The 915139-nt window shown below is 66.4% G+C and carries 796 protein-coding genes, 5 tRNA genes and 13 pseudogenes (1 of these 814 only partly in view); 482 read left to right on the forward strand and 332 right to left on the reverse strand.

The window, feature by feature from the left end; all coding sequences use genetic code 11:
- Positions 1 to 32 precede the first annotated feature (32 nt).
- Positions 33 to 665 (forward strand): NAD(P)H-dependent oxidoreductase, encoded by a 633-nt coding sequence (locus tag CAL12_RS07290; RefSeq protein WP_157792913.1) that lies wholly within the window; start codon positions 33 to 35, stop codon positions 663 to 665.
- 21 nt (positions 666 to 686) lie between these two features.
- Complete coding sequence (locus tag CAL12_RS07295) at positions 687 to 902, forward strand: TOBE domain-containing protein (protein WP_086063885.1); 216 nt, start codon at positions 687 to 689, stop codon at positions 900 to 902.
- A 48-nt stretch (positions 903 to 950) separates the two neighbouring features.
- Here CAL12_RS07295 and CAL12_RS07300 read toward each other — a convergent pair whose 3' ends face one another.
- Genes CAL12_RS07300 through CAL12_RS07320 form a run of 5 tightly spaced genes read right to left on the reverse strand, consistent with a single transcriptional unit; the run spans position 951 to position 6068 of the window.
- Positions 951 to 1814: an ABC transporter ATP-binding protein gene (locus CAL12_RS07300; protein ID WP_086063886.1), complete on the reverse strand. Its 864-nt coding sequence runs from the start codon at positions 1812 to 1814 to the stop codon at positions 951 to 953.
- Between the two features lie 39 nt (positions 1815 to 1853).
- Positions 1854 to 2618 carry an ABC transporter permease gene (locus CAL12_RS07305; RefSeq protein ID WP_086063887.1) on the reverse strand — a complete coding sequence of 255 codons (765 nt, stop codon included), beginning with the start codon at positions 2616 to 2618 and terminating at the stop codon, positions 1854 to 1856.
- Positions 2615 to 3460, reverse strand: coding sequence for an ABC transporter permease (locus CAL12_RS07310; RefSeq protein WP_086063888.1), 846 nt, complete (start codon positions 3458 to 3460; stop codon positions 2615 to 2617). The genes CAL12_RS07305 and CAL12_RS07310 overlap by 4 nt, the downstream gene beginning before the upstream one ends.
- Positions 3457 to 4548 carry an ABC transporter substrate-binding protein gene (locus CAL12_RS07315; RefSeq protein WP_086063889.1) on the reverse strand — a complete coding sequence of 364 codons (1092 nt, stop codon included), beginning with the start codon at positions 4546 to 4548 and terminating at the stop codon, positions 3457 to 3459. Before CAL12_RS07315 ends, CAL12_RS07310 begins: the two co-directional genes overlap by 4 nt.
- Positions 4545 to 6068, reverse strand: coding sequence for an amidohydrolase family protein (locus tag CAL12_RS07320; RefSeq protein ID WP_086063890.1), 1524 nt, complete (start codon positions 6066 to 6068; stop codon positions 4545 to 4547). Before CAL12_RS07320 ends, CAL12_RS07315 begins: the two co-directional genes overlap by 4 nt.
- 229 nt (positions 6069 to 6297) lie before the next feature.
- Between CAL12_RS07320 and soxC the strand changes: the two genes are divergently transcribed.
- The 4 genes from soxC (at position 6298) to CAL12_RS07340 (ending at position 10247) form a co-directional block, all read left to right on the forward strand.
- Positions 6298 to 7551, forward strand: coding sequence for a sulfite dehydrogenase (gene soxC, locus CAL12_RS07325; RefSeq protein ID WP_232464732.1), 1254 nt, complete (start codon positions 6298 to 6300; stop codon positions 7549 to 7551).
- Positions 7538 to 8116, forward strand: coding sequence for a c-type cytochrome (locus CAL12_RS07330; RefSeq protein ID WP_086063892.1), 579 nt, complete (start codon positions 7538 to 7540; stop codon positions 8114 to 8116). The genes soxC and CAL12_RS07330 overlap by 14 nt, the downstream gene beginning before the upstream one ends.
- Positions 8117 to 8282: 166 nt before the next feature.
- Positions 8283 to 9263, forward strand: a complete 981-nt coding sequence (locus CAL12_RS07335) for a hypothetical protein (RefSeq protein ID WP_157792914.1) — start codon at positions 8283 to 8285, stop codon at positions 9261 to 9263.
- A gap of 9 nt (positions 9264 to 9272) precedes the next feature.
- A complete protein-coding gene (locus tag CAL12_RS07340) occupies positions 9273 to 10247 on the forward strand; it encodes a hypothetical protein (RefSeq protein ID WP_157792915.1) in 975 nt (324 codons plus the stop codon).
- Here the strand turns inward: CAL12_RS07340 and CAL12_RS07345 are convergent.
- Positions 10185 to 11072, reverse strand: a complete 888-nt coding sequence (locus CAL12_RS07345) for an EamA family transporter (protein ID WP_086063895.1) — start codon at positions 11070 to 11072, stop codon at positions 10185 to 10187. The two genes, CAL12_RS07340 and CAL12_RS07345, sit on opposite strands and share 63 nt — an antisense overlap.
- Positions 11073 to 11167: 95 nt before the next feature.
- Between CAL12_RS07345 and CAL12_RS07350 the strand changes: the two genes are divergently transcribed.
- Positions 11168 to 11458 carry a hypothetical protein gene (locus tag CAL12_RS07350; RefSeq protein WP_086063896.1) on the forward strand — a complete coding sequence of 97 codons (291 nt, stop codon included), beginning with the start codon at positions 11168 to 11170 and terminating at the stop codon, positions 11456 to 11458.
- 12 nt (positions 11459 to 11470) lie between these two features.
- Here CAL12_RS07350 and CAL12_RS07355 read toward each other — a convergent pair whose 3' ends face one another.
- Positions 11471 to 12568 carry a DUF748 domain-containing protein gene (locus CAL12_RS07355; RefSeq protein WP_157792916.1) on the reverse strand — a complete coding sequence of 366 codons (1098 nt, stop codon included), beginning with the start codon at positions 12566 to 12568 and terminating at the stop codon, positions 11471 to 11473.
- A 228-nt stretch (positions 12569 to 12796) separates the two neighbouring features.
- Here CAL12_RS07355 and CAL12_RS07360 point away from each other — a divergent pair, with 228 nt between their 5' ends.
- A complete protein-coding gene (locus CAL12_RS07360; protein WP_086067724.1) occupies positions 12797 to 13045 on the forward strand; it encodes a hypothetical protein in 249 nt (82 codons plus the stop codon).
- On the opposite strand, the gene CAL12_RS07365 is transcribed toward CAL12_RS07360, so the two are convergent.
- A complete protein-coding gene (locus tag CAL12_RS07365; protein WP_086063898.1) occupies positions 13046 to 13282 on the reverse strand; it encodes a hypothetical protein in 237 nt (78 codons plus the stop codon).
- A gap of 232 nt (positions 13283 to 13514) precedes the next feature.
- On the opposite strand from CAL12_RS07365, the gene CAL12_RS07370 reads away from it, so the two are divergent.
- Positions 13515 to 13790: a hypothetical protein gene (locus CAL12_RS07370; RefSeq protein ID WP_086063899.1), complete on the forward strand. Its 276-nt coding sequence runs from the start codon at positions 13515 to 13517 to the stop codon at positions 13788 to 13790.
- Positions 13787 to 14281, forward strand: a complete 495-nt coding sequence (locus CAL12_RS07375) for an NUDIX domain-containing protein (RefSeq protein WP_086063900.1) — start codon at positions 13787 to 13789, stop codon at positions 14279 to 14281. The genes CAL12_RS07370 and CAL12_RS07375 overlap by 4 nt, the downstream gene beginning before the upstream one ends.
- 16 nt (positions 14282 to 14297) lie before the next feature.
- Here the strand turns inward: CAL12_RS07375 and ypfJ are convergent, their stop codons facing one another.
- A complete protein-coding gene (ypfJ, locus tag CAL12_RS07380) occupies positions 14298 to 15149 on the reverse strand; it encodes a KPN_02809 family neutral zinc metallopeptidase (protein WP_086063901.1) in 852 nt (283 codons plus the stop codon).
- A 74-nt stretch (positions 15150 to 15223) separates the two neighbouring features.
- On the opposite strand from ypfJ, the gene CAL12_RS07385 reads away from it, so the two are divergent.
- From CAL12_RS07385 to bamC, 4 genes are all read left to right on the forward strand, one after another.
- A complete protein-coding gene (locus CAL12_RS07385) occupies positions 15224 to 15850 on the forward strand; it encodes an L-threonylcarbamoyladenylate synthase (protein ID WP_086063902.1) in 627 nt (208 codons plus the stop codon).
- Between the two features lie 3 nt (positions 15851 to 15853).
- A complete protein-coding gene (locus tag CAL12_RS07390; protein WP_086063903.1) occupies positions 15854 to 16501 on the forward strand; it encodes a site-2 protease family protein in 648 nt (215 codons plus the stop codon).
- 88 nt (positions 16502 to 16589) lie between these two features.
- Positions 16590 to 17495, forward strand: a complete 906-nt coding sequence (dapA, locus tag CAL12_RS07395; protein ID WP_086063904.1) for a 4-hydroxy-tetrahydrodipicolinate synthase — start codon at positions 16590 to 16592, stop codon at positions 17493 to 17495.
- 21 nt (positions 17496 to 17516) lie between these two features.
- A complete protein-coding gene (bamC, locus tag CAL12_RS07400; RefSeq protein WP_086063905.1) occupies positions 17517 to 18668 on the forward strand; it encodes an outer membrane protein assembly factor BamC in 1152 nt (383 codons plus the stop codon).
- 152 nt (positions 18669 to 18820) lie between these two features.
- Here the strand turns inward: bamC and CAL12_RS07405 are convergent, their stop codons facing one another.
- From CAL12_RS07405 to CAL12_RS07420, 4 genes are all read right to left on the reverse strand, one after another.
- Positions 18821 to 19048, reverse strand: coding sequence for an endopeptidase (locus tag CAL12_RS07405; protein WP_086063906.1), 228 nt, complete (start codon positions 19046 to 19048; stop codon positions 18821 to 18823).
- Positions 19049 to 19281: 233 nt separating this feature from the next.
- Positions 19282 to 20502, reverse strand: a complete 1221-nt coding sequence (locus CAL12_RS07410) for a ribosomal protein uL16 3-hydroxylase (protein WP_086063907.1) — start codon at positions 20500 to 20502, stop codon at positions 19282 to 19284.
- 28 nt (positions 20503 to 20530) lie between these two features.
- A complete protein-coding gene (mutS, locus tag CAL12_RS07415) occupies positions 20531 to 23179 on the reverse strand; it encodes a DNA mismatch repair protein MutS (protein ID WP_420042759.1) in 2649 nt (882 codons plus the stop codon).
- 114 nt (positions 23180 to 23293) lie between these two features.
- Entirely contained in the window at positions 23294 to 24211 is a 918-nt protein-coding gene (locus CAL12_RS07420; RefSeq protein WP_198298398.1) for a LysR substrate-binding domain-containing protein, read from the reverse strand.
- A gap of 151 nt (positions 24212 to 24362) precedes the next feature.
- Between CAL12_RS07420 and CAL12_RS07425 the strand changes: the two genes are divergently transcribed.
- From CAL12_RS07425 to CAL12_RS07460, 8 genes are all read left to right on the forward strand, one after another.
- Entirely contained in the window at positions 24363 to 25343 is a 981-nt protein-coding gene (locus CAL12_RS07425) for a Bug family tripartite tricarboxylate transporter substrate binding protein (protein ID WP_086063909.1), read from the forward strand.
- A gap of 51 nt (positions 25344 to 25394) precedes the next feature.
- The gene (locus CAL12_RS07430; protein ID WP_086063910.1) at positions 25395 to 26195 is read left to right on the forward strand and encodes an SDR family NAD(P)-dependent oxidoreductase; all 801 of its coding nucleotides are present in this window, start codon (positions 25395 to 25397) and stop codon (positions 26193 to 26195) included.
- Between the two features lie 42 nt (positions 26196 to 26237).
- Positions 26238 to 27131, forward strand: coding sequence for an NAD(P)-dependent oxidoreductase (locus CAL12_RS07435; RefSeq protein ID WP_232464733.1), 894 nt, complete (start codon positions 26238 to 26240; stop codon positions 27129 to 27131).
- Between the two features lie 44 nt (positions 27132 to 27175).
- Positions 27176 to 28606, forward strand: coding sequence for an NAD-dependent succinate-semialdehyde dehydrogenase (locus CAL12_RS07440; protein WP_086063911.1), 1431 nt, complete (start codon positions 27176 to 27178; stop codon positions 28604 to 28606).
- A 49-nt stretch (positions 28607 to 28655) separates the two neighbouring features.
- Complete coding sequence (locus tag CAL12_RS07445) at positions 28656 to 29966, forward strand: MFS transporter (protein ID WP_086063912.1); 1311 nt, start codon at positions 28656 to 28658, stop codon at positions 29964 to 29966.
- The gene (locus tag CAL12_RS07450) at positions 29967 to 31040 is read left to right on the forward strand and encodes an amidohydrolase family protein (RefSeq protein WP_232464734.1); all 1074 of its coding nucleotides are present in this window, start codon (positions 29967 to 29969) and stop codon (positions 31038 to 31040) included.
- A gap of 174 nt (positions 31041 to 31214) precedes the next feature.
- A complete protein-coding gene (locus CAL12_RS07455; RefSeq protein ID WP_086063913.1) occupies positions 31215 to 32147 on the forward strand; it encodes an SDR family oxidoreductase in 933 nt (310 codons plus the stop codon).
- A complete protein-coding gene (locus CAL12_RS07460) occupies positions 32134 to 32631 on the forward strand; it encodes a DUF1097 domain-containing protein (protein ID WP_086063914.1) in 498 nt (165 codons plus the stop codon). Before CAL12_RS07455 ends, CAL12_RS07460 begins: the two co-directional genes overlap by 14 nt.
- Before the next feature lie 32 nt (positions 32632 to 32663).
- Here CAL12_RS07460 and CAL12_RS07465 read toward each other — a convergent pair whose 3' ends face one another.
- On the reverse strand, positions 32664 to 33560 hold the full coding sequence (locus CAL12_RS07465; RefSeq protein ID WP_086063915.1) for a LysR substrate-binding domain-containing protein: 897 nt from the start codon (positions 33558 to 33560) through the stop codon (positions 32664 to 32666).
- A gap of 114 nt (positions 33561 to 33674) precedes the next feature.
- Here CAL12_RS07465 and CAL12_RS07470 point away from each other — a divergent pair, with 114 nt between their 5' ends.
- The 10 genes from CAL12_RS07470 (at position 33675) to CAL12_RS07515 (ending at position 44658) form a co-directional block, all read left to right on the forward strand.
- The gene (locus tag CAL12_RS07470) at positions 33675 to 34262 is read left to right on the forward strand and encodes a hypothetical protein (RefSeq protein ID WP_086063916.1); all 588 of its coding nucleotides are present in this window, start codon (positions 33675 to 33677) and stop codon (positions 34260 to 34262) included.
- Positions 34263 to 34275: 13 nt separating this feature from the next.
- Positions 34276 to 35445, forward strand: coding sequence for a cystathionine beta-lyase (gene metC / locus CAL12_RS07475; RefSeq protein WP_086063917.1), 1170 nt, complete (start codon positions 34276 to 34278; stop codon positions 35443 to 35445).
- A gap of 131 nt (positions 35446 to 35576) precedes the next feature.
- Positions 35577 to 37190 (forward strand): rhodanese-like domain-containing protein, encoded by a 1614-nt coding sequence (locus CAL12_RS07480; protein WP_086063918.1) that lies wholly within the window; start codon positions 35577 to 35579, stop codon positions 37188 to 37190.
- A 66-nt stretch (positions 37191 to 37256) separates the two neighbouring features.
- The gene (locus CAL12_RS07485) at positions 37257 to 38084 is read left to right on the forward strand and encodes an ABC transporter substrate-binding protein (protein ID WP_086063919.1); all 828 of its coding nucleotides are present in this window, start codon (positions 37257 to 37259) and stop codon (positions 38082 to 38084) included.
- A 17-nt stretch (positions 38085 to 38101) separates the two neighbouring features.
- Complete coding sequence (locus CAL12_RS07490; RefSeq protein WP_086063920.1) at positions 38102 to 38797, forward strand: amino acid ABC transporter permease; 696 nt, start codon at positions 38102 to 38104, stop codon at positions 38795 to 38797.
- Positions 38798 to 38800: 3 nt separating this feature from the next.
- The gene (locus CAL12_RS07495) at positions 38801 to 39493 is read left to right on the forward strand and encodes an amino acid ABC transporter permease (protein WP_086063921.1); all 693 of its coding nucleotides are present in this window, start codon (positions 38801 to 38803) and stop codon (positions 39491 to 39493) included.
- A gap of 20 nt (positions 39494 to 39513) precedes the next feature.
- Complete coding sequence (locus CAL12_RS07500) at positions 39514 to 40239, forward strand: amino acid ABC transporter ATP-binding protein (protein ID WP_086063922.1); 726 nt, start codon at positions 39514 to 39516, stop codon at positions 40237 to 40239.
- 75 nt (positions 40240 to 40314) lie between these two features.
- The gene (locus tag CAL12_RS07505) at positions 40315 to 41280 is read left to right on the forward strand and encodes a tripartite tricarboxylate transporter substrate binding protein (RefSeq protein ID WP_086063923.1); all 966 of its coding nucleotides are present in this window, start codon (positions 40315 to 40317) and stop codon (positions 41278 to 41280) included.
- Positions 41281 to 41344: 64 nt separating this feature from the next.
- Positions 41345 to 43645 (forward strand): molybdopterin guanine dinucleotide-containing S/N-oxide reductase, encoded by a 2301-nt coding sequence (locus tag CAL12_RS07510; RefSeq protein ID WP_086063924.1) that lies wholly within the window; start codon positions 41345 to 41347, stop codon positions 43643 to 43645.
- The gene (locus CAL12_RS07515) at positions 43642 to 44658 is read left to right on the forward strand and encodes a M14 family metallopeptidase (protein ID WP_232464735.1); all 1017 of its coding nucleotides are present in this window, start codon (positions 43642 to 43644) and stop codon (positions 44656 to 44658) included. The genes CAL12_RS07510 and CAL12_RS07515 overlap by 4 nt, the downstream gene beginning before the upstream one ends.
- 20 nt (positions 44659 to 44678) lie before the next feature.
- Here CAL12_RS07515 and CAL12_RS07520 read toward each other — a convergent pair whose 3' ends face one another.
- Positions 44679 to 45899 (reverse strand): ATP-grasp domain-containing protein, encoded by a 1221-nt coding sequence (locus CAL12_RS07520; protein WP_086063925.1) that lies wholly within the window; start codon positions 45897 to 45899, stop codon positions 44679 to 44681.
- Positions 45896 to 47395, reverse strand: coding sequence for a pyridoxal phosphate-dependent decarboxylase family protein (locus CAL12_RS07525; protein ID WP_086067729.1), 1500 nt, complete (start codon positions 47393 to 47395; stop codon positions 45896 to 45898). The genes CAL12_RS07520 and CAL12_RS07525 overlap by 4 nt, the downstream gene beginning before the upstream one ends.
- 330 nt (positions 47396 to 47725) lie before the next feature.
- Between CAL12_RS07525 and CAL12_RS07530 the strand changes: the two genes are divergently transcribed.
- Positions 47726 to 49231 (forward strand): MFS transporter, encoded by a 1506-nt coding sequence (locus CAL12_RS07530; protein WP_269768429.1) that lies wholly within the window; start codon positions 47726 to 47728, stop codon positions 49229 to 49231.
- A 3-nt stretch (positions 49232 to 49234) separates the two neighbouring features.
- Here the strand turns inward: CAL12_RS07530 and CAL12_RS07535 are convergent, their stop codons facing one another.
- Entirely contained in the window at positions 49235 to 49987 is a 753-nt protein-coding gene (locus tag CAL12_RS07535; RefSeq protein WP_198298399.1) for an SRPBCC family protein, read from the reverse strand.
- A 17-nt stretch (positions 49988 to 50004) separates the two neighbouring features.
- Positions 50005 to 50508, reverse strand: coding sequence for a DUF6496 domain-containing protein (locus tag CAL12_RS07540; protein WP_086063927.1), 504 nt, complete (start codon positions 50506 to 50508; stop codon positions 50005 to 50007).
- Between the two features lie 219 nt (positions 50509 to 50727).
- On the opposite strand from CAL12_RS07540, the gene CAL12_RS07545 reads away from it, so the two are divergent.
- Positions 50728 to 50943 carry a dodecin gene (locus CAL12_RS07545; protein WP_086063928.1) on the forward strand — a complete coding sequence of 72 codons (216 nt, stop codon included), beginning with the start codon at positions 50728 to 50730 and terminating at the stop codon, positions 50941 to 50943.
- Between the two features lie 153 nt (positions 50944 to 51096).
- Here CAL12_RS07545 and CAL12_RS07550 read toward each other — a convergent pair whose 3' ends face one another.
- Positions 51097 to 51645: an NADPH-dependent FMN reductase gene (locus CAL12_RS07550; RefSeq protein ID WP_086063929.1), complete on the reverse strand. Its 549-nt coding sequence runs from the start codon at positions 51643 to 51645 to the stop codon at positions 51097 to 51099.
- Positions 51646 to 51902: 257 nt separating this feature from the next.
- Between CAL12_RS07550 and CAL12_RS07555 the strand changes: the two genes are divergently transcribed.
- Together CAL12_RS07555 and CAL12_RS07560 are read left to right on the forward strand one after the other, a co-directional pair.
- The gene (locus CAL12_RS07555; RefSeq protein ID WP_086063930.1) at positions 51903 to 52472 is read left to right on the forward strand and encodes an antibiotic biosynthesis monooxygenase; all 570 of its coding nucleotides are present in this window, start codon (positions 51903 to 51905) and stop codon (positions 52470 to 52472) included.
- Positions 52473 to 52624: 152 nt separating this feature from the next.
- A complete protein-coding gene (locus CAL12_RS07560) occupies positions 52625 to 53476 on the forward strand; it encodes a mechanosensitive ion channel family protein (RefSeq protein ID WP_086063931.1) in 852 nt (283 codons plus the stop codon).
- An 18-nt stretch (positions 53477 to 53494) separates the two neighbouring features.
- On the opposite strand, the gene CAL12_RS07565 is transcribed toward CAL12_RS07560, so the two are convergent.
- A complete protein-coding gene (locus tag CAL12_RS07565; RefSeq protein ID WP_086063932.1) occupies positions 53495 to 54256 on the reverse strand; it encodes an IclR family transcriptional regulator in 762 nt (253 codons plus the stop codon).
- 240 nt (positions 54257 to 54496) lie between these two features.
- Between CAL12_RS07565 and CAL12_RS07570 the strand changes: the two genes are divergently transcribed.
- Positions 54497 to 55483, forward strand: coding sequence for a Bug family tripartite tricarboxylate transporter substrate binding protein (locus tag CAL12_RS07570; RefSeq protein ID WP_086063933.1), 987 nt, complete (start codon positions 54497 to 54499; stop codon positions 55481 to 55483).
- Positions 55484 to 55507: 24 nt separating this feature from the next.
- On the opposite strand, the gene CAL12_RS07575 is transcribed toward CAL12_RS07570, so the two are convergent.
- Positions 55508 to 56254, reverse strand: a complete 747-nt coding sequence (locus tag CAL12_RS07575) for an RNA methyltransferase (RefSeq protein WP_198298470.1) — start codon at positions 56252 to 56254, stop codon at positions 55508 to 55510.
- Positions 56255 to 56386: 132 nt separating this feature from the next.
- Here CAL12_RS07575 and CAL12_RS07580 point away from each other — a divergent pair, with 132 nt between their 5' ends.
- From CAL12_RS07580 to CAL12_RS07590, 3 genes are all read left to right on the forward strand, one after another.
- Positions 56387 to 57163, forward strand: a complete 777-nt coding sequence (locus tag CAL12_RS07580) for an inositol monophosphatase family protein (protein WP_086063935.1) — start codon at positions 56387 to 56389, stop codon at positions 57161 to 57163.
- Between the two features lie 374 nt (positions 57164 to 57537).
- Positions 57538 to 59127: a TerC family protein gene (locus tag CAL12_RS07585; protein WP_086063936.1), complete on the forward strand. Its 1590-nt coding sequence runs from the start codon at positions 57538 to 57540 to the stop codon at positions 59125 to 59127.
- A 41-nt stretch (positions 59128 to 59168) separates the two neighbouring features.
- Complete coding sequence (locus CAL12_RS07590; protein ID WP_086063937.1) at positions 59169 to 60026, forward strand: undecaprenyl-diphosphate phosphatase; 858 nt, start codon at positions 59169 to 59171, stop codon at positions 60024 to 60026.
- A gap of 75 nt (positions 60027 to 60101) precedes the next feature.
- Here CAL12_RS07590 and CAL12_RS07595 read toward each other — a convergent pair whose 3' ends face one another.
- The 3 genes from CAL12_RS07595 to CAL12_RS07605 all read right to left on the reverse strand — a co-directional run bounded on the left by CAL12_RS07595 (position 60102) and on the right by CAL12_RS07605 (position 62213).
- On the reverse strand, positions 60102 to 60881 hold the full coding sequence (locus CAL12_RS07595; RefSeq protein ID WP_086063938.1) for a UDP-2,3-diacylglucosamine diphosphatase: 780 nt from the start codon (positions 60879 to 60881) through the stop codon (positions 60102 to 60104).
- Positions 60874 to 61383: a peptidylprolyl isomerase gene (locus tag CAL12_RS07600; RefSeq protein ID WP_086067731.1), complete on the reverse strand. Its 510-nt coding sequence runs from the start codon at positions 61381 to 61383 to the stop codon at positions 60874 to 60876. The genes CAL12_RS07595 and CAL12_RS07600 overlap by 8 nt, the downstream gene beginning before the upstream one ends.
- A gap of 134 nt (positions 61384 to 61517) precedes the next feature.
- Complete coding sequence (locus CAL12_RS07605) at positions 61518 to 62213, reverse strand: tetratricopeptide repeat protein (protein WP_086063939.1); 696 nt, start codon at positions 62211 to 62213, stop codon at positions 61518 to 61520.
- A 242-nt stretch (positions 62214 to 62455) separates the two neighbouring features.
- Here CAL12_RS07605 and cysS point away from each other — a divergent pair, with 242 nt between their 5' ends.
- The 6 genes from cysS to CAL12_RS07635 all read left to right on the forward strand — a co-directional run bounded on the left by cysS (position 62456) and on the right by CAL12_RS07635 (position 68305).
- The gene (cysS, locus tag CAL12_RS07610) at positions 62456 to 63904 is read left to right on the forward strand and encodes a cysteine--tRNA ligase (protein ID WP_086063940.1); all 1449 of its coding nucleotides are present in this window, start codon (positions 62456 to 62458) and stop codon (positions 63902 to 63904) included.
- Between the two features lie 23 nt (positions 63905 to 63927).
- Positions 63928 to 64566: a DNA-3-methyladenine glycosylase family protein gene (locus CAL12_RS07615; protein ID WP_086067732.1), complete on the forward strand. Its 639-nt coding sequence runs from the start codon at positions 63928 to 63930 to the stop codon at positions 64564 to 64566.
- Positions 64567 to 64610: 44 nt separating this feature from the next.
- Positions 64611 to 65576 (forward strand): acetyl-CoA carboxylase carboxyltransferase subunit alpha, encoded by a 966-nt coding sequence (locus tag CAL12_RS07620; protein WP_086063941.1) that lies wholly within the window; start codon positions 64611 to 64613, stop codon positions 65574 to 65576.
- A 132-nt stretch (positions 65577 to 65708) separates the two neighbouring features.
- Positions 65709 to 66680 carry a tRNA lysidine(34) synthetase TilS gene (gene tilS / locus CAL12_RS07625; protein WP_086067733.1) on the forward strand — a complete coding sequence of 324 codons (972 nt, stop codon included), beginning with the start codon at positions 65709 to 65711 and terminating at the stop codon, positions 66678 to 66680.
- A gap of 171 nt (positions 66681 to 66851) precedes the next feature.
- A complete protein-coding gene (locus CAL12_RS07630; RefSeq protein WP_086063942.1) occupies positions 66852 to 68117 on the forward strand; it encodes an aspartate kinase in 1266 nt (421 codons plus the stop codon).
- Between the two features lie 95 nt (positions 68118 to 68212).
- Positions 68213 to 68305: transfer RNA gene (locus CAL12_RS07635), tRNA-Ser, on the forward strand.
- A gap of 152 nt (positions 68306 to 68457) precedes the next feature.
- Here CAL12_RS07635 and CAL12_RS07640 read toward each other — a convergent pair.
- Positions 68458 to 68748: a type II toxin-antitoxin system Phd/YefM family antitoxin gene (locus CAL12_RS07640; protein ID WP_086063943.1), complete on the reverse strand. Its 291-nt coding sequence runs from the start codon at positions 68746 to 68748 to the stop codon at positions 68458 to 68460.
- A gap of 114 nt (positions 68749 to 68862) precedes the next feature.
- Positions 68863 to 69600, reverse strand: coding sequence for a GntR family transcriptional regulator (locus CAL12_RS07645; RefSeq protein WP_086063944.1), 738 nt, complete (start codon positions 69598 to 69600; stop codon positions 68863 to 68865).
- A 275-nt stretch (positions 69601 to 69875) separates the two neighbouring features.
- Here CAL12_RS07645 and CAL12_RS07650 point away from each other — a divergent pair, with 275 nt between their 5' ends.
- The 3 genes from CAL12_RS07650 to CAL12_RS28585 are packed head-to-tail and all read left to right on the forward strand — an operon-like array spanning position 69876 to position 72136.
- Positions 69876 to 70874, forward strand: coding sequence for a Bug family tripartite tricarboxylate transporter substrate binding protein (locus CAL12_RS07650; RefSeq protein WP_157792917.1), 999 nt, complete (start codon positions 69876 to 69878; stop codon positions 70872 to 70874).
- A 37-nt stretch (positions 70875 to 70911) separates the two neighbouring features.
- On the forward strand, positions 70912 to 71892 hold the full coding sequence (locus CAL12_RS07655) for a polysaccharide deacetylase family protein (protein ID WP_086063946.1): 981 nt from the start codon (positions 70912 to 70914) through the stop codon (positions 71890 to 71892).
- Complete coding sequence (locus CAL12_RS28585) at positions 71819 to 72136, forward strand: 2-hydroxymuconate tautomerase (protein WP_269768430.1); 318 nt, start codon at positions 71819 to 71821, stop codon at positions 72134 to 72136. Before CAL12_RS07655 ends, CAL12_RS28585 begins: the two co-directional genes overlap by 74 nt.
- 8 nt (positions 72137 to 72144) lie before the next feature.
- Here CAL12_RS28585 and CAL12_RS07665 read toward each other — a convergent pair whose 3' ends face one another.
- Positions 72145 to 73134 carry a LysR family transcriptional regulator gene (locus CAL12_RS07665; protein ID WP_086063948.1) on the reverse strand — a complete coding sequence of 330 codons (990 nt, stop codon included), beginning with the start codon at positions 73132 to 73134 and terminating at the stop codon, positions 72145 to 72147.
- A gap of 124 nt (positions 73135 to 73258) precedes the next feature.
- Between CAL12_RS07665 and CAL12_RS07670 the strand changes: the two genes are divergently transcribed.
- Genes CAL12_RS07670 through CAL12_RS07680 form a run of 3 tightly spaced genes read left to right on the forward strand, consistent with a single transcriptional unit; the run spans position 73259 to position 76422 of the window.
- Positions 73259 to 74242: a Bug family tripartite tricarboxylate transporter substrate binding protein gene (locus CAL12_RS07670; protein ID WP_232464737.1), complete on the forward strand. Its 984-nt coding sequence runs from the start codon at positions 73259 to 73261 to the stop codon at positions 74240 to 74242.
- Complete coding sequence (locus tag CAL12_RS07675; protein WP_157792918.1) at positions 74235 to 75227, forward strand: glutamate cyclase domain-containing protein; 993 nt, start codon at positions 74235 to 74237, stop codon at positions 75225 to 75227. Before CAL12_RS07670 ends, CAL12_RS07675 begins: the two co-directional genes overlap by 8 nt.
- Positions 75228 to 75276: 49 nt before the next feature.
- A complete protein-coding gene (locus CAL12_RS07680) occupies positions 75277 to 76422 on the forward strand; it encodes a M24 family metallopeptidase (protein WP_198298400.1) in 1146 nt (381 codons plus the stop codon).
- A gap of 99 nt (positions 76423 to 76521) precedes the next feature.
- Here the strand turns inward: CAL12_RS07680 and CAL12_RS07685 are convergent, their stop codons facing one another.
- Both CAL12_RS07685 and CAL12_RS07690 read right to left on the reverse strand, forming a co-directional pair.
- The gene (locus CAL12_RS07685; protein WP_086067735.1) at positions 76522 to 76701 is read right to left on the reverse strand and encodes a DUF3606 domain-containing protein; all 180 of its coding nucleotides are present in this window, start codon (positions 76699 to 76701) and stop codon (positions 76522 to 76524) included.
- 112 nt (positions 76702 to 76813) lie between these two features.
- Positions 76814 to 77530: a M15 family metallopeptidase gene (locus CAL12_RS07690; protein ID WP_198298401.1), complete on the reverse strand. Its 717-nt coding sequence runs from the start codon at positions 77528 to 77530 to the stop codon at positions 76814 to 76816.
- Positions 77531 to 77851: 321 nt separating this feature from the next.
- Here CAL12_RS07690 and CAL12_RS07695 point away from each other — a divergent pair, with 321 nt between their 5' ends.
- Positions 77852 to 78760 (forward strand): tripartite tricarboxylate transporter substrate-binding protein, encoded by a 909-nt coding sequence (locus CAL12_RS07695; RefSeq protein ID WP_157792919.1) that lies wholly within the window; start codon positions 77852 to 77854, stop codon positions 78758 to 78760.
- 54 nt (positions 78761 to 78814) lie between these two features.
- Here CAL12_RS07695 and CAL12_RS07700 read toward each other — a convergent pair whose 3' ends face one another.
- Complete coding sequence (locus CAL12_RS07700) at positions 78815 to 79369, reverse strand: GNAT family N-acetyltransferase (protein ID WP_086063953.1); 555 nt, start codon at positions 79367 to 79369, stop codon at positions 78815 to 78817.
- 88 nt (positions 79370 to 79457) lie between these two features.
- Here CAL12_RS07700 and kdsA point away from each other — a divergent pair, with 88 nt between their 5' ends.
- Complete coding sequence (kdsA, locus tag CAL12_RS07705; RefSeq protein WP_086063954.1) at positions 79458 to 80312, forward strand: 3-deoxy-8-phosphooctulonate synthase; 855 nt, start codon at positions 79458 to 79460, stop codon at positions 80310 to 80312.
- Between the two features lies 1 nt (position 80313).
- Here kdsA and CAL12_RS07710 read toward each other — a convergent pair whose 3' ends face one another.
- Positions 80314 to 81270 carry a LysR substrate-binding domain-containing protein gene (locus CAL12_RS07710; protein ID WP_086063955.1) on the reverse strand — a complete coding sequence of 319 codons (957 nt, stop codon included), beginning with the start codon at positions 81268 to 81270 and terminating at the stop codon, positions 80314 to 80316.
- A 130-nt stretch (positions 81271 to 81400) separates the two neighbouring features.
- On the opposite strand from CAL12_RS07710, the gene CAL12_RS07715 reads away from it, so the two are divergent.
- Together CAL12_RS07715 and CAL12_RS07720 are read left to right on the forward strand one after the other, a co-directional pair.
- Positions 81401 to 82627 (forward strand): MFS transporter, encoded by a 1227-nt coding sequence (locus tag CAL12_RS07715; RefSeq protein WP_420042760.1) that lies wholly within the window; start codon positions 81401 to 81403, stop codon positions 82625 to 82627.
- Between the two features lie 71 nt (positions 82628 to 82698).
- Positions 82699 to 83445, forward strand: a complete 747-nt coding sequence (locus CAL12_RS07720) for an SDR family oxidoreductase (RefSeq protein ID WP_086063957.1) — start codon at positions 82699 to 82701, stop codon at positions 83443 to 83445.
- A 3-nt stretch (positions 83446 to 83448) separates the two neighbouring features.
- On the opposite strand, the gene gcvA (CAL12_RS07725) is transcribed toward CAL12_RS07720, so the two are convergent.
- Positions 83449 to 84354 carry a transcriptional regulator GcvA gene (gcvA, locus tag CAL12_RS07725; protein WP_086063958.1) on the reverse strand — a complete coding sequence of 302 codons (906 nt, stop codon included), beginning with the start codon at positions 84352 to 84354 and terminating at the stop codon, positions 83449 to 83451.
- A 173-nt stretch (positions 84355 to 84527) separates the two neighbouring features.
- Here gcvA (CAL12_RS07725) and leuC (CAL12_RS07730) point away from each other — a divergent pair, with 173 nt between their 5' ends.
- The 24 genes from leuC (CAL12_RS07730) to CAL12_RS07845 all read left to right on the forward strand — a co-directional run bounded on the left by leuC (CAL12_RS07730) (position 84528) and on the right by CAL12_RS07845 (position 109920).
- Positions 84528 to 86009, forward strand: coding sequence for a 3-isopropylmalate dehydratase large subunit (gene leuC, locus CAL12_RS07730; RefSeq protein ID WP_232464738.1), 1482 nt, complete (start codon positions 84528 to 84530; stop codon positions 86007 to 86009).
- Complete coding sequence (gene leuD, locus CAL12_RS07735) at positions 86006 to 86653, forward strand: 3-isopropylmalate dehydratase small subunit (RefSeq protein WP_086063959.1); 648 nt, start codon at positions 86006 to 86008, stop codon at positions 86651 to 86653. Before leuC (CAL12_RS07730) ends, leuD (CAL12_RS07735) begins: the two co-directional genes overlap by 4 nt.
- Complete coding sequence (locus CAL12_RS07740) at positions 86650 to 87534, forward strand: isocitrate lyase/PEP mutase family protein (protein WP_086063960.1); 885 nt, start codon at positions 86650 to 86652, stop codon at positions 87532 to 87534. Before leuD (CAL12_RS07735) ends, CAL12_RS07740 begins: the two co-directional genes overlap by 4 nt.
- Before the next feature lie 28 nt (positions 87535 to 87562).
- Complete coding sequence (locus tag CAL12_RS07745) at positions 87563 to 88567, forward strand: ABC transporter substrate-binding protein (RefSeq protein WP_157792920.1); 1005 nt, start codon at positions 87563 to 87565, stop codon at positions 88565 to 88567.
- A complete protein-coding gene (locus CAL12_RS07750; RefSeq protein WP_232464739.1) occupies positions 88568 to 89455 on the forward strand; it encodes an ABC transporter ATP-binding protein in 888 nt (295 codons plus the stop codon).
- The gene (locus tag CAL12_RS07755) at positions 89452 to 90204 is read left to right on the forward strand and encodes an ABC transporter permease (RefSeq protein ID WP_086063963.1); all 753 of its coding nucleotides are present in this window, start codon (positions 89452 to 89454) and stop codon (positions 90202 to 90204) included. Before CAL12_RS07750 ends, CAL12_RS07755 begins: the two co-directional genes overlap by 4 nt.
- Entirely contained in the window at positions 90201 to 90953 is a 753-nt protein-coding gene (locus tag CAL12_RS07760; protein WP_086063964.1) for an ABC transporter permease, read from the forward strand. The genes CAL12_RS07755 and CAL12_RS07760 overlap by 4 nt, the downstream gene beginning before the upstream one ends.
- A gap of 78 nt (positions 90954 to 91031) precedes the next feature.
- Positions 91032 to 91532, forward strand: coding sequence for a DUF2946 domain-containing protein (locus CAL12_RS07765; protein WP_086063965.1), 501 nt, complete (start codon positions 91032 to 91034; stop codon positions 91530 to 91532).
- Between the two features lie 129 nt (positions 91533 to 91661).
- Positions 91662 to 93935: a TonB-dependent receptor gene (locus CAL12_RS07770; RefSeq protein WP_420042785.1), complete on the forward strand. Its 2274-nt coding sequence runs from the start codon at positions 91662 to 91664 to the stop codon at positions 93933 to 93935.
- A 194-nt stretch (positions 93936 to 94129) separates the two neighbouring features.
- The gene (locus CAL12_RS07775) at positions 94130 to 95032 is read left to right on the forward strand and encodes a nitrilase family protein (RefSeq protein WP_269768431.1); all 903 of its coding nucleotides are present in this window, start codon (positions 94130 to 94132) and stop codon (positions 95030 to 95032) included.
- Positions 95033 to 95121: 89 nt separating this feature from the next.
- Positions 95122 to 96285 carry a substrate-binding protein gene (locus CAL12_RS07780; RefSeq protein WP_086063967.1) on the forward strand — a complete coding sequence of 388 codons (1164 nt, stop codon included), beginning with the start codon at positions 95122 to 95124 and terminating at the stop codon, positions 96283 to 96285.
- Between the two features lie 54 nt (positions 96286 to 96339).
- On the forward strand, positions 96340 to 97173 hold the full coding sequence (locus tag CAL12_RS07785) for a branched-chain amino acid ABC transporter permease (protein ID WP_086063968.1): 834 nt from the start codon (positions 96340 to 96342) through the stop codon (positions 97171 to 97173).
- Positions 97166 to 98974 (forward strand): ABC transporter permease subunit, encoded by a 1809-nt coding sequence (locus CAL12_RS07790; RefSeq protein ID WP_086063969.1) that lies wholly within the window; start codon positions 97166 to 97168, stop codon positions 98972 to 98974. Before CAL12_RS07785 ends, CAL12_RS07790 begins: the two co-directional genes overlap by 8 nt.
- Positions 98975 to 98979: 5 nt before the next feature.
- Positions 98980 to 99690, forward strand: a complete 711-nt coding sequence (locus CAL12_RS07795) for a branched-chain amino acid ABC transporter ATP-binding protein (RefSeq protein WP_420042761.1) — start codon at positions 98980 to 98982, stop codon at positions 99688 to 99690.
- 27 nt (positions 99691 to 99717) lie between these two features.
- The gene (locus tag CAL12_RS07800; RefSeq protein WP_086063971.1) at positions 99718 to 100860 is read left to right on the forward strand and encodes a transporter substrate-binding domain-containing protein; all 1143 of its coding nucleotides are present in this window, start codon (positions 99718 to 99720) and stop codon (positions 100858 to 100860) included.
- A gap of 4 nt (positions 100861 to 100864) precedes the next feature.
- Positions 100865 to 101476, forward strand: coding sequence for an ANTAR domain-containing response regulator (locus tag CAL12_RS07805; protein ID WP_198298402.1), 612 nt, complete (start codon positions 100865 to 100867; stop codon positions 101474 to 101476).
- Positions 101477 to 101655: 179 nt separating this feature from the next.
- Positions 101656 to 104013, forward strand: a complete 2358-nt coding sequence (locus tag CAL12_RS07810; RefSeq protein WP_086063972.1) for a hybrid sensor histidine kinase/response regulator — start codon at positions 101656 to 101658, stop codon at positions 104011 to 104013.
- 112 nt (positions 104014 to 104125) lie between these two features.
- Positions 104126 to 104839: a succinate dehydrogenase/fumarate reductase iron-sulfur subunit gene (locus CAL12_RS07815; RefSeq protein ID WP_086063973.1), complete on the forward strand. Its 714-nt coding sequence runs from the start codon at positions 104126 to 104128 to the stop codon at positions 104837 to 104839.
- A gap of 8 nt (positions 104840 to 104847) precedes the next feature.
- Complete coding sequence (locus CAL12_RS07820; protein WP_332459155.1) at positions 104848 to 105186, forward strand: succinate dehydrogenase; 339 nt, start codon at positions 104848 to 104850, stop codon at positions 105184 to 105186.
- On the forward strand, positions 105186 to 105539 hold the full coding sequence (gene sdhC / locus CAL12_RS07825) for a succinate dehydrogenase, cytochrome b556 subunit (RefSeq protein ID WP_086063975.1): 354 nt from the start codon (positions 105186 to 105188) through the stop codon (positions 105537 to 105539). The genes CAL12_RS07820 and sdhC overlap by 1 nt, the downstream gene beginning before the upstream one ends.
- A gap of 67 nt (positions 105540 to 105606) precedes the next feature.
- Positions 105607 to 106632 (forward strand): Bug family tripartite tricarboxylate transporter substrate binding protein, encoded by a 1026-nt coding sequence (locus CAL12_RS07830; protein WP_086063976.1) that lies wholly within the window; start codon positions 105607 to 105609, stop codon positions 106630 to 106632.
- A 62-nt stretch (positions 106633 to 106694) separates the two neighbouring features.
- The gene (locus CAL12_RS07835) at positions 106695 to 107570 is read left to right on the forward strand and encodes a fumarate hydratase (protein ID WP_086067739.1); all 876 of its coding nucleotides are present in this window, start codon (positions 106695 to 106697) and stop codon (positions 107568 to 107570) included.
- 2 nt (positions 107571 to 107572) lie between these two features.
- On the forward strand, positions 107573 to 108187 hold the full coding sequence (locus tag CAL12_RS07840) for a fumarate hydratase C-terminal domain-containing protein (protein ID WP_086063977.1): 615 nt from the start codon (positions 107573 to 107575) through the stop codon (positions 108185 to 108187).
- Complete coding sequence (locus CAL12_RS07845; protein ID WP_086063978.1) at positions 108184 to 109920, forward strand: L-aspartate oxidase; 1737 nt, start codon at positions 108184 to 108186, stop codon at positions 109918 to 109920. The genes CAL12_RS07840 and CAL12_RS07845 overlap by 4 nt, the downstream gene beginning before the upstream one ends.
- Positions 109921 to 109960: 40 nt before the next feature.
- Here the strand turns inward: CAL12_RS07845 and CAL12_RS07850 are convergent, their stop codons facing one another.
- Genes CAL12_RS07850 through CAL12_RS07860 form a run of 3 tightly spaced genes read right to left on the reverse strand, consistent with a single transcriptional unit; the run spans position 109961 to position 113507 of the window.
- Positions 109961 to 110743, reverse strand: a complete 783-nt coding sequence (locus tag CAL12_RS07850) for a sulfite exporter TauE/SafE family protein (protein WP_086063979.1) — start codon at positions 110741 to 110743, stop codon at positions 109961 to 109963.
- Positions 110744 to 110763: 20 nt separating this feature from the next.
- Entirely contained in the window at positions 110764 to 112410 is a 1647-nt protein-coding gene (locus CAL12_RS07855) for a thiamine pyrophosphate-binding protein (RefSeq protein WP_086063980.1), read from the reverse strand.
- Between the two features lie 26 nt (positions 112411 to 112436).
- The gene (locus CAL12_RS07860; protein ID WP_086063981.1) at positions 112437 to 113507 is read right to left on the reverse strand and encodes a tripartite tricarboxylate transporter substrate binding protein; all 1071 of its coding nucleotides are present in this window, start codon (positions 113505 to 113507) and stop codon (positions 112437 to 112439) included.
- A gap of 256 nt (positions 113508 to 113763) precedes the next feature.
- Between CAL12_RS07860 and CAL12_RS07865 the strand changes: the two genes are divergently transcribed.
- Together CAL12_RS07865 and CAL12_RS07870 are read left to right on the forward strand one after the other, a co-directional pair.
- Positions 113764 to 114720 carry a LysR family transcriptional regulator gene (locus tag CAL12_RS07865; RefSeq protein WP_086063982.1) on the forward strand — a complete coding sequence of 319 codons (957 nt, stop codon included), beginning with the start codon at positions 113764 to 113766 and terminating at the stop codon, positions 114718 to 114720.
- Positions 114721 to 114876: 156 nt separating this feature from the next.
- A tRNA-Arg gene (locus CAL12_RS07870) sits at positions 114877 to 114953 on the forward strand.
- 125 nt (positions 114954 to 115078) lie between these two features.
- Here CAL12_RS07870 and CAL12_RS07875 read toward each other — a convergent pair.
- Together CAL12_RS07875 and CAL12_RS07880 are read right to left on the reverse strand one after the other, a co-directional pair.
- Positions 115079 to 116047 carry a Bug family tripartite tricarboxylate transporter substrate binding protein gene (locus tag CAL12_RS07875; RefSeq protein ID WP_086063983.1) on the reverse strand — a complete coding sequence of 323 codons (969 nt, stop codon included), beginning with the start codon at positions 116045 to 116047 and terminating at the stop codon, positions 115079 to 115081.
- A 148-nt stretch (positions 116048 to 116195) separates the two neighbouring features.
- Positions 116196 to 117119: a LysR family transcriptional regulator gene (locus CAL12_RS07880; RefSeq protein WP_086063984.1), complete on the reverse strand. Its 924-nt coding sequence runs from the start codon at positions 117117 to 117119 to the stop codon at positions 116196 to 116198.
- 94 nt (positions 117120 to 117213) lie between these two features.
- Here CAL12_RS07880 and CAL12_RS07885 point away from each other — a divergent pair, with 94 nt between their 5' ends.
- From CAL12_RS07885 to CAL12_RS07905, 5 genes are all read left to right on the forward strand, one after another.
- Positions 117214 to 119460 carry a DUF3604 domain-containing protein gene (locus CAL12_RS07885; protein WP_086063985.1) on the forward strand — a complete coding sequence of 749 codons (2247 nt, stop codon included), beginning with the start codon at positions 117214 to 117216 and terminating at the stop codon, positions 119458 to 119460.
- Between the two features lie 175 nt (positions 119461 to 119635).
- Positions 119636 to 120541 (forward strand): NAD(P)-dependent oxidoreductase, encoded by a 906-nt coding sequence (locus tag CAL12_RS07890; RefSeq protein ID WP_086063986.1) that lies wholly within the window; start codon positions 119636 to 119638, stop codon positions 120539 to 120541.
- A 97-nt stretch (positions 120542 to 120638) separates the two neighbouring features.
- Positions 120639 to 122021, forward strand: coding sequence for an MFS transporter (locus CAL12_RS07895; protein ID WP_086063987.1), 1383 nt, complete (start codon positions 120639 to 120641; stop codon positions 122019 to 122021).
- Positions 122022 to 122034: 13 nt separating this feature from the next.
- Positions 122035 to 122925 carry an NAD(P)-dependent oxidoreductase gene (locus CAL12_RS07900; RefSeq protein WP_086063988.1) on the forward strand — a complete coding sequence of 297 codons (891 nt, stop codon included), beginning with the start codon at positions 122035 to 122037 and terminating at the stop codon, positions 122923 to 122925.
- A 19-nt stretch (positions 122926 to 122944) separates the two neighbouring features.
- Positions 122945 to 123709: a carboxymuconolactone decarboxylase family protein gene (locus tag CAL12_RS07905; RefSeq protein ID WP_086063989.1), complete on the forward strand. Its 765-nt coding sequence runs from the start codon at positions 122945 to 122947 to the stop codon at positions 123707 to 123709.
- 17 nt (positions 123710 to 123726) lie between these two features.
- On the opposite strand, the gene CAL12_RS07910 is transcribed toward CAL12_RS07905, so the two are convergent.
- Positions 123727 to 124521, reverse strand: a complete 795-nt coding sequence (locus CAL12_RS07910; RefSeq protein WP_086063990.1) for an N-acyl homoserine lactonase family protein — start codon at positions 124519 to 124521, stop codon at positions 123727 to 123729.
- 148 nt (positions 124522 to 124669) lie between these two features.
- Here CAL12_RS07910 and CAL12_RS07915 point away from each other — a divergent pair, with 148 nt between their 5' ends.
- On the forward strand, positions 124670 to 124996 hold the full coding sequence (locus CAL12_RS07915) for an NIPSNAP family protein (RefSeq protein WP_086063991.1): 327 nt from the start codon (positions 124670 to 124672) through the stop codon (positions 124994 to 124996).
- 93 nt (positions 124997 to 125089) lie between these two features.
- Positions 125090 to 125308 (forward strand): hypothetical protein, encoded by a 219-nt coding sequence (locus CAL12_RS07920; protein WP_086063992.1) that lies wholly within the window; start codon positions 125090 to 125092, stop codon positions 125306 to 125308.
- Here the strand turns inward: CAL12_RS07920 and msrA are convergent.
- Positions 125301 to 126023: a peptide-methionine (S)-S-oxide reductase MsrA gene (gene msrA / locus CAL12_RS07925; protein ID WP_086063993.1), complete on the reverse strand. Its 723-nt coding sequence runs from the start codon at positions 126021 to 126023 to the stop codon at positions 125301 to 125303. The two genes, CAL12_RS07920 and msrA, sit on opposite strands and share 8 nt — an antisense overlap.
- A gap of 207 nt (positions 126024 to 126230) precedes the next feature.
- Here msrA and CAL12_RS07930 point away from each other — a divergent pair, with 207 nt between their 5' ends.
- From CAL12_RS07930 to CAL12_RS07950, 5 genes are all read left to right on the forward strand, one after another.
- On the forward strand, positions 126231 to 126950 hold the full coding sequence (locus tag CAL12_RS07930; RefSeq protein WP_086063994.1) for a response regulator transcription factor: 720 nt from the start codon (positions 126231 to 126233) through the stop codon (positions 126948 to 126950).
- A complete protein-coding gene (locus CAL12_RS07935; RefSeq protein WP_086063995.1) occupies positions 126947 to 128449 on the forward strand; it encodes a sensor histidine kinase in 1503 nt (500 codons plus the stop codon). The genes CAL12_RS07930 and CAL12_RS07935 overlap by 4 nt, the downstream gene beginning before the upstream one ends.
- Before the next feature lie 210 nt (positions 128450 to 128659).
- Positions 128660 to 130288, forward strand: a complete 1629-nt coding sequence (locus CAL12_RS07940) for a glucosamine inositolphosphorylceramide transferase family protein (RefSeq protein WP_086063996.1) — start codon at positions 128660 to 128662, stop codon at positions 130286 to 130288.
- 541 nt (positions 130289 to 130829) lie between these two features.
- Positions 130830 to 131606, forward strand: a complete 777-nt coding sequence (locus CAL12_RS07945; RefSeq protein WP_086063997.1) for a helix-turn-helix transcriptional regulator — start codon at positions 130830 to 130832, stop codon at positions 131604 to 131606.
- A gap of 252 nt (positions 131607 to 131858) precedes the next feature.
- A complete protein-coding gene (locus CAL12_RS07950) occupies positions 131859 to 132548 on the forward strand; it encodes a helix-turn-helix transcriptional regulator (RefSeq protein ID WP_086063998.1) in 690 nt (229 codons plus the stop codon).
- A 117-nt stretch (positions 132549 to 132665) separates the two neighbouring features.
- Here the strand turns inward: CAL12_RS07950 and CAL12_RS07955 are convergent, their stop codons facing one another.
- The 12 genes from CAL12_RS07955 to CAL12_RS08010 form a co-directional block, all read right to left on the reverse strand.
- The gene (locus CAL12_RS07955; RefSeq protein ID WP_086063999.1) at positions 132666 to 133913 is read right to left on the reverse strand and encodes a glycosyltransferase WbuB; all 1248 of its coding nucleotides are present in this window, start codon (positions 133911 to 133913) and stop codon (positions 132666 to 132668) included.
- Entirely contained in the window at positions 133910 to 134470 is a 561-nt protein-coding gene (locus CAL12_RS07960) for a putative colanic acid biosynthesis acetyltransferase (RefSeq protein WP_086064000.1), read from the reverse strand. Before CAL12_RS07960 ends, CAL12_RS07955 begins: the two co-directional genes overlap by 4 nt.
- A gap of 15 nt (positions 134471 to 134485) precedes the next feature.
- Positions 134486 to 135379 (reverse strand): glycosyltransferase family 2 protein, encoded by an 894-nt coding sequence (locus CAL12_RS07965; protein WP_086064001.1) that lies wholly within the window; start codon positions 135377 to 135379, stop codon positions 134486 to 134488.
- The gene (locus CAL12_RS07970) at positions 135376 to 136530 is read right to left on the reverse strand and encodes a glycosyltransferase (RefSeq protein ID WP_086064002.1); all 1155 of its coding nucleotides are present in this window, start codon (positions 136528 to 136530) and stop codon (positions 135376 to 135378) included. Before CAL12_RS07970 ends, CAL12_RS07965 begins: the two co-directional genes overlap by 4 nt.
- Positions 136523 to 137881: an O-antigen ligase family protein gene (locus CAL12_RS07975; RefSeq protein WP_086064003.1), complete on the reverse strand. Its 1359-nt coding sequence runs from the start codon at positions 137879 to 137881 to the stop codon at positions 136523 to 136525. Before CAL12_RS07975 ends, CAL12_RS07970 begins: the two co-directional genes overlap by 8 nt.
- Before the next feature lie 12 nt (positions 137882 to 137893).
- Positions 137894 to 138799 (reverse strand): glycosyltransferase family 2 protein, encoded by a 906-nt coding sequence (locus CAL12_RS07980; RefSeq protein WP_086064004.1) that lies wholly within the window; start codon positions 138797 to 138799, stop codon positions 137894 to 137896.
- Between the two features lie 26 nt (positions 138800 to 138825).
- Positions 138826 to 140157, reverse strand: coding sequence for a lipopolysaccharide biosynthesis protein (locus CAL12_RS07985; RefSeq protein ID WP_086064005.1), 1332 nt, complete (start codon positions 140155 to 140157; stop codon positions 138826 to 138828).
- Between the two features lie 57 nt (positions 140158 to 140214).
- Positions 140215 to 141168, reverse strand: coding sequence for a GDP-L-fucose synthase (gene fcl / locus CAL12_RS07990; RefSeq protein WP_086064006.1), 954 nt, complete (start codon positions 141166 to 141168; stop codon positions 140215 to 140217).
- A 4-nt stretch (positions 141169 to 141172) separates the two neighbouring features.
- Positions 141173 to 142285 carry a GDP-mannose 4,6-dehydratase gene (gene gmd / locus CAL12_RS07995; RefSeq protein ID WP_086064007.1) on the reverse strand — a complete coding sequence of 371 codons (1113 nt, stop codon included), beginning with the start codon at positions 142283 to 142285 and terminating at the stop codon, positions 141173 to 141175.
- A 147-nt stretch (positions 142286 to 142432) separates the two neighbouring features.
- On the reverse strand, positions 142433 to 143857 hold the full coding sequence (locus CAL12_RS08000; RefSeq protein WP_086064008.1) for a mannose-1-phosphate guanylyltransferase/mannose-6-phosphate isomerase: 1425 nt from the start codon (positions 143855 to 143857) through the stop codon (positions 142433 to 142435).
- A complete protein-coding gene (locus tag CAL12_RS08005; RefSeq protein WP_198298403.1) occupies positions 143854 to 144357 on the reverse strand; it encodes a GDP-mannose mannosyl hydrolase in 504 nt (167 codons plus the stop codon). The genes CAL12_RS08000 and CAL12_RS08005 overlap by 4 nt, the downstream gene beginning before the upstream one ends.
- On the reverse strand, positions 144347 to 145753 hold the full coding sequence (locus tag CAL12_RS08010; protein WP_086067741.1) for an undecaprenyl-phosphate glucose phosphotransferase: 1407 nt from the start codon (positions 145751 to 145753) through the stop codon (positions 144347 to 144349). The genes CAL12_RS08005 and CAL12_RS08010 overlap by 11 nt, the downstream gene beginning before the upstream one ends.
- A 241-nt stretch (positions 145754 to 145994) precedes the next feature.
- Here CAL12_RS08010 and CAL12_RS08015 point away from each other — a divergent pair, with 241 nt between their 5' ends.
- From CAL12_RS08015 to CAL12_RS08035, 5 genes are all read left to right on the forward strand, one after another.
- The gene (locus CAL12_RS08015; RefSeq protein WP_198298404.1) at positions 145995 to 147134 is read left to right on the forward strand and encodes a polysaccharide biosynthesis/export family protein; all 1140 of its coding nucleotides are present in this window, start codon (positions 145995 to 145997) and stop codon (positions 147132 to 147134) included.
- Positions 147135 to 147228: 94 nt separating this feature from the next.
- Positions 147229 to 149487 carry a polysaccharide biosynthesis tyrosine autokinase gene (locus CAL12_RS08020; protein ID WP_086064009.1) on the forward strand — a complete coding sequence of 753 codons (2259 nt, stop codon included), beginning with the start codon at positions 147229 to 147231 and terminating at the stop codon, positions 149485 to 149487.
- 15 nt (positions 149488 to 149502) lie between these two features.
- A complete protein-coding gene (locus CAL12_RS08025; RefSeq protein WP_086064010.1) occupies positions 149503 to 150903 on the forward strand; it encodes a phosphomannomutase/phosphoglucomutase in 1401 nt (466 codons plus the stop codon).
- Between the two features lie 22 nt (positions 150904 to 150925).
- Complete coding sequence (gene galE, locus CAL12_RS08030) at positions 150926 to 151963, forward strand: UDP-glucose 4-epimerase GalE (protein ID WP_086064011.1); 1038 nt, start codon at positions 150926 to 150928, stop codon at positions 151961 to 151963.
- A gap of 241 nt (positions 151964 to 152204) precedes the next feature.
- A complete protein-coding gene (locus CAL12_RS08035; RefSeq protein WP_232464740.1) occupies positions 152205 to 153353 on the forward strand; it encodes an AI-2E family transporter in 1149 nt (382 codons plus the stop codon).
- A 95-nt stretch (positions 153354 to 153448) separates the two neighbouring features.
- On the opposite strand, the gene CAL12_RS08040 is transcribed toward CAL12_RS08035, so the two are convergent.
- The 3 genes from CAL12_RS08040 to CAL12_RS08050 form a co-directional block, all read right to left on the reverse strand.
- Positions 153449 to 154339: an NAD-dependent protein deacetylase gene (locus CAL12_RS08040; RefSeq protein ID WP_086064013.1), complete on the reverse strand. Its 891-nt coding sequence runs from the start codon at positions 154337 to 154339 to the stop codon at positions 153449 to 153451.
- On the reverse strand, positions 154320 to 155264 hold the full coding sequence (gene epsC / locus CAL12_RS08045) for a serine O-acetyltransferase EpsC (RefSeq protein WP_086064014.1): 945 nt from the start codon (positions 155262 to 155264) through the stop codon (positions 154320 to 154322). Before epsC ends, CAL12_RS08040 begins: the two co-directional genes overlap by 20 nt.
- A 202-nt stretch (positions 155265 to 155466) precedes the next feature.
- Complete coding sequence (locus CAL12_RS08050) at positions 155467 to 156303, reverse strand: inositol monophosphatase family protein (RefSeq protein WP_086064015.1); 837 nt, start codon at positions 156301 to 156303, stop codon at positions 155467 to 155469.
- Between the two features lie 569 nt (positions 156304 to 156872).
- Here CAL12_RS08050 and CAL12_RS08055 point away from each other — a divergent pair.
- Together CAL12_RS08055 and CAL12_RS08060 are read left to right on the forward strand one after the other, a co-directional pair.
- Positions 156873 to 157889, forward strand: a complete 1017-nt coding sequence (locus CAL12_RS08055) for a TRAP transporter substrate-binding protein (protein WP_086064016.1) — start codon at positions 156873 to 156875, stop codon at positions 157887 to 157889.
- The gene (locus tag CAL12_RS08060) at positions 157889 to 159844 is read left to right on the forward strand and encodes a TRAP transporter large permease (protein ID WP_420042786.1); all 1956 of its coding nucleotides are present in this window, start codon (positions 157889 to 157891) and stop codon (positions 159842 to 159844) included. The genes CAL12_RS08055 and CAL12_RS08060 overlap by 1 nt, the downstream gene beginning before the upstream one ends.
- Positions 159845 to 159886: 42 nt before the next feature.
- Here the strand turns inward: CAL12_RS08060 and CAL12_RS08065 are convergent, their stop codons facing one another.
- A complete protein-coding gene (locus tag CAL12_RS08065; protein ID WP_086064017.1) occupies positions 159887 to 160858 on the reverse strand; it encodes a DUF72 domain-containing protein in 972 nt (323 codons plus the stop codon).
- A gap of 120 nt (positions 160859 to 160978) precedes the next feature.
- On the reverse strand, positions 160979 to 161428 hold the full coding sequence (locus CAL12_RS08070) for a PA2169 family four-helix-bundle protein (RefSeq protein WP_086064018.1): 450 nt from the start codon (positions 161426 to 161428) through the stop codon (positions 160979 to 160981).
- A gap of 194 nt (positions 161429 to 161622) precedes the next feature.
- On the opposite strand from CAL12_RS08070, the gene CAL12_RS08075 reads away from it, so the two are divergent.
- Positions 161623 to 163743: an ATP-dependent helicase gene (locus CAL12_RS08075; protein WP_086064019.1), complete on the forward strand. Its 2121-nt coding sequence runs from the start codon at positions 161623 to 161625 to the stop codon at positions 163741 to 163743.
- 65 nt (positions 163744 to 163808) lie between these two features.
- Here CAL12_RS08075 and CAL12_RS08080 read toward each other — a convergent pair whose 3' ends face one another.
- Positions 163809 to 164045, reverse strand: coding sequence for a hypothetical protein (locus CAL12_RS08080; RefSeq protein WP_086064020.1), 237 nt, complete (start codon positions 164043 to 164045; stop codon positions 163809 to 163811).
- Positions 164046 to 164226: 181 nt separating this feature from the next.
- Positions 164227 to 165159, reverse strand: coding sequence for a DUF72 domain-containing protein (locus CAL12_RS08085; protein ID WP_086064021.1), 933 nt, complete (start codon positions 165157 to 165159; stop codon positions 164227 to 164229).
- Between the two features lie 155 nt (positions 165160 to 165314).
- Between CAL12_RS08085 and CAL12_RS08090 the strand changes: the two genes are divergently transcribed.
- The 6 genes from CAL12_RS08090 to CAL12_RS08115 all read left to right on the forward strand — a co-directional run bounded on the left by CAL12_RS08090 (position 165315) and on the right by CAL12_RS08115 (position 173668).
- Positions 165315 to 166382, forward strand: coding sequence for a magnesium and cobalt transport protein CorA (locus CAL12_RS08090; RefSeq protein WP_086064022.1), 1068 nt, complete (start codon positions 165315 to 165317; stop codon positions 166380 to 166382).
- Positions 166373 to 167017, forward strand: a complete 645-nt coding sequence (locus CAL12_RS08095) for a thermonuclease family protein (RefSeq protein WP_232464742.1) — start codon at positions 166373 to 166375, stop codon at positions 167015 to 167017. Before CAL12_RS08090 ends, CAL12_RS08095 begins: the two co-directional genes overlap by 10 nt.
- A 174-nt stretch (positions 167018 to 167191) precedes the next feature.
- Positions 167192 to 169429, forward strand: a complete 2238-nt coding sequence (locus CAL12_RS08100; protein WP_086064024.1) for an ABC transporter substrate-binding protein — start codon at positions 167192 to 167194, stop codon at positions 169427 to 169429.
- Positions 169426 to 170403: an ABC transporter permease gene (locus CAL12_RS08105; protein WP_086064025.1), complete on the forward strand. Its 978-nt coding sequence runs from the start codon at positions 169426 to 169428 to the stop codon at positions 170401 to 170403. Before CAL12_RS08100 ends, CAL12_RS08105 begins: the two co-directional genes overlap by 4 nt.
- 5 nt (positions 170404 to 170408) lie before the next feature.
- Positions 170409 to 171935 (forward strand): ABC transporter permease, encoded by a 1527-nt coding sequence (locus CAL12_RS08110; protein WP_086064026.1) that lies wholly within the window; start codon positions 170409 to 170411, stop codon positions 171933 to 171935.
- Positions 171932 to 173668: an ABC transporter ATP-binding protein gene (locus CAL12_RS08115; protein WP_086064027.1), complete on the forward strand. Its 1737-nt coding sequence runs from the start codon at positions 171932 to 171934 to the stop codon at positions 173666 to 173668. The genes CAL12_RS08110 and CAL12_RS08115 overlap by 4 nt, the downstream gene beginning before the upstream one ends.
- 9 nt (positions 173669 to 173677) lie before the next feature.
- Here CAL12_RS08115 and CAL12_RS08120 read toward each other — a convergent pair whose 3' ends face one another.
- Both CAL12_RS08120 and CAL12_RS08125 read right to left on the reverse strand, forming a co-directional pair.
- The gene (locus CAL12_RS08120) at positions 173678 to 175405 is read right to left on the reverse strand and encodes a collagen-like triple helix repeat-containing protein (protein ID WP_157792921.1); all 1728 of its coding nucleotides are present in this window, start codon (positions 175403 to 175405) and stop codon (positions 173678 to 173680) included.
- 201 nt (positions 175406 to 175606) lie between these two features.
- The gene (locus CAL12_RS08125; RefSeq protein ID WP_086064029.1) at positions 175607 to 177295 is read right to left on the reverse strand and encodes a ShlB/FhaC/HecB family hemolysin secretion/activation protein; all 1689 of its coding nucleotides are present in this window, start codon (positions 177293 to 177295) and stop codon (positions 175607 to 175609) included.
- A gap of 517 nt (positions 177296 to 177812) precedes the next feature.
- On the opposite strand from CAL12_RS08125, the pseudogene CAL12_RS08130 reads away from it, so the two are divergent.
- Positions 177813 to 178778: pseudogene (locus tag CAL12_RS08130) on the forward strand (sigma 54-interacting transcriptional regulator); the annotation flags it as partial.
- Between the two features lie 143 nt (positions 178779 to 178921).
- Entirely contained in the window at positions 178922 to 179395 is a 474-nt protein-coding gene (locus CAL12_RS08135) for a DUF1178 family protein (RefSeq protein WP_086064031.1), read from the forward strand.
- A 2-nt stretch (positions 179396 to 179397) separates the two neighbouring features.
- Here CAL12_RS08135 and CAL12_RS08140 read toward each other — a convergent pair whose 3' ends face one another.
- From CAL12_RS08140 to CAL12_RS08155, 4 genes are all read right to left on the reverse strand, one after another.
- Positions 179398 to 180006: a hypothetical protein gene (locus CAL12_RS08140; protein WP_086064032.1), complete on the reverse strand. Its 609-nt coding sequence runs from the start codon at positions 180004 to 180006 to the stop codon at positions 179398 to 179400.
- 569 nt (positions 180007 to 180575) lie between these two features.
- Positions 180576 to 181136: an elongation factor P gene (efp, locus tag CAL12_RS08145; protein ID WP_086064033.1), complete on the reverse strand. Its 561-nt coding sequence runs from the start codon at positions 181134 to 181136 to the stop codon at positions 180576 to 180578.
- Between the two features lie 202 nt (positions 181137 to 181338).
- Positions 181339 to 182511, reverse strand: coding sequence for an elongation factor P maturation arginine rhamnosyltransferase EarP (earP, locus tag CAL12_RS08150; RefSeq protein ID WP_086067744.1), 1173 nt, complete (start codon positions 182509 to 182511; stop codon positions 181339 to 181341).
- Between the two features lie 51 nt (positions 182512 to 182562).
- A complete protein-coding gene (locus CAL12_RS08155; RefSeq protein WP_086064034.1) occupies positions 182563 to 183765 on the reverse strand; it encodes a DUF2863 family protein in 1203 nt (400 codons plus the stop codon).
- 238 nt (positions 183766 to 184003) lie between these two features.
- Between CAL12_RS08155 and CAL12_RS08160 the strand changes: the two genes are divergently transcribed.
- The gene (locus CAL12_RS08160) at positions 184004 to 184981 is read left to right on the forward strand and encodes a Bug family tripartite tricarboxylate transporter substrate binding protein (protein WP_086064035.1); all 978 of its coding nucleotides are present in this window, start codon (positions 184004 to 184006) and stop codon (positions 184979 to 184981) included.
- Between the two features lie 18 nt (positions 184982 to 184999).
- Here the strand turns inward: CAL12_RS08160 and acnA are convergent, their stop codons facing one another.
- A complete protein-coding gene (acnA, locus tag CAL12_RS08165; RefSeq protein WP_086064036.1) occupies positions 185000 to 187705 on the reverse strand; it encodes an aconitate hydratase AcnA in 2706 nt (901 codons plus the stop codon).
- 247 nt (positions 187706 to 187952) lie between these two features.
- Positions 187953 to 189398: a MocR-like pyridoxine biosynthesis transcription factor PdxR gene (gene pdxR / locus CAL12_RS08170; protein WP_086064037.1), complete on the reverse strand. Its 1446-nt coding sequence runs from the start codon at positions 189396 to 189398 to the stop codon at positions 187953 to 187955.
- Positions 189399 to 189489: 91 nt separating this feature from the next.
- Here pdxR and CAL12_RS08175 point away from each other — a divergent pair, with 91 nt between their 5' ends.
- Positions 189490 to 190434, forward strand: coding sequence for a DMT family transporter (locus CAL12_RS08175; protein WP_086064038.1), 945 nt, complete (start codon positions 189490 to 189492; stop codon positions 190432 to 190434).
- Between the two features lie 52 nt (positions 190435 to 190486).
- Here CAL12_RS08175 and CAL12_RS08180 read toward each other — a convergent pair whose 3' ends face one another.
- From CAL12_RS08180 to fdxA, 11 genes are all read right to left on the reverse strand, one after another.
- On the reverse strand, positions 190487 to 190789 hold the full coding sequence (locus tag CAL12_RS08180; RefSeq protein ID WP_086064039.1) for a putative quinol monooxygenase: 303 nt from the start codon (positions 190787 to 190789) through the stop codon (positions 190487 to 190489).
- Between the two features lie 145 nt (positions 190790 to 190934).
- Positions 190935 to 191912 carry a branched-chain amino acid ABC transporter permease gene (locus CAL12_RS08185; RefSeq protein ID WP_086064040.1) on the reverse strand — a complete coding sequence of 326 codons (978 nt, stop codon included), beginning with the start codon at positions 191910 to 191912 and terminating at the stop codon, positions 190935 to 190937.
- Entirely contained in the window at positions 191909 to 192793 is an 885-nt protein-coding gene (locus CAL12_RS08190) for a branched-chain amino acid ABC transporter permease (protein ID WP_086064041.1), read from the reverse strand. The genes CAL12_RS08185 and CAL12_RS08190 overlap by 4 nt, the downstream gene beginning before the upstream one ends.
- A 106-nt stretch (positions 192794 to 192899) precedes the next feature.
- Positions 192900 to 194117, reverse strand: coding sequence for an ABC transporter substrate-binding protein (locus CAL12_RS08195; RefSeq protein ID WP_086064042.1), 1218 nt, complete (start codon positions 194115 to 194117; stop codon positions 192900 to 192902).
- Positions 194118 to 194171: 54 nt separating this feature from the next.
- Positions 194172 to 194885, reverse strand: a complete 714-nt coding sequence (locus CAL12_RS08200; protein ID WP_086064043.1) for an ABC transporter ATP-binding protein — start codon at positions 194883 to 194885, stop codon at positions 194172 to 194174.
- Positions 194882 to 195655 carry an ABC transporter ATP-binding protein gene (locus CAL12_RS08205; protein ID WP_086064044.1) on the reverse strand — a complete coding sequence of 258 codons (774 nt, stop codon included), beginning with the start codon at positions 195653 to 195655 and terminating at the stop codon, positions 194882 to 194884. The genes CAL12_RS08200 and CAL12_RS08205 overlap by 4 nt, the downstream gene beginning before the upstream one ends.
- Positions 195656 to 195788: 133 nt before the next feature.
- Positions 195789 to 196433, reverse strand: a complete 645-nt coding sequence (gene nth, locus CAL12_RS08210; protein WP_086064045.1) for an endonuclease III — start codon at positions 196431 to 196433, stop codon at positions 195789 to 195791.
- 16 nt (positions 196434 to 196449) lie between these two features.
- The gene (locus CAL12_RS08215) at positions 196450 to 197058 is read right to left on the reverse strand and encodes an RnfABCDGE type electron transport complex subunit B (RefSeq protein WP_086064046.1); all 609 of its coding nucleotides are present in this window, start codon (positions 197056 to 197058) and stop codon (positions 196450 to 196452) included.
- A 55-nt stretch (positions 197059 to 197113) separates the two neighbouring features.
- On the reverse strand, positions 197114 to 198337 hold the full coding sequence (locus tag CAL12_RS08220) for a polyhydroxyalkanoate depolymerase (protein WP_086064047.1): 1224 nt from the start codon (positions 198335 to 198337) through the stop codon (positions 197114 to 197116).
- Between the two features lie 212 nt (positions 198338 to 198549).
- Positions 198550 to 199404 (reverse strand): ferredoxin--NADP reductase, encoded by an 855-nt coding sequence (locus tag CAL12_RS08225; RefSeq protein ID WP_086064048.1) that lies wholly within the window; start codon positions 199402 to 199404, stop codon positions 198550 to 198552.
- A gap of 17 nt (positions 199405 to 199421) precedes the next feature.
- Positions 199422 to 199745: a ferredoxin FdxA gene (gene fdxA, locus CAL12_RS08230; RefSeq protein WP_086064049.1), complete on the reverse strand. Its 324-nt coding sequence runs from the start codon at positions 199743 to 199745 to the stop codon at positions 199422 to 199424.
- A gap of 232 nt (positions 199746 to 199977) precedes the next feature.
- Between fdxA and pncB the strand changes: the two genes are divergently transcribed.
- Together pncB and CAL12_RS08240 are read left to right on the forward strand one after the other, a co-directional pair.
- Positions 199978 to 201174 (forward strand): nicotinate phosphoribosyltransferase, encoded by a 1197-nt coding sequence (gene pncB / locus CAL12_RS08235; RefSeq protein ID WP_086067745.1) that lies wholly within the window; start codon positions 199978 to 199980, stop codon positions 201172 to 201174.
- A gap of 94 nt (positions 201175 to 201268) precedes the next feature.
- On the forward strand, positions 201269 to 201622 hold the full coding sequence (locus CAL12_RS08240) for a RidA family protein (RefSeq protein WP_086064050.1): 354 nt from the start codon (positions 201269 to 201271) through the stop codon (positions 201620 to 201622).
- A 109-nt stretch (positions 201623 to 201731) separates the two neighbouring features.
- Here CAL12_RS08240 and CAL12_RS08245 read toward each other — a convergent pair whose 3' ends face one another.
- Entirely contained in the window at positions 201732 to 202595 is an 864-nt protein-coding gene (locus tag CAL12_RS08245) for a zinc-dependent peptidase (protein ID WP_086064051.1), read from the reverse strand.
- A 123-nt stretch (positions 202596 to 202718) separates the two neighbouring features.
- On the opposite strand from CAL12_RS08245, the gene CAL12_RS08250 reads away from it, so the two are divergent.
- The 6 genes from CAL12_RS08250 to CAL12_RS08275 all read left to right on the forward strand — a co-directional run bounded on the left by CAL12_RS08250 (position 202719) and on the right by CAL12_RS08275 (position 210129).
- Positions 202719 to 204947, forward strand: a complete 2229-nt coding sequence (locus CAL12_RS08250; RefSeq protein WP_086064052.1) for a RelA/SpoT family protein — start codon at positions 202719 to 202721, stop codon at positions 204945 to 204947.
- A 150-nt stretch (positions 204948 to 205097) separates the two neighbouring features.
- Positions 205098 to 206249 carry an acetylornithine deacetylase gene (gene argE / locus CAL12_RS08255; RefSeq protein WP_086064053.1) on the forward strand — a complete coding sequence of 384 codons (1152 nt, stop codon included), beginning with the start codon at positions 205098 to 205100 and terminating at the stop codon, positions 206247 to 206249.
- Positions 206250 to 206308: 59 nt separating this feature from the next.
- Positions 206309 to 207511 (forward strand): tryptophan synthase subunit beta, encoded by a 1203-nt coding sequence (gene trpB, locus CAL12_RS08260; RefSeq protein ID WP_086067746.1) that lies wholly within the window; start codon positions 206309 to 206311, stop codon positions 207509 to 207511.
- A gap of 20 nt (positions 207512 to 207531) precedes the next feature.
- A complete protein-coding gene (trpA, locus tag CAL12_RS08265) occupies positions 207532 to 208389 on the forward strand; it encodes a tryptophan synthase subunit alpha (RefSeq protein ID WP_086064054.1) in 858 nt (285 codons plus the stop codon).
- A 46-nt stretch (positions 208390 to 208435) separates the two neighbouring features.
- Positions 208436 to 209311, forward strand: coding sequence for an acetyl-CoA carboxylase, carboxyltransferase subunit beta (accD, locus tag CAL12_RS08270; protein ID WP_086064055.1), 876 nt, complete (start codon positions 208436 to 208438; stop codon positions 209309 to 209311).
- 266 nt (positions 209312 to 209577) lie between these two features.
- Positions 209578 to 210129: an acyloxyacyl hydrolase gene (locus CAL12_RS08275; protein ID WP_086064056.1), complete on the forward strand. Its 552-nt coding sequence runs from the start codon at positions 209578 to 209580 to the stop codon at positions 210127 to 210129.
- Between the two features lie 151 nt (positions 210130 to 210280).
- Here the strand turns inward: CAL12_RS08275 and CAL12_RS08280 are convergent, their stop codons facing one another.
- The 3 genes from CAL12_RS08280 to CAL12_RS08290 form a co-directional block, all read right to left on the reverse strand.
- Complete coding sequence (locus CAL12_RS08280) at positions 210281 to 210778, reverse strand: DoxX family protein (RefSeq protein ID WP_198298405.1); 498 nt, start codon at positions 210776 to 210778, stop codon at positions 210281 to 210283.
- Between the two features lie 29 nt (positions 210779 to 210807).
- Positions 210808 to 211041, reverse strand: coding sequence for a tautomerase family protein (locus CAL12_RS08285; protein WP_086064057.1), 234 nt, complete (start codon positions 211039 to 211041; stop codon positions 210808 to 210810).
- A 90-nt stretch (positions 211042 to 211131) separates the two neighbouring features.
- Positions 211132 to 211872 (reverse strand): SDR family oxidoreductase, encoded by a 741-nt coding sequence (locus CAL12_RS08290; RefSeq protein WP_086064058.1) that lies wholly within the window; start codon positions 211870 to 211872, stop codon positions 211132 to 211134.
- Between the two features lie 118 nt (positions 211873 to 211990).
- On the opposite strand from CAL12_RS08290, the gene CAL12_RS08295 reads away from it, so the two are divergent.
- On the forward strand, positions 211991 to 212899 hold the full coding sequence (locus CAL12_RS08295) for a LysR family transcriptional regulator (RefSeq protein ID WP_086064059.1): 909 nt from the start codon (positions 211991 to 211993) through the stop codon (positions 212897 to 212899).
- A 142-nt stretch (positions 212900 to 213041) separates the two neighbouring features.
- Here the strand turns inward: CAL12_RS08295 and CAL12_RS08300 are convergent, their stop codons facing one another.
- Positions 213042 to 216341 carry an Rne/Rng family ribonuclease gene (locus CAL12_RS08300; RefSeq protein ID WP_086064060.1) on the reverse strand — a complete coding sequence of 1100 codons (3300 nt, stop codon included), beginning with the start codon at positions 216339 to 216341 and terminating at the stop codon, positions 213042 to 213044.
- Positions 216342 to 217018: 677 nt separating this feature from the next.
- Here CAL12_RS08300 and CAL12_RS08305 point away from each other — a divergent pair.
- The 4 genes from CAL12_RS08305 to msrQ all read left to right on the forward strand — a co-directional run bounded on the left by CAL12_RS08305 (position 217019) and on the right by msrQ (position 220327).
- A complete protein-coding gene (locus CAL12_RS08305) occupies positions 217019 to 217924 on the forward strand; it encodes an RluA family pseudouridine synthase (protein ID WP_086067748.1) in 906 nt (301 codons plus the stop codon).
- A 1-nt stretch (position 217925) separates the two neighbouring features.
- Positions 217926 to 218582 carry an HAD-IA family hydrolase gene (locus tag CAL12_RS08310; RefSeq protein ID WP_086064061.1) on the forward strand — a complete coding sequence of 219 codons (657 nt, stop codon included), beginning with the start codon at positions 217926 to 217928 and terminating at the stop codon, positions 218580 to 218582.
- Positions 218583 to 218681: 99 nt separating this feature from the next.
- Positions 218682 to 219656 carry a protein-methionine-sulfoxide reductase catalytic subunit MsrP gene (gene msrP / locus CAL12_RS08315; protein ID WP_086064062.1) on the forward strand — a complete coding sequence of 325 codons (975 nt, stop codon included), beginning with the start codon at positions 218682 to 218684 and terminating at the stop codon, positions 219654 to 219656.
- A complete protein-coding gene (msrQ, locus tag CAL12_RS08320; RefSeq protein WP_086064063.1) occupies positions 219656 to 220327 on the forward strand; it encodes a protein-methionine-sulfoxide reductase heme-binding subunit MsrQ in 672 nt (223 codons plus the stop codon). Before msrP ends, msrQ begins: the two co-directional genes overlap by 1 nt.
- Before the next feature lie 74 nt (positions 220328 to 220401).
- Here msrQ and CAL12_RS08325 read toward each other — a convergent pair whose 3' ends face one another.
- From CAL12_RS08325 to CAL12_RS08335, 3 genes are read right to left on the reverse strand one after another with little or no spacing between them, the layout of a single operon-like run.
- Entirely contained in the window at positions 220402 to 221250 is an 849-nt protein-coding gene (locus CAL12_RS08325; RefSeq protein WP_232464743.1) for an N-acetylmuramoyl-L-alanine amidase, read from the reverse strand.
- The gene (locus CAL12_RS08330; protein WP_086064065.1) at positions 221247 to 221996 is read right to left on the reverse strand and encodes an SAM-dependent methyltransferase; all 750 of its coding nucleotides are present in this window, start codon (positions 221994 to 221996) and stop codon (positions 221247 to 221249) included. Before CAL12_RS08330 ends, CAL12_RS08325 begins: the two co-directional genes overlap by 4 nt.
- Complete coding sequence (locus CAL12_RS08335; protein ID WP_420042762.1) at positions 221993 to 222604, reverse strand: Maf family nucleotide pyrophosphatase; 612 nt, start codon at positions 222602 to 222604, stop codon at positions 221993 to 221995. Before CAL12_RS08335 ends, CAL12_RS08330 begins: the two co-directional genes overlap by 4 nt.
- 182 nt (positions 222605 to 222786) lie before the next feature.
- On the opposite strand from CAL12_RS08335, the gene CAL12_RS08340 reads away from it, so the two are divergent.
- The 18 genes from CAL12_RS08340 (at position 222787) to recO (ending at position 238594) form a co-directional block, all read left to right on the forward strand.
- Positions 222787 to 223356 carry a YceD family protein gene (locus tag CAL12_RS08340; protein WP_086064066.1) on the forward strand — a complete coding sequence of 190 codons (570 nt, stop codon included), beginning with the start codon at positions 222787 to 222789 and terminating at the stop codon, positions 223354 to 223356.
- A 52-nt stretch (positions 223357 to 223408) separates the two neighbouring features.
- The gene (gene rpmF, locus CAL12_RS08345) at positions 223409 to 223591 is read left to right on the forward strand and encodes a 50S ribosomal protein L32 (protein WP_066346671.1); all 183 of its coding nucleotides are present in this window, start codon (positions 223409 to 223411) and stop codon (positions 223589 to 223591) included.
- 63 nt (positions 223592 to 223654) lie between these two features.
- Positions 223655 to 224734, forward strand: coding sequence for a phosphate acyltransferase PlsX (gene plsX / locus CAL12_RS08350; RefSeq protein WP_086067750.1), 1080 nt, complete (start codon positions 223655 to 223657; stop codon positions 224732 to 224734).
- Positions 224734 to 225726 carry a beta-ketoacyl-ACP synthase III gene (locus tag CAL12_RS08355; RefSeq protein ID WP_086064067.1) on the forward strand — a complete coding sequence of 331 codons (993 nt, stop codon included), beginning with the start codon at positions 224734 to 224736 and terminating at the stop codon, positions 225724 to 225726. The genes plsX and CAL12_RS08355 overlap by 1 nt, the downstream gene beginning before the upstream one ends.
- Before the next feature lie 38 nt (positions 225727 to 225764).
- A complete protein-coding gene (gene fabD, locus CAL12_RS08360) occupies positions 225765 to 226700 on the forward strand; it encodes an ACP S-malonyltransferase (RefSeq protein WP_086064068.1) in 936 nt (311 codons plus the stop codon).
- Positions 226701 to 226710: 10 nt separating this feature from the next.
- A complete protein-coding gene (gene fabG / locus CAL12_RS08365; RefSeq protein WP_086064069.1) occupies positions 226711 to 227442 on the forward strand; it encodes a 3-oxoacyl-ACP reductase FabG in 732 nt (243 codons plus the stop codon).
- 126 nt (positions 227443 to 227568) lie between these two features.
- Positions 227569 to 227808, forward strand: coding sequence for an acyl carrier protein (gene acpP / locus CAL12_RS08370; protein WP_003813816.1), 240 nt, complete (start codon positions 227569 to 227571; stop codon positions 227806 to 227808).
- 176 nt (positions 227809 to 227984) lie between these two features.
- On the forward strand, positions 227985 to 229214 hold the full coding sequence (fabF, locus tag CAL12_RS08375; protein ID WP_086064070.1) for a beta-ketoacyl-ACP synthase II: 1230 nt from the start codon (positions 227985 to 227987) through the stop codon (positions 229212 to 229214).
- 10 nt (positions 229215 to 229224) lie between these two features.
- Entirely contained in the window at positions 229225 to 229695 is a 471-nt protein-coding gene (locus CAL12_RS08380; RefSeq protein ID WP_157792922.1) for a hypothetical protein, read from the forward strand.
- Positions 229692 to 230291, forward strand: a complete 600-nt coding sequence (gene rpoE / locus CAL12_RS08385) for an RNA polymerase sigma factor RpoE (protein ID WP_086064072.1) — start codon at positions 229692 to 229694, stop codon at positions 230289 to 230291. The genes CAL12_RS08380 and rpoE overlap by 4 nt, the downstream gene beginning before the upstream one ends.
- A 12-nt stretch (positions 230292 to 230303) precedes the next feature.
- Entirely contained in the window at positions 230304 to 230822 is a 519-nt protein-coding gene (locus CAL12_RS08390) for a sigma-E factor negative regulatory protein (protein ID WP_086064073.1), read from the forward strand.
- Positions 230822 to 231937, forward strand: coding sequence for a MucB/RseB C-terminal domain-containing protein (locus CAL12_RS08395; protein ID WP_086064074.1), 1116 nt, complete (start codon positions 230822 to 230824; stop codon positions 231935 to 231937). Before CAL12_RS08390 ends, CAL12_RS08395 begins: the two co-directional genes overlap by 1 nt.
- A 39-nt stretch (positions 231938 to 231976) precedes the next feature.
- The gene (locus CAL12_RS08400) at positions 231977 to 233533 is read left to right on the forward strand and encodes a DegQ family serine endoprotease (protein ID WP_086064075.1); all 1557 of its coding nucleotides are present in this window, start codon (positions 231977 to 231979) and stop codon (positions 233531 to 233533) included.
- Between the two features lie 95 nt (positions 233534 to 233628).
- Positions 233629 to 235422: a translation elongation factor 4 gene (lepA, locus tag CAL12_RS08405; protein WP_086064076.1), complete on the forward strand. Its 1794-nt coding sequence runs from the start codon at positions 233629 to 233631 to the stop codon at positions 235420 to 235422.
- Positions 235423 to 235449: 27 nt separating this feature from the next.
- Entirely contained in the window at positions 235450 to 236334 is an 885-nt protein-coding gene (lepB, locus tag CAL12_RS08410) for a signal peptidase I (RefSeq protein ID WP_086064077.1), read from the forward strand.
- Position 236335: 1 nt separating this feature from the next.
- Positions 236336 to 237094: a ribonuclease III gene (gene rnc / locus CAL12_RS08415; RefSeq protein WP_086064078.1), complete on the forward strand. Its 759-nt coding sequence runs from the start codon at positions 236336 to 236338 to the stop codon at positions 237092 to 237094.
- The gene (gene era / locus CAL12_RS08420) at positions 237091 to 237987 is read left to right on the forward strand and encodes a GTPase Era (RefSeq protein WP_086064079.1); all 897 of its coding nucleotides are present in this window, start codon (positions 237091 to 237093) and stop codon (positions 237985 to 237987) included. Before rnc ends, era begins: the two co-directional genes overlap by 4 nt.
- Complete coding sequence (recO, locus tag CAL12_RS08425) at positions 237980 to 238594, forward strand: DNA repair protein RecO (protein WP_086064080.1); 615 nt, start codon at positions 237980 to 237982, stop codon at positions 238592 to 238594. Before era ends, recO begins: the two co-directional genes overlap by 8 nt.
- On the opposite strand, the gene CAL12_RS08430 is transcribed toward recO, so the two are convergent.
- The 6 genes from CAL12_RS08430 to CAL12_RS08455 all read right to left on the reverse strand — a co-directional run bounded on the left by CAL12_RS08430 (position 238555) and on the right by CAL12_RS08455 (position 244268).
- The gene (locus CAL12_RS08430; RefSeq protein ID WP_086067751.1) at positions 238555 to 239868 is read right to left on the reverse strand and encodes an NTP/NDP exchange transporter; all 1314 of its coding nucleotides are present in this window, start codon (positions 239866 to 239868) and stop codon (positions 238555 to 238557) included. The two genes, recO and CAL12_RS08430, sit on opposite strands and share 40 nt — an antisense overlap.
- 93 nt (positions 239869 to 239961) lie before the next feature.
- Positions 239962 to 240927, reverse strand: coding sequence for an aldo/keto reductase (locus CAL12_RS08435; RefSeq protein ID WP_086064081.1), 966 nt, complete (start codon positions 240925 to 240927; stop codon positions 239962 to 239964).
- A gap of 109 nt (positions 240928 to 241036) precedes the next feature.
- A complete protein-coding gene (locus tag CAL12_RS08440) occupies positions 241037 to 241750 on the reverse strand; it encodes a Bax inhibitor-1/YccA family protein (RefSeq protein WP_086064082.1) in 714 nt (237 codons plus the stop codon).
- 214 nt (positions 241751 to 241964) lie between these two features.
- Positions 241965 to 242231, reverse strand: coding sequence for a hypothetical protein (locus CAL12_RS08445; RefSeq protein WP_086064083.1), 267 nt, complete (start codon positions 242229 to 242231; stop codon positions 241965 to 241967).
- A gap of 50 nt (positions 242232 to 242281) precedes the next feature.
- Positions 242282 to 242734, reverse strand: a complete 453-nt coding sequence (locus tag CAL12_RS08450; protein ID WP_086064084.1) for a DNA polymerase III subunit chi — start codon at positions 242732 to 242734, stop codon at positions 242282 to 242284.
- Between the two features lie 22 nt (positions 242735 to 242756).
- Positions 242757 to 244268, reverse strand: a complete 1512-nt coding sequence (locus CAL12_RS08455; protein ID WP_086067752.1) for a leucyl aminopeptidase — start codon at positions 244266 to 244268, stop codon at positions 242757 to 242759.
- A 62-nt stretch (positions 244269 to 244330) separates the two neighbouring features.
- Between CAL12_RS08455 and lptF the strand changes: the two genes are divergently transcribed.
- The gene (lptF, locus tag CAL12_RS08460) at positions 244331 to 245470 is read left to right on the forward strand and encodes an LPS export ABC transporter permease LptF (protein ID WP_086064085.1); all 1140 of its coding nucleotides are present in this window, start codon (positions 244331 to 244333) and stop codon (positions 245468 to 245470) included.
- Positions 245471 to 245597: 127 nt separating this feature from the next.
- Positions 245598 to 247091: a CoA-acylating methylmalonate-semialdehyde dehydrogenase gene (locus CAL12_RS08465; RefSeq protein WP_086064086.1), complete on the forward strand. Its 1494-nt coding sequence runs from the start codon at positions 245598 to 245600 to the stop codon at positions 247089 to 247091.
- A 26-nt stretch (positions 247092 to 247117) separates the two neighbouring features.
- Here the strand turns inward: CAL12_RS08465 and CAL12_RS08470 are convergent, their stop codons facing one another.
- Both CAL12_RS08470 and CAL12_RS08475 read right to left on the reverse strand, forming a co-directional pair.
- Positions 247118 to 247489: a type II toxin-antitoxin system VapC family toxin gene (locus CAL12_RS08470; protein ID WP_086064087.1), complete on the reverse strand. Its 372-nt coding sequence runs from the start codon at positions 247487 to 247489 to the stop codon at positions 247118 to 247120.
- On the reverse strand, positions 247486 to 247683 hold the full coding sequence (locus tag CAL12_RS08475) for a type II toxin-antitoxin system VapB family antitoxin (protein ID WP_086064088.1): 198 nt from the start codon (positions 247681 to 247683) through the stop codon (positions 247486 to 247488). The genes CAL12_RS08470 and CAL12_RS08475 overlap by 4 nt, the downstream gene beginning before the upstream one ends.
- A 179-nt stretch (positions 247684 to 247862) precedes the next feature.
- On the opposite strand from CAL12_RS08475, the gene CAL12_RS08480 reads away from it, so the two are divergent.
- From CAL12_RS08480 to CAL12_RS08490, 3 genes are all read left to right on the forward strand, one after another.
- Positions 247863 to 248804 (forward strand): CysB family HTH-type transcriptional regulator, encoded by a 942-nt coding sequence (locus CAL12_RS08480; protein WP_086064089.1) that lies wholly within the window; start codon positions 247863 to 247865, stop codon positions 248802 to 248804.
- Positions 248805 to 248984: 180 nt separating this feature from the next.
- The gene (locus tag CAL12_RS08485; RefSeq protein WP_086064090.1) at positions 248985 to 249311 is read left to right on the forward strand and encodes a DUF2325 domain-containing protein; all 327 of its coding nucleotides are present in this window, start codon (positions 248985 to 248987) and stop codon (positions 249309 to 249311) included.
- A complete protein-coding gene (locus CAL12_RS08490; protein ID WP_157792923.1) occupies positions 249272 to 250516 on the forward strand; it encodes a glycosyltransferase in 1245 nt (414 codons plus the stop codon). The genes CAL12_RS08485 and CAL12_RS08490 overlap by 40 nt, the downstream gene beginning before the upstream one ends.
- A gap of 56 nt (positions 250517 to 250572) precedes the next feature.
- On the opposite strand, the gene CAL12_RS08495 is transcribed toward CAL12_RS08490, so the two are convergent.
- Positions 250573 to 251259: a C40 family peptidase gene (locus CAL12_RS08495; protein WP_086064092.1), complete on the reverse strand. Its 687-nt coding sequence runs from the start codon at positions 251257 to 251259 to the stop codon at positions 250573 to 250575.
- A gap of 321 nt (positions 251260 to 251580) precedes the next feature.
- Between CAL12_RS08495 and CAL12_RS08500 the strand changes: the two genes are divergently transcribed.
- The 7 genes from CAL12_RS08500 (at position 251581) to CAL12_RS08530 (ending at position 258527) form a co-directional block, all read left to right on the forward strand.
- Positions 251581 to 253491: a propionate--CoA ligase gene (locus tag CAL12_RS08500; RefSeq protein ID WP_086064093.1), complete on the forward strand. Its 1911-nt coding sequence runs from the start codon at positions 251581 to 251583 to the stop codon at positions 253489 to 253491.
- Entirely contained in the window at positions 253488 to 253895 is a 408-nt protein-coding gene (locus tag CAL12_RS08505) for a GlcG/HbpS family heme-binding protein (protein WP_086064094.1), read from the forward strand. The genes CAL12_RS08500 and CAL12_RS08505 overlap by 4 nt, the downstream gene beginning before the upstream one ends.
- A 38-nt stretch (positions 253896 to 253933) precedes the next feature.
- Positions 253934 to 255271, forward strand: a complete 1338-nt coding sequence (locus CAL12_RS08510) for an MFS transporter (protein ID WP_420042787.1) — start codon at positions 253934 to 253936, stop codon at positions 255269 to 255271.
- A gap of 40 nt (positions 255272 to 255311) precedes the next feature.
- Entirely contained in the window at positions 255312 to 256322 is a 1011-nt protein-coding gene (locus tag CAL12_RS08515) for a 4-hydroxyproline epimerase (protein WP_086064096.1), read from the forward strand.
- Positions 256323 to 256324: 2 nt separating this feature from the next.
- Entirely contained in the window at positions 256325 to 256933 is a 609-nt protein-coding gene (locus CAL12_RS08520; protein WP_086064097.1) for a LemA family protein, read from the forward strand.
- Positions 256933 to 257832: a TPM domain-containing protein gene (locus CAL12_RS08525; protein WP_198298406.1), complete on the forward strand. Its 900-nt coding sequence runs from the start codon at positions 256933 to 256935 to the stop codon at positions 257830 to 257832. The genes CAL12_RS08520 and CAL12_RS08525 overlap by 1 nt, the downstream gene beginning before the upstream one ends.
- A 77-nt stretch (positions 257833 to 257909) precedes the next feature.
- Positions 257910 to 258527: a TPM domain-containing protein gene (locus tag CAL12_RS08530; RefSeq protein ID WP_086064098.1), complete on the forward strand. Its 618-nt coding sequence runs from the start codon at positions 257910 to 257912 to the stop codon at positions 258525 to 258527.
- Here the strand turns inward: CAL12_RS08530 and CAL12_RS08535 are convergent.
- Positions 258524 to 259765, reverse strand: coding sequence for a hypothetical protein (locus CAL12_RS08535; protein ID WP_086064099.1), 1242 nt, complete (start codon positions 259763 to 259765; stop codon positions 258524 to 258526). The genes CAL12_RS08530 and CAL12_RS08535 overlap by 4 nt on opposite strands.
- A gap of 216 nt (positions 259766 to 259981) precedes the next feature.
- Between CAL12_RS08535 and acs the strand changes: the two genes are divergently transcribed.
- From acs to ltaE, 3 genes are read left to right on the forward strand one after another with little or no spacing between them, the layout of a single operon-like run.
- Positions 259982 to 261961: an acetate--CoA ligase gene (gene acs, locus CAL12_RS08540; RefSeq protein ID WP_086064100.1), complete on the forward strand. Its 1980-nt coding sequence runs from the start codon at positions 259982 to 259984 to the stop codon at positions 261959 to 261961.
- A gap of 49 nt (positions 261962 to 262010) precedes the next feature.
- Positions 262011 to 262916 carry a DMT family transporter gene (locus CAL12_RS08545; protein ID WP_232464744.1) on the forward strand — a complete coding sequence of 302 codons (906 nt, stop codon included), beginning with the start codon at positions 262011 to 262013 and terminating at the stop codon, positions 262914 to 262916.
- Between the two features lie 12 nt (positions 262917 to 262928).
- On the forward strand, positions 262929 to 263945 hold the full coding sequence (ltaE, locus tag CAL12_RS08550) for a low-specificity L-threonine aldolase (RefSeq protein WP_086064101.1): 1017 nt from the start codon (positions 262929 to 262931) through the stop codon (positions 263943 to 263945).
- Between the two features lie 14 nt (positions 263946 to 263959).
- On the opposite strand, the gene CAL12_RS08555 is transcribed toward ltaE, so the two are convergent.
- The 3 genes from CAL12_RS08555 to CAL12_RS08565 all read right to left on the reverse strand — a co-directional run bounded on the left by CAL12_RS08555 (position 263960) and on the right by CAL12_RS08565 (position 267636).
- Entirely contained in the window at positions 263960 to 264853 is an 894-nt protein-coding gene (locus CAL12_RS08555; protein ID WP_086064102.1) for a GntR family transcriptional regulator, read from the reverse strand.
- A 264-nt stretch (positions 264854 to 265117) separates the two neighbouring features.
- A complete protein-coding gene (locus CAL12_RS08560; RefSeq protein ID WP_086064103.1) occupies positions 265118 to 265990 on the reverse strand; it encodes an NAD-dependent epimerase/dehydratase family protein in 873 nt (290 codons plus the stop codon).
- Complete coding sequence (locus CAL12_RS08565) at positions 265990 to 267636, reverse strand: electron transfer flavoprotein-ubiquinone oxidoreductase (RefSeq protein ID WP_198298407.1); 1647 nt, start codon at positions 267634 to 267636, stop codon at positions 265990 to 265992. Before CAL12_RS08565 ends, CAL12_RS08560 begins: the two co-directional genes overlap by 1 nt.
- Before the next feature lie 73 nt (positions 267637 to 267709).
- On the opposite strand from CAL12_RS08565, the gene CAL12_RS08570 reads away from it, so the two are divergent.
- From CAL12_RS08570 to ftsB, 18 genes are all read left to right on the forward strand, one after another.
- The gene (locus CAL12_RS08570; protein ID WP_086067755.1) at positions 267710 to 268159 is read left to right on the forward strand and encodes an acyl-CoA thioesterase; all 450 of its coding nucleotides are present in this window, start codon (positions 267710 to 267712) and stop codon (positions 268157 to 268159) included.
- 107 nt (positions 268160 to 268266) lie between these two features.
- Positions 268267 to 268965, forward strand: coding sequence for a CoA transferase subunit A (locus CAL12_RS08575; RefSeq protein WP_086064105.1), 699 nt, complete (start codon positions 268267 to 268269; stop codon positions 268963 to 268965).
- A 12-nt stretch (positions 268966 to 268977) separates the two neighbouring features.
- Positions 268978 to 269640 carry a CoA transferase subunit B gene (locus CAL12_RS08580; protein WP_086064106.1) on the forward strand — a complete coding sequence of 221 codons (663 nt, stop codon included), beginning with the start codon at positions 268978 to 268980 and terminating at the stop codon, positions 269638 to 269640.
- A gap of 172 nt (positions 269641 to 269812) precedes the next feature.
- Entirely contained in the window at positions 269813 to 270577 is a 765-nt protein-coding gene (locus CAL12_RS08585; RefSeq protein ID WP_086064107.1) for an endonuclease/exonuclease/phosphatase family protein, read from the forward strand.
- 13 nt (positions 270578 to 270590) lie between these two features.
- On the forward strand, positions 270591 to 271820 hold the full coding sequence (clsB, locus tag CAL12_RS08590; protein ID WP_086064108.1) for a cardiolipin synthase ClsB: 1230 nt from the start codon (positions 270591 to 270593) through the stop codon (positions 271818 to 271820).
- Entirely contained in the window at positions 271801 to 272811 is a 1011-nt protein-coding gene (locus CAL12_RS08595; protein WP_086064109.1) for a lysylphosphatidylglycerol synthase domain-containing protein, read from the forward strand. Before clsB ends, CAL12_RS08595 begins: the two co-directional genes overlap by 20 nt.
- 358 nt (positions 272812 to 273169) lie before the next feature.
- A complete protein-coding gene (locus CAL12_RS08600) occupies positions 273170 to 274051 on the forward strand; it encodes a MurR/RpiR family transcriptional regulator (protein ID WP_086064110.1) in 882 nt (293 codons plus the stop codon).
- Entirely contained in the window at positions 274048 to 275025 is a 978-nt protein-coding gene (locus CAL12_RS08605) for an isoaspartyl peptidase/L-asparaginase family protein (protein ID WP_086064111.1), read from the forward strand. The genes CAL12_RS08600 and CAL12_RS08605 overlap by 4 nt, the downstream gene beginning before the upstream one ends.
- 45 nt (positions 275026 to 275070) lie before the next feature.
- Positions 275071 to 277017, forward strand: coding sequence for a dipeptide ABC transporter ATP-binding protein (locus CAL12_RS08610; RefSeq protein ID WP_420042763.1), 1947 nt, complete (start codon positions 275071 to 275073; stop codon positions 277015 to 277017).
- Between the two features lie 93 nt (positions 277018 to 277110).
- Entirely contained in the window at positions 277111 to 278670 is a 1560-nt protein-coding gene (gsiB, locus tag CAL12_RS08615; protein ID WP_086064112.1) for a glutathione ABC transporter substrate-binding protein GsiB, read from the forward strand.
- Between the two features lie 126 nt (positions 278671 to 278796).
- On the forward strand, positions 278797 to 279717 hold the full coding sequence (gene gsiC, locus CAL12_RS08620) for a glutathione ABC transporter permease GsiC (RefSeq protein ID WP_086064113.1): 921 nt from the start codon (positions 278797 to 278799) through the stop codon (positions 279715 to 279717).
- Positions 279718 to 279736: 19 nt separating this feature from the next.
- Positions 279737 to 280654, forward strand: coding sequence for a glutathione ABC transporter permease GsiD (gsiD, locus tag CAL12_RS08625; protein ID WP_086067757.1), 918 nt, complete (start codon positions 279737 to 279739; stop codon positions 280652 to 280654).
- A gap of 15 nt (positions 280655 to 280669) precedes the next feature.
- On the forward strand, positions 280670 to 281815 hold the full coding sequence (locus CAL12_RS08630) for a DmpA family aminopeptidase (protein ID WP_232464745.1): 1146 nt from the start codon (positions 280670 to 280672) through the stop codon (positions 281813 to 281815).
- A gap of 40 nt (positions 281816 to 281855) precedes the next feature.
- Positions 281856 to 282674 (forward strand): M55 family metallopeptidase, encoded by an 819-nt coding sequence (locus tag CAL12_RS08635; RefSeq protein ID WP_086064115.1) that lies wholly within the window; start codon positions 281856 to 281858, stop codon positions 282672 to 282674.
- Between the two features lie 19 nt (positions 282675 to 282693).
- On the forward strand, positions 282694 to 284511 hold the full coding sequence (locus CAL12_RS08640; RefSeq protein ID WP_086064116.1) for an aminopeptidase P family protein: 1818 nt from the start codon (positions 282694 to 282696) through the stop codon (positions 284509 to 284511).
- A 132-nt stretch (positions 284512 to 284643) separates the two neighbouring features.
- The gene (locus tag CAL12_RS08645) at positions 284644 to 286299 is read left to right on the forward strand and encodes a CTP synthase (protein ID WP_086064117.1); all 1656 of its coding nucleotides are present in this window, start codon (positions 284644 to 284646) and stop codon (positions 286297 to 286299) included.
- A 144-nt stretch (positions 286300 to 286443) separates the two neighbouring features.
- Positions 286444 to 287730 carry a phosphopyruvate hydratase gene (gene eno / locus CAL12_RS08650; protein WP_086064118.1) on the forward strand — a complete coding sequence of 429 codons (1287 nt, stop codon included), beginning with the start codon at positions 286444 to 286446 and terminating at the stop codon, positions 287728 to 287730.
- A 66-nt stretch (positions 287731 to 287796) separates the two neighbouring features.
- Entirely contained in the window at positions 287797 to 288279 is a 483-nt protein-coding gene (ftsB, locus tag CAL12_RS08655; RefSeq protein WP_086064119.1) for a cell division protein FtsB, read from the forward strand.
- A gap of 16 nt (positions 288280 to 288295) precedes the next feature.
- Here the strand turns inward: ftsB and CAL12_RS08660 are convergent, their stop codons facing one another.
- The 7 genes from CAL12_RS08660 to CAL12_RS08690 all read right to left on the reverse strand — a co-directional run bounded on the left by CAL12_RS08660 (position 288296) and on the right by CAL12_RS08690 (position 294579).
- Positions 288296 to 289288: a TadE/TadG family type IV pilus assembly protein gene (locus CAL12_RS08660; RefSeq protein ID WP_086064120.1), complete on the reverse strand. Its 993-nt coding sequence runs from the start codon at positions 289286 to 289288 to the stop codon at positions 288296 to 288298.
- Positions 289289 to 289364: 76 nt separating this feature from the next.
- A complete protein-coding gene (hslO, locus tag CAL12_RS08665) occupies positions 289365 to 290285 on the reverse strand; it encodes an Hsp33 family molecular chaperone HslO (protein WP_086064121.1) in 921 nt (306 codons plus the stop codon).
- A 59-nt stretch (positions 290286 to 290344) separates the two neighbouring features.
- Positions 290345 to 290866: a gamma carbonic anhydrase family protein gene (locus CAL12_RS08670; protein WP_086064122.1), complete on the reverse strand. Its 522-nt coding sequence runs from the start codon at positions 290864 to 290866 to the stop codon at positions 290345 to 290347.
- 14 nt (positions 290867 to 290880) lie between these two features.
- Positions 290881 to 292557 (reverse strand): acyl-CoA synthetase, encoded by a 1677-nt coding sequence (locus CAL12_RS08675; RefSeq protein ID WP_086064123.1) that lies wholly within the window; start codon positions 292555 to 292557, stop codon positions 290881 to 290883.
- A 206-nt stretch (positions 292558 to 292763) separates the two neighbouring features.
- On the reverse strand, positions 292764 to 293612 hold the full coding sequence (locus tag CAL12_RS08680; protein WP_086064124.1) for a UDP-2,3-diacylglucosamine diphosphatase: 849 nt from the start codon (positions 293610 to 293612) through the stop codon (positions 292764 to 292766).
- A 142-nt stretch (positions 293613 to 293754) separates the two neighbouring features.
- Positions 293755 to 294291: an RDD family protein gene (locus CAL12_RS08685; protein ID WP_086064125.1), complete on the reverse strand. Its 537-nt coding sequence runs from the start codon at positions 294289 to 294291 to the stop codon at positions 293755 to 293757.
- A gap of 108 nt (positions 294292 to 294399) precedes the next feature.
- Complete coding sequence (locus CAL12_RS08690) at positions 294400 to 294579, reverse strand: hypothetical protein (protein ID WP_086064126.1); 180 nt, start codon at positions 294577 to 294579, stop codon at positions 294400 to 294402.
- A 143-nt stretch (positions 294580 to 294722) separates the two neighbouring features.
- On the opposite strand from CAL12_RS08690, the gene pxpB reads away from it, so the two are divergent.
- Together pxpB and CAL12_RS08700 are read left to right on the forward strand one after the other, a co-directional pair.
- The gene (gene pxpB, locus CAL12_RS08695) at positions 294723 to 295454 is read left to right on the forward strand and encodes a 5-oxoprolinase subunit PxpB (protein ID WP_086064127.1); all 732 of its coding nucleotides are present in this window, start codon (positions 294723 to 294725) and stop codon (positions 295452 to 295454) included.
- Positions 295451 to 296470 carry a biotin-dependent carboxyltransferase family protein gene (locus CAL12_RS08700; protein WP_086064128.1) on the forward strand — a complete coding sequence of 340 codons (1020 nt, stop codon included), beginning with the start codon at positions 295451 to 295453 and terminating at the stop codon, positions 296468 to 296470. The genes pxpB and CAL12_RS08700 overlap by 4 nt, the downstream gene beginning before the upstream one ends.
- A 143-nt stretch (positions 296471 to 296613) precedes the next feature.
- On the opposite strand, the pseudogene CAL12_RS08705 reads toward CAL12_RS08700, so the two are convergent.
- The 6 genes and pseudogenes from CAL12_RS08705 to leuS all read right to left on the reverse strand — a co-directional run.
- A pseudogene (locus CAL12_RS08705) lies at positions 296614 to 298059 on the reverse strand (THUMP domain-containing class I SAM-dependent RNA methyltransferase); the annotation flags it as partial.
- Between the two features lie 28 nt (positions 298060 to 298087).
- Positions 298088 to 298510 carry a CopD family protein gene (locus CAL12_RS08710; protein WP_086064130.1) on the reverse strand — a complete coding sequence of 141 codons (423 nt, stop codon included), beginning with the start codon at positions 298508 to 298510 and terminating at the stop codon, positions 298088 to 298090.
- A gap of 91 nt (positions 298511 to 298601) precedes the next feature.
- Positions 298602 to 299867 carry a glutamate-5-semialdehyde dehydrogenase gene (locus CAL12_RS08715; protein WP_086067758.1) on the reverse strand — a complete coding sequence of 422 codons (1266 nt, stop codon included), beginning with the start codon at positions 299865 to 299867 and terminating at the stop codon, positions 298602 to 298604.
- Positions 299868 to 299936: 69 nt separating this feature from the next.
- Complete coding sequence (gene holA, locus CAL12_RS08720) at positions 299937 to 300995, reverse strand: DNA polymerase III subunit delta (protein WP_086064131.1); 1059 nt, start codon at positions 300993 to 300995, stop codon at positions 299937 to 299939.
- A 5-nt stretch (positions 300996 to 301000) separates the two neighbouring features.
- The gene (locus CAL12_RS08725; RefSeq protein WP_086067759.1) at positions 301001 to 301702 is read right to left on the reverse strand and encodes an LPS-assembly lipoprotein LptE; all 702 of its coding nucleotides are present in this window, start codon (positions 301700 to 301702) and stop codon (positions 301001 to 301003) included.
- 11 nt (positions 301703 to 301713) lie between these two features.
- Positions 301714 to 304374 (reverse strand): leucine--tRNA ligase, encoded by a 2661-nt coding sequence (gene leuS / locus CAL12_RS08730; RefSeq protein ID WP_086064132.1) that lies wholly within the window; start codon positions 304372 to 304374, stop codon positions 301714 to 301716.
- 346 nt (positions 304375 to 304720) lie between these two features.
- Here leuS and CAL12_RS28670 point away from each other — a divergent pair, with 346 nt between their 5' ends.
- Positions 304721 to 304912, forward strand: a complete 192-nt coding sequence (locus CAL12_RS28670; RefSeq protein ID WP_420042788.1) for a KGG domain-containing protein — start codon at positions 304721 to 304723, stop codon at positions 304910 to 304912.
- Positions 304913 to 305038: 126 nt separating this feature from the next.
- On the opposite strand, the gene CAL12_RS08740 is transcribed toward CAL12_RS28670, so the two are convergent.
- The gene (locus CAL12_RS08740) at positions 305039 to 305353 is read right to left on the reverse strand and encodes a hypothetical protein (protein ID WP_086064134.1); all 315 of its coding nucleotides are present in this window, start codon (positions 305351 to 305353) and stop codon (positions 305039 to 305041) included.
- Between the two features lie 327 nt (positions 305354 to 305680).
- Between CAL12_RS08740 and CAL12_RS08745 the strand changes: the two genes are divergently transcribed.
- From CAL12_RS08745 to CAL12_RS08755, 3 genes are all read left to right on the forward strand, one after another.
- Positions 305681 to 306106 (forward strand): organic hydroperoxide resistance protein, encoded by a 426-nt coding sequence (locus tag CAL12_RS08745; protein ID WP_086064135.1) that lies wholly within the window; start codon positions 305681 to 305683, stop codon positions 306104 to 306106.
- Between the two features lie 75 nt (positions 306107 to 306181).
- Positions 306182 to 306646 (forward strand): MarR family winged helix-turn-helix transcriptional regulator, encoded by a 465-nt coding sequence (locus CAL12_RS08750; RefSeq protein ID WP_198298408.1) that lies wholly within the window; start codon positions 306182 to 306184, stop codon positions 306644 to 306646.
- Positions 306637 to 307287 carry a GntR family transcriptional regulator gene (locus tag CAL12_RS08755; protein WP_086064137.1) on the forward strand — a complete coding sequence of 217 codons (651 nt, stop codon included), beginning with the start codon at positions 306637 to 306639 and terminating at the stop codon, positions 307285 to 307287. The genes CAL12_RS08750 and CAL12_RS08755 overlap by 10 nt, the downstream gene beginning before the upstream one ends.
- 27 nt (positions 307288 to 307314) lie before the next feature.
- Here the strand turns inward: CAL12_RS08755 and CAL12_RS08760 are convergent, their stop codons facing one another.
- Positions 307315 to 308139, reverse strand: a complete 825-nt coding sequence (locus CAL12_RS08760; RefSeq protein ID WP_086064138.1) for an amidohydrolase family protein — start codon at positions 308137 to 308139, stop codon at positions 307315 to 307317.
- A gap of 126 nt (positions 308140 to 308265) precedes the next feature.
- On the reverse strand, positions 308266 to 309252 hold the full coding sequence (locus CAL12_RS08765; protein ID WP_086064139.1) for a Bug family tripartite tricarboxylate transporter substrate binding protein: 987 nt from the start codon (positions 309250 to 309252) through the stop codon (positions 308266 to 308268).
- 323 nt (positions 309253 to 309575) lie between these two features.
- Here CAL12_RS08765 and CAL12_RS08770 point away from each other — a divergent pair, with 323 nt between their 5' ends.
- On the forward strand, positions 309576 to 311168 hold the full coding sequence (locus CAL12_RS08770) for an aldehyde dehydrogenase (NADP(+)) (RefSeq protein ID WP_232464746.1): 1593 nt from the start codon (positions 309576 to 309578) through the stop codon (positions 311166 to 311168).
- Between the two features lie 78 nt (positions 311169 to 311246).
- Here CAL12_RS08770 and CAL12_RS08775 read toward each other — a convergent pair whose 3' ends face one another.
- The 4 genes from CAL12_RS08775 to CAL12_RS08790 form a co-directional block, all read right to left on the reverse strand.
- The gene (locus CAL12_RS08775; protein ID WP_232464747.1) at positions 311247 to 312761 is read right to left on the reverse strand and encodes an ABC transporter substrate-binding protein; all 1515 of its coding nucleotides are present in this window, start codon (positions 312759 to 312761) and stop codon (positions 311247 to 311249) included.
- A gap of 232 nt (positions 312762 to 312993) precedes the next feature.
- Complete coding sequence (rpmG, locus tag CAL12_RS08780) at positions 312994 to 313164, reverse strand: 50S ribosomal protein L33 (RefSeq protein ID WP_066346920.1); 171 nt, start codon at positions 313162 to 313164, stop codon at positions 312994 to 312996.
- 35 nt (positions 313165 to 313199) lie between these two features.
- A complete protein-coding gene (rpmB, locus tag CAL12_RS08785) occupies positions 313200 to 313436 on the reverse strand; it encodes a 50S ribosomal protein L28 (RefSeq protein WP_086064140.1) in 237 nt (78 codons plus the stop codon).
- A gap of 344 nt (positions 313437 to 313780) precedes the next feature.
- Entirely contained in the window at positions 313781 to 314956 is a 1176-nt protein-coding gene (locus CAL12_RS08790; protein ID WP_086067762.1) for a multidrug effflux MFS transporter, read from the reverse strand.
- A 182-nt stretch (positions 314957 to 315138) separates the two neighbouring features.
- On the opposite strand from CAL12_RS08790, the gene CAL12_RS08795 reads away from it, so the two are divergent.
- Positions 315139 to 316404, forward strand: coding sequence for a class I SAM-dependent methyltransferase (locus CAL12_RS08795; RefSeq protein ID WP_086064141.1), 1266 nt, complete (start codon positions 315139 to 315141; stop codon positions 316402 to 316404).
- Positions 316405 to 316472: 68 nt separating this feature from the next.
- Here CAL12_RS08795 and CAL12_RS28030 read toward each other — a convergent pair whose 3' ends face one another.
- Positions 316473 to 316613 (reverse strand): hypothetical protein, encoded by a 141-nt coding sequence (locus CAL12_RS28030; RefSeq protein WP_157792924.1) that lies wholly within the window; start codon positions 316611 to 316613, stop codon positions 316473 to 316475.
- Between CAL12_RS28030 and CAL12_RS08800 the strand changes: the two genes are divergently transcribed.
- From CAL12_RS08800 to CAL12_RS08835, 8 genes are all read left to right on the forward strand, one after another.
- Positions 316612 to 316986 (forward strand): tautomerase family protein, encoded by a 375-nt coding sequence (locus CAL12_RS08800; RefSeq protein WP_086064142.1) that lies wholly within the window; start codon positions 316612 to 316614, stop codon positions 316984 to 316986. The genes CAL12_RS28030 and CAL12_RS08800 overlap by 2 nt on opposite strands.
- A gap of 71 nt (positions 316987 to 317057) precedes the next feature.
- Complete coding sequence (locus CAL12_RS08805) at positions 317058 to 318239, forward strand: acetyl-CoA C-acyltransferase family protein (protein ID WP_086064143.1); 1182 nt, start codon at positions 317058 to 317060, stop codon at positions 318237 to 318239.
- A gap of 8 nt (positions 318240 to 318247) precedes the next feature.
- Entirely contained in the window at positions 318248 to 319018 is a 771-nt protein-coding gene (locus CAL12_RS08810) for a spermidine synthase (RefSeq protein ID WP_086064144.1), read from the forward strand.
- A gap of 141 nt (positions 319019 to 319159) precedes the next feature.
- On the forward strand, positions 319160 to 319969 hold the full coding sequence (locus CAL12_RS08815) for a GntR family transcriptional regulator (RefSeq protein ID WP_232464748.1): 810 nt from the start codon (positions 319160 to 319162) through the stop codon (positions 319967 to 319969).
- A complete protein-coding gene (locus CAL12_RS08820) occupies positions 319917 to 321260 on the forward strand; it encodes a malonyl-CoA decarboxylase domain-containing protein (protein ID WP_198298409.1) in 1344 nt (447 codons plus the stop codon). The genes CAL12_RS08815 and CAL12_RS08820 overlap by 53 nt, the downstream gene beginning before the upstream one ends.
- A 41-nt stretch (positions 321261 to 321301) precedes the next feature.
- Positions 321302 to 322129, forward strand: coding sequence for an enoyl-CoA hydratase/isomerase family protein (locus tag CAL12_RS08825; RefSeq protein WP_086064145.1), 828 nt, complete (start codon positions 321302 to 321304; stop codon positions 322127 to 322129).
- Positions 322130 to 322134: 5 nt separating this feature from the next.
- Positions 322135 to 323676 (forward strand): malonate--CoA ligase, encoded by a 1542-nt coding sequence (locus CAL12_RS08830; protein WP_086064146.1) that lies wholly within the window; start codon positions 322135 to 322137, stop codon positions 323674 to 323676.
- Positions 323677 to 323900: 224 nt separating this feature from the next.
- Positions 323901 to 324875, forward strand: a complete 975-nt coding sequence (locus tag CAL12_RS08835) for a Bug family tripartite tricarboxylate transporter substrate binding protein (RefSeq protein ID WP_086064147.1) — start codon at positions 323901 to 323903, stop codon at positions 324873 to 324875.
- 113 nt (positions 324876 to 324988) lie between these two features.
- Here CAL12_RS08835 and CAL12_RS08840 read toward each other — a convergent pair whose 3' ends face one another.
- A complete protein-coding gene (locus CAL12_RS08840; RefSeq protein ID WP_086064148.1) occupies positions 324989 to 325945 on the reverse strand; it encodes an aldo/keto reductase in 957 nt (318 codons plus the stop codon).
- Positions 325946 to 326214: 269 nt separating this feature from the next.
- Between CAL12_RS08840 and CAL12_RS08845 the strand changes: the two genes are divergently transcribed.
- From CAL12_RS08845 to CAL12_RS08900, 12 genes are all read left to right on the forward strand, one after another.
- The gene (locus CAL12_RS08845) at positions 326215 to 327204 is read left to right on the forward strand and encodes an ABC transporter substrate-binding protein (protein ID WP_086064149.1); all 990 of its coding nucleotides are present in this window, start codon (positions 326215 to 326217) and stop codon (positions 327202 to 327204) included.
- Between the two features lie 15 nt (positions 327205 to 327219).
- Positions 327220 to 328110: an ABC transporter permease gene (locus CAL12_RS08850; protein ID WP_086064150.1), complete on the forward strand. Its 891-nt coding sequence runs from the start codon at positions 327220 to 327222 to the stop codon at positions 328108 to 328110.
- 1 nt (position 328111) lies between these two features.
- On the forward strand, positions 328112 to 328906 hold the full coding sequence (locus CAL12_RS08855) for an ABC transporter ATP-binding protein (RefSeq protein WP_086064151.1): 795 nt from the start codon (positions 328112 to 328114) through the stop codon (positions 328904 to 328906).
- Between the two features lie 4 nt (positions 328907 to 328910).
- Positions 328911 to 330026, forward strand: coding sequence for a patatin-like phospholipase family protein (locus CAL12_RS08860; RefSeq protein ID WP_086064152.1), 1116 nt, complete (start codon positions 328911 to 328913; stop codon positions 330024 to 330026).
- Between the two features lie 762 nt (positions 330027 to 330788).
- Entirely contained in the window at positions 330789 to 331091 is a 303-nt protein-coding gene (locus CAL12_RS08865) for a helix-turn-helix domain-containing protein (protein WP_232464846.1), read from the forward strand.
- A gap of 152 nt (positions 331092 to 331243) precedes the next feature.
- A complete protein-coding gene (locus CAL12_RS08870; protein WP_086064153.1) occupies positions 331244 to 331981 on the forward strand; it encodes a pyridoxine 5'-phosphate synthase in 738 nt (245 codons plus the stop codon).
- Positions 331981 to 332424: a holo-ACP synthase gene (gene acpS / locus CAL12_RS08875; protein ID WP_086064154.1), complete on the forward strand. Its 444-nt coding sequence runs from the start codon at positions 331981 to 331983 to the stop codon at positions 332422 to 332424. Before CAL12_RS08870 ends, acpS begins: the two co-directional genes overlap by 1 nt.
- 157 nt (positions 332425 to 332581) lie before the next feature.
- Positions 332582 to 333649, forward strand: coding sequence for a beta-N-acetylhexosaminidase (gene nagZ, locus CAL12_RS08880; protein WP_086064155.1), 1068 nt, complete (start codon positions 332582 to 332584; stop codon positions 333647 to 333649).
- Positions 333612 to 335435 carry an excinuclease ABC subunit UvrC gene (gene uvrC, locus CAL12_RS08885; RefSeq protein WP_086064156.1) on the forward strand — a complete coding sequence of 608 codons (1824 nt, stop codon included), beginning with the start codon at positions 333612 to 333614 and terminating at the stop codon, positions 335433 to 335435. The genes nagZ and uvrC overlap by 38 nt, the downstream gene beginning before the upstream one ends.
- Before the next feature lie 127 nt (positions 335436 to 335562).
- The gene (pgsA, locus tag CAL12_RS08890) at positions 335563 to 336135 is read left to right on the forward strand and encodes a CDP-diacylglycerol--glycerol-3-phosphate 3-phosphatidyltransferase (RefSeq protein WP_086064157.1); all 573 of its coding nucleotides are present in this window, start codon (positions 335563 to 335565) and stop codon (positions 336133 to 336135) included.
- A complete protein-coding gene (locus tag CAL12_RS08895) occupies positions 336132 to 337235 on the forward strand; it encodes a mandelate racemase/muconate lactonizing enzyme family protein (RefSeq protein ID WP_086064158.1) in 1104 nt (367 codons plus the stop codon). Before pgsA ends, CAL12_RS08895 begins: the two co-directional genes overlap by 4 nt.
- Positions 337236 to 337356: 121 nt before the next feature.
- Positions 337357 to 338337 carry a Bug family tripartite tricarboxylate transporter substrate binding protein gene (locus CAL12_RS08900; RefSeq protein ID WP_086064159.1) on the forward strand — a complete coding sequence of 327 codons (981 nt, stop codon included), beginning with the start codon at positions 337357 to 337359 and terminating at the stop codon, positions 338335 to 338337.
- A 74-nt stretch (positions 338338 to 338411) separates the two neighbouring features.
- On the opposite strand, the gene queF is transcribed toward CAL12_RS08900, so the two are convergent.
- Positions 338412 to 339239 (reverse strand): NADPH-dependent 7-cyano-7-deazaguanine reductase QueF, encoded by an 828-nt coding sequence (gene queF / locus CAL12_RS08905; RefSeq protein ID WP_086064160.1) that lies wholly within the window; start codon positions 339237 to 339239, stop codon positions 338412 to 338414.
- Between the two features lie 195 nt (positions 339240 to 339434).
- On the opposite strand from queF, the gene CAL12_RS08910 reads away from it, so the two are divergent.
- A complete protein-coding gene (locus CAL12_RS08910; RefSeq protein WP_086064161.1) occupies positions 339435 to 340361 on the forward strand; it encodes an ABC transporter ATP-binding protein in 927 nt (308 codons plus the stop codon).
- A gap of 16 nt (positions 340362 to 340377) precedes the next feature.
- Positions 340378 to 341139, forward strand: a complete 762-nt coding sequence (locus CAL12_RS08915; RefSeq protein ID WP_086067766.1) for an ABC transporter permease — start codon at positions 340378 to 340380, stop codon at positions 341137 to 341139.
- A gap of 84 nt (positions 341140 to 341223) precedes the next feature.
- On the opposite strand, the gene lon is transcribed toward CAL12_RS08915, so the two are convergent.
- From lon to CAL12_RS08955, 8 genes are all read right to left on the reverse strand, one after another.
- Positions 341224 to 343518 (reverse strand): endopeptidase La, encoded by a 2295-nt coding sequence (gene lon / locus CAL12_RS08920; protein ID WP_232464849.1) that lies wholly within the window; start codon positions 343516 to 343518, stop codon positions 341224 to 341226.
- A gap of 116 nt (positions 343519 to 343634) precedes the next feature.
- A complete protein-coding gene (locus CAL12_RS08925) occupies positions 343635 to 344042 on the reverse strand; it encodes an Hsp20/alpha crystallin family protein (protein ID WP_086064163.1) in 408 nt (135 codons plus the stop codon).
- Between the two features lie 192 nt (positions 344043 to 344234).
- Positions 344235 to 344429, reverse strand: coding sequence for a hypothetical protein (locus CAL12_RS08930; protein ID WP_086064164.1), 195 nt, complete (start codon positions 344427 to 344429; stop codon positions 344235 to 344237).
- 170 nt (positions 344430 to 344599) lie between these two features.
- Positions 344600 to 345403 (reverse strand): hypothetical protein, encoded by an 804-nt coding sequence (locus CAL12_RS08935; protein WP_086064165.1) that lies wholly within the window; start codon positions 345401 to 345403, stop codon positions 344600 to 344602.
- A gap of 16 nt (positions 345404 to 345419) precedes the next feature.
- Positions 345420 to 346115 carry a M23 family metallopeptidase gene (locus CAL12_RS08940; RefSeq protein ID WP_232464850.1) on the reverse strand — a complete coding sequence of 232 codons (696 nt, stop codon included), beginning with the start codon at positions 346113 to 346115 and terminating at the stop codon, positions 345420 to 345422.
- Between the two features lie 274 nt (positions 346116 to 346389).
- On the reverse strand, positions 346390 to 347850 hold the full coding sequence (locus CAL12_RS08945) for a DegQ family serine endoprotease (protein ID WP_086064167.1): 1461 nt from the start codon (positions 347848 to 347850) through the stop codon (positions 346390 to 346392).
- A gap of 104 nt (positions 347851 to 347954) precedes the next feature.
- Complete coding sequence (locus CAL12_RS08950) at positions 347955 to 349289, reverse strand: ATP-binding protein (RefSeq protein ID WP_086064168.1); 1335 nt, start codon at positions 349287 to 349289, stop codon at positions 347955 to 347957.
- Positions 349286 to 349945, reverse strand: coding sequence for a response regulator (locus CAL12_RS08955; protein ID WP_086064169.1), 660 nt, complete (start codon positions 349943 to 349945; stop codon positions 349286 to 349288). Before CAL12_RS08955 ends, CAL12_RS08950 begins: the two co-directional genes overlap by 4 nt.
- Before the next feature lie 223 nt (positions 349946 to 350168).
- Here CAL12_RS08955 and otsB point away from each other — a divergent pair, with 223 nt between their 5' ends.
- On the forward strand, positions 350169 to 350906 hold the full coding sequence (otsB, locus tag CAL12_RS08960) for a trehalose-phosphatase (RefSeq protein ID WP_086064170.1): 738 nt from the start codon (positions 350169 to 350171) through the stop codon (positions 350904 to 350906).
- Between the two features lie 34 nt (positions 350907 to 350940).
- The gene (otsA, locus tag CAL12_RS08965) at positions 350941 to 352344 is read left to right on the forward strand and encodes an alpha,alpha-trehalose-phosphate synthase (UDP-forming) (protein ID WP_086064171.1); all 1404 of its coding nucleotides are present in this window, start codon (positions 350941 to 350943) and stop codon (positions 352342 to 352344) included.
- A gap of 2 nt (positions 352345 to 352346) precedes the next feature.
- On the opposite strand, the gene CAL12_RS08970 is transcribed toward otsA, so the two are convergent.
- Positions 352347 to 352595 carry a hypothetical protein gene (locus tag CAL12_RS08970; protein ID WP_086064172.1) on the reverse strand — a complete coding sequence of 83 codons (249 nt, stop codon included), beginning with the start codon at positions 352593 to 352595 and terminating at the stop codon, positions 352347 to 352349.
- A 250-nt stretch (positions 352596 to 352845) separates the two neighbouring features.
- Between CAL12_RS08970 and CAL12_RS08975 the strand changes: the two genes are divergently transcribed.
- Positions 352846 to 354879, forward strand: a complete 2034-nt coding sequence (locus CAL12_RS08975; RefSeq protein WP_232464749.1) for an amylo-alpha-1,6-glucosidase — start codon at positions 352846 to 352848, stop codon at positions 354877 to 354879.
- Positions 354880 to 354911: 32 nt separating this feature from the next.
- Complete coding sequence (locus CAL12_RS08980) at positions 354912 to 357674, forward strand: MGH1-like glycoside hydrolase domain-containing protein (protein WP_086064173.1); 2763 nt, start codon at positions 354912 to 354914, stop codon at positions 357672 to 357674.
- A gap of 10 nt (positions 357675 to 357684) precedes the next feature.
- Here CAL12_RS08980 and CAL12_RS08985 read toward each other — a convergent pair whose 3' ends face one another.
- On the reverse strand, positions 357685 to 358311 hold the full coding sequence (locus CAL12_RS08985) for an LON peptidase substrate-binding domain-containing protein (RefSeq protein ID WP_086064174.1): 627 nt from the start codon (positions 358309 to 358311) through the stop codon (positions 357685 to 357687).
- Positions 358312 to 358441: 130 nt separating this feature from the next.
- Between CAL12_RS08985 and CAL12_RS08990 the strand changes: the two genes are divergently transcribed.
- Positions 358442 to 360067, forward strand: a complete 1626-nt coding sequence (locus CAL12_RS08990; RefSeq protein WP_232464750.1) for a glycine betaine ABC transporter substrate-binding protein — start codon at positions 358442 to 358444, stop codon at positions 360065 to 360067.
- Positions 360068 to 360146: 79 nt separating this feature from the next.
- On the opposite strand, the gene CAL12_RS08995 is transcribed toward CAL12_RS08990, so the two are convergent.
- Positions 360147 to 361118, reverse strand: coding sequence for a Bug family tripartite tricarboxylate transporter substrate binding protein (locus tag CAL12_RS08995; RefSeq protein WP_086064175.1), 972 nt, complete (start codon positions 361116 to 361118; stop codon positions 360147 to 360149).
- A 246-nt stretch (positions 361119 to 361364) separates the two neighbouring features.
- Here CAL12_RS08995 and CAL12_RS09000 point away from each other — a divergent pair, with 246 nt between their 5' ends.
- The 3 genes from CAL12_RS09000 (at position 361365) to bglX (ending at position 364921) form a co-directional block, all read left to right on the forward strand.
- Positions 361365 to 361958: an NUDIX domain-containing protein gene (locus CAL12_RS09000; RefSeq protein ID WP_086064176.1), complete on the forward strand. Its 594-nt coding sequence runs from the start codon at positions 361365 to 361367 to the stop codon at positions 361956 to 361958.
- Positions 361940 to 362374, forward strand: a complete 435-nt coding sequence (locus tag CAL12_RS09005) for a DUF1810 domain-containing protein (protein ID WP_232464751.1) — start codon at positions 361940 to 361942, stop codon at positions 362372 to 362374. Before CAL12_RS09000 ends, CAL12_RS09005 begins: the two co-directional genes overlap by 19 nt.
- Positions 362375 to 362563: 189 nt before the next feature.
- Positions 362564 to 364921 carry a beta-glucosidase BglX gene (bglX, locus tag CAL12_RS09010; protein ID WP_086067770.1) on the forward strand — a complete coding sequence of 786 codons (2358 nt, stop codon included), beginning with the start codon at positions 362564 to 362566 and terminating at the stop codon, positions 364919 to 364921.
- A 36-nt stretch (positions 364922 to 364957) separates the two neighbouring features.
- On the opposite strand, the gene folE is transcribed toward bglX, so the two are convergent.
- The 3 genes from folE to CAL12_RS09025 form a co-directional block, all read right to left on the reverse strand.
- The gene (folE, locus tag CAL12_RS09015) at positions 364958 to 365503 is read right to left on the reverse strand and encodes a GTP cyclohydrolase I FolE (RefSeq protein WP_086064177.1); all 546 of its coding nucleotides are present in this window, start codon (positions 365501 to 365503) and stop codon (positions 364958 to 364960) included.
- A gap of 141 nt (positions 365504 to 365644) precedes the next feature.
- On the reverse strand, positions 365645 to 366763 hold the full coding sequence (locus CAL12_RS09020; RefSeq protein WP_086064178.1) for a hypothetical protein: 1119 nt from the start codon (positions 366761 to 366763) through the stop codon (positions 365645 to 365647).
- Positions 366764 to 366860: 97 nt separating this feature from the next.
- The gene (locus CAL12_RS09025) at positions 366861 to 367778 is read right to left on the reverse strand and encodes a LysR family transcriptional regulator (RefSeq protein ID WP_086064179.1); all 918 of its coding nucleotides are present in this window, start codon (positions 367776 to 367778) and stop codon (positions 366861 to 366863) included.
- Positions 367779 to 367885: 107 nt separating this feature from the next.
- Between CAL12_RS09025 and aceB the strand changes: the two genes are divergently transcribed.
- On the forward strand, positions 367886 to 369469 hold the full coding sequence (gene aceB / locus CAL12_RS09030; protein WP_086064180.1) for a malate synthase A: 1584 nt from the start codon (positions 367886 to 367888) through the stop codon (positions 369467 to 369469).
- 11 nt (positions 369470 to 369480) lie between these two features.
- On the opposite strand, the gene CAL12_RS09035 is transcribed toward aceB, so the two are convergent.
- Positions 369481 to 369894 (reverse strand): gamma-glutamylcyclotransferase family protein, encoded by a 414-nt coding sequence (locus CAL12_RS09035; RefSeq protein WP_086064181.1) that lies wholly within the window; start codon positions 369892 to 369894, stop codon positions 369481 to 369483.
- Positions 369895 to 370025: 131 nt separating this feature from the next.
- Between CAL12_RS09035 and clpB the strand changes: the two genes are divergently transcribed.
- Entirely contained in the window at positions 370026 to 372617 is a 2592-nt protein-coding gene (clpB, locus tag CAL12_RS09040; protein WP_086064182.1) for an ATP-dependent chaperone ClpB, read from the forward strand.
- A 47-nt stretch (positions 372618 to 372664) separates the two neighbouring features.
- Here clpB and CAL12_RS09045 read toward each other — a convergent pair whose 3' ends face one another.
- From CAL12_RS09045 to glnE, 3 genes are read right to left on the reverse strand one after another with little or no spacing between them, the layout of a single operon-like run.
- Positions 372665 to 374203 carry an acetolactate synthase large subunit gene (locus CAL12_RS09045; protein WP_086064183.1) on the reverse strand — a complete coding sequence of 513 codons (1539 nt, stop codon included), beginning with the start codon at positions 374201 to 374203 and terminating at the stop codon, positions 372665 to 372667.
- 9 nt (positions 374204 to 374212) lie between these two features.
- Positions 374213 to 374917, reverse strand: a complete 705-nt coding sequence (locus CAL12_RS09050) for an epoxyqueuosine reductase QueH (RefSeq protein ID WP_086064184.1) — start codon at positions 374915 to 374917, stop codon at positions 374213 to 374215.
- A 24-nt stretch (positions 374918 to 374941) separates the two neighbouring features.
- On the reverse strand, positions 374942 to 377872 hold the full coding sequence (glnE, locus tag CAL12_RS09055) for a bifunctional [glutamate--ammonia ligase]-adenylyl-L-tyrosine phosphorylase/[glutamate--ammonia-ligase] adenylyltransferase (RefSeq protein WP_086064185.1): 2931 nt from the start codon (positions 377870 to 377872) through the stop codon (positions 374942 to 374944).
- An 86-nt stretch (positions 377873 to 377958) separates the two neighbouring features.
- On the opposite strand from glnE, the gene CAL12_RS09060 reads away from it, so the two are divergent.
- Positions 377959 to 381624 (forward strand): YhdP family protein, encoded by a 3666-nt coding sequence (locus CAL12_RS09060; protein WP_232464752.1) that lies wholly within the window; start codon positions 377959 to 377961, stop codon positions 381622 to 381624.
- Positions 381625 to 381784: 160 nt separating this feature from the next.
- Here the strand turns inward: CAL12_RS09060 and rho are convergent, their stop codons facing one another.
- Together rho and trxA (CAL12_RS09070) are read right to left on the reverse strand one after the other, a co-directional pair.
- Positions 381785 to 383041, reverse strand: a complete 1257-nt coding sequence (gene rho / locus CAL12_RS09065; protein WP_086064187.1) for a transcription termination factor Rho — start codon at positions 383039 to 383041, stop codon at positions 381785 to 381787.
- A gap of 79 nt (positions 383042 to 383120) precedes the next feature.
- Positions 383121 to 383447, reverse strand: a complete 327-nt coding sequence (trxA, locus tag CAL12_RS09070; RefSeq protein ID WP_086064188.1) for a thioredoxin TrxA — start codon at positions 383445 to 383447, stop codon at positions 383121 to 383123.
- A gap of 320 nt (positions 383448 to 383767) precedes the next feature.
- Here trxA (CAL12_RS09070) and CAL12_RS09075 point away from each other — a divergent pair, with 320 nt between their 5' ends.
- The 8 genes from CAL12_RS09075 to CAL12_RS09110 all read left to right on the forward strand — a co-directional run bounded on the left by CAL12_RS09075 (position 383768) and on the right by CAL12_RS09110 (position 393133).
- Positions 383768 to 385729 (forward strand): DNA topoisomerase IV subunit B, encoded by a 1962-nt coding sequence (locus CAL12_RS09075; RefSeq protein WP_232464753.1) that lies wholly within the window; start codon positions 383768 to 383770, stop codon positions 385727 to 385729.
- Positions 385730 to 385781: 52 nt separating this feature from the next.
- Complete coding sequence (gene parC / locus CAL12_RS09080) at positions 385782 to 388091, forward strand: DNA topoisomerase IV subunit A (protein ID WP_086064189.1); 2310 nt, start codon at positions 385782 to 385784, stop codon at positions 388089 to 388091.
- 230 nt (positions 388092 to 388321) lie between these two features.
- Positions 388322 to 388885, forward strand: coding sequence for a MarR family winged helix-turn-helix transcriptional regulator (locus CAL12_RS09085; RefSeq protein WP_086064190.1), 564 nt, complete (start codon positions 388322 to 388324; stop codon positions 388883 to 388885).
- Positions 388882 to 389430, forward strand: coding sequence for a diaminobutyrate acetyltransferase (gene ectA / locus CAL12_RS09090; RefSeq protein ID WP_086064191.1), 549 nt, complete (start codon positions 388882 to 388884; stop codon positions 389428 to 389430). The genes CAL12_RS09085 and ectA overlap by 4 nt, the downstream gene beginning before the upstream one ends.
- Before the next feature lie 101 nt (positions 389431 to 389531).
- Positions 389532 to 390839 carry a diaminobutyrate--2-oxoglutarate transaminase gene (gene ectB, locus CAL12_RS09095; RefSeq protein ID WP_086064192.1) on the forward strand — a complete coding sequence of 436 codons (1308 nt, stop codon included), beginning with the start codon at positions 389532 to 389534 and terminating at the stop codon, positions 390837 to 390839.
- A complete protein-coding gene (locus tag CAL12_RS09100; RefSeq protein ID WP_086064193.1) occupies positions 390836 to 391234 on the forward strand; it encodes an ectoine synthase in 399 nt (132 codons plus the stop codon). Before ectB ends, CAL12_RS09100 begins: the two co-directional genes overlap by 4 nt.
- 40 nt (positions 391235 to 391274) lie before the next feature.
- The gene (thpD, locus tag CAL12_RS09105) at positions 391275 to 392198 is read left to right on the forward strand and encodes an ectoine hydroxylase (RefSeq protein ID WP_086064194.1); all 924 of its coding nucleotides are present in this window, start codon (positions 391275 to 391277) and stop codon (positions 392196 to 392198) included.
- 56 nt (positions 392199 to 392254) lie between these two features.
- Positions 392255 to 393133, forward strand: a complete 879-nt coding sequence (locus CAL12_RS09110) for an MOSC domain-containing protein (protein WP_086064195.1) — start codon at positions 392255 to 392257, stop codon at positions 393131 to 393133.
- Between the two features lie 19 nt (positions 393134 to 393152).
- Here the strand turns inward: CAL12_RS09110 and sugE are convergent, their stop codons facing one another.
- A complete protein-coding gene (gene sugE, locus CAL12_RS09115) occupies positions 393153 to 393470 on the reverse strand; it encodes a quaternary ammonium compound efflux SMR transporter SugE (RefSeq protein ID WP_086064196.1) in 318 nt (105 codons plus the stop codon).
- A 117-nt stretch (positions 393471 to 393587) separates the two neighbouring features.
- On the opposite strand from sugE, the gene CAL12_RS09120 reads away from it, so the two are divergent.
- From CAL12_RS09120 to trmD, 16 genes are all read left to right on the forward strand, one after another.
- Entirely contained in the window at positions 393588 to 394634 is a 1047-nt protein-coding gene (locus tag CAL12_RS09120) for a CDP-6-deoxy-delta-3,4-glucoseen reductase (RefSeq protein ID WP_086064197.1), read from the forward strand.
- 171 nt (positions 394635 to 394805) lie between these two features.
- Positions 394806 to 396062 (forward strand): D-amino acid dehydrogenase, encoded by a 1257-nt coding sequence (locus CAL12_RS09125; protein ID WP_086064198.1) that lies wholly within the window; start codon positions 394806 to 394808, stop codon positions 396060 to 396062.
- 4 nt (positions 396063 to 396066) lie between these two features.
- Positions 396067 to 397407, forward strand: a complete 1341-nt coding sequence (locus CAL12_RS09130; protein WP_086064199.1) for an extracellular solute-binding protein — start codon at positions 396067 to 396069, stop codon at positions 397405 to 397407.
- Between the two features lie 173 nt (positions 397408 to 397580).
- A complete protein-coding gene (locus CAL12_RS09135) occupies positions 397581 to 398426 on the forward strand; it encodes a TcpQ domain-containing protein (protein WP_198298411.1) in 846 nt (281 codons plus the stop codon).
- On the forward strand, positions 398423 to 400051 hold the full coding sequence (locus CAL12_RS09140) for a hypothetical protein (protein ID WP_232464754.1): 1629 nt from the start codon (positions 398423 to 398425) through the stop codon (positions 400049 to 400051). Before CAL12_RS09135 ends, CAL12_RS09140 begins: the two co-directional genes overlap by 4 nt.
- Before the next feature lie 7 nt (positions 400052 to 400058).
- Entirely contained in the window at positions 400059 to 401360 is a 1302-nt protein-coding gene (locus tag CAL12_RS09145) for a type 4b pilus protein PilO2 (protein WP_157792925.1), read from the forward strand.
- Positions 401353 to 401862 carry a hypothetical protein gene (locus CAL12_RS09150; RefSeq protein WP_157792926.1) on the forward strand — a complete coding sequence of 170 codons (510 nt, stop codon included), beginning with the start codon at positions 401353 to 401355 and terminating at the stop codon, positions 401860 to 401862. The genes CAL12_RS09145 and CAL12_RS09150 overlap by 8 nt, the downstream gene beginning before the upstream one ends.
- 9 nt (positions 401863 to 401871) lie before the next feature.
- Positions 401872 to 403683 (forward strand): GspE/PulE family protein, encoded by a 1812-nt coding sequence (locus CAL12_RS09155; RefSeq protein ID WP_086064203.1) that lies wholly within the window; start codon positions 401872 to 401874, stop codon positions 403681 to 403683.
- Positions 403676 to 404821 carry a general secretion pathway protein gene (locus tag CAL12_RS09160; protein WP_232464755.1) on the forward strand — a complete coding sequence of 382 codons (1146 nt, stop codon included), beginning with the start codon at positions 403676 to 403678 and terminating at the stop codon, positions 404819 to 404821. The genes CAL12_RS09155 and CAL12_RS09160 overlap by 8 nt, the downstream gene beginning before the upstream one ends.
- Positions 404822 to 404861: 40 nt before the next feature.
- A complete protein-coding gene (locus CAL12_RS09165) occupies positions 404862 to 405464 on the forward strand; it encodes a type 4 pilus major pilin (protein ID WP_086064204.1) in 603 nt (200 codons plus the stop codon).
- 21 nt (positions 405465 to 405485) lie between these two features.
- A complete protein-coding gene (pilV, locus tag CAL12_RS09170) occupies positions 405486 to 406571 on the forward strand; it encodes a type II secretion system protein (protein WP_269768438.1) in 1086 nt (361 codons plus the stop codon).
- A gap of 56 nt (positions 406572 to 406627) precedes the next feature.
- Entirely contained in the window at positions 406628 to 409249 is a 2622-nt protein-coding gene (alaS, locus tag CAL12_RS09175; RefSeq protein ID WP_086067774.1) for an alanine--tRNA ligase, read from the forward strand.
- Between the two features lie 26 nt (positions 409250 to 409275).
- Positions 409276 to 409542 carry a sulfurtransferase TusA family protein gene (locus tag CAL12_RS09180; protein ID WP_086064206.1) on the forward strand — a complete coding sequence of 89 codons (267 nt, stop codon included), beginning with the start codon at positions 409276 to 409278 and terminating at the stop codon, positions 409540 to 409542.
- Between the two features lie 73 nt (positions 409543 to 409615).
- Positions 409616 to 409876: a 30S ribosomal protein S16 gene (gene rpsP / locus CAL12_RS09185; protein ID WP_086064207.1), complete on the forward strand. Its 261-nt coding sequence runs from the start codon at positions 409616 to 409618 to the stop codon at positions 409874 to 409876.
- Positions 409877 to 409964: 88 nt separating this feature from the next.
- Positions 409965 to 410684: a ribosome maturation factor RimM gene (gene rimM / locus CAL12_RS09190; RefSeq protein WP_086064208.1), complete on the forward strand. Its 720-nt coding sequence runs from the start codon at positions 409965 to 409967 to the stop codon at positions 410682 to 410684.
- The gene (trmD, locus tag CAL12_RS09195) at positions 410684 to 411451 is read left to right on the forward strand and encodes a tRNA (guanosine(37)-N1)-methyltransferase TrmD (RefSeq protein ID WP_086064209.1); all 768 of its coding nucleotides are present in this window, start codon (positions 410684 to 410686) and stop codon (positions 411449 to 411451) included. Before rimM ends, trmD begins: the two co-directional genes overlap by 1 nt.
- 102 nt (positions 411452 to 411553) lie before the next feature.
- Here the strand turns inward: trmD and CAL12_RS09200 are convergent, their stop codons facing one another.
- Positions 411554 to 414430: a valine--tRNA ligase gene (locus tag CAL12_RS09200; protein WP_086064210.1), complete on the reverse strand. Its 2877-nt coding sequence runs from the start codon at positions 414428 to 414430 to the stop codon at positions 411554 to 411556.
- 145 nt (positions 414431 to 414575) lie between these two features.
- Between CAL12_RS09200 and ndk the strand changes: the two genes are divergently transcribed.
- The 20 genes and pseudogenes from ndk (at position 414576) to CAL12_RS09300 (ending at position 436587) form a co-directional block, all read left to right on the forward strand.
- Positions 414576 to 415013, forward strand: coding sequence for a nucleoside-diphosphate kinase (gene ndk, locus CAL12_RS09205; RefSeq protein WP_086064211.1), 438 nt, complete (start codon positions 414576 to 414578; stop codon positions 415011 to 415013).
- A gap of 19 nt (positions 415014 to 415032) precedes the next feature.
- Positions 415033 to 416193: pseudogene (gene rlmN, locus CAL12_RS09210) on the forward strand (23S rRNA (adenine(2503)-C(2))-methyltransferase RlmN); the annotation flags it as partial.
- A 76-nt stretch (positions 416194 to 416269) separates the two neighbouring features.
- Positions 416270 to 416764, forward strand: a complete 495-nt coding sequence (locus CAL12_RS09215; RefSeq protein ID WP_420042764.1) for a helix-turn-helix domain-containing protein — start codon at positions 416270 to 416272, stop codon at positions 416762 to 416764.
- Positions 416765 to 416887: 123 nt separating this feature from the next.
- Complete coding sequence (gene ispG, locus CAL12_RS09220; RefSeq protein ID WP_086064213.1) at positions 416888 to 418174, forward strand: flavodoxin-dependent (E)-4-hydroxy-3-methylbut-2-enyl-diphosphate synthase; 1287 nt, start codon at positions 416888 to 416890, stop codon at positions 418172 to 418174.
- Positions 418175 to 418227: 53 nt separating this feature from the next.
- On the forward strand, positions 418228 to 419496 hold the full coding sequence (gene hisS / locus CAL12_RS09225) for a histidine--tRNA ligase (protein ID WP_086064214.1): 1269 nt from the start codon (positions 418228 to 418230) through the stop codon (positions 419494 to 419496).
- Between the two features lie 78 nt (positions 419497 to 419574).
- Positions 419575 to 420213, forward strand: a complete 639-nt coding sequence (locus CAL12_RS09230; protein WP_086064215.1) for a YfgM family protein — start codon at positions 419575 to 419577, stop codon at positions 420211 to 420213.
- A 5-nt stretch (positions 420214 to 420218) separates the two neighbouring features.
- Entirely contained in the window at positions 420219 to 421376 is a 1158-nt protein-coding gene (bamB, locus tag CAL12_RS09235) for an outer membrane protein assembly factor BamB (RefSeq protein WP_086064216.1), read from the forward strand.
- Positions 421377 to 421396: 20 nt separating this feature from the next.
- Positions 421397 to 422818 carry a ribosome biogenesis GTPase Der gene (gene der, locus CAL12_RS09240; protein ID WP_086064217.1) on the forward strand — a complete coding sequence of 474 codons (1422 nt, stop codon included), beginning with the start codon at positions 421397 to 421399 and terminating at the stop codon, positions 422816 to 422818.
- A 14-nt stretch (positions 422819 to 422832) separates the two neighbouring features.
- Positions 422833 to 423903, forward strand: a complete 1071-nt coding sequence (gene hisC, locus CAL12_RS09245) for a histidinol-phosphate transaminase (RefSeq protein ID WP_086064218.1) — start codon at positions 422833 to 422835, stop codon at positions 423901 to 423903.
- Positions 423904 to 424030: 127 nt separating this feature from the next.
- Complete coding sequence (gene hfq / locus CAL12_RS09250) at positions 424031 to 424267, forward strand: RNA chaperone Hfq (RefSeq protein WP_066347256.1); 237 nt, start codon at positions 424031 to 424033, stop codon at positions 424265 to 424267.
- 249 nt (positions 424268 to 424516) lie between these two features.
- Positions 424517 to 425623, forward strand: a complete 1107-nt coding sequence (hflX, locus tag CAL12_RS09255; RefSeq protein WP_086064219.1) for a GTPase HflX — start codon at positions 424517 to 424519, stop codon at positions 425621 to 425623.
- On the forward strand, positions 425589 to 426878 hold the full coding sequence (gene hflK / locus CAL12_RS09260; RefSeq protein WP_086064220.1) for an FtsH protease activity modulator HflK: 1290 nt from the start codon (positions 425589 to 425591) through the stop codon (positions 426876 to 426878). Before hflX ends, hflK begins: the two co-directional genes overlap by 35 nt.
- 17 nt (positions 426879 to 426895) lie before the next feature.
- Positions 426896 to 427843, forward strand: coding sequence for a protease modulator HflC (gene hflC, locus CAL12_RS09265; protein WP_086064221.1), 948 nt, complete (start codon positions 426896 to 426898; stop codon positions 427841 to 427843).
- A 239-nt stretch (positions 427844 to 428082) separates the two neighbouring features.
- A complete protein-coding gene (locus CAL12_RS09270; RefSeq protein ID WP_086064222.1) occupies positions 428083 to 429240 on the forward strand; it encodes an ATP phosphoribosyltransferase regulatory subunit in 1158 nt (385 codons plus the stop codon).
- A gap of 69 nt (positions 429241 to 429309) precedes the next feature.
- Entirely contained in the window at positions 429310 to 430605 is a 1296-nt protein-coding gene (locus tag CAL12_RS09275; protein WP_086064223.1) for an adenylosuccinate synthase, read from the forward strand.
- A 12-nt stretch (positions 430606 to 430617) separates the two neighbouring features.
- Positions 430618 to 431157 (forward strand): phosphoribosyltransferase, encoded by a 540-nt coding sequence (locus tag CAL12_RS09280; protein ID WP_086064224.1) that lies wholly within the window; start codon positions 430618 to 430620, stop codon positions 431155 to 431157.
- Between the two features lie 110 nt (positions 431158 to 431267).
- The gene (gene rpsU, locus CAL12_RS09285; RefSeq protein WP_006218592.1) at positions 431268 to 431480 is read left to right on the forward strand and encodes a 30S ribosomal protein S21; all 213 of its coding nucleotides are present in this window, start codon (positions 431268 to 431270) and stop codon (positions 431478 to 431480) included.
- Positions 431481 to 431513: 33 nt separating this feature from the next.
- Positions 431514 to 433544 (forward strand): DNA primase, encoded by a 2031-nt coding sequence (gene dnaG / locus CAL12_RS09290; protein ID WP_086064225.1) that lies wholly within the window; start codon positions 431514 to 431516, stop codon positions 433542 to 433544.
- 668 nt (positions 433545 to 434212) lie between these two features.
- Positions 434213 to 436468 (forward strand): RNA polymerase sigma factor RpoD, encoded by a 2256-nt coding sequence (gene rpoD / locus CAL12_RS09295; RefSeq protein WP_086064226.1) that lies wholly within the window; start codon positions 434213 to 434215, stop codon positions 436466 to 436468.
- A gap of 40 nt (positions 436469 to 436508) precedes the next feature.
- Positions 436509 to 436587, forward strand: a tRNA-Ile gene (locus CAL12_RS09300).
- A gap of 188 nt (positions 436588 to 436775) precedes the next feature.
- On the opposite strand, the gene CAL12_RS09305 is transcribed toward CAL12_RS09300, so the two are convergent.
- Entirely contained in the window at positions 436776 to 437975 is a 1200-nt protein-coding gene (locus CAL12_RS09305) for an acyltransferase family protein (protein WP_157792928.1), read from the reverse strand.
- Between the two features lie 434 nt (positions 437976 to 438409).
- Between CAL12_RS09305 and CAL12_RS09310 the strand changes: the two genes are divergently transcribed.
- The 6 genes from CAL12_RS09310 to CAL12_RS09335 all read left to right on the forward strand — a co-directional run bounded on the left by CAL12_RS09310 (position 438410) and on the right by CAL12_RS09335 (position 445204).
- Positions 438410 to 439162: a helix-turn-helix domain-containing protein gene (locus CAL12_RS09310; protein WP_157792929.1), complete on the forward strand. Its 753-nt coding sequence runs from the start codon at positions 438410 to 438412 to the stop codon at positions 439160 to 439162.
- 262 nt (positions 439163 to 439424) lie between these two features.
- Positions 439425 to 441293, forward strand: a complete 1869-nt coding sequence (locus CAL12_RS09315; protein WP_232464756.1) for an amidohydrolase — start codon at positions 439425 to 439427, stop codon at positions 441291 to 441293.
- Between the two features lie 19 nt (positions 441294 to 441312).
- Complete coding sequence (locus tag CAL12_RS09320) at positions 441313 to 441753, forward strand: DoxX family protein (protein WP_086064230.1); 441 nt, start codon at positions 441313 to 441315, stop codon at positions 441751 to 441753.
- Positions 441750 to 442031 carry a XapX domain-containing protein gene (locus tag CAL12_RS09325; protein ID WP_086064231.1) on the forward strand — a complete coding sequence of 94 codons (282 nt, stop codon included), beginning with the start codon at positions 441750 to 441752 and terminating at the stop codon, positions 442029 to 442031. Before CAL12_RS09320 ends, CAL12_RS09325 begins: the two co-directional genes overlap by 4 nt.
- A 29-nt stretch (positions 442032 to 442060) precedes the next feature.
- Positions 442061 to 442762, forward strand: a complete 702-nt coding sequence (locus tag CAL12_RS09330) for a YoaK family protein (RefSeq protein ID WP_086067776.1) — start codon at positions 442061 to 442063, stop codon at positions 442760 to 442762.
- A gap of 396 nt (positions 442763 to 443158) precedes the next feature.
- The gene (locus CAL12_RS09335) at positions 443159 to 445204 is read left to right on the forward strand and encodes an OPT family oligopeptide transporter (RefSeq protein ID WP_086064232.1); all 2046 of its coding nucleotides are present in this window, start codon (positions 443159 to 443161) and stop codon (positions 445202 to 445204) included.
- Between the two features lie 15 nt (positions 445205 to 445219).
- Here CAL12_RS09335 and CAL12_RS09340 read toward each other — a convergent pair whose 3' ends face one another.
- Entirely contained in the window at positions 445220 to 445456 is a 237-nt protein-coding gene (locus CAL12_RS09340; protein ID WP_086064233.1) for a hypothetical protein, read from the reverse strand.
- A 269-nt stretch (positions 445457 to 445725) separates the two neighbouring features.
- Here CAL12_RS09340 and CAL12_RS09345 point away from each other — a divergent pair, with 269 nt between their 5' ends.
- Both CAL12_RS09345 and CAL12_RS09350 read left to right on the forward strand, forming a co-directional pair.
- Positions 445726 to 446979 carry a D-alanyl-D-alanine carboxypeptidase family protein gene (locus CAL12_RS09345; RefSeq protein ID WP_086064234.1) on the forward strand — a complete coding sequence of 418 codons (1254 nt, stop codon included), beginning with the start codon at positions 445726 to 445728 and terminating at the stop codon, positions 446977 to 446979.
- Between the two features lie 142 nt (positions 446980 to 447121).
- On the forward strand, positions 447122 to 448171 hold the full coding sequence (locus CAL12_RS09350; RefSeq protein WP_086064235.1) for an ornithine cyclodeaminase: 1050 nt from the start codon (positions 447122 to 447124) through the stop codon (positions 448169 to 448171).
- Between the two features lie 33 nt (positions 448172 to 448204).
- On the opposite strand, the gene CAL12_RS09355 is transcribed toward CAL12_RS09350, so the two are convergent.
- Complete coding sequence (locus tag CAL12_RS09355; protein WP_086064236.1) at positions 448205 to 448636, reverse strand: Lrp/AsnC family transcriptional regulator; 432 nt, start codon at positions 448634 to 448636, stop codon at positions 448205 to 448207.
- Positions 448637 to 448833: 197 nt separating this feature from the next.
- Between CAL12_RS09355 and CAL12_RS09360 the strand changes: the two genes are divergently transcribed.
- On the forward strand, positions 448834 to 450435 hold the full coding sequence (locus CAL12_RS09360) for an MDR family MFS transporter (RefSeq protein ID WP_086064237.1): 1602 nt from the start codon (positions 448834 to 448836) through the stop codon (positions 450433 to 450435).
- 2 nt (positions 450436 to 450437) lie between these two features.
- Positions 450438 to 450881: a MarR family winged helix-turn-helix transcriptional regulator gene (locus tag CAL12_RS09365; RefSeq protein ID WP_086064238.1), complete on the forward strand. Its 444-nt coding sequence runs from the start codon at positions 450438 to 450440 to the stop codon at positions 450879 to 450881.
- Positions 450882 to 450973: 92 nt separating this feature from the next.
- Here CAL12_RS09365 and CAL12_RS09370 read toward each other — a convergent pair whose 3' ends face one another.
- A complete protein-coding gene (locus CAL12_RS09370) occupies positions 450974 to 451132 on the reverse strand; it encodes a DUF3309 family protein (protein WP_086064239.1) in 159 nt (52 codons plus the stop codon).
- Between the two features lie 236 nt (positions 451133 to 451368).
- Here CAL12_RS09370 and CAL12_RS09375 point away from each other — a divergent pair, with 236 nt between their 5' ends.
- Complete coding sequence (locus tag CAL12_RS09375; RefSeq protein WP_086064240.1) at positions 451369 to 451644, forward strand: DUF1488 family protein; 276 nt, start codon at positions 451369 to 451371, stop codon at positions 451642 to 451644.
- A 21-nt stretch (positions 451645 to 451665) separates the two neighbouring features.
- On the opposite strand, the gene CAL12_RS09380 is transcribed toward CAL12_RS09375, so the two are convergent.
- The gene (locus CAL12_RS09380; protein WP_086064241.1) at positions 451666 to 453099 is read right to left on the reverse strand and encodes an aminotransferase-like domain-containing protein; all 1434 of its coding nucleotides are present in this window, start codon (positions 453097 to 453099) and stop codon (positions 451666 to 451668) included.
- Between the two features lie 177 nt (positions 453100 to 453276).
- On the opposite strand from CAL12_RS09380, the gene CAL12_RS09385 reads away from it, so the two are divergent.
- On the forward strand, positions 453277 to 453627 hold the full coding sequence (locus CAL12_RS09385; RefSeq protein ID WP_157792931.1) for a hypothetical protein: 351 nt from the start codon (positions 453277 to 453279) through the stop codon (positions 453625 to 453627).
- 8 nt (positions 453628 to 453635) lie between these two features.
- Here the strand turns inward: CAL12_RS09385 and CAL12_RS09390 are convergent, their stop codons facing one another.
- Both CAL12_RS09390 and CAL12_RS09395 read right to left on the reverse strand, forming a co-directional pair.
- The gene (locus tag CAL12_RS09390) at positions 453636 to 455261 is read right to left on the reverse strand and encodes an NAD(P)/FAD-dependent oxidoreductase (RefSeq protein WP_086064243.1); all 1626 of its coding nucleotides are present in this window, start codon (positions 455259 to 455261) and stop codon (positions 453636 to 453638) included.
- A 105-nt stretch (positions 455262 to 455366) separates the two neighbouring features.
- Entirely contained in the window at positions 455367 to 455558 is a 192-nt protein-coding gene (locus CAL12_RS09395; RefSeq protein ID WP_086064244.1) for a hypothetical protein, read from the reverse strand.
- Between the two features lie 189 nt (positions 455559 to 455747).
- Between CAL12_RS09395 and CAL12_RS09400 the strand changes: the two genes are divergently transcribed.
- The 3 genes from CAL12_RS09400 to CAL12_RS09410 all read left to right on the forward strand — a co-directional run bounded on the left by CAL12_RS09400 (position 455748) and on the right by CAL12_RS09410 (position 456697).
- Positions 455748 to 455885, forward strand: coding sequence for an entericidin A/B family lipoprotein (locus CAL12_RS09400; protein ID WP_086064245.1), 138 nt, complete (start codon positions 455748 to 455750; stop codon positions 455883 to 455885).
- Between the two features lie 97 nt (positions 455886 to 455982).
- Positions 455983 to 456195, forward strand: coding sequence for a hypothetical protein (locus CAL12_RS09405; RefSeq protein WP_086064246.1), 213 nt, complete (start codon positions 455983 to 455985; stop codon positions 456193 to 456195).
- A gap of 79 nt (positions 456196 to 456274) precedes the next feature.
- Entirely contained in the window at positions 456275 to 456697 is a 423-nt protein-coding gene (locus CAL12_RS09410) for a BPTD_2524 family lipoprotein (RefSeq protein ID WP_086064247.1), read from the forward strand.
- A 1-nt stretch (position 456698) separates the two neighbouring features.
- Here CAL12_RS09410 and CAL12_RS09415 read toward each other — a convergent pair whose 3' ends face one another.
- The gene (locus tag CAL12_RS09415) at positions 456699 to 456944 is read right to left on the reverse strand and encodes a hypothetical protein (protein WP_086064248.1); all 246 of its coding nucleotides are present in this window, start codon (positions 456942 to 456944) and stop codon (positions 456699 to 456701) included.
- Positions 456945 to 456959: 15 nt separating this feature from the next.
- A complete protein-coding gene (locus tag CAL12_RS09420; protein WP_086064249.1) occupies positions 456960 to 457217 on the reverse strand; it encodes a hypothetical protein in 258 nt (85 codons plus the stop codon).
- Positions 457218 to 457316: 99 nt separating this feature from the next.
- Here CAL12_RS09420 and CAL12_RS09425 point away from each other — a divergent pair, with 99 nt between their 5' ends.
- Positions 457317 to 457787, forward strand: a complete 471-nt coding sequence (locus CAL12_RS09425) for a hypothetical protein (protein ID WP_198298412.1) — start codon at positions 457317 to 457319, stop codon at positions 457785 to 457787.
- Here CAL12_RS09425 and CAL12_RS09430 read toward each other — a convergent pair.
- Positions 457772 to 458407: a TetR/AcrR family transcriptional regulator gene (locus tag CAL12_RS09430; protein WP_086064250.1), complete on the reverse strand. Its 636-nt coding sequence runs from the start codon at positions 458405 to 458407 to the stop codon at positions 457772 to 457774. The genes CAL12_RS09425 and CAL12_RS09430 overlap by 16 nt on opposite strands.
- Positions 458408 to 458476: 69 nt before the next feature.
- Between CAL12_RS09430 and CAL12_RS09435 the strand changes: the two genes are divergently transcribed.
- Together CAL12_RS09435 and CAL12_RS09440 are read left to right on the forward strand one after the other, a co-directional pair.
- The gene (locus CAL12_RS09435) at positions 458477 to 459760 is read left to right on the forward strand and encodes an MFS transporter (RefSeq protein WP_086064251.1); all 1284 of its coding nucleotides are present in this window, start codon (positions 458477 to 458479) and stop codon (positions 459758 to 459760) included.
- Between the two features lie 76 nt (positions 459761 to 459836).
- Complete coding sequence (locus CAL12_RS09440) at positions 459837 to 461126, forward strand: aspartate carbamoyltransferase (RefSeq protein WP_086064252.1); 1290 nt, start codon at positions 459837 to 459839, stop codon at positions 461124 to 461126.
- 67 nt (positions 461127 to 461193) lie between these two features.
- On the opposite strand, the gene CAL12_RS09445 is transcribed toward CAL12_RS09440, so the two are convergent.
- Positions 461194 to 462093, reverse strand: coding sequence for a recombination-associated protein RdgC (locus CAL12_RS09445; RefSeq protein ID WP_086064253.1), 900 nt, complete (start codon positions 462091 to 462093; stop codon positions 461194 to 461196).
- A gap of 196 nt (positions 462094 to 462289) precedes the next feature.
- On the opposite strand from CAL12_RS09445, the gene CAL12_RS09450 reads away from it, so the two are divergent.
- Together CAL12_RS09450 and ligD are read left to right on the forward strand one after the other, a co-directional pair.
- The gene (locus CAL12_RS09450; protein ID WP_086064254.1) at positions 462290 to 462508 is read left to right on the forward strand and encodes a DUF3185 family protein; all 219 of its coding nucleotides are present in this window, start codon (positions 462290 to 462292) and stop codon (positions 462506 to 462508) included.
- Positions 462509 to 462649: 141 nt separating this feature from the next.
- Positions 462650 to 463555 (forward strand): non-homologous end-joining DNA ligase, encoded by a 906-nt coding sequence (gene ligD, locus CAL12_RS09455; RefSeq protein ID WP_086064255.1) that lies wholly within the window; start codon positions 462650 to 462652, stop codon positions 463553 to 463555.
- A 382-nt stretch (positions 463556 to 463937) separates the two neighbouring features.
- Here the strand turns inward: ligD and CAL12_RS09460 are convergent, their stop codons facing one another.
- From CAL12_RS09460 to CAL12_RS09470, 3 genes are all read right to left on the reverse strand, one after another.
- The gene (locus CAL12_RS09460) at positions 463938 to 465626 is read right to left on the reverse strand and encodes an MFS transporter (protein ID WP_086064256.1); all 1689 of its coding nucleotides are present in this window, start codon (positions 465624 to 465626) and stop codon (positions 463938 to 463940) included.
- A gap of 138 nt (positions 465627 to 465764) precedes the next feature.
- Positions 465765 to 467129 (reverse strand): sensor histidine kinase, encoded by a 1365-nt coding sequence (locus tag CAL12_RS09465; protein WP_232464852.1) that lies wholly within the window; start codon positions 467127 to 467129, stop codon positions 465765 to 465767.
- A gap of 115 nt (positions 467130 to 467244) precedes the next feature.
- Entirely contained in the window at positions 467245 to 467934 is a 690-nt protein-coding gene (locus CAL12_RS09470; RefSeq protein WP_086064258.1) for a response regulator transcription factor, read from the reverse strand.
- Between the two features lie 204 nt (positions 467935 to 468138).
- On the opposite strand from CAL12_RS09470, the gene recA reads away from it, so the two are divergent.
- Entirely contained in the window at positions 468139 to 469197 is a 1059-nt protein-coding gene (gene recA, locus CAL12_RS09475; RefSeq protein WP_086064259.1) for a recombinase RecA, read from the forward strand.
- A gap of 6 nt (positions 469198 to 469203) precedes the next feature.
- Positions 469204 to 469671, forward strand: a complete 468-nt coding sequence (recX, locus tag CAL12_RS09480; RefSeq protein ID WP_086064260.1) for a recombination regulator RecX — start codon at positions 469204 to 469206, stop codon at positions 469669 to 469671.
- On the opposite strand, the gene CAL12_RS09485 is transcribed toward recX, so the two are convergent.
- Positions 469635 to 470597, reverse strand: a complete 963-nt coding sequence (locus CAL12_RS09485; protein WP_086064261.1) for a LysR family transcriptional regulator — start codon at positions 470595 to 470597, stop codon at positions 469635 to 469637. The two genes, recX and CAL12_RS09485, sit on opposite strands and share 37 nt — an antisense overlap.
- Positions 470598 to 470750: 153 nt before the next feature.
- Here CAL12_RS09485 and metE point away from each other — a divergent pair, with 153 nt between their 5' ends.
- The 24 genes and pseudogenes from metE to CAL12_RS28395 all read left to right on the forward strand — a co-directional run.
- Positions 470751 to 473042 (forward strand): 5-methyltetrahydropteroyltriglutamate--homocysteine S-methyltransferase, encoded by a 2292-nt coding sequence (gene metE / locus CAL12_RS09490; protein WP_086064262.1) that lies wholly within the window; start codon positions 470751 to 470753, stop codon positions 473040 to 473042.
- 127 nt (positions 473043 to 473169) lie between these two features.
- Positions 473170 to 473766 (forward strand): DUF2889 domain-containing protein, encoded by a 597-nt coding sequence (locus CAL12_RS09495; protein ID WP_086064263.1) that lies wholly within the window; start codon positions 473170 to 473172, stop codon positions 473764 to 473766.
- Between the two features lie 10 nt (positions 473767 to 473776).
- Entirely contained in the window at positions 473777 to 474937 is a 1161-nt protein-coding gene (gene sucC / locus CAL12_RS09500; RefSeq protein ID WP_086064264.1) for an ADP-forming succinate--CoA ligase subunit beta, read from the forward strand.
- Between the two features lie 23 nt (positions 474938 to 474960).
- A complete protein-coding gene (sucD, locus tag CAL12_RS09505; protein WP_086064265.1) occupies positions 474961 to 475842 on the forward strand; it encodes a succinate--CoA ligase subunit alpha in 882 nt (293 codons plus the stop codon).
- A 418-nt stretch (positions 475843 to 476260) separates the two neighbouring features.
- Positions 476261 to 476986, forward strand: coding sequence for a TerC family protein (locus tag CAL12_RS09510; RefSeq protein ID WP_086064266.1), 726 nt, complete (start codon positions 476261 to 476263; stop codon positions 476984 to 476986).
- Between the two features lie 122 nt (positions 476987 to 477108).
- Positions 477109 to 477828, forward strand: a complete 720-nt coding sequence (locus CAL12_RS09515; RefSeq protein WP_086064267.1) for a TerC family protein — start codon at positions 477109 to 477111, stop codon at positions 477826 to 477828.
- Entirely contained in the window at positions 477815 to 477937 is a 123-nt protein-coding gene (locus CAL12_RS28590) for a hypothetical protein (protein WP_269768433.1), read from the forward strand. Before CAL12_RS09515 ends, CAL12_RS28590 begins: the two co-directional genes overlap by 14 nt.
- Before the next feature lie 10 nt (positions 477938 to 477947).
- Positions 477948 to 478883, forward strand: a complete 936-nt coding sequence (gene hemC / locus CAL12_RS09520) for a hydroxymethylbilane synthase (protein WP_086064268.1) — start codon at positions 477948 to 477950, stop codon at positions 478881 to 478883.
- A gap of 15 nt (positions 478884 to 478898) precedes the next feature.
- The gene (locus CAL12_RS09525; RefSeq protein WP_086064269.1) at positions 478899 to 479693 is read left to right on the forward strand and encodes a uroporphyrinogen-III synthase; all 795 of its coding nucleotides are present in this window, start codon (positions 478899 to 478901) and stop codon (positions 479691 to 479693) included.
- Positions 479694 to 479730: 37 nt separating this feature from the next.
- The gene (locus CAL12_RS09530) at positions 479731 to 480963 is read left to right on the forward strand and encodes a uroporphyrinogen-III C-methyltransferase (protein ID WP_086064270.1); all 1233 of its coding nucleotides are present in this window, start codon (positions 479731 to 479733) and stop codon (positions 480961 to 480963) included.
- A gap of 3 nt (positions 480964 to 480966) precedes the next feature.
- On the forward strand, positions 480967 to 482589 hold the full coding sequence (locus CAL12_RS09535) for a heme biosynthesis HemY N-terminal domain-containing protein (protein ID WP_086064271.1): 1623 nt from the start codon (positions 480967 to 480969) through the stop codon (positions 482587 to 482589).
- 26 nt (positions 482590 to 482615) lie between these two features.
- Positions 482616 to 483152 (forward strand): inorganic diphosphatase, encoded by a 537-nt coding sequence (ppa, locus tag CAL12_RS09540; RefSeq protein WP_086064272.1) that lies wholly within the window; start codon positions 482616 to 482618, stop codon positions 483150 to 483152.
- A gap of 134 nt (positions 483153 to 483286) precedes the next feature.
- Entirely contained in the window at positions 483287 to 483982 is a 696-nt protein-coding gene (locus CAL12_RS09545) for a fumarylacetoacetate hydrolase family protein (protein ID WP_086067777.1), read from the forward strand.
- A gap of 46 nt (positions 483983 to 484028) precedes the next feature.
- On the forward strand, positions 484029 to 484160 hold the full coding sequence (locus tag CAL12_RS09550) for an entericidin A/B family lipoprotein (RefSeq protein ID WP_066347456.1): 132 nt from the start codon (positions 484029 to 484031) through the stop codon (positions 484158 to 484160).
- A 191-nt stretch (positions 484161 to 484351) separates the two neighbouring features.
- Positions 484352 to 484618 (forward strand): hypothetical protein, encoded by a 267-nt coding sequence (locus CAL12_RS09555; protein ID WP_086064273.1) that lies wholly within the window; start codon positions 484352 to 484354, stop codon positions 484616 to 484618.
- The gene (locus tag CAL12_RS09560; RefSeq protein WP_232464757.1) at positions 484615 to 486105 is read left to right on the forward strand and encodes a hypothetical protein; all 1491 of its coding nucleotides are present in this window, start codon (positions 484615 to 484617) and stop codon (positions 486103 to 486105) included. Before CAL12_RS09555 ends, CAL12_RS09560 begins: the two co-directional genes overlap by 4 nt.
- On the forward strand, positions 486095 to 486724 hold the full coding sequence (locus CAL12_RS09565; protein WP_086064274.1) for a hypothetical protein: 630 nt from the start codon (positions 486095 to 486097) through the stop codon (positions 486722 to 486724). The genes CAL12_RS09560 and CAL12_RS09565 overlap by 11 nt, the downstream gene beginning before the upstream one ends.
- Entirely contained in the window at positions 486721 to 487545 is an 825-nt protein-coding gene (locus CAL12_RS09570; RefSeq protein WP_157792932.1) for a hypothetical protein, read from the forward strand. The genes CAL12_RS09565 and CAL12_RS09570 overlap by 4 nt, the downstream gene beginning before the upstream one ends.
- A gap of 6 nt (positions 487546 to 487551) precedes the next feature.
- Positions 487552 to 488490 carry a Flp pilus assembly protein CpaB gene (gene cpaB / locus CAL12_RS09575; protein WP_086064276.1) on the forward strand — a complete coding sequence of 313 codons (939 nt, stop codon included), beginning with the start codon at positions 487552 to 487554 and terminating at the stop codon, positions 488488 to 488490.
- Between the two features lie 5 nt (positions 488491 to 488495).
- The gene (locus CAL12_RS09580) at positions 488496 to 489935 is read left to right on the forward strand and encodes a type II and III secretion system protein family protein (protein ID WP_420042765.1); all 1440 of its coding nucleotides are present in this window, start codon (positions 488496 to 488498) and stop codon (positions 489933 to 489935) included.
- A gap of 3 nt (positions 489936 to 489938) precedes the next feature.
- Positions 489939 to 491753 (forward strand): ATPase, T2SS/T4P/T4SS family, encoded by a 1815-nt coding sequence (locus tag CAL12_RS09585; protein ID WP_086064278.1) that lies wholly within the window; start codon positions 489939 to 489941, stop codon positions 491751 to 491753.
- On the forward strand, positions 491750 to 492595 hold the full coding sequence (locus CAL12_RS09590) for a type II secretion system F family protein (RefSeq protein ID WP_086064279.1): 846 nt from the start codon (positions 491750 to 491752) through the stop codon (positions 492593 to 492595). The genes CAL12_RS09585 and CAL12_RS09590 overlap by 4 nt, the downstream gene beginning before the upstream one ends.
- 14 nt (positions 492596 to 492609) lie before the next feature.
- Complete coding sequence (locus CAL12_RS09595) at positions 492610 to 493488, forward strand: type II secretion system F family protein (protein WP_086064280.1); 879 nt, start codon at positions 492610 to 492612, stop codon at positions 493486 to 493488.
- Positions 493485 to 493727: pseudogene (locus CAL12_RS28395) on the forward strand (DUF192 domain-containing protein); the annotation flags it as partial. The gene CAL12_RS09595 and the pseudogene CAL12_RS28395, both read left to right, overlap by 4 nt.
- A gap of 9 nt (positions 493728 to 493736) precedes the next feature.
- On the opposite strand, the gene CAL12_RS28400 reads toward CAL12_RS28395, so the two are convergent.
- Both CAL12_RS28400 and CAL12_RS09605 read right to left on the reverse strand, forming a co-directional pair.
- On the reverse strand, positions 493737 to 494540 hold the full coding sequence (locus CAL12_RS28400) for a BPSS1780 family membrane protein (RefSeq protein WP_232464758.1): 804 nt from the start codon (positions 494538 to 494540) through the stop codon (positions 493737 to 493739).
- 61 nt (positions 494541 to 494601) lie between these two features.
- Entirely contained in the window at positions 494602 to 495570 is a 969-nt protein-coding gene (locus CAL12_RS09605) for a homoserine kinase (protein ID WP_086064281.1), read from the reverse strand.
- Positions 495571 to 495699: 129 nt separating this feature from the next.
- Here CAL12_RS09605 and dusA point away from each other — a divergent pair, with 129 nt between their 5' ends.
- Positions 495700 to 496704: a tRNA dihydrouridine(20/20a) synthase DusA gene (gene dusA, locus CAL12_RS09610; RefSeq protein WP_086067780.1), complete on the forward strand. Its 1005-nt coding sequence runs from the start codon at positions 495700 to 495702 to the stop codon at positions 496702 to 496704.
- 3 nt (positions 496705 to 496707) lie between these two features.
- On the opposite strand, the gene CAL12_RS09615 is transcribed toward dusA, so the two are convergent.
- Positions 496708 to 497175, reverse strand: a complete 468-nt coding sequence (locus CAL12_RS09615) for a CBS domain-containing protein (RefSeq protein WP_086067781.1) — start codon at positions 497173 to 497175, stop codon at positions 496708 to 496710.
- A 28-nt stretch (positions 497176 to 497203) separates the two neighbouring features.
- A complete protein-coding gene (locus CAL12_RS09620; protein ID WP_086064282.1) occupies positions 497204 to 498514 on the reverse strand; it encodes a YihY family inner membrane protein in 1311 nt (436 codons plus the stop codon).
- A gap of 17 nt (positions 498515 to 498531) precedes the next feature.
- Between CAL12_RS09620 and CAL12_RS09625 the strand changes: the two genes are divergently transcribed.
- The 3 genes from CAL12_RS09625 (at position 498532) to CAL12_RS09635 (ending at position 501528) form a co-directional block, all read left to right on the forward strand.
- Positions 498532 to 498912 carry a DUF2069 domain-containing protein gene (locus tag CAL12_RS09625; protein WP_086064283.1) on the forward strand — a complete coding sequence of 127 codons (381 nt, stop codon included), beginning with the start codon at positions 498532 to 498534 and terminating at the stop codon, positions 498910 to 498912.
- A gap of 142 nt (positions 498913 to 499054) precedes the next feature.
- Entirely contained in the window at positions 499055 to 500533 is a 1479-nt protein-coding gene (locus tag CAL12_RS09630; protein ID WP_086067782.1) for a protein adenylyltransferase SelO, read from the forward strand.
- Between the two features lie 272 nt (positions 500534 to 500805).
- Positions 500806 to 501528 carry a response regulator transcription factor gene (locus CAL12_RS09635; RefSeq protein ID WP_086064284.1) on the forward strand — a complete coding sequence of 241 codons (723 nt, stop codon included), beginning with the start codon at positions 500806 to 500808 and terminating at the stop codon, positions 501526 to 501528.
- 8 nt (positions 501529 to 501536) lie between these two features.
- Here CAL12_RS09635 and CAL12_RS09640 read toward each other — a convergent pair whose 3' ends face one another.
- From CAL12_RS09640 to CAL12_RS09650, 3 genes are all read right to left on the reverse strand, one after another.
- Entirely contained in the window at positions 501537 to 502871 is a 1335-nt protein-coding gene (locus CAL12_RS09640; protein WP_157792934.1) for a sensor histidine kinase, read from the reverse strand.
- A gap of 132 nt (positions 502872 to 503003) precedes the next feature.
- Positions 503004 to 504941, reverse strand: a complete 1938-nt coding sequence (locus CAL12_RS09645; RefSeq protein WP_198298414.1) for a bifunctional diguanylate cyclase/phosphodiesterase — start codon at positions 504939 to 504941, stop codon at positions 503004 to 503006.
- A 138-nt stretch (positions 504942 to 505079) separates the two neighbouring features.
- On the reverse strand, positions 505080 to 506363 hold the full coding sequence (locus CAL12_RS09650) for a GGDEF domain-containing protein (RefSeq protein ID WP_086064287.1): 1284 nt from the start codon (positions 506361 to 506363) through the stop codon (positions 505080 to 505082).
- Positions 506364 to 506863: 500 nt separating this feature from the next.
- Between CAL12_RS09650 and aroC the strand changes: the two genes are divergently transcribed.
- The 13 genes from aroC to CAL12_RS09710 all read left to right on the forward strand — a co-directional run bounded on the left by aroC (position 506864) and on the right by CAL12_RS09710 (position 518606).
- On the forward strand, positions 506864 to 507922 hold the full coding sequence (gene aroC / locus CAL12_RS09655) for a chorismate synthase (RefSeq protein WP_086064288.1): 1059 nt from the start codon (positions 506864 to 506866) through the stop codon (positions 507920 to 507922).
- A gap of 119 nt (positions 507923 to 508041) precedes the next feature.
- Entirely contained in the window at positions 508042 to 508890 is an 849-nt protein-coding gene (locus CAL12_RS09660; RefSeq protein WP_086064289.1) for a M48 family metallopeptidase, read from the forward strand.
- 143 nt (positions 508891 to 509033) lie between these two features.
- Positions 509034 to 510437 carry a 3-isopropylmalate dehydratase large subunit gene (leuC, locus tag CAL12_RS09665; RefSeq protein ID WP_086064290.1) on the forward strand — a complete coding sequence of 468 codons (1404 nt, stop codon included), beginning with the start codon at positions 509034 to 509036 and terminating at the stop codon, positions 510435 to 510437.
- Positions 510438 to 510442: 5 nt separating this feature from the next.
- A complete protein-coding gene (leuD, locus tag CAL12_RS09670; protein WP_086064291.1) occupies positions 510443 to 511093 on the forward strand; it encodes a 3-isopropylmalate dehydratase small subunit in 651 nt (216 codons plus the stop codon).
- A 30-nt stretch (positions 511094 to 511123) separates the two neighbouring features.
- Entirely contained in the window at positions 511124 to 512203 is a 1080-nt protein-coding gene (gene leuB, locus CAL12_RS09675) for a 3-isopropylmalate dehydrogenase (protein ID WP_086064292.1), read from the forward strand.
- 167 nt (positions 512204 to 512370) lie between these two features.
- Complete coding sequence (asd, locus tag CAL12_RS09680; protein ID WP_086064293.1) at positions 512371 to 513501, forward strand: aspartate-semialdehyde dehydrogenase; 1131 nt, start codon at positions 512371 to 512373, stop codon at positions 513499 to 513501.
- Between the two features lie 112 nt (positions 513502 to 513613).
- Positions 513614 to 515752, forward strand: a complete 2139-nt coding sequence (locus CAL12_RS09685) for a FimV/HubP family polar landmark protein (RefSeq protein ID WP_086064294.1) — start codon at positions 513614 to 513616, stop codon at positions 515750 to 515752.
- 3 nt (positions 515753 to 515755) lie between these two features.
- On the forward strand, positions 515756 to 516550 hold the full coding sequence (gene truA, locus CAL12_RS09690; protein ID WP_086064295.1) for a tRNA pseudouridine(38-40) synthase TruA: 795 nt from the start codon (positions 515756 to 515758) through the stop codon (positions 516548 to 516550).
- 121 nt (positions 516551 to 516671) lie between these two features.
- Positions 516672 to 517349 (forward strand): phosphoribosylanthranilate isomerase, encoded by a 678-nt coding sequence (locus CAL12_RS09695; RefSeq protein WP_086064296.1) that lies wholly within the window; start codon positions 516672 to 516674, stop codon positions 517347 to 517349.
- A gap of 19 nt (positions 517350 to 517368) precedes the next feature.
- Entirely contained in the window at positions 517369 to 517677 is a 309-nt protein-coding gene (locus tag CAL12_RS28225; RefSeq protein ID WP_198298415.1) for a glutathione S-transferase N-terminal domain-containing protein, read from the forward strand.
- Between the two features lie 26 nt (positions 517678 to 517703).
- Entirely contained in the window at positions 517704 to 518024 is a 321-nt protein-coding gene (locus CAL12_RS28230; protein ID WP_198298416.1) for a glutathione S-transferase C-terminal domain-containing protein, read from the forward strand.
- Positions 518025 to 518070: 46 nt separating this feature from the next.
- A tRNA-Val gene (locus CAL12_RS09705) sits at positions 518071 to 518147 on the forward strand.
- Between the two features lie 216 nt (positions 518148 to 518363).
- On the forward strand, positions 518364 to 518606 hold the full coding sequence (locus CAL12_RS09710) for a hypothetical protein (RefSeq protein WP_086064297.1): 243 nt from the start codon (positions 518364 to 518366) through the stop codon (positions 518604 to 518606).
- Positions 518607 to 518689: 83 nt separating this feature from the next.
- Here the strand turns inward: CAL12_RS09710 and CAL12_RS09715 are convergent, their stop codons facing one another.
- Positions 518690 to 519064: a hypothetical protein gene (locus CAL12_RS09715; RefSeq protein WP_086064298.1), complete on the reverse strand. Its 375-nt coding sequence runs from the start codon at positions 519062 to 519064 to the stop codon at positions 518690 to 518692.
- A gap of 55 nt (positions 519065 to 519119) precedes the next feature.
- Here CAL12_RS09715 and CAL12_RS28035 point away from each other — a divergent pair, with 55 nt between their 5' ends.
- From CAL12_RS28035 to CAL12_RS09730, 3 genes are all read left to right on the forward strand, one after another.
- On the forward strand, positions 519120 to 519428 hold the full coding sequence (locus CAL12_RS28035) for a hypothetical protein (protein ID WP_157792935.1): 309 nt from the start codon (positions 519120 to 519122) through the stop codon (positions 519426 to 519428).
- Between the two features lie 157 nt (positions 519429 to 519585).
- On the forward strand, positions 519586 to 519735 hold the full coding sequence (locus CAL12_RS28235; protein ID WP_086064299.1) for a hypothetical protein: 150 nt from the start codon (positions 519586 to 519588) through the stop codon (positions 519733 to 519735).
- Between the two features lie 207 nt (positions 519736 to 519942).
- A complete protein-coding gene (locus CAL12_RS09730; protein ID WP_232464760.1) occupies positions 519943 to 521457 on the forward strand; it encodes an EAL domain-containing protein in 1515 nt (504 codons plus the stop codon).
- Between the two features lie 32 nt (positions 521458 to 521489).
- On the opposite strand, the gene CAL12_RS09735 is transcribed toward CAL12_RS09730, so the two are convergent.
- Genes CAL12_RS09735 through CAL12_RS09745 form a run of 3 tightly spaced genes read right to left on the reverse strand, consistent with a single transcriptional unit; the run spans position 521490 to position 524289 of the window.
- Positions 521490 to 521837: a hypothetical protein gene (locus CAL12_RS09735; RefSeq protein ID WP_086064301.1), complete on the reverse strand. Its 348-nt coding sequence runs from the start codon at positions 521835 to 521837 to the stop codon at positions 521490 to 521492.
- A 10-nt stretch (positions 521838 to 521847) separates the two neighbouring features.
- The gene (locus CAL12_RS09740; RefSeq protein WP_157792937.1) at positions 521848 to 523524 is read right to left on the reverse strand and encodes an ATP-binding protein; all 1677 of its coding nucleotides are present in this window, start codon (positions 523522 to 523524) and stop codon (positions 521848 to 521850) included.
- Between the two features lie 21 nt (positions 523525 to 523545).
- Positions 523546 to 524289 carry a response regulator transcription factor gene (locus CAL12_RS09745; RefSeq protein WP_232464761.1) on the reverse strand — a complete coding sequence of 248 codons (744 nt, stop codon included), beginning with the start codon at positions 524287 to 524289 and terminating at the stop codon, positions 523546 to 523548.
- A gap of 544 nt (positions 524290 to 524833) precedes the next feature.
- On the opposite strand from CAL12_RS09745, the gene thrS reads away from it, so the two are divergent.
- The 6 genes from thrS (at position 524834) to ptsP (ending at position 530951) form a co-directional block, all read left to right on the forward strand.
- A complete protein-coding gene (thrS, locus tag CAL12_RS09750) occupies positions 524834 to 526783 on the forward strand; it encodes a threonine--tRNA ligase (RefSeq protein ID WP_086064303.1) in 1950 nt (649 codons plus the stop codon).
- A gap of 20 nt (positions 526784 to 526803) precedes the next feature.
- Entirely contained in the window at positions 526804 to 527352 is a 549-nt protein-coding gene (infC, locus tag CAL12_RS09755) for a translation initiation factor IF-3 (protein WP_086064304.1), read from the forward strand.
- Between the two features lie 68 nt (positions 527353 to 527420).
- Positions 527421 to 528380 carry a glutathione synthase gene (gene gshB, locus CAL12_RS09760; protein WP_086064305.1) on the forward strand — a complete coding sequence of 320 codons (960 nt, stop codon included), beginning with the start codon at positions 527421 to 527423 and terminating at the stop codon, positions 528378 to 528380.
- 9 nt (positions 528381 to 528389) lie between these two features.
- Positions 528390 to 528788 carry a PTS sugar transporter subunit IIA gene (locus CAL12_RS09765; protein ID WP_086064306.1) on the forward strand — a complete coding sequence of 133 codons (399 nt, stop codon included), beginning with the start codon at positions 528390 to 528392 and terminating at the stop codon, positions 528786 to 528788.
- 74 nt (positions 528789 to 528862) lie between these two features.
- On the forward strand, positions 528863 to 529132 hold the full coding sequence (locus CAL12_RS09770) for an HPr family phosphocarrier protein (RefSeq protein WP_086064307.1): 270 nt from the start codon (positions 528863 to 528865) through the stop codon (positions 529130 to 529132).
- Between the two features lie 109 nt (positions 529133 to 529241).
- A complete protein-coding gene (gene ptsP, locus CAL12_RS09775; protein ID WP_269768439.1) occupies positions 529242 to 530951 on the forward strand; it encodes a phosphoenolpyruvate--protein phosphotransferase in 1710 nt (569 codons plus the stop codon).
- 16 nt (positions 530952 to 530967) lie between these two features.
- On the opposite strand, the gene CAL12_RS09780 is transcribed toward ptsP, so the two are convergent.
- From CAL12_RS09780 to CAL12_RS09790, 3 genes are all read right to left on the reverse strand, one after another.
- Positions 530968 to 532710: a gamma-glutamyltransferase family protein gene (locus CAL12_RS09780; protein ID WP_086064308.1), complete on the reverse strand. Its 1743-nt coding sequence runs from the start codon at positions 532708 to 532710 to the stop codon at positions 530968 to 530970.
- 2 nt (positions 532711 to 532712) lie between these two features.
- The gene (locus CAL12_RS09785) at positions 532713 to 533915 is read right to left on the reverse strand and encodes an NAD(P)/FAD-dependent oxidoreductase (protein ID WP_086064309.1); all 1203 of its coding nucleotides are present in this window, start codon (positions 533913 to 533915) and stop codon (positions 532713 to 532715) included.
- Positions 533916 to 533978: 63 nt separating this feature from the next.
- A complete protein-coding gene (locus CAL12_RS09790; protein ID WP_157792938.1) occupies positions 533979 to 534959 on the reverse strand; it encodes a Bug family tripartite tricarboxylate transporter substrate binding protein in 981 nt (326 codons plus the stop codon).
- Between the two features lie 155 nt (positions 534960 to 535114).
- On the opposite strand from CAL12_RS09790, the gene CAL12_RS09795 reads away from it, so the two are divergent.
- A complete protein-coding gene (locus CAL12_RS09795) occupies positions 535115 to 536005 on the forward strand; it encodes a LysR family transcriptional regulator (RefSeq protein WP_157792940.1) in 891 nt (296 codons plus the stop codon).
- Positions 536006 to 536033: 28 nt separating this feature from the next.
- Here CAL12_RS09795 and CAL12_RS09800 read toward each other — a convergent pair whose 3' ends face one another.
- The 5 genes from CAL12_RS09800 to CAL12_RS09820 are packed head-to-tail and all read right to left on the reverse strand — an operon-like array spanning position 536034 to position 541368.
- Entirely contained in the window at positions 536034 to 537011 is a 978-nt protein-coding gene (locus CAL12_RS09800; RefSeq protein WP_086064312.1) for an ABC transporter ATP-binding protein, read from the reverse strand.
- On the reverse strand, positions 537008 to 538003 hold the full coding sequence (locus CAL12_RS09805) for an ABC transporter ATP-binding protein (protein WP_086064313.1): 996 nt from the start codon (positions 538001 to 538003) through the stop codon (positions 537008 to 537010). The genes CAL12_RS09800 and CAL12_RS09805 overlap by 4 nt, the downstream gene beginning before the upstream one ends.
- Before the next feature lies 1 nt (position 538004).
- Positions 538005 to 538913 (reverse strand): ABC transporter permease, encoded by a 909-nt coding sequence (locus tag CAL12_RS09810; RefSeq protein ID WP_086064314.1) that lies wholly within the window; start codon positions 538911 to 538913, stop codon positions 538005 to 538007.
- Between the two features lie 2 nt (positions 538914 to 538915).
- Complete coding sequence (locus CAL12_RS09815) at positions 538916 to 539833, reverse strand: ABC transporter permease (protein WP_086064315.1); 918 nt, start codon at positions 539831 to 539833, stop codon at positions 538916 to 538918.
- Positions 539834 to 539865: 32 nt separating this feature from the next.
- The gene (locus CAL12_RS09820; RefSeq protein WP_232464762.1) at positions 539866 to 541368 is read right to left on the reverse strand and encodes an ABC transporter substrate-binding protein; all 1503 of its coding nucleotides are present in this window, start codon (positions 541366 to 541368) and stop codon (positions 539866 to 539868) included.
- A 344-nt stretch (positions 541369 to 541712) separates the two neighbouring features.
- On the opposite strand from CAL12_RS09820, the gene CAL12_RS09825 reads away from it, so the two are divergent.
- A complete protein-coding gene (locus CAL12_RS09825; RefSeq protein ID WP_086064317.1) occupies positions 541713 to 542765 on the forward strand; it encodes a serine hydrolase domain-containing protein in 1053 nt (350 codons plus the stop codon).
- 15 nt (positions 542766 to 542780) lie between these two features.
- On the opposite strand, the gene CAL12_RS09830 is transcribed toward CAL12_RS09825, so the two are convergent.
- From CAL12_RS09830 to CAL12_RS09840, 3 genes are all read right to left on the reverse strand, one after another.
- A complete protein-coding gene (locus CAL12_RS09830; protein WP_086064318.1) occupies positions 542781 to 544910 on the reverse strand; it encodes an FUSC family protein in 2130 nt (709 codons plus the stop codon).
- Positions 544911 to 544989: 79 nt separating this feature from the next.
- Positions 544990 to 546681, reverse strand: coding sequence for an ATP-binding cassette domain-containing protein (locus CAL12_RS09835; RefSeq protein ID WP_086064319.1), 1692 nt, complete (start codon positions 546679 to 546681; stop codon positions 544990 to 544992).
- Positions 546678 to 548366, reverse strand: a complete 1689-nt coding sequence (locus tag CAL12_RS09840; RefSeq protein ID WP_086064320.1) for an ATP-binding cassette domain-containing protein — start codon at positions 548364 to 548366, stop codon at positions 546678 to 546680. The genes CAL12_RS09835 and CAL12_RS09840 overlap by 4 nt, the downstream gene beginning before the upstream one ends.
- 129 nt (positions 548367 to 548495) lie before the next feature.
- Between CAL12_RS09840 and CAL12_RS09845 the strand changes: the two genes are divergently transcribed.
- Genes CAL12_RS09845 through cydX form a run of 3 tightly spaced genes read left to right on the forward strand, consistent with a single transcriptional unit; the run spans position 548496 to position 551343 of the window.
- Entirely contained in the window at positions 548496 to 550058 is a 1563-nt protein-coding gene (locus CAL12_RS09845; protein WP_086064321.1) for a cytochrome ubiquinol oxidase subunit I, read from the forward strand.
- Between the two features lie 11 nt (positions 550059 to 550069).
- Entirely contained in the window at positions 550070 to 551218 is a 1149-nt protein-coding gene (gene cydB / locus CAL12_RS09850) for a cytochrome d ubiquinol oxidase subunit II (RefSeq protein WP_086064322.1), read from the forward strand.
- Positions 551167 to 551343, forward strand: coding sequence for a cytochrome bd-I oxidase subunit CydX (gene cydX, locus CAL12_RS28720; protein WP_420042766.1), 177 nt, complete (start codon positions 551167 to 551169; stop codon positions 551341 to 551343). The genes cydB and cydX overlap by 52 nt, the downstream gene beginning before the upstream one ends.
- Here the strand turns inward: cydX and CAL12_RS28725 are convergent.
- A complete protein-coding gene (locus CAL12_RS28725; RefSeq protein WP_420042767.1) occupies positions 551288 to 552022 on the reverse strand; it encodes a TetR/AcrR family transcriptional regulator in 735 nt (244 codons plus the stop codon). The two genes, cydX and CAL12_RS28725, sit on opposite strands and share 56 nt — an antisense overlap.
- A gap of 69 nt (positions 552023 to 552091) precedes the next feature.
- On the opposite strand from CAL12_RS28725, the gene CAL12_RS09865 reads away from it, so the two are divergent.
- On the forward strand, positions 552092 to 552832 hold the full coding sequence (locus tag CAL12_RS09865) for an SDR family NAD(P)-dependent oxidoreductase (protein WP_086064324.1): 741 nt from the start codon (positions 552092 to 552094) through the stop codon (positions 552830 to 552832).
- A 102-nt stretch (positions 552833 to 552934) separates the two neighbouring features.
- Here the strand turns inward: CAL12_RS09865 and amt are convergent, their stop codons facing one another.
- Positions 552935 to 554173: an ammonium transporter gene (gene amt / locus CAL12_RS09870; protein ID WP_086064325.1), complete on the reverse strand. Its 1239-nt coding sequence runs from the start codon at positions 554171 to 554173 to the stop codon at positions 552935 to 552937.
- 32 nt (positions 554174 to 554205) lie between these two features.
- Complete coding sequence (locus CAL12_RS09875) at positions 554206 to 554544, reverse strand: P-II family nitrogen regulator (RefSeq protein ID WP_066347801.1); 339 nt, start codon at positions 554542 to 554544, stop codon at positions 554206 to 554208.
- A gap of 243 nt (positions 554545 to 554787) precedes the next feature.
- Between CAL12_RS09875 and CAL12_RS09880 the strand changes: the two genes are divergently transcribed.
- The gene (locus CAL12_RS09880) at positions 554788 to 555135 is read left to right on the forward strand and encodes an accessory factor UbiK family protein (protein ID WP_086064326.1); all 348 of its coding nucleotides are present in this window, start codon (positions 554788 to 554790) and stop codon (positions 555133 to 555135) included.
- A 63-nt stretch (positions 555136 to 555198) separates the two neighbouring features.
- On the opposite strand, the gene CAL12_RS09885 is transcribed toward CAL12_RS09880, so the two are convergent.
- Entirely contained in the window at positions 555199 to 556167 is a 969-nt protein-coding gene (locus CAL12_RS09885; protein ID WP_086064327.1) for a LysR family transcriptional regulator, read from the reverse strand.
- Positions 556168 to 556439: 272 nt separating this feature from the next.
- On the opposite strand from CAL12_RS09885, the gene CAL12_RS09890 reads away from it, so the two are divergent.
- The 7 genes from CAL12_RS09890 (at position 556440) to CAL12_RS28040 (ending at position 563032) form a co-directional block, all read left to right on the forward strand.
- Entirely contained in the window at positions 556440 to 557801 is a 1362-nt protein-coding gene (locus CAL12_RS09890; protein ID WP_232464763.1) for an acyclic terpene utilization AtuA family protein, read from the forward strand.
- A gap of 23 nt (positions 557802 to 557824) precedes the next feature.
- The gene (locus tag CAL12_RS09895; RefSeq protein WP_086064328.1) at positions 557825 to 558136 is read left to right on the forward strand and encodes a DUF4387 domain-containing protein; all 312 of its coding nucleotides are present in this window, start codon (positions 557825 to 557827) and stop codon (positions 558134 to 558136) included.
- A 47-nt stretch (positions 558137 to 558183) separates the two neighbouring features.
- Positions 558184 to 559104 (forward strand): SMP-30/gluconolactonase/LRE family protein, encoded by a 921-nt coding sequence (locus tag CAL12_RS09900; RefSeq protein ID WP_086064329.1) that lies wholly within the window; start codon positions 558184 to 558186, stop codon positions 559102 to 559104.
- Between the two features lie 20 nt (positions 559105 to 559124).
- Positions 559125 to 560195: an Ldh family oxidoreductase gene (locus CAL12_RS09905; protein ID WP_086064330.1), complete on the forward strand. Its 1071-nt coding sequence runs from the start codon at positions 559125 to 559127 to the stop codon at positions 560193 to 560195.
- 73 nt (positions 560196 to 560268) lie between these two features.
- Complete coding sequence (locus tag CAL12_RS09910; protein WP_157792941.1) at positions 560269 to 561246, forward strand: tripartite tricarboxylate transporter substrate binding protein; 978 nt, start codon at positions 560269 to 560271, stop codon at positions 561244 to 561246.
- A gap of 89 nt (positions 561247 to 561335) precedes the next feature.
- Positions 561336 to 562850: a YifB family Mg chelatase-like AAA ATPase gene (locus tag CAL12_RS09915; protein WP_086064332.1), complete on the forward strand. Its 1515-nt coding sequence runs from the start codon at positions 561336 to 561338 to the stop codon at positions 562848 to 562850.
- 23 nt (positions 562851 to 562873) lie between these two features.
- A complete protein-coding gene (locus CAL12_RS28040; protein ID WP_157792943.1) occupies positions 562874 to 563032 on the forward strand; it encodes a hypothetical protein in 159 nt (52 codons plus the stop codon).
- A gap of 7 nt (positions 563033 to 563039) precedes the next feature.
- Here CAL12_RS28040 and CAL12_RS09920 read toward each other — a convergent pair whose 3' ends face one another.
- Positions 563040 to 565337 carry a phosphocholine-specific phospholipase C gene (locus CAL12_RS09920; protein WP_086064333.1) on the reverse strand — a complete coding sequence of 766 codons (2298 nt, stop codon included), beginning with the start codon at positions 565335 to 565337 and terminating at the stop codon, positions 563040 to 563042.
- Positions 565338 to 566004: 667 nt separating this feature from the next.
- On the opposite strand from CAL12_RS09920, the gene rpmI reads away from it, so the two are divergent.
- The 8 genes from rpmI to CAL12_RS09960 all read left to right on the forward strand — a co-directional run bounded on the left by rpmI (position 566005) and on the right by CAL12_RS09960 (position 571570).
- Positions 566005 to 566202, forward strand: a complete 198-nt coding sequence (gene rpmI, locus CAL12_RS09925) for a 50S ribosomal protein L35 (protein WP_006387997.1) — start codon at positions 566005 to 566007, stop codon at positions 566200 to 566202.
- Positions 566203 to 566221: 19 nt separating this feature from the next.
- The gene (rplT, locus tag CAL12_RS09930) at positions 566222 to 566581 is read left to right on the forward strand and encodes a 50S ribosomal protein L20 (RefSeq protein WP_086064334.1); all 360 of its coding nucleotides are present in this window, start codon (positions 566222 to 566224) and stop codon (positions 566579 to 566581) included.
- Between the two features lie 99 nt (positions 566582 to 566680).
- Complete coding sequence (pheS, locus tag CAL12_RS09935) at positions 566681 to 567703, forward strand: phenylalanine--tRNA ligase subunit alpha (RefSeq protein WP_086064335.1); 1023 nt, start codon at positions 566681 to 566683, stop codon at positions 567701 to 567703.
- A gap of 13 nt (positions 567704 to 567716) precedes the next feature.
- Complete coding sequence (gene pheT / locus CAL12_RS09940) at positions 567717 to 570134, forward strand: phenylalanine--tRNA ligase subunit beta (RefSeq protein ID WP_086064336.1); 2418 nt, start codon at positions 567717 to 567719, stop codon at positions 570132 to 570134.
- A 32-nt stretch (positions 570135 to 570166) separates the two neighbouring features.
- Complete coding sequence (locus tag CAL12_RS09945) at positions 570167 to 570496, forward strand: integration host factor subunit alpha (RefSeq protein WP_086064337.1); 330 nt, start codon at positions 570167 to 570169, stop codon at positions 570494 to 570496.
- 59 nt (positions 570497 to 570555) lie between these two features.
- Positions 570556 to 571005, forward strand: coding sequence for a MerR family transcriptional regulator (locus tag CAL12_RS09950; protein ID WP_086064338.1), 450 nt, complete (start codon positions 570556 to 570558; stop codon positions 571003 to 571005).
- A 66-nt stretch (positions 571006 to 571071) separates the two neighbouring features.
- A tRNA-Pro gene (locus CAL12_RS09955) sits at positions 571072 to 571148 on the forward strand.
- A gap of 221 nt (positions 571149 to 571369) precedes the next feature.
- Entirely contained in the window at positions 571370 to 571570 is a 201-nt protein-coding gene (locus tag CAL12_RS09960) for a hypothetical protein (RefSeq protein WP_086064339.1), read from the forward strand.
- Between the two features lie 89 nt (positions 571571 to 571659).
- Here the strand turns inward: CAL12_RS09960 and CAL12_RS09965 are convergent, their stop codons facing one another.
- From CAL12_RS09965 to CAL12_RS09975, 3 genes are all read right to left on the reverse strand, one after another.
- A complete protein-coding gene (locus CAL12_RS09965; RefSeq protein ID WP_232464764.1) occupies positions 571660 to 572757 on the reverse strand; it encodes a porin in 1098 nt (365 codons plus the stop codon).
- A gap of 288 nt (positions 572758 to 573045) precedes the next feature.
- Entirely contained in the window at positions 573046 to 573408 is a 363-nt protein-coding gene (locus CAL12_RS09970) for a response regulator (RefSeq protein ID WP_086064340.1), read from the reverse strand.
- A gap of 34 nt (positions 573409 to 573442) precedes the next feature.
- Positions 573443 to 574876 (reverse strand): ATPase domain-containing protein, encoded by a 1434-nt coding sequence (locus CAL12_RS09975; RefSeq protein WP_086064341.1) that lies wholly within the window; start codon positions 574874 to 574876, stop codon positions 573443 to 573445.
- 355 nt (positions 574877 to 575231) lie between these two features.
- On the opposite strand from CAL12_RS09975, the gene CAL12_RS09980 reads away from it, so the two are divergent.
- Together CAL12_RS09980 and CAL12_RS09985 are read left to right on the forward strand one after the other, a co-directional pair.
- Entirely contained in the window at positions 575232 to 575363 is a 132-nt protein-coding gene (locus tag CAL12_RS09980; protein WP_232464855.1) for a glycine zipper 2TM domain-containing protein, read from the forward strand.
- Positions 575364 to 575916: 553 nt separating this feature from the next.
- Positions 575917 to 576132 carry a hypothetical protein gene (locus CAL12_RS09985; RefSeq protein WP_086064343.1) on the forward strand — a complete coding sequence of 72 codons (216 nt, stop codon included), beginning with the start codon at positions 575917 to 575919 and terminating at the stop codon, positions 576130 to 576132.
- Positions 576133 to 576155: 23 nt separating this feature from the next.
- Here the strand turns inward: CAL12_RS09985 and CAL12_RS09990 are convergent, their stop codons facing one another.
- Together CAL12_RS09990 and hpaI are read right to left on the reverse strand one after the other, a co-directional pair.
- Positions 576156 to 576542 carry a hypothetical protein gene (locus CAL12_RS09990; RefSeq protein ID WP_086064344.1) on the reverse strand — a complete coding sequence of 129 codons (387 nt, stop codon included), beginning with the start codon at positions 576540 to 576542 and terminating at the stop codon, positions 576156 to 576158.
- A 39-nt stretch (positions 576543 to 576581) separates the two neighbouring features.
- Positions 576582 to 577388: a 4-hydroxy-2-oxoheptanedioate aldolase gene (gene hpaI / locus CAL12_RS09995; protein ID WP_086064345.1), complete on the reverse strand. Its 807-nt coding sequence runs from the start codon at positions 577386 to 577388 to the stop codon at positions 576582 to 576584.
- Positions 577389 to 577465: 77 nt separating this feature from the next.
- Here hpaI and CAL12_RS10000 point away from each other — a divergent pair, with 77 nt between their 5' ends.
- From CAL12_RS10000 to CAL12_RS10035, 8 genes are all read left to right on the forward strand, one after another.
- On the forward strand, positions 577466 to 577684 hold the full coding sequence (locus CAL12_RS10000) for a hypothetical protein (protein ID WP_086064346.1): 219 nt from the start codon (positions 577466 to 577468) through the stop codon (positions 577682 to 577684).
- The gene (locus CAL12_RS10005; protein WP_086064347.1) at positions 577681 to 578826 is read left to right on the forward strand and encodes an AGE family epimerase/isomerase; all 1146 of its coding nucleotides are present in this window, start codon (positions 577681 to 577683) and stop codon (positions 578824 to 578826) included. Before CAL12_RS10000 ends, CAL12_RS10005 begins: the two co-directional genes overlap by 4 nt.
- Positions 578827 to 578993: 167 nt before the next feature.
- Complete coding sequence (locus CAL12_RS10010; protein WP_086067788.1) at positions 578994 to 579239, forward strand: hypothetical protein; 246 nt, start codon at positions 578994 to 578996, stop codon at positions 579237 to 579239.
- 214 nt (positions 579240 to 579453) lie between these two features.
- Entirely contained in the window at positions 579454 to 579759 is a 306-nt protein-coding gene (locus tag CAL12_RS10015; protein ID WP_086064348.1) for a DUF3303 domain-containing protein, read from the forward strand.
- Entirely contained in the window at positions 579756 to 580754 is a 999-nt protein-coding gene (locus tag CAL12_RS10020) for a Bug family tripartite tricarboxylate transporter substrate binding protein (RefSeq protein ID WP_086064349.1), read from the forward strand. The genes CAL12_RS10015 and CAL12_RS10020 overlap by 4 nt, the downstream gene beginning before the upstream one ends.
- Positions 580755 to 580861: 107 nt before the next feature.
- Positions 580862 to 581650, forward strand: coding sequence for a class II aldolase/adducin family protein (locus CAL12_RS10025; RefSeq protein ID WP_086067789.1), 789 nt, complete (start codon positions 580862 to 580864; stop codon positions 581648 to 581650).
- A gap of 27 nt (positions 581651 to 581677) precedes the next feature.
- Positions 581678 to 582547 carry an amidohydrolase family protein gene (locus tag CAL12_RS10030; RefSeq protein WP_086064350.1) on the forward strand — a complete coding sequence of 290 codons (870 nt, stop codon included), beginning with the start codon at positions 581678 to 581680 and terminating at the stop codon, positions 582545 to 582547.
- 14 nt (positions 582548 to 582561) lie between these two features.
- Positions 582562 to 583566 carry a 2-hydroxyacid dehydrogenase gene (locus CAL12_RS10035; RefSeq protein ID WP_086064351.1) on the forward strand — a complete coding sequence of 335 codons (1005 nt, stop codon included), beginning with the start codon at positions 582562 to 582564 and terminating at the stop codon, positions 583564 to 583566.
- 50 nt (positions 583567 to 583616) lie between these two features.
- Here CAL12_RS10035 and gcvA (CAL12_RS10040) read toward each other — a convergent pair whose 3' ends face one another.
- The gene (gene gcvA, locus CAL12_RS10040; protein ID WP_157792945.1) at positions 583617 to 584516 is read right to left on the reverse strand and encodes a transcriptional regulator GcvA; all 900 of its coding nucleotides are present in this window, start codon (positions 584514 to 584516) and stop codon (positions 583617 to 583619) included.
- 181 nt (positions 584517 to 584697) lie between these two features.
- Between gcvA (CAL12_RS10040) and CAL12_RS10045 the strand changes: the two genes are divergently transcribed.
- The gene (locus CAL12_RS10045) at positions 584698 to 585732 is read left to right on the forward strand and encodes a Bug family tripartite tricarboxylate transporter substrate binding protein (RefSeq protein WP_157792946.1); all 1035 of its coding nucleotides are present in this window, start codon (positions 584698 to 584700) and stop codon (positions 585730 to 585732) included.
- A gap of 83 nt (positions 585733 to 585815) precedes the next feature.
- Positions 585816 to 586478 carry a nucleotidyltransferase family protein gene (locus CAL12_RS10050; RefSeq protein ID WP_086064353.1) on the forward strand — a complete coding sequence of 221 codons (663 nt, stop codon included), beginning with the start codon at positions 585816 to 585818 and terminating at the stop codon, positions 586476 to 586478.
- An 88-nt stretch (positions 586479 to 586566) separates the two neighbouring features.
- On the opposite strand, the gene CAL12_RS10055 is transcribed toward CAL12_RS10050, so the two are convergent.
- A complete protein-coding gene (locus tag CAL12_RS10055) occupies positions 586567 to 588429 on the reverse strand; it encodes an ABCB family ABC transporter ATP-binding protein/permease (RefSeq protein ID WP_198298417.1) in 1863 nt (620 codons plus the stop codon).
- A gap of 42 nt (positions 588430 to 588471) precedes the next feature.
- Complete coding sequence (locus CAL12_RS10060) at positions 588472 to 589404, reverse strand: LysR family transcriptional regulator (RefSeq protein ID WP_086064354.1); 933 nt, start codon at positions 589402 to 589404, stop codon at positions 588472 to 588474.
- Between the two features lie 129 nt (positions 589405 to 589533).
- Here CAL12_RS10060 and CAL12_RS10065 point away from each other — a divergent pair, with 129 nt between their 5' ends.
- Positions 589534 to 590547 carry a Bug family tripartite tricarboxylate transporter substrate binding protein gene (locus CAL12_RS10065; RefSeq protein WP_232464765.1) on the forward strand — a complete coding sequence of 338 codons (1014 nt, stop codon included), beginning with the start codon at positions 589534 to 589536 and terminating at the stop codon, positions 590545 to 590547.
- 85 nt (positions 590548 to 590632) lie between these two features.
- Complete coding sequence (locus tag CAL12_RS10070; RefSeq protein ID WP_086067793.1) at positions 590633 to 591880, forward strand: amidase; 1248 nt, start codon at positions 590633 to 590635, stop codon at positions 591878 to 591880.
- A gap of 22 nt (positions 591881 to 591902) precedes the next feature.
- On the opposite strand, the gene CAL12_RS10075 is transcribed toward CAL12_RS10070, so the two are convergent.
- The gene (locus CAL12_RS10075) at positions 591903 to 592766 is read right to left on the reverse strand and encodes an NAD(P)-dependent oxidoreductase (protein WP_086064355.1); all 864 of its coding nucleotides are present in this window, start codon (positions 592764 to 592766) and stop codon (positions 591903 to 591905) included.
- 133 nt (positions 592767 to 592899) lie between these two features.
- Here CAL12_RS10075 and CAL12_RS10080 point away from each other — a divergent pair, with 133 nt between their 5' ends.
- Entirely contained in the window at positions 592900 to 593613 is a 714-nt protein-coding gene (locus CAL12_RS10080; protein WP_086064356.1) for a metallophosphoesterase, read from the forward strand.
- A 13-nt stretch (positions 593614 to 593626) separates the two neighbouring features.
- On the opposite strand, the gene CAL12_RS10085 is transcribed toward CAL12_RS10080, so the two are convergent.
- The gene (locus CAL12_RS10085; RefSeq protein WP_086064357.1) at positions 593627 to 596257 is read right to left on the reverse strand and encodes a penicillin-binding protein 1A; all 2631 of its coding nucleotides are present in this window, start codon (positions 596255 to 596257) and stop codon (positions 593627 to 593629) included.
- A 159-nt stretch (positions 596258 to 596416) separates the two neighbouring features.
- Positions 596417 to 597226 carry an AraC family transcriptional regulator gene (locus CAL12_RS10090; RefSeq protein ID WP_086064358.1) on the reverse strand — a complete coding sequence of 270 codons (810 nt, stop codon included), beginning with the start codon at positions 597224 to 597226 and terminating at the stop codon, positions 596417 to 596419.
- 181 nt (positions 597227 to 597407) lie between these two features.
- Here CAL12_RS10090 and CAL12_RS10095 point away from each other — a divergent pair, with 181 nt between their 5' ends.
- Complete coding sequence (locus CAL12_RS10095; protein ID WP_198298418.1) at positions 597408 to 598604, forward strand: MFS transporter; 1197 nt, start codon at positions 597408 to 597410, stop codon at positions 598602 to 598604.
- Between the two features lie 29 nt (positions 598605 to 598633).
- On the opposite strand, the gene CAL12_RS10100 is transcribed toward CAL12_RS10095, so the two are convergent.
- The gene (locus CAL12_RS10100; protein ID WP_420042789.1) at positions 598634 to 600535 is read right to left on the reverse strand and encodes an alpha/beta hydrolase family protein; all 1902 of its coding nucleotides are present in this window, start codon (positions 600533 to 600535) and stop codon (positions 598634 to 598636) included.
- A 169-nt stretch (positions 600536 to 600704) separates the two neighbouring features.
- Here CAL12_RS10100 and CAL12_RS10105 point away from each other — a divergent pair, with 169 nt between their 5' ends.
- Positions 600705 to 601145 (forward strand): BPTD_2524 family lipoprotein, encoded by a 441-nt coding sequence (locus tag CAL12_RS10105; RefSeq protein ID WP_086064360.1) that lies wholly within the window; start codon positions 600705 to 600707, stop codon positions 601143 to 601145.
- On the opposite strand, the gene CAL12_RS10110 is transcribed toward CAL12_RS10105, so the two are convergent.
- Entirely contained in the window at positions 601142 to 601600 is a 459-nt protein-coding gene (locus tag CAL12_RS10110) for a PaaI family thioesterase (protein ID WP_157792947.1), read from the reverse strand. The two genes, CAL12_RS10105 and CAL12_RS10110, sit on opposite strands and share 4 nt — an antisense overlap.
- A gap of 29 nt (positions 601601 to 601629) precedes the next feature.
- Between CAL12_RS10110 and dinB the strand changes: the two genes are divergently transcribed.
- Positions 601630 to 602691 (forward strand): DNA polymerase IV, encoded by a 1062-nt coding sequence (gene dinB, locus CAL12_RS10115; RefSeq protein ID WP_086064361.1) that lies wholly within the window; start codon positions 601630 to 601632, stop codon positions 602689 to 602691.
- A 210-nt stretch (positions 602692 to 602901) separates the two neighbouring features.
- Here the strand turns inward: dinB and CAL12_RS10120 are convergent, their stop codons facing one another.
- From CAL12_RS10120 to CAL12_RS10210, 19 genes are all read right to left on the reverse strand, one after another.
- The gene (locus CAL12_RS10120; RefSeq protein ID WP_086064362.1) at positions 602902 to 603363 is read right to left on the reverse strand and encodes a GatB/YqeY domain-containing protein; all 462 of its coding nucleotides are present in this window, start codon (positions 603361 to 603363) and stop codon (positions 602902 to 602904) included.
- 121 nt (positions 603364 to 603484) lie between these two features.
- On the reverse strand, positions 603485 to 603925 hold the full coding sequence (locus CAL12_RS10125; RefSeq protein ID WP_086064363.1) for an excinuclease: 441 nt from the start codon (positions 603923 to 603925) through the stop codon (positions 603485 to 603487).
- Between the two features lie 30 nt (positions 603926 to 603955).
- Positions 603956 to 605182 carry a beta-ketoacyl-ACP synthase gene (locus tag CAL12_RS10130; RefSeq protein ID WP_086064364.1) on the reverse strand — a complete coding sequence of 409 codons (1227 nt, stop codon included), beginning with the start codon at positions 605180 to 605182 and terminating at the stop codon, positions 603956 to 603958.
- Positions 605182 to 605961: a 3-oxoacyl-ACP reductase FabG gene (gene fabG / locus CAL12_RS10135; protein ID WP_086064365.1), complete on the reverse strand. Its 780-nt coding sequence runs from the start codon at positions 605959 to 605961 to the stop codon at positions 605182 to 605184. Before fabG (CAL12_RS10135) ends, CAL12_RS10130 begins: the two co-directional genes overlap by 1 nt.
- Complete coding sequence (locus CAL12_RS10140; RefSeq protein ID WP_086064366.1) at positions 605958 to 606452, reverse strand: ApeP family dehydratase; 495 nt, start codon at positions 606450 to 606452, stop codon at positions 605958 to 605960. Before CAL12_RS10140 ends, fabG (CAL12_RS10135) begins: the two co-directional genes overlap by 4 nt.
- Positions 606449 to 607648 carry a beta-ketoacyl-ACP synthase gene (locus CAL12_RS10145; protein WP_086064367.1) on the reverse strand — a complete coding sequence of 400 codons (1200 nt, stop codon included), beginning with the start codon at positions 607646 to 607648 and terminating at the stop codon, positions 606449 to 606451. The genes CAL12_RS10140 and CAL12_RS10145 overlap by 4 nt, the downstream gene beginning before the upstream one ends.
- Positions 607645 to 608202 (reverse strand): hypothetical protein, encoded by a 558-nt coding sequence (locus CAL12_RS10150; RefSeq protein ID WP_086064368.1) that lies wholly within the window; start codon positions 608200 to 608202, stop codon positions 607645 to 607647. The genes CAL12_RS10145 and CAL12_RS10150 overlap by 4 nt, the downstream gene beginning before the upstream one ends.
- Positions 608199 to 609440: an NAD(P)/FAD-dependent oxidoreductase gene (locus tag CAL12_RS10155; RefSeq protein ID WP_086064369.1), complete on the reverse strand. Its 1242-nt coding sequence runs from the start codon at positions 609438 to 609440 to the stop codon at positions 608199 to 608201. Before CAL12_RS10155 ends, CAL12_RS10150 begins: the two co-directional genes overlap by 4 nt.
- A gap of 12 nt (positions 609441 to 609452) precedes the next feature.
- On the reverse strand, positions 609453 to 611867 hold the full coding sequence (locus CAL12_RS10160) for an MMPL family transporter (RefSeq protein ID WP_198298419.1): 2415 nt from the start codon (positions 611865 to 611867) through the stop codon (positions 609453 to 609455).
- The gene (locus CAL12_RS10165) at positions 611851 to 612471 is read right to left on the reverse strand and encodes an outer membrane lipoprotein carrier protein LolA (RefSeq protein ID WP_232464766.1); all 621 of its coding nucleotides are present in this window, start codon (positions 612469 to 612471) and stop codon (positions 611851 to 611853) included. The genes CAL12_RS10160 and CAL12_RS10165 overlap by 17 nt, the downstream gene beginning before the upstream one ends.
- Complete coding sequence (locus CAL12_RS10170) at positions 612468 to 612893, reverse strand: acyl-CoA thioesterase (protein WP_086064370.1); 426 nt, start codon at positions 612891 to 612893, stop codon at positions 612468 to 612470. The genes CAL12_RS10165 and CAL12_RS10170 overlap by 4 nt, the downstream gene beginning before the upstream one ends.
- Positions 612886 to 613815: an LpxL/LpxP family acyltransferase gene (locus CAL12_RS10175; RefSeq protein ID WP_086064371.1), complete on the reverse strand. Its 930-nt coding sequence runs from the start codon at positions 613813 to 613815 to the stop codon at positions 612886 to 612888. The genes CAL12_RS10170 and CAL12_RS10175 overlap by 8 nt, the downstream gene beginning before the upstream one ends.
- Entirely contained in the window at positions 613812 to 614561 is a 750-nt protein-coding gene (locus CAL12_RS10180) for a glycosyltransferase family 2 protein (RefSeq protein ID WP_086064372.1), read from the reverse strand. The genes CAL12_RS10175 and CAL12_RS10180 overlap by 4 nt, the downstream gene beginning before the upstream one ends.
- Positions 614558 to 616297, reverse strand: coding sequence for an AMP-binding protein (locus CAL12_RS10185; RefSeq protein ID WP_232464857.1), 1740 nt, complete (start codon positions 616295 to 616297; stop codon positions 614558 to 614560). Before CAL12_RS10185 ends, CAL12_RS10180 begins: the two co-directional genes overlap by 4 nt.
- A 20-nt stretch (positions 616298 to 616317) precedes the next feature.
- On the reverse strand, positions 616318 to 616926 hold the full coding sequence (locus CAL12_RS10190) for a hypothetical protein (RefSeq protein WP_198298420.1): 609 nt from the start codon (positions 616924 to 616926) through the stop codon (positions 616318 to 616320).
- A complete protein-coding gene (locus CAL12_RS10195) occupies positions 616923 to 617198 on the reverse strand; it encodes an acyl carrier protein (protein WP_086064374.1) in 276 nt (91 codons plus the stop codon). The genes CAL12_RS10190 and CAL12_RS10195 overlap by 4 nt, the downstream gene beginning before the upstream one ends.
- A gap of 4 nt (positions 617199 to 617202) precedes the next feature.
- Positions 617203 to 617475: a phosphopantetheine-binding protein gene (locus tag CAL12_RS10200; protein WP_086064375.1), complete on the reverse strand. Its 273-nt coding sequence runs from the start codon at positions 617473 to 617475 to the stop codon at positions 617203 to 617205.
- Positions 617456 to 618259, reverse strand: coding sequence for a lysophospholipid acyltransferase family protein (locus CAL12_RS10205; protein WP_086067797.1), 804 nt, complete (start codon positions 618257 to 618259; stop codon positions 617456 to 617458). Before CAL12_RS10205 ends, CAL12_RS10200 begins: the two co-directional genes overlap by 20 nt.
- Positions 618256 to 618996 carry a beta-ketoacyl synthase chain length factor gene (locus CAL12_RS10210; protein ID WP_086064376.1) on the reverse strand — a complete coding sequence of 247 codons (741 nt, stop codon included), beginning with the start codon at positions 618994 to 618996 and terminating at the stop codon, positions 618256 to 618258. Before CAL12_RS10210 ends, CAL12_RS10205 begins: the two co-directional genes overlap by 4 nt.
- A gap of 343 nt (positions 618997 to 619339) precedes the next feature.
- On the opposite strand from CAL12_RS10210, the gene CAL12_RS10215 reads away from it, so the two are divergent.
- On the forward strand, positions 619340 to 619906 hold the full coding sequence (locus tag CAL12_RS10215; protein WP_086067798.1) for a 4'-phosphopantetheinyl transferase family protein: 567 nt from the start codon (positions 619340 to 619342) through the stop codon (positions 619904 to 619906).
- 7 nt (positions 619907 to 619913) lie between these two features.
- On the opposite strand, the gene CAL12_RS10220 is transcribed toward CAL12_RS10215, so the two are convergent.
- Positions 619914 to 620804 (reverse strand): LysR family transcriptional regulator, encoded by an 891-nt coding sequence (locus tag CAL12_RS10220; protein WP_086064377.1) that lies wholly within the window; start codon positions 620802 to 620804, stop codon positions 619914 to 619916.
- Between the two features lie 212 nt (positions 620805 to 621016).
- Between CAL12_RS10220 and CAL12_RS10225 the strand changes: the two genes are divergently transcribed.
- Positions 621017 to 622264: a D-amino acid dehydrogenase gene (locus CAL12_RS10225; protein ID WP_086064378.1), complete on the forward strand. Its 1248-nt coding sequence runs from the start codon at positions 621017 to 621019 to the stop codon at positions 622262 to 622264.
- Between the two features lie 144 nt (positions 622265 to 622408).
- Here the strand turns inward: CAL12_RS10225 and CAL12_RS10230 are convergent, their stop codons facing one another.
- The 4 genes from CAL12_RS10230 to imuA all read right to left on the reverse strand — a co-directional run bounded on the left by CAL12_RS10230 (position 622409) and on the right by imuA (position 628047).
- Positions 622409 to 622594: a hypothetical protein gene (locus CAL12_RS10230; RefSeq protein WP_086064379.1), complete on the reverse strand. Its 186-nt coding sequence runs from the start codon at positions 622592 to 622594 to the stop codon at positions 622409 to 622411.
- Positions 622595 to 622734: 140 nt separating this feature from the next.
- Positions 622735 to 625905: an error-prone DNA polymerase gene (locus tag CAL12_RS10235; protein ID WP_086064380.1), complete on the reverse strand. Its 3171-nt coding sequence runs from the start codon at positions 625903 to 625905 to the stop codon at positions 622735 to 622737.
- A gap of 20 nt (positions 625906 to 625925) precedes the next feature.
- A complete protein-coding gene (locus CAL12_RS10240; protein ID WP_086064381.1) occupies positions 625926 to 627386 on the reverse strand; it encodes a Y-family DNA polymerase in 1461 nt (486 codons plus the stop codon).
- Complete coding sequence (imuA, locus tag CAL12_RS10245; protein WP_086067799.1) at positions 627343 to 628047, reverse strand: translesion DNA synthesis-associated protein ImuA; 705 nt, start codon at positions 628045 to 628047, stop codon at positions 627343 to 627345. The genes CAL12_RS10240 and imuA overlap by 44 nt, the downstream gene beginning before the upstream one ends.
- Positions 628048 to 628306: 259 nt before the next feature.
- On the opposite strand from imuA, the gene CAL12_RS10250 reads away from it, so the two are divergent.
- From CAL12_RS10250 to CAL12_RS10260, 3 genes are all read left to right on the forward strand, one after another.
- A complete protein-coding gene (locus CAL12_RS10250) occupies positions 628307 to 629308 on the forward strand; it encodes a tetratricopeptide repeat protein (RefSeq protein ID WP_198298421.1) in 1002 nt (333 codons plus the stop codon).
- Positions 629309 to 629517: 209 nt separating this feature from the next.
- A complete protein-coding gene (locus CAL12_RS10255; protein ID WP_232464767.1) occupies positions 629518 to 630219 on the forward strand; it encodes a PadR family transcriptional regulator in 702 nt (233 codons plus the stop codon).
- Positions 630216 to 631031 (forward strand): siderophore-interacting protein, encoded by an 816-nt coding sequence (locus tag CAL12_RS10260; RefSeq protein ID WP_086064382.1) that lies wholly within the window; start codon positions 630216 to 630218, stop codon positions 631029 to 631031. Before CAL12_RS10255 ends, CAL12_RS10260 begins: the two co-directional genes overlap by 4 nt.
- 4 nt (positions 631032 to 631035) lie before the next feature.
- Here the strand turns inward: CAL12_RS10260 and CAL12_RS10265 are convergent, their stop codons facing one another.
- The 3 genes from CAL12_RS10265 to CAL12_RS10275 are packed head-to-tail and all read right to left on the reverse strand — an operon-like array spanning position 631036 to position 633376.
- Positions 631036 to 632013 carry a Bug family tripartite tricarboxylate transporter substrate binding protein gene (locus tag CAL12_RS10265; RefSeq protein WP_086064383.1) on the reverse strand — a complete coding sequence of 326 codons (978 nt, stop codon included), beginning with the start codon at positions 632011 to 632013 and terminating at the stop codon, positions 631036 to 631038.
- Between the two features lie 47 nt (positions 632014 to 632060).
- The gene (locus CAL12_RS10270; RefSeq protein ID WP_157792949.1) at positions 632061 to 632921 is read right to left on the reverse strand and encodes an amidohydrolase family protein; all 861 of its coding nucleotides are present in this window, start codon (positions 632919 to 632921) and stop codon (positions 632061 to 632063) included.
- Positions 632922 to 632932: 11 nt separating this feature from the next.
- Positions 632933 to 633376, reverse strand: a complete 444-nt coding sequence (locus CAL12_RS10275) for a carboxymuconolactone decarboxylase family protein (RefSeq protein ID WP_086064385.1) — start codon at positions 633374 to 633376, stop codon at positions 632933 to 632935.
- A gap of 151 nt (positions 633377 to 633527) precedes the next feature.
- Between CAL12_RS10275 and CAL12_RS10280 the strand changes: the two genes are divergently transcribed.
- Positions 633528 to 634244, forward strand: coding sequence for a GntR family transcriptional regulator (locus CAL12_RS10280; RefSeq protein ID WP_086064386.1), 717 nt, complete (start codon positions 633528 to 633530; stop codon positions 634242 to 634244).
- On the opposite strand, the gene CAL12_RS10285 is transcribed toward CAL12_RS10280, so the two are convergent.
- The 4 genes from CAL12_RS10285 to CAL12_RS10300 form a co-directional block, all read right to left on the reverse strand.
- The gene (locus tag CAL12_RS10285; RefSeq protein ID WP_086064387.1) at positions 634204 to 635166 is read right to left on the reverse strand and encodes a LysR family transcriptional regulator; all 963 of its coding nucleotides are present in this window, start codon (positions 635164 to 635166) and stop codon (positions 634204 to 634206) included. The genes CAL12_RS10280 and CAL12_RS10285 overlap by 41 nt on opposite strands.
- Positions 635167 to 635220: 54 nt before the next feature.
- On the reverse strand, positions 635221 to 636264 hold the full coding sequence (locus tag CAL12_RS10290) for an MBL fold metallo-hydrolase (protein WP_086064388.1): 1044 nt from the start codon (positions 636262 to 636264) through the stop codon (positions 635221 to 635223).
- A gap of 20 nt (positions 636265 to 636284) precedes the next feature.
- Positions 636285 to 637625 carry an MFS transporter gene (locus tag CAL12_RS10295; protein ID WP_086067802.1) on the reverse strand — a complete coding sequence of 447 codons (1341 nt, stop codon included), beginning with the start codon at positions 637623 to 637625 and terminating at the stop codon, positions 636285 to 636287.
- 115 nt (positions 637626 to 637740) lie between these two features.
- Positions 637741 to 638808, reverse strand: a complete 1068-nt coding sequence (locus CAL12_RS10300) for a succinylglutamate desuccinylase/aspartoacylase family protein (protein WP_086064389.1) — start codon at positions 638806 to 638808, stop codon at positions 637741 to 637743.
- A gap of 232 nt (positions 638809 to 639040) precedes the next feature.
- Here CAL12_RS10300 and CAL12_RS10305 point away from each other — a divergent pair, with 232 nt between their 5' ends.
- The 5 genes from CAL12_RS10305 (at position 639041) to CAL12_RS10325 (ending at position 643551) form a co-directional block, all read left to right on the forward strand.
- On the forward strand, positions 639041 to 639373 hold the full coding sequence (locus CAL12_RS10305) for a thioredoxin family protein (protein WP_086064390.1): 333 nt from the start codon (positions 639041 to 639043) through the stop codon (positions 639371 to 639373).
- 33 nt (positions 639374 to 639406) lie between these two features.
- Positions 639407 to 640099 carry a potassium channel family protein gene (locus CAL12_RS10310; protein WP_086064391.1) on the forward strand — a complete coding sequence of 231 codons (693 nt, stop codon included), beginning with the start codon at positions 639407 to 639409 and terminating at the stop codon, positions 640097 to 640099.
- 159 nt (positions 640100 to 640258) lie between these two features.
- Positions 640259 to 641800, forward strand: coding sequence for a sulfatase (locus tag CAL12_RS10315; RefSeq protein ID WP_086067803.1), 1542 nt, complete (start codon positions 640259 to 640261; stop codon positions 641798 to 641800).
- Positions 641797 to 642549: a GntR family transcriptional regulator gene (locus CAL12_RS10320; RefSeq protein ID WP_086064392.1), complete on the forward strand. Its 753-nt coding sequence runs from the start codon at positions 641797 to 641799 to the stop codon at positions 642547 to 642549. The genes CAL12_RS10315 and CAL12_RS10320 overlap by 4 nt, the downstream gene beginning before the upstream one ends.
- A gap of 27 nt (positions 642550 to 642576) precedes the next feature.
- Positions 642577 to 643551 carry a Bug family tripartite tricarboxylate transporter substrate binding protein gene (locus CAL12_RS10325; protein WP_086064393.1) on the forward strand — a complete coding sequence of 325 codons (975 nt, stop codon included), beginning with the start codon at positions 642577 to 642579 and terminating at the stop codon, positions 643549 to 643551.
- A gap of 35 nt (positions 643552 to 643586) precedes the next feature.
- On the opposite strand, the gene CAL12_RS10330 is transcribed toward CAL12_RS10325, so the two are convergent.
- The 8 genes from CAL12_RS10330 to CAL12_RS10365 all read right to left on the reverse strand — a co-directional run bounded on the left by CAL12_RS10330 (position 643587) and on the right by CAL12_RS10365 (position 652763).
- A complete protein-coding gene (locus CAL12_RS10330) occupies positions 643587 to 644975 on the reverse strand; it encodes a DHA2 family efflux MFS transporter permease subunit (protein WP_086064394.1) in 1389 nt (462 codons plus the stop codon).
- Positions 644976 to 645204: 229 nt separating this feature from the next.
- Positions 645205 to 645909, reverse strand: coding sequence for an isochorismatase family protein (locus tag CAL12_RS10335; RefSeq protein ID WP_198298422.1), 705 nt, complete (start codon positions 645907 to 645909; stop codon positions 645205 to 645207).
- A gap of 4 nt (positions 645910 to 645913) precedes the next feature.
- Entirely contained in the window at positions 645914 to 647134 is a 1221-nt protein-coding gene (locus CAL12_RS10340) for an FAD-dependent monooxygenase (RefSeq protein WP_086064395.1), read from the reverse strand.
- Positions 647135 to 647142: 8 nt separating this feature from the next.
- Entirely contained in the window at positions 647143 to 647643 is a 501-nt protein-coding gene (locus CAL12_RS10345; RefSeq protein WP_232464768.1) for a (2Fe-2S)-binding protein, read from the reverse strand.
- Positions 647640 to 648503, reverse strand: a complete 864-nt coding sequence (locus tag CAL12_RS10350) for an FAD binding domain-containing protein (protein ID WP_086064396.1) — start codon at positions 648501 to 648503, stop codon at positions 647640 to 647642. Before CAL12_RS10350 ends, CAL12_RS10345 begins: the two co-directional genes overlap by 4 nt.
- A complete protein-coding gene (locus CAL12_RS10355; RefSeq protein WP_086064397.1) occupies positions 648503 to 649366 on the reverse strand; it encodes a CoxG family protein in 864 nt (287 codons plus the stop codon). The genes CAL12_RS10350 and CAL12_RS10355 overlap by 1 nt, the downstream gene beginning before the upstream one ends.
- Positions 649367 to 649444: 78 nt before the next feature.
- A complete protein-coding gene (locus CAL12_RS10360) occupies positions 649445 to 651742 on the reverse strand; it encodes a xanthine dehydrogenase family protein molybdopterin-binding subunit (protein ID WP_086064398.1) in 2298 nt (765 codons plus the stop codon).
- A 43-nt stretch (positions 651743 to 651785) separates the two neighbouring features.
- Positions 651786 to 652763, reverse strand: coding sequence for a Bug family tripartite tricarboxylate transporter substrate binding protein (locus CAL12_RS10365; RefSeq protein ID WP_086064399.1), 978 nt, complete (start codon positions 652761 to 652763; stop codon positions 651786 to 651788).
- Positions 652764 to 652900: 137 nt separating this feature from the next.
- Between CAL12_RS10365 and CAL12_RS10370 the strand changes: the two genes are divergently transcribed.
- Positions 652901 to 653668 (forward strand): IclR family transcriptional regulator, encoded by a 768-nt coding sequence (locus tag CAL12_RS10370; RefSeq protein ID WP_086064400.1) that lies wholly within the window; start codon positions 652901 to 652903, stop codon positions 653666 to 653668.
- An 86-nt stretch (positions 653669 to 653754) separates the two neighbouring features.
- On the opposite strand, the gene CAL12_RS10375 is transcribed toward CAL12_RS10370, so the two are convergent.
- Both CAL12_RS10375 and CAL12_RS10380 read right to left on the reverse strand, forming a co-directional pair.
- Positions 653755 to 654798: a leucyl aminopeptidase gene (locus CAL12_RS10375; protein WP_086064401.1), complete on the reverse strand. Its 1044-nt coding sequence runs from the start codon at positions 654796 to 654798 to the stop codon at positions 653755 to 653757.
- Positions 654799 to 654831: 33 nt separating this feature from the next.
- On the reverse strand, positions 654832 to 655683 hold the full coding sequence (locus CAL12_RS10380) for an alpha/beta fold hydrolase (RefSeq protein ID WP_232464769.1): 852 nt from the start codon (positions 655681 to 655683) through the stop codon (positions 654832 to 654834).
- Between the two features lie 237 nt (positions 655684 to 655920).
- Here CAL12_RS10380 and CAL12_RS10385 point away from each other — a divergent pair, with 237 nt between their 5' ends.
- The 5 genes from CAL12_RS10385 (at position 655921) to CAL12_RS10395 (ending at position 659746) form a co-directional block, all read left to right on the forward strand.
- On the forward strand, positions 655921 to 656253 hold the full coding sequence (locus CAL12_RS10385; protein WP_198298423.1) for a hypothetical protein: 333 nt from the start codon (positions 655921 to 655923) through the stop codon (positions 656251 to 656253).
- Positions 656254 to 656257: 4 nt separating this feature from the next.
- Positions 656258 to 657049: an HNH endonuclease gene (locus CAL12_RS10390; protein ID WP_086064403.1), complete on the forward strand. Its 792-nt coding sequence runs from the start codon at positions 656258 to 656260 to the stop codon at positions 657047 to 657049.
- Between the two features lie 224 nt (positions 657050 to 657273).
- Complete coding sequence (locus tag CAL12_RS28045; RefSeq protein ID WP_157792950.1) at positions 657274 to 657906, forward strand: DUF5343 domain-containing protein; 633 nt, start codon at positions 657274 to 657276, stop codon at positions 657904 to 657906.
- Entirely contained in the window at positions 657903 to 658469 is a 567-nt protein-coding gene (locus CAL12_RS28050) for a Swt1 family HEPN domain-containing protein (RefSeq protein ID WP_157792951.1), read from the forward strand. Before CAL12_RS28045 ends, CAL12_RS28050 begins: the two co-directional genes overlap by 4 nt.
- A gap of 314 nt (positions 658470 to 658783) precedes the next feature.
- The gene (locus tag CAL12_RS10395) at positions 658784 to 659746 is read left to right on the forward strand and encodes a hypothetical protein (protein WP_198298424.1); all 963 of its coding nucleotides are present in this window, start codon (positions 658784 to 658786) and stop codon (positions 659744 to 659746) included.
- A gap of 105 nt (positions 659747 to 659851) precedes the next feature.
- Here CAL12_RS10395 and CAL12_RS10400 read toward each other — a convergent pair whose 3' ends face one another.
- Both CAL12_RS10400 and CAL12_RS10405 read right to left on the reverse strand, forming a co-directional pair.
- Positions 659852 to 662293, reverse strand: coding sequence for a DUF4238 domain-containing protein (locus CAL12_RS10400; RefSeq protein WP_086064405.1), 2442 nt, complete (start codon positions 662291 to 662293; stop codon positions 659852 to 659854).
- A gap of 493 nt (positions 662294 to 662786) precedes the next feature.
- A pseudogene (locus tag CAL12_RS10405) lies at positions 662787 to 663145 on the reverse strand (cupin domain-containing protein).
- A 42-nt stretch (positions 663146 to 663187) separates the two neighbouring features.
- Between CAL12_RS10405 and CAL12_RS28600 the strand changes: the two are divergent.
- The 5 genes and pseudogenes from CAL12_RS28600 to CAL12_RS28055 all read left to right on the forward strand — a co-directional run bounded on the left by CAL12_RS28600 (position 663188) and on the right by CAL12_RS28055 (position 665504).
- On the forward strand, positions 663188 to 663454 hold the full coding sequence (locus CAL12_RS28600) for a transposase (protein WP_269768435.1): 267 nt from the start codon (positions 663188 to 663190) through the stop codon (positions 663452 to 663454).
- 368 nt (positions 663455 to 663822) lie between these two features.
- Positions 663823 to 664023: pseudogene (locus tag CAL12_RS28605) on the forward strand (DDE-type integrase/transposase/recombinase); the annotation flags it as partial.
- 8 nt (positions 664024 to 664031) lie between these two features.
- Positions 664032 to 664097 (forward strand): annotated as a pseudogene (locus tag CAL12_RS28730) (hypothetical protein); the annotation flags it as partial.
- Positions 664082 to 664303 (forward strand): annotated as a pseudogene (locus CAL12_RS28615) (integrase core domain-containing protein); the annotation flags it as partial. The pseudogenes CAL12_RS28730 and CAL12_RS28615, both read left to right, overlap by 16 nt.
- Before the next feature lie 91 nt (positions 664304 to 664394).
- The gene (locus CAL12_RS28055; RefSeq protein ID WP_157792952.1) at positions 664395 to 665504 is read left to right on the forward strand and encodes a hypothetical protein; all 1110 of its coding nucleotides are present in this window, start codon (positions 664395 to 664397) and stop codon (positions 665502 to 665504) included.
- A gap of 159 nt (positions 665505 to 665663) precedes the next feature.
- On the opposite strand, the gene CAL12_RS10415 is transcribed toward CAL12_RS28055, so the two are convergent.
- Genes CAL12_RS10415 through CAL12_RS10445 form a run of 7 tightly spaced genes read right to left on the reverse strand, consistent with a single transcriptional unit; the run spans position 665664 to position 671884 of the window.
- Positions 665664 to 666317, reverse strand: coding sequence for an aspartate/glutamate racemase family protein (locus CAL12_RS10415; RefSeq protein WP_086064406.1), 654 nt, complete (start codon positions 666315 to 666317; stop codon positions 665664 to 665666).
- Positions 666318 to 666330: 13 nt separating this feature from the next.
- Positions 666331 to 667056 (reverse strand): GntR family transcriptional regulator, encoded by a 726-nt coding sequence (locus tag CAL12_RS10420; protein WP_086064407.1) that lies wholly within the window; start codon positions 667054 to 667056, stop codon positions 666331 to 666333.
- A 53-nt stretch (positions 667057 to 667109) separates the two neighbouring features.
- Positions 667110 to 668024 (reverse strand): polysaccharide deacetylase family protein, encoded by a 915-nt coding sequence (locus tag CAL12_RS10425; protein ID WP_086064408.1) that lies wholly within the window; start codon positions 668022 to 668024, stop codon positions 667110 to 667112.
- Between the two features lie 8 nt (positions 668025 to 668032).
- The gene (locus tag CAL12_RS10430) at positions 668033 to 668830 is read right to left on the reverse strand and encodes an ABC transporter permease (RefSeq protein WP_086064409.1); all 798 of its coding nucleotides are present in this window, start codon (positions 668828 to 668830) and stop codon (positions 668033 to 668035) included.
- Entirely contained in the window at positions 668827 to 669753 is a 927-nt protein-coding gene (locus CAL12_RS10435) for an ABC transporter permease (protein ID WP_232464770.1), read from the reverse strand. The genes CAL12_RS10430 and CAL12_RS10435 overlap by 4 nt, the downstream gene beginning before the upstream one ends.
- Positions 669750 to 670850, reverse strand: a complete 1101-nt coding sequence (gene ccmA / locus CAL12_RS10440; protein WP_086064410.1) for a heme ABC exporter ATP-binding protein CcmA — start codon at positions 670848 to 670850, stop codon at positions 669750 to 669752. Before ccmA ends, CAL12_RS10435 begins: the two co-directional genes overlap by 4 nt.
- Positions 670847 to 671884: an ABC transporter substrate-binding protein gene (locus tag CAL12_RS10445; protein ID WP_086064411.1), complete on the reverse strand. Its 1038-nt coding sequence runs from the start codon at positions 671882 to 671884 to the stop codon at positions 670847 to 670849. The genes ccmA and CAL12_RS10445 overlap by 4 nt, the downstream gene beginning before the upstream one ends.
- 394 nt (positions 671885 to 672278) lie before the next feature.
- Here CAL12_RS10445 and CAL12_RS10450 point away from each other — a divergent pair, with 394 nt between their 5' ends.
- Positions 672279 to 672914: a hypothetical protein gene (locus CAL12_RS10450; protein ID WP_232464771.1), complete on the forward strand. Its 636-nt coding sequence runs from the start codon at positions 672279 to 672281 to the stop codon at positions 672912 to 672914.
- Between the two features lie 231 nt (positions 672915 to 673145).
- Here CAL12_RS10450 and puuE read toward each other — a convergent pair whose 3' ends face one another.
- The 4 genes from puuE to CAL12_RS10475 are packed head-to-tail and all read right to left on the reverse strand — an operon-like array spanning position 673146 to position 676786.
- Positions 673146 to 674078, reverse strand: coding sequence for an allantoinase PuuE (gene puuE, locus CAL12_RS10460; protein ID WP_086064414.1), 933 nt, complete (start codon positions 674076 to 674078; stop codon positions 673146 to 673148).
- Entirely contained in the window at positions 674075 to 674758 is a 684-nt protein-coding gene (locus CAL12_RS10465) for an aspartate/glutamate racemase family protein (RefSeq protein WP_086064415.1), read from the reverse strand. The genes puuE and CAL12_RS10465 overlap by 4 nt, the downstream gene beginning before the upstream one ends.
- A complete protein-coding gene (locus tag CAL12_RS10470; RefSeq protein WP_157792953.1) occupies positions 674758 to 675816 on the reverse strand; it encodes an extracellular solute-binding protein in 1059 nt (352 codons plus the stop codon). The genes CAL12_RS10465 and CAL12_RS10470 overlap by 1 nt, the downstream gene beginning before the upstream one ends.
- A gap of 46 nt (positions 675817 to 675862) precedes the next feature.
- On the reverse strand, positions 675863 to 676786 hold the full coding sequence (locus CAL12_RS10475; RefSeq protein WP_086064417.1) for a polysaccharide deacetylase family protein: 924 nt from the start codon (positions 676784 to 676786) through the stop codon (positions 675863 to 675865).
- A 384-nt stretch (positions 676787 to 677170) separates the two neighbouring features.
- On the opposite strand from CAL12_RS10475, the gene CAL12_RS10480 reads away from it, so the two are divergent.
- The 10 genes from CAL12_RS10480 to copD all read left to right on the forward strand — a co-directional run bounded on the left by CAL12_RS10480 (position 677171) and on the right by copD (position 685973).
- Positions 677171 to 678241 carry an ABC transporter ATP-binding protein gene (locus CAL12_RS10480; RefSeq protein WP_086064418.1) on the forward strand — a complete coding sequence of 357 codons (1071 nt, stop codon included), beginning with the start codon at positions 677171 to 677173 and terminating at the stop codon, positions 678239 to 678241.
- Positions 678238 to 679119 carry an ABC transporter permease gene (locus CAL12_RS10485; protein ID WP_086064419.1) on the forward strand — a complete coding sequence of 294 codons (882 nt, stop codon included), beginning with the start codon at positions 678238 to 678240 and terminating at the stop codon, positions 679117 to 679119. The genes CAL12_RS10480 and CAL12_RS10485 overlap by 4 nt, the downstream gene beginning before the upstream one ends.
- On the forward strand, positions 679112 to 679945 hold the full coding sequence (locus CAL12_RS10490) for an ABC transporter permease (RefSeq protein ID WP_086064420.1): 834 nt from the start codon (positions 679112 to 679114) through the stop codon (positions 679943 to 679945). The genes CAL12_RS10485 and CAL12_RS10490 overlap by 8 nt, the downstream gene beginning before the upstream one ends.
- Positions 679935 to 681251: a Zn-dependent hydrolase gene (locus CAL12_RS10495; RefSeq protein WP_232464772.1), complete on the forward strand. Its 1317-nt coding sequence runs from the start codon at positions 679935 to 679937 to the stop codon at positions 681249 to 681251. Before CAL12_RS10490 ends, CAL12_RS10495 begins: the two co-directional genes overlap by 11 nt.
- Positions 681238 to 682011 carry a GntR family transcriptional regulator gene (locus CAL12_RS10500; RefSeq protein WP_086064421.1) on the forward strand — a complete coding sequence of 258 codons (774 nt, stop codon included), beginning with the start codon at positions 681238 to 681240 and terminating at the stop codon, positions 682009 to 682011. The genes CAL12_RS10495 and CAL12_RS10500 overlap by 14 nt, the downstream gene beginning before the upstream one ends.
- A gap of 8 nt (positions 682012 to 682019) precedes the next feature.
- Positions 682020 to 682490 carry a RidA family protein gene (locus tag CAL12_RS10505; RefSeq protein ID WP_086064422.1) on the forward strand — a complete coding sequence of 157 codons (471 nt, stop codon included), beginning with the start codon at positions 682020 to 682022 and terminating at the stop codon, positions 682488 to 682490.
- A 105-nt stretch (positions 682491 to 682595) separates the two neighbouring features.
- Positions 682596 to 683045: a carboxymuconolactone decarboxylase family protein gene (locus CAL12_RS10510; RefSeq protein WP_086064423.1), complete on the forward strand. Its 450-nt coding sequence runs from the start codon at positions 682596 to 682598 to the stop codon at positions 683043 to 683045.
- A 196-nt stretch (positions 683046 to 683241) separates the two neighbouring features.
- Positions 683242 to 684720 (forward strand): YncE family protein, encoded by a 1479-nt coding sequence (locus CAL12_RS10515; RefSeq protein ID WP_086064424.1) that lies wholly within the window; start codon positions 683242 to 683244, stop codon positions 684718 to 684720.
- 10 nt (positions 684721 to 684730) lie between these two features.
- Entirely contained in the window at positions 684731 to 685093 is a 363-nt protein-coding gene (gene copC, locus CAL12_RS10520; RefSeq protein WP_086064425.1) for a copper homeostasis periplasmic binding protein CopC, read from the forward strand.
- 4 nt (positions 685094 to 685097) lie between these two features.
- Entirely contained in the window at positions 685098 to 685973 is an 876-nt protein-coding gene (gene copD / locus CAL12_RS10525) for a copper homeostasis membrane protein CopD (RefSeq protein WP_086064426.1), read from the forward strand.
- A gap of 33 nt (positions 685974 to 686006) precedes the next feature.
- On the opposite strand, the gene CAL12_RS10530 is transcribed toward copD, so the two are convergent.
- From CAL12_RS10530 to CAL12_RS10555, 6 genes are all read right to left on the reverse strand, one after another.
- On the reverse strand, positions 686007 to 686642 hold the full coding sequence (locus tag CAL12_RS10530; RefSeq protein ID WP_086064427.1) for a hypothetical protein: 636 nt from the start codon (positions 686640 to 686642) through the stop codon (positions 686007 to 686009).
- Between the two features lie 94 nt (positions 686643 to 686736).
- Positions 686737 to 687672 carry a transcriptional regulator GcvA gene (gene gcvA, locus CAL12_RS10535; protein WP_086064428.1) on the reverse strand — a complete coding sequence of 312 codons (936 nt, stop codon included), beginning with the start codon at positions 687670 to 687672 and terminating at the stop codon, positions 686737 to 686739.
- 126 nt (positions 687673 to 687798) lie between these two features.
- On the reverse strand, positions 687799 to 688545 hold the full coding sequence (locus CAL12_RS10540; protein ID WP_086064429.1) for an SDR family NAD(P)-dependent oxidoreductase: 747 nt from the start codon (positions 688543 to 688545) through the stop codon (positions 687799 to 687801).
- 136 nt (positions 688546 to 688681) lie between these two features.
- A complete protein-coding gene (locus CAL12_RS10545; RefSeq protein ID WP_086064430.1) occupies positions 688682 to 689665 on the reverse strand; it encodes an aldo/keto reductase in 984 nt (327 codons plus the stop codon).
- Between the two features lie 73 nt (positions 689666 to 689738).
- Positions 689739 to 691238: an aldehyde dehydrogenase gene (locus tag CAL12_RS10550; RefSeq protein WP_086064431.1), complete on the reverse strand. Its 1500-nt coding sequence runs from the start codon at positions 691236 to 691238 to the stop codon at positions 689739 to 689741.
- 62 nt (positions 691239 to 691300) lie between these two features.
- The gene (locus CAL12_RS10555; RefSeq protein WP_086064432.1) at positions 691301 to 692293 is read right to left on the reverse strand and encodes a Bug family tripartite tricarboxylate transporter substrate binding protein; all 993 of its coding nucleotides are present in this window, start codon (positions 692291 to 692293) and stop codon (positions 691301 to 691303) included.
- Between the two features lie 243 nt (positions 692294 to 692536).
- On the opposite strand from CAL12_RS10555, the gene CAL12_RS10560 reads away from it, so the two are divergent.
- The 9 genes from CAL12_RS10560 (at position 692537) to CAL12_RS10600 (ending at position 700487) form a co-directional block, all read left to right on the forward strand.
- Entirely contained in the window at positions 692537 to 693277 is a 741-nt protein-coding gene (locus CAL12_RS10560) for an IclR family transcriptional regulator (protein WP_086064433.1), read from the forward strand.
- A gap of 214 nt (positions 693278 to 693491) precedes the next feature.
- The gene (locus tag CAL12_RS10565; protein ID WP_086064434.1) at positions 693492 to 694322 is read left to right on the forward strand and encodes an IclR family transcriptional regulator; all 831 of its coding nucleotides are present in this window, start codon (positions 693492 to 693494) and stop codon (positions 694320 to 694322) included.
- Positions 694323 to 694384: 62 nt separating this feature from the next.
- On the forward strand, positions 694385 to 695326 hold the full coding sequence (locus CAL12_RS10570) for a dihydrodipicolinate synthase family protein (RefSeq protein WP_086064435.1): 942 nt from the start codon (positions 694385 to 694387) through the stop codon (positions 695324 to 695326).
- A gap of 3 nt (positions 695327 to 695329) precedes the next feature.
- Positions 695330 to 696019, forward strand: coding sequence for an SDR family NAD(P)-dependent oxidoreductase (locus CAL12_RS10575; protein WP_086064436.1), 690 nt, complete (start codon positions 695330 to 695332; stop codon positions 696017 to 696019).
- A 38-nt stretch (positions 696020 to 696057) separates the two neighbouring features.
- The gene (locus tag CAL12_RS10580; RefSeq protein ID WP_232464774.1) at positions 696058 to 696918 is read left to right on the forward strand and encodes an ABC transporter ATP-binding protein; all 861 of its coding nucleotides are present in this window, start codon (positions 696058 to 696060) and stop codon (positions 696916 to 696918) included.
- Entirely contained in the window at positions 696911 to 697774 is an 864-nt protein-coding gene (locus tag CAL12_RS10585) for an ABC transporter permease (protein WP_086064437.1), read from the forward strand. Before CAL12_RS10580 ends, CAL12_RS10585 begins: the two co-directional genes overlap by 8 nt.
- 33 nt (positions 697775 to 697807) lie before the next feature.
- Positions 697808 to 698881, forward strand: coding sequence for an ABC transporter substrate-binding protein (locus CAL12_RS10590; RefSeq protein WP_086064438.1), 1074 nt, complete (start codon positions 697808 to 697810; stop codon positions 698879 to 698881).
- 22 nt (positions 698882 to 698903) lie between these two features.
- Positions 698904 to 699740: an SDR family NAD(P)-dependent oxidoreductase gene (locus CAL12_RS10595; RefSeq protein WP_198298425.1), complete on the forward strand. Its 837-nt coding sequence runs from the start codon at positions 698904 to 698906 to the stop codon at positions 699738 to 699740.
- A gap of 138 nt (positions 699741 to 699878) precedes the next feature.
- Complete coding sequence (locus CAL12_RS10600; protein ID WP_086064439.1) at positions 699879 to 700487, forward strand: cysteine dioxygenase family protein; 609 nt, start codon at positions 699879 to 699881, stop codon at positions 700485 to 700487.
- Between the two features lie 2 nt (positions 700488 to 700489).
- On the opposite strand, the gene CAL12_RS10605 is transcribed toward CAL12_RS10600, so the two are convergent.
- From CAL12_RS10605 to CAL12_RS10630, 6 genes are all read right to left on the reverse strand, one after another.
- Positions 700490 to 701428, reverse strand: coding sequence for a succinylglutamate desuccinylase/aspartoacylase domain-containing protein (locus CAL12_RS10605; RefSeq protein WP_086064440.1), 939 nt, complete (start codon positions 701426 to 701428; stop codon positions 700490 to 700492).
- Positions 701429 to 701480: 52 nt separating this feature from the next.
- On the reverse strand, positions 701481 to 702503 hold the full coding sequence (locus tag CAL12_RS10610) for a Bug family tripartite tricarboxylate transporter substrate binding protein (RefSeq protein ID WP_086064441.1): 1023 nt from the start codon (positions 702501 to 702503) through the stop codon (positions 701481 to 701483).
- Between the two features lie 200 nt (positions 702504 to 702703).
- Entirely contained in the window at positions 702704 to 703618 is a 915-nt protein-coding gene (locus CAL12_RS10615; protein WP_086064442.1) for a LysR family transcriptional regulator, read from the reverse strand.
- A gap of 136 nt (positions 703619 to 703754) precedes the next feature.
- On the reverse strand, positions 703755 to 704459 hold the full coding sequence (locus CAL12_RS10620; RefSeq protein WP_086064443.1) for a dienelactone hydrolase family protein: 705 nt from the start codon (positions 704457 to 704459) through the stop codon (positions 703755 to 703757).
- A gap of 13 nt (positions 704460 to 704472) precedes the next feature.
- Positions 704473 to 706185, reverse strand: coding sequence for a rhodanese-like domain-containing protein (locus tag CAL12_RS10625; protein ID WP_198298426.1), 1713 nt, complete (start codon positions 706183 to 706185; stop codon positions 704473 to 704475).
- 20 nt (positions 706186 to 706205) lie between these two features.
- On the reverse strand, positions 706206 to 707201 hold the full coding sequence (locus CAL12_RS10630) for a Bug family tripartite tricarboxylate transporter substrate binding protein (protein ID WP_232464775.1): 996 nt from the start codon (positions 707199 to 707201) through the stop codon (positions 706206 to 706208).
- Positions 707202 to 707324: 123 nt separating this feature from the next.
- Here CAL12_RS10630 and CAL12_RS10635 point away from each other — a divergent pair, with 123 nt between their 5' ends.
- Entirely contained in the window at positions 707325 to 708257 is a 933-nt protein-coding gene (locus tag CAL12_RS10635) for a LysR substrate-binding domain-containing protein (protein WP_198298427.1), read from the forward strand.
- A gap of 44 nt (positions 708258 to 708301) precedes the next feature.
- Here CAL12_RS10635 and CAL12_RS10640 read toward each other — a convergent pair whose 3' ends face one another.
- The 4 genes from CAL12_RS10640 to CAL12_RS10655 form a co-directional block, all read right to left on the reverse strand.
- Complete coding sequence (locus CAL12_RS10640; protein WP_086064446.1) at positions 708302 to 709678, reverse strand: MmgE/PrpD family protein; 1377 nt, start codon at positions 709676 to 709678, stop codon at positions 708302 to 708304.
- Positions 709675 to 710715, reverse strand: a complete 1041-nt coding sequence (locus CAL12_RS10645; protein ID WP_086064447.1) for a Bug family tripartite tricarboxylate transporter substrate binding protein — start codon at positions 710713 to 710715, stop codon at positions 709675 to 709677. The genes CAL12_RS10640 and CAL12_RS10645 overlap by 4 nt, the downstream gene beginning before the upstream one ends.
- 143 nt (positions 710716 to 710858) lie before the next feature.
- Positions 710859 to 711932, reverse strand: coding sequence for an alanine racemase (gene alr / locus CAL12_RS10650; protein WP_086064448.1), 1074 nt, complete (start codon positions 711930 to 711932; stop codon positions 710859 to 710861).
- Positions 711929 to 713206, reverse strand: coding sequence for a D-amino acid dehydrogenase (locus CAL12_RS10655; protein ID WP_332459334.1), 1278 nt, complete (start codon positions 713204 to 713206; stop codon positions 711929 to 711931). Before CAL12_RS10655 ends, alr begins: the two co-directional genes overlap by 4 nt.
- A gap of 112 nt (positions 713207 to 713318) precedes the next feature.
- Between CAL12_RS10655 and CAL12_RS10660 the strand changes: the two genes are divergently transcribed.
- Entirely contained in the window at positions 713319 to 713783 is a 465-nt protein-coding gene (locus CAL12_RS10660) for a winged helix-turn-helix transcriptional regulator (RefSeq protein WP_086064450.1), read from the forward strand.
- Between the two features lie 40 nt (positions 713784 to 713823).
- On the opposite strand, the gene CAL12_RS10665 is transcribed toward CAL12_RS10660, so the two are convergent.
- The 3 genes from CAL12_RS10665 to CAL12_RS10675 are packed head-to-tail and all read right to left on the reverse strand — an operon-like array spanning position 713824 to position 716096.
- Positions 713824 to 714696 (reverse strand): NAD(P)-dependent oxidoreductase, encoded by an 873-nt coding sequence (locus tag CAL12_RS10665; protein ID WP_086064451.1) that lies wholly within the window; start codon positions 714694 to 714696, stop codon positions 713824 to 713826.
- Positions 714697 to 714736: 40 nt separating this feature from the next.
- A complete protein-coding gene (locus CAL12_RS10670) occupies positions 714737 to 715492 on the reverse strand; it encodes an SDR family NAD(P)-dependent oxidoreductase (RefSeq protein ID WP_086064452.1) in 756 nt (251 codons plus the stop codon).
- 46 nt (positions 715493 to 715538) lie between these two features.
- Complete coding sequence (locus CAL12_RS10675) at positions 715539 to 716096, reverse strand: type 1 glutamine amidotransferase domain-containing protein (RefSeq protein WP_086064453.1); 558 nt, start codon at positions 716094 to 716096, stop codon at positions 715539 to 715541.
- Positions 716097 to 716212: 116 nt separating this feature from the next.
- Between CAL12_RS10675 and CAL12_RS10680 the strand changes: the two genes are divergently transcribed.
- The 3 genes from CAL12_RS10680 (at position 716213) to CAL12_RS10690 (ending at position 718257) form a co-directional block, all read left to right on the forward strand.
- Positions 716213 to 717118 (forward strand): LysR substrate-binding domain-containing protein, encoded by a 906-nt coding sequence (locus CAL12_RS10680; protein WP_086064454.1) that lies wholly within the window; start codon positions 716213 to 716215, stop codon positions 717116 to 717118.
- 147 nt (positions 717119 to 717265) lie between these two features.
- Entirely contained in the window at positions 717266 to 717625 is a 360-nt protein-coding gene (locus tag CAL12_RS10685; RefSeq protein ID WP_086064455.1) for a hypothetical protein, read from the forward strand.
- Entirely contained in the window at positions 717625 to 718257 is a 633-nt protein-coding gene (locus CAL12_RS10690) for an AAA family ATPase (RefSeq protein WP_086064456.1), read from the forward strand. Before CAL12_RS10685 ends, CAL12_RS10690 begins: the two co-directional genes overlap by 1 nt.
- Here the strand turns inward: CAL12_RS10690 and CAL12_RS10695 are convergent.
- The gene (locus tag CAL12_RS10695; protein WP_086064457.1) at positions 718254 to 719216 is read right to left on the reverse strand and encodes a GlxA family transcriptional regulator; all 963 of its coding nucleotides are present in this window, start codon (positions 719214 to 719216) and stop codon (positions 718254 to 718256) included. The genes CAL12_RS10690 and CAL12_RS10695 overlap by 4 nt on opposite strands.
- A 137-nt stretch (positions 719217 to 719353) precedes the next feature.
- Between CAL12_RS10695 and CAL12_RS10700 the strand changes: the two genes are divergently transcribed.
- Positions 719354 to 719686, forward strand: a complete 333-nt coding sequence (locus CAL12_RS10700; RefSeq protein ID WP_086064458.1) for a DUF3817 domain-containing protein — start codon at positions 719354 to 719356, stop codon at positions 719684 to 719686.
- On the forward strand, positions 719683 to 720126 hold the full coding sequence (locus CAL12_RS10705) for a CopD family protein (protein WP_086064459.1): 444 nt from the start codon (positions 719683 to 719685) through the stop codon (positions 720124 to 720126). The genes CAL12_RS10700 and CAL12_RS10705 overlap by 4 nt, the downstream gene beginning before the upstream one ends.
- 30 nt (positions 720127 to 720156) lie before the next feature.
- On the opposite strand, the gene CAL12_RS10710 is transcribed toward CAL12_RS10705, so the two are convergent.
- Positions 720157 to 721110 carry a LysR family transcriptional regulator gene (locus tag CAL12_RS10710; protein ID WP_086064460.1) on the reverse strand — a complete coding sequence of 318 codons (954 nt, stop codon included), beginning with the start codon at positions 721108 to 721110 and terminating at the stop codon, positions 720157 to 720159.
- A gap of 119 nt (positions 721111 to 721229) precedes the next feature.
- Here CAL12_RS10710 and CAL12_RS10715 point away from each other — a divergent pair, with 119 nt between their 5' ends.
- Both CAL12_RS10715 and CAL12_RS10720 read left to right on the forward strand, forming a co-directional pair.
- Positions 721230 to 722714, forward strand: a complete 1485-nt coding sequence (locus CAL12_RS10715) for a M81 family metallopeptidase (RefSeq protein ID WP_086064461.1) — start codon at positions 721230 to 721232, stop codon at positions 722712 to 722714.
- Positions 722715 to 722737: 23 nt separating this feature from the next.
- Positions 722738 to 723715, forward strand: coding sequence for a Bug family tripartite tricarboxylate transporter substrate binding protein (locus CAL12_RS10720; protein WP_157792955.1), 978 nt, complete (start codon positions 722738 to 722740; stop codon positions 723713 to 723715).
- Positions 723716 to 723788: 73 nt separating this feature from the next.
- Here the strand turns inward: CAL12_RS10720 and CAL12_RS28415 are convergent, their stop codons facing one another.
- The 5 genes and pseudogenes from CAL12_RS28415 to CAL12_RS10740 form a co-directional block, all read right to left on the reverse strand.
- Positions 723789 to 724493, reverse strand: coding sequence for an ABC transporter ATP-binding protein (locus tag CAL12_RS28415; protein WP_232464859.1), 705 nt, complete (start codon positions 724491 to 724493; stop codon positions 723789 to 723791).
- A gap of 123 nt (positions 724494 to 724616) precedes the next feature.
- Positions 724617 to 725366 (reverse strand): annotated as a pseudogene (locus CAL12_RS28420) (ABC transporter ATP-binding protein); the annotation flags it as partial.
- Positions 725363 to 727306: an ABC transporter permease gene (locus CAL12_RS10730; protein WP_086064464.1), complete on the reverse strand. Its 1944-nt coding sequence runs from the start codon at positions 727304 to 727306 to the stop codon at positions 725363 to 725365. The gene CAL12_RS10730 and the pseudogene CAL12_RS28420, both read right to left, overlap by 4 nt.
- Positions 727306 to 728562, reverse strand: coding sequence for an ABC transporter substrate-binding protein (locus CAL12_RS10735; RefSeq protein ID WP_086064465.1), 1257 nt, complete (start codon positions 728560 to 728562; stop codon positions 727306 to 727308). The genes CAL12_RS10730 and CAL12_RS10735 overlap by 1 nt, the downstream gene beginning before the upstream one ends.
- A gap of 140 nt (positions 728563 to 728702) precedes the next feature.
- On the reverse strand, positions 728703 to 733277 hold the full coding sequence (locus CAL12_RS10740; protein ID WP_086064466.1) for a DEAD/DEAH box helicase: 4575 nt from the start codon (positions 733275 to 733277) through the stop codon (positions 728703 to 728705).
- Positions 733278 to 733351: 74 nt separating this feature from the next.
- On the opposite strand from CAL12_RS10740, the gene CAL12_RS10745 reads away from it, so the two are divergent.
- Entirely contained in the window at positions 733352 to 734248 is an 897-nt protein-coding gene (locus CAL12_RS10745) for a LysR family transcriptional regulator (protein WP_086064467.1), read from the forward strand.
- Positions 734249 to 734279: 31 nt separating this feature from the next.
- Here CAL12_RS10745 and umoC read toward each other — a convergent pair whose 3' ends face one another.
- Positions 734280 to 734714 (reverse strand): lysozyme inhibitor LprI family protein, encoded by a 435-nt coding sequence (gene umoC, locus CAL12_RS10750; protein WP_157792956.1) that lies wholly within the window; start codon positions 734712 to 734714, stop codon positions 734280 to 734282.
- A gap of 347 nt (positions 734715 to 735061) precedes the next feature.
- Between umoC and CAL12_RS10755 the strand changes: the two genes are divergently transcribed.
- From CAL12_RS10755 to yddG, 6 genes are all read left to right on the forward strand, one after another.
- A complete protein-coding gene (locus CAL12_RS10755; RefSeq protein ID WP_086064469.1) occupies positions 735062 to 742288 on the forward strand; it encodes an autotransporter outer membrane beta-barrel domain-containing protein in 7227 nt (2408 codons plus the stop codon).
- A gap of 250 nt (positions 742289 to 742538) precedes the next feature.
- Positions 742539 to 743288, forward strand: a complete 750-nt coding sequence (locus CAL12_RS10760) for an amino acid ABC transporter permease (protein WP_086064470.1) — start codon at positions 742539 to 742541, stop codon at positions 743286 to 743288.
- Entirely contained in the window at positions 743285 to 743938 is a 654-nt protein-coding gene (locus tag CAL12_RS10765; protein WP_086064471.1) for an amino acid ABC transporter permease, read from the forward strand. Before CAL12_RS10760 ends, CAL12_RS10765 begins: the two co-directional genes overlap by 4 nt.
- Positions 743922 to 744650, forward strand: a complete 729-nt coding sequence (locus tag CAL12_RS10770; protein WP_086064472.1) for an amino acid ABC transporter ATP-binding protein — start codon at positions 743922 to 743924, stop codon at positions 744648 to 744650. Before CAL12_RS10765 ends, CAL12_RS10770 begins: the two co-directional genes overlap by 17 nt.
- A gap of 32 nt (positions 744651 to 744682) precedes the next feature.
- Entirely contained in the window at positions 744683 to 745483 is an 801-nt protein-coding gene (locus CAL12_RS10775) for a transporter substrate-binding domain-containing protein (protein WP_086064473.1), read from the forward strand.
- A gap of 139 nt (positions 745484 to 745622) precedes the next feature.
- Positions 745623 to 746513, forward strand: coding sequence for an aromatic amino acid exporter YddG (yddG, locus tag CAL12_RS10780; RefSeq protein WP_086064474.1), 891 nt, complete (start codon positions 745623 to 745625; stop codon positions 746511 to 746513).
- A 60-nt stretch (positions 746514 to 746573) separates the two neighbouring features.
- Here the strand turns inward: yddG and CAL12_RS10785 are convergent, their stop codons facing one another.
- From CAL12_RS10785 to CAL12_RS10795, 3 genes are all read right to left on the reverse strand, one after another.
- On the reverse strand, positions 746574 to 747419 hold the full coding sequence (locus tag CAL12_RS10785) for an aldo/keto reductase (RefSeq protein ID WP_086064475.1): 846 nt from the start codon (positions 747417 to 747419) through the stop codon (positions 746574 to 746576).
- Positions 747420 to 747461: 42 nt separating this feature from the next.
- A complete protein-coding gene (locus CAL12_RS10790) occupies positions 747462 to 747917 on the reverse strand; it encodes an I78 family peptidase inhibitor (protein WP_086064476.1) in 456 nt (151 codons plus the stop codon).
- A 63-nt stretch (positions 747918 to 747980) separates the two neighbouring features.
- Positions 747981 to 749444 (reverse strand): MFS transporter, encoded by a 1464-nt coding sequence (locus tag CAL12_RS10795; RefSeq protein ID WP_086064477.1) that lies wholly within the window; start codon positions 749442 to 749444, stop codon positions 747981 to 747983.
- A gap of 143 nt (positions 749445 to 749587) precedes the next feature.
- Between CAL12_RS10795 and CAL12_RS10800 the strand changes: the two genes are divergently transcribed.
- Positions 749588 to 750502 (forward strand): LysR family transcriptional regulator, encoded by a 915-nt coding sequence (locus CAL12_RS10800; protein WP_086064478.1) that lies wholly within the window; start codon positions 749588 to 749590, stop codon positions 750500 to 750502.
- A gap of 52 nt (positions 750503 to 750554) precedes the next feature.
- Here CAL12_RS10800 and CAL12_RS10805 read toward each other — a convergent pair whose 3' ends face one another.
- From CAL12_RS10805 to CAL12_RS10835, 7 genes are all read right to left on the reverse strand, one after another.
- Positions 750555 to 751316, reverse strand: coding sequence for an amino acid ABC transporter ATP-binding protein (locus tag CAL12_RS10805; RefSeq protein ID WP_086064479.1), 762 nt, complete (start codon positions 751314 to 751316; stop codon positions 750555 to 750557).
- A 10-nt stretch (positions 751317 to 751326) separates the two neighbouring features.
- On the reverse strand, positions 751327 to 751977 hold the full coding sequence (locus tag CAL12_RS10810) for an amino acid ABC transporter permease (RefSeq protein WP_086064480.1): 651 nt from the start codon (positions 751975 to 751977) through the stop codon (positions 751327 to 751329).
- Positions 751974 to 752648, reverse strand: coding sequence for an amino acid ABC transporter permease (locus CAL12_RS10815; protein WP_086064481.1), 675 nt, complete (start codon positions 752646 to 752648; stop codon positions 751974 to 751976). The genes CAL12_RS10810 and CAL12_RS10815 overlap by 4 nt, the downstream gene beginning before the upstream one ends.
- Before the next feature lie 12 nt (positions 752649 to 752660).
- Positions 752661 to 754163 (reverse strand): MmgE/PrpD family protein, encoded by a 1503-nt coding sequence (locus CAL12_RS10820; protein WP_232464776.1) that lies wholly within the window; start codon positions 754161 to 754163, stop codon positions 752661 to 752663.
- 5 nt (positions 754164 to 754168) lie between these two features.
- Positions 754169 to 754954: a transporter substrate-binding domain-containing protein gene (locus CAL12_RS10825; RefSeq protein WP_086067812.1), complete on the reverse strand. Its 786-nt coding sequence runs from the start codon at positions 754952 to 754954 to the stop codon at positions 754169 to 754171.
- A gap of 138 nt (positions 754955 to 755092) precedes the next feature.
- Positions 755093 to 755506: a RidA family protein gene (locus CAL12_RS10830; protein ID WP_086064482.1), complete on the reverse strand. Its 414-nt coding sequence runs from the start codon at positions 755504 to 755506 to the stop codon at positions 755093 to 755095.
- A gap of 67 nt (positions 755507 to 755573) precedes the next feature.
- Positions 755574 to 756587, reverse strand: a complete 1014-nt coding sequence (locus tag CAL12_RS10835; protein ID WP_420042768.1) for an agmatinase — start codon at positions 756585 to 756587, stop codon at positions 755574 to 755576.
- A 151-nt stretch (positions 756588 to 756738) separates the two neighbouring features.
- Here CAL12_RS10835 and CAL12_RS10840 point away from each other — a divergent pair, with 151 nt between their 5' ends.
- The 3 genes from CAL12_RS10840 to CAL12_RS10850 all read left to right on the forward strand — a co-directional run bounded on the left by CAL12_RS10840 (position 756739) and on the right by CAL12_RS10850 (position 759762).
- On the forward strand, positions 756739 to 757653 hold the full coding sequence (locus CAL12_RS10840; protein ID WP_086064483.1) for a LysR family transcriptional regulator: 915 nt from the start codon (positions 756739 to 756741) through the stop codon (positions 757651 to 757653).
- A gap of 92 nt (positions 757654 to 757745) precedes the next feature.
- On the forward strand, positions 757746 to 758696 hold the full coding sequence (locus tag CAL12_RS10845) for an alpha/beta hydrolase (RefSeq protein WP_086064484.1): 951 nt from the start codon (positions 757746 to 757748) through the stop codon (positions 758694 to 758696).
- Between the two features lie 82 nt (positions 758697 to 758778).
- Positions 758779 to 759762 (forward strand): tripartite tricarboxylate transporter substrate binding protein, encoded by a 984-nt coding sequence (locus CAL12_RS10850; protein ID WP_198298428.1) that lies wholly within the window; start codon positions 758779 to 758781, stop codon positions 759760 to 759762.
- Between the two features lie 21 nt (positions 759763 to 759783).
- Here the strand turns inward: CAL12_RS10850 and CAL12_RS10855 are convergent, their stop codons facing one another.
- Positions 759784 to 760119 (reverse strand): thioredoxin family protein, encoded by a 336-nt coding sequence (locus CAL12_RS10855; protein WP_086064485.1) that lies wholly within the window; start codon positions 760117 to 760119, stop codon positions 759784 to 759786.
- Positions 760120 to 760291: 172 nt separating this feature from the next.
- Here CAL12_RS10855 and CAL12_RS10860 point away from each other — a divergent pair, with 172 nt between their 5' ends.
- From CAL12_RS10860 to CAL12_RS10880, 5 genes are all read left to right on the forward strand, one after another.
- Complete coding sequence (locus tag CAL12_RS10860; protein ID WP_086064486.1) at positions 760292 to 760585, forward strand: hypothetical protein; 294 nt, start codon at positions 760292 to 760294, stop codon at positions 760583 to 760585.
- A 25-nt stretch (positions 760586 to 760610) separates the two neighbouring features.
- The gene (locus CAL12_RS10865) at positions 760611 to 761414 is read left to right on the forward strand and encodes a DUF72 domain-containing protein (protein ID WP_086064487.1); all 804 of its coding nucleotides are present in this window, start codon (positions 760611 to 760613) and stop codon (positions 761412 to 761414) included.
- Entirely contained in the window at positions 761411 to 762145 is a 735-nt protein-coding gene (locus tag CAL12_RS10870; RefSeq protein ID WP_086064488.1) for a GNAT family N-acetyltransferase, read from the forward strand. The genes CAL12_RS10865 and CAL12_RS10870 overlap by 4 nt, the downstream gene beginning before the upstream one ends.
- Before the next feature lie 3 nt (positions 762146 to 762148).
- Positions 762149 to 762670 carry a cupin domain-containing protein gene (locus CAL12_RS10875; protein WP_086064489.1) on the forward strand — a complete coding sequence of 174 codons (522 nt, stop codon included), beginning with the start codon at positions 762149 to 762151 and terminating at the stop codon, positions 762668 to 762670.
- Between the two features lie 117 nt (positions 762671 to 762787).
- A complete protein-coding gene (locus tag CAL12_RS10880) occupies positions 762788 to 764140 on the forward strand; it encodes a lytic murein transglycosylase (RefSeq protein WP_232464777.1) in 1353 nt (450 codons plus the stop codon).
- Between the two features lie 79 nt (positions 764141 to 764219).
- Here the strand turns inward: CAL12_RS10880 and CAL12_RS10885 are convergent, their stop codons facing one another.
- Positions 764220 to 765368, reverse strand: coding sequence for a hypothetical protein (locus CAL12_RS10885; RefSeq protein WP_086064491.1), 1149 nt, complete (start codon positions 765366 to 765368; stop codon positions 764220 to 764222).
- Between the two features lie 194 nt (positions 765369 to 765562).
- Here CAL12_RS10885 and CAL12_RS10890 point away from each other — a divergent pair, with 194 nt between their 5' ends.
- A complete protein-coding gene (locus CAL12_RS10890; RefSeq protein ID WP_086064492.1) occupies positions 765563 to 766933 on the forward strand; it encodes an MFS transporter in 1371 nt (456 codons plus the stop codon).
- A 91-nt stretch (positions 766934 to 767024) separates the two neighbouring features.
- Complete coding sequence (locus CAL12_RS10895; RefSeq protein WP_086064493.1) at positions 767025 to 767567, forward strand: hypothetical protein; 543 nt, start codon at positions 767025 to 767027, stop codon at positions 767565 to 767567.
- An 88-nt stretch (positions 767568 to 767655) separates the two neighbouring features.
- Here CAL12_RS10895 and CAL12_RS10900 read toward each other — a convergent pair whose 3' ends face one another.
- Complete coding sequence (locus CAL12_RS10900) at positions 767656 to 768738, reverse strand: flavodoxin family protein (RefSeq protein ID WP_086064494.1); 1083 nt, start codon at positions 768736 to 768738, stop codon at positions 767656 to 767658.
- A 134-nt stretch (positions 768739 to 768872) separates the two neighbouring features.
- Between CAL12_RS10900 and CAL12_RS10905 the strand changes: the two genes are divergently transcribed.
- The 5 genes from CAL12_RS10905 (at position 768873) to CAL12_RS10925 (ending at position 773856) form a co-directional block, all read left to right on the forward strand.
- Complete coding sequence (locus tag CAL12_RS10905) at positions 768873 to 770048, forward strand: extracellular catalytic domain type 1 short-chain-length polyhydroxyalkanoate depolymerase (RefSeq protein WP_086064495.1); 1176 nt, start codon at positions 768873 to 768875, stop codon at positions 770046 to 770048.
- Positions 770049 to 770166: 118 nt separating this feature from the next.
- Entirely contained in the window at positions 770167 to 771018 is an 852-nt protein-coding gene (locus tag CAL12_RS10910; protein WP_086067815.1) for an HAD family hydrolase, read from the forward strand.
- Between the two features lie 67 nt (positions 771019 to 771085).
- Positions 771086 to 771538 carry a tRNA adenosine(34) deaminase TadA gene (tadA, locus tag CAL12_RS10915; RefSeq protein ID WP_086067816.1) on the forward strand — a complete coding sequence of 151 codons (453 nt, stop codon included), beginning with the start codon at positions 771086 to 771088 and terminating at the stop codon, positions 771536 to 771538.
- Positions 771535 to 772476, forward strand: coding sequence for an LD-carboxypeptidase (locus tag CAL12_RS10920; protein WP_086064496.1), 942 nt, complete (start codon positions 771535 to 771537; stop codon positions 772474 to 772476). The genes tadA and CAL12_RS10920 overlap by 4 nt, the downstream gene beginning before the upstream one ends.
- A gap of 147 nt (positions 772477 to 772623) precedes the next feature.
- Positions 772624 to 773856, forward strand: coding sequence for a cation:proton antiporter domain-containing protein (locus CAL12_RS10925; protein WP_086064497.1), 1233 nt, complete (start codon positions 772624 to 772626; stop codon positions 773854 to 773856).
- Positions 773857 to 773915: 59 nt separating this feature from the next.
- Here the strand turns inward: CAL12_RS10925 and CAL12_RS10930 are convergent, their stop codons facing one another.
- Positions 773916 to 774707 (reverse strand): enoyl-CoA hydratase-related protein, encoded by a 792-nt coding sequence (locus CAL12_RS10930; RefSeq protein WP_086067817.1) that lies wholly within the window; start codon positions 774705 to 774707, stop codon positions 773916 to 773918.
- A gap of 311 nt (positions 774708 to 775018) precedes the next feature.
- Between CAL12_RS10930 and CAL12_RS10935 the strand changes: the two genes are divergently transcribed.
- From CAL12_RS10935 to CAL12_RS10945, 3 genes are all read left to right on the forward strand, one after another.
- Complete coding sequence (locus CAL12_RS10935) at positions 775019 to 776623, forward strand: ABC-F family ATPase (RefSeq protein WP_157792957.1); 1605 nt, start codon at positions 775019 to 775021, stop codon at positions 776621 to 776623.
- A gap of 132 nt (positions 776624 to 776755) precedes the next feature.
- Positions 776756 to 778030: an MFS transporter gene (locus tag CAL12_RS10940; RefSeq protein WP_086064498.1), complete on the forward strand. Its 1275-nt coding sequence runs from the start codon at positions 776756 to 776758 to the stop codon at positions 778028 to 778030.
- 1 nt (position 778031) lies between these two features.
- Complete coding sequence (locus CAL12_RS10945; protein WP_086064499.1) at positions 778032 to 778628, forward strand: IMPACT family protein; 597 nt, start codon at positions 778032 to 778034, stop codon at positions 778626 to 778628.
- A 132-nt stretch (positions 778629 to 778760) separates the two neighbouring features.
- On the opposite strand, the gene trxA (CAL12_RS10950) is transcribed toward CAL12_RS10945, so the two are convergent.
- Positions 778761 to 779150 (reverse strand): thioredoxin, encoded by a 390-nt coding sequence (gene trxA, locus CAL12_RS10950; RefSeq protein ID WP_086064500.1) that lies wholly within the window; start codon positions 779148 to 779150, stop codon positions 778761 to 778763.
- A gap of 101 nt (positions 779151 to 779251) precedes the next feature.
- Entirely contained in the window at positions 779252 to 780286 is a 1035-nt protein-coding gene (locus CAL12_RS10955; protein ID WP_086064501.1) for an LLM class flavin-dependent oxidoreductase, read from the reverse strand.
- A gap of 126 nt (positions 780287 to 780412) precedes the next feature.
- On the opposite strand from CAL12_RS10955, the gene arfB reads away from it, so the two are divergent.
- The gene (gene arfB, locus CAL12_RS10960) at positions 780413 to 780832 is read left to right on the forward strand and encodes an alternative ribosome rescue aminoacyl-tRNA hydrolase ArfB (RefSeq protein ID WP_086064502.1); all 420 of its coding nucleotides are present in this window, start codon (positions 780413 to 780415) and stop codon (positions 780830 to 780832) included.
- A gap of 120 nt (positions 780833 to 780952) precedes the next feature.
- Here arfB and CAL12_RS10965 read toward each other — a convergent pair whose 3' ends face one another.
- From CAL12_RS10965 to CAL12_RS10990, 6 genes are all read right to left on the reverse strand, one after another.
- The gene (locus tag CAL12_RS10965; protein WP_086064503.1) at positions 780953 to 781372 is read right to left on the reverse strand and encodes a carboxypeptidase-like regulatory domain-containing protein; all 420 of its coding nucleotides are present in this window, start codon (positions 781370 to 781372) and stop codon (positions 780953 to 780955) included.
- A gap of 224 nt (positions 781373 to 781596) precedes the next feature.
- Positions 781597 to 782361: an NRDE family protein gene (locus CAL12_RS10970; RefSeq protein WP_086064504.1), complete on the reverse strand. Its 765-nt coding sequence runs from the start codon at positions 782359 to 782361 to the stop codon at positions 781597 to 781599.
- Between the two features lie 9 nt (positions 782362 to 782370).
- The gene (locus tag CAL12_RS10975; RefSeq protein WP_086067819.1) at positions 782371 to 782922 is read right to left on the reverse strand and encodes a YbaK/prolyl-tRNA synthetase associated domain-containing protein; all 552 of its coding nucleotides are present in this window, start codon (positions 782920 to 782922) and stop codon (positions 782371 to 782373) included.
- Between the two features lie 79 nt (positions 782923 to 783001).
- Positions 783002 to 784000 (reverse strand): aldo/keto reductase, encoded by a 999-nt coding sequence (locus CAL12_RS10980; protein ID WP_086064505.1) that lies wholly within the window; start codon positions 783998 to 784000, stop codon positions 783002 to 783004.
- An 83-nt stretch (positions 784001 to 784083) separates the two neighbouring features.
- Positions 784084 to 785682, reverse strand: a complete 1599-nt coding sequence (locus tag CAL12_RS10985; RefSeq protein WP_086064506.1) for a glycerol-3-phosphate dehydrogenase/oxidase — start codon at positions 785680 to 785682, stop codon at positions 784084 to 784086.
- Positions 785679 to 786473: a DeoR/GlpR family DNA-binding transcription regulator gene (locus tag CAL12_RS10990; protein WP_086064507.1), complete on the reverse strand. Its 795-nt coding sequence runs from the start codon at positions 786471 to 786473 to the stop codon at positions 785679 to 785681. Before CAL12_RS10990 ends, CAL12_RS10985 begins: the two co-directional genes overlap by 4 nt.
- A 415-nt stretch (positions 786474 to 786888) precedes the next feature.
- Between CAL12_RS10990 and CAL12_RS10995 the strand changes: the two genes are divergently transcribed.
- On the forward strand, positions 786889 to 788745 hold the full coding sequence (locus CAL12_RS10995; protein WP_086064508.1) for a phosphoenolpyruvate carboxykinase (GTP): 1857 nt from the start codon (positions 786889 to 786891) through the stop codon (positions 788743 to 788745).
- Between the two features lie 102 nt (positions 788746 to 788847).
- Here CAL12_RS10995 and CAL12_RS11000 read toward each other — a convergent pair whose 3' ends face one another.
- From CAL12_RS11000 to CAL12_RS11020, 5 genes are all read right to left on the reverse strand, one after another.
- Entirely contained in the window at positions 788848 to 789150 is a 303-nt protein-coding gene (locus CAL12_RS11000; protein WP_086064509.1) for a DUF2513 domain-containing protein, read from the reverse strand.
- A gap of 78 nt (positions 789151 to 789228) precedes the next feature.
- Entirely contained in the window at positions 789229 to 789750 is a 522-nt protein-coding gene (locus tag CAL12_RS11005) for a sigma-70 family RNA polymerase sigma factor (RefSeq protein ID WP_086064510.1), read from the reverse strand.
- Positions 789751 to 789800: 50 nt separating this feature from the next.
- Entirely contained in the window at positions 789801 to 792179 is a 2379-nt protein-coding gene (locus CAL12_RS11010) for a TonB-dependent siderophore receptor (RefSeq protein WP_232464778.1), read from the reverse strand.
- A gap of 230 nt (positions 792180 to 792409) precedes the next feature.
- Positions 792410 to 793411, reverse strand: coding sequence for a FecR family protein (locus CAL12_RS11015; RefSeq protein ID WP_086064512.1), 1002 nt, complete (start codon positions 793409 to 793411; stop codon positions 792410 to 792412).
- Positions 793408 to 793923, reverse strand: coding sequence for a sigma-70 family RNA polymerase sigma factor (locus CAL12_RS11020; RefSeq protein WP_086064513.1), 516 nt, complete (start codon positions 793921 to 793923; stop codon positions 793408 to 793410). Before CAL12_RS11020 ends, CAL12_RS11015 begins: the two co-directional genes overlap by 4 nt.
- Positions 793924 to 794113: 190 nt before the next feature.
- Between CAL12_RS11020 and CAL12_RS11025 the strand changes: the two genes are divergently transcribed.
- The 10 genes and pseudogenes from CAL12_RS11025 to CAL12_RS28790 all read left to right on the forward strand — a co-directional run bounded on the left by CAL12_RS11025 (position 794114) and on the right by CAL12_RS28790 (position 836643).
- Positions 794114 to 794338: an MbtH family protein gene (locus CAL12_RS11025; RefSeq protein ID WP_157792958.1), complete on the forward strand. Its 225-nt coding sequence runs from the start codon at positions 794114 to 794116 to the stop codon at positions 794336 to 794338.
- On the forward strand, positions 794335 to 795075 hold the full coding sequence (locus tag CAL12_RS11030; RefSeq protein WP_232464779.1) for a thioesterase II family protein: 741 nt from the start codon (positions 794335 to 794337) through the stop codon (positions 795073 to 795075). Before CAL12_RS11025 ends, CAL12_RS11030 begins: the two co-directional genes overlap by 4 nt.
- Positions 795076 to 795087: 12 nt before the next feature.
- The gene (locus CAL12_RS11035; RefSeq protein ID WP_086064515.1) at positions 795088 to 796068 is read left to right on the forward strand and encodes a TauD/TfdA family dioxygenase; all 981 of its coding nucleotides are present in this window, start codon (positions 795088 to 795090) and stop codon (positions 796066 to 796068) included.
- Positions 796065 to 800669 carry a condensation domain-containing protein gene (locus CAL12_RS11040; protein ID WP_086064516.1) on the forward strand — a complete coding sequence of 1535 codons (4605 nt, stop codon included), beginning with the start codon at positions 796065 to 796067 and terminating at the stop codon, positions 800667 to 800669. Before CAL12_RS11035 ends, CAL12_RS11040 begins: the two co-directional genes overlap by 4 nt.
- 11 nt (positions 800670 to 800680) lie before the next feature.
- On the forward strand, positions 800681 to 803965 hold the full coding sequence (locus CAL12_RS11045) for a non-ribosomal peptide synthetase (protein WP_198298429.1): 3285 nt from the start codon (positions 800681 to 800683) through the stop codon (positions 803963 to 803965).
- Positions 803962 to 805455 (forward strand): annotated as a pseudogene (locus CAL12_RS28735) (condensation domain-containing protein); the annotation flags it as partial. The gene CAL12_RS11045 and the pseudogene CAL12_RS28735, both read left to right, overlap by 4 nt.
- A 117-nt stretch (positions 805456 to 805572) precedes the next feature.
- Positions 805573 to 807204 (forward strand): annotated as a pseudogene (locus CAL12_RS28740) (amino acid adenylation domain-containing protein); the annotation flags it as partial.
- Positions 807205 to 807318: 114 nt separating this feature from the next.
- Positions 807319 to 811998, forward strand: a pseudogene (locus CAL12_RS28745) (amino acid adenylation domain-containing protein); the annotation flags it as partial.
- Positions 811998 to 820703 carry a non-ribosomal peptide synthetase gene (locus tag CAL12_RS11055; RefSeq protein WP_086064519.1) on the forward strand — a complete coding sequence of 2902 codons (8706 nt, stop codon included), beginning with the start codon at positions 811998 to 812000 and terminating at the stop codon, positions 820701 to 820703. The pseudogene CAL12_RS28745 and the gene CAL12_RS11055, both read left to right, overlap by 1 nt.
- A 4-nt stretch (positions 820704 to 820707) precedes the next feature.
- Positions 820708 to 836643 carry an amino acid adenylation domain-containing protein gene (locus CAL12_RS28790; protein ID WP_086064520.1) on the forward strand — a complete coding sequence of 5312 codons (15936 nt, stop codon included), beginning with the start codon at positions 820708 to 820710 and terminating at the stop codon, positions 836641 to 836643.
- On the opposite strand, the gene CAL12_RS11065 is transcribed toward CAL12_RS28790, so the two are convergent.
- The 6 genes from CAL12_RS11065 to fhuF all read right to left on the reverse strand — a co-directional run bounded on the left by CAL12_RS11065 (position 836638) and on the right by fhuF (position 844628).
- Positions 836638 to 837609 carry an alpha/beta hydrolase gene (locus tag CAL12_RS11065; protein ID WP_232464780.1) on the reverse strand — a complete coding sequence of 324 codons (972 nt, stop codon included), beginning with the start codon at positions 837607 to 837609 and terminating at the stop codon, positions 836638 to 836640. The genes CAL12_RS28790 and CAL12_RS11065 overlap by 6 nt on opposite strands.
- Position 837610: 1 nt before the next feature.
- Positions 837611 to 839812, reverse strand: a complete 2202-nt coding sequence (locus CAL12_RS11070; RefSeq protein WP_086064521.1) for a TonB-dependent siderophore receptor — start codon at positions 839810 to 839812, stop codon at positions 837611 to 837613.
- Positions 839813 to 839860: 48 nt separating this feature from the next.
- Positions 839861 to 841423: a diaminobutyrate--2-oxoglutarate transaminase family protein gene (locus CAL12_RS11075; protein ID WP_086064522.1), complete on the reverse strand. Its 1563-nt coding sequence runs from the start codon at positions 841421 to 841423 to the stop codon at positions 839861 to 839863.
- A 22-nt stretch (positions 841424 to 841445) separates the two neighbouring features.
- The gene (locus tag CAL12_RS11080) at positions 841446 to 842786 is read right to left on the reverse strand and encodes a lysine N(6)-hydroxylase/L-ornithine N(5)-oxygenase family protein (RefSeq protein WP_086064523.1); all 1341 of its coding nucleotides are present in this window, start codon (positions 842784 to 842786) and stop codon (positions 841446 to 841448) included.
- A gap of 10 nt (positions 842787 to 842796) precedes the next feature.
- Positions 842797 to 843744, reverse strand: coding sequence for a GNAT family N-acetyltransferase (locus CAL12_RS11085; RefSeq protein WP_086064524.1), 948 nt, complete (start codon positions 843742 to 843744; stop codon positions 842797 to 842799).
- Positions 843745 to 843830: 86 nt separating this feature from the next.
- Positions 843831 to 844628 (reverse strand): siderophore-iron reductase FhuF, encoded by a 798-nt coding sequence (gene fhuF, locus CAL12_RS11090; RefSeq protein ID WP_086064525.1) that lies wholly within the window; start codon positions 844626 to 844628, stop codon positions 843831 to 843833.
- A gap of 235 nt (positions 844629 to 844863) precedes the next feature.
- On the opposite strand from fhuF, the gene CAL12_RS11095 reads away from it, so the two are divergent.
- Positions 844864 to 846522, forward strand: a complete 1659-nt coding sequence (locus tag CAL12_RS11095; protein WP_086067822.1) for a cyclic peptide export ABC transporter — start codon at positions 844864 to 844866, stop codon at positions 846520 to 846522.
- A 107-nt stretch (positions 846523 to 846629) separates the two neighbouring features.
- Here the strand turns inward: CAL12_RS11095 and CAL12_RS28680 are convergent.
- The 5 genes and pseudogenes from CAL12_RS28680 to CAL12_RS11120 form a co-directional block, all read right to left on the reverse strand.
- Positions 846630 to 847268 (reverse strand): annotated as a pseudogene (locus CAL12_RS28680) (4'-phosphopantetheinyl transferase family protein); the annotation flags it as partial.
- 123 nt (positions 847269 to 847391) lie between these two features.
- Positions 847392 to 848663 carry an oxalate/formate MFS antiporter gene (gene oxlT, locus CAL12_RS11105; RefSeq protein ID WP_086064527.1) on the reverse strand — a complete coding sequence of 424 codons (1272 nt, stop codon included), beginning with the start codon at positions 848661 to 848663 and terminating at the stop codon, positions 847392 to 847394.
- A 180-nt stretch (positions 848664 to 848843) separates the two neighbouring features.
- Positions 848844 to 850013: a DSD1 family PLP-dependent enzyme gene (locus CAL12_RS11110; RefSeq protein ID WP_086064528.1), complete on the reverse strand. Its 1170-nt coding sequence runs from the start codon at positions 850011 to 850013 to the stop codon at positions 848844 to 848846.
- A 3-nt stretch (positions 850014 to 850016) separates the two neighbouring features.
- A complete protein-coding gene (locus CAL12_RS11115) occupies positions 850017 to 851564 on the reverse strand; it encodes a M81 family metallopeptidase (protein WP_086064529.1) in 1548 nt (515 codons plus the stop codon).
- Positions 851565 to 851571: 7 nt separating this feature from the next.
- A complete protein-coding gene (locus CAL12_RS11120) occupies positions 851572 to 852558 on the reverse strand; it encodes a Bug family tripartite tricarboxylate transporter substrate binding protein (protein WP_086064530.1) in 987 nt (328 codons plus the stop codon).
- A 174-nt stretch (positions 852559 to 852732) separates the two neighbouring features.
- Between CAL12_RS11120 and CAL12_RS11125 the strand changes: the two genes are divergently transcribed.
- The 5 genes from CAL12_RS11125 (at position 852733) to ppc (ending at position 860114) form a co-directional block, all read left to right on the forward strand.
- A complete protein-coding gene (locus tag CAL12_RS11125; RefSeq protein WP_086064531.1) occupies positions 852733 to 853644 on the forward strand; it encodes a LysR family transcriptional regulator in 912 nt (303 codons plus the stop codon).
- 89 nt (positions 853645 to 853733) lie between these two features.
- Positions 853734 to 855632 carry a PhoX family protein gene (locus CAL12_RS11130; protein WP_086064532.1) on the forward strand — a complete coding sequence of 633 codons (1899 nt, stop codon included), beginning with the start codon at positions 853734 to 853736 and terminating at the stop codon, positions 855630 to 855632.
- Between the two features lie 156 nt (positions 855633 to 855788).
- Positions 855789 to 856751 (forward strand): Bug family tripartite tricarboxylate transporter substrate binding protein, encoded by a 963-nt coding sequence (locus CAL12_RS11135; RefSeq protein WP_086064533.1) that lies wholly within the window; start codon positions 855789 to 855791, stop codon positions 856749 to 856751.
- A gap of 112 nt (positions 856752 to 856863) precedes the next feature.
- On the forward strand, positions 856864 to 857244 hold the full coding sequence (locus CAL12_RS11140) for a VOC family protein (RefSeq protein WP_086064534.1): 381 nt from the start codon (positions 856864 to 856866) through the stop codon (positions 857242 to 857244).
- A complete protein-coding gene (ppc, locus tag CAL12_RS11145) occupies positions 857241 to 860114 on the forward strand; it encodes a phosphoenolpyruvate carboxylase (protein ID WP_086064535.1) in 2874 nt (957 codons plus the stop codon). Before CAL12_RS11140 ends, ppc begins: the two co-directional genes overlap by 4 nt.
- Here ppc and CAL12_RS11150 read toward each other — a convergent pair.
- Positions 860077 to 860880: an IclR family transcriptional regulator gene (locus CAL12_RS11150; protein WP_198298430.1), complete on the reverse strand. Its 804-nt coding sequence runs from the start codon at positions 860878 to 860880 to the stop codon at positions 860077 to 860079. The genes ppc and CAL12_RS11150 overlap by 38 nt on opposite strands.
- Before the next feature lie 361 nt (positions 860881 to 861241).
- Here CAL12_RS11150 and CAL12_RS11155 point away from each other — a divergent pair, with 361 nt between their 5' ends.
- The 3 genes from CAL12_RS11155 to CAL12_RS11165 are packed head-to-tail and all read left to right on the forward strand — an operon-like array spanning position 861242 to position 864623.
- The gene (locus CAL12_RS11155) at positions 861242 to 862216 is read left to right on the forward strand and encodes a Bug family tripartite tricarboxylate transporter substrate binding protein (protein ID WP_086064537.1); all 975 of its coding nucleotides are present in this window, start codon (positions 861242 to 861244) and stop codon (positions 862214 to 862216) included.
- A 58-nt stretch (positions 862217 to 862274) separates the two neighbouring features.
- The gene (locus CAL12_RS11160) at positions 862275 to 863468 is read left to right on the forward strand and encodes an alpha/beta hydrolase family protein (protein ID WP_086064538.1); all 1194 of its coding nucleotides are present in this window, start codon (positions 862275 to 862277) and stop codon (positions 863466 to 863468) included.
- A gap of 12 nt (positions 863469 to 863480) precedes the next feature.
- On the forward strand, positions 863481 to 864623 hold the full coding sequence (locus tag CAL12_RS11165; RefSeq protein WP_086064539.1) for an alpha/beta hydrolase family protein: 1143 nt from the start codon (positions 863481 to 863483) through the stop codon (positions 864621 to 864623).
- Between the two features lie 23 nt (positions 864624 to 864646).
- Here CAL12_RS11165 and CAL12_RS11170 read toward each other — a convergent pair whose 3' ends face one another.
- Positions 864647 to 866284, reverse strand: a complete 1638-nt coding sequence (locus tag CAL12_RS11170) for a methyl-accepting chemotaxis protein (protein ID WP_086064540.1) — start codon at positions 866282 to 866284, stop codon at positions 864647 to 864649.
- A 105-nt stretch (positions 866285 to 866389) separates the two neighbouring features.
- Here CAL12_RS11170 and CAL12_RS11175 point away from each other — a divergent pair, with 105 nt between their 5' ends.
- Together CAL12_RS11175 and CAL12_RS11180 are read left to right on the forward strand one after the other, a co-directional pair.
- Positions 866390 to 867835: a hypothetical protein gene (locus CAL12_RS11175; RefSeq protein ID WP_086064541.1), complete on the forward strand. Its 1446-nt coding sequence runs from the start codon at positions 866390 to 866392 to the stop codon at positions 867833 to 867835.
- Positions 867836 to 867939: 104 nt separating this feature from the next.
- Complete coding sequence (locus CAL12_RS11180; RefSeq protein ID WP_086064542.1) at positions 867940 to 868419, forward strand: VOC family protein; 480 nt, start codon at positions 867940 to 867942, stop codon at positions 868417 to 868419.
- Positions 868420 to 868536: 117 nt separating this feature from the next.
- Here CAL12_RS11180 and CAL12_RS11185 read toward each other — a convergent pair whose 3' ends face one another.
- From CAL12_RS11185 to CAL12_RS11195, 3 genes are all read right to left on the reverse strand, one after another.
- Positions 868537 to 869322 carry a DeoR/GlpR family DNA-binding transcription regulator gene (locus tag CAL12_RS11185; RefSeq protein ID WP_086064543.1) on the reverse strand — a complete coding sequence of 262 codons (786 nt, stop codon included), beginning with the start codon at positions 869320 to 869322 and terminating at the stop codon, positions 868537 to 868539.
- A gap of 147 nt (positions 869323 to 869469) precedes the next feature.
- Positions 869470 to 871677 (reverse strand): phosphocholine-specific phospholipase C, encoded by a 2208-nt coding sequence (locus CAL12_RS11190; RefSeq protein WP_086067823.1) that lies wholly within the window; start codon positions 871675 to 871677, stop codon positions 869470 to 869472.
- Positions 871678 to 872215: 538 nt separating this feature from the next.
- Positions 872216 to 873196, reverse strand: a complete 981-nt coding sequence (locus CAL12_RS11195; protein WP_086064544.1) for a Bug family tripartite tricarboxylate transporter substrate binding protein — start codon at positions 873194 to 873196, stop codon at positions 872216 to 872218.
- Between the two features lie 386 nt (positions 873197 to 873582).
- On the opposite strand from CAL12_RS11195, the gene CAL12_RS11200 reads away from it, so the two are divergent.
- Genes CAL12_RS11200 through CAL12_RS11210 form a run of 3 tightly spaced genes read left to right on the forward strand, consistent with a single transcriptional unit; the run spans position 873583 to position 876910 of the window.
- Complete coding sequence (locus CAL12_RS11200) at positions 873583 to 875253, forward strand: flavin-containing monooxygenase (protein ID WP_157792960.1); 1671 nt, start codon at positions 873583 to 873585, stop codon at positions 875251 to 875253.
- A complete protein-coding gene (locus CAL12_RS11205) occupies positions 875250 to 876008 on the forward strand; it encodes an SDR family NAD(P)-dependent oxidoreductase (RefSeq protein ID WP_157792961.1) in 759 nt (252 codons plus the stop codon). The genes CAL12_RS11200 and CAL12_RS11205 overlap by 4 nt, the downstream gene beginning before the upstream one ends.
- A gap of 47 nt (positions 876009 to 876055) precedes the next feature.
- Positions 876056 to 876910, forward strand: coding sequence for an IclR family transcriptional regulator (locus CAL12_RS11210; protein WP_086064546.1), 855 nt, complete (start codon positions 876056 to 876058; stop codon positions 876908 to 876910).
- A gap of 52 nt (positions 876911 to 876962) precedes the next feature.
- Here CAL12_RS11210 and CAL12_RS11215 read toward each other — a convergent pair whose 3' ends face one another.
- From CAL12_RS11215 to CAL12_RS11250, 8 genes are all read right to left on the reverse strand, one after another.
- Positions 876963 to 877931 (reverse strand): alpha/beta hydrolase, encoded by a 969-nt coding sequence (locus CAL12_RS11215; RefSeq protein ID WP_086064547.1) that lies wholly within the window; start codon positions 877929 to 877931, stop codon positions 876963 to 876965.
- Between the two features lie 76 nt (positions 877932 to 878007).
- Positions 878008 to 878841, reverse strand: a complete 834-nt coding sequence (gene hutG, locus CAL12_RS11220; protein ID WP_086064548.1) for an N-formylglutamate deformylase — start codon at positions 878839 to 878841, stop codon at positions 878008 to 878010.
- Positions 878842 to 878901: 60 nt separating this feature from the next.
- A complete protein-coding gene (locus CAL12_RS11225; protein ID WP_086064549.1) occupies positions 878902 to 880293 on the reverse strand; it encodes a formimidoylglutamate deiminase in 1392 nt (463 codons plus the stop codon).
- Complete coding sequence (locus CAL12_RS11230) at positions 880290 to 880952, reverse strand: HutD/Ves family protein (protein ID WP_232464781.1); 663 nt, start codon at positions 880950 to 880952, stop codon at positions 880290 to 880292. Before CAL12_RS11230 ends, CAL12_RS11225 begins: the two co-directional genes overlap by 4 nt.
- Positions 880945 to 881715: an amino acid ABC transporter ATP-binding protein gene (locus CAL12_RS11235; RefSeq protein ID WP_086064550.1), complete on the reverse strand. Its 771-nt coding sequence runs from the start codon at positions 881713 to 881715 to the stop codon at positions 880945 to 880947. The genes CAL12_RS11230 and CAL12_RS11235 overlap by 8 nt, the downstream gene beginning before the upstream one ends.
- Complete coding sequence (locus CAL12_RS11240; protein WP_086064551.1) at positions 881712 to 882380, reverse strand: amino acid ABC transporter permease; 669 nt, start codon at positions 882378 to 882380, stop codon at positions 881712 to 881714. Before CAL12_RS11240 ends, CAL12_RS11235 begins: the two co-directional genes overlap by 4 nt.
- Positions 882381 to 882388: 8 nt before the next feature.
- Positions 882389 to 883132 carry a glutamine ABC transporter substrate-binding protein gene (locus CAL12_RS11245; protein ID WP_086064552.1) on the reverse strand — a complete coding sequence of 248 codons (744 nt, stop codon included), beginning with the start codon at positions 883130 to 883132 and terminating at the stop codon, positions 882389 to 882391.
- A 44-nt stretch (positions 883133 to 883176) separates the two neighbouring features.
- Positions 883177 to 883920: an IclR family transcriptional regulator gene (locus tag CAL12_RS11250; protein WP_086064553.1), complete on the reverse strand. Its 744-nt coding sequence runs from the start codon at positions 883918 to 883920 to the stop codon at positions 883177 to 883179.
- Positions 883921 to 884179: 259 nt separating this feature from the next.
- Between CAL12_RS11250 and CAL12_RS11255 the strand changes: the two genes are divergently transcribed.
- The 3 genes from CAL12_RS11255 (at position 884180) to CAL12_RS11265 (ending at position 889023) form a co-directional block, all read left to right on the forward strand.
- Positions 884180 to 886288 (forward strand): hydantoinase/oxoprolinase family protein, encoded by a 2109-nt coding sequence (locus CAL12_RS11255; RefSeq protein WP_086064554.1) that lies wholly within the window; start codon positions 884180 to 884182, stop codon positions 886286 to 886288.
- 29 nt (positions 886289 to 886317) lie between these two features.
- Complete coding sequence (locus tag CAL12_RS11260; protein ID WP_086067826.1) at positions 886318 to 887961, forward strand: hydantoinase B/oxoprolinase family protein; 1644 nt, start codon at positions 886318 to 886320, stop codon at positions 887959 to 887961.
- Positions 887962 to 888042: 81 nt separating this feature from the next.
- Positions 888043 to 889023 (forward strand): Bug family tripartite tricarboxylate transporter substrate binding protein, encoded by a 981-nt coding sequence (locus CAL12_RS11265; protein WP_086064555.1) that lies wholly within the window; start codon positions 888043 to 888045, stop codon positions 889021 to 889023.
- On the opposite strand, the gene CAL12_RS11270 is transcribed toward CAL12_RS11265, so the two are convergent.
- Positions 889010 to 890080 carry a LysR family transcriptional regulator gene (locus tag CAL12_RS11270; RefSeq protein WP_232464783.1) on the reverse strand — a complete coding sequence of 357 codons (1071 nt, stop codon included), beginning with the start codon at positions 890078 to 890080 and terminating at the stop codon, positions 889010 to 889012. The two genes, CAL12_RS11265 and CAL12_RS11270, sit on opposite strands and share 14 nt — an antisense overlap.
- A 186-nt stretch (positions 890081 to 890266) precedes the next feature.
- On the opposite strand from CAL12_RS11270, the gene CAL12_RS11275 reads away from it, so the two are divergent.
- Positions 890267 to 891469 carry a pyridoxal phosphate-dependent aminotransferase gene (locus CAL12_RS11275; protein ID WP_086064556.1) on the forward strand — a complete coding sequence of 401 codons (1203 nt, stop codon included), beginning with the start codon at positions 890267 to 890269 and terminating at the stop codon, positions 891467 to 891469.
- Positions 891470 to 891692: 223 nt separating this feature from the next.
- Positions 891693 to 913673 carry a VCBS domain-containing protein gene (locus CAL12_RS28060; RefSeq protein ID WP_157792962.1) on the forward strand — a complete coding sequence of 7327 codons (21981 nt, stop codon included), beginning with the start codon at positions 891693 to 891695 and terminating at the stop codon, positions 913671 to 913673.
- A 26-nt stretch (positions 913674 to 913699) separates the two neighbouring features.
- On the opposite strand, the gene CAL12_RS11435 is transcribed toward CAL12_RS28060, so the two are convergent.
- On the reverse strand, positions 913700 to 914611 hold the full coding sequence (locus CAL12_RS11435; RefSeq protein WP_086064557.1) for a LysR family transcriptional regulator: 912 nt from the start codon (positions 914609 to 914611) through the stop codon (positions 913700 to 913702).
- A 210-nt stretch (positions 914612 to 914821) separates the two neighbouring features.
- Here CAL12_RS11435 and CAL12_RS11440 point away from each other — a divergent pair, with 210 nt between their 5' ends.
- A protein-coding gene (locus CAL12_RS11440) for an NmrA family NAD(P)-binding protein (protein ID WP_086064558.1) crosses the window boundary here: on the forward strand, positions 914822 to 915139 show its start. 549 nt of this gene lie beyond the right edge of the window; the window shows 318 of its 867 coding nt (coding positions 1–318); it begins with the start codon at positions 914822 to 914824; its stop codon lies beyond the right edge, outside the window.

The raw sequence follows: 915139 nt of genomic DNA on the forward strand, positions 1-915139 counted from the left end.
TCGCATGCGCGGTTCTCGCATCTGGAGTCTCCATGAGCATTCTTGCCTTGACCGGAAGTCCTTCATCCCGATGTCTGTCGTCCGCATTGACGCGCCGCGCCGCCGCGCTGCTGCGCGAGCGAGGCCAGCGCGTCGATATCCTTGGCGTAGACAACCTGCCCGCCGAAGACCTGATCCAGGCGCGCCATGACGGCACCGCGGCGGCAGCGTTGCGCGGGTGGGTGGAGCAGGCCGACGTGGTGCTCCTGGGTGCCTTCGCGCGCAACGATTGCCTGCCATGCGGCCTGATCGCCATGTTGGACCTGCTGGACTGGCCGCCGCGGCGCGGCGCCTTCGCCGGCAAGATCGTCGTACCGCTGGTGACGTGGACGTCTGGCGCGCGCCTGCTTGCCATCGAACAGAATGTAAAGACCGTGCTGTCGGCGTTGCATGCCAGCCACGTGCTGTCCGGCGTCTATGCGGCCGATACGCAGATCCGATTGAATCGCCGCGGCAATGCGGAACTGGATGGCGAGATCGACCGCCGCCTGCTAGGCCTGGTCGACGAGATCATCCGAATCGCGCGGCCATCGCGCGCCGCGTGGGACGCCGTGTCTAGGTCCGCCCAAACGGGATTCCGCGGCGCGGTTTCCCATACTCCAGCACTGGCACGCTGTGCCGTGTAGCCATTCCATCAGGAGCTCGCAGTGCCCATACAATCCATCAACGCTCGCAACCAGTTCCGCGGCAAGATCAAGGAAATCATCGAAGGCCCCGTCGTGTCCGAAGTCGACATCGACACGCCCGCGGGCATCGTGACGTCGGTCATCACGACGCGTTCCGTCCACGAGCTGGAATTGCAGGTCGGCACCGAGGTGCTGGCCTTCGTCAAGTCGACCGAGGTCTCGGTCGCCAAGTTGTAGCCCCGTGGGCGCGACGGCGGGGACGCCGGGCGCCCCCGCCCGGACCTGTCACCAGGCCATGCGCAGTCGCCGCCGATCCTGCAGGAACACCACGTTTTCCGCATCCGACGACGTCGCACGCCGGCGGTCTTCGGGCTCCAGGAAGTCGCTGAGCACGTCGTCGCGCAGCCGGATGAAGCGCGGGTCGCTGCGGTCGCGCGGATGCGGCAGCTCCACGCGCACTGTGCGGTGGATGCGGCCCGGATGCGGCTGCATGATCACCACTTCATCGCCCAGGAAGACCGCTTCCTCCACATCGTGCGTGACCAGGATCATCGTGATCCGCTCCTGTTGCCAGATACGCTGCAGCTGGATCTGCATGCGTGAGCGTGTCAGGGCGTCCAGGGCGCCGAAAGGCTCGTCCAGCAGCAGCATGCGCGGCCGATTTACCAGTCCGCGCGCGATGGCGACGCGCTGCGCCATGCCGCCTGAAATCTGATGCGGGTAGGCATGCTCGAAGCCTTGCAGTCCGACCAGGGCAAGGTGCTCGTCCACGCGCTGGCGCTTCTGCGCGGCGGAAATCGGCGCGTTGCGCAGGCCGACCGCGACATTGCCGGCCACGGTCAGCCATGGAAACAGCCGATGCTCCTGGAACACGATGCCGCGATCCAGACCAGGTCCGTGGACAGGCCGGCCGTCGATGCGGATCGAACCCTGATAGTCACCGTCCAGGCCGACAATCAGGCGCAGCAGCGTGGACTTGCCGCATCCGCTGGCGCCCACGATGCTGATGAAACGCCCGGCCGGGACGTCCAGGTCGATGTGATCGAGCACCGCCAGGGCCTCCTGGCGTCCCGCGGCCGGGAAGTTCTTGCCCAGGCCCTGGATACGCAAGGCGGACGCGTTGTGATCGGCGGAAGCGAGTATGGACATATCGGTTTGTCGTAGGGTGGGAGAAAAGGAAGGCGGGCGTCACGCGCCGCGCCAGCCGACCAGGCGGCGTTCGACCATGCGGGCCAGGGCGTTCAGCGCCCATCCCACCATACCGACCACGGTCATGCCGAAGATGACCAGGTCCATGCGGAAATGTTCGCTGCCGTCGATCAAGGTATTGCCGATGCCGACGCCAGCCACCAGCAGGTATTCCGCGCCTATCGTGGCCAGCCACGAATAGATCAGGGCCAGATAGACGCCCGTGAAAATGGATGGCACGGCGCTGGGCAGGATGACCGAGACGATGGTCTGCAGCCTGCCATAGCCGTGCACGCGCGCGACTTCCAACAGCCCCACGGGCGCGTTGCGTATGCCGTCGCAGGTATTGACCACCACGGGCACCAGCGCGGCCAGCGACAGGAACACCACCTTCGCGGCGTCGCCCAGCCCGAACCACACCGAAATCAGCGGTATCCACGCGAACAGGGACACTTGCTTGAAGGTATTGAAGCTGGGACCCACTACGCGCTGGAATCCGCGCGACAGCCCCAGCGCCATGCCCAGCAGCAGGCCCAGCGACGTCCCTATCGTGAAACCGGCCAGCTCGCGGGCGAAGCTGGCGCCCAGCGCCCGCCATAGCTTGCCGGTCGTGACCTGATCCAGCGCGGTATCGAGCACCAGGGCAGGCGACACCAGCATGGGTGATTTGCTGACGCCGGTGCCCGCAACCCACCACCATACGGCGATCGCGACGACGGGAACCACCCATCCGCGCCAGCGCCCCAATGGCCGCGCCGCGCTCATGGCACCGCTCCGTCCGCTGCCGGGGGACGGCCCGCGGATACGCGCCGTTCGGCGGCGTCCATCAGGCGGTCAATGGCGTAGCCGATGGCGCCGACGACGATGACCGCCGCCATGACCAGGTCCAGCTGGAACAGCTGCCTGCCGTAGACGATCAGATAACCCAGGCCTTCGCTGGAGGCCACCAGTTCCACCACCACCAGTGAAAGCCAGGCCTTGGTGAAACCCAGGCGCAGGCCGGTGAATAGCGTCGGTATCGCGTGCGGAAGTACCACTTCCAGCACTTCCTGGCGGCGGCTGTAGCCGTAGATGCGCGCGACCTCCGACAGCGCTGGCGGCGTCTGCCGGAAGCCCTGCAATGTGTTCAGCGTGACCGGCACCAGTGCGGCCTTGGCGATCAGGATGTACTTGAGCGGCTCGCCTATGCCGACCAGCAGCAGCACGAAGGGCATCCAGGCCAGTACGGGAATTTGCACCAGCGCATTGAAGGTTGGCAGTACATAGGATTCCACCCTGCGCGACAGGCCCATGGCTGTACCCAGCGCCAGCCCCAGCCCGCTGCCCACGAGGAACCCGACCAGCACGCGCGTCATGCTGGCGCGGGTATTGGTCCACAGGTCGCCGCTTGTGGCGAGATCGCGCAGGGTATCCAGCACGAAACGCGGGGACGGCAGCACCTGTGGCGATATCCAGCCGCGGCCATCGCAGTATTGCCACAGGGCCAGGACGGCCAGCGGCAGGATCCACCCCAACCCCCGGGATCCCAGCCTGGCAAGCAGATCCCGGGGGACGATGAGCCGGCGCGGGCGGCGTGCGCCGGCAAGCACGGAAGGCGATGCACTCATGGGGGATCCAGCTTCGTTACGCCATCCGCCGCGTAAGGCGTCCAGTATTCCGTCAAGCCCTGTGTCTTCAGCGCCTGCGCCAGGAACCGGGTATCGAACCAATCATCGACACTGACCTCGCGGCGAATGAGCCGTTGCTTGAGCGCATCCGCCACCACGGCCTTGTAGCGGCCGATGATGAAGGGATCGACCAGCGGCGAATTACGCGCCCGCAGGTCCTGGTCCTGGAATTCCGCCCTGAACGACTCGTAGGGAATGCCGCTGCGCGCCCACAGCTTGAACAGCGCGTCGCGGTTGGCTTCGTCGGAAGCCCAGCGCGCGGCGCGCACGAACACGTCCACCACCCGCTGCGTAGCGGCCGGGTTCTCCTGTGCGAAGGCGTTGCGCACCAGCAGGGCGGCCTGACGCGTGTAGGCGGGGCTTTCCTTCTGCGTCGAATAGATCAGCCTGACCAACCCCTGGTCGCGCAGCTTGAAGTACTCGATGCCGCCGAATGCCGCTTCCACGCCATTGGAAACGATGGCGGCCTGGGCGCTACCCGTGTCCAGGTTGACGATCTTCAGGTCGCGTTCCGCCAGCTTATGCGCCGCCAGGACATTGATCGCCACCAGATGGCCATTGGTGCCGCGGAAAAGCGCGACCGTGCGGCCTTTCAGATCGTCCACCGACTGCAACGAAGAGGCCGACGGCACGGCGACGTACAGGTTGTTGCGCGCCCCGCTGACCAGCAGGAGGCGGGTGTCCAGCCCATTCGCGCGGCCCACGACGGCTGGCAGGTCGCCCTGGTAGGCAAAATCGATCTGCCGGTTGGACAGCGCTTCGTTCACCGCCGGTCCCGCGCCCTTGAAGAACAGCCATTCGACCTTGACGCCGGACGCCGCGAATGCGTCTTCCACCCAGCGGTTGATACGCGCCACCGAGCCGGGCGATCCGCCCCAGGTGATGGGATCGCCGCCGCCTGCGGTGGCGACGCCGATGCGTATCGTGTCGGTCTCCGCCGCCGCGGGCGGGCAGGCACCCAAGGCCAACGCCACCACGCCCGCCGCGCCAGCCGCAAGCCGTCGCCAGCCATGCCAGATGCGGTTCATCGTGCCTGCGCTCCAGATGCGGCCAGGCTGCGTTCGATGGCCGTGCCCTTGAAGAAGTCGGGATTCGCCTGCGTGTAGAAGCGCAGGGGATTGTCGTACACCCAAGCCTTGAAGTCGGCGCGCGAGATGACGCCGGCTTCGACCAGGTCCCAGCTCTCCGCCAGCGGCTCGGTGAATTCGGGCACGTCCCAATGGCCGACGTCCGATGACCAGATGGCGTTGACGCGGCCGTTCAGCGGCAGTGCCCGGCTGTTGAACGCGGAGGCCACCGTGCGATCGTCGGCTTCCGAGCCGAAGTAGAAGCTGTCCAGCCAACGGGTGCGGATATCTTCCGGCTTCTCGATGCCCGCCGCGGCGAAGTCGTCCAGCTCCTCGTCCACGGGGTCGCGGCTGTGAGGCAGGGCGGAAATACCCAGGCTATCGCGCAGCAGGGTTGCGCGGTTCGGCTTCCCGCTTTTCAACAGGCTGCCGCCGTAACGGAGGAACAGTTCTTCCAACAGTTCCAGGTTGACGTGCGCGGGGTTGTAGTTCTGTACCGCATCGCGATTACGCTTTTCCCAGCGATCGATCAGATGGGTGTACACGTGCGCGCCCCAATCGGCGCCACCTTCCAGCAGCGCGACGCGCAATTGCGGGAAACGCCGCGTGACGCCGCCAAAGAACAGTGCCTTGGCGAAAGCCTGCGAGCCGTCGGCGAAATGGCCGATGTGATTGAACATGTAGTTGCTGATCGACTGCCTGCCCGTCCAGCCCTGGCTGCCGTAGTGCGTGGTCACCGGTACGCCCAGTTCGACCACCTTGGCCCAGAACGGGTCATAGTCGTATTCACTGTCCAGGCCCAGGAAGTCCACGTAGCCGGCATGGCGGGCCACGTCGGGATACTCACTGGCGGGGTACTTGTCGGCGATCGCGCGTATGGGGCGGCGTATGCCGCCAGGGATATTGATGACCTTCAGGCCCAGCGTCTTGACCGCGAATTCCAGTTCTTCGATGCCTTCCTGCGGCGTATGCAGGCCGATCCCCGCCACCGGCGTCAAGCGGTCGGCATAGGGCCGATACTGGTCGGCGTGGAAATGGTTGATCGCCCGCTGCAGCGCCTGGCGGTTGTCGGCGCCGGCGGCCAGCGGAGCCAGCACGTCGTTGGGGAACAGCACCGAGTAGTCGGAGCCCTGTTCCGCCAGTCGTTCGTGCAGCAGGGCGGGCAGCGTGTAGGTGGCCAGGTCATAGGTATTGCGCGTGACCCGCGCCCACCAGGGCGAGCGCAGCGTGCGATGGTACTGGCGCTCTTCGGCGGTCTGCTGGTACCAGTCCTTGCCGCCGGCGCTGCGGCTGGTGAAGCGGCCGCCCTGCGCCTTGCGCAGCGCGTCGACCAGCTTGCTGCCGCCGTAGTGCTGCACGTAGTCTTCCAGCGCCGGCGCGTAGGAATTGACGTGGACGTCCGTATCGATGACAGGATGGTCCAGCCGTGATTTCACGGCTGCCGATCGGGACGCCTGGACTTGCTTCAAGCGATCGTTCATTCAAGGTCTCCGGTGAGTGTGTGCCGCATACACTACCGGGGCCTACATGCCCGCCCAACGAATTCATCCTTATTTGCGTATGGGGCATTTGCTTCTGGCCCATGACGTTATGGGTCATACGCTTATGCGATGCCATCGCGCGCCGCGGGCGCGCATAACCATATCCTGATTCCGTCGTTTCAAGCCCCTATCCGGCGCGATAGGATGCCGCGTCATCCTGGAGGCTCACGTGAGATCCCGCAGAAAATTCCTTGAAAACGCCGTCGCGCTGGGAGCCGGCACGGCGCTGTCGTCGGCGCAAGGCACCCTGGCGCAGGTCGCCCCGCCACAGCCGGCGGGGGCCGACGTACCGCTCGCGGTACCCCCCTGGAGCCGGAAGCCCGGCGCGCCCACCGGTAGCCATCCCTATGGCGCGCCATCGTCCTTCGAAAAGAACGTCGTGCGTTCGGTGCGGCCTACCGACAAGCAATACATATCGTCTTCTTCGCGCACGCCGCTGCAGGACCTGGATGGCATCCTCACGCCCAACGGCCTGTTCTATGAACGGCACCATGGCGGAGTGCCCGACATCGACCCCGCCCGGCATCGTCTGCTGGTGCATGGTTTGGTGGCGAAAGAACTGTTGTTCACCGTCGATGACTTGCGGCGATTTCCGTCAGTCTCGCGTATCCACTTCCTGGAGTGTTCCGGCAATCCGGGCTATGACGTCCATGGCAAGACCGCTGCCGAGGCCAACGGCTTGCTCAGCTGCGCCGAATGGACGGGCGTGGCGTTGAAAACAGTCCTGGAAGAAGTCGGCTTGCAGCCAGGGGCGCGCTGGGCCGTCGCCGAAGGCGCCGACGCGTCGGGCATGACACGGAGCGTGCCGATCGAAAAGTGCCTGGAAGACGCCTTGCTGGTCTACAGCCAGAATGGCGAACGGCTGCGACCGGAACAGGGCTATCCGCTGCGCCTGTTGCTGCCGGGCTTCGAAGGCAACATGAGCGTCAAGTGGCTGCGCCGCCTGCACATCACCGACACGCCGGCGTTCTCGCGCGAGGAGACCGCCAAGTACACGGACTCCATGCCCGATGGCACCGCGCGGCAGTTCACCTTCTACATGGAGGCCAAATCCATCATCACCGCGCCGTCCGGCGGCCAGCGCCTGAACGCCCCTGGGTTCGTCGAGATCCGCGGTATTGCGTGGAGCGGACGTGGCAAGGTGGCCAGGGTGGAAGTGTCCGTGGATGGCGGCGATAACTGGCACGACGCGGCGCTGCAGGATCCTGTGCTGACCCGCGCCGTGACGCGTTTTCGCTTTCCGTGGCGCTGGGATGGCGGGCCTGCCGTCATCCAGAGTCGCGCCACCGACGAAACCGGCTATGTGCAGCCCACGCTCGAGGCCTTGCTGGCGGTGCGCGGGGTGAATTCCGGCTATCACAACAACGCCATCACGCCGTGGCGTATCGCGTCCAATGGAGAGGTCAGCAATGCGCGGCTTTGATACGGCGGGCGGCCGGCCATCGCCGCGCTTGGTGCCGAGGGGCCCCTTATCAGTGGCCATCGCCCTCGCGGTCACGGTCTGCGGTGGCGCCGTCCAGGCGGGGCCCTATGGCATCGGCACGCCCGCGACGCCAGCGCAGGTCCAGGGCTGGAACATCGACGTCGCTCCTGATGGCAAGAACTTGCCCGCGGGCGGCGGCACGCTGGCGGACGGCAAGAGCTTGTATGAAACGCGCTGCGCTGCCTGTCATGGCGTAAAGGGCGAAGGCGGCCTGGGGGACCGGCTGGCCGGCGGCGTCGGCACGCTCGCCGACAGGAAACCGGTGAAGACGGTGGGCAGTTTCTGGCCGTACGCGACCACGCTTTACGATTACATACGCCGCGCCATGCCGCTGGATGCGCCGCAGACGCTCAGCAACGACGAGGTCTATTCCGTCACCGCTTATGTGCTGGCGCTGAATGGGCTGTGGCCTGACGGCGCCCCCGCCAACGCGCGGACCCTGCTGCAAGTCCGCATGCCGAACGCCGGTGGCTTCGTCGCGGATCCGCGGCCGGACGTCCGCTGACGCGCCCCTCCTTGGGGGGGCCATGTGGCGGCCTTTCCTCTAGACCGGGAAGCCGCCCGTGGGAATACGGGTTTTCCGCTGTCGGACGGCGCGGAACGCGGCATTGCCTAACTCCACGTACACGGCCAGGGCGACACGCCCACGCCTATCTTACGGAGGAGGCCTCATGTTGGAGCCAGGATCACTCGGACATCAACACATTGACGTCCAGGTCGTCGATCGAAACAGTCCTCCACGTCCTCCCGAACGAATCAAGGATGAGCTGGACGGCCTGTTGACGGCGACGATGTTTCCCACCGTCAGCGATCATCGGCCGCGCATCGTCGACACCCTGCGGGTGATCCACGCCACGCAGACGGGCAGGGAACTGCTGCATGATTTCCGCACGCTGGGCGAACGTGGCAAGCATCCCACCATCGCGCTGGCCGACGGCGGCGACATTCCGCGCAAGGAGGCGGAAAAGCCGCATTGCCTTTATCTCGCGGCCGACAGCCTGACCGCCGGGGCCACACGGATCGGCGTGCCGCCGGAGGTGGAGCAGGCGCCTTCGATGCTGTTGCGGTTGACGCAGGTCCGCAATGCGCTGGCGGGGCGCAGTCCGGAAAGCCGTTTCACGAAGTCGCCCACCGATGTGCTTGACGTATGGCTGGACCCCGTTTCCACCGTCGTCAAGTTCCGCAAGGAACTGGAAGTGCACGAGCGTACGCCGTCTGCCTCCCAGGCCACTGAAAGCCGTCGGCACTCCATGTCCACGCCGCTGATCGTCGGCCAGGCGCCCATCGATGGCGAGTCGCCCATCGCGCCGGGCGGCGGCCGGGGCTTTCTATGCATACCGCTGCGCAAGGATTCCAGGCCTGCCTACGGGCCGGTCGTTGCGGTGGACCCCACCGACGCCACGGAAATCGCCCGCCCGGGCAAGGCGCGGCTGGCGTTCAGGTGGGCGGCGCAGCAGGTGCAGAAATTCGCCGGCTTCATGGGTCGGCAGGATGTCGCCGACGACTGCCGGCCGCGTGGCGAACCGGCCGCGCTCAAGGAAGCCAAGCTTGGGCACAGGCGCACGTCTATCCCCGGCGATATACCGCCGGTATCCGCGCGCGACGGCGGTACCGGCAATTCCGCGAATGGCACTGCCCACAACGGCGAGTAAGGAGACCCCATGCTAGTAGGACAAAGGCAACCCTCCCATTCCGAGTTGAATGGATTGAACGATGGACCGCCCGCGCGGCCACCCAAGCCGGAGCGCGATGACCTGGGGGGACGGCTGGACGTGTACCTTGCGCAATCCGTCAGGGATGCCGGCTGCAGGGAGCGTTTGATCGATATCCTGGGCGTGATAGACGCGATGCCCAGCGGCCACGAGGTGCTGGAATATTTCCGCGAGCGGGCCAGGCAGGACCATCCGCTCGCGGTGCACCTGTTGTCGTCCGATGCTCCCGTGGCGCGCGACCTGGCATCGCGGGACTTGTGGCTATCCCTGGACGTCTTGACGGCGCCGGCGCCCGACATCGGCGTGCCGCCGGAACGGCATTACGCGGCCGCAGTGTTCCAGGCGCTGCTGGCGGCCCGCAACGCCTGCATCGTCGAACAATATGCCAACCAGAGCGGGCAAGACCTTGCGGAAACGCATCGCAAGTTCGTGAACGAGCTGGCGGGGCAGGTCGACACGCCGGCAATGCAGCAGCAACTTGCCGATCGCAGGCGGTCGCTGTCGAACCATGAGCAAGCGGCCGTCCAGGCGATGGCCAAGCTCGAGATTGGTGCCAGGCAGTCGGATGCCGCCGGGAGCGGTAGCGTGCCGGACAGCGCGGACTACACGGAGCCGGACCCGCCGGCGCAGTCGACATCCGTCCGGCCCAAGAAGCGCCGTTTCCGGACCCAGTTCGTTTCCAGGCGATTCGAGGCGTTCACCAGCGCCGTGGCTTCATGGAAGAACAGATGGCGCACGTCGCACAAGGCGGATGCGAACGTCGCGCAACCGGATGCCAACCTGTATTTCGATCCGAGCGGTTCATCGAAGAGTTCGCCGAACAGTTCACCGCACAATTCACCGCGCAATTCACCGCACCATTCACCGAACGGTTCCCGACAGGGTTCCTTGTCCGCGGCGGCGCCCAAAGGTGTTGATCAATAGTCCCACCATGACCAGCACGGCGCCGCCCACCTGCGGCGCCGTGGGCATTTCGCCCAGCAAGGCCGCCGCGGCCGCCAGCCCGATCACCGGGATCAGCAGCGAAAACGGCGCTACCTGGGCCGCCGGATAGCGAGACATCAGCCACGCCCACAGCCCGTAGCCCACGAGCGTGGCAACGAACGACAGATACACCACCGCGAACACCGACGAACCGTCTATCGATGCCAGCGCGGCGTGGATACGATCAGGGCCTTCCAGCCACCACGACAGCGCGAAGAATGGCAGCGGCGGCACCAGGCTGCCCCACACCACCAGTCCCAGCATGTCGGCCTTGCCGGCTTTCTTGGTGGCGATATTCCCCAGGCCCCACATCAAGGCCGCGCACAGGGTCAGCACGAAGCCCATGGTCGTCATCCCCGCGCCGCCTTCCGCACCTATCAAGGCCAGGCCTGCCGCGGCGACCACCAATCCGACAGCGTTGTGGGCACGGAAAGGTTCGCGCAGCAGCAGCGCGCCCAGCGCCACGGTAAAGAATGCCTGGGCTTGCAGCACGACCGAAGCCAGCCCGGCGGGCATGCCCACCGCCATGGCGGTGAACAGGAAGGCGAATTGGCCCAGCGATATCGTGGCGCCGTAGGCCACCAGCCAGCGCAGGGGAATCGCCGGCCGCCTGACGAAGAATATCGCCGGCACCGCCGCCAGCAGGAAACGGATTCCGCCCAGCAGCATGGGGGGTATGCCGTGCAGGCCTATCTTGATGACGACGAAATTCATTCCCCAGACGAGGATGACTACCAGGGCCAGGGCCAGATCGCGCGGCGGCATCGTGGTTCCATAATGGACAAAGAGCCTGATTGTGCAACATCGCGCGCCATGGCACAGGGTTTGCGGAAAGGGCGGCAAACCACAAGGAGATCACCATGAACCCTATCGGTCCTATCGGTCCTATCGGCCCGGCCGCCCCCGTCGGCGGCGCGGGCGGCGGCGCGAATCCTGTCAATCCCGTCGACCCGGTGCGCCCGGTCCAGCCGGTGCGGCCGGTGAACCCCGGCATGCCCGAAAATCCCGATATCCCGCCGAAGGATCCGGTGCCCGGCCCGGGCCAGCCGCCGGTGGGGGCACCGGTCCCGCCGGAGCCCGCCAAGCCAGGGCAGGCAGACGCCCCCGTCACGCCGCGTCCCGCCGCTCCCGATGGTGGCTGGGTGGCTTGACGGACGCGGTGCTCACTTACCCAGCAATTCGCCTATCGCGCCGCCCAATCCCTTCACCGCCGACCCAACCCCTTCCGCGACGCCTTCGACGCTGACGCCGATGGCCTTGGCGAAGCCGCCGACGATGCGCGTGGACACGTCGTCGGTCAGCGAGAATTTCGGGTCCTTCAGGCTGCCCTGCAGGGTGAATTCGAAATTGACCTCGCCTTTGCGGTCTTCCAGCGCCGCCATGACGGCCTTGCGCGGCAGGGATCCCAGGCCGCCGCCGCTGAAGTCCAGGTCGCGCAGCTTGGCCTTGCCCTGCGCCGACAACTGCTGGTTCTGTACGCGGGTCGTCATGTCCAGGTCCATCTGGCCCGCAGTCAGGATAGAAGGCGCATGTCGTTGCAGGTAGGGCGCGAGCACGGCCACGTCCGCGCCCGTGGTCGTGGTGCGCATGTCGGCGTCGTGGCTGGGCAGCGCCAGCCAGCCGTTCACGGTGACGGTGCCACGGCGCTGCTTGCCCACCAGCTGGCCTTGCATTTTGATCTCGGTGTGCGCGTCGTTGGCGGGCGCATGCAGTGGGCCGACCTCGGCATGCACGTTCTCGAAGGGCACCCGGTACGGGGTCTTGACGACCCGCGCGTCGAAGAAGTCCAGCCGGCCCTTGTCCAGGATCAGCTTGCCGATCGACGTTTCGCGCTTCGGGCGGCCCTGGTCGTCGGTTTGCGCGTCGCCGCGGGCCTCGGCGCGTTCGCGCGCGCGTTGCCGCAGCGTCGGCAGGATCTGCAGGCTGCCGTCCGCCGAGCGCAGGATAGAGACGTAGTAGTCGCTGACGACCACGCGCCGTATGTCCAGCCGATCCGACAGCAGCGCGCGCCAATCCGGTTCCATGGTCACGCGGGCGGCGCGCAACGTCTGGCGGCTGGGCCAATCGGGCGGCGCGCCGATTTCCACGTCCTGCAGCACGATTTCCGTCCAGCCCACGTCGATATGGGCGGCATGGCCCTTGTCGCCCATCATGTCCTGGATGCGGCTGACGACCAATCTGGAAGCCACATGCAGGGCGCCCACGGCGGCGACGGCGATGAGCAGGACGACAACGATGAGGATCTTGACCGGTTTAGTCATGGGCGTTCGAGTCTTGAGGCTTGCCGGGTGGCCGCTCGCCAGAAGCGTTCGGCCTGACAGGCACATGAAGATGGTGTGCTCATATGGAAAAGACGGCAAGTCTATCCAGATGGTGGAGTCAGGGGGAAGCCCCCCGCGCCGTCCAGCGGGCGGAATGACCGTGCTAGGATGGCCCGCGACTCTACCAACAGCCGGCGCCCGCGGCAGGCGCCGACGACAAGGACCAGCATGGATACCGATGAAAAACTTGCACTGATTGCGCAAACCATCGCGCATCAGGGGGGCCAGATCAGCGCCCTGACCGCGTCGCTGCTGTGCGTGCTGCACATCGCGCGCGGCTCGCCGGGGCTGCGGGAGGCGGTGGAAACCCGCCTGGAGCAGAACTACGCGGCCTTGCTGGCGCGCTCCGAAAGCCAGCAGTATGTTGCCGGCTTCGAAGCGATGCGCGACTCGGTCATCGCCGCGCTGAAGGCCTGATCAGTGTTTTTCCTCGGCTTGCCGCGCGCCTTCGCCCGGCAGGACCGCGTCGACGATGGCGTCGCCGAAGCCTTCCCGCAGTCCCAGCGCATCGCGGCCCTGTGGGGTGACTGTCAGGCCGTCATCGGCCTGGGCGACCAGGCCGCGATCCAGCAGATCCCTGGCTTTCAGGCCGTCGATGCCGTGCTCGCCGGCGTGGATTTGTTTAAGCAGTTGTAGTTGTTCCTGGGTCAACATGTTGCACCTCCGCATGTCGGGCGCCGGATATGTCCGGCGCTTCCCGCGCCCATGGATGCGCAAACTTCATACCTGCCAGACTCCCTTTTTGTGGTTTTTCCGCCCCGACACCCCCTTTCGCCGGGAAAACCCCGCTTAACTTTTTGTCATTTTGTGGTTACAAAATATTCCGCGACATGTCATGTGAGGCGGGTATGCTCGCCCCGGACCGATCGTAAGAGGGGAACAACGCGTGCATCGAAACAACGACGTCTACAAGGGCTTTCGCCTGACCGCCAAGGTCGCCCGGGATGTTCCGGCGCCCGACGATGGCGGTACACCTATGTTCCGCGCGGTGGTTTGCGTGGCACCGGCATCGCTGCAGCCCACCGACGGCGACGAATATCCGATTCCGCGCTTCGTGGACGGCGGCTTCGTCTACAGCCCCGCGGAAGCCGTGCATGCGGCTGTCGCGCATGGCCGCGAGATCGTGGACGCCCTGTCGGGAGTGCGCCTGGCGGTGTCATGAGCGCATTCGCGCAATCGACGCTGGGGCGCCTGCGTGCCCTGGTCGGGCCGCGGCCCTTGCTGTGTCCCTGCGTGCGCATCGTGCTGGAAGGCCCGGACGCAACCGTCCTGCTGCACGAGCGGGCCGACTTCCGAGGCATGTGGGGACTGCCCGGCGGCCACATCGAACTGGGGGAGTCCGCCGAACAGGCGGCGCGGCGCGAAACCCGTGAAGAAACCGGCCTGGACGCGCGCGTACTGCTTCCTTTCGGCCATGCGTCGAATCCCGCCGTGGAAACCGTCACGCTGCCGAACGGCGACGTTTGCCAATACCAGGCGGTGCTGTTCCATTGTTCGCAATTCGAGGGCACCTTGCGCGGCGATCCCCTGGAAGCCGCGGTCCTGCGGTGGGTATCCCTGGACGAAGCGCCGCCACCCATGATGCCGCACGTGCGCGCGACGCTGGAGGCATTCCGCCGCTATCGGCGGAATGGCGAATTCCAGCTGATCTGACGCGCTGGCCGCTGCGCTAGGGCGACTGGGTGCTGAAGGTATCGCAGCGGCGCGGATCGCCGCTTTCCAGTCCCCGCTTGAACCAGCGCACCCGCTGCGCGGACGTGCCGTGCGTGAAGGCGTCGGGCACGACATAGCCCTGGCTTTGCTTCTGCAGCCGATCGTCGCCGATGGCGCTGGCGGCATTCAACGCTTCTTCCACGTCGCCGGCCTCCAGGATGTGCCGCGCGCTGTCGGCACGCTTGGCCCACAGGCCGGCATAGCAATCCGCCTGCAGTTCCAGCCGCACCGACAGCGCGTTGGCCTGGCTCGGGTTTTCCTGCTGCAGCGAGGCGACGCGTTGCGATATGCCCAGCAGGTTCTGCACGTGATGGCCGACCTCGTGCGCGATCACGTAGGCCTGGGCGAAGTCGCCAGGTGCCTGGAAGCGCCGCTTCATGTCGTCGAAGAAGCTCAGGTCCAGGTAGACCTTGCTGTCGGCCGGGCAGTAGAACGGCCCCATGGCGGCGCGGCCGGTGCCGCAGGCGGTGCGGGTGGCGCCGTTGTACAGGACCAGGGTCGGCGGCACGTAGGCGCGCTTGGCATGCTCGCGGAAAATCGCCTGCCAGGTATCTTCCGTTTCGCCCAGGACCTTGGCGACGAAGCGTCGCTGCGGGTCGTTGGCCGGCGGCGCCGCCGTGTTGGCGGGTGCCTGCTGGGTGGCCGGCTCCTGCATCGTCTCCAGCACGACTGACGGATCGATACCGAAGTACGCGGCGACCAGGGCCAGGACGATGGCGCCTATGCCCAGCTTGCCGCCGCCGATGGGCAGCCCCATGCCACGCCGATCTTCCACATTTTCACTTTCACGCGAATCATCCAAGCGCATGAGATTCTCCTTCGTGCCCCGCGCGGGCGCGCCGCCGGGGCGGATGCCTACTTGCAAGATGTTAGGATAGCCGCATGGCGCAATTCTTTACCGTACATCCCGCGAATCCACAGCCGCGTTTGTTGAAGCAGGCCGCGCAGCTGTTGCGCGACGGCGGGCTTGCGGCCGTGCCGACCGACTCCAGCTACGCCGTGATCGCCCGCCTGGACGACAAGGCGGCCGCCGACGGCTTGCGGCGGCTGCGCGGGCTGGACGATCGCCACCATCTGACGCTGATCTGCCGCGATCTCGCGCAGCTGGGCCATTTTGCCCGCGTCGACAACCGCCAGTACCGCATGCTGAAGGCCGCCACGCCCGGCCCGTTCACTTTCATCCTCGAGGCCACGCGCGAAGTGCCGCGGCGCGTCTCGCATCCTTCCCGCAAGACCATAGGCCTGCGCGTGCCGGATCACCCTGTCACCCTCGGCCTGCTGGAACAGTTCGGCGAACCGCTGCTGTCCACCACCCTGATCCCCGCCGGTGAAACCGACGCATTGAATGACGCCGAGGAAATCCGCGAGCGCTACGAGCACGTGCTGGCCGCGGTCGTCGATAGCGGCGCCTGCCCCAAGGAACCCACGACCGTCGTCGACCTGACCGGCGACGAAGCGCAACTCATCCGGGTGGGGCGCGGCGACCCCACCCAGCTCGGAATCGCCTGATCCATGGACGACATCATCCAGTCGATCGCGATCTACGCGATCCCCGTCATTTTCGCCATTACGCTGCATGAAGCGGCGCATGGCTATGTCGCCCGCATGTTCGGCGATCCGACCGCCTACCAGATGGGACGGGTCAGCCTGAATCCGGCCCGCCACATCGATCCGGTCGGCACGCTGCTGGTGCCGCTGGTCATCCTGCTGGCTTCCAAGCTGCTGGGCAGTCCGGGCATCCTGTTCGGCTGGGCCAAGCCGGTGCCGGTCGATTTCGGCCGCCTGCGCCGCCCCAAGCAGGACATGCTGTGGGTGGCCGCGGCCGGGCCGGCGTCCAACCTGGTCATGGCCATCCTCTGGGGCATCGTGCTCAAGCTGGTCTACCAGAGCGGCGGCGCGGAAGGCTACTGGTTCGACATGGCGCAGGCCGGCGTGCAGATCAATCTGGTGCTGATGGCCCTGAACCTGCTGCCGCTGCTGCCCCTGGACGGGGGACGCATCCTTTACAGCCTGCTGCCCAACCGCCTGGCCTACCAGTATTCCCGCATCGAGCCCTACGGCATGATGATCGTCCTGCTGCTGCTGTTCAGCGGCGGGCTGTGGATCTTCCTCAAGCCGATTTTTGCGCTGGGCAGCACGGTCGTCAGCTGGTTTCTATAGGTTTTTTCCTGGTATCCGGTAAACTCGCGGGATTTCCAGATTCAAGTCCCCGCCGGGCAGCCCGGCGGGCACCGGAGCCCCTCTCAATATGGCATCTTCGGCATCCGCCGCTGGCGTTACTTTCCAGGGCAGCATGGTCGCCCTGGTGACCCCCATGCATCCCGACGGTACGCTGGACTACAAGGCCTACCGCTCTCTGATCGACTGGCACGTCGCCGAAGGCACGGATGCCCTGGTCGTGGTCGGCACCACCGGCGAATCGCCGACGGTGTCGATGGAGGAACATGCGGAGCTGATACGCGTGGCGGTGGAACATGCCGCCGGCCGCGTGCCCGTGATCGCCGGCGTCGGCGCCAATTCCACCGACGAAGCCATCCATCTGGCGCGCCACGCGAAGGCCGTCGGTGCGCAGGCCGGCCTGTCGGTCGTTCCCTATTACAACAAGCCTTCGCAGGAAGGCCTGTACCAGCACTTCCGGCGCATCGTCGAAGCCGTCGACCTGCCCACCATCCTGTATAACGTACCGGGCCGTACGGTGGCGGACCTGTCGAACGAGACCGTTCTGCGCCTGGCCCAGGTGCCCGGCATCGTCGGCATCAAGGATGCCACCGGCGATATCGGCCGGGGCGCCTTGCTGTTGCGCGAAGCACCGGCCAGCTTCCAGATTTTCAGTGGCGACGACCCCACGGCCGCCGCGCTGATGCTGCTGGGCGGACGCGGCAATATTTCCGTGACCGCCAACGTCGCGCCCCGCCTCATGCACGACCTGTGCGCGGCGGCGCTGGCCATGGACGTGCCCAAGGTGCGTGAACTAAACGCCCGTGTCGCACGTCTGAACAAGGCCCTTTTCGTCGAGGCCAATCCGATTCCCGTCAAATGGGCCTTGTCGCGCATGGGGCGCATGCCCTTGGGCTACCGTCTGCCCCTGGTGGAACCGGGCACGCAGCACCATGCCACGGTCGAAGCCGCATTGCGGGACGCAGGCCTGCTTTAAAAGCAATCAATGAGGATACGTATGAACACGCGCCATGCCGGTTACTCGGCATTGCTTACTCTGGTCATGCTGGCCGGCTGCAGCGACGTCAATCAGATACTGGGCAAAGAAGAACCCATCGATTACAAGAGCGCGAGCGGCCAGCAGGCCCAGCCGCTCAGTATCCCGCCGGACCTGACCCAGGCCGCCGCGGATCCGCGCTACAAGGCGCCTCCGGGTGGGACGACCACGTTCTCGCAATACCAGGCGGAAGGCCAGCAACAGGCGGCCAACCAGGCCCAGGGCAAGGCCTCCAACGACGTATTGCCGCAGCGCACCGACATGCATGTCGAGCGCGACGGCGATATCCGCTGGCTGGTGGTCGACATGCCGCCTGACCAGATTTTCGGCAAGGTGGTCGATTTCTGGACCAGCAACGGCTTCACGATCCAGAGCAACGATCCGAAGGCCGGCCTGATCGAAACCAACTGGGCGGAAAACCGCGCGAAGATTCCTGAAAGCTGGCTGCGGCAGGCGCTGGGCTTCGTCCTGGAGCAGGCCTACGATAGCGGCGAACGCGAAAAATTCCGCACCCGCATGGAACGCGTCAACGGCCACACGGAAATCTATATCAGCCACCAGCACATGGTGGAAAAGAACGTGGGCCAGCGCGATTCCGGCAACCTGCAATGGCAGCCTGGTCCGGAAGATCCCGGGCTGAATGCCGCCATGCTGGCACGCCTGATGGTGTACCTGGGCACCAGTGTGGACCAGGCCAAGACCATGGTTGCACGTGCCGAAGCCACGCCGGCGCAACCCAAGATCACGCGTGACGTGGTGGCGGACGGCGCGCGCCTGAACGTGCAGGAATCCTTCGATCGCGCATGGCGCCGCGTGGGTGTGGCGCTGGATTCGGGCGGCTTCACGGTGGATGATCGCGACCGTTCGGCGGGTGATTTCTACGTGCGTTACCTGGATACCGATACGGGCGTGCAGCGTGACGAACCCGGGTTCTTCAGCCGAATGTTCGGTACCGCGCGGCCCAGCCAGGCACCGCAATACCGCATCCACGTCGTCGGCCAAGGCGCGGCCACGCAGGTCACGGTGCTGGACGCCAATGGCCAGGTCGACACCACGCCGACGGCCCAGCGCCTGCTGAGCGTGCTGGCGGACAAGATGTCCGCGGTTCAGTAGGCGTCGGCCAGGGGCGTCGGACCGACGCCCCTGGCTGGTGCCACCAGGACGGTGCCGCTGGTTTTCGCGGCTCGTGCCGGATACTCCGGAAGCAAAAAAGGAACGCTTGCGCGTTCCTTTTTTTGCCTGCTCTTGGGAAGCTGGCCGATCGTTTACTGCGTGGTGCCGCCCGTCGTGCCGCCACCGCTGCCGTTGCCCGGCGTGGTGGTGGCGCCGCCGCCGCCGGCAGCCGGCGCGGTGGTGGAGGGGGCCGGGGTGGACGACGACGGGGCCGTGGTGGAAGGCGTGCTGCTGGCCGGGGCGGGCGCGTCTTCCTTCTTGTTGCACGCGCTCAGCGAAACGGCCAGGACACTAGCCACAACCAGGGTTTTCATCATCATTCGAGATCTCCTTTGTGATGGAATCCGTGCGACCCGGATAGCCTGCCCGCGCAGGTGCCTAACCGGGATGACGGATTCAGGCTACAGGACTTACCCGAACGATTGCGTGTGGAAATTAAAGCTTGCGAGTCCTAAAGGAAACAAGCCTTGCTCTCATGTATAGGGTTTTTCCAGATGTTTCGATTGTGGGGGAATCGGGGCCGAAGCGTGTCTTCTAGAAACCTTTACAGGTTTCAGAGGCGAGATTTGTCTGATTCATATACCAGCCAGCCATCGTCCAGCCATTGGACCAGGCACTCCCGCTCTTCATCGGTCAATTTGGCGGCGGCCGGGTCGCCGCAGGCCAGGCGCCTGGCGTCCGCCAACTGCCGTAGCGCGGGGCTGGCCGGCACCGGCGCGGTTTCGCCGTTGATGAATACCTGCCTGCCGCGATAAAGCATGCGGGTACGGCGGTCCAGCCGCAACACGCCGCTGGCGGGCCATGCGGCCGCCAGGTCCGGGCCGTCCTCGGCGGGCACGTCGAACACCGCGGCGGCGCCGGGTTCCGTCAGCCAGCAGCCCAGGAAGCGGTGCGCCAAGGCTTCGTCGAAGCGCACGCGGCGCACCGCGTCGAGCGCGGCGGCCGCCAGCCCTTCGGGCAGCTCGGCCGGGTGCCTGGTCGCCTGCAGGCCCGCATCCCGATACCGGGCCTGCAGGCGCGGTCCGGGCAGCGGAGGTTCGCCGTAGGGGCCGCTGGGCTGGCCGGCGCGCGCCAGCACCTGCTCCGCGGCGGCTTCGAGCATGCCGCGCGCCAGCGCGGCCTGGTCGGGCGCGCGAAAGCCTATCGAGATCGTCATGCAATCGCCCTGTGCGATGCCGTCGTGCGCTACCTGGGGCGGCAGGTACAGCATGTCGCCCGGCTCCAGCACGTAGGTGGCCTCGGGTTCGAAGTGACGCAGGATCTTCAGCGGCAGGTCGGGCTGCAGGCTCAGGTCCCGTTGCCGGCCGATGCGCCATTCGCGCCGCCCGACCGCCTGTAGCAGGAACACGTCGTAGCTGTCGAAATGCGGTCCGACGCCGCCGCCATCGGTGGCGATGCTGATCATCACATCGTCCAGTCGCGCATCCGGGATGAAGCGGAAACGATGCATCAGTTCGGCGGCGGCGTCGTGATGCTGGTCCACGCTCTGCACCAACAGCGTCCAGTCGGGTTCGGATGCCTTGGGCAAGCGTGCGAACGGCCCGTGCTCCATCTGCCATTGCCCGTCTTCGCGCCAGATCAGGCGCGACGCGACGTCGTCGTTGCGGGCCATCCGCTTCAGTTCGGCGATGCCGACCGGCGGCTTGAAGCCCGGAATGGCCTGGCGTATGAGCAACGGCTTGCGCTGCCAATACGATTTCATGAATTGCGCCGGCGTGCGGCCGCCCAGCAGGTCCAGGGGCTGGTCCGGCTGCGGATTGATCGATGGGATCATGGGGATATGCCTTGAACGATGCGCACGCTTATTGCAGGTGGGCTTTCAATCGATACAGCGTGTCCAGCGCTTCGCGCGGGGTCAGGCTGTCCGGGTCGACGTCGGCCAGGGCCGCGCGCAGCGCCAGCAGTGTTTCGGTTTCGTGGGCGGCGGCCGACAGCGCCGCGGATTCCGCGTCCGCCTGGGCGGCGGCGGCGAACAGGCCCAGCTGCGGCGTCGGCGCGCCTTGCGCCTCCAGCCGCTCCAGCTCCCGGGAAGCCTGGCGGATGACGGCGGCCGGCACGCCGGCGCGCTGCGCCACCTGGATGCCGTAGCTGCGGCTGGCCGGGCCGTCGCGGACTTCATGCAGGAAGACGATGCCGCCGGCCGATTCCGCCGCGGCCAGATGGACGTTGGCGGCGGTAGGCTGTTCGGCGGGCATGCGGGTGATCTCGAAATAATGCGTGGCGAAGAGCGTCAGCGCGCGGTTGTGCGTCAGCAGGCGCAGCGCGATGGCCCATGCCAGTGCCAGGCCGTCGTAGGTGGACGTGCCGCGGCCGATTTCATCCATCAGTACCAGGCTGGCCGGGGTGCTGGCCGCCAGGATGGCGGCTGCCTCCGTCATTTCCATCATGAACGTGGAGCGGCCGCCCGCCAGGTCGTCGGCCGCGCCGATGCGCGTGAAGATCCGGTCGAGCCGTCCGATCCGCGCCCGCGCGGCGGGGACGAAGCTGCCGGTGCGCGCCAGCAGCGCGATCAACGCCACCTGCCTCATGTACGTGGACTTGCCGCCCATGTTGGGGCCGGTGATCAGCAGCATGCGCCGCGTGGCGTCCATCTTGCAGCTGTTCGGCGTGAAGCGTTCGATGGCGCGTTCCACCACCGGGTGGCGGCCGGCGTCGATATCGATCTCCGCGTCTTCCGACAGTTCGGGCGCATTCCAGTCATGCCGGCGCGCATGCTCGGCCAGGGCGGCCAACGTGTCGACCTCCGCCAGCGCCCAGGCGCAATCCGACAGGGCGCGCACGTGGCCGCCCAGCTGGTCCAGCATCTGCTCGTACAGCCATTTTTCGCGCGCCAGGGAGCGGTCCTGCGCCGACAGCACGCGGTCTTCCCAGGTCTTGAGCTCAGGCGTGATGTAGCGTTCGACGTTCTTCAGGGTCTGGCGGCGCCGGTAGTCTTCCGGCACCTTGTCGGCCTGTCCCCGGCTGACCTCGATATAGAAGCCATGGACGCGGTTGAACTCGACGCGCAGGTTGGCGATGCCGCTGCGCTCGCGTTCGCGGGCTTCGAGCTGGATCAGGAAGTCGCCGCCATCGGTGGCAAGCGCGCGCAGCTCGTCCAGCTCGGCGTCATGGCCGGTGGCGATGACGCCCCCGTCGCGGATCGCCGCCGCGGGTTCGGGGGCGATGGTGGCGGCGAGCAGGGCGTGGATGGCCGAGTCGGGACACAGCTTGTCGGCCAGCGCGGCGAAACGGCCTTCCGTGGCCAGCGCGCGGACCTGTTCGCACAAGGCCGGCAGATCGCCCAGCGCGTCGCGCAGGCTGGCCAGTTCGCGCGGGCGCGCGGAACGCAGGGCGACACGGGCGGCGATGCGCTCGATATCGGGAAAGCGCTTCAAGGTGTCGCGCAGGGTGTCCAGGGGCAGGGCGGCCGCCAGCCCCGCCGGCGTGTCCAGCCTGGCGGCGAGCAGCGCGGCGATGGCGCGCTGGCGCTCCAGTACGGGCGCGTTGTCGCGCAGCGGATGATGCAGCCAGCGCCGCAGCAGCCGGCTGCCCATGGGCGTACGGCAGTTGTCCAATATGGAAAACAGCGTGGGGGATTCTTCGCCGCTGAGCGTCTGCGTCAGTTCGAGGTTGCGGCGGGTGACGGGGTCCATCAGCACGTACTGCCCGGGCCGGTCCACGCTGATGCCCTGGACGTGCGACAAGGCCTGCGATTGCGTGCGCGCGGCGTAGCGCAGCAGGGCGCCGGCGGCGCGTACGCCGGCCGGCATGTCCTCGACGTCGAAGCCGGCCAGGGAATCGGTGCGGAAGTGCGCCAACAGATGCGCGCGCGCGCCATCGCTTTCGAAATGCCAGTCCGGAACGCGGGTTTGCGCGCCGTCTATCGAGATGCGCAGGTCCGCGCCTTCCGGATAGACGATTTCGGCCGGTGCGATCCGGTGCAATTCCGATTCGATCTGCGCCGGCGCGCATTCCGTGACGCGAAAGTCGCCGCTGGCCAGGTTCAGCCAGGCCAGCCCGGCGCGCGGCGACCGGCCGGCGCCGGGGAACACCGCCGCCAGGCAGCGGTCCGCCTTGGCGGGCAGCAAGGCGTCGTCGGTGAGTGTGCCCGGGGTGACGATGCGCACGATGCGCCGCTCGACCGGCCCCTTGGACGCCGCGGGATCGCCGATCTGTTCGCAGATGGCGATGGATTCGCCCAGCGCGACCAGCCTGGCCAGGTACTGCTCCATGGCATGGACGGGCACGCCGGCCATGGGAATGGGGCTGCCGTTGGACGTGCCGCGCTTGGTCAGCGTCAGATTGAGCAGGCGCGCGCCCCGTTCGGCGTCTTCATAGAACATTTCATAGAAGTCGCCCATACGGTAGAAGAGCAGCAGCGGGCCGGCTTCGGCCTTCAGCTTGAGGTACTGCTGCATCATCGGCGTGTGGCCGGACAGATCGCTTTTTTCCGACAGATCGTTTTTTTCCATTAATACCGAACGCTTTGCGGGCACGGCCGTGCTGGCCGCGCAAAGTTTCGATTGTATCGGGACGGGCCCCTGCGATCACCCCCGGCTCCGGCACGCCGCCGAGCGCCGAACCGGCTAGGAAGCGGCTGGCTGGGAAACCGCGAAGTAGTGCGCATGGCGCCTGATCAACGTGGCCATGTGATCGGCGATGGGCAGCAAGGGGGTATTGCTGCGCCTGACCAGGCTGATGCTGTAGCTCGGAAGCGTATCGACGAGCTTCAAGGCCTGCAGGGATCCGGACAGGCCCGGTTGTTCGATCATGATGCGGGGCAAGGCGCAAAGCATATCGCTGTGCACCAGCAGGGTGTTGAGCGTCCACGTCATGTCGCACTGGACAAGGCGGGTAGGCCGCGGCAGATCGCGCTGGCGGAACGCTTCAAGGATCGCCGATCCCGGGCCGCGCCCCGGCGGGCCAGTCAGCACCCAGACACAGTCGACCAGATCCGAAAGCGAACGCGCCCGGCTGAGCGGATGCCCGCGCCGGCACGCCACCACTAGGTCGTTGTAGAAAAGGTGCTCCACATCCAGGGTGGATTCGTGCATATCCGGTACGGCGACGATCGCCATGTCCAGGCTGCCCTGGTGCAGGGGGCCGATATGGTCGTAGTAGGAGCCGCCGTACATATTCACGTTGACGGCGGGAAAGCTGCGCTGGAAGTCCTTCAGGACGCCGGGTAGCAGTGCGACCCCAGCCGATGGCCCGACGCCCATCGAAAGCGATCCTTCCATCTTGCCCTGGCGCTGGGCAATGTCTTCGGCCGCCTTGCTGGCCTGGGAGTCGATCAAGCGTGCATGCGCGAGCAGCGCTCGGCCCGCCTCGGTCAGCGCGACGCCGCGCGAGCGACGCTCGACGAGGACCGCATGCAGGCCGTCCTCGAGGGCGCGGATATTCTTGGCCAGCGCCGGGGCGGTGACGCCACGGCTGCGCGCCGCGGCCCGCAGGCTGCCCAGGTCGGCGACAGCGATGAAGTCGCGTAGCTGTTGGAGCGTCATGAGCCTGGGACCGTTTACCAAAGGTTTACATAGATGCCTCGCAGTATACCAACAGCAATACAGTGGTTGGTACATTCCCATCCATTCCAGCTGCGACGCCTACGCAGCCGGTACCAGAACAATCAGCGTCCACGCTGGAAAGGAGACAGGCATGACAATCATCGACAAGCTATGCGCCACGCTGGCCCTGGGCGTCGCGGCAGCCCTGGCCGCCGGCCACGCATGTGCCGCCGACTATCCGGTCAGGGCGACAACCATCTATGTCGGGTTCGCCGCGGGCGGCCCCACCGACGTGGTCGCCAGGCTGCTCGCCGAAGGCTTGAGCAGAAAGCTGGGTCAACCGTTCGTGGTCGAAAACCGCCCGGGCGCCAGCGGCGAGCTCGCCGCGAATCTGGTGAAGAAGGCCGCGCCCGACGGCTACACGCTGATGGTAGGCGCCAACGGCACCTTGGCCATACTTCCCGTCGTCAAGAAAGGGTTGGGATACGAGCCCTTGCACGACTTCACACCGATCGCGCCGGTCGCGCGCTTTCCGTATTACCTGGTGGTTTCCAACCAGTCCAGGTTCAGGTCGTACGGCGACCTGATCGAAACGGGCCGCAAGCCGGCCGAAAACCTGACCTTCGGCTCGGCCGGCCCGGGATCGGCCAACCATCTCGCCGGCGTCTGGTTTTCCAAGGCGGCGGGGATCGCCTCCACCCACGTTCCCTACAAGGGCGACGCGGCCGTGCTGAGCGACCTGATTGCCGGCAGGGTCGATTTCGCCTTCCTCGCGGGATCGATCGTCATTCCCCAGGTCGACTCGAAGAATCTTCGCATGCTCGCGTCCGCCAGTTCCTCCGCCGACATCGGCTTGCCGGGCCTGCCCATATTGGGCCAGGGGCCCTTGGCGGGCTATTCGGCCGAGCCATGGAATGGCCTGCTCGGCCCCGCCGGCATGCCGGAAAGCGTGGTCAGGACGCTGAACGCCGCGGTCAACGAAGTCATGACCAGCGATAGCGTGGCCGCCAGGCTCAAGGCGATCGACCAGTATCCGTTTCCCGGTTCCGCGCAGGCGTTCGCGGACCACATTCGCACGCAGACCGAACGCACGGCCGAGATCGTCCGCAAGTCGAATCTCACGATCGAGTGAACGCGAGGGCGGACGACAGTTGAAGGGAAGGCTACCTGGAAGGCGACAAGCATGAGTCGAAGACTGGCAGGAAAAGTGGCGATAGTGACCGGTGCGGGATGCGTGGGGCCCGGTTGGGGCAACGGGCGCGCGGTGGCGGTGCGTTTCGCGCAGGAAGGCGCGCTGGTGCTCGCGGTGGACAAGAGCGCCGACGCGATGACGGAAACCTTGGCATTGGCGGGCGATGCGGCGCCGCGGATCAGCACCTGGACGGGCGATGCGACGCGGTCGGACGACGTGCAGGCGATGGTCCAGGCCTGCGTGGCGCGCTTCGGGAAGATCGACGTGCTGGTCAACAACGTCGGCGGTTCGCGCAAGGGCGGGCCGGTGGATCTTGCCGAAGCGGATTGGGACGCGCAGATCGACTTCAACCTGAAGAGCGTTTTCCTGGCGTGCAAATTCGCGATTCCGGAGATGCTCAAGGTGGGCGGCGGCGCCATCGTCAATACGGCATCGACATCCGCCTTGCGATGGACTGGCGCGGCGCAGGTGGGCTATGCGTCAGCCAAGGCGGGGATCGTTCAATTGTCACGCGTGGTCGCGATCGAGTATGCGGCTCGCAACATACGCGTCAACACCGTGATCCCCGGCCAGATGCACACGCCCATGGTGGAGGCCCGTCTGGCGAAGCAGCGCGCGGGCGGCGATCTGGACAGCTTGCTGGCACAACGACAGTCGCGGATCCCGCTGGGCTTCATGGGCGACGGGCGCGATACGGCGAATGCCGCGCTGTTCCTGGCCTCCGATGAAGCACGTTTCATCACGGCAACGGAAATCGTCGTCGATGGCGGCATGAGCGCGCGTTGCGACTAGCCGCCGATTCAATGAGCCGCACGCCGCGGCGAGAGGAGAAGCATGTTGAAAGCTGGGTTCATTGGTCTGGGCCGGATGGGATACGCATTGGCCTCGAATCTTCTACGCAACAAGGTCGACGTGGTCGTCCACGACATCCATCCCGATCCCGTCAAAAGCCTGGTGGACAAGGGCGCCACGGCGGGCGCGGGCGCCAGGGCGGTGGCCGAAGCGGCGGACGTCGTCTTCACGATGCTGCCGGGGCCCAGGCAATCCCGCGAAGTGCTCCTCGGGTCCGATGGCGTACTCGCCAACCTGACCGCCGGCAAGCTGTGCATCGAACTCAGCACGGTCGATACCGATACGGTCGATGAAATCGGCCGTGTCGCCAGGGAAAAAGGCATACGCTTCGCCGACGCGCCCGTGGGGCGGCTGGCGACCAGCGCCGACAAGGGCGAATCGCTGTTCATGCTGGGCGCGACGGATGCCGACTTCGACGCATGCCAGTCCGTCCTGCTGAAAATGGGCAGCACCGTGCTTCATTGCGGCGGTCCGGGGTCCGGCACCCGCATGAAGTTGATCAATAACCTGATGGTGCTGTGCTATTGCCAACTGAATTCGGAGGCGCTGGTGCTGGCGAGTTCGCTGGGCATGGATATCCGGAAGACTTTCGACGTCCTGACCGGCACGACGGCATCGAATGGCCAGCTCAAGGAAAAGTGGCCGATCAAGGTTCTCAAGGGCGACCTCACGCCGGGATTCGACATCGCGCTCGGCTTCAAGGACCTGACCCTGGCTTGCCAGGCCGCACAGTCCAGCGGCGTGTCGCTGCCCGTGGGCGATCTGGTGCGCGGCATGTTCCGGCTGGCGCGCAATGCGGGGTACGACGGCAAGGACACCTCGTCGCTCACGGAGTTCTGGGCGGCCGCGAACGGCGTCGCCGTTCCCCGGTGCTGACGCAAGGGCGTCTGTCCATCACCCTCAAAGACAAGGTCAGAACTATGGAATACGCGCAATTCATCGCCGGTGAGTTCCGGCAAGGCACGGCCGGTAAAACGTTCCGGATCGTCAATCCTGCCAATGGCGAGGCGCTCGGCGATTTCGCCTGCGCCGCCCGCGGCGATGTCGAGCAGGCCATTTCGGCCGCGGCGGCGAGCTTCCGCGGCTGGCGCGATACCTCGCCGGTGGAGCGCTCGGCACTGCTGCGACGCGTGGCCATCCTGATGAAGGAGCGGACCGAGGAATTCGCGCGCCAGATTTCGCTGGAGCTGGGCAAGCCCGTCGGCGAATCGCGCAAGGAAGTGGCCACCGCCTTGGAGATGTTCGAATGGGCGGCGGAAGAAGCGCGCAGGCTGTACGGGCGTGTCATTCCCTCACGCACGATCGGGACTACCCAGACCATGGTGCTGGAATCCATCGGTCCGGTGGCCGCCTTCGCGGGCTGGAACGCGCCCGCCATCACGCCCGCGCGCAAGATCAGCGGCGCATTGGCCGCCGGCTGCACGGTCGTGCTGAAACCTTCCGAGGAGACCGCCGGCGTGGCGTTGTTGATGGCCAGGGCGATCAAGGACGCCGGCATTCCGGACGGCGTGGTCAACATGGTCTTCGGCGAACCCGTGGAGATTGCCGATCTGCTGTGCGCATCGCCGAAGATCGCCATGTTGACGTTCACGGGCGCAACGTCCGTCGGCAAGGAACTGGGCGCCAAGGCCGCCAGGACCTTGAAGCGGGCGACGCTGGAACTGGGCGGGCACGCTCCCGTCATCGTCTGCGCGGACGTCGATGTCGATCGCGTCGTCAAGGCGGCAGTCGCCACGAAGTACAGGAATTCCGGGCAGTTCTGCGTCTGCCCCACGCGCTTCCTGGTCGATGAGGCGATCTTCCCCGAGTTTTCGGAAAAATTCGTCGACGCCGCGAGCGCGCTGAAAGTGGGGGATCCTTTCGACCCCGCCACGCAGATGGGTCCGCTGAAGAACCAGCGCCGCTTGGAGGCGGTCGAGCGGCTGGTGGACGACGCCCGCGGCCGCGGCGTCCGGATTGCCGCTGGTGGCGCGAGGATGGGCACGGCAGGGTACTACTACATGCCCACCGTGCTGCTGGAGCCGGGCGTCGATAGCGACGCGGCCAATATCGAGCCTTTCGGCCCCATCGCACTGCTTGCTTCGTTCGGGCGGCTGGACGACGCCATCGAGGAGGCCAATCGCCTGCCGTTCGGGCTGGCCGCCTATGCGTACACCAACCATCTGGGCACGGCGGATCGCCTTGCCCGTGAAATCGAGAGCGGTTCGGTGTGCATCAATGAATGGCAGGCCTCGCTGCCCGAAACGCCCTTCGGCGGCCACAAGGACAGCGGGCTGGGGTCGGAAGGCGGAATCGAGGGGATCCGCGAATTCCTGCGCGTCAAATGCGTGCGCCAGGGCGCGAGCACCTGATAGGACCCCTTGGGCCGCACAGGATCACAGAACAGCAAAGGAGACAATCATGAGCGCTATACCCCGAGCTGGCGCGTTGCCGGGCGCGGTGCGAACCGCGACGTCCATACGCCGGGTGGTCCTGGCGGGCGCCATCGGCACGCTGGTCGAATACTACGATTACACCGTCTATGCGTTTCTTGCCACGACGCTGGCCATTCTTTTCTTTCCGGACATGGGCGCGTTGGCGCTGCTCTATACCTTCGCGGTGTTCGGCGTCGCGTTCGTGGTTCGCCCACTGGGTGGCATCGTGCTGGGCGCGCTGGCCGACCGCTACGGCCGCAAGCCGGCCCTGTTGGTATCCGTCGTCATGATGGTGGCCGCCACCGCGCTCATCGGGCTGCTGCCGACGTATGCGCAGGCGGGTTTTCTTGCGCCGGCGCTGCTGTGCTTGCTGCGATGCGTACAGGGATTCGCCGCGGGCGGGGAGATGGGCGGCGCGGTGGCCTACGTGGCGGAAGTCGCGCCCGATGCGCGGCGTGCCGCGTTGGCGAGCACGACGCAGATCGGCTGCCTGGCGGGAACCATGGGCGGCGCGATCGCGGTCGCGTTGCTGAACGCCTCGATGAGCCTGGACGACCTGCATGCCTGGGGCTGGCGCATTCCTTTCCTGATCTCCGCGCCGATAGGCGTGATTGCGCTGCTGGTGCGCCACAAGATGGAGGAGACGCCCGACTTCGTCCGCATGGAAAACCAGAGCAAGATCGAGAAAGTGCCCACGCTGACCCTGCTGCGCGAATACCCCAGGGGCGTGCTGGCGATCGCCTGCATAGGATGCTGCGCGATGGCGGGCTACTACATTCCGTTCACCTATTTCGTCACGTACTTTCAGAAGCAGCAGATCATGTCGGCCCAGATGGCAGGTTGGTCCGCCACCTTGTCGATGGTCGTGGCGGCGGCGGCCATCTATCCGTTCGGTGTCCTGTCCGACCGGATCGGACGCAAGCCGGTCCTGATCGGCGCGAATCTGTGTTTCATCGTCTTCAGCTACCCGCTTTTCATGGCGATGCAGACCTCGCTGGCCTGGGCCGTCGGCGCGCAGATCGCGCTGGGCCTGTTCGAAGCCGCGTATCTGTCGACCAACTACACGGTCTATAGCGAGCTGCTGCCGACCAAGGTACGCACCAGCGGCATTAACCTGGGCATCAGCGCGGCGGCGATCGTGGCGGGCGGCTCGGCCCCCTACCTGGCGACATGGCTGATCGCAAGCACGGGCTCGCCCACCGCGCCGGCATGGATACTGATCGGGGCCGCGATCATCTCGGGCGTGGTGGTGCTTGGGATCGAGGAATCGGCCGGTAAAGCACTGCGCGAGGAATGAATGGCTGACTGGAAAACGCATGGCGACATGAGCCTTCCGCCGCAAACCGCCGACGAAGACGACCCGCCGGTGCTGCATCCGCCGCGCCTGGATCCTGCCTGGTACACGGCGCGGCCCGAGCCGGCGATCGAGCCGGAGCTTGCCATCATCGACGCGCATTTCCACTTCTCCGATCATTGGGCGGGCTATGGCCTGGACGACCAGCTACGGGACGTGGGCGGAGGACACCGGATCGACGCCACGATATTCATGCAGGTCGGCTGGAAGTACTGGACGAGCGGGCCGGCGCATCTGCGACCGGTCGGCGAAACAGAGGCCGTGGTGGCCCTGGCTGAAGAAGCCGCGGCGCGTGGCGCGACGACCAGGGTCGCGGCCGGGATCGTCGGATATGCCGACCTGCTCCTGGGCGACGCGGTAACGGAGATCCTCGAAGCCCACGTCGACGCGGGAAAGGGGCGGTTCCGGGGCGTGCGGTGTTCGGCGGCGCGCCATCGATCGTTCAAGTTCGGCGTGCTGCCCCGGCCACCCGTCGGTCTTTACGCGTGTCCCGGGTTTCGCGCCGGCCTGCGCCGGCTGGCCGCCATGGGCCTGGTCTTCGATGCCTGGATCTACCACCCCCAACTGGCTGAAGTCCTTGACCTGGCGCGGGCCGTGCCCGAGGCCATGATCGTCCTGGACCACATCGGCGGCATTCTCGGGGTCGGCGACTACGCCGGGCGTGGCGACGAGGCCTGGCGGGAATGGATGAAGTCGATCAGGGCGCTGGCGGCGTGCCCCAACGTGTTCGTCAAGATAGGGGGCTATGGCATCGCGACCTTCGGCCACAGGACGGAATCGCTGTCGTCGCCGCCATCCTCCGCCGCGCTGGCCGAACTGTGGCGGCCGTCGGCGGAAGTGGTCATGGAAGCGTTCGGCTCGCACCGCTGCATGTTCGAAAGCAATTTTCCCGTCGACCGTTCGTCCGGCAATTACTGCACCGTCTGGAACGCGTTCAAGCGCATCGCCGCGGGCGCCGGGGAACAGGAGAAGAACGACCTGTTCTCCGGCACCGCGGCCAGGGTCTACCGGATCTGACCTGGGGACGCCGTGTAATCCACGGCGTGACAAGAGCCGCTCAGATCGCGTCAGGCAGGTGGAAAGTGGCGGATTGTTGATTGGTATTGAATTTGCATGTTCGTTTCAGTGCATTTATCCAGCGAAGGATAACGATAAGAATGGTCGCCATGGCAAGCTTTTCAGGAGATATCCATGGCCTACACCATCCTGGTGACCGGCGCATCGTCCGGTTTTGGCGCGATGACGGCCCGCGCGCTGGCGCGGGCGGGGCATGTCGTCTACGCATCGATGCGCGAAACGGCGGGCCGCAACGCGCCGCGCGTGCGCGAGATCGTCGAGTGGTCCGCGACGCACGGGTCTGAAACGCGGGCCGACCTGCGGCCGCTCGAGCTGGACGTCCAGTCGGAATCGTCAATCGAAGCGGCGGTCGCGCAGGTGCTGGCGGAAAGCGGCCGGCTGGACGTGGTGGTGCATAACGCCGGGCATATGGCGTTCGGGCCGGCCGAGGCCTTCACGCCGGCACAGTTCGCCCAGCTTTACGACATCAACGTGCTGGGCACGCAGCGCGTGAATCGCGCGGTGCTGCCGGTGCTGCGCCGGCAAGGGCGCGGCCTGCTGCTGTGGGTCGGCAGTTCCAGCCACCGCGGCGGCACGCCGCCCTATCTTGCACCGTACTTCGCCGCCAAGGCCGCGATGGACGCGCTGGCGGTCAGTTATGCGGGCGAAGTGGCGCGCTGGGGAATCGAAACCAGCATCGTCGTGCCGGGTGCGTTCACCAAGGGCACCAACCATTTCGCGCATGCCGGCTCGCCCGCCGACCAGGCATGCCAGGCGGAATACGATGCCGGGCCCACCCACGGGCTGGCCGACGAAATCCTCACCAACCTGGCGGCCTGCGAGCCGCCCGATGCCGACCCCGCCAGCGTCGCGCGGGCCATCGTCGACGTCGTGGACGCGCCTTATGGCAGCCGGCCCTTCCGCGTGCACATCGACCCATCGGATGACGGCTGCGCCGTGGTCGGGCCGGTGGCCGACCGCATCCGCGCCGAGTTCCTGCGGCGCGTCAACCTGGGCGACCTGCTGTCGCCGCGCATCGATAAGGAGACTGCTCATGGCCGGCAATAATCTGGGCAAACACATGAAGGTCGTGCTGGGTGAATCGATCGTCGCCTCATCGGCCGCCACCGTCAGTACGCTGGCCTTGGAGCTGCCGGTGTGGGCGATGTTCGTCGGCTGGATCGCGTTCTTCACCCGCGGCCTGAACCTGCGCAGCGGGCTGGTGAACCTGGCCTGCGTGCTGATGGGCGTTGCCCTGGGCATAGGCGCGGCGCATGTGCTGGGCGCGCTGGCGCCGCTGCTGGGCGACTATGCGATCAGTGCCGTCGTGGTGGCGGTCACCGCCGTGGCCCTGTCGCTGGCGCGTCTGCCCGTGTTCAACAATCTGCTGGGATTTTTCCTGGGGCTGGTGGCGTATTTCGCATCGCACATGCCACCGACGCCGGCGACCTTCTCCAGCCTGGGCCTGGCGGCCGCCCTGGGCGGCGTCGCCGCGTTCTGCGCCCATGCGTGGCAGCGTCGCATCAACGCAGCGGGGCAGCCGCGGTCGTAGGTTGGCCGGTGGCGCCGCCTGGCACCCTTTGCTCAGAACTGCCGCGCCTGCACGCTGGCGGCCGGCGTACCGCGATCGGTCAGGCCCATTTTGGCGATCAGCATGTCGAAGACATAGCGCGTCAGGGGATTGATCAGGTCGCTGCGCATCCAGAGGAAGTAATTGGCGTCCGGCAGGGGCGGCAGGCCGTCCTTTTCGCCCAGTACGCGCATATCCGGCCCCAGGAATTCGATGCTGCGCGCGGTCACGCCCAGGCCGGCGCGCACCGCGGCGCGGATGCCGACCAGATTGGGCGCGACGTAGTTGGTCTGCCAGGGCACGCGCGCCTGTTCCAGCGCATTCAGGGCCAGCCGGCGGAACAGGCTGGGCTCGTCCGCCAGCACCAGCGGGACCGGCAAGTTGGCGTCGTGGACATAGCTGGCGGATGCAATCCAGGCGGTGGGCGACGTGCGCAGGATGACGCCCTCGTAGGCGGGATCGAAGCGCGTGGAGATGGTCAGGTCCAGTTCCCCGGCGCGCAGCGCGTTCATCAGGAAGGGGCTGCGATCGACGCGTATTTCCAGCCTGACGCGTGGCGACCAGCGGGTGATGTGTGTCAGCACCGTCGGCAACAGGGTTTCGGCGACGTCATGCGGGGCGCCCAGGCGCAGCTCGCCTTCCAGTTGGCCATCCTGCATCGCGCGCATCGCTTCGTCGTTGATGGCCAGCATGTGGCGCGCGTAATCCACCAGCTTGCGTCCGTGCGGCGACAGCAGCTTGTTGCGGCCTTGCTTTTCGAACAGGGGCAGCCCGACGATGCTTTCCAGCCGCTGCATCTGCTGGGTAATCGCCGATTGGGTTCTGTGCAACCGCTCGGCGGCCGCCGAGAAGGTCTGGGCCTGGTCTATGGCAGCCAGGGTACGCAGCAGGTCCAGGTCCAGATTGCGCATGCCGTCTCCGACATATTACGGAAGCTAATGAGTTATTAAATCAAATTAATTTGTCACGCCGCAGGCAGGCCCGTAGAGTAACGCCAAAATCGCATTTCCACAGGGGTTACGCTCATGGCCGGCTTGCATCCGCATAACAAAGACATTTCAGCTGCGATCGAAAACATAAAGGATACTGTACAAACGCAGGGCCTGAGCCGTGACAGCCTGGACGATGTCCTGCGCACGGTGGTCGGCCTCGCCAGCCATGCCGACTGGTGGGGCGCCGACCGCTACCCCGCGCCGGAAGGCGACGAGCGCCAGGCCCGCTACCTGATAAGCGAAACCCCCGACAAGACCTATGCGCTGTACCTGAACGTGATGCGCCCGGGCAAGAAGATCGTCCCGCACAACCACACCACGTGGGCGTGCATCGCGGCGGTGGAAGGCATCGAATACAACTACGTCTACGACAGGTTGGACGACGGCAGCGAGCCTGGCGTCGGCCGCCTGGAAAAGACCGGCACCGTGGTGGTGGAACCCGGGACCGGCATCGCCCTGATGCCCGACGATATCCACGCCGTGGAAATCCGTGGGGATGGCGTGATCCGCCATCTGCACATGTACGGCCGCGCGCTGGAAACGCTATCCGAGCGCCTGTCCTTCGACCTGGACACCGGCACCTGCAAGGTCATGCCCATCGGCGTGCAGACGCGTCGCTGAACGGAAGCCCACCATGGATGAACAGTACAAGCCTGGCACGCGGCTGCTGCGTGCCGGGCGGCCGCATCGCGGCTGGGTCAACACGCCCGTCACCCGCGCCAGCACCTTTATCTACGAGAACGTGCAGCAGTGGCGCGACACGCGCGCGCGCCGCGAAAAGGAACGCCTGCTGTCCTACGGCGCGCGCGGGACCGACAGCACGCATGCGCTGGAAGACGCGCTCGTCGAGCTGGAAGGCGGCTATCGCGCCAAGGCCTACCCGACGGGCCAGGCCGCCATCGCGGTGGTGCTGCTGGCCTATCTGAAGTCCGGCGACCACGTACTGATCACGGATGCGGTGTACGAACCGGTAAGGCGCTTCTGCGCCGAACAACTGTCCCGCTGGGGCATCGCCTTCAGCTACTACCAGCCCGACGGCAGCGACCTGGCGGACCAGATCCGTCCCAATACCCGCATGATCTATGCGGAATGTCCGGGTTCGCTGGTCTATGAAATGATGGACCTGCCGGCGGTCGCGGACTTGGCGCGACGCCACGATTGCTGGCTGGCGGTGGACAACACCTGGGGCTCCGGCCTGCTGTATCGGCCGCTGGCGCTGGGCGCCGATATCTCGGTCTGCGCGGCGACCAAATACCTGGGCGGCCACGCCGACGTCATGATGGGCACGGTGGTCACCAACGAAAGGGCCTGGGCGCCGCTGGAGCGGGCCACTGTCGATATGGGCCAGACCGTGGGCGCCGACGATGCCTACCTGGTGCTGCGCGGCCTGCGCTCCATGCCGGCGCGGCTGGCCATGCACGAACGCCACGCGCTGCGCGTCGCGGAATGGCTGCAAAGCCGTCCGGAGGTGGCGCGAGTCCTTTGCCCCGCCTTGCCCGACCATCCCGGCCACGCGCTGTGGGAGCGGGATTGCACCGGCACCAACGGCCTGCTTTCAATCGAATTCGCGCGCGGCATCCAGGACGCGGACGTCGAGCGCATGATCGATGCCTTCCGCCTGTTCGGCCTGGGCGCATCGTGGGGCGGCTTCGAAAGCCTGTGCGTGCCGGCCTATATGACCCGTGCGCGCACCGTGGCGGACTGGTCGGGGCGCGGGGCGGTATTGCGGCTGCATATCGGCCTGGAAGATCCCGAGGACCTGATCGCCGACCTGGACCAGGCCATGGCCGCGCTGAAACGCTGACACCTCGAACGCCTGGCACGCTGAAACGCTGAGCGCGGCGCACCCGCGCCGTTCCACACCCGAGATCATCCCGGCACGCCGCGTCGCGCGGCGCGTGGGGACGCTTTTTTCCTTGAATCCCGCAGGCCCACATGACCCAGCCACCTACCGACGACACGTCCATTCCGCGCATCGACGCCGCCACGCTGAAACGCTGGCTGCATGACGGCGCCGAAATCGGCTTGCTGGATGTGCGCGAGCACGGCCAGTATGGCGAAGGCCATCCCTTCCTGGCGGTGTCCCTGCCTTACAGCCGCCTGGAGCTCGAAGCGCCGCGCCTGCTGCCGCGCAGGACGGCCCGCCTGGTCGCATTCGACGACGGCGACGGGGTGGCGCCGCGCGCCGCGGCGGCGCTGCGCGGCCTGGGCTACACGGACGTCCACGTGTTGCAGGGCGGCGCGCCGGCCTGGCGAGCCGCGGGCTTTACCCTGTTCGCGGGCGTCAACCTGCCCAGCAAGACCTTCGGCGAACTTGCCGAACATATCTGCCACACGCCGCGCATCAGCGCCACCGACCTGGCGGATCGCCAGCGCAAGGGCGATAAGCTGGTGGTGCTGGACGGCCGCCCGTTCACCGAATACGCCAAGATGAACATTCCTGGCGGCATCTGCTGCCCGAACGGCGAGCTGGCCTTGCGTATCCCGGACCTGGTTCCCGATGCCGACACTACCATCGTGATCAACTGCGCGGGCCGCACGCGCAGCATCATCGGTGCGCAGACGCTGATCAACCTGGGTCTGCCGAATCCCATCCTGGCGCTGGAAAACGGCACGCAGGGCTGGTACCTGGCCGACCTGCCGCTTGAGCATGGCTCCCGCCGCAGGCACTCCGAAGCCATGCCGGCGCAGGCGCTGCCCGCGCTGCGCGAGCGAGCCGAGGCGCTGGTGCGCCAGTACGGCGTCGATACCGTGGATGCCGTCCAGGTCCGCGCGTGGCTGGCGGATGCCGGCCGCACCACCTACCTGTGCGACGTGCGTACGCCCGAGGAATACGCCGCCGGCACGCTGGCGGGTGCGCAGCATGCGCCGGGCGGCCAATTGATCCAGGCCACCGACCAGTACGTCGGCGTGCGCAATGCGCGCATCGTGCTGCTGGATGGCGAAGGCGTGCGTGCCCCGGTGGTCGGCAGCTGGCTGAAGCAGATGGGATGGGATGTGCATGTGCTGCGCGACGGCGTCGAGGCGGACCTGCCGAAGACCCGCTCGACGGCGTCCGGTGCGTCTCCGGCCCTGCCCGCCATCGCCACGGCCGCGCTGGCCGCCGCGCAGCGCGATGGCGCGGTCCTGCTGGACCTGCGGCCCGGCATGGCCTACCGCAAGGGCCACATCGCCGGCGCGCTCTGGTCCATACGCCCCAGATTGCACACCTTGGACCTGCCGCGCGGCGCGCGTGTCGTCCTGCTGGCCGCCGAGTCCGCGGTGGCCGCGCTGGCCGCGCGCGACCTGGCGGCGCTGGGCATCACGCAGGTCCAGGCGAACTGCGACGGCGTGGACGCCTGGCGCGCGAGCGGGCTGGCCATCGAAGCCACCGACGACGTGCCGGCCGACAAGGAATGCATCGACTACCTGTTCTTCGTCCATGACCGCCATGACGGCAACAAGGCCGCGGCGCGCCAATACCTGGCATGGGAGACCAACCTGATCCATCAGATCGACGAACAGGAACGATCGATATTCCGTTTTCCGGCCGGTTCCGCCGCGGCTTGACGCCATCGGTGGAGCGGTCCCGGTGCGAACCACGTGAAGCACATCAACCAGAGTAGGGGAGCAACGATGAGAAGCACTGCAATGCTGTTTGCCGCCGCGGTGGCGGCCGCCACCATGAGCGCCGGCGTGGCCCACGCCGACGCGCTGGATACCGTCAAGGCGCGTGGCAAGCTGATCTGCGGCACGCAGAGCGCCAGCGTGCCCTACGCCTACCAGGACACGGCCACCCGCAGCTTCGTCGGCTACGACGTCGATATGTGCGCCGCCCTCGCGAAGGGCCTGGGCGTGGCCCTGGAGCACAAGCCGCTGTCCACCGAGGCACGCATCCCGGAGCTGAAGATGGACCGCGTGGACGTGGTTGCCGGTTCCATGGCCTACCTGCCGGAGCGCGCGCAACAGGTCGACTACAGCCTGCAATACCTACAGGGCAGCATCAAGGTGCTGGTGCGCAAGAATTCCGGCATCGCGTCGCTGAAGGACCTGGCCGGCCGCAAGGTATGCGCGTCCAAGGGGTCGAGTTCCGCGGCCATCGCCGCCCGCGTGCTGCCGAATTCGCAGGTCCTGTCCTTCCAGGACGTGGCGTCCTGCTACCTGGGCCTGCAGAATGAAAAGGTCGATGGCTTCACCGCCGGCGAACTGATCCTGAAGCGCTTCGAACTGGATTCGCAGAAAGCTGGCACGCCCGTGGTGCTGCTGCCCGAGCCGACCTACGTCGAACACATCGGCGTGGTGGTGAACAAGGGCAATCCCAAGCTGCTGGCCGCCGTCAACAAGGTGATCCAGGACATGGACAAGGACGGCACGCTGGACGCCATGTACACGAAGTGGCTGGGCGCGGATTCCATCTACAAGCTGACCCGCACCTTCAAGGTCGAGCCGGTGGACGCCGAGTAAGGCGGACGGGAAGCGTCATGCACTTCGATTTCGCTTTCCTGGCCGGCGGCAACTACGGCGCGATATTGCTGGCGGGCGCGCTCACCACCGTGCGCCTGTTCGCCGGGGCATGGATACTGGGCTTCGCCATCGCCCTGGTGCTGACCGTCCTGCGCACGATACCGTGGCGCCCCTTGCAGCTGCTGGTGGCCGCTTTCGTCGAGTACCACCGCAACGTGCCCACCGTGGTGCAGATCATGGTGTGGTACTTCGGCATGCCGCAGGTGCTGCCCGACGGCATGCGCCTGTGGATCAACCGCGGCGATACGGAGTTCCTGTTCGGTTTGATCGCGCTCAGCCTGAACGTCAGCGGCTTCATGTCGGAAGACATACGGGCCGGCCTGCGCGCCATTCCCGGCACGCAGATCGAGGCCGCGCGTTCGGTGGGCCTGGGCGCCTGGGGCGCGCTGCGCCACGTGATGCTGCCGCAGGCGGTGCGCATCGCCGTGCCGCCGCTGATCAATCGTTCGCTGATCCTGTTCAAGGACACCAGCCTGGCGATGGTGATCGGCGTCGGCGAGCTGACCTACCAGGTCAAGGCGATCGAGAACCAGACCTTCCGATCCTTCGAAGTGTTCGCCGTGTCGACCACCCTGTACCTGGCGGCCTCGCTCGCCTTGATGGGCCTGGGCGCGTGGTTCGGCCGGCGTTATCCGCCGGCTTACAGGAGATGAGCCATGTGGCAGATCCTGCATGACTATGGCCTGATGTTCCTGGTCGGCGCGTGGCCCCAGGGCCCCTTGGGCGGCATCGCCGCCACGCTGATCCTGGCCGGCGCGGGGCTGGGCATCTCGTTCCCGCTGGCCATCTGCCTGGGCCTGGCGCGCACCAGTACGTATCGCGCCCTGCGGTGGCCGGCCACCGCCTGGGTGTATGCCTTTCGCGGCGTGCCCTTGATCATGATCATTTTCTGGGCGTATTTCGTCCTGCCGCTGCTGACCGGCGCCACGGTGCCGGCCTTCGCCACCGCGCTGTGCGCCATCGTGCTGTACGAATCGGCCTTCCTGGGCGAGATCGTGCGCGCCGGCCTGGAAGGCCTGCCGCCCGGGCAGACGGAAGCCTCGCGCGCGCTCGGGCTGAGCTATGGGCAGGCCATGCGGTACGTGATCCTGCCGCAGGCGCTGGCCAACATGATTCCGTCGCTGGTCAACCAGTTCGTATCGACCATCAAGGCGACGTCCATCGTCTACGTCATCGGCGTGCAGGAACTGACCTTCGCCGCCCAGCAGGTCAACAGCATGGAGACGTCCCGCGCCCTGCAGACCTTCCTGGTGCTGGCGGCCCTGTATTTCGTGCCCTGCTTTGCGCTGTCGCGGGTGGCGGCGCGCCTGGAGCGCGGCCTGGCGAGCAGGCGCTTGCGCGCCGCCTGAGCCGGCCATAGGAGATTGCGGTGATAGAACTCGACAACGTACAGAAATGGTATGGCAGCTACCACGCGCTGGACAGCATCCACGGGCGCGTGGAGCCGGGGCAGGTCGTGGTGGTGTGCGGTCCGTCCGGTTCGGGCAAGTCGACGATGATACGGACCATCAACCGGCTGGAGCCGATACAGGGTGGCGCCATCCGTGTCGCCGGCCAGGACATCCATGCGGCGGGCCGCGACATCAACGCGCTGCGTGCCGGCATCGGCTTCGTCTTCCAGCAGTTCAACCTGTTTCCGCACCTGTCGGTGGCGGACAACATCATGCTGTCGCCGTTGCGCGTGGCGGGCATGCCGCGCGAGCGGGCGGCCGCGCTGGCGCGCGACCTACTGGCCAAGGTCGGCCTGGAACACAAGTACGACGCCATGCCCGCCAGCCTGTCGGGCGGACAGCAGCAGCGCGTGGCGATCGCCCGCGCCCTGGCGCAGCACCCGCCGCTGATCCTGTTCGACGAGCCCACCAGTGCCCTCGACCCGGAAATGGTGGGAGAGGTATTGTCCGTCATGAAGCAGCTGGCCGCCGAAGGCATGACCATGGTGGTGGTCACCCATGAAATGGGCTTCGCGCGCGAAGTGGCGGATCGCATCTGGTTCATGGACCAGGGCCGTATCCTGGAAGACACCACGCCCGAGCAGTTTTTCACCAGCCCGGAACACCCGCGTGCGCGCAAGTTCCTGGCTGACATCCTGCACTGAGTTTTCATCGATAAACCGTTTCATCAACCATGGCGGCGGCCGCGCAGCGGATCGCCGCCGACAAGGGGAAGTGCCATGCAGTTCAAGTCGATCACCGCGCTCGGCGCGGCCGCGTTGTGCGCGGCGGCCATTTCGTCGGCCCAGGCCGCCTTTCCAGATCCGGCCGTGCCGGTCCGCATCGTTGTCGGATTCCCGCCCGGCGGCGGCGCGGACGTGCTCGCGCGTGCCGCCGCGCTGGGCGTTTCCAAGGCGCTGAACACCAACGTAATGGTGGAAAACCGGCCCGGCGCCAGCGGCATCATCGCCACCGACTACGTGGCGCGGGCCAAGCCCGATGGCTATACGCTCTACATCGCCACGCCCGGCTCGCTGACCATCCTTCCCAGCCTGCAGAAAGTGCCATACAACCCGGCCAAGGATTTCACGCCGATCTCGCTGCTGGTGACGATGCCGAACGTGCTGGTCACCAGCCCGAATTCGGGCATCAACAGCATCAAGGACCTGATCGCGCGGGCCAAGACCGGCAAGGACGTCACCTACGCGTCCGGCGGCAACGGCACGATAGGCCAGATGGCGGCGGAGCAGTTCAATATGATGGCCGGCATACGCATGCGCCATATTCCGTACAAGGGCACGACGCCCGCGCTCACGGACGTCGCCAGCGGGCTGGTGGAAGTGACGTTCTCCGACCCGTCGGTGAAGACGCTGGTGCAGGGCGGCAAGCTCAAGGCGCTGGGCGTGACCACCACGTCGGCATCCGGCGAGTTTCCCGGCGCGCCGCCCATCGGCGAGGCGGTGCCCGGCTACGAGCTGACGAACTGGTACGGCGTCATCGCGCCCGCGGGCGTGCCGGCCGATGTCGTCGAAAAGCTCAACAAGGCGTTCGCGCAGGCGATGGCGAATCCGGAGATCGTCAAGCAGCTGGCCGCGTCGGGCATGACCGCGACCTCGGATACGCCGGCGCAGTTCGGCGAGCTGATGACCAAGGAGCGTGCCAAATGGGCGGATCTGGTCAAGAAGGCCGACATTCGACTTGATTGACCCGGCTCGATCGGCCTGGTTGGATTACGCCAAGCGGCGGCTGGGCCGCCGCGGGAGATGCAGCATGACTTCCATTCCATCCCATGAGCGGCGCTATCCGCAGCTCGCGCATTGGGGCGCGTTCAACGCCGTGGTGCGCGACGGCCGGCTGGTTGCCTGCGAGCCTTTCGAGCAGGACCCCGCGCCTTCGCGCATGCTCGAGGCCATCGCGCCCATGGTCTATTCGCCGCGCCGCATCGCGCGGCCGGCGGTGCGCAAGTCCTGGCTTGCCACGCACGGCGCGGCGGGCGGCGAATTGCGCGGCCGCGATGAATTCGTCGAGGTCGATTGGGACGTGGCGCTGGACCTGGTGGCGGCGGAAATCGGGCGGACGCGCGAAGAGCAGGGCGCCGACGGCATATTCTGCGGGTCTTACGGCTGGTCCTCCGCCGGTCGCCTGCACCACGCCCGTTCGCTGATACGCCGCTTCTATTTCGCCGGCGGGGGCGGCGTCGACCAGGTCGGCAACTACAGCTGGGGCACGGCGCAATTCATCTTGCCCCATGTCATCGGCACGTACACGCCGCTGACCGGCCGCGTCACTTCCTGGCCCAGCATCATCGCGCATACCGACGTGTTCCTGGCATTCGGCGGGCTGGCGCTGAAGAACGGCCAGGTGTCGTCCGGCGGCGCGGCGGAACATACGCAGGAATACTGGCTGCGGCAACTGGCGGCCAAGGGTGCGCGCGTCGTCAACGTCAGCCCGACGCGCGGCGATTGCCCCGCCTTCCTGGATGCCGAGTGGATACCCATACGGCCGAATACCGACGTCGCGCTGATGCTGGCGCTGGCGCACGAACTGCGCCGCATGGACGCCCACGACCCGGCCTTCCTGGCCAGCCATTGCGTCGGCTACCCCGCGCTGGAAGCCTACTTCATGGGGACCGCCGACGGCGTGCCGAAATCGCCGGAATGGGCGGCGCCCATCACCGGGATTCCCGCCGAACGCATCCGCGAGTTGGCGCGGGCACTGCGCGGCACGCGCAGCTATCTGACGTGTTCGTTCGCCGTGCAGCGCGCGCAACACGGTGAGCAGCCGTACTGGATGGCGATCGCGCTGGCGGCGATGCTGGGGCAGATCGGTCTGCCGGGCGGCGGCTTCGGTTTCGGCCATGGTTCGATGAATGGCGTGGGCAATCCGCGCATCGCCACGCCCGGGCCAGAGATGCCCGTGGGACGCAATCCCGCGGATCTGTCCATCCCGGTGGCGCGGCTGACGGACATGCTGGAAAGGCCGGGCCAGCCATATCCCTTCCAGGGCCAGACACACCGCTATCCGGATATCCATTTCATCCACTGGGCCGGCGGCAATCCCTTCCATCACCACCAGCAGCTGAATCGCCTGTTGCGGGCATGGCGCGACAAGCCGCGCACCATCGTCGTCAATGAAATCTGGTGGACGCCGGTGGCGCGCCATGCCGACATCGTCCTGCCGATCACCACGTCGCTGGAGCGCAACGATATCGGCGGCTCTTCACGCGACCGCTATGCGCTGGCCATGCATCGCGCCATCGATCCGGTCGGCCAGGCGCGCAACGACCTGGACGTCTTCGCCGACCTGGCGCAGCGGCTGGGCTATCGCGACCGCTATACCGAAGGCCGCGACGAAATGGCGTGGATCCGCCATATCTATGCGCAGTTCGCCCGGACGCAAGAGCATGCGGGCATCACGATGCCGGACTTCGACGCGTTCTGGCGACTGGGGCACGTCAGGCTGCCGTCGCCCGCCACCGATTTCATCCTGTTCGAGGACTTCCGCGAGGATCCGGCGGCGCACCCGCTGCGCACACCCAGCGGACGCATCGAACTCTACAGCCAGACCCTGGCGTCGTACGGCTGCGAGGACTGCGGACCGCATCCGCGCTGGATGCCGCCGGGCGAATGGCTGGGCGCGCCGGCGGCGCGCGATTATCCGCTGCACCTGCTGACGGTGCAGCCGGCCGATCGACTGCACAGCCAGCTGGATCCCGCGCCCCTGGCGCAATCCGGCAAGGTGGCGGGGCGCGAGGCCGTGCGCATCCATCCCGCGGACGCGCAGGCGCGTGGACTGCGCGATGGCGACGTCGTGCGCCTGTATAACGCGCGCGGCGCCTGCCTGGCCGGCGCTCGGCTGGACGACGGGCTGCTGCCCGGCACGGTGGTGATGGCCACGGGTGCCTGGTTCGCGCCGCCGGCCGGCGACGATGCGCCGGAAGACGCCGGCACCGCCAACGTCCTGACGCTGGACGTCGGCACTTCCACTTTGACGCAAGGACCGAACGCCATGAGCTGCCTGGTACAGGCGGAGCGCTGGCGTGCCGGCCGCAACGATACGACAGGAGCATGACATTCATGGGCATCATCAAGGAATTTCTCTCGGGCCGCGATGGCGGCGCCCGCCGCACGGGCGGCATCACGGTCGGCTCGATGTCGTCGGGCATGGCGGTCGAACTGCCTTACGTCGCCGTGCGCGGCGTGCAACCCGGCAAGACGCTGTGGCTGCATGGGCAGGTGCATGGCGATGAAATCAACGGCATGGTGGCGGCGCTGCGCTTTGCCGCGCGGCTGGATCCGCAGGCCATGCGCGGCAACGTGGTCGTGACGCCGACGGGCAATCCGCACGCGCTGGATCTCCGGCGCAAACGCAATCCCTATGACGACCTGGATCTCGACCAGTGCTACCCGGGCAATGCGCGCGGCCTGATTTCCGAGCGGCTGGCATATGCGTTGATGAACGAGATACGCGATACGGCCGACCTGGTCATCAACCTGCATACGATGAACCCGCTGTTCGATGCGAAACCGTACGCGGTGTACAAGCTGAATCCCGATAGCGGGATCGGTGAGAGCGAGCTGCTGCGCGCCATCGCCTTGTTCGAGCCTAGCGTCGCCTGCCGTATGGATGTGGGTGGAAAGGGCGAGCTACCGGGCAATATCGCCGGCGCGCTGGACTATCAATGCCAGACGGCCGGCATTCCCGCGTTCATGCTCGAACTGGGCGGCGGCAGCCGCTACGAGGCCGCCAATGTGGTGCTGGCGGAACGCGGCTTTGAACGCCTGGCCGCGCAGATGGGCATACTGGACAAGCAGGTGGCGGCGCCGGCGTCGGTGCGCCGCGTGACGCGGCGGGGCTGGATCACCTTCGATCAGGGAGGACTTTTCGTGCCGGAGGCGCAGGCCGGCGACGAAGTGCGCAAGGACGCCTTGTTGGGCACGGCGATGGATATATACGGCACGGTGCGCGAGCACATCCGCGTGCCCGCGGACGGCATCATCATCGGCCTGCGGCGCGATCCCGTCGTGCATACCGGGGAGCGCGCCGCATTCATCGGCTACGAATGGGACAGCTACGCGCTGTGATCGGCGCGCGCGCCGATCGTTCAGGGGAAGGCCTTGCGGCGCAGCATGTCCTGGAACGCCGCGAAAATCTTACGCATGTACGGCGGCTTGTAGGGATAGAGGTCTTCCGGGTCCATCGCGTGGATGACGCCGCAGGTGTCGCCTTCGAAGACCAGCAGGCGGCCATCCGGCGTTTCCGCGCAGTCCATCACCAGGTAGTCCAGTCCGACGCGACGGTGGATTTCGGCGAAGGCCTGCGCATGGCGACCGCCGAAGCCGCCGTCGAAGTCGCGCATCTGCTCGGCTTCCTCGGCCCGGTTGCCGGCGTTTTCGGCCATGTCGGCGTTCAGGTAATGCACCATCCAGCGCGGCGAGATGCCGAGATGGCCCAGGTAGGGCTTGCCGTCGATCAGCACCACGCGGTATTTGCGATAGCGGCCGTCCGTGCCGCGGTACTCGACGAAACGCGACACGTAGAATTCGGCGGCGTAGCTGCCGGCCAGGTACTCCGCCAGGTCGGCGGCGCGGTCGATCTTCGCCAGGCCATGTCCCGCATGGCTATCGACGGGGCGGACGAGTATGGGGTAGTCGACGCCGGGCAGCAGGCTGGCGGGCGTCGAGCTGCCATCTGCCATGGCTTCCACGGCCGCGCGCTGGACGCGCGCGATCTCCGGCACGACCACGCCCGGCGCGTCTCGCAGGGCCGCCGCCAGGCCGTCGCGCGAGGTCTTCAGGACGTGTTCCGGATGATTCACCACCGGCGTGTGCCACTGTCCCACGGGTCCGGCCAGCGCCTGCAATAGCGGCCTATTCACGGCCGACTCGCCTATGGCCACGATCAGCGCATCGTGCGGCGGCAGCGCGGCCGGCGCGGGCACGCCTTCGCCTACGTACAGGATGTCCAGCGAGACGTCGGAGTCGGCAATCAGGAATTCCAGCGGCGTGTTGGCCAGGAAGTCGCCGCAGGACACCAGCGCCAGCAGGCGCACGCCGCCCGGCCTTGCCGCCGGCATGTGGTACAGCGGCTGGGCCTGCACCGCGTGGCGTTGCAGCGCCAGCGCAGTGTCGCGCTGGCCCAGCAGCAACAGCGTCATGGACAGGTCGAGCGCGGCATTGGCGTCGTCCGGATCCTGCTGGGCGCGCGCCAGCAACTGCTGGCGCAACCCTTCCAGGTCGCCCTGCTGGAAGGCCAGGGTGATGAGCCGCGCCTTGCCGATCAGCGGCGGGCGTTCGGCGGCGATGGGGGATGCGGTGTCGGTCATGGTGTCGATTGGACTTCCGGTACGGGCGCGCCCAGCTCGGCGCCGATGCGCAGCACCGCGTCGCAGAGTCGGTCGACGTCGGCGGGCGCGGTGCGATGGTTGACGATGGCGGCGCGGATGGCCAGCGTGCCGTTGACGCGCGTGGTGGATGGCGCGGCGATGCCGGATTCCTGCACGGCCTGCGCGATGGCGGTGTTCAGCCGATCGCTGGCATGCGGGTCGTCCGCGCGGTAGCGGAAGCAGACGATGTTCAAGGCCACGGGCGCCAGCAGTTCCAGCCGGGGCTCGTCCGCGACCCGGCGGGCCAGATGGCGGGCGACGTCGCAAGTGCGGGCAATGGCGGCGCCGAGTTGATCCGCCCCGTAGACCGTCAGCGTGAACCAGGTCTTCAGCGCGCGGAAGCCGCGCGACAGGTCCGGCCCGTAGTCGCAGGGCCACGGCGAATCCGCGGCCAGTCCGCGCGTCTCCCGGCTCAGGTACGCCGCACTGGTTTCGAATGCGGCGCGATGCGTCGCGCCGTCGCGCACCAGGATGAAACCGGCGTCGTAGGGCACTTGCCCCCACTTGTGGAAGTCGAAGGCGATGGAATCGGCGCGTTCGATGCCGGCCAGCAAAGGCGCCAGCGCGGGCGCAAGCATGGCCAGTGCCCCGAAGGCGCCATCCACATGGAACCACATGCCTTCGTCGGCGGCGATGTCGGCCAGGACGTCGAGCGGATCGATGGCTCCGACGTCCACGGTGCCGGCCGTGCCGGCGATCAGGAAAGGCTGGAAGCCGGCCTGGCGGTCGGCCGCGATGGCCGCGCGCAAGGCCGCCGGGTCCATCCGGAAATCGCGGTCGACGGGAATCAGCCGCAGCGCGTCGGTGCCCAGGCCCGTGATGTCCATCGCCTGGGCGATGCAGGTGTGCGCGCAGGCGGACGTGTAGGCCACCAGCCGCGCGGTTGAGCGCGTCTGTCCGGCCACGCCCGTGCGCCTGACCGGCTGCCCCAGGGCGGCGGCGCGCGCCACCAGTACGCCGACCAGGTTGGCCATGGAGGTGCCCGTCACGAACAGGCCGCTGGCGGCTTCCGGGAAGCCGAACAGTTCGCGCATCCAGCGGGTGATCTGCCGTTCCACTTCGATCGGAATCTGGTTGCGGCCGCCCAGGTTGGCGTTCAGGCCGGCGGCCAGCGTTTCGGCCAGCATGCCGACGGCGGTGCCGCCGCCGTGCACCCAACCCATGAAGCCGGGGTGTGCGTTGCCCACGGCATAGGGCAGGATGTCGCGCATGAAACGGCCGTGCGCGGCCTCCAGGCTGCTCGGCTGGCGCGGCAGGGGTGCGCTGAAGCCGGCGCGCACGTCGGCCGGCGCGGGCTGCCAGACGGGGCGCTCGCGCAGGCCGGCCAGGTAGTCGAACATGTCGTCGAGCATCCTGTGGCCTTGCGCGCGCAGCTCCGCCCAGTCGGTGGGATCCAGCGAACCGCCGGATGGCGGGGCGGTGGGGGGAAGGGTCATGCGTATCTGCCGGAATGCGTGGCTGCCGGGACGGGGGCGCGGGTCGCGCGGCGTGGCGGGCAGCCGCAGGCATGTTGCCATCGGGCGGGATGGCGGGGATACCGGATCAGCGGCCGAGTCCCGGTCCAATTTGGGCTTTTGCCCGCAGTGGCGGCGCGGGCGCCGGGGGGGCGGCTGCCGATACAATTTCGGACCGGCCGTCGTCCGGCCGTAGTGCGTCTCATCGTGCGCGTCGTGCGCCCGGCGGGTCCATCCCCTCGGTCCGCCCCCGTCGTCCGCCCATGGCACCGCCCGCGCGTCCCCCGGCGGGCCGGTTCAGCAGGAGAAAGAGTGAGCATCGAGCAGCAGGAGGGTCCGGCCACCGTCGGTGGCGCCGGGCCGGCGCCCCAGGGCCGGGAGCCACCGGGGCAGGAACCCCAGCCACCGTCCCCCAGCGGCCGCGGCGTGGCCTGGCTGGTCGCCGGCGCGTTCTTCATGGAAATGCTGGACGCCACCGTCATCACCACCGCCTTGCCCGAAATGGCCCAGAGTTTCGGCGTCCGGCCGGCGGACATGTCCATCGGCATGAGCGCCTACCTGCTGGCGCTCGCGGTGTTCATTCCCGTCAGCGGCTGGGTGGCCGACCGCTACGGCCCGCGCCGGGTCTTCGGCGGCGCGCTCGCCCTGTTCACCGTGGCGTCCATCCTGTGCGGATTGTCGCAATCGCTGCCGCAATTCACCGCCGCCCGCATCCTGCAGGGCCTGGGCGGGGCGATGATGGTGCCGGTGGGCCGCCTCGCGGTACTGCGCGTGACCCCCAAGCAGGATCTGGTCAAGGCCATCGCCATCATCACCTGGCCCGGCCTGGCCGCGCCGGTCATCGGTCCGCTGGTCGGCGGCATCGTCACCACCACCCTGAGCTGGCACTGGATCTTTTTCCTGAACGTTCCCCTGGGCCTGATCGCGCTGGCGGCCAACGCACGGCTGGTGCGTGGTAGCGCCGGCGGCAGGCGGCCCTTCGATCTGCCCGGCTTCATCCTGACCGGCGTGGGCTGCAGCGTGCTGATGTACGCCGTCGACCTGTGCGGCAAGCTGGACGTGGAAGCTGGAATGGTGGCGGGGCTGATGGTGCTGGCGGTGCTCTCGCTGGCGCTGGCGGTACGGCATCTGCGCCGCACGCCGCATCCGCTGGTCGACCTGACGCCCATGCGCTACCGGACATTCGCGGTCACCATGTACGGCGGCTCCCTGTTCCGTATCGCGATCGGCAGCGCGCCCTTCCTCTTGCCGCTGATGTTCCAGGTGGGGTTCGGCCTGTCGCCAGTGCAGGCGGGCTCGCTGATGCTGGCCTTGTTCGCCGGCAACCTGGCGATGAAGCCCGCCACCACCTGGGTGATGCGCAGGTTCGGCTTCCGTCGCGTGTTGGTGGGCAACGGGTTGCTCGTCGCCATCGGTTTCGGGCTGTGCGCCACGCTGACGGCGGGTACGCCGGCCTGGTGGACGTCCGCGCTGCTGTTCTTCTGCGGCATGAGCCGCTCGATGCAATACACGGCGCTGAACACGCTGGGCTTCGCCGACATTCCCAAGCCGGCCATGACCGGCGCGACCACGCTGTTCAGCGCCTGCCAGCAACTGAATGCCGGATTGGGCATCGCCTTCGGCGCGGTGGCCCTGCGCGCGGCGGAGTGGCTGACCAGCCATGGCCAGGCCGCGCCGCAGCCCATGCAATTCCGCATCGCCCTGTTGCTTTCGGCCTTGCTGGCCGCGGTGGCGGTGCTGGACAGCGCGCGGCTGCCCGCCAATGCCGGCGCGGACATCAGCGGGCACCGTAAACCCGCGCGGCGCGGAGCCGCGTGAACGTCAGTCGCCGTCCTCGCTGGCGGTGACGTGGTCCTGGCCCGCTTCCAGGAAACGCTTGAGCCGCAACAGGTCGTCGCGGGCTTGCGCCCCGGGGCTGTCGCCCCATAGCTTGGAGACGATGCGGCCGAGTTCCCCCGCCGGCGGTTCGTAGGCGATCACCGCTTGCACTTCCGTACCCAGGCCGACCACGTCGCTGAAGCTCAAGGAGCCTGTGTGCCGCACCGGCGACTCCGGCGTCGATTCCCAGGCGATACGGCTGCCCGGCACGTCTTCCGTGATGACGGTGTCCCATTCCAGCGACCGCCCCAAGGGGGCTTCGATGGTCCAGTGGCTGCGCCGGCCGTCCATCACCTCGACGGTCCGGACGTGTTCCATGAACTGGGGAAGATTGCGGAATTCACGGCAGAAGGCGTAGACCTCGGCAATCGGACGCTGGATGACGATGCGCTGGGACGACGCCGCGGCGGTGTTCCAGCCGCGCTCGGCGGCGATGGCGCGTTCATGCGGCGTCTTGGCCAGCCGCGCCTTGACGGCGCAGCGGCCGGATAGCCCGCGGCTCACCAGCGCGCCGCCCGCCAAAGCGGCCAGCACCCCGACGAGGCCGCCCCGGCGCAGGCCGGCCAGCACCAGCGCCCCGCCGCCGACGCCGGACATCAAACGCTCGGTATCGTTCAGGTTGGCCGGTCCCAGTTCCGGTTTTGCGGATAGAAAGGCCAGCAATTGCGACACGTTCTTGGACGTTGTGGATGCCATCAGCATTCTCCGCCGCCCTAGCGCGCCTGGGCTTGCCGGTTCGCCGCGCGGGTGCGGGCGGCCTTGCGTGCCGCGGCGGAACGGCCTGCCGCGCCCTTGGTCTGGGCGGCCTTGCGTGCGGCCGCCGACCTGTCGGTGGACGTGCGCTTGCGGGCCGCGGTCTTGGCCTGTCCCGACAGCGCGCGCTTGGACGCGCCAGCGGTGCTCTCGCGCTTCAGCGCGCGCGTGCTGGCCGCCGACCGCTTGGCGGACTTGGTCGCGCCGCGACCGGCCTTGGCTTCATCCTGCTTGGCCTTTTTCTTGGTGGTCTTGGACGCGGTGGATTTGGTCGGCACCTTGACGCCGGACCGGCGCGCCTCGGACAAGCCGATCGCCACGGCCTGCTTGGCCGAGCGCACGCCGTGCTTGCCTTCGCGTACATGATCGATCTGTTCGCGGACGAATTCGCCGGCCTGGGTAGACGCCGACTTGCCTTGCTTCTTGTCGCGCTCCGCGCGAGCCAGGGTTTTGCGTTCGGGCATGATCAACTCCATCGAAGAACGAGCCCAGGATGGGCCCGATGGGTGTGCCGTACGGGCAGCAAACCCCATGCCGTGGTGCCCGCGCGCCCGCGCCGCGGCGGCGCGAGGCAGCGGGGGATGGCAGGCTGAGCACGGCATTTGCGACGGCCTGCAGCGCGGCCGGCGAGGTGCGTGTCACTCCCGGCGCGTTCCCGCCGCGCGGTTTCATGGAGAATTCAAATGGCCAATCACGTTTACAAGCAGATCGAGCTGGTCGGCTCTTCGACCACGTCCAGCGACGACGCGATTTCGCGCGCGATCGAACGCGCCTCGTCCACCTTGCGCAATATCGAGTGGTTCGAAGTGACCAGCGTGCGCGGGCATATCGAGGAGGGCAAGGTGGCCCACTGGCAGGTGGGCCTGAAGATAGGCATGCGTATAGAAGAAGCGGATTGAGACGCGCGTAGCGGCGCGCGCAGCGGCGCGCGCAGCGACGCGCGTAGCGGCGTGCGCAGCGACGTGCGTAGCGGCGGGCGCAGCACCGCGTAGCAGACGCGCGTAGCAGACGCGCGTAGCAGACGCGCGCAGCAGGGCGCGCCCGGCGCCCCCTCAGGCCGCCAGTTTTTCCACCCACGCCACGTACTTGTCCACCCAGCCTTGCAAAAAGGCACGGGTGTCGGCATTCGCGATGGCGCCATCGGCGTCGAAGAATCCGTCCTTCATCTGCAGAAAGATTTCCGGCACGGTCAGCGCCATCGATCCTTCCGCCGCCAGGATATTGCGCAGGTGCTGCTGCGCCAGGGCCGTGCCCGCGTTGCTGGGCGAGATGCCGACAATGCCGCTCGGCTTGCCCGTCCAGACGTTCTGTCCGGCGGGGCGGGTGCCCCAGTCGATGGCGTTCTTGAGCGCGGCCGGGATGGACCGATTGTGTTCCGGCGTGACGAACAGCACGCCCTGCGACTGCCGAACCAGGTCCTTCAGCGCCACCGCGCCCGCCGGCATGGATTGGTCCAGGTCCTGGTTGTAAAGCGGGATATCCAGGTTGGCGTAGGTCGGTTTGAAATGGGCGGGCAGCAGCTTTTCCAAGGCGTGGGCCAGCTGAAGATTGAACGAGGCCTTGCGCAGGCTGCCGACGAGGACGGCGATCCGGTATTCCATGTTCCGCTCCATATGCGTTTGACGGCGTTCCAGTGTAGGGGAGCGCTCCCCTCCGCGTCGTAACCAAAATCATGCACCCATATGGTGCAGTCGGTCAGGGTTTTCACTGATACGGTGAATTGTGCGGTGCGGGATAACCACGTGTGTATCGGCGATACCACGGGCGTCCCAGGGATATTGCGCTGCAAAAAATTGGCACGCGTATTGCTCTGGGTTAAAGGCCAGTGCTGTATCTGGTCGTCCAGGAGTCGTTTGCCATGTCCGCCCCCGCCCCCGCGCTCGTCACGCCGGCCCCCGTCACCATGTTGGTCACCCGTCAGATCGCGCCCGAACGCTACAGCGATTTCCTGGCTTGGCAGCGCCAGGGCGAGATCCTGGCGGCGGGCTTTCCCGGTTTCCTGGGGTCGGGGGTATTGCAACCACCGGAAGGCGGCGACCAATACCAGATCGTGCTGCGCTTCCACGATGAGGCCAGTCTGTCGCGCTGGGAGAACTCCCTGCCTCGCAGGATGTGGCTGGAGCGGGGCAGCAGCCTGGTGCGGGACAGCCGGGTCCACCGGGCCACCGGCATGGACACCTGGTTCGGCCCGCAGAAAAGCGCCCCGCCGCGCTGGAAGCAGGCTTTCTGTATCTGGGTGGTCTATTGCCCGTCGCTGCTGTTGTTCAACATCGCCTTCCAGGATCAACTGACCTCCCTGTCGCTGTTCTGGCGGGTGCTCGTGACGACGTCGACGATGAGTCCCATCCTGTCCTTCGTGCTGATTCCTTTCATCAGCCGGGTCCTGCACCGGTGGCTGCACCCACGGCCCAGGCGCGCCACGGCCTGACCAGGGCCGCGAAAACAAGGTCCCGAAACAGGCCGCCCGCGGCCATGCCGACAGGCCGCGAAAAGGCCTGTTGCTTCTGCTAAAGTCCGCCTGCTTTCCGGCCGGTGCGCCGGGGCGGCGCCCGCGCCGCCATGGACTTTCAGGAGTGACGCATGCAGCTCAATCTCGACGGCTTTGCCGCGATGGTCCCCACCATGGTCGATCTCGGCCTGAACCTGCTGTGGGGCGTGGTGATACTGGGGCTGGGTTGGTGGATCGCCGGCGTGCTGGGACGCTGGGTGCGCCGCCTGGCGCAACGTTCGGACCGCATCGACCGCACCATCGTGCCGATGTTCTGCACGACCGTGATCTGGGCCGTCCGTATCTTCACGTTGATCGCCGTGCTGGCACAGCTGGGCGTGCAGACCGCCAGCATCATCGCGGTGCTCGGCGCGGCCGGCCTGGCCGTGGGCCTGGCGTTGCAGGGAACGCTGCAGAACATCGCGGCCGGCATCATGCTGCTGATATTGCGGCCCATACGCGCGGGCGAATACATCGCCTTGAGCTCCGGCAGCGACGGTACAGTCGAGGAAGTCGGCCTGTTCCTGACACGCCTGGTGCAGGGCGACGGCATCCACGTGACGCTGCCCAACAGCACGATCTGGAACGCCACCATCACCAACTACAGTCGCAACGCCACCCGGCGCTTCGACATGGCCGTGGGCGTGCGTTACGGCGACGACCTGGACCTGGCGATGGCAACGCTGCGCGACCTGGTCAGCGCGCATCCGCTGGCGCTGCAAACGCCGGCGCCGGAAGTACGTGTGTTCGAATATCGCGACAACGTGGTGCTCGTCAATGTGCGGGTATGGGCCGAATCCGCGCGCTACTGGGAATTCCGCTGGGACCTGTTGCACAAGACCCGCCTGGCGCTGGATGCCGCCGGCCTGCGTCCGCCGGTGCCCGTGCGCGAACTGATCCAGGCGAATTCCGAAGAGGGGGCGGCGCCGTCCAGGCTGGCTTGAAACGAGCGGCGGCCGCGATCAGTTCTGGTTCTGCAGGCGCGCAAGCTCCGCCTGTATCCAGCCGGCGATTTCGCGCTGCCGCTGCGCAGGCATGCGGTCGATGATGGCCGTCACGCTGATCGCCAGCACCGGCATGCCCTGCGTATCGAGCAGTGCGCATCCCACGCCCAGCGCGCCGCGCACGGCGTGATTGCCGACCACGGCGTAGCCGCGCGAGCGCGTGTTCTCCACCAGGCGCAGCATTTCATGCGGCGTCATGCCGCCGTATTCGTCCAGGTGCGTCGCATTGCGTTCGACGATGCTGCGCGCCTCTTCGTCGGGCAGCGCCGCCAACAGGGCCATGCCGCCGGACCCCACGCCCAGGGGCTGTCGCTTCCCGGCGTAGGTGGCCAGGATCTGCACCGGATAGCCGCCGATCTCGCGATGCAGGCTGATGGATTCGTCGCCGTCGCGCACGACCAGGAAGACGGCGTCGCCGGTGCGTTCGGCCAGGCGCCGCAGCGCGGGCAGGGTCTGCCGCAGCCGCGGGTCCGAATCCGGCGCGCCGGCCTCCTGCGCCAGCTGGGCCCGATAGCGCTTGCTGCCCGCCACCTGCTGCGCCAGTCCGGCTTCCATCAGCGCGGCCATCAGGCGATAGATGGTGGGGCGCTGGATGCCGGTATAGCGGGCCAGATCCGTCACGCACAGGCCGTCCGTGCCGTGGTCGCGCAGGGCCGCCAGGACCTGCAGGCCTCGGCGTAGCGTCCGCGGGCCGGCCGCGGTGGGCGTAAAGTCTTCCATAGGTCTAGCGGCCGGGGCCGTCGTCGAAGCACGCGCGCGGCTCGCGCGGAAAGCAAAATGAAGGCAAAACGTCCGCCTGACGGACGAAAGAGCGACAAGGTGTTGCAGCGGACACGGGTTTCGGGAAAATCCGCCGAGAAAAATTCCAAACGTCCATTACCTGGACGATAAATTTAGCGTCCATCACCTGGACGTTCAAGCCTAAACGTCCATTACCTGGACACTATTGGAGTGAGACAGATGAGTCAAAAGCTTGCCCTGTTCAAACGGGCCGCCGCCACCTTGGCCGCGGCGGCCGCATTTTGCGTCGCCAGCGCGCCGGCCCAGGCCGCCTATCCGGACAAACCGGTGCGTATCGTCGTGGGCTTCAGCGCCGGCGGCACGACCGACGTGATCGCCCGCATCATGGCCAAGGAGCTCACCGAAGCCCTGGGCCAGTCCTTCGTCATCGAGAACAAGCCGGGCGCCGGCAGCAACATCGGTACGGAATACGTCGCGCGGTCCGCGCCCGATGGCTATACCCTGTATTTCGTGGCGGTCACCAGCGCCATCAACCAGACCCTGTATTCCAAGCTGAACTTCGACCTGGTCAAGGACTTCGCTCCGGTGGCGCTGGCCGCCAAGGTGCCCAATGTGCTGGTGGTCAATCCGCAGGTGCCGGTCAAGTCGGTCAAGGAACTGGTCGATTACGCCAAGGCCCATCCCGGCAAGCTGGCCTTCGCGTCCTCGGGCAGCGGCACGTCCATACACATGGCGGGCGAGCTGTTCAAGCTGAAGGCCGGCGTCGACGTGCTGCATGTGCCGTACAAGGGCAGCGCGCCGGCCTTGACCGACCTGATCGGCGGCCAGGTGCAGTTCATGTTCGACAACATGCCGTCTTCCTGGCCGCACGTGCAATCCGGCAAGCTGCGCGCCCTGGCGGTGACGACCAAGGAACGCTCGCCGACGGCGCCGGATCTGCCCACCATGGCGGAATCGGGTTTTCCGGGCTTTGACGTGTCCTCGTGGTTCGGCCTGATCGCGCCCAGGGGCACGCCGCCGGAGGTCATCAAGACCCTGAACACGGCCATGCTCAAGTCGCTGGAGAAGCCGGAAGTGAAGGACGCCTTCGACAAGCTGGGCGCCGTGCCGGCCAAGACCACGCCGGAGCAATTCGGCCAGTTCATCCAATCCGAAGTGCAGACCTGGGCGACGGTCGTCAAGGCATCGGGCGCGCGCGTGGATTGACGCTGACGCGTCCCGCCGGACGTGCTATCGCGCTGTCCGCGCGGCCTTCAGCATCGCGGTGCAGACGCCCCTGAGCATGTCGACTTCGTCGCGGGTCAGGGCGCTGCGGCTGAACAGGTGCCGCATGCGCGGCATCAGCTTCTTGGGATGCTTGGGATCCAGGAACTTGACCGCCACCAATGCTTCTTCCCAATGCGCGAGCAAGGCATGCACGGCTTCGGCCGTGGCCGGCGCGGCGCCGGGATCCGGCGCCTGCGCCGTCGTCGTGGGCAGCAGGCTGCCGCCGTGTGCCGAAATCAGGGCATAGCGCAGCTCCCAGGCCGCCAGCTGCAGCGCCTGCGCCACGTTCAGGGAGCTGTATTCCGGATTCGCCGGAATATGGCAGATGCGGTGGCAGGCGGCGATCTGGGCATTGGTCAGCCCCGCCCGTTCCGTTCCCAGGACGATGGCCACGCCGCCCGTTTCGTGGGCGCCCAGATGCTCGCGCGCCAGGACCGCCGCTTCGCGGATATCGCAGGGCGGGGGGCCCAGGTCGCGCACGCGCGCGGTCAGGGCGAAGGCCAGCGTCACCGGGCCCAGCGCGGCTTCCAGGGTGTCGTGCACGCTGGCGGCCGCCAGCACGTCGCCCGCGCCACTGGCCAAGGCCACCGCTTCCGGCTGCGCCGTCATGTCCGGCAGGCGCGGCGCCACAAGCGCCAGATCGCCGAATCCCATGGTCTTGATGGCCCGCGCGGCCGAGCCCACATTGCCCGGATGGCTGGGCTCGACCATGACAAAACGCACGCGCTGGAACGCCGGCGGGGAGGTGGAAGCCTGAGTCATTTAAAATGCCACGTTTGGCGCGGCGGAACCGACCATCCGGCAGGCTGCCGACCGCGCATTAGCGAAATCGTACGGAATTCTATGCACCCGATGCTCAACATCGCCATCAAGGCGGCCCGGCGTGCCGGCACCATTATCAACCGTGCCAGCCTCGACCTGGAAAGACTGAACGTGGCCAAAAAGGGGCCGCGGGATTATGTCACGGAAGTCGACCAGGCCGCGGAGACCGCCATCGTGGAAACCTTGCGCACGGCGTATCCCGACCACGCCGTCATGGGCGAGGAATACGGCTTGCAGGGCGATGAGCAGGCCGAATACCGCTGGATCATCGACCCGCTGGACGGTACGACCAACTTCATCCACGGGCTGCCCAACTATGCGGTATCGATCGCCCTGATGCAGCGTAACGTCATGACGCAGGCCGTGATCTACGACCCGTCGCGCAACGAGATGTTCACCGCCAGCCGCGGCGGCGGCGCCTTCCTGAACGATCGCCGGGTGCGGGTATCCGGCCGTACGCGTTTCCATGAAGCGCTGCTGGGCGCGCATTGGCCGGGATCGGCCAGCCCGGACCAGGGCGGCGGCAAGTTCAAGCAGATGGCGCAGGGCAGCGCCGGCGTGCGCCGCATGGGCGCGACCGTGCTGGACCTGGCCTACGTCGCCTGCGGGCGCCTGGATGGATTCTGCGGCGTGGCGCTGCAGCCCTGGGACATGGCGGCGGGCAGCCTGCTGGTGCTGGAAGCCGGCGGCCTGGTGGCCGATTTCACCGGCGAGCAGGGCTGGCTGGAATCCGGCAACGTGCTGGCGGCCAGTCCCAAGGTCTTCACGCAGATGCTGGGCATCCTGCAGGGCGAGTAGCCCACCCCCGAAGCGCTACGCGCTTTCCCCTCAAAGGGGGCGACGGCGTCCCAGGTCGGCTGGCACCTGGTGGCGTATGCGGGGCGGCGCAATGCGCGGAAATGGTCAGACCCGTCGGTCTGGCGTTGCGCGCGCGGGGCCAGATGGGTAGGCCGGGGGAGAGGGGGCCGCGGACGCTCGGGCAGAAAACCGATCGGGTCTGTAGGCGTATTTCAACGCCGGTCGACTGAGCACGCCATCGTCCAGACGGCCTAGGGCAGCGCTCCGGCGCGGGACGGGGCATGCCGCGATCCGCGCGGCGCGTGCTGTTCCATGACCGGCGTGTCGTTGGTTTTCCATGTACGATTACCGGTCCCTCACTGCTGGAGTCGCCAATGGAGTGGCTGCTGGACCCCGCTGCCTGGGTCGGCCTGCTTACCCTAGTCATCCTCGAAATCGTTCTCGGGATCGACAACCTCATTTTTATTGCCATCCTGGCGGACAAGCTGCCACCCGCGCAACGGGACCGCGCGCGGATCATGGGCTTGAGCATGGCGCTGGTCATGCGACTGGTGCTGCTGTCCGTCATGTCATGGCTCGTCACGCTGACGCAACCGTTGTTCTACGTCGGCCCGCTGCATCCATCGGCACGCGACCTCATCCTGCTCATAGGCGGTTTCTTCCTGCTCTTCAAGGGCACCATGGAACTGCACGAACGCCTGGAAGGCGGCGCGCAGGTCAGTTCCGGTCCGCGCGTCTACGCCAGCTTCTGGGTCATCGTCACGCAGATCGTCGTGCTGGACGCGGTGTTCTCGCTGGACTCCATCATCACCGCCGTCGGCATGGTCGATCATCTGGCGATCATGATGATCGCCGTCGTCATTGCCATCGGCATCATGCTGGTGGCGTCCAAGCCGCTGACCCGCTTCGTCAATGCGCATCCCACGGTGGTGGTGCTGTGCCTGGGCTTCCTGCTGATGATCGGTTTTTCCCTGGTGGCGGAGGCCTTCGGCTTCAAGGTACCCAAGGGCTACCTGTATGCCGCCATCGGCTTCTCGGTGCTGATCGAGGCGCTGAACCAGGTGGCGCGCCGCAACCTGCTCAAGCTGGATGCGCGCCGGCCCATGCGCGAACGCACGGCCGAAGGCGTGCTGCGCATGCTGGGCAAGCGGCCGCCGCAGCCGGTCATGGACGAACCCGACGACGCCGAATCGATCGAGCCCGGGGACGTGCCGGCCTTCGGCGTGGAGGAACGCAACATGGTCAGCGGCGTGCTGACACTGGCCGAGCGCTCCATCCATTCCATCATGACGCCGCGCACGGATATCTCGTGGATAGACATCAACGATGACGCGCAGACCATGCGCGCCCAGATCGAGGCCGCGCCGCACACCTTCTTCCCGGTCTGCCGCGGCAGCCTGGACGAAGTCCTGGGCATAGGCCGCGCCAAGGAGATGGTGGCCGACTTGATCACCGAAGGTGCCATCCGCCGCAATCGCCTGCGCGAGCCCATCATCGTGCACGAATCCATCGGCATCCTGCGCCTGATGGACACGCTCAAGCGCGCGCGCGGCCAGTTGGTGCTGGTGGCCGACGAGTTCGGTGCCATCGAAGGCCTGGTCACGCCCATGGACGTGTTCGAGGCCATCGCCGGCGAATTCCCCGACGAGGACGAACTGCCCGACATCGTCCATGAAGGCGATGGCAAGTGGAAGATCGATGGCGCGGCCGACCTGCGCCATGTGGAGCAGGTGCTGGAGACGGACGGGCTGGTCGACGAGGCCCAGGACTACGCCACCCTGGCGGGATATCTGCTGTCGCGTTTCGGCCACCTGCCGCAGCCCGGCGACAGCTGCGAGTTCGTGGCGCCGCATCAGCGCTATCGATTCGAAGTCCTGCAATTGGCCGGAAGGCGTATAGCTTCGGTCGGCGTCGAACGCCTACCCTTCGAACTTTCGTCCACCGACGAAGTCGAATCGTCCTGATCCAGCCCTGACCCCGTCCCGACCCATCCGAGCCGCACATCGTGACCGACTACACGCTTTACCTGATCAAGGCTTTCTTCCTGGGCATCATCGAAGGCCTGACCGAGTTCATTCCGGTTTCCAGTACGGGCCACCTTATCCTGTTCGGCGACTGGATCAATTTCCAGTCGAGTTCGGCCAAGGTGTTCGAAGTCGTCATCCAGTTCGGCTCCATCCTGGCGGTGATGTGGATCTTCCGCGCGCGCCTGTGGCAGTTGATCCACGGCACGCTGACCGGCGTGCGCAGCGAAGTCATGTTCACCCGCAACCTGCTGGTGGCGTTCCTGCCCGCGGCGGTCATCGGCGCGATCTTCATCCACGCGATCAAGAACCTGTTCTATCACCCGGGCGTCGTGGCGACCACGCTGGTGCTGGGCGGGTTGATCATGCTGTATGTGGAGCGCCATACGCACCACGCCCGCGGCGCCGCGGCGGGCGATGACAGCGCATCGCAGGTTCGGGCCACGGCGCACCGGCTGGAAGAGATTACCTGGAAGCAGGCGCTGGGCGTGGGCTGCGCGCAATGCGTCGCGATGATCCCGGGCGTATCGCGGTCGGGGTCCACCATCATCGGCGGCATGATCGCCGGCATCCAGCGCAAGACGGCCACGGAGTTTTCTTTCTTCCTGGCCATGCCCACGATGCTGGGCGCCGCGGTCTACGATTCCTACCGCAACATGTCGGTACTCAGCCAGCACGACGTGGTGGGCATCGCCGTGGGCTTCATCGCTGCCTTCCTGAGCGCACTGCTGGTGGTGCGGGCGGTGCTGCGCTTCGTGGCGAACCACACCTATCGCGTGTTCGCGTGGTATCGCATCGCACTGGGCATCGTGGTGGGGCTGGTGCTGTTCACCCGTTGATGGCGCGCCGGGCGACGGGGCGTTCGCCCCGTGCCAGCTGTGCCAGCTTTGCCGCGCGGGTGGACCCCGACGGCTTCAGGCCACTTCCAGGTCGAAGAACTGCAGTCCGTCGCGATCGATGGCCAGCCAGCCGCCACGCGGCGGCTGCGCATGATCGCAATCCCAGTCGGGCAGCACCCAGCGTTCGCGGCGCCTGCCGGCGACTTCCAGCACGTGCCGGTACGGGCGATGGGTATGGCCGTGCACCAGCGTAGGCACGCCGGTATCGCGGAACAGTGCTTCGACCGCGCCGGGGTTTACGTCCATGATGTCCGCCCGCGAGGCCTGCAGCGCCTGCGTCGCGGCCTTGCTTTCGCCACGTGCCTGCTGTGCCAGCGCCAGGCGTTCCGGAATGGATTTGCCCAGGAATTCCTGCTGCCATCTGGGATCGCGCACCATGGCCCGGAAGGCCTGGTAAGCCTCGTCGTCCAGGCACAGCTCGTCGCCGTGCGTCAGCAGGACGAGGCCATAGTCCGTGTCCAGCATCGCCGGCTCGGGCAGCAGCCGGGCTCCCACGGTTTCGGCCAGTTCCTGGCCGATCAGGAAGTCGCGATTGCCGCGACCCAGCCACACGGGCGTGGTGTTCGTCGTGCGCTTGATGGCTTGCAGTACGGTCGCCAGCCAGGGCGGGGCCTGCCGGATGACGTCGTCGCCTATCCAGGCGTCGAAGATGTCGCCCGGCAACAGCACCGCTGATGCTTCGGCCGCCGCCGCTTCCAGAAAACCCAGGAAGGCTTCGGACGTGGCCGGCGTCGCCGGCCCCAGATGCATATCCGACGCCACCCAGATGGTTCCGGGCAGCGTAAGCTTATTCAAGGACTTCGGCCTTTTCGATCACGACGTCCTGGGCCGGCACGTTCTGGTGGAAACCGCTGTTGCCCGTCTTGACCGCCTTGATCTTGTCCACCACGTCGGTGCCTTCGGTGACCTTGCCGAACACCGCGTAGCCCCAGCCGTTGGCCGTGGGCGCGGTGAAATTCAGGAAGTCATTGTCGGCGACGTTGATGAAGAATTGCGCCGTGGCCGATTGCGGGTCGCTGGTGCGCGCCATGGCGACGGTGTACTTGTCGTTCTTCAGGCCATTGTTGGCCTCGTTTTCCACGGGCGCGTGGGTCTGCTTCTGCTTCATGCCGGGCTCGAAGCCGCCGCCCTGGATCATGAAACCGTCGATGACGCGATGGAAAACCGTGTTGTTGTAGAAGCCTTCCTTGGTGTAAGTCAGGAAGTTGGCCACCGTCTTCGGTGCCTTGTCGGCGTCCAGGGTAATGACAAAGGCGCCGTAGTTGGTGGTCATCTTGACGCGGGGGGAAGAAGACATGGACTGTTTACCTTCGGTAGTGTTGGTTGATGCCGCGCCGGTGGGCGCGGCGCCGGCGGCCGCCGGCAGGATCGCGGCGAGCGCCACGCCGCATGCCGCATGGCGCAGCACACGCAGTACAGAATCTGAGAACATCATTGCTTGCTTGGTCCCTTCAGCAGGTTGTCGACGGCGCGGGCCTTGTTGCCACTGCCCGTGACGCCGAGTTTCGCCGCTTCGCCATACGAGCGCTTGGCCTGGGCCAGCTGGATATCGGCCAGGTTGGCGCGCGCCGCCGCATAGTTGGGATCGGCGCGCAGGGCGTTGCGGACGGCGGTTTCCGCGCGATCGATTTCACCGCGCTTGGCATAGATGACCGCCATGTTATTCCACGGTTCCGGAAGTTCGGGATACCGGGACGTCATATCTTCGTAGATGTCCAGCGCTTCCTGGTCCCGGCCCATGGCCGCCAGCACGCGCGCGTGCTGGAACTCCAGCTGCACGTCGGTGCCGCCGGGCGGCGGGGGATTCGCCGTTTCGGCCAGCCGCTTTTCTATCATCTTCAGCGCTTCATCGTTGCGGCCGGCGGTGATCAACTGCTCGATCCGGTCGGTGATCTGCGAAGGCGTGGGCTGCAGGCGGGTATCGACGCTGGGTTTCGCGGCTTCCAGCAGGCGCGCCAGCGCGTCCCAGCCGCCTTCGGGCGGGGGCTCGTCCAGCGTGGTGGCGTTGGCGTTGCGACCGGGGGTGCCGCCACCACCCGGCATGCCCTGGGCATGGCCGGAGTCGGGGGATAGCCATAGCAGGGCGGCCGCGAGCAGGGCCGGCAGGAATCTGGTCTTGATGGTCACTGGGGTTTCCGGTGTTGGCCCGGCCTGGCGCGATGGGCGCACGGTCGGGCTGCTTGCTATACTTGACGACCGCCATTTTAGCCTTGGTTCAGTTTCAGGGTCAGGCTTGTCCCTGCGACCCGCGGCGGAACCGAACATGGGCAACCTGGGGCAACCCGGGGCAACCCTAAGCCATCACCCACGAGACCTATTCCAAGGGTAGCTCCAGGAAGCGCCTGGACGCCCACGGCAGTCTTCTTTTTATGCTGCACATCCACGACACGTTATCGCGCACGAAAGTCCCTTTCACCCCTGTCGAAGCCGGCCGGGTGCGCATGTATGTGTGCGGCATGACCGTCTACGACTACTGCCACCTGGGCCATGCCCGGATGCTGGTCAGTTTCGACATCGTGCAGCGGTGGCTGCGGGCCAGCGGCCTGCAGGTGGATTATGTCCGCAACATCACCGACATCGATGACAAGATCATCCGCCGCGCCGTGCAGACCAACCGGCGCATTGGCGACGTGACGTCCTTCTACATCGACGCCATGCATGCGGACGAACGCGCGCTGGGCGTGCAGCGGCCCGACCACGAACCGCGTGCCACGGCGCATATCGGCGACATGCTGGACATCATCGGCCGCCTGGAAGACAAAGGCCTGGCGTATCGCGCCGAGGACGGCGACGTCAATTTTGCGGTGCGCGGCTTCGCCGGCTACGGCAAGCTGTCCGGCAAGTCGCTGGACGACCTGCGCGCGGGCGAACGCGTGGCGGTCGCCGCCGGCAAGCGCGATCCGCTGGATTTCGTGTTGTGGAAGGCGGCAAAGACGGATGAGCCGGACGACACCAAGTGGCAGTCGCCCTATGGCCTGGGCCGTCCCGGCTGGCATATCGAATGCTCGGCGATGAGCAAAAGCCTGCTGGGCCTGCCGCTGGATATCCATGGCGGCGGTCCGGACCTGAAATTCCCGCACCACGAAAACGAGATCGCCCAGACCGAAGGCGCTTTCGGCGGCGTGCTCGCCAATGTGTGGATGCACTGCGGTCCGCTCATGGTCGACGACGACAAGATGTCGAAGTCGCTGAACAATTTCCGCACCATCCGCCAGACCGTGGCGATGGGCGAGCCCGACGACACGCGCGCCGATTATGTCGTCAATCCGCGCGAAGCGGAAATGGTGCGCTTCTTCATCGCGCGCAACCACTATCGCAGCCCGCAGAACTACACGCCCGATAACCTGAACGACGCACAGAACGCGCTGGATCGTCTCTACCAGGCTCTGGCCAACGTCGCGCCGGACGACCAGGGCGTGGACTGGAACGAGCCGCAGGCACAGGCCTTCAAGGCCGCCATGGACGACGACTTCAACACGTCGGGCGCGGTGGCCGCGCTGTTCCAACTGGCCGGCGACGCCAACCGCACCGGCAGCGCGCGCACCGCGGGCCAGTTGAAAGGGCTGGCCGCCATCCTCGGCCTGTTGCAGCAGGATCCGCAGGCCTACCTGCGCGCGCCCACCCGCTACAAGCTGGGCGGGGCCGTGCCGTCGGCCGCCATGGACGACCACGCCATCCAGGCATTGATCGACGCGCGGGCCGCCGCCAAGCGCGCACGCGACTTCGCCGAAGCCGACCGCATCCGCGCCGCTTTGCGTGACGCCGGCGTCGAGCTCGAAGACAAGCCGGGCGGCGTCACCAACTGGCGCCGGGTTTGAGCCGCATCGAGGAGCCGCCCGTCATGCCGAGCGCCGAAGTCGCCGTCAGCAAGCCGCACTATTGGGAAGACGCCGTCGCCCACCTGGTGCGCCGCGACCGCATTTTGAAAAAACTCATCCCCCAGCATCCGGAGGTCTGGCTGACTCCGCTGGGCACGCCTTTCGTCACGCTGGCCCGCTCCATCGTCGGCCAGCAGATTTCCGTCAAGGCCGCCGAAGCGGCCTGGCAGCGGTTCGTACAGGCCGCCGGCGCGCGGCCATCGCCGACTTCCGTGCTGCGCGTGGGCGTGGACGGACTGCGCGAAGCCGGCCTGTCCAAGCGCAAGGCGGAATACGTGCAGGACCTGGCGACGCATTTCAGCGAACGCAAGGTCCATCCGGATCGCTGGCCCCTGATGGAAGACGAGGCGGTGATCGAAGAACTGGTCGCCATCCGGGGCATCAGCCGCTGGACGGCGGAAATGTTCCTGATCTTCAATCTGCAGCGGCCGGACGTCCTGCCGCTGGATGATCCGGGATTGCTGAAGGCGATCTCGCTACACTATTTCAGCGGCGAACCCGTCTCGCGCTTCGAGGCGCGGGAGGTCTCGCTGGCCTGGCAACCCTGGCGTACCGTGGCAACCTGGTATCTGTGGCGCAGCCTGGACCCGCTCGCGGTCTAGCCTGCCCCCGATGCCGCATGGCCCAACAACGGAACCACACCTACATGCGCAATACCTTCCTGGATTTCGAACAACCGCTGGCCGAGCTCGACAATAAGATCGAACAGCTGCGCTTCGTGCAAGCCGACTCCGCGGTCGATATCTCCGACGAAATCGCACGCCTGCAGCAGAAGAGCCAGGCCCTGGCCAAGGAAATCTACGGCAAGCTGACGCCGTGGCAGACCGCGTTGGTCGCCCGCCATCCGCAGCGGCCGTACACCCTGGATTATGTGCGGGAAATCTTTACGGATTTCCATGAATTGCATGGCGACCGCATGTACGCCGACGACCAGTCCATCATCGGCGGCCTGGCGCGCTTCAACGGCACCTCCTGCATGGTCATCGGGCACCAGAAGGGCCGCGACACCAAGGAGCGCGCCGCGCGCAACTTCGGCATGCCGCGTCCCGAAGGCTATCGCAAGGCCCTGCGGCTGATGCGCCTGGCGGAAAAATTCGATATCCCCGTATTCACCTTCGTCGATACGCCGGGCGCCTATCCCGGCATCGGCGCGGAAGAGCGCGGCCAGTCCGAAGCCATCGGCCACAACCTGTATGCCATGGCCGAATTGCGCGTACCCATCATCGCCACCATCATCGGCGAAGGCGGTTCCGGCGGCGCGCTGGCCATTGCCGTGGGCAACGCGGTGCTGATGCTGCAATACGCCACCTATTCGGTGATTTCCCCCGAAGGCTGCGCGTCCATCCTGTGGCGCAGCGCCGACAAGGCGCCCGAGGCTGCCGAGGCCCTGGGCATCACCGCGCCGCGCCTGAAAGACCTGGGGCTGATCGACCGCGTGGTCAACGAACCCGTCGGTGGCGCGCACCGCGATCCGCGCGTCATGGCGCGTTTGCTGCGGCGCTCGCTCAGCGACACCCTGCGCCAGTTGTCCGGCATGAGCGCGGACCAACTGGTGGAACAGCGCCTGCAACGCGTCCTGGCATACGGCCGCGTCCAGGAAGCCCGCGTCTAGGTAAACGGTACCCGTGCCATGGCGTCCGGCGTAGCGATCCCAGGCACCGGCGCCGGCCGTGGCGATCCTCCTTCCAGGCCGGGAGATCCGGCGCTCGCGTTGACGCGGGCCTTGCGCGATGCCCTGGTGTCGATGTCGGCCACGTCGCCGCCGCTGGGCGTCGCGGTCAGCGGCGGGGCGGATTCGGTGATGCTGGCGGTCCACGCCGCGTCGGTCCTGCGCGAGTTCGCGCGAGATGCCGAAAAGCCCTTGCATCTCCTGCATGTGCACCACGGCCTGTACGAACAGGCCGACGAGTGGGCGGATGCCGTGCGCCAACTGGGCGCCGCGCTGAACGCCCATGTCCACATCCTGCACGTCCAGGTCGACACTGCGGACGGAAGCGGCATCGAGGCCGCCGCCCGCCAGGCGCGTTACGCCGCCATGGCCGAAGCCGCCGCGCGCCAGGGCCTGCGGCATATCCTGTTGGCCCATCATCGCGACGACCAGGCCGAGACCGTCCTGCTGCGCCTGCTGCGGGGCGCCGGTCCCGCCGGGCTGGCGGCCATGTCGCCGCGCACCGAGCGCGACGGCGTGGTCTACCTGCGGCCATGGCTGGACGTGCCGCGCGCCACCATCCGCCAGGCCGCCGATGCTTACACGGCCGCGCACGGCTGGCAGCCGGCCCAGGATCCCGCCAACGCCGACGAACGCTATACCCGTGCCGCCCTGCGCAAACTGCTGGTGCCGGCGCTCGATGCCCGCTGGCCCGGCTGGCAGGCGATCGCGGCCCGGCATGCCCGCCAGGCCGGCGAAGCCGCCCAGATTCTGGAAGAGGTCGCCCGCGAGGATTTCGCCGCGCTGGAGCCATCGGCTTCGGGAGACAGTTTTTCCCTGGCGAGGTGGCGGCAGCTGTCGCCCGCCCGCCAGGCGCAGGTGCTACGCCACTGGCTGGCCGGGCAGGGCGCGCGCATGCCGACCGAAGCCCGTCTGGCGGAGCTGCTGAAGCAATTGCGCCAGTTGCACAGCCTGGGGCATGACCGCCATCTGGTATGGAACCATGCCGATCATTGCGTGCGCTGCGTACGCGGCCGCGTCAGCGTCGGGCCTCGGGAAGACCGTTGATCGGCGCGCCCCATCGTGGCAGCGCGGTTGCGCGGTCCGGCGGCCCGGCGGGCGCGTGGCCGCGTCCCTGAGCACCGAACGCCGTTGAACTTCAGCGATTTTTCCCGAACACGCTAAAATACCCAGCTTTGCCTGCCGCGCATGACGGCAAGTTTCCAGCCAGAGTACGAGATGTCCCTGATCGTTCACAAGTATGGCGGTACCTCGATGGGCTCGGTCGAGCGCATCAAGAACGTGGCGCGCCGCGTCGCGAAGTGGCATGCCGCCGGCCACAAAGTCGTGGTCGTGCCCTCCGCCATGGCAGGGGAAACCAATCGCCTGCTGGGCCTGGCCCGCGAAATCACGCCGCAGCCCGACGGCCGCGAACTGGACATGATCGCCGCCACCGGCGAACAGGCGTCCAGTGGGCTGCTGGCCATCGCGCTGCAGGCCGAAGGCGTTCCGGCGCGCAGCTACGCCGGCTGGCAGGTCCCGGTGCGCACCGATTCCGCCTACACCAAGGCCCGCATCACCTCGATCGACGACGCCCGCATCCGCGCCGACCTGGACGCTGGCCGCGTTGTCATCGTCACGGGCTTCCAGGGCATCGACGAGGAAGGCCACATCACGACGCTGGGCCGGGGCGGTTCGGATACCTCCGCCGTCGCGGTGGCCGCCGCCCTCAAGGCCGACGAATGCCTGATCTACACGGACGTGGACGGCGTCTACACGACCGATCCGCGCGTCGTGCCGGAAGCGCGCCGCATGCCCGTGGTGTCCTTCGAGGAAATGCTGGAAATGGCCTCGCTGGGCTCCAAGGTCCTGCAGATCCGCTCCGTCGAGTTCGCGGGCAAGTATCGCGTGCCGACGCGCGTGCTGTCCTCGCTGACCGACCCCATGATTCCGCTCGACGAGGAAATGCGCTCGGGCACGCTGATTACCTTTGAGGATGACGAAAAAATGGAAGCCGCCGTTGTCTCCGGCATCGCCTTCAGCCGCGACGAAGCCAAGATCACCCTGTTCGCCGTGCCGGACAAGCCGGGCATCGCCTACGCCATCCTGGGCCCCGTCGCCGCCGCCAACATCGACGTCGACATGATCGTGCAGAACCAGTCGGTCGCGGGCACCACGGACTTTTCCTTCACCGTCAACCGCAACGAATTCCTGCGCACCATCGACGTCCTCAAGCGCGACGTCATGCCCGCCGTGCACGCCCGCGAACTGGTCACCGACGACAAGGTCTGCAAGGTCTCCATCGTCGGCATCGGCATGCGCTCGCACGTCGGCGTCGCCAGCCTGATGTTCCAGACGCTGTCGAACGAAGGCATCAACATCCAGATGATCAGCACCAGCGAAATCAAGACCTCGGTGATCATCGACGACAAGTACATGGAACTGGCCGTTCGCTCGCTGCACAAGGCCTTCGGCCTGGATCAGGCGCCGGGCGAAAAGGCCTGAGCCTGCCTCTGTTGAATTCGCTGCCCTCGTCCCCGGTTGAACGGGCCGGATGACAGCGAAGCCCGCGGTTCTTATGCTAGAATCGCGAATTCTTCGGAGACGTGCCCGAGAGGCTGAAGGGGCTCCCCTGCTAAGGGAGTATGTGGCTAAAAACTGCATCGTGGGTTCGAATCCCACCGTCTCCGCCAAGACACCCATCAGACCCGTTCTGATGACGAAAAACCCGCACAGCGCGAGCTCTGCGGGTTTTTTGTTCACACCAGGATGATCGACTCGCTATAGGCCGCGACTTTTTCGTTGTGTGTAATCAGGCGGCGTGCTTCCGGGTAGCGTTCGGCTCTCAGCAATCGCCCGCGGGGCAATGTGGGTGCCCAGAAGTACATTCACGTATGGGGCCACCTGAGAACAGGTCAGCGATCTGATCATTGTCGTCGTCGATATCATCGGGGACTTCTAAGCGGCCCTTCGCCACGCCGAGCCGTCTGTTCGTTGCCAACTTTGGTATCGCGACCAACTTCGCAGCCGGCCGGCCGTTGCGCGCTATGACGATCTCATTTTCCTTGCCAAGTTCGATCGCCTCGATCAACTTGGAAAGCGTTGTTCTGGCCTCATGAATGCCCACGAAACGCATGTTTTTCTCCCTGGGAGCAACGTTAGCTTAGGCTAGCTGACGTTGTGCAGCACGGACGGCTTTGGCGCAGGACTCGGTTCGTGTTGTAACGCCAGCTTGCTGCCCAACCGCTGCCTACTTCCCGCTGCGCTGTTCCCGCACGTAATCCCACGACGCGCCGATCAGCGCACGCGCGGCGGCTTCGCTGGCGGTGGGGTCGCGTTCGGCGACGGTGCGGGCGAGCGTGGTCCAGTCGGTGGCGGATTGCTGGCGGCGCTCCTTGGAGCCGAACACCACGCTCTTGCCGCGCACCATGACGCGCCACAGGGACTGGTTGGAGATCAGTTGGTACATGTCCGACAGCCACTTGCTGTTGGACATGGCGATCAGCAGCGCCTGCGCGGACAGCACTTCGCGCTTGTAGATCGTGGCGCTGGCGTCGTTGTCGGCCAGGATACGCAGATGGTGGGTGGCTTCGACGAATTGGTCGATGTCTTCCTGGGACGCCAGGCGTGCCGCCCGCGACGACGCCAGGCCGAGCAGCATGGCGCGCAGTTCGTACAGCTCGGCGATTTCCGCCATGTCGACTTCGATCACCCGGCAGCCGAAACGTGGCAGCTTTTCGACGAAGTGATGTCGTTCCAGCTGCGCCAGCGCGTCGCGTATGGTCGCGCGGCTGACCTTGTATTCCTCCGCCAATGCGATTTCGGGAAGGCGCGCGCCGGAAGGGATTTCGCCGTCCAGGATGGCTTGCAGGAGCTTGTCCGCGACCTGCTCGGGCAAGGATTGGGGGCTGTAGCCGCCGGCGTCGGCGCGGCGGCGCGGCGTGCTGGGCGAGCGGGGAGTGCGGGGCGTGGCGTCGGCCTCGGTCATGGGCGGCAAATAAGTCCTGTGTCCTGATGCGCGCGGCTGCGTGAACGAAGGGAATCTTACCGCGCCGCGTACCCGCCGGCGTGCGGCCGCCCTGCGGGAAATCCCCGGGTTCACACATCATGTCGACATGTCGACAATGGTATCGACCGTCTTCCAGGAGGCTGGCTCGCCTGGCTGTGTAGCCGACGCCAACCGCCCGTCAGGCGGATCTGACGCGCGCACGTACGCGCCTACCGCGACCTCGACGCCAGGTCGCATCGTCAAGGGGAATTGACGTGAACAGTGCTGTTAACAAGCAGTGGCGGCCAGGCCGGTTCCTGGCCCTGTCCGCCGCATCCTGGCTGATCCACGCCGCCGCCACGGCCGCGAGTTCGCTATGTCCCGCGGGATCGATACAGCTGATCGTGCCGTGGCCGGCCGGCGGCGGCACCGACCTGCAGGCCCGCGTCATCGCCGAACCGCTTGCCCAGCGCCTGGGCAAGCAGATCGTGGTGGTGAACCGGCCGGGCGCCGGTGGCGTGGTGGGCACCAACAGCTTCGTCAACAATGCGAAGCCCGACGGCTGCACGCTCTTGCTGGCGACCGGCGCCGCCAATACCGCCGCGCCATATCTGTTCAAGGACCTGCAGTACGACCCGGTGGCCGACTTCACCCCGGTCGCGTTCATCGCCGCCGCGCCCAACGTCCTGTACGTAGGCAGCAAGTCCCCCTACAAGACCGCGCAGGACTTCATCGCGGCGGCCCGCGCCAACCCGGGCAAGTACACCTACGGCAGTGGCGGCATCGGCGCGTCCAGCCACCTGGCCGGTGCCTTGTTCACCAAGCTGGCCGGACTGGATATGGTCCACGTGCCATACCAGGGGGCGGCGCCCGCGCTGGCCGCGCTGCTGGGCGGGCAGGTGGACATCTCCGTCGACACGGCGGCGCAGATCGCCCAGGTGCGTTCGGGCGGCCTGCGTGCGCTGGCCGTGGCGTCCCAGCGCCGCCTGCAGGCGCTGCCCGACGTCCCGACCTTCGACGAAGTCGGTGTCAAGGGGCTGTACTACGCCTTCTGGGGCGGCGTGGCGGGGCCCAAGGGCATGCCGCCGGCCATGGTCCAGGAGCTGAACCAGGCCGTCAACGACGTCGTGAACGAGCCCAAGGTGCGCGACTATTTCATCGCCAACGGCGGCGAAGTGAATCCCATGACGCCAGCCGCGTTCAAGTCCTTCTGGCTGGATGAATTGAAACGCAACAAGGACATCGTCGCGCTGGCAGGGGCAAAGGCGAATTGAGCGCCGGCGAACCCCGGCATTCGGAGGAGACTAGCGTATGAAAGAAGTGAAAATCGTCGTCACCATGGATTGCGAGCCCAGGAAGCATGCGGCCCACCCCGAAGCCACGGGGCCGGCGGAGTGGTCGCTGGGGCAGCGCGCGGTCGAGGGCTATGCGGACATCGCAAGCCGCTTCGGGCTGCCGGTGACCTTTTTCGTCCATCCCGAAACCGCCATCGAGCAGGCGGCGGTCTACGACCGCTTGCGCAACCAGGGCGCCTGCCTGGGCCTGCACGTGCACGCATGGAAGTTCGCCATGTCGTACCACGCGGGCAAGCGCTATATGTCGCATTACGGCGCGTTGTCGGATGCGGAGCAATACGGGGTGCTGGGGGAGGCCGGCGCACTGTGGAAACAGGCGCTGGGCGACTGGCCGCTGTACTTCCGGCCGGGCACGTTCTCGGCCAACGACAGTATCTTCAGGATCTTGGCGGACATGGGCTTTCGCGGAGGGTCCTGTTCCGTACCGGGCCGGATGATGCCGGAGATGCAGGCAATCTGGGCCGGCGCGCCGGCGGACGCGCATCGCACGCATCCGAGCTTCCGGCAGATCGCCGGCGCGATGGACTTCGTCAATATGCCCGTGGCGGTGGATTTCTCGCGCTCGCTGGCCACGTCCAAGGGCTGGGCCTTCCATCCCGATCTGCGCCCGGACACCGATTGGGCTACGCAGTACGGGTTGAGCTACGACGAAATCGCGGAAAGCATGGTCCGGCAGCTTGTCGAACGTGCTCCGCGCGTGCCGGTTATCAACCTGATCTCGCACAACCACTACGACTATCGCGATGACAGCGATCCGGCGCGTATCCGCTACGAGCAGTCCTTGACCGCGCTTCACGCGGCGTGCGACAGGGCGGGTATCAAGCCGGTAGGCGCGACCTTGCAGCAGGTGGTGGACGAAGTGCTTGCCCTGCCGGCGGACGTCGCCGCGCCGGTTTTCGAAGGCAACATCATGGACAAAGAGGCCGGCAAGGCCTGAAAATCCCACGGCGCTTCATTCACCGCGAACCAAGGAAAACGCAATGCCGTACGTACGTATAGAAATGCTGGAAGGCCGCACCGAGGAACAGAAGGCGGCGATCGCCAAGGTGGTGACGCAAGCCATGGAGGACCACGCCGGCGCGCCGCCGCAAAGCGTCTTCGTGGTGTTCGAGGATGTGGCTCGGGAAAACTGGGCGGTTGGCGGAACATTGATCTCGCAACGCAAGCCCGCCGCATCCTAGACGGTTTTTCAATCAGGGCGACGAGCCCCACGACGCCTGTTGCTCCGCGCCGCGCCGGCGGCGACCAATGCGCGCCGCAGCCGCGCCAGGAGCGGGTCGGCCCCGCTGGCGCGGCGCCAGATCAGCGAGATCGACATGCGTGGCAACAGGGCGTCGGTAGCGATCGCGTGCAGCCGCCCCGTGGCGATGTGCGGGCGCGCAAGGGCCTGCGGCGCGATTCCCAGCAGATCCGTCGCGGCCACGATCTCCATGTTCGAATGGGCCGACACCGATTCGATCGTCGGGGCCGGCGGCACCATGCCGCGCTCCAGGAACAACTCGTCAAAGACCAGCCGGGTGGATGAAGGGACGGGCTGAAGCACCCAGTGGTGTTGCGCCAGCGCCGCCAGATCCACGCGGCGGTGCGTGCTCAGCGGATGCCCTGGCCGGCACACCAGGCAGCGCTGCTCGTCATACAGCTTGAGCTGTTCGATGCGCGCTTCGTGCGGGGCCTTCGCCCATGGCGTGCCGACGCGGCCGATGATGCAATCGAGTTCCCCGCGCATCAAGGTATCGGTCAATCCTTCCACCGTGCCTTCCGAAATTTCGATCTGCACGTCGGGCGACTCTTCGAGCAGCAGCGACAAGGCCTTGGGCAGCAGTTCCAGCGTCGCCAGCGTGAGCGCGCCGACACGCAGGCGCAGTCCTTCATGCTGCTGGGCGCGTAAGGCTTCTTCGTGAGCAGCGCCTACTTCGGCCAGGGCGATCGAAAAACGCCGCAGCGCGGCGCGCGCGGCCGGCGTCAGCAGCACGCCCTGCGCGGTGCGCTCGACCATGCGGATGCCGAACTGGGCTTCCAGTTCTTTCAGCATGGCGCTGACGGCCGGCTGGGTCAGGTGCATGGCCTGCGCCGCGCGCGTGATGGATTTTTCGCTTTCCAGCAGATGCATCAGGTGCAGGTGCCTGAGCTTGAGGTGCCCGTAGGCGAAATCGCGGTCGTCCGGCATCGTGGCAGTCATAGGCTTTTTTTATATCCCCATCCAAATTATCCGTTACTTGCCGGCGCGCAGGTAGGTGGATACTGGCAGCACCAATACAAAGACATGCGGTTGCCCGACAGCCGCGGATCCAAGGGGTTAGACCATGAAACGAGTAATGGCCGCGATGGCGTTCGCGGGTACGATTGTGTGCGTGGCGGGCGCGATGCAGCCCGCGTCGGCCGCGGGTTATCCCGACCGGCCCATCCGGCTGATCACGCCTTTCCCGCCCGGCGGAGGCTCCGATGTGGTGGCGCGGATCATCGGCGAAAAGCTGGGCAGCCTGCTGGGGCAGGGCGTCATCATCGAGAACAAGGCCGGCGCGGGCGGGAGCCTGGGCACCGCCTTCGTCGCGCGCGCCGCGCCCGACGGCTATACCCTGGTGCTGGGCAGCACCGCCACGCACGCGATCAACCCCAGCCTGTACAAGGACCTGGGCTATGACCCCATCAAGGATTTCGCGCCAGTTTCGCCGGTCGCGTCCACGCCGCTGCTGCTGATGGTCAATGCCTCGGTGCCCGCCAACAACGTGGGCGAACTGATCGCCCTGGCGAAAAAGCGTGGCGCCAGCAACGAAATGACGTTCGCATCGGCCGGCACAGGCTCGGCCCAGCACCTGGGCGGTGAGCTGTTCAAGATGATGACCGGAACCAGGATCATGCACGTGCCCTATAAAGGTGCGGGCCCGGCCCTGGTGGACCTGATGGCGGGCCAGGTCGACATGGATTTCGACACGATGGGCTCGGCGCTGCCGCAGGCGGGATCGCCCAAGCTGAAGGTGCTGGGCATCAGCAGCCTGTCGCGCAATCCGGCGCTGCCGAAGGTGCCCGCGATCGCGGAATCGGTGCCCGGCTACGAAATGATCACCTGGTACGGCTTGTTCGCGCCCCGCGGTACGCCGCCGGAGGTCGTCGAACGCTTGAACGCGGCGGTCAAGCAGGCGCTCGACGCCAAGGACGTGCGGGACAAGTTCGCCACCCTGGCGATCGAGCCGACATGGAGTTCCTCAGCCGACTTCGCGGCCCTGGTGGACCGCGACGTGCCGAAGTGGCGCAAGGTCATTGAACAATCCGGAGCCAAAGTTGACTAGCAAGCCATCCATGGAGGTGCCGGCGGTGGATACCATCGCCTGCGAGAACATCGACCGCGCGATGAATATCGAGATGCGGGACCATGGCAGCCTGCCGCGCGGCATGAAATGGTCCATGTACCTGATGGCGCGCGAGGCCGCGGGCATGTCGCTGGTGCAGGCCGCCGCGCAAGAATTCGATCGCGCGCCCTGCCAGGTCCTGCTGGCCAGCGGCGCGGCCGTGCCGGACCACATGCCGGTGGGCGAGAACGACGGGCCCATCGGCACGGCGGCGCTGGCGCGCGCGCTGGTGGCGATCGGCCACACCGTGCGCATCGTCACCGATGGCGCGGCCGCGGCGCCGTTTCGCGGGCTGCTGCGCGCCCTCGGCGTCCAGGCCGAGGTGCTGGAGATCGGCCTGGACGACGCGGGCATGCAGCAGGAGCTGGCGCGGGCACATGACGTTTTCTGCGCCATCGAACGGCTGGGGGGCAATGCCAACGGCATCATCTACGGCGCCACCGGCGTGTCCCGCGCGCCGCACCGTGCCAATCTGGACCTGCTGTTCGACACGGCCCGGTCCCTGGGCAAGCGCACGATCGGCATCGGCGACGGCGGCAACGAAATCGGCTTCGGCAAGGTCCACGCGCGCCTGTCGCGGGAATGGCCGCAATACGACTATCGGCAGGCCACGCCCTGCGGCGGTGGCGTGTATTCGGTGGTCGAGACCGACGTGCTGCTGGTGGCCAACAGCTCGAACCTGGGCGCACATGCGGTAACGGCGGGGCTCGCCTTGCTGCGTGGCGATCTGTCGCTGTGCCATACCGCCGAGCAGGAATTCGCGCTGGCTCATGTCGGCGTAGGCCTGGGCCTGATCGACGGCGGCAGCGGCCAGTTGCGCCCCTGGTGCGACGGCGTGCCGCCGCGGGCCAACGCCGCGGTAGTGGAGATCATGCGCACCATCGTCGCCCAGTCGCTGGCGCCGGCGGGTCGCCGCGCCTTCTGAGCGCCGGTCGTCCGGCGTCCAGCCCCTGTTTCGAATGGAGATCCTGGAAATGACTGCAAGAAGAACACCGACCGCCAACCTGGAGCGGCTGAACCGTTTGATGGACGAGGCCGGGCTGGATGCGGTGGTCCTGCGTTCCGGCCAGAACTTCACCTATCTGTCCGGCGTGGTGTACCCGGGCACGCTCGCCCGTCATCAGGACCTGTCGGATTCGACGCGTGCGGTGCTGCTGGTGTGGCCGCGCCACGGCACCCCCGTCATCGTCGCCAACAAGACCGCGGCCGGCCTGGCGCGGCGCGACGCCTGGGTCGAGCAGGTCGTCAGCTACGAAGGCTATGTGCAGTCGCCCTATGAAAAAGTGGCGCAGGTACTGCAGGATGCCGGCCTCGGCAGCGCGCGCGTCGGCCTGGAGCGGGACTACGTCAACGTGCGCGATTGGGAGCTGCTGCGGCAGCATGCACCCGCGCTGCAAATGACCGACTGCACGGCGGTGATGGACAGGGTGCGTTGGGTCAAGACGGATGAAGAAGTACGGATGATCCGGCGCGCCGCCGATCTGCTGGACGATGTCTACCAGGAGGTGTTCGAGCGCATACGCCCTGGCGATACGGAACGCAAGATCCATGCTGACATGATGGCCACCTGCCTGTCCAAGGGCTTCGAATGGGCGCATGGCATCCTGAACTCCGACAAGAACACGATCCCCTACGCGGGTGAAAGCGACCTGGTGATAGCCGCTGGCGACGTGATACGCACCGACTATGTCGCCTACCTGCACGGTTATCCCGGCCATCAGTCGCGCAACGTGGTCATCGGCGAGCCCAGCGCCGAACAGCGACGCGACTACGAGATCAACCTGGACATCTATCGGACCGTGATCGACCGCTGCCGGGTGGGGGCGCGCGTGGGCGATCTATACGACTACGTGATGACGGAGTTCCAGAAGAACGATTGGTCGTACAACTCGCTGCTGATCGGCCATGGGGTCGGCGCGTGGTGGCACCAGCAGGAACCCATATTGCGCCGCGGCTCGGACGTGTTGCTGGAGGAAGGCATGGTGCTGGCGCTGGAGCCGCACAAGGACCACTGGCACGTGCAGGACATGGTGCTGGTGGGGAAGGGTGCGCCCACGCTGTTGTCGGCGAAGTTCAACACCGATCGGCCGTATATCGTGCCGGCGAAACAGCCTGGCTGACGTGCCAGGGTGTTAGCCGATGGGATGCCGGCGTGACTGGAGGGGTGGTGGAGGGGCAGTGGCGGGGGCCGCGGCTGTGGCCCCCTGGCCGCGATCCGGTTACTTGTTCAGGTACTCGCGGACCTTGTCGACCGAGTTGCTGCCGGCTTTATGGACGGCGTCGCGCAGTTGCTCGGGCGTGCAGCCGAATTCCTTGGTCCAGTAGCGCATTTCCCAGTCTTCTTCCAGCGCGATGCGCGAGCGGTCGCGCGGGCCGCGGTCGGTCAGGTTGTCGGACATGTTTTCCTCCTGGCTGAGAATGAGTCCGATATCCAGCAAACTCCATGCCGACGGTGGGGGCTGCCGCGCTGCGATGCTTGGGTTCAGGCGGGAGACGGGCTGCCGGAAAAGCCTATTCCACGGGGAAATCGAAGTAAGTCCGCGGGTAGGGCTCGTCGGCGAGCTGGAAATGCCACCATTCCGTTTCGATCGGCTTGAACCCCGCCTGGATCATCAAGGTGCGCAGCAGCAAGCGGTTGGCCTTCTGCGCCGGCGACAGCGCCGGGTACGACGGGTGTGATTCCCGGCCGAAGTAGTCATACGCCGTGCCGAAATCCAGCATGTCGCCCGGCGCGCCGTCGATAGCCGCGATGGCGACATCCATGGCGCTGCCCCGGCTGTGGCTGGATCTTTGCGCCAGATAGCCTTCCTTGAACAGGTTCTGTTTGTCGACCTCGGGAAAGTAGGCAGGCTTCATCTTTTCATCGCCCGGCGTCCCCGCCCAGGCGATGAAATCGTCCACGGCGCGCTGGGGACGATAGGCGTCCAGGAATCGCAGGGTCAGGCCATAGGGTTCGAGGTCATCGACGACCCGCATGGCGGCGCTCGCCGCCGCCTGCGTCAGCAGGCACTTGTTCGCGAGATACCCTGCGATCGGCCGGCCGATGAAGTTGTCGCTGCCGGCATACCGCATGTCGATCTGGACGCGGCGCGGCTTGTCCAGCTGGCTATATGCCGCGACATCGACGAAATCGGCGGGCCGTTCCCGAGTCGGCGCCGCGGCTGCCGGACCGTCGCCTGCAATCGTGCGTAGCGTCATCAGCGAGAGGAGGTCTGAAGGGCGAAACATAGGCATGTCGAGGTGTCTGCGGATCAGGGGATTATAGGTATGACGGATTCGCTCCTCGCGCCGTTCGCGTCTTCGTGCCCGTGCCGAATGCGGTCTTTCCCAACCGACGATGGGCGCCAGGCGCACCAGTCGCCCGGAACACAGCCCAGACCCATGGCACGTACGGAACCTTCCAGCGTGCGGCGTCCATGAGCCTGGAGCGCCGGCGGACCGGGAAGGGATAACCGGAGACGACACATGCAGATATGCGGGCCCGAGCTGGCGGCACTTACATTGATTGGAAGCTGCCTACCCATGGCGGCGGCTGGGGGTGAAGCGGCCGTGAAATACCCTGAGCGACCGATTACCCTGGTCGTGGGGTACGCGCCCGGCGGCGGCGTCGACATCCTGGCCCGCCTGCTCGCGGGCCAGCTGTCGGAAGACCTGGAGCAAAAAGTCCTGATCGAAAACCGGCCTGGCGCGGCAAGCAACATCGCTGCGGAGTCGGTCGCACGCGCCGCGCCTGATGGCTACACGCTCTATATCAGCACGCATCCACGTCCGCCGCGCCCGGTGGAACAACCTCAATCATGGATGGACCCGGCGGCGGCGCTGGCGCCCGTGGCGCTGCTGGCGACGGTCCCGAACGTGGTTGTCACGGGCATGCGGACGCCGGTCACCAGCATTGCCGGCCTCGTCGAACTGGCGAAGACGTATCCGCGTTTGCTGAGCTACGGGTCGCCAGGCGTGGGCTCGCCGCCGCATCTGCTGGGTGAACTATTTCTGAGCAGGACGCAGACCGAGCTACTCCATGTGCCCTATCGTGGCGGCGCGCTGGCGATTCCGGAGGTCATCGCTGGCAGGCTGGATGCATTGTTCATATCGTTGCCCGGCGCGCTGCCGCACATACAGGCAGGGACTGTACGTGCGTTGGCGGTGATGTCCGAGCGCAGGGCTTTGGCGATCGACCATATACCCACCATGGAGGAGTCTGGTGTCATCGGTATGGACATGGAAACCCGCTTCGGCCTGATGGCGCCGGCCGGCACGCCGGAGGACGTCATCGCTCGCCTGAACAGGGCTGTCAATGCCGTTCTCATGAACCCGGCGCTGCAGGCGGGCTTCATAGCGCGCGGGTATGTGGCGCCTTTGGGCCGTAATACGCCGGAGTCCTTCCAGCAGTTGGTCGCGGCGGAAGCGGCCAAGTGGGACGCGATCCCTCGGGTCGATGGTGCAAGCGGCTTGCATTAGAGTCGCGTCCTGGTCGGGCGCCAGACAGTGTGTATGGCGACGCGACGCCAGACCTCAGCCTTCTGGCTGCGTCGCCATTTTCAATTCCTTGCTCAGGACCACGCTTCGGTAGTTGGCATGCTTCCATTGCACATACTCGACGAAGCGGTAGCCGAGGGATGCGTACCAGCGTCTCAAATGCGTGGCCGGCTCCGCCGTATCGAGAGCGATCTCGCGCGCGCCGCTCGCCAGGGCGCGCGCTTCGACCAGTGCCATCAGGCGCGCCCCCAGGCCGTGCTTCTGCAGGACGGGATCCACCGCCAATTGCGCCACGCCAGCCACCTCCGGACGTTCCAGCCAGGGGCTGCCACGGGTACGTTCCGGCGGCTTGAACAGGACGGTCCCGACATAGGCGCCATCGAGCAGGGCGACATGGCATTCACCCTGCGCCATGCGCGCCCGCGTGACTTCGTCGGTCTGGTCGACCGCCAGGTAGCGCAGACCCATGCCGCCAAGCTGCGCGTAGGCGCGGTGCAGCAGGGCCGTCAGCCGCGTAATGTCGTCGCTCGGCTTGGCTAGGCGAATCTCGATGGAATCGGATAAAGGGCGATTGGCGTGCTGATCGGGCATGTGCGTCGGTCAAGTAACAGGCGTGCCCGTTTTCGCAGTCAGGGCCGGCAGACTATGATTCTACTTTTCCCCCGCCGGACCCAAGATCATGTCCCACTCCATCGTTTCCATCGCGCCGGATATCGTTTGCGGCAACGACAGGCCTTTCGTGCTGTTCGGCGGCATCAATGTGCTGGAGTCTCTCGATCTGGCCTTGCGGGCGTGCGAGCACTACCAGAACGTGACGCGCAAGTTGGGCATCCCTTACGTTTTCAAGGCGTCGTTCGACAAGGCGAACCGGTCGTCGATGCACTCCTATCGGGGGCCCGGGCTGGAAGAGGGGCTGAAGATATTCGAAGCGGTGAAGGCGGAATTCGGTGTGCCGGTGCTCACCGACGTGCATGAACCCTGGCAGGCGGATCCGGTCGCGCAGGTCGTCGACGTGTTGCAGTTGCCGGCCTTCCTGGCCAGGCAGACCGACCTGGCGGTGGCGCTGGCCCGGACAGGGCGCGTCATCAACGTCAAGAAGCCGCAGTTCATGAGTCCGTCGCAGATCCAGAACGTGGTCGAGAAAATCGTCGAGGCCGGCAATGAGCAGGTGATCCTGTGCGATCGCGGCAGCAGTTTCGGCTACGACAATCTGGTGGTCGACATGCTGGGATTCGGCGTGATGAGGAAAGTCAGCGGCAACCGGCCGGTGATCTTCGACGTGACGCATGCACTGCAGCAGCGCGCCGCCGGCGCGGCGGCGTCAGGCGGGCGCCGCGAGCAGGTCGTGGAGCTCGCGCGTGCAGGCATCGGCGCCGGCCTGGCCGGCCTGTTCCTGGAGGCGCATCCGGACCCGGACAACGCCAAATGCGACGGCCCCAGCGCCTTGCCGCTGGACAAGCTGGAGCCTTTCCTGACCCAGCTCAAGCGGCTCGACGACCTGGTGAAGTCCTTCGAGCCGCTGGACATCCACTGATTCACCCTCCTGTCGCCCCCTGGGCCGCGGCGGCCACGATCCAGCTCCTGAACGCGACGACGGCGTCGTCGTCCGCGCGATCGGTGTTCACCACCAGGGTGTAATCCGGGCCGCGCCAGATCGGCTCGGATAGGGGGCATACGAGCCGGCCCGTCGCGATCTCGCGCTCGATGAGCGGCAGCGACGCCAGCGTGACGCCCAGGCCTTCGGCGGCCGCGCCCAGCTGCAGATACACGTGGTCGAAATGCAGGTCGCGCAGGCCGCGCAATCCGGAAATCCCGGCCGCGCGCGACCAGTCGGACCATGCGGTGCGCGTGCTCGCCGAATGCAGCAGCGTGTGATTGCGCAAGTCCGCGACCGTCCTGATCGGCCGGTTCGACAACAAGGACGGACTGCAGGCGGGCAGGCGCAGGTCCGGCATCAAGGTCGTGGAAACGACACCCCCCGCATCCTCGAGGCCGGAACGCACGCCGATATCGTAGGCGTCGCCCACATAGCGCAGCCTGCGCGAACTGGTCGACAGCCTGACCTCGATGTCCGGGTAGCGGGCCTGAAAATCTCCCAGCCGTGGTATCAGCCAGCACAGCGCGAAGCTGGCCAGGGCGTTCACACGCACGATGCCGCTGGCGCGACGCGTGCTCGACGCACGCCGCAGGCGGGTAGAGGAATTGTTCAGGCGGGCAAATGCGCTTTTGACGTCATTGAGCAGCGCGGCGCCTTCGTCGGTGGGCACCACGCCGCGGGGGCGGCGCTCGAAAAGCGGCACGCCGAACCAGTTTTCCAGCAGGCGGATCTGTTTGCCGACCGCCCAATGGGTGACGTGCAGGTCGGCCGCGGCGGCCGCGAAGCTGCCCAGGCGGGCAACGGCCTCGAAGTGGCGCAGCGCGTTCAAGGGTGGCAGATGTTCCGCGTCCGGCTGTGCGGACGCCTGTCCAGTGTCACGATCGTCGTCGGCCATGAGTGACTTTTTCTCCCGTCACGAGCAATTTTACGTCAGTTGTGGGTGCTTCTTGCCGCGCCTAGACTGGCGCAGTCATGGACCATTACTCCCGGCGCCAATGTTGAGATCGCCTGGCGCCCACCGAATCATGCGACGTTTTTCTTTTTCTTCCGCGATGGGCCGGATGGCCGCCAGTCCCCGGGCGCAGGCTGCGGGCGCGCCGAAGCGGGTCCTGTGGATGGCCTGCATGGCGCATGCGCTGCATGACGGGTACACGGACATGATCTACGTCCTCCTGCCCGTATGGCAGGCCGACTTCGCGCTCAATTACGGCGCGCTCGCCATCCTGCGCGGCATCTACGCGGGCACGATGGCGACGCTGCAGCTGCCTGCCGGCCGCCTGGCGCGCAAATTCGGGACGCGGGCCACGCTGGCCTGCGGCACGCTATTGGCGGCGCTCGGCTATGCCGTCGCCGGCTGGTCGGCCACCTTGCCGGGCCTGTGCGTCGCCCTGGCCGTCTCCGGCATCGGCTCCAGCACCCAGCATCCCTTGGCCTCCGGCGCCGTGTCGCGCGCCTACGGCCGCGGCGCGAGAGGACCGCTCAGCATCTACAACTTCGCGGGCGACCTGGGGAAATCCGCGCTGCCCGCGGCGATCTCCCTGCTGATGGTCGTCATGCCGTGGCGCCATGCGCTGTGGGCCGTATCGCTGCTGGGTTTGGCCGCCGCGGCGCTCATCGCGCTTTTTCTTCCGGCCGTCGCGAACGCGCCGTCCGCCGCCAAGGAAACAGCCAGCCGCGACGGACAGGGTTCGGGATCGGGCTTCTGGCTGCTGTTCGCGATCGGCGCGCTGGATACGGCCGTGCGCATGGGCGTGCTGACCTTTCTGCCCTTCCTGCTGAAGGCGAAAGGCATCTCGCAGCCGATGATGGGGACGGCGCTTGCCCTGGTCTTCATCGGCGGCGCCGCCGGCAAGTTCGCATGCGGCTGGCTGGGCGCGCGCGCCGGCGTGATCGGAACCGTGATCGCGACCGAAGGCGGGACGGCCGCCCTGATCCTCGCCTTGATCGTGCTGCCGCTGACCCCCGCGCTGGTGCTGCTGCCCGTGCTCGGCCTGATGCTGAATGGCACGTCGTCCGTCCTGTACGGGACGGTGCCCGAGTTGACGCCCATCGAACGCACCGAGCGCGCGTTCGCGCTTTTCTATACCGGCACGATCGCCTCGGGCGCGCTGTCGCCCGTCGCCTACGGCGTGCTCGGCGACCATCTCGGCGTGAACAGCGCAACGGTGGCGGCGGCGTTGACGGCGCTGGTCATCGTCCCGCTGGCGCTCGCGCTTGCGCCACGCCTGCGCCGCATCAGCGACGCCTGCTGAGTCTCGATGGACCCGGCAACGTCGCAGGGTCCGACCGCAACACGCTTCGTTCAAACAGGAGGTCTTCATTCATGGCAAGGACATTGATCATCACCGGCGGCAGCCGCGGCATCGGCGCCGCCACCGCGAAGCTCGCGGCGCGGCAGGGGTACGCGGTGTGCATCGCCTATCGATCCGACACGACGTCGGCCGAAGAGGTGGTGAGCGCGATCAAGGCGGCCGGCGGCGAGGCAATCGCCGTCAAGGTCGACGTCGCCAAGGAGGAGGACGTGATCGCTCTGTTCGACACGGCCGAACGCAGCCTGGGGCCCATCGCCGGACTGGTCAACAACGCGGCGATCATCGCCAGCCACAGCCGGGTCGAGGATATCTCGCATGAGCGGCTGCAGCGGATGTTCGCGGTGAATGCCATCGGCCCGTTCCTGTGTTCGCGCGAGGCCGTGCGCCGCATGTCGACCCGTCGCGGCGGCGCGGGTGGCGCCATCGTCAACGTGTCGTCGTCTTCGGCCCAGATGGGTTCGGCCAACGAATACGTCGACTATGCCGCCACCAAGGGCGCGCTGGAGACGATGACGATAGGCCTGGCCAAGGAAGTCGCGCGCGAGGGCATCCGCGTCAACGGCGTGCGCCCTGGCCACATCTACACCGAGATGCATGCCAGCGGTGGCGAACCGGGCCGGGTCGACCGGCTGAAGGACACCATACCCATGGGCCGGGGTGGCCAACCGGAGGAAGTGGCAGAGGCCATCGTCTGGCTGTTGAGCGACAAGGCGTCCTTCGCCACGGGCGGCTTCCTGAACGTCAACGGCGGCAAGTAGGGCTTATCGGGCGGCTTCTTCCATCTGCGTGGTTTCCTGCACGATCCACGCTTCGAAGGCCGCGATCAGCGGCGACGCCTGGCCGCCTTTCGGATAGGCCAGATAGTAGGCGTTGCCCGTCTCCACGCGCAGGTCGAGCGGTGCCAGCAGGCGCCCCGTGCGCAGGTCGTCTTCCACGAAGGCGCGCTGCGCCATGACGATACCCAGTTCATCGACGGCCGCCTGGTAGGCCAGCGCCGAGTTCTCGAACTTCAGGCCGCTGTTGCCGTCTATCGTCGCCACGCGCGCGGCGGCCAGCCAGTCGGGCCAATCGGACGCCCGGTGCATCGAACAGAGCAGGACGAAGCGCGAGAGGTCCGCGGCGTCGCGGGGCGGCTCCGCGTTCCTGAACAGCCCCGGGCTGCAGACGGGCAGCAGGATTTCGCCGAACAGTCGCCGGCATATCGCGCCCGGAATGGGGGCGGGGCCGGAATGGATGCACAGGTCTACTTCATCGCGATCGAATTCCACCTGCTGGTGCGACGTCGTGATGTGCACGTCGATGTGGCGGTGCAAGGCATGAAAGCGCGCCAGGCGAGGGACGAACCAGCGTATCGCGAAGGTGGGCGGCAGCTTGATACGCAGGATGTTGTCGGTCGGCCGCGCGCGCAGCTGGCGCGTCTGCGCTTCGATCAGGTCGAAGGCCGCGCGCAGGGTCGCGGCGTAGCTGGCGCCTTCCGCGGTGGTCTCGATGCCATGGCGCAAGCGCTGGCACAGCGCCACGCCCAGCCACGCTTCGAGCTGGCTGACGTGGCGGCTGACGGCACCCTGGGTCACCGACAACTCCTGTGCCGCGCGCGTCAGGCTGCCATTGCGGGCGGTGGCTTCGAAAGCCCGCAGCGCGTTCAAGGGGGGAAGGCGTCTGGCCATCTGCTCTGATTTTTTCTCAGGGGAGCCTGCATTAATTTTGGTTTGAGCCGCCAGGGCTTGCAATTATCCTAGCGCAAAACCTCCGCGAACGAAGCGGAAAACCGTGCGGCCTTCGGGCGGCGCGCCAAGGATAAGCCGGGGTGCGGTGCAGCATCCCTGGAGGAGAAAAAATCATGCCAGCCACCATGCGCGATGGGGGCGGGGCGGGCGTTCCGCGCGCCGGCGGCCCCTTGCCGCCGGTCTCGGCGCAGCCGGCCACCGTCTTCGACAAGATATGGAACGCGCATCTCATCGCCCGCCTGGACGACGGGCGGGACCTGATCTTCGTCGATCGCCACGTGCTGCAGGAAACCACCAGCGCGGTGGCCTTCGCCAACCTGCAGCGGGAGGGCCGGGCAGTGCGGCATCCCGAGCTGACCATCGCCACGCAGGACCACATCGTTTCCACCGCACCGGGCCGCAACGAAGACAGCTATCCGGGCGGTCGAGAACTGCTGACCCTGATGCGGGCCAACGCCTTGCGGGGGCATATCCGGCATTTCGGCATCGAGGATCCGCGCCAGGGCATCGTGCACGTGATTGCGCCGGAGCTCGGCTTCGCCTTGCCGGGCAGCATCCTGGCCTGCGGCGACAGCCATACGTCGACGGCGGGCGGCCTGGGCGCCCTGGGCATAGGGGTGGGGACCAGCGAAGTCGAGCACGTGCTGGCGACCCAGACCCTGGCGCTGGCGCGGCCGGGCACGATGCGCGTGCGGTTCCAGGGCAGGCCCGGGGCTGGCATTACCGCCAAGGACCTGATCCTGCTCGCCATGGGCGCGCTGGGTGTGGCGGGCGGCCGCGGCTGTGCGGTGGAATACACCGGCGAGGCCGTGCGCGCGCTGTCCGTGGAAGGGCGCCTGACGCTGTGCAACATGTCCATCGAGCTGGGCGCGCGCATGGGGCTCGTCGCGCCGGACGACGCGACCTTCGATTATGTGCGCGGCCGCGAGTTCGCCCCGGTGGGCGCGGACTACGAGCGGGCGGTGCGGGCATGGCGTACCTTGCGCAGCGACGACGACGCGTCGTTCGATCGCGATGTGGTGGTCGATTGCGAGGGCGTGGCGCCGCAGGTGACCTGGGGCACCACGCCCGCCCACGTCGGCGGCGTCGACGGCAAGGTGCCGGATCCCGCCTTCTTTGCCGACGCAAGGCAGCGCGACGGCGTGGCGGCCGCGCTCGCCTATATGGGCCTGACACCCGGCACGCCGCTGGAGGGTATACCCGTGGACGTGGCCTTTATCGGTTCCTGTACCAATTCGCGGCTTTCCGATCTGCAGGCCGCGGCGGCCATCGTGCAGGGGCGTCGCGTCGCGCCGGGCGTGCGCGCCCTGGTGGTGCCAGGCTCGATGGCGGTGAAGCGGGAAGCCGAGGCCATGGGCCTGCACCGGATCTTCCGCGCCGCCGGCTTCGAGTGGCGCGAAGCGGGATGTTCGATGTGCGTCAGCATCAACGACGACATGGTGCCGGCGGGCGCACGCTGCATCGCCACCAGCAATCGCAATTTCGAGAACCGCCAGGGGCCGGGCAGCCGCACGCATCTGGCCAGCCCCGCCATGGTCGCGGCGGCCGCGCTGCGCGGGCACATCACCGACGTGCGCCGGGAGATGCGCTCATGAGACCCGCCGTCCGCGACATCGAGGGCGTCATGGCCGTGATGCCCATGGCGAACATCAATACCGACGCCATCATTCCGTCGGTATGGCTGCGTACCGCCACGGCCGACATGGGCAAGGGCCTGTTCGGCGGCTATCGCTACGACGGCCAGGGCCGCGAGCAGCCGGATTTCGTGCTGAACCGCGGGCCGTACCGGCACGCGCGCATCCTGCTGGCCGACGAGAATTTCGGCTGCGGCAGCTCACGCGAAGCGGCGGTATGGGCGCTGACGGGGTTTGGCATCGGCTGCGTGCTGGCGCCCAGCTTCGCCGACATCTTCTACGAGAACGCCTTTCGCAATGGCCTGGTGGCGGCGATCATCGATGGCGAGACCTATCGGCGGCTGCGCGACAGCGCGTCCGCCGACCCGGCCGGGCCGGCGCCGACATGCCGCGTCGATCTCGCCACCGCGACGGTCACCGGCCCCGACGGCGTCTCGCGTCCCTTCACGATTCCGGCGTCCCGCGCGCAGGCCCTGATGCGCGGCGACGACGAGATCGCCATGACCATGGCCCATCTGCCGGCCATCGAAGCGCACTACGAACGCATGCGCGCGGCCAGCCCCTGGCTGTTTCCCGCCGCGCTGCAAAGGAGCAATGCATCATGACCCGTCCCAGCCTGCGCGATGCCTTGAAGCGCGAAACGCCGCTGGTCACGCCGCTGGCGCACGACGCTTTGTCGGCGCGGCTGATAGAGCAGGCCGGCTTCCATGCCTTCGCGGTCGGCGGCTCGGCCATGCTGGCCGCGCGCCATGCCTATCCCGACATCGGGCTGATCGGCCTGACCGATATGGTGCAGGGCCTGCGCGATATCGCCGCCGCATCCAGCCTGCCGTTCATCGCCGATGCCGACGATGGCTATGGCGACGTCAAGAGCGTGGCGCGCCTGGTCGCCGCATACGAAGCCATCGGCGTCAGCGGCTTCCTGGTGGAGGACCAAAGCCGCGACCACAAGCAGCAGCGCGCCGACAAGGCCGCCCTGGTGGTCGACGAGGCCGTCATCGAAGCCAAGCTGAAGGCCGCCATGCAGGCACGGCGCAACCCGGAGACCTTCATCATCGGGCGTACCGATGCCTACGGTCCGCTGGGCCTGGATGCCGCGCTGCGACGCGCCGAACGCTTCCTGGCGCTGGGTGTCGATGGCGTCTTCATTGCCGGTTTGCGACGCGAAGAGGATTACCGGCGCGTAGGCGCGGCGCTGAAGGGCGCCTACCTGTCGGCGGCGATGTTCGAAGGCGGCGACACGCCCTGGTTGAGTCCCGCCGAACTCGGGGCGATGGGGTTCACGCAGGTTTCCTATCCGGCCAGCCTGATCCTGCGTGTGGTGCAGGCGTTGCGCGATGGCTTGTCCGCCTTGCGGCGCCATGCCGACGGCGCCGAGCGCCTGATTCCCATGTCGCGGGGCGCCGAAGTGCGGCAGGTGCTGGATGAGGCGACAGGCCTGGCCGGCTGGCGCGCCATCGAGGCAGGCCAGCCGCGCGGGCAATGAAGAAACCTTGATGGAAACGGAGGAGACCATGCATAAAAAAACCACCACTGGAGCCCTGGCGCGCTGTGCCGGCGTCGCCATACTGGCGCTTGCCATGCACGGCGCCGCGCAGGCCGAGGAAATCGTCGTCAGCAACTACGGCGTTTCCGCCAACGGCATGCCTTTCGCCGTGGCGATGGCCAAGGGCTTCTTCAAGCAGGAAGGCGCCAAAGTCACCGGCATCCTGACGTCGGCCGGCGGCGGCACCACGCTGCGCAACATGCTGGCCGGCAACGCGCCGTATGCCGAAGTCAATCCCAACGCCGTCATTGCCGCCGCGCAGCAGGGCGCCGACATCAGGATCGTCAGCGACAACGTGCTGACGGTGGCCGAATTCGTCTGGGCCGTCAAAAAGGACTCGCCCATCAAGTCGGTACGCGACCTCAAGGGCAGGAAGATGGGCTATACGAATCCACGCTCCACCAGCCAGGCGCTGGCGACCCTGGTGCTGCAATCGGGCGGCCTGAAGACGGAAGACGTGGAACTGGTCAAGACCGGCGGCTTCGGCGAAGGCGTCGCGGCGCTGGACACGGGGCTGGTCGACGCGGCGCCCATACCCGAGCCGCTGTGGTCCAAGTACCGCGACAAGTACCGCGCGGTTGCCGTGGCGCAGGACATGCTGCCGCCCATCGCCAACGTCATCGGCATCGCCGCCGGATCCGGCGTGTCGCCGGAACGGGAGGCCTTCATCAAGGGCGTGATCCGCGCGCGCCGGCTCGCCGTCGAATACATGGAAAAACACCCCGACGAGTCTGGCGATATCGTCGCCCAGGTCTACAACCTGGAACCCGCCGTGGCGCGCGCCGCCGTGCGCAACCTGGTGACCAGCCGCACCAGCGGCGTGCCGTACTGGGGCCCGGGCGACATCCACATGGACGGGCTGAAGCGCGCTGTCGATGTCCAGAAGATGGTCGGCGCCATCAAGGGCGACGTCGACCTGGACAAGCTGATCGACACGCGCTACCTGCCCGACGATCTGAAAAAGGTGAAGTAGATGGCCCAGGTTGCGCAAGTCCTTCCGCATGCCTTGCCTGGGCGGCGGCCCGGCGATCCCCGGCCGGGGGCAGGGGTGGCGCACGTCTCCATGCGTGGCGTCGACAAGCTTTTCACCCGTCCCGGGGGCGATCCCGACGATGCCGTCCATGCGCTGGGTCCCATCGACCTGGAGTTGCGCCAGGGCGAGTTCTTCGCCGTCGTCGGCCCGTCCGGCTGCGGCAAGAGCACGCTGCTGGAGCTGGTGGCGGGCCTGTCCACCGCCACGCGCGGCGAAGTGTCCTTCGAAGGCGACCCCATCGTCGGCCGCATCCCGGATGGCGTCGGCGTGGTGTTCCAGGAAGACGCCTCCTTTCCCTGGCTGACGGTGCGCGAGAACATCGCCTTCGGGCTGCGCCGCCTGAAGATAGCCGCGGCGGAGAAAAACCGGCGGGTGGACCGCGCCCTGGCCATGATGGGCCTGGCGCCGTTCGCGGAAAGCTATCCGGCGCAGTTGTCCGGCGGCATGCGGCAACGCGTCTGCATCGCCCGTACGCTGGTGACGGAGCCGCGCCTGATCCTGCTGGACGAGCCCTTCGGGGCGCTGGACCAGCAGACCCGGCTGCTGATGGGCGACGAAGTGCTGAACCTGTGGCGCAAGACGGGGGCGACGGTGTTCCTGATCACCCACGCGCTGGACGAGGCCGCGATGCTGGCCGATCGCATCGGCGTGATGTCGGCGCGGCCCGGGCGCCTGATCGACATCGTGGAAACCGGCTGGCCCCGCGACCGCGACAGCCGCATCGTGCAGGACGAGCGTTTCGGCGCCATCACCGCTCGCCTGTGGCGCGCGCTGCGCGAAGAGTCCATGAAATCCATCGGCGCCATGCAGCCGGGAGCGCGGCCATGAATCGCGCGCGCGTCTGGCGTATCGCCATCCTGGCCGGCTGCGTGGCGCTGCTGGAGGTCCTGTGCCTGACCGGCGTCATCGACAAGCTGACCATGCAGCCGCCGCACCGCATGGTCGTCGACATGTTCAACATGCTGGTATCCGGTTCGCTGAACGGCGCCATCGCCAAGACGCTGGGCAACGCCGCCGTCGCCTTCGTGGCGGCCGTCGTGCTGGGCGTGTCCGGCGCCATCGTCATCCACCGGCTGCGGCGCGTGCGGGACACGCTGGAACCCCTGTTCGCCACCTATTATGCGATTCCCGTATTCGCGTTCTACCCGCTGCTGATCATCGTCTTCGGCCTGAACGCGGCGCCGCAGATTTTCATCGGCGCGATGCTGGGCGTCGTCGCGGTTATCGTGAACACCTTGAATGGCCTGGACCGCGTGCCCAATGTCCTGCTGAAGACGGCGCGCATCCAGCACATGGGCGTGCGCGAAACGGCCTGGCGCATCACGCTGCCCTACGCCACGCCCTATATCCTGACGGGTGCCAAGCTGGCGGTGGCGTATTCGCTGATCGGCATCATCGGGGCGGAGTTCATCATGTCCAACGGCGGGATGGGGTACGAGATCAGTTTCGCGTACAACAACTTCGACAACACCACGATGTATCCCCTGATCCTGCTGATCCTGGCGGTGTCCGTGTCCATCAACATGCTGTTCGCCCGTTGGGAGAAGTCCATCCTGGCGCGCAGGGGATTGCGATGAAAGGCCGCGCTCCGATATTGCGCAATACCCTGACGCTGCTGGTGGCGATCGTGGTGCTGTGGCAGCTGCTTTACTGGTTGGTGGGCGACGTCGCCCTGCGGTCGCCGGCGCAGACCCTGGCGTTCACGCTGCGTTTCGTGACCACCCCGCAATTCGCCGCGCATCTGGCGGAAACGGCCGGCGCCTTCGGCATGGCACTGGTGCTCGCGGTGGTGATCGGGCTGGGCATCGGCTTCGTGCTGGGGGGCCATCGTTTCCTGGGCGAAGTGTTCGAGCCCATGCTGATCGCCCTGTATTCGATTCCCAAGATCACGCTCTATCCCATCCTGCTGCTGGCTTTCGGGCTGGGCATCTCGTCCAAGGTGGCCTTCGGCACCATCCATGGCGTGATCCCGATCGCCTTGTTCACCATCAATGCGGTGCGCAACGTCCGGACAGTGCATATGAAGACCGGGCGGGTGATGGGGCTGCGGCCGTGGGACATGGTCACGCGCATCGTCTTCCCGTCCGCCTTGCCGGAAATCTTCGCCGGCCTGCGGATCGGGTTTTCCCTGACCCTGATCGGCACCTTGCTGGGGGAGATGTTCGCCTCGCAGCGCGGGCTGGGCTTCCTGCTGATGAGCGCCATCGGCCTGCACAACGTCGACCTGATCATGACCCTGACGCTGCTGCTGACCTTGTTCGCCGGGACGGCCAGCGTGGTCCTGCTGGCGATCAACCAACGCTTGCGCGCACGCATGAGCGCCTGAAGCGCCGCCCCTGGACAATTTGTCCACGCCACGGCGGGATATGGGCGGTTAAACTCCAGCCGCTCATATCCCGCCATCATGACCTACCGCGCTCGCCGACAACTGACCGCCTGGCTTGGCCTGATCGCCATGTGCCTGGTCGCGTTCGCGCCCACGGTCAGCCATTTCGTGCGGGCGGCCCGTACCGTCGTGCTTCCCGTATGCACGGTGGAAGGCGAACAGGCGGCGCGGCCCGTCAATCTGCTTATCGGGTCGATGACGCCCATGCGGGCAGGCGCCATGACCGCCATGACGGCCATGGCGGCCGTGATGACCATGGGCGACATGCCGTCCATGCATCATGCCCCGTCCGCGGGCCATGGCGCGGATGGCCATGCCGACCATGAATCGCAGCCCATGGACGACTGCGGATATTGCGACCTGCTCAATCACGTGCCCGCGCTGGCCATGGTCCCGCCGGCGCCGGTCGCGGCCCTGTTGCTGCTGTTCGCCGTCTTCCTCCTGCCGGCCCTGAGGCGCTATACGCCGCTGGGCGCCTTCCCCTCCGGCCGTCCCCGCGCCCCGCCCGCCTTTTCCTGACCACGCCTGGTAACCGGACGCCGCTTCATCGCGAAGCGGGTGTCCGCCCGTCCTTTCCCGTCAGGAAATTCCATGTCCTATCCTTGCTTTTGCCGCGCGCCGTTGCTGGCGCGCCTGGCGGCCGGGCGCATGGGCGGCGCCTTGCTGCCCTTGCTCTTCGCCGCCGGCCCCTGCCTGGCGCAGGGCGCCGAACCTGCCCCCGCCACCCTGGCCACCGTCAGCGTCACCGCCGATGCCGAAGCGCCGCCGCCCACCGATCCCAATCTGCCGGCCACCGTCGAGTCGGTGACCCGCGACCAGTTCGGCAAATGGAACGTCGTCAACAGCGAAGACGCCCTCAAGTACATGCCGAACCTGGCGGTACGCAAACGCTTCATCGGCGACCAGAACTCCATCATCGCCGTGCGCGGCACCAGCAATAGCCAGAGCGCGCGCGGCCTGGTCTACGCCGATGGCCTCTTGCTCAGCAACCTGCTGGGCAACAGTTTCACGTACCCGCCGCGCTGGTCCATGGTGGCGCCCGACGAGATCGATCGCGTCGACGTCATCTACGGGCCGTATTCGGCCCTCTATCCCGGCAATTCCCTGGGCGCCACCGTCCTGATCACCACGCGCATGCCGGACAGCTTCGAGACGCACGCCGACGCCAAGGGCTATACGCAGCATTTCAGCCTGTTCGGCGTCGATCGTGACTACACCGGCGGCCAGGCGTCCGCCTCCATCGGCGATCGCATCGGCAAGCTGTCCTACGTGCTCGGCGTCAGCCATCTGGAGAACACCAGCCAGCCCTTGCAGTTCGCGACCTTGCCGCGCTCCACCACGCCGGCGCGTCCCGGCGATACCCCCGTGACCGGTGCCCGCTACTACAACAACCAGACCGGTGCGCCCACCGTCGTGCTTGGCGTCAACGGCGAGGGCATCGAGCGCACCATCGAGGATCAGCTCAAGTTCAGGCTCCAATACGACTTCACCCCCACGCTGCAGGGTGGGGCGACGTTCGGCTATTGGCGCGACCGCTATCGCAGCGATACGTCGAGCTTTCTGCGCGACGCCGACGGCAACAAGGTGTACCAGGGCAGGGTGGACATCGGCGGGTATGAGTACAACATCCCGGCTTCCGCCCTGGCGCCCAGCCGTGGCGACAGCGAGAACTACCTGTACGGCCTCTCGCTGAAGACGCGCCATGCCACGGGCTGGAATGCGGAGGCCATCGCGTCCTACTACGACGTCGCCCGCAACGTGGCGCGCAACGCCAACCAGGGCGGACCGGGCGACGGCCCGGGCACCGCCACGTATGGCGACGGCACCGGCTGGAAGACGCTGGACCTGCGATCGACCTACACCCAGGCGCCTTCGGTGTCGGGCCTTGCCGCGCATGACCTGGCCTTCGGCTACCACGTCGATAGCTATTTCTCGGATAGCCGGACCTACAACACGGACGACTGGTCGGACGGCGGCGCGGGTGCCTTCGCGAATGCGTTCAAGGGCCGCACGCAGACCCAGGCCTGGTATGCCCAGGATGCCTGGCGCTTCCTGCCACGCTGGAAGCTGGTGTACGGGCTGCGCTACGAAGACTGGCGCGCCTATGGCGGATCGCAGGCAGTAGGCAGCGTGCAGGTGCCTTACGCGAATGCCGACCAGCAGCACGTATCGCCCAAGGCGTCGCTATCCTTCGACGCGACCGAGGAACTGACGCTGCGCGCGTCCTTCGGGCGGGCATATCGCTTCCCGACGGTGGGCGAGCTGTTCCAGGGCAAGATCAACGGCTCGACGCTGGTCAATAACAATCCCAACCTGCAACCGGAAAACGACCTGTCCAAGGAGCTGACGGCGGAATGGACCCACGGCAACGGCATCTATCGGGTGTCGCTGTTCCAGGACGACGTGAAGAACACCATCTTCAGCCAGACCGATACGACGGCCATCCCCAACGTGACCAGCTTCCAGAACATCGACAAGGTGCGATCGCGGGGCGTGGAAACCAGCTACCAGGGCCAGGACGTAGGCATCGATGGCCTGGATGTCATCGCCAATGTCGCCTATACGCAATCGAAGATACTGGCCAATTCGCAGAATCCGGACTCGGTGGGCAAGTACTTCTATCGCATCCCGCTGTGGCGCGCCAATCTGGTGGGCACCTATCGTTTTGGCGACAAGGCGTCGCTGACCGGCGCCGTGCGTTATTCAGGCCGCCAGTACAACACGCTGACGAACCAGGACAGCAACCCGGACGTGTTCGGCGGCACCAGCAGCTATACCGTGGTCGATGCCAAGTTCACGTACAAGCTGAACCGCTACAGCGAGGTCAGCGTGGGCGTGGACAACCTGTTCGACGAACGGTATTTCGTCTATCACCCTTATCCGGGCCGCACCTTGTACGTCGAAACCCGTTTGCACCTGTAGCCGGCCAGTCCTAGGGTATCCACCAATCCATGCCGCATTGACAGCGTGGCGCGGCAATCCGGATAATCCGTCCAGGTTCGCGACACAGCCGCCGCGTTCCGAACACAGCAGGATTGCTGTGCAAACCACTGGCTATGAAAGCCCTCGACTCGCGCCTCAGGCGTGTTCGAGGGCTTTTTGTTTTTGGAGTTTCCATGTCGTCTTACGATTCCGCCGGCCTCCCCCCGCCTGGCGAGCGCGTGTTCCCGGACACCGTGGTTGCCGCGGTGCAGATGGATTGCCGTATCGGCCAGAAGGCCGCCAATGTGGCGCAGTCGCTGGCATTGATGGAGCAGGCGGCGCGGCAGGGCGCGGCTATCGTCGTGCTGCCGGAACTGTGCAATACGGGCTATGTCTTCGACAGCCGGGCGGAAGCGTTCGACCAGGCGGAAAGCGTGCCGGACGGCCCCACGGCGCAGGCCTGGATCGCCGCGGCCGCGCGGCTGGGCATCTACATCGTGGCCGGCATCACCGAGCGCGCGGGCGAACGCCTGTACAACGCGGCGGTGGTGATAGGCCCGCGCGGCTATATGGGCACCTATCGCAAGCTGCACTTGTGGGGAGAGGAAAACCTGTTCTTCGAGCCGGGCGACCTGGGCCTGCCGGTCTTCGATACGGAGCATGGCCGGCTGGGTGTGGCGATCTGCTACGACGGCTGGTTCCCGGAGGTCTATCGGCTGCTTGCCGGACAAGGCGTCGATATCGTCTGCATGCCGACCAACTGGGTGCCCATGCCGGGCCAGGATCCGCGCCATCCGACCATGGCCAATACCCTCGCGATGGCGGCGGCCCACAGCAATGGCCTGAACATCGTTTGCGCCGACCGCGTGGGCGTGGAGCGCGGCCAGCCCTTCCTGGGGCAGAGCCTGGTGGTCGGCGCGCAGGGCTGGCCGCTGGCGGGGCCCGCCAGTCCGGACAGGGAAGAGGTCCTCTATGCCGCGATCAACCTGAAGCGGTCGCGCGCCGCCCGCCATCTGAATCCCTACAACGTCGTGCTGCGCGATCGGCGCGATGACCTTTACCGGATCGTGTCCGGGCGCGAATCCGCGCGGACATAGTGTCAACCCAGGCCTGGTGACGGCCGGCGCGGCCGAGGCCGATAGCGCGCCATGCCGCAGTTCCCATCCATCTTGAAACAGGATCGACGATGAAAACCACCGCGACTTCCCTCCTATCCATCGTGCTGGCCGCGGCCGGCGTGCTGACGCTTCCCGCAACGGCGGCGGAGCCTATCCGTATCGGCGTTGCCGTCGGCTTGTCCGGCGCCAATAGCGTGGTCGCGCCGGCGGCCGTGCAATCGTCGCAACTGGCCGTCGACGAAATCAATGCGTCCGGCGGCATCCTGGGCCGCCAGGTGCAGCTGGAAATCGCCGACGACGGCTCTGGCGCGGTCGGTGCGCAGAAGGCTTTCGACACGCTGGTTTTCCAGAAGAAGGTCGATGCCGTCATCGGCATGGAAACCAGCGCGGCGCGCAGCGCCGGACTGCCCGTGGTGGCGCGCGGCAAGACGCCGTACATCTACACCTCGTTCTACGAAGGCCGCTCGTGCAGCAAGTGGCTGTACGTCAACGGCTGGGTGCCGGAGCAGCAGGTCGCGCCGGTCGTCGATTACTTCACCGGGCATGAAAAGGCCAAGACATTTTTCCTGGTGGGCAGCGATTACTCCTTCGGCCGTGGGATGCTGGGTTTCACCCGCAAGTACATCGAGCAGAAGGGCGGCAAGGTCGTGGGCGAGGAATACCTGCCCATGGACGGCAGCGACTGGACCGCCGTGATCGCCAAGATCCGCGCCGCCAAGCCCGACGCGTTGATCAGCTCCACCGCGGGCGGCGCGCCCAACGTGTCGCTGGCCAAGCAGCTCAAGGCGGCCGGTATCGCGATTCCCTACGGCAACCTGGCCATCGACGAGGGCACGGCCAAAACCATGGGCGACGTGGCGTCGGGCATGTATCTTTCGGCCTCCTATCTGACCGGCATCGATAACGCGGGGAACAAGCGTTTCCTGGATGCGATGCGCAAGAAGTTCGGCGGCGAGCTGAAGACGCCTAACGAATTGTCGGAGCCGCAGTACGAGGCTTTCTTCCTGTACAAGGCCGCCGTCGAGAAGGCCGGCACCACCGACTCCGACAAGGTCATTCCGGCGCTGGCCCAGGTGTCCTACGACGGTCCGCGCGGGCCGGTCAGCATGGACAAGAGCCGGCATGCGGCCTTGAATATGCACCTGGGACAGATCCAGGCCGACGGTTCCGTCAAGATCCTGCAGACCTTCGCCGCGGTCGATCCGGGTCCGCAGTGTCCCAACATCAAGTAAACGCGGCATCGCGCCGGCGGCACGGGATGCCTACGCCGGCGCGGGGAGAACGAGATGGGTCTGTTGCTGGATGTGCTGACCACGGCGGCCATGCTGTTCGTCGTGACCGTCGGCTTGATGGTGATCTTCGGCGTGATGAAGATCGTGAACTTCGCGCACGGGTCCTTGATCACCCTGGGCGGCTACGTCAGCTACGTGGTCACCCGCCTGGGTCTGGATCCCTGGCTGGGCTGGCCGCTGGCCGTGCTGTGCGGCATCCTGGCCGGAATGGCGATCGAATGGCTGGTGGTACGTCCCTTGTACCGGCGGCCGCTGGACGCCATCCTGGCCACCTGGGGCCTGGGCATCATCATCGGGCAACTGATCGTGCTCGCGTTCGGGCGCGAGGTGCAGTTCGCGGATGCGCCGCTGGCGGGCATCTGGAACCTGGGCGACATGGGCTATTCCGCCTATCGCATCCTGCTCATTCCCGTCGCCTTGGTGCTGTGGGCGCTGCTGGCCGCCTTGCTGAACGGTACGCGTTTCGGCGTGCGGACGCGCGCGGTGATCATGAACGAGCCGCTGGCCAGCGGCCTGGGCATCAACGCCTCGCGTATCCGCTTCATCACTTTCAGCCTGGGCGCGGGGCTGGGCACGCTGGGCGGTGCGCTGGTCACGCCGCTGTCCAGCGTCGACCCGAATATGGGCGTGGGCTGGCTGATCAGCGCCTTCATGCTGGTGATGGTGGCCGGGCATTCGATATCCAGCCTGATGCTGACGTGCCTGGTCTTCGGCGCCTGCCAGGTGCTGGTCAGCATATACGTGAATCCGGTCCTGGGCGGATTGACGATAGCCGTATTGGCCGCATTGACCTTGCGCGTGCGGCCCAAGGGGTTCGCGCATGAGTGATGCCACGATCGATCGCGACGCGGGGACGGACGCCGGTGCCGCCCGCCGTCACGCCAGCGGGCGCGGGCTGGCGGGATTGGCCGTCGCCGGCCTGGTCCTGGTGGCCGCGGGGCCTTTCCTGTTCGACACCTATTTGTTGAATGTTCTCATCAAGGCCTATTTCTTCGCCATCGCCGCCTTGACCGTCGATGTGCTGTGGGGCTACACGGGCTACCTGACCTTCGGCCAGTCGGCGTTTTTCGGCATGGGTGCGTATGCGGCGGGACTGGCGTTCACCCATTACGGGTTTTCTCCCGGCGTGGTGGCGCTGACCCTGCTCGCGGCGGTCGCCGGCACGGCGCTGCTGGCCGGCATCGTCGGCTGGCTGTCCTTTTACCGTGGCGCCTCGCCGTTCTTCGCCACGGTGATCTCGCTGGTGCTGCCCATCGTATTGACGCAGCTGGTGCTGTCGGGCGGCGAGTGGACGGGCTCCAGCTCGGGGCTGACGGGTTATGACAGCTTCGACCTGTCACTGCAGGGTTGGTACTGGGTGGCGGGCATCGCCCTGGCGGTGACCGGCGCCGCCGGTTGGCTGCTGGTGCGCAGCGATGCCGGCCGCGTGTTGACGGCGATCCGCGACAACGAGGTACGCTGCGAATACCTGGGGTTGCGCGTCTCCCGCGTGCGTATCCTGCTGCTGGTGGCAATGGCGGCGGTGGCCGGCCTGGCCGGTTTCGGCTATGGCGCGTTCAGCGGTGTGGTGGCGCCGGAGCTGACCGGTTTCGTGCTCGGCACGGAGCTGATCATCTGGGTCGCGCTGGGCGGCCGCGGCACCCTGTGGGGGCCTTTGATCGGCGCCGTGTTGATCAACGTCGCCACCGCCTACCTGAGCGGCAGCATGCCCTTCGCGTGGCAACTGATACTGGGCGTGGCTTTTGTCGCCGTCATCCTGCTGCTGCCGCGCGGACTGGTGCCGGTCCTGCTGCGTCCTTTCGGCCTGGGCCGCCTGGCGCCGCGCATCCCGACGCTGGCGCGGCGAGATGCCCAGGCAAGGCCGCGCGCGGACGTGCCGGCGCTGGAAGTGCGCGACGTCAGCCGCAGCTTCGGTTCGTTGCACGTGCTGCGCGGCATCACGCTGACGGCGCGGCCTGGCGAGTTGGTGGGCCTGATCGGTCCCAATGGGGCCGGCAAGACCACGCTGATGCGGGCATTGAGCGATGGCGCCGAACGCAGCGGCGGCAGCGTGGCGCTGTGCGGCCACGATATCGGCTGCCAGCCGCCGCAGGACTGCGTGCGCGATGGCCTGGGACGCAAATTCCAGAACGCCAATATCTTCGAGACGCTGACAGTCGCCGACAGCCTGCGCATCGCCGGCGCCTTGCATGACCGGCCGTCGCTGTGGCGGCGGTCGGACACGCTGCGCCTGCCGGACTATGCGCTGGAGGTATTGCGCGCCACCGATCTCGATCGCAAGCTGGGCGCCGTCGCGCGCGATCTTTCCCATGGCGAGCAGCAGGCGCTGGAACTCGCGATGGTGCTCGCCCTGGCGCCGCGCGTTGTATTGCTGGACGAACCCACGGCGGGATTGAGCAGCCACGAGCGCGTCCGCGTCGGCGAAATCCTGGCCTCGCTGGCCCACCGCCATGGCTTGTGCTGCCTGCTGGTGGAGCACGATCTGGACTTTGTCGAGGAAGTCGCCACGCGCATCGTCGTGCTGCACCAGGGCGCCATCGTCATGGACGGCAGCTTCGCCGACGTGGTCGGGTCGGAGCTGGTCCGCACCATATACGCCGGCACCGGACAGGCGGGAGGTACGCCATGAGAGGCGTGAGCGACACAATTGCATTGAAACTCGACGGGGTGACCAGCGGCTATGGCGCCTCGGTCGTCCTGCGCGACCTGTCGATGCAAATCGACGCTGGGCAGGCCGTGGCGCTGCTGGGCAAGAACGGCATGGGCAAGAGCACCCTGCTGAAGACCGTCATGGGCTATCTGCCCAAGCAGGGCGGCAGCGTGGCCCTGGGCGGCGAGGACATTACCCGCCTGCCCCCGCACCGGGTCGCCCGCAAGGGCGTGGCCTACGCCGCCCAGGAACAGGCGATCTTCACCGAACTCAGCGTGCGCGACAACCTGCGCCTCGGCCTGGCCCGCGAAGCCGACTTCCCGGCGCGGTTCGCCGCCATCGAGCCGGTTTTCCCCGTGTTCAAGGACAGGCTACGGCAACCGGCAGGCACGCTGTCGGGCGGCGAGCAGAAAATGCTGCTGGTTGCACGCGCCCTGATGCTTCGTCCGTCCGTTATCCTTCTGGATGAGATCACGGAAGGATTGCAGCCTTCCGTCATCGAACGCCTGGCGCAGGCCCTGTTGTGGGAACGCCGGGAAAATGGCACCGCGATGCTGCTGATCGAACAGAACGTCGCCTTCGCCCTGCGCGTCACGGACCGCTTCCTGGTGTTGAAGCAGGGGCGGATAGTCGAACAGGGCGACGCCAGGGCGGACAGCGCGGCGGAAACGATATTTGCCCATTTGCGCGTGTAGCGGCGCGCGACGGACCAGGACGGAGTCATGACGGCAAGCAGGGGATCATCGGCGGATTGGCGCATCGGCATACTGTTTTCGCGCACTGGCGTTACCCGCGTGACGGGGTCGGAGCACTTCCTGGGTACCGCGCTGGCGGTGGAGGAAATCAACGCCGCCGGCGGCGTGCTGGACCGCCAGCTGGCGCCGGTTTGCTACGACCCGGCCAGCGATCCGGCGGAATACCGGCGCCTGGCGACCAAGCTGATGGCCGACGACGACGTCAACGTCATCTTCGGCTGTTCGACGTCATCCAGCCGCAAGGCGGTCCTGCCGGTAGTGGAGCGCAACAACGGCCTGCTGTGGTACTGCTCGTTCTACGAGGGCTTCGAATATTCGCCCAACGTGGTGTACACGGGCGCGGTGCTGAACCAGAACGCCATGCAGCTGGCGGCCTATCTGTTGCAGCACAACGGCTCGCGCTTCTTTCTGGTGGGTTCGGACTACATCTATCCGCGCGAATCCAACCGGGTCATGCGCGACATGGTCGAGCAGCACGGCGGCGAGGTCCTGGACGAGGTCTATCTGCCCTTGTCCGCCGGCGCCGCGGAAGTGGCCGAAGTCATCCGCGACATTCGCTCGGCGCAGCCGGAAGTCGTGTTCTCGACGGTGGTGGGGGACTCGGCGCGCATGCTGTACCGGCAGTACGCCGAAAGCGGCCTCGATCCTCACCGCATGCCCATCGCCAGCCTGTCCATGGCGGAAGAGGAAATCCGCCTGGTGGGGCCGCCCCTGTGCGCGGGCCACATCACCGCCGCCACCTATTTCAACTCCCTGGACAATGAAAGCAACCGCCGCTTCACCGCCTTGTGGCGTGCCCGCTATGGCGACCGGCCGACCAGCACGTGGTCGGAGTCCGCCTACAACCAGGTCCATCTGTTCGCCCGGGCGCTGGAGCGCACCGGCAGCCTCGACCCCGCCAGGCTGGTTCGCATGGCACACTCGGTGCGTTACGATTCGCCCGAAGGTCTCCTGGCCATCGATTCGGAAAACAATCATTGCCTGCTGACTCCGCGTATCGGAGTCTGCCGCGAGGACGGCCAGTTCGATGTGGTGTGGCAGGGGGCGGAGCCGGTCAGGCCGGATCCCTATCTGTCCACTTTCGGCCTCGCGGAATTCTGGCTGAAGTAACGCCATGAGCAGCATACGCCGCCTCTACGAAGATCTGCGCAGCATCAGCGTCGCGGTGGTCCATCCGCCGGGCGAAGACCGCGACCTGCTGATCGAGCAGCTCAAGCGCATCGGCTGCCGCCTGCAGGTGCTCTGGCCGTATTGCCAGGAGCCGCCGCGCGGTGCCGACGTGGTGTTCTTCCACTTGTCGCAGGACATGCCCAGCGGCGGCATGTGGTGCGCCAGCGCGACCGACGCGACCCTGATCGCGCTGTCCGACTATGAAAGCCCGACGACGCTCAAGCTGCTGCTGGACAGCAGCGCCCATGGCGTCCTCACCAAGCCTTTCCGCTCGTCCGGCGTGTTGAGCACACTGGTGCTGGCACGATCGGCGCAGGGTTTCCAGCAGCGCCAGCAGGCCAAGATCCAGAAACTGGAAGCCACCATCAAGTCGCGGCGCCAGATCGACAAGGCGATCAAGGTGCTGGTCGATCATCAAGGCATGGATGAGGTGAAGGCCTACGAACACATGCGGGCGCGCGCGACCAGCCTGAGGGTGACCGTGGCGGAAGTCGCGGCCATGGTCATCGATGCGCAGGAAGTCATGGAAAAGCTGGGGTTGGGGCGCCCGGGATAGCGGCGGCGCACGCTGTTACCCCATTTCGCGGCAAACTATGCTGCCCGCGGTGAACGGCGCGGGCGGAATCCCGCGCGTCGCGCGTCTCGCCCATAAGAACACATCCGGCGGGACGGCGCGGTTGAGCAGGCAGGGCAGGTAACTTGCTGGTATCCGTCGTGGATGCGCAAGGAGGCGTGATGAGCCAAGTAGACAGGGAGCGGCGCGAAGCCACGGACCGCGTTGCCCGTGCCTTGCTGGAAAGCGCGACGGACTTCGCCATTTTCACGGTCGATCTGGCGCTGGTCGTCACCAGCTGGAACGCGGGCGCCCGCCATTTGTTCGGCTGGGAAGAGGAAGAAGCCCTGGGCGCCGATTCGTCGATGATCTTCACGCCGGAGTCGCGCGATCGCGGCGACCACCTGACGGAAGCGGAGACGGCTCGCGTGCACGGCCGCGCCGAGGACGAGCGATGGCACCTGCGCAAGGATGGCTCGATGCTGTGGGCGTCGGGACTGATGCAGCCCTTCCTGGACGACATCACCGGTGAACACATCGGCTACCTGAAGATCGTGCGCGACCGCACGGAACAGCACCTGGCGGAGAACCGCGCCAAGGCCGTCGACGCACGTTTCCGCGCCCTGGTGGAAAGCTCGCCGCAGATGACGTTCTTCACCGACGCCAAGGGGCGCGTGATCTACACCAGCCCGTACTGGGCCCGTTACACCGGTTGGGACCAGCAGGACGGGCAGCGCGGCGACTGGACCGAATCCCTCCATCCCGAAGACCGCCTGCCGCTGCAGCAGGCCTGGCGCGCCGCCATGGCGAACGGCACGGGCTGCGAGATGGAGATCCGCTTCAGGTGCGCGGCCGACGAGAGCTGGCGCTGGTTCATGGCGCGCGCCGCGCCCATCGAAGAGGATGGCCGGGTCAGCGGCTGGCTCATCATCGCCTTCGACATCGACCTGGTGGTGGCATCGCGCAACGATTTGCGTCGCAGCCAGAAGCTGTTGCTGAGCGAGGTGGCGCGCGGCAAGGCAGAGCGCGACCGCACCTGGCAGCTCGCCAACGACCTGATGGTGGTGACGGATTTCGATGGCTACGTGCTCGACGCCAACCCGGCGTGGACCGCGCGGCTGGGGTGGCAGCATGAAGAACTGCTCGGCAACGACATCCTGGGACTGGTCCACCCCGACTACAGTTCGCTGGCGCAGAACCAGCTCGATCGCCTGCGGCGGGGCCACGCCGCGTCGCGTTTCGTGTGCGAATGCCGGCATCGGGACGGCAGCTACCGCACGCTGTCTTGGACCGCCGTCCCCGGCGACGGCCTGGTGCATGCCGTGGCCCAGGACGTCACCGCGGAAAACGAAGCCACCGCCGAGCTGGGACTGGCGCAGGAAGCGCTGCGCCAGTCGCAGAAAATGGAAGCGGTGGGACAGCTGACCGGCGGCATCGCGCACGACTTCAACAATCTGCTGACCGGCATCATGGGTGCGCTGCAGCTCATGCAGAAGCGCCTGGAGCGCGGCCAACCCATGGACATGCTGCGCTACACCGACATGGCGATGGAGTCGGCCAAGCGCGCGGCGGCGCTGACGCACCGGCTGCTGGCGTTCTCGCGGCGCCAGCCATTGGCGCCCAAGCCCACCCAGCCGAACCGGCTGGTGGGCAACCTGACGGAACTGTTCGAGCGCACGCTGGGCGAAAGAATCGCCCTGGAGGTCGATCTGCAGGCGGATCTCTGGAATGTGCTGTGCGATGCCCACCAGCTGGAGAACGCCATCCTGAACCTGGTAATCAATGCGCGCGACGCCATGCCCGACGGCGGCACGCTGACCATCACCACGCGCAATGTGGATCTGGACAATATCGCGGTGGCGCGCGCCGTCATCCTGACCGCGGGCGAGTACGTCTGTATCTCCGTGGCGGACACCGGCCTGGGCATGCCGGCCGAAGTCGCCGCCAAGGCCTTCGAGCCTTTCTTCAGTACCAAGCCGCAGGGCGAAGGGACGGGGCTGGGGCTGTCCATGGTCTATGGCTTCGTGCGGCAGTCCGGCGGCCATACGGACCTGGACAGCCGGCCCGGCGAGGGAACCGCCATCCGCATGTATCTGCCCCGTTACGCCGGGCCGCTCGTCGAGGAATCCGCCGCCGGCACGTTGCAGGACGGTCCAGCGCCGCGGCCGCCGCCACGGCATCCCCTGGTGCTCGTGGTGGAGGACGACCCGCGCGTGCGCAATCTGCTGGTCGAGGTCCTGCAGGACCAGCAGTGCCGTGTCGTGGAAGCGGCGGATGGACTGTCGGGCCTGCGCATCCTGCAGGAAACGCCGAGCATCCAGCTGGTGCTCAGCGACATCGGCCTGCCGGGCATGGACGGCAGGCTCATGGTCGAGAAAGCACGCGCTTCGAATCCCGGGCTGAAGGTGATCCTGATGACCGGTTATGCGCAAAGCCTGGCCTTGACCGAAGGCCTGCGCGAGCCGGGCATCGAGCTGGTCACCAAGCCCTTCGGCATCGACGAAATCACGCGGCGCATCTGCGCCATCCTGGGCAGTTGAGATAAAGAATCTCTTTGCTCGAATCGCACAATTATTCGCTTTCGCTTTCCGACGGCGTCCGTCCACAATACGTCCCACCGGAGGCCTGCCTCCGTACCGTGGACGAGACGGCATGGACATGTTGCAAGCAAGGATATGGCGCAGCGCCGGCGCGGGCGCTTTCGTGACCTACCGCGTGCCGCGCCACACCAGCCAGACCGTGCTGGATGTGGTGACCTATATCCAGCGCGAACTGCAGCCCGACCTGGGCTACCGCTATGCCTGCCGCGTGGGCATGTGCGGCTCCTGCGCGATGACCGTCAACGGCAAGGCCCGCTGGACCTGCCGCACCCATGTGTCCAAGGTGGCGCCGGACGGGCTGCTGGAAATCGCGCCGCTGTCGAACCTGCCGGTGATCAAGGACCTGGTGACCGACATGAGCGGTTTCTTCGACAAGTGGAGCCAGGCCAAGGGCAGCTTCGCCGGGTCGCTGTCGCGCCATGACGACTTCGCGCGCGTGCCGCCCGCCTCGCCCCGGCGCCAGGCGGTGGATGCCGGCATCGAATGCATCGGTTGCGGCGTGTGCTACGCGTCCTGCGATGTGGTGACGTGGCGGCCCGAATATCTGGGGCCGGCCGCATTGAATCGCGCCTGGACCCTGATGAACGACGAGCGCGATGTGGAAGGGCCGCAGCGCCTGCGCGCCGTGGCGGGCGACGCCGGCTGCCATTCCTGCCATACGCAGGGCAGCTGTACGGAGCGCTGCCCCAAGGCGCTGGCGCCGACCGCCGGCATCGCGGGCCTGAAACGGCTGGCCGCCAAGGCGGCGATCAAGGGCGAGTTGTGATGGCCGGCATGAACCTGCGCACGCAGGCCGGGCTCTGGTATCTGCAGCGCATCAGCGCGATGGCCCTGGCGCTGTTCGTCGCGGTCCATATCGCGATCATCGTGTATGCCGTGCAAGGTGGGCTGAGCGGTGCCGAGATCCTGGCGCGCACGCGCGGCAGCATCGGGTTCGCCGCGTTCTATGGCCTGTTCGTGCTGGCCTGCGCGGTGCACGTGCCGATCGGCCTGCTGCGTATCGCGGAGGAATGGCTGCGCTGGCGCGGGCGTTCGGCCGTGGTGGCCGCGCTCGCCTTCGCCGTGCTGCTCGCCGTCATGGGCCTGCGGGCCGTGTACGGGGTGGTGGCGTGATGCGTCGCAATGACTTCCGCGCGCGCAATCACCCTGCGTACTGGGCGTTCCTGGTGCATCGGCTTTCCGGCCTGGCGCTGGCCCTGTTCCTGCCCGTGCATTTCTGGGCATTGGGCCAGGCCATCGCCGGAGAGCAGGCCTTGGACGGCTTCCTGCACCTTGCCGATCGTCCGCTGTTCAAGTTTGCCGAATGGGGACTGGTGGTGCTGCTGTCGCTGCACCTGATGGGCGGCCTGCGCCTGCTCGTCATCGAATTCGCCCCGTGGACCCACCTGCGCAAGGACTGGCTGGCGGTGGGCCTGGGCGTGGGCGCCTGTACGGGCCTGGCGTTTCTGCTGGCGCTGTTGCGGTAAGGGCGGCGCTTGTCGCGGTACGAGCCTCGCCCCGATGCGAGGCCGCATAACCAAGGAGACAAGCATCATGCACGACTACCTGTACGAGTTGTCCCTGCGCGCCCGCCAAGCTGGACGCAGGCGCTGGCTGCATACCTGTATCCTGGCCTTCGCCACCACGGCGCTGGCGATCTCGGGCGGCGCTCATGCCGATGCGCCCTGGCCCGACAAGCCGGTGCGCATCATCGTTCCTTTCACCGCGGGTGGCACCACGGACGTGGTCGCCCGTGTGCTGGGCGCGGAGCTGGGCCAGCTGTGGCACCAGTCGGTGGTCATCGACAACCGGCCCGGCGCGGGCGGCGCCATCGGCGCCACGCTGACGGCCAAGGCACCGCCCGACGGCTACACCCTGCTGATGGCGTCCGGCAGCATGTTCACCGTCAATCCCTATCTGTACCGCAACCTCCCATACACCCTGAAGGATTTCGACTACATCACCAACGTGGCCAGCGGTCCCATGCTCGTGCTGGTGAACAACGCGCTGCCCGCCCATGACCTGAAGGCGCTGATCGCGCTGGCCAAGGCGCAGCCGAAGAAGCTGAACTTCGGCTCGGCGGGCAACGGCAGCCAGGTGCATATGGCCGGCGAGGCCTTGGCCGACGCCGCCGGCATCCAGATCACGCATGTGCCGTACAAGGGCGAGGCACTGGCCTACAACGACCTGCTTGCCGGCCAGGTGCAACTGGTGGTCGGCAATATCGCCGCGGCCTCCGTATTCGCCAAGAGCGGCAAGGCCCGCGCGCTGGCGGTCACGGGGCCCGTGCGCTCGCCGATGATGCCGGACGTGCCGACCGCGAAGGAAGCCGGCCTGCCGGACTACGAGACGACGGGCTGGTTCGCCCTGGTCACCGCGGTGGGGACGCCCAAGGACGTCGTCGACAAGATCCAGCGCGATACCGCCATGGTGCTGCGCAACCCGGCCGTGCGCGAGAAGCTGGCCGGGCAGGGCATGACGCCGGTGGGCAATACGCCGGCCGAGCTCGTCAAGAGCATCCAGGACGAATCCGGGAAGTGGAAGGCCATCGTCGCCCGCCGCAATCTTTCCATTGAATGAACGCCGCGCTCGGTCGCGGCGGCCGGTGCGGCCGCGACGACGCGTGCGATGGGAGCAGCAGCATGAATCCAGATCTCGCGGCGGTGGAAGAAGCCGCCAAGGACCTTTACATCCGCGCATTGAAAATCCTGCCGCCGGACGTCAAGGCCGGCATAGACAGGCTGGCCGCCGATGAAACGCATGAAGTCGCGCGCGGCGTGCTGCAGACGATGCGCACGAATATCCGCGTCGCCGAGGACAACGAGAACCTGCTGTGCCAGGACACCGGCATACCCATCTACAACGTCGCCATCGGCCGCAATGTCCACGTCGACGGCCACGCGTTGAAGCAGGCCATCCGTCGTGGCTGCGAGCGGGCCACCCGCGAGCATCCGCTGCGATCGTCGGTCGTGCATCCGCTGACGCGCAGCAACAACCACACCTCCTGCGGTTTCGAGGTGCCCGTCATCCATATCGATTTCGACGATGCGCCGGACCGCCTGTCCATCGAGATGATACCCAAGGGCAGCGGCTCGGAGAACAACTCCTTCCTGAAGATGGCGGTCCCGGCGGAAGGCATCGACGCCATCAAGACCTTCGTGGTCGATTGCGTCATCGCGGCGGGCGGCAAGACCTGTCCGCCCACCATCGTCGGCGTGGGCGTGGGCGGTACCTCGGATCTGTGCGTGGCGCTGGCCAAGCGGGCGGCCACGCGGCCATTGGGGACGCAATGCGCCGATCCCGAGGGCGCGCGGCTGGAGCAGGTGCTGTCCGCCGCGGTCAACCAGTTGGGCGTCGGGCCGCAAGGCCTGGGCGGCGATGGCACCGCGTTCGCCGTGCACATCGAGCTGGCCCATACCCACATCACCATGAACCCGGTGGCGGTGAACATGCAATGCCACTCGGCGCGGCGGGCCCGCGCCGTCATCACGCCGCAAGGCATCGATTACGGATTCTGACCATGGCGCACCACGAACTGATCATGCCGGTGACCGAGGCGCAGGCGCGGCAGCTGCGCGTCAACGATACCGTCACCTTGCAACGTACGCTCTACGGTATCCGCGACGCCACGCAGATCCATATGTTCGACAAGAGCCGCAGGACGCGCATGGACCTGGCCGGCCATGCGGTCATCCATACGGCGCCCAATGTCCGCAAGGTGCCGCCCAGCGACGCGCACCCGGCGGGCTATGAGCCTGTCTGCATCGGCACGACCACGTCCGACCGCATGGAGCGCTTCACCCGGCCCCTGATGCAGCAATACGGCGTAAGGCTGGTCATCGGCAAGGGCGGCCTGAGGCAAGGCTCGCAGGATGCCTTCCGCGAACTGGGCGGCGCCTATCTGGCCATCATCGGCGGCACGGCGGCGCTGGAAACCACCTGGATCGAGCAGATCGAGGACGTCGACCTCGACGACCTGAATCCCGAATCGCTATGGCGCTTCCGTATCCGCGACTTCGGCCCCCTGCTGGTCGCGATGGACAGCCACGGCGGCAGCCTGTACGACGCCGTCAGGCAGGACACCGAGGCGCGCCGCGCCGCCGTGCTGGCCGGCCTGGGAGTCAGCGCGTCATGAACCTGGTCCAGCCCATCAAGCGCCTGCGCACCGATATCCTGATCCTGGGCGCCGGTGGCGCGGGATTGTTCGCGGCGCTCCATGCGCACCAGCGCGCACCCGAGCTGTCGATCACGGTGGCCGTCAAGGGCCTGCTCGGCAAATGCGGCTGTACGCGCATGGTGCAGGGCGGCTACAACGTCGCGCTGGCGCCCGGCGATTCCGTGGAACGCCACTTCATGGACACCATAGAAGGCAGCAAGTGGCTGGCGAACCAGGACCTGGCATGGACGCTGGTCAGCACGGCCATCGAACGCATCCACGAACTGGAAAACGAGCTGGGCTGCTTCTTCGATCGCAACCCGGACGGCACGGTGCACCAGAAGGCCTTTGCCGGACAGACCTTCGACCGCACCGTCCACAAGGGCGACCTGACCGGCATCGAGATCATCAACCGCCTGGCCGAGCAGGTATGGCGGCGCGGCATCGGCAGGCTGGAGGAACATCGCGCGCTGGCCCTGGTGCGTACGGCCGACGGCCTATCGCTGGCGGGCGTGCTGATGATAGACGTCCGCACCGGCGGCTTCGTTTTCGTGCAGGCGCGCGCCGTGTTGCTCGCGACCGGCGGCGGCCCGACCATGTACAAGTACCACACGCCGTCCGGCGACAAGAGCTGCGACGGGCTGGCCATGGCCCTGGCGGCGGGGTTGCCGCTGCGCGATATGGAGATGGTGCAATTCCATCCCACCGGCCTGCTGGCCGGCACCCAGACGCGCATGACCGGCACCGTGCTGGAAGAAGGCCTGCGTGGCGCCGGCGGCTACCTGTTGAACGGCGACAAGGAACGCTTCATGGAGCGCTACGATGCGCGCGCCGACCGGGCCACGCGTGACATCGTCTCACGCGGCATCTATGCGGAAATGCGCGCCGGGCGCACGTCTCCCAATGGCGGCGTCTATATCCAGATGCACCACCTGGGCGTCGACGAAGTGCGGCGCCAGTTCAAGGGCATGGTGGAGCGCTGCGCCGACTGCGGTTTCGACCTGGCCGGCGGCCTGGTCGAAGTGGTGCCCACGGCGCATTACATGATGGGCGGCGTGGTGTTCCAGCCTGACTGCCGGACGGCGCTGCGCGGCCTGTTCGCCGCCGGCGAGGACACGGGTGGCGTGCATGGCGCGAACCGCCTGGGCGGCAACGGCGTGGCGAATTCCACCGTGTTCGGCGGCATCGCCGGCGACAGCATGGCGGACTGGGTGCGGCGGGAAGGACAGTGGCACGCGCCCGACGAAGCAGCCATGGCCGCCGCCGTCGACGACGCGCTGGCCCCCTTCACGCGGCCGGCGGACGGACTCAACGCCATACGCGAAGCCTTGTACGACTGCATGTGGGACGACGTGGGCATCATGCGAGACGCCACCGGCCTGCTGCGTGCCCGTGGCACGCTGGCCGGCCTGCGCGATCGCCTGGCGCTGACCGGCGTGGCGGGCGCGGACCGGGCTTTCAATCCGACCTGGCATGACTGGTTGAACCTGCGCAGCCTGATTACCGTCAGCCAGGTCATCGCCGAAGCGGCGCTGGCGCGTGAGGATTCGCGGGGCGCCCATTTTCGGGAAGACTTTCCCTTGGCGGGCGATATGCTGGGGTCCGCATACACGGTGGCGCGGTGGCGGGACGGCGCGGTGGGCATCGCGCGTGAGCCCGTGGGCTTCACGCGGGTCGCACCGGGAACGACGCTGCTGCGCGACGCCGCCTGACGGCGGCCGCTCGGGCGATCCTGGCCCTGGCGGCCGCTGCTCAACCCGCGATCGCGTTCACGAGCAGGCTGATGCTGCCCAGGATCAGCACCGTCCACAGCAGACGGAAGATGTGCATGGGCGAGATGCGATGCCGTAGCCAGGAGCCCACGCGCATCCCGAAGAGGCAGCATGGCACCAGCCACACCATCAGGGCCAGTACCGCCGGCTGCAGCAGCAGTCCCGTGATCGCGAACATCACCAGGCGGGTCACGCCGGTGAGCATGATCAGGGTCCCGACCGTCGCCCGCAATGCATGGCGATCTTCCAGGCGGCCTGCCAGGTAGATCGTGTACAGCGGCCCGCCGGTGCCGAACATCGCCGTGAGTCCGCCGCCGCCCACGCCCAGGGGTATGGCCCAGCCCGCGTTCAAGCGGCGGAACACGTCGCCGCCTCGCAGCCGCCATAACGAATAGCCGAGCACGCCCACGCCGAGCACGATCAGGAGCGGCCGCTCCGGGACGTACATCAGCAGGGCCAGGCCGGCGACCATGCCGAGCAGCATCCATGGAACGATGCGGCGCAACTCCGTCATCTCCACGTCGCGGCGGCTGGTGGCGCCCAGCAGCAGGCCGGAGATCATGTCGCAAACCAGCATGATGGGCACCGCGCGGTGCAGGGGCATGACTTGCGTCAGCAAAGGCATGGCCACGATGGCCGAACCGAAGCCCGTCATCCCGAAAATGATGTAGCCGCCGGTCAGCGCCATGCCGGCGACCAGCAGCGGCCATGGGTCCACGCCGGTGACGGACGCGCCCAGATGCGATACCAGGAAATCCCACATCGTCGTCGATCCGCCTCGGCTCAGGCGCCCGCCGGACGGCTGACGGTGGGGGCGGGAAAACCTTCGATCATGATATTCAGGCAGGCCGGAAGCCCCGAGCGGTAGGCCTCGTCGATGGCCGGCGCCACTTGCGCCGGGTCGGTCACCTGCTTGCCGAAACCGCCGAACGCGGCGGTGACCGCGTCGTAGCGCGCCGGCAACAGTTCGCAGCCGATCAGCCGGTCCTTGCCATAGTCGCGCAGCTGGATCTGGTATTCGGCGTTCCAGCGCGCGTCGTTGCCGACCACGGCGATGAAGGGCAGGCGATAGCGCACCGCCGTGTCCATTTCGGCGGTATGGAAGCCGAAGGTGCCGTCGCCCATCACGGTGACCACCGGGGCATCCGGGCGCGCCAGGCGCGCGGCCAGCGCGAAGGGCAGGGCGGCGCCGATGGAACCGGCCACGCCGTTCACCACCCGGTTCGGCGCATGCAGGCAGGCTTGCGCCCATTGGCCGATTTCGCCGCCGTCGGCGATGAGTACGGAGTCGGGATGGCTGTCCAGCAGTTGCTGCACGGGCGCCAGCGCCTGGACGGGATGCATGCGCCCGTCCAGGGCGGAAGAGGCCGTCCGCCAGGCCTCGGGCCTGTAGGCGATGGCGTCGCGCACGTCCCGCGTCCACGATCCGTGCCGTGGCGATCTGGCGGACGCCATGGCGGCCCGCAGCAGCGCGTTCATCGCCGATGCCGCGTCGGCCAGGGCCCACGCCTCCAGCCGCGATCCCACCGCCCGGCGCGTGCGTTCGAGCTCGGGCGCATCGGCATCGACCTGCAGGAAAGCGCAGTCGGCCGCGATGGCGGGAGGCTTGCCGAACTTCAGCGTGAAATCCACGCGCTTGCCCAGCAGCAGGATGCAATCGGCCTGCGCCAGCATCTGCGCGAAAGCGCCCAGGCTGGGGTCGGCGACGCCGCGCGGGCTTTCCATGCCGATGACGGGGATGCCGCTGGCGGCCTCCAGTTCGCGCGCACGTGCCAGCGCCGGTCCCATCATCGTGGCCGGACCGGTCAGGATCAGCGGCCGCTGCGCGGCCCGCAGGCGCTGGAGCAGGGACGCGGCGACGCCGGCATCCAGCGCCTGCGCGATGGCATCGAAGGATTGCGGCGTGTCCGTCTGCGCGGTACATGCCGCTTCCAGCGCATCGGTGGGCAGGCCCAGGCTGACCGGGCCCGGGCGTCCCGAACGCGCGATGCGCATGGCCGTGCCGACGTCGCCTGCCATGGCGTCGGCGCTGCCGACCGTGGCGGACCACTTGGCCAGCGGCTCCGCGACGTCGGCCTGTCGCATTTCCTGGAAGGCGCCCATGCCGATCTGGTTGTTGGGCGCGTGGCCGGACAGCAGCAGCACCGGCGATTCCGCCATGGACGCGGTGTACAACGCCGACACCGCATTGGCGTGGCCGGGCCCGCCGGTGACCATGGCCACGCCGACTTCTCCCGTCAAACGCGCCCAGGCATCGGCCATATGCACCGCGGCGGCCTCGTGGCGCACGTGCACCAGCTCGATACGGGCGTCGACGCATGCATCGAACACCGGCATGATGTGATTGCCGGACAGCGTAAAGATGCGCTTCACGCCGGCGGCGCCCAGGGTCTGCACGAGCGCGTCGGCGCCATTGCGGGATCGGGTCATGATGCGGTCTTCCTCCGATTGTGGTTCTACTTGATCTGTATGTTCAGCTTGCCGCCCAGGTCGCGGAACAGTCGGTACTGTTCTTCCGCGAAGCGCGCGGTGGCGGCCGGCGCCATGACGTTCGGCACGGAACCGATATTGCGCACGCCGGCAAGCCATTCATTGTCCTTGGACAAGCGTAGCAGCACATCGGCCCATTGCCGCACCAGGGGCGCCGGCATGCCGGGCGGCCCGTACAACGCGCTCCAGCCGCTGATACGTTCCAACTGGGGAAAGCCGGCTTCCTTGGCGGTGGGCACGTCGGGCAATTCGGGCAGGCGCTGCGCCGTGGTGGTGACGAGGGCGCGCAGGCGGCCCGCCTTGACGTTGCCGATCAAGGCCGTGACGTTGTTGCAGCTGAACTGCACTTCCCTGGACAGTACGGCGGCCGTTGCCTCGCCGCCGCCCTTGTAGACGATTTGCGCGGCGGCCTGCGGCGGCAGGCCGGCGGCATCCAGCAGCATCTGGGTCGCCAGATTCAGCACGGTGGCCGGGCCAGACGTGCTGTAGTTAAGCTTGCCCGGCTGTTCGCGGATGGCCTGCACCAGTTCGCCCAGGGTTCGGTAGGGCGCATCGCCGTTGACGACGCACACCATGGGGTTCAGGTCGAGCAGGCCCAGCGGCGTGAAGTCGTTCCACTTGTATTTCAGGTCGGCCTGCAGCGCCGGCAGGATGGCTTGCGAGCCGACGCGCGCCAACAGCAGCGTGTAGCCGTCGGGCGCCGCTTCGCGCACGAACATCGAGCCGATGGCGCCGTTGGCGCCGCCCTTGTTCAACACCACCATGGGTTGGGGCAGCATGGCCTGCACCGCCTTGGCCAGGTTGCGCGCCGCCAGGTCGGCATCGCCGCCGGCGCTGAAGGGCACGACGATGGTGATCGGATGTTCAGGATAGCGGGGTGCGGCGGCCGCCGCCGCGGCGTTGAGCGCGCAGGCGAGCAGGGCGGCACAGGTCAGGATGGCCGTGCCGGGGAATGCGGCCCGGCCGCGCGCCGCGCGGGCGAGCGTCCGGTGCCTCGGACGGGCCGCGGCGAACGCGCGGCATGCGATGCGTTTCATAAGGGTCTCCTCCGGCGGCGTCCAGTCCGCAGGGGGACCGGCGCCACGCTGTTATCGATGTTTTTGTCCTGACCGGAGTCGCATTGCCGCCGGCGGCCCCCGGATGCCTTAGGGATAGCGATGCATGCGCCAGGCAGCGGCGCGGCTTATTGTTCTATATCATCTATATAAATCAAAAGCTAAATATTCTTCGGTCGAGACAAAGCAAATCTTCCTCTGCGCGACGCTCGCGCCAGAGGTGGCGCGCGCCCCACCCATGTCGTCCATCCGCACCCTGAAGACCTTCCTGGCCGTGGCCCGGCACGGCACCTTCGCCGCCGCCGGCAAGGAGATCGGCCTGACGCCCGCCGCGGTGGGCCTGCAGATCCGCGCCCTGGAAGAAAGCCTGAACTGCCGCCTGTTCGACCGTACCGCCCGGTCCGCCGTGCTGAATCCCGCGGGCCGCGCGCTGGTACCGGAAGTCGCCGACATCGTGCGCCGCTATGAGTCGCTGGGCACCGAGGCCGGCGGCGACGGCATGTCCGGGACCATGGTGATAGGCGCGCTGGTGTCCGCCCTGATGGGCGCGTTCGCCGATGCCTTGTGGACGGTGCGCCAGCGCTATCCGCGGCTGGACGTGCGCCTGTTCGCCGGCCTGTCCAGCGATTTCGCGATGCGCGTCGAGCGCGGCGAGCTGGACGCCGCGATCGTCACCCAGCCGCCGCATCCCTTGTCGTCCAACCTGTTGTGGACGCCGCTGTACGCGGAGCCCATGATCCTTATCGTGCCGCGCAAGCCGCATTTTCCCCTGGCGTCCAGGGTGGAAGACGTGCTGGGGGACTCGCCTTTCCTGCGTTTCGAGCGCAACACATGGACGGGGATCCTGGTGCAGGAGGTGCTGGACCGGCTGGGCGCGAGCGTGCGCGAAAGCATGGAGCTGAATTCGGTGGAGGCCATCGTCGAGCTGGTGCGGCATGGCTTCGGCGTGTCCATCGTGCCCCGGCTGGCCAATGTCGCCTGGGCGCAGGACCGGGCGCTACGGGTCGTGCCGCTGCCGGGCGTGGAAGTCTATCGCCGCGTCGGCCTGCTGGAGCGGGGCCGCCACAGCCGGACTGCCTTCACCGAAGCGGTCAAGGAATACTTTGCCCTGGCATCCGAAGCTCCCCAGCCGCCGCACGAGCCCCGCGCGGATACCCGGCGCGGCAGTCGCCGCAAGACCGTGGCGGCTTTCTGATATAGTTGCGCCCTTCCCGCGAAACCGGGTCCCGCCGTTGATCGGCGGACAGGCCCAGGAACGGGGGAGACTTGAAGAGAAAGAAATCCGTGCTATAATCTTTCTTCTGTACTTAAGCTTAAGTTACTTAAAAAGTTATTTAAGCCTGAGTGCTCAGCGCCCGTAGCTCAGTTGGATAGAGTACTTGGCTACGAACCAAGGGGTCGTGGGTTCGAATCCTGCCGGGCGCGCCAATATCACTGCTTGATTTGCTGCTTGATTCATCAAACAATCAACTCAGGCAGTCAAAGCGGCTTGAAGGTTTATCCTTCAAGCCGCTTTTTCTTTTCCTGGCGAGTCTTGGCGATTTTCCGGCGCTCTAATCGATCGTCGCCCCCGACCGCTTCACCAGCGGCACCCACTTGTCGATGTCCTGCTGGATGAACTTGGCGAACTGCGCCGGCGTCTCGTCGCGGTACACCTCATAGCCCAGCGCCTTGAGTCGTTCCTGCAGCTTGGGGTCGTTCATCACCGCGCGCGTGGTCTCGTTCAAGCGGTCGATCACGGCCTGGGGGGTGCGGGCCGGTGCCAGCAGGCCGAAATCGACGGAGATCACGTATCCCGGCACGCCGGCTTCGATCATCGTGGGGATTTCAGGCAGCAGTGGCGAGCGTGCTTCGCCGGTGGTGGCCAGCGCCTTGACCTTGCCTTCCTTCACCAGCCCCGAGACGCTGGGCGTGTTGTAGAAGCCGAAATCGACTTCTCCCGCCATGACGGCGGTGACGCCCTGCGGCGCTCCCCGGTAGGGAATATGCGTGGCATTGGTATCGGTCAAGGCCTTGAGGTTTTCGGCCGACAGGTGATGGGTCGTGCCATTGCCACCCGAAGAAAACGTCAGGCGGCCGGGGTGCTGGCGCATCGCGTCGATCAGCGCCTTGACGGAGTCGTACTTGCCGCCCTGCTTGACGATCAGCACATTCGATCCCCCGGCCAGGTAGGCCACCGGCGCGAAGTCCTTCTGCGGATCGTAGGGCATGGTCTTGAACAGCCCCAGGTTGATGGCCCAGGTATTGTTCGATCCCATGACGAGCGTGTAGCCATCGGGGGCCGATCGCGCCACGTAGTTCATGGCGATCAGCCCGCTGCCGCCGGCCTTGTTTTCCACCACGACGCTCTGGCCCAGCCGCTCGGACAGTCCGGGCTGGATGGCGCGCGCCAGGATATCCGCGGTGCTGCCGGCGGCCAGCGGCACGACGAGCGTGATGGGACGTGACGGGAAATTGTCGGCCTGCGCCGAAAAGCCATAGCCGGCCAGGGCGGCCAGGCAAACCCCTAGTATTTTTTTCATGACGACTCCGACGGTCGATAATTGGCGATACGCGGCGAACCGCTACATGCCTGTCGCTGGCGTTCCGCAGCGCATCAAAGCCTAGCCAGCGTATCGGACGCCGCGTGTCGTCCCTAGGCCGCCGCGCCTATACCGTCATGTCGTCGCGTTATGCCCCGGCGCGCTTGCCGCAGGCCTTGATCGTGTCGCGCGCCACGGACGCGAAGGCCTGCGCGGCGGGAGACAAGGGATAGTTCGCCAGCCGGACCAGCGAAATCGGCCACTCCAGCTCCGGTTCGCTCAAGGGTATTCCCTTGATGCCGCGGGGCATCACCATGGTCGCGATGCGCGGCATCATCGCCACGCCCATATCCGCCTGGATCAGGCCCAGGGCGGTGGAAACCAGCACGGCGCGCTGTTCCACCCGGGGATAGATGTTGTGGGCGATCAGCTTGCGGCTGATGGCCAGCCAGGCATGCGCGTTCGGATTGAGCTGGATACAGGGGAGCTCGGCCAGGATCCGGGCGTCGACCGACGCGCGCCGCGCCAGCGGATGGTCGTCGCGCACGAACAGCGCCATCCCGCAGTCCCAGAGATTTTCGACGACCAGCTTGGAGTCGTCGGGGGCGATCAAGGCCCCCAGGCCGATATCGGCTTCGTGGGCCAGCAGCTTGGCGCGGATGTGATCGACCACGCAGTCCACGACGGTGACTTCGAGCTCCGGGTGCTTCTTGTGGAAGCGGCGCAGGATCTCCGGCAGCAGGGTGGCGGCGGTAACGTGTCCCACGGCGACATTCACCGAGCCCGCCTTCAACTGCGTCATGTCGCGGCATTCCCGCAACACGCCGTCGATCGACAGCACGGCGCGCCGCGCGACGTCGACGATGGCGCGGCCTTGCGGGGTCAGGCAGGCGTCCCGGCCCCTGACCACCAGCGTCTGCCCCAGTTCGGCTTCCAGCCGCCGGACCAGGTGGCTGACCGAGGGCTGCGACATGCCGAGCTGCTCGGCGGCGCCGGTGAAACTACCCGAATCGCCCACGGCGATCAGCGCGCGCAGTTGCCGCAGCGAGACGGGTTCCGAAGTGTCTTCCATAGCCTGGCGTCATGGAGAAATAGCGTGTATACCATAGGAGCATGCCCGGCGCGCGCTTAGGATGCAAGGGTCCACATCGACCCGCGAGTCATCCATGCCGCATTCCCAGTATGCCCGCCACCTGATGGGCGCCGCCGCCATCGAGCCGACCGGCGAGTTCGAGGCCGGCAGCTTTGCCTGCTTCACGTTGACCTACACGGCCGGTTACTTCGGCATCGACGACACGGGTTCGCTGAAGATCGTGCACCGCTTCGCCAGCGACATGGGCAAGCCGCAGTTCGACGATCCGCAAGGGTGGAACTACACGACGGTGGAAGCCAGCAACGGCGCCGTGCTGCAGGTCGAATACGACGGCAAGCGCAACATCCGCCCCTGGGACAAGACGCTGTTCATCCGCGTCGTGCGCGGCTACCTGGAAGAGGGCGATCGCATCGTGGTGCGTTTCGGCGACACGCGGCAGGGCTCGCCCGGCATGCGGGTCCAGACCTTTCACGAACCTACCTTCGAGTTCCGTGTGCTGGTCGACGCCTTCGCCACCTACAACTACACCGAGCTGCCCAGCTCGCCGACGATATCGGTCGTGGCCGGGCCGGCGGCCAGCTACAAGGCGGTCCTTCCTTCGCTGGTGGAACTTGGCCAGCCCGTGCGGCTGGGTTTCAAGGGCGAGGACAAATGGGGCAATCCCTCGCATCGCGTGGCGGGCACATTCACCTTGCGCAGCAACCTGGACGTCGCCGGCCTGCCGGCCGGTTTCACGGTGACGGCGGGCGACTATGCCACCGTGATGGAGAACCTCGTGCCGACGCAGGAAGGAGACCTCGAGATCGAAGTGCTGCGCGACGGCCACGTTGTGGCGCGCAGCAATCCCTGCCGCGTGTCCGCCCGCGTCGCGCGCCGCCATTTCTGGGGCGACCTGCATGGCCAGTCGGAAGAGACCATAGGCACCAATTCGGCGGAAGAGCTGATCGTCTTCGCGCGCGACCGCGCTTTCCTGGACGTCATGAGCCACCAGGGCAACGACTTCCAGATCACCAGCGAATTCTGGCGGGAACTGAATGGCCTCACCGCCAAATACAACGAGGATGGTCGCTTCGTCATCTTTCCAGGGTACGAATGGTCGGGCAACACAGGCCTGGGGGGCGACCGCAACGTCATGTACCTGCGCGAAGGGCGCCCCCTCCATCGCTCTTCCCACGCACTGGTCGATGACCTGAGCGACATGGACAGCGATTGCAACAGCGCCGACCAGCTGTTCGACGCCCTGAAGGACGAGGACGTCGTCGTCTTCGCGCATATCGGCGGACGCTATGCGGACATCACCTTGTCGCACGACGCGCGCATCGAACGGTCGGTGGAAATCCATTCCGATTGGGGCACGTTCGAATGGCTGCTGGAGGACGCCTTCAAGCTCGGCTACCGGGTGGGCATCCTGGCCAACAGCGATGGCCACAAAGGACGTCACGGCGCCAGCCATCCCGGCGCTTCGCTGTTCGGCGCCTACGGCGGCCTGAGCTGCCTGGTCGCCGACGAACTGACGCGCCCCGCGATCGCCGAAGCGCTGCGCCAGCGGCGTCATTACGCGACGACCGGCTGTCGCGCCTATCTGGACGTGCGTGCGCATTTCCCCCAGCCGGCGCAGTGCTGGTCGGATGACCCGAAGCTGGGCCAGCCGGTGACGCAACGCCAGGTCGACAGCGTCGAGATGGGTGCGATCGTCGATTACGGCGGCGACTTCGTCGAGTTCGAGTTCGACGTCGCCACCCACGGGGCGATCGAACGCGTCGAAGTGCGCAACCGGATGGAGGTCGCGCATACGCTGTATCCCTACGCCCCCGGCGACCTGGGCAGCCGCATCCGCATGGTCTGGGAGGGATCCGGTTATCGCGGGCGAGGGCGGCAGACCGTCTGGGATGGCGAGGCTACCCTGGAAGGCAACGCCTTCGTGGATCCCCGGCCGATCAATTTCTGGAACCTGGACAAGACGCTGGACCATCCGGATCCCGCGCGCCTCTGCTGGAAGTCGCTTACGACAGGCGGGTTCAGCGGCGTCGACGTGCGCCTGGCGGATTCGAACGCCGGCGTATTGAAGGTGCGTACCCCGCTGATCGAGGTGGACGTCGACGTGGCGGACATCGGCCTGTCGCCCATCGTGCGGGAGAACGGCGGCCTGCAGCGGCGCTTGCAGATCTACCGCCTGCCGGATGTGAACGAGGTCCGCCGCATGCGCCGCCGCGTGCGCGTGCCGCTGCATGCCGGCGAGGATAATGCGATCTACGTACGCGTGACGACGGAGGACGGTTTCTTCATCTACTCCAGTCCCATCTACATCGCGAGAAAATAGCGCGGCGCGCTCCCACGGAGCGCAATCCCCCAAGGTGAATCCGAGGGTAAACCCCAGGTCAATAATATTGACCGATTGTATGACGAGATTTAGTCTTGGCATGAGCCGGCGCGGGCACCGCGCCGGCCGGCCGACACGCACATCGATCACGTACATACAGAGACAAGGTTTCCCCATGACGCAATCCCCCCCGCATCGCATCGGTTTCATCGGCCTGGGTATGATGGGCACGCCCATGTCGCGCTGCCTGGCCAACGCGGGCTTTTCCCTGTTCCTGGCGGACGCGGACCCCGCCCGCACCGACGCTCTTTGCAAGGAGCTGAACGCCGCCGCCCTGACGGAGAACAATGCCGGCGCGCTCGACGCGCTGGTTACCATGCTGCCCAATTCCGCCATCGTCGAAAAAGTCCTGCTGGGCGACGGCGCCGCGGGCTGGGCCCGCCGCCTGAAGCGGGGCGCCGTGGTCATCGACATGAGTTCATCCGAACCCGCGCGCTCTCGTGACCTGGGCGCCAGCTTGCGCGATATGGGCCTGTCCTATCTGGACGCGCCCGTCTCCGGCGGCGTCAGGCGCGCCACGGACGGCAGCCTGGCCATCCTGGTGGGTGGAGACCCGGCGGTCCTGGAGCGTTGCATGCCGCTGCTGCAAGCCATGGGCAAGAGCATCCTGCGCATCGGCGATGCGGGTGCCGGCCATGCGGCCAAGGCCTTGAACAACTACGTGTCCGCCGCGGGTTTGCTGGCCACCGTCGAGGCCCTGCACGTGGCGGCCCGCTTCGGCATCGACCCGGCCGTCATGACCGACGTGCTGAATGCCTCCACCGGCCGCAGCAATACCTCCGAAAACAAGGTCAAGCAGTTCATGCTGAGCGGATCCTATGCATCCGGCTTCTTCATGCAACTGATGAACAAGGACCTGAAGATCGCACGCGCGCTGGCCGCGACGGTGGACTACCCCTTGCGCGTCGGCGAGACCGTGACCGACGTCTGGGACCAGGTTTCCCAGGACGCCACGCCCACTACGGACCACACCGAGATGTACCGGATGCTCGACCCCGACGCCGGCGCCCGCCATTCCTGAACATCGAGCATCGCCGCCGGCAGCCCGGCGGAATTTTTTTTGCCCGGATTGCGATCAGACAATCCGTCAATAAGATCAATAACGTGGAAGGAGCACCATGGCTACATTCGTACAGGCCGGCCACGCGCCCGCCGCCGAGACCTCCATCGAGCAGAAACGCCGCAATGCAATCAAAGGCGCGTTCTTCTCCGAATTCATCGACATGTTCGACATCTACCTGCCGGTGGTCGTGCTGGCGCCGGTGCTGTTCTACTTCCAACCGCGCGGCGTGGCGCCGGCGACCGAAGCGATCCTGGCGTCGCTGGTGTTCATCACCACGTTGTTGGGCCGTCCCATAGGTGCGCTGATCTTCGGCATGGTGGCGGACCGCATCGGCCGACGCATGGCGTCGATCTGGTCCGTGTCGGGATTCGGCGTGGTGACGCTTTTGATCGGGCTGCTGCCCGGCTACGACAGCATAGGTATCGCGTCCTACCTGCTGCTGGTGGCGCTGCGCTTCGTCGACGGGATATTCCTGGGCGGGGGCTACACCGGCGCGATGCCCTTGGCCATCGAATACTCGCGCAAATCGCAGCGTGGCTTCGTCGGCGGCCTGATACTCGCGGGCTTCCCCGCGGCCTATGTCTGCATCAACCTGGTGGCGATGCTGATGTTCGCCCTGTTTCCGCTGGACGGCGCGCAGTCGCCCTACGCCCAGGTGGGTTGGCGCATCCCCTTCCTGATCGGGGCGGTGCTGGCCGGCGTGCTGGCCTGGTACTACATCCACAAGGTCGCCGAATCCGAAATCTGGCAGAGCGAGGCAAAGAAGGGCGCTGCCGCCAGGAACCAGGCCACGGCCACGGCCGCGGGCCAGAGGCGGGAGAAGCTGCCGTTGATGGACCTGGTCAGCGGCCGCAGCGGCCGCAACCTGCTGCAGGTACTGCTGCTGATGACGGGCTTCTGGCTGACGCAGAACCTGATCACGATCTACATGCCGACCGGCCTGCTCTCGGGCACGCTGCACATGAGCGCCTTCGATACCGCCGCCACGCTGCTGGTCTGCTACGCGGCGCTGTTCTTCAGCTATATCGCCTCGGGGGTGCTGGGCCAGCGCATCGGCCGCCGCCGCTTCTTCCTGCTGGCCGGGCCGCTGATCGCCACCGTGGGCGCGGTGCTGTTCTATCTGCTGTCGCATGCGGCGGGCATGCCGCTGCCGGTGATCATGCTGCTGGTGGTGCTGCTGTCGATCCTGGTCACATCGCCGTGGGGCGTCATCGTCACGTATATCAACGAGCGCTTCGTGACGGACGTACGCGCGACGGGCTTCGGCGTCGGTTTCAGCCTGTCCGTGATCATTCCCTCGTTCTACGCCTTCTACATGAACTGGCTGGGCCGCTTCATGCCCATGCGGGCCGCGCCGGTGGCGCTGCTGGTCATCGGCGCGGTGATAGGCACGATAGGCGCCTTGATGGGTCCCGAAACGCGGGACGTCGATTTCTAAAAGGATGGTTGCCATGCGCAATGACAAGGTGGGTTTCATCGGCCTGGGGAATATGGGCGGACGCATGACGCGGCGCCTGGTGGACGCCGGCATCCCGGTGCTGGGCTTCGACACGGATGCATCGCGCGCCGCGGCATGCGGGGCGACGGCGGCGGGCGGCGTACGCGACGTCGTCCAGGCCTGCGACGTGGTGCTGATGTCGCTGCCCGACAGCCACGTGGTCGAGGCGGTCGTGGAAGGCCAGGACGGCGTGCTGGCGCACTGCCGGCCCGGCCAGACCGTGGTCGACCTGAGCACCGCGGCCGCCAGTTCGACCAAGCGCCTGCACGGCTTGTTTCGCGACAAGGGCGTGCACTACATCGACGCCGGCATCTCCGGCGGCGCGGCCGCCGCCGAGAAGGGCACGCTGACGCTGATGATAGGTGGCGACGCGCAGGCCGTGGAGGCCGTGCGCTGGGTCTTCCAGCCCTTCAGCACGAAGGCGCTGCACATGGGCGCCAGCGGCGCCGGGCACACCACCAAGCTGCTGAACAACTTCCTGAATGCCGTCAGCCTGGCGGCAACGGCGGAAGTGATGGTGGCGGGCAAGAAAGCGGGGCTGGATCTGCATCAACTGCTGGACGTACTGAATAGCAGCAGCGGCGTGAACTTCGCCACGCAGAACCGCTTTCCGTACATCGTCGACGGCAATTACCTGGAAGGCGGCCTGACCAGCAAGCTCATGACCAAGGACGTGGTGCTGTACGTGGACCTGACGCATGAACTGGGCGTCGCGTCTTTCAACGCGTCCGGCCCCATGTCCTGCTTCGGCCTGGCCACGGCGCTGGGCTATGGGGACAAGATCAGCAACCGCGTCGTCGACGCGATCGGCGACGTGTCGGGCGGCGTCCGGCTCAAGGACTGAAGAACAGGAAGCGACAGCCATGGAAATGACGGAACGGCAGCACGCGCTCAAGGAAGCCTTCGTCCGCCTGCGCGGCACCTGGGGGCCGGAGTGGGAAAGCATCCTGCGGCTGGATGCCGGTTTCTTCGAAGCCTATCTGAACCTGGCCACCGTGCCCTGGAAGAAGAACCATCTGGAAGACAAGGTCAAGGACTTCATCCACATCGCCGCGGACGCCGCCGCGACCCAGCTGTATCGCCCGGGCATACGCGCCCATATCGAATCCGCCATCCGTCACGGCGCCACCCGCGAGGAACTGATGGAAGTGCTGGCGCTGACCAGCACCCTGGGCATCCATGCGTCGAATGTGGGCGTACCGGTGCTGCTGGAAGTCCTGCGCGAAGAAGGGCTGCGCGATGCGCCCGCGCCGTTGGACGCGCGCCGCGAGGCGCTGAAGGCGGACTTCCACAAGCAGCGCGGCTACTGGCATGAAACCTTCGAAGGCCTGCTGGAACTCGATCCGGACTTCTTCCAGGCCTATCTGGATTTCTCGTCCGTACCCTGGCGCGCCGGTGTGCTGCCACCCAAGGTCAAGGAGCTGATGTACTGCGCCTTCGACGCGTCCGCGACGCATCTCTATGTGCCGGGACTGAAACTGCACATGCGCAATGCGCTGGGCTACGGCGCCACGGCCCATGAACTCATGGAGATGCTGGAGATCGTGAGCACCATCGGCATCCATGCCGCGGAGGTCGGCGCGCCTCTCCTGGAGCAGGCATGGGCGGTGCGCCGCGACCCGCGCTAGCGCCCCGCCGCGCGAGCCTATTGCCGAGGCGCGACGTGCAGGGTTGCCACCAATCCAGCCAGGGCAGGCGATGGCGGCGGATAACGCAGCAGCACCTGCGGGTCGTGCCCTGGCACGATATGGGCGTGGCTGTCGGCCAGCGCGTCCAGGCGGCGATGCCCTTCCAGCATCTCGCCCACGTTGAAGACGGCGGGGAAGGGCCGTCCTTCCTCCATGTTCCGGTAGTAGTGCGATGCGTCGGACGCCAGCACGACCCAGCCGCGCGCCGTATGTACCCTGACGACCTGCAGGCCCCGGGTGTGCCCGCCGATGCGGTGCACCGTGATGCCCGGGGCGATTTCGGCGTCACCGTCGTGGAATTGGACCCGGCCGGCATAGACCTGTTCCACCATCTGCAGCACGTCGCGCAGGTTGAAGGCTTCGGCGATGCAGCGATGCGCCATGTAGCGGCCCGTGGCGTATTCCATCTCGCGGTCCTGCAGATGGAAGGTGGCGTTGGGATAGGAGGCCAGATTGCCCACATGGTCGTAATGCATGTGGGTGACGATCAGGTCGCGCACCGCGTCGACATCGACGTCCATCAATTTCAGGGCGTCGCGCATGGGATGGATCAGTTTGCGGCCCCGCTTGCGGGCTTCTTCGGCATCGAATCCGGCATCGACCACCCACACGCGCGCGCCATCGCGGATCAGCCACACGAAATAGTCCATGGGCATGGGACCGTCGTGGGGATCGCCGCCGATGAAGTTGGCGCTGGCCATGCGCTGATGTTCGCCGTACTTGATCGCGAAGACTTCGTACTCGGGCAGCATGGGTGTCTCCTTCGTTCTTCGGCTCTGGAGCGGCCGATGATAGGGTAATGTCGTACAGTCAGTCAATAATACAATCATGGCCCGGCATGCGGGTATCATGCATCCGCAAACGGCGCCGGGCCGTTTCGGGAAACAAGGAGTTGAACCGATGATCGTCGAAATGCGCGTCTATCACTGCGCTCCGGGCCGCTTGCCGGCCCTGAACGAGCGTTTTACCAACATCACGCTGGATTTCTTCAAGAAGTACGGCATCGAGCAGATCGGCTTCTGGACCACGCTGGTGGGCAGCAGCAACCATGCGCTGACCTATCTGTTGAAGTGGGAAAGCCTGGCCGAGCGCGAGCAGAAGTGGAACGCCTTCCAGGCCGATCCCGAATGGATACGCCAGCGCAATGCGACGGAAGCCGAAAAACCCATCGTCGAGCGCGTCGAAAACCAGTTCCTGGCGCCGACCGCGTATTCGGCCATGCGCTGAGGGCCGCAACCGCCGGCTCCCGGCCGGCCGCGTGGCGGCTGGTCCGGGCATGCCGTTTGCTGGCGGATGGGGTTCAATTCGGGGAGAAGCACCATGGACTCAGGCCGCGATGGGCGCACGGTACGGCACGGCGGTAGTTTCTACCACTTCCGCACCGTGGAACAGGCCACGGGCTTCTACCGCGGCATCCTGGAAGGCAAGAGCGTCGAGTCATGCCGCCAGCGCTGGCGGCCCAGCCTGGTGCAAGTCGCCGTGGCTCCGCGGGCGCTGCCGGCGGCGGGCAGCCGGCACGCCGGATCGGAGCTTATTTGACCGCCACCAGGACGGGCTGCTCCTGGTAGATATCGGCGAACATGTGCTTCAGATTGTCGACCTTGGGCAGGTCGTTGAACACGATGTACGGATAGCGGGGATTGTTCACCAGGAAATTCTGGTGGTAGGCCTCGGCGGGATAGAAGCCCCGCAGATTCTCCAGCGTGGTGACGATGGGTTTGCCGTAGACTCCGGCCCGGCCGAGCTGCGCGATATAGGCCTGTGCGACGCGCTGCTGCGTTTCGTTGCTGGTGAAAATGGTGGAGCGGTACTGCGTGCCGGTGTCCGGCCCCTGGCGATTCAGCTGGGTGGGATCGTGGGCCACCGAGAAATACACCTGCAGCAGCTTGCCGTAGCTGACCTGGCGCGGATCGTAGGTGACCTGGACCGACTCCGCGTGGCCGGTGTCGCCGCCGCTCACCTGATCGTAGGACGCGGTGCCCGGCTTGCCGCCCGCATACCCGGACACGGCCTGGGTCACGCCCTTCACGTGCTGGAATACGCCCTGTACGCCCCAGAAGCAGCCGCCGGCGAAGACGGCGGTTTCGGTCGCCGCCGTCGTGGCGGGTTCGTCCAGCGCGGGTGGCGGGATGGCGACGGCGTCCTCGGCCGCCACGGCTGGCGCATGGCCGGCGAACAGGGCGGCGGCGACGGCGGCGCCGGCAGCCAGGACCAGGGCGGGGAATCTGGCGCGGGAGAGGGTGGCGAACGGCATGGCGGACTCCTTGGAAGGTACGGGGCATTATCCCGCGCGCCCGCGCACGCAAACTTAAATTAAACGTGATATTCGCCCGCGGGCGCCGACAGCGGCGCCGCGCTGCGCGACAATAGCCGCCGGAATATCGCCGGGCGGCCGAACCCGTCCGACCCCGCCCGACCGGCGCCGCGCCGACGCGCCGCCCGAGCCACCGCCACCACCGCCATGACTACCCTGAAACGCATCCTGATCGTCGAAGACGACGCCCACATCGCCGAGCTGCTGCGCCTGCATCTGCGCGACGAAGGCTATGACGTCGTCCATGCGGCGGATGGCGACAGCGGCCTGCGCCTGCTGGAAGGCGGCGGCTGGGATCTGCTGGTGCTGGACCTGATGCTGCCCGGTGTCGACGGCCTGGAGATCTGCCGGCGCGCGCGGGCGATGAGCCGCTATACGCCCATCATCATCACCAGCGCCCGCGCCAGCGAAGTGCATCGCATCATCGGCCTGGAGCTGGGCGCCGACGATTACCTGGCCAAGCCCTTCTCCATGATGGAGCTGGTGGCGCGGGTGAAGGCCTTGCTGCGCCGGGTCGATGCCCTGGCCCGGGACGCCCGCATGGAAGGCGGCACCCTCGAACTGGCCGGCTTGCGCATCGACCCGATCACGCGCGTGGCGCAGGTGGATGGCAAGGACGTCGACCTGACGCCGCGCGAATTCGATCTGCTGTATTTCTTCGCCCGCCATCCCGGCAAGGTGTTTTCCCGGATGGAGCTGCTGCATCACGTCTGGGGCTACCAGCATGACGGCTATGAACACACGGTGAACACCCACATCAATCGCCTGCGCCTGAAAGTCGAGGCCGATCCGGCGGAACCGCGGCGCATCCTGACCGTATGGGGCAAGGGCTACCGCTACGCGACCGGCGCCGGGGAAGACGCATGAAACGCCTGAGCCTGACGCAACGCCTCTCCCTGGTCTTCGCCGTGCTGCTGCTGGCCTGCATGGCGGCGGCCGCCTGGCTGCAGATCGGCGCCAACCGCTTGCGCGAGGAAGAAACCGCGCAGCGCCTGTCCATCGGACTGGCGCGGCATATCGCCGAAACCACGCCCTTGATGGACGAAGGCGGCCTGCGTCCCGGCGCGGTGCGCGACCTGTTCGCCAAGCTGATGGCGGTGAATCCCAGCGTGGAGGTCTATCTGCTGGACAACGAAGGCCGCATCGTCGGCGACGCCGCCCCGCGCGGCCGCCTCAAGCGCGATCGCGTGGATATCGAACCGGTGCGGCGCCTGCTGTCCGGCGCGTCGCTGCCGATCTTCGGCGACGATCCGCGCAGCGAAACGGCGCGCAAGGTCTTCGACGCCGCGCCCCTGCAGGTCGGCGGGCGCGACGCCGGCTATGTGTACGTGGTATTGCAGGGCGAGCGGCTGGAAGCCGTCGCCGCCAACCTTGCCGCCAGCAGCGTCCTGCGCACCACACTGTGGTCGCTGGCCCTGGTGGCCCTGTGCTGCCTGATCGCCGGTCTGGTGGCCTTCAACCTGATCACGCGGCCGCTGCGGCGGCTGACCGGCGTGGTGCGGGACTTCGACGGCAACGAGGCCGCCGCGACGGCGACGCTGCAAGCCGCGCCGGCGCACGCGCTGCCGCCCGCGGGCGGCGACGAGATCGGCGTGCTGGAGCACGCTTTCCGCCAGATGGCCGCTCGCATCGCGGAGCAATGGCGCGAACTCAGCCGCCAGGACCAGCAGCGCCGCGAGCTGGTCGCCAACATCTCGCACGATCTGCGCACGCCCTTGACGTCCCTGCACGGCTATCTGGAAACGCTGCTGGTCAAGGCCGATACGCTGGATGGCGCCGAGCGACGGCGCTACCTGGAGACGGCGCTGGGACAGAGTCGCAAGGTGGGACGGCTGGCGCAATCGCTGTTCGAGCTGGCGCGACTGGAGTCGGGACTGATCCAGCCTGACAAGGAAGTCTTCGTGCTGCCGGATCTGGTCCAGGATGTCTTCCAGAAGTTCGAACTTTCGGCGGAGGCGCGCGGTGTACGCCTGGCGGCCGATTTCGACCGAGACCTACCGCCGGTGGAGGCGGACGTCGGGATGATCGAGCGCGTTCTTACCAACCTGCTCGACAACGCCATCCGCCATAGCCCGGCGGGTGGCACCGTGGACGTTCGCATGAGCACGGTGGACGGCGGAGCACGGGTTTGCGTCAGCGACGACGGGCCCGGCATACCCGAACCCCTGCGGGCGAACCTGTTCACGCGCGCGTCGGTGTGGCGCGCGGATGACGCCCAGGCCGGTGGCCTCGGGCTGCTGACGGTGCATCGGATACTCGCGCTGCACGGCTGCGAAATACGGCTGGCGCGGCACGCCAGCCGCGGTGCCGTCTTCGAATTCCGCTTGCCTGCCCGCGCGGCATCGCCGGCGCTGCTGGACGTTTGACTCCACTCCCTGTGACGCAGGTGGCGGGGTAAAGACCCCGCCGCGTTCCGTCCTGTCCATCGATAGATGTAGAGCCGTGCTTTCGATCTAGGAGGGCCCGCGCGGGCGCTCGCTCGTCCGTCCTAGGATGAACGCATTCTGGAGCTCTCGCATTACTGCGCGCACTATCTGCGCGGAGTAGGTACGACTGAACGCCCAATCGGATACGACATGGACAAGAAGACCGTTGCGTTGCTTGTGAGTGCCACGAACCAGGCGGGGTGGATACATGAAATCGCCCAGTGGCTCGCGCGCGAGGAGGATTTTCGTGTTGCCGCGCTGATCGTCGCATGGGACGACACCCCATCGGCGGAGCGCAGCCTGCCCTGGACGCGCGACCCGTTGGGCACCGTCGCCCGGCTGGAGTCCCGCATGCTGGAGACGCGCCATCGCGCGCAACTGGCGACCAGCGACCTGAGCGCTTCGCTGCCGCCCGGCACGCCGGTGCTGGACCTGGCCATCACGCGCGGCCCTGGCGGCCGTATCGCCGCCGACGCCGAGCAGCTGCGCGCGCTGATGGCGTTGCACCTGGACGTGATCCTGGTGCTGGGCGCGCCGGCGGTGCGGGGCGAGCTGGCTTCGCTGCCGGCTGCCGGCGTATGGATGCCGGTGCATTCCGAACTGAAGGATCAGCAGGATGTGGCGCATGCCGGCTTCTGGGAGGTCTACCAGCGCGCCGATCACACCACCGTCAAGTTGTGGCGCCTGGGCGCCACGGAGCAGGCCGACGAGTTGATCGACGCCCGCAGCTTCAATACGGAAGTGTTCTGGCTGAAGAACCGCGCGCGCGCCTTGAGTCTCGGCAACCTGATGATCTTCGATACGCTGCAGGCCATGGCGCAACCGGAACGCCGCAAGGAATCATCGTCGTCGCTGCAGATCCACACCGCCATGACGCGGCCCCAGCCCGTCCAGCGCGATGGCATGGCCTACCTGGCGCGGCAGGCCTGGCTGGCTTCCAGCATGGTCCTGCGGCGGGCGATGAAGCGCAATGTTCGCTGGCGCATCGGCATGTGTCCCACCGGCCGCGAAGAAGTCGTGACGTCGGAGGCCGCCGTCATGGAGCCGCCGAAAGACCGTTTCTTCGCCGATCCTTTCGTCTACACCCGCAACGGGCAGCCCTTTATTTTCTTCGAGGATTACTACTTCCGCGAACGTAAAGGGAAGATATCCGTGGCGACGTATATCGATGGCGCCTTCCGCTTCCTGGGGGTCGTGCTGGACCTGCCGTACCACCTGAGCTTTCCCTACATTTTCGAATACGGCGGCGCGACCTATATGGTCCCGGAAACCTGCGGTAACCGTACCATCGAACTGTGGAAATGCACCGAATTCCCGCTGAAATGGGAACTGCATTGCACGTTGATGAATAATATTTCCGCTGTGGACACCATCGTTTTCCCTTACGGCGGGCGCTGGTGGCTGTTCACGAATATCGACCGCACCGACGGCTTGAGCCACTGCGACGAGCTTTTCGCCTTCCACGCGGACCGTCCGGATACGGACAACTGGCAGCCGCACGCGCTGAATCCCATCGTGCGCAGCCCCGTGAAGGCGCGCAACGCCGGCATGATCATGGCGCAGGACGGCAGCGTGGTGCGATGTGCCCAGTCTCAGGGTTTCCAGCACTACGGCAAGGGCGTATCGCTCAACCGTATTGAGGAGCTGACCCCGCGCACCTATCGCGAGGCCGACGGCCCGGTCCATTACCCCAATTTCCTGCGCAAGCCATTCGCGTCGATGCACCACTGGCACCACCATGGCGGGCATACCGTGTTCGACTTTGCATTTATGGAATAACAAATACTGGTAAACGTTACGGCGCTTCGTGCGCCGGCTATTTGCTGGACCCCGCAGCATAATCGCGGCGAATTGCAAGTGTCAGTAGCAGCGTTTCGTCGTTCCCCCTTGGAAACCCCCTTGAAATAAGGCTTGGAGCTTGAAATGAAGACACAACTCGCCCTGGACCGCTTGCAAAATCTTGCAGTCCGACTCCATTCAAAACTTTTTTAGTTCCGCTTTTAAACCGGCGTGGCAGTGCTGTTTATTCGTACGGAAAAAATCAGGGAAGGACGGTGAGGAGCATTCGATTGATACTAACGGATGACTTCGCTTCCTGTCGGTTTATGTCCATTGGACAAGCTTGATTTTGAAGCGGCCTACCCATAACATGGTGCGTCATCCAAACGATGACTACTCAAGTTTCGGTCGGTTCGCCAACATCTCGTCCATGTGGTCGGCAGGCACACCGAACAATAATATAAATCGCCGTGTGTTCGCGCTACGTACCATTCACTGCTGCATCTCTGCTGCATCTAATTGATGTCTTATGGGGAAAGCTATGTCGAAAATGGTCTTGATCGAGGCTCATCCACTCTTGAGGTTGGGTCTACGTCAAATTCTGGGCAAGGTCGAAGGCGTGTGGGAAATCGTCGGATTGGATCTGGCGAATCTGGACGAAGCCGCTGAGCAGAACCGCAGTGCCGAATTGCTTATTTTCGGCCTGCCGATCGAAACCGAAACGGGCTGGCAAGCGCTGGCCGATGTGCGTCGGGTGTTGGCGCCCAAGCGCATCCTCCTGCTGGTGGACAACATGCCCATGCAGGCGTTGTCGCGTCTCCCGGAAGGCAGTATCCATGGCTGCCTCATGAAGACGGCCTCGATCGAGGTGCTTGAAGCAGCCATCCGGTTGGTGATGGCTGGTGGCCAATGTTTTCCTAGCGGCCAGATGGGCCAGGCGCCCTCGTCCGTCGAAGTGTCGATGGCGTCGACCATGCAGCATGCTCCGGCGGCGGCCTCGATGATGATGTCCAGCGACGTCGATCATGGCAATGGACCGAAGGCGATGCCGATCACCGCGGGCGCGCAATTGTTGAAGATCACGCCGCGGCAATACGAAGTGCTGGTGCTGTTGTCGCGTGGCTATCCGATCAAGACGGTAAGCCGCATGCTCAATATTTCCGTGGCGACTGCGAAGACCCATGCCTGCACGCTGTACCAGCGGCTGCAGGTGAAAAACAAAGGGGAGGCGGTATATACAGCCTTGCAACGTGGCGCGACGCTGGATTGGGATGCTGGCGGCGCCAATGGATCCAGCTATGAGCGCAACCGGCTCTAGCACGGCAGGATCGCGAAGCAGGCCGGCAACCGAAGCAAGCCTTCCGACGTGAGTCGGGGCTTGCTTTTTTGCTTGGGGACGAAGGCCGACGTACACGTACCTGTCCCCATGCGTTTGCCGTCATGCGCACGGCCGAGAGTCACGGGGACGCGTCGCTGATACGATGGCGCAGGCAGTTCCCTAGCGGGCCGCGATCGATCCGATCCCGTGCGTGGCTGGGACGCTCAGCACATCGTGAGAGGCTCCCGGCGAATGACTACCGTCCTGATCGAGGAATATGCCATTCTGCGCATCGCTATCCAACACATACTGGAAACGGCGCGCAGTCCAGAAAGCGTCATGGCAATGGCGCCCATCAAATTGAATGAGTTATCGCTGTCCGCCGTCAGACCGGTCGAATTGCTGGTATTGGGCGTGACGGGGATGACCGAAAACGATCTACATATGTTGTCGGCGTCGATGACGCTGCTGGCGCCACGCCATACGCTGGTGCTGCACGATACGCTGGATCCGCGTTTCCTGCTGGAAGCGGCGCGCGCGGGGGCCTGCGGGCTGCTGCCCAAGTCGTCGACACCCGAGGCGATTACAGCGGCGGTGCATCTGGTGCTGGCCGGTGGACAGTGCTTTCCGCGGACCATCGTCGAAGCGACGCAAGCCACGCCGCATGTGCCGGGGCGTGGGCATACGGCGATACGCATGCTGACACCGCGGCAGGAGGAGATCCTGCGCCTGCTTGCGAAAGGCCGCACCATGCGCGAAATCAGCCGCGAGATCGGGATATCCGTGGCGACGGTCAAAAGCCACGCGCGGACCCTGTATTGGAAGCTGAACGCGCGGAACCAGGCCGAGGCGGCCTATATCGCGGTACAGGAGGGTTTGCTGCGGGACGATCCGCCCGCGCCTTCCATCACGCATGAAAATGGTGATGCGCCGCCCGGGTAGGCGACAGGCCTCCCCCGCGGTATCGCGGGGCCGCCATGCGCGGGCCCGCGTCGATTCATAATCCGATTGCCGATGGAAGGCGATCGCGTGCCCGCGCTGTCAAGCGGTCGGGCGCCCTCAGCGCGTCTTCAACGCGGCCGCATTGGGCGCGACCAGCGCTTGCAGCTGTTGTTCCAGCTTCTCCAGCACCGTATCGGTATGGAGCTGCGTGCGCGCGTACTCGAGCGCGGCGCGGCCCAGCGCGTCGCGCCGGGTGGGCGAGGCGGCCAGGCGCAGCACCGCGCGCGCCATGGCCGGCGCGTTCTCGGGCTGCACGATGATGCCGCACAAGGACACGACGTGGGCCAGCTCAGTGCCAGCCGCCGTGCCGCAGATGACGGGCCGGCCGCTGGCCAGCATGCCGGTCAGCTTGGACGGCATGACCAGGTCGGCGGCTCCCGCGCGCTGCGGCAGCAAATGCATGTCGGCGGTCGCGAGCAGCGCGGGCAGGCGTTCCGCGGGCTGCAGGGGCAGGAAGTGGACGTTGGCCAGGTCCGCGCAGCGTCGCTGCAGGTCCTCGCGCTGGTGTCCTTCGCCGCAGAAGATGAAATGGATATCCGGGCGGCGCCGCAGTATGCGCGCCAGGTCGGCCAGCGTTTCCAGGCCCTGCTTGCCGCCCATGTTGCCGGAATAGACGGCCACGATATCGTCGTGGCCGATGCCCAGCAGGCCGCGGTAGTCGAAGGCATCGCGGCCGTCGCGCGCCGCGGCGACGTCGATCCAATTGGGGAAGAGCACCAGGCGCGATTCGTCGACACCCTTGCGGCGGGCCAGGGCCAGCATGCGGGTGGAAATGGTCGATACCCGGTCGAAGCGGCGCATCAGCCAGCGCTCCATGCCGGCGACCATGCGCTTTAATGCGCGCCCCTTCAACAGGCCGAGCTCGAAGGCGGCATCCACTTCGTAGTCCTGTATGTGCAGCCAGGCACGCGCGCCGCACAGGCGTGCCATGGCGGCGGCAGCGGGCGCGCAGAAGAGCGGCGGCTCGACCACGAGTATCACGTCCGGACGGCGCGCGCCGCAGGCCAGCAGCAGTGGCAGGCTGGATAGGGCGAACGTGGCGAGGTGCAGCAGCCGCTTGACGCCGCCGGGCTTGGGCGGCACCCAGAGCGGTGCGCGCATCACCTTTACACCTTGCCACTCCTGCGTCGCATAGCGCCCCGCCCGATAGCCGGGCTGGACCTTCCACTGCGGGTAGTAGGGCGGCGCGGTGATCGCCGTCACGTCATGCCCGCGCGCCGCCAGCCAGGCGGCCATTTCACCGGTGTATTTGCCGGTGCCGGTGAGCTCGGGCGCGAAGTTGATGCCGTACAGGACGATCTTCATGGGAGTGTCCGGACGCGTGGACGTACCGGGCGGCAAGGCGTGCCGTGGCAGACCATGTCGGACGGCATATCCTTGAAGACGGAGCTGCGCGCGCCCACCACGGCATTGCGGTGGATGGTGACGCCCGGCGCGATGAACACGTCCGTCGCGATCCAGGCGCCGTCCTCGATGACGATGGGCCTGCCGCGGATCGGAAACTCCGGCAGGGCGGCGTCATGGTCGCCGGCACAGAGATAGCCGCGCTGCGAAACGACCGCATGGTTGCCGATATCGATGTCGGCCAGGCTGTAGAGCACGACGTCGTCGCCGATCCAGGAGTAATCGCCGATGCGCACCTTCCAGGGGTAGGTGATCTTGGCGCTGGCACGCACCAGCACCTTGTGTCCCACCTGCGCGCCGAACAGGCGCAACAGGAAGCGGCGGAAGCCGTAGGCGAACTGTGGCGAATAGCGGAACGCGGTGCTTTGCACCATCCACCACAGTTGCACGTACAGGGCGTTCCTGCCGCGGAAGCCGGCCGGCATCTGGAATTGGTTGAGTCTCTGGAAAGTATCCATGGCCGACTCCTTCTTCTAGTGGGTACCGCCACGCAGGGCGTCTGCTTCCGCGTCGGCGGTGGGTGAGGCGGTGGCCATCGCGGCGCGCAGTTCGCGCGACTTGATGCCGATCTGCCAGTAGTACATGGACCGTGCCACGGCGTAGTCCAGCCCGGCCTTGCCGTCCAGGAAACCCAGGCGCAGGATGTAGCAATGCACGAAGGCGGCGACGGCCTTGAAGGGCATGGCCGCGAAGATCCGCTTCATCAGGGAACGCATGCCGACGTTGGCCTCGCGCGGGTCGTTCAGCAGGCCCTTGACGCGCAGGTTGGCTTCCCAGTCGGAATACTTGTTGTGCTTGTCGAAGTAGTGGTACAGGCCATCGTGGTCGTGATGCGCCATGCGGCCCTTGAGCAGGAACACCGGGCCGGTCACCTGCGGCTGGTAGTGGCCTTCCACTTCCCACATATTCGCCACGTCCAGGTCGTTGTAGTCCAGGAAGCGCGAGCGCGTCCGCGACAGCAGGATCAGTTTGTAGACCCGATGGCCGTAGTTCAGCTGCTTGCCGCAGAATACGTAGTTGAAGCCTACGAAAGCGCCGCCGGCGCCCTGGGCGAAGCGTGGCAGGCAGGCGTCGATTTCGCGCGCCAGCTCGGGACTCATCACTTCGTCGGCGTCGACGTACAGAACCACGTCATGCTTGAAGGGCAGGTTGTCCAGGCACCATTGCTTCTTCTTGGGATAGCGCTTGTTCCATTGGAACTGCACCACATGGGCGCCGAGGCCGGTGGCGAGTTCGACGGTGCGATCCGTGCTGTGGGAATCGACCACGAACACTTCGTCGAAATCGGCCAGCGCCCTCAGGCACTTTTCGATGTTCCGTTCCTCGTTCTTGGTCATGACGATGACGGATACCGGTACGCGGTTCATGTGCGTGCTCCTACGCGGTCCAAGCCACCTTTGCGCAGCAGGGGCTGGAAGAGGTCGGCCACATTGCGGCAATGGCGTTCCAGGGAAAAGTCCGCGGCCCGCTGGGGACCGAGGTCGGAAAGATGTTCGCGGCGCGGGCGGTCGGCGGCGAGCGACTGGATGGCGTGGGCCACGGCAGCCGCGTCGCCCACCGGGACCAGCTCGCCGAACTTGCCGTCTTCCAGGATCTCGGCGGGGCCGGATGGGCAATCGGTGGCCACCACCGGCACGCCCAGGCACAGCGCTTCGACCAGGACGATGCCGAAGCTTTCGCGCTCGGAACACGACAGGAAGATGTCGGCGCTGGCCAGCATGGGGAAGGGATTGTCCACGTGGCCGACCAGCCTGACCGGGCTGCCGGGCTTGCGCGCGGCGATCTGGGCTTCGAACTCGGCGCGTTGCGGGCCTTCCCCGATGACGGTGAAGACCACGTCCGGATCGTCCAGGCGGCAGGCGGCGTCGATCAGGGTCTGGAAGCCCTTGGTACTGACCAGGCGGCCGACGGACACCACGTGCAGCTTGCCGTCCTCCGGCAACGCCTGGCCCGGCGCACGGGCCTGCGCGCGCACTTCTTCCAGCGGAATGCCGTTGTAGATATGCCGGCACTTCTCCTTCAGGGACGGCACCATGGCGACCAGGTCCCGCACCACGCCGCGCGATACGCCGACGACTTCGTCATGAGCCCCGTAGCAGACGCGCAGCAGGGCGCGCTTGAGCGCGCCCAGGCTGGTGGAGCGGTAGTGCGCCGAGGGACTGTTGTGCTCGAAGGCGACCGTGCGGAAGCTGCCGGGCATGAACAGGCGCGCGGCGGCCACCAGGATGTTGCAGATCAATCCGTGCGAGCACACCACGGCGGGTTGTTCGCGGCGGATCGTCGACATCAGCTTGAGCAGGCTCCAGGGGGCGGACAACTGCATCGCGCGGTTGCCCAGCTTGCGGGCGACGCCGCGGGTCACATTGGCCTTGCTGGGCGTGAACTCATGCTCGATTTCGCGCATGCAGAACAGGGAAGTGCTGAGCCCGTGCTTGGGCAGTTCTTCCAGCATGAAGTGGACGCATCGGCCCACGCCACCGCGATGCAGGTCCGGGACAACGAATAGGATATCAACCATGGTGCGGCAACCTCGGGTAGGCGGTTTTGCCGGGCGACTGCCCGGTCACGATCGGACGCGGATCGCCCTGGGGCGGCCACGCGGGCGGAACAGGCCGTACCGGCGCCACTGGCCGTGCCGCTGCCGCCTCGAAGGGAGGTTGCGGCGCACGGTAGTTGCGCAACAGGGATAGGCAGTAGGTCAACAGGAAACCGGTCAAGGCGGTCTTGGGCGCGTAGGCCAGGCCGCCCGAGAGCGAGTCGATGAACACGTAGATAGGCACGCAGGCGATCAGGTAGCGGCGATGCATGTCCAGTCCGACATTGCCGTTGCGCCTGGTCAGCGACAGGATCAGGAGCAGCAATGGCGGACCCATGATGATGATCGTGCCGACCAGGCCGAACTTCATCAGGTAGAAGGCCCAGGAGTTGTGGGCGAAGGTGCCCAGCTCGAATCCGTCTTCGCCCATGACCCAGAAGCGATAGCCCGCGCCGTGGCCGAAGAAGGGCTTCTCGCGGAACTGGCCCATCTGGCCTTCGTACTCCTGCACGCGCGCGCCGTAGCTGGAATCGTCGTCCAGCGCTTCGACGGTCAGCACGCGGCTGGCCAGCACGTCCAGGTAGCCGATGGCATAGAACACCACCAGGCCCGCGACGATGGCCGGCGCGAAGATCACCGTGACGCGCTTGAGGGCGCCGACCTTGCCGCCCAGCACCACGGCGATGCCAACCGTGATCGCCAGTTGCAGGTACTGGCTGCGGTTCAGCGAGAACACCAGGGCCATGAACATGAACATGATCAGGAAATAGGCCGTGCGCGATTTCAACCCCAGTACTTCGCGGAAGTACAGGATGGAGGTGATCGCCATCGGTATCCCCCAGATCCCCAGGTTCACGTCGCGCACGGGATCCACCGTGCTGAAGCCGATCGCCACCTTGATGATCATTTGCGCCGCGACCGCCAGGCCCGCCGCCACGATGGCCCATTGCAGCTTGCGGTAGGCCGCCGGTCCGTCGATGTCCTTGTAGCAAAGGTAGGGCGTGATCAGGAAGTACACGACGATGCGCATGTCCCGCAGGGTGTCGCTCAGCTCGATGCCCGGCGGGGGCGGCGCCATGTAGATCAGGTAGCCCCAGGCCAGCAGGTTCAGGCCCATCAGCGCGGTGATGGGCGGCGAGGGCAGGCGGTAGGCATCGGGGTCGGCCAGCCTGAAGAACTTGACCGCCAGTATGGCGACGAAGATCAGGTCGAACAGCGACAGCTTGAATCCGCCCACCGCGATCACCAGCGCCTCGTTGCTCATCGCAAGCGAAGTGAACAGGAAGGCGCACAGCAGCGGGACGGTCGAATAATGCCTTTGGACGTGGCGCATGATGGCGGGCCTCTAGTGCGCGTTCCAGTCGTCGCGACCGGCCACTTTGTGCAGCAGCTTGTCGAACAGATAGTCCAGGTCGCCTTGCCGCGCGTGCGCCGCCACCTTGGCGGCACGGCAGGACAGGCCGAACAGCGGGCCGATGCCGCGTTCGGTGGCGCGGATATCGCCGATGATCTGCTCGCGTTCGCTTTCCAGCACGTCCTGCAGCAGCGCGGTCTTGGTTTCCTCATGGGCGGTGTAGACGCCCATGGCCGAAGGCACCAGGACGTTCGGGCCGTCGTGCAGCAGGCGGCTCCACAGCTCCAGGTCCATGCAATAACGCATTTCTTCCTTCAGCAGGCCGTGCCGCTCCAGGCAGTCGCGGCGGAACAGCGCCACCTGGTTGGGAATGGACGCCTTGATGATGGTCAGCTTGGAGCGCGTCAGCGGGGTGTAGAAGACCTGGCGGAAGATGCGGTTGTCGGCGTCGGCGATGTACAGATGGCCGTTGACGATGGGCGGGCGCCGCTTGGCGGCGGCCCGGCCCAGCTTGACCAGGGCGCCGGCGCAATACAGGTCGTCGGAGTTCTGCCAGCCGACATAGTCGCCGGTGGCCATGGCGAAGCCCTTGTTGATGGCATGCGACTGGCCGCGGTCCTTCTTGCTTTCCCAGTAGGTCAGGTACGGTTCGTACTTGCGGATGATGTCCACGCTGCCATCGGTGGAGCCGCCGTCCATGATGATGTATTCCAGGTTGGGATAGCCCTGGTTGAGCACGGACAGGATGGTGCGCTCCAGGAAGCGGGCCTGGTTGTACGACGGCGTGACCACCGTGACCTTAGGCAGGCTGTCGGCGTCTTGCGGCGGCGGCGGGATCTGCAGCCGGCTGACGAAGTCGACCAGGGCCCGGGTGGATTTCAAATGGCGCTTGCGCATCAAAGACCTCAGCATAGGCGTGAAACTTATCGTGTTGCGGTGGTGACCGGCCGTTGCGCGTGCGGCACCAGTGGCGGCGGCCGCGACTGGCGCAGGGCCAGGTAGATGCCGTACAGCGTCGTGACCGAATAGGCGATGCGAGCCCAACCCGCGGCGCTTTCGCCCACCGGCGCCACCAGCATGAACAGCACGCAGACCATGCTCAGGCCGGCCAGCCCGTTCAGCACGGCCACCGCGCGGCTATTACCCAATCCCAACAGGGAAAAGTGCGCCACGACGTTCAGCGACAGCAGGCCGGCGGCGACGATCAGCAGCCGGAAGGTCAGCAGGTGGCCCGGCGTATAGGCATGGCCCAGCATCAGGGAGAGCACGGGCGCGCTGATGGCCAGGGCGACCGCGGTGCCCAGGACGGACAGCGTCAGGTTGACCGCCATCAGCCGGCGCACTTCCCGGTACACGGCGCGCACGCTGTCGGCGCCCGCGGCCAGGTGGCTGATGCGCGGCATGGTCTTCTGGAACACGGCGACGGACGCGGTATGGATCATCTGGCCGATCTGCGCGCCCACCGTATAGATCGCCAGCGTCGCGGGACCCAGCAACGATCCCACCAGGATGCGGTCCACCGAGCCGAAGGCCACGGCGCTCAGGCTGTTCAGCCAGGACCACCGCGAAAACCGGAAGGCCGCGCCCATGGCGCCACGGTCCATCAGCGGACGCACCACGTAGTGTCCGTCGTGCCGCGCGAACAGGTGCATCTTGATCAGTCCGGTCGCCAGCAGGCCGCCCGCCTGCGTCATGGCGGCCATGGTGGGCGACTGGGTGATCACCGCCACCGTGCAGGTGACGGTGTAGGCCGCGAGGCGGCCGCCGACCTCGCACAGCGCGGTGGTGGCGAAAGCCTCGCGTCCTTTCAGGCAGCCGGTGAACAACTGGTCGAATTGCTGGCTCAGGTAGACGATCATCGCCGGGAGCGCCAGCGTCGATACGGCGATGCCGCCGAACGTCGCGTGCGGCCACAGCCAGGACACGCCTCCCCAGGCCAGCAGGGCGACCGCCATCACGAAAACCAGCGCACAGCCCACCAGGGCGAAGCTCACGCTGGCGCCGCGCATGGCGCCTCCCGGCTCGTGCAGGCGCTCGGACACCAGCTTGGTGCCGGTGACCGCGGCGCCCAGGTTGGCGACGTTGCCGAAGCCGGCCAGCGCCATGATCATGGCGAACTGGCCGAAGCCCACCGTGCCGAGCTGGCGCAGGAGTATGGGCGTGGCCGCCAGCGCGACCAGCGGTCCCAGCCCATATTCCATCAGCCCCCAGAACGAAGCGTTTCCGGAGATGTACTTCTTGACGAGCACACGCATGAGCGCGATTCCCCTACGTCGGTTGTCGGTTTGCGCGAGCCCTGGTGACGGGCCTGCCTAGGCAAGCGGTAGCGCCTGCCTTGGGGCGTGGCGCAGGTAGTCGTGGTAGGTGGATTCGATACCCTGGCGCAGGCCCATTTCCGCGCGCCAGCCCAGCGCCTGTATGCGGCTGACGTCCAGCAGCTTGCGCGGCGTGCCGTCCGGCTTGCTGGTGTCGTACACCAGCTCGCCGTGATAGCCCACCGCCTGCGCCACCATGGCGGCCAGTTCCGCGATCGACACGTCGGTACCGACGCCGATGTTGTAGACGCCTTGGGCGCTATCCGATTCGGCCAGCGTGACGCAGGCGCGCGCCAGGTCGTCCACGTGCAGGAACTCGCGCCGCGGCTGCCCGGTGCCCCAGATGGTGACGGTGGGCGAGCCCTGTTCCCGCGCCTCATGGAACTTGCGGATCAGCGCCGGCAGCACGTGGCTGCTTTCCAGGTCGTAGTTGTCGTTGGGGCCGTACAGGTTCGTCGGCATGGCGCACAGGTAGCGTGCGCCATACTGTCGGTTGTAGGCCTCGCACAGCTTCAGCCCGGCGATCTTGGCGATGGCATAGGGTTCGTTGGTCGGCTCCAGCGGCCCGGTCAGCAGTACGTCCTCGCCCATGGGTTGCGGCGCCATCTTGGGATAGATGCACGACGATCCCAGGAACAGCAGGCGCTTGACGCCGGCCGCGTGTGCCGCATGGATGACGTTGCATTCCATCATCAGGTTGCGGTACAGGAAGTCTACCGGATAATCCCGGTTGGCCAGGATGCCGCCCACCTTGGCCGCCGCCAGGTACACCGTATCCACCTTCTGCGTGCAGAAGAAGCGGTTGACCTGGTTCTGGTTCTCCAGGTCCAGCTCGGCGTGCGTGCGCGTGATGATGTTGCGATACCCGCGCTGCCGCAGTTCGCGTTCGATCGCCGAGCCGACCATGCCCCGATGTCCGGCAACGAAGATATGCTGTTCCAGGTCCGCCATGACGCTACTCCTTGTAGGCGTACACTTCGTAGCCGTTCTGCTCGACCAGGGCGTCGCGCTGGGCTTCCTTCAGGTCGCTGGCGATCATTTCCTTCACCAGGCCTTCGAAGCTCGTGCGCGGCGTCCAGCCCAGCTTCTCGCGGGCCTTGGTCGGATCGCCCAGCAGGGTCTCGACTTCGGTGGGGCGGAAGTAGCGCGGGTCGACACGCACGATCACCTGGCCGGGCTTGACGGCGTCATAGGCCGGGCTCAGCAGCACCGTCGCGGTTTCGTTCACGCCTTCGCCTTCCCAGGCCAGCAGCAGGCCCAGCTCGCGCGCGGCGACGTTGATGAAGTCGCGCACGCTGTATTGCATCCCCGTGGCGATCACGAAATCTTCCGGCTTGTCCTGCTGCAGCATCAGCCACTGCATCTCGACGTAGTCGCGTGCATGGCCCCAGTCGCGCAGCGCGGACAGGTTGCCCAGGTAGAGGCAGTCTTCCAGGCCCAGGGCGATGCGGGCCAGCGCACGCGTGATCTTGCGCGTGACGAAGGTTTCCCCGCGGCGCGGCGATTCGTGGTTGAACAGGATGCCGTTGCAGGCATACATGCCGTAGGCTTCGCGATAGTTCACGCAGATCCAGTAGGCGTACAGCTTGGCGACCGCGTAGGGGCTGCGCGGGTAGAAGGGCGTGGTTTCCTTCTGGGGGACTTCCTGCACCATCCCGTACAGCTCGGACGTGGACGCCTGGTACAGGCGGGTGCGATCCTCCATTTTCAGGATGCGCATCGCTTCCAGCAGGCGCAGGGTGCCCAGGCCATCGGCGTTGGCGGTGTACTCGGGTTCTTCGAACGAGACGCCGACGTGGCTTTGCGCGGCCAGGTTGTAGATTTCATCCGGCTGCACGGCCTGGACGATGCGGATCAGGCTGCAGGCGTCGGTCATGTCGCCGTGATGCAGCACGAAGTTGCGCGGGCTGGTGTGCGGATCCTGGTACAGATGGTCGATACGGGCGGTATTGAACAAGGAGGCGCGGCGCTTGATGCCATGCACCTCGTAGCCCTTGTCCAGCAGGAATTCGGCGAGATAGGCGCCGTCCTGGCCGGTAATTCCCGTAATCAATGCCCGTTTTGGCATGGCTGTGTCCTTAAGGCTGAGAGGTCCAAGAAGAGTACTGAGGTAGCGCTAGCCGGGGTATCGGCCGGAAGGTCTAAGACACGGCCCTGGGGGCCGGCCACACGAAGGAGGCGCCGGGCCCGTCTCCCGGGCGCGGCGCCGCGGGCGTCAGACGCGCCCGTACATGTCCTCGAAACGCACGATGTCGTCCTCGCCCAGGTAGGCGCCGGACTGCACTTCGATGAGCTCCAGCGGGATCTTGCCGGGGTTCTCCAGGCAGTGGACCTCGCCGAGCGGGATGTAGGTGGACTGGTTTTCGGAGAGCAGGAAGGTGCGGTCGCCGTTGTGGATGCGCGCCGTGCCCGAGACGACCACCCAGTGTTCCGCGCGATGATGATGCATTTGTGACGACAGGCGCGCGCCCGGCTTCACGGTGATGCGCTTGATCTGGTAACGCGGGCCCTGGCCGATGGAGTCGTAGGATCCCCATGGGCGCTTGACTTCGCGGTGGTGGGTCATCTCGTGCCGGTGCTGGGCGCGGAAGGTCTCCACCACGCGCTTGACGTCCTGGGTGTGGTCCTTGTGCACCACCAGGACCGCGTCGGCGGTCTCGATGACCACGATGTTGTCCAGGCCGATGGTGGCGACCAGCCGGTTGGTGGAGTGCACCAGGCAGTTGCGCGAGTCCTCGATCAACACGTCGCCCGCCGTCGAGTTGCCGTCGGCGCACTTGGTCGCGATGTCCCAGACCGCGTCCCAGGCGCCGACGTCGCTCCAGCCGGCATCCAGGGGCACGGCGACCGCGCTGTCGGTACGTTCCATCACCGCATAGTCGATGGAATCGCTGGGGCAGGCCGCGAAGGCGGCCGCGTCCAGGCGGAACGCGCTGTCGTCGCCCACGCCGTCGCGCACCGCGGCGCGGACGGCGTCCAGCATGGCCGGCGCCAGCCGTTCCAGTTCGCCCAGGAATACCGAGGCGCGGAAGGCGAACATGCCGCTGTTCCAGTAGTAGCCGCCATCGCGCAGGAATTCTTCGGCGCGTTCGGCATTGGGCTTTTCCACGAAAGCCTCTACGCGGCGCCATGCGCCGTCGGATGGCTCGGTGCGCAGGTAGCCATAGCCGGTGAGCGGCGCGCTCGGCCGTATGCCGAAGGTCACCAGGGCGCCGTTGCTGGCGGCCTCATGGGCCACACGGAAGGCGTCGCGCAGGGCTTCGCCTTCTTCCATGACGTGGTCCGAGGGCACGACCAGCATGACCGGATCCTCGCCATCGCGCATGGCGCGCAGCGCGGCGGCCGCGATGGCGGGTGCCGTATTGCGCGCGCAGGGTTCGAGCAGAAGTTCGGGCTGGATGTCGTCCAGCTCCTGCAGCTGCTCGGCGGCGATGAAGCGGTGCGCGTCGTTGCAGACCAGCAACGGACGCGTGGCGTCGGCGCTGTTTGCGAGGCGCATCACGGTGTTCTGCAGCAGGCTGCGCTCGCCCGTCAGGCGGATGAACTGCTTGGGCAGCAGCTCACGCGAAAGCGGCCACAGGCGCGAACCGGATCCGCCGCAGAGGATGACGGGGCGAAACTCGGGATAGGGTCCAGTCATGGATGTTGCTCCGTGAAGTAGGCCTTCGTATAGGGATGTACGTCCGCGTCGCGCGCGGCATCCTCGGGGGTGTCCCAGCGGTAGCCCAGGTGCTGGGTGGCCGGCAAAGCCGTGGCCAGGGGGCCGGACGGCAGCTGCGCTTCGTATGCCAGCACCACGTAGTGGGTAGGCATGCCCGATTCGCCGGCGAAGTTGACGTCGTAAAAGTGTTCGTACACGCCGTGCAGCCGCCAACTGGCCGGCGGCAGCGTCATGCCCAGTTCCTCGGCGGCCAGGCGCTCCAGCGCCTGCGCCAGCGTTTCACTCTTGCGGATGCGGCCGCCCGGCACGAACCAGCGGCCCTGCGCCGGCGGATTGCCGCGCAGCCCCAGCAGATAGCGTCCGCCCGCGTCGCGCAGCAACAGGTCGATGGAGACCAGCGGAAGCATGTCCACCGCTTCGCGGAAGCGCTCGGTGCTGAGCCGGCCGGCGCCGGATGAAGCGCGCAGCTCAATAGACATTTTTTCCGGTCCAGCCTGACACGGCGGTCCTGGCGATGATGCGCATGTCCATCAGGAAGGTCCAGTTCTGGATGTAGTACAGGTCGAACTCGACGCGGCTGCGCATCTTGTTGACCGTATCGGTCTGGCCGCGATAGCCGTTGACCTGCGCCCAGCCAGTGATGCCGGGCTTGACGCGATGGCGCAGCATGTAGCGCGCGACCACGTCCTTGTATTGCTCGTTGTGTTCCAGCGCGTGCGGGCGCGGACCGACCACCGACATCTCGCCGCGCAGCACGTTGATGAACTGCGGCAGTTCATCCAGGCTGGTACGGCGCAGGAAGGCGCCGATGGACGTCACGCGCGCATCGTTGCGGGTGGCCTGCGTGACGGTTCCCTTTTCCTGGTGCACCGTCATGCTGCGGAATTTGTAGACCTGGAACACCCTGCCGTCCACGCCCAGGCGCTTTTGCGTGAACAGCACGGGTCCGCGCGAGGTCAGCTTGATCATCAATGCGATCGAAAGAAGTACCGGCGACAGCCCCAGCAGGACGAAGAAGGCGAAAACGCGGTCGAACACTTCCTTGGCCATGCCGCGGATGCCGGCGGCCGGCAGGCTGTTCAGCTCGATGGCGGGCACGCCCAGGAACTCGTCGACGCGATGGCCCAGCAGCCGTACCGACATCACGTCGGGGATCCAGCGCACGTCGATGGGATCGTGGCGCAGGTGGTAGATGGCTTCGCGCACCAGCGCGCTGGATTCCACGGGCAGGGCGATCCAGACTTCGCGTACCTCGTGCTCGCGTATGAAGGCCGATAGTTCGGTCAGTGCATTCAGTCGATGCGCCTTGGCGGGGAGCTGCTCCTTGGTGTTGACGTAGATGCCGGCAATTTCGTAGCCGCTGCTGCGCGCGGCGGCCGCGCGCCGCCACAGGTCGTGGCCCAGGGTGCCGAAGCCGATCATCAGGACGCGCTTGCGGTCCAGGCCGCGATCGCGCGCTTCGCGCAGGATGCCGTGCACGGCCAGGCGCAGGCCGATCAACCCGGCCGCCGTTCCGGCATACCAGCTCAGGGCCCAGAGCCGCGAGATTGCGCCGACCTGGTGATTCAGGAAGCTGATAAGGATGCCCAGCGCGAATACCGTGGTCCATGCCGCGAAGCTGCGCGCGGACAGATCGAACAGGCTGCGTCCGCGCCACGAACTGTACAGGCGAAAGGCCGGGAAGATGGCGATGGTGCCGAAGCTGCACAGGTACACCAGCATCGCGTGTATGGGCGCGACGTCGGGACCTTGCCGTGCGTCCAGCCATGTGGTCGCCCCCAGTCCGACCGCCGCGACCACGGCGGCATCGGTCAGTCTAAACAGCAGGCTGGTATCGGCCAGCTTGCCCGATACGTTCACCGGCGATGTGTCCATGACGTGCTCCAGGGTGATTCGATCGGCGCGCCCAATGCGCTGCGCGGCGTCGCAACATCGCGACTGAAAAATCATAGGGAGCGCTCATCCTGGTCGAAACGTCCAAAGGGCTTATGCGAGGTATTAGGCCATCAGCCCAATGTGCGGCACCGCGGAAATCGCGTGCAATGTCGCAACCCGTTACGCGGCCGTAGTACCGCGAAACAGTAGGCCTAGAAAGGTCTTTAACCGTGGAAAGCCAATGAATACGATCCTTCGCACGCTTTGCCGGGGCGGCCTCATGGTCGCTCTCGTATCTTTGTTGGGCGCCTGCGCATTCGCGCCCGGCATGCGCTACAAGGCCGACTTCCTTGTGGATCCGAATGATCCAAACTCACGTGTGGCGGTCAAGGACATCACGCCGCAGCTCGCGGTCGAACAGACACAGGCGCGTGAACAGCCCGTCTCCGATAACGTTCGTAAACTTATCGGCACGCCGAAGCCTTATGTCATCGGCCCGGGCGACATTCTTTCTATCGTGGTCTGGGACCACCCAGAACTAGTGCTTCCGACGCAGACCTACAGCATCGGAACTGGGCCCACCGAACTCACCTTTGGGGATACCGGCGCCGGCATTCCTGGCTATCCCGTCTCCTCGGATGGCTACATTCAGTTCCCCTACGTAGGCCTTGTGAAGGTAGCCGGGTTGACTGAGTCGCAAGTCCGCGGTGGCTTGATACGCGGCTCCGCCAACTTTATTCAGGATCCTCAAATCACGGTGCGCGTGCTAGGTTATCGCAGCAAACGCGTATTCATCGAAGGCGAGGTAAAGACCCCCGGTCCGCTGCCGATCACCGATGTGCCGATGACGCTGCCGCAGGCCATCAACACGGCTGGCGGCGTCCTGCCCACCGCCGATCGCAGCCGCGTGTATGTGACGCGTGACGGCCAGACGACGCGTGTGGATCTGCCGGCGCTGCAGCAAGCAGGCATCGATCCGACGTCGATTCTGCTGCAGTCCAACGACATTGTCCGCGTCGTTCCGCGCGACGAGAACAAGGTCTACGTGATGGGAGAAGTAACGCAGCCGCTGGCGCTGACGATGCGTGACGGCTTGTTGTCGCTGGGAGACGCCTTGGGCGAAGCCGGAGGCCCCAGCCAGCTGACCAGCGAACCGGCGGATATCTATGTCGTTCGTTCCATGCCCAATGCCACACCGGAGGTATTTCGTTTGAACAGCGCATCGCCCCAGGCCCTGGCGGTAGCCCAGAAATTCCCGTTGCAATCGAAGGACGTGGTGTTCGTCGATGCAGGCAACCTGGTGCGGTGGAATCGCTTTATCTCGCTCCTGTTCCCCAGCGCGCAGACGGTCCAGACGGTGGACGCCGTCCGCAGGCAGTAACCCCTTCCGCACGCGGCCCGCATGGCGTGACGATGCGGGCCCCCGTGTGCCGGCCCTGGCCGGCGCGATGTTTCTTCCTATTAGCGAGTCGACAATGAAGCAGCCTCCTCTCCAGCTGGAATACGCCAACACCGGCGGTACGCCGCCGGACACTCCGATGATGTCGTACGTGGACGTATTGCTGGCGAACCGTTTCATGATCATCGTCCTCACCGTGCTTGCCACGCTGATCGGCGTGGCGTACTACATGGTCAAGGCACCCGTGTACCAGTCGGACATCGCGGTGCAGGTGGAAGAGGAATTGCCCAGCGGCCAGCGCACCAGCACGCTCAGCGACGTGTCGTCGATTTTCGACATCAAGCAGGCGGCATCGGGCGAAATGGAAATCCTGCGCTCGCGCATGGTGGTGGGCCACGCCGTGGACTACTACCAGCTGTACGTGCATGCCATGCCCGATTACTTCCCTGTGATCGGCCGCTGGCTCGCCAAGCGGCATGAGAGCTTCGCGCTGCCCACATCCATCACGGACGCGATTCCCGGCGGCTGGGCCTGGGGCGGCGAACGCATACAGGTCAATCGCATCGACGTACCGGACGACCTGATCGGCAAGAAGCTGCATGTGATCACGCTGGGCGGCGGGGCCTACGAACTGGTGGATCCCGTGCACGATCGCCGCTTCGAAGGCCGGGTCGGCCAGCTGGAGCGCTTCGAGGTGCCTGGCGGCGCCATCGAAGTACAGATCGACGCGCTGCAGGGCCGTCCGGAAACCAGCTTCACGATCGTGCGCAATTCGCGCCTGGAGGCCATCGAGTCGGTGCAGGCGCGCATGAACATCTTCGAGCGCGGCCGGCAGTCCAATGTCATAGGCGTGAACCTGACCGGCCAGGACCCCGTGCTGACGGCGGCGGTATTGAACGAGATCGGCCAGGAATACGTGCGGCAGAACACCAACCGCAAGACCGCGCAGGCCGAGAAGTCGCTGGCTTTCCTGGATCAGCAGCTGCCGGTGCTGAAGAAGCAGCTGGAAGATTCGGAAACCCGCTACAACGCCTTGCGTAACTCGCGCGGCACCATCGACCTGACGGAAGAGGGCAAGCTGGTGCTGGGCCAGTCGGTGCAGACGCAGAACCGAATCTTCGAACTGAAGGCGCAGCGGCAGGAGCTGATCACGCGCTTCGCGCCTTCGCATCCCAGCATCACCGCGATCGATCGCCAGATCGCCTCGCTGACCGGGGATATGAACAAGCTGAACAGCAAGATCCGCGAACTGCCGGATCTGGAGCAGGACGTGGTGCGGCTGACGCGCGACGTCAAGGTCAATACCGACCTGTATACCGGCCTGCTGGCCAACGCCCAGCAGCTGCGCATGATCCGCGCCGGCAAGGTGGGCAATGTGCGCGTGGTGGACACGGCGGTGGCGGCGGAACGTCCGCTCAGCCCGAAGGCGCCCATTGTCATCGGCGTGGCGGCGCTGGCCGGCCTGATCCTGGGCGTGGTGGTCGCATTCCTGCGCAACGCGCTATTCGGCGGCCTGACCGATCCCGACGAAATCGAGCGCTATACGGGCCTGCCTGTGCTGGCCACCGTGCCCTACAGCGATCTGCAGGATCGCCTGTGGCGCCGTGCCCGCCGCAAGAACACGCGCATCCCCGCGCTGCTGGCGCAGAGCAACGGCAGCACGCCGCCCATCGAGAGCCTGCGCAGCTTCCGCACGGTGTTGCAGGTGGCGATGCGCGATTCCTCCAACAATATCGTGGTCTTTACCGGACCGCTGGCCGGCGTTGGCAAGTCCTTCCTGTCGGCCAACTTCGCCTTCATCCAGGCCGCCGTCGGCAAGCGGGTGCTGCTGATCGACGCCGACTTCCGCCGCGGCACCCTGAACCGCTATTTCGCGACCTCCGCGGAGAACGGCTTGTTCGAAGTGCTGGCCGGTACGGTGCCGCTGGAGGCCGTGACCAAGCGCAACATCATGAACGGGGTGGACTTCATCTCCACCGGCCGCGTCACCTTCGACCCGTCCGAGCTGCTGGCCTCCGAAGCCTTTGGGGAATGCCTGCACGCACTTGCCGCCGACTACGACATCGTCATCGTCGATACGGCACCGGTGCTGTCGTCGTCGGACGCCGCCGTCGTCGGCGCCCATGCGGCGGCCGTGATGGTCGTGGTGCGGTCCGGCATGAACACGGTGGGCGAGATCCGCGAAACCAACAAGCGTCTGCAGCAGGCCGGCGCGCCGGTGGCCGGCGTGGTCTTCAACGGCTTGAAGCTGCAGTCCGAAGGCTGGGGCTATCGCTCCAAGTACGGGCCGTATCGCTACTCGCGTGCGTCGTACTACGGCGAGAACCAGCCCTAGCCCATCGGAGACGTCATGGATTCATTGGGTCTTCCGGAAATGTCCGGATTCCCGCCGCACGTCTTCCGCACCGATGACATACGTGGCCGCGTCGGCCAGGAAATCGACGCCCGCTTCGCACACGCCCTCGGCCTGGCCGTCGGGCGGTGCGTGGCGGAGCTCGACCGGCGCGCGGTGGTGATCGGCAAGGATGCGCGGCTCAGCAGCGTCGAATTGGGCGCGGCGCTACAGGCGGGGGTGCGCGAATCGGGTATGGCGGTGATCGATATCGGCATGGCGCCCACGCCCCTGACCTGGTTCGCGGCGCGCCTGACGGATACGGCCGCGGCGGTGTCCGTCACGGGCGGGCAGGACGACGACGCCTACAACGGCTTCAAGATCATGCTCGATGGCGAAACGCTCGGGCAGCCAGCGCTGCAGGCCTTGCGCGGGCGCATGCATGCCCAGCCGGCCGAGCCGTCGCGCTCCGGCGGCCGGGCCAAGATCAATGCCGCGCAATGCTATATCGCGCGCGTCGCCAGCGACGTCCGGCTGGACCGCGCCATGAAGGTGGCGCTGGATTGCGAGCAAGGGGTGGCGAACAGCCTGGCGCCGGACCTGTTGCGCGAACTGGGTTGCGAGGTCACGGAGATCGCCGGCGATATGCCGGGCGCCTATCCCGATGCCTCGCGGCAGCAGGGAGGCCGCTATCTGGCCGACCTGGCGGCAGCCCTGCGCTACAGCGATTGCGAACTGGCTCTGTCGATCGCCGGCGACGGCGATCGTGTGACCGTGATCAGCAAATCCGGCGCATGCATCAGCTCGGATCGCCTGCTCATCCTGTTCGCCCGCGACATGCTGCCGGGCACGCGGGGTGGGGCGGTGGTGCATGACGTCAGGAGCAGCCGCAACGTCGCGCGTGAAATCCGCGCCGTGGGTGGCATGTCGGTAGTCAGTCGTGGCGGCGACGTCCATATCGGCGCGCGGATGCTCGAGACCGGCGCGCAGCTGGCCGGCGAAACCGGCGGCGGCATCCGCTTTAGGGATCGCTGGTACGGCTACAGCGATGGCCTGTACGCGGCCGCGCGCCTGCTGGAACTGCTGTCGCGCCACGACGATGCATCGGGCGTCCTGGACGCGCTGCCGGAATCATGCGCGACTCCGGAACTGCGCCTAAATACGGCGGACGGCGAGCAGTACCGGCTGATCGAAGCCTTGCGCGCCAACGGCCGCTTCATGGGCGCCCGCGAAATCATGCACCTGGATGGGGTGCGCGTCGAATACGAAGACGGCTTCGGCCTGGCGCGAGCGGTCGGCGCGCAGCCGGCGGTAATGCTGCGCTTCGAGGGCGACAACGGCGTGGCGCTGTCGCGCATCCAGGAGGACTTCCGGCGCCAGCTGCTTAGCGTGGCACCCGGATTGCGCCTGCCTTTCTAACGAAACCGGCTATGGAACGACAATGACGACGTTATTGGTCACCGGCGGCGCCGGGTATATCGGCAGCCACACCCTGATAGAGCTGATAGGCGCGGGATACCGCCCCATCGTCATCGACAACCTCTGCAACGGCAGCCGCGCCGCCGTGCGACGCGTCGAACGCATCGTCGGCACGCACATTCCGTTCGTCGAAGGCGACATCCGGTCGGCGGGATTGCTGGATGGCTTGTTCGCCTTGCAGGAACGCCAGGGCCAGCCCATCGAATGCGTGTTGCACCTGGCGGGCGTCAAGGCCGTGGGCGAATCGGTGCGCGATCCCATCAAGTACTTCGACAACAATGTCTCCGGTACAGTGGCGCTGCTGTCCGCCATGCGCGACCACGGCATACGACGCCTGGTGTTCAGCTCATCCGCGACGGTGTACGGGGTGCCGCGCTTCCTGCCGTTCACCGAAGAACATCCGCTGCATCCGACCAATCCGTATGGACGCTCCAAGCTCATCGTCGAGCAGATGCTGCAGGATGCCTGCGCGGCCGATCCCGAGTTCGGCGCGGTGACGCTGCGCTACTTCAATCCCATCGGCGCGCACCCCAGCGGCCTGATCGGCGAAAACCCGCGCGACGTCCCGAACAATCTGTTCCCGTTCATCACCCAGGTGGCGGTGGGCAGGCAGCCTCACCTGAAAGTCTTCGGCAACGACTACGACACCGAGGACGGCACCGGTGTGCGCGATTATCTGCACGTCATGGATCTGGCGGCGGGCCATGTGCGCGCCGTCGATTACGCCCTGCGCCATTCGGATTTCGTGGCGGTCAACCTGGGAACGGGCAAGGGCACCAGCGTCATGGAGCTGGTGCGCACGTTCGAACGGGTCAACGGCTTGCGCATACCCTGCCGGATCGAGGCGCGGCGGCCGGGTGACGTGGACCGGGTGTGGGCGGACGCCAGCCTGGCGCGGCGTCTGTTGAACTGGCAGACCACCCACGGGGTGGAGAGCATGTGCCAGGACGGCTGGCGCTGGCAGCAGTCCAATCCGGAAGGGTACGGCGCCACCCACTGAAACCGGGCCAGGCCGCCGGCCCCCCGTGACGGTGGGCGCGTCGACTGTAAATGGGGGCCGGCCGCGGAGCCGGCCCGCTGATCGGCGGTCCGACGCCATCTGGAAGGCGTGGGCACGCAGCTTGCTCTAGGGACCCACCGATAACGCCACGGCCGCGAGGCCGCCGGTCCCTGCCCCGATTTCTGGTCCACACCCACCCATGAGTGCTCAGCCTCGCGCGCCGTCCGCCCAAGCGACGACCGTGTCAGAAACCGCCGTGCAGACGGTCCAGGCTGCGGCGTCCACAGCCGGCGAGGGCGCCACCGCCATGCCGCCGCCACGGGCCTTCGACCGGCGCCACGCGCCGGTCACCATCATCGCCGTGCTGGCCGTGGTGTTCGCGTTACAGCAGGCACGCGATTTCGTCATCCCGGTGGTGCTGGCCATCATACTTTCCTACGCGCTCGACACGCCGATGACCTTCCTGCATCAGCGCCTGCGGCTGCCGCGCGCCATCGCCGCCACCGTGGTGGTGCTGACCATGCTGGGCATCGTGGTGTTCGGGGTGTTCGCGCTGCGCGGGCAGGTGATGTCCATCGTGGACAGCCTGCCGCAGACCGCGCAGAAGGTGTCGCGATCCCTGGCGACTTTCAGCGGCGGCAACGGCTCCATCGTCGACAAGGTCCGTTCGGCGGCCAATACCCTGAGCGCGCCGGAAAAGCCGCGCAACGGCGGCGAACGGGTGGTGGTGACGCGCCCGGCCGACAAGCTGGAAGACATGCTGCTGGCCGGATCCCTGGGCATCGCCGCGTTCGTGGGCCAGTCCTTGATGGTGACCTTCCTGGTGTTCTTCCTTTTGATGGCGGGAGACACCTTCAAGCGCAAGTTCATCCATCTATGCGGACGCAACCTGAGCGAGAAAAAGGTCAGCGTGCACATGCTGGGCGAGATCCATCGGTCCATCCGCCTGTACATGATGATGATGGTGGTGACCAACGCCCTGCTGGGCGTGCTGACGTGGCTGGCCTTCCGCGCCATCGGCCTGGACAACGCCGGCACCTGGGGCGTGGTCGCCGGCGCGCTGCATATCGTTCCCTATTTCGGCCCCCTGCTGGTGGCGGTGTTCACCGGCGTCGCGGCGCTGCTGCAGTTCGGCGAACTGGGACCCGCGCTCCTGGTGGCCAGCGTCTCCCTGTTCATTGCGGCCTTGATCGGTTTCGTCGTGCAGACCTGGATGACGGGACGGATCGCACGGATGAACCCGGTGGCGGTGTTCGTGATCCTGCTGCTGTTCACCTGGGCCTGGGGCATCTGGGGCACGCTGCTGTCGATCCCGATCGCGGTGATCGTCAAGGTGGTCGCCGACCATGTGCAGGGCTTCCAGGGCGTCGCCGAGTTCCTGGGCGAATAGGGTTATCCCCAGCTTCTGTGGACAACCCTTTGGATAGTCTGCGAACAGGGAGCAAAAACCTTTTGCTGGTAAGGACTTGGCGCCTCAGGTCAAAATCAGGCCAGGTCCGGCGTCGGCCCGCCCGCGTCCGGCTGGGGCGGTAACAGGGGCAACAGGCCGGCCAGGGTGTCGGCGCAGGACCGTTCCACCTTGAGCGAGAGCAGGTCGTCGGCCCGGGTACGTCCCAGGTTGATGGCCGCGATGGGCAGCTCGGCGCGGCCGGCGGCCGCCACGAAGCGATAGCCCGAATAGACCATCAGCGACGAGCCCACCACGAGCACCGCGGCGGCGGTCGCCAGCGCGTCGTTGGCCCGGGCCACCCGGTCGCGCGGCACAGTTTCGCCGAAGAACACCACGTCGGGTTTGAGGATGCCGCCGCAGATGGGGCAGGGCGGGACCTGGAAACCGGAAAAGTCCATGTCGTCCAGGTCGGCATCGCCGTCCGGCGCGTCGGCCGCCGCCAGGTCGCGCCACAGCGGATTCAGGGCTTCGAGGCTGTCCTGCATCCGGTCGCGCGGCATCAGATGCCCGCACTGCGTACAGATGACACGGTCCATGCGCCCATGCAGGTCGACGACGTCGCGGCTGCCGGCCCGTTCGTGCAGCCCGTCGACGTTCTGCGTGACCAGCAGCGCGAACCGGCCCTGGTCCTGCATACGCGCCAGGGCCAGATGGGCCGCGTTGGGCGCCACGCTGCCGAACATGCGCCAACCTATCATTCCGCGCGCCCAGTAACGGGAACGGGACAGGGCGCTGCCCATGAACGTGGCGTAGTTCATGGGCGGACGGCGTTTCCAGGCGCCTTCGCTATCGCGATAGTCCGGTATGCCCGACCCCGTGCTGCAGCCCGCCCCGGTCAGCACGAACAGGCGCGGATGCGACACCACGAAATCGCGCAAGGCCTCCAGTTCGGCCGTCGTCGGCCCGTCAGCCGCCAAGGCCGGCATCCGGGGAGGTGTTCAGCGTGCCCGCCTGCGTGACGTTGGAGCCCGGCGGCACGTCGCGGGTCAGCCACACATTGCCGCCGATGACCGAACCGCGGCCTATGGTGATGCGGCCCAGGATGGTGGCGCCGGCATATACCACCACGTCGTCTTCCAGCACCGGGTGGCGCGGCAGGCCTTTCTTGAGCTCGCCGTTCTCGCCCGGCGGAAAGCGCTTGGCGCCCAGCGTCACCATCTGGTAGAGCCGCACCCGGTCGCCGATGACGGCGGTTTCGCCGATCACCACCCCGGTGCCGTGGTCGATGAAGAAGCTGCGGCCGATGGTGGCGGCCGGATGGATGTCGATGCCGGTATCGGCATGCGCGATCTCGGCGACGATGCGCGCCAGCAGCGGCACGCCCAGCAGATGCAGTTCGTGCGCCAGGCGGTGATGGATCATGGCCATCACGCCGGGATAGCACAGCAGCACTTCGTCCACGCTGCGTGCCGCGGGATCGCCCTGGTAGGCCGCGATGACGTCCGCATCCAGCCTGCGGCGGATGTCCGGCAAGCGCGCGCCGAACGCGCGCACGATTTCCTCGGCGCGCTGTTCCGTTTCGGGACGGATGGGGCCGTGGTTGCCTTCACCCGAGTTCAGTTCCAGCCGCACCTGGTGCAGCAGCGCATCCAGCGCGGATCCGATGGTGTGGCCGACGTAGAAGTCCTCGACCTCCGCGCGCAGGTCTATGGGGCCGAGCCGCATGGGGAACAACGCGCCGCACAGCGCGATGACGATCTGGCGCACGCTTTCCTGCGAAGGGTATTCGCGTACGCCGCCGTCGCGCAGGCGGCCCAGCGGCTGGCGCCATTCGGTGCGCACGATGCGCAGTTCGGAAACGATGCGGTCCACGTTCCAGGACGCGCTGCGGTGATTCAAGGGTGCGTTCATGGCGCTCGGGCTTGGGAAAGTACCGGGGGGCGCGTGCCGACGCGGATCGCGGCGGCCCGCGGCGGCCATCGGCGGGACAGCGCTAATTTACCCCGATGGCGGAAACCCCGTGCGGGCTAACCTTGTGGCCCACAGGGTTTAAGGCCGTGGGTTCATGACCGTGGAGCGCGGGCGTGCTTCGCCGGAAGTGAGGGCCGCCGGCTCAGTCCTCGCCCAGCAACAGCCGGTGCGCGGCCTTCCAGCTGCCGACATCGGGTGCGTACAACAGCCCGCCGCCGCGATGCGTGGGCTTGTACGGCGAACCGTCGAAATGCGCGCTGTAGCCGCCGGCCTCGTGGTGCAGCAGCCAGCCGGCCGCGTGGTCCCAGGGCATGAGACGCCCGTACAGCAGCACGTGCGCGTGGCCGCCGGCGATCATGCGGTATTCGTGCGCCGAACAGTTGAGTATGGTCGAAGACGCCAGCCCGAGCGCATTCGCGTTGACGGTCGTGCGCAAGGGATCGTCCAGGTGCCCGACCGCGATCAATCCGGTCATGTCCTTTACCGGCGCCGGTTCGGCCACCCGCAGCGGCGTCTGCACGCCGTGCTCGCTCTCCAGCCACGCGCCTTCGCCGCGCACCGCGATGGCGGCGTCGCGGCATAGCGGATCGTAGATGATCCCGGCCATGACTTCGCCGCGGCTCACGGCCGCGACCATCACGCCGAACAGCGGCAGGCCGGCGACATAGTTGCGCGTCCCGTCTACGGGGTCGATCAGGAAGGCCAGTTCGGCATCGATCCACACATTCAGCAGCGCCGGATTGCGCGAACAGGCTTCCTCGCCGACCAGCACCGCGCCCGGATAGGCGCGTGCCAGGCGCTCGCCGATGTAGCGCTCCGCCGCTTCGTCGGCGTCGGTGACCAGGTCCAGCGGCGAGGTCTTGTGGCGCACGGCGTCGCTCGCCAGCCGGCGGAAGCGCGGCATGATCTCGGCCGCCGCGGCTTCGGCCATCAGCGCGGCGATGCGGCGTGTTTCTTCACGGGTGATGGATCGGAGCATGGCGATAGGTTCGACCGCGTGTCGCGCATGGCGCACCGGGCGAGCATGGGCGGGGAGGGGGTCGAATCTACCATGAGACCGCGCACGGCGGCTGACATCCGCGTCACGGCCGACGCTGCGCCGATTCTGCCCGGCTGCGCCAAGTGCTTGTGCGGCAAGGCATTTTTGAATCTGCCCCAAAGCTATCCCAAGGGTTGTCCACAAAACGTGGGGATAAGCGTCCCGCCATGGCGCCTGGGCCATCCCTGCTCGCCGGGCCCAAGTGCTTGACTGCCAAGGGATTTTTCGAGCTGCTCAACAGCTATCCCAAGGGTTGTCCACAAAAGGTGGGGATAAATCATAGGATGAATCGCCGGGGCGTTGAAATGCACCATGTCGGCTTGCAATAGTGCGAGAACTTTCTTAAGCCGCCCCCGATGACCCTATGATTTAATACCTCGCCGCCCGACGGAGAGGCCCGATGCGCCCGACCCGGCCGTGCCGGCATGCCACGGCCGCGCGGCGGACACGTGAGCGTATACCGCGCCCCGCGAGCGCGCGGATAAAACAATACGGAGGCATAGGAATCGATGATCGACACGACACGACGGAAGTGGGTGCTGGCGGCGGCCGGCGGCGCGGTGGTCGCTGCCACGCCGGTACGGCGCGCCATGGCGGCGCCTGAGTTCCGCTACAAGTACGCCAACAACCTGCCGGCCACGCATCCCATGAACGTGCGCGCGCGTGAAGCCGCCGCCGCCATCGCCAAGGACACCAACGGCCGCTTCCAGCTGGATGTCTTTCCCAGCAGCCAACTCGGCTCGGATACCGACACCCTGAGCCAGCTGCGCGCCGGCGCGGTGGAATTCTTCACCTTGTCCGGCCTGATCCTCTCCACGCTGGTGCCCGCCGCGTCGATCAGCGGCGTGGGCTTCACCTTCCCCGACTACGACACCGTCTGGAAGGCCATGGACGGTCCGCTAGGGGCCTTCATCCGGCAGGAGATCCAGGCCAAGGGCCTGCTGGTGATGGACAAGATCTGGGATAACGGCTTCCGCCAGGTCACCACCAGCACGCGGCCCATCAATGCGCCGGGGGACTTCAAGGACCTGAAGATACGCGTGCCGGTCAGCCCGCTGTGGACGTCCATGTTCCAGGCGCTGGGCGCGGCGCCGGCCAGCATCAACTTCAACGAAACGTATTCGGCGCTGCAGACCCGCATCGTCGACGCGGAGGAAAACCCGCTGGCGATCATCCAGACCGCCAAGCTGTATGAAGTGCAGAAGTACTGCTCCATGACGAACCATATGTGGGACGGCTTCTGGTTCCTGATGAACCGCCGCGCCTGGGAAAAATTGCCCAAGGATATCCAGGGCATCGTCTCGACCCACATCAACGACGCCGGCATGAAGATGCGCGCCGACACCTTCAAGCTGAACGGCGAACTGCAGACGCAGTTGGCGCGGCAGGGGCTGGTTTTCAACACACCCGATCCCGCGCCCATCCGCGAGGCCCTGCGCAAGGCGGGCTTCTACAAGGAGTGGCAAGGCAAGTACGGCGACAAGGCCTGGGCCATCCTGGAACAATCGGTCGGCAAGCTGTCGTGATGCCCGAGGTGCGCCCGCCGCCCGCGCAGGGCGTCGTTGCGTCCGCCGCCGGGCATGACGCTGCGCACGCCGCTGCGCATGTCGCTGCGCACGCCGCCGATCGCGTCGCCGCGGGGCCTGCCTGGATGCGCGGCCTGGATACCGTCCTGGGCCTGCTGATCGAAATTCCCGCGGCCCTGCTCGTGGTCGCGGAGATCGCCGTGCTGTTCGCCGGTGTCGTCGCGCGCTATGCCTTCCACACGCCGCTGGTATGGTCCGACGAACTCGCGTCCATCCTGTTCCTGTGGCTGGCCATGCTGGGCGCCGTGGTCGCCTTCCGCCGCGGCGAACATATGCGCATGACGGCGCTGGTCAGCCGTGCGCCGCCCGCGGCACGCGCTTTCCTGGATGTCGTCGCCATGGCGGGCGCGCTGGCCTTCCTGTTGATGATCGCCATGCCCGGCTACGAGTATGCGGTCGAGGAGCAATACGTCACCACCCCGGCGCTCGAGATATCCAATATCTGGCGCGCCGCCGCCTTGCCGGTCGGCACCGCGCTCATGATCGCGATCGGGCTGTTGCGGCTGGCCGCTCGCGCGCGCTGGCGCGTCACGCTGGGCGCGGTCCTGCTGGTGGCCGCCATCGTCGCCGGCATGATGGCGCTGCAGCCCCTGTTCGCCCAGTTGGGCAATGCCAACCTGGTGGTCTTCTTCGTCGGCGTGGTCGCCGTGTGCGTGTTCGCCGGCGTGCCCATTGCCTTCTGCTTCGGCCTGGCGACTTTCGGCTACCTGGCCTTGAGCACCGGCACGCCGATGATGGTGGTCGTGGGACGCATGGACGAAGGCATGTCGCACCTGATCCTGCTCGCCGTGCCGATGTTCGTGTTCCTGGGCGTGTTGATCGAGATGACCGGCATGGCCGAGCGCATGGTGGGCTTCCTGGCCAGCCTGCTGGGGCATGTGCGCGGAGGCCTGTCGTATGTGCTGATCGGCGCGATGTACCTGGTGTCCGGCATCTCGGGCGCCAAGGCGGCCGACATGGCGGCCGTCGCGCCCGTGCTGTTTCCCGAGATGCGCAAGCGCGGCGCCAGCGAAGGCGATCTGGTGGCGCTGCTGTCGGCGACCGGCGCGCAGACTGAAACCATACCGCCCAGCCTGGTGCTGATCACCATCGGTTCGGTCACGGGCGTATCGATCACGGCCTTGTTCACCGGCGGCCTGCTGCCCGGACTGGTGCTGGGGCTGATGCTGTGTTTCGTGGTGTGGCGACGTAGCCGCCATGAAGACATGGGCAATGTCGCGCGGGCCACGCGCCCGCAGATCCTGCGCGCGCTGATGATCGCGCTGCCGGCCCTGGCGCTGCCCTTCGTGATCCGCGCGGCGGTGGTGGAGGGCGTGGCGACTGCCACGGAGGTCTCGACCATCGGCATCATCTACTCTGCCCTGGTCGGCCTGCTGGTGTACCGGCGCTTCGACTGGAAGCGCCTGTGGCCCATGCTGGTCGATACCGCCAGCCTGTCCGGCGCCATCCTGTTGATCATCGGCGCCGCGACGGGCATGGCATGGGCGTTGACGCAATCCGGTTTTTCCCATCAGCTGGCCGACATGATGGCCGGGCTGCCGGGCGGCGCCGTCACCTTCCTGGCCGTGTCCATCGTCGCATTCGTCATCCTGGGCAGCGTGCTGGAAGGCATACCGGCCATCGTGCTGTTCGGGCCCCTGCTGTTCCCGATCGCCCGGCAGATCGGCGTGCATGAAGTCCACTACGCCATGGTTGTGATCCTGGCGATGGGCATAGGCCTGTTCGCGCCGCCGTTCGGCGTCGGGTACTACGCGGCCTGCGCCATCGGCCGGGTCGCGCCGGATCGCGGCATGCGGGCCATCGTGGGCTACCTGGTGTCCATCGCGATCGGGCTGATCATCGTCGCGGCGATCCCGTGGCTGTCCATCGGCTTCCTGGGGAAAGCCGCACCCTGACGGCGCGGCCAACGTCGCGCGCGCGGCACGGCGGGCCAGGGACTACAGCGCCGCTTGCAACGCCGTCATCAGGCCCTGGGCGTTGCGCATCCCCTGGTCTTCGAAGTTGGTGTTGAGGATGACATGGGTCGTGCGCACGCGATCGGCCAGGGCCCGCACGCGACGGGCCAGCTCTTCGAGTTCGGCCGTGCTGTATTCGTAGTTGAAGCGGCCCGACGATGCGTTGCCCGACGCGGTCCACGCCGCCGCGTTGCGTCCATGCAGGCGGACCAGCGCGAGGTCGTCGCGGGTGGTTGCCCATACGGGCGGAACGGCGTCCTGGAAGCCCTGCGGCGCGTCGACGACGGTGTGCGCCGCGCCCAGCTCGCGCAGGAAATCCAGCGTGGAGGCGGCCGCCGCGCCATCGAACCAGGCGCGATGGCGAAACTCCACCGATGCGATATGGTCTTCCAGGTGCGCGACGCAATCGGCGACGCGCGCGCGGCCGCGCGCATCCGGCTTGATCCAGCGCGGAAACTGGAAATGCACCGTGCCAAGTTTGCCGGACATGCGCAGGGGCTCCAGCGCGAATACGAAGCGTCGCCAGCTTTCCTCCACCACGTCGCGCGGCAACTGGTCTATGAACACGGCATCGCGGCCGGCGTGCGCCGGTGGCTCCGGCAGCGCGTCGCGCAGATCGCCGTCCAGCGCCGCCCAGGGGGTCTGATGGCCGGTGAACAGGCGGAATGCCTTGATGCTGATGACGAAGTCGTCCGGGGTGCGCGTGGCCCATGCCTGGGCATTGCGCGCCGATGGCAGGGTGTAATAGCTGGAGTCCACTTCGACGATGGGGAACCGCGTGGCGTAATGGCGCAAGCGGGCCTCGGCGGTGGTGGTGCCGGCGGGGTAGAAGCGGCCGGACGCCAGCAAGGTCGGGTCGGTCCAGGAAGCGGTGCCCACCAGGATGGCCGGCGCGGGCGGGCCTGATGGTGCGCGCGCGTCGTGCTGTGGATGGGTGGAAGGCGTCGTGGACATGGGCACTCGCGTGAGGTCGCGGTGCATTATCCCAGGGTCGGGCTTGCTGGGGTTGGGCCGGCCCGGGCAGACCGGCCCGGCCCATGCGGCCCCTGGCGATGGGGCGGGCTGGGAAAAGCGTCAGGCGCTGGCGCGATAGCGGTCGCGCAGCGCGCGCACCTGGTCGTGGTTGCGCAACACGCCTTCGTATTGCTTCTGCACCACGGCGCGGATGTCTTCCGGCAGGGGCTCGCGCAGCGCGTCGGTGTAGTCATGCTTGGCGACGTCTTCGCCGCGTTCGCATTCTTCCAGGATGGATGCATCCGTGCGGCCCGCGACCGCGGCCTTCAGGTGCACCCAGCCACGATGCACGGCGCCCGCCACGCTGCCGCTGGTTTCAGGCTCGCCGCCCAGACGTGCCACGATGGCCTGCAGTTCGGCGGCGCCGGACGCGCAGTCGGTGGCGCGGTTCTGGAAGAGGCCGCGCAGTTCCGCATCCTTGGTATCCTCGGCCGCGGCAAGAAAGCCTTTCTCGCCATTCTTGCAGGTCTCGATAAGGTTGTTCAGCAGTTTGACGATACGGTCGGCCATGGCAATCTCCTTGGTTGAAACGGCGCGCCGCTCGCTGCGGCAGCGCATACATGGACGCAATCGCAAACCACGTACCCGGTGGGAAAGGCGTCCGGCGGGCGCGGTCGGACTGAGGTTTTATCCAGTATCATGGCGGGCTCGCACTGCTCGGTCAGCGCGTGCCCATCCTTACTGTCCGGCCGCCCCAGTCCCCCATGTCAGAGAGTCCCGCCGCCAACGCCGCCGCGCCCGATCCGCTCGCGGATCTGAATCCCAGCCAGCGCGAGGCCGCCGAATACGGCGCCGCGCCGGAAGGTGCCGGCCCGCTGCTGGTCATCGCCGGCGCGGGATCCGGCAAGACCAGCACGCTGGCGCACCGTGTGGCCTATCTGATCCTGAAGGGCGCCGATCCGCAGCGCATCCTGCTGCTGACGTTTTCGCGCCGCGCGTCCATCGAAATGGAGCGCCGGGCGGGCGCGGTCCTGCAGAAGGTGCTGCGGCAGCAGGGCCAATACGGTGGCATCGGGGCGGGGATGACACCGCCCGCGCTGCCTTGGGCGGGTACCTTCCATGCCATCGGCGCGCGCCTGCTGCGTGAATTCGCGCCTCGCATCGGGCTGGCCGAGGCCTTCACCGTGCACGATCGGGGCGATTCCGAGGACCTGATGGGCATGCTGCGCCACGAGCTCGGATTGTCTTCGACGGAATCGCGTTTCCCACTGAAGGGCACCTGCCTGTCGATCTATTCGCGCGTGGTGAACAGCCAGTCGCCGCTGGACGGCATCCTGAAGGACGTCTACCCGTGGTGCGCCCAATGGGAAGAGCAACTCAAGCGCCTGTTCCGCGCGTATGTGGAAGCCAAGCAGTCGCAGCAGGTGCTCGATTACGACGATCTGCTGCTCTACTGGTCGGAGATGATGTCGCATCCCGAAATCGCCGCCGACGTGGGCGGGCGCTTCGACCATGTCATGGTGGACGAATACCAGGATACGAATCGCCTGCAGGCCGCCATCCTGCTGGGGATGAAGCCCGACGGCAAGGGGCTGACGGTGGTGGGCGACGATGCCCAGGCCATCTATTCCTTCCGCGCGGCCACCGTACGCAACATCCTGGATTTTCCCGGGCAGTTCAGCGCCGCGCCCGGCCAGCCGCGGGCCAAGGTCGTCACGCTGGAGCGCAATTACCGGTCGACCCAGCCCATCCTGGACGCTTCCAACGCCGTCATCGCGCAGGCGCGCGAACGGCACGCCAAGCAGCTGTGGACGGAGCGCAAGTCGTCCAACCTGCCCAAGCTGGTCACGGTAAGCGATGAAGCCGGCCAGGCCCGCTGGGTGGCCGACCAGGTGCTGGCCCAGCGTGAAGCCGGCGCTACGCTGAAGTCGCAGGCGGTGCTGTTCCGCGCTTCAGGACACAGCGCGGCCGTGGAACTGGAGCTCACGCGGCGCAATATTCCCTTCGTCAAATTCGGCGGCCTGCGTTTCCTGGAAGCCGCGCACATCAAGGATCTGCTGGCGCTGCTGCGATGGGCGCAGAATCCGCGCGGGCGGATGTCGGGTTTTCGTGTGGCGCAACTCGTGCCCGGCATCGGGCCCGCGACGGCCGGCAAGCTGCTGGACGCGATGGACGCCGCCACGGATCCACTGGCGGCAATGGACGGCTTCAAGCCCGGCAATGCAGCGCGCGAGGACTGGCAGGCATTCGCACAGGTGTACAAGGACTTGTGCACCCCGTCCCTGGCATGGCCGGCCGACCTGGACATCGCCTTGCGCTGGTACGCGCCGCACCTGGAGCGCCTGTACGAGGATGCCCGCGTGCGCAAGTCGGACCTGGACCAGTTGGCGCGCATCGCCGCCGGCTACGGCTCGCGCGAACGCTTCCTGACGGAGCTGACGCTGGATCCTCCGGACGCCACCAGCGCCGAATCCGGCGCGCCGCTGCGCGACGAAGACTACATGATCCTGTCGACCATCCATTCCGCCAAGGGACAGGAGTGGAAGTCGGTCTACGTGCTGAACGTGGTGGATGGCTGCATCCCCTCCGACATGGCCACCGGGTCGGCGGAAGAGATCGAGGAAGAACGCCGCCTGCTGTATGTCGCGATGACGCGCGCCAAGGAGGACCTGCACCTGATCGTGCCGCAGCGCTTCTATGTGCACCAGCAGACGGGCATGGGTGATCGCCACGTATACGGATCGCGCACGCGCTTCATTCCCGACGGCATGGCGCCGCTGTTCGAGTTCCTGCCCAAGCTGCCGGAACTTCCGGCGTCGCGCGCCGCCGCGCCGGCGCCCGTCACCCAGCTGGATGTGGGCGCCAGGCTGCGCAAGCTGTTCTGAGCCCGCGCCGCCATGCCGGACTCGCCGAAGCTAGCACCGGCCGGTCGACCGGCCGGCGCATCCACTTACTTCTTGTCGCCGCTCTTGTCGTGCTTGGCCTTCCAATCCACGTCATCCTTGGACGTGGAAACCTTGCGGTCCATCTTTTCCGCGACGCTCGGCGAAATCGGATCGCTGGCAGGAAAGGTTTCCTCGATGGCTTCGTCCAGGGATTCCTGGTAGGTAGGCGCCTTGTCGTGCGTATGATCGGCATCCTTGCCGGTCTTTTCCTGGCGGCCTTGTTTCGAATTTCCTTGCGTCATGACGTTCTCCCTTCGGCGTGGCGGATCGGCCCGCACCGATCGCCGCGTTATGTTGAGGACCGGCGCCTGGGTGCTTCCCAGGACGCCACCGCCTGCCCAGCAGCAAACCGCATGCCTCCAGCGTGTTCGCCCGGGCGCGCCGCCGTCGCCCCGCGTTCCGGCGTCGCGCGCTCGGCCGGCGTCAGTCCGGCACCGGCTCCATCGGCAGCCGCAGCGCGCTCATCAACGCGCGGGCGTCGCGGGGCGCCATCACCTTCATGTCATTGTCGAAATAGCAATAGACGTCGCGCGGCCCCCGAGCGTCAGGTGTCGCCGGCGTGCGCGGACCCGCCAGCCGCGCCCCGCGCGGCGTCGCCCCGCGTGCCCAGGCCGCGATGCGGCGCGCCCAGTCCGCGATCGCCGAAGCGCTGTAGCCGCTGCTGTACAAAGCCTGGTCGCCATGCAGGCGGATATAGGCGAAGTCGGCCGTGGCGTCTTCCAGCAAGGGCCACTTGCCGGCCGTATCGGCCGTCACCAGCGCGATGCCGCGCCGCCTGAGCGCGTCGACGAATTGCGGACAGGCAAAACTGGGATGGCGAACCTCCACGGCGTGGCGCAGCGGGCGCCGCGCGTCGGTCTCGGTCAGGTCGCGGCCATCGAGTCGCGCGCCATGCCGGCGGGCCATGCGCGCCGCGGCGACGGTATCGCGCGGCAGCATGTCCAGGAAGGGTTCGACGCGGCCGGCGTCCCATTGCAGGGTAGGCGGAAACTGCCAGAGGAAGGGCCCGAGCTTTTCGCGCAAGGCCAGCACGCCGGACGCGAAGAAGTTCGCCAGCGGTTCGTCCAGCTTGCGCAGCCGCAGGGTATGTGTGATGTACCGCGGGCCCTTTACCGCGAAGACGAAACCACCCGGCGTCTCATCGCGCCAATGCTCGAAGAACGCCGGCTTCTGCAGCGAGTAGAAAGTGCCATTGATTTCAACGGTGCAGACCTTGCGCGAGGCATAGGCCAGCTCACGGTCCTGAGGCAGGTCGTCGGGATAGAAGTGGCCGCGCCATGGCGCATAGCGCCAGCCCGAAATGCCGATGCGTACGGCGCCGCTTGCGCGGCCAGGTCCTTGCCTGTGTTCAGCCATGCGTGGGTTCCATACGGGACAATGTCAGGCAAGGCCGCTGCAAGCGCCATGCCGTGCCCGGGCGTCATGCACCCCGGTGCTATCATCGTCGGCTGCTCGAAACGGACCGGTGGCCACACGGCGCGGCACGTGTCGAAAGCCATGAAGGAATTGCCATGCAGGAACCCGAAGCACTCTCTTCCGCGCATCGCGACGCTGGCGGTCCGGATGCGGCGCCCGCCACGGGTGCGGCCACGCCCGGCACCGAATACAACGGCGAGGTCGTCGCTTCGATCTCCTACGTGAAAGGCCGGCGCGATGTCGCCGTGCCCATCGAGCAGATCCATTCCTATGTGGGCCAATCGGAACGCCTGTTATGGCTGGGCGTGAAGAATCCGCATCCCGAGTTGCTGACGCGCGTGGGCGAAGAACTGCAGCTGGGGCCGAAGGCCATGGAGGAAATCCATGAACCCCACAAGCGCCCGAAGATCATCGATTACGGCAATGTCGTGCTGGTGGTCGCGGTGACGCTGGAAGTGGACGGCGACCGGCCGCTGTTCGGCGAAACGCAACTGATCATCGGCAACGGTTTCCTCTTCACGGTGCGGCGCGGATCGACGGCGCCCTACAGCGCGCTGCGCGAACGCCTGGAAGCGGCACCGGAGCTGCTGGCGCGCGGCAGCGATTACGTCGCCTCGGAGCTGCTCGATTTCCTGGTCGACCGCTATGTGCAGGGCGTCACCAAGCTGGAAGCGGTGGTGGAAAACGCGGAACAGAAACTCCTGATCCGCGGCGCCAAGGACACGGACATCCGCAGGCTTTACCGGCAGCGGCGCGATCTGCTGCGCATCCATAACGCGATCGCGCCGATGTCGGAGATCTGCCGGCGCCTGGCTCGCGTTGAAATGACGGCCATCGACGAGCATGCCCGCCCGTATTTCGCGGAAGTGGCTGACCGGGTGACGCGCATCGACGAACTGGTGGCGGCGCTGCGCGATGCCCTGGCCTTTGCGTTCGAGGCCAGCCTGATGATCGGGCAATCGCAGCAGAACGACACGACCCGCCGCCTGGCGTCGTGGGCCGCCATCCTGGCGGTGCCGACGGCCGTGGCGGGCATCTACGGAATGAACTTCCAGCACATGCCTGAGCTGAGCTGGGAATATGGTTACCCCGTCACGTTGGCCGGAATAGGGCTGGCGTGCGGGCTGTTGTATTGGCGTTTTCGGAGAGCAGGGTGGTTGTGAAGGCAGGACGGGCGGTACGGGGATTGAACACGGTATTGCGGCGTATGGGCGTGTCACGGCCCATCGTCGCGGTGGTTACCGCGGTGGCGAGCGTAGGCGTGGCGTATTGCTCGTCGTCGCGCGGTCCGGCGGTAAGGACCGAAACCGCGTACACCCTGGAAGGCCGCATCGTCCGTGTCGCCGACGGCGATACGGTCACGCTGCTGGGCGCCAATAATCGCCAGTACAAGATCCGGCTGGCCAGCATCGACGCGCCGGAAACCGGCCATGGCAAGGAAAAGCCGGGCCAACCCTTTGCCCAGGCTTCGCGGCAGCACCTGGAAAGCCTGGTGGCCGGGCGGACGCTGACGGCGCGCTGCTACGAGCAGGACCGTTATGGCCGCGACGTGTGCGACCTGCCGGCGGCCGACGGGGAAACCGCCAACCGCAAGCAGGTGGCCGCGGGGTATGCCTGGGCCAATACCACGCGCCATGGCGAATATCTGCGCGACGCCACGCTGCCCGCCGCCGAACGCGCGGCGCGCGAGGCGCGCAAGGGGCTGTGGGCGCAGCCCGGCGCGATCGAGCCCTGGGTGTGGCGGTTCCAGTGCTGGAACGAGCGCAAGTGCGCGGTCGCCGGCTCGTCCCAGCCCTGACCTTCCCGAACCCTCCCGCACCCGAACTCCCCGCCACCCTGAACCTCGACGGCGGGGCCAGGGATTACCCCCGGTTCCTCACTGGCGGCGATCGACCGGCGGCCAATCCGGCCTATATCGAGGGCCAGTTTGCTATCCTTGCCGCGACATCGACTTGCGGCGGGATCGGGGCAAATGGGGAGCATCAGGCGGCTTTGGGTCACGGCGGCGCTTTGCGTCGCCGCACTGGCGGGCTGCGGGCAGGAAAGCCCGATCAACAGCCCCTATCCGTCCGGTGCGGAAAAGGACAACACGCTTTACACCGCCTTTACCCGCAATTCGCCGAAATTTCTGGATCCGGCCAGCTCGTATTCGGTGGACGAGACGCCGTTCACCTATAACGTCTATGAGCCGCTGTACGGCTACGACTACCTGGCCAGGCCGTACAAGCTGATCCCGCGCGCCGCCGCGGCCATCGACGTTCCCACCTATCTGGACGCGCAGGGCAAGGTGCTGCCGCAGGACGCGCCCGGCCAGAGCATCGCCGAAAGCGTCTACGAAATCCCCATCCGTCCGGGCATCCGCTTCCAGCCGCATCCCGCCTTCGCCCGCGATGCCGACGGCCGCTACGCGTATTTCCCCCTGCGTCCCGGCGAACTCGACGACAAGTCGGCGATCCCGGACTTTCCGCAAACGGGCACGCGCGAGCTGACCGCCGACGACTACGTGTATGCCTTCCGCCGGCTGGCCAGTCCGCGCATCGTCTCGCCCATCTATTCCTTGATGGCCGATTATGTGATCGGCATGAAGGACTACGGCGACCGCCTGCGCGCGCTGGATCAGCAGGCGCGCGCCAAGCTGCCGCCGGATGCGCGCGACCTGCCCTGGCTGGACCTGCGGCAGATCGGCTTCGACGGCGTCACCGCGCCGGATCCGCATACCCTGCGCATCCGCATCAAGGGCAAGTATCCGCAGTTCAAGTACTGGCTGGCCATGACGTTCACCGCGCCGGTGCCCTGGGAAGCCGAGCGCTTCTACAGCCAGCCCGGCATGGCTACGCGCAACCTGTCCTTGAACACGTGGCCGGTGGGCACGGGGCCCTACATGATGGTGGAGTCGCTGCAGAACCGCCGCCACGTGCTGGCGCGCAATCCGAACTTCCATGGCGAACCCTATCCCTGCGATGGCGAGCCGTCGGATCGCGCTGCCGGTCGCCTGGCCGATTGCGGCAAGCCCACGCCCTTCATCGATCGGGTGGTGTTCAGCATCGAAAAGGAGTCCACCCCGCTGAGCGGCAAGTTCATGCAGGGCTATTACGACATACCGCAGGTCGAGCGCGGCGAATACGGCGTCGCCATGCTGGTGGCCGCCGGCGATTCGCCCGACAAGGCCGCGCGCTATCGCGAACATGGCATCCAGCTGCCCACCACGGTGGAAACGCAGAACTGGTACATGGGCTTCAACTGGAACGACCCCGTGGTGGGCAAGGGCGACACGCCCGAGAAGCAGGCGCGCAATCGCAAGCTGCGGCAGGCGATCAGCATCGCATTCGACTGGGAGGAGTACATCGCCATCTTCGAGAACAGCCAGGCGGCGGTGGCCTATGGTCCCGTGCCGCCCGGCGTGCTGGGCTACAAGGCCGCTCCGGAAGGCATCAATCCGGTGGTCTACGACACGGTGGACGGCAAGCCGGTACGCAAGTCCATCGAGCTGGCCAGGAAGCTGCTGGCCGAGGCCGGCTATCCCGGCGGCCGCGACGCCGTGACGGGCGAACCGCTGGTGCTGCACTACGACGCCATGACCGGCATGGGCGCCAGCCCGATGTTCGACTGGATACGCCGCCAGCTGGACAAGCTCGGCATCCAGCTGGACGTGCGGTCCACCGACTACAGCCGCTTCCAGGACAAGATGCGGCGGGGCACGGCGCAGATGTTCCTGTGGGGCTGGAACGCGGATTATCCGGACGCGGAGAACTTCCTGTTCCTGCTGTACGGCCCCAACGCGAAGGCGACGTCGGGTGGCGAGAACGCGTCGAATTATGAGAATCCGGAGTTCGACAAGCTGTTCGACCAGATGAAATTCCTGGACGACGGGCCCGAGAAGGCGGCGATCATCGATCGCATGGTGGCCATCGTGCAGCGCGACGCGCCGTGGATGTTCGGCTATTTCCCGATGTCCGGCGGGGCTTACCAGCAATGGGTGGGCAACGCCAAGCCGACGCAGATGGTGCGCAACACCCTGCAGTACATGAAGCTCGATCCCGCGCTGCGGGTGCGCAAGATAGATGAATGGAATCGGCCCATCTGGTGGCCGCTGGCCCTGCTGGCCTTGCTGATCGCGCTGGCGATATGGCCTTCCTACCGCGCCATACGCAGGCGAGAAAAGCAGACGGCATTCGGCGATCGCGCCGCTTCCACCGGGGAATCGACATGACCGCATACATCATCCGCCGGCTCCTGTACGGCATCCTGATCCTGATCGGGGTGAACCTGTTCACCTTCCTGCTGTTCTTCGCGGTCAACACACCGGACGACATGGCGCGGCTGTCGATAGGCGGGCAGCGCGTCAGCCAGGACGCCATCGAGAAATGGAAGGCCGAACGGGGCTACGACAAGCCGCTGTTCTTGAACACGACGTCCGATGGCGCCTCGCGCTTCACCGACACCATCTTCTACCAGAGGTCCGTACCCTTGCTGCGCATGGACTTCGGCGCGTCGGACGCCGGCCGCGACATCGGCCGCGAGATACGCACGCGCATGTGGCCCAGCTTGGCGCTGGCGGTGCCGACCTTCGTGCTTGGCCTGTGGGCGAGCATCGCGTTTTCGCTGCTGCTGGTGTTCTTCCGCGCCACCCGGCTGGATTTCTGGGGCGTAGTGCTCTGCGTGGTCCTGCTGTCGATATCGGGGCTGTTCTACATCATCGCGGGCCAATGGATGTTTTCCAAGATACTGAGCCTGGTGCCGTATTCCGGCTATGCGGGCGGCCTGGACGCGGTCAAGTTCCTGGCGCTGCCGGTGGCCGTCGCGGTGGTGTCGCGCCTGGGGCCGGAAGCGCGTTTCTACCGCACCCTGTTCCTGGAGGAAATCGGCAAGGACTATGTGCGTACTGCCCGCGCCAAGGGGCTGACCGAGACGGCGGTGCTGTTCCGCCATGTGCTGCGCAATGCCCTGCTGCCCATACTGACCGGCACCGTTGCCACGCTGCCCCTGCTGTTCATGGGCAGCCTGATCGCCGAATCGTTCTTCGGCATTCCCGGCCTGGGCAGCTACACGATAGACGCCATCAACGCGCAGGATTTCTCCATCGTGCGGGCCATGGTTTTCCTGGGATCGGCGCTGTACATCGTCGGCCTGATCCTGGCCGATATCTCCTACACGCTGGCTGATCCCCGCGTGCGTTTCGAGTAAGCGCCATGCCTCTGATCGTTCTGCTCTGGACCGATGTCGCCCTGTACCTGATCGTGGTCGCGGTATTGGCGTATGGCTGGCATGTCCGGCGCACGCCGACCCTGCGGTCGACCTGGCTGCGCGTCGCGCATGACGGTCCGGCCATGTGCGCGGCGGCGGTGCTGGCGGTGTTCGCCGTGGTCGGCCTGCTGGATTCCGTGCATTACCGGCCCCGCCTGCCGCCGCTGCCGGATGCCGCCGCCGGCGCGCCCGTGGCCTATGCGCCGTCGACCAAGTCGCTGCTGGACACCCTGCTGGCCGGCACGGTGTTGACCCGGCCGGAGAAGACCTATTCCGCGCCGCTGGCGGCGCGCCAGTTCACCAAGGAAACCATGTTGGTGGACGGCCAGCCCGTGCGGGATTTTCCGCGCCTGCGCGCGGGTGCGGCGCACCTGAAGAATCCGGACATCGAACGCTGGCCCGACGTCGCATGGCGCGCGGGAGCCGGCCTGGCCGGCGGCGTGGTGACGGCGCTGGCGATCGGGGGCGTGCTCGGCCTGGGGCTGGGACGGCGGCGCGCTTCCTGGCGCGCCGGGCTGCGCGACCTGGTGCGCGGCGATACGGACATACGCTGGCGGCCCATGTACGTCACGCTGTGCGCGCTGTGCGTGCTGGGCGGGCTCCTGGCCGGCCTGGCCACGGGCTACCATCCGCTGGGCACCGACCGGACCGGCAACGACGTCTTGTGGCAGGCCATCAAGAGCGTGCGCACCGCGCTGGTGATCGGTAGCCTGACGACCTTGTCCATGTTGCCGCCGGCGCTGGGTTTCGGTATTGCCGCCGGTTATTTCAAGGGCAAGGTCGACGACGCCATCACCTATCTGTACACCACGCTGACGTCCATACCTGGCGTGCTGCTGGTGGCGGCCTGCGTGCTGATGATGCAGGTCTACATCGACAACAATCCCACGCGCTTTCCGACGTCCGCCGAACGCGCCGATCTGCGGCTGTTTCTGCTTTGCCTGATCCTGGGGCTGACCGGCTGGGCCGGCCTGTGCCGCCTGGTGCGCGCCGAAGTGCTGAAGCTGCGCGAACTGGAGTACGTGCAGGCCGCGCGCGCCTTTGGCGTGTCGAAGTGGGGCATCATGCGGCGCCACCTGGTGCCCAACGTCATGCATATCGTGCTGATCACGGTAGTGCTGGAGTTCTCGTCCCTGGTGCTGTACGAGGCGGTGCTGTCGTATCTGGGGATAGGCGTGGACCCGAGCATGAATTCCTACGGGTCCATGATCAATTCGGCGCGGCTGGAAATGTCGATGGATCCCATGATCTGGTGGAACCTGCTGACGGCCTTCGTGTTCATGCTGGCGCTGGTGCTGTCGGCCAACCTGTTCGCCGACGGCGTGCGCGCGGCCTTCGATCCGCGTGCACGCAAGTTCAGGGCGCGCCGCACGCCGGTGCTGGCGCCGCCGCCCACTGGCGGCTTGTTCGCGATATCGCCGGTGGCCGCGGAAGGCCGTGAAGTCACGCGCCAGCAAGGAGACCGCCAATGACCGCCGACACCGTGTTGAACGTGCGGGACCTGCGTGTCGAGATCGCCGGCGAGCGCGGTGTCGCGGTCGCCGTCAAGCGGCTGGAACTTGCCATCGCACGCGGGGAGACCTTCGCGCTGGTCGGCGAATCCGGCAGCGGCAAGAGCATGACGGCGCTGGCGCTGTTGCGGCTGTTGCCCGATGCCGGCCGCATCGTCGCGGGGCAGGTGGAGCTGGGCGGCGAGGACTTGAACCGCCTGCCGGAAAGCGCGATGCGGCGCGTGCGGGGCGGGCGTATCGGCATCATTTTCCAGGAACCCGCCACCAGCCTGAACCCGGTGATGCGTGTCGGGGACCAGATCGTCGAAACGCTGATCGCGCATACCGAATTACGCGGTGCGGCGGCGCGCGCCCGCGCCATCGATTGGCTGCGGCGTGTCGGCATTCCCGAACCCGAGCGGCGGATCGACGACTACCCCATGCAGTTCTCCGGCGGTCAGAAGCAGCGGGTGATGATCGCCATCGCGCTGGCGGCCGAGCCATTGCTGCTGATTGCCGACGAACCCACCACGGCGCTGGATGTGACGGTGCAGGCGCAGGTGCTGGAACTGCTGGCGGGGATCCAGCGCGACATGGGCATGGCGATGCTGCTGATCACCCATGACCTGGCGGTGGTGCGCAACGTGGCCCAGCACGTGGCCCTGATGCGGTTCGGCGAGATCGTCGAATGCGCGCCGGCGGAGCAGTTTTTCACCGCGCCTAAGCATCCCTATGCGAAGCAGTTGTTCAACGCCATCCCCGCATTCGAAAAGCGCGGCCGTGCCCTGTCCGGCGGGCAGGGTGCGGATGCGCCCGCTGCCGGTCAGGTGTCCGGGATCGAACCGGCGGCGGGCAATCGGGACGCCACGCTCGCCATGCCCGCCGCCGCCGATGTCGTGCTGGAAGTGCGCGACCTGTCCGTGCATTACCCCGTGCGCAAGGGGCCGCTACGCCGTGTCCAGCGCTGGGTCAAGGCGGTCGATGGCCTGGGTTTCAGCCTGCGTGCCGGCGAGACCCTGGCCTTGCTAGGCGAATCCGGTTGCGGCAAGACCACCACCGGCAAGGCGCTGCTGCGCCTGATCGAAGGCGCGCACATCGGCGGCCAGGCCATGCTGGACGGGCAGGACCTGATGCGTGCGCGCGGGCGGACGCTGGCGCGCCTGCGCGAGCATATCCAGATCGTCTTCCAGGATCCTTTTGCGTCGCTCAATCCGCGCATGCGCGTGGGCGACATCCTGCTCGAAGGCGTGATGGCGCTGCGGCGCGATCTGCCGCGTCAGGCCTGCACCGATCGCGTCGGCCGGCTGCTGGCGCGCGTGGGCCTGCCGGAGGACACCGCGACGCGGTATCCGCACGAGTTTTCCGGCGGGCAGCGCCAGCGTATCGCCATCGCCAGGGCGCTGGCGGTCGAACCGAAGGTGCTGATCTGCGATGAGCCGACATCGGCGCTGGATGTGTCCATCCAGGCACAGATCCTGGACCTGCTGCGCGACCTGCAGCGGGAACTGGGCATCGCCTATCTGTTCATCACGCATAACTTCAGCGTGGTCGAGTACCTGGCGGATCGCATCGCCGTCATGCATGGCGGCCGCATCGTGGAACTGGACGATACCGCCACGGTGCTGCGCCAACCCAGACACGAGGTGACGCGCCGCCTGTTGGCGGCCGTGCCACGCCTGCACTTCGGCGCTACGCCGCCGGAAACGGCGGCGTAGCGCGCAGCGTCAGCGCCGGCCCAGCACGCCGCCCAGCAGGCCACCCAGCAGGCCGCCTTGCTGCTGTTGCTGCTGCGTCGCCGTGGAGCCGGTGCTGGTCGTGGCGCCCGCGGTCGCCAGCAGGCCGCCCGACGGGGCGCCGCTGGACGTGGCGGTGGTGGCGCCTGCGCCGGCTCCGGCAGTGGCGCCCACGGCAGGCGTGCCCGTGGCGCCGCCCGCCGTGACGCCGGCCCCTGCGCCCACGCCCGCGCCGACCCCCGCCGCCGGTGCTCCGCCAGCCACGCGCGTGACCCCCTGGATCAGGCCGCCCAGCAGGCCGCCGTTATTGGTCGCGCCGTTGGCCGGATCGCCCGTGACCGTACCCACCAGCCCGGTGACGGGCGCCAGCAGGCCGGCATTGCCCGTGCCGCCCGCCGGCGTGCCGGCGACGCTGCCCAGTACGCCGTTGATCGGCGCCAGCACGCCACCCGTACCCGGTCCGGCCGCGCCGCCGGTCAAGGCGGCGACACCACCGGTCGCGTTGGCCAGCGTATTGCCCACCGGGTTGGCATTGGCCGGTCCGCCGTGCACCAGCCCGCCCGTGCTGGCGACCGCGCCGCCCACGCCATCGAGCAGCCCGTTGACGCCGTTCAGGGGCGTATTCTGGCCACCCGCATCAATCCGCGCGATGCCGGAACCCACGTTGGTCAGCAGGTTGTTGACGGGCGCGCCTACGCCCAGGTTGTCGCCCGTCGTTTGCGTGATCGAGCTCACCTGGGTCACGACTGGCGAAACCATGGGATCGAGCGCCGCGCCGGTGCCATCCAGCGGCGCGGTCAGTCCGAGGTCGGCCAGGTTGTCCACGCCGGTGCCGGTATTCTTCAAGGCCGGCTGCAGGATGGGCATAGATGGCTTGTCCAGCAGGGATCCGGTCAACGTGCCGGTCAGCGCATTGACCGGCTGCAGGAGTCCGCCCTGGCCGCCTTGCGAACTGGTCAGCGCGCGCACGGCGCCGGTGGCATTGGCTGCCACCGACGCCAGTGGCGATTGCAGCGTGGAGTTGGGATTGAGCAGGTCGCCGGTGTCGGCCACGGTCGCACCCAATCCGCTGACGGCGCCGCCCAGCCCCGTCGTCAGGTTGGCCGGCGACTGCGTGCCCGACACCCGCTGGCCCGTCGCGTCCAGGGTGGAACCGACCTGGTTCAGCAGATTGTCGGTCGGCGCGCCCAGGCCGGTGGCCCCGCCGACCCGCTGCGTCAACGTGGTGGCGTTGGCGACCAGTGGCTGCACGGTGCCGTCCAGGGCTTGGCCCGTATTCGACAAGGCGGAATCCGTGCCGATCGGCGCGACGTCGTTGACGGCCGCGCCCACGCCACCCAGGGTGTTCTGCAGGACGCCCGACGTCGTGGTGGACCCGCCGCCCGTGCCGTCGCCGGGCGTGCCGCCACCGGGGTTGCCGCCCGGATTGCCACCGCCGGGATTGCCGCCCGTTCCGCCACCGCCCGTTCCGCCGCCCGGCGTCCCCGGCGCGCCGCCTCCGCCTCCACCACCATCGCCGGCACCCCCGCCGCCACCGCTGCCAGCACCACCGCCACCGCTGCCTTGCATGCCCCCATCCGGCATGCCGTTGGAAGCGGTTCGATCGTGATGGTGATGGCCGCCACCACAGGCGGATAGCGCGCCCAGCAATGCGATGGCGATCGCGGTGCGGCGCAGGCCCTGTTCGACATGAGAAACGGAAGGAAGGACGGTTCGCATGGAGGTCTCCTTATGCGGATTCATGGCAGCCCCCACGGGGCCGATGCGAAGTGCCATGCGAAATCCATGCCAACCCGAAAATGGCTGTTTTTCCCAGGGAAAAAGGCGTGCGGGGCGCCGCGCGCGTTACGACGTTACCTGAGGCGTTACGTGACGCGGGTAACGCACGTAACCCTCGCGACGCGTGCCACCCACCGCGATTCAGATCGCGTTGTAGTAGAACGAGTAGTTGGCATTGAACCGCCACCCCCGGCCATCGCCTTCCGAACTGGCGGACGCGATGGGCTTGGCCACGTTGAAGTCGAACAGGTAGTAGCGATCGTCCGTGACTCGCATGCCGATGGCCACCGACGAGAGATGCTGTGTGTTGTAGGGCTTGAGCTCGGCGGCGTTGTACCAGGTACGCGCGTAGTCGATCAGCAGGTAAGGCTGCAATGCCGACACCATGGGTATGCCCACGGTGAAGCGCCGGTTCACTTCCGCCGATGCGCCTACCCCCTTGTCGCCGCTCTGCTCGCCCTGCGGATAGCCCATCCCGAAACGCCAGCTGCCGAAGGAGATCTGTTCCGATGTGGGCAGTACGTCATCGCTGTATTGTCCCGCCGCCGCCAGCGTCAATCCGAATTGCGCGGGCAGTACGAAGCTCTGCTTGGCATTCAGGTTCCACCGCGTGAAGTCCAGGTCGACGTTCGGCACGGACGAATAGCCGTAATTGGAGTCGATGTACTTGTCCGCGCCCAGGGTGTCGAATCCTTGGGACACGCTCAGGCTCACATCGGTGCTGCGCGCCGGCGCCACGGTGATGTAGCGCAGCTCCGCCGTCGCGGCGCGCACGCGCGTATCCTGCCGCAGCCACAGGTCCGAATGGCGCAGGTCGTAGCGATCCTGCGCATTGACGGCGTAGACGCCCAGCGTGCCCGTCAGCGATTGGCGGTTGTCCAGCAGGAAGGGATAACTGAGCCCGATACCGACGCGGTCGGTCTGCACGGTGCGATCGAAGCCCAGTTGTTCGACCGCGTCGTCTTCCGGCTTGGCCTTGTAGTGGAAACCATCGATTTTCAGGCCCAGGCCATCATGGCCGATGGGGATGGTGATGTCCCCGGCGAAGTAGCGTACGTCATCGGTCCCCAGCGGGATGCTGCCCGTCAAGCGCGTCTGCTCGCCCAGCGGTGTCAGGCTGTTGGCGCTGGCGGAAAGCAAGGGCTGCATGCCGGTGCCAAGGTCGACAACGCCGCCATTGGCGCTGACTGCCTGATGGCGGACATCCAGCACCAGCTCTGTGGCGCCATCGGCGCGGCGTGGCAATTCCAGCGCGGGCTTGAACGTCACGCCAGGCACCATGCGCATCAGGTTGAGCACGCGTTCCAGCGTGGCCGCCGTCAAGGGCTTTTCGCGCAGCAGGGGTTGGGCCAGCGAGTCGATGCGGGCCTTCGCGGTACCCGCGTCGCCTTCCACGCGCACGTTGGAAATGAAGCCCTCAACCACGGTAACCACGACCTTGCCCTGCGCGAAGCTCTGGTTCTGCACGACCGCGAAGGACAGCGGGAAGCCGCGTGCGCGATAAAGCGCGGTGATACGGTCAGTCTGCTGCACCAGTTCGCCGACAGAGATTTCCTTGTTGGCCAGCGGCGTCAGCAGGGCGGACACTTCCGCGAACGGGATGGCGTGCACCCCGATGACGTCGAAGTGGCGCGGCACGATGCGTTGGGCCAGGCGGGCTTCGACCGCGGACTGCTCCGGCGTGCGGCCTTCCAGCCGCGGGGGCGGCGCCTGGGTGCGCGGCTTTTCCAGCGGCGGCAGCGCATCCACGGGATTGCCGCGCAAGGGGCCATCCGCATGGGCCGCCGCACAGAGGCCGAAGGCCAGCAAAGCCACGCCGCCGATGTGCATGAAGATTTCCTTCGATGGGACCGGGATGGGAGCCGAAGTGCAAAGGGGGAGGATCCGACGACGTCGTGCCATGGTCTGGGCGCTGTACTTGGATGTTTCCGTGGAAGGATGCCCAGCGCGGCGTCCGTTTAATGCTTGCCGAATGTTTTAGGTGTCTACGACTTGCTTCCAAGGAAGAGCTGGCGTAGCCCAATTTGCACGGAAGCGACGCCGGAGTAGGGCCCCGCTACACCGTGCTTACACATTTGTAAATTCAAAATTTTCTTATAGATCATATGGATGAATCCTCAACCACAAGGATTTGATTCAATTCCACCTTTATGACCTAGGACTTTCCCGGATGCCATCCGGATTGCCTTGGTAAAGACTGATCTGGCCTGCAACCCCTTTTGGCCTCATGAAATAGCAAACCACGCCGGGGCGGGCTATGCCCCGCGGTAATCAGGCGGACGTCATGGACAACCTCTCCCATCCGCACCAAGGCGCTGCCTGCCGCGCTCCGCGCGGGCGCGAGCTCGTCGCGGTTTCGGCAGCGATGCGCAGCCTGCTCGACGATGCCCGCGCGTATGCCGACGCGCGCGCCAGCGTGCTGATCCTGGGAGAAACCGGCGTGGGCAAGGAATGCATCGCACGCCTGCTGCACGACAGTGCCCCCTGGGCGCGCGGGCCATTCGTCGCGGTGAACTGCGGTGCCGTTCCCGAAGGCTTGTTCGAGGCGCATTTCTTCGGTCACGCGAAAGGCGCGTTCACGGGTGCGTTGGGTTCCCACAAGGGCTATTTCGAGCAGGCCGACGGCGGCACCCTGTTCCTGGATGAAATCGCCGATATGCCGCTCTACCAGCAAGTGAAGTTGCTGCGGGTGCTGGAGCACAACGTGGTGACGCGACTGGGTGCCGCGGTGGACACGCCGGTCGACTTCCGGCTGGTGGCGGCGACCAACCAGGATTTGCGCGCACGGGTGGCGCAGGGCGCCTTCCGTGCCGATCTGTATTACCGGCTGGCCGTCATCGAGTTGCGGGTGCCCAGCCTGGAAGAGCGTGGGCCGGAAGAAAAACTGGCAATTTTCAGTGCCTTCATCGACCGCGAGCTGCCGGGGCAGGGCGAGCTGCTGCCGGCCTGGCTGCGGGATCGCGTGGCCCATGCGCGCTATCCCGGAAATGTTCGGGAACTCTGCAACCTGGCGGAGCGCGTCGCCATCATGCGCCGGCGTGTGGGCAGCTGGGACCAGGCGCAGATCGAGAAAGTGCTGGCCAGCGGCATCTGCCTGCCGACGGCCGCGCGCTCCCTGCCGCCCGCGCCCTGGTTGACGCCGGCTCAGCGGGCCGACCGCGAACGGGTCCTGGCGGCGCTGCGCGCCCACGGCTGGCGCCGGCAGGTCACGGCGGCCGCCCTGGGCATCAGCCGCAAGGCGCTATGGGAAAAGATGCGCAAGTTCGAATTGAGCGAGGCCGCCGAGCTGGCCGCCGCGGCGGAACGCGGCTGACGGTCCGCCCGTTGCGCTGGCGCGACAACGGCACCTGCCCCCGGGCCTTCCACGGTGCGCGACGCCGCGATGGCGTACTATCTGGCGGTTTGCCCAGCCGGGATGCATCTTGCAATGCCGCGCCGCGCCGCCATATCCCTTTTATGAAAGTATTCGACCTTCAGTGCGACGAGCAGGGCCATCTATTCGAAGGCTGGTTTGCCTCGCATGAAAACTACGACGAGCAACAGGCGCGCGGCCTGGTGTCGTGTCCGATGTGCGGCGCGAACAAGGTGTCCAAGCGCCTGTCCGCGCCGCGGCTCAACGTCTCCCATCTGAAAGCGCCCCAGGGCGCGCCGCAGCCCGCCACCCAAGGCTCGCCCGCTGCCGCCACCGCCGCGCCCGCGGACATGGCGCGCCTGCAGGCCGCGATACTGCAACAGGTGCGGGACATGGTGCGCAAGGCCGAAAACGTCGGCCCGCGTTTCGCCGAAGAGGCGCGCCGCATCCATGAAGGCGAGGCTGACGAAAGGCCGATACGCGGCACGTCCACGCCGGAAGAGCGCCAGGCCCTGGCCGAAGACGGCATCGATTTCCTGGCGCTGCCGGACATCTTCGACGACGACCGCCTGCAGTGAGATCAAGGGGCCTGCTTGCCGGCCCTCGGGACCTTGCCTGCCGTGGACCATCTGGGCGGCTGCAGCGGCTGGCTACCCGCCGCGGCGTCGCGTGACCGGCGTCCCCAGCCGGTGATGGTCCCATTCTGGTTGTACGCGGCGTAGATGAGATCGTAGTCGTACCCGAACAGGTCGCAGAACATCGAGCGCGACATCTTGCCCACGGTCACCCCTATCAGTTTCCCGGCAAGCGCGTGATCCTCCGTACTCAAGCCGGTCTGCCGATCCACAGGGGGCAGCCCGGCGTTTTCGCGATCGCGTGGCGTCATGATGTCGCCGGCGATCAGGGCGCGCCCCACCGGCGTCAGGCTGCCGCCGGGTTGCACCAGCGCGCGCACGACCCGCAGCGCCACGCCATACCGATCGGCGCAGCCGTTGATGCTGCAGCCGCCCGTCCGCAGGCGTTGGCTGATGTCCAGGACGATCTCGCGGGTGATCTCGCTCCGGGGGCTTCGGCTCGGCAGCTTGGCCTTGCCGGCGGCGCGTTGGGGCGGCCTGGCTCCCGATATGTCGCAGGGCGGCGTGGCCCACGGGTCGCCCTGGCGCGCGACGTCGTCGGCGATCAGCAGCATGGACGGGCTGAGCGTGCCGAACAGGTCATCGATTCCATCGAAAGGGAGCGCTAGCGGAGAGCCCGGCGCGCTTGCGCAGGGGGGCGATGGCGCACGCGGCGGCACGGCGCGTTTGGCTGCACTGGCGTCGCAGCGCTGGATCGCGGCGGGTGTCGACGACCAGACGGGCGGCAGTCGATTCCAGCCGCTTGCCGCCGGATGACGCGCACGCGCGCGTGGCTGTGGCGCTGAGCCGGAACCGGCGCGAAACGGGGCGCTGGCGGCCTCACCATAGGGCGCAGCTCGGCCGTGCGCGGGGCGGAACTGCCGGTGGGAAGAAGGCCGGGACGAAAGGGATTGAGGGTAGGACTGAGGTTGGGATTGAAGGTGGGATTGAATATGGGATTGGAGCTGGGGCTGATAGCCCCCGTTGACGGAGTACATCGGGACGGACCTCATGCCAAGTGCGGACCCGACTGGGTAGTCGGCGCGCGCTCGCGGTTCCTGTCGATGCAGTCCCGGGCCAGCCGACCCCGCGTGTAAAAAAAGGCCCTCCGAAGAGGGCCTTTTTTCGACGGCGCGTAAGAAGCTCAGCTGTTCACGCGGCTGCGGTATTCGCCGGTACGCGTGTCGATTTCGATCTTGTCGCCGATTTCGCAGAACAACGGCACGTTGATGTCGAAGCCGGTGTTGATCTTGGCGGGCTTGAGCACCTTGCCCGACGTATCGCCACGCACGGCGGGTTCGGTGTAGGTGATTTCGCGCACGACGTTGGTCGGCAGTTCCACCGAGATGGCGCGGCCGTCGTAGAACACGACTTCGACCGGCATGCCTTCTTCCAGGTAGTTGAGCGCGTCGCCCATGCTTTCGGCTTCGATCTCGTACTGGTTGTATTCCTCGTCCATGAACACGTACATCGGATCGCCGAAGTACGAGTAGGTGCATTCCTTGCGGTCCAGCACGACGACGTCGAATTTTTCATCGGCCTTGTAGACCGATTCGCTGCCGGCGGCGGTCAGCAGGTTCTTGAACTTGAGCTTGACCACGGCCGCGTTACGGCCCGACTTGTTGTATTCGGCCTTCTGGACCACGAGCGGATCCTTGCCGACCATGATCACGTTGCCGACTCGCAATTCCTGAGCGGTTTTCATCGATTAAAAACTCCGGGAGATTTCTGGTTCTGCCCGGTCCGCCATGGTGCCGCGGGTTTCGGGTTCACTCCGCGCGCTGCGAAAAAGGAACCGGTAAATCGGCGGGCCATAGGGATAGGCTGGGGCAGGGCTGGCCTGCAAAACTCACTATTCTAGCATTTTTGCGGACAAGCGAGATGCGCGCATGCGGCGCGGTAGGTCCTCACCGCGCGCGCAACTGCGCGCAAAAGCCGATCAGGCTCGTCGCCAGGTCCGGCAATCGCGACAAGTCCGCGTCCCAGGTCCGTGCCGCCGCCTGCCAGTCCGACCAAGCGGGGCCGGCGCTGGCCTCGCGCCACGCTTGCGCCATGGCCCGGGCGTCCGCGCCCGTGTTCCAGGCCCGAAAGAGCGCGCGCGCCTGCGGTGGCGGCCGGTAACGGTCCAGCCAGGCGTCCAGCTTGGCCAGATGGGCTTCGTCGGCCTGCGGGTAGATCTGCCAGACCAGCGGCCGGCCTGCCCAGCCGGCGCGCACCACGGAATCCTCGCCGCGCACGAAGTTGAGATCGGCGCACCACAGCAAACGGTCGTAATCGTCCTGCGGCAGGAAGGGAATGCGGGCGATGTGCAGTCCGGGCGTCGCCGCGCCAACGGCGATCTCCAGCCGCGGCGCGACGCCCTCCGGCACCAGCAGCAGCGTAGGCCTGGAATCCGTTCGCAGGCCGTCGAGCAGCCCCGCCAGGGGTGCGTCGGGATAGCAGAACAAGGTGATCAGCCGCGTGCCTTGGTCCGCCGCGCGGGCCGCGCCGTCCGCTTCGGCCGATCCTGTGCCGCCGCCTGTCGGCGTGGCCAGCCGCGCGAGATGTTCCCCGGACAGGCCGAGCTCGCGCAGGAACGCCAGCCGAGCCCCGGGCTCGTGCATGAAGGCATCGCGTCGCGCCGCCAGGTCCGGCTCGCGCAGCAGACCGCCGGTGCCCGGCGTGAATCCCGGAAAGAAGAAGTACTTCATCAGTCCGTCGGGCTGCGGCGACGGCAGGCGGTGGTGCGATTCCACCCAGCTTTCGGCGCTCAGGTATTCCAGGTTGATCCAGATGGGCGGATGCCGCCGCATGGCGGCGCGGAAGCTGTCCGGAGGATCGCAGGCGAAGGCTTCGATGACGACGTCGCCCGGCGGCAGCGCCGGCGGCTGTGCGGACCACGCCACGACGTCGATGCCGCGCACCGTCTGCACATCCAGCAAGGGATCGCAGTGCGGCTCCATGCGGGCGAAGGCCGCCCGGTCGTCGATCCACAGGCGTACCCGCCATCCGCCGGCCTGGCGCAGCGCCCGCGCCAGGCGCCAGCAGACGCCGATGTCGCCGTAGTTGTCGATGCGCCGGCAGAAGATGTCGGCGCGGATTTCAGGTATCGGCATGCGGGAACAGGCGTGCCGGCCGTGGATGCCGATCGGTCAGTGGAAGCGGGCCGGCGCCGATTCGGCATCTTCCGGCAGTTCGGCGTGGACCATCTCGCCCAGCGGGTTGGGGAAATAGGGCGTGCCGCAGTCCTCGCAATATTCGGCCGGCAAGACGCCGGGAATGCGGCGCACCTCGTTCACGCCGAGTTCCTTGAGCAGGGCGGCGATTTCCTCTACGGGGTCGGCGCGTTCGTCCTCGCCGCCGGCTTCGTCCTCGCGGCCATAGAGCGGCCAGACACAGCCGTAGATGACGTCATTGCTGCTGCGGGCCGTGAAGCCGACCCGGTATTCGTCGATGCGGCCTTCGCCGCATCCCGCCACCACCGCGCGCAGCTTGGCGGGTTCCAGGTTGACCGAGCCTTCCAGCCACGTCACCGCCGCGCGCAAGGCCAGCGGCCGTACCCGGCGGTCGGCTTCGCGGTTGCTGACGTAGTAGGCATCCGGCAGCAGGCATTCGAAGCTGCAGCCCGGCAGCAGTGAGGCCAGCGTGGGCTGCGCCTGCTCCACCCACCGGGCCAGGCAGGCTTCGCGCGTGGCGCCGGCATCGCCGGGACTTTCCTGCCAGCGGAAGATGGCCGCGCCGCGCGGCACCGCGACGGCGCCCACCAGGTAGCGCGTATCGGCCAGCATATTGGCCGTTTCCGATTCTTCGGCGATGGCCGGTTTCATGGTTTCGGCGCCCAGCGCCTGCGAACCCAGGCGCTGCAGCCAGTGCCAGGTTTCCGAGAAGGTGCGCGGCATCTGGTCGATGCTGACCAGATGGGGCATCAGCGCCAGGCGGGCGCCCTGGGCCAGCACGTGGCCGTGCAACTGCGCCGTCAGCGCCTGCAATGCGCTGGGCGTCACGGGCCCGGTGGGGATGGTGTAGCGCGTCCAGGCCACCATGGGGGCCACGATCAGCAGCACGTCGTAGCTGACGCCGTTCTTTTCGATCACGGTGGATTCGGTGAAGGTCTCCGCCTGTTCGATCAACACTTCGTAGGCACCCGGTTGCGTCTGGGACAGATGGTCCAGCGCGGATTCCAGCGGGGCGTCGTTGCCGGCGCGCAGCAGCTTGGGAATCGACGCGCGCAGCTGCTCTTCCCAGAAGATGTCTTCCACGCGGCTGCCCGAACTGTTCAATGCCAGCGCCAGCGTGGCAAGCCGGGAGGCATCGCGGGTCAGGCGAGAGGAGGTATGGCTGCGAGAGCGAGGCATGACGAAGGATGGGGCGAAAGGAGAACCATATAGTGTACTGCGCCAGGGGCCGTCCCCCTGCGGCATCCATCGGCCGACGGGCGTATGCGCGAGCTGCTGTCAATTTGCTGACATGTTGTCGTACCTCGGGCCGGGTGCCTGCCTGATTGACGGGTCCGTTGAACCTGGGCAGAATCAGGTTTGACTTATATGATGTCCTATAACATTCCAATAAACCAAGATCGAGGAGACAAGGTCCATGGCCCTATCCCGCCGCTCGTTCATGGCCGCTGCCGGCGCGGCCGCCCTCTATGGCGCCTCGCCCATGGCGCGGGCGCAGCAGAACTGGCCCGAGCGCAATGTGCGCCTGCTGGTGCCGTATCCCGCCGGCGGTTCGTCGGACATCATCGCGCGGGCCGTCAGCCAGCCGCTGTCCGAAAGCCTCAAGCAGACCGTCATCGTGGACAACCGGCCGGGCGCCAATGGCAACCTGGGCGCCGCCATCGTTGCCCAGTCCGGCGAAGACCGCCACACGTTGCTGCTGTGCGACGTCGGCGCGCTGATGATCAGCCCGTCGGTCTATACCAAGCTGAACTTCGACCCCAACAAGGATCTGCGCGGGGTCAGCATGCTGGCCTATTCGCCGCACATCCTGGCGGTGCATCCGTCGGTGCCGGTGAACACGCTGGCCGAACTGGTGGCCTTGTCGAAGAAGGAACGGCTGAATTTCGCCGTGACGGCCATGGGCAGCGCGCCGCACGTCGCCGGCGTGGCGGTGGAGCAGGCCACCCAGGCGCAATGGCAGTACGTGCCTTACAAGGGCGGTTCGCAAGCCATTACCGATACCATCGGCGGCCAGACGCAGATCATCATGAACGGCATGCTGGCCACGCTGCCGCATATCCAGAGCGGCAAGCTGAAGGCGATCGCGGTGTCCAGCCGCAATCGCATGCCGCAGGTGCCCAATGTGCCGACCATCGCGGAATCGGGCGTCGCGGGCTTCGAGTCCGGAACATGGCAGGGCCTGATGGCGCCGGCGTCCATGCCGCCGGAGGTCGCGGCGCGGCTCAGCAAGGACCTGGCGCGCATCATGAACATTCCCGACCTGAAGGCCAAGCTGGCGGAGCAGGGCGCGGACGTCGTGACCATGACGCCCGCCGATATGGACAAGTGGCTGCTGGCCGAGCGCCAGCGCTGGGCCGCGGTGGTGCGGAAGGCGGATATCCGGCTGGATTGACCGCCTTGCTGGCGTCGATCAGGCGGCGAGCAACTGGCGCAGCACGAAGGGCAGGATGCCACCGTGCTGGTAGTAGTCCACCTCGATCGGCGTGTCGATACGCAGCAGCACCTGCACCTTTTGCGACGAGCCATCCTTGCGATGGATCGTCAGCGTCACGTCCTGCTGCGGCTTGATGCCGTTTTCCAGGCCCGAAACGTCGAAGGTTTCCTCGCCGGTGATATTCAGCGTCTGCACGCTGTCGTCACCCTTGAACTGCAGCGGCAGCACACCCATGCCAACCAGGTTGCTGCGGTGGATGCGCTCGAAGCTGCGCGCCACGACGGCCTTGACGCCCAGCAGCTGCGTGCCCTTGGCCGCCCAGTCACGCGACGAACCGGTGCCGTATTCCTCGCCGCCGAACACCACCGTCGGCACGCCGGCGTCGATGTATTTCATCGCCGCGTCGTAGATGGGCAGCTGTTCGCCCGAAGGCTGGTACAGCGTTTCGCCGCCTTCGAAGCGGCTGCCGTCCTCGCGCGGCGGGATCATCAGGTTCTTGATCCGCACGTTGGCGAAGGTGCCGCGCATCATGATTTCATGATTGCCGCGGCGTGAGCCGTAGCTGTTGAAGTCGGCCTTCATGACGCCGTGCTCCTTCAGCCACTTGCCCGCGGGCGAAGATTCCTTGATCGAGCCGGCCGGCGAGATATGGTCGGTGGTGACCGAGTCGCCGAAGATGCCCAGCGCGCGGGCGCCTTGCACCGTAGGCATGGCCGCCGGCTCCATGCCGAAATCCTTGAAGAAGGGCGGTTCGGCGATGTACGTCGACGTCGGCCAGTTGTAGACCTCGCCCGACACGCCCTTGATGTGCTCCCACAGCTTGCCGGGATTGGTGCGGACGTCGCTGTAGTTCTCGCGGTACACCTCGGAGTCCAGGGCGAACTTCAACAGGTCCTGCACTTCCTCTGTGGACGGCCAGATGTCGCCCAGCCAGACGTCGCCGTTCTTGCCCTTGCCGACCGGCTCGGTCATCAGGTCGCGCAGCATCGTGCCGGCCAGCGCGTACGCGACGACCAGCGGCGGCGACGCCAGGAAGTTGGCCTTGATGTTCGGGTGGATGCGCGCTTCGAAGTTGCGGTTGCCCGACAGCACCGCGGCACACACCAGGTCGTTGTCGTTGATGGCTTCGTTCAGGTCGGCGGCCAGGTCGCCGGCGTTGCCGATGCAGGTGGTGCAGCCGTAGGCGGCTACGTCGAAGCCCAGCTTTTCCAGATAGGGCAGCAGGCCCGTCTTGGTGAGGTATTCGGTGACCACGCGCGAGCCGGGCGCCAGCGAGGTCTTGATCTTGGGCGAGACCTTCAGGCCGGCTTCGACGGCCTTCTTGGCCAGCAGGCCGGCCGCCAGCATGACGCTGGGATTGGACGTGTTGGTGCAGGACGTGATGGCCGCGATCAGGATGTCGCCATTCTTGACCTTGGTGCCGGCGCTGGTGGTGAATTCCTGCCGCAGCTTTTCGGCGGGCTGGTTGAAGCCATTTTCGGCGACCGGCGCGGAGAACAGCGTGGTGAAGGTGTTCTTCACGCTGCCGATCTCGATGCGGTCCTGCGGGCGCTTGGGGCCGGCCAGGGAAGGCGCCACCGTGCCCAGGTCCAGGGTCAGCAGCTTGGTGAACTGGATATCCTTGGCCTTGGGTACGCCGAACATCTTCTGGGCCTTGAAATAGGCCTCGAAGGCGGCGATTTCCTGTTCGGTGCGGCCGGTGCCCTTGAAGTAGTCGATCGTGCGCTCGTCCACCGGGAAGAAGCCCATGGTGGCGCCGTATTCCGGCGCCATGTTGCCGATGGTGGCCCGGTCGGTCACGGACAGGCTGGCGGTGCCTTCGCCGCAGAACTCGACGAACTTGCCGACGACCTTTTCACGGCGCAGCATTTCGGTGATGGTCAGCACCAGGTCGGTGGCGGTGACGCCGCCGCGCAGCTGGCCTTTCAGTTCGACGCCGACCACGTCAGGCGTCAGGAAGTAGACCGGCTGGCCCAGCATGCCGGCTTCCGCCTCGATGCCGCCCACGCCCCAGCCGACCACGCCGATTCCATTGATCATGGTGGTGTGGCTGTCGGTGCCCACCAGGGAATCGGGGTAGTAGACGTTGTTGGCCTTGTCCAGGTGCACGCCACGGGCCAGGTATTCCAGGTTGACCTGGTGCACGATGCCGAAGCCCGGCGGTACGACGCGGAAGGTGTCGAAGGCTTCCATGCCCCACTTCATGAACTGGTAGCGCTCCTGGTTGCGCTTGAATTCCAGCTTCATGTTCAGGTCCAGGGCCTGCTTGGTGCCGAAGTAATCGATCATCACGGAGTGATCGACCACCAGGTCCACCGGCACCAGCGGCTCGATGCGCTTGGGATCCGCGCCCATGGCCTGCGCCACCGAGCGCATGGCGCCGATGTCGGCCAGTAGCGGCACGCCGGTGAAGTCCTGCAGCACCACGCGCGCCACCACGAAGGGGATTTCCTCTTCGCGCCTGGCATTGGGCTGCCAGCCGGCCAATTGCTTGATGTGCTCTTCGGTCACCTTCTGGCCGTCACAATTGCGCAGGACCGATTCCAGCACGACGCGCAGCGACACGGGCAATCGTTGCACGTCCACGCCCAGCGCCTTGCCCAGCGCCGGCAGCGAGTAGTACTGACAGGTCTGGCTGCCGATCTTGAATGTCTTCAGTGTGTCGAACGCGTTGTGCGGCATGATGAACTCCAATGTAGGTGACCGCGAAAAAGCAGCCATTTTCATGCGATTTCCCGTGCTTGTCATGTGCGCCGCAAGCCGGGAGTATTCTTGGTCTTATATCTTATGTCTTATATAAGACCTTGCCAACCTGAAAAAGTTCGGGCCGCTTTGCAAGGGGCGTGCCGCGTTCTGTTCCAGACCGCCCGATAGCATAGCCAAAACCCGTGGCAAAACACATGGCAAAGCGTGAAATAAGGTCGGGCGGTCATCCGTGCAGCACGCTTCCAATGATGCGCACACCCTCGTCGATCTCGGTTTCATTCCAGGCCGCAAAGCCGAAAAACAATCCCTGGGCTTGGGCTTCAGCGAAATAATAGGATGACAGCGGACGCACCGTTACTCCAGCCTCCGCCAAGCGCAGGCACACGTCATGATCTTTTCGCTGGGGCCTCAATCGGGCAACCACTTGCATTCCGCCTTCCGGCGGTGACAGGCTGAGTTCAGTTTCGATCGCTGCCAGTGCATGACACATGTGATCACGCCGTGCACGGTAGATGCGCGTCATCTTCCGTATGTGCGCGGCGTAATGTCCCTCACCAATGAAATCGGACAAGGCATCTTGTAACGTCATGCCGACGATCTGGCCCGTGTGTCTTTGCGCCTTGGCAAATATCTCCACGAATCGTTTGGGCACGACGACATAACCTACTCGAATATCCGCATGCAGGGATTTCGAAAAGGTGCCGACGTAAAACACGCTGCCGCTTGGATCGGAGCCCTGCAGCGCCGCCACCGGTCGCCCTTCGTAGTGAAATTCGCTGTCGTAGTCGTCCTCGATGATATGGGCGCCGATACGGTCGGCAAACCGCAGCAGCGCTTGCCGACGGGTAACCGGCATCAGCAGTCCGGTTGGATGCTGGTGCGCGGGCGTGACGAATATCAAACGAGGAGTCGCGGACGACGATTCGAATGCCAGGCCGCATTGATCGAGTGGGATGCCTTGCACGGCCGCGCCGGCAGCCTCGAACGCCGCGCGTGCGCCGCCGTAGCCGGGGTTTTCGACCCACGCGACCTCACCGGGGTCCAATACCACGCGGGCGATCAGCGCAATGGCAGCCTGGGCTGTCGGCATCAGGAACACCTGCTGCGCATCCGCGTTGACGCCACGGTATTCGACCAGATGATGCAGCAGTACCTTTTGCAACTCGAGCCGGTTGCATGCCATGTTTCTTCGAGGGAGCGCGTGGCGTGCCGCCGTCCTCAGGCATCGTCCCCAGATCGCGTGGGGGAACTCCCGGGCATCGGCCAGGCCCGGCACGAAGGGTCTGGGACGACCCTGCTCGGTAAACGGCCAATCGCTACGGCCGACTTTTTGTGCCCAACTCGACATGCCGGTGACGGTGGCGCGTCGCTGGCTATCCGTTTCGAGCGAGATCAGATTCGCTGACGGCATGGCCGCCACGACCGGACGCCGTCCTTTCGAGACGTCGAGATATCCCTCCATCGCCAACTGGTCGATCACAGCGGAGATGGTATTCCTCGACACGCCCAGGTGCCGCGCGAGTTCCCGACTGGATGGCAGACGCCGGCCGCTGGCCAGCCTGCCCGCCGCAATGGCCTGTCGCAGCTGTTCGGAGAGCTGCCGTGTGAGCGCAACGCCGTTTCCCGGTTCCACCCTCAGATCGATGAAACCGGCGAGTACATCAGCCATGAACTGGACCCATAATTTTATGGAAACATACCCTGTGTAGAGGGGCCAGTCAAACCTATGATCGTGTCAACGTTTCCCACATCGTGTAGCTATGGACCAAGTCGTCACTCCTCCTCTTTCGCGCCGCTACGCCGGTCTTTTGTTTGCGTTGGTGATTTTGAGTTGGGGCTTGAACTGGACCGCAACCAAAATCATCGTTCATCAGGTCACACCACTGTGGACCACGGCGATTCGGTGCGCGATTGCCAGCGGGGCGTTGTTCGTTATTCTGGTGGCGCGTGGCCAACTGATCATCCCCAAGCGCGGCGATCTGCCTGTCGTGCTGGCGATCGCCATGCTCCATATGGTCGCCTTCTCGACTTTGGTCGCATTGGGACTGAAGTTCGTACCCGTGGGCCGGTCTATCGTCCTCGGGTACACGACGCCGCTATGGGTGATGCCGGGCGCCTGGCTGTTTCTTCGAGAAAAGCCGTCGCCCCGCCAGCTTGCCGGCATTGCCCTTGGTCTGGTCGGCCTGGCACTCCTGTTCAACCCATGGGCGCTGGACTGGAGGGATGCACATGCGCTGTTCGGCAACGGCGTGATCCTCCTCGCCGCTTTCTTCTGGGCGGCAAACATTCTCTACGTGCGCGCTCATCGATGGGTTTCCACGCCATTCCAATTGGTTTTCTGGCAAACGTCGCTGGCCAGCTGCGTCTTGTCGATGCTGGCGTTTTGCATGGATGGTGCGCCGCAGATCGCGTGGTCGCCTCAACTCGCGGGCGCTTTCCTGTTCGCGGGCTTATGCGGCACCGCGCTGGCCTACTGGGCCATGGCGATGGTCAACCGCAGCTTGCCCGCCGTGACGACCTCGCTAGGGTTGCTGGCGACACCTGTCGTAGGTATCGCGTCCTCGGTCTTAGGGTTGGGCGAGAGTATCGGTACCTCGCTGGCAATCGCGATGGTGTTGATACTTGGCGGCATTGCCCTGGGAACGCCTTTGCCACGTCGCATCGACCTTGGGCACGCCGACCTGTCGACCCGCCGCCGCGCGTAAGGCACTCGAAATAGCGCCGCTGTGGCAGGTCCCACACCCGAATCCGGCGCCGCTACGATGGCAGCTTCGCCGCGAGTACATCAATGCTCATGATTTCCGGCGGCTTGGCGAAGAGGTCGGGCGCCTGCGCCATCAGCGCCTCGGCTACTTTGCCGGAGAGGTGCGCCTGGCGTCCAGCATCGTCGGGGAAGGCATCGAAGATGCCATACACCGACGGCGCGATTTTCAGCCCGAACCACGCAATCGTCGCGGGTTCCTGCTCGACGAGCGGCAGTCCGCCCATCAGGAAGTTTTCGACTTCCTGCTCCTTGCCCGGCTTCGCTTCGAGCCGGACGAACAACGCAGTCTTGACCATGCCTGCCTCCTTGTTGATGCCGATCGCGAGTTTCGACGGGAACGCCCTACGGTCTCTTCGCGCGAGTGTTGCGCGTGCCCAACCGTCGCCGATGGTGTATCGACCGGAAAGCACCATCGCACCAGCATATAGCAAGGAGCTCGCCTCAGGCAGCCTTTCGACGCCTGAGCAAGGCCTGGAATTCGCCGACGATGCCGCGGCGGAAGGCCATGACGCAGATCACGAAGATCAGCCCGATCACGATGGTGACCGACTCGCCCAGCTGGCGGAACCAGTCGACGCCGGTCATGGCCGTCAGGGCCTGGCCGAAATCCCCCACCTTGTTTTCCAGCAGCACCACGATGAAGGCGCCCAGCACGGGCCCCAGGAAGGTGCCCATGCCGCCGATCAGGGTCATCAGGATCACCAGCCCGGACATCTGCCAGGTCGCGTCCGACAGCGTGGCCGATACGAAGACCAGGGTCTTGGCCGATCCGGCCAGTCCGGCGATGGCGGCCGACAGGACGAAGGCCAGCAGCTTGAAGCGCTCGACGTCGTAGCCCAGCGAAACCGCCCGCGGCTCGTTCTCGCGCAGCGCCTTCAGCACCTGGCCGAAGGGCGAATTGACCGCCCGCCAGATGATGGCGAAGCCGATGATGAACAGCGCCAGCACCAGGTAGTACAGCGTCAGGTCGCTGCTCAGGTCGATCAGGCCGAACAGGCGTCCGCGCGGCACCTGCTGCAGGCCGTCCTCGCCGCCGGTGAAGCGCGCCTGCAGAAAGAAGAAATACACCATCTGCGCCATCGCCAGCGTGATCATGGCGAAGTAGATGCCGCTGCGGCGGATGGCCAGGCCGCCCACCGCCAGCCCGAGCAGGGCGGCCACGGCGACGCCGAACAGGATGCCCAGCTCGGGCGTCAGGCCCCAGGCCTTGAGCGCATAGCCGGTCGCATAGGCCGCGCTGCCCAGGAAGGCCGCGTGCCCGAAGGACAGCAGCCCGGTGAAGCCCAGCAGCAGGTTGAAGGCGCAGGCGAACAGCGCGTAGCACATCACCTTCATGGCGAAGATGGGATACACGCCCATGAAGGGCAGCAGCGCCGCGGCGACGGCCAGGACCACGTAGCCGGCAATGTGTCGATTCATTTTTCCTTCCCGAACAGGCCCGCGGGGCGCAGCAGCAGCACGATCGCCATGATGACGAACACCACGGTATTGGACGCCTCGGGCCAGAACACCTTGGTCAGCCCTTCGATCACGCCCAGGCCCAGGCCGGTGACGATGGCGCCCATGATGGACCCCATGCCGCCGATCACCACGACGGCGAATACGACGATGATCAGGTTGGACCCCATCAGCGGCGACACCTGCAGCACCGGCGCCGCCAGCACGCCGGCAAAGGCCGCCAGCGCCACGCCGAAGCCGTAGGTCAGCATGATCATGCGCGGCACGTTTACGCCGAAGGCTTCGACCAGCTTGGGGTTTTCCGTGGCGGCACGCAGCAGGGCGCCCAGGGGCGTGCGCTCGATGACGAACCAGGTGCCGAAGCAAACGACCAGCGATGCCACCACCACCCAGCCCCGGTAGTTGGGCAGGATCATGAAGCCCAGGTTGGTGGCGCCGCGCAGCACGTCGGGCGTGGGAAAGGGCTGGCCGGAGACCCCGTAGAAGCTGCGGAACAGGCCTTCGATCAACAGCGTGAGCCCGAAGGTCAGCAGCAGGCCGTAGAGGTGGTCCAGCCGGTAAAGGTGGCGCAGCAGCAGCCGTTCGATGACGATGCCGAAGGCGCCGACCACCAGCGGCGCGAGCACCAGCATGAGCCAGTAGTTCAGGCCCAGGTACTGCAAGCCCATCCAGGCCACGAACGCGCCCATCATGTACAGGGCGCCGTGGGCGAAATTGATGACGTTGAGCAGGCCGAATATGACCGCCAGGCCCAGCGACAGCATGGCGTAGAAGGAACCGTTCACCAGGCCCAGCAGCAATTGCCCGAACAGGGCCTGCATGGGGATGCCGAAGAAAGTCATGTTTGTCTGGAAGTCCTGCGCCGGTTAAGCAAGGGCGATCGAAGACAGGCAGGCGGGCGGCGCCGCCGGCCGGGCCGGCGGACGCCGCGACGGCTTGCCGCGCCGATTATTTCTTGACCAGCTTGCAGGTCGATTCGGACAGCTTGGTGTACACCTGGTCCCCGGGCAGGGTGGCGACGACCTTGTAGTAGTCCCAGCGGCCCTTGGATTCCTTGGGCGTCTTCACCTGCATCAGGTACATGTCGTGGACCATGCGGCCGTCTTCGCGCACGTAGCCGCCCTGGGTGAACATATCGTTGATCTTGTTCGACTTCATCCACTTCATGACGGTGTCGGCGTCATCGGTGCCGGTCGCCTTGACGGCGCTCAGGTAGAAGGACACCGAGGAATAGTCGCCGGCCTGCAGCATGGACGGCTTGCGGCCCACCTTGGCTTCGAACTTCTTGGCCCAGGCGCGCGAGGCGTCGTTCTGGTCCCAGTACCAGCCGTCGGTCAGGTACATGTTCTGCGTGGCCTGCAGGCCCAGCGAGTCGATGTCGTTGATGAAGACCAGCAGGCCCGCCAGCTTCATGGTCTGCGTCACGCCGAACTCGTTCGCCGCCTTGACCGAATTGATCGTGTCGCCGCCGGCATTGGCCAGGCCCAGGATCTGCGCCTTGGACGCCTGTGCCTGGAGCAGGAAGGACGAGAAGTCCGAGGCGCCCAGCGGCGCGCGCACCTGGCCCTTCACTTCGCCGCCGGCGGCCTTCACCACGTTGGCCGTATCGCGCTCCAGCGCATGGCCGAATGCATAGTCGGCGGTCAGGAAGAACCAGCTCTTGCCGCCGTCCTTCACGACGGCGGACCCGGTGCCGCGCGCCAGCGCCACGGTGTCGTAGGCGTAGTGGACGGTGTAGGGCGAGCACTGCGCATTGGTCAGGTCGGAGGCGCCCGCGCCGATGGCGATGAAGGGCTTCTTCTTTTCAGCGGCGACCGCGGCCATGGCCAGGCTGGTGGCCGAATTGGTGCCGCCGATCAGCACGTCCACCTTTTGCTGGTCGAACCATTCGCGGGCGCGCGACGAGGCCACGTCGGCCTTGTTCTGGTGGTCGGCATAGACCACTTCGATCTTCTTGCCGTTGATCGCGCCGCCGGCATCCTCGATGGCCATGCGGATGGCTTCCACGCCAGCCTTGCCGTCGATGTCGGAATACACGCCCGACATATCGGTAATGAAGCCTATGCGGATGACATCATCGCTGATGCCTTGCGCGTGGATGGCCGGCGCGGCGGCCAGGCCGAGACCGGCCAGCGCCAATGCGGCGGTTAGGGTATGCAGCTTCATTTTGACTCCTCTCCCTCTTGTAGGGGGTTGCCGGTGTTCCGGCGGGTGGCACATTCAAACGCCCAACAGGTCGTTGAGCGCTTCCTGTTTTTCATGCAGCTGTGAGGCCTCGAAATGTTCGACGATCTGGCCGTGTTCCATGACGTAGAACCGGTCCGCCAGCGGCGCCGCGAAGTGGAAGTTCTGTTCCACCATCACAATGGTGTACCCGCGCTGTTTCAGGGCCGTGATCATCCGGCCCAGCGCTTGCACGATAACCGGGGCCAGGCCTTCGGAGATCTCGTCCAGAAGCAGCAGGCTGGCGCCGGTACGCAGGATGCGCGCCACCGCCAGCATCTGCTGTTCGCCGCCCGACAGCCGGGTGCCGGGCGAATGCCGGCGCTCGTGCAGGTTGGGGAACATATCGTAGATTTCCGCCAGCGACATGCCGCCGCCCAGCGCGCCGCCGACGACCGGCGGCAGCAGCAGGTTTTCCTCGCACGACAGGCTGGCGAAGATGCCGCGTTCTTCCGGGCAATAGCCGACGCCCAGGTGCGCGATGCGAAAGGTCGGCATGCCGATGGATTCGGTGCCGTTGACGCGCACCGAGCCGCGCCGGCTGCCGGTCAGCCCCAGGATGGCACGCAGCGTGGTGGTGCGCCCGGCGCCGTTGCGGCCCAGCAGGGTGACGACCTCGCCCTGGCCGACGCTCATGTCCACGCCATGCAGGATGTGCGATTCGCCATACCAGGCGTGCAGGTCGGAGATTTCCAATGCAGGCGCTGTCATGCGTGCGCTCCTTGCAGTTCGCCCGCGGTGGTGCCCATATAGGCCTGCATCACGTCCGGATTGCGCGAGACTTCGGCATAGCTGCCTTCGGCCAGGACGGCGCCGCGCGCCAGGACGGTGATACGGTCGGCGATGGACGACACCACGTTCATGTTGTGTTCCACCATCAGGATGGTGCGGCCCGCGCCGACGCGCTTGATCAGCTTCGTCACGCGATCCACGTCTTCGTGTCCCATGCCCTGGGTGGGCTCGTCCAGCAGCATCAGTTCGGGCTCCATCGCCAGCGTCGTGGCGATCTCCAGCGCGCGCTTGCGGCCGTAGGGAAGGTTTACGGTCATCTCGTCGGCGAAGCCGCCCAGGTCGACTTCATCCAGCAACTTGCGCGCGGTCGCGTTCAGCGTGTCCAGCTGTTTTTCGCTGCGCCAGAAGTGATAGGAAAGCCCGGTCTTGCGTTGCAGCCCGATACGGACGTTCTCCAGCACCGTCAGGTGCGGAAACACCGCCGAAATCTGGAATGATCGGATGATGCCGCGGCGGGCGATCTGCGCCGGCCGTTCACCCGTGATGTCGCTGCCATTGAAAACGATGCGGCCGGCGCTGGGCGCCAGGAATTTGGTCAACAGGTTGAAGCAGGTCGTCTTGCCGGCCCCGTTCGGGCCTATCAGGGCGTGGATATGTCCGCGCCGGACGCGCAGGTCGACGCCTTTTACCGCGACGAAGCCACGGAATTCCTTGGTCAGCCCCTGGGTCTCCAGAATGGTGTCTTCCATACTCCACCATCGATCATTGTGCGTAATTGTTGCGGCGAGTATGCGGACGGCAGGGGCAAAATACTATGCGGGTTTTACATAGGTTTTTCCTAAGGAATATCGCAGCTTGACAGGCGGGTGACAACCGCGGCGATCAGGCCGGCTTCTGTGGCGTTTTATGCCGGTATTCGCACAGGTCGGCGATACCGCATTGGGGGCATTTCGGCGTGCGGGCGACGCAGACGTAGCGGCCGTGCAGGATCAGCCAGTGATGGGCATCCTGCAGGTATTCCTTGGGCACCAGGCGGACCAGCTTCAGCTCGACTTCCAGCACGTTCTTCCCGGGCGCCAGCCCGGTGCGGTTGGCGACACGGAAGATGTGCGTGTCGACGGCCATGGTCGCTTGCCCGAAGGCGGTATTCAATACGACGTTGGCGGTCTTGCGGCCGACGCCGGGCAGCGCTTCCAGGGCCTCGCGATCCTGCGGCACTTCGCCGCCATGCTGTTCCAGGACGATCCTGGCCGTGGCGATGGCATTCTTCGCCTTGGTGCGGTACAGGCCGATGGTCTTGATGTACTCGGTCAACCCGGCTTCGCCCAGCTCCAGCAGGCCTTGCGGCGTGCCGTAGTGGGGAAAGAATTTGCGCGTCGCGATGTTGACCGATTTGTCGGTGGCCTGCGCGGATAGCAGCACGGCGATCAGCAGCTGGAACGGTGTGGTGTATTCGAGTTCGGTGGTGGGCGTGGGATTGGCGGCTTGCAGGCGGGCGAAGATTTCGCGGCGTTTGGCGGCATTCATCGGCGGGCTGTCCGGTCTATCGCGTGCGGCGCGCGCGGGCGCGGGCCAGGGCGTTTTCGATGGCGGCGCGGCGGCGGGCGGCCGCGTCGTCCGCCGAGGGTTCGGTCGGCGCGGTGGCCGCCGGCGTGGGGCCGCCGTCGACGTCCAGCAGCCGCCGCGCGCGGCGATCATGGCGTTCGCGAGCGCAGACGGCATCGTCCGCGCTCCAGGCGCGGCCCGCCGGCACCATGACGATGCAGTCGACCGGACAGGGCGCGACGCACAGGTCGCAGCCGGTGCACAGCTCGTCCACCACGGTATGCATGCGCTTGGTGGCGCCGACGATGGCGTCCACCGGACAGGCTGCGATGCACAGCGTACAGCCGATGCAGTGCGCTTCATCGATCACGGCCACCAGCAACGGGCCGGGTTGTCCGCGCGACAGGTCCAGCGGGGACGCGGGCCGGTCGAGCAGCGCGGCCAGGGCGCGCACGCCGTCGTCGCCGCCGGGCGGACAGCGATTGATATCGGCCTGCCCATCCGCGATGGCGGCGGCATACGGACGACAGCCGTCATACCCGCACTTGGTGCACTGGGTCTGGGGAAGCAGGCCGTCGATGCGGTCCGCGAGCGTCAAGGTGGACATAAAAAAACCGGGGCCTGAACGGCCCCGTCGTGATGATCGCGGCGGTGCCGCCGGCTCAGGCGTAATGGCGTATGAAGTCGGCGATTTTAGGACAGATGATTTCCCGCCAGCGGCGGCCGGAAAATATCCCGTAGTGGCCGCAGTTCTGCGCGGTGTAATGCGTCTTGCGGTCGGCGGGTATGCCGCTGCACAGATCCAGCGCCGCGCGGGTCTGGCCCAGCCCGGAAATATCGTCCAGTTCGCCTTCGACGGTCATCAGCGCGACGCGCTTGATGTCGGCCGGCTTGACCAGCTGCCCGTCGATCTTCCACTTGCCCTTGGGCAACTGGTACTCCTGGAACACCATCTTGATGGTATCCAGGTAGAACTCGGCCGCCATATCCAGCACCGCGTTGTATTCGTCATAGAAGCGGCGGTGCGCCTCGGCATCGCTGTCGTCGCCGCGGACCAGGTCCTGGTAGAAATCGTAGTGCGACTTCAGGTGGCGATCCGGGTTCATGGCGACGAAACCGGCATGCTGCAGGAAGCCCGGATAGACCAGGCGTCCGGCGCCGGGATAACGTCCCGGCACGCGGTGGATCAACTGGTTCTCGAACCACGAATACGGTTTTTCGGTCGCCAGGTTGTTGACCTCGGTCGGGCTCTTGCGCGGATCGATGGGGCCGCCCATCATGACCATGCTGCGCGGCTGGCAGGGATCGTTTTCCGACGCCATCAGCGAAATCGCGGCCAGCACCGGCACGGTCGGCTGGCACACGGAAATCACATGCGTGTCGGCGCCCAGGAAGCGCAGGAAATCCTGCACGTAGCGGACGTAATCGTTCAGGTGGAACGGGCCTTCCGACAGCGGCACCATGCGCGCGTCGACCCAATCCGTCACGTAGACGTCGTGCCGCGGCAGCAGGGCGCGAACGGTGTCGCGCAGCAGCGTGGCGTGGTGCCCCGACAAGGGGGCGACCAGCAATACCTGCGGGTCCTTGCGCTTGCCGACGCCGTGGCGTTCGAAATGAACCAGCCGGCAGAAGGGCTTATCGACAGCGACCTTTTCAACCACCTTCACCTGCTTGCCATCGATTTCCGTGGTCGGCAGGCCCCAGGCCGGCTTTTCGTACTCTTTGCCGATGCGGTGCATCAGCTCGTAGCCGGCGGCCAGTTGGCGCGACATGGGCGTATAGGCCCAAGGGCTGTAGGGGTTGGAAAACAGCTGCGAGCCCACGTCGGTAAAGGCGGCGAGGGGCGTCAGAAATGCGCGCTGCAGCTCATGCAATTGATACAGCATCGAATCTTCCTTTCCAGGCTACGGGGGCGGTTGGCCCTGGATCGCCTGAAGCTGTCTCTTGATGCCGGGTTGGACCGGTCCGTGGCGACTTCGTGCGGGTTATTTTACGCACTGCAACAGAACTGACGACATGTAGGACGGAATCGGAGCGGAATTCGGCCCTGCTTGTGTTGCCAAAAGGGGAAAGCGGCCCTCGCGGCCCGCCCCATGGCTCACCAGTAGTTCTCGACCGCCAGGTTGCCCGGGATGCCGCGCCGGCCAGGCGCAAAGCCCTTTTCCGACAATAGTTTACGAGCGTCCGCCAGCATGGCGGGATTGCCGCAAAGCATGACCTTGGCATGAGCCGGATCCAGCTTTTCGCCCACCAGCGTTTCCAGTCGGCCGTCATCGATCAGCGTGGTCAGCCGCGCCTGCGGCACGCCGGGCAGTGCCTCGCGGGTGGCGACGGGCAGGTAGATCAGTTTGCGGGGGTCGGCGCGGTGGATGTTGGCGAACTCGGGCAGGGTGGACCAGCCTTCGATTTCCTGGCGATAGGCCAGCTCCTCGGCCGTGCGCACGCCATGGACCAGGATGATGCGGCGGAACGTCGTCCAGGTGGCGGGATCGCGCAGGATGGACAGGTAGGCGGACAAGCCGGTGCCGGTGGCCAGCAGCCACAGGTCGCTGTAGGCGCCGGGCTGGGGGGCAGGCTTGGCATGGCCGTCCTGCGCCGGCTGGGCGGCCGCCGGTACGAAACGATCTATCGTCAGGAAACCAAATGGGTTTTTCTCGACGTACAGCGTGTCGCCCGGGCGCAGGGCCGCCATCCGGGGGCTGAACAGGCCTTCCGGCACCACGATGGAATAGAACTCCAGCTCGTTGTCCAACGGGCCGGAGACCATCGAGTAGGCGCGCCACAGGGTCGGCTCGGCCCCGGGCTCGTCGCTTTCCGGCAAGCCCACCCTCGCGAACTGCCCGGCCTTGAAGACAAAGCCGGGATCACGGGTCACGCGCAAGGAAAACAACTTGCCGGGTACCCAGCTGCGTACCTCGGTGACGGTCTGGCGCGTGTACTTGCTGTCGGTCATGGGCAATGGTGGCCCGATTACTTTTCCAGGTACTGCAGCTTGTCCGGCTTGCCGTTCCAGTCGTCCGCGTCGGGCATGGGTTCCTTGGCGCGGCTGATGCTCTTGAATTCGGGCGACAGCTCGGCGTTGATCTGGATGAACTTGAGCTGGTCCTGCGGCACGTCTTCTTCGGCGTAGATGGCGTTGGCCGGGCATTCCGGAATGCATACGGCGCAGTCGATGCATTCGTCCGGGTCGATGACCAGGAAATTCGGGCCTTCGCGGAAGCAATCAACGGGGCACACGTCGACGCAATCGGTGTACTTGCATTTAATACAGTTTTCGGTGACGACGTGAGTCATGCGGCAACTCCCGGTGGGCGCTTTTTATTCTGCTGAAAGAAAAGGATTTTACCCAATTGCGCGCCGCCGCTCCCGGTATACCCCTGAGCGGGGTAGTGTCCCTGCGCCGCCGGGCCGGCGTTCCCTTGGGGCGGCCCCCACGCCGGCCTGCCGTGGCGGCCGCTCGCGTCGGTTATCGGATGCCCGACCGCAACTATGGTTGAATATGGGTTCGCAAGCGATCGATCCAACCATGATAATCACCTCGCTGTTAGATACCGACCTGTACAAGTTCAGCATGATGCAGGTGGTCCTGCATCATTTTCCGGCCGCGCAGGTGGAGTACCGCTACAAGTGCCGCACGCCCGGGGTGAACCTGCGTCCGTACATGGATGAGATCCGCGCGGAAATCCATCACCTGTGCCAGCTGCGGTTCAGCGACGACGAGCTCGACTATCTGCGCGGGCTGCGGTTCATCAAAAGCGATTTCGTCGATTTCCTGGGGCTGTTCCATCTGCCCGAGCGCTGCATCGAGGTCGCCGAAGGCGAGCACCCGGGTGAAATATCCATCGAGGTCAAAGGCCCCTGGCTGCACACGATATTGTTCGAAATCCCGGTGCTGGCCATCGTCAACGAGGTCTATTTCCGCAATACCCGCAAGCATCCCGACCTGGACGAAGGTCGCTCCCGCCTGCGGTCGAAGATGGACATGGTGGTCAGCGCGCCCGACATGGCGGATTTCCGGGTGGCCGAATACGGCACCCGCCGGCGGTTCTCCAAGGTCTGGCACGATGAGGTCGTGGCCACCATGAAAGCCAGCATGGGCAGGATGTTCGCCGGTACCAGCAACGTCGCCCTGGCGCGCAAATACGACGTGCTGCCGCTGGGCACCATGGGGCATGAATACCTGCAGGCCTGCCAGGCGCTGGGCCCGCGGCTGCGCGATTCGCAGGTATTCGCGCTGGAAGTCTGGGCCAAGGAATACCGCGGGGACCTGGGTATCGCGCTGTCTGACGTTTATGGCACGGACGCCTTCCTGCGCGACTTCGATATGTATTTCTGCAAGCTGTTCGATGGCGCCCGCCACGATTCGGGCGACCCCTTCGTATGGGGCGAGCGCATGATCGAGCATTACCAGTTCAACCGCGTGGATCCGCGCACCAAGACGCTGGTGTTTTCCGACGCGCTGACCTTTCCGCGCGCCATCGAGCTGGCGCGGCGTTTCGCCGGGCGCTGCCGCGTGTCGTTCGGCATCGGCACCAACCTGACCAACGACCTGGGGCACCAGCCACTGCAGATCGTCATGAAAATGGTCCGTTGCAACGGGCAACCGGTCGCCAAGGTCTCGGATTCGCCGGAAAAAACCATGTGCGACGATCCCGCCTATCTGGCCTATCTGCGGCAGGTGTTCCAGTTGCCGCCGATCCGGGAAGAAAGCGTGTCGAAGTAGGCCACTGGCCGCCGGCGCGCGATCGTGGCGGGCGGCAACAAGGATTTTTCACATCGGGCCCACGCGGCCCGGATTCAACCTAGAAGGAAACCGCATGAGTTCCATCAAGCGCTTCAATGTCGAAAAACGTCTTTCCGACATGGCCGTGTACAACGGCGTGGCCTATCTGGCCGGCCAGGTGCCCGACGATGCCACGCTGGACATCACCGGGCAGACCCAGCAGGTGCTGGCGACCATCGACAAGCTGCTGGCAGAGGCCGGCACCGATAAGACCAAGATCCTGATGGCGCAGATTTTCGTCGCCAACATGAAGGAATTCGACGGCATGAACAAGGCGTGGGACGCCTGGGTCGCGCCGGGCAACTCGCCCCCGCGCGCCACGGTGGAAGCCCGCCTGGCCAACCCCGACTACAAGGTCGAGATCGTGGTGACGGCCGCCATCGCCTGATGACCGGGCCTGGCCGAGCCAGGTCCAACGCAGGCTTGAATCCGGGGCTTGAACCCAGGGTCAAGTCCAGGATCAAGTCCAGGCCTGCCTGCCCAGCCGGTCGCTCGTCCTACAGCCTGGGGCGGGCGTGCACCGCGCCATGTGGCAGGCGCTCCAAGGGATCCTGCCGGTAGTAGGTGCGCAACAGCCCGTACCATTCCGGCAGCGCCGCCGCCAGCGGCGCGGGATCGACGAAAAACGATTCCGAACTGACCGCGAAGAACTCTCCCTCGTCGGTCGCCGCATATGGGTCCATGGGCAATTGCCCATACCATGGGTCGGCTTCCGGCCCCTCGGGATCGACGTGCGGCGGAATGGCGGCCTCCACCGCCTCCAGCGCCTGCGAGAAACGGTCCAGGCTGTCGTCCAGCACGCGCTGCCACAATCGCGCGTTCAGTTCGGGGCGGCCGGCCAGGCTGGGCATGCCGTCGGCATCGCCGCCCATCTGGTCCAGCTTGTGGGCGAATTCGTGGATGACGACGTTGAAGGCGCCTTCGGACAGGCGCGCATCTTCCCAGGACAGTACGACCGGGCCGCCATCCCAGGCCTCGCCGGCGGCGTCCTCGGTATATTCGTGCACGATGCCCATCTCGTCTTCGCGACGGCGCGGGATCGCGAACCCGCCGGGATAGACGATGATTTCTTCCCAGCCTTCGTACAGCACCGTGGGCAGCTTCAGGATGGGCAGGGCAGCCTGGACCGCGATGGACAGGCGCATGAAGTCCGTCAGCGCCAGGCCGCTCGCGCCGTTCATGGTCTTGCTGGCCAGCAGCCAGGCGGCGCGGGCGCGCAGTTCTTCGGCGTCGGCGGCTTGCAGCCCGGCCAGGAAGGGATAGGACTGCATCACTTCGTCCCACAGCGCGGGTTCGATGCGGGCGCGTACATCCGCGACGCGGGCGGCGGGTGCGCCTCGTCCAAGCAGCCATCGCAGCATAAGGTGCATCCTCCGTCTTCCAGGCTAGACAGGCGCTAGTGTAGAGTGTCGGGCTGAGTCCGCGCCGCCGTGGCCGCGGACCTCCGTTACCCTCATCTTCACGCTTTACAGTGCCTCGCGCCGATGCCCGAGCTTCCCGACCACGATCCCTTGATGCCCTTCGACGACGCGTGGCTCGATAGCGCCGCCGCCGGCCTGGACGCGCAAGGGCGTGAGCAACTGCAAAAGGCCGCCGCCTGGGCGTGGCCGCGCTTCAACGACGAACAGGCGCTGACCGGCGAACCCCTGGCGGGCCATGCGGCCGGCGTGACGCGCATCCTGGCGGGCTTGCAGACCGATGGCGCGACTCGCGTGGCTGCCGTGCTGGCGGCCTTGCCCGCTGACCTGTCGGCACCGGCCCCACATGCGCGGCACGATCCCCTGGGCGCGGAGTTCGGCCAGGAAATCGCCCGTCTGGTGCAGGGCGCGCGCGCCTTGCTGCGCCTGGGCGCCGTGGCGCGCCTGGCCAGCGACAGCGCCGCCGAAACCGGTACCCAGAAAGAAATGCAGCGCAAGATGCTGCTGGCCATGGCGGCCGACCTGCGCATCGTCCTGATGCGCCTGGCCTCGCGCCTGCAGAGCTTGCGCTGGCATGCCGCCACCAAGGTCGCCTGCCCGCCGGAGCTGGCGCGCGAAACGCTGGACCTGTACGCGCCGCTGGCCAATCGGCTGGGCATATGGCAGCTGAAATGGGAACTGGAAGACCTGTCGTTCCGTTTCCTGGATCCCGATCGCTACAAGGAGATCGCCCGGCTGCTCGAAGAAAAACGCGTCGAACGCGAAGCCTTCATCGCCGATGCCGTGGAACGCGTGCGGACCGCGCTGCGCAAGGCCGGCATCGAAGCCGAAGTCAGCGGGCGTCCCAAGCATATCTACAGCATCTGGAACAAGATGCGCATCAAGAAGCTGGACTTCAACCAGATGTTCGACCTGCGCGCCTTGCGGGTCATCGTCAAGGACGTGCGCGAGTGCTATACGGCGTTGGCCCTGGTCCACGAACTGTGGACGCCGCTGCTGGATGAGTTCGACGACTATATTTCGCGGCCCAAGCCCAACGGCTATCGCTCGCTGCATACGGTGCTGGTGGACAAGGACGGGCGGCCCTTCGAAGTGCAGATCCGCACGCAGGAAATGCATCGCTTCGCGGAATACGGGATGGCGGCGCATTGGCGCTACAAGGAGGCCGGCCCCAGGGGCGGCCAGGTGGAGGCTTCCAGCGAATACGATCGCCAGTTGTCCTGGATGCGCCAGTTGCTGGCGTGGAACGCCGACCTGGACGCGGCGCCGCCGTCCGCGGGCGCGGCCGAGGCCGTGGCGGCCGGTGGCGAACACATCTACGTCCTGACGCCGCAGGCGCGCGTGATCGAATTGCCCGCCGGCTCCACGCCGGTGGACTTCGCCTACCACCTGCACACCGACCTGGGCCATCGCTGCCGCGGCGCCCGGGTCGACGGGCAGATGGTGCCGCTGCAGACGCGCCTGGCCACCGGCCAGACCGTGGAAATCATCGCGGCCAAGGCCGGCGGGCCGTCGCGCGACTGGCTGAACCCGCAGCTGGGCTTCCTGGCCAGCCCGCGGGCGCGCGCCAAGGTGCGCAACTGGTTCAACGCCATCGAACTGCAGCAGCGCATCACCCAGGGCCAGGCCCTGGTGGAAAAGGAACTGCAGCGGTTGGGCAAGACCGCGATCAACCTGGAGCAGCTGGCGCAGCAACTGGGTTTCGCACGGGCGGACGACCTGTACGTCGCGGCGGCCAAGGATGAATTCAGCCTGCGCCAGATCGACGCCGTTTTCCAGCAGCCGGCCGAGCCGGCCGACGATCCCGGCGTGGTCACCCATGCCAGCCGCGCCGAGAGCACCGAAAAGGGCGGCAAGAGCGGCGTCCTGGTCGTCGGCGTGGGGTCGCTGATGACCCAGTTGGCACGCTGCTGCCGGCCGGCGCCGCCGGATCCCATCGTCGGCTTCGTGACGCGCGGCCGCGGCGTTTCCATCCATAGGCTGGACTGCCACAGCTATGCCGCCCTGGCCGAACGCGAGCCGGAGCGCGTCATCGAGGTCGCCTGGGGCGAAACCGGCAATACCGTGTACCCGGTGGACATCAGCGTGCGCGCCCATGACCGCTCCGGCCTGCTGCGCGACCTGTCCGAAGTCTTCGCGCGCCTGCGCCTGAACGTCATCGGCGTCAATACGCAAAGCCGCAACTCCCTGGCACACATGGTGTTCACGGTCGAGGTCCATGGCGGCGACGCCCTGGCGCGCGCGCTGGACGCCCTGCGCGAAGTGGCGGGCGTCACGGGCGCCGCCCGCAAATAGGCCCGTGTAGGCCCCTGGGGCCCGTAGAGGTCCATGGAGACCCTGGAGGCCTATAGACGGCGGACGGCGCCGAAACGGCCCATCGACAGCCCATAGACGGCCGGATCGGCCGCGGCCTACACTGGCGGTTTTCATGACAAGGCGCTAGGCATGGACACCCGTCGCTGGCTGGAAACGCTGGTGGGCTTCGACACCACCAGCCGCAACTCCAATCTCGCTCTCATCGAAACGGCCCGCGACTGGCTGAAAGAGCAGGGCGTGCAGGCCTGGCTGGCGCACAACGACGACCGCACCAAGGCCAATCTGTTCGCCACGCTGCCGGGGCGGGATGGCGCCGAACAGGGCGGCATCGTGCTGTCCGGCCATACCGACGTCGTGCCGGTCGACGGCCAGGACTGGACCGCCGATCCCTTCACCTTGCGCGAACACGATGGCCGCCTGTACGGCCGTGGCGCCTGCGACATGAAGGGCTTCATCGCGACGGCCCTGGCCATGGTGCCGGAATTCCTGTCCATGCCGCGCGCCAAGCCGCTGCACCTGGCGTTTTCCTTCGACGAGGAAGTCGGCTGCGCGGGCGCGCCCTACATGCTGGCGGACTTGCACGAACGCGGTATCCGTCCCGAAGGCTGCGTGGTAGGCGAGCCGACCGGCATGCAGGTGGTGGTGGCCCACAAGGGCATCAACCTCTACCGCTGCCGCGTCCACGGCAAGGCCGCGCATTCGTCCCTGACGCCGCACGGCTGCAACGCCATCGAATACGCCGCGCGCCTGATCTGCCATATCCGCGACGTGGCCGATGCCTACAAGGCCAAGGGGCCGTACGACACCTTCTACGACGTGCCCTTCAGCACCTTGACGACCAATCTGATCCGCGGCGGCATCGCCGTGAACACCATTCCGTCCGAGTGCGAATTCGCCTATGAATTCCGCAACCTGCCGGGCATGGCGCCGGACGATATCCAGCGCGAGGTCCAGCATTACGTGGACGAGGTCCTGCTGCCGCGCATGCGGCGGGAATTTCCGGAGGCTCGCATCGACATCGAGCGCGGCCCGGCCGCACCCGGGCTGGAGGCCTCCGAGCAGGCGGCCATTACGCAGCTGGTGCGTGCCCTGACCCGCGACAGCGCCACCCGCAAGGTGGCCTACGGGACGGAAGCCGGCCTGTTCCAGGGCATGGGTATTCCCACCGTGGTGTGCGGCCCGGGCCATATCGAGCAGGCCCACAAGCCGGACGAGTACGTGGCGATGGACCAGCTGGATGCCTGCGCGGCCTTCCTGAGGCGGGTCGGCCAGTCGGTCTAGCCGGGCGCCGGCCGGCGCCTCAGGTAAAATACCGGGTTGCTAAAAAAGTGGTGAAAGCGGTGGCGAAACCTTACGACTTTCCGGATGCCCAGGGCCATTTCGGTCCCTACGGCGGCGTATTCGTGGCGGAAACGCTCATGCACGCGCTCGACGAACTGCGCGAAGCCTACGACAGGTATCGCGTGGATCCTCAATTCATCGAGGAATTCAACTACGAGCTCAAGCATTTCGTCGGCCGCCCCAGTCCCGTCTACCATGCCCGCCGCTGGTCGAGCGAGCTGGGCGGCGCGCAGATCTGGTTCAAGCGCGAAGACCTGAACCATACCGGCGCCCACAAGGTCAACAACTGCATCGGCCAGGCGCTGCTGGCGCGCCGCATGGGCAAGCCGCGCGTCATCGCCGAAACCGGCGCGGGCCAGCACGGCGTGGCCACCGCCACCGTGGCGGCCCGCTACGGCATGGAATGCATCGTCTACATGGGCAGCGAAGACATCCGCCGCCAGGCGTCGAACGTCTACCGCATGAAGCTGCTGGGCGCGACCGTGGTGCCGGTGGAATCCGGTTCGCGCACGCTCAAGGACGCCCTGAACGAGGCCATGCGCGACTGGGTCACCAACATCGGCAACACCTTCTACATCATCGGCACCGTGGCCGGGCCCGACCCGTATCCGCGCATGGTGCGGGATTTCCAGACCGTCATCGGCAAGGAATGCCTGTGGCAGATGCCGGAAGAAGCCGGCCGACAGCCCGACATCGTCGTCGCGGCGGTGGGCGGCGGTTCCAACGCCATGGGCATCTTCCACCCGTATATTCCCTATGAAGACGTCCAGCTGGTCGGCGTGGAAGCGGCGGGCGAAGGTGTCGAGACCGGCCGCCACGCGGCTTCCATCGCGTCCGGCCAGGTCGGCGTGCTGCACGGCAACCGGACCTATGTGATCCAGGACGCCAACGGCCAGGTGCAGGAAACGCACTCGGTGTCGGCTGGCCTGGACTACCCCGGGGTCGGCCCCGAACACGCCTGGCTGAAGGACAGCGGCCGGGCGTCCTATGTCGGCGTGACCGATGACGACGCGCTCAAGGCCTTCCACGACTGCTGCCGCATCGAAGGCATCATGCCGGCGCTGGAATCCTCGCACGCGATCGCCCATGCCGTGCGCATCGCGCCGACCTTGCCCGCGGACACCCATATCCTGGTCTGCCTGTCCGGACGCGGCGACAAGGATATGCACACCGTGGCCGAGCGCGCCGGGCTGACGCTGTAATCGACAGTGGTAATGACAGCATGACCTCACGACAAGACCGTATCGCCGCCGCTTTCTCCCGCGCCCGCGGCGATAAGCGCGCGGCCCTGATCCCCTACGTCGCCGCCGGCGATCCGTCGCCCGCGTCCTGCGTGCCGCTGATGCATGCGCTGGTGCGGGCGGGCGCCGACGTCATCGAACTCGGTGTGCCGTTCTCGGACCCCATGGCCGATGGCCCCGTCATCCAGCGCGCCACCGAGCGCGCCATCGCCCAGGGCATGAGCCTGCACGGCGTGCTCGATTCCGTCCGGCAATTCCGTGCCGATGACGACCGCACGCCCGTGGTGCTGATGGGTTACGCCAATCCGATCGAGCGCATGGGGCAGGCCGGCTTCGCCGACGCCGCGCATGCGGCCGGCGTGGACGGCGTGCTGGTGGTCGACTATCCGCCCGAAGAAGTGCAGGCCTTCGCCGACCTGCTGGGCGCAAGGGGCATCGCGCCCATTTTCCTGCTGGCGCCCACTTCCACGGATGCGCGCATCCAGGCCGTCGGCAAGGTCGCGCGTGGCTATGTGTACTACGTGTCGCTGCGCGGCGTGACCGGCGCCGGCCATCTGGATACGGAAGACGTCGCCAGGCGGGTGGCGGACATCCGCCGCCACGTCCATATTCCCATCGGCGTCGGTTTCGGCATCCGCGACGCCGACAGCGCCCAGCGCGTCGCCAAGGTGGCGGACGCGGTGGTGATCGGCAGCAAGCTTATCGAGACCATGGAACAGGCAGTCGCCGGCGCCGCGGCCGACCGTCGCGACGAAGCCGCCATCACGGCCGCGCGCGACTGGCTGGGTGGCATACGTTCGGCATTGGACCAGGCCGGACGCGGGGCGGCCGCGGCCTGAGGCCCCGGCGCACCCCTATTCCTTCATCAGGACAAGAAACCAAGAAATGAGCTGGATCGAAAAACTCCTGCCTCCGCGCATCAACAAGACCACCGAACCCAGCGCGCGCCGCGTGCCCGAAGGTTTGTGGGTCAAGTGTCCGGCCTGCGAATCGGTGCTTTATAACGAAGACCTGGCCGCCAACCTGCACGTCTGCCCCAAGTGCGACCATCACATGCGCATCGGGGCGCGGGCGCGCATCGACTCGCTGCTGGACCTGGAAGGCCGTGTCGAAATCGGCCAGAGCATCCGGTCCGTCGATACGCTCAAGTTCAAGGACAGCCGCAAGTACCCCGAGCGCATCCAGGAAGCGGTCAAGCAGACGGGCGAAACCGATGCGCTGGTGGTCGTCAGCGGCTCCATCCGCAGCGTTCCGGCGGTGGTGGCCTGCTTCGAATTCGAATTCATGGGCGGATCCATGGGCTCCGTCGTCGGCGAACGCTTCGCCCGCGGCGCCCAGGCGGCGCTGGACCAGAAGACCGGCTTCGTCTGCGTGGCGGCTTCCGGCGGCGCGCGCATGCAGGAAAGCCTGCTGTCGCTGATGCAGATGGCCAAGACCAACGCGATGCTGACCCGCCTGGCGGCCGCCGGACTGCCGTTCATCAGCGTGTTGACCGATCCCACGATGGGCGGTGTGTCCGCCAGCTTCGCCTTCATGGGCGACGTCGTCATCGCCGAACCCAAGGCGCTGATCGGCTTTGCCGGTCCGCGCGTGATCGAGCAGACCGTGCGCGAAAAACTGCCTGAAGGTTTCCAGCGCGCCGAGTTCCTGCTGCAGAAGGGCGCCGTCGACATGGTCGTCGACCGCCGCCAGTTGCGCGAGGAAATCGCCCGCCTGCTGGCCTTGCTGGCGCGGCAGTCGGCCGACGTGGTCGCGGCCTGAGGCTGTCCGAAGCGGTCTGACGCCGCCCGAGGCCGCTCAAGGCGAGCCCCTTGAGGATACGCCGGCGCGCCCGCGCGCCGCGCTGCGGGGCATCTTGCGAGCCGGCCCGAAGAGGCGGCCGCCTCGTTCCAGCGATTGGTCGTCCTGGTGGAACACAGTTTCCCTTGGGACCGTGGCGTTTCGGCACACATCCGTTTGGTTGGCACACGGTTTTTCTGATAAGTTACAGCGTCTTTTTGTTTCTTCTCATCGCTGGAGTTGGTCCAATGAACCGTGGTCATAAAAACAAAATCATTGCTGGCGCGCTGACCGCACTGGCAATGGCATGCGTGACGCTTCCGGCGCAGGCGCAACTGGCGCGCACGAACGGCGGCGTCAGTGTGCAGATGGGTATCGGTGAAAAATACAACCGTACCACCGTCAACTACGAAACCGCGCCGCTGTGGAATTACGATTTCGGCGGCGGCTGGGGCAAGCTCGACCTGACGGGCGAGCTGGGCGTGTCCTACTGGTGGGCGCACCAAGGCGCGCATCCCAGCAGCGCCTGGCAGCTGAACGCCATCCCCATGTTCCGCTGGTGGCTGACCGATCGCTTCTTCTTCGAAGGCGGTGTGGGCCCGACGGTCTTCAACAAGACCCGTTTCGCGGACAAGACCATCAGTACGGCCTTCCAGTTCGGCGACCATATCGGGTTCGGCTATCAACTGACCGAATCCAGCCGCCTGAGCCTGCGGTATTCGCACTTCTCCAACGCCAGCATCAAGACCCCCAACCCGGGCCTGGATGTGACGCAGCTCACCTACACCTATCTGTTCTGACAGGGCTTTTGGCCCGGGCCCGCGGGCGGGGCGCATAGCCGCGCTCCCGCCAGGGCCCGCCGCCGCGCCCGGGTGATTCCCGCCCGGGTGATCCCACCAGGGCGATTCCACCCGGGTGACCCCACCTGGGCCACCTGCCCAGCATCCCGACCTACAGGCGTTTCGCGATGCCGTGGTCCAGCGCATAGGCGCCGCCGCCGCGACCCGCCATATACAATGCCAGCACGCCCATCAGCACCGGGTATTCGATGCCCCGGTCTATCCATGGCCAGGTCGGCCCCAGCGCATAGCTGATCGCCGCCATCTCGACCGCGAACAGCAGGGCCATCGCCCGCGTACACAGCCCCAATCCCAGCATCAAGGCCCCGCCGGTTTCCAGTAGCATGACCAGGAAAGCCAGTTGCGGCGCGAACGGCAGGCCTATCGCCGTCCGGATCAGGTTGATGGAGCCCGCCATCGGATCCGCCATCGACCCATGCGACGCGCCCAGCGCCTTGGGCAGGCCATGCGTGAACAGGACAACGGCGAAGGCCACGCGCAGCACGGCATAAAGGATGGGCTCCCAGCCCGTCATACGGGTATTGAAATGCGCGAGTCGTCCGCGCCAACCGGGCAGTTCCTTGGCAATGGGCAGTTCATTGGCGATCATGGCAGGCTCCTGTTGGTTGGTGTCGGGGATCAGCTGGACTTGTCCTGCCCAGGGGTGGGGGCAAGTCCCATCTTGGCCAGGGTCAGCGTTTCGTTGGCCCGGCCCCAGCCGCCGTCGGCGACTTCCTCCACCAGCACCATGGAATAAGGGCGGGCGGCCTCGCCGAAGTATTCGACGAACATGGCCGTGGTCCGGTGGATGATTTCTTCCTTGCGGGCGTGATCCAGTATCCCTTCGGGGAACTTGTAGTTGGCGAATGGCATGGTTGTTTCCTTGAAAAGTCGAGTCGAGGCTGTGGGTAGAGCGGCGGATAAGGCGGCGAACAGGGCAGCTGCAGCCTAGGCCAAAGCGGGTCAGGCAAAGCCGCCGTTGGCGCGGAGGACCTGGGCGTTGACCCAGCCGCCATCCGGTCCCGCCAGGAACGAGACCGCGCTGGCGATGTCGTCCGGGGTGCCCAGGCGTTGCAACGGCGCCAGGTTGGCGATCTGCTCGATCTGTTCCGGCGACTTGCCGTTCAGGAACAGCTCGGTGCCGACAGGACCCGGGGCGACGGCGTTGACCGTGATACCGCGCCCGCGCAGCTCGTTGGCCAGCACGCGCACCAGTCCCTCCACACCGGCCTTGGACGCGATATACGGGCCATAGGCGGGGAAGGATTTGGCGATGACGCTGGTGGACAGGGCGATGATGCGGCCACCGTCGCCCACCTGCGCGGCGGCTTCGGCCAGGACCAGGAAGGCGCCGCGCAGATTCGTCGCAATCACCTTGTCGAAGTCGGCCAGCCTGTCGGTCGCGATCGGCGCCATCGGCATGATGCCGGCGCTGTTGATCACCACGTCGATGCGGCCATAGGCCTGCCTGGTCTGCGCGAACAGTGCGGCGACGTCCTCGGGGCTGGCGACGTCGCCCTGGATGGCGATGGCCTTGCCGCCGGCCGCCTGGATCGCGGCCACCGTCTCGTCAGCCTTGGCCGCGTTGCCGGCGTAGTTCACCGCGACCGCATAGCCATCCGCCGCCAGCCGGACGGCGATGGCGCGGCCGATACCGCGTGAGCCACCAGTGACGATGGCCGCTTTCTGCTGGGTTGCGCTCATGGGGTAACTCCTTGTTATGTAGGGCGATGCCCGATGAAGTACATTGTTCTTGTTTACGCTTCTGGGATAAATGCCCTAGGATTGCTATCTAAATTCAACCGACGACAACAATTCCGCCGTGGACCGCTTCGAATCCCTACAGCTCTTCACCCGGATCGTCGAGTCCGGCAGTTTCAGCCAGGCGGCGGCGTCCCTGGACATCCCCCGGGCGACCGCCACCCACGCCATCAAGGCCCTGGAGTCCCGCCTGGGTACGCGGTTGCTGGAGCGCACCACACGCCACGTCCGCCCGACCCTGGACGGACAGGCCTTCTACGAGCGATGCGTTTCGGTATTGAGCGAACTGGACGACGCAGAAGCCTCGCTGCAGCACATCGCCTCCAATCCCCGCGGAACCTTGCGGGTGGATATGCATGGCACGCACGCGACGCAGATCGTCCTGCCAGCCATTCCCGAGTTTCGCGAACGCTATCCCGGCATCGACCTGGTGGTCAGCAGCGGCGACCGCCTGGTCGACCTGGTAAGGGAAGGGGTGGACTGCGTCATCCGCGCGGGCACGCCGCGCGATTCATCGCTGGTCGCGCGGCGCCTGGCGGCGCTGCCCCAGGCGATCTGCGCCAGTCCGGAATACCTGGCGCGTTTCGGCACGCCCGCGCACCCGGACGATCTGGCGCAACATCAGACGGTCAAGTTCTTCTCCAGCAGCGGTGCGTCGGACTACCCGCTGGAACTGATCGTCGATGGGAAGGTGCAGGCGTACACGCTGGACGGCTGGATGTCCGTCAACGACGCGGAAAACTATTTCGTTTGCGGACTGCGCGGCTGCGGGTTGATCCAGATTCCGCGTTTCCACATGGAAGAAGCGCTGCGCGACGGCCGGCTCGTGGAGGTGCTGGCCGCTTGGCGCAGCCCCGACATGCCGCTGGCGGCGTTCTATCCGCACCACCGGCAACTGTCGCCGCGGGTCCGGGTGTTCATCGACTGGCTGACGAAACTGTACGAGACGCGCTTCGGGCCTTTGCCCTGAGTCTTTGATCCGAACCTGGTTCGATGGCGAGAGCGTACGGCCGCGCGGCGGGTACCGCGCAAGCAAAAAGGGCTGCCCCGATCGGGACAGCCCTTTTTGTTCGAGATCCGCCTGGCTCGGCGGAACCCCGGCTTGCCTTGCCTTAGTGGCGCGTTTCCACCTGGACCAGCGGCGAAGACGACACCGGCGCCACGGGCTTGCGCTCGCGGCCCAGGCGCATGGGCGTATGGCTGGCGGCCATGCGCTGCTGGGTCTGGGCGTGGCGATCCGGATCGGTCTCCACCCAGGTCAGGCCGGCGGCATTGACGACGTCCTGCAGGTTTTGCTTCGAACCCGTTTGCGCGGGCGCCGGCGCAGGGGACTGAGTCGGCGCAACGGTGGCGGCCTCAGGCTCCGCCTTGTACGTTTCGCTCGCCTGCGGCGCCACGTACGATGGGGCGGCAGGCGCGGCGGCAGGCGCGGCGGCAGGCTCGCCTTGCGCGACCGGCGTCGCCTGGACGGGAGCAGGCGTCACGGGTGTGGGCTGGGAGGCCGGTTCGTGAGCGGCCGTGGCCGCGACGGGAGCGCCCGGCGCGCCATCGGGCGACGTGGACGGCGCCGCGGGCAAGGCGGTGCTGACCGGCACCGGCTGCGCGGGCGGTTGCGGGACGGGCGCGGCCTCCCGCGGCACGGACGTGCTGGACGGGGTGCTGATCGGAGCGGGGGCCGGTTGCGTTTCAGCGCGGTCGACCTGCGGTGCCGCGGGGGCCGAAGCAGGCGCCGAGACAAACGCATCCTGGCCGGCGACCGTCTCCACCGGCGCCACCGTGGGGATGGGCTGGGGAGCGCTGGCCGCGACGGGCTGCGCCGTCATCGAGCCGGGCTGGGTGGCCTGCACGGGCGTGGGCTGGGTGACAACCTGGGCCGAGTCTTCAGGGCTGCTGGCGCGCGGCGTCGTTTCGAACCGCGGCGCTTGCTCGGACTGGACCGGGGTGGCCACTTCCGACAGCGCGGCCTGGGCTTCCGAGGCCAGTGCTTCGTCGCCTTCCGCCAGGCCGTCCTGGCCGGCTTCGCCGTTCACGCCGGAACCGTCCTCGTTGGCACGGCGGCCGCGGCGGCTGCGACGGCGGCGGCGCTTGCGCTCGGGATCGTTGCCCGCGTCCGCGCCTTGGCCTTGCTCGTCGGCTTCCAGCGCCATATCCGCGGCGTTGTCGGCCGTTTCGTCGGCGTTGTCGGGCGGGAGCGCGGCGGCCACGGTTTCAGCCAGGGCCGCGACCATGCTTTCCTGCTCGCTCATGGGAGCGTCGGCCTGGTCCTCGCGGCGGCCGCGTCCACGGCCACGGCGTCCGCGATTGCCGCGGGCGGGTGTGGCGTCGTCGCCGGTTTCCGGCGCCAGGGCGCGCTCGGGATGCGCCTGGGCCTGGGCAATGATCTCACGCTGCTGGGCGTCGGCGTTGCGGGCGGGGCGGTCGCCGCGTTCCGCGCGTTCGGCGCGATCCGGACGTTCGCCGCGTTCGTTCCTTTCGGTGCGCTCGCCATCGCCGCGGCGTCCGCCGCGCACGTGGTGACGCAGGCCTTCGCCTTCGGCCGCTTCCGGACGGGCTTCATGCCGGCGGTTGCGATTGCGGTCGGACCCGTGGCGTTCGCCGCGGCGATCCTGGCCGTCGTGGGTGCGCGACTTGGCGCGCGTATTGGCCCGACGGGCGTCCGCCGGCTGGGCGGGTTCCGCCGCGGCGGGCGTGGCTTCGCCGCCGGTGAACCAACCCATCACGCGCTTGAACAGGCCGCCCAGGCCGGGCGCGGCGGGGGCCGATGCGGCAGCCACCGGGGCCGGCGCGGGCGCGGTGGACACGGGCGCCGGCTGGGCCGGGGTGATGCCCTTGACCAGCGCTTCGGGGCGGGCCTTGATTTCCTGTTCGCGGGGCGCCCAGGCGACTTCGGTGGCGGGCGCGTCGGCCAGCTCGAAGCTGGTCTTCATTTCCTCCAGCCGCGGGTCGTCGTGGCGCAGACGTTCGATATGGTGATGCGGCGTTTCCAGATGCTTGTTGGGGATCAGCACCAGGTTGACCTTCAGGCGGGCTTCCATCTTGGCGATGTCGGCGCGCTTTTCGTTCAGCAGGAAGGTGGCCACGTCGACCGGCACCTGTGCGTGCACGGCGGCGGTGTTTTCCTTCATGGCTTCTTCCTGCAGCAGGCGCAGGACGTGCAGGGCGCTGGACTCGGCGTCACGGATCACGCCGGTGCCATTGCAGCGCGGGCAGGTGATGTGGGAGCCTTCGTTCAGGGCCGGGCGCAGGCGCTGCCGCGACAATTCCATCAGGCCGAAGCGCGAGATCTTGCCCATCTGCACACGAGCGCGGTCGAAATGCAGGGCATCGCGCAGGCGCTGTTCGACGGCACGCTGGTTCTTGCCGTCTTCCATGTCGATGAAGTCGATGACGATCAGGCCGCCCAGATCGCGCAGGCGCAACTGGCGGGCCACTTCGTCGGCCGCTTCCTGGTTGGTGCGCAGGGCGGTTTCCTCGATGTCGGCGCCGCGGGTCGAGCGCGCGGAGTTCACATCGACGGCCACCAGCGCTTCGGTATGGTCGATCACGATGGCGCCGCCGGAGGGCAGGGTCACCGTGCGCGAATAGGCGGTTTCGATCTGATGTTCGATCTGGAAGCGCGAAAATAGCGGAACATCGTCGCGGTAGCGCTTTACGCGCTGGACGTTGTCCGGCATCACCACGCTCATGAACGCCGTGGCCTGATCGGCGATTTCGTCGGTATCTATCAGGATCTCGCCGATTTCCGGCGAGAAATAGTCCCGAATCGCCCGGATGACCAGGCTGGATTCCAGGTAGATCAGGATGGGGGCGGAATTGTCGCGGGCGGCGCCGTCGATGGCCGTCCACAGCTGCATCAGGTAGGAAAGGTCCCACTGCAGTTCTTCGACGTTGCGGCCGATGCCGGCCGTACGGGCGATGATGCTCATGCCCTGCGGCACCTGGAGCTGCTCCATGGTGTCGCGCAATTCCTGCCGGTCCTCGCCTTCCACCCGGCGGGATACGCCGCCGCCGCGGGGGTTGTTGGGCATCAGGACCAGGTAGCGGCCTGCCAGGGAAATGAACGTGGTCAGGGCGGCGCCCTTGTTGCCGCGTTCTTCCTTTTCCACCTGGACGATCAGTTCCTGGCCTTCGCGCAGGGCGTCCTGGATGCGGGCGGTGCGTACGTCGACGCCTTCCTTGAAATAACTGCGGGCGATTTCCTTGAACGGCAGGAAGCCGTGGCGGTCTTCGCCGTAGTTGACGAAGCAGGCCTCGAGGCCTGGTTCGATGCGGGTGATGATGCCTTTGTAGATGTTGCCTTTACGCTGTTCGCGGCCGGCGGTTTCGATGTCCAGATCGATGAGTTTCTGCCCATCGACAATGGCAACGCGCAACTCTTCAGGGTGCGTTGCATTGAACAACATGCGCTTCATGAGAGGGTTCTCCGTAGTCATGACACGCCGATATCGGCGCGTGACCTCGGGTCACCCGGGCTGCGGACTGCGGCAGAGCAAGCGTGCGGGGCAAACCTGAGCGCTGCCCAGGCCTGTCCGCGCCGGTCAGGCAGGCACTTCGTGCCAAATGGCACGTGGTTCGGTCAGCAGGGGAGTCAGGTTCACGAATTGTGGTTGACGAATAATTGCTGTGAACGACAGGCGCGGCAAAGGGGTACGGCGCGCGCCTGGTGCTTTAATACGACGGTATTGCTTGTTTGCTTCAGAGCCGCGCGCGGCATGCAACGGACCTGGCTGGGACGCGTCAGGGAACTTGGCCTTCGCGTACTCGTCAGGGCGCGGTTGCGCCGGCGACCGGATGACCCCGAGGCTGAATCTGGCAGACGGTACAATAGCGGTCTGCGCACCGGACGGAATCGTCCCCCGACGGAGTTGCTCAGGAAAGTGCATCTGAACGTGCATCTCTACGCCAGGCGGCCATTCTGCCCCACAATTCAGCCCCTTAAGGCTGTCCCGATTATATGCCGCTTTTCGCAATGCGCAAAGAAGACACTTCCCGCCGCCGCCGCAAGCTCAAAAACGACAGCGCCCAGGCCTCGCGCCCTGTCGCCAGCGCCCGTCCGGCGCCCGTCGCACCGGCCGCGCCCGCGGTGCGGATGATCGAGATCGGCGACGAACACAGCGGGCAGCGGCTGGACAACTTCCTGTTCCGCGTCTGCAAGGGCGTGCCCAAGAGCCACATCTACAAGGCCATCCGCGACGGCCAGGTCCGAGTCAACAAAGGCCGGATCGCCGTCGACCACCGGCTGGAAGCCGGCGATCTGGTGCGGGTCCCGCCGCTGCGCCTGCCGCGGCCCGACGAGGCTCGCGCGGTGCCGCCGTCCGAATTCCCCGTCGTCTTCGAAGACGACGCCCTGCTGGTGGTCGACAAGCCGGCCGGCATCGCCGTGCACGGCGGCAGCGGCGTGGCCTTCGGCGTGATCGAGCGCCTGCGCGCCGCGCGCCCCCAGGCGCCCATGCTGGAACTGGCGCACCGGCTGGATCGGGAAACGTCCGGCCTGCTCATGGTGGCCAAGAAGCGCAATGCCCTGCTCAGTCTGCATCGCATGTTGCGCGAAGGGCAGGGCGGCAAGCGCTATTACGCGCTGGTTTACGGCGATTGGGTCAACGACCGGCAGCACATCAAGCTGCCGCTGACCAAATGGACGACGGCGTCCGGCGAACGGCGCGTGCGTGTGGATCGCGACGGCCAGGCCGCCCACACCATCGTCACGCTGAAACAGCGCTATGGCAAGTTCAGCCTGGTGGAAGCCGAGCTGCGTACCGGCCGCACGCACCAGATCCGTGTCCACCTGGCGTCCGTGGGATTTCCCATCGTCGGCGACGATAAATACGGGGATGATGCGATCCGGCTGTCGTTCGCCCGCAAGGGCTTCGCGCGGATGTTCCTGCATGCGCACCATCTGGATATACCTCATCCCCTGACCGGGGAGCCCCTCAGCCTGGAGGCACCCCTGCCTCCGGCGTGCCTAGACATACTGAAAAGCCTGGAGTCCGACTGATATGCCCTATTCCTTGGTGGTGTTCGATTGGGATGGGACCCTGATGGACTCGACGCACAGCATCGTGGCGGCCATCCAGGCCGCCTGCCGGGACCTGGAACTGCCGGTTCCGTCCGCCTCGCAAGCCAGCTGGGTGATCGGGCTGTCGCTGGAAAGCGCGCTGCGCCGCGCGGTGCCCGACCTGACCCACGCCATGATGCCGCGCTTCCTGGAGCGATACCGGGTGCATTACCTGTTGCGCGATCCCGAGCTCAAGCTGTTCGACGGCGTGCGCGAATTGCTGGCCGAATTGGCGGCACGGGACGTGAGGATGGCGGTGGCGACGGGCAAGAGCCGCGTGGGCCTGAACCGCGCGCTGGCCGCCAGCGGGCTGGTGGACGCCTTCGACGCGACGCGCTGCGCCGACGAAACCTTCAGCAAGCCTAACCCGACCATGCTCTATGAAATCATGGACGAACTGGGCGTCCAGGGCGAACAGGTGGTGATGATAGGCGACACCTCGCACGATCTGCAGATGGCCACCAATGCCAGGGTGCATGGCGTCGGGGTGACCTACGGCGCGCATCTGCGCGACGAACTGGAAGCCCAGGCGCCGCAGGCGGTGATCGAATCGGTGTCCGGCCTGCGGGACTGGCTGCTGCCGCGAGTCGGTCTATAACGGAAAATTGAAACCCGGCGAAGCACGGCTGCGGCACAATCCATGCCATAACATGCAAGCCGCCCCATGCGGGGCGCCTAGCGCCAGCCGGAGATCGTCATGCTCATACGCAAGCCTTCCGATGTAATACCTTCGGAAATTACGCCCGAACCCGTGTGGCAATCGCGGCGCGCCTGGATGGCGCGGGCCGGAGCGGTCGCGCTGGGCGCGGCCGGCATCGGCGCCGCCGGCCTGGGCGGCCGGCAGGCCTACGCGGCGGATGGCGCGCTGGCGCCCCTGCCCGGCACGCCGGACAAGCAGTTCGCCATCATGGACAAGCCCACGTCCTATGAAGACATCACTTCGTACAACAACTTCTACGAATTCGGCGTCGACAAGGGCGATCCCGCCCGCTACGCCAAGAGCCTGCGCACGCGTCCCTGGACGGTCAGCATAGAAGGCGAAGTCCAGAAGCCGCAGACCCTGGACATCGACGCGCTGCTGAAACTGGCGCCGCAGGAAGAGCGCACTTACCGTATGCGCTGCGTCGAAGGCTGGTCCATGGTCATCCCCTGGGTGGGTTACTCGCTATCCGCCCTGCTGAACCAGGTGCAGCCCACCGGCAACGCCAAGTTCGTGCAGTTCATCAGCGCCGCGCAGCGCGACACCATGCCCGGCCTGCGCTATCCGGTCATCGACTGGCCGTATGTCGAAGGGCTGCGGCTGGACGAAGCCATGCATCCGCTGACCTTGCTCACCTTTGGCCTGTACGGCAAGGTGCTGCCCAACCAGAGCGGCGCGCCGTTGCGTGTGGTCGTGCCATGGAAATACGGCTTCAAGTCGGCGAAGTCGCTGGTGGCCATCCGACTGGTGGAAAAAATGCCGGTTAGCGCGTGGATGAAGGCGGCGTCCAATGAGTACGGCTTTTATGCCAACGTGAATCCCAACGTGCCGCATCCGCGCTGGAGCCAGGCCACCGAACGCCGCATCGGCGAAGACGGCCTGTTCAGTCCCAAACGCAAGACCTTGATGTTCAACGGTTACGACCAGGTCGCGTCGCTGTACGCCGGCATGGACTTGCGGGCCAATTACTGATGCCAGCCGCCAGCCAGGCGCCGCGCCGGCAGCTGTCGGCCGCGACGGTGAGCCGTTTCAAGCCCATCCTGTTCCTGCTGGGATTGTTCCCGCTGGCGCGTTGGATCTGGCTGGGCACGCATAACGGCCTGACGGCGAATCCGGTCGAGTTCCTGACCCGATCGGCGGGCACCTGGACCTTCGTTTGCCTGCTGGTGACCTTGGGGATCACGCCGCTGCGGCGCCTTGCCGGCCAGCCCGCCCTGGTGCGTTTGCGCCGCATGTGCGGGCTATTTGCGTTCTTCTACGGCTTTCTGCACTTCATGTCCTGGGTGGCCTGGGATCGGGGTTTCGATCCGGCGTCCATGCTGCAGGACGTGGGCGAGCGGCCTTTCATTACCGTGGGCTTCGCCGCCTTCGTGCTCATGAGCGCGCTCGCCTTCACATCCACGCAGGCCGCCATGCGACGGATGGGCAAGCGGTGGCAGAGGCTGCACCGCGCGATCTACGCGATCGGCGTCCTGGCGTGGCTGCACTTGTTCTGGCACAAGGCCGGCAAGCATGACTTCGAGCAGCCGGTGGTGTATGGCAGCGTGCTGGCGGTATTGCTGGCGTGGCGGCTGGTGGTATGGGCGGCCAACCGGCGCAAGGCCGGCGCCGCACCGGCGGCCCAAGGGTTGGCGCGGCGCTGACGGCCTGTCCCGCGACATGCGCGACTAGGGCCCGCCGGATCGCCCGCCGGGACGCGCTTCGTCCGTTTACCGCATCATCCGGTTCCATCCGCGGGCGGCTGCTCCTGCTCGGCAACCGGCAGGGCCAGCAGCAGCGCGGCCGTCTCCGCGTCGGGAATCCCGTCGTAGCGGGTAGGGCGGTAATGCATCTGGAATGCCGCGATCACGCGGCGGGTCTGGTCGTCCATGATGCCGCTGTCCGGTACCGGGTAGCCGGCCAGCCGCAGGCGGTGCTGGAACCAGCTTGCGTCAGGCAACCCGTTCTTCGCGAAGAAGGCCTGGAAGAGCGGCGCCGCTTTTTCGTCGTACCAGCGCCCCAGCCCGGCGTCGGCCAGGCGATGCCACGGAAATAGCGGTCCGGGATCGACCTTGCGCTGCGGCGCGACGTCGCTGTGGGCGACGATGTTCTCGGGCCGCACGCTGTGGCGGCGGGCGATGTCGCGGACCAGCAGCATGACGGTCTGGATCTGGCTCTCGTGGAACGGCTCCCAGCGCAGCGTGCCGTCGGGCGCGCGGGTGTCCCCGCGGTTGACGATTTCTATGCCGATGGACGCATTGTTGATGGAGGTATGGCCATACCAGCTGCTGGCTCCCGCGTGCCAGGCGTTGCGGTCCTCGGGCACCAATTGGTACACATGGACCGGCTGGGTGTCGGTGATCAGGTAGTGCGCGCTGACGTCGCCGCGCGACAAGGTCAGCAGCGATGCCCGATCGTCGCCGGCGGTGTAGTGCAGCACGATGAAACGCACGCGGCTGTCCTGGCTGACCGCCTGGATCGAACGGTCGATCTCCAGGTCGGGCGCCCGGCGCGTTGCGCATCCCGCCACCGCCAGCATGGCAAGCAGGCTTAGGCTCGTGCAGACGAAGCCGGGCCGGATGGTCATCGCGCCAGATAGAGAAAAAGCGTGGGCTTCTTGTCCAGATCGGGCGCTGGGCGGCTCTTCCAGTCGGCGATGGTGCGGGTGCGTATCCATTCGTCCGGCGTGGTCAGGGAGCGCGCCACGCACAGCCGGGTATCTCCGCGCAGCGTGTCGACCAACGCCGAAAACATGGCGGCATTGCGGTAGGGCGTTTCGATCAGCAGCTGCGTCTGGTTGGCGCGGCTGGATAGCTGTTCCCAACTGCGCAACTGGCGCGTGCGCTCGTTCGGCTCGACCGGCGCATAGCCATGGAAGGCAAAGCGCTGGCCGTCCAGTCCGCTGGCCATCAGCGCCAGCAGGATGGAAGACGGGCCGACCCACGGGCGCACCGTCAGGCCCATGCCGTGGGCGATGTCGGCCACCCGTGCCCCCGGGTCGGCGACGGCGGGGCAGCCGGCTTCCGACACCAGGCCGATTTCGCCGCCCTGCTTCAAAGGGCGCAGCCAGGCCTGGATCTGCGCGCCATCCGTTTTTTCCGCCAGCGTATGGATGGTGATGTCCTGCAGCGGGCGGATCGCGCCCACCTGTTTCAGGAAGGCGCGCGCGGTCTTGGCATTTTCGGCGATATAGGTATCCAGGCGGGCGGCCAGTGCGCGCACTTCGGCGGGCAGCCAGCGGTCCACGGGTGCGTCGCCCAGGCCTACCGGAATGAGGTGCAATTGCCCTGGCTGGCCGGACGATTCCTGCGGCGGGGAAGCGTCCTGGCTCATTGTCCGGTACCTGCCTGGGTCAACGGGTCCAGGCCGAATCCGGACAGCATGCCGGTCAACGCGATCAGCGGCAGCCCGATGATCGCGGTGGGGTCGTCGCTGCGCATGCTTTCCATCAGCGCGATGCCCAGGCTTTCCGCCTTGGCGCTGCCGGCCGTATCGTAGGGCGTCTCGGCGCGCAGATAGTGGTCGATGGCGGCGTCCGACAGGGGGCGGAAGCGGCACTGGGTGACGATATCGGCATGGACGGTCCGCTGGCCGTCGGTCACGGCCAGGGCGCTATGGAACTCGACTTCGCGGCCGGACAGCATGCGCAACTGTGCCTGCGCGCGTTCGAAGTCGCCGGGCTTGCCGATCGCCATGCCGTCCACGGTGGCGACCTGGTCCGAGCCGATGACCACGGCGCCCGGCTGGGTCGAGGCGACCGCGGCGGCCTTGGCGATCGCCAGGCGCACCGCCAGCGCCGCCGGCGCTTCGCCGGGCCCGGGGGTTTCGTCGACGCCGGGGGCGATGGTATCGAAGGGCAGGCGCAGCCGGGTCAGCAATTCCCGGCGATAGGGGGAGGTGGAGGCGAGGATCAGGCGCGGCACAGGCAAGGGCAGGGACATGCGAGGTTTGACGGTTAGACGTAAGTCACGGTATTATCTAACGTTTTCGCGGAAATTTCGTTGTTGCTTCCCGCGGCCGAAGCGAGTGTGGCCAAAGCGATGCGGCTAAAGCGATGCGGCCAAAGCAGCGGAAAAGAAACGAAAACGGAACAAGCCCTGCGTAGCCGGGCAAGGAAGTCAGTATGGCGCAGGCAGGCATTATCGACGCATTCGATTTTGCGCGATCGGGCAAGGAAGCTTCCGGCAGTTTGCCTTTGGCGCGCTTCGGGCGCGCCATGGAAGGGCTGCCGTTGCAACCGCGCGACGAAACCGGCCAGGTCCACTGGTCGGTGCGTGGCGAAACCGGCAAGCATGGCGAACCGCTGCTGCATCTGCACGTGCGGGCCGCGCCGCTGCTGGTTTGCCAACGCTGCATGGAGCCTTTTGTTTACCCCATCGATGCGCACGCAAGTCTGCATCTGGTGAAATCCGAAGCCGAACTCGATGACGGCCTCGGCGACGCCGCCCAGGAGGCGGACGACGCCGCGGCGGACGTCGACGAAGCGCCGGAAAAAGTGGTCGGTTCGCGCCATTTCGACGTGCTGGAGCAGGTCGAAGACGAACTGATCCTGAATATTCCCTACGTGCCCAGGCATGATGTCTGTCCGGGCGCGCCGCTGAAGACCAGCGCCGGCAAGCCGGCGCCGGACGCCGAAGCGGAAAGGCGTCCATCGCCGTTCGCGGTGCTGGAAAAATTGAAGCAAAAACATTGAGGTCAACATCGGGCCGCATCGCGTACAATGCGCCCCGTTTCTAGGAGTCATCATGGCTGTTCAACAAAACAAGAAGTCCCCGTCCAAGCGTGGCATGCACCGCTCGCACGATTTCCTGACCGCGCCGTCCACGGCCATCGAACCCAACACGGGCGAAACGCATCTGCGTCACCACATCAGCCCGAACGGTTTCTACCGCGGCCGCAAGGTCATCAAGACCAAGAGCGACGAATAAGGTCGTTGCGGATCGCGTGAACCGGACCCGCACTGATACGGCTGGCGCTGATACTTGGCACCCGTGATACGCATCGCCATCGACTGCATGGGCGGCGATATTGGCCTGCCCGTGACCATCCCCGCGTCGATCGAGTTCGCCCGCCGGTTTCCGGACGCGCGGCTGCTGCTGGTCGGGCTGCCCGACGCCATCGAAAAAGCGCTGGCGGGGTCGCGCGACGTGCCGCGCGACCGGCTGGAAATCCTGCCGGCGTCCGAGGTCGTCACGATGGACGATTCCGTCGAGGTCGCCCTGCGCCGCAAGAAGGATTCGTCCATGCGGATCGCCGCGCAGGCGGTCAAGGACGGCCGCGCGGATGCCTGCGTTTCGGCCGGCAACACCGGCGCGTGGATGGCAATCTCGCGGTACGTGCTCAAGACCCTGGATGGCATCGATCGTCCCGCCATCGCGACGTCGATACCCAACCAGAAGGGCAAGTCCACCACGGTGCTGGACCTGGGCGCCAATGTCGATTGCTCGGCCGAGCACCTTCTGCAGTTCGCCATCATGGGCACGGCCCTGGCGCAGGCGCTCGACCATTGCGAGCGTCCCAGCGTCGGTCTATTGAACATCGGCGAAGAAGTCATCAAGGGCAATGAAGTCGTCAAGGAAGCCGCGGAGCTGCTGCGCGCCAGCCGGCTGAACTTCCACGGCAACGTGGAAGGCAACGACATATTCAAGGGCACGGTCGACGTCGTCGTCTGCGACGGTTTCGTCGGCAACGTGGTGCTCAAGTCCATCGAAGGACTGGCGCGGATGCTGTCCAGCATCATCCGCGAAGAATTCAAACGCAATCCCATCACCCTGCTGGCGGGCGCCATCGCGTCGCCGGTCCTGAACCGCCTGCGCAAACGCGTCGACAACCGGCGCTACAACGGCGCCGCCTTGCTCGGCCTGCGCGGCGTGGTCATCAAGAGCCATGGTTCGGCCGACAGCTATGCTTTCGGATTCGCGCTGCAACGGGCGCGCGAGGCCGTGGCCAGCAAGCTGCTGGAACGCACCAACCAGAGCATGGCCCAGATCAGGCAGCAGGGCATACCGACCAACACGTACACCAACGACGCGGCCATCACGCTGCCGCGCGCGGCAGGGGACTCCGCCTGATGAACCGCAATCCGCAGTATTCGGTGATCGCCGGCTCCGGCAGCTATCTGCCGCCGCGCGTCGTATCCAATGACGACCTGGCCGCGGAACTGGCCACTCGCGACATCCAGACGTCCGACGCCTGGATCGTCGAGCGCACCGGCATCCGCCAGCGCCACATCGCCGACCGCGGCGTGACGACCAGCGACCTGGCGGTCGAGGCCGCGCGCCGCGCGCTCGATGACGCCGGCCTGCAGCCGCAGGACATCGACCTCGTCATCGTCGCCACCTCCACGCCCGACTTCGTGTTTCCCAGCACTGCCTGCCTGGTTCAGGCCCGGCTGGGCATCAAGGGCGGGGCGGCCTTCGACGTCCAGGCCGTCTGCAGCGGTTTCGTGTACGCCCTCACCACCGCCGACAGCTTCATGCGCGCGGGCCGTTCGCGGCATGCGCTGGTCATCGGCGCGGAAGTGTTCTCGCGCATCCTGGACTGGAACGATCGCGGCACCTGCGTCCTGTTCGGCGACGGCGCCGGCGCGGTGGTGCTGTCCGCAGCGGAACAGCCGGGCATCCTGGCCGCGCAGCTGCACGCCGACGGTAGCCAGACCAAGATCCTGTGCGCGGCGGGCAACGTCGCCTACGGCGAGGTCGTGGGCGATCCCTTCCTGCGCATGGATGGACAGGCCGTATTCAAGCAGGCGGTCACGGTGCTGGAACGTTCCGCGCGCGCCGTCTGCGAAGAAGCCGGCGTGACGCTGGACGCGGTCGATCTGCTGATCCCGCACCAGGCCAACGTCCGTATCCTGAACTTCCTGGCGCGCAAACTGGATCTGCCCGCGGACAAATTGGTCGTCACCGTCGATCGCCATGCCAATACCTCGGCCGCCAGCGTGCCGCTGGCGCTGGATGCCGTTCGGCGCGAAGGACGCGCCAAGGCCGGCCAGCTGGTCCTGATGCAAGGTGTCGGTGGCGGCTTCACCTGGGGGTCGGTGCTGGCGCGCCTGACCGCCTGAGCAGCCTCTACAACGCAATCTGATCTGATCGCTCATCGATGAAAATCGCTTTCGTATTTCCCGGCCAGGGTTCGCAATCGGTCGGCATGCTGGACGCCTGGCAGGGCAACGCGGCAGTGGCCGACGTGCTGGCGCGCGCCTCGGCGGCGCTGTCCCAGGACCTGGGCGCGCTGATCGCGCAAGGTCCGGCCGAACAGCTGAACCTGACGACCAATACCCAGCCCGCCATGCTGACGGCCGGCGTGGCCATGTACCAGGCCTGGCTGGCCGCTGGCGGCCGCGCGCCGGACATGGTGGCCGGCCACAGCCTGGGCGAATACGCGGCCCTGACCGCCGCCGGCGCCCTGGCGCTGGAAGACGCCGTGCGGCTGGTCCGCATCCGCGCCGATGCCATGCAGGCCGCCGTGCCGGTAGGCACGGGCGCCATGGCCGCCGTCCTGGGCCTGGCCGATGACGCCGTGCGCGCCGCCTGTGCCCAGGCAGCCCAGGGCGAAGTGGTCGAAGCCGTGAATTTCAATGCGCCCGCCCAGGTCGTGATCGCCGGGCACAAGGCCGCCGTGGAGCGCGCGTGCGAAGCCGCCAAGGCCGCGGGCGCCAAACGGGCGCTGCTGCTGCCCGTCTCCGCGCCTTTCCACAGCAGCCTGCTGGAACCGGCGGCCGCCGTGCTGTCCCGCGCGCTGGCGGAAGTCAACGTGGCGGCGCCGGCCATGCCCGTGCTGAACAACGTGGACGTCGCCACGCCTTCGGACCCCGCCGCCATCCGCGACGCGCTGGTGCGCCAGGCCTGGCACCCCGTGCGTTGGGTCGAGACCATACAGGCGATGAAGGCGCGCGGAATCACGCACATCATCGAATGCGGTCCGGGCAAGGTGCTGAGCGGGCTGGTCAAGCGCATCGATGGCGAATTGACCGGCCTGGCGATTACCGATCCCGCCTCGCTGGAAGCGGCTTTGGCCGCCGTCGGTTCTAACTGAGGAAGCCGCCATGGAACTGCAAGGAAAGATCGCGCTGGTGACCGGCGCCACCCGGGGCATCGGCAAGGCCATCGCGCATGAACTCGCCACCCGCGGCGCGACCGTCATCGGCACCGCGACGTCGGCGACCGGCGCTGACACCATCAACGAGGCGCTGGCGCCCCTCAACGGCCGCGGCGTCGTCCTGAACGTCACCGACGACCAGGCCTGCGATGCGCTGGTGGATGAGCTCGCCAAGGAAGGCGGCCCGCACATCCTGGTGAACAACGCCGGGATCACGCGCGACACGCTCGCCATGCGCATGAAGGACGAGGACTGGGACGCGGTCATCGATACCAACCTTAAGGCGGTATTCCGCCTGTCGCGCGCTGTCATGCGCGGCATGATGAAGGCCCGCTGGGGCCGCATCATCAACGTGACGTCGGTGGTCGGTTCCAGCGGCAATGCGGGGCAAGCCAACTATGCCGCCGCCAAGGCGGGCGTGGCGGGCATGTCGCGTGCGTTGGCGCGCGAACTGGGCAGCCGCAACATTACCGTCAATTGCGTGGCGCCCGGCTTCATCGATACCGATATGACGCGGGTGCTGGGCGAAACCCAGACGGCGGCCCTGCTGCAGCAGATTCCCCTGGGCCGGCTGGGCTCGCCGGGCGACATCGCCCACGCGGTTGCCTTTCTGGCCGGTCCGCAGGCCGGTTACATTACCGGCACGACCCTGCACGTGAACGGCGGCATGTATATGTAATTTCCGGATCCCAAGTGGCGCGCCGGATGGCCTGCCGAACGGGAATCCATTTTTGTCACAGCCCGGCGTTGGCATTGAGCTGCGCTTGGCTATAATTCGCGGGATTTTTCCCAATTGGAGATCTGCATGGAAAGCATCGAACAGCGCGTCAAGAAGATCGTCGCTGAACAGCTTGGCGTCAATGAAGCCGAGATCAAGAACGAATCTTCCTTTCTTGACGACCTCGGTGCCGATTCGCTCGACATGGTTGAGCTGGTCATGGCCCTCGAAGACGAATTCGAGACCGAGATCCCCGACGAAGAGGCCGAGAAAATCACGACCGTGCAACAAGCGATCGACTACATCAATTCGCACGGCAAGCAGTAAGCGATCAGCCTGTCTTTCCTTGCGCGGCGCGCGTCGCCACGTCGGGAACCAGGGCGGTTTTTGGACTATGCCGCGCGGGTGCTGCGCGGGGCGGCGACAGCTTGCCTCGCGACGCTCTTTTCCGCGCAAGCGGCGTATTCCAGGCCGCCTTTCTTTTGTCTGTTTAGGAGTCATCCGTGAAACGACGCGTCGTCATCACCGGACTCGGCATCGTGTCCCCCGTGGGCAATGACGTGTCCAGCGCCTGGGACAATATCGTCAACGGACGTTCCGGCATCAGCCGTATTACCCGTTTCGATCCTTCGGCGCTGACCACCCATATCGCGGGCGAAGTCCGCGATTTCGACGTCACGCAATACATGGCCGCCAAGGAAGCCCGGCAGATGGATACCTTTATCCATTACGGGCTGGCGGCCGGTGTCCAGGCCTGGCGCGACAGCGGCCTGGAAGTCACCGAGGCCAATGCCGAACGCATCGGCGTAATCATCGGTTCCGGCATCGGCGGTTTGCCGCGCATCGAAGAAACGCAGACCGATCTGCTGGCGCGCGGTCCGCGCCGCATCTCGCCGTTCTTCGTGCCGGGCGCGTTGATCAACCTGATTTCGGGCCAGTTGTCCATCATGTATGGATTCAAGGGCCCCAGCTACGCCGTGGTATCCGCATGCACCACGGGCCTGCACAGCATCGGCGACTCCGCCCGCATGATCGAGTACGGCGATGCCGACGTCATGGTCGCGGGTGGCGCGGAATCCACCGTTTCGCCGCTGGGCATTGGCGGCTTCGCCGCGATGCGCGCGCTGTCGACGCGCAATGACGATCCGGCCACCGCATCGCGTCCGTGGGATCGCGACCGCGACGGTTTCGTGCTGGGTGAAGGCGCCGGCGTCGTGGTGCTGGAAGAATACGAGCATGCCAAGAAACGCGGCGCCCGTATCTATGGCGAATTCGTCGGCTATGGCATGAGCTCCGACGCGCACCACATCACGGCTCCCGACAAGGATGGCCCGCGCCGCGGGGTGCTCAATGCCTTGCGCAACGGCCACCTGAATCCGGAAGACGTGCAATACGTCAACGCGCACGGCACGTCCACGCCCCTGGGCGACAAGAACGAGTCGGATGCCTTGAAGCTGGCCTTCGGCGATCATGCGCGCAAGCTCGTGGTCAATTCCACCAAGTCGATGACGGGCCACCTGCTCGGCGCGGCTGGCGGCATCGAGGCGGTCTTCACCACGCTGGCCGTCTATCATCAGGTCTCCCCGCCCACCATCAATATCTTCAACCAGGATCCGGAGTGCGATCTGGATTACTGCGCGAACGAAGCCAGGGAGATGACCATCAACGTTGCGCTGTCCAATTCGTTCGGGTTTGGCGGCACCAACGGATCGATGGCCGTGCGGCGCATGTAAGGGAGCCTGCGTGCACCCTGATTGGACGTTGCGCGTACCGATCTTGCGGCCCCGCCTGGCCGCATGGCTGGACGGCGCCATGATGGCGGCGGCCCTGGCCTCGGCCCTGTTGGCGCTGTGCTGGCAGGGCATGCTTTCAATGTCCTTGCTGGCGGCCGTCGGCGCGGGGCTCGCGTGGCAATGGCGTGCGGCCGGCCAGCGCGGCGCCGTCCATGCCAGTGGTTGCGTCCGTGCCCTGCGCATGGATCGAGACGGCGCCTTCCACCTGCGGCTGCGCGACGGCTGGTATCCGGCCGAATGGACGGCGGCGTGGCGCGGGCCACGCTGGCTGACCCTGCAGGCGCGGCTGGGGGCCGGCGGTTCCGTCATCTTTACCGTCTGGCAGGATGCGCTCCCCGCGCCGGCCTGGCGCCGTACCTGCCTGCTGACCGCCCGCCGGCTGTGCCGCACGCCCTTGCGCCGCGCGGTGGGGACGCCATGAGCGAACGCGATATCGACGCCGAACTGGTCGCCCGCGTTCAGCGCGGCGACAAGAAGGCCTTCGATCTGCTGGTGCTGAAGTACCAGCGCAAGATCATGCGGCTGCTTTCCCGCATGATCCGCGACCAGGCGGAAATCGAGGACGTGGCCCAGGAAGCTTTCATCAAGGCCTACCGCGCGCTGCCGCAATTCCGCGGGGATAGCGCGTTCTATACCTGGCTCTACCGCATCGCCATCAATACGGCCCGCAACTGGCTGGCGTCCAATGGTCGACGCCCCAGCGCGCCCAATGCCGTGGAAAATGAGGACGGTGAAACTTTTAATGAAACGGACAACCTAAGCGATATCAGCACCCCGGAATCCATGGTCGCCAGCCGCGAAATCGCGGAAACCGTCAACGCGGCCATACAGGGTTTGCCCGAGGAATTGCGCACGGCTATCGTCCTGCGGGAAATTGAAGGTATGAGTTACGAAGATATCGCCCAGAGCATGGGTTGCCCGATCGGTACAGTCCGATCCCGCATATTCCGCGCTCGGGAAGCGGTGGCCGCGCGTTTGCGGCCCCTGCTTGGAAACGACGGCGATCGTCGTTGGTAAGGAGCTGGAGTCATGCAAAGATCAACTGCTTCCGTCCGCGCCGAGGACACCAGCTGGGAAAACTCGGTGTCCGCATGGATGGACGGCGAAGGAACCGAGGACTGGCTGGATGGCCTGGAAGTGGCCGAAGGCCGGGAAACCTGGGATACGTATCATCTGATAGGTGATGTATTGCGTAATCCGGAACTGTCCATTTCCCCGTCGGCGGCCTTCCAGGCGCGCCTGTCGGCCGCGCTGGCCAATGAACTGCCCATCGTCGCGCCGCGCCGGCGCCGTTCGTTGCGGCCCACGTGGCGCTTCGGCCTGTCGGGCTTCGCCGTGGCGGCCGCCGTGGCCTCCGTTGCCTGGGTCGCGCAGCCTTACCTGGCCGGCACCAGCGATGCCCCGACGCCCGAAACCCGCGTGCTGGCCGACGCCAGCACCGTTTCCGTCGACGATCCCAGCCTGAGCGACTACCTGGAAGCGCATCGGCAACTGGCCGGCCCGTCGGCCATACGCCAGGTGTCCTTCGATGTCGGAGCGGGGCGCTGATGACCGTTCCGGCGGTCGTCACCCCCTCAATCCGGCTCTTTCCCCGCCCGGCTACCCTGCCGGGCAAGGCTGGTCGCGGCCATGCCCAGGCGGTCGCCGTGGCGAGCTCCGGCTGGGCCGCGGCGCTGGCCGCCGCGCTGCTCACGCTGGGCGTGGGGCTGGCGCATGCCCAGCCGACCCAGCCCACCGCCGTCGCCGTCCCCGAAGCGGAAGCGCAGGCCCTGCTGGCGCGCATCCAGGACGCGGCCTCCAAGCTGGATTACTCCGGCATCTTCACCTATCAGCAGGGCGAAACCATCCAGTCTTCGCGCGTGGTCCATGTGGTGGACGGCAGCGGCGAACGCGAACGCATCGAAGTGCTGGACGGCCAGCCGCGCGAATACCTGCGGCGTAACGACGATATCCAGTGCCTGGTGCCGGAACATAAAACCGTCCTGGTCCAGCACAAGCGCGCCGAGCAGTTTCCCGGGCTGCTGCTGGGGTCGCCCGTGGCGCTCACGAAGTACTACCGCGTGCTCATGCAGCCGACGCCGCATCGGGTCGCCGGGCGCGAATGCCGCATCATCACCATCGAACCGCTGGACAAGGACCGCTACGGCTACCGCCTGTGCGCGGACACCGAAAACGACCTGCTGCTGAAGGCGCAGACCCTGTCCGGGACGTCCACCGTGCTGGAGCAGGTGGCCTTTACCGCGCTGCGGCTGGGGCCGGCGGTCGACCATGCCCAGCTGGAATCGCACTGGAATACCAAGGACTGGAAGGTCCTGCAGGGCAGCATGACGCCGCTGGACCTGGCCGCGCAAGGTTGGCGCATTCCCTATCCTCCCGGTTTCAACCCGGTTTCGCAGGTAGGGCGTACCATGGCCCATGGCGACGCCGTCAGCCAACTGGTATTGTCGGATGGCCTGGCAGCGATTTCCGTGTTCATCGAACCCTATGACAAGAAACGCAACCGTCATCAGCCCCATGGCGCCTACCGGCGCGGGCCGATCAACGTCTACGGTATGCGGATTGCGGATTACTGGGTCACCGTGCTCGGGGAAGTCCCCGCAGCCACGCTGGAACAGCTCGCCAAGGCCACGGAATACGTGCCGCCATCGGCGCCGCCCAAGTAAACAGCAGACAGCCCCGAAGGGGCATGCCCGGAGCATTGAATGATCCTGTCCACCGTGTCGAAATTGCCCGTCCGGCGGTTTTTCTCCCTGGAAATGGAAGCCGGCTGCCGGTCCCTGCGTCGCGGCCTGGCCGCGCTGCTGACCGCCCTCGTAGCCGGGGTGGCCTTGCAGGCGCCTGCAAGCGCGGCGCAGACCGCCACCGGCAATCCGGCGATGATGCTGCCGGACTTCACCTCCATCGTCGAAAAGGCCGATCCGGCCGTGGTCAACATCCGGACCACCGCCACCGTGCCCGTGCGCAGCGGGCCGCAGGATCCCTACGACCTGTTCCGCTTCTTCTTCGGCCCGGATTTCCAGCCTCCCGGCATGCCGGACATGCCTGGCCAGCGGCCGCGCGACCGCCAGCAGCAGCCCAAGCAGCCGCAACAGCAGCAGCCCCAGGAACGCACGGTGCCGCGCGGCGTGGGGTCGGGCTTCTTCATTTCCGCCGACGGCTACGTGCTTACCAATAATCACGTGGTCAGCGACGCCACGGATATCTTCGTCACCCTGACCGATGGCCGCGAGTTCAAGGCCAAGGTGGTCGGCACCGACGACCGGACCGACGTCGCCCTGCTGAAAATCGACGCCAAGGACATGCCTTTCCTGCCGATCGGCGACGATACCAAGATCAAGAAAGGCCAATGGGTGCTGGCGATCGGCTCGCCCTTCGGCCTGGATTCCACGGTGACCGCGGGCATCGTCAGCGCCATCAATCGCGATACCGGTGAATACCTGCCCTTTATCCAGACCGACGTGGCGGTTAACCCGGGTAACTCCGGCGGCCCGCTGCTCAACCTGCAGGGCGAGGTGATCGGCATCAACTCGCAGATCATTTCCCGCAGCGGCGGCTTCATGGGCATTTCCCTGGCCATTCCGATCGACGAAGTCATGCGCGTGGTGGACGAACTGCGCTCCACCGGCAAGGTGACGCGCGGCCGCATCGGTGTGCAGATCGGCGAAGTCACCAACGAGGTCGCCACCGCCCTGGGCCTGGCCCGGGCCGAGGGCGCCCTGGTCAGCAGCGTGGAAGGCGACAGCCCGGCCGATGCCGCCGGCGTGCAGCCGGGTGACGTGATCCTGCGCTTCAACAACAAGCCGATCGCCCGCTGGTCCGATCTGCCCCGCATGGTCGGCGAAACCAAGCCCGGCACCACGGCGCCGTTGCAGGTCTGGCGCAAGGGCAAGAACCTGACGCTCAACGTCAAGGTCGCGGAAATCCCGCAGAGCAAGAGCCCGGCCGCGGCCAAGAAGCCCGAGCCGGAAAAGGAGCCCGCATCCTCCACCGCCCTGGGGCTGACGGTGGTGCCCGTGCCCACGGCCACCCAGAGCAAGCTGAAGATCAAGGGCGGCGTGATGGTGCGCGGGGTGACCGGCCAGGCCGACCAGGCCGGCATCCAGGAAGGCGACATCGTGTTGTCGGTGGGCGACACCGATATCACCGCGCCCGACCAGTTCGTGCAGGTCGCGGGCAAGGTCGACAAGGCCAAGCCGGTGCCGGTGCTGATCCGCCGGGGCGACCAGACGCAGTGGGTGGTCATCCAGCCCGGCAAGTAGCCGCAAGACCGGCTAAAATCGCTGGTTGCCACAAAGAGGGGGCGCATGGCGCCCCCTCCTTATTGGTGCACCATTCCCCCTATTTACGATCCGTTATGCGCCATATCCGCAACTTTTCCATCATCGCCCACATCGATCACGGCAAGTCGACCCTGGCCGACCGCCTGATCCAGCGCTGCGGCGGGTTGGCGGATCGCGAGATGTCGGCGCAGGTGCTCGATTCCATGGACATCGAGCGTGAGCGCGGCATTACCATCAAGGCGCAGACGGCGGCGCTGCAATACAAGGCCGCCGACGGGCAGATCTACAACCTGAACCTGATCGACACCCCGGGGCACGTGGACTTTTCCTACGAAGTCAGCCGCTCGCTGTCGGCCTGCGAAGGCGCGCTGCTGGTGGTCGACGCCTCGCAGGGGGTCGAAGCGCAGACCGTGGCCAACTGCTACACGGCCATCGAGCTGGGCGTGGAAGTCCTGCCGGTCCTGAACAAGATGGACCTGCCCCAGGCCGACCCCGAAGGCGCCCGCCAGGAAATCGAGGACGTGATCGGCATCGACGCGTCGCGCGCCATCGCCGCCAGCGCCAAGACCGGCATGGGCATCGACGATATCCTGGAAACCATCGTGCGCGATGTGCCGCCGCCCAAGGGCAGCGCGGACGATGCGCTGCAGGCCTTGATCATCGACTCCTGGTTCGACAACTACGTCGGCGTGGTCATGCTGGTGCGTATCGTCAACGGCGTGCTGCGGCCCAAGGACAAGATCCTGCTGATGGCATCGGGCGCCAACCACCTGTGCGAACAGGTCGGCGTGTTCACGCCCAAGTCTGTGCAGCGCCAGGCGCTGAGCGCCGGCGAGGTTGGTTTCGTCATTGCCGGCATCAAGGAACTTGCCCACGCCAAGGTAGGCGATACCATCACCCTGGCCGGCCGGCCGGCCACCCAGGCCTTGCCGGGCTTCAAGGAAGTCAAGCCGCAGGTGTTCGCCGGCCTGTATCCGGTGGAAAGCAGCGAATACGACCAGCTGCGCGACTCGCTGGAGAAGCTGAAGCTGAACGACGCCGCGCTGATGTTCGAACCCGAGGTCTCGCAGGCGCTGGGCTTCGGCTTCCGTTGCGGCTTTCTCGGCCTGTTGCACATGGAAATCGTGCAGGAGCGGCTGGAGCGCGAGTTCGACATGGACATCATCACCACCGCGCCGTCGGTGGTGTACGAAGTCGAGCAGCGCGACGGCGAGGTGCTGACCATCGAAAGCCCGTCGCGCATGCCGGAAGTGGGCAAGATCGCGGAAATCCGCGAGCCCATCGTCAAGGTCACCCTGTTCATGCCGCAGGAGTACGTTGGCCCCGTGATGACCCTGTGCAACAACAAGCGCGGCGCACAGATCAACATGAGCTATCACGGCCGGCAGGTGCATCTGGTATACGAGATCCCGCTGGCGGAAATCGTGCTGGACTTCTTCGACAAGCTCAAGTCGGTATCGCGCGGCTACGCGTCGATGGACTATGAATTCCTGGAATACCGCTCGGCCGACGTGGTGCGTGTGGATCTGCTGATCAACGGCGACAAGGTCGACGCGCTTTCCATGATCGTCCACCGCAGCAATGCGCGCTACCGGGCGCGCGACGTGGTGGCGCGCATGCGCGGCCTGATTCCGCGCCAGATGTTCGACGTGGCCATCCAGGCCGCCATCGGCGCCGAGGTCATCGCGCGCGAGAACGTCAAGGCCTTGCGCAAGAACGTATTGGCCAAGTGCTACGGCGGCGACATCACCCGCAAGAAGAAGCTGCTGGAAAAGCAGAAGGCCGGGAAAAAGCGCATGAAGCAGGTGGGCAGCGTGGAAATTCCACAGGAGGCCTTCCTGGCCATCCTGCAGGTGGAAGACAAGTAATACATAAAGAGCGAGAAGGCATCACATATGAGCTGGAACTTTGCGCTGATCCTGTTTGTCCTGCTGGTCGTCACCGGCATCATCTGGTTGTTGGACATCACCATCTTGCGCAAGGCGCGGCGCCGCAAGGGAGAAGAAGCCGCGGCGCGTTTCGACCCGGCCGTGATCGGCGACGCGCAGGAAACCGAAAGACTGCGGCGCGAAGCGGTGGAATCCGCCACGCGGGTGCCATGGTGGGTGGAGTACGCGGTCAGCTTTTTCCCCGTGATCCTGTTCGTGTTCATGCTGCGCTCCTTCGTGGTCGAGCCGTTCCGCATCCCCTCCGGTTCGATGCTGCCGACGCTGGAGTCCGGCGACCTGATCCTGGTGAACAAATTCAGCCGCGGCATCCGCCTGCCCATCATCGACAAGAAGGTGATGAATACCGGCGATCTCCAGCGCGGCGACGTGATCGTGTTCCGCTACCCCGTGGACCCGGACGTCGACTACATCAAGCGGGTGGTGGGTCTGCCGGGTGACGAAATTGCCTACCTGGACAAGAAACTATATGTAAACGGCCAGGAAGTTAAACATACGCGCGACGGCAACTATTTCGAGCCGGACCGGGTCGCCTACATCAATCGCTACAAAGAGAAATTGGGCGACGTTACGCACGATATCCTGCTGGATGAGGATAAATTCCAGGAATATGGCCCAATCTGGCAGTTCCCGCACCTGGATAACTGCCAGTACAGCCGCAATGGTGTGCGCTGCAAGGTGCCCGAAGGCGAATACTTCGCCATGGGCGACAACCGCGACAATAGCGCGGACAGCCGCTACTGGGGATTCGTTCCGGACGGTAATATCGTGGGCAAGGCCTTCTTCATCTGGATGAATTTTTCCGATCTGAGCCGGATCGGACGATTCCATTGACATGTCGCTCGACGCGCTTCAAACCCGTCTGGACCACCGTTTCCGCGATGCGGCCCTGTTGGAGCAGGCGCTGACCCATCGCAGCCACGGTGCGCGCCACAATGAACGGCTGGAATTCCTGGGCGACGCCGTCCTGAATTTCGTCGTGGCGTCCATGCTGTTCGAGCGTTTCAGCAAGATCGACGAAGGCGACCTGTCACGCCTGCGCGCCAACCTGGTCAAGCAGGCCTCGCTGGCCGACATCGCACAAAAGCTGGACCTCTCCCAGGACCTGCGCCTGGGCGAAGGCGAACTGAAAAGCGGCGGCTTTCGCCGTCCTTCCATCCTGGCCGATACGCTGGAAGCCATTTTCGGCGCCGTGTTCCTGGACAGCGGCTTCGATGCCGCGCGCCGCGTGATCGCCAAGCAGTATCAGCCCGTCCTGGCGACGGTGGATCCCAAGACCTTGGGCAAGGATGCCAAGACGCTGTTGCAGGAATTCCTGCAGGGCCGCAAGATGGCCTTGCCCGTTTATACGGTCATCGCCACGCACGGCGCCGCGCACAGCCAGCAGTTCGAAGTCGAATGCGCCATCCCGCCGCTGGACATCAAGGTGACCGCCCCCGGCGCCAGCCGCCGCGCCGCCGAGCAGTCCGCCGCCAAGCTGGCGCTGGACGCCGCGCTGGCCGCCAGTCCACCCAAGGCCGGCCGTCGCGCGCCGCGCGCGCGCAAGACCGCGCAGCTGTCGCTGCCGGTGGCCGTAGCCCAAGAAATCAAATGACCGAGCAGCAACAACCTACCCGATGCGGCTTCGTCGCCATCGTCGGACGACCCAACGTCGGCAAGTCCACGTTGAACAACGCGCTGATCGGCGGGAAGGTATCGATCGTCTCGCGCAAGGCGCAGACGACGCGCCATCGCATCCACGGGGTCCTGACCCGCGGCGCCGACCAGTTCGTGTTCGTCGATACGCCGGGCTTCCAGACCCGCCACGGCGGCACCATGAACCGGATGATGAATCGCGTCGTGACCCAGGCGCTGGCCGACGTCGATGTGGTCGTGCACGTGGTCGAGGCGGGCAAGTGGTCGGAAGGCGACGCCAAGCTGCTGCCGCTGCTGCCGGCCGGCGACCGCGCCATCCTGGCGGTGAACAAGGTCGATGCGATGAAGGACAGGAACAGCCTGTACCCCTATGTCGCCAAGGTGAGCGCGCTGCATGACTATGGCGCCGTCATACCGATCAGCGCCGAACGCAACCGGCAACTGGACGACCTGCTTGACGAAATCGCCAAGCGCCTGCCGGAAGGCGAACACATGTTCGAAGCCGACACGCTGACCGACCGGCCCATGCGCTTCATCGCCGCCGAACTGGTGCGCGAAAAGATCTTCCGCCTGGTGGGCGATGAACTGCCTTATGGCTGCACGGTCGTCATCGAACAGTGGGAAGAGAACGACAAGGGCGCGCGCGTCGCGGCCTGTATCGTCGTCGAGCGCGACAGCCACAAGCCCATCCTGCTGGGCGCCGGCGGCCAGCACATGAAGCGCATCGCCACCGAGGCACGCCTGGAAATCGCGAAGATGCTGGACAAGCCTGTGCACCTGGAAATCTATATCAAGGTGCGCAAGGGCTGGTCCGATCGCGAAGAGGCGCTGCGCGACCTGGGATATGAGTAAACGCGGCACCCGCGTCCAGGACACCACCGGCTACATGCTGCACGCCACGCCGTGGCGGGAAACCTCGCTGATCGTGCAGACCTTTTCGCGCGACCACGGCTGCGTGGCGCTGGTGGCCAAGGGCGCCAAGCGGCCGTATTCGGTGTTGCGGCCCGTGCTGTCGGCCTTCCAGCCCCTGATGCTGTCATGGTCCGGCGCAGGCGAGGTGAAAACGCTCACCCGCGCCGAAGTCGCAGGCATCCGGCCGCTGGGCGGCGCCCCGCTGATGTCGGCCTGGTACATGAACGAATTGCTGCTGCGGCTGCTGCCGCGCGAAGACGCGCATCCGGTGCTGTTCGACGCCTACGATACCGCCTTGACACAGCTGGCCGGCGGCACGCCGGCGGCTGGCGCGCTGCGGCGCTTCGAATGGACGCTGTTGAACGAAACCGGCTATGGCCTGGATGCGGCCACGCCGGACTTCGACGATGCAGCCGGCGAACCCCGGCTGCGGCAGGCCTTGCGCGACCGCCTGGGCGAAATCCTGGCGGGCCGTCCGCTGGCGACGCGCCGCGTGCTGCTGGATTTTCAGACGCGGCGCCTGTCGGCGCGCCTGCCCAGCAAGTAGCCGCAGGCGGCCCAGATCGCGGCGCAGGCCGCGCCCACCAGCGCCACCAGCGCCGCGCCCTGGCCCAGCGCATCCACGCCGGTCTTCACCCATGCGCTGGCCGCGTCGCCGGCTCGATAGACCACGGTGTCGATGAAGTTCTTGGCCTTGTACTTGGCTTCGGCGTCCACCGTGGTGAACACCATTTCGCGGCCGGGCCGCACCAGGGCATATTCGCCCACGCGGCGCAGCACCATTACCACGGCTAGCACGACAAAGACGGGCGCGACAGCCAGCACCAGGAAGCCGGCGCAGATGACCAGCGGCACGGCGGTCAGCAGGAAGGTGACGCCCAGGCGCTGCGCCAGGCGGCCGGTCAGGAACAGCTGGGTCACCATGGACAGGGCCTGTACGACGAAATCCAGCGCGCTGAACACGCGTATGCGTTCGGCGGACGAGGTAAAGGCATCGGCCACCAACCGCGCCTGTTCCATGTACAGGAAGGTGCTGGCCGTGGCCAATAGGACGACGAAAGCTGCCAGGCCAAGCAGCAGCGGCGAACTGAAGGTGCGCGTCGCGCCGGCGAGTATGCCGCCGCCGATGGGCCGGTCTGGAGAATCCGCAGCGCGTCCGACAGCGTCGGCTTCATCGGGCGTGACCGGCTCGGCCGCGCCGGCCGGGGGCGTGCCGGCACCCGCCACCTCGCGCCATCGCATCAACCACGATTTCATCGGCAGCGTCAGGGCCAGGCACAGCGCGGACAGCAGGATCAGCCCCGGCGCGCCCAGCGTGCCGGCCAAGGCCGCGCCCAGCACAGGTCCGGTCAGGCCGCCCGTGCTGGCGCCCGCGGCGATGAAGGCGAACAGACGCTTGGCCTGGTTGGTCCGGAAGACGTCCGCCATCAGGCTCCATGCGACCGACACGACGAACAGATTGAATACCGACAGCCAGACGTAGAACCCGCGCGCCGCCCATAAATCGTCCGGCCGTGCGTACAACCAGGCCGCGAAGGCCGCCAGCGACGCGGCGAAGAAGGCATAGGTCCAGGTCACGAAGCTGGCGCGCGGCACGCGCCGCGCCAGCCAGCCAAAGCAGGGAACCGCGGCCAGCATGACCACGAAGGTCGCGGTGAAGAGCCATTGCAGCTTGTCCACGCCGGCGGCGATACCCAACGTCTCGCGTATCGGCCGCAGCATGAAATAGCCGGTGAACAGGCAAAAGAAGAAGGCGAAGCCGCAAAGCGCCGCCCACCCTTCGCCGGCATGGATGTTCAGCGCGCGTCGCAGGCGCTGCAGCGTCCTTGCCGACGCCGCCCGCGGTTCGTGCGCAGGAGGCGGACGCCGGTCGCCGCCGTCCGGGACGGGGGAGGGGATGTCCGCCACGGCGCGTCAGGCGAACAGGCCGGCGATGCGTTCGCGCATGGCGGCGTCGGGCAGCCGCCCGTAGCCGGCCCGCAGGTTGTCCTGCATGTTGGCGGGCTTGGACGTGGCCGGGATGACCGCCGTCACTGCCGGGTGACCGACGATGAACTTCAGGAAAACCTGCGCCCAGGAGGTGCAGTCGATATCCGCCGCCCAGGGTGGCAACGGCTTGCCCTTCACCTGCCGGAACAGGGCGCCGTCCTGGAACGGACGGTTGATCAGCACCGCCACCCCGTGCGCCTGGCAGGCCGGCAGCAGCCGCCTTTCGGCGCCACGGGCCGTCACGGACAGGTTGATCTGCACGAAATCCGGTTTCTCGCGCTCCACCAGCGCGGCCAGGTCGTCCTGGGCGGATTCCGTGTAGTGCGTGATGCCGATGTAGCGCGTCACGCCTTGCTGCTTCAGTTCGCGCAGCAGGGCGAGTTGGGTGGAGGTGTCGATCAGGTTGTGGACCTGGATCAGGTCCAGCTTGCGCGTGCGCAGGGCGGTTTCCGAATTGCGCACCTGGCGCATGCCGCTATCACGGCCGGTCGTGCCGATCTTGGTCGCCAGGAAGACCTGGTCGCGTCCCTGCAGGCGGGCCAGGAGTTCGCCCGTGACGGCTTCGGCGTTGCCGTAGCTGGGCGCGGTATCGATGATGGCGCCCTTGCCCGCCGCGGCGAGCAGTTGCCGGGTGACGTCCTGCAACGGCGCCAGTTCGGCCGCATTCCCCGGCGATACGTCGAAGGTATCGGCGGTGCCCAGCCCGATCACGGGCAGGGTCTCGCCGGTGGAGGGGATGGGCCGGCGGTGCATGGCCGCCGCGCCTGGCGCCGGCGGCGTCCCTGGCGTGCCTCCCGCCCTCTGGGCATGGGCGGGCACGGCATGCAGCATCCACCCGGGCGCCAGGGCGGCGATGGGCGCGTTCAGCAGGAAACGTCGGCGGGTCGGCATGCTGGTGTACTCCGAAAAGAAAAGGGGCTCATCGCGAGCCCTGAATCTGTCGGCGGCGGGGCCGATGGCCCCGCCGCGGTACGAAATCGGAATTGCCGCCTGCCGGCGATCAGTTCCGGTTGCCGCCGCTGAACGCGCTGAGCAGCATCAGCAGGTTGGAGAAGACGTTGTACACGTCCAGATAGATGGCCAGCGTGGCGGATACGTAGTTGGTTTCGCCGCCGTTGACGACGCGCTGCAGGTCCACCAGCATGAAGGCCGAGAAGATCACGATGGCCAGGACCGAGATGGTCAGCATCAGCGCGGGCAGCTGCAGGAAGATATTGGCCAGCGCCGCCACCAGGATGATGATGGCGCCCGTGAACAGCCACTTCTGCATATTGGACAGGTCGCGCTTGATGGTCGTCGCCATGGTGGCCATGGCGCCGAACACCACGGCGGTGCCGCCGAAGGCCATCATGATCAGCTGCGAGCCATTGCCTAGCCCTAGCACGAAGCCCAGCAGGCGCGACAGCATGATGCCCATGAAGAAGGTGAAGGCCAGCAGCAGGGCGACGCCCAGGCTGGATTCCTTGTTCTTCTCGATGGCGAACATCAGCCCGAAGGCCCCCACCAGGAAAATGATGGCCGACAGCCCGGGGCTGGCGCCCATGACCTGGTTCAGTCCGGTGTACAGACCCACCGCCGCGCCCAGCACGGTCGGGATCAGGGAAAGGGCGAGCAGCCAGTAGGTATTGCGCAGGACGCGATTGCGAACCACCTCGCCCGGTACGCCGGCGTAGGTACCGGCGCGATTGAAGGGGGAAGGACGATAATCGTTCATGTGACGAGCTCCTGATAGGGGGCCATTCCGCGATGGCTATGGTGCTTTGACGTCAACGCGGCCTGACAGTTCCCTGAATTATAACGGCGAGTGAACACAGATTAACGCAGACCGCCTTGCCGCGGTAGAGGGCGATTCCCGTCGCCTGCTGCTTCGACCGGCGGACGCATGCGGCGTTCCGCGGGAAGGCGGGACCCGGCCGCCGGGCGACCACTCAACCGGGACGCAGGCGGCGGACGACGCGGTCGACCAGGTCAGGCAATTCGGCTTCCAGCGACTGCCGGACGTGGGCCATGGCCTCGTCCAGGGCCTGCTGGACCGTGTGTTCCAGCTCCGCCTGCAGGGCGGCGCGCAGGACCGGGTCCGGCGGCAGGGCAGCCGTGGCGTGGGCGACGACCTCGGTCAGCACCGGCGGTTCGTTGTAGGTGTCGATCTTTTGCGTCAGGGTGGGGATGGCGGGATCGGTATCTCGGTATTCCATGGTTCCTCCTGGGAGCCGTGCGCCGCCGGCCGGATCGCGGGATCGGCGGTTCAGTTGGCGGCCTTGGCGCCGATGGCGTGGCTATGCGGGGATTCCCCCTGGGCCACGTAGGCTCGCCAGCGCTGCCTTGCCGCGGGACGGTCGTCGCCGTCGGCGGACACGATTTCCAGTATGCGCGCAAACGCCTGGTAGCCGGGCGGGCAGTCGTCGTCCAGGTTCAGCAGCCAGGGGGCGGGCCGGTCGGCGGCGGGCGTCGCCGCCGCCGCGGGATCCGCCGCGGTCAGCACCACCGGCGTGTCGGCGGCCAACGGGTCGGTCGCCAGCACGTGCGGGACGAAGGAGATATCGTCGAACGCCCACAGCATGCGGTCGAAGGCGTTCAGCCGCACCGGGTCCGCGCAATACACCACCAGCGGCTGTCCGGCCAGGTATTGCTTGCGCGCCACCTGGCAGGCGGTGCGCAGCCGGTCAGGGGCGCCGAAGGCGAAATCGATGCGGGCCATGGTGGTGCGTTGTGGCGCTCGGTCAGAGCTGGTTCAGCAGGTATTGCATCAGCAGCGGCACCGGACGCGCGGTGGAACCCTTTTCCTTGCCGCCGCGCCAGGCCGTGCCGGCGATGTCCAGGTGCGCCCAGGGGTAGGCCTTGGCGTAGCGTGACAGGAAGCAGGCGGCCGTGACGGCGCCGGCCGGGGGGCCGCCGATATTCGCCATATCGGCAAAATTGGACTTCAGCTGTTCCTGGTAGGCATCGTCCAGCGGCATGCGCCAGGCGGTATCCAGCGATTCCCGGCCGGCGCGCAGCAACGCGTCCGCCAAGGCGTCGTTCTTGGAGAACAGCCCGCTGTTGACGCTGCCCAGCGCGACCACGCAGGCGCCCGTCAGGGTGGCGATGTCCACGACCGCGGCGGGCTTGAAGCGTTCGGCGTAGGTCAGGGCGTCGCACAGGATCAGGCGGCCTTCGGCGTCGGTATTCAGGATTTCGATGGTCTGTCCCGACATGCTGGTGACCACGTCGCCGGGCTTGTTGGCCTTGCCGCTCGGCATGTTCTCGCAGGTGGGGATCAGGCCGATCACATCCAGCGGCAATTGCAGCTCGGCCAGCGCGCGGAAGGCGCCCAGCACGCTGGCGGCGCCACACATGTCGAATTTCATCTCGTCCATCGTGGCGGCGGGCTTGATGGAGATGCCGCCCGAGTCGAAGGTGATGCCTTTGCCCACCAGCACGATGGGGCCGGCATTGCCATCCTTGGCGGGCTTGCGCGCCGCCGGCTTGCCGGCGTGGCGCAGCACGATGAAGCGCGGCGGTTCGTCGGATCCACGCGCCACGGACAGGAAGGCGCCCATGCCCAGGGCTTCGATCTGCTTGCGGTCCAGGACCTGGACCTTCACGGTCTTGTAGGCGCGCGCCAGCTTCTGGGCGGTTTCGCCCAGGTAGGTGGGCGTGCAGAGATTGCCCGGCATGTTGCCCAGCGTGCGCGCCAGGTCCATGCCATTGGCGATGGCGCCGCCTTCGCGCAGGCCGGCCTGGACCTGCGTGGCATCGCCGCGTTCGATGCAGTGGACGACCTTGCGCAGCTTGGGCCGGGCGTCGCGATCGGGCTTGCCCAGGCTTTCGTCATAGTGATAGGTGGCGTTGCCCGCGCCTATCGCCGCCAGGCGCGCGCGGGCGCGGATGGGCGTGCCTTCCAGCGGCACGGACACCAGCGTCGAGGCGCCTTCGGTCAGTTGCGCGCCGACGCAATAGGCGGCGAAAGCCTGTTCCGCCGCGGCGTGGACGCGCGCCGAGTATTCGTCCTGCTTGCCCAGGCCCACCAGGACGACGCGCTGCGCGGCGACGCCCGGCAGGGAACGCAGGACCAGCGTGCTGCCCTGGCGGCCGCGGAATTCCGTTTTCACCACCGTGCGCAGCGCGCCGTTGCTGGCGCGATCGATCAGGTCGGCGGCGGCGGTCAGCACGCCGTCGGCGAAGACGCCGACCGCCAGGGCGGCCGTCTTGACCTGGTGCAGGGAGGCGGTGCTGTGTGTGCTAAATTCCAGTGACATTGAAGGCGTTCCCTTGTGCGTCGATAATAGTCAGCGATTATCCCGCATATTCTCCCATGTCCCTATTCAAGCGTTCTGTCGTCAGCGAGATCACGAGTCACGCTGGCGTTGTGTTTTCCACCCTGGTGGTGGTGTGGCTCAGCGTCCTGCTGGTCCGCCTGCTGGGCGACGCCGCCAGCGGCAACATCGGCCCGGACGTGGTGCTGGGCCTGGCTGCCTTCTCCACGATCACGGCGCTGCCGACCATCATGTCGGTGGCGCTGTTCATCGCCGTGCTGACCACGGTGACGCGCAATTACCGTGAATCCGAAATGGTGGTCTGGTTCGCCAGCGGCCTGTCGCTGGCCGACTGGCTGCGGCCCGTCATGCGCGTGGCCGTGCCGGTCGCGGCCATGGTGGCGGTGCTGACCTTGGCCGCTTCGCCCTGGGCCTATCGCCAGATCGGCGAATATCGCGAGCGCTTCGAGCAGCGTTCCGATCTGTCCAAGGTCACGGCCGGGCAGTTCGGCGAATCGCAGGACGGCGCGCGCGTCTTCTTCGCCGAAGAGCCCGTCAAGAAGGGCGACGAGCTGGGCCACGTGTTTGCGCGCGTCATCGATCCCGAATGGCTCAGCGTGCTCACCGCCTCCAGCGCGCGCACGGAAAACATGCCCAACGGCGATCGCTTCCTGGTGCTGGGCGCGGGCCACCGCTACGACCTGAAGCCGGGCTCGGCGGAATTCCGCATGTCGACGTTCGACCACTACGGCGTGCGGCTGGAAAGCAAATCCACCGAGGATCCCGCCACCGAGGCGCGCGCCGCGGCCGAGCGATCCAGCAAGGCGCGCAGCACCCTGCAACTGATGGAAGACAACACCGTCAATGCCTGGTCCCAGGTCATGTGGCGGATCTCCATGCCCCTGGCCGCCCTGATCCTGGCAATCATGGCCATCCCGCTGGGCGCCGTGAATCCGCGCCTGGGCCGGTCCGGCGACCTGCTGATCGCGGGCCTGGTGGCGCTGCTGTACATGAACCTGATCAACCTGTTCCGCGCCTGGATCGGCGACGGCCGTATTCCGTTCGGGCTGGGATGGTGGCCGGTCCATGCGGCGGTGCTGGCCTTTGCCGCGTATCTCTTCTTGCGGCGGCTACGGGTCAAGGCGCCCAAGAATACCGGCGGGCCCAGGCCCCCGGCGCCGGACGCCGCGACGACCTGATCGTTCGCCGGTTTCCACCTTGCTCCTCGCTGGGTCCGCCTCTACACTGGCCGGACAACGGCCGGGTCCGTCGCAACCCTGACGGACACCGGCACCCACGATTCCCACAAGGAAACAGGAGGAGACCATGTCCGAAGCCCCGCGTATTCCGCTGCTGATCGGCGGCGAACGCATCCAGTCGCGCGCCACCGAGTGGCGCGACGTCATCAACCCGGCCACGCAGGAAGTCGTCGCCCGGGTTCCCTACGCCACCCCCGACGAGCTGGACCAGGCCGTCGCCAACGCCCGGGAAGCCTTCAAGGCCTGGCGCAACAGCGGCCAGGCCACGCGCATGCGCGTGATGCTGAAACTGCAGCAGTTGATGCGCGAGAACACTGGCAAGCTGGCGGAACTGATCACGCGCGAGCACGGCAAGACCCTGCCCGATGCGGAAGGCGAAGTCGGGCGCGGCCTGGAAGTGGTTGAACACGCCTGCTCGATCGCCAATCTGCAGCTCGGCGAGTATGCGGAAAACGCCGCCTCCGGCATCGATGTCTACACGCTGATCCAGCCGCTGGGCGTGTGCGCGGGCATTACGGCATTCAACTTCCCGGTCATGCTGCCGTGCTTCATGTTTCCCATCGCCGTGGCCTGCGGCAATACCTTCGTGCTGAAGCCTTCCGAGCAGGATCCTTCGGCATCGCTGTTCCTGGCGGAGCTGGCGCTGGAAGCCGGCCTGCCGCCAGGTGTGCTGAACGTGGTGCATGGCGGCGCCGACATTGCCAATGCGCTGTGCGAGCATCGTGACGTCAAGGCGGTATCGTTCATCGGCTCGACCCGTGTCGGCACCGAGATCTATCGCCGCGCGTCGGACGCCGGCAAGCGCTGCCAGGCGATGATGGGCGCCAAGAACCATTGCGTGATCCTGCCGGACGCGGACCCGGAGGTCGCCCTGAACCAGTTGCTGGGCGCGGCTTTCGGCGCCGCCGGCCAGCGCTGCATGGCGACGTCGGTGGCGGTATTCGTGGGGGCCTCGCGTGACTGGCTGCCCGAATTCGTCGCACGCGCCAGGCAGTTGAAAGTGAACGCCGGCACCGATCGCACGGCCGACCTGGGGCCGCTGGTATCCCAGGCCGCCAAGGCGCGCGTCGAAGGATTGATCCAGCACGGCGTGGAAGAGGGCGCGGAACTGCTGCTGGATGGCCGCGGCATCCAGGTGTCCGGCTTCGAACAGGGCAATTTTGTCGGTCCCACCATATTCGGCGGCGTACGCGGCGATATGAAGATCTATACGGAAGAGATCTTCGGTCCCGTGCTGTGCGTCACGGGCGTCGACACGCTGGAAGACGCCGTCGATTTCATCAATGCCAACCCCAACGGCAACGGGGTGGCCCTGTTCACGCAGGATGGCGGCGCGGCGCGCTACTTCCAGAACAACATCGACGTGGGGCAGGTGGGGATCAACATTCCCATCCCGGTGCCGGTCGCGTGGTTCAGCTTCACGGGCTCGCGCGGCTCCAAGCTGGGCGACTTGGGACCGAACGGCAAGCAGGCGGTGCAGTTCTGGACGCAGACCAAGACTGTGACCGCGCGCTGGTCGGCGCATGGACGGACGGTGAATACGACGATCACCATGCGTTGAGCGGCAAATAAACGGCTTACGTTGCGCTAGTGCAGCAACTGGGGTGTCAATCCCAGTGCATCCGCAGCCTTTGCAAGCCGTTTGTCCCGAGTCCACAGGGTCGTGCCGGGCTGCAATCGTGCGGAGGCCAGCAGCGATGTGTCCACGTAACCAATGCCGCGATTGAATAGTTGTTCGCGCTCGATGAGAAAGAGCGTTTCATCGGGCGTGGCAACCGGCGCGTTCGGTAGATCGCGCAACGCGCCGAGCACGGTCTCACGATTTTTCAGGCTGCCCAATGCAATCTCGGCGATCACGAAGGGATGCGCGAGGACTAGTCCGTTCGTCAGCAAGTCAACCAGAACGGGGTCGGCCGCATTGATGTGGTCGATCCATACGGACGTATCGACCAAGATCATTCCGTGCCCTGCCGACGGCGCGGGGCGGCTTCAACGCCGGGTTGGCTTCCGCCCAGGGCGATAAGCCGCTTGGCCGCTTCGCGCTGGATCAGGGCCTTGAGTGCTTCACGTACCAGCGCCGTTTTCTCTTCGAGGCCGGTGTAGGCTTGTGCCTTGGATAGAAGATCGTCATCGAGTGCGATTGTGGTTCGCATGGCGCACCTCAGATTTTGGAGGCATAGATTTTATCATCAGGTGATGTCAAGCACCGTGTCTTTGACGATAGGGCGGTTTGCGCTGGTATCTCCTTGTAGGGCAGAAGCATAGACGTTTAAGTAATTTAGAAATATCTCTATATTACTTATAATTGGGTTCCTCCAACGGGATCCGCTTCATGAACCTGCAACAGTTCCGCTTTGTGCGCGAGACCATACGCCGCGACTTCAACCTGACGGAAGCCGCGCGCATGCTGTACACGTCGCAACCCGGCGTCTCCAAGGCCATCATCGAGTTCGAGGATGAACTCGGAGTCAAGATATTCGAACGCCACGGCAAGCGCATCAAGGGCCTGACCAAGCCCGGCCTGGCGGTATCGCAGGTGATCGACCGCATCATGCGCGAAGTCGACAACCTGAAGAAGGTCAGCGACGAGTTCGCGCGGCGGGACGAAGGCGGCCTGATCATCGCCTGCACGCATACGCAGGCGCGCTATCTGTTGCCGCGCGTGATTCCGGCGTTTCGCCGGCAGTTTCCCAAGGTGCACCTGTCGCTGGCCGAAGGCAGTCCCGGCCAATTGGCCGAAATGGTGCTGCACGAGCAGGCCGACCTGGCCATCGCCACGGAATCGCTGGCCCTGACGCCGGGGCTGGCGACGCTGCCTTGCTATACCTGGGAACATACGGTGGTCGTGCGGCCTGATCATCCGCTCGCGGAGCTGACGTCCAGCGAGGCCAAGCGCCTGACCCTGCAACAACTGGCGGCCTATCCGCTGGTGACCTATGACCGCGCCTTTACCGGACGGACCACCATCGACGAGGTCTTCGCCTCGCAAGGCGTGCATCCGGATATCGTGCTGGAAGCCATCGACGCCGACGTGATCAAGACCTATGTCGACGTCGGGCTGGGCATCGGCATCATCGCGGGCGTGGCCTATGACCCGCGCCGCGACAGCAACCTGGTGGGCCTGCCGGTGGGACACTTGTTCGGCACGCACACGACGCGGGTGGGGATCAAGGCGGGCGTGTTCCTGCGCGACTACGTCTACACCTTCATCGAGATGCTGTCGCCGGGGCTGAACCGGCAGGTCGTGACGGAAGCGGTGCAGGGCGTGGAGTAATAGCGGGATGCCGCGCGATGCCGCCGGCGGACTGGCATCGCGGCACCGCGTCGTGCGCGGCAAGCTATACGGCAGAGATGGCCGATAGCGAAATTAAATGAGAATCCATCTCATTTACTTGCTCTAAAAAACAAGAATCATTATCATTAACCCACGATCAACGACGCAACGAGGTCTGTCATGTCGACGGCACTTAGCGCAGTGGTGGTGGGCGCGGACCGGCTGGGCAATATTCCGGATCTGCTCAAGGGACACAATATCGCGATCACGCATCACATCAGCGGCCGCGATCCTTCCCATCAGAAACGCGGGCTGGCGCTGCCCACGGGTACGCAGCTGGTGATTCTGCTGACCGACTTTCTCGGTCACAACGTAATGAAGACGTTCCGCCAATCCGCGCAGCGTTCCGGCATCCGCGTGGTGGCCTGCCGCCGGTCGGTGTGCAGCATGCAGCAGGCGCTGGCGCAATGCGGCTTGTGCGGCCGTGGGGCGAGCGCGGCGTCGTAACGTCCCGAATCTGGCGGTGCATTCGTGATCGGAACGGTTGCCCGACCGCACATGCGTGGTTCAGCAGTACGGCATGGCTCGGCTACGATACGGTATTACACACCGGCAATACCCGAGCTCAACGCCTCGAGCCGTCGGCCGACCATCGATACAGACGACACATCTCCATGCCGGGCATGCCAGGCCCCCCGCAAGCCGACCCACTCGCGCTGGACGCACTGATCGAGCAGTGCCGGTGCCGGGTGGCCCGCGATCCGCGCGATGCGTCAGCGCATCTGGATCTTGCCGAAGCACTGCTGTTGTCTGGCCGGTTGGCGGAAGGCTGGCCGGAATACGAATGGCGATACGGGCTGCCCGGCGTGCCATCGCCCATGCCAATTGCCGAGGGCCGACCCCAATGGGACGGCTCGCCCATGCCGCATGGAACCCTGGTGCTGGTGGCGGACCAGGGTTATGGCGACGTGATCCAGTTCTGCCGCTACATTCCTGCGGTCAGGTCGCGTTGTTCAAACGTGACGGTGGCGTGCAGCCCCGAGATGCTGCCGATCGTCACGCAAATGGCGCCGGCCGCCCGCTGCGTGACCCGCTGGAGCGATATCGGCGCTTTCGATGCATGGTGTCCGCTGTCGGGCCTTCCCATGCGATTTGGCACCGTGCTGGAGACCGTACCGGCGTCCGCCGCGTATCTGAAGGCGGATCCGGCGCGGGTGGCCGCGTGGCGCAAAGGCCTGGACGAACTGCTACCCAGCCGTTTTTGGCGCATCGGGCTGGTGTGGGCCGGCCGTCCTACACACCGACACGATGCCCGGCGCTCGCTGCGCCTGGCGCAATTGGCGCCGCTGGCAGATCTGCCGGATGTGGCGCTGGTGGCGCTGCAACTGGGGCCCGCGCAGCAGGAGATCGACGGCTATCGCGGCGCGGCGCCGCTGGTCAACGCCGGCGGGGCCTTGGGCGACTTCGGCGAGACAATGGCCGCCATCGCTTGCCTGGATCATGTCGTTTCAGTCGATACCGCGCCGGCGCATCTGGCCGGCGCCCTCGGATGCCCGGTGTCGCTGCTGCTTGCGCATATGCCGGACTGGCGCTGGTTGTCAGATCGGCGCGATACGCCGTGGTATCCGGCCATGTCCCTGTACCGCCAACCCGCGCCGGGACGATGGGACCCTGCGATCGCCGCCGTGGCGCGGGATCTCGCGGGCCGCTGAAACGAACATGGGCCCCGTCTGGGGCCCATGCAGGCATGTCGTCGGCAGGCGGGGGCCTAGCGTTGCGCGCGGGCCGATGCCACCAGCGTCGTGTCGATGCGGCGGGCGCCGTTGTAGCGCGCGTTCCAGTAAGCCATGTCCATGCGCTCGATGCGTACCACGCCGCCCTTGCTGGGCGAATGCACGAAGCGATCTTCGCCAAGATAGATGCCGACGTGGGAGTAGCGGCGGCCCATGGTATTGAAGAACACCAGGTCGCCGACCTGCAGGTCGTTGCGCGCCACCGGCGTGCCGACCTGGAACATTTCGGCCGCGGTGCGCGGCAGCTTCAGGCCCAGCGATTGTTCGGCGACGTAGCCGACCAGACCGCTGCAATCGAAACCGGTGCTGGGCGTGCCGCCGCCGGAGCGGTAGCGGATGCCAAGGTAATTCAGCGCCTCGCCCGCGAGCATGGTGTTGTCGGTGGTGGCGCTGCTGCCGGGATAGCTGGCGGTGCGGCTGCCGCCGCGGCGCAGCTTCTGCGCCAGCAGCATGCCGATGGGATCGTCGGCGTCGGCGGTGGTCCAGGCGGCGTCGTAGGCGTCCTGGTCAAAGCCGGTGTAGGCGGTGTCGCGCTGGGCGCCGGTGTTGGCGCAGCCCGCCAGGATGGCCATGGCGGCCATGATGCCGCCGATGCGCAGGGCGCGGCCCTGCCTGGCTAGAAAACGATAAAAGGATAGCGTGCGGTAGTCGTATCGTTGCATTGTTCGCTTGAAGGCAGGGGTGACCCTGCCTGGAAGACGACGGACGACCGCCGTTTGGGAAATTTCTGAGGGGCGATTCTACCAAAACTTGCGTATAGCTCCATTGCGGGCAGCGTATACGCCAGACCTCATCCCGCGCGCGCTTTGGCGCACAACATCGGACGGATAGAATCGGCGATAAAAATCTCGAAAGAGCGCGCTGCGGTGGTGGGGGCGTGCGCGGCGACAGGCGCCAGCGTTGCAACTTCCCACCGTGCAGACTCGGACAGTTCGTAAACATCGTCAAAATCTGCAACAACTGCAAGATAACAGGAGACAGCGATGCGAAAAACCCGGGTTTTCCACTACTCGTCCATTCATCATCCGGAAACATTTTGGCACAGGGAGTCAGGCCGGATCCACTGGGACGTGGCACCGGAAACCGTGCTGGACTTCAGCCGGCCGCCTTTCGCACGCTGGTTCGTGGGGGGATGCACCAATCTGTGCTTCAACGCCGTGGATCGCTGGCTCCCCCATCAGGCCGATAGACAGGCGCTGATCTGGGTATCCACCGAGGTCGATGAGGAAAGGATATATACGCGCCAACAGCTGTTCGACGAAGTCAACGTGGCGGCGGCGATGCTGCGGGAGCAGGGCGTCGGCCCGGGGGACCGGGTGTTGATCTACATGCCCATGGTACCGGAGGCCGTGTTCATGATGCTCGCGTCCGCACGGCTGGGCGCCGTGCATTCGGTGGTGTTCGGAGGATTTGCCTCGCACAATCTGGCGCAGCGCATCGACGACGCCCAGCCCAAGGTCATCGTCTCGGCCGACGCCGGGTCGCGCGGCGGCAAGGTCACGCCCTACAAGCCGCTGCTGGACAAGGCCCTGGCGATGAGCGCCGCGCAGCCCGAGGCCATCATCATGCTGGACCGAGGCTTGGGCAGCGGCAGCGAAGGCCCGGCGAGCGGCGGGCCGGCCGGCCACGATCCGCGCGTGCATGACTATGCCGCCTTGCGCGCGCGCCATGCCGGCGCCCGGGTACCCGTGGCCTGGATGCCGTCGGACGCGCCCAGCTATATCCTGTATACCTCCGGCACCACCGGCAAGCCCAAGGGCGTGCAGCGCGACATCGGCGGCTATGCCGTGGCGCTGGCGGCCTCGATGGAGTACATCTTCGACGGCAAGCCGGGCGAAACCTTCTTCTGCACCAGCGACATCGGCTGGGTCGTGGGCCATTCCTATATCGTCTACGGGCCGCTGATCGGCGGCCAGGCCACCGTGCTTTACGAAGGCACGCCGGTGCGCCCCGACGGCGCCATCCTGTGGCGGCTGATCGAACGCCACAAGGTGAATACGCTGTTCTCGGCGCCGACGGCGGTGCGCGTGCTCAAACGCCAGGATCCGGAACTGCTGCGCAGGCACGACGTGTCGTCCCTGCGCGCGATCTACCTGGCCGGGGAGCCGCTGGACGAGCCGACCGCTCGCTGGATAGGCGAAGGCCTGGGCAAGCCGGTGATCGACAACTATTGGCAGACGGAAAGCGGCTGGCCCATCCTGTCAGGTCAGCCGGGCGTGGAGCGGGTCCCGACCCGCTTCGGCAGTCCTTCCTTCCCATGCTATGGCTTCGACGCCAGGGTGGTCAGCGAAACCACCGGCGAGGACCTGGGGCCGGGACAGAAGGGCGTGGTCGCGATCGTGCCGCCGTTGCCGCCGGGTGCCATGACGACCATCTGGGGCGATGACGAACGCTTCGTGCGCACCTATTTCGAATCCATCCCGGGCCGCCAGGTGTATTCGACCTTCGACTGGGGCATCGTCGACGAAGACGGCTACTGGTACATCCTGGGCCGGACCGACGACGTGATCAACGTGGCCGGGCATCGGCTAGGCACGCGTGAAATCGAGGAAGCGGTGAGCAGCCATGCCCAGGTCGCCGAATGCGCGGTGGTGGGCGTTGCCGATGGGCTGAAGGGCCAGGTGGCGGAAGCCTTCGTGGTGCTCAAGAAAGAGCCCGCGGACCGCGCCGCCTTGGCCGCGCTGGAAGGCGATATGATGCGCGTGGTCGAAGAGCAGCTGGGCGCGGTGGCGCGGCCGGCGCACATCCGCTTCGTCGGGGCCTTGCCGAAAACGCGTTCGGGCAAGGTGCTGCGGCGGGCGATCGTCGCGGTCTGCGAAGGCCGGGACCCCGGCGATCTGCCGACCATCGAAGATCCGAATGCGCTGGAAAAGATCAAGGAATCCCTCACATGATCAGCAAGCCCGTCCTGACCGCCGAAGACGTCAAGAAAATCCTGGCCGCGGCCGAAGCCCATGCCTCGAAGAACCAATGGCCGGTGACCATCGCGGTCGCCGACGACGGCGGTCATCTGCTGGGCATGCTGCGGCTGGACGGCGCCGCGCCGGTCAGCGCGCATATCGCGCCGGCCAAGGCCCACACCGCCGCCATCGGCCGCCGTGAATCGCGCCTGTATGAAGAAAGCATCAACGGCGGGCGCTATGCGTTCCTGTCGGTGCCGGCCATGACCGGCATGCTGGAAGGCGGTGTGCCCATCGTTGCCCAGGGGCAGGTGATCGGTGCCGTGGGTGTGTCGGGCGTGAAGGCGTCGGAAGACGCGGAAACGGCCAAGGCGGGCATCGCGGCGCTGGGGCTATGACTTCGTCGCCCACGCCGGAGCGGCCGGCGGCGGATGCCATGCCGGACGCCGCCACGGCGCGGCACCCCGCGGGCGACGCCCCCGCCCACGGACCGGCCCTGCAAGGCAGCCTGAACGCGGGCGTCACCCGGCGCGAAGTGTGGTCCTGGGCGATGTACGACTTCGCCAATTCAGGCTACACGACCGTCATCCTGACGACCGTCTTCAGTGCCTATTTCGTCGGCGTGGTGGGCGGCGGCGCCCACTGGGCCACGCTGGCCTGGACCGGCGCGCTGTCGGTTTCCTACCTGGCGATCATGCTGACCATGCCCAGCCTGGGCGCGCGGGCGGATGCGCGCGGCGCCAAGCGCAAGCTGCTGTTCGCCAGCACCGTCGGGTGCATCCTGGCCACGCTGACCTTGACGCAGGCCGGCCCCGGCGACGTATGGCCGGCGCTGATCGGCATCGCGGTGTCCAACTATTTCTATTGCGTGGGCGAGTCCGCGGTGGCGTCCTTCCTGCCGGAACTGGCGCGGCCTCACGCGCTGGGCCGGGTGTCCGGCTGGGGCTGGAGCTTCGGCTATTGCGGCGGCATGCTCAGCCTGGGCCTGTCGCTGGTGGTCGTTTCGATGGCCCAGGCACGCGGCGAAAGCGCGCCGCAGTTCGTGCCCTGGGTGGTGGCGGTGACCTGCGTCGTGTTCGCGCTGTCGGCGCTACCTTCCTTCCTGTGGCTGCGCGAACGGGCGCGGCCGCGCGAGCGCGCCGAAGCCAGTCCCGACATGCTGGGCCAGTTGCTGCGCGCCTGGCGCGATATCGGCCGTCATCACGTGCAGTTCAGGCGGTTGTTGATGTGCGTGGCCTGCTACCAGGCCGGCATCGCGGTCGTGATCACCCTGGCGGCGGTGTACGCGGAGCAGGCCATGGGATTCAAGATGGCCCAGATCATGATGCTGGTGTTCGTGGTCAACATCGCGGCGGCCGCGGGCGCCTTTCTTTTCGGCTACCTGCAGGACCGCATCGGCCACAAGCGGGCGCTGGCGATGACGCTGTGCGGCTGGATCGCCATGGTGCTGATCGCGTATGCGGCCGTCACGGTGGGTGTGTTCTGGATCGCCGCCACGCTGGCGGGCCTGTGCATGGGCACCAGCCAGAGCGCGGGCCGCGCCATGGTCGGCGCGCTGGCGCCGGAAAAAAGGCTGGCCGAATTCTTCGCGTTGTGGACGTTCGCCGTGCAGCTGGCCGCGGTCGTCGGGCCATTGACCTATGGACTGGTAACCTGGGTAACCCATGGCAACCATCGCCTGGCAATACTGGTGACCGGCCTGTTCTTCGTCGGCGGCCTGGTGCTCCTGCGCCGCGTGGACCTGTCGCGCGGCATGGCCGAACGCGAGGCCTAGGCGCTACTATCGTCGTATCCCTTCCGTACGCAATACAGTCATGACTTCCCATACCTTCTTCTGCGTGGACGGCCATACCTGCGGCAACCCGGTGCGCATGGTCGCGGGCGGCGCGCCGGTGCTGCAAGGCGCGAACATGGTCGAAAAGCGCGCGCATTTCCTGCGCGACTACGACTGGATACGCACCGGCCTGATGTTCGAACCGCGCGGCCACGACATGATGTCGGGCGCGATCCTGTATCCGCCCACGCGGCCGGACTGCGACATCGCCTTCCTGTTCATCGAGACCTCGGGCTGCCTGCCGATGTGCGGCCACGGCACCATCGGCACGGTCACGATGGCACTGGAACGCGGCCTGGTGACGCCGCGCGAGCCGGGCGTGCTGCGCATCGATACGCCCGCCGGCCTGGTGGAAGCCCGCTATGAACAGGACGGCCCGTACGTGAACAGCGTGCGCATCACCAACGTGCCGTCCTTCCTGTATGCCACCGGGCTGGAAGCCGAAGTCGAAGGGCTGGGACTGGTCAAGGCCGACGTCGCCTATGGCGGCAATTTCTACGCCATCGTGTCGCCGCAGCAGGCTTTTGCGGGACTGGAACATGTGCAGCCGTCCGATCTGCTGCGCTGGAGTCCGCGCCTGCGGCAGGCCTTCGGCAGCAAGTATGAGTTCGTCCATCCGGAAAACCCGGCCATCAACGGCCTGTCCCACGTGCTGTGGACGGGTACGCCGCAGCATCCGGAAGCCCACGCCCGCAACGCGGTGTTCTATGGCGACAAGGCCATAGACCGGTCGCCCTGCGGCACCGGCACGTCGGCGCGCATGGCGCAGTGGGCGGCGCAGGGCAAGCTGGACGTGGGCAGCGATTTCGTGCACGAAAGCATCATCGGCACGCTGTTCCGCGGCCGCGTCGAGGCGCGCACGCGGGTCGGCGACCTGGACGCCATCGTGCCTTCCATCGAAGGCTGGGCGCGGATGACGGGATACAACACCCTGTTCATCGACGACCGCGATCCGCTGGCGCATGGTTTTCAGCTCAAGGACAAGGTGTAGTCATGGAAATCCGGCAATCCTTCATCCCGCATTGGCGCATGCTGGCGGCGCTGCTGCTGACGTCGCTGCTGGCCGGCTGCGGCGTGAACACCATCCCCACCCTGGACGAGCAGGTCAAGGCCGCCTGGGCGCAGGTGGAAAACCAGTACCAGCGGCGCGCAGACCTGATCCCCAACCTGGTCGAAACCGTCAAGGGCTACGCCAAGCAGGAGCAGGACACCCTCACCGCGGTCGTCGAGGCCCGTGCCAAGGCGACGTCCATCCAGGTGGACGCCAGCACCGTGGACGATCCGCAGAAGCTGCAGCAGTACGACCAGGCGCAGCAGCAGCTGGGCAGCGCGCTGGGCCGCCTGCTGGTGGTGTCGGAACGCTATCCGGACCTGAAGTCCAACCAGAATTTCCTGGCGCTGCAGTCGCAGCTGGAAGGCACGGAGAACCGCATCGCGGTGGCGCGGCGCGACTATATCGCCGCGGTGGAGCGCTACAACACCGAGATCCGCACCTTCCCTGGCCGCCTGTGGCATATGGTCATGTACCGGGATCTGCCTGTGCGCGAAACGTTCAAGGCCAGCGCGCCGCAGGCTGACCAGGCGCCCAAGGTCAAGTTCTGATGATCGGAAGCGTGCTGCTGCGTGGCCTGGCGTGCTGGTTGCTGGCGGGAGCGGCGCTGGCGGCGGGCGCCCAGCCCGCGCCCACGGCGCCGGCCAAGCCTTCGTCGGATGCACCCGCGTCGACGGCGCCGTCATCGCAGGCGCCCGCACCGACGGCCCCCGCGGGCGATGGCGGCATGGCGTCCGCGCCGGCGGGCGCCACGGCGCCCGCGCTGATCGGCCGGGTGGTGGACAATGCCGGGCTGCTGAATCCGACCACCAGCGCGCGCCTGACCGAGATGCTGGCCGCGCATGAGAAGTCCACGGGCCAGCAGGTCGTCGTCGTGACGATCCCCAGCCTGCGTGGGGTGTCCATCGAAGACTTCGGCTATCAACTGGGCCGGCGCTGGGGCATAGGCGAAAAAGGCAAGGACAACGGCGCGCTGCTGATCGTCGCGCGCGACGACCGCAAGGTGCGCATCGAAGTCGGCTACGGCCTGGAAGGCACGCTGACGGACGCAGCGTCTTCCGCCATCATCAACCAGATCATCATCCCGGCTTTCCGGCAAGGCGACTTCAACAAGGGCATCCTGGACGGCACCACCGCCATGCTGAAGGTCCTGAGCGGCGATCCCGACGCCGCGCCCGTGCAGCAGGTGGTGGCGGAGCGCGACGGGCCGACGTCGATTCCGGTCTTCATCATCCTGCTGTTCATCGTCATCGTCGTGATCTCGCGCATGGGTGGCGGGGTGGGCGGCAGGCGCCGGGGTGGCGTGCTGCCAGGCGCCATCCTGGGCGGCATCGCCGGCAGCCGCGGCTCTTCGGGCGGCTTCGGCGGAGGCGGCGGCTTCGGTGGCGGGGGTGGCTTTTCGGGCGGCGGCGGCAGCTTCGGCGGCGGCGGCGCGTCGGGCAACTGGTAGCCGCTGGCTCGACGTGGCTGTTTACTCGATCCATGGCCGAACCCCGTCCGCGGGGGCCGGCGTACGAAAGGCAATCCATGACACTGCTGAGTGAAACCGAACTGCAGTTGGTGGCGCAGACCATCGCCCGCGTCGAGCGCGACACCGACGCGGAAATCGTCACGGTGCTGGCCGAACGTGCCGATGACTACGCCTATATCCCCTTGCTCTGGGCCAGCCTGATCGCGCTGGTGCTGCCGGGCATCCTGAACTACGGCATCGTGGCCCTGGGCCCCCACCAGCTGCTGTTCACGCAATGGGCGGTGTTCGTGGTCCTGGCGTTGCTGTTTCGCGTGCCGGCCATCACGACGCGCCTGATCCCGGGCCACGTCAGGCGCTGGCGCGCGTCCAATCTGGCGCGTCGCCAGTTCCTGGAGCAGAACCTGCACCATACGCGCGGCGAAACCGGCATGCTGATCTTCGTATCGGAAGCCGAGCGCCACGTGGAAATCCTGGTGGACCGCGGCATCACCGCGCTGCTTCCCGATAGCACCTGGGAACCCATCATCGCCGAGTTCACGCGCCAGGTGCGCCAGGGCCGGACCATACAAGGTTTCGTGGGCTGCATCGAAAGCTGCGGCGCGCTGCTCGCGCGCCATCTGCCCAGTACGTCGCAGCGCGACGAACTGCCCAACCGCCTGGTGGTCCTGCGCTAGACCCGCATGCGGTCGTCAGGGCCGGCGGCTGGCGCGCCATAGCCGCGATGGACATCCATCAGGTCGTCACGAAAATCGCGCCTGGCCCGGTCCAGGTCCAGGCGCTGCCCCGCGGCGATGCGTGGCGTCCCGGCTCCGCTTTCCCGGCACAGTGATTCCCAGGTTTTTCTCAGGATGTCGAATGCGGCGCAGGCCTCGCGCTGGTCCTGCGTCAGGTCGTCGTCCGTGAATTGCAGCAGTGCGCCATGCGCGGCCGCGGCGCCCACGTTGTAGTACCAGTGCGCGCTGCCATCGTGGCCCAGCAGTATCCCGGCATCGCGCGCGACGCCCGCATGGTAGACATGCATCGTACGGGCGGCGATGACATCCGCCAGTGCCTTCAGCAACCGGGCTCCCAGGGGCGCGCCGCGCAGCGTCAGCAGCGCGCGCTGGAAGCCATCGCGGTATGCGGCCATGTTGTCGTCCAGATTGAAGCGCAGCCCGACCTGCGCGTAACCGTTCCGCGCGGATTCGGCGACCGGGGCCGGGGCCTCGCCCGCGGGCCGGATCGTATCCAGCAATTCCTGCCGGAACGCCATGGTTTGCGGGTGCAGGTGCAGGCGTTCTGCGGGGACCGGCGAACCAGCCGTGAAATGGTTCATCGCGCCCAGCAGGAATTCGAACAGGCCGCAGGCGTACTGCTCTCGTGGGGGAAATGGCTCGCGGCTGCTGTAGGCCTGCATCGAAGCGCCGTGCGACAAGAGGGTGTCCGGGAAAAGCGCCATATGCAGTCCGCCATGCGCGTCGATCGCCATGCCGGCCAGTTGCGGCCGGGCGGCGCGCGTGACCTTGATGTGGTGGTGCGCCAGCTTGCGCGACAGGTCCGTCAGCAGCAGTTCTCCGGTCCGGGTGGTGCCGATGGTGGCCAGGGCTTCCATCAGCGGTTCTTCATTGCGACGGACGTCGCCGGCGACATGCAGTTCGAGCGTGGCGCCGCGTTCCGGATCGAGCGGGAAGGGCGCGGCAAGCCCGGGTCTGGACCGCGTCGACGGGCCGGGGCCGGACAGGGGCCCGGCCTGCGCGTCCGGTCCGGCGGGACTGGGCATGACCGGGGCGGCGCGCCCCAGCGGATAGCTGATGATCCAGCCGGGTTGCCAGGGCGAGCCGGGTGGCGTCGGCTGCGGCAACAGCTCCGGCGCATCGAGGCCATCGGGCGGGATCTGCGTGGCGGCGGCGCCAGCGGGTGCGATCGAATACATGCTGTCTCCATCGATATCAAGGACGACCCTGCCATGCCGTGCGATGGCGCGGGAGGCGGCTGGGTAGGGCGGGTCGGCCGCCGCGTTCCTGCGAACGGGGTATTCCCCAGGCGAAATGAAGACGGATTAACAGCGCTGCTGCTATCCTTGCGCAGGCATGCCAATTCGTGCAGCAAAGAACAACAGAACTACGCGTATCGCCTTCAGGAGACCGCCATGTCCAACGCCATCCAATCCGTGCTGGTAGAAAACCGGGTATTCCAGCCGCCCCAGCGCGCATCGCAGGGATCCTCCATTCCCAGCATGGAAGCCTACGAAAAGCTGTATCGCGAGGCCGACCAGGACGGCACGAATTTCTGGGCCCGCATGGCGCGTGAAAACCTGGCCTGGACCAAGCCCTTCACCCAGGTGCTGGACGACAGCAACCCGCCTTTCTATCGCTGGTTCGCCGATGGGGAACTGAATGTCTCCGCCAATTGCCTGGACAGGCAGGTGCAGAACGGCAATGCCGGCAAGGTCGCCATCATTTTCGAAAGCGACGACGGCAAGGTCGAGCAGGTCACCTATGCCGATCTGCTGGCGCGGGTCTGCCGCTTCGCCAACGGCCTGAAATCGCTGGGCTACAAGAAGGGCGATCGCGCCATCATCTACATGCCCATGTCGGTGGAAGCCGTGGTGGCCATGCAGGCCTGCGTGCGCCTGGGCGTGACCCATTCGGTGGTGTTCGGCGGCTTTTCCGCCAAGAGCCTGCAGGAACGCATCGTCGACGTCGGCGCGTCGCTGGTCATCACGGCCGACGAACAGGTGCGCGGCGGCAAGGTCATTCCCCTGAAGCCCGCCGTCGAGGAAGCCTTCAACATGGGCGGCTGCGACGCCGTGCGCCAGGTCATCGTCTACCGCCGCACCGGCGGCCAGGTCGCCTGGAACGCGGACCGCGACCTGTGGATGCACGAGGTCGCCGCCAACCAGCCGGACACCTGCGATCCCGTGCCGGTGGAAGCCGAGCACCCGCTGTTCATCCTGTACACCTCCGGGTCGACCGGCAAGCCGAAGGGCGTGCAGCATTCCTCGGCCGGATATCTGCTGTGGGCGCTGCTGACGGTGAAGTGGACCTTCGACGCGCGCTCGGACGACGTCTACTGGTGCACCGCCGACGTGGGCTGGATCACGGGGCATTCCTACATCGCCTACGGACCGCTGGCCGCCGGACTGACCCAGGTCGTGTTCGAAGGCGTGCCGACCTATCCGAATGCCGGCCGCTTCTGGGACATGATCGCGCGCCACAAGGTGACCACCTTCTATACCGCGCCGACCGCCATCCGTTCGCTGATCAAGGCGGCCGACGCCAATCCCGATACGCATCCCGGCCGCTACGACCTGGGCAGCCTGCGCATCCTCGGCACCGTCGGCGAACCCATCAATCCGGAAGCCTGGATGTGGTACCACAAGAACGTGGGCAACGAACGCTGCCCCATCGTCGATACCTGGTGGCAGACGGAAACCGGCGGCCACATGATCACGCCGCTGCCGGGCGCGACGCCGACCAAGCCGGGGTCTTGCACCCTGCCGCTGCCGGGCGTCGCGGCGGCCATCGTCGACGAGACGGGGGCCGACGTCGATCGGGGCAATGGCGGCTTCCTGGTCATCAAGAAACCCTGGCCCGCGATGATCCGCAACATCTGGGGCGACCCGGAGCGATTCAAGAAGAGCTATTTCCCGCCGGAGCTGCGCGGCTACTACCTGGCCGGCGACGGCGCCCAGCGCGACGCCGACGGCTATTTCTGGATCATGGGCCGTATCGACGACGTGCTGAACGTTTCCGGCCATCGCCTGGGCACCATGGAAGTCGAGTCCGCGCTGGTCGCGCATCCCCTGGTGGCGGAAGCCGCGGTGGTGGGGCGGCCCGATGACACGACGGGCGAAGCGGTGGTGGCTTTCGTGGTGCTCAAGCGTGCCCGTCCGGAAGGCGCCGAAGCCACGGAAATCGCGCGTCAGCTGCGCGACTGGGTCGGCAAGGAAATCGGTCCCATCGCCAAGCCGAAGGACATCCGCTTCGGGGACAACCTGCCCAAGACGCGTTCCGGCAAGATCATGCGCCGCCTGTTGCGCGTGGTCGCCAAGGGCGAGGAAATCACCCAGGACGTGTCCACGCTGGAAAATCCACAGATCCTGGAGCAACTGGCGAAGTCGGTCTAGCCGACGGCGTGGCGCCATGGAGCCATGGCGCCGATCCTGACGAGGAAAAATGAAAGCGCGACAGGGCGCGGTCGATGGCGTCGCATGGGTGCTGATGGTCATCACCGTCCTGACCTGGGCGGGCAGCTGGATCGCCATGAAAATGGTGGTCCCTTATATCGGCCCCTTCGATTTCGTGGTCGTGCGCTATGTCTGCGGCGGCGCCGTGCTGCTGGCCGTCGCCCTGGCGACGCGGCGGCGCCTGTCCATGCCATCCTGGCGCGACACCGTGGCGGTGGGCCTGATCCAGACCGCCGCCTTCCAGGGCGTGGTCCAGCAGGCGCTGGTGCATGGCGGGGTGGCCAAGGTGTCGCTCATGGCCTACACCATGCCCTTCTGGGTGGTGCTGTTCGGCTGGATGCTGCTGGGCGAAAGACCCACGCAGCGCCATTGGCTGGGCATCGCGCTGGCAGCGCTGGGCCTGGTCTGTATCATCGAGCCCTGGAGCCACGTGGGCGATAACCTCAGCGTGCTGCTGGGCATTGCCGGCGGCCTGTTCTGGGGCCTGGGCACGGTGCTGGCCAAGCGCGGATTCAACCGCCACCGGCCCGATATCGTCGTCTTCACCGGTTGGCAGATGTTCATAGGCGGCGTGGCCATGGCCCCCGTGGCGCTGGCCGTGCCGCAGATCGCCACGGTCTGGAATACGCAGCTTCTGTTGGGCATGGCGTATATCATCCTGGCGGCATCGGCGGCGGGATGGCTACTTTGGCTGATCGTCGTGCGGCGCGTGCCGGCCTCGGTGGCCGGCATGTCCAGCCTGGGCACTCCCGTGATCGCCGCGCTGCTGGCCTGGCCGATCTTCGGCGAAAAGCCCGCGCCCGTCGAAGGCGTCGGCATGGTGCTGATACTGTGCGGCCTGATCGTGGTCGCGCGCGCGGCGGGCCGGTCCCCGCCGCGTCCCCTACCCGCATGAAAGGAAACCGAGATGATTGATTTGCGCAGCGACACCGTGACGCGTCCCAGCGCCGCCATGCGCGCCGCCATGGTCGACGCACCCGTGGGCGACGATGTCATGGGCGACGATCCCACCGTGCAGCGCCTGCAGGCCCAGGTGGCCGCGCGCGCCGGCAAGGAGGCCGCGCTGTATTTTCCGTCCGGCACGCAGAGCAATCTGGCCGCCATCATGGCGCACTGCGGCCGCGGCGACGAATACCTCGTCGGACAGCTGGCCCACACCTATAAATACGAAGGCGGCGGCGCGGCCGTCCTGGGCAGCGTCCAGCCCCAGCCGATCGAACACGCGGCGGACGGCAGCCTGCCCCTGGACAAGCTGCGCGCCGCCATCAAGCCCAAGGGCGACCCGCACTTCGCCCATACCCGCCTGCTGGCCCTGGAGAACACCTTCCATGGACAGGTCATACCGCAGGCCTATCTGGAGGAAGCCGCCGCGTTCGCACGCGGGCAGGGCCTGGCCGTGCATCTGGACGGAGCGCGTGTCTTCAACGCCGCCGTCGCGTCCGGGCTGGACGTGGCCGAGGTGTGCCGGCCCTTCGATTCCGTATCCATCTGCTTTTCCAAGGGACTGGGCGCGCCGGTGGGCTCGGTGCTGGCCGGCAGCCGCGATGTGATCGCCGCCGCCACCCGCTGGCGCAAGGTGCTGGGCGGCGGGATGCGCCAGGCCGGGATGCTCGCAGCGGCCTGCCTGCATGCGCTGGATCATCACGTCGAGCGCCTGGCGGAAGACCATGCCAATGCCGAACGCCTGGCTGAGGGCCTGCGCCAGGTCGGCCAGGTCAAGGTGCTGCGCCAGTCCACCAATATGGTGTTCATCGACGTCCCCGGACAGCACTGCGAAGCGCTGACGGCGTACGCGCGGTCACGCGGGGTGCTGATGATGGCCGCCTACGGCGGCCCGACCCGCCTGGTCACCCACATGGATGTATCGCGCGAAGACATCGACACCGTGATCGCCGCCGTCAAGAGCTATTTCGCCAACGCCTGAGCCGGCTCGGGACGTCAGGGCTCTCGCATGACCCGCAGCAGGTGGTGGCGCATGAGCGCCGCCGCCCAGTCGCGGTCATCGTCTTCCAGCGCCTGGATGATCGCCAGGTGGCATTCGATGGACGGCAGGAAGCGCGGTGAACTGCGCACGAAGGCACTGCGATCCTCGAGACGGCGCAACTGGTTTTGCTGCTGGATGGCCTGCAGGAAAAACCGGTTGCCGCAGAATCGCGCCAGCGTTTCATGGAAATCCGCATTCAGGTTGAAGAACACCTCGGGCGGCAGGTCGGCCACGGCGCTGTCCCGCAGCACCGCTTCATGGGCGGTGCGTAGCCGCCGCAGTATCGCGGGGTCGGCCTTGAACGTGGGCTGCAGCAGGGCGGCGCATTCGACGGCGGCGCGGAATCGATAGCTTTCCAGCCGCGCTTCGCATTCGGCCAGAGAATGGGTAAAGCGCCAGCCGTGGCCCTGGCGCTTTTCGATCAGCGCCTCGGCGCTCAGCCGCACCAGGGTCTTGGCCAGTACGCTGCGCGTGACGTCGTAACGCTGCTGCAGGTCACGGTCCGTGAAGCTGTCCGGGATCAGGCGATCGGCGCGGTCCTGGATCAGCCGGCTGTACAGCTCGTCGGCCGTCATGCCGGATGCCTGCAGCAACGGCGGCGTCTTGCCATCGGCGATTTCGCCGACGTAGTAGCCGCTGTTGGGCCGCGCTTCGATGAAGCGTTCGGCGGCCAGCAGCTTCAGCGCGGCCCGCACGGGCGTGCGGGACACCTGGTAGCGCTTGGCCAAGGATTCTTCCGACAGATGCGTGCCGGGCTGGTGGATGTGCGAAATGATGTCGCTGGCGATGCGGCGCGCCAGATCGACTTGCAGCCCTGTCGGCCGTGAGGCGTGTTTCTCGACCTGCATAGTGCTCCCTGATCGACCACAGCTGCATGCGAACGGCCTACCGCGTATTTTTTATCGTGCGACCGCGTATGCGCGCGATCGTGGGGATTGCGGGACAGAAGGGGAGTAACGGCGCTTCGTGTGGGCAGAATACGCGCAATACAGCGGGATGGCGACACCGCGCCGTGGCTTTTGGGATTCTCGCAACACCCGCCGAGGGGCGGGCAGGTATGCAGGCAGGGGGCTACCTGTACACCGCCGGGCCGGCGGCAGTCCGTCCCCTCCCTAGCGCGCGGCCAGCAGGGCGGCGTAGCCGTCCCGCGAGTCTGGCCAGGCCAGTTCGTAGCCGCTGGCACGCAGCCTCGCGTTGCGCAGTTTCTTGCTGCCTATGCCCGCCGGTGGCGGACCTTCCGCTGGCCGCGGGCAGCCGAGCCGATCCGCCAGATGGTCGTAGAGGACGTCGATGGGCAGCGGGGTGTCATCGCTGCCGACGTAAACGGGCTGGGCATCCGGCAGCATCAGCAGGTGCGCGATGGCGCCCGCGGCGTCGTCCGCATGCATGCGGTTGGCCCAGTGGGGCGTATCCCTGGGCACGCGCGCCTGGCCGGCGCGCAACCGGTCCAGCAGCTGCAGGCGCCCGGGACCGTACAGGCCGGACAGGCGCAGCACCGTGGCCGGCAGACCTTGCGCCAGCAGCCACCGTTCGGCTTCCAGCAGCACGGCGCCGTTCATGCCGGGTGGGGCGGGCGGGGTGGCTTCATCCACCCAATCGCCGCCATGATCGCCATAGACGGCCGACGACGAAACGAACACCAGGCGGCGCAGGCTGCGCTGGTCCAGTCGTTGGACCACATTGCGCAGGCCCTCGATGAATACGGCGCGATAGGCGGCTTCCTCGCGGCGGCCAGGGCTGAGCGCGACCACCACGCGGGTGGGGGCCGCAGGCAGTGCCGGCAGCGTTTCCGGGCGGGTGACGTCGGCGGCCAGCCATTCGATGCCGGAGGAGGAGGCCGCGGGAGGATTGCGGCGTACCGCCACGATCCGGGCCGGCGGCGCGGGCAGCTCCCGCAGCCGTCGCGCCACGCGCTGGCCCAGGTCGCCGCCACCCACCAGCAGGATGCGTTCGTCGCGACCCGGCGCGCTGGTGGGGGTGCCCATCACATCCCGTTGTAGACGGGGCCTTCGCCGCCCTGCGGCGCCACCCAGACGATGTTCTGCGTGGGATCCTTGATATCGCAGGTCTTGCAGTGCACGCAGTTCTGCGCATTGATCTGCAGGCGGTCGGCGCCGTGGTCGTCCTTGACGAACTCGTACACCGCGGCCGGGCAATAGCGGGCTTCGGGGCCGCCATACTTGGCCAGGTTCACTGCCACCGGCACGCTGGGATCCTTCAACGTCAGGTGGACCGGTTCGTTCTCGTCGTGATTGGTGTTCGAAATGAATACCGAGCTGAGCCGGTCGAAGGTCAGCTTGCCGTCCGGTTTCGGATAGTCGATGCGCGCGCACTGCGAAGCCGGCTGCAGACAGGCGTAGTCGGGCTTGGTGCGATGGATGGTCCAGGGGAAATTCCCCTTGAGCAGCCATTGCTCGATACCCGTCATCACGGTCGCCAGCGTGCGACCCTTCTTGAACCACTGCTTGAAATTACGTGCCTTGTGCAGTTCTTCACGCAGCCATGACGACTCGAAGGCGGTCGGATAGGCGGCCAGCACATCCTGGCGGCGGTCGGCCAGAACGGCCTGGAAGGCGGCTTCCGCGGCCATCGCCCCGGACTTGATCGCGGCGTGGCTGCCCTTGATCCGCGGCGCGTTCAGGAAGCCGGCTTCGCAGCCGACCAGCGCGCCGCCCGGGAAGGCCAGCTTGGGCAGGGACAGCAGCCCACCGGCCGTCAGCGCGCGGGCGCCGTAGGCGATGCGCTTGCCGCCTTCGAAGGTGGGGCGGATCGCGGGGTGGGTCTTGTAGCGCTGGAATTCCTCGAACGGCGACAGCCAGGGGTTCGCATAGTCCAGGCCGACCACCATGCCCACGGCCACCAGGTTGTTGTCCAGGTGGTAAAGGAAGGAGCCGCCGTAGGTATCGGAATCCAGGGGCCAGCCGGCCGTATGCACCACCAGCCCGGGATGGGATTGGGCCGGATCGACCTCCCACATTTCCTTGATGCCGATGCCATAGCTTTGCGGATCCCGGCCTTCGTCCAGGCGGTAGCGCTCGATCAGCTGGCGCCCCAGCTGGCCGCGCGAGCCCTCGGCGAACAGCGTGTAGCGCGCCAGGAGCTCCATGCCGGGCTGGTAGTTGGCGGTGTGGCTGCCGTCACGCGCCACGCCCATGTCGCCGGTGACCACGCCGCGCACCGCGCCCTGTTCGTCATAGAGCAGGCCGGCGGCCGCGAAGCCTGGAAAAATATCCACGCCCAGGGCTTCGGCCTGTTCGCCCAGCCAGCGCACGACGTCGCCCAGCCGCACGATGTAATTGCCTTCGTTGCGGAAGCAGTCCGGCAGCAGGAAGTGCGGCGTGACGCGGGCGCCGGTGCGGCTCAGGAACATGAACTTGTCCCGCGTGACAGGGACGTTCAGCGGCGCGCCTTTTTCCTTCCAGTCGGGGATCAGCTCGGTCAGCGCCCGCGGATCCATCACGGCGCCGGACAGGATGTGGGCGCCCAGTTCCGCGCCTTTTTCCAGTACGCAAACGCCGATTTCATGGTTTTTTTCCGCGGCCAGCTGCTTGAGCCGGATGGCGGCGGCCAGGCCGGCGGGCCCGCCGCCGACGACCACCACGTCGTATTCCATCGATTCCCGATCTGACATGCGCCTTGTCCCCTGATGCGATGTGGGCTGGAAGTATGATTTGGATGAACCCTGGATTGTATTGCAGCTCACCATGACCGCATCCGACACCCCCATACTCCCCCCCGGAAGCACCCATGTCGTCGAAATGCCCCTGCGCTGGGGCGACTCCGACGCCCTCAACCATCTGAACAACACGCTCTACTTCCGGCTCATGGAAGAAGCGCGCATGCAGATACTGTATGGCGCCGGTCTTGCGCTGCCCGCCGACGCCGGGCCCATCCTGGCCCATGCATCCTGCGATTTCCTGCGCCCCTTGACGTATCCGGCATCGGTGCGGGTCACGCATACCCTGACCCGGGTCGGACGATCCAGTATCGAGTTCGAACTGACCCTGGACAAGGTCGGCGACGAGCGCGGCCCGTATGCGCGCGGCCGCAACGTGCTGGTCTGGCTGGACTACGTGGGCAACCGGTCCGAGCCCTGGCCGGCGCAGGTCCTGTCCAGGCTGGCGGAAATCCTGCGGCCGCCCCAGGCCGGATAGATGCCCGTAAAATCGACCGCGTCGCAAGATGCATAACGTCAGCGACCGCCCGCGCCGCCGATAGGGGGGCCGGGCAGGTACTTAATCCCTATTCTGGAGCTGGAGCGATGGACAAGGTTTACGCGAGCGCCGCGGAGGCGCTGGCCGGCGTCGTCAAGGACGGCCAATTGATCGCCGTTGGGGGCTTCGGCCTGTGCGGGATTCCTGAAGCGCTGATCGCCGCCCTGCGCGATACCGGCGTCAAGAACCTGACATGCATCAGCAACAACGCCGGCGTCGACGGTTTCGGGCTGGGCCAGTTGCTGGCCACCCGGCAGATCCGCAAGATGATTGCTTCCTACGTGGGAGAAAACAAGGAATTCGAACGCCAGTACCTGGCGGGCGAACTGGAGCTGGAATTCACGCCCCAGGGCACGCTGGCCGAAAAGCTGCGCGCGGGCGGCGCCGGCATCCCGGCCTTCTACACGCGTACCGGGGTGGGCACGCTGGTGGCCGAAGGCAAGGAAACGCGCGAATTCGACGGCCAGACCTACATCATGGAACGTGCGCTGGTGCCCGATGTATCGCTGGTCAAGGCCTACGCGGCCGATCGCACCGGCAACCTGATCTTCCGCAAGACGGCGCGCAACTTCAATCCCAACGTGGCGATGGCCGGCAAGGTCACCATCGTCGAAGTGGAAAAGCTGCTGAATACCGGCGATATCGATCCGGACCAGGTGCACCTGCCCGGCATCTTCGTACATCGCATCGTGGTCAACGCCAATCCGGAAAAGCGCATCGAGCAGCGCACCGTCCGCACCGCTTGAGGAGAATGAATCATGGCATGGACTCGTGACGAAATGGCCGCGCGCGCGGCCCGCGAACTGCAGGACGGTTTCTATGTGAACCTGGGCATCGGCATGCCGACCCTGGTCGCCAATCATGTGCCGCCGGGCATCGAAGTCTGGCTGCAGTCCGAGAACGGCTTGCTCGGCATCGGGCCCTTCCCGACCGACGAGCAGGTCGACGCCGACCTGATCAACGCCGGCAAGCAGACGGTGACGACGCTGCCGGGATCGTCGATTTTTTCCTCGGCCGACTCCTTCGGCATGATCCGCGGCGGCAAGATCAACCTGGCCATCCTGGGCGCCATGCAGGTGTCCGAGAAAGGCGACCTGGCCAACTGGATGATCCCGGGCAAGATGGTCAAGGGCATGGGCGGGGCCATGGACCTGGTCGCCGGGGTGGGGCGCGTGGTGGTGCTGATGGATCACGTGGCGCGCAAGAAGGACGGCACCGAAGACTTCAAGCTGCTGCCCGAATGCACGCTGCCGCTGACGGGCGTCGGCGTGGTCGACCTGATCATCACCGACCTGGGGGTGCTGGAAGTCGGCCCCAGGGGCCTGAAGCTGGTCGAGCTGGCGCCCGGGGTGTCGGTGGAGGAAATCAAGGCCAAGACGCCGGCCGCGCTGGATACCAGCGGGGTGAAGGCGGCGGCCTAGCGCGGCGGCCCGGCCAGCGCGGTCCGGGCGGCGCCGTCCGGGCGGGCGACCTGCCCCTGGGCTGCGCGCGGCGACGGAAAACGGTCCCTTCCGGGGCCGTTTTTTTTGCCCTTGCCTATTGTCGGGCACGCTATTTGCCTACGGGGAACACCCAATTCGACCGTGGGACGGTATGTCTGTTGCGAATGCCCCGCTCGCCCTGAAAGTCCTGACCGTGAACACCCATAAGGGCTTCACCTTCTTCAATCGCAAATTCATCCTGCCGGAGTTGCGTGACGCCGTCCGGGCGGTCGCGCCGGACCTGGTGTTCCTGCAGGAGGTGCTGGGCGCGCATGAGGCACATGCCGCGCGCTTCAAGGGCTGGCCGGAAACCTCGCAATACGAGTTTCTGGCGGACAGCATCTGGAAGGACTTCGCCTACGGCCGGAACGCGGTGTATCCGCATGGCCATCACGGCAACGCGGTCCTGTCCAAATTTCCGATCGTGCATTACGAAAACATGGATGTCTCCGTTGGCAATCACGAAAAGCGCGGGCTGCTGCATTGCGTGATCCAGCCGCCCGACCGTGAGCACCGGCTGCATGCGATCTGCGTGCATCTGGGCCTGCAGGAAAAGCACAGGCAGCAGCAGCTGGATCTGCTGTGCGAGCGTGTGGATCGGCATACCGCGGATGGCGAGCCGGTGGTCATCGCCGGCGACTTCAACGACTGGCGGCTGCGGGCGCATGGCAAGCTGAGCCGCTGCGCGGGATTGAAGGAAGTGTTCGTCGCCACGCAGGGCGTGGCCGCGCGTACCTTCCCCGCCCGCTGGCCCCTGCTGCGCCTGGACCGCATCTACGTACGCAACATGTCCCGCTTCCGCCCCCTGGCCCTCGCCACCCGTCCCTGGACGCATCTTTCCGATCACGCTCCCCTGGCCGCGGAGGTGGTGATATGAGGAGGATCTCGCCATGAGCGCGCGGTGGATACCCGGCAACGCCTTCAAACTCCTGGAAAACGGCGAGGCCTACTACCCGCGGGTGTTCGAAGTCATCGAACAGGCGCAGGCCGAAGTCCAGGTGGAAACCTTCATCCTGTTCGACGACAAGGTCGGGCAGGGCCTGCGCCGCGTGCTGATCGCCGCCGCGCAGCGTGGGGTTCGCGTGAGCCTGCTGATCGACGGCTACGGCTCGGAAAGCCTGCCCGAGGAATTCCTGGGCGGCATGCTGCGCGCCGGCGTCAGCGTGCGCGTGTTCGACCCGCGCGCCCGGGTGTTCGGCTTGCGCACCAATGTATTCCGCCGCATGCACCGCAAGATCGTCGTGGTCGACGGCGAGACCGCCTTCATAGGCGGCATCAACTTTTCCGCCGACCACCTGGGCGACTTCGGCCCGCAGGCCAAGCAGGACTATGCGGTCGAGATACATGGTCCCATCGTCACCGAAATCCATCGCTTCGCCCGCCGCACCATAGACCCGAAAAAGCGCAGCCGCTGGTGGCCGCGCCGGCTGCAGCGCAAGGCCGCCGAGCAGCACGCCGGCAAGGCCGAGGCCATGTTCGTGGTGCGCGACAACGTTCGCCACCATACCGACATCGAACGGCACTATCGCGCCGCCATCCGCCTGGCCCAGCACGAGGTGACCATCGCCAACGCCTACTTCTTCCCCGGCTACCGCCTGCTGCGCGACCTGCGCAATGCCGCCCAGCGCGGGGTGCGCGTGCGCCTGATCCTGCAGGGCGAGCCCGACATGCCCATCGTCAAGGTGGCCGCCGGCATGCTCTACGACCACCTGACGGCGGCGGGTGTGCAGATCTACGAATACTGCCAGCGCCCGCTGCACGGCAAGGTGGCGTGCGTGGACGGCACCTGGGCCACGGTGGGATCGAGCAATCTGGATCCGCTCAGCCTGGCCCTGAACCTGGAAGCGAACGTCATGATCCGCGATAAGGAGTTCGCATCCTTCCTGCGTGAGCGGCTGGAATGGCTGATCGAGAACCATTGCCGGCACCCCGAGCCCGCTCCCCCGGGCAGCCGCAAGCTGCGGCGACTGCTGTGGGGCATTTTCGTCTACCACTTCCTGCGACGCTTCCCTTCCTGGACCGGCTGGTTGCCCGCGCACAAACCCCGTCTACTTACGGTGGCGCCGCCGCCGCCGATCGTTACCGAAGCAGAGGAAACGCATGAGCAGCGACCAGCTTAGCGCCGCGGCCCCGCGCCAGGGCGGCTTCATCCAGGGGCTGCGCGCCCGTTGGCCCCTCCTGCGCAAGATCATCTTCATCGCCTTCGCCTTGCTGGTGATCGGCCTGCTGGTGAACCTCGCCCGCGATGTGGAGTGGGACAAGGTGATGGAAGCGGTGCAGGCCAATACCTGGCCCGTCCTGCTGCGCGCGTGCGGCGTGGCTGTCGCGAGCTACCTGATCTATGCCTGCTTCGACCTCCTCGCGATTCCCTACCTGGGCCACCGGATTCCCCCGATCCGGGTGATGGCGGTGGGTATCGTCGCCTATGCCTTCAACCTGAACATGGGGTCGCTGATCGGCAGCGTGGGCTTCCGTTTCCGGCTGTACCTGAAGATGGGATTGCAGGCCGCGGAAATCACCCGCATCGTCGGGCTGAGCCTGACCACCAACTGGCTGGGCTATTTCTGGGTGGCCGGCGGCCTGTTCGCCTGGGGCGTCCTGCCGATTCCCGACAACTGGAACATCGGGGCAGGGGCACTGCGCGTGATCGGGGCGGCCATGGTGCTCGCCGCCGTGGCGTATGTGGCGCTATGCGCATGGTCGCGGCGCCGGTCCTGGACCGTACGCGGGCACGAGATCTTCCTGCCCTCCGGCAAGATCGCGGTGGCGCAGAGCGTGCTGGGCAGCGCCTGCTGGATGTCGATCGGCATGGTGGTCTGGACCCTGATGCGGCACGACGTGTCCTATGCCCTGGTGCTGGGCGTGCTGCTGCTGAGCGGAATCGCCGGCGCCGTGACTCATATCCCCGGCGGCCTGGGCGTGGTGGAAGCCGTGTTCGTCGCCATGCTGTCCGGGCAGGTCCCGCACTACGAAATCCTGGGCACGCTACTCACCTACCGGGCGGTGTATTACCTGGGGCCCTTCGCCATCGCGGCGGTGCTTTATTTCATCCTGGAAGCGGGCATACGAAAGGGGGCGGACCTGCCCCCGGCGCCCGAGTCGGCGCGCTAGCGGCGGGCCGGCGGGCCGCGGCCTCGCCGGCTTCTTCAAGGCCAACCTCAAGGCCAAATTCAGGGCCGGATCCAGGTCTAGGGATCCAGGACCTAGTCCCGGGCCGATTTCCCCACTCGAACTTCTGCCAGGCGGCGCCCCACGGGTGCCGTCCTGGTTCATGCTGCACTGCGGCAGGGGTAAACCCGAGTGTGAAAATTTATTTTCATGAATAAAATAGCGGGCGAAATACATTTACATTTGCGTTCCTTCCACGGTCCCGTTTCTCCCGATCCGCATCCGCGCCCAGGCGCGCATCCCCCCCCACCACCACCACCGGCCGGGAAGGGTGCAGCCAGCCACGAACGCTCCCGCCCGCATGAACCAGCCCGCCGTCACCATTGCCGATCGCATCGCGAACGCGCAGCCCACGCTCAGCCCGACGCAGCATCGGCTGGCGGAGTACGTGCTGGCGCATCAGTTCCGGGCGGCGACGATGACCATCGACGAGTTTGCCGCCGCCAACGGGGTGTCGGTCGCCACGGCCAACCGCTTTGCCCGCACCTTGGGCCTGCCGGGGTATCCGCAGTTTCGCGCCGAGCTGGCGCGCGGCTTCGAGTCCGCCCTGGCGCCGGTGGAAAAGCTGCGGACGCGGCTGGCGCATCCGGCCACCGCGGCGGAAGTCTTCGCCGCCTCGCTGCAGGAGGACGCGCGCAATGCGGAGCGTACGCTGCAGTCGCTGGACGCCGCCGCCTGCGAGCGGGCAGTGGACGCCGTCCTGGCCGCGCGGCGCATCTATATCGTCGGTTTCGGCGCCAGCGGCTTCCTGGCCGGGCTGATGCACCGTTCGCTGTTCATGCACTGCGACGTGGTCGAGTCCCTGGCAGGTCCGGGTGGCGTGTCCCAGGCCGCGCGCCGCCTGCCGCGGATGAAGTCGGACGACCTGATGGTCGTCATCGGCTTTCCCCGCTACGTCAATGACACCGTGACGTTGGCCGCCGCCGCCAAGGAGGCTGGCGTCCCCGTGCTGGCGCTGACGGACAAGCCAACCTCGCCATTGGCCCCGCTGGCCACCGTCGCGCTCTATGCGCAAGCCGAACGCCAACTGTTCGCAAATTCCGAGACGGCGGCGCTGGGCCTGATCGAAGCGCTGGCCGCCGCGGTGGCCTTCCGCGCCAAAGACTCGGTGGCCTCCGCGCTGGAGGCTACCCAATCCATCATGCCGTGGCTGCTCCACGGCTCAGGAGAAAGAAAGCGATGATCCAACCCGTAGTGGCCATCCACGGCGGCGCCGGCACCATGTCGCGCGCGTCGATCTCGCCCGAGCAGGAGCGCGAGTACCTGGATGCCTTGAACCAGATCCTGGCCGCCGCCCAGGCCGTGCTGGCGCGCGGCGGCAGCGCCCTGGACGCGGTGACGGAAGCCGTCACGCGCCTGGAAGACTGTCCGCTGTTCAATGCCGGGCATGGCGCCGTCTACACCAGCGCCGGCACGCACGAGCTGGATGCGTCCATCATGGATGGCGCCACGCTGCGTTCCGGTGCGATCGCCAACGTGAACTGCGTGCGCAACCCCGTGCTGGCGGCGCGGTGCGTCATGGAGAACAGCAAGCACGTGTTCTTCGTTGGACAGGGGGCTGAGGCGTTCGCACGCGAACAGGGACTGGAAATCGTCGACCCGTCGTATTTCTCGACGCCGGCGCGCTACGAACAGCTGCTGCGCGTGCAGCGCGAACAGCCCGGCGCGGCGGTGCTGGACCATGACGGACAAGCCATGGTGGCGGGCATGCAGCCCGCCGCGGCGCCCATCGATCCCGACCGCAAGTTCGGCACCGTGGGCGCCGTGGCCCTGGATGCGCAAGGCAACCTGGCGGCCGCGACGTCCACCGGCGGTGTCACGAACAAGCAGGTGGGCCGCGTGGGCGATGCGCCGCTGATCGGCGCCGGCTGCTATGCCTCCAACGCGACCTGCGCGGTGTCGACGACCGGGACCGGCGAAATGTTCATCCGCATGGTGGCCTCCTACGACGTGGCCGCGCAGATGGAATACCGCGGCGCCACGCTGGAAGAAGCCGCCCATTCCGTCGTCCATGACAAGCTGCCGCGCATCGGCGGCAAGGGCGGCCTGATCGCGGTCGATGGCCAGGGCAATGTATCGCTGACCTTCAATACCGAAGGCATGTATCGCGGCCATGCCCGCGTGGGCGAAGCGCCGGTGGCCGCCATCTATCGATGACGCGGCGACGGGCGCAATGAGTGTAGTGAGTTTCAGGGGATGAATATGGCCGACAGCATGATGGACGCGCGGGCGACGACCCGCCGCGACGATCGGCCGGCAATGCCGGAAAACCGCGTGGTGCAGGTGCGGGACCTGACCGTGCGGTTCGCGACCGCGGAGCGTACCGTCGAAGCCGTGCGCGACCTGTCCTTCCATGTCGACCGGGGCGAAACCCTGGCCATCGTGGGCGAGTCGGGGTCGGGCAAGTCGGTGACCTCGCTGGCGCTGATGCGCCTGGTGGAGCACGGCGGCGGTCGCATCGCCCAGGGCAGCATCCTGCTGCGGCGCCGCGCGGGCCAGGTCATCGAACTGGCGGGCGCCAGCCAGCGCGAGATGCGCGGCGTGCGCGGCGCCGACATGGCGATGATTTTCCAGGAACCGATGACGTCGCTGAATCCGGTCTTCACCGCTGGCGACCAGATCGCGGAATCGATCCGCCTGCACCAGGGCAAGGATCGCGCCGCCTCGCGCGCCGAAGCGCTGCGCATGCTGGAACAGGTTCGTATTCCGGAAGCGCGTTCGATCATGGATCGCTATCCGCACCAGTTGTCGGGCGGCATGCGCCAGCGGGTGATGATCGCGATGGCGCTGGCGTGCAAGCCGGCGCTGCTCATCGCCGATGAACCGACGACCGCACTGGACGTGACCATCCAGGCGCAGATCCTGCAGCTGATCCGCGCGCTGCAGGAAGAGATGCATATGGGCGTGGTGTTCATCACGCACGACATGGGCGTGGTGGCGGAGGTCGCCGACCGGGTGCTGGTGATGTACCGCGGCGACAAGGTGGAAGAGGGGCCGTCGACCGAAATCTTCGGCGCGCCGAAACACCGCTACACCCAGGCCCTGCTGTCGGCCGTGCCCCGGCTGGGTTCCATGCGCGGCACCGACCTGCCGGAGCGCTTCGAGCTGGTGCGCATGGATGCCGGGTCGCCGATCGCCGCCGCCGATGCGGCCGCGGATGCGGCGGCCGATGCCGCGGCGGACGGTGACGCGCTGGCCGCCGACGCGACGGCCAGGGAACCCATCCTCAGCGTCCGCGACCTGGTCACGCGTTTCGATCTGCGTGGCGGCATCCTGAGCCGTGTGCGCGGCCGCGTGCACGCGGTGGAAAAGGTCAGCTTCGATCTTTATCCGGGAGAAACGCTGGCGCTGGTCGGCGAATCCGGCTGCGGCAAATCCACCACCGGACGCTCGCTGCTGCGCCTGACCGAAAGCCAGGGCGGCAGCATCAAGCTGGAAGGCCGCGACATCGGCAAGCTCAAGGGCGCGGAACTGCAAGCCTTGCGCCGCGATATCCAGTTCGTGTTCCAGGATCCCTTCGCGTCGCTCGATCCGCGCGTCACGGTCGGCTTTTCCATCATGGAGCCGCTGCTGGTGCACGGCGTGGCCAGCGGCAAGGAAGCCGAACGCCGCGTGGCCGAACTGCTGGAGCGCGTCGGCCTGCCGGCGGCGATGGCGCAGCGCTACCCGCATGAATTTTCCGGTGGGCAGCGGCAGCGCGTCTGCATCGCGCGCGCGCTGGCGCTGAATCCCAAGGTGGTGATCGCCGACGAATCGGTGTCGGCTCTGGACGTATCCATCCAGGCGCAGATCGTCAATCTGCTGATCGACCTGCAGCGCGACCTGGGTGTGGCCTTCCTGTTCATCTCGCACGATATGGCGGTGGTCGAACGCATCAGCCACCGTGTGGCGGTCATGTACCTGGGCCAGATCGTCGAGATCGGGCCGCGCCGGGCGATTTTCGAGAACCCCCAGCACGCGTACACCAGGAAGCTGATGGCCGCCGTACCGATCGCCGATCCGGCGCGGCGCCATCTGAAGCGCGCGCTGCTGACCGAAGAAATACCCAGCCCGATCCGCAGGCCCGGCGACGAGCCGGTGGTCGCGCCGCTGGTGAATGTCGGACCGGGACACTATGTGGCCCGGCACGCCGTGGGCGGCCGTTATTGAGGCCGTCCAGCCGCTCGTCAAGCAGCATCGTTTTCCTCCGTTGTCGTTCGTTTTAGTCCACCCACTCTCCTTTCACCCTCAGGAGTGCATCACATGAAAGCATTGCGCCCCACCCGTCTGATGGCCGCCGCGGCGCTGGCCTTCGGCGTCGCCGCGTCGCCCCTGGCGCACGCGACGAAGGATGTGACCTTTGCCGTTTCCATCGCCCTGGAGACGCTCGATCCCTACAACACCAACAGCACCCTGAACCAGGCCGCCGGCAAGGCGTACTACGAAGGCCTGTTCGAATTCGACAAGGACCTGAAGATCCAGCCCTTGCTCGCCACCGGCTACGAAGTCAGCCCCGACGGCCTGGTCTACACGATCAAGCTGCGCCAGGGCGTCAAGTTCCAGGACGGCACGGACTTCACCGCGGACGCCGTCAAGGCGAACTTCGACCGCGTCTCGAATCCTGAGAACCGCCTGACGCGCTACACGCAGTTCAACCAGGTCGAGAAGACCGAAGTGGTCGATCCGTACACCGTGCGCATCACGCTGAAGCGTCCGTTCTCCGCCTTCATCAACGCGCTGGCCCACCCGGCCGCCATGATGATCTCGCCGGCCGCGCTGAAGAAGTGGGGCAACAAGGACATCGGCTTCCACCCCGTGGGCACCGGCCCCTTCGAGTTCGTCGAATGGAAACCGGCCGAATACCTGAAGGTCAAGAAGTTCGACGGCTACTGGCGCAAGGGCTATCCCAAGGTGGATACGCTGACCTTCCGCACGGTCACCGACAACAACACCCGCGCCGCCGTGGTGCAGACCGGTGAGGCGCAGTTCGCCTTCCCGGTGCCGTACGAGCAGGCCGCCTCGCTGACCAAGAACGACAAGATCGACGTGGTCGATCGCAAGAACTCGATCATGGCCCGCTATGTGTCGATGAACGTGCAGCAGAAGCCCTTCGACAATCCCAAGGTGCGCCAGGCGATCAATTACGCGATCAACAAGGAAGCCCTGATCAAGGTTGCCTACGCCGGCTACGCCAGCGTATCGACCGGCGTGATCCCGCAGGGTGTCGAGTACGCCTACCAGATCGACAAGAAGGGCTGGTCCTACGATCCGAAGAAGGCGCGCGAACTGCTGAAGGAAGCCGGCTATCCCAACGGTTTCGAAAGCACGCTGTGGTCGGCCTATAACGACGGTACGTCGCAGAAGATCGTCCAGTTCCTGCAGCAGCAGCTGGCCCAGGTCGGCATCAAGGTGTCGGTCGAAGTGCTGGAATCCGGCCAGCGCGTGCAGCGCGTGCAGCAGGTGCAGAAACCCGCGGACGCCAAGGTCCGCATGTACTACGCGGGCTGGTCGTCGTCCACCGGCGAAGCCGACTGGGGCCTGCGTCCGCTGCTGGCCACCGAAGCCTTCCCGCCGCAGCTGAACAACACGGCCTACTACTCGAACGCCAAGGTGGACGATGACATCAAGAAAGCCTTGACCACCACCAACAAGGACGAGAAGACCGCCTTGTACAAGGACGCGCAGCAGACTATCTGGAACGATGCGCCGTGGGCCTTCCTGGTCACCCAGGGCAATGTCTACGTCAAGTCGAAGAACCTGACCGGCGTGTACGTGATGCCCGATACCAGCTTCTGGTATGGCGACGTCGATCTGAAGCAATAAAAGCAGTGCAATAAAAGCAGTGCAATAAAGGCAGTGCAATAAAGGCAGTGCAATAAAGGCAGTGCAATAAAGGCAGTGCAGTAAACCACCGCGCGGATGCCTGGCATCCGCGCGCAGGAATTCCTTATGCTTACCTACATCGTCAAGCGCCTTCTGGGCATGATACCCACGCTGCTGCTGGTCATCGCGGTGGTGTTCATGTTCGTCCACATGCTGCCCGGCGACCCGGCGCGGCTGGCGGCGGGCCAGGACGCCGACGAACAGACAGTGCAACTGGTGCGCCAGGAACTCGGGCTGGACCTGCCCCTGCCGCAACAGTTCGTCCGCTATTTCACCCACATGCTGCAGGGCGACCTGGGCGTGTCCCTGCGCAGCAAGCGTCCGGTCAGCACCGAGATCGCCGACCGCTTCATGCCGACGCTGCTGCTCACGATGACCAGCATGGTCTGGTCCGTGTTGTTCGGCATGGTCATCGGCATCGCATCGGCCGTGTGGCGCAACCGCTGGCCGGACCGGCTGGGCATGACGCTGGCCGTGTCGGGCATTTCCTTTCCCGCGTTCGCGCTGGGGATGATGATGATGCAGGTGTTTTCGGTGCAGCTGGGCTGGTTGCCCACCATAGGCGCGTCCAGCTGGAAACACTACATACTGCCTTCCATCACGCTGGGCGCGGCCGTGGCGGCCGTGATGGCGCGCTTCACGCGCGCGTCCTTCGTCGAAGTCATACAGGAAGACTTCGTGCGCACCGCGCGCGCCAAGGGCCTGGCCGAATCGGTGGTGGTGGCCAAGCACACGCTGCGCAACGCCCTGATCCCGGTCGTCACCATGATGGGCCTGCAGTTCGGTTTCCTGCTGGGCGGCTCCATCGTGGTCGAGACCGTGTTCAGCTGGCCCGGCCTCGGCGCGCTGCTGGTCGACGCCGTGACGCAGCGCGACTATCCGGTCATCCAGGGCCTGGTGCTGCTGTTTTCCCTGGAATTCATTCTGATCAACCTGGTGGTGGACGTGCTGTACGGCGTGATCAACCCCAGCATCCGGTACAAGTGAGGCGGCCATGACGCAACCCATGTCGCAACTCGACAACACCGCCGCCGCCGGCGCCGCGACCGCCGCCGTGCCGGCCGGCGCGGAAGCCGTGCGCACGCCGTTCACGGAATTCTGGCGCAAGTTCAAGAAGCAGCACCTCGCGATGGGTGCGGGTATCTTCGTGCTGCTGCTGGTCGTGGTGGCCGCGCTGGCGCCCTGGATCGTGCCCTTCGACGCCGAGAACTATTTCGACTACGACAATCTGAACGCCGGTCCGTCGCTGGTGCACTGGCTGGGCGTGGACGCGCTGGGCCGCGACATCTTCAGCCGCATCCTGATGGGCGCGCGCATTTCGCTGGTCACCGGCTTCGTCTCGGTGGCGCTGGGCGCGGCCGTGGGCACTTTCCTGGGCCTGATGGCGGGCTACTACGAAGGCTGGTGGGAGCGCGTCAGCATGCGGCTGTCGGACGTGCTGCTGGCCTTCCCCGGCATGCTGCTGGCGATCGGCGTGGTGGCCATCCTGGGCTCCAGCATGGTCAACGTCGTGGTCGCGGTGGCGGTGTTCAGCGTGCCGGCCTTCGCCCGCCTGGTGCGCGGCAACACGCTGTCCATCAAGCACATGACCTACGTGGAAGCCGTGCGCAGTATCGGTGCGTCGGACTGGACCATCATCATGCGGCACATCCTGCCCGGCACGATATCGCCCATCGTCGTCTACGGCACCATGCGCATCGGCACCTCCATCATTACGGCGGCCAGCCTGTCCTTCCTGGGCATGGGCGCGCAGCCGCCCACGCCGGAGTGGGGCGCGATGCTGAACGAGGCGCGCGCGGACATGGTGACTTCGCCGCACATCGCCGTGTTCCCGGCGCTGGCCATCTTCCTGACCGTGCTGGCGTTCAACCTGCTGGGAGACGGCCTGCGCGACGCCTTGGATCCCAAGATCGACCGGCGGTAGGCCATGGCGACTCGTATGAGGACGAGTTCTGGCGCGGCCGTCGCCTGCCCGCGCGTCGGCATGCTGGCATCCGGACCGCTGGACACGCTGTGCGATGTCGGCGGCGTCACGGTGGGCCATGCCACGCTGGCGCGCGACGCCATCCAGACCGGCGTGACGGTCGTGCGCCCGCACGGCGGCGATCCCTACCGGGACAAGGTGCCGGCGGGACTGGCCGTGCTGAACGGCTTCGGCAAGAGCATCGGCCTGGTGCAGGTGGAAGAGCTCGGCCTGCTGGAAACGCCCATCGCGCTGACCAATACCTTCTCCGTCGGCACCGTGGCCAACGCCCAGATCCGCCAGGCCGTGGGCGCCAATCCGGAAATCGGCCGGGCCTGGCCGACGGTGAACCCGCTGGTGTTCGAGTGCAATGACGGTTATCTGAACGACATCCAGGCCATGGCCGTGTCCGAGTCCGACTACCTGGTCGCCCACGGCGCCGCGTCGGTCGATTGCGCGCAGGGCGCCGTCGGCGCGGGCCGGGGGATGTCCTGCTTCGGTTTCAAGGGCGGCATCGGCAGCGCATCGCGGATGACGCGTCCGGCGGATGGCCGGTCCTGGACGGTGGGCGCGCTGGTGCTGGCGAACTTCGGCCGCCAGCCCTTGCTGACGGTCGCCGGCCGTCCCTTCGGGCAGCGGCTGGAGCGCGATCGCGCACAGGGCCGCGCGGCTGGCGGCGCCGCCGCGGCGGGGCATGACGCCACGACGGCGGATCCTGCCGACGGCGCCGGTGCGACAGGCGCCGAGAAGGGCTCCATCATCCTGCTGCTGGCCACCGACGCGCCGCTGGACGCCCGCCAGTTGCGCCGCCTGGCCCTGCGGGCCGGTGCCGGCCTGGCCCGCACGGGTTCCGTATTCGGTCACGGCAGCGGCGATATCGCGCTGGCTTTCTCCACGGCGTATACCGTGCCGCACCAGGCGGACCGCGGCATGCCGGCGATCGCCATGCTCCACGAAACCCGCATCGATCCACTGTTCGAGGCGGCCGCCGAAGCGATCGAGCAGGCCATCCTGCACGCGCTGTGGCGCGCGGACGGCGTCACCGGCCGCGACGGCCACGCCAGGATGACCATACGCGACGCGATTCCCGCCTGGCGGGAATGGCTGGACGGCCGGCCCTGAGCGGCGGGCCCGCAACCTATCGACCTACAGGAAGCCTTACATGCGCATACTCGTTTCCACCGACATCGAGGGCGTCGCCGGCGTCTTCCATTCCCAGCAGGTCACCGCCGGCAATGGCGAATACGAGCGTGCCCGCGCCTGGATGACGGGCGAGGCCAACGCGGCGGTCGCCGGCGCCTTCGAAGGCGGCGCCGATGACGTGCTGGTCAACGACTCGCACGGTGGCTTCCGCAATCTGCTGCCCGACGGCATCGACGAACGCGCCCGGCTGGTGCTGGGCAAACCGCGGTACCTGGGCATGATGGGCGGCCTGGAAGAGCCGTGCGACGCGGTCTTCATGATCGGCTACCACTCGCGCGCCCAGGGCCGTGGCGTGCTCGCCCACACCATCAACGGCTTTTCCTTCGCCAAGGTCCGCATCAACGGCATGGAGCTGGGCGAAGCCGGGCTTTACGGCGCGCTGGCGGGCGAACTGGGCGTGCCGGTCGCCCTGGCCAGCGGCGACGATGCCTTCATCAGCGAAACCCGCGAGCTGTTTCCCGGCGCGGTCTGGGTGCAGACCAAGATCGCGCGCGGGCAGGGCAGCGGCGTGTCGCTGTCGCCGGCGGCCGCGCGCGCGGCCATCCGCGAAGCCGCGCGCCAGGCCATGGACAATATCGGCGGCCTCAAGCCCTGGCGCATCGAGCCGCCTATAGAATGCGTCCTGCAGACCCAGAACCCGGCGCTGGCCGATCTGTTCTGCACCTGGCCCGCGCTGGAGCGCGTGGACGGCGTAACGCTGCGCTTCACGACCGACAGCATGCAGGCCGCCATACGCACGCTCAACAGCCTGGCCGCCATGTCATTCATGCTGCGCTGACCGCGCCCCAAGGATTTCCATGCCGCACACCGACACCCGTATCGCAGCGCTGCGCCACGCCATGGCCGCGCGCGGCCTGAGCGCCTACATCGTCCCCTCCGCCGACCCGCACTTGTCGGAATACCTGCCGGCGCGCTGGCAGGGGCGGCAATGGCTGTCCGGCTTCACCGGTTCGGTGGGGACCCTGGTCGTCACGGCGGATTTCGCCGGCCTGTGGGTGGATAGCCGCTATTGGGTGCAGGCGGAAGCGCAACTGGCGGGTACCTGCGTCAGCCTGATGAAGCTGGGCGATCCGTCCGTGCCGGCGCACCCCGAATGGCTGGCGGCGCATTGCAAGGCGCGCGGCGCCGCCGGGCAAACCGTAGTGGGCGCGGATGGCCAGGTGTTGTCGCTGGCCGCGCACCGGGTGCTGGCCGACGCGGTGAGCGCCGCGGGCGGCCGCCTCGATATCTCCCACGACCTGCTGGCCGACATCTGGCCGGACCGCCCCGGATTGCCGGCGGCGCCGGTGCGCGAGCACCTGCCGCCCTATGCCTGCGTGACACGCGCCGACAAGCTTGCGCGACTTCGCGCGGCCATGCGGGCCAAGGAAGCGACGGCGCACCTCATCAGCTCGCTGGACGATGTCGCGTGGCTGTTCAACCTGCGCGGCGCCGACGTGGACTACAACCCGGTCTTCGTCGGCCATGCGCTGGTCCTGGCCGACCGCGCCGAACTCTACACCGCGGCCGGCAAGATCGACGCGGCCCTGGCGCAACGCCTGGGCGCCGACGGCGTCGCCGTCCGCCCCTACGACGCCTACACACAGGCCCTGGCCGGGCTGCCGGCGGACGCGGCGGTCCTGGTGGATCCGGCGCGCACCACGGTCGGCGTGCTGGCGGCGCTGCCCGCCACGGCGCGCCGCGTGGAAGCCATCAACCCGAGCACCCTGGCCAAATCCCGCAAGACCGATGACGAACTGGCCCATGTGCGCGCGGTCATGGAGCAGGACGGCGCCGCGCTGTGCGAATTCTTCGCCTGGTTCGACGCCGCGGTGGGGCGCGAGGCGATCACCGAGCTGACCATAGACGAAAAGCTGAGCGCCGCCCGTCGGCGCCGCCCCGGATTCGTCTCGCTCAGCTTCGGCACCATCGCGGCCTACAACGCCAACGGCGCCATGCCGCATTACCGCGCCACCCCGGAGTCGCACGCCGCCATCGAAGGCGACGGTCTGCTGCTGATCGATTCGGGCGGCCAGTACGAAGGCGGCACCACGGACATCACGCGGGTCGTCGGCGTCGGGCGACCCACGGCCGAGCAGAAGCGCGATTTCACCCTGGTGCTGAAAGGCATGATCGCGCTGTCGCGCGCCCGTTTTCCGCGCGGCGTGCTGTCGCCGATGCTGGACGCCATCGCGCGCGCGCCCATCTGGGAAGGTGGCGCGGAATACGGCCATGGCACCGGCCATGGCGTGGGCTACTTCATGAACGTGCACGAAGGGCCGCAGGTGATCGCGCACCGCGCCCAGGCCACCCCCCATACCGCCATGGAGCCCGGCATGATCACGTCCAACGAACCCGGCATCTACCGGCCGGGACGCTGGGGGGTCCGGATCGAGAACCTGGTCTGCAACCGGCCCGCGCAGACCACGGAGCTGGGCGAATTCCTGGCTTTCGAGACGCTGACGCTGTGCCCCATCGATACGACGTGCATCCTGGAGGACATGCTGCGGCCGGACGAGATCGCCTGGCTGGATGGCTATCACGCCCAGGTACGCGAGCGCCTGCTGCCGCACGTCGATGGCGCCGCCCGGGATTGGCTGCTGGCGCGCACGCGGGCGCTGGCCGCGGCGGAGTAGGCTGGCCCGAGGGGCCACGCGGGCGGCCGCCGTTGTTACTTCGCGACGCCATGGGAAATACCAGGATTCGCCGACGGCCCGGCTATAATCCAAATTTCCCGCACGCGCCCGGCCGCCCGGGCGCTCTTCACGATGACCAAATACGTATTTGTCACCGGTGGCGTAGTGTCTTCCCTGGGGAAAGGCATCGCCGCCGCGTCCCTTGGCGCGATCCTCGAATCGCGCGGTCTGCAAGTCACCCTGCTCAAGCTCGACCCGTACATCAACGTCGATCCCGGCACCATGAGCCCCTTCCAGCATGGCGAGGTTTTCGTCACGGAAGACGGCGCGGAAACCGACCTGGACCTGGGCCACTACGAGCGCTTCATTTCCACGCGCATGCGCAAGGTGAACAATTTCACCACCGGCCAGATCTACGAATCCGTGCTGCGCAAGGAACGCCGGGGCGACTACCTGGGCAAGACGGTGCAGGTCATCCCGCACATCACCAATGAAATCCAGGACTTCATCGCCCGCGGGGCCGAAGCCGGCTGGGATGGCAACACCGATGTGGCCATCGTCGAAATCGGCGGCACGGTCGGCGACATCGAGTCCCTGCCTTTCCTGGAAGCCGCGCGGCAGATGAGCCTGCGCATGGGCCGCAACAACGCGGCCTTCATCCATCTGACCCTGGTGCCGTTCATCGCGTCGGCGGGCGAACTGAAGACCAAGCCCACGCAGCACTCCGTGCAGAAACTGCGCGAAATCGGTATCTATCCGCATGCGCTGCTGTGCCGGGCGGATCGTCCCATCCCCGAAGACGAACGCGCCAAGATTTCACTGTTTTCCAACGTGCCGCTGGACGCCGTCATTTCGGTCTGGGACGCGGATTCGATCTACAAGATTCCCGCCATGCTGCACAAGCAGGGCCTGGACAACCTGGTGTGCGACGCCCTGGGACTGACGCCGCCGCCGGCCGACCTGTCCATGTGGGACGACCTGGTCGAAGCCCTGGAACATCCGGTGCACGAAGTCACGATCGGCATGGTCGGCAAGTATGTCGACCTGACGGAGTCGTACAAGTCGCTGACCGAAGCGCTGGTCCACGCCGGCATCCATACCCGTTCGCGCGTCAAGATCGAATACATCGACTCGGAAGACCTGGAAGCGCACGGCACGGACAGCCTCAAGCACCTGGACGCCATCCTGGTGCCCGGCGGCTTCGGCAAGCGCGGCACCGAAGGCAAGATCGCCGCCATCCGCTATGCGCGCGAAAACGGCGTGCCCTACCTGGGCATCTGCCTGGGCATGCAGTTGGCAGTCATCGAGTTCTCGCGCCACGTGGCCGGCCTGGGCGGCGCCAACAGCACGGAATTCGATCCCGCCGCCCCGCACCCGGTCGTGGCCCTGATCACGGAATGGATGGATCGCGAAGGCCGCGTGGAAAAGCGTGACGCCAATTCCGACCTGGGCGGCACCATGCGCAAGGGCGCGCAGCGCTGCCCGGTCAAGCCCGGCACGCTCGCCGCGCGGATCTACGGGCCGGAAGTCAATGAACGGCACCGCCACCGCTACGAAGTGAACAACGTCTACGTGCCCCGTCTGGAAGACGCCGGCATGGTGATCAGCGCGCGTACGCCCACCGAGAACCTGCCGGAAATGATGGAGCTGCCGGCGCACCCGTGGTTCGTGGGCGTGCAGTTCCACCCCGAATTCACGTCGACGCCGCGCGATGGGCACCCGCTGTTCTCCAGCTATATCCAGGCCGCCATCGACAGGCAGCAACGCCTCGCGGCGGACGCCGCGTGAACGGGCGGCTGGCGCGTTCGCACGCACCCGCGGACGCCCCGTGAGCGCCACGGCGCCATGGCCGTTTGATTCCATGCGGCGCCGGCTGGTCCGGCGCCGCGGCGTACAGTTTTCAACGATCTCAACGACCTAGGGAAGACCATCATGAGTGCAATCGTCGACATCATCGGCCGCGAAATCCTGGATTCGCGCGGCAATCCCACCGTGGAATGCGATGTACTGCTGGAATCGGGCGCCATGGGCCGGGCCGCGGTGCCGTCGGGCGCCTCCACCGGCGCGCGCGAAGCCATCGAGCTGCGTGACGGCGACAAAGGCCGCTATCTGGGCAAGGGCGTGCTGCGCGCGGTAGAAAACCTGAACACCGAAATCTCCGAAGCGCTGATGGGCCTGGACGCGCAGGAACAGACCTTCGTCGACCGCACCCTGATCGAACTGGACGGCACCGATGCCAAGGAACGCCTGGGCGCCAATGCCATCCTGGCCGCCAGCATGGCGGTGGCGCGCGCCGCCGCCGACGAATCGGGTCTGTCGCTGTACCGCTATTTCGGCGGCAGCGGCCCCATGAGCATGCCGGTGCCCATGATGAACGTCATCAACGGCGGCGCGCACGCCAACAACACGCTGGACCTGCAGGAATTCATGATCCTGCCGGTGGGCGCGGCCAGCTTCCGCGAAGCGCTGCGCTGGGGCGCGGAAGTCTTCCACGCGCTCAAGAAGCTGATCAATGCGCAAGGCATGTCCACCGCCGTGGGCGACGAAGGGGGGTTCGCGCCCAACGTGGCCAATCACGAGGCCGCCATCCAGCTGATCCTGAAAGCCATCGGCGAAGCCGGCTACGAGCCCGGCACGCAGATCGCGCTGGGCCTGGATTGCGCCAGCTCGGAATTCTTCAAGAACGGCAAGTACGTGCTGGAAGGCGAAGGCGGCATTTCGCTCAGCTCGCAGGAATTCACGAATCTGCTGGCCACGTGGTGCGACAAGTACCCCATCATTTCCATCGAAGACGGCATGGCCGAAAACGATTGGGAAGGCTGGAAGCTGCTGACCGACCAGCTGGGCAAGAAGGTGCAACTGGTCGGCGACGATCTGTTCGTCACCAATACGCGCATCCTGAAGGAAGGCATTTCCAAGGGCGTGGCCAATTCCATCCTGATCAAGATCAACCAGATCGGCACGCTGACCGAAACCTTCGCCGCCATCGAAATGGCCAAGCGCGCTGGCTACACCGCCGTGGTTTCGCATCGTTCGGGTGAAACGGAAGACTCCACCATCGCCGATATCGCCGTGGCGACCAACGCCATGCAGATCAAGACCGGTTCGCTGTCGCGGTCGGATCGCATGGCCAAGTACAACCAGCTGCTCCGTATCGAGGAAGAACTGGCCGAAGTCGCTTCCTATCCCGGCCTGGAAGCCTTCTACAACCTGCGCTGACCTGGTCGCGCGTCCGGCGGCTGGCCCTGACGGGGCCGCCGCCGTTCAACCCTGTTCGGATACCGCATGCGCCTGTTGTTCCTGGTTCTACTGGCCCTGGTCTGCCTGATCCAGTACCCGTTGTGGCTGGGCAAGGGTGGCTGGTTCAAGGTTTGGGACCTGCAGAAACAGGTGGCCGCGCAGCGCGCCGTCAACGAAGGGATGCGCGCCCGCAACGCCGCCCTGGACGCGGAAGTGCGCGACCTGCAGACGGGCACGGGCGCGCTGGAGGAACGGGCGCGCAGCGAACTGGGCATGATGAAGGACGGCGAGGTCTTCGTGCAGATCGTGCCAGCCGGCAGCTCACCCGCCGCGGCCGCGCAAGCGCCGCAATCCGCCGAGGCGGGCAATCTCCAGCGGACCGTGCCAGCCGCGGGGGCCGCCAACCGCGCGGTCGGCGCCTCACCCGCCAACCGTGCCGCCGGCGCTTCAGCCACCAATCGTGGCAATACGGGCAGCAACGCCAACGCCAACGCGAATGCCAATGCCGCCCAGGGCACCCGCCGCTAGGCCTGCCACGGCCGTGTCAGGCCGGTCCGCCGCCATCGCCCGCGGGCGCACAGCACAGTAGAACCCCGCAAGCCGGGTCATCGAGCGGTTCGCCGTTCCCGTCCGGGGACAACGGCCCAGACCCCGTTTCCCGCCGTCCAAGCACACCGATGTCCACCTCGTCCCGCCAGGGCCGGGGACGGCGTACTGGCGCATCCCGGCCCTCATGCGCCCGACCGCCGTCGACTGTCCGGTCCGCTCCGACCGCTGCGGCCGCTCCGACCGTTTCCACCGCTTCCATCGTTCCCACCGCTCGGCCCACGCCAGGCACGCTCCCGTGCCAGAGCACGGGATGCGACTGCATGGGCAAGGCCATTTCCATCTGCATCACCAGCATGCCGGCTCGCGCCGCGGGATCGCCGCTGCCCCGGATAACCGCCAGCCGCCGCAACAGCGCCCGCACCCCGGGCACCCACGGCGCGTGCGCATAGGCCAGCCGCAGCCGCAGCATGTTTGCTTCGAACACCGTTTGCCCCGAGCGCGGCCCGCGTCCGCCCGGCCAGCCCATGCGCCGGCGGCGCAGGTGCTGTTCCGCCTGGTAGTCATTGCGTATGGCCGGCAGCCCACGCGCGGCGGGGATGCGCAGCGACCGATCGCCGAAATCCGTGTAGGCGCCGACGGTGGGCGAAATGACGTCGATACGCCAGGCCGGGGCGCCGGTCTGCTGCGCGACGTGCAGGAAGCTCGCGCGCATGCGGGCGCGCGGATCGCGATGCCGTCCGGGCGGATGGAACAGGGGCAGCAGGGCGGTTTCGAACGCCTGCTCGATGGTGGCCGGCCGTGCATGCCGCGTCGCACCGGCGCGCGCCGCTTCCAGCAGCGCCAGGTCGAGCATCTGCCGCGTCATGTGCCAGCGGGCGGCCTCGACCACGAGCAGGCCGCAGAACATCAGCGGCAGCGCGCTCACGGTAAAGGCCGCGATGGCCGCGCCGCGCTGGCGGGCCGCCGCGCGCGAGATCGGGGGATGCATGGCGCAAGTCTGCCGCGCCGGCCAGCGCGCGTCGATTGCGACATGTACGTGTGACGCGCGCGGCGCACCCGAGCGCTCAGTGCACCGTGGGCGGATCCTGTCCCGGCAGCGCCTGCGAGTCGGTGAACAAGCCGGCGCAATCCACCGCGTCGAACAAGTACGGCTTGCCGCAGAAATCGCAGGCGACTTCCACATCCCCGCGTTCGGCCAGGATGCTCTCGATTTCCGCGCGGCCCAGCATGCGCAGCATATCGGCGACCTTGGTCCGGTTGCAGGGGCAATGCCAGCGCACCCCGGACGGCTCGAAGGTCAGCAGGGTTTCATCCCAGTACAGCCGATGGATCAAGGTATCGATGTCGGTGGCCAGCAACTCGTCCGACTTCAGCGTCTCCGTCAGGTGAACGGCGCGATTCCAGCTTTCCTCGGCCGCCTCCGGCGTCTGTGCGACCCCGCCCTGCCCGGGCAGGCGCTGCAGCAGCATGCCCGCCGCATGATAGTCGTCGGCGGCCAGCCACAAGCGCGTTTCCAGCTGTTCCGACTGCTGCATATAGTGGCTGAGGGCGTCGGCGACGGTATCGCCCACGATGGGCACGATACCCTGGTAGGGCTGCTGTCCCGGCGCCTTGCGCTGCGGATCCAGCACCACGATGAAGCGGCCATTGCCGCCCGGATTCATCAGGCTCTGCATCGTGCCGGTGTCCGGCACCACCTGTTCCTGGCGCAGCTTGACGGTCGCGCGCAGGCTCAGGTCGGCGCGGCACTCCACCACCAGCAGGGCGATCGGCCCGTCGCCCTGCACCTGTATCACCAGCGAACCTTCGAACTTCAGGTTGGCCGCCAGCAGCGTGGACGCGGCGATCAATTCGCCCAGCAGGCGCTTGATGGCGGGTGGGTAGTCGTGATTGACCTGTGCGGCGCGCCAGGTGTCGTGCAGACGTACCGCCTGGATGCGAACGGTACGGTCCTCGAAAAGATATTTCTTCAGGAGATCGGTCATCCTGGAATGTTAGCCGATACCGCCTCCGGGCAGGCCGCGCGGCGGCCGGATCGCGCTGCTCAGCCGATGCGCTTCAGCGTGCGTTTGTATTGGCGGCCGCGCTCGATATAGCCCTGGGTGTTCAGGTGCATGCGCTCGATTTCTTCCTGCGTCAGTTCCCGCACCACCTTGCCGATCCCGATGACCAGGCTGTTGTCCGGGATCACGCGGCCTTCGGGGATGATGGCGCCGGCGCCGATCAGGCAATTGCGGCCCACCACCGCTTCATTCAACACGATGGCCTGTATCCCGACCAACGCGCCGGCGCGTATGGTGCAGCCATGCAGCATGGCCTGGTGTCCCACCGTCACGCGCTCTTCGACGATCAGCCCCAGGCCCTTGTCGACGTGCAGGACCGACGATTCCTGGATGTTGCTGCCCCGGCGGATGACGATGGGCGCGTTGTCGCCCCGTATCGTCACCTGCGGCCAGATGCTGACGTCCGCTTCCAGCGTGACGTCGCCGATGATGTCCGCGCTGTCGGCAATATAGGCGCTGGCGTCGACGCGCGGCGCGACGCCTTCGAGTTCGTAGATGGCCATGGCGGTCTCCTGCGTCAGGCGGGCTGGTCGCCGCGCGCCTTTTCCGCTTTTTCCTCTTCGAGTTGACGCAGTACCCGTCGCTGCACCTTGCCGGTGGTGGTCATGGGCAGTTCGTCGAGAAACTCGATTTCCTTGGGATATTCATATGGCGCCAGCCGTTCGCGCACGTGGTCCTGCAGGGCCTGGACGATGCCGTCGCGAGCCTGGCCGGCGTACTCCGGGGTCAGCACGACATAGGCCTTGACCAGCGCGCCGCGCTCCGCATCCGGTTTGGGAACCACGGCCGCGTTGGCCACGGCCGGGTGGCCCAGCAGGCAGCTTTCGATTTCCCCTGGCCCGATGCGATAGCCCGCCGATTTGAAGACGTCGTCGCTGCGTCCCGCGTACCAGAGGTAGCCGTCTTCGTCCATGCGGGCCAGGTCGCCGGTGCGGCACCAGTCGCCGCTGAATTTCGCGGCGGTGGCGGTCGGGTTACGCCAGTACTGCAGGAACAGGATGGGGTCGGGATGGCCGTGGATGTCGTACCGGTTCAGCGCCACTTCGCCGATTTCGCCCGTCTTGGCCTCCTGGCCCTGGTCGTCGATGACCGCGACGCGGTGTCCCGGATAGGGCCGGCCCATGCTGCCCGGCTTGGCGGGCCAGCGCGCCTGGCTGTTGCCCACCAGATAGTTCATTTCAGTCTGGCCGAACATTTCGTTCGGCGTGATACCCAGCGCCGACCGGCACCAGCCGAATACGGTCTCGCCCACGGATTCGCCGGCGCTCATGATGGCCCGCAGCACCAGCTTGTAGCGTTCGCGCGGCGCCGGCACCGCCTTCATCATCGCTTTCAGCGCGGTGGGGAACAGGAAGGTGTTCGTGACCTGGTAGCGTTCCAGCAATTCGAACGCGCGCTCGGGGGAGAATCGTCCGCGCGTGCCGACGATGGGATGGCCGAAATACAGGGTGGGCAGCAGCGCGTCCATCATGCCGCCGGTCCAGGCCCAGTCGGCCGGCGACCAGAACACATCCCCCAGCTTGGGAAACCAGTCCTGCGACGCCACGAAACCCGGCAGGTTGCCGATCAGGGCGGAATGGGGCAGCAGCGCCCCCTTGGGTGCGCCCGTGGTGCCGGACGTGTAAAGCAGGATCGCGGGGTCGGTGGCCAGCGTGGAGACACGCTTGAACTCGGCGGGCTGGCGCGCCAGCAGGCTGCGCCACGGCAGCACGCGCTCGTCGGCGAAGCCGATGCCGATGATCTGGTGCAGGGCAGGGCACTGTTCCGCGATGGAAAGCAGGTTGGCGCTGGACGCCGCGTCCACCACCGCGACGCGCGCTTCCGAGTCGCGCAGGCGCGATTCCAGCGCTTCGGGACCGAACAATCCGGATAAGGGGACGATGACCGCGCCGACGCTGTAGGTGGCCATGTGCACCACCGCGGTCTCCGGTCGTTGTCCCAAAACAACAGCTACCCGGTCGCCCTTGCCCACTCCCATGCGCACCAGGCCGTTCGCCAACTGGTTCGCCGCTTCCGCCAGGCGGCCGTAGGTCCAGACTTCCCTGTTGCCCGCTTCGTCTTCGTAATAGATGGCGATGCGGCGTGCGTCGAGACCGCTTTCGGCCCAACGATGGCAGCACACCTCGGCGATGTTGAACTGCGTGGGTACTAGCCAGCGGAAAGAGTCGTAGAGCGCCTGGTATTGATCGTTCATGGCCCTGTTGTGAGCGGTTACACGATGGGACTCGTCGGCAGTGCTTTTGGGGCCGGATTGCCCCAAGCGCAAGCATGACCTAGAGGGCCACGATCCGCAACTTTCGCGTGCAGCGGCCCGCCAGGCCTAGGGTTATTACCGATGTTGCGGCGGGCGCCGATGCAAGCGACGACGTCCGCGGGCCGGGCGGAGGCGGAGCGCCGCCTTTACGGATGCTTGCCCTGGCGGCGCAGGGCCGAGGGCAGCGCGGGCAGGGATACCGGCCGCGGCGCGCGTGCCGGCGGGGCGTCCGCCGCGCGATCGGCCAGGACGGTTGCCCAGTCGAGCAACTGCAATTGGCCGGTATGGTCTTCGGTCAGGGCCGACAGGCTTTCCACCCAGTCGCCATCGTTGCAGTACAGCACGCCGTCGATGTCGCGCAGTTCCGCCTTGTGGATGTGCCCGCAGACGACGCCATCCAGCCCGCGCCGGCGGGCTTCCCCGGCCAGGGCGTGTTCGAAGTCGGTGATGAAGGCGACCGCGTTCTTGACCTTGTGCTTGAGGTACTGGGACAGCGACCAGTAGTGCAGCCCCATGCGATGGCGCATGCGGTTGAAGTAGTGGTTCAGCCACAGCGCGAACTGGTACAGCGTGTCGCCCAGGTGCGCCAGCCATTTGCTGTGCTGTATCACGCCGTCGAACTGGTCGCCGTGCAGCACCAGCAGCTTGCGTCCGTCGGCCGTCTCGTGGACGTCTTCGTCGACGATCTCGATGTCGCCGAAGGCATAGCCGATGAATTCGCGGGCAAATTCGTCATGGTTGCCCGGCACGAACACCACCCGGGTGCCTTCCCGCGCCTTGCGCAGGATGCGTTGCACGACGTCGTTGTGGGCGCGCGGCCAATGCCAGTGCTTGCGCAATTGCCAGCCGTCGATGATGTCGCCGACCAGGTACAGCGTCTCGGCTTCGTTGTGGTCCAGGAAATCCAGGAGGAATTCTGCTTTGCACCCCGTCGTGCCGAGATGCAAATCGGAAATCCACACAGTGCGCCAATGCGTCGGGCGAATCTCGTTCACATGTCCCTCGTTCGCGCTGTCATGTACGCATGAAATCACCCGGCGATGACGTCGATGTGAAATTGGGATGGCGCTTTCATGACAGCGGCGGAGGGCCGCGGCCCGGGGCCAGGCCCACGGGCGGGGTGTGGCCGGAGCGGATTCAGGCGCCGGCCGGGCTCTTGCGCGTGGTCCGGGGGGCCCCTGGCACGGTGACCAGCCGCGTGCGCGCCCAGCGGTCATGCAGGAACTGCCCTTCCGGGTCCAGCCAGGAGCCGACGAACACCGCAAACGGCGCGGCGATGATGAACATCAGGGTGGCAGGCCAGCGGGTCAGCGACTCGATGCCCCAGACCACCAGCGCCGCAATCAGCGGCAATATCCAGGCCAGCCCGTAGCGCCAGACCAGGCGGCTCAGGGACGGCGCGCTGCCATCCCTGGCGACCAGCCGGATGTTCCAGGTTTTCATGGGCAGCGTCTGGCCGGCGCGGCGCCAGCACACCACGAAGTACACGCCGATGGCCAGGAAAAGCCAGAACTGGCGGGCCGGCCGCAGCATCAGGCCGCTGCGGCTCTGCGTCAGCGTGTCGAAGAGATAATCCGCCAGGAAAACCACGCCGAACAGCAGCACGGCTTCGTACATCATGCAGGCGAAGCGCCGCAGGCGGGGCGGCGTGGACAGGGCAGTCGGGGTGTTCATAGCGGCGTATTATCCCCGGCAAAAAAAAAGCCCGCCACGAGGGCGGGTTTTAAAAGGGGCTTATGCAGCCCCCAAGGGGATCTGTCGCTGTCTGGTCGCTTTTCTGTTTCAGGCGCGGGCTGCTTCGCCGCTATGGCGGGCAGCAGGGGCGCGGAAAGAGCGGCCGAGCTTGCTGATCATCTTACCCAACGCGCGAAGCGGGCGCGGGCGGAATTGTTCTTCAATGGCCTGACGCATCAATTCGCGTTCCAGTTCGTCGGTCAGGCGCAGGGGTTCACGTTCGTTCACGATAATATCCTGAGTGCTAAAAGCAAGCGCTGCGTTCCATCCAGAGAATCTGTTTAATCCCGCGCGCTCTAGGGATAACCCGAATTATAGGGGTTAACCCTAGACCGTGCAAGTCGTAAAAAAGCAACAACTTTAAGAGCCGCATGGACAGTCAGGCCCCGGATTCCCCTTTCCCTTGGCGCATCGATCCGGTCGGCGACCGTTGCCTGCTGGTCACCCTCGGAGACCATGTGGACGGCGCGGTGAACCGTTCGGTCCTGGCGCTGGCGGCGCATCTACTGGCGGACCCGCCGCCGGGCGTGATCGACGTGGTACCGGCCTTCACCACGGTAGCCTTGCATTACCTGCCGCAGGCTTACGCCGGGCAGGCCGGCACGCCGCACGCCTGCCTGGCCGCCATCGTGGCGGACCGCCTGCGCCGGGGCGTGCCCGATATCGGCGCTGAATCGCGGCTGGTGGAGGTGCCCGCCTGCTATGGCGGCGCGTATGGCCCGGACCTGGACGAAGTGGCGGGGCGCTGTGGCCTGTCCACCAGCGAGGTGATCGAACTGCACTGCGCCTCGCCCCTGACGATCTACACCTTCTTTTTCGCCCCCGGCACGCCCTTCGCCGGCGGACTGGACGCGCGGCTGGCGGTACCCCGGCGGGCCACGCCGCGCACCGAAGTGCCGGCGGGTTCGGTCGCCATCGCCAACGGCCTGTCGATGATCTACCAACTGGCCATGCCTGGCGGCTGGAACCTGATCGGACGCACGCCCTGGAACCTGTTCGATCTGCGGCGCGAGCCTCCGGCCCGCCTGCGCCTGGGCGATCGCCTGCGCTTCGTGCCGATTTCGCCGGCCGAATTCGACCGTCTCTACGAGGCGCGGCCGTGATACGCGTATTGAAGCCAGGCGCGCTGACGCAACTGCAGGACCTGGGCCGCTACGGCCATCAGCGCTATGGGGTGCCGGTGAACGGCGTCATGGACGAATGGTCGCACCGGGTGGCCAATATCCTGGTGGGCAACCCCGATGATGCCGCCACGCTGGAATGTACGCTCACCGGTCCCACGCTGCGTTTCATGCCCGGCGGGCGCGGCGAACGCCTGATCGCGTTGTGCGGTGCCGATATGCAGGCGAGTATCGACGGCATGCCGGCGCCCCTGAACCAGCCGCTGCTGGTGCGGGCGGGTGCCACGCTGGCCTTCGGCGAGCGCCGGCGCGGCGCCCGTGTGTACCTGGCGGTGCGCGGCGGTTTCGATGTTCCCGCGGTCATGGGCAGCCGCAGCACGTTCGCCCGGGGCGGCTACGGCGGCTTCGAGGGCCGGGCAATCGCACGGGATGACCGATTGCCCCTGGGCGCGGCGGACACCGGGTATCCGGGGGCCACGCGCCTGCTGGTGCAATGCGGCCTGCCTTTCGTCAGCGCGGGCCTGTTCGAATTGCCGGCGCCGGCGGGGCATCCGGATGGCCTGCGCGCCATACAGGGGCCGCAGTGGCAGGCCTATACGGAAGCTGCCCGGACGGCCTTCCGCGAACAGCCGTTCCGGATCGACAGCCGCTCCGATCGCATGGGCTACCGTCTGGAAGGGCCGCGTCTGGCACTGTCCGAGCCGCTGGAGATGATTTCCGAGGCGGTGGCCTTTGGCACCGTGCAGGTGCCGCCGGATGGCAATCCCATCGTGTTGATGGCGGACCGCCAGAGCGCCGGCGGCTATCCCAAGATTGCTTACGTCGCCAGTGTGGACCTGCCGCTGCTGGCGCAGGCCATGCCCGGCGACACCGTGCGCTTCGCCATTGTCACGCTGGACGAGGCGCAGGCCTTGTACCTGGAGCGCGAGGCGTCGCTGGCGGCGCTGCGTGCGCGCGTCGCCAGCGCCATGGGAAGTGCCGGGGTGACGCCGGCCTGAGGTTGTCAGCCGTTGCGGCCGTCGTCGGCGTCGCCAATGTGACGGCGGTCGCCATCGTCGCCATCGTCGTCATCGCCGTGGTCGTCGTCATCGAAGTCGGCCGTATCGTCCGTGCCGGCGTGCGCGCCTTTGTCCAGGCGCTTGTCCCGATAACTGGCGCTGACCAGTTCGAAGCTGAACAAACGGCAATCCAGGGAGCCGTTGTGCAAGGGGATGCGCCGCCGCGGCTTCAGGCGCATCTTCTGCGGCAAGGCCATGTCGCTGGAGATGGCGTCCACCTGCCATCCGGCGAACTGGCGCTTCAGGCAGGCGGCCCAGTCGCTCCACAGGTCTTCGTCGTGGCCGGCCTGCAGCCGTTCGCCATAGGGCGGATTGGTGACGATCCAGCCATGTTCGGCCGGCGCCTGCAGGGTACGGGCGTCGCCGATTTCGAAGCGGATGCTGTCTTCGGTCAGCCATGCGCGCTCGGCGTTGCGGCGGGCGTACTCGATGGCCTGGGGATCGATGTCGTAGCCGAACAAGGGCGTTTCCAACGTGGGCTGGATGCGCGCCCGCGCATCGTCCTTCAGGTCGCGCCAGCGGCGGGCGTCGTGGTCGCGCAGGCGCTCGAAGGAGAACGGCCGCGCGATGCCGGGCGGCACGCCCAGCGCGATCCACGCGGCCTCGATCAGGATGGTCCCGCTGCCGCAGAAGGGATCGAGCAGCGGCGCGGCGGGATCCCAGCCGGCCAGCGCCAGCATGCCTGCCGCGAGGTTCTCGCGCAGCGGGGCTTCGCCCTTGTCCAGCCGCCATCCGCGCTTGAACAGGGATTCGCCGCTGGTATCCAGGTACAGCGTCGCGGTGTCGGCGGTCAGGAAGGCGTGGACGCGCGCGTCGGGCCGTACGGTATCGATATCCGGCCGCGCGCCTTCGCGGTCCAGCAGCCGGTCGCAGATGCCGTCCTTGACCCGCAGATTGCAGTATTGCAGGCTGCGCATCGGGCTTTTGATGGCTGACGTATCCACCCGCAGGGTCTGTTCGGCGCCGAACCAGCGCTCCCAGGGCGTGGCGTAGGCCAGGTCCAGCAGATCGTTTTCTTCCTGCACGGGCGCCTGCGCCACCCGCACCAGGATGCGCGTGGCCAGGCGCGAATACAGGTTGGCCTGCTGCACGCCGATCCAGTCGGCGCTGAAGTGCGCGCCGGCCCGGCCCGTGCGCGCATCGTCGAAACCCAGCGCGCGCAGTTCGATGGCCAGGACTTCTTCCAGGCCCTGAGGGCAGGGCGCGAACACCTGGAATCTTTCATCGGGACGCTGGCCCGCGGCCGGGCGCTGGCGCGGTTGCTCGGCGCGCGCGCGGGGCGCGGCGGCCGCGCCGTGGTCGCGTTTGTCGTATTCGCCGCGTTCGGCGCCTGCTTGCCCACGTCCGCGCGGCCTGTCGGGTGGGGTTTCAGCCGGCTTGGTCTTCCCGCGCTGTTTTTCCTGCAGGGCCACCAGCTTGGCGCGCGCCCCGCTGCGTGTGCGCTTGGCGTCAGCGGCAGGCGCGGCGGTGCCGGCCCGCTTGGTCAGGGTCAGCGTCTTGCGCGGGCGTTCGGAATCGTCGACGGACATGGAATGGATGATCTGGAGATGCTGAAGGTCAGAACGGCTTGACGACGACCAGCGCCACCACGATGAACAGCAACAGTACCGAGATCTCGTTGAACCATCGGTAGAAGGTGTGGCTGCGCGTCTTGCCGCCCTGTTCGAACTTGCGCAGCATGACGCCACAGGCGTGATGGTAGCCGATGATCAACAGCACGAAGAACAGCTTGGCATGCATCCAGCCGTTGCCCGGCCCCATGCCGATGCCATAGCCGACGTAAAGCCACAGGCCGAACACGATGGCGATCACCGCCAGCACGGTGGTGAAGCGGAACAGGCGCCGCGCCATGCCCAGCAGCACCGCGCGCACCGCCGGCTCATGCTGCTGCGCCAGGTTCACGTAGATGCGCGGCAGGTAGAACAGGCCGGCGAACCAGGCCGCGATGAAGACGATGTGCAGGGTCTTGATCCAGAGCATGGGCCTCTACCTTTGAATGAAACGGGCATTGTAGGGGGGCGCGGCGCCGGGAAGGCGCCGCACGATATCGCCTGTGGATACGCGCCGCGATTCAGCCGCGCAACTGGCCTTCGCCGCTCAGCACCCACTTGTACGTGGTCAGGCCCTCCAGGCCCACGGGCCCGCGCGCATGCAGGCGATTGGTGGAAATGCCGATCTCGGAGCCCAGGCCATATTCGTAGCCGTCGGCGAATACGGTCGGCAGGTTCACGTAGACCGAACTGGAATCCACTTCACGTTGGAAGCGCTGCGCCGCGCTCAGGTTTTCGGTGACGATGGCGTCGGTGTGTCCGGAGCCCCAACGGCCGATGTGATCCATGGCGTCGTCCAGCGTGTCGACGACGCGGATCGCCAGGATGGGGCCCAGGTATTCTTCGGCCCAGTCGGTATCGGTGGCTGGCTTGGCGGCGGGAACCAGCTCGCGCGTGCGCGGGCAACCGCGCAGTTCCACGCCGTGGCTGACCAGGGCGTCGGCCAGCCGCGGCAGGACGGTATCGGCCACGGCCGCATGCACCAGCAGCGTTTCCATCGATCCGCAGACGCCGTAGCGGTACGTCTTGGCGTTGAAGGCGATGGCGTGGGCTTTTTCAAGGTCGGCGTCGGCGTCGATGTAGACGTGGCAATTGCCGTCCAGGTGCTTGATGACGGGCACGCGCGCTTCGGCGCTGATGCGCTGGATCAGGCTCTTGCCGCCGCGCGGCACGATGACATCGACGTGTTCGGTCATGGTGATCAGCTTGCCTACCGCCGCGCGGTCGGGCGTATCGACCACCTGTACCGCGTGGGCGGGCAGGCCGGCGGCATCCAGGCCCTGGCGCACGATGGCCGCCAGGGCCAGGTTGGAGCGCAGGGCTTCGCTGCCGCCGCGCAGGATGGCGGCGTTGCCGGATTTCAGGCACAGGGCGGCGGCGTCTATCGTGACGTTGGGCCGCGATTCGTAGATGATGCCGATCACGCCCAGCGGCACCCGCATCTGCGCCACGCGCATGCCGTTGGGCCGGATCGTGGTGGGACCGATGCTGCCCACCGGATCGGGCAGGGCTGCGACCTGGCGCAGGCCTTCAGCCATCAGGTCCAGCGTGCGATCGGACAGCGTCAGCCGGTCCAGCAATGCCGGCGTCAGCCCGTTTTCGCGTGCCGCGTCCATATCCTGGCGATTGGCGGCTTTCAGTGCGTCGCGGTTGCCGGCGATGGCGTCGGCCATGGCGGTCAGGGCGCGCACCTTGGCGGTGCCGCTGGCGGACATCATCTGGCGCGCGGCGCGGCGGGCGTTTTCGCCCAGGGCGAGCATGGCTTGTTCTACGGTCTGGCTGGACATGGCTATCGATGGAAACGGCATGCGCCGGGCGGCCGGCGGTGAGCTCGTAGTGTATCCGTAGAGACGCGTTCAGGCGTCCCGGCGGCCGGCGGCGGCCACCCGCAGCGCCAGGCGGGTCATCTCTTCCCACGGATCGGACAGGCGGCCCGGCACGGACAGCCCCTTGATGATGCGGTCGACCTCGTGCGCGTGCTGGACGGCGGCCGGCCAGGCGCGCGCCGGCACGCGCGACAGCGCCTGCATCGCCAACCGTTCATGGGCCCCGAAGATCCGCAGCTTGCGCATGACCGCGCCGCTGTCCTGGCCGCTGGCGCGCGCCTGCGCCACGCGGGCCAGGACGCGGATTTCCTCTCCGACCGCCCAAAGCACCAGCGGCAGCGCCTCGCCTTCTGCGCGCAGGCCGTCCAGCATGCGCACGGTGCGGCCGACGTCGCCGGCCAGCATGGCGTCGCGCAGGCCGAAGACGTCATAGCGCGCGACGTTCAGCACCGCGCGCTCCACGGCTTCGGCTTCCAGCATGCCTTCGGGGTACAGCAGGGCCAGCTTCTGTATTTCCTGGTGCGCCGCCAGCAGGTTGCCTTCGACTTTGTCCGCCATCCACTGCAAAGTGGTGGCGTCGGCGCGCTGGTTCTGGCGCGCCAGCCGTTCGCCTATCCAGGCAGGCAGCCGCGTGCGCTCGATGTTGGGAATGTCGACGAGAACGCCGCGCGACAGGGCCGACATCCAGCGGCTTTCGCGAGTGGCCTTGTCCAGTCGCGGCAGGCCGATGGCGATGACCGTGTCAGGATCGCTGCCGCTGGCATCCGCCTGTTCGGCCAGGCGGGCCAGCATGTCGCCGCCGGCCTTGCCGGGCTTGCCGGTCGGGATCTTCAGTTCCAGCAGGCGACGGTCGCCGAACAGCGAGACGGTCTGGGTGGCGGCGACGACGGCGCTCCAGTCGCTGCGGGCGTCCATCACCAGGGACGTACGCTCGGTGTAGCCGGCCGCGCGCGCCGCCGCGCGCAGCGCGTCCATGGCTTCGGTGACGAGCAGCGGCTCGTCGCCGCTGACCGTGTACAGCGGCGCCAGCCGTGTTCCCGCGCGCCGCAGATGGTCGGCGAAGCGGTCGGCGTCCAGGGTTTGCGCCATGCCTGCTAGTACGTGCCGTCGTCGTCGGGGCTGGCCGGGCCGTTGGTGATGCTCGGGCGGTTCCACGGCAACCGGTCGTTCTGCTGCGGCGTCGGTTGGTTGATGTTGTAGACCGGGCCCTGCTCGTCGCCAGGCTTGGTGTTTTCCAGCTTCTGCGCGGCGAGCCGCACATCGGGTGCCGTCAGGCGCCGTACGATGCGGCTGACCAGGCTCTGCTCCATGTTCCGGTACAGGCTTTCCGCCTGGCCTTCCTTGGCCTGCACGACCTGGTCGTTGTATTGCATTTCCCGGTAGGCTTCCAGCGTGGTGTCCGGCAGCAGGGCGCGACCCTTGGCATCGACGACGCGGAAGGTGAACACCAACCCCAGTTCGTACTCTTCCACACGGCCCTGGGCGTTCAGCGATACCTCGCGCATGGAGCGCGAATTGCGGACCTGCTGCAGGATGGCTTCGGCCTCCTTGGGCGTTTCCACCAGCTTGGTATCGGGTGACGCCGCCGCGATGGCCCTGCGCACTTCCGCGCCGAAGCGCGAATTCGGCGCGATGCCGATATACAGCGAGTCGAAGGGCAGGGGTGTCGTGCCCCGCATCTGGAAACCGCATGCGGACAACAGCGCGAGCAGGGCCAGGCTGGCGACGCGCAGCGCCCAGCGTGGACCGCCGCGCCGCGCGCCCGTCGAGCCTAGTTTGTGCCTGGCGAAATTCATGCGGTACCCCATTAACCTACGACGTTGACCAGTTTGCCGGGCACCACGATAACCCGTTTGGGCGGCCGGCCCTCGAGAAACCGGGCCACTGCCTCATGCGCCGCGGCCTGGGCCTCGATCTCTTCGCGCGCGGCCTGCGCCGGCACGCGCAGCGCGCCGCGCAGCTTGCCGTTGACCTGCAGCATCAGCTCCAGTTCGTCCGCCACGAGCGCGGCGTCGTCGACCTGCGGCCAGGGGGCGTCCAGCAGGTCGCCGTAAAGGCCGGCATAGCCGAGTTCCTGCCACAGCTGCCAGGTGATGTGCGGCACCACCGGATAGAGCACGCGCAGCAGGATTCCCAGGCATTCGGCGCGCGCGGCGTCGGATGCCGGGCCGGCCGGCAGGTCGGCGTTTTCGATGGCGTTCAGCATCTTCATGCAGGCCGACACCACGGTGTTGTACTGGATGCGCTCGTAGTCGTAGTCGGCCTGCTTGAGCAGCGTGTGGATTTCGCGGCGCAGATCCTTGGCCGCCTCGGGCGCGCCGCGCCAGTCGATGTCGTGCGCCGCCAGGCCGGCCGCCACGGCGTCGCGCTGCGACCAGCCATGCGACCACAGGCGGCGCAGGAAGCGGTTGGCGCCCTCCACGCCGGAGTCGGACCACTCCAGCGTCTGCTCGGGTGGGCTGGCGAACATGACGAACAGGCGCGCGGTGTCCGCGCCCAGGGTGTCGATCAGCGACTGCGGATCCACGCCATTGTTCTTCGACTTGGACATGGTGCCCACGCCGCCGTAGACGACGTCGCTGCCGTCCGACTTGCGGCGCGCGCCGGTGATGGCGCCCTTGGCGTCGTAGACGTTTTCGACTTCGTCCGGCCAGAAGTACTCGATGCCGCCGTGTTCCGTCTTGCGCGAATAGATATGGTTCAGCACCATGCCCTGGCAGAGCAGGCGCGTGAACGGTTCATCGAACTTGAGCAGGCCCAGGTCGCGCATGACCTTGGTCCAGAACCGCGCATACAACAGGTGCAGCACCGCGTGCTCGATGCCGCCGATGTACTGGTCCATCGGCATCCAGTAATCATTGCGGCCGTCGACCATCGCGCCATCGTTGCCGGGCGAGGTGTAGCGCATGAAATACCACGACGAATCGACGAAGGTATCCATGGTGTCCGTCTCGCGGCGCGCAGGCTTGCCGCACGTGGGGCAGGCGCAGGACAGGAAGGCTTCGTTCTTCGCCAGCGGATTGCCGGTGCCGTCGGGGATCAGGTCTTCGGGCAGGACCACGGGCAGGTCCTTTTCCGGGACCGGCACCGGGCCGCAGTCGGCGCAATGGATGATGGGGATGGGCGTGCCCCAATAGCGCTGGCGCGAAATGCCCCAGTCGCGCAGGCGCCAGGTGGTCTGTTTTTCGCCCAGGCCCAGCGACGCCAGGTCGGCGGCGATGGCGTCCACCGCGTGCTTGAAGTCCAGGCCGTCATACTTGCCGGAATGGACGAGGCGGCCGCTTTGCTTGTCGGCGTACCACTCCTGCCAGGCATCGGTAGAGTAGGTCTTGCCGGGCACGTCCACGACTTGCCGGATTTCCAGGCCGTATTTGCGCGCGAAGGCGAAGTCGCGTTCGTCGTGCGCCGGCACGCCCATGACGGCGCCGTCGCCATAGCTCATCAGCACGTAGTTGCCGACCCACACGTCGACGGGCTGGCCGGTCAGGGGATGCGTGACCTGCAGGCCCGTGGGCAGGCCTTCCTTTTCGCGGGTCGCCAGTTCGGCCTCGGTCGTGCCGCCCAGCTTGCAGCGTTCGATGAAGTCGGCCAGTTCCGCGTTGTCGCGCGCGGCCAGCGTGGCCAGCGGGTGTTCCGGCGCCACCGCGCAGAACGTGACGCCCATGATGGTGTCGGCGCGGGTGGTGAACACGTAAAGCTTGCCGTCCTGCACCAACTGGCCCGATTCGTCGCGGATGTCGTGCGTGAAGGCAAAGCGCACGCCTTCGCTCTTGCCTATCCAGTTTTCCTGCATCAGCCGCACGCGCTCGGGCCAGCCCGGCAGGCCGGTCTTGACCCGGTCGAGCAGTTCTTCGGCGTAATCGGTGATGCGCAGGTAGTAGCCCGGGATCTCGCGCTTTTCCACCAGGGCGCCCGAGCGCCAGCCGCGGCCGTCGATAACCTGTTCGTTCGCCAGCACGGTCTGGTCCACCGGGTCCCAGTTGACGACCTGGGTCTTGCGGTAGGCGATGCCTTTTTCCAGCATCTTCAGGAACAGCCACTGGTTCCACTTGTAGTACGCGGGATCGCAGGCGCTCATTTCGCGCGACCAGTCGATCGCCAGACCCATCGCCTGCATCTGCTTCTTCATGTAGGCGATGTTGTCGTAGGTCCACTTCGCGGGCGGCACCTTGGACTTGATGGCGGCGTTTTCCGCGGGCATGCCGAAGGCATCCCAGCCCATGGGCATCAGCACGTTGTAGCCGCGCATGCGCAGTTGCCGCGCCATCATGTCATTGATGGTGTAGTTGCGGACATGGCCCATGTGCAATTTACCGCTGGGGTAGGGCAGCATGGAACACGCGTAGAACTTCGGCTTTTCGGCGCCGCTGGCATTGCGGGCGTGCTCGCTGACGCGATAGACGTCGTTACTGCGCCAGACGTCCTGGGCGGCGGCTTCGACGGCATTGGGGTTGTAGCGTTCCTGCATGGGCTCGGTGGGATCTGGATGGATCGGTGACGAATAAAGGGCCGGCCCCCGGCGGCTGGGGACGGTCAAAACCCTTGATTATAGGTTCTGCCATCCGGGCCCAGGGTGGGCGGCCGCACGAATACGCCTTCCGAGGGGGGGGCGGGCGTAATAGTTGCTGGTGAAGTGCCTGGCATTGACGCCGTGGCCGGCCTTGGAGGGCCATCGCGGCGGGTGTCGTCTCGTTCGTACCAGCGGGCATGCGCGTTGCATCCCGTCGGGCTCGTGAACCACCACCGACAAGAGGTTCGATATGACCGACAGCCAAGACCAAAAACCCCCACGCAAGCCACGCGGTTTCGCCGCGATGGGGCCTGAATTCCAACGCGAGATCGCGGCGCAGGGCGGGCGTGCGGCGCACCGCCTGGGTAAGGCTCATCGCTTCACTTCGCAGGAAGCGCGGGCTGCGGCCACCAAGCGGCACGCCGCGCGGCAATCACAGCCGGCGGCGTCATCGGAGTCGTCCCCCGCGACGGCCGAACACCCCAAGGATCGTTGAAGATCCTGCCCGCCGCGGGCCGCAAGGCCCGGGGCGCCGCGCGCCGGCCCTCCCCGGGCCAGGCGATCCGGGACCGTGAAAAGGCCGATTTTCCGAGCGAGGCATGCGCCCGAGGGCGCGCGCGGCTCAAGGAATGGGCAACTTCAGGATATGCGTATCGGGATCGGCTTCGAAGCCGGTTATGGCGAATTCCCGTGCCTCCATGAAGCCATCCGCATGAAAGCGCACGTGCGTGGGCACCCAGGAAAAATCCGCCAGCGCCGCGACGTCCGCGCCGCTGATCAGCAGGCACCCGGGCGCGGTCCCGTCGTCGCGTGATGGCGGAATGTCGCTGGGCGACTGCCATGATACGGAGACGCAGGGCACGTCGGCGTGACGTTCCGGCTGGCCCGGGTTTGTGCGGGAAATGAAGGTGATTGCGCGGGTATTCCACTTTTCCATTGCCGTATCCATGCGGGACGCCCGACACGCGGGCAACGCAGCGCAGGCGGCAATCGGCGTACCCGCCGGGGTTCAGGGGGGGGCGCGGGACGGGCTCCGCTGACTGGCGCGACGCGGCTGGCCGCCATCACGCCGATGTTGCCCTTCGATAAATAAATCGCTTGCAATTGAATAGTGTGCGATTTAATATTCTTTCCAGGCGCAAATCACACGCGAGGAAGCGCCGACGATTCCACAGCAAGACCCCTGATAACGACCTCGAGCATTACCCCAAACCCAGGGCGCGCGGCCATCCGGCTCGGCCCAACCACCCGCAAGGAGTTCGCCATGTCCATCGAAAAAGTCCTGTACCGTGCCCAAGCCACCGCCAACGGGGGCCGCGACGGCCGCGCCCGCTCGTCCGACGGCGTGCTCGACATCCAGCTCAGCACCCCGCGCGAACTGGGCGGCGCCGGCGGTCCCGGTACCAATCCCGAACAGCTCTTCGCGGCTGGCTATTCCGCCTGCTTCCTGGGCGCGCTGAAATTCGTGGCGGGCAAGGAAAAAGTGACCCTGCCAGCTGAAACCAGCATCACCGGCTCCGTCGGTATCGGCGCCATCCCCACCGGCTTCGGTATCGAAGTGGAATTGAAGATCTCCATCCCGGGGCTGGATCCCGCGCAGGCCCGCCAACTGGTCGACAAGGCCCACATCGTTTGCCCGTACTCGAACGCGACGCGCGGCAACATCGACGTGACCCTGACCATCGTTTAAGCGTCCCGGCCGTGCCGGCCGCCTGCGCGGCGGCCGGACTGGCATATGGATCGCGCACGATTTAATATGTCCGCCATGTCACATTCTGCGTCTCCGCGGGGCGATGCCGCCTTGCTGCTGGAAAACCAGCTTTGCTTCGCGCTGTACTCCACCAGCCTGGCCATGAGCAAGGTTTACCGCAAACTGCTGTCCCAGCTGGACCTCACCTATCCCCAGTATCTGGTGATGCTGGTGCTGTGGGAGCAGGATGGATTGACTGTCTCGGCAATAGGCGAAAGGCTGTTCCTGGACAGCGCGACGCTGACCCCCTTGCTGAAACGGCTGGAGGCCGCCGGCCTGGTCCAACGCGTCCGCGCCGAGCGTGACGAACGCCAGGTCATCGTGTCGCTGACCGAGCAGGGACGGCAACTGAAGGCCAAGGCTCGCGCCGTGCCCCCCGGGGTGGCGAGCGCCGCGCGTTGCAGCGCCGCCGAGGCGGGGGCGATGATCAAGCGGCTGGATACCCTGCGCGCTGCATTGCAGGAAGCCACATGCCCATAGCCAAGCAGAATACCCAGGCCAACCTGGCTTATCAGGAGCTGAAAAAGCGCATCCTGATGGGTTTTTTCGGCGCCAGCGACCGCCTGCGCGAAATCGAGGTGGCCGAGCTGTTGAACATGGGCCGCACGCCCGTGCGCGAAGCGCTCAAACGCTTGGAAGACGAAGGCCTGCTGACCCACGAGCCGCGCCGCGGATTGGTGGTGACGTCGCTGGACCAGCAATCGGTCACCGAGCTGTATGCCATGCGCGAACTGCTGGAAGGCGGCGCCGCCCGCTTCGCGGCCAAACACGCGAGCGAAGCGGAAATCGACAACATGGCGCACATCCTGGAAGAAGGCCGGCAGGGCGGCGACCCCGTCGAGGCGAACCTGGCGTTCCATCAATCCATCTACGGCGCCGCGCACAACAAGTTCCTGATCCGCGCATTGCGGTCATTGACGGATTCCACCTATCTGCTGGGGCGCAGCACGCTCGAAATGGCGGGACGCCCCGATGCCGCGCACGGCGAGCATCGCGCCATCTACGAAGCCATCCGAGACGGCGATCCGGCGCGTGCCGAGGTGGCCGCGCGCGAACATATCCGCAATGCCTTGCTCGAGCGGCTGAAAATATTGCGGGCGAAGCAGGCGCCCGGCGACTGAGCACCTCGCCGGCCGCACCTGGCCCTATCAGGCGTACAGCGCTGGCGGATTTTCCCGCAGGATGCGCTGGAAATCCGCGTCGCTGACCGAATCCCGCAACAAGCCCAGCAGATCGCCGTAGGGCATGGGCTCGCCGTGCGCCGGATCGAAAAACCAGGTGTGCGGCCAGTCCGACGCCCAGACGATCCGTTCCGGATAACGGCGCGCGAGTTCGCGCAACAGCTCGCCGAAATGCTCGGCCCACGTCGCCACGGGATAGCCGTAGCGGTAGAAGCCCGACGCCTTCACCCACACGCGGCCCGTATCCAGCAGCCGGAAGACCGCTTCGCGTATCGCCGCGTATTCCGGACCGCTCGCCGCGCCGCCCAGGTGGTCCACGACTACGTCCGGGCCGCCCTCATGGCGGATCGCTTCGTACACCGCGGCCAGGCTTTCCGGCGCGACGAAGAATTGCGCATGCCACCCGGCCGCGCGCAGCCGCGGCGCCAGCCGCGCATAGCCGGCGATGCCGTTGCCGCTGCCGGAAACGGCGTTGAAGCGCACGCCGCGCGCGCCGCGATCCCGCAGCGCCAGCAGTTCGGTTTCGGTCGTTTCGTCCGGCAGGACGAGTACGCCGCGTGCCCGGTTTTGGGATTCATCCAGCGTATCCAGCAGCAGGCTGTTGTCCATCCCGTACACGCTGGGCTGGATCAGGACGAAGCGTTCGATGCCGTGCGGCGCGCCGACGGCGGACATGTCCCGCCAGGACCGCACGGGCGGCGTGTAGTGCGACCCGGGCATCAACGGGCGACGCGTCGCGTCGTCGAAAACGTGGGTGTGGCAATCCCAGGCGGGCAGGGTGGCGGGAGACATGCGGCTAGGCTCCTTGCGACGGTGATCTTGGCGTTGGCGGGGGATCGCCGATCCGGAATCGACGACGGTGGAATCCCCGGTGCGGAAATCGGAAGCCGGGCGTTGGTGGCCCGGCCCTGGCGGCCGTCAGTCCAGGCGCACGCCGGTTTCCTTGATGATTTCCTGATAGCGCCCGCGTTCGGCCGCCAGGAACTGGGTGAACTGCTCGACGCTGTTCTGCTTGACCACCGCGCCTTCGGCCTCCAGCCGCTCCTTGGTCTGCGGGTCCGTGATGATGGCGTTGACCTCGGTATTCAGCTTCTGGATCACATCCGCCGGCGTGCCCTTGGGCGCGAACAGGCCGCCCCACAGGCTGAACGAAAAGCCTGGCAATCCCGACTCCGCCACGGTGGGCACCTTGGGTAGCGCCGGCGAGCGTTCCAGCGTGGATACGGCGATGGGCTTCAGCGTGCCGCTCTTGAAGTGCGGCAGCACGCCCGGCGCGCCCGAGAAGAACATGTCGACGTGGTTCCCCAGCAGGTCGCTCAGGGCCGCGCCACCGCCTTTGTAGGGCACGTGGGTCAGCTTGGCGCCGGTCTTGAAGGCCAGCGCCGCGGCCGCCAGGTGGCCCGGCGTGCCGGTGCCCGACGACGCGTAGTTGTAGCCTTGCGAGCGTTGCTTGCTCTGGGCCACCATTTCCTGCACGGTGTTGAAAGGCGCCGACGGATGGGCCGACAGCACCAGGGGGGAGTCGCCGACCAGCACCACGGGCAGCAGGTTTTCCGGCTTGTAGTTCAGCGTCGTCGACAGCAGCGGCGTGACGATGATCTCGCCGGTCTGCCCCAGCAGCAGGACACTGCCGTCGGCCGGCGCGTCCGACACGTAGCGCGCGCCGATCGCGCCGCTGGCGCCGGGCCGGTTCTCCACGATGAAGGTCTGGCCCAGGCGGCTGGTCAGTTTTTCCGCGATCAGGCGGGCGAACACGTCGCCGGATCCGCCGGGGGCGTACGGCACGATGATGCGTACGGTCTTGTCCGGATAGGCTGCCTGCGCGCCGGCATGCAGCCCGAAGGCAGCGGCGGCGCAAACGGTGGCGGCCAGCAGGCGGCGCCTGGTGGTGGGTAATAGCTTCATCGAGTGTCTCCTGCAGTGGCCGCGCGCGGCCGGCGAATGGTGAAATCTTTGGTTGGACTAGTCAGGCCGGCGGCACACCGCCAAGCCGACGTTCTAACGTGGTCTGGTTTTTATATATTTTTGCATACATAAATATGTAGAACAAACAGGGGCCGGCCCGGTGCAGCCCGGGCGCAACGCGGCGCGTCACCCCTGCGTGGGGAAATGCGTTAGCGGTATCATTTCCTGTTGGCGCTGGCCTGGCGGGCGCGCATCTGCGCCCGGACCCGCCCGCGGAGAGGGGAGCGCGTCATGACGGCCCGAATAAACATAGGAGAGAGATTGTGAGCAGCCCTACCACCGCCATTACCGGCGAGATCCTGATCGGCCAGCGCGCCGTCGACAACGGCCAGCGCACGCTGAACGCGGTGAACCCGGCGACGGGCGAGACCCTGTCGCCCAGTTTCGCGCAGGCGGGCGCCGCCGAGGTCGACGAGGCCTGTGCCCTGGCCTGGGAAGCCTTCGACGCCTATCGCGAAACCTCACTGGAAGACCGCGCCCGCTTTCTGGAAGCCATCGGCGACCAGATCATGAAGCTGGGCCAGCCGCTGGTCGATCGCGCGGTCGCTGAAACCGCCCTGCCGGCGGCCCGCATCGAAGGCGAGCGCGCGCGCACGGTGGGGCAGTTGCGCCTGTTCGCGCAAGTCGTCCGGGCGGGCGAATTCCTGGACGTGCGCGTGGATCCCGCCATGCCGGATCGCCAGCCGCTGCCGCGTCCGGATCTGCGCCTGCGCAATATCGCGCTGGGTCCGGTCGCCGTATTCGGCGCCAGCAATTTCCCCCTGGCATTCTCCGTGGCGGGCGGCGATACGGCTGCCGCGCTGGCGGCGGGTTGCCCGGTGGTGGTGAAGGGCCATCCCGCCCATCCCGGCACTGGCGAACTCGTGGGCCGCGCCATCCAGGCAGCCGCGCGCGAATGCGGCATGCCGGACGGCGTTTTTTCGTTGCTGCTGGGCGGCATCGAAACAGGCGCGTCGCTGGTGCGCGATGAGCGCATCAAAGCAGTGGGCTTCACCGGCTCGCGCGCCGGCGGCCTGGCGCTGGTCGATGCGGCGTCCAAGCGCCGCGAGCCGATTCCGGTCTTCGCCGAAATGAGCAGCATCAATCCGGTTTTCCTGTTCCCCGCCGCCCTGGCGGCCCGTGCGGAAGACCTGGGCAAGGCCTTTGTCGCATCGCTGACGATGGGCTCCGGCCAGTTCTGCACCAATCCCGGCATCGTCGTCGCGCTGGAAAGTCCGGACCTGGATCGTTTCCTGAAGGCGGCCGACGCTGCCTTGTCCGCGCATGTGCCCTCCGCAATGCTGACGCCGGGTATCCACGGCGCCTACGAGAAAGGCGTCAAGGCCCTGGAAAGCGCCGAAGGCGTGAAGGTGTGCGGGCGGGGCGGTGCCGGCGAAGGTCCGAATCGCGGGCGCGCGGCGCTGTTTTCCACCAGCATCAGCAATTTTCTCGAACAGGAATCGCTGCAGCAGGAGGTGTTCGGTTCGTCCAGCATGGTGGTGCGTTGCAAGTCGGTGGACGACATGCGCGACATCGCCGAACACATCGAAGGCCAGTTGACGGTGACGCTGCATCTGGACGAAGCGGACTATGAGCTGGCGCGAGGCCTGGTGCCGGTGCTGGAGCGCAAGGCGGGCCGCATACTGGCCAACGGCTGGCCCACGGGTGTGGAAGTGGCGCATGCCATGGTGCACGGCGGGCCTTTCCCGGCGACGTCGGACAGCCGCTTTACATCGGTGGGCACGCTGGCGATCCGGCGTTTCCTGCGCCCGGTCAGCTACCAGGCGCTGCCGGCGCAACTGTTGCCGGAAGCCTTGCGCCCGGAAAACCTGAAGCGCGTTCCGCGCCTGGAGGACGGCAAGCGCCTGCTGCCGTAATCGTGCCTGGCGTCACGGCCCGCCCGTCAGGAGCGGGCCTGGCCGGCAGCCACGCCGGCCCATGCCAGCCACGCCTATCTAATGCGCGGCGTTGCCGCGCGGGTCGACCTGGTCCGGCCAGTCTCCCATCATCGGCGCGTGTATCGTCACACCCGGCTGCGCGGCCTTCACCGGGCCGTCCGTCCCCGCTGGGGCTTGCACGACAGGATGCACGGGGGGCGCCGTTCCGGGCCGTGCCCCGCGCAGCCGCGTGGTCAGTCCCGTATCCGGTCGCGCGACGGGCCTGCTCGGTACCGCCGTCGCTCGTGCGCCGTTCTGCGTTTCAGGCGCGTTGGCTGGCTGTACGGCGGCATCCCCCGCGGTCGAACTGCCTGGCGCCCGTGCTGTCTGTGCGCGCAGCCGCCTGATCTGCTCGTCCAGGGGCTGCAGCCGCGCGCCGGTGGCGTAGACGAAGCGATCCATGGTCACGCGCCCGTCGACGTGTCCGGTATAGCCCAGATAGATGCCCAGCGTGGATTGATGGTCCAGGTTGCGGTATTCGATGGTGCCGAAGGGCGTGGGCACTTGCAGCCGTGGAAAGGCCGCCGCCACGGCTTCGCGGTCCGGCGATCCCGCGCGCTTCAATGCTTCGCTGATGGAGCGCAGGGCCGAGTAGCCCAATACCGCCGCCATGCCGGGCGCGGCGCCGAAACGATCGCGATAGGCCTGCGCGAATGCCTGGCCTTCCGGTGTATCGATCGCGTCGCGAGGATAGCCCGTGATGATCCAGCCGTCGGGGATGGCGGCGCCCAGCGTCTCGTCCAGCAGGTCCAGGTTTTCAGGGTCGCCCATGAACGGCGCAACCACCCCCATGCCGTCGAACAGATGCGCCGCCGTGCCCGCGCGCACCAGCGCGGCAAGTTGTTCGCCCGTCAGCAGGTTGAAGATCGCCTCCGGTCTGGCCGCGCTCAATGCGGCGACAGCGGCCATCGCGTCGAATTTACCTGTTGCCGGCACCACGATCTCATCGACGAACTCGGTCTTCGACTGGAAGGTCCTTATCAGGCCCTTGAAGGCGTCCGCCGTGGCCCGGTCGGATTCGGTGTCCTGGTAGACCAGGGCCCAGCGCAGCCTGCGCAGGCCCAATGCTTTCGGTGCGACGGCGGCGGCCTGCATCCATGCGCCCGGCCGCAGGCGGAAGGTATAGCGGTTGCCGTCTTGCCAGGTCAGGCGCTGGCTAAGCGGCGCGACGGCCAGGTAGGGCACCTTCGCCGTATCGGCATAACGGGAAAGCGCCAGGCCGACTTCCGACGAATAGCCGCCGAACAGCGCCACGACGCCGTCCTTGTCGACCAGCGCCTGGGCCGCCTGCACGGCGTCGTCGGGATTGCCGCGGTCATCGCGCGACCGGACTTCCAGCTTGCGTCCCAGTACGCCGCCGTCGGCATTGACCTGTTCCAGCGCGAGCGTCCAGCCCCGGCGGTAGTCTTCCGAAAACCCGGGCAGCGCCTTGTACGTATTGATTTCGCCGATGCGCAGGGCCGGGGGCGGCGGGGCGGGACGTGCCGGCTTGGCGGCCGGCGCTGCGTCGGCCGGCCGTGCCGCGATCGGCATCGCGATCGTGATCGCTATCGCGCATGCCAGCAACAGCCGGCACAGGATCGCCCGCGCGGATGCGGCTGCATCGGATCCGGTGGCCGGTGGCCTGCGCCATGGCGCGCCGGACCAACGAAAAAAAGCCGACATCGCTGTCGGCTTCTTCGCGTGGAAACCCGGTGTCGTTCGCATGTTCGCTGATCGTCGCGAGAGCGGCGGGGCGGTAGGCGCGAGCGTCCCGGAGGCTCGATTACTTGAGCTTGGTTTCCTTGTAGTCCACGTGCTTGCGCGCGACCGGATCAAATTTCTTGATCAGCATCTTTTCCGGCATCGTGCGCTTGTTCTTGGTGGTGGTGTAGAAATGTCCCGTGCCGGCGGTCGACTCGAGCTTGATCTTTTCGCGGTTGCCTTTGGCTGCCATGTCGTACTCCTGGGTAGTCTGGGGGCGGGGATGGCTTAGATCGATTCGCCGCGGGCGCGCAGTTCGGCGAGAACGGCGTCGATGCCCTTCTTATCGATCGTGCGCAGCGCCTTGGTGCTGACGCGCAGCGTGATCCAGCGGTTTTCGCTTTCGACGAAGAAACGACGCGACTGCAGATTGGGCAGGAAGCGGCGCTTGGTCTTGTTGTTGGCGTGGGAAACGTTGTTGCCCACCATCGGGCGCTTGCCCGTCACTTGGCATACGCGTGCCATAAATGCACCTCAGTAAATTCAATGCTTGCCGCGTATGGCTGGAGACGGGAGCTTAGCCGCCGGTGCCCTTTGTGTAGCCTGTGCAGGGTTGCCGGCCATCCCGTATTTCAAGGATGTCGGGCCATTGGATACAGCAGAGACTGCAAAGCTGCAAGACCGGCCCGAGTGCTTGTGCCCGCCGCCCCTGTCCGTCGCGGTATCGGCATTATTGCCAGGCTATCTGCCAAGCATGCGCCATATACCGCTGCTACGCGTCCGCGGGGTGGAAGTGCCGGCTACAAAGCATAGTAGCGACACGGGTAAATTCGTAAGCCAGCGATTCTACTACGAAAAAGCGCCGGGCATCAAGCCCCCGTGCCAGAGGGCGTGGCGAGGGCCGGCCCCGTGCGGGCGACACGTCCGGCCAGCCAGGATAGGCAGGCGCATGCGGCCAGGACGCCGGTCAGCGGCAGGGGCGTGTCATCCTGCCACAGGCTCACGCACAGGCCGGCCAGGGCGCCGCAGGACAGCTGCAGGGTACCCAGCAGCGCCGACGCCGCGCCCAGCCGCTTGCCCTGTTCGGCCAGCGCCAGCGCCGCGGAATTCGGATTCACGAAGCCCTGGCTGGTCATGTAGCCGATCAGGCAGACCATCAGCAGCGGCAGCGTCATCCAGCCAGCCAGGGTCAGGCCCGCGCCCGCCAGGCTGGCCAGGGCCAGCGTTACCAGGGCGCGGCGCTGCAGGGTCTGCGGCGTCAGCCGCCGCAGCAGGCGCGCGCTGATTTGCGCTCCGCCGATCAGGCCGATGGCGTTCAGGCCGAACAGCAGGCCGTAGTGCTGCGGATCGACGCTGTACAGTTCGATGAAGACGCGCGGCGAGCCGATGATGTAGGCGAACATGCCGGCCTGTCCTAGCCCGCCCGCCAGGCTGTGCGCCATGAACTTGCGATGCGCCAGCAGTTGGCCATAATTGCGCGCGATGGTGCGCCAGTGCAACCGCACCACCCGCTCGGGCGGCAGCGACTCCTTCATGTTGAACAGCATGGCTACCATCAGCGCGACGCCCGCGGTCAGCATCAGCCCGAAGATGCCACGCCAGCCCGTCAGCAGCAGCAACTGCCCGCCCACCAGCGGCGCCAGGATGGGCGCCAGGCCCATGATCAGCATCAGTAGCGACAGCGCTCGCGCCGCCTCCTGCGTTTCGTAATGGTCGCGGATCACCGCGCGTGGAATCACGACGCCGGCCGCGCCGCCCAGCGCCTGCACCGCGCGCCACGCCGTCAGGCTTTCTATGTCGACGGCCAGCGCGCAGCCCAGGGAAGCGATGATGTACAGCGAAAGGCCCACGAGCAGCGGCGGCTTGCGTCCATACCGGTCCGCCAGCGGCCCATAGAAAATCTGTGCCGCCGACAGGCCGACCAGGTATGCCGCCATGGTGCGTTCCACGTCGCCCTGGCCGACATTCAATCCCGCCGCGATGGCGGGAAAAGCGGGCAGGTAAAGGTCGATGGAGAACGGTCCGATGGCCGTCAGCGCGCCCATCAGGAGCAACCATCCGGGCAGGCCGCGCGAGGGCGGGGAAGAGGACATTTATTTACGTTCGCCTGAATGGCGGAGGTGTGGAAGGGCTATTCGTCCCGAAAATGTAACATGTGGAGTTGCGGTTCAAATCGGAAACAAATTCCGATAAAGTCCGCAGGTTATTTCTTGCGAGGTTGACTGTCGTGAATCCTGTGTTGTCTGCGGTGGGTCGCAAACTGGAATCCGTTTCGATCCCGGTTCAACTGGAAATGCCGGACGGCACCAAAGTCGGTGCGTCGAACCCCAAGGTCAGGTTCGTCGCGCACAGCAAGACGGCGCTGGCGCACTTGGCGGCGGGCGAAGTCGGCATCCTGGCCCAGGACTACGTGGAAGGCCTGGTGGACATACAGGGCAATATGCACGACGTGATGCGGGCGGCCGCCGAATTGCTGCCGAATTCGCCGGTGCAAGCCGAGCGCACGACCTGGCTGCAGGCCCTGATGCGCCGCATGGTGTCGGTGCAGCGCCATTCCATCGAACGCGATGCCAAGCAGATCGAGTTCCATTACGACCTTTCCGAAGATTTCTACGCGCTGTGGCAGGATCCGCGCCGCGTTTATTCCTGCGCCTACTACCGCACGCCGGACATGACGCTGGCGCAGGCGCAGGAAGCCAAGCTGGACCATATCTGCCGCAAGCTGCGCCTGCAGGCGGGCGAGCGTTACCTGGACGTGGGCGCCGGTTGGGGCGGCCTGCTGCTGTGGGCAGCCGAAAACTACGGCGTCGACGCCACGGGTATTACCCTGTCGCGGAACCAGCATGCGCACGTGAATCGGCTGATCCAGGAAAAAGGCCTGCAGGGCCGCGTGCGCATGGAACTCCTGGATTACCGCAAGCTCGACGAGAGCAAGCCCTACGACAAGGTCTCTTCCGTGGGCATGTTCGAGCACGTCGGCCGCGCGCAGTTGCCCGAATACTTCGCCAAGCTGCGCCGCCTGGTACGGCCCGGCGGCCTGATCATGAATCACGGCATCACCGCCGGTGGCGTCCATAACGCCCAGTTGGGCAGCGGCATGGGCGACTTCATCGAAAAGTACATTTTCCCCGGCGGCGAGCTGACCCACATCAGCAATGTGCTGGCGGCAATGGCCGAGGGCGGACTGGAAGCGACGGACGTCGAGAATCTGCGTCCGCACTATGCGCGCACCCTGTGGGCATGGAGCGACAGCCTGGAGGCGCAGCTGGACGCCGCCAGCCGCATCCTGACCGGCGAGCAGGGCGCGAAGTCGCTGCGCGCCTATCGCCTGTACCTGGCGGGCTGCGCCATGGCGTTCGAGCATGGCTGGATTGCCCTGCATCAGGTATTGGGCCAAAGATTGGCTACCGGTCGTGCCGATGAGCTCGATCATCCGGCCGATCTGGCCTATCCCTGGCGCCGCGATTACATGTACGCGGGTACTCCGGCCTGAACGCATCGCGCGCCCGACCCGAGCCGTAGCGTCTGCGCGCCTGGCCGGCTCGCCGGCTGGCCTCCGCGCTAACCGCCGCGCACAACCGTATTACCATAGCGTAGTGCGTCCGTCGCGCCGCCCTTGCGGCCCGCGCCATCACGGAGCGCCGCCCACGGGCGGCGTTTTTCTTCCAGTTTTTCTTCCATATCGACATCGCGGAATCCCATGCCCATTCTCCATGTCCATATCCTGTCCGGCTGGTCGGCCGACCGGAAGTCGTCGCTTCTGGAATCGGCCACGCAGGCGGTCGTCGACAGCCTGGGCGCGCCGCTGCGCAGCGTACGCATCATGCTGCACGAGATCGCGCCCGAGCACATCATCGTCGGCGGCCAGGTCGGCAAGCAGTCGGTGGTGTATCACGTGCACCTGATCAACGGCCGCACGGAAGACCAGAAGAGCGCGCTGTACCAGGCCTTGAACCGCGCCGCGTGCGAATCGCTGGGCGTGTCGGGAGACGACGTGCGCGTGCTGATGGACGACATACCGAATACCGATATGGGCATGGCCAACGGCGTCAGCGCCAAGGCGGCGGGCCGCTAGGGCGTCGCAGTACGGGTACCGCGGCTGCGCATGCGGCGTTGCCGGAGACCAGCGTTTACAGGAGAGCCATCATGAAAGAAGTCATCATTGCCGCCGGCGCGCGTACCGCGGTGGGCACCTTCGGCGGCGCGCTCAAGGATGTGCCGCCCATCGACCTGGCCAGCACGGCGATCCGCGAGGCGCTGGCGCGAGCGGGCGTCGATGGCGCCGAAGTAGGCCACGTCGCCGTGGGCCACGTCATCAATACCGAACCGCGCGATATGTACCTGTCGCGCGTGGCCGCCCTGAACGCGGGCATCGCCAAGGAAACGCCTGCCTTCAACGTCAACCGCCTGTGCGGCTCCGGCCTGCAGGCCATCGTGTCCGCCGCGCAGTCGGTGATGCTGGGCGATACCGATATCGCCGTCGGCGCGGGCGCGGAAAACATGAGCCGCGGTCCGTATATCGCGCCAGCGCAGCGCTGGGGCTCGCGCATGGGCGACGCCACGATGCTCGACATGATGGTGGGCGCGCTGACGGATCCCTTCCAGCGCATCCACATGGGCGTCACCGCCGAGAACGTCGCCGCCAAGTACGAGATCAGCCGCGCCGACCAGGATGCGCTTGCGGTCGAGTCGCACCGCCGCGCGGCCGCCGCCATCGACGCCGGCTACTTCAAGGAGCAGATCGTTCCGGTGGTCATCAAGACCCGCAAGGGCGATGTGACCTTCGAGGTCGACGAACACGTGCGGCGCGACGTCGCCGTCGATACGATGGGCAAGCTCAAGCCGGTGTTCCAGAAGGAAAACGGCACGGTCACCGCCGGCAATGCAAGCGGCATCAACGATGGCGCGGCGGCCGTGGTCCTGATGAGCGCAGACGTCGCCGGCAAGCGTGGCGTGCAGCCGCTGGCCCGGCTGGTGGCGTATGGCCATGCGGGCGTGGACCCTGCCTACATGGGCATCGGTCCCGTGCCGGCGTCGCAGGCCGCGCTGAAGCGCGCCGGCCTGACGGTCGATCAACTGGACGTCATCGAATCGAACGAAGCCTTCGCCGCGCAGGCCTGCGCCGTGACGCGTCAACTGGGCCTGGATCCGGCCAAGGTGAACCCCAACGGCAGCGGTATCGCGCTGGGGCATCCCATCGGCGCGACCGGGGCCATCATCACCATCAAGGCCCTGTACGAACTGCAACGCGTGCGGGGCCGCTATGCGCTGGTCACCATGTGCATCGGCGGCGGGCAGGGCATCGCCGCGATTTTCGAGCGTATCTGAAGGACTCCATGCCGCCACGTCCCGCGTCGTCCGCCCAGGATATCCCCACGCTTTCCGAGTCGGACGGCGTCCGTTACCTGCACTTCGACAGTCCCTGGATCCAGGGGGCGATGCGCATCGCGGACCCGGCCGAACTGGTGCTGGAATACACCGCGCAGATGATGGCCTGGCTGCTGTTCATGGAGCCGCCCAAGGACGGCGCCATCGGGCTGCTGGGCCTGGGCGCGGGGTCGTTGGCGCGCTTCTGCGTGAAACGCACCCGTAGCAGCGTGGTGGCGGTGGAATGGAATCCTCGCGTGACGGCGATCTGCCACGCCTTCTTCCGCTTGCCGGGGCCGCCGCGCCTCACGGTGGAGGAAGCGGACGCCGGCGCATGGGTGACCGAGCCCGAGCATGCCGGCCGCTGCCCGATTCTGATGGTCGACCTGTACGACGCGCATGCGCGCGGTCCGGTGCGCGATTCCGTGCGCTTTTATCGCGATTGCCGGCGCGTGCTGGGAGACACCGGCGTGCTGGCGGTCAACCTGTTCGGCGAGCACGAAAGCTTTCCGCGCAACATCGAAAACCTGTACTCGGCCTTCGATGGCAGGCTGGCGCTGTTGCCGGAGATCGATGCGGGGAATCGCATCGTGCTGGCGTTTTCCGGGCCGCCCATCGATATTCCCGTCGAAGCGCTGCTGGATCGCGCCGCGGTGGTCGAAGCGGCCTATGGCCTGCCGGCGCGCCGCTGGGCCCGCGCGCTCGCGGGGCAGGCGCGCGAGGGCCGGCTCGTCTACTGAGCGCGCTCGTTTTGCCAAAAGAGGGCTTGCGGACCGGCCTGGCAACTGCAAGAATAAGCCAACCATAATTATGAATTATGTGGGGCGTTGCCGCATTGCCTGGCCCCCGCCGCACCGTCCTTCGCAGGTCCGGATATCGCCATGGATTTCGATACCGCTCCAGGAACGCCGCAACCCATCGTCCGCCAGGCCATGTACCTGGAAGCCGCGGAACGCCTGCGCGAAATGATCCGTTCGCGCGCGCTGGGGGCTGGCGCATGGGTGGACGAACTGCGGGTCGCGGCCCAGTTGGGCATATCGCGCACGCCGCTGCGCGAGGCGCTCAAGCTGCTGGCCAGCGAAGGCCTGGTACGCCTGGAGCCGCGCCGAGGCTGTTTCGTCAACGAGCTGTCCATGCGCGACCTGGACGACATCTTTCCCCTGATGGCGATGCTGGAAGGCCGCTGCGCCTACGAAGCCGCGCGCAAGGCCGCGCCGGAAGACGTCCGCCGCCTGTCCGCCCTGCACGACGCGCTGCGCGACCACGCGGCGGCCGGACGCATCGACGCCTATTACGAAGCCAACTACGTCATCCATGAGGCCATCCAGGCCCTGGCCGACAATCGCTGGCTGTCCGACACCATCGGCAATCTGCGCAAGGTGTTGAGCCTGTCGCGCCATAAAAGCCTGACGCTGCCCGGCCGCATGGACGAGTCCTGCGCCGAGCACATGGCCATCCTGGCGGCCATCCGAGACCACGATCCGGAACGTGCGGAAGCCGTGGCGCGCAAGCACCTGCTGCGGCAGCTCGACGCCCTGCATGCCCTGGAGCAGGGCGCGGCCGATGCCCCCGCGCAATCCCCATCCGACCAGGCGACGCCCGGCGTGGCCGCCGCCCCCACCGACAAGGAGCCCGTTCATGGCCGTTCCCGAACCGCTCGTTCCCGCGCGCGCGACGCGCTCGCCGGCTAAAACCGTGGCGCATCGCGAGCTTGCCGTCGCGCCGCCTTCCGCCGACGCGGATCTCGACAAGCCCTCCGCCGAAGCTGGACTGATGGCGCGCCTGGGCAAGTTGTGGGAGCGCGATCCCTTCCGCGACCAGGCGGCGCTGCGGCCGCTGTTCGGCCCACGCCTGACGGACGTCGCCGCGAACCGGCTGGCGCATGCCTGGTGCCAGGCCTATACCGCCGCCGACGGCAAGGTGCGCCGGACCATGCTGGGTCTGCTGGCGACGGCCGGCGCGGCGCAGGAACAGCCCGACGAGGCCAACGGTCGCCTGTTCCGGCGTTTCAACAACCAGCCGGACGGCCTGCGTTTTCTGGTCGATCTGCGCGCCGACATGCTGCGCTGGCGCAAGCAGGTGGCGGGGCTGCAGGCGCTGGACAAGACGCTGGAAGGCCTGCTGTCCGCCTGGTTCGACGTCGGCCTGCTGGAGCTGCGGCGGCTGACCTGGGACTCCCCCGCGTCCTTGCTGGAAAAACTGATCGTGTACGAGGCCGTGCACGAAATCCAGTCCTGGGACGACCTCAAGCATCGCGTCGCGGAGGACCGCCGCTGCTATGCCTTCTTCCATCCGCAGATGCGCGACGTGCCACTGATCTTCGTGGAAGTCGCCTTCGCGCCGCAGATGGCCGATGACGTACAGACGCTGCTGGACACGACGCAGCCGCCGCAGAACCTGGACAAGGCGCGCTGGGCGATCTTCTATTCCATCTCGAATACCCAGCCGGGCCTGCGCGGCATCAGCTTCGGCAACTTCCTGCTCAAGCGAGTGATCGACCAGTTGCTGGAGGAGCTGCCGAAGCTCAAATCCTTCGCCACCTTGTCGCCGATACCGGGGTTCGCCGATTGGCTGGGCAAGCTCAACGCGGACGAGGTGGAAGAGATCGTGCGCGACAAAAGCCGCGAACGCGCGCGCCGCGGCGTGCCCGACGGCGCCCGCTGGCTGGCGCGCCTGCGCAAGGCCGCCACCGCGCGTGGCGCCAACGAGGTCGTGCGGCGCGCGGGGATGAAGTTGGTCGCGGCCTACCTGCAATCCATGAAGAGCGGCGCCCCGCTGGATCCCGTGGCCCGTTTCCACCTGGGCAACGGCGCCCGCGTCGAACGCATCAACTGGGGTGCGGACCGGTCGCCCAAGGGGCTGGCGCAATCGGCCGCCTTGATGGTCAACTACCTGTACGAGCTGGACGAGCTCGACGGCAACCTGAGCCGGCTGAACGCCGGCAAGCCGGCCGTCAGCCGCTCCATCACGCGCATGGGGTAAAAACGCCTTTTGGCATAAAACCGCCCAGGGGACCAGGGGACATGGCGATCGCCGAACCGCCGCTCGAATCATCATCCGCCGCGCCACCGGCCGCGGGGCGGGTGTTGTGCCGCCGCGAAGGCGCGGTGGCCCGCGTCTGCCTGTCCCACCCGGGACGCATGAACGCCATCACCGTCGCGATGTGGGCCGAACTGGCGCGCCTGTTCGGCGAGCTTTCCGCCGATCCCACGTTGCGCTGCATCGTCGTGCAAGGCGATGGCGGGCATTTCGCCGCGGGCGCGGATATCCGCGAATTCCCGCGCGAACGCGGCGACCTGGCCGCCGTGGTGCGCTATCACCGGGACATACTGGCCCCCGCGCTCGCGGCAATCGCGGCCTGCCTCCATCCCATCGTCGCACGCATCGACGGCGTGTGCGTGGGCGGGGGGCTGGAAATCGCCTGCCTGTGCGATCTGCGCATAGCCGCGCGTACCGCGCGCCTGGGCGCTCCCATCAATCGCCTGGGGTTTCCGATGGCGCCGGACGAGATGCGCGGATTGCTGCAACTCGCGGGACGCGCCGTCACGATGGAATTGTTGTTGGAAGGGCGCATCCTGGACGCGCCGGAAGCCTGCGCCAAGGGCCTGCTGACCCGCGTCGTGCCCGATGCCGACCTGGACGGCGAGGTGCGGCGTTGCGTGGACCGCATCCAGGCGGGCGCGCCGCTGGCAGCCCGCCTGAACAAGGGCATGGCGACGCGCCTGGCCCGCGCCGAAGCGCTCGACGACGAAGAATACGAACGATTTTTTTCCTATGCCGAAAGCCGCGACCACCGGGAGGGCGTGCGCGCCTTTCTGGCCGGCGAAGCACCGATATTCACTGGAGACTGAAGAGAGTGAGCAACGCCAATCTGTACGCGGTACTCGAAACGGGTTTTCCGCAGGATCGCAGCAAGGTCGCGATCGAAACGCCGACCCTGCGCTACACCTGGGACGACATCGACAGGGCCAGCGCCTGCCTGGCCAACCTGTTGAAGTCCTTGCACCTGCCCAGGGATGCCCGGGTGGCGGTACAGGTGGAGAAGTCCCCGGAAGCGCTGTTGCTCTACCTGGCCACCCTGCGCGCCGGCCTGGTGTATCTGCCCTTGAACACCGCGTATCGTGAATCGGAGATCGATTACTTCCTCGGCAACGCCGAGCCGTCGGTCGTCGTGTGCGCCTCGGCCAACCTGCCCTGGATACAGCGGCTGGCGGACAAGTGCGGCGTCGCGCACGTATACACGCTGGACGACGATCGCACCGGCACGCTGCTGGACGCGGCCGGCAAGCTTCCCCAGACCTTCAAGACCGTGACGCGGCAGGCGGACGATCTGGCCGCCATCCTGTACACGTCGGGCACCACGGGCCGCAGCAAGGGCGCCATGCTGTCGCATGGCAACCTGGCGTCCAACGCACGGGTTTTGAACAGCTATTGGGGTTGGCGCGCCGACGACGTGCTGCTGCACATGCTGCCCATCTTCCATGTGCATGGCCTGTTCGTGGCGTCCCACGGCGCGCTGCTGGCGGGCGCCCGCATGATCTGGCTGCCCAAGCTGGACCTGGACCAGGCGCTGCGCTATCTGCCTGAAAGCACCGTCATGATGGGTGTGCCCACGTACTACGTGCGGCTGCTGGCGGATCCGCGTTTCGATCGCGAGGTGTGCGCGCGCATGCGCCTGTTCATTTCCGGTTCGGCGCCGCTGCTCACGGAGACCTTCGGCGCCTTCCAGGAGCGCACCGGCCATACGATCCTGGAGCGTTATGGCATGAGCGAGACCGTCATGCTGACCTCCAATCCCTACGACGCGGTGGAAGGCGCGCGCATCGGCGGCACGGTGGGCAAGGCGCTGCCTGGCGTGGAAGTCCGCGTGGTGGACGACAACGGCAGGAAGCTGCCGCCCGGCGAGATCGGCAATGTGCAGGTGCGCGGCCCGAACGTGTTTTCCGGCTATTGGCGCATGCCGGAAAAAACCCGCGAGGAGTTCGCCGAGGAAGGCTGGTTCAAAACCGGCGACGTCGGCCGCTGGGGTGGCGAGACGAATGGCCATCCCATTCCCGTCGACTATCTGAGCATCGTCGGTCGCAGCAAGGACCTGATCATTTCGGGCGGCTTCAACGTCTATCCCAAGGAGATCGAGTCGGTCATCGACGACATGCCGGGGGTGGAGGAATCGGCCGTCATCGGCGTGCCGCATCCCGATTTCGGCGAAGCCGTGGTCGCCATCGTCGTGCCGCGCGCGGGCGCGGCGCTGGATCCCGCGGCGATCCAGAACGAGCTCAAGGGCCGTATCGCCAACTTCAAGGTGCCCAAGCGCGTGCACGTGACGGAACAGCTGCCGCGCAACACCATGGGGAAGGTGCAGAAGAACGTCCTGCGCGATACGTTCGGCCAGTTGTAGATTACGTAATCAGGTAATCACGTAATCAAGTAATCACGTAATCACGTAAGCCACGCAGGCCGCGGCCCGATCATCGACAGACCAGCCTGGAGGACACACCCCCATCCCACCACGATACCCGTAGCGACGCGCGTAAGGATTCATAAACAGCGGCGCCCCACATGGCGCGCCGCATCGATCGATGGGCACTAACCCATCCTACGCAGCACCCGGAGGAGAACAACATGGCTTACCGTACCAGGTTCGCGGCGCTGGGCGCCGCTTTGCTCGCACTCACCCTGGCAAACCCGGCATCGGCCGATTGGCCGGAACGTCCCGTCACCATCATCGTCCCGTTTCCCGCGGGCGGCGGCACCGACACGTTCGCCCGGCCCCTGGCGGAACAGCTGCGCGCGCAGCTGGGCCAGACGGTCGTCATCGACAACAAGGGCGGGGCGGGGGGCACCGTGGGCGCCGCCGTCGCGGCCAAGGCGCGTCCCGATGGCTATACCTTCTTCATGGGCGGCGCGCACCACGCGGTGGCGCCGGCGCTGTACAAGCAGCTCAGCTACGACATCCAGAAGGATTTCATCCCCGTGGCCCTGCTGGCGCAGCCGCCCCAGGTGGTCGTCATCAATGCATCCAAGCTGCCCGTCAAGACCTTGCAGGCCTTCATCGCCTACGCCAAGGAGCGGCCCGGCCAGATCAACTACGGCACGGCCGGCAAGGGCAGTACCCACCACCTGGCGGGCGAGCTGTTCGCGATGCAGACCGGGATCAAGCTGGTCGACGTGCCTTACCAGGGCGCCGGGCCCATGCTGTCGGCGCTGATCGGGGGGCAAGTGGAAATGGCGTTCGACGGCCTGGGATCGTCGTCGGGGCACATCCGCGCGGGCAGCATCAAGCCGCTGGCGGTGGCGGCGGCGCAGCGTTCGCCGTTTTTTCCCGATATCCCGACCGCGGCCGAGTCCGGCGTCATGAATTACGAGGTGTCCACCTGGTACGCGCTATGGGCGCCGGCCGGTACGCCGCGCCCGGCCGTCGACCGCATGATCCGCGAGGTCACCATCGCCTTGAACACGCCCAAGCTGAAAGAACAGTGGGCGTCCAACGGATCGGCGACGCCGGACCTGACGGGGCCGGAATTCGGCAAATTCGTCGATGCCGAAGTGGCGCGCTGGGGCAAGGTGGTGAAGGACTCCGGAGTTACGCTGGAGTAGATCGCCGCTGCTGGCGGGCGGCGCCCGCCGCCGGCGCCAGGGGCCGGCGGGCGTCGGGCCGAAGGCCTCAGGCCATCGGCGCACGGCCCGTCGGCCGTGCGCCGATCAGCCCTTCAGCGCCATGCACTGGCCTCGTCCAGGCTGCGCATGATCTCCGGCGGCAGCGTCAGATAGGCGGCCTTGACCAGATCGTCCAGCTGCGCCAGCGACGTCGCGCTGGCGATGGGGGCGGCGATGCCGGGCTGCGCGATGGTCCAGGCCAGCGCCACCTGGGCGGGCGTGGCGCCGGTCGCTTCCGCCGCCTTGTCCAGCGCGTCCAGGATACGGATGCCGCGATCGTTCAGATACGTCTCGACGATCTTCTTGCCGCGCACGCTCTTGCCGGCATCGGCCGCCGTGCGGTACTTGCCGGACAGGAAGCCGCTGGCCAGCGCGTAGTAGTTGATCGTGCCCAGCCCCTGCGCCGTCACCACCGCCTGCAGTGCGCTTTCATAGGGTTCGCGCGAATACATGTTGTATTCGGGCTGAATGGATTCATAGCGCGGCAGGCCATTGCGTTCGCTGAACAGCAGGGCCTCGGACAGCCGCACCGCGGTGTAGTTGGAAGCGCCGATGGCGCGTATCTTGCCCTGGTCGCGCAGCTTGCCGTACGCCGCCAGGGTGTCCGTCAGCGGCGTATCGGGATCGTCGCGATGCGATTGGTAGAGATCGATATAGTCCGTCTGCAGCCGTGCCAGCGAGTCTTCCACGGCGCGCGCGATATACGCCGGCGACAGGCCTTTCGCCTTGGGGCCCATTTCCATGCCCACCTTGGTGGCGATGATCACTTTGTCCCGCTTGCCCGACTTGGCCAGCCACTTGCCGATGATGACCTCGGATTCCCCGCCGCGGTTGCCGGGCGCCCAGCGGGAATAGACGTCGGCGGTGTCGATGAAATTCAAGCCGGCGTCGACCATGGCGTCCAGCAGGGAAAAGGCCTCCGCTTCGCCGACGGTCCAGCCGAAGACATTGCCGCCGAACGCCAGCGGCGGGACGGTCAGGCCGGAACGGCCAAGTTGACGTTGTTGCATGGTCAGGTCGCTCTCTCGAAGGTTGTATTGCTTGCCAGACAAATGCCCGGCGAGGCGTCAGAAATTTCTTCTTGTCGATATGGTTCTTTCGGCCAAGTATATCGGCCGAATGGCGGCGCGACGTACTTACCGAAAAGTTCAGGGATTTCCCCCGCGTGGCGGTCCACTACGCCAAGTTAGACTATGCACTTTTAGGGGACGGGCAGTACTCGCAGCCCGCCACGGGCGGCCCGTCCCAGGCGCATTCCAAGGTCGAGGAGCCTGCTTATATGTCTAAGACAAAATCCGCCGCATTCGCGATTGCCGGCGCGTTGGGGCTGGCTGCCGCGCTGCACTCCGGCGGAGCCGCGCTATCCGCCCCCGCCGGGCAGAAGTCGGTGGCCGTCATGGCCATCGTCGAGCATCCCGCGCTGGATGCCGTGCGCGATGGCGTCAAGGACGCGCTCAAGGCGAAAGGCTACGACGCCAGCAAGAACCTGAAATGGCAATACCAGAGCGCGCAAGGCAATACCGGCACCGCTGCGCAGATCGCCCGCAAGTTCGTCGGCGATCGTCCCGATGCCATCGTCGCCATCGCCACGCCGGCGGCGCAGGCCGTGGTGGCGGCCACCAAGGATATCCCGGTCGTCTACGCCGCGGTCACCGATCCCGTGGCGGCACAGCTGGTACCGTCGATGGGGCCCTCTGGCACCAATGTCACCGGCGTTTCCGACGCGCTGGAACTGGACCGGCAGATCGACCTGATCCGCAAGATCGTGCCCAACGCCAAGCGCGTGGGCATCGTCTACAACCCTGGCGAAGCCAATTCCGTGGTCGTCGTCAAGCAGATGCAGGAACTCCTGCCCAAGGCCGGCATGAGCCTGGTCGAAGCCGCCGCGCCGCGCACCGTGGACGTCGCCGCCGCCGCGCGCAGCCTGATCGGCAAGGTGGACGTCATCTACACCAGCACGGACAACAACGTCGTGTCCGCCTACGAGTCGCTGGTCAAGGTGGGCACCGACGCCAAGATCCCGCTGATCGCGGCGGACAACGACAGTGTCAAGCGCGGGGCGATCGCCGCGCAAGGCGTCGATTACTACCAGCTGGGCCAGCAGGTCGGCGACATCGTGGCACGCATCCTGAAGGGTGAAAAACCGGGCGCGATCGCGTCGGCCACGGTCAACAAGGTGCAGCTCACCTTGAATCCGGCCGCTGCCCAGGCCCAGGGCGTCGCCTTGCCGGAAGCCCTGATCAAGTCGGCTGCGACGGTCATCAAGTAAGCCACGGCCGCCAAGATGTCTTTTTTCTCTTTGCTGGGCGCGCTGGAGATCGGTCTGGTCTTCAGCCTGGTGGCCCTGGGCGTCCTGATTTCCTTTCGTCTGCTGCGTTTTCCCGACCTGACGGTCGATGGCAGTTTCCCGCTGGGCGCCGCGGTGGCGGCCACCATGATCTCGGCGGGCTTCAATCCCTTCGCCGCGACCGGGTGCGCCATCATGGCGGGCGCGCTGGCAGGCTGGGTGACCGGCTGGCTGAACATCAAGCTGCGCATCATGGACCTGCTCGCCAGCATCCTGGTCATGATCGCCTTGTACTCGATCAACCTGCGCGTGATGGGCCGGCCGAACGTGCCGCTGATCACCGAACCTACCGTCTACACCATGCTGCAGCCCAAGTGGCTCAGCGACTACATGGCGCGGCCCCTGATCCTGCTGGTGGTGGTGATCGCCTGCAAGCTGCTGCTGGACTGGTTTCTTTCCACCGAGCTGGGGCTGGCGTTGCGGGCGACCGGCGCCAATCCGCGCATGGCGCGCGCCCAGGGCGTCAACACCGGACGGCTCGTCCTGGGTGGCATGGCACTATCCAATGCGCTGGTGGCGCTGGCCGGCGCCCTGTTCGCGCAGGCGCAGGGCGGGGCGGACATCTCCATGGGCCTGGGCACCATCGTGATCGGCCTGGCCGCGGTCATCGTCGGCGAAAGCCTGCTGCCGGCGCGCCGCATCGCGCTGGCGACGCTGGCGGTCATCCTGGGTGCCATCGTCTACCGCTTCTTCGTCACCCTGGCGCTGAACATCGATTTCATCGGCCTGCAGGCCCAGGACCTGAACCTGGTGACCGCGGTGCTGGTGACGATCGCGCTGGTGATCCCGCGCCTGCGTCGGCGCCGGCGTCCGGGACAAGGGGCCTGACATGCTGACCGCCCACGATCTGCACATTACCTTCAATCCCGGCACGCCCATCGAAACCCGCGCGCTGCGCGGCTTGTCCCTGCATATCCCGACCGGCCAGTTCGTCACCGTCATCGGCTCCAACGGCGCCGGCAAGTCGACGTTCCTGAATGCGGTGTCGGGCGACCAGGCGGTGGACAGCGGCCGCATCGAAATCGACGGCAGGGACATGACCCGCCAGCCGTCCTGGGGCCGCGCCGATTACGTCGCCCGCGTGTTCCAGGACCCCATGGCCGGCACCTGCGAGGACCTGACCATAGAGGAAAACATGGCGCTGGCGCAGGCCCGCGGCGCGCGCCGCGGGCTGCGGCACGCCGTCAAGGCCGCCATGCGCGGCGGGTTCCGCGAACGGCTCGCCACCCTGGGGCTGGGCTTGGAAAACCGCCTGGGCGACCGCATCGGGCTGCTGTCGGGCGGCCAGCGCCAGGCCGTCAGCCTGCTGATGGCCGCCCTGCGGCCTTCGCGCCTGCTGCTGCTGGACGAACACACGGCGGCGCTCGATCCGCGCACCGCCGACTTCGTGCTCGGCCTGACCGCGCGCATCGTCGCCGAAAACCGGTTGACCACGCTGATGGTGACGCACAGCATGCGGCAGGCCCTGGAAGTCGGCGATCGCACCGTCATGCTGCACCAGGGCCAGGTGGTGCTCGACGTCTCCGGCGAAGAGCGCAAGGGACTGAGCGTCTCCGACCTGCTCGCCATGTTCGAGCGGGTGCGGGGCGAAAAGCTGGCCGACGACGCCTTGCTGCTGGGCTGACGCCATGGTCCGGTCCAGGCGCGACAAATGTGCATACGGCACGGTGGCGTTGGTGCTGCAGGGCGGCGGGGCGCTGGGTTCCTACCAGGCCGGCGTGTACGAAGGCCTGCACGACGATGGCCTGCGGCCCGATTGGGTGTCGGGGATCTCCATCGGCGCCATTAATGCCGCCATCATCGCCGGTTCGCCCGAAGGCGAGCGCGTGGAGCGCCTGCGCGGCTTCTGGGAAACCATCTGCCGTTCCTACGGTTACGAAAACCTGCCGTGGGGGGCATGGATGAACGGCCGGCTGGCGGCGGCCTCGGCGCTGTTGCATGGCCAACCGGGATTCTTCAAGCCGCGCGTGCCGCCGCCGTTCTTCCAGCAGGGCATCGCCGCCACCAGCTATTACGACACGTCGCCGCTGCTGGAGACGCTGCGCACCTATGTCGATTTCGGCCTGCTGAACAAAGGAACCGTACGCGCCAGCTTCGGCGCGGTGAACGTGCGCACCGGCAATTTTTCCTACTTCGATAGCACGCAGTGCGAGCTGACGCCGCATCATGTCATGGCGTCCGGGGCCTTGCCGCCGGGGTTTCCGCCGGTGGAAATCGACGGCGAATACTACTGGGACGGCGGCCTGGTATCGAACACGCCGCTGTACTACGTGCTGACGGGCAGTCCGATGCGCGACACGCTGGTCTTCCAGGTCGATCTCTGGCCGGCGCGCGGCCCGCTCCCCGCGAACATGGATGAAGTCGAAGAGCGCCGCAAGGACATCCAGTACTCCAGCCGTACGCGCCTGGTCACCGATACCCTGAAATCCAACATCAAGCTGCGCGAAGACCTGCAGCGCGTACTGGCCATGCTGCCGCCTCAGCGGCGCAACGCGCCCGACCTGGCCGAGATCCGCCGCGACGCGCAGATTCCGGCGATCAACGTGATCAACCTGATCTACGACACGAAGAACTACGAGCGCCATTCCAAGGACTACGAATTCGGCGCCGAAGCCATGCGCGATCACTGGGCGTCCGGCCTGGCCGATGTCCGCTCGACGCTGGGGCTGCCTGGCGTGCTGGACCTACCGCCGGAAGGCGAACATTTCGTCACGCACGACGTCCATCGTCCAGACAACGTGTGAGCGTCCGTGCCGAGGATCCGTCCTAATTGGCATCCGCATCGGAAACGCAAGGAAATCAAGGTGGTAGCTTTCGCTGCACCTCGATCATCCTTCGCAATCTTGTGGAATGTCATGGAATCGTGCACCCAGACTGAAGATACGCCGCTTTCCCTGGCCTTGTGGGAGCCGGACGACGATACCCGCAATCGGACCGTCCATCTGCTCGCCCGGCTGGGTTTTCACGTTCATGGCTGCCGTGACGCCGCCGGCCTTTTCCAGTGGCTGGATCTGCGCGATCCGGACCTGGTGCTGGTCGGGGCGAGCGCGCCGGTCAGCCAGGTGGTGGATGCCGTGCTGCCGCGCCTGAGCGCGCATTACGGCGCCGGCATCCTGCTGCAGGCGCCCGACGCAGCCCAGCAGACCCGCCTGAACGCGTTGCAGGCAGGCGCCCACATGTGCCTGGACCGGCGCTACGAGGCGAACGAACTCGCCGCGTTGCTGCGTGCCCAGGCGCGCCGGGCGATGCGCCAGCGGCGGCGATCGGCGGGGACAGCGGGCGCGCCCGCGGCCAGGCCGCCGGTGCATCCCGCGTCAACGCCCGCCGCCCATCCCGCCGTCCGGGCCGCGCCGACCCCGAACGCCGTGGGGCTGGTCGGATCCACCGATATCGCAGGCCTGCTGGGATCGGCGCCGGGCAGCCGTACCGCGGGTTATGCCTTGCGCGGCATGGCCATGCAGGGCGGCGCGGCAGCGGGCGCGCCGGCAGCGGGGATCCCGCGCAACATGCCCGCCCGCGAGCCCTGGCGCGTGCTTTACCAGGGCTGGGTGCTGGTGACGCCCGCCGGCAAGCGCATCCACCTGACGGGCACGGAGCGGGCCTGCTTCATCTGCCTGCTGGACAATCCCAAGCGCGAGCTTTCCCGCGCCGCCATGAGCGAATTCATGACCGCCACCAATCTGCGTTCGGTGAACGTGGCGATCAGCCGCCTGCGCAAGAAGGTCCAGGAAAGCGGCGAAAGGCTGCCCTTGCATACGGTCCATGGCATGGGCTATGTGTTCGTGGGAGAACTGGCTACGCAGGAATAGGTGGGTGTGGGCTGGTGTGGACGGCTGTGGCGGGGTAGGGCCGGGTGTGGTCAGGCGTGGCCGGCCGCGCGGCGCGATAATATTGTCCTGTTCCGTTCCGGCTGCCCTGTATCGATGGGCGGTGCGCCGGAACCCAGACGACACGCGACGCGATGATAGACCTAGGCGTAAATATCGACCACGTAGCCACGCTGCGCCAGCAACGGCACACCGATTATCCCGACCCCATCGAAGCGGCCCTGCGCGCCGAAGACGCTGGCGCCGACGTAATCACCCTGCATCTGCGCGAGGATCGGCGCCATATCCAGGACGACGACGTCCGTCGCCTGCGGCCGCTGCTGCGTACCCGGATGAACCTGGAATGCGCGGTCACTCGCGAAATGCTGGACATCGCCTGCGATGTACGCCCGCAGGACGTCTGCCTGGTGCCTGAAAAGCGCGCGGAACTGACCACGGAAGGCGGCCTGGATGTCGTCGGCGGCCTGGCTGCCGTCACCGGCGCCGTGTCGCAGCTGCACGATGCCGGCATCCGGGTGTCCCTGTTCATCGATCCCGACGCCGCGCAGATCGCCGCCGCCGCCCGCAGCGGGGCGCGCGTCGTCGAGCTGCACACCGGCGCCTACGCCGAGGCCGATGGCGATGCCGCCCAGGCCGAACTGGCGCGCATCCGGCGCGCCGTGGCCGAAGGGCTGCGCCATGGGCTGCAGGTCAATGCCGGGCACGGGCTGCACTACGGCAACGTCCAGCCGATTGCCGCGCTGGATGGCATCGCGGAACTGAATATCGGCCATGCCATCGTGGCGCGCGCGGTGTTCGACGGTTGGGAAAAAGCCGTGCGCGACATGAAGGCGCTGATGGTGCGGGCGCGCGTGGCACCGGATATCCGCTGATGCACCCGGCACATCCCATTGCCAGCCCGGCGGGCGCCATGCCGGCCATCGCCGGCATAGGCCTGGACCTGATACGCATCGATCGCATCGAGCGGGCGCTGCGGCGCCACGGCGACCGTTTCGCCGAAAAGGTGCTGGGCGAACAGGAACTGGCCAAATTCCATGCGCGGCGCGCACGCGATCCGCGCCGCGGCGTGCGCTTCCTGACCACCCGATTCGCGGTCAAGGAAGCCTTTTCCAAGGCCATAGGACTGGGCATGCGCATGCCCATGACATGGCGGCGCGTACAGACGCTGAACGCGCCCGGCGGGCGTCCCGTCCTGGTACTGTCGCCGGAGTTGCAGGCCTGGTACGAGCCCCGCTTCGGCGCCGCCCACGTATCGCTGACCGATGAGACCGACATGGCCGCCGCTTATGTGATCGTCGAACGGCGGACCGCGTGAGCACGCCGCCGTCGGTGCCATCGACGGCGTCGAAGCCGTCAAAGCCGTCGAATGGCGCCACGCAAGCCCATCGAACCCGCGGTCGCGGAAGGACACACAGGGCGGCATTTCGCCCATGAAGCCGGCGCGCCGCGCCGGACCCAGATCAGAGATCCCCATGCCACGTGAAAAGAAAAAATCCAGGAAAGATTCGCAGCCGCCCGGCCCCGTCATGGTCGACGTGGCCGGTCCCGTGCTGACCAAGGAAGAAAAAAAGCGCTTGCGCCATCCCCTGGTGGGCGGCGTCATCCTGTTCGCGCGCAACTTCCAGGACCGGCAGACCCTCTGCGAACTGACCGCCCGCATCCGCAAGGTGCGCGACGAACCGCTGCTGATCGCGGTGGATCATGAAGGCGGCCGCGTGCAGCGTTTCCGTTCCGATGGCTTCACGCCCTTGCCGGCGATGCGCGGCCTGGGCCGCGTATGGGACACCGATCCCTTGCTGGCGATGCGCCTGGCCACGGAAACCGGCTACGTGCTGGCGGCGGAGCTGCGCGCCTGCGGGGTGGACCTCAGCTTCACGCCGGTGCTGGACCTGGACTACGGCGTCAGCAAAGTGATCGGCGATCGCGCTTTCCATCGCGATGCGCGCGTGGTCGCCATGCTGGCGCGCGCCCTCATCCAGGGGCTAGGCCTGGCGGGCATGGCCGCGTGCGGCAAGCATTTCCCGGGGCACGGCTTCGTCAGCGCCGATTCGCACCACGAAATTCCCGTCGATCCGCGCAGCCTGGAGCGCGTGCTGCGCGAGGATTCCGCACCCTATGGCTGGCTGGGCGATCTGGTGCTGCCTTCGGTCATGCCGGCCCATGTGATCTATCCCAAGGTGGACGACAAGCCGGCCGGTTTTTCACGACGCTGGATCCAGGATATCCTGCGTGCCCGCATGGGCTACGATGGCGTGGTGTTTTCCGATGACCTGACCATGGAAGGGGCGTCGGTGGCGGGCGATATCCTGGCCCGCGCCAACGCCGCCCTGGGGGCCGGCTGCGACATGGTGCTGGTATGCAATCGGCCCGATATGGCCGACGACTTGCTGGATCGCCTGCGCCACGAATCCGACCCGCAATCCGTCGAACGCATACGCCGCCTGATGCCGCGCACCCCATCCGTGGCCTGGGATGATCTCCAGGCCGACCGCCGTTACCAGCATGCCCGAAGCCTTCAATCTCAAATCGTTTCTGGCTGACCTGCCGCATCTGCCGGGCGTGTACCGGCACATCGATGCGAATGGCGAAGTCATGTATGTGGGCAAGGCGCGCGACCTCAAGAAGCGCGTGTCTTCCTATTTCCAGAAGACCCTGACCAGCCCGCGCATCGCGCAGATGGTGGGCAAGGTCGCGCAGGTGGAAGTCACCGTCACGCGGTCCGAGGCCGAGGCCTTGATCCTGGAAAACAACCTGATCAAGAGCCTGCGTCCGCGATACAACATCCTGTTCCGCGACGACAAGTCCTATCCTTACCTGCTCATCACCGCGCATGACTGGCCGCGTATCGCGTACTACCGCGGATCGACCAACAAGCCCGGCCAGTTCTTCGGGCCGTTTCCCAATGCCTGGGCGGTGCGCGAAACCATCCAGATCCTGCAGAAGGTCTTCCGGCTGCGCACCTGCGAGGACACGGTATTCGCCAACCGCTCGCGGCCTTGCCTGCTGCACCAGATCGGCCGCTGTTCGGCGCCCTGCGTGGGCGCGGTACAGGCCGAGGACTATGCCAACGACGTCGCGCGCGCCGGCCGTTTCCTGAACGGCCAGGCGAAGGAAGTCATGCAGGACATCGAGGCCCGCATGCTGCGCGCTTCCGAAGCCCTTGAGTTCGAGACGGCCGCGGCGCTGCGCGACCAGATGGGATCGCTGGCGCGCGTGCTGCACCAGCAGACCATGGAGGACATGGGCGGCGAGGACTGCGACATCATCGCCGTGGCCGCGGCTGGCGGCCGGGTCTGCGTGAACCTGGCCATGGTGCGCGGCGGCCGCCATCTTGGCGACAAGCCTTTTTTTCCCACTCATGCCGAAGGCGAGTCGGCGCCCGACGTGCTGGAAGCCTTCGTCGGCCAGCACTACACGGACAATCCGCTGCCGCCGGTCATGGTGTGTTCGCATCCCTTGCCGGACGACGAGCTGCTCGCGCTGCTGGCGGAACAGGCTGGCACGCGCAGCCGCGTGCTGACGCGGCCGCAGGGCGTGCGCCGCTCCTGGCTGGAGCAGGCCACCCGCAACGCCGAAATGGCCCTGGCGCGGGCGCTGACCGAATCCGGCGCGCGCGCCGCACGCACGCTGGCGCTGGCCGAAACGTTGGACATGGATACCGACGAGGCCGCGCTGGACGGACTGCGCATCGAATGCTTCGACATCAGCCACACGGCGGGGGAAGCGACGCAGGCATCCTGCGTGGTGTTCGAGCACCACGAAATGCAGCCGTCGCTGTACCGGCGCTACAACATCGCCGGCATCACCCCGGGTGACGATTACGCAGCCATGCGGCAGGTCCTGACGCGCCGCTTCGCCAAGGTCGCCGACGGCGAAGCCCCGCTGCCGGGGCTGGTGCTCATCGATGGCGGCAAGGGCCAGGTGGAAGTCGCCCGCCAGGTTTTCGCCGAGCTGGGCCTGGACGTGCACGTGCTGGTCGGCGTGGCCAAGGGAGAGGGCCGCAAGGTGGGCCTGGAAACGCTGGTCTTCCCCGACGAGCGCGCGCCGGTGGCCCTGGGACCGGAATCGGCGGCGCTGATGCTGATCGCGCAGATCCGCGACGAAGCCCACCGTTTCGCCATCACCGGCATGCGGGCACGGCGCGCCAAGGCCCGCAACGTATCGCGGCTGGAGGAAATCGAAGGCGTCGGCGCGCGGCGGCGCCAGCGCCTGCTGGCGCGTTTCGGCGGGTTTTCCGGGGTATCGCGGGCCAGCATCGAGGATCTGGCGTCGGTGGACGGCATTTCCCAGGAACTGGCCGAGCGTATCTACGACGCGCTGCATTAGCGATGGACCCGGCCGGCCGCGCCTCGCCGGCCGCGCCTCGCCGGCCGCACCTGGTCACGGCGTCCGGCCCGCTCGTCCGGAAGATGACAGCCGGGTTGTGCGGGGCTGTTGTAGCATACGCCTCATCATGCCTATTAACGTTCCCATAATCCTGACGTGGCTGCGGATCGCCATGATCCCGCTGGTCGTTGGGCTGTTCTATCTGCCTTCCAGTTGGCTGGCTGAATCCCACCGGGACACGTTCGCGGCCGCGGCGTTCATCATTGCCGCGCTGACCGATTGGTTCGACGGCTGGCTGGCCCGGAAATGGAACCAGACCTCAGCCTTCGGCGCCTTCCTCGATCCCGTGGCCGACAAGCTGATGGTCAGCGCCGCGCTGATCGTGCTGCTGTACCTGGGGCGGGTGGACGCCTATATCTCGCTGATCATCATCGGCCGGGAAATCACCATTTCCGCGCTGCGGGAATGGATGGCGAAAATCGGCGCCAGTGCCAGCGTGGCCGTCCATCGCCTGGGCAAGTTCAAGACGGCGGCGCAGATGGTGGCGATCCCCTGCCTGCTGTATTACCAGCCCATACATGGCATCAGCACCCGGGTGCTGGGCAATATCCTGATCTTCATCGCCGCCATCCTGACGGTCTGGTCGATGCTGTACTACCTGCAGCGCGCCTGGCCGGCCATCCGCGAAAAAGGCCTATGACCATCCGCTCCATTTCTGCGATTCCCTTGTCCATGCCGTTCGATATCGGCGGACCCAAGCCGATGCTGGCGGGCAAGCCGCGCGAAATGGAGATGCTGCTTATCCGCGTCGAAACCGACCAGGGGCTGGTGGGCTGGGGCGAGGCCTTCGGCTTCGCCGTGTGGCCCGCCACCAAGGCGGCCATCGAGGCGCTGGTGGCGCCCCTGGCCGTGGGCCGCGACGAGGCGGACATTGCCGGCCTGATGAACGACCTGACCCGCAAGTTCCACCTGCTGGGCCGCTCCGGCCCGGTCATGTACGCCTTGTCCGGCCTGGACATCGCGCTGTGGGACCTGGCCGGCAAGGCGGCCGGCAAGCCGGTCGCCGACCTGCTGGACCCACGGCGTCCGGGACGGCGGCGCGACAGCGTGCCGGCCTATGCCAGCCTGATGCGCTACACCGATCCCGATGTGGTGGCGCGCAATTCCGCCCGCGCGGTCGCCGAAGGCTATACCACCATCAAGCTGCATGAGATCGGCGTCGCACAGGTCCGCGCGGCGCGCGAGGCGATCGGTCCTGGCATCAAGCTGACGGTGGACACCAACTGCCCCTGGACCGCCGACGAAGCGATTTCCATGGCGCGCCAGATGAAGGACCTGGACCTGCACTGGCTGGAAGAGCCCGTGTTCCCGCCCGAGGACCATGCCAGCCTGGCACGCGTGCGGTGCGAGGCCCCCGTGCCGACGGCCGCCGGCGAAAACGCCGCCGGCTACCTCGAATTCAAGGCCATGTTCGACGCCCGCGCGGTGGATTACGCGCAGCCCAGCGCCACCAAGGTGGGCGGAATATCCGAGCTGATGCGCATCGCCGCGCTGGCGCGGGAATACGGCGTCAAGCTGGCGCCGCATTCGCCCTATGTGGGGCCGGGCCTGCTGGCCACCGTGCACGTGCTGGCGGCCCTGGAAGAAGAAATCGAGCTGGAATACTGCTACTGCACCATAGACGTGAATCCGCTCGGCGACGCGGTACAGGCCGCGGGTGCCCGCCTGGCCGTGCCCACCGGTCCCGGGCTGGGACGGGATCCGGACATGGCGCTGGTGGAGAAGTGCGCCGTCCGCTGACCCCGCGCCCCGTGCGGGCACTGTCCGCCTGTTGGACAGTGCGCCGCAACCGTCTTGCGCGGACAGCCATAAGCGCCAACACTCGGCGGACAAGAATTCCAACAGGCCTTCAGGAGACATCATGGCATTCATCAACTGGGCCAGGCGTTGCGCGCCGGCCGTCCTGTCCACCCTGGCATTGATTGCCGCGCCCGCCGGTACCGCGCTGGCGCAGGGCAGTTATGTGCGGCTGGTCGTGGCTTTTCCGGCCGGTGGCCCATCGGACCTGATGGCGCGCGTGATCAGCGAGCAGCTCGGCAAGGAGCTCAAGCAGAACGTGGTGGTGGAAAACCGGCCCGGCGGCAATGGCGCGGTGGCCGCGCAGTACGTGCTGCACGAGCCGGCGGATGGCAAGACCCTGTGGATCACCACGGCGGGCGCGATCACGATCAACCCGTCGCTGTATCCCAAGCTGGCCTACAGCGTGAAGGATTTCGCGCCGGTATCGCTGGTGGTGAACACGCCGGAAATGCTGGTGGTCAATCCGAAGAACCCGGCCCGGAATGCCAAGGAATTCGTCGCCAACGCGGGCAAGGGCGGGCAGGTCAACTTCGCCTCGTCCGGCATCGGCAGCATGCCCCATATGGCGATCGCGCTGCTCAGCGAAAAAACCAAGGTGCAGTTCCTGCACGTGCCGGAGAAAGGCGCCGCGCCGGCAATTTCCGACCTGATGGGCGGGCACGTGGACGCCTTCGTGGGTGACGTGCCGGGTATCCAGGCCCTGGTGAAGTCGGGCGGATTGAAGGGGCTGGCGATCGCCTCGCCCAAGCGCAGCCAGCTGTTCCCGGATATTCCCACCTTCGCGGAAGAGGGCATACCGGGCATGGAGCTGTTGAACAACTGGAGCGGCATCTATGTGTCGGCGAAAACCCCCGCCGCCACCGTCGATCAGTTGAACCAGGCCATCCGTCGCACGATCGCCGACCCCACGGTGGCCGCCAAGCTGCGCGAACTGGGCGTGGAGCCGCAGGCGACCAGCCCCGCGGAGCTGGCCGCATTGGCCGAGCGGGACAGCACGCAGTGGTCGCGCATCATCAAGACCAACAATATCCAGCCGGAATAGGCGGCCAGGCCGTCTGCCTGCCATAGGCGGCGGCCATGCCGCCTGCCTGGCGTGCCGCGCAACGCGCGGCCGCGCTATTGCCGGGCGCTGCGGGCTTCGGTCGATGGGCCGGGCCAGCCCGGTGTCGCGCGCCACGGATTGATGTCCAGGCCGCCTCGCCGCGTATAGCGCGCATAGACCGATAGCCGTGACGGCCGGCAGGCCGCCATCAGGTCGGTGAAGATTCGCTCCACGCAGTGTTCGTGGAATTCCGTGTGCTGGCGGAAAGAAACGATATAGGCGAGCAGGGCGGCCCGGTCCAGTTTCGGGCCGCGGTAGCGGATCTGCACGCTGCCCCAGTCGGGCTGGCTGGTGACGGGGCAGTTCGATTTCAACAGGTCCGACGTCAAGGTTTCCTCCACTTCCCCCGCGCCTGGTACGCAGCGCAGGAGCTCGGGCGCCGGTGTGTAGGCCTCGATGGCGACGTCCAGGTCATCCAGGGTTTCGCCGGCGAGTTCGACGATGCGTTCATCCTGGAAGTCCCGCGGCGCGACCAGCGCCAGTCGCACCGGCCCGCCGGCCGCGGCGCTGACGTCCCGCTGTACGCGCGCCATGTAGGCATCGGCGTCCGGCAGGCGGGCCTGGTTCAGCGAATTCAGGTAAAGCTTGAACGACTTCGACTCGATGATGCGCGGCGTATCGGCGGGCACCGTGAAGCGCCCGATGGCGACGCGGGGCTTGCCGCGCGGATCCAGCCAGGAAAGTTCATAGGCGTTCCAGATGTCGGCGCCGTGGAAAGGCAGGGGTGTGCCGACGCCTATCCCCGCGCGATTGACGTCGCGCTCGATGGGGTACAGGAGGCCTGGATCGTATTCCGCGGGGTAGGCGACGTCGTGCCCCAGCGGTGCGTGGTCGAGATTCATGGATGGGCAATGCGAGTCATGCGTATGGCGCTATTTTAGGCGCTCCACCGTGGCGCCGCGATATGCACGCCGGCGCATTGTTTGCACTTCCCGGCGTGTCATGTCGGCGCGTACGGCGCTCCGGCGTGCGATATCGCCAGATTCCGCAATCTCCGGCGGGTAGAATCGCTGCAATCGATTTAGGCGAGGAACGGCGTGGATCCGATCATTTCCGTCAGGGGCCTGTCCAAGACATACAAGTCCGGCCTGCAAGCATTGAAGAACATCGACCTCGACATCCGTCGCGGCGAAATCTTCGCCTTGCTGGGCCCCAACGGCGCCGGCAAGACGACGTTGATCAGCATCATCTGCGGCATCGTCAATCCCAGCCAGGGCAGGGTGCTGGCCGATGGGCACGACATCGTCCGCGATTACCGGGCCGCCCGCGCAAGCATCGGGCTGGTGCCGCAGGAGCTGAATACCGACGCCTTCGAAAGCGTCTGGAGCACGGTCACGTTCAGCCGGGGCCTGTTCGGCAAGCCGGCGGATCCGGCCCATATCGAACGCGTGCTGCGCGACCTGTCGCTATGGGACAAGAAGGATGCCCGCATCATGGCCCTGTCCGGCGGCATGAAGCGCCGCGTCATGATCGCCAAGGCGCTGTCGCACGAACCGCGCATCCTGTTCCTGGACGAGCCCACGGCCGGCGTCGACGTCGAACTGCGTCGCGGCATGTGGGAAATGGTGCGGCGCCTGCGCGAGCAGGGCGTCACCATCATCCTGACCACGCACTACATCGAGGAAGCGCAGGAAATGGCCGACCGGGTCGGCGTGATCCGCAGCGGCGAGATCATCCTGGTCGAGGACAAGCAGGCCCTGATGAAAAAACTGGGCAAGCGGCAATTGACGCTGACCTTGAAGGCCGCGTTGCCGGCGTTGCCCGCCGCCTTGCAGGGCTACCAGCTGGAACTGGCCGGCGATGGCCACGAACTCGTCTACACCTACGACAACCAGGCGGGTGGGGGCGACATCGCGACCGTGCTGCGCAAGCTCGAGGAAGCCGGCATCGAGTTTGCCGACCTGCGCTCGTCCGAGAGCTCGCTGGAAGAAATCTTCGTCAGCCTGGTCCATGCACGTTCCTGAACAACAAGCGCCGACCATGAATATCTACGCCATACGCGCCATCTACCTGTTCGAATTGCACCGCATGTGGCGCACGCTGATGCAAAGCGTCGCGTCGCCGGTGATTTCCACTTCGCTGTACTTCGTGGTGTTCGGATCCGCCATCGGTTCGCACATGGTGAACATCGACGGGGTCAGCTACGGCGCCTTCATCGTGCCCGGCATGATCATGCTGGCCTTGCTGACCCAGAGCATATCCAACGCCTCGTTTGGCATCTACATGCCCCGCTTCACCGGAACGATCTATGAGATCCACTCGGCGCCGATCTCCTACGTCGAGATCGTGATCGGCTATGTGGGGGCGGCGGCGTCCAAGTCCATCATCCTGGGCGTCATCATGCTGGTGACGGCGCGCATCTTCGTGCCGTTCCATATCGCGCATCCGCTATGGATGATCGGCTTCCTGGTGCTGACCTCGGTGACCTTCAGCCTGTTCGGCTTCATCATCGGCATCTGGGCCGACGGCTTCGAAAAGCTGCAGGTGATTCCGCTGATGGTGGTGACGCCGCTGACCTTCCTCGGCGGGAGCTTCTATTCGATCAACATGCTGCCGGACTTCTGGCGCGCCGTGACCCTGTTCAATCCGGTGGTCTATCTGGTCAGCGGTTTCCGCTGGAGCTTTTTCAACGTGGCCGACGTGCACGTCGGCGTCAGCCTGGGCATGACGCTGGTGTTCCTGGTGGTCTGCATGGCCGCCGTGCGCTGGATCTTCAAGACGGGATACCGCCTGAAAACCTGAACGCGGCGCGCCGCGACCGCGAAAGACCAAGGCCCCGGATCGCTCCGGGGCCTTTGCGTTTGCCATGCCACAGTCATCCGTCGACTAAGCGGCCGGCACGGCTTCCTTCTCCAGCGCCACGTCCAGCGCATCCTCGACACGATCGAGCAGCACGAACTTCAGCTTGTCGCGGGCTTCCTTGGGAACGTCGTCCAGGTCCTTCTCGTTCCGTCGGGGCAGCATCACCGTGGTGATGCCGGCGCGCAGCGCGGCCAGGGTTTTTTCCTTGACCCCGCCGATCGGCAGCACCAGGCCACGCAGGCTGACCTCGCCGGTCATGGCCACGTCCGAGCGCACCGGCGTGCCCTTGAGCAGGGACGCCAACGCCACGAACATGGCCACGCCCGCGCTGGGGCCGTCCTTGGGCGTGGCGCCCGCCGGCACGTGGACGTGGATGTCCACCTTGTCCAACGCATCGCCGCTCCAGGTCTTGGCCAGCGTCAGGGCCGCTTGCGCGGATTCCTTCATCACGTCGCCCAACTGGCCGGTCAGGATCAGCCTGCCGCCGCCCGGCACCTTGCTGGCCTCGATGAACAGGATGTCGCCGCCCACGGGCGTCCACGCCAGGCCGGTCGCCACGCCGGGCACGCTGGTGCGCAGGGCCACTTCGTTTTCGAAGCGGCGCGGTCCCAGCGGATCGCTCAGGTCGCCGGCGTCGACGCGCAGGTTTTCCTGGCGCCCCTCGGCGATCTGCATGGCGGCATGCCGCAGGACGGCGCCCAGCTCGCGTTCCAGGTTGCGTACGCCGGCTTCACGGGTATAGTCCTCGACGATCGTCCGCAGCGCGTCGTCGGTGATTTCCACCTGTTCCGGCTTCAGTCCATTCGCCTCGAGCTGGCGACGTACCAGGTAACGGCGCGCGATCTGGATCTTTTCCTCTTCCGTGTAGCCGGGCAGCTGGATGATTTCCATCCGGTCGCGCAGCGGTCCGGGGATGGTGTCCAGGACGTTGGCGGTGCAGATGAACATCACGCGCGACAGGTCGAAGTCCACGCCCAGGTAGTTGTCGCGGAACTTGTGGTTCTGCTCGGGATCCAGGACCTCCAGCAAGGCGCTGCCGGGATCGCCATGGAAGCCGCCGGCGCCCAGTTTGTCGATTTCGTCCAGCATCAGCACGACGTTGTTCGTGCCGGCGCGACGCATCGCCTGGATGATGTTGCCAGGCAGCGCGCCCAGGTAGGTGCGCCTATGCCCGCGGATTTCCGCTTCGTCGTGCACGCCGCCCAGCGCCACGCGCTGGAAGGCCCGTCCCGTTGCGCGCGCGATGGATTGCCCCAGCGACGTCTTGCCCACGCCTGGAGGTCCGGAGAAGCACAGCACCGGGCTCTTGCCTTGCGGATTCAGCTTGCGCACGGCCAGGTATTCCAGGATCCGCCGCTTGATCTTTTCCAGGCCGAAATGATCCTCGTCCAGGACGCGCCGGGCTTCGGCGATATCGATGGGCGGCTGCGGTTCCTGCTTCCACGGCAGTTCGGTGAGCCATTCCAGGTAGGTGCGCAGCATGGCGTATTCGCCGCCGCCTTCGCTCATGCGTTGCAGGCGCTTGAGCTCCTTGCGCGCATGGGACAGGATGTCTTCCGGCATGCCGGCGTTGTCGATGGCGTTCTTGAGCTCTTCGACTTCGGCGGCGGTGTCGTCACCTTCGCCCAGTTCCTTCTGGATCTGGCGCAGTTGTTCGCGCAGCACGTGTTCGCGCTGCCGCTCGTCGAATTGAGCGCGGGTCTTTTCGCCGATTTCGCGACTGAGCTTCAGAACGTTGACGCGCGCCGACAGCAGCTCGATCACCTTGTCGAGTCGCCGGCCAAGGTCGAAGGTTTCCAGGATGTCTTGCTTTTCCTCGACCTTGACGTCGATCAGATTGGCGACCATGTCGGCCAGGACCCCGGGCGAGGTCACGCCCTGGACCACGCCGGCCAGTTCGTCGGGCACGTGCGGCAGCAGGCCGATCGCGGTGACGGCCTGTTCCTTCAGCTGCAGGAAGCGGGCCTCGATCTGCGGATCGGTGGTCTCGGCCGGCTCGATCATGGCGACACGCGCCACCATGAAGGGCCAGCCTTCCAGGAACTCGAGCACGCGGAAGCGCGACTGCCCCTGCACGACGATGTGGTGGCTGTCGTCCTGGCCGGTGATGTACCGCACGATCGGCCCTTGCGTGCCAACCCAGTACAGGTCGGTGGGACCCACGTCGGTTTTGCTGGCGTCGCGCTGTAGCAGGAAGCCGACCGGCGTTTCGTTCTTGACGGCTTCCTGCGCGGCGGCCACTGAGCCGGCGCGCCGCACCGTTACCGGCGACAGCACGCCGGGGAACAGCACGGCATCGCGCAGCGGGATCAGGATCATCGCGTCCTGCGGCAGGGGCTTGATCGTGCGTTGCTCCTGGACGCCGGCGGGCGCGCTGGAGCCGCCCGCGCTGACGCGGTCGTCGTCGGTGCGCACTTGCATGGTGGGCCAAAGCTTCATGGCGTTTCCTTTCTTTTCCTGAACGTCAATACAAGGCAACCATCCGACATCTGAGGCGCGTCGGGTTCGAGCGCGGAGAGCGGCAAGGCGATCCGGCGTTCGAATCGCCCATAGGGAATCTCCACCCGGTGGATGTGCGCGGCCTGCGACGCCGGGAGGCGGCGCGTGCCCGATACCGTGACGCCATCGGATTGATAGCGCACGGTGATCGCGGACGATGGCACGCCGGGTAGCGCGATGTGCACGATGACGGCCTCGGCCGTCTCGACGACATCGATGGGAGGCTCCCAGACATGCGGATCCGCCGTGCAGGCACGAAAGAATTGCCGTTGCAGGCGTTCGGCCTGTTCCAGCATGGAGAGGGCGTCGCCCCACATCCAGGACGTCAAATCGCGTGATCTCATGGTTTTTGCCTACGAGGTATGCCGTGTAAATGGCGACGCCCTTGAACGTTTCAAGGGCGGCCACGCGGACGGGATAGCTAGCGCAGCATGTAGCGTTCCGCTGCAGGCGGTGGCCGGCCGGCTGCGGCCGGCCAGGTGCGGCGGGCCAGGTGCGGCCGGCCAGGTGCGCCGGGCGGCGGGCGGGCAGGGCGCCTAGGCGGCGCGGCCGGCGCGGGGCCGGCGCAGGGTGTAGAAGACGATTACGCCGACGGGCGCGGCCAGGGCGGCCCAGGACGCCCAGTGCCACAGCTCCGTGCCCAGCAGGGCGGCCAGCAGGCCGAAAACGGTCAGCAGCAGCAGAACCAGCGGCGCGCGCCATACGAACCAGAATTTTTGCGAACCGGTCATGGCTGGAATGTCCTCTCTAGGCTGCGGCGGCAGGGGAAAGCGAGGATTTTATAATAAGAATCGTTCGTGTTAATGGTTTTGGGGCATACCCGGCTTCCGGACGTGCCCGGGCCTCAGGCATACCTGGCTTCAGGCGCACCCAGGCTCGGCTTACCGGGCTCGGGACGAGCCTAGTCGTCCGGCTTGCCGCGCCAAAGGAACCACACCAGCGCCAGGATGGCGCCGCCACCCAGCAGCACGGCGGCCGTCAGGTAGACCGGACGGGCGCGCGGCGCCATGTCCTGATACAGCCGGGTGGCGGCCGCCGTCGCGTCGGGCGGTAGCGACAACGGGTACACGCCGTAGGCGAACGCCAGCACCGCGCTGCCCAGCAGGAGCAGGAAAAGCGCGCTCCATCCCAGCTGCGGGATGCGCGGTCCGCGCACCGGCGCGGCGGCCTTGGCGCGGGACGCGGACGCCGCGCGTGTCTTGCGCGCCGGCGTTTCGCCCTGGCTCCTGGCGCTGCGTTCGGCCTTGGCCGCCGCTTTTTCCCTGGCGGCTTTTTCCTTCGCTGCTTTTTCCCGGGCTTTTTCCCTGACCGCGGCGTCCCGCGCGACCTCGTCGGGATCCCGGGGCGTGCGGTTCATCCAGCCCCGTATGCCCGCCAGGCAGCCGAACCCGGCCAGCGCGCCGAATATCGCCGCGGGCGAGAGCGTGTTGCCGCCGGCCAGCCAGTGCGACGTGCCGCCCACCAGCGCCGACGCGCCCAGCACGTCGTACAGGCGATGCCCCAGCCAGGCGATCGCGGCCAGCGCGCCGACCACGGTCGCGGCGACGCAGGCCGCGCCGGCGATATTGCCCTTGTGTTCCTCTTCGAAGGCGACGACGGCGATGCCGACCAATCGTATGCACAGCAGCGTCGCGGCGATGAGCACCGCCGCGACGATCCAGGACAGCGAAAAACCGTAGATGAAGCGAGCCAGAACCAGGGCCATGGAAAACAGGAAGTCGTTAGCGTGTCGGCAGCGCGCGGGCCGGGTCGACCGGTTTGCCGCTTTGCCGCAGTTCGAAATACAGCTCTACCTGCTTGCTGTCGGTATTGCCCATCTCGGCGATCTTCTGCCCCTGCGCCACCTGCTGGCCCTGCTTGACGAGCAGTTTGCGGTTGTGCGCATAGATGGTCAGGAAGCCGGACGTATGGCGCAGGATCACAAGGTTGCCGTAGCCGCGCAATCCGTTGCTGGCATAGGCCACCGTGCCCGCGGCGGCGGCGACCACCGGGGTGCCCGCTGTATTGGTGATGCGCAGCCCTTGCGACGAAGAGCCGTTGTATCGTTGGGCCACCGTCCCGGGTGCCGGCCAGACCAGCGTGATGCCGCGCAGCGGGGTGGTGTCGGCGGGCTTGGCGGGCTCGGCCTTGGCCGCGCCTGATTTGGCGCTACCTGAAGAACCCTGCGACGCCCGCGAGCTGCTCCTGGATGCCGAATCCGCGCTGCCCGCCGGTGGCGCTACCCGCAGCACCTGGCCGACCTCGAGACGATTCGCGCTTTCCAGCTTGTTCCAGCGCATCAGGTCGCCGATGCTCTGGTTGTTTTCGCGCGCGATCTGCGTCAGCGTGTCGCCGGACTTGACGCGGTAGTAGCCGGGGCCCACTGGCGTGGAGGCGCAGGCCGCCAACAACAGCGCCAGGACCGCGGCGCAAGCCAGACGCCATGCTCGGCCGGCGTAAGCGTTTCCGGCATGGCCGGGGAAAGACGGAAAGAAGCGAAATGGCGATAGGACGGGCACTGGCGAAACGGGGTTCCGGATCTTCTGCAATGGACGCCACGATGGCGCCCCCGCCGAAGGGTACCAAGAAACCGGCTGGCGCGGGCGCGACGATGCCAGGAAACCACGCCTTGCGTATCCGCTTGCTGGAATGATGAAAGGCAAAAAAGCGGCGCGGGTGGATGCCCCGCGCCGCTTCCCGGACGGATGTTCCTCAGCCGATCTGCACCGGTACGAACAGTTTGCCGTCGCCGCGCTGGACCAGCAGGGCGGCGGTCTTGCCGGCCTTGGCCACGGCGCTGCGTACTTCATTGACATTGCGCGTCGGCACGCCGTTCACGGACAGGATGATGTCGCCGGCCTGGATGCCCGCCTTGGCGGCGGCGCCTTCCGCCTGTTCCACCAGCAGCCCTTGCGTGCCTGCCTGTTGCTGTTCGTCCGGGGTCAAGGGGCGCAGCGCCAGACCGAGCCTGGCGTGTTGTCCATCTTGCGACGCATCGGACGCGACGGCCTCCTGCTTGCCGTAGGTACCCAGGGTGGCGGCGATCTCGACGGGCTTGCCGTCGCGCCACACGTCCAGTTTCACGCGTTGGCCGGGGTCCTCCAACGTGATGACCGAGGACAGGTCGCCCGACGAGACGATGGGACGTCCGTCGATCGCGCGGATGACGTCGCCGGACTTCAAGCCCGCCTTGTCGGCCGCGCTGCCTTTTTCCACGTTGGCGACCAGCGCGCCGGTCGGACTGTCCAGCTTGAAGGAGTTCGCCAGATCCTGGTTGACCTCCTGCACGGTCACGCCCAGCATGGCATGCCGTACCTTGCCGTGCGCCACGATCTCGTCCTTGATCTTGGTGGCGACGTTGATGGGGATGGCGAACGACAACCCCTGGAAGCCGCCGGTGCGCGTATAGATCTGCGAGTTGATGCCGACCACTTCCCCGCGGGTGTTGAACAGCGGACCGCCGGAATTGCCGGGGTTGACCGCGACGTCGGTCTGGATGAAAGGCACGGACGTATCGTCGGGCAGCGAGCGGCCCTTGGCGCTGACAATGCCGGCCGTCGCGGTGTTTTCCAGGCCGTAGGGCGAGCCGATGGCCAGCACCCAATCGCCGACGTTGACATTGTCGACGTTGCCTATCTTGACCACCGGCAGGTTGGAGGCATCGATCTTGATCACCGCCACGTCGGTCACCGGGTCGCTGCCCAGCACCTTGGCGCGATACTCGCGGCGATCGGTCAGCTTGACGGTGACTTCATTGGCGTCCTGTACGACGTGGGCGTTGGTCAGGATCACGCCATCCGGGCTGATGATGAAGCCGGAGCCTTCACCCCGGATCGGGACTTCCCGCGTGCCGGGACCCATCTGGCCGGGCATGCCGGGAAAGCCCGGCATGCCGCCGAAGAACTGGGCGAACGGGTCCTGCTGCAGGGCGACCTTCTTGGTGCCCGAAACGCTTATGTTCACCACCGCCGGGCCGTACTGGCGCGTGATCTGCGCGAAGTTCGGCAGCGACATGGTGCCGGCCGCCGGTTGCACCTGCTGCGTCGACGCGGGCGGGGCGCTTTCCGCGTGGGATACCGTGCCCATGACGCCAGCGGCCGCGGTGGCGCCGATGACGCCGGCCGCGACCAATGACATCGTCAAACGGGTGGGAGAGAAGGTTTTGAATTTCATGTCGGGTCCTTGAGCGCTAGTCCTTGGGCTTCGTTCCGGTCGCTCGTTCATCGAGCGCCTCCTGGAACACGGCGCTATCTTCGGACCCGATCCTTAGGCGAAACTTAAGCGGCGGCGCTCGCGGGAAAACGCACGCGCACGCGCAGGCCGCCCAGGCGGGGAGCATCTTCGAGGAAAACGGCGGCCTGATGGCGGCGGGCCACGGCGTCGACGATGGACAGGCCCAGGCCGCTGCCCACCGCGTCATGGTTCTGCGCGCGGTAGAAGCGATCGAACACCCGCTCGCGCTCGGCGGGCGGAATGCCGGGACCGCTGTCGTCGACGGTCAGCGTGACGGCGTCGCCATGGACATCGATGCCGACGTCGATACGGCCCTCCGCGGGCGTGTATTTGATGGCGTTGTCCAGCAGGTTGCGCGCCAGCAGCGCCAGGGCGTCGGGATCGCCGCGCACCCACGCCTGCGGCACGCCGTCCATGCCGATATCCATGCACTTGGCATTGGCTTCCGGCAGGATGTCGGAGATGGATTGCCGCATCAGCTGCACGAGTTCCACCGGGCCAGCGGCGGTCTGTGTGGCCGCGGCATCGTGGCGGGCCATCGAGAGCAGTTGCTCGATCAGCCGCGATGCCCGATCGATGCCCGCGGCAAGCCGTTCCACCGCGACGCGCCGCGCGGCTTCGTCGCCGGGGCGCTGCAAGGCCTGCAATTGCAGGCGCAGCGCGGCCAGTGGTGAGCGCAGTTCATGCGCGGCATCGCCGACGAAGCGCTTCTGTGTCGCGAAGGCCTGCCGCGTGCGCTCCAGCAGCAGGTTCAATTCGTGCACCAGCGGGCGGATTTCATCCGGCAGGCCGGTCTCGGCCACCGGCGACAGCGCTTCCGGCTGGCGCTTGGCCAGGTCGTCGCGCGTGCGTCGCACGGGCCGTAGCGATGCGCCCACGACCCACCAGACGACGATCATCAGCAGCGGCGCCGCGGCCGCGATGGGGCCGACGCTGCGCAGCGCCAGCGCCCGCGCGGTCTTCTGCCGTACGTCCATGTCCTGCGCCACCTGCGTCACCTGGAAGGGTGTCGCCATCGCGTACACGCGGTAGGTCGACGCCCCCGCCTTTACCGTCGAAAAGCCCAGGACCACGGGATCCGGCAGCAACTTGCCGGACGCGGACTTGAACAGTCGCGCCCCGTCCACCGTCCAGATCTGGATGATCAGGTTGTCGGCCGACGCCGGCCCCGTCGGGGTCGACGGCGTGGCGCTGAGCAGGCCATCGCCCGCCGTCAGCGATGCGGCCGTGCGCTGCAACTGCGTGTCGAAGATTTCGTCGGTCTGCTGGAGGATGTTGCGGTAGGCCACGATGCCTTGCACCAGCGCGGCGAGCAGGATCGAGGCGAACAGGAAAAATATCAGGCGGCCTCGCAGCGAGGACCCGAGCGGAATCTTCATGTCTTGGGTATCACGTAGCCGACGCCACGCACGTTCTGGATGAAGCGCTGGCCCAGCTTCTTGCGCAAGCCGTGAATATAGACCTCCACGGCATTGCTGCTGATTTCTTCCTGCCAGCTGTAGAGCTTTTCCTCGAGCTGGGCGCGCGACAATATCATGCCGGGCCGGGCGATCAGCGGTTCCAGCACGGCCCACTCGCGCGCGGTCAGCGTCACCGGCTCGCCATTGACACGCGCGGAGCGATCCTGCGGATCGATGCTGACGCCGGCATGCTCGAACACCGGTTCGGCGCGGCCGGCGCTGCGCCGTATCAGCGCGCGCATGCGGGCCAGCAGTTCGTCCATGTCGTAAGGCTTGATGACGTAGTCGTCCGCGCCGGCGTCCAGGCCGGCGATGCGGTCGGCCACCGCGTCGCGCGCGGTGGCGATCAGCACCGGCGTGCGGTTGCGGCGCGTGCGCAGGTCGCGCAACAGGTTAAGGCCGTCCCGATCGGGCAGGCCGAGGTCCAGCAGCACCAGGTCGTAGGGACCGGTACGCAAGGCCAGGTCCGCACCCTTGCCGTTCATTTCCCAGTCCACCGCATAGTTTTCCGCGCGCAGGCCGTCGAGCACGCTTTCGCCGATCATCCGATCGTCTTCCACCAAAAGAATGCGCATGCGTTTCTCCTTCAGCGTGTCCCGGTCCGGCGTTATAAGCTCTGGCGTTGGAGCCTGACACCCTTCTTAAGTTCCTGGCGCGGCTGACGCGCGCCGAGCATACGGACAGGAAGCGTGTATGCGGTCTGCTCTCCTTTTGTAACTTCCCGAAGCGGCTTATGGTTACACCCCTGGGCTATAACGTAACTGTCATACCCGCCACACGCGGCAAGAGTAAACAAACGTGCAGAGCCTATCCTTACCCGTCACGAGCGAGAACGTCGACAAACATGCTTTTTTGTTCGACCTGGACGGAACGTTGGCGCCCATCGCCGCGACGCCGCAACAGGCGCACGTTCCGAGCGAAACGCTGGACGTGCTGGCGCGCCTGGGAAAACTGACCGGCGGCGCCATCGCGATTGTATCGGGCAGGCCACTTTCGCAGATCGACGCGCTGGTGCAACCGCTGTTGCTGACCGGCGCCGGCCTGCACGGCGCGCAATGGCGCGGCCCTGACGGCGTCATGCACGAGTTGCCGGTCGACACCAGGGCCGTTGCTGGCATGGTGGAGGCCCTGGCGCCGCTGGTCGATCGGTGGCCCGGCACGCAACTGGAACACAAGGGCTTGTCACTGGCCTTTCACTACCGCAATGCGCCCGACCGCGAACACGACGTGCGCATCGCGACCGAACTGGCGGTCGCGCCGCATGCCGATCGCTTCGTGTTGCAGCCCGGCAAGATGGTGGTCGAGATCAAGCCGCGCCAGGCGAGCAAGGCGGGTGCCATCAACCGATTGATGGGTATGGCGCCCTTCGCGGGGCGCGTACCCTTGTTCGCGGGAGACGACCTGACGGATGAAGCCGGGTTTCAGGCGGTGAAGTCCCTGGGGGGCGTCACCATCAAGATCGGGGAAGGGGAGAGCGTCGCCGACTGGCGCTTTCCCACGCCTGCCGCGCTGGCGGCCTGGCTCGCGTTGCTTTGAGCCCCCCGCAAACACTAGAACAAGGAGGTCGGCCATGAGCAGGCTAGTCGTCGTATCCAATCGGGTCGCGCCCATCGCGGAAGGAAAACCCACGGCCGGCGGGCTGGCGGTTGGCGTTTTCGATGCGCTGAAACAGACTGGCGGCATATGGTTCGGATGGAGCGGCGACATCGTCGACGGCTCCACGCCTCCGGATACGGTGCACAAGGACACGCGCGACAACATCACCTATGCCACCGTCGCCTTGTCGCGTACGGATTACGACCAGTACTACCGTGGGTTCTCCAACGGCATGCTATGGCCGGTGTTCCATTACCGCCCCGATCTGGCCCGCTACGATCGCCGCGAATACGCCGGCTATTGCCGCGTCAACCGCTGGCTGGTGGAACGGCTCAAGCCGCTGCTGCAGCCCGACGATATCCTGTGGGTGCACGATTACCATCTGCTGCCTTTCGCGCGCGCCTGCCGGCAGGCGGGCATACGCAACCGCATCGGGTTCTTCCTGCATATCCCGTTTCCCGCCGAGCCGGTCATGGCGACGGTGCCGCCGCACCGCGAATTGATGGAAGCGATGTGCGCCTACGATCTGGTGGGTTTCCAGACCGACTCGGACCGCCGAGCCTTCGTCGATTATGTCTGTCGGCGGCTGGGCGCCGGGCGCCGCGGCGACCGCTACGTCGAGATCGGCGGACACCGGATCGGCGCCGGGGTGTACCCCATCGGCATCTATCCCGACGAAATTCGCGAGCTGTCGCTCAAGCACAACCGCTCGCGCCAGATCACCAACCTGAAGCAGGGATTGCAGCAGCGCCGGCTGATGGTCAGCGTCGACAGGCTGGACTACAGCAAGGGCATGGTCGAACGCTTCACGGCTTTCGAGCGCCTGCTGGAGATGACGCCGGCACACCGCGGCCAGGTGACCTTCGTGCAGATCGCGCCGCCGTCGCGTTCGGACGTGGAGCAATACCGCCGGATCCGCCGCCAGCTTGAAAGCGCCGCCGGCAGCATCAACGGCCGCTGGTCCGACCTGGCGTGGACGCCGCTGCGCTACATCAACAAGTCCTATGACCGGTCGCTGCTGATGTCGCTGTTCCGGGCATCGCAGGTGGGGTACGTCACGCCGCTGCGCGATGGCATGAACCTGGTGGCCAAGGAATACGTCGCCGCCCAGCCGGAAGACGATCCCGGCGTGCTGGTGCTGTCGGAATTCGCCGGCGCGGCCGAAGAACTGGGCGAAGGCGCGCTGCTGGTCAATCCGTACGACGCGGACGGCATGGCGGAAACGCTGGACCGCGCCCTGACCATGGCCTTGCCGGAACGCGTGGCCCGCCATCGCAACATGCTGGCGCGGCTGACCGAAAACAACCTATCGCGCTGGCGCGACCGCTTCCTGAGCGACCTGCAGAGCGAAACCGTCACGCCCGAAGTCGTGGCTTGACTTCAACGGCGGTGCGCGGAAATGGTGTAGCGTTCGCTGCGGGCGCGCGCCATTGCCTTGCGCACTTCGTCGACGGAATCGGCGAATTCGTCGATGAAATTGAAGACACCTTCCACCGAATCGAACAGGAAATTGGCGGCCGGCACGGCCACGCGGCGCTGGGCGAAGCGAGCGGTCGCGCGGGCGCCGCGCTTGAGCGCGGCGGTATCGGAGGGGGTGAGACTGAGGGCGGAAAGGCGGCGCGAACCCATGGTGCTGCTCCTGTCGGGGAAGAAAATGGTAGGCCGTACTGGGCCTGTGCAATCATGATAAACACCTATATTGATGCGCCGCAACAAGCGTTTAGGCAGTTGCTAAACCCCGTTGCATATAAGCGTCCGTGTGCCTTTTCATGGTGCGCATGCCCCGGAAAATCCGCCGTAATGGTGCAGCGCAATGTCGTTTGGCCGCAACAGTGCTGACGGCCCGCGCGACGGTCACCCGCGGGAAGGCGAAATGGATATGAAGCCGCCATCCGCGCGGGAGTCCGATGAATGGCTGGAAGCCGACGGCCGGGGCGGCTACGCCAGCGGCACGGTGAGCGGCCTGCGCACGCGCCGGTATCACGCCCTGCTCCTGTGCGCCACCCGGCCGCCGACCGGACGCAAGGTACTGGTGAATGGCGTCGAGGCCTGGGTGGAGACGGCGGGCACCCGCCAGTCCCTGACACGCCAGCGCTACGCGCCGGACCTGATCGTGCCGGACGATGCCGCCGACGTGCTGGCCTTCGACCCGCATCCCTGGCCGGGCTGGCGCCTGCGCCTGCGGGACGGCCGCCTGTTGCGCATGGCCTGCTTCGTCGACAAGGCCAGCGCGCGCACGGTGCTGCGCTGGGACCTGGAAGGCGCGGCGGAGGCCGGCGTGCTCATCCTGAAGGTGCGCCCCTTGCTGTCCGGCCGCGATTACCATGCGCTGCATCGCGAGAATCCGGCCTTCGATTTCTCCGCGGCCGTGGACGGCCAGCGCGTGCGGTGGCGGCCATACGGCCACGCGCCGGCGGTGCTGGCGCATACCAACGGCCGTTATGCGCATGAGCCCGATTGGTATCGCAACTTCTGCTATGCGCGCGAGCGCGAGCGGGGCCTGGACGACATCGAGGACCTGGCGACGCCGGGCGTCTTCTCGTTCGACCTGGGGGCCGGCCCCGCGGTCATGATCCTGTCCGCGGTGGCGTTGCCGGCCGTGGACGGCGCGGCGCCCGAAGCACCCGGTGCGGACGATGCGGTCGTTGCGGTCGCCCCGGCGCCTGAAGCGGACGACGCCGTCGCCCTGGCGTCGGACCTGGCCGAGCGGGAAGCCGCGCGCCGTGCCGCCTATCCCGACCGCCTGCGCCGCGCCGCCGATGCCTACGTGGTGTCGCGCGCGCAGGGGCTGACCCTGGTGGCGGGCTATCCCTGGTTCACCGACTGGGGGCGCGACACCTTCATCGCGATGCGCGGCCTGCTGCTGGCGACGGGCCGCCTGGACGAAGCGCGCGCCATCCTGCTCGAATGGGCCCGCTACATTTCCCAGGGCATGTTGCCCAACACCTTTCCGGACGAAGGCAACGAACCCGCCTACAACTCGGTGGACGCATCGCTGTGGTTCGTCATTGCCGCGCACGATTACATGGAAACGGGGCACGCCGATGACGCCGTGCGCGCCAGCCTGCGTGCCGCCATCGATACCATCGTGGCCGGTTACGCCGGCGGCACGCGTCATGGCATCGCGGCCGACGCCGACGGGCTGCTGCGCGCGGGATGTCCCGGCATGCAGCTGACCTGGATGGACGCCAAGGTGGGCGATTGGGTGGTGACGCCGCGCATCGGCAAGCCCGTGGAAGTGCAGGCGCTGTGGATCAATGCGCTACGTATCGCGGCCGCCTGGAACGCCGGCTGCCGCGAATTGGAAAGGCAGGCCACGGCGTCGTTCGCGCGGCGCTTCCCCAAGCCCGATGGCAGCGGGCTGTATGACGTCGTGGATGACGGGCATGAAGCCGGCCGCCTGGATGGCAGCGTGCGGCCGAACCAGCTGTTCGCCGTGGGCGGACTGCCGCATGCCATCGTGCAGGGACCATTGGCGCGCGCAGTCGTGGCGCAGGTCGAGGCCGCGCTGTTGACGCCCATGGGGCCGCGCACGCTGGCGCCCGGCGATCCGGCCTATACCGGGCACTACCGCGGCGGACCGGTGCAGCGGGACGCCGCCTACCACCAGGGCACGGCATGGCCGTGGCTGATCGGCGCGTTCGTGCAGGCCTGGCTGCGCACCCGCGCGACGGCTGGCGCACAGGGGGACGAGCTGAGCCCGGCGGCCCTGGAGCAGGCCCGCGAGCGCTGGCTGGCGCCCCTGTATCGGCATCTGGATGAGGCCGGATTGGACCATGTGTCGGAGATCGCCGACGGCGATGCGCCGCATCGCTGCGCGGGCGCGCCTTTCCAGGCCTGGTCGCTGGGCGAATTGCTGCGTGTGGAAAACATGTTGCGGGATGCCGTGCGCGATGTCGCGCGGACGCGGTAAATTCATCGTTTCGCCTGTTGCAAGGACGCGCCATGCATACGCCGCGTGCCACTTCGTTATTCCAGACCGTCGAAGGCCAGCGCCTGGCCCAGGCGGAGTCCGTCCCGTGGCGGCGCTGGGGACCCTATCTGAGCGAACGCCAGTGGGGCACCGTGCGCGAGGACTACAGCGAGTACGGCACCGCCTGGGATTACTTTCCCCACGATCATGCCCGCAGCCGGGCCTATCGCTGGGGGGAGGATGGGCTGGCCGGCTTCGGCGATGACCGGCTGCGCTGGTGCCTGGGCCTGGCGCTCTGGAACGGCCGCGATCCCATCATCAAGGAGCGCCTGTTCGGCCTGACGAATGCCGAAGGCAATCATGGCGAGGACGTCAAGGAACTCTATTTCTACCTGGACGCCACGCCCACGCATTCCTACATGCGCATGATGTACCGCTATCCCATGTCGGCCTTTCCCTATGCCGACCTGGTGGCCGAGAACGCGCGGCGCGGCACCGACCAGCCCGAGTACGAAATCCTGGATACCGGCGTATTCGACGATCAACGGTATTTCGACGTGACGGTCGAATACGCCAAGCATACGCATGACGATATCGTCATGCGGATCACCATCGAAAATCCCAGCGCCGAGCCGGTCACGCTGCATGTGCTGCCGCAATTGTGGGCGCGCAACACCTGGTCCTGGGACGGGGTGTCGCCCAAGCCGTCCCTGCAGCGGATCAAGGACGGCGCCGGTGGATGGGAAGTGCTGGCGCGCCACGCCGCGTACGAGCCCATGGTGGCGACGGCGGCCGCGCCGGGCCCGGTGGACTGGCTGTTCTGCGAAAACGAAACCAATGTCCGCAGGCTGTTCGGCAACGATGGCCCGGGTCCTTTCAAGGACGGCATCAACGACTACCTCGTGCATGGCTCGAAGGATGCGGTGCGTGGCGATGGCGGCACCAAGGTCGCCGCGCATTGGGTCGCGCATCTGGCGCCCGGTGCGCGTAGCGCCATGGTGTTCCGCCTGCGTCCGCAGGCGCGGCACGACGGACAGGCGCTGGACGTCGACGCCCTGATCGCGCGGCGCCGGGCCGAGGCCGACGAGTTCTACGATTGCCTGCAGCAGGGGATCGCGGACGACGACGCGCGGCTGGTGCAGCGCCAGGCACTGGCCGGCCTGCTCTGGTCCAAGCAGTACTACGAGTTCGACATCACGCGCTGGCTGGACGGCGATGCCGCGCAGCCCAAGCCGCCCGCGCGCCGCCGCCGCGGCCGCAATGCGGATTGGCGGCACCTGTGCAATGGCGAGATCGTGTCCATGCCGGACAAATGGGAGTACCCCTGGTATGCGTCATGGGACCTGGCCTTCCAGGCCACGGCCCTGGCGCTGGTCGATCCGGTCTTCGCCAAGAACCAGCTGCTGCTGCTGGTCAAGGACCGCTACCAGCATCCCAATGGGCAGTTGCCGGCCTATGAATGGGCCTTCGGCGACGGCAATCCACCGGTGCACGCCTGGGCAACCTGGCGCGTCTACGAACTCGATCGCGCCTGGCACGGCGAGCCCGACCACGCGTTCCTGGAACTGGTGTTCCACAAGCTGCTGTTGAACTTCGGCTGGTGGGTCAACCGGCGCGACGCGGACGGACGCAACATTTTCCAGGGCGGTTTCCTGGGGCTCGACAATATCGGCATCTTCGACCGTTCGCAGCCGCTGCCCACGGGCGGCCATATCGACCAGGCGGACGGCACCGCCTGGATGGCCGCCTACGCCCTGGACATGATGCGCATCGCGCTGGAGCTGGCCACCGTCAACAAGACCTTTGTCGACATCGGCGTCAAGTTCTTCGAGCATTTCCTGTATATCGCCGAAGCGGTCAATAGCGGCGATGATTGCGAAACCGGCTTGTGGGACGAGCAGGACGAGTTCTTCTACGACGCGCTGCACCTGCCCGGGCAGGACAGCATGCCGATGCGCGTGCGCTCCATCGTCGGGCTGATACCGCTGTTCGCCGTGCAGGTGCTGGATGAGCACATGCACGGGCGGCTGCCCGGCTTCAAGGAACGCCTGCGCTGGTTCCTGCGGCATCGGCCGGATCTGGCGAAACTGGTGTCGCGGTGGACCGAGCCCGGCAAGGGAAACTCCGCGTTGCTGTCGCTGCTGCGGGGACACCGCGTGAAGGCGCTGTTGCGGCGCGCGCTGGATGAAAGCGAGTTCCTGTCCGATTACGGGGTACGCGGCCTGTCGCGGCATCATCGCGATACGCCGTACGCGTTCACGCACAATGGGCAGAGTTTCTGCATACGGTATCTGCCGGGGGAGTCGGATTCGCGCGTGTTCGGCGGCAATTCGAATTGGCGCGGGCCGATCTGGCTGCCCGTGAATTACCTGCTGATCGAATCGCTGTACGAGTTCCATCGCTATTACGGCGACGATTTCCGCGTCGAGTATCCCACGGGCTCCGGCCGCAAGTATTCGCTGCGAGAGATCGCCGACCAGCTGTCCAGCCGCATCACGCGGCTGTTCCTGAAGAATGCCGACGGTGAACGGCCATCGATGATGGGTTATCCGCTATTGCAGGCGGACCCTGGCTCGCGCGACCTGGTGTTGTTCCACGAGTTCTTCCACGGCGATAACGGGCGCGGGCTGGGCGCGTCGCACCAGACCGGCTGGACGGCCCTGGTGGCCTTGTTGCTGCAACCGCGTCAGACGGCCGTCAGCGGCATCCTGCCGGTGGTGGAAACCGCCGACGACGCCGCGCGGGCGGAAGCCGCCGCGGCCGTCGCGCGGGCCAGCGAGCAGTCGGTGAAATAGCGGCGTACGTTCAGTCCGCGGCGGGCGGCAGCAAGTCCCGCGCGTCCAGCAGATCGTGTACTTGCGCCAGGCGCAGTTCGGGGTCCGGCGTCAGCAGCAGTTCCTGCTTGGTGCGGGCGGGCAGGGGCAGGATCTCGCCCCAGCGGTCGGCCACCCAGCCGCACTCATCCAGACGGAAGGGCGGGGCGATGGGCATCAGGGCGGCCGGCGTGCCGCGACGCTGAAGATCGGCGATCAGTGTGCCCAGCGCGTTCGCGCAAGCCTGCAGTTCGCGCGGGATGGCGCGTGGCGGGTCGTCCGCCAGTATCTCGATTTCCCCGCTCCACAAGCCGAACCGGCCCTGTTCCGCGGACAGCAGGCGGAAGCGGCTGGTGCCGGTGCAGACGATCTGCAGCAGGCCCGGCATCGGGGCCGACGATTCGACGATGCGCGCCAGCGTGCCGGCGGCCGCCAGCACTTCCTTGCCGTCCGGCGTGCGGACTTCCCGCCCTTCCAGCAGCGGAACGACGCCGAAGCCGCCGCCGTCGGCGATGCACTTGCCTATCATGTCCAGGTAGCGAACCTCGAACACGCGCAGGTGCATGACCCCGTCGGGGAACAAGGCATTGCCCAAGGGAAATAAGGGAATGGCGGCCATGCGGCATGATGGCACAATTGGCCCTTGCCCGTTACTCCCCGTGCCTGCCCTGGCCGCCGCTCCGCATCGCCTTATACGGATGATCCCGCTTCCATCGTTTTTGCCGGCGCGTCTTGGCCGCCTCGTCCCCGTGTTGCGCCTGCCTGCGACGACGGCGCTGCCGCTGGTGCTGTTGTTGTTGTTGCTGATGCCAGGTACTGGCGGCGCGGCCGCGCAGCAGGCGCAGGCCAGTCCGGCGACCACGACGGCACCGACTACGGCGACTACGCCGGCGCCCGCTGGCGCGGAACCGGCGCGCAACCTGCGCATCGGCTCCAAGCGTTTCACGGAGTCGTACATTCTTGCCGAGCTGTTGGCGCAGCAGGTGGCGCGGCGCACCGGGCAGACGCCCGCCGTGTCGCAGGGGCTGGGCAATACCGCGATTGTCTACCAGGCCCTGCAAAGCGGCGGCATCGGGCTCTACCCGGAATATACGGGCACCATCGCGATGGAAATCCTCAAGAGCGACAAACCCATGTCGCTGGAGGACATCCGGACTCGCCTGGCGCCGTTGGGGCTGGGCGTGGATATCCCCTTCGGCTTCAACGACGGCTATGCGCTCGCGATGCGCGCGGCGGATGCCGACAGGCTGGGAATACGTTCCCTGAGCGACCTGGCGCGCCATCCGGACCAGCGGCTGGGCCTGTCGCAGGAATTCATCGGACGCGTCGACGGCTGGCGGGGCCTGGCGCAGCGCTACGGCCTGCGGCAGTCACCCACCGGGCTGGACCATGGCCTGGCGTATGACGCGATCGAAAAGAGGCAGGTCGACGTCATCGACATCTACACGACTGACGCCAAGATCGACGCACTGGGATTGCGCGTGCTGGAAGACGACCTGAAGTACTTCCCGCGCTATGACGCGGTGGTGCTGTATCGGCTGGACCTGCCGCAACGCTACCCGCAGGCCTGGGCGGCGATGCGCGAGCTGGCTGGGACGATCGACGAGCACGCGATGATCGCCATGAACGCGCGCGCCGAACTCCAGGGCGTTCCCTTCGACGTCATCGCGCGCGATCGCCTGGCGGCGGTCGCGGGTACCGCAGGGGCGCAAAACGGGCTGGGGAACGAAACCTACGGATTCTGGCGCAAGCTGATGGGACCCGACCTGGGCCGGCTGGCGGCGCAGCATCTGATGCTGGTGCTGCTGTCCGTGGCGATTGCCGTGGTCGTCGCGGTGCCGGCCGGCGTCTATGTCTACCCTCGCTATCGCCTGCGGGCCCTGGTGCTGGGCATGACGGGGTTGCTGCAGACCATACCGTCGCTGGCCATGCTGGCCATCCTGATCACGGTGACGGGCCGCATCGGTTCGGTGCCGGCGCTGGCCGCCTTGACGCTGTATGCCTTGCTGCCGGTCATGCGCAATACGGTCGCGGGGCTGGATGAGGTCTCTTCGGGCATGCGGTTGGCGGCGACTGCGCTGGGCATGACGCCGCGGCAGCGCGTCATGCTGATCGAGCTGCCGCTGGCGCGGCCCACCATCCTGGCGGGGGTGCGCACGGCGACGTCGATCTCGATCGGGACGGCGACGATCGCGGCTTTCATCGGCGCGGGTGGCTTCGGGGAGCGCATCGTCACCGGACTGGCGCTGAACGACGGCCAGCTGCTACTGGCGGGCGCCTTGCCCGCCGCGGCGATGGCGCTGGCCAGCGAGCTGGCCTTCGAACTGGCGGACCGCCGGCTGCGCCGGCAGACCGGCCGCTACGTTACGGCCTGAGTGAACGAACGGCGCGCGGCGGGGAGCTCCGCGGCCGCACCTGGCCGGCACCTGGCCGGCCGCACCTAGCCGGCCGCACCTATTCCGCTTTCGCGCCCATTTGTTTGACCAAGGCACTCCACTTCGCCTGCTCGGCGCGCGTGAACTCGCCGAATGCCTGGGCGCTGCCGCCCACCGGATCGGCGCCTTCCGCCGTCATCTTGTCCTTCAGGCCGGGCAGGGCGGCGTTGACCGCCCTGTTGAGGACCGCGACGACCTCGGGCGGCGTGCCCTTGGGCGCGAACATGCCGAACCAGGAACCGGCCTCGAATCCCGGGAAGCCATTCTCGGCGATGGTCGGCACGTCGGGCATGGAGGCCGACCTGCGGATGCTGCTGACCGCGATCGGACGCAGCTTGCCCGCCTTGATCTGGCCGATCACCGACGGGATGGTGGCGAACATGAATTGCACGCGCCCGCTCAGCAGGTCGTTCAGGGCGTCGGCCCCCTTGTACGGGATGTGCAGGGCCTGCACGCCTATCTTCTGCATGAGCATATAGCTGGCCAGGTGCGAAGACGTACCGATGCCCGTGGAGCTGTAGTTCAGCTTGCCGGAGTGTTGCCTGGCATAGGCGATGAACTCGGTGACGTTGTGCACCGGCGCGTCGGGCGGCACCACCAGCACGTTGGGCACGTCGGCGAACTGCACGACGGGTATGAGATCGGTCAAGGGATCGTAATCCAGCTTGTTCAAACTGGCGTTCACGGCGATCGGGCCCACCGAGGCGGCAAGCAGCGTGTAGCCGTCCGGCGCCGCGCGCGCCACGTACTCGCTGCCGATGTTGCCACCCGCGCCGGGCCGGCTTTCGACGATGAAGGTCTGCTTGAGCGATTCGCCGATCTTGTTGCCGATGGCGCGCGTCAGGATGTCGGTGGTGCCTCCCGCGGTGAACGGCACCACGATCTTGACGGGCTTGTCGGGGTAATCGGCATGGGCGGCCGGCGCCGCGACGGTCGCGGCGGCCGCGAGTATGGAAGCCGCGAACGCGCGAGCCAGGGTCTTCGTGGGCATGGTGCTCCTCCTTATATGTTTTTGCAAAAGTCGCCGGGCGCCAGGCCGCCGGCGACTTTTGCATCTTCGCACAGCAAAGCGCGGCGACGCGCCATGCCGCACCGGGCGCGTCCATTTTTCCTGGAATATTGTGAGAATGTCCGGCCGCCGTCGGAAGCCGCCGCGACAACTGCTAAAGTTGAGCACGGGCTTTGCTCCCTATGCCTCTTTTCGCGGCCAAGCCTGTGCCGCGCATACCAGCCCCGGATGGAATCAGTGGATACGAACGAAGATGCCCACCTCGTGGAAAAGCCCCTGAAGCAGGAGTCCCTGTTCGAAGGCAGTTTCCTGCGCGCGCGCCGCGATACGGTGTTGCTGCCCAATGGCCACAGCTCGACGCGCGAATACATCGTGCATCCGGGCGCCGTCGTGGTGGTGCCCATGCTGGACGACGGGCGCGTATTGACGGTGCGCCAGTACCGTTATCCTATCGGCCGCGTCATGATCGAGTTCCCCGCCGGCAAGCTGGACCCGGGCGAAGACCCGCTGGAATGCGGCCGGCGTGAATTGCTGGAAGAAACCGGCTATAGCGGCGGCGTCTGGTCGGCCGCCGGCGCCATGCATGTCGCCATCGCCTATTCCACCGAAATCATCCACATCTTTTTCGCACGCGGTTTGCGTGCCGGGCAGGCGCAGACGGACGCCGACGAGTTCGTCGACATCCACCCGATGACGGTCGATGACTTGTTCGCGGCCTGCCGCAACGGCCAGATCACCGATTCCAAGACGCTCACCTGCGCGCTCTGGCTGCAGAACGTGCTGAGCGGCGCATGGGAGCTGGAATGGAAACACGCGAGCTGAACGACGCCTACGGCCTGGATCGATTCGTCCTGGCGCAGGACCCCGTGTTCGACACCGTGTGCCAGGAGCTCGCGCAGGGACGCAAGCGCAGCCATTGGATCTGGTTCGTGTTTCCCCAGATCCGCGGACTGGGCCGCAGCGAGATGGCGCAGCGCTATGGCATATCCTGCCTGGACGAGGCGCGCGCCTATGTGCGCCATCCCGTGCTGGGACAACGGCTGAAACATGCCTGTGAACTGGTGGCGCGCGCGCCCGAGGGCTCGGCGGCCGAGATCTTCGGTCCGCTCGACGCCGTGAAGTTTCGATCTTCGCTGACGCTGTTCACGTGGGCCGCGCCGGAAGAGGAAATCTTCCGCCAGTGCCTGGATCGCTTCTTCGGCGGCCAGGCCGATCCGCTGACGCTCTCCCGCCTCTGATCGCCGCCCCGCGCGGCCCGGCACGGCGCCTGCTTGTGCCGCACCGCCGCGGCTGCGCGGGCCGCCGCGCCCCGGGGGCGCCGATGTGGCACACTTGCCCGGCTTCCCCGCGCGCGTCCGGCGATCCGCCGCCCGCGCGTTCGAATCGACGATCGACGAATCGACAATAAACACCAGAGACACATGCGCATGAAACAGCTCCGTTTGAAGCTCCGTTTGAAGCTCTGTTCCCAGCTCCGTTCGACGCTTCCCTTGCTGATCGCGCTGGCGTGGGCCCCGGCATTCGGCCAGACAGGCACGCACCCCGCCAGCAATCCGCCTTCGATGATGCGCGAACAGGCCGCGCGCGAAGCCTTCATCGACAAGCTGATGAGCCGCATGACGGTGGATGAGAAGATCGGCCAGCTGCGCCTGGTCAGCCTGCCGGCGGGGTCCAATCCGGACAAGCCGAAGTTCATGGCCGATATCACCGCGGGCAGGGCGGGGGCGGTCTTCAACACCGTCACGCCGGACAACATCCGTGTGCTGCAGGACGCGGCCATGCAGAGCCGGCTGAAGATTCCGCTGTTCTTCGCCTACGACGTGATCCACGGCCAGCGCACGATATTCCCGATCGGCCTGGGCCTGGCATCCACCTGGAATCTGGCCGCCATCCGCCAGACCGGCCGGATCTCCGCCATCGAGGCCAGCGCCGATGGCCTGGACGTGACGTGGTCGCCCATGGTCGACATTTCGCGCGATCCGCGCTGGGGCCGTAACTCCGAAGGCTTCGGCGAGGACACTTACCTGACGTCGCGAATAGGCGCGGAGCTGGTCAAGGCCTACCAGGGAGACGACCCCGCCGCGAAGGACAGCATCCTGGCGATGGTCAAGCATTTTGCCGCCTACGGCGCGGTGGAAGGCGGCCGCGACTACAACACCGTCGACATGAGCCCGCAACGCCTGTTCCAGGACTATCTGCCGCCCTACAAGGCGGCGCTGGACGCGGGCGCGGCGGGCGTGATGGTGGCGCTGAATTCGCTGAACGGCGTGCCGGCGACGGGCGACAAATGGCTGCTGCAGGACGTGCTGCGCAAGCAATGGGGCTTCAAGGGCATCACCATCAGCGACCACGGCGCGATCATGGAAATGATCAAGCACGGCGTGGCGGCCGATGGCCGCGACGCCGCCCGCTTGGCGATCACCGCGGGCGCCGACATGAGCATGAGCGACACCATGTACGGCGACAACCTCAAGCCCCTGCTGGAGAGCGGCCGCGTCAGCATGGCCGACCTGGACCGTGCGACGCGCGACGTGCTGCGCGTCAAATACGACCTGGGGCTGTTCCAGGATCCGTATCGCCGCATCGGCCGGCCGGAAAACGATCCGCCCGACGTCAACGCCGAAAGCCGGCTGCACCGCGACGCCGCGCGCCAGGTGGCGCGCGAAAGCCTGGTGCTGCTCAAGAACCAGGGCGGCGTGCTGCCGCTGCGCAAGCAGGGCACCATCGCCGTGGTCGGCCCGCTGGCGAAAAGCCAGCGCGACATGATGGGCAACTGGTCGGCCGCCGGCCGGCCGGAGCAGACGGTGTCGGCCTACCAGGGCATCGCCAATGCCGTCGGCGGCCAGGCGAAGCTGCTGTATGCCAAGGGCGCGAACGTGATCGACGACCCGGAGATCGTCAAGTACCTGAACCTGTACGAGCAGGACGTGGATGTGGACCCGCGCACGCCGGCACAGCTGATCGACGAGGCCGTGGCCGCCGCACGGCAGGCCGACGTGGTGGTCGCGGTGGTCGGCGAGTCGCAAGGCATGGCGCATGAGGCTTCCAGCCGCAGCGATATCGTCATCCCCGACAGCCAGGTGCGCCTGCTGCACGCCCTGAAGGCGACGGGCAAACCGCTGGTGATCGTCCTGATGAACGGACGTCCGCTGGCGCTGACGTGGGAAAACGACAACGCCGATGCGATGCTGGAAACCTGGTTCGCCGGCACCGAGGGGGGCAACGCCGTTGCCGACGTGCTGTTTGGCGACTACAACCCGTCAGGCAAGCTGCCGATGACGTTTCCGCGCTCCGTGGGCCAGATCCCGATCTACTACAGCCATCTGAATACCGGCCGTCCCTTCGATCCCGCGCACCCCGACAAATACACGTCGCGCTATTTCGACGCGCCGAACGGACCGCTGTTTCCCTTCGGTTATGGCCTGAGCTACACCAGCTTCGATCTGTCGCCGGTGACGCTGTCGAGCGCGGACATGCCACGGGGCGGCACGGTGCAGGCCAGCGTGACGGTGACCAACACCGGGCAGCGCGACGGCGCGACGGTGGTGCAGCTGTATGTCCAGGATACCGTGGCGTCCATCAGCCGGCCGGTGAAGGAGCTCAAGCATTTCGAGAAGGTCATGCTGAAGGCCGGCGAATCGCGCAAGGTGTCGTTCACCATCGACGAGGACGACCTCAGCTTCTACAACGCGCAACTGCACTACGGGGCCGAGCCCGGGGCGTTCAACGTCTACGTGGGGCTGGACTCGCAGGACGTCAGGCAGGCCGGCTTCACCCTGCGGTGAACCGCCGGCCGCCCGCCGCGTCAGTGGATCGGCGGATCAGCGGATCAGGTTCAGGAACTCCGCCCGCGTGGCGGCGTTCTGGTGGAATTCGCCCAGCATGACCGAGGTCACCATGGACGAATTCTGCTTTTCCACGCCGCGCATCATCATGCACATGTGTTGCGCTTCGATCACCACCGCGACGCCGGCCGCGCCGGTCACCTGCAGGACGGCTTCGGCGATCTGGCGGCTGAGGTTCTCCTGGATCTGCAGCCGTCGCGCGTACATGTCGACGATGCGCGCGACCTTGGACAGGCCCAGCACCTTGCCGTTGGGCAGGTAGCCCACATGGGCCTTGCCGATGAACGGCAGCATGTGATGCTCGCACAGGGAATACAGCTCGATATTCTTGACCAGCACGATTTCCTTCGTGTCGGAGGAGAACAGCGCGCCGTTGACGATCTCATCCAGATCCTGGCCGTAGCCCCGGCACAGGTACTGCATGGCCTTGGCCGCGCGCAGCGGCGTGTCGCGCAGGCCCTCCCGGGAGGGGTCTTCGCCGAGCTGTTGCAGGATGGCGGTGTAGTGTTCTTCGAGCGACATGGTGTGCAGGGGTAGGCGTGTTTTCGGGGTGTCGGCGGAGTTCCAGCCGCTACGATACCAGCCGCGCCGGGGGCGGGGTATCGCGCGAGGGATACCGGCGCGTGGTGCTTCCGCTTTTGCGTGTGTTTCGTTGCCGGGTGGCTACCGGCCACGCTCGGCCGCCGGCCCGGCCTTCGGGGCGGGCGATGGCGTGATCCTGCTGCACGTGGCGGCCTCGGGCCCGGCCTTGGCATCGGGGCCCAGCAGGGCGCTCGCGCCGCATTGCGAGCCGAACATGCCGCGCTGGTTGTGGCCGACGCCGGCCACTTCATAGGCCTGGTGGACGTTCTGCTTCAGGGCCGGCAGCCACGCTTCGTAGCCGACGTAGGCACGGCCGCGCGCCAGGCGGGTCGCGCCCTGCGCCTCGGCGCCGCAGCGCTTGTCCAGCCAGCGGTGTTCCGGGTTGTTGTCGGCGCCGCCCAGGAGGTAGGTGACGTCGCGCTGCGCGTAGCGGCCAGGCAGCCGTTTCGGATCCGCCACGCGCAGGCCCTGCGGCAGGTGGTCCAGGCCGTAGCGGAAGTCGTTGAAGTCGGGGCACAGGCCGCGGTTGTAGGGGCCGAAGCCGCCATCGCCACGCGGGCGATCGGTCGTGAAATACAGGTAGGAAGACGGGTTGGCGACCACATAGCGCAGCGTCACCCCCCGCTTGCGGACGGTCTCGTCGATATTGTTCAGCACCGCATAGCGCTGCAGCATCTGGGCGCCGGCCGAATGGCCTGCCAGCACCACGCCGCGCAGCGCCGGCAGGTCATGGCGGTCGGCCAGCCATTCCAGCAGGTCGTCCAGCACCGCGAAGGACCCGATCGGTGCCGGGCGGCCGCTGGCTTTCACGCTGTCGCCGCCCGCGATCCAGCGGTCCCGATGCCAGGCCGGCATGTGCTCGAAGCCGCGGTCGATGGGCGCGGCGAATTTCGGCGCGATCACCAGGGTGTCTTCCATCGCGCCGGGGTTCACATCGAGCAGTCCGGCGGCGGTCTGGTAGTAGTGATCGGCGTCCCGCTTGACGCCGTGCAGGATGACGAGGACGCGCGTCACGTGGGCCAGGTTGGCGGCGGTCAGCGGCCGGCTGGCGTAGACGGGAAAGGGGTAGCGGTGGCCCTGCGCGCCCAGTTGCACCGTCTGCCAGGCAGGCGCGGGCGCGCGCGGTGGGCCGCTGTCGTCCTGGGCACGGGCGGAAGCCGCGACGCACAGTGCGAGCAGTAGGCAGATGACCAGGCGCATGACAGGATACCGGCGTAAGAGTAGGGTGTGGGCGGCGTGGCCGCGGCGGTGCGGGGCATTGTAGGCGCGCGTGCGTGGCAAAACGCTGAACGCAATATCAGCCGGACACCGGTTCGCCCCAATATGCCGGATCGGCGTAGGCCTGGCGCAACATGGCGACGAAGGCGCGTACGCGGGCGGGCATGTGCTTGCGTTCCGGGAACATCGCATAAATGCCGTTGGGCGGCGCGCAATACTCGTCCAGCACGGTCTTCAGCCGGCCGCTGGCCAGGTCCTGCTGCACTTCCCACATCGATCGCCAGGCCAGGCCGTAGCCGGCCAGCGTCCATTGGTGCAGCACGCTGCCGTCGCTGCACTCCAGCCGGCCGCCGACGCGGAACGGCGTCAGTTGGTCATTGACGCGGAACAGCCAGCCGCGCGACTGGTTGCCCTGATTGCCGAAGGACAGGCAGTGGTGGGTGGCCAGGTCCGCCGGGGTGCGGGGAATGCCCTGCCGTTCCAGGTAGGCAGGCGCGGCGACGACGACGCGTCGGTTGTCGGCCAGGCGGATGGCGACCATGTCGGAGTCGTCCAGGTCGCCGATGCGCACGGCGCAGTCGTAGCGTTCCTCGATCAGGTCGACCAGGCGGTCGCTCAGGTCCAGGACCACGCTGACGTCCGGGTACTGGTCGGCGAAGCCGGGCAGCAGCGGGGCGACGTGGCGGCGGCCGAAGCCGGCGGGCGCGGTCAGGCGCAGCAGGCCGGTGGGGCGGGCGCTGCCCTGCGCCACCAGGCTTTCGGATTCGTTCAGGTCGCGCAGGATGCGCTGGGCGTCTTCCAGCAGGGTGCCCCCTTCCGCGGTGAGGGACAGGCGGCGGGTGGAGCGCACCAGCAGCTTGACGCCCAGGCGCGCTTCCAGGGCGTCGATGCGGCGCCCGATCATGGCCGGGGCGACGCCTTCCGCCCGGGCGGCGGCCGACAGGCTGCCCAGGGCGGCCACGTCGACGAAGGTCTGCAGTTGCTTGAATCGGTCCACGGTTCATCTTTGACAAAAACTAAAAGATGAATCTACTTTTATATGCTTTTTAATTCAATATCCGCTTCGTACACTGGCGGACACAGCGTTCCCCCTCGGAGACACCCATGTCCTTGAAACTGCCCGCCGGCGTCGCCATCGACGCCCCCATCGAACCCGGCTTCGAAACCGTGCTGACCCACGACGCGCTGGCGCTGGTGGCCGACCTGCATCGCGCTTTCGAGAGCCGGCGGCAGGAGCTGCTGGCCGCCCGCGTGGCGCGCACCAAGCGCCTGGACGCCGGCGAAAAGCCGGATTTCCTGGCCGAAACCCGTTCGGTGCGCGACGGCGACTGGACCATCGCCCCCATTCCGGAAGACCTGAAGTGCCGCCGGGTGGAAATCACCGGCCCGGTCGAGCGGAAGATGGTCATCAATGCCCTGAATTCCGGCGCCGACAGCTATATGACGGACTTCGAGGACTCCAACACGCCCAACTGGCACAACCAGGTCTCCGGCCAGATCAACCTGATGGACGCGGTGCGCCGCACGATCCGCCTGGAGCAGGGCGGCAAGACCTACCAGCTGAATGACAAGACGGCGGTATTGCTGGTGCGTCCGCGCGGCTGGCACCTGGACGAAAAGCACGTCACGGTGGACGGCAAGCGCGTATCCGGTGGCATTTTCGATTTCGCGCTCTATCTTTTCCATAACGCCCGCGAGCTGCTGGCGCGTGGTAGCGGCCCGTACTTCTACCTGCCCAAGATGGAAAGCCATCTGGAAGCCCGGCTGTGGAACGATATTTTCGTCCGGGCCCAGGACGCGTTGGGCATTCCGCAGGGCACGATCAAGGCGACGGTGCTGGTGGAGACCGTCCTGGCCGCCTTCGAGATGGACGAAATCCTGTACGAACTGCGCGATCACAGCGCCGGGCTCAACGCCGGCCGCTGGGACTACATCTTCAGCTGCATCAAGAAGTTCAAGGTCGAACGCGATTTCTGCCTGGCCGATCGCGCCAAGGTCACCATGACCGCGCCTTTCATGCGCGCCTATGCCTTGCTGTTGCTCAAGACCTGCCATCGCCGCAACGCGCCCGCGATCGGCGGCATGAGCGCCTTGATCCCGATCAAGAACGATCCGATCAAGAACGAGCAGGCCATGGCGGGTATCCGTTCCGACAAGACGCGCGACGCCACGGACGGCTATGACGGCGGCTGGGTGGCCCATCCGGGCCTGGTGCCGGTGGCGATGGAGGAGTTCGTCAAGGTGCTGGGCGACGCGCCGAACCAGATCGGCAAGCAGCGTCCGGACGTCGCCGTGACGGCGGCCGACCTGCTGGACTTCCAGCCGGAAGCACCGATCACCGAGGCCGGCCTGCGCATGAACATCAATGTGGGGATCCACTACCTGGGGTCGTGGCTGGACGGCAATGGCTGCGTACCCATCCACAACCTGATGGAAGACGCCGCGACCGCGGAGATCTCCCGCTCCCAGGTCTGGCAGTGGATCCGCTCGCCCAAGGGCGTGCTGGAGGACGGCACCAAGGTCACCGCCGACCTGGTGCGCAAGCTGATTCCCGAGGAACTGGCCAAGGTCCACGACGTGGCGGGGCCCAGCAAGGCCTACGACCGCGCGGCGCAGATCTTCGAGCAGATGAGCACCCAGGACGACTTCGCGGAATTCCTGACGCTACCGCTGTACGAGGAAGTCTGAGCCCGGCCGGGTCACCGTGGGCCTCGTCCCAGCCGATGCCGTACCCAGTCGGTGGCGTCGGTACGCACCGCGTCGCCGATATGCGCCGGGTCGATGGGGTAGTAGTAGCAGTCCAGTGCCCGGCCGTCCACCGTCAGGCGGATCGGCCGGCGCACGAAGCATGAGCCGCCGGCCGGGTCGTATTCCTCGATGGCGTCCATGACCGGCAGCAGGGCCGGATCGATCCGGTAGACGTCCCCCGTCACCGGCACCCCATCGGCATCGGGCAGCAGCCCGGGCCAATCGCCGAAGTCATACAGCCGGCCCGTTACGCTGGCCACGCCCGCGTATTCCGGCGCCGGCAGCCCGGCGCGCGCCGCCGCCCGGGCCAGGTCGTTGATTTCCCCTCGCCGCAGCGTGCCATATACAAAAACGTAGGTGTCCATCGCGTGTCCGTATGGCGTATCGTCATCGCAGGCATTGAAATCCCGCCGGGGAGCCCGCATTTGTAGGACATCGAGCCGGCCGCGCGCCGCGTGCGCGGCAAGGCTCCAACCTTCTACCAATCGACGACATTATGCGATTCGACAAGCTCACCACCAAGTTCCAGCAGGCCTTGGCCGATGCGCAGAGCCTGGCCGCGCGCAACGACCATCCCTACATCGAACCCCTGCACGTGCTTTCCGCCCTGATCGGCGATCCCGAGAGCGGGGCCGTCAGCCTGCTGGCGCGGGCCGGCGTGGCGGTCAACCGCCTGCCGTCGGCCATCGACGCCGCGCTGAAGAACCTGCCTACCGTACAGGGCGAAAGCAACGTGCAGGTCGGCCGCGACCTGCAGAACGTGCTGACCCGCACCGACAAGGAAGCCGCCAAGCGTGGCGATACCTACATTGCCAGCGAGCTCTTCCTGCTGGCGCTGGCCGACGACAAGGGCGAGGCCGGCCGTATCCTGCGCGAAGCCGGCCTGCAGAAAAAGGCCCTGGAAGCGGCCATCGATGCCGTGCGCGGCGGTGAAGCCGTGCAGGGCGCCGAAGGCGAATCCAATCGCCAGGCGCTGGCCAAGTACACCATGGACCTGACCGACCGCGCCCGCCAGGGCAAGCTGGACCCGGTCATCGGCCGCGACGACGAAATCCGCCGCACCATCCAGATCCTGCAGCGCCGCACCAAGAACAATCCCGTGCTGATCGGCGAACCCGGCGTCGGCAAGACCGCCATCGTCGAAGGCCTGGCGCAGCGCATCGTCAACGACGAAGTGCCGGAAAGCCTGCGCGGGAAGCGCGTCCTGTCGTTGGACATGGCCGCGCTGCTGGCCGGTGCCAAGTTCCGTGGCGAATTCGAGGAGCGCCTGAAGTCCGTGCTGAAAGAGCTGTCGCAGGACGATGGCAGCAGCATCGTGTTCATCGACGAGCTGCACACCATGGTCGGCGCCGGCAAGGCGGAAGGCGCGATGGACGCCGGCAACATGCTCAAGCCCGCCCTGGCGCGCGGCGAGCTGCACTGCATCGGCGCCACCACCCTGGACGAATACCGCAAGTACATCGAAAAGGATGCCGCGCTGGAGCGCCGCTTCCAGAAGGTGCTGGTGGACGAACCCGATGTGGAATCCACCATCGCCATCCTGCGCGGGTTGCAGGAACGCTATGAACTGCACCACGGCGTGGAGATTACCGATCCCGCCATTGTGGCGGCGGCGGAACTGTCGCACCGCTACATCACCGACCGGTTCCTGCCGGACAAGGCCATCGACCTGATCGATGAAGCCGCCGCGCGCATCCGCATGGAAATCGATTCCAAGCCCGAGGTGATGGACCGGCTCGACCGTCGCATCATCCAGCTGAAGATCGAGCGCGAGGCCGTCAAGAAGGAGTCGGACGAAGGCTCCAAGCGCCGCCTGGGCGTGATCGAGGACGAGCTGGAAAAGCTCCAGCGCGAGTACAACGATTTCGAGGAAATCTGGAAGGCCGAGAAGGCCGCCGTGCAGGGCAGCCAGGCCATCAAGGAAGAGATCGACCAGGTCCGCGCCGAGATGGCCGAGCTGCAGCGCAAGGGCCAGTTCGACAAGCTGGCCGAGCTCCAGTACGGCAAGCTGCCTGAACTGGAAGCGCGGCTGCAATCGGCGGAAAACAGCGCCCAGCAGGCCGAGCAGGGCGACCGGCCGCGGCTGCTGCGCACACAGGTCGGCGCCGAGGAAATCGCCGAGGTCGTGTCGCGCGCCACCGGTATCCCGGTGTCCAAGATGATGCAGGGCGAGCGCGAAAAGCTGCTGGACATGGAAGATTTCCTGCACCGCCGCGTGGTGGGCCAGGACGAGGCCGTGCGGCTGGTGTCCGACGCCATCCGGCGCTCGCGCGCCGGCCTGTCCGATCCGTCGCGCCCCTATGGTTCCTTCCTGTTCCTGGGGCCCACCGGCGTGGGCAAGACCGAGCTGACGCGCGCGCTGGCGGACTTCCTGTTCGACTCCGAAGAGCACATGATCCGCATCGACATGAGCGAGTTCATGGAAAAGCATTCGGTGGCCCGCCTGATCGGCGCGCCTCCGGGCTATGTCGGCTATGAGGAAGGCGGCTACCTGACGGAAGCCGTGCGCCGCAAGCCGTACAGCGTGATCCTGCTGGACGAAGTGGAAAAGGCGCATCCGGACGTGTTCAACGTGCTGCTGCAAGTGCTGGACGACGGTCGCCTGACCGACGGCCAGGGCCGTACGGTGGACTTCCGCAACACGGTGATCGTGATGACGTCCAACCTGGGTTCGCAGCATATCCAGACGATGGCCGGCAAGCCCTACGAGGTCATCAAGGAAGTGGTGTGGGATGAGCTGAAGCAGTCCTTCCGGCCGGAGTTCCTGAACCGGATCGACGAGGTCGTCGTCTTCCATGGCCTGGAGTCGCAGCACATCGAGTCCATCGCCCGCATCCAGCTCAAGCGGCTCGCCGCCCGCCTGGAAAAGCAGGAGATGCAGCTGGAAGTGTCCGACGCCGCGCTGGCGGAAATCGCCCGGGCCGGCTTCGATCCGGTGTTCGGTGCGCGTCCCTTGAAGCGCGCCATCCAGCAGCAGATCGAAAACCCGGTCGCCAGGCTGATCCTGGAAGGCCGCTTCGGTCCGCGCGACGTGGTGCCGGTGGACGTCCGCGACGGCAAGCTGGTGTTCGAACGAACGCTGCAGTGACGCCGCAGCAGGCCATGGAAAAGGCGCCGCTTACGCGGCGCCTTTTTTTATATCACCAGCTCGATCAGGAACGGCCCTTTGCGCCGGTTCGCCGTGGCGAAAAGATCGGCGAATTTTTCTATCGTATCTGCCTGCGCGGCCTCCACGCCCATGCCATTGGCGATCTTCACCCATTCCAGGTTGGGACGGGTCAGGTCCAGCATGTCCAGGGCGGTCTTGCCGGCGGCCGCGCCCACGCCCTGCAGCTCGCCCAGCAGGATCGCGTACTTGCGATTGGCCAGGATGACGGTGGTGACGTCCAGCTGCTCGCGCGCCTGCGTCCACAGCGCCTGCACGGTGTACATGGCCGATCCATCCGCCTGCAGCGAAACGATGCGCCGGCCCGGCGCGCCGATGGCCGCGCCCGTCGCCAGCGGCAGGCCGTTGCCGATGGCGCCGCCCGTGATCTGCAGCCAATCGTGCGGCGCGGCGTTCGCCGTGCCAGGATAGAACGCGCGCCCGAAGCTGACGCCTTCGTCGACGACCACGGCGTGTTCCGGCAGGAGGGCGGCGACGGTCTGCGCCACGGCTTCCGACGTGACGGCGCCGCGCGCAGGCTCGACGGCCACGCGCTCGATGAAGGGGGCGTCGGCACGCGCATCCAGCGCATCGGCCAGCCGGGTGAGGGCATCCAGGGCGTCCTGGTCTTCGCGCGCCAGCACGTGTATGTCGCAGTCGTCCGGATACATGCGCGCGGGCTTGTCCGGGTAGGCGAAGAAGGCCACCGGGGCCTTGGCGCCCACCAGGATCACATGCTTGACGCCTTTGAGGGCGGCTACGGCGGGCTCCACGGCGTAGGGCAGGCGCGTGACCGGAAAACGCCCCGCGCCGCGCTCGATGCGGCGGTTGGACGTCGGCGCCATGACGCGTGCGCCGGTTTTCTGTGCGATGCGTCCCGCCGCGGCAAGCGGGTCCGCGCGCAGCGCCGCGTTACCTACGAACAGTACGGCCGGCTCGCCCGCGCGCAACACGCGCGCGATGGCGGCTATCGCGCCTTCGTCGGCGCGGGTGGCGGGCGGCGGCGCCAGCGGTTCGGCGACGACGCCGCCTGCATTCCAGCAGGTATCCGAAGGCGCGATCAGCGTCGCGATCTGGCCCGGCGCGGTGCGCGCGGCCTGCACGGCTGCCGCCGCGTCGCGGCCTATCGTGGCGGCCTCCGTGGCGGTACGCGTCCAGGCGGACACCGGGCGCGCCCAGCCTTCGGTGTCGGCCGTCAACGGCGCGTCCAGTGGGCGGTGATGCGTGGCCTGGTCGCCGACGATGTTGACGATGGATGAATTGGCGCGCCGCGCGTTGTGCAGGTTGGACAGGCCGTTGGCCAGGCCCGGCCCGCAATGCAGCAGGGTGGCGGCCGGCTTGCCGGCCATGCGGGCATAGCCGTCGGCGGCGCCGGTGACCACGCCTTCGGCCAGGGCCAGCACGCAACGCATGCCGGGAATGCGGTCCAGCGCCGAGACGAAGTGCATTTCACTGGTGCCGGGATTGGCAAAACAGGTGTCGATTCCACTCTTGAGTAGCGTGTGGACCAGGCTTTCAGCGCCGTTCATACTGTCCTTTCAGGATTCTTCGTCGGCCAGCAGGGTTTCCTGCCGCACCAGGCCGTCCTTGCCGTAAAACTTCACGCCGATATAGATGCGGTCGCGGCCCTGCGAACGGCGATGGCGGTTGGTATCGCGCAGCGAATAGACGCAGCCGCAATACTCCTGTTGGTAGAAGTTTTCGCGCTTGCTGATTTCGATCATGCGCTGCGAACCGCCGCCCTTGCGCCAGTTGTAGGTCCAGTAGACCAGTTCCGGGTAGCGCGCCGCGGCCCGCTCGCCACAGCCGTTGATCTGGTTCATGTCCTTCCAGCGCGAGATCCCCAGCGAACTGGTGATCGTGTCGTAGCCGTGCTCGTGCGCGTACAACGCCGTGCGTTCGAAACGCATATCGAAGCAGGCCGTGCAGCGTGGGCCGCGTTCGGGCTCGTTCTCCATGCCCTTGACGCGTTCGAACCAGTTATCCATGTCGTAGTCGGCATCGATGAACTCGATGCCGTGTTTTTCCGCGAAGCGGATGTTTTCCTGCTTGCGGATCTCGTACTCTTTGACCGGATGGATATTCGGGTTGTAGAAGTAGATCGCGTAATCGATGCCGGAAGCATGCATGGCTTCCATGACTTCGCCCGAACAGGGCGCGCAGCACGAGTGCAGCAGCACTTTGCGGCGGCCTTCGGGCAGTTCCAATTGCGGACGGGCGGGGCGGCGGTCGGGTTCGGACATAGGCGGATTATATTGCGCGGCGCCTCAGGGCCGGGTCTGGGCCGGCACGCCGGGCTCGTCCCCCAATACGGCGTCCCACAGGCGGCGCACGGCGTCGCGCTCCGTGGCCAGCAGCCCGGGCGCGACCCGCGCCTTTTCCTGGCCCTGCAGCCGTAGCTGATGCTGCATGCGGCGCAGGGTGCGATAGGCGTCGGCCGCCTGCGCCGCGATGCCGGCGTCGATCAGGCCGACGCGGGCGGCGATCCCCAGCAGGGCGATATTGCCCAGGTTGTCCACCAGCACCGGATGCGCGGCGGCCTGGGTCAGCACCAGGTATTGGGTGACGAATTCGACGTCCACCATGCCGCCCCGGTCGTGCTTGAGGTCGAACTTGTCGGTCTTGTTGGGATGTCCGGCGCTGATCTTTTCGCGCATGGACAGGACTTCGCGGCGAACCGCGGCGGCATCGCGCGGCTGCAGCAGGATTTCCCTGCGCACCGCCTCGAAACTCGCGCCCACGGCCGCGTCGCCGGCGGCGTAGCGGGCGCGCGTCAGCGCCTGGTGTTCCCACACCCACGCATGCTTGCGCTGGTATTCGGCGAAGCCTTCCACCGATACCGCCAGCAATCCGGCTTCTCCGTCGGGCCGCAGGCGCAGGTCGGTTTCGTACAGGCGTCCGGAAGAAGTCATGGTGGACAGCCAGGACGTCATGCGCCGGCCCAGCCTGGCGTAGACCTCGGCCGCGTCGTCGCGCGGATCGTCATACAGGAAGACCATGTCCAGGTCGGAGACGTAGCCCAATTCCTTGCCGCCCAGCTTGCCATAGGCGATGACGGCGAAATGGGGCTGGGCGTCCGGCAGCTTGTTGACGAGTACCCAGACCCGCCGCAGCGTCTCGGCCAGCAGCAGGTCGGCCAATGCCGATAGCTGGTCCGCCAGTTTTTCGACGCTGAGCTCGCCTTCCAGGTCCTGCGCCAGCAGCTGGAAGCTGGCCTGCCGCTGGACGTCGCGCATCAGGTTCATCTGCCGCTCGACGTCGGGGCTGCCATCGGGCAGCAGGCAGGCATCCAGGTCGGCGGCCAGTTGGCGCGCCATCGCGCCGAAGTCCAGCGGCTCGTGCAGGGTGCGCCAGTCGATCAGGCTGTCGAGCAGCAGGGGGTGCTGCGTCAGGTATTGCGCGGCCCAGGGGCTGGCCGCCATCATGCGGGCGACGCGCGCCAGCGTGTCGGGGTATTCGGCCAGCAGCGCCAGGTAGGCGCTGCGTTGCGCGATCGTTTCGATCAGGTCGAACAGCCGCGCGGCGGCGGCCGCGGGCGCGCCGGTGCGGGCGGCGGCCCGCAGCGCCATGGGCAACAGGCTATCGACCCGCTGGCGGCTGGCCTGCGGCAGGGTGCGCAGGCGCGGGCTGTCCAGCAAGCCGCGCACGCGGCCCTTCAGTTGCGCGGCATCCTCGCCGTACAGGGCCGCGATTTCATCGAGCAGGGCGGTTTCCAGGTCGTCGTCGTCCGCGCCGTGCGACGCGCCGCCGCCGTTGCTGGCATTCCCGCCGTTGCCGCCGGCCGCGGCCTGCCGGCCAGGCGAACCATTCGTGCCGTTGTTTCCATTCGACCCATTCGTCCCATCGCCGTCGCCCACCCCGGCCAGCCGGAAAGCGTTCCGAAAGGTATCCTCCACGAACGCCCGATGCCCGGCCAGCGTGCGCTCGAAATCGTCCGGCTCCATGCGCATCGCCGCCGCCAGCGTGGCGCGTTGCGCCGGGTCCGCGGGCAGCAGGTGGGTCTGCTCATCCTCGCGGTATTGCAGCGCGTGTTCGACGCGCCGCAGGAAGCGATAGGCGGCTTCGAGGCGGGCCGCGTCTTCGGCCGGAATCAGGCCCGCGTCCCGTTCGCAGTGCAGGGCGGCCAGCAGTCCCCGCACCTGCAGCGCCGGCATGCGGCCGCCCCGGATCAACTGGGACAACTGCACGACGAATTCGATCTCGCGTATCCCGCCATCCCCGAGCTTGATATTGAGCGCGCTGTCCATGCCGTTGCGGGCCAGTGCGCGCCGTTCCCAATCCAGCCGTATGCGCTCACGCAGGGCGCGCAGGGCGGCCAGGGCGTCGAAATCGAAGTACTTGCGGTAGACGAAAGGCTGGCGCAGGCTTTCCATCTGGCGCAGCTGCGCTTCCGGGTCGCTGCCGGCGAAGGCGCGCGCGGGCATGGACCGCGCCTTCAGCCAGGCATAGCGTTCCCACTCGCGTCCCTGGCCGACCAGATAGTGTTCGAAGGCATCCAGGCTCCAGGCCAGCGGTCCCCCGTCGCCATCGGGACGCAGGCGCAGATCGGTGCGGAACACGTGCCCGTTGGCATCCCGTTCGGACAGGACGGGCATCATGCGCTGCGTCAGCCGGCCATAGAACTCGTGATTGCTCAGCCGGCGCGGGCCCGGGGTATCGCCTTCCTCGCCATACAGCATGACCAGGTCGATGTCCGACGACACATTCAATTCCTGGCCGCCCAGCTTGCCCATGCCCATGATCAGCATTTCCTGCGGCTGCCCGGTCGTGGGGTCGATGGGGGTGCCGTGCACGGCCGTCAGGTCGGCGGCCACGCTGCGATAGGCTTCGCCCACCGCCAGGTCGGCCAGCGCCGTCATGGCGCCCACGACTTCCTCGAGCGTCGCCGCGCCGCCCAGGTCCCGCACCATCGCCGCGCAGAAGACCCGTTCGCGCAGCCGCCGCAGCACGGCGCGGCATTCCGGCACGGCAAGCACGCCCGTATTGCCGCCGGCCAGCTCGTCGCGCCAGGCCTGCAACACGTCCGCGCTCAACGCGCGCGTGGCGCCTTCGTCGCGCAGCCACGCGCGCAGGTCGGGTCTGGCATCCAGCGTGCGCCGCAGGTGGCCAGACCAGGCCAGGGCGATGTCGAACGCGGGCTCGCCGATCGCAGTGGCGGTGGCTGAAGGCGGAAGAGAACTGGAGGAAAAGGTCGACATGGATGGATAAAAGTCGCGCTGACGCCCGGAAACATTTCAGGTATAAGGGGACGATACTTCAAGACATACATACTCGCCCAAGAAACGTGCGTTTGCCCTTCAAATTTCTCCGCGGTCTTCTCTGGAGTATCTGGATAGTCTATGTCGCCGCCGCGGTGGGTTTGCTGGGGCTGCGCTATTTCGTGCTGCCGCGCATCGACCAGTGGCGTCCGCAGATCGAGCGCTACGCCAGCGAGGCGATCGGCGCGCCGGTGCGCATCGGCCATATCGAAGCCAACTGGAGCCGGCTCAACCCGCGCCTGACGCTGACCGGTGTCGAAATCGCCGACGGCGCCGGCGCCCCGGTGCTCAGCCTGCCGGCGGTCGACGCCGTGCTGGCGTGGCGCAGCATCCTGAACCGCGAACCCCGGCTGCTATTCCTGCAGGCCGACGGCCTGGACCTGACCCTGCGGCGCGACCGCGACGATCGCCTGTGGGTGGCGGGCCAGTCCTTTTCGCTGTCCGATACGGACGCGGACGATGGCAGCCGTTCCGTGGCCTTGCGGTGGCTGGCCCGGCAGCGCGAAATCGTGCTCCGCCATGCCACGGTGCGCTGGGTGGACGAGTCGCGCGCGGCGCCCGAACTGGTGCTGAGCGATGCCAGCTTCGTGGTGCTGAACGGCGCGCTGTCGCATCGCTTTTCCCTGCAGGCGCGGCCGCCTGGCGTGCTGGCGGCGGGCCTGACCTTGCGCGGCGAAGTCGAACGGTCCATCTTCAGCCGCCATCCCATGGACCTGGCGAGCTGGCATGGACAGGTCTATGCCGAGCTCGGCGACGGCGAGCCGGCCGCGTGGGCGCCGTGGCTGGACCTGCCGCCATTGCAGGGCCGCATGGCCGCGCGGGCGTGGATGCAGGTCGACGGGCGCAAGCTCGGTACGGTGACCATGGACCTGGTCGCCCGCGGCCTGGGCTGGCGCTGGCAGGATGGCGTCGCGGCGTCGGCGGGCACGGTGCGGGCGCGCCTGGAAGGCCTTCCAGGCGACCTTGCCCGTGACGGCCATTTCCCCGCCCTGGCCCGTAGCGCCAATGGCGACGGGCTGGCCTTGCGCGGGGCCGCCACCCAGGTCAGGACTGACCTGCCCGGCATCATCGAACAGCCGCGGCTGGCGCTGGCGGCCGTCCAGCTGGACACGACCGCGCGCCGCTCGCGCGATGGCATCCTGGGCCTGGAACTGCGCGATTTCCAGGCGGCCAACGAGGACCTCGACGTACGCCTGCAAGGCAAGTGGGAAGCGCGCGGCGCGACCGACGCGGGCACCGCCGACATCCAGGGCACCCTGCGCCGCGCCACCATGAGCGCCATCCACCGCTACCTGCCGCTATCGGTGTCCGAGGACGCCAGGCAATGGCTGGCGCAAGGCCTGCAGGCGGGGCTGGTGCACGATGCCGGCCTGGTGCTGCGCGGCGACCTGAGCGACTTTCCATTTTCCCAGTCCGGCCAGAACGGGCGTTTTCATATCGGCGGCCCCTTCGTCGGCGCGACGGTCGATTACGCGCCGGCCACGAGCGGCCGCAAGGCCTGGCCCGCGATACTGGGCATGGACGGCAACTTCTCCATAGAAGGCGCTTCCCTGAGCCTGGAGGCCAAGCCGGGCGCCACGCTGCGTCCCGGCGACGATCGCGATGCGGCGGCGTCCGGACCCATCCGCCTGGGGGCGGTCGGCGCCACCATCCCCGACATGGAAGAAAACGCCGAGCTCTATCTGCAAGGCGATGCGCAAGGCCAGGTTCCCGCCTTCCTGTCCATGACCAACAATTCGCCGCTGGGCGGCCTGCTGGAAAACCGCCTGGCGCAGGCCAGGGGCAAGGGCCTCTGGCAGGTGGCGCTGGCGCTGAGGGTGCCCCTGCTACACACCGACGACACGACCGTGCAGGGTTCGCTTTCCTTCAACGACAACGAGTTCACGCTGTACCCGCAGTTGCCGCCACTGACGCAATTGCGCGGCATGCTCGAGTTCACCGAGGAAGACCTGCGTGCGCGCGACGTGCAGGCGCAGTTCCTGGGCGGCCCGCTGAAGGTCAGCGGCGGCCTGCTGGATACGCGCAACGGGCTGCGCTTCGACGGACAGGTGACCGGCGCCGCGCTGGCGCAACTGGTGCGCGCGCCGGCGATGTCCAGGCTTTCCGGTCGCGCCGCCGTGCGCGGCAAGCTGCTGTATTTCCGCGGCGGACGGGTGGACGTGACGATGGAATCCGACCTGGCGGGCATGGCCATCGACATGCCGGCGCCCGTGGGCAAGACCGCCGGCGCCACGTTGCCATTGCGGGTGCAATGGAGTCCGGCCGCCGGTTCGGGCGGCAAGGATAGGGACTGGCTGACGGCCAGCCTGGGCACGCCCTCGGGTGATAACGTCAACCTGCTGCTGGAACGCGATCCGGCAGAAAAACGCTGGACGTTCGCGCGTGGCGCCCTGGCCGCCAACCAACCGGCCACGCTGCCCGCGCAAGGCATGAGCGTGCGCCTGAATCTGCCGGACATCGACGTGGACGGTTGGCAGGACGTGATGGACGGCTTCGACACGCCGCCCCCGGCCGCCGCCCGGGGCAGGCGCGCGCCGGAGGTGCCGCTGTTGCCGCCGCCCGATACGATCGCGCTGGAGACGCCGCGCCTGCGCGTGGCGGGCGTGACCCTGAACGACCTGAAGCTGAACGCGGTGCATCCGGCCCCCGCGCAATGGCGGGTGGACATCCAGTCCAGGCAGGCCGCCGGCGCCGTGACCTGGCGTGAAGCCTCGGGCGCCATCGCCGGCCAGGTGACGGCGCGCTTCAAATACCTGTCGCTGGGCGAGGAGGGCGTCGACCAGGGCTCGGATGACGAGTCATCGGGCGACGACCTGAAGGACATCCCCGCGATCGACCTGCAAGCCGATACGTTGCGCTTCTACGGCAAGGACCTGGGTTCGCTGCGCGTGGTTGGCACGAATGTGGAGCGCGGACAACGCTGGCGCCTGGATACGCTGCGCATCGCCAGCGCCGACGCCACGCTGGACGCCAGCGGTTTCTGGCGCCTCAGCGGGCGGGACCGCGGTCTGACGGTCGATGCGACCGCGAAGTGGGACGATTTCGGCAAGCTGCTGACGCGCCTGGGCTGGGCCGATATGGCGGCCGGCGGCGCCGGTACGGCGGAAGGCAAGCTGACGTGGCTGGACCTGCCCTGGTCGCACAAGGTCGACGCGATAGACGGCAACCTGAAACTGCGCATGGACAAGGGCCGCCTGCTGCATCTGAATTCGCGCACCGCGCGGTTGCTGGAGCTGCTGTCGATGCAATCGTTGCAGCGCCTGGCCAAGCTGGAGCTGAATCCGGTCAACCTGTTCCGCGACGGCTTTCCCTTCGATTCGATACGCGCTCGTTTCAGCGTATCCAAGGGTGTAATCCGCACCGACGACTACAAGGTGAACGGCCCCGTCGCCGCCATCGTCCTGTCGGGCAGCAGCAGCATCATCGACGAGACCTGGGACCTGAAAGCGGTGGTGATCCCCAACCTGGACGCCAGCGGCGCCGCCGTGGCCACGGCGCTCGCCGTGAACCCCCTGCTGGGCCTGGGCGCATTCGTGACGCAATGGCTGCTGAAATACCCGCTCGCCCGCGCCATGACCGTCCAGTACGCCGTCACCGGCCCATGGGGCGACCCCAAGGTCTCGCCCATCGACGGCCCCCTGCCCGCCAGCGAAGCCGGCGAACCCCCACCCAAGGACCCGATCGAACACTGACCCGGGACGCGCGGATCCGGCTCCGCCGGTCCCACAGTGCCCCACGCAAAAGAGAAGCACGCAAAAAACAGATGCCCCCCGATCCGGGACGCGCGGATCCGGCTCCGCCGGTCCGCAGCGTCGCCCCCCTGGGGGGGAAGCGCGCAGCGCTTCGGGGGGACTACTTCTTCATCATGTCGAAGAATTCGGCGTTCGACTTCGTCACGCGCATCTTGTCCAGGATGAATTCCATGGCCTGGATTTCGTCCATGTCGTGGATGAACTTGCGCAGCACCCAGACCTTCTGCAGCAGCTCGGGCTTGATCAGCAGTTCCTCGCGGCGCGTGCCCGACTTGTTCAGGTTGATGGACGGGTAGACGCGCTTTTCCGCCAGACGGCGTTCCAGGTGCACTTCCGAGTTGCCGGTGCCCTTGAATTCTTCGTAGATGACTTCGTCCATGCGGCTGCCGGTTTCGATCAGCGCCGTGCCGATGATGGTCAGCGAGCCGCCTTCTTCCACGTTGCGCGCCGCGCCGAAGAAGCGCTTGGGCCGCTGCAGCGCATTGGCGTCCACGCCGCCCGTCAGCACCTTGCCGGAGGCCGGCACCACGGTGTTGTAGGCCCGCGCCAGGCGGGTGATCGAGTCCAGCAGGATCACCACGTCCTTCTTCAGCTCGACCAGCCGCTTGGCCTTCTCGATCACCATTTCCGCCACCTGCACGTGGCGCGTGGCCGGTTCGTCGAAGGTCGACGCCACGACTTCGCCGCGCACCGTGCGCTGCATTTCGGTGACTTCTTCCGGCCGCTCGTCCACCAGCAGGACGATCATGGTGGCGTCGGGGAAGTTGCTGGTGATGGCATGCGCGATATGCTGCATCATCACCGTCTTGCCGGACTTGGGGCTGGCGACGATCAGGCCGCGCTGGCCCTTGCCGATCGGAGCGAAGATGTCCAGGATGCGCCCGGTCAGGTTTTCCTCGCTCTTGATGTCCCGCTCCAGCCGCATCGCCTGGTTGGGATGCAGCGGCGTCAGGTTCTCGAACATGATCCGGTGCTTGATCGCTTCCGGCGGCAGCCCGTTGACCTTGTCCACCTTTACCAGCGCGAAATAACGCTCGCCATCCTTGGGCGTACGCACCTCGCCTTCGATCGAGTCGCCGGTATGCAGGTTGAAGCGGCGGATCTGCGACGGCGAAATATAGATATCGTCGGTGCTCGCCAGGTACGACGTATCCGGCGATCGCAGGAAACCGAAACCATCCGGCAGGACTTCCAGCACGCCGTCGCCGAAGATCTGCTCGCCCTGCTTGGCGCGCTTCTTCATGATGGCGAACATCAGCTCCTGCTTGCGCAGGCGGTTGGCGTTCTCGATTTCCAGGGAGGCGGCAAGTTCCAGCAATTTGGAGACGTGTTGCGCCTTTAGTTCATTCAGGTGCATTGCGTTGAAGTATCGGGGGAGGGAAAGAGGGAGAGGGCGGCGGGCCACGGACGGGCCCGCGCGGCGGAACGAACGCAGATTACAAGGCGCTGTCCAGGAAGGCGGTAAGCTGGGACTTGGACATCGCGCCGACCTTGGTGGCGGCCGCCTTGCCGTCCTTGAAGAGCATCAGGGTGGGGATGCCGCGGATACCGTACTTGGCGGGCGTATCGCCGTTTTCGTCGACGTTGAGCTTGGCGATCGCGACGCGGCCGGCGTATTCCTTGGCCACTTCTTCCAGGATGGGGGCGATCATCTTGCAGGGGCCGCACCATTCCGCCCAGTAATCCACCAGGACGGGGACGTCGGCCTTCAAAACGTCGGCATCGAAGCTGGCGTCGCTGACATGCTTGATTTGGTCACTCATGACTGTTCTCGTTGCTTTGCGGCGGGGAGGCGTGCTTCGACCCGCCATTCTGAGTTGGCAGGATTAAAGCATACCACTGTCCATCCGAACAGGCCCGTCGCCGCGCGGGTCGCGGGTTTTTGTGTAGGATAACCAGCCTCGCGGCAGGGGCGGCTGGTTCCGACGGCCCCGTTTTCCAGGCGCGCGCTACCCGCTACTCCCTGTGACGGCAGGGGTGTCCCACCAAGGATGATCAGGATTTGCGCATCCTACCCCGCGCGGCGCCAATGCTGGCTCTTTACTTAGAATGTCGGTTTTTTTCCACAGAGGTTGGGGATAACTTGGCCACTCCACGTTATACAGAGGCGTCCATCCGGGTCCTGAAGGGCCTGGAGCCCGTGCGGCAGCGCCCGGGCATGTACACCCGCACCGAAAATCCCCTGCACATCGTGCAGGAAGTCATCGATAACGCCGCCGATGAAGCGCTGGCCGGCAACGGCAAGCACATCCAGGTGATCCTGCATGCCGACGGCAGCGTCTCGGTCGAGGACGACGGCCGCGGCATTCCGGTAGGCATGCACCCGGAAGAAAACGCCCCCGTGGTGGAGCTGGTGTTCACGCGCCTGCACGCCGGCGGCAAGTTCGACAAGCAGGGCGGCGGGGCGTATGCGTTCTCCGGCGGCCTGCACGGGGTGGGCGTGTCGGTCACCAATGCGCTGGCCACCCGGCTGGAAGTCATCGTGTGGCGCGACGGCGGGGTGCACCGCATGCTGTTTCGCGACGGCGAGGTCGCCGAACCGCTGGTGCCGTTCACCGGTGTCGCCAAGAAGAAGTCGGGCACCCGCGTCCGCGTCTGGCCCGACCCCAAGTATTTCGACAGCCCCAATATCCCGCTCGCCGAACTGACGCAGTTGCTGCGCAGCAAGGCGGTATTGCTGCCCGGCACGCGCGTGACGCTGACCGTGGAAAAGACCGGCGATACCAAGACCTGGCTGTACGAAGACGGCCTGCGCGGCTATCTCACGGAAGCCCTGGGCGGCGCCGAGCTGATGATACCCATGTTCGAGGGCAGCCAGTACGCCGGCGCCGACCACGACACCTTCGCCGAAGGCGAGGGCGCGCAATGGGTGGTGGCCTGGACCGAGGACGGCAATGCCGTGCGCGAGTCCTACGTGAACCTGATTCCCACGCCGGCCGGCGGCACGCATGAATCCGGCCTGCGCGAAGGCCTGTTCGCCGCAGTCAAGGGCTTCGCCGAACTGCACAGCCTGCTGCCCAAGGGCGTCAAGCTGCTGCCGGAAGACGTGTTCGCGCGCGCCAGCTTCGTGCTGTCGGCCAAGGTGCTGGACCCGCAGTTCCAGGGCCAGATCAAGGAAAGGCTGAACAGCCGCGACGCGGTGCGCCTGGTCGGCGGCTTCACGCGCGGCGCGCTGGACCTCTGGCTGCACAGCAACGTCGAATACGGCCGCAAGCTGGCGGAGCTGGCCATCCGGCAGGCGCAGGCGCGCGCGCGTTCCGCGCAACGCGTCGAAAAGCGCAAGAGCTCCGGTGTGGCGGTGTTGCCTGGCAAGCTCACGGATTGCGAATCGAGCGATGTCTCGCGTACCGAGGTCTTCCTGGTGGAAGGCGATTCGGCCGGCGGTTCGGCCAAGATGGGCCGCGACAAGGAATTCCAGGCCATCCTGCCGCTGCGGGGCAAGGTACTGAATTCCTGGGAAGTCGAACGCGACCGCCTGTTTGCCAACAACGAAATCCATGACATCGCGGTGGCCATCGGCGTCGACCCGCACGGGCCGAACGACACGCCGGACCTGTCCGGGCTGCGCTACGGGCGCATCTGCATCCTGTCCGACGCGGACGTCGACGGCTCGCACATACAGGTGCTGCTGCTGACCTTGTTCTACAAGCATTTTCCCAAGCTGGTGGAAGCCGGGAACGTCTATGTGGCGCGGCCGCCGCTGTTTCGCGTCGACGTGCCGGCGCAGGGCAAGCGCCCGGCGCGCAAGGTCTATTGCCTGGACGCCGGCGAACTCGAGGCGGTGCAGGACAAGCTGCGCAAGGAAGGCCAGCGCGAAGGCAGCTGGAGCATCAGCCGCTTCAAGGGCCTGGGCGAAATGAGCCCCGAGCAGTTGTGGGAAACCACGATGAATCCGGATACGCGGCGCCTGCTGCCGGTCAGCTACGGCGACCTGGATCCCGAGCAGACCACGCGCGTGTTCGACATGCTCATGGGCAAGGGGGAATCGGCGCAGCGCCGTTCCTGGCTGGAAGAAAAAGGCAATCTCGCCGAACTGGATATCTGATGCCGCATGCCGCGCCGGTGTTCACGGCGCGGCATCGCAATGACGCGACACCATGACCGACAGCAATCAACAAGGCCTGTTCGATACCGAATCGGGCGATGACGCCATCACCCTGGGGCGCTACGCCGAGCAGGCCTATCTGGACTACGCCGTATCCGTCGTCCGCGGCCGCGCGCTGCCCGACGTGGGCGACGGGCAGAAGCCCGTGCAACGCCGCATACTCTACGCCATGCAGGCCATGGGCCTGGGGCCCACCGCCAAGCCCGTCAAATCCGCCCGCGTGGTGGGCGACGTGCTGGGTAAATACCATCCGCACGGCGACCAGGCGGCCTATGACGCCATGGTGCGCATGGCGCAGGGCTTCACCCTGCGCTATCCGCTGGTCGACGGCCAGGGCAACTTCGGTTCGCGCGACGGCGACAACGCGGCGGCCATGCGCTACACCGAAGCGCGGCTCACGCCCATCGCGCGCCTGCTGCTGGACGAACTCGAAGAAGGCACGGTCGATTTCATCCCGAACTACGACGGCAGCCACCAGGAGCCGCAGATGCTGCCGGCCCGCCTGCCGGTCATGCTGCTGAATGGCGCATCCGGCATCGCGGTGGGCATGGCGACGGAGATCCCGTCGCACAACCTGCGCGAAGTCGCCCAGGCCTGCGTGGCGCTGCTCAAGCAGCCCAAGCTGCCCGACGAAGAGCTCTATGCCCTGGTGCCGGGTCCGGACTTCGCCGGCGGCGGACAGATCATCACGCCCGCCGAAGACATCGCGCAGATATACAACGGCGGCCGCGGTTCGCTCAAGGCGCGCGCCCGCTGGCAATTCGAGGAACTCGCGCGCGGCCAATGGCAGCTGGTGGTGACCGAATTGCCGCCCGGCGCCTCGGGCCAGCGCGTGCTGGAAGAGATCGAGGAAATCACCAATCCCAAGGTCAAGGCCGGCAAGAAGGCCCTGACGGCGGAACAGCAGCAATCCAAGGCGCAGATGCTGGGATTGCTGGACGCCGTGCGCGACGAATCCGGCAAGGACGCCGCGGTTCGACTGGTGTTCGAACCGAAGACCTCGCGTGTGGACCGCGACGAATTCGTCAACATCCTGCTGGCGCAGACCAGCATGGAAAGCAGCGTGCCGGTCAACCTGGTGTGCATCGGCACCGATGGCCGCCCGCGCCAGAAGCCGCTGCGCGAAATCCTGCTGGAATGGCTGGCGTTCCGCACGGACACGGTCATCCGCCGCACCCGCCACCGCCTGGACAAGGTCATCGACCGTATCCATGTGCTGGAAGGGCGCATGGTGGTCTACCTGAACGTCGACGAGGTCATCCAGACCATACGCGAGGCGGAAGAGCCGCGCGCCGCCTTGATGGCGCGCTTCAAGCTCACCGAGCGGCAGGCCGAGGACATCCTGGAAATGCGCCTGCGCCAGTTGGCGCGCCTGGACGGCATCAAGGTCGAACAGGAACTGGCCAGCAAGCGCGAAGAACAGCTCAAGCTGCAGGAGCTGCTGGACAATCCCGCATCGCTGAAGCGCACGATCGTGCGCGAAATCGAAGCCGACGCCAAGCAGTATGGCGACGAACGTCGCACGCTGATCGAGGCGGCCGAACGCGCGGTGATGGAAACGCGCGTGGTCGACGAGCCCGTCACGGTCATCGTGTCGCAGAAGGGCTGGTTGCGCGCGCGCCAGGGCCATGGCCACGACGCCACGCAATTCGGTTTCAAGCAGGGCGACGATCTCTATGGCGCGTTCGAGTGCCGCACCACCGATACGCTGATCGCGTTGGGCGACAACGGCCGCGCCTACACCGTGGCGGTGGCCAACCTGCCGTCGGCGCGCGGCGATGGCCAGCCGGTCACCACGATGATCGACATGGCGTCCGGCACGCGCATCGTCCACATGATCGCCGCGGCGGCGGATACCCGCTGGCTCTTCACCACCCAGGGCGGCTTCGGTTTCATCGCCCGGCTGGGCGACATGACCAGCCGCCAGCGCGGCGGCAAGCAGTTCGTGACCCTGGAAGAAGGCGACGCCTTGTTGCGTCCGGTGCCGGTGTTCGAAGGCGCGCTGCGGCTGGCCCTGCTGTCGGCCAAGGGCAAGTTCCTGGTGTTCGGGCTGGACGAGGTCAAGACGCTGGCCGGCGGCGGCCGCGGGACCATCCTGATGGGACTGGACGGCAACGATACGCTGGCGCAGGTGGTGCCCATCGGCGCCGGCGGCCTGCGCGCCACGGGGATGTACCGCAACAAGCAGGTCGAGGACATCCTCGCCGGGACCAGCCTGCAGCCTTACGTGGGCAAGCGCGCCCGCAAGGGGCGGCAGTTGGACGTGCGTCCCAAGCAACCTTTGCTGTCGCCCGTGCTCTAGCAGGCGCGGCAACGCGGTTGGCCAACGGTTCCAGGAATCCTGGAACCGTTTTTTTTTGCCGGAATGCGGGTGCCGGACAGGCGCCAGGTAAAAAAAGGTGACAGGCGTGGGCTAGGGGTTCACCCGGATGACTCTTGTCGATATAATTCGTACTCAAATCAATTCAACAGAACTAATTCTGGTTGGAATTTTATCGAACCGATTCATTTCAGTACCTGACTTCAGTGCCTATGACTGAACCCAATCACACCGAAACCGCCGCGCCCGTGCCGTCCGCCCAGCAGTACGACCTGCGCATCCTGCGCGCGCTGCGCCGGATCACCCGCTCGATCGCACTGCATTCGCGGCAATTGGCGGCGGTCAGCCATATCACCGCGCCCCAGCTGATGTGCCTGCGTACCGTGATCGAGCGCGGTCCCCTGACGTCCACCGCCATCAGCCGCGAGATCCACGTCAGCCCCAGCACCGTGGTGGGCATCCTCGACCGCCTGGAAGACAAGGGCCTGGTACGCCGCGAACGTGGCAAGGAAGACCGCCGCACGGTTTTCGTCACCGCCACGGTCCCCGGCATCGAGCTCGCCAAGCAGGCGCCGTCGCCGCTGCAGAAGCATCTGGCCGACGCCCTCAATGCGCTGCCCGAACTGGAGCAGGCCACCATCACCCTGTCGCTGGAGCGCATCGTCGCACTGATGGAGCAGGGCGGCCAGGCGGCTCCGGCCGACGCCCATGACCATTCGCCCATCCTGGACGTGCCGACTTCCGGTCCGGCGCCGGAATCGGGGCTGGTGGTATGAGGGAAGCGGTCATCACGCGCGCGGCGGATACCCTCGCCGTGCAGGACATCTCCCCTCTTTTCAGGACACCGCGGGTCGCGGACGGCGCGGCCATCCACGCCTTGGTCGCCGCCTGCCCGCCGCTGGACGTGAATACCGTCTATGCCTATCTGCTGCTCTGCGAGCATTTCGCGCAGACCTGCGTGGTGGCCGAAAGCCCCGATGGCGGTATCGACGGCTTCGTGTCGGCCTACGTGCCCCCGGGGCAATCGCAGCGGCTGTTCATCTGGCAGGTCGCGGTGCACGAGCGTGCCCGCGGCGATCGCCTGGCGCGGCGCATGTTGCACGCGCTGCTGCGTCGTCCCGCGCTGGCCGGCATACGGTATCTGGAAACCACCGTCGGCCCCGACAACCACGCGTCCCGGCGCACCTTCACCCGCCTGGCCGCCGATCTCGGCGCCCCGGTGGCCGAGCAGCCTTTCTTCGACAGGCAGCTCTTCGGCCAGGCCGAGCACGACGACGAAATGCTGATCCGGGTGGGGCCCCTGGCCTCCATCCCGCGTTGAGCCCGTCGGCGCGTTCCCATTGACATCGAGCAGGGCGTGCCGCCTTTCGTGGCGCACGCCCATGCCCGGCATCACCCATTCATCAGCAAGGAGAAAACGATATGGACCTGAAAATATTCGATCGCATGGAGTCGGAAGTACGTGGCTACATACGTTCCTTTCCAGTGATATTCAATCAGGCGCGCGGCTCCCTGCTGATCGACGAGGAAGGCACCGAGTACATCGACTTCTTCAGCGGCGCGGGCACCCTGAACTATGGGCACAACAATCCCCTGTTCAAGGCGCGCCTGATCGACTACCTGGCGTCGGACGGCGTCGTGCATGGCCTGGACATGGCCACCAGCGCCAAGAAGCACTTCCTGGAAACGGTGGACCGGGTACTCCTGAAGCCGCGCAACTGGCAGTACACGCTGCAGTTTACCGGCCCCACCGGCACGAACGCGGTGGAAGCGGCGCTGAAGCTCGCGCGCCAGGTCAAGGGGCGTACCAACATCATTTCGTTCACGCATGCCTTTCACGGCGTCAGCGGCGGTTCGCTGCAGGCCACGGCGAACGCCAAGTTCCGCGACGCGGCCGGCTATCCGCTGAACAACACCTCCTTCATGCCCTATGACGGCTACTTCGGGCCGGACGTCGATACCATGGCCTACCTGGAGCGCATGCTGGACGATCCCAGCAGCGGCATGGACAAGCCGGCGGCGGTGATCGTCGAGACGGTGCAGGGCGAAGGCGGCGTCAACGTCGCCACCCTGCGTTGGCTGAAGGAACTGGAAAAGGTCTGCCGCCGCCACGACATGCTGCTGATCGTGGATGACATCCAGGTGGGCTGCGGCCGCACCGGCAATTTCTTCAGCTTCGAAACCGCCGGCATCCGCCCGGACATCATCACACTGTCCAAGTCGCTGTCGGGCTTCGGCCTGCCCATGTCGCTGGTGCTGATGAAGCCCGAGCTGGACGTGTGGAAGCCGGGCGCGCACAGCGGCACCTTCCGCGGCAACAACCTGGCGTTCGTCACGGCCGCGGCGGCGCTCGATACGTACTGGGCAGACCAGGCGTTCGCCGGCGAAGTGCTGCGCAAGGAAAGGCTGGTGCGCGACTGGCTGGAAAACCTGGCCCACAGCTATCCGGGCAGCGGCCTGGTGGTGCGGGGCAGGGGGCTGATCCAGGGCCTGGTTACGGCCAGCCAGCCGGAACTTGCCAACCGCATCGCGCGCAAGGCGTTCGAACGCGGCGTCGTCATCGAAACGTCCGGTGCGCACGACGAAGTGCTCAAGCTGCTGCCGGCGCTGACCATCGAAGACGACCTGCTCAAGCGCGGCCTGGACGCCATCGAAGCCAGCGTGGCCGACGTGCTGGCCGAAGCCGGGCAATCCGCCCGCATCCTTAAATTCGGAGGAAAACGCCAATGATTGTACGCAACGTCAACGACGTCATCGGGACCAAGGACGAAGTCCGCACCGATACCTGGATGAGCCGGCGCGTGCTGCTCAAGAAAGATGGCATGGGCTTCTCTTTCCACGAGACCACCATCTTCCCGGGCACCCGCACGCACATCCATTACCGCAATCACCTGGAAGCCGTCTGGTGCATCGAAGGCGACGGTTCGCTCGAAACCATCGCCGACGGCAAGCGGTACGAACTCGGCCCGGGCGTGGTCTACGCCCTGAACGAGAACGACGAACACTGGCTGTGCGGCGGCGAAAAGCCGTTGCGCGTCATCTGCGTTTTCAATCCGCCCCTGACCGGACAGGAAGTGCATGACAAGAACGGCGTGTATCCGCTGCCCGAAAAGGCAGCGGCCTGATGCCGCGCGTCCGTCAAGAATTACGCAAGGAGATACGACGATGATTTCACCTGCCAAAGACCGCTATGCGTCGCGCACCGATCGCAGCGCCGGCATCGTCGCCCGTCACGATCCCGTCGTGTACGAGGACGGGCGCTATGCCGACGCCCTGTCGCCGGAACAGGTGCAGGCCTATGACCGCGACGGCTTCCTGCTGCTGGAGAACCTGATCCCGCAGGCCGAGGTCGACGCGCTGATCGCCGAGATCGCGCGCATGTCGCGCGACCCCGCCATCATCCGCCGCGAAGAATGCATCACCGAACCGGGCAGCAATGCCGTCCGGTCCATCTTCATGGTGCACCAGCTCAGTTCGCTGATCTCGCGCCTGACGCGGGATCCGCGCTTGGTCAACGTGGCGCGGCAGATCCTGGGATCCGAGGTCTACATCCACCAGTCGCGCGCCAATATGAAGCCAGGCTTCAAGGGCAAGGAATTCTATTGGCATTCGGATTTCGAGACCTGGCACGTGGAAGACGGCATGCCGGCGATGCGGGCGCTCAGTTGCTCGGTGCTGCTGACCGACAACAATGCCTGCAACGGTCCGCTGATGCTGGTGCCGGGCTCGCACCGGCAGTTCATTTCCTGCATAGGCGAAACACCGCAGGATCATTACAAGCACTCGTTGAAGAAGCAGGAATACGGCGTGCCGGACGCGATCAGCCTGCAACTGCTGGCCGAGCAGGGCGGCATCCAGGCGATGACCGGCAAGGCTGGCTCGGTGGTGTTCTTCGACTGCAATACCATGCACGGATCGAACAGCAATATTTCGCCGTGGCCCCGGTCGAATGTGTTCATGGTCTACAACAGCATGGAAAACGTGCTGGGTGCGCCGAAGTACGGCCTGGCCCCGCGTCCGGAGCATATCGCCACCCGCGCCGGCGTCAAGGCGCTGACGCCCCTGGACGCGTTGAAGCTGGTGGGTTGAACTGGCCGGGATAATTGCTATGCTTCGGCGGTTCTCGCGCCTACCCGTCGCTCGCCATGTCCCTGTTCGTCCGCAGCCTGCATACCTATCCCGTCAAGTCCTGCGCGGGCATCGCCGTCGATGCGTCGGCGATCGACGGCGCCGGCCTGGCGTACGACCGCCGCTGGCTGGTCATCTCCGGCGCGCGGTTCCTGACGCAGCGCCAGGTGCCCTCCATGGCCCTGGTCGGTACCGCGCTGACCGCCACGCATCTGCAGTTGCGCGCGCCGGGCATGCCCCTGCTGGAAGTGCCCCTGGACGGGTCGGATCTGGCCGCCATCACCGAAACCGTCACGGTCTGGCGCGACACCTTTCCCGCGCACGCCGAAAGCACGGCCGCGGCGCAATGGTTCACCGATTTTCTCGGCCTTCCCTGCCGCCTCTTCAAGATCGACGTCCCGGCCGCCGGCCGTGCCGTCAGTCCCGACTGGGTGGGGCGCTGGCGCGGCGAACATCGCGAGCTGGCCGACGGTTTCGACGGCAGGCATCTTTTCGGGTTCGCCGATGGCTACCCGGTGCTGATCGCCAACCAGGCCTCGCTGGATGAATTGAACCAGCGGCTGCTCGTCAAGGGGCGGGACCCGGTTCCCATGGATCGCTTCCGCCCCAACGTCGTCCTGGACGGCGACGACCTTGGTGCCTACGACGAAGACCATATCGCCCTGTTCGCACGCGGTGACGACATCCGCCTGGCGGTGGTCAAGCCGTGTACCCGCTGCAGCATTCCGGATGTCGATCAGGCGACCGGCCGGGCGGGCGACGAGCCCGGCCTGACCCTGACCGCCACGCGCAGCCTGGACCTCGGGGTGGTTTTCGGCCAGAACGCCATCGTCGACGCCTGCCCAGGCGCGATCCTGCGCGTGGGCGACCCGATCTCGGCGGAATGGAAGTTCTAGCGTCCCGCGCGGCTTTCCGCTACGACGCCGACAGTTTCAGGCCGATCAGCCCGACGACGATCAGGCCGACGCTGGCCAGGCGCACCCAGCCCATGCTTTCCCCGAACAGGATGACGCCGGCGATGAAGGCGCCCACCGTTCCGATGCCCACCCATACCGCGTAGGCCGTGCCCAGCGGCAGCGTGCGCATGGCGATCGCCAGCAGCCAGACGCTGGCCACCATGCCGACGACGGTGATGGCGGAAGGAACGAGCCGGGTAAAGCCGTCCGTGTATTTCAGGCCCACGGCCCAGACGACTTCACATAATCCGGCGACGAACAGGATGACCCAGGTCATGGACGGCTTTCCGGCGCATAGGCTGCGATGGCGGCCCCGGGTGCGCCTGTCCCGGGACGGCAAAAATTATAGAATGTCCGATTCGGCACCCTCACGCTCCACTGCTACCGACGCGCCATGACGTTCCAGGTCACCCTCACGCCCAGCCAACACCAGTTCAAGATAGAAGACGGTCAGACCGTGCTCGACGCCGCCCTGGCCGCGGGCTACGTCCTGCCCTACAGCTGCCGCAGCGGCGCTTGTTCGACCTGCAAGGGCAAGGTGCTGTCCGGGGACTACGACGCGGGACCCTATCCCGCCCAGATCCTGGCGCCCGAAGAGCTGGCCGCCGGCTTTACCCTGCTGTGCCAGGCGCGTCCTTCGTCCGACCTGCTGGTCGAATCGGCCGAGGTGCGCCTCGCCAGCGATATCCAGATCCGCAAGCTGCCGGTGCGCGTGCAGGCCCTGGAGCGGATCGGGGCGGATGTCGCGGTCATCAAATTGCAACTGCCCGCTTCGGAGACTTTTCGCTTCCATGCGGGGCAGTACGTTGAACTGATATTGAAGGAAGGCCGGCGCCGCAGCTATTCCATGGCGACGCCGCCCCATGCCGGCAGTCCGCTCGAGCTGCACATCCGCCACATGCCCGGCGGCTACTTCACCGATCACGTGTTCGGCACCGGCGCCACGCAGATGAAGGAACGGGAGATCCTGCGCATCGAAGGACCCTTCGGTTCTTTCTTCCTGCGCGAGGACAGCGACAAGCCCATCGTGCTGCTGGCCAGCGGTACCGGTTTCGCGCCAATCAAGGCCATCGTGGAACACATGATCCACAAGCAGATCCGCCGGCCGGTCGTGCTGTATTGGGGCGGTCGGCGCCCCCATGACTTGTACATGGATGCCCTGGCCGCTTCGTGGGCGGACAGCCTGCCTGGTTTCCGCTATGTCCCGGTGGTTTCCGACAGCCTGCCGGAAGATGGCTGGACCGGCCGTACCGGTTTCGTGCATGAGGCGGTCATGTTCGACCTGCCGGATCTTTCCGGTCATCAGGTGTATGCTTGCGGCGCCCCGGTCATGGTGGACGCGGCGCGGCGCGAGTTCTCCGGCCAGTGCGGCTTGCCGCCGGAAGAGTTCTTCGCCGACGCCTTCACCTCCGAAGCGGATCTGGCCAAGGCCCGTCCTTGATCCGGCCGAATTGACATAGGCGCTTACAAGCCGACGGATGGCGAAGCGATTCAACGCTCGCCCCGACGCGCCGGCGGCTGGCGGCAAGGTAAACTTCCTTCCCGTGATTTCAACGGGATTCCGCGCACGCGGCTGCGGCCGGCCCGATGCGTACCCAGGAGCTTGGCGCGAATGAGAATTGCGGTATTGGGAGCTGGCATCATCGGCATTTCCACGGCGTGGTGGTTGCGCCAGGCCGGACATGATGTCGTGGTCGTGGACCGGCGCACCGGTCCGGCCCAGGAAACCAGTCTCGCCAATGGCGCCCAGATCTCCGTCTCGTACGCCGAGCCCTGGGCCAATCCGCAGGCCCCGCTGAAGTTGCTGAAATGGCTGGGCCGCGAAGACGCTCCCCTGCTGTTCCGTCCGCAACTGGACTGGCGCCAATGGGCCTGGGGGCTCGCCTTCCTGCGCGAATGCCTGCCCGGCCGCCTGGCCCCGAACATCCGCGCCATGGTGCGCATGGCCGAATACAGCCGCGCGACCCTCCGCACCATGCGTGTGGAATTGGGCATCCAGTACGACCACCTGGAACGCGGCATCCTGAATTTCTATCGCGACCCCCACGAATTCGAACTTTCGCAGAAGGCCGCCGGCGTCATGCGCGACTTCGGCGTCGAACGCCGCATCCTGTCCGCCGATGAAGTCGTCGCCCTGGAGCCGGCCCTGGCGTCGCAGCGCCATCGCATCGTCGGCGGCGACTACACGCCGGAAGACGAAAGCGGCGACGTGCACCTGTTCGCCGTCGCGCTGGCCCAGCGTTGCGTCGACGCCGGCGTCGAGTTCCGCTATTCCACGCAGGTAACCCGGCTGGTGTCCATCGGCGGGCGCGTCGACGCGGTAGAGATCCTCGACCCGCAAGGCGGCTATGGACAGATCGCGGCGGATGCCTATGTCGTGGCGATGGGCAGCTACACCCCGCTGCTGGTGCGTCCGCTGGGCGTGCCCTGCAATGTCTATCCCGCCAAGGGCTATTCCGCCACCTTCCCGGTCCTGGACCCGGTGGCGGCGCCCAGCGTCAGCCTGACCGACAGCAGCCGCAAGATCGTCTTTTCGCGCCTGGGCAATCGCCTGCGCATGGCCGGGACGGCCGAATTCGCGGGCTACTCACGCGCATTGAATCCCCAGCGCTGCCAGGCCATGACGGACCTGGCGCGCGAGCTTTTTCCCGGCGCGCTCGATTTCGAGCGAGTCGTTTACTGGTCGGGCCTGCGTCCGTCCACTCCGTCGAACGTGCCCCTGATCGGCCGCACCCGCATACCGAACCTGTACTTGAATACGGGTCACGGCACGCTGGGCTGGACGATGGGGGCGGGTTCGGGCCGGGCTCTGGCCGATCTGCTCAGCGGACGCGCGCCAGAACCGGAGTTTCCTTTCCTCGGCATGTAGACCTATGAAGAAATTGCATGAATCGGGCTTGTCCCGCGCAATCCGCGCCACCGGGCGTGTCTGGATCTTCGGCGCTGCCTTGATGGCGGCGGGTGTGGCGCATGCGGCGCCGGTGCAGATCCAGGTCTGGCACACGATGACCGACGCCAACAAGGCGGAATTCGAAAAGCTGGTCAAGCAATACAACAAGGAACAGGACGCGGTCGAAGTCAGCGTGCGCGACTTCGCCACGCCGCAGGCCTTGCAGCAGGCCGCGACGGCCGCGGTGACCGCCAAGAAGGCGCCCAACCTGATCCAGTTGCAGGACAATCATTCGCCGGAAGTCGTGGCGGAGTACAAGGCCATCAAGCCGCTGTACGAGCTGCTGGCCAAGTATCCGATCAAGGACGCCACCTGGTTCCTGCCCTCTACCAGCAGCTTCACCCGCGACGGCAAGGGACGCCTGCTGGCGTTCCCCTACATGGCGGAAATCCCGCTCATGTTCTACAACCTGTCGCTGTACAAGAAGGCGGGCCTGGATCCCAATCAGCCGGCGCGCACCTGGCAGGACCTGCAAGGCGAACTGCTGAAACTGCGTGACGTGGCCGACGTGGAATGCCCCTATGCCTCGAGCGACCAGGTCGAAGTCCATCTGGAAAACCTGGCGCCCATCAACAACCAGCTTTACACCAGCAACGGCAACGGCATCGAAGCGGTCAAGGGCAAGCCTCTCCCGTCGGCGCTGCAGTTCGATATCCTGTACATGCGGCATGTGTCGTTGATGGCGACGTGGAAGCGCTCGCTGCTGCTGACCCAGCATACCAACGACAACACGCCTGACGAAGCCTTCGCGAAGGGGCAGTGCGCCGTGCTGACGTCCGGTTCCGGCGCCCTCGGCCGTTTGATCGCCGCCAAGAACCTGAGCTTCGGCGTCGCGCCCCTGCCGTACTACGACCAGGCTACCAAGACGCCGGGCAAGCCCTTCGTGAGCGGCTCGGCCCTGTGGGTGATGGAAGGCCATCCCGTGGCGCAGGACAAGGCCACGGCGGAATTCCTGGCGTGGCTGTCCAAGCCGGTGGTAGCGGCCGAATGGCATCAGACGACGGGCTTCCTGCCCTTGACCGAAGGCGCGTTCCGCGCGTCGGAAGTGTCTTTCTACAACCGCATCCCTGGCGCACAGGCCGTGGTGTCGGCCATGCGTGCCCAGACCCCGGTCACCGCGCGCGGTTTCCGGGTCAACAACTATGAGCGCATCGAGCCCGTGCTCAGCCGCGAGCTGGACGAGGCCTTCGACGGCAAGACGCCGCCCATGACGGCGCTGAACAATGCCGCCGCCCAGGCGCGCACGATCGCCCAGCAGCGCTGATTCCTGCGACGCATCGAAGCCGAAACCGGCGGGCCTGGCCCGCCGGTTTTTTTTGCCTTGGGCCGCCCGGTGACATCCGCATCCATGCGTAGATGTGCGTCTTGTTGGTCCGGGTGGCCCTGGGCACCATGGCTGGGTCGCGCCATGGTGGGCGCGCAGAGCGGGGATCCGGCATGCATCGAGTGTTCAAGACCTTCATCCTGTTGCCATGGCTGTCGGCCTGTACGGCGCCATGGGCGCCTGGCGGCGGGATGGCGGATTGGAATGCCGCGGCATCGACGGACTCGTCGGCATACTCCTCGACAGCCGCGACGCACGACTTCAACTGGCGCTTGTCCGGGGACAGGCAGGTAGCGCCGCTGCAAGTGTTCGACGACGGCCGCCAGACCTGGCTGCAGTTCGCGCCCGGGCAACCCGTGCCGGCGCTGTTCACCGAACAGCATGGCGCGGAGCGTCCGGCGCGCTACGTCAGGCACGAGCCCTACGTGATCGTGCAGGGCAAATGGCCGGCCGTCGTCATGCGCGGTGGCGCCCTGCAGGCACGCGCGGATTACCTGGGCGTGGCGCGGCATGCCGAGGCGACGCCGGCCGCAATGATGGCTGCGACGGCGGCATTGCCTGCGCTTGGCGCCCAATCCGCCGCAAAAGCTGGCGCGAAAGCTGGCACGAAAGCTGGCACGAACACGACAACCGGCGCAACGAAGATCGTGCCATCGGGCGCCGGCCTGTATCGCGTCGGCCCTGCCGACGAAAACATCCGTCGCGCGCTCGCGCGCTGGGCGGGTCTTGCCGGCTGGACCTTCCAGGCCGAGCACTGGGCCGTGGACGTCGATATCCCCTTGGCCGGCAGCGCCGATTTCTCCGACGACTTCAAGCGCTCCGTCCGCGAACTCGTGGCGGCCACGGAATTGGGCGACCGGCCGCTGCAACCCTGCTTCTACGCCAATCAGGTCCTGCGTGTCATTCCGCTTTCGCAGGCCTGCGATCGCACCGCCATGCGGCTGGGAACGGCGATATGAGCGTTTCCTTCCGTCCACCCGCTGGCTGCGCCGCGCGGCGCGGCCTTGTACTGACGCTCGCGCTTGCGTGTCCCGCCTGCGTCGCGCCGGAACGTATCGCCGCCATACAGGATCGGGCCGCCGCCTCGCAGGCCCGCAACGAGGCCGCATATGCCGGCTTTTCAAGATCCGTGTCGGATGGCGCGGCCCGGCTGGCCGCGCAGGACGTCGGCAGGCCCTGGCTTGCGGGCCGCGCGCGTCCCCTGGCGCGCGAGGCCACGCTGCCGGCCGCCTTGCGCAGGAACGTCGATACGACATTGATGTTCTCCGGTGGCCAGGCCGACCTGGCCGTGCTGGCCGATCGTATCGCCAGGGCCACGGGCATAGGCGTCAAGGTAAGGCCCGACGCATTGCTGCCCGCCGAACTCTTCCTGCCCAGGCTCGCCGTTTCCCACGGCGGCGGTACGCCATTTCCCGCGCGTGCCTCGCTACCTGACGGCGCGCAACCGTTGCCGCGGGTCCTCGACGCGCTGGCCTGGCGCCTGGGCGTGTACTGGCGATACGCCGACGGCGCCATCGAGTTCTATCGCACCGAAACGCGGGTGTTCGACGTACGCGCGCTGACCTTGAACGCGCGTGCCGATGCCCGGCTCGGGCGCGCCACCGGCAAGGGGGGAGAAGGCTTCCAGAACACGTCCAATACCACCTTGTCCACCGGCGACCATGATGCCATCGCCGCGGTGCGCGCGCGCATCGAGCCCTTCCTGACGCGCGCCGGCACCGTCACCGCCGCGCCGGGGGCGGGGAATTCCATCGTCGTGAACGATACGCGCGACGCGCTGGAGCAGGTGGCGCGCTTCCTCGAGCGCGAGAACAAGGCCTTGACGCGCCGCGTGCGGCTGGTGTTCGAGGAAATCACGGTCGTGGGCAAGGACCAGGCCAGGGCCGGCATCGATTGGAATCTGCTCTATCAGGGCACGCGCGCCGCCGTGTCGATGGCATCGGCGGGGCTGGCGGGCACGTCGGCCGGACTGGCTTCCGCGGGCGTGAACAACGACTTGTTCGGCGGCAGCAAGGCCATCATCGCGGCCCTCAGCGAAATCGGCACCATCGTGCGCCACAGCAGTGTTCCCGTGCTGACGCTGAACCGCCGGCCGGTCACCCACGCCGTGCGAACGACGTTCTCCTACGTCGACCAGGTGCAGGGCAGCGTGTCCGCTCCCATCGCTTCCAGCCCGGCCCTGCAGCCCGGTCTGCTGCCTGGCGTGTCGATCAACCAGAAGCAGGAGACGGTCGGTTCTTTCCTGACCCTGGTCCCGGATGCCCAGGACGACGGCCAGATCCTGCTGTCCATCGCCTACGACAACACGGTCGCACAGCCGCTGAAGAGCCTGACGTTCGGCAAGCCCGGCAATCCGCTGGAAGTACAGCAGATCACCATCGACGGCAACGGCATGGTGCAACAGGTCGAATTGCGGGCCGGGCAGGCAATGATCATCTCGGGCTTCGATCGCCGTGAAGACGAATACGATCGCCGTCGGTTGACGCCGGACGCGCCTTACGCCTTGGGCGGCAGCGATCGCGCTTCCACGCAACGCACCACGACTGTGATCATCGTCACCGCCCAGGTGGAAGAGGGCTTTTGACATGCCGATGACACGTACGGACCAGGCGCTTCCGCAGGCCTTGGGAGACCATGTCGTGCTGGCCGCGCGCGACGGCGCGGCGCTGGTGTTCGGGCTCTCATGGTCGCCCATCATCGGCAGCCATATCGATATCCTGGCGCGCCGCAAGGCGCGCGAAGCAGCCGCAACGCATTACGTGCACGGCGGTGTGGGCGTGGCCGCGGTCGGATGCGCGCGCCTGCGTGGACGCGCCAGCGCCTGCTATGCCGCCGCGCAGGTTTTCGCGCGCCTGCACGCGCAAGGCACCGCCGCGGGCCTGCTGCGTCTGGATGATGGCCGCGTCTGGCTGGTCGCCTCGCGCAACGGCGCCGTGATGGCGCGTGGCGACCGTGTCCATGGCGACGAGTCCGCCGCGCGCGCCGCATTGGCGGAACTCGACGCGGTGCATCCGGGCCTGGCTGGCCAGCTATGCACACTGGCCCTGGATGATCTTGCCGACGCGCTCGATCCCGCGGCGTGCCTGTGGCGCGTAGGCTTGCCTTTGACGCGGCTACCGATGCCGGTGCGGGGCACCCTGCTGCTGCTCGTCATGGCACTGCTGGTGCCTCCGGCATGGCGCGCCTGGCATGACCGCCCGCGGACGCGAACGACCCAGCCTGTCGACGCCACCCAGGCGTGGCACGATGCCTGGGCCAAGGCGGCCGCCGCGGTGCGCGTCCACGATACGCGGCAACTCGGCCAGGTCTTCGCCAGTTTGAGGACCTTGCCCACGGGCCTGGGCGGTTGGACCATGAGATCCGCCCGCTACCGTCCGGATGGCGTGGACTGGTCCTGCGCCGCACGCTATGGCCGGACCGGTGCGGATGCCACCAATCGCGCATTGGCCGACCATGTCCCGGCGGGCGTACGCCTGGTCTTCGTGTCGCTGGACGAAGCGCAACTGCTTTGGCGCATGGCGGGCCGCGCCGAGCGGCTGCGGTTGGACGGATTGGGCGGCCCGGCGGCGACCGACCTGGATTTCGCCAGCACCTTGCAGGCCATCTCGCCCGCGTTCACCCGCGTGGTCCTGGGCGCACCGGCCGCCTTCACTGTCCCGCCGCCTCGCGACGCGCACGGCAGTCCGCTGCCACCGCCCACCGATCTGCCGCGCGTGCGCCAGCGCAATGTCGTGTTGCAAGGGCCGCTGCGTTCGTTCGCGCTGTTCGCCAGTCCGCCGACGGTGGCGTCCTGGAAGGCGGTGGCCCTGGACCTGCATGGCGATCGCCAGCCGGATATCGCTCACAGCCCATTGATGGCTCAACTGGAAGGAACGGTTTATGAGCTTGAATGACCTTGCCGGCCTGGCCCTGCTGGCCACGGCCGCGGCCTGGCCGGTACATGCCCAAGCTGCCCAGCAGGTGCGGGATCCCGGCCTTGACTCGCCGCCCAGTGTGCCGTCAGTCGTCTCGTCCGCGCCGGAATGGCCGGACAAGGACATCGTCGAGCAACTGCTCCGACGCGAGACCCGCGCCGCATTGGCCGCGCAGGCGCACCGGCGGGGCAGGGGGGTGGGCGCGACGCCCGCATCCGCATCAACCGCATCGATTGCCGACGCGCCCGCCGAAGCGCCGGCCGATCGTCTGGATCTGGCCGCGATCTACGGCGTCGGCAAACGCTTGGATGTGGAAGTCGTCGTCAATGGGCATCGATTGCGCTATCGCCACGGACACATATGGCCCGAGGAGTCGCCGGACGGGGATGGCGTGTATGCCTTGCGTGCCATTCAGGGGCAATGTGTCCTGCTCGACCGCGACGGCGGCAAGCGCCGCGTTTGCCTGACACGCGCGGACTAGGAGGCAACCATGCTGGTCCGACGCCTTCCCACCGGCCTCGTCACGCAAGCCACGCATGACGCACATGCCACGCACCCCGCGCACCCCGCACACCCCGCCCAGCTCGCTCAGCCCGCTCAGCCCGCTCGTGCCGCGCCAGCCGCCGTGCCCGTGCTGGCGACCCAGGACGATATCGCCCGCATCGACCCCGCCTTCTCGCGGGCCCTGGGCGATGAATTCGACCTGGCGTCCCTGGCCGGCAGGCTCTGCCCTGTCCGCCTGCAGGACGGCAGCATTGCCATCTTCGCACTGTCCGACTACGCAGCAGGCGACCAGATCGACGAAATCGAGCGCATGGTGCGGCGTCGCGGCGGCCGGCTGGCATCGCCTTCCCGCTACATCCTCCCGGCCCCGCTCCTGCTGAGCGTCGCGCGCGGTCAACTGACTCTGAGGCGCCTGCGCGACCCCTCGACCGTGTCGACCGTGGCGACCGATCGGAACACCTCCGCGCTGGCGGCGGGCTTCTGCGACATCGTCACATGGGGCGTGCGCCACGAAGCCAGCGACGTGCACCTCAACGTCCGCCGCCGGAGTCCGGAGTCCGACGTGCGGTTCACGATCGCGGGCCGCTACGTCGCGCCGGCACGCTTCCGCCATATGCCGACCGCCACCTTGATGGAAATGCTCGCCGTCGCCTGGATGGACATCCAAGGCGGCAATGGCGCGGTATTCGATCCATGCATCGAACAGCAGGGGCAACTGCACATCCAGGTGGACGACCGCCCCGTGATGCTGCGCTGGGCATCCTTGGCCACGGACGACGGTCCTTCGGTGTGCCTGCGCCTGCTGCGGCTCGACATGCGGGCCGACGGCTCCTCCCTGCATACGCTGGGCTATCTCGATAGCCAGATCGAAATGCTGCGGCAGGCCAGCCGCTCCGATGGCGGCGCCGTGGTGCTGGCCGGCGTGGTCGGATCCGGCAAGTCCACCACCATCGCCACGCTGATACGCACGCTGCCTGACGACCGCAAGGTCATCACCCTGGAAGACCCTGTCGAATACCGGATCGGCAATGCCTTGCAGAACAGCGTGGTCCGCAAGCTCGACGACACCGGCGCCACGGCATTCGACGCCAAGCTGCGCACCGTGAAGCGATCCGCCATGGACGACCTGCTCATAGGCGAAATCCGCGACGCGGAAACGGGCCGCGCCTTCATGGACCTGGCCGGCTCCGGCGTCAATCTCTATACGACGACGCACGCCTGTTCGGCCCTGATGATCCCCGAGCGGCTGGCCTCGGATTTCATTGGGGTTTCACGTGACTTCCTGGCGACCCCGGGCGTCCTCAAACTGCTGGTGTACCAGGCGCTGTTGCCGCGCTTGTGTCCGCATTGCGCCCTGCCGCTGGCCGGTCTGCTCGCCGGGTCGCAAGGCGACGCCTGGCGGCAATGGACGCGCCGTTTCACCGCCTTGTACAGCGTGGCGGTGGACGTGCTGCGCATGCGCAATGCCACGGGCTGCGAACATTGCGCGAACGCCGAACTGCCGCACCTGAACGGCACGGCCGGGCGCACCGTGGTTGCCGAGATGATCGAACCCGCGCATGACGATGTCTTCCTGCGGTGCGTGCGGCGACGGGACAATCTGGCGCTGCGGCGCCATCTGCGCGGACGCCGCGTCGCGCCTTTCGATCACCCGGACATGACGGGCAAGAGCGCCATGGAATGCGCCGTGTACAAGGCGGCGGCCGGGCAGATCGATCCACGCGAAATCGAATCGCGTTTCCAGTCCTACGCATCCGTGCAGCGGGAAAGAGCCCTGGCCGGAGACGCCCATGCCTGAATGGCGCGCGATCCTGGCCGGCGCGCTGGCACGGTGTCCGGATATCCCCGCCTGGCGCCTGCGTTGCGACCTGCTGCGCTTCGCCGGCATGCGCGCGGACTACTACGAATACCTCGCCGATATGATCGAAGGCTTGCAAGGCCGCAAGACGCTGCGCGACCTGTTCGATGACGACGCCCGTCGCCATGGCCGGCACAGCGTACGGGGAAGGCTCGCGCGTCGCTGGTCGCTGGCCCTGGACGCCTCCGGTGGGGACTTGGCCGCTGCCTGGACCGGCAGCATGCCGGCCGAAGAGCTCGCATTGCTGCACGCCGCCCAAGCCGGTGGCGCCGACGCCCTGACGGCCGCCTTGCGCGATCTGGCGCGTGCCGCGCGCACCGTGCGGCAGGCCTGGCGCATATTCCGGGAAACCGTGCTCACCGGCCTGGCGGCGCTGGGCGTGGCGCTGGTCCTGGCCTGCGCGGTGCCTTATTTCACGCTGCCGCGGCTGCAGGCCGTCTTCCAGGATGTGCCGGCGGCCTATCACGGCAGTCTGACCCGCGGCCTGTTCTTCTTCGGCGAGGCGGTGGCATACGCGCTACCGCTGTTGGCGGCCGTGGCGGGTGGTGGCGCCTGGCTGGTGTGGTGGTCGCTACCCAATCTGGTGGGGCCGTGGCGGCGCCGGCTGGACGGCCGTTTGATCTGGCGCTTGTATCGCGACGTCAATGCCATCCGTTTCCTGGCCATGCTGGCCGTGCTGGTGCGCCGTCGCGCCAACGTCGACATCCGTCTGCGGCAGGCGCTGGCCATGCAGGCCGACCACGCCGGATGCTGGCTCGCCTGGCACATACGCGAAATGATCGCGCGCATCGATGCCGGCCTGGTGGGCGCCGATAGTTTCGATACCGGCATGATCGATCGCCGCATCTGGTGGTACCTGAGCGACATGATCGCCGCCCATGGCATGGCTCGCGGACTGGACCGGGCGGCCGATCGCGTCGAAGGGCGCGCACTGCTGCATGTGGCCCGCCAGGCCCAGCTGCTGCGGTGGGCGTTGCTGCTTGGCGCGGTGGCGGCCGTGATCGCACTGGCCTTGTGGCACTACGCCGTCATCGATGAACTGCGGCGCGCCCTGATGCAGGTCCACGCCTCGGGCTAGCCCGTCGTCCCTCTTTTCCTGGCCTTTACAAGGAGCCGCCATGTGCCTGCGTCGTCATCGCACCCAACGAGGATTCTCGCTGATCGAGGTATCCATCGTCACAGCCATCGTCCTGCTGATCGCCATCGTCGGCATTCCCGCGATCGGCAGCTACGTCATCGAAAACAAGGTCCCCAAGGTGGGCGAGGAACTGCAACGCTTCGTCGCGCGCGTCAAGGCCAATGGGCAGGGCGACGTAGTGGCCCCGTATGCCGACCTGCACGACGGCATGTTGGCGAACGCATTGCGCGATTCGAGCGTATTCGCCGTCCGCGGCAACGACGCGTCCGCCGTGGTGGCGCATGGGCTGGGCGGCAATGGCTCGGCGGGCAACGGCACCATCGGCCTGGCGCCGGCATCCTTCGCCGGCGCGGGGCCCGGATCCGCCTTCACGCTGACCCTGACCAATGTCCACAACGCGGCCTGTCCGGGCTTGGCCTCGGTCATGCAGCGCGTATCGGAAGCCATCACGGTGGAAGGGCAGGGCGGACCGGTGGTCGTCAAGGACAATGGCGCCTCTCCGCCCAAGGGCTACGACGCCATGCTGGCGCAGGCCCAGTGCGCGCGCGGCGACGCCAACACCTTCGTCTTCACCGCGCGCTGACGGGTGGTGTCCATGCCAGGCATGCATCGAGGTGGGCGGCCGCGCCGGCGCGCAGGCCAGCGCGGGTTTGCCTTGCTGGAGCTCACCGTCGCCGTCGCCATCACCTGCATGCTGGCGATATGGGCGGCCGAACGCCTGCTGCACCAGGTCGACAGCGTGGCGGAACAGGCGGCGGGCCGATGGCTGCTGGAAATCCACGGTGCCCTCGACGGCATGCTGGTCCGCCATGGCGCGGCGTTGGCCGAGGGCGACGTCCCCGTCGACGGGCAGGGCAGGGCGCTTTACGCGGACCCTTGGGCGCCCAGCCTGGCCGAACTCAGGGGCGAGGGACATCTGCCGGCGTCCTTCCCGGACCATGGGCCGCTGGGCATGCGTGCCACCGTCAGGCTATGGCGCGACGGCGCTTGCCCCGGCCAGGCCTGCCGCGTCGAGGCCCTGGCCTACGCACGGGCCGCCTCGGGGCCGGCGACCGGCCCCGGCGTGCCCGTGGCCGCGCCAGGGGGACCGGCCAGATCGCCGGACCTTTCGCGCATCGCGGGCATCCTGCTGGCGACCGGCGGCCTGGGCGCCGGCGTATCCGAACTGGCGCCGCATCGTTTGCGCGGCGCCGGCTTCGACCTGCCGAACCCCCCGGCGCCGGGCATGGCGCGGTTGCCCATCGGCACGGTGGCGGTCCGCGCCGGGCGGGAAGCCGGCGACGCCGGGCGCTACCTGCGGACACAGGACGCCAGGGATCCGCAATTCCGTGGCGACGTGTCCGCGACGGGCACCCTGTCGACCGGCGGCCGGCTCGTCGCCGGGGAACATCTGAAACTGGGCGCCGTCGAGGTGGCCGGCACACCTTGTCCGGAAAGCGGTCTGCTCGCCCGCGACGGGGACGGCGGCCTGCTGAACTGTGCGGCAGGCACCTGGGCGGTGCCGGGCGGCTTCGGCGGCGCCTATGCCACCAATAGCGGCATAGGCTGCGGCATCGTCGGCCGCTCCTCGATCAATCCGAGGACAGGCGCCTGTTCCTGTCCCCCAGGCCATCGCGCCGTACTGGTCGCCGCCGGGGGCGAAAGAGACGCCGAAGTAGGCTGGACCGAGGGGTATGTATGCCTGCGTTGAACGCCCGCTACCCTCTATAATGAAAAATTCGCCTCATGTCGACCGATTCATCCGCGATGAAATCCTCCGAGATCCGCCAGAAGTTCCTGCAGTTCTTCCAGTCCAAGGGGCACACCATCGTCCCTTCGTCGTCGCTGGTTCCCGGCAACGACCCGACCCTGCTGTTCACCAATTCGGGCATGGTGCAGTTCAAGGACGTGTTCACCGGCAAGGAAACGCGCGCCTATACGCGGGCCACGTCGTCGCAGCGCAGCGTGCGTGCCGGCGGCAAGCACAACGATCTCGAAAACGTCGGCTACACCGCACGGCATCACACGTTCTTCGAGATGTTGGGCAACTTCAGCTTCGGCGACTACTTCAAGCGCGATGCCATCCATTACGCCTGGGAATTGCTGACCACGGTGTACAAGCTGCCCTCCGAAAAGCTCTGGGTCACGGTCTACCACGAAGACGACGAAGCGTACGATATCTGGGCCAAGGAAATCGGCGTGCCGGTCGATCGCATCATCCGCATCGGCGACAACAAGGGCGCGCGTTACGCGTCGGACAATTTCTGGCAGATGGCGGAAACCGGTCCCTGCGGCCCGTGCTCGGAAATCTTCTACGACCACGGTCCTGGCATCTGGGGCGGCCCCCCGGGATCGCCGGAAGAAGACGGCGACCGCTATATCGAAATCTGGAACCTGGTGTTCATGCAGTTCGAGCGCGACGCGGCCGGCAATATGTCCAAGCTGCCCAAGCCCTGCGTCGATACCGGCATGGGGCTTGAGCGCATTTCCGCCGTCCTGCAGGGCGTGCACTCGAATTACGAGATCGATCTTTTCCAGAAGCTGATCGCCGCCGCCGGCCGTGAAACCGGCATCGGCGATCTGCACGACAACTCGCTGAAGGTCATCGCCGATCACATCCGCGCCTGTTCCTTCCTGATCGTCGACGGCGTCATTCCCAGCAATGAAGGCCGAGGCTACGTGCTGCGCCGTATCGTGCGCCGCGCCTTGCGCCATGGCTACAAGCTGGGCCAGACCAAGCCCTTCTTCCACCGGCTGGTGTCTGACCTGGTCGGCGAAATGGGCGATGCCTATCCGGAACTCGCCAACGCCGCCGAGCGTGTCGCCCAGGTGCTCAAGCAGGAAGAAGAGCGCTTCGGCGAAACCCTGGAAAACGGCATGAAGATCCTGGATGGCGCGCTGGCCGGCGTGCCCAAGGGCGGGCAACTGGACGGCACCACGCTGTTCACGCTGTACGACACCTATGGCTTCCCGGTGGACCTGACCGCCGACATCTGCCGCGAGCGCGGCGTGGAAGTCGACCTGGCTGGCTTCGATACGGCGATGGCACGGCAACGCGAACAAGCCCGCGCCGCGGGCAAGTTCAAGATGGCCGAAGGCCTGGCCTACGAAGGCGCCGACACGCGTTTCGTGGGCTACGAGTCCATCGAGCTGGACGACGTCAAGGTGATCGCGCTGTATGCGGACGGCACCTCGGTGGACCGCATCCAGGCGGGGCAGGAAGCCGTCGTCGTGCTGGACGCCACGCCGTTCTACGCCGAATCGGGTGGCCAGGTGGGCGATGCCGGTCTGCTGGAGACGGACGGCATGCGCTTCGCGGTCGCCGACACGCAAAAGGTCCAGACGGGCGTATTCGGCCACCACGGCAAGCTGGAATCCGGCAGCCTCGCGGTCGGCGACACCGTCCTGGCGCGCGTCGACGCGGTGCGGCGCGCCCGCACCGTGCGCAACCACTCGGCCACGCATTTGATGCACAAGGCGTTGCGCGAAGTCCTGGGTAGCCACGTGCAACAGCGCGGCTCCCTGGTCGATCCGGAAAAGACCCGCTTCGATTTCGCGCATGACGCGCCCATGACGCCCGAGCAGATCGCCCGCGTCGAAGCCATCGTCAATGCGGAAGTCCTGGCCAACCAGCCCGCGCAAGTCCGTGTCCTGCCGTACGAAGAAGCGGTCAAGGGCGGCGCCATGGCCTTGTTCGGCGAAAAGTACGGCGACACGGTCCGTGTCCTGGATATCGGTTCCTCGCGTGAACTGTGCGGCGGCACCCACGTCCTGCGCACGGGCGACATCGGCATGTTCAAGATCGTCGGCGAAAGCGGCGTAGCCGCCGGCGTTCGCCGCGTCGAAGCCATTACCGGCGACAACACGCTGGCGTGGGTGCAGGCGCAGACCGCCCTGCTGAACCGCGCCGCGTCCGCCCTGCGCGCGTCGGCCGCCGATCTGCCCGACCGCATCGCCCAGGTGCAGGAACAGGTCAAGTCGCTGGAAAAGGACCTGGACCAGGCCCGCAGCCGCCTGGCGTCCAGCGCCGGCAACGATCTGGCGGCCCGCCAGACGGTGGAAATCAAGGGCATCAAGGTGCTGGCCGCCGGCATCGACAGCGCCGATCCCAAGGCGCTGCGCGGCATGGTCGACCAGCTCAAGGACAAGCTCAAGCCGGCCGTGGTACTGCTGGCGGCGTCCGCGGACGGCAAGATCAGCGTGGTCGGCGGCGTCACGGCCGACCTCACCGATCGCATCAAGGCCGGCGACCTGGTGGGCTTCGTGTCCAGCCAGTTGGGCGGCAAGGGCGGCGGACGTCCCGACATGGCCATGGGCGGCGGCAGCGATACGGCGGCCCTGCCGGCCGCCATCGCCAGCGTGCGCCAATGGGTGGATGAACGGCTGTGAGCACTAACCCAGAGACGGGCGCCGGCGTGGCCGATGCGGCGGGGGCCTCCCAGGCGGAGCCGGCGCCGGTCGCGGACCTGGAAATCGACGCGAACGGCCTGGCCTGCCCGCTGCCCATCCTGCGCGCCAAGAAAGCCTTGGCGCAGCTGTCCAGCGGGCAAGTGCTGAAGGTCCTGACCACCGACCGGAACGCCATCCGCGACTTCCAGGCGTTTTGCCGGCAGACTGGCAATGCGCTGTTGCGCCAGGAAGACAACTCGGGACAGGGTGTGCATTACCTGCGCCGCCGTTGACGGCTGCATTTGCCGTCATTCGGTATAGATGCTAGAATCTACTGTTTTTCACAACCAATTCAAGGGATTACCTATGCTGGTGATTCGTCTGGCCCGCGGTGGGTCGAAAAAGCGTCCGTTCTATAACCTGGTGGCGACCGACTCGCGTAACCGCCGCGACGGCCGTTTTGTCGAACGCGTCGGCTTCTACAATCCCGTGGCCAGCGAAGGCACGGAAAAGCTGCGTATCGCGCTGGATCGTGTGCAGTACTGGACCGGCAACGGCGCCCAGCTGTCGCCCGCCGTCGCCCGTCTGGTCAAGGACTATTCGGCCAAGGTTTCGGCCTCGGCCTGATAGCCCTGTTTGCCCAGACAGCGCGCTTTGCCTGTGAACAGGGCAGGGCATCTCGCCCTACGCCTGCTTCCATGACCCGCGCCGCGCAATGAGCAACGCCGCTCCTCCCACGGTGGCACCCGCCGACCTGGTCGAGCTCGGGCGTATCGCCGCGGCCTACGGGGTCAAGGGCTGGGTCAAGATCCAGCCTCATTCGGCCGATGCGGATGTCCTGCTGTCCATCGCGGCAGCCGCGCATGCCACCTCAGCCGGTGCCTCATCCAGGTCCTCCAGGTCATCCTCGCCTGAAAAGCCATCTTCCGCCGCGTCGGCTTCGACCTGGTGGTTGATGCGACCCGCGCTGCCCGGCACCGCCGCCGCGGCATCCGGCAAGACCTCTCCCGCGATCGCCTACGTCGTCAAGGCGGCGCGCGCGCACGGTTCGACCGTCGTCGCGCAACTGGCTGGCATCGACGATCGCGATCAAGCGGAAGCGCTGAAAGGCATGGCCGTCTGTGCGCCGCGCAGCGCTTTTCCCGCGCCCGAAGAGGACGAGTATTACTGGGTCGACCTGATCGGTTGCGCCCTGTATGGCGACGACGACGGCACACCGGTCCTGCTGGGCGTCGTCGACGAAGTCCTGGATAACGGCGCGCACGCCGTGCTGAAGGTATTGCGCCAGGGCACCGGCCCGGCGGGAGACCCGCAACCCCTGCTCGACGCCAGGGGCCGCCGGGTCGAAATGCTCGTGCCTTTCGTCCAGGCCCACATCCGTGCCGTGGACCTGCAAGGCCGCCGCATCGATAGCGACTGGCCGCTGGATTTCTGATGCGTTTCGACGTCCTTACCCTGTTCCCCGACATGTTCACGGTCGTACGGGACCTGGGAGTGACCGGCCGTGCGCACGGCCAAGGTAAATGGAACCTCCAGACCTGGAACCCGCGCGATTTCACCAGCGACGTCCATCGCACCGTGGACGATCGTCCTTACGGTGGCGGCCCGGGCATGGTGATGATGGCGGCGCCCCTGGCGGCCGCGGTGCAGGCCGCGCAGGCGCGCCGCGCCGCCGATGCGCTGCCTACGGCGCCGGTCATCCTGCTTTCCCCCACGGGTCGGCGTTTCGATCAGCCCCGCGCCCACGCACTTGCGGCCTCCGCCGGCGCGCTGCTCATCTGCGGGCGCTACGAAGGCGTGGACCAGCGCTTCATCGACCGCTATGTCGACGAGGAGCTTTCCCTGGGCGACTTCGTGCTTTCCGGCGGCGAGCTTGCCGCCCTGGCCGTGGTCGACGCCACGGTGCGCCTCTTGCCCGGCGTCCTGAACGACGACGAATCGGCCGTACAGGATTCCTTCAATCCCGCCTTGTCAGGCTTGTTGGACAGTCCGCACTACACGCGTCCGGAAGTCTATGACGGCGTGGCCGTGCCGGCGCCTTTGCTGTCGGGCCATCACGCCAACATCGCGCGCTGGCGCCGCGAACAATCCCTCCGCCTGACTGCCGAGCGGCGCCCCGACCTGATCGAGCTGGCGCGCGCGCGTGGGTGGCTGACGCCGCAGGACGAGCGCTTCCTGAAAACCTTGCTGGCCGGCGGCTAGGGGCGGCGGTCCCAGGCCGCCGCCTATGGCGGCGATCAGGCCGAAGGCGCCGGCAGCGGCCGCCGGGCCATCATGCCAGCAGCCCCTCAGGCCAGCAGCCCCTCAGGTCGGCAGCTTGCCCCGTTGCTCGCGCACCTTGGTCAAGGTCTCGGAAAACTGCGCCAGCCGTGCCTTTTCCTGTTCCACCACGGCAGCCGGCGCCCGGTCGACGAAGCTCGCGTTCGACAGCTTGCCATTGGCCTTGGCGATTTCCCCTTCCAGCCGGGCAATCTCCTTGTCCAGCCGTGCGCGTTCCGCCACCACGTCGATCTCGACATGCAGCATCAGGCGCGCGTCGCCGACCACCTGGACCGGCGCGCCGACGTCCGGCAACTGGTCCACCACGTCGACCTGCGTCAGCCGCGCCAGCGCCGCCAGGTAGGGGGCATTGCGCGACAGCAACTGTGCCGGTCCTTGCGCGATCAGCGGCACCTTCTGCGCGGGCGACAGATTCATCTCGCCGCGCAGGGCCCGCACCGCTTCGATCTGGGCCTTCAGTTCAGCTACGTCGGCCTCGGCCTGCTTGTCCACCGCCGCGGGGTTGGCGCGCGGATAGGGCTGTACGCTGACGCTGTCCGGCATTCCCGCCTGCCGCTTGCCGGCCACCACCGACACCTTCTGCCAGAGCTCTTCGGTGATGAAGGGGATGATCGGGTGCGCCAGGCGCAGCACCACTTCCAGTACGCGGATGAGCGTGGCCCGGGTCGCCGCCTGCTGCGCCGGCGTACCGGTCTGCAGCTGCACCTTGGCGAGCTCCACGTACCAGTCGCAGTACTCGTCCCAGACGAAGCGATACAGGGCATTGGCGACGTTGTCGAAACGGTAATCGGCGAAGCCGCGCTCGACCTCCGCCTCCAGTTCCTGCAACTGGCTGACGATCCAGCGGTCGACGAAACTGGTTTCACCCGCCGCCGCCGCAAAATCGTGCCCTTCCGTGTTCATCAACACGAAGCGCGTGGCGTTCCACAGCTTGTTGCAGAAATTGCGATAGCCCTCGCAGCGCTTCAGGTCGAAGTTGATATTGCGCCCCAGCGTGGCATACGCCGACATGGTGAAGCGCAGGGCATCGGCGCCGTATGCGGGTATGCCTTCGGGGAATTGCTTGCGGGTCGCTTTTTCGATGCTGCCGGCCAGCTTGGGATTCATCAGGCCATAGGTGCGCTTGGCGACCAGCGTTTCGAGGTCGACGCCGTCGATCAGGTCCACCGGATCCAGCGTATTGCCCTTGGACTTGCTCATCTTCTGGCCTTCCGCGTCGCGGATCAGGCCGTGCATGTAGACGTGCCGGAAGGGGATCTGCCCCGTCAGGTGCATCGACATCATGATCATGCGGGCGACCCAGAAGAAGATGATGTCGAAGCCCGTCACCAGCACGCTGGACGGCAGGTAGCGTTCCATGTCCGGCGTCTTTTCCGGCCAGCCCAGGTCGGTGAACGGCACCAGCGCCGACGAGAACCAGGTGTCCAGTACGTCTTCGTCGCGCTCCAGCGGACCTTCGACGCCGGCCGCCCGGGCCTGCTCCAGCGCTTCCGCCTCGTCGTGGGCGACGAAGATGCTGCCGTCCTTGGCGTACCAGGCCGGAATCTGATGGCCCCACCACAATTGGCGCGAGATGCACCAGTCCTGGATGTTGTCCAGCCACTGGTTGTAGATCGTCGCCCAGTTTTCCGGATAGAACGTCACCCGGCCGTCCGCCACGGCGTCCAGCGCAACCTGGGTAATGCTCTTTCCGGGGTGCAGCGTGCCTTCCGGCGCCGGCTTGCTCATCGCCATGAACCACTGGTCGGTCAGCATGGGCTCCAGCACGACGCCGGTGCGGTCGCCCTTGGGCTGCATCATCTTGTGCTTTTCGACGCTCTTCAGGTAGCCGTTCGCCTCCAGTTCGGCGACCACGGCCTTGCGCGCCTCGTAACGTTCCAGGCCGCGGAACTGGGTCGGGCCGTTTTCATTGATGTGCGCATCGGGCGTGAAGATCACGATCAGCGGGAGGTCGTGCCGCAGCGCGCAGGCATAGTCGTTGAAGTCGTGGGCGCCGGTGATCTTCACCACGCCCGTGCCGAAATCCGGATCGACGAAATCGTCGGCGATGATGGGGATGTTGCGGTCGCACAGCGGCAGCTCCACCAGCTTGCCGACCAGGTGCTTGTAGCGCTCGTCGTCCGGGTGCACGCACAGCGCGCCGTCCGCCAGCATGGTTTCAGGCCGCGTCGTCGCGATGGTCATGCCGCGCAGCGTCACCGTGTTGCCCTCGCGATCGACGATGGTCTGGGGACCGTCGACGAAGGGGTATTCGATGCGCCACATGTAGCCCTCGGTTTCCTCGGACTGGACTTCCAGGTCGGAAACCGCGGTCAGCAGCTTGGGATCCCAGTTCACCAGCCGCTTGCCGCGATAGATCAGCCCTTCGCGGTGCAGGCGCACGAAGGTTTCGATCACGCCGCGCGACATGCGGTCGTCCATCGTGAAGTATTCGCGCTTCCAGTCCGCGGACGCGCCCAGCCGGCGCACCTGGCTGGTGATGGTGTTGCCCGACTGCTGCTTCCACTCCCAGACCTTTTCCACGAACTTTTCGCGGCCCAGGTCGTGGCGCGAAATCTGCTGCGCGTCCAGTTGGCGCTGGACGACGATCTGGGTGGCGATGCCGGCGTGGTCCGTCCCCGGTATCAATACCGTGTCGTCGCCCAGCATGCGGTGGTAGCGCGTCAGCCCATCCATGATGGTCTGATTGAACGCATGCCCCATGTGCAATGTCCCAGTCACATTGGGTGGAGGAAACTGTATGGCGAAGCTGCCGGGCGTGCCCTGGGCGCCATCGACGTGCCGGCCGGCGGCGAAGTATCCGCGCCGATCCCATTCGGCGTACCAGCGCGCTTCGATCTCGGCGGGTTCGAAGCTCTTGGATAGTTCCTGCGACTCGTTCTGGGGTGCGGCTTTGTTCATTACACGATTCCGGCTGACTGACGGCCCCCGGCCTGTTTTCCACGGGGCAAACCAGCGATTTTAAGATGTAGTCGCGAATCGCGCCGTGCTAGAATGTCCGGTTACTGTAAACCACGTAGAAGTCCCTGTTTTTATTGGAGTTTTCATGTCGACCGTATCCGCCACCCAGCGTACCCTCTCCATCATCAAGCCCGACGCCGTGGCAAAGAACGTTATCGGCCAGATCGTGGCCCGTTTCGAACAGGCCGGCCTGAAGGTCATCGCAGCGCGCATGCAGCAATTGTCGCGCACCGATGCCGAACGCTTCTACGCTGTCCACAAGGAACGCCCCTTCTTCAAGGATCTGGTCGACTTCATGGTCTCCGGTCCGGTGTTCGTGCAGGTGCTGGAAGGTGAAGGCGCCATCGCCAAGAACCGCGACCTGATGGGCGCCACCGATCCCAAGAAGGCCGCGCCGGGCACCATCCGCGCCGATTTCGCCGACAGCATCGACGCCAACGCCGTCCACGGTTCGGATGCGCCGGAAACCGCCGCCGTCGAAATCGCTTTCTTCTTCCCCGAAATCAACATCCACAGCCGCTGATCGCGGTATTGCCGAAGTCATGAACGAAAACGAACGTGTCAATCTGCTGGGCCTGGATGGCGCCGAGCTGGCTGCCCTGGTGCAGCGCTGGGGCGGCAAGCCGTTCCGCGCCCGCCAGCTGCAGCGCTGGGTCCACCAGCGCGGCGCCGACACGTTCGACGTCATGACCGACCTGGCGCGCGATTTCCGCGCGCAGCTCGCGGATGCGTGCACCGTGCAGGCGCTGCCGGTCGTCACCGAGCAGAAGTCCACGGACGGCACCCGCAAATGGTTGTTCGACGTGGGGCAGGGCAATGCCATCGAAACCGTCTTCATCCCCGAAGACGATCGCGGCACGCTCTGCATTTCCAGCCAGGCCGGTTGCACCGTGGCCTGCCGCTTCTGTTCCACCGGCCACCAGGGCTTCAACCGCAACCTGCAGGCCAGTGAAATCATCGGCCAGCTGTGGTGGGCGCGCAAGGTCCTGGAAGGCGACCTGGCCAGCGCCCGCCTGCCGTCCGACAAGGCGGCCGCGGGGCAGCCGGATAGCCGTGTCATCAGCAACGTCGTCATGATGGGCATGGGCGAACCCCTGCTCAACTACGATCAGGTGCTGACCTCGCTGCGGCTCATGCTGGACGACAACGCCTACGGGCTGTCGCGCCGGCGCGTGACCGTATCGACCTCGGGCGTCGTGCCCATGATGGACCGCCTGGCGCGGGATTGCCCGGTGGCCCTGGCCGTATCGCTGCACGCGCCCAACGATGCGCTGCGTGACGACCTGGTGCCGCTCAATCGCAAGTATCCGCTGGCGGAATTGCTGGCCGCGTGCAACCGTTACCTGGAACACGCGCCGCGCGATTTCATCACTTTCGAATATGTCATGCTCGACGGCGTCAACGATGCCGACGAGCATGCGCGGGAATTGATCCGCATCGCCGCGCAAGTGCGCTGCAAGATCAATCTCATCCCGTTCAATCCGTTCCCGCAGTCCGGCCTGAAGCGCTCGCCGTCGGCGCGCGTCCGGCTGTTCGCCCAGCGTCTGATGGACGCCGGCGTCGTCACGACCGTGCGCAAGACGCGCGGCGAAGACATCGACGCTGCCTGTGGCCAACTGGCCGGCGAAGTGCGCGACCGGACCCGCATCACCGAACGCATCGCTGCCCAAAGGCAGGCCATCCCCATCAAGCAGGTCAGCGCCGCTACGCCGGCGCGTCCCGCTGAACGGCGTATCGAGGTGCCGCGGGGAGCGGTTGCGCACCGACAGGAGTAGTACAGTGAGCGAAAATGCCTCCACCCCCGTATCCATCGATCGCAACCTGGATCCGGCCGCGGAAAGCGCGGTGGGCGGTGCGCTGCGCGCGTTGCGCGTAAGCAAGGGCTGGTCGCTCGACGAAGTCGCCGGCCGCATCAAGTTCGCACCGCGCCAGATCGCCGCGCTGGAAGAAGAACGCTGGGCCGATCTTCCCAAGGGCATTTCCCTGCGCGGACTGATCCGCAGCTATGCCCGCCTGCTCGGGGCTGACCCGGAAGCCATCATCGCGTCTCTGGAACCGCATATGCGGGGCACGGCGCCGGCCCGCCTCGCGACCCAGGGTGGCATGCACTCGCCGCGCGGCACGATGCCGGCCGAAGAAGAACGCAGTTCGTCGTCCTGGGGCTGGCTGATCGTGATCCTGCTGGTGATCGTGGCCGCCCTGGTCTATGGCGCCTGGCAGGGCTGGTTGCCCTCGCATTGGCTGCCGGGCTGGCTGTCTCGCTCGGGCCATTGATCGGGCGGCCCGGTCCGCCAACCGCCATGCAACGTACCGACAACGTACCGACATAGGGCCCCGCGGATGCCGGGCCCGCCTGGAAACCAGCATTACCACCATCACCGCGCTTCGACATTCGCCATGCAAGAACCTTCACCGCCCTGCCAGGACCAAGCGCCACCGCCCGTGGGGGCGGAATCCCGCCATCCCACGCGCGGCGTGCGGGTGCGATGGAACGGCCGCGCCGTCACGATAGGGGGCGATGCGCCCGTGGTCGTGCAGTCCATGACCAATACCGATACCGCCGACGCCATCGCCACCGCCATCCAGGTCCGCGACCTGGCGCAGGCGGGATCCGAGCTCGTCCGTATCACCGTCAACACGCCGGAAGCCGCGCGCGAAGTCCCCGCGATCCGCGAACAGCTCGACCGCATGGGCGTGGACGTGCCGCTGGTCGGCGACTTCCACTACAACGGCCACAAGCTGCTCACGCAGTTTCCGGAATGTGCCCAGGCGCTGTCGAAGTACCGCATCAACCCGGGCAACATGGGCGGCGGCAAAAAGCGCGACGACAACTTCGCGCAGATGATCGAAGTGGCCTGCCGCCATGACAAGCCCGTGCGCATCGGCGTGAATTGGGGCAGCCTGGACCATGAACTCATGGCCCGCAAGATGGATGAAAACAACCAGCGCGCGACCCCCTGGGAGGCGCAGGCCGTGATGCGCGACGCGTTGGTGGTGTCCGCCATCAGCAACGCCCGCCGCGCCGAGGAACTCGGCCTGGCTGGCGACAGGATCATTCTTTCCTGCAAGGTCAGCCACGTGCAGGACCTGATCGCCGTCTATCGCGATCTTTCGGCGCGCTGCGACTATCCGCTGCATCTGGGCCTGACGGAAGCCGGCATGGGCAGCAAGGGCATCGTGGCGTCGACCGCGGCGCTGGCCGTCCTGCTGCAGGAAGGCATCGGCGATACCATCCGCATTTCGCTCACGCCGGAACCGGGAGGCGACCGCACGCGCGAAGTCGTGGTGGCCCAGGAAATCCTGCAAAGCATGGGGCTGCGCGCGTTCACGCCCATGGTGGTGGCGTGCCCGGGTTGCGGCCGCACCAGCAGCACCGTATTCCAGGAGCTGGCCGACAGCATCCAGTCGTATCTGCGACGCCAGATGCCGCTCTGGCGCACCCGCTATCCCGGCGTCGAAAGCATGAACGTCGCCGTCATGGGCTGCGTGGTCAACGGGCCGGGTGAAAGCCGCCACGCCGACATCGGCATCAGCCTGCCCGGTACCGGCGAAGTCCCCGCTGCTCCGGTGTTCGTCGACGGCGAACGCACCGTGACGCTCAAGGGCGACCATATCGCCGAGGAATTCCAGGCTATCGTCGAAAACTACGTGGCGCGCCGCTACGGTTCGCAGGTTTCACAATAAAAGTAAAGGGTAGGCGCGCTGCCGCGGACGTCTCCGCGGGCGCGCATCACGACATGACGCAAGCTTTCCAGAAAGTGGCCGCCATACGCGGCATGAACGACGTGCTGCCCGGTGACGGCGCGCGTTGGGAACAGTTCGAGGAAATCGTCCGGAACTGGCTGCATGGCTATGGCTACCGCAACGTCCGCACGCCGGTCCTGGAACACACGCGGCTGTTCGCGCGCGGCATCGGCGAAGTCACCGACATCGTCGAAAAGGAGATGTACACCTTCACCGACGCGCTCAATGGCGACTCGCTGACCATGCGGCCCGAAATGACCGCCGGCATCGTGCGCGCGTCCATCGAACACAATATGCTGTACGACCGTCCGCACCGCGTGTATTCGCTGGGCCCGGTCTTCCGCCACGAGCGTCCGCAGCGTGGCCGCTATCGCCAGTTCCACCAGATCGACGTCGAAGCACTGGGCTTTGCCGGTCCCGACGTGGACGCCGAACTCATCGTCATGCTGGCGCGGCTGTGGAAGCTGCTGGGCCTGACCGATGTGCGGCTCGAGCTGAATTCCCTGGGCCAGCCGGCCGAACGCGCGGCCCACCGGGCGGCCTTGATCGAGCACCTGGAAAAGCATCGCGACGTCCTCGACGAAGACGGGCAGCGCCGCATGTACAGCAACCCGCTGCGCGTGCTGGACACCAAGAATCCCGCCATGCAGGCGATGGCCGACAGCGCGCCGCGCCTGTTCGATTTCCTGGGCGACGAATCGCGCGCGCATTTCGACGGCGTGCGGCAGCTGCTGGACGATGCCGGCATCGGCTATCGCCTGAATCCGCGGCTGGTGCGGGGCCTGGACTACTACAACCTGACCGTTTTCGAATGGGTCACGGACCGCCTCGGGGCACAGGGCACCGTGTGCGGCGGCGGGCGCTACGACGGGCTGATCGAACTCCTGGGTGGCAAGCCCGCGCCGGCGGTCGGCTTCGCCATCGGCATGGAGCGCCTGCTCGACCTGTGGGCGCAGACCGTCCCGGCCGAGCCCGTGCCCGAATGCGAGGTGTACGTCGTGCACCAGGGCGCCGACGCACAGCGCTTGGCCGCCAAAGTGGGCGAACAGCTGCGCGACGCCGGACTTTCCGTTATCGTCCACGCCGGCGCGGCCAGCTTCAAGTCGCAGTTCAAGCGTGCGGACGGCAGCGGCGCCCGGGTTGCGGTTATCCTTGGCGCCGACGAAGTGGCGGCTGGCACGGCCAGCGTCAAGGCTTTGCGCGGGGATGCCGAGCAGCGCCAGGTGCCCCTGGCGGAACTGGCCCAGGCGCTGCGGGGCTGACAGCCTGGCCGCCGGCCCGGCAATACCTGGCAACCCCTCCGGTTATGAAACGTTGATGCGGCAGGACAAGTAAAAAGCATGGCATACGATCTCGAAGAACAGGAAAAACTGGACGCCCTGAAGGCGTGGTGGGCCCGTTACGGCCTGCTGGTCGCCATCGTCGTCGCAGCGGCCGCCGTGGCCTACGGCGGCTGGATGGGATGGCAGGCCTGGCAGGCGCATTCCAGCCGCCAGGCCATGGGCTATTTCGAAGCGCTGGAAGACGCTGCGCGGCTGGGGGGCGCCGACGCCACCGCGCGCATCAAGGCGGCCGCCAGCACCTTGCGCAATGACTACCCCAACACCGGCTATGCCGGCCGTGGCGTGCTCGTCGCCGCCCAGGCCTTGCAGGCGCAGAACGACCTGCAGGGCGCGCGCGAACAGCTCGAATGGCTGGCGGCCCAGCGCAAGCAGCCGGCGCTGCAGCCGGTGGCCAAGCTCCGTCTGGCGGGCCTGCTGCTGGATCAGAAGCAATACGACGCCGCGCTGGCCCAATTGCAGGATCCGCCCCCCGCTTTCGCGGCGCTGTACGCCGATCGCCGTGGCGACATCCTCGCGGCCCAGGGCAAGGTCCAGGAAGCGCGCGCCGCATGGCAGAGCGCCATCGATGGCCTGGGTCCGGCCAACTCCCTGACCCCCGTCGTGCGCCTGAAACTCGATGCCCTGACCGGAGCCTGATTCCGATGTTTACGCTTGCTTTCCGTCGTTCCGCCATCGTGGCGGCGTGCGTTGCCGCCGCGCTCAGCCTGGGCGCGTGCTCGTTGTTTTCCAAGGACGATACGCGCTATGACCCGGCGCCGCTCACCGACTACAAGCCCGGCATGTCGGTGCGCCAGGCGTGGTCGGTTTCGATCGGCAGCGGTGGCGGGCTGGGCTTTTATCCCTCCGTGGTGGGCGAAGCCGTCTACGCCGCGGCGCCCAACGGCATGGTCGGCAAGTACGACCTGCTCAGCGGCCGCGCCATCTGGCGCACCGATACCAAGGCCGACCTGACCGCCGGCGCCGGCAGCGACGGCACGACCACCGTCGTGGCCAGCAATGCCGGCGACGTCATCGCGTACGACGACACCGGCAAGCAGAAGTGGAAGGTGCGCGCCACCAGCGAAATCTCGGAGCCGCCGCTGGTCAACAATGGCCTCGTCGTGGTGCGCAGCGGCGATTACCGCATCACGGCTTTCGACGCACGCAATGGCGATCGCGTCTGGAGCGTCCAGCGGCCCGGACCGGCGCTGGCGCTGCGCACGACCACGCAGATGATCATGGCGCAAGGCCTGGTCATCGCCGGGCTGCCCGGCGGCAAGATGATGGCAATCAGCGCCGACAGCGGCAATGTCCAGTGGGAAGGCACGGTTGCCACGCCCAAGGGCGGCAGCGACCTGGAACGCCTGAACGACGTGGTCGGCGCGCCGCGCCTGATCGGACCGCTCATGTGCGCGGTTGCCTACCAGGGCCGCATCGTCTGCTTCGACGTGTCGCAGGGCGGACGCCCGGTATGGGCCAAGGACTTCTCCGGCGCCGTCGGCCTGGGCGCCGACGACAATGCCGTTTATGCACCCGATTCGCACAGCATCGTGTACGCCTACAGCCTGCGTGACGGCAGCGAACTCTGGAAACAGGCCGGCCTGCGCAACCGCCGGCTCACCGCGCCGGTAGCCATCGGCCCGGCGATCGCCGTGGGCGATTATGATGGCTATGTGCATTTCCTGTCGCGTAGCGATGGTCATCTGCTGGCCCGTCTGTCGGTCGGAGGCGATGCCGTGCTGTCGCCGCTGCAGACGACGTCCCAAGGCGTGCTGGTCCAGACCGGGAACGGCAACCTGGTCATGATCGCCACCAACTGAACCCAAACTGCTCTTCATCCGTGTCCTTAAAGCCTGTCGTCGCTCTCGTCGGTCGTCCCAATGTCGGGAAGTCCACACTTTTCAATCGCCTGACGCGGTCGCGCGCGGCGCTGGTCGCCGATTTCTCGGGCCTTACGCGTGATCGGCACTATGGCGAGGGCAGGGTGGGGGACTATCCCTTCATCGTCATCGACACGGGCGGCTTCGAGCCGGTGGCCAAGGACGGCATCCTGCGCGAAATGGCACGCCAGACCCGCCAGGCCATCGCCGAATCCGACGTGGTGGTCTTCCTGGTGGATGGCCGGGCCGGCGTGAACGGGCACGACCATGAAATCGCCGAGCTGCTGCGCCGTTCGGGGCAGCGCCGCATCCTGCTGGCGGTCAACAAGGCCGAAGGCATGGGCATGGCCGCCACCACCGACTTCCATGAACTCGGCCTGGGCCAGCCATGGCCGATCTCGGCGGCCCACGGCGACGGCATCGTCGATATGATCGAACGGGCCCTGGAAGGTCTGGTCGAGCCCGAACCGGAGCCTCAGCCGGAAGACGCGGACGATGACGGCGAAGCGCCCGACCTGGCCGCTGGCGAGGACGCGCCGCTGCCGGAAGGAAAGTTCAGCGCGCCGGCGCCCGACCACCGCATCAAATTGGCCATCGTCGGCCGGCCCAATGTCGGCAAGTCCACGCTTATCAATACCCTGCTCGGCGAAGAACGCGTCATTGCCTTCGACATGCCGGGCACCACGCGCGACGCCATCGAAATCGATTTCGACCGCGACGGCAAGCGCTACACGCTGATCGATACGGCTGGCCTGCGCAAGCGCGGCAAGGTCTTCGAGGCGGTGGAAAAGTTCTCCGTCATCAAGACGTTGCAGGCCATCGAGGCCAGCAATGTCGTGCTGCTGATGCTGGACGCGCAGACGGAAATCTCCGAGCAGGACGCCCATATCGCCGGCTTCGTCCTGGAAACCGGGCGCGCCGTCGTGGTGGCCATCAATAAATGGGACGGCCTGGATGCCGACCAGCGCGAGCGCATCCAGCGCGAATTCGAGCGCAAGCTGCGCTTCCTGTCCTTCGCGCGGGTGCATACGATCTCCGCGCTAAAGGGCTCGGGCGTGAAGACGCTGCTGAAGTCCGTCAACAGTGCGCACGCCGCCGCCTTCGCCAAGCTGTCCACACCCCGGCTGACCCGCGAACTGCAGACCGCCGTGGAACAGCAGCCGCCGCCCCGCAAAGGCATTTTCCGTCCGAAGATGCGTTATGCCCATCAGGGCGGCCAGAACCCGCCCTTGGTCATCGTCCACGGCAATGCGCTGGACGCGATACCGGATTCCTACCGGCGTTACCTGGAAACGCGTTTCCGCAACGCCTTCGACCTGGCCGGTACCCCGCTGCGTATCGAGTTCAAGTCTTCGCGCAATCCCTACGTGCAAGATAAATAGCAGGAAGGTCTAGCATGAGCCGTTACTGGAGTCCCGTCGTCGCCGGGCTCAGCCCTTACGTTCCGGGCGAACAGCCCAAGCTGGCGAACCTGATCAAGCTCAACACCAACGAGAACCCGTTCGGCCCCTCGCCCAAGGTGCTGGCGGCCTTGCGTGCGGCCTGCGACGACACACTGCGCCTGTATCCGGATCCGGCGTCGGATCGCCTGCGGCAGGCCATCGCCCGGCACTACGACGTTGCGCTGCCGCAGATCTTCGTCGGCAACGGATCCGACGAAGTCCTCGCCATCGTCTTCCAGGCGCTGCTGAACCACGATGCCCCTCTGCGCTTCCCGGACATCACCTACAGCTTCTATCCCGTCTATTGCGGACTGTATGGCGTGCGCTACGAAGCCATCCCCCTGACCGAGGATTTCCGCATCGATGCGGGGGATTACCTGCCCGCCGCCGGCAGGACCGCGGGGCCCATACTTTTCCCCAACCCCAACGCGCCGACCGGGCGCGCGCTGCCGCTGGCCGACATCGAACGCATCGTGGCCGGCAATCCGGACGCGGTGGTCGTGGTCGATGAGGCCTATGTGGATTTCGGCGCCGAATCGGCGGTGTCCCTGGTCAAGCGCTACGACAACGTGCTGGTCGTCCAGACCTTGTCCAAGTCGCGTTCGCTGGCCGGGTTGCGGCTGGGCTACGCCATCGGCAGCCCGGTCCTGATCGAAGGCCTGGAGCGGGTCAAGAACAGCTTCAACTCCTACCCCGTCGACCGCCTCGCCGAAGCCGGCGCCACCGCGGCGATCGAGGACGTGGAATATTTCGAGTTCACCCGCAGGGCCGTCATCCGTACGCGCGATGGGCTGACCGGCTCCCTGCGCGGCCTGGGCTTCGACGTCATCCCCTCCGCGGCCAATTTCGTGATGGCGCGGCACCCCGCTCACGACGCCGCTGCGCTGGCCGCCGCGCTGCGCGAAAGGGGCATCATCGTGCGCCATTTCAGCCACCCGCGCATCGTCCAATACCTGCGGATTTCGATCGGAACGGAGCAGGAATGCGATGCTTTGGTGCATGCGCTGCGCACGATTCTGGTGTGAACTTTTGGTGTCATGTTGCGTCACATCATTCAGTGGCACCGCCCGGGAAAACCCTGTAGAGTAGCAATTTCGGCGTCTGCCAATATCAAAACAACACCCCGAACAACAACACAATGGAGCCTGGCCAATGAGCAATAAAGGGCAAACTCTGCAAGATCCGTTCTTGAACACGCTGCGTAAGGATCACGTACCCGTGTCCATCTATCTCGTCAACGGCATCAAGCTACAGGGGCAGATCGAATCGTTCGATCAATACGTCGTGCTGCTGCGCAATACCGTGACCCAAATGGTCTACAAGCATGCCATCTCAACTGTTGTGCCCGCCCGCGCGGTCAACTTCCAGGTGGAAATCCCTTCTGAATAAACGCTCGACCGGCCGTCGCGCGCGCCCCTGTTCCAAAGGCGGCTGCGCAGGCGGTCCACCGCGCGGCTCCGCGCCGCTCCATGGCCGCAGTGCTTTTCATGCCCGCCGCACTTATCGTGTCGGCGGGCATTTTCACTGTGCGGCCCCGTTCGCAATCGCTCCGTCTGGCGCCTCCGATATGGCGCCCAAGACGGTTCATATTTCCCTGTTTCGTGCCGATCGTTTCGCCCGCGCCGGCCAGGAGGCTGCATGCGCGCTTTGATTATCAGTGTTGATCTGGGCAACCCGGACTTCGACGCCCACGCCCAGGAGTTCGCCATGCTCGCGCGCGGCGCGGGCGCCGAAATTGTCGACACCGTGCTGGCACGACGCGATCGCCCCGACGCCAAGTACTTCATCGGTTCGGGCAAGGTGCAGGAAGCGGTACTGCTGGCCCGCGCGCACGACGCCGACGTCGTGCTGTTCGACCAGCCGCTGTCGCCGGCGCAACAGCGCAATCTCGAGCGTGAATTCAACCTTCGGGTGGTCGACCGCGTCGCGCTGATCCTGGACATCTTCGCGCTGCGCGCCAAGAGCCACGAAGGCAAGCTGCAGGTCGAACTGGCGCAGCTGCAGCATCTGACCACGCGGCTGACCCGCCTGTGGACCCACCTGGAGCGGCAGCGCGGCGGTATCGGGATGCGCGGGCCCGGCGAATCCCAGCTGGAAATGGATCGCCGGATGATCGGCGCGCGCGTCAAGGTGCTGCGCGAACGCCTGGACAAGGTCGAACGCCAGCGCGTGACGCAGCGGCGATCGCGTGCCCGCGGCGGCGCATTGTCGGTGTCCCTGGTCGGGTACACCAATGCCGGCAAATCCAGCCTGTTCAACGCCATGACGCGCGCCGGCGCCTACGCCGCCGACCAGTTGTTCGCCACACTGGACACCACCACCCGCCGCATCTGGATAGAAGGCGCGGGATCGATCGTGCTGTCCGATACGGTGGGCTTCATCCGCGATCTGCCGCCCACCCTCATCGCCGCCTTCCGGGCCACGCTGGAAGAGACCGTGCATGCCGACCTGCTGCTGCACGTCGTGGACGCCGCGAGCCCGCAGCGCGATGAACAGATCCTGGAAGTCCAGAAAGTCCTGAACGAAATCGGCGCGGGAGAAATCCCGGTCATCATGGTCCATAACAAGATCGATCTCCTGGGATTGCCTCCCAGGGTCGAACGGAATGCCCATGGTACGATTGCGCGGGTGTTTGTCAGCGCCGCCGAGCGCGCCGGTCTGGATGCGTTGCGCGCGGCAATTGCACAGACGGGTCAGATTGCGGGAAACAATGCGTCCAATATCCAAACTGTTCAATCTGAATGATCCAGGCTGGGGCCGCGGCAACCAGAACGGTTCCGAGCCACCCCGCCGTCCGCAAGGAGACGGTCCGCCCGACCTCGATGAGGTCTGGCGCGATTTCAACAATCGCATCGCGGCCCTGTTCGGCCGCAAGGGCAACCAGGGCGGCCGCCCCGGCGGTCCCGTGGGCACCGGCGGCAACGGCCCGCGCAATGCGCGCATCGGCGCCGGCCTGATCATCGTGGTGCTGGTCGCCCTGTGGCTGGCCAGCGGCTTCTACATCGTGCAGGAAGGCCAGGTGGCGGTGGTCACCCAGTTCGGCAAGTACAAGAAGACGGCCCAGGCCGGCTTCCAATGGCGCCTGCCGTATCCGATCCAGAATCAGGAAATCGTCAACGTGTCCCAGTTGCGGACCTTCGAAGTCGGTTTTCGCGGCAGCTCGCGCAACAAGGTGCTGCCGGAAGCGCTCATGCTGACCACCGACGAAAACATCGTCGACATGCAGTTCGTGGTGCAGTACCGCCTGCGCGCCGACGGCGCGCCCGATTACCTGTTCCGCACGCGCGATCCGGACGAATCGGTCCGTCAGGCCGCTGAAACCGCCATGCGCGAAGTCGTCGGCAAGCAGCCCATGGATTACGTCCTCTACGAAGGCCGTACCAATGTGGCGACGCAGGTGCAGGCGCTGATGCAGCAGATCCTCGACCGCTACGACACCGGCATCCAGGTCAGCACGGTCGCGATCCAAAACGTCCAGCCGCCCGAACAGGTGCAGGCCGCGTTCGACGACGCGGTCAAGGCGGGCCAGGACCGCGAGCGCCAGATCAACGAAGGCGAAGCCTATGCCAACCAGGTCGTGCCGCTGGCCGCCGGCCAGGCATCGCGCATGATCCAGGAAGCGGAAGGCTACAAGGCCAAGGTCGTGGGCGACGCCACGGGTAATACCGCGCGCTTCAACAGCGTCGTCAGCGAATACCAGAAGTCGCCCGCCGTCATGCGCGAGCGCATGTACCTGGAAACGATGGAGGATATTTTCTCGCGCTCCAGCAAGGTCATGATCGACACCCGTGGCGGCAACAATGTCGTCTACCTGCCGATCGACAAGATCATCCAGCAGGCCGCGCAGGAAGCCGGCAAGCAACCGCCGCCGTCCAATTCCCTGAGCCTGCCCGGCGCGAGCCAGCCGACCATTCCGCCATCGCCACGTCCCATACCTGGGTCATCATCCGGCAACCCCGGCAGCGGCAACACGCTGTCTCGCGATCGCTTGTCGCGCTAACCGGAGGAGCCCCGAACATGCAACGTCTACTGCCCATATTGGTCGGCCTGCTCATTATCCTGGCCGCGCTTTCATCCTGCGTCTTCATCGTCCGCGAACGGGACTACGCCCTGGTGTTCTCGCTGGGCGAGGTACGCAAGGTCATCAGCGAGCCCGGCCTCTACTTCAAGGCGCCGCCGCCGTTCCAGAACATCGTGACGCTGGACAAGCGGATCCTGACCATCGAGTCGACCGATGCCGAACGCATCCAGACTTCCGAAAAGAAGAACCTGCTGATCGACTCGTACGTCAAATGGCGCATCGCCGATCCGCGTCTGTACTACGTCACCTTCGGCGGCAACGAGCGCGCCGCCCAGGAGCGGCTGCAGGCCCAGATCCGCGATGCGTTGAACGCGGCGGTCAACATCCGCACGGTCAAGGACGTGGTGTCGGCCGAGCGCGAAAAAGTGATGGCGGAAATCCTGTCCAACGTCGCCAAGCGCGCCGCGCCGCTGGGCGTACAGATCGTCGACGTGCGTCTGCGCCGCATCGAGTTCGCGCCGGAAATCTCCGAGTCGGTCTACCGCCGCATGGAAGCCGAGCGCAAGCGTGTGGCCAATGAGCTGCGCTCCATCGGTGCCGCGGAAGGCGAGAAGATCCGTGCGGAAGCCGATCGCAAGCGCGAGGAAATCCTGGCCGATGCCTATGCCAAGTCGCAGGCCATCATGGGCGAGGGCGACGCCCGCGCCAGCAGCATCTACGCCGAATCGTATGGCAAGGATCCTGTCTTCTACACCTTCTACAAGAGCCTGGAAGCCTATCGTTCTTCCTTCTCCAAGCTGGGCGACCTGCTGGTCGTGGATCCCACGTCGGAGTTCTTCCAGTTCTTCAAGTCGTCCGTCGGCGTGCCAGGCGCACCCAGCGGCACCTTGGGCGGCATCCCGGGCAGCACGACGCCCGCGACCCCACCGGAAGGCAGGAAATAGCGGAAAGCGGGGTCGGGTACACGGGCTGGCGCGTTCGCCCGAACCATGTACAATACCCCGTAAGCTTTAAAACATTCCGCAGCGGCTGAGCGGGCTTACGCCCCTCAGCCGCTTTTCGTTTGGGTGTTTGGTTTTAGTGTTTCATTTGCGTTTCGCATGGGCGCCGCCCCTGCGATGCCGCTACCGGTATCGCGCGGCGTGGCGTGTATTTCTTCTTCAGGCAAGATCAGGTAAAGAACATGGGTAACTGGTTGCTCCCGGAGCGTCTGGCGGACATTCTGCCCGCGGAGGCCCGGCGCATCGAGGAACTGCGTCGCGAACTGCTCGATCTGTACCGCACTTACGGTTTCGAGCTGGTCGCTCCGCCCCTGGTGGAATATATAGATTCCCTGCTGACCGGCACCGGCACCGATCTGGACTTGCGCACCAGCAAGCTGGTCGATCAGCTTTCGGGCCGGACGCTGGGCGTGCGGGCGGACATGACGCCGCAGGTTTCGCGCATCGACGCGCACCTGCTGAACCGCGCCGGAGTGACGCGGCTGTGCTATTGCGGGACGGTCCTGCATGCGCGGCCGGCGGATCTCCTGTCCAACCGTGAATTGCTGCAGATCGGCGCCGAAATCTACGGCCATGCGGGCGTGGAAGCCGATATCGAAATCCTCCGGCTGGTGCTCGACACGGTGACGATCGCCGGGGTGCGGCAGCCGCGCCTCGACCTCTGCCATCCCGGGGTGGTGCGGGCCATCATCGACGCCGATCCGGCGGCGCGGCCCCATGGTTCGCTGATCCATTCGCTGTTGCGCGACAAGGATATCCCGGGCTTGCTGGATCTGGGTCGTCGTCCGGACGGTCCCAGCGCGCAGACCATACAAACCCTGCGCGCCCTGACGGGCTTGTACGGTGATATCGGTACGCTGGCGCGCGCGCGCGCGGAACTGCCGCCGCTGCCGGGCATCGCGCAGGCCCTGGACGCGCTCGAAGCCCTGTTGCGCGCCTTGCCGGAGCTGCGTCCCAGCATCGACCTGGCGGACGTGCGCGGCTATGGCTACCACTCCGGCGTGACCTTCGCCCTGTATGCCGAAGGTTGGCACGATGCGCTGGTCAGCGGTGGGCGTTACGACGACATCAGCCGCGTATTCGGTCGCGCCCGGCCCGCGACCGGCTTCAGCCTGGACCTGCGCAAGCTGGCTGCCGGGTTGCCACCGGCGGAGCGCTCGCGGGCGGTACGGGCGCCCTGGGGCCAGGATGCCGCGCTGGTCGCGGCGGTCCGGGCCTTGCGGCAGGCCGGTGAAATCGTCGTGCAGGTCCTGCCGGGCCATGAGCACGACCAGGACGAATTCATCTGCGACCGCGAATTGGCGCTGCTGGACGGCGCCTGGACGATTCGCAATCTTTGACTCATCCCTCAGCAAGAGGGCCCGACGGAATCCGCGGTTTGCCGCGAAACTCGATATTCATTTTCGATCATGAGCAAGAACGTAGTCATCATCGGCACCCAATGGGGTGACGAAGGCAAGGGAAAAATCGTCGACTGGCTGGCGGAGTCCGTCCACGGCGTCGTGCGTTTCCAGGGCGGCCACAATGCCGGCCATACCTTGTGGATCAACGGCAAGAAGACCATCCTGCGCCTGATTCCGTCCGGCATCATGCATGCCGGCGTGACCTGCTACATCGGCAACGGCGTGGTGCTTTCCCCGGAAGCGCTGCTCAAGGAAATCGAAGAGCTCGAAGCCGCCGGCCTGGACGTCCGTTCGCGCCTGCAGATTTCCGAGATCTGCCCGCTGATCCTGCCTTACCACGTCGCCATCGATCAGGCCCGCGAACAGCGCAAGGGCGAAGGCAAGATCGGCACGACGGGGCGGGGCATCGGCCCGGCCTACGAAGACAAGATCGCGCGCCGCGCGCTGCGGGTGCAGGATCTCTTCGAGCCCGCGCTTTTCGACCAGAAGCTGGAAGAGCTGCTGGACTACCATAACTTCGTGCTGACCCAGTATCTGGGTGGGCAGGCCGTGTCGGCCAGCCAGGTCCGCGACCAGGCCATGGCGCTGGCGCCGGCGATCGCCCCCATGGTCCGCGATGTGTCCAGCAACCTGTTCGCCGCCCAGAAGGCCGGCCAGCGCCTGTTGTTCGAAGGCGCCCAGGGTGCGCTGCTGGACGTCGACCACGGCACCTATCCCTACGTCACCAGCAGCAACTGCATCGCCGGCGCGGCCGCGGCCGGCGCCGGTGTCGGCCCGCAGTCCCTGGACTACGTGCTGGGCATCACCAAGGCGTACACCACGCGCGTCGGTTCGGGCCCGTTCCCGACCGAACTGCTGGACGAGGTGGGCGCCCGGTTGGCCAACATCGGCAAGGAATTCGGCTCGGTGACCGGCCGCCCCCGCCGTTGCGGCTGGTTCGACGGCGCCGCGCTGAAGCGCTCGGTGCGCCTGAACGGCATCTCCGGGCTGTGCATCACCAAACTGGACGTGCTGGACGGGCTGGAAACGATACGCCTGGGCGTCGGATATCGCGTCAATGGCGAATTCCGTGACGTGCTGCCTTATGGCGCCGTGCAGGTTGCCCAGGCCGAACCGGTATTCGAAGAGCTGCCGGGCTGGTCGGAGTCCACGGTGGGTATCACCGAATACGAAAAGCTGCCTGCTGCCGCGCGCGCCTACCTGGAGCGCGTCGCGCAGGTGTGCGAAGTGCCGATCGACCTGGTTTCCACCGGCCCGGACCGTACCGAAACCATCGTCCTGCGCCACCCCTTGAAAGGCTAGGAGCGTATCGCCATGGCTTTGCCCAGTACCGACAAAGACCTCTGGGTCAGTTGGGACGAGTACCACCGCCTGATCGAACAGCTGGCCCTGAAGGTTTACCAGTCCGACTGGAAGTTCGATCAGATCCTCTGCCTGGCGCGGGGCGGGGTACGGGTGGGCGACGTGCTGTCGCGTATTTTCGATGTGCCGCTGGGGATCCTGGCCACCAGCAGCTACCGTGAGGCGGCCGGCACCAAGCAGGGCACGCTGGATATCGCCCAGTTCATCACCATCACCCGCGGCACCCTGTCGGGCCGGGTCCTGCTGGTGGACGATATGGTCGACACGGGCCTGACCTTCAATCGGGTGCTGGAGCATCTGCGCCAGCAATTCCCCGCCATCACGGAACTGCGCAGCGCTGTTCTGTGGTGGAAGGGCCACTCCCAAGCTGTCCCCGATTACTACATCGAAAAGCTGATGACCAATCCGTGGATACACCAGCCTTTCGAGGAATACGACAGCCTGCGCCCCCATCAACTGGAAGCCTGGACCAGGAAAGGCTCGACGTCCTGATCCTGGCCGTGCTAGAATCTCCTGTTACCGAGCGGGCTTTGTTCCTTCCGTTGAAGGCCTGGCCCGTGACATCTTTGTCCGTGACATCTGTCCAACTCTCGTTCAAACCTATGCCTATTGTCCGTCTGAAGGAAAACGAACCGTTCGAAGCTGCCCTGCGCCGCTTCAAGCGCACCATCGAGAAAACGGGTCTCCTGACCGAACTGCGCTCGCGCGAGTTCTACGAGAAGCCCACGGCGGAACGCAAGCGCAAGCACGCCGCCGCGGTGAAGCGCCACTACAAGCGGATTCGTAGCCAACAGCTGCCCCCGCGCCTGTATTGATTTTCCGGATCGATCTCAATCGATCCTAGTCGGTTGATCCCGGACTCATTCATACAGGAACTTCTCGCCCGAGTCGACGTTGTCGATGTTGTCGGGCGATATGTGCAGTTGCGCAAGGGCGGGGCCAATCTCCTGGGCCTGTGCCCCTTTCACAACGAAAAAAGTCCTTCCTTCACGGTAAGCCCCACCAAGCAGTTCTATCACTGCTTTGGTTGCGGCGCGCATGGCAGTGCCATCACTTTCCTGATGGAGCACACCGGCGCCAGCTTCCCGGAAGCCGTACGCACGCTGGCGGGTTCCGCCGGCATGGCCGTACCGGAAGAAGACCGCAGCCCCCGCCAGCGCGCCGAATCGGCGCGGCGCAAAGAAGAAGTCTCGCGTCATACCCAGGTATTGGAAGCCGCCCAGGCGTTCTACCTGAAGCAACTGCGCACGTCCGCGCCGGCGATCCGCTATCTGAAACAGCGTGGGCTGACGGGAGAGATCGCCCGGCATTTCGGCCTGGGCTGGTCGGGCACCGATCGCCAGGGCCTGGCCCAGGTATTCAGCCGCTATGACGATCCCGTGCTGGTCGAATCGGGCCTGGTCATCGAGGCCGAAGACGGGCGCCGCTACGACCGCTTCCGGGAACGGGTCATGTTCCCCATCCGCAATGCGCGCGGCGTGTTGATCGGTTTCGGCGGCCGCATCATTGGCAAGGGCGAGCCCAAGTACCTGAATTCGCCGGAAACGCCCATCTTTTCGAAAGGCCAGGAGCTCTATGGCCTGTGGGAAGCCCGGCAGGCCATACGCACCGAAGGCCAGGTCATCGTGGTCGAAGGCTATATGGACGTGGTGGGCCTGGCGCAACTGGGCCTGGGCAATGCCGTCGCCACGCTGGGCACGTCGACCACGCCGGACCACGTCAAGAAGCTTTTGCGCGCCAGCGACCGCGTGGTGTTCAGCTTCGATGGCGACAAGGCGGGGCGCCGCGCGGCATGGCGCGCATTGCAGGCCTGCCTGCCGGTGCTGCGCGACGATATCAATCTTCGCTTCCTGTTCCTGCCCGCGGAGCATGATCCGGACTCCTACGTCCGGGAGTTCGGCGCCGAGGCCTTCCGCGCCTCGTTGGGTGAGGCGACCGCCTTGTCGCGCTTCCTGCTCGACGAGCTGGCTTCCCGCCACAACCTGGCCGAAGCGGAAGGCCGGGCTGCCTGCATGCATGAGGCCAAGCCCTTGCTGGCCGCGATTCCCGCCTGCGGGCTGAAAACGCAGATAGAACGCGAACTGGGCAAGCTGGTGCAATTGACGCCGGAAGAAGTCGCCCAGGCCCTGGCGCAATCCACGCCGCCGCACCCGATGCCGGCGGCGGTCGCCCATGGCGCGGCTGGGGGAGTGCCCCGCCACGACGCCGATGCGCCGTTCGACATGGACATGGACGGTCATGCGCCGCCCGATTTTTCCTATGAGCCTATCGCCGATGGCATGGCGGAGCCGGCCTGGGAGCCAGGGGGCGGCGAAGGCAAACGCCGCTTCGGCGGTCGCGGGTTCAACAGCGGCGGCCGTGCGGGTGGGCAGGGTGGGCAGGGCGGCAAATGGTCTCGCCGGGACGACAGGGACAAGGTGGGTGGCGTGGTCGAACCGCGCCGGCCCGTGCCGACCATGGCGAAACGGCTGCTGCGGCTGTTGTTGTCGCATCCCGAGCTGGTCGATTCCATGGGGGACCAACAGCTTGAAGTATTGGATCACGGGCCCCATCTGGGTATGGTGCGCGATCTGGTGGTCCTGGCGCAGCGCAGTGGGGCGCGCCACCTGGGTGCGCTTCTGGAAGCGGCGGAACCTGAGTCGGACATCCAGTTGGTGCTTCGCAGCATGAGCGCCGACCTGGTGGGTGAGGAAGAGCTCCCCGACCCGCAGGCCGAATGGGATGATGCCTTGCACCGCATCGAATTCGTGGCCATCCGGGCCGAAATCGACGAATTGGCGCGGTCAGGGCTGCAAACTGAAGAGGATCGGGACCGTTATCAGGAACTTTCGAGGCGTTTGGCCGCAATTAAGCATGCCGGCAGCAGCTCAATAGGGTAAAATCAAGGGTTTTCCTGACGGTGCACCGCAAAGCGGAGCCCTGGACTGCAATACAGCGCCGGCCTGAACGGAATAAACCCGAGTGGAATTAAACCAGAGGCAGATCGAGAACCAGACCGGTGCCGGCCTTGTCTAATTGGGATGATGTGGTCCGCTGTAGTACGACGTGTGTGGTCCGCGTGTTGTCCGCGTGTTCCATGTGGCCGACGGGTGTGACGGCTGGTGTTCACGGAAGTGCGGTACCGCATGGGATGCGTTGTCTAGCTAAGGGTTATGTCGTAGACGATTGCAGCCATTCTACCGAAGGCAACGTAACAAAGCATTGACACGGCATTACCCAAGGTACCAGAAATCAGGAAAGGCAGGGCCCAATTGATCGGTTGGCGCGGGACGGAAATTCCCGCGTGACGGATCGGGGATGGGACGGAAGCCGCGGCACATGTGCCGGAAGACTGCAAGACAAGGTGCTGCACTACGCCAATTTACGGCTCGCAGCCTCGCCCCTGGAGGGCTTTCTGCAATCTTCGCGCATGGGTCGTGACGTACGGCCGATTCCCAAGCACTGTTGTTAGTTTTAAAAGTACGCGTCTTGACCCGGCCGGGGCATAGCCCGGGCCGTCGATAGCGGTGCGGCAGGCTTTTCGCCTGCAACGACCACGGAAGCGACTATGACCAAATCCATCGGCAAAACCTCCTCTGCAGTTGAAATGGCCGAAGAAGCCAAAACGGCCAGGCGCGCTGCCAGCAAGGCGGCGGAAAAGACATCGGCCAAAGCGGCCGTCAAGGTTGCGCCCAAGTCCGCTGCCGTGAAGACGCCCGCCGCGAAGAAAGCCGCCAAGGCGGATACGCCCGAGAAGGCCGCGAAGGCGAAGAAAGCCGAAGACAAGCTGGCCGAACTGGTCGGTCGCCCCGCGTCCGTGCCCAGCGGCCGCCGCCCCGGCCGGCCCGCCAAGAACCAGAACAACGACGATGCCGACTTCGGCGACGCCGGTGACGGCGAAGGCGAAGTGTTGCCCGAGCTCAAGCCGGTCAAGCGCGGCGGCAAGCGCGGCAAGGGCGATCCCAAGGATCTGATCGCTCGCGGTCCCGTCAGCGCGGAAGAATACGAAGCGCGCCGCAACCGCCTCAAGCAGCTCATCAAGCTGGGCAAGGACCGCGGCTACCTGACCTACGGCGAAATCAACGATCATCTGCCCGATGACCTGGTTGACGCCGAAGCCATCGACGGCATCATCAGCACCTTCAGCGACATGGGGATCGCGGTCTACGACCAGGCCCCGGACGCCGAAACGCTGCTGATGAGCGAAAACGCGCCGGTCGCGTCCAACGACGATGACGTCGAGGACGAAGCCGAAGCCGCGCTGACCACGGTGGATTCCGACTTCGGCCGCACCACCGATCCCGTCCGCATGTACATGCGTGAAATGGGTTCGGTCGAGCTGCTGACGCGCGAAGGCGAAATCGAAATCGCCAAGCGGATCGAGGATGGCCTGAAGCACATGGTCATGGCGATCTCCGCCTGCCCGACCACGATCAACGAAATCCTGGCCCACGTCACCCGCGTGCGTGAAAGCCAGGCGCAGATCGACGAAGTCGTCGACGGCCTGGTCGATCCGGAAGACGGCGAGGAATACGCCGGCGCCGGCGTCACGGCTGAAGAGGACGAGAACGACGACGGTCCGGCCGGCGGCATGAGCAGCAAGCAGCTGGAAGACCTGCGCGTCAAGGCGCTCGCCAAGTTCGACGAAGTCGCCAAGCAATTCGAAAAGATGCGCTCGGCCTACGAACAGAACGGCTATCGTTCCGACGCCTACCTGAAGGCGCAGGAAGCCATCCAGAATGAACTCATGGGCATACGCTTCACCGCCAAGATGGTGGAGCGTCTGGCCGACACCCTGCGCAACCAGGTCGAGGAAGTGCGCCAGCTGGAACGCGCCGTCCTGCACACCTGCGTGGATCGCGCCGGCATGCCGCGCTCGCACTTCATCAAGGTGTTCCCCGGCAACGAAACCAACCTCCAGTGGGTGGTGGAAGAAGTCGCCGCGGGCCATCCGTACGCCGAAACCCTGGAACGCCAGGTGCCGGCTGTGCAGGAACTGCAGCAGAAGCTGATCGACCTGCAGGCGCGCGTGGTCCTGCCCTTGAAGGATCTGAAGGAAGTCAACAAGCGCATGGCCACCGGCGAAGCCAAGGCTCGCAAGGCCAAGCGCGAAATGACCGAGGCCAACCTGCGTCTGGTGATTTCCATTGCCAAGAAGTACACCAACCGTGGCTTGCAATTCCTGGATCTGATCCAGGAAGGCAACATCGGCTTGATGAAGGCGGTGGATAAGTTCGAATACCGTCGCGGCTACAAGTTCTCCACGTATGCCACGTGGTGGATCCGCCAGGCCATCACGCGTTCGATCGCCGACCAGGCCAGGACCATCCGTATCCCGGTTCACATGATCGAAACGATCAACAAGATGAACCGGATCAGCCGCCAGATCCTGCAGGAAACGGGCGCCGAGCCCGATCCCGCGACCCTGGCGCAGAAGATGGACATGCCGGAAGACAAGATCCGCAAGATCCTGAAGATCGCCAAGGAACCGATCTCCATGGAAACCCCCATCGGCGACGACGACGATTCGCACCTGGGCGATTTCATCGAAGATACGGCGACGCTGGCGCCTTCCGATGCCGCGCTGCATGGTTCCATGCGCGACGTCGTCAAGGAAGTGCTAGACTCTCTGACTCCGCGCGAGGCCAAGGTCTTGCGCATGCGCTTCGGCATCGAAATGAGCACCGATCAGACGCTGGAAGAAGTCGGCAAGCAATTCGACGTCACCCGCGAACGGATCCGCCAGATAGAAGCCAAGGCCTTGCGCAAGCTGCGTCATCCCAGCCGTGCCGACAAGCTCAAGAGCTTCCTGGAAGGCCAATAAGGGTAAGGGCGCGCCCGCAAGCAGGATAAAAGATCAATAAGGGCCTCTAGCTCATGCCTGGTTAGAGCAGCGGACTCATAATCCGTTGGTGCCGAGTTCGACTCTCGGGGGGCCTACCAGTTAAATCAGGGACTTAAAGCGGCTTAGGCCGCTTTTTTCTTTTGGGTGCTGGGGCATTTCTTGCCAGTCCTCGCCACTGCATCTCGTAACGAACGGGCGGCCACGTGGGCGTAGCGCTTGGTGCTTTGGGCGCTCTTGTGCCTCAGGATCGCGCCCACGGTGTTCAGGTCGACATGCTGGTTGATCGCTACGCTGGCTTGTCGCCTTCTCGGAGGGCAGCAAAGAGCCGTTGCTGATCCTGTTCGGCGCCCTCAGCGGAGCCTCCGGGAGTGTCATGGGCTACTACTTTGGCGCGACGGTCGAGGCGAAGAAAGCCGCTGCTGGGAAGTGATTTGATAATCCGGTCGCCCATCCGAATCCCTGGCTTCTCGATAAGCAAGAACGACACATAGGATACCGGGATCACGATGACGAGAAGGAGGCCGAACATCGCTGGGTAGGCCACGAGTGCCGGCAGCTTCCCATAGACGAATGGCGCTGCACGCTCGACCAGCAGGCAGGCCGCTGCATGCGTTAGATAAATCGAATAGCTGATGTTGCCGGCGAAGACCAAGGGTGGGTTGACCATCGCCCGAATAGGTGCCATGCCCAATCCAAGGATCAGAGCAGCGCAAAAGGCTGCTCGCAGGTACAGGGAATGGCCAATCTGCTTGACCTCAAACGGGTAAGCCAGGAGCCAGAACCCTCCAAATGCCGCCGCGATAAGCCATAGGCCCAGTATTCGTGACCGTGGAAGCGTGCGGTATAGATGGTAGGCGATCACCCCTATGATGAACACCGGCATCTGATTGACGATGCTGGTATAAGGGTATGGGTACGAGATTCCCCCCGTTGCTATCCTCCAGGCCTGCGCGACCGCGATGGTTGCAATGAGCCATGCCAGGGACGACTTAAGGCTTCGACTGGTAGCGAACACGAGCGGGAACAGAACGTAGAACAGCATTTCCGTCCCGATTGACCACCCAGAATATGCCAGGCTCCACTCGTAGCCAGGCGCCAGGTTGAATAGGAACAAGACGTTTAAAAGGATGGCATTGCCGGTTGGCGACACCCCGAAAAGCCAATATCCGATCAGGGCTGTCCCGATCACCCAGACATAGAAAAGGGGCGCGATCCTGAAAAATCGGCGGATGAAGAAATTCCGAACCGGTGCATCCTCTCTGCGCGTATCCATGGACATGGCTAGCGTGAAGGCACTTAGTACGAAGAAGAGGGTAACCGCCGTTCCCCCAAACGATATTGCCGGCCTGAGCCAATCAGGGGCAGAAACAGCACCGTGAGAGTTGAATGTCAGGTGCAGGAGCGCCACATACAGCGCCGCCCATCCCCGTAGGGATGATATGAAGTCCAGGCGAGCATGACCGCCGACATGGAGAGGGTCATTCATGGAGGCCCCTGTTTGGCATCCGCGAATTCTACGCTCAAAAAAGACCGCCCCGAAGAGCGGCAAGCTAGTGGGGAAAGTTTGCCACATCGGGCGCAGAACAAGCATAGGGTGTGTCTGCGGCGGAGGACTTTTCCCTTATAAGAAAAGCCCCCGGCATACGCCTACAGCGCATCAGCGACTCATAATGTTGGTGCCGAGTTCGACTCTCGGGGGGCCTACCAACAAATCGAGGGCTTACAACTTCCGGTTGTAAGCCCTTTTTCTTTTTTTCCGGCCAGATTCTTTTCCTGCTTAAATATGTGAACCTTGTCTTACCCAGGCATCGAATAAGCATGGCATTGGCGGATACCCCCGGATCGGCGGCGCGCAGGATATGGAAACTGGACGCGGGGCTTTTTCACATCGAAAGAGCGCAATCCGTGGCGCCTTTGCCGATGCCTATCGATGCCCCGGTCGCCAAGCGTACCTCCATCATCGTGCAGGCCAGGCCGTTCCGCTCGCACAAGCTATGGCGTTCGGGCAAGCTGGTCTATCAGGGCGCCCATCACGCCGGCGGCTTGGCCATCACCAATATGGAAGAAGAGTGGAAGTGCCACCACTTGTCCGCGTTCGACAACTTCCGCATCCAGCTCAGCCACGACGACCTGCGCGAATTCGCCGCCCGTAACGGCGCCGGGCGCGGCTTCGTGCTGCGCAATCCCGCAGGGGCGATCGACCGCACGATGCAGTCGCTGGCCGTCGCGCTGGCGCCGGCGCTGCATGCGGAATCGGCGTTCAGCCGCCTGTTCGTGTCGCACATCACCAGTGCCATGATGGCCCATCTGCTGGCCACCTACGGCCAGGACGTCCGCCGCGGCCGGTCGGTGCCGGCGCTGACGCCGTCGCAGCAGCGGCGGGTGCTCGACTATATGCGGCACCATGCGGCCAGCAATATCTCCGTCGAGGAAATCGCCGCGCATTGTGGCATTTCGGCCGGGCATTTCACCAAGGCTTTCCATCAGTCGGTCGGACTGACCCCCCATCAATGGATGCTGAAGACGCGCGTCGAGATGGCGAAGGAGCTATTGCGCGGCGACGGCCATATCGCCGCCGTGGCGACCACCTGCGGTTTCGCGGACCAAAGCCATTTCAGCCGCGTATTCAAGAAGTTCACCGGCTATTCGCCAGCCCGCTGGCGGCTGAAATAAGCCCGCTGGGGTGAGGCCGGGCGCGGCGGGACGGAGAGCGCGGTTTTGTACCGATCCGCGCATTTTTGTCCAATACCGCACTGGCGACGCACGGTATCTTGCGCGGCACTAATCGCCAGCAGGCGGCGCGGCGGTTCGTCGGTATCGATGACTTCGTGCCGCCACATTCAAGGAGTCAACGCCTATGTCTCCCGTCAACCGCCGCCAGTTTCTCGCCGGTGCCGCTGCCGCGCCGGCCGCACTTGGTTCCAGGAGTTTTGCCATGACCGCCCCGTCCGCGCCGGATCTGATTCTCGTCAATGGAAAGTTCAGTACGCTGGACCGCGCCAATCCGCAGGCCGACGCCGTCGCCGTGCAGGATGGCCGCTTCACCAGCGTAGGCAGCCGCGATGAGGTAATGAAGCTCGCCGGCGCCCAGACCCAGGTCATCGACCTGAACGGCCGGCGCGTCATTCCGGGCCTGATCGACAGCCACATGCACATCATCCGCGGCGGGCTGAACTACAACATGGAGCTGCGCTGGGACGGTGTGCGGTCCCTGGCGGACGCGATGCGCATGCTGAAGGACCAGGTGGCGCGTACGCCCGCGCCGCAGTGGGTGCGCGTGGTCGGTGGATTCACCGAACATCAGTTCGCGGAAAAGCGCCTGCCGACGCTGGACGAATTGAACGCGGCCGCGCCGGACACGCCGGTGTTCATCCTGCATCTCTATGACCGCGCGATCCTGAACGGCGCGGCCCTGCGCGCAGTCGGCTATGGCAAGGACACGCCCAACCCGCCGGGCGGCGAAATCGTCCGCGATGCCCAGGGCAATCCCACCGGCCTGCTGCTGGCCAAGCCGAACGCCACGATTCTGTACGCGACGCTGGCCAAGGGGCCCAAGCTGCCGCTGGAGTATCAGTTGAACTCCACGCGCCACTTCATGCGTGAAGTGAATCGCCTGGGCGTCACCGGCGTCATCGACGCGGGCGGCGGCTACCAGAACTATCCCGATGACTATGCCGTCATCGAGCAGCTCCATGCGGCGAACCAACTGACGGTGCGCCTGGCCTACAACCTGTTCACGCAGAAGCCCCGTGAAGAACTCGCCGACTTCCGCACCTGGACCGCGTCGGTGAAACCAGGGCAGGGCGACGACCTGTACCGCCACAACGGCGCCGGTGAAATGCTGGTCTACACGGCGGCGGACTTCGAGGACTTTCGCGTGGAGCGGCCCGACATGCCGCCTTCCATGGAGGGCGACCTGGAACCCGTGATCCGCCTGCTGGCCGAGAAGCGCTGGCCGTGGCGTTTGCACGCGACGTATGACGAGACGATCTCGCGCGCCCTCGACGTCTATGAAAAGGTTGCGCGCGACGTGCCGTTCGATGGCCTGAACTGGTTCTTCGACCATGCGGAGACCATCTCCGACCGCAACATCGACCGCATCGCCGCGTTGGGCGGCGGCATCGCGGTTCAGCACCGCATGGCCTACCAGGGTGAGTACTTCGTGGAGCGCTACGGCGCCAGGGCGGCCGAAGCCACGCCCCCCGTCAAGAAGATGCTGGAGAAGGGCGTCAAGGTAGGCGCCGGCACCGACGCGACGCGCGTGGCGTCGTACAACCCCTGGGTATCGCTCTACTGGCTGACCACCGGCAAGACGGTGGGCGGCCTGGCGATGTATCCCCAGGCCAATGTGCTGGATCGGGAAACGGCGCTGCGCCTGTGGACGGAATCCAATACGTGGTTCTCGTCCGAGGTCGGCAAGAAAGGCCAGATCAAGGTGGGCCAACTGGCCGATCTCGCGGTGCTGTCGGCGGATTACTTCTCCGTGCCGGGCGACGAGATCCAGGACATGACTTCCGTGATGACCGTGCTCGGCGGCAAAGTCGTCTATGGCGACAAGGAATTCGACAAGCATGCGCCCGAGATCCCGCCGGCCATGCCGGATTGGTCGCCGGTGCGGCACCACGGCGGCTACCAGCCGCGGACGCCGGCGCGCGCCCAGGCGGCCTTGAAAACCATGTGCGGATGCGCGAACAGCTGCGGCGTCCATGGCCATGCGCATGCGCGTTCGTGGCTCGCGGGCACGCCGACGGCCGAAGCGTCGACCTTCTGGGGGGCGCTGGGCTGCTCTTGCTGGGCGTTCTGACGGATCGCGGAGACCCACCATGGAAAGATCACACGCGATCCCGACAAGGCACGGCGGCCGCGCGCTGCCGCGGTCCCTGCAATGGGTGGCCTTGCTGCTGCTCTGCTCCGCCTACCTGCAGGGCGGGCTGGTCAAACTGTTCGACTTCGCCGGCGCGGTCGCCGAGATGCAGCACTTCGGCATGGCGCCTGCCGCGCCCCTGGCCGCGGCGGTCATCGCGCTGGAGCTTGGCGCTTCGGCGATGATACTGTCAGGCTGGCGGCGCTGGCTGGGTGCCCTGGCGCTGGCGGCTTTCACGCTTGCCGCCACCTTCCTGGCGCTGCGGTTCTGGAGCGCGCCGCCCGACGCCCGATTCATGATGGCGAACGCCTTCTTCGAACACCTGGGACTGGTGGGAGCCTTCCTGCTGGTGGCCTGGCACGATCTGAACCGCCGCCTCAACACCGGAGCCGAAACATGAAGGTTTATCTGATTTCCCTGGGTGCGGGCGTGCTGGTGGGCATCATTTATTCGTTGCTGGGCGTGCGCTCTCCGGCTCCGCCAGCCATCGCGCTGATAGGGCTGCTCGGCATGCTGATAGGTGAGCAGGTGCTGCCGCCCGTCAAGCGCATGATCGCCGGCGAACCGGTCACCACGGCCTGGTTCCGGCAGGAGTGCGTGCCCAAGATAACCGGGGCCCCGCCCGCGGAATCGACGCGTGTCGCGGCGGCCTGCGATAGCGGCAAGGAGCAGCCATGATGGCGCAGCCGCCCGGATCGTCCCCCACCATGAAGGCCGCGTCCCCGACGGCTGCCGCGGCAGACCCGCCGGCCTGGTTGCTGTCGTTTACCGCGGGCTACGTCGACGTCGTGGGCTTCGCGGCGCTGTTCGGCCTGTTCACCGCCCATGTGACCGGCAACTTCGTCATGATAGGCGTCCAGCTCATCGGTGCGTCGGAGGGACTGCTCGCCAAACTGCTGGCATTGCCCGTTTTCGTGGTGGCTGTGGGCGGCACCCGGTTGTTGGAAGCATCCCTGCGTCGCCGGGGGATGCCCGTCGTGCCGATCTTGTTCGGCATGGAGGGCGTCTTGCTGGCCCTGTTCACGGCGGCCGGCCTTGCCGCGCAACCCATGACCGACCCTGGCGCGCCGGTGGTCGTCATCTGCGGCATGCTCGGCGTCGCGGCAATGGGCATACAGAACGCCATGTCCCGTACGGTGCTGTCAGAGGCCGGTCCGACCACGATCATGACGGGCAACACGACGCAGATCGTCATCGACGCCGTCGACCTGCGCAATGCGTCGCCGGAGGCGCGCGCGTCGATACGGCGTCGACTCGGCAAGATGGTGCCCGCCGTGGCAGGTTTTGCCGTGGGCGCCATTATCGGCGCCCTGGCCTTCAAGCAGTTTTCCTTCTGGTGCGGCCTGTTACCCACGGCCATCCTGCTGATATCGGCCATCCGGCATCCACGCGAAAAAATCGCCGCATAAGAAAAAAACGCCACGGCCGAAGCCGTGGCGACAATTGCGCTACGTTCGCTCGTACGGATGCTGCGTTACCGCAAAAAGCGACGCGCAACAGTACCAAAGCACTCTTTAGTACAAACGCCGGGGGCGGTCCGCCTCTGTAACGTAATGCTCCTTGCATTTTTGTATGCACGCAGATGCAAAGCATTGGTTTGTCTGGCTTCACGACTATCCTGACGATCAGCTTGGCGTACCCTCGTATACGGCTCGATACAACCTTGCAACTGGTCGGACCTCTTCCTCGGGAAATGCTGCGGTAAATAACCGTGATCCCCGAAGGGTGGGGTCGCCGGCCCATTCGCTGTGTCCGGCTGCCCCACGGATAAAATCGCCCGTTTCGTACATGGCCCGCAGACCGATATGACAGAGAACCCACGCATTCCAGATCAAGCCTCGCTGCCCGAATTGACGTTGCGGGGCATCATCCTGGGGGTGCTGATCACCGTGGTGTTCACGGCTTCCAATGTCTATCTGGGCTTGAAGGTGGGCCTGACGTTTTCGTCGGCCATCCCGGCGGCGGTGATTTCCATGTCGGTGTTGCGCCTGTTCCGCGATGCCAACATCCTGGAAAACAATATGGTGCAGACCCAGGCGTCCGCGGCCGGCACCTTGTCGGCGGTGATCTTCATCCTGCCCGCGCTGGTGATGATGGGACACTGGCAAGGTTTTCCCTTCTGGCTGACGCTGGCCGTCTGCGCCGCGGGCGGGATGCTGGGCGTAATGTTCACGATTCCCCTGCGGCGCGTGATGGTGGTGCAGAGCGACCTGCCTTATCCGGAGGGCGTGGCGGCGGCGGAAATCCTGCGGGTGGGCGCGTCGGCCTCCGTCAGCCACGGCGGCGCACGTCGCGGCCAGGGTACCGGGTTGGCGGACATCGCCACCGGTGGCGTGGTCGCGGCGGCGGTCAGCTTCGCCAGCAGCGGGCTGCGGGTGCTGGGCGACGGCGTCAGCATCTGGTTTTCGGCGGGAGCCGCCATCTTCCACATCCCCATGGGCTTTTCCCTGGCCCTGTTGGGTGCCGGCTACCTGATCGGCATCGTCGCGGGCCTGGCAATGCTGACGGGACTGCTGATCGCATGGGGAGTGTCCGTACCCGTACTGACGGCGCTGCATCCCATGCCCGCGGGCACGACGCTGGCGGCTTATGCCACGAGCCTGTGGTCCTCACAGGTACGGTTCATCGGCGCGGGCGTGATCGGCGTCGGCGCCATCTGGACGTTGGCGACATTGGCCGCCCCGATGGCGCGGGGGCTGAAGACCACGTTTTCCGCCATGGGCGCGCGACAGGGGCAGGGCGGCAGGGACGTGCCCCGCACTGATCGCGACCTGCCGGGCTACTGGATCGCGATGATCAGCCTGGCCATGGTGGTCGTGCTGGTCCTGACTTTCCATGCCTTCCTGTCCGGCGCGCCACTGGCCGCTGCGTTGACGTGGCGGCTGGTCGCCGCGGCGGTCGTCTTTGCTTTCGTATTCGGCCTGCTGGTGGCCGCGGCGTGCGGCTACATGGCGGGCCTGGTCGGTTCGTCGACCAGCCCGATCTCCGGCGTGGGCATCGTGGCCATTGTGCTGGTCTCGCTGCTGATATTGGCCATCACCAGTCACGACGGATTGCTGGCAACTGAATCCGGACGGCAGCTTGCCATCGCGGTGGCGATCTTCACCACGTCCGCGGTGATCGCCGTGGCGTCTATTTCGAACGACAACCTGCAGGACCTGAAAACCGGCTGGTTGGTTGGCGCCACGCCGTGGCGCCAGCAGGTCGCGTTGCTGATAGGCTGCGTGGCGGGCGCGGTGGTCATCTCGCCCATACTGGAGCTGCTCTATAACGCCTACGGTTTCGCGGACGCCTTGCCGCGCGCCGACATGGACCCCTCGCAGGTCCTGTCAGCGCCGCAGGCCACGCTGATGCTCGCCATCGTGCGCGGCATATTCACGCATCAATTGAATTGGACAATGATCGTGATCGGCATGGGAGTCGGTGTCGCCTTGATCGTGGTGGACCAGATACTCAAGCACACCTGCAAGACCGCGCGCATGCCGGTCCTGGCCGTGGGCATCGGCATCTACCTGCCACCCACGGTGAGCGCGCCCCTGGTGCTGGGCGCCGTGCTGGCATGGCTGGTGTCGCGCGGCCTGCGCCGCCGGATCGACGCGGGGCAGGCGGACGCCGCGGCCGCCGAGGCCGTGGATCGCCGCGGTACCCTGATCGCGTCCGGCTTGATCGTGGGCGAGAGCCTGGTCGGCGTCGTCATGGCCGCGGTGATCGGTGCGAGCGGCAAGGAAGCGCCCATGGCGATCGTCGGTGCCGGATTCGCGACCATCGCCTCCTGGCTGGGGCTGGCCGTGTTCCTGGCGGTTGCCTGGCTGTTCGCCCGGCGCGTGCTCGCCGTCGCCGCGCGGCACTGAGCGCGGGCGCATGCGTTAATCGTGGTAGGCCAGGCGCAGCGGCAGGTCTTCGCGTTCAGCGAGGCGGCGGCTGGCTTCTTCGACCAGTTCATCTTCGGCGGCGCGCAGCGCGGCAACGCCGCTCAGGCCGGTGCTGCGCTCCACCCGTCGCAGGACGTCGGTGGTGCAGCGGCATGCCACGTATCGATGTCCGGTTTCGAGCCAGAACACGGCTCCGTCCTCGACCACCGCTATTTCCCAGATCGCCGCCATCGCATCCTCCCTAAGTCCAGGGTTAACATTGCGCCCGGGAAACGTGGCCCGGACATATGGGTTATTCGCTGATGAGTGCCCAGTCTAGGCAGCCTCATCCCTGTCGGGTATCAGATGGACGTACTACGGCTCCCGTACGACAGGCCCATGCCGTACAACAGACGATGCATGTCGGGCCCGGACACTCATGCGTGACTGAACCTTATTCGCTACCGATGGACTAAGGCTCACGGCTTTTTCGTCCCCAATCCGTGGAATTTTTGTAAAGAATGTCTAAGAAGCTACTTGTCGTTTTGTGGTCCGCCGCAGTCCTTTGCACCACGGATGCCGTCCTGGCCGCGGCTCCCGCCACTACCCCTTCGTCGCCGCAGGCCGCCGCCCCCGCGCAGGCCGCGTCCACCTTGCCGCCTGCCCCTGACGCGCCTACGCCGGATGCCCGGTCGTGGCTGCTGCTGGACGCCACCAGTGGGCAGGTCATCGCTTCCAATAATCCCGACGAGCGTGTGGAACCCGCGTCGCTGACCAAGATCATGACGTCGTACCTGATCTTCCAGGCGCTGCGCGACAAGACGCTGAACCTCGATCAGATGGTGACCATTTCGGCGAACGCCTGGAAGGTCGCGCCGGGAAGCTCCAAGATGTTCCTGGAGCCGGGCATGCGCGTCAGCATCGACGATCTGCTGTCGGGCCTGTTGATCCAATCGGGCAACGATGCCGCGGTCGCGCTGGCCGAGGCCGCCGCCGGCTCCGAGGCTGCCTTCGTGCAGCGCATGAACGAAACCGCCGAACGCCTGGGACTGAAGTCCTCGCACTTCAACAGTCCGCATGGCCTGCCGGATCCGCAAACCTATTCCACCGCGCGTGACCTGGCGACACTCACCTCGCGCGTGATCCGCGATTTCCCGGATCTTTACGTGCGCTATGACCACGTCAAGTCATTCCGTTTCAACAACATCACCCAGCCCAATCGCAATCGGTTGCTGTGGAGCGATCCCTCGGTCGATGGCGGCAAGACCGGCCATACCGAGGCGGCCGGCTATTGCATGGTGGCATCCGCGGTGCGTCCCGGCGCGGCGGGGCAGCGCCGCCTCATCGCGGTGGTGATGGGTACGCCGTCGGACAAGGTGCGGACAGCGGCCACCGGCATGCTGTTGAACTGGGGCTTCCAGAACTACGAAACCGTGAAGCTCTATGCCAAGGGCCAGTCGCTGGGCAACTCCACGGTGTGGAAGGGCCAGCAGGCACAGGTGCCGGTGGGTTTCGATCGCGACGTCTATGCCACCGTGCCGCGCGCATGGGTACCGAAGCTGCAGAAAATCGTCAATCGGCAGGGGCCGCTGATCGCGCCGCTGCCCTTGGACAGCCAGGTGGGCACCGCGGATCTGCAGATCGACGGCCGCACGATCCAGAGCTACCCCATCGTCGCCCTGCAAGCCGTGGAGTCCGCCGGGATGCTGTCGCGCGGCTGGGACGGCATGCGGCTGTGGGTGTATGGCCTGATGAACGAAAAGCCGCCGGCATGATGGCACCCTCGTCGCTGCTGACGTTATGGCAGAATCGCCTGTCATAGCGTCAGCCGGATCGACACTTGTGGGCATCTTGCTGGCTTTTCGTTAATCCGGGTCACGGTCATGATTCTCTTCCGTTCAAGCGAAAGAGAAAAACATGACAAGATTGATCGATGTTCCCGGGATGGCCGCGCTGATGCGGCAGGTCGGCATCGCCCCTTTCATGCGCGAGCTGGCGCAACGTATACGGGCTGATTATCTGCGCTGGCCCGAATTCGAAAAATCCGCCCGGCTGGCGTCGCATTCGGACGTCGGCGTCATCGAATTGATGCCGGTGTCCGACGCCGCGCGCTACGCCTTCAAATACGTCAACGGGCATCCTGGCAACACGGCGCTGGGTTTGCCCACCGTCATGGCCTTCGGCGTGCTGGCCGATGTCGCAACGGGTTATCCCCGTCTGCTTGCCGAGCTGACGCTGACTACCGCGATGCGCACGGCCGCCACCTCGGTCGTGGCCGCCGCGGCCCTGGCCCGGCCCGGTTCGCGCACCATGGCCCTGATCGGCAATGGCGCGCAGAGCGAATTCCAGGCCATCGCTTTCCACGACATGCTGGGCGTCGATGAGATCCGTATATTCGATGTCGACGAGCAGGCGACCGCCAAGCTGCGGCGCAACCTCGCGACGGCCGCGCCCGCCTTGCGCGTGGTCGTGGCTCGCGATACCGCGACGGCCGTGCGCGGCGCCGATATCGTCACGACGGTGACGGCCGATAAAGCCTATGCCACCATCGTGACACCAGACATGATCGAGCCCGGCATGCATATCAATGCCGTGGGCGGCGACTGCCCGGGGAAGACCGAAATCCATCCGGACATCCTTCGCCAGGCACGCGTGATCGTCGAATATGAGCCTCAGTCGCGCGTGGAAGGCGACGTGCAGCAATTGCCGCCGGATTTCCCGGTCGTGGAGTTGTGGCAGGTAGTGGGTGGCCAGCAGCCCGGTCGCGAGTCCGCGCGGCAGGTCACGGTGTTCGATTCGGTGGGCTTCGCGCTGGAAGATTATTCGGCGCTCTGCCTGGTCGCCGAGCTGGCGGAAAAGCATGGCATCGGCATGGCGCTGCCCTTGATCGCGACTGGCGAGGATCCCAAGGACCTGTATGCGTTCGCGCTGGACGGAAACGGCAACGCGCTGCGCGTTGCGGCGTAGGCGGGGGCCGGCCAGTGCGCGGCGTCGCCATCGCTACTTGTACACGGCCAATAGCAGGTTGGTCTCGGAGTTGGCGATGCCCTTGATGCGCCGCAGGTCGCGCAGCACGCGGTCGAAGGTGGCCAGATCCTGCACGCGGATTTCCGCGACCAGGTCCCAACGTCCGCTGGTCGAATGAACCTGCACGACCTCCGGCAAGCGGCGCAGTGCCGATAGCACCGCATCGGTTTCGTTTCCCCTGACCTCTATCAGCGTCATCGCGCGGACGCCTTCGTCCTCGGTTTCGCTACGCAGGCGTATGGTGAAGCCCAGGATGGTTCCGCCGCGCACGAGGCGATCGATGCGGTTATGAACGGTGCCGCGCGACACCGACAATTTTTTCGCCAGGGTCGCGGTGCTCAAGCGGCCGTTATCGCGCAACAGCGCGATGAGCCGGCGATCCAGATCGTCCAGGACTTCTTGCATGGGGCCTTGCGCGTTGCGGGGGCATGTACGCCCCCCGCATTCCTTGTGATGGCGGGGGCTGCGCTACTGTAGCACCCCGGACTTGCAGGCCGAGCCTGGCCGCGCCCCCTTGCTATCCCCGCGCCGCGGGGGCATTCGACGTTTCGCGCCGCTTGCGCTAGAATCTTTGATAGATCAATTATTGATGCATCCATAAAATGGCTCCCCGCGCTCCCGCCACGCCGCACTCCGCCGGCCAGGTGTTGCCGTTCCGCCAATCGCTGATGGCGATGCTGGGCATGTGTTTCGTGGTCATGATGGTGGCCATCGACCAGACGGTCGTCGGCACTGCCTTGCCCACCGTCGTCGCCGAACTGAAGGGCTTCGACCTGTATGCGTGGGTGGCGACCTCCTACCTGCTGACCTCGGTTATCACCGTTCCCATCTTCGGGCGCCTGGGCGACTACTACGGCCGCAAGCCCTTCGTCGTGTCGGCCATCGTGGTATTCACCGCCGCGTCGGCGCTGTGCGGGGCCGCCGACAGCATGCTGTTCCTGGTGATCGCGCGCGCGCTGCAAGGCATAGGCGGCGGCATGCTGGTGGGAACGGCGTTCGCGTGCATACCCGATCTGTTTCCGGATTCCTACGTGCGCCTGCGCTGGCAGGTCATGTTCAGTACGGCTTTCGGCATCGCCAATGCGGTCGGGCCGTCGCTGGGCGGGTTCCTCACGGAGTACTACGGCTGGCGTTCGGTGTTCTACGTCAACATCCCGGTCGGTCTCCTCGGCTTGTACTTCGCCTGCCGGCATCTGCCGCACCTGCGGCACAGCGACCCCAACCAGAAAATCCGTCTGGACTGGCCCGGTGCGCTGTTGATCGCGCTGGCGCTCGGGGGCCTGCAGCTGGTGGTGGAGCTCTTGCCGGGCAAGGGCGTCGACAGCGTGACGGTGTCGCTGGCCGCGGCCAGCGTGGTGGCCTTCGGACTGTTGTTCTGGTGGGAGCGGCGCTGCGAACAGCCGCTGCTGCCTTTCGACATGTTCCGCAATGCCAGCCTCGCGCCCTTGTTCGTGCTGGCCCTGCTGGTCGGCGTGTCGATGTTCTCGCTGCTTTTCTACGCGCCCCTGCTGCTGCAGGGCGGCTTCGGGCTATCCCCCAAGGATGCCGGCTTGTTGATCACGCCCATGGTGGTGTGCATCACCGTGGGCAGCATCGCCAACGGCCGCATCGTCACGCGGATCAAGAACCCGAACAATATGTTGTATGTCGGGTTCCTGCTGATGTGCCTGGCCACGGCGGGCGTCATTTCCACCCACAGCTACACGCCGGGCTGGCTCATCGCCACCTATATGCTGGCCGCCGGACTGGCCCTGGGCTTCATCATGCCCAACCTGACGGTTTTCGCGCAGGAGACGGCGGGCCGCGCGCATCTGGGCATCGCCACCGCTTTGCTGCAGTCGCTGCGCATGGTCGGCGGCATGGTCGGTACCGCGGTGGTGGGCACCATGGTCAACCACAGCTATGTCAGCGGCGTGCGTACGTCCCTGGAGAGTGGCCAGGCGACGCGCTGGCTGGATGCCTTGGACGATCCGCAGATACTGGTCAATCCTTCCGCGCAAGCCCAATTCCTGCAGCAGGTGGCCGCCGTGGGCCGTGACGGCGCGGCCTATCTCGAGGCGGCCCGCGTGTCGCTGGTCGGCGCCATCCATGACGGACAGATCATCGTGCTGGCGATATGCATCCTGTCGCTGTGGTTCGTGCGCCGCGTGCCTCCCGTACGCCTGACCCGCCATAGCAAGGTCGCCAGCGCCCCCGCGGAGTAAACATGCCGAAGGAGCAACAAGGGCTGCATACGGTGCAGATGCTGGGCCAGGCCTATCGCGCGATGATGGCGGCCTTCGAGGCGAACGTGGGCCACGCCTTGCCGCGCTGGCGCATCCTGCTCGCCCTGCATGAGGCCGGCGCGTTATCGCAGAAAGTGCTGGCTGAACGCTGCCGCCTGGATCCCGCATCCCTGACGCGGCAGCTGCAGGCCATGGAAGCCCTGGGCTGGATCAGCCGCACCGTCGACGAAAACGACAATCGTCTGATCAACGCCGTGCTCACGCCGCAAGGCAAGCGTGTGGTTGCCGATGCGCTGCCGCGACGCGCGGCGTTTTTCGACCATGCCATGCAGGGGCTCACCGCCGAACAGATCCGGAGCTGCCACGAAGTCCTGGCCACGCTGGAGGACAATTTCAAGGCTGCCCAGCAACGCGTGGCAGGGTGATGCCTGGCAGGGTAACGCGTGTCCACGACGGTCCACGAAAGAATGCCGGCTCCCATACGGGAGCCGGCATTCTTTCCCCCGCGGACTGGACGCTATATGGCGCCAACCAGCAGCAGCACGATGACGATGACCAACACCAGTCCCAGGCCGCCGCTGGGGTAGTAGCCCCAGCTGCGGCTGTGCGGCCAGGTGGGCAGGGCGCCGACCAAGAGCAGAATCAAAATGATCAACAAGATGGTTCCGAGAGTCATGTCATTCTCCTTATGCCGGTTGAAAGACCGAACAACCGATAGGCGATGCGCGATTCGCATCACATCTGACGATGAGCAAAAATCGGACCCGACTTACAGCTGCAAACACCATCGGCGAGAAAAAGCAAATCATCCGTACGAAGGATGTTGCCCAAATACGTCGCTAATCCTTAAGCGTTACACACTGACATATGCCGCTTCGATACGATAAGTCGACCATCGCACGGAGATCGGACATGACCTACGATAACAACGCCATTAACGATCGCGCCGCGCATGTGATCTGGTTCGAAACCTCGGCCGGCGCCAGGACGATCAAGGCCGGCGTTTCCTGGGAATTACTGCGGGATCGCTTCGGCGCCCGCATGGAAGAAGAAGACCTGCTGACGGCGTATCGCGGCAATAGCCGTATGCTGCACGCGCTGGCGCAGCGCAAGTTCCTGGAAAGCCATCCAGTGCCTGTGATGCTGGGCCAGTCGGACTTCGCCGACGAAGGCCGGCACGGCCGGTAGGTCTGGCGACGCGGGCGTCTCTCAGTGCTTGCCGCCCACGATACGCCCGAGCGTCTTGATCGCCGCCTGCAGTTCCGCGCTCATGGGATGCGAGCAACTGACACGTAAAAAGTGCTCGTAGCGATCCGAGTTGGAAAACATGCGACCGGGCGCGACGCGTATGCCGTCCCGCAACGCCAGTTCGAATACATCCTTGGACGAACGCGCGTCAGGCATTTCCACCCATAGCAGCATCCCGCCCCGGGGCACGCTCAGGCGCGTCCCGCGCGGGAAGTGTTCCGCTATCGCGTGCGCCATGCCTTCGCGCTGTGTCTTCAGCCGCCGCCGCAGGCGCATCAGGTGGCGATCGTAGGCCTTGGATTGCAGGACTTCCGCGATGGCGAGCTGCGGCGTCGCGCCGTTCGGGCGGCTTTGGACGAATTTCAGCATGGCCAGCCGGGCTTTCCAGCGGCCGCCTATCATCCATCCCAGGCGTGATCCCGGCGCCAGGGTCTTCTGCATGGACGCGCAGTAGATGACGTTGCCGTCGCGGTCCCATGCCTTCGCGGCGCGCAGCGGCTCGTCGCCGTCCGCCAGCGCGCCGTAGGTGTCGTCCTCGATCAATGGAATGGCCTGGCGCTCGCACAGCGCGACCAGCCGCGCCTTGTCCTCGTCCGGCATGATGCTGCCCAGCGGGTTGTGCAGGTTCGGCACCACCACCACCGCCTTGATGTCGGCGTGGGTCTGGAAAGCCAGGTCCAGGGCCTCGATCGACAGCCCCCGCTGCGGACTGGTGGGAATTTCCAGCGCGCGCATGCCCAGGCTGCCGATGACCTGCAGCAGTCCGAAGTAGGCCGGCGATTCCACTGCGATGGTATCGCCCGGGCCGGCCACCGCGCGCAGCGCGATGTTCAGCGCTTCTATGCACCCATGGGTAACGATGATGTCCTCGGGGCTCGCGTTGATGCCGGCGTCCAGTGCGCGCCTGGCCAGCGTCGCGCGCAAATAGGGATGGCCCTGGTGCGGCGCCGGCCGCGCCAGCGATTCCGGATAGCGGCGCACGGCGCGCAGCATGGCCTGCTTCAACGCGTCGACGGGGTAGGCGTCCGGTGGCGCGACCGAGTTGGCGAAATCGACGCGCGGCGGATGCATCGCGCTCTTGGCGATGAAGTCGGAAACGCGGTCATGGATGCCGACGTAGGATGCGGCGTCCAGGACCTGGCGCGTGTCCGGCTCGTCGACCGGCAACAGCTTGGCGCGCTGGGTCTTGAGCACGAAGTAGCCGGAGCGCGGCCGCGCTTCGATCAGGCCGTCGTCCTCCAGGCTGCGACAGGCTTGCAAGGCGGTGCTGATGCTGACCTGGTGGAGCCGGACCAGGGTGCGCACCGATGGCATGCGCGAGGTGGGGGCGAGGACTCCGGAATAGATTGCTTGCCGGTAATGTTCGGCCAAACGCTGATACAGAGGCTGTTCCATCGCTCAATCATTGCGTACGCCAGCAGAGACGCAACAGGCACAGTTGTAGAGGAATCTGACGGTAACAGAAATCCTAGATGTCAATTGCTTCCGTGCACAAATCTCGGTCCTGTACCTGGGACGTCGCGCAGACGGCGCCTAAGCTGCACAGGTCTGGCAACACACTTGGAGGTAATTGTGAAAACGCATCGCGCCGACTGGGATATTTCGCTTTCATGCGGTGAAACACGCGTGGTTTATCTGCCACGGCGTGCGCTTATCCTGGGAGTCAAAGGGCAGGTGACTGTCGTTGAACGTGTGGGTGGCATCGGTGATGGCGGCTTCAGCCTGTGCATTCCGGTACGTGCGGGCGAATCGCACGAGCTGACCTATGGCGGCCAGGTGCTGGTCCGTGCCACGCAGGTTTCCAATCTGCACATCGTCCCGCCGCAGCCGTATTTCGCGGTATGGCGCGCGCGCTGCGCGCGCATGTTCAAAGGCTTGCAGCAAACGGCTTCCGCCGTCAGCCGCCACCTGCACGGCGCATGAAAGGCGTTTCAGGCGGCGCGCGTTCCGTGGCGTGCGACGATATCCCGTGCGACCGCTTCCGCGATCTCGATGCCATCGATGGCCGCGGAATAGATTCCGCCCGCATACCCGGCGCCTTCCCCGGCCGGGTACAGTCCGGCCGTGTTGATGCTTTGGCAGTCGTCGTCGCGGCGCTTGATGCGCAGAGGCGACGAGGTACGCGTTTCGACGCCGGTCAATATCGCATCGCCCATGGCATAACCCTTGATCTTGCGATCGAACGCCGGCAGGGCTTCACGGATGGCTTCGATCGCATAATCGGGTAAGGCGGTCGACAGGTCGGTCGGCGTCACGCCAGGCGTATAGGAAGGTTGCACCGCGCCCAGTGTGGTCGACGGCCGCCGCGCCAGGAAGTCTTCCACGCGTTGTCCCGGTGCGAGATAGCCGCCGCCGCCCAGCTCGAATGCGCGCGATTCCCAGAACCGCTGGAAGTCGATACCCGCCAGCGGGCCGCCCGGGTAGTCGTCCGGGGTAATGCCCACCACGATGCCCGCGTTGGCATTGCGCTCGGCGCGCGAGTACTGGCTCATGCCATTGGTGACCACGCGATTCGGCTCGGAAGTGGCGGCCACCACGGTCCCGCCAGGGCACATGCAGAAGCTGTACACCGACCTGCCGTTGTTGCAGTGATGCACCAGTTTGTAGTCCGCGGCGCCGAGCACGGGATGGCGCACATGCTTGCCGAAGCGGGCGCGGTCGATCAGGCTTTGCGGATGTTCGATGCGAAAACCGATCGAAAACGGCTTGGCTTCCAGGTAGACGCCGCGCTCGTGCAGCATCTGGAAGGTATCGCGGGCGCTATGGCCGACCGCAAGCACGAGATGCGTGCAGGGCAGGTATTCGCCGCCGGCCAGCGTCAGGCCGCGCACCCGGCCGCCGTCCAGGTCCAGGTCTTCCACCCGGCTCTGGAAGCGGACCTCCCCGCCCAGCGCCTCGATGGACGCGCGCATCTTCTCCACCATGCTGACCAGGCGGAACGTGCCGATGTGAGGCTTGCTGACGTATAGGATTTCTTCCGGCGCGCCGGCCAGGACGAACTCTTCCAGCACTTTGCGGCCCAGATGGCGAGGATCCTTGATCTGGCTGTAAAGCTTGCCGTCGGAGAACGTCCCCGCGCCACCTTCGCCGAACTGGACATTCGACTCCGGATCCAGCACCCGCTTGCGCCAGAGGCCGAATGTATCCTTCGTTCTTTCCCGTACAGATTTGCCCCGCTCCAGAATAATGGGACGAAAACCCATCTGCGCGAGGATCAATCCCGCGAACAGGCCACAGGGACCCATGCCGACCACCACAGGGCGGGACGCGTCGGGAGCCATGGCGGCGTTCGCGACGAATCTGTACTGCATATCAGGCGTTTCGGCGACGTGCGGATCGCCAGCACAGTTGGCGCGCACGGCCGTCTCGTCGCGCAGCTGTACATCGACGGTATAGACCAGCTGGATGTTGTCGCGCTTGCGGGCGTCGTAGCCGCGGCGGTAGACATGCAGGGATAGCAGATCGGAGGGGGGGATGGCGAGGCGCTTGGCGACGGCTTGGGCCAGCGCCGGTTCGGGATGATCAAGCGGAAGCTTGACTTCGGAAATACGTAGCATGGTGTGGGAATCCGGCGCCGCTTATGGCGCATAGGGCGCGGGCGCCCGATGGGCCCGCAGGCTGCAGTGTAGCAAGCAGCCAGGGCCCATCGCGGCTCAACGCGGCTATTCCCCCAGCCGCCCTCCGCCTTGCGGGGACGGGGGCGAATCCGGCGGATCGCCAGGCGTGGGTGGATCGCCGGGAATGGGCGGCTCGCCCGGGGCGGGTTCCCGGTGAGGCGCGTCCGCGATCAGGTCTTCGACGACATGCGCCGAGCTTGGCGTGCGCGGATTCAAGGTATTGGGCGCGATGGACATGGCGATCCCCCTGTGTGGATGGACCTTGCAAGTTGCAAGCGCCATACCCGTATGGCCGGCCAGGGGCAAGGGCGAATGGTCTGAAACTGCTGGGCACGAGCCTTGCTGAGAGGTACACGTCTGGATGGGCGACCAAAGCGTCCAGGATCCGGAAACTTCCATCCATACGACTCCATAAAGGAAAGACCGATGAAAAACAAAGCCATTCTCGCTGTTCTGCTCGCCGTTGCCGCCCTGTCGGCCGGCTGCAATACCGTTTCCGGCGCTGGTAAGGATATCGAGCGCGGCGGTGAAAAAATCCAGGGCGCGGCCGATCGCAATAAGTGATGCACCAGGCGCTGACGGCCCCGTCTAGGACGGGGCCGCCGGTGTCATGTCTGTTTCGTGCGTGTGGTTACGTTGAAATCCGCTGGAGGCGATAACAATGTTCAGAACCATGCCCTCGCTTACGCCGGATCAATTCCGTTGGTTGAAGGAATTGCGTTCGCGTGCGTCGCTGGTGGGATTCGAGATACCCGAACCCGTGCGGGGACAACTGGCAGCCTTGAATTACATCGAGGACCGCGACGGCAAGTCGACGGTCACGCGGCCCGGCGCGGCCGCACTGGGTTCGTATCGCGAGCCGCTTCGTCCTTGAGCCGGCTCGGCTGGGCTGGCGATGCCTCGACGTAGCTGATGCATAATCCACGCTTCATCTAGGAACGTGGAGCAGGGTAATGCCCGGATGCCGTCCATTGCTGTTCGCCGCGCTGGCATTGCTGGCCGGCTGCGCGTCGGGTATCGAACCCGGCGGCAATTTTCCCGCCGTGACCTTCGACGTCGCCACGCCGTACGATGCAGCCTTGCGCCGTGGCAGCGAGTTCGTGCGGATCTGCCATACCGCGCCGGAGCACCCGTATGGCGTGGAGTATCGCGACACCATGACCCTGGACGAGAAGTTCGCGGTGGGTCGCATCGTGGTCATCAAGGTGCCCGAGCCCACCGTCCATCTTGAAGTCCTCGAGTTCAAGCCCAAAGGCAAGACGGACGCCACCGTGACGGCCACGGTGGTGGGACGCGACATCTGGGACCAGAAGGAGCTGGAGGCCGTCCAGCGGTCCATCGAAACGGCGACGCCTGTCTGCCGGCCCGCTAGCTAGGCTATTTCGACTCATCCTTGGTTTCGGATTCCGACAGATCGGAGGCCTCGTTGGCGTAGACGTCGTTCTCCGGGCGTGGGATGCCGGGGTCGCCAGGATCCGACAGGGCCCTGCCGTCGCGCGGCATGCCGGCCACGGTCGGCGATTTGTCGGGTTCCGGCAGGATACGGGTGCCGCGGCGCGTAGCTTCGTCGGCATTGCGGATCGAGTTGCGGGGATCCTGGGCGTTTCGAGGCGTGTCAGGCATAAATGCTCCTGCGGTTCAGAAAATGTTCGAGTCGCGCACGTGCTTCTTGTACGGGGCCGGCTTGGTGTTGTCCGCCCAGCTGCCATCCCCGCGGGTTTCCTCTTCAGGCTGGCTGGCGTCGCGGGCTTCATCGGGTGTGCTGGCGGTGGGCGCCGGAGGCAGGTTGGGGACATCGACGGGGGAGTCCGGTGGAAACACCCGGCCTTGCTCGCCGGCTTCCTCGCGCCGGGAACCTTTGTCGCTGGCCTTACCGGCTGATGTTGGCTTGCTCATGATGGGCTCCTGTCATATTCGATATCGGGCGCAAGGCGCGTTCCCGTCACACCCAATCCCCGCTATGCTTGCGTCTGCCGCCGTTCACGCCATGGAACCATGGATTACACAGATCACCCCCGCTCTTCCAACGCCTATCAGGCGCTGACGTCCCACGCGCTCTCAGGCTTTCGTTTCCTGGGCTGGATCAATGGTATCGCCGCGCTGATGCTGCTGGCGTTTTCCCTGGGCGTGGTGGGCGGCGACGTCGATCCGCCCGATCTGCGGCAGCCCATCGCCGCGTATGCGCTGGGGCTGGCGGCCTGCGCGATCGGCGTCCTGTTTTCCTATCTGGCGCACTTCAGCATCTTCCGGCAGATCGCCGCCGGCCGCAGCGGCAAGGGCCATTGGTTGCCGCTGGTCCTGGCCGCGCTGGCGTATTTCGCCAGCGTTGCCGCATTCGTGATGGGGTGTTGGGGCGCGGCCACCGCGGCGGCCGATGCCCCGCAGAACGATGTTTCCTACCGCGCCGACGCGGGCTTCGCCGTGCCCTTGCTGCCGCTGCGCGGCCAGCTTCATTCCGGCAAGTAGGCCGATATCAGTTTTTCCGCCGCGTCCGCCACGCTGCGGGCCGGCCCGCCGCCGGATTGCTTGAAGATCTGCGCCGACACGAAGCAGCCTTCGAGCAGCAACAGCAGGGCGTCGCCCAATGTGTCCGCGTCCGTCGCGCCAGCCTCGCTGGCCAACTGGCGCAAACGGGCGCGCAGGGCGTGCTTGTTCGCTTCCGCGACGGCCCGGCCGGGATGCACGTCCCGGTCACCGGGGTATTCCACGACCGAGTTGGTCAGGGCGCAGCCGCGGTACTCCGGGCGCTGGATACGCCTGGCGACATGCTGGAAATAGGCCAGCAACTGCGCGCGGGGGTTGCCGGCGTGCGGTCGTATCGCTTCATCGAAGCGCTGGAAAAACGCCGCGTCGTAATCCTTCAGGTACGAGGCCGCCAGTTCATCCTTGGAGCCGAAGCTGCGGTATAGCGTGGGCTTGGTCGCGCCCGCCTGGGTGACGATCTCGTCCACGCCGACGGCGCGTATGCCGTCGCGATAGAAAAGCTCGTGCGCCGTGCGGCGTATTCGTTCCGCCGCGCGCGGCTGCTTGGGTGAACCGGAATCGGTGCCGGTGGTCACGGTGGCGTTGGGGAAGGCACGGGTCATAAGTATGGCTTGACAATGTTACCGAGCGGTACGTAAGATTCGCCACTCGGAAACGTACCGGTAAGTAACATGACTATAGCCCGTTCCAGGCCTTTTGGACAGAAGTACGCCTTCGTCGTGGTCGCGATGGCCTTCATCGCACTGCTGGTGGGCGCCGGCCAGCGCGCGGCGCCGGGCGTGCTGATCGTACCGCTGGAGCAGGCATTCGGCTGGGGGCGGGACGTGACGTCGCTGTCCGCCGCCATCGGCATTTTCCTGTATGGCCTGGTTGGTCCCTTCGCCGCCGCGTTGATGCAGAGCTTCGGCGTGCGCCGGACCCTTATCTGCGCCTTGTCCCTGATGGCGGTCGCCAGCGGGGTCAGCCTGTGGATGACGCAACCTTGGCAATTGATCCTGTCCTGGGGCGTGCTCTCCGGGCTGGCGACGGGTTGCGTGGCGGTCGTGTTCGGCGCCACGGTGATCAATCGCTGGTTCGTCAAGCATCGGGGCCTGATGATGGGCATCCTGACGGCGAGCACGGCGACTGGTACCTTGATTTTCCTGCCCGGCATGGCCGCCCTGACCGAAGCGGGCGGCTGGCGTCCGGTGGTGATCGTGGTGGCGGCGGTCTGCCTGGCGCTGGTGCCGCTGGCCTGGTGGCTGATGCCCGAACGACCGTCCGACATCGGGCTGGTTCCCTATGGCGCAGCGCCGGACTATGTGCCGCCCGCGCCGCTGCACAACAACCCGCTGAAGGCCGCGTTCGGCGCCCTGAAGCGCGCCATCGGCACGCGCAATTTCTGGTTCCTGTTCGCGACCTTTTTCGTCTGCGGCTTCACCACGAACGGCCTGATCGGCACCCACTTCATCGCCTTGTGCAGCGACCAGGGCATCGCCGAGGTGCGCGCCGCCGGCCTGCTGGCGATGATGGGCTTGTTCGACCTGGTGGGCACGACCGCGTCCGGCTGGCTGACCGACCGCTACGATCCTCGCAAGCTGCTGTTCATGTACTACGGCTTGCGCGGCGCCTCGTTGATATTCCTGCCGTTTTCGGATTTCTCGATCTACAGCCTGGGCATCTTCGCGGTGTTTTACGGGTTGGACTGGATCGCCACCGTCCCGCCGACCTTGAAGCTGGCGGTGGAGAGTTTCGGCGAGCGGGACGCGCCCATCGTCTTCGGCTGGATCGTGGCGGGACACCAGATCGGGGCCGCCAGCGCGGCCTTCATGGCGGGCGCGGTGCGGCAGGCCCAAGGCAGCTATTTCCTGGCCTTCATCATTTCCGGCGCGACGGGCATCGTGGCCGCGATCATCGCCCTGCAGATCCGCAAGGCCAAGGTACAGGGCGCGCCCGTGGCGGCCAGCGCGACGTGACGGTATACGCAAAATCCATTGGACGTTCGTGAGCGGCCTGCGTAATATACGCAAAGCGTATACACGTGAGGCCGCCATGTCCATTTCCCAGCAAGCTTTCCTGCGCGATGCGATGCGTCGCCTCAACCTGACGCGCGATGTTTTCGCCGCCCGCATCGGCGTCAAGCGCCGCGCGCTGGATACCTGGCTGCTGCCCGAAGGGTCGCAGGAGTTTCGCGCCATGCCCGAGGTGGTCGAGCGCTTCGTCACCGAGATCGTCCAGAACGGCGACCTGCGCGAAAAGTATACGCAGAGCGGACAGGACGGTCCCCTGCGTGACCGTATCGGCATGGAAGGCAAGCATCAACTGTTGTCCGTCGACCAGTTCACCCGCGAATCGGTCGAGGACCTGTTCCGGGTCGCGGACATGATGCAGCCCATCGCCCGGCGGCAAAAGGTGTCGCGCGTGCTGGAAGGCGCCGTCCTGGGCAATCTGTTCTTCGAGGCCAGTACGCGCACACGGGTCAGCTTTGGCGCGGCGTTCTGCCGCCTGGGCGGGTCGGTGTGCGATACGACCGGCTTCACCTTCTCGTCCATGGCCAAGGGCGAGTCCATCTACGACACCAGCCGTGTCATGAGCGGCTATGTCGACGCCATGGTGATACGCCATCCCGAAAAGGGGTCCGTGGCGGAATTCGCCCGCGCCACCAATATCCCGGTGGTGAATGGCGGCGACGGGCCGGGAGAACACCCCAGCCAGGCGTTGCTGGACCTGTACACCATACTTACCGAGTTTTCCCGGCTGGGAAAATTGCTGGACGGCGCGCACATCGCGATGGTCGGCGACCTGAAATACGGCCGCACCGTGCATTCGCTGATAAAGCTGCTGGCGCTGTACCGCGGCGTCAAGTTCACGCTGATTTCGCCGCCGGGGCTGGAAATGCCTGCCTACATCGTCGAGCAGGCCGCCAAGCACGACAACGTGATCGAACAGAAGCAGTCGCTGGACGGCCTGCAGGGCGCGGACGTCATCTATGCGACGCGGGTGCAGAAAGAGCGTTTCGCCGATGAGGCACAGGAAGGCTACACCCCCGACTTCCAGATCAATCGCGCAATCATCGATACCTATTGCGGCCCCGATACCATCGTCATGCATCCGCTGCCGCGCGACAGCCGGCCGGGCGCGAACGACCTGAGCGTGGACCTGAACCACGATCCGCGCCTGGCGATATTCCGGCAGACGGATAACGGCATCCCCATCCGTATGGCGATCTTCGCGGTGCTGCTGGGGGTGGAAGGCCTGGTGCAGCATTCCATGCGGGACGTGACGTGGCGCCATCCCTCGCACGTCGGGCCGGACGACTCCGCCTTCCACGGGCTGGATTGACCGTCCTGGCGAGCCGCGCCATCCGATAACGGGATGGCGCGCTTCATCGCGCATCGGCCTGCTGGCATCAGCCGCGTTTTTCGCCGCCCAGGGCCTCGACCAGCTCGGCCATCAGCTTGGCCAGCTCGCCTGTCATCAGCGCCATGTCGCTGTCGAATTTCTCGTCGTCGTTCTGGGCCATGCTGTCGGTGTTTTCCTTCAGCACGTCCAGCGGGGCCACGCGCTTGACGTCCAGCGACTCGGTCAGCACGAAGGACACACGGTCGGCCCACGTCATCGCCAGCCGCGTGCATTGCTTGCCCGACTGGATGTGGCGGCGTACGTCGTCCGCGTCGATGGTGTGCTTGACGTAGCGGATGGCAGCGCGGCTTTCGCCCGAGGCCCGCAGTTCCGTATCCTGATCGATGCTGAAGTTGGCGGGCGCTTCGTCTTCCGCCAGCCAACCCGTCATCGCCGCCGCCGGCGATTGCGCGACGTACAGGCTTTCCAGGGGGAATGGATCGATGGATTTCGCCAGCAGGCCCAGGACCTCGTCGGCCTTGGCCGACGCCGCGGCGTCCACGACCAGCCATCGGTTGACGGGGTCGATCCAGACACGGGTGTCGCGGTAGATGCTGAAGGCCTTGGGAAGCAGTTCGTCCGTGACGCGCTCCTTGATTTCCTTCATCTGCTTGCGGCCCGGCTTGTAGCCCTGCTGCTCCTCGATTTCCTGCGCGCGCGCCTTGGCGACCTGGTTGACGACCGTGGCCGGCAGAAGCTTCTTTTCCGCCCGCAGCGTCAACAGCATCTGTCCGTTGACCGTATGCACCAGTCCGCCGTTCTCACGGGACGGTATCCAGCCCAGGCTTTGCATTTCCAGGGTGTTGCCGCCCTGGTAGGCGAATTTCGCCAGCGCGTCTTCGAGCTGTTCGTCCTTCATCGCCCAGGACGGGGAAAGGCGGTAAATCTTCAGATTCTTGAACCACATATGCGTCGGGCAAAAGCGTGGATTCTATACGACCCGTCGCTACTGGCGCTTGGCCGGGATGCATCGGCCATACGCCGGCCCGGGGAGGCCGATACGCGGGACACGTTCTGTCACGGACAGCCGTTCTGCTCTGGAGTATCTTCCGCCGCAGCGCCGAGCTGCGGCCGCGAATCTACAACAGAACCGGGAGGCTTATATGAAACCTGTCACCTTCATCGGCGCCATCTTGATCGTCCTTGGGGTAGTCGCGCTGGTCTATCAAGGGTTCAGCTACAAGTCCGAGGACACCATCGTGCAGGTCGGCTCCGTCAAGGCGACCGCCGAGACCACCAAGTCCGTGCCCATCCCGCAATGGGCCGGAATTGCCGCCATCGTGGTCGGCGTGGTGGCGATCGGCGTCGGCATGCGTCGCTGACCGCGGGTGCGCCGCGTCGCCGCGCGGCGCACCGCTGGCCCCTGGGCACTTGGCGCCTGGCCTGAGTGCGGCCCGCTTGCGTCCCGCGCCAGGCATGTGGATTGCATTTGCCCGCACGTTGGCATTGCAAGGAGCCACCTTATGGCACAGACCGACGCCCGCGTACTCGGGGTAGCGATCACGCATCCCGATCGGCAGCTGTTCAGCGATCCCGTTATCACCAAACTCGATCTGGCGCGCTACTACGAATCGGTCGCGAGCAGCATCATGCCCCATCTCGCGAATCGCCGGGTGGCCTTGCTGCGCTGCCCCGAGGGCACGTCAGGCGAGTGTTTTTTCCAGAAGCACATGAGCGACCACCTACCGTCCGGCGTGGCGACCGATGGCGATATGCTGGTCATCCGGGATATCGGCGGCGTGATCGGCCTGGTGCAGCGTGGCGTGATCGAATTCCACACCTGGGGCGCGAAGCTTCCGGGGTCGGACAAGCCCGACAGGCTGACCTTCGACCTGGATCCCGATCCACACACGGGCTGGCGGGACATGGCGCGGGCAACGCGCGTGGTCCGCGACCGGCTGGAAGCCTTGGGACTGCAGCCCTTCCTTAAGACCACGGGCGGCAAGGGCCTGCACGTGGTGGTGCCGATACGCGCCACCCTGGGGTGGGACGACGTGCGTGGTTTCTGCAAGGCCATCGCGCAGCAACTCGAACATGACGCGCCGGATGTCTTCGTCGCCAACATGGCCAAGGCCAAGCGGCAGGGACACATTTTCGTGGATTACCTGCGCAACAGCGATGGGGCCACCGCGGTGGCCGCGTTTTCGGTGCGCGCACGTGACGGCGCACCGGTTTCGATGCCGGTTGCCTGGGACGTGTTGGACGGCGACGAGGATCCGCGAGGGCCCGCGTTCAACGTGCGCAACGTGCGGGCGCGTATCGACGCATGGCGTGAGGACCCCTGGGCCGGGTATGCGGCTGCGCGCAAGACCCTGACGGCGGCGATGCGCCGTGAGGTGGCCGCGCATGCGCATGACGAAGACGCCTAGCCGCGGGTAGCCGCACACGAAGGGAATTTTCGCGCCCGGTATGGCAGAAAAAAAAACGGCCCGACTTCGAAAGTCGGGCCGGTACGGGAGCACACGATGTCGCGCTGTTTAAGGCTCGCGGGGAGCGCGGCATCGGTGTCAGAATGCGACCCTGCAACCGCCGGACAGGGGGATCGATCGTCCGGAGATCGTGCGCAAGGCCGTGATCTGAGTGGCCAGTCTATTCGCCAGGCTCTGACATCGTCCTGAATCGAATCCGTGTCGCCGCAACGTGCGTTCAACGCCTCTACGAAAGGTGCCTGCGGAAAAAAAAGCTCCCATATGGGAGCTTTGTAAAAGGCCGGTCGGGTGCAGCGTCCCGGCCGGCAGGGGCCATGCGGACTCAGTAGTCCTTGTTCAGGTCGACGTCCTTGGTTTCGCGGACGAACAGGACGCCGATGATCAGCGTCATCACGGCGATGATGATGGGGTACCAGAGGCCGTCGTAAATGTTCCCCGTGGCCGCCACGATGGCGAAGGCCAGTGGGGGCAGGAACCCGCCGAACCAGCCGTTCCCGATGTGGTACGGCAGGCTCATCGACGTATAGCGGATGCGGGTCGGGAACATTTCGACCAGCATGGCCGCGATCGGTCCGTAGACCATGGTGACGTAGATCACCAGTATGGTCAGCAGCACCACCACCATGACGTTGTTGGATTGCGCGGGATCGGCCTTGGCGGGGTAGCCGTGGCCGCGGATCGCCGATGTCAGCGATTTATCCAGTTCGGCGGTGCGCGTCTTGAAGTCGGCCGGCGCGAGCGTCTTGCCTTCGAAGGACTGGAATTCGTCCTTGCCGATGCGCACCTTGGCCACCGAACCCGCGGGCGCGGCCTCGTTCTGGTAGTTCACCGAGTTGCGCGCCATGAACGACTTGACGATGTCGCAACTGCTGGTGAACGACGAAGTGCCAACCGGATTGAACTGGAAGGAGCAGGTAGCCGGGTCCGCGATCACCGTCACGGGCGCGGACGCCTGGGCTTTTTCCAGCGCGGGATTGGCGAAGTGCGTCAGGCCCTGGAAGATCGGAAAGTACGTGACCGCGGCGATCAGGCAGCCCGCCATGATGATGGGCTTGCGGCCGATCCGATCGGACAACGCACCGAAGATGACGAAGAACGGCGTACCGATCAACAAGGCCACGGCAATCATGATGTTGGCCGTATTGGCGTCCACCTTCAGCGTCTGCGTCAGGAAAAACAGCGCGTAGAACTGGCCGGTGTACCAGACCACTGCCTGGCCCGCCGTCAGCCCCAGCAACGCCAGGATCACGATCTTCAGGTTCTTCCACTGGCCGAACGATTCGCTGATCGGCGCCTTGGAACCCTTGCCTTCTTCCTTCATGCGCTGGAAGGTGGGCGATTCGCTGAGCTGCAGCCGGATCCACACGGAGATCGCCAGCAGCACGAAGGACAGCAGGAACGGCGCGCGCCACCAGCCCCAGGCATCGCGGAAGGCGTCTTCGCCCGAGTACGAGCGCACGCCCAGGATCACCAGCAGGGACAGGAACAGGCCCAGCGTCGCCGTAGTCTGGATCCAGCTGGTGTAGAAGCCGCGACGGCCCATGGGCGCGTGCTCGGCCACGTAGGTCGCGGCGCCGCCGTATTCGCCACCCAGCGCCAGGCCTTGCAGCAGCCGCAGCACGATCAGCAGCGCCGGCGCGGCGATGCCTATCGAGCCATAAGTGGGCAGGATGCCGACCAGGAAGGTGGACAAGCCCATGATGACGATGGTGACAAGGAAGGTGTACTTGCGCCCGACCAGGTCGCCCAGGCGCCCGAATACCAGCGCGCCGAACGGCCGCACCGCAAAGCCCGCCGCGAAGGCCAGCAGCGCGAAAATGAAGCCAGCGGTGGGGTTGACGCCCGAGAAGAAGTGCAGGGCGATGATGGGAGCGAGCGAGCCGTACAGGTAGAAGTCGTACCACTCGAAAACGGTACCCAGCGAAGACGCGAAGATCACCTTGCGTTCATTGCGGGTCATGGGAGTCGAGGCCGCAACGGCGCCCGGACGCGGCATGGATGCTGTGCTCATGATGTCTCCTCAGGGATGGCCGGCGCTGTCCGCCGTGCTCGGTATGTGCAGACTCGCCCGCGGGAGCGGGGAGGCTGAACGCCACGGTAGGGAAGAAGTCTGACGAGGGTCTGACGTTTGGCTGACGCGCAGCGCTATTTATGTTTCTGTTTGTAAATTATGCGGGAACCGTATGGCGACCTTCAGTCCGCGTTGCGTGCTGCCCGGGGTGGGGTGGTCCATCAGTTGCACCGTGGCGCCATGCTTCTGCGCGATTTCGCGCACGATGGCCAGGCCCAGGCCGCTGCCTTCCGCCGCGGTCCCCAGCACCCGATAGAAGCGGTCGAACACGCGTTCGCGCTCCGCGCTGGGGATGCCTGGGCCTGAGTCCTCGACTTCGAGCAGCGCCCCGCCGGGTATGGCGCATACGCGCACGGTGACGCGGCCGCCGGCGGGCGTGTAGCGCAGCGCGTTGTCGATCAGGTTATTGAGCAGCTCGGCGAGCAGGATGGCGTTGCCCGCGATGGCGGCCGGCTGGCCGGCTTCCTCGAATCCCAGGTCGATGCCGATGTTCAGGGCCTGCGGCGCCCACTGCGTGGTTTGTTCGCAGGCCAGCACATTGAGGTCCACCGATGCCATGCCCACGGTGGCCGGGTTTTCGGCGCGCGCCAGCAGCAACAATTGATTGACCAGCCGCGTGGCGCGTTCCGAGCCCGCCACCAGCTGTCTCAAGCTGGCCTGCATTTCGTCCGCGCTGGCGTCGCGCAGCGCCAGTTCCGCCTGGGTGCGCAAGCCCGCGAGCGGAGTCTTCAACTGATGCGCGGCATCGGCCACGAAGCGGCGCTGCGTCTGCACCGTCGCCGATAGCCGTTCCAGCAAATCGTTGATCGCCGCGACCAGGGGGGCGATCTCGCTGGGCGTGGCCCGTTCGTCGATGGGCGACAGATCGTCCGGCCGGCGCGCCCGCAGCCGCTGTTGCAGGGCGTTCAAGGGCGCGACGCCGCGCGTCAGGCCGAACCACACCAGCAATACGGCGATGGGCAGCACGACGAATTGCGGAATGATCACGCCCTTGATGATGTCGTTGGCCAGTTGCGCGCGCCGTTCCGAGGTTTCCGCGACAATCACCAGCGCCGGCGTGGCGTCCGGCGCGGTGGCGTCCACGCGGGTATAGGCCAGCCGGATGGCGAAGCCGCGCAGCGTGCTGTCCTCATAGCGTATGGCGCCTGGCGCGACCACGTCGGCGCCCTTGGGCAGGGGTAGTTCGCGGTCGCCCCCCAGATACTGGCCATGTCCGCCGAGCACCAGCCAGAACACGCTATCGGTTTCGTCCGTGCGCAGCATGCCGCGCACGGGCTCGCTGATGTCGAGCTGCGGCTTGCCGTCGACGATATGGACGTTGCGCGCCAGCACGCGGAGGTGGCTGGCGAGCGCGCGGTCGTAGGGGACATCGGCGATATTCTGCGCCACGACGTAGGTGATGGCCACGCTCATGGGCCACAACAGGAAGAGCGGCGCCAGCATCCAGTCGAGGATCTCGCCCAGCAGGGAACGCCGGGGCAGGGCGATCGAGGGCCCGCGCGTGCCGTTGCGCAGGACGTCCAGGGCTTCCTGGTTCAGCGGCGCGACCTTGTGCGGTTCAGTGCGCCAGCTCGGCCGTGCCATGGTCGCGTTCCAGGCAATAGCCAAGACCGCGTACGGTCATGATGCGCACGCCCGTGGGTTCCAGCTTCTTGCGCAGGCGATGGACATACACTTCGATGGCATTGGTGCTGACTTCATCGCCCCATTCGCAGAGGTGGTCGACCAGCTGGTTCTTGCTGACCATGCGCCCGCTGCGCATCAACAGGATTTCGAGCAGGCCGATTTCGCGCGCGGACAGGTCCAGCGGCTGTTCGTCCGCCGACGCTACCCGGCCCGCCTGGTCGAACACCAGGCGTCCGTGGCGGATCAGGCTCGCGCCGCCACCGGCGCCGCGCCGGGTCAGGGCCCGTACCCGTGCCTCCAGTTCGGACAGGGCGAAGGGCTTGGCCATATAGTCGTCGGCGCCCAGGTCCAGCCCCTTGACGCGCTGCTCTATGCTGTCGGCGGCGGTTAGAATGAGCACGGGCAGATGCGCATTGCGAGCCCGCAGGCGTCGCAGGACTTCCAGTCCCGTCAGCTGCGGCAGGCCGAGGTCCAGGATCAGCAGGTCGAAGGCCTGGGCGGTCAGTGCCAGGTCCGCCGCCATGCCGTCGCGAACGGCGTCGACGGCGTAGCCGCTGTGCCGCAACGAACGGGAAAGACCGTCGGCCAGGATGCTGTCGTCTTCGGCGATCAGTATGCGCATGTCTCGTCTCCTGCGCGGATTCTGTCATGTCCCCCGAGCCTTGCCCAGACGGGGTTAACGCGTGATCGGGCGGCGGCGTGCGGAAAGCGCGCAAGAATTTGTCATACTGTTTATTTATACAGTATACTCGGATGCCATAATCCCCCAGCATCTTCGCACCAGACAATCACCAGACAATCGCTAGAACGTCAGACAGGACACTACATGGACGATAAAACCAGCAAGGCAGCCGCCTCGGAAAAAGCCAAGGCGCTCGCCGCCGCGCTATCGCAGATCGAAAAGCAGTTCGGCAAGGGCTCGATCATGCGGTATGGCGACAACGAGGTCGAGCACGACATCCAGGTGGTGTCCACGGGTTCGCTGGGCCTGGACATCGCGCTGGGCGTCGGCGGCCTGCCGCGCGGTCGCGTCGTCGAAATCTACGGCCCGGAATCCTCGGGCAAGACCACGCTGACCCTGCAGGTCATCGCCGAAATGCAGAAGATCGGCGGCACCTGCGCCTTCGTCGACGCGGAACACGCCCTGGACGTGCAGTACGCCGCCAAGCTCGGCGTCAACCTGACCGACCTGCTGATTTCCCAACCCGACACCGGCGAGCAGGCACTGGAAATCACCGACGCCCTGGTCCGCTCGGGCTCGGTGGACCTGATCGTCATCGACTCGGTCGCCGCACTGGTGCCGAAGGCCGAAATCGAAGGCGAAATGGGCGATTCCCTGCCGGGCCTGCAGGCCCGCCTGATGAGCCAGGCGCTGCGCAAGCTGACCGCCACCATCAAGCGCACCAACTGCATGGTCATCTTCATCAACCAGATCCGGATGAAGATCGGCGTCATGTTCGGCAACCCGGAAACCACCACCGGCGGTAACGCGCTCAAGTTCTATTCCTCGGTCCGGCTGGATATCCGCCGCATCGGCTCCATCAAGAAGGGCGAGGAAGTCATCGGCAATGAAACCCGCGTCAAGGTCGTCAAGAACAAGGTGTCGCCGCCTTTCAAGCAGGCCGAATTCGACATCATGTATGGCAGCGGCATCTCGCGCGAAGGCGAAATCATCGACCTCGGGGTGCAGGCCGGCATCGTCGACAAGTCCGGCGCCTGGTACAGCTACAACGGCGACCGCATCGGGCAGGGCAAGGACAATGTCCGCGAGTACCTGAAGGAACACCGCGACATGGCGCTGGAAATTGAAAATCGCATCCGCGAAAACCAGGGCATCGTCAGCCGTGCCAACACGTTCGCCGCGAGCGAAGCCGAAGAGGACTAAGTCGCCATGGGCGACCGTGTAGCGGAAAAGCGAGGGCCTTCACTGAAGGCTCGCGCGGTCGCCTATCTATCGCGTCGCGAATACGCCCGCGCCGAGCTTGCGCGCAAGCTCGGCGCGCATACCGAAGATCCGACGGCGCTGGACGCCTTGCTGGACGACCTGGAACGCGAAGGCTGGTTGTCCACCCGGCGCTTTGCCGAAAGTTTGGTGCATCGCCGCGCCGAACGCCAGGGGGCGGCGCGCATCGTCCAGGAACTGCGCCAGCACGGCGTGGATGAAGCCCAGATCGGCGAACTGCGCGATGGCCTGAAGGCGACGGAATACGAACGCGCGCTGGCGGTGTGGAACAAGCGCTACGGCGAGCGGCCCGCCGACCGTGCCGCCTACGCCAAACAGGCGCGCTTCCTGGCAGCGCGCGGCTTCGCGCATGACGTCATTCACCGCGTCCTGGGTGATGATCGTGACGACGATTGAGCCGGTGCATGGCCGGCTGATTTGATTCCGGCCAGGGTGCGGAAACACACATCCCTGGCGATGGTCAGGAAATCCTTGATGAACGGCGCGTCCGCGTCCTCGTTGCGTATGGCTGCGTAAAGCGTGCGCCATACGCCCTGCGGACCCAGGCGGCACACCTTCAACCAACCCTGTCCCAGGTATTCCGTCAAGGCCCAATTCGGCAATGCGGCCACGCCGCGATTGCTGGCGACCAGTTGCGCGATGATGGGCGTCAGTTCCGCCTTGCGTATCGTGGCGGGCTCGACGTCGGCAGGATCGAGAAACGCGGTAAAGACATCGAGGCGCTGGCGGTCGACCGGATAGGTGATCAGCGTCTGGTCCGCCAGCTGCTCGGGCTGGACGTAGCGCTGGCTCGCGAGCGGATTCGCTTCCGACACCGCCAGCACCAGCTCGTAGCCGAACAGCGGCACGTATTCGATGGCTTCCAGCGTTTGCGGATCCGAGGTGATCACCAGATCCAGATCGCCGCGCAGCAAGGCCGGAAAGGGCGCGAAGGAAAACGCGGCGGACAGGTCCAGGGCGACTTCAGGCCACTGGACGCGGAATGCGTCCATGGCGGGCATCAGCCACTGGAAACAGGAATGGCATTCGATCGCCAGGTGCAGGCGGCCCGTACGTCCCGCCGCCAGGCGCTGCAGTTCGCGCTCGGTGGCACGCAGCCTGGGCAGGATGTCGTCCGCCAGCGCCAGCACGCGCAGTCCGGCAGTCGTCAGGCGGGCCGGCCGCGTCCTGCGGTTCAACAGCGGCGTTCCCAGGCGGGATTCCAGTTCGCGCAATTGATGCGACAGGGCGGATTGCGTCAGGTGCAGCCGTTCGGCGGCCTCCTGCAGGCTACCTCCATCGCGGATGGCGGCGAGGGTTTCAAGATGGCGTATTTCGAGCATGGCAGTGCCAGGGATGGAGGGGCACCGAGGGTGCACTTCTGTATTCTATATGAATGTTGTTCAAGGAATCGATGCAAACATTGATTTTGATTCACGCAGAAACGCGCGCACAATGGCCGGACTTGAACAATTTTTGTTGGATCTTTCATTTCCATGACTACGATTCATAATCTTGGCTTTCCGCGCATCGGTGCGCAACGGGAACTGAAGCGCGCGGTGGAGGCCTATTGGGCCGGCAAGTCGTCGCTGGCGGAACTCGAGGAAACCGGCCGGGCCTTGCGCGCGCGGCATTGGCAGGTCCAGGCGGACGCGGGCGTGCACCTGATTCCGGTAGGCGATTTCGCGTGGTATGACCATGTACTGGAATGGACCACGCTGCTGGGCGCCGTGCCGGCACGTTTCGGTCAGCAGGACGCCGCCCCGGTCACCCTGGATACCCTGTTCCGCATGGGGCGGGGCCGTGCGCCGACCGGAACGCCGGCCGCCGCCTGCGAAATGACCAAGTGGTTCGATACCAACTACCATTACATCGTTCCGGAGCTGACGCCGGCGCAGACTTTCCGGATCGCCCGCGAATCCCTGTTCGAACAGATCCGCGAAGCCCAGCAGGCCGGTCATCGCGTCAAGCCGGTCATACCTGGCCCGCTGACCTGGCTGTGGCTGGGCAAGGGGGACGCGTACACCGGCCCGGGCGACGTCGCCAAGCTGGATCTGCTGGCGGGACTGATCCCGGTCTATATCGAAGTGCTGCGCCGTATCGCCGAACTGGGCGTGGAGTGGGTACAGATCGACGAGCCCATCCTGGCGCTGGACCTGCCGACCGCCTGGCGCGATGCGTATGCGTCCAGCTATGCGCGCCTGTCGGGCGGTGCCTTGAAGCTGCTGGTGGCGACCTATTTCGACGGCCTCCAGGACAACCTGGCCACGGCTGCCGCATTGCCGGTCGCCGGCCTGCATGTGGATCTGGTGCGCGCGCCGGAACAACTCGCACCGCTAATCGATGTCATCGGCTCGAAGATACTCTCGGCCGGGATCGTCAATGGGCGCAACATCTGGCGCACCGACCTGGATCTGGCGCTGAAGTCCCTGGCGCCCGCCAAGGCCGCCTTGGGCGAGCGTCTGTGGATTGCGCCGTCCTGCTCGCTGCTGCACGTGCCGGTGGATCTTGCCCATGAAACCGAATTGGACGACGAGCTGAAAAGCTGGCTGTCTTTCGCCGTGCAGAAGTTGGACGAGGTCCGCACGCTGGCGCTCGCCCTGGACGGCAGCCAGGAACCGGCGGTGCAGGAAGCCCTGCGGCTGCAACGTGCCGCGCTGGCCGATCGGGCGCGTTCGCCGCGCATCCATAATCCGGCCGTCGCCAAGCGCATGGCTGGTGCCGCGCAGGTGCAACGCGATCGGGCGCCGTTCCCGCAGCGCATCGTTCATCAGCAGGAAAAGCTGCGACTCCCGGCGTTTCCCACCACCACAATCGGCTCCTTCCCGCAGACCGCGGAAATCCGCGCGTTGCGGCGCGACTGGAAAGCCGGGGCCCTGGGCGATTCCGCCTATGAGACGGCGATCCGCAAGGAAATCGAGTCCGTCATCCGCTTCCAGGAGAGGGTCGGCCTGGACGTGCTGGTGCACGGCGAGCCCGAGCGCAACGACATGGTGGAGTACTTCGGCGAATTGCTGGCGGGCTTCGCCTTCACCCGTAACGGGTGGGTACAGAGCTACGGATCGCGCTGCGTCAAGCCGCCCATCATTTTCGGCGACGTCGCGCGCCCGGCGCCCATGACGGTGGCCTGGTCGTCCTACGCGCAATCGCTGACGGACAAGCCGGTAAAGGGGATGTTGACCGGGCCGGTGACCATCCTGCAATGGTCGTTCGTGCGCGACGACCAGCCCCGCGAACAGACCTGCCGGCAACTGGCGCTGGCCTTGCGTGACGAGGTCGTCGACCTGGAAAAGGCCGGCATACGCGTCATCCAGATCGATGAACCGGCGATCCGGGAAGGCCTGCCGCTGCGGCGCGCCGACTGGCAGGCCTACCTGGACTGGGCGGTGGACTGCTTCCGCCTGTCCACCGGCGGGGTGCAGGAGGACACGCAGATCCATACGCATATGTGCTATGCGGAGTTCAACGACATTATCGAATCCATCGCCGCGATGGACGCCGACGTCATCACCATCGAAACCTCCCGTTCCAATATGGAGCTGCTCAAGGCCTTCGAGGAATTCCGCTATCCGAACGATATCGGCCCGGGGGTCTATGACATCCATTCGCCCAATGTGCCGGACGTCGACTGGATGGTCGGCCTGATGCGCAAGGCCGGGGGCCGGCTCCCCAAGGAAAGGTTGTGGGTGAATCCGGATTGTGGCCTGAAGACCCGCGCCTGGCCGGAAACCGAAGCCGCGCTGGTCAGCATGGTGGACGCCGCGCGGCAGTTGCGCGCGCAGGCCTGATACCACCGTAGCCCGAGCGCCCTGGGGTCGGTTCTTCCCGCGGAAGACCGGCCCCGTTTTTTTGAAGGTGGCCCGTGCGCTATACTTTGAAGGTTTTGTTGCCTTGCAGCAACCCCACCGGATAAGCATGCCTTTGCCACCGCCGCAAGTTCCCCGCAAGCCCTTGCACACGCGCTCGATACGCGTGCAGGGCTATGCGCGCGAGGACGGCCTGTGGGACATCGAAGCCGAGCTCATCGACGTCAAGGCCTATGACTTCGTCAAGCACGAAGGCGATACGCTGCGCGCCGGCGAGCCGGTGCATCATATGCACCTGCGGATCACCATCGACGACGCCTATACCATCGTCGCCGCGCAGGCCGTGTACGACGCCGCGCCTTACGGCGATCATTGCACGGCCATCGAAGATGCCTACCGGGACCTGGTGGGCATGAATCTGGTCAAGGGCTTTCGCCAGCAAGTCAAGACGCGTTTCGGGCGCGTGGCGGGCTGTACCCACATGAGCGAACTGGCGCTGGTCCTGCCGACCGCGGCGGTGCAGACCATGGCGGGCAGGCGTCGCGAAAATCCCGACCCGGGCAAGCGGCCGTTCCAGCTGGACGGCTGCCATGCCCTCAGTACCGACGGGCCTGTGGTCCTCAAGTACTACCCCAAGTGGTATACCGGCGAAATTCCCGCCGAGGACGCCGCTTCCGATTCTTCTCTTTTTTCTCATACGACCTGACAGGTAACACATGAAAATCCACGAGTATCAAGGCAAGGAACTGCTGAAGAAATTTGGCGTGACCGTGCCGCGCGGTATTCCCGCCTTCTCCGTCGAAGAAGCCGTTAGCGCGGCGGAAAAACTGGGCGGACCTGTCTGGGTCGTGAAGGCGCAAATCCACGCGGGCGGTCGCGGCAAGGGCGGCGGCGTCAAGCTGGCCCGCTCCATCGAAGAGGTGCGCAAGCTGTCCAGCGAAATCCTGGGTATGCAGTTGAAGACGCACCAGACCGGTCCGGAAGGCCAGAAGGTCAACCGCCTGTACATCGAGGAAGGCGCCGACATCCAGAAGGAATACTACGTGTCGCTGGTCACCGACCGCGCCACGCAGAAGGTCGCCCTGATCGCTTCCAGCGAAGGCGGCATGGACATCGAGGAAGTCGCTCATTCCTCGCCCGAGAAAATCATCACGGAATACATCGACCCGCTGGTCGGCGTGACCGCCGAGCAGGCCAAGAAGGTGTGCGCCGCCATCGGCATGCCGGCCGACTCCACCGCCCAGACCGTGGACCTGTTCCAGAAGCTCTACACCTGCTACATGGAAACGGATGCCTCGCTGGTCGAGATCAATCCCCTGAACCGCGACAGCAAGGGCAACATCATCGCCCTGGACGCCAAGTTCAACTTCGATCCGAACGCGCTGTTCCGCCATCCGGAAATCGTCGCCTACCGCGACCTGGATGAAGAAGATCCCGCCGAAATCGAAGCCAGCAAATTCGACCTGGCCTACATCCAGCTGGACGGCAACATCGGCTGCCTGGTGAACGGCGCCGGCCTGGCCATGGCCACGATGGACACCATCAAGCTGTTCGGCGGCGAGCCGGCCAACTTCCTGGACGTCGGTGGCGGCGCCACGGCGGAAAAGGTGACCGAGGCCTTCAAGATCATGCTCAAGAACAAGAGCGTGAAGGCCATCCTGGTCAACATCTTCGGCGGCATCATGCGCTGCGACGTGATCGCCGAAGGCGTCATGACCGCCTGCAAGGCCGTCAACCTGAACGTTCCGCTGGTCGTCCGCATGAAGGGCACCAACGAAGAACTCGGCAAGAAGATGCTGGCCGAGTCCGGACTGCCCATCATCAGCGCCGACACCATGGCCGAAGCGGCCACCAAAGTCGTTGCCGCCGTCAAATAAGAGTTATTGCCAAGGATTCATAAATGTCGATCTTGATCAACAAGGACACTAAAGTCATCACCCAGGGCATCACGGGCAAGACGGGGCAATTCCATACCCGCATGTGCCGTGACTACGCCAATGGCAAGGCCGCCTTCGTGGCCGGCGTGAACCCCAAGAAGGCGGGTGAGGACTTCGAAGGCATTCCCATCTACGCTTCGGTCAAGGAAGCCAAGGCCGATACCGGCGCGACCGTTTCGGTGATCTACGTGCCGCCCGCGGGCGCCGCCGCCGCGATCTGGGAAGCCGTGGAAGCCGAGCTGGACCTGGCCATCTGCATCACCGAAGGCATCCCCGTCCGCGACATGCTGGAAGTGCGCAACCGCATGAAGCAGAAGGGCAGCAAGACCCTGCTGCTGGGTCCGAACTGCCCCGGCCTGATCACGCCGGACGAAATCAAGATCGGGATCATGCCCGGCCACATCCACCGCAAGGGCCGCATCGGCATCGTCAGCCGTTCCGGCACGCTGACCTACGAAGCCGTCGCCCAAGTGACCGAACTGGGCCTGGGCCAGTCGAGCGCCGTCGGTATCGGTGGCGACCCGATCAACGGCCTGAAGCACATCGACGTGCTGAAGCTGTTCAATGACGATCCCGAAACCGATGCCGTCATCATGATCGGCGAAATCGGCGGTCCGGACGAAGTTGCCGCCGCCGAGTGGGCCAAGGACAACATGAAGAAGCCGGTGGTCGGCTTCATCGCCGGCGTTACGGCGCCCCCCGGAAAGCGCATGGGCCACGCCGGCGCGCTGATTTCCGGTGGCGCCGACACGGCGGACGCCAAGCTGGAAGTCATGGAAGCCTGCGGCATCCGTACCACGCGCAACCCGTCCGAGATGGGCAAGCTGCTGAAGTCGGTGCTGTAAACGTCGCCTGCAAACCGGGTGGGTGATCCGCCGGATCGCCCTCACGCATGGAAAAACCCGCCAGCCGGCGGGTTTTTTCTTTTCAGCTCCAGATCGAACACGCTCTTTTCCGCAAAAATTCAGTTTTGATTCAGAATAAGTTCAGTTTAAGGTCAGAATATATTCAGTTAAAATTCAGTTATAAGAAAGCTTATTGAAGGGTTAAGGATTACGGGCGGCGGATGAGCTGCGAACCTGACAAAAAACCTCCGAAATTCCGTCAGAAATCCGACAATAAGCTGAATGTTTGATATTGCCTCGATATAATGTCCAGCGTTCCCCACGATAAATAAACACCAGCGTAAGACGGTCTCCCCGACTGTCCCGCGGCGATGGGGTTCGGCTTTTTCAAACCATTCTGGGATCGAGGACGAGGGGTATGGAATTAACACAAGCCGCTTTCTGGCTCGCGCTTCTGCAAATCATCTGGGTCAATATTCTGCTGTCCGGCGATAACGCCGTGGTGATCGCGCTGGCGGCCCGTTCGCTCCCGCCCGCCCAGCAGAAAAAAGCCATCGTCATCGGTTCCGCCGCGGCGATCATCATGCGTATCGTGTTGACGCTGGTGGCCGCCAAGCTGCTGCTGTTGCCGTGGCTGAAGCTGATCGGCGCCGTGCTCCTGGTGTACATCGGCGTATCGCTGCTGAAGCCGGAGGAAGAAGACGATGGCTCGGCCAAGTCGCATGGCAACCTGCTTTCCGCCATCCGTACCATCATGATCGCCGACCTGGTGATGAGCCTGGACAACGTGGTCGCGGTCGCCGCGGCGGCGATGGGCGACACCACGCTGCTGGTCGTCGGCCTTGCCATCAGCATCCCGCTGGTCATCTTCGGCAGCACGCTGCTCCTGAAAGTGATCGAGCGCTTCCCCGTGATCGTCTGGGTGGGGGCGGCCTTGCTGGGCTTCATCGCCGGGGAATTGCTGGTTGGCGATCCCGCGCTGCACGATTCGGTCCTGCGCCTGGATGCCGCGCTGGGGACGACCGAGCATAATCTCGCCTTGATGGCGGGGGCGTGCGGGGCGATCCTGGTACTCATCCTTGGCAAGGTGATGGCGGCGCGCCATAATCCTGACAAAAATCTTAATCGTCCGGAGCAAATCTGACTTAAAGCTGAATTACAATCCCCGCTCAGGGCCGATGCCCGCCGCCGCGCTTGCCGCTGGCGCGCGGGCAAAGCTTTTGCTGCAATCGGCCAGGATCAAAATCATGTTGTGGGGGTTGTGACGTGCTTGAATTCTTCCAGACGCTCAGTTGGGCGGCCGTTTTCCAGATCATCCTGATCGACATCTTGCTGGGCGGGGACAATGCCGTCGTCATCGCCCTGGCGTGCCGGAACCTGGCGCCCAAGCAACGGATGCAGGGCATCCTGTGGGGCACCGCCGGCGCCATCCTCTTGCGCGTGGTGCTGATCGCCTTTGCGCTCACCCTGTTGAATATTCCCTTCCTGAAGGTGGTCGGGGGCGCACTGCTGGTGTGGATCGGCGTCAAGCTGCTGATGCCGGAAGACGGCTCACACGACAAGATCAAGGGTGGGGGGTCGATCGTGGCGGCCATCAAGACCATCATCGTGGCGGACTTCGTCATGAGCCTGGACAACGTCATCGCGATCGCCGGCGCGGCCCAGAATGCGGATCCGGGCCATCAGATCGGCCTGGTCGTGTTCGGCTTGCTGGTCAGCGTGCCCATCATCATCTGGGGCTCGACCCTGGTGCTGAAGCTGATCGACCGCTATCCGGTGGTCGTCATGTTCGGCGCGGGCCTGCTGGGCTGGATCGCCGGCGGCATGATCGTCACCGACGTGGTTGTCGAAGGTCAATTCGGGCCGCAACCGGCTATGGTTAAATTGGGCGCTGAAATCATCGGCGCGCTGCTCGTCGTTCTCTTGGGACGGTGGCTGGCAAGCCGCAAAGTCGTCTCCAAGGAATCCTTGCATGAGTCTGCGTAAAACCGGTAAATCACAGCAATCCGAAACAGGCCTGAGCCTGCTCCAAGGCCTGTTCATCCTTGCCGTGCTGGGCGTGATCGTCACAGTGGCCGCTGCCCATTTCGCCTGAGCAAGCCACTGTGTCGCAACCCAGTCGTTTGATCATCGCCACCCGGGCAAGCCGGCTGGCGATCTGGCAGGCGGAGCATGTGCGCGACCGCCTTGCCGCGCTGTACCCGGCTTGTTCGGTGGAGCTCCTGGAGCTGACCACGCGGGGCGACCAGATCCTTGACCGCACGCTCTCCAAGGTGGGCGGCAAGGGCTTGTTCGTCAAGGAGCTGGAAAACGCGTTGCTGGACGGCCGCGCGGACCTGGCGGTGCACTCCCTGAAGGACGTGCCGATCGACCTCCAGGCGCCATTCGAACTCTGCACGGTGCTCGAACGGGGCGATCCCCGCGACGCCCTGGTCTCCAATCGCTACGCCTCGCTGGCCGAATTGCCGGACGGTGCCGTGGTGGGAACGTCCAGCCTGCGCCGCGAATCGCTGATCCGCGAACGTCATCCGAATCTCGTGGTGCAGCCCTTGCGCGGCAATCTGGATACGCGCCTGGCCAAGCTGGATGCCGGCGGCTATGACGCCATCGTCCTGGCCGCGGCCGGCCTGGAGCGCCTGGGGCTGGCGGGCCGCATACGGGCCTTGCTGGAAGTGGAAGAAAGCCTGCCCGCCGCGGGGCAGGGGGCGTTAGGCATCGAAATCCATCAGGATCGCAAAGAGTTGCGGGATTGGCTGGCGCCGCTGGCGTGCGCCAGAACCACGGCTTGCGCGAACGCCGAAAGAGCGGTTTCGCGGGTCTTGGGCGGCTCCTGCCAGGTACCGCTGGCCGCCTACGCCACGGTGGATGGGGATACGCTGCATCTGCGCGCGATGGTGTCCTCGGTCGATGGGCGACGCATGCTGCGCGCCGAAGCGTCGGGCCCTGTTGCGCAGGCAGAGAGCATCGGCTCCGCGGCGGCGCGCGAACTGCTGGACCAAGGCGCCGACATCATCCTGGCCGAACTGTCGGCACCGGGTTGAAGCGGCGGAGCCCCCGTGCAGGCCAGCGAAACGCGGATCGCCATACTGACGCGTCCTCCGGGGCGTAACGAAAACCTGGCGGCACGCCTGGAAGCGGCGGGGTGGGAAGTGCGCACCTGGCCGGCGCTGGACATAGAGCCATTGCCGTCCGGGGCGGCAGGCATCCCGCTCCCCCGCGACTTCGACCTGGCGGTGTTCGTCAGTGGCAATGCGGCCGCTCAGTATCTGGACCAATTGCGCGCGCTGGGACTGGGCGCCTGGCCGCCCTCGTGCGTCATAGGCGCCGTCGGTCCCGCCACCGCCGCGCGCCTGCGCGACTCTGGCAGCCTGGATGGCTCATGCGAGATCGTGCACCCGACGGTGGATGCGCCGCGCCACGATTCCGAAGCATTGTGGGATCTGCTGGCCGCGCGCGGGCCCATCCCGCGCCGAGTGCTGCTGGTACGCGGTACGGCGGGGCGTGACTGGCTGGCGGAGCAACTGCGCGGCCAGGGCGCCGACGTCCACGCCCACGCCGTCTACCGGCGCGTGCCGGTGCGCTGGGACGCCGACGCGCTGGCGCAGCTGCGGCGCTGGACGGTCGCCGGCTGCCATCCTTCCTGGCTGCTGACCAGCGGCGCCAGTGTCGAGGCCGTGCGCGCGAATGTCGACCGGGGCGCGTCGCCGGCGTGGTGGCAGGAGTGCCGGTTCGTCCTGACCCATCCCCGCCTGGTTGAGCTGCTGGGCCTCCCGCCCGCGCGGGCGACAACGTCGGTCCGCTTGTGCGCGCCGGCGGATGATGCCATCTTTGATGCTTTTGTTTCCGGTTGAGTCATCGTTTCGCATTCGTACCGAATACAATCGCCTCATGACAGAAAAGATTCCTGCCACTGGTCCGGCCGCGATGCCGGCCGCCCCCAGCGATCCGGCATCTGCCGACGTCCATTCCACCGCCCCGAAAGCGCCACCATCGAGCCCGCGGGCGCCGCGTGGCGCGCGCAAGGGTGGGGCTTCGCCCCTGGTCGCCACACTGGTTGTCGTGACACTGCTGGCGCTGGTCCTGGTGGCCGCGCTGTGGATGCAGCGACAGCAGTTCCTGGCTGCCGGTCGTGAAGTCGCCACCCGCCTGGACAGCTTGAATACGACGCTGGGTCAGACCCGTGCGGAAACCCGTCAGGCGCTGGGGTTGGCGCAGCAACAAAGCGACAAGGTCGCGGCCCTGGAATCCACGCTGCAGGAAACCCAAAGCCAATACACGGCGCTTCAGCAGGCGTGGCAGGACTTCAATGAAAACGTCAGCGACGACGTTCTGGTCAACGACGTCGATCGCCTCTTGACCATCGCCGATCAGCAACTGCGCCTGGGCGGCAGCGTCAGCAACGCCATCGTCGCGATGGAGACGGCGCAATCCCGCCTGGCGCGCGCGGCGCGCCCGCGCTACGCCAGCCTGCAGCAAACCATCAACGGCGATCTTGACCGCCTGCGCGCGGTGAAGACCATCGACGTGCCAGTCCAGGCAGGCCGCATCGAACGGTTGGTGAACCTGGTCGGCAAGGCGCCCCTGTTGGTGCCGGACGCCGTCTCGGCGAACAATGCCGCGCCCTCGGCCCCGGCGGCGCCGGTGTCCGCGGATACGGCTCCGGCGGCCGCGCCCGCCCAGCCCGACGTTCCGGCCGATGCCGCCTGGTGGCAGCGCTGGCGCGCGGAAATCGCGTCCTGGCCTGGCCGTGCCGGCAGCGCGCTGACGCACGAGCTGGGGGACCTCATCCGCGTGCAGCGGGTCGACGAACCGGCGGCATTGCTGCTGTCCACCGAGCAGGCGGATCAGTTGCGTTCCACGCTGCGCCAACGGTTGTTGACGGTGCAACTGGCGCTGCTGATGCGCCAGCCCGCCATCTGGAAAAGCGAGCTCGATACCATCACCCGCACGCTGGACACCTATTACGACCGCCGCTCGCCCGATACCCTGGCGGCCTTGGGCCTGACGCGCGAGCTTTCCCAGGTGCAGATCGCGACACCCATGCCCGATCTGTCGGACAGCCTGGGGGCGATCGCCGCGTTGCGCGCGGATGGCGCCAGCTCCGTCAAGGGACGGGACTGATCCATGCGCGCCTGGTTCTGGACGTTGTTGCTCGCGGTCGTCGCCGTCGCGGTGGCCGTGGTGTTGCGGGCGCACCCCGGCAATGTGTTGCTGCTGGTCTGGCCCTATCGCATCGAACTGTCGCTGACGCTCGCGGTGTTGTTGCTGGTCGCGCTGTTCGTCGCCATTTACGTGGGTTTGCGCTTGCTGGCGTGGCTGCTGGCCATCCCGGATCGCATGCGCGCGTGGCGTGGCCGCCGGGCGCAGGCGCGCGACCACGAACTGTTGGAGCGCGGCTGGATCGGTCTGCTGGAAGGCCGCTACGCGCATGCCGAAAAGGACCTGGTCAAGCTGCTGGACCAGACCAAGGCGCGCAATCGCCGTGTGCTGGCGGCCCTGTCGGCGGCGCGCGCGGCGCAGGGCCTGGGCGAGTTCGTGAGGCGTGACGTCATGCTGGATCGTGCGCGCGAAGCGGCGGGGAGCGACCCCGGGCTGATCGAAGCCGTGGCCACCGTCACCGCGGACCTGCTGCTCGAGCAAGGCCAGCCGGGACGCGCGCTGGAAGTGCTGGCGCCACTCCAGGATGGGGGCGCCCGGCACCTGCATACCTTGCGCCTGTTGCTGCGGGCCGAACGCGCGCTGGGCCATCACGAACGCGTATTCACCCTGGCGCGCGGCCTGTCGCGCCGTGGCGCGCTGGCGCGCGACGACGCCGCGCGCATCATCGACGTATCGGGCGCCGCGCGACTGCGGGCCGCGGATGGCGATGTTTGGCGCGCGATCTGGAAGGATCTCAAGGCCGAAGAACGCCTGCTGCCGGATATCGCGCTGGCGGGCGCGGCCGCCTTCGAAGAGGCCGGGGAAGCCGACGAGGCTGCCCGCATCCTGGAAACGGCCATCGCGCAGGGCTTCGACCCACGCCTGTTGAATGCCTATTCGCGCTGTGACGCGCAGCAGGTTCCGCGCCGTCTGGAGCGCGCCGAAAAATGGCTGCAGCAGCGTCCGGCCGATCCCGACGTGCTGACCGCCCTGGGCATGCTGTGCCTGACCGGCCAGCTTTGGGGCCAGGCGGAACGTTATCTGAGCCGCGCCGTCGAACGGCGCGCCGACGCGCGTACCCATGCGCTGCTGGGCAGCCTGTACGACCGCCTGGATCGACAGGGCGATGCCATCCGGCATTGGCGGCTGGCCACGGCCGCGGGGATCGCGCTACCCGTGCTGGCGGCCGACGAAGCCTTGCCGCCCGCGGATACGGACGCCGACCCCTCGCGCGTGGATCCCGAAAGCGGCTTTCTTTCGGACGCGGCGGATGCACCGGCGCCCGCGAGCAGGCTCGTGCACGATCCGCTGCCCGACGAGGCGCCCGTGGCGGACTATGTGCTCGACCCCGACGCGCGCGGACATGCGCGGCCCCCGCTGGCCGACCCGGCGCCGTCTTCGCCATCCCCCGTGTCCGCGCCGCTTGCGGTTGAATCGCCGGCCGACCTGGAAGACTACTTCGACAGCGCGCCGCTTCCTGTCACCCGCCTGGACGACGATGATCCGCAGCCGGCCGCCCCGACCGGCGCCGCGGCGTCCAGGCGCGACGACATCGCCGCGGATACGCCGTTCAAGCCGGGCGGCCCCGGCAACGACGGCAAGTCCTGATTCTTTTCCATCATGAAGGTTGAACCATGAGTCTCGATCGCGTCCCTCCCGGCTCCAAGCTGCCGGATGAATTCAACGTCATCATCGAAATCCCCATGAATGCGGACCCGGTGAAGTATGAGGTCGACAAGGACACGGGCGCCGTGTTCGTCGACCGCTTCATGCTGACCGCCATGCACTATCCCTGCAATTACGGCTACATCCCGCAGACGCTGTCGGAAGATGGCGACCCCGCCGACGTGCTGGTGATCACCCCGTTTCCCATCCAGATCGGCTCGGTGATCCGCTGCCGCGCCCTGGGCGTCCTGGAAATGGACGACGAATCCGGCGGCGATGCGAAGCTGCTGGCCGTGCCCGTGGACAAGCTTTATCCCCCTTACCGGAACATCAAGTCCTATCAGGACCTGCCTGAAGAAGACATCCGCCGTATCCAGCACTTCTTTGAACATTACAAAGACCTGGAAAAGGGCAAATGGGTGAAGGTCAAGGGCTGGAAGGGCGTCGACGCCGCGCACGAGGAAATCACCCGCAGCGCCGAGCGCCATGCCAAGGGCGGCAAGTAGGCGTCCCTGCTTTCGACCAGACTGAAAGGGCCGGCTTGCCGGCCTTTTTGCTGCCCGGCCGCCGCGAAACGATTACACTCGCGCATGATTATTTCAGCGCCCGTCACGGTCGCATCTCCAATGAGGTCAACAGCATGGACTATGTTTTGCCCCCTCAGCCCGTCATGGCGGTTCCGGTAGTCGGAAGCAGCGCCTTGTTCCCGGTTCGCCGCGTATATTGCGTTGGACGCAATTACGCTGAGCATGCCAAGGAGATGGGCTTCACCGGACGCGAGGATCCTTTCTTCTTCTGCAAGCCGGCCGATGCGATCATCGCCGTGCGGGATGGCGAAACGGGCAAGATGCCCTATCCCTCCAAGACCTCGAACCTGCACTACGAAATGGAACTGGTCGTCGCCATCGGCAAGGCCGGCAAGGACATCCCGGTCGAAAAGGCGAACGAGCACGTCTGGGGCTATGCGCTGGGCCTGGATATGACGCGTCGCGATCTGCAGGGCGAAGCGAAGAAGCTGGGTCGTCCCTGGGAAGTGGGCAAGGCCTTCGACCAATCGGCTCCCCTGGGTCCCATTCATCCCGTGACCAAGACCGGCATCATGGAAAAGGCCGACATCTGGCTGGACGTGAACGGCACGCGCAAGCAGAGCAGCAACATCAGCGAACTGATCTGGAACATTCCGGAAAGCATCGCGTACCTGTCCGGCCTGTTCGAGTTGCAGCCTGGCGATCTGATCTTCAGCGGCACGCCCGAAGGCGTCGGCGCCGTGGTCAAGAACGACCTGATGGTGGGTGGTGTCGCGGGTCTGGGCGAGTTGCGCGTCCAGGTGGTGTGAACGATCGCTGCCGCGCAAGGCAGGATCAAATGAAGGAGAGCAAACCATGCGCTCGAAGATGATGCTGACGACGTTGGTGGTCTTTGCGATGGTTTTGGCAGGTTGCAATACCGTTGCCGGCGCTGGCAAGGACCTGCAGCGCGCTGGCAACGCCATCACCAACGCCGCGGAGAAGTAAGCCGCGCGTTGCCGTGCCTGGCATGACGCCGCCTTCGGGCGGCGTTTTTCGTTGGGGGTGCCTGCCCGGGGTTTTCGTCCGCGCCGCGCGGGATCGGCCGTGCGATGTTTTGATCCAGCTCGGCATGTACGAATAGGCGCCGCCGCCGGCGATGCGCACACTGGAGGCCTACCTGATCCACGGAGGCATCCATGCGCAAACATCACCGGCTGCAGCGCGGCCAGGGCATGACCGAGTACGTGATCGTCGTCGCGCTGGTTGCGGTGGCGGCCATCGCGGTGTATCAGCTGTTCGGCCAGGTCGTACGCTCGCAGACCGCCGCCATGGCGCGCGAACTTGCCGGCGAGAGCGGCACCGAACAGTCGCGCGCGGCGCAGACAGCCGCGGGCAAGGCGGCCGCGCAGGCCAAGGCGAAATCATTGAAGTCGTTCACCGGCAATGCCGGCGCGGCGCAATGAGCATGCGGCGGCAATCATGCGGCCAGGCCTTGCCGCTGGCCCTGGGCTTGGCGGGACTGGGCGCATTGTCCCTGGTCGTGCTTTACAACCTGGGGCAGACCATCGCGGCGCGCGTCCGGCTCACGCATGCGGCGGACGCAGCGGCCTACAGCGGCGCGTTGGTGCAGGCGCGCGCCTTGAACCTGATTGCCTACATCAACCGGGCGCAGGTCGCGCATCAGGTTGCGATGGCACATCTCGTGACGCTGGCGACATGGACGCGCTTCGGGCAGGCGGAAGGACAACGCGTGCTGCGCGGCAATCCACCCGCCGCGGTGATCGGGATGCTGTTCGGTCCCTCGCATGGCCAGGCCTTTGCCAGCGCCGCCGTCGCGGCGAATGCCGGCGGCCTGGAGGCCCAATTCAGTCGCGCCTATGAACGCCACGATACGACCGTGCATCGCATATTGGCCGTGGCGATGCGTGAGACGCTGGCGCGGTTGCCGGATACTCGCATGCAGGCCATGCGCGCGGTGGTGCGCGCCAACTATCCGGAATTCCAGGCGCCCGCGTACGACGCGATCGCCTCGTCCGCAAACCGGCCGGGCGGGGCGCGCCAGCCTGTCGGCCCGGTCGGCCAGGTCGGCTTGGACGGCCTGGACGGGTTGCGGGATCGCCTCCGCCTGCAGGTGCGGGCCGATGATTGGCCTGGTTTCGTGCGGCGTTATGCGGGCAAGGACCGCGGCGCACTCCGCGCCATGGTGCTGGAAGCGACCGGGCGCTACGACTTCCTGGGACCTCGCAACCGCGACGCGCGCAACAGCTGGCCTGTGAGCTTTCGTTGCCCGACGTGGCGGCATGAACTGCGGCGACGTGGCGGTACGCGCCTGGGTGGCGATGGACTGTGGCGGTCCATCGATACGCAGTCCTTCCACAAGGTGCGTTCCAACAAGTACATCGGGTGCTATTACAGGGAGTACGCCATGGGCTGGGGCAAGGCCGATGCGCGCAGCGCCGGCGGCAAGCCCGCGGGCGAGGGCGGCCCGGACGCTCCGGCCGTGCCGGAGGACTTCTCGCGGCAGGACTTCTGGCGATGGGTGCGTCAGCATACGTCCTGGGACATCGTCAACGGCGTTTCGAATCCGCTCGCGTATGCCTATGCCATGCGCGATGCGAAGCGCTGGTCGGGCGCCGGCTTGCCGCCGTATGCCGAGGTCCCGTTGAACCGGTCGGGGAAGGGCACGCGATTCGTCCTGGCGCTGCGACAGCCGGCACCCTTGCTGGCGACGACCGATGCGGGCAGCACGGTGGCATCCCCGACGGGCCGCCTGGCGTATGCCGGCTTGACGCGCGAAGACGACGTGACCGTCCTCAGCGCGGCTGAAACCTATTTCGCGCGGCCGCAGGCACGCCGCGATGGCGCCGACGAACTGGCGACCCTGTTCCGGCCCTATTGGCAGGCGCGACTGGCCGGGACCGCGCAGCAGGCAGGACGGCATGACGAATAAAGCACAGAACGGCCAGGCCCTGGTGGAGGCGCTCGTCGGCGCGGCGTTGCTGGGCTTGCTGGCCACGGCCGTTGTCAGCATCTCGCGCTTCCAGTGGCAAGGCTTGCGCGCTTCCCACGCCGCGCGTGCGCAGGCGTTCTGTTACGCCGCCGGCGATCGCACAAATCCCGAGTTCGCGCACGTGAGGGTGACGCGCGCCGAGCAGGCGGCGGATTTCACCGGACCTGGCGGTCCGCGGGCCGCTGTGTTGCGGCGCGAACTTCACGTGGAAGACAAGGGGATGGTGCGCGCGTACGCCGCGGTGGACGTGCACCCGCATCGTCACCATGGTGCGGGCCTGATCCTGCGTCGTCATGTCGCGATACTCGCCGACGCGGGACATGCGGTTGGCGATGACGCGGCCCAGGAGCGCATCGCGGCGTCGCGCGCGGCCTGGGCGACAGCCGCCGGGGCCAGCCACGCGCCGGCGCGGCAGGCGCAGGCATTGCTCAAGCGCATCGATACCGGATGGCGCCGCCCGCCGCCAGATCTGGACTGGCTCGCGCCTTGGTCGGACGTGGTGCCAGCGGACCGACGGGATCGCGCCGGGGCTGGCGGTTCGGCGAGCAGGCGTCCATGATGACCGGCCTGACGCAGGATCGTCCTCCCTTGCTCCTACGGTCCACGATCGTCGGCCTGCTGGCCGGTGCGGGCGTGCTGCCGTGGCCATATCCTTCGCATGTCGCGCATGCCACACATGCCACGCATCTCGCTCCGGACGCGGTGCGTACGCAGGCCGCGCCCCCGTCATTGGCTTTGCCCACGCTGCCGCCCGGCAGCCGCTTCATTCCACTGGGCAATGGGATGTTCATCCAGGGGCTGTCCATGTGGGCCTATGCCTTCGAGGCGCCCATGCAACCCGCCGATCTGGCCACATGGCTGACCGCCAGGCAACCGGCGTTACGGGACACGTGGGTCATGCCGGATGCCGTCGTCCTGTCCGGTATCGCCGAAGGCGTGCATTGGGTGGCTCGCATGTCCGATGTCGGCGCGGGCCGCACGCGGGGCACGATTTCCGCGTTGCCGACGGCGAGGCATATCGCATCGCCCGATCCGTCGGGCAGCGCCGGCGGCGAGCGATCAGTCGCTGGCGCGGCGGGCGCTGCCAGCGGCCCCGCGGTCCAAGCCGCTTCCTGGCGATTGCCAGGTGGTCATCTGCAGTTCGAGCTGCGGTCGCTGGACGACGATGTCATGGTCGTCCAGCAGGTGTGGACACATGCCAGCGCGCCGCTGGTTTTGGGCGAAAGACTTGCACGCGAGCTTGAACGAGACGGATGGCGCGAGGCGGGCGGCGGCGCGGCACGGCAACAGTGGACGCGCGGCCGCGTCACGCTGCTCCTCACCATTGTTCCCCTGGACCAGGGCAGCGGTGTCAACGCCGTCGTCCGCATCGGAGCATAGGACATCATGCTGGATCGGATTCCCCAGCGCTGGTTGATGGCAGCCTTCACGGTCGCGGCGGGCGTGCTCGCGGCCTGGGCCGCGCGGCAGCATATACAAGGCCGCATCGAACAGATCGAGGCCGACGCGAAGGTGGCCACTGTTCCCCGCCTGGTGGCAGCGTATGACCTGACGCCCGGCACCCGCCTGGAAGAAGCCTACGTGGCCGTGCGCGATATCCCGGCCGCATGGGCGCCCAGCGATGCGCTCGCGCCGGAGGACTTCTCCGCGTATACCTACAACGTCCTGGCGCACCCGCTGCGCCGGGGCGATCCGGTCCAGCGCTCGCATCTGGCGCCGCGCAAGGCCGCGCCCCTGTCGTCCCGCGTGTCGTCGGGCCGCCGCGCCATCACGATTCCCGTGGACGATATCAACTCCTTGTCCGGCATGTTGCAGGCCGGCGACCTGCTGGATCTTTATGTGTCCTTCGAGCATGGCCGCCGGCAGATCACCGCGCCGCTGCTGCAGGGTGTCCTGGTGCTGGCGACGGGCCGGGCCGGCGACGACGACGAAGCGACGGCCGCCGCGTTTTCCACCATTACGCTGGACGCCGGGCCTGAAGACGCGGTCAAGCTGGTCGCCGCGAGGCAGGCCGGGCGCATCACCGCCATCCTGCGTCATCATCGTGATGCGGATACCAACGCCACGGCGGCGCGCGGCGATCTGGCGGCCTTGCTCGGGATGGATAGCACCGACGAAGCGCGTCCCCGCCCAGTCCCCGTACTGTATGGCGACCGACCGGACGGCAATGCGAGCGAGCCGCACGACGATGGCGTCGGCGGCGCGCCCGGCTCCGCATGGTTCGACGCCGACGTTCCCGCCGAGGTCGTCAGCGCGGGCCGAACCCGGCCGGCCCCTTCCGACACCTCCCGCGTTTCCCGCGGCGCCAGGACTCAAGGACGATAGTGGCCTTGGACATGTGCTCTCGTCATCCTGGCGGCCAATGTGTCGCGATACGCCGGCAGGGCGCGCTGCGTTGCATGCTGGCGCTGTTGCTGACCGCTTGCCTGTGGGTGTCGGCAAACGCGTCCACCGTGCTGGATATGCAGGTTGGAGAAACGCGCGTGCTGGCGCATCCCGGCGTCAGCCGGGTCGCGGTGGGGCACGGCGAAATACTGCAGGCGGTTCCGGCCGATGCGACGGAGGTCATCGTATTCGCGCGCGCGGAAGGCGAGTCGTCGCTGCACATCTGGGCCGGCAGGAAGCGTAGTGCCTACACCGTGCGCGTCGCGCCCGCGCGATCGCGCAGCATGCGCGCCGAAGTCGATGCGCTGCTGGCCCGCATTCCGGGTGCGCGTGGCGAAGCGATAGGCGACCAGATCGTGATCGAAGGCCATGACCTGTCAGACGCGGATCATGCGCGTATCGCGGCCTTGGCGGAACGCTATCCCCAGGTGATCGACTTCACCGGCAAGGTGGGCTGGGACCGCATGGTCCTGCTGGACGTCAAGGTGGTGGAGTTGCCCCGCTCGCGCCTGACCGAGCTCGGTGTGCGGTGGGACGGCACGACGCAAGGCGGCTTGATGGCCGGATGGGCGCTGGACGCGGCGGCGTCCAGCCGGCTGGGCGAACGCCCGGGCGTATCCCCCATACCGGCCGCCTTGCGCGCCGCGCCCGGCGCCGGCTATGCCGGCATGAACATGCTGCTTTCCTCGCGCCTGAATCTGTTGGCGGAAAGCGGCGAAGCCATCGTGCTGGCCCAACCGCAATTGCTGGCGCGCAGCGGTTCCACCGCCGAATTCCTGGCTGGAGGCGAAGTGCCCTATGCCACGGTGGACAAGGATGGGAATGCATCCACGTTGTTCAAGCCTTATGGCGTGTCCCTGCGCATCACGCCCACCATCGCCTCCAGCGGTACGGTGCGCTCCCGTATCGAAGTGGAAGCCAGCGCGGTGGATGCTTCCGTCACCGCCACGGGCGGGCCGGCGCTGAAAACGCGGCGGGCCTCCACCGAGTTCAACGTCCGATCAGGACGCACGCTGGTGATCGGCGGCTTTCTTTCGCGGGAGCGGCACACCCAGAACAGCGGCCTGCCCGGTTTGCGCAACATTCCCTTGCTTGGCTGGTTGTTCGGGGCACGTCGCGATGAGTTCAAGGAAACGGAGCTGGCCATCTTCGTCACGCCGGTGGTGGTTACCGAGGACCATGGCGCCATGCGCCAGGCCACGGCGCAAGCCGGCGAGCGGCTGCGCAATGCATTTTCCGAACCGCCGCGGATGCTGATGACGGAACCGGCGGGCCTCGCCCCTGTGCCTGGCGACGGCGGCTGGGATCCTTACCGTGGCCCCGGTTCGCAATGGGCGAGGCCGCACCCGCGCAAGGGCGCCAACCAATATGACTTCAAGGATTGAATCGTGCTGGAAATCGAACTGCAATTCGAGGATGGCACGCACCGGATCGTGCGTGTGCAGCCTCCCGTCGTGCTGGGGCGGGCGCCCCACTGCGGGATACGCATACGGCATTGGCGCGTAGGGCGCGAACACGCACGCTTCCTTGTTTCCGGACAGGATGTGGTGATCGAGGATGCAGGTACGCTATCGGGCACGTTGGTCAACGGCAGGCGCGTTGCCCGGTACGGACCCCTGACGTCGAATGACGAGGTCCTGGTCGGCCCTTGCCTGATGAAGGTGCGCCGGGAACCGTTCCTTCCCATGGCGGCGCAGGCGCTGCCGCCCGCTGCGGTCGCCATGCCCCTGTCCGAAACCACCTTGCGCGACGTCGCCGCCGACAGGCAGGCCTATGGCCTGGACACGGACATGACGGACATGACGGACGTGACGGACGTGACGGACGTCAGACCCGCCATCGACCTGCTTCCGCATCGGCAGCGATTGCAGTCCGCATTGCTCGACGCGCTGGACCTGCGACGCCGCGACGTCGCGAAGATGAGCGACAGCCTGTTGCGCAGCGAAGCCGCCGAACGGCTGTCGGCCCTCGTTCGCGAGGATACGCAGATTCCCGCCGGCGTCGACCCGGACGCGCTGATGCGCGAAGTGCTGGACGAAGCGCTGGGTTTCGGTCCGCTATCGCCCTTGCTTGAAGATCCCGGCGTCACGGAAATCATGGTCAACCGCCACGATGAAATCTACGTGGAGCGCGATGGCCGCCTGGTCCGCCATGCGGCGGCATTCAGCAGCGAACAGGCGGTATTGCGGGTGTTGGAACGTATCGTGGCGCCGATAGGGCGGCGCATCGACGAAAGCTCTCCCATGGTGGATGCCCGCCTTGCCGACGGATCGCGCGTGAATGCGGTGGTCGCGCCCGTGGCGCTGAAGGGCGCTACCCTGACCATACGCAAGTTTCCGCAGCGGGCGCTCGGCATGCCAGACCTGGTGCTGCGCGGTTCCCTGGACCCGTCCATGGCGGACTTCCTGGCACGTTGCGTCGCGGAGCGCGTCAATATCGTGGTGTCCGGCGGCACTGGATCCGGCAAGACGACGCTGCTGAACATCCTGTCCAATGCCATCCCGGGCGGCGAACGCATCATCACCATCGAGGACGCCGCGGAACTCCGCCTGCGCCACGCGCACGTCGTCGCCCTGGAGGCCAGGCCTGCGAATATGGAAGGCCGCGGCCACATCGCCATACGCGACCTCGTACGCAATGCCCTGCGCATGCGGCCCGACCGCATCGTCGTGGGCGAATGCCGGGGGGCGGAGGCCTTCGACATGCTGGCGGCCATGAACACCGGCCATGAAGGTTCGCTGACCACGCTGCACGCCAACAGCCCGCGCGACGCGCTGGGCCGCCTGGAAACCATGATTCTCATGGCGGGCATGGACCTGCCGCTGGCGGCGGTGCGCGAACACATCGCGTCCAGCATCCATCTGATCGTGCAGCAGGCCCGTATGCCCGACGGCCGGCGCCTGGTGACGGCGATCGTCGAAGTGACGGGCATGGAAGCGGGCCGTATCCAGACCCAGCCGCTATTCGTCCACGAGGGCGGCCCGGCGCGCGGCGGATTCTCCGGTTGTGGCACCATGCCCACCTTCGCCGACGCATGGCGTGAGGCCGGCCGTCCGCTCGATCCCGCGCTGTTCACGGGCCGTACGCCGTCGTTGCCACCGTCGCCGTCGCTGGCCGACGAGACAATGGAAGGCGCCAGCGCCTATGCCGAGTCCGCCCGGACGCGGCGGGCGCGCGGCATGCCACGGACGGTCGCGCCATGATATGGCTGGCGGCGCTGGCCGCGACCTGCTGCGCGGCGGTAGCCTGCTGGGGCGCCTACGGCTGGCTCGCCTTGGCATGGTCGCGCTATCGGCAGGTCTATACCGACACCGCCGGCGCGCGCCTGGGCGAAGTCTTTCTTTTCGTGGATCCGCGCCAGCTGTGGGCCGCCAACCTGGCCTGCTGCTTCGCCGTCGCTCTGGCGGCCTACGCGGCGAGCGGCAGCGGCGCGATCGCGCTGGCCACGGGGCTGGCGCCGATCCGGGCGCCCCAGATCCTGATCGGGTTCCTGAGGCGTCGCCGTGAGCGCCGCTTCGACGCGCAACTGCCCGACATGCTCCTGGCCCTGGGTTCCAGCCTTCGTGCCGGTACCAGCCTGGCGGGCGCCTTGCGCCAGCTGGTGGAGCATTGCGAACCCCCGCTGTCGCAGGAGTTCGGGTTGCTCCTGCGGGAGCAGCGCCTGGGTGTTTCCTTCGACCAGGCCTTACGGAACCTGCGGGCGCGCATGCCGGGGGAGGCGACCGGCCTGGTCGTGGCGGCCCTGCGTATCGCGGCGCATACCGGCGGCAACCTGGCCGAGGCGCTGGACCGAATCGCGGCCGTCCTGTCCGCGCGTCTGCAACTGCAGGAACGCATCCGCACCCTGACGGCGCAAGGCCGGCTGCAGGCCTGGATCGTCGGCGCGCTGACGCCCTGCCTGGCGGTGGTCCTGACCCTGCTGGATCCCGCGTCGATGTCGCTGCTGTGGCATAGCCAGGCCGGATGGGCGGCCCTGGGCGTCATCGCCATGCTGGAGACGGCCGGCATCATGTGGATACGGCGCATCGTCAGTATCGACGTTTGAACAGGAGCAAGGCAATGCATGTCCTGGCAATGGCGATGGCCGCGCTGTTCGCGGCGGGGGCTTTTTTCCTGCTGCGCCCGTTGATCCGGCCCGCCGGGCGGGCGCATCCCGTGGTGGGACGCCTGCCGCCGGCCTGGCGGGCCGCCTGGCCCTGCCTGGACGCCATGGCGCCCGTGGTCGCCCCCTTGTTGTCCTGGCGCCGCCGCAAGCGCCTGGCCGCGCAGTTGCTGCGTGCCGGGATGCCGGGCGCCCTGGGCGTCGGCCACGTAGTAGCCGCCCAGTGGCTGTGCGCGGCCGCGGGCGCGGCGGCTGCCATGGCGCTGCTGCTCGGTGTGGCCGATGGTCCGGATCGCCTCGTGTTCCCGTCCATGGTGTGTGGCGCGGGCCTTGCAGGCGCGGCGATGCCCTGCCTGTGGTTGCGCGCGGAGATCGCGCGGCGCCGCGTGCGCATGGCGCGCGAACTGCCGTTCCTGATGGACATGACCACGCTTTGCGTGGAATCGGGCCTGAATCTCCAGGGCGCGCTGGCGCAGGCGGCGGAGCAGGGGCCGGACGGCCCGCTGCGCGACGAACTGTTGCGCGCGCTGGCCGATATGCGCGCGGGGCTACCCCGCTTGCAGGCGTTGTACGCGTGGTCGGATCGCGTCGATTTGCCGGGCGTCCGCGCGCTGACAACCGCACTGGCCCAGGCCGACGCCTCGGGCATGAGCCTGGGGCCGATCCTGCGGGCACAATCCGAGCGTCGACGCACGGAACGCTTCCACCGGGCGGAAAAACTCGCCATGCAGGCGCCCGTCAAGATGCTGTTCCCCCTGGTCTGCTGCATCTTCCCGTGCACGTTCGTCGTGCTGGCCTTTCCGATCGCGGTGCAATTCTGGCAGGTGCTGCAATGACAGGCGTCCTGGGCACGCCGACCGGGACGCGTGGCTGCCGCCTGCGGATAGTGCGTGTGAAAAAATGGTGCGGACGCCTGCGCGGCTTGCTGTGCCGGCGTCGGCCGCGACCCGGCATCGCCTTGTGGCTATCACCCTGCCGCGCGGTCCATACCTGCGGGATGAAATACGCGCTGGACGTCGTATTCCTGGACCGGAGCGGCCGCGTGGCGGCCGTCATCCCGGCCCTGCGGCCCTGGCGGGTGGCGCTATGCCTGCGTGCCGTGTCCGTCGTCGAGCTGGAAGCCGGCGCCGTCGACCTCGAACACGGAGGTATAGGCCGGATAGAAGCTGCTATACAGCACGCCGAACGCCGCGATGCTGACGGGAACCTGCACCGTATTGACCAGGGTCTGCGAGACGTCCAGGGAAATCAGGGTGCTGGCGCAGAAATCGATGCCCAGGAATACCGCCGCCCAGGTCAGTCCGTACACCAGGAAGGCCCACTTGTTGCGCCAGCAGGCGACACCGGAAAAGAACAGCGCCTGCGACAACCTGACGTTGTGCCAGGCCACCAGCACCGGCGCATGCCAGAACAGGGCGCCGATGATCAGGTACAGGGTGCCGAAGATCAGCAAGGCGGTATGCAGCGTCTCGAAGAACGGCACGTAGTCGTTGGTGACCGACGCCGCCCGGATGCCGTCCGCGAGTTCATTGGAAAACGGTACGAACGCGATCAGTCCGGCCAGCATGCACAGGCCCGCGTACAGGCCGCCGAGGATAAGCAGCTTCTTCAGTACGCCGGGCTTCTGCAGGGGCTTGAGCCACATGGACGGCAGCATGGTGCGGTCGGCGTCGATGTGCTTGCAGGCCGAGAGCGTCATCAACGTGACGCAGGGCATCAACGCGGTGCAGAAGAGCGGGCCGATGGGCACCGTGAACATTGCGAACAGCAACAAGAGGCTGACGACGAGCGACCAGGTGAACAACGCCAGCGGCTGACGCATGAACAGCCGGAATCCCTCTCGCGCCCATTGCCATCCGGCGGTTGCTGGTAAGGATGCTGCTTGCATTTTCCTCTTTGCTTATGCTGCCAAGCACATAGTCATGCTTGAATTATGGAGCCAGCCCGCGTCAGGGCAAGGTCGGCGGTGTTTCGCGGTGGCGCGCGAGCAACACTCGCTCGAAATGCCGTGGGTCGTGCGGTTTCAAAGTCTGCGCGGGCCGCGGCAGATAGAAGTCGTAAAGCCGGGACAGCCAGAAGCGCAGCGCAGCGCCGCGCAGCATGGCGGGCCAGGCCTGCCGCTCCTGTTCCGTGAACGGCCGTTCCTGCGCATAGGCGCTGAGCCAGCTCTGCGCGAGTTCCGGCACGATCTGCCCGGTTTCTCGGACGATGCACCAATCGTTGATGCTGACCGCCACGTCGAACAACCAGGTGTCGCAGCCGGCAAAGTAGAAATCGATGAAACCGCCCATCAACGGCGTCTCGAACGTGCCGGCGAAGAGCACGTTGTCCCGGAACAGGTCGCAATGGGCGGGCCCGCCGGGCAGGCTCGGCCACAAGGGGCTCGCCGCCGCGGCGATCTGCTCGTCCAGGCTTTGCCGCAGCAGTTCATCCTGGGCCGGGTCCAGGAAAGGCCGGACCTTGGGCGCGGTCTCGCGCCACCAGGGAAGTCCCCGCAGGTTCGGCTGGCGCAGAGGCAGGTCGCGCGCCGCGAGGTGCGCCAGGGCCAGCGTGCGGCCCGTCAGCGCGCAATGCAGCGGCCCGGGCGCCGGTTCGTAGCCGCCCGGCAGGCGGGTCACGATGGCGCACGGCTTGCCATGCATGTCGACCAGGCGGGCGCCATTCCGGCTCGTCTGCGGCTGTGGCACCGGCACGCCGCGATCGGCCAACTGGTGCATCAGCTCGATATAGAAGGGCAGTTGTTCACGGGTAAGCACCTCGAACACCGTCAACACGTATTCGCCGGCGGTCGTCGTCAGGAAATAGTTGGTATTTTCGATCCCGGCCGTAATGCCCTGCAGGGAAACCAGTTCCCCAAGCTCGAATTGCGTCAGCAGGCTGCGGGCGTCGTCGTCGGAGACGGAGGTGAATACGGCCATGTAGGATGCGGCGAAGGTTGTCGGAGATCGGCGGCCGCGCCATGCAGCGGCGGCGCAATTTTAGACCACCCGGCGCCGATACCCCGCGCAGCGGCTAAAATGGCCGCATCCTCCCGTCAGGTTCCGTCCGTGCTTGCTTCCGATTGGCGGCTTTGCGTCGCGCCCATGATCGATGTCACCGATCGCCATTGCCGCTATTTTCATCGGCTGCTGGCGCCACGCGCACGCCTGTATACCGAAATGATCACCACGGGCGCCTTGCTCCATGGCGATGTCGCCCGGCACCTGGACTACGACACCGCCGAGCACCCCGTCGCCCTGCAGCTTGGAGGCAGCGAGCCGGACGCCCTGGCCCACGCCGCCCGGCTTGGACAGCGCTGGGGCTACGACGAAATCAACCTGAACTGCGGCTGTCCCTCCGAACGTGTCCAGCGGGGCGCCTTCGGCGCATGCCTGATGGCCGAGCCGGATCTGGTCGCCGACTGCGTCAAGGCGATGCAGGATGCGGTCGACGTCCCGGTGACCGTCAAGCACAGGCTCGGCCTGGATTACGACGAGTCGTATGCCTTCGTCCGCGATTTCGTGGGCAAGCTTTATGACGCCGGTTGCCGCGTTTTCATCGTGCACGCCCGCAATGCCGTGCTGAAAGGCCTTTCGCCGAAAGACAATCGTGAAATCCCACCGTTGCGCTACGACGCCGCTGCCCAGCTGAAACGCGACTTTCCCGATTGCGTGGTGGTGTTGAATGGCGGCCTGGGCGATGCCGAGACCGCCGCGCAGGCGTCCGCCGGCTTCGACGGTGTCATGCTGGGACGCGCGGCCTGGCATACGCCGCGGGTGCTGTCGGAGCTTTCCATGCGTTTCTGGCCCGGCATCCGCTTGCCGGGCGACGCGCAGGTCGTCGATGCCATGACGCGCTACGCCACGCAGGCCGTGGCGCGCGGCGTTCCCTTGCGTGTGCTGGTGCGGCCCCTGCTGGGCCTGGTGAACGGCCAGGCCGGCGCCCGTCGCTGGCGCCGCATGCTGTCGGACGCGGCCGCGCTGAAGTCGGACGATCCGGCGTTGATCTATGAAGCCTGGCGCAGTGTTTCCCACCCCACGGCGCAGCGCGCCGAAACGGTGGAACTGGGCTAGCCGTCACATTTCCTTGGACGCCGCGCCTTCCTCGTCCATGGGCCAGTCGCGAATGTAGGCCTTGAGCATGTTGTTCTCGAAGCGCTGCGCATTGACGATGGCCTGCGCCATATCGTAGAAGGAAATTACGCCCATCAGCATATTGCCGTCCATGACGGGGATATATCGGGCGTGCTTTTCCAGCATCAGGCGTTGCACTTCGTCCGCGCTGGTGTTGGGCGTCACGCTGACCGGCGCGTCGTCCATGATGGCGCGGATCGTGGTGGTGCCCAGCGTGCCGCCGTTGCGGTTCAGGTGCTGGATGATTTCGCGGAACGTCAACATGCCGGCCAGCATGCCGGATTCCATGATGACGAGCGAGCCGATGTCCTGCAGGCTCATAGTTTCCACGGCCTTGCTGACAGGAGTGTCCGGCGAGGCCGTGTACAGGGTGTCGCCCTTGACGCGAAGAATTTCGCTGACTTTCAACATGATGTCCTCCATGGGCTGGCGCCCAGGCTTATTTTTTGACGGCCTCGATCTTCACGACGTCCGCCGAGCCATTGCCCGTATTTTGCGCCTCCTGCATGAGATCTTCCAGCGTCGGTGCAGCATTCGTCGTGAGAATGGCGCGGGCGGTGCGCAGTATCTCCGGCGATTCGCGCAGCCGCCCCTGTTGGCGATCGAGCAGAAAACGGTCGAAAAGCGGCGCGAGCGACGCGCGGCGGGGATCGCAGGCCAGGATCCAGCGCTGTTCCTGGGTGCGGACCACCATGCCCAGGTCGGCCAGCGCTTCCAGCACGGCATTCAGTTCGTCATGATGTAGATGCAAATCGACGGCGAGGCGGCTGGCGCTGCGGCCCGGCGGGTTGTTGCCCATATTGCGATAAAGGCATCGCAATACCTCGACCGCGTCGATGAACGTGGCGCCCGGTTCGCGGTTGATGTCCCAGCGCCCCACGCGGATCATCGGCAGGCTGGCGGCGACGGTGGCGCCAAACAGCACGGCCAGCCAGGAGAGGTAGATCCAGAGCAGGAAAATCGGCAGGGTGGCGAAGGTGCCGTAGATGACCGTATAGGTGGGGAAACGCGTCAGGTAGTAGGCGAAGGCCGATTTCATCAGCTCGAGCACGATGGCGGTGCCGAAGCCGCCGGCCAGTGCGTCGGTCCACAGCACACGCCGGTTGGGGACCACGACGAACAGCGCGGCGAAGCCCAGGCCCGTCAGCGCCAGCGGCAGGAACGATACGGCCAGCCCGACGATATTGGGCACGTCCCTGACCAGGCCCAGCGATTCACGCGCCAGGAAAGACGTGCCCCACAGGCTGGCTCCCGCGACCACCGGGCCCAGCGTCAGCACTGCCCAGTACATCAGGGCGCGCTGCGATAGGGGGCGCTGGCGGGTCACGTGCCAGATATCGTTGAAGGTCTTGTCGATCGTCATGATCAACAGGATCGACGTGACCAGCAGCAGTCCACCGCCTATGGCCGTCAGCCGGCTGGCCTGGCGGGCGAACTGGTTCAGGTAATTCATGATGTTGTCCGACACGGCCGGCGGCATCAGGCTGTGCGTCAGGAAGTCTTCCAGCGCGATCCGGAATTCCTGGAATACGGGAAACGCCGTGAACAGCGACAGCACAACCGCCAGCATGGGGACGATGGCCAGGACGGTGGTAAAGGTGAGGCTGGACGCAACCTGGAGCAGTTGTTCCTCACCCGCGCGCTGCGAGGCGAAACGTAGCACCCGCGCCACCCGGCTTACCCACGAAGCTCGGTGGTTCGGAGACTCCAGCCCCGCTTCCGCGGCGGCCGTTTCGACGGGCGCTTTCATGCGGCGATAATAGCAGCATGGATATCGAACTCAACCGTAACCTCCGGCTTGCCTGCGTCCTTGCCCTGGTCGCGCTGGCGCTGTTGTGCGTCGTGTGGGAAACCGTGGCGGCGCCGGTGCGGCCGGGCGGTTCCTGGCTGGTCCTGAAAGCCGTGCCCCTGCTGCTACCCTTGCGTGGTGTCGCCCGGGGCAACGTGTATACCTATCAGTGGGCATCCATGCTGATACTGTTGTACGTCATGGAAGGCGCGGTGCGGGTGATGTCCGACACCACCACGCTCTCGGCCATGCTGGCTGGCGCGGAACTTGCACTGTCGCTGGCATTCTTCATCTGCGCCGTGCTGTATGTGCGGCCCGCCAAGCAGGCGGCCCGCCGGCGTGGATCCCCGGCCTCCTGATCCGTGCGGGCTGCCCCGGCAGCCTGTCTCAGCAGGCGATGCTGCGCCGCACAATAGCGGCGCGTATTCCGTGATCGTATCCCTGGCAGGGTAGAAACCTATGTCCGAAGTCTCCGAATTGCCCGTCCTCACACCCCTGGCCATGACGCTGGAGGAGTTGCCGATGAGCAACTCTTTCGCCGCGCTGCCGGCGGCTTTTTACACCCGGCTCAAGCCCCAAGGGCTGAATGCGCCCCGGCTGGTCCATGCCAACGAGAACGCCGCCGCCCTGATCGGGCTGGCGCCGGAAGCCTTGCGCACCCAGGCCTTCCTGGACGTGTTCTCTGGTCGGGCGCCGCTCCCGGGTGGGGACACGCTGGCGGCGGTCTACAGTGGCCACCAGTTCGGCGTCTGGGCGGGCCAGTTGGGCGACGGCCGCGCGCATCTGCTGGGCGAGGTCGATGGTCCACATGGCTCGTGGGAGCTGCAGCTGAAAGGCGCCGGCATGACCCCGTATTCCCGCATGGGCGACGGCCGCGCCGTCCTGCGTTCGTCAGTGCGCGAGTACCTGGCCAGCGAGGCCATGCATGGCCTGGGGATACCGACCACCCGCGCCCTGGCGCTCGTCGCCTCCGATGACCCGGTATATCGGGAAACCGTGGAAACGGCGGCGATCGTGACCCGCATGTCGCCCAGTTTCGTCCGCTTCGGCTCTTTCGAGCATTGGGCGTCGCGCCGCCAGCCCGAGATGCTGCAGACACTGGCCGATTATGTAATCGACCGGTTCTACCCCGAATGCCGGCGGCCGGTGGCAGGCGAAAGCGCGGCCGCCAATGCGCCACTGGTACGCCTGCTGGACGCCGTCATGGTGCGCACCGCCAGGTTGATGGCGCAATGGCAATGCGTAGGCTTTGCCCACGGCGTCATGAACACCGACAACATGTCCATCCTCGGGCTGACCCTGGATTACGGTCCTTATGGCTTCATGGACGGGTTCCGCCTGGACCACGTCTGCAACCATTCGGACTCGGAAGGGCGGTACGCATGGAATCGCCAGCCTTCGGTGGGGCTGTGGAATCTCTATCGCCTGGCGGGCAGCTTCAACAGCGTGGTGCAGGATGCGGACGCCCTGAAGGCGGTGCTGGACCGCTACGAAGCCGTGTTCAGCCGCGCCTTCCACGACGGCATGGCGGCCAAGCTCGGCCTGGAGCGCTGGCTTCCGGACGACGAGCCGCTGCTGGATGACCTGCTGCGGCTGATGCACGAACAGCGTGCCGATTTCACGCTGGCGTTTCGCCGCCTGTCCACCGCGGTACGCGGCGATGTCCAGCCTTTCAAGGATTTGTTCATCGATCGCGAGGCCGCCGGCGCCTGGCTGCAGCGCCTGTGGCGCCACCACGAGCGCGCGCCGCGCGAGGCGAACCTGCGCGCCGAGGCGATGGATCGGGTCAATCCCCTGTACGTGCTGCGCAACCACTTGGCGGAATTGGCCATACGCGCCGCCGCGCAAGGCGACGCCAGCGTTATCGACGAACTGATGCAGGTGCTGCGCGACCCGTTTACCGAACGGCCGGAGTTCGTCCGGTACGCGGGCCTGCCCCCGGATTGGGCAAACGACCTGGAAGTCAGCTGCTCATCCTGAACGCGGCTTCTACGCTACGAAAGTTGCGAAAACTGCGTCCTTTGCGATAAGGAGTGTATCGATTGTTGCAATGTGTGGAAGTTTGGGGCATTCTCGTGAGTGGGGAGGAGTCGCAACTATGAGAGACGAATTCTTATAGTTGCGGTCTTTGGGCGCCGCTTTCGCATTGTTACCAATGTTAGAATTACGCCGCTGCCCAGGCGGCATTCTGCTATTCGAGCGGCAGGGCCCTGTGGACACGTCATCCATAGGCCGATTTCCGGGGATATATCGTGCAAACGCAAGCAGCAGACGGCGTGTTATGTATCGGTCTGTTAGAGGATGATGCGGACTTTCGGGAAGAGCTGAAGCTGGGGCTGGGTGGGTACGGCTTTCGCGTGAACTTCGCCTGCGCCAGCGCGGCCGATTTCTATCGCCATATGGAAAGCCAGCCTTGCGACGTCGTTATCCTCGACGCCAATGTGCAGGGTGCGGAGGATGGCTTCTCGGTCGCGACGCGGCTGCGCGCGCTGCACGCCGTCGGCATCGTCATGCTGACCGGGCGCGGCGCGCTGGAAGACCGCGTGCGTGGACTGGAAGGCGGCGCAGACATCTACATCACCAAGCCGGTCGATCTCCTGGAACTGAGTTCCGTCATTCGCAGCCTGGCGCGCCGGATGCGCTTGTCGCGCAGTTCCGCGCCGCAGCCGGTGGCGGAACGCGGCAACCAGAACTGGAGCCTGCAGGACGGTGGTTGGATCCTGGTGTCGCCGGACGGTGGCAGCCTGCACTTGAGCGCCCAGGAGCGCGTTTTCCTGAATGCATTGATCGAAGCCAGCGGCAACGTCGTGAGCCGCCAGGCGCTGTCGGAGCTGTTCAGCCCGGCGAACCCCAGCGAATTCGAATTGCGCCGCATCGATGTGCTGGTCAGCCGCCTGCGCGCCAAGGCGCAGTCCAGCGGCATGAAGCTGCCGGTGCTGTCCGTACGCGGGCAGGGCTACGTGTTCGCGGCCTGAGGGGTCCGCTAGCGCACTTTGCTTATGGGCAGCGCGATCGTGAAGCGCGCGCCCTTGCCCGGTTCGCTTTCGACCGTCAACGTGCCGCCCTGGCGTTCGCAGATCTTGCGTACCAGGAACAGGCCCAGGCCCAGGCCCTTGGTTTCGCGATGGGCGGCGCGACGGAAATGCGGGTCGAAAATCCGCGCCTGATCTTCCTTTTCGATACCCGGCCCGCGGTCGGCGACCGTGATCCAGGCGGTGCGCTCGCCTGGGCTGGTCACCGTTCCCACCTGGATCACGATAGGCTGGTCGGCCGGCGAGTACTTCACCGCGTTGTGGATGAGGTTGCGCAGCACGACCCCCGTGAGCGGGCCGTCGCACCATGCCGGCGCCGGCGTGGGCGCCTCCAGCTGCAGGCGGTGCGCGACGTCGTTCTGGATCGAGGCCACCACGTCGGCAGCCAGCCGGGCCAGATCCACGACTTCGTGGCGCGGCGCGACAGCTTCATCGTAGGCGCTTTCCTGCACCAGCAACTGGTCCATCAGTTCGCTGATCCGGGCCACCGCGCGCCCGATGCGCTGCAGGCGGCTGTCGATCTGTTCGTCGCTGCCTTCCAGGACCATTTCCAGGGATTGCACGGCGGCGCTGATGGTGGCCACGGGCGAACGCATTTCGTGCGACAGCAGTGCGTTCATCTGGCGCTGGCGCTCCAGTACCTCGTTCAGCATGGACAGCCGCGCTTCGATTTCCCGCTGGCCGGCCGCCAGCGATGCCGGCGTGGCTTTCGCCTCCACCCGCGTGGCGGCCGGAGGCCGGCCCAGCGCCGATCCCGCGTCGCTGGTCCTGCGCCTGGCCGGCGCGGCGGCAGCCGCCAGCACGACCAGCAGGGCGATACCGCCGCTCGCGGCCGCGAGCACGGCGAATGCCGGCGGTATGGCTGCCGGCGCCATCTGCGCGTAGAAGGCCGCGGCATCGATGGCGAAGCCGACGCCAAGCGCGGCGATCGCCGCCACCCATGCGCATATCTTGAAAATCGCGCACCACAGGCGAAGTCCGCGCCGGCGCAGGGCATGTCCCGCCATCCACAGGACGGCGCTGGCGCCCAGGCCCAGGCAGGCTGCCGATGCGCCTGCCTGCGCGGACTGGGGTACCCAGGCGGTCAGCAGCCCCCACAGCAAAGCGACGCGCGCGGCTTGCGACAGCAGCAGCAACAGCGTGGCGATGAGCGGGAATCCGGTACGGCGCCTGGCAGCGATCAGCATGATGGCGATCACGACGGCGGCCGCCAGGCCGGCCAGGCTGGCTCGGTGCGAGTTCAAGAGCGCGCCGGCGACGGCCGGATACCAGGAATCGTGGTTCATGCAGACTTCGAATAGGCCGGTGCGGTGAGCGTCGAGCAGCGCGAAGGGTTCGCGCGGCACCTGGCGTTAGTTTGCGCGGAAGTATAGCGGCATGCGCCTATGCGCCCAATGCGAAGACAGCCAGGCGGCGGCTCAGGCGGCCAGGCTTTCGATGGGATGGGCGATCACGGCGATGCCCTGGCGCGCCAGGAACGCGGTGGTGTCCTCGTCCGCGCGGCCATCCGCGTAGACCTCCACGCCCAGGCCTTTCGCCGTTTCGCGAACCGACGTCGCCAGATGCCGGCTGCCGGGACTGCGGGCCATGGCGTCCACGAAGGATGCACCCAGCTTGACGTAGGCCACAGGCAATTCGTGCAAGCGCGTCATGACGTTGAAGTCGTCCGAAAGGTGGCTGACCCCGATACGCGCCCCGACATCGCAGACCACCGCGCACAGGGCGCGCACATGGTCGAAGTTTTCCAGCAGTCCGCGGGCTTCCACTTCCAGCACCAGGCGGCCGGCCTGGGCCGGACGGTCCCTGAGCATCTGTCCGAGCCGCGACAGGAAATTGGACTGACCGAGCGACGGCAGGGCCAGTGCGACCGACAGCGTGCCGCCATGCGACACCAGCCAGTCCAAGGCGAGCCGTATAGCCTGGATATCGCATTCGGGCGACAGCCCCAGCCGCACCGCCGCCGGCATGAAGATGTGCGCCGGCAGGGGCCCCTGGGCGTCGGCGTCGTGCAACATCAACGTGCCCTCGTGACGTAGCGTCGCGCCGTCCGCGCCCAGCAGCGCCTGCGACGCCAGCGAAAAGCGGTGCTGTTCCAGGGCCATCACCAGCGTATCGCGCCACTGCAGTTCGCCGGCGGCTTCCGCCATGCCGGGCGATTCCGCCCTGACCGGCGAGTCGGTATCGGCGCTCTCCGCGCGCATCAGCGCGTGGTCGAGCAGGGCCAGCAATTCGCTGGCGCGGTCGCCCCGCGCGTACGGCGCTGTGGCCAGGGCCCAGCGGCACCACTGGTTCTCGCCCAGGGACACGCGCAGGGCGCGCAGCTCGTGCCGCAGTTCGTCCGCCAGCGGCGCCGCCTGCGACGCCGCAACGCCCTGCAGCAGCAAGGCGAAATCCGAGCCGTTCAGGCGTGCCAGCAGATATGGCGGTACGTGGTGCCGGCCCAGCTTCTGGTCCAGCCTGAGACCCACCGAACGCAGCCACTGGTCGGTGATGTCACGCGGCATATGGCGGTTGATGGCGGCCAGGTCGCGCTGGCGGAACATCAGCACGTGACCGGATTCGGCGTTCGGCGCCTGCGTGCCGCCGGTCAGGGCACGGCGCAGTTCGTTGAAGAAGTACTTGCGGTTGGGCAGCCGGGTGACGGGATCCAGGTTCAATTCCAGCTGCAGGGATTCGATGCGCGCGTGGGCTTCCTCGGCCGTCATGCGCAGCCTTTCGCGCGCCTCGGCAAGCGCGTCGGCGACGTCTGCGACCTCGCGCCAGGGCGGCAGGGCGACCGGCGGGGCGGGGTCGCCGTGCGCCAGGGCCCGCACCTGCGCGCTGATCCCGTGCAGCACCCGTTTCTGCAGCCAGCGCACCATCCCCCTGGCATAGACCAGCCAGCACAGCCCGGCGAAAGCCACCAGCAGCGCCAGTCCGACCGAATGCCGCCACAGCGCCCGCAGCGCCTCCGTGTCGTCGGCCACGACGGTGACCGTGCCGGCCACCCCGGACGTGGTTTTGAACGGCCGGGACGCCGCCGGCGGGCGGGGGGCGATCAGGGAGGCGAACCAGTCGGGCACCGCGCCAGGCAGCTCCTGCTTGACGTACTCGAAGGCCAGGCCGCCGTGCACTTCGATGCGCCGATAAGCGCCGCTGGCGAAAATGTCCTGCGCCACCGCGCGCCAGGTGCTCTCGTCGGCGGCGGGATCCCGGCCGAACACCGCGGCCAGCGTGGCGGCGGCCATTTCGCCGCGGGCGCGCAGCTCGTCGCCAAGATATCGACGGGCCGCATCGATGTTCAGCATCTGCGAGCCGATGAGCAGCAGCGCCGTGACCGCGGCGACGCTGACGAGCAATTGTCGCAATAAGGACATAGGTAGGGCTGCGCGTTCCATCGTTGGGGGCAGGCCCATGCCGGCCGCCGTACCACTTTGCCGGGATAGGCGCGCATAGTTTAGGGTGTTTTCGCGGATCGCAGGCCGTACGGGTGCGGCAGGGCGCCGCAATGACGCTTATTGCGCGAGTTCTTCGCGCTCGCGGCCGTATACCTCGACCCGGTTGCGGCTGCCGCTCTTGGCCCGGTACAGGGCCATGTCGGCGCGCATCAACAGCGTGTCGAGCGACACGCCGGGCTCATGCATCGCCAGGCCGAGCGAGATCGTCATGCTCAGCGGGCCGCCTTCCAGCAGGCCTATCTTCATCCCGGCGACGGCCTGGCGCAGGCGTTCCGCCGCCACCAGGGCAGCGGGCAGGTCGGTGTGCGGCATCAGCACGGCGAATTCCTCGCCGCCGAAGCGGCCGATGATGTCGCTGTCGCGCAGGGTATTGGTGATGGTGTCGGTGACGCGGCGGATCGCCTGGTCGCCGACATGGTGGCCGTAGCGGTCGTTGATCGATTTGAAGTGATCGATGTCGATCAGCAGCGCCGCCAGCGGGTGCGGATACCGGCGGCATTGCAGGATCTGCGCCTCGGCGGTCTCCATGAACGCGCGCCGGTTCTTGAGCCCGGTCAGGGGGTCCGTGTTCGCCAGCCAGACCAACTGGCGGGTGCGATGCGCGACCGCCGATTCCAGCCGGGCGTTGGCCTGCGCCATGCGCTGGTTGAAATGGCGCGCATGGCGGTTCAGCACCAGCAGCCAGATTGCCAGTATCCCGCTGCAGAACAGCAGGCCGACAAACGACCATTGCAGCCGCTTGAACCCGTCGGCCACCGCCGTGTTGTGCTGGGTGCTGTCGCCGCGCTGCGCCTGGTAGACGGCCCCGCCCAGGCGGTCGACCAACAGGCGGGCTTCGTCCGCGTGGTCAGCCAGATCCTGCGCCGCGGCGCGTATGCGGTTGGGGTCGCCGGTCTCGGCCGCGTCGCGCCAGGTCCGCAGCCGGTCGTCCAGCATCTGCACGTCGACGCGCGCCGCGGGCAGCGAGCGCACCAGGGCGACGCCGGGGGCGCTTTCCGCGGTGCCGGGATTGACGAAGGTGGCCAGCGCTTGCAGGTTCTGTACGAATTCCCTGGCGTCGCCGCCGGCAACGGTTTTCTGGGCGTCGGCGATGAGTCGGTTCATCTGCGACACCAGGCGGTAGCTGTACAGGCCGCTGTCGGCGCCGCCCGGCTGGGACACCACCCGCGATTGCGCGAACAGCGTCGCGCCCGTCACCAGGGCCAGCAAGGCCATGGCGACCAGCAGGGTCACGAGCGCGACCGCCAGCCCGCGCCGCCGGGGACTCGGGGGCGCGGCGTGCCAGGTCTCGTCCTGCGGCAGGGCGGGCTCCTTGGCGGTCGCGGGTTGCGGGGGTGTCATGGGTGCGCTGGACGGTGCAAGGCGTCAGGCCCGCGTCGGACGGGCCGATTGGGCAGACGGCCGACAGGGAGCGGTCGGGCTGCGGGTGGTCTCGTACTGCGCGGTCGAACGTTCGTACATGCTGTCCTACTCCTGCCTGGATGGTAAGCGCAGCGCAACGAACAACTCAGGGGCCGGCGCGAGCTGCCGTCCGGCCTGCGTTACGCATGCGAAAAGACATGGATGCGGGACGTTAGAGGGCGCAATCAAGGCCGCCTGATACAAAAAGCATCCGGGATTTTCAGCGGGTTAACATTTTGGGGTCCGGGCGGGCATGCATCAACAACGAATAATCGCGCTGAGTTGCCGAAGATCGGAGTTTTGTTGCCGTCCGTCTCTTTGTGTGCAGCGTTTATCGCTGTTTGACGCCGGCTTGCAACGGAATGGGCGATGCCGGGCGCGGGTGTCATAATCGCATCAATCCCGCGTCCGTCCCGGCGCGCTTCGCATCCAGAACAACTATGTCCGGCAATACGTTAGGCAAGCTTTTCACCGTTACAAACTTCGGCGAGTCCCATGGGCCGGCCATCGGCTGCGTGGTGGACGGCTGCCCCCCCGGCATGCCCCTGTCCGTCGAGGACATCCAGGCCGAACTGGACCGTCGCCGCCCGGGAACCTCGCGGCACGTGACGCAGCGCCAGGAGCCGGACCAGGTGGAGATTCTATCCGGCGTCTTCGAAGGCGCGACCACCGGTACTCCCATCGGGCTGCTGATCCGCAATACCGACGCGCGCAGCAAGGACTACGCGAACCTGGTCGACACCTTCCGCCCTGGCCATGCTGACTACAGCTACTTCCACAAATACGGCGTGCGCGATCCGCGCGGCGGCGGACGTTCCTCCGCCCGGCTGACGGCGCCGACCGTCGCAGCGGGCGCCATAGCCAAGAAATGGCTGGCGGCCACGCATGGGGTGCGCATCCGCGGATACATGAGCCAGCTGGGGCCCATCCCCATCCCCTTCGAAAGCTGGGACGCGGTGCCCGACAATCCCTTTTTCGCGCCCAACGCCGGCATCGTGGCCCAACTCGAGGCCTACATGGACGAGCTGCGCCGCGACGGCGATTCGGTCGGCGCGCGGGTCGAGGTGGTGGCGCAGAACGCCCCGGCGGGTTGGGGAGAGCCCCTCTACGATCGGCTGGACGCCGACATCGCGCACGCCATGATGGGTTTGAACGCGGTAAAGGCGGTTTCCATCGGCGCGGGTTTCGATTGCGTGACCCAGCGCGGTTCCGAGCACGGCGACGAGATCACCCCCCAGGGCTTCCTGAGCAATCATGCCGGCGGCGTGCTGGGCGGAATCTCCACGGGCCAGGACATTACCGTTTCGCTGGCGATCAAGCCCACATCGAGCATCCGCGTCGAACGTCGCTCGGTCGATCGCGCGGGTAATCCGACCAGTGTGCAGACGCTGGGCCGGCATGACCCCTGCGTAGGCATCCGCGCCACGCCCATCGCCGAGGCCCTGCTGGCGCTGGTCCTGATGGATCACGCCCTGCGACATCGCGGACAATGCGGTTGACGGCGCGGCGCCCGCGCATCGCCATCCGGTGAGCCGGGCGGCGTCGGACAGCCTGACTGGCGGGTGCCGGCCCTGGCGGAGGCCGTCGCCGACACTAAGCAAAACTTGGAGACTCGGACATGATTGATCACAAAAATCCTGGCCGCCGTCCGCGCCTCCTGCTGGGCGCGGGCGTCCTGGCCGTGTCGCTGGTGGGCGGCTGCGCCAGCGTGCATACCACTCAAGGCGGCGCGGTCGGCGTCGACCGGCAGCAGTACATGTCCAGCCTGGTTTCCTCGCAGGACCTGCAGCAGGAGGCGGACAAGCAATACGCCACCATCCTGGCCCAGGCCAAGCAAAAGAACCTGCTGGACGTGGATGCGCAACAGGTAGCGCGCGTGCGGACCATCGCCCAACGCCTCATCGCGCAGGTGGGCGTGTTCCGTCCGGACGCCACGTCCTGGGGCTGGGAGGTCCACGTCATTTCTTCCGACGAGATCAATGCCTGGTGCATGCCCGGCGGCAAGATCGCGGTATACACAGGCCTGCTGAACCAGATCAAGCCCACCGACGACGAACTGGCCGCCGTCATGGGGCACGAGATCTCGCATGCGCTGCGCGAACACGCGCGCGAACGGGTTTCGCAGCAGATGGCCACCAGCGTGGGCCTGTCCGTGCTGTCCGTGGTGACGGGCTCCACGGCGGTGTCCGACCTGGGCGGCAAGCTGTCGGACGTCATGTTTACGCTGCCGAACAGCCGCACGCACGAGGCGGAAGCCGATCGGATGGGCGTGGAGCTAGCCGCGCGCGCGGGCTACGACCCTTCCGCGGCGATCTCACTGTGGCGCAAGATGGCACAGGCCTCCAAGGGCCAGGAACAGCCCGAGATCCTGTCCACCCATCCGTCGGCGGAATCCCGCATCTCGGACCTGCAGACCGCGTCGCAGCAGGTGATGCCGCTGTACCAGCAGGCCAAGGCTGGGAAGTAACACGGCGATCAACGTGGTACTGGATGTACTAGTATTGATGCTGCCGTTGTACTAGGTTCGGAGCCAGCGCATAATGGATTACCCGGTCGTTGTACGCGACATGGTCTTCTTTTTTGGCTGTTTCCCCTGTTCGGTGACTTTTCATGGCCCAAACCCTTTACGACAAGCTCTGGGACGCGCACGTCGTCCATCAAGAATCCGACGGCACCTGTTTGCTGTATATCGACCGGCACCTGGTCCATGAAGTCACCAGCCCGCAGGCATTCGAAGGCCTGACGCTAGCGGATCGCAAGCCTTGGCGCCTGGACGCCAACCTGGCGGTCGCCGATCACAATGTGCCGACGATCAATCGCGAGCAGGGCATCAGCGATCCCGTGTCGCGCCTGCAGGTCGACACGCTGGACGACAACTGCGCCAAGTACGGCATTACCGAATTCAAGATGAACGATCTGCGCCAGGGCATCGTTCACGTCATCGGACCGGAGCAGGGCGCGACCCTGCCGGGCATGACGGTGGTCTGCGGCGATTCGCACACCAGCACCCATGGCGCTGTCGGCACGCTGGCCTTCGGCATCGGCACGTCCGAAGTCGAGCACGTGCTGGCCACCCAGACGCTGCTGATGAAGAAAAGCAAGAGCATGCTGATCAAGGTCGAAGGCGAACTGCCTTTCGGCTGCACGGCCAAGGACGTGGTGCTGCATATCATCGGCGTCATCGGTACGGCCGGCGGCACCGGCCACGCCATCGAGTTCGGCGGGTCGGCGATCCGTGCCTTGTCGGTCGAAGGCCGCATGACCGTCAGCAATATGGCCATCGAAGCGGGCGCGCGCTCGGGCATGATCGCCGTCGACGACAAGACCATCGAATACTTCCGCGGCCGTCCTTTCGCGCCCGTCGGGCCGTTGTGGGACCAGGCGGTGCAATACTGGCGCACCCTGCATTCGGATCCGGACGCCAAGTTCGACCGCGTCGTGGAAATCGATGCGCGCCAGATCAAGCCGCAGGTCACCTGGGGCACCTCGCCCGAAATGGTGTTGTCCGTCGACAGCCGCGTGCCGGATCCGGATCGCGAGAAGGACGACGTGCGCCGCAGCGGCATGGAGCGCGCGCTGGACTACATGGGCCTGAAGCCCAACACGCCGATCACCGATATCCGCGTGGACCGGGTATTCATCGGCTCCTGCACCAATTCGCGTATCGAGGACCTGCGCGCCGCCGCCGCCGTGGCGCGCGGCAAGCGCGTGGCTTCGAATGTGAAACAGGCCATGGTGGTACCCGGCTCCGGCCTGGTCAAGCAGCAGGCCGAACGCGAAGGCCTGGACAAGATTTTCCGCGAAGCCGGTTTCGAATGGCGCGAACCGGGCTGTTCGATGTGCCTGGCGATGAACGCCGACCGGCTGGAGCCCGGCGAACGCTGCGCGTCCACGTCCAATCGCAATTTCGAAGGCAGGCAAGGACAGGGCGGACGCACCCATCTGGTCAGCCCCGCCATGGCGGCCGCGGCGGCCATCGCCGGCCATTTCGTTGACGTCAGGAATTTCCGCTAAAGATCATGCAAGCATTCACCAATCACGAGGGCCTGGTGGCCCCGCTCGACCGCGAAAACGTCGACACCGACCTGATCATTCCCAAGCAGTTCCTGAAGTCGATCAAGCGCTCGGGCTTCGGCCCCAACCTGTTCGACGAGATCCGCTACCTGGATCATGGCGAGCCGGGCATGGACAACAGCAAGCGCCCGCTGAATCCGGATTTCATCCTGAACCAGCCGCGCTATCAGGGCGCTTCGATCCTGCTGGGCCGCAAGAACTTCGGCTGCGGCTCCAGCCGCGAGCACGCACCATGGGCGCTGCAGCAGTATGGCTTTCGCGCCATCATCGCGCCGTCCTATGCCGATATCTTCTTCAACAACAGTTTCAAGAACGGCCTGCTGCCGGTCGTGTTGTCGGAGCTGGACGTCGCGCGCCTGTTCGATGAGGTCAAGGCCTTTCCCGGCTACAAGCTGCGCATCGATCTCGAACAGCAGGTGGTGCTGACGCCGGAAGGCCGCGGCATTCCGTTCGAGATCGAACCGTTCCGCAAGTACTGCCTGGTCAACGGCTACGACGATATCGCGCTGACGCTGCGCCAATCGGACAAGATTCGCGCCTTCGAAGCCGAACGGCTGGCGCGCCACCCCTGGCTGCAAAGCCGGCCCCTGGCTTGAGCGCGTAAAGATTATTTTTCTGGAAGATTGATGACACACAAGATTGCGGTTCTGCCCGGCGATGGCATCGGCCCGGAAATCGTCGAACAGGCGCTGCGCGTGCTGAGCGCGCTCAAGCTGGACCTGGAAGTGCGCGAGGCGGCCGTGGGCGGCGCGGCCTTCGATCAATTCGAGCACCCGCTGCCGCCGGCCACGCTGGAGCTGGCGCAGTCGTCGAACGCCGTGCTGTTCGGCGCCGTGGGCGACTGGAAGTACGACAGCCTGCCGCGCGAATTCCGCCCGGAACAGGCCATCCTGGGCCTGCGCAAATCGCTGGGCCTGTTCGCCAACCTGCGTCCCGCCATTCTGTATCCCGAACTGGCGAACGCCTCGTCGCTCAAGCCGGAAGTGGTGTCCGGCCTGGACATCCTGATCCTGCGCGAGCTGACGGGCGACATCTACTTCGGCACGCCCCGCGGCGTGCGCAGCGCGCCGGACGGCAACTTCGCCGGCGAGCGTGAAGGCTACGACACCATGCGCTACAGCGAGCCGGAAGTGCGCCGCATCGCGCGCATCGGCTTCGAGGCCGCGCGCAAGCGCAGTCGCAAGCTGTGCAGCGTGGACAAGGCCAACGTGCTGGAGACTTCGCAGCTGTGGCGTGAAGTCGTCACGGAAGTCGCGCGCGACTATCCGGACGTCGCCCTGTCCCATATGTATGTGGACAATGCCGCCATGCAACTGGTGCGCGCGCCGCGCGAATTCGACGTCATCGTCACGGGCAACCTGTTCGGCGACATCCTTTCCGACGAAGCGGCGATGCTGACGGGCTCCATCGGGATGCTGCCTTCCGCGTCCTTGAACGCCAGTGGCCAGGGCTTGTACGAGCCCAGCCACGGCTCGGCGCCGGACATCGCGGGCAAGGGCGTGGCCAATCCGCTGGCCACCATATTGTCAGCGGCGATGATGCTGCGTTATTCGCTGGATCTGGCGCCGCACGCCGACCGCATCGAGGCGGCCGTGCGCGCGGTGCTGGCCCAGGGCCTGCGCACCGCGGACATCCACGAGGCGGGCACCACCAAGGTCGGTACCGCCCAAATGGGCGATGCCGTCCTGAAAGCCCTGGCGCCCTAAATCGCCATCGCGTAGTATCGGGGACGCCCTCGTCGCGCCGTCAGCGGAGCGACGAGGGCGTGCTTTCTGATAAATTGTCGGTTTGTCCCGCGAATAAGCGTCTTTTAGGACGTTTTCCCGCGAATTTCCTTCTCTTCCTCTATCCCTGACATTCAAGAGCGTACGAAATGAGCAATGCAGTGGGCCTCGTCGGTTGGCGTGGCATGGTCGGATCGGTGTTGATGCAACGCATGCGCGAAGAAAACGATTTCGCGCTGTTCGAGCCGGTTTTCTTTTCGACTAGCAACGCTGGCGCGGCGGCTCCCAAATGGGCCGAAGGCGCGGACGCCCTGCAAGATGCCTACGACATCGATACGCTCAAAAAACTGCCCATCATCGTGACGGCCCAGGGCGGCGACTACACGAGCGAGGTCTATCCGCGGCTGCGTGGCGCCGGATGGAAGGGACTGTGGATCGATGCCGCCAGCACGCTGCGCATGGCCGAAGACGCCATCATCGTCCTGGACCCGGTCAACCGGCCCGTCATCGACGCGGCGCTCAAGCGCGGCGTGCGCAATTTCATCGGCGGCAACTGCACCGTCAGCTGCATGCTGATGGGCCTGGCCGGCCTGTTCAACAACGACCTGGTGGAATGGATGACGTCCATGACCTACCAGGCGGCCTCCGGTGGCGGCGCGCAGCATATGCGCGAGCTGCTGACGCAGTTCGGCATCCTGAACGAATCGGTCAGGCCGTTGCTGGACGATCCGGCTTCCGCCATCCTGGACATCGACCGGGGCGTGCTGGGCAAGCAGAAAGATCCCACGCTGCCGCGCGAGCATTTCGGCGTGCCGCTGGCCGGTAACCTGATCCCCTGGATCGACAAGGACCTGGGCAACGGCGTGTCGCGCGAGGAATGGAAGGGCGGGGCCGAGACCAACAAGATCCTGGGCCGCGGCGAAGGGTTCGGTACGGCCGCTACCCCCGTGGACGGCCTGTGCGTGCGCATCGGCGCCATGCGCTGCCACAGCCAGGCGCTGACCATCAAGCTGAAGCGCGACCTGCCGCTGGATGAAATCAGCGACATCATCGCCAGCGGTACGCAATGGGCCAAGGTCATTCCCAATACCAAGGAAGCCACGGTGGAGGCCCTGACGCCGGTGGCCGTGACGGGGACGCTCGATATCCCGGTGGGCCGCCTGCGCAAGATGTCCATGGGCGGCGAGTACCTGAGCGCCTTCACGGTGGGCGACCAGTTGTTGTGGGGCGCGGCGGAACCGCTGCGCCGTATGCTTCGGATCGCCCTCGCGGAAGCCTGATCGCAGGCGCCGCCCGCAACAGGCGGTATAGGGTACCGAGGGCACCCAGGGTGCCCTCGCCATTTCAGGACATCTTTAAACGCGGCTTTGCCCGCCTTCGCGGAAACAGGCTATGACGCTACGCTCGCTGCGCCCTTCGTCCAAATCAAGCCGGAACGCAATGCGCTTCGCCGTGGCGCTGACCCTGGGTTGCGCCGCCAGCGCACCCGCTCATGCTTTCAGGATGGCGCACAGCCGCATCGTGTCGGCGCCGAACGCGCCCCTGCAGGTGCTGGTCGGCATTTCCGAGCTGACGCCTGACGAACAGCGGTCGTTGATGGCATCGCTGGCGGATCCCAGCGCGTGGGAACAGGCCGGGGTCACGCCTCCCGTGCCGCTGTCCAGCATGACCTTGCGCTTGGAAGGCGGCGGCAATCCGACGCGGCGCAACCTGCGCATCAGCTCCCCGGAAGCGGCCAAGGGTCCGGTGGTGGACCTGTTGCTCAACGTGGGCACCAGCGAAGGTCAGCGGCAGGTTCAGGTCAGCATGATGCAAAGCGCAGGCGGCTTCCCGGGCCTGACCTCGCAGGCGCAGGTGGGCAGCGGCGCCGGCTCCGCGCGCGGGGGCGGCGCCGTGGCGGTGCGGCCCGGCGATACGCTGTACGGGATCGCGCAAAGCAACGCGATCGCCGGGACGACGCTGTACCAGATGCTGGTGGCGTTGTGGCGCGCCAATCCGAATGCCTTCCTCCAGAACAACATGAATCTGGTGAAGGCCGGCGTGACCCTGGTCGTGCCCGATGCGGCGACCGTGCGCGCCATCGATCCGGCCGAAGCGCGGCGGATTTTCATCCAGCAACAGGAAGCGTACGCGCGCTATCGAGCCAGCCTGGCCGGGGCGGCGGCGCGCGGCGCCGCGGCTTCGGCTGCGGGGTCCGGCGGCGCCGGCCAGGTCGGCGCGGCGCAAGCCCCCGTCACGCCCGAGCCTCCGCCCCAGGATCGGCTACGGCTGTCCAGCGGACAGGCCGGGCAGGGCAGTGCGGAAGCCCAGGCTCAAGCCCAGGCCGATGCCCAGACGTCCATCGCCAAGGCCTCGCAGGATGCGCAGCAGCGGGTCGATCAACTCGAACGCAACGTCAAGGATCTGAACGATGCCCTGGCCGCGCGGTCGGCACAGCAGGGCGGCGAGCGTGGCGCCCAGGCCGGCGGTACGGGCAACACGGGCGCCAATACGGCCGGGAACGGGCAGCCGGGAGGCCTTGCCTTGCCTGGGCTGGGTGGCGCGGGCAGTGGTGCCGCGGGCACGGCTGGCGCGCGGCGAGATACGCTCGCACAGGCTGGCGGTGCCGCGCAGCCGGGGGGCGCGGCGCAGCCCGGTGGCGCACAGCAGCCTGGTGCAGCACAGCAGCCTGGTTCGGCTGCCGGCGCGCCGGCGGGTTCCGGCAGTCCAGCTCCACAAGGCAACGCCGCCACGCCGACGCCGGGCGTCGCCACGCAGGGTATCTCCGGCGACGCGTCGAATCTGGGTACGCCTGGCACGGCCGGAACCGCCGGTACTTCCGGCGCCACGGCGGGCGGCGCGTCGGCGCAGACCGGGGGCGCCGCCAGCGGTACGGCGGGCACCGGCATCACGCCGTCTGGCGCCTCCGGTGCCGGATCGGCTCCCGGTGCCGGCGTGACCACACCGAATGCCGGTGCCGGTGGTTCGAACTCGGCAGCCGGCGCCGCGAATGCGGGCGCCGGCGGCGGGCCGGCTGCTTCCACCGGTACCGGGAGCACTGCTCCCGCCGGTGCTGGCGGTGCAGCCGCGCCGTCTTCAGGCGCAGGCGTGACTGCTTCGACGCCTGGCGCCGGCGCTGCTCCGGCTTCGGGCGCTGCCACCACGCAGCCGGGCACCTCAGGCTCGTCCGCGCGGCCGGGCGCGGCAACGGACAGCAGCCCGGCCATCACGACTGGCCCCGGCAACGCAGTCCCCGACGCGTCCCCCGGCGCCAAGAACCAGGACGGGACGTCCGGCCTGCCTTCATGGCTGTCCGACAATCTGCTGATCATCCTGACCGCCGTGCTGGCCCTGGTCGCCTTCGTGATCGCATGGCTGCTGCGTCGCGCCGCCGTGCGTCGCGACGAAGACCAGGACGACCTCGACGACGAACTGTACATGTCGGAAATCGACCAGGAAGCCATCGACCGCCGCCTGAACGGCATCAACCTGGATCTGGACGAACCGCCCGCCGAAGGCGACCGCCGTCAGTCCGGCCCCGTGCGGACCTGAGCGATGCCGCGCCTGGCCCTGGGGCTGGCGTACGACGGATCGGTCTGGCAAGGGTGGCAGACCCAGCCGCATCGCCAGACGGTACAAGACACGCTGGAAGCCGCCCTGCATCGATTCCTCGCCACCCCGGTGGCGACGGTCTGCGCAGGGCGCACCGACACGGGCGTGCATGCCGCCATGCAGGTCATCCACGTGGATACCGATGTCCAGCGCCGGCCGGAGTCCTGGGTACGCGGGCTCAACGCGCTTTTGCCGCCGACGATCGCGGTCCGCTGGGCAACGCCGGTCGACGTAGCCTTCCACGCGCGGTTCTCGGCGCTGTCGCGGACCTACACCTATCTGCTGTGGAACGATCGCGTCAGGCCCGCCCTATGGGCTGGCCGTGCCGGGTGGTGCTTCCAACCGCTGGATATCGACGCCATGCGCGCGGCAGCCGCGCATCTGCTTGGCGAACAGGATTTCAGCAGCTTCCGGTCATCGCAGTGCCAGGCCAAACATCCCGTGCGCACGCTGCATCAACTCGACATCGCCGAGCAGGGGCGCTTTCTGGTGTTCACGCTGCGCGCCAATGCCTTTCTGCACCACATGGTGCGGAACATCATGGGCGCGCTGCTGCAGGTCGGGCAGGGCAGGCAGGCGGCGTCGTGGATGAGCGATCTGCTGGCTGCCCGCGATCGTCGGCAAGGCGCGCCCACCTTCATGCCGGATGGCCTGTACCTGTCGGCGATCGAATACGCGTCGCACTTTGGCCTGGACGACCTCGACGGTCGCCGGCATCTGCTGGCCCCGTTCGCCTGATCGCCCCTTGCGCTGTCGATCCCCACGGTTCGCCGGACCGCCGCCCGGCGGGCGCTTGGGCGCCGACGAGCGGTAAACTCGGGGTTTACCCAACCGCGCCCTGCGGCGCCGCTGCTTCCCCATGCGTACCCGCGTCAAAATCTGCGGCATGACCCGCCCCGAAGACATCGCCGTCGCCGTCGAAGCGGGCGCCGATGCGGTGGGCCTGATCTTCTATCCCAAAAGCAAGCGCTACGTCGCCGTCGAACAGGCGGCCCGCCTGCGCCGCGCGGTTCCCGCGTTCGTCGATGTCGTCGCGTTGTTCGTCAACGCCGCTGACGATGACGTCAAACGCGTGCTCGACGCCGTCGGCCCCGACCTGCTGCAATTCCATGGCGACGAATCGCCGGAAGCCTGCGAACGGTTCGGACATCGTTACATGAAGGCATTCCGCGTGGGCGGTCCAGGCGCGGAAACCGCGAACGAACTCGCCCGCACATGCTCCGGCTATCGCGGCGCCGCCGGCTGGCTGTTCGACAGTTATTCCGCCGGCTACGGCGGCAGTGGCTTGGCGTTCGAACACAGCATGCTCCGCGAGGTACAAGCCGACAGGTCGAGCGCCCCCGTCATCCTGTCCGGCGGCCTGTCGCCCGACAACATCCATGCCGCCGTCGCCACATTGCGCCCCTACGCCGTCGACGTCAGCAGCGGCGTCGAAGCGTCGCCCGGCATCAAGTCGGCCGAGCGCATCCACGCCTTCGTTGCAGCGGTGCGCCGCGCCGATGCCGAACGCGCGCCCACGGCCCAGGCCCCGGCTTGAGCTTGCCTGTAGGCGCGCCATGCTGACTGTCTGGGGTCGCCGCACATCCTCCAATGTCCAAGCCCTGATGTGGTGTATCGGCGAGCTCGGGCTGGCTTACCGCCGGCACGATGCCGGCCATCGCCATGGCGGCCTCGACACCCCGGACTTCCTGGCGATGAACCCCAACGGCACCGTGCCCGTGCTACGGGATGGCGACGCCGAACCGATATGGGAAACCGGCGCCATCATCCGCTATCTGGCCGAGCGCTACGGCGACGACGCCTTCTGGCCGCGCGACCACAAACCCGCGTCCACGTCGACAAATGGGCCGAGTGGGCCAAGCTGAACATCGCGCTCGATTTCACCGGCCCCGTGTTCTGGCATGTCGTCCGCACAGCCCCCGCGCAACGCGACCCGGCGGCGCTCGCGCGGGCACTCCAGGCGCTCGATCCCAAGCTCGATATCGCGGAACAGCGGCTGGCTTCGCATGCCTTCCTGGCCGGCGAACATTTCACGCCTGCTGACATCCAACTGGGTCACGTGTTGTACCGTTATTTCGATATTGACATCCCACGCCAGGAACGGCCGGCGCTGCGGCGCTATTACGAAAGCCTGGCCCACCGGCGGGCGTATCGCGAGCACGTGATGGTGTCCTACCAGGAGCTGGCGCACAACGCCGGATACAACGGCTGACGATTTGACGACCCTAATCCAGCCCTATATAATTCTTCTTCTTTGCAGGCGGTTAGCTCAGCTGGTTAGAGCGCTACGTTGACATCGTAGAGGTCGTTGGTTCGATTCCAATACCGCCTACCACCGAATACATCAGGCGGTGGCCCAGCGCCACCCCGGATAATCCGCCAGATCGTACGCCAAATAGCGCACCAAAAAGCCCGCGTAAGCACCGAGCACGCGGGCTTTTCTACTTTGGCTTTTTCACTTTTCCACGTCGTGTCTCCGCTCGTCCGGATTGCATCAGCATTTCCGTGGGCGGTACCACGATTTTTGCTGATACACGGGAATGGAGAGACTATGGGTACACGAGAAATTGATGGCTGGACCGTGCATAGCGGTGCTTTTCAATCCGGCGACGTGCCGGCGATCGCGGACGTTACGACCCTCAAGGAGGGATCCCCCGATTCGGGCCGCTTCTTTCGAGTCGTCACCGATCAAACCTTCACGCATCTTGGCGACGCGAAGAACGCGGCCGATGTGGTCGTGGATCGTATCGAGTCCGTCGATGAAAGCGGCGTTCCCTACCCGCTGACCTACTAAGGTCTTCCCATCCAGGATGGCGAGCGCCGTTGCGCCGTCTTCCGGACGCGGCCGACCCGGCCGCAATGCCCGCCGAGGCTTCCCTAATCTTCGATATCGGTGTACTCGAATTCGATCCGGGTAATCAGGCTATCGGGCGTGGCGCCCTTGTGCGAGGCGCAGAACATCCTCACCCAGGCGTCGGGGTGCCCGTACTGGGCGTGCCCTTCGTATCCCTCGCGGCGCACCTCGTCGTAGCCATAGTCCAGGTCATCCAGCATGGCGCGCAGCGGCTCCCGCCTCACGGCGACTATCCGTATGGGCGCCCGCAGCGCCTGGATCTTTTCGCCGGGGCGCAACCCCATGGCCTTGAGCACCGGCCTGATCAGATCGCCCGGCTTCAGGAATATCCAGCCCGAGCGGCGTGTCACGTCCTTGGTTCCGGATTTGATCTGTTCGGTCGTAATCGAAAAGCTCATATTTCGCATTGCTCCATAATAGGTCCTGTAGCCGATGTCTTACCGGAGCCCAATCATGAGAAACGCTTACTCGGCCTTGCCGCTGATCCTTACCGCCGCGGTTTGCGCCGTGCTGGCCGGCTGCGGGAGCACGCCTTCCAAGGGCTACAGTTCGCAGTCGCAACCGCCAGCGACGGCGAGCCAGCCGTCATACAGCGATGGCAGCGGCGCCAAACCGGCGCTCACCATCCAGTCTGGCGAGGGTGAGAAACTGAACCTGCCGTGGTTCGTCAGGGATATCCAGGGCGCGGTGAACAAGGGTAGCGGGCCGACGACGGAGTGGCGTTCGGTGGATCCGCCGCCGAATGCGCCTCCCGCGCAATGATCGCGATGGCCACATTGGGCGCAGTGAGCGCAATGCCGCCCCAGCCGTCGCTTGGCGACGTCCAGGCAAATGGCGAGACCCGGTTACGATCTTCAACAAATGGCGCCGCTGCCGCCTTTTAAACTCAGCGCCCTCATCCACCCGGAGGGTACTTCCCATGAGAATGCTGATCGCTTTCCTGCTGGCCACCTCGCTTGCCGGCTGTGCTGTCTACACCCCCAGCGGGGCAGTCGTCGTCGATCCGCAGGGCGGCGGTGGCGGCGGTGGCTTCTGTCCGCCGGGACAAGCGAAGAAAGGTAACTGCTGAGCGCATGTCCGAGTCCCGGGCAGTTAATGGGTCTGCTTTTTAGTTGCCCACCCGGGAACACGCACGGCGGCCTGTTCAGAATCCCAGGTCTACGTTCCGTCACTGGCCTTTATCCGGGGCCGGTAGCACGGGCGTTTTCACTGTCCGGAAGTGAGAGGCTTATCCGTGCATCATTCGGCGCAGCGCGCGCGGTTTTTCCTATGGCACATGGTGTACCTGCTCCTGTCTGTCGCGCTGCCGTTCCTGCTGGCGATACCCATAGTCCTGCAGCAAGCCGAGCGTCGCGCACAGGACCAGTTGCGCATCGTCGAAAACCTGGTCATTTCCCAGTCTGAAAATATCGTGGCCCACGCGATCCAGGTCGCGTCGGAGATCGATCCCCTGGCGGGCAAGTCCTGCAAGGATGTCGCGCGCACATTGCGGGAGGCGGGCTCATTGCGGCCGTACTTTCGCACGCTGGCGGTGATAGACCGAAACGTCATCTATTGTTCTTCGGTCAGCGGGCCCGTGGATCGCCCCTTGGCTCAGATGGTGCCGGGGCTCACCAAACTGCCACCCGGGGTCACGCTTTCCACCGTGGCCGGGACGCCGCTGGTGCCCGATCGTGCCGCCTTGTTCGTCTTCCTGGGTGTGGACGACGGCCGTGGCGTCCTTGCCAGCGTGGACGGCCAGTATCTGCACGACATCATCTCGGCGGCGGACCAGGGCGGCCACTACGCCGTCCAATTGCGCATCGGCGCGGGTTATGCGCTGAATGCCACCGGCATACATGAATGGGAGCCGGCCGGCCCAGGCGACGCCGGCGGTATCACCGTTACGCGCAAGTCCGCGCTCTATCCCATCGAAGTCCGGGCAACGCTGAGCGCGGTCCGTCTCGGCACGTATCACCATACGCTGTGGCTGCAATACATTCCCTTCGTGACCATCGCATCCGCGCTCCTGGCCTACCTGGTCCACCGCTTGAATACGCGGCGGATCGCCATGGCGACGGAGATCCGCCGCGGCATGCGGCGCAGGGAATTCTGCGTGCTGTATCAACCCATCGTGGATCTGGCCACCGGCACCTGTGTGGGTGCGGAGGCCATGCTGCGCTGGCGCCATCCGGTGTATGGAACGGTGCAGCCCGAACTGTTTTATCCGCTGGTCGGCGAAAGCGCCTTGGCCATGCGGCTTACCCGGCACCTGCTCAGCCTGATACAACGCGACCTGGGCGCCGCGGCGCTGCCACGCGGGTTCCATCTGAATATCAATCTGAACGCGGAGCATTTGTGCCGGCGCGAACTCGTGGGCGACGTGGAACGATTTCTGCATGGCTTCAAGCAGACCAGCCCGCGATTGATATTCGAACTGACGGAACGCAAGGGGCTGCCCGATACCTCGGCGGTCCTGAGCAATATGCGAGCCTTGCGCGCCATCGGCGTCGCCTTCGCCATCGACGACTTCGGTACGGGGCATAGTTCGCTGGCTTGCCTGGAGAAGATCACGGTCGACTACCTGAAGATCGCCAGGGGGTTTGTCTCCGTGATCGACACGGATGCCGTGAATGCGCCGGTGCTGGAGCTGATCATCTCCCTGGCCGGGCGGTTGGGGGTCGCCCTGATCGCCGAAGGCATAGAAACCGATACCCAGGCCGCCTACCTGCGCGCCAAAGGCGTCACGCTTGCACAGGGAGGCTTGTTTTCGCCGCCCGTGCCGGCGATTTCGTTGCTGGCGGGGTTGTAGCCGGAGCGGGCGTCCGCATGGCTGGCTCGGCGCTAGGGTTCGAGCTCGCCTATCGTCTTTTCAATCGTCGATTCCAGCGCCAGAAGATGCGCCTGCGCGATGTCCTGCACCTGTTGCGAACCGGGCGGCAATCCTTGCTTGATGGCCCTTGCAAGGGGTTGCAGCAGGGATGCTGCCTGTTCGGGCTGTCCCGTCAGGAAGGCAACCGAGCCCTGGATGCGGTGGGCCAGGTCGCCGGCCCGTGCGCAGGCGCGGCCGGCCAGCGCGCGCCGCAGGTCCCGTCTGTCGTCACGCAGGATCTCCACCGCGCGCCGCAGAAACTGACACCGTCCCGCGCGGTCGGGATAGAGCTCCGCGAGTGTTTGAAGGTCGAGCAGCATAGTGTCGGGCTCAGTCGTCGGACGCCGCCGGGGGCGCCGCCAGGTAGCCGGTGCGTTGCAGGGCTTCGCACAGCTTGGCGCGGGTGGTCGGCTTGGGTACGTAGTCGTCCATGCCGGCTGCCAGGCAGGCTCGCGCATCGGATTGGGTCGCATTGGCGCTGAAACCGATCAGCGTCGTGCGCGGCCACGCGTTGATCATCTCGTGGGTGCGGATACGCCGCGCCAGCTCGTAGCCATCCAGGCGCGGCATGTGGCAATCCACCAGCATGACGCGAGGCCGCTGCATGAGCCAGGCCGCGTAGCCGGCTTCGCCATCCTCCGCCGAGTGCGACGCCACGCCGAGCAGCGCGAGCTGCCTCACGGTGATGTCGCGGTTGATCTCGTTGTCTTCCACCAGCAGGACGTCGGCCGGCGGTTCCGGGGCGCATGAATCCGGCTCGACCGGGCGTGCATCCCGGGGAGTATGTGTTTCGCCGGGCGGTTGGAGGTCGACGGCATGGTGCACCTCTTGACGGTGCGGAAGGTCGCCGCCCGTGGGATTGGCAGTCGGTGCGGGGCCGCATATCGGCGACCACAGCGTTTCCAGCGTGCGCAGGAAGGGGTAGACCGAGTGCATGGGGCCCATGCGCTGCGTTGCCGTCGCCACCCAGAAACCATCGCCGCCATCCGTCAGCACGCGGATGTCCGCGGGTTGGCCGCAAGCCAGGACCTGGATGTCCAACTTGCGGCACCAGGCGCGCAGCATCGGCGTCATTGCCGGGTGGGTGACATGCAAGCTGGCGCTGCGTGTGGGATAGGTCGGCCAGGTGAACGCCTGGGTGTTCCAATGGACCGGTATCCGCACGCATGCGGACGTGCCGTGCCCGCGCCGGCTGCGTATGGTGATCGTGCCGCCCATGCGTTCCACCAGATGCTTGACGATGGACAGCCCCAGCCCGGTGCCGCCGTGGCGTCGTGTCGTCGAGGTGTCTTCCTGGTGAAACGGGGCGAACAGCCTGCGCTGGTATTCCTCAGACATGCCGGCGCCTGTGTCGCGGACGACGATTTCTATTTCATCGCCGCCGCCATGCGTCAATCGCCGCCGCGCCGAAAGCGTGACGGCGCCGCGGTCGGTGAATGCGATGGCGTTGCTGAGCAGGTTGGCCACCACCTGGCTGACACGGATCTCGTCACCGACCAGCCGCCGATCGAAATGCGGCATGATCGCCACGGTCAGCGTCAAGCCTTTACGGCGGGCCAATGGCAGGTAGAGTTCGGCCATGTTTTCCATGGCGCGGTAGAAATCGTAGGGCGCGTTGCACAGCGGCAGTGCGCCCGATTCGATCTTGGCGTAGTCCAGGGTGTCATTGATGACACGCAGCAGCAAGCGCGCGGACTGCATGGCCGTACCGAGATAGCGCTGCTGTTCGGCGCTAAGCGGTGTGTCTTGCAGGATATCCAGCACGCCGATGACGCCATTCATGGGCGTGCGGATCTCGTGGCTGACCGTGGCCAGGAAGGCCGATTTGGCGGAGTCCGCCGCTTCGGCCCTTTCCCTGGCAAGTATGGCCTCGGCGCGGGCTTTTTCAGCGGTGTGGCGCACGATGCGCATGCGCCGCTGGTTCCACAACAACATGCCGACGGCAAAAGACGTCAGCAGGATGCCCAAGACAGCCAGGACTATCGGGATGCTTCTATCCGGTATCACTGGCGAAAATCCATATTGAACTCAGTCGCCTATCGACTGTTCGAACTTCTCTTTCAGGTACAGGGCAAGCGCGAGATCGTCCGCCAGCTCCAGCTTTTTCATCGCGCGCCGCTTATGCGTGCTGATCGTCTTCTTGCTGCGCAGGAGCTTGGCGGCAATCTGCGTGACGGACAGGCCCAGCGCGATATTGCGCAGGATTTCCAGCTCGGCGTTGGTCAGGCGTTCTTCCGGCCGCTTGGGGCGGCAATCGCGCACGTGGCCGTCGCTGCACGAATAGAAAGCCCGCGGTGCGTTGACGGCAAGGCGGATCATGTCGGCCAGGAAGGGCAGGCGTTCGCCTTTGGGCACATAGCCGTTGGCCCCGGCCTTGAACGCGGCGTATTCGGTGTCCATGATCTTGCCGGCCGAGAAGGTGATGATGACCAGGTCCGGATGGAGCCGCCGTATGCGTTTGATGAAATGTATGCCTTCCCACGGCTGGCGCGGCAGGTAGAAGTCGACGATGACGACGTCGCAAGGCACTTTTTTCAGGCTGTCCAGGAAGCGTACCGCCGAAGTCTCGGTGTGCACGACTTCGAAGTCGGCCTGGTGCTGCAGGAATGACGCCATGCCCAGTGCAATGACCGGGTGGTCGTCCAGTACGGAGACGCGGATCCGGTGGCGCGGGCGTGAGGTCAGCAGATAGCGCCGCACGGAAGGTTCGCCGGAGATCAGCATTTGCGAGGCGGCGGGGGGCGGAGAGGGAAGGCTGGGAGCGAGGGGCATGCATTTCCTTGCTTGCAGAGCGCGCGCCGGCCGCAGGCGCGACGTGGCGGCTTGCCAGTGGATAAAAGCGGGACACTGGCGGCGGGTCGTTACGCAGTTTATGGAGGGCATTCCCATATCAGCCATTCCTTGGACGAAAATAGGACCGGCCTGAGGAGTGTGGATACAGTCGCTGTCATGCCGGTACAGGGTGCGCTGTCCGTAACCCATCGCCGGGTTTCGCTCCCAAACGGTGATACAATCGGAAAATTCCATGGTGGACTGCTCTGGCTGTCTGTCGATCCGATAGACCTTGGCGGCAGGAATCTGCTTCCGGGTCCACCTCGCCACGTACCGTTTGAATACGCATTGCCATGCACGCTCAGCAACCCGTCCCGGCAGCACGAACGCCGACGCGAACCGCGACCTCGAGTCGTCGCCTGTTTCCGCGTTGAACGCTGTTTCGTGATTGCCCCGCAGGACGGGATCGCAACACCAAGCCAAATCACCAAGAAAAACGCGGCCGAAAGCCGCGTTTTTTTACTTGTCACTCAGGAAAACTAAGATGGTACAAATCACCTTGCCCGACGGCTCCCGACGCGAATTCCCGGGCCCTGTCACGGTGGCCGAAGTCGCCCAGTCCATCGGTGCCGGGCTGGCGCGTGCCGCCCTGGGCGGCAAGGTGACCGTCGATGGTGAAGCGCCCAAGCTGGTGGACACCAGCTTCCGCATCGAACAGGACGCGCGCCTGGGCATCGTCACGGCGAAGGATCCGGAAGGCCTGGACCTGATCCGCCACTCCACCGCGCACCTGCTGGCCTACGCCGTGAAGAGCCTGTTTCCGGATGCCCAGGTCACCATCGGTCCTGTGATCGACAACGGCTTCTACTACGATTTCTCGTACAAGCGCCCCTTCACGCCGGAAGACCTGGAAGCCATCGAAAAGAAGATGGCGGAGCTTGCCAGGAAGGACGAGACCGTCACGCGCGAGGAATGGAAGCGCGACGACGCGGTTGCCTTCTTCAACGGCATCGGTGAAAAGTACAAGGCGGAGATCATCGCCTCGATTCCGTCGAACGAGAACATCAGCCTGTATCGCGAAGGCGATTTCATCGATCTGTGCCGGGGCCCGCACGTGCCGTCGACCGGCAAGCTCAAGGTGTTCAAGCTGATGAAGGTGGCCGGCGCCTATTGGCGCGGCGACAGCAAGAACGAAATGCTGCAGCGGATCTACGGCACCGCCTGGGCCAGCAAGGAAGAGCAGGACGCCTATCTGCACATGCTGGCGGAAGCGGAAAAGCGCGACCATCGGAAGATCGGCAAGGAGCTGGACCTGTTCCACTTCCAGGACGAGGCGCCCGGGTTGATCTTCTGGCACCCCAAGGGCTGGCAGCTGTGGCAGCAGGTCGAGCAGTACATGCGCGCCGTGTACCGCGACAACGGCTATGACGAGGTCAAGGCCCCGCAGATCCTGGACCTGTCCCTGTGGAAGAAGACCGGCCATTGGGACAACTACCGTGAAAACATGTTCACTACGGAGTCCGAGAACCGCGTGTACGGCCTGAAGCCTATGAATTGCCCGGGCCACGTGCAGATCTTCAACGCCGGGCTGCGCTCCTACCGGGACCTGCCCCTGCGCTATGGCGAATTCGGCCAGTGCCATCGCAACGAGCCGTCGGGCTCGCTGCACGGCATGATGCGGGTGCGCGGCTTCACCCAGGACGACGGGCATATCTTCTGCACGACGGATCAGATGCAGGACGAGTGCGCCGCGTTCACGGCCTTGCTGCAGAAGGTGTATCGCGATTTCGGCTTCGAGCAGGTGCTCTACAAGGTCGCGACGCGGCCCGAGAAGCGCATCGGCGACGACGCGACCTGGGATGCGGCGGAGCAGGCCCTGATGGACAGCCTGAAGCGCACCGGCTGCGAGTTCGAGATCTCCCCCGGCGAAGGCGCGTTCTATGGCCCCAAAATCGAGTACACGCTGAAGGACGCCATCGGGCGCCATTGGCAGTGCGGCACCTTGCAGGTGGATTTTTCCATGCCGGTGCGACTGGGCGCCGAGTATGTCGACGCGGACGACCAGCGCCGGCCGCCGGTCATGCTCCACCGTGCGATCCTGGGTTCGCTCGAGCGTTTCATCGGTATGCTGATCGAAAATCACGCCGGTGCGATGCCCGCCTGGCTGGCCCCGGTGCAAGCCGTCGTCTGCTGTATATCCGAACCATCCGCGGATTACGCCGCGCAAATCACGCAAACCCTGAAAAAACAAGGCTTTAGGGTGGAGTCCGATTTGCGTGGGGAAAAAATCACTTATAAAATTAGAGAGCACAGCCTGCAAAAGGTCCCGTACATCCTTGTCGTGGGCGACAAGGAAAGGGAAGCCGGGTCCGTTGCCGTCCGCGCGCGCGGTGGCCTCGATCTCGGCACGCTGGGGCTGGACGACTTTGTCGCCCGCCTCAAGGACGAAGTCACGCAACGGCGTGATATCGGCCGCCCTGAGCAGGTTTCGTAAACGTTTTAGGAGTTGTCAACATCGCCACTGAAAAAGCCAACCGCATCAACGGTGAAATTCGTGTTCCCGAGGTGCGCCTGATAGGTCTGGACGGGGAACAGCTCGGTATCCAGAAGATTGCCGATGCATTCCGTCTGGCCGAACAAGCCGACGTCGACCTGGTGGAAATCGCGCCCAACGCCGAACCGCCGGTCTGCCGCCTGATGGATTACGGCAAGTTCAAGTACCAGGAACAGAAGCGCCAGGCGGAAGCCCGTTCCAAGCAGAAGGTCATCCAGGTCAAGGAAGTCAAGTTCCGCCCGGCGACCGACGAAGGCGATTACCAGGTCAAGCTGCGTAACCTGCGGCGTTTCCTTGAAGAAGGCGACAAGGCCAAGGTCACGCTGCGCTTCCGCGGACGCGAAATGGCGCACCAGGAATTGGGCATGCGGGTACTTGAGCGAGTGCGCGACGACCTGACCGAATTGGCCTTGGTGGAATCCATGCCCAAGCTGGAAGGTCGCCAGATGATCATGGTGTTGGCGCCGCGCAAGAAAGCGACGCAGGGTAAGGAAGCGGCGGGCGCCTGAAGGCCAGCCAGTCCGTCGTCAACACGCCGCCCTCCCGACGGAGGGCGGCGCACGTTCCGGGTGTCGCGATGCATGTTCTTTTCATTATCGATCCCTTGCCGCTGCTGAAGGCGTACAAGGATAGTTCCGTCGCCATGATGCGCAGCCTGGTGGCGCGCGGCCATACCTTGAGCGTGGCCCTGCAAGGCGATCTGTATATCGACGAAGGCCGGGTGCTGGTGAAGTCCACGCCGATTTCGCTGGTGCCGGACGCGGACCTGCACGCACATGATTGGTGGCGTGACACGGGCACCGCGGTGGAGCAGCCCTTGTCCGCCTTCGGTAGCGTCCTGATGCGCAAGGACCCGCCCTTCGACATGGAATACGTGTACGCCACGCACCTGCTGGAGTATGCGCAAGCGCAGGGCGCCAAGGTCTACAACCACGGCGCCGCCATCCGCAACCATCCGGAAAAGCTGGTCATCACGGAGTTCTCGGAATTCACGGCACCCACGCTGGTGACGCGCGACATGGCGCGCATCAAGGCCTTCCACGCGCGGCACCACGACGTCATCGTCAAACCGCTGGACGGCATGGGCGGCACTGGCATTTTCCGTCTGCGCCAGGAAGAGCCCAACTTGAACGCCATACTGGAAACGCTGACGCACGACGGCAGCCGGACCATCATGGCGCAGCGTTATATCCCGGACATCGTCAAAGGCGACAAGCGCGTATTGATCATAGGCGGCGAACCGGTGCCGTACGCCTTGGCGCGTATCCCCCTTGCCGGCGAGACGCGCGGCAATCTGGCCGCCGGCGGCCGCGGCGTGGCGCAGCCTTTGTCCGATCGCGATCGCCAGCTGGCGTCGGCGATAGGCCCGCGCCTGGCCGCGCGCGGTCTGCTCCTGGTGGGCCTGGATGTGATCGGCGACTACATCACCGAAGTCAATGTGACCAGCCCGACCTGCTTTGTCGAGATCACGGAACAAACCGGCTTCGATGTGCCCGGCATGTTCGTCGAAGCGCTGGAACGCGCTGTCGCGGCCTGAGCGTACCCCATGACTGGCATCGTTATCGTCGTACACACGCCGCTGGGCTCGGCGATGATGGACTGCGCCAGCCATGTGATGGGCAGCATCAAGGAAGTCGCCGTGCACGACATCCAGGCGGACGACATGCCCGATGCCAAGATACCCGGCGTAGTGGCCGATATCCTGCGCCTGGGGCAGGATGGCAACGGGGTGCTGGTGCTGACCGATCTGGTGGGGGCGACACCGGCGAACATCGCCAAGCGGGCGGTGCTGGAAGCACAGGCGCAGGGCGTCCAGTGTGCGGTGCTGGCCGGCCTGAATACGCCGATGCTGCTGAGGGCCTTGACCTATCGCGCCCTGCCGCTGGCGGAAACCCGCGAAAAGGCCTTGGCTGGGGGAGTACAAGGGGTCTTGCGTGTAGACTGAGCGGAAATTTATCCTATCATGTCACCTGGTACCTTCAGCCCTATCGCCAGCGGTTCCGCGCCCGACTTCCCCCTATGCCTATCTCCGAAATCACGATCAGCAATAAACTCGGCCTGCATGCGCGCGCAGCGGCGAAGCTCACGCAGCTGGCCAGCAAGTTCAACAGCGATATCTTCATCTCGCGCGGCGCGCAGCGTGTGAACGCAAAGAGCATCATGGGCGTCATGATGCTGGCGGCCGGCCTGGGCGTGACGGTAAAGCTGGATGCATCGGGTCCGGATGCGGAAAACGCGCTGAAGGAAATCGAATCCCTGTTCGACAGCAAATTCGGTGAGCTCGAATAAATCGATCATCGCGCAAGCCTTGCCTGAACCCGCGCGTGCGCAGGTTCGCCAGGCCGCTGCCGTCGTCCAGGGCAGCAGCGACGCCGGATCGCCCAACGCGGTCATCTGCCTGTATGGGCAGGGCGTGGCACGCGGTTATGCCATCGGCCGGGCAGTGGTCATGGGCGCGGCGGCACTGGAAGTCGCGCACTATCGGATAGCGCCGGAACTGGTACAGGCCGAATGCGAGCGCCTGACCGCCGCGCTGGAGGCCGCGCAGGCCGACCTGCTGCAGATGGCGGACACGTTGCCCGACGATGCGCCGCGCGAACTGGGCGCCATGCTGAATGTGCACCGTTTGCTGCTGGGCGATCCGCTGCTGGCGGAGCAGGCGCTGCTGTTGATCAAGGAGCGCCACTACAACGCGGAATGGGCCTTGACCACGCAAGGCCAGTTGCTGGGCGAGCAGTTCGACGCGATGGAAGACGAATACCTGCGCGAACGCGGCGCCGATGTGCGCCAGGTGATCGAGCGGGTATTGCACGTATTGGCTGGCACGTCGGGCATACGCGATCCCGGCGAGCTGGACGGCGACGATCCGCTGGTCGTGGTCGCGCACGATATCTCACCCGCCGACATGCTGCGCCTGCGCGGCGGCCGCTTCCTGGCCTTCGTCACGGACCTGGGCGGAGCGACTTCCCACACCGCGATCGTGGCGCGCAGCATGGGCGTGCCGGCGGTGGTGGCGCTGGGCAACGTGCGCGAGCTGGTGCGCGACGGCGACATGCTGATCGTGGACGGCGCGACCGGCGCGGTGATCGTGAATCCGTCGCCCATCGTGCTGGACGAATACCGCGATCGGCAGCGCGCTTTTGCCAGCGAACGGGCGGAACTCGCGCTGTTGCGCGATGAGCCTTCCATCACCCTGGACGGCATCGGCATCGTGCTGCATGCCAATATCGAATTACCCGAGGAAGCGGAGGCCGCGCTGGCGGCCGGCGCGGACGGCATCGGCCTGTTCCGCAGCGAATTCCTGTTCATGGGGCGTGGCACCGACCTCCCGGGCGAAGAAGAGCAGTACCAGGCTTATTCGTCCGTGCTCAAGGTCATGGCGGGACGACCCGTCACCATCCGCACGCTGGACATCGGCGCGGACAAGGCCCTGGATGACGAGGCCACGGTCGCCACCAACCCCGCGCTGGGCCTGCGCGCGATCCGCTATTGCCTGGCGCATCCCGAAATGTTCGGGACGCAACTGCGCGCCATCCTGCGGGCGTCCGCCCATGGGCCGGTGCGGCTGCTGATTCCCATGATCGCGCACATGCACGAGGTCGAGGCCACCCGGATGGCGCTGGACGCGGCGCGGCGCGAGCTGGACGCGCGTGGGCAGCCGTATGCCGCCCATATCGAATTGGGCGCGATGGTGGAGGTGCCCGCCATCGCGATCGCCATCGAACCTTTTGCCCAGGCTCTGGATTTCCTGTCCATCGGCACCAACGACCTGATCCAGTACACCCTGGCGATCGATCGCGGCGACGGGATGGTCGCGCCTTTGTACGATCCGCTGCATCCCGCCGTGCTCCGGCTGGTGGCGCATACGATCAACGCTGGCGAGCGTGCCGGCAAGCCCGTGGCGGTGTGCGGCGAGATGGCTGGCGATGCCAACATGACCCGCCTGCTGCTGGGCCTGGGCCTGACGGAATTCTCCATGCATTCCCAGCAACTGCTGGATGTGAAGCGAGAAGTGCGCCGTGCGCATTCGAATGCCTTGCGCGTCAAGCTGGCCGCGGCTTTGAACCGGGCCTTGCCCGTCGATCTGGCGACGTTGAACCAGGTGTGAGCCCGGTCCAGGCGCGTCACCACCCCATGGCATAGGCCGTGCGCCGCGGATCGGCGCCGGCGGCGCGCGGCCCGTATTCCGTATCCACGCAGATCGCACACAACGCACCCGCGCTGGCGATGAAGTCCGGCCACTTGGTGACCTGGTGTCCCTTGGCCGCCAGCTCCGCCAGCGTCGACTCGGGGATGCGGCCCTCCGCGCACAGGTGGCCTGGCGTGTAATTGTGAGGATGCTGGCTGGCCGGGAAATTGAAGGTGGCCACACGCGGCTGCTCGATGGCTGCCTGCACGTCCATTTTGTAGTCCACGACATTCAGGATGAGCTGGGCCATCGCCTGCGGCTGGACGTCCAGGCCGGGTGTGCCGAACGTCATCGCCAGCTTGCCATCCTTGAGCATCAGGGCGGGGCTGGGCGTCAGGCGCGGCCGCTTGCCCGGCTGCAATGACGAAGGATGCCTGGGATCCAGCCAGCTTTGGAAGCCGCGCGGCGACAGCACCACGCCGACGCCGGGCACCACCGGGGTGTAGCGCACGCCATCGCTGGGCGTGGCGGAAAAGCCATTGCCTTCCCGATCGACCACGCAACAGTAGCTGGTGTCGGATCCCAAGGGACCCGGTTGCGGCGCGGGCGGCTGGTAGCCCGCGCGGCCCGTCTTGCCTTCGTACGCCCACGGGTCGCCGGGTGCCGGCATGTCCTTCCAGGCCGACTCCAGCGAAATCCGCTCGACCCACTGCCTGGCGTAATCCTTGTTGAGCAGGCCGTCGATGGGAACGTCGACGAAGTCCGGATCTCCGTAGTAAGCGTGCCGGTCCGCGAAGCTGGCCTTCAGCGCCTCGATGATCACATGCAGGCTCTTGGCCGAGTTATGGCCATAGGAGGCCAGGTCGTAGTTCTCCAGGATATTGAGCGCCTGCGGCAGTACGGGACCCTGGCACCACGGTCCACAGGCGAAGACCTCGTAGCCGCGGTATGTCGTCTTGACCGGCGGCTCCACGCGTACGGAAAATTCGGCCAGGTCGTCATAGTCGAGGAAGCCGCCTTGTTCCTGCGAAAAGCGCGCCATTTTTTCGGCCAGATCGCCTTTGTAGAACACGTCGCGCGCGGCCATGATCGCCGCCGCGCGGTCGCATCCCCGCGCCGCGGCCTCGCGTTCGGCGTCCATCAATACCCGCAGCGTGCCCGCCAAGGTCGGTTGGCGCACCATGTCGCCGGTCTGGTAGGGCGTGCCGTCCGGCCGGACATACTCCCTGGAAGTGGGCCATTGCATGAGATTGGCGTGGATGCCCGTCAGCATGTGGGTGAACAGGCGGCTGGCCGGGAAACCTTCCGAAGCCAGCTGGAGCGCGGGCTCCAGCACCTGGCCCAGGGTCATGGTGCCGTAGCGCGCAAGGGCCGTGAGCCAGGCGTCGCAGGCCGACGGCGTGATCGCGTTCTTCACGCCCAGGGGAATCTCGCCCTTGAGTTCGTCGCGGAAGTATTCCAGGCTGGCTTTCTTCGGCCAGCGGCCCAGGCCCGAAATGGTGACGACTTCGCGGGTTTTCGCCAGATAGATGATGATGGGGGCCACCCCGCCCAGATTGGTCAGGTCAGGCTGCGTGACGTTGATGCAGACGCCCGCGGCCACCCCGGCGTCGACGGCATTGCCGCCCATTTGCAGGATACGCATGCCGGCCTGCGTGGCCAGGTAGTGGCCGGCGGAGACGGCATAGTTCGCCGAGGTGATGACGGGACGAAACGTTGGGGTGACGAAAGTTGCCATGATTACACCTGGGGACGATTGATGAGGGCATCTGCCAACCGCCGGGCCGTGTTGACGGACCCGGTCAGGCCGAGGTGGCCATGCCCGACGGCCAGCCAGAGGCCGGCGTGCCCGGGCGCGGGTCCGACCACCGGCACGGAATCCGGCATGCACGGCCGATGTCCCATCCAATGTTGCGGCTGCACGCCCGCCAACTGCGGAAAAATCTCCAACGCCAGCCGTTCCAGCACGGCCGCGCGGCGCGCGGTCGGAGGAGCATCGAGACCGGCGATTTCCACGGTGCCGCCGATCCGCAGGCCGTCCATCATGGGCGCCATGAAAACCTTCTTGTCCGCCAGCACCACCGTGCGCGAGATCAGCGCGGACTGGCCCGGGTACTGGACGTGATAGCCCCGCTGGCTTTCGAGCCGCAGCGTGATGCCCAGCGTGCCCAACAGGCGCGGCGCCCAAGCCCCTGCCGCAACGACGACTTCGTCGCACTCGATCGGGGCGCTGTCATTCATCACCGTCCAACCGCCCGCCGATGGTTTCACCGTCCGTACATTCGCCCGCAGCAGCTCGCCGCCGCGCTCGACGAAGGCCCGCACGATCGCCTGCACGTAGCGCAAGGGATCCAGCACGGTAGCGTGATCTGGAATGAGGACGGCGGACCGATACCTGGCGGGAAGTCCGGACTCCAGCGCCTCGATACCGGCGCGGTCGAGATAGTCCAGCCGCTGCCCGTGCGAGCTGCGCAGCGCCCAGGTGGCCTTGTCCTTGGCGCGGGCCTCATCGTCGGGATAGAGAAACAGGTGTCCTTTCTGCTGCAACAGATGCGGCACGCCGACCTCCTGCGCCAGCGCGGCATGCGCGGCGTAGCTGCCCTGGTACAGCTCGTGCAGCCGGTCGGCGTTGGTTTGCACGACTTGCGGCTTGGCCGAGGCCAGGAAGCGCCACAGCCATGGGAGCGCACGCGGCAGGTAACCGGGGGCCAAGGCCAAGGGGCTGTCACGGTCCGTCAACATCGACGGCAGGGTCGAGACGATGCCGGGCATCGCCAGGGGCGCGATCGAACTTTCGCTGATGGCGCCCAGATTGCCGTAGCTGCATGCACGGCCGGGTTCGTCCCGGTCGATCAACACGACTCTCGCACCGCGCTTGACCAGCGCAAAGGCGATGCACGCACCCACGATTCCGGCACCGATCACGGCGACCTGCTTGGTCATGCTATTGCGTCTCCATCAATTGTCGTTCCCATCGATTTCCCGTTCTGGTTCCTGCTGCCTTTCCTACTGCTTTTCCATATGCGCGGCGACGCGCAGCTTGTCGAAACGCTCGATATCGGCCCGGATCAATTTCTCATAGCTGGCCGGCGTTTCGTGCATCGGTATCGAACCCACATCGGCCAGTTTCTTCATTACGTCGGGCGAGGACAAGGCGTCATTGATCGCCTTGTTCAGCTTGGCGACAACATCGGCCGGTACGCCCGCTGGCGCGATCACGCCCACCCAGTCCGCCACCTCATACCCCGGCAGGCCGGAAGTGGTGATGGCCGGCACCTCTGGCAGCAGCGGCATGGGTTTCGTGCTGCCCACGCCCAAGGCCCGCAACTGCCCGCTCTTGATCAGCGGAACGTAAGCCGTGACCGAATCGATCGACGACAAGACCTCGCCGGAGAGCAGATCGCGCAGGGCCTCGCCCGTGCCCTTGTAGGGGACATACGTCACATCGGTGCCGGCCAGGGTATTGAACATCAGCCCGGCGAAATGCGCGGAGGATCCCGGCCCGCCCGACGCCATGGTCAGTCCAGGATGGCTCTTCACGTACGCGATGAACTCCTTGACGTCATGCACCGGCAAGGAAGGATTGACCACCAGCACCTTGGGCGTACGGGCGACGGGGGCGACCGCACGGAAATCCTTCAGCGTGTCGTAGGGGAGCTTGTTGTAGATGGCCGCATTGATGGCATGCGAGGTTGACGCAAACAGCAAGGTGTAGCCGTCCGCGGGCGCCTTGGCCACGGCCACGGATGCGACGGTCCCGCCGGCGCCGGCGCGATTCTCGACCACGACGGACTGTCCCAGCCGCGCCGTCAATTGCTCCGCGGTCAGGCGCGCCATCATATCGGTATTGCCGCCGGGGGCGAAGCCCACGACCAGGCGGATGGCATGCGTGGGGTATCCCTGCGCGGCGGCGGGGGAGTGATAGGCGCTTGCGATGCCGACAACCAAACAGGCAAGCAAAGCGCGCGCACCATGGTTCGCGTTCATGATTTCCCTTGATCTGTTGTAGCTAGCGTCCACGTGTGTCGTGGCGGCCCCTGTTCGTGGTGGCGCAATTAGGTTAGCCTCCGGCATACCCGGGGTCCAATCGTTTTTAGTTCTGGTTCCATAAGCGTATTGGATACCCCAGCGCCTTGGATACCATGCTCAATATCCGACAACTCAGGGCTTTCGCGGCCGTCATGCTGGCTGGTTCGGTAACCGGCGCAGCGACGCGCCTGCGCATATCGCAACCCGCGATCAGCGCGCTGATCGCGGGCCTGGAGCGCGACCTGGGCTTCAACCTGTTCGTACGCGACCGCAACCGGTTGCAGGCCACCAGCGAAGCGGCCCTGTTCTACCGTTCAGTATCGGCAGTGCTCGAACGCCTGGACGGATTGGAACGCCTTGCGACGGACATCCGCCACGCTGACGAAGGGACGCTGCGTATCGCCGCGCTGCCCATGCTGGCGCTTGAATTCCTGCCCAAGGTGGCGGCCGGGTTTCTCGCGCGGCATCCCAATGTCAGGATGATCCTGCAAGCGCACAGCTCGCCCACCGTCGCCAGCCTGATGGCCATGCAGCAGTTCGACCTTGGTTTTTCCGAGTCGGCCTATGACGAGGGATGGATCAACGCCCAGCGCCTGCGGGTGCGCTGCGTGTGCGTGCTGCCCGTCGGCCATCCTTTGGCGTCCCGCGCAGTCGTGACGCCCGCCGATCTGGATGACCTGCCCATCGTGACGGCACCGGCGGATCATGCGCGCACCCGGCATCTGGCGGAAGTGTTCCAGGCCTGCGGCGCGCGCTTGAACATACGGGTCGAGACGCCGCTGTTCGCGTCCATGTGCGCCTTTGTGTCGCAGGGTGCCGGGTATGCGCTGGTGGATGCCATCACCGCTGGCGGTGCCCATGGCGCCGGCCTGGTGACCCGGCCATTCGAACCGCCCTTCTACAACGACTTCGCCGTGCTGTATCCCGCCAGCAAGCCCGTATCCCGCATCGCCGATGCCTTCATGCTGGAGGTGATGGCGGCACTCGCGGAGTTCGCGGGATAGCGGGAGCGCCATCGCGTCCGAGCCGGCGCTACTCCTGGGCGGCAGCTGGCTCGTCCACGCCTTCGGGATAAAGATGGCAGGCGATGCGCGCTTCCCGGTGCGCCAGCAATGCCGGTCTTTCCTGTGAGCAGCGCGGCATCGCATGCCTGCAACGCGGGTGGAAAGGACAGCCCGGCGGTGGATTGACCGGATCCGGGAACGACAGGCCCAGGCCCATGTCAGGGATGCCCAGGCCGGGTTCCGGCGTCAGCACGGATGCCAGCAAGGCCTGGGTGTACGGATGGCGCGGCTCGCGGAAGATACGTGCCGCCGGACCCGATTCCACGATCCTGCCCAGATACATGACCGCGACTTCGGTGGCGATATGTTCGACGACGGCGAGGTTGTGGCTGATGAAGACGTAGGTCAGGTTGAACTCGCTGCGCAGGTCCATGAGCAGGTTCATGATCTGGGCCTGGACCGATACATCGAGCGCCGACGTGGGCTCGTCGCAGATGACGACTTCCGGTTGCATCACCAGGGCGCGTGCGATCGCCACACGCTGCCGCTGCCCGCCGGATAGCTGGCCCGGGGTGTTGCGGGCCAGGCGCGCGGGCAGCCCGACGCGCTCCAGCATGTCCATGGCCTTGCGCTGCCGGGGGTTGTCGATTCCGTGCACTTCCAGCGGCAGGGATACGATGGATGCGATGGAGCGGCGCGGATTCAAGGACGAATAGGGATCCTGGAACACCGGCTGCACACGACGCGCCAACTGCCGGCGAGGCATCTCGCGGATGTCGCTGCCGTCCAGGCGGATCGTGCCGCCACTGGGCGCGGTCAGGCCGAGCAACATGCGGGCCAGCGTGGATTTGCCGCAACCCGATTCACCGACGATGCCCAGCACGCCGCCACGCGGCACGGCCAGGTCTACGCCGTTGACGGCGTGCAGCGTGCGCTTGGGCTTGAACATGCCGGCCCGCACGGAAAAGCTGCGGGCAAGGGCCTGGGCCTGGATGAGTGGCGTCATGGCGCGACGAGGGCATCTTCGGCCTGGCGGATGCAGCGCCAGGCATGTTGATCGAGATGGCGGACGGGTATGTGATGGGCACAGGCCGCTTCCGCCCAGGGACAGCGATCGCGGAAAGCGCAGCCCGTCAGCTCGCCGGTGAGCGCGGGTACCACGCCCGGGATCGTGCCCAGGTGCTGGCCCGGCGCGCTGCGGCCGGGCACGGGAATACAGGCCAGCAGGCCCTGCGTATAGGGGTGGCGGGGCTGCTCGAAAATCGCCGCCACCGGTCCTTCCTCCACGATCTGGCCGGCGTACATGACGGCGACCCGGCTGGCGATGCGCGCCACCACGCCCAGGTCGTGCGTGATCAGGACCAGGGCGATGCCCAGTTCCGCCTGCAGGTCGGCCAGCAACCGCAGTATCTGCGCCTGGATGGTGACGTCCAGCGCGGTGCTGGGCTCGTCGGCGATGAGCAGTTCCGGCCCGCACATCAGCGCCATGGCGATCATGACGCGCTGGCGCAGGCCGCCGGACAACTGGTGCGGGTATTGGCCCAGGCGGCCGCCCGCCGACGCGATGCCCACGCGCTCCAGCAGCTCGACGGCGCGCTCGCGGGCTTGTGCCGCGCCGGCGCGGCGGTGGTACATGTAGTGCTCGGTCAACTGGTCGCCGATGGTGTACGCGGGATTCAGCGCCGTCATGGGCTCCTGGAAAATCATCGCCATCCTGTCGCCGCGCAAGGCGTTCAGGCGCCGGCTCGGCAGGGCGGCGATGTCCTGGCCAAGGACCGCCAGGCGGCGGGCGCGACGGCGTGCGGCCTTGGGCAGCAGGCCCATGATGGCCAGCGACGTCATCGATTTGCCGCAGCCCGATTCGCCCACCAGGCACAAGGTGTCGCCGCGGGCGACCTGGAAGGAAACGTCGCGTACCGCGTGCAGCGGCCCGCGCTGCGTATCGATATCGACGTGCAGGCCCTGCACGTCCAGCACGATATCGGCATGGGTCGCCATGTCAGCTCCTTTCGCCGGGCGCCAGCAACTGGTGCAGGCCGTCGCCAGCCAGGTTGATGGCGAAGATCAGCACCGCCAGCGCGGTACCGGGAATGGCGATCAGCCAGAAGGAGAAGAACATATAGGCCTTGGCTTCCGAAATCATCAGTCCCCACGACGGCGTCGGCGGCTGCACGCCCAGGCCGAGAAAGGACAGTGCCGCTTCCAGCAGGATGGCGCTGGCGGCTTCCAGCGTGGCGATGACGATCAGGTGCGGCATGACGTTGGGCAGGACTTCCCCACGCACGATGCGCCAGGTGGAAGCGCCTGCCGCCTGCGCCGCGGCGATGTATTCCAGCGAGCGGACCTGCTGCGTCGCGCTGCGCATGACGACGGCGAAGCGATCCCACTTGAGCAGGCCCAGCACCAGGATGACGACCCATAGCGACCCGCCGAGGATGGCCACCGTGGCCAGCGCGACCAGGATGACCGGCATCGACAGGCGGGTGGAAATCAGGAAGGACACCACCATGTCGACCTTGCCGCCGAAATAGCCGGCCGCCATGCCGATGGAAGTGCCGATCACGCCCGATATGCCGGCCACGCAAAGGCCGATCAGCAACGAAATGCGGGCGCCATAGAACAATCGCGACAGGTAATCGCGGCCCAGTGGGTCCGTGCCGAAGGGGTGCGTCCACGAGCCTTTGGGGTACCAGGCCGGCGGGATGTTGCGCGCCGCCAGGTTCTGCGCGTACGGGTCGTGGGGTGAAATCCACGGCGCCAGCAAGGCGATCAGGACGATGGCCAGCAGGATGCCGCCACCGGTCAGCAGCGCGGCGTTGCCACGCAGGCGCCGCCGGGGCATCGATGCCGGCGTGCCGTCGGCGGCGGGCGCCGGCTGGGCGGCGATGGGAAGCGTAGGCGCGGCCATGGTCAGGAAACCCGCATGCGCGGATCCAGCCACGCGTTCGCGACGTCGGCCGCCAGCGTCAGCAGGACGTAGATGACCGACAACAGCAGCACGATCAGCTGCATGACGGGAAAGTCCTTGAAGGTGATGCTTTGGTACGCCAGGTAGCCCAGGCCGTCGAGCGCGAAAATGGTTTCGATGACGACGGAGCCGCCCAGCAGATAGCCTAGTTGGACAGCGGCCAGCGCGACGACGGGCACGATGGCATTGCGCAGGGCGTGCTTGAAGATGACCTTGCCGGCCGGCAGGCCCTTGGCCCTGGCGGTGCGGATGTAGTCCGCGTCCAGGACTTCGATCATGCCCGCGCGGATCAGCCGCATGAAGGCCGGCGCGACGTAGTAGCCCAGCGCGATGGACGGCATGACGAAGTGCTGCCACGTGCCGCTGCCCGACACCGGCAGTACCCGCAGGGTCAGGGAGAACAGCATGATCAGCAGCAGCGCGAAGAAGAAATTCGGCAGCGCCTGGCCCAGCACCGCCAAGGCCAGGCACAGGCGATCGACCGGGCCGTGCCTGTACAGGGCGGCCAGTACGCCGAACGGCACCGAGATCAGCAGGGCCACGCTCAGCGAATACAGGCCCAGCAGCAGCGTGGTGCCGAGCTTGGACAGGATCAGCGGCCCCGCGTCGGTCTTGAAGTACACCGATGTGCCGAAATGGCCGCGCAGCACATCCCAGAGCCAACTGGCGTATTGCACGACGATGGGCCGGTCCAGCCCGTAGGCCTTGCGGATCATGTCGATGTCGGCCTGCCGCGCGCCTTCGCCGGCCAGCGCGACGGCCGGGTCGCCCGACAGATGCAGAAGCATGAAAGCCAGGACGGAAACCGTCAGCGCCACCAGCATGGCCAGTCCCAGTCGACGGATCGTGAAGCCGAGCATGTCGTTTCCTCAGTCTGTTCGTCGGCTGCGGCCTATTTCCAGCTCATCTCCCAGAAGCGCACCAGCTCATCGGGATAGGGCTTGAAGTTCAGCTCCTGGCTGGCGACGTAGTAGACCGGCAGCGACCAGAGCGGCACCGCATAGGCCTGGCTGGAGATCCGCGCCAGGGCTTCCTGGTAGGTGGCGTCGCGCTTGGCCGGATCGATGGTGCGGTCGGCCTCGTCCAGCCATTGCTTGACCTTCTCGTCGCGATTGATGTCGTCGGAGCCGAAGGCGAAATACACGGGTGTCGAGGCGGATGCGTCGTTCACCAGGTTCGAGCCCCAGGTCTGGTGCGTCAGCGACGCCTTGCCGGCACGGATCATGTCGCGCATCGCGGCGTACTGCAGGAAATTCAACTTGGCGCGGATCCCCACCGCGCGCAGGTAGTTGATGATGGCTTCCGTCTGGTTGCGTTCGCGATAGGCCACGATGTCGATGTCGAAGCCATTGGGATAGCCGGCCTCGGCGAGCAGTTTCTTCGCTTGCGCGGGGTCGTAGTTGTAGATGGTCGCGCCCTTGTCGGTGCAGCCCACCTGCGACGGCGTGCATATGGTGTTCAGGATTTTCGCGTCCCCGCCGACGATGTTCTTGATGATGGCCTCGCGGTCGATGGAAAGGGCGATGGCCTTGCGCACCCTTTCGTCCTTCAGCTGCGGGGCGGGCGTGTTGGGCAGCGTGTTCATCTGCATGAAGACGATGCGCATCGTGTTGCCGCTGACGGCCTGCAGATTGGGCATGCTGCCCAACTGCTCGGCCTGGTCCTTGGGCACGCTCATGATGAAATCTTCCTGCCCCGAGATCACTTCCGCCATCTGCGTCTGGCGGTCGGGTATGAAGCGGATGACCACCTTGCCGATCTTGGGCTGCTGCTTGGGCGAGTCCTTGAAATAGTCGGCGTTGCGCTCCAGCGTGATGGATTTCCCCGGCTGGTAGTCGGTCACCTTGTAGGGACCGGTCCCCACCGGCTTGGCGTTCATGCCGGCCGGGCCGACCTGCTTGTAATACACGGCGGGATGGATGGCGACCGTGGTGGACAGGTATTCCTTGGCGGCCGGGAAGGGCTCCTTGGTATGGATGCGGACGGTGTACTGGTCGACCTTTTCGACGCGGTCTATCCATTGCACGTTCTGCTGCGTCGTTGCCTTGTTGCGCGGGTCCGCGACGAAGTTCAGCGTGTAGACGACCGAATCGGCGTCAAAGGGTTCGCCGTTGTGGAACTTGATGCCCTTGCGCAGCTTGAATTCCAGCGTCTTGTCGTCGGTCTGCTTCCAGCTTTCGGCCAACTGGCCCTTGTACTCGTTGGTCAGGGGATCGCGGTACAGCAGGGTGTCCCACACATTGGCCGCGATGATGACACCCACGCGGACATTGTTGAAATACGGATCGACGCTTTCCGGAGCCTGGTCGTAGGCCATGCGCAGCGTGTCGTCCTTCTTGTTCGCCCAGGCCGGCGCGGCCAGGCACAACGCGATGGCGGCGGCGAATGCGGCCATCGGGCGCACCACCGTTGCGACGGACAATGCGGATGGCGGGACAAGGGGAACAGCGCGACGATCAGCCATATGGGCTCCTGTGTGGACCTGCGAGGGGTACGACAAGGTGCTGCGGTGATACCGGCGGCGGTGATAACGGGCCGCTGCATGGGGAATGCCCTAAAGCACTGGCATTGCGCGATGGGATAGAGTGATGCGGCCGCGGCGGCGGGGGATCGCCGCGGCGTTATCGGGGTGGCGCATGTCGGCTGTCTTTGTATAACAGAGCTTACGTTCGCCCCATCCATGTTTTCCCTGAACGGGCAAGGCCTGCCTTGCTTCGACTATCACTACCGGACATCTTCATGAACAACGCGCTCATGCAACAAGCCATCCAGTTCGCCGACGAACACGAATCCGCGTGGGATCGTTCGGTGGATGGCGTATGGGGCGTGCACCAGAAGGATCCTCCGCCGTGGAACCGGCTGCTCGGGCCCGTGCATGACCGTGGTCCGGTTTCGGGCACGGTCGTCGTCGACGGCAAGACCCTGGCGTCATGGGGCGAGCCACGGCGGGCGGACCTGACCTTCAGCGTGGCCAAGATGTACCTGGCCATCCTTGCCGGCGTGGCCTACGACCGTGGCCTGCTGGTCGACCTGGACGAGACCGTGCGCACGCGTGTACCGGGCATCGGCTTCGATGAAGGGCAGAACGCGGACATCACCTGGCGCCAGCTCTTGCAGCAGACCAGCGAATGGGAAGGCGAGCGCTTCGGCTTGCCGGACCAGGTGGACCGTTATCGCGCGGTGACCTTCGGCGATCCGCCGGACGGCAAGAAGGGCGATCCGCGACCCTTGCGCAAACCGGGCACCTATTGGGAATACAACGATGTGCGGATCAACCAGCTGTCGTTTGCCCTGCTGCACCTGTTCCGCCGCCCGTTGCCGGAAGTGTTCCGCGAAGCGATTACGCGGCCGATCGGCGCAAGTGAAGACTGGCAATGGGTGGGCTACGACAATGCCTGGGTCGAGATAGACGGCAAGCGCATGCAATCGGTGCCGGGCGGCTCGCATTGGGGCGGCGGCATGTCGATCAGCAGCGTGGACCAGGCCTTGATCGGCCAGATGCTGCTGAACGACGGCAAGGCCAATGGCAAACAGGTCCTGTCGGCGGAATGGATAAAGGCCATGCGCACCCCGTGCGCGATCGCGCCGTACTACGGTTTCCTGGTCTGGTTGAACCACGAAGGGCGCGTGTTCCCCAGCGTGCCGGCGTCCAGCTTCTTCGGCGTGGGTGCGGGCAGTTCGTTTACCTGGATAGAGCCGGAGCGCCGCCTGGTGGCGGTGGTGCGCTGGCTGGATTCCGCCTATGCCGATGCCTTCTTCGGCAAGGTGCTGCAGGCGGTGGACGCGGCATAGGCGCGCCGCCGGCCGCTATGTGCCGGCCCGGTCCGCGCGGATCCGCCCCGGGCTGGACGCCAGGCGGGCATTGGCACGCTGCATGGAACGCACGGCGCCAAGCAGGAGCGACAGGACCGGGAAGCCTTGTGCTTCCGGGCAGGCGTCCATTGCCTGTGCTCGGGTCTCCTGCTTGTCGTCCGGATGGTTCGCGGGAATTGCGCCGTCCAATGCCCCGGCCACCAGCGCCGCACCCTGGCGGTAACCGGCCGGTAGCGCCGCGCCTCGGGTCGACCGCCGCCATTGGCCCAGCGCCGCCAAGGCGGCGACCATGGCGTTGCAGGCCGTCAGCCACATACCGATTTCGGCGCTGGAGCGCTGTTGCGCGTGCGGCTCCTGCAGCATGCGCTGGTGTGCGGCGGTCAGCGTGCGAACGCTGACCAGTGCCTGGCGCCGCGCCACCCGGTAATGCGACATCTCGAAGTCGCTGGCGAAGACGGCGGCGGCATAGTCGCGGCATGCCAGCCGGGCGGCCGCCAGCTTGGCGTCGATGCCCTGGCGTTCCCATGCGGGTAGCAGGAAAGCGCCGACGGCTCCGATGGCGCCGCCGATCAGGGTATCCATGCCGCGCTGTTCGATCATGGACCAGCCCGGCACCAGCAGGTGGTAAAGCAGCAATACTGCGATGGTGCCGAAGAAGACGCTGGGAAGGTAGGTGGCCGGGCGCGCCAGCGCGAAGCAGGCGCCATAGCTGACGACGATCAGGGTCGCCACGAGCCACGGGGCCCGCATGCCCAGCCACAGCAGGACGGCCGTGCCCAGGCAACCCAGCAGCGTGCCGGCGATGCGTTGCCGGCTGCGCTGCTGGTTGGCGCCGAACGTGGGGCTCATGACGATCATGATGGTCAGGATGACCCAGGTGCTGTGGCCGCCTACCCATTTGGCCACCAGCGTGCCTGCCGCGATCGCGGCCGTCAGCCGCAGCGCGTAGCGCAGTGCGGACGGTGATGTGCGTATTGCCTGCCATGGCGTGGGTGGTTTCCCGGACTCGCGCCAGGTACGCAGCGCGAGATCGATGTCCCGGCTGGTGTCTGCGCTGTTCTCCGCGTTGTTCTCAGCGTTGTTCGGATCAGCGCCCCGGACGCTGTCCGTCGCCGGTCGCCGTGCGCCGGCGTTGGCGTCGCGTGCCAACTCAGCCATGATCCCGGCCAGCACGTCCAGGCGCGCCTTGAATGCATGCACGGCGCCGGCATTCGCGCCCGGAGGCGCCACGGGTTCGGCCAGCACGTAGCGCGGCACCAGGGCTTCGATCCAACGCGCCATGTCCAGGATGGCGTCGTGCACGCGTCGCGCCGTCGCTCCTTCGGCGCCTCCCGTGCGCAATGCCGTGAAGTCGTCATACAGCGCCATCGAGACGTCGTGGATATCGACCGAGCTGGTGAGCATGTTGAACAGATGCAGCCGCCGCCCGTTGCGGGCCGGGTCGGCGGCCAGGTCGCCCAACACCACATCGCGCGCGACCTGCTGCGCGTCGATCGCCGTCGACTGCGCGTCCGCCAATCGCCGCCGGCATTGGTCCAGCGGTACGCCGGGAACGAAGCATTCCGCGCGCCGTCGCAGGTGCGTGGCGGCAGCCATCAGGGATTCGCCCACCGCGCGGCGTGCGATCTGCTGCGGGAGCAGCGCGCACAGCGCCGTACTGAAGGCGGTGTACCAGAGGCCGCCGCACACCATCCATCCCAGGAAGGGCCACAACGGCCCGCCGGCATCGCGTTGCGCCAGCATCAGGTCCACGCCGATCAGCGCGCACAGCCCGATCAGCGTGCCCGGCGTGCCGTAGGCCGTGGCCAGCCCCGCGCAGAAGGCGATAACCAGCAGCATGAGCCAGGCAGGCAGGGGATAGTTCATTACCACCGTGATGGCCGCGGCCGCCAGCGCGAGTACCAGCGTCGCCCCCAGCATGCGTCTCGGCTTCTTGCGGAACGCTTCCGGAATATCCACGAGCGATACGCAGAACGCGCCCAGGGCCAGTCCCAGGGCCAGGTCTACGTCGTCGAAGATCAGTACGCCATAGCCCCCCGGCAGCATGACGCCCAGCAGCGTGCGCAAGGCGGTGAACGCATGCTGGCTGTAGATGAACCGTAGAAGGACCTGGGCGTCGGGCATGGAACACCGGCGGGCGCGGACATGGGCGGGAAGCCAAATGTACCGCGCGTTTTCCACGCCTGGTATATCGGCGCCGGGATTACGCGGCGCCCGACGCTTCGATCAGCGCGCGGCACAGCCGCAGGGGCGCCGGCCGATGGCTGACCAGCAGCAAGCCCTGGCCGGTACGCCCCAATCTCGCGTCCAGCGCTTCGATGACCCGCTGCTCCGTGCCGGCGTCCAGGCCTTCGGTGGGCTCGTCCAGCACCAGCCAGGGCGCGGGGCGCAGGAGCGCGCGTGCCAGGGCCAGGCGCCGGCATTCGCCGCCGGAGAGCGCCAGGCCGCCGTCGCCTATCCAGGTCTGCAAGCCATCGGGCAGGGCGCGGACGCGGGCGTCCAGGCAGGCGTCCGCCAGCGCCTGCCAAAGGGCGGCGTCGTCGGCGAGCGGAGCGCCCAGGCGCAGATTGTCCGCCACGGTGCCGGTCAGCAGGCCGGACTCCTGGGGCAGGTAAGCGAAGCGGGAGCGCGCCCAGCCGATGGGACGGTTCTCCAGGGCGATGCCGTCGACGGCAAAGTAGCTGGGAGGTGCCGCGCGCAGGCCGAGCAGGGCTTGCAGCATGGCGGTTTTGCCCGATCCGGATGCGCCGGCGATGCCGACCCGCGAGCCCGCGGGAAATACGCTGGCGCCGATACGCAGCGCGGCGGCATGGCCCGGTGCCGGCGATGGCGCTTCATCCCGCGATTCGCCGGCCGTTGCGTCGCGATCCATGGCCGCGTCCAGGCGCGCGCCGGCTTCGCGCAGGGCACCGTGCTGTTGGGCCGCCCGCAGCAAGGGCGCCGTGCCTTCCATGGCCGCCAGCGTAGCCAGCACGGCCAGCGCCAGCAAGGGCAGCGCGGCCTTGGCGGCCAGGATGGCGATGGCCAGCAGCGTGGCGCCAGTGATGCACGCGTGAATCGCGGCGAGATCCGCCTGTGCGTGATTGCGCCGCAGGGTCGCGGCGCCGAGTTCGGCGTCGCGCGCCATCACGGCGTCGATGGCGCCTTTTGTCAGGCCGAAGCAGCGCAGCTCAGCCGCGGCGGGCAGGTAGGCCCCCAGGGCGTCCTTCAACTTCCCGGTGGCGCGCAGCGCGTCGCGGCCGGCCTCGTCGCACCAGCGCCGTGCCAGGCGTCGGCCTATGGCCAGTTGCGCGCCCACGCCAAGGGCATATGCGGCGGGCGCCCACGGCGAGGCGAGCGCGAGCACGGCCAGTGCCGCCCCCGCGGCGGCGGCCGCGATCCAGGGCGCGGGGCGCCGGACGAAGGCGGCTTCGATGGCATCGACGTCCTGCACCAGCCGCGCGGACGCTTCTCCAGTGGAAAGCGCGAGCGCCTTGTGCGGCGGGGACGCGGCGATGCCGGCGAACAGCAGCGGACGCAATTCGGCAAGCGCGGCGAAGGCTGCCCGATGCCCGAACAGCCTTTCGCCGTAGCGGCCCGCGGTGCGCAGGATGGCCAGGCCGCGCATTCCGGCGCTGGGCAGCAGATAGTTGAAGGCCTGGACGGCCGCCGGCCCGGCGCTGCCGGCCAGCGCGGCGCCAGCCAGGAACCAGCCGGACAGCCCCAGCAGCAGCGTCGCCGCGCTGGCTGCGATCGCGCCGCTGGCCGCCGCCAGCGCCAGATCGGCGCGCCTGAGCCGGGCCTGTGTGCGGATGAAGCGTTCGACCGTGGATCGGCGCGGAGCACGTGTTGCCTCGGGGGCCGGGGCCGGACCGCGCGCGGGCTGATCGGGCAGGAAATGAAAGGGCGTCTTCATGCCAGCCGCAACGTACAGGTGGCCGCGGCGGCCAAGGTATCGGAATGGGTCGCGGCGATGACGGTGCGGTCGCGCGTGGCCTCGCGTATCAATTCCACTATGCGCTGCTCGGATGCGCCGTCCAGTTCGGCGGTGGGCTCGTCCAGGAGCAGCAGGGGCGCGGGTTTCAAGAGCGCGCGCGCCAGGGCCAGGCGCCGCCGTTCGCCGCCGGAGAGTCCCGAGCCTCTTTCGTCCAGGACGGTATCGCCGCCCAGTGGACGCCGTTCCAGGGCGGGTCCCAGGCCCACGCGCATGGCCATGGCGAGCGCGGCGGCGCGCGTGGTGCCCGGTGCGGCGGCCATCAGGTTTTCCAGGATGGTGCCGGGCAGGAAGACTGGCGCCTGGCCCGCCCACGATATCTGCGAGGGTGCGAAGGTGCTGTCGGGCGCCGCGGCCATGTCCACCCTGGTTTCGCCTATCGTGATGGCGCCGGACCTGAGCGGCGCGCGGCCTAGCAGTGCGGCGAGCAGGGTCGATTTGCCTGCTCCCGTGGCCCCACGGACCACGGTGAGTGCCGCCGCCGGCGCATCCAGGTTGATGGGGCCTATCGCCAGTTCGCCGGCGGCGACGACGGCATCGCGGCACCGTACGGCCGGTGCTTCGGCCGGCGTGCCATCGGCAGCCGGCCGGGCGCGGGTTTCGGCCGCCCCCGCATCCTGGCCGGGCAGGGTGCGCCACAGCGGCAGGAGCCGGGTGGCGGCCGCTTCGCCCAGCTGCTTTTCATGGTACGCCGCCGCCAGCCGCCGCAGCGGCGCATAGAACTCCGGCGCCAGGGCCAGGGCGTAGAACGCCGTGGGGAAGCCCAGGGTTTCAAGCGGCTTGAAGGGCAGCAGGCCCAGCAGCGCAAAGCCGCAGTACACCGCGACGATGGCCACTGAAATCGCCGCGAAGAATTCCAGCGCGGCGGACGAGATGAATGCCACCCGCAGCACGTTCATCGTGCGCCGGCTGACTTCCTGCGCGGCCGTGGCGACGCGCGCCGTCTCGGCTTGTTCGGCCTGGAAGGCCAGGATGACCGGCAGTGCGCGGACCCGATCGACGAAGTGGCCCGACAGCCTGGCCAGGGCTTCGAACTGGCGGGTCGCTTCGAGGCTGGCCGCGCCGCCCGCCAGGGCCATGACCGCGGCAAACGGAACCAGGGTTCCCAGCAGGATGGCGGCGGCCACCGGGCTGGCCGGGGCTACGGCGGCGGCAATCAGCAGGGGCCCGATGCGGGCGTCCATTTCGGCCGGCCGATACTGGCTGAAGTAGCCGTCCAGCGCTTCGATCTCATCGACGCAGGCGGCCATGGTCGCGCCGGCGGGGGGCTGGTCCGTCGCCAGGGCGGCCGTAACGGTCTGGCGGCGCAGCCGCGACTTGATCCCGTACGCCTGCCAGGCTGCCTGCCGCGAAATGGACCGCGACAGCCAGGCACGTCCCGCCGTGGCCGCGGCCAATGCCAGGAGCGAGACCACGGACGCCGCCTGCACCAGGACCAGCGTCAAGGCCAGCGCCCAGGCGGCCACGCAGGCGGTGTGCAGGACAGTCAGCAGCGCCAGCCGGCGATTGGCGGCGGCATCGCCGCGCGCCAGCGTGCGCAGCGCCCGCGCGGCGGCGCGCGGGTCGACGTTGGAGGCGCGCGCCGCGTGTTGGTTTTCTTCTGGCATCGATGGTGGACCGGGAAGGGAGCAGGGCCAGTGTGCCCCGGCTTATCCGCGCGACGTTTGAGCTAAGTCATGGGATGAGCGGATAAGCGGGCCTACGATGGCGCCGTCACGTAACACAAGGCCGATCTCATGGACGTAGTCGAACTGTCCCGCCTGCAATTCGCCCTGACGGCGATGTATCACTTTCTTTTCGTTCCGCTCACGCTGGGCCTGTCGTTCATCCTGGTCATCATGGAAAGCATCTACGTGATGACCGACAAGCCCATCTGGCGAACCGTCACCCGGTTCTGGGCGACCATCTTCGGCATCAACTTCGTGCTGGGCGTGGCGACGGGCCTGACCATGGAGTTCGAATTCGGAACCAACTGGTCGTACTACTCGCACTACGTCGGCGATATCTTCGGCGCGCCGCTGGCGATCGAAGGCCTGATGGCGTTCTTCCTGGAGGCCACCTTCGTCGGCCTGATGTTCTTCGGCTGGGAGCGCCTGAGCAAGCGCGGTCACCTGTTCGTGACCTTCATGGTGGCGCTCGGCTCGAACCTGTCGGCGCTGTGGATCCTGATCGCCAATGGGTGGATGCAGAACCCGGTCGGCGCCATCTTCAATCCCGACACCATGCGCATGGAAGTCAGCAGCTTCCGCGAGGTGTTGTTCAACCCCGTGGCGCAGGCGAAATTCGTGCACACCGTCAGCGCCGGCTATGCGACCGCATCCGTGTTCGTGCTGGGCATCTCGGCATGGATGCTGTTGCGTGGGAAATGGCGTGGCGTGGCCCAACGCTCCTTTGCCGTGGCGGCCGCCTTCGGCCTGGCGTCCGCCTTGTCGGTGGTGGTCCTGGGCGACGAAAGCGGTTATGCGCTGACCGACAACCAGAAGATGAAACTGGCCGCGCTGGAAGCCATGTGGGAAACCGAGCCCGCGCCGGCCGCCTTCACCGCCTTCGGCATCCCCAGCCTGGCGGAGCGCAAGACCCACGCCGAAGTGAAGATCCCGTATCTGCTGGGCCTGATCGCCACGCGGTCCATCGATAAGCCGGTCGCGGGAATTTTCGAACTGGTGGCCGTTTCCCAGTCGCGCATCGAAAGCGGCGTGCAGGCCTACGACGCGCTGGAGCGGCTGAAGCAGCAGCCCGGCGACGCCGCGGCGCGCGAGCAGTTCGAGCAGCATCGCCGCGACCTGGGCTACGGCATGCTGTTGAAGCGCTATGTGCAGGATCCGCGCACGGCCGATCGCGCCACGATAGAAAAGGCCGCCTGGGACACGGTGCCGGACGTGCCCGTCATGTTCTGGGTGTTCCGCATCATGGCCTTGATCGGCTTCGTACAGATCGCGGTATTCGCGGTGGCATGTGTCATGGCCGCGCGCCGTCGCTTCGATGCGCGCTGGCTGCTGAAGACGGCGATATGGATCATGCCGCTGCCCTGGATCGCCGTCGAGGCGGGCTGGGTGCTGGCCGAGCTGGGACGTCAGCCCTGGGCGGTGGACGGCGTGCTGCCGACCTTCCTGGGCGTGTCCAGCCTGACCGTCGGGCAACTGTGGACGACCATCGTGGGTTTCACCCTGCTGTACGGCGCGCTCGCCGTCGTCGAGGTCGGCCTGATCGTCCGCACCGTCAAGCGCGGTCCCTATGGCCATCACGAACCGGCCGCCCCGGGCCAAGGCATGCCTGGCGGCCTGGCCGCCGCTGAATAAGGAAAACCGACATGGAAATCCCGCTCGATTACCCGACGCTGCGCGTCATCTGGTGGGCGCTGATGGGCGTGCTGCTGATCGGCTTCGCCCTGACCGACGGCTTCGATCTCGGCGTCGCCGCGCTGCTGCCCTTCGTCGCGCGCAACGACAATGAACGCCGCATGGCCATCAACACGATCGCGCCCACCTGGGAAGGCAACCAGGTGTGGTTCATCCTGGGCGGCGGCGCCATCTTCGCGGCGTGGCCTTTCGTCTATGCCGTGAGCTTTTCCGGTTTCTATATCGCCATGTTCCTGGTACTGGCGGCGTTGATCCTGCGGCCGGTGGGCTTCAAGTACCGCTCCAAGCGGTCGTCGCCCGCCTGGCGTAACGGCTGGGACTGGGCGCTCTTCATCGGCGGTTTCGTGCCCGCGCTGGTGTTCGGCGTTGCCGTGGGCAACGTCCTGCTGGGCGTGCCATTCCATCTCGACAGCGATCTGCGCGCGACCTACGACGGGAGCTTCCTGGCGCTGTTCAGTCCTTTTTCGCTGCTGTGCGGCCTGCTGTCCGCCACGATGCTGATCACCCACGGCGCGGCATGGCTGACGATGAAGGCGGAAAACGGCGCGGTGCGCGACCGCGCGCGCCGCCTGGGTTCGATTTCGGCCTTGCTGGTGATCGTGCTCTTCGCGGCGGGCTATTTCTTCGTTGCCCATGGCGGGCTGGGTTACCGCCTGGAAGGCACGGTCGATCCGGCGGGGCCGTCCAATCCACTGCGTGCGGGCGCCGTCGCTGCGGCGGGCGCCTGGCTGGCGAATTTCTCGCAGTATCCCTGGATGACCATCGCGCCGGTCCTGGGCTTCGCCGGCGCGCTGCTGGCCCTGGTCGGCATACGCATCGGCCGCGAATGGCCCGCGTTCGCCGGTTCGTCGCTATCGGCGCTGGGCATCATCGCGACGGTCGGCTTGTCGATGTTCCCCTTCATACTGCCCAGCAGCGTGAATCCGCGTTCGAGCCTGACGGTATGGAATGCGTCGTCCAGCCATACGACCTTGTTCATCATGCTGGTCGTGACGCTGGTGTTCCTGCCCATCGTGCTGCTTTATACGGCGTGGGCCTTCAAGGTGATGTGGGGCCGCTCCACGATCAAGGCCTTGTCGACCAATCCGGACCTTTACTGAACAGGGAGTACGTCATGTGGTATTTCGCTTGGGTGCTCGGGCTGGGCCTGGCGGTGTGTTTCGGTATCCTCAACGGGATCTGGCTGGAGTATCACCAGCTCGATGAGCCGGAGACGCAGGACTAGCACCGCGAGCCGCCGCTCCATCCACCAGGCGGTCCCAGCCGGCCATCGCGATCTCGGCGATGGCCTGCAGTTCGGCCCGATCGGCACCGTCCCGGGCGCGGATCGCCATCCCGCTCTGCACGGTCTGCAGAAACCTCGCAAGCTTGGCGATGTCGAGAGATTCCGGCAGCTCGCCTTCCGCGACGCCTCTTTGCAGGCGCGGCAAGAGCGCATTGAAGGCTTCGCCGCGTGCTTTTCTCATCAGGTCGCCAAGCTCGTCATGGCCATCGCTGCCGACGGTGCCCAGGGTGACCATGCAGCCGCGCGGAAGATCGCAATCCGCTCCCGTCATCGCCGCCGCCGAGTCCCATAAATAGGCGAACGCGGCCTCGCGCGCCGTCGCGGCCTGGCGGAACCTGCCCAGCACCAGGTCTTCGTAGGTGGTGGAGTAGTACCGCAGCGCCTCGGCGTACAGCGCGTCCTTCGATCCGAAGGCGGCATAGAGACTGGTCGACCCCACGCCCAGCGCCTTCGTCAGGTCGGAGATGGACGTCGCCTCGTAGCCCTTGGTCCAGAACAGCCTCATGGCCTTCGCCAGTGCGGCCTCCCGGTCGAACTCGCGTGGCCGCCCACGCCCGCGATGCGCGCCGGCGCCGGACGCCGTGGGGACGGAAATATTTTTTTGCATGGATCGCTGCATAAATAGCTTGACCAGCCGGACAGGCCAATCCTACCATTAATGCATCAATCACTGCAAAAATGACGGAACATGAAGAATCTCGAAGGAAAACGCGCACTCGTCACCGGTGGTTCCCGGGGGATCGGAGCCGCCATCGCGCTGGCGCTCGCGGAAAACGGCGCCGACGTCGCACTGACCTTTCAACATTCCACGGACCAGGCGCGGTCGGTCGTGGCCGCGATCGAGCAGATCGGCCGCCGGGGCGTGGCGATCAAGGCCGACAGCGCCGATCCGGCGGACATCAGGAGGTCCGTGCAGCAGGCCGTCGACGCGCTCGGCGGGCTGGACATACTGGTGAACAACGCCGGCATTGCGCGCTACAACACGATCGCCGATTTCAAGCTGGCGGACATCGACGCGCTGCTCGCCGTCAACGTCCGCGGGCCCGTGCTGGCCACGCAGGCGGCCATTCCCCATCTGGGGGCCGGCGGTCGCGTCATCAACATCGGCTCCGCCGGTGCGGACCGCATTGTCGGTGCACAGGGAACGGTGTACTACATGACCAAGTCGGCGCTCCAGTCGTTCACGCGCGGCCTCGCGCACGAACTGGGTCCGAAGGACATCACGGCCAATCTGGTCCAGCCGGGTTCGACCGACACCGACATGAACCCGGCGGATGGCGAGAGTTCGGACTTCCAGCGCAGCCTCACGCCTCTGGGTCGATACGCCACGCCAGCGGACATCGCCGCCGCCGTCGCCTTCCTCGCAAGTCCGGCGGCAAGGCATCTCACCGGCAGCACCATTACGGTCGACGGTGGGTTGCTCGCCTGACCGGCCGCCGATCACTGGAACGCAGGGCATCGGTATAAGAAAAAAAGGCGCTCCTTGCGGAGCGCCTTTTTATTGCAACGGTCCGTGGACCGGCCAGCCGTATCAGCTGTGGTAGGCGGATTCGCCGTGGCAGGTCGTATCCAGGCCTTCGCGTTCAACGTCTTCCGGTACGCGCAGGCCGCAGACCATGTCGGCGATCTTGTACGCGATCCAGGCGACCACGCCCGACCACACCAGCGTCAGGACGACGCCTTCGAACTGCACCCACAGCTGGCCGCCGATTTCGCCGGCCGTCTTCAGGCCGGGGCCGCCCAGGACCTGCGCGTTGAACACGCCGGTCAGCAGCGCGCCGGTGATCCCGCCCACGCCGTGCACGCCGAACACGTCCAGCGCATCGTCTGCCTTCAGCATGCGCTTCAGGCCATTGACGCCCCAGACGCAGATCACGCCGCCGGCGATGCCGATGACGAAGGCGCCAACCATGCCGACCAGGCCGGCGGCGGGGGTGATCGCCACCAGGCCGGCCACGGCGCCGGACGCGGCGCCCAGCATCGAGGGCTTGCCCTTCAGCGCCCATTCGGTGAACAGCCAGGCCAGCACGGCGGCGGCGGTGGCGATCATCGTGTTGAAGAACGCCAGGGTGGCCTGTTCGTTGGACATCAGCGCGGAGCCCGCGTTGAAGCCGAACCAGCCCGTCCACAGCAGGGCCGCGCCGGTCATGACCATCGGCAGGTTGTGCGGCTGCATGGCTTCACGGCCGTAGCCCACGCGCTTGCCGATGACGTAGGCACCCACCAGGCCGGCGATACCGGCGTTGATGTGCACCACCGTGCCGCCGGCGAAGTCCAGCGCGCCCTTGGCGTTCATCAGGCCAGGCGCGGTCTGCGAGGCGAACCACACCATGTGCGCGATGGGCACATAGGCGAAGGTGAACCAGATGACCGTGAAGAGCAGCACCGCGGAAAAGCGCGCACGTTCGGCGAAGCTGCCGACGATCAGCGCGCACGTGATGCCGGCGAAGGTCGCCTGGAAGGACGCGAACAGGAGCTCCGTCAGCGAGCCGGTCATCGCGTACTTGCCGTCGGCCGGCGAGAACATGCCGGAAAAGAAGACGCGCGAGAAGCCGCCGAAAAAGGCATTGCCTTCGGTGAAGGCGAGCGAATAGCCGTAGATGAACCACAACACCAAGCCGACGACGAAGGTACCCATCACCTGCATCAGGACCGACAACACGTTCTTGCTTCGTACCAATCCGCCGTAAAACAGGGCGAGGCCGGGTACCGCCATCATCAACACGAGCAGTGTCGAGACCAGCATCCACGAGATATCTGCTTTATCCATTTCTTATGGCTCCTGTAGCGTCCTTATTGTGTTTACAGTGCTGCTTCGCCGGCTTCGCCCGTACGGATGCGAATGACCTGCTCCAGCCCGGCGACGAAAATCTTGCCGTCTCCGATCTTGCCCGTCCGGGCGGCCTGCTCGATGGTCTCGATGGCTTGTTCGACCAGGCTGTCCGGCACGGCGGCTTCCACGCGCAGCTTGGGCAGAAAGTCGACGGCGTATTCCGCGCCGCGATAAAGTTCGGTGTGGCCCTTCTGCCGGCCAAAGCCCTTGACTTCCGTCACCGTCAGTCCCTGGACCCCTATACCGGACAAAGCCACTCGCACCTCGTCGAGCTTGAAGGGCTTGATGATGGCGATGATGAGTTTCATGGCTGGTTCCTCTTTGGTTGCACGTTGGCCCTGCCTCTAAAGCAAAATCGATGCCATCTTTTTGGTTGAGGGGCGGGGCGTTTTACCTTGGTTACGGAGATCGGCTTGGCGGTCCTGCACCGTACCGGTGCGCACCGTCGCAAGGCATGCTCGTTATTGGTGCATTTTCGGGTGCGCGCGGTGCAAGCCGTGCCGCAACGCTCTACACTGAGGACTGTCCAGGTATCAGGTATGAGGAAAGCCATGAACGCGACGCAATGGATGGAAGACCTGCAAAAGAACATCTCGGATCTGATCGCCCGCAGTCCCGCGGCGGACATTGAGCGCAATGTCCGCGCGATGATGGCGCAAGGGTTTTCGCGGCTGGATCTGGTGACGCGCGAAGAATTCGACGTGCAGGCGGAATTGCTGGCGCGGACCGTGGCCCGCGCGGATCAGCTGGCCGTGCAGATCAGCCAGCTGGAGGCCCGTATCAATGTGCTGGAGGCCGGGCAGAGCAAGGCCGCGCCAGCCGCTGCGGCTGCTTCGGCCGCTTCATCAACGCCGGCCGCCTCGCCCACGCCGGGCGGCCCCACGGGCGCGCAGGGGTAGCCGGGCGCGGCTGCCACCGCCCCACGGTGGCGGCCCGCCGGCGCGGGCGCGCCATCTGCCGTATCAGGGGGCGGCCGGCGCCTGCCGGGTCTGGAACTGACGCGTCAGGAAGTCGAGCAGCGTGCGCGCCGACGCGGACAGGGTGTCCTCGGACCGGTAGGCGATCAGGATGCGCTTGTTGGCCCACGATTCCGTCAGCGGCACCGCGCTGATGCTGAGGATGTCCAGGTACATATCCGCCAGCTGTTTCAACACGAACGAAATGCCCAGGCCCGCGTGCACCATGCGGCACAGGGCGTCGAAGCTGTTGACGCGGATCTTCATTCGTATTTCCCGGCCTATCAGGGCCGCCTGCTGTGCCAGCTTGGCGTTGTAGGCGCTTTCCGCATGCAGGCCGATCAGGGGTTCGTCCAGCAGCTCGGCGAAGCGTACCGAGTCCAGTCCGGCCATGCGGTGCGCACGGGGGAAGATGGCCACCAGGCTGTCCTCGCGGTAGGGACGGCTGACCGCGGCGGCTTCGCCCAGGTACCAGTCGTTGCCGATGCCCAGGTCGGCGCTGCCGTCTTCCACGCTCTTCAGGATTTCGCCGCCGCGTTTTTCTTCCAGTTCGATGCTGACGTCGGGATATGTCCGCGAAAATGCGGCGATGTCTTCCGGCAGGTATTGGTCGATGGACGAGATGTTGGCGACCACGCGGACGGTGCCTTGCAGCCCCGACGCATAACGGCCCAGCGCCGTGCCCATCAGTTGGAGTTCGGCCAGGGCGGCGGACGCGTAGCGCATGACGGTTTCGCCGGCCGCCGTCGGCGTGATGCCGCGCGGCGAACGGTAGAGCAGGGGTACGCCGACTGACTTTTCCAGGTCGGATATGCGCCGGCTGACGGCGGACGGGACGATGCACGCCCGCGCGGCGGCCGCGGCGATGCTATGCGCTTCGCAGGCGTCGACGAAGAGTCGCAGCGACGTCAGGTCCAGCCTGCGCATCAGCGTATCGATGGGCCCGCCTGCGTCTGATGCGCCGTTCGGGTTCATGGTTGTCCTCCAGATCCGTGGTGTAGCCCGGCCATGCCTAGGCGGCCCCGCCTAACCGGCCGTGCCTGGGCGGCCCCGCCTGACCGGCCGTGCCTGACCGGCCGTGCCTAACCGGCCGTGCCGAATCAGCATGTCCCCCCTCTTGAATGAACGCTTGTCGCGGCGCGCCGCGGGGACGAAAGTGCCGACCTGTACCGCTTGCTCGGCCAGCGCGGTCGCCGAGGCGCGCGGCGAGCCGACATGATTCCACAAAATGCGCGGGAGGTAGACACATGACCAACGAAGTACGCATGGTTTCGGCCAGCGGGATCCTGGGCTATGGATTCCCCGAGGCCTCGCTCAAGGCCGCCTTGAAGGCGCGCCCGCACATGATAGGCGTGGACGGCGGCAGCTCGGATCCCGGTCCGCATTACCTGGGCTCCGGCAAGACGCTGAACTCCGTGCTGCAGATGAAGCGCGACCTCCGCCTGCTGCTGCGCGGCGCGATGGAATTGAACATTCCCATGATGATAGGCACCTGCGGTGGCGCTGGCGGCGAGCCGCATCTGCAGGCCTGCGCCGCGCTGGTGCGCGAAATCGCGCGGGAAGAGGGCATGGGCTTCAAGATGGCCCTGATCCACGCCGAGCAGGACAAGCAGGCCCTGAAGGCAGGCATCCGCGCCGGCCGCGTGAAGCCGTTGGGCAAGGCCGGCCCCTTGAGCGAAGACACCGTGGACCGCGCCGAACGCATCGTCGGCATGATGGGTCCCGAGCCGCACCTGTCCGCGCTGCGGTCCGGGGCCCAGGTCATCCTGGCCGGCCGCGGCACCGACCCCGCCCCATGGGTTGCGCTTGCCACGCATCACGGTATTCCGCCGGCGCCCGCGTGGTACGCGGGCAAGCTGCTGGAATGCGCCTGCAACGCCGCCCTGCCGAAAAAGCACGACTGCCTGATCGCCACGGTCGGCACCGACTACGTCGAGGTGGAACCCGCCAATCCGGAGCTGCGCTGCACGCCCTTGTCGGTGTCGGTGCAGGCCCTGCACGAAAGCGCCAGTCCCATCGTCCGTCACGAACCGGGCGGCGTGCTCGATACCAGCGCCTGCGTCATGCAGGCGCTTTCGGACCGTCGCGTGCGCGTTTCGGGCATGGTGTGGCAGCCGGCGCCCTACACCATCAAGCTGGAGGCGGCGGCCTGCTCCGGCTATAGCGCGATTGCCTTCGCCGGCACGCGCGATCCGGGCCTGATCGGGCAGCTGGACAGCTTCATCGCCGGGATCACGGAAGCTTCCCATACCAAGATCGCGGCGCTCGGCATTGCGCGCGACAGCTACCGCATCGTGATCCGCCTGTACGGCAAGGACGGCGTGATGGGTGAGTGGGAGCCCTTGCAGGGTGTACGCAGCCACGAGATCGGCATCCTGGCCGAAGTCGTGGGGGTCACCCAGGAAATCGCCAATGCCGCGCTGGCCCTGACGCGCGTCACGCTGCTGCACAGCGATTTCCCTGGCCGCCTGTGCCGCGAAGGCAATATGGCCTTCCCCTTTTCGCCGTCCGACATCGAACGGGGGCCGGTCTATGAGTTCACCATGCAGCACGTGATCCAGACCGACGACCCGCTGGGGATGTTTCCCATCGAATACGAAACCGTCTAGCCAGGCCTGCCAGGAGCCGCCCCATGATCAGACTCAAAGACATCGCCAAGGCCTGCAAAAGCAAGAATGCCGGCCCCTTCGAATTGACGCTGGACATCATGTTCGACAGCGAGGAAACCTTCGAGAAGGTGCGCCGTTGCGGCGTCATCACGCGCGAGCGCATCGCCGTCTTGTATGGCGTGTCGCCCGACGATGTCCTGTTCACCATATACCCGCCGGCGCTCGCCTTCAAGGCCACCCTGCCGCGCCGCATCGTGTCGGGCGCCATCGGCGACACCGATGTCTATGGCGCGCAGCAGCATGCGCCCCTGCTGGACCTGGAACTGCCGCTGTAGCGCGAGACGAGTCGCCGCAAGACGCGACCGGATAAAAGGAGATTGCCATGTACGCCGCACCCCCGGCGATGAAGACCGAGGTCTTCACGCGTATCCCCGATCGATATCGCAAGGCCGGCCAGCTGTCGGACGAGCGCCTGCGCGCCGGCAAGGGCACACGCGCGACCGACAGCTACATCGAAGGTCCGTCCTTCGACAGGCAGGGCAACCTGTACCTGGTCGACATCGCCTTCGGCCTGGTCTTTCGGGTGTCGCCCGCCGGCGAGGTCACGCAGCTGATCGAGTACGACGGCGAGCCCAACGGGTTGAAGATCCATCGCGACGGCCGCATTTTCGTGGCCGACCACAAGAACGGCATCCTGCTGCTGGATGCGGAGGCCGGGCGCGTCACGCCGCATATCCGGCGCGCGCGCACCGAAGGTTTCAAGGGCCCCAACGATCTGTTCTTCGCCGCCAATGGCGATATGTACTTTACCGACCAGGGCCAGACCGGCTTGCAGGATCCATCCGGGCGCGTATACCGGCAGGGCGCCGACGGCTATTTCGAATGCCTGCTGGATAACGTTCCCAGTCCCAACGGCATCGTCATGAATCCGGCGGAAACCATGCTCTACGTGGCCGCCACCCGCGGGAACTGCGTCTGGCGCGCCATGGTGCTGCCGGATCGCTCGCTGACCCGAGTGGGCCTGTTCGTCCAGATGTCCGGCGGCGCCGGACCGGACGGCATGGCGGTGGACCAGGCCGGCAATCTCTACGTCGCGCATGCCGGGATGGGCGCGGTGTGGAAGTTTTCGCCGCGCGGCGAACCGCTGCTGCGCATCGATTCGTGCATGGGGCATATGACCACCAACATCGCCTTCGGCGGCCAGGACAACCGCGACCTGTTCATCACCGAATCGGAAACCGGCAGCGTGCTCGTGGCGCGCATGGATACGCCGGGCCAGCCGATGTATTCGCACGCGGGCTGAACCGAACTACAGGAACCATCATGGAAGACACGACATCCACCCAAGCGGACGCAACACGCGTGGACCCGGCAAGGGTGCGCGAACTGGCCGCCGCCGTCTACGAAAGCGCCGGCGTACCGGCCGATGACGCCTTGCTGGCCGCCGATACGCTGGTGCAGGCGGACCTGTGGGGCCATCAGTCGCACGGCATGCTGCGGCTCGGCTGGTACTACGCGCGCCTGCGCTCCGGCGCGATGAAGGCCGTGACGGAAACCCGCCTGGCTGTGGATGCCGGCGCGATCGCGGTCCTGGACGGCGGCGACGGCGTCGGACAGGTCGTGGCCCGCCGGGCCGTCGACGAAGCGGTGGGGCGCGCGCGCAAGCACGGCGTGGGCGTGGTCTCCATCCGCAATTCGAATCACTTCGGCACCTGCATGTACTACACGCGCATCGGCGCGCAGCAGGGCTGCGTGATGATGTTGATGAGCAACGCCGGTCCCAACATGGCGCCCTGGGGTGGACTGAAGAAAAAGATAGGCACCAATCCCTGGTCCATCGCCGCGCCCGGCGGCAGCCATCCGCCGGTGGTGATGGACATGGCCAACTCGGGCGTGGCGCGCGGCAAGATCTACCTGGCCAACAAGCGGCGCGAACCCATCCCGTCGCACTGGGCCATCGACGCGCAGGGCAATCCCACCACGGATCCCAAGGCCGCGCTGGAAGGCTTCATCCTGCCCATGGCGGGCCACAAGGGCTATGTGATGGGCGTCATGGTCGACGTCCTGTCCGGCGTGCTGTCGGGCAGCCAGTTCCTGGATCGCGTCCATGGTCCCTATGACCCGGTCAACCGCAGCGGGGCAGGGCACCTGATGATCGCCCTGGACGTGGCGGCATTCCAGCCCATCGAGGAATACAACCGCCGTATCGACGAGTACATCGTTTCATTGAAGGACGTGCCGGTGGCGCCGGGCCATCGCCAGGTCTATTACCCCGGCGAAATGGAGGTCCAGGCCGACGCGGAAAACCGCGCCAATGGCCTGCTTCTGCCCGCCGATACGCTGGCCGATGTCGAGCGCGTGGCGCGGGAGGCGGGCGTGCCGTACCCATACTGATTTCACGGGTCCGGCCGCCACGGCCGTCCCGCAAACAATCGGGGCGCGAGCCCTAAGAACAGGAGGAGATTCCATGAACCGCAGACTGATCATCCAGGCGGGCGTCGCGCTATGCGCGCAAGCCGTGATCGCATCGGCGTCGGCGCAGTCCGCGTCCGACTTTCCCACGCGCACCGTGCGCATCGTTTCCGGACTGGCGGCCGGCAGCAGCATGGACCTGGTCGCGCGCACCATCAGTCCCAAGCTGGCCGAGCTGTGGGGCCAGGCAGTGATCGTCGAAAACCGCGCCGGCGCGGCGGGCAATATTGCCGCCGAGCACGTTGCCCGCGCGGACGACGGCCACACGCTGCTGATCGCGCAGAATGCGATCACGGTCAGCGCGTCGCTATATCCGCGCCTGAAGTACGACTTGCGCAAGGACCTGAAAGCCGTATCGCAGGTGACCGCGATGCCGCACGTCGTCGTGGTGACGCCGACGCTGCCGGTGAAGAACCTGCAGGATTTCATCGCGCTCGCCAAGTCCAAGCCCAACCAGCTGAACTTCAGTTCGGCGGGCATCGGCAACGCCGACGACATGGCGGCCGAACTCTTTGCCACGATGGCCAACCTGCAGATGATGCATGTGCCGTACACCGGTGGCTCCCAGGCGCTGACGGCCGCCGCTGCGGGTGACGTGCAACTGTATTTCCCGGGCCTGCCTGTCAGCCTGCCGCTGGTGAAGGCGGGCAAGGTCAAGGCATTGGCGGTCACCAGCAAGACCCGCTCGCCGGCCTTGCCGGACGTCCCGACGATGCAGGAAGCCGGCCTGCCCGGGTATGAGACCGTGCTGTGGTACGGCGTGTACGCGCCGGCGTCCATGCCCGACGCGACGGTCAAGCGCATCTCCGCCGACATCCGGAAGGCCTTGCAGATGCCTGACGTGAAGGAAAAGCTGGGTGGCGCCGGCATCGACGTGGTGGGTAGTACGCCGGAGCAATTCCAGGCCTACACCAACTCGGAAATCGATCGCTGGGCCACCATCGTGCGCGAGCGCAATCTGAAGGTGGATTGAGCGCTGTCGCGTGACGTTTTCATCTCCGCCATCGCATGCGCTGGCGGTTTTTTTTCATACTGCGCTTTTCTTCCCGAACAAGCGTAGTCATGAGTCTTGCCGTCTTGAACAGCCGCGCGCTGGTGGGGCTGCACGCGGCGCCGGTCCACGTCGAAACGCACGTGGCCGCCGGCTTGCCGTCATTCGCGGTGGTCGGCCTGGCCGACGTGGCGGTGCGCGAAAGCCGCGAACGCGTGCGTGCCGCGATCCAGAACAGCGGCTTCGAGTTCCCTGCCGGCCGGCTCACCGTCAGCCTGTCGCCGGCCGACCTGCGCAAGGAATCGGCGCGCTTCGATCTGCCGATCGCGGTGGGCGTCTTGTTGGCCTCAGGCCAGATCGCCATGCCGGAATTGTTGTCCAAGAACGGTGTGTCGAGCCTGTCCAGGCTGGTGCTGGCGGGCGAGCTCTCCTTGACCGGCGTGCTGGTTCCCGTGGCCGCGCCCCTGGCGATCGCGCTAGGGGTGGCGCGCGACCAGCCGGACGCCACGCTCATCCTGCCCGCGGCCAGCGCGGCCCAGGCTGCCCATGTGCCGGGATTGCAGGTGTTGTCCGCGGGGACGCTGGCCGACGTGGTGGCCCATTTATGCGATCGGGCGCCTTTGCCGGTCGCGCATCCCGCGCCGTGGCCCGTCGCGGCGGATGGCCCTTGCCTGTCGGAGGTGAAAGGGCAGTGCGGCGCGCGGCGCGCGCTGGAGCTCGCGGCCGCGGGCGGGCATAGCCTGTTGATGGTTGGGCCACCCGGCGCGGGCAAGAGCATGCTCGCGCACCGTTTGCCGGGCTTGCTGCCGCCTCTGGCGCACCTGCAGGCGCTGGAGGTATCCGCCATCGCGGGGCTGGCGATGGGGAATGCATCGTTCGATCTGCGGCCGCCGTTCCGCGCGCCGCATCATGGCGCGACCGCCGTGGCGCTGGTGGGTGGTGGAGCGCGCGTGCGTCCCGGGGAAATCAGCCTGGCTCACCATGGGGTGCTGTTCCTCGATGAATTGCCCGAATTCGACCGCCGCGCGCTCGAAGCGCTGCGCGAGCCGCTGGAAACCGGTCGAGTATCGATCGCCCGCGCGGCACGTACGCTGGAATACCCCGCGCGTTTTCAACTCATCGCGGCGATGAATCCTTGTCCCTGCGGTTGGCGCGGCCATCCACGCATTGCCTGCCGCTGCACGCCGGAACAGGCGGATCGCTACCGCGCGAGGTTGTCCGGCCCCTTGCTGGACCGCATCGACCTGCAGATCGAACTGCCGCCGCCGGCGCCGGACTGGATGGACGGCCCGCCGGGTGAGGCCTCCGCGCCGGTGCGCGAGCGTGTCGTTGCCTGCCGGGAACGGCAGCAGGCGCGCCAGGGCAAACTCAACGCCCGGCTCGATGCGCGGGAACTGGATGAGCATTGCCGCCTGACCGGCGAGGCGCGCGCTTTGCTGAGACAGGCGATGATGCGCCTGAACGCCTCGGGCCGCGCCGCGCATCGCGTGCTGCGGGTGACCAGGACGGCGGCCGATCTGGAAGGCGTGGATATCGTCGGTCCCGGGCATATCGCCGAAGGCGTGCAGTTGCGGCAGCCATCATGAGCAGATGAACATGGGAGATGAACATGCGTGATCGAACGAAGGTCGGCGCGGTCCTGGCCGCCATGGTGCTGGCGATGCTGCTGAGCGGCTGCGCCGCCGATCCCGCGCAGCGGGTGAACGGCGACGCGTGGCGCCATGGCTTCAGCTATGCAGGCCCCAACTACCCGGATACCGGGTGGTGATGGCGGCCTAGAACCCGTCCGCCAATCCCATGGCCGGATCGCTGACGGAGTGGCGGCCAGTCTCGATGCGGCCGGCCACGCGGCGCACGAAGCTGGGGTCGGAATCCGCCGTCACCATCAGGTCGTACCAGTTGCCGGTGTCGCGCAGCACCAGCGTCATGATGGCCTGGCGGCCAGGACGCACCGTCGCCGTCCAGGAACCACTGCGCCTGTCGACGTCGAAGTCGCCGCCACGGGCGCGCAGGTCGCCATAGGCCTTGTTCGACCTGACGGTGAATTCCACAGGGCGGTCGCCGTCGTTGCGAGCGGTCAGGCGCACATTGCCGCTTCTGCCGTCCGGCTCGAATTCGATTTCCGGCGCGGCCGCCTTGCGCTTGTCCTGCACGCCAAGATCGCCGGCCAGATGGCGGTGGAAGCCGTTGGGACCCAGGATCCACAAGTCGTACTCGCCGTTGTCGGCGCCTGCCGACCAGTCGTCCTGCAGCGAGCGGTGCGCTTCCACCATGTAGCGGCGCGGCACGCGATCCAGGTGCAGCTTGTCGTACACGTGAAAGACGGCGCCCGCGTCGCCCGAATTGACGAACTTCAGCGTGACCTGGTCGCGGCGCGCGTCGGTCTCGACCTGCAGGCCCAGCTCATAGGGCAGGGCGCGCGACGGGCGTATGCCGCTGGCCTGCACCGGCATATTCGGCGTGGCCGGCGGGTTGATCTTGGGCGCGCTCTGCTGCGAGGCGGTCAGCGCATCGACCTGGTCCTTGGTCGCGCTGCCGTTCAGGACCGGCAACGGCTCGGCATTCGGATTCTCGAAGTTGAAGGCGCTGGTCAGGTCGCCGCACACCGCCCGGCGGTATTTGCTGATCTGCGGCTCCTGCACGCCGAAGCGCTTTTCCAGGAACATCAGCGTGGAGGTGTGGTCGAAGACCTGCGAATTCACCCAGCCGCCGCGGCTCCAGGGCGAGACCACCCATAGCGGCACGCGCGGGCCCGGGCCGTAGGGCCGGCCGTCCTGGGCCGGCTGGCTGGGCGTGGCGGGCGTGTAGTTGTGGTACTCGACGGCCATGTCTTCCGCACGCAGGGTGACGGCGCCGGCCAGGCTGCCGTCCGGATTGTGCGAAGGCGCGGTGGGCGGTGGCAGGTGGTCGAAAAAGCCGTCGTTTTCGTCGTAATTGATCAGCAGGACGGTCTTGCTCCAGACCTCCGGGTCGGCGGTGAGCGCGTCCAGCACTTCCTGCACATACCAGCCGCCCTTGATCGGGCTCGACGGGCCGGGGTGTTCGCTATAGGCCGACGGCGCGATGATCCAGGAAACTTCCGGCAGCTTGCCGGCCTGGATGTCGGCGCGGAAGGTCTCCAGGAAGCCCTGCGGCATGGTGTTGGCGAAGCCCTTGGCCAGCGGGCTCAGCGCGTCGTCCGTGAGTGGGTCGTAGGCCGGACCGGCGAGATTCACGTCCTGTGTGATGTCGGTCTTGGGCACGTAGACGGGACGGCGCGACGGTGGCATCTTCTCGATTTCCGCGCGCCAGTGGCGGAAGCTCATCATTTCATTGCAGCCGTAGTTGTCGATCAGGCTCTGGTAGACCTTCCACGACACTCCGGCTTTCTGCAGGCGATCGGCGTAGGTGGTCCAGGTCCAGCCTTCGGTGGACGGGCCGATATCGTTGCCGCCGTTGTACTGGTTGTTGAGCACGGCGACGTTCACCGGACCGCCTTCCGTCGGGTCCAGGCCGTTCGGGCCGTTGGTGCCCGTCCAGTAGAACAGGCGGTTGGCGATGGTGCCGGTATGCATGCCGCAGTGATAGTGGTCACAGAGCGTGAAAGCCTCGGCCAGCGCGCGCTGGAAGGGCACTTCGGCTTCTTCGTAATAACCCATGGAAAGCGGGTTCTTGGCATCCGGCCAGTTGCTCATGCGGCCCTGGTCCCAGGCGGCCTGCGTATCCGCCCAGGTGTGCGGGGTGCTGCCGGCGCGTTGCGCGTTGCCCTGGTTTTCGTCCAGGTGATAGGGTGTGTAAGTGGTGGGCGGGCTGGTCTTGCTGTAGGTCTGGTAGAAGACGTTCTGGCCATTGGCGACCGGTACCGCGAAGCGGTCCCCGAAGCCGCGCACGCCGCGGAAAGTGCCGAAGTAGCCGTCGAAGGAACGGTTTTCCATCATCAGCAGGACCACGTGCTTGACGTCCTTGATCGTGCCGGTGTCGTGGTGCGCCGGGATGGCCAGGGCGCGCCGGATGCCGGGCGGGAAGGTGGCCAGGGCGGCGGCCGACAGGCCGGATGTGGCAACGTTCTGAAGGAACTTGCGGCGGGAGGTCATCGTATGCGTTTCCTTGGGCGTGGGCTGCGAGGCCGCCGGATCTGGCGACGCGACAGAGCCTAGGGATGCGATATGACCGTTGATTGGCGCGTCTTCGCTCGCGCGGCGGCAGCCAGCCGACGTGATGGCGGTGTGCGCGGATTACGCAACTTAAGTAACGGTTAGTGACGTTGCCTTGCCGGTGAGTGGGCGCCCGGGCCCCCGGTGTTGGGGAGCCGCATGCGCGACAGCGTGCGCTGGCGGGCTGTAAGAAGTGTTTCGAGTTGGCAAATTGCGTAGGGGCCGGGTGCCTTCGTCTCCCGGGCGCCACACCATGGCCGTTGAAATACGATTGCAATTTCCGTCTTCTGGGACAGGGCGGGACGGACCGGATGCCGGCGCGCCGGACGCTGTTCGGCAGGCCGGTTAGACAGCTGGGCCAAAAATGCCATATAATCAAAGGCTTTCCAGCTTCAGCACGGGCTGGAAAGATCCCTGCAGTACCCCAACAGCAGTACCCCAACAGCAGTACCAACAAATAGCAGTACCAACAAATGGTCCGGGTGGCTGTAAGCCATCGAAGACCTGCAACCGGTTTTACCCGGCGGGCAGGCACCTGCGAGGCCATAACGTTAATCAACCTTCGTCCGGCGACGGACGGCACTCCGAAAGGAAGCAAGGGACTATCATGCCCAAGATGAAGACCAAGAAAAGCGCCGCCAAGCGCTTTCAGGTTCGCGGCAGCGGATCGATCAAGCGGGGTCAGGCTTTCAAGCGCCATATCCTGACCAAGAAGACCACCAAGAACAAGCGCCAGCTGCGCGGTTCGGCGGCCGTACACGAGACGAACGTCGCCTCGGTCAAGGCCATGATGCCTTTCGCTTGATAGATAACGGAGATCCACTATGCCTCGCGTCAAACGCGGCGTTACCGCCCGCGCCCGTCACAAGAAAGTTCTCAACGCCGCCAAGGGCTATCGCGGCCGTCGCGGTAATGTATTCCGCATCGCCAAGCAGGCGGTCATGCGCGCCGGGCAATACGCCTATCGCGATCGCCGCAACAAGAAGCGTACCTTCCGCGCCCTGTGGATCACGCGTATCAATGCCGCGGTGCGTGAGCACGGCGTCACCTACAGCGTGTTCATCGCCGGCTTGAAGAAGGCGTCCATCGATCTGGACCGCAAGGTGCTGGCCGATCTGGCCGTGCGCGACAAGGCCGGCTTCGCCGCCGTGGTCCAACAGGCCAAGGCTGCCCTGTCCGCCTGATCGTTTTCGACGTATCGCGCATTGCTGCAAACAGGGCTGTCATGGCCCTGTTTGCGTTTTTGACGGCCGCATTCGTGCCGCGTTTCCTAGGCTGATGCCATGACACTGTTGGTCGACGACCTGATCGCCCAGGCGAAAGAACGATTCGCGGACGCGCCCGACGCCGCCGCGCTGGAAAACGCCAAGGCGCGCTTCCTGGGCAAGGAAGGCGCGCTGACCGTGCTGCTGCGCGGCCTGGCGCAACTGACGCCGGAAGAAAAACGTGAAATGGGTGCGCGCGTGAATCGCGCCAAACAGCAGATCGAAGAACTGCTGAACCAGCGCCGCGCCGAACTGGCGCAGGCCGAGCTGGACCAGCGCCTGGCTTCCGAAACCATCGACGTGACCCTGGCCGGACGTGGCCGCGGCGTGGGCGGCATCCATCCGGTCATCCGTACCTGGGAACGCGTCGAAACCATCTTCCGCTCCATCGGCTTCGATGTCGCCGACGGGCCCGAGATCGAGAACGACTGGACCAACTTCACCGCGTTGAACAATCCGGAAAATCATCCGGCGCGTTCCATGCAGGACACCTTCTACGTCGACATGAACGACGCCCAGGGCCTGCCGCTGCTGCTGCGCACGCATACCAGTCCCATGCAGGTGCGCTATGCCCGCATGAACAAGCCGCCGATCAAGGTGATCGCGCCTGGCCGCACTTATCGTGTGGACAGCGATGCCACGCATTCGCCGATGTTCCATCAGGTCGAAGGCTTGTGGATCGCCGAGGACGTGTCCTTCGCCGACCTGAAAGGCGTCTACACCGACTTCCTGCGCTGCTTCTTCGAAAGCGACGACCTGGTGGTGCGTTTCCGCCCGTCATTCTTCCCGTTCACCGAGCCGTCGGCGGAAATCGACATGATGTTCACCAGCGGCCCGAATCGCGGACGCTGGCTGGAAATCTCCGGTGCGGGGCAGGTGCACCCGGTGGTGGTGCGCAATTTCGGCCTGGATCCCGAGCGGTACATCGGCTTCGCGTTCGGCTCCGGCCTGGAGCGCCTGGCCATGCTGCGCTATGGCGTGAACGATCTGCGCCAGTTCTACGAAGGCGATCTGCGTTTCCTTCGTCAGTTCAACGAATAACCTACGGCTGATCATGCAATTTCCCGAGTCCTGGCTGCGTGCGCTGGTCAATCCCTCCATCGACACCAAAGAGCTGGCGCATCGCCTGACGATGGCCGGTCTGGAAGTCGAAGACCTGCAGCCCGCCGCGCCGCCGTTTTCCGGCGTGGTCGTCGCCCATATCGTCGAGATCGCGCCGCATCCCGACGCCGACAAGCTGCGCGTGTGCCAGGTCGATGACGGTTCGGGCCAGCGGCTGCAGATCGTGTGCGGCGCACCGAATGCCGCTGCGGGACTGAAGGTGCCGCTGGCGCGTGTCGGCGCGCAACTGCCCGGTGACATCAAGATCGGCAAGGCCAAGATGCGCGGCGTCGAATCGGCCGGCATGCTGTGCTCGGCACGCGAGCTCGGCCTGTCGCAAGATCATGCGGGCCTGCTCGAACTGCCGGCCGACAGCGTGCCGGGCGCCTCGCTACGCGACGTGCTGGACCTGGACGATACTCTGTTCACGCTCAAGCTCACGCCCAATCGCGCCGACTGCCTGTCCATCCTGGGCGTCGGCCGTGAAGTCGCTGCCCTGACCGGCGCCCCGCTGCGCGTGCCCGTCGCCGAACCGGTACTGCCTTCGTTCGACGAAGTGCTCGCCGTGGATATCCAGGCCCCGGATCTTTGTGGACGCTTCGCCGGCCGCATCGTTCGCGGCGTGAACGCCCGCGCGGCCACGCCGCAATGGATGAAGACGCGGCTGGAGCGCGCCGGCCAACGCTCCGTGTCGGCGCTGGTGGATATCTCCAACTACGTCATGCTGGAACTGGGCCGGCCTACCCACGTGTTCGATCTGGACAAGGTGTCCGGCGGCCTGACGGTGCGCTGGGCCCGGCCCGGCGAATCGCTGAAACTGCTGAATGGCCAGGAAATCGCCCTGGACCAGGATGTCGGCGTGATCTCGGCCGGCGAAACGGTCGAGAGCCTGGCCGGCATCATGGGGGGCGACGCCACCGCGGTGACGCTGGACACGCGCAACATCTACGTCGAAGCCGCCTTCTGGTGGCCCGAAGCCATCGCCGGCCGCGCGCGCCGCTACAAGTTCAGTTCCGAAGCCAGCCATCGCTTCGAACGCGGCGTGGACTTCCAGGACATTCCTGAACACCTGGAATTCATCACGCGGCTGATCCTGGACATCTGCGGCGGCGAATGCGGCCCGATCCACGACAAGACCGTCAACCTGCCGCGTCGCGAACCGGTGCACATGCGCCTGTCGCGTTGCCAGCGGGTGCTGGGCGTGCAGATCCCGCGCGACGAAATCGCCGGCATTTTCACGCGCCTGGGCCTGCGCCACCAGATCGACGGCGACGTCGTGACGGTCGTGCCGCCGTCCTATCGTTTCGACCTGGCCATCGAAGAAGACCTGATCGAAGAAGTCGCGCGCATCCACGGCTTCGAAAATATTCCGGACCAACCGCCCATGGCGTTGGCCAAGATGCGCGCACCCAAGGAAGCGCGGCGCAGCCCGCATGCGGTGCGGCGCCAGATGGCCGCGCTGGACTACCAGGAAGTCGTCAACTTCAGCTTTGTCGAAGCCGACTGGGAACGCGATTACGCCGGCAACGCCGATCCCATCAAGTTGTTGAATCCCATTGCCAGCCAACTGGCGGTCATGCGGTCGAGCTTGCTGGGCGGGCTGGTCGCGAACATCGTCCACAACGCCAATCGCAAGCAGTCGCGCGTGCGGGTATTCGAGCTTGGCCGCGTGTTTTTCCGCGACGCCTCGGTGGCGGATGGCGAGCTCGCGGTGGCCGGCGTGCGCCAACCGCTGAAGCTGGCCGGCGCGGCCTGGGGCCCGCACGTGGAAGAACAGTGGGGCACGCCGACGCGGCAGGTCGACTTCTACGACGTCAAGATGGACGTGCAGGCGCTGTTCGGCGCGCGTGCCGGCGATCTGCGTTTCGAAGCCGCCTCGCATCCGGCCTTGCATCCGGGGCGCGGCGCGCGCATCTTGCTGGACGGCAAGGCCATAGGGTGGCTGGGCGAATTGCATCCGCGCTGGGCGCAGAAAGCGGAACTTGCCCACGCGCCGGTACTGTTCGAAGTGGATGTGGACGCGGTTCTGGAAGGCAGCCTGCCGCAAGTGCGCGAGCTGTCGCGCCAGCCGGTGGTGGTGCGCGATCTTGCCATGTGGGTCGATGCCGCGCTGCCCGCGCAGGCCATGCTGGACACCATCGCGCAAGCCATCGCGCAGGATCCGAAACTGTCCATCGTGCAGGACGCGCGGCTCTTCGATGTCTGGAGAGAAAAGACGCAAGTCGATGATTCTGCTAAAGAAAAAAGCCTTGCTTTCCGCTTCTGGCTACAGGACACTGACGCAACGCTGGACGAGCCGCGCGTGACGGACTGCCTGAATCGCATCAGGGACAAGCTTATTCAAGCCCATGGCGCGCGCCAGCGCGCCTGACGCGCGCAGGGGTAAAAGAGGGGATTAGAAACATGCTTTCCGAGCCACGCACATTGACCAAGGCCGAACTCGCGGAGTTGCTGTTCGAACGGGTAGGTTTGAACAAGCGCGAGGCCAAGGACATCGTCGACACCTTCTTCGAGGAAATCCGCGATGCCCTCGCGCGCGGCGATTCCGTCAAGCTGTCCGGGTTCGGCAATTTCCAGGTGCGCGACAAGCCGCCGCGTCCGGGGCGCAATCCCAAGACGGGCGAGACCATACCGATCGCCGCGCGCCGTGTGGTCACCTTCCACGCAAGCCAGAAGTTGAAGAGCATCGTCGAGAACACCGCGACGCCCGACGAGTCTACGTCGGCTGACTGAAGCAGCCGCCGCCGCGATGTATTTCCGGCCGCATGGGCCATGCCGCTAATAATCCAACCATGACTCGACCAGAACCTGCCGTTGTCCTGCCACCGATTCCGGCCAAGCGTTACTTCACCATCGGTGAAGTCAGCGAGCTGTGCGGCGTCAAGCCGCACGTGCTGCGCTACTGGGAGCAGGAGTTCACCCAACTCAAGCCGGTCAAGCGCCGCGGCAATCGACGCTACTACCAGCACCACGAAGTGCTTCTGATCCGCCGCATACGCTCGCTGCTTTACGAGCAGGGCTTCACGATCAGCGGCGCGCGCAATCGCCTGGGCGACACGCGCGAAGCGCCACCGCGCGACCAGGACGCCGCCGTGCGTTTCAGCGGCGCGGAAATGCAGTCGCTGCGCGCGGAATTGAGCGGCGTTTCCGCCGTGCTGGCCGAGGCGCTGAGCAGCGTGAAGCAGGGCGCCGCCGAGGCGGCCACCAGCAGTGCGCGTACGTCCGTGGACGATGCGGACTGAATACTGCCTGCTCGATGAGAACGTGCAGCGCACGTCTTCCATACATCTGATATACTCTCGGTCTTTCGGGGCGTAGCGCAGCCTGGTAGCGCACTTGCATGGGGTGCAAGGGGTCGCGAGTTCGAATCCCGCCGTCCCGACCAGAAAAAAACAAGGGCTTACATGAGCGATCATGTAAGCCCTTGTCCTTTTGTGGACATGCGAATGGTCAGGGGAATGATCAAGCGAATGGACACGTGAATGGACACGTGAATGGTCAAGTGAATGGTCAAGCGAATGGACACGCGGGTGGCCAAGCCAGTGGACGTCGCCGCAAGCACAGTATTTGCTTAGTGCTCATCACATTTCGCACTGGGAGCAAATCATGCCCAAGAAAAAAGTGACCGCCGCGGAATTGCGGGACATCCTGCACGACGAGTTCACGCTGGTAGCCGGCGGCAACGTGCCGGCGCCTGAAATCGAACGCGTCGAAGGCAGTGATCCCAACTGGACGGTGGACATTGCCAAGGATTCCGAATTCCGCGCGGCCGCGGAAAGGGTGATGGCGGAATACGACCTCGAATAGCAGGCGCCTGACAAGCGCTTCCCTCGCGCTGCCCGCGCATCTTGCGCGCGCATGGAGCGCCGGCAATCGCCGGCCGCTCCAGCACCAAATCAGAAGATATGCCTGATCCCGGTCGCCACGCCCACCTGCGTGGACCCGCTGGCGATCTCAGCCGTCGACGCGTCGTAGACCCGGTTGAAATCCACGGTGCCATACAGCTGCGTCCGTTTGGACAACGCGTACTCCGCCACCGCGACCAGCGCATAGCGCTTGCCCTTGTCGCCTTGCTCGATCACGTTCTTGCTCTTGTCGAAGTACGCGGCGCCGGTGAAGGTCCACGGCGTGGCCATGGGTTGCCACGTGACGCCGGCGTAGTAGCCGTTGTCCTTGCGTTCCAGGCCATTGTCCGGGACGTTGGCGATACCCATGACCGCATTGACGAAGCCGGTCTCGTCGCGGCCATTGAAGTAGCCGGCGAACAGCCGCGTATTGTCAAAGAGCTGATAGGCCGCGTTCAGGTTCCACACGCGCTGCGTATAGTCGGAGTTGGTCTCCGCCCGCGTCAGCTGGTAGCCGCCGCCCACGGTCAAGGGACCGGTCGTGTACGTCAGCGTGCCGCCGTATTGCTGGCCCAGCTTGTGGTCGTCGAAGGAATCGCCGAAGCCGTACGACAGGATCACGTCGAAGCCGCCCAGCTTGTTGTTGCGATAGCGAACGGACTCGGACGTGCGGCCGCGCGACATGGCCACGGGCAGCCAGGAGTTCTGGTCGTAGTTGCCCACCGTCAGCGGATCGAAGGTGTCGCCCAGGATGGTGAACAGCGGCGTGTCCTGCCGTCCCAGTGAAAGCGCACCGATGTCACCGCCGTCCAAGCCGACATAGGACTGCCGGTTGAACATGCGGCCAGGGTCGCTCTCGTTGCCGTTCTGTACGTTGAAGCCGCTTTCCAGGCGGAAGAAAGCGGTATTGCCGTTGCCCAGGTCTTCCGTGCCTTTCAGGCCCCAGCGGCTGTTCGTGATCGCGCCGTTTTCCATCGAGATGCGGCTGTGGTCCGGTCGATAGCCGGGGCCGGTACTCAGGTAGCGGACGCTGACGTCGGCGATGCCGTACAGCTGCACATTCGTATCGGCGGCTTGCGCGGTGGCGCCTGCCATCGTGCCCGCGACGGCCAATGCCATCGCGCTTTCCTTGAACAAGGGTTTGAACATCGATCTGATTCTCTTCTCCCAGGCCGCGGCACAGGGTTGCGCCGCTCTCCAGAACTGTGATGCCGTGCGGCGGGTAGCCGGGGCGTCGACATTTTTGTCATGCCGCCCGCGCATCCGCCTGGCGATCCGGCTAAGGAGCGAGAGGGTCAGAAGTTCGGGTGGCCGGCGCAGTATAGGTGAAACATTGTTGCCCACCCTTTAGGGAAAATCCTGTTTTGTGTCGTTATCGATGCAAACCTTGCCCCTTGGCGGCCACCTGGCGGCAAGGCACATCCGACGATTAAACGCTCAGCCTCGCTGGAGCATCTCTTCGACCTGCGCCAGCAGCGTGCGCGGGTCATAGGGCTTGTCGACGACCAGCGTGAACAGGTCGGGGCTCTGCCTGGCCAACAGGCCCTGGGCGCCGGTGACCAGCACGATCGGCAGGTCTCGCGTGAGGGCGTCCGCGCGCACTGCTTCCGCCAACTCCAGGCCGGTCATCAGCGGCATCATGAAGTCCGTGATGATCAGGTCGGGTCGGCGGGTGCGCATGATGTCGAGCGCGGCCTTCCCATGGGGCGCCGTCAGCACTTCGTGCCCAGCGTCCTCAAGGAGATCGGCCAGCATCTCGGCAAGCAGGATCTCGTCGTCGGCGACGAGGATCAATGCCATGGCGCATGGCCTCCTGACGCATTGCGAATCATCGTCAGGATCCGCCGTGGTTGTTCGCCGAGGTGCTCGCTAAAACCGATGGCCCCAGCTTGGGTCCCACGCGCAAGCCTTTGCTCGTGATCTCCAGTATGCGCGTATCCGGCATGAAGTCGCTGTCGCGCATCTTCTGCACGGCGATCGTTCGCTTCAGGTCGTTGTTCTGCGCGACGTGCCGCAGCAGGATCACGTTATCGAACATCGCCGACAGTTGTTCCGCCGGCGCCGTCACGTCCTGGTCCACGATCTGGCGCAGCTCCCAGGTGAAGACGCTGGTGACGCCTATGGCGCGCAGGCGGTTGGTCAGCGTCGTGAAGAATTCGACCAGGCGGGCGCGATGGGTGGCCGCACGTTCAAAGCCGCCTATGCCGTCGATGAACAGGCGCGTCACGCGGTGGCGGTTGACGAGTTCCAGCAGCTCCAGGCCCAGCTTGTCCAGCAGGTTTTCCGCCATGGGCGTCCAATGCACGTACAAGTGGTCCGTGGACGGCAGGGTGATACCCAGCGTGGAGGCCTTGCGTTGAAGCAGCGTGGACGTTTCGAAGAACCCGTAATGCAGCGCGGGTTCTTCTTCGGAAGCGGCGCTCAGGAAGTGCAGGCCCATGGTCGTCTTGCCCGTGCCGGTGGGGCCCACCAGCAAGGTGACGGAACCGCGCGGCAGGCCACCGCCGATCAGCGCGTCGACTTCCGCATTGCCGCTGGTGACGCGTTGCGACAGTATCTTGGCCGATGGCGGCATGAGCGGCCAGGACACGGCTTCCACCCGCGGATAGATGGTGATGCCGGACTGGGTGATTTCGTACTGGTGCAGGCCGCCCACGGCGGCGCTGCCGCGCGACTTGCGCACCTGCAATTGGCGCACGGTGCGTACGCCGAAGATTTCGTCGCTCAGGTCGATTACGCCATCGACCATGGTGTGTTCGGGACTGCTGTCGTCCAGGCGCGTACTGGTCAGGAACAATACGGTGCAGCCGACGAAGCCGGCCTGGCCCTGGACTTCGGCCACGAAGGTCTTGACGTCGAGGTCCGTTTCGGCGCGTTCGCGCGCGTTGAGCAGGCCGTCGAAAACCAGCAGGGTGGCTTTGTGCCGCTTGGTTTCCTGTCGCAGGAGCTTCACCACGGCGCCCAACCCTTCTTCCCGCAAGGCGTGGAAGACGCTGACATAGGCGATTTCCTGCCCCAGTTTTTCCTTGTGGAAAAAATCCAGGGTGGACATGGCGTGGAACAGCCTCTCATGGCTTTCCGCCAGCAGGGTGACGTACAGCACCTTGCCGCCATTGGCCGCGTGCGAGAACGCGATCTGGTTGGAGAGGATGGTTTTCCCGGCCCCGGGGCGGCCCTGGATGATGTAGGAAGCGCCTTCGACGAACCCGCCATTCAATATACGGTCCAGCCCATCGATACCACTCGCCATGCGTGCGAGATGTTGCACCACCAAATCCTCCGTTATTGCCATCGCATCGCGATGATCGCGCGAAAGTGTCCCGCATGTTGGAATTGGACGTCAAGCGAAAACGTTAATACTCCTGGCGGGCGCCAGGGCCGGTGTTAGTCAGGTCCGATGGTATGGAGTGCAAACAAGGTAAGCATAAGTCGTGCCCGAAGGCGCATTGCGCGGCGGCCGGGGGCCTCGCGGCCGCAGCAACGCGCGCCGGCACCCGACAAAGACAGCGTAGCGACAGGTACGGCTCTTGCATGAGCAGGGCTTCCCTGTTTCAGCCAAGGAGGCTGCTATGTACCGACTACGTAAGATCGCGGCTTTGGCACTGGCCGCATGCTTTCCCTTGATGGGCGGGTGCACCCTGGGCGGTGCCGCGGCCGGCGGCGTGATCGGCCACGAAACCACGCACAGCACGGCCGGCACGGTGGGCGGGGCGGTCTTGGGCGGCGTAATCGGTCACGAGATCGGCAAGGACTAATGCCGCCGGGCACATCCCGTAGCGGTACCTACGGTGTAGGTGCTGCCGCGGAGGGCGGGTCCCAAGGTTGACCAGCAATATGCCTCGCTGCCCCATGCCATGCCAAAGGCGTATGAGAGCGGTATCGGCATGTCGCCGCGGATGTGCACATTATGGCTACAACCTAGTGGCGAAGCCGGGAACGTAGGACTGCGCCCGATGGACAGCCGCGTCCTATCGGGTGGGGTGGGCATCCCGCCCGGCCCGGCCGTGCTACGGCGGAGTAGCGGCTACCGACTCATGCATTGGATACCAACCGGAGGGGCCAGGCGCTTGGGGAAGCCACGGGCGTGGGGCGATTCCGCCGACAAGCATGCTTGCATTTGCAAGCTTTGCTGGTCTTGGCGAGCGTCCTCCCGCAGTGCGATAGTACGGCACGCGTTACGCAACAGATGGGCCGGCGAATACGGGGTGAACGCCGGTCTTTCTGGCATGGGCCGCCACGATGCGCCGAGTGCTTTCGACGCGCCGCCTGCGCCATGCCGCTTGCCCCTGGGATGTTCGGAGCGAGCCCATGATCCAGTACAAAGACTTCATCATTGAATGCGCCGTGGAAACGTTGAAGAACGACCTGTACCAGGCACGCATCTTCATTTCCATGCTCGAAGGCGGGGATCCGGTGAATGGCTTCGCCTTTCCGCCTTACCCCGGCACGTCCATGCACAACGAAAGCATGGCGCGCACCGGTGCGGAGCAATGGGCCCGCGAATGGATCGATGAGAACTTCTAGCGCGGGCCGGCCCCGGGTCCGGGCTATTTCTTGCCCTGGCTGTCCTGATCCTGCTGTGAATTCTTGGGCTGCGGGATGGGCGAGCAGGTGAACGTGATGTAGGTGACCGGGCGCGTGAAGCCGGTGGCGTGATTGGACGAAACGTCGGGGTCGGTCATCTTCAAGCCCTGCGACGTGCAGTATTCCCGCGCGCGGTCCAGCGCCTGGCTCTTGAGCTGCACCCACGAGGTCGTCAGGCCGCCCGAGCGGCTGGTCAATGTGTACCGGTTGGGTTCGCCCGTGGGGATGATCGGTCCCGTCGTGGTGGTACATGCGGCCAATCCGGCCAGGGTGCTGACGACGAGGGCGGCCCCCGCGCTGCGCCGCAGGTGGCGGCCCAGTGATCCCCGCAGGGCTAAACGAAAACGCATGTATCCTCCGATGCGGCGTGTGGGCGCTATTTTATGCGTTCAGTACGGTCCCTGCTGCGCGGTCGCCGCCGCCGGCCGGTGGCGGCCGAATTGCGCGGCCAGGGATTCGGCGGCGCGTGCCAGCAGCGACGCATCCACGCCCACCGCGACGAAGGTCGCGCCCATTTCCAGATAGTGCTTGGCGCGGGCCGGGTCGGTGTGCAGGATGCCCGCCGATTTGCCGGACGCCACGATGCGGCGGATCGCATCGTCGATGGCCGCGGTGACCTCGGGATGGCCGGGGTTGCCCAGGTGCCCCATGTTGGCGGACAGGTCGGCGGGGCCGATGAACACGCCGTCCACGCCATCGACCGCCAGGATCTGGTCGAGCTCGGCCAGGCCGGCGGGCGTCTCGATCTGCAGCAGGACGCAGATTTCGTCGTTGGCGCGCGTCAGGTAATCGGGGATGCGGTTCCAGCGCGAGGATCGCGCCAGCGCGCTGCCCACGCCGCGGATGCCGGCCGGCGGATAGCGGACGGCGGCCACGGCTGCCTGGGCTTCCTGCGCGGACTGGATCATCGGAATCAGCAGGTTCTGCGCGCCGATTTCCAGGATCTGCTTGATGCGGACAAAATCGTTCCATGGGGGCCGCACGACCGGCGACACCGGATAGGCGGCGATCGACTGCAGTTGGGCCAGGATGCTTTGCAATTCGTTGGGGGAGTGTTCGCCGTCTATCACCATGGAGTCGAAGCCGGCTCCAGCGCAAATTTCCGCTGCGTACCGATCCGCCAGCGCTGCCCACAACGCGATCTGCGGCTTGCCTTCGCGCAGCGCGCGCTTGAAGGAATTGCTCAGGATATCCATGCCTAGCCTTCTACGGAGGTGAGAAAGATCGACGATAATAGGCCATTCCGCCGTCGTGGCGGTACGGAGGCACGCGCATGGCGATGCATCAATTCAACAAGGGCGAGCTGGCCTATTGGCTGGGTGTCATCGCGGACGACAAGAACCAGGCCGCCGAGCCTGTCCCGCAGCGTTTCATCGACGCGCTGTTGCTACTGCGCTGCATCGAAATGGATGCGGCAGGCCAGCCGGTCGTCACCGACAAGGGCCGCCTGGCGCTGCACATGGAAACCGCCAACCCGTATCCCGGATCATGAACCCTGGACGTGGCGGGGGTGGCAACGCCGTGCTGGCGGGCATCGTGGCGCAAGTCGGGCAGTTGCGCGCGCACTATGACGAAGTCGTCCTGCCGCTGTGGCTGACGCGCGGTTTCAATGCCGCGCTGGAACTGCCCTATGAGTCGCTGGCCAGCGCCGACGCGCGCCCCTTGCCGCCGCGCCGCTACCGCACCATGGCCTGCGCGCGGCAACTGTTCGTTTTCTCCATCAGCGATGCGGCGGCGGCCAGGCAGCACGCGGTGCGCCTGTTCGAGTCGCTGCAAAGGCGCTTCCGCCATCCGGCGGGCGGCTGGGTCTACAGCATAGACACGGACGGCGCGCCGCTTGAAACGCAGCACGACCTGTACACCTATGCCTTCGTCGTTTTCGCTTGCGCGACGTATTACCGCCGCCGGCGCGACGCGCGGGCACTGCAGGCCATGCGGGAGACGCTCGCACTGATCGAGTCGCGCTTCGGCATGAGCAGCGGGCTGTATGCCGCGCAACTGGACGACGACGCCCGGACGGCCACGCAGGGGCCGCTGCAGAATCCCATCATGCACCTGACCGAGGCCTATCTGGCGGCGCGTGCCGTCGACGACGCCGACGGCTGCGTAGAGGCTCTGCGCCGCATCGCGCGCGGCGTGGCGGCGCTGTTCGTCGATACGGCCACGCAATGCATATGCGAACTGCCGGCGCGTGATGCGGGCACTCGTATCGAGCCAGGGCATCAGTTCGAGTGGTATGCGCTGGTGCGAAGCGCGCCGGATGTTTTCGAGGATACGCAGCTTGTTGCAACGGTCACGCGTGCGGTGGACTACGCGCAACGGCACGGTGTGACGCCGGATGTCGAGAGCGTATGCGCCAGCCTGGATCTGCGCGGGACCGTGACCGACGCCACGCAGCGGATATGGGCGCAGACCGAATACGCGCGCTGCCTGGCCATGCGGGGCGACGAGGCCTCGCTGCGGGACCTGGCGCGGCAGCTCACGCGCTTTCGTGAGCGCTTCCTGCATGCACGTGGGTGGTACGAATGCCTGGACGGCGACGGGCGAGTGGCCCGCGCCGACATGCCGTCGACGACGCCTTATCACCTGGCGGCGTGCTACGCGGCGCTTCCCGGCGCGGGCGGGGGCGCCTGAGCCGGCACGGCCCGGGTGCCGGCATGACGCGGCGGATGCAGGGATGCTCTGCCGTAAGTCCGTCCCCAAATGTTTCAGTTTATTCGGTTTTCTTGCGAAATATTTGAATTTCTGCGATGCTGCGCGCCATCGCCGGCGACTGGCCGGTTCGTACAGGAGGCGCAGCGATGACTCCCAGGTTGATCGACGGTTTTACGGTCTACGCATACTCGATCCCGCCGCAGGGCCGGGAGCCGGCACGGGCCTTCATGGAAACGCGGCGGGAAGGCCCTGAGAGCGAGCCGCAAACCTTCGAGATCTATCTGTCGCGCCGCTTTCGCAGCGGCGTCGAAGCCATGTCCGCCGCGCGCAATGCGCTGGCGACCGTCAAGGCGGTGGATGAAAACGGGGTGCCGGACCACTTGCCGGAATAGGCGCCCATTATCTGAACTAATGCGTGCATGAGATATCGTCGCTGTGAAAGCAGGCGACGCGTCGCTACCATTTTCGTATAGCTAAACAACAAGCGGCCCACCGCTTGGGACCCCGCGCCGGGGATCATGAAAATTCCCAATACGTGCATGCCACGCATGTACCAACCCGGCCAGGGCCAGCGTTCGGTTTTCAACGACGATGGTAGGAGACACCATGCTATTTCTGGTCATCAGCACCCCACGCCCGGAGCGTCCCACGACGCTGATCGATTCGCGCAGCCGCTACTGGGACTGGATGCGGCCCCTGCTGGAGGCCGGCCTGGCGCGATCCGTCCATGCGCGTGTGGGTCGCGGCGCCGTCGCCCTGTTCGACGTCGATTCGAACACCACGCTGCATCGCCTGATGAATGAGTGGTCCGACATCATTCCCGCGCATTTCGACGTCTTTCCCTTGCTGGACGAAGACACGGCCAAGGCCTATCTGGCCACGCAGATACCCAGCGCGGGGGATGGACGATGAAACCGGGGCGGCGGCGATGTATCCACGCGCTGCGCCGGATCGGCCTGGCCCTGGCGGTGACGGCGACCACGCTGCCGGCGAGCGGCGCGCATGGCGCAACCTTTCCCGACAAGCCCGTGAGGATGATCGTGGCCTTCCCGGCCGGAGGGGGCACCGACATCGTGGCCCGCATCCTCGCCGAGCGCCTGACCCGGCTCTGGGGGCAACAGGTCATCGTCGACAACCGTGGCGGGGCCGGTGGCGTGATCGGCACGGAGACCGCCGCGCGGGCGGCACCCGACGGCTACACGATCTTCATGGCGACCCTGGGCAATATGTCCATCAATCCGCACCTGTACAAAATGAACGTCGATCCCATCAAGGATCTGACGCCTATCTCGAACGTGGTGGACGTCAACTTCGTCCTGGTCGTCAATGCGGCTTTCCCGGCGAAGTCGGTCAAGGACCTGATCGAGATGGCCAGGAACCAGCCAGGCAAGATCAACTTTTCGTCGTCCGGCGTGGGCGGCGCGCCGCATCTGGCAGGCGAACTCTTCAACCAGATGGCTGGCGTCAAGTTGACGCACATTCCCTACAAGGGAAGCGCGCCGAGTTTCACCGACCTGATCGGCGGACAGATACCGGTCACCTTCGACAGCCTCGTCCAGTCCTTGCCATATATCCAGTCCGGCAAGCTGCGCGCGCTCGGCGTGCTGGGCACCCGGCGGTCCAGTCTCCTGCCCGACGTTCCGACCCTGGCGGAAGCCGGCTTGCCCGGCTACGAGTTCACCAATTGGTTCGGCCTGGTGGCGCCGACCGGGGTGCCGGCGGACCGCATCCGCAAGTTGAACGCGGACGTTCGGAAGGTGCTGGCGGATCCGGCCGTCAGGCAGGAGCTGGAAAAGATGGGCGCCGATCCCGCCGGCGATACGCCCGAGGCCTTCGGCAAGCAGATACGCGATGACAGCGCCAAATGGGCGCGCATCATCCAGGAGCAGGGCATCCGGGCGCAGTAGCCGTTCTTCAACCGGCCAGGAATGGCGCCGGCGACGGCCGGCGGCTTACGCGGGCCATTGCACAGCCGCGCCCCCGGGCGCGGCGGAACAGGAGCATCCAGTTGAATATGCGATACAGCACGGATTTTCCGAGCCTGAGAGGTGTCGTGGACGATGCGGAGTGGAAGAGCCGCACGGATCTGGCGGCGTGCTATCGGCTGATGGACCACTACGGCATGACCGACATGATCTACAACCACATCACCGCGCAGATACCGGGCAAGGAAGGACGCCTGCTGATCAATCTGTACGGGTTGCTGTACAAGGAGATCACGGCTTCCAATCTGGTCGAGATCGACTATGACGGCAACGTGTGCCGCAAGCCGGATACGGACTATGGGATAAACAAGTCGGGCTACGTCATCCATGGCTGCATTCACCGCGCGCGCCCCGATGTCCATTGCGTCATCCACACGCATACGCGCGCCGGCATGGCAGTGGCGTCCATGCGCAACGGCCTGCTGCCGATCACGCAGACGGCGTCCCGCTTCCATGGCCATATCGCCTACCACGAGTTCGAAGGACCGGCGGTGGACCTGGCCGAGCAGGAGCGGCTGGTGGCCGACCTGGGGTCGCACAATGCCATGATCCTGCGCAATCACGGCCTGCTGGTGTGCGGTGCCTCCGTACCGCAGGCTTTCAATTTGATGTACCAGCTGGAGATGGCCTGCCGTACCCAGGTCGACGCCCTGTCCGCGGGCATGGAGCAGGTGCGCATGCCCGGCGAAGAAGTCCTGCGGCGTTCAGCGCATCTGTACCAGCCCGGGACGCGCCGGCCTTATGGCGAACTCGAATGGCACGCCATGCTGCGCCTGCTGGCCGCGGAGCCCGGCGGGTATCCCTCCTACGAAAGCTGACCCGCCTCATCCGAACGGAGTTTGCCCATGACCACCCAAGCGCGGCCGCCCGCCGGCGCCTGCGATTGCCACGTGCACGTATTCGGGCCGGTATCGGCCTATCCCTTCGACGCCGCGCGCACCTACACTCCCGGCGACGCGCCGCTGGAAGCACTCGTCGCCATGCATCGAAGCCTGGGCGTGGACCGCACCGTCATCGTCCAGCCCAGTCCCTACGGCACCGACAACCGCTGCCTGCTGGACGCATTGGCGCACCTGGATGGCCAGGGCCGCGGCGTTGCCGTGATCGACGACGACACGTCGGACGAGGCCCTGGCCGACATGCATCGCGCCGGCGTGCGCGGCGTCCGGGTCAACCTGGAAACCGCCGGGCAACACGATCCAGACGTGGCGCGCCGCAAGCTGTTGCAGGCCGCGCGGCGGGTCGCGCCATTGGGGTGGCACGTCCAGACCTACACCAACCTGCCGACCCTGGGCGCGCTCGCGCCGGGGCTGGATGAACTTCCCACCATCCTGGTCGTCGACCACTTTGGGCGGGCCCAGGCCGCGGAAGGCGTGGCGCAGCCGGGCCTGGACGCCTTGCTGTCGGCGCTGGCCGGCGGCCGCGTCTACGTCAAGCTTTCCGCGCCTTACCGGATTTCCCGGATGGACGGCTATGCCGATGCGGCGCCGATCGCGCGGGCGTTGATCGAGGCCAACCCCGACCGGGTGCTGTGGGGCAGCGATTGGCCGCATCCCGGTTCCGCCGCGGGCGCGCCGCGACCTGTCGACGCCATAACGCCGTTCCGGGCGGAGGACAATGCGAGCGCGCTGGCGCGCTGCATGCAATGGGCCGGCAACGCGGAGCGCGTGCGCAAGCTGTTGGTGGACAACCCGGCACGGCTCTACGATTTCTGATCCGGGAGTCACGCATGAACCACGACACCGGACAACGGGCGGAGCGCTACATTGTGGCGTTCCTGGACGTCATGGCGCCGCCGGTCCGGGCCGCGGTCGCGGCCGCGGCGCCGACGGGCTTCGAGGTGCGCTTCGCCGATAGCGGCGAAGCCGAAGCGCAAGCGGCCCTTGCGCGCGAAGCGGATTTCATCATCGCCGGCTGGCAGCCGGTCACCGCGGCGATGATCGCCGCCGCCCGCGGTTTGCGCATGGTCCACAAGTGGGGCATAGGCTACGACAAGATCGACCTGGAGGCGGCGCGCCGCCATGGTGTCGCTGTCGCCATTACCAGCGGCGCCAACGCCGGCCCCGTCGCTGAACACGCCATTGCATTGATGCTCGCGGTGTATCGAAGGCTGCCGTACGTCGACCGGTCGACGCGCGCGGGCATATGGCTGAAATCCGAAATGCGTTCCGTGTGTTATCAGCTCGCCGGCAAGACCATCGGGCTGCTCGGCTTCGGCAATATCGCGCGCATGCTGGCCCACCGGCTGCGCGGCTTCGACGTGGACATCCGCTACAGCAGCCGGCGCCGCGCGGACGCGGACACGGAGCGACGGCTGAACGTGCGCCAGGTCGACATGGATGAATTGCTGGCATGCAGCGATATCCTGAGCGTGCATCTTCCCCTGACGGACCAGACGCGCGGCATCATTGGCGCCGAGGCGATCAGGCGCATGAAGGATGGCGCGGTGATCGTGAATACCGCGCGTGGCGGTATCGTCGACGAGGCCGCGCTATATCGCGCGCTGGCGGACGGCAAGCTGGGCGGCGCGGGGCTGGATGTGTTCGACCATGAACCGGCTCGGGCGGACAATCCGCTCTTCACGCTGGATAACGTGGTCGTGACGCCGCACAGCGCCGGCGCCGTGATGGACAACGTGGGACATGTCGCGTCGCGGGCCTTCGGCAACATGCAGCGCTTGCTGCAGGGACAGCCCATCGATCCCGCGGATCTGGTGGTGGCGCCGCCGGGCTGAGGCCAAGGTCAGGCCCGGGGTGAGCGCCACGGTGACGCCCGGCGTGGCGCTCAGGGCTGCTCGGTCGAGGCCAGCCGTGCCAGCAGCCACTGGCGGAAGCAGGCGATCTTGGGTTCATCGGCGTGCTGTTCCGGGCAGACCAGGTGGTAGCCGCGCGGACGGCGCAGGACCAGGGGGTGGGGCGCCACGAGCCGGCCTTCGGCTAGGTCCTTTTCCACGTAGCGTAGCTGGCCCAGGGCGACGCCCAGGCCTTCGGTAGCGCATTGGTAAATGATGCTCAGGTCTTCGTAGTACATGTCGCCGACGGCCAGGCCGCGGCACGCGCCGGCCAGCCGTATCCAGTCAGGCCAGTGCTGCGGCCGGCGATTCGAATGCAACAGCGGCAACTGGAGCAGGTCGTCGGCGCTACAGGGGGAGGGCAGGCGCGCGGCCATTTCCGGCGCCATGACGGGCGTCAAGGCGTCGCTGAAGAGCAGGTCGTTGCGCAGCCCGGGCCACGGCCCGTCGCCGTAGACGATGCCCATGTCGGCGTTCTCGCGGGTGAAGTCGACGCCTTCCACGCTGGTGGAGAGTTTCACGTTGATGCCCGGATGGGCGGCCTGGAACGCCGGGACCAGGGGAATCAGCCAGCGCACGAACAAGGTCGTGTGGCCGCGCACGGTCAGTACCTGCTGGGCGCCGGTGGATACGAGCTCACGCGTGGCCCGCGTGATCTGGCCGAACGCGCCGGTGAGCGCCGCCGCGTAGTTTTCGCCGCCGCGAGTCAGGCGCAGCCGCCGCCCGCCGCGCTCCAGCAGCGCGAAGCCCAGCCATGACTCCAGGGCCTTGATCTGGTGGCTGACGGCGCCCTGCGTGATATGCAGTTCCTGGGCGGCGGCCGTGAAGCTGGCATGGCGCGCCACGCTTTCGAAGACGCGCAGCGGATTGAGCGGTGGAAGTTGCGGGTTCATCGTCGGACGGGCGCGTGGAGTCGGAATGCATATATTAGTTTTATCGATGGCGTGGCGAAAAATTCTCGATGGCGCCCCGGGGGGACGCATGCCTAAGATGGGCTTGCCGTGGTGCACCGGTCCAACGAAGACGCGGCCGTCGCGGCGGGAGCTTTGCCTTGTACATATAAAGGAGACAACGATGCGCGCCGGCGACCGGAACGATCCACACCTTCATACGAAAACCCTGCGCAGGGCCACGGCCAGATCGCTGGCGCACGCGGCCATGCTGGCGATGGGCCTGGCCTGTATGGCGCACGCCGCGCGAGCCGACGATCGCTTTCCCGGCAAGCCCATACGCATCGTCGTTCCCGTTTCGCCGGGCGGCACGGTGGATCTGGTCGCCCGGCTGGTCGCCAAGGGCATGTCGGAAGACCTGGGGCAATCCGTGCTGGTGGAAAACAAGCCGGGCGCCAGCGGCCTGGTGGGCACGCGGGAAGTGGCGCGGGCCGCGGCGGACGGCTATACGCTGCTGGCGGTGGCCAACACCTTCGTCTCGGCGCCCGCCTTCGTGCCGGAGGCCGGCTACGACCCGATCAAGGATTTCGCGCCTATTACGCAGACCGTGCTGATCCCCATGGTGTTGGTCGCGCACCCTTCCGTGCCGGAGTCCAGCGTGAAGGCGCTGATCGAGCGGGCGCGCGCCCATCCCGGCCAGGTCTCCTACGCGTCGTCGGGGATAGGCTCGACGGGCTATATCGCGGCGGAACTGTTCAGCAAGCAGGCTGGCGTCAAGATGCTGCCGGTGTCGTACAAGGGGAACGCGCAGGCCATTACGGATCTGGTCGGTGGCCAGGTCATGGTGATGTTCGATCAGGTCAGCACCTCGGGTCCTTATGTGCAGGCGGGAAAGCTGAAGGCCTTGGGCGTCACCACGAGCACGAGGTCCAAACTGCTGCCGGACGTACCGACCATCGCCGAGGCCGGGCTGCCCGGCTATGAGGAGGACACGTTCAACGCCATCCTGGCGCCGGCCGGCACGCCGGCCTCCATCGTGCTGAAGCTGCGCGACGCGGTGGCGAAGGCCTTGCAGCGCCCCGAAGTGACGGCGCAGCTGGCCCGCCAGGGCGTGGAGGTCAAGCTCGACCAGACACCGGACGGCTTGGGCGACACGTTACGGAAGGCGGTCGTGAAGTACCGTGACATCGCCAGGGACGTGGCGCCGTCCCGCCCTTGACCGGATGCGCTGGCCAGCCCCGCTTGCCTGATTGCGCGGCCAGCCCCGCTTGCCCGATCGATGCGCGTGGTTAAACTGCGCCGATGAGCCCGCTATCGATCGATCGCCGCCTGGCCGGCGCCCTGGAAAACCGGTTTGTCGGCATACTGCTGGCGGCGGGTCGCGGCGAACGTTTTCGCGCGTCCACGGGCCTCGCGCAGGCCGAAAAGCTGCTTGCGGCCTTGCCGGACGGACGTCCGGTGGCTGCCGCTTCCGCCGATATCCTGCTGCGTACCGTGCCGCTGGTGCTCGCGGTGACCCGCCCGGATACGCCGGCCTTGCAGCAGGCGCTGGCCGAGCGTGGCTGCCTGGTGGTGGAAACCGCCGACGCGGCGCGAGGGATGGGCGCCAGCCTGGCCTATGCGTCGCAAGCGCTGATGGCGGGCATCGCCGCCGCCACGCACGGCCAGCCCGGGTGCCGCGCGCCGCTAGGCTGCTTGGTGGCGTTGGGCGACATGCCCTGGGTGACGGACGCGACCGTGCTGGCGGTGCAGGATGCCGCGCGCGGCCATCGCATCGCCGCGCCGGTGCATGCGGGCCGCCGGGGCCACCCCGTGGCTTTCGCCTGGGCGCTCATGCCGGAACTGGCCGCGCTGGATGGCGATGAGGGCGCGCGGGCGCTGCTCAAGCGCCATGGCGTGCACGAGGTGACGTGCGAGGATCCTGGCGTGCTGCGCGATATCGATACGGTGGACGATCTGTCCTGACGCCCCGACGTCCTGAGGCCATGACGTCCTGAGACCGCGATGCCGCAATGCCGTCGCGGCATCGCGCTGTGGCGCCGGCGCGGCGTGATCATGCCGCCGGTTCGGTGTCCGCCGTATCGGCATCCAGGTTCGCTTCGGCGCCCGGGCCGCTGCGCTGCTGGCGATGCCACATGCCGGCATACACGCCGTCGCGCGCCAGCAGCTCGTCATGGGTGCCGCGTTCCACCACGCGGCCGTCGCCCAGGACGATGATTTCGTCGGCATCGACGATGGTGGACAGCCGGTGCGCAATGATCAGCGTGGTGCGGCCGATGCTGACCTCCCGCAGGTTGGCCTGGATCTCGCGTTCGGTGTGCGTGTCCAGGGCGCTGGTCGCTTCGTCGAAGACGAATAGCGCCGGCCGTTTCAACAGGGTACGGGCGATGGCCACGCGCTGCTTTTCGCCACCCGACAACTTCAGCCCGCGTTCGCCGACCACGGTGTCGTAGCCGTCAGGCATGTTCATGACCAGCGTGTGCACATGCGCCATGCGTGCCGCGGCTTCGACTTCGGCATCGGTGGCGCCCGGACGACCGTAGGCGATGTTGTAGCGGATGGTGTCGTTGAAAAGCACCGTGTCCTGCGGCACGATGCCGATGGCCGCGCGCACGCTGGCCTGCGCAACCTGGCGTATGTCCTGCCCGTCGATCAGGATGGCGCCGCCGCCGACGTCATAGAAGCGGAACAGCAGACGCGCCAGCGTCGATTTGCCGGCGCCGGACGGGCCCACCACGGCCAGCGTCCTGCCCGCCGGAATGGTGAAGTCCACCCCTTTGAGTATCGCGCGCCGTTCGTCGTAGCCGAACGTGACGCCGCGGAATTCCACGCGTCCGCCTTCGACCCGCAAGGCGGGCGCGCCCGGCGGATCCTGGATTTCGCGGTCTTCGCCCATCAATTCGAACATGCGCTCCATATCGATCAGGGATTGCTTGATCTCGCGATAGATGAAGCCGAAGAAGCTGAGCGGATCGTAGAGCTGCAGCAGATAGGTGTTGACCAGCACGAAATCGCCCAGCGTGTACTGGCCACGCGTGATGCCGCGCGCCGCCATCCACATGACCAGCGTCAGGCCCACGGAAATGATGACGGCCTGGCCGATGTTCAGCAGCGACAGGCTGACCTGGCTGCTGACCGCGGCGCGCTGGTACTGCTTGAGCGACACGTCGTAGCGGCGCGCTTCATGTTCCTCGTTGCCGAAATACTTGACGGTCTCGTAGTTCAGCAGGCTTTCGACCGCCTTGGTGTTCGCCTCGGAGTCGGTCTCGTTCATGCGGCGGCGGAACTTGGTGCGCCATTCGGTGATGACCAACGTATAGGCCAGGTACAGGATGACGGTGACGGCGGTGGTCAACGCCAGCCAGATATCGAACATGCGCCATAGCAGGATGCAGACCAGCGCGATTTCGAACAGTGTGGGCAGGACGCTGAACAGCAGATACTGCAGCAAGGTCTGGATGCCGCGCGTACCGCGTTCGATGGCGCGCGTCAGCCCGCCGGTATGCCGGCCCAGGTGGAAGCGCAGGGCCAGCGCATGCAGGTGGCGGAATACCTGCAGGCCGACTTCCCGTACGGCGTGCTGGCCGACGCGCGCGAAGACGGCGTCGCGCAGTTCGGAAAACAGCAGGGACATGATGCGCGCGCCGCCGTAGGCCAGGATCAGGCCCAGGGGCAAGGCCGCGGGACCGGCGCCGGCACCCTGGTTCAGCGCATCGACCGCCGACTTGTACAGGATGGGTATGTAGACCGTGGCGGCCTTGGCCAGGAACAGGAAGACGACTGCGGCGATGACGCGCAGCTTCAGGTCGTTGCGGCCGGCGGGCCAGAGGTAGGGACCCAGCGCGCGCAGCGTGGCGATGCTGCCGCGCGGCGTCGTGGCGGACGGCGTGGATGAGGAAGCGGGAGGGGAAGCCATGATGTTGCCGGAAAGGCGGCGATGGGAAGCCGCCATTATCGTTCATGGCCGGACCGGGGCCTGCCGTGCGGCGCGCCCCGCCGTGCCGCCGTGCGTGCCGATGGCCTGCATCACGGCGATGAAGCGGTCGATCGCCGGATTGACGCTGGACGGCTGGCGCGCCGCCAGCAGTTCGGCCCGCATGGCGCCCGGACCGCGCACGCCGGCGTAGGCCAGCGTGTCGGCGCGCATGCGCGACAGCGCGCCGGGCACCAGCGCCAGCCCGAAACCCGCTTCGACCAGGGTAAGGATGGTGGGGATCATGCTCTCCATGACGATGCGTGGCGTCTTCTGTACGGCGCCGGTCATCAACTGCTGGATCTGGCTGAAATACCGCGAGTTCTGCCGCGAATAACCGATCAGGTCGTGGTCCAGCACCTGGTTCATCGTGACCCAGCGCTTGCGGGCCAGCGGATGGTCCTTGCGCATCGCCACCATCATGGGCTCGTCATGCACGCGCAACGGCGCCAGGTCCGGATCGGCGAAGGGCGGCCGCAACAGCGCCAGGTCCAATTGCCGCTGGTGCAGGGCCTCCGGCATGACGTTGGAGTTCATTTCGCGCAGATCGAGGCTGACGGTCGGATAGCGGCGGTGGAACTCATAAAGGACTTCCGACAGGTTGGAGTATGCCGCGCTGGGCGTCAGCCCGATGATCAGATGGCCGACTTCGCCCTTGGCCGTCTGCCGCACGGCGCGCACCATGGTTTCTGAGTCCGCCGCCAGCTGCTGCACCCGCCGGTACAGTTCCGCGCCCGCGGCGGTGAGCCGGACCGAGCGGGTGGAGCGGATCAGGAGCCTGGCGCCCAGCGTGTCCTCCAGCTTGCGGATACTCTGGCTGAGCGGCGGCTGGCTGATGTGCAGCCGCTGCGCGGCGCGGCCGAAATGCAGCTCTTCGGCGACGATGGAGAAGACATGCAGCAGGCGGCTGTCGATCATGATTATGTCGTTGAAGATATCAATCTGGAATTTATTGAGTATTAGACAACACAATCTGCGCTACCTAGAATGCCTCGCATCGTTGGCTTGCGCCCCGCGCGGGGGGCGTCGTTCCATAAGGGGGATTCCATGGGTTCATCGTCACGCCTGCGCCAACGCGCGGGATTCAAATACGTACTGGCCGCCGTGGGCGCGCTCGTCATGGCCATGCCCGGGATGGCGCATGCACAGGATGGTTATCCCAACAAGGCCATCACCTTCATCGTCCCGTATGCCGCGGGCGGCAGTTCCGACACGCGATCACGGCAGCTGGCGCAGAAGCTGGGCGAGCGCTTGCATGTGCCGGTAGTGGTGGAGAACAAGCCGGGCGCCAGCGGCAATATCGGCACCGCGCAGATCGCGCGCGCCACGCCGGACGGCTACACGATAGGGCTGGGAAACTTCGCGCCGCTGTCGGTCAACAAGGCGCTGTACGGCGGCAATCTGGGCTTCGATCCCGACAAAGGCATCGCGCCCATCGTGCTGATCGAGCGCGGCGCGATGGTGCTTGGGGTGAACAGCCAATCGCCGTACAACAGCGTGGCCGATCTGGTGAAGGCCGCCAAGGCCAATCCCGACAAGCTGAACTACGCCACGACCGGCGCGGGCAGCGCGTCGCACTTGGTCACCGAGCTGTTCCAGGGCAATGCCGCGATCGCGGCGACGCACGTGCCGTACCGGGGCGGGGCGCCCGCCGTCAACGATCTGATGGCCGGCAACGTCGACTTCTACCTGGAACTGGCGAGCCTGTTCATTCCTTACGCCAAGGGCGACCAGCCGCGGCTGCGCCTGCTGGCCGTGTCCGCCGACAAGCGGCTGACGGCCTTGCCCGACGTGCCGACCTTCCAGGAACTGGGCGTGCCGAATATGGTGGCGTCGAACTGGTTCGGCGTGATCGCGCCGTCGGGCACACCCGAGGCTGTCGTCCGCAAGCTGAACGAACAGATCAATGCGGTGCTGCAGGATTCTGGTTATCGTAGCGTCGTCGAATCCCAGGGCGCCGAAGTCGCGGGCGGCTCGCCGTCGGATTTCAAGGCCTTCATCGCGAGCGAGTCGGCGCGCTGGGGCAAGTTGATCGAAGACAAGCACATCACCATCCAGTAAACCCCGCCGGCCGGCGCAGGCTCCCTTGCACGGGAGCCTTTGCCGTTACGGTACCCAGCGCTACGGTGCACAGATCATGACGCGCATGTCGCAGACTTCTCATCCGGACAGCCCGATCGAACAGGACCGCGTCGGACAGGCGCTGCGCGCCATCGCGCAACGGGACGGCGAATTGCAGGCTTTCGTATGGCATGCCGAAGCCGTCGAAGCGACGCCCGCCGCCGGCGGCCGGCTGGCTGGCATGCCGTTCGCCGTCAAGGACATCATCGACGTTGCCGGCATGCCCACGCGCTACGGTGCGCGGGAGATGGCGCCGGACCTGAAGCTGTTCGATGCTTCCAGCGTCGCGCAGTTGCGCGAGGCGGGGGCCGTGCCCGTGGGCAAGACCGTCACCGCGGAGTTCGCCCACGTGGTGCCCGGTGCGACGCGCAACCCGCATCTGCCCACCCACACGCCGGGCGGTTCTTCCAGCGGTTCGGCCGCGGCGGTCGCCGCCGGCATGGTGGATATGGCGCTGGGCACGCAGACGGGCGGATCGGTCATTCGCCCCGCCGCGTTCTGCGGCGTGGTCGGGTACAAGCCGTCATTCGGCCGCGTGCATCGCGGCGGCATGCAGGTACTGTGCGACACCCTCGATACCTTGGGCTGGTTCACGCGCTCGGTGGACGACGCGCTCGCCGTCGCTGCCGTGCTGATGTCCCTGGACCTGGCGCCAGGTTCGGGAACGGCCGCGGCGCGCCGCGCCCCCAAGGTGGCGGTGCTTCCGTGCAGCCGCCTGGGCACCCTGAGCGCGGCCGCGGAAAACGCCTTGGCGCAATGCGTCGAACGCCTGCAGGCGCAAGGCGCGGCCGTCATCCGTCCGGACCTGGACGACGACGTCGATACGCTGGTGGCCGCGCATGCGACGGTGATGCGTTACGAATTCGCCCGCGGCCTGCTGCCCATCGCGCGCACGCGTCCGCAAAGCGTGCATGCGACCACGCACGACACCGTGCGCAAGGGCCTGGAGATCGGCCACGGCGATTATCTTGAACAGCAGCATTTGCGGGCCCAGGTGGCAGCGCGCTGGGCAGCCCGGCTTGCCGACGTGGACTTCATCGTGACGCCCAGCGCCCCGGGCGAGGCGCCGGCCGGCCTGGACAATACGGGGTCTTCCATCTACAACCGCATCTGGTCGCTGCTGGGCTGGCCCTGCATCCATTTGCCTACCGCCCGGGGCCAGCTGGGCCTGCCGGTGGGCGTGCAATGGGTCGGGCTCCCCGACACCGACGCGGCCTTGCTGCAATGGGCCGCGGCGCTGCATGCGAGCATCGATACCCGCGTGGCACGTTGATCGCCGGCCGGCCGTGGCCGGGTCAGCCCTGCTGGTCGGGCCGCGCTTCCTGCGCCAGGAAAGCCTGCAGCGCTTCGACCTCCGCGCGTCCGTCGGCGTCGTCGTGCGCCAGCCTTTCATACAGGCGCGCCGCGCTTTCGAAGAAACGCTGCCCGCTTTCATCCGGGGCCAGGAATGCGGAGATTTCCTCCATTTCCGCGACCCAGCGATACGCCTTGCCGAACATGTCCGGCACGCTGCGCGAGAAATGCTTGAGCAGGTGGGGCTGGCTTTCCGCCAGTTCCTCATACAGCGCCCGCGCGGTGCCGTTGCGCGAGGCCCCCAGCATCATGATCGATCCCAATGCAACCAGGCCCTTGGTAATGCCCGCATAGGACATCTTGAGCGCCGACGCCTCGCTGATCTGTTCCGACAGCACCCGTACGCGCAGGCCGCCTTCGCGCAGCGCCGTGACGGCGCCGGCCGCGGGTCCTGAACAGTACAGGGCCGGGCCTGGCGTCGCCGGCCGCGGCGGGCCGCCAATGATGCCGCCATCGACGAAGGCCGCGCCGCTGTCCTGGATGATGGCGGCGATCTGCTCGGCCGTGCGCGGATTGACGGCGTTGCAATCGACATAGACCGGCGCGCGGCCGTTTTCCTTGAACAGGGGAGCGAACCGCCGCGCGAGACCGATGGCATCGGCCGGGGGGACGATGGACAGGAACAGGTCGGCGTGCGCCAATTCGATATCGGTACGATGGTGCATGCCGCACTGGCGCGCCCGTTTGACGCTGGCCTCGCTGCGGTTGGTCAGCGACGTAAGGACCTGGAATCCGTGGTCGTCCAGCCGCTTTCCGATGGCGCTGCCCATGGCGCCGGGCGCGACGATGGCGACGCGTGGCTTCATATCGGGTCTCCTTGGCTCTTGGCAATCGGGTGGGTCGCATCACTGTACACCCACCGGCCGGGGCCGTTTAAGATGAACGCAGTGGCACGTGCGGCGGACGCCGCCGACGTGCATTCAGCAGTACGGAAACTTCATGCTTGTCGACGTCGAACGATTTGCGCGCAATACGCTGGGCCGGGACTGGGCCGTGGGGGATATCCACGGCCACTTTTCGCGCTTGCGCGCGGCGCTGGATGCCGTGCGGTTCGATCCGGAGCGCGATCGCCTGTTCTCGGTGGGCGATCTCACGGACCGCGGGCCCGAATGCCAGGAAGCGCCGCGCTGGCTGGCGCAGCCGTGGTTTCACGCCGTGCAGGGCAATCACGAGGACTATGCCGTGCGCTACGTGCGCACAGGGCTGGTCGATACGGAGAACTGGCGCGTCAATGGCGGTGGCTGGTTCCTGGAGCTGTCGCCGGAAGACCAGCGCACGCACGCGGAAACCTACGCCAGGATGCCTCTGGTGATCGAGGTGGAAACCGCGGATGGCCTGGTCGGCATGGTGCACGCGGATTGTCCGGTGCGGGATTGGAGCAAGCTGGCGCGTTACCTGCGCGATCGCTACAAGCGTGCGCGCGGCATCTGCCAGTGGTCGCGCGAAAGGCTGGCGCGCGGCGACGCGTCAGGCGTGCGCGGCATACGCGCCGTGGTGGTGGGGCATACGCCGTTGGCCGCGCCGACCGTACTGGGCAATGTCTACCACATCGATACGGCGGGCTGGATGCCGGACGGCTACTTCACACTGCTCGATCTGGCCACTTTGCGCACCACGCCGCGCGAGCCCGTCAAGGAAGCGGTGTTCGGATAGCGCGCCGTGCGCCTCAGGGGCGCACCGCCATCGCGGTAGCCGGCCGCAGCGCGGCGCCGCCCGTCGCATCCACGCGGGGCACCGGAATCGGCGGGATCGCCATTGGCGTGGCCTGCGTGCCCTGGGGGGCGCCCACCGCGGGTGATGGCCGCGGCGGCCTGCCGTTGTCCGCCTGCGGGACCGGGATGGGCGGGAACGCCGAGCCGCCAGGCGTGCCGCCCGCCGGCGGGTTGCCGGAAGGCGGCGTGGCGGGCTGCCCGTTGTTCATCATCGGCACGCCGCCCGTGCCGCCCCGGTTCAGGAAATCGCCCAAGGGATCTTCCGTGGGCAGGTCCAGTGACGCCACGGCCTGGCCCGGCGGGAATTCCGACAGATAGTATTCGCCGTTGGCCGTCAGGATGTTGTCGGGCAGCGGCCGCTTGGGCGCCACCGGAATGCCCTTGAGCGCCGTCTGCATGTACTGGAGCCACGCCGACAGCGTCAGCCCGGCGCCGAACTCGTTGGAGCCTAGCGACTTGGGTTGGTCGAAGCCCATCCACACCGTCGTGGTCAGCGCGGGCGTGTAGCCCGAAAACCATACGTCGACCGAATCGTTGGTGGTGCCGGTCTTGCCGGCCACGTCGTCGCGCTTCAGCACCTGGCGCGCGCGCGCCGCCGTGCCGTAGGTGGCCACGCCGCGCAGCATGTCGTCCATGATCCACGCCACGCGCGGATCGACCACGCGGTTGGCGTCGTCGCCCGCATGCTGCGGCTGCGATTGCATCAGCACCTTGCCGCTGCCGTCCGTGACCTTGTCGATCAGGAAAGGCGTTACGCGATAGCCGCCATTGGCCCAGACCGAGTAGGCGTTGGCGACCTGCAGCGGCGTTGCCGAGCCGGCGCCCAGCGCGATGGGCAGCACCGCGGGCCAGCGGTTCTTTTCGAAACCGAACCGCGTCAGGAACTCCTGTCCGTACGCGGGCGTGATCGCCTGCAGGATACGGATGGAGACCATGTTCTTGGACTTGTACAGCGCCTGCCGCATCGTCAGCATGGGCTCATAGGCGTTGCCGTCGTTCTTCGGATTCCAGGCCTTGGAACCGGTCTGTTCCGCGGTCAGCGCAAACGGCATGTCGGATATTTGCGTGGCCGGCGTCAGTCCACGCTCGAGCGCCGCGGAATAGATGAAGGGCTTGATATTGGACCCGGGCTGGCGCCACGCCTGGACGGCGCGGTTGAAGTTGCCGCGATAGAAATCGAAGCCGCCGATCATGGCGCGGATGGCGCCGTCGTCCGGCACTTCCGACACCAGGGCGCCCTGCAGCGTGGGCATGTTCAGGACTTCCCAGCTGTCGCCGTTCTTGTGCACGTACACTACCGATCCGCGGCGCAGGCGTTCGTCGTCCTTGGCCTTGGGGTTCAGGGCGCGCGCGACGACGGACAAGGCTTTCTTGTCGTCGATGGTGATGATGTCGTGCGACCCGCGCGCCACCGTGACCGACGTCGGGCTGGCGGCCAGCACGACGCCCATGTACATGTCGCCGCTGTCGGGATACTTGTCCTGCAGGCCATCGATCAGGTCGTCCAGCGCCTGCGGATCCTTTTCGATGTCGTCGGGCAGGTCGATCTGGTCTTCGGGACCGGGGTAGCGGGCGCGGCGCGTGTAGTCCAGGATGCTGGCGCGCACCGCCTGGTAGGCGGCTTCCTGGTCCTTGGAGTTGATCGTGGTGTAGACGTTCAGGCCGCGCGAATAGGTCTCGTCGCCGAACATTCCGTACATCAGCTGCCGCGCCAGTTCGGCGGGATACTCGCCATGCACGCGGAAGGCGTTGGCGCCCGTATCCGTCGTGCCGCGTATCGTCAGAGGCTGCGCCATGGCGGTCTGGTACTGCTCGTCGGTCAGATAACCGAGCACGCGCATGCGGCCCAGCACGTAGTGCTGGCGGATCTGCGCGCGCTGCAGGTTGGTGATCGGGTTGTAGCGCGACGGCGCCTTGGGTATCCCGGCCAGGATGGCGGCTTCGGCCGGGGTCACATCGGCCAGCGGCTTGCCGAAATACGTGCGGGCCGCTGCCGCGAAACCGTACGCGCGATGCCCCAGGTAGATCTGGTTCATGTACAGCTCCAGGATCTGGTCCTTGGTCAACGCGGACTCGATCTTGAAAGTGAGCAGCAGTTCGTACAGCTTGCGCGTATAGGTCTTTTCGGAAGACAGGTAGAAGTTGCGCGCCACCTGCATGGTGATGGTGCTGGCGCCTTGCGACTTCGACATGCTGAGCGCGTTGGTGGCCATCGCGCGGAACACGCCGGTCCAGTCCACGCCGCCATGCTGGTAGAAGCGGTCGTCTTCGGCGGACAGCACGGCGTGCTTCATCACGTCGGGGATTTCATCGAAACGCAGCACGTTGCGGTGCTCTTCGCCGAACTCGCCGATCAGGACATTGTCGGCGGTGTAGACGCGCAGCGGGATGCGTGGCCGGTAGTCCGTCATCGCGTGCAGGTCGGGCAGGCTGGGCCAGGCCAGCGCCACCGCGAGGCACAAAGCGATCAGGCCGCACGCGCCCAGGCCGGCAACGACGATGCCCGCCTTGATGGCGAGCCGGGACAGACTGAAGCCCGCTTTGGTCTGTGGTTGGGCTTGCTTGGATTGCGGGTGGTTGGTCATTCGCTGGCGAAACTGGGGCAGAGCTGCATAGACCCGGCCCAATCGGTGAAGGTTTCAACAACGTGCATTATCGCAGGCCGGGCCGGGGCGGGCGTGTACGGGGGACGGAGCAGGGCGGTATGGCGGTCGAAGCCGGCAGGCAGCGCCTGCAATCTGACTTCAGCCTGAAACAGGCTGGTTCAAATAAGTGTTGGGCGTGGTGCCCATCGCCCGGCGAAACATGGCGGCGAAGGCGCTGGGACTGCGGTAGCCCAGCTCGGCGGCGATGCGCGCCACGGGCTGTCCCAACGACAGGCGTCCGACCGCGTCCGCCAGCCGCACCTGCTGCACCCATTGCCGGTAGTTCAGGCCGAGTTCGGCCTGGAACAGGCGGATCAGCGTGCGGCCGCTGGCGCCGACTTCCTGGCCCCATTCCTCGATGGTGCGATCCAGCCCGGGCTGGGCCAGGATCGCGCGGCATACCGCCTGCAGGCGCCGGTCCGCGGGCCAGGGAATGTGGATGGGAAGGACCTTGGCTTCCGCCAGTTCGGCCAGCGTCAGGGCCGCGATCTGTCCGGCGCGCCCGGCCATGGGATATTCGATGGGCAGCGACATCAGTGCCAGGATCAGCTCGCGCAGCAGGCCGCTGACTTCGATCACGCAGCATTCCGGCCAAAGGGCGCGGGCGGGCTCGGGGGCGACGTACAGGGTGCGCATGGATACCGGGCTGACCATCTCCACCTGGTGGTCGATGCCGGCCGGCACCCAGAACGCGCGCAGGGACGGCAGCGCCCACATGCCCTGCGCCGTGGTGACGCGCATGACGCCTTCCACGGCGTAGAGCAACTGCCCGCGCGGATGCTGGTGCGGCCCGGTGCTGGCGCCCGCGGTGAATTCCTTGGCCATGGCAGTGACGGCGCGCGGGACGCCCTGGTAATCGTCGGCATCGATACTGCGCGTGGGGTAGGCGGCGGGAGGATGGGCGGGCATGACATGGGCTGGACCGGGAAGATCAGCCTCCAGTGTCACTTAAACGACGATGATTGTCACCCCGCCGGTCGCATGACTTATTACACTTCGGGTTACCCCTTAATCAACACTTTTGCTGGCCATGAACGCTCCCTTGCCGAATACCGCAACGGTTCCCGCTGCCGCGACCCAGGCCGCGCCCATGCCTACGCCCCAGACGTCCACCGCATTCAAGGTGCTGGGCGCGATCAGCGTGGCGCATCTGATGAACGACATGATCCAGTCGATCCTGTTGGCCATCTATCCGATGCTGAAGGACTCGTTCTCGCTGAGCTTCAGCCAGATCGGCTTCATCACGCTGACCTATCAGATCGCCGCGTCGCTGCTGCAGCCCTGCGTGGGCCTGTACACCGACAAGCGGCCCTTGCCGTATTCGCTGCCGGTGGGCATGGGTTTCACGCTGGTGGGCCTGCTGCTGTTGTCGGTCGCGCCGTCGTATCCCTATATCCTGCTGGCGGCGATCCTGGTGGGGACCGGGTCGTCGGTGTTCCACCCTGAGTCTTCGCGCGTGGCGCGGATGGCGTCGGGCGGGCGGCACGGACTGGCCCAGTCGCTGTTCCAGGTCGGCGGCAACGTGGGTTCCGCGTTGGGCCCGCTGCTGGCTGCCCTGGTCATCATCCCGCACGGGCAGGGCAGCGTGGCGTGGTTCTCCCTGGCGGCCTTGTTCGGCATGCTGGTCCTGATCGGCGTCGGTCGCTGGTATGGCGGCAACCGCTGGCGCCTCAAGCCCAAGGCGCGCGCGGCGGGCGGCCCGGCGCCGCTTAGCCGCAAGCGCGTGGGGCTCACGCTGGGCGTGCTGGCGGTGCTGATTTTCTCCAAGTACTTCTACCTGGCGAGCCTGAACAGCTACTTCACCTTCTACCTGATGGACAAGTTCGCGCTGCCGGTGCGTTCTGCGCAGCTGTACCTGTTCATCTTCCTGGCGGCCGTGGCGGTGGGTACGGTGGCGGGCGGGCCGATCGGCGATCGCGTCGGCCGCAAGGCGGTCATATGGACGTCGATCCTGGGCGTCACGCCGTTCACGCTGGCGCTGCCGTATGCGAATCTGTTCTGGACGGGCGTGCTGGTTGCCATCATCGGCTTGATCCTGGCGTCGGCGTTCGCCGCCATCGTGGTGTACGCCCAGGAACTGGTGCCGGGCAAGGTGGGGACCATCGCCGGCCTGTTCTTCGGCTTTGCCTTCGGCATGGGCGGCGTGGGCGCCGCGGTGCTGGGCCATATCGCGGACCTGACCAGCATCGCCTACGTCTACAAGCTGTGCTCGTTCCTGCCCTTCCTGGGGATGATGGCGATATTCCTGCCGGACATGGAACGCGGCGGCCGGCCCGCCAAGGCCTGACCGCCGCGCTCAAGGCGTGACGTGCGGGATCAAGGCTTGAGGTGCTGTACGAAGAATTTTTCCATGGCTTCGTAGAACTCGAACTTGTTCTCGTCGTTGTGGAAGCCGTGGCCTTCGTTTTCCTTGACCATGTATTCCACTTCGACGCCGCGCGCGCGCAGGGCCTCGACGACCTGGTCGCTTTCCGCCTTGTTCACGCGCGGGTCCTTGGCGCCCTGCGCGATGAACAGCGGCGTCTTGATCCGGTCGACGTGCAGGGCCGGTGACGTGGCCTGAAGACGCTCCTTGTCCTTTTCCGGATTGCCGACCATGTCGTACATTTTTGCCAGCAGCGGCTTCCAGTAGGGCGGAATCGTGTTCATGAACGTAAACAGGTTGGACACCCCGACGTAGTCGACCGCCGCCGCGTACAGGTCGGGCGTGAAGGTGATGCCCGCCAGCGTCGCGTAGCCGCCATAGCTGCCGCCGTAGATGCCGATGCGCTTGGGATCGGCGATGCCTTGCGAAATCAGCCACTGCACGCCGTCGGTGATGTCATCCTGCATCGCCAGGCCCCATTGTCCGAAGCTGGCTTCCCAGAACTTGCGTCCGTAGCCCGTGGAGCCGCGGAAGTTGATCTGCAACACGCCGAAGCCCCGGTTCGCCAGGAACTGGGCTTCCGCGTTATAGCCCCAGCTGTCGCGCGCCCACGGGCCGCCATGGGGATTAACGATGATGGGCAGGCCGCGCGGTTCGCGGCCCACGGGCAGGGTCAGGTATCCGTGCAGCGTCAGGCCGTCGCGGCTCTGGTAGGTGATGGGTTGGACCGGCGCCATGTCGGCTTCCGGCAGGGCGGGATTGATGTCGGCCAGCTTGACCAGCGTGTCGCTCTTGACGTCGTAGACGTAGCGCGAGCCCGGCGTGCGGTCGTTGTACGCCGCGACGATGAATTTGTCCTCGGCGCGGGTTTCGCCCTGCAGCGCGAATTCATAGCCTTGCAGGCGGTCGCCCAGCTTGCGGTAGATGGCTTCGATCTGCATATCGAAGAACTTGCGCTGCGGCTTGTCGGTCTCGTAGGTCGCCACCGTCAGCACCTTGCGGCGGCGCGAATAGCCGATGCCGCCCAGGTCCGCCTTGCGCGGATCGAACAGCATTTCCTCCGCGTCGGGCTGGGCGGGATCGATGCGCACCAGCGCCAGCGTGTCGCGTCCGCGGTTGCTCAGCGCATAGAGCTGTTTGTCGTCGAAGGTGAACAGCACCGGGCTGACCGTCGTGCGGTAGTCGGTGGTGATCAAGGGGCGGAAGGGCTGCTCTTCGTCGTCGCGGTACAGCAGCGTCGTATTCAGGCCGTCGCTGGTGATCGCGGCGCGCACTTTGCCGGCGTGGTCGGTTTGCCAGCCGACCACGTTGCCGGGATTTTGCGCCACGCGCACCGATGCACCGGTATGGACGTTGACGCGGTAGACGTCGAAGACCTGCGGGTCGCGCTGGTTGTGGTTGATCAGGATGTGCTCGGGATCGTCTTCCAGGTCGTCCGCGATGCCGGCGCGCACCTGCTCGAACGGGGTCAGGTCGACGACCTTGCCGTCGTGCACGTTGACCGCCAGGACGTGGAAATTCTCGTCGCCGCCGAAATCCTTGGCGTAGAGGATGGTGTCCGAGCCCTTCCATACATAGCTGCCGATGTCGCGCGCCGTTTCGCTGGTGATCTTGCGCGGCTCGCCGACCGGCGTGGCGCCTTGCAACGACTGGACGAAGATGTTCATGCGCGGCGGCTGGCCTTCCACGCTGACCGGGCGCATGAAGGCGATCATGCTGCCGTCGTCGGAAAGGCGGAAATAGCCGCGGTCGGGGTTGCGGAAGAAATCCTTCAGGGGGTACTGCCGCGGTGCCGCGGCCGGCGCGCCGGGCGTGGCGCCGATCAGGGTCGCTGCCAGCAGGGTGCGCGTCATGAATTTGAACAATGCGGTCTCCTTTTGAGTCGCCGTGTGGTCCGGTGGCGCGGTGTGCGCGCAGTGCGTTCGATGATGCCACGCGACGCGGGGGCATGTCGAACGGGGCGTTCCGCCACCCGTGCCGCGCCGGATGAGGGATAATTGCGCCTCCTTGATCGGAGGACCTATGTTCAGGATATATGCCGCGGCCGCCATGCTGGCCTTCGGCCTGGCCGGATGCACGTTCGGCATCGCGCCCGGGCGCGTATCGCCGTCCGGCGATTACAAGATCGCGGTCAACTACCAGTCAGCCTACAACATTGCCAAGGCCCAGGCCGAGCAATGCCTGACCGGCAAGTCGGCCTATCGGGTGGTGGGCAATCTGGATACCGTCGGCCGCAAGGGCCAGGTAAAGGTGCTGGCACCGTTTACGGACAACAATATCGCCCTGGTCAACCTGGCCGCCATCGACGATCGCAATACCGACGTGCACATCGAAATGTGGGGCGAGAGCATCTGGAACGCCGACGCCGTGATCGCGATGCGCGACGCCATCCAGTTCCAGATCCCGGCCTGCACGTCCTACATGCCGACCGATTCCACGGTGAAGAGCAAGCCGGCCCGCTAGTCCGTTCCCACCCGGGCAGGCTGCGCGGCGTCGGGCTTGGGGCGGACGATACGGAAGGTGCCGGAAGCCTTGCAGACCACCTCGCCGCCGGCATTGCGGATCTCGCCTTCGCAGAACGCAATGGAGCGGCCGCGTTTCAGGCAGCGCGCCTCGATGACCAGGTCGCCGTTGGCGGGCGAGAAGAAACTGGTCGTCATATCTATGGTGGCCATGCTGACGCCGGCCTCCAGGTCGGCGCGGGCGGCAGCGCTGAGCGTGAAATCCAGTACGCTCATCAAGGTGCCGCCGTGCACGTCGCCGCGGCTATTGGTAAGCTGCACGCGCCAGGGCAGGCGGGTGCGCGCCAGGCCGGGTTCGATATGATCGGGCAGCAGCCCCAGGTATTCCATCAGCGGGATGTGGGCGCCGAAGTAGTCGGTGCCGGTGCTCGGGTTGTCGCGGTGCTTCGTTTCCATAAGCCGTCGGTTCGTCGTTGATCATCACCATGCGGAAAATCGTACACATCGACATGGACGCTTTCTACGCGTCGGTCGAACAGCGCGACGATCCCACGCTGCGCGGCCTGCCCGTCGTGGTGGCCTGGAAGGGGCCGCGTTCGGTGGTGTGCGCGGCGTCGTACGAGGCGCGCCGCTTCGGCGTGCATTCGGCGATGTCGGTGGCGCGGGCGCTGCGCCTGTGTCCGCAGGCGATATACGTCGCGCCGGATTTTACGCGGTATCGCGACGTCTCCCGCCAGGTGCGCGAGATATTCGTTCGCCACACGGACATGGTCGAACCTCTGTCGCTGGACGAGGCCTATCTGGACGTCACGTCCAACAAACTGTCGCTGCCTTCGGCCACCGAGGTCGCGCAGATCATACGGCGCCAGATCCGCGAGGAAACCGGCTTGACGGCGTCGGCCGGCGTGGCGCCCAACAAATTCCTGGCCAAGATCGCCTCGGATTGGAACAAGCCGGACGGCATTTTCGTGGTGCGGCCGCGCGATGTCATGGCCTTCCTGCGGCCGCTGCCGGTGCGCAAGGTGCCCGGGGTGGGCAAGGTGACCCAGGCGAAGATGGAAGAGCTCGGCATCCTGACGGTGGGCGACCTGGAACTGCGGCCTGTGGATGAGCTCGAGTACCACTTCGGCCGCTATGGCCGCCGCCTGCATGAGCTGGCCCATGGCATGGACGATCGCGTGGTGGAGGCGGACCAGGTAGCGCAGCAGGTGAGCGCCGAGACGACCTTCGAAACCGACCTGCGCCTGGACGAATTGGGCGAAGCCATCGGCCGGCTGGCCGAGCGCGTATGGGAGCAGGCTGCCCGCAAGCGCGGCATCGGGCGCACGATCACCCTGAAGCTGAAGACGGATCGTTTCCGGCTGCTGACCCGCAGCCATACGCTGCCGGGCCCGCCGGCGTCGGCGCAGGCGCTGGCCGAGATGGCCAGGCAATTGCGCGGGCGCGTGGAACTGCCGGCTTCGACGCTCTACCGGCTGGTGGGGGTAGGGATGAGCAACTTTCCCGACGGCGAGGACATCGCGCGGCAGGTGGAGCTGTTCGGGTGATAGTCCCACCCCCCGAAGCGCTGCGCGGGGGGGGGGGTAGCCCCACCCCCGAAGCGCTGCGCGCTTCCCCCTCAAGGGGGCGATGCCTACGGACCGGCGGAGCCGGATCCGTGGCATCCCCGGTTTGGGAGCACCTGTTTTTTCCGCCGGGGCGCCCCAAGGCAAAAAAGCCCTCTTGGGGCAGCAAGCCGGTTTACCGCCGCGGCGGGGTCAGGCCAGGCGGCTCTTGACCTGTTGCGATACGGCGGACATGTCGGCCTTGCCGGCCAGGGCGGGCTTCAGGATGGCCATGATTTTGCCCATGGCGGCCGGGCCCGTCACGCCCTGCTTGTGGACGTCTTCCATGGCGGCGGCGATCGCCGCGTCGATTTCGGCCTGCGTGGCGGCCTGTGGCAGGAATTCCTGCAGCACAGCCAGTTCGGCCTTTTCCTGTTCCGCGGTTTCGGTGCGGCCCGCCTGTTCGAAGGCGGCGATGGATTCGCGCCGCTGCTTGACCTGCTTTTCGACGATGGCGGTGACTTCGGCGTCGCTCAGTTCGCGGCGTTCGTCGACTTCTTTCTGCTTGACCGCGGCGGACAGGAAGCGCAGCGTGCCCAGCCGTGCCGTGTCCTTGGCGCGCATGGCGTCCTTGATGGCGGCGGCCAGATTGTCTTTGAGCGAGGAAGTGCTCATGGTGGAACCTCGTGCTAGCTGGAATCGTGATGGGGCGCCGCGCCCCGGGGCGGGTGACGCAGGGCGCGGCGCGACATCCGTATTATGAACGGTCGCGCACGCCGCCCGCGCGCGACCCCGTTTACTTGACCGTCGCCAGGTCGCCCTTCAGCGCGACGCCCGCGATCACCGCGCCGGCATGGCATTCGTACTTCGCCGGATCGCGGTTCACCTCTTTCTTGTAGTAGCTGACGATGTTGATCACCGCATTGGCGCCGGCTTTCTTGGCGGCTTCCTGCAGCGAGACCAGGGCGGATTGCGCGGCCCAGTCGCAGGCCTTTTCGTCGCTCTTGCCGAAGGCGTTGGTCTTGCGGTTGGTGACGACATTGGCTTCCAGCACCTTGCCGGACGGGCCGGTGCCGGCCAGGTAGAACTTCACGCTGCCATCGAGTTTGCCGCCGTCGGTGGCGTTCTTCACTGCTTCCTGGAACGACTGCATGACCGTGCGGTCGGCGGCGTGTGCGGCGGGCGCGCAGGCCAGGGCCAGGGCCAGGCATGCCAGGGATTTCAGGCTCGGGGACATCGGCAAAGCTCCTTTGCGGTTGGAAAAACGTTAGCGCCAGCGGCGGAAGATCAGCGACGTGTTGATCCCGCCGAAGGCGAAGTTGTTGTTCATCACATATTCGTTGGACAGCGTCCGGCCCTGGTCGCGCAGGTAGTCCAGCGTGCCGCAGCGCGGGTCCACGTGTTCCAGGTTGAGCGTAGGCGCATACCAGTCGCTATTCATCATCTCGATGCTGAACCAGGACTCCAGCGCCCCGCAGGCGCCCAGGGTGTGTCCCAGATAGCTTTTCTGCGAGCTGATGGCGATATCCGTGCCGAAGACCGCCTGGGTGGCCAGGGTTTCGGCGATGTCGCCCTGCTCGGTGGCGGTGCCGTGCCCGTTCACGTAGCCGATCGCGGACGGCGCCAGGTCGGCGTCGCGTAGCGCCATTTCCATGGCCACCTGCATGGTGGCGGCTTCCGGCCGTGTGATGTGGGTGCCGTCCGAGTTGCACCCGAAGCCGACGATTTCGGCATGGATGCGGGCGCCGCGTGCCTGCGCGTGGTCCAGGTCTTCCAGCACCAGCATGCCGGCGCCTTCGCCGACGACCAGGCCGTCGCGCGCGCTGTCGTAGGGACGCGGCGAGCGCTCGGGCGCGTCGTTGCGCTGGCTGGTCGCGTACAGCGCGTCGAAGACCAGGGCTTCGCTGGGGCAGAGTTCTTCCGCGCCGCCGGCCAGCATGAGCGCCTGGCGTCCATAGCGGATGGCTTCGTAGGCGTAGCCGATGCCCTGGCTGCCCGAGGTGCAGGCGCTGGACGTGGGAATGATGCGGCCCTTTAGGCCGAAGAAGATGCCGATATTGGCCGCGGTGGTGTGCGGCATCATGCGCACGTAGGAGTTGGCGCTCAGGTCGTCGGTGACGCCATTCAGCAGCATATTGCCGAAGGCCTTGATTTCGGCCGTGCTGCCGGTGGACGAGCCGCAAGCCACGCCCATGCGGCCGTCGGCGATGGCGGGATCGTCCAGCAGGCCGGCGTCGGCCAGCGCCATTTCGGCGCTGCGCACCGACAGCTGCGACACCCGGCCCATGCTGCGCAACTGCTTGCGCGTCCAGTGCGCGGGCGGCGCGAAACCATGCACGGGGCCGGCCAGCCGCGTGCCCATTTCCGCATAGCGCTCCCATTCGGGCATGTACTGGATGGCGTTGCGGCCAGCCTCGAAGGCCGTGCGCACGGCCGGCCAATCGTTGCCCAGTGCACAGATGCCGGCCATGCCGGTGACGACCACGCGCTTCATCAGCAGAGACCTCCGTTCACGCCCAGGACCTGCCGGGTGATGTAGGCCGCGGCCGGCGACAGGAAAAACGCCACCGCGGCGGCGACTTCGTCGGGCGTGCCGACGCGGGCGGCTGGCACCGCCTTGAGGATTTCATCGACGGGGACGCCGTCATCGATCATGTCGGTATCGATCAGGCCCGGCGCCACGCAATTGACGGTGATGCGCCGCTTGGCCAGCTCCACGGCCAGGGCCTTGGCCGCGCCGATCAGGCCGGCCTTGGAAGCGCTGTAGTTGACCTGGCCGCGGTTGCCGATGATGCCGGACACCGATGTCAGGCACACAATGCGGCCCGGCGCGCGGCGGCGGATCATGGGCATGACTACCGGATGCATGACGTTGTAGAAGCCGTCCAGGTTGGTGCGCAGGACGTCGTCCCAATCGTCGCCGCTGAGTGCCGGGAAGGCGCCGTCGCGCGTCAGGCCGGCATTGAGCACGACGCCGTAGTAGGCGCCGTGCGCGTCCATGTCGGCATTGAGCGCGTCCGCGGCGGCGGCGCGGTCGCGCACATCGAATTGCAGCACGCGGGCGGGCTGGCCGAGTTCGCGCGCGGCGTCGCGCACGGCATCGGCTTCATCGCGTCGCGCGCGGCAATGGATGATGGGGGTGTAGCCCGCGCGAGCCAGGGTCAGCGCGATGGCGCGGCCGATGCCGCGGCTGGATCCGGTGACGAGTACCGTCAGGGCCTTGCCGTCCACGGCGTTCGGTTCCGGGACGTTTACGGGTGCGGGGTCTGTCATGGCGAGGTGGTGCGGTGTGCGGATGAAGGAGAGGGCTCGGCCTCGCGGGTGTAGGCGCTGGCGTCGGCGGGACGATAGAGGTTCAGCCTGGCCTGCGCCAGCAAATCGTCGCCGCGGCGCAGCTCGCATTCGAATACACCCATGCCGGTGGCGTCGTGCAGGGATTGCGCGACGCGGACCGATAGCCGCATGCCGGCCGCGAAGCAATCCACGTGGCATTCATAGCGGCGGGTGCCCAGCAGAAAACCCAGGCCGACCTGTTCGCCCTGGCTGCGCGCCTGGCAGCCCGCCCAGGCACCCACGGCCTGCGCCATGATTTCCAGGCCCATCCAGGGTGGCAGGCTGCCGTCGGGACTGCTGTAAAGGCCGTCTGGCCGGACGACGGCGGTGGCGTGCAGGGTTTCCGCATCCCAGTCGTCCACGGCGTCGAGCAGGATGGCGTCGCCCGAATGGGGCACGAGCTGCGCCACGGGCCAGGGGCAGGCGCTCATGTGCCGGCTCCCAGGACCAGGCTGGCATTGCTGCCGCCGAAGGCGAAGGAGTTGCTCATCACCGTGCGTGGCTTGTCCGCCGGCAACCGCCGCCCGGGCGCGGTCAGGTCCAGCGCCGGCAGGGCGGGGTCGGCGACGCCGTCCCAGCATTGCGACGGCAGGCGTCCGGCCAGGCTGTCGTCGGCGACGACGGCCCAGCACAGCGCGGCTTCGATCGCGCCGGCGGCGGCCAGGGTATGGCCGGTCAGGGGCTTGGTCGATGCGCAGGCAACGCCTTGCGGGAACACCGCGGCGACCGCCTTGCTTTCCATCGCGTCATTGTGCTGCGTGGCCGTGCCGTGCAGGTTGAGCCAGCCGATGTCGACAGGGTCCAGGCCGGCATCGGCCAGGGCGGCTTGCATGGCTTGCGCCGCGCCCGCGCCGGTGGGATCCGGCGCCGACATATGCCAGGCATCGGAACTGGCGCCGCCGCCCAGCAGGGCCACGGCCGGGCCGTCGGGCCGCTGCCGCCGCATCAGGAACAAGGCCGCGCCTTCACCGATGTTGATGCCGTCGCGGTGCGCGGAAAAGGGATTGCAGATGCCCTGCGACAGGGCTTCCAGGGCCGCGAAGCCGTTGATCGTCAGCGGGCACAGCGAGTCCACGCCGCCGCAGATCACCGCGTCGCAAGCCCCGCGCGCCAACAGGCGCTTGGCGGTCAGCAGTGCCCGCGCGCTGGATGTGCAGGCCGTCGACAGGGTATAGGCTGGCCCAGCCAGGTCCAGCCAGTCCGCCAGGAATGCGGCGGGCGAGGCCAGCGCCTGGCGGCGATAGTCGTATTCGGGCGGCCATGCGCCGGTGCGATCCAGCACCCGATACGCGTGCGCGTTCTCGTTCACGCCGGAGGTGCTGGTGCCCAGCACGATGCCCACGCGCGAGGCGCCGAACTCGGCGATCGCCGCGCGCAGCGCGGTTTCGATCTGCAGGGCCGCATCCAGCAGGAGGCGGTTGTTGCGGCTGTCGTAATGAGGCGGCATGTCCGGCGGCAGCGCGGGCAGATCGGCTTGCGCGACGCCGAGCACGATGCGGCGTCCGGCAATCCAGCCGTCCTGCGCCTGCATGCCGGCGCTGTCGCCACGCAGCGCCGCGGCGGCCACCGCGTCGATGCCGCGGCCCAGCGCGCAGACGATACCGGGCGATCCCAGCCACGCCGTCATGGCGCGTCCTTCAGCGGTTCCACCCGCCATGTCGTGCCGCCTCCGGTTGTGATCGCGAAGGTGTCGGCGGGTCCGCCGGCGGGCCACACCACGCGCCAGCGCACGTTGCAATCGTCTTCCATGACGCGTTCGCGGCCGCCGTCGGCGGTGGCGCCCTGGCGCCAGGTTTTGCCGGCATAGGCGGATGCCAGCGAGGCCTGCGGCGTCCAGGCGAACAGGATGGCGGAGAACAGCTCGCTGGCCTGCGCATTGGGGCGCATGAAGCCATCGTTGCGCCACTTGCCGTCCTGCAGGATCTGCCGCGCCATGGGCATGCCCAGCGGATCGAACATCGACCACCGCGTGGCATTGGGTCCTTCCGCCTGCACGACCAGCAGGGCGTCCTGCCGCGCCTGGCCGGGGGTTTTCAAACTGACGTGGGCGCGGCGGGGCAGGCCGAGTTCGGCCTGGCTCACCGGGGTGGGCGGCACGCCGGCACAGCCCGCGAGCCACAGCAGCGCCAGGACGGATAAGGCGGTGTGCAGGCGGCGGCGAGAAGTCTGGAATAGCGTCATGAGCGGCAGATTTCCGCCAGCGTGCGCAGGCGGCGCGCATGCTCGGCAACAAAGGGATTGTTCCTGTCCCAGGCATAGCCCGCCAGGATGGAAGCGATCATGCGGCGGATGTCCGGCTGCGCGCGTTCGTAGAACACCACGTCGCGGAAGGCACCCGTGTACCAGCCTTCCACATAGGTGCGGAAGGTTTCGACGCCCACCATCAAGGGATCGGCGAACTCGCGCTGCCAGTCGACCGCCGCGCCGCCCAGCTGCCGATGCAAGGCGTCGGCAGCCAGCTTGGACGAATGCAGCGCGATGGTCACCCCGGACGAAAACACGGGGTCGAGGAATTCGGCCGCATTGCCCAGCAGGGCGAAACCCGGCCCGTGCAGCGACGTCACGCTGGCGGAATAGCCGCCTATCGTATTGGCGGGTGTGTCCCACACGGCATGGGCCAGCAGGCGTTTCAGGTTGGGCGCGCCATCGACCAGCTCGCGCAGCCGCGCCATGGGATCGGCGGCTTCGCCAATCAGCTCGGCGCCGCCCACCACGCCCAGCGAGCAGCGGCCGTTGGAAAACGGGATGGTCCAGAACCATATGCCGGGCTGGTCCGGATGCACGCTGATCAGGATTTTCTGGCGATCGAAGCCGGCATCGTCGATGCGGTCCTCGATGTGCGTGAACAAGGCCTTGCGCGGCGGCAGGTTGCTGGGACGCTCCAGATCCAGCAGCCGCGCCAGGACGCGGCCATAGCCGCTGGCGTCCAGGACGAAACGCGCCGCGATCTGTCGCACGGGCGCATCCGCCACGCCGGCCGCGCGCACCGACAGCAGCGACTGGCCGTCCGGCCCGGCGCCGGAGAAATCCGCCGCCACGACTTCCTGTTCGTATTGCACGTCAGCGCCCAGGCGCGCCGCTTCGTCCGCCAGGATCTGGTCGAAGCGCGAGCGCAGCACCTGGAAGGTGGTACCCGGGCCGGGGGAGAATTTGTCGCGGAAATCGAAGGCCGTGTAGCGGTCGTCCCAGGCGAAGGCGGCGCCATTCTTTTCCTGGAAGCCGGCGGCGCGCACCGCTGGCAGCATGCCGGCTTCGTCGATGAATTCGATGCAGTGCGCCAGCAGGCTTTCGCCGATGGAAAAGCGCGGAAAGCGCTGGCGTTCCAGCACCAGCACGTCGTGCCCATGGCGACGCAGCAGCCCCGCGGCGACTGCGCCAGCGGGACCGGCTCCGATGATGACGACTTCTCGGTGTTCCACGGTATGTCTCGTTCAAGCCTTGTTATAGGAATAGGTAACGCGAGTCGTATCGCCGCCCGCCGCGATGGCGTCCTGCTCGCGCTCGGACCTGGCGCCCTGGCGTACCCACGGCGCCCACAGGACGCAGAAGGCCACGCCCATGCCCACCGACAGGCCGAAGTTCGAAATGGCCGGCGTGCTGCTGAAGGCCAGCAATCCGAAGGACAGCATGGTCGTGGCGGCGGCCAGCACGATGCCGACGAAGCTGGCCGCCGCGCCGGCCACGCGTTCGTACATGACGATGGCGTAGTCCAGCCCGATCGCCGAAACCAGCAACAGCCCGAACAGGCTGAACAGGGTCAGGGGCTGGCCCAGCAGGCCCAGGGCGCCCAGCGTGCACGCCGTCGCGGCCAGCGGGACGGCCAGCAGCCGCCAGGTCGCCGAGCGGCCCAGCGTCAGCCACAGCAGCGCGCCGGCCACCAGGTAGGACAGCAGCTTGAGTTCGGCCGCGCGCACGCGGGTCTGCGCGAAGGTCTCGTTCAACTGTCCGGTGCGATCGACGAAGGTGACGCCTTCCAGGCCCTGCGCGGCCGCCGCGGCCGCGGCGGTATCGTGCAGGCCCTGCAGCGACGTTATCGCCGCCACCTGGCCGTGGTCCTGGCCCAGCCACAGCATGCCGCGGGTCTGTCCCAGCGGGCCCTTCAACACGCTGTCCACCGTGATGGGTTCCTGCGCGGCCAGGGCGTCCACCTGTTGCAGCACGGCCTGCGCGGGGATGCCGACGGCCTCGAAGGAAGGCAGCAGTCGGGCGCGCCAGGTGGTATCGCGCATCGCGTCCAGCAGGGCGCGCTGGGCGCCCTCCGGTGCCACCAGCTGGTTCAGCGACAGATAGCTGTTCAGCGACTTGCCCTGCACCAGCTTGTCCAGCCGGCTGTCCAGGGCATTCTGCCGTTCCCACAGGGCGTTGGCGTCGGGAGCGCGCACTAGGTAGTACTGGCTGGTCGCCTCGATGCCGGTGATCTGGCGGATCTGCAGCGCCTGTTGCAGCAGCGGGCCGGGCAGGGCCAGCCACTGGCGCAGGTCATCCTGGATACGCAGGTGCAGGACGCCGCCTATGCATAGCAGCAGCACGCCCGCGCCGAGCAAGGGCAGGGTGGCGCGCCGCCCGGCCCAGCGCGTCAGGCACGCGAGCAGCGCCTGCGACAGACGCGCCAGCGGCACGAAGGGGCGAGGCTGCCAGCCGCGCAGCCAGTTCGGCAGCTCGCACACCGTGCAGGCATAGGCGCCCAGCAGGCCCGCGGCGGAAAACACGGCGGTCTGCGTCAACGCGGGAAAGGGGGTGAAGACCAGCGCCAGGTAACCCACCAGCGTCACGGCCAGGCTGATGGTCAATCCCGGCAGCACCCGGTGCAGCGCGGGCCAGGGCTGCCAATCCGGCATCCCATAGCGCTTGGCCAGCAGGTGCATGGGGAAATCGATGGCGATACCGATCAGGCTGGCGCCGATCACCAGCGTCAGGACATGGATGGTGCCGAACAGCGCCACGCAAGCGACCATGCCGCACAGCATGCCCACGGCCACCGGCAGGAAAGCCAGCAGCGAACGCAGGCCCCGCATGGTGAGCAGCAACACCGCGATGATGCCCAGTATCGCCATGGCGCTGATCCAGCTGCTTTCGCCGACGGCGCGCGCGCGTCCTTCGGCGGCATACAGCGGGCCGCCCGTGACCAGCATCTGCCCGCCGTCCTTGACGATGGACGCGCGCGTTTCGTCGATCAGCCGCGCGACCTCGCCGGGCGAAGAGGCGTCGAAGGCGTCGCCGCTGGTCTGGGCGCGCACCAGCACCCATTCCTTGTCGCCTTCATGGGCGATCAGCGTGCCACTGACTAGGTCGAGCTGCACCTTGCCCATCGTGCGCAGCGTGCGCTCGGTGGCATTCGCCAGGCCCAGCAGGTCGTCATTGGCCGGCACCAGTCCTGTCGAGGAAAACGGATCGGCCAGTTCGCGCACCCGGCGCGCGGCGTAGGCGGCTGGATCCTTGATCAGGGTTTCCCGCGCGTGCGGCGGCAACAGTGCCAGCGGCTGCGACAGCAGCTGCTTGCGGACCGCGTCGATGTTGACGTCGGCATCCACCATCACGTCGGCGAACAGGCCGCTGTGCCGCCACAGGTGGCCCATGCCGCGTGCCAGTTCGATCGCGCGCTCGCGGTCGCCGGCGCTGACCAGCGCGATGACCTGCCGCTGTAGCGGCTCCTGGATGCGGTCGTCCGCACGTTGGCGCAGCGCGTCGCCCTGCGCCGTGGGCACCAGGTCCAGCAGGCTGGATGACACCGGCCAGCCATGGCGACATTCCCACAAGCCCAGGCAGACCACCAGGGCCAGCGCGATGCGGAACAACAGGGTCAGGCGCCGTTCGCGCGCCACGCGCCGTTCAGGGGTTGAAATCACGGCGCTCATCGTCGTTCAGCTTGGTATCGGCACGTGTGTTCTTCATTTCCATGACGGTCTTGTCGCCCTGGGTTTCGCGCAGTTCGATGCGCTGGACCAGCTTGCCGCCCGAAATCTGGATGTCCGTGAAAATCTGCTTGAGCAGCGCGGACTTGGGGGTCATGACCAGTTGCCAATCCCCGGCCGAACCGCTCAATGCCATGTCGAAGTTGTCCCGCAGCGATTGCGTATCGCCACTGAGCACGGTCAGGAACATGCGCGTTTCGCGGCCCGCGCCCACGGCCTGCGGCAAGGCCTGCCATTTGCCGCCATCGTCGCGTCGGAAGACGGCTTCGGGCGTCAGCAGCAGGTCCTGGTGCAGCGGCGCGCGCAGTTCCCACAGCAGGCCGTCGGTGGCCGACAGGGTGAACAGGCCGGTGCTGGTCAGCGGTTGCGGCAGCGAGCGCAGGAATTTCTGCTGCACGAACTGGCCGCGCACCACCGGCGCTTCGCGCAGCTGGGCTTGCAGGGCGGTCAGGTCGAAGGCCCAGGCCGGCGCGGCGGCGGAGGCCAGCAGCACGGCGGCGGCAAGGCGGCGGCCCCAGCGTAAGGCGCGGCGCATCATGCCAGCACCTTGCTTACGGCGTCCAGCAAGGGGGCGGGCGACACCAGTTGCATTTCGCGGGTGTCCATGCGCACCGCCACCTGCACGGAGCTGGCGCGCGTCAGGCGCGTGCCATGCTCGGCATCGGTGATCAGGTAATGAATTTTCAATCGGTTCTCCCACTCCACCAGTTCGGCGCGCACGATCACGCGCTGGCCGAATATGGCGGGGTTCATATAACGCAATTGCAGATCGACGACGGGCCAGGCATAGCCCGAGGCGAACATGGCGTCATACCCGTAGCCGATGGCGTCCAGCAGGTCGCAGCGCGCCTGCTCCAGGTATTTCACGTAGTGGCCATGCCACACCACGTTCATCGAATCCACATCGAAGAAGGGCACCGTCACGGCCGTTTCCACGGCGTAGACACCGCGCTTACGCATGACGGCTCCAGAATGGATAGAAATTGAACCACTGCTGCGGCGCGTCGCGGCATTCCGCCGCCAGGCGGTCGGCGTAGCGCTGCGCCCACTGGCGCACGCCTTCCTCGCGCCGGCCGCGCGGCAGCTCGACCCGATCGGCCAGCCGTTCCAGCGTGATGCGGTAGCGGCCATCGATCTTGGTGCAGAACAAGAGGTTCACGGGGCATTTCAACAGCGCGGCCAGCAGCCAGGGCCCTTGCGGAAACGCCGCCGGCGCGCCCAGGAAATCGGCGTCGACCACACGGCCGCCGCGCACCGGCACGCGGTCGCCCGCGATGGCCAGCCATTCGCCGCGTTCGATGCGTTCATGCAGCTGCAGCATGAGGGCGGCATCGAGCTCGGTGACCTGGATCAGGCGCAGTCGCGTGGCGCCGGCCTGGGCCAGCAGCTGGTTGAAGGACTCGGCGTGGCGCGTGTGCACCAGCACGTTCATGGTCAGCCGACCGCTGCGTTCCACCAGCGCTCGGCAGACTTCGAGGTTGCCCAGATGCGAACCCACCAGGATCTGCCCGCGGTCCGCCTGCATCTGCGCATGCAGCTGGTGGGGATCGCGGATGTCGACGTCGCCCGCGGTCAGGCGGCCCTGCCAGACGTCCAGCTTGTCCAGGATGGCCTCGGCGAAGGCCTGGAACTGGCCGTACACGGCGCGCCGCGCCGGCAGTGCCTGGGCCGCATCGGACTGGCGCAGGCGCTGGTGGTATTCGGCGATGCTGCGCCGCGCGGAAGGGCTGAAGCAGTAGAAGTAGAAAACGACCACCGCCAGCACCGGCCGCAGCGCGCGCCGGCCGAAGGCGCGCGTGGCCCACGCCGTCAGGCGCATCAGGACGGGGGCGCCGCGTTCGCGTTCGGCGGCCCAGTGTCGGGCGGGCGGGGGACTGGTCATGCCTTTTGATTCTTGAACTTGCGGGCCAGCAGGCCCGGCGCACGTGGCAGCATGCCAAAAAAAAGCCGGGCGTGCATGGCGCTGATGCGCACATTGTCGCGCAGTCCCTGGAAGTGAGACACGCCGCCGGCCGGATAGATCACGCGGGTGGGGCGCCAGACCATGGGCACTCCGCGCCAATGCAGCAGCACCAGGACCGCGATGTCGAAATCCATGCGGTGGCCCGGGTCGCGGCGTTCCAGCAAGGCCAGCGTGGGCGCCAGCGGGTAGACGCGAAAGCCGCACATCGCGTCGGGAATGGCGGTCGACAGCGTATTGATCCACACCCACACGCGGGTCAGCCAGCGTCCGTACAGGCGGCTGCGCGGCGCGTCCGCGCCAAAGGCGGGAGCGCCGCCCACGAGGGCCGCGGGATGGGCCCGGGAGGCCCGTACCATCTCCGGAATATCGTCCAGGGCATGCTGGCCGTCGGCGTCTATCTGCAAGGCGTGCGTGTAGCCCTGGCTGCCGGCGTGGCGCAGGCCGTCCTGCACCGCGCGCCCCTTGCCGCCGTTGCTGGCGCGCCGCACCAGCATGGCCTTGCCGGATGCCGCCAGGGCGTCCAGGCGCGCCGCGCAATGGGGGGCCGAGCCATCGTCCACCAGGATGCAGGGGATGCCATGCGCGAGAACGCGATCGACCACCGCGCCGACGGTGTCGCCATGGTTGTAGACCGGGATGACGGCGCACAGGCGGTGCTGGGTCATGACGGCGCTCCCGTTACGCCCGTCGTCACTGATGCGCCCGTCGCAGCGGCCAGGATGCGGCCGGAAGAGCAGGGCTGGCCGGATGACCGGAACTCGAAATACAGCTTGCTGCGCGACGGATGCCAGGCCAGCGTCAATTCCAGCGGATCGCCCGGACGCGCCAGGCGCTGGAACTTCAGCACCTCCATGCCGTGAAAGCCCAGGTCCGGCCGCACATGGCGACGCGCCAGGTCCATTGCCCATTCGATCTGCGCCACCCCGGGCACGACCGGCATATCGGCGAAATGTCCGTTGAAGTGCACCAGGTCCAGGGGCACTTCCATGCTCAGCCGCAGCTCGCGTACGCCGTCGGGATCGTTCGGGTTGTCCGATGTGGACAGCAGGCGGGCGTCGGGCGCGCGCGGGCGGATCGCGGCGGCGGCGAAGACATCCTGCGGCAGCTTGCCCTGGTCGTTCCAGGGCAATTCGCGCATCAGGCGCCAGTGGCGCGGCACGCCCAGCGCCGGGACGGTGGCCGCCATGTGGGCGCGCAATGTCTCGACCAGTGCCTTGCGGCCCTGGTTGCGCAGCATGTGGATGCCGGATGGCGCCAGCGCCACGAGCGCCGTCAGGCGCGGCGCGCCGGCGACGCCCAGGCGCGCCTCGCGCACATGGGGGTGTTCCATCAGGCGCGCTTCCAGCTCGGGCAGTGCAAGGCGTTTTTCCTCGATTTTGACGATGCGATCCAGCCGTCCTTCCAGGACGAAGCCGGCGCCGGCCGGCGTTGCCGCGTCGGCCGTCGTGTAGCGGCCCGCCGTGTCCAGCCAGGGCGATTCGACCCACAGGGCACCGTCGGCCACGCCCGTCGTGACGCCGGGCAGCGCATGCCACGCCTCGCCGCCACGGCGGCAGGCCACCGCGCCGGTTTCGGAGCTGCCATAGATTTCGATGGGACGGCAGCCCAGCCGGGTCGCCAGCAAGTCGGACACGTCTTCGGGCAGCGGGCCGCCCGCCGAGAATATCTGCGTGATGCCGTGCGCCAGCGCCGGCCAGTCCAGTTGCGTGCCCAGGCGCTTGAGCAGCGCGGGGCTGGCGATCCACGCGAAGGACGCGTGCGCCAGGCTGGCCTGCTGCAAGGCCTCGGGATACACCAACTGGGCGCGGCCGATCAGGCGTCCCGCGGCCAGGGGCCACAGCACGCGGAAAGGCAGGCCGTACATATGCTGGGCGCTGACGCTGCCCAGCACGCAGGCGGGTCGCGCCGACCAGTCCCACGATTGTTCGAACGCGGTGATCTCGGCAATCAGCTGGGACCAGCGCTTGTGTATCTGTTTGGGTTGTCCGCTGGAGCCGGACGTGCACAGCACGACGCCCCCGTCCCGCGGATCCAGCATGCAGGGGCTCAAGGGCGCCGCCGTGGCGGCCACGCCGGCCAGCGAGTGGCGCCGGCTTTCCGCCACCGGCAGCGTCGCCAGGTCGGTCAGCCACAGGTCCACGCGCGGGTCGATTGCCTCGCAGGAGGCCGGCCGGGCATCGCCAGCCAGAATGGCGACCGCGCCGACGCGCCAGCAGGCGTACAGGGCGATCGCCAGCGACGCGGCGTCTTCGAACCATAGCCCCGCTTGGCGCACGCCACGGGTACGCAGGCCGGCCGCGGCGGCCAGTACCTGGCGCACGAAGGCATCGTGGTCCAGCGTGGGTTCGCAAGCGTAGTTCACGCCCGGGCGCGTGCCGGTCAACAGCGCGGCAGGATCCATCCAGGACACGGCGCGCCCTTTCAACGGCCGTCGCGCGCGATGGCGCGTGCGTCCAGGGCCTCGACCCGTCCGCGGGCAGTGTCGGTCTTGCCCGGCCTGGGCCGCACCAGCCATTCGCCCGCCATCAGCAGGCCGATCAGGACATAGCTGATGACGCCGTTGTACAAGGTCCACCAATGCCAGGGCGCCCACAGCGATAGCGCCGCCGATGCCAGGCCGTTGAAGGCGAAAAAGCCGGCCCAGACCTGGGTGACGCGACGGGTATAGGCCACCGCCTGGGGCGGCAGGTCGGGATGGCGCAGGCGCGCGAAGCGTTCGACCACGGGCATGCCGCGCCACAGGCTGGAAGCGAATACCGCGAACATCGCGGCGTTGATCAGGACCGGATAGCCGCGCAGCCAGCGCGTGTCGTCCGCCAGCGCGACGATTGCGCAGAACACCGTCACGATCGCTGGTAGCAACCAGCCTCCCGCCACCCGCTTGCGGTCGGCCAGCGCGCGCGCCAGCCACAATCCCGCCATGGGCAGCAACAGCCAGCGCGCCGTGCCGTTCTGCAGGTTCGCATGCACGAAAAACGGATAGGCGACGCCGGCCAGCAGCAAGGCCACCGCCAGGACGGCTCGCATCATGCGGCCGATTCCCGTTGCTGCTGGAGTTGCGTCTGTTGGTCCCACACGGCGTCGACGACGTCCTGCACGGTGCGCACGGTGCGGAAATTTTCCGCGGCCAGCTTGTAGCCGGTTACGCGCTTGATGTGATCGAGCAGGTCGATGGCGTCGATGCTGTCGATTTCCAGATCGGTGTACAGGTGCGCCTGCGGCACGACGCGTTCCGCCGGAATTTCGAATAATTCCACCAGGGCTTCGCGCAGGACGCTGAAGATGTCTTCCCGGGTCTGCATAACACTAGCTCCGTTGCTCAGGCGCCCGCTGGGCGGATACGAATTTGCTCAAATTGGCCACGGTGGCGAAATGGTCGCGCATATTACGCGTTTCGGGATCGATGGCAATCCCGTAGCGCTTTTGCAGCGCCAGCCCCAGTTCAAGGGCATCGACGGAGTCCAGCCCCAGCCCATCCCCGAACAGTTCGGCATCGTTGTCGATATCCTCGGGCGCGATATCTTCCAATCCCAGCGACTCGATGATCAGTCGCTTGATTTCACTTTCCAGCTGTTCCATCCAGGCCTAGCTCCATTTCGAAATATTGATGCAGGTATTCGTTCATGCGTCGTCCGGCGATGGGAGCGGGATGGCGCTCCGTCCACTGCCGGGGATCGATGTCCGCGCCGACCTCCAGGACATAGTGCATGCGACGATGGGGAATGCGGTACCACGGCTCGCCCTTGGTCAGGCTGCGCGTGTTCATGCTGATGACGACCGGCGTGATGACGCCGGCCCCGCGCACGGCGATGGCGCAGGCGCCGCGGTGAAAGCGCGGCGGCGCGTCCACCGGCGTACGCGTGCCTTCGGGAAAGACGATCAGGGTTTCGCCGTCGCGCAGCACCTGGGCCGCGCGATCCAGCATGTCCATGCTTTCATCGTTGGTGATGTAGCCCGCGTTCAGGATGGGCCCCGCGGTGAAGGGGTTCTTCACCAGGCTGTGCTTGACCACGCAGTTCGCGTTGCGCACGTGCGCGATCAGAAACACCACGTCCAGCAGCGACGGGTGATTGGCGACGATCATCTGGTGGGGCCGTCCCAGGCGCTCCACGCCGCGGAATTCGTAGGTCAGCACGCCCATGCGGACCAGCAGCCGCACGAAACGGTGGAAGGTCCAGTTGATGACGGCGCGCGAGCGCCGGTGCCGCCGCGCCGGATTGGGGATCAACAGGCGTTGCGCGGGAAATACCACCAGGCGCAGGAACAGGCCGCCCAGGCCGAACAGGCCGAAAGCCACCGCGGTGGCGATCAGGCGCAGCAGCCAGGCGTCCTGGCGCGTGGCGGTGGCCGGCAGGGTGTTCATGATGCGCGCCGCCATCGCCAATCGGCGGCACGGCCCGGGTGCAGCCATGCGGCCGTCCCCAGCAGCAGGTGCCGCAGCAGGTTCAAGGGATGGGGCCAGTCCGTCGCGGCCGGGGCGGTGGTGGCGTCGGTGGTGGCGTTGCGCGGCGGGGCCAGGTCCAGCTGGAATTCATCGCCCGCGCTGACGCGCAGCGCCAGCGCATAGGAGAACGGCACGTCGTCTATCCATGGGCGGTAGGCGGCGGGCGGGGCTTCTTCCGCCAGGATCACCATGGCGTCTCGGTGGCCGGCGTCCAGCAGCAGGCAGGCTTCCGCGATGGCGCTTTCCAGGCCGTCGCCGCTGGCCGACAGGGCGACCGATTCGACGGTTTCCTTGCGCAGGATGGACCACATCCCGGCCGTGGCGTTGTGCACGGACAGGCTGAAGGAGGTCGGCGACAGCGCCTCATCGCGCGCCAGCGATTGCAGCAGCTCGAAGCTGCGGGTGGTTTCGCCATGGTGCGAGGCATAGACCACGGGCATGGCCGGCCGCCCGTCCGCCAGCGGCCAGGCGCAGGCGACGGCCATCCGCGCCAGCGGACTCAGCCGGCGGCGTTGCAGGGGCGGCAGGAAACCCAGGTTGGGGGGGGCGGCGCTGATGTCGGGGCGATACGGCGTGCGCGCCCATGCTTCCCATGCGGGGAGATCCTCAATGCCCGGCGCCCAGGCTTGCCATGCGGATATTGCGAAGTTGAACATGCGCGGAAGTGTACCGGTCCACCGGACCCGATAGGTGCTTTGTTGTTATCGTTCAAGGCATGTTCACACCCCTAATTCTGCCCGTTCCAACGATTTTTCAGCGAGTTGTAAGCAATGGCGGAGGGCCTACGCCTTGAGCGCGTCGGTAACCCTGTGGTGGGCGGGCCCGGCGCTGGCGGGCCAGTATCGCGCCGGTCTGTTGCATGCCGTCGACAGAAAGCGTGCGCAAACGACACGCTCGAGGCGCGCCGCGCAGGATTGGCGCGTGAGCCGCGCCTTGTTGCAGCAGGTATCTGCCGGTAGCAACGGTGCATCCGAATCCAACGACGGGGCGGCATCTTCCATGTCGCTCAGTCACTCGGGCGGGCATGCGATCGTGGCTGTCGCGCCGGCGGGCTGGCAGGTCGGCGTGGACCTGGAAGCGCTGCGTCCACGCGACACCGCGCGGCTGGCGCCCTGGTGCTGCTCGGAGGAAGAAGCAGGCGCGCTGGCAAGCGGCGCGGTCGATGCCGACCGCCTGCGGGCGTTCTACCTGTTGTGGACGCTCAAGGAGTCTTTCATCAAGGCCGCGGGGTTGGCGTTCCCGGCCGATATGCGGAGGGTGGGATTGACCGGGGCGGGCCTGCCTGGTGCTGGCCTGTCTTGGGCGGGGTGGCGGCTGCGGGCGCCCGGTTCTCGCTGGCGCGCGTGGTCGGCAATCGTCGATGACGCCTGGATGGTGTCCGTGGCGTGGCGCGCGCCCGACACGGCCAACATGGCGAACACGGCCCACGGGGCCGACCGGGCCGACACCGCGAATACTTCCGATGCGCGGGCGCCGATGGATGCCGTGGGCAGCCCGGACCCGCTTTGGCGCACCGCCCAAGGCATCGCGTCCCCACGGATCGCGATTGCCGGGCGCTGGTCTTGATCGCTGATCAAGGCGCCAGGGCCAGGGCGACCTCGGCGCAGGCCAGCCGCAGGCATTCCACGAAGCCATGATGCAAGGCCGACATCGGGTCGTCCGCGTGCACCAGCGCGCCGATATGGAAATGCACGGGCGGTTCCAGCCGTCGTATCGAAAGCCCGGGCCGAGAGATGCCGTGCGCGCTGTAGGCATCGACGATGGCGTCGCCGCAGCCCGTTTCCACCATGGCGCAGGCCATATAGTGGGTCTGCACCTGCAGGGCGGTGTTCATGCTTACCCCGTGTTCGGCCAGCGCGGCCTGCAGCAGATTGCCCAGCGGATCGTGGGGACTCATGGCGATCAGCCTGTCGGACCGCACCGCCGCCAGCGGCACCGGCTGCCCGCCCGGTTCGCGGCTCACGTACACCATCTCGGAACGGTCGAGGTCGATGCGGGCGATACCGGGGTGGGAGGGCGGCTCATACGTGATTGCCATGTCGATCTCGCGCGCCAGCAGGCCGGCGATCAGTTCATCCGTGTGATGGGTCTGCAGGCTGAAGGTAATGTCCGGCTGGCGGCTGCGGCTGATGCCGGCCGCGCGCGGCACGACGCCCAGGCCCAGGCTGGGCGCGCAGCCAATGCGCAAATGGCCGCGCGGATGGTGGCGCAGGTTCGCCGCCAGCTTGCGTACGCTTTCCAGGTCGCGCGACAGGCGCGCGATGTCGGGGGCCAGGATGTCGGCCTCGCGTGTGGCGCGCAGGCGGCCCTTCACCCTTTCGAAGAGGCGGAATCCCACCTGGGCTTCGGCGTGCGCCAGCATCTTGCTGGCCGCCGGCTGGGAAATATGCAAGGCCTGGGCGGCGCGGCTGAGCGAGCCGGTGGCCCGGATGGCTTCGAAAAGTTCGATGTGGCGCAGGCGCATGATGGGCGTTCAGGCTGGACTGGATAGCAAAAGGTTATATCGAATCGTCAGCCGGCGCACGCGTCGCGGCGCAGTCCTGGCACTGAAGGGGGTGGGGGCTGGGCGGACGCGAAGGCATATCCAAAGGTTATGCATTCCCGTGGCTTTGGCATTTGCCGCCGTGCGCCCCCGTGTCCAGAATGCCTGCTGGTAAACGATTTCAGGATGTAGCGATGCGCGTGTGCGTAATCGGCGCGGGCGTGGTGGGCGTGGCGTCGGCGTATTTCCTTGCGCGCCAGGGATACGAAGTCACGCTGGTGGACGGCAGGGCCCAGCCCGGCGATGAAACCAGCCATGCCAATGGCGGCCAGCTCAGCTATAGCTACGTTGCGCCGCTGGCCGGCCCGGGCGTATTGCCGAACGTGCCCGCCTGGCTGCTGCGCCCGGATTCGCCGCTGCGGTTCCGGCCGCGGCTGGATCCGCACCAGTGGCGCTGGTGCATGCAATTCGCGCTGGCCTGCCGCGCGTCGGTTTCGCGCAGGGTAACGGCGGAAATGCTGACGCTGTCCTACCTGAGCCGCGATGTCCTGCATGCGCTGCTGGAGCAGGAGCCCCTGTCCTTCAGCCACCTGCGCAACGGCAAGCTGATCGTCTATCGCAGCAAGGCGCTGCTGGAAAAGGCGCGCGCCCTGGTGGCGTATCAAGCCAGCCATGGCGCCGATCAGCAGGTATTGAGCGCCGCGCAGACGCTGGCCATGGAGCCTGCCCTGGCCGGTATGCGGGCCGAACTGGCCGGTGCGGTCTATACGCCAGGTGAAGAAGTAGGCGATTGCCTGCGCTTTACCGAAGCGCTCTTCGAACGCCTGGCGCGCCAGCCCAGGACGCGCATCCTGATGAGCACGCGCGTGTCCGCGCTACGCCGGGAAGGCGCGCGCATCGTCGCGGCGAGAACGTCGGCCGGCGATATCGAAGCCGATGCCTATGTAGTGGCCTCCGGCATGGGCAGCCGCGCGCTGCTGCGTCCGCTGGGGCAGGATGTGCCCATCTATGGCTTGAAGGGCTACAGCCTCAGCGTGCCGCTGAAAGGCCACGAAGACGCCGGTCCCGCGATCAGCGTGACGGATTACGAGCGTCGCATCGTCTACGCGCGCATCGGTCCGGTGCTGCGCATGGCGGCGATGGTGGACATCGGCGGCGACGCCGGCATCGATGAGCAGCGGATCGCGCTGCTCAAACGCCAGGCATCGGATACGTTCCCATCCCTGCCGCTCGCGGCAGCCCAGCCTTGGGCGGGGCTGCGTCCCGCCACGCCCTCCGGGAAGCCGATGATCGGTCCCAGCCGCGCGGCGTCCAATCTGTGGATGAACCTGGGGCAGGGGGCGCTGGGCTTTACCCTGGCCTGCGGCAGCGCGGCGCTGCTGACCGCGCAAATGGCCGGCATTCCCGCGCCCATCGAGCCGCGGCCGTTCCTGCCGGTCTAGACCACGTAAAAGGGGCCTGGATGAGCAGGATGCTCAACAGGCCCCATTTTCACTACCTACGAGAGCAGGTCAGGCCGATTCGGCCGGAAAAAGGACGCGAAAGTGAAAGGCCCGTCGTCACGGGCCTGCCACTATGCGGACTTATCAGCGCTTCTGGTCCGAACCCTGGCGTTGTTGGCCCGGCTGCTGGTCGGAGCGGTTCTGCTGCTGCTGCTGTTGGTGGGAGCGTTGTTGGTTCTGGTTGTGCTGCTGGCCGCCCTGGCCTTCCTGGCTGTGCTGGCGCTGGCCTTGTTGGTTTTGCTGGTTCTGCTGATTGCTTTGCTGCTTCATTGCTGGCTCCTTTTGCATAAATACCCCGGCGTCCGCACGCGGCTGGGCGCGCGTCGGCGGCGGGAAGAATGCGGAAATGGATCCGCGCCTGTTGGGCAGCAAACGCTGTGCCGGCGCGGCTCCGGCGTGTGCGCTGCTCTTCAGTGGAAGTCCCGGCTGGCGACCGAGAGCGTGCCCAGCAGTGGCGTCAGGTCGACCAGGCGATGGGCGATCAGGTGGCGTACGTTGCTGACGTTCTGCCAGACCCCGTACACCCCCAGCAGCGTGGACGCCAGCAGCTCTTTGCGCTGCCTGTCGATCAGTTCGCGCCGCACCACCACATTGACCGCGCCGGTTTCGTCTTCGATGGAAACGAAGATCGTGCCATTGGCCGTACCGGGTCGTTGCCGCACCGTGACCAGGCCACAGGCGCGCGCCAGCCGCTTGTCGGGATAGGCGCTGAGCGTTTCCGCCGTTTCGAAGCGGCGCGCTTTCAGCTTGTCGCGCAGCAAGGCCAGGGGATGGCGGTGCAGCGTGAAGCGCAGCGAACGGTAATCGTCGGCGATGGTCTGGCCTTCGGTGGGCAGGGGCAGTTCGGGCGCCTGGGTTTCCATGATGGCGGCATCGCGCAGCAGGCCTTTGGCGGGCGGTCCCGCCGCCGCTTCCCAACGTGCCTGGCGGCGATGGCCGGCCAGGGCAATCAGGGCGTCGGCCGCCGCCAGCGCGTCCAGGTCGTGGCGACTGAGATCCGCGCGCCGCGCCAGATCCGCGGTGTGCGCGTAAGGCTGCCGCAGCCGCGCGGTGGCGATGCGCAGCGCCGCCGCTTCGGACATGCCCTTGACCAGGTTCAATCCCAGCCGCACGGCGGGCCGGCCCTTGGCGGCGGCATGGGTGAAGTCCAGCCGGCTGTCCCAATCGCTGGCGCAGACGTCCACTGGCAATACCGTCACGCCGTGGCGACGCGCATCCTGGATCAACTGCGCCGGCGCGTAGAAACCCATGGGTTGCGAATTCAGCAGCGCCGCCAGGAAGGCTTCCGGTTCATGCCGCTTGATCCATGAGCTGGCATAGGCCAGCAGGGCGAAGCTGGCGGCATGGCTTTCCGGAAAGCCGTATTCGCCGAAACCTTCGACCTGGCGGAAAATGGCCTCGGCGAATTCCTTGGCGTAGCCGCGTATCAGCATGCCGTCGACCAGCTTGTCGCGGAATTTGTGCACGCCGCCCTTGCGCCGCCACGCCGCCATGGAGCGGCGCAGTTCATCGGCTTCCCCACCGCTGAAGCCCGCCGCCACCATGGCGATCTGCATGACCTGCTCCTGGAAAATCGGCACGCCCATTGTGCGTTTCAGCACCGCGCGCACGTCTTCGCTGGGATAGGCTTCTTCTTCCAATCCCTGGCGCCGCCGCAGATAGGGATGCACCATGCCGCCCTGGATGGGGCCGGGCCGCACGATGGCGACTTCCACCACCAGGTCATAGAATTCGCGCGGCCGCAGGCGCGGCAGCATGGTCATCTGCGCGCGCGATTCGATCTGGAACACGCCTATCGTGTCGGCTTCGCAGATCATGTCGTAGGTGGGGGTATCGTGCGGCGGTATGTCCTGCATGGCGAAGGCGTGGCCGCGCCGCAGCGATATCAGTTCCAGCGCGCGGCGGATGACCGAAAGCATGCCCAGGGCCAGCACGTCCACCTTCAGCAGATGCATGGCGTCCAGGTCGTCCTTGTCCCACTGCACCACGCTGCGGCCTTCCATCGCGGCGTTTTCGATGGGCACCAGGCGCGACAATTTGCCGCGCGAGATCACGAAGCCGCCCGGATGCTGCGACAGATGCCGCGGAAATCCCATCAGCAGCGTGGCCAGCGCCGCCCACTGCCTGGCCACGACGGATTCGGGATCCAGCCCGCAGGCCTGGAAGCCGTTCAGCAGGCCTTCGCGGCTGTCCCACCATTGATGCGCCTTGGCCACCGCGTCGACGATGGCCGGGTCCACGCCCAGCGCCTTGCCGGTATCGCGCAGCACGCTGCGCGGCCGGTAGGAGATCACCACCGCCGTCAGCGCGGCGCGCGCGCGGCCGTATTTTTCATAGATGTACTGGATGACCTCTTCGCGCCGCTGGTGCTCGAAATCGACATCGATGTCGGGCGGTTCGTTGCGTTCCTTGCTGATGAAGCGTTCGAACAGCGAATTGCCGCGCGCCGGATCGACTTCGGTGATGCCCAGGCAATAGCACACCGCCGAATTGGCGGCCGATCCGCGCCCCTGGCACAGGATGCCTTGCGAACGCGCGAACTTGACGATGTCGTAGACCGTCAGGAAATACGCTTCGTAGCGCAGGTCCTGGATCAGCGCCAGTTCCTTTTCGACCTGCGCGGTGATGGCGGCGGGTATCTGTTCGCCGAAGCGGCGGTGCGCGCCGGCATAGGCTTCGGCGCGCAGGTAGGAGGCCGGCGTGGTGCCGGGCGGCACGATTTCGTCGGGATACTGGTAGCGCAGCTCGTCCAGGTTGAAGGTGCAGCGGTTGGCGATTTCCAGGGTCTGGCGCAGCGCTTCCGGGGAATAGAGCTGGGCCAGTTGCAGGCGCGAACGCAAGTGGCGTTCGGCATTGGCGGCCAGCGCGTAGCCGCATTCGCTGACCGGCTTGCCCAGGCGGATGGCGGTCAGCGTGTCGTGCAGCGGCTTGCGTGAACGGACATGCATTTCCGCCAGGCCCAGCGCGGTGATCGGCAAGCCGCAGGCGCGCGCGGTGTCTTCCACGGTGGCGCGATGCAGGTCGTCGCGCGACTGGTGCCTGGCCATCAGTCCCATCCACGCGCGGCCGGGAAATACCTGCTCCAGCCAGCGTGCCTGGGCGGCCAGCCGGCCGGCGTCGATGTCTTGCGCCGGCGCCAGGATGGCCAGGCATTCGGGCAGGCCGGCCAGGTGCGCATATTCCGCCGGCGGCCGTTCCAGCTGGGAAGGCGCAAGCAGGTATGAGCCTTTTATGGCCGCGCCGGTGCGCGCCATGGTGATCAATTCGCAAAGATTGCCGTAGCCTTCGCGGGTCTGGGCCAGCAGGATCAGGCGTGTGGGGTCGGGGTGCGCGGGATCGTTTAGTTCGAAATAGCTGCCGATGATCAGGGGCAGCTTGAGCGTTTTCGCTTCGACGTGCGCGCGCACCACGCCGGCCACCGAGCATTCGTCGGTGATGGCCAGGGCGGCATAACCCAATTCCGCGGCGCGCGTCACCAGTTCTTCCGCATGCGAGGCGCCGCGCAGGAAGGTGAAGTTGGTCATGCACCCCAGTTCCGCGTAGGCGGGAATCATGGCGATGGATTCATCGGATGCTTGCATGGCGTGTCCGGTTCGGCGTGTCAGGCGTACAGCCCATGCAGATACCAGCGCGCATCGTCCACGCCGCGTTCGCGGTAGACCCAATAGCGCGCGGCGTGGTCATCTTCCGCCACGAAATAATCGCGTACCGCCGCGGCTTCGTCCCACCAGCCGCTTTCGATGCGTTCCGGACCGCGCACCAGTTTCAATGGCGTTCCGTACACGGGCCGATGGCGTCGCACTTGCAGCGGCTGTGGCGGATTGAGCAGCCAGAAGGGACGGTCCAGCGTGGGCGCGGGCTCGCTGGACCCGGCCGCGCCATGCATGCCGGTCCAGCGATTGGCGACTTCGGGCCGATGATCGGCGACGGGGTCGGGACGCAGTACCCGGTCGGCGCCCAGCCGGGCCGTCAGCATGTCCAGCAGGCGCGCGCGTTCGCTGGCGACCTGGGCCGGTTCGGGAAACAGCGTGGTATTGGCCGCGGGTTGCGGGACCGTGTGCGGCGCGTCCAGCACGAGCGCGACCACCGGCGCCTGCAGCGTCATGCGATCCAGCCGTTCGCGCAGCAGGCCCAGCAGATGCGCCGGTTGCCAGGCCGGTTCGGCCAAGGTCAATTCCAGCAGGCTGGGGGGCCGCGCATGGCGGCCGCGTTCGTGCTCCAGGGCCAGCGTCAATCGCGGCACGGCGCGCTGGCGCGCGGTCAGCCAGCCGCTCATCTGTTCCACCAGTATGCGCGCCACCGCCAGCACCGCATCGGTGTGCTCGATGCGTTCGATCAATTCGAAGCGGCGCTTGAAGGCCAGTGGCGGAGAAATCCAGGCATGCGCCTGCGCCGCGTCGCCATAAGCGGCATCCAGGGTTTTCAGCAGCGCCGTTCCGCAGCGGCGCTGCAGGCCGGCGCGGGGCAGGCGGCGCAGGAAGCCGAAATCGCGGCAACCGATGCCGTGCAGCCATTCCAGATGGGGCTGGGCTTGCGGCAGCAGGGCGCAGGGCAGGGCGTCCAGGCGCCGCGCCAGGCGCGCCATCGTCAATGCATGGCGTGGCTCGGTATCGGCCCTGCGCGCCAATAGCCAGGCTCCGCCCGCGGTGGGCGCGATGCCCAGATGCGCCTGCAAGCCCAGGGTGCGCAACGTGCCGGCGACGCGGCGCGCCAGGGCGCGCGGCCCCCCGAATACGCGCAGGCTGGCGCCTACGTTCAGCAGCAGGGCGTGCTGGTCGCCGAGCGCGACGTCCGGCGTGTATTGCAGCAGGGCCAGCGCGGCGCCTTCCAATGCCGCGCCTTCGGCCGCCAGGTCGCGGTCCAGCAAAATGGCGTGCGGCGCCAGGGCATTGGCGCCGGCGCGGCGCATGCCCAGGGTAATGCCATGGCTGGCGGCAGCCGGCGTCAGGGCCATGACGCATTCCTGCTCGATGACCGCGCATGCCGTGACCTCCAGGGGCCACGGCGGATGCAGGGCATCAAGCGCCAGCCTCGGCAGGTAGACGGCGATCCAGAGTTGCATGGTGATCGAAAACAAGGTCGTGCGTGGGCCGTGCGATGTCCCGCACGGGCGCGCGCCGGTCCAGTGCGATATACAGGGAATGTCCGCACACCGGCCCGCGGCGCTTGACGATATCCACCTGCAATCCGTCGCCGGCCGGCGCCAGCGCCAGGCGCAGTGGCGCCGGCGATGCCTGGGCGCCGGCGCGCGCCGGACGCAGGCAGAAGAACAGGGTGGCGCCGGTCTGCGCCGCAAGATGCAGCCGCCGCAGGGATTCCGGCTGCGCCTGCGGCAGCCAGCACAGCAGGGCGGCGCAGCTGCCGTTTTTCAGCACCTGTTCCGCCGACCACAGGGCATCCGCCGGGCGTTCCGGGTTTACCCACAGCAGCCGGGCGGGGTCCAGCCCCCAGCTGGTCCATGCCGCGATATTGGGCACGCAGGGCGGCTGGACCAGTACGATGCTGCCTTCCCTGTCCAGGGCCTGCAACGCCGGCCGCAGCAGGCGTATTTCACCGATGCCGGGGCGCGGCAGCAGCAATTCGTTCAAGGCCGAGGGCGGCCAGCCCCCGCCGGGCAATTCCTTTTCCAGATCCGGATACCCCGTCGGCACCGCCGCCCGCGCCGTGCGCGCGAACTGCGTCCCCCGCCACAGGGCGGGATGGATCTGTTCGGGCGGCGGCATGGAAAGCGACGGCATGACGGCGGAGCAAGGGCGGAAACGCCCGGCGGTAAGGGCCGGGCGCAACGGTTGGGAGCAGTGATCTACTGGACAAATATACAGTAAAAATCCCGCGAAACCGTATCGGCTTGCAAGCCCGCGCCAAGGTAGAGCAGGGGCGCTATATGCTGTGATTCACGTCCTTCATGGAAACGTCGGCGTACCATCTATTGAACTTCGACGGTTCGGCGTCATCTCATTCGCATTGACGGGAGGATTCCCTATGCGCTCCATCTACTCAAAGTCCATCGCCGGCTCGATGCTGCTGTCCGCCTGCCTGCTCCTGGGCGGCAACGCCCATGCGGCGGAGGCCACGCCCGATCAGGTGTACCAGGCCGCGCAGGCGGGAAATTATCGCGAAGCCCAGGCGATGATGGACCAGATCCTGCGCGATCATCCGAACAGCGCCAAGGCGCATTTCGTGGAAGCGGAATTACTGGGCAAGCAAGGCAAGCTGCAGCAGGCCCAGGCGGAACTCAATACCGCGATCCGCCTGGATCCCAGCCAGAATTTCGCCCGTCCGGGCGCCGTGGACGAACTGCGCAGCCTGATCGCTTCGAACGGCAACGCATCGCGCGCGCAAGGCACGTTTTCCGGCATTCCCTGGGGGATGGTGCTGGCGATCGCCGGGCTGTTGATCGTCGTGTCCCTGGTCATGCGCGCACGCAGGCGCGCCAACGGCGCGGCCGGACCCTATGGCGGTCCCAACGGCGGCTACGGTCCCATGCGTACGTCCTCGCCTTACGGGCCTAATGGGCCTAACGGACCCTACGGGCCGCAAGGCGGGGCTCCCGGCGCTCCCCAGGGCGGCTACGGCTATCCCGGCGGCGTCGCTCCTGGACAGGCCGGTCCCGGCATGGGCTCGGGCATCCTCGGCGGCCTGGCGACCGGGGCGGCGGTGGGCGCCGGCGTGGTCGCGGGAGAAGCCCTGATGGACCGCGTCCTGCATCGCGGTTCGGACAATGCAGGCAATATCGGCAACGTCGATCCCGCGCGCGGCGCCGGCGCGGCGACTACCGGCGAACAAGGCTATGACATGGGCGGCAACGATTTCGGCCTGCGCGATGCCAGCTCCTGGGACGATGACGAAAAACGCAAGCTCGCCAACAACGACGGCGGCGACAACACCTGGAACGTGGGCAATCCCTGGGACGATGGTGGTTCTTCCAGCGATGGCGGTTCCTGGGACGACGGCAGCAGCAGCGGATCCGACGATTGGACCTGAGCAGGTCCGCACACGAAAGGATGTCGATATCCAAAGCCGGCGCAAGCCGGCTTTTTTACGCCCGCTGTCCATGTCCGCTGACGGGACCGTTCAGGCGACCCGGTCGGCGACCCGGTCGGCAACTCGGCAGGCGACCGTGCACGCGACTGTTGACACGCTACTCAAGCGTGTATATCGTACGATATATGTCTTACGATATAGAGGACGTCATGAACTTTCCTTTCCATCATTGGTTTTTCATGCGCCGCGCCATGGGCGGCATGGGCATGGGCGGCTGGGGCATGCATCACGGCATGGTCGGCCGCCACGGCGGCGGTCATCGCGGGCGCCACGGCCATCGCGGCGATGACGGCGATCACGACGGCGGCGATCGCGGCTGGATACGCGGGCGCAAGTTCGGCGGCGACGAACTGCAGCTGATGCTGCTGGGCATCCTGGAAAAAAATCCCAGCCATGGCTATGAGTTGATCAAGGCCCTGGGCGCGATGAGCAGCGGCTTCTACACACCCAGCCCCGGCATGATCTATCCCGCGCTGACCTACCTGGAAGAAATCGGCTACGCCACCGTTGAACTCGAAGGCAGCAAGAAGCGCTATCACCTGTCGGAAGAAGGCCGCGCGCATCTGGACGCCAACCGTGACAGGCTCGACATGATGTTCGGCAAGCTCAAGCACGTGGCCCGGAAAATGGAATGGATGCGCCGCGCGTGGACGGGCCAGCCCATGGAAGCCGGCCCGGAAGGCGAAGACGTCGCCACCGGCTGGGTACCCGAACTCGTGCAGGCCAGGCAGGCGCTGAAGCAGGCCGTATTCCGTCGCGACGACGCGGACCCCGCGGAACAACGCCGCATCGCCGCCATCCTGATGCGAGCAGTGCGGGAAATCGAAGGCGACGGCACGGAGCAAGCATGACGACACTCGAACTCTCCGTGCAACGCGTGCGCCATGACTTGAAGATGCGCATGCTGCAAGTCGTCCGCACACGCCTCGTCTCACCGCAACTGCTCTGCGTCACGCTGACCGGCGAAGACCTGCGCGGCTTCGTGTCCGCCTCGTTCGACGATCACGTAAAGGTCTTTTTCCCCGAACCTGGGCAGGACCGGCCCGTCCTGCCCATCGTCGGTCTGGAAGGCATCTCCATGCCGGCGGGCGCACCGCGTCCGGCCGCGCGCGACTACACGCCGCGGCGCTACGACGCCGACGCCAATGAACTCGATATCGAGTTCGTGCTGCATGGCGACGGCCCCGCGTCCAGCTGGGCCGCGCAGGCCCGTCCCGGCCAGTTCATCGGCGTGGGCGGGCCACGCGGTTCCTTCATCGTGCCCATGGCCTTCGATTGGCATTTGCTGATCGGCGACGAAACCGCCTTGCCGGCCATCGCGCGCCGCTTGCAGGAATTGCCCGCATCGACGCGCGCCATCGCCATCATCGAGGTCGCCGACGCCAAGGCGGAAATCCCGCTCCCCTCGCGTGAGGGCATCACGCTGCAATGGCTGCATCGCGATGGCGCCCCGGCTGGCGATCCCGCGCGGCTGGAACAAGCCGCGCGCCAGCTGCAATTGCCCGCGGGAGAAGGCTATGTCTGGGCGGCCGCCGAATCCGTCGCCGCCAAGGCCGTACGGCGCGTGCTGGTGGACGAACGCGGTATCCCCAAGAACCGCATCCGCGCTTCCAGCTACTGGAAGCGCGGCGCGTCCGGGGTACACGAAACGCTCGAGGATTGACCCGCTAGCCGATCTTCAGGTTCGTCGCCTTGATGATCTTTCCCCACTTGTCCTTTTCCGAAAGGATGAAGCGCTGGAATTGCTGCGGGGTATCGCTGACCAGGTCCACGCCGGTGGCCTGGAACTTGGCGATGACGGCGGGGTCGGCCAGCGCCTGGCGCACCGCCGCGTTGATCCGATTCACGATCTCCGGCGGCGTATGCGCCGGCGCGACAAGCCCGAACCACGCGTCGGATTCGAAGCCGGGCACCGTTTCCGCGATGGCGGGTATGTCCTTCATGCTCGGCAGGCGGTGGCTGGATGCCACGCCCAGGGGTTGCATCGTGCCCGCCTTGACCTGCGGATAGGTGGTGGGCGAGTTGTCGAACATCACCAGGATCTGCCCGCCGATCAGGTCGGTCGCCGCCGGTGCGCTGCCCCGGTAGGGAATATGCTGCAGATCGATGCCCGCATCGTGCTTGAGCAGTTCCATCGTCAGATGGCTGGTCGTGCCGCTGCCTTGCGAACCGTAGGCGACCCGGCCAGGATGCGCCTTGGCATAGGCGATCAGTTCGGCGACGGTCTTGAAAGGCGCCTTCACGTTCGACACCAGCATGATCGGCACCGAGGCCAGCAACGATACGGGCGCGAAGTCCTTGATCGGATCGTAGCCGGGGCTGGCATACAACTGCTGGTTGATGCTCAAGGGACCGGCGCTGGAGACCAGCAAGGTGTAGCCGTCGGGCTTGGCGCGCGCGACATAGGCGGCGCCGACGTTCCCGCCGGCGCCCTGGCGGTTCTCCACGATCACCGATTGCTTCAGGATGGGGCCGAGCTTCTCGGCCAGCACGCGCGCGATCACATCGGTGGTGCCGCCGGGGGGAAAGGGGACGACGATATTGATGGTCTGCGCTGGCCACGTTTCCGCCGCCCAGCATGACGTTGACGAAAGGACGCAGGCCATCACAGCGGCCGTCATCGCGTGCCGCAGCTTCTTCAACATGGTTTGTCTCCGTGATTGTCTATTTTTTATGTGCCGCCGATGTTGGTTCAGAACCCGTAAAGCCTGGCCGGGTTCTCCACCAGCATCTTGCGTTGCACCTCGGGGTCCGGCGCCCATAGCGGGATCAGATCCACCAGGTCGCCATCGTTCGGCATCGGGACATCGCATATCGGATGCGGCCAGTTGCTGCCCCATATCAGCCGATCCGGCCAGCGCCGTACGCACTCGTGGATCATCGGCAGCATGTCGTCGTGCGGATAAGGTTGGCTCGACAAGCGGTACAGGCTGGCCAGCTTGATCCATACGCGTCCGCTATCCATCAGCCCGGCCAGTGCATGGAACGCCGGGCTCCGGACGCCTTCGTCGGCGCGTATGCGGGCCAGGTGGTCCAGCACCACATCGACGCGCTGCGCGCGCAGGCGTGGAGCCAGGTCCACCAACTCGTCGGATTTCTTGAAATGCAGCACCAGATGCCAGCCCATCTCGCGGGCTTCCGCGGCCAGGGCATCGAAGGCGTCGAAACCGACGCCGCCACCGACCACCGTCGACATGCGGTAGCCGCGCATCCCGAGTTCGTGCATGGCTACACGTTCCTTGACTGGTCGGCCCGGCGGGATCACCGCCACGCCGCGCGCGCGCGGACCCATGCGCCGCAAGGCATCCAGCGTGGCTGCATTGTCGGTGCCGTGCGCACCGCCATGCACGATTACCGCGCGGTCGATGCCCAAGGTCGCGAGCAGCTTTTCGTAGTCCTCCACGGTGCAGTCTTCCGGCGTGTAGCTGCGTTCCGGCGAGTAGGGGAAGCGGTGCGCCGGGCCGAAAATATGCGCGTGGCAATCGCAGGCGCCTTGCGGCATCTGGAAGCGCGGCTTGCGGGTTTCACGGTCGGGGCCGGGGCAGGCGTGCATGGCGCGCCCCGTCATTCCGTCGCGCCGGCGGCCGCCTGCGCTTCGCGTTCGGCAATGCGCGCCAGCATTTCCGCGCCGCGATTGGCCGCGGAAACGCCGCGGAAGATGTACGCCATGCTCACCACGGCCTGCATCTCTTCCCAGGTCGCGCCGGCGCGGCGCGCCGCGATGCCGTGGATCATGGCGGCATCGCTCAATTCCACCACCAGCATGCCGAAGATCATCAACTGCGCTGTCTTGGTGTCGAAGCAGGCGGGGTTCATCGCGTGCGCGCGCACTTCTTCCTGCAGGCGCACCACTTCGGGATCGAGCGCGCCGGTCACCACCAGGCGCGATTCCACGCGTGGCGGCAGGTAGCCCAGCAGGGCACGGTACGAATCCGCCAGTTGCGCCATGCTTTCGTGCGGTTGGCCCATGGCCTTGCTGGCGATCTCTTTGTCGATACGAGCTGACATTCTGCGTTCCTCGATACGCGGCGTCGGGCGCCGGAGCGGCTATCTTTCGCCAACAAATAATCGAAGTCAACAGAAAAATCGATTTTATTTGATAGATCGATCTTGGCGTGAACCGAGGTAGAATCCTTCCAGACCTGGACCCGCCGCTCGTATGAAGAACCTCCTGGAAGCACCTGCCGTCGACACCGATGCCGGAACCGGCTCGTCCCTGACGGCGTCTGTCGCGATCCAGGTGCGAGCGGCCATCCTGCAGGGCATCTATGCGCCCGGCGCCAAGCTCAGGCTGGACGATCTACGCCGCGAGTACGGCGTCAGCCTGAGTCCGCTGCGCGAAGCGCTGACCCGGCTGGCGGCGGAAGGCCTGGTGCAGATCACCGACCAGCGCGGCTACCGCGTCGCGCCGGTTTCCGCCGCCAATCTGCTGGAGGTCACCAAGCTCCGCATCCAGCTGGAAGTCATGGCCTTGACCGAATCCCTGGCGAAAGGCGACGACCGCTGGGAAGACAGCCTGGTCGTCGCATACCATCGCCTGGGCCGGCTGGAACGGGAAGGCACGCGTGACGAACGCTGGGAAAAAGCTCATCGCGCGTTTCACCTGACCCTGTTCGCCGCCTGTGGCATGCCCTTGCTGCTGCGTTTCTGCGGCACCCTGCACGATCTCAGCGATCGTTACCGGCGCCTGTTCCTGGTGCGGCATGCGCCCGACGCCAACGTGCCCGACGAGCACCAGGGTATCTTCGACGCCGCCATGGCGCGCGATGCCGCTCGCGCGGCGCAGATATTGACCCGTCACCTGGAGCGCACGGGCCGCAACGTGATGGCTATCCTCAACGAAGCGCAGGCTGCGGATCCCGCACCGTATCGATGAAGCGGGCCAGCACGGGGTTGGCCGCGTGCTTGCTGGAGGAGAACACCAGCGGCATGTCGATCGACAGGTCGCTCAGGCGCGCGAACCGGGCCAGCGCGGGCGGACGTCCCAGGTTGGCCGAATTGACGATGGCCGCGCCTATGCCGGCGCATACCAGCGCCAGCATGGCCGCCTCGGTCGAGACTTCCTGCACGACGCGCAGCGTCACCCCCAGTTCCTGGCAACTGCCGATCAGCTTGTCGAAATACAAGGGATAGACCGCGCGCGGGAAGGTCACGAACGGCCAATCGGCGATGTCGCGCAAGGCCACGCTTGGAAGTTCGCCCGTGCCTTTGCCGGCGTTCGCGCCCGCGCCAGCGCCCGCGTCGCCGTTCCCGGTGGATGCGATGGGTAGCCGCCACGCCAACGGCGCGGCGAGCAGCACGTTTTTCGTCCCGAGCGGCAGGGCATCGAATGCGTCAGGCAGCGGGCCGTACTGGTAGACGAAGCCGCCGTCGAGCGTACCCGCTTCGATCTGCTGCAATTGATCGGGCGTGTTCATCGGGATCAACTCCATGCGCACGTCCGGGACTTCCAGCTGGAATCGCCGGAAGATATCGGGAACGATGCCGTCCCAGGCGCTGTTCTCGACGAAGCCCAGCCGCAGATAGCCCTGCGCGCCCGACGACAGGCGCCTGGCCGTGCGCGCGGCCGCTTCCAGATGGGCGATGGCGGCGCGCGCCTCGCGCAGATATGCCTGTCCGGCCACGGTCAACTTCAGCCCGCGCGGGGTGCGCTCGAACAGCATCAGGCCCAGCTCTTCTTCCAGGTCCTGGATCTGCCGGGAAATCGCCGGTTGGGTGACGTGTATGCGCTCCGCCGCGATACGGATGCTGCCCGACTCGGCGGCGGCGATGAAATAGCGTAGATGCCGTAGTTCCATCTGTTGCCTCGATGCCATTGCTATCGGGCAACGATGATGCCACAGCGCGCCGGCCTACGGTTTCAGGCCGTCCAGGCTGTATGCCACGGGCAGCCAGCGATAGCCCTGGCCGGCGCGCTGCACATGGCCAAGTCCGGGGAAGGGGATGTGCGCGCCGCCCACCATATAGCCGTCGCGGGCCGCTTCGTCGAAGGCCTGCTTGCGGGCGCGCGCGGCGTCGGCCGCCGCGACGTCGAACTGGATGGTCACGTCCGGGCGACCGAACTGCACTTCTTCGGCATGGACGATGTCGCCCCAGAGCTCCAGCCGGTGTCCATCGCTTTCCACCAGATATCGGGTGTGCCCCGGCGTATGTCCGGGCTGGGCGACCGCGCGTATGCCGGGCAGTATCTGCGCGCCGCTGGCGAAAGGCTTGAGTCGGCCGGCCTGCGCGTAAGGATCAAGCGATTGATGCGCCTGCTCGAATACATGGCGGTCCTTCTCCGGCGCCTTGGCTGCGTTGGCGGGATTGAGCCAGTAATCGGTGTCGTGCTTGTCCACAAAGACATCCGCATTGGGGAACAGCATGCGCCCCTTGACGGTCAGTCCGCCCGAGTGATCGCCATGGATATGGGTCAGCAGCACCATATCGATGTCCGCCGCGTCGTAGCCCGCCGCCTTGATGTTGCGCAGCAACTGGCCACCGCCACGATTGCCGAAGAAGTCGCCGGCGCCGGTGTCCACCAGGACGAGGTGGGTACCGGTATGGATCAGGAAGGTATTGATGGACGTTTCCACCGGCTCCGAGCGATGCGCGCGCGCAAGGTCGGCCCGGGTCTGTTCGGGCGGCGTTTGCAGGAGCTTGTCGAGCGGTATGGCGATGGTGCCGTCGGAAACACCGGTGACTTCGAACTGTCCCAGCATCATGCGATAGAACCCGGGCGCCTGGGTTCGCACCTGCGGCGGGACCGTAGGGCTTGCCTTGCCCGCATCCGGCGCCACTCCCTGGGCCCAGGCGGCTGCCTGGATGCCGGACAGCGATATGGCGGCCGCGAGGACGGCCAGTTTCACGGCGGAAGCCGCGCTTGCGCGGCGGGTCGAAGCTGCGGTGAATTTCATGCGATATCCCTCGTTCCAGGTCAAATCGCGGCGCGGCCCGCGGCCACGCTCTCGGTGCGGATGACGGGTTCCATGGATGCCGCGCGGCGCGTTGCGATCCAGTACAGCAGTGCGCTCAGCGCCGCGGCTATCGTGCCGACGATGGCCAGCGCCGTGGCCAGGCCGGTATGCGGGTCCGCCAGCCACTCGTTGATTCCCCCGACTGCGTAGGGACCGAGACCGCCGCTGATCGCATTGGTCAGGAACACCAGCAACGCGAGCGAACGGCCGCGCATGCGATTGGGTATGGCGATCTGCAAGGGCACCGGCGCCAGTGCCATGACGATGCTGGCGGCGTAGGCGCACAAGCCGTACAGCGCCAGGGTCAGGGTCAGGGATGGCGCCAGGGGAGCCGCGCAAGCCACCGGGATCAGCAGCGTCGCGGCCCAGGCGGCGATGCGCAACACCTTGCGCAAGGCGCCGGCATCGCTGACCTTGCCGACCAGGAAGCTGGCGCTGACGACGCCGGCCATGCCGCCCACCATGTAGATCGGTCCCGCCAGCTTGCCCACTTCGCTGGCGCTGAGCCCGAACCGGCGGATGATCATGGTCGGAAACCAGGCCGAATGCGAATAGAACAACAGGATCAGCGCGACATAGCCGAAGAAGTAGGGCAGGCAGAAGCGGTTGCGAACGAACAGCTCACGCAGGACTTCTTGGAAAGGTGGCGCGCCCTCGGATGCGCCGACTGGCACGCCGCGCCGCGCGGGCTCCTTGATCGTCAGCGCGACCAGCGCGGCCAGCACCAGGCCGGGCAACCCGAGGACGAAGAACACCATCTGCCAGGGGTGCAGCTCATGCCGCGCCAGCCATGCGGAAGCGTCCGGGGCCGCCATCCAGCCCAGCAGCGCACCGCCGCCCAATAGCGCGACCCCGCCGCCCACGTAGGGCCCCAGCATGAAGATACTGCTGGCCCGCGCCACCTTGCGCGGTGGAAACAGGTCGCTGAAGATCGACAGCGCCGCCGGGCTCAGCGCGGCTTCGGCGATGGCCGTGCCGGCGCGCCACACCAGCAGTTCCCCGAAACTGGTCGCCGTGCCGCACATCGCCGTCGAGATCGCCCAGATGGCCACACAGGCCGCGCTGAGCATGACGCGGTTGGAGCGGTCCACCATCCGCGCCACGAACACGCCCGCCGTGGCGTAGCACAGCGTGAACGCGATCCCTTGCAACAGGCCGATCTGCGTGTCGCTCAGCGCCAGGCTGGCCTTGAGCGGCTGCACCAGGATGCTGACCACCTGCCGATCGATATAGGAGAACACGAAGCAGAGGAAGAACATCCCCACGACGTAGCCATGGGATATCGAACCGGTCTCCGCCATCGATCCGGCGCGTGTACCGGCGCCAACGGCGGGGAATTGCGCCGGCGCGGTGGCATGCGCTTGCGGCGGACTCGTCGACGCGGTATCGGCGGGCGTATCGCTATTTGTCATGGCATCACCATTGGGCGGGGGACGCGAGCAGGGCGATGCAATCGCCCGGTTCGACGCGTGCATAGGTCCGTGCGCACACCACCATGCCGGCGCCCGCAAAATGCAGTTCGCGGGCGGGTTCCCACGGTGAGTGCGGATCGAACAGGCGCCCGGCCAGCTGGCCGGCCTCGACCTGCTGCCCCAGACGGAAGCAGGGTTCGAACACCCCATGGCGCGGCGCGAACAGATAATGCCGCGCGCCGTCCACGCGGATCAAGGCGGTGCGGCGCGGCGGCGCGGGCGGATGGTCGTCGACCGTCAGGCCGGCGGCATGCAGGAAGCGGCGCACGCCGTCCTCCACGATGGCCACGCCATCCACGCTACAGGTCGCGGCGCCGCCGAACTCGCCGCACAGGAACAGCGTGCCATGGCGCTCGGCCGCCGCGCCATAGGTGCGGTCCTCGCCCAGCAGGTCCATGATCATCGTATGCGGCGCGGCGAAGGCATCGACCAGCTTCAGGAATTCGGCATGCCGCGTGTCGTCGCCGGGCAATGCCGCCAGCAGCGTGGGCATGTGATTGAACGACGCGCCGCCCGCGTGCAGGTCCAGCGCGATGTCCGTGCGCGGAAAGAGCTCGGTGTCGACGTAATGCGCGATCATGGCCGTCAGCGAGCCATTGCGCTCGCCCGGGAACATCCGGTTCAGGTTGCCACGGTCGATCGGCGACGTGCGCGAACCGTTCAGGAAGGCCGGGAAGTTCAGGGCCGGAATCACGATCAGCCGGCCGCGTATCCGCATGTCGGGCATGCGCCGCAGCAGCTTCATCAAGGCCACGGGACCTTCGTATTCGTCGCCATGGTTGCCGCCCGTCAGCAGCACGGTCGGGCCCGTGCCGTGTTTCAGCACCGCGACCGGCGTCGGGATGTGGCCATAGGCCGAACGATCCTGCGAATACGGGATGCGCAGGAAGCCGGTCTGGAAACCTTCGCGGTCGTAGTCGACGTCGGTCGAGATCAACGATTTGCGCGCGTGCGCCGTGGATGCGGGCGGCGGCGCCGCCTGGATCGTGGGTTCGAGCAGGGTGGGGGGCATGTCCTCGTCTCCTTGCGATGTGCGGGCGCTGCGTGTCGACTTGGCCCATGCGCCAACTATTCACGATCCGGGGTATGCCGGCAATTTCCGATTACTGGGGGTAGTGATGCATTTAATGCATCACTTAGGGAAAGTATCGAGGTCGCGCATAATGGGGGACTTCGCCCGGCTGCTTCCATACCGGCGGCTTACCGCCGGCGGAACCCGGGCCGCCAAACGGAGAGCCATCGCCATGTTCCAGGACTTCGATCCGCACCGCCCTGAACCTGCCCGCGAGAACGTGGACGCCATGAAGGGCGCCGCGGTGCTGGAATTCGGCGCCAACTGGTGTCCCATCTGCCAGGGCACCCAGCCCATCATCAAGGCGGCAATGAACCGGCACGCGGACGTCCAGCACATCAAGGTGGAAGACGGAAAAGGCAAGCCCCTGGGCCGTTCCTACAAGGTCAAGCTATGGCCCACCCTGGTCTTCCTGCAGGATGGCCAGGAAGTCGCGCGGCTGGTGCGGCCGCAAGACGAGGCCGATATCGAAAACGCGCTGGCGGGCCTGCGGACCGGCGGCTGATCGCCGCGAAACACCTGATCGGAGAGCTTCGGTATGCCACCTTCCAGGCGTTGGCTGGAACGCACCGCCATGCTGCGGCTGGGCAGCATGGCCACCTTGCTGTTCATCCTGATCCTGAGCGTCTTCATCGCGCCCGTGATCCTGCCGCCGGATTCAACCGCCGGCCAGATCGTCGAAGACGTCCTGATTTCCTTGATCCTGCTCTGCGGCGCCGTCGCCGTGTCCGATCGGCGGCTGGCGTTCATCCCGCTCACGCTGGTGGCGGTGGTCGTGATCGGCGTGCGCTGGGCCGGCTGGTTCATGCCGTCCGGCTCCGCCGAGCTGCGCGCCTTCGCCTTGTTGTTTGCCTTGCTGATGCTGGCGCTGGTGATATGCGCCAAGGTCTTCGGCAAGGGTGCGCAGGTGCGCGACCGCCTGTGGGGTGCCATCGTGCTCTACATGCTGCTGGGCGTCATCTGGGCCGCCGCGTACGAGATCGTCAACCTGCGCGTGCCCGGCGCCTATACCGGCATGGACGCGCAGACCAATCTCGGCTATCCCTGGGTGTGGATCTACTTCAGCTTCTCGACGCTGACCACCGTGGGCTACGGCGACATCACGCCGATCGCGCGCGTCGCGCGCTCCCTGTCGAACCTGGAAGCGCTGATCGGGCAGCTGTATCCCGCCATCGTCCTGGCGCGGCTGGTGTCCCTGCCGGCGGAAGACACGCGGTCGGACGACGCGTAGCGCGAGTGCCTGGGCCGCGGCGTCTTCGGGGCCCCGTCGCCTCCGTTGCACGGTCATAGGCGATCCGTCGCCAGCTGCCGGAACAGGGTAGCCGGTTGACGCTGCCGGCGCAGACGGATAATGTATCGTATATGATCGATAATATATAGGATGGAGCACGTGAAGGTCGTCTTCCTGCTGTTCGACTCGCTGAACCGGCACGCCCTGTCCTGCTACGGCAAGGCCGGCATTCCCACGCCCAATTTCGATCGGCTGGCGGCGCGCTCGGTTACCTTCGACTCCCATTTCGTCGGCAGCCTTCCCTGCCTGCCGGCGCGGCGCGATATCCAGACCGGCCGGCTCAACTTCCTGCATCGGGGCTGGGGTCCGCTGGAGCCCTTCGATCACTCGCTGGCCGGCATGTTGCGCGACAGCGGCGTCTACACGCACCTGATCACCGATCACTATCACTACTTCGAAGATGGTGGCGCCGGCTTCCATGGCCGCTATTCTTCCTGGGAATTCATCCGGGGGCAGGAAAAGGACAAGTGGCGCCCCGCGCTGAATCCGAATGCCAGCGCCTATGCCGAGCGGTATCACGAGCGCATGCACGACTTCTCGGAAGACATCAATTCCAAGCTGCCGTATTTCGTGAACCGGGAATACCTGGAGTCGCGCGGCGACTTTCCGATGGCGCAGTGCTTCGAATCGGCGAACGAATTCCTGCGGAATCATCACGCGGACCAGCCCTGGCTGCTGCATCTGGAGTGCTTCGATCCGCACGAACCCTTCTTCGCGCCCGAGCAGTTCCTGCGGGACTTTCCCGAGGCGCTGGGCGGCAAGATCTTCGACTGGCCTGCCTACGGACGCGTGGACATCGATCCCGCGCTGTTGAAGACGCTGCGCGCCAACTACCACGCGCTGGTACAGGCCTGCGACCATTACCTGGGCACGCTGCTGGACACCTTCGACCGGTTGGACCTGTGGAAGGACACCTGGCTGATCATGTCCACCGACCACGGCCTGCTGCTGGGCGAGAAGGAATACCTGGGCAAGAACCGTCCGCCGTTCTTCAACGAAGTCGCGCATATCCCGTTGACGATCGCGGCACCGCCGGCGTCGGGCATCCAGCCGCGCCATGAATCGGCCCTGACCCAGACCATAGACCTGATGCCCACCATGCTGGACATCTTCCAGCGGCCCATCCCCGCCGAGGTCACCGGCCATAGCCTGCTGACCGTCATGCGGGACGGCAAGCCGGTGCGCGCCGCCGATGGCGCGGTGCCCGGCGCCATCTACGGCCAGTTCGGCGCCGCGATCAACTACACCGATGGCCGCTACACCTACTTCCTGTACCCGGCGGTCCCCTTCGAAACCGATCTGTTCCAGTACACGCTGATGCCGGCGCACATGCGCACCTTCTTCGAAGCCAAGGAGTTCGAAGGCGCGGAGCTGGTGGGCCCATTGCCCTTCACGCAGGGCTACCCTGTCATGAAATTGCCCATGCGGGCGGACGCCAAGGCGAACATGACACGGCGCTATCCCTTGCTGGAAGCCAGGACCGTCCTTTATGACCTGCGCGACGATCCCGAACAACGCCAGCCGTTGGACGCGCCGGAGATCGAGCAGCGCATGCGGGCGGCGGTGGCGGCACAATTGCGCGCCAACAATGCGCCTGCTGAAATGCTGTCGCGCTACGGACTGGCCGAGGTGCGCCCATGAACAGCCGCCAGGCCGACCTGAATCTCGTGCAGCCCCGCAGCCTGGCCGACCAGATCCATGCGGAAGTGCTGCGGCTCATCGCCGCGGGCGCGTTCCAGCCGGGCATGGCCATCGGCATCGCCGAACTGGCGCGGCGTTGCGGCGTCAGCCAGACGCCCGTGCGCGAAGCCCTGGCGCGGCTGGCGGCGGAAGGGCAGTTGAGCTTTACCCGCAACATCGGCTACCGGCTGCCCGAAGCGCCCACCATGAAGCAGTACACCGACTGGGCGGTCGCGCGCGTCGTCGTGGAATCCAACGCGCTGCTGTATATCCTGGGGCCCATCGACACCCGGCTGCTGGATGAAGCTCAAAAGATCAATGAACAGATCCGCGCGTCCGAATTCGGCACCACGGCAGCCGGTATCAGGAAGTTCAGCGAGCTGAACTGGCGCTTTCACGCCGCGCTGATCGGCCTGGCGCGCAACGATATGCTGGCCGACGTGCACGCGCGGCTTTACGCGTCGCCCCAGTTCTCGCGCATTTTTCTCGGGCGCGGCGTATCGAACCAGGCCGAGGTCGTGGCGGAACACGAGCGGGTGCTGGCGGGCTTGCGCGTGGGCGATCGCCGCGCCGCGGCGGACGCGCTGCGCGACCATATCGTCGACAGCCTGGAGCGCGACGCGCGGCTTACGCATCTGTCGGGGTCGATCCGTCGCGCCCTGCGTGGCGAACCGCCCTTGGATGATCCGGACACGGCCGATAGAAGCTGATCCGTGAACAAAAACCAGGAGACAAGCATGACGAACCGACTGCAAACCCTGTTGGCCGGCGCGGCCTGCATCATGGGCGCGATGGCGCCCGCCTTGGCCCAGGCTTATCCGGACCATCCGATCACATTGGTCGTCGGGTTCCCGCCTGGGGGCGGCGTGGATCTCGTGGCGCGGCCCTTGGCCGAGCGCCTGTCCAAACAACTGGGCCAGCCCGTCATCGTGGAGAACCGTGGCGGCGCGGCAGGCAACATCGCGATGGACTATGTCGCGCGCGCCCGTCCCGACGGGTACACCCTGATGATAGGCAACCTGGGCATGCTCAGCGCGAATCCCTTGCTCTATCCCAATTTGAACTTCGATGTCGCCAAGAGCTTCGCGCCGGTGGCGCGCCTGGTCGTGACGCCGCTGCTGGCCATCGTGCCGGCCAAACTGCCCGCCACCAGCATGAAGCAGTTCGTGGACCTGGCAAAGCAGGAGCCGGGCAAGATGTTCTTCGGCTCCGGCGGCACCGGCAACATCAACCATCTGGCCGTCGAACTGCTCAAGATGCAGACCGGCGTGCAGATCACCCATGTTCCCTACAAAGGCAGCGCGCCGGCCCTGACCGCCCTGGTCTCGGATGAAGTGCAACTGGACATCGACGGGTTGAATATCCTGCTGCCCCAGGTGAAGGGCGGCATGGCGAGGGCGCTGGCCGTCACGGGAGAAAAGCGCGCGCCGGCCTTGCCGGACGTGCCGACCATGAAAGAGGCGGGCTTTCCGGGAATGACGGTCTACGGCTGGCAGGGCGTGTTCGTCCCCGCCGGGACGCCGCAACCCATCGTCGACCGGCTGACCGGCGAAGTCGAAAAAGCCCTCAGGGATCCCGCGCTCGCCCAACGCCTGTCGGAGCAGGGCACGGACCCGGCTTTCCAGAACGCGGCGGATTTCCAGAAGTACATTACCGCCGAGCAGGAGCGTTGGGGCAAGGTGATCAAGACCGCGAACATCAAGGTGGAATAGCCGGGCGGTTAGGTAGGTGAGGCAGGTCTGGCCGGTCAGGCCGCCTTTGCCTGCGGCCTGTCGGTGGGGATCCGGCCTTCGCCCAGCTGCCGCCACACCAGCGCCGACAGCCAGGTGATCAGCCCCACGCACACGAAGGACCACGTGAAAGCGGGTTGCAGGTGCCGTTCCGGCCCCGCCAGCAGCGAGACCAGGGCGCCGCCCACCGTCACGCCCAGGCCCATCGCCACCATCTGGAACATCGAGAACAGGCTGTTGCCCGGCCCTGCCTGCTGCGGGCTCAGCGACGTCAGCGTGACGCTGTTCATCGCCGAGTACTGCATGGAATTGCCCAGGCCGAAGGCCGCCAGCTGCACGATCTGCAGCCACAGCGGCCAGTCGCGCGAGAACAGCGCGAAGGAAATGATCCAGAAGCCGACGAACAGCGTATTGGCCACCAGGAAGCGCGAATAGCCGTAGCGCTTGATCATGGGCGAGACCCAGGATTTGGATATCGCGCCGGCGGCGGCCACGGGGACCAGCATCAGGCCCGAGTACAGCGGCGTGTAGCCCATCCCCAGCTGCATCATCAAGGGCAGCAGGAAAGGCACGGCCGCCGCGCCGATGCGGCCCACCAGATTGCCGGCGATGCCAACGGTGTAGTTGCGTTCGCGGAACAGGCTCAGCGGGAACAGGGGATTGCGGCGGCCGCGCGCGTGCACGTAGTAGCCCAGGGCCGCCAGCACGCTGAGCGCCAGCAGGCCGATGACCCAGGCGGCCTTGTTGTCGTCCGCCGGCACATCCAGCGCGGTGGAGAACGACACCAGCCAGGTCGCCAGCAGCAGGCAGCCGATGAAGTCGAAACGCGGAGTGTCTTCGCGCGCCTGCGGCGGCATGTGTCGCCGGACGGCCCACATGCCGACCAGGCCGACCGGCACGTTGATCAGGAAGATCCAGTGCCAGCTGAGCATTTCCACGAAGACGCCGCCCAGCACCGGCCCGAAGATCGGGCCGATCTGCCCGCCGATGGCGATGAAGGCCAGGGACGAAATGAATTGGGCGGGCGGCACCGTGCGCAGCACCGTCAGCCGGCCCACGGGCAGCAGCATGGACGCGCCGGCGCCCTGTACCACCCGCGCCATCACCAACTGCGTCGGCGTGGCTGAGCAGGCGCACAGGAAGGATCCCAGCACGAACGCCAGGATGGCGAAGAAGTACACCTTGCGGCTGCCGAAGCGGTCCGCCAGCCAGCCCGATGCGGGCATGATCATCGCCATGGTGATCATGTAGGCGACGACCACGGGTTTCAGGGTCAGCGGAGGCACGCCCAGATCCCGCGCGATGGCGGGCAGGGCGGTGTTGACGATGGTGGTGTCCAACGTCTGCATGAAAAAGCCGGCGGCGACGATCCAGAGTAAAGGGGCGTACGAATCGGATCGAGGCATTGCGGCTCTGCGGGCGAAAAGGGAAAGCACCACAGCCGTCGATCGCCCGTTTCGGGCGGATCGAGGAGCTCTGCGGTAGGTTCCGGATGGACGGGGAAGACCTCCATTCTAAATCGCGCCGCTGAATTTCGCCTGTGGCGCCCGCGGATCGCGTCCGGCGGCCGGCGTCCCGCGTCCCGCGCGTGGCGCGGGCGCGCGCCGGCCCCGCCACCCTGCCGACCTCTGCCTGCTACCGTTGCAGCGCCAGCAGCAAGTCCGCCAGCTCCGCGGTCGGCATCACATCCGCATACTTGCTGGCCATATCGAACAGATTCACCGCGTGCGACACCTGCGAACGGTCGTACACGGCGTCCTGCGGCACCACCACCTTGTAGTTCAGCGCGCAGGCGTCGACCACGGTGGCGCGCACGCAACCGCTGGTCGTGCATCCCGTGACGACCACGGAGTCGACCTGCAGCCCCACCAGGTAGCTGGCCAGCGACGTGCCCTGGAAGGCGCTGGCCTGGCGCTTGGGAATCAGGATGTCGCCTTCGACCGGCGCCACGTCCTTGACGAAGTCGTAGTCAGGGGCGGCCACATCCATCACGCCCGGCACCTTGGCCTCGAACTGGCCGCGATCGTGCGAGAGCTTGGGCGCGACGTGGGGGTACAGCACCGGTGCGCCGATCTTGCGGAACGCCGCCAGCAGGCGGGCGATATGCGGCACCGCGCGCCAGCCGTATTCGCCGCAACTGGTCGACATCGTTTCGATGGCCCGCTCGATGGGCATGGGCTCATAGCACATGGATCGGTACTGCACATCGATCACCAGCAGCGCCGGCCGCCGGCCGATGCCGGTCGGCGCGCCCCAGCCCGCCTTGCGATAGATCTCGAGCTCGTGCTCGGGGATGATGCCATCCCACGGACGGGCGCGTTTTTCCAGGACTTCGGTCATGTTCTCAGATCTCCACGGACGTCGCGTCGTACTGCAGCAGCCAGTCGTAGCGTGCGCGGACGGCTTCGGTCGACCATTGCTTGTTGATATAGGGCCAGGCGGTCTTTTCGTCGCCCAGATCGGGGCTATGGAAGATGCCGAACATGTTCAGCGATTCCGCCTTGGTGCGGTTCGCGCGCTCCACGCGGGCCTGGTCGTAGCGTTGCAGCGCCCCGGGAATGTTGTCGGCCCCTTGTTCCAGGCAGCGCGCCAGGACATAGGCGTCTTCCATCGTCACGTTCACGCCCATGCCCAGGTAGGGCGTCATGGAGTGGCAGGCGTCGCCCACCAGCGTCACCTGGCCCTGCGACCAGGCGTCCAGCGGGTCGCGCACGAACAGGCCCCAGCGGAACAGGTTTTCCGAACCGACGAAGAGATCGATGATGTCCTGGTGCCAGCCTTCGAAGTCCTTCAGCGCATCGGCCAGGTCGCCTTTCTCGGACCACGATTCGGTGTGCCAGGTGTCGCTGTCCACCTGCGCGGAAAAACTGACGAACATGTCGCCGTTGCGCTGGACCGGGTAGGTCGTGACATGCGCGGTCGGGCCTACCCAGGTCGATGCCAGCGGCTCGCGATGCTGCGGCTTGAGCTTGTGCATCGGCGTCAGGCCGCGCCAGGCCAGGGCGCCGGTATAGCGCGCCGGCGCCGGGCCGAACATCGATTGCCGCACACGCGAATGCGCGCCGTCGCAGCCGACGACCACGTCGCCTTCGACATGGCTGCCGTCATCCAGCAGCAGGCGTGCGCGGCCATCGACGGTTTCCGCGCCCACCGAGCGCACGCCGAAATGGACCGCGTCCGGCTTGAGCGCGACCACCGCTTCGTACAGCACGCGCTGCAATTCGGCGCGCAGCACCTGGATCAGGGTATGGTCGGCCTTGGAGTCCGTGTTTCCGCGGTTGTAGACCGATTTGCCTTCGCCGGTCTTCCAGTAGCGGATCAGGCGATCCTGCGGCGGTAGGTTGATGGCATCGAGCTTCTCCTTCAAGCCCAGCGCGGCCATGACCTTGGCGCCGTTGGCCGAGATCCACAGGCCGGCGCCCACTTCGCGCAGCTCCGACGATTGCTCATAAATATCGACGTCCAGGCCTTTCTTCAGCAGCGCGAGCGCCAGCGTCAGGCCGCCCATTCCGGCGCCCGCGATGATCACATGCGTTCGAGCCCGGGTGTTCGTGGAGTCAGACATGGGTTCTCCTATTGATAATTGTGTGGGTTATGGATGAGGTCCATTACGGCCTCAAGAATCTTGACGTAGCCGGTGCAGCGGCAGATGTTGCCGCGCAGGTAATGGCGCACGGTTTCCTCGCTGGGCTTCTCGTGGCGGGCCAGCAGGGACTTCACCGCCAGGATCATCCCGGGCGTGCAGAAGCCGCATTGCAGCGCGCCGTGCGCGATGAAGGCCCGCTGCACGGGATCCAGCCGCTTGCCGTCGGCCAGTCCTTCGATGGTCGTGACTTCGCGGTCATGCGCGTCCGCGCACAGCGTCGTGCAGCTGGACGTCGGGTTTCCGTCCACCAGCACCGTGCATGCGCCGCACACCTGCACGTCGCACGAGCGCTTGGTGCCCTTGAGTTGCAGCCGGTCGCGCAGCACGTCGATCAGCATCTCGCAGGGTTCGACCTCGACCGACGCGGGGGCGCCGTTCAGCTTGAAGTCCACGCGCATCATGGGGAATTCGTTATCGGTCTGGCTCATGGCAGGCAGGCTTTGATGGCTCGTTCGGCAAGAACGGAAACGAGATGGCGCTTGTAGTCGGCACCGCCATGCAGGTCGTCGTGGGCGTCGATCGCTTCCGCGTCGGCGGCGATGGCGGGAGCCAGGTGGCGCCAGATCTCGTCGGCGGGCAGATCGGCGGGCAGTCCGGCCGCGGCGTCCTCGGCGCGCGCCAGCCGCACCGGGCTGGCGGCGATCGCGCCGGCCCACAGGCTCAGGCGCTGCGGGTTGTCCGTCGACCAGACGGCGCCGACGCCCACCGCCGGGCGCTCGGTGTGCCCGAAGGATCGGTAGGCGGAGCGGGTGCCCCGAGATTGCGGCGCGACCTCGATGGCGAGCAGGATCTCGTCATCCTCGCGCGCGGTCACGAACTCGCCCAGGTGGAAGTCGCGGGATGGGACTTCCCGTTCGCCATTCGGTCCCAGCAACACCACCCACGCATCCAGCGCACAGAGCATGGTGGGCGCATCCGCATGCGGCTCGGCGAAGCACAGCACGCCGCCCAGCGTGCCGGCGATGCGCACGCGGATATTCGCGACGTGCTCGCTAAGCTGCGCATAGCCGGGCAGGGACTCGCGGATGATCGGGTCGTTGGCGAGCGTGTCATGCGAGGTCAGTGCGCCTATCGATATCGTGCCGTCGTCCTTCACGCGGACGCCTTTCAGCCTGGTGATCTGCTTCAGGTCGATCACGTGCTGGTATTGCAGCACGTGCGCCTTCAAGGCCACCAGCAGCTCGGTGCCGCCCGCATGGAAGGTCGCGGCGTCGCCGTGCTGGGCCTTCAGCGCGATGGCTTCGTCCAGGCTGGCGGGCCGATGCAGAAAGAATTTCTTGGCGCGCATCAGCCGCCTCGCTTGCCCAGGCTGGCCGCGGCGCCGAGCAGGGGAAGGGCCACCCACCACCAGGGCGATTGGCCGTAGGCGACCGCGCCATGCGCCACGCCGACGGCGACGGCGACATTGATGCCCAGGCGTGGCCACAGGAAGACCAGCTCGGTTGTACCGGAGGATTTGGCGCTGGCCGGTTGCGCGGCGGCGGTGGTCCGCATCGAAGGCGCCGGCGCCGCGACGGGCGTCGTGGCGGACGCGGGGGCCGATGCAGTGGCTGGCCTGGCGGCAGCCGATGCAACTGACGATGCGGCCGGCGACGCAGTTGAAGCCGCCGACGATGCAACGCCACGCGTGGCCGGCGCCGACGCGCCGTCCGCACTCGCGGCGGCGCCGGCATCCGGAGCCATGCTGCCATCCAGATGCGCCAGCTCCGCGCGCAGGCGCGCTTCGAACTCGGCAAACAACTGCTCCGACCGTTTGCGCACGATTGGATATCCCAGCGACGCCAGCCGGCCCGCCACCTGCATGCTCGCGGCGACATCCAGCTTGCACAAGACATCCGAGCCGTCGTGCTGCTCGTCCAGGTTCACCACCATCCGCACATCGATGGTCGTCCCCGTCGCCTTGTCGGTGCCCAGCGCCTTCAGCGCCACCTGTCGTTCGATCTCATAGGACTCGATCTCGATCTGCGTGGGCACTTCCAGCTTGAACGGCCCGATCTTCTGCCGCATCACCGCGGAGAAAGTCTTGAGTTTTTCCACCTCCACGACGTTCTCGCAACCGGGTATCAGCGTGGCCACCCGCTTGACGTCGAAGAAAATGTCCCACAACTGCGAGGCGGTCGCGGGCAGCAATGCGTCGATTCTGAAATCCATGGCGTCGTTGTCTGTTTATCGGTGTTCCCGGCGGCGCGTTGGCCGCCGATCGTTATCGGCTCGATGGAGCCGCGGCGCTTACTTGTCGGTCAGGTTCTTGTCTCGCAACGCGCGCCAGACGCGCTCCGGGGTCAGCGGCAGCTCCTTCAGCCGTATCCCCCATCCCTGGAACAGGGCGTTGGCCACCGCCGGCGCGACGGGGAGGATGGCGCCTTCGCCGCCGCCCCGCGCGCCGAACGGCCCGGGGCCGTCGCCGCTTTCGATCAGCGCCGTGCCCACGTGGTCCGGCACTTCTTCCATGGTCGGCACCTTGTAGTCGAACAGCGTCCCGTTCACGACTTGGCCGTCTTCGTAGATGTATTCCTCGGACAGCGTGTGGCCCAGGCCCATCACCATGGCGCCTTCGTCTTGGCCTTCCGCCGCCTTGGGGTTGATCACATGGCCCAGGTCGGCCGCGCCGCCCGCCCGCAGGACGCGGATCGCGCCGGTGCCTTCGTCCAGCCCTATCTCGAAGGCGCCCGCGCCGGTTTCCCAGAACAGCGGTTGCAGCTTGAATGCGCCGTCCTTGGTGTTCGGGTTCACGCGTCCCACGCCCAGGAACTCGCCGGCCGCCATGCCGTGAAAGCGCCGCAGCAGCTCGATGAAGGGCATCTGGCCATTCGGCCCTTCGACCGCGCCTTCGACCAGCCTGTAGTCATCGGGCGACCCGCCCAGCTCCTGCGCCGCGATATCCCGCACCTGGCGCAGGATGTCCTCGCAGGCGAGTTGCACCGCCAGGCCGATGATCACGGTCGAACGGCTGGCCCCCGTGCCCCAGTCATAGGGCGCCTGCAGCGTATCCGGCTGGGCCACGGCGATCATTCGCAGGGGTTGGTTCAGCGTCTTCGCGGCGATGATGCGCAGCACGCCCCGGCTGCCTTGCCCGATCTCCACCGTGTTCGCGGAGACATTCACAGAGCCATCCGCGCGCAGCCGCACGATGGCGCCACCGATCGGCATAATGCCCGGGTCTGTCGCCCCGACCGCGACGCCCAGGCCGCGCCGGCCCTGGTAAGCGGGTTCCGGCAGATTCTTCAACGTGTCCACCGCGGCGCGCAGCGATCGCCGCATATCGATATCCAGCGGACGCAGGTCGTGCTTGATCGTCTCGCCTTTCTGCGCCAGGTTCAGCATGCGGAACTCGATGGGGTCCACGCCTATCGCATCGGCGATGATGTCCATCTGCGATTCCGTCGCCCACACCGCCTGCGGCCCGCCGATCGAGCGGAAGGCCGCGCCCGGCACGGTATTCGTATAGACGCCGATCGCTTCCAGGCGCAGATTGGGTATGTGGTACGGCCCGATGGCCCGGATCGCGGCCTTCACGGCGATCGCCGGCCCGGTGTCCGCATACGCGCCCCCATTCAGCACCGCGCGCACCGTCTTGGCGACGATCCTGCCGCCGGCATCGACGGCGGTCTTCAAGGTCACTTCCGCATCCAGCCGCCGGCAGGTCAGCATCGATTCGGCGATCGTCAGGCAGATGCGCACGGGTGCTTGTGCTTTCCACGACAGCGCCGCCACCAGCGGATCGATCTTCACCGACGCCTTTCCGCCGAAGCCACCGCCGACGTAGGGCGAGTGCACCCGCACGCAGGCCAGCGGTATGCCCAGCGTCTCCGAACATACGCGCTGGATCGCGGTGGGCGTCTGGCCACCGCTCCAGATTTCCAGCGAACGCGGCGTCCAGTGCGCCAGGCACACATGGGGCTCCATCGCGTAGTGGAACACCATCGGGAAGGTGAAGGTGTCCTCGAACACCCTCACGTCGCCCTGGAATGCCTGGTCGACGTTGCCGCTTTCATAGGACCACTGCTGGAACTGGTTGGTCCCGGGTACCGGTGTGCATTGCCCCCTGAAGTAATAGTCCTTCAGGACCTCCATGTCTTCATGGACCAGTGCCGCGCCTTCGGCCAGTGCTTCCTGCGCGGTAGTGGAGTGCGGCAGCGTCTCATAGCTGACGATGATGGCGTCCAGCGCCGCTTCCGCAGTGGCCTCATCGACCGCGGCCACCGCGGCGACCGGATCGCCCACGTAGCGCACCTTGTCCAGCGCGATCACCGGGCGGTCGCGCAAGGACAGGCCCCAGCGGATCTCGCTGCCCGGCATATCCTTCAGGTCCTCGCCCGTCAGGATGGCGACGACGCCGGGGATGGCCAGCGCGGCGCTGGTGTCCAGCCTGGCGATACGGGCGTGCGGCACCGTGCTGCGCAGGATCTTCCCGTGCAGCATGTTGGGCACTTCCACATCGCTGGCGTACACCGCCGTACCGGTTACCTTCTCCAGGTAATCGGCGCGCGGCTCCGCGCTTAGGGAGAACTGAGGCTTGGCATGCATGGGGTGGTCCCGGGCCTGAGTGTTGTCTGTGGTTACGGCGGCTTCAGTCTTCGAGCGAGATCTTCGAGCGCGCGATCACGTCCTTCCACAAAGCCGTTTCATCGGCCTGGCGCTTCACGACGGCTTGCGGCGTGCTCGACGCGGGTTCCACGCCGACGGCGCCCAGGCGTTCCTTGACTTCCTTGGACGCCATCGTTTTCGCGATCTGCGGCACGACCTTGTCCAGCACGTTCTGCGGCACGCCCTTGGGCGCGTACAGCGCGAACCAGGTCACGGCCTCGAAGCCGGGCAGCACGGTTTCCGCGAGCGTGGGCACGTCGGGCAAGGCTTCCGACCGCTTGGCGGTCGTCACGGCCAGCGCCTTCAGCTTGCCGGTCTTGATGTACGACAGCACCGCGGGGCCTTGCTCGATGGCCATCACCACGCGTTCGGCGATCAGGTCCACCACCATGGGCGAGCTGCCCTTGTACTGGACCGGGAACACATCCACGCCCGCGCGCTGCTTGAACAGCTCCATGAACACGTGCTGCGAAGTGCCCGTGCCCGCCGACCCGTAGCCGAACTTGCCCGGGTTCTTCTTCAGGTAGGCGATCAGCTCCTGGATGTTGTTCACCGGCAGCGACGCCGGCACGACCACATAGGAAGGATTGAAGCCCAGGATCGAGACCGGCTCGATCTTCTGGTAGACGCCTTCCATGCGCTTGCTCAGCAGCGGCAGGATCGAGAACATCGACGATGCGCCGATCAGCATCGTGTAGCCGTCCGCCGGCGCCCGCGACACGTAGTCCGCCCCGATGATCCCCGACGCGCCGGCGCGGTTGTCCACCACGGTCGATTGGCCCAACTCGCTCAGCCCCGCCGCCACGGAACGCGCGTACAGGTCCGTCGCGCCGCCGGGCGGGTAGGGCGCCACGATTGTGATGGGCTTGCTGGGGTAGGTATCGGCCGCCTGCGCCGTGCCCATCAGGCAAATACCGCACGCGAGGGCCGTGAAAGCCTTCTTCCAACCTGAGTTGCTCATTGTTTACTCCCCTTGAAAGTTGTCCGGGCATGGCGTCCGCGACGCCTGTTCGTTCGAACGTTCTGTTCAGAAGAACTGTATTCTGCAGAACGGTACGCTACAATGTCAACTAGGACATGCACTAAATCGAGCAAAAAATGTCGGAAGAACCGGAAAGCGACACCAAGGCCGGTGGCGTCGCCGCGGTGGAACGAGCGATCGCCATACTCAACGCCTTCCGCGCGGGGGACAGCTCCCTGACGCTGAACGAGCTCGCGCGTCGGACCAAGATGTACAAGAGCACCATCCTGCGGCTGCTGACCACGCTGGTCCAGGAGCACTGCATCGTGCGCCTGGACGACGGCAGTTATCAGTTGGGCTCGATGCTCTTGCATTGGGGCGGGCTGTATCAGTCGGCCTTGCGCCTGGACGACCACGTGCCGCCCATCCTGCGTCGCCTGGTGCAGGAGACGGAAGAGGGCGCGTCTTTCTTCACCCGCGAAGGCAATCACCGGGTGTGTCTATTTCGCGTCGACTCGCCGCGCTCCATCCGGGATCACATCCGTACCGGGGATCTGGTGCCGCTGGACAAGGGCGCGGCCGGCCGCGTGCTGACGGCCTTTGATCCGACGATGACGCCGCCGTCCAGGACGCCCGAGCAGCCCTACATCATCACGGTCGGCGAACGCGAGCCCGATATCGCCGCCATCGCGGCGCCGGTATTCGGCCCGCAGAAGAATTTGCGCGGCGCGCTGGCCCTGTCCGGTCCGGCGGCGCGGTTCTCGGTCGAATTGCTGCCATCCATGTCCACCCGCCTGTTGGCGGCTGCCGCCGACCTGACGCGCCGGCTGGGCGGGGATGCTTCGACATTCGAAAGCTGGCAGGCCAAGAGCAGGCCTGCTGCTTTGGGAGAAACGGCGAGCTGACCGCGTGGGTGCGCCATGTGTGGCGCACCGTTTGCGATGTTCTCTATGTCGTGCCGGCGTGTCGCTCTACGTCGCGCCGCGTATCGTCAAGCGTGACGCTCAACGCGCATTTCAGGATGCACGACCTCGCCATCTTGCAGGATCTGCGTATCGTCCAGCCACAGGCTGCACTGCCGCATCGGCAAATCCAGATGGCAAGCCGTATCGTTATCCCCACCCACTTCCAGGTTGGGGCCGAGCGAGAAGAGCACATTCCCATAGAACGCCAGCGCGTTCATCACGTGCTCGCTCGGCAGCTGGCGCGTCACGGCAAACTGGTACCACCGCGCCTGCTCGTTCAGCCCCCAGCCGATATGCGAAATCGCATACGCCCGTGGGTCATGGAAGCTCTTGATATAGCTGTCGATCAGCTGCGCATCCATCCCTGAGCCGGATATGTCCGTGACATAGCCGTCCTTGATCTTCAGCGTCACCGCCGATTCCACGTACTTCTTGAACGCGCATAGGACATCGCCGGGTTGTAGGACGACCGTGCCGTTCACCCCGCCATCATTCCCCTGCGTGAACGAAAACCCGGAAGGGAAGTGATCCCACCGCCCGGGCTCGTAGGTATACCCGTACTCGGAAATCACGGGGTACTGCCCCAGTGCGTAGGTCACGTCAGTGCCAGCCGCGGAGGTAAACCGCAGCTGCTTCGCCTGCTCCATGATCTGCTTCGCATACTCCACGCGCCGCCGCAGATCTTCCGTCGGGAACATCTGCTTCAGCACATGGAACGGCTCCATCACCCGAAGGATCCGTACGCCGGCCGCCTGAATCTCCGCCTGTTCCCGCGAAAACAGCAGGCCCACCATGTCGATAACCATGTTGGCGGACTTCAGAGTCTTCATCGCCAGCTCATTGCCCACCAGCGGATGGCGACCCTGCACCCCCACGGCATTCTGCTGCTCGCGGCGCACGTTCAAGTTGAAGGCCTTCGCCCCCAGCCGCTGCGCGGCCGCCATGAAGGCATAGGCGTTGTCCTGCCATTCATCCTCGGCGGTCAACACGATCACCGTCTCGCCGGTCTTGACGCGGCACAGCGATAGTTCCTTGGTGAAGAGCTCCAGTACTTCCGCATCGAGTTTCAATCGCGGTCCCCTCTATAGTTGGAAAGTGTGCGGCTAGCGGTGCCTGGACAGAATGCCGGCCAGCGCTTGTTTGAATGCGTCGAAGTTCTCGGCCTGCATCTGGTGGCCGACGCCGGGCAGGCGAACGGCGTGCAGGTCGCTGCGTAGCTGCTTCATCTTGGCGATGTCGTCGTCAGATACGACGCCGCCGTCCCCGGCGCAAAGCAGGGAAACGGGTTCCTTAGTCTTCGCCAGGTCCGCGAAGATATCCTGGTTATGGAAGTCGTCGTAGGCCACGTGCACCGCGCGTTCATCGCAGGTGGACAGCCATTCGGCGCGGAGCCGCTGCAAGTCTTCCGGCCACGGGGCGGCTTTGCTGCGTTGTATCGCTTCGAGCGCTTCGCCGCGATGTGCTGCCCTTAACAGATCCACCGTCCGGGCTTTAGGCACAGGGTAGGGGCGGCGGCCCGGCCCGCTGGTAGGCGGGTCTATCAGAACCAACCCGCCGAAGACCCCCGGCGTTTGCGCCGCCGCTCGCAATGCAATGCGACCGCCCATGGAGTGGCCCAGCACGATGGGCTGATGGAGGCCGCGTGCCTGGATGAAGGACACCACGTCCTGCGCGCATGCATCGACGCCATAGTCCAGATGCGGGCCAGCCTCGCCCAAGCCTCGGCCTCTTACATCGAGAACGTAGCAGTCGTGCTCCGCGCATAGCCATTCGCCAACGTGGCTCCACAGGATCGCGGGACTGACGATGCCCGGGACAATGACCGCGGCAGGGCGGTCGCCGGAGAAGTGCAGGTAGTGCTGCCGGATGCCATTCGCCCGTATATGCGCGCCTGTTCCTTGGATCACTCTTTTTCCTTGGCAGCTTTGCTGCGAGCTGGGGCTGTGCGCGATCAACGGGCTCGCGCTTACATTGCGTTATGCATAGTAGAACGTAATTCTACCAAACAGAAGGCGATAGTCAATCTTTGCCGACGTTGTGCCAATGACCCATTTCCTTTTGAAAAGTGTCATCAGCACGCTTGGCACCGTTGAGCATCTGTATCTTCTTGCATAGGATGTGAACAAATATCTCAGAAGCTGTAGTGCAAGGCCAGGGTTACGCGAATCAAGCCAACGATAGGGATACGCGCTTTGATTTACCAATGCGGCAATTGCAGCAAGACAACCTTCGAGACGATGTGCCCGACATGCACGCCGTCCCAACCTGCCGCTGCTTCCCCCAACCTGGTGCCCCCGCAGCTCATTCCGCTGGATCCCTCCTTCTATTCCGAATTCCAATACCAGTCGAAAGGCTTCATCAAGGACTTCCTTGGGAAAAAGAAAGAGCAGGCCCAGCTCAATGACCTGCTGAATAGCGTCTTGAGGATGTCCGCAGAGCTCAAGACGCCGTACTTCACTAAATTAACCCGGTCCAATAGCTTTGGTGCTGTTTCGGCCTTCGTCGTTTACCGACGAGAGTGGTGATGCGATGGTCGAAGAGAAGAGCAACAAGCGCAATGCCATTTGGGCCAGGGATCAGCTGATCCTCGCGTTAGACCTCTATATCCGCAACCGTCGATCTCTGCCCTCAAAACATTCCTCGGCAATCTCGGAACTTTCTGCGATTCTGAATCGGCTTGGCGCTGCGTTGGGGCAACGGGGCGGTGCGACTTATCGGAATGCCAACGGCGTCTACATGAAGTTAATGAACTTCCGCCGCTTTGACGCGGAGTACACCTCCGACGGAAAAACTGGCCTTACTCGGGGAAATCAGGACGAGGCACGGGTCTGGCGGCAGTTTGCTGACAAGCCTGCGTATCTCGCTGAAGTCGCTCGATTCATCCGGCAAGCTATTACTGAATATGAGACCGGTGTAGTGAGTATGACTGGACCTGACGAACAGGCAATTGAAGAAGCGGAGGAAGGGAAGGTCGCCACTCGCATTCACCGGTACAGGGAGCGAGATAGGCGGATCGTGAGCCAGGCGAAGACACGCGCGCTGAAGCAGCACGGGCGGCTCTTCTGCGCCGCGTGTGGTTTTGACTTTCAGAAGCTGTATGGCGAGATCGGTTCAGGGCTTATCGAGGTACATCATACGAAACCCGTCCATAAGTTAGAGCCAGGGGAAAAGACTAAGGTAGCGGATTTGGTTTTACTTTGTTCAAACTGCCATCGAGTGATCCACTCGCGACGCGAATGGATCACTCTCGAGCAAATCATTGCTGCAATCGAAAGCGCAAAAGCTAGGCAGGGTCACTTCTCATTAACGCCCGCCAGCTAACCTCTTCAACTTAGCTAGGTTTGCAGACCTTCCACCGTACAACCGTGCGCACAGTGCTCCTCAGACATCATTGCCACCATACCCGCTGTGTGTCCGCTCTCATGCCATGGCGCACCGTGTGACTGCCATAAATGACACGAGATGGGCAGTATCACGTGATACGCGTCGGCGGATATTGGCCAGGTGACACAGAGTTTTCATCAACCGAAAAAATAGGGAATCCAATGGCTGCATCACTTCCTTACCTTGCATCGAACAAGAACATTGAAACGCTTTTTACGACAGTTCAATCGGCTAAGGTCCCCGATCGCTTCACCCAAGAGTTTCTGGCTACTACGATTGGCCTTAAAGGCACTAATGATCGAGCAATGATCCCACTTCTGCGCAATCTGGGCTTTCTCGACCAGTCAGGATCCCCTACACCTGCCTACCGCCAGCTTAAGAACAAAGAAACCGCTCGACCAGCCATAGCTAGCGGGATTAGGACTGCTTATGCCCCTCTTTTCGAGTCAAATGAGGATGCGAACACTTTGCCAAGCGAAAAACTGAAGGGCCTCATTGCCCAGGTTGCAGGTACCGACGATGACATGACGGCGCGGATTGCATCCACATTCAATGCCCTGGTAAAGCAAGCTGACTTCTCTAAGCAATTAGCTCACGCGAAAGGGGAGCGAGATGATGAGCCTGAGATTGATATAGCAACTGAGGATGAGGATGGAGTGCCGAACGCAACACGGAGATTCACAAAGGGGCTAAATCCCCAATTCCATTACAACATTCAGATTCACCTCCCATCCAATGCGACCGAGGAGGTCTACCTAAATATCTTCAATGCTATCAGGAAAACTTTCCAATGAATGTCGCTCCACGCGCAGCGTTGTTCTTGATGTTGGGTCAAACAGCGGAGCGATCAGTCGCCAGATTAGAAGAAATTATTCCCAGCGAGACTCTGCTCCTTTCTCCATCCTACGATCTCGCACCGCTTCTACCAGATTCAGTTCGTCGAGCGACGAACGCTGCCGAGGCATACCGACTATTCTTTGTCTTTGAGAATTTCCTTCGTAATTTCGTGTTGGATGTGCTATCAAAGGACGCCACTACTTCTTGGTGGGAACATGTTCCCCAGGATGTACGGACAGAAGTTGAGAAGCTCGAGGAAACAGAAGATATTAAAAGCTGGATGGCGTTAGGCTCACGAGATAAATCAGCACTTATGACCTTTCCTCAGCTGCTCAGAGTTATCGATCACGCCTGGAAGGAGGGTTTCTCCGACGTGGTTCGTGACAAAGGTTTGATTCAAGGTGCCCGGCTTATCGTTCATCTGAGAAATACCATCTGCCATATGTCAGACATCCCGCAGGAGGAAGTGAATAGAGTCCGTCAGACAATGCGAGACTGGTTCCGAGTTGTTTCTCCATAGTGGACTGGCGCGACACCAGGACGGGATTGCTGGGATGTTGGGTTCATCGTCACTGGAGGAGTTAGAACTTGGTACTCCGCCCTGTTCGCGTTTATCTAGATAGTTCGGATTACTCGGCGCTTTCCTATCCCGGCCGCAGCGTTGAAATGAGCGCGCTACTGCGAGACCTGCAGATGCTCTCGGACAGCGGCGACGTAGAGTTCTGGTACTCCGGCGCACACATTAGTGAGATGGCGCCGGTCCACTACAAGTACACATCTTCCGCGGTGCAGAGGTCCACATGTTTGTCGGCTTTATGTGGAAGGAAAGCGCTGGTGTCTGTCGATAGACTGATTGCCCACGAATTTCTCTGCCTAACGCAAGGGCGGCACGAGACCGGCGCTGTTCTGTCCTATGACGGCGACTGGTTCCCAGAGATCGACGAATTTCTGTCGAAATTTGTTTGGAAAAAGGTCGCGCAGACCACGGGTGATGAGTTGAGAAACCTGCAGGTCAACAGGGCAGCTCGCAGGCAGCTAAAAGCGAAAATGTTCCGAGGAGGCAAGCCTTCAAAGGAGCTTGGAGCTCTCTTCAAGAGCAATAAAGATATCTCCGCCATTTTAGACATGTATCCCATGAGAGAGGACAGCGCCCTTACTCTTGGCGCCTACTTTGTCGGAAATGCATCGAAGGCAGACGCGAAGGCAGCCTTCCTTGATAGCTTCAGAGACCCTCAATGGATGATGCTGTGGTTCAGTCGTCATGACAAGGCCATGACGCCGGTGTTTGCGTGGGCGCGCGCGGCCTCGGTCGAGATGATTGAAAAGCTACGGCAAGCTGTTGAAAGCATCGCCGTGTTACGCGCGCGACTGGAGCAGATGTCGATGGTGAATAAGGCGGCTGGTTCATCCCGCCGGTCACCATTGATGGATGATTCGTGGTGGCGAACAATGGAGGATGGAGTCGTTCAGAGGATATTGACCAGGAGTACAGAGTTATCGGGCGAAGGTAAGGCGATTTCTCCAAGAGATGCTGACGATTTACTTACTGGACTTGCCAGTTGCGCACGTGTCTATGTGTCGCTAGCGAGATTTTCACTCGGAGACTCTCCTAGAAAGTTGAAGGAGAGCGACTGGGTAGATTGCCTCCATGCAATGTACGCACCATACGTTCATATTTTCAGGGCAGATACTTTCATGGCGCCTGTGATTCAACGTCATGTCGATAAGTACGGCGTGACTGTTGTTGGCAAGCTCAAAGACTTGAAGGCAGTAATACTGAGGCGACTAAGCGCTTGAGCGACCTACGAATTACATGCCTACGCCTGAGCAGCCACGCGAAGACCGCAGGATGGCCGTGCGGCATCTGTGGCGCAAGAAGATCTGTTTCCGCTTAATTCTGCGCTAAATAGGCTCCTCGGGCGGGGCATCATCGCGGGAAATCTTGATTTGAAAGGCAAAGGGTACGGGGCGCGTGACCTCCGTCTTGCCAAACGTGATGAGAAGTCGCTGGACTTCGTGCCGGAAGAAACCCCCGTGCGGCGCCGATAGCGTAAGCCGCCCTGTGCCGCGTGTGGCGGCTTTCATCCCCGCCCACTCTTTCTCATTCGCAGTGGCAGCCCGTTGCAGCTTATTCACAAGTTGTTCAATGACGCCTGCGCTTGGTTCGCATTGACCTACGTATGACAGCTTTCTAATGACCTCTTTTATGGCACTAAATCGACCTACTGCCAGCGCCTCTCGCACTGGTCTCGGCTCGAATTCTAAGGTCAGGTCTAGTGAGCCTAAAATTTCCTGGACAGCAGTCCACTCGGAATTCTGCATCTGGTCTCCGGATGCTGCATGCAGTTCGAATTGTTCAATTTGTGGACGTAGTTCGCTGTATACGAAGGAGCCTGTCAGCGTCGCAAGAAAAAGCGCCGACTCAAGGCTCAGAGCCTTGCTGTATAAAAGCTGGCCGTTATCTTCTCCCGTTGGAAGGTCCTGCAGAAGAGCGAGTGGGTCGTCTTCTCGTTGAGCTTTAAAGGCTGCAAGCATGAGGTCAACGTCCGCATCGCTGAGGTCGGGGTTCCAGTCCTTTATCGAAGTCCTCAGGGCTGGCTCGGGCATGCTCCGCAACTGTCTTCCGAATTCATCTCGATGTAGACGTTCGAGCCAGCCCAAATTGGCCTTATCGAGATTCCAATTCGCGGTCCTTGACTCTGCCATTTTGAGCGAGGCATGGCCGAACTCGGGATTGATATCCGCTGGGTCCGGTATGAGGTGCACGCAACCGTCTCGTATGAACGGCTCTAGCGTGAAGAGCAGGAAAATGTTTTTGAGCGTTTGTGCCCTATGCTTCGTCGGGGAGTGAACCGGGCTGAACTCCGCTTTCATCCGCCTGGGATTCAGAAACGGGTGTACCAAAACTATCTGGTCAAAGTAAGGCAGCCAACTCGTGACGGTCGCGACGATAGTTCGGGGGTCACTAGCGCCCAGATAAACGGCCCTCGTCTTCCCGACCAATGGGCGAGGGAGCAATTCGGTTGGGTCTGTATCTTGCGGCCACAGACTTGCAAATGCAAGATGAATGTCCTTGACCTGATCGTCGCTGAGCGTCCTGCGAACATCATCCCAAGTGGCGCCATCCTTGAGTCCTAAGATCGCTTCAATCCTGTAGGAAAACATCAGATTGCGCTCGCGTATGCTGTACACAGTCCAGGATGCGCGTTGGTGCAGTGGGATGTTCTTGCAGCATTGTTTGTACTTTCGACCGCTGCCGCAACCACAAGGATCATTGGGATGGGGCGTTGTTTTAAGAGGCTCTTTGCGAAGGTATTCATGAGCGTTGGAGGTTCTGCCGTACTGGTCTTGATGGTGCACGGAGCCATCCTCGAACTTGACGTATATTTGGCCACCAAAACGCCATAGGTCGTCGGTAGGCCGCAGCACCGTTGCCAATTGCTGCCACGATCCATTGAATTCGCGTTCCGGATACAGCCATTCCTTTCGACTCGCGGCGATGTAGCGTCGCGCTCGCGCTTTGAGCAACACGTTGACTGCGGCGACTTCTGTCTGAGACAGTGTGCGGCGGCGTATAAAGGCATCCGTCCGGGCGATACCGAATCCGCCAAATCTTGCATGCACCCGTGGCGTGGTGAGCTTTGATTCTGAAGGGGCCTCGGCGTGGTCTAAGTGCGTCAAGATGAGGCAATGATTAGCGTCTAGCGGAAAGATGGTCTGTGTACCTTGCCAATCAATTCGCGGATCATTCGGATAGGCACACCGAGGAGAACTGGGCGGCGTGGCGGGGTTGTAGAGCGTTACTGGGCAATCGCTGACCAGAAACTTCAGGTCGCTGGCGCTAGCCGAAACGATCTCCCGCACACTTTCTGTCCATATAGTTCCATGCATGACGCGGAGGCTCTGCATCTCTATCATCAGGTCGACTTGGCTAAGTGCCGGATAGCGCGCCTTTATCCAGTCTAAGCCTTTCGGTGTCCGCAGAAGTTGTGCATTCATGTACTCGAAAAAATCCTGGAATGTATTCGTGACTTCGTCCACTTCACCCTTAATTAACGCCCGGACAGCACGTGCGCCTCGGATATCGATGTCACCGAATAACAGCCGTTCGACTTCGTCGCTCACGAAGCTACCGAATCTTGTCGTGTATAAGTCGTACTCGTAGAAGCAGCTCTTCGTACCGTAGTGATGTAGTCCTTTTTTGGTGTAGCTTTTCCCGCCGTCTAGAGTGACGACTTCCGGGGTCGTATCTAAGTACCACAACTTGGGTTCGCTATTGCTCAGAAAGCCACTTTGATACCACTGTGGCACATAATGGTTATTCCGGGTGATTTGCGCTGACATCGCTCAGAAGGTCTTTGCTGGTGAGGTTGGTATTGTGAAGCAGCCGTCTGATATCGTGAAGTTCAATTTCCGGTGCCATCTAGCCTTCCGAGCGGTTTAAATGCCGCACAGGGAGTGCACCTCATTTGTTATGTGGGGCACAAGCCGGGTTGTGGCAGCGCTTCCAAGATTGGGCCGCGCCCTGGCTCTCGAACCTCATATGCTTCGAATTATTCACCGAGTACAAAGAAGCACTGCGTCGAGGCCGTCCGTTACTCTAAGCGTATCCAGGCGTTGGCCATTAGAAGAGCCGTAAGGGAAGCAGCGCCCTTTAATCTGCATCCCTTGAGTAACTCTAACTCTATCAGCGTTTTCGACCACGTCGTAGCCTGCCGTGCATGCCACAGCCAGTCTGACGTTCGAAGCCACTCAGGAGCATGTGCTTATTGAGCATTTCACCCGGTTGACGCGTTTCCATGATGCGATAAGGTCATGCAGCGAAACGTCAGCCTGGTCAGATCCACTGGTCATTAGCGACGGTTAACTCGCTTCGTTCATGGTCACCCGTGTTTGCCACGCCGCGCGGCTCCACAAGCAAAAGCTTCACTTCGCTACCGCACAAGGCTTGTGGTGCACGCCTTTGGGCGCGACCGCCATCTGGCCTGCTCGACGTAATAGCGGAAATTCGCCAACTACGGCCCGCACTTCTATCCGCATTTCCCCGTCAAGGACGATGAAGGTCTCGTCGGTGTCTCCATGGCTGTGCCAGATGAAGTCGCCGGTGATCTTCACGACCTTGACCTGGTAGTCGTTCATTTCTGCGACGACGCGGGGTTGCCGGTGGCCATCGTAAGCTCCCCACTGCGTAGACATCAGCCAGTAGAATTTCGGAGCCTCCAAGCGTCAGAGACTCTCTTGAAGAAAAGCAGGTTTACAGAAAGCCAGATCGTTGCGGTGTTGAAGGAAGGCGAGACGGGAGTTCCGGTCGCCGAACTGTGCCGCAAGCACGGTATCAGCAACGCCACGTATTACCATTGGAAGAGCAAGTACTCAGGCGTGCAGGTGTCCGAGCTGCAACGGCTACGTGAGCTGGAAGCCGAGAACGTCAAGCTCAAGCGCATGTACGCCGATCTCGCCCTCGAGAATTCGGCGATCAAGGATGCTCTGAACCAAAAATCCTGACGCCGTCGACCAGGCGCGAAGTGGTCGAGCTGCTGGTGCAAGCCCGCTTGTCGATCACGCGTGCCTGTCGCATTGCAGGCCTGTCGCGGGCGGCGTACTACATGCGGCCAGCCTCGGCATCTGAGCGAGATGCCGATGTGATCGAAGCGCTCAATGCCATCGTCAGCCGGCATGGGTACTGAGGATTTTGGAAGTGCTTTACCCGGTTGCGGCTCGATGGCCGCTGCTGGAACAAAAAGCGTGTGCATCGTGTGTACTGCGATATGGGTTTGAATTTGCCTCGGCGTTGCAAGAAGCGGCTGCCAGACCGCCCTCGCCAGCCGCTGGACCTGGCAAGCGAGCCAAACCGCTGCTGGGCATTGGACTTCATGCACGACGCCCTGTATTGCGGCCGGCGGTTCCGAACCTTGAACGTGATCGACGAGGCCAATCGGGAATGCTTGGCCATCGAGGTTGGCACGTCGATCCGATCTGCCAGGCTGATCCGCGTCTTGAGTCGCTTGGTCGACTACTACGGCGCGCTGGATGCCATACGGCACGACAACGGGCCGGAGCTAGTCTCTCAAGCATTCATCGAATGGGCCGCAGCAAAGGCATCGCGGTTCGATACATCCAGCCGGGCAAGCCCAATCAAAACGCCTTTATCGAGTGTTTCAACCGAACATACTGCACGGAGTGCTCGATGCACACATGTTCGCCAACCTGGAGCAGGTCCAGGCCGTCACCGACCAATGGCCGGTCGATTACAACGAATATCGCCCCCATGAAGCGCTGGGTGGCGTCCCGCCGGTGCAGTACATGCCGCGGCTAACCCATGCTCCGATTCTCTATCGGCCGTTGTCTACTTGACAGGGGCGGCTACGGCTTGACTGCTGGGGTCCGTTTCCACCATCCAGGCTCTTGAATCAGGAGACATTCATCGGACGCGGCTCCATGTGATGTGACGATCTATGACAAAACGGCCCGCCGTGCACTACCATCTTCTGTAAAGAAGAACCTGAGGGTGGAAGAGATGAATGTTTCACGCGTCGTTTTGGCATGGATATTTTTGATAGGTATCACACCAACGTTTGCGGCAAACTTCACTGAAAACGATCAAGAGCTTTCTTTATCGGGACAGCTGGTCGCCGGCGATGCCGCTAAATTTGCCGACTTTGTCAATGCGCGAAGTAAGACTTGGACAGACTGGTCTCCTACCGTGAGTCTCAGCAGCCCTGGTGGAAGCTTAGCTGAGGGGTTGGCACTAGGGCTCTATTTCCGCGACCGTCGCATCGCAACGCGAGTTCGGAAAGGCCAAGAATGCTACAGCGCCTGCGCCGTCGCCTTTCTGGGTGGGACTCAGGCCTACGCTACGGGAAGCGGGATTGGCCGCTACCTTGAGGTCGGCGCGGTTCTCGGGTTTCATGGATTTTCCCAGCGCAACAACAAAGTCACCTTGGTGAACGAGGCATTCGACCTTGCCCGGGTCACTAATGCGCTAATCATTCAGTACGCCAGCGGGTTGCGCGGTATTGACCTGCAGTTGCTCTCTCAACTCATTGGGGTAGATCCGAAGAGCATTCGTGTCGTTCGCACACCGAGGGAAATTGAGGGGCTATCGATAAAGCTAGAAGGAAAGGTTCCCCCGCGACCCCGGACGTGGCCACTGAATGTCTGCGCAAGATACGTTGATGAACTTAGGCCGATTAATGATGGTCCCATCGACGGAAGAATCTCAGCGTCCAGTCGTGTTGTCCTGATCTCAGATAAGGCACACCTTGCTGCCGATTTCCTTACCAAATACATGGATGAGAAGTATCAAAGGATATATGCCAATCTTCCGCCCGAGGAAATTATCCGCCTAGCGGTTGGGACGGAACCCCAATTTCCTGTCTATCGGATAGAGACAGTTCGGGGCGCTGGCTTCTATTACGACTACTGCTATGCCATGGATTCTGGCAATGGCCACATTGCGCTGCTACTACCTGGCGAGGGCTTCGGTGGATATAAATCTCAGAAATTCTTCGGCAGGTTAAGTGGCTTTGACGCAGATGTCCCGCTTTGGCGTTAAAGCGCCGGACGCGTGAAGCAAGGCCGGCATCGATCGACCTCGGACTCTCGAAGAGAGTTTCGGTCGTCGATGTGCCGTAGGCTCCCTTCCGCGTAGCAATCAGCCAGTAGATTTGCGGGGCCCCACGAGTCGGAGACAACTTCACGAAGGGGGCAACATTCAATTCACGGCAAGCATCCTGCGTACCTCAATTGCCGCGGCTTCGACCGCGGAGATGACCGGCACCCTGAATCGCGGCGCCAGCTTCGCCGCCGCAGCGGACAAGGGACCGCCGCCTATCACGACCGCTGCGGCGCCATCCGCCTCAATACACGCGCGCACGGCTTGCGCCAGTTCTTCTTCCTGCTGTCCAGGATTGCTTGCCAGCGCCAAAGGGTCGCTCGCGGCGAGCCGCGTGCCGGTGAAGAGCGCGGTTAGCCCAAGGCGTTCGACGGTCCCCGCTATCGAGTTTTCGAGACCCGGCGTTGTCGTCGCCACCCCGAATCGGCGGCCAGCCTCGGCCGCCAGGCGCAAGGAGGCCACGCCCAAGCCGGTCACGGGGATGGTCACTGCGGCGCGCAGGGCGTCCAGGCCTGGATCACCGAATGCGCCCACGATGATGGCCGACATTTCGTCGGCCCTTTCGATGCCTATCCTGAGTACTTCTTCGGCGGCGATGGCAAGGTCGGCTGGCGTCGTGATCATGGGCGCGCCGCGCTTTGCCGTCTCGCTTGTCATAGCGATTGCCGCCGGCAGGGCAGCACGCAGGATGCCGTGCATCATCGACGTGGTTGCTTCCGAAGAGTTGGGGTTGATGAGCAGGATGGGGCGCATAGCAGGGCTGGGATCAGGGCGGCGTGGGGTCCGCGGGCGCGCCGCCGCTTTCCGCGGCCTGACGCGCCGCCCACATGGCGCTCAAGGTTGCCACCGGATCCTTGGGCGGGGCGGCGACACCCGGCCGCAAGCGTGTCTCGATCAGCGAAAGATGTGTGCGCATGCTGCGCGCCGCGGCGGCGCCGTCGCCCGACAGCATGGCCGTGAAAATATCGCGGTGCTCGTCGCAGGCGCATTGCGATGCCCGCGCCGGCTCGAACACCGCCACCAGCATGGACGTGCGGCTGACCAGCTCCTGCACCTGTTGCAGCACGAAGGTGCTGCGCGTGGCCTCTGCCAGCAGGACATGAAACTCGGCCGACAGCCGTACCGATTCCGCGCGGTCACCGCCTTCCTGCGCCGCGTCTTCGCTGGCTAGGTGCGCCTGCAGGCGCTCGATATCCTGCGCGCTCAAGCTCGACGCCAGATGGCTGGCGATGCCTCCTTCGAGTATGCGCCGCGCTTCGTAGATTTCGCGAGCTTGCGCCAGCGATGGGGCCGCGACAAAAGCGCCGCGATTGCGGATCAACTCGATAAGCTGGTTGCTGCCCAGGCGCAGCAGGATCCTGCGCATGCGCTCGCGGCTTACTCCGAAGACCTCGGCGAGCGCGGTCTCGCGCAGCGGCGAACCGGGCGCCAGTTCTCCCGCGAGCAGCGCGCGGGAGATGGTTGCGTAGATCGCCTCTTCCTGGTCTTTCATGGGCGGAATAGTATCAATGCGGGTGGTGGTGGCAAGGGGCAGCGGGGGACGGCTCAGCCGGCATGGCTCAGCCAGTGCCGGGCGATCTGTTCGCGCGTCGCGACCCAGGCCCCGCCAGATTCGACAATGTGCCGCAGGATACGCTCCAACGCGCCCATACGCGCCGGCCGGCCTATCATGCGCAGGTGCAGGCCGATCGACAGCATGCGCGGCTGCGTCGCGCCTTCACGGCTCAGCCAGTCATAGGCCGCGCACACGTAGTTGGCGAACGCGTCGCCAGTGTCGAAGCGCTGGGTGTTCTGGAATTGCATGTCGTTGGTATCGAAAGCGTAAGGCAGCACGACGTGGCGGCGTCCCGCCACCGGCAGGATGTAGGGCGTGTCGTCGTTGTAGGCGTCGCTGTCATACAGGAAGCCTGCCTCGGCGAGCAGCCGGCGCGTGTTTGGCGAGGGATTGGAGCGCGTGTGCCAGCCGACGGGCGCGCGTCCGGTGGCTGCCTCGATGGCCTGCCGGGTGCGTGCGATGAGATCGCGCTCTTCGGCTTCGCCCAGTCCGGCATGTTTCTGCCAGCGCCAGCCGTGCGCCGCCAGCTCGTGGCCGCGTTCGGTCGCGTGCCGCGCAAGCCAGGGCGAGCGCTCGACCGCCCGTCCGCAGGCGCTCAGGGTGTAGAGCTTGTCGTGGCGCGCGAACAGCTCGTCGATGCGCCAGTAGGCGACGCGGGTGCCGTACTCGAAATGGCTATCGATGCACGCGTCCGGTGTCGGCTGCGGATCGATCACTTCGTAGATCCCTTCGTTGTGCGGGTCGCCATCGGTCATGGAGAACTCCGCGCCTTCCTCGAAGTTGACGACGAAGGAGACGGCGACCCGTGCATCGCCCGGCCAGCGCACGGCGGGTGGACGGTTGCCGTAGCCTATGAAGTCGCGTGCGGCAGCGGTGGGGGCGTGGATGGATACAGGTGCACTCATGGTCAAGATCAAAATTGGGCCAGGCGGCGCATGCCCACCAACCGTTCTGTGATGAACAGCACGATGATGGCAAGCAGGATCAGGCCGGCGGACAGCGCGGCGATGGTGGGATCGGGCGATTCTTCAAGGTAGCGCAGGATCTCGATCGGCAGCGTCTTCTGCCGCGCGTCGGTCAGGAAGATCGAGATCGGATAGTTGTCCATCGACGCCAGGAAGGCGAACAGGCCGGACGTAAGAAAGGCGGGCGCCAGCGCTGGCACCATCACCTTCAGCACCGCTTGCGCGGGCGACAGGCCTAGCGTGCGCGCCGCCTCAAGGAGCCGCATGTCGAACAGTGCCAGGCTGGCATGCACCGTGCGGATGACATAGGGCAGGGTGATCACGATGTGGCCGATGATGAGGGCACTCAAGACGTCGCGCAGCCCAAGCTCGCGCAGCAACTGCAGCAGCGCCACGCCGATGACCAGGCCCGGCATCAACAACGGCGATACCAGGAAGGCCAGCAGCGCGTCGCGCCCCTTGAAGCGTCCATGTGCGATGGCAAGCGCGCACAGCGTGCCCAGCACCAGGGCGGCGGCCGTGGACGCCAGCGCGACGTTCACGGACAACAGCAGCGTCTGGCCCAGGCCGTCCTTGTGCAACACGGCCTGGTACCACCGCAGGGACCATTGCGGCGCTGGCAGGTTGAAGACGGGAGAGCTGCTGAAGGAAACCAGCACCACCACGACCAGCGGCGCCAGCATGAAGATGGCCACCAGCAGCAGCAGGAGGCCGCCACCCGCGCGCGTGAGTTTGTTAGTGCTCATGAGGTGCCCTTGTGTGCGGATCCCAGGCGGGCGTCGACGCGGCGTGCAAGCCAACTGCTGATGAGAACGATCAGCACGGCCATTGCCAGGAGCACCACCGCCATGGTCGAACCGGCCTGGCGGTCGCGCATGAACAGATAGGCGCGCGCCACGAGCGCCGGCAGGGTCTGGAAGCGATCGCCCACCACCAGCGCCGGTATCACGTACATGGATACCGCCATCGAAAACACGAAGGTGCAGCCGGTGATGACGCCGGGCACGGACAGGGGCCAGACGACGTGCCGGAACTTGTACATCGCACCCGCGCCCAGCGTGGCGGCCGCGTCGGTCAAGCGCCGATCGATCTGCCGCGCCACGGTGAAGATGGGCAGCACCATGAAGGGCAGGAACACGTGGACGGCGGTAATCACCAGGCCGCGCTCGTTGAACAGCAGCTTGAGCGGATCGTCGATCAGCCCGAGTTTCATCAGGGTCATGTTGAGCAGGCCGTTGCTGCGCAGCAGGATGGTCCACGCGAAGCTCTTCACCACGACGCCCACCGACAGCGGCAGGATAAGGACCAGGAACATCAGGCCCTGTACAGCCAGTGACGCGCGTGCCATCGCAAAGGCCACCGGGTAGCCGATCAGCAGGCAGATGCCAGTGACGATGCCTGCGATCTTCACCGTATTCCAGATCACGGTCAGGTGATAGGCATCGCTGAAAAAGGCGGTGTAGCCGTCCAGGCTGAAACCGCCGTCCGTGGCGCGCAGGCTGGTCGCCAGCAGGAAAACCAGCGGCAGCGCGAAGACCAGCGACAGGTAGCCGACGCCGGGCAGGGCGAGCCAGCCGATGCCGAAGCGCGGTGCGCCGGTTTTGCGGCCCGATGCCGAGGCGGCCACGGCGGCGGGGGCGATGGGGGATGAGGTGCCGGCTTCGCTCATGATGCCTCCGGCGCGGGGAACACCAGCGTTTGCGCGACGGGCCAACCTAGCGCGAGACTGTCGCCCGGGCGAGGGGCAAGGCCCGTCTGGGCCGGCAGTTCGGCCACGATCTTCTGGGTAGCCGCAGCAGTGCTTGTGGCCGCATCGCCATCGAAGTAGATCAGGCGGCGCGCGCCCAGGTAGGCCGTATCGCTGACCTTCATCCGCAGCGTGTTGGCTTGGCCGCCGGCTGCCGCCGCGTCGCCCAGGCCGATGGACTCCGGCCGCACGGCCAGCACCACGCGGCTGCCCACGGCGGCGGTCGAAGGCGCCGTCATCGATCCATGCGGCGTTTTTACTTTGACCACCCCGTCCATGGCGGTTTCCACCTGGCCTTCGAACTGGCTGGACAGCCCGACGAAATTCAGCGCGAACAGGGTGCGCGGCTTGGCGTAGATGGCTTCCGGCACGTCGAGCTGCTCGATGACGCCGCGGTTCATCAACGCGATGCGGTCCGACATGACCAGCGCTTCGTCCTGGTCGTGCGTCACGAAGATGGCGGTGATGCCGGCATCGCGCAGGATGCGCCGCAATTCGATCTGCATGTGTTCGCGCAGCTTGCGGTCCAGCGCGGAAAGCGGTTCGTCCAGCAAGATGAGGCGTGGCCGCGTCGCCAGTGCGCGGGCCACGGCCACGCGCTGCTGCTGGCCGCCCGACAGCGCGGCGACGGGGCGGTCGGCGAGCGCGCCTAGCTGCACCGACTGCAATGCCGCGCGCACCCTGGGCGCGCGCTCGTCGCGCGGCAGCCCGTGCGCCTTCAGGCCGAACGCGATGTTCTCCGCCACGGTCAGGTGCGGAAAGAGGGCATAGTTCTGGAACACCACCCCGATGTTGCGGCGGTGCGCCGCAACGCGGGTGAGATCCGTTCCATCGATGGTGATACTGCCGTCGTCGCAGGGGGTCAGGCCCGCGATCAGCCGCAGCAAGGTGGTCTTGCCGCAACCCGATGGGCCCAGCAACGAGAGAAACTCGCCCGAGGCCACCGACAGATCGAGTCCGTCGACGACCGTCTGGCCGCCGTAGCGCTTGGTGACGCCAGCCAGGTGCAGGGCGCTCATAGCGCCATCTCGCGGTCCCAGCGTTCAACCCAGCCCTTGCGTTGCTCGCTGATGTAGCTCCAGTCGGGAACGAACACCTCGCCCTTGGGGACGCCTGCGGGCGCGGCCACGGTCGTATTGGCGGGCAAGGCCAGCGAGATGTCCGCGATCTGCTTTTGCCAGGCGCCCAGCATGGCCTCGATGAATGCGTCGGCGAGTTCGGATTCCGGGCCGCCCTTGACCTTGGCGATACCGGTGGGCATGGCCATGCCGCCTTCCTTGGGCAGCACCAGGTCGATCGGCGCGCCCTTGGCTTTGCGCTCGAAGGCATTGAAGCCGATCATGCCGCCGATGGCGGTGGCTTCCCCTTGCTCCAGCAGATTGAGGGCCTGCGGCAATTGCGTGTAGACGGTCAGCAGGTTCGGCTTGAGCGCCTTGAGCTTGCGGAAGGCGGCGTCGGGCTCGTACTGGGCATCCTTCATCGACTTGCCGGATTCGAGCGCGGCGGCGACGAGGAACATCGCCAGGCCTTCGGTGTTCTGCAGCGAGGGGATGATCAGCTTGCCCTTGTAGGCGGGCGTCCACAGGTCGGCATAGCTGGGGACCTGGCGGACTTGCGCGGTGTTGATCGCCACGCCGGTGGTCGACTGCATGTAATTGGCCCACATGCCGTCCATGTGCACGGTCCCTGGCTTGAGCTTGGCCAGGCTGGGCACCTGGGCGGCCGTGATCTTCTCCAGCACGCCTTCCTTGATGGCCTGGATCATCACCGGGTCATCCATCAAGACCACGGACATGTACTGATGGCCTTTGTTGTTGACCATCTTTTCCAGGTTGACCAGCGAACGCGTGCCTTCGAACAGCACCTTGCAGCCGGTCTGTTTCTCGAACACCGGTATCAGTGGATCGAGAAACGCCTTGTGGCTGCCGGCCCCGCCGACCACGAGTTCCTTGCCCTTGTTTTGTGCATGCGCCCAAAGTGGTGCGGCCGCCAGCGGGGCCGCGAGCAGGCCCTTGATGATGCTCCTGCGTTTGACGCTTGATACCGATTTCATTGCGGTTCCCCTTGCCGAGCGACGCTTTGGTCGTGGTGATTTGGACGGTAGGAGCCGGTTTTTCCTAGCTCCAAAATAGTGCACAATCCTTGGATGATTGTGCACATAGTCATCTAGGAAGCAAAAGGGATGCCAAGTTCGTCATGAAAAACGCCCCGACCCGCGATTTCGCGGAGAACGGGGCGTTTGACTGCCGGTGGAATGCATTGCGAATGCCGCCGGTACGCAGATAGCACTTCGTCAGCGTGGATCGTCGACACTTTGCGCTGCCGGTCGGGGCAAGGCTAACTTCAGAGGCATTGTGGCGATTCTAGAGAGCTCCCTCGATGCAGAACCTGCTGCCTGTCGGCTGGTTATCGTCGAAGGCATTATGGGGTCGGGAAAGTCGACCACAATGCGCTTTATCGCCAAGGCTCTTGAAGACGCTGGGCGGTCGGCCTTGCCGGTGCATGAAAGGACGGACCCGCACCCGGTGAGGGCGACGGACGAACTGGAGCATTGGTTCGAGCCGTGGCGGGATACCACTCCGCAGGATCTTGCTGAACGAGCGCTCGCCAGATGGGCGGCGTTTGTCGAACGGACACAGGATGGCTCGGCCATCCCGGTACTCGATGGCCAACTGTTCCATGGGGATCTGACGCATCTCCTGCTGATGGACGCGGAGCTGGCTCTGATTTCGGACTACGTTGAAGCGTTGGCTGCGACCATTGCGCCGCTCAATCCATTCGTGCTTTACCTTTGGCAAGATGATGTCGACAAAGCGATTCGAACAGTCTGTACGGAGCGCGGCCCGGAGTGGGTCGACTATCAGGTGAACTGGAAGCTTGCCGGACCGTACTGTGTCCGTAAAGGCTATCGAGGGCTGGAGGGGTTGGTTTCCCTGTATCGCGATTACCGGGGACTGACCGACGAGCTTTTCCGCCGGCTGCCGCTGACGAAATTGGCGGTGGAGAATTCCCGAAGAGATTGGCCGGCTTACCAGCAGCAGATTCTTGCGGCCTTGGCGCTACAGGGACATCGTGGTACGTGATCGCGGTGTTGCCGCCTGCCATGCGCAGCTCGGGTTTGTTGCCCTATTCGATCGTCGTTCACTTCGAATCCGATCACCCTGAGTCAGCCGCGGTGAACACGGAAGTCGAATTCTATGAGCGGCACGGTGTCCCCCACCGCACCTTGCGGGACGGTGAGGCCTTGGTGATCGATGGGGCAGGGTGTGACGTTGTGGGCGGAACGAGCGGTTAGTCCGAGCTAACGTTCGGCATCACGCCGGATGCCGCGCGGCCCAATGCCGGGCGATATCGATGCGCCGGCATACCCATACCTTGTTGTGGCTTTGCACATGATCCAGGAACCGCTGCAAGGCGACGAAACGCCCTGGCCGTCCGAGCAGCCGGCAGTGCATGCCTATCGACAGCATCCGCGGCGTTTCGGCGCCTTCGGCGTACAGCACGTCGAAGCTGTCGCGCAGGTATTCATAGAAGTGCGTCGCGGTGTTGAACCCTTGCGGGGTGGCGAAGCGCATGTCGTTGGTGTCCAGTGTGTACGGGACGACCAGGTGCGGCGACGCTTTCCCGTCCGAGCTTGTGACGCGCGTCCAGAACGGCAGGTCGTCGCCGTAGTAGTCGCTGTCATACTCGTAGCCGCCCTGTTCGACCAGCAGGCGGCGGGTGTTGGGGCTGTCGCGGCCGGTGTACCAGCCCAGCGGCCATAGGCCGCCGGTCAGCTCGCGCAAGCTCTCCGTGGCCAACCTCATGTGCTCGCGTTCGGTGGCTTCATCGATGTTCTGGTAATGCAGCCAACGCCAGCCGTGGCAGGCGATTTCATGGCCGAGTTCGACGCAGGCGCGGGCGACGTCCGGGTTGCGCTGCAAGGCCAGCGCGACGCCGAACACCGTCAACGGCAGCCCGCGGCGCTCGAACTCGCGCAGGATCCGCCATACGCCGACGCGGGAACCGTATTCGTAGATCGATTCCATGCTCATGTGGCGGGCGGGATAGGCCTCGGCGCCGACGATTTCCGACAGGAAGCGCTCGGATACTGCGTCGCCATCCAGGACGGAGCTTTCAGCGCCTTCCTCGTAGTTCAGGACGAATTGGACAGCGATGCGGGCGCCGCCGGGCCAGTCGGCGAATGGCGGCTTGGCGCCGTGGCCGATCAGGTCGCGGGGATAGGGACCTGCATGAGAGCTCGTCATGGTTGTGATCCTAGATTCGTCAATTCGCGCGCGATGTGCAGTCCGCACATTACGCTATCCAGCACCGTGATGCGATTGCGTCCCACGGGCGCGGTCGGCGCCAGGCCGCCCAGGCCCGCGCCGCCGACGATGACGACGTCGGCATAGTCCTCGTCCGCGCAAAGCTGGGCGAGCCCCGTGATCTCCGCCTGCATGCGCACGGGGTCGCCCGCGATGGCGGGGTCCTGGGTTTCGAAGGTGCGTACGCTGACCAGCGCGCCTGGTACCGCTTGCTCGGACACGGTCGTGGCAAACATATCCGGCAGCAGTCTACGCCACCCGGCGCCGGCCGTGACGACGGCCCAGCGTTGGCCTGCCCGGGCGGCCAACCTGACGGAGGCGCCCAGCAGGCTGACGGCAGGGCGGCCCGCCACTGCCTGCAAGCCCGTGGTGTCCAGGTCAGCGAAGCAGCCGAGCAACACCGCATCGAACAGATCGCCATCCGCCATGACGTCCCGCAGGCGCGCATTCGCCGCCCGGGCGCCGACCGCCATGGCGGCGGCGTCGCCGATATAGGGCAGCCCGCTGGCGGCGGTCTCGACGCGGAGCTGCTCGCCCTGCGCCAACCCGGCCGACAACACCGACCGGAGGCGGGCGCTGACCGCCTCCGACGTGTTGGGGTTGAGGACGAGCAGGCGCATCAGCTGCGACGGAATTCGCGGTTGAAGCGGTCGATCAGCTCGCGACGCTGGGCCGCGATGGGCGCCCAGTTCATATTGCGCGACTTGAGCAGTTCCTCCAGATTGGGCGCGATCTGCGCCAGGAGTCCGGAGAAGGGCACGTCGCGGTTGCTCGGCACGTTGTAGTAAGGCTCCTTCGCCAACTGCGACTGCACCCCGGCGTCGATCTGGGTGTTGATATAGGCGGCGGCCTGCGCCTTGTTCTTCGAGCCTTTGACCAGGTGCGCGATGTTGCTGACGATGCCCCAGCCTTCCTTGGGCTTGGCCAGCGCGATGTCCACGCCACGCGCGCGCAGCGGTTCGACGACGCTCAGGAACCCGACCGCGATGTCGGCCTGCCCCTGCTGGAACAGCGGACCCACCGCGCCGGGGTTCGGCGGAATGGTGGCGAGGTTGGGCTTGAGCTTTTCCAGGGCTTTCCAGGCCGGTTCCAGGTCGGTTTCGCTGCCGCCGTGCATCTTGGCCAGGGCCACCATCCACGTCGCGCCTATCGTGGTGTCGGGGCCGTTGATCAATACCCGGCCCTTGTACTCGGGGCGCCACAGGTCTTCCCAGGACGTCGGCACGTTCTTCACGGTGCGCGGGTTGTACGCGATGCCGAAGACCTGTAGCGCGGCCATGGCGCCATAGCCGTCCTTGCCGACCAGGCCGGGCGGTAGCTTGGCCAGGTTGGGCATCTGCGCGACGGGCAGCGGCTCCAGCAGGTCCTGGGCGCGCGCCACGATCTCGGCGGGTTCGTCGATCAGGATCACGTCGTAGGGCGGGGCGTTCTTGGATGCCGCCAGACGCGCAAGCGCATCCACCGCCAGCACGGGGCTGATGCTGACTTCCCCCTTCGTGGCCTTGGCGTAGGCCGGCACGATGACGCTGCGCGCGGCTTGCTCCCAGGTGCCGGGGAAGGTCTGCACGACGATGCGTGCGTCGGATTGCGCGCGCGCCAGATTGGGCAACGCACCGCTGAGGGCCAGGCCGGACAGGCCGGCCAGCACGTGGCGGCGGGACAGATTGATGTCTTTCATGAAGCGTTTCCTTGCAGGGAGAGGGACAGACGCCAAGGGATGCGCATTAGCGCGCGGGAAAATGTTCCTGCCAGTAGTGGGCCAGGTCGATGCGACGAGGCGTCCAGACCTCGTCGCCATAGCCATCCAGCAGATCCAGGATGCGTTTGACGGCGGCAAAGCGCCCGGGGCGGCCGACGATGCGCAGATGCAGGCCGATATTGAGCAGTTTGGGCACGCCACGGCGGCCCTCGTCCAGCAGCACCTCGATGGCGTCCCTGACGTAGTCGACCATGTCGTCGGCGCGGACGAATCCATTGGGGTGGAAGAACTTCATGTCGTTGCTGTCGAAGGCGTAGGGCAAGACCATCAAGGGACGATCGCCCGGTTTGTCGGGGGCCGCCCAATACGGCAGGTCGTCGTCCAGCCCGTTGCTGGTGTAGAGAAAGCCTTCTTCGCGCAACAGCTCGCGCGTCCAGGGGCTTTCGCTGCCCCGGCAGAAGAAGCCCGCGGGCGCTGACCCGGTGACCTCACGCATCACGGCCACGCAGCGCCGCAGGTCGGCCTGTTCGGCCTCGCGGTCGTGGTAGTCCGCGTGCGGCCGCCAGCGCCAGCCATGGCAGGCGGCTTCGTGTCCGGCTTGCACGATGCGCCGGGCGATCTCCGGCGAGCGTTCGACGGCGCGGCCGCACATATAGAAGGTGGCATGGCGCTTGTGTTGCTCCAGCGCGTCCAGGATGCGCCAGATGCCGGCACGCATGCCGTAGGCGAATTGCTGTTCGGTGCCCTGGTCCCAGCGGCCGGCCGGCACGACGCTATGGATTTCGGCGACGCGTTCGGCGGTGGCGTCGCCGTCGGCGATGGTCCATTCCGCGCCTTCTTCGAAGTTCACGGCCAGCGAAACGGCCACGCCGGCGCCGTGGGGAAAACGGGCTCGCGGGGGATTGCCGTTGTAGCCATGCAGATCGCGGGGTAGCACGCGCTCGTTCATTGAAACTGTTCCAGGAAGTCGGAAGGGCGGGCGGCGCGCGGTCTGGTTGGTGGACCGTGGCGGCCGGGTTGCATCCCAGGGTTGTATGCAATGCATATGCCAACTTCGGTTCGGGAAAACCCGTGGCGTTCCGGAGGCGCCGTCTGGGCGCTTTCTCCTATGAAGATAGGAATTTCATTCGACTTTGGCGGATCGGATACGCCCAGATTCGGTGCACACTCATATCGAAAATGTGCACATTTCATATTGAGGTGTGCACGCTTTTGGGCGAATGCGAGGTGCTCGGCGCCGGCCCGCAGGGGCGAATGGGACGCAAAAAATGGCATGGATATTGCATTGACCTAGGCGCCTGCTTTCCACCCGCCATCTGAAAGGACGCCACGCATGGTGACCGACCGCGCCTTCCTTACCCTCGACGACATCCAGGTTCGCTATGGCGATGCCGTGGCCGTCGACCATATCGATCTGGAGATCAACGCGGGTGAATTTGTCGCCTTGCTGGGACCCAGCGGCTGCGGCAAGACCACGCTGCTGCGGGTGATCGCCGGTTTCGTCCGTGCCAATGGCGGTGCGGTGCGCCTGGACGGGGTGGATATCTCCACGCTGACGCCCGAGGCGCGGCGCATCGGCATGGTGTTCCAGAACTACGCGCTGTTCCCGCACATGACCGTGGCGGACAACATCGCCTACGGACTGCGTGCGCATCGGGCGCCCAAGGAAAGCATCGTTGCCAAGGTGCGGGAGATGCTCGACGTGGTCCGCATGAATGGATATGAAAAGCGACTGCCCAGGCAGCTGTCCGGCGGCCAACAGCAGCGCGTCGCCTTGGCTAGGGCGTTGGCCATTTCACCGCGCCTGCTGCTGCTGGACGAGCCCCTGGGCGCGCTGGACAAGAACCTGCGCGAGGAAATGCAGAACGAGTTGCTGCGCATCCAGCGCGAGTTGGGCATCACGACCATCATGGTCACGCATGACCAGGAGGAAGCCATGAGCATGGCCGACCGCATCGCCGTCCTGAATGCCGGCCAGGTCATGCAGTTCGGTACCGCCAGCGAAATCTACGACGCGCCCGCCACGCCCTTCGTCAGCGGCTTCGTGGGCAATTCGACATTCCTGGATGGCGTGCTGGGCAGGAGCGATGGCGAGCACTGGACGCTCCGCACGTCCGGTGGCGTGGAGCTGCGCTTCCAGTCGGCCGGGCCGTGCCGGCGCGTGGGCGCGGCGCGTATTGCGCTGCGTCCCGAGCAGATCGAGCTGTGCGACGACGGCGCCGCCGCCGTGGTGCGCTATGCCCGGCCCATGGGCCCCAGCACCCGCGTGGGCGTCACGCTGGACGATGGTACCGAGCTGCAGATCGCCGCGCCTCGCGAGCGCGGCGCCGATAACCTGCCCGCGGGCGCGCGCGTCCAGGTGCGCATCAATCCGCGTGCCGTTTGCCCGGTGTTCCTGCCATGAGCAGCGCCACCGTGCCCATGCCGCTGCCCACGATGGCGCGCAACCGGCGACCGGACGCCAGCGTCCTGCTGGCGCTGCCGCTGCTGGTGTATTTCCTGATCTTCGTGCTGGCGCCGCAAATCGTGTTGCTGGCCATGAGCGTTCGCGGCCAGGACGGCGTATTCACGGCGGCGAACTTCGGGCGCGCGCTGTCCGACCCTATGACCTATGGCGTCCTGTTCGGCACGCTGCGGCTGGGCGTGTATGCCACCCTGGCGACCATCCTGGCGGGCTTTCCTTATGCGCTCGCCATGGTTTCGGTGGGCCCCCGCCTGCGTTCGGCCATGCTGCTGCTCGTGATCCTGCCGCTATTGGTCAGCGCGATCGTGCGCACCTTCGGGTGGCTGGTGACCTTGGGCAACCAGGGGCCCATCAATGCGCTGCTGCTGTGGCTGGGGTGGATAGACCATCCGATCCGCATACTGTTCACCGAATCGGCGGTGGTGATCGGCCTGACCCAGATCGAGCTGCCCATGATGGTATTGGCACTCTATACGGTGCTGTCGCGCGTCGATGGCAGCCTGGCGATGGCCTCGCGGTCGCTGGGTGCAGGGTACTGGCGCACGTTCGTGCAGGTGCTGCTGCCCTTGAGCGTGCCGGGGCTGATAGGCGGGGCGGCGCTGGTGTTCGCGTCCGCCGTGGGGGCTTTCGTGTCGCAGACCATCCTGGGCGGTGGCGGCCTGCTGTATATGCCGATGTACATCTACCAGCAATCCATCCTAAACCAGGATTGGGGCTTCGCGGCGGCGCTGGCGGTGATCCTGATGATCACGGTAAGCGCCATCATCTTCGCCGGCACCGTACTGGCACGGCGGTCCCAGGGGTACATCCATGGCTGAATCCACCATCGGCATCCGGATCGGGCGACGCGTCGACGCGGTCACCTGGCGGTTCGCCTCGTTCGCGACGCTGGCGCTGGCCGTCCTGCTGCTGCTCGTGCCGACCTTCATCGCGTTGGCGGCTTCCTTCAACGGCGGCGAGTCGCTGCGCTTTCCCCCGCGTGACGTGTCCTGGCGCTGGTACCAGGCCTTGTGGAGCGAATCGGATGACATTTGGGAGGCATTCGCCATCAGCCTGCGGGTGTCCTTGCTGGCCACGCTGGGGGCCGGCGTGATGGCGACGTTGGCCGCCCTGTATCTGTCCAAGCAGCGCACGGCCTGGGCCCGCGCGCTGGAAACGTTCTTCCAATCGCCGATGATGCTGCCCGGGATCAGCCTGGGATTGGCCATGTTGGTGTGGTTGCAGACGATAGGCGTGCCGCTGTCGTATTGGAGCCTGGTGATCGGCCATATGGCGATCTCCACGCCTTACATCATCCGCACCGCGCTGATCGGCTTCAGCCAGATCGACCCCAGCCTGCTGGAAGCCTCGCGCAGCCTGGGGGCCAATGGCACTCGGACCTTCGTGCGGATCACCTTGCCGCTGGCCATGCCGGCCGTACTGGCGGGCAGCTTTATCGCCTTCATGTTCTCGTTCGACAACGTGCCGGTCTCGCTGTTCCTGTCGGATGCGCGCATCGAGGTGCTGCCGATCCGGCTGTGGAACCTGATAGAGAACCTATTGGACGTGCGCGCGGCGGCGGTCGCCGGTGTCCTGATTATCTTCACCATTGTTTTCGCGCTCGTCATGGAACGGGTGCTGGGAGTGTCTCGCTATGTCCGCTGAGTCTGTGTCCGTCGATTCCATGGCTGCCGCGCTGAGCGCGGACCTCGATGCCGAAACCGCCTTGGCCGCGGAGCTGTTCGACACCTTGCGCAGCCGTTCGCGCAGCGCCCTGGGCGTGACCCGGGCGTCTTATGGCGAAGGCGAGCAGATGGCGCACGACCTGATGCGTGAATTGGGGCGGCGCCTGGACCTGGAAGAGCGGATCGATGCGGCGGGAAACCTGTACCTCACCTTGCCGGGAACGGACCGTGACCTGCCCGCGATCATGACGGGATCGCACCTGGACTCGGTGCCGGATGGCGGCAACTACGACGGCGCGGCCGGCGTGGTCGCCGGCATGGCGATGCTGGCCCGCTGGCGCCGGGCAGGGCGCCTGCCCCGGCACGACATCACGGTGATGGGCGTGCGGGCCGAGGAACTCTCGTGGTTTCCGGCGCCCTATATCGGCAGCCGGGCGGCGTGGGGCTTGTTGGAGCCTGAGGCCTTGGACCAGTGCGTGCGGCCCGACACCGGCCGCACGTTGGGCGAGCACATGGCGCAGGCCGGTTTCGAGCCGGACCGCATACGCCGGCAAGAGCCCCAATTGCGTGTCGAGGACATCGAGTGCTTTCTTGAGCTGCACATCGAGCAGGGTCCGCAGCTGGTGCAGGAAAGCATCCCGGTCGGCGTGGTGACGGGGATTCGAGGAAATCTGCGCTACAAACATTGCCATGTGATCGGCCGCTACGGCCACGCGGGCGCCGAGCCGCGGCGTTCGAGGCAGGACGCGGTGCTGGCGGCCGCCGAGTTCCTCAACCGGCTGGAGGCGATGTGGATCGATTACGAATCGCGCGGGCTGGACCTGGTCTGCACCGTGGGGCAGTGCCATACGGATACGAAAGTGCATACGATGACCAAGATCCCCGGCGAGCTCTGGTTCAGCATGGATATCCGCAGCCAGGATAACGACCTGCTGATGCGGATCGACCGGACTTTGCGCGAGATGGCGGAGGAAATCGGTAGCCGGCGTGGCGTGAAGATCGACCTGGGCGCGTATACCAACGCCCTGCCCGGGCCGATCGCGCCGGTGCACCGCGAACGCCTGGTCCGGCTGGCAGGCGATCTTGGAATCGAGCACATCCAGATGGCCAGCGGCGCGGGCCATGATTCGGCCGTCTTCGGCATCAGCGGCGTGCCTACCGCGATGATCTTTGTGCGCAATGAGCATGGAAGTCATAATCCCGACGAGGCCATGGAGATCGCGGATTTCGCCCAGGGCCTGAAACTGCTGGTCGCGGCCGTGGAGGATATCGATGCCAGTCACTGAGGGGTCCAGGTCGAGCACCAGCGACGCGGACGAGATCGTCTACAACCTGATCCGGCGGGCGATTTTTTCCGGCCTGCTGCGTCCGGGGTTGAAGCTGCAGGAACCGCGCATCGCGCGGGTGCTGAATGTCAGCCGCGAACGCGTGCGCAAGGCGCTGCAACGCCTGACCCATGAGAAATGGCTGGACTCGGTTCCGAATCGCGGGACCTTCATTCCGGTGCCCACGGTCGAGGAACTGCACGCGATCTACGACGCGCGCAAGATCCTGGAGCTGGGCGTGACGCGGCAGGTGGCCGAACGGCGGCGGGTGCTGGCGGTGCATCGGCTGGCGGAGCATGTGGCTTCCGAACGGGACGCGGCGGAACGCGACGATCGGGCGCTGGCGTTCCGGTTGTCCGCCGAATTCCATTTCCTGCTGGTGGAGCTGACCGGCAATCCTTATCTGGTCGACATGCACCGGGGCTTGATGCAGCGCTCGTCGCTGCATTTTTCCCTGTTCGCGCCTGCATCGCTGCACGAATGTACGTCGCATAATTGCGCGGGGCCGCATGAGCATGAAGGTATCATGCAGGCGATCCTCGATGGCAATGGCGCGCGGGCCGAGAAGCTCATGACGCATCATTTGAATGAGTTGGAAACGCTGCTGGCGTTGCGCCGGCAGAAGTTCGATTTCCTGGAGATCGACGAGGCGTTCGCGCGCCTGGCGCATCAGGATGAGGAACGCGAGGCCCAGATGCTGGCCTCGTCTACGCTTACTTAAGGAAAATCATGACCTTATCCATTGCCGACCGTCTGCGTGAACTGGGCATCGAATTGCCCAGCTTGCCCAAGCCCGCTGGCAGCTATGTCCCATTCCGCCGCCATGGCGACCTTGTGTTCCTGGCGGGGCAAACCAGCTCACGCGACGGCAAGGCTGTCTACAGCGGCCCGGTCGAGGGACCGGACGACATCGAACGAGGCTACGCCGCCGCGCGCCTGTGCGCCATCAACATGCTCGCGATATTGCAGCATGCCTGCGATGGCGACCTGGAGCGTGTCGGCGGGTGCCTGAAGGTCAACGGCTACGTTTTGGCCGCGACCGGTTTCGAATCCGTGCCGGCCGTGGTCAACGGTGCGTCCGACCTGCTGGTGGAAGTCTTCGGTGATGCCGGGCGGCACGCACGCACGGCAGTGGGCGTGGCGACCTTGCCGCGCAACGTGACGGTGGAAGTGGAAGGGACGTTCTTCCTGAAGTCCTGACATCGCGTTCCGCCCGGAATGTCACAAAGCGGGCGTGTCATCCGTCTAAGAGTGGAAGGCCGGAAATCTGGCCTTCTACGTTAAATCTTGGAAGGATCGAACACTATGAACCGCGCGAATTGGTTCGCCGTCTCCCCAGAGGGTGCAAAGGCAGTCGGCGTCCTGCATCACTATGTCGTCAACGACACCAACCTGCCCAGCGCTCTCGTCCATCTGGTCTTCCTGCGCGTGTCGCAGATCAATGGGTGCGCGCACTGTATCGACATCCACACCCGCGATCTGCTCAAAGAAGGGATGTCGGTCGACAAGCTCGTGCTGATTCCCGTTTGGCACGAGGCCGAACATCTGTTCACCGACCAGGAGCGTGCCGCGCTGGCCTGGGCTGAAGAAGTCACGCGCGTGAGTGAAACGCACGCATCCGACGAAGCTTATGCGGCCGCACTGGCTGCCTTCGATGAGAAGGACCTGGTGGACCTGACCCTGACCATCGCGGCCATGAATGCGCTCAACCGGCTGGGCATCAGTTTCCGATTGAAGCCTCGGGCAAGGAGCTGACCTAGCGGGCTGCTGGACTGTTCAGGAACCAGTAACCGAAGCATCCGAAAAAATTTCGCTCGTGGGTGGAAGGATACCCGGCCCCGGTACGTCTACACGGGTATGGACGGATTCTGGAGCGGGAGCTTGATCCCGTTCCGGCCCGCGCCGGCAATCCCTCACTACCACCCATCGTGTTGTCAGGAGCGAATAGGAAATGAAACGCACATTCGTGTTCAATGTGTTGGCAGCGGCCGTGCTCGGTACCGCGAGCGTGTCGTCGTTTGCGGGGCAGGCGCCGGGCGCCGCCGGCGTACCGGATGTTGCGGTCAGCCACCGCGATCGCATCTATGCGGCCGAACAATTCTCGAACACGGTCTCGGTTACCGACCCGGTCGACAATCGCCTGCTCGGCGTGATCCGGTTGGGCGACCCGTCGCCGGGGAACTTTAGCCCCCTGTATCGGGGCCAGGTCCTGGTGCATGGCATGGGTTATTCGCCCGACCACCGCACGCTGGCCATCGTCTCGATCGGCTCGAATTCGGTGACCTTCATCGATACCCAGACCAACACGGTCAAGCACACCACCTATGTCGGTCGTTCCCCGCACGAAGCGTTCTACACGCCCGACGGCAAAGAGGTCTGGGTGACGGTGCGCGGCGAGAATTATGTCTCGGTCATCGACGCCAAGACGTTCAAGGAGAAGACGCGGATCACGACCGCGGCCGGCCCGGGCATGCAGATCTTCTCGCCCGACGGCAAGTATGGCTACGTGTGTTCGTCGTTCAATCCGGAGACGGTGATCGTGCAGGTCTCCGACCACAAGATCGTCGGCAAGGTGCAGCAAGCCAGCCCCTTCTGCCCGAACATCGCGGCCACGCCGGACGGCAAGCAGGTCTGGTTCACCTTGAAGGATGTCGGCAAGACCCAGGTCTTCGACGCCAAGCCGCCGTTCAAGCTGCTCAAGACCCTGGACACCGGCCCCATCACGAACCACGTGAATTTCGCGCGGACGTCGAAGGGCACCTTTGCCTACGTCACCATAGGCGGGCTCAACCTGGTGCGAGTGTTCCGCACCGACAACTACGAACAGGTCGCCACCGTTCCAGTCGGCAATCTGCCCCATGGCGTGTGGCCCTCGGGCGACGGCACCCGCGTGTACGTCGGCCTGGAGAACGCCGATGCCCTGGCCGCCATCGATACCGCGACGAACAAGGTCGTGGCCGATGTGCCGATCGGCCAGGCGCCGCAAGCGATTGCCTATGTTCCCAATGCAGTGCCGGAAGGCGACGGAATGCAGAACCTGCAACCGCTTGGCGTCGCGGGGCAGGCGGCGCATCTGACGCTGGGGGCGGTGAAGGATGGAAAGCCCGTGGCCGGCGACGTGGCGCCCACGTCGGTGGCGCTGTTCGATCAGGGGCTGCTGCAGGTCCTGCAGGCTTCGGCGACGGGTTTGAACCCCAAGCAGCCTTATGTACTGGCACTGTCCGGACAGGCCGATGGCAGTGGTCCCCTGCAGCCGCTGGCTGCCTTCATGACGAATCCGGCGGGCTCCGCCATCGTCAACGCAATCGGCCCGATCCGTCAGGTGGTGCAGCAGGATGCAACCGCGAACGACGGTCGCCGCTATCTGGTGATTGCGCCGCAGGTCGACGGCAAGCCCGGCACGCCGGTGCAGGTCCAGGCGGCATCCTGACGAGGTCATCATGGGCGTAAAGTCGTTCATTGCCATGGCCATCCTGGCCGTGGCGCCGCAAATGGTTTGGGCCCATGCTCATTTCGTTGCCTCGACACCCGCGCCCGGCGCGGTTGTCGAGCGCACGCCGGACAAGCTAACCTTGCGGGTCACGGAAGGCCTGGAACCGATCTATTCGAAGCTGGTCCTGCTGGATGCGGCGGGCCAGACGGTTTCGACAGGCGTGTCTTCGTTGGTGCCGGGCGACGATAAAACCCTGGCGCTGCCCATCGACCGGCAGCTTGCGCCCGGCGTCTATACGGCCAGATGGCAGGTCCTGTCCAAGGACGGCCACAAGACGCAGGGAAGCTGGTCGTTTACCGTCCGCCCCTGACGCGATGCTTGCCACATTCGCTACCTGCCGCTTCCTGGCTTACGCAGCCTCGGTGTTGCTGTTCGGAACAAGCGCCATGCTCGCACTGGCCGACTCGCGGGGCTTGCGTTCTGCTCTGGAATTGGCGGTGCGGCGGTCGATGCTGATCTCCGCGTTCGTGGGCATGCTGGCGGTACTGGCCATGCTGCCGCTTCAGGTCGTCAACATCGCGGAAGACTGGCATTCGGTCATGGACGGGCACATGCTGGGCGCCGTCGCATTCGAAACGCGGTTCGGATGGGCCTGGTGTACGCGGGTCATCGCGGTTGCCGCCGTGACGCTGGCGATCGTGCTTTTTCCCGCCGGCAAGGTCAGGCTCAAGCTGTGGCTGACGGCGAGTGCCTTGCTGCCGGCCGGCTTGAGCGGGCACGCCGCCATGCAGGAGGGTTGGCCCGGCGTGGCGCATGCCGGGTGCGACATGCTCCACTGCCTGGCGGCCGCGTTCTGGATCGGGTCCTTGCCAGTGTTTCTATTGCTGTTGAGGCTTTACGAGGATCCTGTTCGTAAGCAACACGCCACCCGCGCCTTGATGCGGTTTTCGTTTCTGGGGCATTGCGCCGTTGCGACCCTGTTGATCAGCGGGCTGGTCAATTCGGTGTTCATTCTCCAGTCCACCACGATCAGCCTGGCGTCGCGCTATCAGGAACTGTTGCTGGTCAAAGTATTCGTGGCGATCGCGATGGTGGCGCTTGCACTGCTGAACCGATACCGGTGGATCCCGCTCGTCCGAACCAGGAAGCGGGCAGCACTCCGGCAGATCCGGCGCAACACGGTCCTGGAAATCCTGGCTGGCGGTTTCGCGCTGGCCTTGGTGTCGGTATTCGGGCTCCTGTCGCCGTAGCGGGGGGGCAAAGCGAAATGACGACCGCTGAACCTAGCGGCGGGAGACAATTGCCCTGAGCGCTGCCTGCGCCGCGTGCAGTGGCTTGGGTCCGGCCGCTACCCGGTCGGCGGCGGGACCCATCCAGGGATGGGCGTAGGCGACCACGTCGGCGCCTTGCCGGTACGCGTCTTCGGCCGCGAGCGCACAGGTGTTCAGGCAGGCTTCCAGATCGCCGGCCTGAAACAGCGGCCACGCTTCGGGGATCAAGCGGACCGTCACGCTGGATCCGGTGCCGGCGGCGTAACGTTCGAACAGCACGCGATTGGGTTCGATGGTCGAAGCGACCGCGCAGAGGACGGTGATGTTATTGCCGGCGCGGGAGGCTGCTTCCGCCAACGCCGCATCCGCCCGGATGATGGGAATGGCGAACCCGCTCATGGTGTCGACGGCGGGACCGAGCGTGGCGCAGGTCACGACGATCGCGTCGGCGTCGGTGGACAATTCCCGCAGGATAGCTTCAACCGCGCGGTGGGCATCGCCATCCGGCGCTGGCTGCAGATCCATTGCCTGCCGGAGATCCGCGCGGACGGTATGGCGCAGGTTTTGTGCGGGCCAATCTTCCAGAAGAGCCGCCTGTTGGAAGATCGCCTCGTTGGCCGGTATCGTGTGCAAAAAGGAGAGTCGCATCCTGTTCGATCCTGTCGGAATGACGTTCAAGCCGAGATTGTTCTATCGGCCCGATACTGGAACAAGATCATCTCTGATACCGGTATTGGCGATACTACGCTGACCTTCGCTTGCGCGGCCGAGCTCCGGCTTCCGTGAGTAGCCATTCCTTGAAAGCCACCACCGGCGACGCATTCTCGCTTTCTTTGCGGTGTACCAGGTAGTACGCGAGTTCGCAGCTTTGCGTGCCGGCGAAAGGGCGAACGAGGCGACCTTCGGCCAGGTCCTTGTCGACGAGCGTGGTCCTGCCGAGCGCGACGCCGTTTCCGGATATCGCCGTCTGGATGGCCATGGCCGAATCGTTGAGCTGCAGCCCGCGATCGGAGTCCACGCTTTTGGCCACACCCGCCTTTTGAAGCCATGAACGCCATGTCGGAAACGCCGCAAATCCGACCATGGATAGATCATGGATCAGTTGGTGGTGCCGCAAATCCGCCGGCGTCCTTAAAGGGTGTTTGCCTTTCAGTAGCGCTGGACTGCAAACAGGGAAGAACTCATCGCGCAGCAGGTAGGTTGAGACCAATCCAGGCCATACGCCGGCGCCATACCGTATGCCGACATCGATGCGCTGGGCGGCGAAGTCCACCAGGTGGCCGCTGGTGTCGATGCGTATGTCGTAATAGGGGTGCCTTTTCTGGAAGGATTCCATGCGCCACAACAGCCACTTGTCCGCGAAAGCGGGCGGCACGGTCATGGTGAAGACGATGCGGGATTTGTAGGCGCGCAGGCGCTCGACGCCGGTGGACAGCAGGTCGAACCCCGCCTGCAGGTCCGGCAATGCCAATCGGGCGGCGTCGGTCAGCGCCAGGCGGGACGGGCCGGAGGTGGAGCGATGGAACAGCTCGATATCCAGGTAGCTTTCGAGCCCGCGTATCAGCTGGCCGACGGCGGCGGGCGTGACGTTCAGTTCGGTCGCCGCCGTGGTGTAGCTCAGGTGCCGGGCGACGGCCTCGAAGGCGCGCAGGGCGTTCAGGTTGCTGGGGGCTCGCATGTCGGTTGGTCAGCCGGTCCGGATAGTTGGATGATTTTTCCAGCGTGGCGGGTGCCGGTCAATCGCGGCCGCGACCCTGCCTGATATCAAGGCGGGGCGCGGCCGCTGGCGGGACATGCCTGCGTCTCAGATCTGCGACAAGCCGCCATCCACGACCAGTTCGGTGCCAGTCATGTAGGAAGCGTCGTCGCTGGCCAGGAACAAGGCGGCCTTCGCCGCTTCCGAAGCCTTGCCAACGCGTTTCAGGGGGACGGCCCCGACCAGCGCTTCGCCAGCCTTCTTCAGCGCTTCTTCGGGCAAGCCCATTTTGCTGGCGAAGGGCGTGTCGATGGGGCCGGGGCTGATGGCATTGATGCGGATGCCGCGGGGCGCGAGTTCCGCGCCCAAGGATCGCACCAGGGAGCGCACGGCGGCTTTGCTGGCGGACAGGATGGAGAGGCCGGGCGTACCGACCTGGTTCAGGAAGGAGGTCGTCACGACGATGCTGCCGCCATCGCGCAGATGCGGCGCCGCCTTCTGGATGGTGAAGAACAGCCCATGGAAGTTGAGCCCGAATTGCTCGTCGATCTGCGCCGGCGTGATGGCTTCCAAGGGCGCTGCCTTGCCCGCGCCGGCATTGGCGAAGACGACGTCGATATGCCCATGGGTTTCGACGACTTCCGCCACGGCCTTGTCGATCTGCGCGGGATCGCGCAGATCGGCGCGCAGGGCAATGACGTCGGCGCCGATCTCGTGTTCGGCCGCCCGCAGGCGGTGTTCGTCGCTGCCGATGATGGCGAGCTTCGCGCCTTCATCGCGGAACAGTTTGGCGGCCTCCAGGCCGATGCCGGAAGTGCCGCCGGTAACCAGTACGACCTTGTTCGCGAATTTCATGTCGATAGTCCTTGTCAGTCGGGCCGGCGGGATGCCGTGCTCCATGGACTCCACTATCGACGTTGGCGCGCGGCGCGACAAACGAGAAGATCTGCCGCGCCGGAAAAGAAAAACTATCCGGGGCGTAGCGAGAGCGTTACCGTCCGCTTTCCAGGCGTTTCATCGCGGATTCCGGATAGCGCTGGCCCGCGATGGCATCCGGGGCGAATACCTCGTCCAACTTTTCCCAGAACACGGCCGGCAGCTCCAGCGAAGCGGCCAACTGTGCGTCGCGTACATGCTGCGGCTCGGTCACGCCGACGATGGGGCTGACCTCGCCACGGCGTCGGCACCATGCCAGGGCAAGCTGCGCGGCGTTGACCTTGGCTTGCGCGGCCAGGTCCTTGAGCAGCTCGACCAGCTCCAGGTTCTTGTAGAAATTCTCGCCCTGGAATCGAGGCATATCGCGCCGTTGGTCGCCGGGTGGCAGATCGTCCGGGGATTTCAGCGCGCCACTTAGGATGCCGCGTCCCAGGGATGCATAGCCGAAGAACCAGGAGCCATGTTCCCGCAATACCGGGATGATGTCGGTTTCGGGTTCGCGGCTCCAGAGGGAGTATTCGCTTTGCACGACGGCCACCGGGTGGATCGCGGCGGCGCGGGCGTATGTCTTCGGACCGACTTCGCACAGGCCCAGCGCGCGGACCTTGCCTTTCTCGACCAGGCGCGCCATGGCGCCGTAAGTGTCCTCGATAGGCACATTCGGATCGACGCGATGCAGATAGAACAGGTCGATGACGTCCGTGCCCAGCCGCTGGAGGCTGGCATCGCACGCGGCTTCGACGCGTTCGGGGCGAGCGTCCAGGCCGCGCTGGTCCGCGCGCTCGCCGAACAGATAACCGAACTTGGTGCACAGGACGACGTCGCGGCGGCGGCCGGCGATGGCCTTGCCGACCAGGACTTCGTTGGCGCCGTTCGCATAGAGATCGGCGGTGTCTATCCACCGGCCGCCGTGGCTCAGGTAGTAATCCAGGGTTTCAAGGGATAGCGCGTCGCTGCTGGGGCCGTAGTAGCCGGTCATGGCCATGGTCCCGAGGACAAAGGACGGCGCGGTATCGGCCAGCGTGTTGGAGGGCTTCATTGCGGGAATTCCGGTGGGGTGGCGATGACGCCGGCACAGGGCGTCATCCGGGGCGGGCATGCAGGGCAGTGATTCAACCCAGTACGAAGGGGTTTTCGCGTCGCGGCGACGGCGTTATCCAGACGCTCTTCACCTGCATGTATTCCTTGATGGCGTCGACGCCGCCTTCGCGGCCCATGCCGCTGCGCTTGTAGCCGCCAAAGGGCGAGGTGAAGCTGGTGGTCCGGTAGTTGTTGACCCAGACGGTGCCCGCCTGCACGCGTTCGACGCACGTCATGGCACGGCGCAGGTCCTGGGTCCATACCGCGGCCGCCAGGCCGAAGTCGGTGTCGTTGGCGATCCGGATGGCGTCTTCCTCATCCTTGAAGCGGATGACCGTCAGCACCGGGCCGAAGACTTCCTTGCGGGCGATCTCCATCTGGTTGTCGACGTCGGTAAAGATCGTCGGCGCGACGAACTGGCCCTGGCCATAGCCCTCGCCGTTCAGCGCATGGCCGCCCAGGATGCAGCGCGCGCCTTCCGCCTTGGCGATTTCTATCATGCGCATCACGTGCTCCCATTGCTGGCGCGTGGCGATCGGGCCCAACTGGGTTTCGGGCAAGGATGGATCACCGATGCGCGCCTGGCGCGTCAGCTCCACCAGCTTCGCGACGAAGTCGTCGTGGATGCTGTCCTGGACCAGCAACCGCGAGCCCGCCATGCAGGTCTGGCCGGCGGCGGCGAAGATGCCGGCGATCACGCCCTTGAGCGCCTGGTCCAGGTCCGCATCGTCGAAGACGATATTGGGCGATTTGCCGCCTAGCTCCAGCGTGACGCGCTTGAAGCCGCTGGCGGCCGCTTCGTTCACCTTCTGGCCGCCCGCATCGCCACCCGTAAAGGCGATTTTCTTCGTCAGGGGATGGCGGACCAACGGATCGCCGATCTCCGCGCCGTATCCGGTCACCACGTTGACGACGCCCTTGGGAATGCCGGCCTGTTCGGCCAGTTTGGCCAGTTCCAGTATGGACGCCGATGCATGTTCGGACGGCTTGATGACGATGGTGTTGCCAGCCGCCAGCGCCGGGGCCATCTTCCACGCGGTGAGCGACAGCGGCGAATTCCAAGGCGTGATCGCGACCACCACGCCGAGCGGTTCGTAGCGGGTGTAGTTGATGACGCCGGGCTTGTTGACCGGTATCACGTCGCCACCGACTTTGTCGGCCAGGCCGGCGTAGTAATAGAACCATTGCGCGATGTTCATCACCTGGCCGCGCACTTCCGTGATCAGCTTGCCGTTGTCGCGCTGTTCGACACGGCCCAGATGGTCGGCATTGGCTTCGATCAAGGCCGCGAGCTTGCGGAGCAGGGCGGCGCGCTGGGTTGCCGTCAGCGTCGGCCAGGGGCCGGACGTGAAGGCCGCATGCGCGGCACGCACCGCGCGATCCGCATCGGCGGCCGACCCGCGCGGAATGCGCGCCCAGACCTGGCCGGAATAGGGTTCGATCGAGTCGAACCATTCTCCGCCGGCCGGGTCGGTCCAGGCGCCGTCGATGAAGAGTTGATATTGGCTGAGATTGCCCGAATTGGTGCTCATGCGCGCTGCCTGTATGGGTGATGGAAAATCCGTGCCGGAATGATCGTCATGGCGCGCCGCGCTCAATCGATCTTCAGATTGCTGCTCTTGACCAGATCGTCGAACTGGGCGACTTCGTCGCGCAGCTGCTTCTCGAAGCTCTGCGGCGTGCTGTCGGTGATGGGTTGCAGCCCGGCTGTCGCCATCTGGGCGGCGAACTCGGGCGTGCGGGCGGCGCTTTGCAGCGAACGCGCGAGAAGGTCGATGACGGCGGGGGGCGTGCCCTTGGGCATCATCAGCCCGTACCAGGAGTCCAGGCGGAACTGCTTCAGTTCCGGCTCGCTGCTGGATTCGGCGAAGGTAGGCACGTCGGGCAGCAGCGGCGAACGCGCCGGCGCCGCAACGGCCAACGCGCGCACCTGACCGGCCTTGATCTGCGGCAACACCGATCCCAGCGTGGCGAACGACATGGCGACGTGACCGGCCATCACATCGCTGATGGCGGGCGCGGCGCCCTTGTACGGCACGTGCAGGATCGAGGTGTGGGTCAGCTTCTTGAACAGCTCGGCGGACAGGTGCGGCGTGCCGCCGCTACCGGCCGACGCGTAGGAGTACTTGCCCGGGTTGCTGCGCAGCACCGCCAGGAATTCCTTCAGGTCCTTGGCGGGGAAGTCCTTGTTGACGACGAGCACCGTGGGGGCGACCGCGACCGCGGCGACTGGAGCGAAGTCGTCGATGCTCTTGAAGGGCAGATCGCGGTAAAGCACCGCGTTGATGGTGTGATTCGTCGCGGCGATCAGGCCCGTATAGCCGTCGGGGGTGGCGCGTGCCACCATGGCCGCGGCGATGGTGGCATTCGCGCCTGGGCGGTTTTCCACGATCACGGTTTGTCCCAGGCTCTTGCCGAGATCGTTGGCCACGACGCGCGCCACGATGTCGGTTGGTCCGCCTACCGCGAAGCCGACGACAAGGCGGACCGGGCGTACGGGGTAGTTGTCGGCTGCCATGACGGTGGTCGTGGCGATAACAGCCGAGGCCGCGACGACAGCGCGGCCCAGGAAAGTGCAAAGTTTCATGGGTCAATTCCAGAAAGATTTTTTGGAATTGCACGCGCTGCCTCCACCTCTCTGCGTCTCTGGAATGCATGGACGCTTGGATTGCCGCTGGTGCAATATCGAAATAATAGAACTGAGTCCTGTTCTACGCAACTGAAAAATAAAACAGAGTCCTGTCTAGTGGAATTATGCTCGCGTGCGACAATCTGTCCCTCTGCGAACGGTGCCCTGTGGGTGAGCCCTGTGGTGAGCAAAAAGGAAAGCATGGCTGAGTCGAAGTCCGAACCGGAAGACAAGGGGGTCGCCGCGGTCAGTCGCGCCCTGAGCCTGCTGGCCGCTTTCCGGAAAGACGACTACAGCCTTACCCTGACCGAGCTGTCGATACGCGTCGGTCTCTACAAAAGCACGGCGTCCCGCCTGATTGATACCCTGGTGCGGGAGGGATACCTGTATCGCATCTCGGACGGCAGCTATCAGCTCGGCGCCAAGCCCCTGCAATTGGGCGCCATCTTCCAGCGGCAGATGCGTACGGCGGAATACGTTCCGCCTTTCCTGCATCGGATCGTCGAGGCATTGGGAGAAAGCGCGTCGTTCTACATTCCGCAGAACGAGGGGCGGCTATGCCTGCATCGCGTCAGCGCCAGCAACCAGGTGATCGTCGACTCGGTGCGCGAGGGCGATTGGCTGCCGCTGGAAGGGGGCGCCACCGGGACCATACTGCTGGCATTCCGTGGGGAGCCCGGCAAGGAAATGGACGACGTGCGCGTGCAGTTGTGGGCAGCTACATTCGGGGGCGCCCACCCGGAAATGGCGGCCGTGGCCGTGCCTGTATTTGGCGCGCAGCAAGTGCTGCTGGGCGCGCTCAGCGTATCGGGTCCACGATACCGGCTGGAAGCGCGAGGGGCGGCGTCCATGTGGCCCACGCTGATGCGTGCCGCGCGTGAACTGACTGCTTTGCTGGGCGGCGACACGGCCGCGTTTGACGCCCGCCTGGCTGCTGTTTGATTCCGGCTTCCCGATCCGCGGATCGCTTCCCGGGTTTCCACCAATACTGCGTGCCCGCAGCTCGCTTTAGACTTTTCATTAAATAAATAAGAGTTCGCATTCCGAACTTGGATACGAACTTTTCGCCGTCGAGCCCTGCTCGATTTTTTTGGCGAAGAATATAAATAAAAGTTCGCATTCCGAATTAACTGGTCTGCGGATGTCAGGAGACAAGATGGCGTTGGAAGAAAAGCCGGATCCGGCGGAAGCCAAGAACCTGGTGCAGTCCCTGGCCAAGGGCTTCCGCATCCTGGAAGCGTTCACCTCGCAGGAGCCCGAGTTGACCATGGCCGACGTAGCCAGGCGGGCGGGCGTGGACAACGCGACAGCCTTTCGCTTCCTGAACACGCTCGTGGCGATCGGCTACGTGCAGCGGGTCGAAGGCACGCGCAAATTCCGCCTTTCGTTGAAGGTGCTGGACCTGGGCTTCCACGCGATCGCCCGATCCGACCTGCGCGCCCGCGCGCGGCCCATCCTGCGTGGGCTGGTGGGCGAGGTGAACGAGGCCGCGTCGGTCGGCGTGCTCGACGGCCCGGAAGTCATGTACGCGGAGCGGGTGCAGGCGGGGCTGACGCGGCTGGCCGTCGATATCCGCATCGGCAGCCGCGTTCCTGCTTACTCCAGCGCGGTAGGCCAGGCCATCCTGGCGTGGTCGGACGACGACACGCGCAAGGAAGTGCTGCAGGCGCGACCGCTGAAGGCGCTGACCGCCACCACCATCACCGACGTGGATACCTTGCTCGCGCGGTTGGACGCGATACGCAAGCTCGGCTATGCGGTCTCCGACCAGGAAACCGTGTCCGGCCTGTATGTCGTGGCCGCCCCCGTGTTCGACCAGGATGGCGTGCCCGTAGCGGCGTTGAGCGTTGCCGCGCCGGCCATCCGGACGACGCTGAAGGACTTCGTGGACTCGACGGCGCAGCCCGTCGTGCAGGCCGCGAATGAATTGTCGAAAGCCTTGGCCACGATCGGAAGTTTCGCGCCGCACCGTTTGGCCGGCGGCTGACGCCATCCATCACAAGACCATTACGCCAGAAAGGCGTAGCCCATTCACGCACGGAGACAACCTTGGCAAAGATCGACTATCACGGCATCATTCCCGCCATCGCGGTGCCTTTCAACAAGGACTACAGCATCAACGAACCCAACCTGCGCCAATTCGCGCAGTGGTTGGGCAGGCAGCCCGGTATTTCCGCCCTGATGACCAACGGCCATACAGGCGAGGTCTTTTCGCTGACGCCGCGCGAGCGCGCGCAAGTCACGCGGATCACCGCCGAGGCCGTGAAAGGCATCTGCCCGGTGGTTTCCTCGGTGGTGTGCGAAGGCATCAACGACGCGGTCGAACAGGCCGGTTGGGCGAAAGAGGCGGGCGCGGACGCGCTGGACATCATGCCCCCGCATCATTGGCTGCGCTTCGGCTTCAAGCCCGAGCATTGCCTGGACTACTTCAGTGCGATCGGCGAAGCGACCCGGCTGCCCCTGATCGTGCACATCTATCCGGCCTGGACGCGCGGCTCGTATTCGACGGACCTGCTGGCGGAACTGGCGCGCATGCCGCATGTGGCCGCGTTCAAGATGGGCGAGCGGGAAATGAACAAGTACGCCCGCGACATCAAGGCGATCCGCGAAGCCGATCCTTCCAAGGCCTTGCTGACCTGCCATGACGAGTACCTGCTGGCGTCCATGGTGCAGGGCATAGACGGCGCCCTGGTCGGCTTCGCCTCGCTGGTGCCGGGATTGATCAACGACCTGCTGCTGGCGGTGAAGAAGGGCGATCTGAAAGAGGCCATGCACGTGCAAAGCCTGATCACGCCCCTGAAGGACGCGGTCTATGGCAGCGGAGAGCCGACGGGTGAAGCCCACGGCCGGATGAAGGCCGCCATGGCCATGGCGGGGATCATTGCCGACGGTACCGTGCGGCCGCCGACGCATGCACCCAGCAAGCAGGAACTGCAGGTGATCGAAGAGGCCCTGCGCCACGCCAACCTGCTCAAGAAGTCGGCGGCCTGAGCCATGGGCAGGCACGCGGTGGTCTCGGGCACCAGCTCCGGCATCGGGCAGGCGACCGCGCGTCGCCTGCTGGAGGATGGCTGGACGGTGACTGGGCTGGACCTGACGCCTTCGACGCTGCGCCACGACGCGTTCCGCGGCACGGTTTGCGACCTGCGCGACCTGGGGACCTTAAAGGAGGCCTTGAAGCAGGCGCAGTCGGCCTCGGACGGCGTCCATGCGATGGTCCATTGCGCCGGCCACATGAAGACGGCGCCGCTGGGTTCGCTGGACCCGGACGCCAGCCTGGAGATGTGGCGCGTGCACGTACTGGCCGCGCAGGCCATGGCGGACGTACTGCTGCCCGGCATGCCGGACGAAGGTCGGGTGGTCCTGATCGGCAGCCGGACGGCCAGCGGCGCGGCGGGACGCAGCGAGTATGCCGCGTGCAAGTCCGCGCTGACGGGCATGGCGCGTTCCTGGGCCCAGGAGGTCGTCAAGCGCCGGATCACCGTGAACGTGGTATCGCCGGCGGCGACACGGACCGCCATGCTGGACGATCCCGCGCGCGCCAAGGCGCCGCCCGTGCTGCCCCCGATGGGGCGGTACATCGAGGCCGATGAAGTCGCGGGCACGGTGGGATTCCTGCTGTCGCCGGGCGCCGGCGGCATCACTGGTCAGAACATCGTGATCTGTGCGGGTGCTTCGTTATAGCGGCCCGGGCGCACGATGAATGCTGGAGGAGACTGAATATGAGAAATACCCTGGCCGTCGCGCCATCGATGTCGGCGGCGAATACAGCCTCGCTGAAGGTGGTGGACGCCGCCGCTGCCCCGCGTACCGAGCTGATACGCATCCAGAATGTGTCGAAGACCTATACGACCGCGTCGGGCGATGCGGTGCACGCGGTCGACAACGTCGATCTGTCCATCACCGATGGCGAGTTCGTCTGCATCGTCGGTCCGTCGGGATGCGGCAAGAGCACGCTGTTGCGCATGCTCGCGGGTCTCGACAGCTACGACGACGGCAGCCTGACCCTGAATGGGGTGGACGTGACCGGTCCGTCGGGTGACGTCGGCGTGGTCTTCCAGGCCGCCAATCTGTTGCCCTGGATCACGGTGCGCGAGAACGTCGCCTTGCCCTTGCGCGTGGGTGGCCGGCGGGAGTCGGCCGAGCAGCGCATCACGGACCTGCTGGCGATCGCGGGCTTGAAGGACTTTGGCGAACGCTACCCCTACGAGCTGTCGGGCGGCATGCAGCAGCGCGCGGGCATCTGCCGCGCTCTGGCCCGCGATCCCGGGATCCTGCTCATGGACGAGCCCTTCGGCGCGCTGGACGCCCTGACGCGCGAGCGCATGAACGCCGAGCTGCAGCGCATCTGGCAGGCCAATGCGAAAACCGTCGTCCTCATCACCCACAGTATTTCGGAGGCGATCTTCCTGGCCGACCGCGTGGTGGTGATGTCCGCGCGGCCGGGGCGGGTGCTGCGCGAGATCGAGATCCCCATTCCGCGTCCCCGGACCTTCGATTCCATCGTCAGTCATCCGGAGTATGCGCGGCTGGCGCGCGAGATCCGGGCACTGTTGAACGAGCAGGAGAGCACACATGAGTAATGCGGCCTTGCAACCCATGTCAGCCGCCAGGAAGTCAGCCGCGACGAAGGCGAGTCGAACGGAACCCCGGCGCGTCAAACGATCCCTGGACGGTTCGGCGATCGCGCTTGCCGGCTTCGTGGTGCTGATCGCGCTGTGGTTCTTGAGCGTGCGCTTCCTGCACGTGCCGTCGTATATCCTGCCCGATCCCATGAAGGTGCTGCATGCGCTGTGGGCGGGGCTGGCCGTCGATCCCACCAGCGCCACAGGCTTCTATCGTCCGCTCTGGAGCACCTTGAGCAATGCCGCCCTGGGGTTCCTGATCGGTTCGGTCACAGGCCTGGTGCTGGGCTCCCTGATGGCGGAAAGCAAGGTGGTGGAAAAGCTGGTCATGCCCTACGCCTTCGCCTTGCAGAGCCTGCCGAAAGTCGCGATCGCGCCGCTGATCGTGATCTGGCTGGGCTTCGGGGATAGCAGCAAGATCGCCATCGCCGCGCTGCTGGCCTTCTTTCCGCTGCTGATCAACAGCTTTACGGGCTTGCGTGCGACCGAGCCGGAACGCATCGACCTGATGCGTTCGCTGTCCGCCACCCGTTTTGAGATTTACCGCATCGTCAAGCTGCCCAATGCCGCGCCCTTCATCTTCGCCGGGCTGGATATGGCCGTGGTGTATGCGCTGCTGGGCGCCATCGTGGCGGAATTCCTGGGCGCGCAGCAGGGCATGGGTGTCGCCATTACGCAGGCGCAGTCGGTATCGGACGTGGCGGGTGTCTTCGCCCTGTTGATCATCCTTGGGGTGATGGGGGTGTTGCTGCACGGCGCGGTGAATCGCATCGAACGTCGGGTCGTCCATTGGGCGCGCCGCAACAATCGCTGATGCACCTACCAATCAAAACATAAAGGAGACAACATGCAGATCACACGCAGGGAGTGGATGCTGGCGACCAGCGCCTTTGGCGCCGCGCTGGCACTGGCGCCGAAGCGCCTGCTGGCCGCCGAGCTCAAGCCGGTGCGTTTCGGTATCGGCCAGAAGGCGATGGCGCCGAACGTCATCAATTGCGTCATTGGCGAGGTGCTCGGCTTCAACAGGGAAGAAGGGCTGACGATACGGCCGCAGGCGCTGGGCGGAAACTCCAACGTCCAGGTGGCGGTCGACCGTGGCGACGTCGATATCGGCATCGGGGTGCCGTCCTTCGGCCTGCCGCTGCTGGCGAAGGGGGAATGGAATACCTCGATGAATTACTACGAGTACACCTATCCGTACAAGTGGGACATCGTGGTCAAGCCGGGCTCGGACATCAAGTCCTACCAGGACCTGAAAGGCAAGAAGATAGGCGTGTCGGATTTCGCGGCCACCGATTATCCGGTCACCAAGAATGTGCTGAAAAGCCTGGGCATCGACCCGGAGAAGGACGTCAAGTTCGTCGCGGTCGGCAACGGCGTGCCGGCGGGCGTGGCGCTCGAACGCGGCGCGATCGATGCGCTGTCCTATTACGACACCGGATTCGGCCAGATCGAGGCCGCCGGTATCGCGATTACCTTCCTGAAGCGGCCGGACAAACTGCCCATGGTGGGCGGCCAGTTCCTGATGGCGCGCAAGGAGACGTTCAATTCGCAACGCGACATGCTGGTGGGCTATGGACGGTCGGTCTGCAAGGCGTCGCAGTTCATCCTGGCCGATCCGGACGCGGGCGCGCGCGCGTTTCTCGCCATGTATCCGGAAGCGGCCCCGCGCGGGAGCGGCAAGGCCGAAGCCGTGAAGTCGATCCTGAACGCGATCAGCCGGCGGATCAAGCTGTACAACCCGCCTTATCCGAACACGAAGATGGGTGCGATCAACGAGACGGAGTTCCAGCAGGAAGCCGAGCTCAACCAGCTGAATATCAAGGACTTCAAGACCTTCTACACGAATGGCCTGATCGACGATATCAACAAGTTCGACGTGGCGAAGATCCAGGCCATGGCGAAGTCGTACCAGGGTTGATATGGCGTCTGGGGAAGACGATATGAAGCTCCGCGGCGCCGACAAGGTTCTTGCAGGGAATCAGGATGTCGACGAGATTCTGGGGCTGCGGGGCAAGGCCGTGCTGGTCACCGGCGCTGCGTCCGGCCTGGGCGCCGCGACGGCCCGCGCCTTCGCCGAAGTGGGGGCCCGTGTCGTGCTCGCCGACATTTCCCCCGCGCTGGACGCGCAGGTGGCCCGCTTGTCCGACGAAGGATACGACGTTAGCGCGGCGGTGCTGGATGTCTCCAGCGAAGCGGATTGGCGGGCCGTGGCGGATCAGGTGCGAGCCCGCCATGGCCGGCTCGATGTGCTGGTGAACAATGCAGGCATCATCGTCCGCGGCGGTCTGGCGACGCCGCTGGACCGCTGGAACCAGGTGCTGGCGGTGAATGTGACCGGCGCGTTCCTGGGCATGCGCACCATGGCGCCGCTGATGCCGGATGGGGGCGACAGTGCCATCGTCAATGTGTCGTCCACCGCGGGCCTGATCGCGCATACCGATGCGTCGTACACCACCAGCAAGTGGGCCTTGCGCGGGCTGACCAAGGCGGCCTCGCTGGAGCTCGTGGCGCGCGGCATCCGGGTCAATTCGGTGCATCCCGCCACGATCGCGACGGCCCTGACCGACGCCGCGCCGCCCGGCCATCTCGAAGCCAACCGCCACGCGATCCCGATGGGGCGCGAAGCGAGCCCGCAGGAAGTCGCGCGGACCATCGTTTTCCTGGCCTCGCGGCAGGCGTCCTTCATGACCGGCGCCGAGCTGGCGGTGGATGGCGGGCTGAGCACGTCGGGAGTTGCCTGGATGCGGCGGGCGTTTCAGCAGGCGTGGACGTCCTAGCCGGCTTCTGCCAAGCCCCAGCATGCGGCGGTATATCGGTTTTCCCGATAATTAATAATCTATAAATACTATTAGGGGGGGCGGATGTTTGTTACCGTTCCTTCGTGATGGATGTGTACCGCTACAAGGACCAAGAAAATGACGCTCAAAACCGAACGGCAGGCGCTCGTGAAGGAGACGATGGCTGACCTCCAGCGCATCCTGGGAGACGGCCAGCCCGACCGCGCCACGCTGGAAAAAGTCAGCCAGCGCCTGCAAGTGCTTGCTCAGCGCGCGGACCTCTTTCCCGTGGCCGAATTCCCGGAGCCCACCAAGGAATCCGGCGCGACGTCCTCGCGCTATCTGTTGGGCCAGGAATCGGAAGAGGGCATGACGCTCTATCTGAACGTCATCATCCCGGGCAAGGACACGAAGCCGCACGACCACGGAACCTGGGCGGTGATCGTCGCTGTCAGTGGCGAAGAACTGAATCGCATCTACCAGCGCGTGGATGATGGGAGCAATCCCGAGCAGGCCCGCCTGGAGCAGGTGCGCGAGTACGTGGTGAAGCCCGGATCGCCTATCAACTTCCTACCCAGGGACATCCACAGCATCCATGTCGACGGCAACCAGACGGTGCGGCATTTCCACCTGTACGGCCAGCCCCTGGAAACGTTGACGGGCCGGCTGGGTTACGACCTGGAGACCGGCAAGGTGTCGAACTACAACAAGAACTTCATGCGTCCCACCGTCGGCCGCGACGCGTAACGTCAAAGATCCCGGGCGAGCCGCATCACGGTGACCCCTGGCTTCAGTTGCCGTAGCGAAGGCATGATCAGGGTGCATTGATCGTAGGGCGTGGTAATGGCTTCGCCGTCTGCCCACCCCAAGACGGTGCCGCGGTCCGCCAAGGTATCCAGGCACTGCCAAGGCCGGGCAAAGCGGAAGTCCATGGACGGCGCGACGATCGCGTCGGTCACCCGCAGTACGCGCTGTGCTGGCGGATCGGGCGACAGCCATCCGGAGGGGATGTCCTCCGGGTCGGCAATGCCGGATGCCAGCAGCATGCGCGCCACCATGTCGCATGCGACGGTGCGGGAAGCCAGGTCGCCATGGAAGCCGCACTCGATCAACAGCGCGCAGGCGTCGTCGCGCGTGGCATCGCCGAACTGCGCGAAATCGCGCATGCGGACGCCGTCCTTGTGGCCGGCGTCGACGATCACGTGCGCCGGCGCCTTCAGTTCGCGGGCCAGGGCGATGTTGCGCGGTAGCACGCCCGTCAGCAGCAGCGGGGCGCTGGGTTCGTGCATCGAATGCAAGTCCAGCAGCCACTCCGCGCGCTCCACCCAGGGGCGCAAAGCGGCGGCGCGCCTGCTGTCTGCCGTCAGGGGACGATCCAGCCGATCGGCGCTCCACACCCGATTCATGTCCTCGTCCACGAAGCGCGAGGCGTCGTGATGGGAACGATCGAAGCGGTCGAAGGCGTCCAGATTGCAGAATGCCAGCACCAGGCCACCGCGGCGCGGCCTGAAGCCGGACGCGAGCAGGTCCTTGAGCGCCCAGGCGCCGCATAACTCATTGCCGTGCAGCAGGGCCGACAGCATCAGCGTGCGGCCCGGCGCGCCGGAATCGAAATGCCACACGCCCGCCGTTCCGGTGTTGCCGACCCGCTCGCTGGCCAGGTCGGGCGTGGTGAGTCTGAAATCCATGAATCATTCCCCGGGACCGCCGCCGCGGCGCGGCGGGATTGTCGCTGTTACGTTATTGGGCTTCGATGTGGGCGGCCTTGACCAGCGCGGCGTACTTGGTGGTCTCCGTGGCCTGGTACGCCGCGAGATCCACGCCGGGCTGGGCCACTTCGGCGCCGGCGTCCCGCATTTTGGCCTGGAACTGGCTGGACGCCAGCGTGTCCTTCAGCGCCGCGCGCAACCTGGTCACCACTTCCTGCGGTAGCCGTGGCGGGCCGTACAGGCCGAACCAGACATTGATGTCGACGGACTCGAAGCCCGGCGTCGCGGCCAGGGGAGCGATCTCGGGCGCGGCGGAGGAGGTCTTGGTCTCGGTAAGGCCCACGGCCACGATCTTTCCTGCGCGGACCTGCGGCAGGGCCGATGACAGGACCAGGATGCCGAAGTCCAGCTGTCCGCTCATCAGGTCGGTGACCATGGGCGACACGCCCCGGTACGGAACATGGCCGACCTGCGTGTGCGTGGATTGGTTGACCATCTCGCCGGCCAGATGCAAGGCCGTGCCCACGCCGGACGATCCGAAATTGTAGGTGCCGGGCGCCGCGGCGCGCACCTTGGCCAGATAGTCGGTGGCGTTCTTGACGCCGGTTTTGGTGCTGGCGGCCAGTACCATGGGTTGCGAGGCGACCAGGCCCACGGGTGTGAAGTCGGTCGCGCCGTTGTATTGCACCGCCGTGTTGATCATGCGGGCAATGACCATTTCATTGGTCGCGCCCAGCAGCAGCGTGTAGCCATCGGGCTCGGCGCGCGCGACGCGTTGCGCGCCTATCGTGCCGCCGGCGCCGCCCAGGTTTTCCACCACGACCGACTGGCCCAGGCGCTTACCCATTTCCTCGCCCAACAGCCGCGCGGTCAGGTCGACGCTGCCGCCGGCGGGGTAGCCCACGATCAGGGAAATGGTGCGGGCGGGGTATTCCGCGGCGAAGGCGGCGGAGGATGCGGCAAGCGCCGAAGTGGCGCACAGATAGGCGAGCGTCCTGCGCAAGCCGTGCGCGATGGATGGCTGGCGGGGTCGCCGGCAGGCGATGGCTGTCATGGTTTTCTCCCTTGGGACCGATTGAGCGGATAAGCCGCCTCTTGGAGCGTCTTGGAGCGTCTTGGAACGTCTCGGAACGCAGGGCTATTGTCAGGCTGGCACGATCGCAGGTCGTGCCGAAACGGCACAAAGGCGTGCCGTTTGCGCAAGGATGTCTCGTGTATCTGATACCTGCCTATCGCGGCGTTGCCGCGACGGGCTCAAGGAAGGCGCCGGGCGGTCGCCGCCCACGCGGCTTCGGCCAACTCGGACATGCGGGCGCGTGGCCGGTACAGGCGGACCTCGAAGGCAACCTCGTCGCCGCGTCCGCCCAACGCGGTCAGCGCGCCTCGCCGGCACTGGCCGACGACCAGGGACCATGGCAGCCACGCCACGCCCAGTCCGTTGGTCACGGCGGTTAGCGCGGCGTCCAGCGAATCGGTGCGCATGAAGGGAGACAGCGCGTAAGGTGTCGTCTCCAGGCGGTCGCCCAGGATGCGCGCCATCGCCAGGCCGCCGGCGTAGTCGATCAGCGGCGTAGGGTGGCCGCCTTCGCGCAAGGCGTGGCGCGGATTGCCTCGAAGATCCACCTGGCATACCGGCACCAGCTTGTCGGTCGCGAAGGTGATGTATCGGTAGCGCTGCGGGCTGAGCGCCACCGACATGGCGGGATGTTCGTAGCAGCACAGGACGTCCACCTTGCCGTGCTCCAGCCTGGTGGTGAGGTCCTCCATCCTGCCTGTCGATAGTTCCACCCGCGTACCGGCCGTCAGCACCTTGGGGGCGCGATGGCGCAAGCGGGCGATCCAGTCGGTGACCAGCGTCCTGGCCAGGCTGCGTCCGGTGGCGATGCGCAATACCGCATCGCCGCCGGCGAGGGAGCCACGCATCCGGTTGCGCGCGACGCTCATGTTCTCGACCACTTGCAAGGCGGTCTTCAGCAGCGTTTCGCCCTCTGGCGTGAGTGTCGCCGGTTGCTGGCCCCGGTATACCAGAGGCGTGCCCGCCCAGGTTTCCAGCGCGCGTATGCGGCGCCCGAAGGCGGGATGCGTAACGTGACGCGCCTCCGCCGCGCGCACGAAGCTGCCGGTTCGCGCCAGCGCGATCAAGTCTTCCAGGAGTTTCAGGTCAGGCATCGGGGATATTTTCGGGCGCCGGCTGCGGGACGCAGGCCACGCTTCCGTATAGCACGCCGGGCCGCCCAGTGGCCCGATCCCCGATGCTGCAAGCGGTCAGGTACGCCCGCGTGCCTGGGTGTCGTCCCCCCCAGGATCAGGATAGGGCGCGCCGCAGCAGCTCGAAGGTGTGCCGGTTCGCTTGAGCGGCGGAATCCGGTTCGAAGGGCGGCTGTCCCGCGCGAGCGAATCCGTGTCCGGCCTTGGGATACACCAGCACCTCCAGGTCTTGTCCGTCCTGCTTGCGCCGTCGCATCTCGTCGGCATAGCGCAGCGGCACACGTTCGTCCAGCGCGCCGAAGTGGAACGCCGCCGCACCCCCAATGGCCGGGGTTTCGTCGAAATAGTCGTCCAGGTCGATGCTGTAGTAGCCGACCGCGGCGTCGACGGCGTGGCGGGCGGCGGTCAGGAAGGCGATTTTTCCGCCCAGGCAGAAGCCCACCATTCCGACCCGCCCGTTGCTGGCCGGATGCCGCCGCAGGTATTCCACGCAGCTGACCGTGTCCTGCACGGCGGCGTCGAAGTCCATCTTGGCGTACAGCGCGCGGCAGACCTGTTGCGAGGCCGGCGTGTATTCCAGGTAGGTACCTGGCGCCTGCCGCCAGTACAGGTCGGGCGCCAGCACCAGGAAGCCCGCGTCGGCATACTGCTGCGCGGCGGCGCGCGCCCAATCGTTCACGTTATAGGCTTCCGCCAGGAAAATGACCGCGCCGTGCGCGCCCGGTTTCCAGTTGTCCGGTTCGACCTGCCAACCCTGGAAGGTCCTGCCATCTTGCGCGGGGATGTCGGTGAAGTTTGCCATGCGTGCGTCTCCTTCAGGCGTGTGCTTTTTCCGGCGGGCGGGGCATCGAGAATGTATATCCGTCTACCTCCAGCTGGGCGAGCAGGCCCTTTTCCCAAGCCAGATAGCGCTGCATGGCTTCCTTGTTGCCTCTGCGCCGGTCGTGCATCCAGTACAGGGTGTCGATGCGTGCGGCCTGTGGCAAGGCGTCTTCTTCCTGGCTGGCGACCGCGTGGCCGTCGAGTCGCCATGCGTCGATGCCGCCGCGCACCACTTTCACCCGCTCCTGGTGACCCGGGACGAGTTCCCGGAGATCCAGGGCGGCGAGTTCCGCGGCACGTCCATCGTGCGAGAACAGCACCAGCGTACGGTCCTGCCGCAGCAGATCGGCCACGGGTGCCAACGCCGCGCGGCTGGCCCATATCGACCCTGGAGGATGGGCCTGCAGGTAGTCGGCGCTGCGATCCAGGCTGATCGCGATCGCGCCTTGGGCAATGGCGGCGGCGGCTTCGCGCGGGCTGATGTGCGCCACGTCCGAAACGGCGACGCCGGTGTCGCCGGCTTGCGTGGCCACCGTTACACGGGCCGCTTCGTCTGCGCTTTTTGCCCCGCTGTTGAGCAGGGCTTGTGCGGCGGTGTCGGGCTGCTGCGCCCGCCCCGCGTCGCCCTGGTAGATCAGGGTATACGCATCCCAGTTCATGCAGCGCAGCCAGTGGCAGACCACGGCGGACCGGGTCCCATCGCTGTCGATGACGACCACGCGGGCGCCCAGGGTGCCCAGCCAGCGGTCGGTGGCTTGCAGGAGTTGCCCCCCGGGCGCATGGCGGGCGCCTTCGTAGTGGCCGGCGTTGTATTCCTCCGCGGTGCGCACGTCGAGCAAGAGGGTGGTGCGCGCCGGATCGGCCAGCCATTGCCGCACGGTGGACGGTTCCAGCTGGGTGACGCCGTATTGCTGCCGGATGCGTGCCGCGCGCTGTTCAGCGCGCTGCCGGGTTTGCGGTGTGGGCGATTCGTAGCCTTGCAGCAGGCCGGCCTCCAGGGGCAGGCCGGCCAGCTTCCAGCCATGGTTGCCGTCGGCGAGCGCGACGACGCGATTGGGGACGCCGGCGTTGATCAGCGATTGCGCGCCGATGATGCCGCGCGTGCGTCCCCCGCAGGCGACCACTACCAGCGTGTCCCTGGATGGCACCAGATCGTCGAATCGATAGATCAGCTCCGCGCTCGGGCAGCTTGCGGCGCGCGGCACATGATTGGCCGCGTGCTCGTTCACGGTGCGGGGGTCCAGGACCTGTATGTCCGCTTCCTTTTCCAGCAACGACGCAAGTTCCCGCGGACCGATGCTGGGCGTGTGGAAATGATGCTCCACCCATTCGCCGAATGCCTTGCTGGCTACGAAAGTGCCCTGGAACAGTTGGTGGCCGGCGGCTTCCCAGGCGGCGATGCCGCCTTCGAACACGGCAACGTCGGTATATCCGATGGCCCGGAGGCGGCGGGCGGCGCGCGCGGCGATATCGCCGCCATGGTCCACCGCGACCACCCGGCAGGTCTTGCGCGGCACCAGGACAGGGGCCTGAAGCTCGAGCAGGCTATAGGGAATATTCACCGCCAGGAGCATGTGTCCCATGCCGAACTGGCCTTCTTCGCTGACGTCCACCAGCGCCAGTTCATTGCCGTCGCCCAGCATGGCTTTCAGCTGGGCCGCGGATACGGATCGTGGTTTTTCGCGTTCGACAGGGGAAGCGGACATGCCGGAATATTCCTCGATGGTCATTGTTCGGCCTGGATGTGGGAAGCCTTGATGGCCTTGGCCCACATGGCTTGTTGGTCCTGCAGATAACGAGCGAAGTCCGCAGGCGTCCCGCCCGCCGGCTCGACGCCGATCTGGGACAGGGATTCCCGGACGTCGGGTTCACGCAGGATGTCGTCGACGGCGTTATTGAGCGCGCGGACGATGGCGTCGGGCGTCCCCTTGGGAGCCATCAATCCGTACCAGGAGGGCGCGTCGAAATCGTCCAGGCCGGCCTCCTTGAATGTCGGGACATCGGGCAGCTCCTTGAGCCTGTGCCCGCCCGACACCGCGATCGCGCGCAACTTGCCGGCCTTGATCATCGGGACGACGGACGAGGCCGTGTTGAATATCATCTGGACCTGCCCGCCGATCAGGTCGGTGACCATCTGCGAGCTGCCGCGATACGGTATGTGCGCCATGTCCAGGCCCGTGCGCAGCTTGAACATCTCGCCCGCCAGGTGCACGGAAGTGCCGACGCCGCCCGACGCGAAATTGATCTTGCCGGGATGCTTGCGCACGTAGTCCATCAGCGAGGCCAGGTCGGACGCCGGAAACTGCAGCGAGGTGATCAGGATCACCGGCGTATCGCCGATGTGCGCCACCGGTACGAGATCGCGCAGCGGGGCATACGGCAGGTTGGGCATCAGCGATGGATTGATCGACAACGTGACCTGGCCCAGCAGCAGCTTCTGGCCGTCCGGCGCGGCTCGTATGACGTATTCGTTGGCCGGGTTGGTGGAACCACCCGGCTTGTTCTCGACGACGAAGGTCTGGTTGAACCTGGCGCCGAGCCTGGCGCTGATCAAGCGCGCGACGCTGTCGCTGCCGCCGCCGGCGCTGAACGGGACGACGACGGTGACGGGGCCGGTCGGGTAGGTGCCCGCGACGGCCGCGCCGTGCGCGGACATCACGATGGGTATGGCCGCCAGCAAGGCAGCCAGGATTTGCCGGGACAGGCGTTGCACGATAGTCATCCTCCACGTTTCGAGACTTCGGTCCCTTGTGATTGTCCGCGGCATCCTAGCACCGGCATAATGGTTTTAAATAATATGCATTTATGAAATAAAATCAGTGAAACTTATATGTGGGTGGAGACGATGAACATTCAACAGCTGCGGTATATCTGCGAGGTGTCCAGGCACGCGCTCAAGATATCCAAGGCGGCGGAGGTCCTGCATACCTCGCAGCCCAACATCAGCACCCAGATCAAGCTCCTGGAAGACGAACTGGGCCTGACGATCTTCCAGCGGCAGCGCCGGCGCCTGGTGGGCGTGACGCCCGACGGGCAGAAAGTCATCGAGCGTGCGCAACGCATCCTGACCGAGGTCAACGAGATCAAGGCGATCGGCGGGGAGCAGCAGCTGGACAGCAGCGGCACGCTGGTCATCGCCGCCAGCCATACGCAGGCCAGGTTCAGGCTGCCGGCCGTGCTGCAGCGATTTCGCGAGGGCTATCCTGATGTACATATCAGCATCCGCCCGGAGAGCGGCCGCGCCATACAGGACGCGCTGGTGGCGGGGTCCGCGGACATCGGCATACTGAGCCAGTGCAACGATGGCGGCGCCGACCTGGTGTATATCCCGTTCCAGACCTACCAGCGCATCCTGCTGGTGAACACCGGCCATCCGCTGCTGCGCAAAAGAAAGGTCAGCCTCCAGGACATCGTGCAGCATCCGATCGTGCTGTATGAGCCTTCGCAGACCGCCGAAACCTTGATGCGCACGCTGGCGCAGCTTCCGCCGCCCGGGCCGGCGCTGCTCAGGGCCACCAATGCCGACGTGGTCAAGGCCTACGTCGAGCATGGGCTGGGCGTGGCGGTGGTGCCCGACCTGGTGTTCGACGCGCGACGGGATCCGGGGCTGAAGGCCATCGCGGTGAGCCACATTTTTCCATCCAGCACGACGTACGTGGCGGTCAGCCGCAAGCACCATCTGCGGCGATATGCCTATTCGTTCATGGAAACGCTGGCGCCGCAGGTGACCCGCGACGTGGTGGAGCGCGCGCTGGCCACGCGCCGGTCCCGGCGCTGAACGGCGAGGCCGCCGGCGGCCGGGCCGCCGCCATGCCATGCCGGCTAGCCGGCTGTCGCGACCAGTCTCATGCACGCCGCCAGGCCGCCAGGTTCGCCGAATCGCGACAACTTATCGAACAAGGCACGGGACTGCGCCACGGTGAACCTGTCCTGGACCAGTTCGAAGAACTTGTGCTCCAGGGTTTCCCATCCCATGGGATTCTCGATGCTGCCGAACGCGTGCGTGACCGACTCGCTGAACTCGCGGCCATCGTCATCGACCACCACCAGCCGCGCGGAGGTCCGCGTGGCGTGTGCATCGGGAAAGAGCTCGACGCGGGCGGCCAGGGCCTGCAAGGCGGCGTCGGAAATCCGCGCGTCGCCGAAATCCTTCATGGTGCAGGCGTGCCCGCCCAGTCCCAGGGCGATGCAGAAGCGCAGGCTGAACTTCGCTTCGGTAGGCGTCTGCGCGCTGGCCCGCCCCGCGATCCTGATGGCGAGAGGATGGATGTGGGCCTGGACGCGGCGGATACGTCCGGGCACGATCCGGCTGGATAGCGCCCGGGCCGCGTCGATGGCGCCGTGTGTCAGCTGGCAGGACGCATAGGGCTTGAAACTGTTCCTGCCCACTTCCCATGGCGGCTCGAGCAGGTCCTGGGCCATGTGGTCCAGCGTCAGATCGCGGTCCTGCAGCATGGTCTGCAGCAGGCCGTCGGGTCCATCGAGGATATCGAGCGGTCCCTGCACGGCGGCATCCGCGAGATCCGCCGCCAGCACCGCGTCGGATGCGGCGCGTCCGGCATTCAGCGGCTTCGCCATCGTTCCGAACGAGCGGGTGTATCCGGTCGCCTGCGAGACTGCCAGGGCTATCGCGTGCGCGGCCTTGATGCGATCGAAGCCGCGCGCGTGCGATACCGCGGTGGCCGCGGCGATACGCCCCAGGGTCGGCGTGGCGTGCCAGCCCTGGCGTGTCAGCCGCTCGCCCAGGCCGTGGTTGCCCAGGCGGGTGCCTGCCTGGAAGCCGATCACGAAAGCCGCCAGCAGGCGATCTTCGGGTATGCGTTGGGTTTCTCCCACGGCGAGCAGCGCCGCCCAGACAGGACCGCTGCCATGCAGGATCGAGGGCACATGGGTGTCGTCGAAGTCGAGGATGTGCGACAGCACGCCATTGCCCAGTGCCGCATCCGCCGCGCTCGCCTGGCCGCCGGTCAGGAGCGTGGCCGCGTCCGTATCCTCGACTCGCCCGACTCGCCCGGCTTGCCGCGCCCGCAGTGCTTTTGCCACGGCTGCGGCTTCCGGTTCGCGGGAGGCGCCGATGCCGACAGCGAACCAGTCGACCAGGCATTGCCGGGCCTGGTCCAGCGCCGTGGCCGGGACACGCGCGGGATCGGTATCGGCGGCGAACGATGCGAACTTCTCGATGAGCGTTGTGGGATTCATTGGTTGACCGAAATGCCCGCGCTTTTGATGATGGGTTCCCAGAAATTCCGATAGGCCCTTATGTTGCTGCCGAACTGCTCGGTGGTCGAATAGAGCGGTTCCGCGCCATTCTGGCGCAGGAACGCCTGGAATTCGGGATCGGTGACGATCTTCCGTATCTCGGCGTTCAGCCGTTGCGTGATCTCGGGCGGAAGTCCCGCGGGTCCCAGCACACCGGCCCAGACCGTGACGTCGCCTTGCTTGACGCCCAGGTCCAGCAATGTGGGTACGTCCGGCAGGACAGTGGAGCGCGTCGCGCCGGTGGTTGCCAGCGCGCGCAGTTTGCCGGCGCGGATCAACGGCAGCGCCGACGGCAGCGTGGCGAACATGGCGTCGACGTGTCCGCCCGCGACATCGGCCATGGCGGGGCCGCCGCCCTTGTAATGCACATTGATGATGTTCAGGCCTTCCGATTTACGGAAGACTTCGGCCGTCAGGTGGTTGGTACTGCCGGCGCCGGACGAGGCAAACGCCAGGGTTCCCGGTTTGGCGCGCGCACGCTTCACCAATTGGGCAAAGTCTTCCTGGTTGGACTGCGGCGTGACCAGCACGGCCGGGAAATCGACCACCTGCGCGATGGGGGTGAACGAACGATAGGTGTCGTAGGGCAGGTTGTTGTACAGGACGGGGCAGACGGCGACTTCATTGGCGGTCGCGAACAGCAAGGTGTAGCCGTCGGGCGCCGAGTTCGCCACGTGCGCCGTGCCTATGGTGCCTGAAGCGCCGCCGCGGTTCTCGACGATCACCGTTTGCTTGAGCGCGGCGCCCAGCCTGGTGGCCAGCGGACGAGCGACCAGGTCGGCCAGGCCGCCTGGCGGGAAGGGGACGACCAGCGTGATCGGTTTGGCCGGGTAATCACCCGGGGCGCCCGCAGCGCCTGGCGCCGTTTGCGGGGCCGGGGCGCTGGCGCCGGGGTTCGCGGCGTAGGCACTCGCCGCGAAGGCGCTCGCGCACAGCGTCGATGTGATGGCGCAAGCCAGTTTGACGGCTAGCTTCATGTTGTCTCCACGTCGTTCTTTTGAAATCTGCTGCGTGGAAAAATAGCAAACCAGCTTGCGGAAGGATAATAATTGTTTATTAAGGAATATAGCTGCGCGTTATAAGTCGCAAGGAAGGTGATGTTGCGGCACAGCGCGTGGGGTCAAGAAGATGTGTGAATGCGCCGTACGCGTTTGACGTTGCTGAGTATCTCGTAGGCGATGGTGCCGGCCGCCCTGGCGACGTCCGACACCGGCACCTGCGCGCCCCATAACTCGACGTTGCTGCCGATGCCTGCCTGGGGATGGTCGGTGAGGTCCACGGTCAGCATGTCCATGGAGACGCGCCCGATAAGTCGGCCGGCTTGGCCATCGATGGCGACCGGCGTGCCGTTGGGCGCGTTGCGGGGATAACCGTCGGCGTAGCCCATGGCGACCAGGCCGACGCGCGTGGGACGAGGGGTGATGAACGTCGCGCCATAGCCCACGGGTTCTCCCGCCGCCAGTTCCCGCACGCCGATGATCTCGCTGCGCAGGGTCATCACGGGACGCAAGGTGGCGCCGGATGCCGGCAGCGGATCCGCGCCATAAAGCATGATGCCCGCGCGGCCCCAGTCGTGCCGCGCATCGGGCCAGGCCATCAGTCCCGCGGAATTGCACAGGCTGCGCGGCCCGGGCAGGCCGGCCGTGGCGGTGTCGAAGCTTTGCATCTGCATTGCGGTCATGTCGCTGTGCGGCTCGTCGGCGCGCGCGAAATGCGTCATCAGCGTGACCTGCGAGACGGCGGGTATGGCTTGCAGGGCCTGGTGCGCCGCCTTGACTTCGGCGCCGACGAAGCCGGCGCGGTGCATGCCGGAATCGACCTTCAGCCAGGCATGGATGCCGGCATCGCTCGCGGTCGAGGCTTCCGCCAGCCAGGCGATCTGGTCGCTTCTATGCATCGCCAGCCACAAGCCATGGCGCACCGCCGTATGCGTTTCCGGGGCATCGAAAGCGCCTTCCAATACCAGGATGGGGGCGTCGATGCCAGCCTGGCGCAGGGCCAGCGCTTCGTCCGTGAACGCGACGGCGTAGCCGTCCGCCAGCCCGGCGAGCGCCCGTGCGCATGCCGCCGCCCCGTGCCCGTAGGCGTCGGCCTTCAGTACCGCGAGGACGCGTCCGCCATGCATCTGGCGAGCGATGGTGTAGTTGCCACGCAGCGCGTCCAGGTCGATGCTCGCATAGGCGGGCCTGCTCATGACGCGTACCTGGAGAACTCCAGTCCTTCCATGGAAATCTCCGGCGTGCGCCCGCAGATCAGGTCGCTGACGACGCGCGCCGAGCCGCAGGCCATGGTCCAGCCCAGCGTGCCGTGGCCCGTGTTCAGGTAAAGGTCGCGGTAGCGGGTGCGGCCGACGATGGGCGTGCCGTCGGGGGTCATGGGACGCAGGCCGGTCCAGAACTCGGCCCGGGCCAGGTCGCCGGCGCCGGGATAGAGGTCTTGCAACACCATGGACAGGGTTTCGCGCCGGCGCGGGTTCAGGCGCAGGTCGTAACCCGCAAGCTCCGCCATGCCGCCCACGCGGATCCGCTGGCCCAGCCGCGTCACGGCGATCTTGTAGCTTTCATCGAGCAGGGTCGAGGTGGGGGCTACCGATGCGTCGGCGATGGGTACGGTGATGGAATAGCCCTTCACCGGATAGACCGGCAGGTCCAGGCCCAGCGGCGCGGCCATCGCGCGCGAGAAGCTGCCCAGCGCCAGTACCGTGCGATCGGCGGCCAGCACTTTGCCGTCGACGCGCACGCCGGTGACGCGCTCGCCCTCGATGGCCAAGCCGTCGGCCTGCGTCATGAAGCGGAATTCCACGCCTTGCTTCGCGGCCATCGCGGCGAGCTCGCGCGTGAACAGGTGGCAATCGCCGGTTTCGTCGTTCGGCAGGCGCAGGCCGCCGGCCAGCGCGCAGCGGGCGTGGGCGAGCGCGGGTTCGGCTTTCGCGACCTCGGCGCCCGGCAATAGCTCGTAGGGTATGCCCGCTTCACGCAGCACCGCGATGTCGCGCTGCGCTGCCTCGAATTGATGGGGATCGCGGAACAGTTGCAGCAGGCCCAGGCTGCGGCCTTCGTATTCGATGCCGGTGTCGTCGCGCAGCGCTTGCAGGCAATGGCGGCTGTATTCGGCCAGGCGGAGCATGCGTGCCTTGTTGATCGCATAGCGCGATGCATCGCAATTGGCCAGCAGCTTGCCCAGCCAACGCAGCTGGAACAGGCTGCCGTCGCAGCGCAGGGCCAGCGGGGCGTGCCGCTGGAACATCCATTTGAGCGCCTTCAGCGGGATGCCCGGCGCCGCCCAGGGCGTCGAGTAGCCGGGCGAAACCTGCCCGGCATTGGCGTAGCTGGTTTCCAGCGCGACGCCCGGCTGCCGCTCCAGGACGGTGACCCGCGCGCCGGCGCGTGCGAGGTAATACGCGGTGGTGGTGCCGATGACGCCGCCGCCCAAGACGACCACATGCATGGCCGATGCCCCTTGTTGTATAGTGAAAACGCGATTCTATATAGGGAACCGCAGGGTTTTTCGCTATATTCAACGGGCTGTGCAGTGGATTTGACTACGCCGTGCCGTCTTTATCGAACTGGAACAGAGAAGAATGCGCGCCCTCGACCGCACCGACTACAAGATCCTCGACGTCCTGCAGAAGGATGGCCGCATCGCCATTACCGAACTCGCCGGCAAGGTGAACCTGTCGGCGACACCGTGTGCCGAGCGCGTGCGCCGGCTGGAGCGGGAAGGCTACATCCTGGGCTACCACGCGCGGCTGAATCCGCGCGCGCTCGGCCGGGAGTTGCTGGTGTTCCTGGAGATCAAGCTTTCGGCGAAGTCCGGCGATGTCTTCGACAAGGTGCGCGCGGAATTGCTGAAGGTGCCCGAGGTGCTGGAATGCCATCTGGTGTCGGGCGAGTTCGACTACCTGGTCAAGGCCAGGCTGACGGCCATGAGCGCGTACCGGCGCTTGCTGGGTGACCTGCTCAAGCGCCTGCCGGCGTCGGCGTCATCGCACAGCTATGTGGTGATGGAGGAGGTCAAGGAGACGCTGGAGCTGGTGCTGCCCTGAGACCCATAAGTCGCGCCGGCCGGCGGCGGGAAGCAGCCGCTCAGGCGGGCCGGCTGGCCCAGTACGCCGGCATCGCCGAGCAATCGCGATTGCCCTGGCCGTCGGCCACGGCTTCGTCGAAGGCCGACAGCGCGGCCCTGGCCACGGGCAAGGGTGTCCGTCGCGATTCTGCTTCGGCCAGCATGAGCAGCAAATCCTTGCGCATCGCATTGATCTGGAAGGTCGGCTCCTGGTCCGGGGATCCCGCCAATGCGGCGACCACCGCCGCCGACTTGGATCTCAGCACGGCAGGCGCCGCGGCCGTGTCGCCGAACAGGTCCATCAACCACTCGGGATCCTTGCCCAGCCCCTGTATCAACGACAAGGCTTCGCCCATCGATTGCCAGAACGTCAGCAGCGGCAGATTGACCGCGAGCTTGGCGATGGCGCCGGCGCCGATCGGCCCGATGTGTTCGACGCGCCGGCATACCCGCCGCAGCACCGGCAGGGCGCGCTCGACATCCGCGGCGTCACCGCCGGCCAGGCCGAGCAATTGGCCTGCTCGCGCCGGGTCCCTGCTGCCGCTTACCGGGCATTCGACGAACGCGGCGCCAGCCCTGCCGGCCTCCACGGCGAGCGCGCGCTGGGTGGCGGGCGCCACCGTGCTCATCTCGATGAACAGCTTGCGGTGGCCGCCCGCGAGCAGGCCCGAGTCGCCGGTATAGACGGCCTTCACCGCGTGGTCGTCGAACAGGCTGGAGATCACCACGTCGCAGTGCATCGCGAGTTCGGCGGGCGACGCGTAACCTGGGTAAGGCGCGTTTGTCCGCCTTTCCGGCTTCCTGTCCCATATCGCGACCACGGCGCCGGTATCCGCCAAGCGGCCCGCCAGTGCGGATCCCATCGTCCCGTATCCTGCAATCCCGATCTTCATCGCTGCTTCCTTCGTCGCGTTCGCCTGGCTGGCGCCGATCTCAGATCACCTGGCCGCCGGAGACTTCGATGCGCTGCGCCGTGATCCAGCGGTTGTCTTCGGACAGCAGGCTGGCGATCATCGGGCCGATGTCGTCCGGCACGCCGACCCGGCCCAAGGCGATCATGTTGGCGAACTGCGCGTTCAGGTCAGGCATGTCGCGCACCGCGCCGCCCAGGAAGTCGGTTTCTATCGCGCCGGGGGCGACCGTGTTCACCGCGATGCCGCGGCTGCCCAGTTCCTTGGCCATGTAGACCGTCAGGATTTCGATGGCGCCCTTGGCGGCGGAATAGGCCGAGAAACCCGGATAGGAGACGCGCGTCAGCCCGGACGAGTAATTGACGATCCTGCCGCCGTCCGCCAGAAGGGGAAGCAGCGCCTGCGTCAGGAAGAAAACCCCCTTGACGTGCACGTTGAACAATCCGTCGAACTGTTCTTCCGTGGTGTCGGCGAATGCCGCCATCTCGCCGTGTCCTGCGTTGTTGACGAGATGGTCGAACGTGTCGCGGGACCATTGCCGGGCGAGTATGCCGCGCAGGGTTTCGGCGAAGGCCTTGAAGCTCGACACATCGGCGACATCCAGGCGCAGCGCTGCCGCCTTGCGGCCCATGGCCTGGATCTGGTCGACCACGGCCTGCGCTTCCGCTTCGCCGCTGCGATAGGTCACGATGACGTCGCCGCCGTGGCGGGCGATGCTCAAGGCCGCATTGCGGCCCAGGCCGCGGCTGGCGCCGGTGATGAGGGCTATCTTGTTCATGTGTTTCTCCAATTCGGTTGTTGAGGGTGGTAATGGCGCCTGGTGCTCACGCATCCAGGGCCGTGACGATGGCGGCCGCGAATGCCGGAATGTCGGCGGGCATGCGGCTGGTGATGAGCCGGCCGTCCACGACCACCGGTTCGTCGATGACCGTGGCGCCGGCGTTGGACATGTCGCGGCGCAGGGAATACCAGCCGGTCGCGCGCCGGCCTTGCAGGGCATCGGCCTCCACCAGCATCCATGGGGCGTGGCAGATGGCGGCGACGGTCTTGTCCTCGTCGATAAAGCGCTTGACGATCTCCACGGCTGCTGGAACCATCCGCAGCGTGTCGGGATTGCTCAGTCCGCCGGGGAGCACCAGCGCGTCGTAGTCGTCGACGGCCACGTCCTCCAGCAGATGGTCGGGCGTGATGGCTCGCGTCGAATCCTTCGAGGCGCCCGCCTGCTCGTCCCACACGACGCCGGTGATGGGGGTACGGCTGGGTGAGGCGAGCGAGACCTTGGCGCCCGCGTCCAGCAGCGCCTGCCTGACGTCGAACAGTTCGGATTCTTCGTAGCCGTGGGTCGCCATCATCAGGACACGGCGGGACTGGATCTGTTTCATGGGGATTTCCTTGTCGGCTTGGTGTTCGGGTCGGTGATGCGTAATCTATCGGCCGGCCGCTCACATGAAAAAGACTTTGTTTATCTGCCACCGATACATGCGGAGTATGGGGACCCATGGAACTGCGTCATCTACGCTATTTCGTCGCCGTCGCCGAAGAAGGCAACGTCACGACGGCCGCCTTGCGGCGCCTGCATACGGCGCAGCCTTCGCTCAGCCGGCAGTTGAAGGACTTGGAAGAGGAGGTCGGCGCCGATCTGTTGATCCGGAATGCCCGGGGCGTCGAACTCACGCCCGCTGGTGTGGCCTTCCTGGAGCAGGCGCGACTGGCATTGAGCCACGCCGCCGAGGCCGTGGCGGCCGCGCGGCGCGCGGCGCGGCCGCCCAAAGAAAGCTTCACCGTGGGTTTTCTTACGGGGCAGGAAGTCGATTGGCTGCCCGGCATCACCGAGGTGCTGCGCGACGAGCTGCCCAAGCTGGAATTCAAGGTGACCAGCCTGCAATCGCCCGCGCTGGCCGATGCCTTGCAGCGCGGAGAGGTCGATGCCGGCATATTGCGCGTGGAGCCCCGGCCGGACCTGCGCTATGAAGTCGTGGCCCAGGAGCCCTTGCTGGTGATCATGCCCAGCGGACATCGCCTGGCCAGCCAGGGCGAGATCGATCCCAGCGATCTGGCCGGCGAAACTTTCATCGGCTATTCCGACGTGCCGCACGTGCTGCGCGACGCGGTCGCCGTCTACCTGGCCAAGCATGGAGTGGCGATCCATCCGCGCTACAAGCTGGACGACTACGGCACGGGCCTGACGCTGGTGACCTCCACCGGGGGAATTACCTTGCTGCCCGCGTATGTGGAACCGCTGCTGCCGTGGTCCGTGGTCGGCAGGCGGTTGAAGGGCGTGCAGCCGACGATAGACATCGCGCTGGGCTATCGCGCCGACAATTCGTCGCCGGCGCTGGGGACGCTGCTGGCCAACCTTACACAGTTGAAGGTGTGGGGGCCCAGAGGCGCGCGACGGAAGTAGGCGGGTAAACGCTTCCGCACATCATAGGCGCGACCCGCAGGCCATCCAGGCTTGGAATCGCCCGGAAATCATCGAGCTGGAACCGGGGTCTCATGGACAAATGGGGAAATTTGGGTAAAATGGCCTAAATTCCGTATGGAGCCCGCCATGGCCGCCCATTCCCGCGCCGCACAGACCTTGGATACCTTGCCGGTCACCCCCGCTTCCGCCGTAAAAAAGGACGGCTGGCGCGGCATGATGCGAACGCTGGCTTCCACCGGCAAGCTGGTGGTCACGAACCACAACCACCCGGAAGCCGTCATCCTGTCCACGGCCGAATATACCAAGCTGGTCGAGGCGGCCGCGGCGTTCGAACAGACCGCTCCCGACCCTCTGGCCGACCTGCGCCGCAAGTTCGACGAGCGGCTGGCGGCACTCGATGAACCCGATGCGGGCGACCGCCTCCGTGCCCTTATGACGGGTCCGCCCAAGCTCAAGGGCAAGGTGAAAGCCGGATCCACGTATTGATGTCCAGGCCTGTTTTATATGTCCTGGCGGGCATCAACGGCGCCGGGAAGAGTTCTATCGGCGGGCATTTGTTGACTGAAGCCGGGCTTGCGTGGTTCAACCCCGACACCTTTGCGCGGGAGCTGGTGCGCCAGTCCGGTTATGAGCAGTCCGAGGCGAACATCGCCGCCTGGACCGAAGGGGTCCGGCGCCTGGACGACGCCATCGCCCGCCGTCGGACATACGCCTTCGAGACCACGCTGGGCGGCCGTACCATCGTGAAGAAGCTGATTGCCGCGGCCGCCACGCATGACGTGCTGGTCTGGTTTTGCGGCTTGCGTGACGCCGAGCAGCATATCGCTCGCGTGCGGCAACGCGTGGCCCAAGGCGGCCATGACATCCCTGAAGAACGCATACGCCAACGCTGCCGCACGTCGCTGCAGAACCTGTTGGGCTTGATGCCGCATCTCGCGCTACTGAGCGTCTATGACAACAGCGTCGACGTCGCAGTAGGCGCGGCGGTGCCGGATCCCAGGCTGGTGCTGCGCATGGAGGCTGGCCGCCGTGTGTTCCCGGCCATGATCGCGGACGCACGCCACACCCCCGACTGGGCAAAGCCGCTGGTCGAGGCCGCGTTCCAGGACGACGCCTAGCCGTTCGAGCGTTGGGCGAATCGCCGGCGGTATTCGGAAGGCGTGAGGCCTACCAGTCGCCGAAAGCGCGTGCGGAAGGTGACCGGCGAGTCGAAGCCCGCGGCCATCGCGATCTGGTCGACGGATAGGTCGCAGGTTTCAAGCAGTTCCTGGGTACGCCGAACCCGATTGGCGATCAGCCATTGGATAGGGGTTGTTCCCGTCTGTTCGCGGAAGCGGCGCGCGAAGGTACGTGGACTCATCGCGGCCCGTGCGGCCAGGGCGTCGATGTCCACCGGTTGGTCCAGATTTCGCGACATCCAATCGAGCAGCGGCGACAGGCTCACGGACGTGGCGAGCGGGACCCGCCGGATGTAGGGCGCCTGGCCGCCGTCTCGCTGCAGAGGCGCGACGGCCATGCGGGCGGACTCCGCCGCGACCGCTTGTCCATGGTGACGGCCGACCAGATAGAGGCACATGTCCAGGCCCGCGGACGAACCGGCGGATGTGACGATGTCGCCTTCGTCGACATATAGGACGTTGGCGTCGACGGTGACTTCAGGGAAACGTCGCGCAAGCTCGTCAGCCGCCGCCCAATGGGTGGTGGCGCGCTTGCTATCGAGCAGGCCGGCGGAGGCGAGGACGAAAGCGCCGGTACAGATGGATGCGATCAACGCGCCACGCGCGCTGGCCGATCGCAGCGCGTTCTGGACAGCGCGAGAGGGAAGCCTATCGATGTCCTCGATGCCGGGCACGATGACGATGTCGACCCTGTCGAGCTCCGCCAGGCGTGCGGGCGCTTGCAGCGTGAAGACGCCGGCGTCTATCCGTGCCGCTTCGCCGCAGACACGCACCTGATACGCCGGCTGGCCATTCGGCAGCAGCGCGCGGGAGAAGACATCGCACGCGATCCCCAGGTCGAATGGAATTACGCCATCCATGGCCAGGATGCCTACTGTTCTCTGACGGGTCTTCTTCATTTTCGCGGCGCGTCCGGTTGCATCGAGGCATCTTATCAGCGATGGCAGTATCCAATCATATTTTGTCGTTTCTGCCACTCACGGAGTGGCGCGCCAGGACGGTATAAATGTTCCCGTTTCAGTGGAGTCCTAACGCGATGACCGAGAAAACGGCCTTGTCGACCCAGCTTCGCACCATAAAAGTCGTGTCTCTGGCCGAAGGCACGACGCTGCTACTGCTCGTGGCGATTGCAGTACCGCTGAAATACGCCTATGGCTGGCCGCAAGCCGTGCGAGCCATGGGCCCCATACATGGCATGGCGTTCCTCTGCTACCTGTGGATCGTCGTGCAGGCCGCGACCGAGGGCAACTGGCGCAAGGCGGACGCCATCCGGGCGATTGCCCTGGCCTTCGTGCCATTCGGCGCATTCGCCAATGCCCGATTCCTGGCGCGCAGGGTGGCCGAAGACAGGCGAGGCGCGGCCCGATGAGCCTGGTCACGCTCTATCCATGGATCAAGGCCCTGCATGTGGCGGCGGCGCTCGTATTCGTTGCGGGCGTCCTGGCGACGAGCGCCTTTCTCAGGTTCAACAAGGGCGAGGCGCAGCAGGTCGCAGCCAACGCCGCGGCTTTCCGGCGATGGGATCGCGGCGTGACCATTCCGGCCATGTTCCTGGTGTGGGCGCTGGGCATCGAACTGGCGATGACGGGACGTTGGACCGGCGCGGGCTGGCTGGTCGTGAAGGCTTGCCTGGTGGTCGTTCTGTCGGCAGTCCACGGCGCCCAGGTGGGCAAGCTCAGGCGCATGAGCCAGGGCGCGGATGCGGGTGTGGCGGCTGCGGCGGGTGGGGCCGGTGTGGCGGGTGCGCCCTGGCTGGTGCTCGCGGCCGTTACGGTAATCGCAATCCTTGTCGTGGTGAAGCCATTTTGACGTTCGGTGGACCTGCCCTGTCATTCGGCCTCAATGACTGACTTCGCCCAGGGGTATGTCGGACATCAGTCCGCGTATCGCGTCCCGCAGCCACGCATGTGCCTGGGATGCGTCCCAACGGCGGTGCCATGACATGTTGTAGCGGACCGGCGGCGCATCGAAGTCGAATTGCACGACGTCCAAGGGAAAGGTCTGCGAGATGAACCGCGCCAATTGCAGCGGCAGCGCCAACGCATAATCGGTCCGCATGATGACGAATGGCGCGATGCTGATGTTGGAGAGATACGATCCCAGCTTGCGCCGCAGGCCCTGCTGCTGCAGCCAGCGGTCCATGTTGTTCCTGTCGCGAGTCTCGTAGCTGCTCAGCGTCACGAAGGACAATTCGCAGAACCGGTCCAGGTCGATTGGCCCGGCGCCGACGGGATGGCCGCGCCTGACCACGCAGGCGCGCCGATCCGTCGAAAGCGGAATGCGTACGACTTTCTCCATGCCCTGGGGCATTTCGCCGACTTCGACATCGACGATCAGGTCGATGCCCAGGTTGTCCAGCTCGAGCGCGGTCGGGGTTGGGCTGGGCGGTGCATTGAACATGATCTTGACCCCAGGGGCGTGCGTCGCGCACCAGGCGATCAGCGCCGGTGCGAGTACCCATTCCACCATGTTGCTGCAGGCGATGCGGAAGGTGCGGGTCGAGGCCGCGGGATCGAACACCCGGCTTTCCTCGATCGCGAAGCGCATCGACGCCAACGCCTCGCGTATAGGTTCCCGCAGGCCGAGGGCACGGTCCGTCAGCTCGAAGCTGCGGCCGTTGCTGAGGAACAGCGGGTCTCCAAAAATATGCCGCAGCTCCGCGAGTTTCCGGCTGACTCCAGGCTGCGTCATGTTCAGCAGTTCCGCGGCGCGTGTCGCGTTCCGCACCGAAGACAGGACTTCAAAGACGATCAACAGGTTCAGGTTGACTCGTCGAAGCGAAGACACGTCCATTTGGCATCGCCCCTTTCGGCATCGCCGCCATACCAGATTCGATATGCCGGCATGAGCAGTCTTTATTGGATTGTCGAAACCCGGGTACCTAACATCGAGCTCCTGAACAAGGAGTATTCATGGCGCTCAGGATATTGTCTGCACAAATTTCGCACGAGACAAACACTTTCTCCACGACTCCCACGACATTGGAATCCTTCCGGCTCCGGACGTTCTGGCTCGGCGCCGACGTTGCGCGGAACATGCGAGGAACCAAGACCGAACTCGGGGCGCATATCGACGCCGCCGAAAAATACGGTTGGGAGCTGGTTCAACCGATCATCGCGCACGCCACGCCCGCGGGGAGAGTCACGAAAGCAACCTGGGAATTTTTCGTCAAGACCATCTGCGAGGCCGCGGAAGGCGTTGACGGCGTCCTGCTCGCCCTGCATGGCGCGATGGTGGTCGAGGACATCGACGATGCCGAAGGGGAATTGCTTTCCATCCTGCGCAGACAGTTGGGAGACAGCGTGCCCGTGTCCGTCAGCCTCGATATGCACGCCAACGTGTCCCAGCGCATGGCCGATCTGTCGAACGCCATCGTGACGTACCGCACCTATCCCCACGTCGATCACTATCCCACCGGGCTGCTCGCCGCGGAATTGCTGGACCGGATGCTCAGTACCGGAGAGAGATTCCAGGTCGCCTACCTGCAGCCCGCCACGCTGGACGGATGCGATTTCGGCCGCACCCACGCCGACGCGACGGTGATGCCGTCGTTGCTGGCGCAAGCCGACGCGATACAGGCCGCATCCCCCGACATCCAGGCGATAGCGGTTTGCGCCGGCTTTCCCTGGTCCGATATCGAGTCGGTCGGGCCTTCCGTGTGCGTGACCGGTAGGGGCGGCGTGGACGCCCTGAAAGCGCTCGCGACGCCGATCGCGGACGGCATCTGGGCGACCAGACATATGCGCAGCGTGCGGTATGCCAGCATCGAGGAGGCGGTCGATCAGGCCAGTCGCGCGCCGGAGGGTGGCCCGCCCCTGGTCATCGGCGACGCCACCGACAATCCGGGCCAGGGCGCGCCTGGCAACAATGTGGCCTTGCTCGAAGCCTTCCTGGCCGCCGGCATCGCGGGCGTCGCCGTGGCCTGCGTTTCGGATCCGGCGGCCGCCCGTGCCTGTATCGCCGCCGGCGAGGGCAGTACGGTGACATTGGAACTGGGATCGCTTTCGGGCCAGCGCCGCGTACCGCTGAAGGTGACGGGCACCGTCACGCTGACGAATGAGGATGCCCGTTTCGTCATCAGCGGCACCATGCGCAAGGGGCTGGAGATGTCGCTCGGGGCCACCGCCGTACTGCAGGTGGAGGGGATCACCGTGATCATCGCGACGGCGAATCTGCAGGTGATCGATCTGGAAATCCTGCGCTGCGTCGGCCTGCGGCCGGAAGGCTTCCGAGTCCTGGTCGTCAAGTCACAGCAGCACTTCCGCAACGCGTTCACGCCCATCGCGTCGTCGGTCATGATCGTGGATGCGAAGGGCGCGGTTTCGCCCGATCTGACGCACCTTGACTACAAGAATACGCGCAGGCCGATCTGGCCGCTTGATTCATTCTCGGAATGAAAGAGGAAAAGATGCTTAAGGGTTTGCTTCGTTCCAATCGGAAAGTCGGGGTCCTGGTATTCGCGCTGTTGGGGTTGCTTGCCACGCCCTTGGCCACGGCGCAGAACTTTCCTTCCAGGCCGATCACGATCTACACCGGCTTTCCGCCTGGGGGCGGCAATGACGCCGTGGCGCGGGTCATCGGCGAGCAATTGAGCAAGACGCTGAAGCAGTCGGTGATCGTCGACAGCAAGATAGGGGCTGGAGGAGAGATCGCCAACGCATTCGTCGGCCGGGCGGCGCCCGACGGGTATACCTTGTTCCTCGCGGGAAACGGCTCGATGTCCATCAGTCCCGTCATTCATCCTGACATACCCTACGATCCGATGAAGTTCACGCCCATCGGCATGGTGGCGACGGCTGGCGCCATCCTGGTCGCGCGGAAGGATTTCCCGTACCACACGGTGCCCGAGATCATCCAGTACGCCAAGGCCAACCCGGGGAAGTTGACGTTCGCTTCATCAGGGATCGGCGCGGCTACCCACCTGGCCGGTGAACTTTTCAACGAGATGGCGGGGATCGATATCCTGCATGTGCCTTACAAAGGGGCCTCGCAGGCAGTCACCGATGTCATAGGCGGACGCGTCGATTTCTACTACGCCGCGTCATCGGCGACGGCATCCATCAAGTCCGGGCAGCTGCGCGCGATTGCGGTCACCAGCAAGGATCGCCTGGAGAACATGCCGGACATTCCGCCGATCGGCGAATACCTGCCGGGTTATGACTTCAATTATTGGTATGCGCTTTTTGCGCCGCCTGGCACCCCGGAGTCCGTGGCGCGCACACTGGCAGAAGCGGTGGCGCAGGCACTGCAAGTGAAGACCGTGCAGCAGCAGCTTGCCGCGCTGGAGTTGCGCCCTCAGGACATGCGCGGCGCTGAGTTGCGGAACTTCGTGGCCAGTGAAATCGCGAAAACCAGGCAGATCGCCAAGGCGGCGAATATCGTCAGGGCGGCGCGGTGACGGAAACTGCGTGCTGACTTCGATGCGCCCATCCAGCGCGGTATCGACGTACCTGGCCGTGAGGCGCGATGCGTCACGGGTCCGTATCCGCCCGCGAATCTGCCCGGCCGTTGATCTCACCTTTCTCCAGCACATACTCCCTGTCCGCCACCATCTCCGCGAAGCGCGCATTTTGTTCGGACAGCAGCACGCTGGCGCCTTGCTTCTTCAATTCGATGATGGCTTGCGCCATCTGTTCGACGATGACGGGGGCGACGCCTTCGGAGGGCTCGTCCAGCAGCACCAGATAGGGATTGCCCATCAGCGTGCGGGCGACGGTCAGCATCTGCTGTTCGCCGCCGCTCATGCGGTCGCCCGCGCGGGTCCGCATGGTGGCCAGGTTGGGAAACAGGGCGTAGAGCTGGTCGGCGGTCCAACTCGGAGCCGGGTGGCCGTCGGACCATGTGCGGGACGGCTGCCGGCCGACGTGCAGGTTTTCCTCGACGGTCAGGCCGGCGAAGACGCGCCTGTCTTCCGGTACGAATCCCAGGCCCAGGCGGGCGATCTGGTGGGGCGCCTTGCGCGAGATGTCGCGGCCCATGAATTCCACATGGCCGCGGCGTTTGTCCAGCATGCCCATGATGGCTTTCAAGGTGGTCGACTTGCCCGCGCCGTTGCGGCCCATCAGGGCGACGACCTCGCCACGGCGGACTTCCAGGTCGAGGTCGAACAGGATGTGGGCGGCGCCGTACCAGGCGTTCAGGCGCCGTACGCGCAGCAGGATTTCCGTCCGCGGCACGGCTGGGGTCGCGACCGGTGCCGGCGACGTGCCAACGCCAGCGTCTGTTGCGGCGTCCTCGCCAATGCCCTCGCCGTCGGCATTCGACGCTGCCCCTTCATCGCGATCGTGCGGAGCGACAGTCTCGAACGTCGACCCTGAGCCGAAGTAGATCCGTTGCACTTCCGGGTCCGCGCGCACCGCCGCCGTGCTGCCTTGGGCGATGATCTTCCCGCGCCCCAGCACGATGACCCGGTCCGCGTGGGCGAACACCACGTCCATGCTGTGTTCGGTGAACAGCACCGCCATTCCGCGTTCGACGACCAGCCGCCGGGTCAAGGACATGAGCGCGTTGCGTTCGCCACCGGCCATGCCGGCGGTGGGCTCGTCCATCAGCAGCATCTTGGGCGCGTTCGCCAGGGCCATCGCGAGCTCGACGCGCTTGACGTCGCCATAGGCCAGTTCGCTGCAGGGGCGGTCGGCCTGGTCGGCCATGCCCACCTGGTCCAGCAGCGCCAGCGCCTCGGACCGGTAACGCGCCGCCGCCGGCTGCCATGCCGAATAGACCTGCCCGTGATACGACAGCAGCGTCATCTGCACGTTTTCGACGACGGACAGGGATGCGAAGGTCTCTGCGATCTGGAAGGTGCGGCCCACGCCCAGCCGCCAGATATCGCGTGGATGCAGGCCGGTCAGGTCCTTGCCATCCAGGATGACCGATCCCCCGGTAGGCGCGAGCTGCCCGCCGACCATGTTGAAGGTGGTGGACTTGCCGGCGCCGTTCGGGCCGATCAAGGCCACCAGTTCGCCCGGTGCGACGTCGAAATCGATGCCGTCGACCGCGGCGACGCCACCGAAATGCTTGCTCAGCGCGCGTACCCGCAGCAGGCTCATGCGGAGCTCCCGTACGAGCCCGTATCCGCCGCACGATTGGCCGCGCGGCGCCCGCGCAGCCGGTCGCCGACGACGCGGAGGTATCCGGCGATACCTTGCGGGAAGGCCAGGACCAGCAACAGGATCACGCCGCCGAGCAGGGCGCGCCAATAGTCGGTCGCGCGCATGACGTTGTCCTGCAGCCAGGTGTAGGCGGTGGCGCCGACGATGGGGCCGGCCAGCGTCTGGATGCCGCCCAGCAGCACCATGACCAGGCCGTCCACGGACTTGCCGACCGACATGACATCCGGCGCGATGCTGCCTTTGGAGAAGGCGTACAGGGCGCCTGCCAGCCCGGCGAAGAGGCCGGCGACGACGAAGGCCGCCCACTGCACACGCCGCACGTCCAGGCCGATGGCGTCGCTGCGCAACACCGAGTCGCGGCCGGCGCGCATGGCATAGCCGAAAGGCGAGTACAGCACCCGTCGCAGCAGCAGGACGCCGATGACGGTCAATGCCAGCGTCAGGTAGTAGTAGGCGTAGCCGGCCGATAGCCACGGCGCCGGCCACAGGCCGGTGATGCCATTCGATCCGCCGGTCAGCCCATCCCACTGGAAGACCACCGACCACACGATCTGGGAGAACGCCAGGGTCAGCATGGCCAGGTAGACGCCCGACAGGCGCACGCAGAACCAGCCGAAGACCAGCGCGCCCAGCGCCGCGACCAGAGGCGCACCCAGCAGGGCGGCTTCCATCGGCAGCGAGGCGCTTTTCAGCAGCAGGGCGGCGCCGTAGGCGCCGAGCCCGAAATAGGCGGCATGGCCGAAGGAGTGCATGCCGGCCGGACCCATGATGAAGTGCAGGCTGGCGGCGAACAGCACTGCCGTCAGAATGTCGGTCAGCAGCACGGTGGCATAGGGAAAGCGGTCGCCCAGCAGGGGCGTCAGGATCAGCAGCGCCAGGATGCCGGCCGCGAACCAGCGCAGGCCGCGCGACGACGGGCGCAGGGGCGCTTCGATCGGCGCCGCGCCGCGCGCCAGCACGGCGGGGCGTCCGAGCAGGCCCCAGGGCCGCACCGCCAGGACGATCGCCATGACCAGGAATTCGGCCACCAGCGTCAAGGGCGCCAGGGAAACTTCCATGCCGGCGATGCTGAACGAGCCGATGGCGATGCACAGCGCCTTGATTTCCGCGATGAGCAGCGCGGCGACATAGGCGCCGGGTATCGAGCCCATGCCGCCGACGACGACCACGACGAAGGCGTCGCCGATGATGCGCAGGTCCAGTCCCAGGCTGGCGGGTTCGCGCGGCAACTGCACCGCGCCGCCCAGGCCCGCCAGGGCCGCGCCCAGCGCGAATACGCCGGTGAACAGCCACGCCTGGTTGACGCCCAGGGCGCCCAGCATTTCCCTATCCTGTGTGGCGGCGCGCACCAGCGTGCCCCAGCGCGTGCGTGTCAGCAGCAGCCAGAGCAGGCCCAGCACGATCGGGCCGAGGGCGATCAGGACCAGGCTGTATGCCGGGAACTGCCGGCCCAGGATGGAGACGGCGCCGCCCAGCCCCGGCGCGCGCCGGCCCAGCAGGTCTTCCGGGCCCCAGATGGCCAGGACCGCGTCGTTGATCACCAGCACCAGCGCGAACGTGGCCAGCAGCTGGAACAGCTCGGGCGCGCGGTAGATGCGGCGCAGCAGCGCGATCTCGACGAGCGCGCCAAGGATGCCGATGACGGCGGCGGCCAGCACCACGCTGCCCCAGAAACCCAACGCCGTCGCGCCGTATCGTTCGGTCAGGCTGTATGCGACGTACAGGCCCACCATATACAGCGAACCGTGGGCGAAGTTGACGATGCGCGTTACGCCGAAGATCAGCGACAGGCCCGCGGCGACCAGGAACAGCGTGGATGCTTCGGCCAGGCCGTTCAGCAGCTGGACGATCAGCGCATTCAGGCTCAGGCCGGTCATCAATTCGCCGGACGCAGCTTCTTCACTTCCTCGTCCGAGGGCAGGAAATTCGCGCCGTTCATGTATTGGTAATCGACCATGACGCCCTTGCCATCCTTCTGGGCCAGCTTGCCGACGTAGGCGCCCATGGTGGATTGATGGTCGATGGCGCGGTATTCGATGGGACCGAAGGGCGTGCCGACCTTCAAGCCTTCGAAGGCGGCGACGAGTTTTTCGGTGTCGGCGCCGCCGGCTTTCTTCATGCCCGCCGCCATCGACATGACGGAGCTGTAGCCGATGATGGATCCCAGGCGCGGGTAGTCCTTGAAGCGGTCCTGGTAGGCCTTCAGGAAAGCCGTGTGTTCGGGGGTCTGGATGGAGTACCAGGGATACCCGGTGACGATCCAGCCGTTGGGGGTTTCTTCCTTCAGGGGATCCAGGTATTCCGGTTCGCCGCTCAGCAGGCTGACCACGGGCGTGTTGGGAAACAGGCCGCGGGTGTTGCCTTCGCGGACCAGCTTGGCGACGTCGGCGGCGAACAGGACGTTGAAGATGGCGTCCGGCTTGGCATCGGCCAGGGCTTGCACGACGCTGCCGGCATCGACCTTGCCGAGCGGGGTCGCCTGCTCGGCGACGAATTCGACATCGGGCTGGGCCTTTTTCATCAAGGCCTTGAACGTGGCGGCAGCCGATTGGCCGTATTCGTAGTTGGGGTAGACGATGGCCCAGCGCTTTTTGTTCAGCTTGGCGGCATCGGGCACCAGCATGGCGGTCTGCATATAGGTGGAGACGCGCAGCCGGAAGGTGTAGCGGTTGCCGTCCTGCCAGACGATCTTGTCGGTCAGCGGCTCGCTGGCCAGGAAGAACACTTTCTTCTGCTTGGCGAAGTCGGTCAGCGCCAGGCCGATATTGGACAGGAAGGATCCCATCAGCACGTCGACGCGCTCGCGCGACAGCAGTTCTTCGGCGGCACGCACGGCATCGCCGGGGTTGGCGTTGTCGTCGCGCGTGATCAGCTCCAGCTTTTTGCCGCCGATGCCGCCGGCGGCGTTGACCTGCTCGACGGCCAGCTCCATGCCCTTGCGGTACGGGTCCAGAAACGCCGGTTGCGATTTATAGCTGTTGATCTCGCCGATCTTGATGGCGCCTTGCGCGGCGGCGGGGGACGAGAACCCCAGTGAAAAGCAGGCAAGAGCGAAACCGACGAAGGCGGACGCGGCGCCGCGTGCCAGGCGATCGGCGGCGTCCCGCTGCCGCGCGGCTATTTCAATGTTCATAATTTCCCCAGATTGCAATACAGATCGATGTCGGGCAGTAAAACGACGTAGCCGACAATATAAATTGCTTTTGGGTGTTGGCGTGGCGATTTGAGAAGTATCAAAATCGATGAGAATTGCTGATACCTCAGCCTGGTCGGTCAGGCTTCTTCCGCTTCGGCGCTGTACGTTTCTCCGGCGATCAGCACGCGCAGCAATCGCTCGCGCTCGGGACCTTGCAGTGTGGGGTCGCAGACGGGCTTGCGGGCGATCCAGCTGGCGACCGGGAGGCCGTCGCGGAACAGGATGCGGTTGCCGGCCAGGGCCGGCACTTTTTCGCCGGGCAGCAGCGTGCCGCACAGGTTCAGCGGATCGATCGCCGAGATACGCACTAGGGCGCCTTCCGGCGGACGGCGGCGTATCTGACGGAGCAGGGGAATGGCTTCCGGCAGGGCGAATTGTTCGCCCGCGAGTCCGTCGACGAAGCGGCCGCCGCGGATGTCGCCGCGGGCTTCCATGCGGTGCAGGACTGGGAGCCATTCGCGCCATGGGGGCAGCCAGGCGGCTTCGCGGTCCAGCAGGCGCCAGAAGACCACGCCGTAGCGGCGCAGCAGGACGCGGGCGATGTGCTCCAGCGTGTCCGCGGGGATCGTCTGGCGGTGCGCCGGTCTGGCAGGGGCCGCTGTCCGTGGCGCGGCATCCGCCATTGCATTTGGGCCTGTACTCGTGGCGGCGGCCAGGGCCGGCATTGCTTCCTGTCGCGTGCGCCGGACCGGCGCCCAGCGGCCGGCGGCTTCCAGCGGGTCGGGCATGGCGCCGCGTCTCTTGCGGGCGGCATGGGCGGTGCGTCTGGACGCCGGCAGGAGCAGGGCGCGCAGGCCGGCAAAGCTGTCGGCGGCGATCAGGCCGGCCGCCACCAGTTCGCCCAGGACTTCTTCCAGCTGGCTGGGCAGCAGGCGTGTTTCCGCCAACAGTTCGTCGAAGAACATGGCGCCGCCGTCCAGCAGAGCCGACAGCGCCAACTGAGCGCGTGGGGTAACGTCGACGGGGGCATCCAGGTGCGGCAGGGCCTGCCAGAGGCGCAGATGGCGCCGGGGCAGGATCACCATGGGCGTCGCGCGTACCGGCCCGGCGCCTGGGCGGCTGCCGGCGGCGCGCGCCGGTGGGGACAGGCGGGTCCAGGCGATCTTGCCGGCGCGGGACAGCTCGTCCAGCCAGTCCGGCGCATAGTCGGCGATGCGGGCGGAAAGCAGTTCGCTTTCCCAGGCGCCGGCGGGCGCTTCGTAGCCTTCCAACTGGTCCAGGACGGTAGGCAGCGCGTGCGGGCCGCTCAGGCGCGCGTCGCCCGATACGTGTTGCCAATCGAACAGGAAACGCATGTAGTCCTGGCGGGAAACCGGCTCGACTTCGCTGCGCAGGCGCTTGATGGTGTAGCGGTGGATGCGGGCCAGCAGGTGCCGCTCGCACCATTCCTCGGTGGTGGCGCCGGGCGTGAAGCGGCCGCGCATGATGCTTCCTTCGGCTTCCAGCTGGGCCAGCGCAATGGCAACCGTGGATAGTGGCAAGCGCAGCAGTGCGGCGAGCGCCTCCGTGGCGATGGGCCCACTGGCGCCGAGGCGCGCCCGCACGATTTCCACCCTGGCCTTGTCGGGATCCCAGGCGCCGTCTTCCGGCAAGGGCGACAGGGCGGGTTCGGGATCCGATCCCGGGTAGGCCGCGAGCAGGGCGCCCAGGCGCTCCAGCGCCACCCAGAACGTCGTGCGCGCGGAAGGCGCCTGATCGGCGGGCCCGGCCGCGACGGTGGGTGGACTCACGGGCGGCCTCAGCCGAAGCCGGCAGGCGCGGCCGGTTTCGGCCAGGGCCTGCAGCCACGCATGCCAGTGCGCGTGCGCGTCCGCTTCATCCGCCGTGACGAAGGCCAGTTCGTTCAGCGCCTCGTGCATTTCGTCGGCGTCGCGCGGCTCTGGCCAGGCTTCCGTCCGCACGCGGTCGATGGCGTCGGCGTCCAGCGCGCCCAGATCGTCCGCGTCGGCCGGGTCGCTCCAGCGGCGCGCCATGACGGCATGCGCGCGGCGTTCTTCCAGCGGTGCGTCGTCCAGGAACGCGTAAGGCTTCGCGCTCAGTATCTCCATCGCCAGCGGCGACGGCGCCGGCAGGTCGCGCGCCAGCAGCCGGCACTCGCCCTGTTCGATACGCCGCAGTATGGCCAGCCAGCTTTCGCTGTCCATTGCTTCGTGCAGGCAATCGTCCAGCGCCTGCGCGACCAGCGGATGGTCCGGGATCTCGCGCTCCCCCTGGACGTTTTCCAGGCAGGCTGCCTGGTCCGGAAAAACCGAAGCGAGCAGATCGTCGCTGCGCATGCGCTGGATGGGAGGCGCGACCTTGCGGCCGCCGGAAAACCTCGGCAAGGCCAGCGCAAAGCCTGCCGTCCAGCGCCATCGCACGTTGAACAAGGGGGCGTCCAGCAGGGCCTGGATCAGCACCTCTTCCGCCGTGGCCGCGCGCAGATAGGTCCAGACCTCGTCGAGCGGAAAACTATGCGCGTCGGACAGCGACAGCACGATGGCGTCTTCCGTGGCGGCGGCCTGCAATTCGAAATTGAAGCGGCGGCAGAAGCGCTTGCGCAGCGCCAGGCCCCAGGCGCGGTTCACGCGGCTGCCGAAGGGCGCGTGCAGCACCAGTTGCATGCCGCCGGATTCGTCGAAGAAGCGTTCCAGGATCAGGGTGTCCTGCGTGGGCAGTTCGCCCAGCGAGGCACGTGCCCGCGCCAGGTAGTCGACGATCTGCCGGGCGGACGCGGAATCGATGCCGATTTCGGCGGCCAGCGTTTCAGATGCCCATTGCAGCGCGGCGGCACCCGTCTCGAACGCCTGCCGCGGCATCGCGCCGTTCGCTTCGGGCGCTCGCGCCTGCGCGGCATCGACCGCGCCGCCCGCCGGGCCATGCTCGAGAAGAGCATTCACCCGCGCCCGCAGGCGCGCGACGCCGGCGGACAGCTCATCGCTGCGGCCGGGCGCTTCTCCCATCCAGAACGGAATATTCGGCGGCATTCCCTGCGCGTCTTCCACGCGCACCCGCCCCGTCTCGACGCGCAAGATGCGATAGGACGTGTTCCCCAACTGGAACACATCGCCGGCCAGGCTTTCGACGGCGAAGTCCTCGTTGACCGTGCCGATGTTCAGGCCCTGCGGTTCCAGCACCACCGCGTAATCGGCGTTCTCCGGTATGGCGCCTCCGGAGGTCACCGCGGTCAGCTGGCTGCCGCGCCTGCCCCGAACGGTGCGCGCGACGGCATCGCGATGCAGATAGGTGGCGCGCTGCCCGTTACGGCCCAGGTGGCCGGTGGTCAGCATGCGCAGCACGGCATCGAAGCGTTCGCGCGGCAACTCGGCATAGGGTGCCGCCTGGCGCACCATCTCGTACAGCGCGTCTTCCTGCCACTCGCGGCACGAAACGTCCGCCACGATCTGCTGCGCCAGCACATCCAACGGTGCGCGCGGAATGTGCAGCAGGTCCAGCTCGCCGCGCCGCACGCAATCCAGCAGCGCCGCGCATTCGATCAGGTCGTCGCGCGAGGTCGGAAACAGCCGGCCCTTGGGGATCCCGCCCACATGGTGTCCCGCGCGGCCCACGCGCTGGAGCAGCGCCGAAATGCCGCGCGGCGATCCTACCTGGCAGACCAGGTCGACGTCGCCGATATCGATGCCCAGCTCCAGCGAAGCCGTCGCCACCAGCACCCGCAGCTGGCCGCGCTTCAAGCGTTGCTCGGCGTGCAGGCGGTGTTCCTTGGACAGGCTGCCGTGGTGCGCGGCCACTGCGTCGGCCCCCAGGCGCTCGGCCAGATGGCGCGCCGCGCGCTCCGCCGTACGGCGCGTGTTCACGAACACCAGCGTGGTACGGTGCGCGGTCGCCAGCGCCGCCATGCGGTCATAGAGCAAGTCCCACACATCGGTGGCCATGACGGCCTCCAGTGGCACGGGCGGCAGCTCGATCGCCAGGTCGCGCTGGCGCGTATGGCCGACGTCGACGATGGCGCAGTCCCGCGCGCGCTCGGCGCCGGCCAGGAAGCGCGCAACGGCGTCCAACGGTTTCTGCGTGGCGGACAGTCCTATGCGCGCTGGGGGCTCGGCGCAAAGCGCGTCCAGCCGCGCCAGGCTGAGGGCCAGATGGCTGCCCCGCTTGGTGCCCGCCACCGCGTGGATTTCATCGACGATCACGGTGCGCGTCGTGGCCAGCATCGCCCGCCCGCTGGTCGAGGTCAGCAGCACGTACAGCGATTCCGGCGTCGTGACGATGATGTGCGGCGGCCGCTTGCGCATGGCCGCGCGGTCCTGCTGGGTGGTGTCGCCGGTGCGCACCGCCGTCCGTATCCCGTGCTCCGGCAGGCCCATTTGCCGCAGCGCCTGGCCGATGCCGGCCAGCGGCGCTTCCAGGTTGACCTGGATGTCGTTCGACAAGGCCTTCAGCGGGGACACGTAGACCACCGCCGTTTCGTCGGGCAGTGTGCCGCCGGCCGCGATGCTGTCGCGCACCAGTTCGTCGATGGCGGCCAGGAAAGCGGTCAGGGTCTTGCCCGAACCGGTCGGTGCCGCGATCAGCACGGGGCGGCGCTCGCGGATGAGCGGCCACGCGGCTTCCTGCGCCGGGGTGGGCGATGGAAAAGCCTGTCGGAACCAGCTGGCAACGGCGGGGTGGAAGGCGTCCAGCGCAAGGGCGCCGGCGCGGACGTCGGTCATGCCTACTTATATCGGGGCGTAAAACGGGAAGTCAACCGCGGCGCGCAAGACCGTTGTCCGGCTAAGATCCCGGCATGAAGACGACCCTGGACGAAATGCAGACCTTCATCGCCGTGGTGGACACCGGCTCCATCACGGCCGCGTCGACCCATCTGGGCCAGACCGTATCCGCCATCAGCCGTGCGCTGGCCCGGCTGGAACGCAAGCTGGACACCACGCTATTGCAGCGCACGACCCGCCGGCTGGCGCTGACGCAGGAAGGGCAGCTATTCCTGGACGATGCGCGCCGCATCATCGAATCGGTGGAGGCGATGGAAGAGCAGATGGCGGTGCGCCGCCAGGTGCCCGCCGGCCTGTTGCGCGTGAATGCCGCGTCGCCTTTCATGCTGCACGTGGTGGTGCCGCTGGTCGGCGGTTTTCGCGAACGCTACCCGGAGATCACGCTGGAGTTGCACACCAGCGACCAGATCATCGATCTGCTGGAGCAGCGCACGGATATCGCCATCCGTATCGGTCCGCTGCGCGATTCGACGTTGCACGCGCGTCCCTTGGGCAGCAATGCCCTGCGGATACTGGCCAGCCCGTCCTACCTGAAGCAGCACGGCAAGCCGCGCAGCCCGGCGGACCTGGCCCGTCACAGCCTGCTGGGTTTCACGCAGCCGGATAGCCTGAACCAATGGCCGCTACGGCAGGGGGAGGAAACCTCCATGCCGATCGCGCCCACGTTGTCGGCGTCCAGCGGGGAAACCCTGCGGCAACTGGCGCTGGCCGGACAGGGCCTGGCCTGCCTGGCGGATTTCATGACCCGGGAAGATCGCCGGCGCGGTGATCTGGTGCAGGTGCTGGCGCGCGACACCGTGGAACTGCGGCAGCCGGTGCATGCGGTGTACTACCGGAACACGCAACTGGCTTCGCGCATCGCCTGCTTCCTGGACTACGTCGCCGAGCAGATGCGCGCGCAGGCGGATTGAAGGGCGGCGGGTTCGCCGCCGCGACGTTCGTTCATTGTTCCAGCAACTGCGCGGTGCGCCATCGCGTCAGGGCCACCTGGCAAGCCTGTTCGGTGTCGCCGGCGCCCGTGCCGCCCATCAGCGCCGCGCCCTGTCGCCTGCACTCCTTCTGCAGGAAGCTTTTGAAGCTGTCCTGGGAATGCTTCAGCGTTCGCAGCGCTTCCGGCGTCGAGGCGGAATCGATCTTCCTGAGATCGGATTCGACCTGCGCGTAGGCGCCATCCATCTGCCGCCGGGCCGTCTTCAATTCCGTGTCCAGGCAGCCATGCAACGCTGTTCTGGGCTGGCCGGCCAATGCCGTCGCGCAGGTGTCCAGAACGCTGGTGGTGGTCATCCGCGGCGCCGCGTCGGCGCTCCACGCTGTGCCCGAGGCGGCCGCAAATGCCGCCGTCGCGGCGATACCGATACGCAGAAGTGTTGCTTTCATTGCCTGGTCCTCATTACCCGGTCCCATCGATTCGGGACAAACGTGCCGACGATTTTAGGGATGGGCGGCGGGAAGGGGGCGGCGCGACGTGGAATGAACGTTGAGTCCGAGCCGCTAGATCATTCCGCATGAATCGACGCTGAATGCCGTGCACCTGGACCCTGGCAGTGCGGCCGCGGAGCAACAGAAGTACATATTTCATACACAGTCTGGTTATCTTTTGATAATCTGCGGCGCGCATCTGAACAATTAGAAATGATGATTGCAACATAAAGTTGCGTCGCAACGCTGTATCCCGGGCTGGATGTCGATACGGTTCATCCATGCCCCTACATGGAATCGAGCGAATGAAGAATCGGGTGAGGGTGACGGTGGGCGGTGGGGCGTTGCTGGGCGGCGCGGCCGCATTCATGGCACCGCACGCGGCACTGGCGCAGGCCATGACGTGCACATCGAACGGCGAGTATCTATGCGTGAACGGCAACACGCCCGCCAGTTCGTCCATCGGGGTCGTCGTACCATCGGGCCAGTTCGCATCGGTCAACAACAACGCCCCCATCAGCTATACGCCGCCGTCCTCGTCCAATGCCGCCTTGGGCGTTTCGACCTACAGCGGGTCTCCCCAGGGTTTTTCCGTCTACAACCAGGGCAACATCGGCCTGGCGGGCGGGCCGTCCACCCTCAACGATTACGTCTTCGGGATCTGGGCATTGCAGCAGGGGGCCCCCGCGTCCGCCGGCACCAATACGGCCGGCATCGTGTCGGTGACCAACTCCGCCTCGATCACCTTGAATTCGCCGGCAGTGCAGGCTATAGGGGGCGCGGCGATCTGGGCGGCCGACCAGGGAGGCGTCGGCCAGGTGCAAGGCACCTACGGGACGCAGGGCGGCGCTTCCGCCGGCGTGTCGGTCGTCAACAACGGCGGTGTCAATGCGACGCTGAGCGGGACGACCGGGTTCGCGGGCATACAGGCCATGTCGGTGGGCGGCGCCTCCGCCAGCGGACCCAACCTGATTTTCAATGCCGCGGCGGGTGGGGCGGGCGGACCGGCGTCGGTGACCTCCGGCGCATCGGTGGGCGTGAACTGGACCTGGCAGAACGCGGGCAGCGGCAACACGGGCGTCTACGGCATCCAGGCTTATTCCCAGGGCGGCGCCGGCGGCAATACCGATGCGGGGACCGACGGCGGTTCGTATGGCGGCAGCGGCGGCGCGGCAGGGGCGGCCACGGTCACCTTGAGCAAATTCGGCGACGTGGCCCTGACCGTGCAAGGCACGCCGCCATCGGGTTTCCCGGCCGCGCCCAGCGCGGTGGTGGGCGCCTACAGCATCGGCGGCGCGGGCGGGTACGCGGCGCAAGGCAACACCAACAGCGGCGCCAGCGGCGGCGCGGCGGGCGCGGCGCAGATCGCGCTGACGGACGCCTTCATCACGGGCAGCGGCAGCGATTTGCCCGGCCTGCTGGCGTACAGCGCGGGTGGCGCGGGCGGCTATGGCGGGACGCCGGCATCGGGCGACGGCACCTTGAACCCGTACCAGAACGGCGCCGCCGGCGGCAGTACGGCCGGCGCTTCGATCTCCGTGCTGGCGCAGACGCGATCGAACACGATCATGACGACGGCCGGCGGTATCGGGCAGTCTCCGGCCATTGTCGCGGCGCAACTGGGCGGCGCCGGCGGCTACGGCGGCAACAGCCAGGATGGAGGGTTCTCCCATTCGCAGGGCGGCAATGGCGGTAACGGCGGCAACGCCGGGCCCATCAATATCCAGGTGCAAGGAAGCAGCCCGAACGTGGTGACGCTATCCACCAACGGCGCGACCTCGCCTGGCATCTATGCCTACAGCCTGGGCGGGACAGCGGGGTATGGCGGGCGTTCGCAGACGAATCTGGCCGGCAGCGCGCAGGGCGGCACCGGCGGGAACGGTGGCGCGGGCGGCGACATCAGCGTAACGGTCGGATCGACCCTGATCCAGACGCAACAGGCCACCTCTCCCGGCATCGTCGCGCGAACCGAGGGCGGCATAGGCGGCGACGGCGGCTTTGCCAGCGCGTCCAGCGCGACGGGCGGCAATGGCGGCAACGGCGGTGCGTCGGGCAACATCTTCATCCAGACGGATGGCGGTTCCGCGATCACCACCGCGGGCAACGATTCCATGGGCATCCTGGCGCAGACCTTGAGCGCGGCCGGTGGCGATGCGAATGGCAAGAACACGGTATTTTCGGCCAGCGGCGGCACCCCCGGCACGGGCGGGCAGGCGGGCACGGTGACCGTCACGAACGCAGCCGCCATCACCACGGCAGGGCTGACCTCGCGCGGCATACTCGTGCAGTCCATGGCGGGTTCCGGGGGCAACGGCGGTTCGAGCTGGTCGCTGTTCCATACCGGCGGCATCACGGGCGGCGCTGGGGGCGCGGCAGGCGCGGTTGCCGTCACGAACAGCGGCGCCATCAGCACTGCGGGCGACAATTCCGAAGGCATTCTGCTGCAATCCATCGGCGGTGGCGGCGGCGCGGGCGGCCAGGGATCCGGCGTGTTCAACAGCCCGGGTGGAAGCGGCGGCAATGGCTCGAACGGCGGTGGCGTGACCTTGGTCAATAGCGGCGCCATTTCGACGTCGGGCGAAGGTTCGATCGGCGTGCTCACGCAGTCCATCGGCGGCAGCGGCGGCGATGGCGGCGGTTCGTACAGCGTTTCCGTGGCTGTGGGCGGCACCGGCGGCAACGCGGCGGCGGGCGGCGACATCAATGCCACGCTGAACAGCGGATCGAACATCAGCACCACCGGCGCGGGCGCGCACGGCCTTATCTTCCAGTCCATCGGCGGGGGCGGCGGCAACGGGGGCAGCGCGACCAGCACCGGCGTGGCCGTGACGGTCTCGGTAGGCGGACAGGGCGGCGATGGCGGAGCCGGCGGCAACGTTCTCGTCAGCGGCAACGGCGCCAACGTGTCGGCATCCGGCAGCAAGTCGGCGGGCCTGATCGCGCAATCGATCGGCGGCGGCGGCGGCACCGGTGGATCGGCCATGGGCACGTCGGCCAGCGCCGTCTTCGATGCTTCGGTGTCGGTGGGCGGCAGGGGCGGCAACGCACCCAGCGACGCGGGGCAGGTTTCCGTCAGCCTGGCGGGCGGCTCCATCGCGACGGGTCAGGATCCGCATCTGATCATCGGGTCGACGGCGCCGGGCTCCTGCCTGGGGTCTGGCGGCCAGGCGGGCGGCGCCTGCAACGTGCTGCCGGTGGACAGCCATGGCGTGGTGGTGCAAAGCGTGGGCGGGGGCGGAGGAAGCGGCGGCCAGGCCACGGCACAGGCCATTGCGATCGCGGCTCCCGTGACGCCGGGCGGTTCGCAGGCGGCCATCGCGGCGGCGGTGGCGGTAGGGGGCAATGGCGGCGCGGGCGGCAATGGCGGCATCGCGCAGTTTTCCCTGTCCAGCGGCGGCACGATCACCACGGCGGGCAATGGCGGCGTCGGCGCGCTGGTCCAGAGCGTGGGCGGCGGCGGCGGCGACGGCGGCGATTCGTCGGCCATGGCGGCCACGATCGGCTATGGGTCCGGGTCCGTGCCGGACGGCGGCAAGGCCCCCGCGGCCCAGGTGACGTCCACGGTGGCAGGCACTGGAGGAAAGGCCGGCAACGGCTCGACCGTGCAGGTCGCCATCGGCGGTTCGGTCGCCGTCGACGGTTCCAGCTTCACCTGCGATTGCAATGGCACCAATACGTCCATCCAGACCTTTGGCGATTTTGCGCCGGGCGTCATCGCGCAGTCCATTGGCGGCGGCGGCGGCAACGCCGGCGTGGGCGGTGGCAATACGCAGGACTTCGGCACCGGGGCGAGTACCTCCGTGTCGTTCAACGTGGGGCGGGCGGGATCGCCGGGCGGCGATGGCGGGAATGTCACCGTCAACCTGTACCCGGGCAGCGGCATCCAGACCTGGGGCTCGGGGGCGGTGGGCATCATCGCGCAATCCATCGGCGGCGGCGGCGGGACGTCGGAAGGCGGTTCCTTCAGCCTGGGACAGTCGCTTTCGCCGCCCGAAGGCGCCACCCAGAAGCAGGGCGAAAACGTCAACCTGGGCAACCAGCAAAGCGAGAACGGCGGCACGGGCCTGGCAGTGACCGTGTCGGTGGCCGCGCCCATCGTCACCCATGGCAACGACGCGACGGGCGTGCTGGCCCAGTCCATCGGCGGTGGCGGCGGCCTGGGCGGTTCTTCCGGCTCGGACGCCTCGGGCGACAACCCGGTGCTGCTCTCGCTGGAGGGCCGCGAGTTCGTCAGCAACGTCGTCAGCGCCATCGACTCGGGCAAGTGGACGCCGCAGCAGAACACCACGATGAATCATTCCATCGGCGGTACCGGCGGGGATGGCGGTTCCGGAGGCCCGGTATCCGTGACGCTGGCCTCGGCGATCGCGACCCTGGGCAATCCGGTCGTCGCCGGCGGCAACCAGCAGGCGAGCAGCGGCGACTGGGCGCACGGCATCGTGGCGCAATCCATCGGCGGCGGCGGCGGCAAGGGCGGCACGGCCATCGCGTCGGGCACGGGCGCCGACCCGGCGGAACACAATGTCTTCCTGAATACGGCCGTGGGTGGGACCGGAGGCAGCGGCGGCAGCGGCGGCGCGGTCAACGTAAATTTCTCCAGTGGCGCCAGCATCCAGACCGTGGGCTATGCGGCCACCGGCGTGGTCGCGCAAAGCATCGGCGGCGGTGGCGGGATGGCCGCCGACGGTTCGGATGCATCGGGCGGGAACCTGTCGGTCGGCGCCTCGCAGACCGGTAGCGGAGGCAGCGGCGGCAACGCGGGTAATGTCGACTTCGAGAACAGCGCATCCAACGGCAGCACCATCACCACGGCGGGCGACTTCGCGGATGGCTTGAACCTGCAGGCCATCGGCGGCGGCGGCGGCATTGCCGGCGCGGGGTCCAGCGCGTGGAAGGCCATGGGCCAGCCGCATGTGGCCAACGCCATGTCGTTCACCGCCGGCGGCGGCGGGGCGTCCAGCGGCGCGGGCGGCAACGTGACCGTGAACTCGAACTACGTGAACAACGCAGGGATGACGATCAATGTGTCGGGCTACGGCGCGTACGGCATCCTGGCGCAAAGCATAGGCGGAGGCGGTGGCAGCATCATCGCCACGCAGGCCGGGACGGGCGCCCCGACATTCAAGCTCGGTGGCCAAAGCGACAATCCCAACGCCACGGGCGGGACGGTGCTGGTCCAGCTGACGACGCCGACCACGATCAGCGCCAACGGCACGGCCGGCGTCGGCGTGCTGGCGCAATCGATCGGCAACGGCGGCGGCATCATCCGGGTGGATGACGGCACCAACAGCACGCCGTCCATGACTACCGGCTACAACCCGGCGTTTTCGGACCAGCGGGTACCCGGCAACGCGAATGGCGGCGCCGTGCTGATCAACTCCTACGCCAATATCAATGCGAACGGCCCTGGCGGCATCGGCATCCTGGCGCAGAGCGTGGGCGGGGGCGGCGGCATCGTGCTGAACGGCACCACGCTGTATGCGGGCGCGCCGCTGCAGCAGACCAGCAATGTCTGTACGTCGAGTTCGTGCAGCGGTTCGCCGGCCAACGGCTACCAGAATTTTTCGGTCAACATCCTCGGCGGCACGGTGTCGGCGACGGGCACCAACGGCATCGGCATCTTCGCGCAGGCCGCGGGCTACGGATCGCCGCAAGGCGGCACGCCGGATGTGCAGGTTGGAGGGGCCACCGTGATCGGGGGTACGGATCCCAACCACTCCGGCACGCAGGGCGGCCAGGGCGGCGCGCAGGAAGCCCAGTCCAGCAGCGCCGCGGGCATCTGGATCGACAGGCCCGGCGGTCCCGGCGCCGGCACCGGTTCCGTCGTCTACGATTCCTGGGTCACGATCAATGCCGGCGGCGTCGTCACGAACTCGGACGGCTCGAACGGCACGGCCATCAAGGTCACGGGCGGCGGCACCATTGCCCTGGCGAACTACGGCGCCATCACGGGCAACCTGGACCTGAACGCCGTCGAGAACGCGAACAACTGGGTGCCCGGTCCCTGGACGCCCGGCCCGCTGACCTTGCGTGGCGCACTGCTGCAGCCGCGCGGCAGCCTCAACAACTACGGCACCTGGGTGCCGGGCACGCAGGCGCTGGCGGACATTCAGAACCAGGGCTTGATCGCCTTCGACAATCCGCAGATGAAGACCCGCGTGTTCGGGCACTTCAACCAGACGGGCAGCGGCCGTCTCAGCCCCATGATCGATTCGCTGAACGACAACGTCAGCCTGTTGAAGGTGGACGGCACCGCCACGGTGGATGGGACGATCGTGCCCAATGCCATCACGCTGCTGCCGGGTACGGTGCCGGTGCTCGTGGCCGGCGACCTGCGCACGACCGCGCAGGCGCAGGACTCGCTGATCTTCGATTGGGATGCGCGCCGCTCGGACAACACGATCACGCTGACGCCCGCGAATGCGAACTTCAAGCCCGAAGGCGTGGGCCTGAGCGACAGCCAGTCGTCGCTGGCGCAGTACTACGCACGCGCCTGGGCCAATTCCGATCGCACGATCGCCGGCGTGTTCGGCGGCATGTCGCACATCGACGATGGCGGCACCTACAAGGACACGCTGGACAGGTTCTCCAGCAAGGCCACCCAGGTGCAGTCCATCGCGCTGGCGAACTCGGCCGGCACCATCCTGGGTTCGTCCATGAGCTGCCCCGTGTTCGAAAAGCAGGGCACGATGCTGTCGGAAGACAATTGCGTCTGGGGCCAGGTGAACGGCCGTTGGGCCGACCAATCGACGACGGGCGACACGCAGGGCTATCACGTATCGGGCACCACGTACCGCGTGGGCGGGCAGCATCGCATCGCGCCCGGCTGGTACCTGGGGGCGTCGGCGGCGGCGGGCCAGACCTGGGCGCGCGGCAAGGACGGCTCGAATGGCGACGGCGATACCTACGACGGCTCCATCACCCTGAAGCGCGTGGCGGGCCCCTGGTATTTCGCCGGCTCGCTGGCGGCGGCCAGCGGCTCGTTCGACTCGAACCGGCACATCGACGTGTTCGGCCAGACGCAGACCACCACCAGCAAGCCCAGTATCTTTCTCGCGGGGTCGCGCCTGCGCGTGGGCTATGAGTTCGCCCAGGACACCTGGTACGTGAAGCCCTACGGCGATCTGGACTTCATCTACACCCACATGCCGGGCTTCAAGGAAAAGGGCGCCCCCGGCTATGCATTGAACGTGCGCACCAACGACGACTTCAACGTGGCGCTTTCGCCGATGGTGGAAGTCGGGCAGCGTTATGAGGTGGACGCCAAGACCACCTTGCGCGCCTACGCCGCGCTGGGCTTCGTCTGGCGGCCGGACAGTTCATACACCGTGACGTCCAGTTTCGTGGGGGCGGATGCGGGCAACGGCACGTTCACCGATTACGTGAAGACGCCGGAAGTGCTGGCCAAGGTCGACCTGGGCCTCCAGTTCCTGCGCGTGGGAGGCTTCGAGGTGAAGGCGGGATACACGGCGGACTTCAGCCATTCCTATATCAGCCAGACGGCCAGCGCGCGGTTTGCCTACCACTTCTAGGCAGACGCGCCGGACTCGGCGTTATCGGTTGTCATACAAATTGGAAAGCAGTTTGATGCTGTTCTTCCTGCTTTCAGCTCCCTGAAAGCAGGCGCGTATCTGCCGTAGGGATTTTCACCATGTACGTTGTCGTACATCAGGTGCTATATTTTCGCGACTATAAACGGTTCCCCGGCGTCCCCGCTGGCGGCAATCAATAAGGGGCCCGGCCATAAGCCCGGCTCCCTATAAGGACGAGACGAGTCGCGCGATGAGCTTTTCGCTGGATTTCAGCAGCCTGTGGCCCTATTGGCCGGTTTTCCTCAAGGGTGCGTGGCTGACTCTGAAGATGACCGCCGTGGCCATCTTCTTCGGCGTCATCCTGGGAACGCTGGTGGCGTTCGCCAAGCGCAGCCGCTACCGGCTGCTGGCCCGCGCCTGCGCCGTCTACATCGAGGCCGTGCGCAACACGCCGTTCCTGGTGCAGATATTCCTCCTGTTCTTCGGCCTGGCCAGCGCCGGCGTGCGGCTGCCGACCTTCACCGCCGCCGTGCTGGCGATGATCATCAACATCGGCGCCTATGCGGCGGAGATCATCCGCGCCGGCCTGGAGTCCGTGCCCAGGGGCCAGATCGAGGCTGCGGAGTGCTTGGGCCTTTCGCGCTGGCGCATCGGGTGGCATGTGATGCTGCAGCCTTCCATCGAAAAGGTCTATCCGTCGCTGACGGGCCAGTTCCTGTTGATGATGCAGGCGTCGGCCGTGGCGTCGCAGATTTCGGCGGAAGAGCTGACGGCGGTGGCGAATACGGTGCAGTCCGATACCTTTCGATCGCTCGAAACCTATATCGTCGTCGCCGCCCTGTATCTGGCCCTGTCGCTGCTGATCAAGCTGCTGGCCTGGGCGGTTGGCGAGTACGCCTTCAAACGGCGCCGGGTGATCCGGCGCGCCGCGGCGCGGGCCGGCAAGGCAGCACCCAGGCGCGCCAGCGTGTCGGCGGCCATCAAGCGCGGAGCCGCATGATGCACGGCTTTTCCATGGCGCATCTGTGGTACCTGGTGCAATCCATAGGCTGGACGCTGGTGCTGTCGGCGCTCGCTTTCGTCCTGGGCAGCATAGGCGGCTTTGGCGTGATGCTGGCGCGGATTTCGCCGCGCCGCTGGCTGCGTACCGCGGCGCTGGCCTACATCGAGGTCATCCAGGGCATCCCGCTGCTGATCCTGCTGTTCATCGTGTATTTCGGCCTGTCGGTGTATGGCTACGAGGTGCCTTCGCTGGTGGCGGCCGGCCTGGCGCTGATGGTCTACACCAGCGCCTACCTGGGCGACATCTGGCGCGGTTGCGTGCAGGCCATGCCCAAGCCGCAGTGGGAAGCCTCCGAATGCCTGGCGATGACGCGCTGGCAGACGCTGCGGCTGGTGATCATTCCGCAGGCCGTGCGCCTGGCGCTGCCTTCGACCGTGGGCTTCCTGGTGCAACTGATCAAGATGACGTCGCTGGCGTCGGTGATCGGCTTCATCGAACTGACCCGCGCGGGACAGATCATCAACAACTCGATCTTCGAACCCTTCCTGGTATTCGGCCTGGTGGCCGTCTTCTATTTCGTGCTGTGCTACCCGCTGTCGCGCTGGAGCCAATCCATGGAGAACAAGCTCAATGTCGGCAATCGTTAGGCTCGACGACGTCTACAAGTGCTTTGGTTCGAACCAGGTGCTGCAGGGCGTGTCGTTCGAGGTGGCCAAGGGCGAAATGATTGCCGTCATCGGCGCCAGCGGTTCGGGCAAGAGCACGGCCTTGCGCTGCATCGACCGGCTGGAAACCATAGACCAGGGCAGCATCGAAGTCTGCGGCATCCGCGTCGACAATCCCGAAGTGGACCTGCGCCAGCTGCGCCTGGAAGTCGGGATCGTGTTCCAGAGCTACAACCTGTTCGCCCACCTGACGGTGGAAGAGAACATCATGCTGGCGCTGCGGCACGTCAAGAAGAAAAGCCGGCAGGAGGCCCGGGACATCGCCATGTCGGTGCTGGACCGCGTGGGCCTGGCACAGAAGGCGGGCGCCTATCCGGAGCAGTTGTCCGGCGGCCAGCAGCAGCGCGTCGCCATCGCTCGTTCGCTGGCGATGTCGCCCAAGGTCATGCTGTTCGACGAAGTGACGTCCGCGCTGGACCCGCAGCTGACGGGCGAAGTGCTGCGCGTCATGGAGGACCTGGCGGCCGGCGGCATGACCATGATCCTGGTCACGCACGAGATGGCCTTCGCCAAGCGGGTGGCCGACCGCATTATCTATATGCATCAGGGCAAGGTGTGGGAGGTGGGCGATGGCGGCATGCTGGACGCGCCCGCCACGCCGGAGCTGCGCGCCTTCCTGAGCAACGGACTTTGAACTCAACAACGCAATCAAGGCGAGGAGACAAAATGAACGTCAAGCAACTGATCCTGCGCGGCTGCACCGCCGCGCTGCTGACGGCGGGCCTGGCACACGTGGCCGCGGCAGACGAGCTGGCCGATATCAAGAAGGCCGGCAAGATCCGCATCGCGATCGCCATGGGCACGCCGCTGTATAGCTACGTGGACGACAACCTCAAGCCCACCGGTTCGGACGTCGATACGGCGACGCTGCTGGCGCACGACCTGGGCGTGAAGCTGGAAATCGTGCAGGTGACCAACGCCGCTCGCGTGCCTACCCTGCAGGCCAGGCGCGCCGACCTGGTGGTGGCCGATCTGTCGATCACGCCGGAGCGCGCCAAAGTGGTGGACTTCTCCATTCCGTACGCGGTGATCTCGCTGATCGTCGGCGCGCCCAAGGACATGAAGATCACCGGCTACCCGGACCTGAACGGCAAGACCATCGGCCTGACGCGCGCCACCGTCAACGACAGCATCACCACCGAGTTGGCCAAGGGCGCGGACATCAAGCGCTATGAGGACGATGCGACGCTGATCACGTCCATGGTGACCGGCCAGATCGATATCTTCTCCAGCACGCCGTCCAACCTGGCGGAAATCCAGAAGCGCGCGCCGCAACGCAATGTCGAGATGAAATTCCCGCAGAAGGATTTCGACCTGGGCATCGCCCTGCAGCAGGGCCAGCCGGCGTTGAAGGAATGGGTCAACAACTGGGTGCGCGAGAACCTGAAGAACGGCAAGCTCAACGCCATCTACAAGAAGTATCACGGCCGCGACCTGCCCACGCGCATCACGCAGCCGCAGGGCTGATCCGGAATGGCATTGCGCTGGCATTCATGCCGCGGTCGTCCGGGCCGCGGCTTTTTGGCGCGTTTTTTCGTTATGCTCGACGGTTTTTGACCACCGCTTTCCGCATCCGGGGAAGGGCGGCGCGAACCGGAGCAAAGATATGAAGGCGCACAGCGCAAGCCGGGCCACGGCCTTTGGCGTGGTCGCGATCCTGTTGTGGGCGGCCCTGGCGCTGCTGACCGTGCGCGCGGGCGGCCTGCCGCCGTTCCAGTTGCTGGCCTTGAGTTTCGGCGTGGCGTTCGTGGGCGGCGTCTGCGTGCTGCTCCCGCGCGGCCGCGCCGCGTTGGCGGAAATGCGGCAGCCGCTGCGTCCGTGGCTCTTGAGCGTGGGCGGCATCTTCAGCTATCACGCGCTCTATTTCTACGCCTTGTCCCATGCGCCGGCCGCGCAGGCCAGCCTGATCGCCTATCTGTGGCCCTTGTTCATCGTGGTGTTTTCCGCGCTGGCGCCCGGCGGACGGTTGCATGCCCGGCATATCGCGGGCGCCGTGCTGGGCCTGGCCGGCACCGCCTTGATCGCACTGGAGCGTCCGGGCGCCGATGATGCCGTCTGGCCGGTCGCCGGTATCGCCGCGGCGTTCGGCTGCGCGCTGATCTGGTCGGGCTATTCGGTACTGAATCGTCGATATGCCGATGCGCCCAGCAGCATGATGGTGGGCGTCTGCGGACTGGTCGCGCTGGGCGGCGCTGCCTGCCATGCCGCGCTGGAGACCACGGTACCGGTCAGCGGCGCGCAGTGGGGTGCCATCGTCCTGCTGGGCCTGGGGCCTACCGGACTGGCCTTCCTGGCATGGGATTACGCCACCAAGCATGGCCATCTGTCCTTGCTGGGGCCCTTGTCCTACCTGGCGCCGCTGCTGTCCACGCTGCTGCTGGTGGTCACTGGGGCAACGCCGGCCACGCTGACCCTCTTGCTGGCGGCGCTGCTGATCATCGGAGGATCGATGGTGGCGACTTTCGGCAAACGCCGTGCGGCACGCGGCGAGGCCTAGGAAACCCCGCCGCTTGAAAGGGGTGGAAAGAATGTGGGAAACCGGGGCGAAAACCCCCGGCTACAGCATTTCCAGGGGGCGCTTGCGGTTGGGCGGCGGAAACGCCTGATCCAGTTCGGCCAGATCCTGGCTGGTCAGCGTCACGTCCAGGCAAGCCAGGTTCTCGCGCAGATGCTCCAGCGAGGCCGTCTTGGGAATGGCGATCACGTTGGGCTCGCGCAGCACCCAGGCCAGGGCGGCGGCCGCGGCGGTGATGCCGTGCCGTTCACCGACGCGCTTCAGCGTGGGGTCGAGCAGCAGCCGGCCTTGCTCGATCGGCGAGTACGCCATGACAGGTATGCCGTGCGATTGGCACCACGGCAACAGGTCGAATTCGATGCCGCGCCGTCCCAGGTTGTACAGCACCTGGTCGGCCTGCACGCGGTCGCCCTGGGGCAGGGCGGCGAGCTCCCGCATTTCGTCGCTGTCCAGGTTGCTGACGCCCCAGCGGGCGATCTTGCCCTGGCTGACCAATTCCTCGAAGGCCTGCACGGTGTCGGCCAGCGGATGCGGCCCGCGCCAATGCAGCAGATAGAGGTCGATGCGGTCCGTGCCCAGGCGGCGCAGGCTGGCTTCGCAGGCGCGCGCCACGCCCCGGCGCGATGCGTTGCCCGGCAGCACCTTGCTGACCAGGAAGACCTGGTCCCGGCGGCCCTGGATGGCGCGGCCGACGATTTCCTCGGCCGCGCCGTTGGCATACATTTCCGCCGTGTCGACCAGCGTCAGGCCGGCGTCGATGCCGGCCTGCAGCGCGTGGACCTCCGCCTTGGCGTGGTTACGCGACTCTCCCATGAACCAGGTGCCCTGGCCCAGGGCGGGAACGGCCTGGCCGTCCGGGAAGGTGATGCTTCGGCGCGTAGCGGTCATCGCTGGCTCCTTCGCACTGGGCCGCGCGCTGGCGACGCGGGATCAGCCGCAGCGCAACGCGGTCAGCGCGCCTTGCTGATCGAGGATAAGGTTGATGCGCTTGGGGTCGTATTCCATCGTCATGACCTCGCCGGGCTTGAGCACCCGGGTCTTGCTGGCCATGGACGCTTGCCTGATCTGCGCTTCCACGGAGGACGTGAGCTTGGTGCCGATCAGGTTCTGCACGGGCTGGGCGTCGCAATCCTGGCCGGAGGCGAACGACGGGCTGTAGCCGCCACCGGCGCCACCGGCGGCGCCGTAGGAAGACCCGTCGGACGACCCGCCCGAATACCCGCCCGATCCGCCATAGCCGCCGCTGGAACTGTCCATGGAACTGGAGGACGTCGAGGACGTGGAGGACGTCGTGCTGTCCCCGTCGGTGGACGAGGCTTGCCGGCCGGTATTGGCGCAGGCGGCCAGGCTGGCGACGAGAACGAGCGGGATGAGCTTACGGATCATGCGTACCCCTAAAGACTGCGTTGATATTCCGTGTACAAACGTCCACGTGCGTGGACCCTTACATCATAGTTCAGTGCGGACCGGTTGCGCAGAAGGGCTGGGCGGCGGGTCTTCAACGCCCAGCGGCGTCGCCACTTCCTCCAGCGGCTTGCGTTCGGCGTCCACCCCGTGGCGCAGCGCCAGCAGGCCCGCGCCGATCACCAGCAGCGCGGCGATCGCATAGCCGATGCCCACCGCCGGACGGCTGCCGCTTTCGATCAGCGTACCGAAGAGCACCGGCCCGACGAAGCCGCCGGCGCCCGTCCCGAGCGCGTAGAAGACGGAAATCGCCAGGGCGCGGGTTTCCAGCGGGAAGACTTCGCTGACGGTCAGGTAGGCCGAGCTTGCCGCGGCCGACGCCAGGAAGAACACCGCCGACCAGCACAGCGCCAGGCTGAAGGCATCCAGCAGGCCGGCGGTGAAGGCCCAGCCCGTCAGCGCCAACGCCACGCCGGCGGACACGTAGGTCACCGCGATCATCCGCCGCCGGCCCACATGGTCGAACAGCGGTCCCAGCAGCAGCGGCCCCAGCACGTTGCCCGCCGCGAAGGGAAAGATATATAGCGCCACCTGGCCCTGCGGCACATTCATGAAGCGGGTCAGCACCAGGGAATACGTAAAGAAAATGGCGTTGTAGAAAAAGGCCTGCGAAACCATCATCGACAACGCCACCACGCTGCGCAGCCGATAGCGCCGCACCAACACGTGCGCCACCTGGCGCAGCGTCGGCGCGGCCTGGCGGGCGAAAGTGACGACGCCCGTCGCCTTCGGCAGGGGGCCTTTGGCGGCGGAGACTTCCGCCTCGATGCCTTCGATGATGCACCGGGCTTCTTCCTCGCGGCCGTGGGACAGCAGCCAGCGCGGGCTTTCCGGCACGTGGCGCCGCACGAGCAGGATGGACATGGCCAGCACGGCGCCCAGGGCGAAGCCCACCCGCCAGCCGACTTCGGGTCCGAGCACGCGGGCGTCCAGCAGCACCAGGCTGACCGCGGCGCCCAGCGCCGCGCCGATCCAGAAACTGCCGTTGATGGCCAGGCTGACGCGTCCGCGCACCCGGGCGGGTATCAGCTCGTCGATCGCGGAATTGATGGCGGCGTACTCCCCGCCTATGCCCAGCCCGGTGGCGAAGCGGCAGATCGCGAAAAAAACGAAATTCGTGGAAAAGGCCGTCATCAGGGTGGCGGCCATGTACAGGGCCAGCGTCATCAGGAACAGCCGTTTGCGCCCGAGGCGGTCGGCCAGCCGGCCGAAGACCAGGGCGCCGACCACCGCCCCGGCGATGTACAGCGAACCCGACCAGCCGACCTGGATGGCGTCCAGCCCCAGCGTATCCGGGCGTTCCAATATGCTGCCCAGCGACCCGACCAGGGTGACTTCCAGCCCGTCCAGCACCCAGGCCACGCCCAGCGCGAGCACCACGCGGGTGTGCCACGGGGACCAGGGCAGGCGGTCCAGGCGGGCGGGGATATCGCTTTGGATGACGCGCATGATTCGTCAGGGAATCGTAGGATTGATGCTAGGGTTGGATTCGCGCGGTCAGTGTGAGGGCGGGAGGCCCGCCCTGGACGTGTCAAAATCCTTGTGACGGATACCAATGGAGACATGCCGCCGCGCCGCGGCCCAGACGCCCGATGCTAGATCTGAATGAGTTTCTGACCTTTTCGGTGATCGCGGAGGAAAAAAGCTTTTCGCGCGCGGCGGAAAAGCTGGGCATTTCCAAGGCGCTGGCCAGCAAGCATGTCGCCGATCTGGAACACGCGCTGGGCGTGAAGCTATTGCATCGCACCACGCGCAAGATCGGCCTGACGACGGCGGGCGCCCTGTTCTACGAAAGATGCCGCCAACTCGTCGCCCATGCCGAGGACGCGCGTCACGAGATCGAACAATTCCGCAGTTCGCCCGGCGGCCTGATCCGCGTCAGCTCCGCCATGGCCTTCGGCCGCCGGCATCTGGTGCCCGCCATCACCCGGTTCCTGGAGCAGTACCCGGATATTTCCATCGACCTGGACCTGAGCCAGCAGTTTCCCGACCTGATCACCGCCGGCGCCGACATCGTCATTCGCCAGGCGGACGAGCCGCTGCTGGTGTCGCTGGTGGCGCGGCGCCTGGCGCCCGTGCGCTGGGTCGCCTGCGCCAGTCCCGGCTATCTGGCGCGGCATCGCACGCCCAGCGTCCCGGCCGACCTGGCGGGCCACAACTGCCTGGTGTATTTCGTCAACAGCAAGGGCGAATGGGTGTTCAGCGGCGCCGGCGGCGTGCATACGGTGCGGCCCAAGGGCAACTTCAAGGCCAATAGCGCCGACGCGGTACTGCATGCCGCGCTGGGCAACCTGGGCATAGGCGTGGTGCCGACCTTCGCCGCTGGCGATGCGCTGCGCAGCGGCGAACTGGTGCGCGTACTGCCCGACTACCACCTGCCCGACCGTGGCTTGTACGCGGCGTATCTGCCCAATCCGACGATGGCGCGCAGCATGCGGCTGTTCGTCGATTTCCTGCGCGAACATTTCGGCGACCGGCCGTACTGGGACGACGGCCTGGCGTCGTGACGACCCGGGCTGGCCCGTCCGCGACTTGCCGTCCGCGACTGGCCGTCCGCGATCAACCGGCTTGCGGCGGGAACGACAGGAAGCTGCGCAGTTCCGCCGTGCGTGGCGCTTCGAAGATCGCCTCGGGCGCACCCATTTCGTGGACGCGTCCATGATGCATGAAGATCACGCGGTCGCTGACCTTGCGCGCGAACGCCATTTCGTGCGTCACGATGATCAGCGTCGCGCCGTCGCGCGCCAACTGCTCGATGACCTGCAGCACCTCGCCGACCAGCTCGGGGTCCAGGGCGGACGTCATCTCGTCGCATAGCAGTACTTCCGGGTCCATCGCCAGTGCGCGCGCGATGGCCACGCGCTGCTGCTGGCCGCCGGACAGTTGATGGGGCGCCGCGTCGAACTTGCCTTCCAGGCCGACGCGCGCCAGCAGGCGGCGCGCCCGTTCCCGGCATTCCTCGCGCGGGCGTCGATGCACCAGGCGAGGCGCCAGCATGATGTTCTCGCCGGCGGTCATGGACGGAAAAAGATTGAACTGCTGGAAGATCATGCCGACCTTCTGGCGCAGCTCGCGCAGCGCGGCCGCGTCGGATGCCTGTACCGGCTGGCCGCCGACCACGATGTGGCCCTGGTCGAAGGATTCCAGTCCGTTGATGCACCGTAGCAGGGTGCTCTTGCCGGAGCCGCTCTTGCCTATGATGCAGATCACCTCGCTGCGGGCGACCTGCAGGTCCACGCCTTTCAGGACTTCGTTGTCGCCGAAGCGCTTGTGCAGGCCACGAATGTCGACCAGCGGCACGGACGGGTCGGGGGTTTGCATGATGTTCGCCTCAATGCTGGATGCGCATGCGTCGTTCCACCCACGAGCCCAGCAGCGAGCAGGGGAAGCACAGCGCGAAATAGAACAGGGCCACCAGCCCGTAGACGGTGAAGGGCTGGAAGGTGACGTTGGCGATCATCTGGCCGGTGCGCGTCAGTTCCACGAAGCCGACCACCGAGGCCAGCGACGTGTTCTTGATGATCTGCACGACCAGGCCCACCGTAGGCGGCACCGACAGGCGCAGGGCCTGCGGGAAGATGACGTGGCGCAGTTGCTGGCGGAAAGTCAGCGCCAGGCTGGCGGAGGCTTCCCATTGCCCCTGCGGTATGGATTCCACGCAGCCGCGCCAGGTCTCGGTCAGGTAGGCGCTGGCGTACAGGGTGAAGCACACCACCGCCGCCGTCATGGGCGAGGTCTCGACCCCGGCCAGGGCCAGGCCGAAATACACCAGGAACAGCTGCATCAGCAAGGGCGTGCCCTGGAAAACCTGCACGTAGGCGGCGATCGGGCGTTCGAACAGGCGGGGGCGGCCCAGGCGCAGCATCAGCAACAACAGGCCGACCAGTCCGCCGCCGACGAAAGCGATGGCCGACAGCGCCAGCGTCCACGGCAGCGAGAACAACAGGTTGCGCAGGATATCCCACGTGGAGAAGGCGATCATCGGCTGGCTCCCACCGGCGCGCAGCCGAACAGGAATCGTGGTCCCAGCCATTGCAGCAGGCGCCGGAACGCGATGGACAGCACCAGGTAGAGCAGCGTGACCACGATGTACGACTCGAACTGCCGGAAGGTCTCTGCGGCGATGCGGTTGGTCACGTAGGACAGCTCGGCGGTGGAGATCAGGCTGCAGACGGCGGTGGCCAGCATGATGATGACCAGCTGGCTGGTCAGGCCCGGCCACACGCGCGAAAGCGCCGGTGGCAGCACCACCCGCGTGAAGATGTGCCAGCGGCCCAGCCCCAGGCATTGCGCGGCTTCGTGCTGTCCCTTGGGCGTGGCTTCGATACCCGCGCGTACGATTTCGCACGCGTATGCGCCCAGGTTGATCGTCAGCGCGAAGATGGCCGCGGGAAAGCTGGCGAAGCGCAGGCCGATGGCCGGCAGGCCGAAATAGATGAAGAAGATCTGGACGATGAAGGGCGTATTGCGGAAGAACTCGACGTAGCAGGCGACGGCCAGGCGCGCGGCCCGCGAGCCTTGCACGCGGCACCATGCACAGGCGATGCCGAGCACCGTGCCCAGCGTGCAGGAGATCACGGTGAGCAGGGCGGTGATTGCCAGTCCTTCCAGGAAGACGGGCCAGGCGGCAAGCACGCCGGTGAAATCGAGCATGAAGATGTCCTTTTATTCTGGCCGTGGCGGGCTATCGGCATGGGCTTCGACGTCGGCATCGGCATGGGCCGCGTTCATGCCGGGCGCCACGGCGGACGCCTTGGCCAGCGTATCGAACAGGCTCTGGACGGGCATAGTGCCGTCCAGGGCGCGCAACTGCGCCAGCAGTCGCGTGGCGGCCGGCTCGCCGATGACGTTGACGGTGCAATCCAGGAACTTGCGCGTGGACTCGGCCGGCGACAAGGGCGCGCCGGGGCTGCCGACCGCCTTGTCGCGGCTGCCCCGCAGCACCGTGCCGTCGCGCAGCTCGACGCGTACGATCGCGCCTTCCGGCGCATCGCGGCGCCGCGCGGGATCGTTCCAGGAAGGACCCGTGCGCATGCGCACCCCGCGCATCGCCGCGCGCAGGTCGGGACGCGCCAATTGCTCCTCGGACAGCGCTTCCAGCCCCCAGTCCGGTTCCAGCAGGGTCATGGCGATGGCGTAATGCATGCTGAAGCGGGCCTGTGCCGGGCTGTCGGGAAAGTCATGGCATAGATTCGCGGCGACCACGGGCGGCACGTCGCACTCCACCGACGCCACGTCCCCGGCGCGCAATCCATGCTGCCCGATCAGTGCGCGCAGCGCGTCGACCGCCGCATGGGAAGACAGGCATACGGGGATGCGCTTGACGTCCACGCCGGGATCCAGCAGGTACCATCTGTCGCCAGTCATGTGCAGCGCGGCTGTGTCGAACTGGCCTTCGTTGTAGCGCGCCGCGAGGCCATGGTCGTGGCCGAAGGGATCGGCGGGACCGTGCGCGCCGGCTTGCGCCAGCAGCGCGGCCTGCACGCCGGCTTCGGCGGCCTTGCCTGCCATCAGGGGCTTGGCGTCCGAACCGAAGCAGGATTTGGTGCCGGCGGCCATGCCGATGGCCAGCGACAGCGCGTGGGCGATGCGCGGCGCGTCCAGGTCCAGCAGCTTGCATACCGCCATCGCCGCGCCTATCGGGCCCAACACGCCGGTCGTCCACCAGCCCAGGTCGTAGAGCAGCCCGCGCGTGGCGGCGCCGACCGCATATTCGCATTCGGCCCCGGCGACCAGCGCGGTGATCGCCTGGGCGCCGCTCGCGCCGGCCGCCTGCGCGCAGGCCAGCAGGGCGGGCACGATGACCGCCGAACCGTGCACGAAGCCGGCATAGCAGTTGTCGTCGAAATCCAGCGCGTGCGCGGCGGTGGCGTTGGCGAAAGCGGCCTGCGCTGGCGTGGCGTGGGTGGCGGCGCCTGCGCCGGCCGGGCGCACCAGCAGGGCGGGCAGCACTGTACTGCGGGCGCCGCTGCTTCCGGCGCACAGCGCCAGCGCGGCTCGGGCCGGCGGCGTGACGCTGCCGGCCACCGCGACGCCGACCGTATCCAGCATGCAGGCCAGCGCGGCGTGGCGCACCGCGTCCGGTATGTGACCGGGCGACAGCTCGCGCACCCATTGCGCCATGCGCAGGCCGGCGCCCGCCGGCGCCGCCGAGGTCTTGCTATCCACGCCGCTTATTCGGGCAGGTCGCCCGCAGGCGCGCCCATCCAGCGTTTGGACAGGTCGTCCAGCTTGCCGTCGCGCTTGGCCTCGCGGATGATGTCGTTGACCTTGGCGAGCAGCTTGGGCTGGTCCTTGCGCACGCCGATATAGCAAGGCGAGTTCGCCAGTACGACCTTCAGCCCCATATCCAGGCTGGGATTGCGCTGGGTCAGGGCGGCCGCCACCGGCGTGCCGCTGGCGAACAGCTCGGCCTGCCCCGACATGAAGGCGGCGATGGTGCTGTTGTTGTCTTCGTAGCGGTTCACCACCGCCTTGGGCGCCAGCTTCTGCAGTTCCTGATCTTGCATCGAGCCACGGGTCACGGCGATGGTCTTGCCGGCCAGGTCGTCATAGGATTTGGCGGGATTGCCCTTCTTGCCGAAGATGGCGTCGAAGAACGGCGCATAGGCAATGCTGAAGTCGATCACCTGCGCGCGTTCGGCGGTCTTTCCCAGCGAGGAAATCGTCAGGTCGGTCTTGCCGGTCTGCAGGTAAGGCACGCGGTTCGGCGCGGTGACGGGCACCAGCTCCAGCTTGACGCCCAGTTTCTGCGCGATCAGGCCGGCCATGTCCACGTCCAGTCCCTGTGGCTTCATGTCGGGCCCGACGAAGCCGAAAGGCGGGTAGTCGGTGGGCACCGCGACGCGGATGGTCCCGCGCTGCATGATCTCATCGAGAAGATCGGCGGCGTGCGCGCTCATCGCCAGCGCACACGAAAAGGTGGTCAAAGCCCCGAGTATCCATTTTTTGAGTCGCATGTCGACGTCCTTGGTCAATACTGCCGTTCAAAGTCCTGTCGCCGCGACCCCTGCGCATGCGGGTATCGCGGCGCTGCTGTATGACTCCTCGGCTTCCCCTTGAGGGTCCTATGCGGGAGCTGATGCTCCTCTGCGTGTTCAGTCGGGAATGACGGCCGTGGCGTCGATCTCGACCAGATATTCCGTGCGGGCGAAGGCGCTGATGACCAGGCCGGTGGACACCGGAAACACGCCTTTCAGCCACTTGCCGACCACGTTGTAGACCGCCTCGCGGTAACGCGGATCGGAGATATAGATGGTGAGCTTGCAGATGTGGTCCAGCTGGCTGCCGGCTTCCTTGAGCAGCATATCGATATTTCGCATGGCCTGCTCGGCCTGTCCGGCGACGTCGCCGATGCTGACGCATTCGGACGTATCCAGATTCTGGCCGATCTGTCCGCGCAGGTAGACCGTGGTGCCGCGCGCCACCACCGCCTGGCACAGATCGTTGTCGATCTTCTGCTCGGGGTAGGTCTCGCGCGTATTGAACTTGCGTATGCGTGTGTGTGCCATCGTGGTTTGCGTGTGGTGTGTGTGGTGGGCGGTGCGGAAGGAGATCGACGCTTCAGGTCCGGTCGATTCAGGTCCGGTCGAAGTAGCCGGCGCGGATGGTGCTGCCGATCAGGTTGACGATCAGGCGGCCGGCGGTCACGCAGGTCAGCCGGGTGGGCGTGTCCTTGGCCGGCTGGATTTCGACGATGTCCATGCCGACCACGCGGCCCTTGCGGACCAGGCCGTGTATGAGCTTGCGGGCCTGCAGGAAGTTGACGCCGCCTGGAGCGGGGCCGTCGACCGCCGGCATGATGGTCGGATCCATGCCGTCCGCATCGATGGACAGGTAGTAGTTGCCGCCGTCCGGTATGCGCGCCAGGACGGCGTCCATGCCGATGTCGTGCAGCTCGTAGGCGCTGATCAGTTCGGTGCCGTAGGCCTTGGCCGCTTCGTAGTCGGCCGGGCGGCCGCTGCCTTGGGCGCGCAGGCCGATCTGGATGATCTTGCCCACGTAGGGAAGCTCGGAGGCGCGGCGGATCGGGCTGGACAGCCCGTCGCGCACGCCGTTGACGTCGTCGCGCCAGTCCAGGTGCGCGTCGACGTGCACCAGCGTGATCTCCTTGCCCAGTTCCTCGTAGCCGCGCAGGACCGGATTCGTGATCGCATGGTCGCCACCCAGCACGATGGGCAGGCCGCCGCCGCGCAGGATATGGCGCACCGCCATCTCACAGCGGCGGAAATGCTCGCCGGGCACGTGGATGTCGGGCATCACGTCGCCACAATCGACGAAACGGATGTCCGTACGGCCCTGCAGCAAGGGTCCGTCGATATCGAAGTCGTAATGCTCCGGGGCGCGGACCATGCGGTCGGTGACTTCGCGGATGGCCTGCGGCGCGCGCGTCTGGTCGTTGCTGAAGGCCTGCGGCGTGTAGGGCGCGCCGAAGGGCATGCCCAGCACCGCGATGTCGGCGCGCAGGCCCTCCAGTTCGGTGACCAGCTCGGAGTACAGCAGGGTCTTGTGGCCGGTCTTGGGCGGGACGGTAAGGGGGGAAGTAGCCATGGTGGGAATGAAGGCCGCGGACGACGGCGCCTTGGTTTGCATGGCGGCTACTTTACGGAGCAGTGACAGGCTCCGAAAAATGATATTTTTGCGTGCCTAGTCTTGAAAAACGAGACTTGTTATCGGGTTTTCCCGCGCCAGGCGCCGTGTCGCGCGCGGGTTTTCCCGAGGATATTCCGGGGCCGGGACGCCTATGCTGAAGCTCGATTTCGATGAACGCAATCTGCGGTCGCTGCGCGTGTTCTGCCACGTGGCGGAAGCTGGCGGCTTCGCCGCCGCCGAACGCCGGCTGCTCATGTCCAAGGCGTCGATCAGCCGCCACGTCCGCGACGTCGAGGCCCGCCTGGGCGTGCGGCTGTGCGAACGCGGCCCGGGCGGATTCCGGCTGACCGCCGAAGGCGTGGTGGCGCTGAACCTGGCCACCACGGCCCTGCGCGCGCTGGCCCGCATCCAGCCCGAAGTCGATGCCGCCCATGGCGTACTGTCCGGGCCGCTGTCCATCGGCCTGGGCGAGCACACCCTGACGCATCCGGATTGCCACCTGCCGGAAGCGCTGGGCGAACTGCACCGGCAGGCGCCCAACGTACGGCCGGAAATCGTGGTGATGTCCTTCAGCGAACTGAACCAGGCCTTGCATACGCAGCGCATCGACGTCGCCATTCGCGGCAAGTACAGCGAGGACCGCGATTTCAACTACCTGCCGCTGTACGTAGAGACCCACCGCGTCTATGTGTCGCGCAGCGTCGCGCTGGCGCGCGACCAGGCGCGGCTGCCGCTGGTCTATCGTTCGCATCCCTACGTGGAGCGCGCGCTGGCCACCGGCCGCTTCGAACGCGGCCCGGAAGCGGGCGGCCTGGACGCCGTCGGCGCGCTGGTCGCCACCGGGTATTACCAGGGACTGCTGCCGACCCATTACGGTGAGCTGCTACAGGGCAGGTACGGCCTACGCCTGGCGGCGCGCGGCGTGCGCTATTCCCACACCGGCTGCGCCGTGACGCTGGCGTCCCGGCCGCTCAGCCACCGCGCGGACCTGTTCCTGCACGTGCTGCGGCAGTTGCACCGACCGCCGCGTATCGCCGCCGCGAACAATGAAGGCTCGTTTTCGTGAACAATCTGTTCACCGTCGCCTGTTGAATCACTCCCCTTGCGGGTTCACCATGTTTTCCTCTGTACGTCACTTTGCTCTCATAGGAAAACATCATGGCTCAAGCAGCATCTACCCAGGATCTGGGCGGCACCAACGCCGTCACCTGGCAGGGGGGAGAAGAACACTGGATTCAGCGCGACGGCGACGTCAAGCTTTTCATGTGGCACAAGCCGGCCGCCGCCGGCGTGCCCCACGCGGGCACCATCCTGTTCGTGCATGGGTCGTCCATGGCTTCGCAGCCCACCTTCGACCTGAGCGTCCCCGGTCGTCCCGACTCTTCCGTGATGGACTGGTTCGCCGCGCGCGGCTTCGATACCTGGTGCATGGATAACGAAGGCTACGGCCGTTCCAGCAAGCATCGTCCGATCAACTTCGATATTCCCAACGGCGCGCTGGACCTGGCCGCGGGCAGCGAGTACATCCTGCAGCGCGCCAAGGACAAGAAGCTGATGGTCTACGGCATTTCGTCCGGCGCCTTGAAGGCCGCGCTGTTCGCCCAGCAGCATCCCGATCGCGTCGCCCGCGTGGCGCTGGACGCGTTCGTGTGGACCGGCGAAGGCAGCCCGACGCTGGCGCAACGCAAGCTGAAGCTGCCGGAATTCCTGGCCAAGAACCGCCGTCCCATCGACCGGCCGTTCGTCGAAAGCATCTTTTCGCGCGACCATCCGGGCTGCGCCGACGACAACACGGTTTCCGCCTTCGCCGACGCCATCCTGTCGCTGGACAACTCCATGCCCACCGGCACCTACGTCGATATGTGCAGCAAGCTGCCGCTGATCGACCCGGAAAAGCTGCTGGTGCCCACCATCGTGATGCGCGGCGAGTACGACGGCATCGCTTCGTTCGACGACCTGGCGGAGTTCTTCAAGCGCCTGCCGAATACCTTCAAGCAGTTCACCGTCATGCAGGGCATTTCGCACGCCAGCTTCCAGCAGAAGAACTACAAGATGGTCTACCACATCCTGCACGCCTTCTACACCCAGCCGGAGCCGGTGTATCGCTGACACCGACGCGCCCATGCGGCGCCATGCGAGAGCCCGGCACACCGGGCCTCGCCTTCCATGAATAAGAACGGAGGAGACTACGATGCGACATCGAATTGCAAGTGCGGTGACGGCGCTCGCGCTGTGCGGGGCCATGACAGCCACGGCTTGGGCGCAGGGCGATACGGCCAACTATCCCAGCTCGCCGATCAAGCTGGTCGTGCCCTTCGCGCCGGGCGGTTTCACCGACGTCGTCGCGCGCATGCTGGGGGAAAAGCTCAGCCCGGAACTGGGGCAGCCGGTCGTGGTGGAGAACCGCATGGGCGCGGGGTCCACCATCGGCACGGACTACGTCGCCAAGGCGGCGCCGGACGGCTACACGCTGGTACTGATTTCCACGACGCACGTCATCGGGCCGTGGCTGTACAAGAAGCTGCCCTATGACGCGATCAAGAGCTTCGCCCCGATCACCAAGCTGGTGGACAGCCCCTACGTGCTGGTGGTCAATCCCAATGTGCCGGCCAAGAGCGTCGGCGAGCTGATCGCGCTGGCCAAGGCCAAGCCGGGAAGGCTGGATTATGCGTCGTCGGGCAACGGCAGCAGCCAGCACCTGGCGGCCGCCTTGTTCGCTTCCATGGCGGACATCAAGATCAATCACGTGCCTTACCGTGGCAGCGGGCAGGCCCTGGCCGATATCATCGGCGGCCAGGTGTCCATGGGTTTCCTGGGGGTGACCGCGGCGCTGCCGCAGATCGCGGCCGGCAGGCTCAGGGCGCTGGCCGTCACGACCAGCCAGCGCTCGGCCGACCTGCCAGACGTGCCCACGCTGGACGAAGCGGGCGTGAAGGGCTATGAGGCCAACATCTGGCTGGGCCTGCTGGCGCCCGCCGGCACGCCCAAGCCGATCCTCGACAAGCTGCATGACGCCACGGCAAAGGTGATGCGCGGCCCGGACGCGGCCAAGGCGCTGGCCACGGCGGGCCTGACCTTGAGCCTGAGCAGCGAAAGCGAGTTCGAAGCGCTGCTGAAATCCGAATCCGCCAAGTGGGGCAAGGTGGTGCAGGACACCGGGGCCACCGTCAACTGACGATGTCCGCCAGCCGCGACGCTACGGCAGGATGCCGGGATACCCGTCCAGCGCCAGGCTGATCTGCTGGCGGATGTCCCAGTCCTGCAACCGGGCCTGCACGGGGCCGTGGAAGGCCCCGTTGCGCACCACGAACATCGCCGGCAGGTGAAAGACCTCGTAGCGCTCCACCAGCCCGCCGTTGTCGCCCGCGTCCACCCAGCATATCCGGTCCACCGGCAGGTCCATGCCGGGCAGCTGTTCGCGCGCCAGCTTGCAATTGCCGCAGGTCCGGCTGTGGAAGACCACCAGGGACAGGCCTTGCGCATCCAGCAGGAAGCGGTCGGCCGTGCCGTCGTTCAAATCGATTTCTTCCATCACTTCAAGATTGCATCCGGTTCTGGCGGGTAGGCTGCATGTTAGCCGCATCCCCCGGCCGCCGCGGGAATGACCACGACCGCCGCCACGGTATCGCGCCAGGGCGGCGGTGCGCTTTCGTGTCGCCCGAGTATGGTTAAGATAAGCGGAACCGGCATCCTCACGAGGCGACATGCAATCGAACAGTTTTTTCGAATCCCTGGGCAATGTGCTGGGCGAAATCATCCGATCCATCGTCGGCGTCCTGCGCTACGTACTGGGCGGCATCGGCCGGGCGATCAGCCAGTTTTCCGAAGGCTTGGCCCATGCCATGGGCATGAGCCCCAATCTGTTCAATTTCGCGGTGCTTATCCTGGGCGTGCTGCTGCTGATCGCGGCGATACGCGCCTTGCTGCGCCGCTCGATATTGGGTTTCCTGTTCTGGGCCGTCCTGGCCGTGCTGGTCCTGGGCGCCCTGATCGGCTAGGCGCCCGCAACATCGGAGAACGCATATGGCTGCAGGCCGCATACGCACTGGCATCGGCGGATGGACCTTCGAACCCTGGCGCAAGAACTTCTATCCTGACGGCCTGCCGCACAGCCGCGAACTGGAGTACGCCAGCCGGCAGGTGACCGCCATCGAGATCAACGGCACCTACTACAGCACGCAGAAGCCCGCGTCCTTCGCGCGCTGGCGCGACGAAACGCCGGACGATTTCGTGTTTTCGCTCAAGGCCACGCGCTACGCCACCAACCGGCGTGTGCTGGCCGAAGCCGGCGATTCGGTGCAGCGCTTCATCGGCAGCGGGCTCGGCGAACTGGGTGACAAGCTCGGTCCCATCGTCTGGCAATTCGCGCCCACCAAGGTTTTCGACGCCGAGGACTTCGAGGCCTTCCTGGCCTTGCTGCCCGCCAAGGTCGACGGCCGCCGCCTGCGCCACGTCATGGACGTACGCCACGACAGCTTCATGGACGCCGCCTACCTGAAGCTGGCGCGCAAATACAAGGTGGCGACCGTGTACACCGACTCTGACAAGTTCCCGTCCTTCGCCGACCTGACGGCGGATTTCGCCTATGCGCGGCTGATGCGCGCCAGTCCCGACAACCGCGCCGGCTATCCGCCCAAGGCGCTGACGGCCTGGGCCGAGCGGGCCCGGACCTGGGCGGCCGGCGGCCAGCCGGAGGACCTGCCCTACGTCGACGCGGCGAAGGCCAAGCCCAGTGCCAAGGGCCGCGACGTCTTCATCTATTTCATCAACGGCCACAAGGAAAAAGCGCCGGCCGCCGCGCAGGCGCTGCTGGAGAAGCTGGCATGAGCCGCATCAACGACTATGGACAACCGATAGGCGACGCGCTGCCGGGATGGACGCCGCGGCCGCGTCCGCCGGCCACGCCCATGCAAGGACGCTTTTGCCGCATCGAACCGCTGGATCCGGCGCGCCATGGCGACGATCTGTACCACGCCTACAGCCAGGCGCCGGACGGCCGCCTGTGGACCTACCTGTCCAACGAACCCTTTCCCGATCGGGCCGCGTTCGATGCCTACCTGGACAAGGCCGCCGCGAGCACCGACCCCTTGCACCACGCCATCGTCGACAGGGCTACCGGCAAGGCCATCGGCAGCGCGGCGCTCATGCGCATCGATCCGGCCAATGGGGTGATCGAGGTGGGGCACGTGACCTATTCGCCGCTGCTGCAGCGTACGCCGCACGCGACGGAAGCGCAGTACCTGTTCATGAAGCGCATATTCGATGAACTCGGCTACCGCCGCTATGAATGGAAATGCGACAGCCTGAACGAGCCGTCGCGCAAGGCCGCGATGCGCTATGGGTTCACCTTCGAGGGTATCTTTCGCCAGGCCATCGTCTACAAGGGGCGCACGCGGGATACCGCGTGGTTTTCCATGCTGGATAGCGAGTGGGCAACGCTGCGGACTGGCTATGAGGCATGGCTGGCGCCGGATAACTTCGACGCGCAGGGCCGGCAGCGCCGCGCGCTCTCGGCTTGCCTGGGACGTGAGCATGCCGCGTCGATGAGCCTGGAGTAGGGCGTGGCAAACGATGACGCCGAAGCGCGGCACCTGATCGATCGCCTGGGGTTGCGGCCGCATCCGGAAGGCGGCTACTACCGTGAAACCTATCGCGCGGCGGAAGCCGTGCATCGGCCCACGCTGGCGGTGCAACGTTCGGCCAGCACCGCCATCTATTACATGCTGAGCGGCGATGCATGGTCGGCCTGGCACCGTATCCGTTCCGATGAGATCTGGCATTTCTATGCCGGCGGCACCTTGCTGGTCCATGTGCTGGACGAGCAGGGCGCATTGACGACCCATCGCCTGGGCAATGCGGTCGACGACCCGGGCTGCGTGTTCCAGGCCGTCGTGCCGGCCGGCTGCTGGTTCGCCGCGGAACGGGTGCGCACGGACCGCCATACCCTGGTCGGTTGCACGGTCGCGCCGGGATTCGAGTTCAGCGATTTCGAATTGGCCGACGTCGAACGCCTGGCGCTGGCGTATCCCCGGCACAGGGCGCTGGTGGCCAGGCTGGGTCCGCGGCAGGGCGCGTTACCATAGGTGGTCCACCAACCACCCGCACGCGTCCGCGCGTGCCGCGACATCGAGATGCCTTTGCTTCAATCCAGCACCGATCTCTCCACGCAACGTTCGCTCCCTTCGCCGCAGGCGCCGCGCATGCGCATTGCGCCAGGTTTCGCCCGCTGGCTTCCCGTCCTGTTGCTGACGGCGGCCGGCATCGCCGGCTGCGCCCAGCCCGCCACCAGCGCGTCGGCCCAGGGCGCGGGACCGTCGTCCCCCGTGGCCGGCACCGCGCCCGCGATGCCCACGGCCGGCGCGGCGCCGGCCGAACAGGACCGCGATCCCGCCCAGTGCCTGGCCACCCTGCGCAACGGCGCGCCCGCCAACGGCGTCAGCGTGGCGGATTTCGATCGCTATACCCAGAATACGCGCCTGCTCGCGGTCACCGTCGCGGCGGCCAAGGCGCAGCCGGAAGGCAAGGAAACCTGGTGGGACTACATCGCCAAGACCGTGGACGACCAGCGCGTTGCCGATGGCAAGGGCGTCATGGACAAGTCCCGCGACGCGCTGGACAGGATCGACGACCGCTACCAGATCGACAGCGAACCGCTGGTCGCCATCTTCGGCATCGAGACCAACTACGGCTCCCAGCTGGGCAAGGTGGACGTGCTGAACGCCTGGTTGACGCGCGCCTGCACCGAGCAGAAGCCCTTGTGGGTCAAGAACGTCTACGCGTCCGTGCGCCTGCTGCGCGACGGCACCGTCACGCGCGACAACTTCATCGGGTCATGGAGCGGCGCCTTCGGCATGACGCAGTTCATCCCGACGTCGTTCTACGAACTGGCGGCCGATGGCGACGGCGACGGCCGCATCGATCTGTATGGGTCGCTGCCCGATGCGCTGGCGTCCACCGCCAATCACCTGCTCAAGCGCAGGGCGACCTGGACCCGCGGCATGCCCGCGGTCATCGAGGTGCGCCTGCCGCCGTCGATGGCGGCGACGCTGCCGGCATCGCCCGACGACGAGATCATGAACCGCGACGATCGCCGCACCCTGTCGCAATGGAGCGATGCCGGCGTGACGCGTGCCGATGGCACGCCCTTGTCCACGGTCGCCGTTTCGCAGCCGTGGCAGACGGTGCAGGCATACCTGTTCGCGCCCACGGGTTCGCGCGGTCCGGCCTTCCTGGCCACGCGCAATTTCGATGCGATCCTGCACTACAACCAGTCGCATAAGTACGCGCTGGCGGTGAGCCTGCTGACCAACCGGCTGAAGGGCGGCCCGGGATTGATCGCCGCCTGGCCCACCGACGATCCTGGCCTGTCGCGGGCGCAGATCAAGGAATTGCAAGGGCTGCTGGCCGCGCGCGGTTATGACGTCGGTACGCCGGATGGCATTCCCGGCAGCAAGACGCGCCAGGCCGTGGCGGCGGAACAGCAGCGCCTGGGCCTGCCGCAGGACGGGCGCGTGGGCTACAAGATCTATAGCGCGTTGCGCAGCGGCGGATAGGCGCGCACGCCGGCGTATACGGGCGATACGGCCCGGCCTGTCGGTGTCGCTTCCGCCGACGGGCCGGCCACGGGGCCGGCTACAACGCCGGCAGCACCAGATCCGCGGTCCCCGGCCGCACCCAGCGCACGCACTCGCGCGTGGTATCGATGCAGCCGCCATCGATATACACGCCGCGCGGTTCGCGCAGGCGAACCATCAGCTTCAGGATACGGTCGACTTCGGCCGGGTCGCTCATCGACGCGCGCACCCGCTCCTCGACGAGGCTTTCATCCAGGCGCAGCACGCCCTTGTCGTCCGTATGAACGCCGTGCCGCCAATGGTAGATCTCCACACACTTGGCGGTCAGGCTGAAGGGCTGCCTGTGCTTCCAGAAATTGTTGAACATCCCCCCGCCCAGGTAGAACACCCAGGAGCCTTCGAAACCTTCGACGTTGGAGGAATGTTCGTCCGGATTGCGAAACCACAGCCGGTCGCCCGGCACGTAGAACCGCGGCGGCAGGGGCGCTTCCATGGAGCCGTATTCGCGCAGGAATACGTCGTGGAACAGGCCGGACATGATGGCGCGCTGCTCCCAATGCCGCTGCAACTCGGCCAATAGCGCGGGATTGCTGACCGCCAGTTCCTGGGCGATGCCCAGCAAGGTCACGTACTCGGTCGCGCGATAGCAGGAAAACGAGTACAGCTTGCCCGAGGCTTCCGGCTGGGTCGCCTTGATCAGGCCTTCGATCAGCGATTTGCCGGGAAGAATGGTGAAGCCGCGCGCTTCGTCGTAGGTCCAATAGTCTTCGGGACGTTCGGCATGTTCGGTATCGAAGGCCAGTTCGGTCAGGCTGGCGGCATGGACGATGTTCAGCTTGATGCGCACTGCTGAAACGAACTCGTCATGGCTGGGATAGCGGAAGGGGACCGGCGCGGCCAGCATGGCGAGCACGATTTCGCGTTCCAGGTTGCGGGCATCCCCCGGGAAGCGCGCTTCCAGCGCCTCGGCCAGCCGGGTCGTGTCATGCCCCGGCGCCCATTGCGCCGCCGCGGCTTCCGTCAGGCGCCAGCCCGAGACGGGGCCGTCGTCGTCGCGCCATGATTCCATCGCGACCAGGTCGTCCAGGCCCAGGTCCCGCAGATAGCCGGCCATGCCACGCACGGTGCCATCGGCATCGGCCGGGGCACCGAAGACCTGGACGCCAAGCGCATGGGCATGCGCGGAAAACGTGTTGACTCGATTCACGTGTAGGCCTCCCTGGCCCGTCGCGCCTGAGCGCGTTGCTGACGATACGCTGAACGAATATGCCGTGAAAACCGGGGATTTCGAGGCCTTGTTCCGGCGGATTTCGCGATCATAGGCGATCGGCCTATCATTGCGGAATCCGGGCGCATGAGGCGCCGCGCACGACGCGGCAGCCCCGCCCATAGCGAGGGGAAATGAAGGAAGGTTCGTCACACCGCGGCATGCTGTGGGTAGTCGCCGCGGGGTTTTTCATGCAGTCCCTGGACGCCACGATCGTCAACACCGCGCTGCCCGCGATGGCGGACAGCCTGCACGAGTTGCCGCTGGCCATGCGCCCCGTCATCGTGGCGTACTCCCTGTCGATGGCCATGCTCACGCCCGCGTCGGGCTGGCTGGCCGATCGTTTCGGCATACGCCGCCTGTACTTCACGTCCATCCTGATCTTCGTGCTGGGCTCGCTGTTCTGCGCCATGGCGGGCTCGCTGTCGCAACTGGTGATCGCGCGGGTGGTGCAGGGGGTCGGCGGGTCGATGCTGCTGCCCATCGGACGCCTGTCCATCCTGCGATCGGTGCGGGGCGACGCCTATATCGCCGCGCTGGCCCTGATCTCCATCGCCGGGCAGGTGGGACCGATGATCGGGCCCATGACCGGCGGCTGGCTGGTGCAGGTGCTCACCTGGCACTGGATCTTCCTGATCAACATCCCCATCGGCATCGTCGGCCTGTTCGCGGTGCGGCGCTTCATTCCGCCGGAGACGACCGCGTCGACGCCGGCCTTCGATTTTGTCGGTTTCACCTTGCTCTCGACCTGCATGGTGGCGTTCTCGCTGGGCATGGAAGGTTCGGAGGGGCCCGACCGCGTCATCTATACCGCCGGCCTGATGGCGCTGAGCGCCTTCACGGTTTTCGCCTACATCGCCTATGCGCGCAACCGGGCGCGGCCGCTCTTTCGCCTGGGCCTGTTCCGCGACGCGACCTTCAGCATGGGGCTGGTCGGCAACCTGGTATCGCGCGTGGGCAGCAGCGGCGTCGCCTTCCTGTTGCCGCTGCTGCTGCAATTGCAGCTGGGCTACGAGCCTTTCTACGCGGGGATGATGCTGTTCCCCGTGGCGCTGGCGGCGCTGCTCACCAAGCGTTGGGTGGCGCCCCTGGTGCGCCATTACGGATACGAGGCCTTCCTGTCGGTGAACACCATCGTGGTGGGGGTGTCCATCATGTCCTTCGCCCTGATCACGCCCGGCTGGCCGCTGGCCCTGCAGATCCTGCAGTTGGCGATCTTCGGCGGCGCCAATTCCATGCAGTTCGCGGCCATGAACAGCGTGACGCTCAAGGGCCTCAGCGTGGAGGACGCGGGCAGCGGCAACAGCCTGTTTTCCATGGTGCAGATGCTGGCATTGAGCCTGGGCGTCAGCCTGAGCGGCGGCCTGGTGGGCGCGTTTTCACATGGCGCCCATGCGGACGCCTGGGGCTTTCGCTGGACCTTCATATGCGTGGGTGGCGTCACGCTGATGTCGACGCTGATTTTCAAAAGAATGGATGCCGGTACGGTGCGCGGCAACGCATAAGCGTCTATGCTCATCCATGGGCACGGCGCTTGCTGTACCGTGGCTTTCGCGAACGTGCCGCACCAGCGGCCATCGGACTAGGAGGTCAAGCATGACGCATCGAATCAAACTGTCGGCAATGGGATTGGCATTCTGCGCGGCGGGCGTATTGGGCGCCGCCGCCCCGGCATGGTCCGCGTCCGGTACGGATGCGCAATATCGTGACGACGTCGCGCGCTGCAAGAGCGGCGCCTCCGGCCAGGACCAGGCCGCTTGCATGCGCGAGGCCGGCGCTTCGCTGGTCGAGCGCCGCCGCAATGGCCTGACCACCCCGACGGACGCGCAGCGCAACGCGACGGCGCGCTGCGACTCGCTGCCCGCCAACCAGCGTCGGGATTGCATGATCCAGATGTCGGGCCAGGGCAATACCACCGTGCAGGGCAGCGTCTCCGGCGGCGGCGTGCTGCGGGAAACCGTCATCCAGGTGCCGGCGGGCACCCCGGGCGCGGCGCCGCAGCCTGGCTATACCCAACCGGGCTATACGCAACCCGGCTCCATGCAGCCGGCCCAACCGCTGGCGCCGCCCCCGGCCATGCCGCCCGCCGGCTACGGCACCCCCGGCGCAGCGCCCTATGGCACGATGCCGCGTCAGTAAATAAACGGCAAGGCAATGGAGCAAACCGGCCCGGCAATATGCGGGCCGTTTTGCTTTTCCGTTTTGCTTTTGTCATTCCTGTTGTCATTCATTTGGGTCGAGGATCCTTCAAGCCGTCGTCCGGCCGGCCCATCCTGCCTTCACGCACCTGCCTGACCGCGGTTGCGACCGCGCGCGCGACGTTACGGACTTCCTCCTGCACGGCATGGTCGGCGTCCAGGTCGTCATGGCTGGTGGCATAGGGTTGGTAGTAGCCGACGTAGCGGTCCAGCCGAGCCGACGCGCCCGCGGCGATCAAGCCCATCCACTCCAGCCAATCGCTCAATGCGCGCCGCTGGCCCTCGATGCCGGCGACATCGCCATGCACGACCAGCCCGTAGACCCGGCCGGCCAGATGCTTGGGATAAGGCCATCCCGCGAGTTCCAGCTGCTTGGCCTTCGAGGGGTCCTTGCCCGAGGTGGAAGAGGGATCCGGATTGCCGCCGTCCGCGCAGACCAGCCGGTCCATCATCAGCTTCAACGGGCTGGGCGACTGGTACCAGTACGTGGGCGCCAGCAGAATCACCGCATGTGCCCGTACCCATTGTTCGTAAATGTCGTTCATGCAGTCGTTCACCTGTCCCAGCGAGTGGTTCGGGTAGCAGCTGCACGGCCAGTGGCACAAGGGCATGGCGGTCGACACGCAGCCCTTGCATGGGTAGATGATGCGCTCGTATTCGGAGGTCAGCCGGCTCAAGTCCAGCACGTCGGTTTCCATGCCGGCGCCGTCCAGCACCGACCTGGCCAGGTCGGTCAACCGCCAGGTCTTGGATATTTCGCCCGGACAGGTGCCGTCGTTGCGCGAGCTGCCGGCGATCAGGAGCACCCGTGAGGGCGTGCCTGCTTGCGCCTGGATATGTGCGGCTTGCCGCAGCCGCGCCGAAGCCGCCTTCCATTCGACCGACAGGTCGTAGTCCGGATCGGCGGCGCCAGGGCCGGCTTTTTCGGTGATGGGTGCCTTGCGGCTGTTCCGATAGCCATCCCAGGCGATGGCTTCCAGGCGTTCGATCGCGGCTTGTTCGGCGCGGAACGCGGGATCGTAGAACCGCCGCAGGAAACGCTCGCGGAATTGCTCACGCGACAGTTTGCCGGGCGCCTGGCCTTTGCGGACGTGGATGGGAATCGTGGACATGGGCTGAGGTAGTGAAGGAACCAGCTCAGCCTGCGCAAGCCGTGTACCGCTCGGTGAGCGCACGCGGCGGTTGCTGCAACGCAGCATAAGGCGTTAAATGGGAGCCATAACAATCGTCCGTCAGGCAGAACGTGATGCGAAGCAAGTTGTCCACGCTGTTCTTTTCCACCGCTCGCAAAGTGGCGCGGCTGCAGCGGACGGCGTGGCGCCTGGGCATGCCAGGGTTGTTCGAAGACAGCCCCGCGCGAGCGCGTAAAAAACCCGCCAAGGCGGCCAAGCCCGCGGCGGCCGCCAAGCGCGCCAAGACCCCTGTGGCGAAGGGGGCCAGGTCGCCCGCTGCCCGCATCGCCGGCAACGCCGATGTTGCCTCGGAGTTCGACGCGACCGCCTACGCCGGCACATGGAAGACGCGCATATACCGTACGCCCCCTATCCCGGGCGCCTGGCCGGTGCGGCTGTCATATTTCGTCTACGCGCCGCCCCGGCTGCGCAAGGACTGTCCGATGCTGATCATGCTGCACGGCTGCGAGCAGAGCGCCACGGATTTCGCCCTGGGCACGCGCATGCATCGACTGGCCGACCGCGAAGGCCTGCTGCTCGTCTATCCGCAACAGTCGCAGCGGGCGCAGCGCCATCGCTGCTGGCACTGGTACCAGCCCGACGCCGCGCACGGCTATGCGGAGGCCGACGCGATCGCCGGCATCGCCATGGCCGCCATCGAGGATTACCGCGTCGATCCGACGCGGGTGTACATCGCCGGCCTGTCCGCGGGGGCCGGCATGGCCGCGCTGGCGGCGCTGCGGCATCCGGGGGTGTTCGCCGCGCTGGGCATGCATTCCGGGCCGGTGCTGGGCAGCGCAAGAAGCGCGGGCGAAGGCTTGCGCGCCATGCGGCACGGGGCGGCCCTGCCACCGGCGCAGGCCATGGCCACGCTGCTGCCGGATCGTGCCGCTTTCCCGGGCATGCCGGCCATCATCCTGCAAGGCGATAGTGACGCGGTGGTGGACAAGCGCAGCGGACGCCAATTGCTGGCGCAACTGGCGTGGGCCAACGGGTTGGAGCTGGATGAGACCGCGGGCGCGGAGGCCGAAGCGTCGGGCACGGACCGCCACCATCTGCGCATCGATGTGCCGGCCGGCCGCGGCAGCGTCGTGACCTTGTGCGAAGTGCCCGGGCTGGGCCATGCCTGGAGCGGCGGCGACGGGCGCGTGCGGTTCCATGCGCGCCACGGGCCCGACGCCGCGCGTCTGATGTGGCAGTTCTTCAAGAGCCGCCGGCGCGTCCCCGCGGCGGTGTCCTCGAGCGCCTGAGCCGCGGCGTGTTCCGCTCGCCAAAGGCTGTCAGGTGGACGCATCGCCACGGCGCGGGCCTGCGTGGGTCTGGTGAATTCAGGCAAAATGGCGGCTACCCTTACGCCGCGCTTTGTTCATGTCCGACGTCATCGCCCTGATTTTCGATTTCGACGATACGCTTGCGCCCGATAGCACCTCAGGCTTTCTGGACAGCATCGGCGTGGACACGGCTGGCTTCTGGAAGGACCAGGTGGGCCCGCTGTTGTTCGAGCATGACTGGGATCCGGTGCCGGCCTACCTGTATCGCATGATCCAGCTGTCCCGCGCGGGCAGCCACGGCGGCGCCATCACGCGCGAACGCCTGCGCGAGTGGGGCGGCCGGCTGCCCCTGCACGATGGCGTCACCACGGTATTCCAGCGCCTGCGCGACGCGGTGCGCGAAGCGCAGCCCCAGGTTTCGCTGGAGTTCTATCTGATCTCCAGCGGGATCGGCGACGTGGTGCGCTCCACCGCCATCGCGCATGAATTCACGGAAATCTGGGCGTCGGAATTCACCTACGACACGGCTGGCGGCATCGAGTTTCCCCGCCGGGTCGTCAGCTTCACCGACAAGACGCGCTATCTGTTCCATATCCAGAAAGGCATCATCGGACGCGAATTCCGCAACAAGCCTTTCGAGGTCAACCGGAAGGTGCCGGAGGACCGCCTGCGCGTGCCCTTCGACCAGATGGTCTTCGTGGGCGATGGCTATACCGACATCCCTTGCTTTTCGCTGATACGTGGCGCGGGCGGCATCGCCTTCGGCGTGTGGGATCCGCGCCATCGCGACAAGCGCAGCCGGGCCTGGGGCTTCATCGAACAAGGCCGCGTCTCCAACCTGAACCACGCGCGCTATGACGAAGATGCCGAACTCTACCAACTGCTGGAAGAAGCGGTGACCAGCCTGGCCCATCGTATCGCCTTGAAGTCCCGGGCCTACCGTGGCTGATCCGATCCCGCCCATAGCGCCCATATCGTCGGTCGTGGCCGGCGATCAGGCGGAGTTCGATACCGCGATGATGCAGCTGGCGCTGGAGCAGGCACGGGCAGCCTGGCAGGTCGGCGAGGTGCCGGTGGGCGCGGTCGTCGTCGACGCCCAGGGCCAGGTGCTGGGCACCGGCTACAACCGCACCATCATCGATGCCGATCCGACCGCGCATGCCGAGATCGTCGCGCTGCGCGCGGCGGCGCGGCGGCTGGCCAACTACCGCCTGCCGGGCCTGACCTTGTATGTCACGCTGGAGCCCTGCGTCATGTGCATGGGGGCGATGCTGCATGCGCGGCTGGCGCGCGTATGCTATGGCGCCGCCGATCCCAAGACCGGCGCCTGCGGCAGCGTGCTGGACGTCGGCGCCGTGGCCCAACTCAATCACCACACGTCGTTTCATGGCGGCGTCCTGGCGGAACCCTGCGGCGACGTGCTGCGGCAGTTTTTCCGGGCGCGTCGCCTCAAGGAAATCACCCAATGAGCAGCAAGCAAGGCATCTACCTGTTTTCACCGTCTTCCGCCGTGCAGGATCCGGCCACGTTGGAGCTTGCCCGGCAGCGGCTGCAGGCCGAAGGGTTCACGACGGTGATCGACCGCGCCGCCACCGCCACCCATCAGCGCTTCGCCGGTACGGACGAACAGCGGCTGAAGGCGCTTGCGCGGGCGCTGAAGCAGAAGCTGCCCATCGTCATGGCCACCCGTGGCGGCTATGGGCTGGGGCGCCTGCTGCCCATGATCGACTGGAAGGCCGTGGCCGACAGCGGCAAGCGCTTCGTCGGCATGAGCGATTTCACGGCGTTCAACCTGGCGCTGCTGGCGCAGACCGGCGCGGTCAGCTACACCGGCGCGACCGCCATCTACGATTTCGGGGGCAAGAGCGCGGACGAATTGACCACCGCCTTGTTCGGCGAGCTGATGCGCGGCGAGCTTGAAATCCTCAGCTTCGAAACGCCGGATGCGGATCCCGTGGATTGCCGCGGCATATTGTGGGGCGGCACGCTGGCCATGGTGGCCTCGCTGGTCGGCACGCCGTACATGCCGAAGATCAAGGGCGGTATCCTGTTCCTGGAAGACGTCGGCGAACATCCCTACCGGGTCGAGCGCATGCTGACGCAGCTGTGGCAGGCCGGCATCCTGCAGAAGCAGAAGGCCATCGTGCTGGGCCATTTCACCGAATACCGCCTGGCGCCGCACGACGCCGGCTTCGACATGCCGGCGGTGGTGGCCTGGCTGCGCAAGACGGTCAAGGTCCCGGTGCTGACGGGCCTGCCCTACGGGCATATCAGGTCCAAGGCCACATTGCCGGTAGGGAAGAAGATAGGCATCGCCACCGAACCCGGTATGGTGCATCTTGTGCTGGACGAACACGATCATCACCACGATGACGGTCACGGCCATGACCACGGTCACGGCCACTGAGTCCCGGGGCGCGTGTAGCCCTGGCTTGAACCCGGGCGCCTGAGCCCCCGGCTCGCCATGATATCCTCCAAGGGTTGAACGCGATTCAGCCCATATTCAGGATGCCGCCAGGCGGCGCCGCCAACCTGCCGATCTCCAGGAGCTTGCATGCCACATTCCACACCGCTCATTACGACGATCGTGGGCGGTCTGGTATTGGCCTTCATACTTGCCGCCCTGGCGGTCAGGCTCAAGCTGCCGCCCCTGATCGGCTATCTGTGCGCGGGCATCCTCTGTGGACCCTACACGCCGGGCTTCACCGCCGACAGCCATCTCGCCAACGAACTTGCCGAACTGGGCGTGATCCTGCTGATGTTCGGCGTGGGCCTGCACTTTTCATTGCGGGACCTGCTGTCGGTCAAGCACATCGCGGTCCCCGGGGCCATCGTGCAGATCGCCGCGGCGACCGCGATGGGCCTGGGGCTGTCATGGATGCTGGGATGGAACATGGGGGCGGGCCTGCTGTTCGGCCTGGCCCTGTCCGTCGCGAGCACGGTGGTCCTGATCAAGGCCATGGAAGACCGCGATCTCGTCGAAACCAACGACGGCCGGATCGCGGTGGGCTGGCTCATCGTGGAAGACCTGGCGATGGTCGCCGCGCTGGTCCTGATTCCGGCGCTGTCCGGCGTGTTGGGTGGCCGTGAGGATAATGGCGCCAACACATCGCTGTGGATGATCCTGAGCCTGACCGCGCTCAAGGTGGCCGCCTTCGTCGTCGTCATGCTGGTGATCGGACGGCGCGTCATCCCATGGCTGCTGGAACGGGTCGTGTATACCGGCAACCGCGAACTCTTCCGCCTGGGCGTGCTGGCTTGCGCGCTGGGCATCGCCTACGGGGCGACTGCCCTGTTCGACGTGTCCTTCGCGCTGGGGGCCTTCTTCGCCGGCATGGTGATGGCCGAGTCCGAGTTCAGCCAGCGCGCCGCGGACGAATCGCTGCCCTTGCGCGATGCGTTTTCCGTACTGTTCTTCGTATCGGTGGGCATGCTGTTCGACCCGATGGTCCTGATACGCGACCCCTGGGGCGTGCTGGGCACCTTCCTGATCATCGTGGTCGGCAAATCGATCGCGTCCTACGTGATCGTGCGGGCGTTCCGCCATCCCAAGCTGACGGCCCTGACCATTTCCGCCAGCCTGGCGCAGATCGGCGAGTTTTCGTTCATCCTGGCGGGCCTGGGCGTCAGCCAGGAAATCCTGCCCAAGGCAGGGCAGGACCTGGTCCTGGCCGGCGCCATTCTGTCCATCCTGGCCAATCCGCTGCTCTTCAACGCGCTGGACCGCTATCGGTCCAGGCTGGAAGGCAACCGCGTGCGGCCGGAAGCGCCGGATCCCGGCGTCTAGCCAGCGAGCCGCCTCGGGCCGATACCGGCCAGGGGTCCGTCCGCGGCGCACAGGCTGCATCAGAGGAGGCGGGCGCCACCCCCCAGGCCGTCGCCCCAGGTCGGGCCCAGGCTTATCCCGTCGCCCGCGCCGGTAGGCGGCGGCGACGCCGTCTCCGTGCCGCCGCCATGGCCATGGCGCACTTTTTCCCGCGGATTGCACGACTCGTGCACCAGCACCTTGGTCGCCGCGACGGCGTCCGGCGCCGTCAGCATGAAGGTATCCACCAGGGCCGCGATCCGCATGTCCAGCGAATCCGGCTCGGACAGGCCGTGGACGAAGCCGATGCGCCAGGCCTCGCCCGCGCTGAAGGTTTCGCCGGTCAGGAACCAGCGCGTGGCGTCGCGTGGGCTCATGGTCCGCAAGACGTAGGGGGCGATGATGGAAGGGATCAGTCCCAGCCGCGTTTCCGGCAGCGCGAAACTCGCCTGGGACGACGCGATGGCGATATCGCAGGCGGCCGCCAGCCCCATGCCCATCCCCATGCAGGCGCCGTGCAGCCGCACGATGGTCGGCTTGGGGCAGCGGTATATCGTCTCCAGCATGGCCGCGCAGGCCTGGGCGTCGGCAAGGATGGCCGATTCCCCGGCCTGCGCGGTTTCGCGCATCCAGGACTCGTCGGCGCCGCAGCAGAACGCGATGCCCCGTGCCGCCAGGACGATGGCGCGTACCTGGCTGTCGTCGGCCAGGCTCGCGTAGGTGGTCCTGAGTTCCTCCACCATCTGCCCATCCAGGGCGTTGCGAACATCTGGACGGGACAGCCAAACCAGCGCGGCCTGGGGCTTGTGTTCGATTTCCAGCGTCTGCAGCATGATGTGGCCCTCAACGATGCCTGCCAGCCCCGCGCCGGCGGCCCGGCGCAAGGTGGCCGGGCTTTTGCTCGCATTACATCCCCGTTGCGATGCCTTGACAATCAGCGAGCGGGGATTAATCCAAATGTCACCATCCCCGGCCGCGATCCGGTGAATCAGGGACGCTTCGCGCCGTGGCCGTTCGGCCACCTGGAGGGCGTTTTTCGCCGGGTCGCGCAGCGTCGCCGGCCCGCCGCATGGCGGGGCGAACTATCGCGGCATGCAGCAGCGAGTACACTGATGGGTTTCGTTCCGCCCTTTGCAGACTCAACGTGATATCCACAGCCAATCTAACCATCCAGTTCGGCCCCAAGCCCCTGTTCGAGAACGTCAGCGTCAAGTTCGGGGACGGCAACCGGTATGGACTGATCGGGGCCAACGGATCCGGCAAGTCCACCTTCATGAAAATCATCGGCGGCGACCTCGAGTCGTCGGCCGGCAGCGTTTCGCTTGAACCCGGCATGCGGCTGGGCAAGCTGCGCCAGGACCAGTTCGCCTTCGAAGACCAGCGCGTGCTGGACGTGGTGATGATGGGCCACACCGATATGTGGGCCGCCATGTCGGAACGCGATGCCATCTATGCCAACGCCGACGCGTCGGAAGAAGACTACATGCGCGCGGCGGACCTGGAGGCCAAGTTCGCCGAGTACGACGGCTATACGGCCGAGGCGCGCGCCGGCGAGCTGTTGCTGGGCCTGGGCATCGCCGTCGACCAGCACAACCAGCCCATGCGGGAAATCGCTCCCGGCTGGAAGCTGCGCGTGCTGTTGGCGCAGGCGCTGTTTTCCAATCCGGACGTGCTGCTGCTGGACGAACCGACCAACAACCTGGACATCAATACGATCCGCTGGCTGGAAGACGTGCTGAACGGCTACCAGAGCACGATGATCATCATCAGCCACGATCGCCATTTCCTGAACCAGGTCTGCACCCACATGGCCGACCTGGATTACCGCGAGATCCGCATCTATCCCGGGACCTACGACGACTACATGCTGGCTTCCACGCAGGCGCGCGAGCGGCTGTCGGCCAATAACGCCAAGGCCAAGGAGCGTATCGCCGAGCTGCAGGACTTCGTGCGCCGCTTCGCCGCCAACAAGTCAAAGTCGCGCCAGGCCACGTCGCGCCTGAAGCAGATCGACCGCATCAAGGCAGACCAGGTCGAGGTCAAGCCTTCGTCACGCCAGAACCCGTATATCCGCTTCGAGCAGAACAAGGTCATGCACCGTCTGGCCGTGACCGTCGAAAACGTGTCCAAGGCCTACGACGCGCCCGTCATCCGCAATTTCTCGGCAATGGTGGACGCGGGCGAAAAGATCGCCATCGTCGGGGCGAACGGCGTGGGCAAGACCACGCTGCTGCGCCTGCTGGCGGGCGATCTGCAACCGGATTCGGGGTCGATCAAATGGTCGGAAAACGCCGACCTGGGCTATATGGCGCAGGACGTCTCCGACCAGTTCCAGCAGGAAGACATCAATCTGTTCGACTGGATGGATGACTACCGGCAGGCGGGCGACGACGATCAGTCGGTGCGTTCGGTGCTGGGACGCCTGCTGTTTTCGGCGGACGACCTGCCCAAGGCGCCCAAGGTGCTGTCCGGCGGCGAAAAGAACCGCATGACCTTCGGCCGGCTGATGCTGGGCCGGCACAATGTGCTGCTGCTGGACGAGCCGACCAACCACCTGGACATGGAGTCGATCGAATCGCTGCAGTTCGCGCTGGAGAAATTCCAGGGTACGCTGTTTTTCGTTTCGCACGACCGGGAGTTCGTGTCGGGACTGGCGACGCGGGTGATCGAAATCCTGCCGGATGGGGAAATCGTCGACTATCGGGGCGGCTACGAGGATTATCTGGCGTCGCGCGGCATCGACGTCTGAGCCGGCGTTGCCAGGAGGACACGGTCGCCTGGGCAAGGCGGCCTTCAGGTGGCCTCCCGGCGGTGTCAGGCGGCCGGCGGCGGAATCGCTGAGTTAAACTAGGGAAAACCCTCGGTCGCCGTTTCCCCCATTATGTCCTCCGCCATCGCCAGACCCGGCAGCCAGCCGGCGGCCTATGCCGTCACGCTGCAAGTCATCTCCATCGTTTTCTTCACTTTCCTGTGCTACCTGGTCATCGGCCTGCCGATGGCGGTCCTGCCGGGCTACGTCCATGGCGACCTGGGCTATGGGTCGGTGTTGGCGGGCGTCGTGATCAGCGTGCAGTACGTGGCGACGCTATTGAGCCGTTCCCACGCGGGCCGCATGGCCGACACGGTGGGTCCGAAGCAGACGGTATTGATCGGATTGGCGGCCTGTACGGCAAGCGGCGTGTTCCTGTTGCTGGCCCATCTGCTGGCCGACCAGCCGGCGCTGAGCCTGACCGCCTTGATCATCGGGCGGCTGGTGCTGGGGTTCGGCGAAAGCTGGGTCGGCACGGGCAGCATCACCTGGGGCATCGGCCGCGTCGGCGCGGGCCATACGGCCAAGGTGATTTCCTGGAACGGCATCAGTACCTACGGGGCGCTGGCCATCGGCGCGCCGCTGGGCGTGCAGCTGCAGTCGCATTGGGGGTTCGGCGCCGTGGGCTGGGCGGTCCTGGCGGCCGGCCTGCTGGGCCTGGCGCTGGCCGCGCCGCGTGCGCGGGTGGCCGTGGTGGGCGGGGCGCGCATGGCGTTCTCGCAGGTCGTGGCGCGCGTGCTGCCGCACGGGCTGGCGCTGGGGCTGGCGTCGGTGGGCTTCGGCTCGATCGCCGCCTTCGTCACGCTGTACTACGCCTTTCACCATTGGGATGGCGCGGCGCTGTCGCTCAGCGTGTTCGGCTGCTTTTTCATCGGCGCGCGCCTGCTGCTGGGTGGCACCATCGGGCGCTTCGGCGGATTCCGGGTGGCGATTGCTTCCATCAGCGTGGAGATTATCGGCCTGCTGCTGTTGTGGCTGGCGAGCGCGCCGTGGATGGCGCTGGCCGGCGCCGCGCTGACGGGTTTCGGTTTTTCGCTGGTGTTCCCCTCGGTGGGCGTGGAGGCCGTCAATCGCGTGCCGCCCGGCAATCGGGGCGCGGCGCTGGGGGCGTACTCGGCTTTCCTGGATCTGTCGCTGGGTATCACCGGTCCGGTAGCCGGGCTGATCGTGACGGGATTCGGCTATCCGGCGATCTTCCTGTTCGCGGGATTGGCGGCCGCCATCGCGATCTGCATCGCGCTGGCCTTGCAGCGGGGCGCGCGCGCCGCGGCGACGGGCGGCCAGGCCGTGGCGCCATCCCAACCTGTGGCGGTTGCCGGCCAGCCCGTCCCGGCGGGCGGCGACTGACATGCCCAGCACGCTGGCGGCGCCGCATGACTACCGGGAAACGATCAAGAAAAGCGTCTTCCTGGCGCATGCGGGCCCGGTCGGCGACGTGGACGCGGCGATGGCCTTCATCGCCGCGCATTCCGATCCAGGCGCCACGCACAACTGCTGGGCTTACCGTATCGGCGCGGCCTACCGGTTCAGCGATGACGGCGAGCCGGGCGGCACCGCCGGACGGCCCATGCTGCAGGCAATCGAAGGCCAGGATTGCGACCGCGTCGCGGTGGTGGTGACGCGCTGGTACGGTGGTATCAACCTGGGGACGGGCGGGCTGGCGCGCGCCTATGGCGGCACGGCCGCCAACTGCCTGCGGCTGGCGCCTCGGGTGGAGATCGTCGATACGGTCACCGCGACCTGCGCGTGCGCCTATGCCGATCTGCAGCATCTGAAGGCGCGCCTGGCGCAGGCGGGCGCGACGGTGACGGCCGAAGCGTTCGACGGGCAGGGCGTGACGCTGACCTTGTCCGTGCCGAGGCTGGCGCTGGACGGCTTGAACGCATGGTTCGTCAATTTCACGCGAGGGCAGGGCGCGTTGCGCGTCGATGCGCAACGCGGGTGACCCGTTACGGCGGGTTCAATTGCGGCGGGCCAGGTGTGGCCGGCCAGGTGCGGCCGGCTAGGTGCGGCCCGCTTAGGTGCAGCCCGCTTAGGTGCAGCCCGCTTAGGTGCAGCCGGCCTATGCGCGGCCGGCCTAGGCCTGGTTGCCGTCGGCGTCCTGGCCTTGCTGGGCGGCGGCGATGTCCTGATGGACCTTTTCCATATCCAGCTCTTTCACCTTGGCCAGCAGCTCGTTCAACTGGCCAGCCGACAGCGCGCCCGGTTGCGAAAACAGCAGCACCTGCTCGCGGAACACCATCAGCGTGGGAATGGAGCGGATGCCCAGCGCGCCCGCCAGCTCCTGCTCGACGTCCGTGTTCACCTTGGCGAAGGTCACGTCGGGATGTTCCTCGGAGGCTTTCTCGAAGACGGGCGCGAAGCCGCGACAGGGGCCGCACCACGGCGCCCAGAAGTCGACGATCAATGTGCCTTCCGGCTTGATGGCTTCCTGGAAGGATTCCTTGTTCAGTTCGACGATGCTCATTCGATACGTCCTTGCCGTGCTTGCGCGCGGCGCCTGCGAGCCCCCGCGGGCTCTGGGTGATAGGGCCGCGCCGGACGGAGCGGCCATGTTGCTGCTCGGTGCTACGACGCGACGGCGGCGCCGGTTCGCGCCTCCCGCGCCGCCGCCTGCTTGATCGACGCCACGATTTCGTAGGAACGCAGCCGGTCGGCCGGGTCGTAGAAATCGGAAACGATCATGACTTCGTCGGCCTGCGTGCGCGCGACCAGCGCTTCCAGTTCACGCTTGACCGTTTCGGGACCGCCCACGATGGAAGCGCCCAGCCGCTGCTGGACCGCGGCCTTTTCCCACTGGTCCCACAGGCCCGACATGTCGTCCACCGGCGGCTGTAATTGCAGCCTGTGGCCGCGCACCACGGACAGGAACTTCTGCTGCTGCGTGGTGGACTGTCGCTGGGCTTCCGCGTCCGTATCGGCTGCGATGATGGGCACGCCGATCATGGAGTAAGGCCGGTCCAGGACGTCCGACGGCTGGAACAGGTGGCGGTACAGCTGCATCGCCGCCATGCCCTCGGGCGAAAAATGGCCGGCGAACGAAAACGGCAAGCCCAGCTGCGCCGCCAGGCGCGCGCTGAAGTCGCTGGATCCCAGCAACCAGATGGGCACGTTCAAGCCTTCGCCAGGAATGGCGCGCACCGCCTGCGTGGGATGCGCGGGCCGGAAGTACGCGCGCAGCTCTTCCAGCTGCGTCGGGAAATTCATGCCGCTGCGCGGATCCCGCCCCAGCGCGCGCTGCGTGAGGCCATCGCTGCCGGGCGCGCGGCCCAGGCCCAGGTCGATGCGGCCCGGGAACAGCGATTCCAGGGTGCCGAACTGTTCCGCGATGATCAGCGACGCGTGGTTGGGCAGCATGACCCCGCCGGAACCCACGCGAATGGTGTGGGTATGCGCCGCCACGTGGCCGATCAATACCGCGGTCGCGCTGCTGGCGATGCCGTTGATATTGTGGTGTTCGGCCAGCCAGAAGCGGTTATAGCCCAGGGACTCGACGTGCCGGGCCAGCTCGACGGTGTTGCGAAAGGCGTCCGCGGCGGTGCGGCCCTGCGCGATGGGCGCGAGGTCCAGGACCGATAGCGGGATTTCTGACAGGGGTTTCATGGTTTTCCTCACGCCATATACATGGGGCAGTGTATCGACGATTTCAACCGCCCGGCCTAGCAACCTTGCCGCCGGCCGGGTTGTAAGGGGTGACGTCGGGCGTGGGAAATGCGTAGACTCGCGGCCATGATTCAGATCTCGAACACCCTTTACCTGGATGAACGCGAAGTCGAGTTCAGCATGATCCGCGCCCAGGGGGCGGGCGGCCAGAACGTCAACAAGGTATCCAGCGCCGTGCATCTGCGTTTCGATATCCGCGCGTCTTCACTGCCGGATGCGATCAAGCAGGCCTTGCTGGACAGTGGCGACCGCCGCATTACGAAGGACGGCGTCGCGGTGATCAAGGCGCAGACGCACCGCAGCCAGGACAAGAATCGCGACGAGGCGCTCGCGCGGCTGGCGGGCATGATCGCCGCCGCGTCGCGGCCGGTGATACCGCGCAAGGCGACGCGGCCCACGCGCGCTTCGCAGCAACGCCGCGTGCAGCGCAAGGTGCGTCACGGGCAGGTCAAGCAGCTCAGGGGGAAGATCGCCGACGGTGGTTGACCCACATCGGCGCCGGCCCGGGTTTCATGCGGGCCGCTGGCCCGCGGACCCGGTCGACGGATCGACGCGGCGCCACCCGTGGTCCGTGCCCGGCACCGCGGCATGGGGCTCAAGCCCCCTTTACCATTCGAAGCCGAGGCGGTCGTGGGATCCCTTGCTGACCGTGGCCTGGCGGGTCATCGCCTTGCCGTCGTAGGTCGCGGTGATCTTGTACGTGCCCGGCGGCAGCTTGACCAGCAGGTAAGGGCCGCCCGTGGTGGTCTGCAAGACCGTCGCGCCCTTGCTGTCGGTAATGGTGACCGGCACGTCGGCCGTGTAGTCGTTCTGGCCATCCCGGCGCTTCGCGAACACCATGGACAGCGAGTAGTCTTTTTCAGCGGCCTTCATGGACGTCGATTCGTCCAGGCCGACGCCGCCGGTCACGAACTGGACGTTGCCCTGCTGCTGCACGGGCGGCATATCGGCGTATGCGACGGACAGCCCGGCGCCGAAGACAAGCATCGCAGCCAGCGAGCGGCGGAAGCGGATTGTTTTCATCATTCTGCTCCTGTGAAACGGTTCTCAAGTATCCCTTAGCCCGGGACGGGCGCGCGGCGGGACCGCGATAACCGTGGTCGGCGCGTGTAGCTTTGAGTCGTCGCAAGCGTTGAAGTTCTGCATTCGAAGCCCGTGGTCGACCTTGCGCAGGCACGCGATCCGCCGCCTGACAACAGCGAGATACAACAGCAAGATACCTGCCCGAAGACCGTCGGCGATGACGCAAATCAAACGGCGCGGACGTCCCAGTTCGATCGTCCGGCGGGCGTGCCGTCCGGCGCATAGCGCCTTTCGTACAAGGCGCGGTGCTCCATGCCGATGGCCATGACCGTGGACGAACGTGTGCCGTAGGTCAGGCCGACGATGAAGGCGCTGCTTAGAAAACGCTCGCGTTCCAGGCCGATGCCGGTGTCGGGCAGTTCGGCATCCTGGGCCACGGAACGGTCGCCCAGCGCATCGAACAGCGCTTCGATATCGGGCGACGGCGCGCCGCGCAGGATATCGGTGAAGGCGGCCTTGGTGCGCGCCAGCTTGGGCCAGGGCGTGTCCAGCAGGTGATTGGACAAGGCGTAGATGCCCGGTGCCAGCGCGCGCGGCGCCGGGCCGCGATTGCTGTAGTACCAGACGTCATCGCCATCGCCGACGATGAGATTGAAGCCGTTATAGGCGGCGCCGCTCGCGGCGACGGTGGCGATGTATTCCGATGGCGATACTGCGCCGCGCAGGAAATCTTCCACCAGCTTTCCGCGCGACGGCGCGCCGGGCCGGATGGTCATGGGATCGCGATAGTTGGTGACCAGCGCGTGGCGGCCGGCGCGCGTCATTCCCATCCAGGTGCCGCCGGATTGCAGGTCGCGGCCGGCGATGATCCGCGGGTCGTCCCGCCAGGGGGCCGCGGCCGCGGTGGGCCGCGCATGATATTCGTCACGATTGGCGGCGACCAGCACCGGGGCATCGGGTATGACGTCGATGGCGAGCACGGCCAGGCACATGATCGCGGTTCAGTCCTCGTGGCCGGACGCCGCGGCGGCCGGGCTTGCCGGGTCCGTCGCGGCGCCGCCATCGCGCGTGAAGCTGGCGGTCTTCGGACGTACCAGGGCAAGGTAGTCGCGCGCGTTCATGACGATGGACGCGTCCAGCCGGCCTGCGTTGAAGACGATCTCGTCATACCGGGTGCCCAGCGTCTCGTCCACCAGCAGCGTCAAGGCATCGTCGAAGACGAAGGGCGGGATGGCGCCGATTTCGCAGCCGGTCAGTTCGCGCGCCAGATCGCGTGTGGCCAGCGATGCCTTCTTGCCGCCGGCCGCGCGCGCGATCGCTTCCAGGTCGGCCTGGCGATCGGCCGGGAATACGGCGAGCACGTGGGCGCGCTGTGTGGATGAAAGCTTGACGCGGCATACCAGCGCCTTCGCGCCCTGACCGACCGCCGTGCCGCGTATCGCGGCGACGGCTTCGGAGCGTCCTTCCGCGGAGTGGCGCAACAGGCGGTAGGTGATGCCGGCATGGTCCAGCAGCGATTTCAGGCGGTCGTGGATGGACGCGGGCACCGTCATGCCGATGGATGCTGCCGGTGCGCCTGCCGCCGGGTCCGCCACCGTGCCGGCGGCGTCGTGCGTGCCGTTCATCGACGTGTCAGCGGACGGAGTCGCCGAAACGGTATTCATGGGTCAGGGTATCCAGCCTGGTTTTCAGTTCGGCCGACAGCTTGAATTCGACGGCGGCCAGGGTGTCATCCAGTTGCTCCGGCTTGCTGGCGCCCAGCAGCGGTGCGGTGATGGCGGGGTTGGCGAGCACCCAGGCCATCGCCAGCGTGGTGAGCGATACGCCGGCTTCCTGCGCGATGCCGCGCAGGGTCTCGACGGTTTCGAATGAGCGGTCGTTCCAATAGCGGTCCTGGTACCGGCCGGCGGCGGTGCCCAGCGTGAAGCGCGTGCCTTCGGCGGGCTTGTCGCCGCCCCGGTGCTTGCCGGTCAACAGGCCGCCGGCAAGCGGGTTGTAAGGAATCACGGCCAGGCCTTCGGCTTCGCATAGCGGCAGCAGTTCGCGTTCGATCTCGCGGAACAGGAGGCTGTAGCGCGGCTGGACGGAGGTGAATCGCGTCAGGTGCCGCACGTCGGCGCGCCCCAGGGCCGTGGCCAGGCGCCAGGCCAGGAAATTCGACACGCCGATATAGCGCGCGCGACCGGACTTGACGATGACGTCCAGGGCTTCCAGCGTTTCGTCCAGCGGCGTGGATTCGTCATCGGAATGCAATTGGTACAGGTCGACGTAATCCGTCTGCAGCCGCTTGAGCGACGCGTCGATCGCATCCAGCAGGTGCTTGCGCGATGCCCCGCGCTGCCATGCTTCCGGGCCCATTTCGCCCACCGCCTTGGTGGCCAGGATGAAGCGCGAACGCTTGCCGGTCAGCCAGCGGCCGACGATTTCTTCGGTGCGTCCCACGGTGTCGGGCGTGCCGCCCAGGGGGTAGACGTCCGCGGTGTCAAGGAAGTTGATGCCGGCGTCCGCGGCCTTGTCCAGGATGCGGCCGGCCAGCGCTTCGTCGGTCTGCAGGCCGAAGGTCATGGTGCCGAGCGCCAGGCGGGACACTTTCAGGCCGGTGCGGCCGAACTGGATCTTGGGAATGGACATCGTTTTCTCCGGATCGATGCGCCGCGCCGGCGCGAACCGCGAAGATTCTACGCCCGATGTCCCGCGATGTCGCCGCGGCCGCGCTATGCAGCCAATTGGTACTGCAGCGCCGTGCGTTCGAAGTCCGCGACCGTGCGGCGCTGCCAGGCGGCGTCGTGGTTCAGTTCCTCGGCCAGGATGCGCGCGACGTCCGGCGCGGCGCGCAGGGCGGCGGCGCTGTCGAGGAACAGCGCGCGGTTGCGTCGAGCCAGCACGTCTTCCACGCTGCGCGCCAGTTCGAAGCGCGCGGCGAAGCGCACGTGGGCTTCGCTGAGCCCGCTGGACGGCACCAGCATGTGGTCCGCGCCGGGCAGCGCGCGCAATTGCGGAAGGTCGCTGCCGTAGTAGGCGTCAGGCGTGCCGGGCCGCGCCATTCCCGCCGGCGCGCCGGGTGCGCCGTGCAAGGGCAGATCCTGCGTGCGGCAAGGGGCATAAGGCAACAGCTGCTCGCGCGTCGCCAGGTCCATGACGTCCTGCGCCATGCGGCGATAGGTGGTCCATTTGCCGCCGGTCACGGTGATCATGCCCCCTGGCGACACCAGGATGGTGTGCTCGCGCGACAACGATTTGGTGGCCCCCACGCCGGTGGCCTTGACCAGCGGGCGCAGGCCGCTCCATACGCTGGTCACGTCGGCGCGCGTGGGCTTGCGGCTCAGGTAGCGTCCGGCCGTGGCCAGGATGAAGTCGACGTCCTGGCGGCTGGCGTCGGGCTCCAGCGGCAGGTCGGGGCGGGGCACGTCGGTGGTGCCGACGATGGTGTGGCCATTCCATGGCACGACGAACAGCACCCGGCCATCGTCGGTCTTGGGAATCAGGATCGCGTTGTCGCCCGGCAGGAAGTCGCGCGGCAGGGTCAGGTGCACGCCCTGGCTGGGCGCGACCATGCCTGGGGCGGCACGGTCTTCCATGCGGCGGACTTCGTCCACCCATACGCCGGTGGCGTTGATCACGCATTTGGCGCGCAGCACGAAGCTCGTATCGCTCAGGATGTCGCGCGCCGTGACGCCGTCGATGCGGCCGTTGCTCTGGTTAAGTCCGGTGACGCCCATGTAGTTCACCGCCACGCCGCCCAGGTCGAACAGCGTGCGCATCAGCGAGGTCGCCAGTCGCGCATCGTCGAACTGGCCGTCGTAGTACAGCACGCCGCCGCGCAGCCCGTGGCCGTTGACGCGGGGCGCCAGCGTCGGCGCGTCGGCCAGCGTTTGAGAGCGCGACAGCAGGCGGCTGCCGCGCAGGTTCAGCTTGCCTGCCAGCAGGTCGTACATCTTCAGCCCGATGCCATAGAACGGTTGGTCGAGCAGGCCATACGCCGGCACGACGAAACCCAGCGGCCATACGACGTGAGGCGCGTTGCGGCCCAGCAGGCCGCGTTCGTGCAGCGCTTCGCGCACCAGGCTGATGTTGCCCTGGGCCAGGTATCGTACGCCGCCATGCACCAGCTTGGTGGCGCGGCTGGACGTGCCCTTGGCGAAATCCGCCGCCTCGACCAGCAAGGTGCGGTAGCCGCGCGCCGCCGCGTCCACGGCGGTGCCCAGGCCGGTGGCGCCACCGCCGATGACGATGACGTCCCAGGGCTGGGCGGAATCCAGCTGGCCGAGCAGGCGTTCGCGGGAAGGGGGCGTGATGGCGCGTGGGGCTGTCATGGCTGGGACTGGAGCGTGGTAGGGTCTGAAGTGATTTCGCAGTGCACGCCGGCATCGCGCAGGACGATGCCGATGGGTTCGGGCACGGGAAGGTCGGTGAACAGGCGGTCGATGCGCGACACGTGCGCGACTTCCACCATGGCCTGGCGTTCGAACTTGCTGCGGTCGGCCGCCAGCCAGACTTCGCGCGACTGTTCGATGATGGCGCGCGACACGCTGACTTCGCGCAGGTCGTAGTCGCGCAGGGTGCCATCGGCTTCGATGCCCGAGATGCCGATCAATCCGATATCCACCTTGAAGCGGCGGATGAAGTCGATGGCGGCGTCGCCGACGATGGCGCGGTCGCTGGCGCGCATCAGGCCGCCGGCGACGATGACTTCGCAGTCCGGATTGCCGGACAGGATGTCGGCCACGTGCAGGTTGTTGGTAATGACGCGCAGGCCGCGATGGCGCAGCAGCGCGCGTGCGATGGCTTCGGTGGTGGTGCCGATGTTCAGGATCAGCGAACAACCGTCGGGCACCCGCGCCGCCACCGCTTCGGCGATGCGCCGCTTGCCTTCCGCGTTGACCGCCTGGCGCTGCTGGTAGGCGATGTTTTCCGTCGTGGAAGGCGAGGGCACCCGTACCCCGCCATGGAAACGCGCCAGCAGGCCGGCATCGGCCAGCAGGGTGACGTCGCGGCGGACGGTCTGCAGCGTGACGCCGAAGCGCTGTGCGAGCGCTTCGATGGTGGCGGTGCCGCCTTCGCGCACGGCGTCCACCAGGGCGATCTGGCGGGGGTTCAGGTCCATGAAAAGATGATAAACGAACTAAAACGAAAATAAAAGATCAACTTCGCGCGTCGGTCTGATGCACTTCGCAAATGATCGCGTGACCGGACCCCGAGCGCGGCGCATGCGCCGCGCAGCGCTCGGCCATCACAGGCCGTGCCCAGGGCCATGGTTCTGTGACCGACTGCCTTGATTTGATACGTACGGCGACGGATCGCATGGCCCGTGCCCCTTATGCTCCTGGACTGCTTCCTTCCGCCATGTGGTTGGGTTGACGGGGCCGGCCCTTCGGCGGGTATGATCGCCGGATAAATTGCGCCCGGCCGTCCCGGCTTCGATGACGCGGTGATGACCGCCGTCCGAATGGCGTGCTGGATGCGCATCGGTGCCACGGCGCCGCGAAAGCTTTACTCATTACTAAATCAGGAGATAGCCAATGAACCGACCCCTGGATGGACTCGTCGCCGCGCTCAACGTGCCGGCCTATGTGCGGCACCGTAGACTCGTCGACTGGGTGGGGGAATTCGTGGCGCTGGCCAAGCCGGATCGCGTGGTCTGGTGCGACGGCTCGCAGGAAGAATACGACCGCCTGTGCGAACAGATGGTCCAGGCCGGCACGCTGCGCCGGCTGAATCCCGAAAAGCGTCCGAATTCCTATCTGGCATGGTCCGACCCCGGCGACGTCGCGCGGGTCGAAGACCGCACCTTCATCTGCACGGACGACAAGGCCGATGCCGGCCCGAACAACAACTGGGCGGCGCCGGCGGAAATGCGCGCGACGCTGAACAAGCTGTTCGACGGCTCCATGCGCGGCCGCACCCTGTACGTGGTGCCGTTTTCCATGGGGCCGCTGGGCTCGCCGATTTCGCACATCGGCGTCGAGCTGACCGACAGTCCCTATGTGGTCGTCAGCATGCGCATCATGACTCGCATGGGCAGCAAGGTGTACGACATCCTGGGTGACGATGGCGAGTTCGTGCCGTGTGTCCATACCGTGGGCGCCCCCTTGGCCGAAGGCCAGGCCGATGTGCCGTGGCCCTGCAACCCCACCAAATACATCGTGCACTATCCCGCCACGCGCGAGATCTGGAGCTATGGCTCGGGCTACGGCGGCAACGCGCTGCTGGGCAAGAAGTGCTTCGCGCTGCGCATCGCGTCCACGATGGGCCGCGACGAGGGCTGGCTGGCCGAACACATGCTGATCCTGGGCGTGACCTCGCCGGCAGGGCGCAAGCACCATGTGGCGGCTGCATTCCCGTCGGCCTGCGGCAAGACCAATTTCGCCATGCTGATCCCGCCGGAAGGCCTGGACGGCTGGAAGGTGTCGACGATCGGCGACGACATCGCCTGGATCAAGCCCGGCAAGGACGGCAAGCTGCACGCCATCAACCCGGAAGCCGGCTATTTCGGCGTGGCCCCGGGCACCGGCGAGAAGACCAATCCCAACGCCATGGCGACGCTGCGCGCGAACTGCATCTTCACCAACGTGGCGCTGACCGACGACGGCGACGTCTGGTGGGAAGGCATGACCGAGCAGGCGCCCGCGCACCTGATCGACTGGCAAGGGCAGGACTGGACGCCGCAGATCGGCAAGGAAACCGGCCGCAAGGCCGCGCATCCGAACGCGCGCTTCACGGCGCCGGCGTCGCAATGCCCGTCCATCGACGCTGAATGGGAAAACCCCCAGGGCGTGGTGATCGATGCCTTCATCTTCGGCGGCCGCCGTTCGACCACGGTCCCGCTGGTGACGGAAGCACGCAATTGGGAAGAGGGCGTCTACATGGCGGCCACCATGGGCTCGGAAACCACTGCCGCGGCGGCCGGGCAGCAAGGCGTGGTGCGGCGCGATCCCTTCGCGATGCTGCCGTTCTGCGGCTACAACATGAGCGACTACTTCCAGCACTGGCTGAGCCTGGGCGAGCAACTGCGCCAGACCGGCGCCACGCTGCCGCGCTTCTACTGCGTCAACTGGTTCCGCAAGGGGCCGGACGGCAAGTTCGTGTGGCCCGGCTTCGGCGAGAACATGCGCGTGTTGAAGTGGATGCTGGAGCGCATCGAAGGCAAGGCCGGCGGCCAGGAGCACGTGTTCGGCGTGACCCCACGCTACCAGGATCTGGATTGGAAGGGCATGGATTTCAGCGCCGAGAAGTATGAGCTGGTCTCTTCCATCGACAGCGCGGCATGGCGCGACGAACTGGCCCTGCACGAAGAACTGTTCACGCAGCTGGCCGAGCGCCTGCCCAAGGCCCTGCCGGCCACCAAGCAGCGTATCGAGGAACGCCTGGCGGCCTGAGCGCAGCCGTAACGGAAGGCCGTAAAGATACGGGGCCTCGCATCCGGCCGATGCGAGGCCCCGTGGCTTTTATACGGCCCGGCTTACGCCATGGCTTGCGTATCAGTCGTCCAGGTCCAGATCGTCGTCGTCCTCATCCTCGTCTTCCTCATCCTGTTCCAGGGCGTCGTAGCCCTTCCAGGTGATGCGCCACATGGCGTCCGGGCCGGCGGTGCTTTCGGTCAGCTTCTTGGCCAGGCCGGCATCGGCCAGCAGTTCCAGGTGATGGACGACCGTTTCGGGCGTGGCGCCGTCGATATCGAGCTCCTGCACGGCAGCCGTCACGTCGCGTCCGCTAAGGACGGCGGCCTCGGCGTCCCGGAAGGCGCCCAGGATGGATACGACCAGATCGAAATTGCGTTGCATGGCGATACCTCAAAGGTTGGCGCGCCGCGGCGGCGCACCAGCAACGTTAACAGATGTCCCGCCATGACCGTGTGACGTTCAATCGGGCATCAGGCAGTCCCGGCAAGGCGTCAACGCCACATGCGCATCGCGGATCATGAAGTTGACGAGGGTGGTGGACACGCCCAGGTCGCGGGCGATGTCGCGCTGGGTATGGCCTTCGATGCGGTACAGCTCGAAGGCGCGGCGCGTGCGCGCCGACAGGCCGGCCAGCGCGGCGTTGGCCATGGCCAGCGCCTGCTGGCTGATGGCAAGGTCGTGCGCGCCATTCGCGGCCATGACGTGCTCGCCGTCCTCCTCTTCGGTGAAGAGACGGTATTCCAGGGCACGGCGGCGGTGGTAGTCGATGGCCAGGTGGCGCACGGTCTGGAACAGGTAGGCCACGGGCTCGCGTATGGTCGCCAGCGGCGGCCCTTCCAGCAACTTCAGGTAGGTGTCCTGCACGACGTCGTCGGCCAATTCCACCGAACCCAGGATACGCAGGGCGGTGCGCTGCAGCTTGGGCTGATGGATCATGTACAGCGCCGCCAGCGATTCGGCGGCCGGGGTCTCTTTCTGCATGGATGCTCCTTGCGGATACGCTCGGGATGCCGGCTCGCGATACCGTGGCGTCAGAAGCGGTAGGCCGCGGTGGCCATGACCGTCCTGTCTATGCCGTATCGGCAGTTGAGCCGGTCGTTGCGACAGACCACCGTCTCCTTGTTCGTCAGATTGGTCACATCGACGGAGAACCGCCATGCGCCAGTCTCGTAGCCCAACGATGCGTCGAGCATCGTCGCGGGCGCATTCTTCATCGTGTTCTGCACGTCGATCCAGGTCGTACCCACGTAGCGCACGCCCAGCGCGGCGCGCCAGCCCTGGGCAGGGCCTTCGGTAAAGCGGTGCTGCAGCCATAGCGATGCCATGTGCCGCGGCGTGACGATGGGCGTCTTGCCCTGGCCGCCGTCGTTGCTGCGCAGATTGGTGACGTCGTTGTACGTGTAGGCGGCCAGGATGTCCCAGGTCCGTGCCAGGGTGGCCTTGGCCTGCAGTTCCAGGCCGCGCGAGCGGATTTCACCCGCCTGCACATTGAAACCGTCGTGCAGCGGGTCGGGAGTCAGGCTGTCGTGTTGGCGCAGGTCGAATATCGCGATGGTGTACAGCGCGTCGGCATCGGACGGCTGGATCTTGAGTCCGGCCTCGTACTGGCGCGCCTTGGCCGGTGTGAACGGCGTGCCGGCGTAGTCGACACCCGGCTGCGGCATGAAGGATGTGGCGTAGCTGACGTACGGCGATACGCCGGGCACGATCTCGTAAGCCAGCCCCGCGCGTCCGCTGAAGGCGTTGTCGCGCTGCGTCGTACGGGCCGGTTCGAGACGATCGACGGTCTGGTCGTCGTAGCGGTCGTGACGCCCCGACAAGGTCAGCGTCCAGTCGCCGCGGCGTATCTGGTCCTGGGCGTACAGGCCCCATTGCGTGCTGGTCTGCTTGACGTCCAGGAAGGTGGACAGCGTGCCCGGCACCGGCAGGTGCAGGCCATACACCGGGTCGTCCAGGTCGAGGTCCGGCGCGGGACCTTGCTTATAGGTTTGCCAGCCCTCCAGCCGGCGGAAGTCGATGCCGAGCAGCAGGGTGTGGTTCGCGCCCAGGCCGTCGTCGAAGTGGCCTTCCAGCTGATTGTCCAGCGCCACGCCGTGCATGGCCTCGCTGGCATCGACCAGGTACCGCGACAAGGTCCGGCCATCCGCTTGCAATGCCAGCGGATACAGGTTGCGCAGCGTCATGTCGCCGTGCTGGTAGCGCAGGTTCTGGCGCGCGGTCCAGGTCCGGTTGAAGCGGTGCTCGAACTGGTAGCCGGCGCTGGCGACGTCGCGGTCGTAGCCGTCGTAGGCGTAGTCGCCCACCAGCGTGCGCCAGGGATAGTAGCTGCGCGATTCGCCGTCGTTGCGGTCGTGCTGGTAATGCAGCAGCAGGGTGAACGATGTATCGGCGGAGCGCCAGGTGTAGGCCGGTGCGACGTAGGCCAGGTTGTCGCGATAGCGGTGGCCGCTGCTGTATTCATCCTGCGTGCCGGCTTCGCGGCCCGTGGCCGTCAAGCGGTACAGGGACGAGTCCTGCGCGTCGATGGGGCCGCCCAGGTCCAGGTAGGCCTGGCGGTGATCGTAGGAACCTAGTTCGACCGCGACTTCGCGCAAGGGCTGGTCGGGCGGCCGCTTGGTGGTGCGGTTGACCAGGCCGCCGGCGGACACCTGTCCGTACAGCGACGACGACGGACCGCGCAGGACCTCGATGCTTTCCAGCGCATAGGTGGGCAGGCGCGGCCGTATCTGGTCGTATGGCATCTGGCTGAGGCCGTCGCGGTAGTCGCCGGTCAGCTTGGCGTCGAAGCCGCGCAGCACGATCCAGTCGTTGCGGATTTCGTTGCCGCCGTAGTTGTTGATCTGCACCCCGGGCGTGTATTGCAGCGCCTGCACCACCGACCCGGCATTGCGCGCCTGCATGTCGCGCTGGGTGATCACCGAGACCGATTGCGGGTTGGCCAACAGCTCGGTGTCGGTCTTGGTGCCCGTGGTGGTCTCGCGGGCAACCAGGCTGTCGGCGTTGTCGACGATCGGCCGCGCCTGCACCTGCACGGTCGGCAGCACGGCCGAGTCGGTCGCCGGCAGACGGACGATGTGATAGCTGCCGGCGCGGTCCTGGCGGGCTTCCAGGCCGCGGTCCGACAGCACCGCGGCGAAGGCCTGATCCAGCGTGTAGCGGCCGTGCAGGCCATCGCTGGCCGCGTCACCCACCAACGATGGATCGAAGTACAGCAGCACGCCGGCCTGGCTGGCGATGGCTTGCACGACGCGCGCGAGGCGGTCGGGGCCGATGTCGAAGCGCAGGCGGGGGTGTGTGTCTATGGCGGGCCGCGCCGCCGCATTGCCGCCGGACGGGGCCGGTTGCGCGTGCGCGCGTCCGGCCAGGTCCGGCCATAAGCCGCCCAGGCCCGCCACCAGGCTGGCGGTCACGATCCAGCCCCGCGCGGTATGCCGCCAGGATTTCCCATAGCGAGACGGTGCATCGCCTCTCCTCGTCATGACGTGGGGTTCCGTTGTCGGCCCGTCTTGAGGCCGTCCGTGCATAGAGGACACGCGAGCATGTGCAAACCGGAAAGCGCTGGACGAAGTTTTTTTGGGAGACTGCCTCGATAGGGTGTGACGGGAACGCGGCGGACGGCTGGCCGGCCGCGGCCCTGGTTTCAGGTGTCGCGGCGCGCGGAGACGTCTACCCAGTACGGCGTACGGTGCGTGATGGCGACCGGCAGCAGGCCGCCGATCGCCTCCAGCACGCGGTCGGTGTCGTCCGTGGGAAAGAGGCCCGACAGCCGCATGCGCCCGGCGGCGTCGTCACAGGTGATGTAGCCGCGGCGATAGCGGCTGAGTTCCGCCAGGAATTCAGCCAGGCTGACGTTGTCGGCGGCGATGCGCCCCTGCAGCCAGGCGTCGGCGCCGGCGGCGATGGGGCGCACCGCGCCCAGGCCGCCGCGAAACAGGGTGGCCTGGTTGCCGGCCGCCAGGTAGGCCGGTTCGCTGCCGTTGCCGGGATGCAGGCTGACCTGGCCTTCGTAGACCGCCACGGTGGCGTGATCTTCGTCGAGCCGGACGTTGAAGCGGGTGCCCAGCGCGCGCACCGTGCCCGCCGCGGTGCGGACCTGGAAGGGCAGCCTGGCATACGCCGGCGCATGGCCGGTGGTGAAATAGGCTTCGCCCTGGCGCAGGGTGACGGTCCGCCCGGATTCGCTGAAATTCACGTCGATACCGCTGCCGCTATTGAGCATGACGCGGCTGTCGTCGCGCAGGACGACTTCGCGGCGCGCGCCGATGCCGGCGACGTAGTCGGGCGTGATGCGCAGGAAGCGCATACGGTCCATCAGCCAGACGGCGGGCGCGCCCAGGACCAGCAGTCCGGCGGCACCGCGCAGCAGGCGGCGGCGCGTGCTCTTGCGCCGCGCGCGGCTCAGCGCCTCGTAGGCCGGCCGGTTGCGGATGGCGTTCATGCGGTCGTCGGCATGGGCGAGTTGCGCCCAGGCCCGCTGGTGATCGGCATCGGCCGCGCACCAGGCGATCCAGGCCTCGCGATCCTTGGCGGTGGCCTGGCCGGAGGAAAACAGTACATACCATCGCGCCGCTTCCTCGGCGACGCGCGGTTCCAGCGGAATGCCGCCCGCATACATGGTGCGCTGCCCGGTGCTCCGGGTCATTGCGCCGTCTCTTGCAGGAAAAAGCATGCCTGCACGGCACGCACCATGTAGTTGCCGACGGTGCGCGTGGTCACGCCCAGGCGCTGCGCGATCTCTTCGTGTTTCAGGCCCTCCAGCTGCGCCAGCAGGAAGGCTTCCCGCACCTTGCCCGGCAGGGCGTCCAGCGCGGCGTCGATGGCATAGAGCTGTTCCAGCACCAGCTTGCGCTGTTCCGGGTCGGGCGCATATTGCTCCGGCACCAGGGCCAGGGCATCCAGATAGGCGCGCTCGATGGCGTTGCGGCGGTAATGGTTGGCCAGCAGGCGCCGCGCCACGGTGGCCAGGAAAGCGCGCGGCTCGGCCAAGACCGGCAGTTCGCGGGCCGCGAGGATGCGCACGAAAGTGTCCTGCGCCAGATCGATGGCGGCATCTTCGCCGCCCATGCGGTGGCGGAGCCAGCCCGCCAGCCAGGGCTGATGCTGGGAGTAAAGCGCTTCCGTTCTTTGATGCACGCTCAGCTCGTCGCCAGACATGGAAGGTGTCTCCGGAGAGGGTCGGTGGGTGGAACTATTTAATGATAACGCTTATCAATTACTTTTCATAACGGCTTTCGCACTCGACGTTAAATTCCATACGCCGTCGTTCGTCAACGGAAATGAGAGCTAATCCTGTTTATCGACAGGGCTCGCTCTTCCCCGACTATCGACACGGACGGAATGAATCATGAGTTGCTTCGATCGTGAAGGCGCAATTCTGCGGGTGCTGGTCAACGACGAGGAACAGTATTCCTTGTGGCCCGATTTCAAGGCCATCCCGGCTGGCTGGCGCGATACCGGCGTACAGGGTGACAAGCAGACATGTCTGGCTTATGTCGAGCAGGTCTGGACCGACATGCGGCCGCTGTCGCTGCGCCGCTTCATGGATGAACACTCGCCGGCGGCGGAATGATGTCGCCGGCGGTTTCCTTGTTGTGCCTGCCTTGCGCGGGCGCCAGCGCTACGATGTACCTGCGCTGGCGCCGCCGGGTCGAGCCCTGGCTGCGCATCGTGCCGGTGGAGCTGCCCGGCCGCGGCGTGCGCATGGACGAACCGTATGCGACGGACGTCGACGCGCTGGCCGCGCGGCTGGTCGATGAACATGCGATGGACATGGCGGGCCCGTACGTGCTGTTCGGCCACAGCATGGGGGCCTTGCTGGCCTATCACATGGCCGCGCGGATTGCGCGGGCTGGGGGCGAAGCGCCGCGCTTGCTGATCGTGTCGGGCAGCCCCGCGCCCGCGCATCGCGATCCCTCGCGCTTCGACGGGATGGATAACGACCAGGCGCTGGTCAACGATCTGCGCAAGCAGGGCGGAACGCCGGATGCCGTGCTGGGCAGCCGCGGGCTGCGCCGCTTCGCGCTGGATACGCTGGCGGCCGACTACGCCATGTGCCGCGCGTACCGGTATGCGCCGGGCCCGCGCCTGGCGGTGCCGCTGCTGGTGCTGGCCGGGCGTGACGACGACATCGCGCCGGATGCCATCGAGGCATGGCGCGAGGAAACGCAGGCCGGCGTACGCCAGGTCTGGTTCGACGGCGGGCATTTCTTCATCAAGCATCGCGAAGAGGAAGTCCTGGCGTTGATGGACCGTTCACTGCGGCCATTGGCGGAACAGGCGCGCCGCGGGTCGGTCGCGCTGGCCTGAAGCGAGCCCATCATGGAACGAGACGAAGGTAAGGGCGTGGCAGGCGCCGAATTGCCGGCGGTATTGTCACCACGGTATGCCGGCCAGTCCCTGCAACAGGCGCTGCCAGAGCTGCGCGCGCATATCGACGCGGCACTGGCGCGTACCGGCGGCGTGCTGATGCGCGGTTTCCAGGTCGAGTCCGTGGATGCGTTCAAGGCGTTCGCGGCGGCTTTCGGCCATCCGCTGCTGTCCTATGAATTCGCGTCGACACCGCGCAGCGCGGTGTCGTCGGGCATCTATACCAGCACCGAATACCCGGCCCACCAGCATATCCCGTTGCACAACGAACAGGCGTATACGCGCGAGTGGCCGATGAAGATCTGGTTCCACTGCGTGAAGGCCGCGCGGTCGGGCGGCGAGACGCCCATCGCCGACAGCCGGGCGATCTACCGGCGCATTGCTCCCGCCATCCGCGAGCGCTTCGCGCAAGGGCTGATTTACGTGCGCAATTTCGGCGAGTTCGACGTGCCGTGGCAGCAGGTGTTCAACACGGACGAGCGCGCGCGCGTCGAAGCGTATTGCATGCGTGCCGGCATCGAGTGGGAGTGGCTGGCGGACGACGGCCTGCGCACGCGCCAGCGCTGCCAGGGCGTGGAGCGCCATCCCCAGACCGGCGAGATGGTCTGGTTCAACCAGGCGCATCTGTTCCATGTGTCGGCGCTGGATCCGGACGTGCGCGAGTCGCTGGAAGACCTGCTGGGCGCGGACCGGATGCCGCGCAATGTGTACCACGCCGACGGGTCGGCCATCGCCGATGGCGTGTTCGACGAAATACGCCAGGCCCTCGCGGCGGAGACGGTGATGTTTCCCTGGCACGAAGGGGATGTGCTGATGCTGGACAACATGCTGGCGGCGCATGCGCGCACGCCGTATCGCGGTGAACGCAAGGTGGTGGTGGCCATGGCCCAGCCGCATGGCACCGCGATGTTCAACGACGCGGCGGCGGCATGAGCGGCGCCATCGCCGATGCCGCCACCATCGATGCCCGGCTGCGCGGCCATGCGAGCACGCGTGGCGATGCCGTCGCGTTGATCGTCGAGGATGGCGGCGGGTCGGTGTCGTTGACGTATGCCGAACTGGACAGGGCCGCGCGCGCGCTGGCGGCAACGCTGAGATCTCGCCTGCCGACGGGCAGCCGCGCATTGCTGATGCTGGATAACGACCAGCATTATGTGGTGGCCTTCTTTGCCTGCCTCTACGCAGGCGTGATCGCCGTGCCGGCGTTCCCGCCCGATCCGGCGCGCGAGCAGGAACTGCGGCGCCTGCGGGTGATGACGCGCGATTGCCAGGCAGGTTGCGTGTTGACGACCACGCAGGTCGCGCGGGAACTGGCCGAAGCGCTGGCCTGGTTCGACGGCGTGCCGCTGCTTGCGGTGGACGCTGTCAATGGGGTGGATGCAACCGATGAGGTCGATGTGCGGGACGCGGCGGCTGCTTGCGGTGTGCCCGATACGCTGCCGCCCGCGGATCCGCGCGATATCGCCTTCCTGCAATACACGTCCGGATCGACCGCGGACCCCAAGGGCGTCATGGTCAGTCACGCCAATCTGATGGCCAATGCATTGGCCATGCACCGGGGCATGGGCACGCGGGAAACTGACGTCTGCGTGTCATGGTTGCCGCTCTATCACGACATGGGCCTGATCGGCGGCGTGCTGGAAGGGCTGTACCTGGGCACGCGCGTGGTGCTGATGTCGCCGAAGTATTTCCTGGAGCGGCCCCTGCGCTGGCTGGAGGCGATCGCGCGCCACCGCGGGAACTTCAGCGGCGGGCCGGACTTCGCGTATCGGCTTTGCGTCGAGCGCATTCGGCCGGAGCAGGTGCGCGGCCTGGACCTGTCGAGCTGGCGGATCGCGTTTTCCGGCGCGGAACCCGTGAATCCCGGCACCCTGGAGGCGTTCGCGCGACTCTGCGCGGAGGCCCGGCTGCCGGCCGCGGCGCTGTATCCCTGCTACGGATTGGCGGAGGCCACGCTGTTCGTGACCGGCGGCGATCACACGAAGCCGCCGGTCTGCACGGTGTTCGACGAGGAAGCGTTGGCGGCGGGGCAGGCGCGCCCGGCCGCGCGGGGCCGGCGGCTGGTGGCCTGCGGGGCGCCGGCGCCTGGCCATCGCGTTGCCATCGTCGATCCCGCGTCGTCGCGGCGCTTGCCCGACGGCATGCAGGGCGAGATCTGGACCAATGGTCCCAGCATTGCCGGTGGCTATTGGGGCAAGGCCGAGGCGACGCAACAATCGCTGGTGGCGCATGAGGGAGCGACGTGGCTGCGCACCGGCGATCTGGGGTTCGTGCACGGCGGCGAACTGTACGTCAATGGCCGTATCAAGGACTTGATCATCGTGCGCGGCCGCAATGTCTATCCGCAGGACATCGAAGCCGTCGTGGAAGCGGAAGTGGCCCAGGCCCGCAAGGGCCGCGTCGCCGCGTTCGCGGTGGACACGCCGGACGGCGAAGGCATCGGCCTGGCGGCGGAGATCGCGCCGCTGCAGCGCAAGCGGCATACGCCCGCTACGCTGGTGCGGGCGTTGGGGCGCGCCGTCGCGCTGGCCTGCGGCGAGCCCTTGGCGGTGGCGGTGCTGCTGGAGCCCGGCACGCTGCCCAAGACGTCCAGCGGCAAGCTGCGGCGCGCGGCCACGCGCGCGGCCTGGCGCAGCGGGACGCTGCATGCCTATGCCATCCACGAGCACGGGCGCTTCGTACTGGGCGAAGCCGGCGAAGCCGCGGCCCTGCCGCCGGCGGCGGGTACGGAAGCCGCGTTGGCGGCGATCTGGTCGGACGCGCTGGGACGGCAAGTCGCGGACAGGCATGCGCGATTCTTCGAGCTGGGCGGCAGTTCGCTGACGGCGGCGAGCGTGGCCGCGGCCATCAGGAGGCGCTGGGGGATCGCCATGGGCGTGCGCGAGGTATTCGCCCATCCCGAGCTGGCGGCGTGCGCGTCGCATATCGAGAGGGCGCGCGCGGCGCGGCCGAATGGTGTTGCTGATCTTCCTGGTGGGCCTGGTGTTCCTGATATGCCTGGTGTGGCTGATGTGGCTGATGTGGCTGGTGTGGCTGGTGTGGCTGGTGTGGTCGGCGTGGCGGACGCGGGACATGCGCGCGCGCTGGCGCCGGTGCAGCGCCGCCTGTGGCTGCTAGACCGCATGGCCGCGACGCCGGCGGCGCGCGCCCGCTACAACCTGGGCGTGGCGTTCCACCTGGACGGCGCCCTGGATGCCGGCCGCGTCGAACGCGCGATCAACGCGATCATTGCGCGCCATGCGGTGCTGCGAACGGCATATCCGGAGGACGATGACGGCGAGCCCCACGCCGCGCCGCTGGCCGCCCCGCGTGTGGACGTGCCGCTCGTGGACTTGTCCGCCGGACCGGATAGCGACGCCGCCGCCACGCGCATCGCGCACGGATACGCGGAAGAACCCTTCGACCTGTCCACCGGCCCCTTGTTGCGGGCCTGCCTGCTGCGCCTGGACGCGCGGCGGCATCTGCTCCTGATGGCCGTGCATCACATCGTGTTCGATGGCTGGTCGGCGGGCATCTTCATCGACGAGTTCCGCGCGCATTACGCGGGCCGCGAACTGGCCCCATTGCCCATGCAGTACGGCGACTACGCCATGCGGGCGTCCCGCGCCGAAGCCGGCGAGCCCTGGAGGGATGCCCTTGCGTACTGGCGGACGACCCTCGCGCATGCCCCCGTGCTGTCCTCTCCCGCGCGGCCGCGCCAGGCACCGGAAGGCGTCATGGAGGCCGCGACGCTGCGGCAGATGATCCCCGGCAGCCTGAGCCGCCGCCTGGCCGACCTGGCGCGGCGCCACGACGCGACGCTGTTCCAGGTACTCATGACGGTCTTCCTGATGGCCATGCATCGCCAGACCGGACAGGACGACATCGTCGTTGGCACGGACGCGGCCGGCCGCGATGATCCCGCGTTGGCGCCGTTGATCGGCTTTTTCGTCAATGTGCTGCCGATCCGGTCCCGTGCGCCACGATCGGCGCCTTTCGAGGAATGGCTGGCGCGCACGCGCGCTACCGTCCTTGACGCGCTGGCGCACCAGGAAGCGCCCTTCGACCGCATCGTCGATGTGGCCGGCGCGTCGCGCGACCGTGGCCGCGGTCCCCTGGTGCAGGTGCTGTTCGTGATGCAGAACACACTGCGCCTGGCCGGGGACCTGAAGGACGTCGTGGTCCGCTCCGCCGCGCTGCCGACCACGCACGCGCGCTTCGACCTGGCCGTATTTGTGCACGAGCACGCGCAGGGGCTGGAGGTCGAATGGACCTATGCCACCGCCCTGTTCGCCGCGCAGGCGGTGGAAGGCATGGCGACGATCTGGGCGGACGTGCTACATCAGGTCGTCGCCGGCGATGGCCGTTCCTGGTCCGTTGCCGATATCCCTTTATTCCAGGAGTCCGCCATGAGCGTCACCACGCCGCCCGCGCCCGCCGAATCGACGACCTCATCCGCCGGCGCGTCCGTCGCGCCGCTGGCTCCCGGTGCGGCCATGCGCGGCAAGCTGGACCGCCTGTCGGCGCGGCGCACGGCGACGGCTGGCGATCGTCCCGCCGCCGCGCCCGCCCGTGCACCGATACGCATGGCACCGCTGTCGCCCGCGCGGCCCTTTCCCTTGGTGATCGAAGCCCTGGACAGCGGCCTGGATCCGATTTCCTGGGCAGCGTCCATGCGCGAACAGCTCGGGGCCCTGCTGAACCGCCACGGCGGCATCCTGTTCCGCAACTTCGCGCTGCGCACCCCGCAGCAGTTCGAAGCCTTCGCCGAAGCGATAGAACCGACGCTCTACGGCGACTACGGCGATCTGCCGAAAAAGGAAGGCGGCCGCAATACCTACCGGTCCACGCCCTATCCGGAAAAGCAGATGATCCTGTACCACAACGAAAGCGCGCACCTGGAGCGCTGGCCGCGCAGGCAGCTGTTCTTCTGCGAGCTGCCTTCACGCGTCGGCGGCGCCACGCCCATTGTGGATTGCCGCGAGATGCTGCACCGCCTGCCGCCGGAAATCGTGCAGGAATTCGAGCAACGGGAACTGCTGTACGTGCGCACCTTCACGGAGCGGCTGGACGTCAGCTGGCAGCGCTTCTTCGGTACGGACGACCGCGACGCGGTGGAATCCACGCTGCGTCGCGCCGGCACGGCGTTCCGTTGGCTGGACGACACCACCTTGCAGACGCGCACGCGCTGCCCGGCCGTGATCACGCATCCCGAGACGGGCGAACGGGTGTTCTTCAACCAGGTCCAGCTGCATCACGTCCATTGCCTGGAGCCGGACGTGCGGGCGGACCTGCTCAGTATCGCGGGCGAGGACCGCATGCCCCGGCAGGTGTATTTCGGCGACGGTGGCGCGATACCGGAATGGATGATGGACGAGATCGGCAGGACCTACGAGGCCTGCGCGGTGCGCTTCGCCTGGGCGCGGGGCGATGTCGTGATGCTGGACAACATGCTGGCCGCGCATGCGCGTGATCCCTACGAAGAGCCGCGCAAGGTCGTGGTGGCGATGGGGGCCATGTTCGATCGCGGCGCGCTGTCGCGCGAGCAGGGTTGAGGCGTATGGACATGCATATGCCGGAAGCGGATCCGCAAGGCTTGGCGTCGGATGTCGATCACCTGCCGCTGAGTCCGGAGCAGCGCGCCATCGTGGCGGCGGGCGAGGCGCGGCGCGCGCGGGTGGCTGTGGTGGAGCTGGCGGGGCGGGTGGACGTGGCGCGGCTTCGCAATGCGCTGGATGAAACGGCCGCGCGCCATGACAGCCTGCGGCACGGCTACGGGCGCGTGGCGGGCTACCGCGGCCCGCGGCTGCTGCCGGAGGCCGGGCAGGGATGGCGCTGGGAGATTCGCGATGGGGCCGAGGATGCCGCGGCATCGCCTGTCGCGACCTGGCTCGCCGCCGCATCGGGACCGCGGGCCGCGCTGTGGCACATCGCCCCGGATCGCGCCGTGCTCGCCGTCGCGGTGCCCGCGCTGGCGGCCGATGGCGCATCGATGCGTATCCTGCTGCGCGACCTGGCGCGTTGCTACGAGGCGCCCGGCGCGGGCGCCGGCGACGAATCGCCTTTTGCCTATACCGAATACATCGCGTGGCGGGGCGAGCTGGACGAGGACGCCGATGCGCCGGCCGCGCGGGCCTACTGGGCGCGGTATCTCGCGCCCCACGCGGACACGGCCGGACCGGCATTGCCCGCTTGCGCCGGGGCGGGGCGGGTGGGTGTCCGGGCCGATGACGCCGGCGAAGCAGCCCTGGCGCCCGTGGACGGCCTGAGCGCGTCGATGGACCTGGACGCGGACCTCGTTTCCGCCCTGCGCGCCGTAGCCGATCGAATGAATGTCACCGTGCCCGTGGTGATGCACGCCGCCTGGTGGAGCGTGCTGGGAAGGCTGGCCGGCGGCTGGCGCTTCCTGGGCGGATGGCAGCACGATTGCCGCCGGGATTACGAGATGCTGGCCGGCGCGGTCGGCGCCTACGAGAAGATCCTGCCCGTAGCCATCGACTGGGAAGGCGGCATGCCGTTCAGCCGCTGCGCCGAACGGCTCGCCGCGACCCTGGCGCGACATGTCGAAGCCCAGGAGTACTGGCCTGTGGATGCGCCCACGACGATGGCGCATCTGGAAGCGGGCTTTCAATATGTCGACGAGCCGGAACCCGGCAATGCCGCGCTGTGGTGGTCGCCGCGTGACATGCCCGGGCCGGCGAGCGGATTCGCGATGGCCTTGCAGGTCGGCATGCGCGCCGCGGATGCGCGGCTGACAGTGGCCTATCACGCGACGCGCTATCCGTCCTGGGCCATGCAGGCGCTGCTGGAGCAATACGCCGCGCTGCTGGGCCATGTGGCGGTCGAACCCGACACGACGATAGCGCGGTTGCGTGTGCTGGACGATGCCGCGCGGCAGGCCCTGCTGGCGCGTCGTGGCGAAGCGCTGGATGCCGGCACGGAAACGCTGCCGCGCCTGATCGCGGACTGGGCGCGCCGCAGTCCGGACGCCATGGCCGTGCGTGACGCCGGGCAGGCATTGACCTACGCGGACCTGGAGCGGCGGGTGGCCTCGGCGGCCCGGGCATTGGACCGCTTGGGCGCGCGGCGCGGCGGCACGGTCGCATTGCGGCTGCCGCGCGATGCCGGCCTGATGGTGGCGATGCTGGCGGCGTGGCGCTGCGGCGCCGCCTATCTGCCCCTGGAGCCGGATTGGCCGGATGCGCGCTGCGCCGCCATCGTGCGCGCGGCCGAGCCGGATTGCGTGCTGGTGGCTGCCGATGATGCGATCGCCGGCGCGGCCGCGTGGGCGCCCGGCTTGCCGGTCGCGTCGCACACGTTGCTGGCCGAAGGGGCCGGCGCGATCGGGCATGCCGACGGCGAGCCGCGTGACACGCTGGCCTTGGACGACATCGCCTATGTGCTGTTCACCTCGGGATCCACCGGTGAACCCAAGGGCGTGCCCATCACGCATGGGCAGCTTCTGAACTACGTGGCTTCCGCCACGCGTGCGATGGACCTGGGTCTGTCGCGCCGCTGGGCGCTTACCGGCACGGTCGCGGCCGATCTGGGCAATACGGCGTTGTTCGGCGCGCTGTGCAACGGTGGCACGCTGGTGGTCGCCAGTCCCGACGACATGCGCGATGGGGCGGCTTTCCACCAGTTCCTGGTGGCGCAGCGCATCGATGGAATCAAGATCGTGCCGTCGCACCTGGAAGCCTTGCTGGACCATGACGACGCCATCGTGCCGGCGCGCGTGGTGCTGGGCGGCGAGGCCGCTTCCGCCGCGCTGGTGCGGCGCATCGCCCGCCTGGCGCCGGACTGCCGGGTCTACAACCATTACGGTCCGACGGAATCGACCGTGGGCGTGATGGTGCACGCGGTGGCGCTGCCGGCCGCGGATATGGGCGTGGGCTGCGCGGACAGTGCCGCCGTGCTGCCGCTGACGCGGGTGCTGGGCAACTGCATCGTGCACGTGCTGGATGCCGACCTGGAGCCGACACCGGTAGGCGGTATCGGCGAGATCTATCTGGGCGGCGCGCAGCTGTGCGCCGGCTATCTCGGCCCGCATGGCGCGACGGCCTTCGTGGAGGACCCGCATCGGCCCGGCGAGCGTCTTTACCGCTCGGGCGATATGGCGTGCGTGCTGCCGGAAGGCGCGATCCGCCTGGCGGGCCGTGCCGATCACCAGGTCAAGATCCGCGGCCATCGCATTGAACCCGCGGAAATCGAGGCGCGCCTGCTCGCCCTGCCCGACGTGCGGCAGGCGGTGGTGCTCGCCACGCCATCGGCTGGTGGCGCGGTGTTGACGGCCTGCGTCGTCGCCACGGTCGAAGCCCCAGCGGGGGCTTCCGACGACGCCGCGCGCATCGCAGCGTGGCGTCGCGCCTTGGCCGATGCATTGCCCGAACCGATGATCCCATCGCACTTCGTGCGGCTTGCCGCCTTTCCGCGCCTGGCCAACGGCAAGGTGGATCGCCAGGCCCTGGCTCCCCTGGCGCGCGATGCGGCGGGGCAGGGCGGCGGCCTTGCCGCCACGCCACGCGATGCGCTGGAAACCGTCGTGGCGCGCCGCATGGCCGAGCTGCTGGATCGCCCGGCCCTGGGCATCGACGATGATTTTTTCTCGATGGGCGGGCATTCGCTGCTCGTCATCAAGCTGGTGACCCGCCTGCGCAAGGCGTTGAAAGTGGCATTGCCGCCCGGCGCGGTGTTCGACCATCCCACCGCGGCCGCGCTGGCCGCGGAACTGCGGCGGTGCGCCGCCGACGCGTCGGCGCTGGAACGCATCGCCGAAGCCCGCGTCGCGCTGGACGACATGAGCCCGCAGGAGCGCGCGGCCCTGGCGAATCGTATCGAGGAGCAAGCATGACGGATAGCCGCCTGGATCTCCTGCGCGCCTTGCTGGCCGACGATGAGGACGACGAGGCCGATGCCGGCGACCTCGCCGGTCCGTCGTCCGCCGGCATCGATGCCTGGGATGACGCGGCGGCCAGTGCGGACGGCTGGAACTCGCAGTCGCTGGCACAGCGGCAGCTGTGGTTCCTGCATCGCTATGCGCCGTCATCGACGGCCTACAACCTGCCGCGCGCCTTCGTGCTGCACGGACCCCTGGACGCCGATGCGCTGCGGCGCGCGTTCGATGCCGTGGTCGGGCGGCACGCCGTCCTGCGTACCCGCTTCGGCGAGATCGATGGCGTGCCGATGCAGCGTGTCGACCCGGCCGCGCGTTGCGAATTGGCATGGCATGACCTGTCCGGCCTGCCCGCCGACGACGCATGGGAAGCGCGCGACGCGCTGCTGGCGTCGCTGGCCGGCCATGTGTTCGACCTGGAAGCCGGCCTGCCGCTGGTGGCCTGCCTGATCCGCATGGATGCGCGGACGCACGTACTGGCGTGGTGCCTGCACCATATCGCTACCGATGCCTGGTCCAATCCGGTCTTCTCGCGCGATCTGGCGCGGGCGTATGCCCAGGCCCTTGTGCGGCCGGGCGAGATCGTCCTGCCCGCGCTGCCGCGCCAATACGCCGATTTCGCGGCCTGGCAGGCGCGCCAGGTGGCACGCGGCGCCTGGGCGGCCAGCGTCGATTATTGGGACAGGCACCTGGGCGACGACGCGCCGCCGCTGGCCCTGCCGGCCGACCATGCGCGGCCGGCGGACCCGGGCTTCGATGGCGCGTCGCATTATTTCGATGTGCCGCCGGACCTGGCGCGGGCCTTGCGCGCCCATTGCGCGTCGACGCGCCGCACGCCGTTCGTCGTGTTGTTCGCCGCCTGGCAGGTATTGCTGGCCCGCTATGCGGGGCAACAGCGTTACGCCATCGGCGTGCCGTCCGCCGCCCGCACCTTGCCGATGTCGCACGACATGGTGGGCTTCTTCGTGCAGACGCAGGTGTTCAAGGCCGATATCGACCCGTGCCTGACGCTGGAGCAGGTCTGCCGCCGCGTGCGCGACGATGCGCGCGCGGCGATGGACCACGCCGACCTGCCGCTGGACCTGCTGTTGGAGCGTCGCCACGCCGCGCGCCAGGCCGGCCGCCAGGCTTTGTTCCAGGTCATGTTCGGGCTGCAGGCCACGGACGGCGCACCGGAACTGGCATTGAAGGATCTCTCCGCCGCACGCATCTCGCTGCCGGAATGCGCCGCGAAATTCGAGCTGTCGCTCGATTTCCTGTTGAACGAAGCGAGCTGGTCCGGCGCGGATGACAGCGCGCGGGCCTTGCGGGGCCGCCTGGAGTACAACACCGCGCTGTTCACCCGCGCCACCGCGCAGCGGCTGGCCGCGCGCTTCCTGGCGGTGTTGGCCGACATGATCGCGCGTCCAACCCTGCGCGTGGCGGACGTCGATATCGTCCTGCCAGAGGAAAAAGGCCTGCTGGAAAGCTGGAGCGGCGGCGGACCCGCGCTGGCGCCGCTGCGGCTTGTCCATGAAGCGTTCGCGGAACAGGCCAGGCGCACGCCCGGCGCCATCGCGCTGGAAATGGGCAGCGCGGCCCTGACCTACGCCGAACTGGACGGGCGCGCCAATGCATGGGCGCACCGGCTGGTCATGCTGGGCGCGGGTCCCGATGTACCAGTGGCCATCATGCTGGAGCGCTCCGTCGAGATGGTGGTCGGCCTGATGGCCATCCTGAAGGCCGGCGCCGCCTATGTGCCCGTGGATCCGGACTATCCGCCGGAACGCCTGGCCTACATGCTGGAAGACTGCGGCAGCCGCCTGTTGCTCCTGCGCGGCGCCGCGCCGACCGGGCTGTCCGTGCCGGACGGCATGATGCCGGTCCACCTGGCGGGCGATGCCGGGCCGTTGCGCGCGGAGCCACCGGCGGTGCGCGTGCATGCCGATAACCTGGCGTACGTCATCTATACCTCGGGTTCGACCGGACGGCCCAAGGGCGCCGGCAACCGGCATGGCGCGCTGGCCAACCGCATCGCCTGGATGCAGCGGCAATACGGCCTGGCGCCGGACGATGCGGTGCTGCAGAAAACCCCGTTCGGCTTCGACGTCTCGGTATGGGAATTCTTCTGGCCGCTGGTGACCGGCGCGCGGCTGGTCATGGCCGCGCCCGGCGACCATCGCGATCCCGCCCGGCTGGCCGCATGCATCGCCAGCCATGGTGTGACGACGCTGCACTTCGTGCCGACCATGCTGCAGGCTTTCCTGGCCGACGGGCAGGGCGGCGCTTGCCGCGGCGTGCGCCGCATCCTGTGCAGTGGCGAGGCGCTGCCCGGCGACGCGCGCGACGCCGTGGCGCGCGACATGCCGTGGGCGTCGCTGCACAATCTGTACGGCCCCACCGAGGCCGCCATCGACGTCACGCACTGGACCTGCGGCGCGGGCGATAGCGGCGCTGTGCCGATCGGCCGGCCTATCGCCGGCCTGCGGACGTGGATACTCGACAGCGACCTGAACCTCGTGCCCCCCGGGGCGCTGGGCGAACTCTATCTGGGCGGCGCCGGGCTGGCGCGCGGCTATGCCGGACGGCCCGGCCTGACGGCGGATCGCTTCGTCGCCGATCCCCATGGGCCGCCGGGGGCACGCCTGTACCGGACGGGCGACCTGGCGAGCTGGCGCGCCGACGGCCAGATCATGTACCAGGGCCGCACGGACCACCAGGTCAAGATACGCGGCCTGCGCGTGGAATTGGGCGAGGTGGAAGCCTGCCTGCTGGCGCAGCCCGGTATATCCGCCGCCGTCGTGGTGGCGCACGCGAAACAGGGCGCGACGCAGCTGGTCGGCTACGTGGCCGGTTCCCCGGATGTCGCCTCGCTCAGGCAGGCGCTTGCCGCGCGCTTGCCGGACTACATGGTGCCAGCGGCCATCATGGTCCTGCCGGGCCTGCCGCTAAACGCCAATGGCAAGATCGATCGCAAGGCGCTGCCGCCGCCGGAGTTCGCGGCGGACGCCGCGTATGAGGCGCCACAAGGCCAGGTGGAGACCCTGCTGGCCGAGGTGTGGTGCGCCGTGCTGGGCACGCGGCGCGTCGGGCGGCAGGACAACTTCTTCGAGCTAGGCGGCGATTCCATCCTGGGCCTGAAGGTGGTCGCCGGCGCACGCAAGAGCGGTTGGCTGATCAGCCCGCGCGATGTCATGGAGCGGCAGACCGTCGCCGAACTGGCCGCGGCGGCACGGCCGGTGCATGCCGCTTCCGTCGGTGCGACGGCTGGCGGCATGACGCCAGCCGGTGCGTCCCCGGACGGCACGGGTTCGATCGGTGTGGCGCTGTCTCCCATCCAGCGCTGGTTCTTCGACACGCCCATGCCGGCGCGCGCCCACTGGAACCAAAGCGTGCTGCTGCGGCCCGCCGGGCCCGTGGACATCGCTGCCTTGCGGACGGCCGTGCAGGCGGTCATGGCGCATCACGCCGCGTTCCGCCTGCGTTTCGAAGCAAGGGCGGACGGCGGCTGGGACCAGCGTTACGTCGCGGCCTCGGCGCAGGGCAGCGATTTCGACATCGTCGACCTGTCCGCGGCCGAGGACCTCGGCGGCGCGCTGGCGCAGGCCGCGAGCGCCGCGCAGCGTGGCCTGGACCTGGCTGCAGGCCCCGTCGCGCGCGCGGCCTGGCTCGACCTGGGACCAGGACAAGCTGGCCGGCTGCTGTGGGTGGCGCACCATCTGGTCATCGATGCGGTGTCGTGGCAGATCCTGCTGGATGACTTTGAGACGGCCTACGGGCAGGCCCGTCGCGGCCAGGTGCCCGTCCTGGCGGCGACCGGCGCCAGCTATGGCGCCTGGACGGCGGCGCTGCGCGACTACGGCTATCGACCGGCGACGCAGGCGCAGCGCGAGCATTGGCGTTCCCTTTGCGGCGTGGACGAACCCGCGCTACCGGCGCGCGATCCGGCTGGTGCGAACACCGTGCGGGTGGCGCGTACCATCCACACCGTGCTGGACGCGGCCACCACCGAAGCGTTGCTGGCGCATGCCGCGCGCCGGCACCGTACGCACGCGCACGAGACCCTGCTGGCTGGCCTGGCGCTGGCCTTGTGCGCATGGACCGGACGCGACAGCGTCCTGGTCGAGCTGGAAGGCCATGGCCGCGAGGACCTGGTCGCGGATCTGGACGTGGCGCGCACGGTGGGTTGGTTCACGGCCTTGTATCCCGTGCGCGTGGCGCCGGGCGGTACCGATGCGCTCCGGGCGCTGGCGGCCATCAAATCGCAAGTGCGGGCCCTGCCCGACAAAGGGCTGGGCTATGGCGCGTTGCGCCACGGCGGCGACGGGCTGAACGGCCTGGCGCAGCCGCAAGTCACCTTCAACTACCTGGGTCGGTTGGATGGCACGTTGCGGGAGTGGTCCTGGGCCGCGGAGTCCGCGGGCCCGGAGCGCGATCCCGACAGCCCGCGGCGCACTTGGCTGGACATCGGCGCATCGGTGCGCGATGGCGCCCTGCATGTCGCATGGACCTACAGCAGTGCGATCTTCGACGACGACGCGATCGACGCACTGGCGCGACGCTATATGACGCGGCTGCGCGAGCTCGCGGAAGCATGCGCGGGATCGGCGGCGGCGCTGCGTGCGGCGGATTTTCCGCTGGCGGGCCTGGATCAGGCGCAGCTGGATGGCCTGGCGCCCGACCCCGCCGTCGTCGCGGATATCTATCCGGCGACCCCGCTGCAGCAAGGCCTGTTGCTGCATACGCTGATGACGCCGGGATCGGGGATATACCTGATGCAGGATCGCTACCGTTTCAACCGACGTATCGAGCCGGTGGCGATGGAGCGGGCCTGGCGATGCGTGGGGCAGCGCCATGAGGCACTGCGCGCCGCTTTCGCGTGGCGCGGCGGCCAGACGCCGATGCAGATCATCCACCACGACGCGGGTGCGCCGGTGGATGTGCATGACTGGCGCGGCCTGGATGCGGGCGCGGCGATGGCGCGCATGGAGGCCATGCTGCGCGATGAACTCGCGGCGGGCTACGACATGGGACGGGCGCCGCTATGGCGGGTCCGGCTGTTCCGCATGGCCGACGCGGATCGCATGGTGCTCAGCTATCACCATATCCTGATGGACGCGTGGTGCCGGTCGCTGTTGCTGGCCGATTTCTTCCAGGCCTACAAGGCGTTTCGCGAGGGCGGCGAACCGCGTTTGCCGCGGATCCGCCCGTATCGCGATTTCATCGGCTGGCTCGGCCGCCAGGATATGCAGGCCGCGCGCGGCTATTGGCGCGGCGTCCTGGCGGGATACGCAACGGTGACGCCGCTGCCCCTGGCGCCCAGGAGCCTGGCGGATCCGGCAGGCGATGTCGAGGCCGACATCGCCGCAGCCCCAGCGGCAGCCATCGATGCGGCCGTCGATGCCGTCGATGCCGTCGATCCCGCAGCCGCGGACGCGCTGCTGCGGCTGTCCACGGCCGAGACCGCGGCCCTGCAGAAGGCCGCGCAGTCCGCGCAGCTGACCCTCAACACCTACGTGCAAGGCGCATGGGCCTTGCTGCTTGCGCGCTGCGCCGGGGTCGACGACGTCCTGTACGGCGTCACCGTCGCCGGGCGTCCCGCCGATCTGGACGGTGTGCACGACACCGTGGGCCTGTTCATCAACACCTTGCCGCTACGCCTGGCCGTCCCGGCGATGGCCCGCGTCCGGCCCTGGCTGCGCGATATCCAGGCCACCAACGCCGCCATGCGCGAGCACGAACATCTGTCGCTGGCGGAAATCCAGGCACTGGCCGGTGACCTGCCGCGCGGCATGAACCTGTTCGACACGCTGTTCGTCTTCGAGAACGCACCGCTGGACAACGCCATGCTGGCCGAAGCGGCGGAATTGGGCCTGTCGGCCGATGGTGCCCGCACGCACACCAACTATGCGCTGACCGTGGTGGCGAAGCCGGGCATGGAACTGGGACTGCAGATCACGTACGACACCAGGCGCTTCAGCGCCGCCGCGATGGACCGGCTGCTGCAAACGCTGCGGCACGTCCTGTTGGAACTCGCCGGCCGGCCCGACGCGGTGCTGGCCGACATCGGCCTGCTGCCCGATGCCGAGCAGGCGCGCCTGCTGGCGCAGGGGCAGGGCGCCACGCCCGCATATCCCTTGGACGCCGGCTACGCCAGGCTGTTCGAAGACGCGGTGCTGCGTTACGCCGACCGGATCGCCGTCCGGTCGCGGGACGGCGCGTCGACCTATGCGGCGCTGGATCGCAAGGCGGAACGCCACGCGCACGTGCTGGCCGCGCATGGCGTGCGGCGCGACGATGTCGTCGCGATCCTGGCCGAGCGCGGCCTGGACATGCTGGCAAGCGTATTGGGCGCTTTCAAGCTGAACGCGGCCTACCTGGCGCTGGACCCCGCGCTGCCGCCGCAACGCCTGGCGCAGGTGCTGGCCTTGGCCGCGGTGCGCACCCTGGTGGTGTCCGACCAGGCCGCCACGGCCTTGGGAGCGGGGCTGGCGATGCTGCCGCCGTCCATACGGGTCGTGCATGGCGCGGCTTTTGCGGGCGACGCGCCGCGCGACTATCCGCGTGCGGCCGCGCATCCCGACCAGGCGGCCTACGTCATTTTCACCTCGGGATCGACCGGCGAGCCCAAGGGGGTGACGGTCACCATGCGCGGCATGCTCAACAACCAGCTGAGCAAGTTTCCTTATCTGGCGCTGGGACCGGACGACGTCATCGCGCAGACGGCGTCGCAGAGCTTCGACATCTCCGTGTGGCAGTTGCTGGCCGGATTATTGGGCGGAGCCTGCGTGCATATCGTGGCGGACGAGGTCGCGCGCGATCCCGCCACCCTGCTGCGGCAGGTGGCCGAAGCCGGCGTCACCGTGCTGGAGTGCGTACCGACGCTGATACAGGGCATGCTGATGCGCGAACCGGTGGCGTTGCCGCGCCTGCGTTGGCTGTTGCCGACCGGCGAAGCCACACCCATGGCGCTGGCGCGCGCGTGGCAACAGCGCTATCCGGATATCCCGCTGGTGAATGCCTATGGCCCGGCGGAGTGCGCGGACGACGTCGCGCTGTATCGCATGCCGGCCATCGACGATGATGGGCCGGCGGGCGCGGTGCTGGCCATCGGCCATGCCGCCGACCATACGCGTCTCTACGTGCTCGATGCGGAGCTGGCGCCGCTGCCCGCGGGCGTGGTGGGCGAACTGTGCGTGGCCGGCGTCGGCGTGGGGCGCGGCTATCTGCATCGTCCCGCCATCAGCGCGGAGCGTTTCGTGGCCGATCCGCTGGCCGAGGTGCCCGGCTCACGCATGTACCGCACGGGCGACCTGGCGCGTTTTCGCGAAGACGGCGTGCTGGAGTATGTCGGGCGCGTGGATCACCAGGTCAAGGTGCACGGTTTCCGGATCGAACTCGGTGAAATCGACGCCCAGCTGGCGCGCATCCCTTCCGTGCGGCAGGCGGTGGCCGTGACGTACGGCGACGTCCAGGGCGGTCGCCGCCTGGTCGCCTACGCGGTGCCGCGCGACGCCTCGTGCCTGTCCACCGAGGAGGCCCGCGATCGCTGGCTGTCGCACGCCAAGGCTGCCCTGGCGCAGGTACTGCCGGCCTATATGGTGCCGGCGCTCTGGGTGGCGCTGGAGAACCTGCCGCTGAGCGCCAACGGCAAGATCGATCGCAAGGCGCTGCCGGCGCCGGCGCCTGGCGATGCGCGGCGGTCGTATGCCGCGCCCGCCGACGACGGCGAGCGGCATCTGGCGCAAATCTGGTCGCAGGTGCTGGGCGTCGGTCAGATAGGGCGCGATGACAACTTTTTCGAGCTGGGTGGCCATTCCTTGATGGTCATGCAGGTGGTTGCACGCATCCAGCGCGAATTGCGCGTGGACGTGCCGCTGACCGCGCTGTTCGAGGCACAGACGCTGGCGGCGTTCGCCGAGCGCGTCGCGCGCGCCGGTGCCGCCGCGGCCGGGCAGGACGAGGCGTTGCGGCGCATGGACGACTTCCTGGATACGCTGGAGGCGATGTGATGGACCAGATCCTGGCGCGCCGCGTCGCCGGCAAATTCATGGCGCTGGGGCCGGCGCAACGCCGCGCGGCCTATCGACAGATGCGCGAGACGGGCATGGATCCGGCGCAACTGCCCATCCTGCCGCGCGATACGCCGCCGGTCATGTCGCGCGCGCAGCGGCGCTTGTGGTTCCTGTGGCGCATGGATCCGGCGGATGCCACGTATCACTTGCCTGGTGCGCTGCGCCTGCGGGGGCGTCTGGACGCCGGCGTCGTCCGTGCCGCGCTGGAGGCGGTGCGCCGCCGCCATGCCGCCCTGCGCACGCGCTTCGTCGCCGATGCCGAGGGCCTGGCGACGCCGGTGGTGGATGACGACGCCGCAATCGACGTCGAGCACGAGGACCTGCGCGCACTGGCCGTTGCCGACAGGGAAACGCGCGCCGAGGAAGTCGCGCGCGCCTGGCTGGCGCAGCCATTCGATCTGACCGCGGGGCCGCTGTTGCGCGTTGGCGTGATCAGGCTGGCGGAAGAAGAACATCTGCTGGTGATCGTCATGCACCACATCGTGTCCGACGGGTGGTCGATACGCCTGGTGATGGCGGATTTCGCGGCTGCGTATGCGGCATTGCTGTCGCAGGGCAGGGCACCGCTGCCCGTCGCGCCCGCGATCGCCTATACCGACTACGCGGCCTGGCAGGACGATCTGCTGGACGCTGGCGAACACGACAGGCAACTCGCGTACTGGCGCGAGGCCTTGGGCACGGAGCAAGGTGCCCTGCTACTGTCGCACGATTACCCGCCGCGATCCGGCGTTCGCGTGGCGGCGGCGGTCACCGTCGATCTGGATCCCGCGCTCGCAACCGGCTTGCGCGTGCTGGCGCGCGAGCGTGGCGACACGATGTTCATGTTGCTGTTGGCGGCATTCCAGGCCTTGCTGCATCGCTACACCGGACAGGACGATATCCGCGTGGGCGTTCCGGCGGCGGGGCGCCATCGCGCGGAGACGCAGGATGTGGTCGGCCTGTTCGTCAATACGCAGGTGTTGGCCGCGCGTTTTCATGCCGGGTCGACATTCGCGGACACCCTCGACCAGGCACGCGCGGCGGTGCTCGGCGCACAGGCGCATCCGGATCTGCCTTTCGATAGCCTGGTGGATGCGTTGCGGCCGGAACGGGGCGTGGACCAGAATCCCTTGTTCCAGGTGCTGTTCAATCATCAGCAATCGCAAGGGGGAGGTGCGATCGCCTTGCCCGGTTTGGCGTGCGAGACATACCCTTTGGGGGTGGCCGCGCTGCCGGTGGATCTGCAATGCGATACGGTGGAATACCGCGATGGACGTATCGCGTTCACGCTGCGTTATGCCAGTGACCGTTATGCCGAGGCAAGCATGCGGCGGCTGGCGGGGCATTATGCGGCAGCCTTGACGGCCATGGCGTCGACGCCGGGTATGCGCCTGGCCGACGCGCCCTTGCTGTCCGATACGGATCGCGACATGCTGCGCGCGTGGGGCCGGGGTGCGGGATTGGAGGATGGGCCGGTGACGCCGGCGCATCCGCTGCCTGCGGCCTGGCGGTCGGTGGGCTGGGACCGGCCCGTCCATGCCGTGATCGCGGCGCAGGCGGCCCGCACGCCGGACGCGGTCGCGGTGAGCATGGCGGTGGAAGGGCCGGTCAGTGTGGGCGACGTGCTCGCCGATGGGGCTGCCCGCATCGTCTGCGATGGCGGCACCTTGACCCTGACCTACGCGGAACTGGAACGGCAGTCGAACCGGCTGGCGCATCGGCTCATGGCGCTGGGCGTCGGCCCGGAGCAGCGCGTGGCGATCGTCGCGCATCGGCATCCGTCCTTGGTGGTCAGCCTGCTGGCGGTGCTCAAGACAGGCGCGGCCTATGTGCCGCTGGATCCGGAGTATCCGGATGACCGGCTGGCCTACATGGTCCAGGACAGCGCACCCGCGCTCGTGCTGACGCAGTCATGGCTGTCGGGTCGCGTGCGGTCATGGACCGATGCGGTCCTGGAGGTCGACACGCTGGACCTTTCCGGCGAGCCGTACCACACCCCCGACGTACCGGTGCACACCGAGCAGGCGTGCTACGTGATCTACACCTCCGGCTCGACCGGCCAACCCAAGGGCGCCACCAACCGCCACATCGGCCTGGGCAACCGTCTGGCCTGGATGCAGCAGGCCTACGGCCTGGGCGAAGACGACGTGGTGTTGCAGAAGACGCCCTTCAGCTTCGACGTATCGGTCTGGGAGTTCTTCTGGCCGCTGATGACGGGCGCGCGTCTTGCGCTGGCCGGCGTGGGCGAGCATCGCGATGCCGAGCGGCTGTTGGCGCGCATCGTCGATCACGGCGTCACGACGCTGCACTTCGTGCCGTCGATGCTGCATGCCTTCGTTGCCCACTGCGAATCGCAGGTGGCCACGGTGAAGGGCAGTGACGCCCGACAGGGCTATGACGCGTCGCGTGGCCACGGAACGCCGCCGGCCGGCGACGTGCCCCTGCTGGACGCGGCCCGGCAGGTGCTGCGTCGCGTCTTCTGCAGCGGCGAAGCATTGCCGGCCGAACTATGCGGCCGTTTCCAGGCCCTGTTTCCGCATACGGAGTTGCACAACCTGTACGGCCCCACCGAGGCGGCGATCGACGTCACGTCCTGGGATTGCGCGAACACCAGCGGCGCAGGCGTGCCCATCGGCCGCCCGATTGCCGGCCTGCGTACGCATGTCCTTGACGCAAACTTGAACGAAGTCCCGCCGGGCGTGGCGGGCGAGTTGTACCTGGGCGGAACAGGCCTGGGTCGGGGCTATCTGAACCGGCCGGCTCTGACGGCCGACCGCTTCGTGGCCGATCCCTACGGGACGGGACTGCGACTCTATCGCACCGGCGATCTGGCACGTTGGAACTATGATGGCCAGCTCGAATATCTCGGCCGCCTGGATCACCAGGTCAAGCTGCGTGGCCAGCGCATCGAACTCGGTGAAATCGAAGCGCAGCTGCAAGCGCAAGCCGGCGTGCAACAGGCAGCGGTCCTGGCGCAAGCGGGCGCGCCACCGGGCCCAGGTAATGCCGGTAATGCCGGTAATGCCGGGGTCGCCAGCACCGCCGGCACCGCCAGCACCGCCAGCGTGCGGCTGGTCGCGTACGTCACGCCAGCAGACCTGGACGCCGCCGAATTGCGGCAAGCCCTGGAGCGCAGCCTGCCCGCCTACATGGTCCCATCGGCCTTCGTCCTGCTGGACACGCTCCCGGTCACGGCCAACGGCAAGCTCGATCGCCGAGCACTCCCCCAGGCGGAATTCACCGCCACGGACCCCTACGAACCGCCGCAAGGGCAGGCGGAAGAAACCCTGGCCGCCATCTGGCGAGACGTCCTTGGCATCGACCGGCTCGGCCGCCATGACAATTTTTTCGAGATCGGCGGCGACTCCATCCTGAGCCTGCAGATCGTGGCGCGGCTGCGGCAGGCGGGCTGGCGCATCACGCCGCGGCAGATGTTCGAACGCCAGAGCATCGCGGCCTTGGCCGAAGTGGCGGTGCGCCTGGACGGGCAGGGCCGTTCCGTTGCTGGCACGTCCTCCGATGGCGCGTCCGCCGATGCCGCCTACGACGATGCTGCGTCTCCCGATGCCGCGTCCGCCGACGCCGCGCGTCGAGAAGACGCCAGGGCTGACACCGTGCCAGGCCAAGAAGTGCCACTGCTGCCCATCCAGGCTGGTTTCCTCGAACAGCCGCTGCCCACGCATAACCACTGGAACCAGGCGGTACTGCTGCGCAGCGACGCGGAGATCGATATCGACGCGCTGCGCGTCGCGCTGGCGGCCGTGGTGGCGCATCACGATGCGCTGCGGTTGCGCTACCGGCGCGAAGCGGATGGCCGCTGGGTCCAGCGCTACGTCCAAGCCGATACGGCTGCCGAGATCCGGGACGTGCCCGTCCGGGACGTGCCCGTCTGGGACGTGCCCGCGCGCGACGCCGCGCAGATCGAGGCGCACTGCGCGCGGGCGCAGGCCAGCCTGGATATCACTGACGGCCCCTTGCTGCGTGCCGTGCGCATGCAGGTGGCCGACGGAAGCTGGCGTTTGCTGCTGGTGGTCCACCATCTGGCCATCGACGGCGTGTCCTGGCGCATCCTGCTGGAGGACCTGCGCCTGGCCTATGAGCAGGCGATGACTTCGACCTCGACCTCGACCACGACCTCGGCTTCGACTTCGACTTCGAACACGACGTCACCGTCACCGTCAACGACGACGACGACGCCGACGACGACGCCGACGTTCATTCCGACGCTGCCCGCACGCACGGCCAGCTACGGTGCCTGGGCGCGCTATCTGCGCGAGCAAGCCGCCGCGCACCTACCCGACGCGCAGTACTGGCTGAACCAGCCCGCCGGCGACTTCCCGACGCCGGACCACGTGGGCGGCGCGGCGCGGCTATGCGACCAACGACGCATCCAGCTCAGCCTGACCCGCGAGCAGACGCACTCCCTGCTGCGGCAGGCGCCCGCTGCCTATCGTACGCAGGTCAACGACCTGCTGCTGGCCTCCCTGGCCGCGGCCCTGAAACACTGGCGCGGCGTGTGCGCGGTCCGCATCGACCTGGAAGGCCACGGTCGGGAGAGCGGGGTGGAGCCCGAGGCGCCCGACGTCACCCGCACCGTGGGCTGGTTCACGAGCATCTACCCGGTCGTCCTGGAGACGGACGGCGAGCCGGAACAACTGATCCGTCGCACCAAGGAACAATTGCGCGGCGTTCCGCGCAACGGCATGGGCCATGGCCTGCTGAAGCAATGGGGCGACCCATCCGTCCGCGACGCATTGGCGCGCGCGCCCCAGGCACCCATCCTCTTCAACTACCTGGGCCAGTTCGACGCCGGCGTGGGCGCTGGCGGCGACTGGCGTGTCGCCGCCGAAGACGTAGGCGCTGGCCAACTGGACAGCGCGCCCTTGTCGCACGCGCTGACCATCAACGGCCGCGTCTATGACGGCCGGCTGACACTGGACCTGGGCTACAGCGGCGGGCAGTGGGCCGAATCGACCATGCGCGACTTGGCCGCGTGCTGGACGCAGGCGCTGTCGTCCGTGATCGCGCATTGCACCGGCGGCGCGCAGGGCGTCACGCCTTCGGATTTCCCGCTGGCGCGGCTGACGCAAGCCGAACTGGACGCGCTGCCCATTCGGGCACCGGTCGACCAGTGGCAGGACATCTACCCGGTCACGCCCATGCAGGCCGGCATGCTGTTTCACGCCGTCTATGAACACGACGCTGCGGCCGGTAGCACGGCAGCCACCACCACGGCGGCCACCACCACGGCAACCACGAGCAGAGCCCCCGCCGCTGCCGATCAACCCTACATCAACCAGCTGCGCGTCGACGTGCGCGGCCTGGACGTGGCGCGTTTCCAGGCCGCCTGGGACGCCGCCGTGGCCCGGCATGACGTGCTGCGCACCGGCTTCGTCACCCGCGCGGGCGCACCCCTGCAATGGATCGTCCGCCAGGCCCGGCTGCCCTTCGAACAGCTGACCCTGCGCGGCGCCGCGAGTGATGTGGCCACCCAACTGGACGCCCTGGCGGCCGCCCAACGCGCGGCCGGCTTCGACCTCGCAAAGCCGCCCCTGATGCGCTGCCTGCTGGTGCGCGTGAACGACGACGCCCATCACTTCATCTGGACCCACCATCATCTGCTGATGGACGGATGGAGCATCTCCCAACTCTTGGGTGAAGTGCTCGGCGAATACGCGGGCAGGGCGATGCCGCGCCCGCCCGGGCGGTACCGCGATTATCTGCGATGGCTGGCGATGCGCGACGTGCATGCTTCGCAAGCCTACTGGACCGACCAGCTGCGCGAGCTGGAAGCGCCGACCCTGCTGGCCGATGCGGTGTCCGCCGCGTCCGACGCGCTGGTCAAGCCGACCGATCACGGCCCCACGAGCCGGTACGCCGCCTGGACGCTGAACCTGGACGACACCCAGTGCGGGACGCTGACGGATTACGCGCGCCGCGAACGCGTGACCATGAATACGCTGGTGCAGGCCGCCTGGTCGCTGGTGCTGAATCTGCAAACCGGCCAGGATACGGTGACATTCGGGACGACGACGTCCGGCCGTCCGGATGACCTGCCGGGGGCACAGCACGTCCTCGGGCTGTACATCAACACCTTGCCGGTCCTGGTGCACCTGCGCGCGACACAGGCGGTGGGGGACTGGCTGCGCGAGCTTCAGGCGCGCAATGTCCTTGCCCGCGAGCATGAACACACGCCCCTGTACGAGATCCAGCGATGCGCCGGCCAAGGCGGCAAACTCTGCCAGGTCGGCCAAGGGCTGTTCGATACGCTGGTCGTGTTCGAGAATTATCCGGTGGACCAGGCGCTCAGGCAGCCCTTGTCCGATGGCGCGCGATTCAGTGGCCTGGTGAATACCGAGCAGACCAGCTATCCGTTGACGCTGGTCGTGACGCAGCACGGCGGTCTGGGCCTGAGCTTCAGCTATGACCGCGCTCGGTATGACGAAGCCACCGTCAAGGCCCTGGGCCGGCGCTTGACCCAGGCTCTGTGGCGGTTGACGTCGATGGCCCGGCGGGAACTGGGCACGCTGGCCCTGCTGGCGCCGGAGGACGTTGACAGGCTCCGGGCATGGACCGATGGCGGGGCGCTGGACGATGCCCTGGCCGAATGGCGGAACCGGCCCGTCCATGCCGTGATCGCGGCGCAGGCGGCCCGGACGCCGGACGCGGTCGCGGTGAGCATGGCGGTGGAACGGCCGGTCAGTGCGGGCGACGTGCTCGCCAATGGGGCTGCCCGCATTGTCTGCGATGGCGGCACGTTGACCCTGACCTACGCGGAACTGGAACGGCAGTCGAACCGGCTGGCGCATCGGCTGATGTTGTTGGGCGTGGGGCCTGAGCGACGCGTGGCGATCGCCGCGCATCGGCATCCGTCGCTGGTGGTCAGCCTGCTGGCGGTGCTCAAGACAGGCGCGGCCTATGTGCCGCTGGATCCGGAGTATCCGGATGACCGATTGGCCTACATGGTCCAGGACAGCGCACCCGCGCTCGTGCTGACGCAATCATGGCTGTCGGATCGCGTACGGTCATGGACCGATGCGGTCCTGGAGGTCGACACGCTGGACCTGTCCGGCGAGCCGGACCACGCCCCCGACGTATCGGTGCACACCGAGCAGGCGTGCTACGTGATCTACACCTCCGGCTCGACCGGCAAGCCCAAGGGCGCCACCAACCGCCACATCGGCCTGGGCAACCGCCTGGCCTGGATGCAGCAGGCCTACGGCCTGGGCGAAGACGACGTGGTATTGCAGAAGACACCCTTCAGCTTCGATGTATCGGTCTGGGAGTTCTTCTGGCCGCTGATGACAGGCGCGCGCCTGGCGCTGGCCGGCGTGGGCGAGCATCGCGATGCCGAGCGGCTGTTGGCGCGCATCGTCGATCACGGCGTCACGACGCTGCACTTCGTGCCGTCGATGCTGCACGCCTTCGTTGCGCATTGCGAATCGCAGGCGAGCGCAGCGATGCAGGCTAGCGATGGGTCCATGCTGGACGCGGCCAGGCAGGTGCTGCGCCGCGTCTTCTGCAGCGGCGAAGCATTACCGGCCGAACTATGCGGCCGTTTCCAGGCCCTGTTTCCGAATACGGAGCTGCACAACCTGTACGGCCCGACCGAGGCGGCCATCGACGTCACGTCCTGGAATTGCTCGAACACTAGCGGGACAGGCGTACCCATCGGCCGGCCTATCGCCGGCCTGCGTACGCACGTCCTGGATGCGAACCTGAACGAACTCCCGCCGGGCGTGGCCGGAGAGTTGTACCTGGGCGGAACAGGCCTGGGCCGAGGCTATCTGAACCGGCCGGGCCTGACGGCCGACCGCTTCGTGGCCGATCCCTACGGGACAGGACTGCGGCTCTATCGCACCGGAGATCTGGCACGCTGGAACCATGAAGGCCAGCTCGAATACCTCGGCCGCCTGGATCACCAGGTCAAGCTGCGCGGCCAGCGGATCGAACTCGGTGAAATCGAAGCGCAGCTGCAAGCGCAAGCCGGCGTGCAACAGGCAGCGGTACTTGCACAGACCGGCGCGCCACCGGACCCCGGCAATGCCGGTAGTGCCGGTAATGCCGGGGGCGCCAGCACCGTGGGCACCGCCGGCACCGCCAGCACCGCCAGCACCGCCAGCACCGCCAGCACCGCCAGCACCGCCAGCACCGCCAGCACCGCCAGCGTGCGGCTGGTCGCGTACGTCACGCCAGCGGACCTGGACGCCACCGCCTTGCGGCAAGCCCTGGAGCGCAGCCTGCCCGCCTACATGGTCCCATCCGCTTTCGTCCTGCTGGACAAGCTCCCGGTCACGGCCAACGGCAAGCTCGATCGCCGCGCACTCCCCCAGGCCGATTTCACCGCCACGGACCCCTACGAACCCCCACAAGGCCAGGCGGAAGAAACCCTGGCCGCCATCTGGCGCGACGTCCTCGGCATCGACCGAATCGGTCGCCACGACAACTTCTTCGAGATCGGCGGCGATTCCATTTCCGTGATGCAGGTCTTCGCGCTGCTCCGGCAGCGGCATGGCGTGGACGCGGGCGTCCGCGCGCTGTTCGACGCCCCCAGCGTCGCCGCCCTGGCGCGCTCGCCGCACCTCCAGGCCCTGCAAGCGCCCGACGCCGCGCGCGCCGACCTGGCGGCAATCGACTCCCTATTGAACGAACTGGAGATCTAGACACATGGCATACGATCCGCGCGAACTCGCCCAGCGCATCGCCAGGCTGGATGCCCAGCCGCGGGCGGAATTGCTGAGGCGCCTGGCGGAGCAGGGCGTCGACATCGCCACGTTGCCCATCGTGCCGTTTCCCTCGGTCGAGCGCTATCCCCTGTCCCATGCCCAGCAAGGACTGTGGCTGACGTGGCGCCTGGACCCGCATTCACCCGCCTACAACATGGCGGGCCTGCTGTCGCTGGAAGGGCGCCTGGATCATCCCGCGCTGATGCAAGCCCTGGCCGATCTGGCGGACCGCCACGCGGTGTTGCGAACGGTATTCGTCGAGCATCACGACCAGCTCGCCCAGCAGGTCCTGGAGACGTTGCCGGATACCTTCCTGCCGGCGCGGGATGCGGCATCGTTCGACGTGTCCGGCCTGCCCGCGCAAGCACGCGAGACGCAGGCCAGACGCATTGCCGCCGAGCTCGCCAACCAGCCCTTCGACCTGGCTGCCGCCCCGGCGTGGCGGATCGGCCTGATCCGCCTGGATGAGCACACGCACTGGCTTTCGATCGTGGTCCATCACATCCTGGCCGATGGCTGGTCGCAGGATGTGCTGTTGAACGACCTGGCCGGTTGCTATGCGGCGCGCGTGGCGGGCCAGGCGCCCGCGTTGGCGCCGCTGCCCATCCAGTTCGGCGACTATGCCCTGTGGCAACGCGAGTGGTATGCGGCCAGCCGGTTGCCGGCGCAGCTGGACTACTGGAAGTCGGTGCTCGACCCCGCGCCCGAGACGCTGCGCCTGCCCCTGGACCGCCCGCGGCCGCGGCGTCGCGATGGCGTGGCCGCGGCCTGCCGTTTCACGCTGGCGCCCGAGACCGCCGCCGGCCTGCGCCGCCATGCGCGCGATGCCGGCGCCTCGCTCTACATGTGCATGCTGGCCCTGCTGAAGCTGACGCTGTCGCGTTATTGCGGCCAGGACGATATCGCGGTCGGTTCTCCGGTGGCCGACCGCACGCGCGCGGAAACGCATGGCCTGATCGGCTACCTGACCAATATGACGGTGTTGCGCACCCGCGTGGATACGCGGCGCGATTTCCGCGCCTTGCTGGCGGCGGTGCGGACCACGGTGCTGGATGCGCAGGCCAACCAGGATTGCCCCTACGACCTGCTGGTATCGGAACTGGGCGTGCCACGCGATGCGGGGATCAATCCCTTGTTCCAGGTCAAGTGCACCGAGCAGGCCTCCCTGAGCGCGATGGCGCACGGCCGTCTGGGCGATCTGGTCCTGCGCGGCGTGCCGGCCGCCACGGAGCATGCGCATTTCGATCTGAGCCTGGACTATACGGTGGATGGCGAGTGCGTCGAATGCGCGCTGATCTATGCCACCGACGTCTGGGATGCCGTCACCGTGGCGACGTTTGCCGATACCTTGTCGGCCTGCGCTGCCGCGGTAGCCACCGATGCCGGCCGGCCGCTGTCCATGCTGGCGCGGGCCGATGCCAGTCCGGTCATCGCCGGCGAGCACGCCTTATATCCCGACAGCGATGTGCTGGCACTCTGGACCCGCCAGGTAGCCTCGCACGGAGAACGCATTGCCGTGCGCGCGGAGGATCGCACGATCAGCTACCGCGACCTTGACGCGGCGGCCGGGCGTTTGAGCGAGCTGCTGGCCGCCGCCGGGGTGGCGGGCGAATCGCGCGTCGGCCTGCATGCCGGCCGTGGCTGCGAGTTCGTCATCGGCCTGCTGGCCATCCTGAAAGCCGGGGCGGCGTGCGTGCCGATGGATCCCGACCTGCCACCCGAACGGCTTACGCATCTCTTGTGCGATAGCCGCGCATGCGTCGTGTTGAGCGATGCGGGCGGGGCGCAGGCGCCGGACTGGCTGGGCGATGTGCCACGCATTGACTTGCGGGCGGATGCGCATCCTTGCGAACACCCGGGCACGACCGTGCCGGTCCACCCGGCGCAGGCTGCATATCTGATCTATACCTCCGGCTCGACGGGCACCCCCAAGGGCGTCGTCGTCAGTCGCGGCGCCCTCAACAACTACGTGCAAGGCGTACTCGCGCGGCTGGCGCTGCCGGACGACGCCGACAGCATGGCCATGGTGTCGACCGTCGCCGCCGACCTGGGCCACACGGTGCTGTTTGGCGCGCTCTGCGCCGGCCGCACGCTGCACATGATTTCCGCCGCGCGGGCGTTCGATCCCGACGGCTTCGCCGCCTACATGGCGGAGCACCGCATCGGCGTGCTGAAAATCGTCCCGGGCCATCTGCAGGCCTTGCTGCAGTCCGCGCGTGGTGCCGACGTCCTGCCGCGCCATGCGCTGGTGCTGGGCGGCGAGGCGACGGGCTGGCCGCTGTACGACCGCATCGCCGGCCTGGCCCCGGACTGCCGGGTCTTCAACCACTATGGCCCTACCGAGACCACGGTCGGTGTCCTGACCCTGGCCGTCGCGCCGGATGCGCCGCGCCAGGGAGATACCGTGCCTGTCGGCCGCCCCTTGCCGAACATGTCCGCATGCGTCTTGGACGACAACCTGGATCCCGTGCCGCCCGGCGCGGAAGGCGAGCTGTACATCTCCGGTCCGGCCGTCGCGCGCGGCTACCAGGGGCGGCCGGGGCAGACGGCGGAGCGCTTCCTCGCCTGCCCGCATGATCCGGCGCAGCGCATGTACCGCACCGGCGATCGCGTCAGGGTCCTGCGCGATGGCAACCTGGCCTTCCTGGGCCGTGCCGACGACCAGGTGAAAGTGCGCGGCTATCGCGTCGAGCCCGCTGAAGTGGCGACGGCGTTGCGCGCCATCGAAGGCGTGGGCGACGCCGCGGTCGTCCCTCGCGCGGAAGCGGACGGACGCGTGCAACTGCACGCCTACGTGACGCCGGCCGGCCGCGCTGCCCCGGCCGTGGACGGCGATCCGCATGTGGAAGGCCGTACGGATGTGGAAGGCCGGACGGACGTGGGGGGCGGCCCGGATCCGTCCGTGCTGCGCGCGAGCGTGGCCGCGCTGCTGCCCGACTACATGGTGCCTGCCACTTTCACCGTCATCGCGGCCTTGCCACGCACCGCCAACGGCAAGCTGGATCGACGGGCCCTGCCGGAACCCAGGCGGGCCGACGCCACACCCGACGACGCGCCGGTCGGGTCGGTGGAAGAAACCCTGGCCGAGATCTGGGCCGAGGTCCTGGGCGTGCCACGCGTGGGCCGCCAGGACAACTTCTTCGAACTGGGCGGCGACTCCATCCTCAGCCTGAAAGTGATGGCGCGCGCGCGGCGCAAGAACCTGCGCATCGCGCCGCGATTGATCTTCGATCACCAGACCTTGCAAGCCCTGGCGGCGGCGATTGCCGAGGCCGGTCCACGCGACACGCCGCCAGCAGCCGATGACGCCAGCCCGGCCGCGCCGTCCCGCCAGCAGCCGGTGATGTCCCATGCGCAGCAGCGGCAATGGTTTCTCTGGCGCATGGATCCGACAAGCTCGGCGTATCACGTCAGCGGCGCCATGCGTTTGCGCGGGACGCTGGACCTGCCGGCCGTCGCGCGCGCTTTCGATGCGCTGGCGGCGCGTCACACCGGCCTGCGCACGCGCTTCCGTCCGACGGCCGATGGCCTGGCCGTGCCGGAGGTGCTCGAACCCGCGCGGGTCGTCATCCGCCAGTGCGATCTGCGGCACGAACCGCCCGCACCGCGCGACTCGCGCGATCCGCTCGAATCAGGCGACACGCGCGAGGCACGAGACGCGCGGGCGCGCGACGTGGCCCAGGCATGGGTCGCCGAGCCCTTCGACCTGGAAACAGGCCCCTTGCTGCGCGTCGGCCTGATCACGCTGGACGATCGTGAACACGTGCTGTTGATCGCGATGCATCACATCGTGTCGGACGGCTGGTCGATGCAGATCCTGGTCGACGAGTTTTCCTCGCTTTATCGCGACTACGCACAGGGACAGGCGCCGCGGCTGCCGGACATTCCCGGCGAGTACGCGGACTATGGCGACTATGCGGCGCGGCAGCGCGCCTGGCTGGAGCAGGGCGAAGGCCAGCGGCAACTGGCTTACTGGAAGGACGCACTGGCCGGCGAACAGCCGGTGCTGCACCTGCCCGTTGACGCGCCGCGCCGCGCCGACGGCGTCTATCGTGCGGGCAGCCATGGCTTCGACCTGCCACCGTCGCTGGCGCGGGCGCTGCGTCGGACGGCGCGGGAGCGTGACGCCACCGTCTACGTGCTGCTGCTCGCCGGCTTCCAGGCCCTGCTGCACCGCTATTGCGGCGAAACCGACATCCGCGTGGGCGTCCCGATCGCCAACCGGCACCGCGAGGGCACCGAAGCCATCATTGGCTTCTTCGTCAACACGCAGGTGATGCGCGCGACGATCACGCCGGCCACCACGCTGGACCAGCTGGCCGCGTCGACGCGCGACGCGGCGCGCCAGGCGCAGGCGCACCAGGACCTGCCGTTCGAGCATCTCGTCGACGCCTTGCAGCCGGACCGGGCGGTCGGCCAGACGCCGCTGTTCCAGGTCATGTTCAATCACCAGCGTCCCGATTATGGCGCGCTGCGCGAGCTGCCCGGGCTGGAAATCGCGGACTATCCCATCGGTGGCCAGGCCGCCCAGTTCGAGCTGACGTGCAATACCGCGGAGCTGCCGGATGGCCGCATCGCCGTCAACCTCGTTCACGCCAGCGAGTTGTTCGACCCGCGTACCATCGAACAACTGGGGCGGCATTATGTGGCGCTGCTGGAGCAGATGACGCGGGATGCCCACGTTCGCGTCGCGCGCGCGCCCTTGAATGCGGATGCGGAGCTCCAGCGGCTGGCACGCTGGGGCGGCCAGCGTGGGGAAACCGCCAGTCCGGACGTGGCGCCGGCAGGCATCCATCGGCGTTTCGAGGCGGCCGTGCGCCGCCATCCGCATGCGCCCGCGCTGGCATGCGGCGATGACGTCCTGGATTACGAGACCTTGAATGCCCGTGCCAATCGACTCGCGCACCGGTTGATTGCCGCGGGTGTCGGCCCGGAAATCCGGGTCGGCCTGGCGGCGCGGCGTTCCGCCGGAATGGTGGTGGCCATGCTGGCCATCCTGAAGGCCGGCGGGGCCTACGTCCCGCTGGATCCGGACTATCCGGAAGAACGGTTGCGCTATACCGCGCGCGACAGCGGCATGACGCATCTGATGCTGCAAACGGAGCTCGCCTCCGGCATGGCGTGGCTGGAGGATGCCCTGCCGGCGGGCGCGCAGGTCATCAGCTTCGATCGGACCGGCGTGCACGCGCGTTGCATGGACCCGGCGGATGACGCCGCCATCGATGACCCGGACGTCGTCGTCGACGATGCCAATCTCGCCTACGTCATCTACACGTCGGGCTCCACCGGCCGCCCCAAGGGCGCGCAGCTGTGCCACGGCCAGGTGCGTCGGCTGCTGTCGGCCACCGATCCCTGGTTTGGCTTCGGATCGGGCGACGTCTGGACGCTATTCCATTCCTATGCCTTCGACTTTTCCGTGTGGGAGATATTCGGCGCCTTGTGCACCGGCGGCAAGCTGGTCGTCGTCCCGCACGACGTCAGTCGTTCGCCCGACGAATTCCTCGAACTGCTGCGCGCGCAGCGCGTGACCGTCCTCAACCAGACGCCTTCGGCGTTCCAGCAGCTGATGCAGGCGCCAGGACTTCAGGGCCGCGCCGACGGCCATGGCCTGGCGCTGCGCGTGGTGATCTTCGGCGGCGAGGCGCTGGAACCGCGCGCCTTGCTGCCATGGATGTCCGCCTTCGGTGACCAGTCGCCCCGCCTGGTCAACATGTACGGCATTACCGAGACCACGGTGCACGTCACGTATCGGCCGATCACGCTGGCCGATGCGGATACCGGCAGCAGCCCCATCGGGATCGGAATTCCGGACCTGGGCCTGTGCGTGCTGGATGCGGAGATGGCGCCGGCACCCATAGGCGTGCCGGGTGAGCTGTACGTCAGTGGCGCCGGCCTGGCGCGCGGCTATCTGAACCGTCCTGGCCTGACCGCGGAACGCTTCGTCGCGCATCCCGATGGCAATGGCGAGCGGCTGTATCGCACCGGCGACATGGCGCGCTGGACGCATGATGGCCAGCTGGAATACCTGGGCAGGCTGGATCAGCAGGTGAAAATCCGCGGCTTTCGGATCGAGCTGGGCGAAATCGAAGCGCGCTTGCTGGCGCAGGCCGGTGTCCGGCAGTGCGCGGTGCTGGCGCAAACCGGCACGGAGGAAGGCCAGGGTGGGGACCACGCCCGCCTGGTCGCCTATGTCACGCCCGCGAACCTGGATCCCGCCATGTTGCGCCAGGCATTGGAGCGGGAGCTGCCGGCATACATGGTGCCGGCCGCCATCGTCGCGCTGGACGCCTTGCCCGTCACGGCCAACGGCAAGCTGGACCGTAAGGCGCTGCCCCGGGCACGTTTCGAGTCCGGCCAGGACCATGAGGCGCCGCTGGGGCCGGTGGAGGAAGCCCTTGCCGATACCTGGCGCAAGGTGCTGGGCATCGGCCGGCTCGGCCGCCATGACAATTTTTTCGAGATCGGCGGCGACTCCATCCTGAGCCTGCAGATCGTGGCGCGGTTGCGGCAGGCGGGCTGGCGCGTCACGCCTCGGCAGATGTTCGAACGCCAGAGCATCGCGGCCTTGGCGGAGGTGGCGGTGCGCCTGGACGGGCAGGGCCGTTCCGTTGCTGGCGCGCCCGCCGCTGGCACGTCCGCCGCGGGCACGTCCGCCGCGGGCACGTCCTCCGATGGCGCGTCATCCGATGCCGCCTCCGACGACGCCTCCGCCGACGCCGCGCGTCAAGAAGACGCCAGGGCTGAGACCGTGCCAGGCCAGGAAGTGCCACTGCTGCCCATCCAGGCCAGTTTCCTCGAACAGCCGCTGCCCACGCACAACCACTGGAATCAGGCGGTACTGCTGCGCAGCGACGCGGAGATCGATATCGACGCGCTGCGGGCCGCCCTGGCGGCCGTGGTGGCGCATCACGATGCGCTACGGTTGCGCTACCGGCGCGAAGCGGATGGCCGCTGGGTCCAGCGCTACGCCCAAGCCGATACGGCTGCCGAGATCCGGGACGTGCCCGTCTGGGACGTGCCCGTCTGGGACGTGCCCGCGCGCGACGCCGCGCAGATCGAGGCGCACTGCGCGCGGGCGCAGGCCAGCCTGGATATCACCGACGGCCCCTTGCTGCGCGCCGTGCGCATGCAGGTGGCCGACGGAAGCTGGCGTTTGCTGCTGGTGGTCCACCATCTGGCCATCGACGGCGTGTCCTGGCGCATCCTGCTGGAGGACCTGCGCCTGGCCTATGAGCAGGCGACGACCTCGACCTCGACCTCAACCTCGCCTTCGAACACGACGTCCACGCCGACGCTGCCCGCACGCACGGCCAGCTACGGTGCCTGGGCGCGCTATCTGCGCGAGCAAGCCGCCGCGCACCTACCCGACGCGCAGTACTGGCTGAACCAGCCCGCAGGCGACTTCCCGACGCCGGACCACGCGGGCGCCGCGGCGCGGCTATGCGACCAACGACGCATCCAGCTCAGCCTGACCCGCGAGCAGACGCACTCCCTGCTGCGGCAGGCGCCCGCCGCCTACCGTACGCAGGTCAACGACCTGTTGCTGGCCTCCCTGGCCGCGGCCCTGAAGCAATGGCGCAGCGTGCGTGCGGTCCGCATCGACCTGGAAGGCCACGGTCGGGAGAGCGGGGTGGAGCCCGAGGCGCCCGACGTCACCCGCACCGTGGGCTGGTTCACGAGCATCTACCCGGTCGTCCTGGAGACGGACGGCGAACCGGAACAACTGATCCGTCGCACCAAGGAACAATTGCGCGGCGTTCCGCGCAACGGCATGGGCCATGGCGTGCTGAAACAATGGGGCGACCCATCCGTCCGCGACGCATTGGCGCGCGCGCCCCAGGCGCCTATCCTCTTCAACTACCTGGGCCAGTTCGACGCCGGCGTGGGCGCTGGCGGCGACTGGCGTGTCGCCGCCGAAGACGTAGGCGCCGGCCAACTGGACAGCGCGCCCTTGTCGCACGCGCTGACCATCAACGGCCGCGTCTATGACGGCCGGCTGACACTGGACCTGGGCTACAGCGGCGGGCAGTGGGCCGAATCGACCATGCGCGACTTGGCCGCGTGCTGGACGCAGGCGCTGTCGTCCGTGATCGCGCATTGCACCGGCGGCGCGCAGGGCGTCACGCCCTCGGATTTCCCGCTGGCGCGACTGACGCAGGCCGAACTGGACGCGCTGCCTATTCCGGCACCGGTCGGCCAGTGGCAGGATATCTACCCGGTCACACCCATGCAGGCCGGCATGCTGTTTCACGCCGTCTATGAACACGACGCCGCGGCCGGTAGCACGGCAGCCACCAGCACGGCGGCCACCAGCACGGTAGCCACCACCACGGCAGCCACAACCACGGCAGCCACGAGCACGGCAGCCACGAGCACGGCCCCCGCCGCTGCCGATCAACCCTACATCAACCAGCTGCGCGTCGACGTGCGCGGCCTGGACGTGGCGCGTTTCCAGGCCGCCTGGGACGCCGCCGTGGCCCGCCATGACGTGCTGCGCACCGGCTTCGTCACTCGCGCGGGCGCGCCCCTGCAATGGATCGCCCGCCAGGCCCGGCTGCCCTTCGAACAACTGACCCTGCGCGGCGCCGCGAGCGACGTGGCCACTCAATTGGACGCCCTGGCGGCCGCCCAACGCGCGGCCGGCTTCGACCTGACAAAGCCGCCCCTGATGCGCTGCCTGCTGGTGCGCGTGAACGACGACACCCATCACTTCATCTGGACCCACCATCATCTGTTGATGGACGGATGGAGCATCTCCCAACTCTTGGGTGAAGTGCTCAGCGAATACGCCGGCAGGGTGGTCACGCGCCCCGCTGGACGCTACAAGGATTATCTGCATTGGCTTGCCACCCGCGACGCGAAAGCCACCGAGGCCTACTGGACCGGGCAATTGCGCCAACTGCAAGCGCCGACCTTGCTGGCGGAAACCGTATCCGCCGCGCGGCTCGCGCCAGACATGCAGCCGGAGCAGGACCGGTATGGCAGCTGGACCCTGGACCTGGACGATGCGGCGACCCAGTCGCTGGCGGCCTGCGCGCGGCGCGAACGTGTCACGCTCAATACGCTGGTGCAGGCCGCGTTGTCGCTCGTGTTGAGCCTGCATACAGGTCAGGACACGGTGGCTTTCGGGGCGACGACCTCGGGCCGCCCGGATGATCTGGCGGGGGCGCAGCACGTGCTCGGCCTGTATATCAACACGCTGCCCGTCCTGGTGCCCTTGCGCGCGACGCAGACGGTCGGAGACTGGCTGCGCGAACTCCAGGCGGGCAACGTTGCCGCGCGCGAGCACGAGCATACGCCGCTGTATGCGATACAACGCTGGGCAGGCCTGGGTGGACAGGCCCTGTTCGACACGCTGCTGGTGTTCGAAAATTACCCCGTCGATGAGGCATTGGCCCAACCCTTGCCCGGCGACGTGCGATTCAGCGGACTGGCGACGACGGAGCAGACCAGCTATCCGTTGACGGTGGTCGTCTCGCATCGGGACCACCTGTATCTGCGCCTGGGGCATGACCGGCTGTCGTTCGGCGATGCGGAAGCGGAAATGCTGGGGCGTCGCTTGCTGCGGACGCTGTCGCTGTTGGCGGCCGATGGCGAAGCGGGTCTGGGGACGTTGGCATTGCTGGCGGACCAGGAAGGCGATGCATTGCGTTCGTGGATGGTCGGCGGGCCGCTCGCCGAGGCACTGGCGGGATGGCGGGACCGGCCCGTCCACGCCGTGATCGCGGCGCAGGCGGCCCGCACGCCGGATGCTGTCGCGGTGAGTATGGCGGTGGATGAGCAGGGTAGTGCGGGCGGCACGTTGACCCTGACCTACGCGGAACTGGAGCGGCAGTCGAACCGGCTGGCGCATCGGCTGATGTCGTTGGGCGTGGGGCCTGAGCGACGCGTGGCGATCGCCGCGCATCGGCATCCGTCGCTGGTGGTCAGCCTTCTGGCGGTGCTCAAGACCGGCGCGGCCTATGTGCCGCTGGATCCGGAGTATCCGGATGACCGGCTGGCCTACATGGTCCAGGACAGTGCGCCCGCGCTGGTGTTGACGCAATCGTGGCTGTCGGACCGCGTGCGGTCATGGACCGATGCGGTCCTGGAGGTCGACACGCTGGACCTTTCCGGCGAGCCGTACCACACCCCCGACGTACCGGTGCACACCGAGCAGGCGTGCTACGTGATCTACACCTCCGGCTCGACCGGCAAGCCCAAGGGCGCCACCAACCGCCACATCGGCCTGGGCAACCGCCTGGCCTGGATGCAGCAGGCCTACGGCCTGGGCGAAGACGACGTGGTATTGCAGAAGACACCCTTCAGCTTCGATGTATCGGTCTGGGAGTTCTTCTGGCCGCTGATGACAGGCGCGCGCCTGGCGCTGGCCGGCGTGGGCGAGCATCGCGATGCCGAGCGGCTGTTGGCGCGCATCGTCGATCACGGCGTCACGACGCTGCACTTCGTGCCCTCGATGCTGCACGCCTTCGTTGCCCACTGCGAATCGCAGGTGGCCACGGTGAAGGGCAGTGACGCCCGGCAGGGCCATGACGCGTCGCGTGGCCAGGGAACGCCGCCGGCCGGCGACGTGCCCGTGCTGGACGCGGCCCGGCAGGTGCTGCGCCGCGTCTTCTGCAGCGGCGAAGCATTGCCGGCCGAACTATGCGGCCGTTTCCAGGCCCTGTTTCCGAATACGGAGCTGCACAACCTGTACGGCCCGACCGAGGCGGCCATCGACGTCACGTCCTGGGATTGCGCGAACGCCAGCGGCACAGGCGTGCCCATCGGCCGCCCGATTGCCGGCCTGCGTACGCATGTCCTTGACGCAAACTTGAACGAAGTCCCGCCGGGCGTGGCGGGCGAGTTGTACCTGGGCGGCACGGGCCTGGGTCGGGGCTATCTGAACCGACCGGGCCTGACCGCCGATCGCTTCGTGGCCGATCCCTACGGGACAGGACTGCGGCTCTATCGCACCGGGGATCTGGCACGTTGGAACCATGAAGGCCAGCTCGAATACCTCGGCCGCCTGGACCACCAGGTCAAGCTGCGCGGCCAGCGCATCGAACTCGGTGAAATCGAAGCGCAGCTGCAAGCGCAAGCCGGCGTGCAACAGGCAGCGGTCCTGGCGCAAGCGGGCGCGCCACCGGGCCCAGGTAATGCCGGTAATGCCGGGGTCGCCAGCACCGTGGGCACCGCCGGCACCGCCAGCACCGCCAGCGTGCGGCTGGTCGCGTACGTCACGCCAGCAGACCTGGACGCCGCCGAATTGCGGCAAGCCCTGGAGCGCAGCCTGCCCGCCTACATGGTCCCATCCGCTTTCGTCCTGCTGGACAAGCTCCCGGTCACAGCCAACGGCAAGCTCGATCGCCGAGCACTCCCCCAGGCGGAATTCACCGTCACGGACCCCTACGAACCCCCGCAAGGCCAGGCGGAAGAAACCCTGGCCGCCATCTGGCGCGACGTCCTCGGCATCGACCAAATCGGTCGCCACGACAACTACTTCGAAGTCGGCGGCGACTCGATCCTGAGCATCCAGATCGTCGCGCGAGCACGGCAAGCCGGGCTGCGGCTCACCCCCCGGCAGGTATTCGAGCACCAGACCATCGCCGAACTGGCGAACGACGCCGTGCCCATGCCCGTGCCTGTGCCCACGCACGGCTTCGACGCGCCAGTGCCGCCGGCCGCAGCCGCGCCGGCCCCTGGTATGTCGACCGCCGTGTCGCAGGGCATGGCCTCCAGGAACCCGCCCGTCCGCCAGACCCTGGCCGATCACCCCGGCACACCCGCCGCCGCGACGCTGGGCCTGGCCGATGCCGGCATCGAAGATGTCCACTCCCTTTCGCCGACACAGGAAGGCATGCTGTTCCACTCGATCGAGGCGAACGGCAAAGCCCTTTACGTGAACCAGATCAGCGTCCGCGTGCACGGCGCCGACGCGCAACGCCTGGCCGACGCATGGGCGGCGATGGTGGCGCGCCATCCTACCTTGCGCACCTCCTTCCTGTGGCAAGCCGGCATGGACCGCCCGTTGCAGATTGTCCATCGCCACGTCGACCCCCAGGTCCGCGTCCTCGATTGGCGCGGCCGCCCGGATCTGCCGGAGCAACTGGCCGCCCACGCGGCAGCCGAGGCGCAAGCCATCGATCTCGCGCGCCCGCCGCTATCTCGCCTGGCCCTGATCCGCCTGGACGCCGATACCCATCAGCTGATCTGGACGCACCATCACCTGTTGCTGGACGGCTGGAGCGCGTCGCGCCTGATGGGCGAGTGGCTGCGCGCCTACGGCGGCGATCCGCTGCCGCCCGCCGGCCCGGCCTACGGCCGCTACGTGCGATGGCTGGCTGGCCAGGATCGCCAGGCCAGCGAGCGCTTCTGGCAGCAGGCGCTGCGGTCCCTGGACGGTCCGACGCTGCTGGGGCAGTGCCCCGGCGCTCGCCAGCAACCGGGCGCGGAAGGCTATGCGCGCATCTACACCCGCCTGGACGCCGCGCGCACCGCCAGCCTGCGGCAATTCGCCCAGTCCCAGCGCGTCACGCTGAACACGGTGATCCAGGCAGCCTGGGGACTGCTGTTGCAGCGCTGCGCCGGCAAGGACACGGTCGTGTTCGGCGCCACGGTATCGGGGCGTCCCGCCGCCCTGGAAGGGGTGGAGGACATCCTGGGCCTGTTCATCAACACCATACCGGTGCCCGTCCGCGCGGCACCGTCGCGGACGGTGGGAGACTTCCTGCGCGACCTGCAGGCGGAAAACCTTCGATTGCGCGAACACGAGCATGCCGGGTTGGCGGACATCCAGCGGTGGGCCGGGTCTTCCGGCCGGCCATTGTTCGACAGCATCATCGTGTTCGAGAACTATCCGGTCGACCGCACCTTGAAGGGCCGCGAACGCTACGGACTGCGCTTCGAGGACAGCCACGGCGGCGGGCTGACCGGCTACGTCATGGACATACAGGTCGTCGCCACCGACGAAATCGAACTGGAGTACTGCTACGCCACGGCGACGCTGCCCGAGGCCATGGTGCTCGACCTGCGGCGCCAGATGGAGCAGCTGCTGCGCGAGATCGAGCGCGATGCGCGGGCGCCCGTGGGCAACCTGGGGTGGCTGGACGAAGCGGCGCTCGGCCATCTGCGGGACTGGGGCCGCGACGCCGGTCAGCCGCCCGCCGGCGAACGGGGCTACGTCCATGAGCTGATCGCCGCGCATGCGCGGCGGCAACCGGATGCCCTGGCCGTGGTCATGGATGACGGCGCGTACACCTATGCCGCCCTCGACGCGGCGGCCAACCGCCTGGCGCATCGCCTGGTGCGGGCGGGCATCGGCCCCGAAGTCCGGGTCGGCGTGGCGATGCCGCGTTCGCTCGACATCGTGGTGGCCTTCCTGGCAGTCCTCAAGGCGGGTGGCACCTACGTACCGATGGACCTGGATCATCCCGAGGACCGCCTGGCCTACATCGCGCGCGACAGCGGCATGGCGCTGCTGCTGGCCGCGTCATCGGCGCCGGCCCATCTGTCGCGCATCGGCGTGCCGGTGCTGGCCTGCGATGCCGCGATCACCGCGGGCCAGCCGTCCGGACAGCCTTCCACCCAGCCGCCCGGCCCGCCGTCCACCCAACCACGCGTGCGCCTGTCGCCGGACAATCTTGCCTACATCATCTATACGTCCGGCTCCACCGGCAAGCCCAAGGGCGTGGCGGTCAGCCACGGTCCGCTCGCCATGCACTGCCAGGCCACGGCGCGCATCTACGGCATGACGCCGGATTCGCGCGAGCTGCTGTTCATGTCGTTCTCGTTCGACGGCGCGCATGAACGATGGCTGACGACGTTGACGACCGGAGCGCGCCTGGCGGTGCGCGGCCAGGACCTTTGGACCGCGCAGGAATCACTGGATGCCTTGCGCCGTTACGGCATCACCAATGGCGCCTTCCCGCCCGCCTACCTGGCGCAGATGGCGGAACATGCCGCATTGCATGGCAACGCGCCGACCATGGACCTGTACGTGTTCGGTGGCGAGGCGATGCCGCGCGCGGTCTACGAACGGGTCCGTACGCACCTGCCGGCGCGCAGCTATATCAACGGCTATGGTCCCACCGAGACCGTGGTGACGCCCCTGATCTGGAAAACGCCGGCCGACGCCGGCTTCGATTGCGCCTATGCACCCATCGGCAAGACGGTGGGCGAGCGGCAGCTGTACGTGCTGGACGCGGACCTGCGGCCGGTGCCGGTCGGGCACGTCGGCGAGCTATACATCGGCGGCTACGGCGTGGCCCGGGGCTATCTGGGGCGCATGGCACTGACCGCGGAAAGCTTTGTCGCCGATCCCTTCGGGGATCCGGGCTCGCGCATGTATCGCAGCGGCGATATGGTGCGGTGGCTGCCGGACGGCAATGTGGAGTACATCGGCCGGCGCGACAACCAGGTCAAGATCCGCGGGTTCCGCATCGAACTGGGCGAAGTCGAGTCGCGCATCCTGGCGCTGCCGGGCGTGGAAGAGGCCGCCGTCGTGGTGCACCAGGGACCGTCCGGGACGCAGTTGGCCGCCTATATCGGCGCGGGCCAACAAAGCGCCAGTACCGGCACTCCCGGCACCCCCGGCGCTACCGGCACCACCGGCATCACCACCCCCGGCGCCCATGCCTTGGCAGCCCGCCTGCGCACGCAGCTCGCCGCGCAACTGCCGGACTACATGGTGCCCGCATCCATCACGGTGTTGCCCAGCTTGCCGCGCCTGATCAGCGGCAAGCTGGACCGGCAGTCCCTGCCGGCGCCCGGCGCGGCGGCGCAGCGGGAATTCGTGGCGCCGTCCACCGACGCCGCGCGCCAGCTTGCCGCCATCTGGGAAAACGTACTGGACGCCCCCCGCGTGGGACAGACCGACAACTTCTTCGAGCTGGGCGGCGATTCGCTGCTGAGCCTCAAGATGTTGAGCCGCGTACGCGCGCTGGCCCACCCGGACCTGACGTTCACGCTGCGCGACCTGATGCGCCAGCCCACCATCGCCGGCCTGCTGGGCCTGGACGAGATCCAGCCGCCGGCGCCGGTTCCGCTGAACGGCGGCCAGGGCACGCGCGCGCCCTTGTTCTGCGTGCATGCGGGCATGGGCACGCTTTACGACTACCAGCCGCTGGCCAGGGATTTCGACGGCATCCAGCCGATATACGGCCTGCCGTGCCGCATGCTGCTGGACGACGCCCACCTGGACCATTCCCTGTCGCAGATGGCCGACGATTATTGCGCCATGGTCGTGGCGGCGCAGCCGCAAGGCCCCATCCACCTGCTGGGATGGTCGCTGGGCGGCACGCTGGCCGCGATGATGACGCAACGCCTGGAAGCACAAGGCCGAACCGTCGCCTTTCTGGGCCTGGTGGATCCCTACGTCAGCGGGCTGGAGCAGGATCCCTTGCGCGACTGGCGCGAGGACCTGCCGGCCTATGCGCGGTTGATGGTGCCCGATATTCCGCGCGATCGCACCGCCGCCATCGACCTTGCCGGCGAGCCTGAATTGACGCAGGAGGCAGCCGCGTCGCGCCTGCGCGATCTGCTGGACGGCTCGACGGCCGGCCAGGCGGCCTTGGGCGCCCAGGAGCTTGCGCGCATCTTCCTGGTGGCGCGTCGCCTGCAGGCCCTGTCGCTGGAGGCCGGTCCCGTCGGCAAGGTGCGCGCGCGTCCATGGTGCTGGTGGCGCGCGGACCGCGATCCCGTGCAACGGTGGACGCTGTCGGCGCAGCTGGGCCACGCGACCGGCGTGGTCCATCGCACCTTGGACGCGGATCACTATGCCATCATCCGCGCCGCCGGACTGCGCGAGCAGCTGGCCGCCGTGCTGGCGATGGCATGCGACAACGGCGATGCCGCCGACGACGACGCCGAAGCAGCACTTGTGGCGGAGGACTTATAAGGAACGGGAATCCGAGCGTGGTTGGGCCGGCGCGAACGCGGCGGCCAACCACGCCGCGATATCGCGGCGTACCTGCATGGCTTCGGGAACGATGTTCCCCAGCCGCGCGAAATCGTGCACCATGCCCGGATACACCACGCACTCGGCGCGTACGCCGGCATCGCGCAGGCGTTGTCCGTAAGCCAGGCCTTCGTCGGTGAGCATGTCGCATTCGGCCAGGACGATATGGGCCGGCGCCAGCCCCGACAGGTCCCGGCACTCCAGCGGCGCGAAGCGCCAGTCGCGCGCGTCGCCGGCATCGCCCAGGTAATGCCGGTACATCCAGCGCAGCGTGTCCGCCTCCAGCAGGTAGCCCGTGGCATAGCGGCGGCGCGTATCGAAATCCTCGTCGGCGCTGGTGCAGGGGTAGAGCAGCACCTGCGCCGTGGGGGGCGCCAGGCCCGCATCGCGCGATGCGATCGCCAGGCCGGTGGCCAGCGTGGCACCCGCGCTATCGCCGCACACGGCCACGCGCGACGCATCGCATCCCAGTGCCCCGGCGTTGCCGAGCGCCCATCGATAGGCATCCCAGGCATCTTCCACCGCGGCGGGAAAGCGATGTTCCGGTGCCAGCCGGTAATCCACCGCCAGCACCGCGCACGGCGTCAATGCAGCCAGGTCGCGGCACAGGGAGTCATGCGATTCCAGGCCGCCGACACAGTAGCCTCCCCCGTGGAAGAACAGCAGCAGCGGCAAGGCGCCGCCGCCCGTCGGCAGGTACAGGCGCATCGGCAGCCGGCCGCCGTCCCGCCGCGCCGTGTTCAGCAAGCGGGTTTCGACCCGTGGCGAGCCGGGCGTATCCAGCATGGGCGTGGCGGCGTCGTAGTCCGCCCGCGCCTGCTCCGGTGTGCGCGTGTGCATGGGGCGGCCCGCGCCCGCCGCCACCATGTCCAGGAAGGCCGCCAGGTCGGGCTGCAGCGTGCTCACGCTACCAGCTGTACGACAAGGTGCCGACGAACGTGCGTTCCTGCCCGTAGCGGCAGTTCAGCGTGTTGTTGCGGCATACGATGGTCTCCTTGTTGAACAGGTTGATGACGTTCAGCCCCAGCCGCCAGCCGCGGATCTCGTAGTGCAGGCCGGCATCGAACAGCACCGCGTCGTCGTTGGTGATGGTGTTGGCGACGTCCGCGTAGGTCTTGCCGATGTACCGTACCCCCGCGCCCATGCCCAGCCCGCGCAGCAGGCCGGAAGGCAAGGTGTAGTTCAGCCATGCCGACGCCATGTGCTCCGGCGTCACGATGGGGATGTTGCCTTCCTCTGCCGGGTTGTTGCTGCTTTTCACGCGGATATCGTTGAAGGTATAGGAAGCCAGCAGGTCCAGGTTGCGCGTCAGGTTGGCCTTGCCTTCCAATTCCACGCCGCGCGAGCGGATCTTGCCGGTCTGCACGCTGAAGTTGACGTCCGTCGGGTCGGTGGTCAGCACGTTCTTCTGGGTCAGGTCGTATACCGCCACGGCCACATAGCTGTTGCCGCCCGGCGGCTGGTACTTGACGCCCACTTCGTACTGCTCGCCCTTGGTCGGCCGGAACGGCGTGCTGTCCTTGGTCGCGCCCGCCTGTGGCAGGAAGGACGTGCTGTAGCTGACGTAGGGGACGACGCCATTGTCGAACTGGTAGCCCAGCCCCGCGCGCCCGGTGAACGCATCGTCGTCCTGCCGCGTGGCGTCGCCGGCCAGCCTGTCCTGGCTGTTGCTGCGCGCCCAGTCCTGCCGGCCGCCCAGCGTCAGGATCCACTTGTCGAGCTTGACCTGGTCCTGTACGTACAGGCCCATCTGGCGGCTGACCTGCTTCAGGTCGATGATGCTGCCGGCGTCCGACGGATACGGGATATTCAGCCCGTACTGCGGATTGTCCAGGTCCAGCGGGGGCGCCGTGCCCTGGCGGTAGTGTTGCTGTCCGTCCAGGAACTGGTAGTCGATGCCGGTCAGCAGCGTATGGGCGGCAGGGCCGGTCTGGAATTTCCATTCCGCCTGGTTGTCAACCACGAAACTGTCCGCGCTTTCCTTGGATGCCAGGGCGTAGCGGCTGATCGTATGGCCGTCAGGCAGCATGCGCAGCGCGTACAGGTCGCGCTGGTCCAGCCAGCCCTTCTGGTAGCGGGCATTCTGGCGCACGGTCAGCAGCGAATTGAAGCGATGCGAGAACTGGTAGCCGATCGAATACTGCTCGCGATCGTACTTGTTGAAGTCGTAGTCGCCCACCAGCGTGTGCGTGGGATAGACCGGCCGCGACTCGCCGCCGGTGCGGTCGTGCTGCCAGTTCGTCAGCAGCGTGAAGGACGTGTCGGCGTCTGGCTGCCAGGTGAAGGCCGGCGCGATATAGCCCAGGTCATCGGGGTAGCGATGGCCGGAGCCGTATTTGTCCTGCGTGCCCGCGTCGCGCCAGATGCCGGTCAGGCGGTACAGGTACTTGCCGTCCTTGTCGATGGGACCGCCCAGGTCGAACTGCGCCTGCTGGCGGTCCCAGCTGCCGAACTGGATCCCGATGTCGCCGAAGGGCTCGGCCGTCGGCCGCTTGGTCACCCGGTTGACGATGCCGCCCGGCGCCACCTGGCCGTACAGCACGGAAGACGGGCCGCGGATTACGTCGATGCGCTCCAGCGCATAAGGATCCATGCGCATGCGGATCTGGTCATACGGCATCTGGCTCAGGCCGTCGCGATAGTCGCCGCTGATCTTGGCGTCGAAGCCGCGCAGCACGATCCAGTCGTTGCGGACATCGTTGCCGCCGAAATTGTTGACCTGCACGCCCGGCACGTACTGCACCGCCTGGGCGACGCTCAGGTCATTGCGGTCGCGCATTTCCTGCTGGGTCACGACCGATATGGACTGCGGGATCTCGCTCAGCGGCGTATTGGTCTTGGAGCCCGTCATCGAGTCGGTGGCGACGTAGCCGCTGGTCGGCCCGGTCACCGGGTTCTGCGCCGAGCCGGTGACGTTGACCACCGGGAGGGTGGTGGTCGACGCGGCCGGCGCCTGCTGCGCCTGTTTCCCCTGTTGCGTCTGTGGTGCCTGTTGCGCCTGGACGGCTGCCGTTGCGCCCAGCCCCAACAGCAAGGAAGTACCTAGCAGCGGTCGTCGAAAAGGAAAGGAAAGAACCCCGGTCAGCAGCGTTTTGTTTTGTTTTTTCATAATGGTCGTAGTGTGAAGAATCCCCTGGACTTGCCGGCGGAGCCGGCGTCAGACCGCGGGAGCGAGTGCCGGCGGCCCGGCGGCGATCTGCGCCGGGGCCGGTGTGCCCATCACGTTCGCCGGCGCCGACAGCGCCGCGCGTACGGACAGGGAAAAGATGTCGAAGACCCGGTCGATCTGGGCTTCTGAGATGATCAGCGGCGGCAGGAAGCGCACCACGCTGCCGTGCCGGCCGCCCAGCTCGACGATCAGCCCGCGCCGCAGGCATTCCGCCTGCACCGCACCGGCCAGCGTGGGATGCGCGGGAGGCGCCGCCCGCAGCGTCGCGCCAAGACCGGAAGCAGCCGCGTCCGCCGCGTCAACGGTATCCACCGGGCCTACGGCGACGTCCGCCCTCGGGCCGCGCGCATCGGCATCGGGCCGCACCAGCTCAACGCCCACCATCAGGCCGCATCCCCGCACGTCGCCTATCTGCGGCACGTCGCGCTGCAGTTGCCGCAGCAGGCCCAGCAGGCGCAGCCCCATGGCACCGGCGTGCTCCGCCAGCGGTTCCGCGCGCAGCACGCGCATGGTGGCCGATCCCGCCGCCATCGCCAGCTGGTTGCCGCGGAACGTGCCGGCGTGCGTGCCGCCGCTCCACAGGTCCAGCTCCTTGCGATAGACGACCACCGCCAGCGGCAGGCCGCCGCCTATCGCCTTGGATAGCACGATGGCGTCCGGCACGATGTCCGCATGTTCGAAGGCGAAGGTCTTGCCCGTGCGGCCGAAGCCGCTCTGGATCTCGTCGGCGATCAGCGGCACGTCCGCGGCCGCCGTCAGCGCGCGTACGCCTTGCAGCCATGATGCCGGCGCGGGGATCACCCCGCCTTCGCCCTGCACGGCTTCCAGGATCATGCCGGCCGGCCTGGGCACACCGCCTTCCGGGTCGTTCAGCACCGAGCCGATGTAGTTCAGGCCGGCCCGCACGCCGGCCTCGCCTCGCAATCCGAACGGGCAGCGATAGTCGTAGGGGTACGGCAGGAACTGGACACCGGCCAGGGGTGTGTTCAAGGAACGCTTGGGCTGCAGGTTGCCCATCAGTTGCAGCGCGCCTTGCGTCATGCCGTGATACGCGCCCTGGAACGCCAGTACGTCCGCACGCCCCGTCGCGCTTTTCACCAGCTTCAGCGCCGCTTCCACGGCGTCCGTGCCGGCCGGGCCGCAGAACTGCACGCGGGCGTCGCGGGCGAAGGCGGGCGGCAGCGTATCGAACAGATCGCGCATGAAGCGGTCTTTCACCGGCGTGGTCAGGTCCAGCGTCAGCATGGGTGCGTCGTCGCGCAGCGCCTGTCCGATGGCCTCCAGCACGGCTGGGTGGTTGTGTCCCAGCGCCAGCGCGCCGGCGCCGGCCAGGCAGTCGATGAACACCCGGCCTTCCACGTCCTCCACGTAGATGCCCTTGGCGCGCCGCAATGCCAGCGGCAGCCGCCGCGGGTAGCTGCGCGCATTGGACTCGTGTCCGGCCTGGTAGCGCAGCAAGGCGTTGTCGCCCAGCTGATACGGCCGCGCCAGGGGATCGTGGCGCCGCGCCAGTTCGGTTTCCGTCGCTACCGCCGTGTGGGAATAAGCCATGGTCTGTGCCTCGCGCTATCGGTCAGGAGGTCAACGCGGCGCGCGCCGCGCGCGGGTGTCCGGCGGCCGGCGCGGCATCCGTGCGCCGCAGGGCCGCGCCGATCTCCCAGGAACGGATCGCCAGGATGGAAAGCAGGCTGTCGCTGATCCCGTGCGTGGCTTCGCTGCCGCCTTGCACATAGATCGCCGGGCGCAGCCTTTCATCGCCGCGCAGACGGTATTGGCGATCGGGTGCATAACCGTGCAGGTACCCGTCCAGCGGCGCCAGCAGCTGGCGGTGCTGGTCGCGTTCGTAGCCGGTGGCCAGCACCACGGCGTCGTAGCGCAGCGTGTCGCGCGTGCCGTCGTCCAGGTCGCGCAACACCAGGGAAACGCCGTCATCGTCGGCGTGCACGGCCGTCACTTCGCGCCGCCGCAGCAAGCGATGGCGGGACTCGCGGCGCACCTTCTGCTGGTAGAGCACTTCGTAGATGCGCTCGATCAATTCCAGGTCGGGCGCGGAGTAATTGGTGTGTCGCGTCTGCGCCAGCAGGGCGGCCCGGTCCGCATCCGGCCGCGTATACAGGTAGTCCGTGTGTTCCGCGTTGAACACTTCATTGACGAAGGGACTGTCGTCGGACGGCCGTATGGTGTGGCCGCGGATCAGCATGTCCACGCGCGGCCGCGCCGGATGTTCGTGCAGGTGCATGAAGATTTCCGCGGCGCTCTGGCCGGCCCCCACCACCGCGATGCGATCCAATCGTGGCTGCCGGGCCAGTCCGGAAAGGTAGGTGCTGGTGTGGAAGACCCGCCCATCCCCCAACACCCCGGTAAAGACCTCGGGTATGTGCGCGCGTCCTCCCACGCTGATCACCAGGTTGCGCGCCAGGCGCTCGCGCGGCCGGCCGTCGGCGGCCAGCGACCGCACGCGCAGCAGCTCGACGACGCCGTGGGCGGATTCGGGCTGCACGTCCAGCACCTGCTCGCCGTAGGTGCAGCAATGGTCGAAATGGCCGGCGGCCCAGGCCAGGTAGTCGTTGAACTCCTGGCGGCTGGGAAAGAAGGTCTTCAGGTTGATGAAGTCCTGCAGGCGGCCCTTGTCGTGCAGATAGCTCAGGAAGGAATAAGGGCTGGCCGGATTGCGCAGCGTCACCAGGTCCTTCAGGAAGGAGATCTGCATGTGCGCGCCTTCCAGCATCATGTCCGGATGCCAGGCGAAGCGCGGCTGCTTCTCGATGAACAGCGGCCCGCCTGGCAACGGGCCCGCCGGCTGCCCCGCGGGGGCGCGGACCGGCGCGCCGCGTCCATGATGCTCCTCCAGCGCGATGGCCAGCGCGATGTTCGAAGGTCCGAAACCGATACCGATCAGATCGTGTACGTGCATGTCGTCCCGTTCAGCTTGCCGGCGCAGCGACGCATTCGCCGGCCGGTCCCCTGGGTATCCAGAAACGTTCCGCGAAGAACCGTTCGCGCGACAGCGTGCCCAGCATCGCGCGCTTGTGCGGAAAATCGAAGGCCTTCTCCAATGCATAGCCGCTGCGCGCCAGGTTGCGCAGCATGCGCATGTTGTCGATGCGCGGTTCGATGACGAGGCGCTGGGTACGCGCGTCGTCCAGGAACAGGTAATGGGAGATCGACGGCAGCCACGCCGCCACGTAACGCGCCCCGCGGAACGCCGGCTCGCCGATCAGCACGTGCCAGCCGCGGTCATGATCGCGCGCGTCGCAGAAGGGCGCGATGCGGTCTTCCTTGGCCCAATAGGTTTCGAAATAGCCGAAAGGCACGTTGTCCACGCAGGCGATCAAGGCCAGCGTGTGCGGATCCTCGGCGCCACGGCGCAGGTAGTCACGGTGTTTTTCCAGGTCGCCTTCTTCCTGCCAGAAGGCCGCCACGTGCGGGTCGTTCATCCAGCGGTTCAGCCGCGCGGCGTCCAGGTCGGCGCTGGCGGCGCGCAGGGACAGCGTCGCGTCCAGCCACGGGATGTGACGTCGATACACCACCCCCGCCGGCTTGGGCGGGCGCAGCGGATGCCGGTAGCCCTGGGTCATCGTGTAGCGCAGGGGAAACGGCTGGAGCGGGCGATCGCCCAGCCATATCGGGGCGTACTGGTAGAACGCGGCGGCGGCCAGGCGCGGCGCGGCGCTCGTCGTGTCCAGCAGGCCTTGCAGGCGCAGGCGTTCCAGGTAGGGGAGCGGCGCGTCCAGCGCCACGGCGTCGGCCAGCGGATTGTGCGCGAAAGCCGCTTCGGCGGCGGCGAGCATCTGGTCGAAGGACGGCGCGGCGCTGCCCGACGCGGGCCATGCCAGCCGCGGCGTTCCTGCCTGATCCCTGATCTGCTCCATCGATGCGCTTCCTGCGTAGGGGGTCGCCGCCCCGGCGCGCCGGCCCGGGCATGTACTCTCTGGAGACGAATGAGAAAGGTTGCTGTTTAGTCCGGCACGGCGGCGGAGGTCCGGCGGTTGCAAGGCGCCAGGGGGCAGGCGTCGCAGTAGCCGTGGCCGGGCAGGCGGTAATACAGGCAGCAGCGGCGCAGCAGCGTGACGCGTACGCCGTCGTCCCGCGTGGCGTGACGGATGGGGCGGTAGAGCGGGTTGGGCGTTCCGTCGCCGAAGTGCGGCGCGTCCAGCAACTGGCGACGGTCCGGGCCGATGGTGGCGATGCCGGGCATGGCCTGGCCCAGCCGCGACAGCGTCATATCCAGGAAGCGTGCAACATTGCCCCAGGCGATGCCGCGCGGCAGGCGTGCATGGACGGCCAGGGCCTCGACCAGCGGATGCACGTGCTGGTCCAGCAGCACCGTGTAGCGCCGCAGCGTGGGCGCGCCGGCCATGGGTGTGCCGTCGTGCGGGACGGCAAAGCGCCAGGCCGCGCCATCACGCGACCAGCGGGGCGAAATCTCGGCCGCGCCGACAGGCAGCACGCGGCCCAGCACGCTCGCGGCCGCGGCGACCGGCGGGATCAGGTGTTCGAAATATCCCAGGCTCCACACGGCGGCGACCGCCATCCGGTCCGTGCTGCCGAAATGGCGGGCCTGGGCGTCCAGCAGGCGGGGCAGGGCATGCGGGTCGGCCAGAATCTGGGCCAGGGTGGGCCCGCTCGCCGTCCCGGGCACGCCGTCGGCGCCCGACCCGTGCCCGGCGCCGACGTGCAGGACCACGCGGCGCGCATGGCGCCCCAGGCCGGCGGCATACAGGGGGACCAGGGATGGAATCAGGCGGTGCGGCACATCGGCGCGGATGTCGTGGCGGGAAGAGGATGGGGGCTGGCGTACCGCATATCCATGCAGACGAATGGGGGCGACAAAAATTTAGTGCCCGCCGGCACCGGCATGCGAAGGCGACGTCGAGCTCCGGCGCGATACGGGGACCCTCCGGCCCGGGGGCCGACATGGCGGCGAGCTAAATCTCCCCGCCCCTGGATCGTCACCTTGGCATGGACGTCCCATTCGGCAGGTGGCCCGCTTGATCAAACAGCTGCTCGTGAAAACCCGCGGCCTGCTGGCGCTGGCGACGCTGGCCAGCATAGGCGCGGGCGCGGCCAGCGTCCTGCTGGTCGCCCAGATCAACATCGCCCTGACCGCGACCGCCGCCGACCGCGCGCAGCTGGCATGGCGCTTCGCCCTGACCGCCGTGCTCGTCATGGTTTTCCGCATGGCCGCCGCATTGCTGTTCGAGCGGCTCAGCCAGCGCACGCACGCGGACCTGCGCCGCCATATCGCCGAGCGGGCCGTGCATGCCGACTACGCCGCGCAGGAACGCGTGGGCGCCGATCGCCTGCAGTCGGCGCTGACCGAGCACAGCGCCAACGTGGCGCAGTATTTCGTCAGCCTGCCCGCCATCCTGACGAATACGGTCATCGTGGCAGGATGCCTGGTCTACATGGCCATGCTGTCATGGCCGGTCTTCCTGGCCGCGCTGCTGGTGGTCGGGCTGGGCTCCCTGGGATATCACCTGGCGCACCTGCGGGCCATCCGCCACCTGGAGTCCGCCTCGCGCCACCAGGACGCGCTGTTCGGCCATTTCCGCGCGATCAGCGGCGGCGCCAAGGAATTGCGGTTGAACGCCGCCAAACGCCAGGCCTTCCTGTCCGGCATGCTGAACGCCGCCATCGAAGCCGTGCGCCGGGCGCGCACGCGCGGCATGTCCATCTTCGTGGTGTCGGCCAGCTGGAGCAGCTTCCTGATCTATGCCTTCATCGGGCTGGTGTTGTTCGTGCTGGCGGCGGGCGAGCCCGACCAGCAACGCGTCATGACGGGTTTCGCCCTGCTGTTCCTTTACATGGTGGCGCCGCTCGAAGCCCTGCTGCTGAACATCCCGCGCGCCAACCTGGCCAAGGTGGCGGCGCGGCGCATCGCCGAATTGACCGACGACCTGGCCGCCAACGAGCCTTCCGCCATCCAGGCCCCGCCGCCGGCCGCCGCGCGCGTGGAGCTGCGCGGCGTCCTGCATCGCTACTATCACGAACAGAGCGACTATTTTTTCGCGCTGGGTCCGATCGACCTGACGCTGGCGCCGGGCGAGATCGTCTTCCTGGTCGGCGGCAACGGCAGCGGCAAGACCACGTTGGCCAAGCTGCTGACCGGACTCTATCGGCCGGAGGGCGGCCAAGTCCTGTACGACGGCGTGCCGGTCGACGACGCCAGCCGCGACCGGTATCGCCAGGCCTTTACTGCCATTTTTTCCGACTTCCATCTGTTCGACCGCCTGCTGGAAGCGCCGCGGGATACGCTGGACAGCGATGCCAATGGCTGGCTGGCCAGGCTGCACCTGCAACACAAGGTGCAGGTGCGCGATGGCGCCTTCGACACGCGCGCGTTGTCACAGGGCCAGCGCAAGCGCCTGGCGCTGGTGGCGGCCTACCTGGAGGACCGGCCCTTCCTGGTGTTCGACGAATGGGCGGCCGATCAGGATCCGGTGTTCAAGCAGGTGTTCTACCTGGAGCTGCTGCCGGAGCTGCGGGCGCGCGGCAAGACGGTATTGGTGATCTCGCACGACGACCGCTATTTCGATGTCGCCGACCGCCTGTTGAAGATGGAAAACGGCCGCTTGTCGGAAGGCCCGCCGCCGGTACCGGCAGCGGCGGCACCGTCGCGCGATGCCCAGGCCACGGCGCCGGTATAGGCAGCGGGCAGCGGCAACAGCCGCAGTTCCAGCGATGCCAGCAGGCGCGCGTCATCCATGCCGGCATCCACGCATCGTATGCGTCGTGTTTCGTGTCGTGAGTCGCGTCGTGTGTCTCGGCTTGCGTCGCCGCGTGTGTCGGCATCCACGTCGTCGGCAAGCACCTCGATGCGCTGCAAGGCTTCCGCGATCCCCTGGCCCGTAGCCTTCAACGCGGCTTCCTTGCACACCCAATACCGATAGAACGCGTCACGCCTGGCCTGCGCCGCGCAGGCTTGCAGGGTCGCGCGCTCGCCTGGCGTGAGCACGATGGCCGACAGCGCGTCGACGTCCACTTCCGTCCGCCATTCCACGTCCACGCCGACCGCGCGCCGTTCCGACAGCGCGATCAAGGCCAGCGCGCCGGAATGCGCCACGTTGAAATGCACGTTCGCATCGCGCCACACCGGCCGGCCCGCCGGCGTGTAATCGAAGCGTATCGACGCGTCCGCGTCATCGCCCGCGAGCAGACGCTTCAAGGCCGCCCGGGTCAGCGCGAAGCGGGCCTTGTCCTCATGCCGGTGGAAGCGATCCAGGCGCGCCTGTTCCGCGTCATCCAGCAAAGCCAGTGCGCTCGTGGGCAGGGGCGCTTGCAGGTCCAGGTCCAGGCGCCATAGCCGCAGGTCGGGGGGCGCACGGGAAATCGCAAGGCGGGTGAGGGGGGCGGGCTCCGTGCCGGGCCGCCCGGTGGGGTGTTCGCTTGGCACGCCGTTCGCCGCGTCGATGTCGATGCACCGATTGTAGTGCGCCGATTGCAGTGCGGCGATCGTGGTGCGGCGCCCGCTGCGGCGATGCGCATGGCGCCGCGGCGGCCGGTGCCTACCGTGGCGTCAGCGCGCCAGGTACTTCCTGCGCGCCGGCTTGAGCACCGCGATCGCCAGCAAGGCCGCCAGGATATCCAGCACGATCGCGGAGTAGAAGACGGGATGCCAGCTGGCGGTCTTCTCGTGCAGCAATGCCGCCAGCGGACCGCCCAGGATCGAGCCTATGCCCTGCGAGATATACAGCCAGCCATAATTCGCCGTGGCGTGGCGCGTGCCGAACGTATCCGTCAAGGTGGACGGGAACAGCGAGAAGATTTCTCCCCAGCCGAAAAACACCACGCCCGACAACAACACGAAAAGCAGGGGATGTTCGCGCGTCGCCAACCACACCGCCATGGCGATGCCCTCCAGCGCGAAGGCCATGAACATGGTGTTCTCGCGTCCGAACCTATCGGATACCCAGCCGAAGAAGGGCCGCGTCAGGCCATTGGTCAGGCGATCCACCGTCAGCGCCAGCGGCAGCGCCGCCATGCCGAACACGATCAGATCGGCAACACCGAAATCGCGCGCGAAGCTCGCCATCTGCGACGTCACCATCAGGCCGGACGTCGACATCATGGTCATCATCGCGAACATCAACCAGAACAACGGCTGCTTCAGCATGTCGCGCGGCGCGAGGTCGCGCGCCGAGCTACCCAACCCGCCCAGCCGCGACAGCAGCGCCGCCGCCGGCGCGTCGCCAGGCGACCGCAAGCCTTGCGCGGCGATCACGCCGATCACCGCGAACAGGGCGCCGAAGCGCCACAAGGTGTTTTCGAGCCCGCTGTCCGCCAGGGCGCCAGCGATGGGAAAGGTGGTCAGGATCGCACCCATCCCGTATCCGGCCGCGACCATGCCGGCGGCGAAGCCGCGGCGGTCGGGGAACCAGCGCACCATCAGGCCGACCACGCCGACATAGACGATGCCGGTCCCCAGGCCGCCCACCACGCCATAGGTCAGGTACAGCATGCCGATGCTGCCCGCCGACGCCGCCAGGATCCAACTGCAGCCGGACATCAGCGTACCCAGCGCGATCAGCCTGCGCGGACCGAAGCGGTCGATCAGGCTGCCCTGGAACGGCGAAAAGAAAGTCTGCAGCACGATCAGCAGCGAGAAGGTGACCTGCAGTTCGGACAGCGGCACGCCCAGCTTGGCGGACAGCGGTTTGGTGAACAGCGTCCAGACGTACTGCGGACTCGAAATGGCCATCATGCAGACCAGTCCAAGCAGTAATTGGGTCCAGCGGTTGCTCAGGATACCTTTGGAACTATCGAGTGCGGCTTCTGCGGATACGCTCATGATGGGGCTCCAGGCCGGTTGGTCTGGAGGTGATCCCATGCAAAGCCTGTGCCAGGTGCACGGCGCCGGTCTACCCGAGCGCCATAGCTTGCCTGCACAGTCGGCGCCCCGCGACGTGGCGCGAGATGGTGCGCCCATGCCCACGCATGGTGCGCCGCCGGCCGTCGCGGCGGCCGGCTCCTACCAGCCGCGGAAGCGCGGCCAGTGGGCGGCCACCCGGCCCGAGTCGTCCTGGATGACGTGGTAGCTGTCATGCTGCGCGCCTGTCGCGCAGGCATGGTTCGGCAGCACGCGCACCATGGCGCCCAGCGGCAGGTCGGGCAGGGTGGCGGTACTGCCCGGGCGCAAGGCGAGTATGCCCTGCTCCTGGTTGGTTTCGCGCATCACCAGGTCCGGATAAGGCTTGCCGGCGATATCGCAGACCACGCCGTAGTATTGGTCCACCTTCTGCCTGGCCGTACCGCGGTCGCGCGACATCGCCATCCAGCCGGCGTCGACGAGTATCCAGCCCTTGTCTTCCTGATGGCCGATGACGGTGGTCAGGACGCTCAACGCGATGTCGTCCTGGCTGCATACGCCCAGCCCGGCCATGAACAGATCGAAGAAAACGAACACGCCGGCGCGCAGTTCCGTCACGCCGCTCAGGTCGCGGCTGAACAGTGCCGTGGGCGTGGATCCCACGCTGACCACCGGGCAAGGCAGGCCGGCATCGCGCAAGGCCTGCGCGCATGCCACGGCGCCACCACGTTCCTGTTCGGCCATCGCTTCGATGGCTTGCGTGCTCGTGCAGTTGTAGGATTCGCCGGCATGCGTCATCACCCCGCGCAGCTCCGCGCCTTCTTCATGCAAGGCGCGGCCGATCGCCAGCAGGCGATCGGTCTGGTCCGGCGCCACGCCCGCCCGATGGCCGTCGGTATCGAGTTCGATCAGGCAGGGGATGCGCATGCCGCTGTCCCGCGATTTCCGCGCCACGGCCTGCGCGCCTTCGACGCTGTCGACCACGATGGTCAGGTCCACGCCTTGCCGGCGCAGCGCCACGACACGGTCCAGCTTGTTGGGCGCGATGCCCACCGCATACAGGATGTCGCGCACGCCGGCCTGCGCGAATTGCTCCGCTTCCTGCAGGGTGGATACGGTGGCCGGGCCTTCCGGCGTATCCATGATGCGGCGCGCGACATCGATCGATTTCGGCGTTTTCAGATGCGGGCGCAGTTGCACGCCCAGCGCATGCGCACGTTCGCGCATGCGCCGTATGTTCGCGGTCATGAGACGCTCGTCCAGCACCAGGCTGGGCGTTTCCTGGTCCCGTAGCAGGCGGGTGTTGCCCGCGTCGGTGTTCGTCAGGGTCATCGATCATGTCTCCATGGCAGGGCGCATCCGCACCGCGGGCGTCCATTCGGTATCAGGGTCCAGCGGCACGACCGGCCGCGGCAGGCGGCGGAAGTCGAAGCGCGACAGTATGGGGGAGGTCAGGCCCGGCGCATCCACGCTGTAGATGCGCTCGGGCGGAAAGAATTCATCGAAGGCGGCACGGAAGTGGCCGCGCGATTTGACCACAACGGTGCGCGCCGCGCCGATGTCCAGCCCGAACATCTCGAAGAAGGTGGGCTCGTGGCATTGATGGCGGTGGGTGATGACGACGATACGCACGCCTCCCACCGCGATCAGCGCCGACGGTCCCAGGTCGTAGCTGCATCCGGCCAGTTGTCCGCGCCTTCCCACGCCCTTGCCGTCACGCAGCGCGACGACGGTCGCGTCGGCCTCGAAGGGATCGGAATATTTCGTGGTCTCGCTGCGATTGAAGCGCGCGCGCAAGGCCTTGCCGACGCCCGCCGCGTGGGCATCCGCGGCCAGTTCGGGGTCGGTGATGACGCCGGCGATCACGCCCTGCGCGTCGGCCTGGATCAAGGCCTGCAACAGATACGGCGTGTTGCCGCGCGCGCCGCCGCCCGGGTTGTCGGCCACGTCGGCCAGCAGGACCGCATCGAGCGCGACGTCCTTGCCCGCGGAGACCGACAATGCAACCGCGTCTTCCAGCGACGTCAACCGGGGAAAGAAAGCCGCGCGGTCGCGCCATGCCGGCGTGACGAGATCGAGCGCGAGACGGCGCGCCAGGTCGGCATCGCCGCGCGTCGTGACCAGCACCGTCATTCCGTTCTTCGGCGTATCGCCATAGGCGAAACCACCCACCGCGGAAATGTTGACGATGCGGTCGTCGTCCAGCGCTTCGGCTTTCTGGATCATGTCGGCGTAAGGTCCCGTGCCGGGCGCGGTCAGCAGCTGCGTGGGCGGTGCGCACACGGGCATGCGTACATGCGCCACCTGGACGCGCAGGCCGGCTACCAGCTCGCGCAGCACGTCGGCGGCCTCGGCGCCGCGTTCGGCCATATCGATGTGCGGATTGCGGCGATAGGAAATCAGGGTGTCGACCTGATCGACCATGCGGTCGGAGACATTGGCATGCAGGTCGACCGTCGCGACGATGGGAATGGCGGGGCCGACGATGCGGCGCACCGTTTCGAAGACCAGGCCGTCGGGATCGTCTTCTTCCGTCGTGATGGCCGCGCCATGCTCGCAGATGTACACGGCGTCCACGGGCAGGGCGGCGCGCAGCCTGGTTTCGAACTGCGCCAGGGTGTCGGCGAAAAAGCCGTGCTCCACCGGACCGCCCGATTCGGCGTTGGCGAACAGGATGGGTACCGGCGTCCAGTCGCCCGCCGCATCCATGCGCCGCACGAAGGCGGGGATTTCCGGCGTCATGCGCGGCGCGGGGCTGCGCGCGTCGCGCAGCAGCTCATCGCCGGCCAGGTAGGCGCGCGACACGAAGTCCTCGCGCGTGGACACCGGCGCGTATCGGTTCGACTCGATGGCGAAGCCCAGCAGGGCGATGCGTAGCGGCATGGCGGCGTCAGTCCTGTTTTTCGATATGGGCGGCGGTGATCAGGTCGCCCCATTTGCGCTGCTCCGCGGCGATGAAGCGGGCGAAGTCCGCCGGCGTCCCCGGCGTGCCGGGCGACGCGCTGGCATTGGCCAGGTCCTGCTTCAGCGTATCGCTGACCAATACCTTCTGCAGCGACTGCGACAGGCGATCGATGATGGGTTGCGGCGTGCCGGTGGGAAACACCAGCCCGCCCCATGACACGTTCTCATAGCCCTTCAGGCCCAGCTCGTCCAGCGTCGGCATGTCGGGAAACAGCGGCACGCGCTGTTTGCTGGTGATCGCCAGCGCGCGCAGCTTGCCGCTTCTTACCAGCGGGTAGGCCACGGAGGCGTTCGTAAAAGTGTAGTCCAGGCGGCCGCCGGCCAGGTCGGACAGCGAAGCGGGGTCGCCGTTGTAAGGGATGAACATCACGTCGACGCCGGCCATCTGCTTGAACAGTTCGCCCGCCATCTGGCCGCTGCTGCCGATGCCGGCCGCGCCATAGGAAAGCTTGCCGGGCTCGCGTCTGGCCTGCGCGATCAGGTCGTCCACGCTGTGGATGGGTGAATCGCCGCGCACCACCAGCAGGTTATAGACGGCGAACATCTGGCCCACCGGCGCGAAATCCCTGGCGGCGTCGTAGGGCAGCTTGTTGAACAGCGCGGGGTTGACCGCCAGCGTATTGATGTTCCCGTAGCCCAGCGTGTAACCGTCGGGCGCGGCGCGCTTGACCTGGCTCATGCCGATGTTTCCCGCGGCGCCCGGCCGGTTCTCGATCACGAAGTTGGCGCCGGTATCCTCGGCCACGTGCTTCAGCACGATGCGGCTGAGCACGTCGGCCGATCCGCCCGCCGCCGACGCGACGATCACCGTCACCGGCCGCTTCGGCCAATCGGTATCGGCGGCATGGGCCGCGGAAGCCAGTGCGCCGCTGGCGAGCAGCGCGGATAGGGCATGGGCAAGGGTACGTCGCATACGAGCTCCGGTTGGAAACGAGGCCCCGCTGGGAGAGCGGCCATGGACGTCGACGCCTGTCCGCCAGGGGCAATGAGGTAAATCACGAGTGCCGCGAGTATGAACAGCGCGCTAAAGTCCAAGGTTAAGCGGCGCCGCAATCCCGGCTTAAGCCGCAACTTAATGGAGCAAGGGGTGCTCTCCAGCGAGGATCTGCAGTTCTTCCTGACGGTGGCGGCCGCCCGCTCGCTGGCGGAGGCGGCGCGCACGCTCAACGTGACGCCGCCCGCCGTCACCCAGCGGTTGGCCGGCCTGGAAAAGCGGCTGGGCGCGCGCCTGATCGAGCGTACCGGCCGGCACACGGCGCTGACCGACGAGGGCGACCTCCTGGTGGCGCGCGGACGCCGCATCTGCGCCGAACTCGGGCTGCTGGCCGACGACCTGGGCAGCCGCCGGCGCGTCATCGCCGGGCATCTGCGCGTGCTGGCGCCGCTGGGCTTCGGCCGTCGCTACGTCGCCCCGGCGGTCGCGCGCGTGCGCCGGGACTATCCGGAGGTCACCGCCACGCTGACCTGTTCGGACCGGCCCGGCCGGTTTGCCGAGGACAGCTGGGACGTCATGGTGCACATCGGCGAGCTTCGCGATTCCAGCCTGATCATGCAACGCATCGCTTCCAACCGGCGCATCCTGTGCGCCGCGCCTTCCTACCTGCGCCGCCACCCCGCGCCCGTGCGGCCGCAGGACCTGCGGGCCCACGAATGCATCGCGCTGCGGGAGAACGACGAGGACGTCACCCTGTGGCGTTTCGCCGGCCCGCGCGGGGACATCGCCAACGTGCGGATCGCGCCGGTCCTCGCCAGTACCGAAGGCGCCGTGGTGCACGACTGGGCGGTGGCCGGCATGGGGATCATGGTCCGCTCGGAATGGGACGTCGCCGCCGACCTGGGCGCCGGCCGGCTGGTCGCGCTGTTGCCCGAATGGCGCCTGCCGGATGCCGACGTCATCGCGCTCCTGCCTTCGCGCGAGGCGCGCTCGGCGCGCACCTCGCATTTCCTGGAATGCCTGCGGGCCGAGGTTCAGGCGCATCCCTGGAGCCCGCCTGGCTGACAACAAGCTGTCAAACTCGGCGTGCACCATGTGGCGATCCGCGCGGGGCGAATACCCGCGCATGTCCATGACGAATCAGGAGAGCCGGGATGTCCCGTTCCACCGACGAAGCCAAGGCCCGCGGCCTGTCCAAGGCGTCGGCGCCGGCAGGTAGCCGGCCGCCGAATACCGTGCCAGCCACGCCAGCCACCCCACGGCCCGGCCAGGCGCTGGACGACGTCCTTGCCCTGAGTCCGGCGCGCCGCGTGTGGTTGAAAACCGGCCTGGGCGCGGCGGCGCTCTCGATATTCGGCGTGCCGGCCCTGGCCGCGGGCCCGGGCGACGCCAATGGGACGGGGAATCCGGCGGGATCGCCATCCGCCGGCGGCAAGGCGGCGCCCGATGGGCTGGATCCCGCCCGTGACTACGCGGTCCGTTTCCAGGCGGTGGCCCGCTCGACGGCTGACCGGGTCATCGTGCCGCCGGGCTACGAGGTACAGGTACTGTTCTCGGCTGGCGATGCGGTGGAAGCGGGCTCCACGTCCTGGACCGAAGGCGAGTTCGCCACGTGGGAGCAGGCCGGCAAGCGCGCCGGTGGCGAACACGACGGCATGCATTACTTCGCCTTGCCCGGCGTCGATCCGCGCAAGGGCGGCCTGCTGGCGATCAACCACGAACAGGTCGACATGCGCGTGTCCTTCGCGCAGGAAAGCTTTGCCAACGGCACTTTCGACGAAAAGAAGGCGACCGCCGACCAGAAGCGCGTGGCCCTGTCCGCGGTGGGCGTGTCCGTCATCGAGGTCGAACTCGTGGACCAGGCATGGCGCGTCAAGCGCGATTCCCCCTACAACCGCCGCTACACCGGGAACAGCACCTATGCCGTGGGCGGACCGGCGCGCGAACGCGTCGGGGCCACCGTAACCGGCACGCTGAACAACTGCTCCAGCGGCGCAACGCCCTGGGGCACCTACCTGACCTGTGAAGAAACCACCTTCAACTATTTCGATACCAGCCAGCCCCGGCAGGGTTATGGCTGGGTCGTGGAACTCGACCCGCAGGGCAAGATCCTGCGGCAGGGCATCAAGCGCACGGCCATGGGCCGCTTCAATCACGAAAACGTCGCCTGGCTGGCCGATGGCGCGGGACGGGTGGCGTTCTACATGGGCGACGACAGCACGCCCGGCTGCATCTACAAGTTCGTGCCGGACCGTCCCTTCGATGCCGCCGACCGTGCCGCCAACCTGGGACTGCTGGATTCAGGCACCCTGTACGTCGCGCGGTTCGATTCCTCCGGCCAGGGCAGATGGCTTCCCTTGCGGCATGGCGCCGCCGGGTTGACCGCCGCCGACGGCTACCAGTCGCAGGCCGACGTGCTGGTCGAATGCCAGCAGGCCGCCGTGTCGGCCGGCGGCACGGTGATGGACCGGCCGGAATGGATCACCGTCGGGCCGCGCAAGGACATCTACGTGACCCTGACCAACTACACCGGGCGGGGCGGCAAGGCGCCGGTGAACGACGCCAATCCGCGCGCGGAGAACCACCATGGCCACATCCTCCGCTGGAACGAAGCAGGCGATTCCCCGCTGGCGGTCACCTTCACCTGGGACATCTTTCTCCTGGCGGGCGATCCGGAGCAGGCGGCCGCGCAGGGCAAGCCGAATCTCGCTGGCAATATCAAGGGCGATGCCTTCAGCAGCCCGGACGGCCTGCGCCAGGACCCGGCGGGGCGCCTGTGGGTGCAGACCGATATGAACCTGGGCGCGGTTGCCACGCCGAAGGTATTCGGCAATAACGGCATGTATTGCGTCGATCCCGCCACGGGCGAATCGAAGCGCTTCCTGGTCGGGCCGGTGGGCTGCGAGCTGACCGGCATCGCGTACACGCCGGACCTGACCACTTTCTTCGTGAACATCCAGCATCCCACGCAGGGCTGGCCGGAGGCCGGCCGCACGCCGCGTTCGTCGACCCTGGCGATCCGGCGCACGGATGGCGCGCCCGTGGGCACATAGCGTTTCCGGCGGAACAGCGACGGCCGCGGCATGGCTGTGTACACGCAGGTATACAATCCAGCCGTGCTCGCGGGACCACCGCGGTCCACCACAAGCGCGGCGCGCAAGCCGCCCACGGACCGCCATCAGTCCATCGCTGCAATTCAGGAGAACTACATGACATTCGGCAAATCCCTGATCGGGAAATTGCTGGCGGGCGCCGTTTTCTGCGCGAGCACCCTGACGGCCCATGCGGCCTGGCCCGAGCGGCCCATCACCCTGGTCATCCCCTTCCCGCCGGGCGGCACCACCGATATGGTCGGTCGTCCGCTGGCCGAGGCCATCGCCAAGAAGCTGGGCAAGCCCGTCATCGTCGACAACCGCGCCGGCGCGGGCGGCACCATCGGCGCTGCCTATGTGGCGCGATCGGCGCCAGACGGCTACACCATCTTCCTGTCGACCATCGCCCACACCATCGCGCCGTCGACCTACGACAAGCTGACCTACGACTTCGAAAAGGATTTCGCGCCGATCACGATCGTGGCATCGTCGCCCAACCTGCTCATCGTCAACAACAAGCTGCCGGTCAAGACGGTCCCCGAACTGATCGACTACGCCAAGAAGAATCCGGGCAAGCTGAACTTCGGTTCGGCCGGCATCGGCAGCACGGAGCACCTTGCCGGCGAATTGTTCAAGAAGATGGCGGGCATCGATATCGCGCACGTTCCGTACAAGGGCGGCGCGCCCATGATGGCCGACCTGATATCCGGCCAGATCCAGATGGCCATCGAAACCAGCGGTTCGGCGATTTCGCAGATCCGCGCCGGCACCGTGCGCGCCCTGGGCGTCAGCAGCGAAAAGCCCAGCGCCTACTTCCCGGGCATCCCGGCCATCGACGAAGCGGGCCTGCCGGGCTACACCTTCTCGACCTGGTATGGCCTGGTCGTGCCGGCCAAGGTGCCCAAGGACGTGCAGGCCAAGCTGTACGAGGCCGTCCTGGATGCCTTCAAGGACCCGCAGATGGCCAAGGCGCTGGAAACCATAGGCGCCGAGCCTGGCGGCCAGAAGCCGGAAGTGTTCGGCAAGTTCATCGCCGACCAGACCAGCAAGTGGCATGACATCCTGAAGGGCGGCAAGTAAGCCCGCGGCAGGCCGCCATAACCGTTCGCGAAGGCGGCCTGCCGTAACGTGAATTCCCAAGGCGGGCGGAATCTCCTACATTCGTGCTATCAGAACGAGAGGAGGCCCGCAATTGATCGACCACCTGGATCACCTGGTCCTGACGACCATCGACGAGGCCGCCTGCGTGCGCTTCTACGTCGACGTCCTGGGCATGCGCCTGGAAACCTTCGGCGAAGGACGCAAGGCCTTCGTCTTCGGCAGCCAGAAAATCAACCTGCACGTCAGGGGACGCGAATACGAGCCCAAGGCCCATCTGCCCGTTCCGGGCGCGCTGGACCTGTGCTTCATTGCCGCAGTGCCCCTGGATGATGTCATCGCGCGCCTGCGCGATCGCCAGATAGTGATCGAGCAAGGGCCGGTCATGCGGACGGGCGCGGTGTCCCGTATCCGGTCCGTATACGTGCGCGACCCGGACCTGAACCTGATCGAGATCTCGGAGATCGCCGCATGAGCGAGGATCACGCCGATACCGACCAGGGTACGCCCGCCGACCAGCCGCTTGCCGACGATATCCGCCTGCTGGGCCGCCTGCTCGGCGAGGTCATCCGCGAGCAGGAGGGGGAAGAGGCCTACAACCTCGTCGAGCAGGTGCGCCAACTGGCGGTTGCCTATCGCCGCGACGACGACGAACAGGCCGACCAGGCGCTGAAGCACCTGCTGCAATCCCAGCCCGCGATCATGCTGGTCTGCGTGGTGCGCGCCTTCACCTATTTCAGCCTGCTGGCCAATCTGGCGGAAGACCGCCATTACATCCGCCGCCGGCTGGCCCGCGAACGCGGGGGCGACGTGCAGGAAGGCAGCCTGGAGGCCACGATGGCGCGGCTGCGCAATGCCGGCATCGGCGCCAGCCGCATCGCGCAGACCCTGCGGGAAAGCCACGTGTCGCCGGTGCTGACCGCGCATCCCACCGAAGTGCAACGCAAGAGCATCCTGGACGCGCAGCGTGCCATCGCCCAGCTGCTCTCGGAGCGCGACGACATCCGCGCGCGTGCGCCTGTCCACGGCCAAGGCGTGGCGGACGCGGATGAGGCGGAAGACGGGGATGGAAAGGAACCGGGCAAGCCCCGGGCCAGCGACCGGGTGCTTGCCCGCGAGCTGGATATGAACGCGGCCCAATTGCGCGGCCGCATCGTCCAGCTATGGAGCACGCGCCTGCTGCGCATGTCGCGGCTGACCGTCGCCGACGAAATCGAAAACGCCCTCAGCTATTACCAGTCCACGTTCCTGCGCGAAATCCCGCGGCTGTACGCCAGCCTTGAACATGAGATGCCGGACCAGCCCGTCGCCAGCTTCCTGCGCATGGGCCAGTGGATAGGCGGCGACCGCGATGGCAACCCCAACGTATCGGCCGATACCCTGGCCTATGCCTTGAAGCGCCAGGCGGAGATCGCCCTGCGCCACTACCTGGCCGAAACGCACCAGCTGGGTGGCGAACTTTCCATGTCCAGTTATCTGGTGGACGTGGCGCCCGAACTGCTGGCCCTGGCCGACCGCTCGCCCGACCAGAGCGCGCATCGGCGCGACGAGCCTTATCGCAAGGCGCTGTCCGGCATCTATGCGCGGCTGGCCGCGACGCTGCATGTGCTGACCGGCGTCGAAGCCGCGCCGCACCCCGTGGCGCCGCAGCCTCCCTACGCGCGCGCCGAGGAATTCCTGGAAGACCTGGCGGTCATCGACCGTTCCCTGCACAGCCATCACGCCGCCGCGCTGGGCGAGCAGCGGCTGCGTCCGCTGATGCGGGCGGCAAGCGTCTTCGGTTTCCACCTGGCCACCGTCGACCTGCGCCAAAGCTCCGACAAGCATGAAGCCGTCGTCGCCGAGCTGCTGGCGACGGCGCGCGCGCATGCCGACTACGCGAACCTGGACGAGGAGGGCAGGGTGACGCTGCTGCTTCGGCAACTGGACGATCCCCGTCCGCTGCGCGTGCCGGGCGCCGGGTACTCCGATCTGGCGCTCGGCGAGCTCGCCATCTTCGAGGCCGCGCGCCTCATGCGCGAACGCTATGGCCACCATGCGATCCGCCACTACATCATCAGCCATACGGAAACCGTCAGCGATCTGCTGGAAGTGCTCCTGCTGCAGAAGGAATCCGGCCTGCTGCATGGCTTGCTGAGCGAGGACGCGCGCGCCGATCTGATCGTCGTGCCGCTGTTCGAGACCATCGAAGACCTGCGCAACGCCACCACCATCATGCGCGGCTTCTATGCCTTGCCGGGGGTGTTCGAACTCGTGCGCCGCAGCGGGGCCGAGCAGGACATCATGCTGGGCTATTCCGACAGCAACAAGGATGGCGGCATCTTCACCAGCAATTGGGAGCTGTATCGCGCCGGCATTGCCCTGGCGGCGCTGTTCGACGAATTCGCTGCGCGCGCGCCGATCAAGCTGCGCATGTTCCATGGCCGCGGCGGCACCGTGGGCCGCGGGGGCGGTCCCAGCTACCAGGCCATCCTGGCGCAGCCGCCCGGCACCGTGCGCGGGCAATTGCGGTTGACCGAACAGGGCGAAGTCATCGCCTCCAAGTACACCAATCCGGACATCGGCCGGCGCAACCTGGAAACCCTGGTCGCTGCCACGCTGCAAGCCACGCTATTGCAGACCCAGCAGCAGGCGCCGCGGGCCCATCTGGACGCGGCGGCCGCCTTGTCGAGCGCCAGCATGCGGGCCTATCGGGCGCTGGTCTATGAAACCCCAGGCTTCCGCGACTATTTCTTCGGCTCCACGCCCATACGCGAGATCGCCGAGCTGAACATCGGTTCGCGTCCGGCGTCGCGCAGCGGGGGCCAGCGCATCGAGGACTTGCGCGCGATTCCCTGGGGCTTCAGCTGGGGCCAGTGCAGGTTGACCCTGCCGGGCTGGTTCGGCTTCGGTTCCGCGGTGCAGGCCTATGTGGACGAAGCCGGCGCCCGTGGCGATGACGCCTGGTCGTTGCTGCGCGCGATGTATCGCGACTGGCCCTTCTTTCGTACGCTCCTGTCCAATCTCGACATGGTGCTGGCCAAGTCCGACCTCGCGCTGGCCGCGCGCTATGCCGAACTCGTCGACGACGATGCCCTGCGCGATCGCATTTTTCCCGCGATCGAAGCCGAGTGGCAGCGTACGGCGCAGGCGCTGTCGCGCATCACCGGAGAGGACGGCCGGCTGGCGAACAATCCGGTGCTGGCCCGTTCCATCAGCCACCGCTTCCCCTACCTGGATCCCTTGCACCATGTGCAGGTGGAACTGATGCAGCGTTATCGCGAAGGCCGTGGCGATGCCGTGGTCAAGACCGGCATCCACATCTCCATCAACGGGATCGCGGCGGGTCTGCGCAATAGCGGTTGAGCCTGGCCATGTCGGCCTGCACCCCCTGGATGCAGGCCGACAGGTGCTTGCTCAGCAGTGCGCGGCGCGTGGGATCCATGCGTTGCGTGATCGTGGTCACGAAGACCGCCGCGGCCGGCATGCCGCCGGGCTGCTTGATGTCCATGCCGATGGCGCTGACGCCGGTCGCCGCCACGCCGTCGTCCAGCGCATAGCCGGCGACACGCGTTCGCTGGATCGCGTCGCGCAACGATGCCACGCTGAAGTTCGGGTAACGGTTCAGCTTGTCCTGGATGGCCTGCAAGGCGATATCGATTTCCGCGTCGCTCATCGCGGCCAGGATGGCCAGGCCGCCGACACCGATGCCCAGGGGATGGCGGTCGCCCACGCCGGACGTCAGCGTCTGGATGTGGAAGTTGCCGGCGATGCGATCCAGGCACACGGTCTCGAAGCCGCTGCGCACCACCAGGAAGGCCATGTCGCCGGTCTGCTCCGCCAGGCGCCGCAGATGGGGATGGCTGGTTTCGCGCAGGTTGTTCTCGGGCAGGGCGCACAGCCCCAGTTCGTAGATCAGGGGACCCAGCCGATAGCCGCGCTGGCCCGGCACGCGCACCAGCATGCGTTCGCTGACCAGTCGCTGCAGCAGGCGATGCGCGGTGGATTTCTCCATGTCCGCGCGCTGCGCCAGATCGATCAGGCGCAGGTGCTGCGAAGGGCTGCTGGCAATCAGGCGCAGCAGGTCGACGGCGCGGCCCACGGTACTGGCCGGCGATGCTCGGTTCTGCATGGTTCGTATAAATCGCCGGTGGCGTTCATCCAGGACGTCATACAAATTTCCAGATACTGGGAAGAAAAATATCACGCGCCACCCGCGCCACAAACAAGTTTTTTGGCTCACTTCATGACGTGCTCCATAACGGTGGATGAAGCGCGCGATAGCGGTGCCTGCGTGGCCGAACGGCGCGTTCATGGTGCGCTGCTCCGCACCAAACGAGTGAGGCCGCGACGCGGCATCGCCACGCAGTTTTACTAATTGGGAAAAAGCGGCGGAAAAGTTGACGGGCCTATCCACCGGTTCCAATATCGACGCAAGGCCACCCACGGGTTGCACAAGAGCGAGTGGCTCGCCTTTCACAGGGGATCGTCACATGAACAGGATCTTTGCCTGGGCCGGGGCCATGCTTGCCCTCGCGCTGGCCGTCGCAGTGCCCGCAAGCCACGCCGCGGGCTACCCGGACCGTCCGATACGCATCATCGTGCCGTATCCGCCCGGCGATCTCGCCGACGTCATTACCCGGCTGGTCGGCAACGATATGTCGCAGGAGCTCGGGCAATCCATCGTGGTCGAGAACCATCCGGGGGCCTCCGGACTCATCGGCTTGCAGCTGGCCGCGCGCGCCGAGCCCGACGGCTACACACTGGTCATGGGGCAGATGGGCGCGGTCGTCGTTGCACCGCTCACCAACGATTGGCCCATCGACGTGCGCAAGGCACTGGCGCCGGTGGCGCTGGCCTATACCAATTACATGATGCTGGTGGCCAAGCCGGATTTTCCGGCCAAGACCTTGCCGGACCTCATCGCCTATTCGAAGGCGCATCCTGGAAGCGTGCGCGTGGGTACCAACGGCGAGGGCGGCTTTCCTCATCTGTCGATGGAGCTGCTCAAGGAGAAAGCCGGCTTCGACTTCACGAACATCCCGTACAAGGGCAGCACGCAGATCATGTCGGACCTGATGTCCGGCCGCGTCGAGTTGACCGTCTTCGGCTACTCCGGCCTTTACCCCTATGTCCAGGACGGCCGCCTGATGGCGCTGGGCGTCACCGGCCGCGAGCGGGCGCCGAACGCGCCGAACATTCCCACCTTCGGCGAAAGCGTCCCGGGCTACGAGGCGCTGGGCTGGTTCGGATTGTTCGCACCCACCGGCACGCCGGCCGACGTCGTGGCCAAGGTCAACAAGGCCTTGAACAAGGCGGTGGGCGATCCACAGGTCCAGGTGCAGGCGCAGCGCCTGGGGCTGGACCCGGCGACCGGTACGCCCGCGCAGTTCGCCAAGGTCTGGCAGGACGACTACGCGAAATGGGGCGGCACCATCGGCAACCTGGGCCTGGAAAAGAAGAAGTGAACCACCGCACCAGCAACGCCGCGGCCGCGTCGCCGCCAGCAAAAAGGAGAAGCGCAGCATGACCGCACCGGAACGTCCTTCCCCCAAATATGAACCGTTCGGCTGGCACCATTGGCCCGACGACTTCTGGATGTCGTATCAGTTCCGGCGTGGCCTGGGCGAGACGCAGGAAGGCGGCGGCGCGGTCAGCGAAGTCTTCCAGGCGGCCACCCATATCACCGCCGGCGATTTCGAAACCTGGTACACCGCCTGGCGCCATATCGCCGACCGCAATGCGCGCCGGGGCGATGAGGCCCTGGCGGCGGGGCACGTGCGCACGGCCATGAACTGCTGGCTGCGCGCCGCGAACTATTACCGTGAGGCGGAGTTCTGGCTCACGCCCGACGATCCGCGCCGCCTGGACGCCTTCACGCAGGCCGAGCGTGCGTCCGCCCATGCTTTCACGCGCATGGACCCGCCGGGCGAGATCGTGGAAATCCCCTACGAAGGTGGCAAGACCCTGCCGGCGTACTTCGTGCGCTCGGCCAATGGCGGCCCGCGCCAGCCGGTGCTGATTTCAGTTGGCGGCCTGGATTCGTACAAGGATGAGCTGTGGTTCATGACGGGCCGTGGCGCCGTGCAGCGAGGCATGTCGGTGCTGATGGTGGATGGTCCGGGGCAGGGTGGCGCGCTGCGCCGGCATGGACTGGTCACCCGGCATGATTACGAAGTGCCGATCGGCCGTTGCATAGACTGGCTTTCGGCGCGGCCTGACGTCGATACCAGCCGCATCGCCGTCAGCGGCTCCAGCCTGGGCGGCTATTACTCCGCCCGCGCCGCGTCCATGGATACCCGGCTGGCGGCCTGCATCTCGCACGGCGCCATCTGGGACATCCACGAACGCTGGAAGGCGCGCGACGACAACCACGGCCTGGCCGGCCATATCAAGTGGGTGTTCGGCGCCCGAAGCATGGCCGAAGCCACAGAGATCGCCCGCCCGTTCACGCTGGAAGGCGTGCTCGAGAACATGAAATGCCCCTACCTGATCATCCATGGCGGCCATGACGTACTGGGCGTGGAAGCGGTCAGGAAGGTGCACGACTATGCCACCGCGCATGGCGTCAAGGCCACGCTGAAGTTGACCAGCGCGGAAGAAACCGGCGCCGAGCATTGCCAGCACGACAACCCCACGCTGGGGCAGGAGCTGATGCTGGACTGGCTGGCGGACGTCTTCGGCATCGACCAGAACGCGCTGTCGTTCTTCCCCGGGTAGTTGGAGCAGGCAATGAGTCATTGGTTCGAGTACTTCCCCAGCAACCATATGTGGTCGCAGGGCATGATGTTCGGCATCGAGATGGCCGGCTGGGGCGCGGCGTCGATCAGCGAGATCGACCAGATCGGCCAGAAGCTGAAGGGCCACGAAGGCGACAACGAGCTGTGGTGGAAGGAATGGGTCGACATGGCCCGCCGCATCGAAGGCTTCGGCGACCAGGAGGAAGCCAAGGGCCATACGCTGACGTCAGGCGCCTACTACCTGCGCGCGGCCATCTACTACTTCTGCGGCGAACGCTTCATCGCGCCATCGGAACGCAAATGGCAGACCTATCGCGACTGCCTGCGCTGCTTCGCCAAGGGGCTGGAGCGGCGTTTTCCGCAGATCACCCGCGCCGAGGTCCCGTATGAAGACACCACGCTGCCCGCCTGGTGGCTGCGCGCGGACGTCGACGGCCCGGCGCCCACGGTGGTGATGTTCGACGGCCTGGACAACGCCAAGGAAATGAGCGTGCTGTTCGGCGGCATCGAGATCGCCAGGCGCGGCATCCACGTGCTCGCGATCGACGGCCCGGGACAGGGCGAAGCCCTGCGGCTCCAGGGCATACCCAGCCGCTACGACTACGAGGTTCCCGCCGGCGCGGCCTACGACTGGGTCGCGGCGCGTCCCGAGGTGGACCCCAGGCGCGTCGCCGTGATGGGCTTTTCCATGGGCGGCTACTACGCGCCGCGCGCGGCGGCCAAGGATCATCGCTTCGCGGCCTGCGTCGCCTGGGGCGGGCATTTCGATTACCACGAGTCCTGGACGCGGCGGCGCCGCATCATGGAGTCGGGCGGAACGAAATTGTCCGCGCCCGGTTTCCAGCTGCCTTGGGTGCTGGGCAAGCCCGACATGGACGCCTGCATGAAGAAGCTGGAGGACTACCGCCTGAAGGACGTCGCGCCCGAGCTGCTGTGCCCGTTCTTCTGCCTGCATGGCGAAAACGACACGATCGTGCCGGTGGAGTTCGCCCAGCGCCTGTACGACGCCGTGGGCGCGCGGAACAAGACGTTGCGGGTGTTGACCGCCTACGAAGGCGGCAGCGAACACTGCCAGGAAGACAACCGCCAGGTCGGCGCGAACATCATCGCGGATTGGCTGGCGGACAACCTGTAGCGTCCGGCGTGGGCCGGCGTCCGCTACGCCTGTGACAGGGACAGCGCGGCGTGCCCGGCTTCAACGCGCCGTGCCGCCGCGCCGTCCTGTATCGATACGCCTTCCATACGGAACAGCCGCATCGTTTCGTCCGTATCGCGGGCCAGCCTTTCCAGTGACATCGCGGCGGCGGCCACCTGTTCCACCAGGGATGCATTCTGGCGGGTAATGCCGTCCAGCTCGCCGATGGCCGCATTGGCCTGCGATATGCCGGTGAGCTGCTCGTTGGCGGCGTTGCTGATGCCTTCCACCAGCGTGTTCACTTCCTCGACGCCGTCGAGCACTTCGCTCATGGTCTTGCGCGCGGCAGCCGTTCGCGCATTGCCTTCCATCACCTTCAGCGCCGAATCCTCGATCAGGTGCCTGATCTCCTTGGCCGCATGGCCGCTGCGCTGGGCCAGCGCGCGCACCTCTCCGGCGACCACGGCAAAGCCGCGGCCCTGCTCGCCCGCCCGTGCCGCTTCCACCGACGCATTCAATGCGAGGATATTGGTCTGGAAGGCAATGCTGTCGATGATGCGTGTGATTTCATTGATACGGTTGGAAGAGTCGGCGATCGACTGCATGGTCGCGCTGACCTGGTCGACCGCTTCGGTGCCGTGGCGGGCGATCAGCCGCGTGCCCGCGGAAAGCCGGCTGACGTCCTTGGACGCCGCCGCCGCCAGGCTGACGGTGGTCGTGATTTCCTCCATCGATGCCGCCGTCTGCCGCAGGTTGCCGGCCTGCGCGTCGGTACGCTCGGACAGGTGCAGATTGCCGCGTGTGAGCTCGACGGCGCTCGCCACGATGTCCCGGCTCTGGTCGCGCGCGTCGCGGACGATGGAGCCTACATTGACGCGCAGCTGTCCCAGCGCCGCCTGCAACGCGCCCACTTCGTCGTCGCGGTTGCTTGCGGGCGATTGGGTCAGATCGCCGGCCGCCAGGCGGTTCGCCGCCAGCACCACGTCGTTCAAGGGCGCGACCAGGCGGGTACGCAGGAATTGCCAGGTCACCGCCAGCAGGGCCAGCCGCAGCAGCCACGCGGCCGTGTGCCCGATGACGGAGTCGGACGGCAGGAAACGGTCGATGGCCAAAAACGCTGCCAGTACCGCGATGAAGAACAGCATCAATTGGCCGGCTAGGCCGAGCTGCAAGGCAACGGCCAGGCGCCCCCGCAGATCCCGCCTCACGGGACGACCCTTGGACAGGGCGTGAAGCCGGCGCCCGGCCTTGGCCTCCTGGCGCATGGTGGCATACAGCGCTTCCGCGTCCTGTATCTGCGCCTCGCTGGCCTCCGTGCGTACCGACATATATCCGACGGGGACGCCGTTCTCCATCAAGGGCGTGGCATTGGCCATCACCCAGTAGTAGTCGCCGTTCTTGCGGCGGTTCTTCACCGCGGCCGACCACGGCCGACCCGACGCGATCGTCGCCCACATGTCGCGAAAAGCCTCTTCGGGCATGTCCGGATGGCGAATGATGTTGTGCGGCTTGCCGAGCAATTCTTCCTTGGTATAGCCGCTGACCTCGGCGAACATGGCGTTGCAGTAGACCATTCTTCCCTTGGTGTCAGTCTTCGAAACCAGGGTGTGGCCCGTGGGAAAGGCGAATTCGTTCTCGGTGACCGGAAGGTTCAGGCGCATTGTTGTCTGTCGTGGGCGAAGGCGTGGCGGCGGTGTGGCCCGTCTTGCGTGGTTATAGAATTGGCTGCCGATTCTATTTGCGTGTGGACGATGGCGGGTTGATCCATGTCAAAGACACAACTTGCGCGCGTCTTGAGCCAAGTGCCGCGCCGTTATCTGCTGCCGCCGCTGCCCGATGGCTTGCCGCCTGGGGAGACGGACGCCGGCACCGCGGTCGCACTGGTGCTTGAGCGGGTGCGTGCAACGCTGGCGCATGGCGGAACGCCCGAGGCGCCGCTGAAAGCCAGCTTCCTGGATGCCCTGGCGCGGCTCATCCGCGAGGCGATGCGCGGGCATGGGGACGATTCCGCCCCAGGCGACCCCGTACCAGGCGACCCCGTCTTCCAAGCCATGGTGCTGCGCCATCGCATGCCGTGCGTGCGCGAGTACGCGTCCCTGGCGGCGCATGCGGAGCGGGATCGCCGCGAGGTGCGGGCCTTGGTGAATGGCGTCGCGCATCCGGGAAAGCAGGCGCGGCGATCGCCGGGTCCCGTGCACGATGTCCTGGCGCAACTGCACGCCTTGGCGGGCGCATCGCGCTGGGCGCGCCTGCGCCAGGCGGCAAGGCACGCACTGGAAACGCCCGGAATCGCCGGCGAAGCCGCAATCGAAAGCGCGCTGGCCAGCCTGGCGGCGAGTCCGGCCCTGGCGCGCCTGGACCTGCTGGATACGCTGGCGACCGATGGCGACGTGCGCCGGTACCAGGCGCTGTGGGACTTGAACGGTCCCCGTTCCGGCAGCCCCGCGGCCGTGGCGCGCGGGTCGGCGTCGCAGCGGCGCGGCGCCGAGGTGGAGGCCCAGGCAGCGAGTGCAATCGTGGCGTTGGCCCAACGTCTCGAACGCGATGAAGCCGGGGACGAAGCGGGGCAGGGTGGCCAGACGGCGTATCGCGTGGTGACCTCCATGCGTGTCCCAGCATCCCTGTCCGCCAGCGCCGATCGCGCCAAGACGGAATGGGACGTCGTCCTGCTGCGGCGGAACGCGGTGCGGCCGCAACGCGACGCGGCCTTCGGCATTGCCGAGGATCCCTGGGACGTTTGCCTGTTGGTCGAGGCAAAGGCGTCGCTGGACGCGGCGACCACGGATTTGCAAAGACTGCTGCGCGGCCTGCGCCTGCTTGCCAGCGCGGATGCAAGTCTGGTCTACCACTTCCAGACGCGCGACGGCAACGTTCCGATATCCGGCGCGTCGCTGCGCGCGCCGTGCACCGACGACGCGGCCCTGCGCGCATCCGTGCTCTATTGCTGCGACGCAGCCCAGGAAGCGCAGACGCGCCTGCTCGGCGCGGCCAGCCGGATGCAGCTCCTGTCCGCCCCCGCCAGCCTTGCATTCGCCGCCCGTTGCGCGGAAGATCCCCGGACAGGCGTCGACATGCTCGAACCGGTCTGGCAGGCACTCCTTGCCACACCCGCCTGGACGCCTGTGCTGCATCAATACACAACCCTGCGGCAGGTTCGCGAGTTGCTGGTCCACGTCGACGACTTGTCCACCACGGTCGCATCCACGGCTTAGGCCATCTCCATGGCTAAGGTCCGGATGCCCCCTGGCGACCTGCCGGATTATGGCGGCGCCACGATATGTAGAAACGATACGTAGAATTGTCCGAGGAGATCAAGATGGCCAGCAAGAACACAGTCTGCCTGTGGTACGACGGCACCGCGCAGGACGCCGCGGCGTTCTATGCGGAAACTTTCCCGGACAGCCGCGTCGTCGCGGTGCATCACGCGCCGGGCGACTATCCCTCGGGCAAGCAGGGCAATGTCCTGACCGTCGAATTCGTCGTCGCGGGCATTCCCTGCCTGGGCCTGAACGGCGGCCCGGCCTTCCGGCACAACGAGGCCTTTTCCTTCCAGATCGCGACTGACGACCAGGAGGAAACCGACCGCCTGTGGAATGCCGTCGTCGGCAACGGCGGGCAGGAAAGCGCCTGCGGCTGGTGCAAGGATAAGTGGGGTTTGTCGTGGCAGATCACGCCGCGCGCCCTGATCGCGGCCATCACCGATCCGGATCCTGCCGCCGCCAAGCGCGCTTTCGACGCCATGATGGGGATGACCCGAATCGACATCGCGGCGATCGAGGCCGCGCGGCGCGGCTGAGGGCAACGGATCCCAAGCCAACGGATCCCAGGCCAACGGGTCTGAGGCCAACGGGTCTCAGGCCAACGGGTCTGAGGCTACCGGGTCCCAGGCCAACGGATCTCAGGCCAACGGATCTCAGGCCAACACCACGTCCACGCCGGCGCGGCGCCACCGCCGCAGTTCGTCTTCGACGCCGTCATCATCATGCGGATTGGTGACGATGCGGCTGACTTCCTGCGGTTTGGCATAGCACACACGGCTGACCAATCCGACCTTGCTGTAGTCGGCGAGCAGCACGCGCTCCCTGGCCTGCGCGGCCATCGCTTGCGCCACTTCCGCTTCATGGCTCGCGTAGCTGGTCGCGCCGTGTGTGGCGCTGAGTCCCACCGGCGACAGCAGGGCCAGGTCCGCGTGGTAGCGCCCGATCTCGTTGATCGTCCCGCTGCCATAGGTCGCGGGCACATCGCCGTGTGGCGTGCCACCCAGCAGGATGACTTCATGACGTGGCGATTCGCTGGGGGCGTCGCGGCGCGCCAGCGTCATGGCCACGCCCAGGGAATTCGTCACCACGGTCAGGCCGGACATCCCGCGCAGTGCTTCGGCCAGGTAGCCGGTGGTCGTCCCGGCATCCAGCAGGATCACCTGTCCCGGCGCCAGCATCGGCAGCACGGCGCGGGCGATGGCGCGCTTCTCGCGCGCGCGCAGATGCTGGCGCTGCGCGTAAGGCGGCTCGGCATGCGCGGCTGTCGTGACCACGCCGCCATGTACCCGCCGCAGCGCGCCCTGCGCTTCGAGCTCGAGGACGTCGCGCCGCACCGTCTCGCGCGATACCGAGAGTTCGCGCGCGAGCCGCTCCGTGCTGACGCGCTCGAAGGCGCCGAGCAAAGCCTGGATGCGGGCGATGCGTTCTTCCTGCAGCATGTCTGGTGTGGTCCTGCTCGATTGCGGACGGGTTGGAAACCGGCTTGGAAGCCGGGGCTGAAACGGGGCTGCAAAGGGGGTTGGAAACGCAAGACGCCGCGCCTCGATACCGTGGCGCGGCGCCTCTACCCGCGGAACTTCAAGGCATCAAAGATCTTCCATGCCCATCGCGGGATCGCTCAGGCCGTCCTTGCCCGTCTCGACGCGGCCGGCGAAGCGGCGCGACCAGCCGGGCTGCTCGGCGCAGGTGACCAGGAAATCGTACCACTGGGCGCTGTCCTTCAGGTCCCAATGCACGTCCTGGGTGGCGCCAGCGACGACCGTCAGGTTCCATGGCCCGTCGTTGCGGTAGGCCTTGGCCCGAACCGTCAGGTGCGCGTCCTTGCCGCCGGTGTTCATGCCGGTCAGGTAGACGTTGCCGTTCGCCACGTCGTAGCAGACGCGCACTTCGGGCACGGCGGCGCCGTTGGCCGCCTGCGCCGCCAGGTCGCCGGTGTAGCCCCGGTGATAGCCGTTCGGTCCCAGTACCCACAGGTCGTAGCGGCCGTCATCGGTGGCCCTGGTGTCCCAGCTGTCGTCCAGCTGCTTACCGGCCTCCACCACGTAGCGGCGCGGAATACGGTCCAGATGCAGGCGGTCGTACACGTGGAACACCGCGGCAGCCGAACCCGTATTGGAGAAGATCAGCTTGACGGCGCCCGTCGAAGCGTCCGCGCGCGCGCTGGTGTGCAGCTCGTACGGCAAGGCGCGTGACGGACGCGTCCCGCTTCCCTGGCGCGGCAGGTTCTGCGGCGTGGGCAGGGCCACCTGGCCCAGCGCATCCTGCGAAATGCGCAGCGTGTCCGCATCGTTGCGGGTGCGGCGGCCGTTCAGCGTGGGCAGCGCATCGTCGTTGGGCGTGGCGAAATTGAAGGCCGAGGTCAGGTCGCCGAAGACCGCGCGGCGGTACGGACTGATCTGGGTTTCGGCGACCCCGAAACGGGCTTCCAGGAAGCGCAGCACGGACGTATGGTCGAACTGCTGCGAATTCACCCACCCGCCACGGCTCCATGGCGAGATCACATACATCGGAACGCGCGGTCCCGGCCCGTAGCAGTCGCCATCCGGCGTGGGCATCGTGGTGTTCGGCACCACGCCATGCGTGTAGTACTCGTACGACATATCGGCGGCGCTCAGCGTCGACTTGCCGAAGGTGGCGCCCGACGTCAGATCCAGCGACGGCGCGCAGGGCGGCGGCACGTGGTCGAAATAGCCGTCGTTCTCGTCGAAGTTGATCAGCAGCACGGTCTTGGACCATACGTCCGGATTCGCGGTCAGCGCATCCAGCACCTCCTGGGTGTACCAGCCGCCTTGCACGGGGCTCGACGGCCCCGGATGCTCGGAATAGGTTTCCGGCGCGATGATCCAGGACACCTGCGCCAGCTTGTTGTCCAGGATGTCCTGCTTGAACGTGCCCAGGAAGCCGCCATCCGGCATCGTGTTGGCGATGCCCTTGTAGAGCGGGTTGTTCACGTCGTCGGTGGGGGCGTACGCCGGGTTCACCGGCACGTCATGGTAGACCGGCTTGCCGGAACGCAGGTTGGCGTCGCGATATTGCTTGAAGCCGATCAAGGGGTTGTCGGTGAAGTTGTCAGGCATGTTCTGGTAAACCATCCAGGACACGCCGGCCTGCGTCAGCCGTTCGGGATAGGTCACCCAGTCGAAGCCCGTCGTCGCCAGGTTGGTGGTCGTGTCCAGGCCGTCCCATACGTTGTTCACCACCACGTGCGCGGACGGCGTATTCGCGCCGTTGGTACCGGTCCAATGGAACAGGCGATTGGTATTGGTGCCGCCGTGCAGCGAGCAGAAGTAGCCGTCGCATAGCGTGAAGGCGTTGGCCAGTGCGAATTGGAAGGACGCTTCCTGTTCGGTGAAGTAGCCCATGGATTGCGTACGTTTGTAGCGCGCCCACTGGTACATGCGGCCCTTGTCCCACGCGTCGCGCGCATCGTTCCAGCTGTGCGGCGTGCCGCTGACACGCTGCGCATTGCCGGCGGTCTGGTCCAGGTGATACGGCAGGATGGGCTTGCCGTTGGCGTCCAGCTGCTGCCAGACGTTCAGCGCGTTCGGTACCGGGATCGTGAAGCGATCGCCGAAGCCGCGCACGCCGGCCAGCGTGCCGAAGTAGTTGTCGAAGGAACGGTTTTCCTGCATCAGGATGACGACGTGCTCGACATCCTTGATGGTGCCCGTGCGATTGTTCGCCGGGATGGCCAGCGCCCGGCGGATGCTGGGCGGGAACATGCTCAATGCGGTCAGGGACGCGGTGGCGCCCAGGCTGTTGCGCAGAAACTTGCGTTTGGCGTTGTTGATCATTGTCGGTTCGCGGGTCGGTTGTGGCGCGAAGGCCTGCATGGCGGGCGCGATGCCGCCAGGGTCGCTATCGGAAGGAAGGGGAAGAGCGCGGGAACTGCGTTCGCGGCGGACCACCGCGCTACGGCGCGCAGTGCATGACCGGCGTCGGGGGCTGCGGCATCCCCGGCTGATCCGGGTTCGTCGGCTGGGTGGGGGTGTCGGGATTCGACGGAGCGTCGTCATCGTCGTCGTGGTCACCACCGCAGGCGGTGAGCGAACAAGCGATGGCGACAGCGGCCAGCAGCATGGGCCAGCGCGCGGCGGGACGGGCGTGGGAGTGTCGGATAGGGGTCGGTTTCATGCGGCGAGAGAGGCGGGTTGCAGAAACGGCCGTCGGGCCGGCCGTGCGCGGTGGAGTGTGCGTTTGAATCCGTTCAAACGCACAATTCCAAAAAAGTGCAACCGCATGATCGGCCAGCGAGGTGACATGGCCGTGACAGGGAGGTTTAAGGAAGATGGCGGGAATGTGGAGCGGGAACGTATCGCCCGCTGCCCGCCTTCACTTTCCCTGCTGCAAGCTCTGCTTCAATCCCGTCTGTTCCGCCGCCGTGCGCGAGACTTCCAGTTTCTTCGCGATCACTGCCTTGAATTCGCTCGGCGAGTTTCCTGTGGGAATGAACCCCATGGACAGGAATTTTTCGCCCAGCTTGGGGTCTCGCAGCGCATCCATGAGTGCGCTGTTCAAGGTGGTCTTCAAGCTGTCCGGCATTCCTTTGGGGCCAACCAGGCCGTAGAAGAAAGTGCTTTCCAACCCAGGCACCGCTTCCGAAAGTGTCTGCACGTCGGACAGTCCCGCCCAGCGCGTGGTCGATCCGACCGCGATGGCACGGGCCGAGCCGCTTTTGATGTAGGGCAGCGCCACGCCCAGCGGCAGCACCAGCATATCGACGTGGCCGGCGATCAGGTCGGTCAAGGCAGGGCCTGTTCCAGGGTAGCCGATGATGGTGGTCTTCACGCCCGCCGCATCCTGTATGCGCAGGCTATCCAGATGCATGCCGCCACCCGACACGACAGCGAAGTTGAGTTTGCCTGGATTCTTTTTGGCGTATGCGACGAAGTCGGCGAACGTCTTGATCGGCACCGATGGGTTGACCACCAGCACCGTGCCGCCGGAGGCGATCTGGCCGATATGGTCGAAGTCCTTCACCAGGTCGTAACCCAGATCGTCCCGCACCGCGGCGTTGCCGATATCGGAATCCGTCCAGATGCCCAGGGTATAGCCGTCCGGAGCGGCGCCCTTCAGGTCCCTGATGCCGATGACGCCCGTGCCGCCCGGGCGATTCTTCACGATGACCTGCTGCCCCCACTTGCGGGACAGCACCTCGGCGACGCTGCGCGCGACCGTATCGGTGCCACCGCCGGGCGCATAACCGACGATCAGCGTGACAGGACGACTTGGGAACTCGCCGGCATGCGCTGCCGGCAACAGCAATGCAATAGCGGCCCACACGGCTATGGACCAACGGGCTATCAGCTTCATTTTGTCTTCCTCCTCAGGGGATGACAGGTCGCGACGCCTTGCTATACCTGCGGCTTGCACGATCCTGCGCGATCCACTATACAAAAAAACATCTGACCGTCAAAGAAAATATTAGTCTTCTATAGAAGACACCTATGCCACGCGGGGCGGCGTCATCCTTTGTGCCGAGCCCTTTCAGCCACCTCGGCGGGCTCGAAGGCCGTGTGACGTCCGCAGTCACGGCAATACCAACAGGCGCACATACCTATGACGTTCTGTATAGAGAACATGGGTAGCCTATTGCAAACGAAACGTGCTTGTCCTACCATGGCCAGAAAGCGACACGGGCCCCGTCGCCCATACGGCCGGCACGTTCTTCCGGCACACGAACATCCACAGGAGGAGACATGTCCGAAGTCCAACTACCCCCAGAGCTCCCGTCCGGTTCAGCCGAACACGTCGATATCCTGATCGTCGGCGCCGGATTCGGCGGGCTTTATGCCATACACCGCATGCGCAAGCTCGGGCTTCAGGTGCGTTGCATCGAGGCGGCAAGCGGGGTGGGCGGCACGTGGTTCTGGAATCGCTACCCGGGCGCGCGCTGCGACGTCGAAAGCCTCGACTACTCCTATTCGTTCTCCAACGAGCTACAGCAGGAATGGAGCTGGTCGCATCGCTACGCCGAACAGCCGGAGATCCTGGCCTACCTCAACCACGTTGCCGACCGCTTCGACCTGCGCCAGCACATACGCTTCGAGACGCGGGTGACCGGCATGCGCTACGACGAAGACCGCGCGGTGTGGCGGGTCTCGACCGACAAGGGCCCCGTGGTGGAGGCGCGCTTCTGCATCATGGCCAGCGGCAATCTGTCGGCGCCACGTGTTCCGGACATTCCCGGCATCGAGCGCTTCAAGGGTGAATGGCATCATTCAGCCCGCTGGCCGGACCAGGGCGTGGACTTCACGGGCAAGCGCGTCGCGCTCATCGGCACGGGCGCCACCGGCGTGCAGATGCTGCCCAGGATTGCCGCGCAGGCAAGCCTGGTCACCGTCTTCCAACGCACCGCGAACTTCAGCGTGCCCGCAAACAACCATCCCATGCCGGAAGACGAGGAACGCGAGCAGAAGGCCAACTACCCGGCGCTGCGCAAGGCCGCGCGCAAGCAGGCCTCCGGCATGTCGCGGGTCGCCATTCCCACCATGTCCGCCCTCGACATGCCACGCGAGGACAGGCTGCGCCTCTACGAACGGCTATGGGCCAAGGGCGGCAGCGCCCGCATGATGGGCGCGTTCACCGATCTCATGCGCAATGCGGAGGCGAATGAAAGCCTCGCGGCATTCGTCCGCGAGAAGATCCGCGCGGTCGTCAAGGATCCCGCAACGGCCGAAATCCTGACGCCGCGCGATCACCCGATCGGGTCGCGCCGGCTTTGCGTGGACACGGACTACTACGAGAGCTACAACCGGGACAACGTCAAGCTGGTGGACGCCAGACGCACGCCCATCCAGGAGATCACCGAAAAAGGCCTGCGCACCACCGAAGCCGAATACGAAGTCGACATCATCGCCTTCGCGACCGGCTTCGACGCGATGACTGGCGCGCTGAACGAGATATCCATCGTCGGACGCGCCGGCGAGCGCCTGGGTGAAAAATGGCGCACCGGGCCGGCGACCTACCTGGGCCTCATGGTGCACGGCTTTCCGAACATGTTCATCGTGACGGGCCCTGGCAGTCCTTCGGTCAAGGCCAACATGGTCACCGCGATCGAGCAGCACGTCGAGTGGATATCGGATTGCCTGACCTATCTCGACGAGCACGACATCGACACGATAGAGCCGACGTCCCAGGCCGAAGACGATTGGGTACGGCATGTCAACGAGGTAGCCAACGGGACGCTTTTCCCGCAGGCGACCAACTCCTGGTATGTCGGCGCCAACATCCCCGGCAAGCCGCGCGTCTTCATGCCCTATGTCGCCGGCCTTCCCGCGTACATCAAGACATGCGAAGAGGTCGTCGCCGACGGCTATCGCGGTTTCGACCTGCGGAAAAGCAGGGTGGATGCGGAGGCCGGGATATGACGGTGCGAAGCATATTCGTGGTGGGTGGCGCGTCCGGCATCGGCCTGGAGACCGCCCGCTATTTTCTCGAACATGGCGACGCCGTGACCATCGTCGACGTCGATGCCGAAAAAGTGAGCCAGGCCGAGGCCGCGCTCGCCAGGTCCGGAGGCCGCGTCAGCGGCGTGCCAGCCGACGTCAGGGAGCGCGACAGCCTGGGCGCAGCCTTCGCCCACGGGGCCGCCCGCCATGGCGGTATCGATGCGCTGGTCTTCACCGCGGGCGTGCTGCTTCCCGCGACGCTCGCCGATATGACGGACGAGGTCTACGACCTCACCTTCGACGTGAACGCCAGGGGTTTCTGGCGCTGCGCCCAGGCTGCCTTGCCGCACTTCCCCGATACCGGCGGCGCAATCGTCGCAATATCGTCGTCGGCGGGCCTGCGCCCCAAGGCGGGTAACGGCGCCTACGCGGCGTCCAAGGTCGCGTTGCAGTTCCTGGCGCGTACGCTGGCCCTGGAAGTCGCGCACAGGCAGATACGCGTGAACTGCATCTGTCCCAGCATGCTCAAGACGCCGATGACCGAAAAGTTCATCGCCGGTTCCGCGCAGGGCGGCTTTCACCTGACGGCAACCACGCCGCTCGGCCGCCTGTGCACGGAAGCCGACATCGCGCGGACCATCGCCTTCCTGTGCTCTGAAGATGCGTCATTCATCACCGGCGCGACCATCGCCGTGGATGGCGGATCGACCGCCGGCATGGCGATGGCGCGCTGACTGAGCTGCTATAGTCGCAACGACCCTGTGACAGGAATGATTTCATCGTGAGTACTGAGTACGGACTCGAGGCTGAACCGCAATCGGACAAGCCTGCCCGTTCCGGAAAACCCAGGAGCGCGGACGGCGCCGAACGCGTCGTAGGCAAGCCCGTGGGCGCGATCGTTTCCGGACTGGCGGTCCTGCGGGCGCTGCATCAGGCGCAGCGTCCCCAAAGGGCCAGCGAGGTCGCGCGCGAAACCGGCCTGCATCGCGGAACGGCATTCAACATCCTGCGTACCTTCCAGCGCGAAGGCCTGGTCGCCTATAACGAACGCGAACAGACCTACAGCATAGGCGTCATGGTCCTGGAACTCGCGCATGGCGTCCTGCGCACCAGCGGCTTGCTGGATGTGATCCGGCCGGAGATGTTTTCACTGGCGGAACGCGTAGGCGTGACGGTCGCGCTGGCGAAGGTCGAAAAGAGCTATGACCTGGTGCTGCTCGACTTCGTCGGCGGCGGTTTTCGCGTCGACAGTTATTTCAGCATGGGCCGCCGGTCGCCACGCTTCTCGGGGGCATCGGGCCTGGTCATGGCCGCCTTCTCCGGGGCCACCCCGGAACTGGTGGAGTCGGCGTATGGGCAGACGGAGTGGTTTCGCAAACCCGCCTTCGAGGAATACCTCCAGCGTATCGAAACCACACGGGCGCGCGGCTACGCCCTGGATTCGGGTGACCGAAGGCGCGGCCTGACGCAGATCGCCGTCCCGATCTTCTCCCAGGCGGGGCCTTTGACGCTGGTCCTGACGGCGGTCAATTTCAGCTACACCATGACCGAACAGAAGATCGCGGAAGTGGCCGAAGCCATGCTGGCCTTCGCCGACCGTATGTCCCCGGAGCTGGGACGCCTGCGCCTGGAATGATCGAACCGTCGCCCGCGTGGCGCGGTCGTGCTCCAGTCCTGGACCGCGGCAATCACCAGCGTTGCGCCGGCTCCGGCAGCGCCAGCGCCACGCGCAAGGCCTTGCACATCCGGTGGAATTCCATGTCCACCGCCGCGCTGAGCCGGCGCGCGCGCAGGAAGCCGTGGATCATCCCCACGCCGATGCGCATGTCCACCGGCACTCCCGCGGCGCTCAGCTTTTCGGCATAGCGCCTGCCGTCGTCCAGCAGCGGATCGTGATCCGCCAGCAGCAGATAGGCAGGCGGCAGTCCCGCATGGCTCGCCGCGCGCATGGGCAAGGCATAGCCGTCGTCGCGCAGGGCGGCCGCCGAAGCCGGCAGAAAGGATTCCAGCGCGTACGCCATGCCTTCACGCGTCAGGAAGGCGTCCTGGGTATTGTGCAGATAGCTCGGGGTGTCGAGGTCCGCATCCAGCGTCGGATAGGCCAGGGCCTGCATGCGCAGCCGGGGACCGCCACGATCGCGGGCCAGCAGGGCGCAGGCCGCCGCCAGATTGGCGCCCGCGCTGTCGCCCGCCACGGCGAGGCGATCGGGATCGATGCCCAGCATGTCCGCTTCGCGCGCCGCCCAGGTCAGGGCCTCATAAGCGTCTTCAGTGGGCGCTGGATAGGGATTTTCCGGCGCGCGGCGGTAATGCACGCTCAGCACCTGCGCGCCGGTGTTCGCGGCCAGGCTGGCGGTAATGAAGTCGTGTCCCTGCGGACTGCCGGCGACGAAGCTGCCGCCGTGCAGATAGACGATCGCTGGCAGCGGTGCGTCGGCGCGCGGCCTGTACACGCGCACGAGTATTTCGCGGCCAGGCAGCACGATGTAGGTATCGGTGACGTCCAGGGACGCGGGGTAGGGCTCGCTGATCAGCGCGGCCTGTCGATCCGCGCGCGCGCGCCGCTGTGCCAGGGTCAAGGCGCCGAGCTCGCCCATCTCCGCCAGGGCCTTGCGGGTGCGGTCTACATAGTCCTGGATGCCGGGGTCGTACGCCATGGAATACACCTGCCGCGGTTGTAGAGTGGAGTGATCCACTCTACAAGATGACCCTGCCCATGCCAATAGCGTCAGCTCAGGCTTTCCGCGATCGCGTCACGCCGTCGAAGGCCGTCTGCACCATGCGCCGCAGCAGCGGCTGCACGCGCTCGGCGCGTTCGGGCAGATAGTCGAAGGGCAGCGCCTCCTGCATATAGCTGCACTGGGTCATTTCCAGCTGTATGGCATGGATACCCTGTTCCGGCTTGCCGTAGTTGCGGGTGATGTACCCGCCGGTGAAACGGCCGTTCAATACGCTGGTGTAGCCCTCCGGCTCGCCTTCGCGCGCCACCGTGGCCACGGCTTCGGCGATGTCCTGCGCGCAGGCGCTGCCCTTGCCCGTGCCCAGGTTCAGGTCCGTCAGCTTGCCTTCGAAGAACCGCGGCAGCACCGAGCGGATCGAGTGCGCATCCCACAGCAGCGCGACGCCGTGCTGGTCGCGCAGGCGGTTCAGTTCCTGCGCCAGCTTGTCGTGATAGGGCTGCCAGACCTGGGCGCGGCGCAAGGCGACCTCGGCATCGTCAGGGACATCCTTGGGATCGCGATACAGCGGCGTGTCGTCGAAGGTGTCGACGGGGCAGAGGCCGGTCACGCTCTGGCCCGGGTACAGGCTGCTGCCATCGGGCGGCCGATTCAGGTCGGCGACGTAGCGCGAATGGGTGGCCACCAGCACCGATGCGCCCATGCCGACGACGAAGTCGTACAAGCGTTCCAGGTGCCAATCGGTATCGGGAACCTGCCGCGCCTCGTCGGTCAGGCGTTCCGCGATGGCGGGCGGCAGGTAGGTGCCGACGTGCGGCATGGAAACCAGCATCGGCGCGGTGCCTTGCCGGAAGGTAAAAACGGGACGATCGGTGATGGCTTGAGACATCGTTTCCTCCAGATGTTGAATGACCGTTCGAGCGAGCCGGCGCCCGGCGTCCGGTCGGTGTCAGCGATCCGTGACCAGCGCGCGCCGCACCTCGACGAACGCGGCCGCGGCGCTGTCGCGCAATGCGTGCCGGCCTTCCTGTACGCGCAGCCTGCCCGCGACCCAGACCTTGCCTATCGCGGACGTGCGATGGCTGCCGAAGACGTGCGCGGACAACATGTCCTGCGCGGGCAGGCCCGCCAGGGCGACGTGGCCCGGATCGAGCTCCAGGAAATCGGCTTGCTGGCCCACGGCGAAACCCGCGACGGCGCGGCCGGCGGCCTGCGCGCCGCCCGCCACCGCGGCCAGCGTCATCGCGGTGGCGACGTGCGGCTGCGCGGCATCGGCCATGACGTTCCGTTGCCGCGTGGTCAGGCGCAGCCCGTATTCCAGCCACTGCAATTCCTCGGCGGCGTTCACAGTGGAATGGCTGTCCGACCCCACGCCCCAGCGTCCGTCGCCCGCGCGCCAGTTCGCCATGTCGAACAGTCCGTCGCCCAGATTGGCCTCGGTTGTGGGGCAAAGTCCGGCGACGGCGCCGCTGCGCGCGGCGTCCAGCGTTTCGTCGGACGTCATATGCGTGGCGTGGACCAGGCACCAGCGCGGTCCCACCGGGGCATGCTCGAGCAGCCAGCGCACGGGCGGCAGGCCGCTCCACGCGATGCAGTCTTCCACTTCCTTCACCTGTTCGGCGATGTGGATGTGGATGGGGGCGGTGGGATCCAGCGCGTCCAGCCCGGCCAGCGCCTCGGCCAGGGAGGCCGGGGGTACCGCGCGCAAGGAGTGCGGCGCCAGGCCCAGCCGTCCGCCCTGGGCATCGCAAACCGGTTTCAGCGCGTAGAGCAGTCGCAGCATGCCGTCCGTATCGTGCAGGAAGCGTCGCTGGCCTTCGTTCGCCGCCGCGCCGCCGAAGCCGCTCGATTGATAGAGCACGGGCAACAGCGTCATGCCGATACCCGCGCGCTCCGCGGCGCGCAGGATGGCCAGCGCCATTTCCGGTCCCTGCGCATAGGGCCGGCCGTCGGCGTCGTGATGCAGGTAATGGAATTCGCACACGCTGGTGTAGCCCGCTTCCAGCATCTCCACATACAGCCAGGTGGCGATGGCCTCGGCCTGCTCCGGATCGATGCGGCCCGCGCAGCGGTACATCAGTTCGCGCCAGCTCCAGAAACTGTCGGCGGCCTGGGCGCGATATTCGGTCAGGCCGCAGAAGCCGCGCTGGAACGCGTGCGAATGCAGATTGGGCATGCCGGGAACGAGCGGGCCGGCAGCCTGGCCTTGTCCCGGTTCGGGGGCGGTGCCGCTGCTGACCCGCGTGAGTCGTCCCTGCCCATCCCAGGACAGGGTGACGCCACGCGCCCATCCTTCCGGCAAGAGTGCGTCGGCGGCCCACAGGGTACTTGGGTGATTCATGTCGCTTCCTGTTGTACTGTGGCGTCCCGCGGCGCGGGCATGTCGATCGACACCACGATCAGTCCCGTATCGACGGGGGCTTGCTTCCTGGTGCAGCGCACGCGCCATGCGTACGGTTGGCGTGCCCACCAGAGGCCTTCGTCGGGTTCCAGTACGTGCTGGCTGCCGTCGTCACGCTCCACTTCCCAGCAACTGCCCACGGCCAGCAGCAGGCCGGATGCCGCGCTGGGCACGATGGCGTGGCTGCCGATGACCTGCACGTCGGCCTGCACCGTTCCGCGCCGGCTCATCACGTTGAAATCTTCCGAAGCGCCGCCCTGCAGCGTGCAGTCGACAGCGACGTCACCGGGAAACGCGAAGGGCGCCAGCGGCGTGGTCAAGTCATGTTCGCCGGCCTTGAAGCCGCCGCGCAACACCACGCCCGCGCCGCTCAGCAGGGTAATGATGCGATCCACGCCGGCGAAGCTGGAGAACGGCCCGCCCGCGTCGATGCGCGCCACACTGATGCGCCACAGGAAGTCTTCCATGCCCGCGCCGGGAGGCCAGCAGACGATCTCCCTGGTCAGGCCGCCGCCGTTCTTCCACGGCTGCGCCGGCACATCGGCCAGGCGAAACGGTACCGGATCGATGTCCGCGTTCGATACGATGGGACTATGCACGTTTGAGTACCGCCTGCAGGAATTCGCGTGTGCGGGGCTGGGTCGGCGCGGTGAAGATCCGCGACGGCGGCCCGGCTTCGATGATGCCGCCGCCGTCCATCACCACCACGGTGTCGGCCACTTCCTGCGCGAAGGCCATTTCATGGGTGACGACCATCATGGTCATGCCTTCGGCCGCCAGCATCTTCATGACTTTCAGCACTTCGCCCACCAGCTCGGGGTCCAGCGCCGACGTCGGCTCGTCGAACAGCATGACGCGCGGCCGCATGGCCAGGGCGCGGGCGATGGCCACGCGCTGCTTCTGCCCGCCCGACAGGCTGGCGGGCATGGCGTCGGCCTTGTGCGCCAGGCCGACTTTCTCGAGCAGCGTGCGCGCTTCTTCCTCGGCCTGTTTGCGGCCGATGCCGCGCAGCTTGCGCGGACCCAGCGTGATGTTGTGCAGTACGTTCAGGTGCGCGAAGAGGTTGAAGGACTGGAACACCATGCCGACTTCTTCGCGCAGCTTGTTCAGCCGGCCATCGGGCAGCATGCGGCCTGAGGCAAGCAGCGGCTGGCCGCAGACCTCGATGTCGCCGCCTTGCGCCAGCTCCAGCCCGTTGCAGCAACGCAGCAGCGTGCTCTTGCCGGATCCGCTGGGCCCGATCACCACGACCACCTGCGAAGGCAGGACGTCCAGGTCGATGCCGCGCAGCACGACATTGTCGCCATAGGCCTTGGTGAGCTGGCGTATGCGCACCATGGGTTGTTGCGTGTTCGCGCTCATTGCACCATTCCTCCCGCACGCAGGCGCAGCTCGATACGCCGCAGCAGGAACGTCGTCACGCCGGTCAATATGAAGTAAATCACCGCGATGGCCAGATAGACTTCCAGTGAACGATAGGACACCGAGATGATCTTCTGTCCTTCGTGCATCACGTCATGGATGGTCAGCAGGGACACCAGCGCCGAATTCTTGATCAGCGCGATGAATTCGTTGCCCAGGGGCGGAATCATGCGCACGAATGCCTGCGGCAGCACGACGCTGGTCATGGCCATGCGTCCCGGCATGCCCAGCGACCGCGCCGCTTCCACCTGTCCGCGGTCGATGGACTGGATGGCTCCCCGCACGATTTCCGATACGTAGGCACCGCTGTAGACGGACAGCCCGATGGTGCCGCAGACGAAGGCCGGCAGCATGATGCCGAACTGCGGCAGCCCGAAGAACAGGATGAACAGCTGCACCAGCAGCGGCGTTCCGCGTATGGCGGCCACGTAGGTGGAGCACAGGCCGTAGACGACGCGGCGGCGCGGATCGAGCCGGCCGATGCCGACCAGCAGCCCGATCACGCAACCGCACAGCAGCGACACGGAGACGATTTCCACCGTGACCGCCGCGCCTCGCACCAGGTCGGGCCAGTTGGCCCAGACCGGAGAGAAATCCAGATCCATTCAGGGCCTCAGTTGCTGAACCACTTCTTGACGATGGCGTCGTAGGTGCCATCGGCCTTCAGTTTGGCCAGCGCCTTGTTCAGACTGGCGGTCAGTTCCGGCTGGTCCTTGCGCACGGCCATGCCATACGCTTCGGTCGTCAGTTGCTCGGGCAGCACCTTCAGGCCGCCGCGGGTGCGTACGTACTGGTAGGCGGCGGGCAGGCCGGTTACCGCGGCATCGGCGCGGCCGATGGCGACCAGGTTGAACATCTGGTCGTTCTTTTCCACTTCAACCAGCTTCACTCCGGGATAGTTGTCCTTCAGGTAGCCGACCGACTTGGTGCCGACCTGCACGGTGACCTGCTTGCCTTCCAGGTCCTTGGGCGTCTTGATGGTGTTGTTGTCGGCCTTCACCATCGCAACCAGGCCGCCCGCGTAGTAGGAATCGCCGAAGTCGACGACCTTGCGCCGTTCGTCGGTGATGTAGATCGCCGATACGGCCATGTCGTAGCGCTTGGCCACCAGCCCGGGGATCAGCCCCTTGAAGTCGATCTGGGTCCATTCGACCTTCTTGCCCATGGCCTTGGCCAGGGCTTCCGTCAGTTCGATATCGAAGCCGGTCAACTTGCCGTTGTCGACATACTCCATGGGCGGGAAGGTGGCATCCGTGACCACGCGGATCACGTCGTCGGCATGGGCGGGGGTGGCGGACCACAGGAGGGGACTCAAGGCGAGCGCGGCTTGCAGGACGCGGCGACGTAGGGCTTTCATTCAAGGCTCCTTGGAAATCGGGACGCGGACGTCCGGGGAAAAGGTCAGGTCAGGTTGAGCAGGCGGGAAACACGTGCGGCGGCTATTACCACCATCTGGGTCAGTTCGTCGGCGCGCGCCAGGCCCCTCGATGTCGGCGCCATCAGGGTCAGGCAGCCGGCCAGGCGCTGGGCGGGCCCGAAAAGCGGTGCGCTGGCACCCCACACGCCTTCGTCGATTTCGTTCTGGCTGCATGCGTATCCGGCCTTGCGGATGGCGGCGAGCGTTTCGCGATCGGGCAACTGCGGGTCGGGTGGCTCGCCTTGCCATGCATCGAGCAAGGCGTCGCGGCGCGCGGCAGGCAGGTGTGCCAGCAGGCATTTCGCCGTGGCGCCTTTGCGCAGGGCGACGCTGCGGCCTTTCTCAAAGGAACAGCGCAGCGCCTGCGGGCTTTCCAGCATGTCCAGGCAGATGGCGCGGTCGTTCACCGCCACGATCAGGCCCACGCTTTCATTGGACTGGTGGACCAGCCGCTGCATGTCCATGCGCGCCATGTGGACCAGGTTGGAACTGGCGTCGAATCCTTGCGCCAGTTGCAGGCCCATGGGACCTGGCGCGTAGCTGCCATCTTCTTCCTGCACGAAACCCCAGTGCTTCAACCGGGCCAGTTGGCGGTACAGCGAGCTGCGCGGCAAACCGGTGGCATCGGCCAATTGCTGCGCCGTCACGGGACCATTCCACTGCGCCAGGGTGGCCAGCACCAACAGGACGCGGTCCTGCGAAGCGGGAATGTTCGTGGAGGCATGCATGATGTCGCGAGTATGGGGTAGAGCAGTCCTTCGGGCCAAGTCGGGATTCCCATGAAATGGGAATGGCCGGCGCGTTTTGCGGGGACTGGGCCCCGATCGTGTCCCATTTTGGCGCATAAGGCCGTGCACAGCGCACCGCTATGGCGCAACGCTGATAATTTATCGTTTACGACGAAAATTCGTTCGGTATTTTTCATTGGAATAAATCAATAACGATTCCTATGATCCCTGCAACGACAAGGGCTTACAGGAGATCGAAGTGGCAGGTTGGGCGATCGGAATAGATATCGGGGGCACGTTCACCGATATCGTGGCGCTGGATTACGGGGCCGCGGCCTTGCACAGCCTGAAAGTGCTGACGACGCACGGTGATCCCGCCGAGGGCGTCGCCGATGGCGTCAGCCGCATCATTGCCACGTGCGGCATCGCGCCCGCCGCCGTGACGCGTATCGTTCATGCCACGACGCTGTTCACCAACGCCTTGATCGAGCGCCGCGGTTGCAAGACCGGGCTGCTGGTCACCAGCGGATTCAAGGACGTGATCGAAATCGGCCATGAGCGCAAGTACGACCTCTACGACCTGCGGATAGAGGCCGCGCCGGCGCTGGTCGAACGCCGTCTGCGGGCCGAGATAGGTGCCCGCCTGGACGCGCGCGGCGTCGAAGTCGCGCCGGTGGACCCGGACGAGGTGGTGCAGGCCGTGCGCCACTTGGTGGACGAGGGCGTGGAGTCCCTCGCGGTCTGCCTGCTGCACGCCTATGCCAACGACGCCCACGAGCGGCAGGTCAGGGCCATCCTGCGCGCCGCTTACCCGGATCTGGCCATTACGCTGTCCAGCGAGGTGGCGCCGGTGGTACGCGAGTTCGAACGCATGTCGACGACCTCGGCGAATGCGTATATCAAGCCGTTGGCGAGCCGCTACCTGGACAGGCTGCAGCGCCGCCTGCGGGACCTCGGCCTGCACGCGGACATCCTGATGATGCTCTCCAATGGCGGGCTGTCCCATCTGGGGGAGGCCAAACGGATACCTATCGAACTCCTGGAGTCCGGCCCCGCGGCCGGCGCGATTTCCGCGGCCTGCTATAGCGCACTCGATCGCCAGGCCGATCTGCTGGCCTTCGATATGGGCGGAACGACGGCCAAGCTTTGCCTGGTGGAAGACGGCCAGCCTTCGATTTCCTTCGGCTTCGAGGCCGCGCGGCAAAAGCGCTTCGCCGAAGGCAGCGGCCTGCCCATACGCATCACCACCATAGACCTGATCGAGATCGGAGCCGGCGGCGGCAGCATCGCCAGCCAGGACGCGCTGGGCTTGTTGAAGGTCGGACCGCACAGCGCGGGATCCGAGCCGGGACCGGTTTGCTATGGACGCGGCGGTGGCCAGCCCACGGTCACCGATGCCAATCTGCTGCTGGGGTATCTGAATCCCGCGTATTTCGCTGGGGGCACGATGTCCATCGACGCGGAACTGTCCGGCCGCGCGATCGATGCACTGGGCAAGGAACTCGGACACCGGGCCATCGACGTCGCGTGGGGCATACACGACATCGTTGCCGAGAACATGGCCGGCGCGGCACGTGTACACGTCGCGGAACGCGGTCGCGATCCGCGCGATTTCGTGCTGCTCTGCACGGGCGGAGGCGGGCCGCTGCACTCCTACTACGTCGCGCAGAAGATAGGCGTCCGTACGATCATCTGCCCGCCAGCGGCAGGCGTTGCCTCGGCCTACGGCCTGCTGGTCGCGCCCGCCCGCGCCGACCGGTCCCGCACGGTCAACGTGCGGCCCGCATCGGACAGCCTGGACGATCTGGAACGCGCCTATGCGCAGCTGGAGCACAACGCGACCGAGTCCTTGCGCCCCTTGGATTCGGCCTTCGGGCCGGTGTCCGTGCATCGCAGCGCCGATGGCCGTTTTGCCGGACAGGGCTTCAGCTTGACGGTGGATCTTCCCGCCGGGCCGTACGCGGGCACCGGGGCCGCTGACAGCGATACGGTACGCCTGCGGCTGGTGGAGGCATTCGAATCCGGTTATCGCGAAAAATTCGGGCGCACGCCGCCGGACGTGCCGATCGAATTGCTCAATCTGCGGGTCAGCGCCACGGCGCCGCCGCGCCAACAGTTGGCGCATGCCGATATGGAAACCGGAGCGGATATCCAGCCGGTCAGCCGACGCGATGTCTACTTCCGCGAATCGGGCGGTTTCGTCGAGACCCCCGTCTATAAGCGGGACACCCTGCATCCCGGCTTCGATCGAAGCGGCCCCATGCTGATCGAGGACGATGGGTCTACCTTGGTCGTGGGCCCACGTGGCCATGTCCGCCAGCTTCCCAGCGGCAATTTGATCGTCACGATACAGGAGCAGCAGGCATGAAGAGCAGCGGCATGAACGATAACGACGACATGGGCCACGCCTCAGCCGGCCGCGCCTCAGCCGGCCACGCCGAATCAGCGGATCCTATTTTTCTGGAGGTTTTCTGGACACGGATCCGGTCGGTGGTGAACGAGGCCGCCAAGCTCATCGTGCGCACCTCCTTTTCCACGCTATCCACCGAGGCCAACGATTTTGCCGTCGTGCTGACCGATTCCGCCGGGCGCGCCCTGGCGGAGAACAGCGGCAGCATTCCGTCTTTCATAGGCACCCTGCCACGCACCGTGCAGGCGACGATCGAACGCTTCGGCACGCGGGAGATGCGCGATGGCGATGTGTACATCACCAATAACCCGTGGATAGGAACCGGCCATTTGAACGACGTGAGCCTGGTCAAGCCCGTCTTTCATGGCGGCGCGCTGGTCGGCTTCGCGGCCACCGCGGCGCACGTGCCGGACATCGGCGGCAAGATCCGCTCCGTCGATGCGCGCGAACTGTTCGAGGAGGGGTTTCACATTCCATTGATGCGGCTGTTGCGAGATGGCCAGGCCGACGAGACGCTGCTGTCCCTGATCCGTACCAATGTGCGTACGCCGCAGCAGACAGTGGGGGATATCTGGTCGCAAGTAGGCGCGGTGGAGCTGATCGGCGGGCGCCTGGGCGCAATCCTGGACGAATACCGCCTGGCCGGTATCGACGAACTGGCGCAGGCATTGTTCCGGCGCAGTGAAATCGCCATGCGCCGCGCCATACGGGCCCTGCCGAACGGCGAGTACCACTACTCGATGGAGACGGATGGCTTCGAGAACCGCTTCCAGTATCAGGTCAAGGTCCGCGTGGGCGATGAAGACATCGAATGCGACTTCACCGGTACGTCGGCGCAGCAGCCGCGCGGCATCAATTGCGTTCTGGCATACACGAGCGCGATGACGGTGTACGCAATCAAGAGCCTGCTGCTGCCGGAGCTGTCCAATAATGACGGCCTGTTCCGGCCGATCAAGATCACGGCGCCGGAAGGCAGCATCCTGAATCCGCGCATGCCCGCGCCGGTAGGCGGCCGTGCGTGCACGGGACACTATGTGCCGACGGTCATCTTCGGTGCCCTGTACGGAATCCTGCCGCACAAGGTCATGGCCGGCGTAGGTTCGCCGCTGTGGATCGCCAACCTGAGCGGTACGCGCGAAGACGGAAGGCCTTTTGCGACGGTGCTCTTCTATAACGGCGGCATGGGCGGCACCGAGGGCAAGGACGGCGCATCCGTCATGTCCTGGCCCAGCAATATCTCGGCCACGCCCATTGAAGTCGCGGAGCGCGAGGCACCCCTGTTTTTCAAGTACAAGCGGCTGCGGCCCGACTCGGGTGGTCAGGGCGCATGGCGTGGCGGCCTGGGGCAGGAGATCTGCTTCGTCAGCCGGCATCACGCGCCACTGTCCGTCGTCTTCCTGACCGAACGCCTGCGTGTCGCCGCGCCTGGCCTCGGGGGCGGTGGCGACGGCGCGTTGGGCCAGGTCATGATCAACGGCGAAGTCATCAACAGCCGGCGGCCGCATGTGCTGCACCCCGGCGATGAGGTGATATTGCGCACGCCCGGCGGCGGCGGCTACGGCGACGCCGCGCGGCGGGATGCGGCGGCAAGGACAAGGGATATCGCGCAGGGCTATATCTCGGCAAGCTGAGTCCATCCGGCGGTCGCCATGCCGCCACGGACCCGGCATATCAACCAGGCCGCTCAAGCGGTCGATACAAGGGAAAAGCACATGAAGACAGCGTTGAAATGGCGCATGGGCGCCATGTCCTTAATGGCGGCATTGATGTCGCCGGCCACCTGGGCCGCGCCTGCCTATCCGGTCAAGCCGATCCGTTTGATCGTTCCTTATCCGGCGGGCGGATCGACCGACGTCCTGGCGCGCATGCTCGGCCAGAAGGTCGGCGAAACGCTGGGCCAGACCGTGATCGTGGAGAACCGTCCGGGCGCGAGCGGCAATATCGGCGCGTCCTTCGTGGCGAAGTCCGAGCCCGATGGCTATACCCTGTTTCTAGGCACATCCACGGCGCTGTCCGTCAATCAAAGCCTGTACAAATCGCTGCCCTACGATCCACAGAAGGACTTCGCGCCCATCGTCCTGGCGACCATGCTGCCCAGCCTGGTGGTGACGAACGACAAGGTCCCTGTCAAGACGGTGCAGGAGCTGACCGAGTGGCTCAAAGGGCCTGGCCGCGGCGCCAGCTATGCCTCGTCCGGCGCCGGAACGCCAGCCCATCTCGGCGGCGAACTCTACAAATGGCTGACCGGCACGCATGCGACGCACGTGCCCTACAAGGGCGGGGCGCCCGCGTTGACGGACCTGGTGGGTGGCCAGACCGCCTACATGTTCGCCATCCTGCCGGAATCCATGCCGCTGGTAAAAACCGGCCAGTTGCGTGCACTGGCGGTGACGACCGCCAAACGCTTGCCGGCCTATCCGGATATCCCGACCGTGGCCGAATCGGGCGTGCCGGGTTATGAGCTGATCGGCTGGTACGGTTTCCTGGCGCCCGCGCGCACGCCTCCCGCGATCATCGACACGCTGAACAAAGCCTTCAACAAGGCTTTGGATGAGCCCGACACGCGCAAGAAGTTGCAGGACCTGGGCTTCGAGGTGGCGGGCGGCCCGCCTCAGGCCTTGAGCGACCTGATGCGTAGCGAAACCTCGAAATGGAAGCAGGTGATCGACAAGGCCGACATCAAGCTGGAGTAGCCATCGAGCTGCGCCGGCGTTGGCCCTTGGCCGGCGCCGGCTTTTCTCGTTGTGCCTTGCCTGGAAGCGCGCTCACACCGGGCGGCAGGGGCCGTTCGTCGATGGCCCGGCGCATGAATTCCAGCAGGCGGGTGGAGCTGGGCGACAGGGCCCGCAGCTTGCGGCTGATCAGGCAGATCTCGCGCGAGAGCCGAGGTCCGATGACTTCGCGGAAAACGAAAGGCGCGAACTGCCCCATGCCGGCCGCCAGCGCGGGAATGATGGCATAGCTGGCCCCCAGCCGCAGCACCGCGTGTAGCGATGTGGTGCTGGAGATCTCGTCCCGCACGCCGGAGAACATATCCTGGCGTTGTACGTTTTCCCGAAGAAAGGCGCCGATGCCCGTGTCCGAGGAAAAGCTGACATAGTCGGCGGGATCGAGATCCGACCAGCGCAGCGGCTTGCGGCTGGCGCCATAGCGATGCCGTGCGTCGCACACCACGCCATAGCGGTCCTCGAGTAAAGGGGTATAGACCAGGTCGTCGTGCCCGCGGTGCCGGCTCGTCACGGCGAAATCCAGGTCTCCGCCAGCCACCATGGTCTCCACCAGTTCAGCACCGGCGTCACGCAATGAGATCGTCGTATCGGGGTATTCCTGCTTGAAGGCATGGGCGGCGTCGGCCAGGAAGTGCTCGATGACCGAGGCCGCCGCCGCGATGCGGATGTGGCCCTGGCGCCCCTGCGAGAATGCCTGCAAATCGCTCAGCGCGCCGTCGAAGTGGCTGAGTATTTTTTCCGCTTCCACTTTGAAGCGCACGGCTTCGTTGGTCATGGCGACGCGGCGCGTGCTGCGATCGAACAGCTTCACGCCTATGGTTTCCTCGAACTGCTGGATGGTGGCGGTCAAGGACGACTGGGTAAGGAACAGGCGCGACGCCGCCACCGTGAACGAGCCCGCATCCGCCACCGCCACGAAACATCGCAGGTGTCGCAGGGAAATATTGCGCAGCATCTCGTTCTTCCTTTGCGTGCGATCGTAGGAGCCCTTGCAGGCGGCCTCGGCGTTGTCCACACGCATATCGGGCTGCGTGGATCATATATTGGTGAAAACGAATAAACAATAAAAACTAATCGTTTGTTGTGAAGAAATCGCGTTCCTAGAATGCCTCGATCTTCTTTCCAGCAACTCGCCGACGGGCGCGGGTGCGGCGCGAGTGCAGCGCGGCCGCACGTGCGGCCGCTATCCATCGCAAAGGACTTAGACATGGGCTTACTCGCAGACAGGGTCAATCGCATCAAGCCTTCTCCCAGCTCCATGGCGGGACAGCGGGCGCGCGAGCTACGCGCGAGCGGGCGCGACATCCTGGGCCTGACCGCCGGCGAGCCGGATTTCGATACGCCGGCGAACGTCATCGAAGCGGCCGGGCGTGCCATGGCGGAATCCCGCACCAAATACACGGACGTCGGCGGCACGCCAGAACTCAAGGAAGCCATCGCCCACAAGTTCGCGCGGGAGAACGGCCTGGACTACCGCAAGGAGGAAATCATCGCCGGTACGGGCGGCAAACAGGTGATTTTCAATGCCTTGATGTGCACCGTAGGGAAAGGGGATGAAGTCATCGTCCCGGCGCCTTACTGGGTGTCCTATCCTGATATCGCCCTGTTGGCGGGGGCCACACCTGTCTTCGCGCCTACCCGCGTCGAAGATGGCTTCAAGCTCCGTGCCGATGCGCTGGAGCGAGCCATCACGCCGCGCACACGCTGGCTGATACTGAATGCGCCGAACAATCCCAGCGGCGCGACCTATTCGGCGGACGAACTCAAGGACCTCGCCGAGGTCCTGCTGCGCCATTCGCATGTATGGGTGCTGTCGGACGATATGTACGAGCACATCCTGTATGACGGGCGCGGCTTCAACACGCTCGCGCAGGTCGAGCCGCAATTGAAAGCACGCACGCTGACCGTCAATGGCGTATCGAAGGCCTATGCGATGACGGGCTGGCGGATCGGCTATGCGGGAGGACCCGTGGAACTGGTCAAGGCCATGACCAAGCTGCAATCGCAGAGTACGTCCAATCCGTCGTCGATCAGCCAGGCGGCGGCGCGTGAAGCCTTGGTAGGCCCGCAGGACGTGATCAAGGAACGCACCGCCATCTTCCAGCAGCGCCGTGATTTCCTGGTGGACGCGTTGAATGGCATCTCGGGCATCCACTGCCATGTTCCCGAGGGCGCCTTCTATGCGTTTCCATCCTGCGCGGAATTGATCGGACGCCGCACGCCACAGGGCAAGACGCTGGTCAACGACGAAGACTTCATCATGTACCTGCTGGAAGAGGAAGACTTCGCTGTCCTGCAAGGCGCGGCCTACGGGGTGTCGCCGCACTTCCGCTTGTCCTTCGCGGCGTCGATGGATGCCATCGAGGCTGGGTGCGAACGATTGCGTCGCGCATGCGCCAAGCTGGATTGAGGCCGTCACATATCGGTTAGGAGCCGTGCTCTATGACCGTTGTTTTCTTACAGGATGAAACCATAGATTTTGTTTATTAGGGCGATAGAGTTCGTAATCTTCCTGCGACATTATGCTCATCAATGTCGTTTTGTTACAACTTAATTTCCTATCCTGTCCTTACGTACAATGCCGGCGGCACGATCAGCCCATAGGATGAACCGTCTTCCACGGAGTCATCCATATGGCTTACTCGCTTCCCGCCACTGTCCTGCAAGTCACCGGCCGCGCCTGGATGCGCCATCCGGACGGATCGCTGACCGAATTGCATGCAGGCAGCCGCATCCCCCCGGATACGGAGATCGTGACGTCATCGGGCGCCACGGTCAGCCTGCAGGTCGAAGGCGGGATGCCCATCCTGATCGGCGAGAACCGCGAAGTCACCCTGACAGATGATGTGGCGGGCGCCGTCGACGCCACGGAAGCGCGCGTGGCGCCCCCGCAAGGCACGGACTCCGACCGGTTGCTCGCCGCGCTGCAAAGCGGCCAGGATCCGTTCGACAACCTGGATCCCACCGCCGCGTTGTCTTCCGGAAGCGCCGGGGACGCCGCCGGTAGCAGCTTTGTGCGCCTGGCGCGTATCCTGGAATCCACCACGCCACTGTCGCTGGAGTATCCCAACCCAGCCGCGGCGCAGACGACCGCCAACGTCCCGGCCGCGGGCGTGGCGGGCGGCGACGGCGGTGGCGCGCCAGATAGCGCGAATACTGGCACTGGAAGCACGGGTAGCGCTGCCGCCCCTTCCACTGGCACGTCCACCGGCACGTCCACCACCGCGCCTGCCAGCGGGAGTGCTCCATCGAGCGAGCCAACGACCGGTGGGCCGTCCACCGGCACTCCGTCCACCGGTACGCCAGTCGACGTACCCCACGTGAACGCGCCGCCCGTGGCCGCGGCGGACACCGCCACGACCACGCAGAACGCTTCCGTCAGCGGCAATATCCTGCGCAACGACACGGATCCGGACAACGACGCGTTGGCGATCGTCACGGTCGGCGACCAGCGCATGGTCACCGGCGGTGTCACGGTGGCGGGCTCCAGCGGCGGAACGTTCACTGTCTATCCGGACGGAAGCTATGTGTTCAATCCCGGCGCCAGCTATCAGCATCTGGGCGCCGGACAGACCGCCACCAGCAGCGCCAGCTATACCGTAACGGACCCCAGCGGGGCGACCTCGACGACCACCGTCACGGTCACCATTAATGGCGTGAACGACGCGCCCGTGTCCACGGGCTTGTCCGATCAGACGGGGCAAGACGCCCAGCAAGGCGTCAATATCGACGTGTCGAGCCACTTCTCCGACGTCGATACCGGCGACAGGCTGACGTACTCCGCCGTCGGGCTGCCGCCTGGGCTGACGATCGATCCGCGCACAGGCGTGATCTCGGGGAACATCGATGCGTCGGCGTCGATGGGCGGCGATCACGGCAAATACCAGGTGGTGGTCACCGCCACGGACGGCAGCGGTGCCAGTACGTCGCAGGCCTTCGCCTGGAACGTCGGTAATCCGGCACCCGTCGCGGCCGACGACAGTGCCGCAGGCGGCCAGAACGAGGTGCTGGGCGGCAACGTCATCGGCGGAGATGCGCAAGGCCATGGCCGAGATCTCGATCCTGACGGCGACCCGCTCACTGTTACCGGCGTCAACGGGCAAGCCGGCAACGTCGGCCTGGCCCTGGCCGGCGATCACGGCGGGACGTTCGTTCTGAACGCGGACGGCAGCTACAGCTTCGACCCTGGCGCCGCATTCAACTACCTGCCCGCGGGCCAGACCCAGGCGACGTCGATCTCCTACACGGTATCGGACGGTCAGGGCGGCGTATCCACGGCCACCTTGACCGTCACGGTTACGGGCACCAACGACGTGCCGGTGATGAGCAGCGGCGTGCACACGGTCACCGAGGACCAGGGCGTTACCGGCGGGCAACTTACCGCCGAAGGCCGCTTGTCCATTACCGACGCCGACACCGGGGAGTCCGCGTTTCGGCCGGGGGCGCATTTCGACGGCAGCACAGGTAATGGCAACGCAGCCCTGGGCACGCTGGTGTTCGACGCCGACGGCTCCTATACCTACACCGTGGCGAACGACAATCCTGTCGTGCAGGGTCTGAAGAGCGGCGAAAGCATCGTCGAAACGTATACGGTGACCAGCCAGGACGGTTCGGCCACCAGCACCATCACCATCACCATCGATGGCACCGACGACCGGGCAGTCATCACGCCCCACGTGCCAGGCGATGACGCAGGCACGGTCACCGAAGACGCGGCCCCGGCCGCCAGTGGCAAGCTGGATATCGCCGATCCCGACGCCGGCCAGGCGGTATTCGTGCCGCAAACCGGTACGGCGGGCGCCTACGGCACGTTCGCGATCGCGGCCGACGGCGCCTGGACGTACACGCTGAACAACGCCGATCCAGCCGTGCAGGCGTTCGCCGCCGGCGAAAGCCGGGTCGAACAATTCACCGTGGCGTCCGCCGACGGCACGACGAGCACCGTGACGGTGACCATCCTGGGCACCAACGACATTCCTATCATCAACGCCGCGACAGGCGCGGATGTGGGTTCGGTCACGGAGGACGACGCCAAGACCGCCACAGGCCAGTTCAGCAAGACGGATGTCGACGCCACGGACACGCACACCTGGACGGTGGATGGCAACGCGAAGGGCGCCTACGGTACGTTTGCCGTTGACCAAACCGGCAAGTGGACCTACACGTTGGACAACGCAGCGGCTCAGTCGCTGACGGCGAAGGACCATATCCAGGAAACCTACACCGTCAAGGTTGACGATGGCCATGGCGGAACGGCTACGAAGTCCGTGACCCTGACGATCAACGGCACGGACGACGCCGCGATCATCACCCCGCACGCGACCGGCAGCGATGCTGGCACCGTCAGGGAAGATACGACCCTGACCACCAGCGGCAAGCTGGACATCGTCGATCCCGACGCAGGCCAGGCTGTCTTCGTGCCTCAGGCGAGCACCGCCGGCACATACGGCACCTTCGCCTTGACGACGGACGGAACGTGGACGTACACGCTCAACAACGCCAATCCCGGCGTGCAGGCGCTGGGCGTCAACGAGACCCGGGTCGAACAATTCACCGTCACGTCGGCCGACGGCACGACGAGCACCGTCACGGTGACGGTCCAGGGCACCAACGATGCCCCGACCATCAACGTCCCGACGGGAACGGACGCTGGCTCTGTCACGGAAGACGGTACCAAGACGGCCACCGGGCAGTTCAGTCAAACGGACGTTGATGCGACCGACACGCACGCCTGGACGGTGGATGGCAACGCGAAGGGCGCCTACGGCACGTTCGCCGTTGACCAAACCGGCAAGTGGACGTACACGCTGGACAACGCCGCAGCTCAGTCGCTGACGGCGAAGGACCATATCCAGGAGACCTACACGGTCAAGGTCGACGACGGCCATGGTGGCACGGCCACCAAATCCGTCACGGTGACGATCAACGGCGCGGACGACGGCGCGATCATCACGCCGCATGCCACTGGAAGCGATGCCGGCACGGTCAAGGAAGACACCACGCTGACCACCAGCGGCAAGCTGGACGTTGTCGACGCCGACGCCGGCCAGGCTGTATTCATCCCGCAGTCGAGCACCACCGGCACATACGGCACCTTCGCCCTGACGACGGACGGCACCTGGACGTACACGCTCAATAACGCCACTCCCGCTGTACAGGCACTGGGCGCCAACGAGAGCCGGGTCGAACAGTTCACCGTCACGTCGGCCGACGGCACGACGAGTACCGTCACGGTGACGGTCCAGGGCACCAACGATGCCCCGACGATCAACGCCCCGACGGGCACGGACGCTGGTTCTGTCACGGAAGACGGCGCCAAGATCGCGACCGGCCAGTTCACCCAGACTGATGTCGACGTGACTGACACGCACACCTGGACGGTGGATGGCAGCGCGAAGGGCGCCTACGGTACCTTCGCGGTCGATCAAACCGGCAAGTGGACGTACACGCTGGACAACGCGGCGGCCCAGTCCCTGACGGCGAAGGATCACATCCAGGAAACCTACACCGTCAAGGTTGACGACGGTCATGGCGGAACGGCGACGAAGTCGGTCACGTTGACGATCAACGGCACGGACGATACGGCGATCATTACCCCGCATGCGACCGGCAGCGATGCTGGTACGGTCAAGGAAGACACGACGCTGACCACTAGTGGAAAGCTCGACATAGTCGACCCGGATGCAGGCCAAGCTGTCTTCGCGCCACAAGTGAACACCGTCGGCACCTACGGCACCTTCGCCCTGACGACGGATGGGACGTGGACGTACAACCTGAACAATGCCTCCACGGCGGTTCAGCAACTGGCCGCCGGACAGACTGCAACTGAAACGTTCACGGTCACGTCCGCGGATGGTACGACGAGCGCCGTGACGGTGACTGTCCAGGGCACCAACGACGCGCCCACGATCAACGTTCCGTCGGGAGCCGACTCCGGTTCGGTCACGGAAGACGGCACCAAGACGGCGACTGGTCAGTTCAGCAAGACGGATGTTGACGCCACGGACACGCACACCTGGACGGTGGACGGCAACGCCAAGGGCGCCTACGGCACCTTTGCTGTCGATCAAACTGGCAAGTGGACGTACACGCTGGACAACGCCGCGGCGCAGTCGCTGACGGCAAAGGACCACATCCAGGAAACCTACACCGTCAAGGTTGACGATGGCCATGGCGGAACGGCAACGAAGACCGTGACCCTGACCATCAACGGCACGGACGATGCCGCGATCATCACGCCGCACGCGACCGGCAGCGATGCCGGGACGGTCAAGGAAGACACGACGCTGACCACCAGCGGCAAGCTCGACGTTGTCGACCCAGATGCCGGTCAGGCAGTGTTCGTTCCGCAGACGGGCGCGGTCGGCACGTACGGAAGCTTCTCGCTGACGGCGGACGGCACATGGACCTATACGCTGAACAACGCCTCGACAGCGGTTCAGCAGCTGGCGGCTGGTCAAACGGCGACCGAGACGTTCACGGTGGCAACGGCTGACGGCACGACGAGTACCGTCACGGTGACGGTGCAAGGCACCAACGATGCGCCCACGATTAACGTTCCGTCGGGAGCCGACACCGGTTCGGTTACGGAAGACGGCGGAAAGACCGCGACGGGGCAGTTCAGCAAGACCGATATCGACGCAACCGACACGCACACCTGGACGGTGGATGGCAACGCGAAGGGGGCGTACGGCACGTTCAGCGTGGATCAGACCGGCAAATGGACGTACACGCTGGACAATGCTGCGGCTCAGTCGCTGACCGCTAAGGACCACATTCAGGAAACCTATACGGTCAAGGTCGACGACGGCCATGGCGGCACGGCGACGAAGTCGGTCACGTTGACGATCAACGGCACCGACGACGCGGCGATCATTACGCCGCACGCGACCGGCAGCGACGCCGGCACGGTCAAGGAAGATACGACGCTGACGACCAGCGGCAAGCTCGATGTCGTGGATCCGGACGCTGGCCAGGCGGTATTCGTATCCCAGAACGTGAACGGCCAGTATGGCACCTTCACGATGGGCACGGATGGTACGTGGACATACACGCTGAACAACGCTTCGACGGCGGTTCAGCAGCTCGCCGCCGGTCAGACGGCGACAGAGAAGTTCACGGTTGCGTCGGCTGATGGTTCGACGAGCACGGTGACCGTGACGGTTCAAGGCACCAACGACGCGCCCACGATCAACGTCCCGTTGGGTGCCGACGCCGGTTCGGTCACGGAGGACAGCACCAAGACCGCGACTGGTCAGTTCAGCAAGACTGACGTTGACGCGACAGACACGCACACCTGGACGGTGGATGGCAACGCGAAGGGGGCCTACGGCACGTTCGCTGTCGACCAGACCGGCAAGTGGACGTACACGCTGGACAATGCCGCAGCCCAATCGTTGACCGCGAAAGACCACATCCAGGAAACCTACACCGTCAAGGTCGACGATGGCCACGGCGGCATGGCCACAAAGTCCGTGACCCTGACCATCAACGGCACGGACGACACTGCGATCATCACGCCGCATGCGACCGGCAGCGACGCCGGGACGGTCAAGGAAGACACGACCCTGACGACCAGCGGAAAGTTGGACGTTACCGATCCGGATGCCGGCCAGGCCGTTTTCGTTGCTCAGAATGTGAACGGCCAGTATGGGTCGTTCACGATGGGCACGGACGGTACGTGGACCTATACGCTGAACAACGCCTCGTTGGCAGTCCAGCAACTGGCCGCTGGTCAGACCGCGACCGAGAAGTTCACGGTGGCCTCGGCCGATGGTACGACCAGTACGGTGACGGTGACGGTGCAGGGCACCAACGATGCCCCGACGATCAATGTTCCGTCGGGAGCCGACGCTGGTTCAGTTACGGAAGACGGTACCAAGACCGCGACCGGTCAGTTCAGCAAGACTGACGTGGACGCGACCGACACGCAAACCTGGACGGTGGATGGTAACGCCAAGGGCGCCTACGGCACGTTCGCAGTCGATCAGACCGGTAAGTGGACGTACACGCTCGACAACGCAGCGGCCCAGTCGCTGACGTCGAAGGACCACATCCAGGAAACCTATACGGTCAAGGTCGATGATGGCCACGGCGGCACGGCCACGAAGACCGTGACCCTGACCATCAACGGCACGGACGATGCGGCGATCATCACGCCGCACGCGACAGGCAGCGACGCAGGCACGGTCAAGGAAGATACGACGCTGACGACCAGCGGCAAGCTCGATGTCGTAGATCCGGATGCTGGTCAGGCGGTATTCGTCGCCCAGAGCGTGAATGGCCAGTACGGCTCATTCACGATGGGCACAGATGGGACGTGGACATACAACCTGAACAATGCTTCGACGGCGGTTCAGCAGCTCGCCGCCGGTCAAACGGCAACTGAGAAGTTCACGGTTACATCGGCCGATGGCACGACGAGCACCGTAACGGTGACCGTTCAGGGCACCAACGATGCCCCGACGATCACTGCGCCAGCAGGAACGGACGCTGGTTCCGTCACGGAGGACGGCACCAATACGGCGACCGGCCAGTTCAGCAAAACTGACGTTGACACGACTGACACACACACCTGGACCGTGGATGGCAACGCCGAGGGCGCCTACGGCACCTTCAGCGTAGACCAAACCGGAAAGTGGACCTACACGCTGGACAACGCTGCGGCTCAGTCGCTGACGGCGAAGGACCACATTCAGGAAACCTACACGGTCAAGGTCGACGACGGCCATGGCGGGACGGCCACGAAGTCTGTGACGCTGACCATCAATGGTACGGACGACGCGGCGATCATCACGCCGCACGCGACGGGCAGTGACGCTGGCACGGTCAAGGAAGACACGACGCTGACCACCAGCGGCAAGCTGGACGTTGTCGACCCCGACGTCGGCCAGGCTGTGTTCATCCCGCAGTCGAGCACCGCCGGCACATACGGCACCTTTGCGCTGACGACAGACGGCACCTGGACGTACACGCTCAACAACGCCAGTCCCGCCGTACAGGCGCTGGGCGTCAACGAGAGCCGAGTCGAACAGTTCACCGTTACGTCAGCCGACGGCACGACGAGCACCGTGACGGTGACGGTTCAGGGCACCAACGATGCGCCGACGATCAACGTTCCGACCGGAACCGACGTCGGTTCCGTCATAGAAGACGGCACTAAGACGGCAACTGGTCAGTTCAGCAAGACCGATATCGACGCGACCGACACGCACACCTGGACGGTGGATGGCAACGCGAAGGGCACCTACGGCACGTTCGCTGTCGACCAGACCGGCAAGTGGACGTACACGCTGGACAATTCTGCAGCCCAGTCGCTGACCGCGAAGGATCACATTCAGGAAACCTACACCGTCAAGGTCGACGACGGCCATGGCGGCACGGCGACCAAGTCGGTCACGTTGACGATCAACGGCACGGACGACGCGGCGATTATCACGCCGCACGCGACCGGCAGCGATGCGGGCACGGTCAAGGAGGACACGACGCTGACGACCAGCGGCAAGCTGGATGTCGTGGATCCAGATGCCGGTCAAGCCGTGTTCGTTGCCCAGAATGTGAACGGCCAGTACGGCTCATTCACGATAGGCACGGATGGTACGTGGACGTACACGCTGAACAACGCCGCGACGGCGGTCCAGCAATTGGCGGCTGGTCAAACGGCGACCGAGAACTTCACGGTGGCATCGGCCGACGGCACGACCAGCATCGTGACGGTGACGGTCCAGGGCACCAACGACGCCCCGACCATCAACGTCCCGACGGGAACGGACGCTGGCTCGGTCACGGAGGACGGCACCAAGACGGCAACCGGCCAATTCAGCAAGACGGACATTGACGCGACTGACACGCACACTTGGACCGTCGATGGCGACGCGAAGGGCGCCTATGGCACCTTCGCTGTTGACCAGACCGGCAAGTGGACCTACACGCTGGACAACGCCGCGGCTCAGTCGCTGACGGCGAAGGACCACATCCAGGAAACCTACACCGTCAAGGTCGACGACGGCCACGGCGGAACCGCGACGAAGTCTGTCACTGTCACGATTAGCGGTGCGGATGACGGCGCGATCATCACGCCGCATGCGACCGGCAGCGACGCGGGTGCGGTCAAGGAAGACACGACGCTGACGACCAGCGGTAAGCTCGACGTCGCGGATCCGGACGCCGGTCAGGCTGTCTTCGTGCCGCAAACGAGCACCGCCGGCACCTACGGCACCTTCGCCCTGACGACGGACGGGACGTGGACATACAACCTGAACAATGCCTCCTCGGCGGTTCAGCAACTGGCCGCCGGACAGACTGCAACTGAAACGTTCACGGTCACGTCAGCGGATGGCACGACGAGCACCGTGACGGTGACTGTCCAGGGCACCAACGACGCGCCCACGATCAACGTCCCGACGGGAACGGACGCCGGTTCGGTCACGGAAGACGGTACCAAGACGGCGACTGGTCAGTTCAGCAAGACCGACATTGACGCAACCGACACGCACACTTGGACGGTCGATGGCAACGCCAAGGGCGCCTACGGTACCTTCGCGGTCGATCAAACCGGCAAGTGGACCTACACGCTGGACAACGCCGCAGCGCAGTCGCTGACCGCGAAAGACCACATCCAGGAAACCTACACGGTCAAGGTCGACGACGGCCACGGCGGCACGGCCACGAAGTCTGTGACCCTGACCATCAATGGCACGGACGATGCGGCGATCATTACCCCTCACGCGACGGGCAGCGACGCAGGCACGGTCAAGGAAGACACCACGCTGACTACCAGCGGAAAGTTGGATATAGTCGACCCGGACGCTGGCCAGGCAGTCTTCGTGCCACAAGCGAGCACCGCCGGCACATACGGCACTTTCGGCCTGACGACGGACGGAACTTGGACGTACACGCTCAACAACACCAGTTCCGCCGTGCAGGCACTGGGCGTCAACGAGAGCCGAGTCGAACAGTTCACTGTCACGTCGGCCGACGGCACGACGAGCACCGTAACGGTGACCGTTCAAGGCACCAACGACGCCCCGACGATCAACGCTCCGACTGGAACGGACGCCGGCTCCATCACGGAGGACAGTACCAAGACTGCGACGGGTCAGTTCAGTCAAACGGACGTTGATGCGACCGACACGCACGCCTGGACGGTGGATGGCAATGCGAAGGGCGCCTACGGCACGTTCGCGGTCGACCAGACCGGCAAGTGGACCTACACGCTGGACAACGCGGCGGCGCAGTCGCTGACCGCGAAGGACCACATCCAGGAAACCTACACCGTCAAGGTCGACGACGGCCACGGTGGCACGGCCACGAAGTCTGTGACGCTGACCATAAATGGTACGGACGACGCGGCCATCATCACGCCGCACGCGACCGGCAGCGACGCCGGCACGGTCAAGGAAGACACGACGCTGACGACCAGCGGCAAGCTCGATGTCGTCGATCCGGACGCTGGCCAGGCGGTATTCGTATCCCAGAACGTGAATGGCCAGTATGGCACCTTCACGATGGGCACGGATGGTACGTGGACATACACGCTGAACAACGCTTCGACGGCGGTTCAGCAGCTCGCCGCCGGTCAGACGGCGACCGAGAAGTTCACGGTGGCCTCGGCTGATGGTTCGACGAGCACGGTGACCGTGACGGTTCAAGGCACCAACGACGCGCCCACGATCAACGTCCCGTCGGGTGCCGACGCCGGATCGGTCACGGAGGACGGCACCAAGACCGCAACTGGTCAGTTCAGCAAGACTGATGTTGACGCGACCGACACGCACACCTGGACGGTGGATGGCAACGCGAAGGGGGCCTACGGTACCTTCAGCGTCGACCAGACTGGCAAGTGGACGTACACGTTGGACAACGCGGCGGCCCAGTCGCTGACCGCGAAAGACCACATCCAGGAAACCTACACCGTCAAGGTCGACGACGGCCACGGCGGCACGGCCACGAAGTCGGTCACGTTGACGATCAACGGCACGGACGACGGCGCGATCATCACGCCGCATGCCACTGGAAGCGATGCCGGCACGGTCAAGGAAGACACCACGCTGACCACCAGCGGCAAGCTGGACGTTGTCGACGCCGACGCCGGCCAGGCTGTGTTCATCCCGCAGTCGAGCACCGCCGGCACATACGGCACCTTCGCCCTGACGACGGACGGCACCTGGACGTACACGCTCAATAACACCACTTCCGCTGTACAAGCACTGGGTGCCAACGAGAGCCGAGTCGAACAGTTCTCCGTCACGTCGGCCGACGGCACGACCAGCATCGTGACGGTGACTGTCCAGGGCACCAACGACGCCCCGACCATCAACGTCCCGACCGGAACGGACGCTGGCTCAGTCACGGAGGACGGCACCAAGACGGCAACCGGCCAGTTCAGCAAGACCGACATCGACACCACGGACACGCACACCTGGACGGTGGATGGCAACGCGAAGGGCGCCTACGGCACGTTTGCCGTTGACCAAACCGGCAAGTGGACGTACACGCTGGACAACGCCGCGGCGCAGTCGCTGACGGCGAAGGACCACATCCAGGAAACCTATACGGTCAAGGTCGACGATGGCCACGGCGGCACGGCGACGAAGTCGGTCACGTTGACGATCAATGGCACGGACGACGCGGCCATCATCACGCCGCACGCGACGGGCAGCGACGCTGGCACGGTCAAGGAAGACACGACGCTGACGACCAGCGGCAAGCTCGATGTCGTGGATCCGGACGCTGGCCAGGCGGTATTCCTGCCGCAGACGGCTGTAGTCGGCACCTACGGGAGCTTCTCGTTAACCGCGGATGGCACGTGGACGTATACGTTGAACAATGCTACGACAGCGGTTCAACAACTGGCGGCAGGTCAGACGGCGACCGAGAAGTTCACGGTGGCATCGGCTGATGGTACGACCAGTACGGTGACGGTAACGGTGCAAGGCACCAACGACGCTCCGACCATCAACGTCCCGACAGGGACGGACGCTGGCTCAGTCACGGAGGACGGCACCAAGACGGCGACCGGCCAGTTCAGCAAAACTGACGTTGACACGACTGACACACACACCTGGACCGTAGATGGCAACGCCAAAGGCGCCTACGGCACCTTCAGCGTAGACCAGACCGGAAAGTGGACGTATACGCTGGACAACACCGCAGCTCAGTCGCTGACGGCGAAGGACCACATCCAGGAGACCTATACCGTCAAGGTCGACGACGGCCACGGCGGCACGGCGACGAAGTCGGTCACGTTAACGATCAACGGCGCGGACGACGCGGCGATCATCACGCCGCACGCGACGGGCAGCGACGCTGGCACGGTCAAGGAAGATACGACGCTGACGACCAGCGGCAAGCTCGATGTTGTCGATCCGGACGCCGGGCAGGCTGTCTTTTTTGCGCAGAATGTGAGCGGCCAATACGGCTCGTTCACGATGGGTACGGATGGTACATGGACCTATACGCTGAACAATGCCTCGACGGCAGTTCAGCAACTGGCGGCAGGTCAGACGGCGACCGAGAAGTTCACGGTGGCATCGGCCGACGGCACGACGAGCACCGTCACGGTGACGGTCCAGGGCACCAACGATGCCCCGACCATCAACGTCCCGACGGGAACGGACGCCGGCTCGGTCACGGAGGACGGCACCAAGACCGCTACTGGTCAGTTCAGCAAGACGGATATCGACGCGACCGACACGCACACCTGGACGGTGGATGGCAACGCGAAGGGCGCCTACGGTACCTTCGCGGTCGATCAAACCGGCAAGTGGACGTACACGCTGGACAATGCCGCAGCCCAATCGTTGACCGCGAAGGACCACATCCAGGAGACTTACACCGTCAAGGTCGATGACGGCCACGGCGGCACGGCCATGAAGACCGTGACCCTGACCATCAACGGCACGGACGATGCTGCGATCATCACGCCGCACGCGACCGGCAGCGATGCCGGGACGGTCAAGGAAGACACGACGCTGACCACCAGCGGCAAGCTCGACGTTGTCGACCCAGATGCCGGTCAGGCAGTGTTCGTTCCGCAGACGGGTGCGGTCGGCACGTACGGAAGCTTCTCGCTGACGGCGGACGGCACATGGACCTATACGCTGAACAACGCCTCGACGGCAGTTCAGCAACTGGCGGCCGGTCAGACGGCGACCGAGAAGTTCACGGTGGCATCGGCTGACGGCACGACGAGCACCGTCACGGTGACGATCCAGGGCACCAACGATGCCCCGACCATCAACGTCCCGACGGGAACGGACGCTGGCTCGGTCACGGAGGACGGCACCAAGACGGCAACCGGCCAGTTCAGCAAGACCGACATCGACGCCACGGACACTCATACCTGGACGGTGGATGGCAACGCGAAGGGCGCCTACGGCACGTTCGCCGTTGACCAAACCGGCAAGTGGACGTACACGCTGGACAACGCCGCAGCGCAGTCGCTGACGGCAAAGGACCACATCCAGGAAACCTACACCGTCAAGGTGGACGACGGCCATGGCGGGACGGCCACAAAGTCCGTGACCCTGACGATCAACGGTACGGACGATGCCGCGATCATCACGCCGCACGCGACCGGCAGCGACGCCGGGACGGTCAAGGAAGACACGACCCTGACGACCAGCGGCAAGCTCGACGTCGTCGATCCGGACGCAGGTCAGGCTGTATTCGTCCCGCAGGCGAGCACCGCCGGCACATACGGCACTTTCGCCCTGACGACGGACGGAACTTGGACGTACACGCTCAACAACGCTAATCCCGGCGTGCAGGCGCTGGGCGTCAACGAGACCCGGGTCGAACAATTCACCGTCACGTCGGCCGACGGCACGACGAGCACCGTCACGGTGACGGTCCAGGGCACCAACGACGCCCCGACGATCAACGCCCCGACGGGCACGGATGCTGGTTCCGTCACGGAAGACGGCACCAAGACGGCAACCGGCCAGTTCAGCAAGACCGACATCGACGCCACGGACACTCATACGTGGACGGTGGATGGCAACGCCAAGGGCGCCTATGGCACCTTCAGTGTCGACCAGACCGGCAAGTGGACGTACACGCTGGACAATGCTGCAGCCCAGTCGCTGACGGCAAAGGACCACATCCAGGAGACCTACACGGTCAAGATCGACGACGGCCACGGCGGGACAGCAACGAAGTCGGTCACGTTGACGATCAACGGCACAGACGACGCGGCGATCATCACGCCGCACGCGACAGGCAGCGACGCCGGGACGGTCAAGGAAGACACGACGCTGACGACCAGCGGCAAGCTCGATGTCGTCGATCCGGACGTTGGCCAGGCGGTATTCGTATCCCAGAACGTGAACGGCCAGTATGGAACCTTCACGATGGGCACGGATGGTACGTGGACATACACGCTGAACAACGCTTCGACGGCGGTTCAGCAGCTCGCCGCCGGTCAGACGGCGACCGAGAAGTTCACGGTGGCGTCCGCTGATGGTACGACCAGCACGATCACTGTGACTGTGCAAGGCACCAATGATGCCCCGACCATCAACGTCCCGACGGGAACGGACACTGGCTCGGTCACGGAAGACGGTACCAAGATCGCAACTGGTCAGTTCAGCAAGACTGACGTTGACACGACCGACACGCACACCTGGACGGTGGACGGCAACGCCAAGGGGGCGTACGGCACGTTCAGCGTGGATCAGACCGGCAAGTGGACATACACGCTGGACAACGCCGCGGCCCAGTCACTGACCGCCAAGGACCACATCCAGGAAACCTACACCGTCAAGGTCGACGACGGCCATGGCGGGACGGCGACCAAGTCGGTCACGTTGACGGTCAACGGCACCGACGACGCGGCGATCATTACCCCGCACGCGACAGGTAGCGACGCTGGCACGGTCAAGGAAGACACGACGCTGACGACCAGCGGCAAGCTCGATGTCGTCGATCCGGACGCAGGCCAGGCGGTCTTCGTGCCACAAGCGAGCACCGCCGGCGCATACGGCACCTTTGCCCTGACGACGGACGGGACGTGGACGTATAACCTGAACAATGCCTCTACGGCGGTTCAGCAATTGGCAGCCGGTCAAACGGCAACTGAGAAGTTCACGGTCACGTCGGCCGATGGCACGACGAGCACCGTGACGGTGACCGTTCAGGGCACCAACGACGCTCCGACGATCAACGTACCGACAGGAACGGACGCTGGTTCTGTCACGGAAGATGGGACCAAGACGGCGACCGGTCAGTTCAGCAAGACCGACGTTGACGCGACCGATACGCACACCTGGACCGTGGATGGAAATGCGAAGGGCGCCTATGGCACGTTCGCGGTCGACCAGACCGGCAAGTGGACCTACACGCTGGACAACGCCGCCGCTCAGTCGCTGACCGCGAAGGACCACATCCAGGAAACCTATACGGTCAAGGTCGACGACGGCCACGGTGGCACGGCCACGAAATCTGTGACGCTGACGATCAATGGCACGGACGACGCGGCGATCATCACGCCGCACGCGACCGGCAGCGACGCAGGCACGGTCAAGGAAGATACGACGCTGACGACCAGCGGCAAGCTGGATGTCGTGGATCCGGACGCTGGCCAGGCGGTATTCGTATCCCAGAACGTGAACGGCCAGTATGGCACCTTCACGATGGGCACGGATGGTACGTGGACGTACACGCTGAACAACGCTTCGACGGCGGTTCAGCAGCTCGCCGCCGGTCAGACGGCGACCGAGAAGTTCACGGTTGCGTCGGCTGATGGTTCGACGAGCACGGTGACCGTGACGGTTCAAGGCACCAACGACGCGCCCACGATCAACGTCCCGTCGGGAGCCGACGCCGGATCGGTCACGGAGGACGGCACCAAGACCGCAACTGGTCAGTTCAGCAAGACGGATATCGACGCCACCGACACGCACATCTGGACGGTGGATGGCAACGCGAAGGGCGCCTACGGTACCTTCAGCGTCGACCAGACTGGCAAGTGGACGTACACGCTGGACAATTCTGCAGCCCAGTCGCTGACCGCGAAGGATCACATCCAGGAAACCTATACGGTTAAGGTCGACGACGGCCACGGCGGCACGGCCACGAAGTCTGTGACCCTGACCATCAACGGCACGGACGATGCGGCGATCATCACGCCGCACGCGACCGGCAGCGACGCCGGCACGGTCAAGGAAGACACGACGCTGACGACCAGCGGCAAGCTCGATGTCGTAGATCCGGATGCTGGTCAGGCGGTATTCGTCGCCCAGAGCGTGAATGGCCAGTACGGCTCATTCACGATGGGCACAGATGGGACGTGGACATACAACCTGAACAATGCCTCGGCGGCGGTTCAGCAATTGGCGGCCGGTCAAACGGCAACTGAGAAGTTCACGGTTACATCGGCCGATGGCACGACGAGCACCGTAACGGTGACCGTTCAGGGCACCAACGATGCCCCGACGATCACTGCGCCGGCAGGAGCGGACGCTGGTTCCGTCACGGAAGACGGTACCAAGACGGCGACCGGTCAGTTCAGCAAGACCGACGTTGACGCGACTGATACGCACACCTGGACGGTCGACGGAAACGCGAAGGGGACCTACGGTACCTTCAGCGTCGACCAAACCGGCAAGTGGACGTACACGCTGGACAACACCGCAGCGCAGTCTCTGACGTCGAAGGACCACATCCAGGAAACCTATACGGTCAAGGTCGATGATGGCCACGGCGGCACGGCCACGAAGTCCGTGACCCTGACCATCAACGGCACGGACGATGCGGCGATCATCACGCCGCACGCGACCGGCAGCGACGCCGGCACGGTCAAGGAAGACACGACGCTGACGACCAGCGGCAAGCTCGATGTCGTAGATCCGGACGCAGGCCAGGCGGTCTTCGTGCCCCAAGCGAGCACCGCCGGCGCATACGGCACCTTTGCCCTGACGACGGACGGGACGTGGACGTATAACCTGAACAATGCCTCTACGGCGGTTCAGCAATTGGCAGCCGGTCAAACGGCAACTGAGAAGTTCACGGTCACGTCGGCCGATGGCACGACGAGCACCGTGACGGTGACCGTTCAGGGCACCAACGACGCTCCGACGATCAACGTACCGACAGGAACGGACGCTGGTTCTGTCACGGAGGATGGGACCAAGACGGCGACCGGTCAGTTCAGCAAGACCGACGTTGATGCGACCGATACGCACACCTGGACCGTGGATGGAAATGCGAAGGGCGCCTACGGCACGTTCGCGGTCGACCAGACCGGCAAGTGGACCTACACGCTGGACAACGCCGCCGCTCAGTCGCTGACCGCGAAGGATCACATCCAGGAAACCTATACGGTCAAGGTCGACGACGGCCACGGTGGCACGGCCACGAAGTCTGTGACGCTGACCATAAATGGTACGGACGACGCGGCCATCATCACGCCGCACGCGACAGGCAGCGACGCTGGGACAGTCAAGGAAGACACGACGCTGACGACCAGCGGCAAGCTCGATGTCGTCGATCCGGACGCTGGCCAGGCGGTATTCGTATCCCAGAACGTGAATGGCCAGTATGGCACCTTCACGATGGGCAGGGATGGTACGTGGACGTACACGCTGAACAACGCTTCGACGGCGGTTCAGCAGCTCGCCGCCGGTCAGACGGCGACAGAGAAGTTCACGGTTGCGTCGGCTGATGGTTCGACGAGCACGGTGACCGTGACGGTTCAAGGCACCAACGACGCGCCCACGATCAACGTCCCGACGGGTGCCGACGCCGGTTCGGTCACGGAGGACGGCACCAAGACCGCGACTGGTCAGTTCAGCAAGACTGACGTTGACGCGACCGATACGCACACCTGGACGGTGGATGGCAACGCGAAGGGGGCGTACGGCACGTTCAGCGTGGATCAGACCGGCAAGTGGACGTACACGTTGGACAACGCGGCGGCTCAGTCGCTGACGTCGAAGGACCACATCCAGGAAACCTACACCGTCAAGGTCGACGACGGCCACGGCGGCACGGCCACGAAGTCGGTCACGTTGACGATCAACGGCACGGACGATGCGGCGATCATTACCCCGCATGCGACCGGCAGCGATGCTGGTACGGTCAAGGAAGACACGACGCTGACGACTAGCGGCAAGCTCGATGTCGTGGATCCGGACGCCGGGCAGGCGGTATTCCTGCCGCAGACGGCTGTAGTCGGCACCTACGGGAGCTTCTCGTTAACCGCGGATGGCACGTGGACGTATACGTTGAACAATGCTACGACAGCGGTTCAACAACTGGCGGCTGGTCAGACGGCGACCGAGAAGTTCACGGTGGCATCCGCTGACGGCACTACCAGCACGGTCACGGTGACGGTCCAGGGCACCAATGATGCGCCGGTCATCAATGCGCCGGCGGGGACAACGCTCGGCTCCGTGACAGAAGACGGCTCCAGGACCGCAACCGGTCAGTTCAGCAAGACCGACGTTGACGCGACTGATACCCACACCTGGACGGTCGACGGAAACGCGAAGGGGACCTACGGTACCTTCAGCGTGGACCAGACCGGCAAGTGGACGTACACGCTGGACAACACCGCAGCGCAGTCTCTGACGGCGAAGGACCACGTCCAGGAAACCTACACCGTCAAGGTTGACGATGGCCATGGCGGAACGGCAACGAAGACCGTGACCCTGACCATCAACGGCACGGACGATGCCGCGATCATCACGCCGCACGCGACCGGCAGCGATGCCGGGACGGTCAAGGAAGACACGACGCTGACCACCAGCGGCAAGCTCGACGTTGTCGACCCAGATGCCGGTCAGGCAGTGTTCGTTCCGCAGACGGGCGCGGTCGGCACGTACGGAAGCTTCTCGCTGACGGCGGACGGCACATGGACCTATACGCTGAACAACGCCTCGACGGCAGTCCAGCAACTGGCGGCCGGTCAAACGGCGACCGAGAAGTTCACGGTGGCATCGGCTGACGGCACGACGAGCACCGTCACGGTGACGGTCCAGGGCACCAACGACGCTCCGACCATCAACGTCCCGACGGGAACGGACGCCGGCTCGGTCACGGAGGACGGTACCAAGACGGCGACCGGTCAGTTCAGCAAGACCGACGTTGACGCGACCGATACGCACACTTGGACGGTCGATGGCAACGCCAAGGGCGCCTACGGCACGTTCGCCGTTGACCAAACCGGCAAGTGGACGTACACGCTGGACAACGTCGCAGCTCAGTCGCTGACGGCGAAGGACCACATCCAGGAAACCTACACGGTCAAGGTCGACGACGGCCATGGCGGCACGGCCACAAAGTCCGTGACCCTGACGATCAACGGCACGGACGACGCCGCGATCATCACGCCGCACGCGACCGGCAGCGACGCCGGTACGGTCAAGGAAGACACGACGCTGACCACCAGCGGCAAGCTGGACATCGTCGATTCCGATGCCGGCCAGGCGGTGTTCATCACGCAGAACGTCACCGCGCAATACGGCACCTTCACCCTGGGTAGCGACGGCACCTGGACGTACACGCTGAACAACAACGCGCCCGCGGTGCAAGCTCTGGCCGTGAACCAGACCATGACGGAAACCTTCACGGTTTCCTCCGCGGATGGTACGACCGCCAAAGTCAACGTGACCATCCAGGGCACCAACGACGCCCCGGTCATTACGCTCCCCGCCGGCGGCGCCGACGCGGGCGCGGTCACGGAAGATGGCACCAAGGTCGTTTCCGGCCAACTGGCGCGCACCGACGTCGACAGCACGGACACGGCAACCTGGACGATCCAGGGAACCGCCAAGGGCACGTATGGGACGATCGCGGTGGACAACACCGGGAAGTGGACCTATACGCTCGACAACGCCGCCGCGCAGTCCCTGAAGGCCGGCGACAAGGTCACCGAGACCTATACCGTCAAGGTCGATGACGGTCATGGCGGGACGGACGTCCATGCTGTAACCATCACGATCAACGGCACGAATGACGTACCCGTCATCGTGGGCCGAGGCGGCGACGGCGTGGGAGACCGCGGTACCGTTATCGAAGACGCATCGTTGACGGCGACTGGCAAACTCGACGTCACCGACGCCGATTCGGGCGAAAGCTACGTCCGTCCGCAGACCGTGCAGGACACCTACGGCACCTTCAGCATCGATGCCAACGGCAACTGGACCTACACGCTGGACAACAGCAACGCTGCGGTCCAGGCGCTGTCGGGCGGGCAATCGCTGGGCACGCGCACCTTTACGGTCACGTCGCTGGACGGGACGGCGACCCATACGGTCAGCGTCAATATCACCGGCACCAATGACGCGCCCACCTCGGCCGCGAACTCCACTCACGTCGAAGTCGGCACCACGCACGTCTTCACGACCAGCGAGTTCGCGTTCTCCGACAGTAATGGAGAAAGCAACAGCCTCCAGAGCGTCATCGTGTCCAGGCTGCCCGACAACGGCACCCTGACGCTGAACGGTTCTGTCGTGACCGCCGGCCAGGCCATATCGGCGAGCGACATCGCCGCCGGCAAGCTGGTCTATACGCCCGGCGCGACTGGCGCGGATGCGTCGTTCGGCTTCCAGGTGCGCGACACCGGTGGTACGGCCAATGGCGGCAAGGACACCTCGGGCGAGTACAACTTCTCCGTGGTGACCGACAACCTGATCCGAGGCACCAATGACGGCAGCGGCTCGGGCGTCATTACCGGCGGATCGGGGGACGATATCGTCATCGGCGATGCGGGCGGGTCCAAGACCACGGTCATCGCCGGCAAGAGCTACAACATCGCCCTGATCGTCGACCATTCCGGCAGCATGGCGTGGGGCCTGGACGGTGGCAGCAATCCGGGCTACGGGCAGGACCGCATGTCGCTGGTGAAGTCCGCGCTGCTGAACCTGCTCGACACCTTGGACAACCACTCGGGCGGCGTCGTCAACGTGGCGCTGATCGGCTTTGGAACGTCCGCCGACAGCACCATCCAGATCCAGAACCTGACGACCAGCAATGTCCAGAGCCTGATCAATGCGATCAACAACATGTCGGCCACCGGCGGCACCAACTACGAAGCGGCGTTCAACTCCGCCGTAAGCTGGTTCAATGCCCAGACCGCAGCAGGCAAGTCGGGCGTCAGCTACGAGAACATGACGTACTTCCTGACTGACGGAGACCCGACCTATTACCTGAACAACAACGGTTCGCGCGGTGGCGACGGATCGACGACCGACGCGACCACCCTGCAGGAATCCATCAACGCCTTCCAGAACCTGAGCAAGGTCACCAGCGTCAATGCAATCGGCGTGGGCGATGGCGTCAGCGCCCAGTATCTGCAGTTCTTCGACAACACCGCCAGTGGCAACGTGAGTACCGTGACTGTTGGCGTGGGGTCTCATTCCGATACCACGCTGGCCAGCTTTGGCAGCCTCTTCGGCAGCGGCATCAACAACCCGTTGAACTGGACGACGACGTCTGGCGGACTCGGTAGCGGCGCCGTTCGCAACCTCGGTGGCTATATGCAGATCACCGATGTCACGGGCAGCGGCGACACCAAGGTGGTGAGCCCCAACATCACGCTCAGTTCGTCCAAGATGGCATTGGCCTTCGATGTTTCGACCAGCAACTTCAACACCGGCGACAGCTTCAAATGGGCCATCGAGAAGCTCAATACCAGCACGGGCCAGTGGGAGACCGTGCAGTCGGGCTCTTCGACCTCGCCGATCTCGAGCGCAGTGGAAATCGAGTCCAACATTCTTGCGGCCGGCACCTATCATCTGGTTTATTCCGTTGGCGACAACACCAGCGGGCTAGGTTCGGCGACCGTCAATATCGACAACATCGAGACGCACTCCTACGGATCGACGATCACCGGCGCGGCCGGCACGGTGGATATCGCACACCAGGCGTCGGATCTGGATACCGTGCTGCAAGGCGGTAGCGTGTCGACCACGCCGGCGACGGTGGGCAGCGACACCATCGACGGCGGCGCCGGCAACGATGTCATCTTCGCGGATACCATCAACACCGACGGCCTGTCCTGGGCCGGCCATCCGGCCGGATCGCATGACGGCCAGGGCATGCAGGGGCTGGTGGACTTCCTGACGTCGACCAACGGCCATGCCGCGACCACGACCGAGCTGTACGACTACATCAAATCCCACAGCGACGATTTCAACGTCGCGGGCGATACCCGGGGGGGCGACGACACCGTGCGCGGCGGGGCGGGCGACGACCTGATCTACGGGCAGGGCGGCAACGACACGCTGATCGGTGGCCAAGGCAACGACACCCTGTACGGTGGGACGGGTAGCGATACTTTCAAGTGGGAATTGAACGACCAGGGCACGACGTCCAGGCCCGCGGTGGACACGATCAAGGATTTCTCCAACGATGCGCCAGCCAGCGGCGGCGACGTGCTGAATCTGAAAGATATGCTGCACAACCCGGCCGACGCGGATCTGTCGAAGTTCCTGAACTTCAGCAAGGACGGCAACAACACCGTGGTGAAGGTCAGCACCGCCGGCGATGTGGCGCATGGTTTCGACCAGAAGATCATCCTGGAAAACGTCGACCTGACGGGCGGCAAGACGGACCAGACCGCGATCATCAACGATTTGCTGCAGAAGGGGAAACTCCAGGGCCACGAATGACGCCGCTCACGGCAGGGCCCGCGGCGTCAGCCGCGTGCCCAGTCGGCGATGAACTCCAGGAATGCCCGCGTTTTTGCCGGGACATGATGTCGGGAGGGATGGAACACATAGAGCGGGAAACGTTCGTCCGTCCAATCGGGAAACAGGTTGACCAGATGGCCGTCGGCGATCAGTTCCGCGGCGCCGAGCTGCAGCATCTGTGCGATGCCGGAACCGGCCAGGCAGGCCTGCAGCAAGGCGCCCGGATCATTGACGGTCAGGCGTCCCTGGGTGGGCACGATCAGCCGCTTGCGACCGCGGTGAAACTCCCACGGAAACGGCCTGCCGGTCTGCGGATCGCGGAACTCCAGGCACCGACGCGCGTGGTCGTGCAGATCCTGGGGGCGGGCAGGGCGGCCCCAGCGCTCGATGTAGGCCGGCGCGGCCACCGTCACCACGGCGGTATCCAGGATCTTGCGTGCGATCAGGGTGGAGTCGCGCGGCTTGCCGAACCGCACCGCGAGGTCGAAGCCTTCGGTGACGAGGTCGCCCAGGCTGTCCCTGGCGATGAGCTCGATTTCCAATTCGGGATAGGCATCCATGAAGCGATCCAGTGCCGTACCCAGGATCGCCCGATAGCACACCGCGTCCACGTTGACCCTGAGCCTGCCGCGAACCGCCGACGCGCTGCCCGACGCCGTGATCGCCGCTTCTTCCAGGCCCGCCAGATGCGGGATCACCTGCTCGTGGAACCGGCGGCCTTCCTCTGTCAGCGACACGGAACGCGTGGTTCGGTTGAATAGCCGGATACCCAGCCGTTTTTCCAATCGGGCGATCGCTCGGCTCACGCCGGGTGGCGACATGCCTATCGTGTCGGCCGCCGCGGCGAACGAGCCGCCGTCGACGATGGCGGCGAAGACGCTGATGCCGCTGGCGACGTTCTCCAGTTTCGTTTTCATGGTGCTGGCATGTATGCAGAGTGAGCTTGCCGCGCGGTATCTTCGTGGTGCCACGCGTGCTGTCGCGTGCTCCCATGCCGCCAGGCCGATGATGCCCGATTGGTGCTTGATTGTCACTTATCAAGTTCCATTAGGATCATTTCGATATGGATGCCAGTAGTCCAGAATTCTCTCCGTGGGCAGTCAAGGCCAACTTCCAAGGAGAAATTCATGTATGCGATCACAGGTATCACAGGCCAGGTGGGCGGCGCCCTGGCGCGCGAACTGTTGGCTTCCGGCCAGCCGGTAAGAGCCGTCGTACGCGACGCAGGGCGCGCCGCATCCTGGGCGGCGCAGGGATGCGAAATCGCCGTTGCACAGATGGACGACGCGGAGGCGCTGGCGCGGGCATTCCGCGGTACCCAAGGTGTCTTTATCCTGCTGCCGCCAGCGTTCGATCCGCAGCCCGGGTTCCCGGCGGCCAGGCGCATCATCGAAGCCGTATCCACGGCGCTGCTCGATGCCCGGCCCCCGAAGGTCGTGTGCCTG

This window comes from Bordetella genomosp. 8, from assembly GCF_002119685.1.
In the GTDB taxonomy this organism is placed as follows: domain Bacteria; phylum Pseudomonadota; class Gammaproteobacteria; order Burkholderiales; family Burkholderiaceae_B; genus Bordetella_C.

What these genes read in the sequence shown, in the direction of transcription:
- CAL12_RS07290 (WP_157792913.1), top strand. Translation starts at nt 33, where the DNA reads ATGAGCATTCTTGCCTTGACCGGAAGTCCTTCATCCCGATGTCTGTCG.
- CAL12_RS07300 (WP_086063886.1), bottom strand. Translation starts at nt 1,814, where the DNA reads ATGTCCATACTCGCTTCCGCCGATCACAACGCGTCCGCCTTGCGTATC.
- CAL12_RS07305 (WP_086063887.1), bottom strand. Translation starts at nt 2,618, where the DNA reads ATGAGCGCGGCGCGGCCATTGGGGCGCTGGCGCGGATGGGTGGTTCCC.
- CAL12_RS07310 (WP_086063888.1), bottom strand. Translation starts at nt 3,460, where the DNA reads ATGAGTGCATCGCCTTCCGTGCTTGCCGGCGCACGCCGCCCGCGCCGG.
- CAL12_RS07315 (WP_086063889.1), bottom strand. Translation starts at nt 4,548, where the DNA reads ATGAACCGCATCTGGCATGGCTGGCGACGGCTTGCGGCTGGCGCGGCG.
- CAL12_RS07320 (WP_086063890.1), bottom strand. Translation starts at nt 6,068, where the DNA reads ATGAACGATCGCTTGAAGCAAGTCCAGGCGTCCCGATCGGCAGCCGTG.
- CAL12_RS07330 (WP_086063892.1), top strand. Translation starts at nt 7,538, where the DNA reads ATGCGCGGCTTTGATACGGCGGGCGGCCGGCCATCGCCGCGCTTGGTG.
- CAL12_RS07335 (WP_157792914.1), top strand. Translation starts at nt 8,283, where the DNA reads ATGTTGGAGCCAGGATCACTCGGACATCAACACATTGACGTCCAGGTC.
- CAL12_RS07340 (WP_157792915.1), top strand. Translation starts at nt 9,273, where the DNA reads ATGCTAGTAGGACAAAGGCAACCCTCCCATTCCGAGTTGAATGGATTG.
- CAL12_RS07345 (WP_086063895.1), bottom strand. Translation starts at nt 11,072, where the DNA reads ATGCCGCCGCGCGATCTGGCCCTGGCCCTGGTAGTCATCCTCGTCTGG.
- CAL12_RS07350 (WP_086063896.1), top strand. Translation starts at nt 11,168, where the DNA reads ATGAACCCTATCGGTCCTATCGGTCCTATCGGCCCGGCCGCCCCCGTC.
- CAL12_RS07355 (WP_157792916.1), bottom strand. Translation starts at nt 12,568, where the DNA reads ATGACTAAACCGGTCAAGATCCTCATCGTTGTCGTCCTGCTCATCGCC.
- CAL12_RS07360 (WP_086067724.1), top strand. Translation starts at nt 12,797, where the DNA reads ATGGATACCGATGAAAAACTTGCACTGATTGCGCAAACCATCGCGCAT.
- CAL12_RS07365 (WP_086063898.1), bottom strand. Translation starts at nt 13,282, where the DNA reads ATGTTGACCCAGGAACAACTACAACTGCTTAAACAAATCCACGCCGGC.
- CAL12_RS07375 (WP_086063900.1), top strand. Translation starts at nt 13,787, where the DNA reads ATGAGCGCATTCGCGCAATCGACGCTGGGGCGCCTGCGTGCCCTGGTC.
- ypfJ (WP_086063901.1), bottom strand. Translation starts at nt 15,149, where the DNA reads ATGCGCTTGGATGATTCGCGTGAAAGTGAAAATGTGGAAGATCGGCGT.
- CAL12_RS07385 (WP_086063902.1), top strand. Translation starts at nt 15,224, where the DNA reads ATGGCGCAATTCTTTACCGTACATCCCGCGAATCCACAGCCGCGTTTG.
- CAL12_RS07390 (WP_086063903.1), top strand. Translation starts at nt 15,854, where the DNA reads ATGGACGACATCATCCAGTCGATCGCGATCTACGCGATCCCCGTCATT.
- dapA (WP_086063904.1), top strand. Translation starts at nt 16,590, where the DNA reads ATGGCATCTTCGGCATCCGCCGCTGGCGTTACTTTCCAGGGCAGCATG.
- bamC (WP_086063905.1), top strand. Translation starts at nt 17,517, where the DNA reads ATGAACACGCGCCATGCCGGTTACTCGGCATTGCTTACTCTGGTCATG.
- CAL12_RS07405 (WP_086063906.1), bottom strand. Translation starts at nt 19,048, where the DNA reads ATGATGATGAAAACCCTGGTTGTGGCTAGTGTCCTGGCCGTTTCGCTG.
- CAL12_RS07410 (WP_086063907.1), bottom strand. Translation starts at nt 20,502, where the DNA reads ATGATCCCATCGATCAATCCGCAGCCGGACCAGCCCCTGGACCTGCTG.
- mutS (WP_420042759.1), bottom strand. Translation starts at nt 23,179, where the DNA reads ATGGAAAAAAACGATCTGTCGGAAAAAAGCGATCTGTCCGGCCACACG.
- CAL12_RS07420 (WP_198298398.1), bottom strand. Translation starts at nt 24,211, where the DNA reads ATGACGCTCCAACAGCTACGCGACTTCATCGCTGTCGCCGACCTGGGC.
- CAL12_RS07425 (WP_086063909.1), top strand. Translation starts at nt 24,363, where the DNA reads ATGACAATCATCGACAAGCTATGCGCCACGCTGGCCCTGGGCGTCGCG.
- CAL12_RS07430 (WP_086063910.1), top strand. Translation starts at nt 25,395, where the DNA reads ATGAGTCGAAGACTGGCAGGAAAAGTGGCGATAGTGACCGGTGCGGGA.
- CAL12_RS07435 (WP_232464733.1), top strand. Translation starts at nt 26,238, where the DNA reads ATGTTGAAAGCTGGGTTCATTGGTCTGGGCCGGATGGGATACGCATTG.
- CAL12_RS07440 (WP_086063911.1), top strand. Translation starts at nt 27,176, where the DNA reads ATGGAATACGCGCAATTCATCGCCGGTGAGTTCCGGCAAGGCACGGCC.
- CAL12_RS07445 (WP_086063912.1), top strand. Translation starts at nt 28,656, where the DNA reads ATGAGCGCTATACCCCGAGCTGGCGCGTTGCCGGGCGCGGTGCGAACC.
- CAL12_RS07450 (WP_232464734.1), top strand. Translation starts at nt 29,967, where the DNA reads ATGGCTGACTGGAAAACGCATGGCGACATGAGCCTTCCGCCGCAAACC.
- CAL12_RS07455 (WP_086063913.1), top strand. Translation starts at nt 31,215, where the DNA reads ATGGCCTACACCATCCTGGTGACCGGCGCATCGTCCGGTTTTGGCGCG.
- CAL12_RS07460 (WP_086063914.1), top strand. Translation starts at nt 32,134, where the DNA reads ATGGCCGGCAATAATCTGGGCAAACACATGAAGGTCGTGCTGGGTGAA.
- CAL12_RS07465 (WP_086063915.1), bottom strand. Translation starts at nt 33,560, where the DNA reads ATGCGCAATCTGGACCTGGACCTGCTGCGTACCCTGGCTGCCATAGAC.
- CAL12_RS07470 (WP_086063916.1), top strand. Translation starts at nt 33,675, where the DNA reads ATGGCCGGCTTGCATCCGCATAACAAAGACATTTCAGCTGCGATCGAA.
- metC (WP_086063917.1), top strand. Translation starts at nt 34,276, where the DNA reads ATGGATGAACAGTACAAGCCTGGCACGCGGCTGCTGCGTGCCGGGCGG.
- CAL12_RS07480 (WP_086063918.1), top strand. Translation starts at nt 35,577, where the DNA reads ATGACCCAGCCACCTACCGACGACACGTCCATTCCGCGCATCGACGCC.
- CAL12_RS07485 (WP_086063919.1), top strand. Translation starts at nt 37,257, where the DNA reads ATGAGAAGCACTGCAATGCTGTTTGCCGCCGCGGTGGCGGCCGCCACC.
- CAL12_RS07490 (WP_086063920.1), top strand. Translation starts at nt 38,102, where the DNA reads ATGCACTTCGATTTCGCTTTCCTGGCCGGCGGCAACTACGGCGCGATA.
- CAL12_RS07495 (WP_086063921.1), top strand. Translation starts at nt 38,801, where the DNA reads ATGTGGCAGATCCTGCATGACTATGGCCTGATGTTCCTGGTCGGCGCG.
- CAL12_RS07505 (WP_086063923.1), top strand. Translation starts at nt 40,315, where the DNA reads ATGCAGTTCAAGTCGATCACCGCGCTCGGCGCGGCCGCGTTGTGCGCG.
- CAL12_RS07510 (WP_086063924.1), top strand. Translation starts at nt 41,345, where the DNA reads ATGACTTCCATTCCATCCCATGAGCGGCGCTATCCGCAGCTCGCGCAT.
- CAL12_RS07515 (WP_232464735.1), top strand. Translation starts at nt 43,642, where the DNA reads ATGACATTCATGGGCATCATCAAGGAATTTCTCTCGGGCCGCGATGGC.
- CAL12_RS07520 (WP_086063925.1), bottom strand. Translation starts at nt 45,899, where the DNA reads ATGACCGACACCGCATCCCCCATCGCCGCCGAACGCCCGCCGCTGATC.
- CAL12_RS07525 (WP_086067729.1), bottom strand. Translation starts at nt 47,395, where the DNA reads ATGACCCTTCCCCCCACCGCCCCGCCATCCGGCGGTTCGCTGGATCCC.
- CAL12_RS07535 (WP_198298399.1), bottom strand. Translation starts at nt 49,987, where the DNA reads ATGGCATCCACAACGTCCAAGAACGTGTCGCAATTGCTGGCCTTTCTA.
- CAL12_RS07540 (WP_086063927.1), bottom strand. Translation starts at nt 50,508, where the DNA reads ATGCCCGAACGCAAAACCCTGGCTCGCGCGGAGCGCGACAAGAAGCAA.
- CAL12_RS07545 (WP_086063928.1), top strand. Translation starts at nt 50,728, where the DNA reads ATGGCCAATCACGTTTACAAGCAGATCGAGCTGGTCGGCTCTTCGACC.
- CAL12_RS07550 (WP_086063929.1), bottom strand. Translation starts at nt 51,645, where the DNA reads ATGGAATACCGGATCGCCGTCCTCGTCGGCAGCCTGCGCAAGGCCTCG.
- CAL12_RS07555 (WP_086063930.1), top strand. Translation starts at nt 51,903, where the DNA reads ATGTCCGCCCCCGCCCCCGCGCTCGTCACGCCGGCCCCCGTCACCATG.
- CAL12_RS07560 (WP_086063931.1), top strand. Translation starts at nt 52,625, where the DNA reads ATGCAGCTCAATCTCGACGGCTTTGCCGCGATGGTCCCCACCATGGTC.
- CAL12_RS07565 (WP_086063932.1), bottom strand. Translation starts at nt 54,256, where the DNA reads ATGGAAGACTTTACGCCCACCGCGGCCGGCCCGCGGACGCTACGCCGA.
- CAL12_RS07570 (WP_086063933.1), top strand. Translation starts at nt 54,497, where the DNA reads ATGAGTCAAAAGCTTGCCCTGTTCAAACGGGCCGCCGCCACCTTGGCC.
- CAL12_RS07575 (WP_198298470.1), bottom strand. Translation starts at nt 56,254, where the DNA reads ATGGTCGAGCCCAGCCATCCGGGCAATGTGGGCTCGGCCGCGCGGGCC.
- CAL12_RS07580 (WP_086063935.1), top strand. Translation starts at nt 56,387, where the DNA reads ATGCACCCGATGCTCAACATCGCCATCAAGGCGGCCCGGCGTGCCGGC.
- CAL12_RS07585 (WP_086063936.1), top strand. Translation starts at nt 57,538, where the DNA reads ATGGAGTGGCTGCTGGACCCCGCTGCCTGGGTCGGCCTGCTTACCCTA.
- CAL12_RS07600 (WP_086067731.1), bottom strand. Translation starts at nt 61,383, where the DNA reads ATGTCTTCTTCCCCCCGCGTCAAGATGACCACCAACTACGGCGCCTTT.
- cysS (WP_086063940.1), top strand. Translation starts at nt 62,456, where the DNA reads ATGCTGCACATCCACGACACGTTATCGCGCACGAAAGTCCCTTTCACC.
- CAL12_RS07615 (WP_086067732.1), top strand. Translation starts at nt 63,928, where the DNA reads ATGCCGAGCGCCGAAGTCGCCGTCAGCAAGCCGCACTATTGGGAAGAC.
- CAL12_RS07620 (WP_086063941.1), top strand. Translation starts at nt 64,611, where the DNA reads ATGCGCAATACCTTCCTGGATTTCGAACAACCGCTGGCCGAGCTCGAC.
- tilS (WP_086067733.1), top strand. Translation starts at nt 65,709, where the DNA reads ATGTCGGCCACGTCGCCGCCGCTGGGCGTCGCGGTCAGCGGCGGGGCG.
- CAL12_RS07630 (WP_086063942.1), top strand. Translation starts at nt 66,852, where the DNA reads ATGTCCCTGATCGTTCACAAGTATGGCGGTACCTCGATGGGCTCGGTC.
- CAL12_RS07640 (WP_086063943.1), bottom strand. Translation starts at nt 68,748, where the DNA reads ATGCGTTTCGTGGGCATTCATGAGGCCAGAACAACGCTTTCCAAGTTG.
- CAL12_RS07645 (WP_086063944.1), bottom strand. Translation starts at nt 69,600, where the DNA reads ATGACCGAGGCCGACGCCACGCCCCGCACTCCCCGCTCGCCCAGCACG.
- CAL12_RS07655 (WP_086063946.1), top strand. Translation starts at nt 70,912, where the DNA reads ATGAAAGAAGTGAAAATCGTCGTCACCATGGATTGCGAGCCCAGGAAG.
- CAL12_RS07665 (WP_086063948.1), bottom strand. Translation starts at nt 73,134, where the DNA reads ATGACTGCCACGATGCCGGACGACCGCGATTTCGCCTACGGGCACCTC.
- CAL12_RS07670 (WP_232464737.1), top strand. Translation starts at nt 73,259, where the DNA reads ATGAAACGAGTAATGGCCGCGATGGCGTTCGCGGGTACGATTGTGTGC.
- CAL12_RS07680 (WP_198298400.1), top strand. Translation starts at nt 75,277, where the DNA reads ATGACTGCAAGAAGAACACCGACCGCCAACCTGGAGCGGCTGAACCGT.
- CAL12_RS07685 (WP_086067735.1), bottom strand. Translation starts at nt 76,701, where the DNA reads ATGTCCGACAACCTGACCGACCGCGGCCCGCGCGACCGCTCGCGCATC.
- CAL12_RS07690 (WP_198298401.1), bottom strand. Translation starts at nt 77,530, where the DNA reads ATGTTTCGCCCTTCAGACCTCCTCTCGCTGATGACGCTACGCACGATT.
- CAL12_RS07700 (WP_086063953.1), bottom strand. Translation starts at nt 79,369, where the DNA reads ATGCCCGATCAGCACGCCAATCGCCCTTTATCCGATTCCATCGAGATT.
- kdsA (WP_086063954.1), top strand. Translation starts at nt 79,458, where the DNA reads ATGTCCCACTCCATCGTTTCCATCGCGCCGGATATCGTTTGCGGCAAC.
- CAL12_RS07710 (WP_086063955.1), bottom strand. Translation starts at nt 81,270, where the DNA reads ATGGCCGACGACGATCGTGACACTGGACAGGCGTCCGCACAGCCGGAC.
- CAL12_RS07715 (WP_420042760.1), top strand. Translation starts at nt 81,401, where the DNA reads ATGCGACGTTTTTCTTTTTCTTCCGCGATGGGCCGGATGGCCGCCAGT.
- CAL12_RS07720 (WP_086063957.1), top strand. Translation starts at nt 82,699, where the DNA reads ATGGCAAGGACATTGATCATCACCGGCGGCAGCCGCGGCATCGGCGCC.
- gcvA (WP_086063958.1), bottom strand. Translation starts at nt 84,354, where the DNA reads ATGGCCAGACGCCTTCCCCCCTTGAACGCGCTGCGGGCTTTCGAAGCC.
- leuC (WP_232464738.1), top strand. Translation starts at nt 84,528, where the DNA reads ATGCCAGCCACCATGCGCGATGGGGGCGGGGCGGGCGTTCCGCGCGCC.
- leuD (WP_086063959.1), top strand. Translation starts at nt 86,006, where the DNA reads ATGAGACCCGCCGTCCGCGACATCGAGGGCGTCATGGCCGTGATGCCC.
- CAL12_RS07740 (WP_086063960.1), top strand. Translation starts at nt 86,650, where the DNA reads ATGACCCGTCCCAGCCTGCGCGATGCCTTGAAGCGCGAAACGCCGCTG.
- CAL12_RS07745 (WP_157792920.1), top strand. Translation starts at nt 87,563, where the DNA reads ATGCATAAAAAAACCACCACTGGAGCCCTGGCGCGCTGTGCCGGCGTC.
- CAL12_RS07750 (WP_232464739.1), top strand. Translation starts at nt 88,568, where the DNA reads ATGGCCCAGGTTGCGCAAGTCCTTCCGCATGCCTTGCCTGGGCGGCGG.
- CAL12_RS07755 (WP_086063963.1), top strand. Translation starts at nt 89,452, where the DNA reads ATGAATCGCGCGCGCGTCTGGCGTATCGCCATCCTGGCCGGCTGCGTG.
- CAL12_RS07760 (WP_086063964.1), top strand. Translation starts at nt 90,201, where the DNA reads ATGAAAGGCCGCGCTCCGATATTGCGCAATACCCTGACGCTGCTGGTG.
- CAL12_RS07765 (WP_086063965.1), top strand. Translation starts at nt 91,032, where the DNA reads ATGACCTACCGCGCTCGCCGACAACTGACCGCCTGGCTTGGCCTGATC.
- CAL12_RS07770 (WP_420042785.1), top strand. Translation starts at nt 91,662, where the DNA reads ATGGGCGGCGCCTTGCTGCCCTTGCTCTTCGCCGCCGGCCCCTGCCTG.
- CAL12_RS07775 (WP_269768431.1), top strand. Translation starts at nt 94,130, where the DNA reads ATGTCGTCTTACGATTCCGCCGGCCTCCCCCCGCCTGGCGAGCGCGTG.
- CAL12_RS07780 (WP_086063967.1), top strand. Translation starts at nt 95,122, where the DNA reads ATGAAAACCACCGCGACTTCCCTCCTATCCATCGTGCTGGCCGCGGCC.
- CAL12_RS07785 (WP_086063968.1), top strand. Translation starts at nt 96,340, where the DNA reads ATGGGTCTGTTGCTGGATGTGCTGACCACGGCGGCCATGCTGTTCGTC.
- CAL12_RS07790 (WP_086063969.1), top strand. Translation starts at nt 97,166, where the DNA reads ATGAGTGATGCCACGATCGATCGCGACGCGGGGACGGACGCCGGTGCC.
- CAL12_RS07800 (WP_086063971.1), top strand. Translation starts at nt 99,718, where the DNA reads ATGACGGCAAGCAGGGGATCATCGGCGGATTGGCGCATCGGCATACTG.
- CAL12_RS07805 (WP_198298402.1), top strand. Translation starts at nt 100,865, where the DNA reads ATGAGCAGCATACGCCGCCTCTACGAAGATCTGCGCAGCATCAGCGTC.
- CAL12_RS07810 (WP_086063972.1), top strand. Translation starts at nt 101,656, where the DNA reads ATGAGCCAAGTAGACAGGGAGCGGCGCGAAGCCACGGACCGCGTTGCC.
- CAL12_RS07815 (WP_086063973.1), top strand. Translation starts at nt 104,126, where the DNA reads ATGGACATGTTGCAAGCAAGGATATGGCGCAGCGCCGGCGCGGGCGCT.
- CAL12_RS07820 (WP_332459155.1), top strand. Translation starts at nt 104,848, where the DNA reads ATGAACCTGCGCACGCAGGCCGGGCTCTGGTATCTGCAGCGCATCAGC.
- sdhC (WP_086063975.1), top strand. Translation starts at nt 105,186, where the DNA reads ATGCGTCGCAATGACTTCCGCGCGCGCAATCACCCTGCGTACTGGGCG.
- CAL12_RS07830 (WP_086063976.1), top strand. Translation starts at nt 105,607, where the DNA reads ATGCACGACTACCTGTACGAGTTGTCCCTGCGCGCCCGCCAAGCTGGA.
- CAL12_RS07835 (WP_086067739.1), top strand. Translation starts at nt 106,695, where the DNA reads ATGAATCCAGATCTCGCGGCGGTGGAAGAAGCCGCCAAGGACCTTTAC.
- CAL12_RS07840 (WP_086063977.1), top strand. Translation starts at nt 107,573, where the DNA reads ATGGCGCACCACGAACTGATCATGCCGGTGACCGAGGCGCAGGCGCGG.
- CAL12_RS07845 (WP_086063978.1), top strand. Translation starts at nt 108,184, where the DNA reads ATGAACCTGGTCCAGCCCATCAAGCGCCTGCGCACCGATATCCTGATC.
- CAL12_RS07850 (WP_086063979.1), bottom strand. Translation starts at nt 110,743, where the DNA reads ATGTGGGATTTCCTGGTATCGCATCTGGGCGCGTCCGTCACCGGCGTG.
- CAL12_RS07855 (WP_086063980.1), bottom strand. Translation starts at nt 112,410, where the DNA reads ATGACCCGATCCCGCAATGGCGCCGACGCGCTCGTGCAGACCCTGGGC.
- CAL12_RS07860 (WP_086063981.1), bottom strand. Translation starts at nt 113,507, where the DNA reads ATGAAACGCATCGCATGCCGCGCGTTCGCCGCGGCCCGTCCGAGGCAC.
- CAL12_RS07865 (WP_086063982.1), top strand. Translation starts at nt 113,764, where the DNA reads ATGTCGTCCATCCGCACCCTGAAGACCTTCCTGGCCGTGGCCCGGCAC.
- CAL12_RS07875 (WP_086063983.1), bottom strand. Translation starts at nt 116,047, where the DNA reads ATGAAAAAAATACTAGGGGTTTGCCTGGCCGCCCTGGCCGGCTATGGC.
- CAL12_RS07880 (WP_086063984.1), bottom strand. Translation starts at nt 117,119, where the DNA reads ATGGAAGACACTTCGGAACCCGTCTCGCTGCGGCAACTGCGCGCGCTG.
- CAL12_RS07885 (WP_086063985.1), top strand. Translation starts at nt 117,214, where the DNA reads ATGCCGCATTCCCAGTATGCCCGCCACCTGATGGGCGCCGCCGCCATC.
- CAL12_RS07890 (WP_086063986.1), top strand. Translation starts at nt 119,636, where the DNA reads ATGACGCAATCCCCCCCGCATCGCATCGGTTTCATCGGCCTGGGTATG.
- CAL12_RS07895 (WP_086063987.1), top strand. Translation starts at nt 120,639, where the DNA reads ATGGCTACATTCGTACAGGCCGGCCACGCGCCCGCCGCCGAGACCTCC.
- CAL12_RS07900 (WP_086063988.1), top strand. Translation starts at nt 122,035, where the DNA reads ATGCGCAATGACAAGGTGGGTTTCATCGGCCTGGGGAATATGGGCGGA.
- CAL12_RS07905 (WP_086063989.1), top strand. Translation starts at nt 122,945, where the DNA reads ATGGAAATGACGGAACGGCAGCACGCGCTCAAGGAAGCCTTCGTCCGC.
- CAL12_RS07910 (WP_086063990.1), bottom strand. Translation starts at nt 124,521, where the DNA reads ATGCTGCCCGAGTACGAAGTCTTCGCGATCAAGTACGGCGAACATCAG.
- CAL12_RS07915 (WP_086063991.1), top strand. Translation starts at nt 124,670, where the DNA reads ATGATCGTCGAAATGCGCGTCTATCACTGCGCTCCGGGCCGCTTGCCG.
- CAL12_RS07920 (WP_086063992.1), top strand. Translation starts at nt 125,090, where the DNA reads ATGGACTCAGGCCGCGATGGGCGCACGGTACGGCACGGCGGTAGTTTC.
- msrA (WP_086063993.1), bottom strand. Translation starts at nt 126,023, where the DNA reads ATGCCGTTCGCCACCCTCTCCCGCGCCAGATTCCCCGCCCTGGTCCTG.
- CAL12_RS07930 (WP_086063994.1), top strand. Translation starts at nt 126,231, where the DNA reads ATGACTACCCTGAAACGCATCCTGATCGTCGAAGACGACGCCCACATC.
- CAL12_RS07935 (WP_086063995.1), top strand. Translation starts at nt 126,947, where the DNA reads ATGAAACGCCTGAGCCTGACGCAACGCCTCTCCCTGGTCTTCGCCGTG.
- CAL12_RS07940 (WP_086063996.1), top strand. Translation starts at nt 128,660, where the DNA reads ATGGACAAGAAGACCGTTGCGTTGCTTGTGAGTGCCACGAACCAGGCG.
- CAL12_RS07945 (WP_086063997.1), top strand. Translation starts at nt 130,830, where the DNA reads ATGTCGAAAATGGTCTTGATCGAGGCTCATCCACTCTTGAGGTTGGGT.
- CAL12_RS07950 (WP_086063998.1), top strand. Translation starts at nt 131,859, where the DNA reads ATGACTACCGTCCTGATCGAGGAATATGCCATTCTGCGCATCGCTATC.
- CAL12_RS07955 (WP_086063999.1), bottom strand. Translation starts at nt 133,913, where the DNA reads ATGAAGATCGTCCTGTACGGCATCAACTTCGCGCCCGAGCTCACCGGC.
- CAL12_RS07960 (WP_086064000.1), bottom strand. Translation starts at nt 134,470, where the DNA reads ATGGATACTTTCCAGAGACTCAACCAATTCCAGATGCCGGCCGGCTTC.
- CAL12_RS07965 (WP_086064001.1), bottom strand. Translation starts at nt 135,379, where the DNA reads ATGAACCGCGTACCGGTATCCGTCATCGTCATGACCAAGAACGAGGAA.
- CAL12_RS07970 (WP_086064002.1), bottom strand. Translation starts at nt 136,530, where the DNA reads ATGGTTGATATCCTATTCGTTGTCCCGGACCTGCATCGCGGTGGCGTG.
- CAL12_RS07975 (WP_086064003.1), bottom strand. Translation starts at nt 137,881, where the DNA reads ATGCGCCACGTCCAAAGGCATTATTCGACCGTCCCGCTGCTGTGCGCC.
- CAL12_RS07980 (WP_086064004.1), bottom strand. Translation starts at nt 138,799, where the DNA reads ATGCGCAAGCGCCATTTGAAATCCACCCGGGCCCTGGTCGACTTCGTC.
- CAL12_RS07985 (WP_086064005.1), bottom strand. Translation starts at nt 140,157, where the DNA reads ATGCGTGTGCTCGTCAAGAAGTACATCTCCGGAAACGCTTCGTTCTGG.
- fcl (WP_086064006.1), bottom strand. Translation starts at nt 141,168, where the DNA reads ATGGCGGACCTGGAACAGCATATCTTCGTTGCCGGACATCGGGGCATG.
- gmd (WP_086064007.1), bottom strand. Translation starts at nt 142,285, where the DNA reads ATGCCAAAACGGGCATTGATTACGGGAATTACCGGCCAGGACGGCGCC.
- CAL12_RS08000 (WP_086064008.1), bottom strand. Translation starts at nt 143,857, where the DNA reads ATGACTGGACCCTATCCCGAGTTTCGCCCCGTCATCCTCTGCGGCGGA.
- CAL12_RS08005 (WP_198298403.1), bottom strand. Translation starts at nt 144,357, where the DNA reads ATGTCTATTGAGCTGCGCGCTTCATCCGGCGCCGGCCGGCTCAGCACC.
- CAL12_RS08010 (WP_086067741.1), bottom strand. Translation starts at nt 145,753, where the DNA reads ATGGACACATCGCCGGTGAACGTATCGGGCAAGCTGGCCGATACCAGC.
- CAL12_RS08015 (WP_198298404.1), top strand. Translation starts at nt 145,995, where the DNA reads ATGAATACGATCCTTCGCACGCTTTGCCGGGGCGGCCTCATGGTCGCT.
- CAL12_RS08020 (WP_086064009.1), top strand. Translation starts at nt 147,229, where the DNA reads ATGAAGCAGCCTCCTCTCCAGCTGGAATACGCCAACACCGGCGGTACG.
- CAL12_RS08025 (WP_086064010.1), top strand. Translation starts at nt 149,503, where the DNA reads ATGGATTCATTGGGTCTTCCGGAAATGTCCGGATTCCCGCCGCACGTC.
- galE (WP_086064011.1), top strand. Translation starts at nt 150,926, where the DNA reads ATGACGACGTTATTGGTCACCGGCGGCGCCGGGTATATCGGCAGCCAC.
- CAL12_RS08040 (WP_086064013.1), bottom strand. Translation starts at nt 154,339, where the DNA reads ATGCCGGCCTTGGCGGCTGACGGGCCGACGACGGCCGAACTGGAGGCC.
- epsC (WP_086064014.1), bottom strand. Translation starts at nt 155,264, where the DNA reads ATGAACGCACCCTTGAATCACCGCAGCGCGTCCTGGAACGTGGACCGC.
- CAL12_RS08050 (WP_086064015.1), bottom strand. Translation starts at nt 156,303, where the DNA reads ATGCTCCGATCCATCACCCGTGAAGAAACACGCCGCATCGCCGCGCTG.
- CAL12_RS08055 (WP_086064016.1), top strand. Translation starts at nt 156,873, where the DNA reads ATGATCGACACGACACGACGGAAGTGGGTGCTGGCGGCGGCCGGCGGC.
- CAL12_RS08060 (WP_420042786.1), top strand. Translation starts at nt 157,889, where the DNA reads ATGCCCGAGGTGCGCCCGCCGCCCGCGCAGGGCGTCGTTGCGTCCGCC.
- CAL12_RS08065 (WP_086064017.1), bottom strand. Translation starts at nt 160,858, where the DNA reads ATGTCCACGACGCCTTCCACCCATCCACAGCACGACGCGCGCGCACCA.
- CAL12_RS08070 (WP_086064018.1), bottom strand. Translation starts at nt 161,428, where the DNA reads ATGGCCGACCGTATCGTCAAACTGCTGAACAACCTTATCGAGACCTGC.
- CAL12_RS08075 (WP_086064019.1), top strand. Translation starts at nt 161,623, where the DNA reads ATGTCAGAGAGTCCCGCCGCCAACGCCGCCGCGCCCGATCCGCTCGCG.
- CAL12_RS08080 (WP_086064020.1), bottom strand. Translation starts at nt 164,045, where the DNA reads ATGACGCAAGGAAATTCGAAACAAGGCCGCCAGGAAAAGACCGGCAAG.
- CAL12_RS08085 (WP_086064021.1), bottom strand. Translation starts at nt 165,159, where the DNA reads ATGGCTGAACACAGGCAAGGACCTGGCCGCGCAAGCGGCGCCGTACGC.
- CAL12_RS08090 (WP_086064022.1), top strand. Translation starts at nt 165,315, where the DNA reads ATGCAGGAACCCGAAGCACTCTCTTCCGCGCATCGCGACGCTGGCGGT.
- CAL12_RS08100 (WP_086064024.1), top strand. Translation starts at nt 167,192, where the DNA reads ATGGGGAGCATCAGGCGGCTTTGGGTCACGGCGGCGCTTTGCGTCGCC.
- CAL12_RS08105 (WP_086064025.1), top strand. Translation starts at nt 169,426, where the DNA reads ATGACCGCATACATCATCCGCCGGCTCCTGTACGGCATCCTGATCCTG.
- CAL12_RS08110 (WP_086064026.1), top strand. Translation starts at nt 170,409, where the DNA reads ATGCCTCTGATCGTTCTGCTCTGGACCGATGTCGCCCTGTACCTGATC.
- CAL12_RS08115 (WP_086064027.1), top strand. Translation starts at nt 171,932, where the DNA reads ATGACCGCCGACACCGTGTTGAACGTGCGGGACCTGCGTGTCGAGATC.
- CAL12_RS08120 (WP_157792921.1), bottom strand. Translation starts at nt 175,405, where the DNA reads ATGCGAACCGTCCTTCCTTCCGTTTCTCATGTCGAACAGGGCCTGCGC.
- CAL12_RS08125 (WP_086064029.1), bottom strand. Translation starts at nt 177,295, where the DNA reads ATGCACATCGGCGGCGTGGCTTTGCTGGCCTTCGGCCTCTGTGCGGCG.
- CAL12_RS08135 (WP_086064031.1), top strand. Translation starts at nt 178,922, where the DNA reads ATGAAAGTATTCGACCTTCAGTGCGACGAGCAGGGCCATCTATTCGAA.
- CAL12_RS08140 (WP_086064032.1), bottom strand. Translation starts at nt 180,006, where the DNA reads ATGCTGCTGATCGCCGACGACGTCGCGCGCCAGGGCGACCCGTGGGCC.
- efp (WP_086064033.1), bottom strand. Translation starts at nt 181,136, where the DNA reads ATGAAAACCGCTCAGGAATTGCGAGTCGGCAACGTGATCATGGTCGGC.
- CAL12_RS08155 (WP_086064034.1), bottom strand. Translation starts at nt 183,765, where the DNA reads ATGCCTCGCTCTCGCAGCCATACCTCCTCTCGCCTGACCCGCGATGCC.
- CAL12_RS08160 (WP_086064035.1), top strand. Translation starts at nt 184,004, where the DNA reads ATGGCCCTATCCCGCCGCTCGTTCATGGCCGCTGCCGGCGCGGCCGCC.
- acnA (WP_086064036.1), bottom strand. Translation starts at nt 187,705, where the DNA reads ATGCCGCACAACGCGTTCGACACACTGAAGACATTCAAGATCGGCAGC.
- pdxR (WP_086064037.1), bottom strand. Translation starts at nt 189,398, where the DNA reads ATGGCTGATGTACTCGCCGGTTTCATCGATCTGAGGGTGGAACCGGGA.
- CAL12_RS08175 (WP_086064038.1), top strand. Translation starts at nt 189,490, where the DNA reads ATGGACCAAGTCGTCACTCCTCCTCTTTCGCGCCGCTACGCCGGTCTT.
- CAL12_RS08180 (WP_086064039.1), bottom strand. Translation starts at nt 190,789, where the DNA reads ATGGTCAAGACTGCGTTGTTCGTCCGGCTCGAAGCGAAGCCGGGCAAG.
- CAL12_RS08185 (WP_086064040.1), bottom strand. Translation starts at nt 191,912, where the DNA reads ATGAATCGACACATTGCCGGCTACGTGGTCCTGGCCGTCGCCGCGGCG.
- CAL12_RS08190 (WP_086064041.1), bottom strand. Translation starts at nt 192,793, where the DNA reads ATGACTTTCTTCGGCATCCCCATGCAGGCCCTGTTCGGGCAATTGCTG.
- CAL12_RS08195 (WP_086064042.1), bottom strand. Translation starts at nt 194,117, where the DNA reads ATGAAGCTGCATACCCTAACCGCCGCATTGGCGCTGGCCGGTCTCGGC.
- CAL12_RS08200 (WP_086064043.1), bottom strand. Translation starts at nt 194,885, where the DNA reads ATGACAGCGCCTGCATTGGAAATCTCCGACCTGCACGCCTGGTATGGC.
- CAL12_RS08205 (WP_086064044.1), bottom strand. Translation starts at nt 195,655, where the DNA reads ATGGAAGACACCATTCTGGAGACCCAGGGGCTGACCAAGGAATTCCGT.
- nth (WP_086064045.1), bottom strand. Translation starts at nt 196,433, where the DNA reads ATGAATGCCGCCAAACGCCGCGAAATCTTCGCCCGCCTGCAAGCCGCC.
- CAL12_RS08215 (WP_086064046.1), bottom strand. Translation starts at nt 197,058, where the DNA reads ATGTCCACCTTGACGCTCGCGGACCGCATCGACGGCCTGCTTCCCCAG.
- CAL12_RS08220 (WP_086064047.1), bottom strand. Translation starts at nt 198,337, where the DNA reads ATGCTGTATCAATTGCATGAGCTGCAGCGCGCATTTCTGACGCCCCTC.
- CAL12_RS08225 (WP_086064048.1), bottom strand. Translation starts at nt 199,404, where the DNA reads ATGACCGACAGCAAGTACACGCGCCAGACCGTCACCGAGGTACGCAGC.
- fdxA (WP_086064049.1), bottom strand. Translation starts at nt 199,745, where the DNA reads ATGACTCACGTCGTCACCGAAAACTGTATTAAATGCAAGTACACCGAT.
- pncB (WP_086067745.1), top strand. Translation starts at nt 199,978, where the DNA reads ATGATAATCACCTCGCTGTTAGATACCGACCTGTACAAGTTCAGCATG.
- CAL12_RS08240 (WP_086064050.1), top strand. Translation starts at nt 201,269, where the DNA reads ATGAGTTCCATCAAGCGCTTCAATGTCGAAAAACGTCTTTCCGACATG.
- CAL12_RS08245 (WP_086064051.1), bottom strand. Translation starts at nt 202,595, where the DNA reads ATGCTGCGATGGCTGCTTGGACGAGGCGCACCCGCCGCCCGCGTCGCG.
- CAL12_RS08250 (WP_086064052.1), top strand. Translation starts at nt 202,719, where the DNA reads ATGCCCGAGCTTCCCGACCACGATCCCTTGATGCCCTTCGACGACGCG.
- argE (WP_086064053.1), top strand. Translation starts at nt 205,098, where the DNA reads ATGGACACCCGTCGCTGGCTGGAAACGCTGGTGGGCTTCGACACCACC.
- trpA (WP_086064054.1), top strand. Translation starts at nt 207,532, where the DNA reads ATGACCTCACGACAAGACCGTATCGCCGCCGCTTTCTCCCGCGCCCGC.
- accD (WP_086064055.1), top strand. Translation starts at nt 208,436, where the DNA reads ATGAGCTGGATCGAAAAACTCCTGCCTCCGCGCATCAACAAGACCACC.
- CAL12_RS08275 (WP_086064056.1), top strand. Translation starts at nt 209,578, where the DNA reads ATGAACCGTGGTCATAAAAACAAAATCATTGCTGGCGCGCTGACCGCA.
- CAL12_RS08280 (WP_198298405.1), bottom strand. Translation starts at nt 210,778, where the DNA reads ATGATCGCCAATGAACTGCCCATTGCCAAGGAACTGCCCGGTTGGCGC.
- CAL12_RS08285 (WP_086064057.1), bottom strand. Translation starts at nt 211,041, where the DNA reads ATGCCATTCGCCAACTACAAGTTCCCCGAAGGGATACTGGATCACGCC.
- CAL12_RS08290 (WP_086064058.1), bottom strand. Translation starts at nt 211,872, where the DNA reads ATGAGCGCAACCCAGCAGAAAGCGGCCATCGTCACTGGTGGCTCACGC.
- CAL12_RS08300 (WP_086064060.1), bottom strand. Translation starts at nt 216,341, where the DNA reads ATGAAGCGCATGTTGTTCAATGCAACGCACCCTGAAGAGTTGCGCGTT.
- CAL12_RS08305 (WP_086067748.1), top strand. Translation starts at nt 217,019, where the DNA reads ATGATCGAGATCGGCGACGAACACAGCGGGCAGCGGCTGGACAACTTC.
- CAL12_RS08310 (WP_086064061.1), top strand. Translation starts at nt 217,926, where the DNA reads ATGCCCTATTCCTTGGTGGTGTTCGATTGGGATGGGACCCTGATGGAC.
- msrP (WP_086064062.1), top strand. Translation starts at nt 218,682, where the DNA reads ATGCTCATACGCAAGCCTTCCGATGTAATACCTTCGGAAATTACGCCC.
- msrQ (WP_086064063.1), top strand. Translation starts at nt 219,656, where the DNA reads ATGCCAGCCGCCAGCCAGGCGCCGCGCCGGCAGCTGTCGGCCGCGACG.
- CAL12_RS08325 (WP_232464743.1), bottom strand. Translation starts at nt 221,250, where the DNA reads ATGACCATCCGGCCCGGCTTCGTCTGCACGAGCCTAAGCCTGCTTGCC.
- CAL12_RS08330 (WP_086064065.1), bottom strand. Translation starts at nt 221,996, where the DNA reads ATGAGCCAGGACGCTTCCCCGCCGCAGGAATCGTCCGGCCAGCCAGGG.
- CAL12_RS08335 (WP_420042762.1), bottom strand. Translation starts at nt 222,604, where the DNA reads ATGTCCCTGCCCTTGCCTGTGCCGCGCCTGATCCTCGCCTCCACCTCC.
- CAL12_RS08340 (WP_086064066.1), top strand. Translation starts at nt 222,787, where the DNA reads ATGGCGCAGGCAGGCATTATCGACGCATTCGATTTTGCGCGATCGGGC.
- rpmF (WP_066346671.1), top strand. Translation starts at nt 223,409, where the DNA reads ATGGCTGTTCAACAAAACAAGAAGTCCCCGTCCAAGCGTGGCATGCAC.
- CAL12_RS08355 (WP_086064067.1), top strand. Translation starts at nt 224,734, where the DNA reads ATGAACCGCAATCCGCAGTATTCGGTGATCGCCGGCTCCGGCAGCTAT.
- fabD (WP_086064068.1), top strand. Translation starts at nt 225,765, where the DNA reads ATGAAAATCGCTTTCGTATTTCCCGGCCAGGGTTCGCAATCGGTCGGC.
- fabG (WP_086064069.1), top strand. Translation starts at nt 226,711, where the DNA reads ATGGAACTGCAAGGAAAGATCGCGCTGGTGACCGGCGCCACCCGGGGC.
- acpP (WP_003813816.1), top strand. Translation starts at nt 227,569, where the DNA reads ATGGAAAGCATCGAACAGCGCGTCAAGAAGATCGTCGCTGAACAGCTT.
- rpoE (WP_086064072.1), top strand. Translation starts at nt 229,692, where the DNA reads ATGAGCGAACGCGATATCGACGCCGAACTGGTCGCCCGCGTTCAGCGC.
- CAL12_RS08390 (WP_086064073.1), top strand. Translation starts at nt 230,304, where the DNA reads ATGCAAAGATCAACTGCTTCCGTCCGCGCCGAGGACACCAGCTGGGAA.
- CAL12_RS08395 (WP_086064074.1), top strand. Translation starts at nt 230,822, where the DNA reads ATGACCGTTCCGGCGGTCGTCACCCCCTCAATCCGGCTCTTTCCCCGC.
- CAL12_RS08400 (WP_086064075.1), top strand. Translation starts at nt 231,977, where the DNA reads ATGATCCTGTCCACCGTGTCGAAATTGCCCGTCCGGCGGTTTTTCTCC.
- lepA (WP_086064076.1), top strand. Translation starts at nt 233,629, where the DNA reads ATGCGCCATATCCGCAACTTTTCCATCATCGCCCACATCGATCACGGC.
- lepB (WP_086064077.1), top strand. Translation starts at nt 235,450, where the DNA reads ATGAGCTGGAACTTTGCGCTGATCCTGTTTGTCCTGCTGGTCGTCACC.
- rnc (WP_086064078.1), top strand. Translation starts at nt 236,336, where the DNA reads ATGTCGCTCGACGCGCTTCAAACCCGTCTGGACCACCGTTTCCGCGAT.
- era (WP_086064079.1), top strand. Translation starts at nt 237,091, where the DNA reads ATGACCGAGCAGCAACAACCTACCCGATGCGGCTTCGTCGCCATCGTC.
- recO (WP_086064080.1), top strand. Translation starts at nt 237,980, where the DNA reads ATGAGTAAACGCGGCACCCGCGTCCAGGACACCACCGGCTACATGCTG.
- CAL12_RS08435 (WP_086064081.1), bottom strand. Translation starts at nt 240,927, where the DNA reads ATGCCGACCCGCCGACGTTTCCTGCTGAACGCGCCCATCGCCGCCCTG.
- CAL12_RS08440 (WP_086064082.1), bottom strand. Translation starts at nt 241,750, where the DNA reads ATGAACGATTATCGTCCTTCCCCCTTCAATCGCGCCGGTACCTACGCC.
- CAL12_RS08445 (WP_086064083.1), bottom strand. Translation starts at nt 242,231, where the DNA reads ATGGAATACCGAGATACCGATCCCGCCATCCCCACCCTGACGCAAAAG.
- CAL12_RS08450 (WP_086064084.1), bottom strand. Translation starts at nt 242,734, where the DNA reads ATGGCCCGCATCGATTTCGCCTTCGGCGCCCCTGACCGGCTGCGCACC.
- lptF (WP_086064085.1), top strand. Translation starts at nt 244,331, where the DNA reads ATGTCCCTATTCAAGCGTTCTGTCGTCAGCGAGATCACGAGTCACGCT.
- CAL12_RS08465 (WP_086064086.1), top strand. Translation starts at nt 245,598, where the DNA reads ATGTCCGAAGCCCCGCGTATTCCGCTGCTGATCGGCGGCGAACGCATC.
- CAL12_RS08470 (WP_086064087.1), bottom strand. Translation starts at nt 247,489, where the DNA reads ATGATCTTGGTCGATACGTCCGTATGGATCGACCACATCAATGCGGCC.
- CAL12_RS08475 (WP_086064088.1), bottom strand. Translation starts at nt 247,683, where the DNA reads ATGCGAACCACAATCGCACTCGATGACGATCTTCTATCCAAGGCACAA.
- CAL12_RS08480 (WP_086064089.1), top strand. Translation starts at nt 247,863, where the DNA reads ATGAACCTGCAACAGTTCCGCTTTGTGCGCGAGACCATACGCCGCGAC.
- CAL12_RS08485 (WP_086064090.1), top strand. Translation starts at nt 248,985, where the DNA reads ATGTCGACGGCACTTAGCGCAGTGGTGGTGGGCGCGGACCGGCTGGGC.
- CAL12_RS08490 (WP_157792923.1), top strand. Translation starts at nt 249,272, where the DNA reads ATGCGGCTTGTGCGGCCGTGGGGCGAGCGCGGCGTCGTAACGTCCCGA.
- CAL12_RS08495 (WP_086064092.1), bottom strand. Translation starts at nt 251,259, where the DNA reads ATGCAACGATACGACTACCGCACGCTATCCTTTTATCGTTTTCTAGCC.
- CAL12_RS08500 (WP_086064093.1), top strand. Translation starts at nt 251,581, where the DNA reads ATGCGAAAAACCCGGGTTTTCCACTACTCGTCCATTCATCATCCGGAA.
- CAL12_RS08505 (WP_086064094.1), top strand. Translation starts at nt 253,488, where the DNA reads ATGATCAGCAAGCCCGTCCTGACCGCCGAAGACGTCAAGAAAATCCTG.
- CAL12_RS08510 (WP_420042787.1), top strand. Translation starts at nt 253,934, where the DNA reads ATGCCGGACGCCGCCACGGCGCGGCACCCCGCGGGCGACGCCCCCGCC.
- CAL12_RS08515 (WP_086064096.1), top strand. Translation starts at nt 255,312, where the DNA reads ATGACTTCCCATACCTTCTTCTGCGTGGACGGCCATACCTGCGGCAAC.
- CAL12_RS08520 (WP_086064097.1), top strand. Translation starts at nt 256,325, where the DNA reads ATGGAAATCCGGCAATCCTTCATCCCGCATTGGCGCATGCTGGCGGCG.
- CAL12_RS08525 (WP_198298406.1), top strand. Translation starts at nt 256,933, where the DNA reads ATGATCGGAAGCGTGCTGCTGCGTGGCCTGGCGTGCTGGTTGCTGGCG.
- CAL12_RS08530 (WP_086064098.1), top strand. Translation starts at nt 257,910, where the DNA reads ATGACACTGCTGAGTGAAACCGAACTGCAGTTGGTGGCGCAGACCATC.
- CAL12_RS08535 (WP_086064099.1), bottom strand. Translation starts at nt 259,765, where the DNA reads ATGTATTCGATCGCACCCGCTGGCGCCGCCGCCACGCAGATCCCGCCC.
- acs (WP_086064100.1), top strand. Translation starts at nt 259,982, where the DNA reads ATGTCCAACGCCATCCAATCCGTGCTGGTAGAAAACCGGGTATTCCAG.
- CAL12_RS08545 (WP_232464744.1), top strand. Translation starts at nt 262,011, where the DNA reads ATGAAAGCGCGACAGGGCGCGGTCGATGGCGTCGCATGGGTGCTGATG.
- ltaE (WP_086064101.1), top strand. Translation starts at nt 262,929, where the DNA reads ATGATTGATTTGCGCAGCGACACCGTGACGCGTCCCAGCGCCGCCATG.
- CAL12_RS08555 (WP_086064102.1), bottom strand. Translation starts at nt 264,853, where the DNA reads ATGCAGGTCGAGAAACACGCCTCACGGCCGACAGGGCTGCAAGTCGAT.
- CAL12_RS08560 (WP_086064103.1), bottom strand. Translation starts at nt 265,990, where the DNA reads ATGGGCACCCCCACCAGCGCGCCGGGTCGCGACGAACGCATCCTGCTG.
- CAL12_RS08565 (WP_198298407.1), bottom strand. Translation starts at nt 267,636, where the DNA reads ATGTCAGATCGGGAATCGATGGAATACGACGTGGTGGTCGTCGGCGGC.
- CAL12_RS08570 (WP_086067755.1), top strand. Translation starts at nt 267,710, where the DNA reads ATGACCGCATCCGACACCCCCATACTCCCCCCCGGAAGCACCCATGTC.
- CAL12_RS08575 (WP_086064105.1), top strand. Translation starts at nt 268,267, where the DNA reads ATGGACAAGGTTTACGCGAGCGCCGCGGAGGCGCTGGCCGGCGTCGTC.
- CAL12_RS08580 (WP_086064106.1), top strand. Translation starts at nt 268,978, where the DNA reads ATGGCATGGACTCGTGACGAAATGGCCGCGCGCGCGGCCCGCGAACTG.
- CAL12_RS08585 (WP_086064107.1), top strand. Translation starts at nt 269,813, where the DNA reads ATGTCTGTTGCGAATGCCCCGCTCGCCCTGAAAGTCCTGACCGTGAAC.
- clsB (WP_086064108.1), top strand. Translation starts at nt 270,591, where the DNA reads ATGAGCGCGCGGTGGATACCCGGCAACGCCTTCAAACTCCTGGAAAAC.
- CAL12_RS08595 (WP_086064109.1), top strand. Translation starts at nt 271,801, where the DNA reads ATGAGCAGCGACCAGCTTAGCGCCGCGGCCCCGCGCCAGGGCGGCTTC.
- CAL12_RS08600 (WP_086064110.1), top strand. Translation starts at nt 273,170, where the DNA reads ATGAACCAGCCCGCCGTCACCATTGCCGATCGCATCGCGAACGCGCAG.
- CAL12_RS08605 (WP_086064111.1), top strand. Translation starts at nt 274,048, where the DNA reads ATGATCCAACCCGTAGTGGCCATCCACGGCGGCGCCGGCACCATGTCG.
- CAL12_RS08610 (WP_420042763.1), top strand. Translation starts at nt 275,071, where the DNA reads ATGGCCGACAGCATGATGGACGCGCGGGCGACGACCCGCCGCGACGAT.
- gsiB (WP_086064112.1), top strand. Translation starts at nt 277,111, where the DNA reads ATGAAAGCATTGCGCCCCACCCGTCTGATGGCCGCCGCGGCGCTGGCC.
- gsiC (WP_086064113.1), top strand. Translation starts at nt 278,797, where the DNA reads ATGCTTACCTACATCGTCAAGCGCCTTCTGGGCATGATACCCACGCTG.
- gsiD (WP_086067757.1), top strand. Translation starts at nt 279,737, where the DNA reads ATGTCGCAACTCGACAACACCGCCGCCGCCGGCGCCGCGACCGCCGCC.
- CAL12_RS08630 (WP_232464745.1), top strand. Translation starts at nt 280,670, where the DNA reads ATGAGGACGAGTTCTGGCGCGGCCGTCGCCTGCCCGCGCGTCGGCATG.
- CAL12_RS08635 (WP_086064115.1), top strand. Translation starts at nt 281,856, where the DNA reads ATGCGCATACTCGTTTCCACCGACATCGAGGGCGTCGCCGGCGTCTTC.
- CAL12_RS08640 (WP_086064116.1), top strand. Translation starts at nt 282,694, where the DNA reads ATGCCGCACACCGACACCCGTATCGCAGCGCTGCGCCACGCCATGGCC.
- CAL12_RS08645 (WP_086064117.1), top strand. Translation starts at nt 284,644, where the DNA reads ATGACCAAATACGTATTTGTCACCGGTGGCGTAGTGTCTTCCCTGGGG.
- eno (WP_086064118.1), top strand. Translation starts at nt 286,444, where the DNA reads ATGAGTGCAATCGTCGACATCATCGGCCGCGAAATCCTGGATTCGCGC.
- ftsB (WP_086064119.1), top strand. Translation starts at nt 287,797, where the DNA reads ATGCGCCTGTTGTTCCTGGTTCTACTGGCCCTGGTCTGCCTGATCCAG.
- CAL12_RS08660 (WP_086064120.1), bottom strand. Translation starts at nt 289,288, where the DNA reads ATGCATCCCCCGATCTCGCGCGCGGCGGCCCGCCAGCGCGGCGCGGCC.
- hslO (WP_086064121.1), bottom strand. Translation starts at nt 290,285, where the DNA reads ATGACCGATCTCCTGAAGAAATATCTTTTCGAGGACCGTACCGTTCGC.
- CAL12_RS08670 (WP_086064122.1), bottom strand. Translation starts at nt 290,866, where the DNA reads ATGGCCATCTACGAACTCGAAGGCGTCGCGCCGCGCGTCGACGCCAGC.
- CAL12_RS08675 (WP_086064123.1), bottom strand. Translation starts at nt 292,557, where the DNA reads ATGAACGATCAATACCAGGCGCTCTACGACTCTTTCCGCTGGCTAGTA.
- CAL12_RS08685 (WP_086064125.1), bottom strand. Translation starts at nt 294,291, where the DNA reads ATGAACACCCCGACTGCCCTGTCCACGCCGCCCCGCCTGCGGCGCTTC.
- pxpB (WP_086064127.1), top strand. Translation starts at nt 294,723, where the DNA reads ATGGACAGTCAGGCCCCGGATTCCCCTTTCCCTTGGCGCATCGATCCG.
- CAL12_RS08710 (WP_086064130.1), bottom strand. Translation starts at nt 298,510, where the DNA reads ATGCTCTGGATCAAGACCCTGCACATCGTCTTCATCGCGGCCTGGTTC.
- CAL12_RS08715 (WP_086067758.1), bottom strand. Translation starts at nt 299,867, where the DNA reads ATGTCCAGCCAGACCGTAGAACAAGCCATGCTCGCCCTGGGCGAAAAC.
- holA (WP_086064131.1), bottom strand. Translation starts at nt 300,995, where the DNA reads ATGGCGCAAACCCTGGACGCCGACCGCTTCGCCGACCATCTGCGGCGC.
- CAL12_RS08725 (WP_086067759.1), bottom strand. Translation starts at nt 301,702, where the DNA reads ATGAATTTCGCCAGGCACAAACTAGGCTCGACGGGCGCGCGGCGCGGC.
- leuS (WP_086064132.1), bottom strand. Translation starts at nt 304,374, where the DNA reads ATGCAGGAACGCTACAACCCCAATGCCGTCGAAGCCGCCGCCCAGGAC.
- CAL12_RS28670 (WP_420042788.1), top strand. Translation starts at nt 304,721, where the DNA reads ATGGGGCCTGAATTCCAACGCGAGATCGCGGCGCAGGGCGGGCGTGCG.
- CAL12_RS08740 (WP_086064134.1), bottom strand. Translation starts at nt 305,353, where the DNA reads ATGGAAAAGTGGAATACCCGCGCAATCACCTTCATTTCCCGCACAAAC.
- CAL12_RS08745 (WP_086064135.1), top strand. Translation starts at nt 305,681, where the DNA reads ATGTCCATCGAAAAAGTCCTGTACCGTGCCCAAGCCACCGCCAACGGG.
- CAL12_RS08750 (WP_198298408.1), top strand. Translation starts at nt 306,182, where the DNA reads ATGTCACATTCTGCGTCTCCGCGGGGCGATGCCGCCTTGCTGCTGGAA.
- CAL12_RS08755 (WP_086064137.1), top strand. Translation starts at nt 306,637, where the DNA reads ATGCCCATAGCCAAGCAGAATACCCAGGCCAACCTGGCTTATCAGGAG.
- CAL12_RS08760 (WP_086064138.1), bottom strand. Translation starts at nt 308,139, where the DNA reads ATGTCTCCCGCCACCCTGCCCGCCTGGGATTGCCACACCCACGTTTTC.
- CAL12_RS08765 (WP_086064139.1), bottom strand. Translation starts at nt 309,252, where the DNA reads ATGAAGCTATTACCCACCACCAGGCGCCGCCTGCTGGCCGCCACCGTT.
- CAL12_RS08775 (WP_232464747.1), bottom strand. Translation starts at nt 312,761, where the DNA reads ATGCCGATCGCGGCACGGCCGGCCGACGCAGCGCCGGCCGCCAAGCCG.
- rpmG (WP_066346920.1), bottom strand. Translation starts at nt 313,164, where the DNA reads ATGGCAGCCAAAGGCAACCGCGAAAAGATCAAGCTCGAGTCGACCGCC.
- rpmB (WP_086064140.1), bottom strand. Translation starts at nt 313,436, where the DNA reads ATGGCACGCGTATGCCAAGTGACGGGCAAGCGCCCGATGGTGGGCAAC.
- CAL12_RS08790 (WP_086067762.1), bottom strand. Translation starts at nt 314,956, where the DNA reads ATGGGCGCGCTGACGGCCATCGGACCGTTCTCCATCGACCTTTACCTG.
- CAL12_RS08800 (WP_086064142.1), top strand. Translation starts at nt 316,612, where the DNA reads ATGCCCATTCTCCATGTCCATATCCTGTCCGGCTGGTCGGCCGACCGG.
- CAL12_RS28030 (WP_157792924.1), bottom strand. Translation starts at nt 316,613, where the DNA reads ATGGGATTCCGCGATGTCGATATGGAAGAAAAACTGGAAGAAAAACGC.
- CAL12_RS08805 (WP_086064143.1), top strand. Translation starts at nt 317,058, where the DNA reads ATGAAAGAAGTCATCATTGCCGCCGGCGCGCGTACCGCGGTGGGCACC.
- CAL12_RS08810 (WP_086064144.1), top strand. Translation starts at nt 318,248, where the DNA reads ATGCCGCCACGTCCCGCGTCGTCCGCCCAGGATATCCCCACGCTTTCC.
- CAL12_RS08815 (WP_232464748.1), top strand. Translation starts at nt 319,160, where the DNA reads ATGGATTTCGATACCGCTCCAGGAACGCCGCAACCCATCGTCCGCCAG.
- CAL12_RS08820 (WP_198298409.1), top strand. Translation starts at nt 319,917, where the DNA reads ATGGCCGTTCCCGAACCGCTCGTTCCCGCGCGCGCGACGCGCTCGCCG.
- CAL12_RS08825 (WP_086064145.1), top strand. Translation starts at nt 321,302, where the DNA reads ATGGCGATCGCCGAACCGCCGCTCGAATCATCATCCGCCGCGCCACCG.
- CAL12_RS08835 (WP_086064147.1), top strand. Translation starts at nt 323,901, where the DNA reads ATGGCTTACCGTACCAGGTTCGCGGCGCTGGGCGCCGCTTTGCTCGCA.
- CAL12_RS08840 (WP_086064148.1), bottom strand. Translation starts at nt 325,945, where the DNA reads ATGCAACAACGTCAACTTGGCCGTTCCGGCCTGACCGTCCCGCCGCTG.
- CAL12_RS08845 (WP_086064149.1), top strand. Translation starts at nt 326,215, where the DNA reads ATGTCTAAGACAAAATCCGCCGCATTCGCGATTGCCGGCGCGTTGGGG.
- CAL12_RS08850 (WP_086064150.1), top strand. Translation starts at nt 327,220, where the DNA reads ATGTCTTTTTTCTCTTTGCTGGGCGCGCTGGAGATCGGTCTGGTCTTC.
- CAL12_RS08855 (WP_086064151.1), top strand. Translation starts at nt 328,112, where the DNA reads ATGCTGACCGCCCACGATCTGCACATTACCTTCAATCCCGGCACGCCC.
- CAL12_RS08860 (WP_086064152.1), top strand. Translation starts at nt 328,911, where the DNA reads ATGGTCCGGTCCAGGCGCGACAAATGTGCATACGGCACGGTGGCGTTG.
- CAL12_RS08865 (WP_232464846.1), top strand. Translation starts at nt 330,789, where the DNA reads ATGCCCGCCCGCGAGCCCTGGCGCGTGCTTTACCAGGGCTGGGTGCTG.
- CAL12_RS08870 (WP_086064153.1), top strand. Translation starts at nt 331,244, where the DNA reads ATGATAGACCTAGGCGTAAATATCGACCACGTAGCCACGCTGCGCCAG.
- acpS (WP_086064154.1), top strand. Translation starts at nt 331,981, where the DNA reads ATGCACCCGGCACATCCCATTGCCAGCCCGGCGGGCGCCATGCCGGCC.
- nagZ (WP_086064155.1), top strand. Translation starts at nt 332,582, where the DNA reads ATGCCACGTGAAAAGAAAAAATCCAGGAAAGATTCGCAGCCGCCCGGC.
- uvrC (WP_086064156.1), top strand. Translation starts at nt 333,612, where the DNA reads ATGCCCGAAGCCTTCAATCTCAAATCGTTTCTGGCTGACCTGCCGCAT.
- pgsA (WP_086064157.1), top strand. Translation starts at nt 335,563, where the DNA reads ATGCCTATTAACGTTCCCATAATCCTGACGTGGCTGCGGATCGCCATG.
- CAL12_RS08895 (WP_086064158.1), top strand. Translation starts at nt 336,132, where the DNA reads ATGACCATCCGCTCCATTTCTGCGATTCCCTTGTCCATGCCGTTCGAT.
- CAL12_RS08900 (WP_086064159.1), top strand. Translation starts at nt 337,357, where the DNA reads ATGGCATTCATCAACTGGGCCAGGCGTTGCGCGCCGGCCGTCCTGTCC.
- queF (WP_086064160.1), bottom strand. Translation starts at nt 339,239, where the DNA reads ATGAATCTCGACCACGCACCGCTGGGGCACGACGTCGCCTACCCCGCG.
- CAL12_RS08915 (WP_086067766.1), top strand. Translation starts at nt 340,378, where the DNA reads ATGAATATCTACGCCATACGCGCCATCTACCTGTTCGAATTGCACCGC.
- lon (WP_232464849.1), bottom strand. Translation starts at nt 343,518, where the DNA reads ATGATCCTGATCCCGCTGCGCGATGCCGTGCTGTTCCCCGGCGTGCTG.
- CAL12_RS08925 (WP_086064163.1), bottom strand. Translation starts at nt 344,042, where the DNA reads ATGAGATCACGCGATTTGACGTCCTGGATGTGGGGCGACGCCCTCTCC.
- CAL12_RS08930 (WP_086064164.1), bottom strand. Translation starts at nt 344,429, where the DNA reads ATGACCGGTTCGCAAAAATTCTGGTTCGTATGGCGCGCGCCGCTGGTT.
- CAL12_RS08935 (WP_086064165.1), bottom strand. Translation starts at nt 345,403, where the DNA reads ATGGCCCTGGTTCTGGCTCGCTTCATCTACGGTTTTTCGCTGTCCTGG.
- CAL12_RS08945 (WP_086064167.1), bottom strand. Translation starts at nt 347,850, where the DNA reads ATGAAATTCAAAACCTTCTCTCCCACCCGTTTGACGATGTCATTGGTC.
- CAL12_RS08950 (WP_086064168.1), bottom strand. Translation starts at nt 349,289, where the DNA reads ATGAAGATTCCGCTCGGGTCCTCGCTGCGAGGCCGCCTGATATTTTTC.
- CAL12_RS08955 (WP_086064169.1), bottom strand. Translation starts at nt 349,945, where the DNA reads ATGCGCATTCTTTTGGTGGAAGACGATCGGATGATCGGCGAAAGCGTG.
- otsA (WP_086064171.1), top strand. Translation starts at nt 350,941, where the DNA reads ATGAGCAGGCTAGTCGTCGTATCCAATCGGGTCGCGCCCATCGCGGAA.
- CAL12_RS08970 (WP_086064172.1), bottom strand. Translation starts at nt 352,595, where the DNA reads ATGGGTTCGCGCCGCCTTTCCGCCCTCAGTCTCACCCCCTCCGATACC.
- CAL12_RS08975 (WP_232464749.1), top strand. Translation starts at nt 352,846, where the DNA reads ATGAAGCCGCCATCCGCGCGGGAGTCCGATGAATGGCTGGAAGCCGAC.
- CAL12_RS08980 (WP_086064173.1), top strand. Translation starts at nt 354,912, where the DNA reads ATGCATACGCCGCGTGCCACTTCGTTATTCCAGACCGTCGAAGGCCAG.
- CAL12_RS08985 (WP_086064174.1), bottom strand. Translation starts at nt 358,311, where the DNA reads ATGGCCGCCATTCCCTTATTTCCCTTGGGCAATGCCTTGTTCCCCGAC.
- CAL12_RS08995 (WP_086064175.1), bottom strand. Translation starts at nt 361,118, where the DNA reads ATGCCCACGAAGACCCTGGCTCGCGCGTTCGCGGCTTCCATACTCGCG.
- CAL12_RS09000 (WP_086064176.1), top strand. Translation starts at nt 361,365, where the DNA reads ATGGAATCAGTGGATACGAACGAAGATGCCCACCTCGTGGAAAAGCCC.
- CAL12_RS09005 (WP_232464751.1), top strand. Translation starts at nt 361,940, where the DNA reads ATGGAAACACGCGAGCTGAACGACGCCTACGGCCTGGATCGATTCGTC.
- bglX (WP_086067770.1), top strand. Translation starts at nt 362,564, where the DNA reads ATGAAACAGCTCCGTTTGAAGCTCCGTTTGAAGCTCTGTTCCCAGCTC.
- folE (WP_086064177.1), bottom strand. Translation starts at nt 365,503, where the DNA reads ATGTCGCTCGAAGAACACTACACCGCCATCCTGCAACAGCTCGGCGAA.
- CAL12_RS09020 (WP_086064178.1), bottom strand. Translation starts at nt 366,763, where the DNA reads ATGCGCCTGGTCATCTGCCTACTGCTCGCACTGTGCGTCGCGGCTTCC.
- aceB (WP_086064180.1), top strand. Translation starts at nt 367,886, where the DNA reads ATGTCCTTGAAACTGCCCGCCGGCGTCGCCATCGACGCCCCCATCGAA.
- CAL12_RS09035 (WP_086064181.1), bottom strand. Translation starts at nt 369,894, where the DNA reads ATGGACACCTACGTTTTTGTATATGGCACGCTGCGGCGAGGGGAAATC.
- clpB (WP_086064182.1), top strand. Translation starts at nt 370,026, where the DNA reads ATGCGATTCGACAAGCTCACCACCAAGTTCCAGCAGGCCTTGGCCGAT.
- CAL12_RS09045 (WP_086064183.1), bottom strand. Translation starts at nt 374,203, where the DNA reads ATGAACGGCGCTGAAAGCCTGGTCCACACGCTACTCAAGAGTGGAATC.
- CAL12_RS09050 (WP_086064184.1), bottom strand. Translation starts at nt 374,917, where the DNA reads ATGTCCGAACCCGACCGCCGCCCCGCCCGTCCGCAATTGGAACTGCCC.
- glnE (WP_086064185.1), bottom strand. Translation starts at nt 377,872, where the DNA reads ATGTCGACCTTTTCCTCCAGTTCTCTTCCGCCTTCAGCCACCGCCACT.
- rho (WP_086064187.1), bottom strand. Translation starts at nt 383,041, where the DNA reads ATGCACCTGAATGAACTAAAGGCGCAACACGTCTCCAAATTGCTGGAA.
- trxA (WP_086064188.1), bottom strand. Translation starts at nt 383,447, where the DNA reads ATGAGTGACCAAATCAAGCATGTCAGCGACGCCAGCTTCGATGCCGAC.
- parC (WP_086064189.1), top strand. Translation starts at nt 385,782, where the DNA reads ATGACCGACAGCAATCAACAAGGCCTGTTCGATACCGAATCGGGCGAT.
- CAL12_RS09085 (WP_086064190.1), top strand. Translation starts at nt 388,322, where the DNA reads ATGACTGAACCCAATCACACCGAAACCGCCGCGCCCGTGCCGTCCGCC.
- ectA (WP_086064191.1), top strand. Translation starts at nt 388,882, where the DNA reads ATGAGGGAAGCGGTCATCACGCGCGCGGCGGATACCCTCGCCGTGCAG.
- ectB (WP_086064192.1), top strand. Translation starts at nt 389,532, where the DNA reads ATGGACCTGAAAATATTCGATCGCATGGAGTCGGAAGTACGTGGCTAC.
- CAL12_RS09100 (WP_086064193.1), top strand. Translation starts at nt 390,836, where the DNA reads ATGATTGTACGCAACGTCAACGACGTCATCGGGACCAAGGACGAAGTC.
- thpD (WP_086064194.1), top strand. Translation starts at nt 391,275, where the DNA reads ATGATTTCACCTGCCAAAGACCGCTATGCGTCGCGCACCGATCGCAGC.
- CAL12_RS09110 (WP_086064195.1), top strand. Translation starts at nt 392,255, where the DNA reads ATGTCCCTGTTCGTCCGCAGCCTGCATACCTATCCCGTCAAGTCCTGC.
- sugE (WP_086064196.1), bottom strand. Translation starts at nt 393,470, where the DNA reads ATGACCTGGGTCATCCTGTTCGTCGCCGGATTATGTGAAGTCGTCTGG.
- CAL12_RS09120 (WP_086064197.1), top strand. Translation starts at nt 393,588, where the DNA reads ATGACGTTCCAGGTCACCCTCACGCCCAGCCAACACCAGTTCAAGATA.
- CAL12_RS09125 (WP_086064198.1), top strand. Translation starts at nt 394,806, where the DNA reads ATGAGAATTGCGGTATTGGGAGCTGGCATCATCGGCATTTCCACGGCG.
- CAL12_RS09130 (WP_086064199.1), top strand. Translation starts at nt 396,067, where the DNA reads ATGAAGAAATTGCATGAATCGGGCTTGTCCCGCGCAATCCGCGCCACC.
- CAL12_RS09135 (WP_198298411.1), top strand. Translation starts at nt 397,581, where the DNA reads ATGCATCGAGTGTTCAAGACCTTCATCCTGTTGCCATGGCTGTCGGCC.
- CAL12_RS09140 (WP_232464754.1), top strand. Translation starts at nt 398,423, where the DNA reads ATGAGCGTTTCCTTCCGTCCACCCGCTGGCTGCGCCGCGCGGCGCGGC.
- CAL12_RS09145 (WP_157792925.1), top strand. Translation starts at nt 400,059, where the DNA reads ATGACACGTACGGACCAGGCGCTTCCGCAGGCCTTGGGAGACCATGTC.
- CAL12_RS09155 (WP_086064203.1), top strand. Translation starts at nt 401,872, where the DNA reads ATGCTGGTCCGACGCCTTCCCACCGGCCTCGTCACGCAAGCCACGCAT.
- CAL12_RS09160 (WP_232464755.1), top strand. Translation starts at nt 403,676, where the DNA reads ATGCCTGAATGGCGCGCGATCCTGGCCGGCGCGCTGGCACGGTGTCCG.
- CAL12_RS09165 (WP_086064204.1), top strand. Translation starts at nt 404,862, where the DNA reads ATGTGCCTGCGTCGTCATCGCACCCAACGAGGATTCTCGCTGATCGAG.
- pilV (WP_269768438.1), top strand. Translation starts at nt 405,486, where the DNA reads ATGCATCGAGGTGGGCGGCCGCGCCGGCGCGCAGGCCAGCGCGGGTTT.
- alaS (WP_086067774.1), top strand. Translation starts at nt 406,628, where the DNA reads ATGAAATCCTCCGAGATCCGCCAGAAGTTCCTGCAGTTCTTCCAGTCC.
- rpsP (WP_086064207.1), top strand. Translation starts at nt 409,616, where the DNA reads ATGCTGGTGATTCGTCTGGCCCGCGGTGGGTCGAAAAAGCGTCCGTTC.
- rimM (WP_086064208.1), top strand. Translation starts at nt 409,965, where the DNA reads ATGAGCAACGCCGCTCCTCCCACGGTGGCACCCGCCGACCTGGTCGAG.
- trmD (WP_086064209.1), top strand. Translation starts at nt 410,684, where the DNA reads ATGCGTTTCGACGTCCTTACCCTGTTCCCCGACATGTTCACGGTCGTA.
- CAL12_RS09200 (WP_086064210.1), bottom strand. Translation starts at nt 414,430, where the DNA reads ATGAACAAAGCCGCACCCCAGAACGAGTCGCAGGAACTATCCAAGAGC.
- ndk (WP_086064211.1), top strand. Translation starts at nt 414,576, where the DNA reads ATGTCGACCGTATCCGCCACCCAGCGTACCCTCTCCATCATCAAGCCC.
- ispG (WP_086064213.1), top strand. Translation starts at nt 416,888, where the DNA reads ATGCAAGAACCTTCACCGCCCTGCCAGGACCAAGCGCCACCGCCCGTG.
- hisS (WP_086064214.1), top strand. Translation starts at nt 418,228, where the DNA reads ATGACGCAAGCTTTCCAGAAAGTGGCCGCCATACGCGGCATGAACGAC.
- CAL12_RS09230 (WP_086064215.1), top strand. Translation starts at nt 419,575, where the DNA reads ATGGCATACGATCTCGAAGAACAGGAAAAACTGGACGCCCTGAAGGCG.
- bamB (WP_086064216.1), top strand. Translation starts at nt 420,219, where the DNA reads ATGTTTACGCTTGCTTTCCGTCGTTCCGCCATCGTGGCGGCGTGCGTT.
- hisC (WP_086064218.1), top strand. Translation starts at nt 422,833, where the DNA reads ATGAGCCGTTACTGGAGTCCCGTCGTCGCCGGGCTCAGCCCTTACGTT.
- hfq (WP_066347256.1), top strand. Translation starts at nt 424,031, where the DNA reads ATGAGCAATAAAGGGCAAACTCTGCAAGATCCGTTCTTGAACACGCTG.
- hflX (WP_086064219.1), top strand. Translation starts at nt 424,517, where the DNA reads ATGCGCGCTTTGATTATCAGTGTTGATCTGGGCAACCCGGACTTCGAC.
- hflK (WP_086064220.1), top strand. Translation starts at nt 425,589, where the DNA reads ATGCGTCCAATATCCAAACTGTTCAATCTGAATGATCCAGGCTGGGGC.
- hflC (WP_086064221.1), top strand. Translation starts at nt 426,896, where the DNA reads ATGCAACGTCTACTGCCCATATTGGTCGGCCTGCTCATTATCCTGGCC.
- CAL12_RS09270 (WP_086064222.1), top strand. Translation starts at nt 428,083, where the DNA reads ATGGGTAACTGGTTGCTCCCGGAGCGTCTGGCGGACATTCTGCCCGCG.
- CAL12_RS09275 (WP_086064223.1), top strand. Translation starts at nt 429,310, where the DNA reads ATGAGCAAGAACGTAGTCATCATCGGCACCCAATGGGGTGACGAAGGC.
- CAL12_RS09280 (WP_086064224.1), top strand. Translation starts at nt 430,618, where the DNA reads ATGGCTTTGCCCAGTACCGACAAAGACCTCTGGGTCAGTTGGGACGAG.
- rpsU (WP_006218592.1), top strand. Translation starts at nt 431,268, where the DNA reads ATGCCTATTGTCCGTCTGAAGGAAAACGAACCGTTCGAAGCTGCCCTG.
- rpoD (WP_086064226.1), top strand. Translation starts at nt 434,213, where the DNA reads ATGACCAAATCCATCGGCAAAACCTCCTCTGCAGTTGAAATGGCCGAA.
- CAL12_RS09305 (WP_157792928.1), bottom strand. Translation starts at nt 437,975, where the DNA reads ATGAATGACCCTCTCCATGTCGGCGGTCATGCTCGCCTGGACTTCATA.
- CAL12_RS09310 (WP_157792929.1), top strand. Translation starts at nt 438,410, where the DNA reads ATGCCTATCGATGCCCCGGTCGCCAAGCGTACCTCCATCATCGTGCAG.
- CAL12_RS09315 (WP_232464756.1), top strand. Translation starts at nt 439,425, where the DNA reads ATGACCGCCCCGTCCGCGCCGGATCTGATTCTCGTCAATGGAAAGTTC.
- CAL12_RS09320 (WP_086064230.1), top strand. Translation starts at nt 441,313, where the DNA reads ATGGAAAGATCACACGCGATCCCGACAAGGCACGGCGGCCGCGCGCTG.
- CAL12_RS09325 (WP_086064231.1), top strand. Translation starts at nt 441,750, where the DNA reads ATGAAGGTTTATCTGATTTCCCTGGGTGCGGGCGTGCTGGTGGGCATC.
- CAL12_RS09330 (WP_086067776.1), top strand. Translation starts at nt 442,061, where the DNA reads ATGAAGGCCGCGTCCCCGACGGCTGCCGCGGCAGACCCGCCGGCCTGG.
- CAL12_RS09335 (WP_086064232.1), top strand. Translation starts at nt 443,159, where the DNA reads ATGACAGAGAACCCACGCATTCCAGATCAAGCCTCGCTGCCCGAATTG.
- CAL12_RS09340 (WP_086064233.1), bottom strand. Translation starts at nt 445,456, where the DNA reads ATGGCGGCGATCTGGGAAATAGCGGTGGTCGAGGACGGAGCCGTGTTC.
- CAL12_RS09345 (WP_086064234.1), top strand. Translation starts at nt 445,726, where the DNA reads ATGTCTAAGAAGCTACTTGTCGTTTTGTGGTCCGCCGCAGTCCTTTGC.
- CAL12_RS09350 (WP_086064235.1), top strand. Translation starts at nt 447,122, where the DNA reads ATGACAAGATTGATCGATGTTCCCGGGATGGCCGCGCTGATGCGGCAG.
- CAL12_RS09355 (WP_086064236.1), bottom strand. Translation starts at nt 448,636, where the DNA reads ATGCAAGAAGTCCTGGACGATCTGGATCGCCGGCTCATCGCGCTGTTG.
- CAL12_RS09360 (WP_086064237.1), top strand. Translation starts at nt 448,834, where the DNA reads ATGGCTCCCCGCGCTCCCGCCACGCCGCACTCCGCCGGCCAGGTGTTG.
- CAL12_RS09365 (WP_086064238.1), top strand. Translation starts at nt 450,438, where the DNA reads ATGCCGAAGGAGCAACAAGGGCTGCATACGGTGCAGATGCTGGGCCAG.
- CAL12_RS09370 (WP_086064239.1), bottom strand. Translation starts at nt 451,132, where the DNA reads ATGACTCTCGGAACCATCTTGTTGATCATTTTGATTCTGCTCTTGGTC.
- CAL12_RS09375 (WP_086064240.1), top strand. Translation starts at nt 451,369, where the DNA reads ATGACCTACGATAACAACGCCATTAACGATCGCGCCGCGCATGTGATC.
- CAL12_RS09380 (WP_086064241.1), bottom strand. Translation starts at nt 453,099, where the DNA reads ATGGAACAGCCTCTGTATCAGCGTTTGGCCGAACATTACCGGCAAGCA.
- CAL12_RS09390 (WP_086064243.1), bottom strand. Translation starts at nt 455,261, where the DNA reads ATGCTACGTATTTCCGAAGTCAAGCTTCCGCTTGATCATCCCGAACCG.
- CAL12_RS09395 (WP_086064244.1), bottom strand. Translation starts at nt 455,558, where the DNA reads ATGTCCATCGCGCCCAATACCTTGAATCCGCGCACGCCAAGCTCGGCG.
- CAL12_RS09400 (WP_086064245.1), top strand. Translation starts at nt 455,748, where the DNA reads ATGAAAAACAAAGCCATTCTCGCTGTTCTGCTCGCCGTTGCCGCCCTG.
- CAL12_RS09405 (WP_086064246.1), top strand. Translation starts at nt 455,983, where the DNA reads ATGTTCAGAACCATGCCCTCGCTTACGCCGGATCAATTCCGTTGGTTG.
- CAL12_RS09410 (WP_086064247.1), top strand. Translation starts at nt 456,275, where the DNA reads ATGCCCGGATGCCGTCCATTGCTGTTCGCCGCGCTGGCATTGCTGGCC.
- CAL12_RS09415 (WP_086064248.1), bottom strand. Translation starts at nt 456,944, where the DNA reads ATGCCTGACACGCCTCGAAACGCCCAGGATCCCCGCAACTCGATCCGC.
- CAL12_RS09420 (WP_086064249.1), bottom strand. Translation starts at nt 457,217, where the DNA reads ATGAGCAAGCCAACATCAGCCGGTAAGGCCAGCGACAAAGGTTCCCGG.
- CAL12_RS09425 (WP_198298412.1), top strand. Translation starts at nt 457,317, where the DNA reads ATGGATTACACAGATCACCCCCGCTCTTCCAACGCCTATCAGGCGCTG.
- CAL12_RS09430 (WP_086064250.1), bottom strand. Translation starts at nt 458,407, where the DNA reads ATGACCCGTGCCTTCCCCAACGCCACCGTGACCACCGGCACCGATTCC.
- CAL12_RS09435 (WP_086064251.1), top strand. Translation starts at nt 458,477, where the DNA reads ATGACTATAGCCCGTTCCAGGCCTTTTGGACAGAAGTACGCCTTCGTC.
- CAL12_RS09440 (WP_086064252.1), top strand. Translation starts at nt 459,837, where the DNA reads ATGTCCATTTCCCAGCAAGCTTTCCTGCGCGATGCGATGCGTCGCCTC.
- CAL12_RS09445 (WP_086064253.1), bottom strand. Translation starts at nt 462,093, where the DNA reads ATGTGGTTCAAGAATCTGAAGATTTACCGCCTTTCCCCGTCCTGGGCG.
- CAL12_RS09450 (WP_086064254.1), top strand. Translation starts at nt 462,290, where the DNA reads ATGAAACCTGTCACCTTCATCGGCGCCATCTTGATCGTCCTTGGGGTA.
- ligD (WP_086064255.1), top strand. Translation starts at nt 462,650, where the DNA reads ATGGCACAGACCGACGCCCGCGTACTCGGGGTAGCGATCACGCATCCC.
- CAL12_RS09460 (WP_086064256.1), bottom strand. Translation starts at nt 465,626, where the DNA reads ATGAGCACAGCATCCATGCCGCGTCCGGGCGCCGTTGCGGCCTCGACT.
- CAL12_RS09465 (WP_232464852.1), bottom strand. Translation starts at nt 467,129, where the DNA reads ATGCTGGCGCCGCTCTTCCTGTTGTGGCCCATGAGCGTGGCCATCACC.
- CAL12_RS09470 (WP_086064258.1), bottom strand. Translation starts at nt 467,934, where the DNA reads ATGCGCATACTGATCGCCGAAGACGACAGCATCCTGGCCGACGGTCTT.
- recA (WP_086064259.1), top strand. Translation starts at nt 468,139, where the DNA reads ATGGACGATAAAACCAGCAAGGCAGCCGCCTCGGAAAAAGCCAAGGCG.
- recX (WP_086064260.1), top strand. Translation starts at nt 469,204, where the DNA reads ATGGGCGACCGTGTAGCGGAAAAGCGAGGGCCTTCACTGAAGGCTCGC.
- CAL12_RS09485 (WP_086064261.1), bottom strand. Translation starts at nt 470,597, where the DNA reads ATGCTCGAAATACGCCATCTTGAAACCCTCGCCGCCATCCGCGATGGA.
- metE (WP_086064262.1), top strand. Translation starts at nt 470,751, where the DNA reads ATGACTACGATTCATAATCTTGGCTTTCCGCGCATCGGTGCGCAACGG.
- CAL12_RS09495 (WP_086064263.1), top strand. Translation starts at nt 473,170, where the DNA reads ATGCCTTTGCCACCGCCGCAAGTTCCCCGCAAGCCCTTGCACACGCGC.
- sucC (WP_086064264.1), top strand. Translation starts at nt 473,777, where the DNA reads ATGAAAATCCACGAGTATCAAGGCAAGGAACTGCTGAAGAAATTTGGC.
- sucD (WP_086064265.1), top strand. Translation starts at nt 474,961, where the DNA reads ATGTCGATCTTGATCAACAAGGACACTAAAGTCATCACCCAGGGCATC.
- CAL12_RS09510 (WP_086064266.1), top strand. Translation starts at nt 476,261, where the DNA reads ATGGAATTAACACAAGCCGCTTTCTGGCTCGCGCTTCTGCAAATCATC.
- CAL12_RS28590 (WP_269768433.1), top strand. Translation starts at nt 477,815, where the DNA reads ATGAGTCTGCGTAAAACCGGTAAATCACAGCAATCCGAAACAGGCCTG.
- CAL12_RS09530 (WP_086064270.1), top strand. Translation starts at nt 479,731, where the DNA reads ATGACAGAAAAGATTCCTGCCACTGGTCCGGCCGCGATGCCGGCCGCC.
- CAL12_RS09535 (WP_086064271.1), top strand. Translation starts at nt 480,967, where the DNA reads ATGCGCGCCTGGTTCTGGACGTTGTTGCTCGCGGTCGTCGCCGTCGCG.
- ppa (WP_086064272.1), top strand. Translation starts at nt 482,616, where the DNA reads ATGAGTCTCGATCGCGTCCCTCCCGGCTCCAAGCTGCCGGATGAATTC.
- CAL12_RS09545 (WP_086067777.1), top strand. Translation starts at nt 483,287, where the DNA reads ATGGACTATGTTTTGCCCCCTCAGCCCGTCATGGCGGTTCCGGTAGTC.
- CAL12_RS09550 (WP_066347456.1), top strand. Translation starts at nt 484,029, where the DNA reads ATGCGCTCGAAGATGATGCTGACGACGTTGGTGGTCTTTGCGATGGTT.
- CAL12_RS09555 (WP_086064273.1), top strand. Translation starts at nt 484,352, where the DNA reads ATGCGCAAACATCACCGGCTGCAGCGCGGCCAGGGCATGACCGAGTAC.
- CAL12_RS09560 (WP_232464757.1), top strand. Translation starts at nt 484,615, where the DNA reads ATGAGCATGCGGCGGCAATCATGCGGCCAGGCCTTGCCGCTGGCCCTG.
- CAL12_RS09565 (WP_086064274.1), top strand. Translation starts at nt 486,095, where the DNA reads ATGACGAATAAAGCACAGAACGGCCAGGCCCTGGTGGAGGCGCTCGTC.
- CAL12_RS09570 (WP_157792932.1), top strand. Translation starts at nt 486,721, where the DNA reads ATGATGACCGGCCTGACGCAGGATCGTCCTCCCTTGCTCCTACGGTCC.
- cpaB (WP_086064276.1), top strand. Translation starts at nt 487,552, where the DNA reads ATGCTGGATCGGATTCCCCAGCGCTGGTTGATGGCAGCCTTCACGGTC.
- CAL12_RS09590 (WP_086064279.1), top strand. Translation starts at nt 491,750, where the DNA reads ATGATATGGCTGGCGGCGCTGGCCGCGACCTGCTGCGCGGCGGTAGCC.
- CAL12_RS09595 (WP_086064280.1), top strand. Translation starts at nt 492,610, where the DNA reads ATGCATGTCCTGGCAATGGCGATGGCCGCGCTGTTCGCGGCGGGGGCT.
- CAL12_RS28400 (WP_232464758.1), bottom strand. Translation starts at nt 494,540, where the DNA reads ATGCAAGCAGCATCCTTACCAGCAACCGCCGGATGGCAATGGGCGCGA.
- CAL12_RS09605 (WP_086064281.1), bottom strand. Translation starts at nt 495,570, where the DNA reads ATGGCCGTATTCACCTCCGTCTCCGACGACGACGCCCGCAGCCTGCTG.
- CAL12_RS09615 (WP_086067781.1), bottom strand. Translation starts at nt 497,175, where the DNA reads ATGTTGAAAGTCAGCGAAATTCTTCGCGTCAAGGGCGACACCCTGTAC.
- CAL12_RS09620 (WP_086064282.1), bottom strand. Translation starts at nt 498,514, where the DNA reads ATGAAAGCGCCCGTCGAAACGGCCGCCGCGGAAGCGGGGCTGGAGTCT.
- CAL12_RS09625 (WP_086064283.1), top strand. Translation starts at nt 498,532, where the DNA reads ATGGATATCGAACTCAACCGTAACCTCCGGCTTGCCTGCGTCCTTGCC.
- CAL12_RS09630 (WP_086067782.1), top strand. Translation starts at nt 499,055, where the DNA reads ATGACGCTGGAGGAGTTGCCGATGAGCAACTCTTTCGCCGCGCTGCCG.
- CAL12_RS09640 (WP_157792934.1), bottom strand. Translation starts at nt 502,871, where the DNA reads ATGAACCACGATTCCTGGTATCCGGCCGTCGCCGGCGCGCTCTTGAAC.
- CAL12_RS09645 (WP_198298414.1), bottom strand. Translation starts at nt 504,941, where the DNA reads ATGTCCTTATTGCGACAATTGCTCGTCAGCGTCGCCGCGGTCACGGCG.
- CAL12_RS09650 (WP_086064287.1), bottom strand. Translation starts at nt 506,363, where the DNA reads ATGACACCCCCGCAACCCGCGACCGCCAAGGAGCCCGCCCTGCCGCAG.
- aroC (WP_086064288.1), top strand. Translation starts at nt 506,864, where the DNA reads ATGTCCGGCAATACGTTAGGCAAGCTTTTCACCGTTACAAACTTCGGC.
- CAL12_RS09660 (WP_086064289.1), top strand. Translation starts at nt 508,042, where the DNA reads ATGATTGATCACAAAAATCCTGGCCGCCGTCCGCGCCTCCTGCTGGGC.
- leuC (WP_086064290.1), top strand. Translation starts at nt 509,034, where the DNA reads ATGGCCCAAACCCTTTACGACAAGCTCTGGGACGCGCACGTCGTCCAT.
- leuD (WP_086064291.1), top strand. Translation starts at nt 510,443, where the DNA reads ATGCAAGCATTCACCAATCACGAGGGCCTGGTGGCCCCGCTCGACCGC.
- leuB (WP_086064292.1), top strand. Translation starts at nt 511,124, where the DNA reads ATGACACACAAGATTGCGGTTCTGCCCGGCGATGGCATCGGCCCGGAA.
- asd (WP_086064293.1), top strand. Translation starts at nt 512,371, where the DNA reads ATGAGCAATGCAGTGGGCCTCGTCGGTTGGCGTGGCATGGTCGGATCG.
- CAL12_RS09685 (WP_086064294.1), top strand. Translation starts at nt 513,614, where the DNA reads ATGACGCTACGCTCGCTGCGCCCTTCGTCCAAATCAAGCCGGAACGCA.
- truA (WP_086064295.1), top strand. Translation starts at nt 515,756, where the DNA reads ATGCCGCGCCTGGCCCTGGGGCTGGCGTACGACGGATCGGTCTGGCAA.
- CAL12_RS09695 (WP_086064296.1), top strand. Translation starts at nt 516,672, where the DNA reads ATGCGTACCCGCGTCAAAATCTGCGGCATGACCCGCCCCGAAGACATC.
- CAL12_RS28225 (WP_198298415.1), top strand. Translation starts at nt 517,369, where the DNA reads ATGCTGACTGTCTGGGGTCGCCGCACATCCTCCAATGTCCAAGCCCTG.
- CAL12_RS09710 (WP_086064297.1), top strand. Translation starts at nt 518,364, where the DNA reads ATGGGTACACGAGAAATTGATGGCTGGACCGTGCATAGCGGTGCTTTT.
- CAL12_RS09715 (WP_086064298.1), bottom strand. Translation starts at nt 519,064, where the DNA reads ATGAGCTTTTCGATTACGACCGAACAGATCAAATCCGGAACCAAGGAC.
- CAL12_RS28035 (WP_157792935.1), top strand. Translation starts at nt 519,120, where the DNA reads ATGAGAAACGCTTACTCGGCCTTGCCGCTGATCCTTACCGCCGCGGTT.
- CAL12_RS28235 (WP_086064299.1), top strand. Translation starts at nt 519,586, where the DNA reads ATGAGAATGCTGATCGCTTTCCTGCTGGCCACCTCGCTTGCCGGCTGT.
- CAL12_RS09730 (WP_232464760.1), top strand. Translation starts at nt 519,943, where the DNA reads ATGGTGTACCTGCTCCTGTCTGTCGCGCTGCCGTTCCTGCTGGCGATA.
- CAL12_RS09735 (WP_086064301.1), bottom strand. Translation starts at nt 521,837, where the DNA reads ATGCTGCTCGACCTTCAAACACTCGCGGAGCTCTATCCCGACCGCGCG.
- CAL12_RS09745 (WP_232464761.1), bottom strand. Translation starts at nt 524,289, where the DNA reads ATGCCCCTCGCTCCCAGCCTTCCCTCTCCGCCCCCCGCCGCCTCGCAA.
- thrS (WP_086064303.1), top strand. Translation starts at nt 524,834, where the DNA reads ATGGTACAAATCACCTTGCCCGACGGCTCCCGACGCGAATTCCCGGGC.
- gshB (WP_086064305.1), top strand. Translation starts at nt 527,421, where the DNA reads ATGCATGTTCTTTTCATTATCGATCCCTTGCCGCTGCTGAAGGCGTAC.
- CAL12_RS09765 (WP_086064306.1), top strand. Translation starts at nt 528,390, where the DNA reads ATGACTGGCATCGTTATCGTCGTACACACGCCGCTGGGCTCGGCGATG.
- CAL12_RS09770 (WP_086064307.1), top strand. Translation starts at nt 528,863, where the DNA reads ATGCCTATCTCCGAAATCACGATCAGCAATAAACTCGGCCTGCATGCG.
- CAL12_RS09780 (WP_086064308.1), bottom strand. Translation starts at nt 532,710, where the DNA reads ATGGCAACTTTCGTCACCCCAACGTTTCGTCCCGTCATCACCTCGGCG.
- CAL12_RS09785 (WP_086064309.1), bottom strand. Translation starts at nt 533,915, where the DNA reads ATGACCAAGCAGGTCGCCGTGATCGGTGCCGGAATCGTGGGTGCGTGC.
- CAL12_RS09790 (WP_157792938.1), bottom strand. Translation starts at nt 534,959, where the DNA reads ATGAACGCGAACCATGGTGCGCGCGCTTTGCTTGCCTGTTTGGTTGTC.
- CAL12_RS09795 (WP_157792940.1), top strand. Translation starts at nt 535,115, where the DNA reads ATGCTCAATATCCGACAACTCAGGGCTTTCGCGGCCGTCATGCTGGCT.
- CAL12_RS09800 (WP_086064312.1), bottom strand. Translation starts at nt 537,011, where the DNA reads ATGACGCCACTCATCCAGGCCCAGGCCCTTGCCCGCAGCTTTTCCGTG.
- CAL12_RS09805 (WP_086064313.1), bottom strand. Translation starts at nt 538,003, where the DNA reads ATGGCGACCCATGCCGATATCGTGCTGGACGTGCAGGGCCTGCACGTC.
- CAL12_RS09810 (WP_086064314.1), bottom strand. Translation starts at nt 538,913, where the DNA reads ATGGCCGCGCCTACGCTTCCCATCGCCGCCCAGCCGGCGCCCGCCGCC.
- CAL12_RS09815 (WP_086064315.1), bottom strand. Translation starts at nt 539,833, where the DNA reads ATGCTCGGCTTCACGATCCGTCGACTGGGACTGGCCATGCTGGTGGCG.
- CAL12_RS09820 (WP_232464762.1), bottom strand. Translation starts at nt 541,368, where the DNA reads ATGGCCGCATTCGCCGCCGCCATCGCGTTGTGCCTGGCCGCGCCGGCC.
- CAL12_RS09825 (WP_086064317.1), top strand. Translation starts at nt 541,713, where the DNA reads ATGAACAACGCGCTCATGCAACAAGCCATCCAGTTCGCCGACGAACAC.
- CAL12_RS09830 (WP_086064318.1), bottom strand. Translation starts at nt 544,910, where the DNA reads ATGCCCGACGCCCAGGTCCTTCTACGGTTCATCTACAGCCAGCATGCG.
- CAL12_RS09835 (WP_086064319.1), bottom strand. Translation starts at nt 546,681, where the DNA reads ATGAAGACGCCCTTTCATTTCCTGCCCGATCAGCCCGCGCGCGGTCCG.
- CAL12_RS09840 (WP_086064320.1), bottom strand. Translation starts at nt 548,366, where the DNA reads ATGCCAGAAGAAAACCAACACGCGGCGCGCGCCTCCAACGTCGACCCG.
- CAL12_RS09845 (WP_086064321.1), top strand. Translation starts at nt 548,496, where the DNA reads ATGGACGTAGTCGAACTGTCCCGCCTGCAATTCGCCCTGACGGCGATG.
- cydB (WP_086064322.1), top strand. Translation starts at nt 550,070, where the DNA reads ATGGAAATCCCGCTCGATTACCCGACGCTGCGCGTCATCTGGTGGGCG.
- CAL12_RS28725 (WP_420042767.1), bottom strand. Translation starts at nt 552,022, where the DNA reads ATGCAGCGATCCATGCAAAAAAATATTTCCGTCCCCACGGCGTCCGGC.
- CAL12_RS09865 (WP_086064324.1), top strand. Translation starts at nt 552,092, where the DNA reads ATGAAGAATCTCGAAGGAAAACGCGCACTCGTCACCGGTGGTTCCCGG.
- amt (WP_086064325.1), bottom strand. Translation starts at nt 554,173, where the DNA reads ATGGATAAAGCAGATATCTCGTGGATGCTGGTCTCGACACTGCTCGTG.
- CAL12_RS09875 (WP_066347801.1), bottom strand. Translation starts at nt 554,544, where the DNA reads ATGAAACTCATCATCGCCATCATCAAGCCCTTCAAGCTCGACGAGGTG.
- CAL12_RS09880 (WP_086064326.1), top strand. Translation starts at nt 554,788, where the DNA reads ATGAACGCGACGCAATGGATGGAAGACCTGCAAAAGAACATCTCGGAT.
- CAL12_RS09885 (WP_086064327.1), bottom strand. Translation starts at nt 556,167, where the DNA reads ATGAACCCGAACGGCGCATCAGACGCAGGCGGGCCCATCGATACGCTG.
- CAL12_RS09890 (WP_232464763.1), top strand. Translation starts at nt 556,440, where the DNA reads ATGACCAACGAAGTACGCATGGTTTCGGCCAGCGGGATCCTGGGCTAT.
- CAL12_RS09895 (WP_086064328.1), top strand. Translation starts at nt 557,825, where the DNA reads ATGATCAGACTCAAAGACATCGCCAAGGCCTGCAAAAGCAAGAATGCC.
- CAL12_RS09900 (WP_086064329.1), top strand. Translation starts at nt 558,184, where the DNA reads ATGTACGCCGCACCCCCGGCGATGAAGACCGAGGTCTTCACGCGTATC.
- CAL12_RS09905 (WP_086064330.1), top strand. Translation starts at nt 559,125, where the DNA reads ATGGAAGACACGACATCCACCCAAGCGGACGCAACACGCGTGGACCCG.
- CAL12_RS09910 (WP_157792941.1), top strand. Translation starts at nt 560,269, where the DNA reads ATGAACCGCAGACTGATCATCCAGGCGGGCGTCGCGCTATGCGCGCAA.
- CAL12_RS09915 (WP_086064332.1), top strand. Translation starts at nt 561,336, where the DNA reads ATGAGTCTTGCCGTCTTGAACAGCCGCGCGCTGGTGGGGCTGCACGCG.
- CAL12_RS28040 (WP_157792943.1), top strand. Translation starts at nt 562,874, where the DNA reads ATGCGTGATCGAACGAAGGTCGGCGCGGTCCTGGCCGCCATGGTGCTG.
- CAL12_RS09920 (WP_086064333.1), bottom strand. Translation starts at nt 565,337, where the DNA reads ATGACCTCCCGCCGCAAGTTCCTTCAGAACGTTGCCACATCCGGCCTG.
- rpmI (WP_006387997.1), top strand. Translation starts at nt 566,005, where the DNA reads ATGCCCAAGATGAAGACCAAGAAAAGCGCCGCCAAGCGCTTTCAGGTT.
- rplT (WP_086064334.1), top strand. Translation starts at nt 566,222, where the DNA reads ATGCCTCGCGTCAAACGCGGCGTTACCGCCCGCGCCCGTCACAAGAAA.
- pheS (WP_086064335.1), top strand. Translation starts at nt 566,681, where the DNA reads ATGACACTGTTGGTCGACGACCTGATCGCCCAGGCGAAAGAACGATTC.
- pheT (WP_086064336.1), top strand. Translation starts at nt 567,717, where the DNA reads ATGCAATTTCCCGAGTCCTGGCTGCGTGCGCTGGTCAATCCCTCCATC.
- CAL12_RS09945 (WP_086064337.1), top strand. Translation starts at nt 570,167, where the DNA reads ATGCTTTCCGAGCCACGCACATTGACCAAGGCCGAACTCGCGGAGTTG.
- CAL12_RS09950 (WP_086064338.1), top strand. Translation starts at nt 570,556, where the DNA reads ATGACTCGACCAGAACCTGCCGTTGTCCTGCCACCGATTCCGGCCAAG.
- CAL12_RS09960 (WP_086064339.1), top strand. Translation starts at nt 571,370, where the DNA reads ATGCCCAAGAAAAAAGTGACCGCCGCGGAATTGCGGGACATCCTGCAC.
- CAL12_RS09965 (WP_232464764.1), bottom strand. Translation starts at nt 572,757, where the DNA reads ATGTTCAAACCCTTGTTCAAGGAAAGCGCGATGGCATTGGCCGTCGCG.
- CAL12_RS09970 (WP_086064340.1), bottom strand. Translation starts at nt 573,408, where the DNA reads ATGGCATTGATCCTCGTCGCCGACGACGAGATCCTGCTTGCCGAGATG.
- CAL12_RS09980 (WP_232464855.1), top strand. Translation starts at nt 575,232, where the DNA reads ATGGGCGGGTGCACCCTGGGCGGTGCCGCGGCCGGCGGCGTGATCGGC.
- CAL12_RS09985 (WP_086064343.1), top strand. Translation starts at nt 575,917, where the DNA reads ATGATCCAGTACAAAGACTTCATCATTGAATGCGCCGTGGAAACGTTG.
- CAL12_RS09990 (WP_086064344.1), bottom strand. Translation starts at nt 576,542, where the DNA reads ATGCGTTTTCGTTTAGCCCTGCGGGGATCACTGGGCCGCCACCTGCGG.
- hpaI (WP_086064345.1), bottom strand. Translation starts at nt 577,388, where the DNA reads ATGGATATCCTGAGCAATTCCTTCAAGCGCGCGCTGCGCGAAGGCAAG.
- CAL12_RS10000 (WP_086064346.1), top strand. Translation starts at nt 577,466, where the DNA reads ATGGCGATGCATCAATTCAACAAGGGCGAGCTGGCCTATTGGCTGGGT.
- CAL12_RS10005 (WP_086064347.1), top strand. Translation starts at nt 577,681, where the DNA reads ATGAACCCTGGACGTGGCGGGGGTGGCAACGCCGTGCTGGCGGGCATC.
- CAL12_RS10010 (WP_086067788.1), top strand. Translation starts at nt 578,994, where the DNA reads ATGACTCCCAGGTTGATCGACGGTTTTACGGTCTACGCATACTCGATC.
- CAL12_RS10015 (WP_086064348.1), top strand. Translation starts at nt 579,454, where the DNA reads ATGCTATTTCTGGTCATCAGCACCCCACGCCCGGAGCGTCCCACGACG.
- CAL12_RS10020 (WP_086064349.1), top strand. Translation starts at nt 579,756, where the DNA reads ATGAAACCGGGGCGGCGGCGATGTATCCACGCGCTGCGCCGGATCGGC.
- CAL12_RS10025 (WP_086067789.1), top strand. Translation starts at nt 580,862, where the DNA reads ATGCGATACAGCACGGATTTTCCGAGCCTGAGAGGTGTCGTGGACGAT.
- CAL12_RS10030 (WP_086064350.1), top strand. Translation starts at nt 581,678, where the DNA reads ATGACCACCCAAGCGCGGCCGCCCGCCGGCGCCTGCGATTGCCACGTG.
- CAL12_RS10035 (WP_086064351.1), top strand. Translation starts at nt 582,562, where the DNA reads ATGAACCACGACACCGGACAACGGGCGGAGCGCTACATTGTGGCGTTC.
- gcvA (WP_157792945.1), bottom strand. Translation starts at nt 584,516, where the DNA reads ATGAACCCGCAACTTCCACCGCTCAATCCGCTGCGCGTCTTCGAAAGC.
- CAL12_RS10045 (WP_157792946.1), top strand. Translation starts at nt 584,698, where the DNA reads ATGCGCGCCGGCGACCGGAACGATCCACACCTTCATACGAAAACCCTG.
- CAL12_RS10050 (WP_086064353.1), top strand. Translation starts at nt 585,816, where the DNA reads ATGAGCCCGCTATCGATCGATCGCCGCCTGGCCGGCGCCCTGGAAAAC.
- CAL12_RS10055 (WP_198298417.1), bottom strand. Translation starts at nt 588,429, where the DNA reads ATGGCTTCCCCTCCCGCTTCCTCATCCACGCCGTCCGCCACGACGCCG.
- CAL12_RS10060 (WP_086064354.1), bottom strand. Translation starts at nt 589,404, where the DNA reads ATGATCGACAGCCGCCTGCTGCATGTCTTCTCCATCGTCGCCGAAGAG.
- CAL12_RS10065 (WP_232464765.1), top strand. Translation starts at nt 589,534, where the DNA reads ATGGGTTCATCGTCACGCCTGCGCCAACGCGCGGGATTCAAATACGTA.
- CAL12_RS10070 (WP_086067793.1), top strand. Translation starts at nt 590,633, where the DNA reads ATGTCGCAGACTTCTCATCCGGACAGCCCGATCGAACAGGACCGCGTC.
- CAL12_RS10075 (WP_086064355.1), bottom strand. Translation starts at nt 592,766, where the DNA reads ATGAAGCCACGCGTCGCCATCGTCGCGCCCGGCGCCATGGGCAGCGCC.
- CAL12_RS10080 (WP_086064356.1), top strand. Translation starts at nt 592,900, where the DNA reads ATGCTTGTCGACGTCGAACGATTTGCGCGCAATACGCTGGGCCGGGAC.
- CAL12_RS10085 (WP_086064357.1), bottom strand. Translation starts at nt 596,257, where the DNA reads ATGACCAACCACCCGCAATCCAAGCAAGCCCAACCACAGACCAAAGCG.
- CAL12_RS10090 (WP_086064358.1), bottom strand. Translation starts at nt 597,226, where the DNA reads ATGCCCGCCCATCCTCCCGCCGCCTACCCCACGCGCAGTATCGATGCC.
- CAL12_RS10095 (WP_198298418.1), top strand. Translation starts at nt 597,408, where the DNA reads ATGCCTACGCCCCAGACGTCCACCGCATTCAAGGTGCTGGGCGCGATC.
- CAL12_RS10100 (WP_420042789.1), bottom strand. Translation starts at nt 600,535, where the DNA reads ATGACGCGCACCCTGCTGGCAGCGACCCTGATCGGCGCCACGCCCGGC.
- CAL12_RS10105 (WP_086064360.1), top strand. Translation starts at nt 600,705, where the DNA reads ATGTTCAGGATATATGCCGCGGCCGCCATGCTGGCCTTCGGCCTGGCC.
- CAL12_RS10110 (WP_157792947.1), bottom strand. Translation starts at nt 601,600, where the DNA reads ATGGAAACGAAGCACCGCGACAACCCGAGCACCGGCACCGACTACTTC.
- dinB (WP_086064361.1), top strand. Translation starts at nt 601,630, where the DNA reads ATGCGGAAAATCGTACACATCGACATGGACGCTTTCTACGCGTCGGTC.
- CAL12_RS10120 (WP_086064362.1), bottom strand. Translation starts at nt 603,363, where the DNA reads ATGAGCACTTCCTCGCTCAAAGACAATCTGGCCGCCGCCATCAAGGAC.
- CAL12_RS10125 (WP_086064363.1), bottom strand. Translation starts at nt 603,925, where the DNA reads ATGTCCCCGAGCCTGAAATCCCTGGCATGCCTGGCCCTGGCCCTGGCC.
- CAL12_RS10130 (WP_086064364.1), bottom strand. Translation starts at nt 605,182, where the DNA reads ATGAAGCGCGTGGTCGTCACCGGCATGGCCGGCATCTGTGCACTGGGC.
- fabG (WP_086064365.1), bottom strand. Translation starts at nt 605,961, where the DNA reads ATGACAGACCCCGCACCCGTAAACGTCCCGGAACCGAACGCCGTGGAC.
- CAL12_RS10140 (WP_086064366.1), bottom strand. Translation starts at nt 606,452, where the DNA reads ATGAGCGCCTGCCCCTGGCCCGTGGCGCAGCTCGTGCCCCATTCGGGC.
- CAL12_RS10145 (WP_086064367.1), bottom strand. Translation starts at nt 607,648, where the DNA reads ATGACGGCGTGGCTGGGATCGCCCGGTATCGTCTGCGCGCTGGGCCGC.
- CAL12_RS10150 (WP_086064368.1), bottom strand. Translation starts at nt 608,202, where the DNA reads ATGACGCTATTCCAGACTTCTCGCCGCCGCCTGCACACCGCCTTATCC.
- CAL12_RS10165 (WP_232464766.1), bottom strand. Translation starts at nt 612,471, where the DNA reads ATGATGCGCCGCGCCTTACGCTGGGGCCGCCGCCTTGCCGCCGCCGTG.
- CAL12_RS10170 (WP_086064370.1), bottom strand. Translation starts at nt 612,893, where the DNA reads ATGCGTAAGCGCGGTGTCTACGCCGTGGAAACGGCCGTGACGGTGCCC.
- CAL12_RS10175 (WP_086064371.1), bottom strand. Translation starts at nt 613,815, where the DNA reads ATGACCAGTCCCCCGCCCGCCCGACACTGGGCCGCCGAACGCGAACGC.
- CAL12_RS10180 (WP_086064372.1), bottom strand. Translation starts at nt 614,561, where the DNA reads ATGACCCAGCACCGCCTGTGCGCCGTCATCCCGGTCTACAACCATGGC.
- CAL12_RS10185 (WP_232464857.1), bottom strand. Translation starts at nt 616,297, where the DNA reads ATGGATCCTGCCGCGCTGTTGACCGGCACGCGCCCGGGCGTGAACTAC.
- CAL12_RS10190 (WP_198298420.1), bottom strand. Translation starts at nt 616,926, where the DNA reads ATGATGCGAGCCGTCCTGGCGGTGGCCTTGCTGCTGGCCGGCGTCGCC.
- CAL12_RS10195 (WP_086064374.1), bottom strand. Translation starts at nt 617,198, where the DNA reads ATGCAGACCCGGGAAGACATCTTCAGCGTCCTGCGCGAAGCCCTGGTG.
- CAL12_RS10200 (WP_086064375.1), bottom strand. Translation starts at nt 617,475, where the DNA reads ATGGAACAGCTGGAAAGTGAAATCAAGCGACTGATCATCGAGTCGCTG.
- CAL12_RS10205 (WP_086067797.1), bottom strand. Translation starts at nt 618,259, where the DNA reads ATGAACACCCTGCCGGCCACCGCCACGCGCCAGGACGCCTGGCTGCTG.
- CAL12_RS10210 (WP_086064376.1), bottom strand. Translation starts at nt 618,996, where the DNA reads ATGTTCAACTTCGCAATATCCGCATGGCAAGCCTGGGCGCCGGGCATT.
- CAL12_RS10215 (WP_086067798.1), top strand. Translation starts at nt 619,340, where the DNA reads ATGTCGCTCAGTCACTCGGGCGGGCATGCGATCGTGGCTGTCGCGCCG.
- CAL12_RS10220 (WP_086064377.1), bottom strand. Translation starts at nt 620,804, where the DNA reads ATGCGCCTGCGCCACATCGAACTTTTCGAAGCCATCCGGGCCACCGGC.
- CAL12_RS10225 (WP_086064378.1), top strand. Translation starts at nt 621,017, where the DNA reads ATGCGCGTGTGCGTAATCGGCGCGGGCGTGGTGGGCGTGGCGTCGGCG.
- CAL12_RS10230 (WP_086064379.1), bottom strand. Translation starts at nt 622,594, where the DNA reads ATGAAGCAGCAAAGCAATCAGCAGAACCAGCAAAACCAACAAGGCCAG.
- CAL12_RS10235 (WP_086064380.1), bottom strand. Translation starts at nt 625,905, where the DNA reads ATGCAAGCATCCGATGAATCCATCGCCATGATTCCCGCCTACGCGGAA.
- CAL12_RS10240 (WP_086064381.1), bottom strand. Translation starts at nt 627,386, where the DNA reads ATGCAACTCTGGATCGCCGTCTACCTGCCGAGGCTGGCGCTTGATGCC.
- imuA (WP_086067799.1), bottom strand. Translation starts at nt 628,047, where the DNA reads ATGCCGCCGCCCGAACAGATCCATCCCGCCCTGTGGCGGGGGACGCAG.
- CAL12_RS10250 (WP_198298421.1), top strand. Translation starts at nt 628,307, where the DNA reads ATGCGCTCCATCTACTCAAAGTCCATCGCCGGCTCGATGCTGCTGTCC.
- CAL12_RS10255 (WP_232464767.1), top strand. Translation starts at nt 629,518, where the DNA reads ATGAACTTTCCTTTCCATCATTGGTTTTTCATGCGCCGCGCCATGGGC.
- CAL12_RS10260 (WP_086064382.1), top strand. Translation starts at nt 630,216, where the DNA reads ATGACGACACTCGAACTCTCCGTGCAACGCGTGCGCCATGACTTGAAG.
- CAL12_RS10265 (WP_086064383.1), bottom strand. Translation starts at nt 632,013, where the DNA reads ATGTTGAAGAAGCTGCGGCACGCGATGACGGCCGCTGTGATGGCCTGC.
- CAL12_RS10270 (WP_157792949.1), bottom strand. Translation starts at nt 632,921, where the DNA reads ATGCACGCCTGCCCCGGCCCCGACCGTGAAACCCGCAAGCCGCGCTTC.
- CAL12_RS10275 (WP_086064385.1), bottom strand. Translation starts at nt 633,376, where the DNA reads ATGTCAGCTCGTATCGACAAAGAGATCGCCAGCAAGGCCATGGGCCAA.
- CAL12_RS10280 (WP_086064386.1), top strand. Translation starts at nt 633,528, where the DNA reads ATGAAGAACCTCCTGGAAGCACCTGCCGTCGACACCGATGCCGGAACC.
- CAL12_RS10285 (WP_086064387.1), bottom strand. Translation starts at nt 635,166, where the DNA reads ATGGAACTACGGCATCTACGCTATTTCATCGCCGCCGCCGAGTCGGGC.
- CAL12_RS10290 (WP_086064388.1), bottom strand. Translation starts at nt 636,264, where the DNA reads ATGAAATTCACCGCAGCTTCGACCCGCCGCGCAAGCGCGGCTTCCGCC.
- CAL12_RS10295 (WP_086067802.1), bottom strand. Translation starts at nt 637,625, where the DNA reads ATGGCGGAGACCGGTTCGATATCCCATGGCTACGTCGTGGGGATGTTC.
- CAL12_RS10300 (WP_086064389.1), bottom strand. Translation starts at nt 638,808, where the DNA reads ATGCCCCCCACCCTGCTCGAACCCACGATCCAGGCGGCGCCGCCGCCC.
- CAL12_RS10305 (WP_086064390.1), top strand. Translation starts at nt 639,041, where the DNA reads ATGTTCCAGGACTTCGATCCGCACCGCCCTGAACCTGCCCGCGAGAAC.
- CAL12_RS10310 (WP_086064391.1), top strand. Translation starts at nt 639,407, where the DNA reads ATGCCACCTTCCAGGCGTTGGCTGGAACGCACCGCCATGCTGCGGCTG.
- CAL12_RS10320 (WP_086064392.1), top strand. Translation starts at nt 641,797, where the DNA reads ATGAACAGCCGCCAGGCCGACCTGAATCTCGTGCAGCCCCGCAGCCTG.
- CAL12_RS10325 (WP_086064393.1), top strand. Translation starts at nt 642,577, where the DNA reads ATGACGAACCGACTGCAAACCCTGTTGGCCGGCGCGGCCTGCATCATG.
- CAL12_RS10330 (WP_086064394.1), bottom strand. Translation starts at nt 644,975, where the DNA reads ATGCCTCGATCCGATTCGTACGCCCCTTTACTCTGGATCGTCGCCGCC.
- CAL12_RS10335 (WP_198298422.1), bottom strand. Translation starts at nt 645,909, where the DNA reads ATGACCGAAGTCCTGGAAAAACGCGCCCGTCCGTGGGATGGCATCATC.
- CAL12_RS10340 (WP_086064395.1), bottom strand. Translation starts at nt 647,134, where the DNA reads ATGTCTGACTCCACGAACACCCGGGCTCGAACGCATGTGATCATCGCG.
- CAL12_RS10345 (WP_232464768.1), bottom strand. Translation starts at nt 647,643, where the DNA reads ATGAGCCAGACCGATAACGAATTCCCCATGATGCGCGTGGACTTCAAG.
- CAL12_RS10350 (WP_086064396.1), bottom strand. Translation starts at nt 648,503, where the DNA reads ATGCGCGCCAAGAAATTCTTTCTGCATCGGCCCGCCAGCCTGGACGAA.
- CAL12_RS10355 (WP_086064397.1), bottom strand. Translation starts at nt 649,366, where the DNA reads ATGGATTTCAGAATCGACGCATTGCTGCCCGCGACCGCCTCGCAGTTG.
- CAL12_RS10360 (WP_086064398.1), bottom strand. Translation starts at nt 651,742, where the DNA reads ATGCATGCCAAGCCTCAGTTCTCCCTAAGCGCGGAGCCGCGCGCCGAT.
- CAL12_RS10365 (WP_086064399.1), bottom strand. Translation starts at nt 652,763, where the DNA reads ATGAGCAACTCAGGTTGGAAGAAGGCTTTCACGGCCCTCGCGTGCGGT.
- CAL12_RS10370 (WP_086064400.1), top strand. Translation starts at nt 652,901, where the DNA reads ATGTCGGAAGAACCGGAAAGCGACACCAAGGCCGGTGGCGTCGCCGCG.
- CAL12_RS10390 (WP_086064403.1), top strand. Translation starts at nt 656,258, where the DNA reads ATGGTCGAAGAGAAGAGCAACAAGCGCAATGCCATTTGGGCCAGGGAT.
- CAL12_RS28045 (WP_157792950.1), top strand. Translation starts at nt 657,274, where the DNA reads ATGGCTGCATCACTTCCTTACCTTGCATCGAACAAGAACATTGAAACG.
- CAL12_RS28050 (WP_157792951.1), top strand. Translation starts at nt 657,903, where the DNA reads ATGAATGTCGCTCCACGCGCAGCGTTGTTCTTGATGTTGGGTCAAACA.
- CAL12_RS10400 (WP_086064405.1), bottom strand. Translation starts at nt 662,293, where the DNA reads ATGTCAGCGCAAATCACCCGGAATAACCATTATGTGCCACAGTGGTAT.
- CAL12_RS10415 (WP_086064406.1), bottom strand. Translation starts at nt 666,317, where the DNA reads ATGCGCCCCATCCTGCTCATCAACCCCAACTCTTCGGAAGCAACCACG.
- CAL12_RS10420 (WP_086064407.1), bottom strand. Translation starts at nt 667,056, where the DNA reads ATGAAAGACCAGGAAGAGGCGATCTACGCAACCATCTCCCGCGCGCTG.
- CAL12_RS10425 (WP_086064408.1), bottom strand. Translation starts at nt 668,024, where the DNA reads ATGAGTGCACCTGTATCCATCCACGCCCCCACCGCTGCCGCACGCGAC.
- CAL12_RS10430 (WP_086064409.1), bottom strand. Translation starts at nt 668,830, where the DNA reads ATGAGCACTAACAAACTCACGCGCGCGGGTGGCGGCCTCCTGCTGCTG.
- CAL12_RS10435 (WP_232464770.1), bottom strand. Translation starts at nt 669,753, where the DNA reads ATGAGCGAAGCCGGCACCTCATCCCCCATCGCCCCCGCCGCCGTGGCC.
- ccmA (WP_086064410.1), bottom strand. Translation starts at nt 670,850, where the DNA reads ATGAGCGCCCTGCACCTGGCTGGCGTCACCAAGCGCTACGGCGGCCAG.
- CAL12_RS10445 (WP_086064411.1), bottom strand. Translation starts at nt 671,884, where the DNA reads ATGAAATCGGTATCAAGCGTCAAACGCAGGAGCATCATCAAGGGCCTG.
- CAL12_RS10450 (WP_232464771.1), top strand. Translation starts at nt 672,279, where the DNA reads ATGCGCTTTATCGCCAAGGCTCTTGAAGACGCTGGGCGGTCGGCCTTG.
- puuE (WP_086064414.1), bottom strand. Translation starts at nt 674,078, where the DNA reads ATGACGAGCTCTCATGCAGGTCCCTATCCCCGCGACCTGATCGGCCAC.
- CAL12_RS10465 (WP_086064415.1), bottom strand. Translation starts at nt 674,758, where the DNA reads ATGCGCCTGCTCGTCCTCAACCCCAACACGTCGGAGGCGGTCAGCGCC.
- CAL12_RS10470 (WP_157792953.1), bottom strand. Translation starts at nt 675,816, where the DNA reads ATGAAAGACATCAATCTGTCCCGCCGCCACGTGCTGGCCGGCCTGTCC.
- CAL12_RS10475 (WP_086064417.1), bottom strand. Translation starts at nt 676,786, where the DNA reads ATGAACGAGCGCGTGCTACCCCGCGATCTGCATGGCTACAACGGCAAT.
- CAL12_RS10480 (WP_086064418.1), top strand. Translation starts at nt 677,171, where the DNA reads ATGGTGACCGACCGCGCCTTCCTTACCCTCGACGACATCCAGGTTCGC.
- CAL12_RS10485 (WP_086064419.1), top strand. Translation starts at nt 678,238, where the DNA reads ATGAGCAGCGCCACCGTGCCCATGCCGCTGCCCACGATGGCGCGCAAC.
- CAL12_RS10490 (WP_086064420.1), top strand. Translation starts at nt 679,112, where the DNA reads ATGGCTGAATCCACCATCGGCATCCGGATCGGGCGACGCGTCGACGCG.
- CAL12_RS10495 (WP_232464772.1), top strand. Translation starts at nt 679,935, where the DNA reads ATGTCCGCTGAGTCTGTGTCCGTCGATTCCATGGCTGCCGCGCTGAGC.
- CAL12_RS10500 (WP_086064421.1), top strand. Translation starts at nt 681,238, where the DNA reads ATGCCAGTCACTGAGGGGTCCAGGTCGAGCACCAGCGACGCGGACGAG.
- CAL12_RS10505 (WP_086064422.1), top strand. Translation starts at nt 682,020, where the DNA reads ATGACCTTATCCATTGCCGACCGTCTGCGTGAACTGGGCATCGAATTG.
- CAL12_RS10510 (WP_086064423.1), top strand. Translation starts at nt 682,596, where the DNA reads ATGAACCGCGCGAATTGGTTCGCCGTCTCCCCAGAGGGTGCAAAGGCA.
- CAL12_RS10515 (WP_086064424.1), top strand. Translation starts at nt 683,242, where the DNA reads ATGAAACGCACATTCGTGTTCAATGTGTTGGCAGCGGCCGTGCTCGGT.
- copC (WP_086064425.1), top strand. Translation starts at nt 684,731, where the DNA reads ATGGGCGTAAAGTCGTTCATTGCCATGGCCATCCTGGCCGTGGCGCCG.
- copD (WP_086064426.1), top strand. Translation starts at nt 685,098, where the DNA reads ATGCTTGCCACATTCGCTACCTGCCGCTTCCTGGCTTACGCAGCCTCG.
- CAL12_RS10530 (WP_086064427.1), bottom strand. Translation starts at nt 686,642, where the DNA reads ATGCGACTCTCCTTTTTGCACACGATACCGGCCAACGAGGCGATCTTC.
- gcvA (WP_086064428.1), bottom strand. Translation starts at nt 687,672, where the DNA reads ATGCGAGCCCCCAGCAACCTGAACGCCCTGCGCGCCTTCGAGGCCGTC.
- CAL12_RS10540 (WP_086064429.1), bottom strand. Translation starts at nt 688,545, where the DNA reads ATGAAATTCGCGAACAAGGTCGTACTGGTTACCGGCGGCACTTCCGGC.
- CAL12_RS10545 (WP_086064430.1), bottom strand. Translation starts at nt 689,665, where the DNA reads ATGAAGCCCTCCAACACGCTGGCCGATACCGCGCCGTCCTTTGTCCTC.
- CAL12_RS10550 (WP_086064431.1), bottom strand. Translation starts at nt 691,238, where the DNA reads ATGAGCACCAATTCGGGCAATCTCAGCCAATATCAACTCTTCATCGAC.
- CAL12_RS10555 (WP_086064432.1), bottom strand. Translation starts at nt 692,293, where the DNA reads ATGAAACTTTGCACTTTCCTGGGCCGCGCTGTCGTCGCGGCCTCGGCT.
- CAL12_RS10560 (WP_086064433.1), top strand. Translation starts at nt 692,537, where the DNA reads ATGGCTGAGTCGAAGTCCGAACCGGAAGACAAGGGGGTCGCCGCGGTC.
- CAL12_RS10565 (WP_086064434.1), top strand. Translation starts at nt 693,492, where the DNA reads ATGGCGTTGGAAGAAAAGCCGGATCCGGCGGAAGCCAAGAACCTGGTG.
- CAL12_RS10575 (WP_086064436.1), top strand. Translation starts at nt 695,330, where the DNA reads ATGGGCAGGCACGCGGTGGTCTCGGGCACCAGCTCCGGCATCGGGCAG.
- CAL12_RS10580 (WP_232464774.1), top strand. Translation starts at nt 696,058, where the DNA reads ATGAGAAATACCCTGGCCGTCGCGCCATCGATGTCGGCGGCGAATACA.
- CAL12_RS10585 (WP_086064437.1), top strand. Translation starts at nt 696,911, where the DNA reads ATGAGTAATGCGGCCTTGCAACCCATGTCAGCCGCCAGGAAGTCAGCC.
- CAL12_RS10590 (WP_086064438.1), top strand. Translation starts at nt 697,808, where the DNA reads ATGCAGATCACACGCAGGGAGTGGATGCTGGCGACCAGCGCCTTTGGC.
- CAL12_RS10595 (WP_198298425.1), top strand. Translation starts at nt 698,904, where the DNA reads ATGAAGCTCCGCGGCGCCGACAAGGTTCTTGCAGGGAATCAGGATGTC.
- CAL12_RS10600 (WP_086064439.1), top strand. Translation starts at nt 699,879, where the DNA reads ATGACGCTCAAAACCGAACGGCAGGCGCTCGTGAAGGAGACGATGGCT.
- CAL12_RS10605 (WP_086064440.1), bottom strand. Translation starts at nt 701,428, where the DNA reads ATGGATTTCAGACTCACCACGCCCGACCTGGCCAGCGAGCGGGTCGGC.
- CAL12_RS10610 (WP_086064441.1), bottom strand. Translation starts at nt 702,503, where the DNA reads ATGACAGCCATCGCCTGCCGGCGACCCCGCCAGCCATCCATCGCGCAC.
- CAL12_RS10615 (WP_086064442.1), bottom strand. Translation starts at nt 703,618, where the DNA reads ATGCCTGACCTGAAACTCCTGGAAGACTTGATCGCGCTGGCGCGAACC.
- CAL12_RS10620 (WP_086064443.1), bottom strand. Translation starts at nt 704,459, where the DNA reads ATGGCAAACTTCACCGACATCCCCGCGCAAGATGGCAGGACCTTCCAG.
- CAL12_RS10625 (WP_198298426.1), bottom strand. Translation starts at nt 706,185, where the DNA reads ATGTCCGCTTCCCCTGTCGAACGCGAAAAACCACGATCCGTATCCGCG.
- CAL12_RS10630 (WP_232464775.1), bottom strand. Translation starts at nt 707,201, where the DNA reads ATGACTATCGTGCAACGCCTGTCCCGGCAAATCCTGGCTGCCTTGCTG.
- CAL12_RS10635 (WP_198298427.1), top strand. Translation starts at nt 707,325, where the DNA reads ATGAACATTCAACAGCTGCGGTATATCTGCGAGGTGTCCAGGCACGCG.
- CAL12_RS10640 (WP_086064446.1), bottom strand. Translation starts at nt 709,678, where the DNA reads ATGAATCCCACAACGCTCATCGAGAAGTTCGCATCGTTCGCCGCCGAT.
- CAL12_RS10645 (WP_086064447.1), bottom strand. Translation starts at nt 710,715, where the DNA reads ATGAAGCTAGCCGTCAAACTGGCTTGCGCCATCACATCGACGCTGTGC.
- alr (WP_086064448.1), bottom strand. Translation starts at nt 711,932, where the DNA reads ATGAGCAGGCCCGCCTATGCGAGCATCGACCTGGACGCGCTGCGTGGC.
- CAL12_RS10660 (WP_086064450.1), top strand. Translation starts at nt 713,319, where the DNA reads ATGCGCGCCCTCGACCGCACCGACTACAAGATCCTCGACGTCCTGCAG.
- CAL12_RS10665 (WP_086064451.1), bottom strand. Translation starts at nt 714,696, where the DNA reads ATGAAGATCGGGATTGCAGGATACGGGACGATGGGATCCGCACTGGCG.
- CAL12_RS10670 (WP_086064452.1), bottom strand. Translation starts at nt 715,492, where the DNA reads ATGAACAAGATAGCCCTCATCACCGGCGCCAGCCGCGGCCTGGGCCGC.
- CAL12_RS10675 (WP_086064453.1), bottom strand. Translation starts at nt 716,096, where the DNA reads ATGAAACAGATCCAGTCCCGCCGTGTCCTGATGATGGCGACCCACGGC.
- CAL12_RS10680 (WP_086064454.1), top strand. Translation starts at nt 716,213, where the DNA reads ATGGAACTGCGTCATCTACGCTATTTCGTCGCCGTCGCCGAAGAAGGC.
- CAL12_RS10685 (WP_086064455.1), top strand. Translation starts at nt 717,266, where the DNA reads ATGGCCGCCCATTCCCGCGCCGCACAGACCTTGGATACCTTGCCGGTC.
- CAL12_RS10690 (WP_086064456.1), top strand. Translation starts at nt 717,625, where the DNA reads ATGTCCAGGCCTGTTTTATATGTCCTGGCGGGCATCAACGGCGCCGGG.
- CAL12_RS10695 (WP_086064457.1), bottom strand. Translation starts at nt 719,216, where the DNA reads ATGAAGAAGACCCGTCAGAGAACAGTAGGCATCCTGGCCATGGATGGC.
- CAL12_RS10700 (WP_086064458.1), top strand. Translation starts at nt 719,354, where the DNA reads ATGACCGAGAAAACGGCCTTGTCGACCCAGCTTCGCACCATAAAAGTC.
- CAL12_RS10705 (WP_086064459.1), top strand. Translation starts at nt 719,683, where the DNA reads ATGAGCCTGGTCACGCTCTATCCATGGATCAAGGCCCTGCATGTGGCG.
- CAL12_RS10710 (WP_086064460.1), bottom strand. Translation starts at nt 721,110, where the DNA reads ATGGACGTGTCTTCGCTTCGACGAGTCAACCTGAACCTGTTGATCGTC.
- CAL12_RS10715 (WP_086064461.1), top strand. Translation starts at nt 721,230, where the DNA reads ATGGCGCTCAGGATATTGTCTGCACAAATTTCGCACGAGACAAACACT.
- CAL12_RS10730 (WP_086064464.1), bottom strand. Translation starts at nt 727,306, where the DNA reads ATGACCGGCCTGAGCCTGAATGCGCTGATCGTCCAGCTGCTGAACGGC.
- CAL12_RS10735 (WP_086064465.1), bottom strand. Translation starts at nt 728,562, where the DNA reads ATGAACATTGAAATAGCCGCGCGGCAGCGGGACGCCGCCGATCGCCTG.
- CAL12_RS10740 (WP_086064466.1), bottom strand. Translation starts at nt 733,277, where the DNA reads ATGACCGACGTCCGCGCCGGCGCCCTTGCGCTGGACGCCTTCCACCCC.
- CAL12_RS10745 (WP_086064467.1), top strand. Translation starts at nt 733,352, where the DNA reads ATGAAGACGACCCTGGACGAAATGCAGACCTTCATCGCCGTGGTGGAC.
- umoC (WP_157792956.1), bottom strand. Translation starts at nt 734,714, where the DNA reads ATGAAAGCAACACTTCTGCGTATCGGTATCGCCGCGACGGCGGCATTT.
- CAL12_RS10755 (WP_086064469.1), top strand. Translation starts at nt 735,062, where the DNA reads ATGAAGAATCGGGTGAGGGTGACGGTGGGCGGTGGGGCGTTGCTGGGC.
- CAL12_RS10760 (WP_086064470.1), top strand. Translation starts at nt 742,539, where the DNA reads ATGAGCTTTTCGCTGGATTTCAGCAGCCTGTGGCCCTATTGGCCGGTT.
- CAL12_RS10765 (WP_086064471.1), top strand. Translation starts at nt 743,285, where the DNA reads ATGATGCACGGCTTTTCCATGGCGCATCTGTGGTACCTGGTGCAATCC.
- CAL12_RS10770 (WP_086064472.1), top strand. Translation starts at nt 743,922, where the DNA reads ATGTCGGCAATCGTTAGGCTCGACGACGTCTACAAGTGCTTTGGTTCG.
- CAL12_RS10775 (WP_086064473.1), top strand. Translation starts at nt 744,683, where the DNA reads ATGAACGTCAAGCAACTGATCCTGCGCGGCTGCACCGCCGCGCTGCTG.
- yddG (WP_086064474.1), top strand. Translation starts at nt 745,623, where the DNA reads ATGAAGGCGCACAGCGCAAGCCGGGCCACGGCCTTTGGCGTGGTCGCG.
- CAL12_RS10785 (WP_086064475.1), bottom strand. Translation starts at nt 747,419, where the DNA reads ATGACCGCTACGCGCCGAAGCATCACCTTCCCGGACGGCCAGGCCGTT.
- CAL12_RS10790 (WP_086064476.1), bottom strand. Translation starts at nt 747,917, where the DNA reads ATGATCCGTAAGCTCATCCCGCTCGTTCTCGTCGCCAGCCTGGCCGCC.
- CAL12_RS10795 (WP_086064477.1), bottom strand. Translation starts at nt 749,444, where the DNA reads ATGCGCGTCATCCAAAGCGATATCCCCGCCCGCCTGGACCGCCTGCCC.
- CAL12_RS10800 (WP_086064478.1), top strand. Translation starts at nt 749,588, where the DNA reads ATGCTAGATCTGAATGAGTTTCTGACCTTTTCGGTGATCGCGGAGGAA.
- CAL12_RS10805 (WP_086064479.1), bottom strand. Translation starts at nt 751,316, where the DNA reads ATGCAAACCCCCGACCCGTCCGTGCCGCTGGTCGACATTCGTGGCCTG.
- CAL12_RS10810 (WP_086064480.1), bottom strand. Translation starts at nt 751,977, where the DNA reads ATGATCGCCTTCTCCACGTGGGATATCCTGCGCAACCTGTTGTTCTCG.
- CAL12_RS10815 (WP_086064481.1), bottom strand. Translation starts at nt 752,648, where the DNA reads ATGCTCGATTTCACCGGCGTGCTTGCCGCCTGGCCCGTCTTCCTGGAA.
- CAL12_RS10825 (WP_086067812.1), bottom strand. Translation starts at nt 754,954, where the DNA reads ATGCGACTCAAAAAATGGATACTCGGGGCTTTGACCACCTTTTCGTGT.
- CAL12_RS10830 (WP_086064482.1), bottom strand. Translation starts at nt 755,506, where the DNA reads ATGGCACACACACGCATACGCAAGTTCAATACGCGCGAGACCTACCCC.
- CAL12_RS10835 (WP_420042768.1), bottom strand. Translation starts at nt 756,587, where the DNA reads ATGCAAACCAAGGCGCCGTCGTCCGCGGCCTTCATTCCCACCATGGCT.
- CAL12_RS10840 (WP_086064483.1), top strand. Translation starts at nt 756,739, where the DNA reads ATGCTGAAGCTCGATTTCGATGAACGCAATCTGCGGTCGCTGCGCGTG.
- CAL12_RS10845 (WP_086064484.1), top strand. Translation starts at nt 757,746, where the DNA reads ATGGCTCAAGCAGCATCTACCCAGGATCTGGGCGGCACCAACGCCGTC.
- CAL12_RS10850 (WP_198298428.1), top strand. Translation starts at nt 758,779, where the DNA reads ATGCGACATCGAATTGCAAGTGCGGTGACGGCGCTCGCGCTGTGCGGG.
- CAL12_RS10855 (WP_086064485.1), bottom strand. Translation starts at nt 760,119, where the DNA reads ATGGAAGAAATCGATTTGAACGACGGCACGGCCGACCGCTTCCTGCTG.
- CAL12_RS10860 (WP_086064486.1), top strand. Translation starts at nt 760,292, where the DNA reads ATGCAATCGAACAGTTTTTTCGAATCCCTGGGCAATGTGCTGGGCGAA.
- CAL12_RS10865 (WP_086064487.1), top strand. Translation starts at nt 760,611, where the DNA reads ATGGCTGCAGGCCGCATACGCACTGGCATCGGCGGATGGACCTTCGAA.
- CAL12_RS10870 (WP_086064488.1), top strand. Translation starts at nt 761,411, where the DNA reads ATGAGCCGCATCAACGACTATGGACAACCGATAGGCGACGCGCTGCCG.
- CAL12_RS10880 (WP_232464777.1), top strand. Translation starts at nt 762,788, where the DNA reads ATGCGCATTGCGCCAGGTTTCGCCCGCTGGCTTCCCGTCCTGTTGCTG.
- CAL12_RS10890 (WP_086064492.1), top strand. Translation starts at nt 765,563, where the DNA reads ATGAAGGAAGGTTCGTCACACCGCGGCATGCTGTGGGTAGTCGCCGCG.
- CAL12_RS10895 (WP_086064493.1), top strand. Translation starts at nt 767,025, where the DNA reads ATGACGCATCGAATCAAACTGTCGGCAATGGGATTGGCATTCTGCGCG.
- CAL12_RS10900 (WP_086064494.1), bottom strand. Translation starts at nt 768,738, where the DNA reads ATGTCCACGATTCCCATCCACGTCCGCAAAGGCCAGGCGCCCGGCAAA.
- CAL12_RS10905 (WP_086064495.1), top strand. Translation starts at nt 768,873, where the DNA reads ATGCGAAGCAAGTTGTCCACGCTGTTCTTTTCCACCGCTCGCAAAGTG.
- CAL12_RS10910 (WP_086067815.1), top strand. Translation starts at nt 770,167, where the DNA reads ATGTCCGACGTCATCGCCCTGATTTTCGATTTCGACGATACGCTTGCG.
- tadA (WP_086067816.1), top strand. Translation starts at nt 771,086, where the DNA reads ATGATGCAGCTGGCGCTGGAGCAGGCACGGGCAGCCTGGCAGGTCGGC.
- CAL12_RS10920 (WP_086064496.1), top strand. Translation starts at nt 771,535, where the DNA reads ATGAGCAGCAAGCAAGGCATCTACCTGTTTTCACCGTCTTCCGCCGTG.
- CAL12_RS10925 (WP_086064497.1), top strand. Translation starts at nt 772,624, where the DNA reads ATGCCACATTCCACACCGCTCATTACGACGATCGTGGGCGGTCTGGTA.
- CAL12_RS10930 (WP_086067817.1), bottom strand. Translation starts at nt 774,707, where the DNA reads ATGCTGCAGACGCTGGAAATCGAACACAAGCCCCAGGCCGCGCTGGTT.
- CAL12_RS10940 (WP_086064498.1), top strand. Translation starts at nt 776,756, where the DNA reads ATGTCCTCCGCCATCGCCAGACCCGGCAGCCAGCCGGCGGCCTATGCC.
- CAL12_RS10945 (WP_086064499.1), top strand. Translation starts at nt 778,032, where the DNA reads ATGCCCAGCACGCTGGCGGCGCCGCATGACTACCGGGAAACGATCAAG.
- trxA (WP_086064500.1), bottom strand. Translation starts at nt 779,150, where the DNA reads ATGAGCATCGTCGAACTGAACAAGGAATCCTTCCAGGAAGCCATCAAG.
- CAL12_RS10955 (WP_086064501.1), bottom strand. Translation starts at nt 780,286, where the DNA reads ATGAAACCCCTGTCAGAAATCCCGCTATCGGTCCTGGACCTCGCGCCC.
- arfB (WP_086064502.1), top strand. Translation starts at nt 780,413, where the DNA reads ATGATTCAGATCTCGAACACCCTTTACCTGGATGAACGCGAAGTCGAG.
- CAL12_RS10965 (WP_086064503.1), bottom strand. Translation starts at nt 781,372, where the DNA reads ATGATGAAAACAATCCGCTTCCGCCGCTCGCTGGCTGCGATGCTTGTC.
- CAL12_RS10970 (WP_086064504.1), bottom strand. Translation starts at nt 782,361, where the DNA reads ATGTGCCTGGCCGTGCTCGCCATCGACGTCATACCCGATGCCCCGGTG.
- CAL12_RS10975 (WP_086067819.1), bottom strand. Translation starts at nt 782,922, where the DNA reads ATGACGGTGCCCGCGTCCATCCACGACCGCCTGAAATCGCTGCTGGAC.
- CAL12_RS10980 (WP_086064505.1), bottom strand. Translation starts at nt 784,000, where the DNA reads ATGTCCATTCCCAAGATCCAGTTCGGCCGCACCGGCCTGAAAGTGTCC.
- CAL12_RS10985 (WP_086064506.1), bottom strand. Translation starts at nt 785,682, where the DNA reads ATGACAGCCCCACGCGCCATCACGCCCCCTTCCCGCGAACGCCTGCTC.
- CAL12_RS10990 (WP_086064507.1), bottom strand. Translation starts at nt 786,473, where the DNA reads ATGGACCTGAACCCCCGCCAGATCGCCCTGGTGGACGCCGTGCGCGAA.
- CAL12_RS10995 (WP_086064508.1), top strand. Translation starts at nt 786,889, where the DNA reads ATGAACCGACCCCTGGATGGACTCGTCGCCGCGCTCAACGTGCCGGCC.
- CAL12_RS11000 (WP_086064509.1), bottom strand. Translation starts at nt 789,150, where the DNA reads ATGCAACGCAATTTCGATCTGGTCGTATCCATCCTGGGCGCCTTCCGG.
- CAL12_RS11005 (WP_086064510.1), bottom strand. Translation starts at nt 789,750, where the DNA reads ATGCAGAAAGAGACCCCGGCCGCCGAATCGCTGGCGGCGCTGTACATG.
- CAL12_RS11015 (WP_086064512.1), bottom strand. Translation starts at nt 793,411, where the DNA reads ATGACCCGGAGCACCGGGCAGCGCACCATGTATGCGGGCGGCATTCCG.
- CAL12_RS11020 (WP_086064513.1), bottom strand. Translation starts at nt 793,923, where the DNA reads ATGTCTGGCGACGAGCTGAGCGTGCATCAAAGAACGGAAGCGCTTTAC.
- CAL12_RS11025 (WP_157792958.1), top strand. Translation starts at nt 794,114, where the DNA reads ATGAGTTGCTTCGATCGTGAAGGCGCAATTCTGCGGGTGCTGGTCAAC.
- CAL12_RS11030 (WP_232464779.1), top strand. Translation starts at nt 794,335, where the DNA reads ATGATGTCGCCGGCGGTTTCCTTGTTGTGCCTGCCTTGCGCGGGCGCC.
- CAL12_RS11035 (WP_086064515.1), top strand. Translation starts at nt 795,088, where the DNA reads ATGGAACGAGACGAAGGTAAGGGCGTGGCAGGCGCCGAATTGCCGGCG.
- CAL12_RS11040 (WP_086064516.1), top strand. Translation starts at nt 796,065, where the DNA reads ATGAGCGGCGCCATCGCCGATGCCGCCACCATCGATGCCCGGCTGCGC.
- CAL12_RS11045 (WP_198298429.1), top strand. Translation starts at nt 800,681, where the DNA reads ATGCATATGCCGGAAGCGGATCCGCAAGGCTTGGCGTCGGATGTCGAT.
- CAL12_RS11055 (WP_086064519.1), top strand. Translation starts at nt 811,998, where the DNA reads ATGGACCAGATCCTGGCGCGCCGCGTCGCCGGCAAATTCATGGCGCTG.
- CAL12_RS28790 (WP_086064520.1), top strand. Translation starts at nt 820,708, where the DNA reads ATGGCATACGATCCGCGCGAACTCGCCCAGCGCATCGCCAGGCTGGAT.
- CAL12_RS11070 (WP_086064521.1), bottom strand. Translation starts at nt 839,812, where the DNA reads ATGAAAAAACAAAACAAAACGCTGCTGACCGGGGTTCTTTCCTTTCCT.
- CAL12_RS11075 (WP_086064522.1), bottom strand. Translation starts at nt 841,423, where the DNA reads ATGGCTTATTCCCACACGGCGGTAGCGACGGAAACCGAACTGGCGCGG.
- CAL12_RS11080 (WP_086064523.1), bottom strand. Translation starts at nt 842,786, where the DNA reads ATGCACGTACACGATCTGATCGGTATCGGTTTCGGACCTTCGAACATC.
- CAL12_RS11085 (WP_086064524.1), bottom strand. Translation starts at nt 843,744, where the DNA reads ATGGAGCAGATCAGGGATCAGGCAGGAACGCCGCGGCTGGCATGGCCC.
- oxlT (WP_086064527.1), bottom strand. Translation starts at nt 848,663, where the DNA reads ATGAGCGTATCCGCAGAAGCCGCACTCGATAGTTCCAAAGGTATCCTG.
- CAL12_RS11110 (WP_086064528.1), bottom strand. Translation starts at nt 850,013, where the DNA reads ATGACCCTGACGAACACCGACGCGGGCAACACCCGCCTGCTACGGGAC.
- CAL12_RS11115 (WP_086064529.1), bottom strand. Translation starts at nt 851,564, where the DNA reads ATGCCGCTACGCATCGCCCTGCTGGGCTTCGCCATCGAGTCGAACCGA.
- CAL12_RS11120 (WP_086064530.1), bottom strand. Translation starts at nt 852,558, where the DNA reads ATGCGACGTACCCTTGCCCATGCCCTATCCGCGCTGCTCGCCAGCGGC.
- CAL12_RS11130 (WP_086064532.1), top strand. Translation starts at nt 853,734, where the DNA reads ATGTCCCGTTCCACCGACGAAGCCAAGGCCCGCGGCCTGTCCAAGGCG.
- CAL12_RS11135 (WP_086064533.1), top strand. Translation starts at nt 855,789, where the DNA reads ATGACATTCGGCAAATCCCTGATCGGGAAATTGCTGGCGGGCGCCGTT.
- ppc (WP_086064535.1), top strand. Translation starts at nt 857,241, where the DNA reads ATGAGCGAGGATCACGCCGATACCGACCAGGGTACGCCCGCCGACCAG.
- CAL12_RS11150 (WP_198298430.1), bottom strand. Translation starts at nt 860,880, where the DNA reads ATGCAGAACCGAGCATCGCCGGCCAGTACCGTGGGCCGCGCCGTCGAC.
- CAL12_RS11155 (WP_086064537.1), top strand. Translation starts at nt 861,242, where the DNA reads ATGAACAGGATCTTTGCCTGGGCCGGGGCCATGCTTGCCCTCGCGCTG.
- CAL12_RS11160 (WP_086064538.1), top strand. Translation starts at nt 862,275, where the DNA reads ATGACCGCACCGGAACGTCCTTCCCCCAAATATGAACCGTTCGGCTGG.
- CAL12_RS11165 (WP_086064539.1), top strand. Translation starts at nt 863,481, where the DNA reads ATGAGTCATTGGTTCGAGTACTTCCCCAGCAACCATATGTGGTCGCAG.
- CAL12_RS11170 (WP_086064540.1), bottom strand. Translation starts at nt 866,284, where the DNA reads ATGCGCCTGAACCTTCCGGTCACCGAGAACGAATTCGCCTTTCCCACG.
- CAL12_RS11175 (WP_086064541.1), top strand. Translation starts at nt 866,390, where the DNA reads ATGTCAAAGACACAACTTGCGCGCGTCTTGAGCCAAGTGCCGCGCCGT.
- CAL12_RS11180 (WP_086064542.1), top strand. Translation starts at nt 867,940, where the DNA reads ATGGCCAGCAAGAACACAGTCTGCCTGTGGTACGACGGCACCGCGCAG.
- CAL12_RS11185 (WP_086064543.1), bottom strand. Translation starts at nt 869,322, where the DNA reads ATGCTGCAGGAAGAACGCATCGCCCGCATCCAGGCTTTGCTCGGCGCC.
- CAL12_RS11190 (WP_086067823.1), bottom strand. Translation starts at nt 871,677, where the DNA reads ATGATCAACAACGCCAAACGCAAGTTTCTGCGCAACAGCCTGGGCGCC.
- CAL12_RS11195 (WP_086064544.1), bottom strand. Translation starts at nt 873,196, where the DNA reads ATGAAGCTGATAGCCCGTTGGTCCATAGCCGTGTGGGCCGCTATTGCA.
- CAL12_RS11200 (WP_157792960.1), top strand. Translation starts at nt 873,583, where the DNA reads ATGTCCGAAGTCCAACTACCCCCAGAGCTCCCGTCCGGTTCAGCCGAA.
- CAL12_RS11205 (WP_157792961.1), top strand. Translation starts at nt 875,250, where the DNA reads ATGACGGTGCGAAGCATATTCGTGGTGGGTGGCGCGTCCGGCATCGGC.
- CAL12_RS11215 (WP_086064547.1), bottom strand. Translation starts at nt 877,931, where the DNA reads ATGGCGTACGACCCCGGCATCCAGGACTATGTAGACCGCACCCGCAAG.
- hutG (WP_086064548.1), bottom strand. Translation starts at nt 878,841, where the DNA reads ATGTCTCAAGCCATCACCGATCGTCCCGTTTTTACCTTCCGGCAAGGC.
- CAL12_RS11225 (WP_086064549.1), bottom strand. Translation starts at nt 880,293, where the DNA reads ATGAATCACCCAAGTACCCTGTGGGCCGCCGACGCACTCTTGCCGGAA.
- CAL12_RS11235 (WP_086064550.1), bottom strand. Translation starts at nt 881,715, where the DNA reads ATGAGCGCGAACACGCAACAACCCATGGTGCGCATACGCCAGCTCACC.
- CAL12_RS11240 (WP_086064551.1), bottom strand. Translation starts at nt 882,380, where the DNA reads ATGGATCTGGATTTCTCTCCGGTCTGGGCCAACTGGCCCGACCTGGTG.
- CAL12_RS11245 (WP_086064552.1), bottom strand. Translation starts at nt 883,132, where the DNA reads ATGAAAGCCCTACGTCGCCGCGTCCTGCAAGCCGCGCTCGCCTTGAGT.
- CAL12_RS11250 (WP_086064553.1), bottom strand. Translation starts at nt 883,920, where the DNA reads ATGCATGCCTCCACGAACATTCCCGCTTCGCAGGACCGCGTCCTGTTG.
- CAL12_RS11260 (WP_086067826.1), top strand. Translation starts at nt 886,318, where the DNA reads ATGGGCCACGCCTCAGCCGGCCGCGCCTCAGCCGGCCACGCCGAATCA.
- CAL12_RS11265 (WP_086064555.1), top strand. Translation starts at nt 888,043, where the DNA reads ATGAAGACAGCGTTGAAATGGCGCATGGGCGCCATGTCCTTAATGGCG.
- CAL12_RS11270 (WP_232464783.1), bottom strand. Translation starts at nt 890,080, where the DNA reads ATGCGTGTGGACAACGCCGAGGCCGCCTGCAAGGGCTCCTACGATCGC.
- CAL12_RS11275 (WP_086064556.1), top strand. Translation starts at nt 890,267, where the DNA reads ATGGGCTTACTCGCAGACAGGGTCAATCGCATCAAGCCTTCTCCCAGC.
- CAL12_RS28060 (WP_157792962.1), top strand. Translation starts at nt 891,693, where the DNA reads ATGGCTTACTCGCTTCCCGCCACTGTCCTGCAAGTCACCGGCCGCGCC.
- CAL12_RS11435 (WP_086064557.1), bottom strand. Translation starts at nt 914,611, where the DNA reads ATGAAAACGAAACTGGAGAACGTCGCCAGCGGCATCAGCGTCTTCGCC.